Source organism: Kribbella sp. CA-293567, from assembly GCF_027627575.1.
Classification (GTDB): domain Bacteria; phylum Actinomycetota; class Actinomycetes; order Propionibacteriales; family Kribbellaceae; genus Kribbella.
The window spans coordinates 512,147-1,422,352 of the sequence record NZ_CP114065.1 but is presented as its reverse complement, the minus strand read 5'-3'; the positions used below and the strand labels follow the sequence as shown (position 1 = coordinate 1,422,352).

Here is a 910,206-nt window from a genome sequence, read left to right as displayed (position 1 = left end):
TGTTGTCAGCCTGCGCGGTACTCGGTCTACCGCCTCGGCAGACCAACACGGCAGCACTCGCGATCACGACGTACATCGACTCGGCGGCCGGCCTGGACGCCGAGAGCGAGCAGCTGGAGCGGACCACCGGCCAGAGCCACGACGCCTGGTGGCACGAGCGTTGGGACCTTTGGGAGACGTACTTCGATGTCGAGCGGCATCCGACGATGACCGCGATCTGGAACGCCGAAGGCTACGGCGACGGCACCCGCGAGGCCGCCGACGAGTCCTACCGCTTCGGCCTGGATCGGCTGCTCGACGGTATCGAGGCGCTCAGGAGTTGAGCCGAGCCTGCCGGTTCTCGGCGTAGTCGCGAGCGTTCGACGCGCTCTCGAGCTGCCCGACCGACTCGTACAGCGCAGCCGAAACCTCCGCCAGTTCGATGGCCTCCGGCAGCCGCCCCTGCATGTCCCGCACCAGCGCCAGCTCCCAATGCACCACGGCGTCGCTGGTCGAGCTCCGCAGATCGTCCGCCGGCAACTGGTCGACCACCGACCGCGCCTGACCCAGCAGAGTCTCCGCCTGGTCCAGTTCGCCGATGTACCGCGCCGACTGCGCGGCCAGCCGCAGGGTCGCGATCTGGTCGTGCAACAACCCCGCCAGCCCGTACTGCGTCGCAGCGGCGATCAGCGAGTCTCGGGCTTCGCCGTCCCGGTTCAGCTGCTCGAGCAGTTCGCCCTTCTTACGCAGGATCATGCCCAGCCAGTCCGGTCCCGCGTCCGGCGGGATGTCCGCCAGCACCTTCTCGGCCTGCGGCAACGCGGCCGTCGGCTCGTTGAGATCCAGGTACGCCGCGAACAGGACGTTGCGCAGTACCCGCAGGCTTTCCGGCTGAGCCAGTTCGGCGATGCGCTCGTCGCCCAGCGACGTGAGCGCCTGCTCGCCGATCTCGGCCGCCTCGACGTTGCGCTCGTCCAGGTGCATCCGGTGCGCCATCTCGATCTGCGCCTGAACCAGATCCCAGGCCGCGAACGTGTCGTCCGGCCGCGCCCGCACGGCGGCAAGTTGCTCCGCGCAACCACCGTCGCCGAACAGTTCCAGCTCCTCGACCCACAACCGCTCGGCCAGCGACGTGCGCACCAGCTCACCCTGGAAGTCGTTCCCGTTGCGCCGGTCGAACGAAGCCACCAACCGCCACGCCCGCTCGGTGAACTCACCCTCGCCCAGCACCCGCCCCGCCGCCGTACAGAAGGCCAAAGCGTCGTACTCGGAGACGTCCGCGTCGAGTCCGCCCCGATGCCGGCGGACCAGCTCCTCGGCCCGTTCCTGGTTGCCTGTCAGCACGCAGAACCTGATGTGCTGAGCGTGGGCGAACAGCTCGTCCGGATCCTCCCGCACCAGCCGGTACGCCGTCCGGTGCGCGTCGGCCGCGGCGTCCAGGTCGCCGACCGCGACATAGCCGGGCAGCGCCGCGGCCAGCAGCGCCTGTGGTTGCTGATGGCAACCGTCGACCGGAGTGGCGAAAGCCTGCTCGGCGACCGCGACCGCCTCGGCCGCGCGCTCGGTCTCGATCAGGTGCCGGATCTGGTAGATCTGTTCGCAGCCCTCGCACCAGGAGAACTCGTCCCGCGGCGCGGCCAGACAGGCTTGGTACTGTTCCTCGGCCGTCACGGCGTCACCCAACTGCCGGGCGACGAGCCAGCGGCAGAAGTGCACGATCCGCGGGCTGTTGCCAACCTCGCGGTGCCGTTGTTCCAGGTCGTCGAGGATCTCCAGCGTCCGGTTCAGTGGCAGCCCGGAGTACTCGTCGAACTGCAGTACGACGTACCCGAAGGTGGTCAGCAGCCCGTCCAGCTCGGCCGGGTCCGGCTGCGCGTCGTACGCCGCCACCGCGCGCGCGAACGGCTCCAGCGCCTGGGCCGGGTCCGCCCCGAACACCAGTCTGTCCACCAGCGCGATGAGTTCAGCGAGATCTTCCACGCCCCGAACTGTAAGCGCAGCCGGCAAACCGGTCAGAGGTCCAGGGTGATCCAGGCCGGATCGTGATCGGTACCGTCGCGGGCGAGCTTCTTGCGGCGGCCGATGAAGGCGCCGGTCAGCCTCGGCACCAGGGCCGGCGACAACCAGATCTGGTCGATCAGGTCGAAGGAACGCGGCTGCCCGGACGCCTTGAAGGTCGACGTCCAGGCAGGGCTGGCGGGCAGCTCCACGGTCGTCTTCACGGTGCCGACCTCGGTCGGCGCGGTCAGTGCGTCGACCAGCCCGGACTGCTGGAAGCAGGCCAGCGCGGTCGAGTCCGGGGTGTCGTTCATGTCACCGCAGAGCAGGTAGCGCTGGCGGCTGGAGGTCCGGGCCGCGATGATCCGGACGATCGTCTCGGCCTGCCGTTGCCGCAGCAGTTGCGCCTCGGCGGCGGCCGCGGCGGCGTCGTCGACGGTGAAGTCGACGAACTTCGACTTCAGGTGGGTGCCGAAGACGGTCAGGATCCGGCGCCCCCTGGCGTCCAGGATCTCCGCCTCGACCAGGTCCCGCGAGAAGATCGGCCGCGACGGTACGTCGGGATGGAACACCCGCTGGTAGCTGGTCACCCCGCCGATCGGCCGCCGGGACAGGACCCCGATGTCGATGAACCGGGTCGCGTCGTTGCCGTCGATCACCATCACGTGCTGGTACTCACCGTTCAGGTGTTCGCGATTGAACTCGCGCAGAACGTCGACGTTCTCGACCTCCTGGACTACCCAGACGTCGACGTCGGCAGCCAGCAGCCGCTCGGCGATCCGGCCTGTGTCCGCGGCCGGTTTGGAGACCAGCAGCTTGCCGCGCCCGTCCAGCTGCAGGCGTCGCCGGTCCTCCGAGTCGAAGGTGTACGTCGCCGGCACCGAGCTCGTGCCGGCCGCCAGCGCCTCGACCGCACCGGCGAAGTTCCACCGGTCGAACAGGTTGTTGAGATTGAACGTCCCCACCGTGAGCACCATCGGCCCTCCCCAGGCTCCAGACTCCCTGCTCAAGATAGCGCGTGTGAGCCGGCCAGGAGAGGGGCTGGAGCCGAACGCAACGACAGGCAGTAGCGCCCGCAGCGGCCTGCTTCAACGCTCAGAGACGCCTGGCAGCCGCCGCAGGAGAGGACTACTGCCTGTCGCTCTGCACAACCACCACCGCTGATCAGGCTTTGGGGGCCGGGCGGTCCGGGACTTTGCGGAGCGCTCTGAGGATCAGTTCGTTGCGCCAGTGCTGGCCGAGCGGGACGGAGGTGTGCAGGCCGTCGCGGAGGTAGCGGTGGGGGTACTTCACCTCGGCGAGGAACTCCGACCAGCGGACGACGGTCAGGTTGGGGTGCCGGCGGGCGGAGTCGTCCAGCTGACGGTTCACCCAGGCGCTGTTGCGGAGGTCGGCGCGTTGCACCAGCTCCGACTCGCGGGTCCGCGACACCTGCGTGTTGACCCAGAAAACGGTCCGGGCCGGCCCGGCGATCCGCAGCGCGCGATCGACCTGCGGGCCGAAGGCGGGTGGTTTGAAGATGTCGTTGGTGCCGACCGCCATCACGATCCGGCGTGGCAGTCCGTACTTCGCCGACCACGCCTCCAGCGCGTCGACAGCCGCCGCCGCGGGCTGGCCCGACCAGTTGTGCACCGCCAGCGCCGAGCCGGTCAGCTTCGTCAGGCGCAGAGCCAGCGCGTTCCCGTCCTGTACGCCGATGCTGTCGCCGAACATGAACACCCCGTCGCCCGCGAGCACCCGCCGGACCTGGTCGTCGCTCGACACCAACCGGTTCAGCCTGTCCCACGGCCCGAGCTCACCGGAACCGTACGTGTCGGCCGACACGGACCCCGACGTACCGACCATGGCCGCACCGGTCGCGACCAGCACCGCTCCGGCCCCCAGAAACTGCCGACGACTCAACCCGACCCCACCCACGGACATCCCCACGGGCGTCAACTCTGCAGTCCGGACCCGGCGGTCCACAACCCGGTCGGCCGAATTGTGAAGCAATTCTCAGGAAAGCGGACGAGAGCCCGGGAAGCGAACTTCCCGGGCTCTCGCGATGGACAGGGCAGGTCAGACCTCGGTGTCGTCAGCCTCTTCGGCGGCAGCCTCGTCGGCGTCGGCCAGGCTCCACTTCAGCTGGAACTCGACCTCTTCCTCGTCGTCGCCACGTTCGTGCTCGACACTTACCTGCGCGTTCCTCGGCACGGTGAACCGCTCGCCGGCGATCTGGATCCGGAACGGCTTCCCGGCCTCCAGCGCATCCGCCAGCCGCCGCAACTTGGCGGCGAAGTCGGTCACCGAGTACTCACGCTCAACATCTCTTTCAGCCATGCGGCCAATCTTCACAGGTCGGGGGTGTCACTCCCACTCGATGGTGCCCGGCGGCTTGCTGGTGATGTCGACGGTGACCCGGTTGATCTCGTCGACCTCGTTGGTGATCCGGGTCGAGATCTTCTCCAGCACCTCGTACGGCACGCGGGCCCAGTCGGCGGTCATCGCGTCCTCGCTGGTGACCGGTCGCAGAACCACCGGGTGGCCGTAGGTGCGGCCGTCGCCCTGGACGCCGACCGAGCGGACGTCGGCCAGCAGGACCACCGGGAACTGCCAGATGTCGCGGTCCAGGCCGGCCGCGGTCAGCTCGGTGCGGGCGATCAGGTCGGCCGCGCGGAGGATCTCCAGGCGGTCCTTGGTGACCTCGCCGATGATCCGGATCGACAGGCCCGGGCCGGGGAACGGATGCCGGTAGACCAGCGACTCGGGCAGGCCGAGCGCGATCCCGAGCTCGCGGACCTCGTCCTTGAACAGCGTCCGCAGCGGCTCGATCAGGGAGAACTGCAGGTCGTCCGGCAGGCCGCCGACGTTGTGGTGGGACTTGATGTTCGCCGTTCCGGTGCCGCCGCCGGACTCGACCACGTCCGGGTAGAGGGTGCCCTGGACCAGGAACTCGATGTGCCGCTCGGCGTCCAGCTTGCGGGCGGTCGCCTCGAAGGTGCGGATGAACTCGCGCCCGACGATCTTGCGCTTCTGCTCCGGGTCCGTCACGCCGGCCAGCGCGCCGAGGAACTGGTCCTCCGCGTCGACCACCTCGAGCCGCGTGCCGGTGACGGCGACGAAGTCCTTCTCGATCTGGTCGGACTCACCGGACCGCTGCAGCCCGTGATCGACGTACACACAGGTGAGCTGGTCACCGATCGCCTTGCTGACCAGGGCTGCCGCGACCGCGGAGTCGACGCCTCCGGACAGCGCGCACAACACCTGCTTGTCGCCGACCTGCTGACGGATCAGCTCGACCTGCTCGTCGACGACGTTGCTGGTGGTCCAGTCGCCCTTCAGCCCCGCGATGTTGTGCAGGAAGTGCTCCAGCACGGCCTGGCCGGCCTGCGAGTGCAGCACCTCCGGGTGCCACTGGACGCCGGCCAGCTTGCTGTCCAGGTTCTCGAAGGCGGCCACCGGCGCACCGGACGAGGCGGCCAGCACCTCGAACCCGATCGGCGGCGCGTGCACGGCGTCGCCGTGGGACATCCAGACGTTGAGGTCGGTGGGGATGCCGGCCAGCAGCGTGCCCGGCTCGCTCACCGTGACCGGCGTCCGGCCGAACTCCCGCAGGCCGGTCCGCCGGACGTCGCCGCCCAGGGTCTGCGCCATCGCCTGGAAGCCGTAGCAGATCCCGAACGCCGGCACCCCGGCCTCGAACAGCGCGGAGTCGACCCGCGGCGCGCCTTCGGCGTACACCGACTGCGGTCCGCCGGACAGGATGATCGCCTTCGGCTTGCGGGCCAGGATCTCCTCGACCGCCATCGACGACGGCACGATCTCGGAGTACACGTTGGCCTCGCGCACCCGGCGCGCGATCAACTGCGCGTACTGCGCCCCGAAGTCGACGACCAGAACCAGCTCATGCTCAGTCACCGGCCAAGGGTATCCGTGCAGGTCACCGGGGCTGTAATCGCGCTCACCACCGTCAGGCGGGCCTGTGCACGGAACGACAGCAGGTCGATCATCGGCGGATCGACCGTCACCGCCCGTACTTCGGCCAGCAGCGGCGCCGCGCATTCCAAGGCGACCCGGGCCTCCAGCCGGGCCAGCCCCGCGCCGAGGCAGCGATGGATTCCCAGCCCGAACGCGAGATCCGCCGGACCACCGTGCCCTGTCAGGCCGAGCAGGATCGGCGTACCGGCCGGCAACTCCACCTCACCCACCGTGACGGGTTCGCCGGTGATCCGTCGCCAGGTCGGCACCGATGATGCCTCCCGGAGTACGTCCTCCACGACCGCTCCGGCGTCCCCGACGTTCTTGCCGATCATCCGGTGGAAGGCCGTCGAGATCAGTTGCGTGGTCGTCTCCTGGCCGGCGATCAGCAAGAAGTACGCGACCGCGCAGACCTCCTCGTCCCGCAGCCCGAGCGACACCAGGAGGCCGAGCAGATCCTCCCCAGGCCGACGCTGAGCCTCGGTCACCCGCTTGCGCAACCACCCGTAGAACTCGGCCGCGCTGTGCGCCAACTCCAGTTGCCGATCCTCGTCGGGCCATCCCCAGAACAACTCCAGCGACTCCCGGCTCCAAGCCTTCAACGCCGGTACGTCGATGTCGCGCAGCCCGAGCATCTCGAGCAGCGCCATCGCCGGTGGTTCGGCAGCGATCGTCTCGACCAGGTCGACCGGGCCGGTCACCAGTGCCGCCCGAGCCGCATCGACCCGCTCGGTCATCAGCCGTCGCATCAACGGCTCCACGGCGGCGACCCGAGCCGGACTGAACAACCGCGCCACGGCTGACCGGATCGGCCGGTGGGACGGACCGGCGTTGTTCGCCAGTGTGGGAGGCAGCGCGAACCCGACTGCTTGCAGCACCCGCAGGGCTTTCACGCTCAGTGCGGTGTGCGCCAGCACCGCGTTGTCCGGCCGGAAGGCCACCGGATCGAGCAACACCGCGCGAACCTCGTCCGGCTCGTCGACCACCCACGTCGCCAGGGCGTCGTCGTAGCGTGCGGGGCATCCGGTCACGGGCCCGAGCTTAGAGCTGCTCGACGGACTCGCCGAAAGCGAACGCCACTCACTCGGGACACCCTAGGGATTGGCCCTAGGGCGCGTAGCCGTCCCAGTACGCATCGTAGATGTACGACATCCCTGGGGAGGGCACTGATGGGTCTTCGTGTTCCGGTCTACGCATTCTCCGCCGATCCGATCTCGCGATCCGGCATCGAGAGCCAACTACGATTCCAGCCCGAGATCCGGATCGTCGCCGACGATCAGCTCGACCAGTCGGTGGTCGCCGTGGTGGCCGCCGAGAGCCCCGACGGCCGCACCCTCGACGCCCTCGGCGAGCTGCGGCGCCGCGGTCTCGACAAGATCATCCTGGTCGTTGCCGGTCTCAACGACTCCGACCTGATCTCGGTGATCGAGGCCGGGGTGTGCGCGCTGATCAGGCGCTCGGAGGTGACGCCGGAGCGCCTGGCCGACCTGGTCCGGCGAGCCTCGGCCGGCGAGGCGGAGCTGCCCGCCGACCTGCTCACCCGGCTGTTCCGGCAGGTCTCGCACATGCAGAACGACGTACTCACGCCCCGCGGGCTCCGGCTGGCGGGACTGACCGCCCGCGAGACCGCCATCCTGAAGCTGGTGGCCGAGGGCTTCGACACCGACGAGATCGCGGCCCGGTTGAGCTACTCGCCGCGCACGATCAAGAACGTCCTGCACGGCGTGACCACCCGGTTCCAGCTGCGGAACCGTTCGCACGCGGTCGCCTACGCCCTCAAGGAAGGACTGATCTGAGTTCAGGACAGCTGACCGGAGAAGGTCACCGACGGCGTACACCGGTCCGAACCGGTCCCTGGCGCCGTGCAGTTGACGGCCACGACGATGGGCTTGCCGGCGGACGCGAACAACGGCTCCAGGTAGTGGTAGTCCAGGTCGCGGAAGTTGCCCAGCCCGGTCTCCAGCAAGATGTCCTTGCCGATCAGGATGCGCAGCACCCCGCTGTCGCCACGGGGGTTCTGCAGCACCAGGTCGGAGATCTTCACGGTCTTCTTCGGCGGCGCCTGGTAGCTGAACTCCTGGAACGAGCCGTCGGTCACCAGCCTGGCGCCGGTGGCGACCCGGAAGCTCAACGGGACCGGGCCTGTCGGGACCGGCGTCGTGGCGGCGCCGCTGGGCTTACCGGACGGAGTGACGCCACCGCTGGGTTTACCGGAGGGCGTGCCGGCTCCACTGCCGGGGGGCGAAGGACTCGTGCTGCCTTCGCCCGGGGCCGGCGACGGACCGATCCCGGCCGCACGCTCCGCGACGGTCGCGGCGGCGGTCGCTTTGTCCGCCGCCCCGCTCGCTTGGGAGGCCGCGTTCTCGGCGCGAGCGACCTGCTGCTCGGTCTGCTCGGTGGCCACCGACACCACGGCGGGCTTCAGCAGCGCGTACCAGGTAGCGATCGCGGCGATCACCAGAACGGTCAGGGCCGCCACCGCGGGCAGCAACCACTTCGGCAGCAACTGCTCCTGCTGGACCATGCCGCCGGTCTTCACCGGCTCCCCGTCGGCCGGAACCGTCACCACCTCGAACGGCAGCAGTCTCGGTTGCCCACGCCAGAACCGGCGGTTCGGCGCCGCCCGGACCTTCACGATCGTCGCGGTCCCCGGCGCGGTGGTGAGCCGCGGCCGGTCCGTCTCCAGCCACAGCTCGTTGTCCGGATCGCGCAGCGAGATCTCGACCGCCGTCTCGCTGTTTCCGAGGTTGTCCACCGCCAGCCGGAACGTCGTCCGCCGGCTCGTCCGGCGTTTCTCCGGCACCAGCTCGGTGACGATCTGCTGGAACGCCATCACCTCGACGCTGCTCTCCTCCACCACCGACGCGTCCGGGTCCTCGCGGGACCGCACCACGACCCCGTAGGTGTGCCGGCCTGCCACGACGTCGGAGGATCGCGGCGGCGCGAACGTCAGGGTCACCGCGCCGGTGGCACCGGGCATCAGGTTCAGGGTCCGCGGCTCGATCGTCACCCAGTCCTGCTCCACGCCGACCAGCGTGATCGTGAACTGGTCGACGAGTCGTCCCGTGTTGGTGATGCCGAGCTCGCAGCCGCCGGACTCGCCCGGCACCAGCTGGAGGGTCTCCTTGGACAAGGTCACGGTGGCTGCCATACCGACCAGGCTGCTCCGGCCCGGCCAGGTCGGGCAGCGTCGCCGGGCTAACCCCGAGCGTCACCATTCCTGCCCGATCGGGCAGGCCGGGGCGCCCGTTGTCCGCGCTCATCGGGCACTCGGCGGCGTTCGGGTCTCCCTACGATCGAAAGGCAGTCGAGCAGGGGAGAACAAGTGAACCGACCGCCGAAGTACATGCCCGGTCTGCTGCTGGCGATCTTGGCGTGCGCCTCTGCCTGCGGTCTGACCCCGGCCGGACCGCAGGCGGAGGATCCGGTCCCGCCGCTCGGCATCGAAGCGATCTCAGTAGGTACCGACAGTCGTGACCCGGTCGGGGCCGCGGGCTCCCCGGCAGTCTCTGCTGACGGCACCCAGGTTGCCTTCGAGTCACGGGCGGCCCTCGACCCGGTCGTGCGGTCGACCGAGGGGTCGCCGTACAACGTCTATGTGCGGGATCGGCGGACGGCGCGCACGGTGCTCATCAGCCGTGGCGTGCCGTGGACCTCCTTCAGCAGGGAGAGCGCGCCATCGAGCACAGCGGCCCCGCAGGAGGAGGGTGGCGACAGGCACAGCACCCGACCCACCTTGTCCGCCAGTGGCCGGTACGTCGCCTTCCAGAGCGAGGCCTCGAACCTGCAGGACGGCCAGTTCGGCTACTTCGGGGTCCGCGTCGTGCTCTGCGACCGGGATCCCGACGGTGACGGGACGTTCGACGAGTACCGGCCCGACGGCACGATGGAGTACGGCTATCTCGCGGTCGGCCGGTCGGCGGGCGAGGCCGGCGTGTGGCAAGGGAGCGCTCCGAGTCTGTCCGCCGACGCGACCATGATCACCTGGCTCGAAAGAGCCCCGTCCGCACCGACCTCGGCCGTGGTCGTCGCGCCGGTGGTGCTGGACACCGCCGGACGGCCCCGGCGGCCTGTTCCGGAGACCTTTCTGAGCCCGGAGACCAGCCGGACCCCCGGCCGGCCACGGATCTCCGCCGACGGCCGGCACGTCGTCTTCGTCACCGGCTACCAGAACGGACCGACGACCTATCCCCCGGACGAGTTCGAGGACGTCGTGCCGGTCGGTTCCGTCCAGGTCTTCGACGTACCGTCGAGACAGACCAGCCGCGTCGACTTCGTCCCCGGTGGTGGCTTCTCCGACCAGGCCGGGCTCCCGGTCATCTCGGGCTCGGGCCGGCTGATCGCCTTCGAGCACCGTCCGGTGTACTACGCGCCGTTGGTCACTGTCGTCGTCGACCGCGACCCGTCGGGCTCGGGCGTACTCGGCCCGGCCGGCGAACGGCCGGTCGCCTCGTCCTTCGCGTCCAGAGACGTGACCGGCGAGCCAAGGGAAGGCCGCGCTCCCACGCTCTCGACGGACGGTCGCTACCTGGCTTTCGAGGGCTCGGCGAACGGTCTGCACAACGGTGCCCAAGGCACCGGCCGGCTGGCGATCGTCGTACGCGACCTGGTGCTCGACGGTTCGCGGGAACGAGCTGGACTGCCCCGGCTACCCGGCGAACTCGGCTCGCCCAGCCACCACGGCGACTGCGGAGACGACGCCGCCACCTGTCCCGCTCGGGGGCCGAGCGAGTCGGCCGCGCTGGCGGGTGACGGTTCGGTGGTCGCCTTCGTGTCCGCGAGCGACGACCTGCTGGCCGAGCCTTGTTGCTCGGGAGCCCTTTTCGCTCGCACGTTCCATCCGCGCCTCGACGCCGGCGCGACCGACTTCGGCCGAGCCGGTCTCGGCAGTGCGGTGACGCGAACGATCGTGCTGCGGCACTCAGGGTTCGGGCCGCTCCGGCCGGCCGAGCTGCGGATCGCCGGGGCCGATCCGGCGGACTTCGTCATCACCGGCGCGGAGAACTGCGTCGGCGCCGTCCTCGACGCGGACGAGACCTGCACCTTGGCTGTTCGCTTCGACCCCACAGTGGCCGGTGCTCGCCGAGCGGTGCTGCAGGTCGTCCAGGCCGACGGCCTCAGCAACGAGTTCGCGCTGCTCGGCGAGGCGACGATCACCGAAGAGCCTCTTCCACCGGAGGAGACCGGGCAGCTGACCGTCACCCCTGACCCGGTCGACTTCGGTGGCTCGTCGCCGGCTCTGGTGACGCTCGCCCCCCGGACGGTCCAGGTCCGCAACACCTCGAACGTCCCGATCACGATCACGGCGACCGACGTACTGGCAGGGCCGCGGTTCACGGCCGGCGACTTCACCGTCGGGCAGTCCGAGTGCCGTGGGCTCGCGCTGGCACCAGGGGCAACCTGCTCGATCGAGCTCGAGGCGACCCCGCAGAACAGCGGCAGCCGTACCGGCGTACTGAGCATCACCACCGGGGATCCCGTCTACAGCAGGCTGGTGGTGCTCAAGAGCACCGCGGCCCAGGCGACGATGCAGGTGAGTCCGGGAGTCGTCCGGATCAATCGGGTGATGACGGTGACCGGCCAGAACTTCCCGCCGAACCGCGCAGTTTCCTTGACCCTGACCACGCCCGGGACCCGTTTGGCGCTGAACACGCTGACCAAGGCCGACGGGTCACTGAGCGCCGCGGTACTTGCCTTCCCGCAGACCAGTACCGGGACCTGGCCGCTGATCGCGGTCGTCGGCGGGACCGCTGTCCGGGCACAGGCCCCGGTTCTGGTGGTTCCGGGCAGCTACCAGCCGCCGGGGTTCACCTCTCGCCGCTGACCGGCTCGATCCGTACTTCGTGGACCACCTGGGCCGGCTTGGCGGCATCGACCACGGCCTCCAGCGCCGCCAGGCCGATCTTGTTGCTCCTGGCAATGACCTGCACACTGGGCGGGGCCTGGCCGGCCGGCTCGTCCACCGGAACCACTGACCAGCTGACGCCGCCGCTGTCGAGCACCTCGACCTCGCCGCCGGTGGCCAGTTCCAGCTGCCGGCGCAGCCCGCCGACCGTACCCCGGCCGCGATGCAGCGCGACGGCCTCGGTGATGGCCGCGCGCTGCTGCTCGACCGGCCAGGTCTCGTCCAGCTCGATCCCGACCCAGGTCGCCAGCCAGCCGAGGTAGTCCGGTGGCGCCAGCGCCGGATCGACGTACGCCGCGAGGCAGTCCAGCGTCGAGATCGCCGGCGCGATCAGCAGATCGATCGCGCCGGTGAACCGCATCAGCAGGTCGTCCTCCTGGAACACCGCAGGCAGCAGCAGACCCAGCGGGTACGGCGTACCCAGTGCCGTCGTCGTTCCTCTCATCGACTCTCCCCTCGCCGGCCGGCCTCAGCCGATGCCGAACAGCTCGATCTCGGACAGCGCCAGGGTCTTCGCGCCCTGCACCGGATAGACGTTGATCACCTTGACGGTGAAGGAGCTCACGCCGACGCCGTTGCGCAACGACAACTGCTGCGGGCCGGGGGTGTCGGTGAGCCGGACCAGGTCGGACTTCTCGTTGGAGTACCTGAACTCCAGCACGGCCGGCCGCATGGTGCCCGCGAAGTTCTTGGCGTCGCCGTTGCTGACGATCACCTTGCGCAAGGCAACGGGGTGATCCAGCCGAACGGTCAGCGTGGGCGAGTTCTGCGCGCTCCAGGTCGCGATCCAGGAGGTGTTCTTGAAGGTGTCGAACGCGGCCTTCGGCGGATGTCCGGTCGCGGACTTCGGGCCGTCGACCGCGATCGGGCGGACCGGGGCCAGCGCCGTCTCGGCCACCCCCCGGACCTTCTGCTTCAGGTTGCCGACCTGCTGGACCACCATCGTCCGGACCGGCGGATAGAAGCCGGCCAGCAGCCCGAACACGAGGACCAGCACGCTGACACCGGCCCGGACCTTGCGGAGCACGGCATGGAAGATGCGGCCGCCGCTGTCACCCGGGCCCTTCGGCCGTGAGCCTGCCGCGAGCGTCTTCGGCTTACGCCGCAGCCGCAGCCGTCGCCACCAGGGCGTCTTCACCAGCTGCGCCTCGGCGAGCGACTCGCCACAACGACGGCAGAACTTGCGCGTTGCGGCGTTGCCCTCGCCGCAGTCGCCACAGACCAGCTCGCCAGGCCGCACCCGCACGGTGGGCTCCGCCCGTCGCACAGGTGCCGGCCGCGGTTTGCTCACCTGCGGCACGAGTTCGATCGGTTCCTCTCCCTCGACGATCGGCGCCACCAGGCCGGCCGCCGCCGCGGTGGACGTTTGTCCGTCCGTCGTCGCAGCCTCGTCGGAGGCGCCACCGCCGGACAGCCGCGGTGGTGCGGTGGCGGAACTGCCGTGCGGCGGGGGCGTCGGGGCGCCGGCCGTACGCCGGGGCGGTGCTGGTGTGGTCTCGGGCGGTTGGGAAGGCGGCTCGGGCGGTAAGGCGCGGGCGGAAGAAGCAGAAGACGACAGCGCGGCGGGAGATGCCGGCGGCGCAGGCGGGCTCGCGTGCGCCGCCGGCGCGGCGGCTGACCGCGACGGCGAGGCAGGCGGACCCGACCGCGCCGGTGGCGCCGGGGCCGCCGCATGAGTGGGCGGCGCCGGAACACCAGGCCGAGCGGGCGGCGCCACGGCTCCCGGTCGCGCGGGCGGCGCAGTAGGACGGGGTCGCGCCGGCGGTGCCGGTGGTGCCGGAGCGCTGGGCCGCGCGGGCGGTACAGGAGCACCAGGTCGCGCAGGCGGTACAGGAGCACCAGGTCGCGCAGGCGGTACAGGAGCACCAGGTCGCGCAGGCGGTACAGGAGCACCGGGTCGCGCGGGTGGTGCCGGGGCGCCAGGGCCGGTGGGTGGATTGGCAGCGGCGCCAGGATCCGCGATCGGGTCGCCGCCGACGACATCCTGCACCGCACGCGAGATCCGGGCGAGCAGTCCGCGTTTGGCGGGCAGTGGCTCGGGATCGGCGACGGTGGCGACCGCGGCGGCCGGCACCACCCGCTGCGCGCTCCACTCCAGGAACTCCCCGCACGAACCGCAGAACGTGTCGCGCTCATCGTTGCGATGTCCGCACTCGCCACAGACCAGCATCAGTGATCCCCTACCTTGACCTGGTGCTCGAACGAGAAGACCAGGCTGTTGCGTTCGAGATCGATCCGCGTCTGTTCCGTACCGCGTTCGCCGGTGACCGGATTGGCGCTGAACAACCGGATGTCCTCGACGGCCTGGACGCCGGGAACCGCCTGCAGTACCGAGTAGATGTCGCCGGAGCGCACCGCCCGGCCGAACTCCCAGCCGAGGCGGTCGAAACCACCGTCTGGCAAGGGATTCAGGAAGCGGTACAACGTCCGCAACGCGTCCGTCCGAACCCGGTCACGATCGACCCGCGGTCTGGCGACCAACCGGGCGACCACCGTCACCCCGCGGTACCGCGGTGGCTCGACGGACACCCTGGTACCGATCAGCCGGACCTCTTCGAGTCGCGCCGCCAGTTTCTCCAGCAAGGGCACCGACGGCACCAGATCGGCGAACGTGATCACCCCGTCATGCTGTGCCGCGGCCGGCACCACGAGCACCTTCACCGTTCCGGCCTGCCCTGCATCAACGCCTGCGGTGATGCAGCGGACCCGCGCCGCCTCGGGAACCGCCTCGCGGGCCAGCGCCTCGTAGTCTTCCGCGGTCACCGCCCGGCCACGGGTCCGGAGCAGGATCGGCGCCCGGTCGCGGGCCTCGGCCAGCGTCTCGCCGTCGGTCCCGTCGTGGGCCGCCACTCTGTTCTCGACCGCCGACACGAACGGGATCGACGACTTCAGCGTCCCGATCGCCGCCCGCGGCACGTTGCCACGTAGCCCGCCACCGACGGCGTACTCACGGATCCGTACCGTGGCACCCTTCTCCGGCACCAGCCCGTGCTGCCGCAGGCCACCGTCCGGCCACCGGATCACCGGCCCGAAGGACACCTCACCGGGCACCGGATCGAGCCGGAAGTGCCGGTCCTGCGGCCCGCTGGCGGCGAAGTCCTCGACCGCGGTGCACTCCAGCCACCCGTCGTCGGAACTCACCTCCACGACCGGACTGCCCAGCCCGGCCAGCACCGGGGCCGAACGGACCGCGAACACCTGCCCAGGCACTCCTTCGGACTCACCGAGAATCTCGTCGAAGATCAGCTCCGCCTGCACGGACTCGACCGTGCCGCCGATGCTGTCCGCCTCCAGCCGGCGAATCAGCGGGGACGCCGTGTACCCCGGCCGGCCGGCCTCGACCGGGATCACCCGGGCCCGGATCCAGCCGGCCGGCTGGCCGCCGATGACGCTGCCCTGGTGGCCGTCCGGGACATGCAGCACGAGCGAGCCGGACTGGTTGAGTCCGCCGGTCTCGTCCCGATCCAGCTCGCACTCACGCCAGCCGGACCCGGTCCACGCCTCCCAGACCAGCGGCGGATGGCCGGGGTCGATGCCGAGGCCTTCCGTCTGCCCGCCGTACTCCAGCCTCAGTGCCACCGACGGTACGGCGACGTCCAGGCCGATCAGCAACTCGTCTCCTGGTTGCGGCGGGGTCGAGAACGCCGGTGTGGCGGCGGCGACGAGGTCGGCCTGCACTGTCTCGGTCCGCTCCTGCGACCTGGTCAGGACCGTGGTCACCGAGCAGGGCGGGATGGTGAGCTCGGTCTGCGAAGCGAACACCACCGAGGCCGCCGTCTCGGTCCGGACCGTCCCGGTTTCAGTGCCTCGGGCAACGATCATGGGTGACTGGGCGGGCGACGAGAGCCAGAACGTGACCGGCACCCGGGCAGGTGTCGGTGACACCAGCCGCAACCCGATCAGGTCCAGGAACTTCACCAGCAACCGGTCCGGCACCTGGTTCAGCCGCTGGAAGAGGCCGTCGGTCAGGAACGCGTACGCCTCGATCAGGGCCATGCCCGGATCGGACGGGTTCTCGTCGGTCCATTCCGGGCAGGACCGCCGGACCAGGGCGACCGAGTCGGCCACCAGGTCGTCGTACTGGCGGTCGTCCAGATGGGGAGCGGGCAGCGCCATCAGTCCTCCTCGCCGGCACCGGGGTGCCGATCGGTGGCGAAGTCGATGACGGCCTCGCGGACCTCGTCGGTGCCGCTCAACCGGTACCTGATCAGCAGGTGCAGCAGACCGTCGACCGAAGGGTCGGGGACGACTTCGACCTGGTGCACCCGGACCCGTGGCTCGCAGGCGTTGATCGCCTGCTGCACCTCGTCGGCGAGCCGGATGATGGTGGCCGGCGTCGCGGACTCGAACACGTAGTCGCGCAGTCGGCTGCCGAAGTCGGGGCGCATCACCCGCTCGCCCGGATAGGTGAGCAGGATCAGCCGCATCCCCTGTTCGAGCTTGTCCGTTCCGCGCGCGAGCGCGAAGGCCCCCAACCCGGCGCAGTCCAGCGGGAACCGCAACCCGGCCACGGCGTCGATCGTCATGTTCTCCTCCGGCAATCAGTTGAGCTTGATCGGCTTGCCCTTGACCTCGACCGGGCCGGTGCCGTTGACGGTGATCTGAGCGCCTTCGAGATTCAGCCGCTGCGCCTTCAGGCTGAGCGAGGCACCGCCGTCGATCGTCACCGAACCGCCTTCGCCGGCAACCAGCTCGATCGCCCCGCCGGGTCCGCACTCGATCACGATCCGGCCCTTCTCCCCGGGCCTGGTCAGCTTGTTCGGCAGGCAGTTGACGGCGACCACGCCGGCCACCTGATCGATCCGGAGCGTCACCTTGCCGTCGCCGCTCCCGAGCAGGATCTCGCCCTGCTCGAAGCGGGCCGGGCCGGCGGCCTCGTCATGAAAGGCCAGCCGGTTGCCGGACGGCGCGACCAGGCCGCGCCACTGCACGACACCGGTGGCACCGTTGGCCTTCACCGCGGGAGCACCCAGACTGTAGGTACTGCGGTTGTTCACGATCCCGCCGAGCACGTACGGCCGCTGCAGGTCACCGAACTCGAACCCGACCATCACCTCGTCGCCGGGATCGGGGAGCACCAGCGCGCCGCTGTTCTCTCCGGCGCCAGGCTGGACCACGCTCGCCCAGTTCGTCTCGTACTCCGGTGACAGCCACGGCAGGACCAGCTTGACCCGGCCCTTGCCCAACGGGTCGACGTTGTTCGTCACGATGCCGCAGACCACACCGGCGACCCGGTCGTCGCGTCGCCGGCCGCCCTGGGCGAGCCCGAGCAGACTCCGGTCCTGAGCACCGGTCACCTCGAACCGGGTCCGGTACCGGCCACCGGCCAGCTCGTGCCGGGCACGGGTGATCTTCCACTGCCCCGCGAACGGTGCCGCGACACCGCTGATGTCGGCGATCCGGCCGTCGGACAGCCAGGGATCGCCGACGCTCTCCCCGACCGCCTCGGCGAAGGTCCCGCCCAACCGGTCGGCCAGCCCCGCGGCCATGGCCCGCGCGGCCTGGCCGATTCCGTTCCCGGACCCGATCGGCCGGTCGGCCAGCACCGTCGCCTGGTCCGACGGCCTCGGTCCGAGATTCGCCCCGGCCTGTCGGCCGCCGGCCACCGGACCCGGACGATCGTTGACCTTGGCAACCGTCGGCTGGAGCCGCGGACCGGCCGAGGTGCCGGTCGCCGTCCCGGTCATCGTCACGTCGGCACGCTCGCTGACCACCTTCGCGGCCAGCGGATCCCAGACCCGTACCTCCGCCTCCGGCGCCAGGTTGCCGGCCGTGATCCGGGGTGCGAACGCGAGCAGGTTGGACAGCAGCATCAGCCGGACCGGCGCGCCGATGGTCCGGTCACCGAAGAAGAACTTGCCCTGGGCAACACCGAAGTCACAGCCGATCGCGGCCGCCCGGGCGGACAGGAACTCCCAGTCGGTCTGGTTCACCTGGCCGAGGTGCTCGTGGACGACCCGGGTGGGGGTGATCTCGCCGATCGTCAGACCCGCCTCGCGCGCGATCTTGCGGGCGATGTCGGCATCGGACATGTTCACGAAGGTCCGGCTGCGGCGGGCCCGTTGCAACCGGTGCTCGTGGCTGTAGCCGCGGACCGTGACGAAAGCCGTCTCGCCGTAGTCGGCCTCGATCGCGGTCACCTCGCCGGTCATCAGCAGGCGCGGATCGCCGGGACGCAGTGGTGAAGCCGCGGCGATCCCGACCTCGGTGCCGATCGCCAGTTGGGTCAGCAACCGGTCGAGCGCACCGCGATCGTCGAAGACCACCTCGAACATGCCCGGCAGGCGCAACTGCTGGTCCACCACCACCCGGACGATCGAGTCCGCCAGCTCGGCCGCCAGGGGGCGCCGGGCGACGCCGAGGTACACGGTCGCCGGCACCGCCGCCGTCCCGTCGGCCGGTCGATCCGAGATGACCGTCATCGCCGTCCACCTGTTGCCGACCGCAACGGATCGTCGGACCGGCCGGCGGCCGGTGGGGCGGACGAGGGCGCCGGGGCGGACGGCCGCTGGGGGCTGCCACTCGCCGGCTGCCGCCCACGAGCCGGTGGTGGCGATCCCTTCCGGCCCGCAGAGCTCTGTGGGCGGTACTCCTGCAGCGTGAGCTTGACGGTCGCCCGGCTGGGCTTGCCGGCCGGGGTGAACCTGGTGAAGGTCAGCGTGTAGCTCTTCAGCATCATCTCCGGCGGCATTCCACCCCGGTCCTCGCCCCAGACGACCCGCAGCACCCGCGGCGTACCGGCCGCGGTGGCGTCGGCCGGGGACGGCTTGGTGCGACCGCACGACGGACAGGCCGGTGCGTCCGTCCCTTCGGCCGGCTTCGGACGTCCAGCAGGCTGACCCGATCCCTGCGGCGTGTCCAGTTCGATCCATCGGCTGAGCACCGGAACCGCTGCCTCGACCTGCGCACAGCCTTCGAGCCGGAGATTGGCCAGGGTGATCTTCAGGCTGTTCGGATCGACCACCACCGCCTGGGTGAGAGCCGTGGCGTGCTTGCTCTCCGCCTCCCTGGACCGCTCGAACTCGACCTTGTCCGGGTTGTGCAGGAACTGCAACTGGAAGGCCGCATTGCCCTTCTCGATCAGTTCCAGGCGATGAACCTGCTCGACCGGTTTGAGGAAACCGCCGTGCACCAGGGCGAGCTTCTCCAGCGCTATCCCGCCGCTGCCGCTGGTGGTCAACGCCGGAACCGCCCACTCCACCGGTACGGCGTTCGTCAGCTCCCATCGATGGATCACCGCGTCGTTGCGCCCGGGACCGCTGTGCATCTCGATCACGACCGGCCCGGACGAGGCCGTCTGCGGTGCCTGCCCGCCGACCCAGCTGACGGCCTGGTCTTCGAGCCACTTGCGCACGGCCGCTGCTCCGTCCGCCGTCATGGCCCGCTCCAGAACCACCTTCGGGTAGGTGATCTTGCCCGGCAGATGGCGTGCCGAGGTGTAGTTCCCGCCCTCGTCGAAAGGGCCCTCCGGGGTGAGCTGGACAGTCAGCCCCGAGCAGCCCGACCACAGTCCCAGCGAGGTCGGGGCCCCGCCGTCGAGGGCCGGCACCAGCACCCGGAACCACATCGTCATTCCGTACGGGCGTGGGTTCAGCGACCCGCCACCGGGCGTCTTCGAGCCCAGCTGGTCCGTGACGAGCGCGGCCGCCCCCGCCGCCATCGACATCCCCGGCATGGTCATGGCAGCTTCGCCTCCGCGTCGAGGAACCCGGTGTGCGCCAGCTCCAGTACCTCGATCGCCGGCCGCGACCCGCCGGAGTCGAACTCGGTCAGCCGCCAGCCGATCGGGAAGAACTCGCGCAGCTTCCAGGTGACGACCGGCATCCCCAGGAAGTCCACCAGGTAGATCGCGCCACTCAGCGGCGTACGGTCGCGGGTGACCGTGACCAGCCACTCCTGCACCCTGCCGGAGTCCGCGCCGGCAGCCCTGGACAGACTGATGTTCGGGTAGGAGACGTCGCCCGGCACGATGGTGAGATGGGTCGCGCCGCCGGGACGATAGGTGTGGCGCTGCCAGCTGACGGCCAGGCCACCGGCCTTGCTCCAGGAGCCGAGCTGGTAGCCGGACCGGTCGATGTCGATCACGTAGCGGTGCGACATCCCGACCTGTCCGGTCAGCAGTTCGAGGCCCTTACCGACGGACCGCAACGAGGGCGCCATGACGTTGTCCTTAACCTAGGTCGGCGAGCGCCCCGCGGCGCTCCCGGTCGATGAGCAGTTCACCGCGGAGCCGATGCCGGAAGTCGCCGTAGAGCCGGTCGGCCAGCCGCTGGAGGAAGTGCGAGTCGTTCAGCTGGTCCACCGGCTCCGGTCCGCCGGAGACGCGGTGGATCTCCGCCACCGAGGTCTCCAGCCGTCCGACCCGCTCGAGCAGTTCCTGGTCGGTCCGGAGCTCCGGCTCCGCCCGGCCGCGAGCGGCGAGGTTGTTGCGGAGCATCGCGTCGATCGCCTGCTGATCGGGCCATCGTGGATCGGGCATCGGCCGACCCGGTCCACCAGAGCCGAGGAAGTGCGCATGATCGCCCCCGTGGAAGCCGGCCTGGTCGCTGTCGTCCGGTCGTGTCCAGTACTCCGGCGGAGCAGCGTTGCCCGGGTGAAAGCTCCAATCCCCGGAGGCCGCGGAACCGGCAAGGGCTGGGGCGGTCGCCCCTAGCAGCGAACCTTGAACCTGCTCCGGGGCTTCGGCCACAGAACTCCAGGCAGCGGAATCGTCGGGTGAGGCGGAGTGGATCGGTGAGGTCGCACCGTGGCGGTCCGCGGATCGATGCAGGAGCGGCATCGACCGGCCGGACCGGAACCAGTTTTCGGTGCCCTGGGCAACTTCTTCGAGTTGCTGCCCGAAGGCCGAGGCGACCGTGGGCAGTCCCGGGCCGAGCATGCGTTGCTGTGCCACATGGGTGAGTTCGTGCGCAATCAACGCCTGTGTCTCGGGGCTCTCCAGGCCCCCTGCCTCCGCGGGCAGATGGATGACCCCGCCCGCTGTGAACGCTCGTACGCCCAGCTTCTCCGCTCGCGCGCTCACCACTCGTCCTCGTCGCACCGGTACGTCGTCCACCGCGACGCCGAACCGTTGCTGCACCGCCGCAACCACTCGAACCGGTGCGCGGACGACCTCCTTCTCCACCACGCCGGACAAGCTGTCGCCCAAGCCAACTGCCCGGCCGCGCTCTACCGTGGCGGACCGAACCACGTCCTCGCCCAACAGCCCAGGCCGCATCGGTGATCCGGTGATCCGGACTTCGCCCGAGCCATCCCAGTCGCCGTTGGCCGAAGCGTCCTCACTCCCTCGGCCAGGCACCCCCGCCGGCCCGGTCGAGTCATTGCCGAGCGATCCGTAGCCGGCACTCTCACCGCCTGTCGATCCATCCCCGACTCGCGCCTCGGGCGACCCAGCAGCGGATCGTGCACCGCCCGGCCGGCCGCGACGAATCGGCAGACCGCCCGCAAACCCGCCAGCAGTTCGCGCATCACTCAACGACCCACCAGCAGCTCGCCCACGCGCTCGCGCGCTTCCTGCTCGTCCGCTGCCCGCCGACCCGTTCTCCGCTCGCCCGTCCCCGGCCTGCCCGTCCCCAGCTCGACCGTCTCCGGCTCGACCGTTCCCGGCTCGGCCGTTCCCGGCCTGTCCGTCCCCAACTCGACCGCTCCCGGCCTGTCCGTTCCCAACTCGGCCGTTCCCGGCCTGTCCGTTCCCAACTCGGCCGTTCCCGGCCTGTCCGTCACCGGCTCGACCGTCCCCGGCCTGTCCCTCCCCGGCTCGGCCGTTCCCGGCTTGCCCGTTCCCCGCTCGTTCATTCCCGGCTCGTCCGTTCTCCGCTTGCCCCCTCCCGGCTCGTCCACTACCGGCTCGTCCGTTCCCCGCTTGCCCGCTCCCGGCTCGTCCACCACCGGCTCGCCCGCTCCCCGCTTGCCTGGTTCCGGCTGGCCCGTCCCCACCTTGTCCGCCCCAGAGGCTTCCCTCGCCCCCGCGTCCGTTCCCGGCTTGCTCACTACCCGGCAAGCCGACATTGGCTGCCGCATCGCCCAACGGTTCGACGCCACCTCGTCCATCGCCCGCCGATTCGGCACCGGCACTCTGGCTAGCCGACGCTGCCCCACCGCTCCCGGTCAACCCGCTGCCGGAAACCTCGGCGCCGACCGCCGATCCGTCCTCCCAGACCTCACCACCCACCGCACCGCGCCGGCTCGCCCCGTCAACCGGCGACCCGCTTCCCGGCTCAAGACCGCTCACCAAAGGCCAGCCGGACTCCGTACCGACCTCCGGCCGGCCGGCCACGAATCGACCGGGCACACTCCCCGCCGTACCGCGCGGCCGGACCACCATCCGTTCTGCCCGGTCAGCGATGTCCACCGCGTCAGCAACATCCACTGCTTCTGGTTCACCACCTACCGTGGTGGGATCGTCCGATCCGACACGGCGTACCGGCCTCACTCCGGCGGTCGACCGATCCGGATCGACCGGCTCACCTGCTTCCCGCGGGCGCACCCGCCCGAAAACCCTTCCCACACCGGCCGCAGCGCTGCCCGTTGCCATAGGCAACGAGTCGTCCGACGGAAGCCCAGGATCGGGTTCCTCATCCTCACCCGAACCATCACCGCCCGATCCCGACTCCGCGGCGTCCTGGCCCACAGGCGCGCGGAGACCGCGCTTACGGCTCTGGGCGAGCGTCGGCCGCCGTACCGGCTGCGACACCGGCGTCGGCGACTCGAGCTGCGCGACAGCTGGGGGCGGCTCGGCAACGGACGAAAACCCGGTCAGCAAAGCCAGTCCGAGCGCGTCACCCGACTCGTAGTCGGCCAGCATCCGCTCGTACTCCCCGATGCTCCGAAACGGCTGCGTCGGTTCCTGCGGTTCGCCGACGTCCTCAGCCGTCGTCAACGCGACCCGCTCCGCCCTTCGCACAGCCGGTGCACGTTTGCGGCCATCGGCCGGCTCGGGAAGACGATCGTCGATCGGCACCTCGGGATCAGCCGCGCTCTCCACACCGGCCGGCAACTCGCTTCGGCGGTGCAGCCGGCGCGGCGCCGGCGAACGATCGGCGGACCGGCGCCGGGTGATTCCCGAGATGACGCCGACCGGCCGGTCGAGCGTGATCCAGTCGCGGACCCCGCGCCGATTGTCGCGCGCCAGCAGTTGCTGAGTTCCGGCCACGTCGGGCCCGGCCAGGAACGGCCCCAGCACGGGCGGCCGCAGTCCGACCACCGGCGTCAGCACCGGTTCACGGGCCCAGGCCCCGTCGGCCCCGGTGTCGGGCGTCAGCGGTTCGGGCGAAGGCAGCTCGCGAGCGGAGCGGCGGCGAAACGGCCAGCGCATCAGGTCACCTCCAGATCTCTTCCGGCGCACCCGCCGCGTCGGTTCCGTCGAGCAAGCTGTTGATCCTGCCGATTCCCTCGATCACCTTGGTCCTGGCCGGATGCTCGAGGTCGAGGATCTCGGCGTGCGACCAGTGCAGGTAGTACGCGACGTACACGACCTCGTCCCAGAGCTGCTCGGCCGGGTACGTCGTCAGGCTTCCCCCGGGACATCACCGGCGATGTCGACCGCGTAGTCGTGTCCGCAGGACGGGCAGGTGACGTCCACCTCGGTGTGGCCGCTCTGGTTGATCCGCCGGTACAGGTCCTGCAGGAAGGCCAGATCCGAGGCGAACAGGCACTCGACCACGAGCGAGTCGACCTCCGGCAGCTCGCCGAGCCGGACCAGCGTGCGCTCGAGCAGCAGCACCGTCAGGTACGCCGGATTCTGCCGGACCCGCGCATCGGTCTGGGTGCTGATCTCGTCGCGGGCGGTGGCCAGCCGCATCACGCCCTCGCGGTGCAGAGTGCCTCGCTCGTCGACGAAGCCGCGGGGCAGCACGAACGGGTACTCGGTCCGCATCCCGCTGCCGACGCCCACCCCGGCGGCCAGGGTCCCGGGCGGTGTCACTTGCCCTTCCCGGTGATCGACTCGCAGGTGATCTTGCACTCGATCATCGCCACCTCCGACGAGCCGGCCTTCATCGAGGAGATGGTCACCTCCGACAGCCACGCGTTCTCGATCAGGTACAGCGCCTGCTGCGTCCCGCTCGCGTCGTAGACGGTGAGGGTGCCGTCGGCGCGGGCGGCCGCCTTGCCGAGCCGCGCGAGTTCGTGCCAGGCCAGGATCTTCACACTGCCGCCGGCGTCGAGCGCCCGTTTCAGGCTGATCGTCGGCGGATCCGTCTTGCCGAACTGCTTGGTGTGCCGGGTGTTGCCCTCGGCATCGTTGTAGATGTACTCCTGCGAGGCCACCTTCGAGTTGATCCCGCCCAGCTCGGCGAACGCCATCCGCCCCATCGGCGACCCCTGGAAGTCGGCCACGAACCGGGCGGCGCTGACCACCTGGTCCTGGACCTGCGGGCTGCTTGTCATCACATCAGTCCTTTCGTTTCGGCCGCGCCGCTCGTGCGGTCACAACTGGATGATCGAGTCGCAGATGATGGTGGCGCGCATCATCACCACCGCGGGGCCGCCGGCCTGGGCGGCGTCGAGTTCGAGCTTCGCGCACCACGCGTTCTCCAGCAGGCAGACGACCGCGGGCTCCCCCGCCTTGTCGCAGATGTCGAACGAGGCCGGCAGTTTGGCCAGTGGGTTGTTCATCCTGGCCAGCAGATGCCAGCCGTACAGCTGCGCGAACCCGTCCCGGTCCAGCGCCCGTTCCAGCACGATCGCCGGTGCCTTCGCCCGGCCGAACTGCTTGGTGTGGACGTTGCCCAGCCGGCTGTTGTACGAGTACTCCTGGTACTCGACCTCCGAGGTGAAACCCGCCAGTTTGGAGAACCCGATCCCGGCCGTCCAGCCCTCGCAGATCACGAAGAACCTCGGTGCCGTGACCACCGGCGAGCCGAACAGGGTGGTCGATCCGGTCATTCCTGCAGCTCCGTGCCTTCGGCGAACTGGGACAGCCGGAACACGATGAACTCGGCCGGCTTGACCGGCGCCACCCCGATGTCGACGGTGAGGATGCCGGCGTCACGGTTCTCCGGCGGGTTGTTCTCCGCGTCGCACTTGACGAAGAACGCCTCCTCGGGGGTCCGGCCGAACAGTGCCCCGGTGCGCCAGATCCGGCGCAGGAACATGCTGATGATGCGTTCCACCGAGGCCCACAGGAACGGGTCGTTCGGTTCGAAGACCACCCACTGGGTGCCCCCGAGCACCGACTTCTCGAGGTAGTTGAACAGCCTCCGCACGTTCAGGTAGCGCCACTCGGGATCGCTGGACAGCGTCCGGGCGCCCCAGATCCGGATGCCCTGACCGGGGAAGAAGCGCAGGCAGTTCACCCCGATCGGATTGAGCTGGTCGTGCTCGCCGCGGGTCAGCGACGACTGCAGGTCGAGGACGCCGCGCACGACCTCGTTGGCGGGTGCCTTGTGCACTCCCCGGGTGTCGTCGTTCCGCGCCCAGACGCCGGCGACATGACCACTGGGCGGCAGCAGGATCGGCTTGCCGGTGCTGGGATCGGCGACCCTTACCCAGGGCCAGTACAAGGTGGCGTACTTCGAGTCGTAGCCCGCCACGTTCTGCCGCCAGTCCTTGACCTGCTGGGGGCGCAGCCCGGGGGGCGGGTCCAGGATGGCGACCCGGTCCGACATCAGCTCGCAGTGCGCGATCATCGACAGCTGAACGGCCTTCACTCCGTCGAGATCGATGGCACCGGCCTGGTAGGCCGTCATCAGATCGGGCACGCACAGCATGGTGATGTCGTCGACGGCCTCGAGCCCGGAGAACCCGGTGCGCTCCTCGGCGTCCCCGACGTAGTCCTCCACCGCGGCGACCTGCGGCGCTGGTTCGGGCGGCGCCAGCGGCGTCCGGACCCCGACATCCGGTACGGCGACCGCGCCGCCCTTCACCTCCTCGGCGACCACCCACTTGGACTTCCGCAGCGCGGTGACGACGTTGGCCGGACCTCGCCGGGTCGTGACGTTGTCGAAGATCTCCTCCTCGGTGCCGGACCGGACGATCAGCTTGAAGGTGTCCTCACCCGGCTCGGACGGCTCCTGGATCTCGACGGCCAGCGGCCGATCGGCCGGCGCGCCCTCGAGCGCCTGGACCGTGAGCGCCTTGCCCGGGCCGTGGCTGGGCAGCTCGGCCCGCCCACCGGTCAGTTCCCGCGGCGCGTCCTGGCCAGGGCTGCCACCGACCCGGACGACGTACGCCGTCCCACCGCCGTTCAGGAAGTAGCCGTAGACGGAGTGCGCGAGGACGGCACCGTCGACGAACTGCCCGAACGTCTCGACGTACTGGGTCCAGTTCGTCACCAGCACCGGTTCGTTCACCGGCCCCTTCTCGGCGAAGCCGACGAAGGCCGCCACCGCGGTCCCGACACCCTCGATCGGTTTGGACCCCGAGGACACTTCCTCGACATAGACACCTGGTGACAGGTACGACGGCATCCGGACCTCCTGGCAGCTGATCGGCTCCGCCCCGACGGATCGGGCCTGCGGCAACTCTGCGTCGGCGCGGACGGCACCCGCCACAAGCCGCGGTGCACGAACGGATGCCTGATCGGGCGACCGGGGAAGGCCGGACGGTTGCTCGGACGCTTCTGGATGAGGTTGCGTCGCACCCCCGACAGTGGGAGCCATGCTGGACGAGGTGGGCGCGGTGATCGGGGCGGTCCTGAGGGGCCGGTTGCCGGCCGCCGTCGACGTCCGGCAGCAGGCACCCCGGGTGGCCTGGCAGAGCGAGGGGACGATCGTCGGTCTCTTCTTGCACCGCGTCCGGGAGAGCCGGAGCCAGGCTGCGACCGGACTCTGGACGGAGGACCGGGACGCCGAGGGCCGGGTCGTCAGCCGCACCTCCCCGGAACGGCAGTACGACCTGCACTACCTGGTCACCGCCTGGGCAGCCGATCCGGAGCAGGAACTCGCGCTGCTCGGCCGGATCCTGCGGACCTTCGCCAACGACCCGGTCGTTCCGGCGTCTCAGCTGATCGGTTCGCTCACCGGCGCAAGTGCGTCCCTGACCGTGTCGGTCGGACGCGACGACCGGCCACCGGAGTTGTGGCCGGCCCTCGGCCTGTTGCCGCGCACCTGCCTCGAACTGGTGGTGACCGCACCGATCCCGCCGGTGGTCCGGACCGAACTCGCCCGACCGCCGGAGAACATCGAGCTCGGCGTCGGCGTCACCGGACCACCGAGCCGGAGCATGCCCGGCGAGCAGGCGTCCAGGCGGCCGAAAGCGCGGATCACGGAAGGAGAACCCGATGGGCCGGCCCGCGGCGAAACTCGGTGATCAGGTCGTCGGCACCGACATCCACATCGTCCTCGTCCCCTCCCCCGGCGGCCCGGTCCCGACCCCCACGCCGCTGCCGTTCAGCGGGAAGATCACCACCGGTTGCAGCACGGACGTCCTGATCGAAGGCAAGCCGGCCGCGATCCACGGCAGTGTGGCGACGAACTTGCCGCCGCACCTCCCGGCCGGAGGGAGCTTCGCCAAGCCGCCGGACAACCGGGGCACGGTGATCGCGACCAGTCTGTCGGTCCTGGTCAACGGCAAGCCGCTGGCCAAGGCCGGCGACCAGGTGCTCAGCTGCAACGACCCCGTCCCGGCGCCGACCTGCTCGATTCTGACGGCCGGGCTGGTACTGGTCGGCTAGGGGTCTGATATGTGATCACAGGGTGGTAGCTGCCAAAAAACCTGCCGTTACTGCGTAACCTCATGGCCGACTCCTCAGTTGTTCAATCACCTGATGCTTCAGGCACGGTTTGGCGACCCGCTCTGTCGCCACTCCATGGAGTTGAGGCGTTGATGACCACTGGCATGCTCGAGCAGCCGGCGGAAACGGACTTCGTCGGCCGCACCACAGAGCTGGCCAAACTTGCCGAGCTGGCAACCAAGGTCAGAGCGGGTCAGCACCAGACCGCGACCATCCAGGGGCCTCCTGGCATCGGCAAGTCCGGCCTGGTTCACCGCTTCACCGGCGAGCTGTCCGATTTCACCCTGCTCCAGGCGACCGGGGACCGGTCGGAACACCTGCTGGAGATGGGGGTCGTCGACCAGCTGCTGAGCCGGGTCCCGGCAGAGATCCGGGCCCGGACACCGTTGCTCCGGGCGGGCGTACCCCCCGAGGCCAACCCGATCGCCGTCGGCAGCCAGCTGCTCGGCCTGATCGACGAGCTCCAGCGCGACCGGCCGGTCGCCCTCGTGGTGGACGACATCCAGTGGGTGGACCAGGCCTCCTTGCAGGCGTTGCGTTACCTGTTGCGCAGAGTGTGGGCCGAGCACCTCCTGATCGTGCTGATCAGCCGCTCGCCGGACAGCTCGGCGCCGGATCCGCCGGTCGATCACCTGATCCGCGGGATCCCCGTCGATCTGCGGCTCGAGGTGTCCGGCCTCGATCTGGTCGATGTGGCCGACCTGGCCCGGAGGATCTGCGGCCGCCGGATGCCGGCCACGGCCGCCTACCGGTTCCACTCCTACACGGGCGGCCATCCACTGCTGCTCCGCACCCTGCTCAACGAGGTCTTCTCACAACGCTTCACCACGGACAACTGGTGGCTGGCCGTCCCGTCCTCGGTCAGCTCGGCGGTTCGCCGGAGCATCCGGCGACTGCCCGAATCCTCCAGGTCGCTACTGGAGGCGATGGCCGTGCTCGGCGGCCACCCCAGCCTGTCGCAGGTCGCGAAGGTCGCCGACGTCCGCGCCGCTCACGAAGCGCTCGGTCCGGCCATCGATGCCGGTCTGGTGACCTGGTTCCCCGAGGAACCGTCGTGCCCGGTCACGATCAGCCACGACATGCAGCGCGAGGCCGTCTACGCCTCGCTCTCGCCGGTCCGCCGGCAGACCCTGCACCAGCGGGCCGCGACGACGGTCGACCACGTCCTTGCCTGGCGGCATCGCGTCGCCGCCGTCACCTCCACCGACAGCTGGCTCGCCGACGAGTTGGAGGAGGCCGCCGCCGCCGAGGCGCAGCAAGGGAACTACGGCACCTCGGCGACCTTCCTGAACTGGGCGGCAGAGTTGACTGCCGATCACAGCCACCGTGAAAGGCTGTCGCTGACGGCCACGACGCATGTGCTGTTCAGTTCGGATCGAGGCCGGGCCGAACGGCAGTACGACCGGGCCAACTGCTCCTCGCCGTCGGCCCTGCGCTCGCTGACCCTCGGCCTGTGCGAGCTCTACCTCTTCGGCGAGCGGAGACTTGCCGAGCAGCATCTGGCCCAGGCGTTCGAGCTCAGTGGGCCGTCGAAGAACGCCTCCTGGATCCACGGTGCGGCCGCCGGCGGCCTGACCGACATCAGCGTCCGGCGTGGCGACCTGGACGAGGCCCTCGAGTACGCCGAGATCACCCTGCGCGCCGACGGCGTACCGCTGCCGCAGCGCGACTACGTCTCCAGTCTGCGGGCGGTCGTCCGGAGCCGAAGGGACAGCTTGACCGCCGGGCTGGACGAACTGCGGTATCTGCCGGACGATCCGGCGGAAATCTCCCATCACGACCTCGAGACGCTCGGCTGCCGGGGCGCCATCCGGGCCATGGCCGGTCTGGTCGAGGAGGCCCGGGACGACCTGGCGGAAGTGGTCCGGCGTCAGGACGCGGGCACGCCGATGCTGTCGGGGGTCCTGCCGCACTGTTATCTGGCAGCGGTTCAGTACCGGCTGGGCGAATGGGACGAGAGCGTGCTGACGATGCGCAGCGCGTCCCTGCTCGCGCTCGGCGACGAGCCGGTGCTGAACGAGGCGATCCAGCATCTGGCCGCGTCGTTGGTCCCGTCCGCCCGCGGCGACTGGAAGATCGCGGAGGACCTGGTCCGGCGGGCGACGGCCGCCGCGCACCGAGTTGGCGGCTCGCGGGACCTCCGGTACGCCGCGATGGCCCGCGCGCTGCTCTGCCAAGCCCGCAACGACTTCCGCGGCATGCTCGGGGCGCTCTCCGCCGTGCCGGAGTTCCGCTCGGGGAGTGGGGTGATCGGCGGAGTTCAAGGATGGTGGAGCTCCTGGTGGATCTCGCTGCTGGTCGACGCCCTGCAGAGCAACGGCCGGATCACCGAGGCGGCGCACGAACTCGCCGTACTCCGGGAGAGAACGCACGGCGTGGCCTTCACCGGCAGCACGCTCGTCCGGTTGACCGCGGGCCAGGCCGAGGCCGAGGGCGACCTCCGTGGGGCGGTGGACCTGGTCGAGGAGTTCCTGGCCGGGATGACCGAACCACGGCAGCGGCTGTCCGACGGCATGCTGTTCCATGCCCACGGACGCCGGCTGCTGCTCCGCGGCGAGACCACCCGCGCCGCGGACTGGCTGCACGCGGCCGACCGGTGTTTCGGCGAACTCGGCGCGGTTCCCTATCGTGGCCGGCTCGCGATCGATCTGGCCCGGTTGCAGACCGGGCCGCCGCAGGTGAACCGCCCCGCACTGACCGCACGAGAACAGCAGGTCGCCGAACTGGTCGTGCAGAACCTCAGCAACCGTGAGGTCGCCGCCCGCCTGCACGTCACCCCCAAGACGATCGAGTACCACCTCCGCAACATCTTCGCCAAGCTCGGCATCACCTCCCGCCGGGACCTGGCCAGAGCGCTCTGACGCCTCGCCTTCCCTTTCGGGCACCCGGCCCGGCTCCTTCAGGCCCGCGGCCCCGCTTCTTGGTTTTCCCGGCAGACCGCCCACGGCACCGCGGCCGGAGTGAGGCTGGTGCTCCACGAACACCAGCCCAGGTCAGGCGGAGGGAACGATGTCGGTCAGCGAAGTGGAGCAGGACGAGTACGCCAAGAATGTCCAGGATTACGCCGATCAAGCGGTCACGGCGGTGCAGCAGCAAGCCTTCGACGTGGCGGCGACGATCTGGGAGAGCATCCTCGACGACGAGGACATGCGCAGCCTGTACGACGAGGACAGCACCGCCCACATGCGGGCCCGCGCCGACTGGGCGCGTGGTTTCGAGCAGGCCTGGGCGGGCAATTTCGAGGCCGCCGCCGAGCGGTGGCAGCGGGTGGTCGACACCGGCTCCGCCGACACCTGGTTCGGAAGCGACGGCGCGCAGGAGCTCAGCTACAACCTGGCGCTGGCCTACACGCGAGCAGGAAATCCCGACAAGGCCGAGACCGCGCTGGCCGGGCTGTCCGAGAGCGAGCAGGCCGAGATCCGCGCCGCGGCGGGCGACGCCTGATGTGGAGGAGTGCCGCAATGGGCGGCGGATCGATCGCCATGCGGTCGCGGGGCGGCAGGCAGGCCGGACGAGTGATCTTCCGCTTCACCATGGACACCCACGCCCCGCACTTGATGGGCCGCCGTTCGTTCACCACCATCTCCAAGGCTCCCCGGCACGACGAGCTCCTGAAGGACCTCACCATCTCGGACGGGCGCAAGGTGAAGATCCTGGACGAGGAGTTGCATCCGTACAAGGCGCCCGCGGAGGTGATTGCCGCGGCCGCCGAGAACCGTAAGAAGCCGCTGCCACCAGGCGCTCTCGGCCCAGGGGAGGCGGTGCGGAGCAAGGCCGTGGCCAAGCGATCCTCGGAGGAGTCCCGCCGGCAGTGCGAGGCAGATCCGGACGCCGTCATCAAGGGCAGCGACTACCCGCCCAACGGCGGGTTCGAAGCGGGCACCGAGACCTACGGCACGATCGATCCCGATGACCTGCTGGCCCGGTTCGGCGACGAGAAGGGCACCTACCTGTGCCGGGTCGACGTCCCCTTCGAGCAGCTGGGACTGCATCCCAGCAGCCTCAGCAAGGGGCTGCATTTCTACCGGGCCTTGCGGAAGATCCCGATGCTGGAGGGCACGGCCGCGGCGGCCCTGAATCTCGGCTCGCCCGGAGGCGGAGTACAGATGAAGATCTTCAAGCCGGTCAGAGACCTGGTGGCGGAGGGGGCCCTGGAGGAAGTGCCACCGCCGGACTCCGACGACGCGGAACCTGCCGGCTCCGTCACCGAGACCGAATAACAGCCGAGGAGCCGACTGATGCAACTTTCACCAGAGGTACTGGAGAACTACCTGAACCGGCTCGGCGTCGCGGCCGGCGAGTACTCGATCGGCGCCGAGATCGACTCTCGCGTCTGCGCCCTGCCGGTCGACGAAGGCTGGAGCGTCTTCTACTCCGAGCGCGGGCTACGCACGGACGAGGTGGGCTTCGAGAACCAGGACGTCGCGCTGATCTACCTGCTGGGGTTGTTCACCCAGCAACAGCTCGACCGAGGAAGCCTGACCGAAGCCACGGCCTGACCCGTTCGCGGGCGGGCAGTACCGCGGACCTCGATCGCGAGCACGACCGGCGCAGTGCCGGGTCATCGGCGTGGCTCAGCGGCTGGAGAACCAGCCGCCCGCGGCGGCCAGGAAGGTGGCGCGGTCGAGGGCTCCGGCGCCCGCCGGAACCCGGGCGATCACCGGCACTCCGGTGATCGCCGGCAGGTCCTCGAGGTTGCAGCGCTCGGCCAGCTCAGGTTCCGCGGGCCAGGACCCGACGACCAGGCCTTCGATCGGCAGGCCTCGGGACCGGAGGGCCTCGACGGTGAGGCCGGTGTGGTTGAGGGTGCCGAGGCCGGCGCGGGTGACGACGACGAAGGCGAACGGAACATCCAGGTGGGCGGCGAGGTCGGCGAGGTTGTGGCCGGCCTCGTCGAGGCCTACCAGCAGGCCTCCTGCTCCTTCGACGATCACGGTGTCCCGGGAGGCGGCCAGGTCGGTGATCGATCCGGCCTGGGCCTTCACCGACGGCAGCGAGGCGCCTTCACGGCGCGCCGCGGTGGTGGGAGCGAGCGGGTCCCGAAGGCGCACACCTTCGTGCAGATCGGCCAGGCCGGTGAGGCGCTGGATCTCCTGCAGGTCGCCGGGTTCGCCGGCTGTCACGCCGGTCTGCGCCGGCTTCACCACCGCTACCGAGCCGGCTGCGGTGACTGCCAGGGCCGCAGTCACGACGGTCTTGCCTACGCCGGTATCTGTACCGGTGACGAAGAGGATCTTGGTCACGACACTTCCTGGATCGCGGCGACGACGACTTCGCAGGCGAGGTCGAGGTCGGGGGTGGACAGTCCGGCCTGCGCGGTGAGGCGGAGACGGCTGATGCCGTCGGGGACCGACGGTGGGCGGAACACGCCTACTCGTACGCCGTTGGCGAGGCACTGGCCGGCGGCTCGTACTGCTTCGCGCGGGCCCGGCATGGGAACGGAGACGACGGCTCCGCTGGAGGGTTCGACGCCACAAACTCTGGCCAGACGGGCTGCTGTCGTGTGGATTGCGGCGGGGCGGTCGGGCTCGGCTTGCAGGACACGCAAGGCAGCGAGGGCTGCTGCGCAGGCTGCGGGGGCCAGGCCGGTGTCGAAGATGAACGGGCGGGAGCGGTTGATCAGGTGGTTGCGCAGTACGGCGGGGCCGAGCACCAGGCCGCCTTGGCTGGCCATTGCCTTGGACAAGGTCATGGTGACGATCACGTGGTCGAGGCCGGCCAGGGAGGCTGCACTGACCGAGCCGCGGCCGTTTCCGGTGACGCCCAGGCCGTGAGCCTCGTCGACGACGAGGACCGCGCCGTGGTCTCGGGCCAGAGCTGACAGGGCGTCCAGGGGCGCGGCATCGCCCAGGACGCTGTAGACGGACTCGACCAGGATCAGGGCGTGCGGTTCGTTGCGCTCGGCAAGGGCTTTGCCGATCGCCTCGAGATCGTTGTGCGGGGTGACCTCGACCCGGGAGCGGGCCAGGCGGCAGGCGTCGACGAGCGAGGCGTGCACGTGTTCGTCGGAGACGAGCAGGGTGCCAGGGCCGCCGAGCGCGGTGATCACGCCCAGGTTGGCGAGATAGCCGGAGGAGAAGGCCAACGCCGATTCGTGCCCGGTGTACTCCGCCGACGCCGACTCCAGTTCCGCGTGCAGCGCGGTGGTTCCGGTCACCAGACGGGACGCGGTCGCACCGGTGCCCCACTCACGGACGGCGGCGACGGTCGCCTCCACCACGCGCGGATCGCGAGCCAGGCCGAGATAGTCGTTGCCGGCCAGGTCGACCAGTACCTCGTCCGGCTGCCGGGCGCGCAGTTGCCGCGTCAGCCCGCGCGCCTCCAACGCCACCGCCTTCGGCGCCAGCCACTCCTCCAGCATCAGTTGCCCTCGGCAATCGCTTCGGTGATCGCCGTGCTGATGGTGGCGATGTCCTCTTCCGTGCATGTGTACGGCGGCATCGTGTAGACCAGGTCGCGGAACGGCCGGACCCAGACGCCTCGGCGCAGTACGGCGTCGGTCATCCGTCGCAGGTCGACCGGTCCAGCAAGTTGCACGACTCCGACGGCACCGAGCACCCGCACGTCCTTCACCGCTGGCAACGAGGCCGCCGGAGCCAGTCCGGCCGACAGTCCGGCGGAGATCGAGGCGATCCGCGCGGACCAGTCCTGGGAGAGCAACAGGTCGATGCTCGCGAGGGAGACCGCGCAGGCGAGCGGATTGGCCATGAAGGTCGGGCCGTGCATGAGCGCCCCGCCCGGACCTCCCGACACGGTGTGCGCGACCTCCGTCGTACACAGCGTGGCAGCCATCGACAGGTAGCCCCCGGTCAGCGCCTTGCCGACACAGAGGATGTCCGGATCGATGCCGGCATGCTCGGCCGCGAACAGCGTTCCGGTACGGCCGAATCCGGTGGCGATCTCGTCCAGGATGAGCAGGAAGCCGTGCTCGTCGGCCAACTCCCGAAGCAACTTCAAGCAAGCCGGGCTGTACGGGGACATCCCGCCCGCGCCCTGCAGGATCGGCTCGACGACGATCGCCGCCACCTCGTCGCGGTGCCGCGCCGCGACCTGCCGCATCGTCGCGGCCCAGGCCAGGTACTCCGGGTCGTCGTCCGGCCGGTCGAAACCGGCGGGTGGTTGCGGCCCGAAGACCTGCTCCTTCAGCGATCCGGTGAACAGCGAGTGCATCCCGTTCACCGGGTCGCAGACACTCATCGGCGCGAAGGTGTCTCCGTGGTACCCGCCACGGACTGTCAGCATCCGGGTACGGTTCTGGTTGCCCCGGGCCCCTTGGTACTGCAGGGCGAGCTTGATCGCGACCTCGACCGACACCGACCCGGAGTCGCAGAAGAACACGTGCCGGATCGGCTCCGGGGTGATCTCCACCAGCCGCTCGGCCAGCCGGACCGCCGGCTCGTGGGTGAGCCCGCCGAACATCACGTGGCTGAAGTCGTCGACCTGTGCCTTCAGCGCCGCATCGAGCACCGGGTTGCGGTAGCCGTGGATCATGCACCACCACGACGCCATCGCGTCGATCGCCTCGACCTCGCCACCGGCACCGTCGTCGAGCCGTAGCCGGACCCCGTCGGCACCTCGCACCAGGTGCAGGGGCGCCGGGTCGATCAGCGACGAGTAGGGATGCCAGAGCAGGGTGGCATCGGCGGCGAGGAGTTCGCGACCGGCCCCCGGTTCTGGCCGTCGCCGCGCGTTGACCGATCGTGACACCGTTTCCTGCCTTCGTCCTGAGGATTCACCACAGTAATCGGTGGCCGCGGCCGACTGCGGCGCGGGCGGTCAGGATGTGGGCGGGATCTCGGGCCGGCGATCAGCCCAGGGTGCCGGCCGTCGCGATGTGCAGCGTGACGGCGTCGGGGTGCAACCGCCGCCGGGCCAGCGCGGTCACGGCCCTGGCCTGGCCGACGGACTCGTCGCGGACCCACTGGACCGGCGCGGCCAGCCCGATCCGGCCGACCTCCGAGGCGACGTCCAGGAAGTGCCGCGACTCCGGCACCGTCCACGGCCGCTCCCTCTCCCAGCTGACCGCCTCCCCCGTCCGCGGAGGTTGTTGCCATTGGCCCCTGCCGTCGCGCTGATTGCCGTAGATCAGCCGGCCGTCCGGACGCAGGACCGCGGCCCGATCGGCGAAGTCTCCCGTGTCGATCAGCTCGGCGGCCCGCAGTACGCCCTGGTAGCCGGCGTCGTGCCTGGCCGGCGGCGTGAGCCGGCCGAAGCCGAACTCCTCCAGCGCCCGCATATGCCGTTCCAGTACGCCGAGCCGGCTCTGCGCCTCGTGCACCGCGAGCACCGCGATCTCGACCTGGAAGCCGGCCGCCTTGAACCGGCGGGCCGACTCGGCGAAGGCGCTCGGGTCGAGCAGTTCGGTCTCGACGATCCCGTCGTAGCGCTGCTGGATCGTCAACGCCTCGGCCGCGGCCAGCCACCGCCGGCCGTCGGGCTGGACATCCTTGTCGGCCGTGGTGGGCACGTCGGTGATCGGTTCGTACAGACGCGGGTGGTAGGCCTCGAAAGCCGGAGCGCTGAGGATCACCGGCCGGCCACGGCGACGCAGGACCGCCTCGGCGAGTTTGGTGACCGTGGCCTTGCCGTCGCCGGGCTGGCCACAGACGAAGACCACGATCGGCTGCTGCTGCGGGCTGCCGGTGAGCCGGTCGGGCACGATCCGGTCCCGGAAGATCCGGTCGCTCTCGGCCTGGTCGAGCTGGTACCGGTGTTCACCGGCCGACTCGGTCACGCGGTTTCACCTCCGTCCGCGTGCGCTTCCCGCTCGCCTTCGGTTTCGTCCTGATCGTCGCCGTCGCCGTCGCCGTCATCGCCGTCGCCGTCATCGCCGTCGCCGTCGCCGTCATCGCCGTCGCCGTCGCCGTCATCGCCGTCGCCGTCGCCGTCGCCGTCATCGCCGTCGCCGTCGCCGTCGCCGTCGCCGTCGGCGGCATCGTCCGCGTCGTCGGCTTCGTCCAGGTCTTCGTCGTCGTCGTCTTCGTCGACGCTCAGCAGCTTGTCGGCGGCGGCCCGGATGCGCTTGACCTCGCGACCATCCAGCGGTGTCAGTTCGCTGCCGCGCGCGGACCAGGCCACCTGCTCGGCGCGCCAGCCCGCGATTGCCTCGGAGTCGGGCTCGGCCGCGGACTCCTCCTGCGCGATCAGGTGCGCGTAGTACCCGACGGCCTGCCGGATCGCCTCCTGCGCAACCTCGTACGAGACCGCCTGCGGCGCCGACCAGGCCGCCGTACCGAGCCCGGCCAGCACGTTGACGGCGGTGTCGTTGACCACCCCAGAACTCTAGCCGCCGGCTGGGTCGCCGGCATCCGCCACCGGCGTCCGGATGACCCTCTCCGTGGCTACGTTTTCCGGTGTTCCGGACGAGCCGGGAACCGGGCGCCGGAACTCGACGTCTGTTCGGACGACAAGCTTTCGACAGAGGAGCTCAACGATGGCCTTCGGTAAGAACGGCAAGCCCGGCAAGGAACACACCACCAGCACGAGCAAGAACACCAAGGGCAAGCACCAGGCCGGTCAGGCCCGCGCGCAGGCCGACCAGCAGCGCAACCCGAACCCGAACACCAGGGCCGGCCGCAACATCATCGCGAAGAAGAAAGAGGGCGGCAAGGGCAAGTGAGCCCTGCCCCCTGAAGCAGCCGCAGAGGGCGGCTCCGGCAGAAGGGACCACCGATGGCCTTCGGCAGGAACACGAACAAGGGCAAGGACGAGCCGGCCGGCGGGCACGACAAGAACAAGCGCCCGTCGAGCCAGGAGAAGCACGAGCGCGGTGACGAACGGCGCGGTCGCGACCAGGGTGGCGAGAAGGGTGACGCTCGCCGCAAACCCAACCCGAACAAGCGGAACAGAGGCACCGGGCGCGGCTGAGCAGAACAGAGCCGGCAGGCGCGCACGGCGTTCCTGCTCGAGGCCGGGGGGATGCCCCCGGCCGTTCTGGTTCGCTCAGGGAATGTGAGACCGCGCGGGCGTCGCGCTGGCAGCTTCTCGTTCGGGTCAGCGCGGCTTGGGGCCGCGGGGTTTGCCCTGGCGGGGCTGGCCGCCGGCCCCACGACCGCCCGAGCGGCCCGCGGAACCACGACCCCCCGAGGACTTCGCGCCACCCGCAGATCTCGAGCCCCCGGCGGGCTTCCCGCCACCCGCTGATCTTGCGGAACCGGCGCTCTTCGCGCCATCAGCACTCTTCGCGCCGCCGGCAGGCTTGCCGCCGCCCGCGGACCTCGGCCCACCAGCTGTCTTTGATCCCCCAGCTGTCTTCGATGCACCAGCCGCCTTCGCACCGCCGGCGGGCTTGGGGGCAGGCGCTGTCAGGGCTGCTCGGACCGCCGCGAAGGCATCCCGCTCGCTGCGCACCAGCTTGACGCCGGCGAGCTTCCCGATCGCCGAGCGCTGCCGCCGGGTGTGGGTGCGGATCCGCTCGACCACCCGGTCGCGCACCTCCGCCAGGTCGGCGGCGCCCAGGTTCTCCACCGCCTTGCCACGCTCCAGCGCGAGGTCGAACCATTCGGTGTAGCCATGGGTGTGGACGACCTGGTTCGGCGAGTCCTGACCGAGTCCGCGGTACTGCGCCAGGACGTCGTAACGCTCGTCGAGGCCGAGCACCTCGTCCCGCAGACCACGCTCGACCTGGTGGTCGTAGGTCTCCGCCACCCGGCGATCGATGTCCGCGGCGGGACGGTCCACCCCGAGCACCACCTGCCGCGCGGCCACCGAGGTGTTCGCGCGCTCAGGGTCGTTGCCCATGGCATGCGCCAGCGCGTTCACGATCGCTTCGTAGTTGTTCTCGTGGATCTTGGCCGCGGCCGTCCGGTCCAGCCGCGTCAGTACGGCGTACGCGTCCTCGGCCATGCTGCGGGGGAAGTCCCGCCGGACGGTGTTGCGCGCCTCGGCGACCGCGTCCACCTCCCAGCCCTCCAGCAGCGAGCGGACGTAGACGCTCGTGCCGCCGACGATCACCGGGACGCCGCCGGACTTCCAGCAGTCGTCCATGTGTTTGCGGGCCTCGGAGACGAAGGTCTCCAGCTCCAGCTTCCGCACCGGCTCGGTGACGTCGAGCATCGTGTGCGGGACCCCGCGCATCTCCTCCGGCGTCGTCTTGCTGGTGCCGATGTCCATGTAGCGGTAGACCTGGCGGGAGTCGGCCGAGACGACCATCGGGGCGAGCCCGAGCTCGTCCCGGATCCGCAGGCACAGGTCGATCGACACCGCGGTCTTGCCCGCCGAGGTCGGTCCGTAGAGAGCGACCAGCAGGCGAGGGACGGCGTCGGGCATGTTTCAACCCTACCGCGCCGGACTCCGCTCTCCGGCCGAGTTCAGCTCACCGTGCACGGAGCAGCGCGCGGTCCACTCCATCGGGCTGACCTGCACGATCATCCGGCGCCGGCACTCGGCGCAGTACCGGGGCGGCTCCAGGGCGAGCGCCCGGCGGCAGTCGTCGTGACCGCCGCCGGCCAGTTCCCGGCCGCAGTGACCGCAGTACGGCGCGGCCGGACCGTCAGCTGCGGTCATAGCGTCTTCTGGAGTTCCTTCACCGGCATCTTCAGCTCGGCCAGCAGGTCCAGGTCGGCAGTCGCCGAACGTCCCAGCGTCGTCAGGTAGTTGCCGACGATGACGGCGTTGATGCCACCGAGCAGGCCCTCGCGGGTGCCGAGGTCGCCCAGGGTCAGCTCCCGGCCACCGGCGTACCGCAGGACGGTCCTCGGCATCGCCAGCCGGAACGCGGCGATCGTGCGCAGCGCGTCCTTGCCGGCCATGATCTCCATGTCGCCGAACGGCGTGCCCGGGCGCGGGTTGAGGAAGTTCAGCGGCACCTCGTGCGGCTCCAGCTCGGCCAGCTGCGCGGCGAGCTCGGCGCGCTGCTCCAGCGACTCGCCCATCCCGACCAGACCGCCGCAGCACAGCTCCATGCCGGACTCGCGCACCATCAGGCAGGTGTCCCAGCGCTCCTCGAAGGAGTGCGTGGTGACCACGTCGCCGAAGTACGAGCGGGCCGACTCCAGGTTGTGGTTGTAGCGGTGCACGCCCATCGCCTTGAGCTCGTCCACCTGCTCCTGGGTCAGCATCCCGAGCGAGCAGGCGATGTTGATCTCGACCTCGGCGCGGATCGCCTCGATGCCGGCCTTCACCTGCGCCATCAGCCGGGCGTCCGGACCGCGGACGGCGGCGACGATGCAGAACTCGGTCGCACCGGTCTTCGCGGTCTCCTTGGCGGCCTCCACCAGCTCCGGGATGTTCAGCCAGACCGCGCGGACCGGCGAGGTGAACTGGCCGGACTGGGAGCAGAAGTGACAGTCCTCGGGGCAGCCGCCGGTCTTCAGCGAGATGATCCCCTCGACCTCGACCTCCTCACCGCACCACTTGACCCGGACTTCGTGGGCCAGCGCGAGCAGGTCGTCCAGCTGCTCGTCCGGCGAGCGCAGTACCTCGACCAACTGCTCCTGGGTGAGGCCGATCCCTTGCTCCAGAACCTGCTCACGGGCAACCTCGAGGATGTCGGTCATTGTTCTCCTGCCTGATCGGACGGTCGGCTCACAGTAAGGCAGGCCCAGCGTCGGCGCTGCGAGGGGCGTCACGGCCCGGAAAAAACTTTTTCGGAATCTCGTAACCCCTGGTGAACGGCCTCGTTGATGTGTGCAGAGGCGGTGAACGCAAGAACACCACTTCTCGATTACGAGGAGCGACTGAAAGGTCGCACATTACGAACAGCACGCAGAGTGATTACGGTCACCGCGCAGAGGTCGAAATGGCTCGAATCGGTAGTAGAGTGAGGATCACGAGCTCGGGTCGCCAGCTATGGTTGGCGACCCGATCCCAAAGCGCCGGGCGCCTCACCCCGGCTTGAGAAGGCCCCTTGGGAAACGATTTGGGCGGAAACGTTCCCGAGGGGTCTTCTCCCTTTTGTGAGAAAGGCTCAGGAGAAATCCTGAGCCTTTTTCATTTCCCCCGGACTTGGTTGACTGCCCGGTAACCTCACGGATTACCGGGCCTTGCCGTCAGTGCGTCACGGTTGCGTTACAGCGCGTTCCGGACCGGTGATCTCGACAATAGGAAGTCGCAGTGCTCCGGGAGCTTCGGCGGGCACCACCGGCTTGCGCGGTGTGACCGCCGCCACCCTCCGGTACTCCGATCCGGGCGCCGGCCGACTGTCCTCGTCGCCCTTGTTGGGCCAGAAGGACAACGCCCGCTCGGCCTGCGCCGTGATGGTCAGCGACGGGTTGACGCCCAGGTTCGCCGAGATGGTCGAGCCGTCCACGATGTGCAGCCCCGGATGCCCGTAGACCCGGTGGTACGGATCGACCACGCCGGTCGCGGCGGAGTCGCCGATCGCGCAGCCGCCGATGAAGTGCGCCGTCATCGGCACGTTGAACGGTTCGCCGATGGTGCCACCCGGCGTACCGCCCATCAGCTTGGCCATCCGGCGGACCACCTCGTTGGCGACCGGGATCCAGGACGGGTTCGGGGCGCCGTGGCCCTGTTTCGAGGTCAGCCGCCAGCGGCCGAACCGGTCCCGCTTGCCGAAGGTGGTGATCGAGTTGTCCTCGGTCTGCATCACCAGCGCGATCACGGTCCGCTCGGACCAGTGCTTCAGGTCGTACAGCCGGCGCAGGTTCTTGCGCTGGACACCCAGCTCGCGCAGCCAGGTGCGCCAGCGTGGCCGGTCGCCGCCGCCATCGGTCAGGACGGTCTGCAGCAGCGACATCACGTTGCTGCCGCGGCCGTACCGGACCGGCTCGATGTGGGTGATGTCGTCGGGGTGGAACGACGAGGTGATCGCGACGCCACGGGAGTAGTCGACGTCCCGGTCGCGGGCGATGGCTCCGAGCAGCGACTCGGAGTTCGTCCGGGTCAGCACGCCGAGCCGGTCGGACAGGTGCGGCAGCTTGCCCTGGTCCTTCATCCGGTGCAGGAGCTTCGCGGTGCCGAGGGCGGAGGCAGCGAAGATCACCTGCTGGGCGGTGAACCTGCGGACCAGCTTCCGGTTCGACGTCCGCCGGGTCTCGATCGCGTAGCCGCCGCCGGGCAGCTCCTCGACCGACGTCACCGTGGTCATCGGATACACCTGGGCGCCGGCCTTCTCGGCCAGGTACAGGTAGTTCTTGGTCAGCGTGTTCTTGGCGTTGTGCCGGCAGCCGGTCATGCACTCGCCGCAGTCGGTGCAGCCCGAACGCCGGGGACCGGCACCACCGAAGAACGGGTCGTCCACCTCGACGCCGGGCTCACCGAAGAACACGCCGACCGGGGTCGGATGGAAGGTGTCCCCCACCCCCATGTCGTCGGCGACCTGCTTCATCACCTTGTCCGCCGGGGTGAAGCCGGGATAGGTGGTGACGCCGAGCATCCGCTTCGCCTGGTCGTAGTACGGGGCGAGCTCGCTTCGCCAGTCGGTGATGTGGGCCCACTGCTTGTCGGCGTAGAACGCGCGCGGCGGCTCGTACAGGGTGTTGGCGTAGACCAGGCTGCCGCCGCCGACCCCGGCGCCGGACAGGATGATCACGTCGCGCAGCGCGCTGATCCGCTGGATGCCGTACATGCCGAACTTCGGTGCGAAGAGAAACCGCTTGGTGTCCCAGGAGTTCTTCGCGAACCCCTGGTCCTCGAACCGCGGCCCGGCCTCCAGGACCCCGACGTCGTAGCCCTTCTCGACCAGTCTCAGCGCACTCACACTGCCGCCGAATCCCGATCCGATCACGATGACGTCGTGGTCATGGATCATGCTCGGCCCAGTTTCTTCAGCACTCGCAGGGCTCCGGTCATCAGTTCGGCGTAGGCCTCGTCCTTGAGTCCGTGCGAGGCGGCGATCGGGAGCACCCGCTGGGTGGCGATCGCCTGCGGGTCGACGTACCGGCGGAGGCCTTCGGCGCCCTGGCGGCGGCCGAGGCCGGAGGAGCGCATCCCGCCCATCGGGGTGTCGATCGAGCCGAAGGTGGCGGCGTAGCCCTCGTTGACGTTGACGGTGCCGGCCACCAGCTGGGCCGCGATCGCGCGGCCGCGACGGCCGTCCTTGGTCCAGACGCTCGCGTTCAGCCCGTACTCCCCCTCGTTGGCCCGCGCGATCGCCTCGGCCTCGTCGGAGAACCGGTAGACCGAGACCACCGGCCCGAACGTCTCGTGGTCGAAGCACTCCATCTCCGGGGTCACTCCGGACAGCACGGTCGGCTCGTAGAAGAGCGGGCCGATGTCGGGTCGCGCCTTCCCGCCGGCCAGTACGACGGCACCGCGATCGCGCGCGTTGTCGACGTGCCGGCTGACCGTGTCGAGCTGGGCCTTGGAGATGAGCGAGCCCATGTCGACGTCCCAGCCCGTACCGGCCGAGAGCTTGATCCGCTTCACCCGGTCGACGAACGCGGTGACGAACGCGTCGTAGACCTGGTCGGCGACGTACAGCCGCTCCATCGAGACGCACAACTGACCAGCGCTGGCGAAGCACGCCCGGACCGCGCCCTCGGCCGCACGGTTCACGTCGGCATCGCGCAGCACGAGCATCGGGTTCTTGCCGCCGAGCTCGAGACTGCAGCCGATCAGGCGTTCGCCGGCCTGCTTGGCGACCAGCTTGCCGGTCTTGGTCGAGCCGGTGAAGCAGATGTAGTCGGCGTTCTGGATGAGCGCGCCGCCGACCGTCGGGCCGTCGCCGTTGACCGGCTGCCAGGCGTCGCGCGGCAGGCCTGCTTCGTAGAGCAGTTCGATCGCGCGCAGCGCGGTCAGCGGGGTCTGGCTGTCCGGCTTGTGTACGACGGTGTTGCCGGCCATGATCGCCGGCAGTCCGTCGGCCATCGCCATGCTGAGCGGATAGTTCCAGGGCGAGATGATGCCGACGACACCCTTCGGCACGAACCGCTGCTCGGCTCGGGTGAGCACCGGGAACATGCCCAGCTTGCGCTGCGGCGCGAGCAGTTCGGGGCCCTTGCGGCCGTAGTACCGGGCGGTCAGCGCGACGTGCGCGACCTCCTCGAAGGCCTGCTTGCGCGCCTTGCCGGACTCGACGATCACCAGGTCGACGAGTTCGTGCCGGTGGTCCAGCACCAGGTCGTGGTAGCGCAGCAGGATGGCGGCGCGATCGGCGATCGAGGTGCCCTTCCAGCTCCGCTGCGTCTTGCGCGCGGACCGGACCGCGGCCAGTACGTCGTCCGGATCGGACAGCGGCAACTCGGCCACCGGTTGCCCGGTCGCCGGCGCGTAGGAGGTGCGGGTTCCCGCCGAGGCGCGCAACAGACCGGCCAGCCGGCGGATCACCGACTGGTCGGTGGCGTACGACGCGGTCGGGTCGAGCTCGGGGTCGGCCGGGATCGAGGTCTGCTCGCTCATCCACCCAGGCTACCTGCCGGTAACAGCTTGTGTCAGTAGCGCGACTGGTGCCCGGCAGCACCCGGGTGCCACGGCACTGATGTTCCGGCGCCGAACGCACACATGTTGACGGCTGTTGGCGCTAGGGTGAGCGATTGAACCTGTGAAGGGGTGGAACGTAGAGATGGTGGACAGCGGGGGGCTCTGGACGCCCCCTGAGGACGAACTCGGCGAGGCTCTGCAGACGGCCCAGGTGCTGATCGAGGAGGGTCGCGCCGACGAGGCCGGGCCTTATCAGCAACGTGTCATCGAGCTGGCCAGGGAGCGGGCCGGGGATCGCCCCGACCACTACGAGGCCAAGCACCTGATGGCGGCGACGCAGTACGAGCTGGCCGGCTCCCTGAACGCCTCGGGCCGGCACGAGGAAGCGCTTGCCGCGCTGCACGAGGCCCAACTCGGGTACACCGAGCTGAGCGATGCCGGCGTACTGGACAGCACCTCGCTGCTGGCCGACGTCCGGGCTCGGCGTGCGATGACGCAGGCGCATCGTGGCCGCGGGGCCACCGCGGTCCTGGAGATGGACGGCGCGGTGATCGCCTACGGCCAACTGGTCGGCGGCAAGGACGGCATCCTGCACCAGCCCGACTTCGCCCGGGTGCTCGCGATGAACGCCCTGATCCTGCGCCGGTACGGCGATCCGGCGCTGGCCGTCGCCTCCGCCGACGCGGCCACCCAGCTGTTCCTCCAACTGGCCGACCAGATCAACGCCAGCTCACAGTCCCTGACGTACGCGCGCTACCTCTGCTCGGCGACCGCCGTCTCGGCCGACATCCACGCCGCCAACGGCCGGCTGGATCTCGCACTGGAGGCCGACGAGGTCGGCCTGACCACCGCCGACACGCTGGCCGACTCGGAGTCGGCGACGGACCTGCGCACGCTGGTCGCCGCTCTCACCCGCAAGGGCAAGCATCTCGGGATCGTCGGCCGCGTGCTCGAGGGCGAGAACTGCCTGCGGACGGCGCACGCGACCGATCCGGCTACAGCCGCCCTGGTCGCGGAGGAGCTGGATCGCGGCATCCCGCCGTCACTGACCACAGCGCTGGAGACGGCCGAGATCAAGCTCGGGCCGTACGAGCAGTACTTCCGGCTGGTGGCGCTGAGCGAGCCGGCGCCGGGAATGACCCTGGCGACGGTCTCCGGCCGGACCGATCCCGAGTCGGCCGCGGTCCGGGCCACCGAGCTGGCCGAACTGGTCCGCCCGATGCTCGCGCACGACACCGAGGCGGCGCTGACGCTGGGACTCGAGGCGCACTACCTGTTCGCGATCTCGTCGGAGCGCGAGTCGCACCGGATGCGGTACGAGACCAGTACCTACGCCCCGATCTGGGCCAAGGTGCTGCTCGACATCTCCGGCGCGTACCACGCGAGCGGGCAGATCGAGATGGCGCTCGACCTAGCCGGCTGGAGTGCCGAGGTCGCGACCGCGCTGATCCCGTTCACGATGACGGATCTCGAGATGAAGGTGCTGGCCGGCGCCTGCCTGCGGCACCACGGTGATCTGCTGGCCGCGAAGGGCGACTTCACCGGGTCACAGGACGCGCACGAGGCCGCCGCGCAGTTGTAGTTCCCGGCAGTCCCGCCCAGCAGTCGTAGCTGCTAGGAGTCCTGCAGGCCACGGTTCTCGGCGTGCAGGGCGCCGACGAAGAGGCCGGCCTCCAGCTCCGTCATGCCGGTCTCGCTGACCACCAGCGCGGTGGCCTGGTGCAGGTCGCCTGCCGCCTTGAGCGCACGGGTCCGCTCGGCCAGATTGTTGCCGGGCACCCGCAGTACCGGAGTGTCTGTCACCGGCGGGACGTAGCGGCCGAGCTGGATGTCGTCGACCAGGTCCTTCGCGTGCTTCAGGTGGATCCCGGTCCGGTCCCGCACGTACTTGACCGCGACCACCTTCTTCTTGGTGGTGAGCAGAAAACGGATCTGGTCGACGTCCTCCGAGGTCAACCGGGTCCGCGCCTCGGCCTGCACCACGTTGTCGACCTCGGTACGGCGGCTGCTGAACAGTCCCATGCGACCAATCCTTCCAGATCCATCCATTCCAGGTCGTCGCCAAGCTACCTGGTCAGCGCGTCCCGGCCAGGACCCGATCGACAACTGCCCAGGACTGCCCGCCGAAGGCCCGGTCGGCCACCTCGGTGCCGCCGCGGGCCATCCGCTGCCCGGCGGTCTTGACGTCCTCGCCCGGAAACACGATCCGGTGCCCGGCCGCGCCGTTGACCAGCACCTGGGTGAGCAGGTTGCCGCGCCGCAGCGCGAGCTGCTCCGCGAACCGTACCGACGGCCAGAGCTGGTCGTCACCACCGGCGAGCAGCAGGAGGTCGCCCTTGAACCGCTCGACCGGAATCTGCGCCGCCTCGGCCTGGGCGGCGTACCGCTCGAGCGACCGGCAGTAGAGCCCGAGGTAGCTCGGCGGATCGTCGGCCGGCTCCCAGTCGGGATCGAACGGCACGAACGGCAGCGGTTCGCCCTGCCGGGTGAACATCGAGGTCTGCTCGCCGGCTCCGATCCAGCCCCACACGTGGGCGCCGGGCGCGATCGCGACCACGGCGTCGACGCGCTCGTCGAAGCTGCCGAGCAGCAACGCGGCCACGGCGCCGTAGGACATGCCCATCACGGTCAGCCGGTCGTTGCGATCAGCCAACTCGTCCAGCGGGAAGGACTCCAGCGGGATCTCGCTGATCGGCCCGTCGAACCACTGCGGCGCGACGACGTCGTACCCGGCGGCCCTGAGGACAGCCGCACGGTCGAGATCGGGCTTCCCGCTCGACCCGTGCAGCAGCAGGACGCCGGTGGTCAACCGACGACCACCTCGACCCGCTGGAACTCCTTGAGCTCGGTGTAGCCGGTGGTCGCCATCGCGCGCTTGAGGGCGCCGACCAGGTTCATCGTGCCGTCCGGAACGAAGGACGGGCCGAACAGGATCTGCTCCATCGTGCCGCTGACGCCGAACTCGACGCGCTCGCCACGGGGCAGGTCGGCGTGCCAGGCCTCGGCACCCCAGTGGAAGCCACCGCCGGGAGCGTCGCTCGCGCGGGCCAGCGGAGAGCCGACCATCACGGCATCGGCGCCACAGGCGATCGCCTTGGCCAGGTCGCCGGAGCGACCGACCGAGCCGTCTGCGATGACATGCACGTACCGACCGCCGGACTCGTCCATGTAGTCGCGCCGGGCAGCAGCAACGTCAGCGACAGCACTAGCCATCGGTACGGCGACGCCGAGCACCTTGCGGGTCGTGTGGGCGGCACCGCCACCGAAGCCGACCAGTACGCCGGCCGCGCCGGTCCGCATCAGGTGCAGCGCGGCCTGGTGCGTCGCGCAGCCACCGACGATCACCGGCACGTCGAGGTCGTAGATGAACTGCTTGAGGTTCAGCGGCTCGGCCTGGCCCGAGACGTGCTCGGCCGACACCGTCGTACCGCGGATGACGAACAGGTCGACCCCCGCGTCCACGACGTGCTTGGCGAACTGCTTCGTCCGCTGCGGCGACAGCGCACCGGCCACGGTCACGCCGGAGTCGCGGATCTCCTGCACCCGCTGGGAGATCAGCTCGGGCTTGATCGGCGCCGAGTAGATCTCCTGCAGCCGGACGGTCGCCCGCTCCTTGCCGAGAGTGGTGATCTCCTCCAGCAGCGAGGTCGGATCGTCGTACCGGGTCCAGAGGCCCTCGAGGTTCAGTACGCCGACCCCGCCGGCCTTGCCGATCGCGATCGCGGTGGCCGGCGACATCACCGAGTCCATCGGCGCGGCCAGGATCGGCAACTCGAACCGGTACGCGTCGATCTGCCAGGCGACCGAGACCTCCTCGGGGTCGCGGGTCCGCCGCGACGGCACGATCGCGATGTCGTCGAACGCGTAGGCCTGCCGCCCGCGCTTCGCGCGGCCGATCTCGATCTCGGTCATGGGGTCACCTTACCGAGGTGACCCCCTGACGACAGCGGGCAGGGAGGTCAGCCGGTTTGGCGGACGGTGTTGTAGTAGGTGTCGGCGATGAAGTCGCACGGACCACGGTGCGGGTTGTCGGAGGCGAACGCCCAGGCGCACTGTTCGTGCATCAGATTGAAGAACAACCGGTCGCAGGCATAGGTGTTCTTGCCGCCGGCCTCCTCGCACATGTCATGCCGGGCGCAGGGCCCGCGGAAGTCGACGTGCGAGCCGGGCGGTACGTACGGGACGTCCGGTGACAGCGTGCAGTAGTCGTGCCAGGCACCCCGGCTGGTGTCGTAGACGTAGTTCGACGGGATCGGCACGAAGGCCGCGTACGCCGGGACCAGGGAGAAGCCGAGCGAGGCGGTCAGCGCCAGCAGGAAGAGTGAGATCCTGCGGATGACCGCCCCTCGGCGGGAGGTTCGGATCGGCGGAGTCTGGTCGTGAGTTCGGTCGAGCGTGCTTGATGACATCGAGCGCACCTTCCAACAGACGACGAGCTGGGTCGGTCACCCATTCTCGTCCTGTTGCGCGGCACACACCTTCGGAGGGCGTGGCGCGGACCGTAAATCAGTGACCGTCAGCGGCCGGAGTAGTTCGGGGCCTCGACCGTCATCTGGATGTCGTGCGGGTGCGACTCCTGCAGGCCGGCCGAGGTGATCCGGACGAAGACGCCTTTGTCCTGCAGCTCCGCGACGGTGCGCGATCCGCAGTACCACATCGACTGGCGCAGGCCGCCGATCAACTGGTGCGCGACGGCCGACAGCGGGCCGCGGTACGGCACCTGGCCCTCGACGCCCTCGGCGATCAGCTTCTCGTCGCTGCCGACGTCGCTTTGGAAGTAGCGGTCCTTCGAGTACGACTTGCGCAGGCCGCCGGACTGCATCGCGCCGAGCGAGCCCATCCCGCGGTACGCCTTGAACTGCTTGCCGTTGATGAAGACCAGGTCGCCGGGCGACTCCTCGCAACCGGCCAGCAGCGAGCCGAGCATCACGGTGTCCGCGCCGGCGACCAGCGCCTTGGCGATGTCACCGGAGTACTGCAGGCCGCCGTCACCAATCACCGGTACGCCGGCCGGCTTGCAGGCCAGGGACGCCTCGTAGATCGCGGTGACCTGCGGGACTCCGACACCGGAGACTACGCGCGTCGTACAGATCGAGCCCGGGCCCACGCCCACCTTGACGCCGTCGGCACCGGCGTCGACCAGCGCCTGGGCACCGGCGCGGGTGCCGACGTTGCCACCGACGATGTCCACGCCGCGGGTGGCCGGGTCGGCCTTGAGCTTGCGGATGATGTCGAGCTGGGCCTGCGAGTGACCGTGCGCGGTGTCGACCACAAGAACGTCGACGCCGGCCTCGATCAGCGTCATGCCGCGCTTCCAGGCCTCACCGAAGAAGCCGATCGCGGCACCGACCACCAGCCGCCCGGAGGCGTCCTTGGTGGCGAGCGGGAACTGGTCGCGCTTGACGAAGTCCTTCAGCGTGATCAGGCCGGTCAGCTTGCCGGCCTCGTCGACCAGCGGCAGCTTCTCGATCTTGTGCCGGCTGAGCAGCTTGATCGCGTCGTCGGCGCTGATCCCCTGCGGCCCGGTGACCAGCGGCTGCCGCGTCATCACCTCGTGGATCGGCCGGCTCGGGTCGTTCTCGAAGCGCATGTCGCGGTTGGTGACGATGCCGACCAGGACGCCGGCGTTGTCGACCACGGGCACGCCGGAGATCCGGTACTGCCCGCAGAGCGCGTCGGCCTCGCCGATGGTCGCGTCCGGGCCGATGGTGATCGGCTGGGCGATCATGCCGGACTCGGAGCGCTTGACCAGGTCGACCTGCTGGGCCTGGTCCTCGATCGAGTTGTTGCGGTGCAGCACGCCCAGACCGCCCTGACGGGCCATCGCGATCGCCATCCGCGCCTCGGTGACGGTGTCCATCGCGCTGGAGACCAGCGGGATGTTCACCTCGATGTTGCGGCTGACCCGGGACTTGGTGACGGCCTCCGACGGGATCACGTCGGACTCGTTCGGTTGCAGCAGCACGTCGTCGAACGTCAGGCCGAGGACGGCGAACTTGTCGGGAACTCCAGCGGGTGTGATGTCCATGAGGAAGGCAAGCACCTTTGCACGGCGAGAACGGGGCCCCATCCTATGCCGCGGCTGCCCGCCGTCCCGAATCGGTCCTGCTCAGCCGGTCAAGTGATCCCCTGCGGCGGGGACCACTTGCCGGCCGCGTGCCCTGTTCGGCTTCGGTCAGCGGTCGGTCATCGGGTTGTTCAGCAACCCGAGGATCTGCCGGATGGTGACCGGTGCCACCGAGCCGTGCGCCCGCGCGATCGCGGCGTGCCGGCCCTCGGCGTAGTGGCCGCTGGAGTGCTTGCCCTTCGCGTACTGCGACCTGGCCCAGCCCAGCGCCGGCTTGGTCCCGGCGTGCTTGCCCTTGCCCGAGAAGCCCCTGCCGACGTACTGCTGCAGCCGCTCGGGGTCCTTGACCGGAGTGCTGGTCTGGATCGGCCGAAGCGGAAGGACGCTGTCGACGAGGTCCTTGACCGGGTCGGCCGGCTTCTGGTCGCCCTGGTCACCGGTCTGGTTGCCCGTCTCGGGGCTCGGCTGGTCGCCACTGGGCTTGTCGTCGCCGGGCTTGTCGTCGCCGGGCTTGTCGTCGCCGGGCTTGTCGTCGCCGGGCTTGTCACCAGGCTGGTCGTCGCCCTGCGGGTCACCGGTCTGGTCGCCACCCGGGGAGGTCTGCTCGCCGCCGTTGTCGCCGGTGCCGGGGCTCGGCACTGACGGCGGTGGGGTGACCGGAGCGCTCGGCGTACCGCCGCCCGGCAGCTCGCCCGGGTTCCCGGTCGACCCGTTGTTGTCGCCACCCGGGGCCGGAGTGGTGGGCGGCGTACTCGGTGGGTTCGTCGGTTCCGTGGTCGGCGGGTTCGTCGGCTCGGTCGTCGGCGGGTTCGTCGGTTCCGTGGTCGGCGGGTTCGTCGGCTCGGTCGTCGGCGGGTTCGTCGGCTCCGTGGTCGGCGGGTTCGTCGGCTCGGTGCTGGGTTCGGTGGTGGGCTGCTCGACCGGAGTCTCCGGCTGGACCGGCTTCTCCTCCGGCGCGACCGGCGGCGGCACGACCGGCGTCTCGATCAGCAACTGCTGCTCGCTCTGCGGCATCGCGCGGGCCAGCGGCGGCTTCGCCGCGGACATCACGGCGGCCTCCGGCTCGGTGGCGACCTCGGCGGCGTCCTTCGCCTTCTCGCCGGCCACCCGCTCTGCGGCCTGGGCCTGGAAGTTCTTCGAGACCTTGACGATCTTGGTCTTGTCGACCACCGGCAGACCCTCGAGCTGGTCCTTCGGGAAGCTCGTCTCGTCCCGCAGGCCGTCGACGACCTTCTCGATCACCTTCTCGTACGGCGACAGCGGGTCGCCGTTGACGGCCGCGGCCACGCCGGAGACCGACAACGCGGCCACCGCGGCGACACCGAAAGCCAGGCTCCGCGCCGCCATCTTGCGGGCGAACGGATCCGTCACCGGGTTCAGGGCGGCACAGCGCGCCAGGAAACTCTCCGGATCGTCGATCGTCTCCACCGGGAGCTCGTCCTCGACCTCCACCGCCAGCCGCAGACCGGCCAGCAGCTTCAGGGCCGGGTCGTGCTCGCCCGCCTCCCAGGCGGACTCCCCACCGGCTGCAAGCAGGTCGAGCAGCGCGTCATCGGCCTCTATCGCTTCTAGATCAAAACGGTCAGCCATGTCGCTCCTCCCCTGCCCCTCGTTCCGACTTTGCCTCATGCCCCACAAACCCCCTGAGCGTGTTCAACGCCCGATGCTGTGCGACCCTCACCGCCCCCGGTGTCATCCCCAGTGCCCGGCCGGTCTCCTCGGCTGACATCCCCGCTACCACCCGGAGCCGCAGGATCTCCCGCAACTTCTCCGGCAATCTGTCCAGCAACCCCACGATGTGCTGGACCTCCGAATGTCTGACCGCGTGCTCCTCCGGCGTCGGCGACTCGTCCGCCCCGTCCGGAAGATCCGGCGTCGACAAGTCCGCCACCGCGAACGCACGCTGCGCATCGGCGACCTTACGCGCCGCGATGCCGTAGACGAAGGCCTCGAACGGCCTCCCCTCGTCGCGGTACCGGCCCAACGCGCCGAACACCGCGACACAAACCTCCTGCGCGACGTCGTCGACCATGTCGGCGCCACCGGGATACGTCCAGAGCCTCGACCGCACGTAGCGGTGGGCAACAGCACGGACCCGGGTGAGCAGGTCGTTCAACGCCGTCGAGTCACCCGCGCCGGCCAATGCGGCGAGATCACGCAACTCCACGCGATCATGGGTGTGCGGCACTTGGACCTCGGTCACCCTCGCCCCCTCGTTCACGGACCGGTCAGCGTGCAAGAGAATACGGCCCACTCCCCCCTTTGCCTAGTGGCAATCGGTGAGAACCGAGCTTTTTTCACTACAAAGCGTGATCGCTGCGCCGAGCGGTCGGGCCGTACTGCGGACGCCCACGCCGGCTCCTTCGTCGCCTGCTCCCCACCCCCAGCTACCTCGTTCCTTCGTCGCTCGTCCCGCTGCCATGACTGCAAGGTGATCCGGGGGCTGTCTGGCGGGATGGTGTGACATGACTCCTGTCGTCGCACTGATGGCATCGCGGCGACTCGGCTGGCAACACAGCGGCGGCGACCAGCAGTTGGCGGCCCAGCCCGGCTCGGCGGCTGAAACTCATAGCGGGTGCAGCAGCCAGCGGCAGGCGACTCGACTCGGTGGCTGCAACGCATCGCAAGGTGCAGCAGCCAGCGGCTCGGCTCGCAACTCATCGCGGGTGCAGCAGCCAGTGGCAGGCAGCTCTACCCGGTTATTGCACCCCATCCCGGGGTGCAGCGACCAATGGTGGGCGGCTCGGCTCAGTAGCTGAAACGCATCGCGGGGGGTGCGACCAATGGTCGGCGCTCGACTCGTGACTGCAACTCATCGCGGAGTGCAGCGGCCAGTGGTTGAGCGGCTCGGCTCAATGGCTTGCAGCGCATCGCGGGATGCAGCGACGGAGGGCTGCCTACCACTGAACGCAGGGGGCGCAGCAGCTGTTGAGCGGCGACGCAGGAGCCGCGAGCCAGGGGTGGGCGGGAGCGGGCGACGAAGGAGTTCGCGTGGGAAAGAAGAACTGCCCGGCCGGTCCAGGAAAGGACCGGCCGGGCAGTTCGGGGTACTGCGAAGAATCAGTGACCGTGGCCGTGGCCGTGACCGGCTGCGGCGGGCTCTTCTTCTTCGGGCTTGTCGACGACCAGCGTCTCCGTGGTGAGCAGCAGGGCGGCGATGGAGCCGGCGTTGGCGAGCGCGGAACGCGTCACCTTGACCGGGTCCAGGACGCCCTGGGCGAGCAGGTCGCCGTACTCACCGGTGGCGGCGTTGAAGCCGCTGCCGACCTCGAGCTCCGCGACCTTGGCGGTCACGACGTAACCCTCGTAGCCACCGTTCTCGGCGATCCAGCGCAGCGGCTCGACGACCGCCTTGCGGACGATCCGGACGCCGGCGAGCTCGTCGCCCTCCAGGTCCAGGCCGTTGTCCAGCACCGCGGCGGCGTGCACGAGAGCCGAGCCGCCACCGGCGACGATGCCCTCTTCGATCGCCGCACGGGTCGCGGAGACCGCGTCCTCGATCCGGTGCTTCTTCTCCTTCAGCTCGACCTCGGTGGCCGCGCCGACCTTGATCACGCAGACGCCACCGGCCAGCTTGGCCAGCCGCTCCTGCAGCTTCTCGCGGTCCCAGTCGGAGTCGGTGCGCTCGATCTCGGCCTTGATCTGGTTGACCCGGGACTCGATCTCGTCGGACTTGCCGGCACCCTCGACAACAGTGGTGTTGTCCTTGGTGACGACGATCCGGCGGGCGGTGCCGAGCACCTCGAGACCGACCTGGTCGAGCTTGAGGCCGACCTCGGGCGCGATCACCTGGGCGCCGGTGAGCGCGGCCAGGTCCTCGAGCATCGCCTTGCGACGGTCACCGAAGCCCGGCGCCTTGACGGCGACGGAGGTGAAGTTGCCGCGGATCTTGTTCACGACCAGGGTCGACAGCGCCTCGCCGTCGACGTCCTCGGCGATGATCAGCAGCGTCTTGCCGGACTGCACGACCTTCTCCAGCAGCGGCAGCAGGTCCGCGACCGCGGAGATCTTGCCCTGGCTGATCAGGATGTACGGGTCGTCCAGCACCGCTTCGCCGGCCTCGGCGTCGGTGATGAAGTAGGGCGAGATGTAGCCCTTGTCGAACTGCATGCCCTCGGTGAACTCGAGCTCGGTGCCGAAGGTGTTCGACTCCTCGACGGTGATGACGCCGTCCTTGCCGACCTTGTCGAACGCCTCGGCGATCAGCGAACCGATCTCGGCGTCGCGGGCGGAGATGGTGGCGACGTGGGCCATGTCGCCCTTGTCGTCGACCGGACGAGCGGTCTCGATCAGCTTCTTCGAGACGGCCTCGACGGCGGCCTCGATGCCCTTCTTCAGGCCCATCGGGTTGACGCCGGCCGCGACGGCCCGCAGGCCCTCGTGCACCAGCGCCTGCGCCAGCACGGTCGCGGTGGTCGTACCGTCACCGGCGACATCGTTGGTCTTGGTGGCAACCTCCTTGGCCAGCTGCGCACCGAGGTTCTCGAACGGGTCGTCCAGCTCGACCTCACGGGCGACGGTCACACCGTCGTTGGTGATGGTCGGGGCGCCCCACTTCTTGTCCAGCACGACGTAGCGGCCCTTGGGCCCCAGCGTCACCTTCACCGTGTTCGCGAGCTTGTCGACGCCACGCTCCAGCGCGCGCCGCGCGTTCTCGTCGAACTCGAGGATCTTCGGCATAGAAAACAAGTCCCTCTCTGAGTTTCAACAATGGTGCCCGCACGCCCCGGAGAACCGACTCCGCTCCAGTGCCGGAAAGTCGGCACCGGAGCGGTATCAGTCAGGAACTGCAGGCGATCGTCACTTGGTGACGACTGCGAGGATGTCGCGAGCGCCCAGGATCAGGTAGTCCTGGCCGTCGTACTTGACCTCGGTGCCGCCGTACTTGGAGTAGATGACCTTGTCGCCGACGTTGACATCCAGCGGAACGCGGTTGCCGTTGTCGTCGATGCGGCCGGGGCCGACAGCGAGGATCTCGCCCTCCTGCGGCTTCTCCTTGGCGGTGTCCGGGATGACCAGGCCGGACTTCGTGGTCTGCTCGGCTTCGAGCGGCGCAACGAGGATACGGTCCTCGAGCGGCTTGATCGTGACCGACACTTGCTGACCTCCACGGTCGAGTTCTTGGTGAGTTCAAGGGTGGTGCGGGTGGCCGTACGCCGCTGCCGTCGCGGGGATCAGAGGCCGGGCCACCTGGCACCCTCGGGTGGAGAGTGCCAACACCGAATCTAGGCCGCGATTAGCACTCGGTCAACTCGAGTGCCAGATTCTCGCCACCGGCGAACACGCTGCGGCCGGTTCCACCCCTTGTGACCACCTGGACGCTTTCCGCCACCGAGGGCTGGCTAGACCCCACCTGCTCGTGGGACCGTCGTCTCCGTAGGGTTCCCGGCCGCCCCGGGATCGACTGCTCGAGGAGAGTCCCCATGGCGCTGCATCTCCCGTCATTGCCGAAGCTGAGCCCCCGCAAGCTGGTGGTGATCGCCGCGATTGTCGCCAGTCCGTTCGTGGTCGCCGGCCTGGCCGCCAACGGCGCGAACGACTCCTCGTCCAGTGGCGCCGACAGCGCTGCCCCAGGCGGCGGTGCGCCCGCAGTACAGATCAAGGCCGACGCCTCAGCCGCGGCCGGCCAGCGGATGGACGCAGCGGCGGCGGCTACTCCGCAGTGCCTGTACGCCCGGCTGGTACCGGTCGGCAGGACCGGCTGGGGCGTCCCCATGCCGTCGGTGTGGAACAGCACGAGCACCACGTGCAACCTCATGCTCGGCGACGACCCGTACCGGACGACGTCTCGCCGAGGCGACCCCGACACCGCCATCCGGACGCTGCAGCGCAACCTGAACTACTGCTACGGCTACAAGCTCACAGTGGACGGTGTCTACGGCAGCAACACCCGTGGAGTGATCAAGGCGGTCCAGAAGCGGCACAAGCTGGCCGCCGATGGCATCTACGGCCCCAAGACCCGTTCGGCGATGAACTGGCGCCTCTTCTCCAGCAAGACCAACACCTGGAGCAAGGCCTGCTCCAGCCCGCTCTAGCCGTCCAGGCAGACTTGGCCGGGTGGACCCCTCATCGATCACGTTACTGCTCACTAGCGACGGGTCCGCAGTACTGGCTGAGACCTGCGCCGCCTTCACGCCTGGCGGGGAGCTGAAGCTGGTCGAGCGACTCAGACGCCGGTACGACGCTGCCGTGGTGACCGCTGCGGTGACGCAGGCGTCACTACGGCATCGCGCGGCTGCCAAGTTCGGCGTCACCGACGCAGCGCGGATGTACTTCACGCCGGACGGCCTGGAACAAGCCACCCGGACGACTGTCGGCGTGCACCGGGCGGCACGGATAGCCCACACCCTCCCCGGAGCAACAGTGGTCGATCTGGGCTGCGGCATCGGCGGCGACCTGATCAGCGCGGCCCGAGCTGGGTTGCGAGTCACCGGAGTCGAGCGCGATCCGGCGACGGCCGCAGCGGCTCAGGCCAACCTCGCGGCACTGGGGCTGGCCGGTGAGGTGCTGGTGGGCGATGCCGAGGCGCAGGACGTTTCGCAGTACGACGTGGTGTTCGCCGACCCGGCACGGCGGGCGGACGGGAGGCGGGTGTTCGACCACAACGCCTATTCGCCGCCCTGGTCCTTCATCACCGACCTCCTGACGGGTACTGCCTGCGTGAAGGTGGCCCCGGGTATCCCCCACGACGCCGTACCCGAAGGCGTCGAGGCGGAGTGGGTCAGCGATGCAGGAGAGGTCAAAGAGGCTGCACTGTGGTCCGGCAAGCTCTACGCCGGTACTACGCGCCGCGCGACCCTACTGCCCAGCGGCGCGACAGTGACGTCGGCGCCTGAGGTCGAGAGCGCGCCTGTCGGGCAGTACATCTACGAGCCGGATGGAGCCGTCGTCAGGGCCGGCTTGGTCACGGCTGTTGCAGCAGCGGTCGACGGGTGGCTCGTGGATCCACGAATCGCGTATGTCAGTAGCGACACCTTGGCGGCGACGCCGCTGGCCTCGGCGTACGAGGTGATCGAAGAGCTTCCCTACAAGGAGAAAGCCCTGCGCTCCTGGGTCCGCGCGCACGGGATCGGCACGTTGGAGATCAAGAAACGCGGGGTTGATTTCGACCCGGCGGTGCTGCGCAAGAAGCTCTCCCCGAAGGGCTCGGCCACCGCCACGCTGATCGTTACGCGGATCGGCCGCGACGCTGTCGCCTACTCCTGCCGCCGACTTGCGCTTCCTCTACATTCGAACATATGATCGATCCCACGAGCGGGCTCCTGGCCGGCTCGCCGACGGACGAGGTGCTGCGTCTGTTGCCGCTACCTGGCCAGGAGCCCGCCACTAAAGCGGTCCGTTCGAGCACTTGCTGGGGCTAGAACTGGCCGACGACACGGCGACGGAGGCGGGATTTGGCGATCTCGAGAACACCATGGAGGGGTGCTTCCGCGCGGCCTGATCGGGGTAGCTGATCGAGGTGATCGGCGTCGGTGGTGAGGGCGCCCGCGGTGCCTTGGACGAAGTCGCGGACGAGGGCGTTCCAGTCCGCGCTACGCCCGAGCATCGTGTGGTCCGAGCCGTCGACGGCGATCAAGGCGACCGGCGTGCCCGCTTTTCGTAGACGCTTGGCATAGGCGGCGGTCAGTGCCGGGGAGGTGACTCGGTCGGCCGTGCCATGGGCCATCACCACGGGGCCCTGCGGCTTGACCAGCGGCTCTCCTGCCGGAAGCCACGGGGCGAGGGCCAGGGTGCGGTCGACCAGCGGGTGGTTGCTGACGGCAACGACAGCGCGGCCGCCCATCGAGTGTCCGATCAGGAGCACTCGGGTGATCCGTGCGGGCAGCCGGTCGAGAACCGCCCGGAGGTCGGTGGAAGCGTGTGCCTCAGCGCCGTTCCAGCCCTGGTAGCGGTAGCGCATCAAGCCGACCGCGGAACCGCGGGCGGCGGAGATCGCCACCGAGGCGAACGGCCACATTCGCAGGATCGGTGCGCGCCAGTCGCCGGTCGGAGCGAGCGACGCCTCCTGCCCACCGTGGGCGAGCAGGATCAACTCGGTGGCATCAGCAGGCGACCTCAGCAGGTCGATCCGAGGGAACGTCACCTCTCACCACCCGAGGTCGAGTTCACGCCAGAGCACGTCAGCTCGCCTCGCCAAGACAGCGAGGTCAGATCAGATCGCATCAGCTCGCCGCCGTCCGCGAAGCCGAGTTCATGCCCAGACAACGCCAGATCACTTCGCGAAGACGCCAAGGTCACGCCGGAGCACATCAGCTCGCCGCCATCCGCGAAGCCAAGTTCATGCCCAGACCACGCCAGCTCGCTTCGCGAAGACGCCGAAGTCACGCCAGAGCACATCAGCTCGCCGCCGTCCGTGAAGGTGCCCAGGACAGAGCCGCATCCAGGTCAGCGAGCACGAGGGGCACGCCGGACCACGTCAGCTGACCTCGCGGAGACGCCGAGGTGACGCCTGACCGCATCAGGTTGCCGCATGCCGACGGATCAACGGCAGACAAGGCGGATTCGCAGCCCTGCATCGGGGTCACGAGTGGTTCCGCGCGTCGGCTGGTGTTGCGGCGAGCTCTGCGCCGCCGTCGTTCTGGCCGTACAGGATCGTCGCGTCGCGGTGGATGGTCAGCAGGCGACTCGGGTCTGCGACGTCGTCGAAACCGTACGACCGGTAGAGCTCGTGCGCATCGGCCGTTGCCAGGATCAACCGTCGCAGGCCTTGCAGCTCGGGATGTTCCAGCAGCGTCGACACGACGAACTTGCCGAGCCCGCGACCACGATGCGACTCCAGCACGAACACGTCGGCGATCCAGGCGAAGGTCGCCCGGTCCGTCGCCGCCCGCGCATAGGCGACCTGAGCGCCGTCGGCGTCGTACACGCCGACGTTCAAAGACCCGGTGATCGCCTTCTGCATCAGGTCGCGGGAGATCCCCGCCGCCCAGTACGACGTACTGATGAAGCCGTGCACCACGTCGAGATCGACCCGCGCGACGTCGTCGTCGGCGACGAATCCGTCACCTCGCTCCCACCTCACGAGTTCAGCACCGTCGTGATCGGCATCGACGAGTCGGCCGGCAGCCCCAACGGAGAAGGCGCCTTGCCCGCTCGCACGAGCTCCGACCCGAGCGCAGCCACCATCGCGCCGTTGTCCGTGCACAACCCCGGCCGCGGCACCCGTACGGCGATGCCGGCCGCCGTGCAGCGCTCTTCGGCCATCGCCCGCAGCCGCGAGTTGGCCGCGACCCCGCCACCGATCAGCAGATGTTCGTACCCACGGTCCTTGCAGGCGTCGATCGCCTTGCGGGTCAGCACATCGCAGACCGCCTCCTGGAACGCGGCGGCGACGTGGTTGATCGGCACGTCCTCACCGTCTCGCCGCTTCGCCTCGACCCAGCGCGCGACCGCCGTCTTCAGACCGGAGAAGGAGAAGTCGAAGCGGTGCCGCTCCAGGTCCTTCTGGCTGGTCAGCCCGCGCGGGAACCGGACGTAGAGCGCGTCGCCGCCATCCCGTGCCGCCTTGTCGACATATGGACCTCCGGGGAACGGCAGCCCGAGCACCCGCGCGACCTTGTCGAACGCCTCGCCGGCCGCGTCGTCGATGGTGGCGCCCATCGGCTCGACGCCGACGGTGATGTCCTCGACGGCAAGCAGCGACGAGTGACCGCCGGAGACGAGCATCGCGATCGCGCCCTTGGGGATGTCGCCGTGCTCCAGGGTGTCGACGGCAACGTGAGCGGCCAGGTGGTTCACGCCGTACAAGGGCTTCTCGAGCGCGAGCGCGAGTCCCTTCGCCGCCGCGACTCCGACGAGCAGCGCGCCGGCCAGGCCGGGGCCGCTGGTGACGGCGATCGCGTCGACATCGGACGGTTTGATCCCGGCCGTCTCGCAGGCCCGGCGGATCGTCGGCACCATCGCCTCGAGGTGCGCGCGACTGGCGACCTCGGGCACGACGCCACCGAACCGGGCATGCTCCTCGACACTGGACGCGATCGCGTCGGCGAGCAGCGTCTGCCCACGCACGATGCCGATCCCGGTCTCGTCGCACGAGGTCTCGATCCCGAGGATCAACGGCTCGTTCTCACTCATCAACCCGCTCCAACCGATGCTGTTCCTGCCACTGCATGATCACTGCGTCCTCGCCGCCGGCGTAGTACCCGCGCCGGCGGCTGATCTCCCCGAACCCGAACCCCCGGTACAGCGCCCCGGCCGATTTGTTGCCTGCAGCAACTTCCAGCAACACCGTCCGGCCGGCACATCGCTGCAGCGCCGCCGTCATCAACTGCCCACCGACCCCCGTACGCCGCTCCGCCGGGCTGACCGCGATCCGGAGCAGCTCGACCGGGTCCTCGGTCACCGGAGGCACCAGCAGTACGACGTACCCGACCGGATCGCCCTCGTCCGCCACCAGCACCACCCGATCGGTGCCGAGCCGGGCGAACTCCGCGCCCCACGACTCGGCGCTCCAGGCGGGGTCGCCGAAGCAGATCTGGTCAAGCGCTACCAGCGCTTCGAGATCGGACGTGACTGCTGAGCGGATCGCTGGTCTCACTTCGGCAGCACGCTCTTGGGTCCCCCGGACATCGTGACGTCGGGGCGGCGCAGGTAAAGCGGATCCGGCGCGACGACCTGCAACGTGCCGGTCGCCACTCCGAGAGCCAGTACTTCGGCCGACGGGTACTCGATGACGTCGCTGGTCTCCAACCCGAGTACTTCGCCGTAGAGGATGGCGCCCCGGCCGATCACCGGCAGCCCGGCCAGCACGTGTGCGACGTCGGCCGGCCGATCCACTGCCGGCCCTTCCAGCCGTCGCCGGCTTCCGTCCGCCGCAGGGCCGTCGTACAGGGCCCAGTAGATTTCCTTGCGCCGGGCATCGGTTGCGACCGCCACCGGCAAGCCGAGCGACGACTGACGCGCGAGTACATCGAGGCTGCAGACCCCTGCGACCTCGATCCCCAGCACGTCGGCCATCGTGCGTGCGGTCACCAGCCCGACCCGCAGTCCGGTGAACGGCCCTGGCCCGACGCCGACGGCGATCTTGGTCAGATCCCGAGGTGTCGCACCCGCGACAGCCAGTGCGTCGGCGATGGCCGGCGCCAGCAGTTCCCCGTGCCGCAAGGCGTCCACGGTCGAGGACGAAGCGATGGTGGCACCCGTCACCGGGTCGGCCAGTGCGACGGTGACCGCGGCGCTGGAGGTGTCGAAAGCGAGCAGCATCGTCAGTGCCTCTCCGGCTCCGCCGAAGCGGCAGAGGTGGTGGATGGGGTGGGCAGCGCCGCCCCCGGATCGGCAGCCGGCTGCGCCGGCGCCGCAGAGTCAGCCGCAGAGTCGGCCGAAGGCGCCGCCGTGAGGTGGATCCCTGTCTCGGCCCAGCGGGAGCCTGCCGGACTGATGCGGAGGTGGCGAGTTTCGTCGGTGTCGTCGTCGCCTCGGGTGACCACGATGTCGAGACGGTCCGGCGCCAGCGCCTCCGCGAGCCCTTGCCCCCACTCGACGACCGTCACCGCGTCGTCGAGGCTGGCATCCAGGTCCAGGTCGTCCAGCTCGGCCAGGCCGCCCAGCCGGTAGGCGTCGACGTGCACCAGCGCGGGTCCGCCGGACAGCGACGGGTGGACGCGGGAGATCACGAAGGTGGGCGAAGTGATGTCGCCGCGGACCTTCAGACCGGCACCCAAGCCCTGGGTGAAGGTGGTCTTCCCGGCCCCGAGATCGCCGGACAGCACGAGCACGTCACCGGCCCGCAACTGCCCGGCCAGTTCCTCGGCGATCGCGCGCATGTCCTCGGCGGCCGGTACGGCGAGCCCGATCGGCATCGCCTTGGCGTAGATCAGGTTCTGGCCTTCGCGCGCGACGACCGAGTAGCCACGCCGCCGCCAGAACTCCACCGTGTCAGGCAGTTCGACCCGAGCGACCAGCCGCACCCGCCGCAACCCGCGCGCCCGGGCGACGTCCTCCGCGCAGCCGACCATCGCCGAGGCCACGCCACGCCCCTGGAAGCGCGGGTCGACCGACACCCGGCGCAGGCCGAGCACGTCACCCGTCACGTCGTACAGCATCGCGCCGGCCGGCTCGCCGCCGATCCGCACCAGCAGGCCGCCGTACTTCGCCACCGCCTCACGCACCGTCGTGGCGTTCTCCGACAGCGCGGTCGAGGGCGGATCGAGGGTACGGCGGGCGGTGAAGGCGTGGTGGATCACCGCGACGATCTCGTCCACGTGCTCCGCGGTCGCGTCCACCACGTGCAGGTCGGTCATGTCTGTCCCAGGGCTAGTTCGGCCCGCTCGATCATCCCGAGCAGGGCCGCGGTGAACTCACGGTGGTGCTCGATCAGCCCGAGATGGCCGCAGTTCGGCACCTCGACCAGCTCGGCTCCCGGCACGTGCCGGACGATCTCCTCGGAGTGCTCGAACGGCGTCAGGTGGTCCTTGTCGCCACCGATCACCACGCACTCCACCTTCTGCAGCGGCTCCAGCGCGCCGTACTTGTCGTGCAGCGCGAAGATCGGGTAGAACTCCGCGATCACCGAGATCGGCGTCGCGGCGATCATCTCGTTGACGAACTCGGTGAAGGCCGGCGGCACCTCGGAGCCGAACGAGTACTTCCGGGTCAGCAGGTAGCTGATGTCGGTGCCCGCCTTGCGGCTGCGCTCGACCACGTCCGGGATCCGCGCCAGCGCGGACACCGTCGGCGTGGCCAGCGTGCGGACCAGCATGCCGATCCGGCCCGGCAGCGCGATCGGCACCTGGTCCAGTCCGCCGGCGCTGGTCGAGCACAGCCCGACCCCGATCACCCGGTCGCCGAACAGTTCGGGATGCGCCTCGGCCAGCGCCATGATCGACATCCCGCCCATCGAGTGGCCGATCAGGACCACCGGACCGGTCGGCGCGAACTCCGTCAGGATCCCGTACAGGTCCCGGCCGAGCTGCTCGATGCTGACGTTCTCCGTCGAGGAGCGCCCGGACCGCCCGTGCGAGCGCTGGTCGTAGAAGACCATCGTGCCGATCCCGGCCAGGTCGCGGCGCTCGAAGTGCCAGCAGTCCATGTTCAGCCCGTAGCCGTGCAGGAAGATCAGCGTCAGATCCTCCATCGGCGCCGGCGCCGGCACCTTGCGGCGGAGCCTGCCTCGCTTCGCCGAAACCGAACCCTGAGCCGAAACCGAAGGGTCGGCCCGCCGGGACCGCTTCAGCTCGTCGACCTCGACGTACAGCTCGACACCGTCGTCGGCCGTGAACACGTGCGGCGTACCGCGCAGCGAGCCGAACGGCTCCGCCTCGAGCTGCGCGCGCTGGCCCGACCGGCGGCCGATCAACTGCCGCTCGACGGCCACGCCGGCCGCCGCGCCTGCCGCGAGCACACCGACCGCGGCGCCGATCAGACCGGCAGTGCGTCCCACCTTCGCCATCCGGTCACCTCCCGCTGTCGACGTACCGGCGGGGGATGCGGGCGCCCAGCCGGGTGACGATCTCGTAGTTGATGGTTCCGGCCGCATCGGCCCAGTCGTCCGCGGTCGGTTCCCCTTCGGTACCCGGACCGAAAAGCACGACCTCGTCGCCCGCTCCGGCCTCGTCGTCCTCCAGGTTGACCACGCTCTGGTCCATGCAGATCCGGCCGACGATGGTACGACGCCGCCCGGCGACCTGGACCGGCGCACCGTTCGAGGCGTGCCGCGGCAGCCCGTCGCCGTACCCGAGCGGGACCAGTCCGAGCGTCGACGGTTTCGGCGCTGTCCAGGTCAGCCCGTAGGAGACACCCGCGCCGGCCGGCACCCGCTTGACCATCGCGAACCGCGCGCGCAACGTCATCGCCGGCCGCAGCCCCAGCTCGTCCGACGGCAGCGCAGGCCCGAACGGGGACAGCCCGTACGTCGCGATGCCGGGCCGGACCAGATCGAAATGGGTCTCCGGCAGCGCCAGCGTGCCGCCCGAGTTCGCCAGATGCCGCAGTCCCGGATCGATCCCGAACGACTCCGCCACCTCGACGGCCGAGGTGAACGTCGCCACCTGCGCCTCGTTGACCGGGCGCTTCGGCTCGTCCGAGGACGCCAGGTGCGACCAGATGCCGGCGATCTCGATCCGTCCCGTCCGCACTTCCGCGAGCGCGGCGCGGATCAGCGCCGGCCACTCCTCCGGTACGGCGCCACCGCGGCTCATGCCGGTGTCGATCTTCAGGTGCACCCGGGCCGGCCGGTCCGTCACGCCACCGGCCAGCTCGGCGATCTCCCAGGGCGCGGACGCGGAGAGGTCGATGCCCTGGGCAATGGCTTGTTCGAGCGGCTCGCCGGGGGTGGTCAGCCAGCAGAAGATCGGCCCGGTGTCACCGGCCTCGCGCAGCGCGAGCGCCTCGTCCAGCACCGCGGCGCCGATCCAGTCGGCGCCGGCCTCGCGCGCCGCCCGGGCGACCGGAATCATCCCGTGCCCGTACGCGTCGGCCTTGACCACCGTCATCAACCGCGCGGTGCCCGCGCACGCACGCAGCGTGGCCACGTTGTGGCGGATCGCGCCGAGGTCGACGACCGCTTCGGCACGAACGTTCGAGGGAGCTGCAGGCTGTGACATGGCTTCACCAGTGTCTCAGGCGCTTCGGATCAGCTCCGGCAGGGCGGCCATGTCGTGGAACACGGCGGTCGCGGTGGACAGCTTCGCCGGGTCGGTCATCGCGGCGTACCCGAGCACCCGCATCCCCGCCGCGTTGGCGGCGGCGACCCCGAGCGGGCTGTCCTCGACCACCACGCAGTCCGCCGGTTTCACGCCGATCGTGCCGGCCGCGTGCAGGAACAGGTCAGGAGCAGGCTTGCCGAGCCGGACGTCCTCGGAACTGAAGATCCGGCCCTCGAACCGGTCCCAGAAGCCGACCGTGGTCAGCGCGGTGTGGATCCGGCGGTGCGTCCCGGACGAGGCCAGGCAGTAAACGGTGCCGTCGGCATCCAGCTGATCCAGCACCTCCCGTACGCCGGGCACCGGCCGCAGGTCGGCGAACCCGGCGAACAACCGCTCGTGGTACCGGTCCTCCAGCTCCGCCGGCAACGGCCGGCCCAGCTTGGCCTCGGCCTGTTGGCGCATCGACACCATGCTGCCGCCCATGAAGTCGCGCACGGCCTCCTCGACCGTGTACAGCAGGCCTGCCTCGGTCAGCAGCTCGGCCAGGATCCCGTTCGCCAGCCGCTCCGAGTCGACCAGCACCCCGTCGTTGTCGAAGATCACCAGTCCAGGTCCGCTCATGCGGCGACCCTACGACAACGAGACCAGTCGCTCGGCGGTCCGCTCGGCCACCGCCCGCAGCGCCTCGACGGCGGTGACGACCGCCGCGTTGTGCCTCAGCTCGGCCCGCACCAACAGCCCGACCTGCCGCTTCGGCGAGGTCCGCACGGCCTGCACCGCCACGCCCTTTGCCGGTGCGGCGAGCAACGCCAGTCCCGGCAGCAACGTCACCGCGAGTCCTTCGGCCACCAGTCGTTGCGCGACCACGTAGTCATCGGTCCGATGCCGCACGTCCGGCGTGAACCCGGCGGCCTGTGTGGTGCTCACCAGGTTCTCCTCGCATCGAGGGCACCCCGCCACCCAGCGCTCCTCCGCCAGATCCCCCAGCGCGATCGGCCGGACCCGGCCCGCCAGCCGATGGCGAGCAGGCAGTACGGCGCGGAGCGGATCGTCGAGCAGCGGCAACCAGACCAGATCACCCTCCTGCTCGGTGTCCGTCCCTAGTACGGCCGGAGGGCTGCCGGCCCGATGCTCGAACACCAGCGCCAGGTCGGCGGCTCCGGAGATCACCAGCGCCCGGGCTTGCGGTGGTTCCGCCTCGGTCAGGCGTACTTCGAGGGCCGGCGCGCGTGCCTCGAGCTTTCCGAGCGCGGGCGGAACCAGGGTGGCCGCCGCCGAAGGGAAGGCAACCAGCGTGAGAGTGCCCAGCTCCATCGACGAGAAGGCCTGGAGCTCCGTCTCGGCAGCGGTCAGCCGGGCGGCCAGGGCATCGGCGTGCGCGAGCAACGCGGTACCGGCCTCGGTGAGCGTGATGCCGCGGACCGAGCGGAGCATCAGCGGGATTCCCGCGTCGCGTTCCAGCCGTCGCATGTGCTGGCCGACGGCCGGCTGGGTCCAGCCGAGCACGGCGGCCGCAGCGGACAACGACCCCAGGCGGGCCACCTCTCGGAAGATCAGCAGTCGCCTGGGGTCGAGGTCGGTCATCTCTACTCGTCCACCACCGGGCTGCCGGGCAGGCAGCGAGCAGGCAGCGGGTCGGTGTCACAACCGGTCAGGATGCGGACGATCTGCGGATCGTGGTCGCTGGCCTGGTCGGCGAACTCGGCGTTGATGTGCACCACGCCGTACGAGTAGCCCTTGATCGCCGGGCTGACCAGGATGTGGTCGAGCACCTGCGAGTTGCCGTCGAAGATGTAGCTGTATCGCTGGTCGGCGGGCAGCGTGTCGATCAGCGTCTTCAGCTGGCTGCCGCCACCCGTCACGGTCTGGATCGACGGGCTGAACTGGTAGTCGTTCAGGTCGCCCAGCACGACCACCCGGGCGCGGCCGGCGCTCTTGTCGTTGAGTTCCTTGACGAAGTCGTGCACCTCGGCGGACTGCTGCTGCCGCTGGACCTCGCTGCTGCGCACCGGCGGCTGGACGGCCGCGGTCAGCGGCTGGTCGCCGCCCTTGGAGTTGAAGTGGTTCGCGACCACGAACAGCTGCTTGTTGCCGTCGAACAGGAACTCGCCGACCAGCGGCTTGCGGCTGGAGTCCCAGGCGTCGCTGCCCGGGGCGATCCGGCCGGGTGAGACCGACAGCGCGACCTGGTTGCTGGTCGGCCGGGCACGGACCACCGAGACGGCGGTGTTCGCGTCACCGCCCGCGCGGTCGACGAACGTCGTCCGGGCCGGGTTGTAGAGGAACACCTGGCGGATGTTGCCGCCCGGCTGGCCGCCGTCGGTGTCGTCGTTCGGGTCGATCGAGCGCCAGCTGTACGCCGGTCCGCCGGCCGCCTGGATCGCGGCGGTGAACTTCCCGATCGTCTGGTCGGCCGCGACGACGGCGTCGTTGGTGGCGCCGTTGTTGTCCTGGATCTCCTCCAGCGCGAGGATGTCCGGCGAGCCGAGGTTGCTGACGACCGCCTGGGCCAGCTTCGCGAACTTGGCGGCCGGGTTGGTGAAGGCCAGGTTCTCGACGTTGTAGGTGGCGATCGACAGGTCACCGGCCTTCTTCGGCGGGAGTACCTTCTGCTTCTTCAGGCCGCCCTCGGTGATCACGCCGAGCTGGTTGGCCTGCAGCACGTAGCCGCCGAACGACTGGTAGTCGATGACGCCGGTGGTGCCCGCTGCCAGGGTGGAGCCGACGTTGGCCGCCGGTGCGCCGTTCAGCGCCTGCACCAACAGCCGGCCACTGTTCGGATCGTCGTACGACTTGTAGACGGTGCCGCCCCGCGGTGACGGGTTCTGGTTCGGCTTGAGCGTCACCCAGAGCTCGCCGAACTCGGTGTTGACCGGGCTGACCAGACGGGTGTTCTGGGCCAGCGTGACCCGCGTGCCTTCGTGCGCCTCGAGCCAGTCGAGCACGTAGCTCGACGGCTCCAGCGGCTGGGACTCCAGCGCGCCGGTCTTGGTGTAGAGGTCGGGGAACACCACCGGTACGGCGGCCGGCAACGCGTTGCCGCTGGTCAGCTTGATCGTGCTGACCGTGCCGCCGATCTCCGTGAGCGCCTGGGCGCCCGAGGCCGGCCGGTACTCCGTGACCCGTCCGGTCGCCAGCACCGAGTCACCGACGGCGACCGCCGGGGTGGTGGAGCCGGTGAAGACGAACAAGCCCTCGCTGGTCAGCGGGTCGGCGTCCGCGCTCGGGTCCTGGAACCAGTAGCCGCGCGAGTTGCCGGTGACCCGGACCGCCGTCACGATGCCGGGGACGTTGGTGACGTTCTGGCCCACGATCGGCGAGATCCGGCCGGCGCCCTGGATGTCGTGGATGCGGGTGGTTCCGGGCGTCGGGTCACCGGGATCGCCCGGGTCGCCCGCGCTGACCGTCACGCCGGCGGAGTTCGTCGCCTTCGGTACGCCGGAGCTGAAGTCGGCCGCGTTGTTGTCGGTGTCGATCAGCGCGCCGGTGCGGGCGTTGGCCGTGGTGTTGCTGAGGCCGGGCGCCGCGGTCGTCTCGACGTTCGCGGTCGCGCCGTAGCCGATCAGGTCCTTGACGTTCGGAGCGGTCGCGCAACTGGTTCCGCAGCCGCTCAGTGCGTTCGTGCTGGTCACCAGGGCCACCACGCCCGAGGTGCCGGACATCGGGATCGAGCCGGTCGCGTCGGGAGCCGGCAGCGAGACCGTGCCGCCCGCGCCCGCGGCCTGCTGGACCAGGTACTTGCCTCCTGCCGGGATGCTTCCGCTCAGCGGGGTCGTCTGGAAGACGACGCCCGCCGCGGACGCGTACTGAACGCTCCAGCCGGCCACGCTGACCGGGCTGCCGGTCAGGTTCGCGAGCTCGATGTAGTCGTTCTTGAAGACCGCTCCCGAGTTGCCACCGCCGCCGTAGACGGCAGAGATGACGACATCGGTCGACAGGGCGTTCGCGGTGCCGGACAGGCCCGCCATCGCCGTCAGGACGGCAACGGGCAGCGCTGCTGCCACGATCCGCCGGCGCACTCTGGAAAGTGCCACAGGTTTGTTCCCCCCTAGAGAAAAAAAGGTGATCCCACCGAGGAGCATGGTGCTACGGAGCGGCCGCGGAAACCAGCGCCGGCAACAATTCTCCGGGAGTTCATCGACCCAAAGCACCGGTTTGACCGGCCCTCAGCAGGACGGTCTACCGCTTGCGGTGGGCCGGGGCGAGGGTGGAGGCATGACGAGTATCCGACTGGCCCAGCAGGAGTTCGCCCCAGCGGGCATCTACCTGAACACCGCGACCTTCGGCCTGCCGCCACGGGCGAGCTGGAACGCCTTGCAGCATGCGCTGACCGGGTGGCAGGCAGGAACCGTCAGCGCGGTCGGCTACGACGAACCCCTCGGCCGGGCGCGGGCGGCGTACGCCGAACTGGCCGGGGTCGCGCCGGAGCTGATCGCGGTCGGCAGCCAGGTCTCGGTGTTCGCCGGAATTGTCGCCGCCGCGCTGCCCACCGATTGCGACATCCTGATCGCGGAGGGTGAATTCACCAGCCTGACTTTTCCGTTCTACGCCCACGGCCACCGAATTCGGGAAGTGCCGTTGGAACGGCTCGCCGACGAGGTGCGCGCGGACACGGCTCTGGTCGCGGTCTCGGCGGTGCAGTCCTCGGACGGGCGGGTGGCTGACCTCGCGGCGCTGCGGGCGACCGGCGTACGGGTGCTGCTCGACACCACTCAGGCGATCGGCTGGCTGCCGATCGATGCTTCGCAGTACGCGTTCACCATCGCCGGCGGGTACAAGTGGCTGCTCGCGCCCCGCGGCACCGCCTTCTTCACCGTGCAGCCCGACCTCATCGACACGCTGACCCCGATCAACGCCAACTGGTACGCCGGTGCGTCACCCTGGACCAGCATCTACGGCTCTCCCCTGCGGCTGGCCGAGGACGCGCGCCGCTTCAACGTCTCGCCGGTCTGGCACTCCTGGGTGGCCGCCGCGCCGGCCCTCGAACTGCTCCGCGACGTCGGCGTCGACGCGATCCACGCCCACAACACCCGACTCGCTGCCGACTTCCGCTCCGCCGTCGGCCTGGCGCCGTACTCGTCGGCGATCGTGTCCGCCGAGGCCGACGAGAAGGTCCCGGCGCTGATGGAGCAGGCGGGCATCGTCGCGGCGGTCCGGGCCGGCCGGCTCCGGCTCGCGTTCCATCTCAGCACCACTGCCGATGATGTGGCCCGCGCGGCCGACGTACTGGCCGGGCATCTTCGCGACTGACTGCAACGCCAGGCTGCGGGGCGGCGTCCATAGAGTGTGACGATGCGAATGGTGGTTGCGGCAGCGGCCGGGCTGATGCTGCTGAGCGCCTGTGGCAGTGAGTCGGGCCCCGGCGGATCAGGCAGCGGGCCGGGCGGTGGGCCGGGCAGCGGATCGCTCGACGGCAAGACGTTCCTGTCCGTCTCGGTGACCGAGGACGGCAAACCCAAGGAGCTGGCACCGAACACCCGGCTCCAGTTGCAGTTCCGCGGCGGCGACGTGCTCGCGGCAGCCGGCTGCAACTCGCTCGGTGGCCAGGTTTCCACCACGGACGGCAAGCTGACGGTCAACGCCATCGGCGGCACCGAACTGGGCTGCGATCCCGCCCGGCACGCGCAGGACGAGTGGCTGTCCACACTGCTGCAGGACAGGCCGGCCTGGAAGCTCGACGCGGACAAGCTCACGCTCACCCGAGGCGGGACGACGCTCGTCCTGCAGGACAAGCAGACCGCGCAGCCGGACAAGGCGCTCGACGGGACCAGGTGGACCCTGCAGACCGTGGTTTCCGGCCGAACCGCATCGCACACGGTTGGCGCCGACCGGGCTCACCTCACGATCGGGGGTGCCCGGATCACCGGCTCGACCGGCTGCAACTCCTTCGAGGGGATGGTCGCCCGCACCGGCAACAAGGTGACCATCGGCGAACTCGGTATGACTCTCAAGGGCTGCAGCGGCGACGTCGGCAAGCTCGAGCGAAGCATTCTCGCCGTTCTCCAGGGCGAACTGACCTACACCATCGAAGCCGACCGTCTGCAGCTTCGCGCTGCAGACGGCAACGGCCTGGACTTCACCGCCGGCTGAGCCGTACGTCGAAAGCCTGCACCTCGTTCCGCGGTGTCTCGAAGGACAGCAGCAACCGGCCGTCCGCTGCCAGCCGAGCTCGCTGCGCGGCCGTCAACGGCACGGAGAAGTGCTTCACCCCACGAGTCAACTGCCGGCTGGTCTGCTTGACCACATGGCCACTCATGTCCGGCGACCAAGGCGGATAGCCGCCATCGGTGACGGCGCAGGGGGTCAGACCGTAGTCCGGCGCTGGATCGGCTGCCGGTGAGCAACTGGTCGTGTAGACGGGGATCGCGTCGACCGGACCGCTCCACAGAAACAGTCTCGCCGTTCCCGGGGTGCCTGCCAGCGTGTAGAGGTCGAGCGAGGTGCGGTTCAGCCCGGCGTACAGGATCTTGAGGTCGGTGGTCGGCACCCGGCCCGAGATCGGTACGCCGCTGCGCGCCGACTGCGCGATCGTCTGGGGTGACAACGCGCCGTTGAGGTTCGGATTGGACACGTTCGGCGGTGCCGGAGTGGTCGGGCGATCGGCGGGCGGCGTATAGCCGGTGAGGGTCGCTCGACCCCAGCGGTACGGATCGGACTGGACCGAGCCGAGCGCCGACCAGCCGAGCCGGGTGCTCATGTCGATGTGCCGCAGCGTCGTCGTACCGGCTGCCGAGGTGTCGTCGTTGTCGTACGGCGTGATGTTCAGCCCGAGCTTGGCGGGATCGACCGCGGCGGGCAGCGCGGCGAGCGGGATCTTCACCTCCAGGTCGTAGCCGCCACCGGCGTACGCGTGCGGGGTGGTGGTTTCGTTGCTGCCGACCCAGTTGGCGGTGGTCGCGACCTGCACCCCGGGGGCGTTGCCGGTGTCGAGCGCACCGGACGAGTAGCCCTGGTGGTTGTCGGCATCGCGTTCCCAGCAAGGGCCGTTGCCGTTGGCCGGATCGTTGGTGAAGGGGAAGACGCCCAGTTTGAAGGTGTTCGCGGTGTCCTTGAGCACCTGCGACGCGGTGCCCCGGGGATCGAGCAGGATCTCGACCGAGTCGGCCTGCCAGTGTCCGACGCATTCCTGCGGGGTGACCGCGTAGGACTGGAAGTCGTCGCGGACGTGGACGAAGAAGTAGAGCGCGTCGCCGGCCCAGCTGACCTTCGCGGTGCTGCCCTCGCCGGTCGGTGAGACACCGCAGTCGTCCACGCCGGTGCAGGAGTTCGCGCCCTGCCAGATGCGGCCGAGGTCGAGGGTCGCACCGGGGTACTCGCCTGCCGAAGCCTTGCCGTCGACGATCGGCGCCGCCGGGGCTCGCGCGATCGCCGTTGCCGGAACGAGGGAGAGCGTCAGGGTTTCGCTGCTCTCGTCCGTCGTGATCGGGAGCTGCACGTTCTGCGAGGCCGGCAAGGCCGTGTCGGTATTGGTGAGCTGGAACGTCACCGTGGTCTCGGCGCCCGGCTGCAGTACGCCGTACGGCTTGGTGGTGGCGTCAGCGGTGAAGTTGGCCGGCAGGGTGAGGCCGACCGTGCCACTGCGCGGTTGGCTCGACCAGTTGTGAACCACGACCGGCAGGGTGAGCGTGCTGCCGACCGGCATCGACTGGATCGCCGCAGAGCGCCCGAGCCTGGTCGCTTCGGGTGCTGTGGTGGCGAGCCATTCGTCGTACTCCTGCCAGTTGCCCCAGCGCTGGAAGCGCCCTTCGGCCGGCGGCACGATGCGGACCACGTTGTCGGTGTAGCCGGTCTTCGTGCCGCTGGTGAAGAGGGCGGAGATCTTGAAGTTCTGGTTGACGGCCGCCGTCGCGGCCGGGGTGACGGTGAAGGTCACCGCTTTGCTGCCGTTGACTCTGCCCACTTGTTTCGGTCCGTCGGTGGTCCAGCCCGGCGGCACGGTCAGTTCGGCCTTGCCCGGCTGGAGCGACCCCTGGAGGTGCAGGGTTGCCTGGAAGGGTTCGCCGGCGACGTTGGAGAAGCGGGAGAAGGTCAGGTACTCCAGCGTGCCCATCGGCAGACCGCCCGGATCCGGTTTGGTCGCGCCGAACAGGATCGCGTCGTCGAGACCGGCCGCGGGGCTGCTGTTGGGCTGGAACGGCACGAACGACCGGGTCATCCCGAAACGAGGGCAGGCAGGAGCCGAAACCCCCTTGTACATCACGCGACTCTGCGTCGGATAGGCCGCGCGGCCCTCGTCGGCGACCTGTTGCCAGCTCTTCGCTTCGCCTGCCGGCTTGCCTTGCAGGTTCCCGGCAGGCCACTTGTACGGCGAGTCGTAGCCGGTCCAGACTCCTGCCACGGTGTCGAGGCCGGTGGGGGTGAAGCCGGTGGTGCAGTTCGCCGCCGTGGTGGTGCCGCCGGTGCCCGCCGTACTGCCGCCCGAGAAGACCTTCTTGACCTGCCAGGTACTCAGCGCGTTCTTCCCCTCCAGTTGCTCGGGGAACTTCGTCGGGTCGGCGGCGGCGAGCACGCCTTCCCAGATCAGCCGGCCGGCCTGCTGGTGGTTGCCGTGTCCCGCGTTGAGGGTCGGAGTGAAACCGAGGTAGATCTCCGGCTGCGTGGTCCGGATCACCCGGGTGACGCGGCGCAGCGTCTCCTCCTCGTCCCAGAAGTACTGCGTCAGCGGCGCGCTCTGGTTGTAGAAGAAGTCCACCCGGTCCAGGTTGAAGATGTCGACCGTGCCGGAGCGGTAATGCGCGACCCGGTCCTCGTTCTCCCGGCGCAACCCGAGCGCGGGACCGAGCTCGTTGCCCGCGGAGTTCCCGCCGCCCTCACCGCGCGTGACCATGATGATCCCGCACTTGGTGCCGTACCGCTGGTGCCAGACACCGCAGGGTCCGATGATGCTGGTGTCGTCGTCGGGATGCGCCCACTCCCCCATCACGTCGATCTTGGTCGCCCGGTCCGCCACGTACGGCGTACCGAGGTGAGCTTCGGCGGTCGTCGCGGGCAGACCGGCGGCGACGAGCAGGACGGTCGCGAACAGGACGAGAATGCGCTTCATCTGCGGATCTCCTCGGGCGGTGGAGGCGCTGGCACCTCCGTCCTACCCGGCGGTTCACTCTTCGAGCAAGACCTGACGCGTCGCCTCCGCGACGTGGGCAGCTACCTGCATCGCCGTGATCGGGCCGCCGTTGGAGGCCAGGTTGGCGGCGGCCGCGTGGAGATAGGCGCCGACCGAGGCGGCGTCGAACGGGTTGAGGCCGGCCGCCAGGAGCGCGCCGCAGAGCCCGGCCAGTACGTCGCCCGCGCCGGCAGTGGCCAGCCAAGCGCCGGCGTTCGTGTTGACGCGCACTCGGCCGTCAGGAGCCGCGATGACGGTGGTCGAGCCTTTCAGGAGGACCGTGACGTCGAAACGCTCGGCGGCCCGGCGGGCATGCTCGAGCCGCTCGGCCTCGACCACGGAGCGCTCGACGCCGAGCAGGCGGGCGAGCTCACCGGCGTGCGGGGTGATCAGGACGCCGACGTGGTCACCGGCGTCGTCGAGCGCCTTCAGCCCGTCGGCGTCGAGCAGCACGGGCTCTTCCGCGTCCAGGAGTTCCTTGACCTTGCCCTGGTCCAGCTCGTCCCCCAGGCCGGAGCCGATTGCCCACGCCTGCACTCGCCCTTCACCGGCCACCACCTCGGGGTGCTCGGCCCGCACGGCTGCCGCGACGGCGTCGGGACCGACGTACCGGAGCATGCCGATCGGCCCGGCCAGCGCGCCGGAGGTGGCGATCACCGCGGCACCGGGGTACTGCGCCGAGCCGGCCATCAGGCCGAGCACACCGCGCGAGTACTTGTCGGACTCGCCGGTCGGCGTGGGATACAGGTTTCGCACGTCTGCTGTCTGGAGCGACTCTACGGCCGCCGGGGGCAGGTCGAGTCCGATGTCGACGAGGTGGACCGGGCCGCACGCCTCGGCTGCGGGGTCGATCAGGTGACAGATCTTGTGGGTGCCGAAGGTGACGGTGAGTGCCGCCTTGACGTACTCGGCGGGCGTCTCGCCGGTGTCGACGTCAACGCCTGAAGGCATGTCCACGGCAACGATCGGCACACCGTGCTCTTCCGTCGCCCGCGCCAAGGCCGATGCCCGCCCCCGCAACCCCGGCCGGCCGCCAATTCCGACGATCCCGTCGACCACCACGTCAGCACCGACAATCACCCGCTCGAAGCCGGGCTCACCTTCACCGTTGTCTGAGGCAACTCGGCCGCCGGCCGCGAGCAGCGCCTCGAGCCCTTCCTGGTGGTACTTCTCCGAGAGCAGCACCGCCGTGACCTGCGCGCCGCGGCGGGCCAGTTTCGCTCCGGCGTACAGGGCGTCTCCGCCGTTGTCGCCGGAACCGGCCAGCAGCACCACGCGGGCGCCGTACGTGCAGCCGAGGAAGTTGCTGATGGCAACCGCGAGACCGGTGGCGGCGCGATCCATCAGGGTGCCGGCCGGGAGTTTCGCCATCAGCTCGGCCTCGGCCGCGCGGACCTGCTCGACGGTGTGGGCGCGACGCATCTCAACCCTCCAGGACGACGACCGCCGACGCGATGCCGGCGTCATGACTCAGGGACAGATGCAGACTCTGTACCCCGAGACGAGCCGCCTGGTCGGCGACCGTCCCGGTGATCTCCAGCCACGGCCTGCCGGTGTCGTCGGTCCACACCTCGCAGTCGTGCCAGTGCATCCCGGCCGGGGCGCCGAGCGCCTTGGCGAGCGCTTCCTTGGCCGCGAACCGGGCCGCCAGCGAGGCCGGCGGCTTCTTCGCCTCGGCCTCGGTGAAGACGCGAGCACGCAGCAACGGGGTCCGTTCGAGGGTTTTCATGAACCGCTCGACGTCCACCACGTCGATGCCCACTCCGATGATCATCGGGCCCGGTGTGTGACAACTGCCACACCCACAGTCTCATTGCCGCACATGCCGGTCAGCGTATCCCCGCCGGGTGTGGGAAGAATGGGCCCCATGCTGCAGCCGTCGCGGGAGGTGACCCCCTACACCGAGCTGGACCGCGCCGCCTGGGCCCAACTGGCCGAGACGACCGAGTCACCGCTGACGGCCGAGGAGATCGAGCGGCTGCGGGGTCTCGGCGACGAGATCGACATCGACGAGGTCCGCGAGGTCTACCTGCCGTTGTCGCGGATCCTGTCACTCTACGTGAGGCACGCCCGGGCGCTGCAGTCCGACACCGAGGCGTTCCTGGGCAAACCGGCCGCGGCCCGCACTCCGTTCGTGATCGGCATCGGCGGATCGGTTGCCGTCGGCAAGTCCACCACCGCCCGGCTGCTGCGCGAACTGCTGGCCCGCTGGCCCGAGCACCCCCGCGTCGCCCTGGTCACCACCGACGGCTTCCTCTGGCCGAACGCCGAGCTGGAACGCCGCGGCCTGATGCTGCGCAAGGGCTTCCCGGAGTCCTACGACCGCAAGTCGCTGCTGCGGTTCGTGGTCGAGGTGAAGTCCGGCATGGACAACGTCGAGGCGCCGGTCTACTCGCACCTGCACTACGACCGGATGCAGGGCGTCCGCACCACCGTCGAGCAACCCGACATCCTGCTGCTCGAAGGCCTGAACGTGCTCCAGCCGGCCCCCCGGCACGCCGACGGCAAGAGCGGCCTGGCGGTCAGCGACTTCTTCGACTTCTCCGTCTACGTCGACGCCGCGGCCGCCGACATCCGCAGCTGGTACGTGCACCGCTTCCTCAAACTCTGGGAGACGGCCTTCCGCAACCCCGAGTCGTACTTCGTCCGCTACGGCGAACTCAGCCGCGAGGAAGCCGTCGCCAAGGCCGAGTCCCTCTGGGACGGCATCAACGGCCCCAACCTCCGCGAGAACATCCTGCCGACCCGCTCCCGCGCGACGCTGGTACTCCGCAAAGGCACGGATCACGCGGTCCGCTGGGTGCGGCTCCGGAAGCTCTGACTCACGGGACAAGGCCCTCCCCGAAACGGTTGAGCAACCTGACCGGTCAGCGCAGGTGTCCCCGGTCTCCCCGCGGGGGCGGGACGACCCCTACTCCCCCACCAACTGATCGTAATGAGTCGTGAACGGCGCGGTAGTAGTCCCGTTGAAGACATCCGGAGCCTTGCCGTACGCCGTGATCGCGGTGGCGGCGCCGTTCGCCTTGCTGAAGGCGTACTGGAAAGCCGAGTCGGTGTCGTGGTCGATGCCGAGGATCAGGGAGCCGCCGCGGGTGCCGCAGGTGTGGGCGGTGAGGGCTTCGTACGGCGCGAAGCCGGTGCTGCGGATCAGCTTGAGGGCCGGCTTGGCCGTGGCCGCGACGGGGATCCGGACGGTGTAGATCGCGCCGGCGGTCGTGGTCATCAGCAACGTGTCGTACGTCGCGGTCTCGCTGATCACGGTCATCGCCTTGAAGGACTTGAAGCCGGGGAACGAGCCGAGTGCTCTGAAGGCGGTGCCGACCTGCGAGTAGCGGTACAGGCTGCCGTTGGCGTTCAGGGCGTACAGGTGGGTGTGCCGCGGCTGCGCGATGCTGTAGTTCGAGGTCGCGATGGTCTTGAAGCTGGTCCAGCCGGAACCGACCTTGGTCGCCTTCGGGGTGATCACGCCTGCGTCGGAGACGGTGGTCGCATGCCGGTACAGGTTCCCGCCCTGAAGGAACAGACCGTAGAAGTAGAGGCGGTCCGACGCGTCGAAGGCGCCGTACCAGGTGCCGGAGGCGCGGACGCCGACGAACTTGAAGCCGAGCGACGGTGCCGACGTCGGCGGCTTGCCAGGGTAGATCTCGGCCGACTGCAGGGCGCCGGCCGGATCGACCCAGCCCGCCCAGCTGTAGCAGAGCTCCGCCGCCGAGGACTTCGCCGCGGCGACCTTCGACTTGGCGAGCTTGACCGCCGGCGACGGCTTCGGGTCGGCCGCGACGGCCGAACCGGAGACGGCGGTGGCGGCGAACAGACCGGCACCGGCCAGCGCGAACGCGAAGCGCTGCAGTTTCATCAAGGAGTCCCCCTCCAGGGAAAACGAGCTGTCTCGATCGAGACCGCGCGACTATAGCGTCGTCGCGGTGTCACCTGGCTGCTGCCGGAGCTGGTCGTGAATCAACGCGGACAGGCGGTCGAGGGCCGTGTCGATCTGCGTCGGGGTGACCGCGCTGCAGGACAGCCGCAAGGCGTGGACCGGGGCGTCTCCGTCGTAGAAGTGGTGCATCGGGGTCCAGAGCACGCCGTACTCCTGCGCGGATCTTGCCAGCAACGCGTCGTCGACCGCGAAGGGAACGGTGACGACGACGAAGAACCCACCGGAGGGGATCGTCCAGCTGACCTCGCCGCGGGGGAAGCGGGTGGCCAGGCCGTCGGTGATCGCGCGCAGGTTCTCGGCGTAGATCTTGCGCTCGCGAGTACCGGCGGCGACCAGGCTGCAGTCGTTCTGCAGCAGTTTGCCGCCGATCACCGCCTGGGCCACCGCGGAGGTGTTGACCGTCAGCATGCTCTTGATCTTGGAGAGTTCGTCGGCGAGGAGACTCACGGTCCCGTCCGGCGCCGCGACGGTCTGGTCGGCCACCACGTAGCCGACCCGGGCACCCGGCAGCGCGGTCTTCGCGAAGGATCCGAGATAGATCACCCGCCGCCCGGTGTCGAGCGCCTTCAAGGTCGGCAGGCGCTCGACCCCGGCCGCGGGGAACAGCCCGTAGGGGTTGTCCTCCAGCAGCAGCAGGTCTTCCTGAGCAGCGATCTCCAGGAGTCGTTGCCTGGTCTCCAGCTCCAGACTGAGACCGGAGGGATTGGCGAAGTCGGGCATCACGTAACAGGCTCGTGGCCGGAGACCTTCGGCGCGTGCCCGCTTGGCGACGGCGACGAGATCCTCCAGATCAACCCCTTCGTTGCCGCCGGCAACAGGCAGCACCGGCAGGTCGACGATTCGCGCGGCGCCGGTGATTCCGACGTACGCCGGGGAAACGGCGAGCAGCACGTCGGCCGGATCGGCGCGGAGCGCACGCAGTACGAGGACCATCGCCTCCTGGCAGCCCACCGTCACGACGATCGCCTCGGGATCGACCGTGATCCCCTCGTCGGCGGCGAGGTTGCGCGCGACCAGCGGGTGGATGATGCCCTTGGTCCGGCCGTACTGGAAGATCGCGCGCCGCGCCCCCGCCTCGTCGTACCCGAGGTCGTCGCGCAGGTACCGCGCGAACGTGTCGAGGTAGCCGTGCAGGTCCTCGAGCGCGTAGAACTCCTCGTACGGCCGGCCGGCGGCGAGCGAGATCGCGTCGGGGTAGTGGTTGGCCACCTCGTTGAGGAAGTTCATCGAGTTCAGCGCGCGGTCGGTGAGCGAACCGTGCAGGTTCGTCAGGTTCAGATCAGCCATCAGGCCCTCCCCGTGGTGAGTCGTGCGACGGCCGCGGGGTCCGCGCAGCCGGCCAGCAGCATGGCATCGGCCACCTCTCGCCGCAGCAGGTCGAACGCTTCCTCACAAGCATCGACAGCCAGTGCCCAGAGCAACGGACGCCCGACCAGTACGCCGGACGCGCCGAGCGCCAGCGCCCGCAGTACGTCGGTCCCGCTCCGGATCCCACTGTCCAGCAGCACCGAACATTCCTTGCCTACGGCATCGACCACCGCCGGCAAGGCGTCGATCGAGGCCACTGCTCCGTCGAGTTGCCGTCCACCGTGATTCGAGACGACGATGCCGTCGGCACCTACCTGCGTCGCGCGCACGGCGTCCCGGGGATCGAGAATCCCCTTCACCAGCAAGGGAAGGTTCGTCCTGGTCTTCAACCACTCGAGGTCGGCCCACGAGACCGCGGGCTCGAACGCCGAGGCCGTGTGGGCGGCAACCGCAGACAACCCCGGTACGCCGACGTGCGCCTCGCTCACCCCACCGACGAGGTTGGCCGCCACCACGTCGGCCGGCAGCGCGAACGAGTTCCGCACGTCCCGCAGACGCCGGCCCATCACCGGAACGTCGACCGTCACCATCAACGCCTCGCAGCCGGCCGCTTCGGCGCGCTCGACCAGTGACTCGATCATCACCCGGTCCCGCAACCAGTACAGCTGGAACCACGATGATGCGACCTTGGCGATCTCTTCCAGGGGACGACTGCTCAAGGTGCTGATCACATAGGGAACTCCCGCCGCCGCAGCCGCCTGCGCCAGCGCCAGCTCTCCCTCCGGATGCAGTAGCCGCTGGTACGCCATCGGGGCTACCGCCACCGGCATCGAAGCGGCACATTTCACCAACTGGCATGAAGTATCCGCACTCGCGACGCCGGCGAGCACCCGAGGCATCAAGGTGACGGCGTCGAGTGCGGTCCTGTTCAGCCCCAGCGTTGTCTCCGTCCCACTGCCGCCCGCGACGAAGTCACGGACGGCGGCAGGCAGCACGCCGGCAGCGAGCCCCTCGTAGTCGGTGAACGCCTCAGGCATCGTCGAAGGTCTTGTGAAGCCAGGCGGCGGAGTCGGTCAGCGCCTTGCGGGCACCGTCCAGCACGCCTGACATGGTGTAGAAGCCGTGGACCATGCCGTCGTACCGGGCCAACTCGGTGGGCACGCCGGCGGCGTACAGCTTCTCGGCATAGAACTCGCCTTCGTCCCGCAGGGGGTCATGCTCCGCGGTGATCACCAGCGCGGGCGGCAGGCCGGCGTGCGAGGCCGCGAGCAGCGGCGAGGCGAGCGGATCGGTGCCATCGGCATCGTCTGTCAGGTAGTGCTTCCAGTACCAGTTGACCGAGGTGCGGTTGAAGAGGAACGGGTCGTCACCGGCCCGCATGGAAGCGGTGTCCGAGCCGTAGAGAGTGTTGGGATAGACCAGCAGCTGGGCGGCGAGCGCCGGACCGGATTCCCTGGCCAGCAAGGTGGTTGCGGCAGCGAGGTTGCCACCGGCACTGTCGCCGCCGACCGCGAGTCGCGCTACGTCGACGCCGAGTTCCACCGCGTGGGCGGCGATCCACTGGGTAGCGCGATGACAGTCGTGCACAGCGGTGGGGAATGGGTTCTCCGGCGCGAGCCGGTAGCCGACGGTGATCACCTGGCAGGGCACGAGATTGGCCAGCCGCCGACAGACACCGTCGGAGGTCTCGATGCTGCCGAGAGTCCAGCCACCGCCGAAGAAGTAGACCAGCGTCGGCAGCGGCCCGTCTCCGGCCGGCCGGTAGATCCGCAGCGGGATGCCGGACTCCTCCATGGTCAGGTCGCGGACATGGTAGACCGGCTCCACCTCGCCGCCGCCCGCCTGGATGGAGGCGAGGTCGGCAGCGCGCGCCTCGGCCAGCGTCTGCGTGTAGAGCTGCGGCGCGTTGTCGGCCGCCCGCTTGGCACGCCACTGCTCGACCTGAGGATCCAATGACATCGTCTCTTGCCTTTCACATCTGCTTCGTCCCGACGACGAACCCGGCCGGCCGGCGGCGCCGAGACAGGAGTGTGGGCCGGGCCCGAGCCTCAGTGGCTCGAGCCCGGCCGCTTCGGAGCGGTGACCACCGCCGCGCCGCCGCCAGTTCCTCCGAGGAGGGAAACGGACGGAGTACCTGATCGGCGGCGGTGGTCGTCAGCGGCTCACCGGACCAGTTGCAGCGGGACCGCGTTGGCCATCGCCTGGTAGCCGGCGTCGCTCATGTGGATGTGGTCGCCACCGTCGTAGGCGGGCAGCAGCTTCTCCGGCGCCGCCGGGTCACGCAACGCCTTGTCGAAGTCGATCACGCCGTCGAAGTCGCGCTGCGTGCGCAGCCAGGTGTTGACCGCGACCCGGGTCGCCTCTTTCTCCGCCGTCCAGCCGCCCGGCGTGGTGAAGCCGCCGTACGGCGTGATGGTGGCACCGATGCTCTTGAGGTCCTTCTGCCGCAGCTGGCTGTTGATCTGCTTCAGGGCGGCGATGATCTCGGCGGCACTGGCGCCGTTCATCCAGATGTCGTTCACACCCAGGTGGGTGATCACGGTCCGGACGCCGGTCTGCGGGTAGACGTCCTCGTTCAGCCGGGCCAGCGCGTTCAGGCCGAGCTGCTCGGTGCCGCTCGGGCCGCCGAGGATCAGGCCGTTGCTGTCCTGCAGCAGCCGGTTGCCGGCCTCGCCGACGTTCAGTACGCCGGGTGCCCGCTTCCCGCGCTCGGCGACCAGCCGCTCGGCGAGCTGGTCGGGCCAGCGGTTGTTGGCGTTCGCCGTACTGAGCAGGCCGTCGGCGATCGAGTCGCCGAGCACGACGATCGAGCCCTCCGGCTTGTCGGTCAGCACGTCGACGCCGGACAGGAAGGTCCAGCAGCAGGGCCGGATGGTCGGGTAGTCGGCACCGTCGGTGGAGTTGGTCAGGTCACCGGGACCGAAGAAGTTCTGCTGGTTCGCGGCCGCGTGCCAGCTGGTCGGGCCGGTCGCGGTCGGGTAGAAGACGCTGATCACCAGCGTGCTCAGGTCCGGCACCTTCAGGGTGACCGGGTCGCTGAGCAGCTCGGCGCCCTTGTTCATCACCGCGGTCGGTGAGCCGCCGTTGAAGGTCAGCGTGCGCTTGGACGCCGGGTCGATGTCGGACTGCACCGGAGTCGCGGTGTTGCCGAACGCGACCGTGGCGGCGCCGATCTGCACCGCCCGGTCACCGAAGACGTTGGTGAACCGGATCCGGACCTTGTCGCCCCCCACGGACGGCCGGACCACGTAGCGGGCACTCTGGTTGGTGAGGCCGGTGGCGGTGAACCCGGTGGACTCCGGCTTGACCACCCCGGTGGACCAGCTGCCCACCCAGCCGGACTGGTTGTTGTTCTTGTCGTCGGCCGGCGCCGACGAACCGGTGAAGACCAGGGCCGAGCCGGCCAGCGAGACTGCGGCCGCTAACGCGGCCGATCTGAAGGTACTGGGAATGCGCATGGAACAACCCCCCAATGGGTTGGCGCGCGACGGGTGGAGAAAACCCTGCGCGAGTGGCGGTGACGGCAACCTAGTTCCGGATTCCTGACACGTCAACGGGCGCATTGAATTGTTCGCTTGAATTCCCCCCGAAGCTGGTCGCCGGGAATTTCTCGCAGTACAGTCACCCCGGATACCGAAAGGGTGGGGCGCCATGTCGGTCGATACCGTGCTGGACAAGAATCTGGAACAGTCCGGTTCCTATGTCGTCACCGCACTCGGGCTGTTCGCGCGGTACGGCGAGGCCGAGGCGATCGTGGCCGGTGGGCGGCGGCTGACGTTCGCCGAGCTGCGCGCGCAGGTGCTCGACCTGGCCGCGATGCTGCAGGACCGCGGCGTCGGCCCGGACACCGGCGTCCTGGTACTGGCCGGCAACACACTCGAGCTGCCGGCCCTCCAGCTCGCGCTGCACCTGGTCGGCGCCCGGACGATGTGGATCGCGCCGATCGCGGGCCGCCGTGAGATCGAGGCGTTCGCGCGGCTGTCCGAGGCGGACGTGTTCGTCTACGACGCGCGGACCAAGGCGGAGGTCGGCGAGCGGCTGGCCGCGAGCCTCGGCGTACCGGTGCACTGCCTGGGCGAGGGTGGCCTCGGGCCGGACCTGCTGGCCGCGCCGAAGACGACGTTCCGCCCGGAGTACGGCGAACTGGCGCCGGCCACCTGCCTGCAGACCAGCGGGACCACCGGGGAGCCCAAGCTGGTGCATCACCGGCAGGCGTTCTACGAGCAGATCCTGACGCTGGCCGCCGACTACCTGGCCGCCGGCCTGCCGGTGCTGCGGCACCTGTCGCACTCGCCGATGGCGTTCGCGAGCGGTCAGATCACCAGCTTCTTCAACCTGTTCATGGGCGGCGTGCTGTTCCTGGAGGACAACTGGGACGCGGGCCGCGCGCTGGCGACGGTCGAGCGTGAGCGGATCAACTCGACCTACGTGTCGCCGCCGTTGCTCTACCAACTGCTGGACCACCCGGACCTGCCATCCACCGACGTGAGCAGCCTGTTCATGCTCAACGTCGGCGCCGGGCCCGCCGCGCCGTCCCGGCTGCGGCAGGCCATCGAGCGCTTCGGGCCGGTACTGCGCATCGTCTACGGCCTGAGCGAGGTCATCGTGGTCACGGCTCAGCCTGGGCTGACGGAGGACCCGGACCATCCCGAGCGGCTGCGGTCGTCGGGTGCGCCGTACGGGGACGTCCGAGTGGAGATCCGAGACGCCGACGGGCAGGTGGTCGAGGCGGGCCGCACGGGCGAGATCTACGCGACCAGCAAGCTGCGCTTCGCGGGGTACTGGGGCCGTCCGGACCTGACCGAGCAGGCCATCGTCGACGGCTGGGTGCGGACCGGTGACCTGGGCTACCTGGACGCCGACGGCTACCTGTACGTCGTGGATCGCGTGCAGGACACGATCGTCACCGGAGCGAGCAACTGGAACGTGTACTGCCGTCCGATCGAGGACCTGCTGCAGGCGCAGCCCGGCGTACGCGCGGCGGCGGTGATCGGCGTACCGGACGAGGCGTTCGGTGAGGTGCCGCACGCGTTCGTCGTCCGGTACGACGGTGCCGTGGTGACCGCACAGGAGCTGCGCGAGCTGGTCCGGGGCGAGTTCAACGAGATGTGGATGCCGCGGCAGATCGAGTTCCTCGACGAGCTGCCGCTGACCAGCGCCCACAAGGTCGACAAGGTGGCGCTGCGCTCGGCGCATGCCGCCGCACGGGCCGAGTCGCGATGAACCCGTCGCCGCGGACCTCCCTGGTCGCGCTGTTCACGGCGGACATCCTGTCCGCGCTGGGCACCCGGGTGTCTGCCGTGGCGATCCCCTGGCTGGTCCTGATGAGCACCGGCAGCGCCGCCAAGATGGGGCTGATCGCCGCTGCCGAGATGCTGCCGTACGCCCTGACGGGGGTGCTGGCGGCGCCGCTGGCGGACCGGTTCGGGCTCCGCCGGACGTCGATCGTGGCCGACGCGGGCAGCGCGCTGGCGATGGTCGCGGTGATCGTCAGTCCGGGCTCGTCGTTCACCCAGCTGGCCGCGCTGGTCGCGGTCGGCGGCGCGCTGCGCGGGATCGGCGACCGGGTGAAGCACGTGATGCTGCGGCCACTGGCCGAGCAGTGCGAGGTGCCGATGCTGCGGATCACCTCGCTCTACGAGGGCCTCAGCCGGGCCGCGACGCTGGTCGGAGCGCCGCTCGGCGGCCTGCTGATCGCCTGGCTCGGCACCAGCGGCGCGCTCTGGGCCGATGCCGCCTCGTTCGCCTTCTGCGCGGTGCTGGTCTTCGTCCTGGTCCAGCTACCGCCCGACGAGCCGGCCGCAGCTCGCGACCCGGAACCGGCCGCCATGAGCGACGCCGCCGCCCTCGCCGACGCCCCCGCGGCTCCCCGCAAACCGGCGCAGCCGGCTCCTGAGCCGTACTGGACCGCGTTGCGCGGCGGGTTCACCTTCCTGCGCGGCGACCAGGTGCTGATCGGCATGATGATGATGACGTTCGCGATCAACGTCTTCAGCCAGGCCAGCGGCGCGGTGTTCACCCCGCTGTGGGTCGAGCAGGTGGTCGGCTCCCCGGTCGTGCTGGGCCTGCTGTTCGGCGGGTTCGCCGGCGGCGCGCTGCTCGGCAACCTGATCTTCACCGTGTTCGCGGAGCGCATCCCGCCGTACCGGGCGTTCGTGATCGGTGCCCTGGTCGGCGGCGCGCCACGGCTGCTGACGATGGGCCTGTCGGACGAGGTCTGGCTGGTGGTCTCGGTCAGCTTCCTGTGCGGGATCGCGAACGCCTCGCTGAACCCGGTGATCGGGATGACCCTCTACACCCGGGTACCGCCGGAGCTGCAGACCCGGGTGTTCGGCGTCATCGGCGCGATCACCTTCGCCGGCATCCCGGTCGGCAGCCTGCTCGGCGGGTGGAGCGTGGCGCTGGTCGGCCTGCGCCCGGCCCTGCTGCTGGCGGGCGGGCTCTTCCTGCTGGCCACGCTGATCCCGGTGATCCAGATGTACCGCCGGCCGCTGGACATCCCGCAGTACAGCGGGGGCAGCGCCAAGACCGAGGGGGCAGATTGACCGAGGACGAGGATCCCTACTGCCTGGCTGCCGGGGAGAGCGCCGAGCTGCTCACCGGGCACCCGTGGCGCCGCTTCGCCGTCCTCGGCGACAGCGTGGCCGAGGGCCTGTGCGAGCCGCTCGAGGGCTACAGCGAGCTGCAGTGGGCCGACCGGCTGGCCGCCGAGCTGAGGGCCACCGCCCCCGACCTGGAGTACCTGAACCTGGGTGTCAGCGGCCTGCGCGCCCACGAGATCCACGCCACCCAGCTGGAGGCCGCGCTCGCCTTCAAGCCCGATCTGGCGCTGGTGGTAGGCGGTGGCAACGACGCCTTCAGCGCCCGGTACGACGCCGACCGGGTGGACCGTGAGCTCACCGCGATGATCACCGCGCTGCAGGAAGCGGGCGCCCAGGTGATCACCCTGGGCATGTTCGACGTGTCGGCCAGTCCCGCGATCCAGGAGTGGCTGCGCCCCGGGCTGCGGCAGCGGATGCGGCTGCTGTCCGAGCGGACCGCGGCGGTGGCCGAGCGGCTCGGCACGATCCACGTGCAGCTGACCGACCACCCGCTGTCGACCGACCCCGGCCTCTACAGCAGCGACGGCCGGCACGGAAACGCCCGCAGCGACGCCGTCGCCACCGCGGTGACCTTGCGGCGACTGAAGTCGGCATGGTCGTGAAATACCACCCGCAAAGCCTGAAAATGGCAACGACAATTCCTGCGCCAAAAGCAATCAACTCGGCCTGCACGAATTGTGGGCGGGCAATTCCTGAGAGTCACCCGAAATAAAGATCCGGCGATCGGTGAATTCCTCAGGGAACGCCGGTCACCGCCATCACCCGAAACCGGTGGAAACACCCGCCGAACGATCCGACCGGAGATCCGAGATGACCGAGCCGACCGAACCGATGGGCGTGCTGGAGTTCTGGGCGATGACCGACCTGGTCACGCCGATGGCGCTGCGGACCGTCGCCACCCTGCGGATCGCCGACCGGCTGGCCGCCGGCCCGGCGGACCTGAAGGACCTGGCCACGGCGGCAGGCTGTGACGCCGACGCGCTCGGCCGGGTACTGCGCTACCTGGCCGCCCGCGGCGTCTTCGTCGTGGCCGGGCCGGACCGCTTCGAGCTGGGACAGACCGCTCGCTGGCTGCTGGACGACGACCCGAGTGCCGCCCGCCGCTGGCTGGACCAGACCGGGTACGGCGGCACCATGGACCGAGCCCACCTCGACCTGCTGGGCATCGTCCGCCGCGGCGGCCCGGTGCAGGCCGCGAACAAGACCAGCCTCGATCCGGTGGCGGCCGCGTCGTACGACCGGTTGATGGAGGCCAACACCACCAACGAGGCCGAGCTGCTGGTCCGGGCGATCGACTGGAGCCGGTTCGGGCACATCGTCGACGTCGGCGGTGGCACCGGCGTCCAGCTGGAGCGGATCCTGGCCGCGACTCCCACGGCCCGCGGCACTCTGGTCGATCTGCCCGGCAGCGTCGAGAAGGCGGAGCAGCGGTTCGCCGAAGCCGGTCTCGACGACCGCTGCGGCCTGCTGGTCGGCAACCTCTTCGAGCTGGAGCTGCCCGAGGCCGACGCCTTCCTGCTGCGGATGCTGCTGCACTCGTTCGAGGACGACCAGGCCACGGACGCGCTGACGAGGTGCCGGCGGGCGCTGCGGCCCGGCGGCTCCGTCTTCGTGGCCGAGGCGGCCGACACCCACCAGCCCGGGTTCACCACGATGGACGTGCTGATGCTCGTCCTCGGGCACGGCCGGGAGCGCACCCTGGCCCAGTACGACGAACTCGCCGCCGCTGCCGGACTCAGCCGGGTCGCGATCCACACCCCTCCGGTCGGACCGCGCGCGATCGAGTACTCGGCCTGAGGTCATCGCGGTGACCCTCCGGCAACGGTCACCGGCAGACACTCGTAGCCCCGCAGGATGAGCTGGTCCGTCCGGACCGGCTGTCCTGCGAGGGCCAGGTGGGGGAAACGGTCGAGCACCATCGGCAAAGCGAGCCTCGCTTCGGTCCTCGCCAGCGCGGCGCCCAGGCAGTAGTGCGGGCCCGCGCCGAAGCTGACCGGCTGGTTGTCCGCCCGGTGCGGGTCGAACCGGTCCGGGTCGTCGAACCGCCGCGGGTCGCGGTTGGCCGCGCCGGTCAGTACGGCGACCAGCTGCCCCCTCTCCAGCGGTACGCCGAGGAACTCCGTGTCGGCGCTGGCCACCCGGGCGAAGACGTGCGCCGGAGTGTCGTAGCGCAGCACCTCCTCGACGTACGCCGGCATCAGCTCCGGCGCGGCGCGGATCTCCGGACTGGCCAGCAGCAGCGGCAGCGAGTTGCCGAACAGGTGGATCGTGGTGCTGAAGCTGGCGTTGAACAGCACCAGCAGGTTGCCCACCAGCTCCAGGTCGGTCAGCTGGTGCCGGCCGCTGTCGACGGCCTGGACCAGATCGCTGATCAGGTCGTCCTGCGGATCCGCCCGGCGCTTGGCGATCAGATCCACGTAGTAGCCGGTGATCCGGGTCGCGGCCTCGTCCGCCACCGCGAGCACCTCGGGGCCCTTCCGGCGGAAGTCGAGCCAGTCGTTGATCAGGTCCACCTGCGAGCGGAACCAGCTGATGTCGGAGTCGGGCAGGCCGAGCAGCCGGCCGACCACCCGGGCCGGCAGCAGGTAGGCGAACTCGGCCATGTAGTCCACCTCGGCACCACCGGCACCGAGGTCGGCCATCCGGTCCAGCAGCTCGTCGGCGATCCGGACCACCTCGGGCTCCATCGCCTGCACCCGGCGCGGCGTGAACACCTTGCGGAACAGGCCTCGCATCCGCCCGTGCCGGTCGCCGTTGCTGAACATCATCGAGTTCATCAGCGTGACCAGCACCGCGTGCTCGTGCCAGGTCGGCGTCATCGCCTCCATCCAGCAGGCGTCGTGCACCTCGAACGAGGAGTCCCGCATGAACCGGTCGACGGCCCGGTAGCCGAAGACGGCCGCGGAGTACGGCAGCTCGGGTGCGGTCAGGGCCAGCACCTCGCCGAGCTTGTGCAGTTCGGCGTACAGCGGGTACGGGTCCAGGTCACGGCCGCCGGCCGACAGCGCCCTCACCAGCTCGTTGCCGGTCGGCATCAGGCGCCGCCGAGCAGCAGTGATCCGGTGACGTGCACGTTGCGCTTGAGGTTGAGCACCTCGCCCTCACCCTGGCTCCCGATCCGCACGTAGCAGCCGAAGCCCTGCCGGCCGAAGGTGTAGGGACCGATCGAGAACGGCACCTCCGCGTGGTCGTGCTCACCGCTGTGCAGGTGCACGAAGTCCATCGTCATCCGGTCCGGGCGGGAGTAGTCCTGGACCAGGTGCAGGCCCGCCGCCACCCCGTGCTCGACCAGTCGCCGCCACTCCTCGGGAGTCGTCTCGCGACCGACCACGACGCCGGAGCCGCCGAACTCGTCGGTGGGCTTGAGCACCAGTTGCTCCCGCTCGGCGAGCGCGGAGTCCAGTAGCTCCGCCGTGAGCAGCCTGGTCCGGGGCAGATGGGTCCTGATCAGGTCCGCGTCCTCGGGCGGCAGCTGGTCCGCGTCCTCCCAGAGCCACGCGAAGACCAGCTTGTTGCTGATCAGCCAGGACGCCGCCGAGGTGAACAGCGACGCCGTACCGGCCTGCAGCGCGTCCTTGATCGCCTGCAGCCCGACGGTCGGCGGCATCTCGGAGCAGACGAACAACCGCAGGATCGTTTCCACCCGGCGGCCGCGGCCGACCAGGAAACCGCTCTCGTCCAGCTCCAGCCAGTCGAGCGGTTGCACGTCCATGTCGAAGCCGAGCTCCCGGCCACGCTCGGCGAACGGCTGCAGCAGCGCCACCAGCTTCTCCGGATCGCGCGACTCCGGATACTCGCCGTCGGTCCGGAAGACCATCGTCAGCCGGGCCCCGTCGGGGAGCCCGAAGGCCTCGCGGATCGCGGCGTACCGGCCGTCGACGGCCGACGGCGGTGCCTCGACCGGCAGCAACTCGTCGACACCGGTACTGCGGAACAGCTCCAGGAACCTGGCCGACACCCGCTCCGAGTCCCAGACACTGCCCACATCGCTGCCGATGTTGAACTCGACGATCTTCGGCACCCCGTCGGTCAGCAGGATGTCCGGGCGGCCCGACAGCACCAGGTGATCGCCAAGCGGCTCGTCGTCGTTCACGAACTCGACCCGATCGTCGGGGATCCCGAGCAGCTTGCGCAGCTCCCCCGCGGTGGCGGCCCGGCGACGGCAGCAATCCAGCACGAGCTGCAGCATCCGGTCGCTCAGCGCGTACAGCTCCTCCAGCCACGCCTTCTGCATCAGCACCGGCCGGAGCGGACGCCAGGTCTCGTTGTAGGTCGCGATGTTGTCGAAGACCGTCGCCCAGCCGGTGTCCCCGGCGGCCAGGACCGCCTTCCGCACCTCGGGCGATAAGTTGCCCCAGGCATCGAATCCGGGGCGGCCGGCCCAGTCGTGTCCGGTCACGTCGTGACCAGCAACGGCCCGGTGACGTGGATGGCCCGCTTGAGGTTGAGGACCTCACCTTGCTCCTGGCAACCGACCCGGAGGAAGCAGCCGTACGACTTGCGCCCGAACGTGTAGGGACCGACGGAGTACGGCACCTCGGCGGCCAGGTGCGCACCCGTCTCGATGTTGACGAAATCCATCGACAGCCGGTCCGGCCGCACGTAGTCCTGCAGCAGGAAGCCGCCTCGCCGGACCGCCTCCTCCAGCCCTTCCCGCCAGGCGCCGGGCTCGGTCTCGTGCCCCACCAGTACGCCGGCACCGCCGTATTCGTCGGCAGGCTTCAGCACCAGTGAAGCCTGCTGGGCGACGGCGTCCTCAAGCATCTCGCTGCTCAGCCGGCGGCTCCACGGCACGTGCTGACGGACCAGCTCCTGGTCCTCGGCGGACAGCAGCTCGAGATCGTCCCAGAGCCAGGTGAGCACCAGCTTGTTGGCGAGCAGCCAGCCCGCCGACGAGGTGAAGAGCTTCGTCCTGCCGGACTCCACCGCGGCCTTGAGCGCTGCCTGGCCAGGGATCTGCGGCATGTCCGTGCAGACGAACAACCGGAAGACCGCGTCCACCCGGCGGCCCTGGGTGACCAGCTCGCCGTCCTCGTCGGTCTCCAGCCAGAGCAGCGGCGAGACGTCCCCGTCGATCCCGAAACCCTTGCCCCGCTCGACGTACGGGTCGAGCGACCTGACGATCGCCTCCAGGTTGTCGCTGCCCGGATAGACGCCTTCCGTGCGCAGTACGGTGGTCAGCCGGTCGCCCGGCTTCAGCCCGAGCGTGTCGACGATCGCCTGGTAGCGGCCGTCGACCGGCGACGGCGGCTCGGTGACCTGGACCGGACCGTCCACCCCGTCGAGGGTCTGCAGCCCGTGGTCGGAGAACACCGTCAGGAACCGGGTCGAGACCCGCTCGGTGTCCCAGACGCAGCCGGCCTCGCTGCCGATGTTGAACTCGACGAACTTCGGGACGCCGCCGCTGATCAGGATGTCCGGCCGGCCCGACTGGATCAGCTGTTCGCCGAGCACCTCGTCGTCGTCCAGGTACTCGATCAGGCCCTCCGGCGTACCGAGCAGCTTGCGCAGTTCGCCGGCCGTGGCCGCCCGCCGCTGCGCCGTCTCCAGCAGCAGCCCGAGCAACCGGTCCATCACCGCTGCCAGCGCGTCGTACGTCGTCTGGTGGATCATCACCGGGCGCAGCGGCCGCCAGGACTTGTTGAAGGTCAGGACCCCACTGAAGACGTCCCGCCAGTCCTCGGACCCGGCCGCCAGCACCTTCTCCTTGCTTGCCTGAGGCAACTCGTTCCAGTAGTCGAACGAAGTACCCTGCCAGTCGAAACTCATCGGTTCTCCCCCACGTTCACGAGCAGCAGGCCGCCGGTCAGCGCGCCTTGGGTCAGGTTCACCACGCCACCGGCGCCCGGCGGCGAGAAGCGGGTGAAGACACCGGCCGGGATCCGGTCGAACAGGTAGGTCGACACGCAGTACGAGACGTCGGCCTCGACCACCTCGCCGGTCTCCGGCTTGAGGAACTGCATCGTCAGCGGGTCCGCCTCGATCAGCTCCTGGAAGATGTGCGGGCCGGTGGCCGCGTCGATCGCCGCGGCCCAGTCCTCCGGCGAGGTCTGCGGGCCGATGAAGACGCCGTGACCGCCGTAGTCGTCGGTCGGCTTGAACACCAGCCGCTCCCGCTCGTCGATCACGCGCTGCCGCAGGGCCGGCTGGTAGACCCACGTCCGCGGGACGTGCGCGCGGACGATCTCCGCGTCCTCGGCCGGCAACTGGTCCAGGTCGTCCCACAACCAGGCGAAGATCGTCTTGTTGCTCAGCAGCCAGACGGCGGTCGGCAGGTACATCCGGAAGTTCCTGGCGGCGTTGGCCGCCCGCAGCGCGGCCATTCCGTCGGACTCGTCGACGAAGGTCGGCACGAACATCCGCCAGACCGCGTCGAGGATCCGGTCGCCCGCCTTCAGCCGCCCGTCCGCGTCCTGCTCCAGCCACTCGACCGGATGGACGATCAGGTCGACCCCCAGCTCCCGGCCCCGATCGGCGAAGGGCCGCAGCCGGTTGATCATGTACGTCGCGTCGTGCGCGCCCGGGTAGCCGCCACCCGAGGTGTAGACCATCGCGGTCACCTGGTCCGGCCCGACGTCCGAGCGGATCGCGTCGAAGCGCGCGTCCACCGCGGACGGCGGCGCGGCGGCGTCCATCGCGGTGAACATCGGCTCGTCCCGGTAGACCTCCATCCACCGCTTGATCACGCCGTCGGCGTCCAGTACGCCGCCCAGCGCGCTCTCGACGTTGCACTCGACCATCCGCGGCACCCCGCGCTCGAGCAGCAGGTCGGAGCGGATCGCGTTGATCAGCCGCCCGGTCAGCGGCTCGTCGTCGTCCAGCAACTGGATCCGGCCGTCCGGAACCCCCAGGACCGCGCGGAGCTCCCCCGCCGTACGGGCCCGGCGCCGGCAGGCGTCCAGCACGAGCTGCGAGACGCGTTGCGTGATCCGGTTCAGCTCGGCGTACCCGGCGTGCGTGCCGACCGGCGAGCGAAGCGGGATCCAGTTCTGGTTCTGCAGCGCGACGTCCTCGTAGACCTGCGACCAGTATTTGTGGCCATAGGCAAGCAACTTCTCGCGGACGTCGGCCGGCAGCACCGGCCAGAGCTCGGCCGCGGATGGTCGCTCTGTCACTGCTCGTCCCCCTCCAGTACGCCGCGGATCGCCGCGACCAGGTCGTCGCGGCCCGGCTGGACCGCCCGGTCGAGCGCCAGCGCGAACGGCAGTACCGCGCCGTCCGGCCTGGTCACCCGGCGCGGCCGCGCGACCAGGTCGAAACGCTCGGCCGCCACCGCCAGTACCTCGGCTCCGAAGCCGCTGGTCCGGTTCGAGTCGTCGATCACCACCAGCCGCCTGGTGCGCGCGACGGACTCGGCCAGCCCTGCCACGTCCAGCGGATAGACGGTGCGTGGGTCGAACACCTCGATCGACGCCACCCCGGCGAGCTCGTCGGCGACCGCGAGCGCGTCCTGGACCAGGTGGCCGAGGGCAACGACCGTGACGTCGGAACCGGGCCGCGCGATCCGCCCGACGCCGAGCGGTACCGGCGCCAGAGTCGAGAAGTCGACATCTTCCCGGAAGCCCAGCGCACCGGCCGGCGCGAACACCACCACCGGGTCGTCGTCGCGGATCGCCGACAGCAACAGGCCGTAGGCGTCCGCGGGGTTCGACGGCACCACCGTCTTCACCCCGACGGCCGCGAACAGGCTGTAGGGATGGTCGGAGTGCTGCCCGGCCCAGCCGGTCCTCGACCCGGAACCCGGGACGACGTACGTCACGGGCACCTTGCACTGGCCACCCGACATCAGCGCCAGCTTGTGCGCCTGGTTCGCGATCTGCTCGAAGACCAGGAAGAGCAGCGACGGGATCTGGAACTCGATCACCGGCCGCATCCCGACCAGGGCCGCGCCGGTGGCGAAGTTCGTGAACGCCTGCTCCGACAACGGGGTGTCCAGCACCCGGTCCGGACCGAACCGGCCGAACAGGCCGGCGGTCAGGTTCGAGGCCGCCACCCGGATGTCCTCACCCAGCAGGAACACCCGGTCGTCGGCCGCCAGTTCGTCACCGAGCGCCCGGTTCATCGCTTTCAGATAGGACAACTTGGGCATCAGCTGAACACCTCCGGCGACGAGTACAGGTACTGCAGGGCCGCGGACGGATCCGGGTGGGCACTGCCCAGCGCGATCCCGGCCGCCGCGTCGAGCAGGGCCTCGACCTCGGCGTCGACGGCGGCCCGGTCCTCCGGGGCCAGCCGGGCCCCCTGGATCTCCACCGGGTCCCGCGACCACCCGGCGGACAGCTCCTCGGTCGAGCGGTAGGTGAGCCGGGTCCGGTGCTCGAACGTGTGGTGCGCGTCGAACCGGTACGTCGTGCACTCCAGGAAGGTCGGGCCCTTGCCGGCCCGGGCCCGGTCGACGGCGGCGGTCGTTGCCGCCAGCACCTTTTCCGGGTCCTGGCCGTCGATCGTGAAGGACGGGATGCCGAACGCCTTGGCCCGGCCGGTGATGCTGCCGGCCACGGCCGAGTCGACCGGCATCGTGGTGGCGTAGCCGTTGTTCTCACAGACGAACACGACCGGGACGTGCCAGAGGGCGGCCAGGTTGAACGCCTCCAGCAACATTCCCTCGTTGACCGCGCCGTCACCGAAGAAGGTCGCCGCGACGGTCGACTTGCCCAGCCGGCGTTGGGCCCAGGCAGCGCCGGTGGCGATCGACCCGGCGGCGCCGACGATGGCGTTGGCACCCAGGATGCCCAGGCCGAAGTCGGCCGCGTGCATCGAGCCGCCGCGGCCCTTGTTCAGCCCCGACTCCCGGCCCATCAGTTCGGCGAACATCCGGGCCGGGTTCACCCCCTTGGCCAGCACGTGACCGTGGCCACGGTGGGTACTGGTGATCAGGTCGTCGGCGCGCAGCGCGGCACAGACGCCGGCCGCGATCGCCTCCTGACCGACGTACGGGTGGATGCCGCCGACGATCTCGCCGGACCGGACGTACTCGATCGCGCGCTCCTCGAAGCGGCGAATCAGCCGCACGGTCCGGTAGAGATCGATGGTGGTCATCAGTCAGCGGCCCTCAGCCCTTGATGGCGGCGAGGATGCCGTCCCACAGCCTGGCCCGGGCGGCCAGCGCGGTGTTGATGGTGTCGGCGCACTCGTCCCACTTCTGCTGGTCGTCGCCACACAGGTCGGCGACCATCTGCATCGCCATCGGGGTGTGGAACTCACCGTCCACCTCGATGTGCCGCTCCAGGTAGTCGACGAAGGTGTTGAGCTTCTTGGAGCGCTCGTTCACCGCCACCACCTGGGTGAACATGTCCGGGATCAGGTCCTCGCGGCCGAAGGCGAAGGCGGCTGCCTGGCAGTGCACCGGCGCGTTCTCGATGATGCCCCAGGTGGTGCCGGCGAAGTCGATCGAGACCTGCGGTACGCCGGCCGCGGTCAGCGACTCGACCACCTTTCCACCGTCGCGGAGCAGCTCGATCAGCTTGTCGATCGCGTCAGTCCGGGCGCCGGCCTCGTGCATGCCGTCGACGTACAGCTCGAAGTGGCTGATGAAGGCCGGCTTGCCGTCGTCGCCCCCCAGCTCGTCGCTCTCCTCCACCATCACGATGTCGTTGATCAGCCGGCGGCTGTTGCGGTGCTCGGTCGGGATCCACGGGACCGTGACACAGGTGAGCTCGCGCTGCAGGGACTTCAGCAGTGACATGAAGTCCCAGACCGCGAAGACGTGGTGCTCCATGAAGGTGACCAGCGACTCGTGCGTGTCCAGGTTGGCGTAGAGCGGGTGCTGGACGACCTTGTCGCGGGCCTCGGTGACGGCCTTCTCCAACTGCTCGATGCCCGGGTGGGTCTGACCCCAGTCGTAACGTGACATGGCTGTTCTCCTTGTTTAGCGGTCGGCCCAGAGAGTGGGGCAGAAGTCCGGGTCGGCGTAGTCCGGCATGCCGTCCGGGGTCCGGCGGACCAGGGCGTCGTGGTTGTACGCCGCGAGGGTGCCGTCGGAGAGCGGGAACTCCCGGTAGGAGTTGCCGCCGTCCTGCAGGTGCAGCGAGATCGCCCGGCGGGGGATGTCGCTGACGTTCGCACCGCTGCCGTGGTACGTCCGGCAGTGGTGGAAGTTCATGTGGCCGCGCGGGATCGTGATCGGCAGCTTGACCACCTCGACGCCGTTGAACGCGGCGTTGTCGGCCAGCATCTGCTCCAGCTGCGACTTGTCCCGCTCGGCGAAGTGCCGGACCACGGTGTCGTTGGCGCCGATCTCCTTCCACCGGTGACTGCCGTCGACCATCGTGATGGTGCCCATCTCGGGCGGGCAGTCGTGGAACGGGATGAACGCGGTCAGCATCCGGTCCGACGACGAGGACGACCAGTAGTGCTTGTCGAAGTGCCAGGGCACGATGTTCGACGGTTCGCCCTCGATCGGCGGCTTGTAGATCAGGGTGGACTGGAAGATCCGGATCTCCTCGACCTGGGCCAGCCGGGCCGCGACGGCCCCGATCAGCGGCTTGCGGAGGATCTTGGCCAGTCCGTCGTGCTCGTAGTGGACGTAGTCGTTGTGCCGCTGGACGTCGCCCTTGGACGGGTCCCAGTAGGCCAGCTTGGGCGGCGTGACCGGCAGCTCCCGGTCACGTTCGCCGGCGTAGTACCGCTCACTGGCGTTGACCAGCTCGTCGGTCTCGTCGTCGGTGAGCAGCTTCTTGGACAGGTACCAGCCGTGCTCGGCGTAGAACGCGACGTCCTCGTCCGACGGCAGCAGCTCGATCTCCTCGGCCGACAGGGTGAACTCGAGCCCGCTCATACCTCGACCCCCTGCAGCTCGCGCTCCTTCGCCTCGTACAGCGCCTTGATGTTGCCGCTGCCGAACGTCATCGCGCCGCGCCGCTCGATGATCTCCAGGAACAGCGTCCGGCGGACGTGCATCGACTCGGTGAAGATCTGCAGCAGCTGGCCCCAGTGGTCCTTGTCCACCAGGATGCCGAGCTCCTCCAGGTCCGCGATCGGGGTCTCGACCTCGCCCACCCGGTCCGGCAGCGCCTTGTAGTACGCCGACGGCGAGGCCAGGAAGTTGACCCCCCGGCCCTTCAGGGTGCCGACCGCCTCGACGATGTCGCTGGTCCGCAGCGCGACGTGCTGGACGCCGGCCCCCGCGTGCCAGGTGAGGAAGTCGTTGATCTGCCCCGGCCGGCGGTTCGGGTCGGGCTCGATCAGCGTGAAGGTGACGTGCTTGGACGGGCTCTGGACGACCGTCGACTCCATCCCCTGACCGGCCACCTCGATGTACTCGTCGAAGATCGGCAGGAAGCCGAACACCTTCTCGTAGAACTCGACGGTCGACTTCAGCTCCCCCGAGGGCACGCAGATCGCCAGGTGGTCGATCTCGCTGAACAGCTTCTCGTCCGGGCCCTTCGACGGCTCGGTGATCGCGAACGCGCCCGGCAGGAACTCCCGCCGCGGCCCGTGCCGCTCGACCAGCCGGTGGATCACGTCGCCGAAACCGGCCACCTCCGCGATCACCACGGTGGTCTCCTGCTCGTCGGAGTACGTCGCCGGCTCCCGCACCGACTCGGCACCGCGGCTGAGCAGTTCGGTGTAGGCGACGGAGGCGTTGTCCACCTCGATGCCCACCACGGCGACACCGTCACCGTGCCGCTGGACGTACTCGGCGGCGGGGTGGCCGGCGGCCAGCCCCGAGGTCAGTACGATCTGTACGGCGCTCTCCCGCAGCAACAGCGAGCGCTGGTCGGTCAACCCGGTCTCCGGACCGCCCTGACCGTGCACCTGCAGGCCGAATGCGTGCGTCAGGTAGAACGCCGCCTGCTTGGCGTCGCCCACGTACATCTCCACGTGGTCGATCCCGTAGATCTCCATCACCAGACCTTCCCCTCACTCTTGATCTCTGTGCTCGGAGGTCCGAACAGCAGGCTGACGTTCTGGCCACCGAACCCGAACGAGTTCGACAGTCCGTACCGCGCACGCGCCTCGCGCGGCTCATGGCGGACGTGATCCAGCGGGCAGGCCGGATCGGGGTCTTCGAGGTTGTACGTCGGCGGCAGCAGACCGGTGTTGATCGCCATCGCGGTGGCGGCGGCCTCGACCACGCCCGACGTACCGAGCATGTGACCGGTGAGCGCCTTGGTCGAGCTCACCGCCGGGCTGGAACCGTTGAAGGCAAGGCCGATCGCGACCGACTCGGCCACGTCGCCGAGCTTGGTGCTGGTGCCGTGCGCGTTGACGTAACCGACCTGCTCCGGCGAAACCTTGCCCGAGGCAAACGCCTGGCGCATGCAGGCGGCCGCTCCGGTACCGTCGGGCCGCGGCGCGGTCGGGTGATGAGCGTCGGCGTTGACGCCGTACCCGGCCAGGTCGGCGTACCCCTTCGCTCCGCGCCGGTCGGCGTGCTCGGTGCTCTCCAGGACCAGCAGCGCGGCACCTTCGGAGAGCACGAAACCGTTCCTGCGCAGGTCGAACGGACGGCTGGCGTCGGTCGGGTCGTCCCAGCCGCGAGCGAGTGCGCGGGCGTTGGCGAAGGTCTCCGCGAACGTCGGGAACAGCGGTGCCTCGCTGGCACCACAGATCACCACGTCGGCCTCACCACCGCGGATCAGCCGGACGCCGTCCGCGATGGACTGGGCACCGGACGCGCACGCCGTACCGACCGACGAGGTGTAGCCGCGGATCCCGAACCGGATCGCGACCCTGGCGGCCGGCATGTTCGGCAGGATGCCGGTCAGCAGGTACGGGCTGACGGCTGCCCGCCCGCGCTCGGCCCTGGCCAGCACCTGGTTCTCCAGCGTCGCCATCCCGCCGACGCCGCCGATGATCACGCCGATCCGGTCGGCCTCGACGTTCTCCCCGACCACGATCCCCGCGTCCGCCAGCGCTTCCTCGGCCGTCAGCTGCGCCAGGATCACCGTCCGGTCCATCACCTTCCCGTCCGGCCCGCTCGCGATGCTGCCCGCGTCGAACTCCGGCAGGAAGCCGCCCAGCTCGACGGAGTTGGCCACCGGATGTCCCACCGGCGGCCGGCTGATTCCGGACTTGCCTTTCAGCAAGCTGCCGAACACCTGGTCGATCCCCCGGCCCACCGGGGTCATCAGCCCCATGCCGGTGATCGTCACGCCGTTCATCGGCCGGCTCCGACGCGGTCGGCGCGGAGGGCGACTTTGCGGACCTTGCCGGTGACTGTCACGGGCACTTCGTCCTCGGTGACCGTCGTGATGCCCCGGATGGTGGCGGCGACTTCCTCGCCGACCGCCTCGCGGACCCGTGCGTCGCGGTCCTCCGCCGGGTCGGCGTCGGCGGCCAGTTCCAGCAGGACGTCGGTGACGAAGCGGCCGTCCTCCTGGACGATGACGACCGTGCAGTCCTGGACCTCCGGCAGCGCCGCGAGGATACGTTCCTCGGACATCGAGGTGTAGAGCTGCGGGCCGTCGAAGCCGGCGACCGCGTCCGGCACCCGGTCGAGGTGGAAGTAGTGGCCGGTGTCGTCGCGGTAGACCAGGTCACCGGTCAGGAACCAGCCGTTGAGGCGGAACTTGTAGGTGTTGACCGAGTCGTTCCAGTAGCCGGGCGAGACCGACGGCGAACGGAAGCCCAGCAGCCCCACCTTGCCGGGCGGCAGCTCCGCGCCGGCGGAGTCCAGCACGGTCGCCTCGGCGAACTGGTACGGCTTGCCGATACACCGGCCGTAGTGGTCGCTGTCCACCGTGTGCGTGATGTGGAACCCGTTGTGCCCCATCTCGCTGGACCCGAGACCGTCGATGAAGTGCGAGCCCGGGATCGTCGTGCGACCCCCGCGGCCGACCGTCTCACGGGTGCCGACGGCCACCAGTTTGCGGATGTGCGGCTCATGCGCGCAGTCCCCGGTGTTGAACCACATCCGGACCGAGTCGACGGCACGGGCGCTCAGGTCCTCCCGCGCCAGCCCGGCCCAGGTCACCGCGAACCCGTAGACACCGTGCGGTCTCCACCGCTCGATCTGCCGCAGTACGACGGACGCGTCCTGGCTCGACAGCAACAGCATCTCGGCCCGGTTGCCGAGCACCTGGTTGACCATCAGGATCGTCGCGGTGTGCGGAATCGGCAGCGCGTTCAGGATCCTGTCGGTGCCCTGCGACTGCGGCATAGTGAGCAGATGCTTCAGCGCGGCGTACAAGGTGCGGTGGGTGTGCAGCACGGCCTTCGGCACCCCCGTCGTACCGGAGGTGTGGGTGATCACGATCGGGTCGTCCTGGTGATGCCGGTACTGCGCCGGCGCCTTCGCCGGGTCGCCGGTTCCCAGTTCCCGGGGCTCCCCCAGGATCGGTGCCTCGCGCAACAGGTCCCGGTGCGCCGCATCGGCCAGTACGCCGGTCACCCGCAACCGGCGGATGTACTCCTCCGCGATCTCCGGCGCCATCTTGCCGTTCAGCAACGCCGGGATCGCCCCGACCCGGGTCAGCGCCAGGAAGCTCAGCACGATGTCGGCCGCGTCGGTGGCCCAGATCGCGACCACGTCCCGCCGGCCGATGCCCTGGTCGCGCAACCACGACGTGCGCGCCTGGACCCGGTCGTCGAGCTCCCCGAGAGTGAGTGGATGTTCGGCCGGGTAGTGGTCGACGGCGGTGTCGAACGTCAGCCCCGGCCCGTTCAGGTCGGCCCCGTGCGCGATCACGGTGGCCAGCACGTTGCCCGCGCCGATGGCCGGATCGGCCGCCAGCCGGGCTCTCAGACTCTTCACAACTGATCTCCCCCACTCACCAGGAGGGCGACGGCGGTGTCGCCCTGACTTGCCTGTTCCACCAGCACGACGAGCACCTGGTCGGCGTCGCCGTCGGCGATCAGCAACGCGGCTTCGTCCAGGCCGGCCTGCCGGGCGGTGCTGGCCGCGTGCCCCGGCGGGTTGAGACAGACGACCGGACCGTGCAGTCCCCAGCGGGCGGCGACGTAGCCGGCCACGCTGTTGGGAACGGACTGGAAGAAGTGCAGCGGCCCAACTCGTTTGCCGTTGGCAACGGTCTGCCGGACCTGTTCGGCCGCGACCCGGTCACCGGTGCGGCTGACCAGCACGATGCCGACCTTCTCGCCCTGCCGGGCGGCGACGTCGCCGTACAGGGACTGCAGGCAACGATCGGCGACGATCGCGACCAGCGGGCTGAACGTCGAGCCGATGAACCCGGGCAACGCCGGCGGACCCGCCAGCGCGTCATCGCCCAACTGCGGCCAGTGACTGTCCATCACCACGCGGACTTCGGGAATCTGAACCAGGCTGTTCATCCGGCACGCACCAGCAGGGCGGTGTTGGCTCCTCCGAAGGCAGCGTTCAGCGTCAGCCCGTACTGCGCTGTCGCCGGCCGCGGCGCGTCCAGGATCAGATCCAGCGGGCAACTCGGGTCGGGGCTGGTGAACCCGGCGTTGACCGGCAGCTTGCCGGCCCGCAGTGCCAGCACCGTCATCACCAGCTCCAGCAGCCCGGACGCCTCCAGCGCGTGACCGTGCACCGACTTCGTCGAGCTGACCGGGACGTCGGCCGGGAACACCGTGCGGATCGCGGCCGCCTCCGAGGCATCGCTCATGGCGGTCCCGGTGGCATTGGCGTTGATGTAGCCGACGACGTCGGTGGGCAGCTCCGCCTTGCGCAGCGCCGCTTCGATCGCCGCGGCCAGCCCCTGACCGTCCGGTGCCGGCTGACACGGGTGGTACGCATCGCCGGCCCGGCCCCAGCCTGCGACCTCGGCCAGCCCTTCGCCGCTTTGCAGTACGACCGCGACCACGGCATCGCCGAGCAGCAGACCTCGGCGATCGAGGCTGAACGGCCGGACCGTGCTGTCGTCGGAGAGCGCCCGGCCGGCGTCGAACAAGGCGAACTGATCGGACTCGACCAGATAGCCGGCCGCCACGACGATCCGCTCCGCGTACCCGTTGCGAATCAGCGTGGCCGCGTCGGCGACCGCGGTACTGGCGGACACACAGGCGCTGGTGTAGATTTTCGCGGCCCTGGTGGCCAGACCGCGGACGCCGGAGCGCCCGTGGACCGCGAGGAACAACGGCGTCGTCGCTCGCTGGGCCGGAGTCAGACCGGCGTCGGCGCAGGCGTCGATGACCGCGTCGAGCAGTTCCTCTTCCAGCGAGCGGGCGTCGGCCGCGGTGGCCGCACGGGTCACCCGGCGGTTCGAGGTGTCGAACCGCCGGACCTCACCGAACGCGGGCGCGCCGGGAAGCGCCGCGGCGAGTTGCGCCTCGGCCCCCCGGCCGAGCGCGCTCAGCACCGAGAAACCCGTGACGGAGACCGGATGGACGTCAGACATGACTCTTGAGCGCTTCCGCGAGCACGAGTACGGCGTCGTCGATCGTCCTGATCCGGTCCAGCTGGTCGTCGTCGAGTTCCAGCTCGTAGCGTTGCTCGACCTGATGGACCAGCCAGGCCAGCTCCATCGAGTCGATGCGTTCCCGGACGTCGCCGGGCTGGCGATCACCCAGCGCTGCCAGCCAGTCGACGATCTCGGCTCTCCCCGGTGGGGGCAGGGCGGAGGAGGGTGGCGGTTGAATGGCAGAACTCATCAGACCTGCGTCGCTACCCGGCCGGCCACCGCGGTGGTGAACTCGCCGACGGTCATCAGGGCCAGCTCCTCGGACTCGTCGTCGGAGAACCGGACGCCGAACTTGTCCTCGACCCGCACCGACAGGTCGGCCAGCGCGAGCGACTCGAGATCGACCCCGGCCGGGCCGAGGGTGGTCTCGTCGTCGATCCCCTCGACGTCGTAGTTCATGTCCTGCAGCTGCGCGAGGACGAACTCGCGAACCTCTTCCCTCATCGGGATACCTTCTTTCTGTGAATCTGCGTCCGGGCACCGATCTGGCCCCCGTGCACGTCTGGCTGGCACCGGCCCACCGCGATCAGCGGCGCGTTGCCCACGAGCTCCTGCTCGACCTGGCCGAGTCGCTGCTCGGCGCCCGGCCGGTCCTGCACCACGACGACCTCGGCCGTCCGCTGCTGCCCCCGCTGTGGGTGAGCGTCAGCCACACTCCGGATCTGGTCGCCGTCGCGGCCGGGCAGCAGGGCCCGGTCGGAGTCGACGTCGAGAACCAGCACGCCCGCGAAGTGGCCACGATGGCCCGGCGCTGGTTCGATCCGGCCGAACTGGCCTGGATGGCCGATCAACCCGACGGTCTGCAGGCGTTCCTGCACCTGTGGACCGCCAAGGAAGCAGTGGGTAAAGCGCTGGGCAAAGGCCTGCGGAACTCCGGTCTCCGCCGGCTGATGCCGCTGACCGGCGGTCTCGTCGCCTCGGAACCGGCCCTGACCGTGCAGTGGCCGGCGCTGCGAACCGGCGGAGTGCTCGCCGTCGCCGTGCCTGCCGGCACCCCATCCCTCGAGATCGTGGAGCATCACGGCGCGGCCTTGCGCAGAACCGTGGTGTCACGGACCAGCTTCCCGGTGGTTGTCCGAGGCAACTGAGCCAGCACCCGCACCGACCGCGGCCGCTTGTACGACGCCAGCAGCTCGGCCAGATCGGACTCGATCCGGGCCACATCGCGCTGCTCGTTCAGCTGCAGGTACGCCGTGATGGCGCCGTCGTGGACGACCACCGCCGCCTCGACCCCACGCAGCGTGCCCAGCGTGTACTCGACCTCCGTCAGGTCGACCTTCAGCCCGCCCACCGACACCTGTGAGTCGAGGCGGCCCTTGATCGACACCAGACCGGTCTCCGGGTCGACGACGCCGGCGTCCTTGGTGTGCAGCCAGCCGTCCGACCAGCGACTCGGGTCCGACAACCCCAGGTACGGCGACTCGGGTCGCCTGATCTGCAGCTCTCCATCGACGACCCGAACCTCGATCCCCGGTGCCGGGCGGATCGACGGCCGGTGGGCGCCGAACAGGTCGGTGCCGATCACCCCGACCTCGGTCATCCCGTACATGTTGCCCAGTGACGCGCCGTACTTCTCCTCGAACGCCGCCGCGATCGCGGCCGGTACCAGCTCGCCACCGGTCGTCATCCGCCGGAACTGCGGCAGCTTCGGCGGCTCCTGGACCGACGCGAGCAGGCCGATGTGGAACGGCACGCCGAGCACGGTCGCCGGGCTGCTGCCGCTCGCGATCGCCTGCACGATGGCGTCACCGGTCATCCGGGCCGGCGGCACCAGCTCGACGCCGGCGTGCAGGCCGTACATCAGGCCGCCGACCAGTCCGAGCACGTGCACCATCGACGGCAGCAGGATCACCCGCTCGCCCCGCGTCGGGACGCCGTCGATCCGGGTGTACCGCAGCACCTCCTCGACCAGGTCCTCCGCGGTCCGCCCGATCACCTTCGACGGCCCGGTCGATCCCGAGCTGAGCTGGACGACGGCGTGCGCGGTGTTGGCCGGGTGGCCCGAGTAGCTGGCGATGCCGGTCTCGACCTCGACGAACGTGCGCAGCCCGGCCGGTACCGGCCCGTCGGGTGAGACCACCACCTGCGGAACCAGCCGCTCGATCGCCCGGCGTACCTCGTAGTCGGTCAGCCGGTGATCCAGCAGGATCGCCTGCCCACCACTGCGCCAGATCGCCAGCAAATGGGTCACGAACGCCATTGACGGCGGCAAACGCAATGCGGCAGCGCCGCCTGGGCGTAAACCCGATTCCGCCAATTCGGACTGCCTGTCCCGGACCAGCCGGCGCAGCATTCCACGATCAATTGGAGTAGGGAGTCTGAAACACACGTCGCTGGCCGCACCGGCCAGCAGCACGTCATCGACCCATTGGGCACCCATAGTGGTTCCGGGCACCACGACAGTACCGTCCATGGTCATCCGAGCTCCGAAGTTCGCCTTGAACACAAAGGATTCAGAGCACCAGCCCCCCACCAAGGCCTGGCGATGACGTGACGATACGACACGATTACGCGGTCCCGCTATGGACCGAAAGTGATGATCCAGCTACCGTTCGCGACGTGGCCCAGATCGCTTTTCTTTTGGTCCCGGATCAGCCATGCTGCTCGGTTTCGGAACCCGAGGAAATCAAACACCCGGATCTATCGCAAACCGATTGATCGGCTCTAGACGGTTAGCTTTTACGTTCGATTTCCCGGCGCCGAAGGGTTCCCCGCACGGGATTCAAGCCAGCGTTTTTCGGCCTATTCCACTATCGGCGGGGCAGAATTTTTCTCAGATTCTGCGCTGCCACTCGCCGGACCGCTCGACCGGCCGGTAGCCGAGCCGCTCGTTGACCGCGTTCATGGCCGTGTTCTGCTCGGCGTTCCAGGTGTGCATGATCCGGTGGCCGGTCCGGTCGCGCTGCAGTTCGAGGTGGTTGCGCACCTTCAGCGCCAGCCCGAGCCGGTGCCCACGATGGGCGGACGCCACCAAGGTGCCCGACTGGTAAGCGTTGAGCGGGTCGTGGCCGGGCATGAACAGCTCGGTCTGCCCGACCAGTGCTCCGTCCGGCGCGATCGCGACGGTGACCCAGGATCGCCGGCCCTGCTCGCGCGACTGCTTCTCCCGGAACCGGATCCGGGCGGCGTCGTAGACCTCCTCCTCCAGCTCCAGCTCGCCCAGCGGCGCCTCACTCAGGAAGGTGCCCTCCAGTGCGGCGTACGCGTCCACCAGCTCGTCCGGGCAACGGTTCTGCCAGGACACCAGTCGATAGTCGCGGTGATGCTCGGCGACCTCGGCCGCCAGCTCCTCGAGGTACGCCTGGTCGAGCGGCAACTCCAGCACCCGATGCAGGTCCACGAGGCCCAAGGTCAGCCCGTTGGCCAGCGCGAACCCCTCCCCGGCCGCCACGCCGTCCAGCGGACTGTGAACCATGCCCTGCACGATCTTGCGCCCGTGATGAACGACCCGCTCCTCGACCACCCGGGCCAGCGCGGTTCCGGCCCCCTCCCGCCGCCGTTCCGGCACCACACACAGATCCACCGTGACGAGGCTGGTGTTGTCCTTCAACGGCAGGAAGAGGGCAACCACTCCCGCGATCTCCCCGTCGCCGTCGCGGACCGCCCAGATCTCCCGCTCGAAGTACGGCGTCTCGTCGACCATCGCCAGCCGCATCTCCTCGCGCTGCCAGCAGACGGCGTACTCCCGCCCGGCCGTCGTACCGGCCAGCAACGCGTCGTGCCACTCACCGAACGCCGCCGAATCCCGCGGGTCAACCCGCTCTGTCCTCATCCAACCGACTGTAGGGACGCCCCGCCCCCACGGCGACCGGTTTACGCAGAGGCGCTGAGGAGGCCCAGGGCCACGGCTACGCGGCCACCGGCCTCGGAGAGCGCCTGCCGGGCCTCGAGGACCGGGGAGCCGGTCAGGAGGTGCACCAGGGCCGGTTTGAGTTCACCGTCGGCCGCAGCCAGGGCGGTCGCGCAGGCGTCGGGGTCGGCGCCGGTGGCTTCGCCGAGGATGCGCAGCATCCGGCCGCGGAGCTTCTGGTTGGTGGCGACCATGTCGACCATCAGGTTCGACCAGGTCCGGCCGAGTTTGATCATCAGGGTGGTCGAGAAGCTGTTCAGGATCAGCTTCTGTGCCGTGCCGGCCTTCAGGCGGGTGGAGCCGGCGATCGCCTCGGGGCCGGTGTCGGCGGCGATCACGATGTCGGCCAGCGGGGCCAGCGGGGCCGACGGGTTCGAGGTGACCAGCGCCGTGGTCGCGCCGACTGCCCGGGCGGCGCGCAACGCGCCGGCGACGTACGGCGTACTGCCGGAGGCCGCGAGCCCGATCACGATGTCGCGGCCGGTGACGGAGGCCGCGTCGGCGGCACCACCTTCCTCGGAGTCCTCGACGTTCTCGACGGCGCGCAGCAGCGCCTCCATGCCACCGGCATGGTGAGCGACCACCAGGTCGTCGGGAGCGTGGAAGGTCGGCAGCAGCTCGGCGGCGTCGAGAACCGCCAGCCGGCCGGAGGTGCCGGCGCCGAAGTAGTGCACCCGGCCACCGTTGCGAACGGCCTCGACGGCAGCGTCCACCGCGCGAGCCAGCTCGGGGATGACGGCGCTGACCGCACCGGCAACCCGGGCGTCCTCGGCGTTCACCATCCGCAGGATTTCGGTGGTCCCCACCGCATCGATCGCTAGCGTCCTGGGGTTGCGCTGCTCCGTGGGTGTGATCACAGAGATGATGTTAGTTTTCTACTGAAGGATTTTCAATTCTGTTGATCATTGACAGAACTCTTCAGCCGGTGCGCCCGGACCGCGGTGGCCGTTTCCTCGAGCGCCTTGCGGGCGTCCGGCAGCACCGACTGGGCGACACCGATGAACAGACAGTCGACCACCATCAGCTGCGCGATCCGGCTGGACATCGCACCGGACCGGTACGTCGTCTCGCGAGCCGCCGTGGTGAGCACGTGATCCGCCGTCCGGGCCAGCGGCGACCGGGGGAAGTTCGTCACCGCGACCGTGGTGGCGCCGTGCTTGGCGGCCTCCTCCAGCGCCTCGACGACCTCGATCGTCGTACCGGTGTGGGAGATGCCGATCGCGACGTCCCCTTCGCCGAGCAGCGCGGCACTGGTCAGCGCGACGTGCACGTCGGACCAGGCGAAGGCGACCCGGCGGATCCGGTGCAGCTTCTGCTGCAGGTCGAGCGCCACGAAGGCGCTCGCACCAGTCCCGTACAGGTCGACGCGCGGCGCCTTGGCCACCGCGGCGACCACCTTGCTCAGCGCCTCGACGTCTAACTGCTGGGCGGTCTCCCGGACCGCCTTCTCGTCCGCGAAGGCGACCTTGCCGACCACATCGGCCAGCGAGTCGCCCGGCTCGATGTCACCACCGACCTCCGGCCGGATGTTCTCCGTCGCCGACTGGGCCGCCAACTGCAGGCGGAGCTGCGGATAGCCGGGGACGCCGAGCTGCTTGCAGAACCGGATGACGGTGGTCTCCGAGGTGGAGGCCACCTCGGCCAGTTCGGAGATCGTCATCGCCGCTACCCCGCCCGGGTCCGCGAGGACCGCGTTCGCCACTCGCTGCTCGGCCGGGGCCAGCGCGGGCATCACCGCGCGGACCCGGACCAGCAGCGGCCCCGTGGGTTCTGGAGAGGTCACTGAAGTCATGACGCCACCGTACGGCGATTGAGCACCGAGCGGGGTCATCGACGCGAAAGTCTCCAACCGGATGCGGCAAATGACTCCGGCGAGCGTTCTCCGTCGAGAAGCACCTTGTGCCCCGAGGAGATCTTCACGCCGTCCACGAAGACGCCCCGGCCCTGGTAGAGCGCGTCCGTGGTGTAGCGCCAGCGCAACGTCTGGTCGCCGGCCCCGAGATCCGCGGTCGCCTGGTGCCAGCGCCGATCACCGGACCCGCTGATGGTGCCGTCGGTGTCGACCACGGTGCCCCGATCGCGAACGGTGAAAGGCACCTTGGTCCAGGTCGTTCCGTCCGGAGAAGCCTCCAGGTACAGCAGATCCGTGTCCTCGGTGTCGACGAACAGATCGAACGAAACCTTCGCGCCGGCTGCCGGTACCGCGACCTTGGCCGCGAGCGTGGCCGTACTCGCATCGGTCGTGCCGGAGAACCAGGCATCCTTGCCATGCCGCGGTCCGACGCCCAGCGACAATGCCAACCCCTGCGCTACGGCCCTGCGGGCAGGGTTGTTGCTGCCCCAGTTGCGGCTGGGGTGCACCCGGTTGGTGAGCAGGATCGCGAACGAGCGTGAGTCGAAGTCGATCACCACCGACGTCCCCGTGTACCCCGTGTGGCCCGCGGCACGAGGACTGGACAGGCCGCCCATATACCAACGCTGGTTGAGCTCGAAGCCCAGCCCGTGGTCGTTGCCCGGGAAGCCCTGGTTGAAGTTGGTGATCATCGCGGTGACCGAGTCCGTCTTGAGGATCCGCGCACCGCGGTAGCTGCCACCGTTGAGGAACGCCTGCGCCAGCACGGCCATGTCGTCCGCGGTCGAGAAGACCCCCGCGTGCCCGGCGACGCCGCCGAGCGACCAGGCGTTCTCGTCGTGCACCGAGCCCCAGACCATCCCGCGCGCCGGGGCCGTCTGGTACTCCGTTGCGGCGATCCGCGGCTTCTTCTTCTCGTCCGGGTTGTAGCCGGTGTCGCGCATCTGCAGCGGCTTGGTGATGCCGTCCGCGACGAGCTTGTCGAGCGACTTGCCCGACACCCGGGCGGCGACCTCACCCAGCGAGATGAGGTTCAGGTCGCTGTAGAGGTACTTCGTACCGGGCGCGCTGGTCGGCTTGGCCGTCAGCGCCATCTGCATCCGCGAGGCGGGGTCCGGCTGACCGCTCCACAGCGGCAACCACGAGGGCAGCCCGGTGGTGTGGGTCAGCGCCTGCCGAACCGTGATCGTCTCCTTGCCGTTCGCCGCGAACTCCGGCACGTAGGTGGCGATCGGGGTGTCCAGGCCGACCCGGCCCTTCTCCACCTGCTGCAGCACCACGATCGAGGTGAACAGCTTCGAGACCGACGCCATGTCGAAGATCGTGTCGGTGCGCATCGGGAGCTGCTGCTCGGCGGGCAGTTCGGTACCGCTGCCGTCGGAGTACTTGAGGGCGAGGCCGGTCGCCTCGCGGGTGACCACCTTGCCGTCGTGGCCGAGCAGCGTGACGGCACCGGCGTACAGGGGTTTGGTGGTGCCGGCCGGCCGGGTCCAGCCCTCGACCTGGGCGAGCGCGGCGTCGATCGGCGCGGGATCGAGACCCGCCTTGGCCGGGGTCGAGGCCCGCAGCATCGTCGACTTCGGCGCGTAGCCGTCGTACGGACGGTCGAAGCGCCCGGAGAATTTGTTGCTCTCAGCAACTGCAGGGGTAGCCATGGTGAGGATCAGGGTAGCGACCGCACCGACCGCGACCGCGCGCCTCATCGGTGCGCCCCCTTGTAGAGCAGGTACTGCGCCCGGCGGCGGTTCCAGGCCCGGGTCTCCGGCTGCCAGGCGGCGACGATCTCCTCGGCCGGCGCGCCGGCGGCGAACATCGTGCGGAACCGGTCCGATCCGGTCAGCAGGTCGATCCATCGGCCGGGTGGGTTCTCGGCCCGCCAGGCGAACTGCGGGTAGAGCCGCTTGGCCTCGATCATCATGTGGGTCGCCGCCAGGATCGGATCGACCCGGTGCGGGTCGGTGATGTGCAGCTGGACGCCGCCGCAGAGCACGTTGGCGTTCTTGCTGATGAACGGCGTGAAGTACGCCTCGCGGAACTCGATTCCAGGAACGTTCTTGGTCCGCAGCGCCTCGGCCCAGCGGTAGTCGATGTACGGCGCGCCGATCAGCTCGAACGGCCGGGTGGTGCCGCGGCCCTCGGAGAAGTTGGTCGCCTCGAACAGGCACGTGCCCGGGTAGAGCAGGGCGGTGTCCGGCGTCGGCATGTTCGGGCTCGGCATCACCCAGGGCAGCCCGGTCTCGGCGAACAGCTGGTCCCGCTTCCAGCCCTCCACCTGGATCACCTTCAGGTCCTGGACGACGGGGCCACCGGTGTCGAGAGCGAGGTACTCGGCGTTGAAGAGCCGGGCCAGCTCGCCGACCGTCATGCCGTGCTGCTGGACGATCTCCTCCTTGCCCACGCCCGAGGTGTAGCCAGGCTTGAGCATCGGGCCGCGGGCGGACCCGCCGACCGGGTTCGGCCGGTCCAGTACGACGAACTTCTTGCCCGTGGTGGCAGCGGCCACCATCGCCTCGTACATCGACCAGATGTAGGTGTAGAACCGCGCGCCGACGTCCTGGATGTCGAACACGACGGTCTCCACGCCGGACTTCTGGTACAGCGTCGCGAGCTTGGCCGCGTTGGCGCCGTACGCGTCGTAGACCATGATCCCGGTCCGCGGGTCGACGTGGTCGTTCTCGGAACCGCCGGCCTGCGCGCTGCCGCGGAACCCGTGCTCGGGCCCGAACACCGCGACCACGTTGACCTTGCCGGACGCGTGCATGGTGTCGACGATGTGGCTCAGGTCGTCGAGGATGCCGGTCGGATTGCTGAACACCCCGACCTTCTGGCCGGCCAGCGCCTTCCAGCCGGAGTCCGCCAGCACCTGGGCGCCGGTCTTCACCTTCCTCTTCTTCGCCGGGTCGGCCGCGGCCTGGGCCGTGGTACCCGCGAGCAGTGGTGCGGCGCCGACGGCGCCCGCGCCGGCCAGGAAACTACGACGTCCAACGGTCATGAGTGGATCTCCGATCCAAGGGCAGGGTAGGCCGGAACCGACGCCGCGGTGAGGAGCGCGAGCTTCCTCACCAGGTCAGTCCGTGGCCGAAGGGATAAAGGGTGGCCGACGGGTCACCCGCGACCGGGATGCCGACCGGCAACTTGCCGGCCGGCGCGATCTCGCCGTACAGGACCTTGGCCAGCGACTCCATCGAGACGTCGGCGTACGAGTACGTCGCCAGGTAGGTCGGCGCCGCCGGGAAGTAGGCGATGTCGTACGGGTCTCGGACGGCGACCACGACCACCGGCTTGCCGGTCGCGAGCAGTTGCCTCACCAGTTGCTGCTGCTTGGCCTGCTTGTCGGTGACGAGGGTGTCCCAGGCCTTCATGGTCAAGACGATGGTGAGGTCGTGCGTCCGGGCCGCCGCCACCGCGGCGGTGATGGCGGCGTCGGTCGGTGTTGCTCCGGTCTGCCGGACCGTCGTCGTCGCTCCCCGTGCGGTCAGCCGGTTCGCCAGGGTCTGGGTGCCGGCGACGCCGTACCCCGTCACCAGAACCGTGCGAGCCGCCTTGCTCAACGGGAGCAGGCCGGCCGCGTTCTTCACCAGCGTTGTCGAGCGGTCCGAGATGCGCTGCGCGGCGGCGTAGTGCTCCGGCGTACCGACTACTGACCGCACCGCCTCGACGTCGACCATCGGCTGGTCCACCAGGCCGTTGAGATGCTTCAGCCGCAGTACGCGGTACACGCTCCGGTCGAGTCGCTTCCGGGTGATCCGGCCGGACCGGACCGCGTCCAGTACAGCGTTGTAAGCAACGTCCATCAGCGGCGGCATCAGGAGTTGGTCGACCCCCGCCTCGAGGGCGAGCACGGGCACCTCGGCGTCGCCGTACTTCTGCCGGACGCCCGCCATGCCGAGCGAGTCGGTCACCACGACCCCGTCGTACCCGAGCTCCTCGCGCAGGATGCCGGTCATGATCGGCTTGCTCAGCGTGGCCGGGTCACCGGACGGATCGAGCGACGGAACCACGATGTGCGCGGTCATGATCGAGTCGATCCCGGCGGCGATCGCGGCCCGGAACGGCGGTGCGTCGAGCCGCTCCCACTCCTCCCGGGTGTGGTCGATGGTCGGAATGCCGGTGTGGCTGTCGGTCGCGGTGTCGCCGTGGCCGGGGAAGTGCTTGGCGCAGGAGGCGATGCCGCCGTCGGCCTGGTATCCCTTGACCTGAGCGGCCGTCAGGCGGGCGACCAGGTCCGGATCGGACGAGAAGGACCGCACCCCGATCACCGGGTTCAGCGCGTTCATGTTCACGTCGGCGACCGGCGCGTAGTCCTGGTTCACCCCGACGGCGCGGAGCTCCGCGCCGGCGATTCCCCCGGCCTCCCGGGCGTCCGCCGTACTACGGCCGGCGCCGAGTGCCATCGCGCCCGCGAACTGAGTGGCCGGCGGACCGACCCTGAACACGACGCCGTGCTCCTGGTCGGTACTGATCAGCAGTGGCACCGAGACCTTGCCGCCGACGCCGAGCGAGGTCTGCTGCAGCCCGTTGGACAGTGCCGCGATCTGCGGCGGGTTGGCCACCGAGTCGGTCCAGGCGAAGTAGATGACGCCACCGAGCTTGTACTTCGCGACCACCTCGGCCGGCGTCGCTACGCCGTACGCGGTGACGTTGCGCTGGTCCGCGGTGGTTGCCGTGGCGCCGTACGCGTAGGTGACGAACAGCTGGCCGACCTTCTCCTCCAGCGTCATCCGCGCCATCGTGGCGGTGGCCCACCCGTGCGCGCGGCCCGGGTTCGAGGCCGCCGCGAACTCCGGCCGGAGCCCCGCCGCACCGGCAACAGCCGCTGCGGCGAGACCCAGGACGGTACGCCGAGTCGGACGGCTCACCAGGACAGCCCGTGGCCGAACTTGTAGAGCGGCGTGGCGGGGGCGCCCGCGACCGGGATGTCGACCGGGAGCTTGCCGGCCGGCGCGATCTCGCCGTACAGGACCTTGGCCAGCGACTCCATCGAGACCGCCTGGTAGCCGTAGGTCGCCACGTAGGTCGGTGCCTGGTCGAAGTACGCGATGTCGTACGGGTCGCGGACGGCGACCACGATCACGGTCTTGCCGGTGGCCAGCAGGTCCTTGACCAGCTTCTGCTGCTTGGCCAGCTTGTCGGTGACGGTGGTGTCCCAGGCCTTCTGGGTCAGCACGACGGTGACGTCGTTGGCCTGCGCCTTCGCGACCGCGTCGGCGATCGCCGCATCGGTCGGTGCCGCGCCGGTCTGCGCGACCGTCGTGGTCGCCCCCCGCTTGGTCAGGCTGGTGGCCAGCGACTGGGTGGTGGCGACGCCCCAGCCGGTGACGAGGACGTTGCGGGCCTGGTTGCTGAGCGGCAGCGTGTTGGTGCTGTTCTTGACCAGCGTGATGCTCTTGTCGACGATCTGCTGCGCGGTCGCCAGGTGGCCCGGCGTACCGACTGTCCGGACGACCTTGGCCGGGTCGACGAAGGGCTGGAACAGCCCGCCGTTCTTGAGCTTCATCACCAGCACCCGCAGCACGCTCTCGTTGATCTGGCGCTCGCTGATCCGGCCCGACTTCACCGCGTCGACGACCGCCTTGAACTGCGCGTCCGGCGCCGGCGGCAGGAGCAGCTGGTCGGCCCCGGCCTCGATCGCGCGGACCGCCACCTCGGCGTCGCCGTACTTCGCCCGGACCGCGGCCATCTCCAGCGCGTCGGTGATGATCAGGCCCTTGAAGCCGAGCTGGTTGCGCAGGACGCCGGTCAGGATCGGCTTGCTCAGCGTGGCCGGGTCACCGGACGGGTCGAGCGACGGGACCACGATGTGGGCGGTCATGATCGAGTCGATCCCGGCCTTGATCGCGGCCTTGAACGGCGGCGCGTCGATCGTGTTCCACTCCTGCAGGGTGTGGTTGATCACCGGCAGGCCGGTGTGGCTGTCGGTCGCGGTGTCACCGTGGCCCGGGAAGTGCTTCGCCGTCGCGGTGATGCCGGCGTCCTGCTGGTAGCCCTTGGTCTGCGCGACCGTCAGGTCCGAGACCAGCTTCGGATCGCTGGAGAACGAGCGCACGCCGATCACCGGGTTGAGGGCGTTGACGTTGACGTCGGCGACCGGGGCGTAGTCCTGCCGGATGCCCATCGCCTTCAGCTCGCGTCCGGTGATACCCGCCGCGGTCCGGGCGTCCTTGGTGTCACGGGCGGCGCCGTGCGCCATGTTGCCGCCGAACTGGGTGGCGGGCGGCCCGACCCGGACCACGACGCCCTGCTCCTGGTCGGTGGCGATCGTCAGCGGCAGCCGCAGGCCCGTCTTGAGGGCCGCCTGCTGCAACTGGTTGGAGTACGTCGCCAGCTGGGTCGGGTTCTGCACGTTGTCCCGTGCGTTGAAGTAGATCCAGCCACCCGGCTTGTACTTCGCGATCACCTCGGCGGGTGTCGCGACGCCGTACAGGGCGGTGTTGCGGGCGTCCGGCTTGGTGGCGTCCGGCCCGTAGGCGAACAGCACGAACAGCTGCCCGATCTTGTCTTCGAGCGTCATCTGCTGCAGCGCCTTGGTGGCCTGCTGCAGGTTGGTGAAGCCGGCCGGCTGCGGCTCGGGCGGCGCCGCGCTGACGGCGACCCCCGGCGTCAGTGTGGCGATGGTCGCCAGACCAAGGCTGGCTACGGCAAAACGGCGCAAGGCGGACATGACCGACCCCTCAAGGTAATTGAATTACAACCGTGCCCCCGCACGCGAAAGTTACCCACGTACGGAGGTCGGGTCAAGGGGAAACTACCGCTTGAAACAGCGTCCTAGCAGCTAGCACACTGTTTCAGCGGCGGACCTTGACGGTCTTGACGATGTTCCCGGCCGCGTCGAAGCCGGTCACCCGCGCGTCCATCCGGGCCTGGAGGTCGCCGTTCGCCCAGAGGATGCTGAACCAGCCGTTGGTGATGGTGAGCTCGTGGGTCCGGCCGTTGACGGCCGTGATCAGCACCCGGGTCATCTTGGGATCGATCCGGCCGGCGTTGACGGCGACCCAGCCGGCGCACGGCGCGGACGGGCATCTGGTGCCGCTGCCGAACGAGACGATGTTTCCCAGCGAGTTCGCGTTCGGGTGCTCGGTGGTGAAGATCTTCGCTGACGATCCGCTGCCGAAAACTCTGCTTCGGGACGTTGAAAGCTCACAGTCGGCGGCACTCCGGCCGGACGGCGAGACGATCAGCAGTTTCACCGCGGTGCTGTCGATCGAAGCGGTGGCGACTACACGCCACTTCGTCAGGTCGTGCCACAGCTGGACCGAGCAGGCCAGCAGCTGGCCGTCGGTGGAGCGCGGCAGCGGGTCGGCCTTCACCTTCGCGATCGCCGCCGCCGACGGCCGTGAGTCTCCCGGGACCAGGCAGCCAGGAGTCATCTTCCTCGCACCGGGCGGGCCGCTGAACACCCCCGAGATCGTCATGGTCGAGCGATAAACCTCGGGATGGAACTTCGCCAGCCGTTGCACGCCGTACCGAATGGCGCAGCGGCGGAGGGCCTCCTTCTCGGTCACCTTCCCCAAGGCGCCCTCACCCCGCGGCACACCGGGCAGCGGGGTGAACAACGCTTCGGCGCTGGTGGACGACGCGACCTCCGGCTTGCGGCCGGTCGCCCCGAGACCGGCGCCCGGCAACAGCCCGGCGCCGAGCGCGATCGCGGCCACGCCCGCTGTCACCCCGGTGACGGAGAGCACTCGGCGCCGGCGACGGCCCCGCCGGCCACGCTCCAGCAGGCCGGCCGCGTCGATCGTGGTCAGTGGGTCGGCCGCCGCCAAGCGGTGGAGTTCGGCGCCGATCTCCTGGTCGTCCTGCATGTCCGTCCCCTTCACGAGACCGGCCCGACCGCGCGGGTCCGGTTGATGGCGTGCCGGAGAGTCTCGAGTCCGCGAGCGGTCTGGCTCTTCACCGTGCCCGGCGAGCAGTCCAGGATCTCGGCGGTCTGCTCGATCGAGAGATCCTCGTAGTACCGGAGTACGACGCAGGCCCGCTGTCTCGGGCCCAGCCCGGCCAGGGCCGAGAGGACCTCGTCGCGGTCGGCCTGCGCACCGGCGGGGTCGTCGGTCCGGGGTCGCTCGAGCAGCCGGTCGGTCGGCACTTCCCGGCGCCAGGGGCGCCGACCGATGTCCAGGGCCGCGTTGACGACGACGCGGCGGGCGTACGCGAGCGGGTTCCCGCTGCGATCCACCTTCGACCAGGACAGGTACAGCTTGTACAGCGCGTCCTGGACGACGTCGTCGGCGCGATGCCAGTCGCCACAGACCAGGTAGGCGGTCCGCCGCAGCGTCGTACTGGACGCTTCGACGAACTCGACGTAGTCCCGATCCCGATCCGGCATCGTGCCCTCCACTCTCCTCTGTCCCCCTTAGTACGGAAAGCAGAGGAGCCGAAGTTGCATCGCATCAAACCCTGTCGCCGGGGTCAGCCGATCGCGCGGTAGGCGCGGCCCACCTCGTTCGGGGTGGCGCCGTGGTAGAGGCCGGTGCCGGAGCGGTCGGTGGGCAGCGCGAACCAGGCGTAGCGCTCGACCGCCGGGTGGGCGTTCAGCATCGCGCCGGAATTGGTGGCGAAGCGGGCCAGCTGGGCCTGGGTGGGATAGCGGGCGGTGCCGGTGCTCCAGTCGATCAGGCTGAACTCGGTCAGCCAGATCTTCACCCGGTACTTGTTCCAGACGGCGTCGACATAGCTCTTCAGGTGACCGACCGCCGCGTCGCTGAAGTCCGAGCCGTACCAGTGCAGGGTGATGAAGTCGACGCGGTAGCCGCGGGCCCGGGCACCGGCCAGGAACCGGTCGAGCCAGCCACCGGCCCGGTCACCGCCGTACGCGACCGCAGGGCTGCCGAGTCGCATCCCGGTCGCCTGCAACCGCGGCCAGAGGTTGAGGGCCTGGTCGACAGTCATGTTCGACTGGCCGGCCAGGTCCGGTTCGTTGAAGCCGAGCAGCGTCGTACCGGAGTTCTTGGCTTCGTTGAGGCGCTGGTCGGTGACGTGGTTCGGCCCCCAGATCATCGGGACGAACTCGACTCCGGCCGGCGAGGCGATCCCTGCCCGCCCGGAGTCCCAGTTGTAGTACCAGCTGACCCGGGAGTCCTGCAGGGCCTGGGTGACACCGTTCATGTACCAGGTGCTGACGCCCTTCTTCGGGACGGGCGCGGCCTCCGCGGTGCTGAGCGGGGACAGCAGCGCGAACAAGGTCGCAAGCGCCAGTAGAGCTCGACTGATCCTCACGGTGAATCTCCTTCTCTGACGGGCATGGGGCGTGCTGCAGAGATGATGAGAGCGATCTCACGTCGAGTATGGACCAGTACGCCGCAAGCAAGAACCCCCGCTGACGAGGTGCGTCAGCGGGGGTTCAGGGCTTGCGTCAGAGCTTGAGCGACTTCTCCACGATGCCGGCGAGGTCGTGAGCGACCTCCTGGGCGGTGGCGGAGGACTCTGCCTCGACCATGACCCGGACGAGCGGCTCCGTCCCCGAAGGACGCAGCAGAACGCGGCCGGTGTCACCCAGGCGAGCGGTGGCGGCGGCCACCGCGGCCTGTACGTCGGTGTCGGTGCCGGCGCGGCTCTTGTCGACGTCCGGGACGTTGATCAGGACCTGCGGCAGCCGGGTCATCACCGCGGCCAGGTCGGCCAGACCCTTGCCGGTCTGAGCGATCCGGGCGAGCAGCATGACGGCGGTCAGCGTGCCGTCACCGGTGGTCGCGTGATCGGAGAGGATCACGTGGCCGGACTGTTCGCCGCCGAGCTTGTGACCGCCGGCCTTCATCGCCTCCAGGACGTACCGGTCGCCGACCTTGGTCTGCTCGACCGCGATCCGCTCCCGGACCATCGCCTGGACGAAGCCCAGGTTGCTCATCACGGTCGCCACCACGGTGTCGTTGGAGAGCCGGCCCGAGTCGCGCATCGCCAGCGCGAGCACGGCCAGGATCTGGTCGCCGTCGACGAACTCGCCGGCCGCGTCCACGGCCAGGCAGCGGTCGGCGTCACCGTCGAGCGCGATCCCGAGATCGGCACCGTGCCCGATCACCTCGCGCCGCAGACCCTCCATGTGGGTCGAACCGCAGTTGAGGTTGATGTTCAGGCCGTCCGGTGCGGCGGCGTACGTGATCACCTCGGCGCCGAGCCGGCGCAGCGCTTCGGGAGCGGTCAGCGATGCCGCGCCGTTGGCGCAGTCGATCACCACCTTGACGCCGTCGAAACGGTTCGGGGCCGAGCGGACCAGGTGCGAGACGTAGGTCTCGAACCCCTGCCCGTCGTCGAGCACACGACCGACCTTGGCGCCGGTCGGGCGCTGCCACTCCTCGCCGGTCCGGGCCTCGATCGCGTCCTCGATCACGTCGTCGAGCTTGATCCCGCCCCGGGCCAGGAACTTGATGCCGTTGTCGGGCATCGGGTTGTGGCTGGCCGACAGCATCACGCCGAGATCGGAACCGGTCGAGCCGGTCAGGTAGGCGACGGCCGGGGTCGGCAGTACGCCGAGCCGGACGACATCGACGCCGGCGGAGGCCAGACCGGCCACCACGGCTGCTTCGAGGAACTCACCACTGGCTCGCGGATCCCGCCCCACAACGGCGCGCGGCCGGTGCCCTTCGAAGGCACCGGCCTCGCCGAGTACGTGAGCTGCCGCGACCGAGAGGTCGAGCGCCAGCTCCGCGGTGAGATCCACGTTCGCCAGGCCACGGACTCCGTCCGTGCCGAACAAACGCGACATCAGGTGATCAGCGCTTGCTGTACTGCGGAGCCTTACGGGCCTTCTTGAGACCGGCCTTCTTACGCTCCTTGATCCGCGCGTCGCGGGTGAGCAGACCGGCCTTCTTCAGTCCGGCCCGGTTCGCCTCCTCGTCCGCGGCGTTCAGGCAGCGGGCGATTCCGAGCTGCAGCGCACCGGCCTGGCCGGTGATGCCGCCGCCGTTGATCCGGGCGATGACGTCGTAGGAGCCCTCGAGGCCGGCCACCACGAACGGCTCGTTCACATGCTGCTGGTGAACCTTGTTCGGGAAGTAGACGTCGATCGGCTTGCCGTTGACGGTGATGGTGCCCGTGCCGGGGATGAGCCGGACGCGAGCCACGGCCTCCTTGCGGCGACCGGTGGCACCGGCCGGGTTGATCACCGCGACGCGACCGGACTCGGCGCGCTGCTCCGGGCTCGGGTTCGTCTCGGAGGTGTAGGCAACCGGGCCCTCGGTGTCGATGGGGACCTCGGTGTCGAGTGCTTCGGTCTCGGTGGTGATGTCGCTCACGCTGTGAATCCTCGTTTACCTGGCTCGTCGATCGCTACTACTGAGCGATCTGGGTGATCTCGAACGGCTTGGGCTGCTGGGCCACGTGCGGGTGCTCCGGCCCGGCGTACACCTTCAGCTTGTTCAGCAGCTGGCGGCTCAGACGGTTCTTCGGGAGCATGCCCCAGACAGCCTTTTCGACGGCCTTGCGAGGGTCCTTCTCGAGGATCTCGCCGACCGGCGTGGCCGTCAGACCACCCGGGTGACCCGAGTGGCGGTAGGCCAGCTTGTCGGTCCGCTTGTTGCCGGACAGGGCGATCTTCGACGCGTTGACGACGACGACGAAGTCACCGCCGTCGACGTGCGGAGCGAATGTCGGCTTGTGCTTGCCACGCAGCAGGGTGGCAATCTGGACGGCGAGCCGACCGAGCACGACGTCGGTGGCGTCGATCACATGCCACTCACGGGTGACGTCAGCAGGTTTCGGGCTGTACGTGCGCACGGTCGTTGACCTTCGTTTCTCAGAGGGTGACAAATCTAGAACTGGTACGTCGGCGAGCGGCCCGCAATCACACCGGCGAGGACCAGGAACGCACAACAGCAGCCCAGAATACCGGCGCGGACGCCTCGGGGTCAAAGCGAGCCCGAGCCAGTGGGGGACCCCGGCTTGGAAGCAGCCGGAGACCGCACTAGTTTAGCGGTGAAGATTGCAGTCCGATCCGCGTCCCGCCGGCGACGATTACCCTCACTCACTCCGGCGATGCGCCAGCTTCCGAAGAGGGCATTGTGACCGAACAGTCGCTCACCGTCCGGGACAACCGGACCGGCAAGGACTACGACCTTGCCATCACCGATGGCACCATCCGTGCCGCCGATCTCAAGCAGATCAGCGCAACCGACGGAGACGGTGGCCTGGCCACCTACGACCCCGGCTTCGTCAACACCGCCTCGACCCGCTCCTCGGTGACCTTCATCGACGGCGACAAGGGCATCCTGGAGTACCGCGGCTACCCGATCGAGCAGCTCGCGGAGCAGTCGAACTACCTGGAGGTCGCGTACCTGCTGGTGAACGGTTCGCTGCCGGACAAGACGCAGTACGAGGCCTGGGTGCACGACGTGACGTATCACACGTTCGTGCACGAGAACCTGAAGACCTTCATGCAGGGCTTCCGGTACGACGCGCACCCGATGGGCATGCTGCTCGCCTCGGTGGGCGCGCTGTCCACCTTCTACCCGGAGTCGCGGGAGATCTTCGACGAGGAGTCGCGGGGTCTGCAGATCCGCCGGCTGATCGCGAAGATGCCGACGCTCGGCGCGTTCGCCTACCGGCACGCCCAGGGCAAGCCGTACGTCTACCCCGACAACGAGCTGAGCTACGCGGCCAACTTCCTGTCGATGCTGTTCAAGATGAGTGAGCCCAAGTACGCCGCCGACGACCGGCTGGTGCGCGCGCTGGAGATCCTGTTCATCCTGCACGCCGACCACGAGCAGAACGCCTCCACCAACGCGGTCCGGGCGATCGGCTCCACCCAGGTCGACCCGTACTCCGCGGTCACCGGCGGCATCGCGGCCCTCTACGGCCCGCTGCACGGCGGCGCCAACGAGGCGGTGCTGAAGATGCTGCGCCGGATCGGCACGGTCGACAACGTCGCGTCGTTCATCGAGGGCGTGAAGAACGGCGAAGAGCGGCTGATGGGCTTCGGCCACCGGGTCTACAAGAACTACGACCCGCGCGCCAAGATCATCAAGAAGGCCGCCGACGACGTGTTCGAGGTGACCGGCATCAACCCGCTGCTGAAGATCGCCGTCGAGCTGGAGAAGATCGCGCTGGAGGACGAGTACTTCGTCTCCCGCAAGCTCTACCCGAACGTCGACTTCTACTCCGGCCTGATCTACGAGGCCCTGCAGTTCCCGCCGGAGATGTTCACCGTGCTGTTCGCCATCCCGCGCACCTCGGGCTGGCTGGCGCAGTGGTCGGAGTCGCTCACCGACACCGACCAGAAGATCGCGCGCCCGAAGCAGATCTACACCGGCGCCCGCGGCGTCCAGTACGTCCCGATGGGCGACCGCTGAGCTAGTCGAGTTGGGAACGGCCCCGGTCCGGCTTCTGCCAGGGACCGGGGCCGTTTCTGCGCTTCTGTGGCTACGACGCACCCGCTGCCGGCACCGGTTCCCGGTGAATGCGGAACCACGGGGCGTTACCGGGCGTCTCCTACGCTGACAGAGCCGACCAGTGCGAGGAGTGGAATGAGGCCGTTGCGTGCGGATGCCCGGGACAACCGGGCGCGGATCCTGATGGCAGCCGAGGATGTCTTCGGGCGGTCGCCGAACGCTTCGACCGACGAGGTCGCCAAGCTGGCGCAGGTGGGGATCGCCACGGTGTTCCGGCACTTCCCGACCAAGGTGGAACTGCTCGAGGCGGTGCTGACCTCCCGGCTGAAACGGCTGCGGGACCGCGCGACCGAGCTGGCCGGGCACGACGACCCCGGCGCGGCGTTCTTCGGCTTCTTCGCCCAGTTCGTCTCCGAGTCGGCGTCCAAGCTGGCGATCGCCGAGGCCCTGAGCGCCTCCGGCACGGTGGTCGGAGCGGAGGCCAAGAGCGCCGGTGCCGAGCTGCGCAAGGCCTTCGCGCTGCTGCTCGACCGGGCCCAGTCGGCGGGCGCCGTACGGCGTGACGTCAGCTTCCCCGAGGTCTACGCGCTGCTCGTCGGCGCCTCGCGGGGAGCGACCACGGCGGGCCTCGAACCGGAGGTCCGCGATCGCATGCTCGGCCTGGTGTACGACGGCCTGCGCTCCGGTCGTGCCGCGTGAAGAAGCCTCGCTGGAAGACGTGGTCGCGGCGGCGCAAGATCCTGCTCGGCCTGCTGCTGGTGTTCGTGCTGCTGGTCCCGCTCCCCCTCGGCGCGCTGGCGATCTCGTGGCGCGTCGCGTACACGGGCGACCCACAGGCCGGCACCAGCACGCGCGGCAAGGACGCGATCTGGCTCGGGCACGCCTGGGTCGACGGACGAAAGTCCGCGGCCGACGTCAAGGCGCTGGCCGAACAGCTGCAGGGCACGGGAATCCGCGACCTCTACGTCCACACCGGACCACTGGAGCACGACGGAACGTTGCCACTGGCAACAGTTTCGCCCAGGGCCAGATGGTTCACCGACGCCGTCCACCAGGCGATGCCGAAGGTCCGCGTCCAGGCCTGGCTCGGTGACGTCCTCCAGCCGGAGAAGAATCCCGGCATGGACCTCGACGACGCCGCCGTCCGGGCCAGGGTGAAGGCCTCGTCCGAGCAGGTTCTCGACCAGGGGTTCGACGGCATCCACTACGACGTGGAGCCGGTCCAGTCGGGCTCCAAGGGCTTCCTCGCCCTGCTGGACGAGGTGCACCAACTGACCGCCGCCCGCGGCGTACCGCTGTCGGTGGCGGCCGCCCAGCTCGACCCGGCGCCCGGCATGAACCGTGTGCTGATGGGCGTCAGCGGGCTGAGCAAATGGTGGACGAAGGAGTACTTCGGCGCCGTCGCGAGCCGGGTCGAGCAGATCGCCGTGATGTCCTACGACACCTGGACCCCGCTGGAATCCCTGTACGGCGGCTATGTCGCGCAGCAGACCGAGCTGGCGCTGGAGGTCACCCCCGAGCACGTCGACCTGCTGATGGGCGTGCCGTTCTACTGGGAGGACAACTTCTCCCACCGTGGCTCCGCCGAGACCGTCCGGGCCGCGATCCGCGGAACCCAGCTCGGCCTCGGCGACTCACAGCGGCAGAACTTCGGCCTCGCCCTGTACGTCGACTTCGCCGCGACCCCCGAGAACTGGTCCGACTACCGCGAGGGCTGGTGCCGGACCGACTAGCCGGTGCTCAGCGGGCTCGCTGCACCCGGCCCTCGTCCCAGACCGGTTCGGGCGACTCGTAGACGGTCCCGTCGCTGCCGAAGACCAGATAGCGGTCGAAGCCGCGCGAGAACCAGCGGTCGTGGGTGACCGCCAGAACCGTGCCGTCGAAGGAATCCAGCCCCTCCTCCAGCGCCTCGGCCGACTCCACGTCGAGGTTGTCGGTGGGCTCGTCGAGCAGCAGCAGCGTGGCGCCGGAGAGCTCCAGCAGCAGGATCTGGAACCGCGCCTGCTGCCCGCCCGAGAGGGAGTCGAAGGACTGCTCGGCCGCATGCGCCAGCTCGTACCGGTCGAGTTTGCGCGAGGCCAGCTCGCGGCCCATTCCGTCGCGATGCTCGTCGCCGCGGTGCAGGATCTCCAGCAGCGTCCGGCCGGCCAGCTCGGGGTGCTCGTGCGTCTGCGCGAACCAGCCCGGGCGGACGCGGGCGCCGAGCTTGGCGTTGCCGGTGTGTGCCACCGACGGGATCACGATCTCCCCCACCGGCTGGTGCTCGACGTCGGGATCGGAGCCGCCGTTGGCGAGCAGCCGCAGAAAGTGCGACTTGCCCGAGCCGTTCGAGCCGAGGACCGCCACGCGTTCGCCGTACCAGACCTCGAGGTCGAAGGGCTTCATCAGCCCGGTCAGCTCCAGCCCGGTGGCGACGACGGCGCGCTTGCCGGTCCGGCCGCCGGTGAGCCGCATGCTGACCTTCTGCTCGCGCGGGATCGCCTGCGGCGGGCCGGCCTCCTCGAACTTGGCCAGCCGGGTCTTGGACGCCTTGTACGCCGAGGCGAGGCTGTCGTTGTAGGCCGCCTTCTGCTTGTACATCAGCACCAGCGCCTTGAGTTTGGCGTGCTCCTCGTCCCAGCGGCGGCGCAGCTCCTCCAGCCGCTCGAACCGCTTCCGGCGCGCCTCGTGATAGGTCTTGAACCCGCCACCGTGAGTCCAGATGCTGTTGCCTGCGGCCCCTAGTTCGACGGTGACGATCCGGGTCGCGGTGTTGGCCAGCAGCTCCCGGTCGTGGCTGATGTAGAGCACGGTCTTCTGGGTCGCGGACAGCTGCTCCTCGAGCCACCGCTTGGCCGGTACGTCGAGGTAGTTGTCCGGTTCGTCCAGCACCAGCACCTCCTCCGGACCCCGCAGCAGGGCCTCCAGCACCAGCCGCTTCTGCTCACCGCCGGACAGCGTCTTGACCTCACGCCAGCGGCAGTTGTCGAACGGCACGCCGAGCGCGGCCATCGTGCAGACGTCCCAGAGCACCTCGGCGTCGTACCCGCCGAGCTCACCCCAGTCGGACACCGCCTGGGCATACCGCAACTGGGTCTTCTCGTCGTCGGCCTCCATCATCGCCAGCTCGGCCTGATCGAGCTTGGCGGCGGCAGCCTGCAGCGGCGCCGGCGCTACCCCGAGCAGCAGGTCACGCACGTTCGTCTCGTCGCGCACCGACCCGACGAACTGCCGCATCACCCCCAGCCCACCGGACCGCGCGACGCTGCCACTGTGCGGCTTGAGATCCCCCGCGATGATCTTGGTCAGCGTCGTCTTCCCCGACCCGTTCGCCCCGACCAGCGCGACCTTGGCCCCGTCCCCGACCCGGAACGTGATGTCGTCCAGCAACACCCGCCCGTCCGGCAACTCGAACCCGACCCCGGCAACCTCCACGTGACCCATCCCCCTAGTCTGACGGCCGCCCGAACCGACCGCGAACGGTTATCGTCTTCCCCGAGCAGACAGGGAGCACGATGACCGAGAACCCGCCCGATTACGACGCCGTCGAGGCCGAGCTCGGACGCCTGCTGGACGACCTCAAAGGCGCCTCGTCCGAGGTGGTGGCAGCCGAGACCGAGCGGCTCCGGGCCTTGGCCGAGCAAGTCGAGGACGAGCGCGGCCGCGAGCGCGCCCGGTACCGCGCGGCCTCGCTCCCGCGCCTGCTCGCGGGTCCGCCCAAGGCGACCAGCGAGCAGTTCCACCAGGCACAGGTCCTGTTCGCCCGGGCGATCGACAGCGAGGGTCCCGCCCAGGCGCGGATCCCACTGATCGAGCGGGCCATCGCGGAGATCGGCGCGCTCGCGACCCAGGCTCCGCACCGGGAGGCCGGCGCGATCCGGAGGATGAACAGTCCGCTGTCGCGGCTGCTCGACCACCTGGAGAAGTCGGCCGAATGAGCATCGGCAAGCCGGTCCCTCGCGCAAGCAACGAGTACCTCTGGGTGCGCAGCGTCGTGCGGTCGGTGGAGAAGCTGTCCGGCCGCCCGTCACGGTGGAATGGCGAACTGAACGAGGAGAGTCGGCCGGGTGTGGCCGGTAGCGCTCTCGACGACGGCGGGATGACCCTCGACGCCGAGACTGTCCTCAAGCCGATTGCCCGCGCCTACACGGCCGGCCGCCCGCTCACCCCCGAGGAGTTGATCGACGCGCGGGATGCGGTGCTGACCGTGGTGCACGAGGCCAAGCACCTGAGCAATGCCCTCGGCGACGAAGGAGCCGCCGGTGCGACGCCGGTCTACTCCCCGGACACCCTGGCCTTGGAGGAAGGGCTGACCGAGAGCTGGGCACACAACAAGGTCGATGCGGTGATCCAGGACATCGGCATGGATCGGCTGCAGCCCGAGTTGCTCGGAGTCGACTCGCCCGACTCCTATCCGGCGTACACGGCCGCGACCGACGAACTGGTTCGCGGTACGGCGGAGGTCACCGGCCTGTCCCAGACGCAGGTGCGCGGGCAGCTCGACCAAGCCGATCGCACGCAGCGCCTGGCGACGGCAGCCGACCTGGTGATCGACCAGCGCCTGGCCGACGTACTGCCGGAATCCGACCGCGAAGCCGTCAGGACCCAGCTGATCCAGACGATGCGCCCCCACCTCGCCGACGTCGCGACGACTCAGCAGAGCGACCAGCTCTCGGATGTGGCCAAGAGCATCGGTGGGCACCAGGCCGCCGGGCGGGCGGTCACCGGGCTCAGTACGACGACCGCCGAGCTCGAGGATCGGTACCGCGACGCGGCGGTCGGCCAGGCGCAGCCGTCAGCGGAGGTCGAGCATCTCCGGAAGTTCCTCGGCAGCGGATCGCAGAGCGGAAGCTACCGCGAGGCTCGGGGCGACGGCGCTGCACCGGACAACGTGCGGCAGTTGCCGCAGCGGGGACAAGGGCAGGGCCGGGAGTAGCTACCAGCCTTCGAGGTGGTTCAGGTAGAGGCCGGTGGTAGGGCGGACGCTGTCCTTCAGGAACAGCTTCAGCGGTGCCGGGAAGAGACCGTAGGTGCGGTTGCCGGTGAAGAAGCCAGCCGATGCGCAGCCGTCGTACCCGACCCAGACCTCGCGGACGCCGGTCGCGGTGTCGAAGCGCAGGACGATCGCCTCCTTCGGCCGGGCTGTCTCCGGGGTGCACTTGAAGACCGGCAGCGCCGGATTGCGTTCCGGCAGCACCTTGATCGCGTCGACGACCTGCTGGGCCGTGCTCGCGCTGAAGGTCGCCGAGCCGAGCAGGAACTGGTCGCCTTCGGCCAACCGGTACCGGCAGGCCTCCAGCCCGTACACCTGAGTGTCCAGGTCAAGGCCCGTGCCGGACGGCACGGCCTCGTGGCCACCTGCTCTGAGGATCGGGTGCTGCGGAGGGCAGGCACTGGTCGCCTTCGGCACCACAGGCGCTCGCTCGGCCGTGCCCCCAGCGGCAGAGCCGGCGCTGTCACTGGAACTGGTGGTGACTGGCGACGGCCCGCCAATGACGCCCCACACGCCGCCGATCGCTACGACGACCACCACTGCGGCCGCAGCCGTCGCGAGACGCTGACGGCGCTTGTGGACCCGCCGGCGCGCCTCCTTGGCGAAGCCACTCGCACGGAGTCCCTGGACGGTGTGAGCCTTGCTCTGGAAGGCATCCGCGATCTGCGGGCCGAACTCCTGCTCGTCCGGCTCAGGCATCTTCGGCTCCTTCCTTGCTCAGCGTGTTCTTCAGGACTGCCAACGCCCGGTGCACATGCGACCTGGCCGTCGCCTCCGCGCAGTGCAGCAGCACCGCGATCTCGGCGTACGAGAGGTCTTCGTAGAAGCGGAGTACGACGGCGGCGCGCTGCTTGTCCGGCAGCGACGCGCAGAGCGCCCAGACTGCTTCCGCATCGGCCCGGCCGGTGGCGCCGTCAGGGGCGGCGGCAGCTGTCCTGGTCGGCTCGGCGGCAGGCGCTTCACGGCGACGGAAGCGACGCCACCAGGAGATGTGCGCATTGACCACCATGCGCTTGACGTAGGCCTCTGGGTCGTCGGCCTGGCTGACTCTGCCCCAGCGGGCGCACGCGGTCGTCAGCGCGTCCTGGACCGCGTCCTCGGCCAGTGTGTGGTCACCGGTCAGCACGTACGCGAACCGCAGCAGCGCGTCCGTCTTCTCGGTCACCCACAGCTCGAAGTCGATCGCGCTGGACTGCACCTCTGCCCCTGCCAAGGCTGCCTCCATACCCTCAGGACGGCGTGGGAGCCTCGTTCGTTGCAGTCACTCGCAGAACTCTGAAGCCCTTGGCACTGGCGGTCCGCTGACAGGGATAGCCCTGTTCGGTCAGCCAGCGTTGCAGCGAGTCCGCACCGAGGTTCTTGCCGACGACGAACCATCCCACGCCGCCGGGGGCAAGCCGGACCAGCCAGTGCAGCAGCATCCGGTGCAGTTCGGGTTTGCCGATGTGGATCGCCGGGTTCGACCAGATCTGGTCGAACCGCAGGTCCGCCGGTACGTCGTCCACCAGCCTCGGGTGCACCCGGGCAGCGACCCCGGCCGCCTTCGCGTTCTCCGCGGTGAGTTCCAGGGCCCGGTTGTTCACGTCGACGGCCCAGACCTGCGCCAAGGGATCCTCCACGGCCAGAGCGCACGCGATCGGCCCGTAGCCGGTGCCCAGGTCCAGGTAGGTGCCACCGCCGGTGGGAGCGGGTGCCTCCCGCAGCAGGATCGACGTACCGCGGTCCAGGCGGTCCCGGGAGAAGACGCCGGTCGCCGTGGTGAAGGTGTAGTCCTTCCCCCAGATCCGCCCCTCGACAGTACGCCGTACGTCGGCCGAGGTCGGTTCTGCCGAGAAGTAGTGGTCAGCCACGCGTGTGCACCTCTCCTCTGACGTTGCGGGCCTCTGTGGCCCGCGCTGCCAGTTGGTCGTCTGCTGGGTACCGCACTTCTTCCAGGGTGAGCCCATGAGCGGGCAGCACGGTCACTGCCGAGTCCCGGACCTTCCCGGCGAGCACGGTGGCCGGCCAGTCCGGCCCACGCCGTCCGTCCCCCACCGGGACGATCGATCCCACCAGCGCCCGCACCATCGAGTGGCAGAACGCATCGGCGATCACGGTCGCCTCGACCAGCCCCGGCGCCGTACGACGCCAACTGAACTCCTGCAGGGTGCGTACTGTGCTCGCGCCCACCCGGCGCCGGCAGAAGGCGGCGAAGTCGTGCTCGCCGAGCAATCGAGCCGACGCCTCGTTCATCCGGTCCACATCGAGCGGCTGGAGGACCCGCAGTACGTGGTTCCTGGTCAGGGGGTCCTTCGCGACGTTGTCGTCGCAGATCCGGTAGACGTAGCGGCGCCACAGGGCCGAGAAGCGGGCGTCGAAGCCTTCAGCGGCCTCCCGGGCGCCAGAGACCCACACGTCGTCCGGCAGTACGCCGTTGAGCCGGTGCACCAGGTTCCTGGCGACCAGGCCCTCGGGCAGCCAGACGTGCACGACCTGCCCTCTGGCGTGGACGCCGGTGTCGGTCCGGCCGGCACAGGTCACCGATGGGAGCTCTCGTTGCCGCAGAACGACGGCGAGCGACTGTTCGAGCACCCCCTGAACGGTCCTGAGGCCCTCCTGCCGGGCCCAGCCGTGGAATTCGGTGCCGTCATACCTGAGATCGATCCGCCAGCGCACAGGGCAATCTAACGCAGCAGCGCCCCTCCGCTCGAAAGCGAAGGGGCGCTGCCGGACGACAGGTGTTACTTGTCCTCGGTCTCGCCGGCCTTGGTGAAGCCGGCCGCCGCGGCGGCCTCCTCGGTCTTGAACCAGACCTCGGCCTCGGTCTGGTCGTACCAGGGCGACTCGGTGGTGTGGTACTTCATCGAGTTCTCGTTGCCCTTGATGTCGTAACCCTCGGGAGCGGCGCCGCCGTCCAGCGGGGCGGCCGAGCCCTCGAACTTGCCGGCCACGACATCCTGGACCGCGGCATCGGCGGCCGGAGTCTCGTCAGCGGTGGTCTCGTCGGCGGCGGCCGCCTTCTTCGCGGTCGCCTTCTTGGCCGGAGCGGCCTTCTTCGCCGCGGCCTTGGCCTTCGGCGAGTCCGCCATCGCCTCGACCAGCTCGATCTTCACCATGGGGGCGTTGTCGCCCTTGCGGGGGCCGAGCTTGATGATCCGGGTGTAGCCGCCCGGACGGTCGGAGTACCGCTCGCCGATCTCGGTGAACAGCACGTGCACGACGGACTTGTCGCGAATGCGCTTCATCACCTCACGGCGCGAGCTCAGGTCACCGCGCTTGGCCTTGGTGATCAGCGACTCCGCCAGCGGCTGCAGGCGCTTGGCCTTGGTCGCGGTGGTGGTGATGGCACCGTGCTCGAACAGCGAGGTGGCCAGGTTGCTGAGGATCAGCTTCTGGTGCGCCGCGCTGCCGCCGAGGCGGTATCCCTTGGTAGGGGTAGGCATCTCTCTTTACTCCAGGAAATCTCAGGCCCGGGTGAGGGCCTTGGATGGGCCTTGCTAGCTCAGTACTGCTCGGTCTCGGCGAAGCTCTCGTCCTCGTCCTCGGCGTCGTCGCCATAGGCCTCAGCGGCGGCGCGCAGGTCGAAGCCGGGGGGCGAGTCCTTCAGCGACAGGCCCATCTCGGCCAGCTTCAGCTTGACCTCGTCGATCGACTTGGAGCCGAAGTTGCGGATGTCCAGCAGGTCCTGCTCGCTGCGCGAGATCAGTTCACCCACGGTGTGGATGCCCTCACGCTTGAGGCAGTTGTAGGACCGGACGGTCAGCTGCAGGTCCTCGACCGGCAGCGCCAGGTCGGCCGCCATCTGCTCGTCGACCGGCGACGGGCCGATGTCGATGCCCTCGGCCTCGACGTTCAGCTCACGGGCCAGACCGAACAGCTCGACCAGGGTCTTACCGGCCGACGCGACGGCGTCGCGGGGCAGCATCGACGGCTTGGTCTCGACGTCCACGACGAGACGGTCGAAGTCGGTGCGCTGCTCGACCCGGGTCGCCTCGACCTTGTAGGTGACCTTCAGGACCGGGGAGTAGATCGAGTCGACCGGCATCCGGCCGATCTCGGCGTCCGCGGACTTGTTCTGGACCGCGGAGACGTAGCCGCGACCGCGCTCGACGACCAGCTCCATCTCGAGCCGGCCCTTCTCGTTCAGGGTGGCGATCTTCAGGTCCGGGTTGTGCACCTCGACACCGGCCGGCGGCGCGATGTCGGCGGCGGTGACGTCACCGGGGCCCTGCTTGCGCAGGTACATGGTGACGGGCTCGTCGTGCTCGGAGGAGACGACCAGGTCCTTGAGGTTCAGGATCAGCTGGGTGGCGTCCTCCTTCACCCCGGCGACGGTGGAGAACTCGTGCAGTACCCCGTCGACCTTGATGCTGGTCACCGCCGCGCCCGGGATGGACGACAGCAGGGTACGGCGGATGGAGTTGCCGAGGGTGTAACCGAAGCCCGGCTCCAGCGGCTCGATCACGAACCGCGAGCGGTGCTCGTCGACGACCTCTTCGGCCAGGGTGGGACGCTGCGCAATAAGCACTTTCTATTCTTCCTTCTAGTTCCGCGACGACCACTATTTGAGGTCGCAGAGTGAAGAAACGACCTGCCCCGCCGGCAGCCCGGAAGCCGCCGGCGGGGACAGGATCAGTTCTTCGAGTAGAGCTCGACGATCAGGTGCTCGGCGACCTGGGTGTCGATCTGTGCCCGGGTGGGCAGCTGGTGCACGAGGATCCGCAGCCGCTCGGGCAGCGCCTCGAGCCAGGCCGGAACCACTCGCTCGGAGTGGGTCTCCCTGGCGATGATGAACGGCGTCATCTCGACCGACTTCGGCCGGACGTCGATCACGTCGTGCGCCGAAACGCGGTACGACGGGATGTTCACCTTGATGCCGTTCACGGTGAAGTGACCGTGTACGACGAGCTGACGCGCCTGCCGACGGGTCCGGGCCAGGCCGGCGCGGTAGACGACGTTGTCGAGGCGGGACTCGAGGATGATCAGCAGGTTGTCACCGGTCTTACCAGGACGGCGCGAGGCCTCCTTGTAGTACAGGCTGAACTGCTTCTCGAGCACGCCGTAGGCGTAACGAGCCTTCTGCTTCTCACGAAGCTGGAGCAGGTACTCGCTCTCCTTGGGACGGCCGCGGCCGTGCATACCCGGGGGGTACGGACGACGCTCGAACGCCTTGTCGCCACCGACGAGGTCGACCCCGAGACGGCGCGACTTCTTGGTCATGGGTCCGGTGTAACGGGCCATTGTTAGCTACCTGCCTCTCTCTGGATCAGACCCGGCGCCGCTTGGGAGGGCGGCAGCCGTTGTGGGCGGTCGGGGTGACGTCCTGGATGGTGCCGACCTCGAGGCCGACCGCACCCAGCGAACGGATCGCGGTCTCACGGCCGGAGCCGGGGCCCTTGACGAAGACGTCGATCTTCTTCATGCCGTGCTCCATCGCGCGCCGGCCGGCCGCCTCGGCGGCCATCTGCGCGGCGAACGGGGTCGACTTGCGCGAACCCTTGAAGCCGACGGTGCCGGCGGAGGCCCACGAGATGACCGCGCCGGTCGGATCGGTGATCGTCACGATCGTGTTGTTGAACGTGCTCTTGATGTGCGCGTGGCCGACGGCCACGTTCTTCTTCTCCTTGCGGCGCACCTTCTTCGCGCCGGCCGCGGTGCGGCTCTTGGGAGGCATAGGTCAGATACTCCTGGAGTGGTCGACGGTCATCCGGGTCACTTCTTCTTCTTGCCGGCGATCGCCTTGCGACGACCCTTACGGCTGCGGGCGTTGGTCCGCGTGCGCTGACCACGCACCGGCAGGCCGCTGCGGTGCCGGCGACCCTGGTACGACCCGATCTCGATCTTGCGGCGGATGTCCGCAGTCACCTCACGACGGAGGTCACCTTCGATCTTGTAGTTGCCTTCGATCCAGTCCCGGAGCTTGACCAGCTCCTCGTCGCCCAGTTCGTGGACGCGCTTGTCACCGGAGATGCCGGTGGCTTCGAGCGTCTTCAGGGCGCGAGTGCGACCTACACCGAAGATGTAGGTGAGAGCGACCTCGATGCGCTTGTCGCGCGGCAGGTCGACTCCTACGAGGCGTGCCATGTGGCGGTGTTCCTTTCGTCGGCAGAGGTGTGGTGGCGCGCCGCGTCCTTGCCCGCCTCGGTGAGTTGATCACCGGCAAGGCCCCGGCCTCTGTTCCGGGGGCAGCATCCAGCTTGGTGCGGTGCTGGACGAGCGTGCGCGCTGTTGTGGTGCGAAAGTGCAGGAAACGCGAGTGGGGCTGGATCAGCCTTGCCGCTGCTTGTGCCGCGGGTTCTCGCAGATCACCATGACCCGGCCGTGACGGCGGATCACCTTGCACTTGTCGCAGATCTTCTTGACGCTCGGATTGACCTTCATCGAGCTTCTTTCTTCGACAGGTGGCTTGGTTACTTGTACCGGTAGACGATGCGACCCCGGGTGAGGTCGTACGGCGACAGCTCCACGACGACCCGATCCTCGGGGAGGATCCGGATGTAGTGCTGCCTCATCTTGCCGCTGATGTGCGCGAGCACCTTGTGCCCGTTGGACAGCTCAACACGGAACATCGCGTTCGGCAGGGCCTCGACGATGGTGCCCTCGAGTTCGATTACTCCCTCTTTTTTGGGCATGTCCTCGCACTTCTGTAGACGACAACTGAATGGTGGTACTGCCTTCCGGCGCCGCACTGGGCAGCACGAGAAGAGGCCACGAAGGGCCAAGGAAAGAGTTTACGCCACTCCCCCAGGAAAAACCCAATCGGGCCTCAGGACCGCCCTCAGCAGGGGCGGGAGGCCTCGATCTCGGTCAGGTGGTCGGCGCCCCACCGGTCCAGCGGGAGCAGCGCCACGTTGAGTGATTCACCGAGCGTGGTCAGAGAGTACTCGACCTTGGGCGGAACCTGGTGGAACACCTCGCGGTGGACGATCCGCCGGCTCTCCAGTTCGCGCAGCTGCTGGATCAGCATCTTCTCGGTCACCCCGGAGACGTCCTTGCGCAGCTCGCCGAACCGGCGCGGGCCGTGGCTCAGCGCCCACAGGATGCGCGGTTTCCACTTCCCGCCGATCACGTCCGCCGCGGCGTCCAGACCGCAGGTGTACGGCGTCGTCACTGCCATCGCTCATCCTTACCAATGGGTGAGTACCTGACAAAATAGTAGGTACTTGTCGACACTACAGTCGCGCACAAGGCTGGGGCGCATGAAGACTCCTGTCACCGTCCTGGGTCTCGGCGCGATGGGGACCGCCCTCGCCCGGACCTTCCTGGCCGCCGGCCACCCGGCCACCGTCTGGAACCGCACCCCCGGCCGCTCCCCCGAGCTCGACGCCCTCGGCGCCGTCCGGGCGAAGACGATCGGCGACGCGATCGCCGCGAGCCCGTTGCTCGTCACCTGCCTGCTGGACGACGCCTCGGTGCGCGACTCGCTCGGTCCCGTCGCCCCTGAGCTGTCCGGGCGGACTCTCGTCAACCTCACCAACGGCACGCCTGCTCAGGCCCGTCGCGCCGCCGAATGGGCCGCGCAGCAAGGGGCGCAGTACCTGGACGGCGGGATCATGGCCGTTCCCGCGATGATCGGCGGACCGGCCGCCTTCATCCTCTACAGCGGTTCGCCGGCAGCGTTCGAGCAGCATCGCGATGACCTCGCGGTACTGGCGAAACCGACGTACGTCGGCAGCGACGCCGGTCTTGCCGCCCTGCAGGATCTGGCTCTGCTCAGTGCGATGTACGGCATGTTCGGCGGCGTCGCCCACGCCCTCGCGATGGTCTCCAGCGAGAAACTCTCGCCGACCGCCTTCGCCACCGAGTTGCTGGTCCCTTGGCTGACCGCGATGCTCGGCTCGGTCACGCCGATGGCCAACGAGCTCGAGTACGGCGCGGCGCCGGGTGCGGCCGGCTCCAACCTCGCCATGCAGGCCGCAGCGTTCGGCAACTTCATCGACGCGTCCGAGGACCAGGGGGTGGATCCGCTGGTGCTGCTGCCGATCCAGCAGTTGCTCGACCGCGCAGTTGCCGAGGGCCACGGTGAGGAGGACATGGCCGTCCTGGTGCGGCTACTCGTCAAGAACTAAAGGGGTCTCGTCGCCAGCCACTGCTCGCCCGCTCGCCAGACGTGCTCCGGCATCAGGTCGAGCAGGTCGCAGGCCGCGTCGAGCTGCGCGAGCGCCGTACCGGTGTCGCGGTAGGCCGGCAGGATGACGACGAAGCGGCGTCCCTCGCAGCTGAAGCCGAACGGCGGGACCTGCGCCAGGGCCTCGACGGCCCGTGGGTGCAGTACTTGGAGCGCCAGATCCTCACGGCCGTTGAAGAGTTGGTAGGCGCTGGGCAAGCCCTCGACGACGAGCTTGATCGGCAGCAGGCTGGCCGCGGCGGCCGGCGCCAGCGAGGACGGCAGGATCTGCAGCGGCGGCAACGGCCGGTCGACGGCCAGGTCGAGAAAGTCGAAGCCCAGTTGGCGTCTGCCGACCCGATGCCGGAAGCAGCCGGTCAGCAGTTCACGACCGCGATGCCGGCCAGTGGTGACGTCGAAGACCTCGGCTTCGGGGTCAGCGCTGAACGGCGGGAACGGCCAGCGCTCCAGCACCGTCGGCCCGGCCACGTCGAGCTCCCAGCCGAGCTGCTCCGCAGCCGCTGCCCAGGCTCGCCGCAGCCGCCTGTCCGCCAGTCGTGCTGCCACGGTGCAGAGCACCAGCACCAGGAACCAGCCCAGCACCAGCCAGCCGACCCAGCGCGGTTCGAGCAGCAGACCGATGATGGCCAGCGGGACAGCGATCGCGAACCACAGGACGTAGACCAGCGCCGACCCCTGCCGCAGTTGCCACACCCAGTCCGGCCTCAGCCGCAAACGCCGGGGGTGGCGACTGACCGGGGCCGCTGTCAACGTCGCTTTCCGAGCTGGCCCATGGCGATGATCGCCCACGGGATGAGCAGCCAGAGCGGCCAGAAATGCGGCCAGTTGCCGCCGTTGGCCACTCCGATGACGCCCCAGATCAGCACGTTGAGGGCCACCACGCCGGTGAAGCCACCGCCGAGATTCCGCAGGCCGTGGCTTTCTGCCTGCTTGCTCCGCTGCCGCTCGGGGAACTCACCGGGCGCCGGGGCGGGAGTGGCGTTCTGGACGACCGCGGGGGTCTGGTAAGTCCGCACCGGGGGCAGGTCCCGCACCAGCGGCTCCAGCTCGCCATACGTCTGTACGGCGTACAGCTGGTCGAGCCGCGAGGAGAACTCGGGCTGATCCAGCCGGCCGTCGGCGAAGGCGTCCCGCAACCGCCCGGCGATCTTCTCGCGGTCGGCCTCGGTGAATCGCTGGTGTGGCTGGTACTGACTGGGCATGCCTCAAGTGTGCCTCAGCCAGGGACCGCCTGCGTCCCCCGATGGGCGGACCCCCGGAGACTTAAGTCAGTCGGCGAGGGGACCGAAGGTGACGCCGAGTTCCTTGAGCTTGGCCTCGCCGCCGTCGAGCGCGGTCAGCACCCACGGGCCCTGCGGCGTCAGCGTGAACGTGTGCTCGGTGTGGGCCGAGGCCAGACCGTCGTCGGTGACGACCGTCCAGTCGTCCTCGAGCGTGTGGTTGTCCTGCCGGCCCAGCGTGATCATCGGCTCGACCGCGAGCGCGAGACCCTCGACCAGCTTCGGGCCCTTGCCGGCCTTGCCGAAGTTCGGCACGTTCGGCGGCTGGTGCATCGCCGAGCCGATCCCGTGCCCGACGAAGTCCTCGACGATCCCGTACGCCGAGTTGGCCCGCACGTAGCCTTCGACGGCCGCCGAGATGTCGGTCAGCCGGCCACCGAGCGACGCGGCGGCGAAACCACGCCACATCGACTCCTCGCAGATCCTGGCCAGCTCGAGCAGTTCCGGCGCGGCCTGGCCGACCGGCACCGTGATGGCGGCGTCGCCGTGCCAGCCGTCGACGATCGCGCCACAGTCGATCGAGATCAGATCGCCTTCGGCCAGTACCCGGTCACCGGGGATGCCGTGCACGATCTCCTCGTTCACCGACGCGCAGATGGAGCCGGTGAAGCCGTGGTAGCCCTTGAACGAAGGCGTCGCACCCGCCGAACGGATGGCGTCCTCCGCGATCGCGTCGAGGTCACCGGTGCTGACACCGGGCTTCACCTCGCCGCGGAGCAGTTCCAGCGTGCGGCCGACGACCAGGCCGGCCGCACGCATGGAGATGATCTGTTCGCGGGTCTTGATCTCGATCCCGCGGTCCCTGAAGATCACTGACTGCTCTTAACCTTCCAGTGTTTTCAAGGCCGTGAGCACGCGCTCGCTGACCTCTTCGATCTCACCGACGCCGTCGACCTCGACCAGCAGACCGCGCTGGGCGTAGACCCGCAGCAGCGGCTTCGTCTCGGCGGCGTAGACCTCCTGGCGGTGCCGGATGACGTCCTCGGAGTCGTCGGACCGGCCGTCGACCTTGGCCCGGCGCAGCATCCGGTCCACCAGCACGTCGGTGTCCGCGACCAGCGCGACCACCGCGTCCAGCTGGTGGCCGTGCTCGGCCAGGATGTCGTCCAGCGTGCCGACCTGGGGCAACGTGCGGGGGTACCCGTCGAGCAGGAACCCCTCACCCGCGTCCGCCTCCGACAACCGGTCGCGCACCATTGCGTTGGTGACCTCGTCGGGGACGTAGTTGCCCGCGTCCATGTACCGCTTCGCCTCGAGACCGAGTGCGGTCTCGTCCTTCACGTTCGCGCGGAAAATGTCGCCGGTGGATACCGCCGGGATCCCGAGCCGGTCCGCAAGCACCTTTGCCTGCGTCCCCTTACCCGCTCCGGGCGGACCCATCAGCAACATTCTCATCAGCGCAGGAACCCTTCGTAATTACGTTGCTGCAGCTGCGACTCGATCTGCTTCACCGTGTCCAGACCGACGCCGACCATGATCAGGATCGACGTACCGCCGAACGGGAAGTTCTGGCTGGCGTTGAGCAGAACGAGGGCGACCAGCGGAATCATCGAGATGAACGCCAGGTAGATCGCGCCGGGCAACGTGATGCGGGACAGAACGTAGGAGAGGTACTCCTCGGTCGGTCGGCCCGCCCGGATCCCGGGAATGAAGCCGCCGTACTTCTTCATGTTGTCTGCAACTTCCTTCGGATTGAAGGTAATCGAGACGTAGAAGTACGTGAAGAAGATGATCAGGGCGATATACGTCACCATGTAGATCGGGTGATCACCCTTGACCAGGTTGCCCTGGATCCACTGGGCCCATTTCTCTTCCTGTTTGAACTGGCTGACCAGCACCGGCAGGTACATCAGGCTGGAGGCGAAGATGACCGGGATGACGCCGGCCTGGTTGACCTTCAGCGGGATGTAGGTCGAGGTACCGCCGAACATCTTGCGGCCGACCATCCGCTTGGCGTACTGCACCGGAATCCGGCGCTGTGCCTGCTCGATGAAGATCACCGCGGCCATGATCACCAGACCGATGATCAGCACGACCACGAAGGTGGCGACGCCCTTGGACTTGCGGATACCCCACAGCTGCGACGGGAAGGTCGCGACGATCTGGGTGAAGATCAGGATCGACATACCGTTGCCGACGCCACGATCGGTGATCAGCTCACCGAGCCACATCACGATGCCGGTACCGGCGGTCATGGTGAGCACCATCACGACGACCGGGAACCAGCCGTCCCTGTACAGCAGTGCCTCGTTGCAGCCCTGGAACAGCCGGCCGGGGGTGCGGGCCAGCGCGACGAACGCGGTGGCCTGCAGAACGGCCAGTCCGACGGTCAGGAACCGGGTGTACTGGGTGATCTTGGTCTGCCCCGCCTGGCCTTCCTTCTTCAGCGACTCCAACCGCGGGATGACCACGGTGAGCAGCTGCAGAATGATGCTGGCGGTGATGTACGGCATGATGCCCAGCGCGAAGATCGCGAGCTGCAGCAGTGCCCCACCCGAGAAGAGATTGATCAGGTTGTACAGGTTCGCGTTCGCACCGGACTGACTCACGTCGATACAGGTGCGCAGGGCCCGGACGTCGACGCCAGGGGCCGGCACGACCGAGCCGATCCGGAAGATCACGATGATGAAGAGCACGAACAAGATCTTCCGGCGCAGGTCCGGAGTCTTGAACGCGTTGGCAAAGGCGCCTAACACCCTGTCCTCCCACATGATTTACCTTGCCCCGGGCAGGGCAGGGGCCTAGCAAAGCAGCTGGGCAAGAGACGAACCAGGGCTCGTCCGAACTCCAGCGCACAATATACAAGCGCTGGCTCGCACGAGCCCTGGTAACTCACACCTCGGTCGTAGTTCCTCCGGCCGCCGCGATCTTCTCCTTGGCGGACTTCGAGAACTTGTGTACCGAAACTTGCAGAGCAACCGTGAGCTCGCCGTCTCCCAGTACCTTCACCGGGAGACTGTCACGGACCGCACCCTTGGCGACCAGGTCGGCTACGCCGATCTCGCCACCTTCGGGGAACAGCTGTCCGAGCTTGTCCAGGTTAACGACCTGGAACTCCACTCGGTTCCTGCTCTTGAAGCCCTTCAGCTTCGGAAGCCGCATGTGCAACGGCATCTGGCCACCCTCGAAGTTCTCGGGGATGTTGTTACGGGCCTTGCTGCCCTTGGTACCGCGGCCGGCCGTCTTGCCCTTGGAGCCCTCACCACGACCAACGCGGGTCTTGGCGGTCTTGGCTCCGGGCGCCGGACGCAGGTGATGAACCTTGAGCGCCATGTCAGTCAACCTCTTCGACGGTGATGAGGTGGCGAACCGCACGGACCATTCCGCGAACCTCGGGCTTGTCCTCGTGGACGGCGGTGTCGCCGATCCGCTTGACACCCAGGGTGCGCAGCGTGTCCCGCTGGTTCTGCTTGCCACCGATGCCGGAACGGGTCTGGGTCACCTTCAAGCGTGCCATCAGGAGATCCCCTCCGCCCGCGCCTTCAGCAGCGCCGCCGGGGCGACGTGCTCGACCGGCATGCCACGGCGCGCGGCCACGGCTTCCGGCGTCTCCAGGGCCTGCAGCGCGGCCACCGTGGCGTGCACCACGTTGATCGCGTTGGAGGACCCCAGCGACTTGCTCAGGATGTCGTGGATCCCGGCGCACTCCAGTACGGCGCGCGCCGAGCCACCCGCGATCACACCGGTACCAGGAGCGGCCGGACGCAGCATCACGACGCCTGCGGCCTTCTCGCCCTGCACCGGGTGCGGGATGGTGCCCTGGATCCTCGGCACCTTGAAGAACGACTTCTTGGCCTCCTCGACACCCTTGGCGATCGCCGCGGGCACCTCCTTGGCCTTTCCGTATCCAACACCGACGGTGCCTTCACCGTCGCCGACGACCACGAGGGCGGTGAAGCTGAAGCGACGACCACCCTTCACGACCTTGGCGACACGGTTGATGGCTACCACGCGCTCGATGTAGGCGGTCTTGTCAGCTGCCGCACCACGACCACCGTCGCGGTTACGGCGCTCACCACCGGCGCCGCCTCCGCGACGCTGCTGGCCTCCGCTCATTTCGAACTACCTTCTTCCTTTTGTGTCGCCATGTCAGAAGCCAAGGCCGCCCTCACGGGCGGCGTCGGCCAGGGCCGCGATGCGGCCGTGGTACTTGTTCCCGGCGCGGTCGAAGACGACCTCGTCGATGCCCGCGGCCTTGGCCCGGTCGGCGATCAGGCCGCCGACGGTCTTGGCCTTGTCGGTCTTGTTCGCCTCCGCACCGCGCAGGTCGGCCTCCATGGTGGAAGCCGACACCAGCGTGACGCCGGCGACGTCGTCGATGACCTGAGCGAACAGGTGCTTCGACGACTTGCTGACCACCAGGCGCGGCCGGACAGCCGTGCCGTTGACCTTCTTGCGGACGCGAATCTGGCGACGCAGCCGGGAAGAGGTCTTCTTGGCGGAGTGCTTGTTGTGACGCAGTCCGATCGCCATTACTTACCAGCCTTTCCGACCTTGCGGCGCACCTGCTCGCCCGCGTACCGCACACCCTTGCCCTTGTAGGGCTCCGGCTTACGCAGCTTGCGGATGTTGGCGGCGACCTCGCCGACCGACTGCTTGTCGATTCCCTGCACCGAGAACTTGGTCGGCGCCTCGACCACGAAGGTGATGCCCTCAGGGGCGTCCACCGTGATCGTGTGGCTGTAACCGAGCGAGAACTCCAGCTGGGTCGGTCCCTTGGCCAGGACGCGATATCCGACGCCGACGATCTCGAGCTTCTTCTCGTAGCCGTCCGTCACGCCGGTCACCAGGTTGGCGAGCAGCGTGCGGGACAGGCCGTGCAGTTCCTTGCTCTTGCGCTGGTCGTCCGGACGGGTGACGGCGAGAGTGCCGTCCTCGTCACGGTTGACCACGATGGGCTCAGCAACGCTGTGCGTGAGTTGGCCCTTGGGGCCCTTCACGGTGACCGTCTGGCCGTCGATCGTGACGTCGACGCCGGCCGGGACCGTGATCGGGAGCTTACCGATGCGAGACATGAGAGTGGTCCTCCTTCCGGTTCTTCGTCACCAGACGTAGGCGAGGACTTCCCCGCCAACGCCCTTGTTCTTGGCCTGCCGGTCGGTCAGGAGTCCTTGCGACGTCGAAATGATCGCGACGCCGAGGCCACCGAGCACCTTGGGCAGATTGGTCGACTTCGCGTACACCCGCAGGCCGGGCTTGCTGATCCGCCGTACACCGGCGATCGAGCGCTCACGGCTCGGGCCGAACTTCAGATCAACGACCAGGGTCTTGCCGACGGCGCCCTCTTTGGGCTCCTCGACCTGGTAGGAGGAGATGTAGCCCTCCTGCTGGAGGATGTCGGCGATGCCCTGCTTGATCTTGCTGTACGGCATCTGGGTCGACTCGTGATACGCCTGATTGGCGTTGCGCAGACGTGTCAGCATGTCTGCGATCGGGTCGGTCATCGTCATGGCCTGGGGCCTCTTTCCCGCCGTGGTTTCGCCTCATGGCGACCTACGGTGACTAGATTTTGAGTAGAGAGAAGAACGGAGCCGGCAGTACGGATGGTCACCAGCTGGACTTGGTGACACCGGGCAGCTCGCCCCGGTGTGCCATCTCGCGCAGGCAGATCCGGCACAGGCCGAACTTGCGGAAGACGGCCTTGGGGCGACCGCAGCGCTGGCAGCGCGTGTAACCACGCACCGCGAACTTCGGCGTACGGGCCTGCTTGACCTTGAGTGCTGTCTTCGCCACGTCAGTTCTCCTTGAACGGGAAGCCGAGCTGCCGCAGCAGCGCGCGCCCCTCGTCGTCGTTCTTGGCGGTGGTCACCACGGTGATGTCCATTCCGCGAACCCGGTCGATCTTGTCCTGGTTGATCTCGTGGAACATCACCTGCTCGGTCAGACCGAAGGTGTAGTTGCCGTTGCCGTCGAACTGCTTCGGGGACAGACCGCGGAAGTCGCGGATCCGGGGCAGCGCGAGCGAGAGCAACCGGTCCAGGAACTCCCACATCCGGTCGCCGCGCAGCGTGACGTGCGCGCCGATCGGCATGCCCTCACGCAGCTTGAACTGCGCGATCGACTTGCGGGCCTTGGTCACCGACGGCTTCTGGCCGGTGATCGCGGCCAGGTCCTTGATGGCACCGTCGATCAGCTTGGAGTCGCGAGCCGCCTCGCCGACACCCATGTTCACCACGATCTTGGTGAGTCCGGGCACCTGCATGACGTTCTCGAAGCTGAACTCCTCGTTCAGCTTCGCGACGATCTCTTCGCGGTACTTGGTCTTCAGCCGGGGCAACGTCTTCGCCTCGGGAGCTGCGGTGGTCATCAGATCTCCTCGCCGGTACGCCGCGAGATTCGAACGCTCCGGAAACCGGTGTACGTCGAACCGTCCGGGCGCCGCTTCTGCACCTCGACGCGGTTGTAGCCGACGCGGGTGGTCACCTTCTGCTTCTTGCCGTCCTTCTCGACCTCGACCAGAAGCATCACGTTGGAGACGTGGATCGGGGCTTCCTGGGTGACGATGCCACCCGTGGTGCCGCCGCGCTGGGCCTGCTGCACCTTGGTGTGCTTCTTGACCCGGTTGACGCCTTCGACGATGACCTTCTCGGCCTCGGGCAGGACCGAGATGATCTTGCCCTCGAGTCCCTTGGACTTGCCGGCGATCACGCGAACGAGATCACCCTTCTTGACGTGCAGCGAACGCTGCACCTTCTGCTGCGGCTTGTTAGCCATCTCAGAGCACCTCCGGAGCCAGCGAGATGATCTTCATGAACTTCTTCTCGCGCAATTCCCGGCCGACCGGCCCGAAGATGCGGGTACCGCGCGGCTCGCCGTCGGCCTTGAGGATCACCGCGGCGTTCTCGTCGAACCGGATGTAGGAGCCGTCCGGACGCCGGCGCTCCTTCACGGTGCGCACGATGACAGCCTTGACGACGTCGCCCTTCTTGACGCCGCCACCCGGGATCGCATCCTTGACGGTGGCGACGATCGTGTCACCGACACCGGCGTAGCGCCGACCGGAGCCACCGAGAACGCGGATGCACAAGATCTCCTTGGCACCCGTGTTGTCGGCGACCTTCAGTCGCGACTCCTGCTGGATCATTTGTTGATCTCCTGGTTGTCTCGCTGGTTCTCACGCTCGGTGAGCCTTGCGGAACGAATGATTTCGATTGGGTACTGCGAGGCGTCGTTGGTCACTTCGCCTTTTCGAGGATCTGCACGACGCGCCAGCGCTTGGTCGCCGACAGCGGCCGGGTCTCCATCAGGAGGACCCGGTCGCCGATCCCGGCGGCGTTCTGCTCGTCGTGCGCCTTCAGCTTGCTGGTGCGGCGGATGACCTTGCCGTACAGCTTGTGCTTGACCCGGTCCTCGACCTCGACGGTGACGGTCTTGTCCATCTTGTCGCTCAGCACCAGGCCCTCACGGGTCTTGCGGCTGCTGCGCGGCTTGTCGGTCGTCGTCACGGTCTCGTCCTTGGCTACGTTCTCGGTCATGCCTTGCTCCCAGCCTTCTCGCTGTCGTCCGCCTCAGCGGTCTCCTCAGCAGTGTCGTCAGCCGCCTCGGCCACGGGTGCTGAGTCAACCTCTTCGGTGATGCCGAGCGCCCGCTCGGTCAGCACCGTGTAGATGCGGGCGATGTCCTTGCGGACGGCACGCAGCCGGCCGTGGGACTCCAGCTGGCCCGTGGCGGCCTGGAAGCGGAGGTTGAACAGCTCCTCCTTGGCTTCACCGAGCTTCGTCAGAAGCTCGTCCTTGCCCAGGTTCCGCAGTTCGGCGGCAGTCAGGGTAGCCATCAGTTCTCACCTGACTCTCGGCTGATGAAGCGGCACTTCATCGGCAACTTGTGAATCGCGCGGCGCATGGCCTCGCGAGCGACGTCCTCGTCGACACCGGAGAGTTCGAACAGAACCCGGCCGGTCTTGACGTTCGCGATCCACCACTCGGGTGAACCCTTACCGGAACCCATCCGGGTCTCGGCCGGCTTCTTGGTCAGCGGGCGGTCCGGGTAGATGTTGATCCAGACCTTTCCGCCTCGCTTGATGTGCCGGGTCATCGCGATACGAGCGGACTCGATCTGCCGGTTGGTGACGTAGTGGTTCTCCAGAGCCTGGATACCGAAGTCACCGAAGGCGAGCGTGGTACCGCCCTTGGCAGCGCCGGAGCGCTTCGGGTGGTGCTGCTTGCGGTGCTTGACCTTGCGGGGGATGAGCACGGTTCAGCTCTCCGTTCCGGTCGTCTCGGCCGGCTTGTCGGCAGCCGGGGCGTCAGCCTTGGGAGCCTCGGCCTTCGCGGCCGGGGCGCCACCGTCACGACGGTCGCCACCGCGACCGCCACGGTCACCACCGCGACCACCACGGTCACGGTCGCCACCGCCACCACCGTCGCGGCGGGCCGGACGGCCACGCTGCTGGGTGGCGGCACGAGCGGCTGCCTGCGCCTCGCGCTCTGCGCGGGTGCCGGCGACGTCGCCCTTGTAGATCCAGACCTTCACGCCGATCCGGCCGAAGGTCGTCCGGGCCTCGTAGAAGCCGTAGTCGATGTCCGCGCGAAGGGTGTGCAGCGGCACCCGGCCTTCACGGTAGAACTCCGACCGCGACATCTCCGCGCCACCCAGACGGCCGGAGCACTGGATCCGGATGCCCAGGGCGCCGCCACGCATGGTGGTCTGCATCGCCTTGCGCATCGCGCGGCGGAACGCCACGCGGCCGGACAGCTGCTCCGCAACACCCTGGGCGACCAGCTGAGCGTCGACCTCGGCGTTCTTGACCTCGAGGATGTTCAGCTGCACCTGCTTGCCGGTGAGCTCCTCGAGGCTGCCACGGATCCGGTCCGCCTCGGCGCCGCGGCGGCCGATCACGATGCCCGGACGGGCGGTGTGGATGTCCACCCGGACCCGGTCACGGGTGCGCTCGATCTCCACTCGGGAGATACCGGCGCGCTCCATGCCCTTGCCCAGCAGGCGACGGATCTTGACGTCCTCGCCCACGTAGTCCTTGTAGAGCTTGTCGGCGTACCAACGGCTCTTGTGGTCCGTGCTGATGCCGAGTCGGAACCCGTGCGGGTTAACCTTCTGGCCCACTATCGGGTCTCCTTCTTCTCAGCCTTTTTGGCGGTCGCCTTCTTGGCCGGCGCCTTCTTGGCGGGGGCCTTCTTGGCCGCTGCCTTGACGTCGTCCTGCTTGGCGTCCGCCGACTTGGCGTCTGCCTTCTTGACCGGCGGCGCGACCTCGACCTTCGGGCCGACCACGATGGTGATGTGGCTGGTCCGCTTGTCGATCCGGGTGGCCCGGCCCTGTGCACGCGGGCGGTGACGCTTCAGCGTCGGTCCCTCGTCCACGAAGGCCTTCACCACGACCAGGTCGGTCCGGCTCAGGTGCTCGGTGCCCTCGGCGTTCGCCGCGGCGCTGTCGACGACCTTGTACACGGTCGCGGCAGCGGCCTGCGGGGCGAACTTCAGAGTGGCGAGTGCATCGTCGATGCCCATGCCGCGCACCAGGTCGACCACGCGGCGCGCCTTCATAGGCGTCACGCGGACGAAGCGCGCGACCGCGAAGGCCCCGGGCTCGTCGCCCAACAGGCTCTCGCGACGGGCACTGACGGCCCTACGCTCTTGAACGCTCATGATGTTCGAATCTCTCCGTAGGTTGCTTGCGCGTCGTCAACTGACCGAGGTCAGCGACGCCGTGCCTTGCGGTCGTCCTTCTCGTGACCCTTGAACGTCCGGGTCGGGGCGAATTCGCCGAGCTTGTGCCCGACCATCGCGTCCGTCACGAACACCGGGACGTGCTTGCGCCCGTCGTGCACCGCGAGGGTGTGGCCGATCATGTCGGGAATGATCATCGATCGGCGCGACCAGGTCTTGATCACGTTCTTGGTGCCCTTTTCGTTCTGCACCTCCACCTTCTTGAGCAGGTGGTGGTCGACGAACGGGCCCTTCTTCAGGCTGCGTGGCATTCTGTCCGGCTCCTATCAGCGCTTCTTGCCGGCCTTGCGGCGCCGGACGATCATGCGGTCGCTTTCCTTGCGGCCGCGGGTGCGGCCCTCAGGCTGGCCCCACGGGGACACCGGGTGACGTCCACCGGAGGTCTTACCCTCACCACCACCGTGCGGGTGGTCGACCGGGTTCATCGCGACACCACGGACGGTCGGGCGCTTGCCCTTCCAGCGCATCCGGCCGGCCTTGCCCCAGTTGATGTTCGACTGCTCGCCGTTGCCGACCTCACCGAGGGTGGCGCGGCAGCGCACGTCGACCATCCGGACCTCGCCGGACGGCATCCGCAGGGTGGCCATCCGGCCCTCCTTGGCGACCAGCTGAACGCTGGCGCCGGCGGAGCGGGCCATCTTGGCGCCGCCACCGGGACGAAGCTCGACCGCGTGGATCGTCGAACCGACCGGGATGTTGCGCAGCGGCAGGTTGTTGCCGACCTTGATGTCCGCGGCCGGACCGTTCTCGATGATCGTGCCCTGCTCCAGCTTGGCCGGGGCGAGGATGTAGCGCTTCTCGCCGTCGACGTAGTGCAGCAGTGCGATCCGCGCGGTGCGGTTCGGGTCGTACTCGATGTGCGCGACCTTGGCCGGCACGCCGTCCTTGTCGTACCGCTTGAAGTCGATCAGGCGGTACGCCCGCTTGTGACCGCCACCGTGGTGCCGGGTGGTGATCTTGCCGGAGCTGTTCCGGCCGCCCTTCTTGGGCAGCGGACGCAGCAGCGACTTCTCGGGGGTCGAACGGGTGAGCTCGACGAAGTCGGCCACGCTGGAGCCACGACGGCCCGGCGTTGTCGGCTTGTATTTGCGGATACCCATTACGACTGGCCTCCGAAGATGTCGATGCGGTCGTCGCCGGAGAGGCTGACGATCGCACGCTTGGTGTCAGGACGCTTGCCCCAGCCCGTACGGGTACGGCGACGCTTGCCCTTGCGGTTGATCGTGTTGACGCTGGTCACGCGGACCTTGAACACCTTTTCGACCGCGAGCTTGATCTCGGTCTTGTTGGCGTCCGTGGCGACCTCGAACGTGTACTTCTGCTCATCCAGCAGGCCGTAGCTCTTCTCGCTCACGACCGGCCGCAGCAGCACGTCCCGCGGGTCCTTGTTGACTCCGTGGCTCATGCTTCTACCTCCTGCTCGGCTTCGGTCGACGTCGCGACAGCCTTGACGGACTTGCCCTTGGGCGTTCCGGCGACGAACGTGTCCAGCGACGCCTTGGTGAAGATCACCGCGTCGTTGCACAGCACGTCGTACGCGTTCAGCTGGTCGGCCGCGATCAGGTGCACGGTCGGCACGTTGCGCAGGCTGAGCAGCGAGATGTCGTCGTCGCGCTCGACCACGACGAGCACCTTGAGGAACTCGGTGACCTCGGCCAGGACTGCCTTGGCGGCCTTGGTGGACGGCGCGTCACCGTCGACGAACTGGTCGACGACGTGGACGCGACCTTCGCGGGCCCGGTCCGAGAGCGCTCCGCGCAGGGCGGCGGCGATCATCTTCTTCGGGGTCCGCTGGCTGTAGTCACGCGGCGTGGGGCCGTGGACGACGCCACCACCGGTGAACTGCGGCGCGCGGGTCGAGCCCTGACGGGCGCGGCCGGTGCCCTTCTGGCGGTACGGCTTGGCGCCACCACCGGACACCTCGCCACGGCGCTTGACCTTGTGCGTGCCCTGACGGGCGGCGGCCAGCTGCGCCACGACGACCTGGTGGATCAACGGGATGTTGACCTGGACGTCGAACAGCTCGGCGGGGAGCTCCGCGGAGCCCTTCTTGCTGACCTTGTCGCCCTTCACGACGACGATGTCAACGGTGCTCATTTGGTAGCTCCCTTCGCGGCGTTGCGGATCAGCACGAGGCCGCCCTTGGGGCCGGGAACGGCACCCTTGAGCAGGATCAGGCCGCGCTCGGTGTCGATCGCGTGGACCGTCACGTTCTGCGTGGTGACCTTCTCGTGGCCCATCCGGCCGGACATCTTCATTCCCTTGAAGACGCGACCGGGGGTCGCGCACCCGCCGATGGAACCCGGCGAACGGTGCTTCTTGTGCACACCGTGGGTGGCGCGGAGGCCGTGGAAGCCGTGTCGCTTCATGACACCGGCGAATCCCTTGCCCTTGCTGGTGGCGGAGACGTCGACGATCTCGCCCGCGGCGAACGCCTCGGCGTTGATCTCCTGGCCGAGCGTGTACTCGCTGGCGTCAGGGGTGCGCAGCTCGAGCAGGTGGCGGCGAGGAGTCACGCCGGCCTTCTCGAAGTGGCCGCGCATCGGCGAGGTCACCTTGCGGGGGTCGATGTCGCCGTAGGCGATCTGCACGCCGTCGTAGCCGTGGCTGGAGGAGGTACGCACCTCGGTCACCACACACGGGCCGGCCTGGATCACGGTGACGGGGACGACTCGGTTGTTCTCGTCCCAGGTCTGGGTCATGCCGAGCTTGGTGCCCAGCAGACCGCGCGTGTTCTTGAATTTGCTCATTGGCTGTTCGCGTCCCTCAGAGCTTGATCTCGATGTCGACACCAGCCGGCAGGTCGAGACGCATCAGCGAGTCGACGGTCTTCGGCGTGGGGTCGATGATGTCGATGAGCCGCTTGTGGGTGCGCATCTCGAAGTGCTCGCGGCTGTCCTTGTACTTGTGCGGCGAGCGGATGACGCAGAACACGTTCTTTTCCGTCGGCAACGGCACCGGGCCAGCAACCTTCGCACCAGTACGCGTCACCGTGTCGACGATCTTGCGCGCCGAACTGTCGATGACCTCGTGGTCGTAGGCCTTCAGCCGGATGCGGATCTTTTGTCCCGCCATCGCTTCGCTACGTCCTTCTCTTCGTCTTCGTCTTTGTCGCTCCGACCCCCGCGGTCGGGTGTGTCGCGGACGCGGCACGCGCGTCACCACACACTTTCGACCCTGGGATGGAGATCGGGGCCCGGTCTCGGACCGGCACCTCGGCAGTGTTTCCGGTGCGGCGCACCGGCCAGAACATGTCCTGGGGCGCGCCCCGGCAACCTCGCCTGAGCAACCTGAATATTGTGCCAGAGATCGGCGTCGAAACGCCAATCGGGTGGCTTTGCACCCGGTGGATCCGGAACCGTTCCGGGGTCACCGACCCCGACTTGCCCCGGATCCGGGGGCAAAGCAGAGGTCCGCGGGGGCTCAGACTGCGAGCCCTCGCGGACCTCGTGTGATCACTTGATGATCTTGGTGACCCGGCCGGCGCCGACGGTGCGGCCACCTTCACGGATCGCGAACCGCAGGTTCTCTTCCATCGCGATCGGCTGGATCAGCTCGACCGCCATCTCGGTGTTGTCGCCCGGCATGACCATCTCGGTGCCCTCGGGCAGCGTGACGACGCCGGTGACGTCCGTGGTGCGGAAGTAGAACTGCGGGCGGTAGTTCTGGAAGAACGGCGTGTGACGGCCGCCCTCCTCCTTGGAGAGGATGTAGACCGACGCCTCGAAGTTCGTGTGCGGCGTCGTGGTGCCCGGCTTGATGACGACCATGCCGCGCTCGACGTCTTCGCGCTTGGTGCCACGAAGCAGCAGACCGACGTTCTCACCGGCCTGGCCCTCGTCGAGCAGCTTGCGGAACATCTCGATACCGGTGACCGTGCTGGTCTGCTTCTCCGGACGGATTCCGACGATGTCGACGGTCTCGTTGACCTTGACGACGCCGCGCTCGATCCGGCCGGTGATGACGGTACCGCGACCCGTGATGGTGAAGACATCCTCCACCGGCATCAGGAACGGCTTGTCGATCTCGCGCTCCGGCTGCGGGATGTAGTTGTCGACCGCGTCCATCAGGTTGAGGATGGACTGGCCCCACTTCTCGTCACCCTGCAGTGCCGGGTGCGCCGCGACCTGGACGACCGGGACGTTGTCCCCGTCGAACTCCTGCTCGGAGAGCAGCTCGCGGACCTCGAGCTCGACGAGCTCCAGGATCTCCTCGTCGTCGACCATGTCGCACTTGTTCAGGGCGACGACCATCGCCGGCACGCCGACCTGACGGGCGAGCAGCACGTGCTCACGCGTCTGGGGCATCGGGCCGTCGGTGGCGGCGACGACCAGGATCGCACCGTCCATCTGGGCCGCACCGGTGATCATGTTCTTGATGTAGTCCGCGTGTCCCGGGCAGTCAACGTGCGCGTAGTGCCGGGCCTCGGTCTGGTACTCGACGTGCGCGATGGAGATGGTGATACCGCGCTGACGCTCTTCCGGCGCCTTGTCGATCTGGTCGAAGGCCGACGCCTCGTTGAGGGTCGGGTACTTGTCGTGCAGCACCTTGGTGATCGCCGCGGTAAGAGTCGTCTTACCGTGGTCGATGTGACCGATGGTGCCGATGTTGACGTGCGGCTTAGTCCGCTCGAACTTCGCCTTAGCCACTGGGGCCCTCCTGGAAAGTGTTGACTTACGCCGTACGCCGACGCGCTGTGGGTTGGTTGGTCCGGAGCGAGATTACTCGCCGCGGGCCTTCTTGATGATCTCTTCCGCCACGTTCTTCGGAACCTCGGCGTAGGAATCGAACTGCATCGAGTACGACGCACGGCCCTGGGTCTTCGACCGCAGGTCCCCGACGTACCCGAACATCTCGGACAATGGCACCGAGGCCTTGATGGCCCTGGAGCCACCGGGTCCGTCGGCCATCGACTGGATCGAGCCTCGACGTGAGTTGAGGTCACCGATCACTTCACCCATGTAGTCCTCAGGGGTGAGCACCTCGACCGCGAACATCGGCTCGAGGATGATCGGCTGCGCCCGGCGGGCGGCGTCCTTGAAGGCCATCGAACCGGCGATCTTGAACGCCAGCTCGGACGAGTCGACATCGTGGTAGGCGCCGTCGGTCAGCGTGACCTTGACGTCCACCATCGGGTAGCCGGCCAGGACGCCGAACTCCATCGCTTCCTGCGCGCCTTCATCCACCGAAGGGATGTACTCGCGCGGGATCCGGCCACCGGTGACGGCGTTGACGAACTCGTACCCGCCCTCACCACCGGCCTCGACCGAAGTCGGCTCGATGTTGATGATCACACGCGCGAACTGACCCGAACCACCGGTCTGCTTCTTGTGCGTGTAGTCGACCTTCTCGACCTTCTTCTTGATCGTCTCGCGGTAGGCGACCTGGGGCTTGCCGACGTTGGCCTCGACGCGGAACTCGCGCTTCATCCGGTCGACCAGCACCTCGAGGTGCAGCTCACCCATCCCGGCGATGATCGTCTGGCCGGTGTCCTCGTCGGTCCGGACCTGGAAGGTCGGGTCCTCGTCGGCCAGGCGCTGGATCGCGACGCCGAGCTTCTCCTGGTCGGCCTTCGACTTCGGCTCGATGGCGACCGAGATCACCGGGGCCGGGAAGGTCATCGACTCGAGCAGCACCGGCTTGGCCGGGTCGCACAGGGTCTCGCCGGTGGTGGTGTCCTTCAGACCCATCACGGCGACGATGTGGCCGGCGCCGACCGACGCGATCTCCTCACGCTTGTTCGCGTGCATGCGGTAGATCTTGCCGATCCGCTCCTTGCGGCCCTTCGTCGGGTTCAGCACCTGGGTGCCGGTCTCGAGCTTGCCCGAGTAGACCCGGATGAAGGTCAGCTTGCCCAGGTGCGGGTCCGCCGCGATCTTGAAGGCCAGCGCCGAGAAGGGCTCGGAGTCGTCCGGCTTGCGCAGGACCACCTCGGTGCCGTCCTTGATGTCGTGACCCTCGATGTCGGGGACGTCGAGCGGGCTCGGCAGGTAGGCGTTGATCGCGTCGAGCAGGGGCTGGACGCCCTTGTTCTTGAACGCGGTACCGGTCAGCACGGGGGTCAGCTTGGAGGCGATCGTCGCGCGGCGGATGCCGGCCACGATCTGCTCCTGGGTCGGCTGCTCGCCTTCCAGGTACTGCTCCATGATCTCGTCGTCGGCCTCGGCCAGCGTCTCGATCAGCTTGTCGCGCCACTCGGCGGCGATCTCGGTGTGCGTCGCCGGGATCTCCTCGACGGTGTAGTCCTCACCCATCGTGGTCTCGCCACGCCAGGTCAGCGCGCGCATCCCGACCAGGTCGACGACACCGATGAAGTCACCCTCGGAGCCGATCGGCAGCTGCAGCACCAGCGGCACCGCGGCCAGCCGGTCGACGATCATGTCGACGCAGCGCATGAACTCGGCGCCGGTCCGGTCGAGCTTGTTGACGAAGCAGATCCGCGGTACGCCGTACCGGTCCGCCTGACGCCACACGGTCTCGGACTGCGGCTCCACACCCGCGACACCGTCGAAGACCGCGACCGCGCCGTCGAGGACGCGCAGCGAGCGCTCCACCTCGACGGTGAAGTCGACGTGCCCGGGGGTGTCGATGATGTTGATGGTGTGGTCTTTCCAGGTGCAGGTCGTCGCGGCGGACGTGATGGTGATGCCGCGCTCCTGCTCCTGCTCCATCCAGTCCATCGTGGCGGCGCCGTCGTGGACCTCACCGATCTTGTAGGTGATGCCGGTGTAGAAGAGGATCCGCTCGGTCGTCGTCGTCTTGCCGGCGTCGATGTGGGCCATGATGCCGATGTTGCGCACCATGCTCAGGTCGGTGGTGATTTGTACGGCCACCTCGGTGGTCTACCTCTCGCTTCTGTCTAGCTTCAAAGAAGGTGAACATGGGGGCCCGGACTCCGGGCCCCGGCTCACCAGCGGTAGTGGGCGAAAGCCTTGTTGGCTTCGGCCATCTTGTGCGTGTCCTCGCGGCGCTTGACTGCGGCACCCAGACCGTTCGACGCGTCCAGGATCTCGTTCATCAGGCGCTCGGCCATCGTCTTCTCGCGACGGGCCCGGGAGTACGACGTCATCCAGCGCAGGGCGAGCGTGGTCGAGCGACCGGGCTTGACCTCGATCGGCACCTGGTAGGTGGCTCCACCGACACGGCGGCTCTTCACCTCGATGCTGGGCTTCACGTTGTCCAGTGCGCGCTTCAACGTGATGACGGGATCGGTGCCGGTCTTCGTCCGGGTGCCTTCGAGCGCCGTGTAGACGATGCTCTGGGCGATCTGCTTCTTGCCGTCGACCAGGATCTTGGAGATCAACTGGGTGACGAGCGGCGAGCTGTAGACCGGGTCGATGATGACCGGCCGCTTCGGGGCGGGACCCTTACGCGGCATTAGCTCTTCTCCTTCTTCGCGCCGTAACGGCTGCGAGCCTGCTTCCGGTTCTTCACACCCTGGGTGTCGAGCGAACCGCGGATGATCTTGTACCGGACACCCGGGAGGTCCTTCACACGACCACCACGCACGAGCACGATCGAGTGCTCCTGCAGGTTGTGGCCGACGCCGGGGATGTAGGCGGTGACCTCAATGCCGCTGGTGAGGCGAACACGAGCGACCTTACGAAGAGCGGAGTTCGGCTTCTTCGGAGTGGTCGTGTAGACGCGCGTGCACACACCACGACGCTGAGGGGAACCCTTCAGGGCCGGCGTCTTGTTCTTGGACACCTTGTCCTGGCGGCCCTTGCGGACCAACTGCTGGATGGTGGGCACCGCGTAGGTCTCTTTCTGTCGTCCGGTCGGTTGCTGCGCGCCTGACCCCCGCGGTCGGGTGTGTCGCATGGGCACGGACAAGCCGGAGTCATAAACTTTCTGACTGTCGGCAGAAGTCCCGTGCCACGCGCTGTCCCGAATTTGAGAGGGGCACGCATGACGGCCCAGGATGACCCGGGCACGATCGTTAAGACTAGCGGCTGCCTCATGCACGGTCAAAACAAGACACCGTGCGATGCAAAGGCGCAGCCGCGCTGTCAGTCTACCGGATCATCGACGGCACTCCTGACGCGGCGGGGCCGGGCCATACCGATTCCGAATGTCTGATCGAGGTAAAGGTCCCGCCGCACCGGTTCCGGCAGGCGGAGTTTGCGGCATAGTCACGCTCATCCGGTGTAACAGCCTGATAACGGGGATCTGCCGCACACCTTCGCTTCCGCCTGGAGAACCACCCGTGGAACACGGTCCCGCCCCCTCGAACCGTCCCCGCCTCACCGCGGACGAGCAGCCGCCGCCAGGTCCTACCGCCCCAAGGACCCTGTCGCCGGTGGCCCGCCGGGCGGCCATCGGTGCCGTCGCAGGCACCCTGGCCGCCGGCGGGTTGGCTGCGGAGATCATCAGCCGCCCAGACACGCTGCAGAACCGCGTGCTCGCCGCATCTCCTCCCAGAGACCCCGCCCGTACGACGGCAGCCCGCGCCAAGGTCGCCCAGCAGCCGAGTCTCGCCACCGCCGGCGAGGACCGTGACTCCAGCTTCGTCGCAGCCAAGAAGTCAAAGGTCGCCACCCAGACCGGCAAACCCCAGGAGTACGCCGGCTACGCGGCTGCCGCCAAGGCCGGAAGCGCCTCCCCCGGCCTGCTGGTCAGCAAGAGCGGGCCGCTGACCGACGCGCAGGCCCGGCGCCATCTGCTCAACAGGGCGACCTTCGGCCCCCGGCCGGCCGACGTACAGAGTCTCGAGAAGCTCGGGATCGACAAGTGGCTGGCAGCTCAACTGTCGCCGACGGCAACGGACCCGGCCGGAGACCAGGCCTGGAAGGCGGTCAAACTGGCCGGCGCCGACCCGGCCACCGTCCGGCGGTCCATCCCGGAGTACTCCTGGGAAGCCATGTTCCACACCGGGTTCGCGACGCTGGGCCGGCAGGTCTTCGGCAGCCGGCAGCTCTTCGAGGTCGTCGTCGACGTCTTCGCCAACCATCTGCACGTCGCGACGCCGTCCGACCGCGGCTGGGACGTCGCGCCGCAGTACGCGGTGTCGGTGATCCGGCGACACGCATTCGGCCGGTACGGCGACATGCTGAAGGCCGCGATGCGGCACCCCGCGATGCTGCGCTTCCTCGACAACGACGCGTCGACCCGCGACAGCGTCAACGAGAACCTCGGCCGCGAGCTCCTGGAACTGCACACGGTCGGAGTCTCCTCCGGCTATACAGAGAAGGACGTGCGGGCCAGTGCCTATGTACTGAGCGGGCGCGGCGCCACCAAGGAAGGCGCCTTCGAGTACGACGCCGACAAGCACCGGACCGGCCGGGTGAAGGTGCTCACCTGGTCCGCGACCAACAGTTCGGCCACGGGCGGTCTCGCCACCGGCGATCGCTATCTCGACTACCTGGCCAGGCATCCCGCGACAGCGCGCGCCATCGCCCGCAAACTCGTCGTACGGTTCGTCGCCGACTCTCCCCCGGCCGAGCTGGTCGACCGGCTGGCTCAGATCTACCTGCGCAACAACACGGCGATCCTGCCGATGCTCACGGCGCTGTTCCGTAGCAGCGAGTTCTGGAACTCCCTCGGCCAGAAGACGAAGCGGCCACTGGAAGATGTCGTGAGCAGCGCCCGGGCGCTCGACCTGCCGTTCGGGCCGGCCACCGCCAAAGGCCTCGAGGCCGTCTACTGGGAGCTCAACAATCTCGGCCATGCACCGCTGGCCTGGCCCTCCCCCAACGGCTACCCCGACGTCGCACCGGCGTGGGCCTCCGCCGGTCAGATGCTGGAGCGCTGGTCGATGCACCGCGCCATGACCTATGGCTGGTGGGAAGGCATGAAGCACACGAAGTTGCCGGCGGCTCTGCGTCCTCGCAAGGGCGACACATACCGCGAGTGGTTCGACCGGCTGGGCGAGCGGCTGATCGGGCAACGCCCCGACGCCCGGCAGCGCACCGCCCTGTCCACGTTCGTCCAGGCCAAGCCCACCGCACGGGTCGACCACGGGCGGATGGAGTGGCAGGCGGGGCATGTCGTCGCCTTGGTTCTCGACTCCCCGCAGTTCCTGGCCCGGTGAAGGAGACCAGCTCATGAGAGACACACTCGCCTCCTTGCACCCCGACTGCCCCGACTGGCGCCGTCTCGGCCCGACCCCGGCCGACGCCGTACTGCGAGCCGGCGCCGCGGCGGTGACGGCCGATGCGGAAGACAGAGAGTCGCAGTGGAGTCACGGCTTCACCAGACGTCGCCTGCTGGCAGGTGGTCTGGGAGTGGGCGTTGCCGCCATGACCACCCAACTGGTGACCACCCGCGTCTCCTGGGCCGCACCTGGCGCTGACCCCGGTGGCACGTTGATCGTGGTGTTCCTGCGCGGCGGTATGGACGGCTTGTCAGTACTGGTGCCGGCCGACGATCCCAACCTGCTCAAGGCTCGGCCGTCGATCGCCGTACGGGCTGCTTCTCTGCTCGACCTGCAACGCGGGTTCGGGATGCACCCGGCGCTGGCTCCCCTTCAGCCACTGATGACGGGTGGCCGGCTGGCCGCCGTACCGGCTGTGTCGACGCCGGATCTGACTCGGAGCCACTTCCAGGCGCAGGACTGTCTGGAGCGTGGCGGAGCGGCAAAGTCGTCGGTTCAGTCCGGCTGGCTCGACAGAGTCCTGCAGGAGCTAGGACCCGGTACTACGTTCCGCGGGCTGGGGATCGGCGCCCGGATGAGCCGTTCGCTGCTGGGTGACTCCAACCCCGTCATGCTGACGTCACTGAAGGACTTCACCGTCAAGGGAATCGACGGGGTCGCGCCACAGACCCTCGCGGCTCTCAAAACGCTCTACACAGGCATTGACCATCCCCTGGGGGTGCAGGGGCTCGATGCCTTGCAGGCCTCGGCACAGGCGCAGAGTTATGCGAAGCAGCAAACGACACCGGCCAAGGAGCGTGGCTATCCGGACGGAGAGTTCGGTGCGGCCCTGTCGACGCTGGCGCAGCTGATCAAGGCCAAGGCCGGAGTGCGGGTCGCCACTGTCGATCTGGGCGGCTGGGACATGCACACCGGTCTCGGCACCGTGGACGGTGGCGACATGACCAACTCGCTGAAGACCGTGGCGACGGCACTCGCCGCGTTCGCTGCCGAGCTGGGACCTGAGCTCGACAACACCACTGTGGTGACGATGAGCGAGTTCGGCCGGCGGGTCGAGCAGAACGCGAACAGCGGCACGGACCACGGGCACGGCGGTGTCGCGCTGGTGCTGGGTGGCGGGGTCAGGGGTGGAGTGCACGGACGGTGGGAGGGACTGGCGTCCGGCGTACTGGATCAGGGGGACGTGCCCGGCACCAACGACTACCGCGACGTGCTGTCGGAGATCGTGATGCGGCGGCTGGGGCTCAGCGAAGGCCAGGCAGGCAAGGTCTTTCCGGGCTGGAAGCCGTCACCGCTCGGCATCATGGCGTGAGCGGAGTTCGGGCGCACCGGACAGTGCGCCCGAACTCCTTCGCCGGAACCCTCAGGCCAGGAAACGAACCTCGGTGATCAGGCCGTCCTGCACCTGGTAGAGCGCCACCGTCGGGGTGCCGTCGGTCACGGTCTGCTCGACCACCCAGTTCCCCACCAGCATCCGGTGCACCAGTTCGCGCTGGCAGTCGCCGGCCTCGAACTGCGGCCGGTAGTGCTCACGCAGGGAACGCCGTCCCCGCATCACCGGTCCGTCGGCGAACTGGAGCAGCGCCGTCGGCGAGTACATCGCGAGGAACGCCTCCAGATCGTGCGCCTCGAACGCCGCATGCACTCTGGCCACCACCCGGGAGGCCGCGGTCTCCGCCGGCAAGCTGGTGGTGGGCGAAGTCTGCTGACTGGCGGGCGCAGCAGCCTTCTCGGCTCCCCCGGCCCGCTCGGCCGCAGGGGCTGCCGGGGCAGCTGAGCCGGCGCTGACAGTTGCCGCCTCGGTCGGGACGGTGGCACGCGCGGCAGGCGGGGCTACCAGGCCGGTGGACGCCGTAGCCGCGCCGGTGGAGGCGCTGGATGTGCCTGCGGAGCCGCTGGGCGTGGTCGCCGTAGAGGCAGCGCTGTTGCTTGGGCGGGCCGGGGCTGCGGTGCCGGCTGCCCGGGCGCCGGCAGGAGCCTTGGTGGCCTGGTTGGCGGGAGCTGGGATGGTGGTGGCTGGAATGGGGAGCTGACTGGGTGCGGTGGGGTCTTCGCCCAAGTGGGCGATGGCCCAGTCGAGGGCCTTGGTCACCGCGGCGCGGGACTCTTCGCTGTGGTCGAGCATGTCGAAGCCGTGTTGCCCTTTCGGTACGTCGATGATGTCCAGCGCGGCGCCACCGGCGGAGACGAACTCCGCCACCGGTCGGGCGAGTTCTTCACGCTCGCGGCCGACCCTCGTCAGCAGCACCGGCAGGACTTTGTTTGATACTTTTCCGGCCCCACCGCCCCGATCGTATTTGCCGATCACTTCGGCGGCGGAAACCAGTTCGTCGACACCGGGCGGAGTGGCGAGCAGGGGATAGGTCAGGGCGACGGCGCGCAGCCAGTCGGGGCGGCTGTCCAGCCACTCCCCCGCCAGCAGTCCGGCGCCGGAGAAGAACCAGAGCACGACCCGCTCCGGATTCACCTGCGGGTCGGCGCGCAGGATGCCGACGGCAGCCTCCACGTCGTCCGCGGCGGTGGTCAGCTGGTCGAGTCCGCGGATCAGGCTGTGGTCGACCGTGACGGCCACCTGGCCGCGCTGAGCGATGGCTGCGGCGTACCCCTGGAAGACGGGCCAGTCGCGCGGCTGCACCTCGAGATCGGCGGGCATCGGCCCACCGTGGACCAGCAGGACCGCGCCGGTCCGGGCGGACCCGTCCGGCCGGTGGAAGTCGAGTGCTCCGACCCTCTCGACGCGGTGCTCCGCTCCCTGCGCGACGTCCAGCACGAACGGTTGCAGGTGCGGCGGAAGCTCGGTCATACGCGTCATCTTCGCGCATCCCGCCGACACTTCCACGCCGACCCCTCGCAACACTCCGCAGCCGTCCGAACACCCTCGGCGTGTCGTCCCACCAGCAACACCCGTAACCCCTGCCGCTACGGCGATCCGGCCGGTTCCACCCTCGTTGCCGTTAGCAACAAGGGCTTTCGGCGACTTCGGAAACGCCGCGAGGGCGGCACCCCTTGGTAGGAGTGCCGCCCTCGACGGGGTGCTGCAGGACTACTTCTGGTACGAGCCCAGATCGAAGTCGTCGAGCGGGACCGATTGCCCGGCGGACGGACCGAAGTCGTAGTCGTACGACTCGTAGCCGACCATCGAGTACATCGCGGCCTTCGCCTCCTCGGTGGGCTCCACCCGGATGTTGCGGTACCGGTCCATGCCGGTACCCGCCGGGATCAGCTTTCCGATGATGACGTTCTCCTTCAGACCGACCAGCGAGTCGGACTTGCCGTGGATCGCGGCCTCGGTCAGGACCCGGGTCGTCTCCTGGAAGGAGGCGGCCGACAGCCACGACTCGGTCGCGAGCGACGCCTTGGTGATCCCCATCAGCACCGGACGACCCGAGGCCGGCGTACCGCCCTCGGCCACGACGCGACGGTTCTCGGCCTCGAACAGCAACCGGTCCGCCAGCTCACCCGGCAGCAGGTTCGCCTCGCCGGACTCGATCACCGTGACCCGGCGCAGCATCTGCCGGACGATGATCTCGATGTGCTTGTCGTGGATGGCCACACCCTGCGACCGGTACACGGCCTGGACCTCGTCGACCAGGTGCTCCTGCGCCTTGCGGATACCCAGGATGCGCAGAACTTCCTGCGGGTCCGGAGTACCTTGCGTCAGCTGCTGGCCGACCTCGACCTGCTGACCGTCCTCGATCAGCAACCGGGCCCGCTTCGACACCGGGTAGGCGACCTCCTCGGAACCGTCGTCCGGGGTGAGCACCAGCTTCCGGGTCTTGTCGGTGTCCTCGATCGCGATCCGGCCGGCAGCTTCACCGATCGGCGCCTTGCCCTTGGGCTGGCGAGCCTCGAAGAGCTCGACCACACGCGGCAGACCGTGGGTGATGTCATCACCCGCGACACCACCGGTGTGGAAGGTACGCATCGTCAGCTGCGTACCGGGCTCACCGATGGACTGCGCCGCGATGATGCCGACGGCCTCACCGATGTCGACCGGCTTGCCGGTCGCCAGCGAACGGCCGTAGCACTTCGCGCAGGTCCCCGTCTTGGCGTCACAGGTCAGCACGGAGCGGACCTTGACCTGCTCGATCCCCGCGGCCACCAGAGCGGCGATGGACACATCGCCCAGGTCGCTGCCGGCGGCCAGTACCAGGGCGCCCTTGGCGTCGAACGTGTCGGTGGCCAGGGTGCGTGCGTACGCGCTGGTCTCCACGTTCTCGGCGTGCACGACCTTGCCGTCCGGACCGGGCTCGCCGATCAGCTTCGGCAGACCACGCTCGGTACCGCAGTCCTCCTCGCGGATGATGACGTCCTGCGACACGTCCACCAGACGACGGGTCAGGTACCCCGAGTCGGCGGTCCGCAGCGCGGTGTCGGCAAGACCCTTACGAGCACCGTGGGTGGCGATGAAGTACTCGACCACCGACAGGCCCTCGCGGAAGTTGGACTTGATCGGCCGGGCGATGATCTCGCCCTTCGGGTTGGCCACCAGACCACGCATACCGGCGATCTGCCGGATCTGCATCATGTTTCCGCGCGCACCCGAGTGCACCATCATCCAGATCGGGTTGGCCTTGGCGAAGTTCTCCTCCATCGCCTTGCCGACCTCGGCGTTGGCGCCGGTCCAGATCTCGATCAGTTCCTGCCGCCGCTCGGACGAGGTGATCAGACCCCGCTCGAACTGCTTCTGGACCTTCTCGGCCTGGGCCTCGTAGCGCGCCATGATCTCGGGCTTGCTCGGCGGCGTGCTGAAGTCGTCGATCGACACCGTGACACCGGAACGGGTGGCCCAGCGGAAACCGAGATCCTTCAGCGCGTCCAGGCAGTAGGCCACCTGGACCTTGGAGTAGCGCTCGGCCAGATCGTTGACGATCGAGCCCAGCTGCTTCTTGCCGACCTCGGCGTCCACGAAGGTGTAGTCGCTCGGCAGCGCCTCGTTGAACAGGGCGCGACCCAGCGTGGTCTCCAGCGAGAACCCACCGTTCGGGCGCTCCGCCGAGCCGGCCGGCGCACCGGCCTGGTCGAGCCGGAGCGTGATCTTGGCCTGCAGCGACAGCTCCTTGCGGTCGAAGGCCATCAGGGCCTCCGCCAGCGAGCTGAACGCCCGGCCTTCGCCGAGCTCGCCTTCCTTGAGCATCGTCAGGAAGTAGATGCCGATGATCATGTCCTGGGTCGGCATCGTGACCGGACGGCCGTCAGCAGGCTTCAGGATGTTGTTCGTCGACAGCATCAGGATCCGGGCCTCGGCCTGCGCCTCGGCCGACAGCGGCAGGTGCACCGCCATCTGGTCACCGTCGAAGTCCGCGTTGAACGCGGAGCAGACGAGCGGGTGGATCTGGATCGCCTTGCCCTCGATCAGCTGGGGCTCGAACGCCTGGATGCCCAGCCGGTGCAGCGTGGGCGCCCGGTTCAGCAGTACCGGGTGCTCGGTGATGACCTCTTCCAGCACGTCCCAGACCTGGGCGCGCTGACGCTCGACCATCCGCTTGGCGGACTTGATGTTCTGCGCGTGGTTGAGGTCGACCAGCCGCTTCATCACGAACGGCTTGAACAGCTCCAGCGCCATCGCCTTCGGCAGACCGCACTGGTGCAGCTTCAGCTGCGGACCGACCACGATGACGGAACGGCCCGAGTAGTCGACGCGCTTGCCGAGCAGGTTCTGACGGAACCGGCCCTGCTTGCCCTTGAGCATGTCGGACAGCGACTTCAGCGGCCGGTTGCCCGGGCCGGTGACCGGACGGCCACGACGGCCGTTGTCGAACAGTGCGTCGACGGCCTCCTGCAGCATCCGCTTCTCGTTGTTGACGATGATCTCCGGCGCGCCCAGGTCGAGCAGACGCTTGAGCCGGTTGTTGCGGTTGATCACCCGGCGGTACAGGTCGTTCAGGTCGGAGGTGGCGAACCGGCCACCGTCGAGCTGGACCATCGGCCGCAGGTCCGGCGGGATCACCGGAACGCAGTCGAGCACCATGCCCATCGGGCTGTTGTTGGTGGCCAGGAACGCGGTGACGACCTTGAGCCGCTTCAGTGCCCGCGTCTTGCGCTGGCCCTTGCCGGTCTTGATCGTCTCGCGCAGGCTGGCCGCCTCCGCCTTCAGGTCGAAGGTCTGCAGGCGCCGCTGGATCGCGGCGGCACCCATCGCGCCCTCGAAGTACTTGCCGAACCGCTCCTTCATGGCGCGGTACAGGATCTCGTCGCCTTCGAGGTCCTGGACCTTGAGGCTCTTGAACCGGCTCCAGACCTCGTCGAGGCGGTCGATCTCGCGCTGCGCACGGTCACGCAGCTGCTTGACCTCACGCTCCGCGCCTTCCTTCACCTTGCGGCGAACGTCGGCCTTCGCGCCCTCGGCCTCGAGCTGGGCGAGGTCCTCCTCGAGCTTCTTCATCCGGGTCTCGATGTCGTTGTCGCGCCGGCCCTCGAGCTGCTTGCGCTCGACATCGGTCCGGCCCTCCAGCGACGAGAGGTCGCGGTGCCGCGCGTCCTCGTCGACGTCGGTGATCATGTACGCCGCGAAGTAGATGACCTTCTCGAGGTCCTTCGGGGCGAGGTCGAGCAGGTAGCCGAGTCGCGACGGGACACCCTTGAAGTACCAGATGTGGGTGACCGGCGCGGCCAGCTCGATGTGGCCCATCCGCTCGCGGCGCACCTTGGAGCGGGTGACCTCGACGCCACACCGCTCACAGATGATGCCCTTGAAGCGAACCCGCTTGTACTTACCGCAGTAGCACTCCCAGTCCCGGGTGGGACCGAAGATCTTCTCGCAGAACAGACCGTCACGCTCGGGCTTGAGCGTCCGGTAGTTGATCGTCTCGGGCTTCTTGACCTCGCCGTGCGACCACTGGCGGATCTCATCCGCGGTCGCCAGGCCGATCCGAAGCTCGTCGAAGAAGTTCACGTCGAGCACGATGTGTTATCTCCCGATTGTCAAAAGTTGGGTCTGAGTGAGTTGGTTGTTGATCAAAAGCGGCAACCCGCTCAGACCTCTTCGACGCTGTTCGGCTCGCGCCGGGACAGGTCGATTCCCAGTTCCTCCGCTGCGCGGAAGACGTCTTCTTCGCTGTCGCGCATCTCGACCCGACTACCGTCGGACGAGAGCACCTCGACGTTCAGACAAAGGGACTGCATTTCCTTGACGAGAACCTTGAACGACTCCGGGATACCCGGCTCCGGGATGTTCTCGCCCTTGACGATCGCTTCGTACACCTTGACGCGACCGACGACGTCGTCGGACTTGATGGTGAGTAGCTCCTGCAGCGCGAAGGCGGCACCGTAGGCCTCGAGGGCCCACACCTCCATCTCGCCGAACCGCTGACCACCGAACTGCGCCTTACCACCCAGCGGCTGCTGCGTGATCATCGAGTACGGACCGGTCGAGCGGGCGTGGATCTTGTCGTCCACCAGGTGGTGCAGCTTCAGCATGTACATGTAACCGACGCCGACCGGCTGCGGGAAAGGCTCACCCGAGCGGCCGTCGAACAGGTTCGCCTTGCCGGTGCTGTTGACCATCCGGTCGCCGTCGCGGTTCGGCAGGGTCGAGCCGAGCAGGCCGGTGACCTCTTCCTCCCGCGCGCCGTCGAAGACCGGGGTGGCGACGTTCGTGAACGGCTCGGCTTCGCCGGCGCCGATCTTGATCAGTCGCTGGGCCCACTCTTCGGTGCTGTCCGGGTCGACCTTCCAGCCGCGGCTGGCAACCCAGCCGAGGTGGGTCTCGAGCACCTGACCGACGTTCATCCGGCCGGGCACGCCCAGCGGGTTCAAGATGATGTCGACCTGGGTGCCGTCCTCCATGAACGGCATGTCCTCGACCGGCAGGATCTTCGAGATGACGCCCTTGTTGCCGTGACGTCCGGCGAGCTTGTCACCGACGGAGATCTTGCGCTTCTGCGCGACGTACACGCGAACCAGCTGGTTCACGCCCGGCGGCAGCTCGTCGCCGTTGTCGCGGTCGAAGACGCGGACCCCGATGACGGTTCCGTTCTCACCGTGCGGCACCTTCAGCGAGGTGTCGCGCACCTCGCGCGCCTTCTCACCGAAGATCGCGCGGAGCAGCCGCTCTTCGGGGGTCAGCTCGGTCTCACCCTTGGGCGTGACCTTGCCGACCAGGATGTCACCGGTGGTGACCTCGGCGCCGATCCGGATGATGCCCCGCTCGTCCAGGTCCGCCAGCATCTCGTCGGAGACGTTGGGGATGTCGCGGGTGATCTCCTCCGGGCCCAGCTTGGTGTCGCGAGCGTCGACCTCGTGCTCCTCGATGTGGATCGAGGTCAGCAGGTCCTGCTGCACGACGCGCTGGCTGAGGATGATCGCGTCCTCGTAGTTGTGACCCTCCCACGGCATGAACGCCACGAGCAGGTTACGGCCGAGGGCCATCTCGCCCTCGTCGGTGCACGGACCGTCGGCCAGCGGCGAGCCGACCTCGACCCGCTGCCCGGCGTCGACCAGCGGACGCTGGTTGATGCAGGTGCCCTGGTTCGAGCGACGGAACTTCTGCAGCCGGTAGGTCTGGTAGGTGCCGTCGTCGGCGGCGACCTCGATCAGGTCGGCCGAGACCTCCTTGATCACACCTGCCTTCTCCGACACCAGCACGTCACCGGCGTCGACCGCTCCGCGGAACTCCATCCCGGTACCGACCAGGGGGGCGTCCGCGGTGATCAGCGGAACGGCCTGGCGCTGCATGTTGGAGCCCATCAGGGCGCGGTTGGCGTCGTCGTGCTCGAGGAACGGGATCATCGCCGTCGCGACCGACACCATCTGGCGCGGCGAGACGTCCATGTAGTCCACGTCGTCGACCAGCACGAGCTCGACCTCACCGTGGCGCCGGCGAACCAGCACCCGGTCCTCGGCGAACACGTCGTCGTCGGTCAGTGCCGCGTTGGCCTGAGCGATGACGAACCGGTCCTCCTCGTCCGCGGTCAGGTAGTCGACCTGGTCGGTGACCCGGCCGTCGACGACCTTGCGGTACGGCGTCTCGACGAAGCCGAACGGGTTCACCCGGCCGTACGTCGCGAGCGAGCCGATCAGACCGATGTTCGGGCCTTCCGGGGTCTCGATCGGGCACATCCGGCCGTAGTGCGACGGGTGCACGTCACGAACCTCGAAGCCGGCCCGCTCACGCGACAGACCACCCGGGCCAAGAGCCGACAGGCGGCGCTTGTGGGTCAGACCCGCGATCGGGTTGGTCTGGTCCATGAACTGCGACAGCTGGGAGGTTCCGAAGAACTCCTTCAGCGCCGCGACCACCGGGCGGATGTTGATCAGGGTCTGCGGCGTGATCGCCTCGACGTCCTGGGTCGTCATCCGCTCGCGAACCACGCGCTCCATCCGGGCCAGGCCGGTGCGGAGCTGGTTCTGGATCAGCTCGCCGACCGTGCGCAGCCGACGGTTGCCGAAGTGGTCGATGTCGTCCTCTTCGACGACGATCTCGCCCTGCGGCGCGGTCAGCTCGGTCTTGCCCTCGTGCAGCGCGACGATGTACTTGATCGTCGCCACGATGTCGTTGATCGTCAGAACCGCGGTGTCGTGGGTCTCGTCACGGCCGAGCTTCTTGTTGATCTTGTACCGGCCGACCTTGGCCAGGTCGTAGCGCTTGCCGTTGAAGTAGTAGTTGTCCAGCAGCGCCTGGGCAGCCTCACGCGTCGGCGGTTCGCCGGGGCGCAGCTTGCGGTAGATGTCCAGCAGCGCGTCGTCCTGCCCGGAGGTGTGGTCCTTCTCCAGGGTGAGACGGATCGACTCGTACTCGCCGAACTCCTCGAGGATCTGCGCGTCGGTCCAGCCGAGCGCCTTGAGCAGCACGGTGACGTTCTGCTTGCGCTTGCGGTCCAGCCGCACGCCCACCAGATCGCGCTTGTCGATCTCGAACTCCAGCCACGCGCCGCGTGACGGGATGATCTTCGCGGTGAAGATGTCCTTGTCCGACGTCTTGTCCGGCGTGCGCTCGAAGTACACGCCGGGCGAGCGAACCAGCTGGGACACGACGACACGCTCGGTGCCGTTGATCACGAACGTGCCCTTGCGCGTCATCAACGGGAAGTCACCCATGAAGACGGTCTGGCTCTTGATCTCGCCGGTCTCGTTGTTCATGAACTCGGCGGTGACGAACAGCGGCGCCGAGTAGGTGACGTCACGCTCCTTGCACTCGTCGACCGTGTTCTTCGGGGGCTCGAACCGGTGGTCACGGAACGACAGCGACATGGTTCCGCTGAAGTCCTCGATCGGGGAGATCTCCTCGAAGATCTCCTCGAGGCCGGACGGGGAGGACAGATCTGTCCGTCCCTCCGCCTCGGCGGCGGCCACCCTGGCCTGCCAGGTTTCGTTTCCGACCAGCCAGTCGAAACTGTCCACCTGCAACGCAAGAAGATCCGGAACCTCGAGAGGCTCGGAGATCTTCGCGAAGGAGATGCGGCGTGGTGCGCCGGAAACGTCGGTGATGCTGTCGGACTGGGGGTTGCGCGAGGCGACCAAGGGGCGTCCTTCCACGGGCTCGCAAAGTTACTTCGATGCTGGCACTTCGGTGCTGGGAGCGCATGCCAAACGACCCTCGTCAAGTTCTGAGGATGAACAAGGGTGCGGTTAAAGGCAGCGCAAAGCAATAGGCTACCCGATCAGGGCAAGCCTGTCCAATGGGGTCCGACACTATGCCTTCGGACCACCCTCTCCGTCAAGAATCGACCCGGGTTCTCCAACGGGTCACCAACCCGCGAGCCACCCGGCACGACCTCTCCGGAGTCACAAAGAGACTACAGTCCGGCGATCTCCTGGACCAGCCATTGGGTGCCGTTTCGGACCATCGTGAATCTCGTCCGGTTCAGGTCCACCCGGGGCCTACCCTGCGTGATCGTGCTGGTGGTGGTCTGGTTCACGAAGATCACCAGCGTGACCCGATCGGCGTCGCCGTCGCGGACCCCGACGTCGCGCACCTCGGCCCGGACCGTCGCCTTGGTCTTGGTGGCGATCTCGCCGGCCACCTTGGCGGTAGCGTCGAACTGCCCGGCGAACTCCGGCGTCATCGTCGCCCGCGCGGCCGCGAAACTCTTGTCCAGCGAGCGATAGTCGTAGCTGAGCGCCGTCTCGGCCGCCTTCCGTCCCGCCGCGGCAGCCTGGCCGCGGGCGTCCTCGGCCTCCTTGCCCTTCCAGGCCTTCACCCCGAGGATGCCGGCCAGGGCCAGGATCACCACCAGCAGCACTCCGAGCGCGGCGGACAGCACCACTGCCACCCGTGAGCGCGGCCGCACGGCCGTCTCGACGGCCACCGCACCGTCATTCTCGTCACCCTCAGTGACGGTCGGCGGGTCATTCAAGTACTCCGGACTGTCATCCAAACGCTCGGATGTGGCCTGAGTCACTGCCTCGGACCCAGCGATCCGGGGGTTGACTTCGGCGGCGTTCTCGGCCCGGCGGCGTTGTCCGGCGATCTTGCGGGGCATCAGCCGACCGCCTGCAGGTCGGCGGTGAGCCAGCGGCCCTGTTCCCGGACCAGGTCCAGCTTGATCCGGTACCGGCGGGCCACCCCGTCCTTGGAGGCGGTGTTGGTGACCACCGCGTTCACGATCACCAGCACCTGTGCCGAGTCCTTGTCGTTGGACACCACCGCGGCCTCCTTCACGTCACCGGTGGAGGTCGCCTTGTTCGCGACCACCTCCGTCCTGACCGTGTCGGAGCCGGACTTGAACTCCTCCCTGAACTGCCCGGTCGAGTCGTCCAGCACCCGCTTCACGTCGGCGTCCCAGCTCGTGTACCGGTACGTCGTGAAGTCGAGCGCGAGCTGCCGCGCCGCCTTCATCGCGCCCTCCCGCTCACTCGCCCGGGCGTCCTGTGCGCGCAGCGCGATCACCGAGAGGGTCGCGCCGGCCAGCGCGACCACCAGCAGCACACTGAGCGCCCAGGCGAGGATCGTCGAGCCTCTCCGCGAGGCGGTCACCGGGCTCACTTGCCGCTCACCGGACCGAGGATCAGGGCCTTCCAGGAGTCCTTGCCGAGCAACTCCTCCTGGCCACCGGTCGAGCCGAGCACGATCTCGGGCATACCGTCCTTCCCGCCGGCGGCACCCGTCGCGGCGTCGTACCCGATGCCGTAGCCGATCCGGTTCGCGTTCGAGCGCGACGACGGGACCGGTTTGTTCTGGGAGCCGCGGACGTCGATCCCCGACCCGGGCGACGCCGTACAGCCGGCTTTGGTGTTCGCGGGCTTGTTCGTGGTGTCCTGCGGGACGCGCTTGTCGGTGCCGTTGTAGCCGGCCCTGCAGGCGGGCGGGCTGAAGCCGAGCACCAGACCGAAGTGGGCGTCGTAGTGCCCGGTGCCCGGATCCTTCGCCGGTACGACGTACCCGCCCATCGACACCGCCGGATAGACCACCAGCAGTTGCTCGACGGCGTCCAGCCGGACCGCGGTCAGCTCGTTCACCGTCAGCAGGTTACCCAGCAGCACCGCGATGTCGGCGCGGTTCTCGGTGATCAGCGCGGTCAGCTGGGTCGAGGCGCCGGAGCCGTTGTCGATCACGGCGCGCAGGTTGCCGTCCGAGCTGACCAGGGTGTCGGACAGCAGCGCCAGGTTCTTCGCCCAGGTCTTGATCGCGTCGCCGCTGGCGACCTGGGTGGCGAGCGCGGTGTTGCCGTCGTTGATCAGCTTGATGGTCTGCAGGATGTTCGCGTCGGCGTCGGTGATCAGCGCGCCGGAGCTGTCGATGATCTTCTGCAGGTCGGTCCCCCGGCCGCGCAACGCGTCCCCGAGCTCCTTGACGGTGGTCTTCAGGCTGTTCTTGTCGACCGAGTTCACCAGCTGGTCCAGGTTCAGGAGCAGCTCGGTGGTGTCGATCGGCAGCGCGGTGTCCTGCCGGGAGATCTTGGAGCGGTCCTGCAGGAACGGGCCGCCGTCGCGCCGCGGCTGCAGGTCGACGTACTGCTCGCCGATCGCGGACCGGTTGGCGACCACGGCCAGCAGGTCGTTGGGGATCTTGGTCTTCTTCTCGATGTCCAGCTCGACCTCGACTCCGTCGGAGAGCAGCTTGAGCTCACCGACCCGGCCGACCGGCTGGCCCCGATAGGTCACCTCGGCGCCGGAGAAGATGCCGCCGGACTCGGCGAAGCTGGCGCTGACGGTGTAGTCGTCGTCGAACAGCAGCTTGTCGACCTGCGCGTACTTGCCGCCGACATAGGAGACACCGACCAGCGTGATCAGCAGGAAGACCATCAGCTGGATCCGGACCATTCTGGTGATCACTTGGCCACCCCCGGCATCAGGACCTTGGCCAGCTCGGGGTCGAACCCGGACCGGTTCAGCTTCGGCGTACAGACCGGCAGCACCAGGATCGTGACGCAGGTGGTCGCGGTCCCGGTCGGGACCGGCAGCGACGGGAGTCCGCCGGTCGGCTTGCCGGTCGGGAACTTCGGCGAGTTGTGCAGCGGAACGCTGACCGGGATGGTCGGAATGGTCAGGCCGACGGTCGGCAGGTTCAGGCCGAGCAGTCCCTTCAGCGCCTTCTGGGTGTTCACGTCGAGGGTGATGTTCAGGTTGGTGAAGTCACCCTTGACCGCCTTGGTGGCCGCGTCCGGGAACGGGTAGGTCAGCAGCAGTTCGAGCGATCTCGGCAGGTTCTCGCCGGCCTCGACCAGTTTGGTCAGCAGGGGGTAGAGCGACTGCAGGTTGGCGACCAGGTCCTTCTGCGACGCGGTGATCACCCTGGTCGCCGTACTGCCCAGCGACGCCAGCGCCTGCAGCGTCTTGACCAGCGCCGCCCGTTGCTTGTCCAGCGTGGCGATCGACTTGGGCAGCGAGTCGATCGCGGCCGCCAGGGTCGCCTTCTGCGCGTTCAGCTGCCGGGCCAGCCGGTCGACGGCGGCGATCGCGCCGACGATCTTCTGCTTGTTGGCGTCCAGCGTGCCGACGAAGGTGTTCAGCTGGGTGAGCACGCTGCGGATGGCCGGCTCGTTCCCGGTCAGCGCCTTGTTGAGCTCCTGGGTGATGATCTGCAGCTGGGCCACGCCGCCGCCGTTGAGCAGCAGCGAGAGCGCCGACAGGACCTCTTCGACCTCGACGTTGCTGGTGGTCCGCGAGAGCGGGATCAGCTCGCCGTTCTCCAGCTTGCCGCGCGGCTGCTCCGATCCCGACGGCGGGGCCAGCGAGACGAACTTCTCGCCCAGCAGGCTGGTCTGCCGGATCGTCGCGCGGGAGTTGTCCGGCAGCTGCAGGCTCTTCGGCAGCTTGACCCGGACCTTGGCGGTGTAGCCGTCCAGCCAGACCTTCTCGACCATGCCGACGGTGACGTCGTCGACCTTCACCGTCGACTTCGGCACCAGGTCCAGTACGTCGGTGAACTCCACCGTCACCGTGTACGCCGGTCCCTTGATCTTGGCGCCACCAGGCAACGGCAGGGAGTAGACGCTGAAGTCGCAGCCGCTCAGCAGGGTCGCCATCGCGACCACACCGGCCACCAGCGCAGTACTGCGCGGCCGCCTCATCGGTCGCCTCCGGGGACCAGGCCGCCGAGTGTCTCGTCGACCGGGTCGGGGCTCGGCAACTTGGGCTTCGGGGCGGGTGCCCACGGCGTACCGGCCGGTCCGCCGGAGCCGGTGATCGCGCTCAGCAGCGGCAGTTTCGGCAGCGCGTTGAGGACCGGCTTGAGCGCCGAGCAGGTGGACAACGGCTGGTTGGCCTGGATCAGCAACGAGCAGATGAAGGTCGCCGGGTCGTCCAGCTGGGCCAGGTTGATCCGCTGGTCCAGGGTGCCGAACTGCGGGTTGTAGACGCGGGCGAGGTTGCCCAGACCGAGCGGCGCGGTGTCGATGATCTCGGCCAGCGCCGCCTTCTCCTTGACCAGGATCTGGGTCAGGTCGGTGGCACCGGAGATGGTGGTCCGGAGCAGCGCGCGGTTGTCCTTGACGAAGGTGGCGACCTCACCGAGCGCGGTGGCCAGCGTGGACAACGCGGCCGCGAGGTCCTTGCGTTCCCCGGCCAGCGTGGTCGAGGTGGCGGCGAAGTTGGTGTTGAACTGCTTCACCAGGGTGTCGTTCGCGGCCAGCGCCGAGACGAAGGTCTGCAACTGCCGGATCGTGCTGAACAGGCTCTTGGAGTTGCCCGACAGGGTCTGGGTCAGGGTGGAGACGTCGGTGATGGTCTGGTTCAGCTTCGCGCCCTGCCCGTTCAGGTTGGCCGCGGACACGTCGAGCAGCCGCGACAGCGCGCCCTGGTCGTTGGCGCCCTTCGGGCCGAGCGCGACGGACAGGTCGTTCAGGCTCTGGTAGATCTGGTCGAGTTCGAGCGGTACGGCGGTCCGGTCCAGCGGAATCTGCGCGCCGTCCGCCATCACCGCGCCCTTGGAGTACGCCGGGGTGAGCTGCAGATACCGGTCCGCCACCACCGACGGGGACGCGATGACGGCCTTCGCCGTGGCCGGCACCTTGTGCTTGGCCTCCCACCAGAACTTCACCCGGACCGCGCGGCCGGCCGGCGTGACGCTCTCGATCTCCCCGACCTTGATGCCGAGGATCCGGACGTCGGAGCCGGGGTAGACGCTGACCGCGCGTGGGAAGTACGCCGTCGCCGACACGCGCTCGGGGTTCGGCCACAACGAGATCACGCTGACGGCGAGCACCACGATGACGACGCCGAAGGCGATCATCCGGGACAGTGCGGCGACCTTCATCGACCCGTCCCTCCGGTCAGCCCGCTCAGGATCGGGGGCAGCCCCGGGATCGGGATCGTCGGCAACGGGATCTCCGGCACCGGCACCAGGTTCTGCACGTAGGTGTCGAACCAGGGCCCGGTACCGAGGGTGTTGGTGAAGACCCGCGCGTACGGCGCGAGCCCGCGGATGCTGGCGTCCAGGGCGTTCTGGTTCTTCAGCAACGTGGCCAGTACGGCGTTCACCTTGGCCAGCGTCGGCGCCAGGTCCTTGCGGTTCTCCCGGACCAGCGCGGTGATCTGCGCGGACAGCTTCTGGGTCGAGACGAGCAGCTGGTGGATCAGCACCCGGCGGGCCTGCACCGCCTGGAAGACGGTGTTCCCGTCCTTCATCAGTTTGATCAGCTGCTGGTTGCGGTCGGCGAGCACCTTGGTGACCACTTCGGAGTTCTTCAGCAGCTTCTTCAGCTCCTCGTCGCGCTTGGCGACGTTGCGCGACAACCGGGACAGCCCGGTCAGCGACGCCCGCACCTCTTCGGGGGTGTTCTTGAAGGTGCTCGACAAGGTGTCCAGCGCCTTCGCCAGCTGCGCGGTGTCGATCCGCTCGGTGGTGTTGGCCAGGTCGGTGAACGCGTCCACCACGTCGTACGCCGAGACCGTCCGGGCCAGCGGGATCTCGGCGCCCTCCTTCAGCTCGCCCTCCCCCGCCGGGTCCAGCTTCAGGTACTTCTGCCCGAGCAGCGTCTTGATCTTCATCTCCGCGCCGGTCCGGTCGCCGAGCTTCACCCCGCGGTCGACGACGAAGTCGACCCGGACGTGGGTGCCGGCCAGCTCGACCTTGCGCACCTGGCCGACCCGGACCCCGGCCACCCGGATCTCGTCCTTCGGCTTCAGCCCACCGGCCTCGCTGAACTGCGCGGAGTACTTCGTCCCGCCGCCGATCAGCGGCAGGTCCTGCACCTTGAACGCGGCCAGCATGACCAGCCCGAGCACGGTCAGCCCGACCACGCCGATGGTGACCTGGTTCTGTTCGCGGAAAGGTTTCACTTCGCGCACCTCGCCGAGTTGACGTCGTGGCTGATCGGGATCCGGGTGCCGAGCGGGAGGGTGACGTTGCCGTCGAAGCCGCACAGGTAGAAGTTGAACCAGGATCCGTACGACGCGGTCCGGGTCAGCGTCTCGAGTTTGTTCGGCATGTTCTGCAGGGTCTTGACCCAGATCCCCTGGGTGTCGTCCAGGGTGGCGGACAGCTGCCGGAGCCGGTCGAGGTCCGCCTTGAGCGGCACCCGGGTCTGCTGCAGCAGGCCGGCCGTCTTGGTGTTCAGCGAGTTGATCGACCCGAGCGACCCGAGGATCGGGTTGATGTCCTGGCTGAGCCCGGTGATGAACTGCTGCAGGTTGATCAGCAGCTGGGAGAAGTTCTGCTGCCGTTGCGAGACGATCTGCAGGGTCGAGGTCAGGTTGGTGATCAGGTTGCCGATCACCTGGTCGGAGTCGGCCAGCGTGGTGGTCAGCGAGGCGGTCCGGGCCAGCAGGCTCTCGATCGTGCCGCCCTCACCCTGCAGCACCTTGATCACCTCGAACGCGAACTGGTTCACGTCCTTCGGGGTGAGCGCGGTGAACAGCGGCTTGAACCCGTTGAAGAGCACCGACAGGTCCAGCGCGGGCGCGGTCCGGTCCTGGTCGATGATGCCGTTCTCCTTCATCCGGCTGCCTCCGCCGACGCCCTCGGTCAGCGCGACGTAGCGGTTGCCGACCAGGTTGCGGTAGCGCATCGTGGCCCGGGTGGAGGTGTCGACGACCTGGCGGGAGTCGACGCTGAAGCTGATCATCGCGAGCTTGTCCTGATAGACCTCGATCTTGTCGACCTGGCCGACCCGCACCCCGGCGATCCGGATGTCGTCCCCTTTGTTCAGCCCGACCACGTCGGTGAACACCGCCCGGTACTTCGTGGTCGCGGTGAAGCTGATGTTGCCGATGGTGACCGCGAGCAGCGCGGTCGCGACCGTGGTGACGACGACGAAGATCGCCAGCCGCACGGTGTCGATCGAGGTCTTCTTGTCCAGCAGCTTCATGCGGGGAGTCACCGTAGGTTCACCTGTCCGCCGCGGACCAGGGGTCCGAGGACGAGGGTGGTCAGATCCGGTACGTCGCCCGCCGGGACGCCCATCGCGGGTCCGGCGAAGGAGTCGATCACCTTCTGCTCGGCCGGCGTACCGGGGCCGCCGGTGTCCATCGCGAAGCCGGGCATCGCCCGGTTCAGCTGCAGGTTGAGCGGGAAGCGGGTCTGCTTGTTGTGGTCGCCGATCACGCCGTCCTCACCGGTGATGTACGGCGCCGGGTTGGCCTGCGTGTACGGACCGGGCTTCTCGCCCGGGTGGCTGTAGTTCTTGCCGACACAGGTCGGGCCACGGCGGTCCAGGTACTTCGGTGTCTCGTTCGGCCGGTACGGCGTGGGCTGGTTGGTGATCAGCTCGAGATTGATGTTCAGCGCGCCGTCGCGGAAGGTGTCGTTCAGGATCGGCGTGGTGTCGGTCATCACCTTGAGGAAGCAGGGGAACTGCGGCGAGTAGCGCTCCAGCAGGTCGAGCACCGGCCGGCTCACCTCGCCGAGCCGGATCACCCGGTCCTCGTTCTGCTTCAGGAAGGTGTTTCCGGTCGACGACAGGGTCTGGACGTCGGTGAAGAACGTCTGCAACTGCTTCTCCTTCTCCACCACCGTGTTGCCGGTGACCGTCAGGTTGCGCAGCGCCCGGACCAGCTCGGGCGTGACGTCTCCGTAGATGTCGGAGACCTGGGTCAGCTTGGTCAGCGCCGCGATCAGGTTCGGCACGTTCGGGTTCAGCTTCTTCAGGTAGCCGTCGAGCTGGGTGAGGGTCTGGCCGATCTCGCCGCCGCGTCCCTCCAGCGCCGTGGCCAGCGTGTTCAGCGTCGCGTTCAGGTCGGCCGGATCGACCGCCTGCAGCAGCGGCAGGGCATCGTTGAGGACCTTCTCGATCTCGATCCCGACCGCTGTCTTGTCCCGGGCGATCACGTCACCGGCCCGGATCGCACGGCCCGCCTGGCCGGCCGGCGGCACCAGCGCGACGTACTTCTCGCCGAACAGCGTCTTGGGCAGGATCCGTGCGCTGACCTGGCTGGAGATCTCCTTCACCTGCTCCGGTTTCAGCGACAGGTGCACGGTGGCGAACTCGCCGTCGGTGGAGACGTCGCTGACCTCACCGACGATGATGCCGCGCAGCTTCACGTCCGCGTGCCGGTTGAGCTGCAGGCCGATGTGGCTGGTCTGCAGTTTCACCTCGACGGTGGCGGTGAAGACCTTGGCGTAGAAGGCGTAGGTGAGCCAGAGCAGGAAACACAGCATCCCGATGAACGCCGTACCGAGCACGCGTTTCGTCATGGTCACCCCGCCAGCCTGACTGTGGTCGTGGTGCCCCAGATCGCCATCGACAACAGCAGGTCGACGACGTTGATCACGACGATCGAGGTCCGTACCGCGCGCCCGACGGCGACGCCGACGCCCGCGGGCCCGCCGGTCGCGTGGTAGCCGTGGTAGCAGTGCACCAGGATCACCAGGACCGAGAAGACGAGCACCTTGCCGAACGACCAGAGCACATCACCTGGTGGCAGGAACAGATGAAAGTAGTGGTCGTAGGTGCCCGTGCTCTGCCCGTAGAACTTGGTCACGGTCAGCCGGGTGGCGAAGTACGACGACAGCAGGCCGACGACGTACAGGGGAACAACCGCGATCAGGCCCGCGATGATCCGGGTGGTGACCAGGTAGGGCAGCGACGGGATCGCCATCACCTCGAGGGCGTCGATCTCCTCGCTGATCCGCATCGCGCCGAGCTGCGCGGTGAAACCGCAGCCGACGGTCGCGGCCAGCGCGATCCCGGCGATCAGCGGGCCGATCTCGCGGGTGTTGATGTAGGCGCTGACGAAGCCGGCGAAGGCCGACGTACCGATCTGGTTCAGGGCCGAGTAGCCCTGCAGGCCGACCTCGGTGCCGGTGAAGAAGGCCAGGAAGGTGATCACCCCGACCGTGCCGCCGATCACGGCCAGCGCGCCGGTGCCCAGGGTCACCTCGGCCAGCAGCCGGAGGATCTCGCGGCGGTACCGCGTGACGGCCTTGCCGGACCAGGCGAGGGCCTTGAGATAGAAGGCGAGCTGCTCACCGAGCCGGTCGAGCGAGTTCAGCGGCTTCTTCACCAGGACGTCGACGAGGGCGGACACGTCACGCCCCCTTCGGCGGGACGAGCTGGAAGTAGATCGCCGTCATCGCGAAGTTCGCGACGAACAGCAGCATGAAGGTGATCACGACCGACTGGTTCACCGCGTCGCCGACGCCCTTCGGGCCGCCGCCCGCGTTCATCCCCTTGTACGACGCGACCACGGCGGCGATGAAGCCGAACACCAGCGCCTTCGCCTGGCCCTGCCACAGGTCGGGCAGGTGGGCGAGCGCGGTGAAGGAGGCTATGTAACTGCCAGGCGTTCCGTCCTGCAGGACGACGTTGAAGACGTAGCCGCCCATCACGCCGACCACGCTGACGAAACCGTTGAGGAAGAACGCGACCATCATGGTCGCCAGCACCCGCGGCACCACCAGGCGGTGGATCGGGTCGATCCCGAGCACCATCATCGCGTCGAGCTCCTCGCGGATCTTCCGCGCGCCGAGATCGGCGCAGATCGCCGAGCCGCCGGCACCCGCGATCAGCAGCGCGGTCGCGATCGGCGACGCCTCCCGGACCACGGCCAGTACGGCGGCCGACCCGGTGAACGCCTGCGCGCCGAACTGCTTGATCAATCCGCCCACCTGCAGCGCGATCACCGCGCCGAACGGGATCGCGACCAGCGCGGTCGGAATGATCGTCACGCTGGCCACGAACCACGCCTGCTGCAGGAACTCACGTAACTGGAACGGCCGGCGGACCGAAGCCCGGGCCGTGTCGAGCGCGAAAGCGAAGAGGGATCCTGCTGCCTTCAGCGGGGCGGTCGCGCTGTATTGGCTGGTGGCGGGGCTCACGAAGCCCCCACGGTGGCGGACGCGAACGAGCCCGGTGGCGGCGTGACGCCGTTCTCCTCACACCACTGGCCCGGCGGGCGCTGCGTCGGACGCAGTACGCCGCTGCTGGGGAGCTGCTGGATCGGAATCGGCGGCAGCGGCGGCAGCTCCTGGTCGGCCTCGGCGGCCAGCTCCTCGGCGTCCTTCTCCTCCGACATACCGATCGGGCCGATCCGCTGGGCGTTCAGGAACTGGCGGACCACCGGCTCCTCGCTGGACAGCAGCATCTCGCGCGGGCCGAACATCGCCAGGTGCCGGTGGTACAGCAGGCCGATGTTGTCCGGCACGGTCCGGGCGGTGTTGATGTCGTGGGTGACGATCAGGCAGGTGGCCTGGGTCATCTCGTTCAGGTCGATGATCAGCTGGTTCAGGAACGCGGTCCGGACCGGGTCGAGACCGGAGTCGGGCTCGTCGAAGAGCAGGATCTCGGGCTCCAGCACCAGCGCGCGGGCCAGGCCGGCCCGCTTGCGCATCCCGCCGGAGATCTCGCCGGGCAGCTTCTTCTCCGCGCCGACCAGGCCGACCATCTCCATCTTCTCCATCACGATGGAGCGGACCTCGGACTCGGACTTCCTGGTGTGCTCACGCAGCGGGAAGGCGACGTTGTCGTACAGGTTCATCGAGCCGAACATCGCGCCGTCCTGGAACAGCACCCCGAACAGCTTGCGGATCTCGTAGAGCGACCGCTCCGAGCAGGTGGCGATGTCGACGCCCTCGATGTGCACGTGCCCCTGGTCGGGCTTGAGCAGGCCGATCAGCGTCTTCAGGAAAACGGACTTCCCGGTACCGGAAGGACCCAGCATCACGCAGATCTCGCCGGCGGGCAGCGTCAGGGACACGTCACCCCAGATCAGCTGGCTGCCGAAGGACTTGGACAGTCCCTCGACGCGGACCTCGACGCCCACTGGCCCTCCTGGTCGGTATGCCTCACGGGTTCGACAGTGCTCCCCGACCGACGTACGTTCGCCAGTTCAACGAGGGCGCGGTTGCTTAGGTTACGCACGAGTACAGTTTTACGTAACCCCTGTCTGTCAAGTGATGACAACCGAAGAGTCACGCTCCGGTCACGGACCGGAACCGTACGGATCCTAATCCGGCCCCGGACGTGCCGAAGGGCGGCCCGGTAGGACCGCCCTTCGACTGGTATCACTTCGTTGTGCGGCTGAGCCGCACGGGTCACTTCAGGGTGACGGTGGCGCCGGCGCCCTCGAGGGCTTCCTTCGCCTTCTCGCCGGTGGCCTTGTCGACCTTCTCGAGGATCGCCTTCGGCGCGCTCTCGACGAGGTCCTTGGCCTCCTTCAGGCCGAGGCTCGTGAGGGCGCGCACCTCCTTGATGACCTGGATCTTCTTGTCGCCGGCCGACTCCAGGACGACGTCGAACTCGTCCTGCTCCGCGACCTCTTCGGCCGGGGCGCCCGGGCCCGCGGCGGCGGCGACGGCGACGGGAGCGGCGGCGGTGACGCCGAACTCCTCCTCGAAGGCCTTCACGAACTCAGAGAGCTCGAGCAGGGTGAGGTCCTTGAACTGACCGAGCAGCTCTTCGGTGCTGAGCTTCGCCATGGTGGCGGTCCTTCCTTCAACGTGTTGCTGGGGTGATCACTGAATGGGTGTTGCGTGAGTCGAACGGGTCAGCTGTCGGCTGACGCGGTCTCCTCGGTGCTCGCCTCTGCGGCCGGCGCGTCGGCGGGTGCGTCCTGCACTGCCTCCGCGGCCGGGGCCTCGTCCGCCACGGGGGCGTCGCCGGCCGGCAGGGTGTCCTGCAGCGCAGCGAACAGGCGCGCGGCCTGTGCGAGCGGAGCAGCGAACAACGACACCGCTTGCTGCGGGGCCGCCTTCATCGCACCTGCGAGCTTCGAGAGGAGAACCTCACGCGACTCGAGGTCAGCGAGCTTGTTGATCTCGTCGGAGCCGAGTGCCTTGCCATCCAGCACACCGCCCTTGATGACGAGAAGGGGATTTGCCTTGGCGAAGTCACGCAGCCCCTTGGCCGCAACCACCGGGTCGCCCTTGATGAAGGCGATGGCCGACGGACCCTCGAGCAGGGAGTCGAACGACTCCAGGCCCGCGTCCTTGGCCGCGATCTTGGTCAGCGTGTTCTTCACCACGGCGTAGTGCACGTCGTCACCGAGCGTAGTGCGCAACTGCCGCAACTGCGCCACGGTGAGTCCGCGGTACTCGGTCAGTACGGCGGCGCCTGAGCTTCTGAAGTTCTCAGTCAGCTCCGCGACGTCGGCTGCCTTGTCCGGCCTCGCCATGGGTCTCCTTCCGCCCTGCAGTTCAACAGGGTTGGACTGTTCTCGCCGCGCCGGCCAAGACCCAGAAAATCGAAAACGCCCCTGCGCAGGCGCAAGGGCGTGAAAATGACTCGTCTCACTTACTTGTCACCTACGCGGGCCGCCCACGAAATTCATGGGACCTTCAGTTGCTCCGGGAGCAACGACCAGCGGTCTTCGGCAGGCTCCAGAGTAACCGCCGGACCGCGGGCCACCAAATCGGCTACTCCGGCGCTCGCGGGCGCGGGGGAATCCAGCGGTTGATCGCGGCCGCGGCCGCCCAGCCGGTCAGGCCCATCACCAGCACGGCGGGTCCGAGCCCGGCCAGCGCGGTGACGGCGGCGATCAGGAACGGGCCCGCGCCGCTCCCGGTGTCGGCGAACAGCCGGAACGCGCCGAGGAACTGTGCCCGGCCGACCGCCGGGGAGGCATCGGCGCCGAGCGTCATGATCACGCCGGCGCCGAGTCCGTTGCCGATGCCCATCAGCAAGGCGACCGCGGTCAGCGTGCCGACGGAGTGGGTCAGTGGGAGCAGCAGGTGCGCCAGGCCCAGCACGAACATCGACGGTACGGCGACCCACTTGCGGCCGAAGCGGTCCATCACCGAACCGGCCGGGTAGAAGAGCAACATGTCGACGGCGCCGGAGAGGCCGAAGATCAGGCTGGTGGTCTGCGGATCGAGGCCGAGATGCTCGGCCCAGAGCGGGATGACGACCTGCCGCGACGCCCTGACCGCGCCGACCAGGAGCGCGCCGACACCGAGCGTTCGCAGTACCGGGAAGTGCTCACGGAGGACGGCGCGGGTGGACTGCATGACGACCGGATTGGCGGCGCGGCTGCGGCGTACGGACTCGAGGTCGGGGAGGCTCAGCAGGACCACGCAGGCGAGGGCGGCCGCGACCAGGTGGACCCAGTACGCGCCGTCCGTGCCGAGGAACTTCATCGCGAAGGCACCGAGGAACGGTCCGATGAAAGAGCCGATCCGCTGCACGCCACCGAGCGTCGACAGCGCCCGCGCCCTCAACTGCAGCGGTACGGCCTCGCTGAGATAGGCCTGCCTGGCCAGCCCCCAGACGGCCGCGGCGAGTCCGGTCGCCGCGATCGCCAGAGCGAGCCCCCAGACGTTCGGGACCACCAGGCAAGCGGCCAACGCGACCGAGACCAGACCGGTCGCCAGCAACATCGCCCGCCGCTCGCCGATCTTCGCGGTCAGCGACCCAGCCGGAATGTCCCCGACCACCTGCCCGACCCCGGCCGCCGCGACCACCAGACTGGCCACCGCGATCGAAGCACCGAGATCCCGCGCCGAAAGCGCGACCACCGGAGCGATCGCCCCCTGACCGATGCCGTAGAGCAGCGCCGGCAGATACACCGAAGGCGCGATCTTCCAGAGACTGACGCTCCCCGTCATCACATCCCGTCCAAGGTCAGGACGGGTGCGCGACCGGGACGACAGTGAGCAGGTCCTCGAGCCCTCTGAAGTCGTCGGGGTTCGTGGTGAACAACGGCAACTCCTCGGCCACGGCGATGCTGGCGATCATCAGGTCGGCGATCCGGCGGCGCGGCGTCCGGCCGGCCGCTACGACACCGGCACAGATCCGGCCGTAGATCCGGGCGGCTTCGGCGTCGAACGGGATCGGGTCGAACTCGCTCTCGGCGCGCTGGAGGATGTCCATCCGCCGGGCCGGTTCCGCGTGCTCGTTGTATCCGGCCGAACTGCGCACCTGGTGCGGGCCCGCCGACAGCTCCGCCAAGGTGATGGCGGTGATGGCCATCTCGGCCGGCAGTTCGGCGGGGTCGATCCACTTCCGCAGGATCAGGATGTTGGTGTCGAGCAGCCCTTGCTGCCGATCATCGGGCATACGGGTCGTTCAGCTCCTGGTCGACAGCGGCCTGCTGGTCGGCGCGGAAATCCTCCAGCCGGACATCCGGTGCCGCGTGTGACCTCGCGGCGAACTCGCCCCGCGGAACGAAGCGCCGCCGGCCACGCAGCGGAATCAGCTCGCCGATCCGGTGCCCGTCCCTGGTCACCGTGAAGGACTGGCCTTCCTGCACGGCGTCCATGATCTCCTTGGACCGCGTTCGCAGGTCACGCTGGGTGATCTCGGGCTGTGCGCTCATACAGCCATCGTAGTCCCGCGCCACACTTGGTGCTACCTGATAGCACCAAGTGCTCCAAGGTCAGGACAGGATGGCGAGGCAGTCGATCTCGACCAGCATCTCGGCGCGGGGGAGCTCGCACATGACGGTGGTGCGGGACGGCAGGACGCCGCTGGTGGAGCGGGGCAGGACGAAGTCGCCGTACGCCTCGTTCATGGCGGCGAAGTCGTCGCGGGTGGTCAGGTAGACGCGCAGCATCACGACGTCGTCGAAGGTGGCGCCGCCGGCCTTGAGGATCGCCTCGACGTTCTCCAGCACCTTGACCGTCTGGGCCTTCACGTCGCCCGGGTGGAGGTACTCGTTGGTGACGGCGTCGACCGGGCCCTGGCCGGAGACCTGCAGCAGGTTGCCCTTGCGGACGCCCTGCGAGAAGACGTGCGCCGGGGCGGGGGCGTCGGTGGTGAGGACAGCGGTCTTGTCGGACATCTGGGGAGGAACCTCTCAGTTGTAGTCGGCGCCGATGGCGGCCGTGGTGGCGAGCAGGTCGGGCAGCAGCTCCAGCACCTGCTCGTAGTTCAGCAGGACGTCCGGCACCGAGACGGAGACGGCGCCCACCACCCGTCCGGAGCGCTCGACGATCGGCGCTCCGATGCAGTTGATGAACGACTCGTGCTCGGCCCGGTCGTGCGCCCAGCCCTGCGACCGGACCAGGTCGAGCTCGTCGCGCAGCTCGTCCGGCCCGGAGATCGTGTTCGGCGTGAACCGGTGGTACTCGATGGTGGTCAGCAGGCCCTCCCGCTGGCGCTTCGGTTGCGCGGCCAGCAGCACCTTGCCGACAGCGGTGCAGTGCAACGCCGCCGGTACGCCGATCTGGCTGTACATCCGCACCGACTGCACACTGTCGAGCTTGTCGATGTAGATCACCTGCCCGTTCTCGTACGCCGCCAGATGCACCGTCTGGCCGGTCCGCTGGTTCAGCTGCCGCAGATGCGGAGCAGCAACGGCCCGTACGACGTGCTGTTCCCGCGCCGCGTCGGCCAGCGAGAACAGCCGCGAGCCCAACCGGTAGCGGTGCGCCTCGTCGCGTCGCACGAACCGCTCGGCCTCCATCGTCCGCAGCAGCCGCAGCACTGTCGTCTTGTGGACGTCGAGCTCCGTTGCCAGCTGGTCGAGCGAGCGGTCGCCCTCCCCCAGGCTGACCAGGATCTGCAGGGCTCTAGCCAGACTTTGACTCACGCCAGACCTCCCACCAGCGCCGGCGACCTGATTCCGGCCGGACCCACCTGGGTGCCGGCCCACTCTTCTTCGGAGCAGTCGAGCAACGCCTGCCGGGTCGAAGCGTCAGGGGGCGTCGCGTGGTCGTCGGGCACAGCCAACACTGTCGCAGCGCTCAGATGCCCCAACCGCAACCGCTGCTCCATCGGCAACCCCTGCAGCGTCCCTGCCAGGTAGCCGGCAGCAAACGCGTCTCCGGCCCCCACCGGCTCTACTACCTCGACAGTCAGCGCCGGCACCTCAGTACGCCGTCCGCCGGGCTCCAGCGCGAGCGCCACGTGCGCATCCGACTTCACCACGATTGTCGCGCGCGGCCCGAGCAACTCCCGCAACTCATCCGGGTCACCGGTCCCGGCGAACACCGCAGCCTCGTCAGCACCGATCAGTACGACGTCCGCCGCGCGCAACAGTCGCCACAGCGGCGCCGGATCAGCGTCACGCCACAGCGCCGGACGCCAGTTGAGGTCGACACTCAAGGTGAAGCCCAAGGTGTCCCGCAGAGCCGCCAGTCGATCCAGTAGCTCAGCAGCAGTGGTCGAGATCGCGGCAGTGATGCCAGTGGTGTGCACGAGCTCAGCGCCCACCAGTCGGTTGCGCACTGCGGGGCGGTCCAGGAAGTCGGCGTCCATGGCTGCGGCCGCCGAACCGGACCGGTAGTAGTGCATCCGCGTCCGGCCGTTGATCGTGTGCTTCACATACAGCCCGGTCGGCCGGGTCGGGTCGTCCTCGACTCCACCCACCTCGACCCCACGGCTCTCCAGGTCGCGCAGTACATGCCGGCCGAAACCGTCGGCACCCAAGCGCGAGATCCACCCGGTCGGCACGCCGAGCGCGGCCAGCCCACCGGCGACGTTGCACTCGGCACCGCCGACCGAACGCCGGAACGTCTCGACGTCTTCCAGCGGGGCGCCCGTCTCGGCCGCCAGCATGATCATCGCCTCGCCCAGACAGATCACCCGAGGTACCAGATCGGCCATCGATGAGTCCTCTCGGGCGAGCTGTCGTTGACGGAAGTTCTGGCCCGATGCTACAACCGATACATCAGAATGCGCAACGAACGTTGCGCAGAATGCAACCGAGTGCAGAGGACGTCATGTCAGCTCCGTACGATGCCGCCGCCGTCGCAGCCCTCGCCGACCAGCCCGTGAGCTGGCAGGACAAGGCGTTGCCACCCGCCTTCTGGGGCCGGACCGTCGCCGACGTACTGACCGGCAAGCCCCGCCTGTCGGAGCTGCCGACGCCTCTTCTCACTCTCTCCGCGCCCGGCCTGCAGCACAACGTCGAGACGCTCGCCCGCTGGTGCGCCGAGCACGGCGTTCAGCTGGCGCCGCACGGCAAGACCACCATGGCCCCCGCGCTCTGGGCCAAGCAGCTCGAAGCCGGCGCCTGGGGCATCACCCTGGCGAACGCCTTCCAGCTCGGCGTCGCCCGGGCCTTCGGCGTGAGCCGGGTGATGGTCGCCAATTCGGTGGTGTCCCCGCTGCAACTCCGGTGGATCGCGGACGAGCTCGCGGCCGATCCGTCGTTCGAGGTGATGGTGTGGGCCGACTCGGTGCGCACTGTGGAGCTCCTGGAGGCCGCGAGGTCGGCGTACGTCGACGCCGGCGCACGGCCGCTCGACGTACTGGTGGAGGTCGGTGGAGCCAACGGCCGCACTGGCGCACGTGATGTCGAGACCGGCCTGGCCGTCGGCGCCGCGATCGCCGCTGCGCCCACACTGCGGCTCGCAGGAGTCGCCGGCTACGAAGGAGCGATCGCGCACGGCGCCGACGAGGAGGGGCTCGAGCACGTCCGCTCCTATCTCCGTGACCTGGCTGCCGTCCACACCGGCCTGCAGTACGACGCAGACGTGGTGCCTGTGGTCAGCGCGGGTGGCAGCGCGTACTTCGAGCAGGTGGCGCAGGTCCTGGCTCCGCTCACCAAGGACGGCGCCCACGTCGTACTGCGGTCCGGCGCGTACATCGCTCACGACGACGGCTACTACCGCAGGATCTCACCTCTGGGCTCGGCGCCGCGAACGGACGGCGACAGGCTCGTCCCCGCCATGCACGGCTGGGTCCGGATCTCCTCACAACCCGAAGCCGGACTGGCGATCTTCGACGCCGGCAAGCGCGATCTCCCTTATGACGAAGGGCTTCCCGAGCCGCAGCTGCTCCGGCCGCGATCCGCTGCGGAGCACGCCCGCCCGGTCGAGGGGATGACCGTGACCAAGCTCAACGACCAGCACGGCTTCCTGCGCTTCTCCCCCGACGGCGAGCCGCCGCTGGTGATCGGCGACGAGTTGCGGGTCGGCCTCTCGCATCCGTGTACGGCGTTCGACAAGTGGGGCCTGATCCCCGTCGTCGACGACCCCGACGCCGACGACCCGGTGGTCGTCGACCTGATCCGGACCTTCTTCTGATGACCGGCCCCGATTCCTTCCCCGCCCCACCCCGGTCGCTGCTGATCACCGGCGGCACCGTCGTCGACGGCTCCGGTAGCGCCGGGATCCGTGCCGACGTGGTGGTCGACGAGGGCCGGATAGTGGCTGTTGGCAACTACCTGCCGGGCAGCGAACCGCGGACCGGCCGGACCATCGACGCCACCGGCCTGATCGTCGCGCCCGGCTTCATCGACATGCACGCGCACTCCGACCTGCAGATTCTGGCGAACCCCGACCACACGGCGAAGGTCAGTCAGGGGGTCACGCTGGAGGTGCTCGGTCAGGACGGACTGTCGTTCGCGCCGATCGACGACGTCACCCGGGTCGCCGTCCGGCGGCAGATCGCGGGCTGGAACGGAGAGCCGGACGACTTCGACTTCTCCTGGTCGACGGTGGTGGGCTATCTGGACCGGCTCGACCAGGGCATCGCCTGCAACGCGGCGTACCTGGTTCCGCAGGGCACGCTGCGGATGATGGTGGTCGGCACCGAGAACCGGCCGGCGACCGCGGCCGAGCTGGCCGAGATGAAGCGGCTGCTCGCCGAAGGCCTGCAGCAGGGTGCTGTCGGGATGAGCAGTGGGCTCACCTACACGCCCGGCATGTTCGCCGGTACCAGTGAGCTCGTCGAGCTGTGCAAGGTCGTCGCGGAGTACGGCGGCTACTACAGCCCGCACCAGCGCTCGTACGGCAAGGGCGCTCTGGAGGCGTACGGCGAGATGGTCGAGATCGCGCGCCTGTCGGGGTGCGCGCTGCACCTGACCCACGCGACGATGAACTTCGAGCCGAACAAGGGCCGTGGCGTCGACCTGCTCGCGATGATCGACCAGGCCCTCGCCGACGGCGTCGACATCACCACCGACACCTACCCTTACTTGCCTGGCGCAACGACCTTGTCGGCGATCCTGCCGAGCTGGAGCGCGGAGGGCGGCGCCGACGCGCTGATCGCCCGGCTGTCCGATCCGGCCGACCGCGACCGGATCGGCTACGAGCTGGAGCAGGTCGGCACCGACGGCTGCCACGGCTGCGTGACCGACTGGAACACCATCGAGATCGGCGGGGTGAAGAACCCGGAGCTGAACAGCGCGGTCGGCCACACCGTCGCGGCGCTCGCGGCGGCCTCGGGTCAGGCGCCCACCGAGGTGTTCTTCGACCTGCTGATCCGCGACAACCTGGCGACCACCATCCTGCAGCACGTCGGCCACGAGGAGAACGTGCAGGCGATCATGGAGCACCCGACCCACACCGGTGGTTCGGACGCGATCCTGGTCGGCGGCAAACCCCATCCGCGGGCCTGGGGCACGTTCCCCCGCTACCTCGCCCACTACGTCCGCGACCTCGGCGTGCTCGAGCTGGCCGACTGCATCCACCACCTGACCGGGCGTCCCGCGCAGCGACTGCGACTGGTCGACCGTGGGCTGGTGCGCGAGGGGTACCACGCGGACCTGGTGCTCTTCGACCCCGCCGGGGTGCGGGACACCGCCACCTTCGACCACCCCCGTCAGCAGGCCGAAGGCATCCCCTGGGTGCTGGTCGGCGGGGTGCCCGTCATCGACGACGGCCACCGCACCGACGCCCTGCCCGGCCGCGCGATCCGCCGTACCTCCCTGGAAGGAACCAGATGACCACCCTTGACCTGCTCCGTGCCGACCGGGTGCTGAGCGTCGTACGGGCGCCGGCGCTCGACGACGCGCGCGACCTGTGCTCCGCACTCGTTGCCGGCGGCATCCATGTGATCGAGCTGACCTTCACCACGCCGGACCTGCCCAGGCACCTGGAGCGGGCGGCCTCGGGTGACACCGGAGCCGTGGTCGGCGCGGGCACCGTGCAGACCGCCGCCCAGGCGCGCTCGGCGGTGGACGCGGGCGCCGCGTTCCTGGTCACGCCCGGCCAGGGTCCGGAGGCGGCCGAGATCGTCAAGGCCGCGCAGGACGCTGGAATCCCTGTCGTGTTGGGCTCTTTCACGCCGTCCGAGGTGATGACTGCTTTGGCGCTGGGCGCTGACGCGGTCAAGATCTTCCCCGCGCACCACCTCGGCCCGAAGTACCTGAAAGACCTGAACGGCCCGTTCCCCGGGGTCCCGCTGGTGCCCTCCGGTGGCGTCAACGCGGGTAACGCGAAGCAGTTCCTCGAGGCCGGCGCGCTCGCGGTCAGCGCCGGGACCGATGTCGTCTCCCCCACCGACATCACCGCCGCCGACTGGCCCCGGATCACCGCCAACGCCAAGGCCTTCTGCGCCGCGTTGAGCTGAGCACCTGCCCCATCCGCTGTCCCCATCCCTCGGAGTGTCCCCATGTCCGGAGCCATCGACTGGCTGCACCACGACACGGCAGGTCTGCTGCTGCTGTGTCTGCTGGCCATCGCGTTGCTGCTCTTCCTGATCATCAAGATCAAGCTCGAACCGTTCATCTCGCTGCTGGCGACCGGCCTGTTCCTGGCGCTGGCGGCCGGGCTGAACGTCAGAACCATCGTCGGTACCGCGCTCAAGTCGAGCGACTCGGTGCTGGAGAAGGGGTTCGGCGGCATCCTCGGTCACATCGCGGTGATCATCGGGCTCGGCACCGTGCTCGGCGCGCTGCTGGAGAAGTCCGGGGGCGCCGACGTGCTCAGCCGCCGGCTGCTGAAGCTGTTCGGCCCGAAGGGCACCCCGATCGCGATGGGCCTGGTCGGCGTCATCTTCGGCATCCCGGTCTTCTTCGACATCGGCATCTTCGTGCTCGCCCCGCTCGTGTACGTCGCGGCGAAGCGCGGCGGCAAGTCGCTGGTGCTCTACGCCCTGCCGGTGCTCGCCGGGCTGTCGATGACCCACGCCTTCCTGCCACCGCACCCCGGCCCGACCGCCGTCGCGGGACTCCTGCACGTCGACATGGGCTGGCTCATCATCATCGGCCTGGCCTGCGGACTGCCCGCCTTCGCCGTGGCCGGGGTCCTCTGGCCGCTCTACATCGCCCCGCGAGTGCCGGTCAGCGTTCCGGACGAGTTCCTGGTCGCCGACGACGGCGCCGAGGAGCGGCCGGAACCGTCGCTCGGCCTGGTGATGTCGGTCATCCTGCTGCCGCTGCTGCTGATCCTCGGCGCGACCTTCGGCACCCTGCTGCTGGACCCGGACCGCGATCTGCTCAGCGTGCTCACCTTCCTCGGTACGCCGGCCGTCGCGCTGCTGATCGCCGTACTGCTGGCCTACTACCTGCTCGGTGTCCGGCGCGGCATGACGAACGCGGAGTTCAGCGAACTGAGCAGCAACTCGCTCAAGCCGGTCGGCATGATCCTGCTGGTGGTCGGCGCGGGGGCGTTCTTCGGCGCGGTCATCTCCGCCACCGGCGTCGGTGCCGCGCTGGCCAAGAGCCTGTCCAGCGCGGGGCTTCCGGTGCTGCTGCTCGCCTACGTCATTTCGTGCGGCCTGCGGATCGCGCAGGGCTCGGCGACCGTGGCGATCGTGACGACCGGCGGCATCGTCGGTCCGCTGCTCGTGAACGAGGGCTACTCCCAGGCGCACCTGGCGCTGATCGCGGCGGCCATCTGCGCCGGTTCGATCATCCTCAGCCACGTCAACGACGGCGGCTTCTGGATCGTCGCGAAGTACTTCAACATGACCGTCAAGGAGACCCTGCTGACCTGGTCGGTCCTGGAAACCGTGCTGTCCCTGGTCGGCTTCGGGATGGCGTCGCTGCTCTGGGTCATCATCTAGGCGGCCGTCGAGCCGAGCCCATCACTGGTGGGCTCGGCTCGACGGATCCCTACTGGCCGATCAGTTCCAGCACGCGTCCCTCGTGCAGCGCCGCGTAGACCCGATCACGCAACTCGTTGGCCTCGGTATCGGTCAGGGTCCGGTCGAGCGGCCGAAGGATCAGCCGGATCAGCACGTTGCGCTGGCCCGGAGTGAGCTGGAGGCGTTCACGAGCGGCCACCGGGAGATCGGCGTACGCGGTCTCGCTGCGGAGCTCGACGGACTCAGCCGCGTCCGCGTCGATTCCCAGCGCGTCGCGCACACGATCCCCGAGCAGCTCGGCCGACAGGTCGACCTCCGGACCGACCACGATCGACAGATCCCGGCGGACGGCGGGCATCGCCGAGACCGGCCGGTACGGCGAGAGGTCCAGCATCTGCCCGGCCACCCGCGGATCCGTTGCTCTGAGCAACCGGATGTCGTGGATCCCCTTGCGCAGCATCAGAAGCCGGTCGAGACCGGATCCCATCGCGAGGCCGGTCCAGCTCTCGTCGAGACCGGCCCCGCGCAGTACGGCGGGAGCGGCGACTCCGCACTCGCCGATCTCGATCCACTGATCGTCGAGCAGCACGTCGATCTGCCGGCCATGGGTCGTGTACGGATGTACGGCCGGCACCGTGCGATAGATCCTGCCCGGCAGCACCGTCTCGACCAGCTTGGCGATCATGCCCTCCAGTTCGGGCTCTCCGAGCGTGACGTTGCGGCTGATCCGCCAGAGGTCCAGCTGGTGCGGAGTACCGGTGTGCTGCCAGTCGACAGAGTCGCGCCGGTAGCAGATGCCGGCGCAGACCATCAGGACGTCGGAAGCGTCGGAGGTGGCCAGTTCGCGCAGCGCGGGCGGGATCATCGCGGAGGTGTGACTGCGCAGGACCTGCCCGGCCGACGCGTAGCGGGTGTAGCGCTCTTCGCGGGTGACGGCGCCGGCGGCGTACCCGAGATTGTCGTAGTTGTCGGCCAGCGAGACGACCGGATGGTCGCGGCGGGCCCAGGCATCCGTGGACGGCCAGGCCTGGCCGAGCGCGGTACGGAGCTGGTCGACGATCAGCTGGATCGCGTGCGGGCCCTGGGCCGGATCGGCCAGGTCGCGCAGGGCGAGGGTGGAGTTCAGTTCTTCGGCAGTGAGTACGGCCATGGGTTATCTCTCCTGTGAGCAGCGGGTCCGAGGGAGAACACACCCCGACCGGCCGCGGTCACCTCAGGAGAGAGCGCAGCAGCAGCTCACCCCGTCGGCACCACTGTGCCGGCCGGGGCGCGGAAATCGCTGCCCGTGGTAACTCACGAGACCCAGAATACCCTGAGGTGGAAGGATCTGGTCCCATGCGATGGATCGACGGTCTGGAAGCGGCCGCTGCCGAGAAACTGCCCGAGGCCGTGTATCGGTACTTCCGGCAGGGCTCCGCCGGCGGGATCAGCGCCGCGGAGGCAACAGCTGCGTGGAGCTCGTACCGGCTCCGTCCCCGCGTGCTGACGGACGTGTCGACGGTGGACATCTCGACGACCGTGCTCGGTACGCCGGTCGCCGTACCGGTGCTGGTTGCTCCGACAACACTGCAACGGCAGGCTGATCCGGGTGGCGAGGCGGCGATGGCGGCCGGAGTCGCCGCGGCCGGTTCGGTGCTCGGAGTCTCCAGCAACGCCGGTACTGCGTTCGCCGACCTCGGTGCGACGGGTGCGCCGTGGTGGCTGCAGATCTATGTGGTGAAGAACCGCGAGGTGACCTTGCGGATGCTCGACGCGGCGGTCGCGGCAGGTGCGCGCGCCGTCGTACTGACTGCTGACACTCCGGTGGTCGGGCGCAAGGAGGACGACGGGCCGACCGTCTGGGAGGTGATCCGGCCGGGTGACCTGCTGGCCAACCTCGATCCGGGCGAGTACACCGACGCCGATCTCGCCAAGGCGGACGACCTCACTCCCGACGTGATCGGCTGGCTCGCCGAACGCACCGGGCTGCCCGTGCTGGTCAAGGGCGTCCTCCGCGGCGACGACGCCAAGCGCTGTTCCGAAGCAGGCGCCGCCGGCGTGATCGTCTCCAACCACGGCGGCCGCCAACTCGACGGCGCCATCTCCACCGCGCAAGCTCTTCCCGAGGTCGCCGCCGCTCTCGCCGGCACCTCCACCGAGCTGTACATCGACGGCGGCATCCGCCGCGGCGAACACGTCCTCACCGCCCTGGCGCTCGGCGCCCGCGCAGTACTCCTCGGCCGCCCCGCCCTCTACGCGCTGTCGGTCGGCGGCGCCGCCGGAGTGACTCGCCTGCTGACCGAGCTGGGCGCGGAGCTGGAACACGCGATGCGCCTCGTCGGCTCCCCCACCCTGGCCGACCTCACCCCGGACCTGTTGTCCCGTTGACATGCGAGAAGCCCCGGTCGTGGGACCGGGGCTTCTCGTGGTGTCGCTGGGAGACGGCGAGGCTCAGGCCTCGGTCACCTCGAGCAGGTTGCGGGTCAGGTTCGGATCGACCTGGACACCGGGGCCCATCGTCGTGGAGACGACGGTCTTCTTGATGTAGCGGCCCTTGGAGCTGGAGGGCTTCAGCCGGAGAATCTCCTCCAGTGCGGCGCTGTAGTTCTCCACCAGCTGGGCCTCGTCGAAGGAGACCTTGCCGATGAGGAAGTGCAGGTTCGCGTGCCGGTCGACCCGGAACTCGATCTTGCCGCCCTTGATGTCGTTGACAGCCTTCGTCACGTCAGGGGTGACCGTACCGGTCTTCGGGTTCGGCATCAGACCACGCGGGCCGAGCACGCGGCCCAGCCGGCCGACCTTGCCCATCAGGTCGGGGGTGGCGACGACGGCGTCGAAGTCGAGCCAGCCGTCGGTGACCTTCTTGATCAGGTCGTCGTCACCGACGAAGTCGGCGCCGGCGGCCAGTGCGGCCTCGGCCTTCTCACCGGTGGCGAAGACGAGGACCCGTGCCGTCTTGCCGGTGCCGTGCGGAAGGATCACGGTGCCGCGGACCATCTGGTCAGCCTTGCGGGGGTCGACCCCGAGCCGCATCGCGACGTCGACGGTCGAGTTGAACTTCTTGCCGGTCGCACCCTGCTTGGCCAGCTTGATGGCCTCCAGCGGGGTGTACAGGTGGTCGAAGTCGATCTTCTCCGCGATCGCGCGGTAGCTCTTGCTGCGTTGTGCCATTTCTGCTTCTCCTGTGTGCGGACGGTACTGGTCGTCCGTTGTGGTCTTGATGGGCGAACTGCTCGCCCTTCCACTCCAGCTGGCTCACCGAGGTGAACCGGAAAGAGGTACTACTTCTCGATCGTGACGCCCATCGAGCGCGCGGTGCCCTCGATGATCTTCATCGCGGCGTCGATGTCACGCGCGTTGAGGTCGGGCATCTTGGTGGTGGCGATCTCGCGGACCTGGTCCTTGGTGATCTTGCCGACCTTGTCCTTCTGCGGGACGGCCGAACCCTTCTGCAGGCCCGCGGCCTTCTTGATCATCTCCGGCGCCGGCGGCGTCTTGGTGATGAACGTGAAGGAGCGGTCTTCGTAGATGGTGATCTCGACCGGTACGACGTTTCCGCGCATGGATTCCGTCTGGGCGTTGTACGCCTTGCAGAACTCCATGATGTTGACGCCGTGCGGACCGAGCGCGGTACCGACCGGCGGGGCCGGAGTCGCGGCGCCGGCCTGGAGCTGCACCTTCACGAGGGCAGCGATCTTCTTCTTCGGAGGCATTCTCTGGGGTCCTTAGACTTTCTGGATCTGGCTGAAGCTGAGTTCCACCGGGGTCTCCCGGCCGAAGATCTCCACCAGCGCCTTGATCCGCTGGGCGTCGGCATTGATCTCCGTGATGGTGGCGTGCAGGGTCGCGAACGGCCCGTCGACGACCATGACCGAGTCGCCCACACCGAAGTCGGCGACCTCGACCTTCTTCTTGGCCGCGGTCTTGGTGGGTGCGGCACCGGTCTCGGCAGCCGCCGCCTCGGCCGCCGCCACGACGGCCGGAGCGAGCATCTTCTCGACCTCTTCGAGGCTGAGCGGGACGGGCTTCTGGCTGTTCCCGACGAAGCCGGTCACCGACGGCGTGTGCCGCACGGTCGACCAGGACTCGTCCGTCAGGTCCATCCGGACCAGCACGTACCCGGGAAGCACGGTGCGCTTCACCATCCGGCGCTGCCCGTTCTTGATCTCGGCGACCTCTTCGGTCGGCACGACGATCTCGAAGATGAAGTCCTCCATGTTCAGGGAGTTGATCCGGTTCTCGAGGTTGCCCTTGACCCGGTTCTCCATCCCTGAGTACGTGTGCACCACGTACCAGTCGCCGATCTGGGAGCGCAGCGTGCTGCGCAGCTCCTCCAGCGGGTCGACCGGCTCGGCCGGCTCCGCCTCTTCGGCTTCGTCCTCTTCGTCGTCGGCGCTGTCGTAGTCGGCCTCGGCGGCGTCGTCACCGGCGGAGGAGAAGACGACCGCGTCGACCTCGGACTCCGGCTCGGCGCTGTCGTCGGACGCCGTCTCGCCGGCCGGCTCGTCGGTGGCGTCGTCCTCGTCGGCGTCAGCGGCCGCTACCGCGACCACCGGCTCGTCGTCGGAGTCGTCCGGGTCGGCGATGCCGTCCTCGGCCTCGTCGTCGGCCACGTACTCGGCGTCCGCCGCGACCGGTACGTCGTCCTCGTCGGCGTCGACCTCCACCTCGAGGTCCGCGAACAGGTCGTCGTCGTCATCGTCATCGTCGTCGGAGTCGTCGAAACCCAGGTCGAGCTCGATTTCGTCGCCGGAGTCAGCGGATACGTCGAACTCGTCCTCCACGTCGAGGACCTCGTCGTCGCGCTGGTCGGACACGTTGTACTCCGTCATCTGTGCATCGGGTGTGGAACCGGGTGGACTCCGGCAGGTGGTTCAGGCGGCTGGAGCGTCAGCCGAAGACCTTGAACATCGCCCAGCCGAAGGCGAGGTCGAGCACCGACACGATCGCGATCACGAACACCACGAAGGTCAGCACGACCACGAAGTACGTCGACAGCTGCTTGCGGGTCGGCCAGACCACCTTGCGGAGCTCGGCGACCACCTGGCGGTAGAAACGCAGCAGCCGGTTGCCCGACTTGCTCTCCGCAGGCTTGCCGGCGCCGGACGGTGCCGGGGTGCGCGTCTCCGTCACGACCTACCTCTTTCGCTAGCGGCGGCCTGTCCGGCGAGTTGCCGGTCAGGATTTGCAGGGCACGAGGGACTTGAACCCCCAACCTTCGGTTTTGGAGACCGATGCTCTGCCAGTTGAGCTAGTGCCCTCTGCAAAGTTCCGAACGCCGCCGGACCTGATCTCGGGCATGCCGAGTCAGGGCCATCAACGCCCGGACTAGAAGAGTGTACGGGGTCGGGGCCACCTGGTCGAACTGAGCCCCAGGATGCTCCGGGTCCCCGCCACGGCGGTGTTCCTCCGTGGACTTCGGGCCGGACGTCGTACTGCGGGCAGAACCTTACCGTCTCCACGGACCTTGCAACGCCGGGGGGCCCGGCATGGTTCCGGTCACCTGGCGATACCCGGGTGTGACCACCGGGCGGGCAGTGCCAGGATGGGCCCATGGTCTCCCGCATCTCCGCACGTATCGGTGCAATCAGTGAATCGGCCACCCTCGCTGTCGACGCGAAGGCGAAGGCCCTCAAGGCGGCCGGTCGCCCGGTCATCGGCTTCGGCGCCGGTGAGCCGGACTTCCCGACCCCGGACTACATCGTCGAGGCCGCCGTCGCGGCGGCCCGCGATCCCAAGAACCACCGCTACAGCCCGGCGGGTGGTCTGCCGGAGCTCAAGCAGGCCATCGTCGACAAGACGAAGCGGGATTCCGGCTACCAGATCGAGGCGTCGCAGGTCCTGGTGACCAACGGCGGCAAGCACGCGGTCTACAACACCTTCGCCACACTGCTCGACCCGGGCGACGAGGTGCTGCTGCCGGCGCCGTACTGGACCACGTACCCCGAGACCATCCAGCTGGCCGGCGGCGTACCGGTCGAGGTGCTGGCCGACGAGAGCCAGAACTACCTGGTCACCGTCGAGCAGCTCGAGGCGGCCCGGACCGAGAAGACGAAGGCGCTGCTGTTCTGCTCGCCGTCCAACCCGACCGGCGCGGTCGACTCCCCCGAGGCGATCGAGGCGATCGGCCGCTGGGCCCTCGAGCACGACATCTGGGTGATCACCGACGAGATCTACGAGCACCTCACCTATGGCGACACCAAGTCGACGTCGTTGCCGGTCGCCGTACCGGAGCTGGCCGACCGGACCGTCGTCCTGAACGGCGTCGCCAAGACCTACGCGATGACCGGCTGGCGGGTCGGCTGGATGATCGGCCCGAAGGACGTCATCAAGGCCGCGACGAACCTGCAGTCGCACCAGACCTCGAACGTCTGCAACATCGCCCAGCGCGCCGCGATCGCCGCGCTGACCGGCGACCTGAGCGCCGTCGACGAGATGAAGCTCGCCTTCGACCGGCGCCGCAAGCTGATGGTCCAGCTGCTGAACGAGATCCCCGGCGTCGAGTGCCCGGAGCCGACCGGCGCGTTCTACGCCTATCCGTCGGTCAAGGGTCTGCTCGGCAAGGAGATCAACGGCAAGGTCGCGAACACCTCGACCGAGCTGGCCGCGATCATCCTGGACGAGGCCGAGGTGGCGGTCGTTCCCGGCGAGGCCTTCGGTGCCCCCGGCTACCTGCGCCTGTCCTACGCCCTCGGCGACGCCGACCTGACCGAGGGCGTCGCCCGCATCACCAAGCTGCTCAGCTGATCGGCTTCCTGACGGACCGCCCGGTTTTCGTCTCCGGGCGGTCTGTCGGTAACCTTCTGTGATGACGGATCGGGACCTGCGGCTGCTGCCGAAGACCCACCTGCACCTGCACTTCTCCGGGTCGATGCGGCACCTCACCCTGGTCGAGCTGGCCGACAAGCACGGCGTGCGGCTGCCCGACGCGCTGCGCACCGAGTGGCCACCGGACCTGTCCGCCGCCGACGAGCGCGGCTGGTTCCGATTCCAGCGCCTGTACGACGTCGCCCGGTCGGTCCTGCGCACCGAGGAGGACGTCCGCCGGCTGGTCCGCGAGGCCGCCGAGGACGATCGGGCCGACGGTTCGCGCTGGCTCGAGATCCAGGTCGATCCGTCCGGGTACGCCGGCCGCTTCCGTGGCATCACCGAGTTCACCGACCTGGTCCTGGACGCCGCCCGGGACGCCACCGCGAGCACCGGGATCACGGTTCAGGTCGTGATCGCCGCCAACCGGACCAGACATCCCCTCGACGCCAGGACGCTGGCCCGGCTCGCCGCGCAGTACGTGGGTCGTGGGGTGGTCGGCTTCGGCCTGTCGAACGACGAACGCCGCGGCACCACGTCGGAGTTCGCCCCGGCCTTCCGGATCGCGCGGGAGGCGGGGCTTCTCGCCGTACCGCACGGTGGTGAGCTGTGTGGGCCCGCGACGGTGCGGACCTGCCTGGACGAGCTCGGCGCCGGGCGGATCGGGCACGGCGTGCGCTCGGTCGAGGATCCTGAGTTGCTCAAGCGCGTGGTGGACGCAGGCGTCGCGCTGGAGGTCTGCCCGGCCTCCAACGTGTCGCTGGGGGTCTATCAACGCGCCGAGGACGTGCCGCTGCGGCAGTTGTACGAGTCGGGCGCGAAGATCGCGCTGGGCGCGGACGACCCGCTGCTGTTCGGGTCCCGGCTCGCCGAGCAGTACGAGACGGCTCGTGCCGTGCACGGCTTCAGCGACGCCGAGCTGGCCGGTCTGGCCCGCGGCTCGGTGCTCGCCTCGACCGCGCCTCCCGCAGTACAGAAGAGCCTGCTGAGCGAGATCGACCAGTGGCTCGGAGTACCGGAAACAGCAGGTTTTCCACAGCCCGTTCCGACGCCCTAGACCAAGGCCCGGGTAGGCCTTACTTTGCGTGCATGACGCCGACGAAGATCCTGCTGCCCGAGGACGAGCTGCCGACTCGCTGGTACAACGTGCTGCACGACCTGCCCACGCCACCGCCGCCGGTGCTGCATCCCGGCACCAGGCAGCCGGTCGGGCCGGAGGACCTGGCTCCGCTGTTCCCGATGGACCTGATCGCGCAGGAGGTGTCGCAGGAGCAGTACATCGACATCCCGGGTGAGGTGCTCGACGTCTACCGGTTGTGGCGGCCGAGTCCGCTCTACCGGGCGCACCGGCTGGAGAAGGCGCTCGATACGCCGGCGCGGATCTACTACAAGTACGAGGGTGGCTCGCCGGCCGGCTCGCACAAGCCGAACACCGCCGTGCCGCAGGCGTACTACAACGCGAAGGCGGGCATCCGGAAGCTCACCACGGAGACCGGCGCCGGTCAGTGGGGAACGGCGCTCGCGTTCGCCTGCGCGCAGTACGGGCTGGACTGCGAGGTCTGGCAGGTGCGGGCGTCGTACGACCAGAAGCCGTACCGGCGAACGATGATGGAGGTGTTCGGGGCGACCGTGCACGCGAGTCCGTCAGGACTGACCGAGGCCGGCCGGAAGATCCTCGCCGAGACCCCCGGTAGCACTGGTTCGCTGGGGATCGCGATCAGCGAAGCGGTCGAGATGGCGGTCGCCGACCCGACCGTGCACTACGCGCTGGGCAGTGTGCTCAACCACGTGCTGCTGCACCAGACGGTCATCGGCGAGGAAGCGCTGATGCAGCTGGCGATGGTCGGCGAGACGCCGGACGTGCTGGTCGGCTGCACCGGCGGCGGCTCGAACTTCGGCGGGCTCGCCTTCCCGTTCCTGCGGGAGAAGTGGGCCGGGCGGATGTCGCCCGTCGTCCGGGCCGTCGAGCCGGAGGCCTGCCCGACGCTGACCCAGGGCACCTACGCCTACGACTTCGGCGACGCGATCGGGCTGACGCCGCTGATGAAGATGCACACCCTCGGGCACGACTTCGTTCCCGACCCGATCCATGCCGGCGGACTGCGCTACCACGGGATGAGCCCGCTGATCAGCCATCTCTACGAGACGGGTGAGATCGAGGCGATCGCCAAACCGCAGTCGGAGTGCTTCGCGGCCGGGCTGCTGTTCGCGCGTACGGAGGGCATCGTGCCGGCCCCCGAGCCGACGCACGCGCTGGCCGCGGCGATCGACGAAGCCCAACGCTGCAAGGAGTCCGGCGAGGAGAAGGTCATCCTGACCGCACTGTGCGGGCACGGGCATCTCGACCTGGCGGCGTACGACGCCTATCTGTCCGGCATGATGACCGACCGGGCCTGGGACGACGCCGAACTGCAGGCGTCGGTCGCCCGGGCGCTGGAGAAGCTGCCCGCGGTCTAGGAGCGCCGCACTTCAGAAGCGTCGCCACCAGGGCTTGGGGGTCTTCGCGACGGCGGTCAGCCACTCCGCGGGGACCGCCCAGCCTTTGGCGGCGATCGCGTCGAAGTACTGCGTCTTCAGGCTTTCCGGCAACCAGTACGTCGCCCGGCTCATGGTCGACACCTCGAAGTACGTGGTCCGCCGGCGATGGTTCCAGACGGTGGCCAGGTTGGAGCAGTAGGCCAGCCGGGTGAAGTCCCAGCGCGCCTGCGGGTCGTCGAGATCGAAGGCGCGCTCGGGAACGGCCAGCCGTCGACGCGGCACCATTTCGTTGCCGATGGCATCGATCAGTCCCTGCACCACGGCCCGGTCGTCGGTCATCAGGTCGGGCAGGTGCAGCACCCGGGGATCCAGCAGCGCGGACTCCAGCCGGGGCCTGGCCACCTCGAGGAAGGTCTCCAGCAGCGCGAAGGCTTCTTCGGCCCGGCCGAACCGGCCCAGCTCCGCGCGCAACGTCGTCACTGCTTCTTCGACCATCGCCAAAGCCTATGCGGGGCAGGGAATCGGGGCAGCTCGGGGCAGCGCGGGGCAGTTCGGGGCAGATGTCCACAGCGGCCTCCAAGCCGGTCACAGAGCGTGTCCGGAGCTCTACAGTTGCCGTCATGTCAGAGCCGAACGAGTTACTGCGAGCCGCCCGGGAGCGGACCCCCTCCCCCGGTACTCCGGGCGCGCACCTGTCCCGCGCGGAGCTTGCCGAGGCGGTCTGCGCCTGGCTCTGGGCGACCACCGACACCAGGTACGACTTGGACGGCCACTACATCGCCAAGCTCGAGCGCGGCGCGGTCCGCTGGCCGGGCGCGCAGTACCGGGCCGGCCTGCGGGAGGTGCTGCGGGTCGAGACCGACCTCGAGCTCGGCTTCAGCCCACCCGGTACGGCGGGGCCACTGGCGCCCGAGCTGAGCTGCTCGATGGCCGGGATGGAGGACGAGCTGATCGACTCCGCCGACCAGTCGATCTCGATGCTCGCCCTGGCCGAGGAGTCCAACGTCGGCGGCCTCACCGTCGAGCAGTTGCACGCGGACATCCGGCGGATCGCCCAGAACTACCTCAAGGTGCCGACCAAACCGCTGTTCCAGCGCAGCATCGTGATCCGTGACCGCGCCTTCCGGCTGCTCGCCGGCCGGCAGCCACCGCGGCAGACCCGCGACCTGTACTCCGCGGCCGGCTGGGCGCTGGCGCTGCTCGGCTGGATGTCGGTCGACCTCGGCCGGATGGACGTCGCGGAGAGCCACACCCGAACGGCGTGGGCCTGCGCCGACGCCTCCGGCGACAACGAACTCCGCGCCTGGGTCCGGGCGACCCAGCACACCATCGCCTTCTGGCAGGACGACATCGGCCGCGCCACCGACTTCGCCCTCGACGGCCTGCAGTACGCCAACGGCACGTCGGCACTGTTCCTGGCCTCCGCGGCCGCCCTGGATCTGGCCCGCGCAGGCCGCTCCGACGAGGCCCGCGCCGCCCTGACCCGCGCCGAGCGCACCACCCCGAGCCCGTCCACCTCCGAGGTCGGCGGTCTCTTCCTCTGCACGCCGGAGCGCGCGGCCGGCATCTGGTCGGACACCCACCTCTCCCTCGGCGACGCGAACCTGACCCTGGAGCACGCCGACCGCAGCGTCGCACTCTTCGAGGCCGCCCCGCACGCGCTCCGCAACCCCGGCTCCGAACGAATGGCCCGCCTGCAGCAGGTCAAGGCCCACCTCATCCTCGGCGAGCTTGACGGCGCCAAGGAATGCCTCACCCCGGTCCTCGCCACCGGAACGGAGTACAGGATGCGCCCGCTGATCCACCGCATCAGCGAAGCCGCCGCCCTCACCCGCACCACCCGCTACGCCAAGGACCCCCGCTCCCAGTTCCTGCACGACAGCATCCGCGAGTTCATCCGCTCCCCCGCCACCGTCCGCAGCCCGCTGGATCACACCATCTCCGCGTGACCGTGCACAGCGACAGGCAGTAGTAGCTGTCAGTCGCCAACGCGCCGCTCAGCCGGCAGTACGCAGTACCGGAAAGACCGACTACTTCCTGTCGCTCTGTACGCCGAGGCGCTGCAGCAGCACCGCGCGAATCATCCCGGCCACCCACGCAGGCTCGGCCAGCACGTGCCAGAAGGCGAATCGCAGGACCAGCCAACCGGCCGCCACCAGTTCGTCGTACCGACGGCAGTCCGCGGCGAAATCACTGCTCGAGCCGTGGAAGGCGAAACCCTCCGCCTCCAACGCGATCCGGGCCACTTGATGACCTAGATCGACCCGCAGCAGCGACGATCCGGTCTCGACCTCGAGCTGCGGCTCGAACCCGTCGATCTGCTCGGTGAGCAGCAGGGCGCGCAGCATCGACTCGAGGAAACTGGCGGCACCCCCGTGCACGGCCGCGGCCACTCGGCGAGCATTAGGCCGGCCGGGACCTCGCATGGCGTCTGCTGCCTTGGTGAAGTCGGCCTCCAGCATCAGCCCCTTGTTCAAGGCGCCGTCAGCAACTGCCAGCGCCTCGTCGAAAGGAAGGCTCCGCGCGCAGTCCAGGACCGTGCGCAGGACCGAGGTCACCCGCGCCTCAAAGTCCTCGCTGGCGATCGGGGCCCAGTGCATCACCGCGGGCGGCCCCTGCTTCGGCCGGCGTTTGCGCGGGACGGTGATGTGCGGCTTGGCCGGCGTTGCACAAACCGGAAGTCCCCACGCGACCGCTGCGCTCAGGTGGGAAACCACACCGTCGTAGGCGAGCGCGACCTGCTTGTCCGTCGGCGGTGCGGGCAGGGTGTAGAGCCCACGCGTCAGGCGCTCGATCGCTCCACTCTGCACAGCCGAGCTGAGTCCACGACGTGAGGTCGTGGATCTCAACTCGGCGAAGGTGGCCTGGCCCTGGTTGCTCGCCAGGACCTCCGGGATTGATTCCACCCGCAGATGGTGCCGGTTTCAGCGCTGGAGTGCTTTGGGTTGTCCACAGGCGTACATAGCGACAGGCAGTAGTGGGCTTTGGCCGAGGTGGTGCGCCGTAAGTGAGCGGGAGGCCGGCGGCCGAAAGGTACTACTGCCTGTCGTTGTGTTCAGAGGCTGCAGTTCACCAGGACGGGTTCGTTGACCAGGGTGATGGCGAAGGCGTGCTGGACCTGGGTGCGGACGTGGGTGGCCAGGGCGAGCAGTTCTTTGGCGGTGGCGTTGCCGCGGTTGGTGAGGGCGAGGGTGTGTTTGGTGGAGACGGCGGCGTCGCCGATGGTGAAGCCCTTGGCCACGCCGGCGTGTTCGATCAGCCAGGCGGCGCTGGTCTTCACGCGGCCGTCGGGCTGGGGCCACTGCGGGGCACCGGCCGGTACTTCGGCCGTGGTGTCGAGCAGCGGGTTGGTGAAGAAGGAGCCGGCGCTCCAGGTGTCGTGGTCGGCGGGGTCGAGCACCATGCCCTTGCCGCCGCGCAGGCTGAGGACCGCCTCGCGGACCTCGGTCATCGGGGCGCGGGAGCCGGGCTCGACGCCGAGGACGCGAGCCAGTTCGGCGTACCCGATCGGGGCGGAGAGGTCGCCGAGGGGGAGCTGGAAGGCGACCTCCAGGACGGCGTACCGGGTGGGGTCGGCCTTGAAGCGTGAGTTGCGGTAGGAGAAACCGCAGTCCGCGGCGAAGATCGTGCGGACCGCGTTGTCGACCCGGTCCCAGACGCGGACCGACGCGATCGTCTCGGCCACCTCGTAGCCGTAGGCGCCGACGTTCTGGACCGGGGTGGAGCCGGTCAGCCCGGGGATGCCGGACATCGACTCCAGGCCGCTCCACTCCTCGGAGATCGCGCGCTGGACGAAGGCGTCCCAGTCTTCGCCCGCCTGAACGTGGACCATCGCGCCGGAGCAGGCGTCGGCGTCGACCCGGATGCCGCGGGTGGCGATCTTGATGACGGTGCCGCGGAAACCCTCGTCGCCGATCACCACGTTGCTGCCGCCGGACAGCAGCAGTACCGGCTGAGCCGCTGCGTCTGCCTCGCGGATCGCGTCGATCAGGTCCTGCTCGGTGGTCACCTCGACCAGGTGATCGGCGGGCCCGCCGATCCGCAGGGTGGTGAAGTCCGCCAGCCTGATGTCATCGGCAGCATGTGCCGCGCCGGACATGGCAGTGTCCGCGGCGGCGAGGCTGCCGGTCGGCGCGCTCGCCGCGGAGGCAGGCACCCTGGTCGGCGCACTGGCCGCGGAGGCAGGCGCTCCGGTCGGCGCGCTGTCCGCGGAGGCAGGCGCCCCGGTCGGCGCAGTGTCCGCGGAGGTGAGGGCGCCGGTGTTGCCGGTCGGCGTGGGGGTGACGGGCTGCTGTGGGGTGGTCATGAGAGGCGCACGACCGCACGGGCTCGGCCGAGGACCTTCTGCTCGCCGGCCAGGGCGGTGATGTCGATCTCGGCGTGACCGGTGTCGGTCAGCTTGTCGACCTTCGCCGAGAAGGTAATCGTGGTGCCCTGGTCGTCGTCGGGGACGATGACGGGCTTGGTGAAGCGGACGCCGTACTCGACCAGGTCGGCCGGGTCGGTCAGCCAGTCGGTGACGACGCGGGCCGCGCCGGCCATCGTCAGCATTCCGTGCGCGATCACGCCGGGCAGTCCGAGGGCGGCGGCCATCCGGTCGTTCCAGTGGATCGGGTTGAAGTCGCCGCTGGCACCGGCGTACCGGACCAGGTCCTCGCGGCGCAGCGTGACGGTCACCGGCGGCAGCTCGGTCCCGACCTCGACGACGGGGCTGCTCATGAGTCCGCCCGGTTGTGCGAGATGGTCGAGGTCGAGGTGGCGATCGGTTCGCCGTCGACGGTGGTCAGGGCGGTCTCGTACATGATCACCTCGACGTCACCGGCCTTGCGCACGGTGGTGATGGTGGCGGTCGCGGCGATCTCGTCGCCGGCCTTGATCGGCCGGGTGTAGCTGAACTTCTGCGCGCCGTGCACGATCCGGTCCAGCCGCAGTCCGAGCTCGTCGTCACCGAGCAGCTCGATCAGCGCCGGGTTGGCGACCATGAAGGCGAAGGTGGGCGGTGCGACGGCATCGTCCCCCCGGTACGCCGGGTTGGGGTCCCCGATCGCGTCGGCGAACTCCCGGATCTTCTCCCGGCCAACCTGGTAGGACTCGGCGGCCGCGTAGCTCCGGCCGACCATCGTGGCGTCGATCGTCATGTCCAGTAACCCTACTGGAAGCCCGCTGGCTACTCTGTGGGCAGAGTGCCGCCATCCACTCCCCCCGCGACGGAAGGTCGGAACTGGTGACGGCAGGGCGAGGAGGGGTAGCAGCTTTGGCACGCTACGCCCCGAGGTACGGACTGGAGATCGGCGAACCCGCCGGCACCGAGTGGCTGCGGGTCGACCGGCTGCTGGAACCGGACGGACCCGAGCTCACCGAACTGCTCAAACGCGACCATGAGGCCAGCGATCACGTCTCGGCGCACGCGAACGCCCTCAGCCTGATGTCGTTCTACGCGGGTCGCGCGCCGGCCGCCGCGCTGCTGCTCTGGGCGCTCGAGGGCCGGGTGCTCGACATCCGCCCGCACAACCTCTGGGTGAAGCCGCACGAGGGTCACGGCATCGCCTCGGTCGCGATCCGCTCCGCCCGCTTCCTGCCCGGCGGCCTCCAGACCTTGTACGACGTGGTGCTGACGCAGCACCTGCTCCCTCTCTCCGGCGAGCTCCACCGCCGCACCCGAGCCGGCCTGCGCCAGCTTCACGGCGGAGTCGCCGCAGGCTGCGCGATGGCTTTCTGCGGCGCGACGCGGGGGGAGGAGACCGTCGATCCGGCGTTCCTGCTGGAGCGCTGGCAGACCTTCGTCGCCAAGGCACCGGGCGAACTGGCCCGTCTGGGCGAGGTCACCGAGGCCGCGGGCAAGCTCGTCTATCTCCGCAACACCTGCTGTCTCTACTACACGAGCGCCAAAGGCTGCGGGTCGCTCTGCGGCTCGTGCTGCCTGACTCCCCGCGAGCAGCGTCTGGCCGCGTACGAAGGTGGCAGGCCCATCATCACCGCCTGAGAACAGCGAAAGGCCCGCTTCGGAACGAAGCGGGCCTGACGTGAAGACTGCTGAGGTCAGCGGGTCTCGCGGTGGTCGGTGTGGTCGTTGCAACGGGCGCAGTACTTCTTCAGCTCAAGACGGTCCGGGTCGTTGCGCCGGTTCTTCTTGGTGATGTAGTTGCGCTCCTTGCAGACCGTGCACGCAAGGGTGATCTTCGGGCGGACGTCGCTAGCCTTGGCCACTACTGCCTCTTCTGATTGGGAACACGCGACTGGAGTGATCGTGTTCTCGAAGTAGCGGGGGCGGGAGTCGAACCCGCGACACCACGATTATGAGCCGTGTGCTCTAACCACCTGAGCTACCCCGCCAAAGAATCCGACGCTCCACCCGGCGGACCGGGTGGAGCAGGGTTTCTCTGAGCCCCTTTACGGAATCGAACCGTAGACCTTCTCCTTACCATGGAGACGCTCTGCCGACTGAGCTAAAGGGGCGGGCCGAGGAGAGAGATTACACGGTCTCCCACCCGATGTGAAATCGGGGAAGAAGCGCCTTGCAGACCCTCGTTCCGACCAGAGAAGCATACCTGCTTCCAGGAGTGCTTCTGACCATTTTTCGGCAGTCCCGCTCGGCACCGCCGCCACCCTGCCGACCCCCATATATCGGCCTGCGGGGCCCGCGGACCGCTAGGACTCAGGTGATCCCAGTCACGTGATCCTTGAACTACCCGTGAGTCACTTTTACGCCTGACCCAGCACGATCGGACGCCTCCCGATCACCCTCGGTAGCCGAAACCACGGTTCTGGTCGCCCTGCGCGTTTGAGCAGACCGTGACCTCGTCGTTATGGTCGATGCGCCGCTGGGGACGACTCCGGCGGCTACTCGACTCTGGAAGGCTCTCGTGTCCCCTCACCATGACGTGTCGGAAGCAGGACGTACGGCACCACGTCGTACTCCGGCCGGCGCGCGTCGGGTGGCGAAGCACCGCCTGACGTCCCGCCGCACTTCCGTCCGTGGCGTTCAGTGGGTCGGCCTCACGGCCGCCCTCGCTGCCGCCGCCGGTACCAGCGCCGTCGCTCTCTCCCCCTCCGCCGGTCCGGCCAACGCCGGGACCAGCACCACTTCCACCGCTCAGCTCGAGGCACTGACCGCCGCCCGGATCGAGCGCCGCGAACTGGCCTCGCGCGACCTGTCGCGCCTGGGCCTGACGCTGGAGTCGACCCGCAAGGCGCAGGTCGACGCGGCCGCCATTGCCAAGGCACGCGCCGCGAAGCTGGCCGCCAACGCGACGCTGACCCAGCGCCGCGCACTGGCCCTAGCCACGGCGAAGGCGGTGGTTGCCCGCAAGGCCGCCGCCGCTGCGGCCGCCAAGGCCAAGGCTAGAGCTGCGGAGGCCGCGAAGGCGAAGGCCGAGGAGGCCAGAGCAGAGGCCGCACCCCGAGTCGTGCTGCCCACCACGGGTTACCGCATCACCGCAACGTTCGGCCAGGGCGGCGGACGCTGGGCCAACGACCACACTGGCCTCGACTTCGCCGCTCCGATCGGTACGCCGATCCGCGCCGTGCTGGCCGGCGAGGTGATCCAGGCCGACTACCAGGGCGCCTACGGCCGGCAGGTCAAGGTCCGTCACTCCGACGGCACCGTCACGTCATACAGCCACATGTCCGCGTTCTCGGTCTCGATCGGCGACTCGGTCTCGGCCGGCGAGCAGGTCGGCGCGATCGGCGTCACCGGCAACACCACCGGACCGCACCTGCACTTCGAGGTGCTGCTCGGCGGCGACAACCAGATCAACCCGAAGCCGTGGCTCAGCGAGCACGGCGTCAACCCGTAGGTCTGATGCGGGCGCCCGCACCGCCATCACTGACCAACCTGTCGAACCAGCGGTGCTGGACGCCAGCCCACGCCTGAACGGGTGATCCGGCGGCAGTTGTCCAGAGGTTGGTGTGTGGTGGCGGTCCGGCCGCTACCTGGTCTCAGCCGGCCGGGTTCGTCCGGAGGCCGCGCGGAGCTGAACCGAGACGTCCAGCCCACCGGCGGGCCGGGAAGTCAGGTCCAGCGAGCCGCCGTGGGCGATGGCGATCGCCTCGACCAGGGCCAGACCGAGACCGTGGCCGCCTTGCTGTCCGGGCCGTTTCGCCAGCCGGCCGCCCCGGACGAACGGCTCGGTCAGCGTGGCCACCTTGGCCGGATCGAGCACCTCGCCACTGTTGGCAACGGTCAGCCGGCCATCGGGCAGCACCCTCAGCAGCGCCGTACCGCCGGCCGGCAGGTTGTGCCGGATCGCGTTCTGTACAACGTTTTGCACCAGCTGCCTGATCAGGATTTCGTTGCCTAAGACAACTGATCCCTGCAGCTCCGTGCCCAGCGTGACGCCTGCCGCCTCAGCCTCCGGCCGCAGCTCCTCGGCCACCTGACGCGCGACCGTCGCGAGGTTCAGCGGCTCGAACTCGATCTTCCGGTTCCCCAGCGAGGCCAGTGCCAGCAGCGACTCGACGATGTCGATCCCGCGCTGGTTCGTCTCGTCCAGCCGATGCGCCAACTCGCGCACGTCCTGGTGCTCGGGATCCGCGATCGCCACCTCCAGCATCGTCTTCATCACCGCGTGCGGGGTCCGCAGTTCGTGCGACGCGTTCGCCGCGAACCGCCGGTACTGCGTGAACGACCGCTCCAGCCGGGTCAGCATCTCGTCGAAGGTGTCCGACAGATCGGTGAACTCGTCCCGCGGCCCGGCCAGCCTGATCCGGTGGTCCAGCGACCCACTGGCCGCCAGCCGCGCCGCGGCCGTGATCTCCTGCAACGGCCGCAGCATCCGCCCTGCGATGATCCAGCCCGCGCCCATCCCGATCGCCGCCAGCAGCGCCAACGCGTAGAGCGTCAGCTCGACCACCGTGTCGAGGATCTCGCCTCTGGTTGCCACCGGCCCCTGATCGCGCGGGTTGGCCGCGGTGAGCGGGTAGTTCGGCACGAACCGCATCACCGCGTAGATGATGATGCCGATCACCCCGCCCGCGAGCACCAGCAGCAACGCGTAGCTGAGCGTCAGCCGAAGCCGGACCGTCAGCCGCGGGCGCCGGCGTACCAGACCGGCCGGGACGGCCGCGCCCGGAGTACTCATGGCTGGTCGCCGATCCGGTAGCCGACGCCGGAGACCGTGTGGATCACCCACGGGTCGCCGAGTCGCTTGCGCAGGGTGGAGATCGTGATCCGTACGGCGTTGCTGAACGGATCCGCGTTCTCGTCCCAGGCCCGCTCCAGCAGCGTCTCGGCGCTGATCACTCCACCTCTGGCCGCCATCAGCACCTCCAGGACCGAGAACTGTTTGCGGGTCAGCTTCACGTAGCGCCCGAACCGGTAGACCTCCCGCCGGAACGGATCGAGCCTGACTCCGGCGTACTCGACCACGGTCGGCGCCGACTCGGCCGGCCGCCGGGCCAGCGCCCGGAGCCGGACAACCAGCTCGCGCAGGGCGAACGGTTTGGTCAGATAGTCGTCGGCGCCGGCCTCGAACCCGCTGACCTTGTCGTCCAGGTCGCCGGCCGCGGTCAGCATCAGGATCCGGCAGGGCAACCCCTGCGCGATGATCCGGCGGGCCACCTCGTCGCCGTTCGGCGCCGGGATGTCGCGATCGAGCACCACCACGTCGTACTCGTTGACGGCGAGCGACTCCAGTGCTCCTTCGCCGTCGAAGGCGAGGTCGGCCGCGATCGCCTCCAGCCGCAAGCCGGCCCGGATCGCCTCGGCCAGGTAGACCTCGTCCTCCACGACCAGAACCCGCATGCCCACCATTGAAGCAGGCCAGTGGTATCGAAAACGTATCCGGAAACGTTGACGCCACGGCAACATCGCGAACTGTGAACTGATCGGCATGCTCACGGACAAACTCGTTGCCACCCGCAAGAAAGAACGCCGGCTCACCGCACTGGTCTCGCTCGCCGTCGTCGCCGCCACGATCTGCTTCGGCCTGGCCGCCTGCAGTTCGATCAGCGGCGACTCGGCCTCCGGTCCGTCGACGTCCGGTACGTCGGCCTCCTCGTCCGGTTCTGCCTCCAGCAGCAACCGTCACAAGGGCGGCGCGCCCACCGCCGAGGACGGCGTACTCCCCGACAACGCCTCCCCTTTCGACACCTCTCTCCCCGGTGTCAGCAAGCTGAACCCGAAGCTCCTCAAAGCCATCCAGGACGCCGCCACCGCGGCCGAGAAGGACGGCATCAAGCTCCACCTCACCACCGGCTGGCGCAGCAAGGAGTACCAGCAGGAGCTGCTCAAGAAGGCCATCGCGAAGTACGGCAGCCGCGAGAAGGCAGCCGAGTACGTCGCCGGCCCCGAGGAGTCCCACCACGTCACCGGCAACGCGGTCGACGTCGGCCCGACGGACGCCGACGACTGGCTCAACCGCAAGGGCCACCGCTTCGGCCTCTGCCAGACCCTCGCCAACGAGATCTGGCACTTCGAACTGGCCACCACTCCCGGCGGCAAATGCCCGCCCATGCAAAGCACCTCCAGCAGCCGCTGACCGGCCGCCAGAGCTCAGGTGGGCTCTGCCGGTGGGCCGTCCGTGACGGCCAGGGGGCGTTGGGACCAGGCGACGTCGTGCCAGGCGTTGTGTTTCCAGCCGATCTGGCGATAGGTGCCGATGGGTTCGAAGCCGAGTGCGGCGTGGAGGCCTTCGCTGGCCGGGTTGGGCAGCGTCATGCCGGCGACCGCCGTACGGTAGCCGCGGGCGGTGAGGCGCTCGAAAAGTGCTTCGTACAGCGCACGTCCCCCGCCCGTACGCCGACGGCCGGGCTCCAGGTAGATCGACACCTCACAGGACCACCGGTACGCCGCTCGCGGCTTCATCGGTCCGCCGTACGCGTAGCCGACGACCCGTCCTTGGTCGTCCTCGAGCACCAGCCAAGCGTGCGTTCGCAGGGCCCGGGTGATGCGAGCGGCCATCTCGTCGACCGTCGGCGGTTCCAGCTCGAAGGTGGTCGCGGTGTCGCGCACGTACGGCGCGTAGATCGCGGCGCAGGCGGCGGCGTCCGGTTCCGAGGCGTCCCGAATCTTTCCCATAGCCACGATAGTAGCCATTGTCGCCGCTATAGTGGCAAGCATGAACGACCCGTTGTCCGCTTCCCTGGCCGCGACGCTCCAGTCCGCCCGGCTCAGCCGGGAGCTTTCGGTGAACGCTCTGGCCGACCGCTCCGGCGTCTCCCGGGCGATGATCGGGAAGATCGAGCGTGGCGAGGCCCAGCCGACCGCCGTACTGCTCGGCCGCCTCTCGGGCGCGCTCGGTCTGACGCTGTCCGAGCTGGTCGCCCGCGCCGAGGGCAGCGCCGGCGAACTGCTCCGGCGCGCCGAAGCTCAACCCGTGTGGACCGATCCGGCCACCGGATACCGGCGTCGCGCGATCTCACCGGTCACCGACAGCCCACTGGAGCTGGTCGAGGTCGAGCTCCCGCCCGGCGCGGCAGTCTCGTATCCGGCGGACGCCTACATCTTCAAGCACCAGCAGATCTGGGTGCTCGAGGGAGAACTGCACTTCCGCGAAGGCGAGGTGCTGCACGAGCTGGCTCCGGGCGACTGCCTTCAGCTGGGTACGCCGGCACCGTGCACGTTCATCAACCCGGCCGCCGATCCCTGCCGCTACCTGGTCGCCTTGGTGAAAGGCCGCTAGGGCGTGTCTCAGTCGTCCGGCGACAGGACCGGGTCCAGCGTGATTGGCTGATCAGGCCCCGGCTCCCCCTCGCGATCGGAAGCGCTGATGACGGTGTCCCCGCTGGTCTGGATCCTGACGATCATCGGGATCCTGGCCCTGCTTGCCTTCGACTACTTCTTCCACGTCCGCAGCGCGCACGTGCCGACGCTGCGGGAGGCCGCCGCGTGGTCGAGCGTGTACGTCGGGATCGCGCTGTTGTTCGGGCTCGGCACGCTCGTCCTCGGTGGCGGCGACCTGGGCTCGGAGTACTTCGCGGGGTACATCACCGAGAAGGCGCTCTCGGTCGACAACCTGTTCGTCTTCCTGATCATCATGACCAGTTTCCGGGTGCCGCGGGAGAACCAGCAGAAGGTGCTGCTGGTCGGCATCGTGATCTCGCTGATCGCCCGGGCCGGTTTCATCTTCCTCGGCTCGGCCCTGCTGAACACCTTCGCCTGGGTGTTCTACCTGTTCGGTCTCGCGCTGCTGATCACGGCCGGCAACATGCTCAAGCCGTCCACCGAGGAGTCGCACTCGGCGCAGAACGTGATCGTCCGGCTGGCCCGCCGGATCTTCCCGGCCACCGAGGACTACGACGGCGACAAGCTGATCACGCACCAGAACGGCCACCGGATGATGACGCCGATGCTGCTGGTGATGGTGGCGATCGGCGGCACCGACCTGATGTTCGCGCTGGACTCGATCCCGGCGATCTTCGGTCTGACCCAGAACGTCTTCGTCGTCTTCACCGCCACCGCGTTCAGCCTGCTCGGCCTGCGGCAGCTGTACTTCCTGCTCGACGGCCTGCTCGACCGGCTGATCTACCTGTCCTTCGGTCTGGCCACGATCCTGGCGTTCATCGGCGCGAAGCTGATCCTGCACGCCCTGCACGAGAACAACCTGCCGTTCGTCAACAACGGTCAGCACGTCGAGGTGGCCGAGATCAGCACCGGACTCTCGCTGGTCGTCATCCTGGTCGTGCTGGTGGTCACCGTCCTCGCCTCGCTGTTCAGCACCCGCGGCCGCACCCAGACCGCGATGGCCAACATCCGCCGCGACGCCCAGGCGTACCTCGACGCGGACTACACCGACGACGCCGCCGAGCGGGAGCGCCTGTACAGCCGGCTGGAGGACTCCCGTGAACACATCGTCGCGCTCGGTCCCAAGGCCCGGCAGATCGTCAAGAACGAGGTCGAGTTGATGGAGTTGTGCGCCCGGGTGGCCGAGAGCCGCCGTTCCACCACCGGCCACTGACGGCCGGCGCGGGCCGATCACCCGCGCAGGGCATGCAGGCGCCCACAAATGGGCACCCGAACCACTGGGGAAGAACCGCTCACTCCGGGCGGTCGCCCCCGAGAGGTGAGGGTCCAGTGACGTTCAAGGCAGTGCTCGCGGTGATTCCCGTCCAGGAGATCGCCTCGGCGTCCCAGTGGTACGAATCGTTCTTCGGCCGTCCGGCCGACCAGCGCCCGATGGACGGCCTGGTGGAATGGCACCTGAGCGAGCTCGGCGTGGTCCAGGTCTTCCAGGACCCCGACCGGGCCGGCCGGACCTCGGTCAACTTCACCGTGGACGACCTCGACGCCGCGCTGGCCACCCTGTCCGCCGCCGGCATCAACACCACCGACGCGCAGGTGGTCTTCAACGGCTCGCAGCGGCTGGCCACCACCACCGATGCCGACGGCAACACTCTCGGCCTGCTGCAGACCGTTCTCGACGACACCCAGTAGTGACCTCGGCGGCCTCTACGGTCTCAGAGTCGGATCATTGGGGGCCTGGGTGCTGCGGAAGTTGCTGGTCGGTGTTGCTGTGGTCGCGAGCTTGCTGTCGCTGGTAGGCACAGCTCGGTTGGTGGGTCCGCGCGGTGAGCCCGAGGCCGGCGCCGTCAAGCAACTGCGGTTCCTCAAGAGCGCGCTCGACGGCGGCGCGGACCAGAACGCACAGGAGCTGAAGCCGGAGGGGTTCTTCTTCCTCAACGTCCTCTACGGGCTGTCCTGGATCCAGGTCGGGATGGCGTCGCCGGAGCTTGCGGAGGAGGCGGTGCGGGAGGCCAAGTGGTCGCTGGACCGGTTGAACAGCTCCCCTGGTACGGCGCCCTTCGACCGCGCGCTGGCACCGCAGTACGGCGTGTTCCATGCCGGCTGGACCAACTGGCTGCGCGGCGGCATCGTGATGCTGCAACCTGTCGAGCAACGCGATCTCGCGGAGTACACGAGTGTGTCGGCGGAGCTGGCGAAGGCGTTCGACGAGTCTCGAACGCCTTATCTGGAGGCCTATCCGGGGCAAGCCTGGCCGGTCGACTCGACGGTGGCGGTCGCGTCGCTTGCCTTGTACAACCAGCTGGTGACTCCGCGCTTCGCGCCGACGGTCGAGCGCTGGGTGGCCGGCGTGAAGACCCGGCTCGATCCGGCGACCGGGTTGATGCCCCATCAGGTGACACCGGTGAGCACCGGCGCTCGTGGTACCTCGCAGACCGTGATGCACCGGTTCCTGCTGGAGATCGATCCGGCGTTCGCGCGGTCGCAGTACGAGGTGTACCGGGAGAAGTTCGTGACCCGGTTCGGGCCTGCCGTGCTGGAGTACCCGAAAGGGACCAGCGGGAGCGGGGACGTCGACTCGGGGCCGTTGATCTTCGGCGTCAGCCTGTCGGCGACGACCGTCGCGCTCGGAGCGGCGCGGGTGCAGCACGATGCGCTGGCCGGTGTGCTGGCTCGTGAGGGCGAGTTGCTCGGCGTACCGGTGAGTGGTCCGGACACCAAGCGGTACGCGCTGGGGCTGATGCCGATCGGGGACGTGTTCGTCGCTTGGTCGTCGACGGCACGGCCGTTCGTCGCGAACGAGCAGCCTGCGTTGCCGTCGGTGAGCGGTTGGTGGTGGTGGATCCCGTGGCTGTTGCTGGTGTGGGCGCCGAGCCTCGTACTGTGGGGGTTCGTTCGGCTGACCAGACGGAGGATCGATGGCCGCGGCGCAGCGGATCAGTAGTCGGAACGCGCGGTTCCAGGTGTGGCTGGCGACCTTGAGCAACCGGAACAAACGGCTGCGGGCCGGCGAGTTCCTGGTCCAGGGTGTGCGGCCGATCAACCTCGCGATCGAGCACGGATGGACCATCCGCGCGCTGATCCACGACTCCGAGCGGCCGTTGTCGCGCTGGGCCGCGGAGCTGCTGGAGACCCAGCGCCGGGTCGAGCAGGTCAGCATGGCGCCGGAGCTGCTCGCGGAGCTGGGCGAGAAGGACGAGACGCCGCCCGAGCTGATCGCCGTGGTGGAGATGCCCGCCGACGACCTGACCCGGATCGAGGTGGGACCGGACTTCCTCGGCGTCGTCTTCGACCGGCCGACCGGGCCGGGGAACATCGGCTCGATCATCCGGTCGGCTGACGCGTTCGGCGCCGACGGACTGATCGTGACGGGACACGCGGCCGACGTGTACGACCCGAAGGCGGTCAGGGCCAGCACGGGGTCGCTGTTCGCCGTACCGGCCGTGCGGGTGCCGTCGCAGCGCGAGGTGATGGAGTGGGTCACGGCCCAGCGCGCCGCCGGTACGCCGATCGTCGTGGTCGGCACCGACGAGGCGGGCGAGGCCGACATCTTCGACTTCGACCTGACCCGGCCGACCCTGCTGCTGATCGGCAACGAGACCACGGGGCTGAGCAGCGCGTGGAAGGAGCTGGCCGATCACCTGCTGCGGATCCCGATGACCGGCTCGGCGAGTTCGCTGAACGCCGCCAACGCCGCGACCGCCGTGCTGTACGAGGTGTCGAGGCAGCGTTCCCGTTTGTTCAAGACCGGCGGTGCGGGTCGCTCGTAGCGTGGCCGGCATGACCGCTTCCGTGAGATCGCAGCCGATGATCGCCGTGACCGATGTCGAGAAGAGCAGCGCCTGGTACTGCGCTGTGCTGGGCGCGTCGAGCGGGCACGGCGGGCCGGAGTACGAGCGGCTCGTGGTGGACGGCGAGCTGATCCTTCAGCTGCACAAGCTAGCCCTCGGTCATCACCACGGCACCATCGGCGACCCGTCGCTGCCGCTGGGCAACGGGGTTGCCCTCTGGTTCGAGGTCGACGACCTGCCGGTGGCCGCCGATCGTGCTCGCTCGGCCGGCGCCACCATCCAGACCGACCTTCACCACAATCCCAACGCCGGCCACGAAGAACTCTGGCTTCGCGACCCGGACAACTACTTGGTGGTCCTCGCTGGTTGATCAGGCGGTGGCGAGGATCTCGCCGTGCAGCAAGGAGATGAAGGCCGCGGGGTCCGCGGCCCAGGTCTTCCAGGCGGTGGAGATCCGGTCGAGCGTTTCCTGCGGTACGCCGGCCGCCAGGGCCTGCGTGGCCAGGGCGGACTGCAGCACTCGGTCGGCCCACATGCCGCCCCACCAGGCTCGGTCTTCGTCGGTGGTGAAGGTCCAGTTGCTGGCTGTGGCTTCGACCTGGTCGAAGCCTGCCTCCAGAGCCCAGGACAGCAGACGTCGACCGGCGTCCGGCTCACCGCTGTTGGCGCGGGCCATGCGCTGGTAGAGGGCCATCCACTCGTCGAGCTCGGGCAGTTCGGGGTACCACGCGAAGGCTTTGTAGTCCGAGTCGCGGACCGCGACGATCCCGCCCGGCTTGCAGACCCGGCGCATCTCGCGGAGCGCCTGGACCGGGTCGGCGACGTGCTGCAGCACCTGGTGGGCGTGGACGACGTCGTACGAGTCGTCGGGCAGTTCGAGGCGGTGAACGTCGCCGACGACGAAATCGACCGAGATGTCCAGGTCGGCGAAGGTCGCGCGGGTGACGTCGAGGGCGCTCTCGCTGGCTTCGAGGGCGGTCGCCCGGCCGGGCCGGATCAATCGCGCGAGGTCGGCCGTGATGGTGCCGGGGCCGGCGCCGATGTCCAGCAGCGACTGGCCGGGACGCAGGTGGGGCAGCAGGTAGGCCGCAGAGTTCTCGGCGGTGCGCCAGGCGTGCGAGCGCAGTACGGATTCGTGGTGGCCGTGCGTGTACACGTTGCTCATGCGCCTCAGAGTAACCATAAATCTTGCTTTATGAGACATATAATCTCACATGTTGGCATACATTGAAGGCGCTAAGGTGCCTGGATGACGAAGCCCCTGCTCATCGTGGTCAGCGGTCCGCCGGGGAGCGGGAAGACCACGCTCGCGCATCGACTCGCGGCCGCGATCGGGTGCCCCGCGATCTGCCGGGACGAGATCAAGGAAGGGATGGCGCACGCGACGCCCGGCTTCGTGCCAGGGCCGGCCGATCCGCTCACGATGCGCACGCTCGCGACCTTCTTCGACGTCATCGGACTGCTGATCGGCCGCGGTACGACACTGGTCGCCGAAGCCGCCTTCCAGGATCACGTCTGGCGTCCCGGCCTGACGCCGCTCCTCGGGCTTGCCGACCTGCGCATCGTGCACTGCGCGGTCTCGGCCGAGGTCGCCCACGACCGCATCACCACCCGCGCCGCCGGCAACCCGCACCGCAAGGCCCACGAAGACGGCCACCTCCCAGCCGGCAGCTGGCGCCGCGCGCACGACGCCTTCCACCCGATCGACCTCCCGGTCCCCGCGCTCACCGTCGACACCACAGTCAGCTACCAGCCTCCTCTGCCTCAGATCGTCGACTTCCTCCAGCGCTGATCCATCCACGGCTTTGTGGGCTCTAGCTTGAAGCTCAGTTCTCTGACTAAGGTCAGGGAATGGTTGATCTGCTGAAGCGGTTCGAGAAGCTGACCACTGCGCATATCGCCGACGCCTGCCTGCGAGCTGGGTTGCCGGTGCGGACGGTTTCGCTGCGGCCCGTCACGCCGGGACGCGTCGCCGGACGGGTCCTGCCCGCCCGGCATGTCGGGAGCGTCGACATCTTCCTGGAAGCGTTCGAATCCGCCGAGCCGGGCGATGTGCTCGTGGTCGACAACGGCGGTCGGCGTGACGAAGCGTGCGTCGGCGACCTGGTCGCGCTGGAGGCGCAAGCAGCCGGTGTCGGCGGTCTCGTGGTTTGGGGCCTGCACCGCGACACCGTGGACATCCAGGCGATCGGCCTGCCCGTCTACAGCCTCGGCGCGATGCCGACCGGCCCGCTCCGCCTCGATCCGTTGCCGGCGGACGCACTGGAGTCCGCCACCATCGGCGAATGGACCGTCACCCGTGATGACGTCGTACTGGGCGACGAGGACGGCGTCATCTTCGTCCCCGCCGACCGCACGGACGAACTGCTCGATCTCGCTGCCGCGATCCACGCCACCGAACGCCACCAGGCCGAGCTGATCCGCTCCGGTACGTCGCTGCGTCAACAGGTCGGTTTCGACGCCTACCTCGCGGCCCGTAAGGAGCGCCCGTCCCTGACCTTCCGCGAACACCTTCGCGGCGTCGGCGGCGCGATCGAGGAGTAAGTAGGCTCCGGCTCGTGCCCACACCTGACTTGACCGCGGCAGCCGCGAGAACCTGGACGCTCGGCGACCTCTCCGTCAACCGCCTGGGCTTCGGCGCCATGCGGCTGGCGGCGAACCCGGATCGCGAGGTCGCCCGGCAGGTACTACGGCGCGCGATCGAGCTCGGCGTGAACCAGCTCGACACCGCCGCCTTCTACGGCCCCGCCAACGAGCTGATCCGCGAGGCGCTCGCGCCGTACTCCGACGAGCTCGTGATCACCACCAAGGTGGGGCCCGGCATGGATCCCGAGCGCGGCTTCCACAACGCGACCACCGCGGCCGAGTTGCGCGCCCAGGTCGACGCCAACCTCCGCGGCCTCGGTCGCGACCACCTCGACGTCGTCAACCTGCGGATCATGAACCGGCCCGGCGAGTCCCTGACCGAACGCTTCGGCTGGCTGGCCGAGCTCCGCGACGCCGGCCTGATCCGCCACCTCGGCATCTCCAACGTCAGCCCGGTCCATCTCGACGAGGCCGAGCAGCTCGCGCCGGTGGTCTGCGTCCAGAACAGCTACGCGATCGACTCACGGGAGGACGACGCGCTGCTCCAGCTCTGTGCAGACCGCGGAGTGGCGTTCGTCCCGTTCGCCTCCATCGCCGGTACGCCGGCAGCCGGTACGACGCCCGCCCACGCCGACGCAGTACGGGCTGTCGCCGAAGCTCATGGCGCCTCCGAGCAGCAGATCCGCCTCGCCTGGACGCTGCACCGATCCCCCAACGTCCTCGCCATCCCGGGCACCGGCGACCCGGTCCATCTCGAGCAGAACGTCGCCGCAGCCGCCATCATGTTGTCCAGCGAAGAACTGACCAGCTTGAACGACTGATCACCCGGGGGACGTCATGCGCAAGCACCGCCCGAAGTGGCTGCCGGCCGCGGCGCTGCTCGCTCTCGTCGTCGGCGGCGCCTGGTTCTCGGACCACCTCAACGGCTCCTCCCTGGCCGAGACCGATGCTGTCGAACCGCTCACCGGTTCGAGCGCGCCGCGCCAAGGCGAGGACGTGTACTTCCTCGCGCCCGAGCTGGCGAACAAGAGCCGCCAGCCGCTCGAACTCAAAGCGATCGCGCCGAAAGAGGTCCAACCCGGCCTCGAGTTCGTCGGCGCGCGGGTCTACCAGAAGCCGGATCGCCGGGACGCCGCCGCTCCCAGCTGGACCACCCGTGATTCAGCGGAGAACAGTCCGTTGAAGCTTCGGTCCGAGCCGGTCGGCGGCCAGCAGCTCGCTGCCGAGTCCACCTTCGACCGCGTCATCTACCTGCGCTACAAGGTCACCTCGGACCAGCGTCCGTTGCGCTCGACCGGTGTCGAGGTCACCTATCACCGCGGCTTCCGCGACCACACCCAGGTCCTGCCGATCACCTTCGAGGTCAGTCAGCGCGGGCAGCTGCCTGGCGAGTGAGGAAGTTCTCGTACTGCGTCCAGACACGCCGCCACAACTCGTCGCGCTCGGAGCCGGTCAGGTGCGGGAGCGGCAGGCGGAAGACGTCGGCGAGCAGCTCGTAGTACTCGGGCTGGCTCTCGACGAGCTGGTTGTCGATGCGGTCGGCGAAGATCTGGGTGAAGCCGACCGAGCGGATGATCGCGGTGCTGCCGGCCCGGCGTACGAAGGCTGAGCAGGTCCGGACGAAGGGCGATTCCGGGGACAGCGACAAGTGCTGGTGCTGCGCCTCGAAGTCGGTGAAGGCGGCCGGTGCGGCCTCGAAATCCATCCCGGTCAGGCTGCTGCGCGGATCGTGGTCGAGTCGCCAGCCGTCGACGATGTCCGATCTGCGGAGCGACAGGTCGAAGGGCTCCTGCCTGACCCGTACGCCGGTCCGCAGCGGCATCGGGGTCAGCAGTCCGTCGCCCAGACCGACGTCGACCAGCCAGGTCTCCTCGTCGAGAACGACGGTCAGTACCAGGTGGCTGGCGTCCACCACCGGTGGGCGCTTGGCCGTCTGTACGCCGCCGCGGTGCAGCGTCACGGCGTACCCGAGGGTGGTGAGCAGTTGCGCGAAGACACCGTTCAGCTGGAAGCAGTAGCCGCCCGTCTCGCGGGCGATGATCCGCTGCGCGACCTGTTCGGGATCCATCGATCCGCCGCGACCGAACTGGTACTGCACGGTCTCGTACGGCACCTGGTCGACGAAAGCGGCGTGCAACGCGAAGAGCGCCTCGACGCTCGGCTCCGGATGCGAGGCGACCCCGATACGGCGCAGCAAGGCAGCGGTGTCCATGAGGCGAGCCTACGAGGCCGCGGGATGCTTGCGGTTGAGTTACCTGGCAGGGTGGACGCCATGACCTCGGAGCAGATCTATGTCGGCAGTTACACCACTCAGGAGGGTGGAGGTGAGGGCATCGGGTTCGGTACCGCGGAAGAACTGCAGGTTGTCGCAGGGTCCGCCGATCCGTCGTTCCTGACCATCTCGGCCGACGGCCGGTTCCTGTACGCGACCAACGAGCTGGAGGCCGGCCGCGTCAGTGCCTTCGCGATCGCGGACAGCGGCACGCTGGAGTTCCTCAACCACCAGCCGACCGGTGGCGCGCACCCCTGCTACCTCGAGATCGACCCGACCGGCAAGTTCCTGCTCTCGGCCAACTACAGCTCCGGGTCGGTGGCGATCCACCCGATCCGGGAGAACGGCTCGCTCGGCGACCCGACCCAGATCCTGCAGCGCGAGGGCAGCGGCCCGAACGCGGAGCGCCAGGAGGGCCCGCACGCCCACCAGATCACCTTCGACCCGTCGGGGTCGTTTGCCTTCGACATCGATCTCGGCACCGACAGCGTGCACGTGTCGACGCTGACCCCGGAGGGCCGGCTGGTCGAGGTGAGCCGGCTGCAGGTCCACCCGGGCGCCGGGCCGCGGCATCTCGTCTTCCACCCCGGCGGGCACGCGGCGTACCTGATCAACGAGCTGGACTCGACCCTGATCGTCTGCAGCCACGCCGAGGGCAAGCTGGCCGTCGTGGAGACCGTGTCGACGCGGCCGGACGACGCCGAGGGCGACAGCTTCCCGGCCGAGGTGCTGGTCTCACCGGACGGCCGGTTCGTCTACGGCTCCAACCGCGGCGACGACACCATCGCGGTCTTCGAGACCGGCGCCGAAGGACTCGAGGCGGAGCTGATCCAGACGATCGGATCCGGCGGAAGCTGGCCGCGGCACCTCGCCTTCAGCAAGGATGGCACCGAGCTGTACGCCGCGAACGAGCGCTCGAACACGATCGCGGTCTTCACCGTCGACCAGAGCAGCGGCGCCCTCACCGCAACGGGGACGCCGCTGGACTGGCCGAAACCGGTCTGTGTCGTGACCTACTGACCCTGCTGGGTCAGACGGCGACGAGCTTCTCGAAGAAGAACTCGTGCTTCAGGAACGACACGTCGTATTCGTGACCCGGCTGCGGCGGGAGCAGCTGGGCGGCCTGGAACAGCCGCCAGCCGTCCTTGAGCGCGTCGAGTCCGCTGGCGTACGGCGGGACGTCGGAGTCACCCGTCGTGGGTGACGTCGCACCGGTCCCGTCGTACGTCGACCAGCCGACCGTGCGCGAGTCGAGCGCGGAGGAGGCCAGGTAGAGCACGAGCACCTGCTGGCGGACCAACTGCCCGGTGCCTGGCTGGACAGGGCCTGGCTGGACAGGGCCGGGCTGGACGGTACCGGCCTGGTCAGGCGTGACGGTCATGCCATCTCCTTCTTCGCTGCGTGCGGGTTGAGGCTGCGCTGGGCGACCACGCGCCGCGGGCGGTTCGAGACCCGGGTGACCCAATAGTCCGGGTCGTAGGTGTCGTCGCCGGTCAGCGCCTGCCACAACTTGACCCGGTTGTAGATCTCCAGCCGGCCGGTCGCGTTCTCGTACCAGGGGAAGGTCTGGCCGAGCTCCGCCGCCACCGCGTCGTCGTACAGGTCGTCGGTGTTCCAGAGCCGGACCTGGCGGACGGTCGGGTTGAAGCGGATCTTGAACATGTAGCGGTCGATGTCGCTGTCGTTCTTGCGGCCGCCGTGCCAGATGCCGTGGTGCAGGAAGACGACCGTGCCGGGCGGGCAGGTGAGCCGGGTCTGGCCGAGCAGGTTCTGGTAGCGGCCGGTGTCGGACTCGTTGGTCCGGCGCAGGTGGCTGCCGGGGACGCTGAGCGTGCCGCCCATCTCGAGCGTCACCTCCTGCGGGTAGTACATCAACTGGACGTCGAAGGCATCCTCGCGGACGTCGATGATCGCGTCGCCGTGCAGGTTCTGCGCCTCACCCTCGTGTGCCTCGCGGATGTGCACCGCGTGGTGGTCGACGGCCGGCTCGGGGCCGACGAAGCTGTGGATGGCGCCGGCGACCTCGGGCAGCTGAACCAGCCGCTGGACGAACTCGCTGCCCACGAACGCCTCGGACAGCGGGGTGCCGTAGGGGACGCCGGGGATGCCTGCCTTCAGCACCTCGAGGGCCTGCTGGTTCATCTCGTCGGGGACGACCGCGTCCATCCGGAACGCGCCAGTGGCGACGAAACTCGCCATCTGGACGGAGGTGAGGAGGTTCTTGCGATGCGGCTGGGGCATGTCTCTCCCTGTCGGGGCGACTTGGGTCCGTGGTGGTTGGTACTCCTTCAGACTAAGTTTGGCCGCACCGCTTTTGCATGGGTTGTGTTCACCACTGGTGGTAATTTCTCACCATGATTCCGCTGCACCTGGCCGAGCCGCCCGAGCTGGTCAACGTGGGCGTCGGACTGCACGGGGTGCGGGGGTTGCGAGACATCTTCCGGCTGCCCGACCTCTGGCAACTACACCTCTACGGCTATTCGGCAGACCTGACCGTGGGCGGTACGACGTACCCGGTCGCGCCCGGGTCGGTCAGCCTGACACCGGCCGACGTCCAGGTGCAGTTCGACTACCGCGGCCGCTCGGAGCACCTCTTCGTACACTTCCGCCCACGCGCCGTCGGCGAGCCGTCGTACGTGCCAGTCGTCCAGGACGCCGGTACTGCGGCCCCGGTCCTCTCCGACATGCTCCGCTCAGCTATCGGCGCCTCCCCCAGCGGCTCCCCCCGGGTAGTTGCCGAGGTCTGGGCCGCCCTCTGGCGCGTCGCCCACCTGCCCTCGCCCTTGACCGAAGGCGGCGCCGCAGCCGGCCACTCAGCAGTGTCGACCGCCATCACCTACATCGAAGCCAACCTGGCCCGGCCTCTGACCGTCCCGTCCCTGGCCGCTGCCGCCGGCATCTCCCACAACCACCTGACCCGCCTCTTCCGCGCGGAAACCGGCCAGACAGTAGTCGCCTACATCCGCCAACGCCGCATGGCCCGAGCCCGCCACCTACTCGTCTCCTCAACCCTGTCCATCCCCGCCGTGGCCGCATCGGTCGGCATCCCCGACCTCCAGGCCTTCAACAAGACCTGCCACCGGGAACTAGGCGGTTCGCCCCGGGCGGTACGGGCGGGCAACGCAGGAGCCGACGGATCTCGCGGCGAGGCCGGTGCCGTGCTGGATCCGGGTGAGTTCGGTCACGTCCGGACCGGAACTGTCCCTGATCCAGCCACGCGGGTCCGGCACGAGAAACGGGGTCAGCGGTAGTTGACGAACTGGACCGCGAAGTCGAGGTCCTGGGCCTTGATCAGGGACTGGACTTCCTGCAGGTCGTCGCGGCTCTTGCTGGAGACGCGGAGTTCGTCGCCCTGGATCTGGGCCTTGACGCCCTTGGGACCCTCGTCGCGGATCAGCTTGGAGATCTTCTTCGCGTTCTCCTGGCTGATGCCGGCGCTGATGGTGGCCTGCAGCTTGTAGATCTTGCCGGACAGCTTGGGCTCCTCGACCTCCAGGCCCTTGAGCGAGATCTGCCGTTTGACCAGCTTGTCCTTCAGGACGTCGAGGACCGCGTTGCAGCGCTCCTCGGTGTTGGCCTGCATGTCGATCGCCTCGCCGGACAGCTTGATCTCCGCGCCCACGTTCTTGAAGTCGAACCGCTGGCTGATCTCCTTCGCCGCCTGGTTGACGGCGTTGTCCACCTCCTGCTGATCGACCTTGTTCACGATGTCGAACGAGGACTCCGATGCCATGGGCACGTCCTTTCTGAAGTTGCTGACCAACCGATTTGCTGTCAGGGGCACTGTCTGTTGTATCGTCTCTCACGCCGGTTCACGAACCGGCAGCACCCTGGCGAGTTGCCCGAGCGGCCAAAGGGAGCAGACTGTAAATCTGCCGGCTTCTGCCTACGCAGGTTCGAACCCTGCACTCGCCACCGGAGCTGAGCAGCCCCCGATCGCAGCGATGCGGTCGGGGGCTGTTTCGTGGTGCGGGGCAGGGAATACTGGTGGGGCAGCCGGGGGTTGCTGCTGGAGTCGGGGTTCGGCCGAGAAGCTAGGAGACAGCGCGCGATGAAACCCACCGAGTTCGTCAAGGTGAACAGTCAGTTCTGGGGAGAACACCTCAAGAGCGTGAGTGAGCACCTGCCGGTGAGTCACGGGCGTGAGCTGGTCGGGCCGTTGCTCTACCCGCGGCAGCTGGTGCTGACCGAGACGCCGGACTGGAACATCCTGGAGCTGGTCGGGGTGAGCCGGGAGTTCCGGTCGCTGGAGGTGCGCAAGCAGAAGGCCGCCGGGATCGACGAGTACTTCGGTGCCGTGGCGGGCGAGGGCCCGGTCGTGGTGCTCAAGACCGACGACCGGTACCAGGACGCGACTATTGCGACCGAGTTCGGCCGGAGCGTGCTGGAGAGCCACTTCCCGGGCGTTCAGCGGATGATCGGGCGTGAGCTGGTCGGCACCGGCGAGAACAAGCTGCTGGGCTTTGCCCCGGGCAACTACTCGGCGCTGGAGCGGGTCCTGCTGGTCGCCAGCACGGAATCGTCAGTGCGGATCCGCTGGACCTTCCTGGCGATCGCGATCCACCGTTCCGAGCCGGCCGACAAGTACCGCGAGTGGCTGCAGCAGCTGGTCAACCAGGCGCCGCACCTCGACCCGGTCGGCACGTTGGCCGTGCCGCGCGGTCAGGTTGAGGCGCTGCTCAAGGCTGAGCCGTTCGCGGCGACGTACCAGCACGGGCTGCACAAGACGACCGTGGGCGAGTTCCTGCAGCAGCACGAGGACATCCTGCTCGGCGCCTTCGAGGCGACCCGGCTGGTGCGTGAGCCGGTGCTGGAGCGCGAGGACGGTACGGCGGTCACGCCCGACTTCATCCTGCAGCGCGAGGACGGCACCCACATCGTCGGCGACCTGGCGTTGCCGCTGCTCGAGACCACGAAGGACGGCAAGAAGCGCCGCCGCTCCACCGCGGCGGCCGACGGCCAGCAGCGCGCCGCGGAGTACGGGGAGTACTTCGAGAGCGCGGCCCACCAGGCCTTCGCCAGGACGAAGTACGACGTCGAGATCACCCAGCCGCGGAAACTGCTCGTTCTCGGCACCGGCGAGAACCCGACCGAGACCGTCGCCGGTCTCGAGCTGATCGACTACGACACGATCCTGCGGCTGTACCTCGCGACGAAGAGCTAGTTCACCAGCGCGAACAAGGCGCCGGGGAGGACCGACAGTACGACGGCCGCCCCGGCGCACAGCGAGATCACGGTGACCGCCGGCGTCTCGATGTCGACGGAGAACGGATCGTCGACCGGCAGCCGGAAGAGCTCGGCGATCCAGCGCAGGTAGACCGCGAGACCGATCATCACGTTCAGCGCCATCACCAGGGCCAGCCAGCCCAGGTGCGCGTCGATGACTGCCTGGAACGCGGCGAACTTGGTGAACAGGCCGGCCAGGCCCGGTGGGAGGCCGGCCAGCACCACCAGGAAGAAGACGAGCGCCACCCCGAGGCCCGGCTCCGAGCGGACCATGCCTCGGTAGTCGGACAGCAGCAGCCCGCCAGGGCGGTGCCGCTGGACCACCGCGACCGCACCGAAGGCGCCGAGCGTGACCACCACGTACGCCGCCAGGTAGCCCACCACAGCTTGGGCGTCACCGACCGCGAGCGGAGCGAGCAGGAAGCCGACCTGACCGATCGACGACCAGGCGAGCAGCCGGACCGCCTCGACCTGACGCAGCGCGGCGAGGTTGCCGGCAGTCATCGTCAGAGCCGCCAGGACAGCGATGGCGATCCGCAGGTCCGAGTCGTTCGGTGCGATCCCGTAGGTCACCAGGACCAGCAGACCGGCCACGCCCGCCGACTTCGACACGACGGCCAGGAAGGCGGTCACCTCGACCGGCGCACCGGAGTACGTGTCCGGCAGCCAGCCGTGGAACGGCACCGCGGCGATCTTGAAGCCGAACCCGACGATCACGAACAGCCCCGCGGCGAAGGCGACCCGGCGCAGGTCCGGGTCGATCCCGGGCAGCCGGGTCGCGATCGTCTGCAGATAGATCGACCCGGTCACGCCGTACAGGTAGGAGATGCCGAACAGCATCACGGCCGTCGACAGCACCGACACCAGGAACGCCTTCAGCGCCGCCTCGGAGCCGCGCCGGTCCCGCCGCAGCGCGACCATCGCGAAGCTCGGCAGCGAGACCACCTCCAGCGCGATCACCACGGTGGCGAGGTCACGCGCGCCTGCCAGCACGGTCGCGCCGACCAGCGCGCTGAGCAGCAGGAAGTGGTACTCCCCCACCGGGACGTCCGCCGGCAACAGCCGGTACGCCGAAAGCCCGACGACCCCCAGCCCGCCGATCAGCAGCACGGCCCACAGCCCGATCGTCAGCGGCTCGATCACCAGACTGCACTCGGCCGGTCCCTCGACCGCCGAGCGGCAGAAGGCCGCCTTGAAGCCGTCCCGCTGCGCGACCACGAAGGCGAGCCCGAACAGGATCACGCCACCGCTGATCAGCGTGCTCGCGGCGTGCTTGAGTTGCTTGCTGCCGCTGCTCCAGAAACCGTCGATCAGCAGTACGGCGACAGCGCCGAGCGCCAGTACCAGCGGTACCGCGGTCGCCTGCCAGTCGGTCCAGGTGATCGTCATGAGAAGTTCCAGTAGTCGAGCAGCAACGGGGGCCAGAGACCCAGGACGACGGTGAGCACGACCAGCGGAGCCCAGGTGATCAGCTCGATCCGGCTCAGGTCCACCGCGAAGGCAGTCGCCGGGTGTTCGGCCGGATCACCCTGGTTGAGCTGCCGGACCAGTTTGAGGAAGTACGCCGCGGTCAGCACCGCGCCCAGTCCGGCGATCACCATCAGCACCAGGAAGGTTGTCCGTGGCAACGAATCGGCCGGATGGTAGGCGCCGAGCAGGATCAGCATCTCGCCCCAGAACCCGGCCAGGCCGGGCAGCCCGAGCGACGCGAGACAGGCGAAGGTGAGCAGCCCGCCGATCCGCGGCAGCCGGGCGTACAGGGCCCGACCGATCGCGCGCAGGTCGCTGGTGTCGTGCCGGTCCTTGATTCCGCCGGCCAGGAAGAACAGCAGGCCGGTGATGATGCCGTGCGCGATGTTCGCGTACATCGCCCCGGCCAGCCCCTCCGGTGACATGGTGGCGATGCCGAGGCCGATGAACCCCATGTGCCCGACGCTGGAGTACGCGATCAGCCGCTTGAGGTCGGTCTGCGCCAGGCAGGCCAGCGAACCGGCGATGATCGCGACGGTGGAGAAGCCCGCCAGGTACGGCGCGAGGGTGGCCGTCGCGTCGGGCAGCACCGGGAGCAGGATCCGGATCATGCCGTAGCTGCCGAGCTTCAGCAGCACTCCGGCCAGCAGCACCGAGCCGACGGTGGGCGCCTTGGCGTGCGCGTCGGGCAACCAGATGTGCAGCGGCCAGAGCGGCATCTTCACGGCGAGCCCGACCGCGATCAGCACGGCCGCGATCAACGCGATCCCGTGTCCGCCGGTGACCGGATTCGCGCCCAGTACTTCGAGGTCGAAGGTGCCGGCCTGCCGGTGCACCAGCAGGAAACCGAGCAGCATCAGGGCCGAGCCGAACACCGTCATCAGCACGAACGTGGTCGCCGCGCGGCGCCGTCCGGCCGGGTCGTGGTCGTCACCCCAGATGTCGATCACCAGCCACATCGGGATCAGCACGACCTCGAAGAACAGGAAGAACAGCACCAGGTCGAGGGACGCGAAGGTGCCGATCACGCCGGTCTCGATCACCAGCAGCAGCGCGATCAGTGAGCGGGTGCGGCCGATGCGCGGGGTGATGCGGAGCGAGTAGAGGCAGCAGAGGAGGACGAGCAGGGCGGTCAGGACGATGAGCGGCATCGAGATGGTGTCGATGCCGAGGTGGAAGCGGACGTCGAGGGCGGGGATCCAGGAGACGTCGGTTTCGGCGTACGCGTGGACCTTGCCGGGGAGGGTCCGCGGCGTTTCCTTCGGAAGCGCTGCCAGGCCCAGAGTCACTGGCCCACCGCGAGGACGGACCAGATCCCACCAGAGGACGCCGGAGCCGATCAGCACTAGGCCGGAGACCACCGACCCGACGATCGCCGCGACCCGGTCGCCGGTGCCCGCGGGCATCGCCCACAGAACCGCCGCGGCCAAGGCGGGCACAGCCAGCAGCGCGATCAGCAACCAGTTCATGAGCCGATCACCCCCGCCAGGATCGCGAGCGCGACCACGCCGACGACTGCCGCCGTCAGATACGTCTGCACATTGCCTGTCTGCAACTTCCGGAACCCGGCCGAAGCCAGCACTCCGGCTCGCCCGGTCCCGCGCACGTAAGCCCCGATCACGTCCCGATCGCCACCGACGGCGAGCTTGGCCAGCCAGTTCACCGGTCCGACGACCGCCCGCTGGTACGCCGCGTCCAGCCCGAACTCGCGTTCCAGGAAGACCGGTCGCGGGTCAGCCCCGCGCTGCCACAGCGAGTACGCCGGCAGCGCGCCGAACAGAGCGAGCACGGTCGTCAGCAACGCGATCGCCCAGCTGAGGTGGACGCCGTCGGCGTACCCGAGTCCGATGGCGCCGAGCGCGAGCAGGATCAACGGCACGAGCATCAGCCAGTTGCCGTCGCGCAGCTTGCTGGAGTCCGGCTCCTCGAGATCTGCCATCGGGTCGTCGGCCTCGAACGCGCCGAGGGCGCCGGCCAGCGCCGGAGTACGGAAGAAGACCCAGAGCCAGAGGCGGACGCAGTAGAAGGCGGTCAGCGCGGCGGTCAGGCAGACCGAGACGAGTACGAACCAGCCGAGGGTCGAGCCGTCGCGGGCGTGGTGCCAGGCGGCTTCGACCACGGAGTCCTTGGAGAAGAAGCCCGCGAACCCTGGTACTCCGACGAGTGCGGCGAGGCCGATCGTCATGGTGACGAAGGTGACCGGCAGCCGCTTCCGGAGCAGGCCGTTGCGGGTGTAGCGGCGCAGTACGACGAAGGCGGCGCTGCCGACCTGGTGCAGGAGCACGCCGGCGCAGAGGAAGAGCAGGCCCTTGAAGGCGGCGTGGGTGAGCAGGTGGAACAGCGCGGCGTGGCGGCCGTCCTCGGTGCCTAGCGAGAGGCCGGCGAACATGATCGCCAACTGGCTCACCGTCGACCAGGCGAGCACCCGCTTGACCTCGACGGCGGCCATCGCGCAGAGGGCGGCGAAGAGCATCGTCACGCAGGCGATCACGGCCAGCACGGTGAGGGTAGTCCGGGCCGCGGCGAACACGTCGTACAGGCGGGCGATCAGGAAGACGCCGGCCGCGACCATGGTGGCCGCGTGGATCAGCGCGCTGACCGGGCTCGGGCCGGGCATCGCGTCCGGCAGCCAGGTCTGCAACGGGACCTGGGCGGACTTGCCGATGATGCCGACCAGGATCAGGATCGTGCCGGCGGTCAGGGCGCCGGGCGAGATCGGGCTGTCGCCCAGCTCGGAGATGGTGAAGGTGTCGTAGCCGAGGCCGAGCACGAAGATGCCGAACAGGAATCCGACGTCGCCGAGGCGGGTCATCAGGAACGCCTTCATCGCGCCGGAGCGGGCGTCGCGGCGTTCCCAGTAGTGACCGATCAGCAGGTAGGAGCAGGCGCCCATCAGTTCCCAGCCGATCAGCAGCAGGAACAGGCTGTCGGAGACCACCACGGTCACCATCGACGCGGTGAACAGGGTGACCAGGGCGGTGTAGGAGGCGACGCGCTCGTGCAGGTAGCCGATCGAGTAGAGCTGGACGCAGGCCGAGACGACGCCGACGATCGCCAGCATCAGCACCGTCAGGTCGTCGGTGCGGAGGTCGTAGTTGATGAAGACCTCGGGGCCGACGAAGACGCCGCCGAAACTCTTCTGCTGGGCGTCCACGCCGTACAGCAGGCCGGCCGTGAGGACGACGAGCAGGGAGAAGCCGACGCCGATCACGCGCCAGGCGGTGGCGATCACTTCTCGGCGCCCTTCTCGACCGGCTCCTTGGCCTCCACCAGATCCCGCGCGGCGTCGGCGTCGACGTGGCCGTGGCCCCGGAACAGGAGCAGCACGATCGCCAGGCCGAGACCGATCTCGGCGGCGGCGATCGTGATGACGAAGACCGCCAGGGTCTGACCGGTGGCGAGTCCGTCGACGTGCCAGGCGTCGAAGGCGACCAGGTTGAGGGTGACGGCGTTCAGCATCAGCTCGAACGACATCAGCATCGTGATGGCGTTGCGGCGAGCCAGTACGCCGTACACGCCGAGGCAGAACAGCGCGACGGCGAGCAGCAGTGGAACGACGATCGGCATCTCAGTCGCCCTTCTTGCCGCTGCGCTGGGAGAGCACGATCGCGCCGATCAGGGCGGCGAGCAGCAGCACCGAGAGCACCTCGAAGGGCAGCACCCAGATCCGGAACACCGCGTTCCCGACGGCCTCGGCGTCACCGGCCGGTACGGGATCGATCTTTTCGTTGCCAAAGGCAAGCACAACGCCGGTGCCCAGGACCAGCGCGAGGACCCCGGCGACGACGGCGGCGAACGGGCTGCGGCCGGTGGTCGACGCGGGCAGTGGGTTGGTCGGCGCCTTGGTGAGCATGAGCGCGAACAGCACCAGTACGACGATGGCGCCGACGTACACCAGGATCTGGACCAGCGCGACGAACTCCGCATGCAGTGCCCCGAAGCAGCCGGCGACGGCGCCGAGCGCGACCACCAGCCAGAGCGCGGCGTGCACGATCCGGCGGGACGTGACGACCATGACCGCCGACAGCAGCGCCACCGCCCCCGCGATGGAGAAGAGCGCAGTGGTCACCCCTCGCCCTCCGCGGCCGGCCCGGTGGTGGGCTCCGTGGCAGGCTCCGCGGCGGGCTCGATCACCGAGGGCCCCGGGTCGATCGGCTGGGGTGCGGGCACCGTCCACATCCAGTCCCGCAGCTTGTCCTTCTCGTGCGTGAGGTTGCGCAGCTCGGTCTCGGCGTACTCGAACTCCGGCGACCAGAACAGCGCGTCGAACGGGCAGGCCTCGATGCAGATCCCGCAGTACATGCAGAGGCTGAAGTCGATCGCGAACCGGTCCAGCACGTTCCGGCTGCGCTCGCGGGCCTGCTCACCGACCGACGGCGCGGTCTCGGTGTGCGAGTCGATGTAGATGCACCAGCTCGGGCACTCGCGCGCGCAGAGCATGCACGAGGTGCAGTTCTCCTCCATCAGCGCGATCACCCCCCGGGTGCGCGGCGCCAGCTCGGGCTGCACATCGGGGTACTGCTCGGTGACGGCTCGGCGGCCCAGCGTTTTGGCGGTGACCTTCAGGCCATCGATCAGACCCTTCCCTGGTACGGCCACGCCTCCTCCTCCGTCAGTCGGTTCTGCACGCTGACATTAACCGGTTTCGGCCGGTGACGACGCCACGAGGTGTCAGAGTCCGCGTTCCAGGCGTGCGGCGACCTGCCGGTAGCGGCTCACCGGGATCAGATGGACGCCTTGGAAGGCACCGCTGTCGCGGATCCTCAGGATCTGCTCGCAGGCTGCCTCGACCCCCGCATCCGGGTCCCGCTCGACCGCCTCGACCAGCGCGTCGGGGATGGTCAACTGCGGCAGCTTCGCCAGGTCTGCGGCCATCTTGGCACTCGCCAGCACCATCACACCGGCGTACACGGGGATATTGAGCGCGACGCTGTCCCGCCATCGGAGCAGCTCGTCGTGGTCGTAGCTGACCTGGACGAACAGGAAGTCGGCCTCGGCCTTCCACGCCGGCACTGAGCGCAGCCGCGTAGTCGCGCCGACCTGGAACGGCTCAACCCCGGGAAAGCTCGTCGCACGAGTCTCCTCGATCATCGTGCGCACGGTCAGCTGGCTCGTCCGCGCCCCTTCGGTCGGGTCGTCGCCGTGCACGAACAGGAACTGCTCCACGCCGTACGCCGCCGCCGTCAACAGGTCTCGTCGGAAGCCGAGCAGGTTGCGGTCCCGGGAGTTCAGGCAGGCGATGCCCCGGGCGCCCATCGCCTGGACCTCGTTGGCGACGGCAACGCTCGAGACGGTCGCCCTGCCGATGTGGTTGTCCGGGATCAGGAACGCGTCCGCGATCGGGCTCAGCACTCCGATCTGGTGCCGGACCTTCTTCAGTTCCGGCCGCGTCGGCGGCTCTACCTCACATACCAGTTCGAATCCGTCGGTCATGGGACGGGAGCTTAGATGGCGTGCAGAAGGACAGGCAGTAGTCGCGGTGCGGCGATCATTCCGGCTGATCGTGAGCGTGGGCAGGCCAGAACAGGGCGACTACTGCCTGTCCTTGTGTTCGAGAGCCAGGGCTGGGCGGGCTCAGAGGGTTTGCAGGCTGCGGTGGAGGAAGTCGCGTTCGGCGGTGTTGGTGGTCAGTTCCAGGGCCGATCGGTACGCCGCGGCTGCTTCCTCGCGGCGGTCGAGGCGTTTGAGGAGTTCCGCGCGGATGGCGTGGAAGAGGTAGTAGCTGCCCAGGTCGAGGTCGTCGACCAGGGCGAGGGCGGCTGCGGGGCCTTCGACCTCGCCGACGGCGACCGCGCGGTTGAGGGCGACGACCGGGCTCGGTTCGAGGGCGAGCAGGTGGTCGTAGAGCTGGACGAGCTGACGCCAGTCGGTGTCCGCGGCGGTCGGGGCATCGCTGTGGACCGCGTTCATGGCGGCTTGCAGCTGGTACGGGCCGGGGTGGTTGCGGCGGAGGCAGCGGCGTACGAGGTCCTGGCCTTCGGCGACCAGCGAGCGGTCCCAGAGGTCGCGGTTCTGGTCGGCCAGCAGGATCAGTGCGCCGTCCGCGGCGACTCGTGCGGGACGCCGCGATTCCTGGAGGAGCATCAGGGCGAGGAGGCCGAGGGCTTCGGGTTCGTCGGGCATCAGTTCGGCCAGCAGGCGGCCGAGGCGGATCGCCTCCTGGCAGAGCTCTGTGCGGATCAGGTCGTCGCCCGACGAGGCGGTGTAGCCCTCGTTGAAGATCAGGTAGACGACGGCGAGGACGCCGCGGACGCGCTCGGGCAGATCCGCCTCGTAGGGCACGCGGTACGGGATGCCGGCGGTGCGGATCTTGGCCTTGGCGCGGACGATTCGCTGCGCCATCGTCGCCTCCGGCACCAGGAACGCGCGGGCGATCTCGGGAGTGGTGAGACCGCCGAGCAGCCGCAGGGTGAGCGCGACCCGGACGTTGAGCGCGAGGGCAGGGTGGCAGCAGGTGAAGATCAGCCGAAGCCGGTCGTCGCGCACGGCACCCTCCTCCACTGGCTCGTCCTGGGCGTGCAGCAGGGCCGCTTGGGCCTGCTTGTCCTCGCGGGAGGACTCGCGGCGCAGCCGGTCGATCGCGCGGTTGCGGGCCGTCGTGATGATCCAGCCGGCCGGGCTCGGTGGGAGCCCGGCGGCCGGCCACTTCGCGGTCGCGGTCAGGAACGCTTCCTGCACCGCGTCCTCGGCGATGTCGAGATCCCCGAACACCCGGGCCAGCACGGCGACCGCCCGCCCGTACTCCGCCCGGAACACGGCCGCCACCTCGCTCGGCGACACCACCGGTACGCCGCCCGGCGGCAGCTCCTCCGGCGGCGCACCTCCCGGTGGCATTCCTCCCGGTGGTATTCCTCCTGGCAGCGCCCCTCCCGGCGGCAGCGCGGCCGGCGGCAGCCCTTCCGGTAGCGCCCCTCCCGGCGGCAGCCCGTCCGGCCGCGCCCCGTCCGCCGGCACAAGGTGCTCGGGGTGCTCGGGGTGCTCGGTCATTCGGCCAAAGGTCTGACCTCGACCGACAACGCCCGCAGGGCGACCGCGAGTTTGCGCGCCCAGCCGAGGGCTTCGTCGAGATCCGCGGCCCGGACGACGGTGAAGCCGCCGAGGTGTTCCTTGCCCTCGGTGAAGGGCCCGTCGGTCAGCAGCACCTCGCCGCCGTCGGCGCGCAGTACGGTCGCCGACTCCGCCGGGTGCAGCCCGGCGCTGAACACCCACGCCCCGGCGGCGCGCAGTTCGTCGTTCCAGACCGCGAGGTCCTTCATGATCGGCTCGAGGAACTCGGGCGAGGGTGCCGGTCCGTCGGGCTGGTAGATGCTGAGCAGATAGTTCTTCATCGTGCCTCCTTTACCTCCTACACGAAGGAGATCGGCCTCGATCGACAGGCCACTCAGAAAAAGACGATGACGCCGACACCGGTGAGCGCGAGCTGCAGCAGCGCCACCGGCACCAGCGCCTGCCAGGCCAGCTTCTGGAGCTGGTCGGCGCGCAGCCGCGGGAAGGCGACCCGCACCCAGATGACCAGCAGCGAGACCGCCGCCACCTTCAGGACGGTCCAGATCCAGCCGATGCTGTCCGGACCGGGCCCGCTCCAGCCACCGAGGTACAGGACCGTGGTGAGCCCGGCCAGGATCACGATTCCGGCGTACTCCGCGAGCAGGAACAGCGCGAACCGGAGCCCGGTGTACTCCGTGTAGGGCCCGAAGATCACCTCGGAGTCGGCCACCGGCATGTCGAACGGCGGCCGCTGCAGCTCGGCCAGACCGGCGATGAAGAAGACCACCATGCCGGGGAGCTGCCAGAGCAACCACCACGGGCTCCAGGCGCCGACGATGCCCGTCAGGCTGAGAGTGCCGGCGGCGACCGCGACACTCGCCGCGGCCAGCACGAACGGCAACTCGTAGCTCATCAGCTGGGCCGCGACCCGGAGGCCACCGAGCAGGCTGTACTTGTTGCCGCTGGCCCAGCCGGCCATCAGCGAGCCGAGTACGCCGACGCTCATCACCGCGAGCACGAAGAACAGCCCGGAGTCGAGGTCGGCGCCGACGATGCCCGGGGCGATCGGGATCGCCGCCATGGCCGCCATGTACGGCAGGATCGCGACGATCGGCGCCCACTCGAAGACGCGCTTGTCGGCGGCCGCGGGCGTGACGCTCTCCTTCTGGACGAACTTCACGCCGTCGGCGACCAGTTGCGCCCAGCCGTGGAAGGCCCCGGCGTACATCGGCCCGAGCCGCGACTGCATGTGCGCCATCACCTTGTGCTCGGCCTGACCGACCACCAAGGGCGCGACCAGGAACGCGGCCAGCACCCCTACGACGCGCACCACGAACTCGAGCATGAGGGCACCCTATCGACTCCGGCTTGACCTGAACCATCGTTGAGGTCCCAGGGTGTGGAGAAACGCCGAGCCAAGGAGTTGTTCACCTCATGACCACAGTCCTCGTCACCGGAGCCACCGGACGCGTCGGGCGCCACGTAGTACAGGGCCTGCTGGACGCCGGAGTGAGCGTGCGGGCGCTGGTCCGCGATCCTTCGCAGGCCGGGTTGCCGCCGGACGTGGAGCTGGCGGCGGGCGACCTGTACGACCCGGCGTCCGTCGAACGAGCCGCCACCGGGACCGATGCAGCCTTCCTGCTGTGGCCGTCGTTCAGTGCTGAGGGTGCGGAGCAGACCGTGTCTGCTCTGACTCGGCAGGTCTCGCGCGTGGTCTACCTGTCGTCGTTGAACGTCAGCGATGAGGACCCCGCCGCGAGCGGCGTGTGGGGCGAGGTCGAGGTGCTGCTGGCCGGCGCGGACTGGACGTTCCTGCGACCGGGCGGTTTCATGGCGAACACGCTGGAGTGGGCGGACGAACTCCGCCTCGGCGACGTCGTACGGATGCCGTCGCCTGGTGCCGGCCGGTCGTTGATCCACGAGCGCGACATCGCCGCGGTCGCCGTACTGGCGTTGCTGGACGACAAGCATGTCGGCCAGAAGTACTCGCTGACCGGCCCAGAGGTACTGACGCAGTCGGAGCAGGTCGCCGCCCTGAGTCACGCGATCGGCAAGCCGGTACGAGTCGAAGAGCAGACCCCGGACGAGGCACGGCAGGTCATGCTCGCCCAGGGCGCCGACCCCAGCTTCATCGACGGCGCACTGGCCTACTGGCACTCACTCATCGACTCCCCCGAGCCAGTCACCACCACAGTCGAGTCACTCCTCAACCGCCCACCGCTCACCTTCCGCACCTGGGCAGCAGAACACGCCAACACCTTCCGGCCGTCACAGCGGTTTGAGTAGCCAGCCGCCGAGGTCGTGGCGGCCGGCGGCGAGGGCTGCGGTGCGGGCGCCGTGGTTGTCGGCGTGGACGGCGCCTAGGAGGATGTGCGACTGGCGTGGGAGGGACTGGGCCAGTAGTGGCGCCAGGTGGCGGCCCAGGCCTTGGCCACGGAAGGACTTCGTGAGCAGGACGTCCAGTACTACGTAGCTAGGCAGCCCGAGGGTGTCGTCGCTGTCGGTGCAGGCGGCTGAGTAGCCGGCCCAGGCGCCGTTCATGGTGATGTCGAAGAGAGGAGCCCTTGGTCCGCCGAGTCTTGGAGGCTCTCCAAGCTGGCCAGTGAGGCCTGCTCGGAGTGGGCGGGGTGGTCACGGTCCACTGCCGCATAGGCCGCCAGCGCCTCGTCGTAGTGGTCGACCGTGGCTGCAGGGGTCAACGCAAGACCACCCGGTACGCCGTACGGCTGCAGGTCGGCGATCGGAGCGCCCAGAAAGCGGCGGTCGCGTTGCGTACCTGGGAAAGCGTCGATCGGCTCGGAACTCCACAGCCGGACGTACCGCGGCCTGTGGACCCGATAGATCTCCATCGCGGCAGCGGCCAGGCCCGACAGGTCGCGGGGCTCGAGTGGGCGGCTCAGCGGGGAGGCGTCCACGAAAGGCTTGGTGACGTCGAGACCTTCGAAGCGCATGCTCAGCATGGCGTGCAGGTCGTTGCCGACCAGCACCCAGTGGTTGAGCATCGCGTCCACCGGCGTACCGGGAGCCAGCCGCTCGATCCGCGACTCGGCGATCGATCGGTCCTGGGCCAGCAGGACGTCCAGGCCCGCATGCTGTTCGGTCAGCAACTCCAGCCGGGTCTCGTCGTCCACCCACTGCCGGGTCAGCGGATGCTGGCGTTCGAGCGTGTACGCCGCGAGCTCCGCCGCACTGGGGATCACTCGGCCGCTGGCTTCTTCGCCGCTTGTTTCGCTGCTCGCCGCGGTCGCGCGGGGGTGGCCGCGGTGAGGGCGGGAGCCAGCGGATCGGGGTCGGGAGAACCAGGTGGGCGCGGCCCCCAGGACTCGGGGTCGGGCACGCCCGGCGGCAGCGTACGGCGACGGCTCGGCGCGCCTGCCTTGGGTGCGTGGTCGGCGGACTCGCCCGGCTCCTTGGCCCCGGGCCACGGCTTGGCGATCCGCGACGCGAGCACGAACTCCTTGCGCAGCGGGTTTCCCTCGAACCCGTCCGGCAGCAGCAACGGCACCAGGTTGGGGTGGCCGTCGAAGGTGATGCCGAACATCTCGAAGGTCTCGCGCTCGTGCCAGTTCGCACCGGCGTACAGGTCGGAGAGGGTGGCCAGCGACGGCGCGGCGCGAGGGATCAGCGTCCGGACGATCAGGTGGTCGACGTGCGCGCCGCCCCAGAAGTCGGCCAGGTGGGTGACCACCCGGAACCCGTCGGCGAGCTCGTCGCTCGCGGTCAGGAAGTCGAAGAAGGTCAGGCCGACCACGTCCCGCAGTACCTCGTGGGCGCTGGTCCACGACTCCGCCGGTACGTCGATCGTCCGCGGCCCGAAGGTGTCGATCCTGGTCCCGGTGATCCCGGCCTCGGTCAGCGCGCCGAGGACGTCGTCGCTCACTCCTGCGCTCCGGGCGGCGCGACCAGACCGCGGGTCAGCGCCTGCGGCGACGGCTCATACCGGCTGGTGACGTTCTCGCCGGCGATCTTCTCCTGCAGCTTGAGGATGCCCTGCAGCAACGCCTCCGGCCGCGGCGGGCAGCCCGGCACGTAGACGTCGACCGGGATGATCTGGTCGACGCCCTTGGTGACGCAGTACGAGTCCCAGTACGGTCCGCCGGAGTTCGAGCAGGAGCCGAAGGAGATCACGTACTTCGGCTCCGGCATCTGGTCGTAGAGCCGCTTGATCGCGGGCGCCATCTTGTCGGTCACCGTGCCCGACACCACCATCAGGTCGGCCTGCCGCGGCCCGGGCGCGAACGGGATCACGCCGAGCCGGATGAAGTCGTGCCGTCCCATCGACGCCGCGATGAACTCGATCGCGCAGCAGGCCAGGCCGAAGTTGAAGACCCAGAGCGAGTACTTGCGGCCCCAGTTCAGCAGGTACCGCACCGGCTCGGGCGCGAGCTTCGCCAGCGTGCCCACAACCGGTCGCACGGTCGGCGTCGGCAGGTGAACGGGACTGTCAGGCATACAGGTCAGCCTAGTCCGACAATCTCTTCCGCGAAGATCTCCGGGTATTCCAGTGGCCCGTAGTGGCCGACGCCGTCGACAGTGCGCAGCCGGACGTCGCTGAAGAAGTCGTCCAGCCGGTCCGACCAGGCACGCGGGAACAGCGGATCGAACTCCGGCCACAACACCACAGTCGGTACGCCGATCCGGTCGTACGACGCGGGCGCCGTCTCCGCAGCCGAAGTCGCCACCGAGCCCGCACCGGCCCGGTACCAGTTGATCGAGGCCGTGAAAGCGCCAGGAGCCGAGTAGACCTCCACCAGGTGCTCCAGCTCCGGCACGAAGCCCGGCCCCGACCAGTGCGTCCAGAAGTGCTGCAGGTAAGCCCTGACCGCCTCCGGCTGCCCGTCGACCAGTTGCTCGATCACCGGCAGCTTGTGGAAGGCCTGGTACCAGAACTCCGCCTGCGCCCGCTCAGAGAACACCCGCTTACCGATCCCCGGCAGCGGCGGCGCGACCACAAGCCCGTCCACCAGGTCCGGGTGACTCCGCGCGATGCCTTGCGCGATCCGGCTGCCGATGTCGTAGCCGGCCAGCACCGGCCGCTCCAGCCCGAGCTCCTCCATCAGTGCCAGCACACTCCGCGCCTGCCCCGCCACCCCGTACTGCGCTGCTGGGTCGGCCACGTGCTTGTCCGACTCCCCGAACCCGCGCAGATCCGGTACGACGACCTCGTGCCCCTGCTCCACCAGCAGTGGCGCCAGTCGCCGGTAGTCGGTCCGATCGCCGGGCCAGCCGTGCAGCAGCACCACAGCCGGGCCCTCCCCCGCGTGGTCGTAGGCCAGCGAGAATCCGTCGACAGCTGCACTGTTCGGCATGGACCCATCATGAGGGCCCGGTCAAACCCTCGCTTGACCGCGACCAGCCGGCGACCTACCGTGAATTGGACAGGACTGGACAGGTTCATTTCGGTGGGGAGCGCGGATGGCTGATCAGCTGCGGGTCGACGCTGTCGAAGGCAGGAAGGCGTTCTCGATCGAGAGCGCGGGCCTGGACGTCATCGCCGACACCGACCGCAAGGGCACTCCGCGACAACTGTTCTGGCCGTGGTTCGGCGCGAACGTCTCGGTGCTCGGGCTCAGCTACGGCGCCTTCGCGCTCGGCTTCGGCATCTCGTTCTGGCAGGCGGTGATCGCCGGCGTCCTGGGCATCGTCTTCTCGTTCCTGCTCTGCGGGCTGATCTCCCTGGCCGGGAAGCGCGGATCGGCCCCCACCCTGGTGCTCAGCCGCGCGGCGTTCGGGGTCCGTGGCAACAAACTCCCGTCGCTGGTGTCCTGGCTGCTGACCGTCGGCTGGGAGACCGTGCTGACGATCCTCGCGACGCTCGCCACGGCGACCGTGTTCGAACGGCTCGGCTGGGGCGGTGGCGCGATCACCAAGGTGATCGCGCTGGTCGTGGTCGGCACCCTGATCGTCGTCTGCGGCGTGCTCGGCTTCGACCTGATCATGCGGGCCCAGACGGTGATCACGATCGTCACCGGCGTGTTGACCGTCGTCTACATCGCGCTGGTCGCCGACCAGGTGCACTGGAGCGCAGTCAGCGCGCTGCCGAGCGGTTCGAGCCAGGCGGTCCTCGGTGCGCTGGTGTTCCTGATGACCGGCTTCGGCCTCGGCTGGGTGAACGCCGCCGCCGACTACTCCCGCTACCTTCCCCGGACGGCGTCCAGCCGCGGCGTGGTCGGCTGGACGACGTTCGGCTCCTCGATCGCGCCGGTCGTCCTGCTGGTCTTCGGCCTCCTGCTCGCCGGCTCCTCCCCTGACCTGAGCACCGCGATCGCCGCCGACCCGATCGGCGCGCTGGCCGAGGCGTTGCCGACCTGGTTCCTGGTGCCGTTCGTGATCGTGGCGGTGCTCGGCCTGGTGGGCGGCGCCGTCCTGGACATCTACTCGTCCGGCCTCGCGCTGCTCTCGATCGGACTGCCGGCACCGCGGTACGTCGCAGCCTTCATCGACGGTCTGGTGATGATCGCCGGGACGATCTACGTGGTGTTCTTCTCCAGCGACAGCTTCCTGTCCCAGTTCCAGGGCTTCCTGATCACGCTCGGCGTCCCGGTGGCGGCCTGGTGCGGCATCATGCTCGCCGATATCGCGGCTCGCCGGCGTGACTACGCCGACGCGGAACTCTTCGACCGCCGCGGCCGGTACGGCGACATCCAGTGGTTGCCGATAGCAACCATGGTGGCCGCGACCGCGATCGGCTGGGGTCTGGTCACCAACAGTCTGGCGAGCTGGCTGACCTGGCAGGGCTACCTGCTCGGGCCGCTCGGCCTGGGCGGCAAAGAAGGGGCCTGGGCGTTCGCCAACCTCGGCGTACTCTTCGCGCTGGTGCTGGGATTCGTGGTCCAGTACTTCGCCGGCCGGTCGCGCGTGCGGGCCCAGGAGGTGCCGGTCTGATGGCACCGGTACTGGCCCTGATCGATCTGCAGCGGATCTTCGCCGAGCCCGAGAGCGGCTGGGCGACACCGGACTTCGAGCGGGTGGTCAAGCCGACCCAGGAGCTGCTCGAACTGATCCCCACCGCCGTCTTCACCCGTTTCGTCGCGCCTGCGGAACCGGCCGGATCCTGGATCCCGTACTACCAGCAGTGGCCGTTCGCGTTGCAGCCGCCGGACTCCTACGCCTATCAACTGGTGGAGGAGTTCCAGGGAGTGCCGACACTCGACAAGACGACCTTCGGCAAGTGGGGACCGGAGCTGGCCGAGGTGGTCGGTCCCGGTGGGCACCTGGTGCTGTCGGGCGTGACCACCGACTGCTGCGTGCTGACGACAGCATTGGCGGCCGCCGACGCCGGCGTACGGGTGCAGGTGGTGGCTGACGCGTGTGCGGGGGTCGACGAGGCGACTCATCACAAGGCGCTGGACATCATGCGGTTGTACGCGCCGATGCTCGAGGTCGTCACGGTCGGCACCATCCGTGAGCAACAGGCCGGAGAGCGGCACCAGTGATCCGTGGGGTGAATCTCAAGCACGAGCGGATCGCGTCCATCCTGGCGCGGGAGATCCGCTCCGGCCGGGTCGGGCACGGTGACCAGCTGCCCGGCGAGGTGGAGCTGGCGAAGCGGTTCTCGGTCAGCCGGAACACGGTCCGCTCCGCACTGGCGGTGCTGAACGAGGACGGGCTGATCACCACCCGGACCGGCAAAGGGTCGTTTGTCCTGTTCGACGGGCGGCCGCTGGACGACCGGCTCGGCTGGACCCACGCATTGGCGCAGCAAGGTGTGGAGACGCGAGTCCAGCTGCTGCGGCTGGCCCACGAACAGGACCACGAACTGGCTGATCGGCTGGGCCTCGACTCCCCCGACGTGATCGTGATCCAGCGCCTGCGGGTGATCGTGGGCGGCGAAGCGATCTCGCTCGAGCGCAGCTGCGTCCCGGCCCTGGAGGCACTGCGCGACCTGCCCGAACGCGGCCTGGACGAGAACTCGATCACCGCCACCCTGAGCCGTGCAGGCCTGCACCTCGATCACGGCGAGCAACGCCTCCGCGGCCGCCCCCTCGACCCCGAGGAGGCGATCCTGCTGGACCGCCCGGAAGGCACGTGGTTCCTGCACACCCGCCGGGTCAGCTTCACCCCCGACCACCGCTTCGCCGAGCAGGTGGACAGCCTGCTGGACCCCACGCACTTCGAGCTCAACCTCAACTACACCGGACACTCCACATGACCCCGCGACCGGACAGCGCCTCCGGCGCCGGCGGGAGGGGCGGGGAGCACGCCTCCGCCCCTGGGGCGAGCGGCTCCGCCGCCAGTTCCCGCGCCGCGGGCGCGCTCTATGGGCTGGCCATTGGCGATGCACTCGGGATGCCGACCCAGTCGTTGCCCAGGGCACTCATCATCGAGCGGTACGGCGAGGTACTGGACGGTTTCCACCCGGCACCGGAGGACCAGCCACTGGCGGCGGGGATGCCGGCCGGGGCGATCACCGACGACACCGAGCAGGCCCTGCTGCTGGCGCGGCTGGTGGTCTCGTCGGGTGGAGAAGTGGACGGACGGGAGCTGGCCCACAAGCTGGTCGAGTGGGAGGACGGGATGCGGGCGCGTGGGTCGCTCGACCTGCTCGGTCCTTCCACCAAGCGAGCCATCGAAGAACTCCTGCAGGGTAAGGACATCGGCGAGACCGGCCGCTACGGCACCACCAACGGTGCCGCGATGCGCGTCACGCCGGTCGGTATCGCCACACCCTCCACCGATCTCGACCTGCTGCTCGACCGCGTGGTCGCTGCGAGTGCGGTCACCCACAACACCGGCCTCGCGCTGTCGGCCGCGGCGGCCGTTGCGGCAGCGGTGAGCGCCGGCATCGACGGCGCGACGGTCGCCGAAGCGACCCGGCTCGCGATCCACGCGGCAGGCGAGGCCTCGAAGCGCGGCCACTGGGTGGCCGGTGCGGATCTCGCGACCCGCATCGCCTGGGCCACCACCCTGATCGACACGGCGCCTGGCACTACCCCTCCTCGGCCGGGCGCCGTGTCTGCACTTCTCTCCGACCTGGTCGGCACCAGCCTGGCCAGCCAGGAATCCGTACCGGCCGCGTTCGCCGTCCTCGCCGCCTTCCCCGGCGACCCGTGGCCGGCCGTCCGCCTGGCCGCGTCGGTCGGCGGTGACACCGACACGATCGCCGCGATCGCCGGGGCGATCGCGGGCGCCTGCCACGGCCTCGACGGCTTCCCCACCGACGCTCGCGCGACCGTTGCCAGAGTCAACGGACTGCGTCTCGAGGAACTCGCCGGGCAGCTGCTGGAGGTCCGTTCCGGATGAGGCTCCTGCACCTCGGCAACGTCGTGATCGACCTGGTCCTCACCGTCGACGAGCTCCCGCCGCGCGGCGGCGACGCATTCGCCTCCAGCACCACGGCGACGACCGGCGGCGGCTTCAACGTGATGGCCGCGGCCGTCCGCCAAGGCCTCCCCACCCTGTACGCCGGCGCGCACGGCACCGGCCCCTTCGGCACCCAGGCCCGTGAGGCGCTCACCGAAGCCGGGATCAAGTGGCTGCACCCCGCAAGGGAGGACCTGGACACCGGCTTCGCCGTCACCCTCGTCGACGCCACCGGCGAACGCACCTTCGTCACCAGCCGCGGCGCCGAGGCGACTCTCACCGGCGACGAACTCCCCGAGCCCGGCGATGAGGACCTCGTCTACCTCTCCGGGTACAGCCTGTTGCACGACTCCAACCGAGCCGCCTTGCTCCCCTGGCTCGCCAAGCTGCCCGATGACGTCGAGGTCTTCTTCGACCCCGGACCGCTCGTCGCCGAGATCCCCGAGCACGCACTGGAGGCGGTGCTCGCCAGGGTCGACTGGTGGAGCTCGAACTCCGCCGAGGCCACTCTGCTGACCGGCCTGGCCGATCCCGGGGACGCAGCGCGCGCAGTACGCGGGAGGACTCTGCGAGCCGACGTGCTCGTCCGTACCGGGCCGGCGGGCTGTGTGCTCGCAGTACGGGGTCAGGAGGTCAAGCGGATCGATGGGTTCGCAGTACGGGCTGTGGATCTCAACGGAGCTGGTGACGCCCATGCCGGGGCATTCCTGGCCGGGATTGCTCAAGGCAAAGACCCCGTCGAGGCGGCCCGCCGGGCCAACGGGGCCGCGGCCTTGGCGGTCACCCGGCGAGGACCGGCCACTGGGCCCACCAAGGATGAGCTGGAGACCTATCTAAGGGGTCTCCAGGCACCGCATAGGGAGTAGTACACCGATCCCTTCCTGCCAGTACGGCCGAGACCCCCTCCCGGGGTCTCGGCCGTACTGCTGTCCGGGACGTCTTAGTGCCGCGGCGGAGTACCTAGTACGCGCCTGAGGGCCCTAGGTAGGGACTAGTACCGATGTGCCGGCCCTCCTCAGAAGAGCAGATTGGAGCCATCGACAAGGAGTCGGTGAAACACCAGCCAGGAGGCACCCAGATGTTCACGAACGACTCGGTCAAGGCAGAGGTCACCTACCGCAGGGAGCGGCTCACCCGCGACTACCGCAGGTCCGCCCGCAAGCCGTCGACCCGCCGCAGCATCGTCCACCTGTTCACCAAGAACGTCTGAAGGGAGGCACACCATGTTCATCACCCCCCAGTCCGTGCAGGCAGAGACCAGCTACCGGCAGGAGCGGATCAAGCGCGAGTTCAGCCGGACCCGCCGGGAGCGCCCGGAGCAGGCGGCCAAGCCTGAGCCGCGGCATGCTCGCCGCGCTCTGCGCCCCACCACGGCCGCATGACGGCCGTCGCCGCCGTCCCCGATCGGATCACCCCGGTCGGGGACGGCTTTTCTCTCGGTCCGGACCAGGTTTCCCGGCCATCGGCCGGAGATCGGACGGGATGCCGTCGATTTGTGTCGGCGCCAGGGGCGAAGATGGACGACGTGCCCTGGACCTCGACACCTCTCGTCGGCCGCTCGACCGAGCTGGCCGCCCTGCTCAGCGCCGTGGACGAGGCGAAGACCCGCCGCGCCGGGGCGATCCTGCTGTCCGGTGACGCCGGGGTCGGCAAGACCCGGATGCTCGACGAGGTGGCGACCGGCGCGCACGAGCGCGGGTTCGGCGTACTGGTCGGGCACTGCACCGACTTCGGCGACGCCGGCCTGCCGTACCTGCCGTTCACCGAGATCTTCGGCCGGCTCGCCGAGGAGCGGCCGGAGGTGGTCGAGAGCGTGCTGACCAACTTCCCGGCGATCGGCCGGCTGCTGCCGACCCACCGGCTGATCGGCGCGCAGGCCGTTCCGCAGGAGGGCCAGCTGGATCGCGCCGCGCTGTTCGACGCCGTACTGGGGGCCTTCACCGCACTGTCGACCAGCGAACCGCTGGTGGTGATCATCGAGGACACCCACTGGGCCGACGACTCCAGCCGCGACCTGATCGGCTTCCTGATCACCCGGCTGACCTCGCAGCGGCTCGCGCTGGTCGTGTCCTACCGCAGCGACGACCTGCACCGCCGGCACCCGTTGCGGCGGCCGATCGCCGAGTGGTCCCGCAATCCGCGCGTACGCCGAGTCAGCCTGCTCCCGCTGGACGCCACCGACTCCCGGACGCTGCTGACCGCGCTGCTCACCCAGCCGTTGCCGGAGGCGGAGGAGCTGCGGATCCTCGACCGTGCCGGCGGCAACGCGTTCTTCACCGAAGAGCTGGTCGCCGCCGCGTCGATGGGTGACGCCGACGCGGTGCCGCCCGACCTGGCCGACCTGTTGCTCGTCCGGCTCGACCCACTGTCCGATGACGCCCGTCAGGTCGCCCGGGTCATCGCGGTGGCCGGCCGGCGCGTTCCGCACACCCTGCTGACCGCTGTGGCCGGGCTGCCCGACCGGGAGCTGGATGCCGCGCTGCGCGAGCTGATCGACGCGCACATCATCGAGCACCCGGGCAACGCGAGCTACTACTTCCGGCATGCACTGCTGGCCGAGGCCGTCTACGACGACCTGTTGCCGGGCGAGCGTGTGCGGCAGCATGCGGCGTACGCGAAGGCGCTGAAGGACCAGACCGTCGCCGGTACCGCGGCGGAGCTGGCCGGGCACGCGACCAGGTCCCACGACCTGGCGACCGCCTTCGAAGCACGCGTGCGGGCCGGCCAGGAGGCGATCTCGGTGGCGGCGCCGCAGGAGGCGTTGAAGCACTACGAGATGGCGCTGGAGCTCTACCCGAACGCCGCAGCCGACGCGGCGATCGACAAGACCTGGCTGGTCGTCGAGACCGCGGCAGCGGCAGCGCTGTCCGCGCAGCAACTGCGGGCGCTCAAACTGCTGCGCAAGGCGCTGGCCGAGCTGCCGGCCGACGCGCCGCGACTGCAGCGGGCCCAGTTGCTGATGCCGCTGGCCGACATCGCCTTGATCATCGACCAGGACCAGGAAGCGAACGAGGCGATCTCGCAGGCACTGCGGCTGACCTCGGACGAGCCGGCCAGCGTGTTCAAGGCGCAGGTCGCGTCGATGTACGCGCGGGTCTCGGATGCGCTCGGTCGGCCGATGGAGGCGGAGCGCTGGGCGCACGAAGCGCTGCAGATCGCCCGGGAGGTGGGCCAGGAGTCCGCCGCGGGGGATGCCGGCATCACGCTCGCCCAGTTGCGGCGGCGGGCCGGCGACCCGGTGGCCGCGGCCAGGCAGCTGGAGGAGGCCGCGGTGCGGGCGCAGCTCGCCGGTGACCCGGCAGCCGAGGTTCGCAGCCGGTTCCTGCTGGGGTCGAACCACTACGAGATGGGTGACCTGGCCAGCGCCAAGACGGCCTTGCAGCATGCGTACCAGCGAGCGGGTGAGCTGGGGCGTCAGTGGGCGGCGTACGGGTTCGATGCGCGGCGGATGCTCGCGCTGACACAGTTCGTGATGGGCGAGTGGGACGACGCCGCCGCCACCGCCCAGTCCGACTCGATGACGCCCGCGGCAGCCGAGGCGGCGTTGCGCGGGGTCGGGCTGGCCGTGCGGGGTGGGCGCGGTGACACGTCGGTCGCCGCGGACATGGAGCGCCTGCGCAAGTGGTGGACGCTCGACATCATGCTGCCCGTCATCGGGCTGCAGCCTGCCGTCGACGCCTATCGCCAGCTCAACAAGCCGGCCGAGGCGGAGAAGCTGCTCGCCGACGTGACGGCGCTGTGCGCGGACGTCTTCCAGACCGACTGGTTCATGGCCCGGATCCGCTTCTCGACGCTGGGGTTGCAGGTGCTCTGCCAGCGCGTCGTCCACGAGCCGACCGCCGCCAAGGAGCTGGTCGCCCGTGGCGCCGAGCTGGTCTCGGCCGGGCAGACGACGGCCGAGAAGGGCATGCCGCCCGGCCGGGTGCTGGGGGTCGAGGGGATCGCGTGGCTGGCCAGACTGGAGGCGGAATGGGAGCGTCTCCGCTGGCTGGCCGACCTCGATCCCCCGACTCCGGCCGAGCACGTCGCCACCTGGCACCGCACGGTCGACGCCTTCGGGTACGGCGACGTCCATCAGCAGGCCTGGTCTCGGCTGCACTTCTCGGCGGCCCTGCGAGCAGCCGGCCGGGTGGCCGACGCCAACGAGCAGGTCGCACTGGCGACGGACACCGCTCGGGCGCTCGGCGCGAAGCCGTTGCTCGAGGAGCTGGGCGGAGCGGCCGGTGGAGCCGGCACCGGTCCGGCGACGCTCACGGCGCGCGAGACCGAAGTACTGGCTCTGCTGGCCGAGGGCCGGACGAACCGTCAACTGGCCCGGGAGCTCTACATCTCGGAGAAGACGGTCAGCGTCCACGTCTCCAACATCCTGGCCAAACTGGGCGTCCGCAGCCGGACCGAGGCTGCCGCGGTGGCCCGGCGGGACGGGCTGCTCGACTGAGCCGGGAGCCTGAAGTTCACCCAGCGTCGATTCTTGGTCACGTGAAGTATGTACCGAAGTGCCCTGCAGGTGTCATCCTCGACAGCGTTCGCACCGCCCCGCGACCTGCCGAAAAGAGCGAAGCATGAAAAAGCTGTCGCCCCCTGAATCCGCCCCCACCTCCTCACGCCGCCGGCGCCGCCTGCTGGGCATCGCCCTCGGGACCGCCGCGCTGATGGTCACTTCGGCCGCCGCCGCCTGGGCCGCCCCGCCGCCGCACCTGCCGCAGAACGCCGGTGGCTGGGAGTCGTCCTTCTCCCCGGCGTACGACTACGACGGCGACGGGTGCTACGCCACCCCGGCGATCGGCCCGGACGGCACCCTCAACGGTGGGCTGAACACCACCGGCGCCGTCAACGGCAACTGCCGCGACCAGTCCGACCTCGACAACTCCCAGACCTACGCCCGGTCGAAGTGCAACAACGGCTGGTGCGCGGTCGTCTACGCCAGCTACTTCGAGAAGGACCAGGCGGTCGCCGGCAGTGGTCTCGGCGGCCACCGCCACGACTTCGAGCATGTCATCTCGTGGATCAACCAGGCGGCCAACCAGGTCGAGTACGTGACCACGACCCAGCACAGCACCCGGGTGACCTATCCCCGCTCACAGGTCCGCTTCGACGGCTCGCACCCGAAGGTCGTCTACCACAAGGACGGCGCCAGCACGCACTTCTTCCGGCTGGCCAACTCCAACGACGAGCCGCCGGAGAACCACTACCACAACTGGCGCTATCCGCCGCTGGTCGACTGGAACGGCTGGCCCAGCACCGGCCTGCGCGACACCTTGATGAACGCCAACTTCGGTGCGGCCACCATCAAGATCACCGACAAGGACGACCGCTTCCGCAATCTGCTGAACGCCGCCAAGCCTGCCGCCATCCCCTTCGACCCCTGGGCCTGACACCTGCCGAGCACAGAAGTGGGCGCCCAGCCGCACTCTGGGGTCCGGGGCCAGGGGGGTAGGTGGCCCAGGAGCCGAGGTCGTGCGGGTGAGCGCCCACGATCACCGGGAGGCGCGCGCCACGATCAGTGGTGGCCGCGCGTCCGGTGCTGTGGATGGGCGGTCTGTGGGAACCAGAGCGGCCTGGCAGCCGGCCGGCGAACTGCTCTGACCGGCTCGCCGGGACGGATCAGATCGAGGTCCGGACGCTGTCTCGGAACGGGCTCGACGATGCGCTCGAAGACTTCCTGCGCCTGGCTGAGCTTCACCAGCAGCACTGCCGCGACTCCACTGGCTGCCGCCGCAATCAATACCCAGAGTTGCCAAGACATGCCCCACCGCCCCGTAATCGCCCCGTTCCCCCTGGTAATGACTGTAACTCCGATCTCGGTAAATGGCGACAGTTCAATCGCATACCGTTACAGAGCGAGGTTTCCGAACACGATAGTTGTCCGATGCAATGACCAACGGTGAGTAGGCAACAATCTCCGGCTGTCGCGTCAGGTGACTCTCGGTGACCGGATCAGGCCCGGTGCAGGACCCGGACCAGGTTCGTACCGAGCACCTTGCGGAGGACCGGGTCGGGCATCCCGCGCTTCTGCAGCGCCTCGGTGACCAGCGGCATCCCGGTCGGTCCCTCGAGCCCCGGGACCAGGATCGCGGTGTCCACGCCCTCGATCACCAGCGGCCGGTCGCAGGCCGGGATCTTCTCCGCGAACACCTCGTCGACGAAGTCGCTGCCGAGACCGACGTGGTCCTCCCCGGCCACGCTCACGACGTACTCGATGTGGTCGGCCAGGTGTTCGACGGTCGGCGCCGGGTCCCCGGTCAGGAAACCGGCGAAGAAGTTGACGCAGACCACCCCGCCGGTGGCCGCGATCCCGCGCAACTGCTCGTCGGTCAGGTTGCGGTGGTGCTCGCGCAGCGCGAAGGCGCTCGAGTGCGAGGCGACGACCGGCTTGGTCGCCAGCTCGAGGATGTGCTCGACCCCGCGCCGGCCGACGTGCGAGACGTCGATCAGTACGTCGAGCTCCTCCAGCGCCCCGACCGCCTCGACGCCGGCCTTCGTCAGCCTGCTGCCGGTCGCGTCCTCACCCGAGCCGTCGCCGAGCGCGCTGCGGCCGAAGTGCGTGAACGACGCCATCCGGACCCCGAGCCGCTCCAGGGTCTGGAACAGCTCGACGTCCTTGTCGATCTGCGGGCACCCCTCGAGCGCGAGCACCAGCGCGATCCGGCCGGCCGCGACCGTCTCGTCGATCTCCGCGCCGGTCCGGCACAGCGTCACCTGGTCGGCGTTGCCCTCGGCGATCCGGTGCGCGGCCTCGATCATCCGGAGCGTCTCCCGCAGCGCGCCCTCCGGCAGGAACTCGTGGTCGAGGAAGACCGGCAGCACCTGCACGTCGATCCCGCCGGCCCGCAGTTGCGGGATCCAGCGGTCGCGGAAGTACTCGACCCAGCTCTCCTTGGGTCGCCGCGCGACCAGCATCAGCAGGTCGTTGTGCGCGTCGGCCACTACCGCGTCGCCGTGCAGATCCGTCATCGGTGCCCCTCAGGTGTCGGCTGTGCCGCCACGCTATAACGTCGCCGCTCCCGCAGAGCGAGCCGGCGAAGGGGATCAGGTCCAGCTGAGGACGCCCTTGCGGTAGGCGTAGAGCAGGCCGACCGTGACGAAGGCCAGGAACACGAACATCTCGATCAGGCTGGCCACCCCGACCGAGGCGAAGACAGTCGCCCAGGGGAAGAGATAGACCGCGTCCACGGCGAAGATCACGTAGAGGTAGGCGAAGAGGTAGTAGCGGATGTGGACCTGGGCCCAGCCTTCACCGACCGGGTCCACCCCGGACTCGTAGGTCTTCAGCTTGTCCGGGGTCGAGTAGGTGATCGTCAGCGCCTTGTTCAGCGCGAACGCACCCAGCAGTCCGAGCAGGCCGAGGACGACGATCGCGCCGATGACGCCGTAGGTCTGCACGGGGTCAAGACTAATTGGTGCAGAGCAGCAGCGCGTCGACGGCGACGATCGGGCCGTAGCCGGATTTCAGGTCGGCGACCTGCAGGCGGAGCCTGGTGACACCGAGGATGTCCCGGTTCAGCCAGGTCTCGGTCTCCTGCTTCATGTCCGTCGTGCCGACCACCTTGGCGCCGTTCAGCAGGGACGCCCGGATCGTGCCGTCGGTGATGTTGCCCAGCCACGTGCGCACCCAGCGGCAACCGGTGGTGTCGACGTCGCCCCAGACCAGCCCGGCCCTGTCGGCCAGCAACTCGGCCTCGGCCCGCCGCGGACCCTCACTCGCCGGTACGACGTTGAACTGCGGGTGCCCCTTGCCGCCGGCGGCCAGCACCGGCTTCTTGAAGATCCCGCGGTAGACGTAGTGCGAGAAGCTGATCATCGGCGAGACGGCCGCGGCGTACGGCGCCTGCGCGCCGATCGACAACCGGTACGTCTTCACCGATCCGGGCACTGTCGGCGGGATCGTGATGCTCGTACCGGCCGTGACGCCGTGGCCGATCTCCTCCCACTTGCGCCCGCTCGACGACCAGCGCTGCAGCGACACCCGCGACCTGGCCGCGGGCGCCGGCGTGATCTGCCCGACCACGGTCAGCACGCCCTTGGTCGCGTCGGTGGTCCTGATGCTGGTGATCTTCACGGTCCGGACCGGAGTCGTCGCGACCGCGGCCGGTACGGCTTTCGCGTCCTGCACCGACAGGGCGCTCTCGGCCGGGGCCGGAGTAGCGGCGCAGCCGGCGAGAGGCACTACCGCGGCGGCCAACAGGGCAAAGAACGGGCGAACGCCCATTGGAACTCCCTCGAGCCCGAGTGGCACCCGGGATAGATCACAGCCAGATGAAGACACCTTGCCGGACCTGACTGCAGTTGGCAAGCGAACGACTGCTCTCAGTCACCCCGGCCGGTTCGCGCGTCAAGTCGGTCCAGGCTGTGGACCATGCCGTCGTGTCCGTGGTTCCGTTCGTACGGCGACCTAAGATTGAGGTACCGCCCGACCGCGGGGGATCGGCCTGTCTTCGCCAGAGGACGGCCGGCCCAAGCTCTGACTTGGAGATGACAGACCAGTGACGATCGAGGTCAAGCAGCTCGACCGCGTGGTGATCCGTTTCGCCGGTGACTCCGGCGACGGGATGCAGCTCACCGGGGACCGTTTCACCGCGGAGACCGCATCGTTCGGCAACGACCTGTCGACGCTGCCCAACTTCCCGGCCGAGATCCGGGCCCCTGCCGGCACCCTGCCGGGGGTCTCGTCGTTCCAGCTGCACTTCGCCGACCACGACATCCTCACCCCCGGCGACGCGCCCGACGTCCTGATCGCGATGAACCCGGCGGCCCTGAAGGCGAACCTGCCCGAGGTCCCGCGCGGCGCCACCCTGATCATCGACACCGCCGACTTCACCGCCCGCAACCTGAAGCGGATCGGCTACGACGAGAACCCGCTGGAGAACGGCGAGCTCGAGGCGTACCACGTGATCGGCCTGAATCTGACCGGTATGACGGTGGAGTCGGTGAAGGAGTTCGGGCTGTCCCGCAAGGACGCCTCCCGGGCCAAGAACATGTACGCCCTCGGTCTGGTCTCCTGGCTGTTCCAGCGGCCGGTCGAGTCGACGATCGAGTTCCTGCAGACCAAGTTCGCCGGCAAACCCGACATCCGCGACGCCAACATCGCCGCGTTCCGGGCCGGCTTCAACTTCGGCGAGACGGCCGAGGAGTTCTCCGTCCGGTACGAGGTGAAACCCGCCCGGATGGCGACCGGCACCTACCGCAACATCTCCGGCAACCTCGCGATGGCGTACGGCCTGGTGGCGGGCGCGTCGCGGACCGGTCTGCCGCTGGTGCTCGGCGCCTACCCGATCACGCCGGCCTCCGACGTCCTGCACGAGCTGTCCAAGCTGAAACGCTTCGACGTGACCACGATCCAGGCCGAGGACGAGATCGCCGCGGTCGGCGCCGCCCTGGGTGCGTCGTTCGGTGGCGCCCTCGGCGTGACGGTGTCGTCCGGGCCCGGGATCAGCCTGAAGTCCGAGACGATCGGTCTCGCGCTGATGCTGGAGCTGCCGCTGATCGTCTGCGACATCCAGCGGGCCGGCCCGTCGACCGGGATGCCGACCAAGACCGAGCAGGCCGACCTGCTGCAGGTGATGTTCGGCCGCAACGGCGAGTCGCCGCTGCCGGTGATCGCCGCCCAGTCCCCCGCCGACTGCTTCTCGATCGCGGTCGAGGCGGCCCGGATCGCGGTCACCTACCGAACTCCGGTGATGGTGCTCTCCGACGGCTACCTGGCCAACGGTTCCGAGCCCTGGCAGGTGCCGACGGTCGACGACCTGCCGACCATCGACCCGAACTTCACCACCGAGCCGAACGCGACCAACGACAAGGGCGAACCGGTCTACCTTCCCTACGTCCGCGACCCGGAGACCCTGGCGCGTGCCTGGGCGATCCCCGGTACGCCGGGCCTGGATCACCGCGTGGGCGGTCTCGAGAAGGAGGACAGGACCGGCAACATCTCCTACGACCCGGCGAACCACGATCTGATGATCCGCACCCGCCAGGCGAAGGTCGACGGCATCACCGTGCCGCCACTGGAGGTCGACGACCCCGACGGTACGGCGAAGGTGCTGGTGCTCGGCTGGGGCAGCACCTACGGCCCGATCGGGGCCGGCGTCCGCCGGGTCCGCAAGGTCGGCGGCAAGATCGCCCAGGCCCACCTGCGGCACCTGAACCCGTTCCCGGCGAACCTCGGCGAGGTGCTCGCGCGGTACGACAAGGTCCTGGTGCCGGAGATGAACCTCGGCCAGCTCGCGATGCTGCTGCGCGCGAAGTACCTGATCGACGTCGTCTCCTACGCGCAGGTCCGCGGCATGCCGCTGGGCGCCGCCGAACTGGCCGAGGTGATCGGCAACCTGGTCGAGGAGACCGAGGGGATCGACGACGACGCCCGCCATCTCGGCGAGGCCGCTGCCGCGCTGACCCACGGCGAGGCGCTGAAGGTTCAGCCGAACGGCATCCACCACCCGGAGGGAGCACTGTGAGCACCGTCGATCTCGGACTGCCGAGCCTGCCGGGCGGGCTGGCCGGCGTACCGGCTGCCACCGAACCGCAGAACCGCAAGGAGTACGTGTCGGACCAGGAGGTTCGCTGGTGCCCGGGGTGCGGCGACTACGCCGTACTGGCCGCGTTCCAGGGCTTCCTGCCCGAGCTGGGGATCAAGCGCGAGAACGTGGCGATGGTCTCGGGGATCGGCTGCTCGTCGCGCTTCCCGTACTACCTCTCGACGTACGGCATGCACTCGATCCATGGCCGCGCGCCGGCGATCGCGACCGGGCTCGCGGTGGCCCGGCCGGACCTGAGTGTCTGGGTGGTGACCGGTGACGGCGACGCGCTGTCGATCGGCGGCAACCACCTGATCCACACGCTGCGGCGCAACGTGAACCTGAAGATCCTGCTGTTCAACAACCGGATCTACGGCCTGACCAAGGGCCAGTACTCACCGACCTCCGAGCCGGGCAAGGTGACCAAGTCGACCCCGATGGGCTCGGTCGACAACCCCTTCAACCCGGTCTCGCTGGCGCTGGGCGCGGAGGCCACCTTCGTCGCCCGCACGGTCGACTCCGACCGCAAGCACCTCACCTCGGTACTGCGGGCCGCGGCCGAGCACCGCGGTACGGCGTTCGTGGAGATCTACCAGAACTGCCCGATCTTCAACGACAACGCCTTCGACGCGATCAAGAACCCGGAGACCAGGGACGACGCGATCATCCCGCTGGTGCACGGGGAACCGATCCGTTTCGGCACCGACGGCCATCTCGGCGTGGTCCGCGACGGCTTCGCGTCGCTGGCCGTCCGTGAGGTCGCGGAGCTGCCGGGCGGCGAGTCCGATCTGGTCATTCACGACGCGCACACCGAGGACCCGGCGTACGCGTTCGCGCTGTCCCGCCTGACCGACGGCGGCGTCCTGCACCAGGCCCCGATCGGCGTGTTCCGGGCGGTCGACCGTCCGGCGTACGACGATCAGGTCCGCCAGCAGGTGGCCACCTCCAAGGAGTCCCAGTCCGGTGGGGATCTGCAGTCCCTGATCAACGGCTCCGACACCTGGACGGTCGCCTAGGGCGTGTCTCCAACCCCTGTTCAGTAGCGAGCGGTGCTCGGCGAGGTGCCGTGCCGAGTGCCGCGCAGCACGCACAGGGGCTGGAGACACGCCCTAGCTCGCCTTCTTCACCGCGGCGACCAGGGCCGCGTCGGTGAGCTTGAAGTACTTGAGCAGGGCCTGGTCGCGAAGGGCCGGGTCGTCCAGGCCCTTCGCGAGCTCGGCGTAGAACGCGTTGACGGTGGACTGGCCGTACTTCTTCACCAGGTGCTCCACGATGATCCAGGCGATGCCGTAACTGCTTTCGTCGTAGTCGCCGTGGAACACGCCGTCGATCGGCAGCACCACCAGCGACTTCCGCGCCGTACTGCGGAACTGCCGGCGCTCGCCGGCCACCCAGTCGCTGTAGTTGCTCCGCTCGAGGAGCCGGTACTGCACATACTCGGCGTAGCCCTCCACCAGCCAGATCGGCGCACCGTCACCGAGCGGCGCCATCGCCGCGTGAACGAACTCGTGTGCAAGCAGGAAGCGATCCGTCTTCTTCCGCCCGGTCGGGTTGATCACGATCCGGCTGGCGGTGACCTTGTACTCCGTGGCCTCGGCGTTCGTCGGCGTGAAATTGGGAATGGCCACCGCGTCGGCCGGGTGCCCACCGGTGATCGTCGTCTGATCCCACGAGCGCGCTCCGGCCATCGCGACGACCAGGATGCCGGCCTGAGCACGCTTGGTGGCGGCCTGGACCGCAGGCACCGCCGCCAGTGCCTCCTTCACCAGCCGCCGGCCGTTCTCCCCGTCGCCCGGCGAGGAGATGACCAGTACGCCGCGCCCACGCGACACCTCGATCGGCCCGATCTCCCACGGTTCGCGCCCGTCGCCGCGTTCCCCCGCCTCCGCGTCGTCGTCATCCACGACCAGCCACCGGCCACCGCGCTCGACCAGGGCGAACCCCAGCTGGGTCAGCCTCGGCGCCGGGTCGATCCCCGCGATCTGCGTCAGCATCTTGACCCGCACCGCCCGCGCGTTCTTGCCGAGCTTCGGCCGCAACTCCGGCGTGAAGCTGAGCTGCCGCAGATAGCTGACCTGCTTCATCCCGATCAACCGCAGATTGGCGAACACCTGCCGGTCGCGCTCGAGCTGCTTGACGTTCTTCGGATCGGAGTACGCCAAAAACTGCGCCAGCGTTCCACTCTGCAAGGCAGCAGCCCGCCCCTTGAGCGCAACGTCGATCCCCGCCGCCATCTTCTGCTCGGCAAGCTCCTCGGCCGACACCACCGCCCCGGTCGCCGACGGCGTCACAGAAGCCCCCACGCTCGCCTTCGGCACCTCGTCCCGCCCGAGTACGCCGTACGCCACCCCGCCTGCCGCCACGACCGCCAGGACCGAAGCTCCAACAACCCAAACCCGGCCCCACTTGCGGTCCGGCCCCCCGGTCCCATTCATGAGGGCAGAGTACAGACCGACGAGAAGCTAGTCCTCAGACCAAACACGCCTGGACAACAACCCAGTCTGTTTGATGTCGACCAGCCCATCGTCACAGCCGCGCAGCTGGCTGTACATCCGACGCATCGCATCTCGGTCGGGAAGGTATTTACGGCCGGCTGCACGCTCCAGCACATCCAGCGTGCCCATCAGGCTGAGTGTCCCGACTTTGCGGCCCTGACTGCGCAGCCGAGCGAGCCGGGCGGCTTCACTCGCCGCCAGACGGACGCCACCTCCGTCGTCGATCAGGACAACCACGTCACGTCCGGCGTCGGCCTGGACTGCGGCGTGCGCAAGAACCATGATCTCGCCGAGGTCCTTCGATCGCCTCATCCGTTCTGCCATCGGCAGGGTGTCGATGCGCAGCACAGCGGCGGCCAACTGCGGAGTCTCGTCGTCCGACAGAACTCTCAACCAGTCGGTTCTCGAAAGCTTCGCCAGAACCTCGCCTGCGGCCCGGAACCGTGCGTCTCCGGCCGACCTTCGGGTGATCTCACTGGCAACTGCTTCAGGTACGGCGATCTTGCCGATGGCGTCGAAGAGGAGACGTTCCTTGTTGATCGAGAAGAAATTCAGTGCGGGCCCGGCATCGACGATAGTGGGGTCGATCATCCGGCATGCGCCCCCGGCCCCTCACCCTGCTCGTCCACGGCAGGAAGCTCACCGGCGGCGTCTTCCAGGGCATCCAGATCACTGAAGTCAGTGTCGGGCCGGTCCGGCGAAACAGCCGGCAGGGCAGGCGGTTCGAGGACGACGGGTGTGATCCCTGCGTCTTCGAACTCGGCGGCGATCTGTTCGGCCGGCAGGCCGCGCAACCGGGCAACGGCCTGGAGCGAGACCACGTTCGCCATGTAGCCCTGAATAGCTCTGGACAGCAGTCGCTGTGGAGCGCGCCGCGATTCCGACTCGTGCTGCCAGCCCTCGTACAGGTCGGACCATCCGAAGCGGGACGCCAGACTTCTGGCGGACAACGCCATCCATGCACTCTTCTGCGCGGGACCGATCAGCCCGGCCACGTGCAGCTGAATGGTCACCAGACTCGGAGAGGCCTTGAATCTCTGCACGAGGTTGGAGAGATCGGAGACCGAGACCAGTTCCGCGCCAGCAACGTTGCGGTCGGCAAGGATCGTCCTCAGACCCACCAACGGGACGAGGAGATGCCGGGCAAACGCATCCGCACGAATCTCTTCCGGACTCCTTTGATCCCAGCCGCCGGCCGTCGCGGGACCGAAGTCACGGAACAAGACGTGCCCCAGTTCATGCGCGAGAGTACTTCGCTGGCGCATCGGGTTTCTGGTCGTCGCGACTGCCACGACCACGACATCGCGGACCGGGTCTCGCATGGTCATACCGTGCTCATCCGGCTTCGCGTCAAGCACCGCGACGTCGATGCCCTGCGTCAATTCGATGAGACTGACGAGGTCCGGCAGCGGGACGTTCCCGAGTCGATGCTCCGCCCGGAACTCCTCGGCCCGGGCTCGTCCCTGATCTTCGGCAGTCATAGCTGCGGCGCGATCCCCTGATCTTCGAGATAGGCGTCCAGTTCGAGGTAGTGCCCCAGTTCGCCCCGCATGGTCTCCATGCCGGACTGCTCGGTGGCTCGGGCGACACACTCAAGCCGGTCCCGTACTCCCGAGCACGCCATCAACTCGGACGCCGGGCAGCCAAGTGCCCAGGCCAACGCGAGAATCTCGTTCATCTTGGCCGGCCGGATGTCTTGTTCTATCCGCGAGAGCGTCGCCTGAGCGATACCGGCCATCTCGGCGAGCTGGCGCTGGCTCAGGCCGGCTGCCTTGCGAGCAGCCTCGATCCGGTCCGAAGATCCGGTTCTCTGATCCATCTGAATCACTTCCCCTCGTAGTGATTCAGTCTATTCGGGAAGGGGTCCTCTGCCAAGTTGCGCGCCCCTATCAGTGCGCCGCGGTGGGGTCGCGCGGAGTACTTCGAGCCACTTCACGGCGGCTGACAGATTCCTAGATCAGCTCGCTGAAGGTGTGGATGATCAGGCCGACCAGGGCTCCGACGATGGTGCCGTTGATGCGGATGAACTGGAGGTCGCGGCCGACGTGGAGTTCGATCCGGGCGGCGGCTTCGCGGCCGTCCCAGCGTTCGATGGTGTCGGAGATGATCGAGACGATCTCGGTGCCGTAGGTGCGGACGACGTAGCCGACGGCTTCGGCGGCGCGGGTGTCGACCTTGGTGATCAGCGGCTGGTCGGTCTGCAGGCGGTGGCCGAGGTCCTTGATCTTCTGGGTGGCGCGGAGGCGGAGCGGGCCTTCCGGGTCGCCGATCGCGCCGATCAGGGCGGTGTGGACGGCGTCCCAGACGGCGGTCAGGCTGGTGCCCATGTCGGGGTGGGTCAGCATCCGCCGCTTGAACGCCTCGAACCGGTCCATCATCTCGGGGTCGTTCTGCAGGTCGTCGGCGAGTTGCAGCAGCAGCCGGTCGAGCGCCTTGCGGGCCGGATGCAGCGGATCGTCCCGTACTGCGGCCAGCCAGGTCAGCGCCTCACGATGGATCCGGTCCACCACCAGCGAGTCGACCCATCGCGGCGACCAGCGCGGCGCCCGCGGGCCGACCACCTCGGCCAGCAGGTCGCGGTTCTCGGCCAGCCAGTCGTACGCCTCGACCATCAGCAGGTCGAAGAGCGCGTTGTGTGCCCCGTCGTCGACCACCGAGCCGAGGAAGTGCCCCGCGATCGGGCTGAGCGGCTCCTCGGCGAACCGCGGCAGCAGCGAGCCGCGGACGAACGTGGTGACGTCGTCGTCACCCAGTTTCGGCAGGGCCGCGCCGATCGTGCGGACGCCCTCCTCGACGATCCGCTCGGCGTGGTTGCCCACGGCGAGCCATTCGCCGGCCCGGCGGCTCACCTCCGCGGTCCGCATCTTCTCGCCGATCACCTCCTCGGACAGGAAGTTCTCGGTGACGAACTGCTCCAGGCTCTCGGCCAGGGCGTCCTTGCGGGTCGGCACGATCGCCGTGTGCGGGATCGGCAGCCCGAGCGGATGGCGGAACAGCGCGGTGACCGCGAACCAGTCCGCCAGCGCGCCGACCATCGCCGCCTCGGAGGCCGCGTTCACATATCCCCATGCGCCGGTGTCGTGCAGAGTCAGCACGTAGACCACCGCCGCCAGCACCAGCAGCGACAGTGCCACCGCCCGCATCTGCCGCAGCCCGCGCCGGCGTTCCAGGTCCGGGCCGCTCAAGGTCAAGGTCGCCATACCCCCATCCAACCAACCCACCGAAAGATCCCGGCTCAGGCGCCACCCGGAGCCGCCCCTGATCTGTCAGGCGGAGACAGTTGTCCTGGCGCTCCTGCGATCCATTTGCCCCGAGACGAGCGCCAGTACCAGCCCCGCGACGGCCAGGACGGCGCCGACCCGGCTGGGCCACTCGTAGCCATACCCGGCCGACAGTACGACGCTGCCGAGCCAGGCGCCGAGGGCGTTGGCGACGTTGAGGGTGGAGTGGTTGAGCGAAGCCGCCAGCGACTGTCCCTCGTGGGCGACGTCCATCAGCCGGGTCTGCAGCGCCGGGATCAGGATGCTGGCACTGAAGCCCATCGCGAAAACGGCGATCAGCGCGCCCGCCTTGCTCTGGGCCAGCCAGCCGAAGGTCCCGAGGACGATGGTGACCGCGACCAGTCCGCCGTACAGGCTCGGCATCAGCGCGCGGTCGGCCAGCCGGCCGCCGACCAGGGTGCCGCCGGTCATGCCGATGCCGTAGACGGCCAGCACGATCGTCACCGCCGCCTCGCTGAACCCGGCCAGCTCGGTCATCGTCGGCGTGATGTACGAGTACGTCGCGAACATCCCGCCGAAGCCCACCATGCCGACCAGCAACGCCATCCACACCTGCGGCTTGGCCAGCGCGCTCAGCTCGCTGCGGACGTTCACGTCGTTGCCGACCCGCTGCGGCCCGACCCAGAACCAGACCGCGACCAGGGTCAGCAACCCGAGGATGCCGACGGCAACGAACGGCAACTGCCAGCCGTACTTCTGCCCGAGCAGCGTGGTCACCGGTACGCCGACGATGTTGGCCACCGGCAGCCCGACCATCATCATCGAGACCGCCCAGGCCCGCCGGTTCACCGGCACCATCGACGCGCCGACCACCGCCCCGATACCGAAGAACGCCCCGTGCGGCAGGCCGGTCAGGAACCGCGCCGCCATCAGCAGTTCGTAGCTGTTGGCAACAGCCGACAGCAGGTTGCCGAGCACGAAGACCGCCATCAGCCCGAGCAACAGCCGCTTGCGCCCGGTCCGCGCGCCGAGCGCCGCGATCACCGGCGCCCCGACCACCACCCCGATCGCGTACGCCGCGACGATGTGCCCGGCCGTCGGGATCGAGATCTCCACCCCGTCGGCGATCTGCGGCAGCAGCCCCATCGTGACGAACTCGGTGGTCCCGATCGCGAACCCGCCGGTCGCCAGCGCCAGCAGCGCCAGGCCGACATGCCGCGAGGTCGGCGGATTGTCAGGAGTCATCGAACTTGTCACACCTGATTGTCGCATCCGGACCGTTGAGTCCTCGCGGCCGGACGTGAAAGCATCCAGCATGGCGAACTACGGTGACCACCAGCTGAGCATCTACGTGCAGGGGATGTTCCAGAACACCCTGCCGGAGATCACCACCGATCTGTCCCGGCTGGAGTCGCAGGCGGCGGGCAGTCTGTCCGCCGAGGCGATGGGCTACATCGTGCCGAGCGCCGGCAGCGGCTCGACCGCTCGCGCCAACCTGGCCGCGTTCGACCGGTGGCGGATCGTGCCGCGGATGCTGCGCGGCAGCACCGAGCGGGACCTGTCCTGCACGATCCTCGGCACCAAGATGCCGGCGCCCGTACTGATCGCGCCGGTCGGCGTTCAGACGCTGGCGCATCCCGACGGCGAACTGGCGACCGCTCGGGCCGCCGCCGCGCTCGGGCTGACCTACACGCACTCCACCCAGGCCAGTCACTCGTTCGAGCAGATCGAGGCGGACAGCAAGTGGTACCAGCTGTACTGGCCGACCGACAAGGACGTCTGCCTCAGCTTCCTCCAGCGCGCCAAGGACAACGGGTACTCCGTCCTGGTGGTCACCCTCGACACCGGCACGATCGGCTGGCGCCCGGCCGACCTGGACCGCGGTTTCCTGCCGTTCCTCAAGGGCGAGGGCCTGGCGAACTACTTCACCGACCCCGCTTTCCAGGCCAAGCTCGCCAAACCGGTCGCCGAGGACCCGACGGCCGCGGTGATGCACTGGGCGCAGATGTTCCCCAACGTCGGGCTGGGCTGGGACGAGCTGTCCTTCCTGCGGGACAACTGGGACGGCCCGATCGTGCTGAAGGGCATCACCTCGGTCGACGACGCCAAGCTCGCGGCCGAGCACGGCGTCGACGGGCTGGTCGTCTCCAACCACGGTGGCCGCCAGGTCGACGGTGCGATCGCCGCGCTGGACGCGTTGCCGGCGATCGCGGACGCCGTCGGTGAGCAGGTGACGATCCTCTTCGACTCGGGCGTCAGGACCGGTTCCGACGCCGCCAAGGCCCTCGCTCTGGGCGCCAAGGCCGTGCTGCTCGGCCGGCCCTTCCTCTACGGCCTCGCGCTCGCGGGCCAGGCCGGAGTCGAGCACGTACTGCGCTGCCTGCTGGCCGAGCTCGATCTCACCTTGGCCCTGTCCGGCTACGCCAACCACCGCGAACTCAACCGGACGTCGGTCGTGTCCGGGTGAAGGCGGTCATCTTCGACCTGGACAACACGCTCTTCGACCACAGCGCCTCGGTCACCACGGCCTTGCGCGCCTGGCTTCCGGCCCTGGCCGGCGTGGAGTTGACCGACGACCTGCTGGCGAAGTGGTTCGTGGTCGAGGAACGCAACTTCAACGGCTGGCTGGAGGGGCGGCTGACTCATCAGGGCCAGCGGCGCGGGCGGCTGCGTGACTTCCTGCCGCTGATCGGGCAACCGGTACCGGCCACCGACGACGAGCTCGACGCCGTGTTCGCGGGTTTCCTCACCCTCTACGAACAGAGCTGGCAGGCCTTCCCCGATGCCCGGCGCGCCCTTGAGGTTGCCAAGAGCAACGGCTGGCGGATCGGCGTGCTGACCAACGGAGCCACCACGCAGCAGAACGCCAAGCTGGCGGCGATCGGTCTGGCCGATCAGGTCGACGTGGTGGCCACCTCGGACGGCTTGGGCTGCAGCAAACCCGCGCCGGCGGCGTACCGGCTGACCTGCGAGGCACTCGGCGTGGATCCGGCCGAAACCTTGATGATCGGCGACAACCTGGAGCTGGACGTTCTGGGCGCCCGCGCGGCCGGTCTCAGTGCGGAGCACCTCGACCGGCCGGCGGGCATCACCCTGGATCAGCTGATCCAGACGGTTTGATCAGAGCGTTCTAGATTCCGCAGCTGGGCGCGGACCAGAAGTTGCTGCTGCGGATGTCGATGTGGGCGTGGTCGTTGTGACCGGGGTATCCAGGGCCGAGGATGCCACCGAAGCCGTGGTACCGGGCCTGCTTGACGATGGTGCAGAACGAGTGCACCCCGATGACGTCGGCCGACCGGCCGTACAGGTGCTCACTGTTGCTCGCACCGCCGACTTGGCGGTTGCACGGGATGCTGCGGAAGCCGCTGCTCAAGGTGAGCGCCTTGTCGCCGAGTGCGTGCCGCAGAGCTTCGAGCTGCCACATCGTCTGCAGCGCGTTGGCCTTGGTCGCCGCCTCGGACAACGGGCCACCGTCGTACCCGGAGCCGCCGCAGCCGTCGTCCAGCTCGGCATAGGTGAAGTGGATCGGCGTGCAGTCGTCGTCCTGCAACGCGTAGAGCTTGGTGAAGGTGGCCGCGCCGGCGATCCCGTCGGACGTCAGCCCGTACGCCGTCTGGAAGCGCGCCACCGCTGCCTTGGTGGCGGGCCCGAAGACTCCGTCCGTCGCGATGTGACCGCCGTACCCCGGATAGCCGGCGACGCGGATCTGCAACTGGCGGACGTCCTCGCCGCTGGTGCCCTGACTGAGTGGGCGGTTCCAGGTGTAGCAGCCATCGGCGTGCGCCTTGGTCGCGGTCACTACCTGGGTGGTGACAGTGGCGCCGAGCATTGCGGCGAACAACGCCAGGATGGCCAGAATTCTGGGCACAGGCCGAGAAAAGTATTTCAGCATCGAACTACCTCCGGTACGCATTCGGGGCGAAACGCGCTGTCACGACCACCATTCCGTGACTATCCACCACTTGGCCAGAGCTCGGATGAAACTTTTCGACGAACGGCAGATGGCGGGCAACCGATCGGTGGGCCCCGGCGGTCGAGCATGATGTGACCATCGACGACAGCACGCTCACGCTGCGTGCACGGGAAACGGGGCGACCGGTGACGGCTGCTGAGGGGTTCGACGCGTTCGTACTCGCGCGGTCCCGCAGACTGCTGCGGACCGCCTACCTGCTGACCCAGGACCACGCCCTCGCGGAGGACCTGGTGCAGACCGCCCTGGCCAAGGCGTGGTTCGCCTGGTCCCGGATCGAGGGCGGCGACCCCGAGCCGTACGTCCGCAAGATCATGGTCAACACCTACGCCTCCTGGTGGCGCCGCCGCTGGAACGGCGAGCAACCGACCGAGGAGTTGCCCGAGTCCGCGGTACAGGCGAGCGCCGAGGAGCGCACCGACGTATGGCGGGCCCTGCAACGGCTTCCGCGCCGGCAGCGCGCGGTCGTCGTACTGCGCTACTACGAGGACCTCTCCGAGGCAGAGACCGCTCGCGTCCTCGGGTGCAGCACCGGCACCGTGAAGAGCCAGGCCAGCAAGGCGTTCGCCAAGCTGCGTCTCGACCCGGCCCTGCTGACCATCGACACCGTCGCTGACCGGGAGGCCACACGATGAAGCTCACCGACCTGCGCGACGAACTGACCGCCCGCGCCGACAGCACCGACGAGACGCCCGACCTGCTGGACGGCGTACGCCGCAAGATCGCCCGGACCAAGCGCCGCCGCAAGGCGGGAGCAGCCGGCGCGGCCGGCGGCGTGGCCATCGTGGCCGCCTTCGCCTTCGGCATCCTGCCGAACCTCACCACCTCGACGCCCCAGCCGGCCAAGGACGACGTACCGCGCGACTACGCCAAGGACGGCCTGGTCCTGCGCGGCATGGAGGGCCAGGACCGGCTGGAGAAGGGCTGGATCGGGGACCGCGGCCAGAACACCCTCGACTTCAGCTGGACTCCGACGGTACGGGACACCCGCTTCGTGGCCTACTGCAACCAAACCGGCCATCACGTCACGATCTCGGTCAACGACCATGTCGTCGGCAGGACCGACTGCCACACCGAGCCGGCGCCGGAGCAGGAACCGGACTCGCCCGGACTCGGGATCAACATCCTCGCGGACAACACGCTGTGGATCGCCGCCCCGGACGGCAAGGCTGCCCGAGTCGTCGCCCGGCTCACGGACGCGAACGGCCGCCCGGTCCCCGACCAGGAGACTCAAGTTGCCCTGGGCATCTACCGGACCGCGTCGCGGCCGGCCGACGGCCCACCCACGCAGGCACCGCCCACCTCCGAGGCCGACTACGTCAAGGACGGTTTCCGCTACCGCGCCAAGGTCGGCGGCGACACTCTGGTCGCGGCGAAGATCGCCGACCGTGGCCAGACCGGATTCGCGTTCACCTTCGAGAACCCGGGCGGCCCGCTCGTGGTCAGCGACTTCTGTACGGCGACCACCCTGGGGACCGATCCCGTGTACCAGCTCGAGATCAGCATCAAAGGCAAGCCGTACAGCACCGGCGGTTGCTCCGGCGAATCGACCGATGCCGTCGGCGGGTCCTTGACCAGCCTGTCACTAGGGTTCCAGACCGGCGACCAGGTGCAGGTGGAGGTGCACTTGGTGGACAAGAATCGCCGCCGGGTCAAGGCAACGAAGGACCGGATCGGCCTCGGCATCTACGCGAAAGGCAGCCAGCGGGTCATCGGCGAGACCATGCTCGACGAGATCCGCGAGTACAGCGGCCGCAACTACCGCCTGCACGAGGTTCGCCATGTCCCGGTCGCCACCGTTCGCAAGATCACGGCAGAGATGCCGGTCAACACGCCGTACGTGGTGTCGTTCGGCCTTACCGGGGTGGGCAACGCGAAGGCCAAGGTCAGCATGACCGGCCTGCGTGAGAACTCGTCGACCTCCGGCGGCGGCATCGGCACCATCGGCGAGGCCGCCAGCCCGTCGCCCAAGACCGCCTCGGTGACCGTGACCGGCGCCGACAAGAACACCTCAGATGAGCTGCTCCTGGCCCTCTATCTGCCCGACTGAGCCACGACCGGCAACCCCGCTGCCGGCAGCTCAAGGTTTGCGGGCGACCAGGATGTCGCGCACGATCGCCTGGTCGACCCGGTGGACGAAGTCCTGGTAGGGCGGTTCGTCGAGAGGCTCGAGCCCTGCCTGGGCAAGGATTTCGATGGCAGCGGAGCGACGGGCGACGTTGGTGTTCCAGGCGATCCCGAGCGCGCCGCCGGACCGGAGCAGGCCGGCCCAGACCGGCGCCGCCGCCTTGAGCAGGTCGATCGGGCTGCGGTGCAGGCCGCTCTCGGCGGTCCGGCTGCCGTGCTGTACGCCGTACGGCGCGTCCGTCACGACCAGGTCGAAGCTGCCGCGCTTGTGGAACTCCAGCGCCTTGGTGGTGTCGGCGTTGACGTACGACAGGTTGAACTTGTCGCCGTCCTTCCAGGCTTCCTTGGTCAGCCCGAACGACGCCTGGAACCTGTGCGCCACCAGTTGGTGCTCGCGGCGTACCCGGACCACCTCGGCGTCGTGCTTGAGGCGCTTGCGTTTGAGCCAGGTCTGCAGGAACGTCGCATAGGCGTCGAAGTCCTTGCGGTCCACGTCCACCCCGGCGGCGTCGAACCCGTACATCAGCGCCTGGTTCATGGTCGTACCGCGCCCGCAGAGCGGATCGATCACGCTGAACCGGCGCTCCAGCAGTTGCGGGCCGAACGCGGACGACAGCAGCGTCACGTTCAGCAGCAGTTTGGTGAACAGCTCGTTGGTCTTGCCCTGGTACTTCTGGATGCTGATCAGATCGCTGTCGAGCTTGTCCAGCGACCGCAGCTCGACCGGCTCGAGCAGCTTCCCGTCCAGCCGGAACAGCGCGTAGATGGAGGCCAGGTTGGCCAGCTTGGCGGCGTCGGCCGCCGAGAGCTCCTCGGCTTCGAACGTCACGTACGGGACGCCACCGATGCGGGTCTCACCGATCTCGGTGACGTCCGCGTCGAGCGCCCGCTGCCCGAAGAGAGCCAGCTCGGCCATCGTCAGCGCGATCGACGACTCGGCGTACACCCGATTGGTCGACGGCAGAACAAGTAGTGCGTAGCGAGCCATCTCTCCTGCAGTTCCCGAGTGTTTGGTGAGCGACGCACCTTACCGCAGCCGGTCAGACCCAGCTGTGCAGCTGCGCGGCATCGGTGGAGAACTGGTCCACCGAGTCGTCGGCCACGAACTCCAGCAGCGCGTTGATCTCGCGCGGCTCGGCGGCCAGCCGGTCGAGGACCGGGCGCCACAGCGACTCCCGGGCGGCCAGCGGGAGCCGGTTGTTGGAGGGCCACCAGGAGAAGACGTGAACGGTGGACAGCCACGGCAGCAGGGACTCGAGCTGCGCCAGGCACTCGGCGTCGTCCAGGTCGACCGGCGGTTGCCAGTACGTCGTCAGGTTCGGCGCGCCCACGTCGAGCAGCAGCGTGATGGTCGAGTCGACCTCGTCGGTCAGCGTTCCGCGGTGGAACTCCATCGCGATCTCGATCCCGGAGCCGGCCGCGACATCGGCCAGCTCGGCGAGCCCGCGGGTCACCGCCATCCGGTCCCCCACCCCGGCTTCCGCGGTACCGACCGTGCCGGCCCACACCCTGATGCGGGGCGCGCCCAGCTCGGCGGCGGTGTTGACCGCGGTACGGATCTCTTCGCGGTCGACGCTGCCTGCCCGCAGGTAGGACCCGTACGCCGCGACGGCGATCCCGCTCGCCTCGCACAGCTCGCGGGCCTTGCGGGCCGCCGCCAGGTCGCCGAGCGGGACATGGATGTCACCACCCCACTCGATGGCCGAGAGCCCTGCCTTCCTGGCCACCTCGACGACCTCGTCGACCGCCAACTGCCGGAACGTCACCGAGACCAGACCGGTCCTCACACCCACGCCGTACCTCCTTCGTCCTGCCCCTATCCAACCTCATCCGCAAAGCCCGTCTCACGTCATGAGCTAACCGCATTGACACCACTGACGCAGGATCTAGACTCGCCAGCGTGCCAGAGCAACGCAGAGGATTCGGTTTCGGCTTCGCGGCGTACCTGATCTGGGGGCTGTTCCCGCTCTACTGGAAGCTGATCGACTCCTCCGGCGCGGTCGAACTGCTGGCCCACCGGATCCTCTGGTCACTGGTCACGATCGTGGCGCTGGTCCTGCTCCGCCGCCGCTTCGGTCAGGTGCGCGCACTGCTGGCCGAGCCGCGCCGGCGGTGGCCGCTGGTCGCGGGCGCGGTGCTGATCTCGGTCAACTGGGGCACCTACATCTGGGCCGTCAACCACGACCGGATCGTCGAGACCTCGCTCGGCTACTTCATCACGCCGCTGTTCACCGTGCTGCTCGGCGTGATCATCCTCAAGGAACGGCTCCGGGTGGCCCAGTGGATCGCGGTCGGGGTCGCGTTCCTGGCCGTCGCCGGGCTGACCGTCGAGAACGGCCGGCCGCCGTGGGTGGCGATCATCCTGACCTTCTCGTTCGGCTTCTACGGCCTGGCGAAGAAGAAGGCCGGCGCCGGCGCGATCGAGGGAATGGCGGTCGAGTCCGCGACCGTCGCGCCGCTGGCGCTGATCGCGATCCTGGTGCTCGCCGTCCAGGGTGACGCGACCGTCACACACCAGGGCGCCGGCTACCTGATCCTCGTACTGCTGACCGGACCGATCACCGCCGTACCGCTGCTGCTGTTCGGTGCCGCGGCGACGCGGGTCTCGATGACCACCCTCGGGCTGCTGAACTACATCGCGCCGATCATGCAGTTCGTCGTCGGCGTCGTGGTCTTCCGCGAGCAGATGACGCCGATGCGCTGGGCCGGTTTCGGGCTGGTCTGGCTGGCGCTGGTGATCTTCAGCTGGGACGGTCTGACCCGCCGTCGCCGGCCCTCGCGGCTCGATCCCGTCACCGCGCCCGCGTAGTCGTTCAGACGCTCTTGGTGACTGAGGGCAACCTAAGCCGTTCAGCGTTCATCTGACCTTCACCCGAGCCCCGCTTCGGCTCCCTAGCCTCACGGCCATGAGCCCCAAGTTTCTGCCGCTGCTGAGCCAGCTCGGCACCCGTCACGGATCCCGCACCCTGCGCACCTGCGAGCTGAAGTGTGCCAGCCAGTGCGACCACGCCGAGCCCAACCACTCCGGCAACGAGCACATCCAGACCGTCCTGCAGTCGGCCTTCTCCCGTCGTCGCGTGCTGAAGGTCGGCGCGGCCGGCGTCGCCGCCGCGGGGGTCGGCGTACTGGCCTCGAACCTGCCCGCCGCCGCCGGCTTCTCCGCGGCGAGCAACGGCGACAAGGGCAACGGCGCCTTCCCTGGCTTCGGCAACGACCGCGCGCTGACCCACAGCGTCGTACCGCCGAACCGCGAGGACGACATCGTCGTGCCGAAGGGGTACGACCAGGCCGTCATCATCGCCTGGGGCGACCCGGTCGAGGCCGGCGCGCCGAAGTTCGACGTGAACAAGCAGTCCGCGGCGGCGCAGGCCCAGCAGTTCGGCTACAACAACGACTACACGATGGTCGTGCCGCTGCGGGAGAAGCGGACCGCGCTGCTGGTCTGCAACCACGAGTACACCGACGAGTACCTGATGTTCCCGACCGGCAAGTACGACGCGAAGACGCAGGCCGAGATCGGGCTGGCCGCGCACGGCATGTCGGTGGTGCAGATCAAGCGCGACGGGCACGTCGGCAAGTGGCGCCGCGACCGCGAGGGCAGCCGCTACAACCGGCGGATCACCGCGAACACCAAGTTCGAGGTGACCGGCCCGGCCGCCGCCGACAGCCGCGTCGGAAAGGTTGCCTACGGCACCTTCGGCAACTGCGCCGGTGGCGTCACGCCGTGGGGCACGATCCTGTCCGGCGAGGAGAACTTCAACGGCTACTTCGACGTCACGGGTACCGTTCCGGCGGAGTACGTGGACAGCTACAAGCGGTACGGCGTACCGACGACGGTGACCAAGTCGGCCCGGCAGTGGAGCATCGTCGACCCGCGCTGGGACCTGTCCAAGACGCCGACCGAGGTGTTCCGGGCCGGCTGGATCGTCGAGGTCGACCCGTACGACCCGAAGTCGACGCCGAAGAAGCGCACCATGCTGGGCCGGATGAAGCACGAGGGCGCGACGATCACGATCACCGCCGACGGCCGGATCGCGGCGTACCTGGGCGACGACGAGCGCGGCGAGTACATCTACAAGTTCGTCTCGACCGGCAAGTACGACTCCGAGAACCGCAAGAACAACTTCGGGCTGCTGGACGAGGGCACGCTGTACGTCGCCAAGTTCACCGGTGACGGGACGGCCGACGGCCTGTTCGACGGCACCGGCCAGTGGATCCCGCTGACCACGGACAAGAAGTCGTTCATCGACGGGATGAGCGTCGCCGACGTGCTGATCGACGTCCGGTCGGCCGCCGACAAGGTGGCCGCCACCCGGATGGACCGGCCCGAGGACATCGAGCGCAACCCGGTGAACGGCCGGATCTACGCCGCGCTGACCAACAACTCCGACCGGGGCGCGAAGTTCGCCGTCGACGAGGCGAACCCGCTGGCCAAGTCGTTCGTCCGCGACAGCCTGAACGGCCCGCTGGTCGAGAAGTCCGGCAACCGCAACGGCTACATCCTGGAGCTCACCGAGGAAGGCGACGACGCGGCCAAGACCGGCTTCTTCTGGACGCTGTTCCTGATCTGCGGCGACCCCGCCGCCCAGGAAACGTACTTCGGCGGCTACGACAAGTCGAAGGTCAGCCCGATCTCCTGCCCCGACAACGTCGCCTTCGACGGTTCCGGCAACCTCTGGATCTCCACCGACGGCAACGTCCTGGGCTCCAACGACGGCATCTTCACCGTCCCGGTGGCGGGCCCGGACCGCGGCCACGTCCAGCAGTTCCTCACGGTCCCCTTCGCCTCCGAAGCCTGCGGCCCGCTGATCTCCGACGACGACACCACCGCCTTCGTCGCCGTCCAGCACCCCGGCGAGACCGACACCGCCACCTTCGAGAAGCCCGCCTCCACCTGGCCCCACACCCACCCCTTCCCCCGCCCGGCGATCTCCTGCATCTGGCGCAAGGACGGCGGCCGCATCGGCAGCTGAGCATTCGGGGTGGGGAGCAGTTCGTACGCCGTACGCCCGCGCCGGCTCCTTCGTCGCCTGCTCCCCACCCCCCAGCTACCTCGCTCCTCCGTCGCTCGTCCCGCTGCCATGACAGCACTGACGCCACGGTTGACCCTTATCGAGTCAGGCCTTGACTCGCGCGGACGTCCTCGATCTGGCGATCCCGCCCCAACTACGATCCGCCACGCCGCCTCTGCCCGGCCTGCTCCTTCCGAACCCGCGCCAACCTCTCGGCCACTTCAGCCGGCTCGTCCCCACTCACATCGACTGACCAATCAGCGATCGCCTCGTACTGCCGCTGCCTGCGAGCATCGCGATGGGCCGGGTCGATCAGCCGTGCCGGTTCTTTCATCAATTTCTCCTCCAGACGTTCCGGATCCAGGTGGCCGCTTGCCGAGCGCCCGCAGCTTGGTCTCGATAACGGCTTAAAAAACGTTGTACCACGGTCGAGAACGGTGTTTTGCGCGCCTGTGAGGTGACAGATTGGAACGGCTGGCGCAGAGCGGACTCGCACTCCACACCGCGCCAGCCGGTCTTGAGGTTCCTGCCTGAGCGGCTAGCAAATGAAGGCTCCTGCCGATCCGCCAGTTCACGATTCGAGCAGCAGCACGCGCACCCCAGCAGCACGCTCGAACCTGTCGTTCATCTCCAGCGGAGAGCCGAGCACGGCAAGATGCAGGCGACTCGGCACCACGATCGCGCTCACCTCGTAGCGGTTCACCGATTCCATCAGTGCGCCGAACGCCGCCGGTGAGGTCTCTGATCTCTCGACATAGACGAAGCCCATCGCAAAGCCTTCCGCCTGCGCGAACGTGGCCATCTGCTGTTCCAGTTCCTTCATCTGACCATCGGTCACGAGCAATCCGCGGCACAGGTAGCCGAGCATCAACGGCCTGGTGCAGTCCTGCAGCGTCCTCGTGTCCATGCGACCAGTGAATACTGGTGTAGCCGTTCCCAGAATGCAGCGACGGTGCAGTCCTGATGCATTGCCAGTGCAGTCATGACCTCGCGGAGGGTGCTACCGGATGGACGTAGTTGACCTGTGGACCGGTCGACGAGCATCGGCCCTGCGGGCTTCGTCGCGGATGACGAACGAGGCTTTCGCAGCTCACCTCGGCGCAGCGGTTCGCACTGTCGCCACCTGGGAGGCCAAGCCGGACATGGTGCTGTCCGCAACGATGCAGGAAGTACTGGACTCTGCTCTCAAAGGCGCGGACGCGGATGTTCAGCGCCGCTTCGAGATGATCCTCAAGGATCCGACGCCAGAGTCGGTCCAGCGGAGTACGACACGTCCTCCGCCGGAAGCAGCAGTCGAGGCCAGTCAGCAGGCCTGGCGAAGAATCCGGCAGCACTTGACCGAGGAGGGTATCGGCCTAGCCGCACGCACAGCCGACCTGTACGACGCTGACCTCCGCGTTGGTCACGTGCCGGCGCTCAGCACCCCGGGTTGGCTGCCGCAGCAACCTGTACTTCTGGACGATGTGACGCTGCACTGGATCGAGACCCCACCAGAACCTCGCCTCAGCGGCAGAGAACCAGAAGCCCGTACTGCGCTACCTCTGCGATCTCCTGGCAACGCGTTCACCAACTACACCAGCGCAATCCGGTACCTCCGCCCGCCGGCTCTGTTCGAGAACCGAAGCAGCTACCGCCTCTTGGACCTCGACTGGGCAGGAGGCCGCGGTGCGATGTCCTTCGGCCTGTCCACCTTCTTCGACAAGCTCGACGTCGGCGAGGTACTCGCCCACGAAGCCGGCGGCGCGGATCTCCGCGGAAGCCTGGGCTGGGGAGAGCTGCCGTTTCGCACCTTGCTCGGCGACGTGTTCGATCTTTCCGATCGGGCGGTGAATCCGGGGATCAGTACCCTGACGATCCGGCGCGACACCGCGACCGGCGAGGGCACCTTCTTCCTCCTGCGCCGCGATCCGAGCCAGGTCACCAACGGCAGGCACTACAGTCTGCTCCCCGCAGGCGAGTTCCAACCCGCCAGCATCTCGCCGCGAAGTCTCGTCGCCGACCTCGACATCTGGCGCAACATGGTCCGCGAGTACGCCGAAGAACTGCTCGGCCAACCCGAGCACGACGGCAGCGGCGGCACTCCGGTCGACTACGAGGTTTGGCCGTTCTACCGGGACATGACCTCGGCCCGCACCGCCGGCGCCATCCGCCCCTACATCCTCGGCGTCATCGTCGACGCACTCAGCCTCAACGCCTCGATCGCCACTGTCACAGTCATCGACGATCACGTCTTCGACACCTTGTTCCGCGCACGAGTCAGCACGAACCCCGAAGGTGAGGTCGTCACCTCGCTCGACGAGGGCAAGTCGGTTCACGGCCTCCCTTTCACCGAAGAGACCGTCACCCGCCTGACCACGCAGGAGCCTCTCGGCCAGACAAGCGCCGCCTGCCTCACCCTGGCCTGGAACCACCGAGCAGCGCTCCTGGGTCTTGAATGAGCTACACGCTCAGCGCGTTCTCCAGAGACGGCGAGCCGACCACGCTCGCAACAGCGGAAGACGTCCTGAATTTCATTGCACAGTTGATGATCGAGGCCGATGAGAGCGCTGACGACACCGCTGCGCATCTTTACGTCAACGAGCGTTCGACTGACGATGAAGACGGTTTGCCGGATCATGAGCTTCGTGTGGGGATCGACCCCGAGTCGTCCACCGGCGCGCTGAGGTACACGGATCTCAGCGGTCAGTTCTACGCGCGAGGCACCGAAAGTGGCCGCGCCGAGGTGCGCTACTTCCACTCCGGCCACGCGGATGAGTACCCGACTGATTCCGTGGTACCTCTCGACGTAATTCGCCGCAGTCTGATCGAGATGTTGAGCACCGGCACACGCCCCACAGCAGTCCAGTGGGCACCTCTCCAGTAGTTCACAACACCCCTTGACGCCACTATTCTGGACATCTAACATCTAGATTATGAAGATGAACGAAGGCGTCGAGTGGGCGGTGCACAGTTGTGTGAACCTGTGCTTCGTTCCGAGCGAGGCGGTTACCGCCAAGCGGCTTGCTGCCTTCTACGAGTTGCCGACCGCCTATCTCAACAAGCAGCTTCAGGCGCTCACCCGGGCCGGCATTCTGTCGTCGACCTCGGGGCCGAAGGGTGGGTTCCAGCTTGCCAAGGCGCCCGATCGGATCACCTTGCTCGATGTGGTGGTGGCGATCGACGGCAGCGAGGACGCCTTTCGGTGCACACAGATCCTGAAAGCCGGTCCGGGTGCTGACCCGAAGGCCGACTACCGGAAGACCTGCGTCGTTTCGATGTCGATGCGCGAAGCCGAGCTGACCTATCGGCGCGAGCTGGCGAGCAAGACGATCGCGGATCTCGTCGCCCAGGTGGAGGCCGCCCACCCCGAGACCGCCGGCAACACCCGCAACTGGTTCGCCAACCTGAAGGCCTGAAGCATCCCTCAGTTTCACCCATGCCCTAATTCTGGACATAAAACATCCACAAAGGAGATCCATCATGACCGTGCTCGTCCGCTCCACCGACGCCGAGGTACTGACCGCCAGCGGTGTCACCCTGCTCGCCGACACCCCGGCGACCAACGGCCACCTCACCAGTCACCGTTCGATCTTCAAGCCTGGCAAGGAAGGCGCTCCCCCGCACCTGCACCGTGAGGCCTCCGAGCTCTTCTTCGTGCTCAGCGGCAGCCTCCGCGTCCTGACCGACGACGACCTGGTCACCCTCGACGGCGGCGACTTCCTCGTGGTCCCGCCGAACACCGCGCACGCCTTCGAAGCAGCCGGTACGACGGATGCCGAGGTGCTCTTCGTCCTCACCCAGGCCAAGCCGCGCTTCGACTACTACCGTCTGCTGGAGGGCGTCTATCGCGGCGAAACCGATCCGGCCGAGCTCGGCAAGACCAGCGACCTCTACGACAACCACTACGTCGAGAGCCCCACCTGGACCAACCGCTAGCCGTCTTCAGCCGATTCTCATCGGCCTCTCAGAGGGACAGTGGATCATCTAGGGAACGCCGAAGGAGGCTCCCTGTGACCGCGATGCTGATCTCACCGAGGGTTCGTGAGGACCTCGACACCACCGAGTTCCGCTACCCCAGCAACTCGCTCGTCGTGCTGGCCGGGATCCCCGGCGCCGGCAAGAGCACACTGCTCCGGCGCCTGTTCCCCGATCCCACCGGCGACGTGCGGGTGCTGGACTCGGAACCGATCCGCAACCGCTGGAAGCCCGTACTCCGGTCCGTCCCGTACGCCGTCTGGCGCCCCCTGCTGCACGTCACCTACTACGCCCAAGTACTGCGCGCCATCCGCACCGAGGGCCCACTCGTCATCCACGACTGCGCGACGAAGCCGCTGGCCAGGCAGCTGATCGGCCGGGCCGCCAAGCTCGCGGGCCGCCCGGTGCACCTGATCATGCTCGACGTACCGGCCGAGGTCGCCAAGCTCGGCCAGCGTGCGCGGGACCGGGTCGTCCGGGAGGGAAGTATGGAGACGCACAGCCGCCGTTGGCCCGTACTCCGCGACCTCGCGGTCACCACCCCCGGCCGGGTGGTCCCCGGCGCTGCCTCGGCAGTGATCCTGACCCGCGACCAGGCCAACCAGCTGGCGGGCATCACCTTCCGGCCGTAACGCAAGAAGCCCGCGGAACCGTCAGGTTCCGCGGGCTTCGAGGCGTCAGATCGAGCGGGTGACCACCAGGTCGCACAAGGACTCCAGGGCGGAACGCCCCGGGCCTTCCGGTAGGTCTTCCAGCAACTTGCGGGCGTCGTCCGCGCGGCGGCGTACGTCGTCCTCGGCCTTCTGCAGCGACGGGTGGGCACGCAGCAGGCCGAGAGCCTCGGCCAGCCTGGCATCGTCGCTCAGGTCGGAGTCGAGCAGCTCGAGCAGCCGCGCGTCGGCCGGCGACGACGGATCGGCCTGGGCCCGGAAGATCAGCACCGGCAGGGTCGGTACGCCTTCGCGCAGGTCGGTGCCCGGCGTCTTGCCGGACTCCTCGGACATCACGTCGAGGATGTCGTCGGCCAGCTGGAACGCCTGGCCGATCTCCTCGCCGAAGGCCCGGACGGTCTCCTGGACGTCGGCCGGCGCGCCCGCGAACTTGGCGCCGAACAGCGCCGAGGTGGCGATCAGCGAGCCGGTCTTGTCCGCGACCACGGACAGGTAGTGCGCGAGCGGGTCACGTCCCTCGGAGACCCCGAGGGTCTCCCGGATCTGGCCCTCGACCAGCCGGCCGAAGGTGCGCGACTGGATTCGCACCGCATCCGGTCCGAGCGAGGCGACCAGGTCGGAGGCGCGGGCGAACAGCCAGTCGCCGGTCAGGATGGCGACCGAGTTGTCCCAGCGCGCGTTGGCGCTCTCCTCGCCGCGGCGCAGCGCGGCCTCGTCCATCACGTCGTCGTGGTACAGCGTGGCCAGGTGGGTCAGTTCGACCACCACGGCCGAGTCGACCACCTCGGACGCGCCCGCGTCCGGACCGAGCTCGGCGGCCAGCAGCACCAGCAACGGCCGGAACCGCTTGCCGCCGGCCACCATGACGTGCTGGGCGGCCTCGGTGACGAACGCGGCCTCGGACTGTGCGGAGTCGCGGAGCGCCTGCTCGACCCTTTCCAGCCCGGCACGAACCCGGGACTCGAGCGCCTCGTCGGCGAACGCGAATCCCAGGCTCTCGGCCGGCAGCGGGGTGGGACTCACCGGATGAACTCACCCGCCCGGGCCGCCAGGTCGAGCACCGGTCCGGGAACCAGACCGAGCACCACCGTGGCGGCCAGACCCAGCGCGACGGCGGTCGTGGTCTGCCAACCCGGCAGGGCCACGTCCGGCGCGTCGGCCGGCAGGTCGGAGAAGAACATCAGCACGATCACCCGGATGTAGAAGAACCCGGCGACCAGGCTGGACAGCACCCCGACCACGACCAGCGGCCAGGCGCCACCGGTCCAGGCGGCGGTGAAGACCGCCCACTTGCCGGTGAAGCCCGCGGTCAGCGGGATGCCGGCGAAGGAGAGCAGGAAGAAGGCGAAGATGCCGGCCAGCAGCGGCGACTTCTTGCCCAGCCCGGCCCACCGGGACAGGTGGGTGGCCTCGCCACCGGCGTCGCGGACCAGCGTCACGACGGCGAACGCGCCGATCGTCGAGAAGCCGTAGGCGACCAGGTAGAACAGCACCGCCTGGGTCGACGTGATGGCGCCCTCGCGGACCCCGCTGCCGGACTGCGAGAGCCCGATGAACGCGGTCAGCAGGAAGCCGGCGTGCGCGATCGACGAGTAGGCGAGCATCCGCTTCACGTCGGTCTGGGTCAGTGCCACGATCGAGCCGATCACCATGGTGAGGATCGCGACGACCCACATCATCGGCGCCCAGTCCCAGCGGCTGCCGCCGAGGGCGACGTAGAAGACCCGCATCAGGCCGATGAACGCGGCGATCTTGGTGCAGGCGGCCATGAAGCCGGTGACCGGCGTCGGCGCCCCCTGGTAGACGTCCGGCGTCCAGGAGTGGAACGGCACCGCGCCGACCTTGAACAGCAGGCCGACCGCGATCAGGCCGGTACCGGCGAGCAGGATCGCGTCGCCACCGGTCTTGGTGGCCAGCGCGTCGGCGATGCCCGGCAGCGCCATCGTGCCGGCGTACCCGTAGAGCAGGGCGATGCCGTAGAGCAGGAAGGCCGAGGCGAAGGCGCCCAGCAGGAAGTACTTCATCGCGGCTTCCTGCGAGATCAGCCGGCGACGACGCGCCAGCCCACACAGCAGGTAGAGCGGCAGCGAGAAGACCTCGAGCGCGACGAACAGCACCAGCAGGTCGTTGGCCGAGGCGAACAACATCATCCCGCCGACCGCGAACAGCGTCAGCGGGAAGATCTCGGTGTGCTCGACCTTGAGCGCCGTGGCCTGCCGCTCCGCCTCACTGCCCGGTACGGCGGCAGCCTGGCCGGCGAAGGCGGACAGCCCACCGTCGACCGAGCGCTCGGCGAACAGCAGCACGCTGACCACGGTCAGCGCGAGCAGCGTCACCCAGGTGAACAGCGCCGGGCCGTCCACCGAGATGGCGCCCTGCGCGCCGACCAGCGACTTCTCGTCGATCATCAGCAGCATCGTCAGGACCGCGGCGACCACCAGACCGACCAGCGCGATCGCCAGCTGGACCACGTGCCGCAACTGCCGCGGCAGGAAGGCCTCCGCGAGGACGCCGACACAAGCCGCGCCGAAGATCACGAGCAGCGGAGCCAGCTCGGTGTACTCGATCTTCGGGGCGACGAAGTCTGCCAACGGCAGAGCTTGCGTCATCAGCACTGCACTCACTTCTGTCCCTCCGTCACGGGAACCTGCGGGGCCGGATCGGTGACGCCCACCCGCTGCATCGTCGACTCAACGGCCGGCTTGATGATGTCCACCACCGGCTTGGGGTAGATACCGAAGCCGATGATCAGCACCACCAGCGGCGCGATCGCGAACACCTCGCGGAAGTTCAGGTCCTTCAGCTTCTCGATCCCGTCCCGTACCGGTCCGGTCATCAGGCGTTGGTACATGATCAGGATGTAGAGCGCGGCCAGCACGATGCCGAGCACGGCGATCACGGCGATCACCTTGTGCCGGCTGTACGTCCCGGCCAGCACCATGAACTCCGAGATGAACGGCGACAGACCGGGCAGCGCCAGGCTGGACAGGCCGGCGAACAGGAACGTGCCGGCCAGTACCGGAGCCACCTTCTCGACGCCGCCGTAGTCCGCGATCCGCGCCGAACCGCGGCGCGAGATCAGGTAGCCGGCCACCAGGAACAGGGCCGCGGTGGAGAGTCCGTGGTTGAACATGTACAGCGTCGACCCGGTCAGGCCCTGCGAGGTGAGCGCGAAGATGCCCATCACGATGAAGCCGAAGTGCGAGATCGAGGTGTACGCGATCAGCCGCTTGATGTCGGTCTGGCCGATCGCCACCAGCGCGCCGTACAGGACGCTGATCAGCGCCAGCACCAGGACCACCGGGGTGGCCCACTGGGACGCCTCCGGGAACAGGCCCAGGCAGAACCGGATCATCCCGAAGGTGCCGATCTTGTCCAGGATGCCGACCAGCAGCACCGACGTGCCCGGCGTCGCCTCGGCGGCGGCGTCCGGCAACCAGGTGTGGAACGGCACCATCGGCGCCTTCACCGCGAAGGCGAAGAAGAAGCCGAGGAACAGCCAGCGCTCGGTGTTCTGGCTCAGGTCGAGCTTGACCAGGTCGGCGAGCAGGTACGACGGGTCGCCGTTCTTCGCCGAGAGGACGTAGAGGCCGATCACGGAGGCCAGCATCAGCAGCCCGCCGAGCAGCGAGTAGAGCAGGAACTTCACCGCGGCGTACGACCGCTGCGCGCCGCCGAACCCGCCGATCAGGAAGTACATCGGGATCAGCGTGGCCTCGAAGAGCACGTAGAAGAGGAACACGTCGGTGGCGGCGAAGACGCCGAGCGACAGCGCCTCCAGCGCCAGGATCCAGGCGAAGAACGACTTCTCGCTCCAGCGACCGGTCTTCGCGTCGTTCCAGGAGGCGAGCAGCACGATCGGGGTGAGCAGCGCGGTGAGCACCAGCAGCACGATCCCGACGCCGTCCAGCCCGAGCGCGTAGTGCGCGCCGAACGCCTTGATCCAGGTGTACTTCTCCTCGTAGCCGGCCGCACCGTTGCGGTGATAGCCGATCGCGATCACGATCGTCAGCGCGAGCGTGACGACGGAGAAAGCCAGCGCCACCTGCTTGGACAGCAGCGCCTTGGCTTTCGGCACCGCCATCGTCGCCAGGGCCCCTGCGAACGGCAGGAGCAGCGTCAGGGTCAGCCAACCGATTTTCACGACAACCTCACCGCGAGGAGGGCGACGACCACGAATGCGGCGCCGAAGACCATGCTGAGTGCGTAGGAACGGACGAAGCCCGTCTGGAACCGGCGCAGCCGGCCGGACAGACCACCGAAGAGCGCGGCCAGCCCGTTGACCAGGCCGTCCACCCCACGGTTGTCCAGCCAGACCAGGGTCCGGGTGAGGTACTGGCCCGGACGCATCAGGACCGCCTCGTTCAGTGCGTCGCCGTAGACGTCACGGCGGGCGAAGGTGGTGAGCGGCGAGACCTTGACCGGCGCCTCGCGCGGGATCTCGCCGCGGTACCGCAGTACCGCGACGGCGATGCCGACGGCAACCACCGCGAGGGTGATCAGCGTCATCACCAGCGCGCTGACCGGCGGGTGGTGCTCCTCGTGCCCGACCACCGGCTCCAGCCACTCGATGATCCAGTGGCCGGCGAAGTAAAGCGCGCCGCCACCGAGCGAGAGGGCCGCCAGCACGACCAGCGGACCGGTCATCAGCGCGGGCGACTCGTGCGGGTGCACGTCCTTCTCCCAGCGCTTCTGGCCGAAGAACGTCATCAGCATCAACCGGGTCATGTAGAACGCGGTGACGCCGGCGCCGATCAGGGCGCACAGACCGATCACGAAGTTGTCCGCGAACGCGGCCTCGATGATCTTGTCCTTGCTGAAGAAGCCGGAGAACGGCGGGATGCCGAGGATCGCCAGGTAGCCGAAGGCGAAGGTCGCGAAGGTGACCTTCATGTACTTCGCCAGGCCGCCGTAGTGCCGCATGTTCACGTCGTCGTTCATCCCGTGCATGACGGAACCGGCGCCGAGGAACATGTTGGCCTTGAAGAAGCCGTGGGTGATCAGGTGGAAGATCGCGAACACGTACCCGGCCGGGCCGAGACCCGCCGCGAGCATCATGTAGCCGATCTGGCTCATGGTCGAACCGGCCAGCGCCTTCTTGATGTCGTCCTTGGCGCAACCGATCACCGCACCGACCAGCAGGGTCACCGTTCCGACGATCACCACCGCGGTGGAGGCGAACTCGGTGATCTCGTAGATCGCGTGCGAGCGGACCACCAGGTAGACGCCGGCGGTGACCATGGTGGCCGCGTGGATCAGGGCCGAGACCGGGGTCGGGCCCTCCATCGCGTCCAGCAGCCAGGACTGCAGCGGCACCTGCGCGGACTTGCCGCAGGCCGCCAGCAGCAGCATCAGGCCGAGCAGCGTTCCCCAGGTGTGCGAGATGCCCTCGACGCCGGCGTTCACCGTGGTGAAGGCCGAGGAGCCGAACAGCGCCCACATCGTCATCACCGCGAGCGACAGGCCGATGTCACCGACCCGGTTCACCACGAACGCCTTCTTCGCGGCGGTCGCGGCCGAGTGCTTGTGCTGCCAGAACCCGATCAGCAGGTACGACGCCAGGCCGACGCCTTCCCAGCCGACGAAGACCAGCAGGTAGTCGGCCGCCAGGACCAGCAGCAGCATCGAGGCGATGAACAGGTTCAGGTACGCGAAGAACCGGCGGCGCCGGGGGTCGTGCTCCATGTAGCTGATCGAGTAGATGTGGATCAGCGAACCCACACCGGTGATCAGCAGCACGAACAGGATGGACAGCTGGTCGACCAGCAGGGTCACATCCACCCGCACGCTGCCGACCGAGAACCACTCGAACAGCTTGACCGTCTCGGACCGTTCCTCGCCGTGCCTGCCCTGCATCTGGAAGAACAGCAGGACCCCGCAGACGAACGAGGCCAGCGACGCCGCGGTGCCCAGCAGGTGACCCCACTTGTTGGTGGCCTTGCCACCCAGCAGCAGGATCGCCGCGGACACCGCCGGAATCGCGACCAGCAGCCACGTCAGCTCATGACTCATCGGTTTCAGACCTCAGTACTTGAGCAGGTTGGCGTCGTCGACCGAGGCCGAGCGACGGGTGCGGAAGATGGCCATGATGATCGCCAGGCCGATCACGACCTCGGCCGCGGCCACCACCATCACGAAGAAGGCGGCGATCTGGCCGTCGAGGTTGCCGTGCTGGCGGGCGAAGCTGACGAACGCGAGGTTGGTCGCGTTCAGCATCAGCTCCACACACATGAAGACGACGATCGCGTTCCGCCGGACGAGTACGCCGAGCGCGCCGATGCTGAACAGCATCGCCGACAAGACGATGTAAGGCTCGGTACTCACTTCTTCTCGTCTCCTTCGCGGAATCCGGTCAGATCCGTGCCGGTGGGCTCCGGCGGGACCTGGTCGCCCGGATCGCCGTCGTTGATCTCACGGACCAGGTCGACGTCCGCGCGCTCCTCGGCTTCGGGGAACACCGTGCCACGTGCCTGCAGCACCCGCGAAACCGAGGTCGGTGCGATCGACCCGTCCGGCAGCAGCGCCGGGGTGTCGACGGCGTTGTGCCGCGCCAGCACACCCGGCGTCGGCAGCGGACCAGGGTGGACGCCGGCCTCGGCGTACTTGCGGATCCGCTCCTCGGCGTGGTCGCGCTGGGTCAGCTTCTTGGTCAGCCGCTCGCGGTGGGCCAGCATCATCGCGCCCATCGCCGCGGTGATCAGCAGCGCCGAGGTGACCTCGAAGACGAACACGTACTTGCCGAACAGCAGCTGCGCGATGCCCTTCGGGTTCCCGTCGGGCTGCGCCGCGCCGAGACCCACCGGGTCGCCGTACACGGCGCTGCCGGTGGCGAAGACGAGCAGCACGCCGATGCCGAGGAAGGCGACCCCGGCCCACAGGCGCTGACCCCGGATCGTCTCGACCAGCGAGTCGGACGCGTCGACGCCGACCAGCATCAGGACGAACAGGAACAGCATCAGGATCGCACCGGTGTAGACGATGATCTGGACGGCGAACAGGAACGGCGCGTCCTGCGCGGCGTACTGGATCGCCAGGCAGATCATCACGGTGGCCAGCAACAGCGCGGAGTGCACCGCCTTGCGGACCAGGATCATCGCGATCGCGGCCAGCACCATGATCGGGGCCAGCATCCAGAACGCGACCTGGCCGCCGGTGACGAGAGTGATCACTGGTCGGCACCGCCCTTGAGCGAGCTCTCCGGGTGGATCGAGGCGCTCTCCGGTACGACGGCGGCTCCGGTCAGGCCCAGGTAGTAGTCGGTCTGGGACTTGCCGAGCTGCATCTCGTGCGGCGGCTCCTCCATCCCCGGCAGCAACGGTGCGAGCAGGTCCTTCTTCTCGTAGATGAGGGACTCGCGGCTGCGGTCGGCCAGCTCGTACTCGTTGGTCATCGTCAGCGCCCGGGTCGGGCACGCCTCGATGCAGAGTCCGCAGAGGATGCAGCGCAGGTAGTTGATCTGGTAGACGCGGCCGTAGCGCTCACCGGGCGAGAACCGGGCGGAGCCGTCGGCCGAGTCGTCGGTGTTGTCGGCACCTTCGACGTAGATCGCGTCCGCCGGGCAGGCCCAGGCGCACAGCTCACAGCCGATGCACTTCTCCAGGCCGTCGGGCCAGCGGTTCAGCTGGTGCCTGCCGTGGAACCGCGGCGCGGTCGGCTTCTTGTCGAACGGGTACTGCTCGGTGAACACCTTGCGGAACATCGTCCGGAAGGTGACCCCGAACCCGGCTACCGGGTCCCAGAGGGACTCTTTGACACTAGCCACGACTGCCTTCCTTGCTACGAATGTCCGTCTCGCTCCGGGTCGCGGAGTCGGCGAGTGGTGGGGGTACCGGGAAGCCGCCGGCGAAGGCGTCGAACTCTTCCTCGCTCACCGGCTCCTGCTCCTCGGTCTTCTTCTGCGGCAGGAACATCGAGATCACCGCGATCAACGCGACGACGCCTGCGGCGATCAGCAGGTAGTTGCGCTGCACCTCGACCTCGCGGCCGACCGCGCGGACGGTGGCGACCAGCAGGATCCAGCCCAGCGAGACCGGGATCAGGATCTTCCAGCCCAGCTTCATGAACTGGTCGTAGCGCAGTCGCGGCAGGGTTCCGCGCAGCCAGATGTAGAAGAAGATGAAGCACATCATCTTGCCGACGAACCACAGCACCGGCCAGTAGCCGGTGTTGGCGCCGTCCCAGATCGAGATCGGCCACGGGGCCCGCCAGCCGCCCAGGAACAGGGTGGTGGCCAGCGCGGACACGGTCGCCATGTTGATGTACTCGGCCAGGAAGAACATCGCGTACTTCATCGACGAGTACTCGGTCAGGAAGCCGGCCACCAGCTCGCCCTCGGCCTCCGGCAGGTCGAACGGCGCCCGGTTGGTCTCGCCGACCATCGAGATCACGTAGATCACGAAGGACGGGAAGAGCAGGACGGCGTACCAGCCGGGGATCGGGATCTCGGCGCCGAACAGGTTCAGCGACTGCTGCGAGCTCTGCGCGGCGACGATCTCCGAGGTGGACATCGAGCCGGCGAACAGGAAGACCGTCACCAGCGCCAGACCCATCGCGACCTCGTAGGAGATCATCTGGGCGCTGGAGCGCAGACCGCCGAGCAGCGAGTAGGTCGAGTTGGACGACCAGCCGCCGAGCACGATGCCGTAGATGCCGATCGAGGCGATCGCCATCACGTAGAGCACCGAGACCGGCAGGTCGGTGAGCTGCAGCCGGGTGTAGGTGTCGGTGAACGGGATCTTCACCGTCGGCCCGAACGGGATCACCGCGAAGGTCAGGAAGGCGGGGATGCAGACGATCACCGGCGCCGCGACGTAGACGAACCTGTCCACGCCCTTCGGGATCAGATCCTCTTTGAACATCAGCTTCATACCGTCGGCCAGCGACTGGAGCAGACCGAACGGGCCGTGCACGTTCGGGCCGATCCGGTGCTGCATCCGGGCCACCACCCGGCGTTCCCACCAGATGTTGAACAGGGTCAGCACGACCAGGAAGACGAAGACCAGCAGCACCTTGAGGCCGATGACCCACCAGGGGTCGTTGCCGACACCGGCGTCCGGCGGGGCGGCCAGGGGCAGGGCGATGGGGATCATGCGTTCCCTCCGGCGATGGTCACGATCGACCCGTGGTCTGCGTGCAGTGAGCGCCTGACGTGGGAGTCGGCCGAGTTGGTCGGCAGCCAGACGACGTTGTCGATCATCGCGGTGACGACGACCGGCAGCCGGATCGACCCGGCGTCGGTGCTGACCACCAGTTCGTCGCCGTCGCTGACACCGGCCCGGTGCGCCGTGGTCTGCGAGACCCGCGCCACCGGACGGCGGGCGGTCGCGACCAGGTGCGGCTCGCCGTCGTTGCCACGGCTGTCGTCGATCAGCATCCGCCAGGTGGCCAGCCGGGTCGAGTCGAACGCACCGAGCGCCGGACCGGGCTGGTACGTCGGTTCGGCCGCCCGGTCGCCGTCCCAGCGGCCGAGTTCGTCGAACTCACGCTTGGCGCCGGCCGGAGTGGCGAAACCGAGCGGGGTGTCCATCTGCTGGGCCAGTGCGGCCAGCGCCCGGACGTCCGGCATCGCGGCCGGCACCTTGAGGACGACCGGGAACGGCCGCTCGCGACCCTCCCAGTTCACGAAGGTGCCGTCCTTCTCCGCCGGCGGTACCACCGGGAAGACGACGTCGGCGTGCTCGGTCACCTGCGAGTTGCGGACCTCGAAGCTGACCACGAACGGCGCGGCCGCCAGCGCGGCCAGGGCCGCCGCCGGATCCGGCAGGTCGTCGATCTCGACGCCCGCGACGACCAGTGCCTGCAGCGAACCGGCCGCGGCGAGGATCTCGCTCGCGTCCTTGCCGGTCGTGCCGGGCAGGTTGTCGACACCCCAGGCGGCCTGCAGGTCGACTCGCGCCGCCGCGTCCGAGACCAGGCGACCGCCCGGCAGCAGACCCGGCAGGCAACCGGCCTCGAGCGCACCGCGGTCACCCGCGCGACGCGGGATCCAGACCAGCTGTGCGCCCGTGTCCAGCGCGAGCCGCAGAGCGGCGGAGTACGCGCCCTGCACGGTCGCGAGGCGCTCGCCCACGATGATGATCGAGTTGGCGCCCAGCGCGTCGAGCGCCGCGGCGCCGGCCTCACCGGTGCCCCGCAGGTCACCCAGTACGGCGGCCTCGGTGCCCGGGCTGCTGTGGACGACGACGCCCGACAGCTTCTCCACCCCGCGCGACCCGAACGGCGCGACGGTGAACACCTTGGTACCGATCTTGCGGACGCCCTTGCGCAGCCGCAGGAAGACCGCCGGCGACTCCTCCTCGGGCTCGAAGCCGACCAGCAGGACCGACGCGGCGTTCTCCAGGTCGGCGAACGTCGTGCCGAGTCCGGTGCCGGCGACGGCGGCGGCCAGGAAGTCGGCCTCCTCCGGCGAGTGCGGCCGGGCCCGGAAGTCGATGTCGTTGGTCCCGAGGGCGACCCGGGCGAACTTCGAGTACGCGTAGGCGTCCTCGAGCGTCAGCCGGCCACCGGTCAGTACCGCGGCGTTGCCGCGCGCGGCGGCGAGCTTCTTCGCCGCGAAGTCCAGCGCCTCGGGCCAGGACGCGCCCCGCAGCTCGCCGTCCTCGCGGATCAGCGGGTGGGTCAGCCTGTCACCGGTGTTCGCGTAGTTGAACGCGAACCGGTCCCGGTCGGAGATCCACTCCTCGTTCACCTCGGCGTCGTCGCCGGCCAGCCGGCGCATCACCTTGCCGCGCCGGTAGTCGACCCGGATCGCCGAGCCGGACGCGTCGTGCTCGGCCACCGAGGGCACCGAGACGAGGTCGAACGGCCGGGACCGGAACCGGTACGCCGCGCTGGTCAGCGCGCCGACCGGGCAGATCTGGATCGCGTTGCCGGAGAAGTAGCTCTCGTACGGCTCCTTCTCGTAGATGCCGACCTGCTGCAGCGCGCCCCGCTCGAGCAGCTCGATGAACGGGTCACCGGCGATCTGCTGGGAGAACCGGGTGCAGCGGGCGCAGAGCACGCAGCGCTCGCGGTCCAGCAGCACCTGGGCGGAGATGTTGATCGGCTTGGGGTAGGTGCGCTTCACACCGTCGAAGCGGCTCTCGCCCCGGCCGTTCGTCATCGCCTGGTTCTGCAGCGGGCACTCGCCACCCTTGTCGCAGACCGGGCAGTCCAGCGGGTGGTTGATCAGCAGGAACTCCATCTGTCCCTGCTGGGCCTTGTCGGCCACCGGCGAGGAGAGCTGGGTCCGGATCACCATGCCGTCGGCAACGGTCAGCGAGCAGGAGGTCTGCGGCTTCGGCATTCCCCGGCCGTTGCCTGCGTCAACGACCTCGACGAGGCACTGACGGCAGGCGGCGACGGGGTCGAGCAGCGGGTGGTCGCAGAACCGCGGGATCTGGACGCCGATCTGCTCGGCGGCCCGGATCGCCAGGGTGTTCTTGGGAACCTTCACCTCGACGTCGTCGATGGTGACCGTGACCAGGTCGACCTTCTCGACCTGGCCGGCCGGCGGGTTGGCTTGGACTGTCATGCGCTTGCTCCAGCGGTCGCGAAGACGGTGGACGCCATCGGGTCGAACGGGCAGCCACCGTGCGAGAAGTGCGCCAGGTAGTCGTCCTTGAAGTGCTGGATCGAGCTGGTGATCGGCGCCGTGGCGCCGTCGGCCAGCGCGCAGAACGACCGGCCGGTGATGTTCTCGCTCAGGTCCAGCAGCTTCTCGAGGTCGGCCTCGTCACCCTGACCGGCCTCCAGCCGCTCGAGGATCTGGACCAGCCACCAGGTGCCCTCCCGGCACGGGGTGCACTTGCCGCACGACTCGTGCTTGTAGAACTCGGTCCAGCGCAGCGTCGCGCGGACCGGGCAGACCGTCTCGTCGAAGATCTGCAGTGCCTTGGTACCGAGCAGCGAGCCGGCCCCGGAGACACCCTCGTAGTCCAGCGGTACGTCGAGGTGCTCGGCGGTCAGCAGCGGCGTCGAGGACCCACCCGGGGTCCAGAACTTCAGCTCGTGGCCCTCCCGGATCCCGCCGGCCAGCTCGAGCAGCTGCCGCAGCGTGATCCCCATCGGCGCCTCGTACTGCCCCGGCCGGGTGACGTGGCCGGACAGCGAGTAGATCGTCGGGCCCTTGGACTTCTCGGTGCCCATCGAGCCGAACCAGTCGGCGCCGTTGGCGATGATCGAGGGAACAGACGCGATCGACTCGACGTTGTTGATCACGGTCGGGCAGCCGTACAGGCCGGCCACCGCGGGGAACGGAGGACGCAGCCGGGGCTGCCCACGACGGCCTTCCAGCGAGTCGAGCAGCGCGGTCTCCTCACCACAGATGTAGGCACCGGCGCCGGCGTGCACGATGACGTCGATGTCGTAGCCGGAACCGAGGATGTCGGTGCCGATCAGGCCGGCTTCCTTCGCCTCGGCGACGGCCTGCTGCAGCCGGCGGACCACGTGCAGGACCTCACCGCGCACGTAGATGAACGCGGTGTTCGCGTTGATCGCGTACGCGGCGATGATGACGCCCTCGACCAGCGTGTGCGGCGAGGCGAGCATCAGCGGGATGTCCTTGCAGGTGCCCGGCTCGGACTCGTCGGCGTTCACCACCAGGTACTTCGGCTTCGGGTTGTCCTGCGGGATGAAGGACCACTTCATCCCGGTCGGGAAGCCCGCGCCACCCCGGCCGCGCAGACCGGAGTCCTTGACGGCGGTGACCACGTCGGCCGGGAGCATCCGCAGCGCGGTGCGCAGTGCGTCGTACCCGCCGGAGCGCTGGTACGAGGCCAGCTGCCAGGAGCGGATCTGGTCCCAGTTGTCGGACAGCACGGGAGTGAGCACGGTCAGTCCTCCTTGCGGCTGTCGTCGGTGTGGACCGTCTGGGATTCCTTGCCGGGCTGGTCCTCCGGACGCGGTCCGGCAGCGGCCTCGGCCGAGACGGTCTGCTCGGCGGCGGCACCGTTGCTGCTGCTGGACCGCGAACCCGCGGGCGCCGTCCAGTTGCGCTCGCGTGCCAGCCGGAGACCGGCCAGCGTGGCCTTGCCACCGGTCGGGCCCTCGTCCGCGCGGCCGTCGGGGAAGCCGGCCAGTACGCGCTCGGCCTCCCGCCAGCTGCAGATCGTGGCGCCGCGCGGGGACTTGACCTCGGTCCCGTCGCGCAGGTCGTCCACCAGCTGGGTGGCCGACTCCGGCGTCATGTCGTCGAAGAACTCCCAGTTCACCATCATCACCGGCGCGTAGTCGCAGGCGGCGTTGCACTCGAGGTGCTCGAGGGTGATCTTGCCGTCCTCGGTGGTCTCGTCGTTCCCGACGTCGAGGTGACCCTTGAGCCGCTCGAAGATCAGGTCGCCACCCATGATCGCGCAGAGCGTGTTGGTGCAGACCCCGACGTGGTACTCACCGACCGGGCGGCGCTTGTACATCGTGTAGAAGGTCGCCACCGCCGACACCTCGGCGCCGGTCAGCCCGAGCACGTGGGCGCAGGCCTCGATGCCCTCGGGGGTGATCCGGCCCTCGACCGACTGCACCAGGTGCAGCATCGGCAGCAGGGCCGAACGGCCGACCGGGTAGCGGGCGGCCAGTTCGCGCATCTCGGCGATCGTGGTCTCACCGATCAGCGAGTCGCCTGTGCTGTAGGGAACGGTTGTGTCAGCCATCTATCGGTCCACTCCACCCATCACCGGGTCAAGGCTGGCGACGGCGACGATCACGTCGGCGACCTGTGAGCCCTCGCACAGGATCGGCATCGCCTGCAGGTTTGCGAACGACGGGTCGCGGAAGTGCGCCCGGTACGGCTTGGTGCCGCCGTCGGAGACCAGGTGGCAGCCCAGCTCGCCGCGCGGCGACTCGATCGCCACGTACGCCTGGCCGGCCGGTACCCGGAAGCCCTCGGTGACCAGCTTGAAGTGATGGATCAGTGCTTCCATCGACTCGCCCATGATGTGCTTGATGTGGTCGAGGGAGTTGCCCATCCCGTCGCTGCCGACGGCCAGCTGGCTCGGCCAGCCGACCTTCTTGTCGGCCACCATCACCGGCTCGCCCTCCATCTTGGCCAGGCGGTCCGTGCACTGCTCGACGATCTTCAGCGACTCCCACATCTCCTGCAGCCGGATCCGGAACCGGCCGTACGAGTCGGCGGTGTCCCAGGTCGGTACGTCGAAGTCGTAGGTCTCGTAGCCGCAGTACGGCTGGGTCTTGCGCAGGTCCAGGCCGTAGCCGGTCGCGCGCAGCGGCGGACCGGAGATCCCGAGCGCCATGCAGCCGGTCAGGTCCAGGTAGCCGTTGCCCTGCAGGCGCGCCTTGAAGATCGGGTTCGCGTTGCAGAGTTCGGCGTACTCGGGGAGGTGCTTGTTCATCCAGGTGATGTACTCCCGGATCTTGTCCAGCGCGCCGGCCGGCAGGTCCTGGGCGACGCCGCCGGGCCGGATGAACGCGTGGTTCATCCGCAGGCCGGTGATCAGCTCGAACAGGTCGAGCGTCATCTCCCGCTCCCGGAAGCCGATCGTCATCACGGTCAGGGCGCCGATCTCCATACCGCCGGTGGCGATGCAGACCAGGTGGCTGCTGATGCGGTTCAGCTCCATCAGCAGCACCCGCATCACGTTCGCCTTCTCCGGCACCTGGTCCTCGATACCGAGCAGCCGCTCGACCGCCAGGCAGTACGCCGTCTCGTTGTAGAACGGCGACAGGTAGTCCATCCGGGTGCAGAACGTGACGCCCTGCGTCCAGGAGCGGAACTCCATGTTCTTCTCGATACCCGTGTGCAGGTAGCCGATGCCGCAGCGGGCCTCGGTCACCGTCTCGCCCTCGAGCTCGAGGATGAGCCGGAGCACGCCGTGGGTGGACGGGTGCTGCGGGCCCATGTTGACGACGATGCGCTCTTCGGGCTCTTCGCCCAGGCCGGCCACGACCGAGTCCCAGTCCTGACCGGTGACGGTGAAGACCTTGCCCTCGGTGGTGTCCCGGGTGGTTGCGTAGGGATCTGTTGCGGTCATTAGTTGTACGACCTCCGCGTGTCGGGCGGCGGGATGACGGCGCCCTTGTACTCGACGTCGATGCCGCCGAGCGGGTAGTCCTTGCGTTGCGGGTGGCCCGGCCAGTCGTCGGGCATCTGGATCCGGGTCAGCGCCGGGTGACCGTCGAAGACGATCCCGAAGAAGTCCCAGGTCTCCCGCTCGTGCCAGTCGTTGGCCGGGTAGACCGAGACCACCGACGGGATGTGCGGATCGGCCTCGGAGCAGGACACCTCGAGCCGGATCCGCCGGTTGTGCGTGATCGAGAGCAGGTGGTAGACGGCGTGCAGTTCGCGGCCGGTCTCGTTCGGGTAGTGCACGCCGGAGACGCCGGAGCAGAACTCGAACCGCAGGTCCGCGTCGTCGCGCAGGTGCTGGGCGACCTCGACCAGCCGCTCCCGCGCCACGTGCAGGGTCAGCTCGCCGTACGCGACGACGACCTTCTCCAGCGCGCCGTCGCCGACCAGGCTCTCCAGCTTCTCGGTGACGCCGTCGAACCAGCCGCCGTACGGCTTGGCCGATCCGCCCGGCAGCGCGACCTGACGCTGCAGGCCGCCGAAGCCGGAGGTGTCACCGGTACCGCGGACGCCGAACATGCCCTCGCGCTGGTCGACGACCTCCGCGGCCGGCGTCTGCGCGTCGCCGGCGGGGTTGGTCGCCGGCAGGTTCTCGGGTTGGTGGTTGCTCACCGGAGCAGACCCTTCAGCTCGAGGGTGGGGGAAGCGGACAGCGCGGCAGTCTCCTGCTCGGCCTCCAGCGCCTTCTTGTTCGCGCCGAGCTTGCCGTTCTGGATGTCCTCGTGCAGCTTGAGGAAGGCGTCCAGCAGCATCTCGGGCCGCGGCGGGCAACCGGGCAGGTACATGTCGACCGGTACGACGTGGTCGACGCCCTGCACGATGGCGTAGTTGTTGAACATGCCGCCCGACGAGGCGCAGACACCCATCGCCAGCACCCACTTCGGGTTCGGCATCTGGTCGTAGATCTGGCGCAGCACGGGAGCCATCTTCTGGCTCACCCGGCCGGCCACGATCATCAGGTCGGCCTGGCGCGGCGAGGCCCGGAAGACCTCCATGCCGAACCGGGCCGCGTCGTAGCGCGGTGCGCCGGTGGTCATCATCTCGATCGCGCAGCAGGCGAGCCCGAAGGTTGCCGGCCACAACGAGGCCTTGCGCATGTAGCCGGACAGGCCCTCGACGGTGGTCAGCAGTACGCCGGCCGGAAGTTGTTCCTCTACACCCATAGGTCAGTCCCACTCCAGTCCACCGCGGCGCCAGACGTAGGCGTACGCGACGAAGACGGTAACGATGAAGATGACCATCTCGATCAGCCCGAACAGTGCCATCTGGTCGAAGGCGACGGCCCAGGGGTAGAGGAAGATGATCTCGATGTCGAAAATGATGAAGAGCATCGCGGTGATGTAGTACTTCACCGGGAAACGCCCGCCACCGACCGGTTGCGGCGTCGGTTCGATGCCGCACTCGTACGAGTCGAGCTTGGCCCGGTTGTAGCGCTTCGGGCCGACGACGGCGCTGGTCACCAAGGTGCCCGCCACGAAGATCGCCGCGAGTACACCGAGAATCAGAATCGGTACGTAAGGGTGCATCTTTGGCTGCTCCCTCCAAACTTTGCGTCGGGTACTGCGTGGTCGGTTGCCTGGCTAGCTGTCGTTGCGGTGCAGCACTGTGTTACCAGTACCGCTGTGTCTCACGTCACGCGCCCCGCCGATCAGGCGGCCGGGGCCACCTTGGTGAGACCGTTGATGATCTTGTCCATCACGTCGCCGTCGCGCGGGTCGGTGAGGTTGGCGAGCAGTTTCAGGGTGAACTTCATCAAGGTGGTGCGCGGCAGACCGTACTTCGTGCACAGCCGCATCACCTCCGGGTTTCCGATCAGCTTCACGAACACCCGGCCGAGCGTGTAGTAGCCGCCGTACTCCTGCTTCAGCGCCTTCGGGTACGCCGACAGCGCGCGCTCGCGCTGGTTCGGCTGCCGGCGCAGCGCCTGGGCAGCGACCTCGGCGGCGAAGGCGCCGGACTCCATCGCGTACGGGATGCCCTCGCCGTTGAACGGGTTCACCATCCCGCCCGCGTCGCCCAGCAGCATCAGGCCACGGGTGTAGTGCGGCTGCCGGTTGAAGCCCATCGGCAGCGCCGCCCCGCGGATCGGGATGGTCTGGAACTCGTCACGGAACTGCCACTCCTCCGGCGTGTTCTTCAGCCACTGCTTCAGCAGGTCGGGGTAGTCGACCTTGCCGAAGGCGTCGGAGGTGTTCAGGATGCCGAGCCCGACGTTGACGGTGCCGTCGCCCATCCCGAAGATCCACCCGTACCCCGGCAGCAGGCTGCGCTGGCCCGGGTTCTTCGGGTCGTCGGTCCACAGCTCCAGCCACGACTCCAGGTAGTCGTCGTCGTGGCGCGGGCTGGTGAAGTAGGTGCGGACGGCCACGCCCATCGGCCGGTCGTCGCGCTTGTGCAGGCCCATCGAGACGCTCAGCCGCGACGAGTTGCCGTCGGCCGCCATCACCAGTGGCGCCCGGAACTCGACGTCGGGACCCGACCGGCGGCCGTTGTCGTCGACCGGCTTGGCGGTGACACCGACGATGAAGCCCTTGTCGTCCAGGATCGGCGCGGTCACGTTGGTCCGCTCGCGCAGCTGGGCGCCGGCCTTGACGGCCTGCCGGGCCAGCATGTCGTCGAAGTCCATCCGGTTGCGGGTCAGCCCGTAGTTCGGGTGGCTGGCCAGGTCGGGCCAGTCGAGCTGCAACTGGTGCCCGGCCCCCTGGATCCGCAGACCGTAGTTCTTGATCCAGCCGGCCTCGGGCGAGATGTCGATGCCCATGTTGATCAGCTGCTTGGTCCCGCGCGGGGTGAGGCCGTCGCCACACACCTTCTCCCGCGGGAACGCGGTCTTCTCGAGGAGTAGTACGTCGAGACCCGCGTTGGCCAAGTGGTACGCCGCGGCCGAGCCTGCGGGCCCGGCACCGACGACGATCACATCAGCGGTCTCGGCCTGCTGCCCTGTCGGCACGCTCTGGCTCATCTCATCCCGGCCCGAAGTTGGCTGCGTCACTCGTGAAGGGATTCACGAGGTCTGGTCATCCCACAGTCTAGGACTGCCTGACTTGGACACGAAACCGGCCCGGAACCCCTTGCCTGCAACCGATTTATGCGCCTTTTTCGTTGCGTAATTACAGCGGCTTGGTGGCGCGGTGGATCGCGACCAGACCACCGGTCAGGTTGCGCCACTGCACACCGGTCCAGCCGGAGGCCTCGATCGTGCGTGCCAGCGGCTCCTGGCCGGGCCAGGCACGGACCGATTCGGCCAGGTAGACGTAGGCGTCGGGGTTGGTCGAGACCGCCTTCGCGACCACCGGCACGGCCCGCATCATGTACTCCAGGTAGGCGACCCGGAACGGTCTCCAGGTCGGGTGCGAGTTCTCCAGCACCACCAGCCGGCCGCCCGGTTTCGTCACCCGGAGCATCTCGGTGAGCGCGAGGGTGACGTCGTTCACGTTCCGCAGCGCCCAGGAGATGGTGACCACGTCGAAGGTCCCGTCGGCGAACGGCAGCCGCAGCGCGTCGCCGGCGATCAGGTCCAGCTCGGGGTAGCGGCGCTTGCCGACCCGGAGCATGCCGACCGAGAAGTCGCACGACACCACCTCGGCGCCCGCCTCGCGCAGTTTCACGCTGGACGCGCCGGTCCCGGCCGCCAGGTCGAGGATCCGCATCCCCTTCCGCGGCCCGATCGCGGCCAGCGTCTGCGGTCGCCAGTAGGCCTTCTCCAGCCCCATCGTGGCCACCGCGTTGGTCCGGTCGTAGCCCTCGGCCACGTTGTCGAACATCGCGGCGACTTGCTCCGGCTGTTTGCTCAGATCGGCCCTGGTCACCTGTCTAGTTGATCACGGCAGCGACAGGCGCCGAAATTTGCTGGTTACGGTGGCGGCCTACGCTTGCATCCCGTGAGCGAATCTCCATTGGGCCGGCCGGCCGTCGGGACCCGGGGCCGGGAAGCGAGCGAGGAGTGCCAAGGTGAGCTTGTCTGACCCGGTCGGACCAGACCCTGGCTCCGGTGCCGAGCCGGCGCCGCGACTGGTGGTTCGCAGTCAGCGCGTCGACGGCGTCGCCGCCGCGCTGATGGACCATCTGCCCGACACCGGCGGTCTGGCCTGGGTACGCCGCGGCGACGGGCACGTCGGCTGGGGCGTGGCCGCCCGGCTGGACGTTGCCGGCAGCAACCGGTTCGACGAGGCCCAGGCCTGGTGGAAGGAGCTGACCGCGAGCGCGGTGGTGCGCGACGACGTCGGCGTACCAGGATCGGGACTGGTCTGCTTCGGGTCCTTCGGGTTCACCGGCGCCGACGACAGTCAGCTGGTGGTGCCCGAGGTGATCGTCGGACGGCGGGCCGGGATCACCTGGGTGACCACGATCTCCGGCGCGAGTTCGCTCGCGGCGCCGCCGGAGCTGACGACGTACGAGCCGGAGCCGGTCGGGGCGGTCGCCTTCGCCGACGGGGCCCGGTCGGGGACCGAATGGGCCGGCATCGTGGCCGACGCGGTCAAGCGGATCACCAGTGGTGAGCTGGACAAGGTGGTGCTGGCCCGCGACCTGATCGCGATCTCGCCGAACCCGATCGATCTGCGCTGGCCGCTGCGGCGGCTGGCCTCGGCGTACCCGAACTGCTGGACTTTCTCCGTCGACGGCCTGATCGGCGCGACGCCCGAGCTGCTGGTCCGCCGGGAGAAGGGCCTGATCACCTCCCGGGTGCTGGCCGGCACGATCCGGCGGACCGGTGACGACGGGCACGACCTCGCGCTGGCCGCGTCGCTGGCGCGGTCGAGCAAGGACCTGGAGGAGCACGAGTTCGCCGTCCGCTCGGTGGCGGACGCGCTGGAGCCGCACTGCAAGTCGATGAACGTGCCCGAGACCCCGTTCGTGCTGCACCTGCCGAACGTGATGCATCTCGCCTCCGACGTGGCCGGCGTCGCCGCGAACGGTGCCTCCGCGCTCGGCCTGGCCGCCGCGCTGCACCCGTCCGCGGCCGTCTGCGGTACGCCGACCGACGTGGCCCGCGACGTGATCGGCGAGATCGAGGGGATGGCCCGCGGCCGGTTCAGCGGACCGGTCGGCTGGATGGACGCAGCCGGCGACGGCGAGTGGTGCATCGCCCTGCGCTGCGGCCAGGCCGACCCCGGCGACCCGACCAGGATGCGCCTGTTCGCCGGTGCCGGGATCGTGGCCGGCTCCGACCCGGAGGCCGAACTGGCCGAGACGAACGCCAAATTGGTTCCGATGCGAGACGCGCTGGGAGACTGAACCATGAAGCTGACCAAGTACACGCATGCCTGTGTGAAGCTGGAGAAGGACGGCAAGGTGCTGCTGGTCGATCCGGGCAGTTTCACCGAGGACGCCGCCTTCGAGGGGGTGGACGCGATCCTGGTAACGCACGAGCACCCCGACCACCTCGACGTCGAGCGGGTGAAGAGCATCGACGCGCCGATCTGGACCAACTCCGACGTGGCCGGTCAGCTCGGTGAACTGGGCGAGCGGGTGCAGGTGGTTGCCGACGGCGACGTCTTCGAGGCGGCCGGTTTCGCGGTCCGTGCCTACGGCAGGGATCACGCGGTGATCCTGCCGGAGCTGGGCGTTCCCTGCCAGAACGTCGGCTACCTGATCGAGGACGCGGTCTACCACCCGGGCGACTCGTTCACGCTGCCCGGCCGCAAGGTGCACACCAACCTGGTGCCGATCTCGGGCCCGTGGTTCTCGCTGCCGCCGGCCGTCGAGTACGCCCGCGCCGTCGACGCCCAGCAGACCGTCGGTATCCACGACGCGCTGCTCAGCCCGATCGGCCAGGGCATGCTCAAGCGCTTTCTCGACGGCCAGGGCGACCGGCCGTACCAGCAGCTCGCCCCGGGCACCACGGTCGAGGTCAACTGACATTTGTCACCTGTACTGGTGACAGCTGCACGCGGTACGGCGCCGCTCGGCCACCAAGCTGATCGGTATGGACGAATCAGCGGTCATCCAGGTCGAGCGGCTCACCCGTAGCTACGGCGGCAGGCGCGGCTACGACGCCGTCCGCGGCATCGACTTCGCCGTCCGGCGGGGTGAGCTCTTCGCTCTGCTCGGCACCAACGGCGCCGGCAAGACCTCCACGCTGGAGGTGCTGGAAGGTCTCACCCAGCCGACCTCCGGAACCGTTCGGGTCTTCGGCCAGGACCCGTACCGCGATCGGCGGACGGTCCGGCCGCGGGTCGGAATCATGTTGCAGGACAGGGGCTTCGCGGCCGATCTGACCGTGGCCGAGACCACCAGGATGTGGACCGGCACGCTCAGTACGCCGCGCCCGGTCGGCGAGATCCTCGAACTGGTCGAGCTGACCGCCCGGGCGAACGTCCGGGTCCGGCAACTGTCCGGCGGCGAACGCCAACGGCTCGGCCTGGGCCTCGCGATCGCCGGTCGGCCCGAACTGCTGTTCCTCGACGAGCCGACGGCCGGCCTCGACCCGGAGAACCGGCAGAACGCCTGGCAGCTCATCTCCCGGCTGCTCGAATCAGGTACCACCGTCCTGCTGACCACCCACTACCTGGCCGAGGCCGCCGAACTCGCCGACCGGCTCGCGATCCTGCACCGCGGCCGCATCGTCGCTCTCGGTACGCCGGCCGAGATCGCCGGCATCCGGCCGGCTCGCATCTCCTTCCGCCTGCCCGGCGGGGCCGCGCTGCCCGGCCTCCCCCAGGCAGTTGCCACTGTCAACGAAAGCGGCAAAGTCGCGGTCGACACCGAGGACCTCCAGTCCACCCTCACTCTGCTGCTCAGCTGGGCCACTCGCCACGAACTGAGGCTGGAAGAGCTGACCGCTCGCCCGGCTTCGCTGGAGGAAGCCTTCCTCACCATCGCCGAGTCGGATCAAGGAGCGGTCGCATGACGGCACTCGCCTGGTCGGAAGCACTGCTGCTCCGCCGCAACCCGTTGGCCCTGCTGATCGCCATCGGCCTGCCGATCTTCGTCGTGCTGGGACTGCAGTCGTCGGCGGAGGTGATGGCCGTCGTCGGCCCGGACCCGGGCACCGCGATACTCATCACCATCGCGGCCGTGTCGCTGAACCTCTTCGTCTACTACAACCTGGTCTCCTCGCTGGTTGCCCGCCGCGAGGAACTGGTCCTCAAGCGACTGCGTACCGGCGAAGCCACTGACCCGCAGATCCTCGTCGGCACCGCGATCCCCGGAGTGCTCATCGCCTGGAGTCAGGCAGTGCTTGCCGCCATCACCAGCGCACTGCTGGTCGGGTTGCCGGTACCCGTGAACCTCCTGCTGGTGCTGCTCGCCCTGGCGCTCGGCGCGGCTGTGTTCGTCCTGCTGGCGGCTGCTACCACCGTGCTGACCCGCAGCGTGGAGATGGCGCAACTGACGACGCTGCCCTTCTTGATCGTTCCGCTGAACTTCAGTGGCCTCTACTTCCCGCTCTCCGAGCTACCGGAGGGGCTGGCCCAGTTGTCGCGGCTACTGCCGCTCACACCAGTGGTGGAGTTGCTGCGGCTAGGCCTGTCGGGCACCACGCCGAGCGGAGGGACGGTGGACCTCGCAGGGTCGTTCGCACCCGCAGTACAGCCGCTGCTGGTGTTGCTGGCCTGGGTGGTCGTCGCTGGACTGGCGACGCGCCGCTGGTTCCGCTGGGAACCCCGCCGTTGAGCGACGTGACAGGCTGACCACCATGGTTCCCGTCCCGCGCTGGTGGCTCGATCGCAGCAGAGCCGAGCGCTTCGACATCACCCTGCGCTGGCCGCTGTACGCCGTGTCCTGCGGGGAGTTGCTCTTGGCCACGCTGGTCACCGTCGAGCAGCGTGGGCTGGTCATCCCGGGCGCCGTGCTGTTCCTGCTCGTTGTCGCCGCGCACGCCACGGCCAACCTGCTGCTGCTCCGTGCGGCGATCGACAGATATCTGACCGGAGCCCCGGTCAGTGGCCGCCTGATCGCGGTTGCCACTGCGTTGACTCTTGCTGGACTCCTTGCCGCGGATGTGGCCTTTCCCAGGTTCAGCTGGGGTGGCGGCGACGCGGACATCCACCTTCTGGTGAGCGTTGTGCTGATGGGCGCTCTGACCTTCGCTCTGACGCCGATGCTGCGGTGGGTGCCGCTGCTGAGCGTCATCCTCGCCGGAGCGGCCGTGACCGGCGCGGCATCGCTCCAACTGGAGCCTGCGATCGCCTATGCCTTCTGGGCCGGCTTTCTGATCTTCACCTGCCGCGTCTCGGTGTGGACGCTCAGCCTCGGCTGGGAGATCGACCGGTCCCGCGCGGTCGGTGCTCAGCTGGCGATCGCCGAGGAGCGGCTGCGGTTCGCGCGTGATCTGCACGACACGCTCGGACACAACCTGTCGCTGGTCGCGGTACGGAGTGAGTTGGCTGCCGCGCTGGCGACGCGAGGGGACGCGACGGCCGCCGACCAGATGCTCGACGTCCGGCAGATCGCGCACGACTCCCTCCGCGAGATGCGGGCCGTGGTCAGCGGCTACCGCACGACGGACCTCGCCTCCGAACTGGCCGGCGCCCAGTCGGTACTCCGGTCCGCCGGGGTCAACTGCCGCGTCATCGGCGACGGCTCGGCCCTGCCACCGGCGACCCAGGCGGCGCTCGGCTGGGTGGTGCGGGAGGGCACGACGAACGTCATTCAGCACAGCAACGCGACCGTCTGCAAGATCGAGCTGGACCTCAGCATGCCCGACGTCCTCTTCCTGCGGATGGAGAACGACGGCGTGCAGGCGACCAGACCCGGCGATGGCGGTGGTCGCGCCGCTGGCGATGGCGGTGGTCGCGCTGCTGGAGGGAACGATGGTCGCGCCGCTGGAGGAAGCGGCGGTCGCGCAGCTGGAGGGAACGATGGCAGCGCAGATGGAGCAACGGGTGGGGGAACGGGGATCGCCGGTCTGCGGGAGCGACTTGGCTCGCTCGGCGGGACGCTGACAGTCGCCGCCCCGGCCGGACGGTTCATCCTGGTCGTGCAGTTGCCGGTGCCCCGGTGACCCGGCCCACGGAGCTGCCGGTGACGCCGTGATCCGGCTGCTGCTGGCCGACGACGAGAACCTGATCCGGACCGCTCTGGCGGCGCTGCTGTCCCTGGAGGACGACCTGGAGGTGGTCGGCCAGGCAGCCTCCGCCGACGAGGCGCTCGCGATGGCTCGCCGGCACCGCCCGGACGTCGCGGTACTGGACCTGCAGATGCCCGGCGTCACCGGCTCCTCGTCGATCGGCGGAATCGGCGTCGTCGAAGCACTCCGCACAGAGCTCCCCTTCTGCAGCTGCCTGATCGTCACCGGCCACGGCCGCCCCGGACACCTCAAGCAGGCCCTCGCCGCCGGGGTCCGAGGTTTCCTCCCCAAGACGGTCTCCGCCCAGGTCCTCGCCGAGGTCATCCGCACCATCCACACCGGCGGCCGGTACGTCGACCCCGAACTCGCCGCCGAAGCCATCAGCGCCGGTGACAACCCCCTCACGCCCCGCGAGGCCGAGGTCCTCGAACACGCCGCCGACGGCGCCCCGATCGACCAGGTCGCCCGCCGCGCTTCCCTGTCCCCCGGCACGGTCCGCAACTACCTCTCCTCGGCCGCCGGAAAACTCGGCACCGCGAACCGCTACGAGTCAGTCCAGGTCGCCAGAACGCATGGCTGGATCTAGCTCGTAGAGCATGAAGTCGGTCAGCGGGCGGAATCCGATGGCGGCGTAGATCTTGTTGGAGGTCGGATTGGCGAGGTCGGTGAGCAGGCACACCTGCGAGCCGGCTTCCTGCAACTGCCGGGTGACGTGAGCGGTCAGCGCACTGGCATACCCGTGCCCACGCTCAGCCGGTGGCGTGTAGACCGGTCCGACCCGGGTGGCACCGAAGAGCGTCTGCTGATGACCGACCAGACTCACCACCTGGCCGGCGCGTTCCCAGACCCAGACCCGTCCGCGATCGATTCTGCTGCGGACCCAACGCTCCTGCTGTCCGGCCGGGAGAGCCCGGCCGAGTTCCGCGCCGAAGCCGTCCATCATCGTGACCACCAGCTCCACATCGGCCGCGACTGCTCGGCGCGCGAACCCGTCCGCGTGCTGCTCGACGAACTCCGCGAGCTTGTGCAGCCGGATGCCGGTGGCCTCCCGATAGGCAGTGCCGTTGCGCGCGGCAAGCAACTCGGCCAGTCGGCGCGCGGCGATCGGCGTACCGACGACTGTGTCCTGGTTCGGTGCTTCAGTACATGCGTCGACGATCTCCGGGACCAGCTCGACTGCGAGCGCGCCGAGCTGGATGCCGCGGTACGCACTGCAGAGCACTGCACCGATCACGCGGTCCCGCTCGTCGTGGATCGACACGAACAACGCCGGCAGCGGGTCGTGCAGAATGCCGTTCACTCGATCTTCGGTGTTGCTGAGCAGCGTCGAGTGCAGCACCGGATCGTCTTGCAGGAACGGGAAGACGGTTGCCTGGAACTCCGCCGGGTTGCTGGTCACGCGCACGCTCATGCCCAGTCAGCCTACGGGCAGCGGCCGCGAGCGGGGAGGGGAATTTACACTGCGAACATGTCCACCACGCGATTGCTCCTGCTCGGGGTCGTCCGGATCTTCCAGCCTGCCTACGGCTACCAGCTGCGGCGTGAGCTGATGACCTGGAAGGTGGAGCACTGGGCGAACATCAACCCTGGGTCGATCTACACCGGGCTGCGCACCCTGGCCAAGCACGGGTACCTGATGGAGTTGGAGGAAGGCGCCGGGCACAAGCCCGGGCGGACGTCGTACAAGCTGACCGTGGACGGCGAGACGGAGTACTTCTCGCTGCTCCGGACGGCGCTGTGGAGCGTGGACGGGTTCCAGCCGGGCCGGATGCAGGCCGCGCTCAGCTTCCTGTGGACGCTGCGGCGCGACGAGGTGCTGGCCGCGCTGGAGTCCCGGATCGTGCAACTGGAGCAGCTCGCCAAGGCGGAGCCGTTCTCGGAGCGGCAGATCGCCGAGGACCCCGGTACGCCGGACCACGTGATCGAGCTCTTCCGCATCTCCAGCGCCCGCGACCGTGGCGAGCTCGAGTGGACCCGGGCGTTCCGGCAGCGGGTCGCCGACGGGGAGTACTCGTTCGCGGGTGAACCGCCCAGCTGGCAACCTCAGCCAGGGCTGGCCACGCACTGGGGCGTCATCCCGGAGCCACCCGACTGAGCCGGCCGCTCGGCCAATTTAATCAACGTTGACTATTCAATGTTGATTGTTCGAGACTGTCCGGATGATGATCGAAGCTCGCGGACTCGTCCGCACCTTCAAGACCAAACGCGGGCCGGTACAGGCCGTGCAGGGGGTAGACCTGGATGTCGCCGACGGGGAGATCGTCGGCTTCCTCGGCCCGAACGGGGCCGGCAAGACCACCACAATGCGGATGCTGGCGACACTGATCACGCCGACCAGCGGCACCGCGACAGTGGCCGGCTGTGACCTGGCCAAGGACCCCGTCGGCGTCCGCCGGCGGATCGGCTACGTGCCGCAGAGCGGATCGACGCTGCCCGAGGCGATCGCCGGTGACGAGGTCGTCGACCACGCCCGGCTGTACGGCGTGAGCAAGAAGAAGGCGATGGCCGACGGTCAGGCGCTGTTCGACCAGCTGGACCTGCCCGGCCTGTGGCGGCGGCAGTGCAAGACCCTGTCGGGCGGCCAGCGACGCCGGCTCGACATCGTGATGGGGCTGATCCACGACCCCAAGCTGATCTTCCTGGACGAGCCGACCACCGGGCTCGACCCGCAGGCGCGGGCGAACCTGTGGGAGCACATCCGCGGTCTGCGGGACCGGGGCGCGACGATCTTCCTGACCACCCACTACCTGGACGAGGCCGACGCTCTCTGCGACCGCATCCTGGTCATCGACCACGGCAAGATCGTGGCCGGCGGTCAGCCCGAGGAACTGAAGCAGCAGGTCTCCGGGGACGCCGTCCGGCTCAGTCTGGCCGACCCGGCCCAGGCGCCGTCGGTCACCAAGGTCGTGCAGGAACTGCCGGGGGCGGCCGAAATCGTGACCGAGGGTGACGTGGTCGCGTTCCGGATCCCCAAGGGTGGTTCGGTGCTGCCGTCGCTGCTCCGCTCGATCGATGCCCAGGGCATCGAGCTGAACGGCGTCGAGGTGCACCGGCCGACGCTCGACGACGTCTTCCTGACCATGACCGGGCGCTCCCTGCGCGACGAGGACGCCCCGGCCGCGCCGGAGAAGGAGGCTGTCGCATGACCGTGCTCAAAGAGACCTGGATCGTGTTCAACCGCGCAATGCGGTTGTCGCTGCGCAACCCGATGTGGTCGATCCTGATGCTCAGCCAGCCGCTGATGTACCTGTTCCTGTTCGGCCCGTTGCTCAAGCCGATCACCGCGCAGATCAGCCAGGGCGCGACCACGAACGCCTACCAGGTGTTCATCCCCGGCCTGATCGTGCAGCTCGGGATGTTCGGCGCGATGTTCGTCGGCTTCGGCCTGATCGCGGAGTACCGGGCCGGCGTGATCGAGGCCGACCGGGTCACGCCGGCGTCCCGGATCGCGCTGATGGCAGGCCGGGTCCTCCGCGACGTCGTGGTGCTCGTCGTGCAGTCGGCCCTGCTGCTGCTCGCCGCGTTGCCGCTCGGCCTGCGCGCGCCGTGGGGCGGCGTACTGCTGTCGCTGGTGATCGTGGCTCTGCTCGGCGCGACCTTCGCGTCACTGTCGTACTCCGTCGCGCTGATCACCAAGAGCGAGGACGCCCTGGCCCCGCTGCTGAACGGCATCGCGATGCCACTGCTGCTGCTGTCCGGCATCCTGCTCCCGATGCAGATCGGCCCGACCTGGTTGCAGCGGCTGTCCGACATCAGCCCGCTGAAGCACGTCGTCAACGGCGTCCGGGCGCTCTTCCGCGGCGACATCTCCAGCAGCGCCTCGCTGTGGGGACTGTTCTGGGTCGTCCTGCTCACGGCCGTCGGCCTGACGGTCGGCGCGCGGACCTTCCGGAAGGAATCTGCCTGACGTTCCCCGTTCACTCCGGGGACGCCTCAGCGAACTAGCGTCGGCGGCATGCGAGTGCCGTCGGCGTTGGTTCGTGGGCTGGTGGGGTCGTGCATCGTGGCCGCCGCGTCGTTGGTGACCTCGGTGGTGCCGGAGTCCTCGTGGGTGGCGTCGCTGCCGATCGCCGGCGACCTCCGGGCGACGTTGCCAGGACGGATGACCGGCCTGACCCTCATGGTGGCCGGTCTCGGGCTGATGGTGTGGGCATGGCTCACCGTCGGCCGCGAAGTGCTGGCCGGCGTGCGCTACCGGCTGACGCCACTGATCGTCTGCTGGAGCACACCACTGCTGTTCATCCCGCCCCTGTTCAGCCGGGACGCCTGGAGCTATGCCGCCCAGGGCGCGCTGGTGGCCGAGGGCTACGACCCCTACAGCGTCGGACCCGGTGTGCTGTCGGGTCAGGTGATCGAAGCAGTCGACCCGATGTGGATGCAGACGCCAGCGCCGTACGGACCACTACCTCTCGCGTACGGCGGCCTGGCAGCTCGCCTGACCATGGATCCCTACGTACTGATGCTGGCGCACCGCCTGCTGGCAGTGCTGGGCTTCCTCCTGATCGCCTGGGCGATACCGCGACTAGCGACCGCCTGCCGGGTGTCCCCGGCGGTTGCGACCTGGCTGGTCGTCGCCAACCCAGTACTGATCACGCACGGCCTCGGCGCGGCGCACAACGACGTACTGATGCTAGGTGTGGCTTGCTCTGCTTTCGCCTTGGCTCTCACCGGGCATTGGGGCACTGCTGCCGTCCTGGCCGGTACTGCGGCCGCCGTCAAGCTGCCCGGTGGACTGGTGGTCATCGCCATTGCCGCGGTGATGAGCCCCCTGGCCGGGCGCGCGCGTCTGCGGCTGGCAAGCCTGACAGTGGCGGGGATCGTCTCAGTGCTGACTCTGGTGACGATCGGCGAGCTGACCGGCGTCGGCTCGGGCTGGCTGGGCGCACTCGACGTACCGGGGCTCGTACGGTCGCCGTTGTCGATCGCCAACCTCATCGGGCTGGGCGCTTCCGGCGTACTGGCCTGGCTGGGAGAGGACAGTGCGGCGCAGCAGGCGTTGCAGATCGTGCGCCTGCTCGGGATGCTCAGCGCGGTCGGGCTGATCGCAGTACTGGGGCTGCGGTCGTCCATCCACAACGCGGCCCGGGCAGTGGGAATCGCCTTGCTGGCAGTGGTTCTGCTGGGCCCGACAGCTCACGACTGGTACTTCGTCTGGTGCCTGCCGTTCCTCGCGGTCGCCCGCCCCGGCCGGAAGCTGACCACCGCGCTGATCGGCGTCAGCATCATCCTGACCATCGCCGCGCCCCTCAACTCGTCGCTGCGCGGCGCGGTCATCCCCATCCTCGTCACCACGTCCCTGGTGCTCGTGGTGGTCGGCTGTCTGCTCGGCCGGCTCCGCACGCTGCAGCCGGCCGCACCGGCCAAGGTGGTCGCTACAGCCGGCTGACCGCCTGGTGCAGCTCGGCGTGCAGGTCACGACGCGCAGTACGGTCGACCCGCACCTCGATGACGTCGATCCCGTTCACCGTGCGCGCCAGCAGCTCCCGCAGTTCGTCTGCCGTCGTCACCAGCCGATGCGGTGTTCCGGTGGCGGCGCACAACGCCGCGAAGTCGACGCCGTGCGGCGTACCGAAGACGCGCTCGAAGTCGGCCGCGTAGTCGCCACCGCCCTGCTCCAGGGTGGAGAAGATCCCGCCACCGTTGTCGTTGAGGACCACGATCCGGAGGTCCGGCCTGGCCTCGGCCGGGCCGATCACCAGACCGTTGGAGTCGTGCAGGAAGGCCAGATCCCCCACCAGCGCGTACGTCGCCCCCGCGTTGGCCAGCGCGGCGCCCACAGCGGTGGAGAGGGTGCCGTCGATCCCGGCCAGGCCACGGTTCGCCACTGTGCGGATCGGAACGACGGGAGCCAGATCGAGGTCGCGCACCGGGTTGGACGACGCGACCACGAGCATCCCGTCGGCGCCGACGGCCTCGCCGACCAGGGTCGCGACGGCCGGACCCGAGAGCCCGCCCGCCAGTACCTTGTCCATCGCTGCCCGGGCCAGCTGATCTGCCTGCTGCCAGCGATCCAGCCAGTCGGTCCGGTCCTTGCCGACGACCTCCAGCCCGGTCACCACGGCCGCCGCCCGGTGAGCCGCATCCGGCCACAGACCGGTCGGCGCGACCACGATCAGTTCCACCTCGGGCCGGGCCAGCAGCTGGGAGATCGGCCGCGACAGCGTCGGATGCCCGAACACCAGCACCCGCTCGATCTCACCACCCAAGGCAGTTGCTCCAAGCAACAACCGGTACGCCGAGATCACCGCGGGCCCGGTCCTGGCCCGGCTGGACGGCTCGGCGAACAACGGCCAGCCTCCTGCCTCGGCGGCAAGTCGCGCTGCCTGCGAGGCACCATCACCGGCAACGACCACGGTCTTCGGCCCAGGCGCTACGGCCGAAGGCTGCGCTGCAGTGGCATGCACACTCGTCCACGGGCCGGCACTGCGCCCGTCAAGCGGCTCTGGCCAGTCACCGTCGTCGGTCGGCACCAACGGCTCTACCAGCGGGCAGTTCAGCTGCACCGGGCCAGGGTCGGCCGTGCGAGCTCCGACGGCGGTCGAGACCGCCCGGGAGACTTGCGAACGCCAGTAGGCGACTTGGCCCAGCTGCTTGCTCGGCGTACCGAGCTCGTGGAACAGACGGACGGCGTCGCCGAACAGCTTGAGCTGGTCGGTGGTCTGGTTCGCGCCGGTCCCACGCAGCTCCGGCGGACGGTCCGCGCTCAGCACGATCAGCGGCAGGCCGCTGTGCGAGGCCTCGAGGACCGCCGGGTAGAGGTTGGCGACCGCAGTACCGGAGGTCGTCACCACTGGCACCGGCAGGCCGGTACCGCGGATGAGACCGAGGGCCAGGAAGCCCGCCGTACGCTCGTCGATCCGCACGTGCAGGCGCAGGCGCCCGTCACGGTCCGCGGCGACCAGGGCGAGTGCCAGCGGCGTACTGCGGGAGCCGGGAGCCAGCACAGCCTCCCGTACGCCGGACCTGATCAGCTCGTCGACCACCACTGTCGCGAATGCCGTGGACGGGTTCATTTGTTTCCTCTCAGTGCTTCTACCCTCGCGAACCGCGCTTCCCACTTGGCCGTGGTCGCTTGGTCAGCAGTTGGCAACTCTGGAGCCGGTTCGAGACGCTTCACCGGCAAGAAACCGTCGACAGCCAGCAGTGGCTCACTGACGACCTCTGCCGTGAACATGGAGACGGTCGCCAGTCCACAGGCGTACGGGAGCTCAGGCAGCGCTGCAGCGAGCGCCACTCCGGCAGCAATGCCGATAGAGGTCTCCAGAGCCGACGAAACCACCACTGGCAGGCCGATCTGCTCGGCGATGTCGAGACAGGCCCGGACGCCGCCGATCGGCTGCACCTTCAGTACTGCGATGTCAGCGGCCTCGAGCTTCTTCACCAGCAGCGGGTCTTCGGCCCGGCGGATGGACTCGTCCGCGGCGACCAGCACGTCGGTACGGCGCCGTACGGTGGCCAGGTCGTGCACGGAGGCGCACGGCTGCTCGACGTACTCCAGGTCGAAGCGGTCGAGTTCCTTCAACGCCCGCAGGGCTTCGTCGACCGACCAGCCACCGTTGGCATCGATCCGGACCCGCCCGTTGCCGATCGCGTCCCGGACCGCCTCCACCCGCTCCAGGTCGTCCTGCAACGTCTGTCCGGGCTCAGCCACCTTCACCTTGGCAGTGCTGCAACCCGAGGCCCGCACGATTGCGGCCGCCTTCTCGGGACCGATCGCCGGAACAGTGCAGTTCACCGGTACGACGGACCGCACCGGCTCCGGCCACCCGTCGAAGGCGGCCTCCCGCGCGGCCCGCAGCCAGGACACGCTCGTCGCGTCGTCGTAGTCGAGGAACGGGCTCCACTCGGCCCAGCCGGCCGGCCCCTCGAACAACATCCCCTCGCGCACGGTGATCCCACGGAACTTGTTCTTCAACCCGATCGCGTAGGTGATCACCGCGCCCCCTCCACCAGCCGCTGCCGATCAACCTTGCCCGAAGCAAGCATCGGCAGTTCGCTCAGCTCGACCAACTGCCGTGGAGCCCAGGTGCGAGGCAGCACCTCACCGACGAAGTCCCGCAGCTCATCGAGCTCCGGCCCACCCCGCCCGGAGTCACCCACGACGAAAGCCACCACCCGCGAGCCCCACTCAGCATCTGGCACGCCCAGCACCGCCGCATCCGCAACAGCCGGATGCTCCAGCACCCGCGCCTGCACCGCCGTCAGCGTGACGTTGACCCCGCCCGAGATCACCACATCGTCCACCCGGCCGACCACCTGCAGCCGACCGTCCACCACCCGCCCCCGGTCCTGCGTCCGGAACCACCCGTCCCGCAGCACCTCCGCCGTAACCTCCGGCTGCAACCGATACCCACTGAACAACGTCGGGCCAGCTATCAAGATCCGCCCCTCCGCCGGTCCCTGCCGCAGCTCTTGCAGGGCTGCCGACTCCATCGCCCGCTCGCGCAGGTCCATCGAATCCGGGCCCATCGAGCGCAGCTCCGTCGGATCCGGGGTCGTCGCACGCGGCGATGCCACCCCACCAGGCAGCTCGTCTTCCAAGCGCAGCTTGGTGCCCTCCAGCGGCACCCCCGCATACACGCACCCACTACCGGTCTCCGTCATCCCGTACGACGGGATCGCGGTCACCCCCACTGACTTCGCCTTCGCCCTCAACTCAGCCGACATCGCCGCCCCACCGATAACGATGGCGTTGAACCTCCGCAGCAGGTCCTGCCCCTCGGCGGTCTCCAGGTGCCGGGTCAGCTGCGTCGGCACCATCGCGGTGTACTGCCGTTCCGCAGTCATCGCCATCACTCCAGCGGCGAACGACGGGTGGTCAGCAGCAACTACTGGCGCATACCCAGCCAGCACCGACCGGGTGAGCACCTGCAAGCCGCCCACGAAGTAGGGCTGCATCGGGAGCAGCCACTGTCCCGGTCCACCCAGCCGCTCATGGGTCGCCACCGCAGAGGCGACCAGCGCGGCAGTGGAAAGCACTACGCCCTTGGGCTCGCCAGAAGAGCCGGAAGTCGTCAGAACCACTCCGGTGCCCGACTCGACAGGCTCGTCCGGCGCTACCGCTTGCCGCATCCGCGCCGCTGCGGCCGGATCCGCCGGCAACGGAGCGAACGCAGTACCGGTGCCGTCCAGTAGCTCAGTCAGTGCCGACAGCACGGCATCCGGGGTGCCAGGGACCAGGCGCAACTTAGACATGTCCCTCCGAGCGTACGGCGCGCCGCCGAGAAGCCTGCAGCCTGTGCCGCCAGTAGGCCCCCGTCACGGGGCTGACAGAATCGTTTGCCATGGCCACCCCTGCCCAGTGGATCGAAGGCGCCCGCCCTCGCACCCTGCCCGCCGCGATCGCCCCAGTGCTCGTCGGCACCGGCGCAGCCGCCTACCTCGACAGCTTCGTCTGGTGGAAGGCCCTCCTCGCGCTCGGCGTGGCCCTGCTGCTCCAGATCGGCGTCAACTACGCCAATGACTACAGCGACGGCATCCGCGGCACGGACGAGGTCCGGGTGGGACCGCTGCGCCTGGTGGGCTCCAAGGTGGCCAGCCCTCAGCAGGTCAAGGCCGCAGCGTTCACCTGCTTCGGGTTGGGCGCAGTACTGGGCGTAGTGCTTTGTGCGACCTCGTCCTGGTGGCTACTGATCGTAGGAGCCGCGTCGCTGGTGGGAGCCTGGTTCTACACGGGCGGCAAGAAGCCCTACGGTTACCGCGCCCTCGGTGAGGTCAGCGTCTTCGTGTTCTTCGGCCTGGTCGCAGTGCTCGGTACGACGTTCGTGCAGGCCGAGGAACTCCACTGGACCGCAGTCGCCGGCGCCGTAGCCATCGGCAGCATCGCCTGCGCGCTCCTGGTCGCCAACAACCTCCGCGACATCCCCACCGACTCGGTGACGGGCAAGCGGACGCTGGCCGTAGTACTGGGTGCTCCCCGCTCCCGCCGCCTGTACGCCGCCCTGATCGCCCTCGCGTTCATCCTGGCCGCCCTCTCGGCGCTCGCCACCCCGTGGGCTCTCCTGGCACTCATCGCCCTGCCACTGGCCGCCAAGTCGGTCAAGATCGTCGTGAGCGATGCCGTCGGCCCCGCACTCATCCCCGTGCTGCAGGGCACCGGCCTCACCGAGCTCGTGTACGCGGTCGGCCTGACCATCGGCCTCTTCCTCGGCAGCTAGCGCAGCGGCTCGCGCCAGCGCCCCGACTGCGCGAAACCCTCCAGCGTCTCCGTGTACGGCGCCAGGTCGATCCCGTTGCGCTTCAGCCAGGCGTCGTCGTAGTACGTCGCGCCGTACCGGTCGCCGCTGTCGCACAGCAGCGTCACGATGCTGCCCTCCACGCCCGTCCGCCGCATCTCGGCCGCCAGCCGCAGCGAACCCCAGAGGTTCGTCCCGGTGGAGCCGCCGACCATCCGGCCGGTCACCTTCGAGCAGAACCGCATCGCCGCGATCGAGGCGGCGTCGGGGACCGCGATCATCCGGTCGACCACGCCGAGCACGAACGACGGCTCCACCCGCGGCCGGCCGATACCCTCGATCCGGGACGGGCGGCCGGTGGCGAAGTCGCCGTCACCGGACTCGAAGGCCGGGAAGAAGGCCGAGTTCTCCGGGTCGACCACGGCCACCGAGGTGTCGTGCCGCTGGTAGCGGACGTACCGGCCGATGGTCGCCGAGGTGCCGCCGGTGCCCGCGCCGACCACGATCCAGGCCGGGATCGGGTGGTGTTCCAGGCTGAGCTGGCTGAAGATCGACTCGGCGATGTTGTTGTTACCGCGCCAGTCGGTGGCCCGCTCGGCGTAGGTGAACTGGTCCATGTAGTGCCCGCCGCTCTCCTCGGCCAGCCGTTTGGCCTCGCCGTAGATCTGGCCGGACCGCTCGACGAAGTGACATCGGCCGCCGTAGAACTCGATCAGCTCGATCTTCTCCGGGCTGGTCGAGGCCGGCATCACCGCGACGAACGGGAGCCCGAGCAGCCGAGCGAAGTACGCCTCGCTGACCGCGGTGGAGCCGCTGGACGCCTCGATCACGGTGGTGCCCTCGCGGATCCAGCCGTTGCAGAGCGCGTACAGGAACAAGGACCGGGCCAGCCGGTGCTTGAGCGAGCCGGTCGGGTGCACCGACTCGTCCTTCAGGTACAGGTCGACACCGGCCGCCGCCGGCATCGGGAAGACGTGCAGGTGGGTGTCCGCGCTCCGGTTGGCGTCGGCCTCGACGAGCCGGATCGCCTCCGACACCCAGGCCCGCGCCTTGTCGTCGCGCCGGTCCACCTCTCGCGACGGCACCGGACGGCTGCTGGCTCCTACTCCCTCACTCATTCCGCCAGGCTAGGGGCAGAACGCTGTGTTGCGGTATTCCTACTTTCTGCAACCGCCCCTCCGGCGAGCTAGGTTGGTCTGCACACGACGACCCGGTGGGGGAACGATGAGCGAGAACGAAGAGCGGCCGACGCGGCCGCGGGCCACTCTGACCGACATCAGCTCGCGGGCCTGGGAACACCCCGCCGACCGGGGCGCGCTGGTCGCGCTGCGGCAGCTCAAGGGCTTCGACTTCATCCTGCGGAAGATGTCCGGGCTGATCAATGAGCGCGCCTTCCGGCTGGAGTACCTCGGCTCGGCGATCCGGGTCGACGAGCGGCAGTTCCCGAAGATCCACCGGCTCTACACCGAGGCCGCGACGACCCTCGACGTGCGTCAGCTGCCCGAGCTGTACGTCACCAACAGCCCGGTCTGGAACGCGGTCACGATCGGCATGGACAAGCCGTTCATCGTGCTGAACAGCGCGCTGGTCCAGGGCCTCGACGACGAGGAGACCAGGTTCATCCTCGGTCACGAGCTCGGCCACGCACAGAGCGGTCACGCGCTCTACCAGTCGCTGCTGCTCTGGCTGATGCGCATCACCGGTGCCGTCAACTGGATGCCGATCGGCGCCTTCGGGCTGCGCGCGATCATCGCCGCGCTGCACGAGTGGTCCCGCAAGGCCGAGTTGTCCAGCGACCGGGCCGGCCTGCTCGCCGTCCAGGACCCGGCGACCGCGCTGCGGGTGCAGATGAAGCTCGCGAGCGGTGGACAGCTCGAGCAGCTGGACACCACCGCCTTCCTTGCCCAGGGCACGGAGTACGAGAGCGCCGGCGACCTGCGCGACAGTGTGCTGAAGCTGCTGCTGCTCGAGGCGCAGACCCACCCGCTGGCCGTCATCCGCGCGCACGAACTGCGCCGCTGGGTGGACGAGGGCGAGTACACCCAGATCGTCTCCGGCACCTACCCGAAGCGGCAGGACGACGGCGACGCCTCGATGAGCCAGGAGGCGAAGAACGCGGCCAAGTCGTACTCCGACGCCTTCGCCCGCTCCCAGGACCCGCTGGCCAAGCTCGTCCGCGACATGGGCGAGGGCCTCGGCGGCGTCCGCGACTGGGTCTCCTCGAAGTTCCCGCCGCGCTGACAAGTCGTTTGAAACGGCCCCCGCCGCCGCGAGAGGGTGGCGGGGTGATCGAACTCCGGGAACTGACCGCCGACGACTGGCGGCTGTGGCGGGAGCTGCGGCTGGCCGCCCTCGAAGAAGCGCCGTACGCGTTCGGCTCGCGACTGGCCGACTGGGTCGACGCCGAGGAAGAGCGCTGGCGGGCGCGGCTCAGCCTGCCCGCCTCGCGCAACTTCGTCGCCGTCCTCGACGGTAGGCCGGTCGGCATGGCCAGCGGGTTGCGGAGCGACAAGGACGGCGTGATCGAGCTGGTCTCGATGTGGATCGCCCCGGCCGGCCGGGGCCGCGGCCTCGGTGAGCTGTTGCTCGCCGAGGTGGAGCGCACCGCCCGCGACGCCGGCGCCCGCACCTTCCAGCTGTCCGTTGCTGATGGCAACCAAAGGGCACACGCGCTCTACCTGCGCAGCGGTTTCGTCGAGACCGGCCTCCCCGGCGTCCTGATGCCCGACGGCGTCCAGCGCGAGATCATCATGCGCAAGCCGCTCTGACGAACGACGGAGGGCCGCCTCCCCTGCCGGGGAAGCGGCCCTCCGTGGTCGTTGAGCTGGATCAGCCCAGGTGAACCGGCTTGTTGTCGTCGCCGGCCAGGTCCTGGTGCTTGACCGACAGGCCGACCAGGGTGATGATCGCGGCGCCGACACCGATGATCGCCGACACCAGGAACGCGGTGGTGAAACCGTGCGTGGTGGCCACGGCCTTGGCCTGGTTCGCCAGCATCTCGGCCTGGTCGGGCGAGGCCTGCGAAGCCTTCGCCAGCCCCGGCGTGAGCTCGGCGAACTTGTCCTTGATCGCGTTGGCCGACAGCGTGCCCAGCAGCGCCAGGCCGATCGCGCCACCGATCTGCTGGACCGTGTTCAGCACCGCTGACCCGACCCCGGAGTCCTCGTTCGCGACTCCGCTGACCGCGGTCAGGGTGAGTGGGACGAAGATCAGGCCCATCCCGAAGGCCAGCACGACGATGAACGGCAGCAGGTGGGTGGCGTAGCCGGAGTCCACCTCGAGCCGGCTGAAGCCGAACATCCCGGCCGCCATCAGCAGGCTGCCCGCTCCGGAGATCCAGCGCGGGTCCATCCGGGCGATCAGCGTCGAGGCGACCTGGGCCGCGATCACGATGCCGAAGCTGAATGGCAGGAAGGCGAAACCGGTCTTCAGCGCGCTGTAGCCGAGCACGTTCTGGATGTAGATGCCGAGGAAGTAGAACATCGAGAACATCGCCGCTCCGACGATCAGCATCACGAAGAAGCTGACCCCACGGGTCCGGTTCGCGAGGATCCGGAACGGCATCAGCGCGTGCTTCGACCGGGCCTCGATCACCAGGAACAGCGCGAGCAGGGCCAGGCCACCGAAGATGGAGACCAGCGTGACGGCGTTGCTCCAGCCCTCGGTCCCGGCGTTGGTCAGACCGTAGACGAGCGCGGTCAGACCGACCGTACCGGTGACCGCGCCGGGGATGTCGAACTTGCCGTGCTGGCGAGCGGACTCACCGAGGTACCGGAACGCCAGCACCGCGACGATCAGGCCGATCGGGGTGTTGATGAAGAAGGTCCAGCGCCAGGACGCCTCGGTCAGCGCGCCGCCCAGGATCAGGCCGACGGCCGCACCGGCGCCGGACATCGCGGCGTACACGGCCATCGCGCGGTTGCGCTCCTTGCCGGCCGGGAAGGTGGTGGTGATCAGCGCGAGCGCGTTCGGCGAGGCCGCCGCGGCCGCGAGGCCCTGCAGGATCCGGCTGGCGAGCAGGACGCCCTCGCTCTGGGCGATACCGCCGATGAACGACGCCACCCCGAAGAGCACGACGCCGAAGACGAACACCTTGCGGCGGCCGAGGATGTCCCCGATCCGGCCGCCGAGCAGCAGCAGGCCACCGAAGGCCAGCGCGTAGGCGTTGACGACCCACGGCAGGGTGGCGTCGCTGAACCCGAGATCGTTCTGGATGTGCGGCAGGGCGATGTTGACGATGGTGCCGTCGAGCACCACCATCAGCTGCGCCATGGAGATCAGCGCGAGCGCGATGCCGAGATTGCGGTGGCCGTGCGCCGCCGGTCCGGCCCCCTGGTCAACCGGCCGCCCCCCTGGCGAGTCGGCCTTGATGACGTCTTCAGACATGCTGGAAGTTCCCCTCTTGGGTGGTACTGGCTGATTGGTCGCTGCTCCGGCACCCGCCGGATCAGCTCACCTGCGACCCCCGCGCCGCAGGCAGGATGACGTGGTCGATGACGCGGAGCACCAGGTCATCGGTCGGCTCGACGCCGAGCACGAAAGCGTTGTGGATGACCAGCGCGGGCAGGGTCATCGACAGCAGCGCGACGTCGACGTCGGCGGCGATCTCACCGCGATCGACGGCGCGCTGGTAGATCTCGGTGGTGACCGCGATCCGGGGCGCCAGGAACTGCGCCTGGAAAGCCGTCTTGAGTTCCTCGTCGCGGTGCAGCGCGGTCAGCAGACCGGCCATCACCGACATCGGCATCTCGGCGGTGAAGCCGCCCTCGCCGCACGAGATCGCGATCAGGTCGCCGCGCAGGCTGCCGGTGTCGGACCCGACCGGCACCGGACACCCCTTGGCCCGGCTGATCGCGTCGACCACGAGCTCCGCCTTGGTCGACCAGCGCCGGTACAGCGTCGCCTTGCTGGCCTTGGCGGCCGTCGCCACCGCGTCCATCGTCAGCCGGTCGTAGCCGAGCTCGGCGAGCACCTCGACGGTGGCGTCGAGGATCTCCTCCTCGCGACCCCCCTCGACCCGCGGCCGCTGGCGTGGCCCTGCATCGGCGACATCCGTCATGGTCGCGCATCACCCTCTGTAGTCGATCGGTAGCTGATAGAACGAAACGGTTTCGTTTCATCCACTACGTTACGACTCATGTGAAGGAATGCACAAACGAATTTCCGGGAAACTGCCAAGTGGCCTACGTCACTTTCCGTACCACGGGCTCACTGGTATCACGCCGCCCGTACGCCGACAGCGCGAACGCCACGCAGGCCGCGCTGAACAGAACAATCGGCGGCGGCGGCTCGAACAAGGCGCTGAGAGTCAGCGCGACCGCCGACATCCCCAGACCGAGGACGGCGGCTCGCCGCAGACTCCGGCGCGGAGTGATCCGGTGGATGTGGAGCAGCAGCACGCCCACGAACACCAGGCAGACCCCCATCACCAGGCTGAAGCCCATCGTCACCTGGTAGTAGCTGCGGTGCAGGCCGAACAGCTCGAACGGATGCGCGCGCATCGCGGCATCGATGGCTTTGTCGCCGTCCATGGGGAAAACGCGCAGGACGAGGTCGCCGAGGGTGTGTCCCGTGCCGGTGGCGATCCAGCACCAGGCGCCGACGCGGAAGCCGGGCATCACGACTTCTTCCCTGGCAACGGAGCGAGAGTGCCGGTCCGGCGGGACTCGGCGATCAGCAGCCCCGAGGCGATCAGGAGAAGCGGCAACGGCGAGGGCCCGGAGGCGACGAACGTGACGATGACCCAGGTCGCCACCGACACGGCGATGACCAGCGGCGGAGTGATCCCCCGGCGCTCCAGCCACAGCACGGTGACGCCGACCAGCAGCAGCGGCGGTCCGAAACTGAACGCGGAGTACCAGAATCCGGCTGCCGCATCGCTCCAGGCGGTGTAGTCCGCCTGGCTCCACAAGTGCCCGTCGAACCAGGTCCTGAGGTGATCCGGGGCGGTCTCGAGAAAGCTTCCCAGCGTGTGACCGAGGCCGGCGGCGGTGAGGAGCCAGCCGGCGATCCGGACCTTCCGGCTCCGTCGTCCGGCCGGCGCCACGGCGGGGGTGGTGTCGATAGTCGTCATAGCAGCCAAGATCGTCTGCCGAGCTCGTCCCCGCGTCGCCCGGAGGTCGCGACCACCTCATCCCGCAGGATGAGGTGGCGATCAGCGCCGGGCCGGGCCCACCAAACCGGTCTCGTAGGCCAGTACGACGGCCTGCACCCGATCGCGCAGACCGAGCTTGGCCAGTACATGCCCGACGTGGGTCTTGATGGTCGCTTCCGACAGGTGCAACCGCGCGGCGATCTCGCGGTTGGTGTCACCGGTCGCCAACTCCAGCAGGGTGTCGAACTCGCGCGGGGTCAACGCCGCCCGGACCTCGGCGGCGCGGGCGGCATCGGGTTCGGGTACGGCCGTGAGGTGCTCGATCAGGCGCCGGGTGGTGGACGGCGCGATGACGCCGTGACCGGCATGCACCGTCCGGACGGCCTCGATGATCTCCTCGCTCCGCGCGTCCTTGAGCAGGAAGCCGCCGGCGCCGGCCCGCAGCGCCCGGAAGGCGTAGTCGTCCAGGTCGAAGGTGGTCAGGGCGATCACCCGGCAGCCGGGCTGCTCGGCCGTGATCGTCGCCGTCGCCTGGATGCCGTCCAGCCTCGGCATCCGCAGATCCATCAGCACCACGTCGACCCGGCGCGAACGCACCAGCGCCAGCGCATCGAGTCCGTCGGCCGCCTCTCCGGCGAAGAGGAGGTCGGGCTGGCTCTCGACCATCATCCGCAGCGCGGAACGAATCAGTTCCTGGTCGTCGGCCACGGCCACGCGGATCTGGTCGGGCTCGGTCATAGCGGCACCTTCACACTGACTCGCCAGCCCTCGCCGGCCGGTCCGGCCTCGAGTGTTCCACCCACCGCCTCGACCCTTTCCCGCATGCCGGTCAGTCCCCGTCCAGGACGCGCCGCCGTGGGCACGGTTCCAGTATTCGTCACCAGTACGCCGATGCCGTCCGCCGCGCGCCCGACCGTCACGCGCGCGGTAGCCCGTCGTCCCGCATGGCGGGTCACGTTGGTGAGCGACTCCTGAACGACCCGATAGACGGTGAGCCCGACCGCCGGCGGCACCTGCAGTGGCTCGTCCGCCGAGAACTCGACCTCGACACCTGCTGCCCGCACCCGCTCGATCAGCGCAGGCAGGTCGGCCAGACCCGGCTGGGGCTCGGTCGGCACCTCGTCGTCACGCAGTACGCCGAGCAGCCCGCGCATCTCGGTGAGCGCCTCGCGGCCCGCGTCGGCGATGGTGGTGAGAATCTCCGGCGCGCGCTCAGGCGACCCTGGAACCACCAGCCGTCCGGCCTCGGCCTGGCTGACCATCACCGCGAGCGAATGCGCCACCACGTCGTGCATCTCACGCGCGATGCGGCGGCGCTCGTCAGCGGCAGCACGTTCGGCCAGTTGCGCCGTCCAGGCGGCCCGGGTCGCTCGGTAGCGCCCCATGGACCAGGCGGCGACCGTTCCGCCGACGGCGGCAGTACCGACCAGCAGCCACCACGCCCACGGCCTGATCGGCGTACCGGTGAAGCCCCACAGTCGTGCCAGGGTCAGGCCGCTGCCGACCAGACCGACCCCGAGCGCGGCGTTCGGCCACGGCGGCCGGGTGTGGGCGCTGACGGCGTACAGCAGGGGGAAGAAGCACAGCGCGCTCGGCAGCAGGATCGGGCTGTACCTGCTCGACTCCAGGAAGTCGGTGACGCCATCGACCTCCGGTGCGACCAGCAGGATCGCGCAAGCGAACGAGCCGACGGCGAAAGAGTGGATCGGCCGGCGGCGCGCGGTCGTGACGCAAAGGTGCACCACGATGATCGCGCCTGCGATCGCGACAGCCCAGGCGGCGGGCACCCCACCGACGTGGACCGACTGCAGTCCTGGCGGCAGCAGGACGCCGGCCAGGACCACCGCGAGCGCCACCTGCCCGGCGTCGCCCAGCCAGCGGGGCGCCGGCGCGGTGGCAGGAGTCGTCACGAGGTCCGCGCTACTCCTCGGTCAGTCCTTGTCCTCGGCGGAACGGGAGGCTTCCATCCGGTCGGTCATCCGGGTGGCGCGGGCCTCCAGAGTGGCGGCGAGGCGCTCGCGAGCCGTGCGGAGTACGAACAGCGACAGAATCGACGTGATGACCAGGGCGAGCAGCAGCAGCGGCCAGATGGTCAGCCAGCTGTGCAGCGCCACCCAGAGGATGCCGAAGGAGACGAGGAACAAGGCCAGCCGCAGGCCGGTGTAGATCGCGAACTCTTTCATCGTCAGACCCCGGCGTAGGAGTGCAGGCCCGAGACGAGCAGGTTGACACCGACGAAGTTGAAGATGAAGACGAGCCAGCCGACGATCGCGATGATGGCGGCCCGGCGGCCACGCCAGCCGGCCGTGGCGCGGGCGTGCAGGTAGGCCGCGTAGACGACCCAGGTGACCAGCGACCAGACCTCCTTGGGGTCCCAGCCCCAGTAGCGGCCCCACGCGTACTCCGCCCAGATCGGCCCGGCCACCAGCACACCGAAGGTCCACAGCGGGAAGGCGAACGCCAGCACCTTGTACGCCGTACCGTCCATCGCCTCGGAGCTCGGCAGCCGCTTCAGCGACACCGACATCGTCCCGCCGGCCAGCACGCGCCGCTCGGCACGCGCCTTGACCAGGTAGAGGATCGAGACCAGACCGCCGATCGTGAACGCGCCACCGGAGATGGCGGCGGCGGCCACGTGGATCACCAGCCAGTAGGAGTGCAGCGCCGGCACCAGCGGTCCAGCCGGCGTGTAGAGGGCCAGCGTCGCCAGGCCGAGCACAGCGGCGACGACCAGCGTGACGCCGAGCCCCAGCCACTGCAGCTTGTAGCGGTGCACGAAGAGCAGGTAGACCGCCGACACCGCCAGCGACGCGGTGATGGAGAACTCGTACATGTTGCCCCACGGCACCCGCTCGGCCGCGAGGCCACGAGTGACGACACCGACCAGGTGCAGGGCGAAGCCCAGCCAGGTCAGCAGTACGCCGATCCGGCTGGCCGCCTCGGCCCGCGCGGACCGCTCGACCGCGCCACCAGCAGACCCACCGGCCGTCGCCGACTCGGCCGGTCCGGCCACCTCGCCGCCGCCCGTGCTGGACGAACCGACCAGGACATCGGCCTTCTTCGTGGCCTCGGTCGCGACCACGGAGCGGCCCATCGCCCACTCGAGCGTGTGCGCCATCATCGCGATCGCGTAGACGACGGTCGCCGTCGGGATGACCAGGTTGGAGATCTGCGCGTAAGTCTCCGGGCTCATGGCTGCTCCTGCTTCGGTGTCTCTGCCGGCTCTGCTGGTGGTTGCCCGGCCGATTGCTCTGTCTGCTGCTCTGCGGGTCTCAACGCGTCGGCGATGGCCTGGATCTCGTCCCCGAGGCCACGCTCGGGCCCACGATCCAGCCCGGCGACCTCAACCACGGTACGCCCGTCCTCGGTCCGGAGCCGCACCCAGGTACGCCGTGGGTGGATGAACAGCGAGCCCATCAGGCCGAGAATGGCGAGCGAGATCCCGGCCAGCGCGAGGTTGAGCCCAGGGGTGTGCCCGACCTGCAGCTTCACCCAGCGCTCGTAGGAGTCGAAGGTGATCGAACCGCGCTGGTCCGGCAGCGTGAAGGTCTGGCCGGGCCCGATCTGGAACCGCAGCTTGTCGCCGTCGTCGCCCTCGAACTGGGTCAGCTTGGTCTTGTCCAACTGGTAGACCGACTGCGGCTTGCCGGTCTCGACCTGCGGCCGGCCGTAGTACGCCGTCATCGCCAGCACCGGGTTGGCCGCGTCCGGGAAGACCGAGGTCGGTCCCTTGACCGGGTCGATCACACCGGTGGGCAGGAAATAGCCCTCGAAGCCGAGCTGCTCGGGCCGGCCGTCCGGCGCCTTGACCACTCCGAACGACGAGAAGTTGCCGTCCTGCGGCAGGAACGGGACCGGTCCGGAGAAGGCGACGTCGCCCTTGCCGTCCCGCACCGTCATCTTCGGCGCGTAGCCGTGGCCGAGCAGGTACACGCTGGTGCCGTCGACCTTGAGCGGATGGTTCACCCGCAGGTCGTACGACCGCTCCGGCGAGTCCGGCGTCTCCTGGTAGCTGATCGGCGCGTTGAACTCGCGGGCCGCGCCCCGCTGCGGGCCGTCGGTCTGGAACTTGACCGTGAAGCTCTTCACCGTCAGCGAGAACGGCGGCAGGTCGTCGGGCGTGAAGATCCGGCCGGGACTGAAGTCGTCGTACTGCGCCACCGAGTTGGAGAATCCGTTGCCCACGACAACCAGTACGGTGCCGCGGTAGCCGAACAGCGCACCCCAGGCGGCGCCGATCAGGGCCAGGATCAGGGAGAAGTGGAACAGCAGGTTGCCCGCTTCGCGCAGGTAACCGCGTTCGGCGGCCACCGCACCGTCGTACAGCTCGACCCGGAAACGGCGGCGGCGCAGCTCGGTCGCGGCCAGCTCCAGTACGTCGCCGTCGGCGGCCGGCTCGAACGACTGGTACCCCGGCAGCCGGTTCAGGTTGCGCGGCGGCTTCGGTGGCCGGGCCCGCATCGCCTTCAGGTAGACCCGCAACCGCGGCACCACGCAACCGATCAGCGAGATGAACAGCAGCAGGTAGATCGCCGAGAACCACGGCGACTTGTAGACGTCGAAGAGCCCGAGCTTGTCGTAGACCGGCCCCAGCTTGGGGTGTGCCTCGAAGAAGTCGGCCACCTTGATCGGGTCGATCGCGGTCTGCGGAATCAGCGACCCCGGCACCGCGCCGAGCGCGAGCAGGAAGAGCAGCACCAGGGCCGTCTTCATCGAGGTCAGCTGGCGCCAGGCCCAGCGCAGGGTGCCGACCAGGCCGAGCTTCGGCAGCTCCGGTGGCGGCGCGGGTGTCCCGACCCGTTCCTTGACGTCGGTCATCTCACACCGCCGATCCGAAGTTGGCGACCCATTGCCTGAGATCGGCGGTCATCGAGTCCCACACTCCTGTCAGCAGCAGTAGTCCGACGGCGATCATCAGGACGCCGCCGATCCGGATCACCAGCAGTTGGTGCCGGCGTACCCAGGCGACCGCTCCGAGCATCTTGCGGAAGGCCAGCGCGGCGACGATGAACGGGATACCCAGTCCGAGGCTGAACACCAGCGCCAGGATCGCACCCCGGCCGGAGCTGCCCTCGCTGGCCGCCAGGTTCATCACCGTGCCGAGGGTCGGCCCGATGCAGGGGGTCCAGCCGAAGCCGAACAGCACGCCGAGCAACGGCGCCGCCGCGATCCCGACCGCCGGCACCCGATGCACCCGGACGTCGCGCTGGGCGAAACCGAAGCCACCGAGGAAGATCAGTCCCAGCACGACGGTCGCGCCGCCGAGCACCTTGGTGATCACCGACTGGTGCTCGATCAGCGCGCTGCCGGCGGCACCGAACAGCACGCCGGTCAGGATGAAGACGGCGGAGAAACCGGCGACGAACAAGCTCGTCCCGGCCAGCATCCGGCCGCGCCGCCCGGACCCCAGCTCGGCCGCGGAGAGCCCGGTCACATAGGAGAGGTAGCCCGGCAGCAACGGAACCACGCAGGGCGAGAAGAACGAGATCGCGCCGGCCAGCACCGCGATCGGCAGCGCCACCAGCATCGAGCCCGTCATCGACTGGGCGAACCACTCACCCACTGTGCCGATTCCTTGGGTCAACTCGCGGCAGCATCAGCCACCATTCCGAGCAGAGTCTGCTTGGTCACCTCACCGATCACCCGCGAAGCGACCTTGCCCTGCTTGTCGATCACCACGGTCGCCGGAATCGAGGACGGCGAGATCTTCTGTCCACGGAACAGCAGCAACTGCTTGCCGGCCGGGTCGTAGATGCTCGGGTAGGGCACCTCGAAGACCTCGACGAACTTCTTCGCCGGCGCCGGGTCGAGGTCGCGGGTGTTCAGCCCGATGAACTGGACGCCCGAGCCCAGCTCCTTGGCGGCCGCGGCGAAGTCCGGGGCCTCCTTGCGGCACGGCGGGCACCACGATCCCCAGACGTTCAGCACGACCACCTTGCCGGCCTGGTCGGAGAACTTCCACGGCTTGCCGTCGAGCGTGGTGCCCTGGAAGTCGGGCGCCTTCTCGCGGTCGGCCGGCGCGAAGCTGGAGACCCGGCCGGAGCCGCTGACGAAGCCGGTCTGACCCTGCCTGCTGTCCTTCGCGTCCTGCCCCGACGAGCAGGCCGTCGCGACCATCAGGACCGCGGCGGCAGCGGACGCCGTACGGAGGACTGACGCGGGACGGATCATCACGCGCCGCCCGCGAACTTCTTCGGGTCCTTCACCGGCAGCAGGTCCTTGGCGGGTTCGGCATAGCCGACCGAGACGATCGAGTCGCCGTGGAAGGTGAACGAGGTCAGGCTGGCCAGGCTGCACTGCCGTTTGCGCGGGTCGTGCAGCATCCGGCGGTTCTCGATCGCGGACCGGACGATCCAGATCGGCAGCTGGTGGGAGACGATCAGTGCCTCGTGCCCGGCCGCCTTCTGCCGGGCGGTCTCGATCGCGTCGCGCATCCGGCGGACCAGCTGGCCGTAGGGCTCGCCCCAGGACGGCTTCCACGGGTTCCGCAGCAGCCACCAGGCGCTCGGCTGGCGCAGCGCGCCGTCGCCGACACCGAACTTCTTGCCCTCGAACTGGTTCGCCGCCTCGATCACCCGCTCGTCGATGTCCGGGGTCAGCCCGAACGCCTTGGCGATCGGCTCCATCGTCTCCTGGGCCCGCTCCAGCGGCGAGCTGACCAGGTGCACGATGTCGCGGCCGGCCACGTGCTCGGCGACCCGGTCGGCCATCCGGCGGCCGAGCTCGGACAGGTGGTAGTCGGGGATCCGGCCGTAGAGCACGCCGGCCGGGTTGTGCACCTCGCCGTGACGCATCAGGTGCACGACCGTCGTTTCGGTCACTGCCGATCCCTTCAGTTCTCTACGGCGGCGGCTGCGCGGGCAGCGGACGCCAGTGCGGTCTCGAGCTGGGCGAGAGCGTCGTCGTCGATCGCGGCGCTCACGAACCAGGCCTCGAAGGCGCTCGGCGGCAGGTAGACGCCGTTGTCCAGCATGGCATGGAAGAAAGCAGCGAACCGGGGCAGCACCTGGGCACCCGCCCCGGCGAAGTCCCGGATCGGTCCGGAACCCTCCGTCGGGTCCACGAAGAAGACGCTGAAGAGGTTCCCGGCGTTCTGGATGACGTACGGCACACCCGCCTGGTCCAGCGCGGTCGAGACCAGCCGCTGGATGGTGGCCGAGGTCCGGTCGAGCTTGGCGTAGACCTCGTCGGTCGCCAGCCGGAGCGTGGTCAGGCCGGCCGTGGTCGCGATCGGGTTCCCGGACAGGGTGCCGGCCTGGTAGACCGATCCTTCCGGCGCCAGGTGGGCCATCAGGTCGGCCCGGCCGCCGAACGCCGCAGCGGGGAAGCCGCCGCCCATCACCTTGCCGAAGGTCATCAGGTCGGGGACGACGCCGTCGACGCCGTACCAGCCGGACCTGGTGATCCGGAAGCCGGTCATCACCTCGTCGGAGATGAACAGGGCGCCGTTGTCCTTGCAGGTCCTGGCCAGGAAGGCGTTGAAGTTGTCGGCCGGCGGGACGACCCCCATGTTGCCCGGCGAGGCCTCGGTGATCACCGCGGCGATCTGGTCGCCGTACTGGGCGAAGGCTTCGGTGACGGCCGCCTGGTCGTTGTAGGGCAGCACGATCGTGTCGGCGGTGGTCGCCTCGGTGACTCCCGGCGTACCGGGGATGCCCAGGGTGATGACGCCCGAGCCGGCTTGGGCCAGCAGCGCGTCGACGTGACCGTGGTAACAGCCGGCGAACTTCACGATCTTCGCCCGGCCGGTGGCTCCGCGGGCCAGCCGCAGCGCCGACATGGTGGCCTCGGTCCCGGAGGAGACCAGCCGCACCTTGTCGACCGGCGTACGGGCGACGATCTCCTCGCCCAGCTCGACCTCGGGCTGCGTCGGTGTCCCGTACGACGTACCGCGGCCGACCGCGGCTTGGACGGCGGCCGTCACCTCCGGGTGCGCGTGACCGAGCAGCATCGGTCCCCAGGAGCTGACCAGGTCGACATAAGTGTTGCCGTCGACATCGATGATGTGACATCCGTCACCGGAGGCCATGAACCGCGGTGTCCCGCCGACGGCGCGGAAGGCGCGGACCGGGGAGTTCACCCCGCCCGGCGTGACGGCGGAGGCTCGATCGAACAGGCTGGCGGAAAGCTTGGTGTTGTCGGGCACGGCCGCCATTCTCCCCGACAGACCAGTACGCCGGGTGGGCGGGGACCGGCTGCCCGAACGGGAAGATCTGGCGGCCTCCGGCGGTCAGGGGTTCACAGCCGCCTTGTTACGGGCCAGTATGGGTACCCGGTGACCGACCGGGCACTGTCCGCACTTACCACGTAACCCCGCACACGGGACGCGCGTTAGAGCTAGCACGGACGGTCGCCGGACGGAGTACCGCAGAACTGGGCCGCAAGATTTGCCCGCAGGGTGGGCGGGGCAGGTCGATGAGTCACGGAGGGGATCATCGATGGCGAAAGGCAAGCGTCGCGCTCTGGGCGGAGGCGGGTGGCGTCAGGTGGCGCCGCTGATTCCGCTGGCGCTGTTCGCGAGCGCGTTCACCGTCAGTGCCACCGACGATCCGGCGGTCGCGACAGCGTCGCTGGAGCAGGGTGTCTCCAAGAACAACCCGGTGGTCGTGCCGAAGACCCCGATCGGCGACCCGGCGAACGTGCCGGTCCCCGGCTTGGTCGGCCACGGCGTCGATCCCGGCGAGCAGCCGACCCAGGTGGTCTCCGGCCTGTCCCGCAACGGCATTCCCACCGTCGCGCTGAAGGCGTACTCGCGAGCCCAGCAGGTGCTGGCGCAGGCCGATCCGGCCTGCCAGCTGCCGTGGACCCTGGTCGCCGCGATCGGCCGGGTCGAGTCGAACCACGGCCGCTTCGGCGGCAACTCGCTGATGACCGACGGCGTCGCCACCCCCGGCATCCTCGGCCCACGGCTGGACGGCACGAGCACTGCCCGGATCACCGACTCCGACGGCGGCAAGCTGGACGGCGACGCCGCCTACGACCGTGCGGTCGGGCCGATGCAGTTCATTCCGCAGACCTGGCAGTCGATGGGCGTCGACGGTGACGGCGACGGGGTGAAGAACCCGCAGGACATCGACGACGCGGCCATGTCGACGGCCGTCTACCTGTGCTCCGGCAACGGCAACCTGTCCAAGGCCTCGGACCTCAACGCCGCCGTACTGCGCTACAACCACTCCCAGCAGTACGTCGATCTCGTGGTCAGCATCGCCAAGGCGTACGCCGGTGGCAGCTGGATCGCCGTCGGCAACGGCACCGAGAGCGACGGCCAGGGCGTGGACCGGGCCGGCGGCCAGATCGACGATCCGGCCGTGGACGCGCCCGCCGACGACAACCTGCCGCAGGCGGTCGACCTGCCGCTCTATCCGGGCGCGAGCAAGCCGACCCCGACCCCGAGCGTGGTGCAGGGCGGCGACGGCAAACCGACGACCAGCCCGACCAAGCGGCCGCCGGCAACGAAGCCGAGCACGCCCGGCACCACCAAGCCGCCGACCACGACCAAGCCCAGCACTCCGCCGACCACCACCAAGCCCCCGGCGACCCAGCCGCCCGCCGTTCCGCCGGTGGTCGCGCCAGTGGTCGCGAAGCTGCAGACCTCGGTCGGCCTGATCGTCGGCACCGTCGGCAGCACCCTGACCGAGCTGACCAGGGCCACCACCTACTGCCAGGCGGAGATGGCGAAGGTGACGATCACCCGACCGACCCAGGACCAGTTGCAGAAGTGCGTGACCGCGTTCCAGACCGGCGGCGTCAAGGCCGTCGATCAGGTGATCCGCAACCTGCTCTCGCTGCTCGGCCTGCTCGGAGTCCTCGGCGGCGGAATCCTCGGCAACTGACCACCCCTCGACCGGCGCGCCTGTCCCACCCCTCCCCCCTTGGGCGCGCCCCGGGCGACGCCACGGAGCTCCTCCCCCCGACTCCGTGGCGTCGCCCTTTTCGTGGCCAAACGCTTATTTGAAGATCTCTCAGCTTTTCCGCGGGTCAGGCGAAGCGCTGGGTGATCTGCTCCATCCGGCTGACCAGGTCGAGGTCGTAGGCGACGCCGGGGACGTAGAAGATGACGTAGTCGGCGCCGGCCTCGAGGGCCGCCTCGACCTTGTTCGCGATCTCGTCGTCGGTACCGATCAGGTTGTCCCGGTCGAACTTGTCCCGGTCCATCGGGCCGAGCGCCTTCGCGGTCGCCCTGACCGGGTCGTCGCCCTGGTCGATCGGGAACGCGTTGATCCCGGTGGACTTGATGATCTGGTCGTAGTCGCGGCCGATCGCCTCGCAGTGCCCCTTCAGGATCGCGGTCTTCTCCCGGATCACGTCGGGGTCGCCGCCGCCGATGTTGGCCGCGTCGGCGTACTTCGCGACCAGTTTCAGCGTGACGTTCGGGCCGCCGCCACCGATCCAGAGGCTCGGGTGCGGCTTGCGCACCCCCTTCGGCTCGTTGATCGGCTTGTCGATCGAGTAGTACTTGCCGTCGAAGACCGGCTCGTCCTCGGTCCACATCTTGTAGATGATCTCGGTGGCCTCGCGGAAGGCGCCCATCCGGTCCTTCAGCTCGGGCCACTCGTACCCGTAGGCCTTCCACTCGTGCTCGTACCAGCCCGCGCCCAGCCCGGCGTACAGGCGGCCGTGGCTGGCGACGTCGACGGTGGAGGCGATCTTCGCGTAGAGCGCCGGGTTGCGGTAGCCGTTGCAACCGACCATCTGGCCGATGTTCACCCGCTGGGTGTCGCGGGCCAGCGCCGCCGTCGCGGTCCAGCACTCGAAGGTGCTCTCGGTGCTCGGCTCCGGCACCGTGTGGAAGTGGTCGAACAACCAGATCGAGTCCCAGGACCCCTCGTCGGCCTTCTTCGCGACGGCCGTCATCGCCTCCCACTGCTCGATCGGGTCACTGAACCCGGCGAGATCCATCTTCCAGCCCTGCGGAACGAACAATCCAAACCGTGTAGTCATCCCACCATCCAAGCCGTCCACTCTGAACCGGTCCAGCACCACACCTACTGAATTCCCACTGAATAACCGCACTCCAGCTTCTGAATCGAGGATCCACCATCCACCCGACCAGATTCGACGAGCTCTTCACCGAGGCCGTACCGCTGATCTCGAGCGGCAACCACCAACGCGACACCCCGCCGGTGGAAGGCGGCCGCTGGCCGGTCAGCGTCGTACTGCGGCCGCCCGTCGACGGCGCTCTGAGCCGGACCCTCGACGCCCTGACAGTGGAGGCAGCGGCCCTGGCAGGCGCTGGGCACTGGCAGACCGGTCAGGCGGGCTCCGCGCACCTCACCGTTCGGGCGCTGGAGTACTACCGCCCGACCGTGGACCCCGATGAACCAGTCGTCAAGCGCTATCAGGCGGCGATCGAGCGCGCTGCCGCCATCACCGGCCCAGCCCGCCTGAAGGTCACCGGCCTCACCCTTACCTCCGGCACGGTGATGGCCTCGGCGGTTGCCCTGGACGACCAGGCAACCCTCCTGATGTCTCGCCTCGCCGACGAGCTCGGGGACGACGGCTGGCACGAGCGCGACTACGGCCGCAACCTCTGGTACGTCAATCTCCTCCACTTCACCACCGACATCCCCCAGCCCGCCCGGCTCGTCGACTGGATCCGGTCCTACCGCACCACCGGCTTCGGCGAGGTCACGATCGATACCATCGAGCTGGTCCGCTTCCACCATTCCCCGGCCGGTCCGCGCCCGTTCATGCGGCCCGGGGCGCTGGGTGCCGCTTACCTCAGAAAACGGTGATTCGGGTGGAATCTTGCGGAGTGAGAGCGCTCTAGTTCCGGAACCGGTGGGGTCTTGACCAGGGGGCTGGGAGGGCTGAGAGTCGGGCGCGACGCGTGCGTGAGGCTCGCGCCTGATCTTTGAGGAGTCGCCCATGCCCAGGTGGCCTGGTTTCCGCCCGCCCAGACGACGTACGACTCTCATCACCGTGGCCGCGCTGGTGACCGGACTGCTGCCGCTCGGGGTCGCCGCGCAGGCGGCGGCCGACGACCCGGAGCCGACCGTGCTGGCCGCGTTCGAGGGGGCGGAGCCGTTCGCGTCGCCGCCGAACCCCGGCATCTTCGGCTGGGGCAGTGACGCCGACGACCCGCCCACGATGGAGCTGCAGGAGCGCGCCGACGCGCCGGTGGGCAGCAAGGTGCTGCACGGCAAGTACGACATCAGTGGCTGGGGAGGGTTCAGCCACGACGTGACCTTCGACCAGAACCCCGGGAACTGGTCGGCGCACAAGGGCATCCGGTTCTGGTGGTACGGGCAGAACACCGCCCCGCTGCCACCCGGCTCGGGCAAGCGGATCGCCTTCGAGATCAAGGACGGTGGCGCGAACGCCGAGGCGTCGGAGCTGTGGAACACCAGCTTCACCGACGACTGGGAAGGCTGGCACCTGGTCGAGATCCCGTTCAGCGAGCTCAGCTACCGCGGTGACTACCAGCCGGTCGGCGGGATCGACCAGATCCTCAACCTGACCCAGATGTGGGGCTACGCCTTCACCATGCCCGGCGGCGCTCCTGGTGAGTTCGCCATCGACCAGGTCGAGGTCTACGGCAAGGCCGACCCCGCCCTGAAGGCGAGCATCGTCACCGACGCCGGTGTCTACCCGGTCAAGGAGGGTGGCACGGCGAAGGTCAACATCAGCCTCTCCACCACCGGCGGACTGCCGCTGGACGAGCCGGTCACGGTCGAGTACCGCACGGGGACGGGCAGCGCCGGTACCGGCGACTACAGCCCGGTCTCCGGTGCCTTCACCTTCCCGGCCGGTACGCCGTCCGGCGCGTCGCAGGTGGTCAAGGTGATCACCAAACGCGACACCACGGCCGAGGTGGCCGAGACCATCCCGTTCGAGCTCACGGTCACCGGCGCGAAGGCTCCGGCCGTCACTCCGCAGGTGGTGGTCAACGCGCACGACCTGCCGTACCTGAACGCCGCCCTGCCCGTGCAGACCAGGGTGGCGGACCTGCTCGGCCGGATGACGCTGGCCGAGAAGGTCGGCCAGATGACCCAGGCCGAGCGGAACGCGCTGAAGGCGAAGAGCGACATCGCGACGTACGCGCTGGGTTCGCTGCTGTCCGGTGGCGGCTCGGTGCCGACCCCGAACACCCCGGCCGCCTGGGCCGCGATGATCGACAGCTTCCAGCTCAACGCGCAGGCGACCCGCCTGCAGGTACCGCTGATCTACGGCGTCGACGCGGTGCACGGCCACAACAACGTGATCGGCGCGACGATCCTGCCGCACAACATCGGGATCGGCGCGACCCACGACGCCGACCTGGCCCGCAAGACCGGTGAGGTGACCGCGACCGAGGTCCGGGCCACCGGTATCCCGTGGGACTTCGCTCCCTGCGTCTGTGTGGTCCGCGACGACCGCTGGGGCCGCTCGTACGAGGGCTTCAGCGAGGACCCCGCGCTGGTGAAGGTGATGGCCAGTGTCATCACCGGCATGCAGGGCAAGGCCGACGGCAGCGAGCTGGGTCAGTACAAGCGCGTGCTGGCCTCCGCCAAGCACTACGTCGGCGACGGCGGTACGACGTACGGGTCGTCGGGCACCGGCAGCTACAAGATCGACCAGGGCATCACCAAGGTGACCCAGAAGCAGCTCGAGGACATCCACCTGTCGCCGTTCCAGACCTCGGTCGACCTCGGCGTCGGCACCGTGATGCCGTCGTACTCGAGCGTCGAGATCCTGGACGACAACGGCGGGACCGTCAGCCCGCCGCTGAAGATGCACGGTCACGACGCGCTGATCAACGGCACCCTCAAGCAGAAGATGGGCTTCGAGGGCTTCGTGATCAGCGACTGGCAGGCGATCGACCAGCTGCCCGGTGACTACCCGAGCGACATCCGGACCTCGATCAACGCCGGTCTGGACATGATCATGGTGCCGACCAACTACCAGGGCTTCACCCAGGGCCTGACCGACGAGGTCACCGCCGGCCGGGTCAGCCAGGCCCGGATCGACGACGCGGTCAGCCGGATCCTGGTGCAGAAGTTCCGGCTCGGCCTGTTCGAGCGCCCGTACTCCGACCCGACCCGGCTCGGCTCGGTCGGTTCGCCGGCCCACCGCGCGGTCGGCCGGGAGGCCGCGGCCAAGTCGCAGGTGCTGCTGAAGAACGACGGCAACCTGTTGCCGCTGGCACCGACCGCGAAGGTCTACGTGGCCGGTGGCAACGCCAACGACCTGGGCAACCAGCTCGGCGGCTGGTCGATCAGCTGGCAGGGTGGCTCCGGCAGCACCACCACCGGTACGACGATCCTGGACGGCATCAAGCAGGTGGCCCCGACCGCGACGTTCAGCCAGGACGCCTCGGCACCGACCGACGGGCACGACGTCGGGGTGGTCGTCGTCGGCGAGAAGCCGTACGCCGAGGGCATCGGTGACGTCGGCAACAACGGCCACACGCTCGGCCTGAACGCCGGCGACAAAGCCGCCGTGGAGAAGGTCTGCGCGGCGATGAAGTGTGTCGTGCTGGTGGTCTCCGGCCGCCCGCAGGTGATCGCCGACCAGCTCGGTCAGATCAACGCGCTGGTCGCGTCCTGGCTGCCGGGCACCGAGGGCGCCGGCGTGGCCGACGTCCTGTTCGGCAAGCGCCCGTTCAGCGGCCGCCTGCCGGTCACCTGGGCGAAGTCGGAGGCACAGCAGCCGATCAACGTCGGCGACGCGGCGTACGACCCGCAGTACCCGTACGGCTGGGGTCTGACCACCCAGGCCGCCGCCCGCGAGAACGTCTCCGACACCAGGAGGGACCTGCTGCGCCGGGCGCCGGCGGACCCGAACGTCGTGCTCGCCGCCGCTGCGCTCGACCAGGCGCTGAAGGTGAAGGACTGGTCCGGGCCGCAGGCAACGACCGCGCTGGCCGCACTCGGCCAGGCAGGCAAGTACCTGCAGCTGACCTCGGTGGACACCTCCAACGAGGACGACGCCGTCGTCGCCGGAGCTCGCTGGATCGCCCAGGACCAGATCGGCCAGAACCTCGACGAGGCCACGTCGAAGCTCACCGCCGACGCGGAGCACCTGGCCTTCAGCGGTGACCTCACCAACGCGATCGCCAAGCTGACGGCCGCGTACAACCTGAAGTAACCGCCAGACGGAGGGGCCGGCGAGTTGCACCTCGCCGGCCCCTCCTGCTTTTCCCGGTCAGACGGAGACCAGTTCCCGGTCGTCCGTCGCCGCCGGCCGGGCAGCGGACAACTTGTTCGGCCACCAGGCGAACCGGCCGAGCAGCACCAGGATGGACGGCAGCATCACGATCCGTACCAGCGTCGCGTCGATCAGGACCGCGACCGCCAGCCCGACCCCCATCTGCTTCATCTCCATCATTCCCAGCGTCGCGAAGACGGCGAACACCGAGACCATCACGGCCGCCGCACTGGTCACCACCCCGGCCGACTCGGTGATCCCCTTGCGCACCGCCTCCCGCGGCGACAAGCCGGCCTGCACGCCTTCGCGGATCCGGCCGAGGACGAACACGTGGTAGTCCATCGACAGTCCGACCAGGATGACGAACAGGAACACCGGAATCCACGACACCACGAAGCCGGGTGAGGTGAAGTCCAGCAGGCCCTCGGCCCAGGTGTGCTGGAAGACCAGCGACAGCACACCGAAGCAGGCCGCCACCGAGGCCAGGTTCAGCAGCGTCGTGACGACGGCGATCGCCAGGCTGCGGAAGGTGGCCGCCATCATCACCAGGGTCAGGACCAGCACGAAGGCGATCACGTAGGGCAGTTGGTCGCGCTGGTGCTGCCCGTAGTCGACAGACTGCGCCGACTGCCCGCCGACCGCCCATTGGACCGAGCTCAGCGCCGACGGCACCACGTCGTCACGCAACCGGTCCAGCGCCGCCCGGGCGTCCTCACTCGTGTCCGGACGAACCGACACCAGCGTCAGTACCGCGGTGTCACCGGCCTGCCGGATCTCACTTCCCGGCGTCACCACGAACTCCTTGCTCGCCACCGCTGCCCGCCTTACCTCGGTCAGCCCGGTCACCGCATCATTGCCTTTGGCAACCACATCGTAGGACATCCCCTCGGACGGGAAGTTCTGCTGCAGCGCGGTCATCGTGCGCACCTCGGGGATGCTCTGCGGCAACGTGCTCAACCCACCCGGCTCGGTCTTCATCCCCAGCGCCGGTACCGCGAGCGCCACCACCGCGACGATCGAGAGACCCAGCGCGACCTTGGGGAAGCGCAGTACCGGGGCCAGCAGCCGTCGGCTGATACCGCCCGGACCGATCCGGCGGTTGAGCCGCCAGAGCAGCGGAACGCGCGGGCGATCGACCCGGTGGCCGAGCTTGACCAGCAGCGCCGGCAGCACCGTGAGGGATCCGAGCACCGCCACCGCCACGACGACGATCGTTGCCGTGGCCATCGAGGAGAAGACCGGGTCCTGCGCGACGTACAGGCCTGCCATCGACACGATCACCGCAAGGCCCGAGACAACCACCGAGTGCCCCGACGTGGCCGCCGCGATCTCGACCGCGTCGACCGTACTGCGACCGCGCTGCCGCTCCTCCCGTTCGCGCTTCAGATAGAACAACGAGTAGTCGACGCCGACGGCCATGCCGATCAGCAGCACGACGTTCGCCACGGAGCCGCCGTCAGGGAACAGGTAGGACAGTGGCGCGTAGAAGCCGAGCGCGGCGCCGACCGCCGAGAAGGCCAGCAGGACAGGGATTCCGGCCGCGATCAGCGCGCCGAAGGCGAGCAGCATCAGGACGAAGGTGAGCGGCAGGCTGATCTTCTCGGCCCGGGCCAGGTCGGCCCCCACCTGCTTCCAGATGCCCTGGTCCAGTGAGGCTTCACCGGCCTGGGCGATGGTCAGCGACGGATTGGCCTGCTGTACCTCACTGGTTGCCGCGAGCACCTTGTCGACGTTGTCGGCGGCATCGTCGGCGTTGCCCTTCAACGTGACCGGCAGCAGCGCTGCCTTGCCGTTCTCCGCCCAGATCGGCTCCCCCACCGTGTCGACCGCATCGACAGCGGCCAGCTTCTGCTGGAGCTGCGCGAAGGCCGTCGTGGCGGCCGCCCGGTCGAGCGGACCGTCGGGGTCGGTCAGCAGGACCGTCTCACCCGGCTTGTCCTCCAGCCCGGCCGCGCGGATCAGCTCGGACGCCGTACCGGACTGGCCCGTCCAGGTGTCCTCGGCCTTGGTGGCCTGTTTCGGTACCGCGATCATCAAGCCGACCGCGACGACGACCAGCAACATCCAAAGGCCGATCGCGCGCCACGGATGGGTTGCACTCCAGCGCGCGACGCGCACCGTCATCGATCCCCTGCTCATCCTGGTTACCTCTCGCTGCCCCCGTGCGGACACCCTGCCCGCGATACTCAAAGCGTGGTAGCCAGCAGGAGAGAACTCAGGAGTGCCAGCCCCCATGGGAAGGGGGAGTTACGTCTACCCCGCGACCGGCTCGGAGTCGGTGAGTGGGCGGGAGCGAAGCCGGCGAAGCATCCGGGCGTCCTCGAAACCGACGGCACGGGCCGCCGCCTCGACGGTGGAGCCGTGGCCGATCAGGTGCTCGGCACGCTCCAGCCTCAGCAGTTGCTGGTAGCGCAACGGCGTGAGCCCGGTGGCCTGGGTGAAGATGCGGGTGAGCGTCCGCTCGCTGACGCCCACTCCCCTGGCGAGGTCGGCCAGCCGCAGCTGTTCGGCGTACCGGCTGTCGATGACGTCCTGGACCCGGTGCGCGAGGTCGCTGAGGTGGCCACGGTGGCGGAGCATCGCGCTCTTTTGCGGCTCGTCACCGTTGCGGCGGGCGTAGACGACCATCTCCCGCGCGATCCTGGCCGCCACCTCGGCGCCTCGCGCGACCGCGACGAGATGCAGCGCCAGGTCGATCCCGCTGGCGATTCCGGCCGAGGTGATGACGCGTTCGTCCTCGACGTACAGGACGTCGCGGACCATGGTGGCCTTCGGGTACCGCGCGGCGAGTTCGTCGGTCAGGTCGTGATGTGTGGTGTAGCGGCGGCCGTCGAGCAGGCCGGCGGCACCAAGAGCGTCTGCCCCCGAGCAGACACTCGCGATCGACCCGCCTGCCGCGTGATGGGTCCGCAGCCGTTGCTTGGTGGTTGCCGAGAGTGGTGGGGTCGGCGTCAGCCGCGGTGACCGCCAGCCCGGTACCACGACGAGGTCGCTCGACCGCAACTCCGGCCACTCCAGCTGAGCCCTCATCGGCACTCCCTGCGCGGTGACGATCTCCTGGGTCTCGGCCAGATAGCTCAGTTCGTAGCCGTACCCGAGGTCGTTCGCGGTCGAGAACACCTGGGCTGGACCGGCGAGGTCCAGCAGGTGGAGTTTCGGCAGCAGGAGGAAGACGACCTTGGTAGGCATGATCCGGTCAGGATGCCATGACCGCGGGTGCCACCTCATCGAGTGTCCGGATGGTGGCGAACCGGCCGGCCAGCACGTATTCCGTCCGCTCGACGACCGTCTCCGGGAAGAGCGTGCGAGGATCCGCCAGTACGTCGGCCAGCGGGGCATCGGCCGGCAGCGTCCAGTGCGGCAACGGCGTGGTCGCGGTCGCCTCGGTCACGAAGACGACGTCGTACCCGAGATCGGAGGCGACCCGGGTGGTGGTCTCGCAGCACTGCTCGGTGCGGATGCCGCTGATGACGAGTTCGCGAATGCCTTGCTGGGTGAGCAGTTGCTGCAGATTCGTGGTGGTGAAGGCGTTGTGCGAGGTCTTGCGCAGTACCGGCTCGTCGGCGAGGGGCTCGAGGCCGTCGATGAAGCGGACGTGACCATTGACCGGGTCGAAGGCTCCACCCGTCCCGGGCTCGGTGTGCAGGACCCAGATCACCAGGTCACCCTTGGCGCGGGCGGCGTGCACCAGCCGGTCCACCCGATCGGCGATGTCGGGATGGTTCACCGCGCTCCAGTTCTCCCGGACCCGGAAGGATTCCTGAACGTCGATCACGAGCAGCGCTATCTGAGTCATGGCTCTATCGTCCGGGTCCGACCGGCCTCGCGTAAGACCGCATCACGTCTCCGGCCGGACCGATCCGGTCAGCTGTCGGACGGCACTCCAGCAGTGCGTGGAGTCATCGGACGAATTCGAACCGTTACAAACTATTCCAAACACTGGACAACCCTGCCTACAGTGCCCGGGTCGGCCATGTGCACGCTCTCCCCGGCCGGCACCGCCCAGCACGAGTGAGGGGATTCCATGTCAGACAACCTGCCCCGCCGACAAGTACTGCGAACCGCCGGCGCGCTCGGACTCGGCGCCGCCGCGGCCGGTGCGCTGACCAGTGGAGCCGAGGCCGCCGGTCCGCCGGATAGGGTCGCCGCCATGGGCTCACAGCACGGTCACGGCCGGCTCGAGATCCGCAAGGATCCGTTCGGCACCACCCCCGAAGGCGTCGCCGTGGACGTGTACACGTTCACCAACGGCCGGGTCACCATCTCGATGCTGACCTGGGGCGCGACCCTGCAGCGGATCGAGACGCCGGACCGGCGCGGCCGCACCGAGAACATCAGCCTCGGCTTCGACAACCTGCCCGACTACGCGGCACTCAGCCCGTACTTCGGCTCGACCATCGGCCGCTTCGGCAACCGGATCGCCAAGGGCAGGTTCACCCTGGACGGCACCAGCTACCAAATCCCGGTCAACAACGGCGAGAACGCGTTGCACGGCGGCACCACCGGCTTCGACAAGCGGGTCTGGAAGGCCAAGGTCGTCAAGACCGACAAGGCGATCGGGGTCGCGTTCAGCTACGTCAGCCCGGACGGGGAGATGGGCTTCCCGGGCACGTTGACGACCACGGTCACCTACACGCTCGACAAGCAGGACAACCTGAAGATCGGCTACCTGGCCACCGTGGCCGGCAAACCGACCATCGTGAACCTGACCAACCACGTCTACTTCAACCTGGCCGGTGAGGGTTCGGGCTCGATCGACGGGCACATCCTGCAACTGAACGCCGCGAAGTACACCCCGGTCGACGCCGGCCTGATCCCGACCGGCGAGCTCGCCCCGGTGGCCGGTACGCCGTTCGACTTCAACCAGCCGACCGCGATCGGCAAACGCCTGCGCGGCGACCACCCCCAACTGGTGATCGGGCGTGGCTACGACCACAACTTCGTCCTCAGCGACAAGCCCGGCCGCGACGGCCTCCGCTACGCCGCCCGCTTCTGGGAGCCGGCCGAGGGCCGCACGGTCACCGTGCACACCACCGAGCCCGGCGCCCAGTTCTACAGCGGCAACTTCCTCGACGGCACCTTCTCCGGCATCAGCGGCAAGGCCTACCGCCAGGGCGACGCCTTCGCCTTCGAGACCCAGCACTACCCCGACTCCCCCAACCACCCGTCCTTCCCCTCCACGGTCCTGCGCCCCGGCCAGACCTTCACCTCCACCACCATCTACACCTTCGGCACCAAGTAGCAGCCCAGGAGTTCACCGTCCGGGGGCATGACGAAGGGGGTGGCCATCGGCCACCCCCTTGGTCGGTTACAGCTTCAGTTCTGGGAGTTGGCGACCAGCGTGAGGTTGCTGGTGCCGTGCTCCTTGTCGTACTCGGTGAGCAGGCGCTCGGCGTCCACCTCGGAGGAGGCGATCGCGGAGGCGAGGGTCGCCGCGGTGCGCGGGCGGTCCTCGGGCCAGTCGGACAGCAGCGCCCAGGCGCGCATCCGCTTCTTCTCCAGGTCGCCACCGGTGCCGCTGCCGTTCGAGGACGACTTCGGACGCGGGGTGGACCGTGCCGTCGAGGCCGCCCGCGTGGTGACCTCGCGGGCGATGACGGCCGGCTCCTCGGTGACCACGGGGGCCGGCTGGGCCGGCGTGGTGGCGACGAAGGGCTCTTCGACCACCGGCGCGACCGACTGCGGCACCGTCTTGCGTACGGTCTTCTTCGAGGCCGTCTTCTTCGCGGTCGCGGTAGCCGGCTTCGGCGTGGCCGCTGCGGTCTTGGCAGCAGCTGCCTTCGGCTGGGCTGCGCGGCGCTGGTCGACCGCCGGCGGCGCCTCGTCCACCGGGTGCTGCACGAACGGCGAGTCCGGACGCGGCTTGGCGACCACCGGCTGCTGAGCAGCGGCAGCCGCGGCGGCGGCCTCCTCGATGACCTCGGCGTCGCGGGCCTCGTCAGTACTGCGGTCGTAGGGGAGGTAGTCGACGGCCATCAGTTCACCGGTCATCGCCTCGCCCCACTGCTCGTCGTCGCGCAGCGGTACGCCGCCCGTCGGCCGGGCCTGCTGGGCCGGCAACTGCTGGACGGGGATGTGCTGCACCGGCGGCGGCGTCGAGCCCTCCACCACCCAGACCGAGGCGCGCAGGTCGGCGTGCTCCTCCTTGACCGGTTCCGGCTCGGGCTCGGGCGGCGGGGAGATCGCGAGCGTCAGCTTGTTGGTGACGACCTCGTAGTTGATCCGCTCCTCGAGCATCCCGGCCAGCCGGTCCGCGTCGTACGTCGTCTCGGCGATCTTCGCCAGCCGCTCGTCCTGGTGCTCGGAGCGGATGTACTCCGCGACGGTGCCGGCGATCGCGTCCCGGCGCGCGTTGTTGCGCAACTGGACCCGGGCCGCCCGCAGGCTCTCGTACAGACCGAGGCCGTGCTCGAGCGCGATGGACCGGGCCAGCCAGGTGACCTTGGGCTCGCGGACCCACTGGACCACGCCGTAGACCGGACCGGTGGTGGCCATCTGCCCGGCCTTGCGGAGCGCGTCGCGGCGACGGGCGGAGCTGTGGATCAGCCAGAGCACGTAGGCGAACGCGGACAGGCCACCGAAGCCGAAGGCCAGGAAGCGCTCCTCCGGCCGCCAGTGGCCGACGACGTTGAAGACCAGCGCGACGATCGCGGCGAACAGCGACATGGCACGGTAGGCGTAGGCCTGCTCACCCTTGCGGCGGCGCAGGTCGGCCAGGGCGGCGGTGGCGACGCCACCCAGCTCGATGACGGCCACCGCGGGAGTGACCAGAGCGATCTTGAGGAACGGCGAGAAGCCTTCCTCGGGCCACGGAATGTGCGTGACGCCGGCCCAGACCTGACCGACGAGGGCGGCGGTTGCCGCGGTTGCATAGAAGGCGTAGGCGACTTTGTCAGCACCTGTGAGGGGTACGTTGGCGAGCTCGCCAGTACTGGTGCTGGTGGTGTTCTCCTGCAAGACGTGGTCTCCTGACCGGTTTGGGCTCTCCGGCAGTTCGTCGGTGATGGTTCCTGCGATGCCTCCCCAGGTGGCTGGATGAGGCTACCGGTTCCCGGGCCCTTCAGGGGAGGCGATACCGGAAACGATTTCCTACCGCTCCCCCTACCTCCCCCACCAGGGTCCGCTTCACACCTGCCATCGGCAAAATCCACCGGCGCCGAGGGAGCCGTCGCAGTACCGTCACGACGGTGATCCCAACCCTTCGCTCACTTCCGGATCCAGCGGCGCTGCGCGCTCGGCTGAGCGCGGTCCACCGCCTCGATTTCACCGGCTGCACGCTGCTGCGCTCACTGGTCAACGACGTGTACGAACTGACCACCACAGACGCCCGCTTCGTGCTCGAGCTGTACCGAGCCGATGGGCGAACAGCGACCAAAATCCTTTGGGAGACAGAGCTTTCCGGCCGGCTCCTCCGCGCCTCGTTCGCAGCCCGAGCCGGACTGGGAGGAGATCCTTGCCCCCGCGGAGGAAAACCTGCTGCGAGGTCTCGGCAACGCAGTACGGAGTCACCTGGCCCAGTACTCCGATGCCTTGGGCCGGGGTGTCTGTCATGGCGATGTCAGCCTCGACAACATCCTGGTTTCCGACGACGGCCTCTCGCTCCACGACTTCGACCTGTCGGGCACGGGCTATCGCGCCGCCGACTTCACCGGGGTCGCCAGTCCGTCGGCGAAGGCTGGGCGCAGCACGAACTGGACGCTCTCCGCGAGGCAGCCGGGCAACTCCTCTGACTCGGCAACTAATCTGAGCGCTGGGGCAAATTCTGGTGGACGAAAACGGCCAGCTGGGTCCGGTCCCTGAGGTTGAGCTGGCCCAGGATGCTGGAGATGTGGCTCTTGACCGTGCCTTCGGAGATCACCAGGTCCCGGGCGATCTCGCGGTTGTTGGCGCCGACCGCGACCAGCCGCAGGACCTCCTGCTCGCGATCGGTGAGCCGCGCGAGCTCGGCGGGCAACTCCCTGGGCGATGAACCGAGGGCGGCCGAAGAAAGCGCGGCGACCACCTTGGCCGCGGCCGCGGGCGCCAGTTGCAGGACACCACGGCTGGCCAGCCGGACGGCTTCCGCGAGGTCCCGGGCCGGGAGATTCTTCAGCAGGTAGCCAGTGGCGCCCACCTGCAACGCCCTCGTCACATGGTCGTCGTCATCGAAGGTGGACAGCATCACCACCTTGACGGCCGGCCTGCTACGGACGATCTCGGCCGTTGCCTGCACCCCGTCCATGACCGGCATCCGCACATCCATCAGCACCACGTCGGGGACGAGTTCCTCCACCAGGCGCAGTGCCTCGGCGCCGTCAGCGGCGGTCGCCACCACCTCGATACCGGGCTGTCGTTCGAGGATGGCGGTCAGCCCGTCCCGCATCAGTTCCTGGTCGTCGACGATCAGCAACCGGAGGTTCTCGCTGGTCCCCATCGGCTCAAGTCTCCCTTGCCTGTGTCCGGGGAATCGTGACCGACATCCGGGTACCTCCTCCTGGTGCGGTCGTCAGCACCAGCCGGCCGCTGACCAGCTCCAACCGCTCCCGCACTCCCCGCAGACCGACCCCAGGACCGTCCGGTGGACCGATACCGTCATCGTCCACCGTCACCGACGCGGCCACCTCGGTCAGTTCGACGAGCACGTGCGCCCGACTGGCCCGGGCATGACGCTGCACGTTCGTGAGGCCTTCCTGGACAGCGCGGTACAGCGCCAGCAACTGCTGCCTCGAATAGTGTTGCTCGTTGCCGGTGATCCGCAGACTGAGGTCGAGTGGCAGCACTCCCAGGTCGGCCACCATGCCGCGCAGCGTCGGCTCCAGCAGGAAGGGAGCCTCGTCCTTGCGCAGGGCCCCGACGGACTCCCGGACGTCGGCGAGGGCCTGATCGGCGAGTCGCTTCGCGTTGCCGACCGCCGCGGTCACGGCCACCGGATCTTCGGCGACCAGCAACTGCGCCTTCTCCAACTGGACACTGATCACCGTGAGGTAGTGGCCCAGGCTGTCATGGATGTCCCGGGCCAGCCGGTTGCGTTCCTCGATCGTGGCCAGCTCGGCGACCCGGCCCTGCGACTCGACCAGTTGACGATGGGAAGCACCGAGATCACGGAGCAGGTGCTCGGCCCGCTCCCGGCTGGTTCGCTCCTGCCGGACCAGCAGGGCGATCCCGGTGACCAGCACGACAGCGATCGCGAAGAGCAGGTAGCCGTGCTGCGTGTCCGCATCCGCCCGCCACTGCGGCTTGGTCGCCGCGAACCTGACCGTGAACAAGGTCAGGATGACAGCACCGACCACGAAACCGGCCCGAGCCCCGAGCCAGAACACGGCCGGAAACGGGAGCGCGAGAAAGAGCAGCGAAGCGATGCTCTGCCCCTCCAGTCGCGCGACCAGCTCGATCACGCCGAGCTGGGCGGCGATGGCACCGGCCGCGAGGACCGCCGGCGGCCGATCGCCGTACTGCCGGCCGATCAGCAGTTGCAGGACCAGCAGTCCCACCGGAGTGAGCACCAGCAAAACGGTTGCCCAAGGCAATGAACTGGAACTGCGGCTGATCGCCATCAGCAGGCAGCTGACCCCGACCAGGACCGTCATCCAGGTGGAGGCAGGCAACAACTGCCGGGAGGTCGACTGACCCCCAGCAGGCTGAGACCTGACAGACAGGCTGTCCGTCACTCGGGAGCGCACCTCCCCAGTGGAGCACATGACTACGAGGGCCGTCATCAGACACCAGGCCCCGCTGGATCCGACCTCCGGCCTAGGTCGGAGGTCGTAGTACGGGCGGACGACCGGCAGAGCAAGACCGGCCGTCCAGCAGATGCCGGGGCGGTCTCAGCGTTCCTACGCTGCAGGAGTTGGCCGGCCGACAACAGGCCGGAACCGAGCAGAAGGCCTGGGGCAGATGACTGACAACCAGCAAGAGACGGCCGAGACCGGCGAACCGGCTCGACGGTACCGGCGGCGGGCCATGGTCGGCGCGGCTGCGACCGGCGCCCTGGTAGCCGGCGCGGCAGGTGCCGTCGGCGGCCGGCTCACTGCGGATACCGGCCCACGGATGACCGCGGCCCCGGCCGACGGCGCGAGATTCGCCGGCAAGGTGGTCCTGATCACCGGCGCGACTTCTGGCATCGGGCGCGCGGCCGCACTCGCCTTCGCCGCCGAGGGCGCCAAGGTCGGATTCTGCGGGCGGCGGGAGGATCGCGGCCGGCAGGTGGAGCAGGAGATCCGGACAGCCGGCCACGAAGCGACCTATCTGCGGGCCGACGTCAGAGTGGAGGACCAGGTACGCCGCTTCGCTGACAGCATCGCCAACCGCTACGGCCGGTTGGACGTGGTCTTCAGCAACGCGGGTGTCCACAGCATCGAACGGCTGCACGAAGTGGCCACGGCCGAGTGGGACGACATCCAGACCACCAATGTCCGGGGTGCGTTCTTCACCCTCAAGCACTCGATCCCGCACCTGCTCGAAGCAGGCGGCGGCACCGTGCTGATCACCGCGTCCATCAACTCGCTGGCCGTCCGGCAGGGATTCGCGGCGTACGGCGCCAGCAAGCACGCGCTCCTCGGCCTGATGCAGGCAGCGGCCCTCGACTACGGCGCCGACGGCATCCGGGTCAACGCCGTCCTGCCCGGCATCGTCGACACGGAGATGGTCCGCAAGGTCTCCGGCACCGAGGGGGTCCCCGAGAGCGTCTACCGCGCGGGCATCGCCGTCGTCGCCCGGTCCCGGGCCCCTGCCGCCGGCCGGATCGGCAGACCCGAGGAGGTCGCCGCCTTCGTCCTCGACCTCACCTCCGACCGCTACCCGTTCATGACCGGATCAGCCCAGGTGATCGACGGCGGCGCCTCCGCCTCCCTTCCCTGACCGGGCAACGGACCTTCAGGTCGTGAGCGCCTTCTGCGCCTGGGTGGCCAGGTTGGTGGCCCGGGCGTCGTCCGACCCGCCGTCGGCGACGAGGGTCGCGTAGCGGAAGGTGAGGGTCTCGCCGGAAGCGAACGGGAGTTCTTCCGAGAAGAACGGCGCCGGGCAGACCGCCGCGAAGTCCTCGGAGCGGACGAACCACTCGGGTGGGTGGTTCGGGTTGCCGGCGGCGTCGGCGATGATCAGGGTGGACGCGCGGTCGATGCTGTCGTGCTTGCCGGAGAAGCCCATCCACGCGGCCCGCTGACCACGGAGCTCGTCGCCACCGAGGCCTTGGGGAGCGAGCACGGTGCCGCCGGTGAAGGAGCGCGGGCCGCGCCAGAACAGACCGCCGTACCCCGCGTTCTCGCGGCCGGCCGTGGTCGGGCTGCCGATCTGGACGGACTCACCGGAGACGTTCGTCATCGCCGTCTCGTAGACCAGCACCCAGCCGTCCTCCGACAGCCGCGTCGTCAGCATCCGCTGTTCGTCGACGACGTGGGCGCCGGCCTGCTTGTGCCAGGCCAGCTGGTGGGAGAACCGGACCAGCTCATCCGACACGTCCAGCGCGTCGATCCGCTCGTGGTCCATCGAGCCGTTGTTGGCGAGCTGCTGATAGCCGTGCTCGCGCGAGAACGTCGGTCCGCCCCAGAAGTTGTCGTGCCCGAAGTGCGGCAGCGACCAGGTCATCCCCTTGTGCCAGACGTGGTCGTGCGGCCGGTAGACCGACACCAGGTCACCGCCGAGGGTACGGATCGGATGCAGGTAGGGCCGCGGCGACTCCAGTTGCGGGTCGCTCGGCCGGTACACGTAGGTGAACAGCTCGCGGCCCGCCGCCGTCACCTGGATCGACCGGCCGACGGCATGGGTGCAACCGAGGTTCTGCGTCATCTGTCGAAGCTCCGATTCTGGTTGGTCAACTTGTCCACGGCGTACCGAGCTCACTGAACAGCGCCTGCCGCTCGGCTGCCTGCTCGATCCACTTCTCCACTCCCGGTACGACGGGGTGCCGCTCGTCGCCGCTGCCTTCCCACCGCACCAGTTCGTCGGCGATCCGCGCCGGCGCAGACGCCGACCGGACCGCGTCGAGCACCCGGGTGAATCCACCGGTCGACTCCAGTGGCGAGAGCAACGCAACGCCGTCGCGCCGATGGTCGAGAAGGTTGTCCAGCAACTCTTCCCGCCCGTACTGCGTGGTCGTCGCGCCGAGCACGAGTTCGTCGGTCGTGTACCGCAGTACGGCGGAGCGCCGGGAACCGTAGACCGTCACCCGCGGCGGCGAGTTCTCCGCCGCGCAAAGGGTGAAGGCGGCGACGATGCTGGTACCGCGGGTGGTCCGGATCCGAACCGTCGAGGTGTCGTCGGCCTCGATCGGGTTGGCCCGGAACAGCTCGGTCTCCACCTGCGCGATCTGGTCGGCCCGGGCCGAGCCGTCCACCAGCAGCGCGGCGGCGACCGCGTGCGCGAAGGGATTGGTCACCGCCCCGTCCACCACCGGTACGCCGTCGAGCGTCCGCCGGCCGGCCCATTTCGCCCGCTGCCAGTACGCCTGCGCCCGCACCCAGGTCCCGGTCACGCCGATCCCCCGGATCTCGCCCAAGGCGCCCTCGGCAACCATCCCGGCGAGAGCCCGCACCGCGCCGGACCCGTGCGCCTGGAACCCGACCTGGCAGCGCCTCCCCGTCTCGCTCAGCACCTCTGTCAGGTGGTCGAATTCCTCGATCGAGGCGACCGGCGGCTTCTCCAGCAACACGTCCGCACCGGCGCGGAGGGCGAGTTCCGCCAGCGTCGCGTGGGTGTGGATCGGGGTGCACAGTACGACGACGTCCACCTGCTCGGCCGCCAGCAGCGCCGGCAGATCCGGATGCACAGCGGGAGTCCCGGCGGAAGCAGACGACCGGGTCAGCTGGTCCGTCGCCGGAGGGCGGGGATCGGCTACCGCTACGAACTCACAGCGCCCGGCGTCCGCCAGCCGCAACGCCTGCCGGACATGCGAAGCGCCGTGCCCGTGAATGCCCACGACAGCCACCCGCGGCAACCCACCGGCAGCTTCCCGTCCGCTGCCGGGGAGGCCTCCGGGCGCCGCCCCGGCGCCCGGAGGAACCCCGGTCATTCGCAATCAGTTGCTCGAAGCAACACTATTTGGTCAGCTCCCCGTTGATCTCCTCGATGAAGCCCTTGGCCGCCTGGTCGGGTTTCTGCCGGCCGAACATCACCTCGGTGGTGTAGCGCTGGATGATCTTCTCGACCTGACCACCGCCGACCGGCGGCGGCGGGGACGGCTCGCCGAGCTCCGACGAGATCTCCTGGATGAACGCCTGCGACGCGGCGTCGGCCGGCTGCAGCTTGGCGACGACGGCGGCGCGGATCTCCGTGTTCGGCGGTACGCCGCGCTCGGCCAGCAGCAGGTTGCCGGCGGCCGTGCTGTTGGCCAGGTAGCTGACGAACTTCGCCGCCTCCTTCGGGTGCTTCGACCGCGACGAGATCGACCAGAACATCGAGCCCTTGTAGTAGGCGCCGTTCTCGCTCGCCTTGCCGGTGACACTGGGCAGCCGCAGCAGCTTGAGCTGCTGACCCGATGCCTTGCTCAGCGCGTTCAGCTGGTTGCTCCACTGGTAGCTCATCGCGAGCTTCCCGGTCGCCATCCCGGTCTGGTCGAGCGGCGCGGTCATGTCCTGGGCGGCGAACTCCGGCGTCGACGTCGCCTTCGACTGCTGCATCGCCAGCAGTTGGGTCCAGAACTCGGTCAGCTTCTCCTGGCTGACCCCGAGCTTGCCGTCCTTGGTGAACAGCGACTCCCCACGCTGCCGCGCCCACATGTTCAGGCTCGCGTCGTTGGCCCCGTACGGCGCCGTGCCCCAGCCCTTGCCGTTGAGCTTGGCGGTGATCTGCGCGGCGATCTGGGTGTACTGGTCCCAGGTCCAGGTCCTGTCGTCGGGCAACGGTACGCCGGCCGCCTTGAAGACCGCCGGGTTCGCCACCAGCGTGAACGCGTTGATGCCCGCGCTCAGCCCGTACAGCCCACCGTCGAACTCACCGGCCCCGAGCGTCTCCGGCTCGAACTTGCCGGTGTCCAGCCCGTCGGCCTTCTTCAGGTCGAGCAGCGCGCCGCGGTCGGCGTACTCGCGCAGGTACTTCTCGTCCATCTGGATGACGTCCGGCGCGTCGTTGGCGGCGACGGTGGTGGCGAGCTTGTCCCAGTAGCCGGCCCATTCGCCGTACTCGCCCTTGATCTTGATCGTCGGGTTCTCCTTCTGGAACGAGTCGATCACGTCCTGGGTGATCTTGTGCCGGGCGTCCGAGCCCCACCAGTTGAAGCGGAGGGTGACCTCGCCGTCGGCGTTCCCGCCGCCACCGGAGTCACCGCCGCAAGCACTGGCGGTGAGCAGGGTGGTCGCGATCGCGACCGCGGCCAGGGCGCGTAACCGTCGTGGCGCCTTGCGAGTGAGCGGCATGGATTGCACCTTTCGCGGGGATTACTTGATGCCGGTGGTGGCGATGCCCTTGACCAGGAACCGCTGGCCGAGCAGGAAGGCGAGGAAGACCGGGACCAGAGAGACGACCGACATCGCGAACATCGAGCCCCAGTTGGTACTGGCGGTCGAGTCGACGAACGATCGCAGCGCGACCGGCACGGTGTACATCTTGGGATCGGTCAGGTAGATCAGCTGGCTGAAGAAGTCGTTCCAGGTCCAGATGAACGTGAAGATCGTCGTGGTCGCCAGCGCCGGCACCATCAACGGCAGGATCACCCGCAGGAAGATGCCGGCCTTGCCGCAGCCGTCGATCCGGGCCGCCTCGTCCAGCTCGCGCGGGATGCCGCGGATGAACTGCACCATCAGGAAGACGAAGAACGCGTCGGTGGCCAGCAGCTTCGGCACCACCAGCGGCAGGAACGTGTTGATCCAGCCCGCCTGCGAGAACAGGATGTACTGCGGCACGATCACCACGTGGATCGGCAGCATGATCGTCACCAGCATGATCGCGAACCAGAACCGCTTGCCGGTGAACTCCAGCCGGGCGAACGCGTACGCCGCCATCGAGCAGCTCACCAGGTTGCCGAGGATCGCGCCGAACACCACCGCCGCCGAGTTCAGCAGGTACCGGGTGAACGGCTCGGTCAGCGCGTTCCAGCCGGCCTGGTAGTTACTGATCTGCAGGTCCCGCACCAGGATCCCCGGCTCGCGGAAGATCTCGTTGCCGGGCCGCAGCGAGCTGACCACCATCCAGATCACCGGATAGAGCATCACCAGCGCGGCCGATGCCAGCGCGACGTGGATCAGCAGCGGTTTCACCCGCGTCCAGCCGTACGTCGTACCACGGGTCCCGGCGAGCGGGCGGCCGATCGTCTCAGTCGTCATAGAACACCCAGTACTTCGAGGCGACGAAGTTCATCGCGGTGAGGACGGCGATGATGATCAGCAGGAACCACGCCATCGCCGAGGCGTAGCCCATGTCGAAGTTGCCGAAGCCCCGGTCGTACAGGTAGAGCGTGTAGAACATCGTCGAGTCGGACGGGCCGCCGGAGCCGTTGGAGACCACGAACGCCTGGGTGAACGACTGGAACGCGTGGATGATCTGCAGCACCAGGTTGAAGAAGATGATCGGGGTCAGCAGCGGCAGCGTGATCGTGCGGAACCGGCGCCAGGTGCCGGCTCCGTCGACGGCTGCCGCCTCGTAGTACATGGCGGGGATCTGCCGCAGGCCGGCCAGGAAGATCACCATCGGGGCGCCGAAGGTCCAGACGTTCAGCGCGACCAGCGTGCCGAGCGCCGTACTGGGGTCCGAGATCCAGCCCTTGCCCTCGATGCCGACCTGGGCGAGCAACTGGTTGAGCAGTCCCTCGGTGCCGAACACCTGCTTCCACAGGATCGCGATCGCGACGCTGGAGCCGAGCAGCGACGGCAGGTAGAAGATCGAGCGGTAGAAGGCCATCCCGCGGACGCCGCGATCGAGCACCACGGCCAGCAGCAGGGCCAGCGCGAGCTGCAGCGGCACCGAGACCAGGACGTAGGTGAAGGTGACCCGCAGCGAGTTGTGCAGCCGCTCGTCGGACAGCATCCGGGTGAAGTTCTCGAAACCGATCCACTCCGGCGCCTGGATCAGGTTGTAGTCGGTGAAGGCCAGGTAGAGCGACGCCAGCATCGGTCCCACGGTGATCACGAACAGCCCGGTCAGCCACGGCGCGAGGAACAGATAAGCGGCGACGTTGTCTTTCTTCATTCCTTTCCCTCCGTTAGGGGAAAGCGTTTGCCCAGGCCGGTCAAACTAGTAGAGCGAACCGGTTCAGACAAGACCTTTCCGGCTTTTACCGCGTCCGGTTCCGGACACTCGCGCGGCGTTGACAGCCCGGGTGCCGGCGGGAACAGTACAGAGCATTTGGCAACCGCTTTCCTCGTCTGTGGAGGCTTCATGCAGCGTCGAACGTTCCTGGCCGGATCCCTTGCCGCACTCTCCGCGGGTGCCCTGCCGGCCGGCTCGGCCGGTGCCGCGAGCGGCGCCGACGAGCCATTTCTTGATCTTCTGACGAAAATGAACGAAGCGCAGATTCCGGGCGTTCTCGACAGTTATCGCAATAGCGCCGACAGCGTCCGCGCCAGCGCCCGGAAAGCCCGCCGGCTGGTTTCGGCGTACGTCTGGCCGCGGTCCGCGCGCCATCATGACGGCTCTCTGCTGGGTCCGCTGGAATTCCTCGCCGGCCGGCTCACGACACTGCAGCACGACGACGGCACCTACGACATCGGCAACCTGCACTCGCCACCCGACAGCGCTTTCGCACTGCAGGATCTCTGCCTGATCCAGAATCTTCTCGCAGCGGACGCCCAACCGTCGACACTGCCCGTCCGCGCCGCGCTGGAGCGGATCATCCGCAAGGCCGGCCCGGCCCTGGCGACCGGCGGCGTCCACACCCCGAATCATCGCTGGGAGGTGTCGGCAGCCCTTGCCCGGATCAACGATCTCTACCCCGACCGCCGGTACGCCGCCCGGATCGACGACTGGCTCGACGAGGGCATCGACGTCACCCGGGACGGGATCTACAGCGAGCGCAGCGCGACCTACGCCTCGGAGGTGACCAACCCGTCCCTGCTCACGATCGCCTGGTTGCGCCACCGGCCGGAGCTGCTGCCCGTGGTCCGCAAGAACCTGGCCGCCACCTTGTTCCTGCTGGAGCCGAACGGCGAAGTCGACACGATCGCCTCCCGCCGCCAGGACCAGAACCGGATCAGGGACGTCTGGTGGTACCTCACCCAGTACCGCGAACTGGCGCTGCACGACCGCGACGGCCGGTTCGCGACCGTGGCCAAGGACATCGAGCGCCGCGGCACCGGCGAGCTGGGCGACTTTCTCGCCGAGGTTCTCGAACGTCCGGAGCTGTCGGCCCAGCTGCCGCCCGCGGTCGCGGTGGACGACGACTTCGTCCGGGAGTTCCCCGCCCAGCACTTGGCCCGCATCCGCCGGGGCGATCGCACCGCCACACTGTTCGGCGGCACGGACTTCCACGACCTCCCGGTGATCGCGTCCGGCCTGTCGACGAACCCCACGTTCTTCAAGCTGCGCAAGGGCCGCGCGATCCTCGACTCCGTCCGGCTGTCGCCGCAGTTCTTCAGTACCGGGCACTTCCGCAGCGACGGCCTGCGCCGCAGTGGGCAGCGGAGTTTCCGGCTGGGCGACGAGGTGAAGGTGCCGTACCACCTGCCGCTGCCGAAGCGGTACCGGCGAAGTGACGGCGCCTACGCACTGACCAACGACGGCCGCTTCTACGCGTCGATGGACTTCCCGCACCGGCCGAAGCAGTTCCGCACCCTCGAGACCGCCGTCACCGTCACCGAGGTCGGGACCGGCTTCGACCTGGCCCTCGAACTGGGCGGCTCGGAGGTGCCGTTCGCGGTGGAGCTGTGCTTCCGCCCGGGCGGAACTCTCACCGGGGTCGAACAGCTCGATGCTGCTGGCAACTATCAGCTGGTCGACGGCACCGGTACCTACACGGTCGGCGCCGACCGGATCGAGTTCGGCCCCGGCAACGGACCGGCCCGGGTGAGCATGGACCCGGGCGAGCGGTACACCCAGCTGAACGGCAGCCTCGTTCCCGAAGGCCTGCGGGTTTATCTCACCGGCCGCTCCCCGGCCCGGTACACGCTGCACCTACGCACCGCCTGACCCTTCCCCAGCACCACCTTCAGCCGCGTCCCACTCTTCCCGAGGAGTTGGGCGCGGCTTTGCTAATACGTATTACTAGCGGCGTTGATCTTGACGGTCCCGAATCGACGGGTCTACCGTTCCGGATCAAGCGACCGGCAATACGTATTACTGAAGGGAGGTGACGCGATGAGTGACCGGCTGACCCAGCGTGACATCGCCCGGCTGGCGCGGGTGAGCCAGACCACCGTCTCCCTGGTGCTGAACAACCGCACGGCCGCTTCGGCGCGGATCCCGGCCGAGACGCGCGACCGGGTCCTGAAGGTGATCCGGGAGACCGGCTACGTCGCGGACCCGCTGGCCCGCCGGCTGTTGCAGCAACGCAACCAGATCCTCGGGGTGTTCACCTACGAGTCGGTGTTCCCCAGCGCGAGCGCCGACTTCTACCACCCGTTCCTGAGCGGGATCGAGGAGAGCGCGGAGGAGCTCGGCTGTGATCTGCTGCTGTTCACCAGCGCCCCGGTCACCGACGGGCGGCGCCTGGTCTTCCACGACAACAACCGGCTGCGCATCGCCGACGGCTCGCTCCTGCTGGGCCGCCGCATCCCTGCCGAGGAACTGAGCCGCCTGGTCACCGAGAAGTACCCGTTCGTCTCCGTAGGCCGCCGCGACGACCCGGACGGCGCCGTCGTTCCGTACGTCGGCGCCGACTACACGACAGCCACCGCCACGGTCACCGCTCGCGCGTTGCAGCTCGGCCACACCGCGGTCGCCTTCGTCGGCCCCGGTCAGGGCGCCGAATCCTCTGCCGACCGTCTCCGTGGCTTCCACCAGGTCGCACCTCGCGGTCTCCACCTCTCCCCCGTGGAGACGGGAGGCAGCTCGGACTCAACACCTTCCGGGACGGCTGACGGCGTACGCCCGATCAACGCCGAGCGGGCCGTGGAGGAGCTCCTCGACGAACTGCTGGAGCGGAAGATCACCGCGGTGTTCGTCGAGGATCTGGCCGATGCGGCGGCTCTCGCTGCTGCCACCCGAAGGCGAGGACTGGCAGTGCCGGGCGACCTGTCCGTGGTGGCACTGGGCGACGCGAGCCGGCCGGTCGACGGAGACGACGAGTACTCCGGGTTCCACATCCCACGCAAGGAGATGGGCCGGCGGGCGGTGGGACTGCTGGAGGCGGTGTTGTCGGGGGACGAGACCGATCTGCAGCAACTGCTCGCCTGTGAACTCGTCGACGGAAGCACACTCAGCAAGCCGAAAGGTCTTTAGATGCATACGGATGTCCTGGTCATCGGCGGCGGGCTCGGCGGAGTCGCCGCGGCTCTCGCGGCCCTGCGGGCCGGCCGCTCGGTGGCGATGACCGAGGAGTACGACTGGCTCGGCGGCCAGCTGACCAGCCAAGCGGTACCGCCCGACGAGCACACCTGGGTGGAGCAGTTCGGTGTCACCGCCTCCTATCGCGGCCTGCGAGAAGGGATCCGCGACTACTACCGTCGCTACTACCCCCTCACCGCAGAGTCGCGAGCCGCCGCGGAACTCAACCCAGGCGCCGGCTACGTCTCCAAGCTCTGCCACGAGCCGCGAGTAGCAGTGGCTGTCCTGGAGTCGATGCTCGCGCCGTACCGCGCCAGCCGCCGTCTGCAGGTGTTGCAGCCCTACAAGCCCGTCGACGCCAGCACTGACGGCGACCGGGTGACCTCCGTCGTAGTACAGCACCGCGACACCGGTGACCGGCTCACTCTGACCGCGCCGTACATCCTCGACGCCACCGAGACCGGGGAACTCCTCCCGCTCACCGGCACGGAGTACGTCACCGGCTTCGAGTCCCAAGCGGCCACTGGCGAGCCCAGTGCGCCAGCGGAGGCGCAGCCGCTCAACATGCAGGCAGTTTCGTTCTGCTTCGCAGTGGATCACGTCGACGGCGACCAGGTCGGTGACAAGCCGGCCAACTACGCGTACTGGCGCAACTACCAGCCCTCGTTCTGGGGAGACCGGTTGCTCTCCTGGAACGCCCCTGATCCTCGCAGCCTCGCAGCTTCGCGGCGCACCTTCACCCCGAACCCCGACGACGACCCGCTCGCGGTGATCGCCGACCAACGGCGTAGCGGAGGTGACACGAATCTGTGGACGTTCCGCCGGATCGCTGCCCGCAAGCACTTCCTCCCGGGCGCCTACGAGTCCGACATCTGTCTGGTGAACTGGCCGATGATCGACTATCTCGACGGCCCGGTCTTCGACGTACCGGACGCCGGCAGGCATCTGGCCGGTGCACGCGAACTGTCGCAGTCGGTCTTCTACTGGCTGCAGACGGAGGCGCCGAGGCCGGACGGTGGCACGGGTTTCTCCGGCCTGCGGCTGCGCGGTGACCTGCTCGGCTCTTCCGACGGGCTGGCCCAGGCGCCCTACATCCGGGAGTCGCGCCGGATCGCGGCGGAGTACACGATCGTGGAACAAGACCTCTCGGTGGCCGTCCGCGGCTCCCAGGGCGCGGTCGAGTACGACGACAGCGTGGGCGTCGGCATGTACCGGATCGACCTGCACCCGTCCACCGGTGGCGACAACTACATCGACGTGGCGAGCAGCCCGTTCCGGATTCCGCTCGGGGCGCTGATCCCGCAGCGGGTGGAGAACCTGCTGCCGGCGAGCAAGAACCTCGGCACCACCCACATCACCAACGGCTGCTACCGGCTGCACCCGGTCGAGTGGAACATCGGCGAGGCCGCGGGACTACTCGCTGCCTTCTGCCTGGACCGCGGCGTCAGCCCGCGCGCGGTCCGCAACTCCCCTGCTCTGCTCAGCGACTTCCAGGCACTGCTGGTCGCCCAGGGCGTCGAACTGAGCTGGCCGGCCATCTCCGGCTACTGAGCCGGACACCGAACCGGCTACCGATGGAGGACTGAAAACCATGAAACTCCGACTCCTGACAGCGGCCGCCACGGCCGTGACGCTCCTGGCCACGGCCGGTTGCGGCGGCGGTTCCGACGACGCTGCCGCGTCCGGCCCGCTCGACCTGCGGATGACGATCTGGAGCGCGAACGCCAAGCACACCGCGCTGTTCGACCAGATCGCCGCCGCCTACAAGAAGGACCATCCCGAGGTCGGCAGGATCACCTTCGAGTCGATCCCGTTCGACAGTTACACGACCGCGCTGACCACCCAGATCGGCGGCGGCAACGCACCCGACCTGGCCTGGATCCTGGAGAGCACCGCGCCGGACTTCGTCACCTCCGGGGCGCTGGAGCCGATCGGCAAGGACCCGGACCTGTTGCCGAGCGCAACCGCCACCTGGGAGCAGGACGGCAAGCTGTACGCCTACCCGTTCTCCACCTCACCGCTGGGAGTCTTCGTCAACACCGACCTGGTGACGGCGGCCGGACGGCAGACTCCCGCGCAGCAGATCGCGGCCGGCAACTGGAACTGGGAGCAGGCGGTCGCCACCGGCGCGGCAGTCCAGGCGAAGACCGGCAAGGGCGGCATCGTCGTCGGCGACTTCGACTACAAGGGCTGGGACACGCTGAACACCATCTGGGCCGGCTGGGACGCCCGGCCGTGGAGCGAGGACGGCAAGAGCTGTGGCTTCGACCAGCAGCCGATGATCGACGCGATGACCTTCATCCACAAGATGGTTTTCACTGACAAGGCGATGCCCGGTCCCGGCCGGACGACGGACTTCTTCGCCGGTGACGCGTCGATGGTGCTGACCCAGATCAGCCGCGCGGCCCTGCTGGAGAAAGCCAAGTTCAAGTGGGACCTGGTGCCGCTGCCGAAGGGGCCGGCCGGTGACTACTCCGTCGTCGGGCAGGCCGGGATCGGCGTACTGAAGCGGGGCAAGCACGCCGAGGAGGCGAAGAAGTTCCTGGCCTACTTCACCAACCAGGAGAACACCGCCAAGCTCGCGCAGTTCTTCCCGCCGCCGCGCAAGTCCCAGCTGACCAGCGAGATCCTGGCCAAGGCCAACCCGCTGCTCGAGCCCGCCCAGTTGCAGAGCGTCGTGATCAACGGGATCGAGCGCGGCGACATCAAGGCCGGCCACACCGGGTACGCCGAACTCCAGCAGACCGTCCGCGCCGCGCTCGACCCGCTGTGGAAGCCGGACGCCGACGTCAAGGCCGTGCTCGCGGGTGTCTGCGCCAAGATCGATCCCCTGCTGAGCAAATGACACTTCTCCTGGAAAAGCAGGTCGCGCCGCCGGCCGGACCGGCGCGGGCGCCGTACTGGACCATGCGGCGGCGCGACGAGCTGGCCGGCTGGCTGTTCATCGCGCCGCAGCTGGCCGGGATAGTTGCCTTCGTCATCGTTCCGCTCGGGCTGGTGGTCTGGTACAGCCTGCACGAGTGGAACGTGCTGGCCGGCACCTTCGAGTTCGTCGGCGGCGCCAACTACCAGGCGCTGACCGACGACCCGCGGCTCGGCCCGGCGCTGCGGGCGACCGGCCTGTTCTCGGTGGGCCTGGTGGTGCTCAACCTGAGCCTCGCGTTGTTCCTCGCCGTCCTGCTGAACCAGAAGCTGCGCGGTACCGTCTTCTTCCGCACCCTGTTCTTCTCGCCCGTCGTGGTGACCCTGGTCGCCTGGACGATCGTGTGGGGCTTCCTGCTGCAGGACAACGGCGGCGTCAACGGCTTCCTGAGCCAGCTCGGCGTCGACGGTCCCAACTGGCTGCGCGGCGACGCGACCGCGATGATCTCGGTCATCGTCGTGCAGCTGTTCAAGGGCGTCGGGCTGAACATGGTGCTGTTCCTCGCCGCCCTGCAAGGCGTCCCGGCCGAGCTCTACGAGGCGGCGCGGCTCGACGGCGCCTCGGCCTGGGCGCGGTTCCGGCGGGTGACGGTGCCGTTGATCAGCCCGACCATCCTGCTGACCTCGATCCTGACGATCGTCGGCTCGTTGCAGGTGTTCGCGCAGATCGCGGTACTGACCCAGGGCGGGCCGGGAACGTCGACCACGGTGCTCGTGTACTACCTGTACCAGCAGGCGTTCCAGTTCCATCACTTCGGCTACGGCGCGACGATCTCGCTGCTGCTGTTCGCCATCGTGCTCGGGTTGACGGTCCTTCAGTGGCGGATGCGTAGAAGGTGGGTGTTCCATGAAGACTGACAGAGCCACGAAGCATAGTCACAAGCTGTTGCTGTACGGCGTACTGCTGGTCTGCTGCATCCCCTTCGTCTTCCCGACCTGGTGGATGGCGACGGCCTCGCTCAAGCCGGTGAACGAGATCTTCGCCTTCCCACCGACGCTGTTGCCGCAGTCGGTGACGCTGGACGCCTATCGGCAGGTGTTCGAACTGCAGCCGTTCGGCCGGCAGTACCTGAACAGCTGCTACATCGCCGTGGTCGTCACGCTCGGCACGCTGGTGGTCTCGTCGCTGGCGGGGTACGCGTTCGCCCGGATCAAGTTCCGCGGCGCGGGCGTCGTGTTCATCGTCGTCCTCGCCGGACTGCTGGTGCCCAACGAGGTGACGATCATCCCGCTGTACCGGATGTTCGACTCCCTCGGCCTGGTGAACACCCACTGGCCGCTGATCCTGATCCCGATGCTCGGCGCGCCCAGCGTGCTCGCGACCTTCATCATGCGGCAGTTCTTCATCACCCTCCCGCGCGAACTCGAGGAGGCCGGCCGCGTCGACGGCCTCGGCCGCCTCGGCCTCTTCTGGCAGGTCTCGCTCCCGCTGGCCCGCCCGGCGGTCGGCGCGGTCGCGATCTTCACCTTCCTGCACAGCTGGAACCTCTACCTGGAACCGATCGTCTTCCTGTCCAGCAAGGAGAAGTTCACCATCCCCCAGGCCCTCACCCAGTACGTCGACGCGTACGGCGGCGCCCTGTGGAACGTCCAGCTGGCCGCCGCCACCATGAGCGCCCTCCCGGTCCTGATCATCTTCGTCCTGGCCCAACGCCAGTTCGTCGAAGGCCTGGCCCAGACCGGCCTCAAGGGCTGACCAGCCGATCGGGTCGGCCCGGCTAGGCGACGAACAGCGGAAACAGCAGCCGGGCCGACCCCGCGATCAGCACCAAGGTCATCAGCACGATCCCCGCCTTCGCGGCCCGCGTTCGCAGCCGGAGGCGGCGGATCACCGGCCAGTTGCTCCCGAGCGCCACCAGCAGCATCACGATCAGCAGCACCACCCCGAACGCCACCGCACCGTCCGCCTCACCGCCCTCGATCTCCTTCGGCATGAACGGCGAGTCGGGACGATCGAACAGCATGGCGCGGGCGTGCAACGCGATCGTCAGCACGATCAGCAACGGATAGGCGAACACCACTCCCAGCAGCAGATTGACACCGACCCAAAGCCCGTACCATCCGGCCAACCACCACCCACGCGCCCGCATCTTCTGCTCCACCGCACCCGCCTCGCCCATCCCACGCCCTCCTCAGCCAGTGAACACTCATCCTGACCGACCCGGCCAAATGCAGTTGCCCGCCGGCGGGCAGTCAGCCGCGCGGCCGGACCAGGCCGAGGTCGTAGGCCATGATCGTTGCCTGCACCCGGTCTCTGGCTCCGATCTTGGCGAGCAGCGCGTTGACGTGCGTCTTGACGGTTCCGACCGTCACCCCGAGCTTCTCGCCGATCTCCGCGTTGCTCAGTCCAGCCGCCACCAGCGTCAGTACTTCGAGCTCCCGCGGCGTCAGCTTCTCCAGTACCGCGTTCATCCCGATCGCCGGGCCGCCTTTGGCGAAGGCCTGGATCAACCGTCCCGTCACCGCCGGCGCGAGCATCCCGTCGCCCGCCGCGATCACCCGGATCGCCGTCAGCAGGTCCTCGGCCCGTGCGTCCTTCAGCAGGAACCCGGACGCGCCCGACCGCAACGCCTCGTACACGTACTCGTCGAGGTCGAAGGTGGTGAGCACCAGTACCCGCGGCCGCTCGCCCAGTCCGGTCAGCAGTCGCGTCGCCGAAAGCCCGTCCAGCCCAGGCATCCGGATGTCCATCAGCACCACGTCGGGATCCACTTCAGCTGCCAGCGACACGGCCTTCGCGCCATCTCCCGCCTGCCCGACGACGGTCAGATCCTGCTCGGCATCGACGATCGCCGCGAACCCGGCCCGAACGACCGCCTGGTCGTCCACCACCAGCACCCGAACAGACATCAGATCAACTCCTTGCCGATCGGTTGCGGGGTACGAGGGGCCACGGTGCCGGGCTCGTCCAGGGTTTCGAGAAGTTCGCGCATCGCGGTCAGCGCGGACCTCGCCTCGGCGGTGACACCATCGATCTGCCCGGCCTCCGCAAGAGCGATCATCCGGCTCGTCCGGGTCAGCACGGTGCCGTGCAGGCCGGTGGCGATCCGCTGCCGCTCAGCGTGTACTTCGGCCTCGCTCGCCCGGACCAACTCGGCAAGCTCCCGGCCACGGTGATCCAGCCGCCGGCTCCGTCGTCTCCGGACGAAGGCTCCGGCCGCCCAGCAGACCAGCAGCGGAACCGCCAGCGCGATGGTGACCAGGGTGCTCATGAAACCGCCGAACTCCGTGCCGGACATGTCTTCTTCCGTAGCAGTGATCATCGCCAGGACGCCCGCCGCGAGGCCGAACCCACCCGCGGCCACCGCGACCGATGCCACGGTCTGGTTCGCGTCGGGCGCGTACACCGCCACCGCATAGACCGCTGCCATCAAAGCTCCGACACACATCGCCAACGCCGGAGCGAGCTCGTCAGGCAGCAACCCGAAACCGATCGCGACCGGCCAGAGCGCGCAGGAAGCCGTGACTCCGGCCAGCACCAACCACGGCCGGATCCGCCGCTCGAGCAGAACCAGGCCAGGAATCAGTGCCACCAGCAATGCCAGGTAGACCGCTACCGGCCGCCCCTCCGGTACTTCGTCGAAGATCAGCGCAGCCGTTCCACCCACCCCCGTCGCCGTGACCGTGAGCACGACCCCGACGTCGGACAACCACCGATCCTGCCACTTCTCGGCCACCCGCCGGGACGGCTGCCCCGCGACCCCCGACGACGGCGTACCGGCGGCAGCGGAACCGTCCACAGCTCCCTCGTACGCCGCGACCAGCGGAAAGCTCGCCTTGACCTGCCACGTATTGTCCGGGCCTGGGCCTGCGGAGAGAGTCCCGCCGACGGCTTCGGCACGGTCTCTCATTCCGCCGATTCCTCGCCCGCTTCCCTGGCCGGCCTGCGGGGCCGCGGTGGCCTGACCGTTCTCCACCAGGACGTCGACTCGGTCGCCGTGCTGCGAAACCAGCACCCGTACGGCGGCGCCCGGCGCATGTCGCAGCGTGTTGGTCAGCGACTCCCGGACGATGCCGAAAGTCGCTTCGGCCACCGGCCCCGTCAGTTCGGGCGTGACCTCGACCAAGACCTGCTGCCCCAACCGGGTGAAGGCTTCAGCCAGCTCCGCGATCCGTCCGCCGAGCGGCTCGTCCTGGTCACGTTCGCCGGTTTCCAGCACCGCCACCAGGCGACGCAACGACTCCAGCGTCTCCCGGCCCGTGCGAGCGGCGTACGCGAGGGCCTCGTCGGCGAGTTCGGGCCGGCGATCGATCAACCGTTCCGCTGCGCTGCCACTGACGACGATCGAGGTGAGGTGATGGGCGCTGACGTCGTGCAGCTCGCGAGCCAGCCGGTGTCGCTCGACGGCGGCCGCGTTGCGTCTGCGCTCCTCGGCATCGCGCACCTGCTGGGCAGCTCGCTCGCGCGCGAGCAGCCGGCGTCGGCGGTTCTGCCCGCCGGCCAGGATGACGACGTAGAGAACGAGATTGCCCACGGACTCGAGAGCGAAGTCCACCCCGAGACCGAAGAAACCCAACGACGCAACGGTTTTCACGGCCAGCAGCGCCGCAGCTGCCCGACGGCTGACTGCCGGACTGCAGCGCACCGCGACGGAGTACAGGACAATCCCTTCGGCCGGCAGAACGCCGAGCGCGTCGGGTGAGGTCGCCAACTGACCGAGTACCGTCACGAGGGTCACCACGCCGAGGGCCGCGAGCGGCGTACGCCGGCGGAAACCCAACGCGATCACGGCCACCACGGACGCGGCGCTGCCGATGACGAAGTCCCTGCCGGTCATCGGAGTTCCGCCGAAGGCCGTCAATCCGGGCGTCGCCGCGACCCAGGCGATCCCCAGGACGGCAGGCAGCAGCCAGTTGCGGAGAGGTTCCATCAGAGCCGAAGCATAAGCGCCTCTACCCAGAGATAGAGGGACCTGTCGTGCCCGAGGCTGACGCCCTCGCGGCCGTCCGTCGACATGCTGAAGCCATGACAATCGAGCAGACGGCAACACCCCTCACGGCCGGGCAACCGGCGGAACCGGTCTCGTACGCGCGGCTCGCCCGGGTCGTCGGCCGGCACAGCTGGTGGCGACCGATCCTCGGGACCTTCGTGATGCTCGGCCTGGCGCTGATCGGAGGACTGGTGATCATCGGGGTGGCGATGATCATCGCCGAGATCTTCGACGTACCGCTGGACGCCGACGACTGGCCGGTCTTCGGCGAGATCGCCGACACCGCGCTGCTGCTCGTCGTCACCGCGATGGCGCTGCCCGCCGTCGCCCTGGCCGCTCGCTGGGTGCAGAAACGCCGCTGGGGTTCGCTGTCCTCGGTCGTCGGCCACCTCCGCTGGTCCTGGCTCCGAACTTGCCTGGCCGTCGCCGCCATCCCCACCACCCTGCTCCTGATCACCTCTTTCCTCATCGAACCGGAAGACGCCCCCTGGGTCGGCTGGGGAACCTTCCTCACCGGCCTCGCGATGATCATCTGTCTGGTCCCCTTCCAGGCCGCCGCCGAGGAGTACGTCTTCCGCGGCTGGTTGCTCCAGGCAACCGGCAGCTTCCTGCGCTCCCCCGTCCTGGTGGTGATCCCGCAGGCCATCCTGTTCGCGGCAGCCCACGGCTGGGGTACGCCGTGGGGCTTCGCCACCCTCACCGTCTTCGGCCTCTCAGCCGGCTGGCTGACCATCCGCACCGGCGGCATCGAAGCCGCCGTCGCCCTTCACGTCATGAACAACGTCCTCGCCTTCGCCGCCGCAGCCGCCTACACCGGCGGCCTCTCCTCCGACGAAACCGCCGCCGACCTCCCCTGGTCCCTGGCCCTCTTGGACGCCACCTTGACCGTGCTGGTCACCGTCGCCCTCCTCCACCTCGCGAAGCGGCGCAAACTAGCTACCCACCTCACCCCGCCCGCCTCTGCCCCCATCCCCGGCCCGACCCACTGGCCGCCTGCTGCAGCCGGTCACCACAACTTCTCCCACTGAGCCGGCCGAACCGCTAGTCGTTCAGCAAATCCTGAAGAGCGCCGTACTGAGCGCGGGTCGCGAAGCTCGGGTTGCTCATCTGCGGCTGGTTGAGGACTTCGAGGGCTGTCAGAGCTGGATGGTCCACCAGCACGGTTCTGGGCAGCGGGGCATGGAGGAACGTCAGCTCCAGAGGAACGACGTACTTCGGCGGGTCGGCCGGGGACGGCGGCCGCCAGTCGGCAGGGCCTGTCAGTTGGCCGGTTGCCCAGATGCCAGGGGTCGGGACGGCCTTCGCGGGACCGCTGACCCACAGCAGGGCAGGTTGGCCGGGTGCGAAGAGGGCTGAGCGGTAGTTCGGCTGGACGCACCAAGTAGCTACGCCCTGCTCCATCAGCGCCGTCAGGTCGGTGACCCTGGGGTTGCACTTGAGGATCCAGGCGCCGAGGTTCTCCCGGCTGACCCGCGTCCCGGCCAACGGAGTCAGCGGCGGTCGAGCAGGTGGACCGCTTCGGCGGCCCAGTACGTCAGGATCGTGTCGGCGCCGGCCCGGCGGATGGAGGTCAGCATCTCCAGGATGCCTCGTTCGCGGTCGATCCAGCCGTTGGCGGCCGCGGCCTCGAGCATCGCGTACTCACCGGAGACGTTGTACGCCGCGACCGGGACGTTCACGTGGTCGCGGACCTGGCGGACGATGTCCAGGTAGGGCAGGGCCGGCTTCACCATCACCATGTCGGCGCCTTCGGCCAGGTCGAGGTCGACCTCGCGGATGGCCTCACGGGCGTTCGACGGGTCCTGCTGGTAGGTCTTGCGATCGCCCTGCAGCGAGGAGTCGACGGCTTCGCGGAACGGGCCGAAGAAGGCCGAGGCGTACTTCGCGGCGTACGCGAGGATGACCGTCTCCTCGAAGCCCGCGCCGTCCAGCGCGGTGCGGACCGCGCCGACCTGACCGTCCATCATCCCGGACGGACCGACGACGTGCGCGCCCGCGGAGGCCTGGGCGACGCCCATCTCCGCGTAGAGCGCGAGCGTCGCGTCGTTGTCGACCCGGCCGGCGGAGTCCAGGACGCCGCAGTGCCCGTGCGAGGTGAACTCGTCGAGGCAGAGATCAGCCATCACCAGCAGGTCGTCGCCGGCCTCGGACACCGCGTCGCGGATCGCCACGTTGAGGATGCCGTCCGGATCGATCCCGCCCGAGCCGGTCTCGTCCTTCGACGACGGGACGCCGAAGAGCATCACGCCACCGAGGCCCAGCTGGGCCGCCTCGGCGACGGCCTTGCGGGCGGTGTCGCGGGTGTGCTGGTAGACGCCCGGCATCGAGCTGATCGCGATCGGCTCGCGCGCCCCCTCCCGGACGAACATCGGCAGGATCAGCTGCCGCGGCTCGATCGTGGTCTCGGCGACCAGCCGACGCATCGCCGCGGACGACCGGAGCCGCCGCGGCCTCACACCCGGGAAATCGGACATCGGAAAACCTAGCTCTTCCTGCGCGAGCCCGAGCGGCGCTCGGACGGACGGGTGACGGGCTCCCCCGCCTCGACCATGGTGTCACGCCGGTCCGCACCGAACCGGGCCAGCGCGTCCGCGAGCTCCTCGGCCGACGGGGCCTCGGCCATCGCGTCCACCCGCAGGCCGTGCTCCTCGGCCGTCTTCAGCGTCGCCGGCCCGATCACCGCGATCACCGTCGACGCGTGCGGCTTGCCGGCGATGCCGACCAGGTTGCGCACGGTCGAGGACGAGGTGAAGACGACCGCGTCGAACTTGCCCGACTTGATCGCCTCGCGGGTCGGCGCGGGCGGCGGAGCGGCCCGGACGGTCCGGTACGCCGTCACGTCGTCGACCTCCCAGCCCAGATCGGTCAGGCCGGCCACCAGCGTCTCGGTGGCGATGTCGGCGCGCGGCAGGAAGACCCGGTTGATCGGGTCGAGCACCTCGTCGAACGGCGGCCAGTCCTCGACCAGCCCGGCCGCCGACTGCTCACCCGAGGGCAGCAGGTCCGGCCGGATGCCCCAGGCGGCGATCGACTCGGCGGTCTTCTCACCGACCGCGGCGATCTTCAGCCCGGAGAACGCGCGCGCGTCCAGCCCGTACTCGTCGAACTTCTCCCGGACCGCCTTGACCGCGTTCACCGAGGTGAAGGCGACCCACTCGTAGCGGCCCTCGACCAGGCCACGGATGGCCTTGTCCATCTGCTGCGGGTTGCGCGGCGGCTCGACCGAGATCGTCGGCACCTCCTCCGGCATCGCGCCGTAGCGGCGCAGCCGGTCCATCAGCGGGCCCGCTTGGTCCTTGGTGCGCGGCACCAGGATCCGCCAGCCGAACAGCGGCTTGGTCTCGAACCAGGACAGCGCCTCGCGCTGATCGACCACGGAGCCGACCACGATCACAGCCTCGCCGACCAGCTTGGCGGCGCGCAGGTCGGCCACGATCGTGCCGAGCGTGCCGACCACGCTGGCCTGCGCGGTGGTCGTCCCACCGACGGTCGCGGCGACCGGCGTACCGGCGTCGAAGCCGGCCTCGACCAGTGCGGCGGCCGTCTCCTTCAGCACGTCCACGGCGTTCAGCAGCACCAGCGTCTGCTTCGGGTGCAGGCGGCCGAAGTCGAGCTTGGCCTCGGCCAGGTCGAGGACGGTGACCTCACGGTCGCCCTTCATCGTCAGCGGAATCCCCGCGTACGCCGGGACGGCACTGACCTCGCTCACCCCGGGAATCACGTTGAAGTTGATCCCGGCCTTGCGGCAGGCAACGGCTTCCTCGGCTCCACTGGAGAAGGTGAACGGATCGCCGGTGAGCAGGCGGACCACGTTCGCCGAGGTCTTGGCGGTCTTCACCACCAGCCGCGCGCGGGCCGCGACCCGCAGCGCCCGGCTGCCCTCGGCACCGGAGCCGTCGATCACCTCGACCCCCGGCTTGCAGTAGCCGAGGAACGCGTCGTGCTGAGGTCCCTCGACCACGACGGCGTCGGCGCCGGCCAGCACCTCACGGCCCGCGATCGTCAGCAGGGACGGGTCACCGGGGCCGACGCCGACGAAAGTGACGTGGCCGAGTGGCTTGGCCTGCTTCGCGGTCGTGGTGCCGGCGGCGATCTTGGCCGGCACCTTCTGGGGTGCCGGGGTGGCCGCTGTCTTCGCGCTGCTCACGTCTGCTGTCGCCTTTGCCCTTGTGCTGCTCGTCGTCGTGCTCGTACCAGTGCTCGTGCTCGCCTGTGTCGTTCCCCGTGCCGGTGTCATGTCCGCTCCAGCAACTCGTTCGCGAGTGCGCGGCCCAGGGCGTGTGGATCGTCCACCGGCCCGTTCGCCGACAGCCGCCGTACGCCGCCCTCCTGGCCCAGCGCTCCCCGGAGCCACAGCTCCGGCCCGTCCTCACCATCGACCACCTCGGCGAGCGCGCCGACCGGAGCCGTGCACCCTGCCTCGAGCGTGGCCAGCATCTGCCGTTCGGCCGTCACCGCCGCGCGCACCGCGGGATCGTCCAGCGGCGCCAGCGCCCGCAGTACCGCGTCGTCGCCGGAGCGGCACTCGATGCCCAGCGCACCCTGTCCGGGTGCCGGCAGCACCTGGATCGGATCGAGCGTCTCGGTCACCTCCGACAGCCGGCCCAACCGGGCCAACCCTGCCCTCGCGAGCACGACCGCGTCCAGTTTGCCATCGGTGACCATTGCGATCCGGGTGTCCACGTTGCCGCGGATCCCGGTCAGCTCCAGGCCCAGCCCGAGCGCTTCCAGCTGCGCCACCCGGCGCGGCGAACCGGTGCCGACCAGCGCGCCGGTCTGCAGCTCGCCCAGGCTCAGCCCGTCGCGGGCGACCAGCACGTCGCGCGGATCCTCGCGCTGCGGGATCGCGCCGAGGGTCAGCCCGGTTTCCGGGGTGGTCGGCAGATCCTTCAGCGAGTGCACGGCGATGTCGATCTCACCGGCCAGCAGGGCGTCGCGCAGCGCGCTGACGAAGACGCCGGTGCCGCCGATCTGCTCCAGTGGCGCGCGGTTGACGTCGCCGGTGGTGGTGATGAGGACGAGTTCGACCTCGTGGCCTCCAGCGCGCAACCGGTCGGCGACATCGTTCGCCTGGGCCGTTGCGAGCGCTGACCTGCGGGTACCGAGCCGGATCACGCGGGGTCACCTCCAGTGGTCTGCGCCGCGATGGCGGTGGTCTCGTGGGAGGTCTTCGCCTTGGGGGCGGTGACCGCGTCGACGGTGGCCGGGTCGAGCGCGAACAGTTCGCGCAGGGCGTCGGCGTACGTCGGGCCACCGGGGTCGGCGGCCAGTTCCTTCACTCGCACAGTCGGGGTGTGCAGCACTTTGTCGACCACCCGGCGGATGGTCCGGGCGACCTCACCGCGCTGCAGGTCGTCGAGGCCGGGCAGCCTGCGGTCCAGCCGGGCCAGTTCGGCGTCGACCATCTCGCTGGCCATCGCCCGCAGCGCGACCACGGTCGGCGTCACCGAAGCGGCGCGCCGGGTCGCCTCGAAGGCACCGGTCTCCTCGCCGACGATCCGGCGTACCTCGTCGATGTCGTGCTCACTGCCGCCCGCCGTACCGGCGAGGTCGGCCAGCGTGACCAGCGTGACGCCCGGGATCCGGGCGGCGGCGGGGTCGACGTCCCTGGGCAGGGCCACGTCCAGTACGCCGAACGGTCGCCCGTCCGTCGCGCTCCGGATCATGTCCTCGGTCAGTACGACGCCACGCGCCCCGGTACAGGAGACGACCAGGTCGGCCTCGGCCAGCGCGGCGGGCACCTCGGACAGCCGGATCGCCGTACCGCCGATCCGGTCGGCCAGTGCCACGGCACGGTCGTAGTTGCGGTTCGCGATGGTGACGCTGGTCGCGCCGCCCGCGAGCAGGGTCTGAGCGGCCAGCGAGGCCATCGACCCGGCGCCGACGATCAGCGCCCGGCGGCCTGCGTAGCCGCCGACGGAGTCGAGTCCGGCGGAGACCACCGAGCGGCCGGCCGAGTCGATCCCGGTCTCGGCGCGGGCCCGCTTGCCGACCCGCAAAGCGTGCTGGAGAAGGGCGTTCAGCCCGGTACCGATCGTCTCCAGGTCCTGGCCGACGCGCAGCGACTCCTTGACCTGGCCGAGGATCTGGCTCTCGCCGACGACCATCGAGTCCAGCCCGACCGAGACCTGGAACAGGTGCGCGACGGCACCTTCCTCGAAGTGCACGTAGAGGTGCTCGGCCAGGTCCAGCAGCGGGACGCCGGTGATGTCGGACAGGATCGCGGTGACCTCGTCCATGCCGGCGTGGAAGCGGTCGACGTTCGCGTAGACCTCGGTACGGTTGCAGGTGGCCAGCACGGCCGACTCGGAGACCGCGGGGGTGTGCTGAACCGCGAGCGCGAGCTTGGTCGCTGCATCCTGGTCGAGCGCGACCCGCTCCAGCACGGAGATGTCGGCGGAGCGATGGGAGATACCGACGACCAGGTAACTCATGCGCCCACACCTCCCCCCACGCTGGGAAGGTCAGTGACGACACCGTTCATCGCTGGCAGTTCGGGCACCTCGGGGAGCGCCGCCTCTCCGGACTTTCGTTGTTCGTGGTACGCCAGGATCTGCAACTCGATCGAGAGGTCCACCTTGCGGATGTCGACGCCGGTCGGCACGGACAGCACCACCGGCGCGAAGTTCAGGATGCTGGTCACGCCCGCGGCGACCAGCCGGTCGCAGACCTCCTGGGCGGGGCCGGCGGGGGTGGTGATGACGCCGATCGAGACCCGGTCGGAGGCGACGATCTCCTCCAGTTCGGCGAAGTCGCGGACGACCATGTCGCCGATCCGCTCGCCGACCAGCGACGGATCGGCGTCCAGCAGCGCGACGATCCGGAAACCACGGGTACCGAAGCCGGAGTAGTTGGCCAGCGCGTGCCCCAGGTTTCCGATCCCGACGATGACCACGGCCCAGTCCTGGGTGACGCCGATCTCGCGGGCGATCTGGTAGCGCAGGTACTCGACGTCGTAGCCGACCCCACGGGTGCCATAGGAACCCAGATAGGACAGGTCCTTGCGGAGCTTGGCGGAGTTGACGCCGGCCGCGGTCGCGAGATCCTCGCTCGACGCGGTGGCGATGCCACTGTCCGACAAGGCGGTCAGGGCCCGTAGGTACACCGGCAAGCGCGCGACAGTGGCCTCGGGAATGCCGCGTTCGGTTCTCGTCGGCGCGCCGGGGCGACGGCTGCGGGCAGGCGTCACAATTCTCCTGGCCTAGGGCTGTTGCTTGGGGTGGTTCGCGAGTCACCGCCTGACGGCCGGCGACACCCCCACTCTAGGAGCTTGTGAACGTGAGAACAAAATCGGGAAGGCCTCGCGTGGTGAACACCACTAGCTTGTCAAGGCCAACTTCAGCCTGACCGGGTCCACCCGCCAGAAGTCGTGCTGGGCACCGTCGACGAAGGTGACCGGGATCTGCTCGCCGTACTCGGCGAAGAGCCGGTCGTCCTGGGTGATGTCGATCTCGCTCCAGGTGACGCCCAGCTCGGCGCAGACCTGGCTGACGACCGCGCGGGCGTCGTCACAGAGGTGGCAGCCGGGTTTGCCGTAGAGGGTGACGCGGTCACCCGCGCCGCTCACCGGTCCGCCTGGCGCAGCCGGCCCTTGGCCACCTTGCCGGTGACCGAGTGCGGCAGGTTGTCGACCACCTCGAGTTCGACCGGGCACTTGAACCGCGCCAGCCGGGTGGCGGCGTACTCGAGCACCTCGTCCGGCCTCGGCGCGGCCCCGGTCTCCGGTACGACGAACGCCTTCACCGCCTCGCCGGTGTCCGTGGACGGTACGCCGATCACGGCCGCCTCGCGCACTCCCGGAGCCTGGACGAGGACTTCCTCGACCTCGCTGGGGAAGACGTTGAAGCCGGACACGATGATCAGTTCGCGCAGCCGGTCGACCAGGAACAGGTCGCCGTCGGCGTCCAGGAACCCGACGTCGCCGGTGCGGTACCAGCCTTCGTCGTCCGGGCCGTCGACGCCGTCCGGCCAGTAGCCGGAGAAGAGGTTGCGGCCGCGGATCAGGATCTCGCCGGGGTCGTCGCCCTCGACCTCCTCACCCTGCTCGTCGGCGATCCGCAGCTCCACGTGCGGCAGCGCCCGGCCGACGGAGCCCGGCTTCGGGTCGTGCTCGCCGAGCGTGGTGGTGACGCCGGGCGAGGCCTCGGTCAGCCCGTAACCCTGGTGCACGAACAGCCCGCTGGCCTGCTCGAACCGGTCCGCGAGACCGCGATCCAGGGTCGAGGCACCGGTGAGCACGACCTTGACGGTGGCCAGCGCCTCCCGCAGGTCGGGCCGCGCGATGAAGGCGGTCAGGGCGGGCGGCGCGAGCGGGAGCCGCGTCACGCCGTACCGGCGGATCAGGTCGATGGTGCCGGTGGAGTCGAACCGCCGCTCGACGACCAGCTGCGCCCCGGTGGCGACGGCCCAGCCGAGCACCGCGTTGAGGCCGAACGCGTGGAACATCGGCAGCACGCCGAGCACCACGTCCTCGGGCCCCATCCGGTCCTCGCCGAGGTCGGCCAGGTTCTGCACGTTCGCGCCCAGCGCCCGGTGGGTCAGCATCGCGGCGCGCGGATCTCCGCTGGTTCCGGAGGTGTAGAGCAGGACCGCCAGAGCCTCGGGGTCGGTCTGCGGCGTGAGCGGAGCGTCACCGGCCAGGTCGCCGGCCCGGACCACCCGGACGCCTTCGACCCGGTCCGCGAGGTCGCCGTCGACGACCGCGAGACGGGCTCCGGAGTGCGCGATCACCGTGTCGATCTCGCTCTTGGTCAGCCCGGTGTTGAGCGGTACGGCGACCAGCCCGGCGCGAAGACATCCCAGGTAGGAGGTGACGAACTCGATGCTGTTCGCCAGCAGCAGGACCACCCGGTACCCCGGCACCAGACCCGCGGCCGAGTAGCCCCGGGCAGCCGTGTCCACGGCCGCGTCGAGCTGGCTCCAGGTCAGTCGCCGGTCGCCGTCGACCAGCGCCGGACGTTCGCCGTGACGTCGCGCTGTGTCACGAAGAACATCCGCGAAGTTGAAGTTCACCAGGCGAGTCTGTCACGAGACCGCTAGGGTCACTCTGTGACTCGACCAACCACGCGTGATCTGCGCGCCCGGTCGGTGCTGGCCGGTGAGGCCAGCGCGGCGGCTGCCGAGCTCGAAGCAGCGCTGCGGACACCGCCGGTGACCCACGCGGCCGCGTTCTTCGACGTGGACAACACGATGCTGCGGGGCGCTTCGGTGCACCACCTGGCCGGAGGGCTGTACCGGCGGGGTGCACTGGGAACGATTGCAGAATCGCGTGACGGGATCTGTACAGGCCGTCTTGCCGGGGATATTGTTCACGATCCGGCGAAGGCGGAGGCGGTTCGCGCGCCGGCGGCGCACGAGCGGCTTCACCTGGCCGACTGCGCGGTCAACCCGGATTCCAGGCTCCGCCGGCAGGCCGAAGTGGCGGGCCGGCAGGTCCGCGATTACCGGACCGGACGGAAAGCGGCACGCCGGGCGCTGTTGACAGCGGGTGTTTCAGGCGTAACGCTCGGTGCTGTCTCAGCCGCTGTTGCCATCCGCGGCAGTGTCGGTCGAAGGACGTATCGGACACAGACGTGTCAGTTGAACGGGGAGAGAACTTGACGACGCCGGAGCCGAGCCCGGACGGGATGAGACGTGCAGAGCTCGTCGATCGCGCCCAGGCAGGGGATGTCGGTGCGTTCGGCGAGCTGTACGACGAGTACTCGCTGACCGTGTATCGCTACATCTACGCGCGAGTGTCGTCATCGGCGCTCGCGGAGGACCTGACCAGTGAGACGTTCGTCCGGGCGCTGCGCGCGCTGGACTCGTTCCGCTGGCAGGGCCGGGACTTCGGAGCCTGGCTGGTGACGATCGCCCGGAACCTGATCACCGACCACTACAAGTCGGGACGGGTCCGGCTCGAGGTGGTCACCGACGAGATCGAGACGCACGACCGGCAGACCGAGGGCCCGGAGGTGGACGTGCTGGCCGCGGCCACCGCCGAGGTGCTGCGCGACGCCGTGGCCGCGCTGCCCGAGGAGCAGCGCGACTGTCTGACGATGCGGTTCTTCGCCGGTCTGTCGATCGCGGAGACGGCCAAGGCGCTGGAGAAATCCGAGGGCGCCGTCAAGCAACTGCAACTGAGAGCCGTCCGGCACTTGGCGAAGGTTATCCCCAAGGACTTGAGGTGAGGAGGATGACAACGAATGTCTTTCGTAACCCGTCAGGGAGTTTCCTCGTTTGCCTGTGTGAGGACCTTTCGGTAACCCCGATCGGCCATTGAGGAGAACGAGAACTCATGAGTGACCTACACAGGGCTCGAGCGCGCGCGGAGACCTTCGCGCACGCCGTCGATCACGGGCCCCGTCACTCTTCGCGACTGAGCGATGACCCTGAGCTGATGGAAGCTGTGGAACTGGTCGGACGGCTGAGGACCGCCGGCGCAGTGACACCGCGGCCGGAGTTCGCTGCCGAGCTGAGGCACCGCCTCCTCGAGCAGGCCGCGGCGCGAGCCGCGACCACGACTCCGACCGTGGTACCCAGCGTTCCGGACAGCTCGGACGATCCGCCTCCGCGCGAGGACGACGACGCGTCCGTGACAGATATCCGCCATCGTCACGGCCGGCGCATCCGGCTGGTGGCCAGTACTGCCGCGCTGGTCCTGCTCGGCGGTGGCATCGGTTCTGCCGCCGCCGCTCAGCAGGCGATGCCCGGCGACGCGCTGTACGGCATGAAGCGCGGGATCGAGAACGTCTCCACCAATGTCGCCGTCGGGGACGGTTCCCGGGGCCGGCGCGAGCTCGGCCATGCCGAGACCAGGTTGTCCGAGATCCGGGCGTTGGTGAAGAACGGTGGCGATGTCGCCACCATCGACAGCACGCTCGCCGACTTCACCGTCCAGTCCCGCACGGGCATCACCCGGCTGATCGCTTCGTACGTGCAGGACGGCGATCCGGCCTCCATCACGGCAGTGACCGCGTTCATCACCAGCGCCCGCCAGGCCATCGGTGAACTCGCGCCCAAGCTGCCGCCGGAGTCGCTCAAGGGAGCTGTCGAGGCCCTGGCGACGATCGAGGACCTGGCCCGGCAGAGCGCTGCCGCCTGTCCGAAGTGCGAGAAGCCCAAGCCGGCCAAGAACGCGGGCCCGGCGCCGGCGATCAACCCCGGGACGGAGCCGAGTACGCCGATCAAGGCGCCCACCTCGTCGCCGACCCGCAAGCCTTCGGCCGAAGCGTCGACCGTGCCCTCGGCCAAGCCGAGCAGCCCGGTGGTCAGCCAGGCACCGCCGTCGGAGACGGTGGACACCACCATCGTCGAGCAGCCGACCACCCTGCCCACCGACCTGAAGACGCCACCCCGCCCGTCGAGCAAGCCGAGCACGACACCGTCGGGACCGTCCGTCCCCACGCTGCCGACGCCCGGTACGCCCAGCTGGCCTTGGCCCTTCCCGAGCCTGAGCCTCCCGCTCCCGACGATCAACCTGCCGGGCGTGCTCGAGACTCTGCTACCGCCCTGGAAGTAGTTCTTCCCAGTGCACCTCGAAGAGCCCGGTTCTCCTCACGGAGTCCGGGTTTTTCGCCGTCTCCGCAGAAGTCATCGACGGTGCTGGTGGCCGGCCCGGCGGAGGGTGGGGCGGCTCAGAAGAAGACGCTGCGGCGCTGCATCAGCAGGGTGTAGAGCGTCTGCTGGATGGTCTCGCGGACCTGGTCGGTCACGTTGAAGACCAGCATCGGGTCGTCGGCGGCGCCGTCGGGGAAGTCGTCGGTACGGATCGGCTCGCCGAACTCGATCAGCCACTTCGACGGCAACGGGATCATCCCGAGCGGACCGAGCAGCGGGAAGAACGGGGTGACCGGGATGTACGGGACGCCGACCAGCCGGGCCAGTGAGGCCAGGTTGCCGACCAGCGGGTAGATCTCCTCGGCGCCGACGATCGAACACGGCACGATCGGTACGCCGGTCCGCATGGCGGCGCTGACGAAGCCGCCACGACCGAACCGCTGGAGCTTGTACCGCTCGCTGAACGGCTTGCCGAGCCCCTTGAAGCCCTCCGGCCAGACGCCGACCAGGTTGCCCTGCCGCAGCAGCCGCTCGGCGTCGTCGTTGCTCGCCAGCGTCGCGCCACCCTTGCGGGCCAGTTCGCCGACGAACGGCGTCTTGAACACCAGGTCGGCCGCGAGCGTGCGCAGCGGCCGGTTGGTGTGGTCGGCGATGACCAGCTGGGTGATCAGTCCGTCGATCGGCATCGTGCCGGAGTGGTTCGCGACGATCAGCGCACTGCCGGTGTCGGGGATGTTCTCGATCCCGCGCACCTCGGCCCGGAACCACTTCTCCGCCAGCGGCCGCAACCCGGTCAGCAGCACCTGGTCGGTCAGGTCGGAGTCGTAGCCGAACTCGTCGACCTCGTACTCCCCGGTCAACCGCCGGCGCAGGAACGCCAGGAACTCGGCCACCTTCCGCTCGCCGTCGACTCCCAAGGTCTCCCGCACCAGCTTCTCGAACGCCGCGAAGTCCCGCAGCGCCGCGTTGTCGCCGACCTCGACGCCGCTCGGGCCGTCAAAGGTAGGGCCGGCCGTTCCCGCCGACGCCGGTCCTGCGGAGACCGGTCCCGCGGACGCTCGTCCCGCCGACGCCGGTCCTGCGGAGACCGGTCCCGCGGACGCTCGTCCCGCCGACGCCGGTCCTGCGGAGACTGGTCGCGCGGACGCTCGTCCCGCTGAGACCGGTCCAGCGGAGGCGTCGGTCGCCGGTGCCGAGACATCGCTCAGCGGTGAGTTGGAGGCGGCTTCGCTTGACCGGGCCGGCTGGTCGACGGCGGCCACGCGGGTCTTGCCTGCTCGTCCCTTGCGGGCGGCGCCGCCCTCACCTGCTGCGGCGCCGTTCTGATCGGCGGCGGACGAGCGATCGGTCTCGGCAGCGCGGGCTTGCGCCGCGCGTGCGCGCTCGGTGCGTTCCGCTCTTTCCTTGGCTGCCTCGGGACCCGCGAGAGCGCGGGCGGCGGCTGACGGCGTCGTACGGCGTCCGCTACCGCGGCCCGGGCGGCCTCCCGATCCGATCGGGATGATGTCGGCGTCAGCCACGCAATGCCCCTAGCCCGGTAGTCAGCAAGCGGGAGGCCTGAGTGACCGCCCCGGGGCCGAGGTGCGCACGGAAGTCGTCGAAGGCGGCGGCCGTCGTGTACTCCGGTTCGAAGGCGAACTCGCTGCGCATCCGGGTGGTGTCCACCGCCCGCCCATAGGTCAGGAAGGTGATCTGGTCCGGCGAGAAGTCGGCGAGCCGGGCCCGGCGTACGACGGCCGCCGTGCTGGCCGCCGTGAAGGACGGCAACCGTAAGGCGGGCCGGCCGAGCCGGCGGATCGCCTGGGACAGCGAGAGCACGCCGTCGCCGGCCAGGTTGAACGTGCCGGGCAGGTCGTTGACGGTGGCGTGATGAATCGCCTCGACCCCGTCGTCCTCGTGCAGGAACTGCAGCCGGGCGTCGAACCCGAAAACGGTCGGCACCACCGGCATGGCGAAGTACCTGGTGATCGGGGAGTCGGTCCGCGGGCCGATCCAGTTGGCCATCCGCAGGGTGCTGACGCAGACGTCGGGGCGGCGGCGGGCGAAGCCGCGCACGTACCCCTCGACCTCGACCGCGTCCTTGCTCAACCCGGTCTGGTGGATCGCCCGCGGCGCCATCTCCTCGGTGAACATGGCGGGGTCGCGAGGACCCGCGCCGTACACCGTGGTCGACGACTTGACCACGAGCTTGCGAACGCCCGGCGCCTTCTGGCACGCGGCGAGCAGTTGCATGGTGCCGATGACGTTGATTTCCTTCATCGACGACCGTCCCCCGGCGCTGCCAGGGGTCGCCACGACGCCCGTGTGGACGACCGTGTCGACGTCCTCACCGGCGATGACCTTCGCGATGACGGGGTTGCGGATGTCCGCCCGGACGAACCGGACCCGGCCGAGTTCGGCCCTTGGCGGCACCACGTCGATGCCGATCACGGTGTCGATACCGGGTTCGGCTGCCAGGCGGCGGGCACAACGAGCACCGGCGTCCCGGGAGACGCCGGTAACCATTACTACCTGTGCCACGAGTACCCCCAGCCAGACAGCAACTCCATCGACGCCGCCCTGACTCGCAGGGCGACGACAGTACTTCCCTGGTTAGGGCTACTTGCCGAGCTTGCGGCGCTGCACCCGCGTCTTCTTCAGCAGCTTGCGGTGCTTCTTCTTCGCCATACGCTTACGGCGCTTCTTGATAACGGAACCCACAGTGGACCATCCAAACTTAAAGAGAGCGTCGGCAAAGCCTACCTGTTGGTCACCTTCTAGACCTAAGTGAGGCGTGATGAGTGTGCCCTGTGGCTCCCTCGCGCCTGTCGGTAGGGTGGTTGTTCGCCGGCTGCGGGGGGCGTTTTGAGCGGTCGGCACAACGGTTTGCCCGCTTGGGTACGCCGGTCTGCGGCATCTCCCACTCAGGCGAGGTGTTCCCAGGTGTAGAGGGCGAGCTTGCGGCCTTTCTCGGTGACCCACCGCGGTTCGACCTCGGTCAGCCGGTAGCCGGCCCGCCGGGCAACAGAGTTGCTGGCCTCGTTCTCCGCCTCGATCTCCAGCATGACCCGAGGCATCCCCGCGACGTCGTGCGCGTACGCCGTGATCAGGTTGACCGCCCGCGCGGCCAGCCCCTGCCCGCGGTACTGCGACCCCACGGCGTACCCGGCGCTCAGGGTCTCCGGCATCAGCAGCACCTCACCCATCGGCCGCCCGCCGTCGGTGGTGATCGCCAACTGGATCCGCCCGTTGTCCGCCTGCGCCACCTCGAGATACGCCTTGGCCGCCCGCTCGTCGAACGGCGTCACCAACGGCGTCCAGTACGCGACCGCCGGATCGTCGAACAGCTCGACCATCGCCGGCAGATCTCCCTCCCGCCACTCCCGCAGTACCAGCCCGTCCCCCACCAACCGCACCCCTGTCTCAGCCATGGGCCCATCTTGCCCGGAAGCAGCCGCGAGGTGCTCCCAGATAACAACGACAATCTCCCGGCCTCTGCTGGTGAGGAGCTGAGGTTCCTCGGCCGCCGGGCGATAGCCGGCCCGGTGGGCGACGAGTTGGCTGGCAGTGTTGCCCGGCTCGATCTCTGCGATGACCCGCGGGAAGGCCAGCGTCTCGTGGGCGTAGGTCGTGATCAGGTCGAGTGCGCGGACCGCCAGCCCCTCGCCGCGGGAGGTCGGAGTGATGGCCAGCCCGATGCTTCGGTGGTCGAGACTGAGCAGTACTTCGCCGAGCGGCTGACGGCCGTCCGTGGTGATCGCCAGATGGAGTCGACGGGTGTCGGCGTGCCCGGCGTCGAGGTAGCGCGCCGCGGCGACCAGATCGAAGGGCGAAGCGAGCGGGGTCCAGCGGGCGACCTCCGGGTTGTCGAAGAGTTCGACCATCGCGGGCAGGTCTGCTTCGGTCCATTCACGCAGTACGAGACCTTCGCCGGTCACTCGCCCATCGCCTGCCTGGTCGGCCATGTCAGCGGCACCTCCCTCCACAGGTCGATTATCGTGCGACTGGTGGAGAGCTCCTGGGCGCGGCGGGTCGAGGTTGACGTGCTCGGCGTGATCGCTGCCGGGGGTGCGCTCGGGGCGGGAGCGCGGTATCTCGCCGGAGTGGCGTGGCCTTACCGACCCGGTTCGTTGCCTTGGGCCACTGTCGGGATCAACGTGGCGGGGTGCGCGCTGATCGGGGTGTTGATGGTGCTGGTCAGTGAAGTGTGGCGGGATCAGCGGCTGCTCCGACCCTTCGTGGGGACCGGGATCCTGGGCGGCTTCACCACGTTCTCGACGTACGCCGTGGACATCCAGCAACTGATCTCGAAGGGCCATCCGCTGACGGCATTGAGCTATCTACTGGTGACCGTGGTCGGCGCGATGGCGGCTGTATGGGCAGGCACTTCCGCGACTCGCGCGTTGGTGCGCAGGGGCCAGAAGTGAAGCTCCTACTGGTGATCGCGGGCGCCGTCGTCGGCGCACCCCTGCGTTACCTGGTCGACCGCGCCGTCCAGGCACGCCACGACAGCGGCTTCCCCTGGGGCACCTTCACTGTCAACGTGACCGGCTCGGCGATCCTCGGTTTCGTCACCGGCGCCGCACTGGCAGGCGCCGCCCCGCACTGGGTACAACTCCTCGTCGGCACCGGCTTCTGCGGCGCCCTCACCACCTACTCGACCTTCTCCTACGAAACCCTCCGCCTCTACGAACAGAACGCGAAGCGAGCCGCGTTCCTCAACGTCACAGTCAGCATCGCCGCGGGCCTGGGCGCCGCCTGGCTGGGCGTCGCGACCGGCCAGGCCATTTGGACCTGAAGCCTCGAAGAATCAGCGCTTCTTGGCCGGCAGAACCGTCACGGTGAAGTCACCGGTCAGGACACCATCGAGTCGGATCAACCCGATCTGTACGGCGTACCCGAGGGCGCCGCGAACCTGGTGCGCCGGCACCAGCGGGCGGCTGTCGCGGGTTGTCTCAGGTGTTGTGCAGGCGGACCGGCATCAGGATGTAGCGGAAGTTCGTCAGCGGGTCTTCCTCGAGGTCGGTCGCGCCGGTCAGTTCGGCTGGTTTGGTGGGTTGGGTGAAGGCGAGGTGGGCTACCGGCGTACCGATCGCGTGCAGGCCGTCCAGCAGGTACGTCGGGTTGAATCCGACCGTGACGGGCTCACCGGTCAGCTGGATCTCGATCGTCTCGGAGGCCTGGGCCTCCTCGCCACTGCCCGCGTCGAGCGTCGCGCCCTCGGCGGTGAAGGTGATCCGGACCGGCGCGTTGCGCTCCGCCACCAACGCGACGCGTTTGACCGCCTCGACCAGCGTTGCCGTACCGATCCGGACGCGGGTCTGGATCGCGTCTGCGGCCGGCATCAGGTTGCGCACCTTGGGGAAGCTGCCGTCCAGCAGCCTGGTCGTGGTCCACCGCGAGCCGCCCGACACCTCTCCCGCGAAGCCTGCCAGCCCGTCACCGGCCGCCGCGTCCCGGTCAAGGGACAGCGTCAGGGTCGAACCCGTCATCGCCTTGGCGGTCTCGGAAAGGGCCCGGGCGGGGATCAGCGTCGTCGCCGAGACCGTCGGCTCGTCGGGCTCCCACTCCAGCTCGCGGACGGCCAGCCGGTACCGGTCGGTGGCGAGCAGCGTGATGGTCGGCCCCTCGATCTCCACCTGCACTCCGGTGAAGACCGGCATCGTGTCGTCGCGGCTGGCCGATCCGGCCACCTGTGAGACCGCCCGGGCGAACACGTCGCTGCGGATCTCACCGTTGGACGGCGGCTGCTCCGGCAGCTCGGGATACTCGTCGATCGGCAACGTCTGCAGGGTGAAGCGTGACGTCCCACAGACCAGTAGCGCCTTGGAACCGTCAACAGTGAAGTCGATCGCCTGATGGGGCAGGCTTTTCACGATGTCGGCCATCAGCCGGCCGGAGACCAGGCAGCGGCCGGGGTCGGCCACCTGAGCCGGCAGCGTCACCCGGTGGGAGGTCTCGTAGTCGAACCCGGACAGCGTCAGCTCGCCCTCGGACGCCTCCATCAGCAACCCCGCCAGAATCGGCACACTGGGCCGGCTGGGCAGACTCCGGCCCACCCACGCCACCGACTCCACCAGCAGATCCCGCTCCACCCGAACCTTCATGCCGACCGCCTCCCAGTTCCTCACTGGTCTCCAGTCAAACAGCGGCCACCGACAGTTTCTGGCGACCACGGAGCCTCAGCGGGCAGTCCCAGAGGGCGAGCGAAGAGGGCAAGGCGAAGCGGCCGGTCCCTCTCGGGTTTCCGGCCGCTTTCGCTTCTCGTGGTTATCCGGTTTGGTAGAACGCGCCCTTGAGGTAGTCGTGCACGGCGTCCTCAGACACCCGGAACGACCGACCCACCCGCACCGCGGGCAGCTCTCCGGAGTGCACCAACCGGTACACCGTCATCTTGGACACCCGCATGGCCGTGGCAACCTCTGCCACGGTCAGAAACTTCACCTCGGCGAGCGGGGACTCACCACCGGACTTCTTTGATGCCATAACGCACCGCACTTCCAGCACGGGTCGTGCGCCGGCTTCCCCTCCGGCACCTCCGCCCGTGCATGAACTGAGCGTAGTGGCTGTTGGTGCGAATGGGAAAGGGGGTGTCTGGTGTGACTGGACGGTTCAGTCTCGAACTACTTCGGAACGGCCCCGGATCAGTACGTCGGGTCGAGCCCGAGCAGCGGGAAACTGACGTCCCGGGTCGCCTTGATCGAGCGGTCCAGCCAGGTTTCGGGGTTGTAGCCGGCCGACCAGTCGGAGTACGTCGCGGCCCGGCCGTCGGTCATCCGCGACGGCGCGATCCGCCCGTAGAGCCGGTTCACGTCCTCTCGCCACGACTCCGGCACCGCGGTCTCCGGAGCGATCGGCTGACCGGCGACGATCGCCAGCAGGTGCGTCCACGCGCGCGGGACGACGTCGATGATCGCGTAACCACCGCCACCGGTCGCGACCCACTTGCCGTCGCAGACCTCGTGAGCCAGGTCGTGCAGCGCCTGGTACGCCGCGCGCTGACCGTCGATCGTCTTGGTCAGGTGCGCCAGCGGATCCTCCACGTGGGAGTCGCAGCCGTGCTGGGTGACGAGCACCGACGGCCGGAACGCCTTCAGCACGTCCGGCACGACCGCGTGGAACGCCCGCAGCCAGCCTGCGTCACCAGTGCCGGGCGGCAGCGGCATGTTGACCGCGGAGCCCGGCGCATCTGGTCCACCGGTCTCCCCGGCCGCCCCAGTCCCCGGGAAGAGCGTGGTCGGCGACTCGTGCAGGCTCACGGTCAGCACCCGCGGATCGTTGTAGAACACCGCCTGTACGCCGTCGCCGTGGTGGACGTCCACATCGACGTACGCGACCCGCTCGGCGCCGTGGTCGAGCAGCCACTGGATCGCGACCGCCGGGTCGTTGTAGACGCAGAAGCCGCTGGCCGTCGAGGGCATCGCGTGGTGCAGCCCACCGGAGATGTTGGCGGCGTGCAGCACGTCGCCCTCCCAGACCGCCCGAGCCGCCTCGACGGACGCGCCGACCACGTGGGCCGACGCCTCGTGCATCTGCGGAAAGCAGTAGGTGTCGTCGGTGCCGAGACCGAAGTCCGGATCGGGCAGATCGGGGTCTGCTCCGGCCCGCTTCACGGCAGCGATGTACTCCGCCGTGTGCACGGTCCGCAGCAGCGCGTCGTCCGCCACCGGCGCCGGCGCCACCTTCAGTTGGTCGAGAACCCCGAGGGCCCGCGCCAGCCGGATGGTCAGGTCCACCCGGATCGGACTCATCGGGTGCCCGTGACCGAAGTCGTAGGCCGTCAGCCCCTCGTCGAAGACCAGCATCGCCTCACCGCTCATGCCCTCGACCTTAGCCCGCGAGCGCGGTACGGGCCTCCGCTCGCGAACCGGGCTTGCGCACAGTCACCGGGGTGTGGCTATTCTGGTCCCGTGAACACCGCGCGTAACCTGACGCAGCAGGACTGGTGGGCCGCTTAGGCGGACCCCCTGCGTTCACACGCATCCAAGAGGCCGCCTCGCCGAGGCGGCCTTTTTGTTTGCCCGTCGGTCGGTGAGGCCCGATCGACCAAGGACCCGACATGACCTCGCTCTCCGGCATCACCCCGTCCGGCCGGCTCACGCTGGGCAACCACCTCGGCGCGCTGCGGCGGTTCACCGACCCCGACGGTTTCTACTTCGTCGCCAACCAGCACGCGATGACCACCAAGCACGATCCCCGCCGGCTGCTCGCGCTGACCCGGGAGATGGCGACGCTGATGCTCGCCGCAGGGCTGCCACCGGGCACGGTGTTCGTGCAGTCCGACGTCCCCGCGCACGCGCAGCTCGCCTACCTGCTCGAGTGCACCTCGTACGTCGGCGAGCTGTCGCGGATGATCCAGTACAAGGAGAAGGGCCGGAACCGGCCGATGACCCGGGCCTCGCTGTTCACCTATCCGTGCCTGATGGCGGCCGACATCCTGCTCTACGGCACGGACCGGGTTCCCGTCGGTGGCGACCAGGACCAGCACGTCGAGCTGGCCCGGGACGTGGCGATCCGCTTCAACCGGGAGTACGGCGAGACGTTCGTCGTCCCCCAGCTGCAGAAGGCCGCGCTGGCGATGCGGATCAAGGATCTGCAGAACCCGACCGCCAAGATGAGCAAGTCCGACGAGGACAACGCGGTCGGCACGATCCGGCTGCTCGACCCGCCGGACGTGATCCGCCGGCAGTTGATGCGCGCGGTGACCGACTCCGACGGGGAGGTCCGCCACGACGAGGCAGGCAAGCCCGGCGTCACCAATCTGCTGGAGATCCTGGCCGCCTGCATCGATGGGGATCCGGTCGAGCTGGCGGCCGGCTACTCGACGTACGGGGCGCTGAAGTCGGATGTCGCGGACGCCGTACTGGCCGTCATCGAGCCGCTGCAGAAGGAGTACGCGCTGCTGGCCGCCGATCCCGCACAGGTCGATCGGCTGCTGGCGCAGGGCCGGGACCGCGCGATCGAGGCAAGCGCTCCGCGACTCCGGGCGGCGACGGTCGCGATGGGTTTGGCAGGATCGACCGGGTGAAGCCCCCTGTGCAGCTCCGAGTGGCGACGTTCAACATTCGCAACTCCTCCGCGCCGGACGGCGACGACTCGTGGGTACTGCGACGCGAGGCGGCCGCGGCGGCGATCGAGGCGCTGGAGGCCGATGTGGTCGGGCTGCAGGAGGTACTGCCCGACCAGCTCGACTATCTGCGCGAGAGCTTCGCGCGGTACGAGATCGTCGGGGCCGGGCGGGACGACGGCGAGCAGGCGGGTGAGCATTCGGTGGTGATGGTCCGGTCCGGCGCCTGGCAGGTGGAGTCGCACGAGACGCGCTGGCTGTCCACCGACCCGACGACGCCGGGGTCGGTCGGCTGGGATGCCGATCTGACCCGGATCGCCACGCTGGTCAGGCTGAGGCACTCCGACGGCACGCTGGCCGGGATCTCGAACACCCACTACGACCACATCGGCGAGGTCGCGCGAGTGGAGTCGTCGAAGCTGCTCGATCGGTGGGCGGCGGCAGAGCCGGAGCGGCACTGGGTGCTGCTCGGCGATCTCAACGCCGAGCCCGAATCCCCGCCACTGAAGGCATTCCTCGATGCCGGCTGGCGGGACGCCGTACCGGTCGATGCCGGAGGCACCTTTCACGACTTCGGCCGGGCGACCGGTCTCGACCGGATCGATCACATCCTGATCGGCGCCGGCTGGCAGGCCACCGATGCCGCGATCGTCCGCGATCGTCCTGACGGCCGCTTCCCCAGCGACCACTGGCCGGTCGTGGCGACCCTGCAGCTGTGACCCCGGACCGCCATCACTGACCAACCCCGCCGACCGCGACGACCCACCGCTTGACGATGCCTCGTCAACCGCGATTCGGCGGGGTTGGTCAGTGATGGCGGACCACCCTCACAGCTTGCTGAAGACCTCTTCCCGGAGTCGCTCCAGGGCGTCGAAACGGCGGGCGCCCGAGCCCAGCAGCCCGTCGTTGACCAGGAACTCGTCGATGCCGGCGGCGGGATACCGGGCGACCGTGTCGAGCACGTAGTCGGCCGACCCCATGATCGTCGGCCGGCCCGCGGCCAGCAGCCGCTCCCGCCGTTCCTCCGCCTCGGTGTCCCCCGGCGTGACGATCTCGACCATCGCCTGGGTCGAGCGCCGGACGGTGGCCGGGTCGCGGCCGATCCTCTCGCAGTGCGCGCGGAACACCTCGCCCTTGTGCTCGGCGAGCTCCGGCAGACCCCAGTGGTTCCATTCGTCGGCGTACTTCGCGACGATGCCCAGGGCAACCTTCTCCCCGGCGGCCCCGATCAGGATCGGCAGCTTGGCCGGCTTCGGTTCCAGCGGCGCGTTGGTCAGCTGGTAGTACTTCCCGTCGAAGTCGGTCCGGTCCTGGGTGAGCAGCCCGGTGAACACCTGGCAGGCCTCCTCGAAACGGGCCAGCAGTTCCTTCACGGGCGGCAGGTCGATCCCGTACGCCTCGTGCTCGTTCTGCTGCCACCCGGCGCCGATGCCGAGCACGAACCGGCCGCCGCTCAACTGGTCGATCGTCGCCGCCTGGTTGGCGACCACGGCCGGATGCCGGTAGGTGTTGCCGAGCACCATCGAGCCGATCCGCACCCGCTCGGTCCGGACCGCGAGACCGGCCAGCAGCGCGAGACATTCGTTCATCGGCAGCGACAGGTCGTCGCCGTTGACCATGAAGTGGTCGGCCACCCAGACGCCGTACCAGCCCGTTCGCTCGGCGTACTCCGCGCCGTCGAGCACTTCCTGCCAGGTCCGCGCGGCACTCGGCCAGAGGGAGAAGTCCATACCTCCGACTCTAGGTGGGCTAGAGGACCAGGTGCCAGCGGAGGAGGAAGGCGCCGACCGCGAGGACGAGGTAGGCGAGCACGAAGACGACTCCGATGCCGGGGCGCGGGCGGGACCGGCGGACCGGGCGGTCGTCGGCCGCGTCGCGGGCCGCCTGGATGACGGCGGCAGTGTACGCCGTCCGGCCGGCGGCGATGCCGTTGATCTCGTTCTCGTCCTTGCCGGTGGCCAGCACGACCGAGTCGTCGACCACCTCGATCTCGTCGACGTCCTGCCACGCGAGGCTGCGGACCAGCAGGCTGGTGCGGGCCTTCAGCGCGGTCGCGGTCACCTCGACGCGGTACAGCACGACGCCGCCGGCCACCCGGACGACCGAAGCGCCGATGGCCGTGAAGAGGCCGACCGCGAGAAAGTCGCGCGCACCCATCCACAGCCAGGAGTTCAGGGCCGGTACGGCGATGAACGGGATGACGAACAGAGCCCAGGCCCACCAGGGGGCAGGGTCGAGCGGGACGCGCCAGGGCAGCGCGGGCAGCGGTTCCTGGCTGCTCGCCGGCAGCTCCACCTCGTCGGTACTGGGGCGCGCGGCAGCGTCATCGGTGCCGCTCGAACGATTTCCCATGGGCGGGACCCTAGACCCCTCAGCGTCAAGTAGCTGACCCGACATCGACTTACCCCTTGATCAAGCCTTGGCGGTCGCGGCGACGACCGCCGAACCCGCGGGCAGGATGACCGCAGCGCCCCAGGATAACGACAATCGGTGACCGGTCAACGCCGAGGTGTTGCAAGGCGGGGCCGAAGGGCTCCCAGGGTTGCCGGCGGGGTCACTCGGCGGCGAGGGCCCTGGAACGGTTGCGGGCCGCCTCGATGGCGGAGAGGAAGGCGGCGCGGACCTTGTGGTCCTCGAGTTCGCGCACCGCTGCGGCCGTCGTACCGCCCGGGGAGGTGACGCGCTCGCGCAGTACGGTCGGGTGCTCGCCGGTCTCGCGCAGCAGCTTGGCCGAGCCGACGACGGTCTGGACGACCAGCTCGGTGGCGGTCGAGCGGGGCAGCCCCATGTGCACGCCGGCCTCGATCATCGACTCGACCACGAAGAAGATGTACGCCGGACCCGATCCGGAGATCGCGGTCACCGCGTCCTGCTGCTTCTCCGGCACCCGGATCACCCGGCCGGTGGCGGCCAGCAAACCCTCGGCCAGCACCAGGTGACTGTCGTCGCAGTGCGCCCCACGGGAGATCGCCGCCATCCCCTCGTCGACCAAGGCGGGCGTGTTGGGCATCACCCGGACGACAGCGACCCCCTCGGGCAGCCGGGACTCGATGAACGTGGTGGTGATACCGGCCGCCAGCGAAACCATCGTCTGGGACGGCCGAACGACCGGGGCGATCTCGGCCAGCAGCTCGGGCATGTCCTGCGGCTTGACCACCAGCACCAGCGTGTCCGCCTTGGCCGCCGCTTCCACGTTGGTGACCACGTCCACGCCGTACCGCTCGCGCAGTTCGGCCGCCCGCTCCTCGCGCCGCTCGGAGATCAGCAGCTCCTCCGGTCGCCGCCCGGCCCGCAACAGCCCCGACAACAGCGTCTCGCCCATCACACCGGCGCCGAGGATGGCCACCTGCCCATTGCTACTCATGCGCTCAGGTTAACCGGGCCGGCTGTTCGAGTTCGTGCGAATCCCGGGACCTGGTCACCGGTTGGCGTCGTCGCGAGTGAGGCGCAGCCAGCCGCCGGCCAGGGTGCCGACGGCCCACGCCAGCATGGTGAGCACCGAGGACGTGGTGGTGAATCCCCGGTCGTTCGGTTCGCCGGTCAGGAGGAAGATCGCGCGGGAGCCAGGCAGGTAGTCGGCGATCGTCGTCAGCCAGGTGTAGCCGAACTGCGGAAGCAGGAGGGGCAGCAGGAGGATCAGGAGGAAGACCGAGACCAGGCCGCCGGCGGTGTTGCGCAGTACGAAACCGAGGCCGGCCGCCAGCGCGGTACCGGCGGCGAAGACGAAGGCGACGGTTCCGAGGGTCTCGCCGGCTTCGCCGAGAGGGAGGTTGAGCTGCTGATTGGCGGCCAGATAGGCAGCCAGTGCGGAGGCCAGCGCGAGCAGGACGCCCACGAGGGTGGCCGTGCCGACGGCAATGAGGCTGCGGGCGAAGAAGAAGGTCGTACGCCGCGGAGTCCACTGCAGAGCTGGGATGATTCCGCCCGTTGCGTAGTCGGCGGTCACCGCCGTAAGCACCAGCGCGAGGAAGGCGAACTGCGCGGGCAGCGCGGTGAAATGAGAGGCCGCCCAGGCCGACGCGTCCGGTGAAGGGGTGGGATCACCACCGGCGTCGAAGCCTGCGATCGCGCCGAAGCCGACCATCAGCGCCGCCGCCGCGGACAGGAACCACCAGGTGGCCTTCACCGTCCACAGCCGCGTCCACTCGGCGGCGCAGGTCCGCATGAAGACCCCGCCGGCGGAGACGCGATCGGTGTTCTCCTGCAGCGCGCTCATGATGCAACCTCCGTGGTCGTCGGCGCGGACTCGGTACGGCGGCCGTGGTACTCCACGCTGTCGCCGGTGAGATCGATGAACGCCTGCTCGAGCGACTGCTCGGCGTCGGACAGGTGATGCAGCGGAATGCCTGCGTGGTAGGCGATCTGGCCCAGTTCCTCGGCGGTGACACCGTCGACCCGCAACTCGTGCTCGGCGATCCGCTCGACCGAGAATCCCTGCTGCTGCAGTGTTTCCAGCAGCTGTCCCGACTGTGGACTGCGGACTCGCACCTGCTTGCCACCGAGCCCGCTGAGGATCTCCTCCGTGGTCGCGTCGGCGATCAGCCTGCCGCGCCCGATGACGACCAGCCGGTCGGCGGTCTGCTGCATCTCACTCATCAGGTGGCTGGACACCAGCACGGTGCGCCCCTCGTCCGCGAGCCGGCGCAGCAGTTCGCGGATCCAGCGGACGCCGTCGAGGTCCAGCCCGTTGATCGGCTCGTCGAACAGCAGCACCCGCGGGTCGGCCAGCAGTGCCGCCGCGATCCCGAGCCGTTGCCGCATGCCGAGCGAGTACCCCTTGATCCGGCGTCGGGCGGCACCCTCGAGTCCGACCTCCGCGATGACCTCCTCGACCCGGCTCTTCGGCAACCCGATCGTCTGCGCGGCCACCCACAGGTGGCTGCGCCCCGTCCGCCCGGGATGGACCGAGCCCGGATCGAGCAGCGCTCCGACCTCCCGCAGCGGCTCGGCGTACTCCGCGAACCTCCGCCCGTTCACCAGAGCCTGCCCGGAGCTCGGCCGATCGAGCCCCAGCATCATCCGCATCGTGGTGGATTTGCCGGCCCCGTTGGGCCCGAGGAACCCGGTCACCTTGCCGGGCTCCACCTCGAAGCTCAACCCGTCGACGGCCAGCACCTCGCCGTACCGCTTGCTCAGCCCGCGCACTTGAATCATGAGCCGACGCTAAGCGCCGGGCTGGTCAGGATTTGCGGACGATTTGCGAAGGTTCTGTGCAGGTCCTTGGCCGGGCGCCGGCCCGGCCGGCGACCAGACCTGGCCCGAAGGAATTCCCTTGTGTCCGGGTCCCGGTGGTTAATCGATTGCCGGGGCGGAGCGGCCACCGGATGATGCAGCACAGGTCGGGGGCGACGACTACACGTGAGGTGGATCGAATGAGACGACGTGTTCGTGGGGTGACCGGCGCCGCGGCGGCGGCCACTCTGGTGGCGGGGGCGCTGCTGGCGGCTCCACCGGTGACAGCTCAGGCCCAAGGGCCGAGACCGACCTTCGTGAACGGTCTGGCGCAGGAGGTCTTCTCGACCAAGCCCGCCGACTGGCACAGCGGCGAGGTCTGGGTGCAGGCCCCGTTCGACTCCGACCGGGACGGGAAGCTCGACCGGATCCACGCGGACTACACCGCTCCCGGCGAGGTACTGACCGACGGCCTGCAGGTGCCGGTCATCTTCGAGGACAGCCCGTACTACGCCGGGCTCAACAACGCGGCGAACTGGGAGGTCGACCACCCACTCGGACAGCCGCCGGCGAACCGTGTCGCGACCCCGTTCCGGACCGCGTCCCAGACCAGCCCGGTGATCAGCACCGTCTACGAGGCTCGCTGGGTGCCCCGCGGGTTCGCCGTGGTCCATGCCGAGTCCCCGGGCACCGGCCACTCCGACGGCTGTCCGACCTCGGGCGGCAGCAACGAGACGCTGGCCGCCAAGGCGGTGATCGACTGGCTGAACGGTCGCGCTCCGGCGTACACGACCCGGGACGGTGACACGCCCGCGCTCGCGACATGGACCACCGGCAAGGTCGGGATGATGGGAACGTCGTACAACGGCACGATCCCGCAAGCGGTCGCGACCACCGGCGTGGAGGGTCTGGAAGCGATCGTCCCGATCTCGGCGATCTCGGACTGGTACGACTACTACCGCGCCAACGGTCTGGTCCGCGCGCCGGGTGGGTACCAGGGCGAGGATCTCGACGTCCTGGCCGACGCGGTGTACACGCGGGCCGACGAGCAGACCTCACGAACGATCTGCAAGCCGGTGCTCGACGAGCTGAAGACGGAACAGGACCGGGCGACCGGCGACCGCAGCGCCTTCTGGCAGGAACGCAACTACCTGAAGGACGTGCAGAACGTGCACGCCGCGACGTTGGTTGCGCACGGCAACAATGACTTCAACGTGATGACGAAGCACGCGGCCCAGTTCTACGACGCGCTCAAGAAGCAGGGCGTGCCGCACATGTTCTACTTCCACCAGGGCGGCCACGGCGGCGCGCCGCCGGACGTGCTGATCAACTACTGGTTCACCCGCTACCTGTACGGCGTACAGAACGGTGTCGAGCAACTGCCCCGGTCCTGGGTCGTCCGCGAGCCCGCAGCCTGCCCGGCCCGCCAGAGCGTGGTGACCGGCGATCAGGCCGGCACCACCACGTTGACGGTCGCGGACACCAGCGCCTTCCGGATCGGCTTCACCCTGACCGTCCCGCAGACCAACGCGAACGGGACGACAACCAACACCACCCGGCTGATCACCGGCATCCCTGACGCCACCCACTTGGTACTGACCTCGGCCGTTGCGACCGGCGACGGACAGAAAGTTGCCAACGGCACCGTAGTGAACCTGGTCTGCGGCACCGCCAACCCCACCCCGTACGCCGAGTGGCCCGACCCGGCCGCCGCAGCCGTCAACCTCCGCTTCACGCCGGGCGGCAACACCCGCGGCGGCCTCACCACCGGCAGGGACGGCAGCATCCGCGAGACGCTGACCGACAACCCAGCGATCGCCCCGCTGGCCTCGGCCAACGCGGCCGCCTCCGACGCCCGCCTGATCTACCAGACCGAGCCCCTGACCAAGCCGGTCCGGATCAGCGGAACCCCGACGGCCTCACTCAAGGTCGCCTTCAGCGCGGCCCGGGCCAACCTCTCGGTGGCGCTGGTCAGCTACTCCCCCACCGGCGCCGCCACGATCCTCACCCGCGGCTGGGCCGACCCCGCCAACACCGACTCGGAGTACTTCGAGTCACCGATCCGGATCGGCGCGACCGACCGGGTCGAGGTCGACCTGCAGCCGAAGGACGTCGTCGTCCCCGCCGGCAACCGGCTCGGCCTGATGGTGCTCTCCAGCGATCGCGACTTCACCGTCCGGCCTCCGGCAGGCACGAAGCTGACGCTCAACCTGCACGGCAGCTCGTTCGACCTGCCGGTCGTCGGCGGACGGGGTGCCTTCACCACCGCGCCGACGCCCTAGCCAGGCGGTCGTCTGCCGGCCCCGCATGGCGGGGCCGGCAGCTGCCGCGTACGGCGAACTACTTCTTGCTGATCAGCGAGCGGGCGAAGAACTGGAGGTTGGCGGGGCGCTCGGCCAGGCGGCGGACCAGGTAGCCGTACCAGTCCTCGCCGTACGGGATGTAGACGCGGACGGTGTGGCCCTCGCGGGCCAGGCGGAGCTGCTCCTCCGGGCGGATGCCGTAGAGCATCTGGTACTCGTAGCTGCCGCGCTCGCGGCCGGCGCGGTCGGCCAGGGAGCCGGCGATCGCGATCAGCCGGGGGTCGTGCGAGGCGATCATCGGGTAGCCGGCGCCGTTCATCAGCACCTTCATCGCGCGGACGTAGGCCTTGTCGACGGCGCGCTTGTCCTGGAAGGCGACCGACTCCGGCTCCTTGTAGGCGCCCTTGCACAGCCGCACCCGCGACCCGGCGTGGGCCAGATCGACGCAGTCGGCCTCGGTGCGCCGCAGGTACGCCTGCAGCACCGCGCCGGTCTCGGGGAAGTCCTGGCGCAGCTCGCGCAGGATGCCGAGGGTGGAGTCCGTGGTGGTGTGGTCCTCCATGTCGAGCGTCACCGTCGTCCCGGCGTTGCGGGCCGCGTGGCAGATCGAGCGCGCGTTCTCCAGCGCGATCTTCTCGCCGTCACCGGGCAGCGCCTGGCCGACGGCGGACAGCTTGACCGAGACCTCCGCGTTGGCGGTGAGACCGGCCGCGGAGAGCTGCTTGAGCAGCTCGAGGTACGCGTCGGCGGTGGCCGTCGCGGCGGCGATGTCGGTGACGTCCTCACCGAGGTGGTCGAGGGTGACGTGGAGGCCGCTGCTGACCAGCTTCTCGGTGGCCAGCACGGCCTCCGGAGCGGTCTCGCCGGCCACGAACCGGGCCACGATGCCGCTGGAGACGGGCATCGCCGTAACGGCCTTCTTGATCTGGGGGCTGCGGGACACGCCCAGCAGGACTCGCCGAAGCACTTTCGCGTTCCTCCTCGTTTCCCGTCCCACCCGGCCCCGTTGTGCCGCGCGATGATTCAGGGGTGTCAGCAGGCTACGCGCCTGAACCTGGCCGTCCCTAATCTTCGCCGGGAGTGTGGCCAGGACCACACCAGTACCCCCAGTGGTCCTGACTCACCCAGCGTAAGGCCGCTGCCACCGAGTGGTCGGCAACGCCGTCGGGCGCGGCGCCGCGTGCGGGTTGGACCGGGTCCGGGAGAAGATGCGGACATGCCTTTGTTCAAGCGCCGCAAGGTCGCGAGCCGTGATCCGATCGGCGACTTCTGGGCCTGGTGGCGCACGACCGGCGCGGACGCGGTGGCGGCCTCGATCGCCGTCCAGGACCCGAACGCGATCGCCGAGGAGCTGTCGGACCACATCGCGAAGATTCACGGCAACCTCGACTGGGAGCTCGGCCCGGGACTGCACTCGGCCCACGTTCTGGTGGTCACCGCCGCCGGCGACCCGGGCACCCGCGCGATCGCCCGGCGCTGGCTGCGCGCGGCGCCGGCCTCGGACGAGACCTGGGAGTACGCCGACATGCGCCGCCCCGCCCCCGACGTCACCATCAGGTTCGAGGGAATGCCGCCGGTGCAGATCGACGCGGCACTGGTCACCATCGAGGCGGACACCCGCGAGGCCGCCCTGCACGTCGGCGTCCACCACCCCACCTTCAGCGAGCTGCCGGAGCACCTGCAGAAGCGGGTGACGTTCCTGCTGCTCGACCTGGTGCTGGGCGAGGAACTGGTCGAGACCTGGGTCGGCGCGATCGAGACCGAGGTGGAACGCCCGGCGGACGCAGTACCGATCGCCGAGTTGCTGCCGGCGGTGGCAGCCTTCGCTGCGGATCATGTCGCCGAGGACGGCGGGCCCAGCTGGCGACTGATGGAGGGTACGACGGCCGCCGGGCACCGGTTGGTGGCCACGGCGATGGTTCCGCTCAGGTCGGTCCAGCTGCCGCATCTCGACACGCACGTCGCCGTTTCGGTGCCCTACAAGGCGGCTCGCGACGACGGTCTCCCGCTGGACGAGACCCTCAGTCATCTCCGTGACTTCGAGGACCACCTGACCGACCGGCTCGGCGACTCCGGCCGGCTGCTCGCCCACGAGACCGCGGCCGGCCACCGGATCCTGCACTACTACGTCGACGGCACCACCCCGGCCGCGGCTCAGGTCGAGGCCGCGATCGCCGGCTGGCCCGACGGCCGGGTCGCCGTCGACGTCTCCCCCGATGCCGGCTGGGAAGGCATCCGCCACCTCAGTTGAGCCGCCGATCCAGCCCGTACGGCGCTCGCGGGTCGCCGCGCCAGTGCGACAGCGGATCAGGCCGGCCGCGGCAGGTCGGGTTCGCCGTACCGGGTGACCAGGTCGTCGAACCGCGCTGCCTTGTCGACGCCGAACCGCAGGACGGCAGTCCGGTACGCCGCGGCGGTGACGAACCTGGGCGGGCTGCTCTTGCTGTGGAACTTGTCGGCGTACATCACCAGCTCCTCCTCGACCGTCTCGGCGAGGTAGTCGCCGACCGGGATCGGGAGTGCCTGCCGGGTGACGTCCTCGCGGGTCAGGCCGACGCCGGTGTGGTGCGAGCAGAACCTGGCGATCACCTCGGGGAAGCCGAGGTCCAGCAGCAGTTCGTGGCCGAGTACGCCGTGGCGGATGTAGGCGGAGCCGTCGAGGCGGTGGACGCCGAGATCGTGCAGCAGGCAGCCGGCCCGGACCAGGTCGACGTCCACTGTCAGGTTGTTGGCCTTGATCACCTGCTCGGCCAGGTCGCAGACGATCCGGCAGTGATCGTGGACCACCTCGAAGGCCTCACGCGTCGAGGCGTACTGCGCGTGCAACGCACGGATCTCGCGGTCGGTGGGGATGTTCACGGCCGCCGTCCGCTCGTCCATCGGACTCACCTGGCGAGCTCCGACACCTCGCCGTCGCTGGTCACGGCGAAACCGGACCGGCGGGACGCGACGGCGTCGGCGGTCCGGGTGAAGTGCTTGCGGGTGAACTCCAGCGACTCGACCAGGTCCACCTCACGCTCGGACCGGCTGGTCGCCCGCCGGGTGTTGATCTCGATGATGATGTGGCCGCCGAAGTCCCGGTTCGCCAGTCCCTGCAGGAGATCCGCGGCCCGCTGGGTGCCCCGGCCGGGCACCAGGTGCTCGTCCTTCGCGGAGCCGGTGCCGTCGGTCAGGTGCACGTGCTTCAGCGTGCTGCCCATCGTCGCCGCCAGCTCGACGCAGTCCTGCTCGGCGGTCGAGGAGTGCGACAGGTCGAGAGTGGTGTGGGCATAGGTCTGCTCGGTCGGGTCCCAGCTCGGCGCGTAGGCCTGCAGCCCCTTGCCGGGCGCCCGCCACGGGTACATGTTCTCGACCGCGAAGATGATCCCGGTCTCCTCCTCCAGCCGCGCGATGCCCGAGACGAACCCGCGCGCGTAGTCCCGTTGCCAGCGAAAGGGCGGGTGCACGACGACCACGTCGGCACCGAGCGCACTGGCCGCCTCGGCGCTGCGCTCGAGCTTGCCCCACGGGTCGGTGCCCCAGACCCGCTGGGTGATCAGCAGGCAGGGCGCGTGGATCGCCAGCACAGGCAGCTGGTGGTAGTCGACCAGTCGCCGTACCGCGTCGATCTGGGTGCTCAGCGGGTCGATGCCGACCATCACCTCGACGCCGTCGTAGCCGAGCCGGGAGGCCAGCTCGAAGCAGCTGGCGGTCGACTCCGGGTACACCGAAGCGTTGGAGAGGCCGATCTTCGCGGTCACGCGGGTCATCTTCAGTACTTGCCTTCGTAGGTGTTCATCGGGGCTGCAGCTGGTCCAGACGGGACAGGATCACGCCTTCGCGCAGGGCCCACGGACAGACCTCGAGCGAGGTCAGGTCGAAGAGGTCCATCACCGCGTCGGCGACCAGCGCGCCGGCCACCAGCTGGGACGAGCGGCTCACCGAGACGCCCGGCAGCTCGGCCCGCTCGGCGGCGCTCATCGCGATCAGTTTGGGCATCCACTCGGACAGCTCGTCGCGGCTCAGCGCACGCGGTACGTAGGGTCCTTCGTCGGACGGAGCGGCGCCGGTGATCCTGGCCAGCGACCGGAAGGTCTTGCTGGTCGCCACGGTCCGCTGCGGCTTGCCGGCCCGCAGTACGTCGCCGGCGATCGCCGCCATCTCGACCCGGATCCGCTTGCGCAGCGCCTTGACCTCGTCCTTGTCCGGCGGGTCCTGGGTCAGCGACTCGCGGGTCAGCCGGCCGGCGCCCAGCGGCACCGAGGCTGCCACCGTCGGCTCCTCGTCGGAACCGGCCGCAATCTCCAGCGACCCACCGCCGATGTCGAAGACGGCGAGACGACCCGAGGACCAGCCGAACCACCGGCGGACGGCGAGGAAGGTCAGCCGGGCCTCGTCCTCACCGGTCAGCACCTGGAGGTCGACGTTGGTCTGCTGCCGGACCCGGTCCAGCACCTGCTCGCCGTTCGGTGCCTCACGCAGCGCCGAGGTGGCGAACGCGAGCACCGACTCGCAGCCCTTGTCCTCGGCCAGCTCGGACGCCTCGGAGATGAACGAGACCAGCTCGTCCGCCCCGGACTGGGCGATCGCGCCGTGCTTGTCCAGGTGCTCGGCGAGCTTCAGCTCGGTCTTGTGCGAGTACGCCGGCAGCGGCGCCGCACCACGATGAGCGTCCACCACGAGCAGGTGGACGGTGTTGGATCCCACGTCTAGTACGCCGAGCCGCATACCCTCACGCTACTGGACTCCCGGTGTCCGTCCGATCCGGCGGCAGCCGGCGTCCGCCCGCGATCCGTTTCCGGCCCGGCTCGTCCAGCACCGGAGCAGTACTGGTTGCGATGACCGCGTATCGCACCTGACGACGTACGCTTTCGGAGTGCCTGAGGTATCGCTTGACTTCGCCCGTGCCTACGTCGAGTTCGTCGACCCCGAGGACGCCGCCCAGGTGTTCCGGTGCGACCTGACCTGGCTGACCTCCAACTGGACCTGCATCTTCGGCGGTGGTTGCCAGGGCATCTACAAGGGCCGCCCGAACGACGGCTGCTGCACGCTCGGCGCGCACTTCTCCGACGAGGACGACGAGTCCCGGGTGAAGGGCTACGTCAAGCAGCTGACCAACGAGCAGTGGCAGTTCCGCAAGGAGGGCAAGAAGAACGGCTGGGTCGAGACCGACGACGACGGCGATCGCAAGACCCGCGTCTGGGAGGGTGCCTGCATCTTCCTGAACCGGCCCGACTTCCCGGCCGGTGGCGGCTGCGCGCTGCACGGGCTCGCGCTGCAGAAGGGCGTGCACTTCGTCGAGACCAAGCCCGACGTCTGCTGGCAGCTGCCGATCCGGCGGACCTTCCGCGAGGTGGAGCGGCCGGACGGCACGTCGTACACGGAGGTCGGGATCGGGGAGTACGACCGGCGCGGCTGGGGGCCGGGCGGGCACGACCTGGACTGGTACTGCACCGGCAACACCGAGGCGCACATCGCGGTCGAGGCGGTCTTCGAGTCCAGCAAGGTCGAGCTGCAGACGCTGATGGGGCTGAAGGCCTACGACGTCCTCGCGGAGTACTGCCGGCAGCATCTGGCGACCGCGCGGCCGGTGTCGCCGCACCCGGCTTCGTTGCCGCTGATCACCAGGTAAGGGTCACCTTCCTTCGACACCCCGGATCGGCGCGGTCAATCGTTGACGGACACAATGATGGGCATGCGCCTGGATCATCTGTCTTACGCGGCCGGCCCCGACGGGTACAAGGCAACGGTCGAGCGACTGTCCGCCGCCCTCGGCGCGGAGTTCGTCGACGGCGGGGTGCACCCGCGCTTCGGCACGGTGAACCACATCCTGCCGCTGGAGAACGACCGCTTCATCGAGGTCGTGGACGTACTCGACCACCCGTCCTCGGACAAGGCGCCGTTCGGGCAGGCCGTCCGGGCCCGCAAGGAGCTCGGCGGCGGCTGGCTCGGCTGGGTGGTCGCGGTCCGCGACATGCCCCGGATGGAGCAGCGCCTCGGCCGGGAAGCCGTACCGGGCAACCGGCACCGGCCCGACGGGGTGAACCTCACCTGGCGGCAGATCGGCGTCAAGGGCCTGATCTCCGACCCGCAGCTGCCGTTCTTCATCCACTGGGACGACCTGGCCCAGCACCCGTCGGTGGGCGGCAAGGGCGTGAAGCTGACCGGCCTGGAGATCGCCGGCGACCCGACCCGGGTGACCGACTGGATCGGCCACCCGGCCGACCATCTGCTCGACGACCTCGACGTCGCCTGGGTCGGCCCGAACGGCCAGCCCGGCCTGAACGCCGCCGTCTTCCAGACCGCGGACGGCATCGTCCGACTCTGAGCCGGACGCTCCACCGATGACCTCGTCGCAGATCCTCGCGATCTCCGGCATCCTCGAGGGCGATCGGTCCCGCACCCGCGACCTGATCTCGTACGCCGTGTCGCTGGCCGGTGCCACCGGTCCGGCGAAGCTGTGTTTCCTGCCGACCGCCGAAGGCGACAACCCGTACGCCGTCCAGTGGTTCGAAGATGCCTTCGGCAACGACTCGCTGGTCGAGGCGAGCGTGCTGACGCTGTTCACGGCACCGAACGTCCCCGACGTGCGCGAGCATCTGCTGGCCCAGCACGTGCTCTGGGTCGGAGGTGGCAGCGTGGTGAACCTGATGGCGGTGTGGCGGGCACACGGATTGCCGGAGATCCTGCACGAAGCTTGGCAGGCCGGGGTGGTGATGGCTGGGCAGAGCGCGGGGAGCCTGTGCTGGCATCTCGGCGGGCCGACAGACTCGTTCGGCGAACTGAGTGCCTTCAGCAACGGGCTCGGCTGGTTGCCGTGGAGCAACGGGGTGCACGACGATCTCGGTGACCAGCCGCGGCGTACGGCGTACCGGGAGATGGTTGCCTCGGGCGCGCTTCCGGCCGGGTACGCGACCGAGGGCGGGGTCGGGCTGCACTACATCGACGGAGCCTTCTCAGAAGCCGTGTCGGTGGTGCCGGGGGCTCGCGCCTGGTACGTCGAGGGTGGTCGCGAGACTGCTGTCGAGGCGCGGTATCTAGAGCCGCTCTAGCTCGGCGAGGGACGTGTCCAGGTGGGTGAGGAGACGTTGCAGGTGTGGGACGGTGTGGCGGCAGCCGATCAGGCCGAAGTGGAGTTGGTGGTCGTAGCTGGTGACGCTGATGTTGAGCGCCTGGCCGTTGAGGACGATCGAGGCCGGATACATGCCGAGCAGGCGGGAGCGGTTCCAGTACAGGGGGCTGTTGCTCGGGCCTGGGATGTTGGAGATGACCAGGTTGTACGGCGGTGGGGTGCGGCCCGCGAGACCCGGGACGACCGCTGCCGGACCGGCCACGCCGAGACCCAGGGCGCCGATCATCAGGTTCTGGAGTGGGCTGAGCTGGGAGAGCACGCTCTTGCCATAGGTGGTGGAGGCAACGATCCGGCGGATGCGGCGTTCCGGATCGCGCTCGTCGGTGGCGAGGTCGGCGATCAGAGTGGCGAGGGAGTTGCCGCCACCTCGGCCACTACCGTCCGGGTTTCTCAGCGAGACGGGGACCATGGCAGTCAAACCCTGGTCAGGAAGGGCGCCGAGCTCTTCGAGATAGTTGCGTAGGGCACCTGAACACATCGCCAGCATCACGTCGTTGAGGGTGGCGCCGGTGACGGAACGAACTTTCAACAGTCGCTCCATCGGCCAGGACTGCGCAGCGAATCTTCTGGCTGCACTGATCGGCTGATTGAAGATGGTCTGCGGTGCCTGGAAAGCCACGGAGGAGTGCTCGTGCTGAAGCGCCCGCAAGGCGCTCCTGAAACCGACTGGTGAGAGACCTGCCAGGTCGGCCAGCAGCCGGCCGGCACCGCCCACTGCATTGAACAACTCGGTAGCGGTAGGTAGCCCTCCCCCGAGACCAGCGGGCGGCGCCAACTCGGCCCCGCTGTCCGGGAGGGAGTACGTGGCGGGCATGCCGGTTCGCCGGGGATCCGCGGTGAGCGTGTTCTGCATCCACTGCAGTGCGGTGACGCCGTCGATCAGGGAGTGATGGATCTTGGAGTAGACGGCGAAACGGCGACCCTGGACACCTTCGATCAGGTGCATTTCCCACAGCGGACGCCGGCGGTCGAGCAGGGTGCCGTGCAGGCGGCTGGTCAGCTCGAACAGTTCCCGGTAGCGCCCGGGACGGGCGAGGCCGGAGAGGCGCACGTGGTACTCGAGGTCGATCTCGCGGTCCTGCTCCCAGGACCAGTAGCCGAGGTCGAGGGCGCGGTTGCGGACCCGGCGACCGAAGAGCGGATTGACCGTCTGGTGCTGGGTGATCTCCTCGTACAGCCGGGAGACGTGGTCGCGGGCGCCGTCGGGCAGCTCGAAGAGCATCAGCCCACCGACGTGCATCGCCTGCTCGCGCGTCTCGCCGAGCAGGAACATCGCGTCCAGCGGCCCCACCGCGGTCATCTGTCCTCCGCCCCGAACGAGTCACCTCAGGCTGTTGTCAGAGCTGACAGCCTGAGGCGACTCTAGTGCGCCGTGCCAGAAGATCGGGGACGGCTCAGTCGAGCGGGCGGTAGGTCAGCCCGAGCGCCTCGATCCGGGCCAGGTGCGGGCGCAGGCGGCCGAGGAACTCGTCGTACGAGACCTTCGGTGAACCCCAGGCGCGCTCGGCGAAGGCGGACAGCCGCGGCAGCAGCATGTAGCCGACCCGCTCCGGGTCCTCCATGTACTCCGTCCACACCTGGCACTGGGTGCCGACGATGCGGGCCTCCTCCTCGGCGGTCAGGCCGGGCGGGATCACCTCGAAGTCGTAGACCTTCTCCAGCGGGGTGAAGTGGCCGATCGCGAGCGGCTCGGTCGCCGGGTCGCCCTGGTAGTAGTCGAAGTACACCGACTGGTTCGGCGCCATCACCACGTCGTGGCCGGCCTTCGCCGCCACCTCACCGCGGTCCGGCCCCCGCCACGCCATGATGACCGCGCTCTTCGGGCAGTCCGTCTCGACCATCTCGTCCCAGCCGACCAGCCGCCGGCCGTCCTCGCTGAGCACCGCCGAGACCTGCTCGGTGAACCAGCCCTGCAGCTGACCGGCGTCGGTGAGCCCGAGCTCGGCCTGCCGGGCCTGCGCGGCCGGCGACGTCCGCCACTGGCCGTCCGGGCACTCGTCGCCGCCGAGGTGGATGTACGGGCCGGGGAAGATGTCGAGCACCTCGCGCAGCACCGTGCGGACGAACTCGACAGTGGTGTCGTTCACGTTCAGGACGTCGTCGCTGATGCCCCACACCTGCCGGACGCCGAGCTGGGTGTCAGGGTTGTTGCCCAGTTCCGGGTACGCCGCGATGGCCGCCTGCATGTGGCCGGGCAGATCGATCTCCGGTATGACGGTGATGCCCCGCTCCGCCGCGTAGGCGACGATCTCGCGCAGGTCGTCCTTGGTGTAGAAGCCGCCGTGCCGGGTGCCGTCGTAGCTGAACTCGGTCTGGCCGTGCGACATCTTGCCGACCATCGTCTCGGGCCGCCAGGCACCGATCTCGGTGAGCTTGGGGAAGGCGTCGATCTGGACCCGCCAGCCCTGGTCGTCGGTCAGGTGCAGGTGCAGCACGTTCATCCGGTGCAGGGCGATCGTGTCGATCACCTTCAGCACGAACTCCTTGGGCATGAAGTGCCGGGCGACGTCGAGCATCATCCCGCGCCAGCCGAACCGCGGCGCGTCGGCGATCCGGACCACCGGGACCGCCAGGCCGCCGTCGGTCTCGGTCGCCGCGTCGAGGAGCTGCCGGTAGGTCTGCTCGGCGTAGCGCAGCGACTCCTCGGAGCCGGCCGACAGCCGGGCCCCGTCGGTCGTCACGTCGATCCGGTACTCCGTCTCGCCGAGGTTCTCCACGACGGTGCGGACCGCTTCGGCGGCCGGGTCGGCACTGACCCACCGGCCGTCGCCGGTGACGAGCTCTCGGGGGGCGGGGACGATCGCGATCTGTTCGGACATCCGGACTCCAGGTGAGGGCAACGGGGCTGAGGAACGACGAGGACGAGAAACGAAGACTGACAGCGAAAAGCCGCTGATCGCGACCCTACCTGCGCTCCAACCGCTCGCACACCTCGGGTCCACGCTCTGAACTGCTTGAAAATCACTCACTTAAGACATTCCCAATCATTCCGTTGCCACGCGGAATTCGCTGCCGCGACAGCTTCCGGATGAGAGGGTGAGCAGGTGCCCGCAGACCCCGCTCCGCTCGACCGCCCCGGCCCACAGGACGTCGTACCGGCGACCGCCGCTTCGTTGCAGCGGGGGACGTTGTGGGTGCTGGTGGTCAGCAACGTGCTCGGCGGGGTGGCGGTCGCCAGCGGGTTCGCGGTGGCAGGGCTGCTCGCGGAGAGCATCTCGGGATCGACCTCGATGGCAGGACTGGTGGCGACCTCCACCACCTTGGGCGCGGCGATCCTCGCCGTCCCGCTGGCGCGGCTCGCGCGGTCGCAAGGACGGCGTACGTCGCTCACTGCCGGCTATCTGATCGCTGTCGCCGGTGCCCTGCTCAGCATCATCGCCGCACAGATCGACTCACTCGCGCTGCTGCTCCTGGCAGGCTGCCTGTTCGGCAGCGGCTCAGCGGCCAACCTCCAGTCCCGGTACGCCGCGACCGACGCCGCCGATCCCAAGCACGTCGCCAGCTCCCTGTCGATGGTCGTCTGGGCGACCACGATCGGCGTCGTCGTCGGCCCCAACCTGACCGGCGTCGGCGGCTCGGTCGGTACGTCGCTCGGCGTCTTCCCGCTGGCCGGCCCCTACCTGTTCTCGGTGGTCGCCTTCTCCCTTGCGCTGGCGACCGTCTGGTTCGGCCTGCGCCGGCTGCAGCAGGTCGCCGTCCGGACCACCCTCGAACGCCAGCCGCTGTCCACCACCTTCCGCCGGGTGGTCGCGATCCCGCACGCCCGGCTGGGGCTGCTCGCGATCGCGTCCGCCCACGCGGTGATGGTCGGCGTGATGTCGATGACCTCGGTGCACCTGCGCCACCACGGCGCCTCGCTCACCGTCGTCGGTTTCGTCATCAGCGGCCACGTCGCCGGCATGTACGCGTTGTCCCCCGTGATGGGCTTTCTCGCCGACCGCCTCGGTCGCGTTCCCACCATCGGCATCGGCCTCACGATCCTGACCTCCGCGATGACCGTGGCCGCCCTCGCTCCGGACGAGGCGCACAGCCTGACCGGCCTCGCCCTGGTGCTGCTCGGCCTCGGCTGGTCGGCCTGCCTGGTGGCCGGTTCGGCGCTGCTGTCCGGCTCCGTGCCGCCCGACATCCGCACCTCCGCGCAGGGTTTGTCCGACCTGACGATGGGCGTCTTCGCCTCGATTGCCGGGATCGGCGCCGGGCCGGTCCTCGCCCAGCTCGGCTTCCACTGGCTCGCAGTACTGTGCGGGATGCTGCTCGTCCCGGTCGCGGTCCTGACCGCCACGACGGTCAGGAAAAAGTCTGGCGAGACTGTCGGTACGGCGAGTTAACGTGACCGGTATGAGTGAGGTGAGCCTGCGGGCGATCACGCCGGAAGACCTACCAACGTTGTTCGAGAACCAGTACGACCCGGCCAGCGCGACGATGGCCGGCGTACCGATCCGTGAAGAGGCGGACTTCTACGTCCGCCGGACCAGAACCGAGGCCGACCCCGCCACCGACACCCGCGCGGTCATGGTGGACGGCGAGATGGCCGGCGACGTCGTCAGCTGGACCGACGAGAGCGGCCGCCACGTCGGCTACCGGATCGCCCAGCGTTTCTGGGGCCGCGGGATCGCCACGACCGCGCTGCGGCTCTTCCTCGCGGAGCTGACCGACCGCCCACTCCAGGCAGACCTGCTGAAGACGAATATCGGCTCCCGCCGGGTCCTGGAGAAAAACGGCTTCCGCCTGCTCGCCCCCGACGAGTTGCCGGCCGACGCCGAGCCGACGTTGCACTACTTCCGGCTCGACAGCTGATGACGAAAACCCTGACTCCCAAGGGGGCTGCCACCAAGCAACGCATCGTGGCGGGTGCCGCGGAGTTGCTGCGTGCGCAGTCGGTCGCCGCCACCACGCTCGACGACGTCTGCGCCCACACGCACACCAGCAAGAGTCAGCTCTTCCACTACTTCCCGGAAGGCAAGGACCAGCTCCTGCTGGCAGTAGCGCAGTACGAGGCCGATCAGGTGCTGAGCGACCAGCAACCTCAGCTGAGCAACCTGGACAGCTGGGAAGCCTGGCAGGAGTGGCGGGACGTGGTGATCGAGCGATACCGGTCCCTCGGAGACAACTGCCCGATGGGTGCGCTGTTCCTGCAGGTCGGCCGGGACACTCCCGGCGCGCGGGCGATCGTGCGACGACTGCTGGAGGACTGGCAGCGCTTCCTCGCCGCGGGGATCGAGGCGCTGCAGGCCAACGGCCAGCTGGGGCCGGTCGACGTCGAGCAGACCTCGGCCGCCCTGCTCGCCGGCGTACAGGGCGGCGTGACGATCATGCTGTCGACCGGCGACACGAACTATCTGGAAGCAGCGATCGACCAGGGCATCGAGCGGCTGCGACTGGCCGGAAGCGGAAGTGGCAGGCCCTAGGCTGCCGGGGCGTCGTACCAGCCGCCGTCGACCTGCAGAGTGCTGCCGGTGATGGAGCCGGCCAGCGGGCTGGCCAGGTAGACGACGGCGTTCGCGATCTCGTCCGGACGGCTGATCCGGCCGATGTCGTTGGGAGCGAGGGCGCGGAGCAGGTTCGGCTCGATCTCCGCCCAGGTGGTCCCCCAGCCCTGTGACCGGCCCAGCAAGGTCAGGTTGCGCTCGCTGACCTCGGTCAGGATGCCGCCGGGCGCGACCGCGTTGGAGGTCACTCCGGTCTCCTTCAGTTCCCTGGCCAGGGAGGTCGCCAGTGCGTGCCGGGCCGCACTGCTCGCGCTGTAGTGCGGCTGCTTCGCCTGCGGCACGATCCCGACCACGCTGCCGATCTGGATCACCCGGCCCCAGCCGCGCTCGCGCATGCCGGGCACCAGCCGCTCGATCAACCGGACACTGGACAGCACGTTCACGTTGTACATCTCGGCCCAGTCGGCCGGGCCCAGGTCGGTCCAGCCCCGGGCCGGCTCGAAGTACCCGGCGTTGTTGACGAGGATGTCCACCGCCCCGGCCGTGGCAGCGACCTGGGCGGCTCCTTCGTCGGTGCCGAGATCGCCCAGCACGAAGGTCGCCCGGTTGCCTTCGGCCTCGATCGCCTTCACCACCTGCTCGGTCTTGGCGGCATCGCGTCCGTGCACTACGACGCTGACACCCTCCGCCGCGAGCAGTTTGGCGACCGACTCACCCAGGCCGGCGCTGGAGCCGGTGACGAGCGCGCGTTTCCCGGCCAGTTGCAGTTCCATGATCGGTTTCCTTCCACGTCCGAGCTGCTGACCTCCTCAGTGTGGAAAGCGAAAAATGGACTCACAAGTCCAATCGATGGTTGACCGTGCGCAGGCCGGGCTGAAAGCCGATGCTCTGGTAGAGCCGGCGCGCCTGCGGGTAGTCGTCGTCACCGCGAGGACAGACCCGCGCCTCGACGCCACCGAGGTCCCGCAACGCGTGCAGTGCGCCGAGGTTGACGGCCTGCGCCAGCCCCTGCCGCCGGTACGCCGGTGCGCAACCGACCGGTTCGACCAGACCTGCCTGGTTCTCCTCGTCCAGCCAGATCAAAGCGCTGGCGACGAACTCCCCGTCGGGCGCCACGACCACCCAGTCGAGCTCGGGGCGATACGGCCAGGTACTCATCACGGCACCCATCACCTGGGCTGTCACCTTGGACGGCTGCAGATCCGACCACGCGGCACGGTGGACGGCGGCGCGCTGCTCGACCTCGTGGAGCTGCGCGGGGCGCAAGGTGAAGCCGGCCGGGACGACCGGCGTACTGAGGTCGGTGAGGGCCAGCGTGTGGTGGGTGAAGAAGGGGTCGCCTTCGTGGACCCGGAAGCCGTCCGCCGCCAGGGCCTCGATGAGGTGGGTCTCGCTCTCCAGCACGCTGCAGCCGAGCGACTCGGCCTCAGTCGACTCGCGGAACCAGGCCAGTACTTCGGTCGCCAGGTCAGGCCGGGCAGGGTCGACGACCATCAGGAGGTCGTTGCCTTCCACCCAGCCCCACGCGAAGACCTCGTTGCCCTCACGCCACAACGCCAGCCGCCAGCCCGCCTGCCGGGCCGGAGCGGCCGAGCTGTACTCCCAGGCGAGATCGCCGACGTGGAAACGCGAGTCCACGCTGTAGGTCCGCCGGACCAGCTCCTGCAGGGCCCGGAGGTCGTCGGGGCCGGTGTAGTCCTGCCGCTGCATCGGTTGCCTCCGGGGCGCGTCGGGATCGGAGCACGGGTGGGATCGGGGCGTGGTTAGGGTTACGGCGTGGCGAACATAGCCGAAGGCGGCATCCCCAGTCCCAACATCTGGCACCACCCGGAGGTCTACGAGGTGGAGAACCGGGCCGTCGATCCGGGCGGCGTGATCGAGCCGGCGATGCGGGCGATCCGCGACTGGGCCGGGGCGACGGTGCTCGATCTGGGCTGCGGCACCGGCTTCCACCTGCCGATGTTCGCTGCCACGGCCGGCCGGGTGATCGGGGTCGAGCCGCACGGCGACCTGGCCAAGGCGGCGAACCTGCGGACGAAGAAGCTCCGCAACGTCGAGGTGCGGAAGGGTACGGCGCAACGGGTGCCGGTCGCCGACGCGACCATCGACGTCATGCACGCGCGCTGGGCGTACTTCTTCGGGCCGGGCTGCGAGCCGGGGCTGGCCGAGCTCGACCGGGTGATGCGCCGGGGCGGGACCGCGTTCGTGATCGACAACGACGGCTCGCGGTCGACGTTCGGGCGCTGGTTCAGCGAGTCCTACCCGAAGATCGAGGCGGCCACGGTGGAGCGGTTCTGGCTCTCCCACGGCTGGCAGCGGACCCGGCTGGACATGGGCTGGCGGTTCGAGCGGCGCGAGGACCTGGAGGCGGTGATCCGGATCGAGTTCAAGCCGGCCGACGCCGAGCGGTTCATCGCCTCGCACACCGGTGTCGAGGTCGACTACGCGATCAACCTGTGGAGCAAGACGTACTGACAGGCGCGCTTGGGGCTGCGACGACCCGGCCCGGGCCCTAGGGTGAGCATTCGCACCTAAGTGGGAGGCGCCAGGCCGGAATGGACGGACTGCTGCTCGAAGGGCTGCCCTGGCTCACCCGGCCGCTCCAGCTTCTCCGTGGCGAGCAGAAGGCCCTGGTGGTCCAGGATGCAACCACTGCCCGGCTGCTGGCCGACCTGATCAGCGGGCTCGAGGAGCCTCCGCCAGAGGCGAGGATCGACTGCAGTGGCGAGGTCAGGCTGGTACCGGCCGAGGGTGGCCTGCTCCCCCACCTCACTGTCCTCGGCAACGTGGTCCACGGGCATACCGTCACCCACCGGGTGACCCGGCGAGCAGCAGAGGACGAGAGCCGCGTCACCGCCGCCCGCTGTGGACTGGACGACGTCCTGGACCGCTACCCGCACGAAATCACCCCTGGTCGACGCCGCCTGGCCGGAGTGGCTCGCGCACTTCGGGCCCACCCTGCCGCGATCGTGCTGGAAGACGCTGCGGGCCTGCCGACCTGGGGATCGCTCCTACGCTTCGACAACCCGGAGCTGTGGTTCCCGGCGCTGCTACTCATCACCACCTACCCAGCGCGTACTACGGGATTCCAGCATGCCGACTAGCCGCCGAGCCTTCCTCGGGGCCTCCGCCGCCCTCCTGGCCGCAAGCTGCTCCGGTACGCCGGACGCCCTCGGCCTGCGTCGTAGCGTGCGGGTCGCCGTGAGCTGGAGCGGCCAGGAACTGCGTGCCTTCCATTCGGTCCTCGACAACCTCGGGCGGCTCGACTATCCGGTAGAGGTCGTACCGCTCGGCGACGACATCTCCACGGCCTTCGGACCACGCTCCGCCCGTCGCCCCGACCTGGTGATGCTCCCTCAGCCCGGACTCGTCGCGGAGCACCGGAGCGACCTGGAATCGATGCCCGACGACCTGGCCGGCAGAGGCCGCGCCCTGCTCTGGGACGAGCTTCTGGTCGCCGACGGTACGACGTACGGGCTGCCGTTCAAGACAGCGAACAAGTCAGCGGTCTGGTACCGGCCCTCGGTGCTGGAGAAGGCGGGACTGGAGCCGCCCACCCAGTGGAGCGAATGGCTCAACGTGAACCGCTCACTGGCGGCCTCCGGCATCCGCCCGCTGGCACTGGCTGCTGGAGACGGCTGGGTGCTCACGGACTTCCTGGAGAACGTCTTGCTGGGTTCCTCACCGTCCACCTACCAGGCACTGGCAACTGCGGCACACCCCCGGCTCTCTGAGCAACCGGCGTTCGCTGCGGCGCTACGGCTGCTGGGGACGATGTGGTCAGCACCCGGCGTCCTGGCGGGCGGTGTCGAGCGGTCGCTGGTGCAGCAGTTCCCCGACGCGATCGTCGAGGTTTTCGGGCACCGCCGGGCGGCCATGGTCCTCGCGTCGGACTTCGCCGAGCCCGTGGTGCGTTCCTTCGCCGCGAACCCCGGTGATATCGCCATGTTCACCTTCCCGCCGATGTCGCCCGGTACTGCGGCCCCGGTGGTGGTCGGTGGCGACGTCATGGTGCTGCCGAAGCCGGCCGGCGACGATGCTCGCGACCTCGTCCGCCGACTGGCCGCACCCGCAGCTGTTGACCCATGGATCGCGGCAGGCGGCTTCCTGGCCGATGGGCGCACCACTGGCTACTCCCCTGAGCTCACGCGACTGGCGAAGCAGTTGGTCACGCCCACGGCGTCGCTGCAGTTCGACTTGTCCGACCGGCTCGGGCGGCTCGGTGACATCAACGGGCTGTGGCGGGTGTTGACCGGTTTCCTGGTGCGGATCGGCGGGCGCGGGAGCGACGTCGTACCGGATGCGACCGAAGCGGCACTGGCCGAGCTGAAGAAGGTGGAGAGCTGATGGGGCTGCAGAGCAACGGCCTGTCACTCGAGATCGTCGGGCGGGAGATCAGCGGCCGCCCGGTGCCCGGCAAACCGCGGCGGCCGTTGGGGCCTTATCTGCTGGGCCTTCCGGCGTTGCTGCTGAGCTGCCTGCTGCTCGTCCCGATCGGCGTGACCGTGGTGGCGGCCTTCCGGCGGCCGGACGGCTCCTTCGGGCTGGCGAACTTCGCGGTGATGGGCGACCCGGCCGCATTACATGCCGTAGGCAACAGCCTTGCCTGGATCGCGGTGGCGCTGGCGCTGGTCGTGGTCGGCTTCCTGCTGGCGCTGGTCAGCTACCGGCTGCCGGGGTTGTCGACGTTTCTCCAACCAGCGTTGGTGATTCCGTTCGCCGTCTCGGTGCTGGTGTCGGGGGTGACGTTCCGGCTGATCTTCGACGCGACCCCTGAGCGCGGCACGGTCACCGCGGTCTGGACCAAACTGTTCGGCTCCAGCCCGGTCTGGCTGGGACCCGGACTGTTCTGGCTGGTGCTGGTTTCCGCGTTCGGCTGGACCTGGCTCGGGTACGTCGTGTCGCTGTTCCGCGCTGGGCTGGAGGCGATTCCGGACGACGTGAGCCGGACGTTGACGGCGGAGGGCGTCACCGGATGGCGCCGGCTGCTCGCGTTGGAGCTGCCGCTGCTCAGGCCGATCACTGGGGTGGTGACGCTGACGCTGGTCATCGCGGCCGTGCGGGTCTTCGACCTGGTGCTCATAGTCGTCCCCGGGCCGATGCAGGGCGACGCAGACGTGCTTGGCCTCAACTGGTGGCGAGCGGCCGGTACCGGTGAACCTGCCGGCCGTACTGCGGCGCTCGGGGTGGTGTTGTTCGCCATCGTGGCGGCGGTGGCGGTGATCGGCGTACGCGGGTTGCGGCGGCGTCGATGGGCGATGCCGGTCCGGGTGGTTCGGGCTGATCCCGCGGTGGGACGGTCGCGGCCCAGTAAGCGAGTGCGGCGGATCGGGTGGACGGTCGGGTTCGCAGTGGGCTTGTTCTGGATCCTGCCGGCCGTCGTACTGGTGGCTACTGCGCTGCACTCGCCACGTGAAGCCGGCTTGCGCGGGTGGTGGTCGCTTGACGGCATCGGGCTCGAGTCCTTTGCGGCTGCTGCCAATGCAGGGCTGCTGCGGGCACTGCTGTCGACTGTGCTGATCTCCACGATCGCCACTGCGGTACTGCTGGTGATTGCCGTTCCTACTGCGTATCTGGTGGCTTGGGGCGGGCTGCCGCACTGGCTGGGTCGGCTGGTGACTTCATCCTTCGTGGTGCTGGCTGTGACGCCGGTGCAGATGTACGCCGCTCCGCTGCGGGACGCGATCGGCTCGGCCGGCTTGGCCGGGTCTCGGGTCGCGTTGGCCTTGGTGCATGCGGCTGCTGGGTTGCCGTTCGCCGTACTGCTGCTGCGGTCGGCTTTTGCTTCAGCGCCACCGGTGCTGGTGGCAGAGGCGTTGCAGGGGCCGGCGCGGCAGAGCGCAGTACTGGCTACTGTCCAGCGGACGTATCGGCCTGCTCTGGTTGCTGTTGCCGTGTTGGAGTTCGCTCTGGTGTGGAACGACTTCATCGTCGGCTTCCTGATCAGTGGCCCCGGTACGACGCCGTTGTCGCTGGTGTTGTGGGGAGAGGCCCGGCAGTTCTCGGCAGCCAGCGGGACTGTGGCTGCTGCGGCTGTGGTGGCTTCTGTTGTGCCGGTGGTGTTGCTGTTGTCGTTCTGGCCGACTGTGGTGCGCGGGCTGACGGTGGGGAGCAAGCCGTGACCTCCAGCGAGCCGGAGAAGCCCGGCAAGCAGGAGCGGCGGCGGGGAGACATCCTCGGGATCAGTGCGCTGGCGGCGGCGCTGCTGTCGGGACTGGCGGGCGACAAGCTGTCGCAGAGCATCGACAGCACCGGCTGGATCAAGGTGGCCGGCATCAGTCTGACGATCGTGCTGGCGCTGATCTGGGCGGTCTACAACGCACCGGTCGGGCTGCGGCGCTACCGGCGGTGGCGGGCGGGGACTGCAGGAGAGGCGGGCGAGCTGCATCGTGCTGCGGAGGAAGTCGAGCAGTGGTCGGTGTCTCTCGGATCGGATGCCGGCGGGTTGGCGGCAGCGGAGTGGTTCCAGCAGAACGAGCCGCGACTGCGGGAGCTGCTGGCAACGGAGAAGGCTGAGGACGACAGCGCTGACGACCTGGCTCGCATCTGCGACGCGTTGGAGACCTGGTACCTACGGCGGCACGACAGGCCGGCACTGCTGAAGCTCAGCGAGCTACTGGCTGCGGTAGCCGAGGGATGCGGCCGGCGCGAACTGACCGAGCTGGCTGCGGCGCGGGCGGCTACGGCGTACAGGCTGATGGGTGACTTGGAGACAGCCAGCACTCGGCTGGGACACTCCGACAACGTGGCGACGCACGGCCGGACCGCGGCGGCGCTGGTCACGCGCCGGCATGTCGAGCGGGCGTTGCTGCACTTCGCCCGGGCGGAACAGATGCCTGCCGGCGGCGACCGGGACGAGGTCGTGCAGAACGCGCGGGAACATCTGGACGACGCACGCCTGCACCGGCCGGGGCCTGACCTCGCCGGCGAGGTCGCGATCCAGCTCAACCTGGCGATCACGCACCTCTACCAACAGGACCCCGAAGGCGCCCTGGACCAGCTACGCCCGGCCGCTGCCCGTGCATCGGTCGCCGGGGACGGCAGTGCCCACGCGCACGCCCTCGAACTGACCGGCATCGCCGCTTGGATGCAGCGAAGCCCGCAAGAAGCCAAACGCTGGTGGCAACAAGCCGAACACCTCTATGCCGAAGTCGACGAGCCCGAAGGCCGAGCCCGTTGCCTCCAGCACCTGGGCTCCGCCGAGGTCGTCGCCAACCGCCTCGACAACGCCCGCGCGTACCTGGAACAAAGCGCGGCCCTCCGAGGTGACACCCCCACCCACCCGCTCCTCACCCGCTATCTGAAAGCAGCCCGCGACTCCATCGACCCACCCACCACCCTCGACGAGTCCCCGCACCGAACCCCCAAGAACTGGCTCCACCGCCTCCTGACCCGCCTCCTCCACCGCTAACAGCTCCTCCACCGCCCGCTGACCCACCTCACCCACCTCACCCACCTCCCCACCACCAGCAACCTCCCCCACCGCCCGCTGACCCACCTCACCCACCACCTGCTGACCCACTTCCTCCACCGCCCGGCCTCCTCCACCGACCGCACCGCCGTCCACCATCTCGCCGACCATCCGCAAGACAGCACCACCTCCCCGAACCCCCGACTTCTCCTCACCTGTGGACGAGGAAATCAGGATTGTCGGCGGGGTGAATTAGGTTGGCGGCATGGTGAAGGCAACGGGGTCGACCAGGTCCAAGGCGGGGAAGTCACCGTTCGCGTGCAGCGAGTGCGGGTGGACGACGCCGCGGTGGATCGGGCGGTGTGGTGAGTGCCAGGCGTGGGGCACGGTGGCGGAGGTCGGGGCGCCGAAGGCTGCCCGGATCACCGCGGGTCCGGTGTCCTCGCCGGCGATGCCGATCGCCAAGGTGTCCGCGGTGGAGGCGGAGTCCCGGCCGACCGGCATCGGCGAGCTCGACCGGGTGCTCGGCGGTGGCGTCGTGCCCGGCGCGGTGATCCTGCTGGCAGGTGAGCCGGGCGTCGGCAAGTCGACGTTGCTGCTGGAGGTCGCGGCGCAATCGGCTCGGCGCGGGCATCGCACGCTGTATGTCTCGGGAGAGGAGTCGGCTGCTCAGGTCCGGCTGCGTGCGGGGCGCACGGACGCGTTGGTCGACGAGCTGTTCCTCGCCGCCGAGACCGATCTCGGTGCCGTCGTGGGTCAGGTGGACGCGGTCGATCCGACCTTCCTGGTGATCGACTCGGTGCAGACGATGGCGCACCCCGAGGTGGACGGCGCTCCCGGCGGCGTCACCCAGGTCCGCGAGGTGACCGGTGCGCTGGTCCGGCTGGCCAAGGAGCGCAACATCGCGGTCGTGCTGGTCGGCCACGTGACCAAGGACGGCGCGATCGCCGGCCCGCGGATGCTCGAGCACCTGGTCGACGTGGTGCTCGCCTTCGACGGCGACCGGCACTCCGGCTTCCGGATGGTGCGCGCGACCAAGAACCGGTTCGGCCCCTCCGACGAGGTCGGCTGCTTCGACATGGTCGACACCGGCATCATCGAGGTGAGCGACCCGTCCGGCCTGTTCGTCTCGGAGCACGCCGAGCCGGTCGCGGGCACCTGCGTGACGGTGATGATGGAGGGACGGCGGCCGCTGCTGGCCGAAGTACAGGCTCTGGTCGGCCCGTCGGCCGCGCCCCAGCCGCGGCGTACGACGTCCGGGCTGGAGTCGCAGCGGGTCGCGATGGTGCTCGCCGTGCTCGGCAACCGCGCGGGGCTGAAGCTGACCGACCAGGAGGTCTACGTCGCGACCGTCGGCGGCGTGAAGATCACCGAACCGGTCGCCGACCTCGCGGTCGCCATCTCGGTCGCCTCGTCGGTGATGGACAAGCCGATCCACCCTGGCCTGATCGCGATCGGCGAGGTCGGCCTGGCCGGCGAGGTCCGCCGCGTCGGCGGCCTGGAGAAGCGCCTCGCCGAGGCAGCCCGGCTGGGCTTCACCAAGGCGATCATTCCCGCCGACGTCCCGAACCGCTCGAAGGACTCCAAGCCGATGGACATGCAGGCCAAGTACGGTCTGCGCACCTTCGCCGCCGGCGACATCCGCGCCGCTCTGAGTGCCGCCGGCCTGGCCTGACCTCAGACCAGGGCGTGGCGGAGCAGGACCACTCGGTCGTCCAGCGGGCGGGACTCGACCAGCGTCGCGGTACGGCGGGGCAGTCCCTCGGGGAAGAGGCGTTTGCCACCGCCCAGGACGACCGGGTGAACGACGATGTGGCGCTCGTCCAGCAGCCCCAGTTGCTCCACCGACGTCGCGAGCGCGGCCCCACCGGTCAGCAGCAGATTGCCGCCGGGCTGCTGCTTGAGGTCTGCGAGCGCCTCGGCCGAGTCGATGACCGTGGTGTTCCAGCCGGCCTTCTCCAGCGTGGTCGAGACGACGAGCTTCGCGGTCTCCCGCCAGATCGGCGCGAACGCGAGGTCGTGCGGGTGGTCCGACATCGACTCCGCCTGCGGCCAGAAGCCCGACATCATCTCCCAGACCACGCGGCCGTAGAGGAACGTGTCGGTGCCCTCGTTCAACTGACTCCCGTACGCCGACAGTTCCGGGCTCATCACCGGCCAGTCGAACGCCCCGTCCGGGCCCTCGATGAAGCCGTCGAGCGAGGTGTGGACGAAGTGGATGATCTTGCGCATGAGAGCTCCTGGGTGGCTGGGTTCCGGCTGCTTGTCAGCCACTGGTCGGAGCCGGCTGGACGACTTTGACATCGCCTCGCGAGCGGTCGCGGCTGTGTTCCGGACCACAGCCGCGACAGTACGCAGTACAGGGGGTGAGACGGGTGTCTACCGGCCGGTACGCCGGAACGTACTCTGGATCCGCCCCCATTACCGCGGCCTTCGACCCCAGGCCGCTTCCCGACTGCAGGAGCACGCGAGATGACCGGTTCCAGAGTTGTCGCCCTCGGCCACTACCAGCCCGAGCGGGTGCTCACCAACGCCGAGCTGTCCACCATGGTGGAGACCAACGACGAGTGGATCCAGAGCCGGGTCGGAATCAGGGAGCGCCGGATCGCGGCGCCGGACGAGCAGGTCGACGAGATGGCGTGGCGGGCCGCCGAGAAGGCGATCGCGAACTCGGGTCTCGACATCGCCGAGATCGACCTGGTCGTGGTCGCGACCTGTACGGCGATCGACCGGTCGCCGAACATCGCCGCCCGGGTGGCCGCCCGGCTCGGCCTCGGCAGCCCGGCCACGCTCGACGTGAACACCGCCTGCTCCGGTTTCAGCCACGCGCTCGCGACGGCCGACCACGCGATCCGCGCGGGCGCCGCGACCAAGGCGCTGGTGATCGGCGTCGAGAAGCTGAGCGACTTCACCGACTGGACCGACCGCACCACCTGCGTGCTGATCGGCGACGGCGCCGGCGCGGCCGTCCTGGTCGCCACCGACGAGCCCGAGATCGGGCCGGTCGTGTGGGGTTCGGTGCCGGAGATGTCCGACGCGGTCCGGATCGAGGGCCGCGACGGCAAGTTCGCCCAGGAGGGGCAGAGCGTCTTCCGCTGGACCACCACCCAGTTGCCGGTGATCGCCCGGCAGGTCTGCGAGAAGGGTGGCGTGACGCCGGAGGAGCTCGGCGGCGTGGTCCTGCATCAGGCCAACCTGCGGATCATCGAGCCGCTGGCCAAGCGCCTCGGCGCGGTCAACGCGGTGATCGCCCGCGACGTGGTCGAGTCGGGCAACACCTCGGCCGCCAGCATCCCGATCGCCTTGTCCAAGCTGGTCGAGCGGCGCGAGATCCCGGCCGGCGCGCCGGTCCTGCTCTTCGGTTTCGGCGGTGGGCTGTCCTATGCCGGCCAGATCATCCGCTGCCCGTAGTACGCCGTGGGCCCAGCTGCTTCAGAGCGTTGGACCCTGGAGCTGCCAGCCTTGACCCCATGAGTCAGTTCGAGTTGGAGACGCGGTACCAGTTGCACTCGCCGGGCGGCGCGGTGCGGCTGGCGGCGTACCGCAGCGCGGCGTACTCGACGGTGGTCGGGCTGTTCGTACTGCTCGCCACCGGCTGGCTGGACCGCAGGATCATCAGGTCGGGCCCGGCCGGGGTCACGCAGGACCAGCTGGACCGGACCGGACTCGACCTCTATCTGAGCCAATGGCCGGTCCTGATCCTGTACGTCGCCGCGCTCGTGCTGGCCGCTGTTCGGCCACCGCAGCACTGGACCACGCTGGTCGCCGCCGGAACCGGGTTGGTGATCGTTCTGGCCACGTTGCCACTCGCGATCGACGACCACACCACCGGCGACACGCGGTACGACGACACTTGGTCTCCGGTGATCGGCGTGGTGATCGTGCTCTGGCTGGCCCTCGGCGGAATCGCCTTCCTGGCCCGTCGAGCGGCCCGCTGACGCTCAGTTCGCGGCTGCACGGACCCCCTGCACGATGCGATGCACGTGCGTTTGCAAACGCGACCCGATCGCCGTAGTCCGCCGGGCCCCGATTGCCGGTGCGCCGGTCACAGCACGCCTGTTCGCCGCATAGACTCAGTGACCGTGGCCCCCAATTCCGACAAGAACAGCACCAACGCCCGGATGCGTGCGACTCTCGCCGCGGTGGCGCCTGGTACCGAACTGCGTGAAGGCCTGGAACGAATCCTGCGGGGCCGTACCGGCGCCCTGCTGGTCCTCGGACAGGACAAGGTGGTCGACTCCATCTCGACCGGTGGGTTCGAGATCGAGGTGGAGTTCACCGCCACCGGTCTGCGCGAGCTCAGCAAGATGGACGGCGCGATCATCCTCGACCGCGACATGAGCCGGATGCTGCGCGCCGCCGTGCACCTGATGCCCGACCCGTCGATCCACACCGAGGAGACCGGCACCCGGCACCGCACCGCCGACCGGGTCGCCCGGCAGACCGGCTTCCCGGTCATCTCGGTCTCCCAGTCGATGCACATCATCGCGCTGTACGTCGACGACCAGCGCTACGTGCTGGAGGACTCCGGCGCCATCCTGTCCCGCGCGAACCAGGCGCTGGCCACCCTGGAGCGCTACAAGCTGCGCCTCGACGAGGTCTCCGGCACGCTGTCCGCGCTGGAGATCGAGGACCTGGTGACGGTCCGCGACGTCGCCGCCGTGGCCCAGCGGCTGGAGATGGTCCGCCGGATCGCGACCGAGATCGACGGGTACGTCGTCGAGCTCGGCACCGACGGCCGGCTGCTCACCCTGCAGCTCAACGAACTGGTCGCGGGTGTCGCCGGCGAGCGCGAGCTCGTCGTCCGGGACTACCTGCCGCCCGCCGCGGGCCGCCGTCCGAAGACCGCCGACGACGTCCTGCTGGAGCTCGACGCCGTCAGCCCGACCGACCTGCTCGACATCGGCCAGGTCGCGAGAGCCCTGCAGCTCGGTGGCGCCGAGCAGCTGGACGCCGCGGTCACCCCGCGCGGCTACCGCCTGCTGGCCAAGGTGCCGCGCCTGCCCGGTGCGGTGATCGACCGGCTGATCGAGCACTTCGGCCACCTGCAGAAGTTGCTGGCAGCAAGTATCGACGACCTGCAGACGGTCGACGGCGTCGGCGAGAACCGCGCCCGGACCGTTCGCGAGGGCCTGTCCCGGCTGGCCGAGTCGAGCATCCTCGAACGCTACGTCTGAGCACCACCCCGTACTCCGAAGAGCTAGACGATCGTGAAGGCCTGCGCGGTCGAGGCGCGTCCGTCGTAGACCGCCTTGACCACATAGGTTCCGGGCTTGGCCTGCAGCTGTCCCGGCAGGCAGCCCGGACGCGAACGGCGGCCGTTCCAGGCCACGGTCGCCGTGGACTGCTTGCCCTTGGCAAGGACCAGGGTGGCCCGCGGGATCGACTTCTCACAGTCCTCGGTGGACCAGATCTGGTCCACGCCCGAGGTGATCGTCAGCGACAGCTCGGTCGGGTCGACCGCCGCCTTGCACTCGTCGCGGACGGCGCTCAACTGGATCACCAGGTTCAGCGAGTTGCCCGAGGCGAGGGTCCGGCTGACCGGTACGACGTCGATGCTGACGTCGTCACCCGAACACTTCACGTCCTTGGGGGTCGCCGGGCTCTCCGGCGTCTTCGTCGGCTCCGAAGTCTTCGTGGTCCTGCCGGATCCGGCGGTCCGGCCGGGGGTCGGCGTCGAAGTCGGCGCCACCGTCGGTCCGCCGGCGGGATTCTGTCCAGGGTCCGTGGCCGCGGAGTTCTTCGGATCGCCGCCGCCACCGATCACCCGTACCAGGATGATCACCAGCGCCAGCACCACGACGACGACGAGTGCCCGCCGGACCCAGTACACACTGGGAGGCAGATGCCCGACCGGTCGGAGCAGGCTGCTCATGCTCGCACCTTAGTGTCAGGATTGTGCTCGACATGTCAGACTCGCCGCTCCCCCGCACATCAGCCGCCGCAGCAGGCTCAGCAGCAGCCCTGCACGGGCCCATCCTCGACTGGTACGCCGCCAACGCGCGCACGCTGCCGTGGCGGGAGCCGGATGCCGGCGCCTGGGCGGTGATGGTCAGCGAGTTCATGCTGCAGCAGACACCGGTCGCGCGAGTGCTACCGGCGTACGAGGTGTGGATGCGGCGGTGGCCGAAGCCGGGCGACCTGGCCGCAGAGGCGCCAGGTGAGGCTGTGCGGGCCTGGGACCGGCTGGGGTACCCACGGCGCGCGCTGCGGCTCCACGCGGCGGCCAAGGCGATCGTGGAGGAGCACGGCGGCGTAGTACCGGATGACCATGCGGCACTACTGGCTCTGCCGGGTGTGGGGACGTATACGGCGGCTGCGATCGCGTCGTTCGCCTACGGGCAGCGGCACGCGGTGGTGGACACCAACGTGCGGCGAGTCTTCGCCCGGGCGCTCACCGGGGCGGCACAGCCGACTATCTCGCCGACTGCTGCTGACCTGCGGCTTGCTGTCTCCGCGCTCCCCGACGACGAGCCCACTGCCGCGCGCTGGGCGGTGGCGACGATGGAGTTGGGTGCACTCGTCTGTACGGCCCGCAGCCCGCGCTGCTCCGAGTGCCCGATCAGCAGCAACTGCGCCTGGGTGCTGGCCGGCAGTCCGCCGTACGACGGACCGCCGCGCAAGGGCCAGACCTACGAAGGCACAGACCGCCAGGTGCGGGGCCGCCTCCTCGCCGTACTGCGTGCGGCACCCGGCCCGGTCGCCAAAAGTGAACTCGACGCCTGCTGGCCCGAGCCGATCCAACGCGAACGAGCACTGGACGGACTGGTCGCCGACGGCCTGGTGGACCCGGTGGCCGACAACAGCTACCGCCTCCCGGCCTGACGACCTCCCGGGAACACGAAACGTCCGAAGAGCCGGAGCTGCTTCGGACGTCGGGTGGAACCCGGACGGCTTCAGCCGAACCAGGTGGTGCCGATGGCCGGCCCGGAGTCGGGCCGGCCTCAGCGGGTGGTGATCAGTTCTTCTTGCTGCTGTTCGCGGTCGCCTCGTCGGCGTCGTCGGTGAGCAGATCCAGCGGCATCGCCGGGCTGCCGGACAACGTGGCCAGCATCTGCCGGACGTTGGTCAGCTGCGCGTTGATGCTGTCGCGACGCTGGGTCGCGGCGGCGAGCTCACGCTCGGACTCGGCCCGGATCCGCTCGGACTTGTCCTTCGCGGCCGCGACGATCTCCTGCGCCTGACGGTTGGCGTCGGCCAGCTGCTGCTGGGCCAGGCGCTCCGCCTCGGAGCGGGACCGGTCGGCCTCGCGCTGCACCTGGGCCGCACGGTCGGTGACCGCCGCCAGCTGCTGCTCGGCCAGTGCGGTGCGAGCCGCGAACTCCTGCTCGACCTTGCCCCGGCGCTCGGCCAGCGTGGTCTCGAAGGCAGCTGCCGCCTGGGCGGACTTGGCGCGCTCCTGCTCGTACAGCGCCTGGGCCTCGCTGCGGCGCGCGGTGGCGTCGCGCTCGGCCTCGTCGCGCATGTCGTCGGCCTGCGTCCGGGCCTCTTCGAGGATGCGGGCAGCCTCGGCGTCGACCTCGCTCTTCCAGTCCAGGGAGTACTGCTCGGCCTCCTTGCGGACCTTCTTGGCGTGCACGTCGGCGTCGGCGACGATCGCGTCGGCGTCGGTCCGGGCCCGGGTGACCAGGTCACGGGCCTCGTCGTCGGCCAGCGACAGGATCTTCGCCACCCGCTCACCGAACTCGGTGAAGGTCGGCGTGCGGTCCTTGTTGTCCTCCTGGGCGGTGATGACGGCCGACTCGGCCGCGTCCGTCCGGGACTGCAGCTCCTGGACGTGGCGCTGCAGCTGCTCCGACTGCTGCTGCAGTGCGGTCAGCGAGGTGGTCAGCTCACGAACGTGCTGGTCCACCTGGGCAGGCTCATAGCCACGCAGAACGGTGCGGAACGGGGTTGGGGATTCACTGCTCATGTCTTCTGATGCTCACTTCGGTGGGTGGGTGGATCACACATTGTCACTGACAAGGATCTGACTGTCACGTCCTCATCCTGATTCCCCCGTGGAACCCTCGCTACCGGACATTCCACCACCTGCGCGGAACCCTGGTACAGCGAGTGCCTCGATCACACCCGAAAGCTGGGTGAGCTCCTTGGTGATCTCGTCGCGGCGCTGGTTCAGCGCCGCGACCCTCGCCTCGGCGTCGGCGAGAAGTTTTCGGGCCTGCGCGCGCAGCTCGTCGGAGTGCTCGCGGGCCTGCGCCTCGAGCCCCTGAGCCTCGGCGCGCGCCTTGCGGATCAGCTCGTGCGACTGCCGCTGGGCGTTGGCCAGATCGTTGGCGGCCTGCTCGCGCAGGACCTGGGTACTGGCCTGGGCCTCGGTCTCCCGGCGGGTCGCGCGGGTGATGATCTCCTTGGCCTCGATCTCGGCGTTGGCCTTGAGCCGGTCCGCCTTGGCCTGGGCCTGGGCGGTCACCTTCTCGGCCTGCTGGGTGACCGAACCGAGGGTCGCCTCGGCCTGCGCGTTGGCCGAGGCCAGCGTCTTCTCGGCCAGGGCCGTCAGCTCCGCGTTCTCACTCGCGATCGCGGCCTGGGTCTCCCGGAGCCGGCTGGTCGACCGGCTCACCACGCGGCGCAGGTGCGCCCGCTTCTGCCGGGTCAGCTCGGCGACGTCCATCGCGGCCCGGTCGCGGATCCCGCGCGCCTCCGCCTCGGCCGTGGCGACCAGTTCGTCGACCGTCTTCTTGCTCCAGGCGGTCTGCTTCTCGGCCTCGGCGAGCGCGGTCTCGGCCGCCTTGTTGGCGTCCTCGACGATTCGCTGGGCCTCGGCGGACGCCGTCCGGCGGTCCGCCTCGATGCTGTCGACGACCAGCTTGGCCTGCGCGCGGGCATCGGCCATCAGCCGTTCGTTGGCCTGCTCGGCCGCCGCCTTCTGCTGGTTGATCTCTTCGACCGCGGCTCCGCGCAGCTTGTCGATCTCCAGCGAGATGGCGGCCAGCTTGGCCCGCTCGGTCTCCTCCAGCTCGGCGGTCCGGCGCTCGAGCTCGGCCCGGTTCTCACCGCGCAGCCGCTCGATCTCGGCGTGCGCCGCGGCGATCTCGGCGCGGGACTTCTCCCGCGCGGTGTCGGCCTCGCGCTCGACCGAGGTACGCAGCTCGGCCGCCTCGGACTCGGCTCGCGCGATCAGCTCGGCCTCGTTGCGAACCGCTGCCTGGGAGACCAGCGCGGCCTGCTCACCGGCGTCGGCGACGAGCTGCTGGGCCTCGCGGCTCGCGCGCTCCACGGCGAGTGCCGCGTTCTCGCGGGACTGCCGGGCCTCCTCGACGATCTCTTCGGCTTCTTCCTTCAGCGCCGCGGCCTCTGCCTCGGCCGCCGCCAGCCTGCGATCCGCCGCTGCCTGCGACTCTTCCCGCAGCCGGTCTGCCGCCGCCTGCGATTCGGTCTGCAGCTTCTCGACCGCCGCCTCGACCTCCTGCCGACGCTTGCCCACCTCGGCCGCGACCGTACTGCGCAGTTCTTCGGCAGCACTCTCCGACTCGGCCGTCAACCGCTCCGCAGCCGCCTGAGCCTCGCTACGAACCCGCTCAGCCTCCGCAGTCGCCTCCGCGAGAACCCGCTCAGCCTCAGTGGTCGAGTCCACCCGTAGCCGCTCGGCAGCCTCGGTCGATTCCGCCGTCAGCTGCTCGGCAGCCGTCTGCGCCTCGCTGCGGACCCGCTCAGCCTCGGCAATCGCCTCGGTGCGCACTCGCTCGGCTTCAGCGGTCGACTCCGCGAGAACCCGCTGAGCCTCAGTGGTCGAGTCCACCCGTAGCCGCTCGGCAGCCTCCGTCGACTCGGCCGTCAGCTGCTCGGCAGCCGTCTGCGCCTCGGCGCGTACCCGCTCCGCTTCGGCGGTCGACTCCGTGCGTAGCTTCTCCGCCGCCTCGGTGGACTCGACCTGCAGTCGCTCGGCTTCGGCAGTGGACTCGGCGCGCAGCTTCTCCGCGGCGGCGATGGATTCTCGCTCGAGCCGCTCGGCCTCCGCCTGGGCCTCGGAGCGGACCCGATGGGCCTCGGTCTCGGACTCAGAACGGAGCTGCTCGGCCGCACGCTCGGCATCACCGAGCAGTCGCTGGGCGGACGCGGTAGCGTCGGCACGCAACTGCTGGGCCGCCTGCTCGGCGTCCGCGCGCAGCTTCTGCGTCTCTTCCTCGGCCGTCGCCCGCAGCTCCTGCACCTGCTGCTCGGTCTCGGTCTGCCGGCGCGCGGCCTCGGCGCGAACGCGCTCGGCTTCTTCCAGCGCGGTGTCGTTCTCGTACTCCGCTTGCTCGCGCAAGGTGTCCGCAATCCGCTGCGCCCGCTCCAGCACCCCACCCGCTTGCCGCACGCCAAAGGAACCGGCGTCGAGGACCGGTTCCTGGGTCAGCGGCAGACGCGGTGCGTCCATGCGACGAGATGATTCCATCTCCGGCCCCCTCTCCGACAGTCCGGGTCCCCAAGCCGTGGTCACATAGCTACAACGAGCGAGAACAGTGGACGGGTTGACTTCTTTCATGCCGCCGCGTGATCTTCCCACCGAATGGAAGGCAGCGGCGGCGCTGGTCCGGACCGAAGAACTCGGACACCGAAGGACTTTACGACGAACTCAGTGGCAAGGTGTAACCCTCGCGTGTCTGTCCGTGGGCTCCGCTGGGGGTCCCGTCACTGCCGGGCAACGCAAGCACAGACTGTCACCTCTGAATGGGCTGCCGTCCAACCCGCAAGCCCATCTCAGCGCGGCCTCGCCGCCACCTCGTGGATCAACCTTGCTCTACAGGGCCACCCAGGCTGTGGAACCTCACCGACTGTGATCGGTTTCCTCGTCTGCGGCGGGTTGGCGACCGTCGTCGCGACCCACTGGGCAACCCCGCCTACCGACTGCTCCAGCGCTGCTCGAAGGCCGCCGGGACCGCACGGAAGACCAGAAAACTCGTCGGAAAAGTCCTCGATCAGTCCGTATTGCGAGCAATCTTCGCCGAGTTGACCACGTCTCCGGAGCCCAGCGGCCGGTGATCCTGCCGGTCGCAACCGGTTCGCGGAGTGCGCAGAAGCCCGCGCCCGGCACGAGGCTGATCGCCTGGTACCGACCGCGGGCTCCGGGTTCTGCTCGCGCTACAACCGGTTCATTTGAGCTTCGCCGGCGGCACCTGCACGGTGTCGTTGGTCCAGCTCGACAGCAACACGGAATGGCCGCCGTCCTTGCCGCCCGTGTTCCGGCTGCTGAGCAGCTTGCCGGTCTTCGGGTCGACGATCAGCTGCAGTTCGAGCCGGTACGCCCGGAACGAGAAGCTCACCGCCGTGCCCTTCCGCCCGACCGCATCGGTCACGTTCTGCTCGACCGTCGCGCCTTTCAGCCCGGCCAGCAGCCGGAAGGCCGCAGCACGGACCTTCGGCAGCGCAGGCGTCGCGCTCAGCAGTTCTGACGACAGCTGCGTGAGCGCCGACACCTCGGAGGCGTCAGGAGCCGCGTAGAGCCTCACCTTGAGCAACGTCTGCCGCAGTGCCGCCGGCGTGGTCGGCAGCGCCAGCACCTCTTGCAGGGTGGCGCTGCGCCCCAGAGCCGGGTAGCGATCGGCATCCCCCTTCAGCTCCACCAGGCTGCCCTTGCCCGGCTTGGTGGAGAGGATGATCGGCCGCTTGTCGGCGCTGTCGCTCGGTCCTGCGTTCCAGCTGGCCGGTGCACCCGCCTGCTTCCAGGCCGCCACGTCGGCAGCAGTCGCGGGCCGTGTCCCCAGCGAACGCGTCCCCAGCCACGCAGTACCGCCCTTCAAGCCGGTCCACTTCTCCATCACCCGCTCTTCCCGCAGCTTGTAGCCACCGGGACCGGCCGGCTGCGACCCGCAGCAGACAACGCTGCCGTCGGCCTTCACGGTCCACTCGACGGTGGCAACGGTCCGAACCCGGAAGTACTTGCCGCTCGCCGCCTCGGCCTTCTCCTCCTGCGCCGCGGCGACCAGCAGCACCTCGCCGGCCGACAGCGCCGCCACCGGTGCTTCCGAGGTCACCGCACCGGGAGGCGCCGCAACACTCGAACCGGAGCCACCCGACAACACCAGCGGTACTGCGAGCGCGGCGATCGTCACTGCGGCGGCACCAGCGGTCAGGCCGATCCCCGTGATCCGGCGCCGCCGGGCCGCCAGGCGCGCCCGGCCGAGGTCAGCGGCGACGTCGGCGCTCGTGACGGCCGGCTCGTGACCGGCGGCCTGGTCGAGAAGGTCTTTCAGATCGGTCATCGCACATGCTCCAGAGTGTCCAGGGATTCGGCCATGAGGTCGCGCAACTTGTCCAGCCCCCGAGCGGTCTGACTCTTCACGGTGCCTTGGCTGCAACTCATCAGCTCGGCGACCGCCGCCACGTCGAGATCGCCGAAGAACCGCAGTACGACGACCGCGCGCTGCCGCTTCGGCAACCGCTCCAGCGCCGCCAGGACGTCCAGCCGGTCCTCGGGGCCCGAGCCGGTCGCGGCCTGCCTCCCCGGCTCGGCCGGCTCGTCGGTGAGCGTCTCGCGATGACGCCAGAACCGGCGCTTCTCGTCGAGAAAGACGTTGACCAGGATCTTGTCGGCGTACCGGGCGGCCCCGAGCTCCGGCCGGACCGCCGACCACTTCAGGTAGAGCTTGGTCAGCGCGGTCTGCACCAGGTCTTCGGCCCAGTGCGCGTCGCCCGTCGTCAGCAGCCGCGCCAGCCGCATCATCCGCCCGCGATGGGCATGGACGTACCTGGTGAACTCCTCGTCGCGGTCGGTGGCCACGCATCCTCCGGGGGTTGGGGTCGAGCACTTCCTCTGGGGTTAAGTACCGGGTGACGCGCACCACCGGTTGCATCAACCGCTCCGCCCAGGCCCCGCAACGGCGAAGAGCCCCGCGGACGTGATGTCCGCGGGGCCCTTCGGTTGCTACTGACTGCCTACTGCTGTGGAACTCGGGTGTCCTGGCTCAGCTGTCTTGCAGGCCCGAGGTACCGCCGCCGGCGATCTCGGTCAGCTCCAGGTCCGGGTCCGCCGGAGTGTGCTTCTCCGTGCCGGTGAAGGTGAAGTACTCCGTCACCCCGTCCTCGCTGACCGTGCCCGGAGGCGCGACGTCGACGAGCACGATCTGGCCGGACCGCAGTTCCCCGAACAGGATCTTCTCCGCCAGGGCGTCCTCCACGTCGCGCTGGAGCGCGCGACGCAGCGGGCGGGCGCCGAGGACCGGGTCGAAGCCACGCTCGGCGACCAGAGCCTTCGCCGCCGGGGTGAGCTCGATGCCCATGTCCTTGTCCTTCAGCCGCTCCTCCACCTGCGCCACCATCAGGTCGACGATCTTGACGATCTCTTCCTTGCCGTGCTGGTGGAAGACCACGATCTCGTCGACGCGGTTCAGGAACTCGGGACGGAAGTGCTGCTTCAGCTCGTCCGTCACCTTCGCCTTCATCTTGTCGTACGAGCCCGGGGCGTCGTTGGCCTGGCTGAAGCCGAGGCTGACCGCCTTGGCGATGTCCCGGGTACCGAGGTTGGTGGTCATGATGATGATGGTGTTCTTGAAGTCGACCACCCGGCCCTGGGCGTCGGTCAGGCGACCTTCGTCCAGGATCTGCAGCAGCGAGTTGAAGATGTCCGGGTGGGCCTTCTCGACCTCGTCGAACAGCACCACGCTGAACGGCTTGCGGCGGACCTTCTCGGTCAGCTGGCCGCCCTCTTCGTAGCCGACGTAACCGGGAGGCGAACCGAACAGCCGGGAGGCCGTGTGCTTCTCGGAGTACTCCGACATGTCGAGGCTGATCAGCGACTTCTCGTCACCGAACAGGAACTCGGTCAGTGCCTTCGACAGCTCGGTCTTACCGACACCGGACGGGCCGGCGAAGATGAACGAGCCGCTCGGGCGGCGCGGGTCCTTCAGGCCGGCGCGGGTGCGCCGGATCGAGCGGGACAGTGCCTTGACGGCGTCGGTCTGGCCGATGTAGCGCTTGGCCAGCTCCTCCTCCATCTTGAGCAGTCGCGAGGACTCCTCCTCGGTCAGCTGGAAGACGGGGATACCGGTCGCGGTGCTGAGCACCTCGGCGATCAGCTCCTCGTCCACCTCGGCGACGACGTCCATGTCGCCGGCCTTCCACTGCTTCTCCCGCTCGGCCTTCGCGTTGATCAGCTTCTTCTCGTCGTCGCGAAGAGAGGCTGCCCGCTCGAAGTCCTGGGCGTCGATCGCCGACTCCTTCTCCCGGCGGACGTTCGCGATCTTCTCGTCGAACTCACGCAGGTCCGGCGGAGCGGTCATCCGGCGGATCCGCAACCGGGAACCGGCCTCGTCGATCAGGTCGATCGCCTTGTCCGGCAGGAACCGGTCGGAGATGTACCGGTCGGCCATCTGGGCCGCGGCCACCAGGGCCGGGTCGGTGATGGTGACCCGGTGGTGCGCCTCGTAGCGGTCCCGCAGGCCCTTGAGGATCTCGATCGTGTGCGCGATCGAGGGCTCGGCCACCTGGATCGGCTGGAAACGACGCTCCAGCGCGGCGTCCTTCTCGACGTACTTGCGGTACTCGTCGAGGGTGGTGGCACCGATGGTCTGCAGCTCGCCACGGGCCAGCATCGGCTTCAGGATGCTGGCCGCGTCGATCGCGCCCTCGGCGGCACCCGCACCCACCAGGGTGTGGATCTCGTCGATGAACAGCACGATGTCGCCGCGGGTGCGGATCTCCTTGAGGACCTTCTTCAGCCGCTCCTCGAAGTCACCGCGGTACCGCGACCCGGCCACCAGCGCGCCGAGGTCGAGGGTGTAGATCTGCTTGTCCTTCAGGGTCTCGGGCACGTCGCCACGCACGATCGCCTGGGCCAGGCCCTCGACGATCGCGGTCTTGCCGACGCCCGGCTCACCGATCAGGACCGGGTTGTTCTTGGTGCGCCGGGACAGCACCTGCATGACCCGCTCGATCTCCTTCTCGCGCCCGATCACCGGGTCGAGCTTGGACTCACGGGCGGCCTGGGTGAGGTTCCGGCCGAACTGGTCGAGCACGAGCGAGCTGCTCGGGGCACCTTCGGTGGTGCCGGCTCCGGCTGTCGCCGTCTCCTTGCCCTGGTACCCCGAGAGCAGCTGGATGACCTGCTGCCGGACCTTGTTCAGGTCCGCTCCGAGCTTGACCAGGACCTGCGCGGCGACGCCCTCACCCTCGCGGATGAGGCCGAGCAGGATGTGCTCGGTGCCGATGTAGTTGTGACCCAGTTGCAGGGCCTCACGCAGGGAGAGCTCCAGTACCTTCTTGGCACGAGGGGTGAACGGGATGTGCCCGCTCGGAGCCTGCTGTCCCTGGCCGATGATCTCCTCGACCTGAGAACGGACAGCCTCCAGCGAGATGCCGAGGCTCTCCAGAGCCTTGGCGGCGACACCTTCACCCTCGTGGATCAGGCCGAGCAGGATGTGCTCGGTTCCGATGTAGTTGTGGCTGAGCATCCTGGCCTCTTCCTGGGCCAGGACGACTACCCGACGGGCGCGGTCCGTAAATCGTTCAAACATCGCCAAAGCGCTCCTTGCCTCAGAGGAGTCGGACGTGCCGTGTAGGCCGACCCCCGTACCTGCATGCTAGTCCCCGGTACCGACAGGCTCGCTCTCAGCGAACAAGCAAGGACCTCTCGTACGGCCACTTCGTGGGGATCACAAGGGAACAACCCCGCTCGGCGGACCGGTGTTCCCGACCCGCCAAGTGTTCGCCACCAGCGAATTTCTCCCTCTACCTGTCCGGTCAGGCACCTTTCCGGTACCCGATCGCCGACAAGTGTCCACACTGTGAAACGGCCGGAATGCGGACGGTCCCGGCGCCATCACTGGCACCGGGACCGGCTGTCCGGAGAATTACTTGGCGTCGTTGTAGGCCGCGCGCACCTCGGCCGAGATCCGGCCCCGCTCGCTGACCTCGTAGCCGTTGTCCTTGGCCCACGCGCGGATGTCCGCGGAGTCGGTCGCCGACCGGCCCCGTCCACGCGCCCGGCCGGCCGCACCGCCACGGCGCCCGGCGACCCGGCGCCCGGCGCCGACGTAGCCGGCCAGGGCGTCACGCAACTTGGCGGCATTCTTCTTGGACAGATCGATCTCGTACGTCGAACCGTCCAGCCCGAAGGTCACGGTCTCGTCGGCCTTACCGCCGTCGAGATCGTCCTCGAGAACCACCTGAACCCTTTGCGCCATCGATGACAGTCCTTTCCGCGCCCGCCACCGGGCACAATCCCCCTGCCGAAAAACTTGTTACTGATTTGTACAGCACAAACCGGTAAGTTGTCATTCAACAGGCGGAATGGCCGGTAAAGATGTGACTAAAACCTCCGGTTCGCCGACGCTACGCATCCGTCGTGACGATGGGTATTCATCCCGCTCCCCGTCCGGCCCCGGGAAAGAATCGGACCCGGGAATGGATTTGCCGGTTGGTTGTGCTATGCAACAGCTCCCGGGTCCGCTTTTCAGCTGGCCCCGCCGTCACTCCGGACGCAGCAGCGGGAACAGAATCGTCTCCCGGATCCCGGCGCCGGTGAACAACATCACCAGCCGATCCAGTCCCATCCCCATCCCACCGGCCGGCGGCATCCCGAACTCCATCGCGCGGAGGAAATCCTCGTCCAGTTCCATCGCCTCGGGATCGCCGGCCGCGGCCAGCATCGACTGTGCCACCAGGCGTTCCCGCTGGATCACCGGGTCGTTCAGCTCGGAGTAGCCGGTACCGAGTTCGACCCCGTTGATGATCAGGTCCCAGGCCTCGACCAGGCCGGGAATTTCGCGGTGCGGCTTGGCCAGCGGCCGGACCGACTCCGGATAGTCACGAACATAGGTCGGCTGGATCAGGGTGTGCTCGACCAGCTTCTCGTAGATCTCCAGCGCGATCTCGCCGGCATTCCAGCCGGGCTGCAACTCGACCTCGTGCTGCTCGGCGATCTTCGTCAGCCGGGCCGCCTCGGTGGTCGCGTCGACACTCTCGCCGACCGCTTCGGAGACCAGTTCGAAAAGCGTCGCGTGCCGCCACGGCAGGTCCAGGTCGATCTGCGAACCGTCGCGCGCGGTGACGACGCTGCGGCCGACCGCACGGGCCGCGTTCCGGATCAGCTCCTCGGTCACTTCGGCGATGGAATCGTAATCACCGTAGGCCTGATAGGACTCGATCATCGAGAATTCCGCCGCATGGGTCGAGTCCAGGCCCTCGTTGCGGAAGGTCCGGCCGATCTCGAAGACCCGGTCGACGCCGCCGATCATCGCCCGCTTCAGGTCCAGCTCGAGCGCGATCCGCAGCTTCATCTCCTGGTCGAACGCGTTCAGGTGGGTGGAGAACGGCCGGGCCGCCGCGCCGCCGTTGGTCAGCTGCAGGACCGGCGTCTCCACCTCGATGAACTCGTGCCCGTCGAAGGTCGCCCGCAGCGACTTCAGCACGGCGGCCTTGGTCCGGACCATCTCGCGCGCCTCCTGGCGCACGATCAGGTCGACGTACCGCAGCCGGACCCGGGCCTCCTCGTTCAGCGGCTTGTGCTCGTTCGGCAGCGGGCGCAGCGTCTTGGCCGCCATCTGCCAGCTGGTCGCCTGCACGGACAGCTCGCCGCGGCGGCTCGTCACCACCTCGCCCTGCACCGAGAGCAGGTCGCCGATGTCGACCAGCGCCTTGTACCGGGCCAGCTCCTCCTCGCCGATCTCGGCCAGCGACAGCATCACCTGCAGCTCGGTCCCGTCCCCCTCGCGCAACTGGGCGAAGCACAGCTTGCCGGTGTTGCGCTGGAAGATCACCCGGCCGGCCACCGCGACCAGTTCACCGGTCTTCGTGTCCGGCTCGAGCGTCTGCCCGTCGTACTTCGCCCGCAGATCCCGCAGCAGGTGCGTCCGCGGCACCGAGATCGGGTACGCCTGCACCCCTTCGGCCAGCAGCCGGTCACGCTTCTCCCGGCGGACCCGGATCTGCTCGGGCAGGTCGTCCTGCCCGCTGTCGGGGGTGGCTGGGTTCTCGCGTGGCTCAGTCATGCCTCAAAGGCTAGTGACTGACCACCCGGACGAACGAATCCTTTGTCCGTACCGCGCCTCGCCGCCTCAGCAGTACGCCCGTGCAGACAGCCGCCAGCACGGCGAGACCTCCGGCGACGACATAGGTGGCCCGAGGGCCGAGCACGGCACTCGCGGCACCGCCGAGCAGCAGGGCCACCAGGGAGCAGGCGCGCGCCGTACCGCTGAAGGCAGCCATTACCCGGCCTCGTACGGATTCTTCCGAGCGGGTCACCACGAGCGTGCTGGTCGCCGCGTTGAGCATCCCGCCGCCGAAGCCGCTCGCTATCGCGCCGATCACCACCAGGGCCACGGCGCCGGCCAGGCCCATCAGGACGCAGGCGGCGCCGATGACCGCCGTACCGGCCAGCACTGCCCGTGAGCGGACGAGATCGCTCTTCATTCTTCCGGTGCACCAAGCGCCGACGATGGCGCCTCCGCCCTGGACCGCCAGGATGGCGCCGTAGCCGCCGGCGTCGAGACCGAGTTCGTGGGTGACCAGGCGGACCTCGACCACGTTGACGGCTTCGGCGACCAGAATGAAGAGCCAGAGGGCCGGCACCAGCACCTGCAGAATCGGGTCGGCGAAGAGGCTACGCAGTCCCGCGGTCAGGCCGTTGTTCTCCTTCGGTGCACCGGATACCGGTGACCGGCGGGTCCGGACCAGCCGGGCGACCACGGCCAGCCCGACGAACGTCGAAGCGTCCACCAGCAGCGCGACCCGATCGCCGGACGCGCCGACCAGCAGCCCGCCTACGGCGGACCCGGCCAGCGCGGCCACGCCGATCAAGGCCTGGCCCACCCCGGTCGCACGGCCGACCAACTCGTCGCCGACGATCCGCGGCACCAGCGCCGCCCAGGCCGGGCCCGCGATCGCCTGGCCGATCTGGAGCACACAGACCAGAGCAAGGGTCGCGGCCAGTCCGTGGCAGAAGGCGAGTCCGACACCGGCCGCGGCCTGCAGCAGGGACGCCCACACCAGCACCCGGCGGGAGTCGAACCCGTCCACGATCCGGCCCGCGAACGGGATCATCACCACCGTCGGCACGGCGAACACCAGCAGCAAAGCGGTGATCGCCGCCGCGGCAGCGCGCTCGTCGTCCCCTGCCTCGCCCGAGACCCGCAGCATCAGGGCCACCAGGGCGACCGAGTCACCGGCGTACGAGACGGCCCGGGCGGGCAGCACCAGCCGGGCGTCGCGGTGCGCCCAGAGGGAGCGGCGCGGCCCACGATCGTGAAGGGGTTGCTTCATATCTATGAAGCTAATGCTTCAGGTATTACCGGGTCAAGGGACCGGCTACGCTGTCGGGCGTGGCCGCGAAGAAGAAGCGCGTGGTGCTGTCCGACCCGCGAGCGATCCGCGCCCTGGCGCATCCCGCCCGGCAGCGGCTCATCGACGAGCTCTACAGCGGCCGGGTGCTGACCGCGACCGAGTGCGCGGAGCTGGCCGGGCTGACGCCGTCGGCGACGAGCTATCACCTGCGGGCGTTGGCGCGGTGGGGCATCATCGAGCGCGCCGAGTCGTCGGCCGACGGACGGGAACGTCCCTGGCGGGCGCCGGCCACCAGCCTGGTCATTTCGACCAAGTCGACCGCCGCCGGGCGGCTGGCCGGTCATGCGATGGTGCGCAGCTCCGTCGACCGGGTGCTGGAGCAGTTCGCGGAACTGCCCGCCGACGACCCGTGGGACGAGCTCACGTTGATGAGCAACAACCGGCTCTGGCTCACCAAGGCGGAGACCGAGCAGTTCAACCGGGAGCTGACCGAGCTGATCGAGCGCTACCGCCAGGACCGTACGGCGACCAGCCGGCCGGCCTCGACGCGGCGGGTCAGCACGATGCTGGCGATCGTTCCGACCGGAAAGCCACCGACGGAGGACTGATCGCCGGTCACCACCAGTGACGATCGGTCTGTTGGAGTCAGCGAACGCTCAGCGGCAGGTTCTGGGTGACCTTGCCGAGCATCACGCGGCCCAGCAGCATCGCGTTGGGCACCACGAACCGGTAGACCGAGATGCCGGGCTGAGCGGTCTTGAAGGTCAGAGCGGCCTGTCCCCGCCGCATCGGCACCGCCTTGACATTGACCCAGCGCCTGGCCTGCCGGTTCCACGACTGCAGCATCACGGTGGTGTTCATGGCCGGCTTGACCACGACGATGGCGGTGGCGTTCTGACCGCGCTTCTTGGAGGCGCCGCCGAGGAAGCCGGTCGTCTGCAGCCGTACGACGGTACGGGTCAGCTGCGCCTTGCTGGTCGACTGCGACGCGACGGAACCCACCCGGCTGTACTCCGGCAGCATCACCTTGTACGGCCGGCTCGCGCCCGTGGCGACCGGGATGTCGTAGTGCCCACCGGCGGTGGTCGCCCCGCGGGCGGCCGGCGTCCAGCGCGCGCCCGGCGTGACCTGGGTCAGCACCACCAACGGCAGCCCGGCCGAGGTCGTTCGTTGCTGAACGCAACTGGTCTCGTCGGCGCAGACCACCTGCTGCAGGATCGCCCGGCCGCGGATCCGGACCGGTACGCCGTACTGCGCAAGCGCGGGGATCGCCGCGCTGGTGGAGCTGGTGCGAGCCGTGATCTGCCCACCGACCGCGGTCGACCACTCGTTCTGCGCCCGCAACTGGAACACGTACGGCGGCCGGAGGCCCTTGATCACCTGCCTGGTCGCGGTGGTTCCGGGCCCGACCGTGCGCAACGGCCCACCGGGCCGGCCGACGACCGGGACGTAGAGCTGGGTGCGGCCGCTCACGTCGAGCGGATCGTTCGGGCTGAAGTCCTGCGGCTGCGCCGGCGCGGTCCAGCGCACCAGCACGTCCCGCCGGCCGATCGGGGTCGCCGTCGCGCCACCGGGCCGGACGGGCCCTTCGGTGTCGAAGATCGGTGAGCTCGCCAGCTTGCTGGTCATCCCGGTGGCCGACGTACCGACGCCGACGGAGACCTTGTAGTTGCCGTCCGGCGGGAAGGCCGAGACCGGGATCGCCCAGGTGTTGGGCTGGTCCGCGGCCAGGAACTTCACGTACGACGGGTTGGTGCTCAGCACGCCCTCGATGGTGATCCGGTTCGGGGCGTCGGAGTCACGCCAGCTGACCTGCACCGCCTGCCGGGTCTCGTCGGCCCAGGCGACCGTCACCATGGTGGGAATCGGGTCGGACGAGCACGCCGTCAACACGGACGCGCCGACACCGACCGCGAGCGCGGCCGACCAGACGTTGCGGAACCTCACTAGCGTGCCTCACCCGAACTGTTGCCCGAACTGTTGGACGTACCCCCGCGTGAACGATACCCAGCCGAGCCGCCCGCGCGCCCGGCAGTAGGGTCACTCCCGTGCGACTGAGCCCGGCCGTCTGCCGCGAACGACTCGCTGCGGCCGACCACGCCTACCTGGCCAGTATCAGCTCCGGAGACGAACTCCGCCCGCACCTAGTGCCGGTCGTCTTCGCGCTCACCGGCGACGAACTGGTGATCGCGATCGACCAGAAACCGAAGTCCACCACCGACCTGCGCCGCCTCCGCAACATCGCCGCCAACCCGAACGTCACCGTCCTCTGCGACCGGTACGCCGCCGACTGGCGGCAGCTGTGGTGGGTCCGCGCCGACGGCCGGGCGCGGGTCGATGCCGCGAATCCGGCAGCGATCGAACTGCTCGCGGTGAAGTATCCGCAGTACGTGCTCGATCCGCCCCGAGGACCCGTGATCACCGTCACCATCGAACACTGGTCCGGCTGGTCCTTCAGCTGACTCTCGTCAGTAGTTGCGCGCGAAGGCGTGGTGCAGGCCTTGCAGGGTCAGGAACGGCTCATGGTGCTGGATCCGGGTCGACTCCGCGACCACGAGCGGGGCCAGGGCGCCGGTGGCGATCACGGTGACCTGGTCGAAGGACTGCTCGGCGATGATCCGGGCGATCAGGCCGTCGACGAGGGCCGCGAAGCCGAAGATCGCGCCCGACTGGAGCGCCTCGACGGTGTTCTTGGCGACCACCGAGCGTGGCCGGACCAGCTCGACGCGGCGGAGCTGGGCCGCTGCCGCGCCGAGGGCGTCGACCGCGGTCTCGATGCCGGGGGCGATCGCGCCACCGACGAAGGCGCCGTTCGCGTTGACGACGTCGACCGTGGTCGCCGTGCCGAAGTCGGCGATGATGCAGGGGGCGCCATACCGGTTGACCGCGGCGAGCGCGTTGGCGATCCGGTCGGTGCCGACCTCGCGGGGATTGTCGACCAGCACCGGCAGCCCGGTCTTCACGCCCGGCTCGACCACCACGCTCGGCACCTCGCCGTAGTACCGCGCGACCACGTCGCGCAGCTCGTGCAGGACGTGCGGTACGGCGGAGCAGACCGCGATCCCCGACACCGGCGACGCACCGGCCAGCAATCCGTCGAGCAGCACCGCCCACTCGTCCGCCGTACGCCGGGGGTCCGTGCCCACCCACCAGTGCCGCTCGACCGTGCCCTCGAGCACCAGGCCGACCAGGGTCCTGGTGTTCTCGACGGCGACGGCAAGGAGCATGTCAGGCGGCCTGGAGGTCCATCGCGATGTCGAGGACGGGGGCCGAGTGGGTCAGCGCGCCGACGGCGAGAAAGTTCACGCCGGTTTCGGCGACCTCGCGGGCGACCTCGAGCGACAGGCCACCCGAAGCCTCCAGCCGGGCCCGGCCGGCCACCTTCTCGACCGCCTCGCGCAGCTGCGGCACCGCCATGTTGTCGAGCAGGATCAGCTCGGCGCCGGACTCGACCGCGATCAGCGCGTCCTCGACCGAGTCGACCTCGACCTCGACCGACAGGTCCGGATAGGCCTTCCGGACCAGCCGGAACGCCTCCGCGACGCCGCCTGCGGCGATCACGTGGTTGTCCTTGATCAGCGCCGCGTCGGACAACGCCATCCGGTGGTTCTGCCCGCCGCCGCAGCGGACGGCGTACTTCTCCAGGGAGCGCAGCAACGGCATCGTCTTGCGGGTGTCGCGGACGACCGCCCCGGTCCCGGCGACGGTCGCGACCCAGCGACTGGTCAGCGTGGCCACGCCGGAGAGGTGGCAGAGCAGGTTGAGCGCAGTCCGCTCCGCGGTCAGCAGCTGGCGGGTCCTGCCACGCACGGTCATCAGGACCGCGCCCGCCTTGACCTCGGTGCCGTCGGTGACCGAGTGCTCGATCTCGACCGCGTCCTTGCCCGCGATCAGCCGGATCACCAGTTCGGCGATCTCCAGACCGGCCACCACACCGTCGGCCCGGGCCACGAACTCCGCGACCGAGACGTGCTCCGCCTCGACCGTGGCGGTGGTGGTGACGTCGACCCCACCGGCCAGGTCCTCCTCGATGGTGGCCCGGACGAGGTCCTCGACCCACTGCCTGTCGAGCGTGTCATCCATTGCTAGTTCCCCTCAGGTGGTGCTTGTGCCACGAACTTCGCGGCAGGCCGTGCCGAATCATCCTCGACCCGCAGCGTCAGGTCCAGACTGCCCGACCACAACTCGTCGTCACGATCGGGGTGGTCCTCACGCCAGTGCGAGCCGCGACTCTCCTCGCGAACGGTCGCCGCCTCGATCAGCGCGGTCGCCACGGTCGCCAGGTTCGTCGCCTCCCAGTCCGGAGTGCCGGGCTGCTCGGCAGGTTGCTCGATCAGCTTGGCGAGTCTGTCACCCGCCTCCGACAGTCCGCTCGCGCTCCGGATCACGCCGGACCCGACCGTCATCACCCGCTGCAGCTCCGGTACGACGTCCGCGGCCACCAGCCCGGCCACGCGCTCGTCGGCCACCGGCTCGCGCAACTCCGGCAGGTCGGCAGCCAGCGAAGCCGCGATCCGGCGAGCGAAGACGAGGCCCTCGAGCAGCGAGTTGGAGGCGAGCCGGTTGGCGCCGTGCACCCCGGTGCAGGCGACCTCGCCGCACGCGTACAGGCCGGGCACCGAGGTCTGGCCGAACAGGTCGGTCCAGACTCCCCCGGACGAGTAGTGGCAGGCGGGCGCGACCGGGATCAGCTCGTGCACCGGGTCGATCCCGTGCGAGCGGCAGGAAGCCAGGATGGTCGGGAAACGCACCCGCCACTTCTCGTCACCGAAACCGCGGGCGTCGAGGAACATATGATCCTTGCCCGAGGCAAGCATCTGGCGCATGATCGCCTTCGCCACGATGTCGCGCGGAGCCAGGTCGGCGAGCTCGTGCTGACCTTGCAGGAACCGCTTGCCCTCGTGGTCCACCAGGAACGCGCCCTCACCGCGAACGGCCTCGGAGACCAGCGGCTGCTGGCCTTTCGCGCCCTTGCCGAGCCACAGCACTGTCGGATGGAACTGCACGAACTCCAGGTCGCGCACCTTCGCGCCGGCCCGCAACGCCAGCGCCATCCCGTCACCGGTCGAGACGCTCGGGTTGGTGGTGGCGGCGTACAGCTGCCCCAGGCCGCCGGAGGCGAGGATGACCGCGCGGCTGCGGATCGCGCCGACGCCGTCGAGTTGCCCCTCGCCCATCACGTGCAGCGTGACCCCCGCGACCGCGCCGTCCGCGGCCAGCAGCAGGTCGAGCACCAGAGCGTGCTCGATGATCCGGATGTCCGGCGCGCGCTTCACGGCCGCGACCAGCGCGCGCTCGATCTCGGCACCGGTCGCGTCCCCACCGGCGTGGGCGATCCGGTTGCGGTGATGGCCGCCCTCGCGGGTCAGCGACAGGTCTCCGCCGGCACCGGTGTCGAACACGGCGCCGAGCTCGATCAGGTCCCGCACCGCCTCCGGGCCCTCGGTCACGAGCACCCGGACGGCTTCGGGGTCCGACAGGCCGGCCCCGGCGACCAGGGTGTCGTGCAGGTGGTCCTCGGGCGAGTCCTCCGGGCTGAGCGCCGCGGCGATCCCGCCCTGGGCCCACTGGGTCGATCCGGAGGCGACGACGTCCTTGGTCACCACCAGCACCGATCCGAGCTCACGGGCTCTCAGGGCGGCCGTCAACCCCGCTATCCCCGAGCCGATCACCACCACGTCGACCGTGTCGGTCCAGCCGGGTTCGGGCGCAGCCAACCGCTGCGGCACAGCAGGAGCAGTCATCCCGCGACCGTATCAACCGGTCTCAGCGAAGAGTGATGGAAATGTTGTCGATGAGACGGGTGCTCCCCACCCGGGCCGCGATCAGCATCCTGGACTCGCCCGGACCGATCACCGGGCCGAGATCCGGCGCCCGCAGCGCCAGGTAGTCGATCTGCACCGACGGCACGGCCTCCAGCTCGGCGTGCGCGGCAGCCAGGACGGCGTCCGGTCCGTTCATCCCGGCCTTGGCGCCCGCGGTCAGCGCCCGGTACAGCACCAGCGCCTCGTCCCGCTCGGTCTCGTCCAGGCAGCGGTTGCGCGACGACATCGCCAGGCCGTCGGCCTCCCGGACGGTCTGGACCGGCACGATGTCGACGTCCATGTCGAGATCGCAGACCATCTCGCGGATCAGCGTCAGCTGCTGGTAGTCCTTCTCGCCGAACAGCGCCAGGTCCGGCGAGGTCAGGTGCAGCATCTTCGCCACCACCGTCAGGACCCCGGCGAAGTGTCCCGGCCGGACCTGTCCCTCCAGCTCGTCGGCGAGCGGTCCGGGATGCACGGTGATCGAGGGCTCGTTCGGGTAGAGCTCGTCGCGGGACGGGTTGAAGACCAGGTCGACGCCCTCGTTCTTGGCGATCGCCAGGTCGCTGGCCAGCGTCCGCGGGTAGCGGTCGAAGTCCTCGGCCGGCCCGAACTGCAGCGGGTTCACGAAGATCGTCAGCACCACGCTGCCGGCCGGCCCGACCCGGTCGCGCGCCTCCGCCAGCAAGGCGGCGTGGCCCTCGTGCAGCGCGCCCATCGTCATCACGACGGCCCGCGGCCGGATCGCCGCTGCCGCTCGCAGCTCGGCCTTCGTCTGGGTGAGTCTCACCGTGGCGCCTCCCCTGTCTCGGGTTGCCCTGCTGGTTGCCCGGCTGGTTGCACTGCCGGTCGTACTGCCAGTACCTCGAGGAACCGTTCGGCCGTACCGCGCTCCAGCCGGCCGTCCGCCGCGGCCAGCTCCACCGTCGCGCGGGCCAGTTCGGCGTACGTGCCGGCGGTGCGCCCTCGCAGTACGGCCAAGTGAGCTGCCACCGTCTCGACGTCACCGCGCGCTACCGGCCCGGTGAGCGCATCATGACCGGACCGCAGCGTGTTGTCGAGAGTTGCGGCCAGCAAGGGCCGCAGTGTGGCCGCCGGGTCGGTGACGCCGGCTTCTCGCAGTACTGCGAAGGCTTGGACGAGCAGCGTGGTCAGGTGGTTCGCGCCGTGCACCACACCTGCGTGGTACTGCGCACGCTTCTCCTCCGCCACCCACTGCAGCTCAGCGCCCAGCGCCTTGACCAGTCGCTTCACCACTGGCCGAGCATCGTCCGGCGCGGTGGCCGTGAAGGTGATCGCGCTGAGGTCTGGTTGGTCGCCGGTGAACGTCATGGGCGGGTGCAGGGCGACAGGTGTTGCCGCTGACGGCAGCAGGACCGACAGTCCGTGTGCACCCGACAGATGTACGAGGTACTGGCCTGCTGTCAGCGGCAGGCTCTGGGCGACCTCACGGATCGCACTGTCCGGTACTGCGACCAGTACGACGTCCGCGCGGCCGGTCACCTCCGCAGGCGAGAGGACCGGAACGTCAGGCAAGAGTCTCGCGGCGCGGTCGAGCGACGCCTGCGAGCGTGCGGTGACGCCGGTGACGGGATGCCCGGCGGACGCCAGGGCTGCTCCCAAGGCGCTGCCGGCCCGGCCGGAGCCGATGATGCCGATGCGTTCCATGTCCACTCTCGTTCGTTCCAGTCCCTTGCCGGGTACCAGACGATTGGTGCGGTTCAGGACAGCGTAGTGCCGAATCCCGTACCCGCCCCATCTCCGAAGTGCGATCCCTCTCACGCCGGCCCGCACCGCGGCGTGCTCCCGGATCGAGTTCTCCGCCAGTGGTGGGACGATGGGCCGCTGGGTGGGACGATGGGCCGGTGAGTGGACAAACCGACCCCTGGGCGACGCGGACCGGCCTGACCGCGATCCTGATCACCGTGCCCGAGCTGACCGAGTTCACCGATCGGTGGCGGTCCGTCTCCTACTCGCCGGCCCGGCCGACGATCTCCCTCAACGAGCTGATCCCGCCGCACGTGACAGTGCTGGTGCCGTGGCGGCAGGACCCGTCGCCGGAGGCCGTTCAGCGGCTGGAGGACGCCGTGGCGGAGATCGAGCCGTTCGAGCTGACCTTCCCGACGGCGGGCCAGTTCCCCAACGGCACCACCTGGCTGCGACCCGAGCCGTGGGACCGGGTTCGCGACTTGGTCGCCACCGTCCAGGCGGCCTTTCCCGAGTGCCCGCCGTACGGCGGTGAGCACCCGGACCCGCACCCGCACCTGACCATCTCCTCTTCGGCCCAAGGCGGCCCGGCGCTGGTCGCCGAGGCCCAAGCAGCCCTGGACACCGAGGAGGTGCCGACGATCCGCCTCGACGACCTGACCATCTGGCGCGAAGGTGACGACGGCATCTGGCAGCTGACCGGCTCGGTCGCGCTCGGCGGGGACCCCGAGCTGAGGTGACCCGCTCGACCTTCCGCGAGGCGTGGGACGCGGCGTTGTACGGGCCGGACGGCTTCTACCGCCGGGAACGCCCCGCCGCGCACTTCCGTACTTCGGTTCACGCGTCACCGCTCTTCGGTCAGGCAATTGCCCGACTGGCGGAGCAACTGGGCGTCACCCAGGCGACCGATCTCGGCGCCGGCGAAGGCGAACTCGGCCGCGTACTACGCCCAATCGGGCTGGACGTGCTCGACGTGGAGCTCGACGACGAGCTGCCGCCCCGGCTGACCGGCCTGGTGATCGCGAACGAGTGGCTCGACAACCTCCCGTGCGAGGTGGCCGAACTCGACCCCGCGGGCCGGCCCCGCTACCTACTCGCCGACCAGCGTCCGGGAGATGTTGTCGCAGGCAACGATCTGGTCTGGTTGGAGAAGTGGTGGCCGCTGGCCGAACCCGGCGACCGGGCCGAGATCGGGCTCAGCCGCGACGAGGCCTGGGCCGACGTGGTCAGCCGGGTGGACGACGGGGTGGCCTTGGCCATCGACTACGGGCACGTGCGCGGCGCACGTCCGCCGTACGGGACAGTGACTGGGTTCAGGGGCGGCAGGGAGTGCCAGGTGGCCCTGGACGGCTCCTGTGACGTCACTGCGCACGTTGCGCTGGACTCACTGACTGCTGCCGTCTCTGGCCAGCTCACGACGCAGCGAGAGGCTCTGCGCGCACTCGGCCTGTCTGCCCAGCGACCTGGCCAGGAGCTGGCCCGCACGGAGCCCCTGCGCTACCTGGCTGAGTTGTCGTCGGCAGGCGAGGCGGCCGAGCTGTTGAACCCTTCGGGGCTCGGCTCGTTCGGCTGGAGCTGGGCCGGCACCGCTGCCGCCGTACGACGTGCTTCTCGTGCCCTGTCGGCCTGAGCCTCCACCAGCGCCGCAGCCTCCACCTGATCGCGGTGCAGCGCGATGGCGTCCGTCGGGCCTAGTGGCGTGTCCACGTGGACGTTGGCCAGGCCCAGACGCCGCTGGATCGGTCCTTGGTGCAGACGGACCGACTGCGTCTTGTGGTGCAGCACGATCGAAGTACGGCGGCTGATCCAGCCGCGCGTGGTCACCAGGACCTGGTCGTCGACACCGTAGGCCAGGTAGCGCCAGCCGACCGGCCGCAGCCATTTCACCCGCTCCGGCGCCTGGTGCATTTCGATGGCCGACAGGTCCAAGCCGGGGAGCACCCGCGCGAGCACGCCCGCCACCTCCTGGCGCTCACCGACCGGAAGCAGCTGGGCACCCAGATTGTCGTCTTCGCCGTCGGCAGGAGAGCCCGCCACTCCGGCGATGTCCAGGTCGACCCGCGACCAGCCGAGCAGCCGCCAGATCAGCGGTTCGGTGATCAGCAGCCCCTGCACGCGGCCCGGCGGCACCGTCTGCCGCTGGACGTCGAACAGGCCACGCTTGGTGCGCAGCCCTTCGTGGGTCTCCGACAGGGTGAAGCCGTGGTTGCCGACCACCTGCTTCCAGATGGGTTGCACGACACCCAGCAGCAGCGGCAGACCGGCGAACAGCCCGACGTGGAACTCCAGCACCATGGTGGCGACGATCAGCCAGATCAGACCGGCCGCGCTGGCCAGCACGGTCGAGGACAGCAGGGTGGCGCCGAGCAGCCGGCCGGTCGGCACGACCAGCAGTGCCTCGGGTGCGATCTCGTCGGCGGCCTGCTGCTCGACGGCCTGCTCGCCCTTGGCTCTGACCAGCAGCGTGGCCCGTAGCTTCTGCGCGTCGCCGTAGCTGAAGTAGCTCAGCCGGCCGTCGCTCTTGCCACCACCCGCGACGTCCATCCGCAGCTCGGCCATCCCGAAGATCCTGGCCACGAACGGCTGCGCCACGTCGATCGTCTGGATCCGGTCGAACCGGATGATCCTGGTCCGGCGGAACAGGAAGCCGCTGTCCACCCGGATCGCGTCGTCGGTGAGCTGCCACTTGGTGAACCACCACGACAGCGCGCCGAGCAGAATGCCGCCGACCAGCACGCCGGCCAGGCCGATCCCGGCGATCTTCAGGTTGCTGCGCAGACCTTCGTTGTTGGCCATCGCGAAGGCCGCGACGACGAAGTACCCCCAGCCCTTCACGAACGGGGTCAGCGGATGCAGCCGCGCGCCCGTCACCGGCTCGGTGACCGGCGGCGCCGTGGGCAGCGGGGACGGCTCTGTCACAGGCCCCACGCCTGCGCCTGGCCGAGGGCGGAGAGACGGTCGCGCAGCCTGGCCGCCTCGTCCGGGTGCAGCCCGGGGATCTTCGCGTCGGTCGCCGGCGTGGCGGTGTGCAGCTCGACCGTGGCCAGCCCGAACGAGCGCTCCAGCGGTCCGGCCGCGACGTCGACGAACTGCATCCGCCCGTACGGCACCACGACCAGCTGGCGGAACATCGTGCCGTGGCTGACCAGTAGCTCGTCCTCGCGCTCGGCGTACTTCCAGGAGCGCTGGTTGCGGCCGATCAGCACCCACGACCACAGGTAGCCGAGCGCGATCAGCACCACCGCCAGTACGCCGTACAGCCAGCTCAGCAGCATGCCGAGCGTCACCAGCGCGACGATCGCCAGCACGCCGAGCGAGATGGCCGTGCTGACCCGCCGGACCGACGCGAGCTTCGGCGAGACCGGCGTCCAGCTGACATCGGAAGGAGCAAAGAGGTCGTCCACGCTCCAAGCCTGTCACGATAGGGGTCATGAGTACCGAACGTGTGGTGGGAATCGGCGCGGGGGCCGCGGCATTCGAGCGCGGTGGCACGGACCCGGGCACCGAGCTGCCGACCACCGACATGGTGCTCAACATCGGGCCGCAGCACCCCGCCACCCACGGCGTACTGCGCCTGCGGCTGCGGCTGGACGGTGAGCGGATCGTCGGGTGCGAGCCGATCATCGGCTACATGCACCGCGGCGCGGAGAAGCTGTTCGAGGTGCGCGACTACCGGCAGATCATCGTGCTGGCGAACCGGCACGACTGGCTGTCGGCGTTCTCCAACGAGCTCGGCGTGGTGCTCGCGGTCGAGCAGATGATGGGCCTGGAGGTGCCGGTCCGCGCGGTCTGGCTGCGGACCCTGCTGACCGAGCTGAACCGGATCCTGAACCACCTGATGTTCCTCGGTTCCTACCCGCTCGAGCTGGGCGCGATCACGCCGGTCTTCTACGCGTTCCGCGAGCGCGAGACGATCCAGGCGGTGATGGAGGAGCTGTCCGGCGGCCGGATGCACTACATGTTCAACCGGGTCGGCGGGCTGAAGGAAGACCTGCCCTACGGCTGGCTGGACCGGGCCGGCGCCGCGTCGGCCGCGGTCCGGCGGCGGCTGCCCGACATCGAGAACCTTGTCCTGGGCAACGAGATCTTCCGGGCCCGGACCGTCGGGGTGGGCCGGCTGTCACCGGAACTGATCGCGGCGTACGGCGTCTCCGGCCCGATCGCCCGCGCCTCCGGGGTCGACGCCGACCTGCGCCGCGACGAGCCCTACCTGGCCTACGAGGAGCTCGCCCGCGACGGCGTACTGCGCGTCGTCACCCGCACCGACGGCGACTGCTTCGCCCGCTTCTCCGTGCTGCTCGACCAGGTCAAGGTCTCCCTCGACCTCGTCGACGCCTGCCTGGACCGCCTGCGCACCCTCCCGGCCGGCCCGGTCAACGTCCGGCTGCCGAAGATCCTCAAGGTCCCCGAAGGCGAGATCTACACCTGGACCGAGAACCCCCTCGGCATCAACGGCTACTACCTCGTCTCCCGCGGCGACAAGACCCCCTGGCGCCTCAAACTCCGCTCCGCCAGCTTCAACAACATCTCGGTCCTCCCCGAAATGCTCCCCGACACCGTCATCGCCGACATGGTCGCCATCCTCGGCAGCATGTTCTTCGTCGTCGGCGACATCGACAAGTAGCCCAGCCGGCGTCAGGAGGCGGCGAGGCCGCGGAGTTTGAGGTCTACCACGGTGGGGGCGTCGGCGTGGGAGTGCTTGTCGCCGGCGGCGACCACGGTGGCGACCTCTTCGTCGATCTTGTCGAGGCGCTGGTCGATCTTGTCCAGGCGGCGCTGCATCAGGTCGACGAACTCGGCGTTCTCGACCACCCGGGCGCTGGTGATCCGGGAGTACTCCTGGGCTACCTGGGCACGCTCGTCGCTGTGCTTCAGGCGCTCGATCAGGAGTTGGTGGCGGGTCAGGGCCGAGGCGCCGACCGCGACCAGGACGGCGGCGACGGCGGCCGCGCGCAGGATCCACTGGTTCTGCGAGAACAGCGAGATACTCACGGCCAGGCAGATCAGGACCAGCAGCACGTTGGCGACCACGAGAACTGTGGCCCTGGTTCGACGGCGGCTACCCCTTGACCCCATGGACCGACATGTTAGGGGGTCTCTTCGGGGTCATCGGGGATACGACACGCCCGTTCCAGGAGCAATCCGGCCGTGACGACCAGCACAGAGATCACGGCCGCAGCACCGGCGGTGATCACACGGTTCCGCGGTCCGGAGGAGCCGACCGCGCTCAGGAAGGATAACGCGAACCCTGCGTAAACCCCGGTGCACAACGCGCCGACGAAAGCGCTGGCTTTTCCGATCATCAGCAGGAAGACCGCGCGGGAGGCCTCGATCCGCTCGTGCCGGACCTGGATCCGCTGGTGGGTGTTGCGGGCCGCGGTGAACAGCAGCGCGGCCAGGAAACCCCAGGCCACCAGCGTGAGCCACGACACCACCGGCGCGACGCCGCCACTGGACTCGATCGCCCGGACCATGGTCCAGCCGATCGCCACCCCGAGGACGACGATCGCGGACAGCAGCCGCCGTGAGGTCGGCCGGACCGACCCCGGCCGCGGCGGCTCCTGGCCGGACCCCGAGGCCCGGCCCGGGCCGGTACCGCCCGACACCACTACTGCAGCTCGATGGTGAGCTCGTCGAGCTTCTTCACGCCGTCGCTGCCCACCTTGGCGAGCAGCTCGGCCACCGGGCCCACCCCGGGCAGGACCGCGTCGGGCTCGATGTCCAGCCAGGGCGCGAGCACGAAGGCGCGCTCGTGCGCCCGCGGGTGCGGCACCGTCAGCTCCTCGGTCTCGATCGACTTCTTGCCGTAGGTGATCAGGTCGACGTCCAGGGTCCGCGGCGCGCCCTTCACGCCGCGCTCCCGGCCGAAGGCCTGCTCGACGGCGTGCGCGCGGTCCAGCAGGGTGTCGACCGACAGCGTCGTGTCGGCCAGCAGCACGATGTTCAGGTAGGGGCCGGACTCGTCCGGGCCACCGATCGGCTCGGTCTCGTAGATCGGCGAGACGTCGACGACGACCACGTCGGGGGTGTCCCGCAGCGCGTCGACGCCGCCCTGCAGGTTGGCTTCCCGGTCGCCGAGATTACTACCGAGCGACAGGATCACCTGCCGGATCGGCTTGAGGCCACCGCTCAGGGTGTCCGCGTCGATCACGTGGGGGCTAGGGGTCTCAGTCACGAGGATTCTCCGGCTCTGCGCTGCACGGTCAGGACAACGTCGTCGAAAGGCACCGTGATCGGCGCCGATGGTTTGTGGATGGTCACCGCGGTGGCTGTCACCCGCCGGTCGGCGAGGCACAGATCCGCGATCCGTTGGGCCAGTGTCTCAATCAGGTCGACCGGGTCGCTCTCGATGGCCGCGTGCACCTGCTCGGCCACCAGCCCGTAGTTCACGGTGTCCACCAGCCGGTCGGAGGCGGCGGCCGGCCGGGTGTCCAGCTCCAGCCGGACGTCCACGACGAACTCCTGCCCGTCGGTCCGCTCGTGCTCGAAGACACCGTGCCGCCCGAATCCACGGATGCCGCGGATCTCGATCACGTCCGGGGGCCGCACCTCAGAGGGCAGTACGGGACCGCTCACTCTGCCTCCTCCTGTCGACCCCCGGACGACAGTACCGGGGAGGCGTGGTGGATCCACAACCGCCAGCCGGAACCGGTCCGGCGGAAGACGTTGGTGGCCAGTGCCTTTCCCCCCGCGAAACCCTCCTCCGGTGCCCCTTCGCCCGACGACAGGACATTCTCCGTACAGGTGACGTAGGCCACGTCTTCATCAACTCTTACCTGTACGTCGGTCAGGAAGAACTGGATGTACGGCGTATTGGCGAAGATCATCGCCCAGGCCCGCATCATCTCGGAGTACCCGTAGATCGCCGCGTTGCCCGGATGGATGCAGACCGGATCGGGCTCCGGCAGCCAGACCGCCGCCATCAGGTCCAGGTCGCCTGCCTCGAACGCGTTGTAGAACGCGGTGTTCGCGTTCAGCACCACGGTCTCCGCGGAGGCACCCGTACCCCGTCGCGTACCGCCCGGCTCTTCGGTCATACCGCTCCCCACCGGCGCGCAACCCGGACCGCGTCCGCACTCGGTGCCACCGCGTGAGCCCGGACACACCAGGCTCCGGCCGCGGCGGCGAGGGCGGAGACGGCCGCGCTGGCGTCGTCTCGTCGTACGGCCGGTCTAGGCTCCCCGGTCTCCTCGTCGGCGAGCAGCCTACCCAGGAACGCCTTCCGTGAGGCACCGATCAGCAACGGCCTTTCCAGGACGGCGAACTCGCGCAGCCGGCGCAGCACCTCCCAGTTGTGGTCCGCGTTCTTCGCGAAGCCCAGTCCGGGGTCGAGCGCGACCCGGTTCAGGTCCACTCCGGCCGCGGCGATCGCCTCGAGGCGCAGGGCCAGTTCGGCGACCACCTCGGGCACCACATCGGCGTACTGCGCGCGCTGCTGCATCTCGGCGGAGTGCCCACGCCAGTGCATGCAGACGTACGGCGTACCCCGGTCGGCCACCAGCCCGAGCATCTCCGGGTCGGCCAGCCCGCCGGACACGTCGTTGACCATCACGGCCCCGGCGTCCAGCGCGAGCGCGGCGACATCGGCGCGCATCGTGTCGATCGAGATCAGCGCTCCCTCGGCGGCCAGCGTCTCGATCACCGGCAGCACCCGGCGGAGCTCCTCGGCCGGCGCCGGCCGCTCGGCCCCCGGCCGGGTGGACTCCCCACCGACGTCCAGCAGGTCGGCGCCTTCGGCCAGCAGTTCACGCCCGTGCTCGATCGCGGCGGTCGGCTCGAACCACTCACCGCCGTCGGAGAACGAGTCCGGGGTCACGTTGACGACGCCCATCACCAGACAGCGATCCGGGGTGGGCAGTCCCTGCACAGGGCTCGGAAACTGATTCGGTGGGGCAGTTCGCACCCGACCACCGTAGTGGCCGTGCCCGAACTGCCCCACCTAGGTACCGGACCCCCATCGACTACGGGCTCCTGCCCGCAGCCGCTAGCCCAGCACCAGCGAGGCGCCGCTAGCGGACAGCGCCTCACCGATCGGTTGTGAGTAGGACTCGTTGGTCTGGCCGTGCTTGTCGAGGCACTGCCCACTGATCAGGGCCGCGCCGCTGGTGATTCCCTGCGCGTAGTCGCCGGTCAGGTTGGCGCCACCGGAGTCTCCGGACTCGACGCAGGCGGTGTGCTGGAAGAGACCGCGGACGACCTTGTTGCTGCCGTAGTTCACGGTCACGTTGCGCGCCACGATCCGGCCACAGGACCAGCCGGTGCTCTTGCCGGACTTGCACAGCTCGGCCCCGACCATCGCGTCGGCGGCGCCGCGGATCTGGACGTCGTCCGCGCCCCAGCGCTCGACCCGGCCCTGCTGGTCCCAGCCCTCGATCACGCTGACGGTGCCGAAGTCGTTGCCGGGGAAGCTCGAGCTGCGGGTGTTGCCGATGATGTAGCCGTTGCGGGAGAACGACGGCTTTCCCGCCGTACAGTGCCCCGCGGTCAGGAAGATCCGGCCGCCGTCGCTGGTCTGGGCGTTGAACCCGAGCGAGCAGGTGAAGCCGGTGTTCTTGTCGACCTGGTAGCCGCCGAGCAGACCGAACTGCTCGTCGGTGGTGGTGGCCGTGCCGGCCGACCGGCGCAGCGTCACCTTGCCGCCGTTGGCCAGCGCCTTGCGCAGGAACCGCTGGGTGAGCACGTCGTGGGAGCCCCGGGGAGCGGTGACCACGACGGTGCCGGAGATGGGATCGACGTACCAGGACTTGACCCGGCCGGCGCTCGAACCGGTGGCGAGAGCGTCGAGCTCCGCCTGCACCGCGAGCAACTGCCTGGCGGTGTAGCGGACCAGTTGGGGAATCGCGCCGGCCTGCCGGACCAGGTCCGCGGTCGCCGCGTCGGAGACCGAGACCACCAGAGCGCCGGTGGCGTCCAGGTAGCTGCCGATCGCTCGTGACCCGAGCTGACCCTCCAGCATCTGCGCCTGGTCCTGGACCTGCAGCAGATTCTGCTCCGCGGTGGGGAGCTTGGTGGCTCCGACCGGGGCGTCGGCTTGCGCGCCGTTCGCCGCGATCAACCCGGCCGCCGTCAGTACGACGATTCCGGCCACTGCGGCGCCGACCCGAAAACGCCCTGACATACCGTCCTCCTCACGCCGGCGCCCCGCACCCGAGTCGGAACGCCACTACGGAACGTAGGCGATCGGACACGGAATGTCCATGGTTCACGGCTTCGGAAGTTCAACGAGCACGGACCCACCGGAGCTACGCGGTACGCCGAAAGCGGCCGCTGAGGCCCCGAGGATGGCTCAGCCGACGATCAGGCTCATCGCCTCGGCCCGGGTGACCGGGTTCCGGAGCTGACCGCGGACCGCGGAGGTGATCGTCTTGGCGCCCGGCTTGCGAACACCGCGCATCGTCATACAGAGGTGCTCGCACTGGATCACGACGATCACGCCACGCGGCTTGAGGATCTCCACCAGCGACTCGGCCACCTGGGTGGTCAGCCGCTCCTGCACCTGCGGCCGCTTGGCGTAGACGTCGACCAGCCGGGCCAGCTTGGACAACCCGGTGATCCGGCCGTCCGCCCCCGGGATGTAGCCGACGTGGGCCACCCCGGTGAACGGGACCAGATGGTGCTCGCAGATCGACCAGACCTCGATGTCCTTGACCAGGATCATCTCGTCGTGGCCGAGGTCGAACGTCGTACTCAGCACGTCCTCGGCGGTCTGCCCCAGCCCGGCCGCGATCTCGGCGTACGAGCGCGCGACCCGGGCCGGGGTCTCCTTCAGTCCTTCACGATCAGGGTCCTCGCCGATCGCGATCAGCAACTCCCGGACGGCGGCCTCGGCCCGAGCATGATCGAAGTTCGGCGATGTCATTTCGCCAACATAAGCGATGCCCCGGCATCCGTGAGGATTCCGGGGCATCGCCTTCAGCTGGGTGTCACTCCACCGGCGGGGTCGGGCCGCCGCCGTAGTTCGGGCCCTTGGCCGCCTCGTCCGGTCCGATCGATCCACCGGGGATGACGTCCTGCAGCGAGCCGTTCTGCTCACCGCGCGGCAGCGGCATCACCGGCGGCTGCTCGGACGGGATCCGGGTCGAGGACCCGGTCCAGGCCGGCCGCAGCTCGCGCTTCTGGATCGGCGTGAAGATCTCCGCGATCTCCCCCTTGTCCAGGGTCTCCTTCTCCAGCAGCTCCTCGACCAGGTGGTCCAGCACCGCCCGGTTGTCGGCCAGGATGTCGAAGGCCTCCTGGTGCGCGTTCAGGATCAGCTTGCCGACCTCCTCGTCGACCGCCGCGGCGATCTCCTCGGAGTAGTTGCGCTGGCTGCCCAGGTCGCGCCCCAGGAACGGCTCACCGGAGTCCGAGCCGAACTTGATCGCGCCGAGCCGCTCGGTCATTCCGTACTGCGTGACCATCGCGCGGGCCAGCGCGGTGGCCTTCTCGATGTCGTTGCTGGCACCGGTGGTCGGGTCGTGGAAGACCATCTCCTCGGCGGCGCGGCCACCGAGCATGTAGGCCAGCTTGTCGAGCATCTCCGAGCGGGTGGTGGAGTACTTGTCCTCGTCCGGCAGCACCATCGTGTAGCCCAGCGCGCGACCACGCGGCAGGATCGTCACCTTGTGCACCGGGTCGGAGTGCGGCAGCGCCGCGGCGACCAGGGCGTGCCCGCCCTCGTGGTACGCGGTCAGCACCTTCTCCTTGTCCGACATCAGCCGGGTCCGGCGCTGCGGGCCGGCGATCACGCGGTCGATCGCCTCGTCCAGGGCGTACTTGTCGATCTGGTTCTTGTTCAGCCGGGCGGTCAGCAGGGCCGCCTCGTTCAGCACGTTGGCCAGGTCGGCGCCGGTGAAGCCCGGCGTCCGGCGGGCGACGGCGGTCAGGTCCACGTCCTCGGCCATCGGCTTGCCCCGGGCGTGCACCTTCAGGATCTTGTCGCGGCCCGGCAGGTCCGGCGCGTCGACCGGGATCTGCCGGTCGAACCGGCCCGGGCGCAGCAGCGCCGGGTCGAGCACGTCGGGACGGTTGGTCGCGGCGATCAGGATCACGCCGCCGCGGACGTCGAAGCCGTCCATCTCGACCAGCAGCTGGTTCAGCGTCTGCTCGCGCTCGTCGTGGCCACCGCCCAGGCCCGCACCACGGTGCCGGCCGACGGCGTCGATCTCGTCGATGAAGATGATCGCGGGCGCGTTGGTCTTGGCCTGCTCGAACAGGTCGCGGACCCGGGAGGCACCGACACCGACGAACATCTCGACGAAGTCCGAACCGGAGATCGAGTAGAACGGCACGCCGGCCTCACCGGCGACCGCGCGGGCCAGCAGCGTCTTGCCGGTACCGGGCTGGCCGTAGAGCAGGACGCCCTTGGGGATCTTCGCCCCGACCGCCTGGAACTTGCCCGGCTCCTGCAGGAACTCCTTGATCTCGCCCAGTTCCTCGATCGCCTCGTCGGCACCGGCCACGTCCGCGAAGGTGGTCTTCGGGGTGTCCTTGGTGACCAGCTTGGCCTTGGACTTGGCGAAACTCATCACCCGCGAGCCGCCGCCCTGCATCGAGTTCATCAGGAAGATGAAGACGACCGCGATCAGCAGGAACGGGATCAGCGTCGAGAAGACCTGGCCGATGAAGCTCGGCTTGGGGTTCTCCACGTCGTACTTCTCGATCTTGCCGTCGGTGAAGAGCTTCTGGAGGTCGCCGCCGAGGGAGTTGCCCTGGCCGTCCACCCAGTGCGCCCGCACCTTGGTGCCGTCGGTCTTCTCGATCCGGATCTCCTGATCCGGGTCGATCAGCGTGACGGTCTTGATCGACTTGTCGCTCGAGGAGGTGGCCTGCGAGATCAGCTGCACCACCTTGCCGGTGGGCTCGGTCTTGTACCCGGACGAGCCGGTCAGGAGCTGCCCGATGATCAGCACGCCCACGAAGGCCATGAGGATCCAGAAAATAGGTCCGCGGAAGAAGCGCTTCACGTCCATGATCAGGGCTGGCGCCCCGTCCCTCCTAGCTCAGCAGGCCCCGGAAACGGGCTTGTGACGGTAATACCAGTCCAAGTGTCTCGTGTCGGGCAAGCGTGCCCACCACGAGGGTCACCGAACGGTGGTACGGCCCTGTCTACAGCCCGTCACCAAGTCCCTGACAGGTCAGCCCACCGGAGGCCGGGAAGCAGGTCAGGAGTACACGTGCGGGGCGAGCGTCGCCACGCAGCGCAGGTTGCGGTACTTCTCCGCGTAGTCGAGGCCGTAGCCGACCACGAACTCGTCCGGCAGCTCGAGCCCGACGTACTTGACCGGGACCGCCATCTTGGCCGCGTCCGGCTTGCGGAACGCGGTGCAGATCTCGACCGAGGCCGGCTGCCGCGACTGCAGGTTGCTGACCAGCCAGGTCAGCGTCAGGCCGGTGTCGATGATGTCCTCGACGATCAGCACGTGCCGGTTGGTGATGTCGGTGTCCAGGTCCTTCTGGATCCGCACCACCCCGGAGGACTTGGTGCCGGAGCCGTAGGAGGAGACCGCCATCCAGTCCATCTCGACGTGCCGGCTGAACGAGCGGGCCAGGTCGGCCATCACCATCACGGCGCCCCGCAGGACGCCGACGATCAGCAGGTCCTTGCCCTCGTAGTCCTGCTCGATCCGCAGCGCCAGCTCCTTCAGCTTCGCCTGGATCTGCTCCTCGGTGAAGTGAATCTGGGCCAGGTCCTTCTCGATGTCCGACGCGTCCACGGTGTCAGCCTGTCACACCCGTCGCGAAGATCAGGAATCCGCCCCGCCTGGTCGCCCGGATCCCTTGCGGGAGGTCGATCCAGCGCTGACCGCGCCAGTCGGTGACGAGAGCATCCACGGCCCCGACGTGGCCGGCGGTGAGGTCGTTGGCGCGGCAACCAGCTTCCAGCGCCGCCTGACGCAGTACTCGGGTCCTGAGCGCGGCGGGCTCCCCCTGCAGTACTGCGACGTCGCACAGCACCTCTGTCTTGTCGTGGTGAACGGCCGTCTCCGCCAGGTCGGCAGCCAGTACGTCGAGCGCGTCCGCGTCGGCGCGCAGCAGTCCCGCAGTACGGGCCAGGGCTTCGGTCACGCCCGGCCCGAGCGCCTCCTCAAGAAGCGGCAGCACCTCGTGCCGCACCCGGACTCGCCGGTACTTCGGATCGTCGTTGTGCGGGTCGTGCCACGGGCGCAGACCGGACGCGATACACGCGGCGGCCGTCGCACTGCGTGGGACCTCCAGCAGCGGGCGTCGGAGCAGTCCCGCCTCCGGTGCCATCCCGGCAAGCGAGCGCGCGCCCGAACCTCTGGCCAAGCCCAGCAGCACCGTCTCGGCCTGGTCGTCGCGTGTGTGCGCCAGCAGGACGACGTCTGCTCCCAGTTCGTCGGCCGCCAGCCGCAGGGCGTCGTACCGGGCGGTCCTGGCGGCACCCTCCGGTCCGCCGTCGGTCCCGACTTCCACTGCTCGCACCTGGACCGGCTCGAGCCCCAGGCCCCGACACTGCTCTGCCGCCGTCTCAGCGGTCTCGGCAGAGTCCACCTGGAGCCCGTGGTCGACGACCACGGCCCCAGCCGTCAGCCTGAGCTTCGGCGCCTCGAAAGCTGTCGCCGCAGCCAGCGCCAGAGAGTCTGCTCCGCCGGAGCAGGCAACCAGCACAGTGGTCCCCCGAGGCAGGTCGACCAAGGCAGCCCGAGTCGCCTCCCGCACCTTGGCAACGGCCGGGTGCAACCGAGGCCGCCCGACCGTCCGCTCGCCGACCGCGGACTCGCCCTGAGTTTCGGCGGCGCTTCCGAGCACTCCGCCTTCCGTACCTTCAGCCGTGGAGTCTGGTGATCCAGGCATCAGGATTGGCGATCTCGTTCTTGGTGGGGAGGGTGTTCGGGCCGGTCCAGACCCGGTTGAAGCCCTCCATCCCGACCCGGTCGACGACCCGGCGGACGAAGGCGGCTCCGTCCTGGTACTGCCGCATTTTCGCGTCCAGCCCGAGCAGCTTCTTCAGCAGCTGGTCGACCGGGTTGCCACCGGTGCGGCGGGAGGTGAACTTGGACCGGATCGTCTCGACCGTCGGGATCACGCTCGGTCCGACCCCGTCCATCACGAAGTCCGCGTGGCCTTCCAGCAGCGACATCACCGCGGTCAGCCGGTCCAGCACCGCCCGCTGCTCCGGCGACTGCATCAGGTCGACCAGGCTCAGCTCGGCCTCGCCCTTCACCGACCGTCCGAGCCGCTGCACCGCCTCCCGGAACATCGCCGCGTACGCCGACGCGTCCAGCTCCGCCTGGTCCAGGAACAGCGAGATCTCCTGCCGCAGGTGATCCCGCAGCCACGGTACGGCGGTGAACTGGACCCGGTGGGTCTCCTCGTGCAGGCACACCCACAGCCGGAAGTCCCGCGGTACGACACCCAGCTCGGACTCCACGTGCATGACGTTCGGCGCGACCAGCAGCAGCCGCCCGGTCAGGTCGGGGCGAGCCGGGTCGGGCTCCGACGGATAGAACGGATCGAACTGACCCAGCACCCGGGAGGAAAGGAAGGCCAGCAGCGCACCCGCCTCGATCGCGGTGACGCGGGAGCCGACAGCGGACGACAGGCCGCCGGTCCGCTCCTGCTTCTCGCGCAGCTTGTCGGCCAGCGGACGCAGTACCGTCCGGAAGCCGTCGGCGTTGGCCTGCACCCAGCCAGGACGGTCCACGATCACCACCGGAGCGGTGGCGGAGGTCGCCTGCAACCCGGTGAAGTCCCGCACGTGGTGCTCGGAGTCCGCGGCGAACTGCCGCAGTTCGGCGACCACTCGGTCCGCCTCGGCGCGACTGACCGCCGGGCCGGGCCGGAGCAGCTTGCGAGCCACCCCTGTCGCCAGCTGCCAGTCGACCATGTCAGCCGCGGTATTACCTTCAGCCGTACTCATACATCGACCCTAGTGGCATGTTCCAACATGCGCCTTCACTGCGCCCTAGATACGCGCCGTCAGCAGCCGCAGGCAGCCAGGGCTGCTGTTGCGCGGTCGAGTGCGGCTCGGGCGTCCAGCGCCTTGGGTGCCGGGGAGCTGTCTGTACCTATGGCGAAGACCAGGAGCGTCCCCGACTTGGTCCGGGCGAAGCCGGCCAGCGAGTGGACGTTGGTGAGGGTGCCTGTCTTGGCACGGACCATCCCGGTTCCACCTGCGGTCCCGGGACCGGCGAAACGCTGCCGCAGGCTCCCGTTGAACCCGGCGACCGGCAGACCCGTCAGCAGGTGCCGCAACTGCGGCTTGTCCTCGGCGGTCGCCACCCGGACTGCCCCGGCCAGTACGTCGAGCGGAACCAGGTTGGTGCGCGACAGGCCACTGCCGTCCTCGAACCGCGCCTTGCTGACGTCCAGGCCGAGCTTGGTGAGCGTGACGCGCAGCCCGGCCAGGCCGCCGGTGTAGGAGCCACCGTTCTTGGTGGCCAGCCCGACATGCCGCAGCAGTACCTCGGCACCGTCGTTGTCGCTGTGCAGGTTCACGTACTCGACGAGATCACCGAGTGTCGCCGAGTCCACCTGAGCGATGGCCTCCACGCCTGCCGGCGCCTTGACGGCCTTCCCGACGGTCGCCTTGATCCCCAGCGTCTGCAGCTGGGTCGCGAAGGCGGTGGCAGCAGCCAGCGCCGGGGAGTCGGCTCGCTTGGCCATCCCTGGCGACACTCGTCCCTCATTCACCCAAAGCGCCGACGTCCGGGCAGCGATGCCCTCAGTGAGGTAGTTCGGCTCCCACTTGGGGTTGGCGGCCGGGCCGGTGAACAGAGTCGCGTCGTACCCGACCGTGACCCTGACCACGCCCGCGGCACGCAGCGCCTTCGCAGTACTGGCGGCCAGGTCCTGCAGCGAAGCGCGAGCCGGGAAGTCCAGCGGGTCCATCGGTCGCTTGGTGACCAGCAGCGGGTCGCCGCCGCCGACCAGGACGAGCGAGTTGCCTGAGCGGACGACCTTCGTCGCGAACCGGTGCTCCGGGCCGAGTGCCTCCAGCGCGGAGACGGTGGTGAGCAGCTTCATGGTCGACGCCGGGATGTACGGCTTCGCGGTACCGACGGAGAAGACCGGCTTGCCGCGGGAGGCGTCGTACACGTAGACACCGAAGTGTTTCCCGAGCGACGGGTCGGCCAGCGCAGCCGCCAGAGCCTTCTGTACTCCGGCGGCGGTCGGTGCGACACCCTCTGTCTCGGCCGGCTCGAGCACGGCCGGCGCCTTCGCCGTACCGGCTGGTGCCAGCGGCGAAGCGGACACCGCCTGTGGGCTGCTGACCAGTCCGGCAAGTACTGCGGCAGTCACCAGCGTGACGAACGCCGCACGCGGAGGACGAGCCACCTGGCTTCTCCTGTCATCTCATCGGTCGGAACCGTGACAGTATCTGCCGTATGGAGTTCGACGTCTTCATCGAGATCCCCAAGGGCACCCGCAACAAGTACGAGCTGGACCACAAGACGAACCGGTTGCGCCTCGACCGGACCTTGTTCACGGCCACTCAGTACCCCTCCGACTACGGGTTCATCGAGGACACCCTCGGTCAGGACGGTGATCCGCTGGACGCCCTGGTGCTGCTCAGCGAGCCGACCTTCCCCGGCTGCCTGATCAAGGCCCGGGCGATCGGCATGTTCCGGATGACCGACGAGAAGGGGCCGGACGACAAGGTCCTCTGCGTCCCGGCCGGTGACCCGCGGCAGGAGCACCTGCGCGACATCCACCACGTGCCGGAGTTCGACCGGCTGGAGATCCAGCACTTCTTCGAGGTCTACAAGGACCTGGAGCCGGGCAAGTCGGTCGAAGGGGCCAGCTGGGTCGGCCGCGCCGACGCCGAGGCCGAGGTCACCGCTTCCTTCCAGCGCCTGAAGACCGAGGGCCACTGAACCACCGGGGTCGTTGCAGCTAGCTGCAACACCCCTCCCGTTCACTCCCGGCGCGCAGTAAGTTGCCCTCCGTCAGGTCCGCCCGACGGAAGGTTTCTTCATCATGCGCAGGCAGCGAACGACCAGCAGGCAGCAGTCCCCCGGAGCCGGCTCGACCGGCCGGCGACGACTGGCGACAGGCGGAGCCGCCTTGATGCTCCTGGCTGGACTCGCCACTCCCGCCGCCGGTGCCATCGCGGCGCCGGCAGCCACCGGCCCGGCCTCCCCCAGCACGCCGCGCACGATCACCTGGGCGCCGTGCGAAGAGGTGCCCGCCATCCAGTGCGGCAAGCTCACCTTGCCCGTGGACTGGCGCAAGCCGGGCGGCGCGACCTTCGAGCTGGCCCTGGCCAAGCGGCCGGCCGACGAGCCCGCAGCCAGTAAGGGGCCGCTGTTCATCAACCCCGGCGGCCCGGGTGGCTCCGGCGTCAACATGACCTTCACCGCGGGCACCCTCTTCAGCCCGGAGATCCGCCGGACGTTCGACATCATCGGTATCGACCCGCGAGGCGTCGCCCGCAGCCACCCGGTGGTCTGTTCGGCTGAAGCCTTCGCCCGGCCGGGTGAGACCGTGCTGCCGCGGACCAAGGCGGAGTACACGGCGCTGGTGAGGTTCAACCGGCAACTCGCCGCCGACTGCCGGCAGCACACCGGCCCGCTGTACGACCACGTCGACTCCGTCTCGGTGGCCCGCGACGTCGACGCCGTCCGGGCCGCGATCGGTGCCGACAAGCTCAGCTGGTACGGCGCGTCGTACGGCACGCTGATGGGCCAGATGTACGCCGAGCTCTTCCCGCACCGGATCCGCTCGATGGTCAACGACGGCAACATGGACCACAGCCTCGGCACCTGGCGGTTCCTGCTCAGCGAGAGCAGCTTCGCCGAGGACTCGTTCCAGCAGTTCGTCACCTGGTGCGGCAAGAGCGCCAACTGCGCGCTGCACGGCCAGGACGTGCCCAAGGTGTACGCCGAGCTCCTGGCGAAGGCCGATGCGGGCACCCTGGTCGACCCGGCCGACGGCACCAAGCTCAGCACCTGGGACCTGCTCGACATCACCCAGTTCTTCTTCAGCCGCCCTCGCTGGGTGCAGCTCGGCGAGCTGCTCAGCTCCCTGCACACCGGTACGCCGTCAGCCGCCGTGCGCACCGCCCGTGCGGACCTCGCCGCGACCCTGCAGGCCGTAGTACCGGCCGCTGAGCGCAGTGCTGCCGCTGTCGAACTGGTGGAAGACGTCCGGCCGCAGTTCTGCCAGGACTGGTCGCTGCCGGTCCGTGGCTTCCAGGAGCTCAACGCCCTCTACGGCGCCAGCCTGAAGGTGGCCCCGAACATGCGGACCTCCGTGCTCGCCCTGCAGTCGATGACCCAGTGCATCGGCTGGCCGGGCAAGGTGAACAACCCGCAGCACAAGCTCGACGTGAAGGGCGCACCGACCATCCTCATGATGAACGGCCTCCACGACCCCGCCACCGGCTACTCCTGGGCGGTCAACGCCAGGCGGCAGCTCGGCAACGCCGTACTGGTCACCTATGAGGGCTCCGGCCACGTCACCTACTCCCGCACAGCCTGTACACGTGCGGCAGTGGACAACTACTTCCTCGACCTGACAGTGCCGGCCGCAGGGACTCGTTGCGCCGCCAACGACCCGGCACTGGCTCCCTCCGCCCGCACTCAGGAATCGCCCGAGCTGACCAGCCGCTGGTAGGCGGCTGCTACCAGCCGATCAGCGAGTACGACGTCGGCGCCCGATCCGCGATGGTGTCCAGGTCGACCGGCCTGGACACCACGTACGGCGTACTGGGTGGTTCGGCGGTGTCGGCCGCGGCGACCTCCGTCGCGGAGGTACGGCGCCGACAGGTCATCAAGGACATCGCGGAGGCGAGCATCGCCTTGCTGCGCAAAGGTTTCACCACTGGAACCGTCCTGCACGCCGACGGCGGATTCGGCTGGTCTGGTCGCTCACGAGCTGGACTGCCTCACGCAGTACTGCCTGACGCTGTACCCGGCCGTAATCGCCGGCCCTGGAATCAGGGCCGGCCGAAGAAGTCCGGCTCCTCCCAGTAGTAGACACTGTCGATCGTCACCGGCCGGCCGGCCCGCGGCGCGTGCACCATCCGGCCACCGCCGAGGTACATCGCGACGTGGAAGATCGAGCCCGGGTCGGCACTGCGCTCGGACCAGAAGATCAGGTCACCGGGCCGCAGTTCGTCTGCCGAGATGCGCTTGGTCTGCTCGTACTGCGCGACGCTGTAGTGCGGCAACCGAACGCCGGCCCGCTTCCACGCGGCCATCGTCAGACCGGAGCAGTCCCAGGAGTTCGGTCCCGCCGCCGCCCAGAGGTAGGGGTCGCCCAGCTGAGCGAGGGCGAAGTCGACAGCGGCTCGGGCGCCGCGCGAGTTGCGCCCGGAGCCACCATCGTCCTTCTTGCCGTCACCCTTCTTGCCGGGCTTGTGCTTCTTCGGCGGTTTCTTGCTGTCGTTCTGGTCGTTCCGGTCCTCGTTGCGCTCTTCGCGGGCCTTCCGGGCAGCCTCCGCCCGCGCCTGACGGGCTGCCGCGACCCGAGCTTCCCGGGCGGCCTCGGCGGCCTCGGCCGCCTCCCGCGCGGCGATCCGTTTGCGCAGTTCCTCCGCCTTCTTCGCCGCCAGCGCGGCGGCCCGCTGCCGGGCGAGTTCCTCGAGCCCACGCTGCCGCTGGTCGGCCACCTGGACCGACGTGTTGCGCAGCGTGGCGAGCTGAGCGATCTGTTGCTTGCGCTGGGCACCGATCGCCGCGACGGCCGCCCGCTGCTCGCCCTCGGCAGCTTCAGCGGCCTTCTTGGCCTTGGCTGCCTCGTCGGTCGCGGCCTTCACCTTGGTGACTGCCGAGTCCTTCTGCAGCTTGAACGCGTTGGTGACCACCTGACTTGCCGTGTACCGCAGGTAGGAGCCCTGCATCGCCTGCGACACCGAACGGGCCGCGCCGGCGGAGTCGAGCAGCTGCTGCGGACCGTCCGCGGTGAACAGCGGTCCGATCGTGGCGAGATCACCACCACCCTGGTACGACGCTGCCGCGAACCGGCCGATCTGCTGCCGCTGGACGATCAGCGCCTTCTCGGCCCGGTCCGCGCGGTCGCTGGCAGCCTTGGCTTCGGCCTGCGCCTGCTGGAGCCGGTAGATCGCGCCGTTGTAGATCTCCCCGGCCTTCGCCGACTGGCGCCCGAGCTGCTCGAGCTTCGCCCCGGCGCCGGCCAGCTGCTGCTCGATGGCGGTCACCTGTGCGGCCTTCGCGGCGGCGGCCTTCCTGGCGGCGTCGACGGTGGACTGCGACGGAACGACCGGCGGCTGGGGGTCGGCCTGGGCCGGTACCGCGATCAGACCCATGGTGCCGATCAAAGAGACCGCGAGCACCCCTGAAGCCAATGGACGCATCGGGTTCTTCCTTCCGCCAGTCATGAACCCCTTCCCCAGGGTTCATGTCCTTTTGGTCCAGCTGGACCACATACGTGACACTAGTTGCCTACAGCCCCATTGGGAACACCTATCCCACGAATAACTTTGTTGCACCTGCGTGTCGGCTTGACAAACTACAAGCTTGTAATTCGCGCGCGACAAAATCGGCGCCCACCCTTGCCGGGTGGACGCCGATCGGTACCGCGGGTGAGTTCTACCGAAGGTTGTAGGTGGCAACGACCGGCAGATGGTCGGACCCGTTGGTGGTGATCACCGCGGACGACAGCGGCTCGATCTTCTGCCGGGTGTGCAGCAGGTAGTCGATCCGGGCCGCCGGGTTCTCCGTCGGGCTCGAGTACCCCGGTCCGGTGCCGACGTCGGCCCAGGTGTCGCGCCAGACCTTGGTCAGGGTGGCGATCTCCGGCGCGTTCGGCCGGGCGTTGAGGTCGCCGACCACGAAGGTCGGCAGCTTCGAGTCGTCCAGCAACTCGACCACCTTCTTCGCCTGCTCGAGCCGCTCGGCGTTGTTGTTCGACGTCAGATGCGTGTTGGCGAACCGCAGGTAGACGCCACGGATCTTGATCGCCGCCACTGACAGCCCGCGCTGCTCACCGGTCGGGTAGAGCGGCAGCAGCGTGTTCTCGAAGTCCTTGATCGGGCTCTTCGACAGCACCGCCGTGCCGTACTGCCGGCGCGGCTCCCCCGGTTTCAGCGGCGGCAGGTCGAGGTTCGCCGCGTAGGCGTAGTGCATCTTCAGCCGGGCGGCCAACCAGGCCGGCTGATCGACCCAGTTGCTGCGCTGGCTCCAGTGCTTGTCGACCTCCTGCAGCCCGACCAGGTCGGCCCCGGAGTTCTCGATCACCTTGGCGATCCGCTCGAGATCCAGTACGCCGTCCGTCCCGGCGCCGTGGTGGATGTTGTAGGTCAGCACCTTCAGCGGCTGACCGGGCCGGTCCGGCCGGTCGTCACCGCGTGCGCTGGCGGCGGCCGCCGTCGGCAGCACCATCAGCAGCCCCGCGAACGTGACCAGCAACCTGGGAGGAAGTCTTCGCATGTCCTCATCCTGACCGTAGACAGGCGACACCCGCGCGACCTGCGGGTGTCGCCGAACGGAATTACCGGGTGACAGCCAGTCGCGCGACCGCGCCCTTCGGTCCCGACGCCCAGCAGCCGGCCTTGAAGCCGAACCCGGCGCACTCGACGCTGTCGTAGTTGCCGTCGTCGAACTGCTTCCAGCTGCGTCCGCCGTCCAGGCTCACGTCGCTGCCGGTCGGGCCGACGGCGAGGACCGTCTTGACCGACCACGGCACGAAGGCGGAGCCGCTGCGGTACTTCTTCGGCGCCTTGTCCGCCGGCACCAGCTTCCAGGTCCGGCCACCGTCGGACGTGTACGACGCACCCCTCACCGCGTCACCCGTGGTCGCGAAGTCACCACCGACCGCCACTCCGTGCAACTGTCCGCGGAAGCTCAGGCTGAAGATGCCGGCCGCCTCGCCACTGGCCATCGGGGAGTCGCTCACCTTCCAGCTGCGCCCGCCGTCCACCGTCCGGAAGACCCGCGGCCGGTCACCGCCACCGGTCGCGAACCACGCCGACCGGCCGGCGCCGGCCACCAGGCAGGTCCCGCTCGCCGCGAAGGCGAACTCCCCGGGCAGCGCGGCCGGCATCCCCTTCGTCGCCTGCACCTTCCACGACTTGCCGCCATCCGCGGTGGCGGCGATCCGGAACTTCCCGTCCACCGGGTCGCTCAGCGCCAGCCCGTGCCGCGAGTCGTTGAAGTCGAGGCAGTCGTAGAACGCAGCGGGATCGGTGTTCCGGAACGACTCGGCCCACGTTCTGCCACCGTCCGCGGTCCGGTAGATCCGCGAGTCCTCCCCCGGCCCGATCGCCAGGATCACCGCGCGCTTCGCGTCGAACGCCTCGACGTCGCGGAACAGCAGCGTCTGCCCCGGCGGGCTGACGTTCTGCCATTTCCTGCCGCCGTCGAGGGTGCGCAACACCTGGCCGTTGCTTCCCGCAACCCAGGCCACGTCCTTGTTCACCGCGGCCAGACCGCGGAACTGCGACGTACTCCCGGTCGGCTTCACTTCCCACTGGTACTTCGGTACGTGCTGCCCGGCCGCCTGCGCCGGGACGAGCTGGGACGTGGCGAGCAGTACTCCGGCCGCGAGCGCCGCGATGCGCAGGGCCAACAAGTTAGAGGGCATGTGCGGCAACGTAATACAGAAGGCACCCCCTTGCCGAGACTTCTGAGCACTGTCACTCTGAGCATCCATTTCCTAGGGAGCCGCCCATGAACGACTCCGTGCTCACCTCGGTCCTGCTGCCGGTCGCGCTGGCGATCATCATGCTCGGACTCGGGCTGACACTGACCATCGCCGACTTCACCCGGGTACTGCGGATGCCGCGCGCCGTCCTGGTTGCGCTCGGCACCCAGATCCTGTTGCTGCCGGCCATCTGTTTCGGCCTGGTGAAGCTGTTCGATCTGGCCCCCGCGCTGGCGGTCGGGATGATGCTGCTGGCCGCCTCCCCCGGTGGCACCACCGCGAACCTCTTCAGTCACCTGGCCGGCGGCGACGTCGCCCTCAACGTGACGCTGACCGCGGTCAACTCGGTGATCGCGGTGATCACCCTGCCGATCGTGGTCAACCTGTCGCTGAACCACTTCCTCGGCGACGGCCAGATCGGCTTGCAACCGGCCAAGATGCTGCAGGTCTTCGCGATCGTGCTGATCCCGGTCGGGCTGGGAATGCTGCTGCGCAACAAGAAACCGGACTTCGCGCACGCGATGGCGCGCCCGGTGAAACTCGGCTCGATCCTGGTCCTGGTGCTGGTGATCTTCGCCGCGATCTACACCGAGCGCGCCAACTTCCTCGACTACCTCGCCGCCGTCGGCGTGGTCGCCGTCCTGCTGAACATCCTCAGCCTCGCCTTCGGGTACGCCGTACCGAAGCTGGCCCGGCTCGGTGAGCGCCAGTCCATCGCGTGCTCGATGGAGATCGGCATCCACAACGCCACCCTGGCGCTCACCATCGCACTGAGCCCGTCCCTGCTGAACAACAGCGAGATGTCCATCCCGGTCGCCGTCTACGGCATCGTGATGTTCATCCCCACCGCCGCCTTCGCCTTCTACCTCAGCCGGCGAGCCGGAACGACTGCGTAGCGGAGTTGTTGCAGGTCAGCTGGACCAGTTGGGTGCTGTCGGCGGTGGAGCCGCCGGGGACGGTCAGGCACTTGCCGCTCAGGCGGCTGACGAAGTGGAAGTAGCCGCTGCCTTCGGAGACCGCCTGCCACTGCTGGTTGGCGCCGCCGCCGTAGGCCCACAGGTGCAGGCCGGCGTTGTCGGCCTGCGAGACACCCGACACGTCGACCACCTTGCTGGCGTCGTTCCGGTTGTTGATCCGGGTGAAGCCGTCCGAGGTCGGCTGGAACTGGAACTGCTGGGCCTGCGAGCTGTTACAGCTGTACTGCTGGACGACCGTGCCGTTCGCCGTACCGGCGGCGCGGGCGTCCACGCACTTGCCGTTGCCCTTGTTCGCGACCGTGTACCACTTGCTCGCGTCCGGCTGGTCGACCGGCGGGACGGTGGTGCCGCCACCGCCGAGCCACTTCAGGGCGTCCATCACGAACTGGTTCTGGGCCGGGCTGTCGAAGGTCGACGAGGTCCGGGTGTTGGTCTCGTAGTTCATCGCGTTGTGGCCGAAGTTGGCGTAGATCGCCTTGTAGTTCTTGTTCGCCCAGATGATCGGGTAGTAGCCGCTGGTCCAGCGCTGCGACGTACCGACCGGGAAGCTGGACGGGTCGATCGAGGCCAGCACCTGGATGTCGGGATTGTTGCGCAGGTCGTTCTGCCAGCTGTACCACTCGCTGACGGCCGACCGGAAGGTCGCACCCGTGTTCACCAGGGACGGGTGCGTGCGGTTCTCGGTCCGCAGCGTGGTCGCGGTCGGCAGCCAGGTGTTGGTGCTGAACCGGCCGGTGCCGAGCAGGGTGTTGTTGAACCACGGCCAGCCACCGCTGGCGTCGTTGTAGTTGGCGACGTGGAAGCCGAGGAAGCCGCCGCCGCTCTCGACGTAGCGCTGGAACCCCGCGCGCTGCGCCGCACTGTGCGGCGAGTCGTCCAGGAACAGCACCACCTGGGCGTCGTTCCTGGTCAGGCTGTTCAGCCGGTCCCAGTTGTTCGTCTGCTCGTAGGTGAAGCCGTGCTGGGCGCCGAACGCGGGGAACCGCTCCCTGGCCTCCTTCTGGAAGTCGATGTGCGCGGCATCGAAACTGCCGCTGTAGAAGGCGAGCACCTTGAAGGTGGCGGCGGCCTGGCCGGCTTGGAGGTCTCGGGCGAACGCACTGCCTGAAGTCAGCGTCAGGCAGGCGATCAGCGCCAGGGCGAGCAGTCGGACGATGGAGTTTCTGCGGACCATTTGCATGGGGGCGGGTCCTTCCGTGGGCGCGGGGGCGCGCTAATTCAGGGCTTAAATTAACCCACGATGTAACCCCGGTAAAGACTTCAGCAAGCCCTTTCCGAAAGTCTCTCAGCTTTGCCGAGCCTCGAACTCGGTCTGCCCCAGCACCGCCAGCAGTGCCAGCTTCTCGGCGCTCTCGGAGCCTGGAGTCGCCGTGAAGACCAGCAACGTCTGCTGTTGCTGCTGGTCGTCGAGGAGCTGGCAGTGGAACTCCAGGTTGCCGACTACCGGGTGCACAAATCGTTTGGTGCCCAGATGCCTGATGCCGACCTCGTGCGCGTCCCACAGCCGCCTGAACTCCGCGCTCCCGTCCAGCAGGGCCCGCACGATGGTGCCGGCCCGGGACTTGTCGCCGTCGGTGGCGTAGACGGAGCGCAGGCCGGAGACCAGGACGCGGCTGTGGTTGGCGCGGACCTCGTCGTCGGCGTACCGGTCGCGTTCGCCCTCGGTCAGGAACCAGCGGTAGACGCCACTGCGCTCGAGCCCTTCGAAGTTCGTCAGCTCACCTTCGAACGCGACGTCGACCGCGGTCTGCAGCAAGGTCTCGCCGAGCCGGTTCATCACCTGGGCAGGGGTGTCGACCAGCCGGTCCATGATCCGCAGCAGCCCGGGATTCACGTGGTCGTTGCCGCCCGAGCGCGGCGGTACGCCGTGACCGGCCAGCAGATAGAGGTGGTCCCGCTCGTCCAGCGTCAGGCGCAGCGCACGGGCGATCGCGGCGAGCAGCTCCGTCGACGGCTGCGGACCACGACCGCCCTCGAGCCGGCTGTAGTAGTCGGTCGACATCACGGCGAGCGCGGCGACCTCCTCGCGCCGCAGGCCCGGCGTACGGCGACGGCGGCCGCGCGGCAGGCCGAGATCCTCGGGCTGCAACGCCTCGCGACGCTTGCGGAGGAAGTCCGACAGGTCCCGATAGTCCATAGACCCATTGTTCAGCAGTCCCGGACGTTAGCCACTGCTCGCCGAGCAGTGGCTGAGCCGGGCCTGGTTGCCGACGGCGCACCGGCCGATGCTGGAACCATGAAAACCACAGGCAACACGATCTTCGTCACCGGCGGTACTTCGGGTCTCGGGCTCGGGCTGGCTCTCAAGTTCCATGCCCTGGGCAACAAAGTCGTGATCGGCGGCCGGCGCCGGGAACTGCTCGACCAGCTGGCCGGCGAGCATCCCGGTCTCGGCACCGTCGTCCTCGACGTCGACGATCCGAAGTCGATCCAGGCGGCGTACGACGAGGTGACCGCGCGGTACCCGGACCTGAACGCGGTGCTGACGATGTCCGGCATCATGCGCCCCGAGAACCTGCTCGATCCCGGTCACGTCGCGATCGCCGAGGCGACCGTCACCACGAACCTGCTCGGCACGATCCGTACCGTCGCGACCTTCACGCCGTACCTGGTGGCGAAACCCGGCGCGACGATCCTGACGGTCTCCTCGGGGCTCGCCTTCGTCCCGCTCGTGGTCACCCCGACGTACAACGCCACCAAGGCTGCCATCCACAGCTACACCCAGAGCCTGCGGCTCCAGCTGGCCGAGGTCGGCATCCAGGTGATCGAGGTGATCCCTCCCGCCGTCCAGACCACGCTGATGGGGCAGCAGGACGACGAGCGCGCGATGCCTGTCGAGGAGTACCTGACCGAGACGATGAGCATCCTCACCGACCAGCCGGAGGTCACCGAGGTGACCGTCCGGCGGGTCGGCTTCCTTCGCGACGCCGAACGCGAAGGTCGCTATCAGGAGACCGTCCAGGCGCTCAACGGCCACTGACGCTCAGTCGGACAGGGCCTGCTCGATCCGCTCGACCTTGGCGGCGAGCTGACCGGTGTAGCCGGGCCGGATGTCGGCCTTCAGCACCAGACCGACCCGGGGCGAGACGGCGGCGACAGCCTCGACGGCCTGTTTCACCACCGCCATCACCTCGTCCCACTCCCCCTCGAGGTTCGTGAACATGGCGTTGGTCTCGTTCGGCAGACCGGAGGCGCGAACGACGCGGATCGCCTCGGCGACCGCCTCGCTCACGCCACCGGTCTCGTCTCCCGCGGCGGGGCTGATACTGAAGGCAACGATCATCGGTCCAGTGTGCCGTCGAGCTTGCCGGCCGCTTCCTCGTGGGCCCGGCGTTCGGCGCCGGAGGTGGTCTGCAGCGGCTTCTCCTTGATGAACACCACGGCGACCAGGGCCAGCACCGCGAACGGCACCGACATCATGAACAGCTCGGCCGTCGCCGCGCCGTACGCGTTCTCGACCACGACCCGAGCCTGCTCCGGCAGCTCCGCGAGGTTCGGTACGGCGTTGCTGCCGCCGGACGATTCGCCGCCCGGATTCAGCGTCTCGGTGACCTTGCCGGCCAGCATCGCACCGAGCACGCTGACCCCGATGGTGCCGCCCATACTGCGGAAGAAGCTGACCGCCGAGGTGGCCGCGCCCAGCTCCCGGGCCGGTACGTCGTTCTGCGCGGCCAGCACCAGGTTCTGCATCACCAGACCGATGCCGACACCGAGCACGACCATGAACGCCCACAACTGGTACTTCGAAGTGTGCGCGTCGATCGTGCCGAACAGCGCGAGTCCGATCGGCAGCAGCACGCTGCCGATGACCAGGTAGATCTTCCACTTGCCGTACTTCGTGATCAGCCCACCCGCGACGGTCGAGGCGACCATCATGCCGAGGATCATCGGCAGGCTCATCAGGCCGGCCTTGGTCGGCGAGTAGCCCTGCGCGATCTGGAAGTACTGCGCCAGGAACACCGACCCGCCGAACATCGCCACCCCGACCAGTGCGCTGGCCACGATCGACAGCGTCACCGTCCGGTTGCGGAACAGGTCCATCGGGATGATCGGCTCGGGGTGCCGGCGCTCGACCAGCACCGCGGCGAGCAGCGCGACCAGCGCCGCGCCGACCAGCAGGAAGCTCCAGCCGGAGGCCCACTCGAACCTGCTGCCGGCGAAGGACGACCAGACCAGCAGGGTGCTGACCCCGGCGGTGATCAGGAACGCTCCCCACCAGTCGATCTTCACGTCACGGCGGACGGTCGGCAGCTTCAGCGTGCGCTGCAGCAGCACGATCGCCGCCAGCACGAACGGCACGCCGACCAGGAAGCAGGCCCGCCAGCCCAGCGGCGAGTCGACCAGGAAGCCACCCAGCAACGGTCCACCGACGGTTGCCGAGGCGAAGATCGCGCCGAAGATGCCGGAGTACCGGCCGAGCTCACGCGGCGGGATGATCGCCGCCATCACGATCTGCACCAGCGCGGTCAGACCGCCGGCACCGAGGCCTTGCAGCACCCGGCTGCCCAGCAGTACCTCGATGTTCGGCGCGAAGCCGGCCACCAGTGAGCCGATCACGAAGAAGCCCAGCGACAGCTGGACCAGCAGCTTGTTGTTGTAGAGGTCCGCGAGCTTGCCCCACAGCGGCACGGTGGCGGTCATCGCGAGCAGCTCGAGCGTGACGACCCAGGTGTACGACGACTGGCTCGCGTTCAGGTCGCTGATGATCCGCGGCAACGCGGTCGACACCACGGTGCCGGCCAGGATGGCCACGAACATGCCCATCATCAGGCCGGAGATCGCCTGGACGGTCTGCCGCGGCGTCAGCTGCGCGATCGGCTCGGCGACGGCGTCGGTGGCGATGACGTCCGCCCCGACCGGGCCGGCCGGATCGGCCGGGTTCGGTGAGGGCGAAGAGGTCGTTGTCATGCTTGACCTTCCTGGTCGGAACTGGTGTCTGTGGTCGGACCGGCCGGCAGGAGGCCGGCCGGGTCGTAGGCGGGATCGATGCCGTCGGCCAGCTGCCGGAACGCATCGTCGACGAGGTCGCGCAGCGTGCGGTCGGCGCCGTACTTGCGCTGCTGCACCGCGGTCCGCACGGCCAGCGTGGCCGTGCCGACGATCAACGCGGGCCGGACGGAAGCAGCGGGCTCACCCATCCGCTCGGCCAGCGCGACGGCGAGCAGCCGCTCGTCCTCGGCGCCGAGCTGGACGAACTGCGACAGCAGTGCCGGTGAGCGCATGATCAGCTCGATCCGCTGGGCGATCGAGCTCTTCCGGTCGTCGACGCCGTCGAGATCGTCGAGCGCCTTGGCCATCACCAGCCGCATCACGGTCAGCGGTGAGAGCCCGGCCGGCGCCTCCCGGACCCGGCGCAGCGCGTGCTCGGTCTCCTCCGGATCGCGGCCCAGGATCGCGTGCTCCTTGTGCGGGAAGTAGTTGAAGAAGGTGCGGACCGAGACGTCGGCGGCCTCGCTGATCTCCTCGACCGTCACCTCGTCCGGGCCCTTCTGCACCGCCAGCCGGAGCGCGGCGGCGATCAGCGCCGCCCGCGTCTCCTGCTTCTTGCGCTCGCGCCGCCCCGGCGGTGCAGCCACGTCGTCCTCGATCCTCATCACGACTCCACGGTAACGAAACTTGCAGTGAGTGCAACTTGTTATCGATGCAACTTTGCAGTCCTGCAGAACCTTCCGTGACTCTGATCACTCGGACTGCTACTCCACGCGGTCGAACCGCTACGGTGCGTCGATGCGCCTTTCCGAGACCAATCCGTCCGTTATGTCCCGCCGCCGGTTCGCCGGCCTGACCGCGTTCACTTCCGCAGCCGCCCTTGGCCTCACCCAGATCAGCAGTGATCGCGCCGCCACCGCCGCACTGCGGAGTTCATCGGCGAAGCGTGACTTCGTCCCCGCCGTCGTGATCGGCACCGGCTACGGCGCCGCCGTCACGGCCCTGCGCCTGGGCGAGGCCGGTATCACCACGACGATGCTGGAGATGGGGCAACTGTGGAACAAGCCCGGCAAGGACGGCAAGATCTTCTGCTCCACCACCAGCCCTGACTCCCGCTCGATGTGGTTCCACCGCAGGACGAAGGCTCCGCTCGACACCTTCCTGTGGCTCGACGTGGTCAACCGCGACATCGGTACGCCGTACGCCGGAGTGCTCGACCGGATCGACTTCCCCAACATGGGCGTGTACGTCGGTCGCGGCGTCGGCGGCGGCTCCCTGGTCAACGGGGGGATGGCCCCGACCCCCCGCCGCTCGTACTTCGAGCAGGTGCTGCCGCAGGTCGACGCCGACCAGATGTACCGGCGCTACTTCCCACTGGCGAACCGGATGCTAGGCGTCAACACGATCGACCCGCGCTACCTGGAGAAGACTCCGGTGTACCGCTACGCGCGGGTGTCCCGCCGGCACGCGCACCAGGCCGGATTCAAGACGACGGTGATCCCGAACGTCTACGACTTCCGTTACCTGCAACGCGAAGAGCGCCGCGAGGTGCCCCGGTCCGCACTTGCGGGCGAGGTCATCTACGGCAACAACCACGGCAAGCGAAGCCTCGACAAGACCTACCTGGCCGACGCGGTCGGCACCGGCAAGGTGACCATCCAGACCCTCACCCGGGTCACCGCGATCCACCAGGACCGCTCCGGCTACGTGCTCACGCTCGAACAGATCGATGCCTTTGGCAAGGTTCTGCGGCGCCGCGAACTCGGCTGCCGTCACCTCTTCCTCGGCGCCGGCAGCATCGGCACCACCGAACTGTTGCTCCGGGCCCGCGAAACAGACACCCTCCCCCAGCTCCCCGCCGCGATCGGCACCGGCTGGGGAACCAACGGCAACGTGATGACGTCTCGCGCCAACCACCTCTGGGACCCGACCGGCCTGCTCCAGTCGACCATTCCGACCCTTGCCATCGACAACTGGAACGACCCGGTCCACCCGGCCTTCGCGGAGATCGCACCGCTGCCGGTCGGCCTGGAAACCTGGGCCAGCCTCTACCTGGCGATCACGGTCAACCCCGAACGCGGCCGCTTCACCTACAACCCGCGCACCGACCGCGCCGATCTCCGGTGGGGCGCGAAGCAGAGCAATCCGTCCATCAGGTCCGCCCGGGCGCTGTTCGACCGGATCAACCGCGTCACCGGTACGACGTACCGGCGGGACCTGTTCGGCGGAAACCGCGAGTTCGCGGCGGACTTCTGCTACCACCCGCTCGGCGGCTGCGTCCTGGGCCAGGCGACCGACGACTACGGCCGGGTGCGCGGCTACCAGAACCTCTACGTGACCGACGGATCGCTGATCCCGGGCTCGCTCGGGGTCAACCCGTTCGTCAGCATCACAGCACTCGCCGAACGCAACATCGCCCGGGTGATCGCCACCGACCTGCGCCGCTGACCGAACCCGTCACCCAGCGTGGAGTGCGACGGCGACCTCAGGCGCCGGCCAGGTTGGCGATCACTCGGTCGGAGAGATCGCAGAAGGTCTCCAGTTCTGCCGCAGAAAGCTCGCCGAACCAGCCGGCGACCGCGGCGAAGTCGCCGTCGTCCCGCTGCCTCCAGTACTCCGCGCTCCGCTCTGTTGCCGACAGCAACTTACGGCGCCGGTCGGCCGGATCGGGCTCGACCTGCAGCAACTCCTTGCGCACCAGGGCGGCGACGATCTGTGCGACGTTCTGGTGGGTGCTGCCCAGCACGGCGGCGGCCTCGGCCAGCGAAGGCTTGCCGAGCGCCGTCACCACGGTGATCAACGCGGCCTGCTGAGTGGTCAGACCGTCGACCCGAAGGCGCTCGTCCATCGCGTAGCGCAGCTTCTGGGCCAGCGTCAGCGCGGTCCGGAACGCCCGCACCGAAGGGGTGAGGCGCGAGCCGGCGCCGAGTCCGAGAAGCTCTCCGGTCTTGTTCTCCGCTGACATAGGCAATATATTACCTATTATCGTCCAAGGGGGCAAGAACCGTGATCTGCTTACTGCCGCACTGCGCCTATCTGTCCGAGACCTCCCGGATGCTGGAGATCCATCGCGCCCTGACCGCCCTCGGCATCCCTGTCCGCGTCGCAACCCACGGCGGGCCGCACGAGCGGCTCCTGGCCGGCATCCCGTACGACGTACTGGGCGCCGGCCTGTCGCCGGACAGAGCAGCGCGTCTCGTCCGCTCGGCGATCGGACTCGGCGATCCGCGCGAGAGCATGTACGACGACGACGAGATCCGCTCCTACGTGCAGGCTGAAGCCGAGTACTTCCGCGCCCATGGCATCACCGTCGCGGTCACCGGTTTCACCCTGACGACCCTGCTCTCGTCGCGCCTGGCCGGAGTACGGCTGGTGACGGAGCACGCCGGAAGCTTCGTCCCACCGGTCTTCGAGCGCCGGCTGCTGCCGGCCCCGACCCGTCCGGTCGACCCACGCCTGAAGCACGCCCCCGGCTGGCTCAGCCGCTTCCTCATCAATCGGACCACGAACCGCACCACCGGGTACTGCGGCGGCTTCAACCGGGTGGCCGAGTCGCTCGGTACAGAAGGCATTCCCAGCCTTTCGGCGCTTCTCCTGGGCGACCTCTCCCTGGTGCCGGAGGTTCCCGAGGTCCTCGGAGTCCCGGCTGCCGATCTGGCTGCCTGGACGCCGCACGGCCGAGTCGGCTACCGCCCGAACTCGCGCCTGCGGGCGATCGGCCCACTCTTCGCCCACCTCGACCTCCCACTGCCCGCCCGGGTCCAGAAGTTCCTCGATCAGCCGGGGCCGATCCTTTACCTGGCGATGACCTCCACCCCGCCGGCGCGGATCCGCGAAGCCGTCACCGCTCTCAGCGCCCTCGACGCCCGCATCCTGGTCGCCGGCACGATCCACGACCTCGCTGACCTGGCCACCAGCCAGGTCATGATCGAAGGCACCCTCCCCAGCCACCTCGTCATGCCCCAAGTGGACCTGGCCGTCACCACCACCGGTCAAGGCAGCGTCCAAACGGCCATGGCGAGCGGCACCCCTCTGCTCGGCATCCCGCTCCACATCGAGCAGGACCTCAACGTCGCCCTGGTCGAGCGCCTGGGCGCCGCCCGCCACGCCACTCCGGTAGACGATCTCGCGGCCCTGGCCGCCCAGATGCTCGACACGCCTCGTTACCGCGAAGCCGCCGGCCGGATCCAGAACCTGTACGCCGCAGCCGACGGCCCAGCCGATGCCGCCGATGTCATCGCCAGACTCGAGCCGTCGAACCACGGCTGATCCTCCGGCCCGGCGGAGAGCAGGTCAGCCGGCCTCGCGCGGTGCCGGATCCGACTCCTCGTCGAGGAACAACCGCACGCTGGGGTGGGTTCGCAGCGCGGTCCCCGGGAAGTCCGGCCCGATCGGTCGCGCCAACGTGTCGAGCACTGCCTGCCTCTTCGCCGTCCCCGGCACGGACGCGATCAGCCGGCGCGCGTTCAGCAACCTCGGGATCGTCACCGTCACCGCCTGGGTGGGCACGTCCTCGATGCCACCGAAGTGCCCCTCGTCGACCTGCTGACGCCGGCTGGTCGGGTCCAGCGCGACCACCTTCGCCGCGCGATCGTCATCGAAGTCGGCCGGCGGGTCGTTGAAGGCGAGGTGCCCGTTGACCCCGAGTCCGAGCAGGACGACGTCGAACGCCTCGTCGCCCATCAACGCCTCGTACTGCCGGGCCGCCCGCTCCGGGTCGGCTCCCGGAGCCACCGGCCGGAAAGTTGCCTTAGGCACCTGATTCAGGAACGCCGACCGCAGCCAGTTCGCGAAGACCTGCGGCGCATCGGCAGGCAGTCCGACGTACTCGTCCATGTGGAAGCACTCGACCATGCTCCACTCGATCCCCGGCTCGAGTGCGAGGGCGGCCAGCGTCTCCGCCTGGCTCGGCGCGGCGGCCAGCATGATCCGGGCCCGGCCGGTCCGCTCGATCGCCTCCCTGATCGCGGTCGCCGCACACGACGCCGCCGCGCGTCCCAGCGCGGCCCTGGTCCGGTAGACCCCGAGGTCCGGAGTGTGGTCGATCCCGACGGTCATGCAGTTACCCCTCACTGGTCGTTCACAGGACGTCGAAGGCCGCGTGGATCGCGGCGTCGGTGACGATGGCGAAGGCGTCGACCGCCGGGGCCGTCAGCACCCGGCCACCCAGATCACCGAAGGCCTCGGCGGGCTCGGCAGAGTTGATGACGAGTGCCGCGATCTGCTGCGGGACATCGACCACAGCACTCTCGACCTCCTTGCGCTGCTGGGCCAACGGTACTGTGCCGGCACAGAAGACCGGGAGCAGTTGCTCACCCGGATGACGAGCCGCGACCCGCGCGAGCGCGCCGGGTCCGAGCGGTTCGGCATCGAGCACCATCTGCAGTCCGCGGCGAGTCCCCAGCTCGGCGAATCGCCGGGCCAGCTCGGACTCACCGACGACTACCAGCCTGGTCTCCGGCGACAGGGCCGCCGTACCGCGATCCGCGTGCAGCGACACCGTGCTCGCTCGTCCCGGATCGCTCCACTCCAAGGGCTGGTCGAAGCCGCCCGCGCGGTCCTCGTCGATCAGTTCCGGGATCTCGCCGTCAAGTCCGATCAGGGACCGGGCGAGCAGCAGCCGCCGGACGCTGTCGTCCACCTCGGTCTGCAGGAGCGTGCCGTCCGCGAGCGCCTCGAGCAACCGCTCGATGATCCGCGGCGCCTCGGCCGCCGGGCACTTCACGTTCGCCACGTCCGCACCGGCCCGCAGCGCGAGCACCGCGGCATCGGCCGGATCGTGCCGCCGGGCGATCGCGTCCATCCGGAGCGCGTCGGTGACGATCACCCCGTCGAATTCCAGTTCCGTACGCAACCAGTGGCGGTTCACGGTGGCGGACAGGCTGGCCGGCTCGTTGATGCCGAGCGCCGGCAACTCCAGGTGAGCGACCATGATCGCCGCCACCCCGGCGGCCACGGCGGCACTGAACGGCGGCAGGTGGATCTGTTCGTGCTCCGCGCGGCTCCGGTTCACCCGCGGCAGGTCGAGATGGCTGTCCACACTGCTGTCGCCGTGTCCCGGGAAGTGTTTGGCCGTGGCCAGCACACCGTGCTCCTGGTAGCCCCGGATCTGGGCCGCCCCGAGGGCACCGCTCAACCCCGCCGGTACGCCGTACGCGCGGACCCCGAGAATCGGGTCGTCGGGCACCACGACCACATCGACACACGGGCTGAAGGTCCAGTGGTATCCCAGGGACCGGGCTTCCCTGGCACCCTGCGCGGCGACCCGATACGCGAGTTCGGCGTCGCCGGCCAGGCCGATCCCCCGCGGGTAAGGGAAATGCGTTCCGCTGCTGCCGAGCGCGTAGGCGACGCCGGACTCCAGATTCCCGCTGATCAGGGCCGGTGGCAGCCCGGCGTCGGCGCAGAGCCGGGCCACCTCGTTGTGGTAGCGGGCCGCGGCCGACGCCGGCAGGTCGATGCCGAGCGTGTGCAGCACGCCGACGCCGAGCTCCAGCGCGTGCCGGGTGGCGTCGTCGGGGCGGCCGGACTCGATGCCGGGGACGACCAGGAGTCGCTGCGCCAGCTTCTGCGACGGAGTCAACCGGCTCAGTTGGTCGTCGATCCAGCGCGCGGTACGGCCGGTGGGCGGTCTTGGCATCACACACGTCCTTGGCAAAGGTTTGCACTGACTGACAGAAAGAACAGGATCCGAGTCGGCGGATCCTGTTGACCACAAGATGTTGCCAGCCTACTGTGCCTCTACGGTTTGTCAAAGGTTTGCACAGATCACTCGACGCTCATCAGCATCGTCCTCGGAGGCCGCCATGACCGCGTTGCAACGAAGCCCCTGGTTCACCGCCGTCGCCGTCGGCGCGGCCCTGCTGCTCAGCAGTTGTGGCCTCGGCGGTGGCAGCACCACCGGTGAGGTGGAGGTGGGCGGCGAGGTCAAGGGGACGATCAGGTTCCAGACCATGCAACTGTCGCCGACCTTCGACAAGTACCTGTCCGGGGTGGTCGACGCCTTCGAGGCGGCCCATCCCGGCACCACCGTCGAGTGGACCGACATCCCGGCCGACGCCGCGGCCCGCAAGACCAGCGCGGACGCCATCGCGGGCACTCTGCCGGACGTGCTCGACCTCGACATCGCCACCCTCGCGCCGCTGGGCCGCAAGGGCCTGGTCGTCGACATGGCCAAGTCCGCGAGCGATCTTCGCGGTGGTTACGTCGCCAGCGCCTGGGATTCCTTCGCCCTCGGCGACACCGGCGCCGCGGCCCTGCCGTGGTACCTCAACACCCCGGTGCTCATCTCCAACCAGGCAGTCCTGCGCAAGGCCGGCCTGCTGGGCAGCCCCGAGCCGACCGGATACGACGACCTGCTCGCCCGATCCGCCCAGATCGCGAAGTCGGCCGGCGTGGCCGGCTTCCAGCCGACCGGGAGCAGCTTCTCCAGTTACCTGCTCACGGTCGGCGCGCCACTGGTCGACGCCGACTCCACCAAGGCCGTCGTCAACACTCCGGAGGCGGTGGCCTTCGTGCAGAAGCTGGCGGAACTGTACAAGACCGGCGGCATCCCCCGCGACAGCATCACCGCCAAGGACCGCAGCGAGATCGAGACGTTCTCGGAAGGCAAGACGGCCTACCTGGAGTCCGGTGGTTCGCGTCTGAAGATCATCAAGGAGAACTCACCGGCCACGTTCGCCGAGGTGGCGGTCGGCAAACCGCTCGGCGACGCCACCAAGCGCACCTGGCTGGTCGCCCACGGCCTCGCGGTACCGAAGAGTTCCGGCAACCTGCCGACCGCGCTGGCGTTCGCGAAGTTCCTCACCTCGGCCGAGAACCAGCTCGCGCTGGCCAAGCAGTCCAGCGTCTTCCCCAGCACCACGAGCTCGCTGCAGGACCCGTTCTTCGCGATCGGTGACGGCGATCTGACCGCCACCGCGCGGCGGATCGCCGCCGCCAGTCTGCGCGACGGCAAGACGATCGTGCAGCCGCCGGCCGCGGACTCGGAGTACGCCGCCGCGCTGTGGTCGGCGGTGCAGCCCGCGATCCTGGGGAAGAGCAGTCCCGCCGAGGCCTTGGCTGACGCCGAGGCGAAGCTCACCAAGATCCTGCAAGAGCGTCAGCAATGACGGCACTGGCAACGGAGCCGCGGGTCCGAACACAGGCACGGCGTCCGGAGCCGCCGCCGCGACGCCGGCACCGCTGGTTCGTGCCGCTGCTGTTCGTCGGCCCCGCCCTCGTCCTGCAGCTCACCTTCCTGTTCCTCCCACTGGCCAACACCTTCGTCCTGGCGTTCACCAACGCGAGCACGATCGGCGGTGGCACCTTCACCGGCCTGGCCAACTTCACCGAACTGATGTCGGACACGACCTTCTGGCACGCGGTCGGCCGTACCTTTGTCTACATGCTGGTGGCAGTACCGGCGCTGGTGATCATCTCGACCTGCCTGGCCGTACTGGTCAACACCAGACTGCGGGGTACCGCGCTGGTCCGGCCGCTGCTGTTCTCCCCGATGGTCCTTCCACTGGCCGTCATCGCGGTCGTCTTCCAGTACCTGCTCGACTCCGACGGCCTGGTCAACCAGATCCTGGCAGGTCTGCAACTGGTCAGCGAGCCCGTACCGTTCCTCAGCGACCCCGATCTGGCCCTGTTCAGCCTGACGGCGGTGACGGTCTGGAAGGGCTGCGCCCTCTACACCCTGATCACCCTCGCCGCGCTGCAGAACGTCTCGGCCGAACTCGACGAGGCGGCCCAGCTGGACGGCGCGGGCTGGCTGCGGCGGACGGTCGGCGTCACCCTGCCGCAGATCAGGGGGACGACGGTGATGATCGCCATCCTGGCCGCGATCGCCACCCTGCGGGTCTTCACCGAGCCCTACATCATCACCGGCGGCGGGCCCGGCGACTCGACCCAGACGATCGTGGTCTACCTGTTCCAGAAGGGGATCTCGCCCGGCACCGACGCGGGGTACGCCTCCGCGATCAGCCTGGTCCTGTTCGTCTTCGTGCTGACCGTGTCCAGCATCAGCTGGCTCATCTCCCGGAAGGCCCGCGCATGACCACCGGCACCGCACGCGAGAAGCTGATCCGCTGGCCGTTGATGCTGATCGCCGTCGCCACCGTGCTCGGACCGCTGCTGTGGCAGGTCAGTACGGCGCTGAAGGGCGCCGGCGAGTCGACGGTCGGCTTCCCCGGGACGTTGCTGCCGCAGGATCCGACCCTGGACAACTTCGTCACCGCCTTCCGCCAGATCCCGTTGCTGCGCTACGTGCTGAACTCGGTGGCCATCTCGGCGATGGGAATGGCCACCACCGTCGTACTGGCGACGCTGACCGGCTATGCGCTGGCGCGGATCGCGTTCCGCGGCCGGAGCCTCTACACAACGTTGCTGCTGGCAACCGCCGTGCTGCCGTTCGAGGTGATCCTGGTGTCGACGATGCTGGTCACCCGCGGTCTGGGACTGAACGACACGCTGCTCGGGGTGGTGCTGCCGCAAGCCGTCTCGATCGTCGCCATCTTCGTCATGCGGCAGGCCTTTCTGCGGATCCCGAACGAGCTGGCCGAGGCCGCTGCCATCGACGGTGCCGGTCCGTTCCAGGTCTTCCGGCACGTCATGCTGCCGTCGGTCCGCGGCTCGCTCGCCGTCGTCACGGTGCTCGGTTTCCTCGACTCCTGGGACCACTTCATCTGGCCGCTGGTGATCCTGAGCGACCCGGCGAAGTACCCGGTGAACGTCGGCGTCCAGTACCTGTCCGGCACCTTCTCGGCCGACCAGCGGGTGATCTCGGCCGCCGCGATCGTGGTGATGATCCCGCCGCTGCTGGTCTACTTCCTGATGCAGAAGCAGGTGTTCAGAGGACTGTCCGAGGGAGCGCTGAAGGGATGACGACCACCAGGCCACCGGCCGTCGCGCTGGCCGGTACGTCGGGCTACGGCCGGCGGCATCTCGACCAGTTGCTCGGCTGGCACGCCGCCGGCCGGATCCGCCTGGCCGCGCTGGTAGACCTCGACTTCTCCCCCGAGACCAGGCAACTGGTCGCCGCGGCCGGAGCTGATCCGGTACTGACCCACAGCGTCGAGGAAGCGCTCGACCGCCGCGATCTCGACCTCGCAGTGGTGGCCACGCCACCACACACCCACTTCCCGATCGCCCGCACCGTACTGCGCAACGGCCTCGCCCTCTACCTCGAGAAGCCGCCGGTCCCGCTGCTCCAGCAACTCGACGAACTGACCGCGCTCACCCCGGTACGCCGTACCGAGGTCGGCTTCCAGCTCGCGCGCGCCTCGATCGAAGCGTTCGAGGCGGTGCTCGCCACCGGAGCGGTCGGCGAGGTCTCGCGCATCACCGCGCACGGCTGTCTCGCCCGCCCCGATGCCTACTACGCCCGCAACGCCTGGGCCGGCTCCTGGTTCGCCGACGGACAGCCCGTTCTCGACGGGCCTCTGTTCAACCCACTCGCGCACATCGTGCACACCGCACTCACCCTGGCCAGGCGGATCGACAGCACCTGGACACCCGAGACGGTCCAAGCCGAGCACTACGCGGTGCACTCGATCACTGGCGACGACATCGGCGCCATCCGGGTCCGCTCGTCGTCCGGGCCGGAGGTGCTCGCCGTCGGGACCACCGTGGCGGACGTCGTACAGGAGCCGGCTGTCACCGTGCACGGCTCGCGAGGCCACGTCATGATCCGCAATCGGGACGGCCGCGGCTTCACGGTGATCGACGGCGTCCGGGCCGACCTGCCTTCGCTCAGCAGACCGGCCGAGCCGCTGCTGGTGGCCGTCGAAGACCTCGACGGCCGGCCGGATCCCGTCATCGATCTCGCTGCGGTCCGGCCCTTCGTCGCGATCGTCAACGCGGCCGTCGAGGCAGCGGGGCGGCCGCACGGCATCTCGCGACTCGGGCAGGTACACCGAACCGGCGACGTCTCGACCCGGACCCTGCCGGGCCTGTCCGGCCTCGTCGACCGGGTCATCGCCGCTGGTAGTCTCTTCAGCGAACTGGGCGTGGCCTGGGCCTGCCCGACCCCACCGCTGGACCTTCGGGGCTACACCGGCTTGTCCCACCCCGAGTTGGCGTGGCCGTCCGTGCACCAGGAGACGAGATGACTGCGCGAGCCCGACCGGCGACACTCAAGGACGTGGCCGAGGCCGCGGGCGTCTCGATCTCGACGGTCTCCCGGGTCTTCTCCAGCCCGGGCCGGATCTCGCCGGAGACCTCACACCGGGTCCGCGAGATCGCTCGCCGGCTGCGCTTCACCCCGAACGTGATGGCCCGCTCGCTGATCACCGGGACGTCGCCCAACATCGGGCTGGTCGTGCCGGACATCTCCAACCCCTACATGACCACGCTGCTGAAGGCCGCCCAGAAGGTGTCCCGGCAGCACGCGACCGGCATCTTCGTCGCCGACACCGACGACAGCGCCGACCTGGAGCGGCAGGTCTGCGAGCAGTTCGCGCAGCAGAGCCGCGGCGTGATCCTGTGCGCGCCCAGGATGAGCGCGTCCCACATCCGCGAGGTCAGCGAACTGGTCCCGCTCGTCCTGGTGAACCGGGTGGTCGAAGGCATCCCCAGCGTCTCCACCGACTCACGAGCGGCGCTGCGGGAACTGCTGGAGGAGCTGGTCGCGCAGGGACACCGCCGGATCGCCTACCTGCCCGGCCCGGCCGGATCCTGGTCGAACAAGCAACGCGCCAGGACCGTTGTCGAGCGGGCCCGCGCGCTGGAGGTCGAGCTGGTCCGGCTCGACCCCACGGCCGGCATCCACGCGGACGGCGTCGCTGCCGCCGCCAGAGTGCTCAAACTCGGCGTGACCGCGGTGATGGCCTTCGACGACGTCCTTGCCGCGGGACTGGTCGAAGGCCTGCGCCGCGCGGGCAAGTCGGTGCCCGACGACGTCAGCGTCACCGGCCACGACGACATCCTCTCGGAACTCGTCCATCCCGGTCTCACCACCGTCACCGGGCAGAGCGACCGGGTCGGCCAGCTGGCGATCGGCCGGCTGCTGGACGAGGCCGGCTCGAACGAAGCGGTCGGAGTCAAGGCCACCGTCGTACGCCGGAGGTCGACCGCTCCACCCCGGCCCGTCTGACCAGCTCTTTCTCGCGCCTTCTCCTCACTGGCGCTCACCTTGGCGTGCAAACGTTTGCACATAGTCGACCCGCGAAGGAAAAGGGGATCGCATGTTCAGTTCACCGCCCATCAGCCGCCGGACCCTGCTCGCTGCAGGGGCCACGACAGCCCTGGCAGCACTGACCGCGCCACTGACCATGCCACTGACCGCCGCCGCCCGCCGCGGTCCCTGCAACTACGACGGCGTCGTACTCCAGGACTCACCGGCCGCCTACTGGAGACTGGCTCAGCCAGGCGGCGGGACGGAGGCCTCTCTCGGCCAGGTATCCGGACTGACCGGCAGTTACGCCGGCACGCGGAGTACGACGACCCTCCCGAACGGCGACGCGGCCACCGCCTTCGACGGCGCCACCGGCTACTTCCAAGTGGCGGACCACGCGGCCCTCAGCCCTGCCACCACAGGAGTCTTCACGCTGGAAGCCTGGATGAGGCCGGACGCCCTCGAGTTCCCGAACCAGCAAGGCAGCGGCTACGTGCACTGGATGGGCAAAGGCGAGGCCGGACAGCACGAGTACGTGTCCCGGATGTACTCCCGGACCAACACCGAGAACCGCCCCAACCGGATCTCCGGCTACTCGTTCAACCTCACCGGCGGCCTCGGCGCCGGCTCGTACTTCCAGGACCCGGTCGCGGCCGGAACGTGGATCCACTACGTCCTGGTCATCAACGCCGCCACGAAGAGCACCACCTACCCCAACGGCTACACCAAGATCTACCGCGACGGCGTACTGCGCGACCAGGACGACCTGAGCATCCAGGGGCAGATCATCGTGCCGGCCCGCGGCTCCGCCCCCTTCCGCGCCGGTACCCGCGACCTCGGCTCCTTCTTCCAGGGCGCGATCGGCAAACTCGCCGTCTACCCCAAGGAACTCACGCCCACCCGGATCGCCGCCCACCACACCGCGATGGTGCCCTGATCCTCCGCGAGAGCCGTACCATACCAAACAGTATGGTACGGTCCTGCGCATGGTGACGAAGATCGACTGGCTCGACGCCGGGCTGAAGGTGCTGGCCGACGAGGGCTCGCCCGCGTTGACGATCGAGCGGCTGACGACCGAGCTGGGATTGAGCAAGGGCTCCTACTACCACCACTTCAAGGGCACCGGCGGTTTCCGGACCGCCCTGCTCGAGCACTTCGAGAACAGCTTCACCACCCGGCTGATCGACACGGTCGAGCGGCGGCCCGAGGCCGATGCCGCGACCAAGCTGACCGAGTTGATGGAGCTGGTGCTGGCCGACGCCGACAGCGTCCGCCTCGAGATCGCAGTACGGGCGTGGGCTCTGCAGGATCCCGAGGCACGGGCGGCGCAGGAGCGCGTCGATCAGGCCAGAATCGCTTATCTGCAAGAGCTCTGCCGTGGGATCAGCTCGATGAAGGAACCCGATCACCTGGCCCGGCTGCTCTATCTGATCCTGATCGGCGCCGAGCAGATCGTCCCACCGGTCCCAGGCGCCGAGTTGCGCGCCCTCTACGCCACCACGCTGACCCTGGCGACCGGCGAACCGTTCCTCAGCTGAGAAGGAGCCACCGATGCCGGCCCCCACCGACCTGCCCGAACTGACCGACCTGCTTCCGACGGCCGACGTCATCGACGTGAAGACCGTCACCGGCGCCGTCACCCTGCGCCAGTTCGTCGCCGGCGCCCTCGGCAACGGCTCCGTGCCTGGCCGGGCGCTCTTCGCCATCCGGGTACCGATCGCCCGGCTGCTGCGCCTGGAGATGGCCGGCATGCCGGCGAAGACGAAGCTCCGCCCCGAGGAGGTCCCCTTCACTCCGGGCGAACCGCTCTCGTTCTTCACAGTACTGCGCGGCGAGGAGGAGCACTATCTCCTCCTCGAGGTCACCGACAACCATCTGGTCGCCCACCTGGCGATCATCGTGGACGACTCCGGACCGGTACGCCGGTTCAAGGTCGTCACCCTCGTGCGCTACCTGCGCAAGGCAGGCCGGCTGTACTTCGAGCTGATCCGCCCCTTCCACCACATCGTCGTGCGAGTCATGTGCCGCTCGGGCGTGCGCGGATCACTCCCGCCCGCCTAGCAAGGAGATCGGGCGCACCCGGGTCGCCGTCCACGCCGTACCGGCCGCTGTCGCGCCGACGACGACGAGCGCCCCGGCCAGGATGAGGGCGATCAGCCGCCAGGGAACGGCAAGGACGACGACGCCGTAGGTGTTCGCCGTACCGGAGGCGACGCCGGCCAGTGCGGCCGCCGCGACCACGCACCCGAGGAGTACGCCGATCAGGACGACGGTCAGCGACTCGACCAGCGCCACCAGAACCACTTGGGCTCTGGTCAAGCCGGCCATCCTGGCGAGTGCGAACTCGCGACGCCGGTCCGCTGCCGCCATCACGATCGCGTTCACCACCGCGACCGCGGCGTAGACGCCCGCCAGCCCCATCAGGACCGCGAAGATTCCCGTGTTGCCGCTCTGCTGGGCCTTGCCGCGGTCTTCCGCCCAGTCGGCGATCGACTGCGCCGTGCCACCCAGACGCCGCGCGACCGCGGCGCGATCATTGCCGTCAGCAACCTTGACGAGAGTCTCCGTGCGGCCCGCCGGCGTCAACGCGTGGGGAAGGTAGAAGTTGTCGCCGACGTCCAGCGTCTCAGGCAGGACGGCAACCACCGTCAGCTTGGTCACCCGTTTGCCGATGGTGGCCGTGAGCACCGATCCGAGCTTGTACCCGTCAGTGCTCATCCCCGGTCCGATCGCGATCGTCGAGCCGGTGAGCCGGTCCAGCGATCCCTTGCGCGGCCGGAGCTTGTGGGTCTGCTGCCACGCGGCCGGGTCGATGCCGATCGCTTCGGAGTACACCGTGGAACCCTTGCGCCGAACGGTGATCGGCACGGTGGTCTGCCGCGACGCGACCGCGATGTCCGCCGCCGGAGCAACCGGGCCTCCCACCACCAGGTCGGCCGTGACGAGTTGCCGTTGCTCCTCACCGACAGCCTTGGCGAGCGAGCCGAAGGTGCCCCACAGACCGACCAGGAGACCGACCAGCACGATCAGCGGAGCCGCGGTCGCGGAGCTGCGCCGTACGGCATGGAGAACGTTGCTACGAGCAAGATCCGCGACCAGACTGCCGCGCAGGACCAACGCCGGAAGGCGCCCCACCCAGGGAACGGCGATCGGACTCAACTGGCTCAACGCGACCGAACCGCTGACCATCACCAGCAACGCGATCATCAGTCCCGCGACGAGATCGCCCGCCGCCTGCCCCACGATCACCAGCAGGACGGTGAACCCGGTGGCTGACAAGCCCCAGAACCACCGCCACCCGGTCATCACCGGCCGGCTTCCGGGAAGATCCGACAACGCCTCCAACGCGGTGATCCGTGAAGCTCGCCAGGCTGCTGCGAAGACGCCGACCAAGGCGGTGCTCACGCCGACGATCGCAGCGGCGTACAGGGCGCCAGGATCCCATGGTGCATGGAACCAGAAAGGCAGCATCCCCAACGACATGAGCAGTTCGGACTGCGCGTAGGTGCCAAGCACGCCGATCGGTACGCCGGCAGCGGTGCCCAGTACTCCGAGCAACGCGGCCTCACCGAGCAGCATCAGCCGCAGGCTCCCCCGTTGCGCTCCGACCAGCCGGAGCAACGCGAGTTCCCGGCGCCGCTGCACCACAGTGAAGCCGAACGTCGTACTGACGATGAACACGGTCAGGAACACCGCAAGCATCACCGTCATGCCGAGCAGAGTGGCAGCACCCGCGTAGCCGTCCCGGATGCGTGCCCGCTCGACCCCAGAGAGTCCAGCGGGCAATTGCGGTTGCCCGGTCGCCGCCATCACCTGCAGCGACGACTGCACCAGCCCGACCCCGAGCGCCACCGCGACCACAGCGCCGGCGAACATCTGCCACCGGTCCCGGACTGCGCCTACAGACATCCTCAGCATGCCCACCAGCCAACAGCCGGACCGCGCCCGGCGCGCTACCTCACAAGCCCGTCTGCGGTAGCGCGAGCGCTACCTGAGGTGGGCCAGCAGGGCCGTGAAGTCCTGTTGGTCGTAGGTCCGGGCGCCGATCAAAGACTGCAGGAGGATGCCGTCCAGCGCCGCCACCAGCAGGCTGGCCTTCTGCGGATCGGTGGTGAAGTTGCGCGCGATCTGGGTGAGCGGCTCCAGCCAGGCGGCCGCTGCCTCCCGCAGCGCCGGACGCCGGGCAGCCAGCAGGCAGAGCTCGTACTCCGCCAGCGTGCGGCCGCGGCGATAGACCAGGCAGTGCTCGATCAACCGGGCCAGCTCGTCGGCCGGTCGCGCACCCATCTCGGTCACCCGTTCGTGCAGTTCAGCGGCGAGATCCTCGGCCGCCCAGGTCAGCGCGGCCACCAGCAGCTGGTCCAGCGAGGTGAAGTGGTACGTCGTCGACGCCAGCGAGACCCCCGCCTCCGCGGCCACCGCCCGGTGACTCACTCCTGCGACGCCGTCCCGCTCGATCACCGCGAGTGTTGCCGTCAGCAACACCACCCGCCGCGCCTCGCCGCGCACCCGCCGCCCGTCCACCATCGCGAGCCTCTCCGCCGCCCTGGCGCACGACGGTATCAGGACAGACGTACTGATTGTTTTTGACCCCGGAAATCGGCTGGATCCACTCCGGAGGCCGCCTACGCTTCTAGTCGTGACTGCTTCCGGACAGCCCCCAGCCACTCCCCCGAACGCTCCGATCAGCACCGCCCTGCGGCGCGCGCTGAAGCGGGCCGACGACGGCAAGACGCTCGACCCGGCCGAGGTCGAAGTACTGCTGTCGGCCTCGGGCCCCGCCCTCGAGCAGCTGATGTCGACCGCCGCCCGGGTCCGCGACCAGGGGCTGGCCGACGCCGGCCGGAGCGGGATCATCACCTACTCCAAGAAGGTCTTCATCCCGCTGACCCGGTTGTGCCGGGACCGCTGTCACTACTGCACGTTCGCGACCACACCCGGTCGCGTGCACTCGCCGTACCTGAGCCCCGACGAGGTCCTGGAGATCGCCCGCCAGGGCGCCGCCCTCGGCTGCAAGGAAGCGCTCTTCACACTCGGCGACGCTCCCGAGGATCGCTGGGACGCCGCCAGGAAGTGGCTCGAAGAGGCCGGCTACGACAGCACCCTGGACTATGTGCGGGCGATGTCGATCCGGGTGCTCGAGGAGACCGGCCTGCTGCCGCACCTGAACCCCGGCGTCATGTCCTGGCAGAACCTGCAGCGGCTGAAGCCGGTGGCGCCGAGCATGGGCATGATGCTCGAGACCACCTCGCGCCGGCTGTTCGAGGAGAAGGGCCAGCCGCACTACGGCTCGCCCGACAAGGATCCCGACCTCCGGCTCCGGGTGCTGGAGGACGCCGGCCGCTCCAACGTGCCGTTCACCACCGGCCTGCTGATCGGCATCGGCGAGAACCTGACCGAGCGCGCCGACTCGATCTTCGCGCTGCGCCGGATCGCCCGCCAGTACGGCGGCATCCAGGAGGTCATCATCCAGGGCTTCCGGGTGAAGCCGGACACCGCGATGCGCAACGACGCCGACGTCCCGCTGGACGAGTGGCTGGCCGCGATCGCCGCCACCCGGATCGTGCTCGGTCCGCGGATGCGGGTCCAGGCCCCGCCGAACCTGGTCGACCTCGCCGAGGCCCGGCTGCTGCTCGACGCCGGCGTCGACGACTTCGGCGGCGTCTCGCCGCTGACCCCCGACCACGTGAACCCCGAGCGCCCGTGGCCGCAGATCGACGACCTGGCCAAACTCACCGCGGACGCCGGATTCACCTTGCGCGAAAGGCTGACCGCGCACCCGGAGTACCTGCGGGAACCCTGGCTCGACCCGCGGCTGATCTCCCACGTCGAGGCGCTCGTCGACCCCGAGACCGGGCTGGCGAACGAGGACGCGTACCCGAAGGGCCTTCCCTGGCAGGAGCCTGACGGCGGCTGGGACAGCGTCGGCCGTACCGACCTGCACACCGCGATCGACACCGAGGGACGGCGCACGGAGACCCGCTCGGACTTCGACGCGGCGTACGGCGACTGGGATGTACTGCGCGAGGACGTCGCCGCTCGTCGAGCCGGCGAAGCCGCCGGCGGCTTGAGCGCACCGGAGCGGATCGCTGCTGAGACCAAGGCGGCGCTGGCTGCCGCGGAGCGGGATCCCGCCGGCTTGTCGGACGCTCAGGCGTTGACGTTGATGACGGCAACGGGTCCGGCCCTCGACCACTTGGCCCGGATCGCCGACGACCTGCGCAAGGCGACCGTCGGCGACGACGTCACCTACGTGGTGAACCGCAACATCAACTTCACCAACGTCTGTTACACCGGCTGCCGGTTCTGCGCGTTCGCCCAGCGCCGGACCGACGCGGACGCCTACTCGCTCTCGATGGACGAGGTCGCCCAGCGGGCCGAAGAGGCCTGGGTGATCGGCGCCACCGAGGTCTGCATGCAGGGCGGCATCCACCCCGACCTGCCCGGTACGGCGTACGCGGACCTGGTCCGGGCGATCAAGGACCGGGTCCCGCGGATGCACGTCCACGCCTACTCGCCGATGGAGATCGTCAACGGCTCGGTCCGCACCGGCCTGTCGATCGAGGACTTCCTGATCTCGGTCAAGGAGGCCGGCCTGGACAGCATCCCGGGCACCGCGGCGGAGATCCTGGACGACGACGTGCGCTGGATCCTGACCAAGGGAAAGTTGCCGACGGCAAGCTGGATCGAGGTGATCACGACCGCGCACCAGGTGGGTCTGCCGTCCAGCTCGACGATGATGTACGGCCACGTGGACGCACCGCACCACTGGGTCCAGCACCTGCGCACGATCGCCGAGGTGCAGGACCGGACCGGCGGCTTCACCGAGTTCGTGCTGCTGCCGTTCATCCACACCAACTCGCCGATCTACCTGGCCGGGGTGGCCCGCCCGGGTCCGACGTACGACGAGAACCGCGCGGTGCACGCGATGTCGCGGATCATGCTGCACGGCCGGATCGACAACATCCAGTGCTCCTGGGTGAAGCTCGGCACCGACGGGTGCGTCGCGGTCCTCAACGGCGGCGTGAACGACATCGGCGGCACGCTGATGGAGGAGACGATCAGCCGGATGGCCGGCTCCCAGCACGGTTCGCGCAAGTCGATCGAGGAGCTCACCCAGATGGCGACCGCCGCGGGACGCCCGGCCCGGCAGCGGACCACGACGTACGGCGAGATCGCGCAGAGCTCGCCGACCGAGCTCGAACTGGCCTAGACCTCGACCCAGCAAGGGTTTTTCCCGAAGTACTGGTCCCCAGATGTCAACCAGTACTTCGGGAAAAAGAAACGCCGACCGCGTCGGGCGTCGGTCACCACCTCACTGGCGACCGGCGCCCCGGCGACACGGCCGGCGTTCTGCTTTGCCCCGAGAGGGCGAGCGGCCCGAAGCAGGAGGATCCACAACTCGTTCCGTGACCGGCAGGGGAGGTAAAGTCCGGTCGCGGACGGGAGTGGTGGTTCCGCCTGAGCCTTTGCCGGCGACCCGTCCGTCGCTGACAACAGAACGTTGTCACGGCGTGGCACAGCGCCGCCAGCAGCGGGCTCCAACATTTGCATTGATCTAGGACAGAGCCACGCTGCGTAGATCTGTCGTCGCTGTCCGTACTCACTGGTAGCGAGTTGCCGCGGAAGTTGCCTCACGCAACAACAATCCAGCGCTCAACCAGATTCGGCGCCGGGCTCCCCGATTAGGGGGCCAAGGCAACGATCAGTACGGGTAGGTGTCGTCGCGACGGGTCGGGTCCAGGTCCCACAGGGAGAACTCGACCACCTTGTGCGACTCCTCGCCGCCGGCCGGGGTGAGGCCGACGGTGTCGTAGTCCTTGGAGCCGAGACCGTCGAGGTAGCCGAGCAGCTCGAAGGCCGAGCGGGCGTCCTCGATGTCGTCGATCACCTCGTCGTTCTGGGCCTCGTCCGCGCGGCCGCGGACGTAGGCGACGAACGCCTCCGGATCGGTCACCACGAAGTCGTAGCGCGCCTGGTAGCTGAGCCGGATACCGTTCTCCGGGATCAACTCCTGGTCGAGTTCGTCCATCTCGCCGCGCTCGACCATCTCACGGTAGTCGTCCGGGTCGTCGAAGTCGTCCGGTCCCAGCGGCAGGTCGTCCAGCTCGTCGGGATCGTAGGAGTCGATCCCGAGGAAGATGTCTCCCCAGCCCCGCTCGTGCACCGCGTCGGCGAGCACCCGGGCCTGGACCCGGACGTTCTCGATCGCGGTGGTGGCCCGCAGGTCGTGCAGGTCCAGGGCGTCGGCTTGCTCCAGCAGGACCTTCGCCAGTTCGCGGGCGGCCTCGGCGGCCGATGCGGGCTCAATCGGCTCACTCATGCTGAAACGGTACAACCATCGGCACCTCGACCGCCGCGCCCGGTACGCCGAACGCGTCCACCAGCTCCCCGGCGTACGGACGGACGGCGCCGCAGAGTTCGTTCACCAGCGCCGTGATCGCCTTCGACCGCGCGCCGGACAGCCGCCCGTGCTCGATGTACCAGGCCCGCTCGGCCTCGATCGTCGCGAGCGCGTGCAGGTCGTAGAGCTCCTTCAGCCGATCCCGCGCGGTACCTTCCGGCGCAGCCTGTACGGCAGCCAGGAACGCCTCCAGCACCACCCGCTCGACGTGGGCCCGGCCGGCCGCGATGACATGGTCCTGGCACCGGTTGAACGCCTCGAACGGGTCCACCCCGTCGTCGATGCCGCGCTTCAGCCGCCGGGCCACGCCGGCCAGCATATGCTCCTCGCGGAACCTGAGCAGGCCGCAGTGGTAGGCGTCGTCCCGCAGCCCGGCATCCGGGTCGGCCAGGTCGTTGCGGTTCGGTACGGCGTCCCGCAGCCGCTCGATCAGGGTCCGCAGCGCGGTCTTCTCGACCGCGACCTCCACCGCCTGGCCGGCGATGAACCGGGCCATCCCGAGTGGGTCGAGCTTGCCGAACGACTCCCGGTAGTTGGTCAGCAGACCCTTGGCGACGAGTTGCAGCAGCACGGTGTTGTCACCCTCGAAGGTGGTGAACACATCGGTGTCCGCCTTCAGGGTCGACAGCCGGTTCTCCGCCAGGTAGCCGGCGCCACCGCAGGCTTCGCGGCACATCTGGATCGTCTCGGTCGCATGCCAGGTCCCCAGCGCCTTGGTGCCGGCCGCTTGCGCCTCCAGCGCGCGCTGGTCGTGTTCGCCCTTCTCGGCCAGCCCCTCGCCGTCACCGCCGAAGATCCGGACGAACTCGTCCACCAGTTCGGCCTGGGCGAAGTGCAGGGCGTAGGTGCGGGCCAGCAACGGCAGCAGCCGGCGCTGGTGCATCCGGTAGTCCAGCAGCAACGACTCGTCCGCGCTGCCGGGCGCACCGAACTGGCGGCGGCGATCGGCGTACCGGATCGCGATCGTGAGGGCCACCTTGCTCGCGTTGATCGCCGCGCCGCCGACCGAGACCCGTCCCTGCACCAGGGTGCCGAGCATGGTGAAGAAGCGCCGGTCCGGATTCTCGATCTCACTGCTGTAGTTGCCCTCCGCATCGACCTGGGCGTAGCGGTCCAGCAGCGCGGTGCGCGGGACCCTGACCTGGTCGAAGACGATCCGGCCGTTGTCGACGCCGTTCAGGCCCAGCTTGGCGCCGCAGTCGGAGAGCGCGACGCCGGGCAGCGGGTCGCCGTCCGGCGTACGGATCGGGACCAGCAGGCAGTGCACGCCATGGGTCTCGCCGCCGACCACGAGCTGTGCGAAGACCGCGGCCATCCGGCCGTGCCGGGCGGCGTTGCCGATGTAGTCCTTGCGGGCCGCCGCGGTCGGGGTGTGGATAACGAACTCCTCGGACGCCGGGTCGTACGTCGCCGTCGTCTGGAGAGCCTGGACGTTGGAGCCGTGACCGGTCTCGGTCATCGCGAAGCAGCCGAGCAATCGGCCCTCGATCGCGTCGTTGAGGTACTCGTCGTGGTGCCGGGCGGTGCCCAGGTGCAGGATCGCGCCGGCGAACAAGCCGAACTGGACGCCGGCCTTGATCATCAGCGACAGGTCCCCGAAGGCCAGCGTCTCGAACCCGGCCAGGAAGCCGCCCAGGTCGCCCTGCCCGCCGTACTCCTTCGGGAAACCGCGACCGGTGTGCCCCTCGGCGGTGATCTGCTGCAGCACCTCGAGCACTTTGTCCCGGTACTCCGCCCGGCTCAGCTCCAGTCCGGCGTCGAGCAGCCCGGCGTTCGCCGCCAGCCCGTCCCGGACCAGATCCCGTGCCGCTTTGTGCGGCCCGTCCAGATACTCCCGCAGCACCGTGCTCATAGGCCCAACCTATGCCGCGGCCGTCCGCTCAGCCGTAACGACGCTCACGTTGGCGGAGCGTAAGCGATATTCTCTGGCCGGGCGCGCATCTGCGGCGATAAGATGGTGTTCGTGCCGAATTTGCGGATCAGTGAGGCGTCCGCGTTGCTCGGAGTCAGCGATGACACCGTGCGGCGCTGGGTCGAACAAGGGCGGTTGCCCGCCGTTCAGGAGGGCGGGCGGATGGCGGTCGAGGGGGCTGAGCTGGCCGCCTTCGCGCAGCAGTTGGCGGAGTCGCCCGAGCCTGGCTCGACCACGGCGGCGTCGGCACGCAACCGGATGCGCGGCATCGTCACCCGGGTGGTGAAGGACGGGGTGATGGCTCAGGTGGAAATGCAGGCCGGTCCGTTCCGGGTCGTCTCGCTGATGAGCCGGGAGGCGGCCGACGAGCTGGGCCTGGAGCCGGGGGTGGTCGCCGTCGCGTCCATCAAGTCCACGCACGTCGTCGTCGAGATCCCGGAGGCGTGATGTTCCGTCGTACGGTCGCCGCCGCTCTGACCGTTGCCGCCGCCTTGGCCCTGGTGAGCTGCGGTGACGACGGCCCGGCAGCATCCTCGGGCACGATCACGGTTTTCGCCGCGGCCTCACTGACGGGAAGCTTCACCCAGCTCGGCAAGGACTTCGAGGCCGCGCATCCCGGCGTCGAGGTGGTCTTCAACTTCGGCGGCAGTTCGGCGCTCGCCACTCAGCTCAACCAGGGCGCGCCGGCCGACGTCTTCGCCTCGGCCGCGCCGAAGAACCTGGACGACGTGACCGGCAAGGGCACCGCCACCACGTTCGCGAAGAACAAGCTGGAGATCGCGGTCCCGAAGGGCAACCCCGGCAAGATCACCGGCTTGAAGGACTTCGCCGACCAGGACCGCAAGATCGCCCTCTGTGCCGTCGAGGTCCCCTGCGGCGCGGCTGCCAAGAAGGTCTTCGACGCCGCCGCCCTGACTCCCCGGCCGGACACCCTGGAGAAGGACGTCAAGGCGGCCCTGACGAAGGTCGGCCTGGGCGAGGTCGACGCGGCTCTCGTCTACAGGACCGATGTCCTCTCGGCCAAGGAGAAGGTGGACGGCATCGTCTTCCCCGAGGCCGACCGGGCGATCAGCACCTACCCGATCACGACTCTGACCAAGGCGAAGAACCCGGACGGCGCCAAGGCTTTCGTCGACTACGTCCTGTCCACCGAGGGCAAGGCAGTCCTCGCCTCGGCAGGATTCGAGACTCCGTGAGACCTTGCCAACCGTGAAAGCACGGCGGCAGCGGATCGGTGGGCGGCTGCCTGTTGTGCTGCTGTTGCCTGCGCTCCTCGGGCTGGCGTTCTTGCTGGTGCCGCTCGCCGGTCTGCTCGCTCAAGCACCGTGGTCGACACTGCCTTCGCGGTTGTTCAGCGCCGAGGTCTGGCAGGCACTCAGGTTGTCGCTGCTGTGCGCGAGCAGCGCGACCGTTCTCTGTCTGCTGCTGGGCATCCCGCTGGCCTGGCTGCTGGCGCGGGCCGAACTGCCGGGCCGCGGCCTCATCCGCGCGTTGGTGACCGTGCCTCTCGTGCTGCCGCCCGTGGTCGGTGGCGTCGCGCTCCTTCTTGTCCTGGGACGGCGAGGGCTCATCGGTGAGCACCTCGACCTCTGGTTCGGGTTCTCGCTGCCCTTCACGACCGCCGGTGTCATCGTGGCGGAGGCGTTCGTGGCGATGCCGTTCCTGGTCATCTCGGTGGAGGGCGCGCTCCGGGCGGCCGATCCGCGGTACGAGGAAGCCGCCGCGACGCTGGGCGCCGGCCGCTGGCTGACCTTCCGCCGCGTCACCCTGCCGTCGATCGCGCCGGGGGTCGTCGCGGGCGCAGTACTGTGCTGGGCCCGGGCTCTCGGCGAGTTCGGCGCCACCATCACCTTCGCCGGCAACCTCCCCGGCCGTACGACGACGATGCCACTGGCGGTCTATCTCGCACTCGAGACCGATCCCGACGTGGCCGTGGTGCTCAGCATCGTCCTGCTGGCGGTCTCGGTCGTCGTACTGGCCTGTCTCCGCGAACGCTGGATCGGCGGTCTCCGATGACCCTGTACGCCGACCTGCAGGTCACCCGCGATGCCTTCCGGCTCGACCTCGAACTCACCGTCGAGCCGGGCGAGGTGGTGGCGCTCCTCGGCCCGAACGGCGCCGGCAAGACCACCGCCCTGCGCGCCATCGCCGGTCTGCTCCCGATCACCGGCGGCCAGATCCGCCTTGGCGACGACCTCTGGGACGCACCTCCCCGGGTTTTCCGCTCGGCGGACCGCCGCCCGATCGGAGTCGTGTTCCAGGACTACCTGCTCTTCGACCACCTCAGCGCGCTGGAGAACGTTGCTTTCGGCCTCCGCGCCCGGGGCACCGACAAGCACACGGCCCGCGCCGAGGCAGCCCGCTGGCTCGGCGCGGTCGGCCTCTCGCAGTACGCGAAGAGCCGCCCGCGCTCCCTCTCCGGCGGTCAGGCCCAACGCGTCGCCCTGGTCCGTGCCCTGGCCACCTCCCCCGAGTTGCTGCTCCTGGACGAGCCCCTGGCTGCCCTAGACGCCAGCACCACCCTGCACGTCCGCGCCGAGCTCGCCGACCACCTCCGCCGCTACGAAGGCCGCACCCTGCTGGTCACCCACGACCCGCTCGACGCGATGGTGCTCGCCGACCGCCTGGTCATCGTCGAAGCCGGCCAGATCGTCCAAGCAGGCCCACCCACCGAGATCGCCCGCCGTCCCCGCACCGAGTACGTCGCCCAACTGGTCGGCCTCAACCTCTACCGCGGTACCGCGGCCGGCACCCACGTCGCCCTCGACAACGGCGGCTCGATCACCATCGCCTCCCCTGCCCACGGCCCGGTCCACGTCGCCTTCCCACCCGCGGCAGTCAGCCTCTACCCCGACCGCCCGACCGGCACCCCCCGCAACAGCTGGCCCATGCAGGTGGTCGGCATCGAGCAACACGCCCACACCGTCCGAGTCCGTCTGGCCCCCCACACCTCCCCCGCCCCCACCACGCTCCTCGCCGACATCACCACCGCCGCGGTGGCCGACCTCCACCTCACCCCCGGCCAGCACCTCCACGCCACCCTCAAAGCCACCGAGATCCAGACCTACCCGGCCTAGCCGTGGGCAGTTGCCTGGCGCAACGTTTTGGGAGGCGGATACTGGGTGGGACCGCTGGATCCACCCGATGGGAGCTGTCGTGGCCGAGCCGAGTACTGAGTGGTGTGAAGTGATCGAGCCCGGGGAAGGCGAGCGGCACGAGCAGCAGGGCCGGGCGTTCGTGGAGTTGCAGGAGCGGAAGGACGAGAAGTTCGGCGGTGGGCGGGCGTTGCACCGCAAGCAGGTCGCGGCACTTCGCGCGACGCTGGACGTGCCGGGCGAGCTGCCGGCGTACGCGAAGCAGGGTCTGTTCGCGGTTCCCGACAAATACGACGCCTGGATCCGGCTCTCCAACGGCGGCTTCAACCGCGCCCCGGACAGTACGCCGGACATCCGCGGCTTCTCGGTCAAGGTGCTCGGGGTCGGCGGCCGGGCGGCGCTCGGCGGCGAGGCGGTGTCGCAGGACTTCGCGATGATCAACCACGAGCACTTCAGTTCGGCGACCAGCGAGGACTTCACCACCGTGGTCACCACCGGCGGCAGTACGCCGGGCAAGCTCGCGCTCCGGCTGCTCAGGAACCCCGGCCTGATCCCACGACTCAAGAAGGTCCGGACCGCGCTCAACGAACCCTTCAGCGGTTTCGCCACCCAGGACTTCTTCACCGCCGCCCCACTCGCCTTCGGCTCGTACGCCGTCCGCGTGAAACTGGCCGCCGCGTCCGGCCAGGTGAATCCGCAGGCCGCCGACGACTGGGCCGCGGACATCTACCAGCGCCTCGACCAGGCTCCGCTGACCTACGCCCTGCAGGTGCAGTTCTTCACCGACGAACAGCGCACCCCGATCGAGGACGCCTCGGCCACCTGGGACGCGCCGTACCTGACCGTCGGCCGCCTGACGATCCCGCGTCAGCACGCCGAGCCGGCCTTCGACGAGGAGGTCGACGCCGCCAAGTTCGACCCCTGGAACGCCCTCGTCGCTCATCGGCCGCTCGGCGAGGTGATGCGGGCCCGGAAGGTCGCCTACTTCGCCAGTCAGCAGCACCGGTCGGCCCGGTGAAGGACCGTACGACGGTGGCGACGCTAAGTTACGCCCTGTTACGTCACCGCCACGAATTGACATGATGTAACGCCGTTTTCACCGCTCAGAGTGACGTCGGCGTAACAAAGAGTGGTTACTTACTCACTCGTAGTATGTGAGTTCTTCACGGTCTACTGGTGACGTCATGCACTACGCCAGCCCTCCTCCCGTTGCCCAAGATGTGCCGGGCACACCGAACGAGAGAGGGGGACGAACCGTCATGGAAAGTTACGAGCTGTACTGCCTGGCCGATCGGCGGTTCTACGACTCCCCGACCAACCGGGGTGCCGAGCACCCGGACTTCGCGCTCTGTTCGCGACCGGTCCCGGCCGGCTGGAGTCACGTCCCCGGCGAGACCTGGATGCACTACGCACCCGACGGTCTGGAGCTGCCGGCCCAGGGCTGGAAGGTCCACGTCTCCGCCGGACTCGAGGACGCCGAGCGGACGCTCGCCGAGGTGTGGGACTACTGCGTCCCCCGCGGCATCGCGTTCAAGTTCCTGCGCAACGAGCCCGTCCTGCTGATGGTCAACTCGAAGTCCGCCCCGCGCGGCTCGAGCGGCAAGCTGGTCACCATCTACCCGGCCGACGAGGCCCAGCTGGAGCTCGTGCTCAAGGAGCTCGACGACCTGCTGCAAGGGGTTCGTGGCCCGTACATCCTGAGCGACCTCCGGTACGCCGACGGCCCGCTCTTCGTCCGGTACGGCGCCTTCGTCAGCCGCTACACCCTCAACGAGGGTGGCGAGCGGGTCCTCGCCCTCGCCGACGACCAGGGCCGGCTCGTTCCGGACCACCGTGGTCCCACCTTCGCGATGCCGCCGTGGATCGCCCTGCCGTCCTTCCTGCAGGAACATCTGGAGGCCCGCAACGCGGTCACCACCAACGAGCTGGCCTACACGATCGACGGCGTCATCCAGTTCTCCAACGGCGGTGGCGTCTACCTCGGCCACCACACCGAGACCGGCGCCAAGGTCGTCCTCAAGGAAGGCCGGCCGCTGGCCGGGCTGGACATGAGCGGCCGCGACGCGGTCGCCCGGGTCGGCCACGAGCGCGACATCCTGCAGCGCCTCGAGGGACTCGACGTGGTCCCGAAGGTGCACGACTACTTCGAGCTGGGCGAGCACCACTTCCTGGTCCAGGAGTTCGTCGACGCGAACCCGCTCCAGCGCGAACTGGTCAGCCGCTACCCGCTGACCCACCCGGACGCGACCGAGGCCGAACTGGCCGAGTACTCCGAGTGGGCCGCGCGGATGGTTGCCGACGTCCAGGCCGCTGTCGCACAGCTGCACGGCCGGGGCGTCGTCTTCTGCGACCTGCATCCGGATAACGTGTTGCTGAGTAGCGGCGACCGGATGGTCCTGATCGACTTCGAGGTGGCAACCCTCGCTGAAGACCGAGCCCGATCGGCGCTGGCCCATCCCGGCTACGCCGCTCCCGGCGACCGGCAAGGTCCGGATGTCGATCTCTACGCGCTGGCCTGCATCACCCTCGGGCTGTTCGCGCCGCAGACGACGATGCTGCTGAATCTCCATCCTGGCAAGGCTTTCCAGCTCGCCGACATGATCGCCGAGACGTTCCCGGTCGCGCGGGAGTCGCTCGACGCGGCCGTTCGCACGATCGTCGGTCCCGAGCTGACCAGCGATCCCGAGATGGAGTCGCTGGCTCTGCCGGGCCGGGCCGAGTGGTCCGAGGTCCGCGCGGCGCTCAGCAAGGCAATCGTTGCCAGTGCCACGCCGGAACGCGACGACCGGTTGTTCCCCGGTGACATCGCCCAGTTCCAGCCCGGTGGTGGCGTCAACCTCGCCTCCGGCGCAGCAGGAGTGCTCTACGCGCTCGATCAGACCGGCGCCGGCCGCTTCCCGGAGTACGAGGACTGGCTGCGCAAGCACGCGGTCACCACCGAGATCGGCCCAGGCCTGTACGACGGACTGCACGGCATCGCGCACGTCCTCGACCAGCTCGGTCACCAGCAGGACGCCCTCGACCTGGTCGAACGCACCCTCGCCGACGACTTCGGATCCCGTGAGCTCGGTCTGCACAGCGGCCTGGCCGGCATCGGTCTCAACCTGCTGCACTTCACCGGTGAGCCCGTCCTGCGGGCCAAGGCGATCCAGGTGGTCGACCTGGTGGCGGACCGGCTCGGCGAGGTCACCGGCGTACCGGAGACCAGCGGTGACGGAAAGCCGCGAGCCGGGCTGATGTACGGCTCGTCCGGACCCGCCCTGCTCTTCCTCGAGGCCTACGAGCTGACCGGCGACACCGGGCTGCTGGACCTCGCCGAGATCGCCCTGCGGCAGGACCTCCGCCGCTGCACCCGGACTCCCGACGGCACCGTCCAGGTCAACCAGGGCTGGCGCACACTTCCTTATCTGGAAGAGGGTTCGGTCGGTATCGCCCTGGTCCTGCGACGGTTCCTGGAGCTTCGGCCCGAATCGGAGCTCGCCTCGGAGCTCGAGGCACTGCGGCGGGTCACCCGCTGCTCCTACTACGTCCAGCCAGGCCTGTTCATGGGTCGTGCCGGTCTCCTGCTCGCTGCTCCCTCTCTGGGTGGCGACCTGGACACCGACGACCTGGTCCGTGGCCTCGGCTGGCACGCGATGCCGTTCGAAGGTGGTCTCGCGTACCCCGGCAACCAACTGCTCCGTCTCTCGATGGACCTGGCCACCGGATCGGCCGGCGTCCTGCTGGCCCTCGGTGCCGCGCTGCACGAGCAGCGCGTCACCCTCCCGTTCCTCGGACCTCCCCAGTGGTCCGAGTCCTCATCCCTACTCATCTCGAAGGAGGTGTAAACACATGGCACTTCTCGACCTTCAGGGTCTGGAGACCCCCGGCTACGGCCACGGCGGCGGCCACCACCACGGTGGTTCCACGCTGACCGTTCTCGGCTGCGGTTCCCAGCGTCCGAGCAACCTGAGCCTTCTGCTCTGCCACTGATCGGATGTTGAGGCAGCGTCGCCGGACGTCGAGTGATGACCACGGCGGCGCGGCCATCAGGTTCCGGGGGCCCTGGGTGGGCAGCACTCCACCCAGGGCCGAACTTGTTTTCCGACGGGAGGATGCACCCGTGCGACACCTCGACCTGAGCTATCCCGGCGCCGAGCGTCTGCCGCTCGTCGACCACCTGCACGGACACGCGATCCCCGATCCGTACCGCTGGCTCGAGGACGCCACTTCGGCACAGACCCAGCAGTGGCAGGCCGACCAGGACCAGCTCTGGCTGAACCACGCCACCACGCTCCCCGACCGCTACAAGCTCCGCAGCCGGGTCCGAGCACTCTCCGGCGTCGGTTCGGTCACCGCGCCGGTCTGGCGGGGCGACCGCTGCTTCGTCGTCCGCCGCTCCGCCGAGCAGGAGCATCCCGTCCTGTACGTCGACGACGCGGTGCTGCTCGATCCCCAGCAGCTCGACCCGACCGGTCGCACCACTCTCGACAGCTGGCAGCCCTCCCCCGACGGGGCGCTGCTCGCCTTCCAGCTCTCGCGCGGCGGTGACGAGCAGTCCGTCCTGCACGTCCTCGACCTCGCCACCGGGCAACTGGTGGAGGATCCGATCGACGGCTGCCGCTACTCACCCGTCGCCTGGCTTCCGGACGGAAAGTCCTTCTACTACGTGCGATTCCGCCAGGTGCTGCACCACCACGTCGGCAGGTCCGACGACACCACGGTCTTCGCCACCGAAGCGTCGTACGGGCTGGATCTGAGCGCGGACGGCCGCTGGCTGACGATCTCCGCTGCCCGTGGCCCGGCGAACGATCTCTGGCTGATGGATCTCACCCGGGACACGCCGCCGACCGTCGTACAGCAAGGCGTCGACGCGATCACCGTGATGTCGGTCAGCCGCGAGGGACGTCTGTTCATCGTGACCACTCGCGACGCGCCCACCGGCCGAATCTGTGTCGGCGATCCCGAGGAGCCGCTGGTCTGGCACGACTTCGTCCCCGCCGATCCTTCGGCACCCCTCAGCAGCCTGGCGATCCTCGACAAGGTCGTGCTGGTCGGCCGGACCCGGAACGCGGTCGGCGAGATCGCGATCCACGATCTGGTGACCGGCCGCCCGCTCGGCGAAGTACCGCTGCCCGGGGTCGGATCGGTCGGTTCACTGGCGACGAGGCCGGAGGGTGGACATCAGGTCTGGTTCTCCTACACCGACAGCGTCACGCCGTCCGCTGTCTACGTCTACGACACCCACTCGGCCGGTACGACGCTGTGGTCGCCGCCGCCGGGCGCGGTCGGCGTACCGGAGGCTGACTCGCATCAGGTCGACTACACCTCGGCCGACGGCACGGAGTTGCGGATGCTCGTCGTCGGCAAGCCGGGCGACCACGGTCCGCGACCCACGATCCTCTACGGGTACGGGGGTTTCGGGCAGTCGCTGACCCCGACGTACTCGGCCTTCGCCCTTGCCTGGGTCGAGGCGGGCGGTGTCTTCGTGACCGCCAATCTGCGGGGTGGCGGCGAGCGCGGGAACGACTGGCACAAGGCAGGCATGCTCGACCAGAAGCAGAACGTCTTCGACGACTATCTGGCGGCCGCCGAGACCCTGATCGCCGAAGGCTGGACCACACCGGACCAGCTTGCCGTCTGCGGCGAGTCCAACGGCGGTCTGCTGGTCGGCGCGGCGATCACCCAGCGGCCGGAGCTCTTCGCGGCCGCCGTGTGCTCGGCGCCGCTGCTCGACATGGTTCGCTACGAGCAGTTCGGCCTCGGCCAGGCCTGGGTCCCCGAGTTCGGCTCGGCCGCGGACCCCGCTCAGCTGGAGAACCTGCTGTCCTACTCGCCGTACCACCGCGTCCGGCCCGGCGTGAAGTATCCGGCCACCCTCTTCACCGTCTTCGCTGCTGACACCCGCGTAGATCCCTTGCACGCAAGGAAAATGTGCGCGGCGCTTCAACACGCCACGGACGGCAGCCGTCTCGTCCTGCTCCGCCTCGAACAAGACGCGGGCCACGCGAGCGGCTCCGCCAGCAAAGGCATCGGCCTGGCCGCCGACATGCTCGCCTTCCTGGCCCACCACACCGGCCTGCACCAATGACCCCCACCACCGCCACCGCGGCCTACCACCCCGCACCCACCACCTTCGGCGCAGTGGCCAAGCACGGTCGCGCGTGGTTGCCGTTGATTGCTGTCACCGCCCTGGCCGGCAGCGGCGTGGCGCTCGCTCTGCCGTCGGTGCTCGGCCACTCGGTCGACGCGATCATCGCCGGCGGCGACTACGGCAAGTGGTTCACCATCGCCGTCGTACTGGTTGCCGTTGGCATCGTCTGCAGCCTGATCGACGCGTTCGCCGGGACCGCCTGTGTGGCCGGTACCACCGCCTGGCTTCGCCACCGGCTGGTCAGCCAGGTTCTGCACGGCGGTCCCGAGGGCAGCCGCGAGTTCGACAGCGGCGACCTGGTCAGCCGCGTCTCCGGCAACGTCTCCGACGCCGCGCAGGCGGGACCGGCGGCGGTCACCACCGTCGCCGCCATGGCGCCGCCGATCGGCAGCCTGGTGCTGCTCGCCTTCATCGATCCCTGGCTCGCGGTCGCCTTCTTCGGCGGCATCCTCGGGGTGATCGGGGTGCTCTTCGTCTTCGCCCGCCGAACCGCCGAGATCAGCCTCGCCTACCAGGAGACCCAGGGCCGGATCTCCGCCCTGCTGACCGAATCGGTCGCCGGTCTCCGCACGATCGCCTCGGCCGGCACCATCGCGCGCGAGGAGCGCCGGATCCTCGGCTTCCTCCCCGAGCTGCACAAGCACGGTCTGGAGACCTGGAAGATCCTGGCGCGTTCCGGCGCCCAGGCGGCGATCGTCGGCCCGCTCGTCCTCGTCGCGGTGCTGGCGGTCGGCGGCCTGCAGCTCGTCGACGGCCGCATCACCCCGGGCGAACTCTTCGCCGCCGCCCAGTACGCCGTCCTCGGCGCGGGTCTCGGCAGCCTCACCGGTGTGATCGGCGAGATCGCCCGGGCCCGGGCCGGCATCCAGCGCGCCGCCGAGGTCTTCGCCATCAACCCCGTCGCCCACGGAACGCTTCCCCTGCCGATCGGCCCGGGTCGCCTGACCTTCGACGGCGTCACCGTCTTCGGTGCGGACTCTGCCCTGCTGCAGGACGTCCACCTCGAGCTTCCCGGCGGCGCGACCATCGCCGTTGTCGGCCCCAGCGGCTCCGGCAAGTCGGTCCTGGCCGGCCTGGCCGCCCGCCTCCGCGATCCCCACTTCGGCCAGGTGCTGCTGGACGGCGTACCGCTGCAGGCTCTCAGCCGCCAGGCCCTCCGTACCGCGGTCGGCTGCGCCTTCGAACGCCCGACCCTGGTGGGCACCACCATCGGCGACGCGATCTCCCACGACGCGGTCGGTCCGGTCCGCACGCTCGCCGCGGCCCGCGCCACCCACGCCCACGACTTCGTCAGCCGGCTGCCCGACGGCTACTTCACTCCGTTGCCTAAGGCACCTATGTCCGGTGGTGAGCGGCAACGACTCGGCCTGGCCCGGGCCTGGCCGGCCAGCCGGTTGCTGGTCCTGGACGACGCGACCTCCAGCCTCGACACCGCCACCGAGATGCAGATCAGCAAGACGCTGACCGAGGACCGCCACCGGCGTACCCGGTTGATCGTCACGCACCGGACCGCGACGGCAGCCCGCGCCGACCTCGTCGTCTGGCTCGACGGTGGCCGGGTCCGCGCCGCGGGACCGCACCAGGAGCTGTGGCAGGACCCCGCCTACCGCGAGGTGTTCGGATGAGGCGCGAACTGCGTTTCGGCGCCGCGGCACTGCGGAACCGGTCGACCCTCAAGCTGGCCGCCTGGTCGGTCCCCGACATCCTCCCGACGGCTGTCTACGGCATCGCCGTCGCTCATGCCACCGACAACTTCCTGGCCGGCCGGGCCTGGCAGGGCATCGCCTGGCTGGGCGGGCTGGTCGCGACGGCCTGCCTGGGCGCCGCCGGTTCCCATCAGGTCTACGGCCGCCTGGGCAACCTGGTCGAACCGCTGCGCGACGACCTCGTACGCCGGGTCGTCGGCGGCGCGCTGCGAACCGGTGACGAGGCCGCCGTGGCCCGGTTGAACCGGCAGGTCGAGATCGTCCGCGACACCTTCGCCGGGCTGGTCCTGGTGATCCGGAACTTCGCGGTCACGCTGCTCGGCGTACTGGTCGGGTTGCTGTCGTTGGCTCCGATGATCGCGGCATTCGTCGTACCGCCGTTCCTGATCGGGTTCCTGCTGTCGCTGGCGGTGCTGGGGATGGCGGCCGACCGGGTGCGCGCGTCCTTGCAGGCCGACGAGGAACTGGCGGCAGCGGCCGGGATGACCTTCGGCGGCGTCCGCGACATCACCGCGACGGGCGCCGAGGACTTCGCGGAGAAGCTGGTCGGCCGGCCGATCGAGGCACAGGCCGCCGCGGAACGCTCGCTGGCGAAGGTGGCGGCCTTGCGGACGCTGTGCTTCGCGGTGGGTGGCTGGGCGCCGTTGCTGATCCTGCTGGCGGCCGGCCCTTGGCTGGTCGGCCGGGGTATCAGCACCGGAACCCTGCTCGGTGGGCTCACGTATGTGCTGGTCGGTCTGCAGCCCGCACTGAGCACGATGATGGGCGCACTGGGCGAGAGCGGGCTGCGCTATGTCATCACGCTCGGCCGCATCCTCGATTCGGCCGCACCGGCGTCCGCTCCTCGCCCGGTGGACCAGCTCAACGGGTACCAGTTGCGGCTGCGCGGCCTGACCTTCGCCTACGGCCCTGCCGCGGACCCGGTGCTCGAGAATCTGGAGCTCACCGTGGCGGAAGGCGAGCACCTGGCTGTCGTCGGGCCCAGCGGTATCGGCAAGTCGACACTCGCGGGTCTGGTCTGCGGGATGCTCGCACCGACCAGTGGCCGAGTGCTGCTGGGGGGAGCACCGCCCAGCGAAGTACCGGTGGAGCGGCTGGCCGAATCGCGGGTGCTGATCCCGCAAGAGGCGTACGTCTTCAGCGGGCCGTTGATGGAGAACCTCACCTATCTGCTGCCGGACGCCACCATCGCCGAGGTGATGCAGGCTGTCGACGCGGTGGGCGCCGGCCGGTTGGTCGAGCGGCTCGGCGGCTTCGGGGCGCGGGTGCGGCCCAGCGAACTGTCTCCGGGTGAGCGGCAGCTGATCGCGCTGGCTCGCGCCTACCTCTCGCCCGCGCCACTGGTCGTGCTCGACGAGGCGACCTGCTTCCTGGACCCGGAGGCCGAACGCCGGGCCGAAGAAGCCTTCGCGCGGCGCGGCGGCACCCTGATCGTGATCGCGCACCGGATCAGCTCCGCGCTGCGCGCCCGCCGCATCCTGGTCCTGGACGGCAACCAGGCCACCATCGGCAACCACCAGACGCTGCTGCGGACCTCACCGCTCTACCGCGAGCTGCTCGGCCACTGGTCGCCGGGCGGCGATCAGATCCAGCCGGCGTCCTGAGCCTTGCGGATCGCCTCGATCCGGCTGCGCGCCCCCGTCTTGGACAGGATCCGGGACAGGTAGTTGCGGACCGTGCCGGCACTCAGACTGAGCGTCCGGGCGACCTCCTGCGCGGTGGCGCCGGTGGTGACCTGCCGGAGCACCTCGCACTCGCGGTCGGTGAGCGGATTGTCACCCGCCTTGAGCGCCGCCACCGCGAGCCGGACGTCGACCACCGGCAGGCCCTTGGCGACGTCGCGGATCGCCTCCACCAGCTGGTCGGTGGACGAGTCGGTCGCGATCAGCCCGATCCGGGGTGCCTGCTTGACCAGTGCCAGGCTGGTCGCCGCGATCGCCTCGTGGTCGATCAGCACCAGCACACCCGGGCCGGTCAGCCTGCGGCAGAGGTCCTCGATGCCGATCCTGCCCGGGAGTTGCGGATCGAGCAGGACGACGTGCGGCCGCCTGCCGATCGAAGTCAGGACGTCGTCCGAGCGGTCCACCTCGGCCACCACGTCCAGGTCGTTCTCTCGTGCCAGCACCGCGGCCAGTGCGCCTCGCACCATCGTGCCGCGGTGGCCGAGGACTACTCGGATCACCGCTCGCCCCCATCACCATCGTTTGCCTCAACCCGGGGAGCGGCCAGACAGCGGCCGTGCCCCGTCCTTCCCTCAACGAGCGAACCGTCCGGATGACACGCGCGATTCGGCTCCGGCGGCTGAAGCAAGCGCTTGTCCACGGACTGGGAATTCCGCTCCGGATCCGCCTCGGAACGGCGGGAAACCGTTCTGTTGTTGAGCTTTCGGGATCTTCGAAGTCTGCGAAATCTTCTGCCGAAACCCGGACCCCCCTTGCGTTCCGGCGATCCGTTGGGCACGATGGCCCGGTCACGTCGTTACCGATGCGTGATCATTCGGACGCTGTCTCGTGACCTGCCCGGATGCCCGTCCCCTGCACCCCGAAGGGAGTGGTACCTCACCAGACTGCGGAGCCCGGTGCGGCCGATCGCCATCGATCCGGCCGACGATCCGAGCCTCACGCACCCAGGTGACGTCCACCTTCGCCTCGCTCCGGCCGCACTTGCCCGGAGTCGGAGGTTCTCGGGGCAAGTGCGCACGCGGCTGAATCATCCGGGCTGGAAGTTCACCATGCCCAGCTCATGAGGAGCAGAAATCTGATGTCCAAAGCTCGACACGCCCGTCCCCGCCGAAGTACCCGGCGGGTCGTCCGGACCCTCTCCATCGCCGGCCTCGGCGCCGGAATCACCGCCGCAGGCGCGGGAGGTGCGTTCGCCGCCGACTACCAGGTCAAGGCCGGCGACACCCTCTCCGAGATCGCGCAGGCCACCGGTGCCGACTGGCACCAGCTGGCCGAGCTGAACAATCTCGAGAACCCGGACCTGATCCTGATCGGCCAGACCCTCAAGCTCGACGGCGTCCCCTCGACCGCCGCCCGGCAGACCGAGCGGAAGCGCACCGTCGCGAAGAAGGGCTCCGCGGAGCAGCCCCGCACGGTGAAGAAGGTCAAGACGGTCAAGAAGCGCGTGGTCGAGCGCAAGGAGCGGAGCAGCCGCTCCGAGGACCGTCCTTCGAACAACAGCAGCAGCAAGGCCAACCTGAGCGGCGCCTGGGCCAAGGTCGCCAACTGCGAGTCCAGCGGTAACCCCAGGGCCGTGAACCCGGCCGGCTACTACGGGCTGTTCCAGTTCGACCTGCAGACCTGGAAGAGCGTCGGCGGCTCGGGCAACCCGGCCAAGGCGTCGGCGGCCGAGCAGCTGATGCGGGCGAAGAAGCTGTACTCCCAGCGAGGCGCACAGCCTTGGCCGGTGTGCGGCAAGTACCTGCGCTGACCCCTCACCGCGGCCCGCGGGCGGACCTCAGCTCCTGCCCGCGGCCGCGGTTCAGCGCGTGAGCACCAGCATCTCGTCGGCGCCGGCCTGGAACTCGTAGGGCACCTTGCGGATCTCGGACCGGACCGGCCGCAGGGCGTCGAGCAGTTCCGGGAGATACCGGACCGGTTCGCCGGCGCCTTGCTGTACCAGCGGAAAGATCCGCACCTCGTCGCGGCTGACCCGGATCAGTTCCCGCAGCGCGGCCAGATGCCAGTCACGGTCGTAGGTGCCGGCCCAGGTGAAGATCAGGTGCGAGCAGAGCACCAGGTCGAACTGCCCGTCCTCGAACGGCAGCGCCGGCAGGCCGCCCGCGACATACCGCTCAGGTGTCACCGACACGTCCTGCAGGAAGCGGTCGGCCGCCTCGATGCGCATCTCGTCCCGGCGCCCGGGATCGCCGTACCAGGTCCAGACGAAGCTGCCGGCGTGCTGATCGACGATCTGCGCACCGTCCGGCAGGCTCCGGCGTACGGATTCGAGCAGCTCCGCCGCGGGCAGCTCGTACGCCGGATCGACCGCGACGGCATCGACACCCCGCGCGGCGGCCTCGGCGGTGAAGCTCGACCCGCCGGCGCAACAGTCGAGCACCGAGCCGGGCAGCTCGGACAGGTCGAACATCGCCTCGTACTCCTGGTACGAGCGAGACGTCACCAACATGCTGGGCACTACCTCTCGACGGGTCGTCTACCGATCCGGCGGTCGAGAAGTGTCGCCCCGGCGGCCAGAGCCAGGAACAGTAGCGCCACGAACAGACAGTTCAGCAGAACCTGTCCATAACCGTGGTCGCCGACATCGACGAACGGGTAGGGATAGAAGCCCGTGCCCTCGCCGCGGATCAGGGTGAAGGCCAGCCAGAGCAGCGGAAAGACGATCGACCAGCCGGCGATCCGCGGGCTGGTCCGGCCACGCGGCCCGGCCAGCAACCACCCCAGTACGCCGAGCAGCGGGGTAGCCGTGTGGAGCAGAAGATTCGCCACCCACCCCCAGCCCGTCGGACTGTCCGTGCCGGCCAGCACCAGGTGGTAGACGATTCCGGTCACCGCGATGCAGAGCACCCCGTTGAGTCGCAGCGTCTTGAACAGAGTGCTGTCCTGCCGGCCGGCCCCGAGAGCCAGCAGCAGACACGTCACGCCGAGCAGCAGATTGGACTGGATCGTGAAGTAGGCGAAGACGTTGAGCACCCGCTCGGGGTTCTCCCGGTAGAAGCCCTCACCGCCGCTGGAGGTCGCTGACACCAGGCACTGTGTCACCACGCCGATCGCGACCACCGCCGCGGTGACACCGTGCCAGACCCGCCCTGAAGCCGTTGTCATACTCGCAATGTACGGCTTTCGGACGGCTCCTGCTCCTCGACCTCGCCGGTGTAGCTGAACGAGACGAAACCGTCGATCACCAGCACGATCGTCCAGGTCCATGCCGGGCCGAGCAGTGCGTCGAAGCCCTTGCCGGACAGCAGCCCCAGGGCGACCATCACGCCGACGCCGACGGCGTACGCGAGGACGTGCCGGTACCAGCCCTGACGCTCGTGCCGCGCCTTCGCCCGGGTGCCCTTCTTCGGCTTCACCGGCCGGGGCCCGTCGGCAAACCTGTACGCCGCCCAGCCGTCGGCCCACTTCAGGCTGCGGTGACCGAAGCCGACGCTGACGCCGATGAAGATCGCGGCCAGTGAGTGCTTGAACGACGGCTCGCCGCCGGAGCGGATGTCGATCACGCTGGCGACCAGCATCACGACGTCGACCAGCGGCACCATCGCGAGCAGCACCATGCCCAGCCGCGGCATCCGCAGCAGGTAGCGGGTCAGCATCCCTGCCGCGAGCAACACCCAGAACCCGATCTCACACCCGGCGATCACTGCGAGCAGCACGGGACCCACCCCTTCGTTTATTAGTACGACCGTGTCAATAAGCCGACTCTAACACGGCTGTGCTAAAAAGAGCCATGCCAAAGATCGTCGACCACGACGCCCGCCGCGAGGAGATCGCCCAAGCGCTGTGGCGGGTGATCCGTCGCGACGGCATCCGCGCCGCCTCGGTCCGGACCGTCGCCGCCGAGGCCGGCTGGTCCGCGGGCGCGGTCCGCTACTACTTCCCCGACCAGGACGGCCTGATCAGTTTCGCGATGGACCTGGTCGCCCGCCGGGTGCGGGCCCGGATCACCGCCATCGAGCCGACCGGTACGCCGACCGAGATCGCCCTGCGCTATCTGGAGGAGGTGATCCCGCTCGACACCGAGCGGAAGGCCGAGTTCGACATCTGGCTCTCCTTCACCGCCCAGGCCCAGGCCGAGTCGGGCGCCGGCGGTCTACGCGAACTCCTCGGCCCGGTCCACGAAGGACTCCGCCTGCTGTGCGAGCAACTGCTGCAAAGCCTGTCCGAAGCAGGGGCACTTCGTCCTGACCTGCCGCTTCAACTCGAGGTCGACCGGCTGCACGGATTGATCGACGGACTGGCCCTGCACGCCGCCACCCAGCCCCTGCACACCACCCCGGACCGGGTCCGGGAGATCCTCCGCGCGCACCTGCGTGAGCTGCAGCCGTAGAACTCGTTGGCCGGCAGGCGAAGAAGATGGACAAGCCCTGACTAAAAGGCGGTCCCGCGTGGCACGATCCCCTACATGCAGACCGAGGGGGTGATCGTCGTCAGCGGGATCATGGCGGCCGGAAAATCCACCGTCTCCCAACTGCTCGCGGAACGTTTCCAGTACGGCGTCCATCTGCGCGGCGACGTGTTCCGCCGGATGATCGTCAGCGGCAAGGCGTCGTCCGCGATCGAGAACGGCGCCGAGGCCCAGAAACAGCTCAAACTGCGCTACCGGCTGGCCTGCCAGGCCGCCGACGGCTACGCGCAGGGCGGTTTCACCGTCGTCCTGGAGGACGTGGTGATCGGCGAACTGCTGCGGGAGTTCCTGGACGGCATCCAGACCCGTCCGCGCTACCTGGTCGTCCTGACGCCCCGGCCCGACGTGATCCACGACCGGCTCGGCTACGGCCACGAGCACTCGGTCGACGAGCTCGACTACGAACTGCACGCCTTCAGCCCGCGCCGCGGCCTGTGGCTGGACAACTCCGACCTGTCCCCGCACGAGACCGTGGACGCGATCCTCGGCCGGCTCGACGAGGCCCGGTTCGAGTAGTCGGCCCGGCTACTCCGGAGTAGTTTGGCTGGATGGCGACCGTCCGGCGTACTTCGTGCAACCTGTGTGAGGCCATCTGCGGCGTGCTGGTGACCGTCGAGAGCGGGCGGGTCACCGACATCCGCGGCGACGAAGCGGATCCGCTGTCGCGCGGGCACATCTGCCCGAAGGCGGTGGCATTGCGCGACCTGCAGGAGGATCCCGACCGCCTGACCCAGCCAGTACGGCGTACTGCGACCGGCTGGCAGGAGCTCGGCTGGGACGAGGCCTATGCCTACGTCGCCTCTCGGCTGCGGGCCGTGCAGGAGACGTCGGGGCGCAACGCGATCGGCGTCTACCTCGGCAACCCGAACGTGCACAGCGTCGGCGCGATGACCCACATGCCGGCGGTGGTCCGGCTGCTGAAGACCCGCAACCGCTTCAGTGCCACGTCGGTCGATCAACTGCCGCACATGCTGGCCGTCCATCTGCTCTACGGGCATCAGTTGATGGTTCCGGTGGCGGACATCGACCGCACGTCGTACCTGTTGATACTCGGGGCGAATCCGCTCGCCTCGAACGGGAGCATGATGACCGCGCCGGGATTCGGGCGACGGCTGAAAGAGCTGCGCAAGCGCGGCGGCCGGGTCGTGGTGATCGATCCGCGGCGGACCGAGACGGCAGCGGTCGCCGATGAGCACCACTTCGTCCGGCCGGGAACGGATGCCGCGTTCCTGCTGGCGCTGATCCACCAGATTCTGCTCGACGGTTCGGCGAGACCGGCGGCGTACGTGGACGGACTCGACACCGTCGAGGAGGTGACCCGGGAGTGGACCCCGGAGCGCGCGGCCTCGGTGACGGGAATCGCGGCGGGCGACATCCGGCGGATCGCCCGGGAGTTCGCCGCGGCCGAGACGGCTGCTTGTTACGGGCGGCTCGGGGTGTCGACGCAGCAGTTCGGCGCGATCTGCCAATGGGCGGTGCAGGTGCTGAACGTCATCACCGGCAACCTCGATCGGCCGGGTGGCTCGATGTTTCCGCGACCGGCGGTCGACACGCTGCGCGGGATCGGGCGGGGACACCTCGGCGCCTGGAAGAGCCGGGTGCGCTCGCTGCCCGAGTTCGGTGGAGAGCTGCCGACGTCGGTGATGGCCGAGGAGATCCTGACGCCGGGCGACGGGCAGATCCGCGCGATGGTGACGATCGCGGGCAATCCGGTGCTGTCGACGCCGAACGGGCGGCGGCTCGACGAGGCGCTCGAGACGCTGGACTTCATGGTCAGCGTGGACCCCTACATCAACGAAACCACCCGGCACGCTGACGTGATCCTGCCGCCGACGCCGCCCCTGGAACGCGAGCACTACGACCTGGCCTTCCACCAGCTCGCCGTACGGAACACGGCGCGGTGGAACGACGCCGTACTGCCGAGGCCGTCGGAGTCCCGGCACGACTGGGAGATCTTCCGCGGTCTCGGCCTGGCACTGCTCGGCAGTGCCGGCGGTGGCCTTCGGCAGAAGGCGATCACGGCACTGCGGTTGCGGCTGTCACCGCGTCGGGTGGTGGATCTCGGGTTGCGGGTCGGGCCCTACCGGTTGTCCGTGCGAAAACTGCGGAGGTCCGCCGGTGGCGTGGATCTGGGACCGCTGCAGCCGGCTCTGCCGGGTGCGCTGTACACGAAGAACAAGAGGATCCATCTCGCACCGGCGCTGATCCTCGACGACCTGCCGCGCGCCGCCTCGGTCCTGCTCGCGGCCGCGCCCGCCGACGACGGGCTGTTGCTGATCGGTCGGCGGCACCTGCGCAGCAACAACTCCTGGATGCACAACTCCGCCCGCCTGGTGAAGGGCAAGCCGCGTCACCAGCTGCTGATGAACCCCGCCGACCTGTCCGCCCGCGAGCTCTCGGACGGGCAACTGGTCGAGATCACCTCGGCCAGCGGCGTCATCTCCGTTGAAGTTGCCGCTAGCAACGAGATGATGCCCGGCGTGGTCAGTCTCCCGCACGGCTTCGGCCACAACCGCCCGGGTACACGACTGTCGGTCGCCAACCAGGTCGCCGGGGCCAGCGCCAACGACCTCACCGACAGCGCGTTCACCGACCCGGTGGCCGGCACCGCGGCCCTCAACGGCGTCCCTGTAACGGTCACCGCGGCACCCGCCTGACCCACCCAGTCAGTGGTGGGCTCGAACACCATCCGGTGGGCTCGGACAAGATATTTCTTGTTCAAGGTCACCAGGTGGTGTTCAAGCCCACCGCTGGTGGGCGCGTGATCAGGCGGGTGGTGGGCCTGAGCTGCCGCGGACCACCAGCGCGGGGGTGGAGTACAGGTGCGATTCCGGCAACGCGCCTTCCAGCAGGCCGAACAGCCGGTGCGCGACTTCGGCGCCATAGGCAACGATGTTGTGGCTCATCGCGGTCAGGGTCGGATGGGTCAACCGGCACAACGTCGAGTCGTCCCAGGCCACCAGGGTGACGTCGCCGGGTGAACTGAACCCGAGTTCGTTCACCACCGACAGGCCCGCGACGGCCATCAGGTCGTTGTCGTAGACGATCGCCGTCGGCCTCCCCTCCGCCGACAAGAGCTCCCGTGTCGCCGCGGCCCCGCCCTCACCGGAGAAGTCGGTGTGCACGACCCGGGCCTCCAGCCCGAGCCGCCGGCTCACCGCGGCGAACGCCTGGTCCCGGATCCACACGTGCCCGTGGTCCGGCGGCCCGGCAACCCGGGCGACCACCCGGTGACCGAGCGACGCGACGTGCTCGATCGCGGCGTACATCGCCGTCGTTCCGTCGGTCCAGACGCAGGCCAACCCGTCCGCGAGGGCCGGATCCCCGACCAGTACCGCGGGAAGGTCGAGCTTGCGCAGCAGCGGAATGCGCGGATCGTCGACCCGCAGGTCGACCACCAGTACGCCGTCCACACGGCGCTCGGCGGCCCACTTCCGGTACGTCGCCATCTCGCTGTCCAGGTCCGGCACGACCTGGAGGGCGAGCGCGTACGACCGGTCGCTCAGCACGGACTCCACGCCACCGACGAAGCCCATGTAGAACGGTTCCTCACTCAGGGTCTCGGCGGTCCGCGCCAGGACCAGACCGAAGGTCTCACTACGCGCCGCCGAGAGTTGCCGGGCAGCCCGGTTGGGCACCCACTCCAGCTCCTCGGCGACCCTCAGCACACGAGCCCGGGTGGCCTCACTGACCCCCGGCTGGTTGTTCAGCGCGTACGACACCGCGCCTTTGGAGACGCCGGCCCGTCGGGCAATCTCCTTGATCGTGATTCGGGGCACGATGGCCTCCTTCGAACGGGCGGTCCGAACCGGGACGGGCGGTCCGGCAGGCCCCTATTCTGCGACCGCCGTGTACTCCCCGTCTCTAGGTAACCGCTTGCCAACACGGAACGTGTCCGGGTGCTCCGCCAACCGGGATCCGGACACGGACAGTAGCCAGTCAACTACAGCCTTGCTGCCGGTTGCGGTAAGCGTTTGCCTTAGAGTGGTGAAGGCGGCTCGAGTGGTGATTACGGGGTGGTCGGGGGGCGGGTGGCTGGGATAGGCTGACCCAGTTACTTAACCGGTTCGGCAACGTCCAGTCCGGGGGCTTCCATGGGCAGCGGGAGACCCTGAAACGAGGAGAGAAAAACATGGTCGCAGTGGACAATCTGTCCCTACAGCTCTACACGGTCCGGTACAAGCTGGAGGAGGACTTCGACGCCACGCTGGCCCGTATCGCTGAGATCGGGTACCGCAAGGTCGAGCCCTTCGGTGTCGTCGGCCTGGCCGACCAGCTGGCCGAAGCGCTGCCCAAGTACGGTCTGTCGGCTCCCACCACGCACGCCGGCCTGCTCCGCGAGGAGAGTGGCCCGATCTTCGAGGTGGCCAAGAAGCTCGGCATCGGTACCGTCATCGACCCGTACGTCGAGCCTGCCCGCTGGCAGTCGGCCGAGGACATCCTGGCGACGGCCGCCGCGCTGAACGAGGCTGCCAAGGAAGCGGCCGACCACGGCATCACGGTCGGCTACCACAACCACCACTTCGAGCTCGAGACCGTGATCGACGGCGTGCACGGCCTGGAGATCCTGGCCGACAACCTGTCCGACGACGTCATCCTCGAGGTCGACACCTACTGGGCCGAGGTCGGCGGGGCCGACGTCCCGGCGCTGCTCGCCCGGCTCGGTGACCGGGTGAAGGCGCTGCACGTCAAGGACGGCGACGGCACCCTGAACAACAAGGCGCAGGTCGCGGTCGGAGCCGGCAGCATCGCCGTCACCGACATCCTCAAGGCGTCGCCGGGCACCCTGCGAGTGGTCGAGCTCGACGACTTCGAGGGCGACATCTTCGACGCCGTCGCGGGCAGCTTCGCCTACCTCACCGGGGAGGACGTTGCATGACTGCCGTCGGTGTAGGTGTGATCGGCGCCGGAGTCATCTCCGACGCGTACATCAAGAGCATGCAGAGTTTCCCTGATCTCAAGGTGGTCGCGATCGGCGACCTGCGACCGGAGGCGGCGGAGGCGAAGGCAGCGGAGTACGGGATCGAGGGCCACGGTGGCCCCGAGGCCGTGCTCGGCCACCCCGACGTCGAGATCGTGGTCAACCTGACCATCCCGATCGCACACGTCGAGGTCGCCCTGGCAGCCGTTGCCGCAGGCAAGCATGTCTGGAGCGAGAAGCCATTCTCCCTCGACCAGCAGAGCGGCCTCAAGCTGCTCGAGACCGCCCAGGACGCGGGGCTCCGGCTGGGCTGCGCGCCCGACACGATCCTCGGCCCGGGACTGCAGCAGTCGCGACGGATCATCGAGCGGGGTGACATCGGCCGGCCGCTGACCGCGCTGACCCTGATGCAGTCGCCCGGCCCGGAGTCCTGGCACCCGAACCCGGCCTTCCTCTTCCAGGAAGGCGCCGGTCCCCTGTGGGACATCGGCCCGTACTACCTGACCACGCTGGTGCAGCTGTTCGGCCCGGTCGCGGCGGTCGCCGGGATCGGCTCGAAGTCTCGGGAGAAGCGCACGATCGGCTCGGGCCCGCTGGCGGGCACGGACTTCGACGTGACCGTTCCGACCCACGTCAGCGCGATCGCGCGGTTCGAGTCGGGGCAGTCGTCGCAGAGCATCTTCAGCTTCGACTCGCCGCTGTCGCGGGGCGGGTTCGTGGAGATCACCGGCTCCGAGGCGACGCTGGCCGTGCCGGACCCGAACCGGTTCGACGGTGAGATCAAGATCCGCCGCCGGGGCGCCGAGGACTGGGAGGTCCTGGAGACCACCGAGGCGACCGCCGAACGCGGTACCGGCGTACTGGAGCTGGCGCGCGCGATCCGCGAGGACCGCCCGCACCGGGCCACCGGAGCGCTGGCCTTCCATGTGGTCGACGTGATGTCGTCGATCACCGAGTCGATCGACACCGGCACCTTCGTCGACGTCACCAGCACCGTCGAGGTTCCGCCCGTCCTGCCGGACGACTGGGACGTGCAGGCCACCACGATCTGATGACAGCACTCCTGTGAAGCTCCTGGACCCCCGGCGAACCTTCGTGTTCGCCGGGGACTCCGTCACCGACTGCGGCCGCCGGACGGATCCGGCCGGACTCGGCGACGGCTATGTGAAACTGCTGTCCGGCGCGTTCGGCGACGGCCGGCCGCGGATCGTGAACGCCGGCATCTCCGGTCACCGCGCGGCCGACCTCGCCGCGCGCTGGCAGACCGACGTCCTCTCGCACGAACCGGACGTCGTCTCCGTGCTGGTCGGCATCAACGACACCTGGCGCCGCTACGACAAGGACGACCCGACCTCGACCGAGGCCTACGAGCACTCGTACCGCGAACTGCTCGAGCCGCTCAGGACCAAGCAGCTCGTCCTGGTCGAGCCGTTCCTGCTGGCCGTCAAGGAGGAACAGCACGGCTGGCGGGAAGACCTCGACCCGAAGATCGACGTCGTGCGCCGCCTGGCCGCCGAGTACGGCGCGCTGCTGGTACCGGCCGACGTCGAGTTGAACCGTCAGGCCGTAACGCTTGGCGCCGCCACGCTCGCCGACGACGGCGTCCACCCCACCGCGACCGGTCATCAGCTCCTGGCCGAGTTGTGGCACCGGACCGTACTCGGCAGCTGACTCCGGCTTCGCCCTGCCGTAGGCTTTCTTCAGTTCGTCAAGTAATTCTTCGAAAGAGAGATCTCCTGTGACCTCGACGCTCCGGACCGTTTCGTTGACCACCGACGGTGGTGCTGCCTGGACCGTGCAGGCGGTGGAAGGTCCGGTGCCGGAGGCGAACAGCGCGCTGCTCGCGACGCCGGTCGCGGCGACCGTACCGGGAGAGGTCTACACCGACCTGCTCGCGGCCGGTGTGATCCCTGACCCGTTCGACGGGGACAACGAGGGCAAACTGCACTGGATCGGCAAGACGAGCTGGAGCTACCGGACGACCTTCGACTGGCAGCCGGACGAGCACGCCGTCCAGGAGCTCGTTGCCGACGGCCTCGACACGGTCGCGCGGGTGACGCTGAACGGGACCGAGCTCGGGCAGACCTGGAACCAGCACCGGTCGTACCGGTTCCCGGTCACCGGCCTGCTGGTTGCTGGAAGCAATGAGTTGACCGTCGAGTTCGCCTCACCGGTGGCGACCGCGAACCGGTTGCGCGAAGAGTCCGGGATGTGGCCGCACACCAATCTCCATCCCTACAACTCGATCCGCAAGATGGCCAGCAACTTCGGCTGGGACTGGGGTATCGACGTCGCGACCGCCGGCATCTGGCGGCCGTTGCGGATCGAGTCGTGGACCGGTGTCCGGATCGACTCGGTGCGCCCACTGGCCGGGGTCGACGGCGACCGCGGCGTACTGGACAGTCGAGTCGCGCTCGCTTGGCCGGACGGCGCCACCGACGAGGCCACCGTCACCGTCGAGGTCGGCGGCACCAGCACGCAGGTGACCGTCGCCGCGGGCACCCAAGAGGTTGCCGTCAGCTCGACGATCGACGCCGTCGACCGTTGGTGGCCGCGCGGACACGGCGAACAGCCCTTGTACGACGTCGCGATCACCGTCTCGGCAGGCGACCGAAGCCACGACTGGCAAGGCCGGGTCGGCTTCCGGACCGTCACCATGAACGTTGCCCCCGACAAGGACGGCGGCCCGTTCGTCCTCGCGGTCAACGGCAAGCCGATCTACATCCACGGCGCCAACTGGATCCCCGACGACGCCCTGCTCACCCGGCAGACGAGGGAGACCTACGAGCGCAGCATCCGTGACGCGGTCGACGCCAACATGAACCTGCTCCGGGTCTGGGGCGGCGGCATTTACGAGAGCGACGACTTCTACGACGTCTGCGACGAGCTCGGGGTGCTCGTCTGGCAGGACTTCCTGTTCGCGTGCGCGGCGTACTCCGAGGACGAGCCGCTGTGGAGCGAGGTCGAGGCGGAGGCCCGTGAGGCCGTCACCCGGCTGAGCAGCCACGCGAGTCTCGCGCTCTGGAACGGCAACAACGAGAACATCTGGGGCTACGTCGAGTGGGGCTGGCGCGAGCCGCTGGCCGGCCGTCCGTGGGGTGAGGGCTACTACCTCGACCTGCTCCCCCGCATCGTCGCCGAACTGGACCCGCGGACGCCGTACTCCGCAGGCAGCCCGTTCTCCTACGACCGCTACATCCACCCCAACGACGAGCGCAACGGCACGATGCACATCTGGGACGTTTGGAACCAGGTGGACTACTCGAGCTACCGCAAGTACAAGCCGCGGTTCGTCTCCGAGTTCGGCTTCCAGGGGCCGCCGGCCTGGTCGACGCTCACCTCGGTGGTGCACGACGAGCCGCTCGACCCGTACGGCGAGCAGATGCTCGTGCACCAGAAGGCCTTCGAGGGCAACCTCAAACTCGAGCGCGGCCTCGGCGACCACCTGCCGAAGTGGCGGACGATGGACGACTGGCACTGGACCACGCAGCTCAACCAGGCCCGGGCGATCGCCTACGGCATCGAGCACTTCCGCAGCCTGTTCCCGCTTAACACCGGCGCGATCGTCTGGCAGCTCAACGACAACTGGCCGGTCGTCTCCTGGGCAGCGGTCGACGGGCATGGTATCCGCAAACCCTTGTGGCACACGCTCAAGCGCGTGTACGCCGACCGCCTGCTGAGCGTGCAACCGCGCGAGGACGGCCCAGTTGTTGCCGCTCACAACGACACGGACGTTGCCTGGAGCACCGAGGTGACGGCGACGCGGCGCAGTACCGGCATGGGCAGTGAGGTGCTGGCAAGCGAAACGTTCCTGCTGCAGGTCGGCGCCCGCGACTCGGTGCTCAACTCGCTGCCCGAGTCGGTCGCCACCCCGTCCGACCCCGCCACGGAGTACGTCGAGGTACGCGCGGCAGATGGCGCTACGGCGTACTGGTACTTCGTCGAAGACACCTCCCTGCGAGTGGAAGCAGTCCCCTACTCCGCCGAAATCACGCCGACCGCCGACGGCTACGACGTGACGGTCACCGCAACCGCCCTGGCCAAGGACCTCGCACTGTTCCCCGACCGCCTCGACGCCGCGGCACGAGTCGACAGTTGCCTGGTCACCCTCAGCGCAGGCGAGTCACACACCTTCCACGTCACCGGCACAACAGCCCCAACCACACCGATCGACAAGCCAGTACTCCGCTCGGCCAACGACCTCATGGCGGGGTAAGCGGACGCTGCTGAGTGTGACGACCCGGTCACGCGGCATACTCGTGGCCTGTGACTGTTCACTGGGGGATCAGGCTCGCTGCGGTTGCCGCGGCCGCGGGCGTCGTACTGGCTGGTTGTGGTGACACGGCTGCTCCCCCGGAAACGGCAGCCGGTACGCCGATCGTGAGCGCACCTGTGACACCCACCAGCACCACGCCCTCGCCGACTCGTGGGCCCAGCAAGACGCCGAGGCCGGGTGAGTCTCACGAGACCAACCTGATGCCGATCGTCCAGCACGGCCCGCGGGGCAAGAAGCGCGTGGCGTTGACCTTCGACGCCGACCTCACTGCCGTCATGCGTAAGCGCCTGCTGCACGGCAAGGTCAAGTCGTACTACAACGAGCAGCTCATCAGCACACTTCGGAAGGAGCGGGTCCCGGCGACTCTGTTCCTCACTGGCATGTGGATGGAGCAGTACCCCGACCGCACCCGTGAACTGGCCGCCGATCCGCTGTTCGAGCTCGGCACTCACACCTATGCTCACAAGGCTTTCACCAAGCACTGCTACACACTGGGCACGATCGCCCGCGCCGATATGCTCACCGACGTACGCAGGGCGGTCGTCCTGCTGGATCAGCTCGATGCCCACGCCACCAGGTGGTTCCGCTTTCCCGGCGGCTGCTACGACGGCACGGCCCTGCATGAGCTCGCTCCGGCCGGTGTCACCGCGGTCGGCCTCGACGTACCGGGCGCTGACGGCTTCGCCAAGTCACCGAGGCCGATCGTCCAGCAGGTGCTCGGCAACGTCCAGAACGGGTCCATCGTCGTTCTGCACCTGCACGGCGGCGACAACGCGCCGTACACTGCCGAGGCGATCACCCCGATCATCACCGGGCTGCGCGAGCGGGGCTTCGAGTTCGTCACGGTGACCGAACTGATGAAAGATTGACCACCCCTCCTGGCGGGTAGCGGACCACCGAGGTGGCACCCTGGAGGCACGATGACGACGACAGCTGATTCGCGATCCCGTGGGCGCAGCCTGCGACGGGATGCGCTGGGCCTGGGTACCTCCACCGCGATCGGGATCTCCTCCTCCGCCCCGGCGTACTCGCTGGCTGTGGCGGTCGGCCTACTGGTCGTGTACGTCGGTGCCGCCGCCCCTCTGGTGCTGGCGGTCTCCGCGATTCCGGTCGTCCTGGTCGCGCTCTGCTTCCGGGAGCTGAACAGAGCCGAGCCCGACTGCGGTACGACGTTCCCGTGGACCCAGAAGGCGTTCGGCCTGGGAGTCGGCCGCATGGTCGGCTGGACCACGGTGATGGCCTGTGTGCTCGTCATGAGCAACCTGGCCCAGGTCGCCTCGGTCTACACCTATCTGCTGTTCGGACTGGACGGCGCAGCCGACTCCCGCGCAGCGCAAGCGGGTCTGGGGGCAGTGTTCATCATCGGTATGGCAGTGCTCGCCTACCGCGGCATCCGGGTCGCCGCCTGGACGCAGGCGACCCTGTTGACGGTGGAAGTCGTCGCACTGCTCTGGTTTGCCGTCAGTGCGTTCCGAGAGGCCGGCACCTTCAGCATCCCGCTGTCGACTGCTACCGGCGACAAGGCGTGGGCGACCGGCGTACTGGTGGCAGTGTTTCTCTACTGGGGCTGGGACTCGTCCTTCAGCGTCAACGAGGAGACCCGCGACCCCCGGCGTACTCCGGCCATCGCAGCACTCATCGCCAACGGCTTCCTGGTTCTCCTGTACGCCGTGGTCGCCTGGTCCGCCATCGCCTACGCGGGCGTCGACACGATGGCCGGCATCGCCGACGACGACTTCTTCTCGGTCCTGAGCAACGACCTGCTCGGTACTGCTGGCGGCAAGCTTCTGGTCGGCGCGGTACTGGTGTCAGCACTTGCCTCGACCCAGACCACGATCCTGCCGACGGCCCGGACCATGCTGTCGATGGCCAGACGAGATGCCTTCCCAGGACGGTTCGCCCGGATCTCCACTCGCTTCCACACGCCCAGCGTGTCCACTGCTGTCTTCGCAGTCGCCAGCCTGGTCATCTACGTGACTCTGGTGCTCATCTCGGACGCCGTACTGGCTGACGCGGTCGGGGCCGTCTCGGTGCTGGTGTCGCTCTACTACCTCGTCACCGCGATCGCAGTACCGGTCTACTTCGGCGGAGCGATCAAGGGCCGGGTGCTGCAGCGTCTGGTCGTCCCTGTACTGGCTGCCGCCTCCTTCGTCGCAGTACTCGTACTGGCTGTCTCGGACGTGGGTACCGGGCCCCTGGTTGTGGTGGGTGTGACCATGGTGGTGGGCGCGCTCATCATGTTCTCGATGAAGCCGCCGGCCGAGGGGGAAGGCAGGGCATGACACAGTCAGGACCACGCAGGCGAATGCGCAGCGCGGGCATCACGCTCGGGCTGACGGCACTCGTTGCTGCCTCGCTGACCGGCTGCAGCAACAATGACGACGACCAGCCGGACTATGCGGCGATCTGTGTCGATCCGGAGACCCAGCAGCGCGCCGACGACGACAAGTGCAAGGACGACCGGGAGTACCACGGGTCCGGCGCCGGCTTCTTCTGGTTCTACATGGCCACCCGCGGTGGTGCCTTCGTGCCGCCGATCGGTGGCCGCTACAACACCGCTGACGGCAGCTACAGCTCCTCCGGCCTGCGCAACGCCGGCGGCGGTACGGCGACGATCAAGCGCGGCGGCCTGGACACCAAGGGCGGCAACATCGGCACCATCTCGCGCGGTGGCTTCGGCAAGGCGGGCAAAGGGAGTTCTGGCGGCTGATGTGGCGACACTCGATCAGGCCCCGGCCGGGCTGGAAGGACAAGGTCGTCGAGCAGGGACTGGTCTTCCCGATGACGGACCTGCCCGACGGTAGCCAGACGCCGTACTGGAACGAGAGCGCCTGGTACGAGGTGACGATGGAGGAGGTCCTGCACCTCGAACGCGTCACCGAGGAGCTCTACGAGATGTGCAAGCACGCGGCCGCGGTGATGGCCTCGGGCGACCGCTTCAGCGACGCGCAGCTCGGGCTGGCCTCGGGCACGCTGCCGCTGGTCCGGGAGTCGCTGAAACGCGACGACCCGTCGGTCTACGCGCGCTTCGACCTGGTCTGGAACGGCGTCGAGCCGAAGATGCTGGAGATCAACGGGGACACCCCGACCGGGCTGGTGGAGTCGGCGGTGATCCAGTGGAACTGGCTGGAGGACGTCTTCCCCGAGGGCGACCAGTGGAACTCGGTGCACGACCGGCTGGTCCGGTGGTGGACCGAGAAGCGCGCGGCCGGGGCGTTCCCGGGCAACGAGGCGCACTTCTTCAACTCCGCCGCCGAGACCACCGGCGAGGAGGCGATGACGGTGGCCTACCTGCGCGACACGGCGGCGATGGCGGGGCTGGCGACGTACGGGCACGAGATCGAGGACCTCGGCTGGGAGTCGGAGCAGCGCGCGTTCGTCGACTGGGGCGGGCGGAGGATCCGGACCGCGTTCAAGCTGTACCCGTGGGAGGACATGCTGGACGACCAGTTCGGCAAGTACATCGTCGGCGGCCTCGAGCGGGAGCCGGTGCAGTGGATCGAGCCGATCTGGAAGACGATGCTGTCCACCAAGGCGATCCTGCCGGTGCTGTGGGAGCTCTACCCGGACCACCCGAACCTGCTGCCGGCGTACTTCGGGTCGCCCGGTGACCTGCTGGAGTGGGTGGCCAAACCCCTGCACGGGCGGGAGGGCAGCAACATCCGGATCCACACCATCACCGCCACCGAGGACGACGTCCACGACGGGCCCTACGACACCGACACGATGGTCTACCAGGAGTGGAGCCCGCTGCCGTCGTACGAGGGAAACCGGGCGGTGATCGGCAGCTGGATCGTCGACGGCGTCGCGGCCGGGATGATGGTGCGCGAGTCCGACGGCCCGGTCACCGACTACTACGCCCGGTTCGTCCCGCACGCGATCGGCAGCGAGGCCCGGCCGGACCAGGAGACGATCCAGAAGTGGCTGACCGAGTAGGCCCCAGGGTCCGCCGCTAGTCGAGGCTGACCGCGAGGTACTTGATCTCCAGGTACTCGTCGATGCCGACGGTGCCGCCCTCGCGGCCGAGGCCGGACTGCTTGACGCCGCCGAACGGCGCGGCCGGGTTGGAGACCAAGCCCTGGTTGAGGCCGATCATGCCGGTCTCCAGCTTCTCGCTCACCCGCAGCGCGCGGCCGAGGTCGCTGGTGAACAGGTAGGAGACCAGCCCGAACTCGGTGTCGTTGGCCATCGCGACGGCCTCGTCCTCGGTCTCGAACGCGGTCAGCGGGGCGACCGGGCCGAAGATCTCCTCCTTCTGCAGCCGCGCCGACTTCGGTACGCCGGTGAGCACGGTCGGCGGATAGAAATAACCGTTGCCTTCGGCAATCTTCCCGCCGGTCAGCACCTCGGCTCCCTGGGCCACCGCGTCGTCGACCAGGTCCTTGACCTTGTCCCGCTGCTTGGCGTCGATCAGCGGGCCGAGGTCGACACCTTCCTCGGTACCGCGCCCGACCTTGAGCGCCGACATCCGCTCGGTCAGCTTGGTGGCGAAGGCGTCCAGCACCGACGAGTGGACGTAGATCCGGTTGGCCGCCGTACAGGCCTCGCCGCCGTTGCGCATCTTGGCCAGCATCGCGCCCTCGACCGCCCGGTCCAGATCGGCGTCGGGGAAGACCAGGAACGGCGCGTTGCCACCGAGCTCCATGCTGGTCTTCAGCACCTTCTCGGCGGCCTGCTCGATCAGCTTGACGCCGACCGGGGTCGAGCCGGTGAAGGACAGTTTGCGGGCCCGGCCGTCCCGGATCAGCGGCTCCATCACGCCGCCGGAGTCATGCGTGGTGACCACGTTCAGCACGCCCGGCGGCAGCCCCGCCTCGGTCATCAGTTCCGCCAGCTTCAGCATCGACAGCGGCGTCTGGGCCGCCGGCTTGATCACCATCGTGCAGCCGGCGGCGACCGCCGGGCCGATCTTCCGGGCGCCCATCGCGGCCGGGAAGTTCCACGGCGTGATCAGCAGGCAGGGCCCGACCGGCTGGCGCATCACCAGCAGCCGGCCCTTGCCGTTCGGCGCGACCTGGTAGCCGCCCTCGATCCGGACCGCCTCCTCGGCGAACCAGCGGAAGAACTCCGCGGCGTACGCGATCTCGCCTTTGGACTCCGCGACGGGCTTGCCCATCTCCAGCGTCATCAGCAGAGCGAGGTCGTCGGCCCGCTCGGTCATCAGCTCGTAGGTCCGCCGCAGGATGTCGCTGCGCTCCCGTGGGGCGGTGGCGGCCCAGTCGGCCTGCGCCGCGACCGCCGCGTCGAGCGCGGCCACACCGTCAGCGGGACTCGCGTCCGCGACGTCGCAGAGCGTCGTACCGGTGGCTGGGTCCTCCACGGCGAGGGTCTTGCCGGCTTCCGCCGGTCGCCACTTGCCTGCGATGAAGAGTTCGGTCGGACAGGCCTCGACGACTTCCTGCTCCCGCGACATCGGTACGCCTTTCGCTAGTCGGCGTACCTACTCTAGGCCGCGGCTGTGGTCGCTGGCGCTGGCCGTGGTGCTGGTGTGAGGTGTTGGCCTCAGGCGGTGGCGACGAAGTGCGGGGCGTGGCGCGGGATGCTGCGGATGGCGCGGGTGAGGCCGGCTGCCGTGGTGCGAAGGATGGCTGACCGGACTAGTCCATCGAAGGCCAGCGGGACGAGCATGACCTCGTCTGCTCCAGTACTGGCGGCCAGAGACGCCAGGCCTGCCGCCACTCCGGATCGGGTGCCCACGACGTACCCGGGCTCGTCCAGCAGCCGCTCGGCCTTGAGCCGCTCGCGACTGGTCAGTGGCGGGTCCAGCAACTCCATGAGTTCAGCTGGCGTGGCTCTGTTGGCCGCAGCCTTGATGCGCGACTTGAGGCGCACGTACTCCGCCAGTCGAGCTACTGCCTCGTCCTCCGTCTCAGCAGCGACCACGCCCACCGTCACACCGACGTACGGCTTGCCTGTCGGTCCGGTGGACTCGAAGCTGTCCCGGTACGCCGCCACTGATGCCAACGTGCACGCAGGCGTGCTGTGATGAGTCAGGAAGAGCGGCAGCCCGCGTACTGCGGCCACCTGCGCGCCCGTCGGGTTGTCGGTCATCACGAAGACAGGTGGCGGCAGCCCGGCCAACGCGAGTCGTACGTCGCCCACTGGCGCGCGGCCAGGCAGTCCATCGCGCAGGAAGCGGCACAGCTCGTCCAGCCGCTGTGGGAAGCTGTCCCAGCCCTTGTCGTTCACGCCGAGCGCAGCCGCAGTACTGGGTGGAACCGCCGGCGCCCTGCCGACACCGAGGTCAATCCGGCTCGGGTACGCCGCCGCCAACGCCGCGAACTGCTCTGCGACCACCAGCGGCCGGTGATTCGTCAGCTGCACACTGCCCGACCCCAAACGGATCCGGTCGGTCCTGGCGGCGAGTACTGCGGCCAGAACTGCAGGGCTTGCGCCCCCGGCCCCCCGGACGCCATGCTGCTCGGCAACCCAAAACCGCCGGTAACCCAGGTCGTCGGCCGCCTGGGCCACCTCGACGGTCTCCCGGAGGGCGGCCGCGGCGGACTGTCCCGGCAGCTGCGGCACCACGTCGAGCACCGAGTGAGCTGAGACCGGGAGTCCGGGAGCGGCTTGGCTGTACACCCGCCCACCGTCGCAGCCCGGGCCGGATTGCACATGGGGGCTCAGCCCCCATGTTCTGCTCGGCCGGCACCCAGGCTCCCGGCCTCGGCGGGCGCCGGAAAATGGGTAGCCGGAGCCCTTGCTGTCCAGTCAGGTAGTCCTGCATCGTTCTCGGCGTCGGGAGTTCCGGAGCTACCGGCAAGCTGGATTCCTGTGCCGAACAACCTTCCACCAGAGGTCGTCCGGCACGGGCGATGCTGGACCGCGGGGTGGTCTACCCCCAGTCGTCATCCCGCGGTACAGCACGGCTTTCAGTACCTGCCCGTAGGTAATCAAACGATCGTGGAAGGAATATGGGGGCTCCATACCCATGGCAGCACCCAGGTCCGAGTGGCACCCTGAGCGCGTGCTCAACTCCGCAGCCACCGGGACCGCCCGACTGGACCACTCAAACGCTTGGTGGTCCGCCGGGATGGGCCCGCACGAGCAGGGCCGGCCGATGCCGGCCTGGGCGGAGTACGTAGAACGCAGCACAGCCACCGCCGTCACTCCGCCACCAGTCACCGGTGACTGGCAGCAAGCACTCGTCCGGTGCCTCGAACCACTGCTGGCCACCGCCCGGCAGGACCTGGCCACCGCGGGACAGACCGGCGTACTGACCGACCAGTTCCTGCACCGCCTGGGCCTCCGCCTGGTACGCCTGGCCTCACGCACCTTGGTACTGGAACTCGCCCGGGCTCGCGACCGCGGCGAACTGGCCGGCGAAACCCCGGCCGAACGTTTTCTCGACTTCACCCACCGGCTCGAAGGAGGGAGCGAGCTGGCGGAGTTCCTGGCCGCATACCCGGTGCTGGCCCGGGTCCTGGGCGAGGCGTGCCGACAGGCTGTCGAGGGACACCTCGAACTACTGGCCCGCCTCGCCGAGGACCGCGAGCAGATAGTCACCGAGTTGCTGGCAGGAACCGACCCCGGCCCGCTCGTCTCCATCGAAACCAGCGGCGACCCCCACCGCGGCGGCCGAGCCACCGCGATGCTGACTTTCACCGACGGCCAGCAAGTCGTCTACAAACCGCGCCCGCTCGACCTCCACCAGCATTTCAACGACCTGGTCGCTTGGATGAACGACAAGTCCGGCATCGGTCTCCAGACCGTCCGAGTGCTACGTAAGCCGGGCTACGGATGGCTCGAGTTCATCCGGCACACGTCGTGTACCGACCTCGCCGAGGTACGCCGCTTCTACCACCGGCAAGGGGCTCTGCTCGCACTGCTATACGTTCTCGACGGCACGGACATGCATCACGAGAACCTGATCGCCCATGGCGACCAGCCGGTTCTGGTTGACGTCGAGACTCTCTTCCACCCCAGTCAGTCGCTCTCTGGTTTGCCCAGCGAGGACCCGGCGTACGCGGCCCTCCACAGGTCCGTCTATCGGACCGCCCTGCTCCCCCTGCTGATGACGGGTGAGCACGGTGTCGTCGACATCTCCGGACTGGGCGGCGACTCGGGCGAACTGTCACCGAACAACTCGATCGACTGGGACGACGCGGGGCTCGACACCATGCACCTGGTACGCCGACCGCACAGGACGCGGGCCAGCCAGAACCGTCCGCATCTCGACGGTGCCGCGATGGAGCCTCGCGAGCACGATCTCGCTCTGCTGGCAGGGTTCCGCGCCGCGTATGAGGCGATTGCCTGGAACCGGAGCGAACTGCTCGGCCCTGACGGCCTGCTGACCGACTTCTACGACGACGAGATGCGGTACGTCCCGCGCGCAACCCAGGCATATGCGAGCCTGCTCGACGAGTCGACCCACCCCGACGCCCTGCGCGACTCGGCCGGCCGCAGCCAGTTGCTGGACATGCTCTGGGAGGCCGATCCCACGTTGCGCCGGTTGGTACCGGCCGAGCTCTCCGACCTCTGGGCGGGGGACATTCCATTGTTCTCGGCCCGGCCGAACAGCCTGGATGCCTGGGCTTCAGATGGCACCCGGGTGGCGAAGTTTTTCGCGCACACGGGTCTTGCCGCGGTCGAGACCAAGGTCGAGAAGCTCAGCGAGGTCGATCTCCATCGCCAGCAGTGGCTCATCTCAGCGACGCTGGCGACTCGTCCCGAACCGATCGTGCATGCCTGCAGCACGATCCGTAGCAGCCTGGAGACCGCCGAGGCCGACCCCGAGCAGTTACTCGCCGCTGCCACGAACATCGCCGACGAGATCATGGCGCGAGCGGAGGACGGCGCGGACGGCTGGGCGAACTGGCTGGGGCTCGACCTGCTGGACGACCACCACTGGCTGGTGATGCCGATGGGAGCCGGCCTGACGAACGGCTATACCGGCGTCGCCCTTTTCCTGGCTCAGATCGGCGCACTGACTGGAGCAAGCAAGTACACCGAGCTCGCCAAAGATGCGATCCGTCCACTGCCCCGGCTGCTCGACACCTTGATCACCCACAAGGAGGCCGCGCAAACGGTCGGCCCCGGCCTCTACGGCATGGGCGGGATCAGCTATGGCTTGCATCGGCTTCAGTCGTTGCTGAATGAGCAAGAGCTTGGTGATTGGCTCGCCACGTCGTTGGAGATCACCACTGGACTCGTCAGAGAAGCCGACCTGTTCCCCAGCTACTCCGAAGGGGCGGCTGGTGGCCTCGCGGCCATGCAGGCAATCCAGCACCACCCGCTGGCAGCAGCGCTGGCCGCTCGTTACGCCGACGAACTGGTGGAGATAGTCGATCGCGGCGTACGCCGCGAAGGAGCCGAGCCCCTCGACGGGTTTGCCCGTGGCTATCAGGGCATCGCGTGGTCACTCGGCCAGTACGGCGTACCCGGCGACAAGTACAGGGATGCCGCGTTGGCGGCGGCCGATCTGGGCCAGCACAGCGGGGTCGCCAATCCTGGTTGGTGTTCCGGCGGTGCCGGCAGCACCTTGGCCCGGCTCCGCGCCGGCGCGCCTACGGATATTGAGCCCTACCTCAAGTCCACCAGTGAACGTCCGGTGCTCGCCGACATGAGTCTGTGTCACGGCGAGCTCGGCGCAGTCGAGCCACTGCTGTGGCTTGACGAACGCGATCACCCAGCCATTGAGGCAGTCCGGCGCCGTCGGGCTGGGCTGGTGCTCGCGGCAGTACAGCAGTACGGACCGCAGTGCGGTACGCCACGGGGGGTGAGCTCGCCAGGTCTGCTGACAGGTCTGGCCGGCATTGGCTACGGCTTGTTACGCCTCGGCTTCACCAGGCGCGTCCCGTCGATCCTACTGCTCGAACCTATTACCGGGGCCTAGCACCCATCACAGTGCGGACCACCGGCCGCAACGAATCGACAGGGGAAAGAAATGACCACCCAGAACTCGCACGACGAGCTCGAACCGAGCCCGGCCGATCAGGGCCAGACCGATCCGATCGGTCCGATCACCATGCCTGAGAGAAGCCGGGCCGACCGCCGGGCCTTGGCACTCGTCGGCTCCACCAGTCTGCTCGCCGCCAGCGTGCTGGCAGTCAGCGACTCGGTGACCATTTGCTCCTCGATCAGTGCGCCGGTGACCGCATGACCGCCCAGAACCCGTCCTCGGAAGCTCAGTCCGCCGATCCCACCGGGGAGCAGATCGATCCGATCGGTCCGGTCTCCATGCCCAAGCGAAACCTGATCGGTGCCCGGGCCTACGCCTTGGTCGGAACCGCCAGCATGATCGCTTTCGGTGTCAACGCAATCGGAGGCCCCGAGACCGGGACTCTGCACACGATCAGCGTCGCCCCCCGATGACCGCCCAGCAGAGCCGGCCGGAGGAGCGGCCTGCCGACCTCACCAAGAAGCACGCCGACCCGATCGGCCCGATCACCCTGCTGACGCGCAGCCTGATCGGCTCCCGGGCGTTCGCCTTGGTCGGTGCAGCCAGCGTGATTGCTGTGGTTGTCACCGACACCTGCGATCCCGGGACATTACACACCATCAGTAAGTAGATCACACCTCGCGGTAATCGAGACGCCGAACTGGACCACAGCGAACGTTTGAATATCTCGTCCAGTTCGGCGCCGACCGGCCGAATCTTCTGCTGACACGCCGAGCTTGGCTTAGAGTTTGCAGGCATGCAGACCCATGCGCCCCAAGTGGTCGGCAGAGACGAGGAAATCGAATACCTCAACCGGCTGCTGACTGAAGCACGCGAAGGCCGAGGGCACGCTGTATTTCTGATCGGCGAACCCGGGATCGGCAAAAGCAGGCTCGGTACCGTGGCCACGTCGAACGCGCTGCGACACGGGATGGCGACGCTCCGCGGCCGGGTCGGAACGATGGGCACGATGGTTGCCTTCCGGCCCTTCAGTGAGGCCTTCTTGGCGTTGATCCGCCGCCGGGAGATGCCCGATCCGGAGTCTCTCGGTCCCTACCGTCAGGTACTTGGTCGGCTGATACCGGAATGGGACGACCACAACGACGGTAACGGCAGCGGGCATGACGCGGGGATCTCCGCGGTCATCCTGGGCGAAGCGATCCTGCGGCTGTTGACCCTGATAGCAAGCGATCGGGGCGTACTGCTGCTGCTGGAGGATCTCCATGGCTCGGATCCGGAAACCCTCGCCGTGATCGAATACCTGCTCGACAATCTCGAGGACCAGCCGGTGGCTTTGGTAGCCACTTTGCGCCCGGACCAGGGATCCGCGCTCGACCTTGCCAGACTAGCTGACCAGCGCGGTACAGCACGGTTGCTGGAACTGCAGCCGCTCGACCGGCAGCAGGTTCGCGAACTCGCTGCGGGGTGTCTGGAAGTTGGCATCACCGGAGTGCCGGACCAATTGGCCGAGCGGCTGTGGACCGACAGTGCCGGCGTTCCCTTCATTGTCGAGGAACTTCTCCAGGAGGCCGACCGGACCGGTCAACTGCTGGCCGGTGCCGATGGCACCGTTCAGGTGGTCGAAGACCTCCGTACTACAGTCCCGGCGGCCGTCGTGCGCAGTATCAACAGCCGAACGGACCGTCTCAGCCCCCAATCCAGGGAGCTACTGCTACTGGCGGCAGTGATCGGCCACCGGTTTCCCCTCAGTGTGGTTCGGCGGGCCAGCAACGTCGACGAACGGTTGCTGCTGGCCACCTTGCGAGCGGGGCTGACCGCACAACTGGTCGGACCGGACGAGCCCGTCCCCGACTGGTACGCCTTCCGGCACCCGTTGACGGCCGAGGCTTTGTTAGCCGGACTGACGCCGCCCGAGCGCTCGGCGCTGGCGCTACGCTGCGCGAACGCCATCGAAGAATTGCACCCCGGACTGCCCGGAGAGTGGTGTCCGATCGCAGCGGAACTCGCGGAAAGTGGCGGCGAGGCGGCCAAGGCCGCACGGCTGTTCGCCAAGGCAGGACAGCGATCCTTCGAGGACGGATCGATGGCCTCGGCCGTTCATCTGCTGGACCGGGCCAATACGCTTCTTGCCCACGATCCCGATATCGACTATCGCGCCGATGTTCTTGGCGATCTGCTGCATGCGGCCGGCGAGACCGGCCAGTTCGACCATCCAGCTGCCACAGCCGAAGCGATCGATCAACTGGACAGCCTCAGACTCGACCACCGCAAGGTGGCCGCTTTGTACGTGAAGCTCGCCGGCCTCGAACACACAGCCGGGAGGTGGTCGGCAGCCCCGGTCCATTTGGCGATGGCCCGGTCCCTACTCGGCAACCAACCGACCGACGCCGACCTAGCACCGGTCGACTTCATGGCCGCTTTGTTAGAACTGACAAAGTCCAGCCCGGGCCGATTGCGGACAGCCGCCGACCTGGCCACCAGAGCAGCGGCCGCGGCCGAGCGCGCCAACCTCCCCTCGGTAGCTGTTGATGCCTGCCAGCTTCTCGGCATCCTGTCGCGCGAACACGACCTCGACCGATCGATCGCGTACTTCCAGCGCGCTCGGCAGCTGGCCACCGAGAACGACCTGGGGTTTCAGCGGGTTATCTCCCACCTCTACCAGGCCGGTACCATCTGCCTGGCTGAGGGCGACGTCACCGAACTCGAGCATGCGCGGCAACAGGCTCTGCAGTTCGGGGCCATCCCGACCGCCTACGAGATCGAAGGAGCGCTCGGACTACAGGCGATTCTGCGATCGGAGTACGCCCGGGCCACGGAGATCATCGAGGCTTGTCTGGAGGTCACCCAGCGTCTCAAACTGAGCCGCGGCGCGCCGTTCGAGGTGGTGACAATGGCCGTCCTGGCGGGCCATCAGGGCAAGCGCGCCGAGATGGAGACGAAGCTCGGCGAGCTGGCCATATGGGGCGAACGTGCATCACACGAGTTGCCACTGTCCTTCGGACTGGCCCGGACGTTCTGCGCGCTGCTCGAAGAGAACCGCGAACTCGCGGAGTCCGAGATGGCTCAGGCTCTCGCCTACGACGCCCAGAACCCCACCTCCTACCATATGGCCGGAAAGAACGGTCTCGGACTGCTGCTGGGCGTGCTGGCAGGCCGAAACGGCTGGGCGCACTACGAATCGGTCTCGGCGACAGCCGGGAGCAAGATGCGCTGGAATCGACAGTTCGTCGAACTGGCACACGCGGTGTTGCTCGGTAAGGATGGTAAAGCGGCCGATGCGGCGGCGATGGTCGAGCAGGCACTGGAGTCATCGGCGCTTTATCCGATGGCCCGGCATCTCGGGCTGCGGCTGATTGCTCAGCCTGCGGCGGCTGATGGCTGGGGTGAACCCGTCGCCTGGCTGCGGCAGGCGGAGGACTATTTCCACGAGGCCGAAGTACCCGCCGTAGCCAGCGCATGCCGGAGCATGCTGCGCCAGCTCGGCGCCACCGTCTCCCAGCGCCGTACCGGCTCCGACCAAGTCCCCGCGCACCTCCGCCAGCTGGGCATCACCACCCGGGAGTTCGAGGTGGTGCAGCTCCTGGTCGACAAGATCGGCAACAAGTCCATCGCATCCCGCCTGCATATCTCGCCGCGGACGGTGGAGAAGCATGTGGCGAGTTTGATGACCAAGACTCAGCAGCCGGATCGGGAGGCGTTGAGCAGTTTTGCGCGGACGGTGTTGCAGGACTGATCCCGGCGGATGAGCGTGTGCTGGCCAGGAGAGTGGTCGGTCAGTGATAGTTGTCGACTCACGGAACTTCCGGGGCGACCGCCCGCCTCCCGGGGTCCGGGGCACAGGCCGACGGCGCGCAGGGTGCGCGAGGTAATTTATGAACGCTCGCTTTATATATAAGATGGGCGAGTGGCAGGCAAGGGGTCGGACATGGGCAAGGGAACGGTCGGCGGCGGCGGTACGACGATGCTGCGGCGGATCAACGTCGCCGCGGTGCTGGACGCGGTTCGCCGCTCGGCGCCGGCGCCGCTGCGCGTCGCTGAACTGGTCGAGCGCACCGGACTGGCCAGGCCGACCGTGGCCCAGGCGGTGGACGAGTTGCTGGACGCCGGGTGGCTGCAGCAGCACGGGCCTGATTCCGCGGACCGTTCGCTCGGGCGTCCGGCGATCCGGGTCTCGCTGCGCGGGCGCGCGGCGCCGGTGCTCGGGCTGGATGTCGGTCCTCACCGGGTCACCGTGGGCGTCTCCGACCTGGCCGGCCGCAAGCTCTCCCTAGTACGCCGATCCGGCCCGGGCTGGACCGCCCAGGAGCTGCTGGGCGTCATCTCCGAGGTCATCACCGAGGCGCTTGCCGAGGCGGAGGTGCCGGCCGAGGACATCGCCGCTGCCGTCGCGGCCAGCCCCGGCATCGTGGACGAGCACACTGGTCGGGTGCAGCTGGTTCCCAGCGTTCCGGGCTGGTCCGCGGTAGACCTGACCAAGCATGTTCGCAGTCTGCTCGACTGCCCGGTCATGCTCGACAACGACGCCAACCTGGCCGCGCTGGCCATCGCTGCCGCTCGTGGTGGCACCGGCACGCTGCTGGCCGTCCAGTGGGGCGAGCGGCTCGGTGCCGGCATAGTGATCGACGGCCGCCTCCACCGCGGTACGGGCGCGGCCGGTGAGATCGGCTTCATCGCCACCGCACCGGACGACGTGATCAACCCCGAAGACAGCCGCGGCCCGCTGGAGCGTGCTGTCGGCTCCGAGGCCATCGCTGAGCTCGGGCGGCAGGCCGCGCTGGCCAACCCCGACTCCCGGCTCGCCGAGCTCGGTCGCGACCAGCTCGACACCGCTGACGTCTTCGCCGCGGCAGCCGAGCGTGACCCGGTGGCCCAGGCGGTTGTGCAGCAGGTGGCCCGCGACTTCGCCCGCGCGCTGGCGCCCGCAGTACTGGTCCTGGACCCGACTGCGGTCGTCATCGGTGGCGGTGTGGCCCGGGCCGGCGCCGTACTGCTCGATGCGATCTCTGACCAGCTTCGGCTGCTCACGCTCAACCACCCGAAGCTGGAGCTCTCGGCACTGGCCGAGGACGCCGTGGTGACGGGCGCCATGCGCATGGCCCTCGACGAGGTCTGGCAGCGCAAGCTGCCCACCCCTGCACTGACTACGACTGCCTGAGGCCGGTGACTGCCTTGGCGATGGCGTCAGGGCGGTCCAGGTGGACTAGATGCGCCGAGTCAGCCAGTACTTCGACACTCGCGTCGAGCTGGGCAGCGAGCGCACGCTGACCCGCCAGCCAGCTGGCGGCCGTGAAACGCGAGCTGCCCCCTGTTGCCACCAGCAACACAGTGGGAGGCAGCGCAGCCGGCGGGGACTCCAATAGCCGCGCGACCTCGGCCGCCAGCACCCAGCTGCCCGTCAGCTCTTCCCAGAACAGCAGCCACGAGCCGGCAGCGCCGTACCGGGAACGGGCGACCGCCCTGGACAGCAGGTCCCGGTTCCGCATGCTGCCGACGCGGACGAACACGCGCCGCGCAGCAGGCCCAAGCACCCCCGGTACGCCGACCCGCCCTGCAGCCCGCAGCAGCGCCCGCACCACTCGATCCCCCGTCGTTCCCGGGTACAGCCACCGCCACCCGGTCTCCGCAGTCAGGCTCGAGTCGATCAGCACCAGCCTGCCGACCTCGCCGGGGTGGGTGAGCGTCCAGCGCAGCGCGGCCAGGCCCCCGATCGAGTGCCCGAGCAACCCGACCGGAAGCGTCGCGCCGCCACGCAACTCGGAGACCGGTCCGGTGATCGGCGTCTGCCAGGGATCCACCACCCGCAGTTCGCTCCCGGGCAGGCGCGCGACGACCTCGCCGAACTCCTCAGGAGACTCGGCCAGACCCGGCAGCAGCACCCAGGAATCAGTCATCGAGTGAAAGCTTGCCTCAGACCGGGGAGCAACGTCGCCAGCATCAGGCAGACCAGCCCGATCGACACCCGTTGCAGGATCCCCGGCGGGTGCAGATCGTTGCCGGTCAGCACCTCCAGACCGGTCTCGATCCCGAGCCAGACCTGGGTCACGACAACAGCTCCGGCCAGCACGGCGACCACTCTGCCCCACAGACCGCCCCAGCCCGAGCGACGCAGTACCAGGACCGCGAAGATGCCCAGGGCAACACTTCCGATCCCGGCGACCGTCGAGGTGATCTCGTGCAGGATCAGCGCTGTGCCCGCCTGTCCGCCGTTCTCGGACTCCCGACACGCCGCACTCGCCGACGGCGCGCAGCTCATCGGCGACAACGCGTCGGACATCGTTCCGGCCCCGAAGACGGCGGCGCTGATCAGCAACCCGGCAACGTCTCTGTGCATCCGCGCCGCCGGCCGGCCGAGGACCGCCGCGAGCACCAGCAACACGCCCGCGCCGAGATCCAATGCACGGGCGTAGGCGCTGGTCGGCTGGTCGAGCGCGCCCAGCTCGCTCAGGAAGGAGGAATGGACGTTCAGCGGGTAGCCGGCGACCAGCTCGAGCAGCAGGCTGCAATAGAGCACGCCCGCGGCCACGAGAACACCCCGCATCAACCGATACGGAAAGCGGGCGGGGACGGCCATCATGCCGCACAGAGTTACATACGAGACCAAAGTCAACAGCTGGGGATGGGATGATCCTTCGGTGTCGTCGGAACAGGTCATCCCGAAGTGGAAGCAACGAGCGGCGGTCTGGGTCGGGCGGGTCGTCGTCCTCGCCTCGATCTGGTCGTTCGTCGCGATCCCGCTGCACCTGGTCGCGCCCTCCTACGTGAAGTGGGTCGACCTGGCCTTCGACTTCTTCGGGATCCCGGCCGGGCACACCTTCTTCTCCGCCGTGTACCTCGCCGTGGTCGGCAGCGCGCTGCTCCGGGGCAAGCGCGCCGCGCTGCTCTGGGTGCTCTGGGTCTTCGAGGTGCTCTGGCTGCTGACCGCGGTGGCGGCCGTCGGCTTCACCAGCATTCGGCTGGCCAATCCGAGCGATCCCGAGCTGCTCAGGGAGTTCGGCGAGGCCAAGCCGCAGGACCTCGAGCTGGCCATCGCCCAGGTGGTCGTGGTGGCCGCCCTGGTCCTGCTGCTCTGGAAGATCCGCGCCGCCTTCCCGGCCCGGCTGGCCCCTGGTACCCGCCGGCTCTCGGTCGGCGCGCTGGTCACCGGGCTGCTGATCTCGATCGCGGTCAGCATCAGCCTGACCCAGGTCTTCCCCAAGACCCTGGAGGGCCAGAAGGAGAAGATCGGCTGGGCGATCATGGCCGCGCTCGGCCAGAGCCGCAGCAAGATGGGCGGTCACGAGGGGCACGGCTGGGTCGGCCTGACCGTCGGTGCGATCTCGGCGGCCTCGCTGGTGATCGCCTTCGCGATCTTCCTCCGCTCCGTCCGCCGGGTCCGCTACCTCAGCCAGGCCGAGGAGTTGCACGTCCGCCGGCTGCTTCTCGAGTACGGCGAACGCGACTCGCTCGGCTACTTCGCCACCCGCCGCGACAAGGCCGTGGTCTTCTCCCCCGACAGCGAGGCCGCCATCGCGTACCGGGTGGTCAACGGGGTCAGCCTCGCCAGTGGCGACCCGATCGGCGATCCGGCGTCCTGGCCCGGCGCGATCCAGCGCTGGCTCGCCGAGGCCCGCACCTACGGCTGGTCCCCCGCCGTCCTGTCGGCCAGCGAGGAAGCCGCCCGCGCGTACGTCGACGCCGGTCTGCGCGCGCTCGCGATGGGCGACGAGGCGATCATCGACGTCGCCGACTTCACCCTCGAAGGCCGCACGATGCGTCCGGTCCGCCAGGCGGTCACCCGGGCCCAGCGCGCCGGCTACCACGCCGAGGTGGTCCGGCACGGCGACCTGTCCCCCGAGACTCTCGCGGAGTACGTGCGGCTCGCCGAGAAGTGGCGTGGCGCGCAGACCGAGCGGGGCTTCTCGATGGCACTCGGCCGGCTCGGCGATCCGGCGGACGCCCGCTGCGTGATGGTCATCGCGCGCGACTCCGACGGCACCGTCCGCGGCCTGCTCTCGTTCGCGCCCTGGGGTCTGCGCGGGGTGTCGCTCGACCTGATGCGGCGCGATCCGGAGTCCGTGAACGGCCTGATGGAGTTCATGGTCAACGCCCTGGTGGAGGCCTGCGGCGATCTCGGCGTCCACCACATCTCGCTCAACTTCGCCATGTTCCGGGAGATCTTCAGCGACGCCGAGCGCGTCGGCGCCGGTCCGGTACTGCGGCTCACCAACGCGCTGCTGACCGCCGCGTCGAGGTTCTGGCAGCTGGAGAGTCTCTACCAGTCCAACGAGAAGTACCTGCCCCGCTGGTCGCCCCGGCTGATCTGCTACTCCCGTGGCGTCTCCCTGGCCATGGTGCTTCTCGCCGCCGGTACCGCGGAGGGCTTCCTGCCCGCACCGCGGCCCTGGACGCGAGTCGACAGCACCAAGACGGCCGAGCGGCACGCGGTGATGGAGCCCGACGACGGTCAGTTCGCGATCTCCGTGCAGGAACAGGAACAAGAGCTGCTGCGGCCGGTGCTGCCGGATCGCAAGCTCACCGAGCAGGAGCGGATCCGGCGCGCCAAGCTCACCGAACTAGTTGCCAAGGGCATAGATCCCTATCCGGTCGAGGTGCCGCGGACGGAAACTCTGGAACGGATCCGCGCCCTGCACCAGAACCTGCCGGCCGATCACCACACCGGTGAGCAGGCCTCGGTCGCCGGCCGGGTACTGCGGATGCGCAACCACGGCGCGCTGTCCTTCGCTCTGCTGCAGGACGGTCTGGACTGCCTGCAGGTGATGCTGGGCGCCGGCACCTGCGGCGCGGACGCCGTGGAGAACTGGCGGCGACTGGTCGACATCGGCGACCACGTCAGCGTCACCGGCGAGATCGTCACCAGCCGTCGTGGTGAGTTGTCGATCGCGGCCACCGGCTGGACGATGGCGGCCAAGTGCCTGCATCCCCTGCCGGACAAGCGCAAGGGCTTCACCGACCCGGAGGCGCGGGTTCGGCAGCGGCACCTCGACCTGGTGATGAACCCGGCCTCCCTGCAGATGATGCAGCACCGCAGTACGGCGGTCCGCGCGCTCCGCAACGGCTTCGAGTCGCGCGGCTTCATCGAGGTCGAGACGCCGATGCTGCAGGCGGTGCACGGCGGCGCCAACGCCCGGCCGTTCGTCACCCACATCAACGCCTACGACACCGACCTGTTCCTGCGGATCGCACCCGAGTTGTTCCTCAAGCGGCTCAGCGTGGGCGGGCTGGGCAAGGTCTTCGAGCTGAACCGCAACTTCCGCAACGAGGGCGCCGACGCGACCCACAACCCGGAGTTCACCTCGGTCGAGGCCTACCAGCCGTACGCCGACTACACCGTGATGCGCGAGCTCACCCGGGAGCTGCTGATCGAGGCCGCGACCGCGGTGTTCGGCAAGCCGGTGGTGCAGCGGCCCGACGGCGAGCTGGACATCTCCGGCGACTGGCCGGTGATCACCGTGCACGACGCGGTCGGCCGCGCGACCAGCGTACCGATCGACTCCGGTACGCCGATCGAGCGGTTGCGCGAGCTGTGCGCCGACCACGGGGTGCACGCCGGTTTCGGCCTGTCCGCGGGCGAACTCGTGCTCGAGCTGTACGACGAACTCGTTGAGCCGAACACCACCCTGCCGACCTTCTACACCGACTTCCCGCTGGAGACGTCACCGCTGACCCGCACCCACCGCACCGATCCGCGACTGGCCGAGCGCTGGGACCTGGTCGCCTTCGGCGCGGAGATCGGTACGGCGTACTCGGAGCTGGTCGACCCGGTCGAGCAACGGCGCCGGCTCACCGAGCAGTCGCTCAAGGCGGCGGCCGGTGACCCCGAGGCGATGTCGCTGGACGAGGACTTCCTCAGCGCGCTGGAGTACGCGATGCCGCCGACCGGTGGGCTCGGGATCGGGGTCGACCGGGTGATGATGATGCTGACCGGCCAGAACATCCGCGCCACCCTCGCCTTCCCGTTCGTCCGGCCGGCGCCCCGCGGCTGACCGGGAACCGTTCCGGGCCGCTGCCCGTCTGACACGAAGCGGTCATTGGGGTCGCTGGAAACGCCTTTGCCGCATAGGGTTTGCCGCTAAGGGGAATTTCGAGGCCTGGGGGCTTTTTCATGCGCAGAACTCTGTCCGTTTCGGTCGGCGTCGCCGTTGCCGTCCTGCTGGCCGGCTGTGGTGGTTCGGGTGACGAGGGGAAGCTGGCGGAGGTGACCCCGACGTCTTCGGCACCGACGACCACGGAGCCCACCAGTGCGCCGACCTCCGAGCCGACGCCGACGCCGACCCCCACTCCGACGCCGACGACACCGGCCGGGCCGCTGACGCAGGCGCAGTACCAGACCGCCCTGATCCGGCTGGACCAGCGGATCGCCGGCGACATCAACGCCCTCGGCACCGTCAAGACCGAGGACAGCCTCACCGCCGCGATGGAAAACCTGGCGCAGACCCTGAACGCCGAGTCCACCGCACTGGGAGCGCTCAAGCCACCGGCGCGGGCCGTCGCCGCCAACCGGGTGCTGCAACTCCGGCTGAAGGCCGCGGGTACTTCGCTGGCCACCGGCGACACCAGCAACGTCGGCTGCGGCGGACTCGCTTTCGTCTCCCAGGCGCTGCAACGCCAGCTCGTCAACACGCTGTCCGTCGCGGTCACCCAGCTGCGCACTCTCGGCCTGGTCTTCGGCCGGACGCTGCCCGACCTCGGCCCCGAGCCCACCGGCAACCGGCCGTCCAACGGCGACGTCATCATCCGGACCGGCGCCGGTGGCTCCGGCGCGCTGCGGGTCAAGAACGGCTCGGCCGTGGACGTCGCCGTCTCGATCGTCACCGCCGGCCGGGCGCCGGGCAAGCCGCACATCATGATGTACGTGCAGTCCAAGAAGACCGCGACCGTGTACCGGATCGGCGGCGGCTACACCCTGTACGTCAAGAGCGGCAAGGACTGGAACCCGCAGCGGCGCCAGTTCAGCTCCGACTGCTCGTTCAAGAAGTTCGACCAGCCGTTCAGCAAGAACCAGGGCTGGGAGGTTCAGCTGAAGCCGTCCGTCCTGGGCAACGCTTCGTCCACCAAGGTCGACCCGTACTGACCCGCTTCAGCGTGAGCGACCCGCGGGCACCTGCAGGCTGCCGTACCGCTCCATCCGCTGCCAGCGCAGCCGTGAACCCGCCAGCGCGGTGACGACCGACTGGATCACCACGAGGTACATCAGCTGCCGGTAGACGAACTGCTGCAGGGGCAGACTCCACAGCGGCCCGATCGACTCGCCGTCGAGCCGGAACGCGTAGAGACTGGTCAAGGCCTGCACGGAAACGAAGGCCAGCCAGAGCGTGGCGACGTGCAGCGGGTCGAGGAAGATCAAGCCGTACAGCGCGAACACGTCGACGACCGGCGCGAGCAGCGGCAGCAGCACCTGGAACGCCAGCAGGAAGCTCAGGCAGCGCCGTCCGAACCGTCCGGCCTCGCCCCGCTGAGTGAGTGCGCCGCGGTGTTTCCACATCGCCTGCAGAGTGCCGTAGCACCATCGATAACGCTGTCGCCAAAGGGACCCCAGCGAGCTCGGCGCCTCGGTCCAGGCCTTCGCGCGTTCTTCGTAGACGATCCGCCAGCCGTCCCGGCACAGTGTCATCGTCAGATCGGTGTCCTCGGCCAGCGTGTCGTCGCTGACCCCACCGGCCCGCAGCAACGCGGTCCGGCGGAAGGCCCCGATCGCGCCGGGCACGGTCGGCATGCACCGGCCGAGGTCGAACAGCCGGCGATCCAGATTGAACCCGACGACGTACTCGATGTGCTGCCACCGCCCCAGTACTCCGTTGCGGTTGCCCACCTTCGCGTTGCCGGACACCGCCCCGATCCCCGGATCGGCGAACGGCTGGACGAGCAGCCGGACGGCATCCGGCTCGAAGACCGTGTCACCGTCCACCATCACCACCAGCTCGTACGCCGCCTCCTCGATCCCCCTGGTCAGCGCGGCCGGCTTGCCCGCGTTGAGCTGCCTGATCACCCGTACGCCGGGCAGCCGCAGCGCCTCGACCAGGTCGGCCGTGCCATCGGTCGATCCGTCGTCGACGACGATCACCTCGAGCGGATGATCGGAGGCCACCAGCGAGCGGACCGCCGCTTCGATCCCCGCGCTCTCGTTGAAGGCGGGCACCACGACGGTGACCGGTTCCGTGACCGGCTCCGGCCAGGCCGCCGCCCGGGTGCGCGAGTGCCTGCGTGCCGCCAGTACGGTCGCCGCAGCGCGCAGCAGGCTCAGGCCGCCGGCCAGGTAGAGCAGCCAGGTCAGCACCAGCAGGACGATGCCGCTGAGCTGGATCGCGGCGATCATCCCCAGCCCCCGAAGTCGCTCGCCGAGCGTGGCGGCCCGGACGGGCTGGGGAATTCCGACCGTCTCGCTGACCGTCTCGAACCGGAAACCACGCGCCTTCAGCTCGGGGATCAGTACGGCGAGCGCCGCGACCGTCTGGCTCCGGTCCCCGCCGGCGTCGTGGACGAGCAGGATCTGCCCGGCGTCACCGACCGGGCGGGAACTGCTGAGGATCCGCTCGACTCCCAGCCGGCGCCAGTCCTCACTGTCCTGAGTGGTCAGCACGGTGAGATAGCCGAGTTCTCGCGCGTACCGCATTCCCGCCCAGTCCTCGTCGGCGACAGCCTCCGCCCTGGACGAGTACGGCGGCCGCAGCAGCGGCGTACTCACTCCGGCGGCGCCGGCCAGGATCAGCTGGCTCTGCCGCAGCTCGAACGAGCGGCGCCAGTTCGGCAGCGCCGCCAGATCCGCGTGGGTGAAGGTGTGCAGGCCGAGTTGGTGGCCTTCGGCATCGATTCGCCGGGTCAGCCGCTGGTGCTCGGCGACCTGGACGCCGACCACGAAGAAGGTGGCCCGGGCGTCGTGTTCCTTGAGCAGGTCGAGGATCTTCGGCGTCCAGACCGGATCGGGGCCGTCGTCGAAGGTCAGCGCGATCGTCTTCGGCTTCGGCGCGGCGGTCCGGATCTCGGCGCCGCTGGCATCGATGACCGGACCACCGCCGCTGACCTGCTCGGGCACCTGGGCGAACGAAGTACGCTCCGGCGGCTCGGCGTCCGGCGCGGTACCGAAGAGGTGCTGGGTGTAGCCGTTCAGCAGCAGCGCGGCAACCAGGCTGACGACGCAGACCGTCAGGACCAGCCAGTGGGTGCGCAGCGGCACCTGGCGGGCACTGGGCGGATGAGTACGGCGGCGGATCATGACCGATCAGGCGTCACTTGCCGAGGCCGAGCAACCCTCCGACCCCACCGGTCAGCTCGACCACGGGATCGACCACCGGCTTGAGGATCGGCTTCACCACAACGACCACCGGCGCGAGAATCGGCCTCACCACCCTGCTGACCGGCTCGACGACCGGAGTCACCACTGCGGCCACCGGCGCCAGCACGGGCTTGACGACCGGTTCAACCACAGGCTTGACGACCGGCTTGACCACCGATGCCGGCGGGACCGGGACTACTGGGGCTTTCGGTGGCTTCGGCGCGGTCGGCTTGATCGCCGGCTTGGTCGCTGGTTCGGTGACCACCGGTTTCGCGGCGGGGTGTTCGGTCACCGTCTTCTCAACCGCCTGGACGCCTGGCTTGCTCGCCGCTTCTGTCACCTGCCGCGTCGGCTTCACCCGTACTCCGACCGAAGCCGTCCGCTCGACGGTCCTACCGGCTGCCGGCTTCGCGGCTGTAGGCACAGCCGGCCACTGAGCAGCCGTGCGGTCCGCGGCTCTCGCCGTCGAGTCCACCCCGATCGACGCCGCGGTCGGGCCGGTCGTCACCATCACCGTGTTCGGCACCGGGACCTGCTCGACCTGGCCTTCTCCACCGGCCGGTTCCCGCACCGCCGAATCCGCCTGCGCGCGATCCGCGGCGGCGGGTGGCAGCAGCGGAGTGTCGATCGTCGGGCCACCGAGCACACTGCTCACCAACAGCACCAGGTACGCCGAGGTCGGCGCGATCACCACCACCCCGGCTCGCCGGAGAGTCCGGCTGCGGCGGCCGGTCGGATCGACGAACACCGGCTCGCGAAAAAACGACTTCATGATTCCCCCGTCTCGCAGCGAACACTACGCCCGTCCGACCGGCAGGAACAGACACTGGGCAAGCGAAAACTCGCTGCTACGAACTGTTGCGCAGAGCCACTAACGGCAGGAGTTACTGCACGAGCCGGGGTCGAAATCCGCTGTCTGCTCAGCTGAGTGACTGCAGACCGACCACCGAGAGCAGGCGGAGTTTCTCGGCGGCTTCGGAGCCCGGCGGGGCGGTGTAGACGATCAGGCGCAGGTCGCTGCCCGGCGCGGTGAGGACGTCACAGTCGAGCCGGATCGGACCCAGATCGGGATGATCGACCAGCTTGGTGTTGGACTCGTGGAAGCCGACCACGTGGTCGTCCCAGAGCTGGGCGAAGTGCTTGCTCTTGGTGCGGAGCTCCTGGATGAGGGCGCGCAGGCCGGCGTCCTTGGGGTACCGCGCGGCCGCGGCGCGCAGGTCGGTGACCATCGCGCGAGCGAACCCCGCGGCCTGCTCGGGGGTTTGGTGGACCCGACCGAAGCCGGCCACCTCGCCGTGCTCGGCCATGAAGTGGCGCCAGATGATGTTGCGCTCGCGACCGCGGAGCAGAGAGGCATCACCGATCAGGGCGGACCACATCGGGTTCCAGCTGACCATCGTCCAGGCCGCGTCGCAGACGCTGAGCGGCGCGCCCTGGAGCTGGTCGATCAAGCGTTGGATGCCGGGCGGGATACGCGCCGAGATCTGTCCGGGCGCGGGAGGAGCCTGACCGGCGAGCACGAACAGGTGGCCGCGTTCGGCATCGCTCAACCGGAGCGCACGAGCCAGCGCCTCCAGCACCTGAACGGACGGCGCGGAGGACCGGCCCTGCTCCAGCCGCAGGACGTAGTCCACCGACAGCCCGGCCAGCGCGGCGAGTTCCTCGCGCCGGAGCCCGGGCGCCCGCCGGTTGCCACCCGCGGGCAGGCCCGCCTCCGCCGGAGTCACGCGATCCCGCCAGGCGTGCAGGGTCTTGCCAAGTTCAGCCACGTCTCCAGTATGTCGGCCGCCGGCCGGATCAGCCTGGGTACTGCCGGTCCCCAGGACGAAGCGTGCACTACCTGACCGGCCGGCACGCGACGAGATTGGAGCCATGACCACAACACTGATCACCGGGGCCAACAAGAGCCTCGGGTACGAGACCGCCCGTCAACTGGTTGCCCTCGGCCACACCGTGTACGTCGGTGCGCGTGACCCCGAGCGTGGACGCAGAGCCGCCGACGAGCTGGGCGCCCGCTTCGTCCAGCTCGACGTGACCGACGACGAGTCGGTCCGCGCGGCCGCCAAGGAGGTCGGGCAACTCGACGTACTCGTCAACAACGCGGGGGTTTCCGGGCCCTTCGTCTCACCGAGCGAGCTGACCGCGGACGACTTCCAGGCTGTCTACGACGTCAACGTCTTCGGCGCCTTCCGGGTCTTCGCCACCTTCCTGCCGTTGCTGGAGGCAAGCGAAAACCCGGTGGTGGTGAACGTCAGCAGCGGCCTGGGCTCGATTGCCATGGCCACCGACCCGGCGGTCCGCGAACCGGCCTGGATCCCGGCTCCGATCTACAGCTCGTCCAAGGCCGCGCTGAACATGCTGACCGCGCAGTACGCGAACTTGTACCCCGGCATCCGGATCAACTCCGTCGACCCCGGTTACACGGCCACCGACTTCAACGGCCACCGCGGCAACCAGACCATCCCGGAGGGCGCCGAGATCATCGTCCGGCTGGCCACCATCGACCAGACCGGCCCGACCGCCACCTACCAGCGCAGCGCGGGCGTCGTTCCCTGGTGACTCCGCCTCAGGGCAGAAGGTCGTCGACCAGGTCCAGCAGCGCATCCACCACCGAGGGCGACTCCGGCGGCGCGGGCGGTTCGGTCGGCGTCTCCGTCGGAGGAGTCGGCTCCGGCGTACTCGACGGGTCGGTCGGATCCGTCGGATCCGTCGGGCCGGTCGGGTCCGTGGGATCGGTCGGGTCGGTCGGGTTCGTCGGCGTTCCGTCCGGCGTCTGCGGCATCGCCGAAGTCTGCGGCGTCCCGGTCGGCCCCGCCGGCACCGGCGGCTGCTTGGTTGCCCCCGGCACTGAAGGCAGCGGGCGCTCGGCCGGCCCGCGTGAGGGTTCACCGATACCGGGATCGCCGGGCGTCGAGGTGGTCGTCGAGGTCGGTCCGGCCGAGGGCGCGTTCGTCACCAAGGGCCACCCATACGGCTGCGGCTGCCCCGTCTCGTCCACAGGCCCGGTCGACATCGGCGGCACCGACGGCACCGCAGTCACCTGCGGCGGTATCGACGGCAGATTGTCGCTGTCGTCCCCACGCGTCAACTCACCCGGCACCGGCGCAGCGGCCCGCACTCCAGGACCACCACCAGGCAACGGAATCAACGGCGCACCAAGCCGCGGCCCACCCAGCAGGCTGACCACCACCAGCACGGCGTACACGCCCAACGACGCAGCAACAACCACCACAACCCGACGGAGAAGCTCCTCAGCATTCGCCCGGCCCCAGTGACGTTCTGCCTGTTCTCCCTCAAAGAACGGCTTCACAAGACCCGCACAGTAGCGGTCACCCGCCGTTTCAAACACCCCCAACAACAATTCTCACCACCCGCACGCCCACTACCGCACACAGTCACAGCACCCTCGGTCACATCCTGTGGCAGCCTGGTGCGTATGTCTGCTCTCGTGTTGTTGCATGGGCTCGGTGCCAACGGGCGGGTTTGGGATGGGTGGGGAGGGCCTCGGGTGGCGCCTGATCTGCCGGGGCATGGGGTGGCGGGGAGTTTGCCGGGGTACACGTTCGAGGCGATGGCCGCGGGGGTTGCCGAAGGGTTGCCGGTACGCCGGGGGCTGGTTGTCGTCGGGCACTCGCTGGGCGGGGTGATCGCGCTCGAGCTGGCCGGCGGCCGGTACGGCGTACAGGTTGATCGCGTGGTTGCGTTGGGGGTCAAGGTCAGCTGGTCGGCCGATGACCTGGGCCGGGCGGGGGCGCTGGCTCGGAAGCCGGTGACGTGGTTCGAGGACCGGGACGCGGCGGCGGCTCGGTTTCTCAAGGTTTCAGGGCTGCAAGGTCTGGTCGATCCCGCCGGCGAGGTCGTCGGGCACGGGCTGCGGGAGGTCGACGGACGATGGCGGCTGGCGATGGATCCGGGCACGTTCGGGGTCGGTGCGCCGGAGATGGCGAGGCTGATCGCGGCGAGCCAGGGCGAGGTCGTCCTGGCTCGTGGTGAGCTCGATCCGATGAACACCGACGCCGACCTGACCGCTCTGCACGGTCAGGTCGTCACGTTGCCCGGGCTCGGGCACAACGCGCACGTGGAGGATCCGTCAGCACTCGATCACGTTCACGGCCAGGCCGCCTCGTGAGGTCTCCTTGTACTTGATCTTCATGTCGGCGCCGGTCTCACGCATGGTCTTGATCACCTTGTCCAGCGAGACCACGTGCACGCCGTCACCGTGCATCGCCATCCGGGCCGCGTTGATCGCCTTCATCGACGCCATCGCGTTGCGTTCGATACAAGGGATCTGGACCAGTCCGCCGACCGGGTCGCAGGTCAGCCCGAGGTTGTGCTCCATCGCGATCTCGGCCGCGTTCTCGACCTGCTCGGGCGTTCCGCCCAGTACTTCGCACAGCCCGGCGGCGGCCATCGAGCAGGCCGATCCGACCTCGCCCTGACAGCCCACCTCGGCACCGGAGATGGACGCGTTCTCCTTGTACAGAACGCCGATCGCCGCGGCGGCCAGCAGGAACCGGACCACCCCGTCCTCGTTCGCGCCCGGCACGAACCGGCAGTAGTAGTGCAGCACCGCCGGGATGATGCCGGCCGCGCCGTTGGTCGGCGCGGTGACGATCCGGCCACCGGCCGCGTTCTGCTCGTTCACCGCGAGCGCGAACAGGTTGACCCAGTCCATCACCTTCAGCGGGTCCACCGACCACTTGTCGCTGCTCAGCTTCTGATGCAGCGCGTGCGCCCGGCGCGGCACCTTCAGCCCGCCCGGCAGCGTGCCCTCGGTCTCGCAGCCCTCCTCGACGCAGTCCTGCATCACCTGCCAGATGTGCAGCAGGCCGTCGCGGATCTCCTGCTCGGTCCGCCAGGCCTGCTCGTTGGCGAGCATGATCTCGCTGATCGACAGCCCCGACTCGCGGCACCGTTCGAGCAGCGCGTCACCGGAGAGGAACGGGTACTTGAGCGGGGTCCGGTCGGCGACGATCCGGTCACCGGCCGCGGCGTTCTCGTCGACGACGAAACCACCGCCGACCGAGTAGTAGGTGCGCTCGCGCAGTACGTCGCCCTCGGCGGAACGGGCCAGGAAGGTCATCCCGTTCGGGTGGTAGGGCAGCGCCTTGCGGCGGTGCATGATCAGCTGGTTGCCCTCGTCGAAGACGATCTCCCGCTGCCCGGCCAGCCGCAGTACGCCGGCCGCGTGGATCGCGGCCACCCGGGTCTCGACCGAGCGGGTGTCGACCGTCTCCGGGTCCTCACCCTCCAGCCCGAGGATGACCGCCTTGTTGCTGCCGTGCCCGTGGCCGGTGGCCCCGAGCGAGCCGAAGAGCTGCGACTCGACGGCCGCCGTACGGTCGAGCAGACCGTCGGCCACCAGACCGAGCGCGAAGGTCCGGGCGGCTCGCATCGGTCCCACCGTGTGGGAACTCGACGGACCGATCCCGATACTGAACAGGTCGAACACACTGATCGCCATACTGGAGGCCTCCTGGTCGTCACTGACCGATTGGTATGCCTCCCCGCTCTGTCAGGCAGTGTGCCTTCCAGAGGTGCCTCGCCCGTACGGTGAAGGTGCCTGAGAGATTCTTGGGGAGAGTTGCTCCTACGGCGCCCGGGTCAGGCCCGGGTCTCTCCCGCACGGGTTCATGCGGCTGCTTCTTTTGTCACTCGCCGCGACGGTACGGCGCACCGGCGGCGCGCGTCAATCCGTTGGCCGGTGAACTCAGGACAGCCGGCCGGTGCGCTGGGCCCACAACTCGAAGAACCAGGTGAACAGCGGCGGGATGCTGGCCGCGAGCGCCGCCAGCGTGACCGGCAGGCTCCACCGCAGCGGTTTGCGGACCGCGAGCACGGTCAGCACGTAGGCGACGAAGATGCCGCCGTGGATCGGCCCGAAGATCTTCACGCCGATCTCGTTGTCGGACAGCACGTACTTGAACAGCATGCCGATCAGCAGTCCGGTCCAGGACAGCGCCTCGGCGATCGCCACTGCACGAAAGACCCGCGCGTGCTTGGATCGGGCCGGCTTCCCTACCGCGGTCGTCGTCTCAGTCATCAGGGCACCGACCCTAACAAGTCCCTCGAACCCTGCCGGGGTCCGGGCCGGGGTCACCCCGGATGCGCTTCGGGAGCCGCTTGCCGAGGATCGGTGGATGAAGCTCAGAAGCACTACCTGGGGCGTGGTCGGCGGCCTGTTCGTCGCCTGCCTGACCACACTGCCGGCCTCCGCTGCCCCGCCCGCCGCCCTGAAGTGGACGGACTGCGAGGTCAGACCCACCGAAGACCCAGAACTGGTTCGCGGCTCCAAGTGCGCCACTCTGCAGGTCCCCGTCGACTGGAACCGCCCGGCCGGCCCGACCTTCGGCCTCGTGATCGCCCGCCGTACGGCGAAGATCCCGGCCGCCCGCGTCGGGACCCTCTTCTTCGCCCCCGGCGGTCCCGGCGACTCAGGTGTCGACCGGATCCGCACCGGGATGACCCGCTTCCCCGAGTTGATCGAGGAAAGGTTCGACATCGTCAGCTTCGATCCGCGCGGGATCGCCCGCAGCAACCCGGTCGTCTGTTCGGCCGCGCTGCTGGCCCAGCAGCCGTCGCCGGTGATCGCCGACCGGGCGGCCTTCGAGCAGACGATCCGCTACAACCGCGACCTGGCGCAGGACTGCCGCGCCAACACCGGTCCGCTCTACGACCACGTCGACACCCTGCAGTCGGTGCGTGACGTCGAGGCGATCCGCGCGGCGCTGGGCGAGTCCAAGCTGACCTTCCATGGCAGCTCGTACGGCACCCTCCTCGGCCAGCAGTACGCCGAGAGGTATCCGCACCGCCTCCGTGCCCTGGTACTGGAGAGCGTCTTCGACCACGGCGACGCGACCACCGGTCGATGGCTCGACGACCAGGCCGCCACGGTCCAGGACTCGTTCTCGGAGTTCGTGAAGTGGTGCAAGCAGACCACCACCTGTTCGCTGCACGGCCGCGACATCTCGGCACTCTGGGCAGACCTGGTCGCCAGGGCAGCCCGAGGTGAGCTCCCCGATCCTCGGCAATCCGCGCTGAAGGCAACGCCGTACTCGCTGACGTTCGGCGCCTTCCGTCAGCTGTACGAGCCGAGATGGGCCGCGCTGGCCAACCTCCTCAAGCGGCTCGACGAGAGCGCTCCGCCGACCGGTGAGCCGCCCGTACCGACCGGGCTGGCGCCGAACCCGCTGGCGCCGTTCTGCCGGGATCTGAGCCTGCCCGTCCGCACGTACGGCGAGTTTGCTGCTCACCTACGTCGAATCGCCCGGAACACCGCGGACCTGAAGCTGCCGCCGACGCTGATGGCCGTGACCAACTGTCTCGGGCTGCCGAAGGCACCCAATCCGCAGCGCGATGTCGAGGTGCATGGGCTCAGGACTCCGGCGCTGCTGCTCAACTCGCTGCACGATCCGGCGACCGGCTACGCGGGAGCCAGCAGCGTCGCCCGGCAGCTCGGCAAGCAGGGAGTCCTGGTCACCTACGAAGGCTGGGGTCACGGCGTCTACAACTCGGGCCCCTGCACTCAGCAGGCCGTCAACGACTACCTGGTGGCGCTGAAGCTCCCACCGCGCAGCACCCGCTGCGCCGCGGTACCGCCGACCGGCTGAGGTCCCCCCCGGGTCCTCAGTCGGGGCCAGCCCGGCCGGTGCGCCGCCGCGGCCCCCCACTGCAGCGCACCAGGCCGGGATTGACCCTCCCCCGCCCGTTACATCGTGCAGACGGCCCGAGTGTTACTGCAGGTGACCAGATTATTTTCGGTGCCTGTTCCGTGACTCCAAGTAATCGCCCTGCGCGCCTCGATCAGCCGGGAAGATGGCCGCGGGTCCAGGCCTCGAGGCCGTCGGTGGTGATGGGGAGCGCCTCGGTGAGAATCTCGAGCCGGTCGGAGTGGACGACCACGTTGTCCTCGATCCGGATGCCGATGCCACGCAGCTCGGGCGGGACGGTCTCGTCGTGAGGATGGAAGTAGAGGCCCGGCTCGACCGCGAGCGCCATCCCGACGTCGAGGTCGGCGGCGAAGTAGGTCTCCGGGCGGGCCGCGTCGCAGTCGTGGACGTCCAGGCCGATGTAGTGACCGAGCCCGCAGACGACGTACCGGCGGTGCTGTTGACCGTCCGGTCCGAGCGCCTCGTCGAGCGAGACGTCGACGACACCCCAGTCCCGCAGTCCTTCGATCAGCACCCGCATCGCCTCGTACTGGAAGGCCCGGTACGGCGACCCCGGCCGCACCACGTCGAGCGCCGCCACGTGCGCCTTGTGGACCAGGTCGTGCACCTGCCGCTGGGCCGGCGTGTACTCACCGGTCACCGGGAAGGTGCGGGTCACGTCGGCGGTGTAGAGCGTCCGCGTCTCCACCCCGGCGTCGAGCAGGATCACGTCGCCCTCGCGCACCGCACCGTCGTTCCGCACCCAGTGCAACACCGGCGCATGGTTGCCAGCAGCAACAATAGACGCGTACCCCGGCCCGTTGCCCGCGGTCCGGGCGCGCCGGTCGAAGGTGCCCTCCAGCCAGCGCTCGCCGCCACCACGCACCGCTTCGGGCAGCTCGCGCGCCACGTCGGCGAACGCGAGCACGCTCGCGTCGACCGCTTCGCGGAGCTGGTCGAGCTCCCAGTCGTCCTTGATCCGGCGCAGCTCGGCCAGCGACTGCCGCAGTTCCTGGGTGTTCGACGGGTTGCCGCCGGCCAGCGCGTCCAGCAGCGGCTCCACGCCGTACGTCGTCATCATCGCCGGTACGGCGCCTCGCACGGCAGCCGGCAGTTCCTCGACCGGCCGGCACGGCAGCTGCAACGCCTCCGACCAGTCCTTCAGCCCCGGCACCGGCCCGATCCACAGCTCACCGTCCCGCGCACTGGCGAAGAAGTCGGCCTCGGACGGTCCGGCCGTCTCGCGCAGGTAGAGGGTCGCGTCGCCGTCACCGGAGATGACCAGCACCGCCCCCTCGGCCTGACAGCCGGTCAGCCAGACGAAGTCGCTGTCCGCACGGAAGCGATAGTCGGTGTCGTTCGACCGAACCGGCGCCCGGCCCGCGGCGACCGCGATCCGGCGACCGGGCAGCGCCGCCGCCAGCTTGCGCCGGTGCTCCGCCGCTGCTTCGGCCAGGCCGGCCGGCAGCCGCACGGACCGGTCGACCGCCCCCCAGTCCCGCGCGATCGACTCGCGGAATCCGGCCGCGTCGATCGGCCGGTACGACTTCCGCTGTTCCTCGGTCCGGTCTTCACTCATCTGCTCCCCCTAAGAGCTGGCGTCAGGGCTGGCGGTAGACGGCATCCGGCACATCGGTCACGAACATGTGCCCAGGGGCGTGCGTGATCGCGAACGGGGGCCGTGAATCCATCAACGCAGCTTGGGGCGTCACTCCGCAAGCCCAATAAACCGGAACATCGCCGGGCTCGGCCTCGACCGCGTCACCGAAGTCCGGCTGCCCGGGATCCGCGATCCCCAGCGCCTCGGGGGAGCCCACGTGCACGGGCGCGCCGTGGACCCGCGGCATCCGTGCCGTCACCTGGACGGCGGTCGCCACCAGCGCCGCCGGAATCGGCCGCATCGACACCACCAGCGGGCCGCTCAACCGCCCGGCCGGCCGGCACTCGCGATTCGTCCGGTACATCGACACGTTCCGCCCCTGCTCGAGGTTGCGGACCGGCACGCCCGCCTCCAGCAAAGCGTTCTCGAAGCTGAAGCTGCAGCCGATCAGGAAGCTGACCAGGTCGTCGCGCCACAGATCGGCGACCTGCGACGGTTCGTCGGCCAGTTCCCCGTCCCGCCACACCCGGTACTGCGGAAGGTCGGTGCGCAGGTCGGCGTCAGGCGCCAGCGCCGTACTGGCCGACCCCGGGTCGGTGACGTCGAGCAGTGGCACCGGCTGCGGGTTGCGCTGACCGAAGAGCAGCATGTCGTAGGCCCAGTCGCGCGGCAGCACGACGAGGTTCGCCTGGGTGAAACCCGGCGCGTGGCCCGAGGTCGGAACCATCAGCCCACCCCGGTACCGCGCCCGCGCGCCGGCCGGGGTCAGCATCCGTCACCTCGCCTTGAAGGCGTCCAGCAGGCCCTTCTCGGAGTCGAGCAGATAGACCTGCAGCATGTCGGCGGCCACGTCGTACCGATGCTCCAGGAGCAGTTGGTGGATACCGCGGTTGCGGGCGATGTAGGGCTCGTGCAGCTCTTGTGGGGTTGCGATGACGTGGAAGAGCAGCCGGAGCTCGGCGAGCAGCCGACCGGTGATGTCGTCGAGCCGGCTGCTGTCGGCCAGGCCGATGAGGTGGCGGTGGAACCGCATGTTCGCCGTACCGACCGCGGCCCAGCGCCCTTCCAGCGCCGCGGCTTCGGCGACCTCGACCTCGGCCAGCAGCGGTTCGAGCCGCTCGTCGGGGAGCTCGGGGGCACGGTCGGCGAGAGCGCGGAGTACGTCGACCTCCAGGACCCGGCGCAGGCGGTAGAGATCGACCACGTCCCGCTCGTCCAGCTCGGGCACGAACACGCCGCGGTGCAACTTGTAGACCAGCAGACCCTCGTGGGTGAGCAGCCGGAAGGCCTCCCGCAGCGTGTTCCGGCTGACGTCGAGAACCTCGGTGAGTTCGATCTCGGACAGCTGGGCACCGGGGCGCAGTGCACCCTCCGTGATGCTGCGGCGAAGGATGTCGGCCGCCCGCTCGGCGGAGCTGCTGCGGTCCTGCCGGGCCACGTCGGCGGCGACACCCCGGAGCCAGGCCTGCCGGCTCTCGTCGTCGCGCTGACTGATGGACATCTCCGAATCATCGCTCACCTCCCGGTGCGGTGGGAAATTTCGATGAACAAGAGTCTTGCAGGATTGTTCAACAATCTCTACTCTCACAATTACCCAAGGCGTTCAGACACCTACCGACCGTCTGCAGGAGACCGACCGGCAGCTTTCCCATCACCCCCAGGAGCACCGCCATGCCGAAGCCCCCCACGAAACCGACCTCGAAGCCGAACCGGCGATCCCGCGGTACCCGCCCCGCCCACGGCCAGCTGCCCCCGGCAGCCGGCCGGAAGACGCCCGAGACCGCGATGAAGTCGAGCACCCGGTCGACCCTGATCGGCGCGATGTTCCTGATGGCCACCTCGGCGATCGGTCCGGGGTTCATCACCCAGACGACCACCTTCACGGTCACTCTCGGCGCCGCGTTCGCGTTCGCGATCGCCGCCTCGATCCTGGTCGACATCGCGCTGCAGCTGAACGTCTGGCGGGTGATCGGCGTCTCCGGCCGGCGCGCCCAGGAGCTGGGCAACCTGGTCTTCCCCGGCCTCGGCTACGCGATGGCGGCGCTGCTGTTCGTCGGCGGCCTGGTGTTCAACATCGGCAACGTCTCCGGTACCGGCCTCGGCCTGGACGCGATGCTCGGCCTGGATCCCAAGCTCGGTGGCGCACTCTCCGCTCTGGTTGCCATCGGCATCTTCTTGTCCAAGCGGGCCGGCGTCGCGATCGACCGGGTGGTGCTGGTGCTGGGCGCGGTGATGATCGTGCTCACCACCTACATCGCGTTCACCTCCGGCCCACCGGTCGGTACCGCACTGAAGAACGTCGTGCTGCCCGAGCAGGTCGACTTCCTGGCGATCACCACCCTGATCGGTGGCACCATCGGCGGCTACATCGTGTACGCCGGCGCCCACCGCCTGCTCGACTCGGGGATCTCGGGCCCGCAGCACGTCCGCGACATCACCCGCGGCTCGGTCACCGGCATCCTGATCACCGGCGTGATGCGGATCGTGCTGTTCCTGGCGATCCTCGGCGTGGTCACCGGCGGCAAGGCCCTCGACCCGAAGAACCCGGCCGCCTCGGCCTTCCAGCAAGCGGCGGGCGAGTTCGGGTTGCGCGCGTTCGGAGTGGTGCTCTGGGCCGCGGCGATCACCAGCGTGATCGGCGCGTCGTACACGACGGTCACCTTCGTCACCTCCCGGACCAGGACGACGGACCGGACCCGGACCATCCTGGTCGTCGCGTTCATCGCCGTCAGCGCGGTCATCTACCTGTCCGTCGGCACCGCGCCCACGCAACTGCTGGTGTTCGCCGGCGCCTTCAACGGGTTGCTGCTGCCGGTGGGTATCGGCGTACTTCTCTGGGTGGCGTGGCAGCGCACGGACCTGCTGCGTGGGTACCGGTACCCCAAGTGGCTGCTGGCGATCGGCGGCGCGGCCTGGCTGCTGACCATCTACTTGGCCGTCCGCTCGGTCAAGCCGGTCTTCGAACTGTTCGGATAGGAGTCGACCGATGGATCTCAACGCCGATCTGGGTGAGGGCTTCGGCTCGTGGACGATGGGCGACGACAGCGCGTTGCTCGACGTCGTCACCAGCGCCAACATCGCCTGTGGTTTCCACGCCGGCGATCCGTCGATCATGCGCCGGGTGACTGGGCAGGCGGTCGAGCGGGGCGTCGCGATCGGCGCGCACGTCGGCTACGACGACAAGGCCGGCTTCGGCCGCCGGTTCCTGGACGTCGAACCCGCCGTGTTGCGCGACGAGGTGGTCTACCAACTCGGCGCGCTGGACGCGTTCGCCCGGATCGCGGGCGATCGCGTCCGGTACGTGAAACCCCACGGGGCCCTCTACAACACGATCAGCACCAACGAGGGGCAGGCCGCGGCCGTGGTCGGCGCGATCGTCGACTACGACGCCGCGCTGCCGGTGCTCGGGTTGCCCGGCTCGGCCTGGCTCCGGCTCGCGGCCGAGGCCGGGCTGACCGTCGTCCACGAAGCCTTCGCCGACCGTGCCTACACGCCTTCGGGCACGCTGGTGTCCCGGCGTGAAGCCGGTTCGGTACTGCACGACGGCACGGAGATCGCGGCCCGCTGCACCGCGATGGCGACGGGTGGCGTGATCGAGGACCACGAGGGTGGTGCACTGCGGCTGGCACCGGACTCCATCTGCGTCCACGGTGACACTCCCGGTGCGGTCGAGATCGCTCTGCAGGTCCGCAGGGCGCTGGAAGGAGCGGGCGTCGCGCTGAGCCCGTTCGGCCGCTGATGCGGATCCTGCCGGCCGGCGACCGCGCCGTACTGGTGGAACTGGAGGATCTCGACGAGGTCCTCGGGTACTACGCCGCGCTGTCCGACGCTCCGCCTGCCGGTGTCGTCGACATCATCCCGGCGGCGCGCACGGTCATGCTCACCACCGACGGCGCCGACCTGGCGGAGCTGACGAAGGCCCTGCGGTCGGTGCGGCCGATCACCGGCACCCGTACCGGCGGCGAACTGGTCGAGATCCCTGTCGTCTACGACGGGGAAGACCTGCCCGACCTGGCCGAACTCCTCAACTGCTCCATCGACGACGTGATCGAACGCCACACCAGCGAGGACTGGACAGTCGCCTTCTGCGGCTTCGCCCCAGGCTTCGGCTATCTCACCGGTGCGGGCGACTGGGACGTCCCTCGCCGCGAGTCGCCGCGCACCAAGGTGCCCGTCGGCGCGGTCGCGCTGGCCGGCGAGTTCAGCGGCGTCTACCCCCGAGAATCCCCCGGTGGCTGGCAACTTCTGGGTCACACCGAGCTGAAGGTCTTCGACCAGACCCGCGACCCGGCAGCACTCTTCTGGCCCGGCCGCCGGGTTCGCTTCGTCGAGGTGAAGACCTGATGGCGCACTCCGGGACACCGGCCACCACGCTGACGATGCTCGATTCCGGGCCCTTGGCAACTATTCAGGACCGCGGGCGAACCGGGCAGGCAGCCCTCGGGGTACCGCGATCGGGGGCTTGTGATCTCCGCTCCTACGAGCTGGCGAACCGGCTGGTCGGCAACGCGGCCGGTGCTGCCGCGATCGAGGTGACCTTCGGTGGTCTGGCTCTTCGGGCCGAAACCGACGTCGTGGTGGCGGTGACCGGCGCGCCCTGCGCCGGCGTACCTCTCAACGCGCCTTTCACGCTGCGAGCAGGCGCCGTACTGCGACTCGGAGCACCGGCGAGCGGGTTGCGGACCTATGTCGCGATCCGAGGAGGTCTTGCGGTCGACCCGGTCCTCGGATCGCGATCGACCGACCTGCTGTCCGGGCTCGGCCCCGCGCCTCTGAGGGCGGGCGACGAACTTCCCGTCGGCCGCGAGCACGGGCCGATGCCAGGTGTCGACCTCGCCCCCGTGGCTGATCCAGCGGCGGGCGAGGTCGCAGTACGGGTGACTCCTGGGCCGCGCGAGGACTGGTTCGCGCCGGGCGCGTTGATCGGCCGGACCTACACCGTCAGCAGCAACAGCAACCGCATCGGCGTACGGCTCGAAGGCGCTCCGCTGGAACGCGTCCGCCAAGGCGAACTTCCCAGCGAGGGGATGGCGCTGGGCGCGCTGCAGATTCCCCCGTCAGGACTGCCGGTGCTCTTCCTCGCAGACCATCCGGTCACCGGCGGCTACCCCGTCATCGCCTACGTAGCCGCCGCCGACCTTCCCGCTTGCGCCCAGCTCCGCCCGGGTCAGTCCCTCCGCTTCACCAGCTAGAGAACGAATCCGGTCGGGAACGGATCGCTCGGGTCGAGCAGGTACTGCCCCATCCCGGTGATCCACGCGCGCCCGGTGACAGTCGGTACGACGCCCGCCCGGTCACCGACCGTCGTCTCCGCCAGCAGCCGGCCGGTGAAGCGCGTGCCGATGAACGACTCGTTGACGAAGCCCTCGCCGAGCCCGAGCTCACCGCGAGCATGCAGCTGCGCCATCCGGGCACACGTACCGGTCCCGCACGGCGAGCGGTCGAACCATCCCGGGTGGATCGCCATCGCGTTGCGGGAGTGCGCCCCGTCGTGGCCGGGCGCGGTGAACTGGACATGCTTGCACTCGTTGATCGACGAATCGAGCGGATGCACCGGCCGGTCCGTCGCGTTGATCGCGTCCATGATGTCCAGCCCGGCGCGCAAAATCCGGTCCTTCTCGGACCGGTCGAACGCGATGCCGAGCTGCGCCAGCGGCAGGATCGCGTAGAAGTTCCCGCCGTACGCGAGGTCGTAGGTGACCTCGCCCAGCCCGTCGACCTTGACCGTCGCATCCAGCGCGTGCGAGTACGCCGATACGTTCTGGATCGTCACGTGCTCGGCGCGACCGTTGCTGACGGCAACATCCGCGACGACCAGGCCGGCCGGAGTGTCCAGCCGGACCTGGGTGAGCGGCTCGGTCACCTTCACCATGCCCGACTCGACCAGCACGGTGGCGACGCCGATCGTCCCGTGCCCGCACATCGGCAGGCAGCCGGAGACCTCGATGAAGAGCACTCCCCAGTCGGCGTCCGGCCGGGTCGGCGGTTGCAGGATCGCGCCGCTCATCGCCGAGTGACCCCGCGGCTCGTTCATCAGGAACAGCCGCACGTCGTCGTCGTGTTCGAGGAAGTGCAGCCGTCGCTCGGCCATCGTCGCACCCGGGATCACGCCGACGCCGCCGGTGATCACCCGGGTCGGCATCCCCTCGGTGTGCGAGTCGATCGCGCTCAGGGTCCGGACCGATCTCATGCCAGCGACTCCACGGCCTTCTTCATGTCCTGCTCCAGCTGGGCGAGGTGCTCGGGCACGAGCGGTCCACGCGGCGGGCGGCAGGGGCCGCCGTACCGGCCGACGTAGTCCATGCCGTACTTGATCGCCTGCACGAACTCGACCCGCGAATCCCAGCGGAACGCGGCGACGAGCGGCTCGTACAGTGCACGCGCCTCGGCGACCTTGCCGGCCAGCGCGAGGTCGTAGAGCCGGACGGACTCGGCCGGGAAGACGTTCGGGAAGCCGGCGAACCAGCCGGTCGCCCCCATCAGCAGCGCCTCCAGCGTCAGGTCGTCGGCACCGGCCACGACGGTCAGGCTCGGCGCCAGCTCACGGATCTCCAGGATCCGCCGGACGTCACCGGTGAACTCCTTCACCGCGACGATGTTGTCGATCTGCGCGATCTCGGCCAGCAGTTCGGGGGTCAGGTCGACCTTGGTGTCGTGCGGGTTGTTGTAGACCATCACCGGCAAACCGGCCTTGGCGACCTCGGTGTAGTGATGGATCACCTCACCCCGGTTCGCCCGGTACATGGTCGGCGGCAGGCACAGTACGCCGTCCGCCCCGTCCTCCGCCGCCTGCTCCGCCCACGCCCGAGCCTGGTGCGCCCCCGCTCCGTGCACCCCGACGACCACGATCCCGTCGTTCCCCACCGCCTCGATCGCCGTCCGCGCGACCTGCCGCCGCTCCTCGTCGGTCAGCGAGGAGTACTCCCCCAGCGAACCGTTGGGTCCTACCCCACGACAGCCGTTCTCGACCAGCCACCGGCAGTGCTCGGCGTACCTGTCGTAGTCGGGCCGCAACCCCGCCGGTGCCGCCGCGTCCTCGGCGTACGGCAAAGCGGTGGCCACGATCACACCATCAAGCTTCTCGCTCACAAATCCTCCAGAATCTCCGCGCCGGCCAAATCACTCATCCGCACGGGCTGCGTCACCGGCCGCCCGTACTCCTCCCGCACGCCGCTGATCGCAGCCACGTTCCGTCCACAAACCCTGCCCTGACACAACCCCAGCCCCACCCGCGAACTGAGCTTCAAACTCCGGGCCCCACCAACCTCCCGAGCCCGCACGGCCTCGTCGACATCCCCCCGGCTCACTTCCTCACACCGGCACACCAACGTGTCCTCGGCACTCCACTTCAGCCACCCGTCCCGCACCGGATACGCCGCGGCCAGCGCCGCGGCGAATCGCTTGCCTTGAGCAACTGCACGGCGGTCCGCGCTACTGGCCGCCGGAGGTGACGAGGCCGCGACTGCTGCTGCCGCGCCAGCTACTCGGCCTTCGGCTGCAGCCAACGCAGCTCCGCCGATGCCGGTCAGTTCGCCTGCCGCCCAGACACCAGGGCTGGTGGTCTGCTGGTTCTCGTCGACCAGTACGGCGCGCCCGCCGTCCGGCGCCTCGGTCAGTTGGCAGCGGGTGGAGACGGCGAGCTCGAGGTTGGGAGTGAAGCCGAAGCCGAGACAGACAGCGTCGACCTCCAGCCGTTTCTCCGTGCCGGGGATCGGATTCCAGTCGCGGTCCAGGCGGGCGGTGGTGACTGCTTCCACCCGGTCCTCGCCATGGGCGGCGATTACCGTACGCCCATGAAACAAGGGAATACGGTGGCGAGCAAGCAGAGCCGCGTACCCAGCACCTTCCGAAACCTTCGTCGCAGCTGCCAGCGGATCCGAGAGCCACCCCTTGGCAACGGTCATCGGATGGTTGGCTTCGAGCAGTGCGACTACCTCAGCGCCGACGCCGACCAGAGACTCGGCCACAGGCAACAAGAACGGCCCAGTACCGGCGACCACCACACGGCGTCCGACCGCGATTCGCTGCCCCTTCGCCAACGCCTGCGCGGCTCCCGCCGTGTAAACACCCGGCAACTCCCACCCAGGGAACGGCAACACCCGGTCATAAGCACCCGTCGCGAGCACCAGCGCCGACGTCTCAACCGCCCATACCTCGCGTCCGGCGGAGTCAGCCGCTCCCCGCTGCAACCACAACCTGGTACGCCGTACGCCCCGTTCGACCGCCCACACGCTCGTCTCGGTCAACTGCGTGATCTCCGGGTCACCAGCGATCCGATCGCGCAACCGCGCGAACGCCGTCCACCCGTGCTGCAACTTCTCCGGCCGCCCAGCCCGGAACTCCGCCGGCAACTGCCGATTGAACTGTCCCCCGGCCCCCGCGCCGGCATCGATCAGCAGCACCGAACTCCCCGCGTCGGCCGCAGCAACCGCAGCACTCATCCCCGCGGGGCCAGCCCCCACCACCACGACCGCCGCCACCTGTACGCCGCGAGCACCCACCTCGCCGCCCGTCGCCATCTCGCGGTCCATCCCGACAGCACCGGAAATCCCCGGCAACTCAGTCCCTCGCTGCGTCCGGACCTCGTCCCCGGCTCGCACCACCCGCTGACAAGCCCGCACATCCGGCGAGCCGTTCACGACGACCAAACAGTCGAAGCAGGCCCCGATCCCGCAGAAGACCCCACGGCCTCGGCCACCGTTTCGGGTGGTCCGCCACGAGTCGCGTCCGTCGGCCATCAAGGCGGCAGCAACGGTCTGACCCGGCAAAGCCTTCAGCGGTCGACCATCGACAGTCACCACGATCGGCTCGCTCGCTCGCACCTCGGCCGGATCGCCTTCGGCGGGACGCAGATACGGGCTCATGAAACCCCCAGCAGACCCGGTCGATCGACCCGGAACGCCGCGGCATCGACATGCGGCTCCAGCCCGAGGTACAGCTCCGTCAGCAACCGCCCGGTCGACGCGGCCAGCCCGATCCCGGCGCCCTCGTGCCCGGTCGCGTGCCACAAACCCTCGACCCGCGGATCGGCACCGATCACCGGCAGATGATCCGGCGCGTAAGGCCGGAAGCCCCCGTAGGCCCGCATCACCGGCACCTCACCAAGGAACGGGAACAGCCCGACGGCCTTCCGCGCCAGTTCCCGCAGCACCTTCACCCGGACCGAATCGTCGAACCCGATCCGCTCCCTGCTGGACCCGATCAGCACCGTCCCGCCCCGGGTCGACTCGACCACCGTCGACGTCTGCAGCTCCGCGTCGCCACTGCCGACCGCGCCGACATAGTCAGCGTCGTACACCTTGTGCCGCACGCACTCCGGCAACGGCGCGGTCACCAGGATCATCCCCCGGCGCGGCAGGATCCGGATCGGCCCACCAGCCATCGCGCTGAAGTCACCTGCCCACGGCCCGCACGCGTTGACCACCGCGCCACAGGCGACGACGCCCGCAGCCGTCTCGACACCGGTCACGCGCCCACCGGAACGGCGTACGGCCAGGGCGCCGGATCCGCCGCGGACCTCACCACCACGAGCCCGTACTGCGGCCAGCAACGCCGTGGCCGCGAGAACCGGCTGGAGCTGAGCATCCTCCGGGTAGTAGACGCCGACAGTCACAGCGGGAGTCAGCAGAGGCTCCAACTCGAACGCCTCCGCAGGCTTGATCACCCGGGCATCGACGCCCGCACCACGCTGTGCCGCGGCAAAGTCCTCCAGCGGCTCCGGATCGCCGGTCGCGACCACCAGGCCGCCCTTCGGCTCCCACTCGACATCCGCCACTCGCTCCGGCAGCCGCTCCAGTACTGCGCGCCACTCCGCCCGGGACGCGATCGCCAGCTCGAGCTCCGGCCCGGGCTCCTTGTCGGAGACCAGGACATTGCCCTCGCCGGCCGCCGTCGTCCCGCCCGCGGGAGAGCCACGATCCAGGACAAGCACCCGCACGCCGGCCGTCGACAAGGCTTCGGCGCAGGCGGCACCGACGATGCCCGCCCCGACCACCACCACATCGACCTCAGTCATCCGACCCTCCACCCGACCGTTCAGTAAAATGAACGATTCGAGCGTACGTCCGTCGGCCGCCCAGGTCAACGGGCACCCATCAGCTCAGGTGCAGGCTCTCCAGCGACGCCGGCTGTCCGTCCGGCGGATACTCCAACAGCAACACCGACCGGACCAGTCCGTCGAGCGCCTCGTACTCGTGCGCCGCGTGTGCCCGGAACGCCAGATAGTCGCCCGCCTCCAGCTCGAACTGCTGCCCGTGGGCCGAGATCCGCAACCGCCCGGTCAGTACGACGTGATGCTCCGTCCCCGGATGCCCGGCGGAATGCTGCACCGCCCCGGCCCGGATCTGCTGGTCGTAGACCTCCAGCAGCGACCCTGGATGCTCCAGTCGCCGCAACATCCGCAGGTCGACCGCGTCCCCGGTCAGCACGTCGACGTCCGAGGACCGCACGTGCACCAGGTCCGAGGCCGGTGGCTCGTTCAGCAAGGACGAGACGGGAACCGCCAAAGCGTTCGACAGACTGAACACCGTCTCGATCGTCGGATTACCCGCTCCCGACTCCAGCTGGGACAACGTGCCCTTGGCGATCCCCGACCGCCGCGCCAGCTCGGACAGCGAGATGCCCTGTTCGTCCCGCCGCGCCCGCAGGTTGGCTCCCAGCACCCGTCCGGCGCCCTGCCCCGCTCCTTGTCCAGCCACAGCCGGGAGCATGCCACACCGTCACGGGATGACGCGCTCGCGCCGAAGGGTCTCGAAGATTCCCAGGAACATCGCCTCGGTGTCGACGTACTCGTGGAAACCGGCCCGGCGGGCCTTCGACCCGTCGGCGAAGAAGTCGTAGTCCCAGCCGAAGACGAAATCCGCGAACGGCCAGGACGAGACCTCGGCGTACGGCGTACCGGCGAGGCCGTGGGTTGCCTGCAGCTGCTTCCACAGCGGCTCCTTGTCGGCCATCACCGTCTGCAGGGAGAGCTGCAACGGCGGCGCCACCTCCAGCCCGAACCAGCGGGCGAGCTTCGGCCACAGCTCGTTCCACCGGAACAGATCTCCGTTGGTGATGTTGAACGCCTGGTTCGCCGCGGCCGGCGCGGTCGCCGCCCAGACGGTTGCCTTGGCCAACAACCCGGCATCGGTCAGCTCCAGCAGGCTGTCGTAGGCGCCGAGCTTGCCGGGGAACCGCAACGGCACGCCCAGTTCCTTCGAGATCGACGCGTAGACGGCGATTCCGACCGCCAGGTTCATCGGGTTGCCCAAAGCGGCGCCACCGACGACGGAGGGCCGCATCGCCGACCAGTCCCAGTCCGCGCCGGCCGCCCGCTGCTCGAGAAAGCGTTGCTGATCGACGTTGAACTCCGGCGGCAGGTGCGGCGGATCATCCTCCCTGGCCGGCGTCTTGAACGGACCGAGGTGCGCGCCGTACACCTTGTAGCCCTGCATCAGGCTGACGTGCCGCAGGCCGCGAGCGACCGGCTCGATCGCGTCGACGACGTTGACCAGCATGGCCAGGTTGGGCGGGACCAGCTCGGCCCAGGTCGGCCGGTCCTGATAGGCGGCGTAGAAGACGTGCGTCACCTCCGTCAGGCCGGACAGCTCGGCGCGGGTGTCGTCCGGATCGAGAAGATCCACCGCCAGCTGCCGTACGCCGGGCGCGTCGGCCCCGCCTCGCCGGGACAGCCCGACGACCTCCCAGTCCGGCAGCGAGTCCAGGTGCTCGACCAGCTTCGATCCGATCACTCCGCGGGCGCCCACTACAAGCGCGGTTTTCCCCAGGTTCATATCCCCAGCCTGTGGCTAACCCTGTGGATAAGTCCAAGGCATAGTGATCACCGATCCCATAAGCTCTGTTCATGGCGACGCTGCGGCAGCTCGAATATCTGGTCACCGTCGTCGACCTGGGCTCGTTCACCAGGGCGGCCGAGCTGCTGCACGTCACCCAGCCGGCGCTGTCGCACCAGATCCGTGCGCTCGAGCGGTCCACCGGCAGCCCGCTGCTGGAGCGGCTTCCGCGCGCGGTGCGGCTCACTCCGACCGGCCGCGCGATGCTCCCGCACGCCCGCGCCGCGCTGGCCGACGCCGAGCGGGCGCGCTGCGCGGCCCGCCAGACCGCTGGGCTGGAGTCCGGCGAGCTGCAGATCGCGACGCTCTACTCGATCAGCCTCGGCATCCTGCCGATCGCGCTCAAAGCCTGGCGGCGGACCTGTCCGGACGTCGCCATCCGCCTCTTCGAGCACCGGCACACCGATGAGCTGGCCAAGGCGATGAGCGCCGGCCAGGCGGATCTCGCCGTCGGCCCGGCGCCACCGAGCTGGCCGGGGCGGACCCAGGTGCTGGGCAAGGAGGAGCTCGTTGTGGTCGTCGCCGCCGACGACCCGGTCGCGCGCCGGAAGTCCGTCAAGCTGAAGGATCTGGCCGACCGTGCCTGGGTGCACTACACCCCGGGCCACGGCCTGGCCGACGTGCTGAACCAGGCCTGCGCGAAAGCCGGTTTCGAGCCGCGCGCGGCCGTCCACATCGAGCAGACCGCCGCGGCCCCGGCCCTCGCGGCAGCCGGCCTCGGCCCGGCCCTGGTCCCGGCCAACATCCTCCCGCCGGGCTTCGACGGGCACGTACTGCGCACCGAACCGCCCACCCGCCGCACCCTCACCGCCTACACCCGCGGTGCGCCGGACCCACTCGCGGCGGCGTTCATCGAGGTTCTGACCAGCGTCTGGCCGTGACTACCGCCGCGGCCCGATGCAGGTACCCATCAGCAGACCGGTCTCGCACCGCGCCGGTAGCTGAAGGTGTGCTGAAGCCGCGCGTCCGGAGTACGGCTGAGCCGTCCGGCGGTGGCACGATGGGTGGATGATGGCGAAGGTCCTCGTGGTCGAGGACGCGGAGGCGATCCGGACCGCTGTCGGGATCGCGCTGCAGGAGTCCGGCTGCGAGGTGCTGACCCGCGCCGACGGCGACACCCTCGAACGCGATCTTGCTGCCTTCCGGCCCGACCTCGTGCTGCTCGACGTGATGCTGCCCGGCCGGGACGGCTTCGCCCTGCTGGAGGTGGTCCGTCAGGTCTCGAACGCGGGGATCGTCCTGCTCACTGCCCGCGACGCCGTCGAGGACCGGCTGCACGGACTGCGGACCGGCGCCGACGACTACGTGGTCAAGCCGTTCGTGCTGGCCGAGCTGATCGCCCGGATCGAGGCCGTACTGCGCCGGATGGGCCGGCTGCGGACCGTCCTGGAGCTCGCCGACCTGGTGGTCGACGTGGAGGCCGGCTCGGCCAGTCGCGCCGGGCGCCCGCTCGATCTGACGGCGACCGAGCTGAAGCTGCTGACGTTCCTGGCCGGCCGCCGGGACAAGGTCGTCGGCAAGACGCAACTGCTGGCCGCGGTCTGGGGGTACGACGACTACGCCGCGAACCTGGTCGAGGTCCACGTCAGCGCCCTGCGCCGCAAACTCGGCGCACCTCCCCTGCTGCACACCATCCGCGGCGCGGGCTACATCCTCCGGGAAGCGGCCCGGGAGTGAACACCGTCTCGCTACGCCGGCGGGTCACGATCACCGCACTGCTGGTGCTGCTGATCGTCCTGCCCGTCACAGGTCTCGCGGTCAAGGCGATCTTCGACGCCCAGGCCGAGCGCAATTTGAGCACGCTGCTGACCGGCCGCGCGCAACTCGCCCAGCAACTGGCCCGGCAGAACGTTGCCCCCAACAACCTCGTCCGCCGGATCGACGCCGACGGCGTCCGGGTCACCCTGGTGCTGCGCACCGGCCAGCAGTTCGGTGCCCCGGCCCTCGAACCCACCGGCGAACTTCGCCAGGTGCGGACCACCCTGGCCGCGGGCCAGCGCACCCGGGGCGCCACGCTGCTCCTCTCCGCCGACACCTCGCTGCTGGACGGCGCGAGCCGAACCCTGCAACGCGTGCTGTTCATCGCCGGCGCGGCCGCTCTTCTCATCACGGGCGTCGCGCTGGTCCTGGGCATGCGGCTCGCGCTGGCGCCGCTCGACACGATGACCTCGCTGGCCCGCTCGATCGCCGCCGGCCGCCGCGGTGGCCGCCTGCAGCCAACGCGCCGCGACACCGAACTCGGCCGCACAGCCGCCGCCTTCGACGAGATGCTCGACTCCCTGGAAGGCGCCGAACGGACGGCCCGCGGCGCGGAGCAGCACCTTCGCCAGTTCGTCGCCGACGCCGCCCACGAACTCCGTACGCCGGTCACCGGACTGCAGACCGCCGCCGAGACCCTGCTCCAGCTCGGCCCCGACGCTCCGGCCGAACGCCGCGACGAACTCGAACTGCTGCTGGTCCGCGAGTCCCGCCGGGCCGGCAGCCTGGTCGCCGACCTGCTCGAACTCGCCCGGATCGACGCCGGGCTGGTCCTGCGGCGCGAGCCCGTCCTGCTCAAGCATCTCGCCCGGACGCAGGCCGGCCGGCTGCGGCTGCTCGCCCCGGGCCTCACGATCGAGATCATCGGCGCGGACGTCCAACTGGACGCCGACCGCGACCGGCTCACCCAGATTCTCGCCAACCTGCTCGACAACGCCCGCCACGCCACCGGGGACAGCGGTCGGATCGATGTCCTGATCGGTAGCAGCGCCGGGCAGGTACAGGTCGTCGTCCAGGACGACGGGCCCGGCGTACCGGTGGAGGATCGGGAACGGATCTTCCAGCGACTCGTGCACGGTGAGCGCAGCCGCGGCTCGGGTCTCGGTCTGCCGATCGCCCGCGGTTTCGCCCGGGCCCACGGTGGCGACCTGATCGCGACCGACCGTCCTGACGGCAAGCCGGGCGCGGCGTTCCTGCTGACTCTCAAACCCTGAGCAGACCATCGACCGTGCCGCTGTGGCCGTCCAGGATCCGCTCGCCGTCCGCGCCCAGTACGTCGCGCAGTACCGTGCCGTAGACGTCGCGGAAATCGGTCGTCGCCACCAGATCGCCGCTCGCCAGGTCGGTCAGACTGGGCTGCGCGCCGAAGAAGCCGCCCCGGACCTGCTCGCCCAGCACGAACAGCGGCCCGGCAGTTCCGTGGTCGGTGCCGTCACTCCCGTTCGCGTGCACCCGGCGCCCGAACTCGGAGTACACCAGGACCACCACCTGCCGACCGCGATCGCTCTTCCGCATCCTGCGGACGAAGGGTGTCAGCGCACCGTCCAGCTCACTCATCAACCGCTGCTGTGTACCCCGCTCGTCCGCGTGGGTGTCGAAGCCGCCCAGCGACACGGAGTACGCACGGGTCGGCACTCCCGCCTCGACCAGTCCGGCCACCAGGTCCAGCTGAGCGCCGAGCTGCGATCCGCCACCGGCCGAAGCGCCCTTGGTCCGCTGCTCGTCCTCGTCGTCCTCCCGCTCGGCCTGATCGTGAACAGCGCCACCGAGTACTCGTAACGCGTTCTGCAGATCCCCCAGCGATTTCGCGGCGGCCGCCTGCCAGGGCGCCTCGCCGGGGCTCGGGTTGCCCAGCGCAGCGAACGCAGTACCGACCTTGCCCGACGGGAGCTTGAGACCTCGAACGGGGAGCGACGCTGCCGCCGTCGTCGCCCCTGCCAGCAACGGCGGCAGTGTGGGCTCGACCGACACCGCGTTCAAGGGATCGGCACCGGCCAGATCGAGCCAGCGCCCGAGCCAGCCCGTCGGAACGGGCGACTTCGGCGCCGCCGTCTGCCAGATCGCCATCGACCGGAAGTGACTGCGATCCGGCTGCGGATACCCGACCCCGCGAACGATCGCGAGCGCCTTCTCGTCCCACAGACCCTTGAGTCCCTTCAGCCCTGGATTGAGCCCCAGCCCGTCTCCCAGCTCCAGCACCTCGTCCGGCTGGTAGGCAAGCTCCGGCCGCGCCTTCTGGTACGCCGGATCGCCGGCCGGTACGACGGTGTTGAGTCCGTCGTTGCCGCCGTACAAGGTGACGACCACCAACACCGAATCCTCGCTCTGCAAGGGATTCTCGACCGCGGCGGTCATCAGGTCGGACCAGTTCACCTGGGTCGCGCCCACCGCGAGTGCACCCGCGGCGGTGACTCCGCTCATGGTCAGGAACCGGCGTCGGGTCAGGTTGTCCATGATTCTCCTCAACTGCTCACGACGTACTCGGGCGCGCAGGCCGCGACCGCGACCAGCTGCGCGGGATCGGTCAGTCCGGCCAGCGCGTTCCGCGTCCTGTCCGTCCACGCGTCCACCCCCAGCAGCATCCGTACTCCGTCGACGCGCGCGCTGCTCTTCGCGAGCTGCCCGAGCTCCGGTCGCCCGGCTCGCGGACCGCTCTCAGCTGCTTGCCTGGCCAGCAGTTGCGCGAGTTGCAGTCGCGCTACCGCAGCCGACGTGGTCAGCCAGCTACCACCCGCCGGCCAACCTCCGACACTCGGCGGCCGGAGCGGCACCTGCCCCATCCCCCGCAACCCGGCGAGCACTTTCAGCCTCGTCTTGTCGTCGAGCGTCCCCGGCCGGATCCCGAGGGCACGCATCACCCCGACCGCCCATTCCACCGGCTGCTTGACCAACGCCGAGGCGCTGTCCCGGAAGGCCGGCTCGGCAATGATTGCCTTCAGCACCGACTCGATATCACGCTGGTTGCCGTAGGCATCGAGCAGTCGCCGGAGCGTCGCCGCACCGGGCGGCGCCGGCGAGACCAGCCGGAACCACAGCCGCCCCACGACGAACGCCGCACACTCCGGCTCGGCCAGCGCCAGGTCGGCGAACCCCTTGGCATCGAAGTCCCCGGTCTTGCCGAACACGGTCTTCGGCTCGGCGTCGTAGCGCTTCGGCACGAACACCGGCCGCACCGAAGTACGCCGTACCGTCCAGCCGGTGAGCGCCCGCGCGCCCTCGAAGACGTCGACCTCCTGGTAGTGCCCGATCCCCAGCGTGAACAGCTCCAGGAACTCCCGCGCCAGATTCTCGTTGGGCGAGCCCAAGCGGTTGTCGTCGCCGTCGAGCCACCGGATCATCGCCGCGTCCACGATCATCGCCCGCGCCAACTCACCGAAGTCACCTCGGGCCCGGGCCCGGAAGACCTGGTTCTGCGCCAGCATCAGCGGCGCACTCCGTACCTTCTGGTTGCTGGTCGCGAAATGCCCGTGCCAGAACCAGGCCAACCGCTCGGTCGCCTTCTCGGAGACCACCATCCGGTCCAGCCACCAAGCCGAGACCCGCGACTCCTGCTCGGCCCGCAGTCTGTTCGCGGCCTTCTTGGCTTCTTTGTCGCCCTTCTGCATCACCCCCGGCGCGGTCAGCGCGGGCGGCGGCGTAGCCCCCGGATCGGCCGCCGCGCTGAACACCCGCGCCACAACCTGATCGAACCCCGCCGCTGGCGCACCCGCCTTGCCCCCGAATCCAAGGCGTTCCTGCAACCGCCGTACGGCAGCTTGCTCACTGATCTCACCCATAGAACGATCCTGACCGGCGGACTACCCGCCGGACCAGGATCGAGCCGGGTTCTTCAGCGAACCCACAGGCTCCAGATCAGTTCTTGACGACGGCCGCGGCCAGGTTGCCGAGAGAGTCTTCGAGCTGGCTCTGCTGGACCAGCGGGAAGGTCACCTTCTGGAGGATCTCGCGGTCGGTCACCTTCGACCAGTCGTAGGTCAGGGTGACGTCGGTGTCGCCGGAATCGAGGGCCTTGAGCTCCCAGATCCACTGCCAGCCGGCCGGCTCGCTGCCCGCGGGTGCGGTCTGCCAGGCGACCAGGTGGTTCGGGTCGTAGCCGACGACGGTGTTGTCGGTCTGGTAGTCGCCGCTCATGTGGTCACCGGTCATGTTCATCCGGAACACCTGGCCGGTGGCGGTGATCCGGTCGGTCTTCTCGTCACTGACCACGAACCCGGAGCCGTCCAGCTCAGCGTGCCGTTCAGGGTTGGTGAGGACGTCGAACAGATCCTTCGTCGAGGCGTTGATCGTGCGGCTGACAGTGATGGACCCGTTGTCACTCATGACAGGTCGGTGCCCCCAACCGGCCGATCGCAACCCCAGGGTCAGGTTTTCGCCGGGAGGGCGAGCTGTGCGAGGGCGTCGACCAGCGGCGCCAGCTCCGGGAACTCGGCAGCGTTGCGCAGCGCGCCGGTCAGTACTTCGTCGTGCGTCGGCTCGGCTTCGGCGAGGAGAGCGCGGCCGGCCTCGGTGACCTCGGTGTAGATACCCCGGCGGTCGGTCGGGCACAGGTAGCGCTCCAGCAGCTTGCGGTCCTCGAGCCGGTTCACCAGGCGGGTGGTGGCCGACTGACTGAGCACGACCGCGTTCGAGAGCTGATTCATCCGCAGGTGGTGCTCGTCCTGCCGGGCCAGCACGTCGAGCACGGAGTACTCGCTGACCGACAGCCCGTGCTGCTTCTGCAGCGCACGCTCCAGCTCGTCCTCGATCCGGGCATGCAGAGCGGCCAGGGTCCGCCAGCCCTGCGCGCGCGCCTCAGCAGCGTCATCCGGTAGTCCCACAGCTCCTCCTTCACCGCACCATTCAGACCTCACTTGAACTTTACCGTTGCATGAGGCAGCATGAGGCTCATGCAATAGTCCGCGTGTGCAACTATCGCGGACGCCGGTAACAGTCACAAGACTACATTCAAGGAGAAATCACCATGCCTGCCGCCTTATGGGCACTGGCCATCGGTGCCTTCGGGATCGGTACCACCGAGTTCGTCATCATGGGACTGCTGCCCGAGGTCGCCACCGACTTCGGCGTCAGCATCCCGTCGGCCGGTCTGCTGATCTCCGGCTACGCCCTGGGCGTCGTGGTCGGCGCGCCGCTGCTGACCGCGATCGGCGCCAGGATCTCCCGCAAGACGGTGCTGATCGCGCTGATGGGCGTGTTCGTCGCCGGCAACCTGATCTCCGCGCTGGCGCCGTCGTACGGCGTACTGATGACCGGCCGGATCGTCGCCGCCCTCGCCCACGGCGCCTTCTTCGGTGTCGGCTCCGTGGTCGCCGCGTCGCTGGTACCGAAGGCGAAGCAGGCCAGCGCGATCGCGCTGATGTTCACCGGACTCACCGTCGCGAACGTCTTCGGCGTACCGGGTGGTACCGCGCTCGGCCAGCAGTTCGGCTGGCGATCGACCTTCTGGGCGGTCACCGCGCTGGGCGTGATCGGACTGCTCGGCATCCTGTTGCTGCTCCCCCGGCAGAGTGTCAGCGAAGGACCAGGGCTGCGCAGCGAACTGGCGGTCTTCCGCAACCTGCAGGTCTGGCTCGCGCTGGCGATGACCGCGCTCGGCTTCGCCGGGGTGTTCGCGTCCTTCACCTACATCGCGCCGATGATGACCGAGGTGGCGGGCTTCTCGTCCGGTGCCGTCACCTGGCTGCTCGTGCTGTTCGGCGGCGGCCTGGTGGTCGGCAACCTGCTCGGCGGCAAGGCGGCGGACCGCTCGCTGATGCCCAGCCTGTACGTGATCCTCGCGCTGCTGGCCGTCGTACTGGCGGCCTTCGTCTTCACCGCCCACGGGCGAGTGCCTGCGGCGATAACGATCGCGCTGTTCGGCGCCGCCGGCTTCGCGACCGTGGCACCGCTGCAGAAGCGGGTGATGGACAAGGCGGGCGGCGCTCCGGCGCTCGCTTCGGCTGCCAACATCGCCGCTTTCAACCTCGGCAATGCGGTCGGCGCCTACCTCGGCGGGCTCACGATCGAGCATGGCCTCGGGTACACGGCCCCCAACTGGGTCGGCGCCGCGCTGGCCACGGCCGGCCTCGCCGTCGCGCTCACCTCCGGTCTGCTGGATCGCCGCCGGCGGACCACCTCGACTCCTGAACCTGTCCTCACCACTGTCTAAGGAACTGAACTGATGATCCCCACCCTGAAACTCAACAACGGCGTCGAGATGCCCCAACTCGGCTTCGGCGTCTTCCAGGTGCCGGACGCGGAGACCACCGCGGCCGTCACTACTGCCCTCGATGCCGGCTACCGCAGCATCGACACGGCGGCGGCGTACCAGAACGAGGCCGGCGTCGGGAAGGCACTCGCCTCCTCCGGTCTGGCCCGCGAAGAGCTCTTCGTCACCACCAAGCTGTGGAACGCCGACCAGGGCTACCAGGAGACGCTCGCCGCCTTCGAACGCAGCCGCGGCCTGCTGGGACTGGACTTCCTCGACCTGTACCTGATCCACTGGCCGGCCCCCGAGCTCGGCAAGTACGCCGACAGCTGGCGTGCCCTCGAGAAGCTGTACGCCGACGGCGCCGTCCGCGCGATCGGCGTCTCCAACTTCCAGCCGGCCCACCTTCAGCACCTGGCGTCGGTCTCGCCGGTCGTCCCGGCCGTGAACCAGATCGAGCTGCACCCGTACCTGCAGCAGGACGCGGTACGGGCCTATGGCAACGAGCACGGGATCGCCACCGAGGCGTGGAGCCCGCTGGCCAAGGGCGGCTCGCTGTTGTCGGAGGCCCCGATCACCGAACTGGCCGCGAAGTACGACCGGACACCGGCCCAGATCGTCCTGCGCTGGCACCTGCAGCTCGGCAACGTCGTGATCCCCAAGTCGGTCACCCCGGCCCGGGTCCGGGAGAACTTCGCGGTCTTCGACTTCGAGCTCACCGCCGCCGACCTGGACGCGGTGTCGGGTCTGGAGCGCGGCGAGCGGACCGGACCGGATCCGGACACCTTCAACGCCGTCTGAGGGTGCGGGCCGGCAAGTCGCGGGAAAACCTGCTGGCCGGCCGGCCCGTCGCCACGACACCGGATTTTCGGCGTCGTGGCGCGGGTTTTGCCGCGTCGGATCAGCAGGCCGAAGCACCCCGCCCGCTGGCACGGGACTGCGGACGTCACCGATGTGCCCAACCGATCGCTTGCGCTACGCAGTGTGAACGCCTAACTCTTCTCTGCATACGGCCGCCCCGCCCATGGTGGCCCGACAGAACCTTGGAGCGTGAGGCATGTCAGGAAAGTTCAAGTTCCGCGCAGTGCTCGCCGCCGGTGTGGTCGCCCTCGCGTCGGCCGGTGCGATCGGCACCGCCGAGGCCCGGACGCCCCCGCCCGGCGCCAACATCGTCGGCGGCACCACCGCCAGCACCGCGCAGGTCCCGTGGATGATCGCGCTGAACAACAGCAACTCGTCGTCCCCGGTCGACCAGTACTGCGGCGCCACGCTGGTCAAGGCGAACAAGATCGTCACCGCCGCGCACTGCCTCAACCAGCCGCGGAGTACCTACACGGCGATCCAGGGCCGCGACAACCTGAACTCGAGCACCGGCGGCAGGACCTCGAAGATCGCCAAGATCTGGAAGGACCCGCTGTACGGCCAGGTGCCCGGCCACGACGTCGCCGTGCTGACCCTGACCACGCCGTTCACCGGCGTACCGACCCTGCCGCTGGAGACCAGCCGCGCCGCGGACGCCGTCGGCGCCCAGCCGACCGTCTACGGTTACGGCAACACCGAGGGCACCGGCCCGGCGAACCGCCTGCAGAAGGTGCTCACCCCGGTCCTCGGTGACGCCTACTGCGGCAACGTCTACGCCAGCTACGACTATGTCGCGAACGGCGAGATCTGCGCCGGCTACAAGGCCGGCGGCAAGGACTCCTGCCAGGGCGACTCCGGCGGCCCGCTGGTCCTGAACGGCCGGCTCTTCGGTGTCGTCTCCTGGGGTATCGGCTGCGCCGACGCCGGCAACCCGGGCGTCTACGCCGAGGTCGCGTCCTACGCCTCCGCGCTGCAGACGCAGATCAACAACTAGCTCCACCGTTTCCGCGAAGGGCCGGTCCCACGGGGACCGGCCCTTCGTTCTGCCGATGGTAAAACGGCGTGTTGTTATCTGAGACGCCGTTTCAGTTAAGATCCGGACTATGGCACGCGAGGCGGATGCGAAGACAGTGCTCGGTTCGGTGTGGCTGCGGGCCGATCCGGACGAGACCCGGGCACCGCTGAGCCGGGAGGACATCGTCCGGGCGGCGATCGAGATGCTCAGCCGCGACGGGCTGGAGAAACTGTCGATGCGCAGGCTGGCTGCCGAGCTCGGGACAGCGGCGACCTCGGCGCTGTACTGGCGAGTGGCCAACAAGGACGATCTGCTCGAGCTGGCGGTCGACACCGTGCTCGCCGAGGCGCTGGTTCCGGCCGAAGAGGGCGACTGGCGAGATCGGTTGACGGTGCTGGCGCACGCTGCGTACGGCGTACTGGCCGAGCATCCGTGGGCGGCGCAGTTGATGGCGAGCCACGCCGGGCTCGGGCCGAACTACCAGGCGTACGCCGAGCGGATGCTGGCCATCCTCAAGTCGGCCGGCTTCAAGGGCATCTACCTGGACGCCGCCGTCTCGGCGGTCTTCCACTACGTCGTCGGAGCCGCGGTGACGGATGCCGCGTGGACCGCGACCGTCCGCAGGAGCCGTCTGACAGAAGCCGAGTGGGCATCGGCCGCGGGCGACCAACTGGGAATCGGCGCCGGCACCCTGGCCGCCTACCTCAGCCGGGACGACTCGGCCGGCCCGGAAGCACGCTTCCGAACCGGTCTCCGAGCCATCCTGATCGGGTTGCGCCCGCGACAGCTGATTTAGAGGTCCGCTAGCGCCGAGGCCGGTGACTCGAAGGCGTCAGCGACGAAGCGGAGGAAGCCGGCCGCCGTCCCGCCGTCACAGACCCGGTGGTCGAAGACCAGCGACAACTGGGTCAGCTTGCGGACCGCGAGCTGACCGTCGACCACCCACGGCCGGTCGATGATCCGGCCGACGCCGAGGATCGCCACCTGCGGGTGGTTGATGATCGCAGCGCTGCCGTCGACCCCGAAGCTGCCGTAGTTGTTCAGCGTGAAGGATCCGCACGACAGCTCGTGCGGCGTCAGCTTCCCGTCGCGCGCCGCGCTGGTCAGCCGCCGGATCTCCCGGTCCAGCCCCCGCGCGGTCAACAGGTGCGCGTCCGCCACGGCCGGTACGACGAGTCCGCGCTCGGTCTGGGCCGCCAGCCCGAGGTTGACCCCGTCGTACTGCACGAGCTCGTCCCGCTCGGTGTCCACGAAACCGTTGAGCTCCGGGTACTTCTTCAGCCCGGCCACCACGAACCGTGCCATCAGCGCGAGCAGCCCCGGTCCGGCGTCTGTCGCCGTGCGCAACGATTCCCGGACCTCGAGCAGCGCGGTCGCGTCCACATCCACCCAGGTCGTGGCCTCCGGGATCTCCCGCCGGCTCCGGCTCAGGGTGCTCGCCACGGCCTTCCGGAACCCACTCACCGGAATCCGCCGAAGCTCGGCCAGCCCGGTTCGCGACTCGACCGTTCCAACAGTTTCCTCAACCAGAGCAGGCTTCTGGCCGGCAATGGCGGCCTCGACATCGCGCCGAACGATCAACCCGCCCGCGCCGGACCCAGTCACCGCATGCAGATCGATCTTCGCGTCCTTGGCCATCCGCCGAACCAGCGGTGAGATCACCAACGGCACAGTGGAACGCGCCGGTGCCTTCTCCACCACGGACTCGACGACCGTACTGCGAGGCATGCGGCGCCGGCCCGATCCTGCCGACTCGGGCGTGCCGTAACCGATCAGGACGTTGCCCGAGCCGGCCTTCTCTTCCTCGCGGTAGGTTTCGGCCGCCGGCGCCAGAACGCCGATCGTGATCAGCGGCTTGCCGACGTCGACGGTGGAACCAGCGGTCCCGTGGAGCTCCGCGACCACCCCGGCGTACGGCGACGGCACCTCGACGATCGACTTGGCGGTCTCGACCTCGGCCACCGGAGCGTCGACCGCGACCACGTCGCCGACCTCGACCAGCCAGCGGACGATCTCCGCCTCCGTCAGCCCTTCACCGAGATCCGGCAGCAGAAATGTCTGGGTCGCGCTCACGAGTCCTCCCACTGCAGGCTGTCGACAGCATCGAGGATCCGGTCGACGCCGGGCAGCTGGTGCCGCTCGAGCTTCGGCGGCGGATACGGGATGTCGAACCCGGTCACCCGGCGGATCGGCGCCGCCAGCGAGTGGAAGCACCGCTCGGTGACCCGCGCGACGATCTCCGACGAGACACTCGCGAACCCACTGGCCTCGGCCACCACCACGGCCCGGCCGGTACTGCGGACAGCGGCACAGACCGTCTCGTCGTCGAACGGCACGATCGACCGCAGATCCACCACCTGCAGCGACCGCCCCTCGGCCGCCGCGGCCTCGGCGGCCTCCATCGCGATCGGCACCGACGGCCCATAGGCGATCAGCGTCGCGTCGGTGCCCTCCCGCCGTACGACGGCCGTCCCGATCCCCGGCTCGCCGGCACTCAGCTCGACCTCTTCCTTCGCCCAGTAGAGCTTCTTGGGCTCCATGAAGATGACCGGGTCCGGAAATTCGATTGCCCTGCGCAACAACGTGTAGGCGTCCGAAACGGTGCTCGGAGCAACGACCGTCAGCCCCGGCGTGTGGGCGTAGTAGGACTCCGAGGAGTCGCAGTGGTGCTCGACCCCGCCGATGCCACCGGCGTACGGCATCCGGATCACCATCGGCAGCGTGACCTTGCCGCGGGTCCGGTTGCGCATCTTCGCGACATGGCTGACCACCTGCTCGAACGCCGGGTAGCCGAACGCGTCGAACTGCATCTCGACCACCGGCCGCATCCCGTTCATCGCCAGCCCGACCGCCATCCCGACGATGCCGGCCTCGGCCAGCGGGGTGTCGAAGCAGCGGTCCTCGCCGAACTCGGCGGTCAGTCCGTCGGTGATCCGGAACACCCCACCGAGCGCGCCGACGTCCTCGCCGAACATCAGCACCCGCTCGTCGGCCCGCATCGCGTCCCGCAGCGCCTGGTTCAGCGCCTGCGCCATGGAGAGCTTCTCGTGCGCCATGGTCAGGCCTCCTCTCGCGACAACTCGTCCTGCAGGAACTCGGCCTGCTCCTTCAACTGGGGCGTCGGCGTCGCGTAGAGATGCGCGAACAGCTCCGCCGGATCCGGCGAGACCTCCTGCATCAGCCCGACCCGCAGGTCCTCGGCGATCTTGTCGGCCTTCGCCGCTGCCTCGGCCCGTTGCTCGTCGTTCAGCAGACCCTCACCCGACAGGTAGGCGTCCAGCCGCTTCAGCGGATCACGCTCCAGCCAGGGGGTGACCTCTGCGTCGTTGCGATAGCGGGTCGCGTCGTCGGCGTTGGTGTGCGCCTGCACGCGATAGGTGTGTGCCTCGATGAGCTGCGGTCCTTCACCGGCGCGCGCTTTGCCGACAGCCGACCCCAGTACCGCGAGCAGCGCGGCCAGGTCGTTGCCGTCCACCCGCTCCCCCGGTACGCCGTACCCGATGCCCTTGTGTGCAAGGGAAGGCGCGATCGTCTGCCGGGCCAGCGGCACGGAGATCGCGTACTCGTTGTTCTGGATGAAGAAGACCACCGGCGCCTTGAAGACCGCGGCGAAGTTCAGCGCCTCGTGGAAGTCACCCTCGCTGGTGGCACCGTCACCGCACAGTGCCATCACGACCGTGTCCTCGCCCTTGAGCCGCGCGGCGTGCGCGACCCCGACCGCGTGCAGCAACTGGGTGGCCAGCGGCGTGGCCTGCGGCGCGACGTTGTGCTCGTACGGGTCGTAGCCGGAGTGCCAGTCACCGCGCAGCAGGGTCAGCGTCTCGATCGGGTCGACACCGCGGCTGATGATCGAGACGGTGTCCCGGTACGTCGGGAACAGCCAGTCCTGCTCGCCGAGCACCATCGTGGCGGCGATCTGGCAGGCCTCCTGGCCGTGCGACGACGGGTAGACGGCGAGCCGGCCCTGACGGACGAGCGCGCTGGCCTGGTCGTTGATCCTGCGGCCCTGCACCAACTGCGAGTAACCGTCGACGAGGGCCTCCGGCGCCGGCATCCCGTACTGCGGGCTGTCGTGCCGGCCGCCGTGCTCGTCGACGAGCTGGACTGGCTCAGCGGAGGGGAGCAACTGCTCCTCGACTGTAGTCATGGACCCTCCTGCAGGGAGACGGACGGATGGTTCATGGTCATACTTGTGGCCATTCGGATCCATAGCTGGCAGAATCCCGGGACGATCGGTCAGCTGAGCCGCAACTGAGGAGCAGAATGTCTGACGACGTGACGGTCGGCCCGGCTCAGCCTGGACAGATGGTTGTGGCTCCGGCGCTCGACGAGATCGACCGGCAGATCGTGGCGGCGCTGAGCCGCGACGGCCGGCTCTCCATCCGCGCCCTGGCCGACCAGGTGCACATCTCCCGCGCGAACGCCTACGCCCGGGTCGAACGGCTCACCACGACCGGCGTGATCACCGGGTTCGCCGCCACTGTCGACCCGCTCAAACTAGGCCTGGCGACGTCGGCGTACGTCACGCTGAGTCTCCGCCAGAGCTCCTGGCGAGTGCTGCGCGAACAGCTCCAGGCGATCCCCGAGGTCAAGCACATGGCTCTGGTCGGCGGCGACTTCGACGCCATCCTGCTGGTCCGGGCCGCCGACAACGAAGGGCTGCGCCGGGTCGTGCTGGAGAAGCTGCAGGCGATTCCCGAAGTCCTCGCCACCCGCACCGCGCTGATCTTCGAGGACCTCGGCACCCTCTAGCCCCCCGCAGTACAGGGTGACCACCCTCGACGAGTTCACCCACCCCGACTGCCCCTGACCTCGCTTACCCTTACGCATGACCTGGGGGAAGCTTGCCGGTATCAGCGCCATCGCGTGTACCGCCTTCGGACTGGTCGCGTGCAGTCCGACCGAGTCCGGGGTGATCGGACTGAGCGTGGACGAGTCGGGGCGGACGATCGTCGTACTGCAGGACTGTGGTGGCGACATCGATCAGCTGAAGTTATGGGATCGGATGCAGACCAGCACGAGCAAGGACGACGTGGTGCTGACCGAGTGGTACAACACCCGGTCGCCCAAGGGCATCGTGCAGTTCCCGCTCGTCGAGGGCGCCGGTCGCTGGAAGTCGGAGCAACGGGTGCCGGACCTGGACGCGGGCCGGAGCTACTCGCTGACCGGCCGCAACAAGAACGGTTCCTCCAACGCGGCCGGTCTGGACTTCACTCCCGAGCTGGTGAAGTCACTCCAGCCCGGTCAGATTCTCAAGACCAAGATCCTGCCGAAGGTCAACAGTACCGAGGTCGTCACGCTCGACGAGTTCACTCCGCGGAACTGCGACTGACGGCGGGGGGTCAGGCGCCGCGGCGGCGGTGGCGGTCGGCGTACGAGCGGAGGGCCCGGAGGAAGTCGACCTCACGGAAAGCCGGCCAGTAGGCCTCGCAGAAGTAGAGCTCGGAGTAGGCGCTCTGCCAGAGCAGGAAGTTCGACATCCGTTGCTCGCCGCTGGTGCGGATGATCAGGTCGGGGTCGGGCTGGCCCACGTTGTAGAGGTGCTTGGTGATGTCGTCGGCGTTCAGCGTCTCGGCGAGGCCGTTGAGATCGTTGCCGGAATCCGCCTCCGATTCGAGCAGCGAGCGCACCGCCTCCACCACTTCCTGCCGGCCGCCGTAGCCGATCGCCAGGGTGATGTGGTTTCCGGTGGCGACGTCCTTGGTCGCGTCGACCGCGTTCTTCAGCGCGTGCGCCGTACTGTCCGGCAGCAGGTCGAGCAACCCGGCGATGTGCACCTGCCACCGGCCACCCGGCTGCGCGAGCCGCCCGGCCACGATCTCCTCGACGACCTCCATCAGATAGGCGACCTCGGCGTCGTCGCGTTTGGCCAGGTTCTCGGTGGAGCAGAGGAACACGGTGACGTGCGGTACGCCGGCGGTCTCGCACCAGCCGAGCAGGTTCTCGATGTGCTCGGCTCCCCGCCGGTGCCCGACACTCGGATTGCTGTGCCCCTTGCCGCGTGCCCACCGCCGGTTCCCGTCCGTCACCACGCCGATGTGGGCCGGCAACTCCCGGCCGGCCAGCTGGGATCGAAGACGGCGGACGTACAACGCGTACAACGGACTGGTGGCGGGCATGCCGAGTAACCTACTCGTCTCAGCCCGTAACGCACAGCCCGTCGCCCAGTCTTTGAAACTCCCTTTGCGCAGTCAGTGAAGAAGTCAGCAAACCCGTTGCAGATCAGCGATCCCGGTCATCGTTCGAGGGACTACTCCTACGACCAGTCGCCGGTCGGTTGCCCCGGGACGTGGGTGCCGAAAGTCCATTCGTAGCCTTCGGGGTCGGCGACCCGGCAGCGGTAGTTGCCCCACTCGGTGTCGGCCGGAGTCCACACCGACTCGGCGCCATGCTTGGTGGCGGTCACGTACACCTCGTCGACCTCGGCCTCCGAGCCGAGCGCGAGGTACAGCCCGTGGCCGACGCTGTCACCCTTGCGCGGCAGCTTGCCGTAGCCCTCCTCGTCGGTGAAAAGGGTGATGGCCGCGTCGCCGCGGCGCAGTTCGGCATGCATGATCCCGCCCTTGTCGTCGGGAAACTGCATCGTGGTCTCGAACCCGAAGGCGTCCTCGAGCCAGCGCAACGCGGCGACCGCGTCCCGATACCCGAAGTACGCGTGCAGGCTGGCTGTTCTGTTCTCCGTCATGAGACCCAGCCTGGCGAAGGTAGCGGCCAGCAGCTGTCCTCTACCGAACCTCGTTCGAACTGCTCGGCGGCGGCGAAATAGGGTTGGGTGAGTCCTCGACCGCACGGGAGCAGCGATGTCACGTCCGACCGTTCTGATCACCGGCCCGATGAACGAGGTCGTGCAGACCGGCCTCGCGGAGCACTTCGAGGTGATCCGGCTCTGGGAGGCCGGCGATCCGGACGCCGTACTGGCGGAGCGGGCGAAGGAGATCACCGCCGTCGCGACCGGCGGCGCGGAGATCGACGGTCCGTTCCTCGACCGGTTGCCGGCCCTGCGACTGGTCGCCAGCTTCGGGGTCGGCTACGACAAGATCGACGCGACGGTGGCGGCCGAGCGCGGCGTGATCGTCACCAACACTCCCGGCGTACTGGACGACGAGGTTGCCGACACCGCGATGGGTCTGCTGCTGATGACGGCCCGCGAACTCTCCCGCGCCGAACGCCACCTCCGCGCCGGCGCCTGGACCGAACGCTCCTACCCGTTGACCAAGGCCACCCTGAGCGGCCGCACGATGGGCATCCTCGGCCTCGGCCGGATCGGCGAGGCGATCGCCCGGCGCGCGCAGGCGTTCGGCATCTCGATCGCCTACCACAACCGCCATCGCAAAGATGTTGCCTACAGCTACTACTCGACCCTGCTCGAACTGGCCGCCGCCGTCGACATCCTGATGATCGTCATCCCCGGCGGCGACGAGACCCGCCACCTCGTGGATGCCCAGGTCCTGAAGGCGCTGGGCACCGACGGCATCCTGATCAACGTCGCGCGCGGCACCGTCGTCGACGAAGAAGCCCTGGTAGAAGCCCTGCGTACCAACACCATCCTCAGCGCCGGCCTCGACGTCTTCGAACACGAACCCGAGGTCCACCCCGGCCTCCTGGACCTCGGCAACGCGGTCCTGCTCCCACACGTCGGCTCGGCCTCCGTCCCCACCCGCGACGCCATGGGCCAACTGGTCGTCGACAACCTCGTCAGCTGGTACGAAACCGGTAAACCCCTGACCCCGGTCCAGGAATCCACCCGGCTCCTCAGAACCCCCTGAGTATTTCGTCCCAGTGGTTGTGAAGGCTGCCGAGGTGGCCGTCCCCTGGCCGGCGGAGCAGCTCAGCGCCTGGGATTCGGCCGGCGAGCCACTCGCCGTTGCGGATCGAGGCGTTGGTGTCGTGTTCGCCGTACCAGAGGGTGGTCGGGCAGTTGATCTTCTCCGGGCGGAAGAGCCAAGGTCTGAAGGCGATCGCGGCGTCGCGGAGGTAGCCGCTGCTGGTGGTCAGCGCCTCTCGGATCGACGCGGCGAGCTCGGCGACCGGCTGCCGGGCGGCGACCTCGGCATCGAGCGCGTCCAGCCCGGCAACGAACCGTCGCGCCACTTCTTCATCGTCCGAGTCCAGCGCCAGCTTCCCGACGTACGTCTCGAACTCCGGCCGCATCAGCTCGATCGCCTCCTCCACCGGCGTCCGTGCCAACAACTCGTAGAACTCCTGCTGCTCCACGCTGAGACCATCTCGGTGGTACGGCGGGACCAGCGCAGGCACCTCGCCCGGACTCGCCACCACCTGCACGGCTGTCACCCGCGACGGATCGCGGACCGCGCACGCCAACGCGTACGGCCCACCAAGAGACATCCCCAGTACGCCGTACCGCGCCACCCCCAGCAGATCGGCCACCGCCGCCACGTCGCCGGCCACCGACAGGTGATCCGATGCAGCCTCGTCGGACAACCCGTACCCCGGTCGATTGACCGCCACCAACCGCACCCCCGTACGCCGGGCCGCAGCCTCCCCGGCGTACGCCGCGTGCCGGGTGTCCGGGCACCCGTGCAGAAAGAACACGACCGATCCATCCGGGTCGCCACCACTCCAGTACTGGGCCCGCCGCCCGTCCGGCAGCCGCAACAAGTCATCCATGCCGGTCCTCCGCCCGAATTTCCCCGACTGTAAACCAGCGGCGCTCACCTGGCCCGCGGTCTAGATTGGCCGCCATGATTCTCAGACACGTGACCATCGACTGCTCCGATCCCTACGCCCTGGCGACCTTCTGGAGCAAGGTGACCGGCTGGCCGGTGTCCGCGGAGGACGTGCCCGGCGACGACGAAGTACTGGTCGAGGCGCCCGCTCCCGTGCCCGGCCTGCTGTTCATCGCCGTCCCCGACCCCCGCACCGTCAAGAACCGCGTCCATCTCGACTGGCAACCCACCGACCGCACCCGCGACGAGGAGGTCGCCCGCCTGCTCGGTCTCGGCGCCACCATCCACGAGGACCACCGCAAGCCCAACGGCCGCGGCTGGGTCACCCTCAAGGACCCGGAGTCGAACGAGTTCTGCATCGAGATGAGCACCGGCGAGGTCAGCGGCTGACGCGCCCGGTTTCGTAGGCCCACATGACGAGCTCGACCCGGTTGCGGGCGCCGAGTTTGGTCATCACCGCGGTCAGATGGGTCTTGACCGTGCTCAGGCTGATGTGGAGGTCGGTGGCGATCTCGGAGTTGGTCCGGCCGCGCGCCACGGTGATCAGTACCTCCTCCTCCCGGCTGGTGAGCGGCTCGGTCGGCTGAGCGGGTGGCCGCCCCAGACTCGTGTCGGAGAAGGCCGCGAGCAGCCGGGCAGTGATCTTCGGCGCGATCAGTGCGTCCCCGTCGGCGGCCGCCCGGATCGCCTGGACCAGCAACTCGGGTCCGGCATCCTTCAGCAGGAACCCACGAGCGCCCGCTTTCAAGGCTCCGTGCACGTACTCGTCGAGGTCGAAGGTGGTGATGACCACCACCGCCAGCGGATCGGCGACGCCTGGTCCGGCGAGCGCGCGCGTGGCGCCGATCCCGTCCAGGCCGGGCATCCGGATGTCGAAGAGACACACGTCCGGCCGGAGCCGGCGAGCCAGCTCGACCGCTTCATGGCCGTCCGCCGCCTGGCCCACGACCTCGATCCCCGGTTGTACCCCGAGGATCATCGACAACCCGGTCCGGATGATCTCCTGGTCGTCGGCCACCAGCACGCGGATCGTCACCCGGCCACCCCGCTCCGAGGCAGCACGGCCGCGACGCTCCAGCCCCGCTCGACCCCAGGGCCCGCGACGAAAGACCCGCCCAGCAAGGTGGCCCGCTCGGTCATCCCGATCAACCCGAAGCCGGCCGGCCCCGCCGCTCCGGCGTCCCCGTCGTCGTCCACCGTCAACCGGATCCACTCCCCGTCTCCGACCACCCGTACGTCGATGCGGGTGGCGTGCCGCGCATGCCTGGCCGCGTTCGTGACCGACTCCTGCGCGATGCGATAGAGCGCGGCACCGACCGGGGATCCCAAGTCGGCAAGGTCGCCGGACAGCTCCACCTCGACCCGCGGCCCGTCCCCGACCTTGCCCGCGAGCCGCTCGAGCTCGGCCAAACCCTGTTGCGGTGACAGCGCGGCCACTTCCTCCGCCCGCAGCGCGCCGACCATCACCCGCATCTCGGCCAGCGTGCGCGAAGCCTCCGCCTCGATCACGACCAGTGCCTCCATCGCCGCCTCAGGATGCGATGCCGCGACGACCCGCCCGGCCTGCGCCCGTACCGCGATGGCCGACACGTGATGCGCGACCGTGTCGTGCAACTCGCGGGCCAGCAAGGCACGCTCCTGCAGCCTCATCCGGTCGAGCTCGCGATGCCGGGTGGCGGCCCAGTAGCGGACCGCGGCCCCCAGCACCGCCGGCGTGAACAGGAACACCCCGCCAAGCACTGCCTCGGTGATTCCCGTGTAGTCCGCGGCTGTGCCCAGCACCAGTGCGACGAGGCAGATCAGCAGTCCGATCCCGACCTCGCGGCCGGAACCCCAGCGCGTGAGCGAGTACGGCAGCAGCACTACGGCGACCAGCGTGTTCAACCCGACAGCCGGCGCATCAGCGACCAGCACTGCGACAGCGCTGAGAATCGCGGCACCGAACGCGATGGCAACCACGGCCAACGGATGCGTACGCCGCCACAACAGCGTCACCAGCACCACCAACGCCCACACCAGCGCAACCGGTCGCCACGCAAGGTCGGGCCGCAGTACACCTTCGAGAACAGCCGTGGGCAGCAGCAGGGCGAGCAGCACCCAGTCCCGCCAGACCCGCTTCGGCGCCAGGGGTGCCCGCGGCTCGCCCCACAGAGCTCGGACCGCGTTCATCGCCATGGCCTCAGCGTAGACAGCGCAGGCGTCCGGCGTACCGGCCGAAAGTACGGCTCGCCGGTCGGCCGGAAAGCCGAGCGAAGTCCGGCTCTTCGCCCGAGGTACCGGCCGCCGCGGCTCGCCACGCTGGGACCGGGATTTGCCGGGACCGTCGAAGGAGAACACGAATGATGCCGCAAGCTCTGTACCGATTGGGCCGGTACGCCGCCCGTCGCCCGTTGACCATGATCGGAACCTGGCTTCTCCTGGCCGCCGTGGTGTTCGCGGCCGCCGGACTCTTCGGGCAGAAGCTGGACAACAGCACCGCCGTACCGGGGCTGGACTCGCAGAACGCGACGGACCTGCTGACCAAGGCCGGCGCGAACCAGGCCGGCCTGACCGCCCAGCTGGTGGCCACGCCGACGGCCGAGAACGCGACCTTCGCCGATTCCGGTCAGGCGCGAGCGGCGCTGACCAAGGTCGAGGCGGAGGCAGCGCGGCTGCCCAACGTCCTCGCGGCCGGCCCCGCGACCATCTCGCCGGATGGCAGAGTGGCGATCGTCCGGCTGCAGTATCCGGTGATCGACGACCTCTCGGGGACCGATCTCCAGAATCTTCAGACGTTCGCGGGGCAGGCTGCCGAGGGTTCACCGCTGCGGATCGAGCTGGGTGGAGATCTGGCCGTCGCCTTCGAGGAGGCGGAGACCGGAGCGGGCGAGTTGATCGGCCTGATCGCGGCGGCCGTCGTGCTGCTGCTCGCGTTCGGCTCGGTGATCGCGATGGGGCTCCCGATCGGTCTCGCTCTGTTCGGGATCGGCCTCGGTACCAGCTCGCTGGCGCTGGTCACCTACTTCATCGACGTACCGACCTGGGCGCCGGTGGTAGGCAGCATGGTCGGTCTCGGGGTCGGTATCGACTACGCGCTGCTGCTCGTCACCCGGCACCGCGAATACCTGGCGCAAGGACTGCCGGTCGAGGAGTCGGTCGGCCGGGCAGTCGCCACCGCCGGACAGTCCGTCGTGGTCGCGGGTGGAACCGTGGTCGTCGCCATCCTCGGTCTGGCGGTGGCCGGCATACCGTTCCTGACCGCCGGCGGGATCGCCGTCTCGATCATCGTGCTGATCATGGTGATCGCCTCGATCACGCTGCTGCCCGCGTTCCTCGGCCTGGCCGGGTTGTGGATCAACCGGATCGGCTTCGGTCGCCGCCGGACCGGCACCGCCGCTGCCCTGACCACCAAGGTCTCGAGCTGGCAGCGCTGGGGCGAGCACGTCTCACGCAACGCCAAGCTGTACGCCGCCGGGACCGCCGTCGTCCTGCTCGCGCTGGCCGCCCCCGCGCTCGACCTCCGAGTCGGTACGCCGGACGAAGGCACCCTGCCGCAGCACCGCACCGAGCGGCAGGCCTACGACCTCGTGGCCAAGGGCTTCGGTCCGGGCGCGAACGGGCCGCTGGTGATCGCGGTCGACGTTTCCGCGGACTCCAGCGTCGTCCAGCCACTGCGTGAAGCCATCGCGGCAGACCGGGGGGTCGCGGCCGTCGCCGAGCCCGGGCGGACCGCCGGTGTCGCCACCCTGGTCGCCTACCCGACCACAGGACCTCAGGACGACGCCACGTTCACCACCATCAAACGGCTCCGGGCGGACGTGTTCCCCGCAGTACTCGGGCAGAGTCCGGCCAAAGCTCACCTCGGCGGCCAGACGGCGAGCGCCCTCGACACCGGTCAGCGGGTCGGCGAGCGGCTGCCGTGGTTCATCGGCGCGGTCGTCCTGCTGTCGTTCCTGCTGCTGACCGTCGTCTTCCGGTCGATCCTGGTGCCGCTGAAGGCGGCCCTGATGAACCTGCTCGGGATCGGCGCGTCCTTCGGCGTGATGGTGATGGTGTTCCAGCGGGGCTGGGGCGCCGAGCTGATCGGGGTCGAGGCGCCGCTGCCGATCCTGCCGTTCATCCCGCTGTTCATGTTCGCGATCCTGTTCGGGCTGTCGATGGACTACGAGGTGTTCCTGCTGTCCCGGATCCGCGAGGAGTACCTCGGCTCCGGCGACAACCAGGCCTCGGTGGTCCGCGGGATCGCCGTCACCGGACGGGTGATCAGCTCGGCCGCGCTGATCATGATCTCGGTCTTCTCCGGCTTCATCCTGGGCGAGAACCCGACCGCGAAGATGTTCGGTCTCGGTCTGGCCGTCGCGGTCCTCGTGGACGCGACGATCGTGCGCCTGGTGCTGGTCCCCGCCACGATGAAACTGCTCGGCGACGCCAACTGGTGGCTGCCGGCCTGGCTGGGCCGGCTGCTGCCGACCATCGACCTGCACGGGACGGGCGCCTTCGAAACCCCCGTCCCGGTGACCGAACCTGCTCCGGTGGGTCAGTTGACCCGGTAGAGGGCTCCGCCGGCGGTGATCCCGAAGGACACCTTCTTGCCGCCGGCCACCAGGTCGACGATGTACGTCGTACCGGACCAGCGGCCCTTGTACTGCACGGATCCGGTGGCCGGCACCGGCGCGATCACGGACAGGATCGACGCGCTGGTGCCGGACCGGGCGAACATCAGCGTCGGGGCCGGCGTGCGGGTGAAGATGTTCGGGTAGTGCCAGCCCTGGATCGGCTTGGTCTGGCCCTGCTTGACCAGGATCGCGCCGGCCGGCAGCGCCTGCCGGTACGGGACCTGGAACAGGATGGTCCGGGTGTCGTCACCGGCCTTCGCCCCGATCGCCGTCGTTCGCGAGTAGACCGTCGCCCGCTGGTCCGAGGGCAGGTGCCACAGCGTCTGGAACTGCTGCGGCGCCTTGGCACTGGCCCGGTCGAGACTGACGATCAGGTCGGGGTCCTTGAGCACCAGGACCGCGCGGTTGCGGCTGATCCCCGCGCCCGGCGAATCGGCGAACTCGTAGAACTCCGACGTCGGGGTGAAGGCCTTCCTGGTCAGCTTGGTGGCCGGGTAGGTCTCCGCGGCGAGCGGGGTGGTCATCGAGCTGGCGGCGTACTGGCTCTTGGCCCAGGTGCGCCAGACGTCGGGCTGGTAGCCGGCGTGACCGGCGTCGATCAGGATGTCGCGGCCGCGGGAGGTGTAGGTGATCGCGGTGTGGTCGCTGTGCCCGTGGAGAGCGCGGGAGGGCCCGTACCGGATGCTGTACGTCGACTCCTGGCGAAACGGTCGCGTCTGCCCCCAGCCGGTCCGGCCGAACACGAAACCGGCGTCGAAGGTGCCGATCCGGCGCTCCGGGGCCAGCCCCTCGACCCCGTTGCTGCCCGCGTAGTGCAGCGGCGTACCGGTGATCGGGCTGGTGGAGACCACCTCGGAGTCGCCGAGCTGGTGCAGCTTGCCGAGCGAGTTGGTGGCGAGGGCCAGCCAGCCGGCCAGCAGCTCCCGGCGCTCGTCGATCGTCGTACCGGGGTCGGCTCCGCAGGCTTCGAGCGCGGCGACGGCGCGTCCCCACAGCGAGTAGTTGAACTGCGCGTAGGCGGTGGACTGCTCGTTGGTCGATCCCTGAGCATCGATCGCGGTGGTGATCCCGCTGGCCAGCCGGTTCTGCGCGGTGGTCTTGTAGTCCTCGCGGTTCAGCGTGCAGCCGACACCGAAGAGCGCGATGCTCTCGTCGGTGCCGTGGTTCCAGGCACCGCTCCAGTTGGCGATCAGAAACCTGGCGTGGTTGACCAGCGCCACGTCGAGCCAGCCGTACGCCGCCGGTAGGGCGTCGGCGCCGAGCCCCGCGAGAATCGCGGCCCGGACGCAGAGCAGCACGTTGGTCCGGTGCATCGTGGACTCGTAGGCGCCGATGTCGCCCTTCCACGAGTACGGGTTGTCGGTGACCCAGTCCCTGGTGATCGCCGTGACCCGGTTCAGCGCGGCCAGGTCGCCCTGACTGCCGGCCAGAATTCCTTGCCCCAGCCAACGAAGTGAGTGCAACCACATGTACCAGCTGGGGTTCTTGTACGGATTGACCCGCCAGTTGACGTTTCCGCTGCCGTTGCCCACTCGGTAAGCGGCGTACGGTCCCCAGGCGTAGGTGTCGGCCTGCAGCATCGCGACGGTGGTGGCGTCGTCCACCGTGCTGAAGCCGGAGCAGGTGTAGGTGCCGGTGCCCGCGGCGGTCGTCTTCCGGGACGACTTCCGCAGATCGGTCGCCGCCGCGGCAACCGCCGGTACGACGTTGCTCCCGGCCGGATCGAACTGCGCCACCCCCGGCTCCGGCAGATCCGGCAGCACCGCGATTCCGGGTCGCGGCGGCGCGGCCTGAATCTCGGCCGGCGCGACCACCAGCCCGCCCAGCGCGAGCGCGAACCCCACCGTCGCGCCCATTGCAAGTCGACCCGTCACGACTTCCTCCAACTGGTTCGTACTCTCCCCCTGGCAGGAAGCACGATGAGAAGAACTCCGGGAAAGTTGCGCCAGGCACTTCCTGCTGCCGAGGTGGCGGGGAATATGGCACGATCTTTCGGGTGAGCGGCAAGACGGACCAGGAACAGCGGCTACGCGATCTCGCACTGCTGCGTCGCGTCCGGGACCGGATCGATCGGGAGTACCCGCAGCCGCTCGACGTCGAGGCGCTGGCCCGCGGGGTGAACATGTCCGGTGGGCATCTTAGCCGACAGTTCCGGCTCGCTTACGGAGAGTCGCCGTACTCGTACCTGATGACGCGGCGGATCGAGCGGGCGATGGCGTTGCTGCGCCGGGGCGACCTGAGCGTCACCGAGGTCTGTTTCGAGGTCGGCTGCTCCTCGCTGGGGACGTTCAGCACCCGCTTCACCGAGCTGGTCGGCGTACCGCCGAGCGTCTACCGGCAGGAGGCGGGCGCGTCCGAGCCGCTGGCCGGGATGCCGTCGATCTTCTCCAAGCAGGTGAGCAGACCGATCAGGAATCGAGAAGCGCCGGGCACCGCGCCGCAGCTAGCGTGATCGGCATGGACATCACGATCAGTGCGAGCTTCCTGCCCCACCACGACCCGGACGCCGCGCTCGCGTTCTACCGCGACGCGCTCGGCTTCGAACTGCGCAACGACGTCGGCTACAACGGCATGCGCTGGCTGACGGTCGGCCCGCCCGGCCAGCCCGGTACCAGCATCGTGCTGCACCCGCCGGCGGTCGACCCCGGCATCACCGAGGACGAGCGCAAGGTCATCGTCGAGATGATGGCCAAGGGCACCTACGCCGGCATCCTGCTGGCCACCCCCGACGTGGACGCGGCCTTCGCGAAACTGCAGGCCACCGACGTCGAGGTCGTCCAGGAACCGATCGACCAGCCGTACGGCGTCCGCGACTGCGCCTTCCGGGATCCGGCCGGCAACATGGTCCGCCTTCAGCAGATCGCTCAGCAGCAGGTCGCCGAGTAGTTCCGCACTGCCCTGCCAGGTGGCGCCGCCGGGGACGGCGCCGCCCGACGAGATGGAGAACCGATGAGCAAGCGCACCACCACCAGTACGCCGCCGGCCGGGCACCACGTCGCCGACAGCCACGACCTGATCCGGGTCCAGGGCGCCCGGGTGAACAACCTGAAGGACGTCAGCCTGGAGATCCCGAAACGCCGGCTGACGGTCTTCACCGGGGTCTCCGGCTCGGGCAAGAGCTCGCTGGTGTTCGGCACCATCGCGGCCGACTCACAGCGGATGATCAACGAGACCTACAGCACCTTCGTCCAGGGCTTCATGCCGTCGCTGGCCCGGCCGGACGTCGACGTACTCGAGGGTCTGACCACCGCGATCATCGTCGACCAGGAGCGGATGGGCTCCAACCCGCACTCCACCGTCGGCACCGCGACCGACGCGAACGCGATGCTGCGGATCCTGTTCAGCCGGCTCGGTCAGCCGCACGTCGGCTCGGCCCAGGCGTTCTCCTTCAACGTCGCCTCGATCTCCGGGGCGGGCGCGGTCACCATCTCCAAGGGCGGTCAGGAGACCAAGGAGCGGCGCAGCTTCAGCATCACCGGCGGGATGTGCCCGCGGTGTGAAGGCCGGGGCTCGGTCACCGACTTCGACCTGACCGCACTGTACGACGCGAGCAAGTCGCTGAACGAGGGCGCGCTGACCATTCCCGGCTACAGCATGGACGGCTGGCAGGGCCGGATCTTCCGCGGTTGCGGCTTCTTCGACCCGGACAAGCCGATCGCGAAGTACACCAAGAAGGAGACCCAGGCGCTGCTCTACCAGGAGCCGACCAAGATCAAGGTCGAGGGCATCAACCTGACCTACCAGGGGCTGATCCCGCAGATCCAGAAGTCGTTCCTGGCCAAGGACGTCGAGGCGATGCAGCCGCACATCCGCGCTTTCGTGGAGCGGGCGATCACCTTCACCGCCTGCCCGGAGTGCGACGGGACCCGGCTGAACGAGGGCGCCCGGTCGTCGAAGATCAACGGCACCAACATCGCCGACTGCTGCAAGATGCAGATCAGCGACCTGGTCGAGTGGGTCCGCGGCGTCCAGGACAAGTCGGTCGCGCCGCTGCTGGACAAGCTGGAGCACACGCTCGACTCGTTCGTGGAGATCGGCCTGGGCTACCTGTCGCTGGACCGGCCGGCCGGCACCCTGTCCGGCGGTGAGGCGCAGCGGGTGAAGATGATCCGCCACCTCGGGTCGTCGCTGACCGATGTCACCTACGTCTTCGACGAGCCGACCATCGGGTTGCACCCGCACGACATCCAGCGGATGAACGACCTGCTGCTGCGGCTGCGCGACAAGGGCAACACGGTGCTCGTCGTCGAGCACAAGCCGGAGGCGATCGCGATCGCCGACCACGTCGTCGATCTCGGCCCCGGCGCCGGTACGGCGGGTGGCACGATCTGCTTCGAGGGCACCATCGAGGAACTGCGCGGCAGCGACACGTTGACCGGCCGGCACCTCGACGATCGCGCGGCCCTGAAGCCGGAGTTGCGGTCCGCGACAGGCAAGCTGGAAATCCGCGGCGCTTCGACCCACAACCTGCAGGACGTCGACGTGGACATCCCGCTCGGCGTACTGACCGTGGTGACAGGGGTCGCCGGTTCCGGCAAGAGCTCGCTGATCCACGGCTCGCTGCCGTCCTCGGCCGACGTGGTGTCGATCGACCAGGCCGCCATCCGCGGTTCCCGGCGCAGCAATCCGGCGACGTACACAGGGCTGCTCGAGCCGATCCGCAAGGCGTTCGCGAAGGCCAACGGGGTCAAGCCGGCCCTGTTCAGCGCCAACTCCGAGGGTGCCTGCCCGAACTGCAACGGCGCGGGGGTGATCTACACCGATCTGGCGATGATGGCCGGCGTCGCGACTCCCTGCGAGGTGTGCGAGGGCAAGAGGTTCAAGGAGGAGGTGCTGGACTACCACTTCGGTGGGCGGGACATCAGCGAAGTACTGGCGATGTCGGTGACGGAGGCGGAACGGTTCTTCGCCGACGGCGAGGCGAAGACTCCTGCCGCGCACAAGATCCTGGCGCACCTGGCGGACGTCGGTCTCGGCTACCTCAGCCTCGGCCAGCCGCTGACCACCCTCTCCGGCGGCGAGCGCCAGCGCCTCAAGCTGGCCACCCACATGAGCGAGAAGGGCGGCATCTACGTCCTGGACGAGCCGACCACCGGCCTCCACCTCGCCGACGTCGAACACCTCCTCGGCCTGCTGGACCGGCTGGTCGACTCCGGCAAGTCGGTGATCGTGATCGAGCACCACCAGGCCGTGATGGCCCACGCCGACTGGATCATCGACCTCGGCCCGGGCGCCGGCCACGACGGCGGCCAGATCGTCTTCGAGGGCACCCCCGCGGAACTGGCGGCCAAGCAGTCGACGCTCACCGGCGAACACCTCGCGGCGTACGTCGGCAGCTAAGTGCCGATGTCAACCATCCCGGCGGCGCCCGCGGACACGCAGACGGCCGCAGGAAGGCTGAAGCTTCCTGCGGCCGTCGCGGTATTCGTACCGGTGTCCCCTACGGGTTGCACCACTTGATGCCGTCGGGGTACAGCGTCGTGTCACCCTTGTAGATCCACCCCGTCTGCCCCGTCGCCTGGTGGCGAACGAAGAACCAGATGTTCCCGTAGGTGTTCTTCTTCTGACAGTGGATGACGGCCCTGCCCTCAAGACTCCGGTAGGTCGGGCACTCCGCCGCGGGACCAGCCTTGTACGGAATCGAGCCGATGGACTGCAGCGTCCGGCCGTCCCGCAGAGGCCCGTACTGGTTGCAGTTCGGAGCTGCGCTCGCGGTACCGGCACCCACGCCGCCCACCAGTCCAGTCCCCACAACAGCCGCCGCCGTCATGATCCGGATCAGCTTTGTCTTGTTCACACGAGTCCTTTCGCAGAGCCACCTGTACGCCCCTCACCCTGCCCCCGCCGACCAGCCACAGCCGATTCTCGATCGAAGTCGATCAACGTCGCCAGAGCCGCCTCAAGGCCAACCAGTCCGCGCTGTTTTCCGCCAGGTGTCGCGCGAAAGTCGTCCGCCAGGTCGCCTGCCCCATTCGGATGCGATCGCGGTATGTGCGGGCACTGGTGACACGGCGACCTCGGTTGCCTGTGTCAGGCTTCCCGCCATGACCAGATCCCCAGCCTTCCGCCGCCTACTAACGGCGCTGGCGATCGCACTACCCCTCGCGGCCATCTGGTTGATGTTCGACAACCCCACCATCGACAACACCAGCCGAGCAGCCACCTACACCTGCCTCGCGCCCTACGACACGGTGCTGAACGACGCCAACAACTACCCCGGCGGCGAACCACCCCCAGACAGCGAAGACATCGCCCACCGCTGCCGCCAGGCCGGCCAAACCCGATTCAACCTGGCAGCAGGCACAGCCGCAGCAGCGATACCCATCGGCATTGCCATGCTCGCCGTACGCCGCCGCCGACCCAGCATTTGAACTCCATACGACGACTGCAGAGGTATGTGAAGTCGTTGCCAGCTTGTGTCATCAGCCCCGGTGGTCCGGCTAAAGTAGGCGCTCAGACTCACACACCGTACCGGGCACATCACCGCTGGCCAGCGGGGTAAGTAATGTGTCCTCGGTCGGGCGACCGCCCGACTCGGCACTTGGGGAGATAATGCAGCCTGACGAACAGCCTCCGGCTAAATTCGACACCTCCGTTCCGACAGCGGCGCGCATGTACGACTACTACCTCGGCGGCAAGGACAACTTCGCTGCCGACCGCGCGGCCGTCGACGAGCTGGACAAGGTCGTTCCGAGCACCCGCGCGCTGGCCGTCAACAACCGGCAGTTCATGCAGCGCGCGGTACGGGCGCTGGCTGCGGAGCACGGAATCAGGCAGTTCCTCGACCACGGATCGGGCCTGCCCACGCAGAACAACGTGCACCAGGTCGCGCAGCAGGTCACCGACGAGCCCCATGTCGTCTACATCGACATCGACCCGCTGGTGAGCGCGCACGGCCGCGCCCTGCTGGTCGAGGACGAGCGCAGGACGACGGTCATCGAGGCCGACATGCGCGACACCGAAGCGATCTTCTCGCACCCCGACACCGTGCGCCTGATCGACTTCTCCCAGCCCGTCGCAGTGCTGTTCAACTCGGTGTTCCACTGCATCCCGGACAGCGAGACCGACGGCCCGATGGCCGTGGTCCGCCGAGTCACCGAACGCCTGGTACCAGGCAGTTGCATGGTGATGTGCCAACTCGTCAGCGAGGACGCCACGATCCGCGACTCCGTCACCAAGTTCATGGACGAAACCACGCACGGCAACTGGGGCCGCGTCCGCCAGGAAAAGGACGTAGCCGAGTGGTTCGAGGGAATGGACATCCTTGATCCGGGCCTCGTAGAGGTCTCCACCTGGCGCCCGAACAACGAAGCACCCCCGAAGCAGGAGACCGCAGAGTGGATCGAGTACGGCGGCGTCGCAGTACTCCGCTGACCTCGGCCCGCCTCGTCGCTCCACCCCGCAGAACCACAAGAGCCTCAGAAAGCCACGCCGGCTTCCTGAGGCTCTTGTGCGATCAGTCCCTCCTCGGCATAGGCCTCGATGCGGCGGAAGAGGGTTTCGCGAACAGGTAGGCGACGACAAGTTGATGAACACGCGTACCGACACCACGACCGCGGTAAGAACGCGCCAACTCGATGCCAAGCTAGGAGTGGCTTCCTCCGGATCGCTGATCAGACCTTGCAGAAACTGCAGGTCGCCCTCGCCGATCGGCCGTAGTACAACATAAGTCAGCTAGGGGTTCCACTCCCAGTCCTGTAGCCGGGAGTGGACCGCGATCATGTTGATAGCTAGGTCGGTGCGGCCTTCCGCCTCAAGCTGGGCGATGCACGCCTGCGCCGTCTCCTCAGAGAAGAACGCGCCGATCTGGCCGAGGCTCATGTCATCGTCATCAAGCCACTCGACGATGTAGACCAACTCCGGCGCTCGGTACCCCGCTGGGCAGCTTCATGACCCAGGACCGCCAGGTCCGGAAGTGCCATCGCCCGATCCGGAGGCGGATACGGCGCGGGCCTTGAATCGCGAACTCGAACACCAGCCGAGCCTAGTTCAACTGGCGAACGAGCGTGACGGCGTTCATCCGGCGCTTTGGGGTGCGCCCGTCAGCTGAACGCGGCATACCCGTGACTCCTGGAACACTGTCGAAGATGAAGTCTGTGCAGGTGTTCCCGAGGATGCAGCGGGAGCGCGTGAAAGCCCTGCTGAATAGCGTGGGTGAACGCTCGGGTTCGGAGTGGTTCGGGATTGCCGATCGACGACTCGAAGCTTCTATGAAGTATTACGAGTCAGACGCGGAACTGATCCAGGCGCTGACGGACGAGGCATCGTTCTCGTCCTCTGACCTGAACGCCGTGCGGCGGGTGAGCAACGAGCTATCGGGAGTATGGGTGGAGGTCCGGGTCTCAGGTCGTGGGGACTTCCAGGCCGAGATGCGGCAGCTTGTGGACCGGCTACTGACCGAGGGCGGGTACGCGCTCGACGACTACTCCCTCGGAGTTTGGTCACTTGCCGAGATCCGCCATGGGCGCCGAGATGGTCAGCCCTTCCGAGCCTGACAGCGAGCGGTCGTGTGACTCTCACTGGTTGATCCACTTCATTGAAGTCTGCACATGTCCGCGCACTCGCGCAGAGCTGTGAAGACCGGGCACCACGGGGGCACGGAGAGAGTTGGAGGCCGGAAACAAGAAACCCCCGGGCGAGGAAACTGGCCTCTGACCTGGGGGTTCTGGTGGAGCCGCCTATCGGAATCGAACCGATGACCTTCTCATTACGAGTGCAGCGACCACCGTCTACCGAAGTCCACCCGCCAATCCCGGGAGCCATGCTGTGGGGTAGATCGTCCCTCCAGGTCCACCCCGGTCCACCCCGTTGTTAGCACGCTTGTTAGCAGGGTCCGCCACCCCATGCCGTACCAGGACGGTTCCGGCTCGCTGCGGCCTCCGCTAAGTCCCAAGCTATGGGCCGCACCATAACGGGCTGTGAACGATTCCCGGGGTCCTGCTGACTGCGGTCTGTCGTGTAGCGAGCCGCTGACGTACGATCCCGGCCACACGGCGTGACTATCTTGGGGAGGGGATCATGCCGAAGCACTCGATTCTTGTTACGAAGGTTTCAGTTCATCCGCGAATGAAGCCAGACGACTTGTTGGATGTCTCAGCCTTCGACAAGCCGGACGGCGATCTGTTGCTGGCTTTCTATGGCTTCTTGAAAGCTCTCGATCCTGATCGGCTCGTGGACCGCTCCAAGGAGGTGTACACCGCTCTCGGTGACATCGCGACTAGGGGGCGAACGATAGTCGTGGAGGTGGAGGGCGGGAACTTTGGCACAGCCGGCGTGACCCGCGACGTGGACAACCACGAGATCGTGCATCAACGCGATCCGAATATGGCCGCCACCTACCACGCCCGGCTGGTCGTTTTTGTTCCGAAGGCCGCCAAACACGCGCTGGTCTTGATCGAGCGTGTGGGCAGGGAGGTGCCAGCACGTCGCCTGTTGGATCTGTTTATGGCCGCATTCAAGGCAAACTATGGCTCTCACATGCTCAAGTTCGAGTCCATTGTTGAGAGTGACGCATGGATGCAGGCCGCCGAGCTTGATCGAATCACGGGCTCAGTGAACCAGTACAACTGGAGTGCCGACATCGCGGATGCCAGCACACCTCGCGGAGTCGGCCGGCTAGAGAGGACACTCCGTCCTGACGGTCCCGGGAAGCACCTGCCAAAGTCGCTCTTGGATCTCCTGAGAGCTAAGCGAGTTAACGCAGGGCATCTGCTCGGCTTCCCAGATGACGCAGAGCCGGACGAGCTAGAGGTCCAGGTGTCAGCGTACGGTCGATCCAAGACCTTCGTCATCGATAAGGAGAAGTCTCCACGCTTCGCGCAGGTCATCGCGGAGACCGGGGACCCGACACCCACCGCGGAAGACGTGCGGAAAGCCTGTGTCGAGATCGTCCCAGACCTCTTCAGAAATGTCGGTGTTGCCTGGGAGACTCGATGGGAACAGGGGGTGTGGACCCCCGAGCAGCTCAAGGCGCGGTTGGAGGTGCCCGACGAGTGAGTAGCAAAGCTTCGCTCTTCCCAGTCATCGGAGATCACTACCGAACGATGACTGACGTACGGTCGGGTGACTATCGCCGCCGGGATCTGCTCGTGTTCCTAGGCATGCCGCTTGGCCTTGCTGCAGTGTCGGTGTTTTGCGGCGGAGAACTGCCGTCTGCGGGGGACTTGATTCAAGGAGTCTCGATCCTTACGGGCCTGCTGTTTGCGTTAGTGATCTTCGTCTTCCAACTGCGACTCCAGGTGGGCTCTGACGACCGCATCGGACCAGTAAGTCGCATAGCCATCCTCATCGATGAGCTGTTTGCGAACGTTCTCTACGCAGTTGTCGTGGGGCTCGTCACGACAGCGATTGTCGTGCTCGCAGGCGCTTCAGTTGGCCCGGAGTCCGACGGTGATGCGGCCTCCGTGAATCGATGGTGGACCGGCGGCGTCGTACTTACCTGCTCACACCTTCTATTGACCATCGCGATGTGTCTGAAGCGCACACGCGCCGCTTACGCGGACCTCAAGGCTTGAAACGATCGCTTTGCCCGCTCCACCACACCTGCCCCGTCCCCCTGATAGCTGCAAACCCAGGTCAGCGCGGCCTACGTCAAGTGTCGAGCTTGCTCGATCCCGTAGGGACGCGTAGCGCTCTTGACGTAGGTCGTGGTGGCCGGACAATCGAGCGGCCAGGGGGACGGAGCTAACCAGCGGTCGGACGCCTACAACGGGGCCTGGCCGCTTCCTCTTGGTATGAGGTTCTTCCGGCTTCAGGCCGGGTCGGTCTCCGGGGCGCGGGGTTCGGCCGGCAGGCCGCGTGGGCCCGCGCCCCGGAGGGCGTGCCCGGCCTGGCGCGCCGGAGGCACGCCCTTGATCCATAAGAGATCAACTCAGCAGCGCACTCAGGCTCGCAACTCCCGACTAGGGGTGTTGCACGGCCGACTACTCGTCGTCTGCCAATACGACGCCCTCGGCCGAACCCTGAACCATCGCCAGAGCGGGCCGGTACATGAACGGCACCCAGAAGTCGTTGAGCCTCGGCTCGAAGAGGCCGATGACAACCAGTTGTTCGGCCACTTTCTCGGCCTCCGCGTCCGTCGCACCCCAGATCGCTGCCAAACTTGGCACGTTGTGGCGTGTCTTCTGGCCTTCAAGTTTCTCGATGTAGGAGCGCAGGCTTGGGTGCTCCGCGTAAAGCGTCTGGGTCAGGCGCACCTTGGAGACGGTCGGAAGCGCCTCCTTGAACGCCTGACGGTCGAACACCGTGCCGCCCTCGGGAGCCGCTTGCCCTGTCTCAAACCTGTTCAACTGACTGTTCCGGGCCTCCGAAAGCAGGTGGATCAGTTCGCGCGGAGCGTTGTGCCCGGTTCCGTCTTTCGTGCGAGAGAGACACCAATCGATCGTCGCGGGCTTCTTGCTCCCCTGATCGATCTGTGGCGGGTACACCTCGTAGAAGAAGGCTCGCTGCTGCTCGATGTCGGACAGAACCTTCTGCTGGTCGACCCCGTAGTGTGACCGAAGTTGGTCACTGCTCAGGAGGCGTTGCACCGCCAGCCGCAGCAGCGTGTTCTCGTTCCACTCGATGCGCAGGTCGCGCGTTATGTGGCTCGCCTCCCGGAAGCCTTCCCTCGTTATCGACTCCCAGATGTCCGACCGCAGGAAGATCTTCAGATCGATGTTGCGCCTGGTCTGAAGGTCGCGGTAGACCCGAAACAGTGCACGCAGTGCGTTGGTTTCTAGCTTGGCCGAGTCGGCGAAGGCGATGTCCAGCCGGTCCAGCAAGATCCAGATGGACGCGTCAGCATCGTAAAGCGCCTGCTCTGCCAAATCGAACAGTTCATCGACGAAGAGCGAGCCGGCCTGCCGTTGCTCCGTGCTCGGTTCAACGAAGGTGATCTTGGGGACGAACATGGGCGCGCCGGTGCTCGGGTCGACGCTCATCGTCGCCTCGATCGACGCGGGCGGCCGGAAGAAGGTCTTGACGTAGTCCATGGCCCTGCGCACTAGTTGGCGGCGGCCCGCCGTGCTTGGCGGCAGGAGGCCCGCCTCCTCGAGTTTCGCCAACAACCGCATCGCCGGGTCGCTCGTGAGGTCGTAATCCGCCAGCGTCTGCGCAACGATCGTCAGGAAGTAGATCTTCCACAGTCCGATGAACTCAGCCTCGGAAGTCGGCGGTTCCTTCTCGACCTCTGCGAAGGCAGTCCCGCCACTAGGGTTCTCGGCGGTCGCCAATAGGATGCCGCGGTCGAAGAAGTCGTTCTCCCGCGCCATCAGCATCGAGTAGATCGCGCTCTTCCCGCCGCCCTTCGGCGCGAAGATCACGTCCGCCTCCCCCTGGTAGACCTTGCGCCAGTTCTCGGTCTCGACGAAGTAGGTGGACAGATCGTCCCGCTCCTCCTCCGCCACCCGCGAACCCAGGGAGATCGATTGCACAACCCGCTGAGCGTCCACCCCGCACCTCCACTTCCGTGTCCGGATCGTATTCCTACCAGAAGCGACGGCGAATTGGGCACGATCCGGGGCCTAGTCGGCGGTGGAATGTGGTCGATCGCGCGGGGAGTGAGGACCTGACCCTGCCGATCAAAGGACCGTGGTCGCCCGTTCATCGACTGCGGCATTGGTCAGCGCCTCAGGGGGTCGCCAGGCTTCTAGGCTGTCGCGGATCAGTCGGCGGAAGAATCCAGCGGGACAGGCGCAGATGCAGGGGTCGGCCCCTGCCCCGCCTGGTCATGGGTGTACTGGCGCCCCACGCTCAGGTTGCGGAACTCCTACTGGCGGTATCTGCGGGACGACACTCGCGGGCCGCGTGAGCCTTGGATCAGGTGCTCCTCGACGCACCAGGAAAGGACGAGGCTGCCGTGCCGCGGGTCCTCGCCGTCCGGCCGACGCCGTTCCGTTGACCGACGGCTGTGGTGCGGAAGGCCCAACGGCGCATCTGTCGGCGCGAACGTATCGGCGCTTAGTCATCCAGCCACTCCGCGCCGAGGTTGTCGCGGTGGTAGCCCTTGTGCTCGCCGTTGATGCAGGGTCTGCCGGTCATCGGGTTTTCGCCGTCGCAGCGTTCGGCCGGCCGAAGTGTGGGCCAGCCGGTCGCGGTGGTGTGGTCGTCGTCGGGGTGGCCGCTCCACTCGACTCCGAACGACGTGTTCCCCGTGGTTGTCATAGCGCAACGCTAGGAACCGGGTTAGCGCGGCGGCTACGTTGTTGCGGCTAGTTGCTGGCGTTCATCTCGGATTGCGTTCGGATGATCAGGGCGCGTGCATCCGGGCCGTAGACGGCGGACTGGCGGAGTAGGTCGAACATGCGGTCATAGAGGCGGATCTCTTGCGGCTGGGTGATTTCGATGCTGGCGGTGGGTGTTTCGAGGGTGACGAGCTTGTCATCGAACATCCAGAAGCCCGCCGAGCCGACGCCCTGGCGTTCGAGCATGGCGGGCACGATCCCGAGTGCGATGTTCGGGAGATTCATCAACGAGAGCAGCCGGTCGAGCTGGCCGGCCATGGTCTCGGCTGTGCCGAACCAGGTCCGTAGCGCGTTCTCCTCCAGCACCACGGTGAACTTTCGCCGGCTTTCGTAGAGGATGGTCTGACGCTGCAACCGGGCGGCCACTGCTTCGTCGACATCGATGCTGGTGTTGAGAAATCGCGTCCAGAACGTGAGCATCGCGCGGATGTACTCGGGCGTCTGAAACAGTCCGGGGATGACGTTGTGTTCGTAGATCCTGAACTGCTCGGCGGTTTCGTAGGTCTTCTGGAACGCGAGCATGAGTTGCTTGATGCCGGATGAGCCGCGTCGTCGGTACTCGACGTACATCGACTCGATGGCCCGCGCCTGGGCGACAAGGTCCGCCACCTGGTCCCCGGCTCCGCATGCTCCGCACCAAGTTCGGATGTCGGCATCGGTGGGAGTCTGCACACCGTGCTCCAGCTTGCTGATGCGCGTGAAATGCCAGCCGGTCGCGGCGGCAAGCTCGCGACCGGTCAGACCAGCATCTTTGCGCAGATTCCGAAGGCGTAGCCCGAGGGCTTCCTGAACCTTTCGGGCTGAGCTATTCGGGCTTGTACTCACTGTAGGGAATCGTCAGCGGCCACACCTGGTCGAATGCCTTGCGGCACATCTCGACGGTTGCCGGGTTCGTCGTGGTGGTCAGTGCGTTGTTCAGTCCTGCGCCGGAGTAGTGCAGGAACACAACTCGCTCGTCGTCGAACACGTAGTAGTCATTGCCGGGGAAACACAGTTCGGAGACCTCGCGTCTGGGCACGAATCGAACGTCTTCGCCGGCTTCGACAATCGGATGACCGATCGCGAGGGTCCACCGCTGGTAGTCGCTGAGAGGCTCGGAGACGATCCGCGCACGTCGTACCGTCCGACCGGCGGCGATGTGGCTGCGCAACGTGGAGCACCAGTCTTGAAGCCACTCAAGGTCATCCGGCTCGCCTGCCGCCCACTGCGCCATGTGAGGCAGTTCGACCTCGGTGCCGTACGCGTCACGGGTCTCAAGGTGAATAGAGCTGCGGCTGAACGTCTTCAGCAGCTCTTGGAACTCGTCGTCGGTGATCTCCTCCACGAGTCCTACTTGAAGAACTGGATCATGCGATCCGGGATCTCGACGGCAGTCTCACCGGCCGGAAGGTTGAGGGCGGCCAGCGCGTCGGGGTCGTCGACCACCCAGCCCTGCACGACCCAACTACCGCGATCGGTCTTGTAGAGGGTGGGTGAGTTGGTGGGCTGAGACTCCGGATCGCCTGCTACGAGCGTGAGTTGCATGATCAGTCCCCTGCTTCCGTAGTTGCGTACCTTGCCCTGTCGAGTCTGGGGTTACGCGTTGTTGCCTGTCAGCGATGTTGCGCGAAGTTGCTCACTCAGCTTCTCATTCGCGATGCCATGCCACCGACTCGATGACGATGGACCTCTACGGGCACCTCACCAATCAGAACCTCCGGGGTTCCACCCGGATCGGGGAGGCACGACGGGGCACGGAGGGGGGCTTGAGGCTGGAAACAAGAAACCCCCGGGCGAGGAAACTGGCCTCTGACCTGGGGGTTCTGGTGGAGCCGCCTATCGGAATCGAACCGATGACCTTCTCATTACGAGTGAGACGCTCTGCCGACTGAGCTAAGGCGGCGGTGGCCCGGGGGCCGATGCAAGAGTGTAGCGGGGTGGCGGGCTGATTCCGAATCGGGATGCCCGCGGAGCGGGGAAGAGGGGCGGGTCAGGGGGTGCGGAGGGAGTGGATCATGGATTGCAGGATGCGGAAGGCGGCTGACTGGTCGGTGGGGGTCAGGTCGGTGAGCATTCGTAGTTCGACGGAGCGGACGGCTGCGGTGGCCTCTTTGAGGGCGGCTTGGCCGAGTGGGGTGAGTTGGGTGGGGAGGATCTTGCCTACGGGGGCCTGGGCGGGTCTTGTCACATAGCCCTCGCGCTCCAGGGCCTGGAGGAGGACGTTCATCGACTGGCGGGTGACGAAGGCGCCGCGGGCCAGGTCGGAGTTCGAGAGGCCGGGGCGTTGGGCCAGGAGTTCCAGGCAGGCGTAGCGGGTCACGTTCATGCCGAGGGGGCGCAGGACCTCCTCCATGGCTGTACGCAGGGCGCTCGACGCCTCTTTGAGCAGGTAGCCCAGTGACGTCTGCAGGTCGACACCGTCTTGACTCATGTCAGGATTCTGACATAGCTTGATGCGTGTCAGGATACTGACACGAAGCGAAGGAGCAGCATCATGCCCGTCACCGGTCCCGACTTCATCTCGCTGCAGGCGCGCGACCTCGCCGCCTCCCAGGCGTTCTACGAGCGGTACCTCGGTCTGGTCCGCGCCCAAGCCGGTCCTCCGCACGCCGTGGTCTTCGAGACGAAGCCGATCGCGTTCGCGCTCCGCGACCTCGTTCCCGGCACGGATCTCGACGCCGCCGGCCGGCCCGGCATCGGCGCCGCGATCTGGCTTCACGCCACCGATGTCCAGGCCATCCACGACGCCCTCGCCGCCGACGGGCACCCCATCGTCTCCGCGCCGATCGACGGGCCGTTCGGCCGGACCTTCACCTTCGCCGACCCCGACGGCTACCAGATCACCCTGCACGACCGCGGCTGACGAAATAGCCGGGGGAATAGAAGTAGCCGCAAATACATTGACTTCGATTGTGGGCATAGGTCAAACTAATGCCCGCAAGCATCGACAGATCAGGAGAGCACAGTGACCGGCAAGCGGGAGTTCGGGCAGGCGTGGCGCTACGAGCGCATGCCGTTGTCCACCTGCCTGCGATCCGTGCGTCAAAACGTCGAGATCCACCTGTTCGCAGGAAGCCTGACCCCGAGGTACGGCGGTCCGCCCGACTGATCTTCGCTGATCAGCAGGAGCCGCCAGAGCCGGGAACACCGGAGCTAGGCGGCTCTTTTGTTGTGTCGCCACAATTACCATTGCGCCCATCAAGCCGCAATTCGAATTCTTGACAACTGCATTCCCAAATAGCCAGACCAGGTGCCCGCAGCATGCTCAGCTACCGGCCGAGCGGGCGCCACAACAAGGTCGGCGGCATGCGACCGGGCGAGGGTCCGATCGCCACTGCCGGCCACGCACGCGCCCTGCGCCGGGCATCCGAAAGTCCGGCGCAGGGCCGGTCGACGCCCGTAGCTCAACCGGAGAGAGTGCCTGCCTACGAAGCAGGTGGTTGCAGGTTCGAGTCCTGCCGGGCGTACCGCATCACAAGTCGGTGCCATCACCCGATCGAGCGACGGCACCGAGAAAGCTGACCCGGCAACTACCCGTCGGGCACACTGGAGGAGAGGAGGAACCACCATGAGCGGTGTCATCGTGCTCAATGCCTCATATGAGCAGCTGCACGTCGTGTCGGTCCAGCACGCCATCCGGATGCTTGTCCGGGAGGTCGCGGTCGTCGAGGAAGCGCACGACGGCGCCAGCATCGGTCCCTTCCCCTTCCCCCGCGTACTGCGCCTGGTGCGCTACGTCGTCACCAAATGGCGCTACGCCTCCGGTCGCCTGCAGTACACGCGAGTCGGCGTGCTGAAGCGCGACAAGCACCGCTGTGCGTACTGCGGCCAAACCGGCGCCACCACGATGGACCACGTCGTACCCCGGTCCCGTGGTGGCCGCGGCGAGTGGCTGAACGCTGTCGCCGCGCACGCACGTTGCAACGAGAAGAAAGGCTGCCGCACGCCCGAGGAGGCCGGTATGCCACTGCTGTGGCAGCCGTGGATTCCTTCGCGTGCTGAGTTAGCTCTCTGACGTCGCACTCACCGGTGCCGCGCGGAGCGCGTTGCCAGGTGGGTGACGGTATCCCGCCCTCGGTTCTGACCCGAGGCCCCGCAGGTTCGAGCCCTGCCCTGGCAGCTTCGTGCTGTACCAACACAACCAGAGGAGTGGGGAGATGAACGTTCAGTACCCGGTCGCGCTGAGTGGGGCCAAGAGCTCCACTCTGATGTGGGCCCAGGAGCACGAGGTGGGAGCCCAGGCTCTGCAGCAGCTGCGCAACATCGCGGCGCTGCCGTGGGTGCACGGGGTGCGGGTGATGCCGGACGTGCACCTGGGCAAGGGCGCGACCGTCGGTTCGGTCATCGCGATGTACCAAGCGGTGTCGCCGGCCGCGGTCGGGGTCGACATCGGCTGCGGCATGGAAGGCGTGCTCACCTCGCTGACGGCGTCGGACCTGCCGGACGACCTGGCGGGCATCCGGTCGCGGATCGAGGCCGCCGTACCGGTCGGGTTCGGGGGGCACCAGCACCCGGTCAGTGTGCGCAAACTCGGGCTCGATCGCGGCTGGGACAAGTTCTGGGGATCGTTCTCGAGCCTGCACGACGGCGTCCAGGACCGGGAGAAGAAGGCCCACCAGCAGATGGGGTCGCTGGGCGGCGGGAACCACTTCATCGAGGTCTGCCTGGACGACGACGACCGGGTCTGGCTGATGCTGCACTCGGGGTCGCGCAACATCGGCAAGGAGCTGGCGGAGCGGCACATGCGGATCGCGAAGGCGCTGCCGCACAACGCCGACCTGCCGGATCGCGATCTGGCGGTCTTCCTGACCGGTACGCCGGAGATGGACGCCTACCGCCAGGACCTCACCTGGGCGCAGGAGTACGCCTCGCGCAACCGTGCGGTGATGCTCGCCCTGGTGATGCAGGCCGTCCGGGAGTCGTTCGAGCAGCAGATCACCTTCGAGAAGCCGATCTCGTGCCACCACAACTACGTGGCGGAGGAGACGATCGACGACCTCGACCTGCTGGTCACCCGCAAGGGCGCGATGCGGGCGGGTCTGGGTGACCTCGGCCTGATTCCCGGCTCGATGGGGACCGGCTCGTACGTCGTCCGCGGTCTCGGCTCGGAGCAGTCGTTCTACTCGGCCTCGCACGGGGCAGGCCGGCGGATGAGCCGCAACGAGGCCAAGCGCCGCTACACCGTCGACGACCTGATCGCCCAGACCTCCGGGGTGGAGTCCCGCAAGGACGCCGGCGTGCTGGACGAACTACCGGCGGCGTACAAGGACATCGAGTCCGTGATCGCCGCCCAGACCGACCTGGTCGAGGTGGTTGCTCACCTCAAGCAGGTCATCTGCGTGAAGGGCTGAACCAGGGACCGGCCGCCGTGTTCAGGGGACACGACGGCCGGTCCAGGGCTGAACAGAGGACTACGAACCTGCCGCCCGGCGTTGCCGGAGGCAACTGTCACCGCGTCAAGCGAAGGAAGGAGGACCGGCCATGGCCGCTGTCAGGAACAAGAGGAAGAGGATTCCCGGTGGGAGGACCGGTGCTCCGGTCCAGCAGGGGCATGCCCTGCGGCGCGTGAAGCTCGCCTGTGGTCACGTCCAGCGCGATCGGATCGCGCATCCGGGAGATCACGTGTGGTGCGAGGCGGAGTGCTCCGACTGGGTTCGGGTCGTCTCGTTCGAGGAGTAGCAACCCACCCGGGTACGCCGGTCCGCCGGCGTACCCGGGCTCGCGGTCAGAGCAGCACCTTCCCCGGGTTCAGCAGGTTGCCCGGGTCGAAGACCTGCTTGATCCGCCGGTGCAGGTCGAGGCTGACCGGTCCCAACTCCTGCTCCAGCCAGCGCGCCTTGAGGATGCCGATCCCGTGCTCGCCGGTGATCGTGCCGCCGAGCGCCAGCCCCAGTTCCATCACGGCACCGAAGGCCTCCAGCGCCCGGGCCTCGGCCGCCGCGTCGCCCCGCGGGAAGACCACGGTGGGATGCATGTTGCCGTCACCCACATGCCCAGGGCAACAGATCAGTACGTCGTACTTCGTCGCGATCTCCGCGATCCCGTCCAGCAACGCGACCAGCTTGCTGCGGGGTACCGCGACGTCGTCCACCAGCGTCACGCCGAGCGGCTCCAGCGCCGGGTTCACCAGTCTGCGGGCCTCCAGCAACATCCTGGACTCCTCCGCGTCGGAGGCCGCGGCCACCTCGACGGCGCCGAACGAGCTGCAGATCGCGGCGATCTGGGCCACGTCCTCCGCGGCGCGGGGACCACGGTCCGACTGCGCGATCAGCAGCGATCCGATGTCGGCGGGCAACCCCATGTCGCGATAGTCCTGGATCGCCCGAGCGGTCGGCCCATCGAGAAACTCGAGCAGCGAAGGCCGCAACCCGGACGCCATCACGGCAGCAGCGGCAGCGATCCCGGCCTCGATCGACAGGAACGTCGCGGCCGCGGTCAGCGCCGCCTCGGGCTCCGGCCGCAGCGCCAGCGTCGCCTCGGTGACGACGCCCAGCGTGCCCTCCGAGCCGACGATCAGCCGAGTCAGGTCGTACCCCGCGACGCCCTTCGCCGTCCGCCGCCCGGTGCGCACCACCTCGCCGGACGCGAGCACCACCTCGAGCCCGCGCACGAAGTCGGCCGTCACGCCGTACTTCACACAACACAGTCCACCGGCGTTGGTCGCGATGTTGCCACCGATCGTGGACATCTCCCACGACGACGGGTCCGGCGGGTAGAACAACCCCTGCCCCAGCACGGCCCGCGACAATTCCGAGTTCACGACTCCGGGCTGGACCACCGCGACCTGATCCTCGACCGAGACCTCCAGGATCCGGTTCAGCCGCGAGGTCGACAGCAGCAGACACCCGTCGAGCGCGTTCGCGGCCCCCGACAACCCGGTCCGCGCGCCCTGCGTCACCACCGGTACGCCGTACTCGCCCGCTGCCCGCAGCACCTCCTGCACCTCGGCGGTCGATTCGGGCCGCACCAGCACCAGCGGCACTCCCGCCTTGCAGAAGGTCGCGTGGTCGTTGCGATGACCGTCCAGTACGTCGGGGTCGGTGACGACCGCCTTCTCGCCCAGCGAGGCCCGCAGTCGTGCGATCAGCAAGTCAGAGCTCATTCCTCGTCCTGTTCAGCCAGCAGTCGCAGCACCAACTCGGCACGGCGAACCCGTTCCCGCCCGAGCGCCTCGGCCGTCGCGGCCAGGTGGGCGCCGGCCGGGTAGATGTTCGGCGCGTTCCGCAACCCCATCTTCAGATAGACCGGCGCAGCCACCCGCACCACGGCCGGTACGTCGTAGAACCGCACGTGCCCACCCTGGTCGTCGGGCACCTCGACGTACATGTCGATCGGCACCGTGGTCGCGGCGCGGATCTCGGCCAGCACCCCGATCGGGAGGTCCGTCGAGACGTTCAGGCTGGTCGCGCCCAGCCGCTCGTAGAGCGCGGCGGTCGAGGCGTTGGCCAACGGCATCAGCACCGAGGTCTTCAGCACCAGGTCGGCCGGCAGCTCGCCTTCCTTCTTCAGCAGGCCGAGCAGTTCCAGCACGCCGAGATCGCCGACCAGCAGGCTCCGGACGCCCAGCTCGACCGCGCGGTACGCGTCACACAGCGACGCGGCCACCATGTCGTTGCCACGGGCAACGCCACCCACCGCGGCCGAGACCTTCGCCTGGCCGCCGGTGTCCCAGGCGCCCCGCGGGCCGAGGAAGAGACAGACCTCGACCTCGTGATCGGCGCCCAGGGTGAGCATCTCGTCGATCTCGCCGTCGGTCAGCATCATCACGCCACTGCCCTGTGAGACCCGGTGCACGGTGACCCCGCGGGCAGCCGCCTCGTCGAGCACGGTCCGCATCACCGCGGGTCCTTCGCAGCTCGGGATCTCCACCCGGTACGCCGCTCCGCCGGCGAACCGCCGCGTCGAGGCGAAGTCGGGTGCCGGGCTGATCAGCCCCCGGTCGGCCAGCAGTCCGTGCGCTTCCCGCAGGTTCATCGTTCTCCCCAGCCAGTCAACGTGCCGGTCACGTCGGTCAGCTCCCGCGCGCTCCCGGTGATCTCCAGATCGAACCGCTCGGCGGCCTCGTCCAGCAGAGCCGGCGAGACCATCAGCTCGTTCGGCGACAGCGTGTCACGGATCCTGGCCAGCCGGAGCTCCGACCAGTCGCGGCGTCCACTCATCGTGACAGCACCCAGGATCGCGGCGGCGTCGTCCTCCAGCACCATCGGCAGGCGCGACCGCCGCGCGCCACCCGCGCCGGAGGTCAGCGCGTTCACGTAACTGGCCTGCAGGTCGATCTGCTCCAGAATCCTCGCCGGAACCACGTCAGCCAGGCCGAGTCCCGACGCGTTCCCGTGCGAGGCGTCCGACAGTCGGTGCACGCTGACCGCGGCGATGGACGGCGACTCGAACTCCGGGATGCCGAAGACCCAGCACCGCCCGAGCACGTTCGTGTCCATCCCGGTGCCGGACTTGTCCTTGCCCAGCTCATCGACCACGAGTACGTCGAGCTGCTCGAACGGCAGACGTGCCATCAACCCAGCAGCCCTTTGCAGCAAGGCGTTCTCCGCCGCCGAAGCGATGCCGTCGGCAACGACCAGCTCGACGGCGGCGGTCTTCTCGTAGGCGTTCTCGAGAATCGCGAGGCCGCCCAGGATCTTGCCCGACCCGACGATGAGCTTGGCTGCCGCCTCGATCGCGGCGCCGAGCGACGGGATGCCGCCGGCATGCAGGGTGGCGGCGCCCTGGTGGTTGCCCAGGCCGATCGCGAGGATCTTGCCGAGCCCGCTCTCGACCGGGCCGTGGAAGTCCGTGTGCGGTTTGACCCGGTTGATCAGCAGGACGCCGTCGGCTTTTGCTGCCAACGCGTCGTGGTGGACCGGAGTACCGTCCGGCAAGTTGCCTAGGACAACTGTCTCCATAGTTGCCTCGACCGGGCAACCGACCGACTCCGCCGTGACGCCGAGGCCGGCCAGCATCTCGCGCTGCCCGTCGGCGGTGGCGCCACCGTGTGATCCCATCGCCGGTACGACGAACGGCTCCGCGCCGGCCGCCCGCAACCAGTCGACCGCGGCACGGACGACGGTCACCAGGTCGTGAATGCCCCGGCTCCCGGCGGTGACCGCGATCCGGTCGCCCGGGCGGATCGCCGTGGCCAGCGGCGCAAGCGCGGCCTGCGCGGCGGCGTACGGGTCGGCTTCGGTGGGGACGTCGTGCAGGAGACGGCGGATCGGCGTGACCTGTGGCAGAACACCGTCCGGTCGCAGACCACGGATGGCTTCGAACGGGCCCCACGGCCTGCCGCTCGACGAAGCCTCCTTGCCGCCTGACATCAGTGGCTCTGGCGGGCTACGGCTGAGCCGGTCCGGCCGACCAGGAAGTCGAGGTCGCAGCCAAGGTTGGCCTGGGTGACGTGGTCGACGTACAGCCGGGCCCAGCCGCGATCGGTCGACGCCGGCGCGGGCTGCCAGTCCGCGCGGCGCTTGGCCAGCTCCTCCTCCGAGACATCCAGATGCAGGGTTCGGGCCGGTACGTCGAGCTCGATCCAGTCACCCGTGCGGACGAGCGCCAGCGGACCGCCAACGGCCGCCTCGGGCGCGACGTGCAGCACCACCGTCCCGTACGCCGTACCGCTCATCCGGGCGTCCGAGATCCTGACCATGTCCTCCACTCCCTGCTCGGCGAGCTTGCGCGGGATCGTCATGTTGCCGACCTCAGGCATCCCGGGATAGCCCCGCGGGCCGGCGTTCTGCAGCACCAGCACCGTGTCCTCGTCGACGTCGAGGTCCGGGTCGTCGACGGCCAGGTCGTACTCCTCGATGCTGCTGAACACCAACGCCTTGCCGCGGTGCTGCAGCAACCGCTCGGACGCCGCGGACTGTTTGACCACGGCGCCGTCCGGAGCCAGATTTCCCTTCAGCACAGCGGTTCCGGCGCCGCTGCCGAGCGGGTTGTCGACGGCCCGGATCACGTCGGTGTCGACGGTCCGCTCGGTGTTCGCGACGTTCTCACCGATGGTCCTGCCGGTGACCGTGATCGCGTCGGCCTTCAGCAGCGGCAAGATCTCCCGCATCACGGCGGGCAGGCCGCCCGCGTAGTAGAAGTCCTCCATCAGGTACTTGCCCGACGGCTGCAGGTCGACCAGCCACGGTACGCCGCGGGCCCACTCGTCCATGTCGTCCAGTGTCAGGTCGACGCCGACCCGGCCGGCGATCGCCAGCAGATGGATCACCGCGTTGGTCGAACCACCGATCGCGGCGTTGGCCCGGACCGCGTTGGCGAACGCGTCGCGGGTCAGGATGTCGCTCGGCTTGAGATCCTCCTCGACCATCTTGACGATCCGCTGGCCCGCCAGCTGCGCGGTCGCGTACCGGCGGGAGTCGACGGCCGGGATCGCGGCCGAACCGGTGAGCTGCAGGCCGAGCGCTTCGGCCATACAGGCCATCGTGGACGCCGTGCCCATCGTCATGCAGTGGCCGTTGCTGCGGGACATGCCCGACTCGGCGGCGGCGTAGTCCTCCTGCGTCATCCGGCCGGCGTTGACGTCCTGGGTGAACCGCCAGACCGCAGTACCGGAGCCGATGTCACAGCCGCGGAACTTGCCGTTGAGCATCGGGCCGCCGGTCACCACCAGGGTCGGGAGGTCAACCGAAGCCGCACCCATGATCGAGCCCGGCGTGGTCTTGTCGCAGCCGGTCAGCAGGACGGTACCGTCGATCGGATTGCCGCGCAGCGACTCCTCGACGTCCATGCTGAGCAGGTTGCGGAACAGCATCGCGGTCGGCCGCAGCATCGTCTCGCCGAGCGACATCACCGGGAACTCCAGCGGGAACCCGCCCGCCTGCCACACCCCGCGCTTCACCGACTCGGCCAGCCGGCGCAGGTGCGCGTTGCAGGGCGTGAGCTCGGACCAGGTGTTGCAGATCCCGATCACCGGGCGGCCGTCGAACACCTCGTCGGAGAAGCCCTGCGCCCGCATCCAGGACCGGTGGATGAACCCGTTGCGATCCTTCTCCCCGAACCAGTGGTCGAAGCTCCGGCGCCCGGTCCCGCCCGCCGCGGCGGACGCCCCTTCGGTACTCGGAGCGGCACCCGGCGGGCGGCCGGTCTTCTCCGGCGTCGGCTCGCCTTCCGGGTCGCCGAGGACGGCGCCATGCGGAGGTGTCCCGGGATCCGCGGTGGGCGGGGTGGTCGCCGGATCCCCGGTAGGCGGGGTGGTCGCCGGGTCCCCGGTGGGCGGGGTCGATGCGGCTGAGGCGGGAGTCGGCGCGTCGGGGTCGCTCGGCTTGTCGCTCACAGGGGAACCTCCGGGGTGGTTGCGGTGCCGGGCTGGGTCAGCGCGGTACGTCGGTGGTGCTGATGACTCCGTTGATCCGCCGGGGAACGCCCCCGGGATTGGCGTCGCGGAGTACGGCAGGAAGGACCGCGTCGGGAAGATCCTGATAGGCGACCGGTCGCTGGAAGCGGCGAGCGGCGGTGGTTCCGACGCTGGTGTGGATCGAGCCGACCGTGGACGGGAACGGCCCGCCGTGGTGCTGAGCCCAGGAGACGGCGACGCCGGTCGGCCAGCCGTTCCACAGGACTCGGCCGGCCCGCGCGGTCAGCAGCGGAAGCAGCTCGCGAGCCAGCTCCTCGTCGCCGGCCTCGGCGTGGACGGTCGCGGTGAGGTTGCCTTCGAAGGCCTCGACGGCGGCGGTCAGTTCGGCGGCCGACGAGTACTCGACGACGATCGAGACCGGACCGAAGCACTCCTCCAGGATCTCCTCGCGACGCTCCAGCAACTCGGCGACCGTCGTCCCGAGCAGTGTCGCGGGGCCGTCGCTCAGCACCCGGAGCCCGTCGACCTTGCGTAGCCGGTCGAGGCCGGAGGAGAAGCCCGAGGCGATCCGTTCGGTCAGCATCGTCGCCTGGGCGACCGCGCCGGTGGCCTCGGCCAGCTGGTCCTGCAGCCCGTGCCCGGCCGGCAGGAAGAGCAGTCCGGGCTTGGTGCAGAACTGACCGACCCCCAGCGTGAACGACCCGACGTACCCGGTGGCGATTTCGTTGCCTCGGGCATCGACTGCCGCCTGGGTGACGAAGACCGGGTTGAGGCTGCCGAGCTCACCGTAGAACGGGATCGGCTCCGGCCGCGTCGCCGCGATCTCGTGCAGCGCTTTGCCGGCCGGCACCGAACCGGTGAAGCCGGCCGCGGTGATCCGCGGATCCTTCAGCGCGGTCACGCCCACGTCGTACCCCTGGATCAGCCCGAACGTCCCGGCCGGCGCACCCGCGCTGCGGAGCGCCTCGATCATCACCGCGGCGGTCTGCTCCGACAGCTCCGGATGCCCGGGGTGTGCCTTGACGATCACCGGACAGCCCGCTGCGAGCGCGGAGGCGGTGTCGCCGCCGCAGACACTGAAAGCGAACGGGAAGTTGCTGGCAGCGAACACCAGCACCGGGCCGAGCGGCACCAGCACCCGCCGGAGGTCGGGCCGCGGTACCGGCTTGGCCTCCGGGTCCGCCGTGTCGATGATGATCTCGAGCAGCGATCCCTCGGCCAGCGCGTCGGCGAACAGGCGCAACTGTCCGGTGCTGCGCGCGACCTCACCGCGCAGCCGTGGCTCGGGCAGCGACGACTCCCGCATCGCGATCGGTACCAGGTCGTCCGCGGCGGCGTCGAGCGCATCGGCTACCGCGCGGATCCACTCGGCCCGTACGGCGGGCTCCGACGCGGCCAGCGGCCCGGCTGCGGCCGCCGCGTCGCTCAGGGCCTGCTCGAGCTGGGCGGGGGTGGTGTCGGACGTCATCGGTTCTCCTCCAGGGTCTGCGCTGCCAGGAAGGCGAATGGTTCCCGGCCGACTGCCACCGTATTCGTCAGCGTGCCGACCTCGCTGATCGAGATCGCCACCTGGTCACCGGCGCGCAGCGCGAAGTCCAGTTCGGGCACGATCCCGGTCCCGGTGGCGAGGATCACTCCGTCGGGGAAGTCGTTGGGCCCGACCAGGGTGTCGATCAGGTCCTGCAGGTCGCGGACGAGCTGCTGGGTGGACGTCGTACCGGTGAAGACGTCGGCGCCGTCGCGGCGGATCACCAGGTCGATGGTCAGCGCCTTGGGGTCGGCGACCTCCCAGACCGGGCGGATCCCGGTGGCCAGCGCGCAGCCGCCGGCGAAGACCTTGGCCTGCGGGATGTAGAGCGGGTTCTCGCCCTCGATCGAGCGGGAACTGACGTCGTTGCAGACGGTGAAGCCGACGATCTCGCCGTGGCTGCTGGCGACGATCGCGAGCTCGGGTTCCGGTACGTCGTGACCCGAGTCGGCCCGGATACCGATCTGTTCACCATCGGTGACGAGCCGCCAGGCGGGTGACTTCGGGAACAGTTCGGGGCGCGGGGCGGAGTACACGCGGTCGTAGACGGACTGTTCGGTGCTTTCCTCCATCCGCGCGCCGCGGGAGCGCTCGTAGGTGACGCCCGCGCACCAGACCTCGCCGCGCCCGTCGAGCGGTGGGAGCAGTTGCACGTCGGCCACCGGTACGCCGTCCCCGAGGCGGCTGGTCGCCTCACGGAGATCCGCAACGCTCAGCCGCAACAGCTCCGCCATCGTGGTGATCCCGTCGATCGACGCCACCACGTCACCGGTTCGGACGCCGGCCTGCGGGCGTTGTCCAGGGAGCAGGTACCGGACCAAATGCATCTGGGTCCACCTTTCGAGCTGTCGGGAGAGCGGGAGGTCACATGGAGGTGCCGAGGAGACCGCGGGTGATCTGGAAGCCGACGTTGCCGGACGCAACCGCCTTCGGTACCAGTTGCCGGCCGGCCACTGCCGCGATCGCCTGCAGCGCGACCGATGCCTGTTCCAATGCGTTGCCTGAGGCAACGGCATCCAGGTCGTCGCCGTACTGCGCGACTGTCTCGGGGTCGTTGCTGAACTCCACGACCGGAACGAATCGCTGGGCCGACAAGGTGCCACCGGCAACATGCGCGACGACCTGCTGCACCCCGCCCGCGCCGAAGCCGGTGACGGTCTCCATCCAGTCGGTACCGGGCATGCGCATGACGTGCCAGCCGTTCGCGGTGAACCGCTGACCGTGGGCGATCGTGGGGCCAACCTCGGCGGGAGAGCCGAAGGCGGCGTACCGGAAGGCTTCGCTGGCCAGCAGGGCGCCGCGGGAGGAGAGCACGACCGAGCCGCCCGCCGCGACGATCTCGCGGCCGGTGATCGCCAGCGCCTCGGCGGTCGGGGTGGTCAACCGACCGCGTGCTTCGAGGGCGATGGTGAGCTCGCCCAAAGTGCTCCGGACCTCTTGCGGTGCAGGCAGGTCGAAGCTGCCGAACCAGTCACGCACCCGGCCGGTGACGGCGTCGAGACCACCGTCGGCCTGGATGCTCGCCCAGCCGAACCGCGACGGATCGGCGCCGGCCTCGACCAGCCGGGACCGGAAGTAGTCGTTGTGCGTCTTCTCGCACCCGTGCTCGAGCAGCAGCGCCAGGCGCGTGTTGGGGTGCAGCAGATATCCGAGCATGGTCCGCGCGAACGTCTCCTCGGACGCTCCCCCGCTGGATCCGCAGCCTTCGGTGTGCGGCAACGCCACCATCCTGGTGACGGAATCTCCCGCCCACCGCTCGAGCTCCCCCTGCGCGGCAAGCCGCAAAGCGATCTGCCCCGAACACAAGCTGGTCGGAAGAATGAGGCCGACAGCCTCGGGGACAACCCGGTCGTCCACCCGCAACAGCCGCAAACCGGTGGCGCCTGCCGGGCCAGCGGCGCTGAGAGCGGGCGCGGCGGCGACGGTGGCCGGCCGTTCGGAGGCCGCGGCTGGCGCTTCACGGGCGGGCGCGGCGGAGGAGGCCGGCGCTTTGGGCGCGGCGGAAGAGGTCGTCGCTTCACCGCCGGAGGCTGGCGCTTCTGGGGCGGCGAAGCTTTCCGCCCCACCTTCCTGCGAGCCGGCGGAGCCGGCGAGCTGCAGCGGGGTACCGGCAAGAGGTGCGTCCCGGTCTTCGGCGGGGAGGTCGAGAATGTTGCGGGTGGTGCGGCCGTCGGTGGTGATCGAGATGCCTTCGCGGGGGCCGTTCTGGCGCCAGTTGCGCCAGATGGAGACCTGGCTGTGGCCGGCGCGTTCGCCCGCGCTCGGCCTACCGGAGGCGATCTCGACGGTCAGCGCGAAGGTTTCGGCGGTGAGGTCGTCCATCGGGGTGCCGGTCAGGTAGCGGCCGGCGTCGACGTCCATCTCGGCGTGCAGCAGTGCGTAGCGGGCCGACGTCGTGACGAACTTGATCGTCGGGACGAACGGGAAGTTGGTGATCGAGCCGTTGCCGGTGGTGAAGAAGATCAGGTTGCAGCCGCTGGCGACCTGACCGGCCACCGACTCCAGGTCATTGCCGGGACTGTCCATGAAAACGAACCCGTGGCCGGGCATCCGCTCGGCGTAGTCGATCACGTGGTCCAGCCGGACGTCGCGATCCAGCTTGCGCGCGGCCCCGACCGACTTGAGCACAATGTTGTAGAGCCCGCGGTACACGTTGCCGCCGGACGGATTGCCCTCGGCGGTATGCCCGTGCCAGCCGACGCGATCCTTGAAGGACTGGATCGTCCGCAGGAACCGCCGGGCCGTCGGCAGATCCCGCACGTTCTCGAGAACGTAGCCCTCGGCACCGATCAGCTCGTCGGTCTCAGCCAGTACGGCGATTCCGCCGTGCCGGATCACCTCGCGCGCCACCGCCCCCGACAGCGGATTCGCGCTGACGCCTGAGAACGCGTCGGATCCCCCGCACTGCAGGCCGATCCAGAGATCCGCGAGCGGAACCTCCTGCCGCTCCTGCGCCGCGACGACCGGCAGCCACGGCTCGATCAACCGGCCGGCCGCCACCAGATCCGACTCGAAACCGGCTCTGCGGGTGAAGTAGGCGTGCGGCACCCGGATCGGCGGATACCCGTGCTCGGTCATGAACTCCTGGATCGCCCGGCCGGAAACGAGATCGCCCTCGGTGTCGACGATCAGCACCGCGCCGACATTGGGGTTCAGCGCGAACCCGGCCAACGTGGCCAGCAGGAAGGGCAGGTTGTTCGGCGTACCGTCCTCGCCGCCTTCGGTGTGGGCCACCGGTACGACGATCCCGTCCGTCCCCGCGAAACGCTTGGCCAACTCGGTCACGAAGCCACTGCTGCGCGAACTCGTCGCCAGCAGCACGACGTGGTTGCGGGTCCCCGCCGGTCCCTGCTCCCGGGGATATCCGAGGAACGTCCCGGGCTGCTCGACGGAAGTGACCTGCTGCCCGAGCCTGACGGCCGACTCGTCGAGTTCGTACGGGTCGAGCGGCTCGTTCTCGGCGCTCGGCTCCGCGGGCAGGCCCGCCACGCCGCGGGCAGCCACGGCGGCGAGGCTGGTCGGCGTACAGACGTAGTCGCCGACGTCGAGATCACGGAGCGCGCGAGCGAACGGGGTGTTCCACGACAGCAGCGGCTCGCCGGTCGCGACCGGGCGGGCGACGAACCGGTGACCTTCGAGCACGGTGTGCGGCAACGTCACCGGCGTACCGGCGAAGTCGAGGACCGTGCCGGCCTCGAGCCGGCGGGACGAGATGGCGACGTTGTCCCCCGGCTCGGGCAGTACGCCGATCTCGTCGAACCTGAGCATCGTTTCCGCCTCCGGGTGACCGACTGCTGGCTTGGGCACGATGAATCGTGCATGATGCATGATTACCAGTGCCACCCTGCCGAACTGCGCGGGCTGGGTCAAGGGCACGACCAGTCCCTGGAGAATGGGCCCGATGAATCCGACCGTGGAGCCACAGGATCGCCGCCTGCTGCGCCGGCAGATGCTCGCCGACGACGTGTACGAGGCGATCAAGACGATGCTGATGGACCACGCGATCCGGCCTGGCGCGCGAATCTCGATCGACGGCCTGGCCCGGGACTTCCAGGTGTCGTCCACGCCTGTCCGGGAGGCGCTGGCGAGACTCGAGTCGGAGGGGCTGGCCGACAAGGAGCCGCTCAAGGGGTACCGCGCGACGCCGCTGCTCACCTTGACCGAGTTCGACGATCTGTACCGCTTCCGCCTGCTGCTGGAGCCCTGGGCGGCGCGGCGGGCAGCCGAACTGGTCGACGACGCCGGCCGCGACCGCCTCCGTGCCGAGCTGGCGACGGCCGTGGAGCCGACCTCCGTCGACTACGCCGGCTACAAGTCACTGACGGCCCACGACAACCGCTTCCACTCGCTGATCGCCGCACTCTCCGGCAGCGAGCAGGTCCGGCTCGCCTTCCAGCGGACCCACTGCCACCTGCACATCTTCCGCCTCCACTACGACCGCGACACCGGCCCGGAGGTCTTGGTGGAGCACCGCCAGATCGTCGACGCGATCACTTCCGGCATCCCCGCTGCAGCCGAAGCTGCGATGACCACACACCTCGACAACTCAATGTCCCTCCGCCTGCGCAAGATCTACGAACCCGCGCAAGTTCCCCCCAGCTAAGGATGGTTACCCCCGGTACGAGCCGGGGGTAACTGTTCAGTCGCGAAGGTAACTCTGGCTGCGGTTAGGCGGGGGCGTCGCCGTGGTCGGGGATTTCCAGTTGGGTGCCGCCTTGGAGGGCGGACTGGTGGGCGTAGATGCCGGGGAGGGTGTAGCGGGCGGCGACCCAGGCGTTGATCGGCGGGAGGGTCTTGTCGGCGACGGCGCGGACGAAGTCGTCGGCGAGGAAGTGGTGGGAGCCCTCGTGGCCGTTGTGGAGACCGGCGAACTCGGCCGGCAGCCGGTCGCGGTCGTGCACCGGTGAGAGGCCGGACCGGAAGGCGTCGCGCAGCGCCGGGTCGACGTTGGCCAGATCGGCGTCGTCGAGGGAGCCGCTCGGCTCGGTCTCCATCAGAGTGGTGATGTCCTCCACGCCTTCCTTGGTCTGCCAGAGCGTGGTGGTCGCCAACTGCTCGAAGCTCGCCTCGGTGCCGAAGACGCGCAGCCGCGACTCCCGCAGGTGCGACGGGTAGCCGACGCGGCGCATCTCGTTGGTACGCATGATGCCGCCGTCGGCCAGCTTGAACAGCGCGGTCGCGTTGCTGAAGTCGTTGTCGAACTGGCTGATCTCCTTGTCGAAGACGCCGTCGCCGCGGTCGTCCCGCACTCCGATACAGGAGACGTGGGTGGCGTGCTGGCCGGTCACCGACAGCACGTTGCCGACCGCGTGGGTCGGGTAGAGCATGGGCGGGAAGGAGGCTGTCTTCTTCCAGTCCTCACCACCGCTGTACTGGTACGCCGAGTAGAAGCCCAGATCCATGTCGTGGACGTAGTCGCCCTCGGTGTAGAAGACCCGGCCGAAGTCACCGGCGGAGAGACGCTGACGGCAGTAGACCGACGACGGGTAGTAGAAGCTCGTCTCGCCCATCATGTAGGTGAGGCCGGTCTCCTCGACCAACTCGACGATGCGCGCGATCTGGTCGGCCTCGATGGCCATCGGGACGGTCGAGTAGACGTGCTTGCCGGCCTCGAGCGCCTGGATCGCCATCTCGCCGTGCAGCCAGCGCTGGGTGAAGATCGCCACCGCGTCGACGTCCGAGGCGAGCATCTCCTCGAAGGACTGGTAGGTGACCGAGACGTTCTGCTTCCCGGCCAGTTCTCTGGCGCGGTCCGGCAGGACATCGGTCAGGCGGACGTCGTCGACGTCAGGATGCGCCGACCACAAGCGCAGGAACGAGGGGGCGAACTGGCCGGCTCCGACCACGCCGATGCTGATGCTCATGAACCAAGGCAATCACACATTCATCGAACATGTAAGAACAATTCCGGACACTGGAACGCCGGGCCGATCGGATCGCGCACAGGCTCGGCCGAGCGACAGGCCGACCGGGCCGCAGGTCAGTTGTGCATCAACAGCAGCGCGCGATCGGCAGTCGCGAGATCGAGGCGGCCACCGTCAACAGCGCCGTACGCGCCGATCGGGCCACTGGCCTTGCGGCCGTGCCGGTTGATCCAGAAACCCCAGCCGGCCGGCGCGTCCGGCCACTCGGGGTCGGGCTCCCAGCCGAGCGGCGGACGCCAGGAGGCGGTCGGCGGCTCGGGCCAGCTGGGTGGTGGGTTGAATCGGTGCACAAGCGGGCCTTCCCCAGGGAAACTGTCTGACAGCTCAACGACCGGCTCTATCGAACGTCACGCCTAAATCTTGGTAAAGATTATTTGCCGAACACCCCAGCTGGCTACTCCTGCAGGTAGTGAGCAACCGCTCACGCAGAGCCACGAATTCCCTGTCCTGCAAGGGGTTCGCGGCACCCCTCGCCCTTGACATCCCCGGCCCACTGGCGGACCTTGAACTCAGTCGATCGGCATCGTGGGGGGACCATGGAGTCTGATCTGTGGAGCCTGTCCTGTTCGCCGCGGGAAGTCGCGGCCCGGGACCTCCAGGGATTGAGCAAGCGCGGGCTTTACCTCGTCCGGCTGGACCTGACCGGGATCGCCGGCGACAACGCGCGGCTGCGCGAGCTGCTGGTCGCGGTACAGACCCTGCGGCGGACCGGCATCCTGGTCGAGTACGAGCTGGATCTCTTCGGTGAGTCACCGCGGTTCGCGACCATCCGGGACAACGTGGCGCTGGTGCGCGCGGTCGTCGCCGACGGTACGACGCCGGCCACCTTCACCGTCGATCCCAGCCACGGGCAGTGCTCACCGTGGCTCGAGGCCTATCGGTCCCGGGTGGGCGCCGCTGTTCAGCCCTGGCTGACCGGATTGTCCGTCCAGCTCACGGCCGCATGGACCGAACTGGTCGTCGGCGAACGGCGACCCGGCCGGCTCTGCGGTGTCGCCGCGCACCGGATCGCTCTGCAGCGCTTGACCTTGCGCAGCAACACCGAGCTGCTCAACCTGGTGGCCGACAGCGCCCGCGAGTACGAGCTGACCGGTGAGACCCAGCTGCTCGAGCACGAACTGGTCGCGCCGCGGGTGGCGCTGCTGACCGAGACATTGGTTGCTTTAAGCAACAGATTTCACCCGGCCCGGCCGGCGCCGCTGCAGCAAGCGGGCTAGCCAGGGAGTGGGGACCCCAGAACATTCGATCGTGGTGTGAACGGTTTACGAACTGGGTTCCAACGTTGTAAAACGATCTATGAGTCTCATCCGCCCCGCTGTGCTCACGGCCGCCCTCGCCGCCGCCGTACTGCTGACTGGACTGCCGGCCACCTCCGCGCCGGTACTGGAGAACACCGTGGACAACGCGGTCCTCGCGCGAACCTTCCGCAACCCCGTCAATCCGGGTGCCGATCCGTCGCTGTTCCACTACGGCGGCCGGTACCACGTGGCGACCACGACCGGTGATCACATCGGCATCTGGTCGTCGCCCAGCCTGGCGAACCTCCTGGTCGCGCCCGAGAAGGTCGTCTGGCGCGACCCCGACCCGAGTCGCAACACCCAGCTGTGGGCACCGGCCTTCCGGCACGTCGGCAACCGCTGGTACATCTACTACACCGCCTCCGACGGCGTGGACGCGAACCACCGGATGTACGTGCTCGAGTCGGCCGGCGACGACCCGACCGGTCCGTACAGCTTCAAGGCGAAGATCGCGGACTTCGGCGAGTACGCGATCGACGGCGAACCGATCACCCACAACGGCCAGCAGTACTTCGTCTGGACCGGACCCGGTCGCGGCCAGGGTGGGCCGGCGCAGCTCTACATCAGCCGAATGAGCAATCCGTGGACCGCTACCGGCGCGAGGGTGGCGATCCCGGCCGCCGGGGGTTGCAGCGAAGTACGGGAAGGCCCGACGCCGTTGTACCGCAACGGGCGGACCTTCCTCACCTACTCCAGTTGTGACACCGGCAAGCCGGACTACCAGCTGTGGATGAAGAGCATCGCGAACGGCGCCGACCCGATGGTCGCCGCGAACTGGGTCCAGCACCCCGGCCCGATCTTCGCCCGCAACAACGCCACCGGCGTCTGGGGACCGGGACACCACTCGTTCTTCCGGTCACCCGACGGCACCGAGGACTGGATCGCCTACCACGGCAAGAACACCAGCACCTACACCTACGCGTTCCGTACCTCGCGGGTCCAGAAGATCGGCTGGAATGCGGACGGCACCCCGAACCTCGGCAGCCCGCTCGCAGCTGGCGCCACACAGAACCTGCCGTCGGGCGACCCGGGCGCGGTCACCTCGGTGATCAACGACACCGACGTCGGCGCCGGCCAGAACCAGGTCCAGTACGCCGGTAGCTGGTCGTCCGGCTCCGGCTGCGGGAACCAGTGTTTCTGGGGCAACGACCACTGGAGCAACCAGGCGGGCGCCTCGGCCACGATCCGCTTCACCGGAACCAAGATCGCGTTGCTCAGCGTGCTGGACGTCGGCAACGGCATCGCCGGGATCTCGATCGACGGCGGTCCGGAGCAACGCGTCGACTACTACAGCTCGATCCGGGTCGGCGAACAACCCGTCTATGTCAGCCCGACGCTCCCGGCCGGCCAGCACACCCTGAGGATCCGGGTGACCGGCGAGAAGAACCCGTCCGCCAGTAGCTCGGTGATCAGTCTCGACCGAATCGAGACCTACTCGTGAAAGGTTTCAGTGAGACCGGCCGGGAGATGCCTGAGAAGATAGCGAGGTGCTTGAGACCACCCGCGCCCTGCTGACCACCCAGGCAGCCGTCCGGCAGCGGATCCTGGACCACCCGTTCGTCTCCCGGACCTCCGCCGGATCGTTGCCCAAGGCCACTTTCGATCGCTGGATCGCCGAGGACCACTTCTTCGTCCGCTCCTTTCAGCGGTACCTCGAAGCGTTGTCCGCGGTGGCTCCCGACGACGGGGCCAGGAAGGTCCTGGCGGGTGGTCTGGCCGCGCTCGTCCCGGAGCTCGCCCTGTTCGAGCGGGCGGCCGCCGAGCGCGGCGTCGACCTGACCGGTGAGCCGTCGCTGCTCAACCTGGGCTACTCGTCGTACCTGTTCACCTCGGTCGACGACGGCTGGGCGGTCGGCATCACGGTGCTGTACGCGGTGGAGAAGGCGTACTACGACGCCTGGGCCTCGGTGCGCGACACGACCGGCCCGGACACGCAGTACGCCGGCTTCATCGCGAACTGGTCGTCGCCGGAGTTCGCGGCGTACGTCGAACAGCTGGCCGCTCTGGTCGACCGCGAACCGCTGACTCCGGCGATGGCCCAGGCCTTCGACCGGGTACTGCGGTTCGAGCTCGCCTTCTGGGACCTGGTCACCGAATGAAGACGCCCGTCCTGGTGAGCGGGATCGTTCTGCTGGCACTCGTCGGTGCCTGCGGCGGCTACTGGGCCGGCCCGCTGCTCAACCAGCGCGCGGAGGCGTCCGGCCCTGCCGCGCCGCTGGCTGGATCCGCGGCCGGTCAGACTGTTCCGCCACCTTCGCCGAGCCCGTCGGCGACGCCGTCGGTGCCGTTGATCCGCAAGACTCCGCAGCCGAACCCGCTGGAACCGCTGGTCAGCACCGACCTGGAGTTCAGGACGCGGAACTTCACCGTCAGCAGCGAGGTCGCCGGTGAGGTCAAGCTGTCGATCAAGGTGCCGGCCGGCTGGCAACTCACGCCCTCCAAGGACAAGCCCAGCGAGGTCAGGTTCGTCGACGCGAGCGGTGAACGCGCCATCCGGATCGAGTCGGCACTGACCCCCGACAAGCCGGTGCAGCAGGCGTTGCAGGACGTGCTGACCAATGTCCAGTCCAGCCAGCCGTACCAGAACTTCGTCCGGCCGCTGTTCCAGGGCTCCGGTCAGGTCAAGGACAGCGACGGTCAGCTGCGGCAGGTGGCGACCCTGGTGTACACCTACATTCCGGGAGCCACCTCGCGGTACGTGATCGTCCGGTTCGTCGCGACCGGCGACGGCGACCTGGCGACGATCTCGATGAGCGTCACCGGGCTGCCGAAGGAGCAGAAGGCGCTGGAGCGCATCCTCGCCGAGGCCACCTCGTCGGTCCGGATCCGCGACTGAGGCGGCTGTTGCGAACCAGAGGTGACGTAGAGCGAACCATTCGGCGGTCTACGGTGTCAGAGACGATGCGGGAACGGACCAGGAGGAGGAGTGGTCGTGGCCGGTAGGGGTGTCGGACGCGTGCTGCTCGGTTCCGGCCTGCTCGTGGTGACCCTGCTGGGGGGAGCCGGGGGCTACGGGGCCGGCCGGCTGACGAACTCCACGGAGGCTGGAGGCGCCGCGGCAATGCCGCTGGCGCCGGCCACCACCACTGCGCAGACGACGCCCACGCCTTCGCCGACGCCGACTCCCCCGAAGCTCGCGCTGGACGACAGTGAGCCACTGCGAGCGGACGAGATCGAGTACCGGACGCGCGCGTTCACCGTCACCAGCGTGGTCGCCTCACACGTCAGCCTCCGGGTGCCGGAGCGGTGGGAGATGGTCCAGCTGGTCCCGCCGAAGGACATGCGGTTCAACGAGCCGGAACGCAAGCGCGCGGTCCGGGTGCAGGGCGGCTTCACCATCAACCGCTCGCCGGCCGAGTCCCTGTCGGTCAGGATCGACCAACTGAAGGCCTTGACGGTGGACAAGGCGATCACGATCAAGTCCGACGTGGTCGACCCCAAGAGCGGCGACGCGACGCTGGCCTACACCTACGCCGACCGTGGCTATCTCAAGTACGCCGTCATCCGGTGGGTGGCGAACCCGAAGAAGCTGTGCATCCTCGAGATCGCGGTCACCGGCCTGCCGCAGGACCGAGCGGCTCTGCTGGCCGTACTGGACGAGGCTTCCGGGTCGGCCACCCGCTCCGACTCGCCCGCCTGACCGTGCGCCCTAGACGCCGGTGTCGACCGGCCAGATGGTGCGGAAGATGACCGAGCGCACGCGGTAGAACCGGCGGCGGCTCGACTGGATCAGGGCAGGGGACGGACGCAGCCGGTCGGCGACAACTCTCACGGGGATCCTTCAGCTGGAGAAGGTGACCGAATCAGCCACCTCGACGGCCTTGGCACGCTCGGATCCAGGCACCTGGACCTGGATGAGCACCGAGTCGTCGGCCCCCGTGTCGACTACTCGCTGGAGCAGCGTAGTGCCGTTTGAGCAATTCTCGGAAATCTGGTCGATCACGATTCGGCCCGGCCCATTGGCGACGGTCTGAACAGGCCCCACCGAGCCACAGCCGTAGCTGCCGGCGTCCGGCAGCGCCAACACCGGATCGGCGGCGTCGTTCATCGCCCCGACGAAGACACCCGGGGTGCTGTTCCCGGGCAGATTCCAGCGGTCGTCCTTGCTGACCCGGAAGGCAGGCCGGTCCGCGGCGGCACCCGGCGGACGCCAGACCGAGGCGGTCACGACGCTCGCCCACTTCCGCGGCAGCTCGACGGAGAAGTTGTCTCTGGCCACCTTCGTCGTCTGGATCGTCTCCAGGTAACGCTCGACGCCGAAGCCGCCGCCCGCCCCCAGGATCAGGGCCAGCAGCGCGGCCACGACCCAGCGTCCTCGGCGTCGGGGTGGCTGGGGTGAGGGGTGTTGCACCGACGGCGGCGGCGAGGCGGTCGCGGCATCGGCGGCATCGGCAGTGGCAGTGGTTTGAGCGCCCGGGGCGCCGGCGTTCGGCGTACCGGTGCCTGCGGCCGCGGCCGCGGGCGTTGCGGGGTCGGCGATCGGGGCGCCGGCCGCGTCGGCCGGGACCGTCGCCGTGCCGGTCCCGATGACGGTCGGGGCGTTCGACTCGCTCAGCGCGGTCTTCTCGCCGTCCTCCGCCTCGTCCGGCTCACCGGTTGGCGGTGCCGTCGACGGGCTGGCCGGCAACGGCGCCGGGATGGTGGCGACCGGAGTGGTCATCAGGGCGGCCATCGCGGCACCGGCGACCGTGTCCGGGCCGAAGATCTGGGTGGTCTCGTCGAGGCCACCGACCAGTTCGCGGGTGAAGGACTCGATGTCCGGCCAGCGCTTCTGCCGATCCGGGTCGAGCGCGCGGACGATCGCCGCGTCGACCCGCTCGGGGACGTCGAAGCCCAGCGAGCTCGGCGGCGGAGCTGCCTTGACCCGGCCGGCAGCGCCCAGGCCGTCCACCTGGTGCGGTGAGCGCCCGGTCAGTGCCGCGTAGGCGACGGCGCCCAGCGAGTACTGGTCGGCGCGCTGGTCGAGCCGCTCGCCCAGCGCCTGCTCGGGGGCGACGTACGACGGAGTACCGCCGGGCATGGTGATCCTCGACACCTCGTCGAGGGACTTGCCCAGCCCGAGGTCGGACAGGACCGCTCGCTCACCGTCGTCGTCGGTACTGCGGAAGAGCACGTTGGCCGGCTTCACGTCGCGGTGCAGCAGCCCACGGCGGTGCAGCGCCTGCAGGCCGCGACCGACCTGGACGATGACTCCGATGGCCGGCTCGAGTGGCAGCGGCTCCTTCTTCAGCCGGTCGGCGAGCGTGCCGCGGTCGGCGTAGGTGAGCACCAGGAACGGTCTGCCGTCCTCCAGTTCCCCCACGTCGTGGACCTGGACCACGTGCTCGGACTCGACCCGGCGCAGGAACCGCCCCTCCTCGAGGAAGCGGCGGCGGACCGAGTCGTCGTGGGCCCAGTTGTCGGCCAGCACCTTGACGGCCACCTCGGCGTCCAGTTGCTCGTCGTGAGCGAGCCATACCGTTGCGAAACCGCCTGAGCCCAGGCGGCGGCGCACGACGTACCTGCCAAGTCTGGATGGGACCCCCATAGGAGGCATTATGGAGTATGTGGAGTCCCTCGTCCTGGGGACCGATGACAACGAAGGCGCAGATGAGCGACAGCAGCAGTCCGACCGACGACCTGGCCGTGCTGGCCGAGCGCGCCGTCGGTGGTGACAAACACGCGATGGACGACCTGCTCAGGCTGGTCCACCCGCGCGTCCTGCGGATCTGCCGCAGTGTGCTGCCGTACTCCGCGGACGCCGAGGACGCGGCCCAGGAGGCGCTGCTCAACATCGCCACCAAGATCCACACGTACTCCGGCCGCAGCAGCTTCTCCACCTGGGTGCACTCGGTCGCGGCCAACTCGGCCCGCTCGACGTACCGCAAGCTGAAGCGCACCGCGCAGGCCGCGCACAACCCCGAGCAGCTGGACAAGCCGGACCCCCGCACCACCAGCGTGATCGCCGGCACCCGCCTGGACCTGCTGGAGGCGCTGGAGACGCTGGAGCGCGACCGCCCGCAGATGGTCACCCCGCTGGTCCTCCGCGACGTCTACGGGCTCTCCTACGAGGAGATCGCCAAAGAGGTCGGCGCCCCGCTCGGGACGATCAAGTCGCGCATCCACGACGCCCGCGAGGTCGTCCGGCCGCTGCTTCGCCCCAAAGACTGAGAGCAGCGGCGGTTGGGCGGCTCCGCCCACGCGGTGGTGGGCGGTGGCTGGTTGGTCTGCTCCGATGCTCACTCTGAGTCGTCCGGCGCGGGCGAATCCGTTGCTGTCGGACGTGGCGGCGGAGCAAACCGTCTGAGGGGCTCCCTTCGGGGCGTGCAGTGTGCTCAGATGGGTGCCATGAAGAAGCTCATCAACGACCCTGCCGATGTTGTGAGTGAAGCGCTGCAGGGAATGGCCGCGGCGCACCCTGATCGCCTCCGGGTCGATCTGGAGAACCGGATCGTCTACCGCAAGGACGCGCCCCGCTCGGGGAAGGTCGGGCTGATCTCCGGCGGTGGGTCCGGGCACGAGCCGCTGCACGGTGGGTTCGTCGGGCTCGGGATGCTGGACGCCGCGTGCGCGGGTGAGGTCTTCACCTCGCCGGTTCCCGACCAGATGATGGCCGCCACGAAGGCCGTCGACGCGGGCGCCGGGGTGCTGCACATCGTGAAGAACTACACCGGCGACGTGATGAACTTCGAGATGGCCGCCGAACTGGCCGCCGCCGACGCCGGGACCGAAGTACTGTCCGTCGTCACCGACGACGACGTCGCGGTCCAGGACAGCCTCTACACGGCCGGCCGCCGGGGCGTCGGCGTGACGGTGCTGCTGGAGAAGATCGTCGGTGCCGCGGCCGAGGAGGGCCGACCGCTGCAGGAGGTCGCCGATCTTGCGAAGCGGGTGAACGACAACGGCCGCAGCATGGGGATGGCGCTGACCTCGTGCACCGTGCCGGCCGCCGGGAAGCCGACGTTCGAGCTGGCCGACAACGAGATGGAGGTCGGCGTCGGCATCCATGGTGAGCCCGGCCGCAAACGGTTGCCGCTGGCACCGGCCAAGGACATCGCCGCCCTGCTGGTCGATCCCATCCTCGGCGATCTGCCTTACCAGCAAGGCGATTCGGTGATTGCCTTCGTCAACGGCATGGGCGGTACGCCGTTGCTCGAGCTCTATCTGATGTACAACGAGGTGCAGCAACTGCTGGACCGGGCCGGCATCACCGTGGCCCGCTCACTGGTCGGCAACTACATCACCTCGCTGGAGATGGCCGGCTGCTCGGTCACCCTGCTGAAGGTGGACGACGAACTGGTACGTCTCTGGGACGCGCCGGTGAACACCCCGGGCCTACGCTGGGGGGCGTGAGCATGGGAGTGGAGAACTTCGCGAACTGGCTGCGTGATTCCGCCCGGGTGCTGCACGAGAACGCGGCGTACCTGACCGAGCTCGACTCGGCGGTGGGTGACGCGGACCACGGCAGCAATATGGATCGCGGGTTCGCCGCCGTCGTCGCCGTACTGGACGAGAGCAGCTTCGAGTCGGTCGACGAGTTGCTGAAGAAGGCCGGAATGACGCTGGTCAGCAAGGTCGGTGGGGCGAGCGGACCGTTGTACGGCACGTTCCTGCTGCGCTTCGGTACTGCGTTGGCCGGGGTCGAAGTCACGCCCGCGACCGTCGGCGAGGCGCTGAAGGCAGGCGTCGGCGGCATTCTTGCGCGCGGCAAGGCGGAACTCGGCGACAAGACGATGTACGACGCCTGGGCGCCGGCACTGGAGGCGTACGACGCTGCCGTCGCGAGCGGCGCCGACCTTGGTGGGGCTCTGACTGCCGCGGCGGAGGCTGCGGCGAAGGGGCGCGACGCCACGACGCCACTGGTCGCGCGGAAGGGCCGGGCGAGCTACCTCGGCGAGCGCAGCGCGGGGCATCAGGATCCGGGCGCCACCAGCACGACTCTGCTACTGGAGTCGGCCGCACGCACGCTGGCATGATCCTTTGATCGGGATCGTGGTGGTGTCGCACAGCCGGGCCTTGGCCGATGCGGCGGTGGGGCTGGCCTCAGAGATGGTTGCTGACGGCAATCGACCGGAGATCGCGGTGGCCGCCGGGCTGGACGAGACGACCTTCGGGACGGATGCCGCGGCGGTTGCCGAGGCGATCGCGGCGGCGGACAGTCCGGACGGGGTGCTGGTGCTGCTGGATCTCGGCAGCGCGGTGCTGAGTGCCGAGATGGCTTTGGAGTTCGTCGATCCTGAGGTCGCCGGTCGGGTGAAGTTGTCCAGTGCGCCTTTGGTGGAAGGGCTGGTCGCTGCCGTGGTGACGGCCTCGACCGGGGCGACGCTGGACGCGGTACTGGCGGAGGCTTCGCGGGGGTTGGCTGGGAAGCAGGATCATCTGGGTGATGCTGTTGTGGCCGAGGCTGCTGCGGTGGAGGAGTCCGGGAGCTTCGATGAAGTTGCTGTTAGCAACGAACATGGGCTGCATGCCCGGCCGGCGGCGAAGGTCGTGCGGCTGGCGCAGCAGTTCGATGCTCAGGTGACGTTGACGAATCTGACCACCGGGAAAGGGCCGGTCAACGCGGGCAGTCTGAGTTTGGTGGCGACGCTCAACGCTCAGCAGGGCCATCGGCTGAGGATCAGCGCGAGTGGGCCGCAGGCGGACGATGCGGTGGCGGCGCTGCGGGCGCTGGCTGATCGGGGCTTCGATGATGCGCCGGCGGTGGGTGGCGCGGAGGCTGGTACGGCGGGGCAGGTCTTGGCCGGCAAGAGCGGGTCTGGGCTTGACGTTGCGGTCGGGGTGGCGATCGTGGCTGACGGCGAGGTCGAGCTGAGCGGGTACCAGCCGGGTGCTGCCGAGGTCGAGCGGGAGCGGGCGCAGGATGCGCGGCGGGCGGCCGAAGAGCAGCTGACTCGGTTGCGGGACGAGACGGCCAGGACGATCGGTACTGAGGAAGCGTCGATCTTCGAGGCCCAGTTGGCTTTGCTGGACGACGCGGAGTCGCTCGACGTGGTGTTCCAGGCGATCGAGTCGGGTGAGAGCGCGCCGGCCGCGTGGAAGGCGGCGCTGGATGCCGTCGCCATCCGCTTCGACGAACTGGACGACCCCTACCAGCGGGAGCGCGCGCAGGACGTGCGGAGCGTCCGCGATCGGGTACTGCGCGCGCTGACCGGTAAGAGCGAGACGACGCGGGACGCGAGTGGGCTGCTCGTCGTACGGGAGCTTGATGCGGCGACCGCGGCGGCTGTCGATGCCGAGCGGATCGTCGGGATCGCCGTACGGGCTGCTGGGACGACCGGGCACGGGGTGATCGTGGCGCGATCGCGGGGCATCCCGGTGATGACCGGCATCGGTGACGTGGCGGTGCCGGCCGGTGCGTTGGTCGGGTTCGATGCGCGGGCGGCCGAGTTCGTCGTCGAGCCGGCGGACGGCGGCGAAAGCTTGCGTACTGCGCTGCGCGCACGTGCGGCTGAGCGCGAAGCGGCGCTGGCGGAGGCCGAGCAGCCCGCGGTGACCGTCGACGGGCGGACCATCGCGGTGCTGGCGAATGTCGGATCGGTGCAGGATGCCGTCGATGCCCGCGGCGCTGACGGGTCCGGCCTGGTGCGGACCGAGGTGCTGTTCGGCGAGCGGCGGGTGGCGCCGAGTGTCGCGGAGCAGGCCGAGGTGTTCCGGGCGATCGCGGCAGCGTTCGGCGGGAAGCCGATCACGATCCGGACCTGGGACGTCGGCGGTGACAAGCCGCTTGCCTTCCTGCCGCAGGAGCGGGAGGCGAACCCGTTCCTCGGTGAGCGTGGGATCAGGGTGTTCCGGCGGCGGCCGGAGCTGTTGCGGGACCAGTTGAAGGCGATCTGTCAGGTGGCGGCCGAGACGCCGGTTCGAGTGATGTTCCCGATGATCACGACCGCTGAGGAGGTGGAGTGGGCGCTGCAGCAACTCGAGGCTCTGGATCCGCCTGAGGGGCTGAAGGTCGGCATCATGATCGAGGTGCCCGCGGCTGCGCTGCGGATCGCCACGCTGGCAGCCGGGCTGGACTTCGTCAGCATCGGCACCAACGACCTCACGCAGTACACGACAGCTTCCGACCGCGGCAACAGCGCGGTCGCTGGGCTGGCCGACGGGCTGGACCCGGCGGTGCTGCAGCTGATCGACCACGTGGTGCGCGGCGTGCCCGCAGGAGTCGAGGTTGCTGTCTGCGGCGACCTGGCGAGTGACCCGGACGCCGCAGTACTGCTGGCCGGACTCGGCGTCCACGAGCTGAGCGCGGTCGGCCCTCAGGTGCCGACGATCAAGGCTCGCCTACGCCGAACCGACCTCACCACCGCAACCGCGCTCGCCGCCAAGGCGCTCACCCTCGAGAGCGCGAGCGCCGTCCGCACCCGGTCAACTGATCGAGTTCGCTTCAGCTGAGGTAGCGCAGCTCCACCAGGTTGAAGCCGTTGGTGCGGGAGTCCTTGGCAGGAAAGGCGTAGGTGTCGCCGGGTTCCAGGTAGGTGACGTCCGGGCAGGCGGTGTCGAGGTCGGCGATCAGCGTCGGGTGCGCGCCGGCGTTCCAGGTGTAGGTCTCGCCCGCGTCGGGCGTGAGGTGGAGAACCTGGACGTCGGCCTCGTCGATGACGACCTTGACCGGAACCTCGCCGACACCCGCGAACGCGCCGACGCCCGAGGCAGTGGAGCTGTGCGGCTCGCCAGAGCCCTCCTCGCCCAGGTCCAGCAGCTCGATCAGGCGGTTCAGGTACGGCGCATCGCCGTCGTTGGTGAGCATGTGCACGGGAGAGACCGGCCGGTAGACCGAACCACCGATGGTTTCGCTCAACTGGCGGGCCGGGCTGCCGTCGAGCCAGTCCATGTGGCAAGGCGAGGTGGCCAGGCACAGAACGACGTACGGGTTGTGGTGGAGGTGCCAGCCCTGCGCTTCGCCGGGCGCGAGCGAAACCTCCCAGACCCGGACGCGGGAGTTCTTCAGCAGTACCCGGGTGCCGATCTCGCCCAGCACCACCTCGGTGCCGTCGGGGGCCTGGACGGTGGTGCCTGCGGTCATCGTGCGTCTCCGTTCAGATCAACTGCGCGTTCCATCGCCACCGCGGCCAGGACGACGCCGTCAGGCATCGTCAGCTCGGCGGGCTCGACCTCGGTGAAGCCGAACGACTTGTAGAGCGGTACGCCGGGCAGCGTCGCCATCAGCGCCAACCGGGTGAACCTGGCGGTCCGGGCGGCGTCGACGCAAGCGGTCAGGATCGCCCGGCCGAGACCGCGCCGGGTCCAGTCACCGCGGACGAACATCGCGCGGATCCTGGCCGGCTCGGTCGCCGGGTCGAGCAGCCGTTCGTCGGCGCCCGCCACCGAACCGTTGAAGAGCTTGTTGCGGCGGCTCCAGCCACCACAGGCGACGATCTCGCCGCCGGCCTCGTGCACGTAGTACGTGCCGTCCTCGATCAGGGCGAGGTCGAGCCCGGCGATGTGCACGACGGCGCTGGCCACCTGCGCCTGGTCGTAGTACGCCGGGAACAGGCTGAGCACGGACTCCCGCATCAGCTCCGCGATGGCAGGGGCGTCCGCGGGCACGGCCAGGCGTTGCACGGGCTCCACGAAGGTCAGGCTATTTCAGCCGCGCGGCGCGTACATGATCAGCCCTACTCCGGCGAGACACACGACTGCTCCCGCCAGGTCCCACCGGTCCGGCCGGAACCCGTCGAACAGCACTCCCCAGGCCAGCGACCCGGCCACGAACACTCCGCCGTACGCAGCCAGGATGCGGCCGAAGTTCGGATCCGGCTGCAACGTCGCGACGAACCCATAGGCGCCCAGAGCAACAATCCCGCCGAGCACCCACAACACCCCCCGCTGCTCCCGGACCCCCTGCCACACCAGCCACGCACCCCCGATCTCGGCCACCGCGGCAACCCCGAACAACCCCATCGAACGCAGTACGGTCATGCGAAGCAGGCTATGCGCTCAATCGCGCCGGTCGTTGCGTTGCGAGGTCCAGAAGCTGGTGAGGAACGACCAGAGGCCGGTGGCGGATCCGGGGGCGTGCTGGTCTCGCGGCCGGTCCTGTGGGCGCTCGTTCTGCTCGGCTTCCCGCACGCCGTTCGGCGTCAGCTTGTACTTCGGCAGCCCCTCGCTCTGCTGCACGACCGCCACCTGCACCGCCGAGACGAGATGGTCCAGCACTTTCGTTGCCGCGTCCTCAGCCAGCCCCGTCGACGCCGCCACCCGGTCCGCCGTCATCGGTCCTTCGGTCAGTGCGGTCAGTACCGCGTGCACCTGCGCCTCGTCAGCCATCCAACTCCCCCTTGGTCTCCGACAGTTTCCCAGCCGAGCCGGTCAACCGGCCGGATGCGTCCCGCCAGAGCTGGCGGCCCGGTAGAGCGCGATGCCGACGGCCAGGAAGTCCAGCCATGACGTTCACCGCGTGTGCTGCGGTGAACAGGTAGCGGATGCCCCAGGCCGCGACCAGCAGAAAGATCAACGCTTGCACGCCGGTGGGGTGAAATGGGGGCGTGGGGTGCCGGACATGTGCAGGCTATGACGCAGACACCGACGAGGGCCCGGCCGGGGCCAGTGAGCGAGGCGGGCGTGGGCGACGGACCGCGGGATCGCCGGCGGGAGAGGTTCGAGCAGCTCTTCGCGGCCAACCGGGAGGCGGTGCTCGGCTACCTGCTTCGCCGGACCGGGGACCGGCAGGACGCCGCCGACCTGCTGGCGGACACGTTTCTGGTGGCCTGGCGCCGACTGGACGACGTACCGGCGGGTGACGAGACCAGACCCTGGCTGTACGGCGTGGCGCGACGGGTGCTCGCCAACCATCACCGCGGCGAGGGCCGCAGGCACGCCCTCGCCGACCGGCTCCGCGACGAGCTGACCGAGACGGGTGAACCCACGACCACGCTCACCGACAACTCCCCAGCGGCCATCGCCTTCCGGGCCTTGCCGGAGCAGGACCGGGAACTGCTGTCCCTGGTCGCCTGGGAGGAGCTCGGTACCGTCCAGATCGCGATCACGCTCGGGATCACGCGCAACGCCGTACGGATCAGGCTGCACCGCGCCAGGAAGCGGTTCGCCAAGTTGCTGACCGCTCCGCTCGCCAACCAGTCGCTGGTCGCTCAGAGAGGAGACTTTTCATGAAGACGCATGACCTCGACGCCGTCACGCGCGGCCTTGACCCCACCCGCAGCACCACGATCAGCGACGCGGCCTGGGGCGAGCTGTCCGACGGCATCACCAGTGCCTCTGTCGAGGACACCACCCCAGTCACCACCCTGGCCCCACGCCGTAGGCCGTCCCGCCCGCGGCTGGTCCTGACAGCCGCCTGCACGCTGCTGATCGCCGGCGTGGTCGCCGCGGCCGTGCTGGACGGGCCCGCGCAGAACCAGCCGCAGGCGCTGTCCTTCACCGAGCTCGGCGACAAGCTGATCGTCCGGGTGGTCGACCCGAGTGCCGATCCGAAGCGGTACAACGCCGAGTTCAAGAAGATGGGCCTGAACGTCAAGGTCGAAGCGATCCCGGTCAGCCCGCCGTCGGTGGGAAGGATGATCGGCTTCAACGCCGGCAACGAGCGGCAGCTGGACCAGTTGCGCATCCTCGCGCCGGGTGAGAAATGCAACGGGACGATGAACGCGTCCGATCCGGGCTGCCAGGACGGGCTCGAGGTACCGAAGAACTACCGGGGCAACACCGAGATCCAGTTCGGCCGGCCGGCCGAGCCAGGCGAGATGTATTCGCAAAGGTCGTCGTCGGCCACCGAGAAGGGTGAATCGCTCGCCGGGCTGAGGATCAAGAACAAGACCGTCGGTGAGGTGCTGCCGCTGATCGGGTCGAGGGGCGTACAGGTGGAGGCCTACTACGCGAGTAGCGACGCCCGGAAGCTCGACGACATCGGCAAGCCGGACGACGGCTGGTACGTCCACGGCGCCGAGCCGTACTCGCCGGGCAAGGTCGTCCTGTCCGTCGGTCCCGCGCCGCGGAAGTAGTCGCCGGCGCTGCTCCGGCCGGGCCTCAGGCTCGGCGGGATCGGCGCGTCGGGGCCTTGGCCCAGCGCCAGGTGACGCCGACCAGGGCCAGCGCGGGGAGGCCGAAGATCGCGGCGGCGATCTCGCGGCCGAAGACGAGGAAGGCCAGCCCGGTCAGGAAGAACGGCATCGCGAGCCAGACCATGCCGACGAAGGCGGCCCAGCGCCAGCGGCCCGGCTTCCGGGGCGTGGGCGCGTAGAGCGCGGGGGACGGGAGGCCGTGGAACGCCGGCTGGAGGTCGGCGTGCGTGACGGCTTCGTTGACGATGTCGACCCGGCGGTGCAGCTCGTCCTCGTCGAGGCGGCCGATCGCGAACTGCTCGGAGAGCTCGTCGATACCGACCCGGCGTTCCTCGTCGGTCAGCCGCACCGGCATCATCCGGCGGCGCGCGGCAACGGCCCGCGCCTCCTGTCCCGCGGCGGCGGCATAGCCCGCCAGGTTGGCCAGATCGGTCTTCGGCCGGTCTCTGTAGCGATCGGTCATCCAAACACCCCACTCCTCCTCCCGAGTGTGCCAGCCGGGAGGGCGAGACCCAACCGGAAGGGAGGTTGGGAAGTCAGGCCGCCAGCAACCGCTCCCGCAGTCGTTCGAGCTGCTCGAAGGTCAGTCCGCTGTTGGTCAGGTAGCCGGCCACGTCGGTGGAGCCGAGAAACGCGACCATCGCCAGGCACGCGTCCGCGCAGTGCAACTCGAGGGCCGACTCGCTCAGGGCCGTCTCACCGGCTTCGGGGTTCTCCGCGTAGTACGCGTTCATCGTCCGTACGGCGAGCTCGTAGTCGTCCAGGATCTCCGCCACCGGCGTACCGGCCAGAGTGAGCAGCATCGCGACGATCATCCCGGTCCGGTCCCGGCCGGCCTTGCAGTGCACCAGCACGCCCCCGGGCGGCGCGTCCGCGATCCGCGCGAACACCGACGTGATCAGCCCGGGCCAGCGCCTGAGCGCCTCGCCGTAGTACGCCGGGGTGTCGAGCCGCTCGCCCCACACCGCCATGAACTCGCTGTCCTGCTGATCCTCGACCGGGTGGTGGTGCACGACGTCCAGCACCCGTACTTCGAGCCGCTCGTAGTCGTTGCGCAGATCGATCACGGTGGTCACACCGGCGTCCTCGAGCTGCTGCCACCCGTTGTCGGTCAGCAGATCGGGCCGGGCCGACCGATAGACCCGCCCCGGCTGGATCACCCCGGACCGAGCCGGCAACCCACCCAAGTCCCGGGCGTTGATCGCCCCGTCCCACTCCAGGTCCCGCGAGCTGCTCATCACGCCCCCATCTTGCCGTGACAGCAGCAACCGCCCGTACGCCGGTGCGGCGTACGGGCGGTTGTCAGCTGGAGGTGGTCAGCCGAGGGCTGCGGGAAGGGTGGCGCTCCAGGTGCTGCGGAGGTCGGTGAGGGAGACCTCGAACTGGTCCTGGACGTCGAGGGACTCGCCGGTCACCACACCGATCTTGGTGTGCGGGAAGCGGCGGGCCGTGCACATGTCGGTGAAGCGGACCTCTTCGGTGCGCGGGACGGCGACGACCGCGCGGCCCGAGGACTCGGCGAAGAGGAATAGGAACGGGTCGAGGTCGTCCGGGGCCCAGACGCGGGCGCCGACGCCGCCGCGGAGGGCAGACTCGACCAGGACCTGGGCCACGCCGCCGTCACTGACGTCGTGGGCCGCGTCGATCAGACCGTCGCGGGAAGCGTTGATCAGGATGTCGGCGAGCTGCTGCTCGGCGGCCAGGTCGACCGCCGGCGGGCGGCCACCGAGGTGGCCGTGGACGACGTGGGCCCACTCCGAGCCCGACAGCTCCTCCTCGGTCTCACCGAGCAGGTAGAGCTGGTGACCCTCCATCTCGGCGGTGAAACCGATCGGGGTCCGCCGGGTGACGTCGTCGATGACACCGAGGACGCCGACCACCGGAGTCGGCAGGATCGGGGTCTCGCCGGTCTGGTTGTAGAACGACACGTTGCCGCCGGTGACCGGGATGCCCAGCTCGATGCAGCCGTCGACCAGGCCACGGATGGCCTCGGTGAACTGCCACATCACGCCCGGGTCCTCCGGAGAGCCGAAGTTCAGGCAGTCGGTGACCGCGGCCGGGCGGGCGCCGGTGGTGGCGACGTTGCGGTACGACTCGGCCAGCGCGAGCTTGGCGCCGGTGTACGGGTCGAGCTTGGTGAAGCGGCCGTTGCAGTCGGTGGAGACGGCGACGCCCAGGCCGCTGGTCTCGTCGACCCGGATCATGCCGCTGTCCTCGGGCTGCGCGAGCACCGAGTTGCCCAGCACGTACCGGTCGTACTGGTCGGTGACCCAAGACTTGTCGCACAGGTTCGGCGACGCGATCAGCTGCAGCAGGGTGTCCCGCAGCTCCTCACCAGTGGTTGCCCGGGGCAACTTCTCGGCGGCGTCGGCCTGCAGCGCGTCCTGCCAGTGCGGGCGCGCGTACGGGCGCTCGTAGACCGGGCCGTCGTGCGCGACGGTCCGCGGCGGTACGTCGACGACGCGCTCGCCGTGCCAGTCGATCTGCAGCAGCCCGGTGTCGGTGACCTCACCGATCACGTCGGCCTGGACGTCCCACTTCGCGCAGATCTTCAGGAACTGCTCGACGTTGGCCGGCGTGACGACCGCCATCATCCGCTCCTGCGACTCGCTCATCAGAATCTCTTCCGGAGCAAGGGAGGCGTCCCGCAGCGGCACCTTGTCGAGCCAGACGTGCATGCCGCCGTCACCCGCGCTGGCCAGCTCGGAGGTCGCGCAGGACAGGCCGGCGCCACCGAGGTCCTGGATGCCCTCGACGATCCGGGCGGCGAACAGCTCCAGCGTGCACTCGATCAGCAGCTTCTCCATGAACGGGTCGCCGACCTGCACCGCGGGGCGCTTGGTCGGGCCGCCGTCGGCGAACGTCTCGCTGGCCAGCACCGAGACGCCGCCGATCCCGTCGCCGCCGGTCTTGGCGCCGTACAGGATGATCTGGTTGCCGATACCGGTCGCGTTCGCCAGGTGCAGGTCCTCGTGCCGCATGACGCCGACACAGAGCGCGTTGACCAGCGGGTTGCCCAGGTACGTCGCGTCGAAGACCACCTCGCCGCCGATGTTCGGCAGGCCCAGGCTGTTGCCGTAGCCGCCGACTCCGGAGACGATCCCGGGCAGCACGCGCTTGGTGTCCGGCGCGTCCAGCGGGCCGAACCGCAGCGGGTCCATCACCGCGACCGGGCGGGCGCCCATCGCCAGGATGTCGCGGACGATGCCGCCGACCCCGGTGGCCGCGCCCTGGTAGGGCTCGACGTACGACGGGTGGTTGTGCGACTCGACCTTGAAGGTGACCGCGTAGCCCTCGCCGATGTCGATCACGCCGGCGTTCTCGCCGATGCCCGCGAGCATCTTGCCGGCCGGGGTCTCCTGCGGGATGTCACCGAACTTCTTCAGGTGCACCTTGGAGGACTTGTACGAGCAGTGCTCGCTCCACATCACCGAGTACATCGCCAGCTCGCAGCTGGTCGGCCGCCGGTCCAGGATGTCGCGGATCCGCTGGTACTCGTCCGGCTTCAGCCCGAGTTCCGCCCACGGCTGCTCCACGTCCGGCGTACTGGTCGCGTTACTGACGGTGTCGGTCGACACTTGATGACTCCTGAACTAGGTGGGACTCGGGGGAAACGGTAGCTGCCAGTAGGTGAGCCACCAGCAAGGGCAGGGCGAAACCGGTCATGATCGCGGGCAGGGCGACGCCCGCGTCGTTCAGCAGCATGCCGACCAGACCGCAGGTCGACAGAGCCAGCAGGGTCGGGCGGATCATCGGCGCGCCGGCACAGAAGCGGCGGTAGGCCGCGGAGGGCACCCTCTCCGGCCAGACCGTGGCGATCATCGCGAGGACGACACCGACCAGCATCAACCAGCCGGCGGGGGTCTGGAAGAAGCCCAGCGACATCTGCAGCTTGCGAATCAGCACATCGGCCGCCTCACCGTCGAGCAGCGTCTCCACGAAGGTGCCGAAGTGGCTGCGCTGGTCCGCCGGCCGCAGGTAGTCCAGGACGGCGACAGCGGAGACAGCGAGCACTCCGGCGAGGCCGACACCGACCAGCGCCTTCAGCGAGATGCTGCCGCGCCAGGTCAGCCAGGCCATCAGCAGTACTGCGGGCGTCAGCGCGATGATGCCGCCGAAGTCGGTCCCCCAGCCCGGCTTGCCGTCCACGATGATCGCGAGCCCACCGATAGCCAGTACTGCGAGCGCAGCCTTCACCCGGCTCTGTGGCAGTAGTTTCTGCGCGACCCAGCCGGCCGTGACGAGCGCAGCGACCGCCAGTGTGGCGAAGGTGGAGTTGCCGAAGCCGTAGAACCGCCCACCGATCACCGGGCCGTCAGTGAACATGCTGCCGAACTGCAGCGGCGTCCCCAGCACCCCGTCGACCAGCAGAATCAGGTACGCCGCGAGCAGGATGCCCAGGCCGGCCCATTGCTTCAGCACCGCTCTGGTCAGCCAGGCAAAGGCCGCGCTGATCGCCAGCACCACGCAGTACAGGGAGAACCCGGGCTCCGGCCAGCGCCACCAGACGGTCGCAGTGGACAGGAAGACGGCGATGAAGAACCCGCCCTGGGCCAGCATGGTGAATTCACTCGTACTCCGCGCCCGCCGGCTCCGGGTCTTGACGAACCAGCCGAGTGCGGCCAGCTGCGCCACAAGCAAGGTCATCGCGACTGCGACCAGCATGCCCCGCGGGTGCAGGAACCGCTCGTCGGTGTCGAGCCGGTCCTCTATCACCGCGGCGGCGTTCGTGTGCAGGTCACCGGTGAAGTGGATCTCGTTGCCGCCGAGCGGGCCGGCTTTTTCCTCACCGGCCGGATCCAGGGGTTTGCTCTCGCCGCGGAGGACGGTCGCGGTGACGTCGGTCAACTGGATGAGCCCGGGACGGCGGGTGGAGTCGCTGGTCAGCCAGCGCGGGCCGTTGTCCGGCGGGAGCTGCATCGCGACCAGGAGCTCTTTGTGGGCGTTGGAGGTCAGCTGGCTGGTGCCGACGAGCAGTACCCAGCCGCCTGCCGCACGGGCCTGGGCAACGAGGTCGGCCACCTTCTTGCGGGCCTCGTCGCGTCCACGTAGCGGCAGGGCACCGGCGTCGATGATCGCGTCGCCACAGGCAGGGCTCGCCAGCTTCGCCGCGTCCAGCTCTGGCTGCCAGTTCTGGACTGTGCCGTCGGCACGAGCCACGGCGATGGCTGCGCCGCGACCGAAGCCGCAAACCCGCTCACGGCTCTCCGCAAGTCGTCCGAGCGGTGCGCCGGTGCGGTGCTCGGCTTGGCGGTCCAGATACGTCTGCCAGCCCTGCACCTTGCCGTTGACCACTGCAGGCAGCTCGCCGCACTGCTGGTCGGGGACGCTGCCCCAGGCGCGAGTACCGGCGCTGATGGTCAGCCAGCCGTCGACGGGACAGGTGTGCGGTCCAGCGGTCTTCACGGTGATCGAGCCGACGTGCGACTGGTCCACGAGGGCCGTCAACTCGGGCGACGCCTGCACGTCGTACCAGCTCAACCCGGGCACCCCGATGACCACGACCTTGGCCAGCAGGTCCTGGTCGGCCGCCTGGGCCGCGGGCGCGCCCGCAGTACCGGCCGCGACGAGGGCGACGGCTGCTGCGGACAGCAGTCGTCGGACCCTGCGAAAGTTCATCAGGAGGCGACGACGGCCTTCAGGACCGAGGTGAAGAAGCCGAGACCGTCGGTGCTCGGGCCGGTCAGGGTCTCGACGCAGTGCTCCGGGTGCGGCATCAGGCCGACCACGTTGCCGCGCTCGTTGGTGATCCCGGCGATGTCGCGGTACGAACCGTTCGGGTTGTCGTCCAGGTAGCGGGCGACGACCAGGCCCTCGCCCTCGAGCCGGTCCAGGGTGGGTTCGTCGGCGACGTACGACCCGTCCTGGTTCTTCAGCACGATGGTGATCTCGTGGTTCGCGTCGTAGTCGCTGGTCCACGCGGTGCGGTTGTTCTCGATCCGCAGCGCCTGGTCCTTGCAGATGAACTTGCGGTGGTGGTTCTTGATCAGCGCGCCCGGCAGCAGGTGCGACTCGCAGAGCACCTGGAAGCCGTTGCAGATGCCGAGCACCGGCAGGCCCTCGCCGGCCTTCTTGATGATCGTCTCCATCACCGGCGCGAACCGGGAGATGGCACCGGCCCGCAGGTAGTCGCCGTACGAGAAGCCGCCCGGCAGGACGACCGCGTCGACGCCCGACAGATCGGCGTCACCGTGCCACAGCGCGACCGCCTCGGCGCCCGCGACGGCGGCGGCGCGACGGGCGTCGACATCGTCCAGCGATCCCGGGAAGGTGACGACCCCGATCTTCACCGGTCGCCCTCGACGTGCAGGGTGTAGTCCTCGATCACCGGGTTGGCCAGCAGCGTGTCCGCCGCCTTACGGATCTCGGCGACCTGTTCCTCGGTCGCCTCACCGTCCAGGGTGATCTCGAAGCGCTTGCCCTGACGCACATCGGCCACGCCGTCGAAGCCGAGCCGGCCGAACGCGCCGTGCACCGCCTTGCCCTGCGGGTCGAGGATCTCGGGCTTGAGCATGACGTCGACGACAACGCGAGCCACTGATTACTCCTGGTTTCGATCCGGCTGACGCGATGAATCCTACCGACCGCGCCCGAATTGCCCGCATCGGCTGACTATTCACTCAGTACATATCTTGTGTGTATAGTCGGCGGCATGGCAACCGCTGAACTCGTTCTGGGACTGCTGGCCGACGGCCCGGCCCATGGGTACGACGTGAAGCGCGGCCACGACTCCTGGTTCCCCGACAGCCGTCCACTGGCGTTCGGGCAGGTCTACTCCACCCTCGGCCGGCTGGCCCGGGACGGCCTGGCCGAGGTGGTCGAGAAGGGTTCCGAGGGCGGCCCGGAGCGGACGGTCTACGCGATCACCGACAAGGGCCGCAAGCATCTGGCCGACTGGCTGGCCGACCCGGTGCCGCCGGCCTGGGGCAGTGCCGACGAGATGCTCCGCAAACTGGTGGCCGCGGTCCGGACCGGCGGCGACGCGACCGAGTTCCTGGCCCGGCAGCGAGCCAGTCACCTCCGCCGGATCCGGGAGCTCAACGCCACGCCGGCCGGTGACGACCTCACCTCACCACTGGTGCGCGACTACACCGTCGCCCACCTCGACGCCGACCTGCGCTGGCTCGACAGCGTCATCGAGCGCATCACCGAGCAGAAGGAGACCCGCCGATGAGCGCACTGGAACTCCGCGACGTGGAGTACGCCTACCGTCGCAACGTCGCCCTGCGCGGCGTCTCCCTCACGGTCGCAGCGGGCGAGGTCGTCGCGATCACCGGAGTCAGCGGCGGCGGCAAGTCGACTCTGCTGCACTGCGTCGCGCTGGCGGGCTGGTCGTCAAGGTCGGGTCGCTGGTCCGGCTGGTGGCGATCGTGAGCGGCCGGCGGCCCGCAGTACCGGAAGTTGTGGTGTAAATGACAGGGCCGGGGTGGTGCTAGATCCCGTGCTGGGGGCGGGAATGGGACATAGCCTCGAAGTCATGTGGGCGTGGCAACTGGTACTGGCGGTCGGATTCGGAATCGGATCCGCTGTCATCCCTGTGCTGAACGCGGAGGTCTACGTCCTCGGCGTCGGCGCCTCCGGCGCACTCGACCCGGTGGTCGCCGCGATCGGGGTGTCGGTCGGGCAGACCATCGGCAAGGTGGCGATGTTTCTCGCGGTCCGGTATCGGCCGGGCTACGCGGCGAAGCAGGGCAAGGCACCCAGGCCGGTCGATCTGAGCACCCGGCGCGGCCGGTTCGTCCAGTGGAACCGTGACGTCAGCAAACGCCTCCTCGACGCTCTCAGCGACCGCCGCTGGGGCATCCCGGTCACCCTGCTGAGCTCCTCGGTCGGCATCCCACCCCTGTACGGCGTGGCGCTGATCGCGGGCGCGAGCCGGATGGGCATCCTGACCTTCTCGCTGTCGGTCCTGGCCGGCCGCCTGGCCCGGTTCATCACCCTTGCCCTGGGCGTCGGTCTCTTCTGATCCTCAGCTGCTGAAGGTCTGGCCCGTCAGCCGCTCGTAGGCGTCGACGTACGCCGAACGGGTGCGCTCGATCACCTCGGCCGACAGCGGCGGCGGCGCTTCGCCGGAGTGCCGGTCCCAGCCCGACTCGAACTGCAGCCAGTCGCGCACGATCTGCTTGTCGTACGACGGCTGCTGCTTGCCCGGCAACCACTCGGCAGCCGGCCAGAACCGGCTGGAGTCCGGTGTCAGCACCTCGTCGGCGAGCACGATCGTGCCGTCCGGGCGAGTGCCGAACTCGAACTTCGTGTCGGCCAGGATGATCCCGCGCTGCTCGGCGGTCGCGTGGGCGCCGGCGTAGAGGTCGAGTGTGAGCTTGCGCAGGGCTTCGGCCGTCTTCGCGCCGACGGTCGCCACCACCGCGTCGTACGAGACGTTCTCGTCGTGCTCGCCGATGTCGGCCTTGGTCGCCGGAGTGAAGATCGGCTCGTCCAGCCGCGATCCCTCGACCAGACCGGCCCGCAGCGGGATGCCGCAGACCTCGCCGGTGTTGTCGTAGTCGACCAGTCCGGAGCCGCTCAGGTAGCCGCGGGCGACGCACTCGACCGGCAGCATCTCGAGCTTCTCGCAGACCACCCCGCGGCCGGCCACCTCGGCCGGTACGTCGGTGGAGATGATGTGGTTCGGCACGCCGAGCTGCTCGAACCACCACAGGCTCATCGCGGTCAGCACCTTGCCCTTGTCCGGGATCGGCGTCTCCAGGATCCAGTCGAAGGCGCTCATCCGGTCGCTGGCCACCATCAGCAGCTCGCCGGACTCCAGCTCGTACAGGTCCCGGACCTTGCCGGAGTGCAGATGCTTCGCGCCAGGGATCTCGACAGCCTGCGGTGGGGTGATCACACCCGTGATTGTTCCACCCGCCGCCGCGCGGCCAGCAACCCGGCCACTTTGCCCCCCAGACCGAGGACGGCGTCACGCACGGTGCAGGCGAGCTTGCCGTCCAGCTGCCCCAGTACGCCGATCTGACGGGAACGCTTGACCAGCTTGCTGGTCGCGGGGCGGCGCTCGGCGTCGTACGCCGCCAGGTCCTTGCCGGCCCGCAACACCCGGGCCAGCGCGCCGGCGTCCTCGATCGCGGAGCATGCGCCGCGGCCCATGTTCGGCGTCATCGCGTGGGCGGCGTCGCCGAGCAGTACGACCCGGCCCTGGACGAACGGGACGAGCGGCGTGGGCAGATCGTAGATGTCGTTGCGCAGTACGGCGGAACTGCCCGCGATCAGCGCCGGGATCGGGTGATGCCAGCCGGCGAACCGCTCCCGGACGTCGTCCCCCTCGCCGCCCGCCTCGCGATTGGCGGTCGCGTACCAGTAGTACCGGCCGTCGATCAGCTTCGCGAACCCGAATCGTTGCCCTCGGCCCCAAGTTTCGCCGCCCTGGTCGAGCGTCTCCACCTCGGCGATCCCCCGGTACGCCGTGTAGCCGGAGTAGCGCGGCCCCCCGTACCGCGGATACAGCAACCCGCGAACGACCGACCGGATCCCATCCGCGGCCACCACCAGCTCCGCCCGGTACTCCTGATCGCCGACCACCAACCGGCTCGCCGTCACCACGACGCCGGTCTCGTCCTGACGCACACCCGTGACCGTCGTGCCGGTCCGGATCGCCACGGCCGGGCCGAGCCGGCCGGCGATCAGGCGGTGGAGTTCGGCGCGGTGAATCATCACCGGCATCTCGACACCGAGCCCGGCCGCGTCGACGATCCGGCGGCCGTCCCACCGGCGCATCCCGGCAGACCCACCCGCTCTGGCTGCATCGATCACGCCCTCGACCCCCAGCTCGGCCAGTACCGCGGCGGCCCCCGGCCAGATCGACAGGCCCGCACCGACCTCGCCCAACTCCGGCGCCCGCTCCAGCACCGTGACCTGCCAACCGCACTGCTCCAGCGCGACGGCCGCCGTCACCCCACCGATCCCCGCTCCCACCACGATCACTGTCCTCATACCCTGACTCTACATCTGTAGAGTCCGGCTGAGTAGAGTAGGACCGTGACGAAAAAGGTGCCGCTCGGTGAGGACCGCCGAGCCGCCATCGCCGATGCGGCCATCCATCTCGTGGCGACCCGCGGCCTGCGCGGTCTCACCCATCGCGCGGTCGACGAGGAGGCCGGCCTGCCACCGGGCTCCACGTCGTACTACCTGCGCACCCGGGGAGCACTGCTCGCCGCCTGCGTGAATCGCATGCTCGAGCGCGACCTCGCTCGCGGCGCCCACGAGTTGCCGGCCGACCCGGAGCTCGAAGAACTTCTGGCCGGCATGGTCCTGGGCCTGGTCCGCGACCGGCCCGACGACCTGATCGCCCGCTACGAACTGTCCCTGGAGGCGAGCCGGCAGCCTGAGCTCCGCGACGCGATCATCCAGGGCGGCCGCCGGCTTCGGGAGAGCCTGGCCGACCTACTGGCAGGTTTGGGAGTTCCCGATGCCGACACCATCGCCTGGCCGGTCGCGGCGATGATGGACGGACTGCTCTACGACCGCGTCGCGGGCGCCGGTACGACGTTGTCGCCGGAGGCTTTCGAGGCCGCGGTCCGCCGGAGTCTCGCCGCCTTGCTGAGCGGTCTGCGGCATGCATAGGACTGCGAGCCACCGGCTACCGATCTAAGTGGCGCGCTGCTGCCGGCTGGGCATGCGCAGCTCGATCGGTGGCTCCCCGGTTTGAACTGTTGCCGTCGTGAAACGCGATCAACCCGTCTGAGTCTGCCCCGGCACCGCGCCCTGCCCCGGCACCGCGCCCTGCCCCGGCACCTGCTGGTTGCCCTGCCCTTGCTGGCTGCCCGGTCCGCCGCCCTGCCCGAAGCCCGGTCCCGGTCCCTGGCCCTGGCCCTGGCCCTGGCCGAAGCGACCGCCGCCGGGGCCGTTGAACTGCGTCTGCCCCGCCTCACCTGACCCACCCCACGCGTGCCCGACAGCGGTTCCGCCGAGAAAGGCGAGCACTGCCAACAGGGAGCCGGCACCAGCGAGCACCAGCCCACCGGGCCTCTTCGCTCCCGCCTGCTCGCCCGCCACCCACGGCGGAACCGCGGCGCCGGGAGTACTGGGGTTGTTCGTCTCCGTCATGTGCTCGCTCCTGTTCACTTGCTGCTGAGGTCGTAGATGGTGGTGCCGCCGACGTTCTGAGCCGCGAAGTTCTCGGCCACCCAACTGCTGATGTCGCTCGAAGTACCGCCTCGTCCGCCGCCGAAGGCACCTCCCGAATTACCGACGAAGTAATGCACCTTTCCCTGGGCAACCAATCGCTGGAACTCCGCCAGCGTCGGCGCCTTGTCCGTCCCGTTGAACCCACCGATCGACATCACCGGCACCTCGGCCGCGAGCTGCAACGGAGCCGCGGCGTTCGACGTCACCGCCGCGGCGGCCCAGGGGTAGCCGTTGGCGCCGGACTGAAGCAGCGAGACCAATTCGCTCGACACTCCACTGATCCCACCGCCACCGAGGAACCCACCCGCTCGCCCGCCACCAGCGCCGCCGCCCATTCGTCCGCCCCCAGCGCCGACCGGTCCTGCCGACGGCAACGCACCTGCATGCGAGGCATTGATCGTTTCCACCGAGTACGCCGCCGGTCCCGCCAGCGCAGTCACCGTGAGCAACACCGCGGCAAACACCCCAGTACGCCGTACTGCCGACCTCCGCAAACCCGACTCGGGGAGCACCAGCACCAACCCGGCAGCCACCACTCCAACGATCAGCACCGTCCATCGCAGCCACGGCAACCAGCTCGGCGACGCGTTCAGCAACGAGAAACTCCAGCCCGCCGTCAAAAAGGTGCCACCAGCAAGCATTGCGCGCGGCAACCATTCACCCCGGCGCCGCCACAACACCGTCGCCGCCGCACCAACCAGCGCACCGACCGCCGGCGCCAATGCCACCATGTAGTAGCTGTGGATGATCCCCTGCATGAAGCTGAAGACCAGTCCCGTCACCACCAGCCAGCCGCCCCACAACACCGCGAAGGCCCGGGTCCGATCGGTCCGCTCTGCCTTGCCTGCAGCAACAACCAGCACGATGACGGCCAGCAACGCAGCCGGCAGCAACCATGCGATCTGGCCGGCGAACTCACCACCGAACAACCGCTGCACCCCGGTCGCGCCACCCCATCCCGGGTTGCCGGTTCCGCCACCCACCGACCCGGTCTCGTTGCCGGTCAACCGGCCGAGCCCGTTGTAGCCGAGGGTCAGTTCGAGAATGCTGTTGGTCGACGAGCCACCGATGAACGGCCGGGCCGAGGCAGGCATCAGCTCCACGATCGCGATCCACCAGCCGGCACTGACGATCAGCGCGCCGAGCGCGACCACGCTGTGCACCAGCCGCTTCCCCAGCGCCGGCTTCCCCGCCATCAGATACGCGAGCCCGAACGCCGGCAGTACCAGGAACGCCTGCAGCATCTTGGTCAGGAACCCGAACCCGACCAGCGCTCCCGCCAGCGCCATCCACCGCCACGCGTACTTCTCCGAGTCGATCGCCCGCGTCACCGCCCAGGCGCCCGCCACGAGCAGCAGGACCAGCAAGGCATCCGGGTTGTTGAACCGGAACATCAGCACCGCGACCGGCGTCAGTGCCAGCACGGCACCCGCCAGCAGCGCGGCGTTCGACGAGAACCAGCGCCGTACCGAGACGTAGAGGAAACCGACGCTCGCCACTCCGATCAGCGCCTGCGGGATCAGCATGCTCCAGACGCCGAAGCCGAAGATCCGCCCGGACAGGCCCATCACCCACAACGAGGCCGGTGTCTTGTCCACGGTGATGAAGCTCGACGAGTCGAAGGCCCCGAAGAACCAGGCCTTCCAGCTGACGGAGCCGGCCTGGACCGCCGCCGCGTAGTACTCGTTGGCGTAGCCGTTCTTCGACAATCCCCATACGTAGGCGATCGCAGTGAGCAGCAACAGCCCGCCGTACAAGGCATGGTCGCGACTGATCGGGTACGCCGCGAGTCGCGCGGTCGATCTGGTGCGCGATGGCGCCGCGGTCGTGGGTTCGGTCAGAGTGCTCATCAGTTGCTCCGGGTCGGGTCGAGAACCGCCGGCGGTTCGAAGGTGGGAAGAGTGGGCGCCTCGTCGTCGAAGACCCAGGCCTGGAAGAGGCCGAAGCGGACCACCGTCGCGGCCAGGTTGGCGGCCGTCAGGACGACGATCTCGAGACTGGGTGCCGGTACGGCGACCGCCGTGTGCAGCAGCCACAGCGAGGAGGCGGTCAGGCTCCAGCCGATAGCGAAGGTGACCAGCCCGCGCAACTGGTGCTTGCCGCGGTTCTCCACGCCGCGGACCCCGAAGGTGATCCGGCGATTGAGGGCGGTGTTGCCGACCGCGGTGATCAGCAGCGCGAGCACGTTGGCGAGCTGGGCCGGCACCGCGTGCCGCAAACCCAAGTAGAGAAGGATGTACGCGAGGGTGCTGATCACGCCGACGCCGGCGAAGCGGAGTATGCGGGCGGCCAGGGCAGTCCTCGGGTCGGCAATCGCGGGGCGACCGAAGGCCCGGCGTACGGGGTCCAGCGGAATCCGGCCGCGGCCGAGATCCCTGCTCAGGCGAGCGATTCCACGCAGATCCTCCACCACTGTCTTGGCTATCGCGACCCTCGAGTCCAGGTCGTCGACCCAGTCCACCGGGACCTCGTGGATCCGCAGTCCGGCTCGCTCGGCCAGCACCAGGAGTTCGGTGTCGAAGAACCAACTGGTGTCCTGCACCAGCGGCAGCAGCTCGGCCGCGACATCGTGCCGGATCGCCTTGAACCCGCACTGCGCGTCGGAGAACCGAGTACCCAACGTTGCCCGCAGCAACAGGTTGTAGCCACGCGAGATCGCCTCGCGCTTCGGCCGCCGGACCACTCGTGAGCCACGCGCCAGCCGGGAGCCGATCGCCACGTCACTGTGGCTGGCCAGCAGCGGTGCCACCAACGGCAGCAACGCGTTGAGGTTGGTGGAGAGGTCGACATCCATGTAGGCAAGGACATCCGCCTCACTCGTCGACCAGACCTGGTTCAGTGCCCGGCCTCGTCCCGGCTCCTCGAGCCGGACGATCCGGATTCCCGGCAGCTCGGTGGCGAGCAGCGCGCCGATCTCCCAGGTGGCATCGGTGCTCCCGTTGTCAGCGATGCAGACCTCGGCCGGGAACGGGAAGGCGTCGTCCAGGTACGCGCGCAACCGCCGGATATTGGGGCCGAGGTCGTATTCCTCATTCCGCACCGGGACGACGATCTCGACCCGGGGACGACCTGATCTCTGCATGTCACCGACTCTGGCCGGTGAACCTTGGCCACTCCCTGTGCCTGCCTGGGAGTTCGCTGGGAAGTCAGTCCTGCGCGGTCCGGCGCAACCAGAGCAGCCCGAGCACCGGCAGAACGAGCGGCACGTAGCCGTAGCCTTGACCGAAGTGCGACCAGACGGTGGCGCGGGGGAAGTCGGCGGGAACGGCATAGCTGAAGCTGCCGATGACCAGTACGCCGGCGAGCTCGATCAGGATCGCGACCAGCGCGACCCGGCGGGAGATCACGGTGGCCTTGGCCAGAGCGAAGGTGGCCGCGCAGTAGATGACCGCGGCAACGGCCGACAGCGAGTAGGCGATCGGCGCCTCGGAGAACCGGGTCGCGATCTGTACGCCGGCCCGCGCGGTCGCCGCGAGCGCGAAGACGCCGTACACGGCGATCAGGATGCGGCCCGGTCCGTGCTTGGTCGCCGAAGCCTCCGGCATCAGCCGACGGCCCAGATCTCGTACATCCGCAGTTCGAGCACCGGGACGACGACGCAGGCGACCGCCAGCGCGCCGGCCCCCCAGCGACTGCTCTCGGCCAGCGCCCACAGCGCACCGATCGGCAGCACCAGCAGCGAACCGATCAGATAGCCCACGAAGAACGGTCCGGAGACGTCGCGCTCCGTACCGGCGAGCTGAACGATCCCGGCCACCAGTTGCGCCAGCAGGGCGACCTCGACCACGCCGAGCAGCCCGAGCAGCCACCAGTTGATCCGGCGGTCCAGCCCGGCCAGCACCAGCGCGAAGACCGTCGCGGCCAGCGACAGGGCCACCAGCGTCCAGGTGAGCGGTTCGTACACGAGCTAAAGGATGTCACCAGGGGTGTAGGCGGCGGCCTCGGGGTAGCGCTTGGCCAGCGAGTCGATCGCTGCCACGACCGTGTTGACCTGCGCCACCGCCGCTCCGGTGAACGACAGCGGCTCGCCGACGATGCCGACGATCTGCTCCTCGGTCAGGCCGAGCCGGCCGTCCGCGCCGAGCCGGTGGAACAGGTCGTTCTCCGAGGTGCCCTTGCGCAGGTCGAGCGCCATCGCGACGGCGTGCTCCTTGATCACCTCGTGCGCGGTCTCCCGGCCGACGCCGTTCTTCACGGCGGCCATCAGCACCTTGGTGGTGGTCAGGAACGGCAGGTAGCGCTCCAGTTCGCGCGCCACCACGGCCGGGTACACCCCGAACTCGTCCAGCACGGTCAGGAACGTCTCGAACAGCCCGTCCAGAGCGAAGAACGCGTCCGGCAACGCGACCCGGCGGACGACGGAGCAGAAGACGTCGCCCTCGTTCCACTGGTTGCCGGCCAGCTCGCCGGTCATCGACGCGTAACCGCGCAGGATGACGGCCAGCCCGTTGACCCGCTCACAGGACCGGGTGTTCATCTTGTGCGGCATCGCCGACGAGCCGACCTGGCCGTCCTTGAAGCCCTCGGTGACCAATTCGTGCCCGGCCATCAGCCGGATCGTCGTCGCCAGGCTGGACGGCCCGGCGGCGAGCTGGACCAGCGCCGAGACGACGTCGTAGTCCAGCGAGCGCGGGTAGACCTGTCCGACGCTGGTCAGCACCCGGCGGAAGCCCAGGTGCTGCGCGACCTCCGACTCCAGCCCCGCGAGCAGCTTGTCCTGCCCACCGAACAGGTCCAGCATGTCCTGCGACGTACCGACCGGGCCCTTGATCCCCCGCAGCGGGTACCGCTCGATCAGGTCCTCCAGCCGGGCGATCGCGACCAGCAGCTCGTCGGCCGCCGAGGCGAACCGCTTGCCCAGCGTCGTCGCCTGCGCCGCGACGTTGTGGGAACGCCCGGTCAGCACCAGCGCCGCGTGCTCGGCCGCTTTCTGCCCGAGCTGGACGGCGGTCGCCACCGCGCGATCGCGGACCAGCACCAGGCCGGCCCGGATCTGCAGCTGCTCGACGTTCTCGGTCAGGTCCCGGCTCGTCATGCCCTTGTGCACGTGCTCGTGCCCGGCGAGCGCGTTGAACTCCTCGATCCGCGCCTTCACGTCGTGCCGGGTGACCCGCTCCCGCGCCGCGATCGACTCCAGGTCGACCTGGTCGATCACCACCCGGTAGTCCTCGATCACACCGTCCGGAACATCGACCCCGTAGGCCTTCTGCGCCCCGAGCACCGCCAGCCACAGCTGCCGCTCGAGCACGATCTTGTACTCCGGCGACCACAGCTCCGCCATCGACGGACTGGCGTAGCGGGCAGCGAGAACGTTCGGGATCCGGGGCTTGCTGGAGGTCGGCACGTACCCCATTCTCTCCCAGCCTCAGGGAGCGACCGTCAGCAGGGCGCAGCTGGCGAGGTCGCCGGCCGCCGAAGGCCGAGAGTCAGCTGACCGGGTGCAGCTCGATCTCGCCGCGAGCCGCCTTCAGCGCGATGTCCGTGCGGTGCTGCGAGCCCTTGATCCGGAGCTGGCCGACACCGGAGTACGCGCGCTGGCGGGCCTCGTCGAGGTCCTTGCCGCTGGCGCTGACCGCGAGCACCCGGCCGCCCGCGGTGACCACCTCGTCGTCCTCGATCGCGGTGCCGGCGTGGAAGACGTGGACGCCGCCCGTCTCGGCCTGCTCGATCCCGCTGATCACGTCACCGCTGCGGGGCTTGGCCGGGTACTTCTTGGCCGCGACCACGACCGCGACCGACGCCCCCGACTTCCAGCTCAGCGGCTGGACATCGGCGAGCTTGCCCGTCGCGGCGGCGTACAGGAGGCCGCCGAGCGGGGTCTTGAGCAGCGGCAGCAGCGCTTGGGTCTCGGGATCACCGAAGCGGCAGTTGAACTCGATCACCCGGGTGCCGCGGGAGGTCAGCGCGAGTCCGGCGTACAGGAGACCGCTGAACGGGGTGCCACGGCGGCGCAGTTCGTCGACGGTCGGCTGGAGCACCAGGTCGGTGATCTCCTGGACCAGCCCTTCCGGAGCCCAGGGCAATGGGGTGTAGGCGCCCATGCCGCCGGTGTTCGGGCCTTCGTCGTTGTCCGCGAGGCGCTTGAAGTCCTGAGCCGGCTGCATCGGCAGCACGGTGACGCCGTCGGTGATCGCGAACAGCGAGACCTCGGGTCCGTCCAGGAACTCCTCGATCAGCACCTGCTCGCAGCCGGCCGCGTGCTCGAGCGCCTCGGCGCGGTCGGAGGTGACCACCACGCCCTTGCCCGCGGCGAGCGCGTCGTCCTTCACCACGTACGGCGGGCCGAAGGCGTCGATCGCCTCGGCGGCCTGCTCCGGCGTCGTACAGACGTAGGCCCGGCCGGTCGGCACGCTCGCGGCGGCCATCACGTCCTTGGCGAAGGCCTTCGACCCCTCGATCTCGGCCGCGTCCTTGGACGGGCCGAAGACGGCGATCCCGGCGGCACGCAGCGGGTCGGCCAGTCCGGCGACCAGCGGTGCCTCGGGGCCGACGACGACCAGGTCGGAGCCCAGCTCGGTGGCCAGCGCGACGACCGCGTCGTGGTCCGAGCTGTCGACCGGCCGGCAGACGATCGTCTGCCCGTCGTACGACGGTTGCAACGTGGCGATACCAGGGTTGCCCGGGGCCGCCACGACCTGCTCGACCTCGGGGTCCCGGCTGAGCGCCCAGACGAGTGCGTGTTCACGGCCGCCAGTGCCGATGACTAGAACCTTCACGAGCCATGAGCCTAGTGCACTTACGCGTGTGCTGGTTTTGCCCGGCCCGGCCGGGTGTAAGACTGCGCCTGACTGGAGGTATTCGATTGACTACGAGTTCCGCACCTGCGACCGCCCGCCGAGGGCCCACCGCAGCGTCGCTGGCGTCCTGGCTGATGTTGCTGCCGTGCGTGGTGATCTTCGCCCTGTTCATCGTCTGGCCGCTCGGCAAGTCCGTCTCGCTGTCGCTGCACGGGTCGGACCTGTTCGGCCGCCCGGACGCCTTCGTGGGCCTGCAGCACTACCGGGACATGCTCGGCAGCGCCGAGTTCCGGCACATCCTGTGGGTCACCTTCGCCTTCGTGCTGCTGACGGTGATCCCCGGTGTGCTGGGCGGGCTGGCGATCGTGTTGCTGCTCGAGCAGCAGATCAAGGGGATCCGGATCTTCCGGACCGCCTTCGCGCTGCCGTTCGCCTTCTCGGTGGCCAGCGCGTCGGTGATCTTCGCGACCATCTACAACCCCGCGATCGGGCTGGCCAACGGCCTGCTCGGCCGGTTCGGGCTGGACCGGATCGGCTGGCTGACCGACCCGTCCTGGGCGCTGATCAGCGTCGCGATCACCACCGTGTGGATGAGCATCGGCTACAACGTGCTGGTGCTGTCGGCCGGTATCGGCGCGATCCCGCAGGAGATCAACGAGGCGGCCACCCTGGACGGCGCCGGTGGCTGGCGCGCGGCCCGGTTCATCACCGTGCCGATGCTCGGCCCGCAACTGTTCTTCCTGGTGGTGATCTCCACCATCCAGTCGCTGCAGGGCTTCGGCCAGATCAAGATCCTCACCCCCGAGGGCGGTCCCGAGCAGTCCACCAAGACGCTGGTCTACTCGATCTACCACACCGCTTTCGCCAACAACAACAGCGATTTCGGCGCCGCGTCGGCGCAGGCGATCGTGCTGCTGGTGATCCTGCTGGCCTGTACCGCGATCCAGTTCGGCGTCCTCGAGAGGCGGGTGCACTACAAGTGAGACAACTGACCGCCGGACGGATCGTCACCTACGCCGTCCTGATCCTGGCCGCGATCGCGGTGATCTTCCCGGTCTACTACGTGATCGCGGGGTCGATCATGTCGCCCGGCCAGATCTCGTCGTACCCGCCGGACCTGTTCCCGCACGGCGTCTTCACCGGCAACTACGAGGGCGCGACCTCGTCCGGCACGCCGATCGGCCGGCAGTACCTGAACTCGATCCTGCAGACCTCGATCATCACCTTGTCGCAGCTGATCACCAGCGTGCTGGCGGCGTACGCGTTCGTCTTCATGAAGATGTGGGGCCGGACCGTGCTGTTCGGGCTGTTCCTCGGCACGCTGATGGTGCCGTGGGAGTCGATCGTGCTGCCGAACTACCTGACCATCACCGGCTGGTCGGTCGGTGGCGAGCGGCTGACCGCGTCGTACGCCGGCACGATGCTGGCCCTGGTGCTGCCGTTCCTGGCGAACGCGTTCGGGGTCTTCCTGCTGCGGCAGTCGTTCCTGCAGTTCCCGAGCGAGCTGCGGGACGCGGCCACCATCGACGGCTGCGGGCACTGGCGGTTCCTGCGCCAGATCCTGGTGCCGCTGAACAAGCCGGCCCTGATGGCGGTCGGGCTGTACGTCTTCCTGGCCGGCTGGAACCAGTTCTTCTGGCCGCTGCTGATCGGCGACTCGGCGTCGCGCCGTACGTTGCAGATCGGCATCAGTCAGCTCAACGACGCCGAGGCGGCCGATCCCGGCCTGATCCTGGCCGGAGTCACCCTGTCCATTCTCCCGACGCTGGCGATCGTCATCTTCGGTCAGCGTTTCATCGTCCGCGGACTGACCGCGGGCGCGATCCGGTAACACCATCTTTCCTTCGATTGGGGCAACAACGATGCGATCTGTCGGACAACGACGTACGGCGGCCGCGGTCTCCCTGCTGGCCGTGCTCGCCCTGGTGGCGACCGGCTGCGGCAGCAGCAGCGACGAAGGTGGCGGCTCGAGCGGCGGTCAGGACGCGCCCGGCGCGGACGCGCTGGACAAGGCCACCGGCGTCACCAAGGTGACGTTCTGGCACGGCATGAAGGGCGCCAACGGGGAGGCCGTCGACAAGCTGGTGAAGGCGTTCAACGCCAAGAACACCGGCAAGATCGAGGTCACCGCGGTCTACCAGGGCGACTACGACGAGACGATCACGAAGTACAAGACCTCGGTCCAGCAGGGCAACACGCCGTCGGTGGTGCAGATCTACGACATCGGCTCGCGCTTCATGATCGACTCCAAGCAGACCGTGCCGGTGCAGAAGTTCGCCGACAAGGACGGCTACGCGCTGGACTCGATCGAGCCGAACATCGCCAACTACTACTCGATCGACGAGCAGCTGAACTCGATGCCGTTCAACACGTCGATGCCGTTGCTCTACATCAACAAGGAAGCCTTCGTGAAGGCCGGGCTGGACCCGGCGAAGCCGCCGGCCAACCTGGACGAGATCATGACGGCGGCGAAGAAGCTGACCGTCAAGTCGGGCGGCAAGACCACGCAGTACGGGTTCAACGCGGCGATCTACGGCTGGTTCGTCGAGCAGCTGATCGCGCAGTCCGGGACGACGTACTGCGACAACGAGAACGGCCGCAAGGACCTGGCCACCAAGGTGAACTTCGCCGACGAGCAGGGTGTCAAGGTGGCCACCTGGTACCAGCAGATGGTCAAGCAGGGCCTGATGCCGAACACCGGCAAGAAGACCGACGACGCCCAGGCGGTCTTCAAGTCCGGCACGTCGGCGATGCACCTGGAGTCGACCGGCTCGCTGCGCGGCTACCTGGACGCGGCCAAGGGCAAGTTCACCGTGCTGACCGCGCCGTTCCCGAAGCTGTCGGCCGACAGCACCGGCGGCCCGATCATCGGCGGCGCCTCGCTGTGGGTCAACGGCGTCGGCCACTCCGACGCCGAGAAGCGCGCCTCCTGGGAGTTCGTGAAGTTCGCCTCCACGCCGGAGCAGCAGGCCTCCTGGCACACCGGCACCGGCTACTTCCCGATCAACTCCAAGGCCCTCGACCTCCCCGAGGACAAGGCGTGGGTGGCGCAGTACCCGCAGTTCACCACCGCGATCACCCAGCTCCACGACACCAAGCCGACCAACGCCTCCTCCGGCTGCATCCTCGGCGTGATGCCGCAGTCCCGCAAGGCGTCCGAGGACGGCCTGGAGAAGGCCGTACTGGGCACCGACCCGGCCGAGGCGATGAAGGCCGCGGCAAGCTCGATCCAGCCGCAGATCGACCAGTACAACAAGACGGTCAAGAAGTAGTTCAGTCCGAAGAACTCGCCCTCGACAGCCGGCCGGCTGTCGAGGGCGAGTTCTTTTCAGGCGGGTTGTGGTGACCGCAGGTTGGTGAGGATGAGTTCGGCCAGCTGGTGGATGGTTCTGGGTTGGAGGAAGACGGCTGCCGGGAGGGTGGTGGCGAGGTCTTCGGTGAGGTGGCGGCGGAGTTGGGCCGTCTGCAGGGAATCGATGCCGAGGTGGTCCAGGCGTTGGGTGGGCTGGAGCTGGGCGGCGGGGGTGTCGGTGATCGCCGTGAGCTTGGCGCAGAGGTAGGTGCTGAGGGCCGCCTGGGCGGACGGGTCGTATTGATGGATCAGGTCGGCTCGGGTGAGGGCCGTGTTCGGCGAGGTGTCGAAGTCGTGCAGGAGGGAGCCCGTGCGCAGGGCCGGGAAGGTTGTGGCCGAGGCGGCTGGGTCGAAGGACATGATCGCGGTTTGGGCGCCTGAGCGGCCGAGCAGACGACCGAGTACTGCGAGGCCGTCCGCGGGGTCGAAGCCGTTGGAGTCGCGATCGTCGAGAGCTGGGTCGGTGGCCCATTCGCCCCAGTTGACGGTGAGGGCCGGCAGGCCGCGTGAGTTGCGGTAGTGCGCGAGACCGTCGAGGTACGCGTTGGCCGCGGCGTAGTTGCCCTGCTCCGGTGAGCCGATCAGCGAGGCCGCCGAGGAGTAGAGGGTGAAGAAGTCCAAGTCCAGGTCCTTGGTGAGGGCGTGCAGGTTCCAGGCACCCAGGACCTTCGGCGGCATCACGGCGAGGAAGCGGTCGGCGGTGAGTTCGGTGATGCTGTCGTCGTCGTGGATGCCGGCCGCGTGGATCACGCCCCGCAATGGCGGCATGGTCTCCCGGATCTCGGCGAAGACCTCCGTCATCCGGCCGAGTTCGGCGACGTCCGCCGGGAGGATCCGAAGGTCCGTCCCCTGGGCCGCCATTTCCCGCAGTTCGTCGCGGGCCGCGTCGTCCGGGCCGCTTCGGCTGGTCAGCACGAGATGCCGCGCGCCTTGGTCGACCAGCCAGCGGGCGGTGCGGAGACCGGCGCCGCGGAGGCCACCGACGACCAGGTAGGTCGCGTCGTCCCGCACCTTCGCGCCTTCCTCGGGGAGTACGCCGGGGACCAGGCGGGCGGCGTACCGGATGCCGTAGCGCAGCGCGAGCTCGTCCTCCGGACCGTTCGCCAGGATCTCGGCAGACAAGGCGGAGATCTCGGCCGCCGAGGGCGATCTGGACAGGTCGAGCATCGAGCACCTCAGGCCGGGCAGCTCGTACCGTACGGCGCGGCCGAGGCCCCACAGCGCAGTCTGCAACGGATCGACCCACGCGCCGGGAAGCACAGCCTGCGCGCTCTGCGTCACGAACCACAGTCGAGGCGGCGTATCGAGGGCCGCGAGCGCCTGCAGCAGTTCCATCGCGCCGACGAGCTCTTGGAGATCCTCTCCGGAGTGCACGTAGAGCACGGTCCGGAGGTCCCCGTAGTCAGCATCCACCGTCTTGAGAAGCTGTTTCCAGTAGAACGCCCCGGGCTCGCCCTCGGGGCAGGACGGCGCCAGGACAGCATTGGCGCCCTGCTGCGAGAGTTCTGCCTGTACTGCGATGCCGTCCCCGATGACGAGCACGGTGCCTTCCGGTGCAGCCTGTCCTGACGGCTCGACCTGCACCCAGGTCAGGTCATGGAGCAGCCGCTGAGCCCGCTGCTCGAACGTCTCGGGCAGCTCCCTGCCGAACCGCTTCAATTGGAAGCCCTCGATCGCCAGCAGTTGCCGGCCGTTGCTGTCGCCGATCACGATGTCACCGCGGACGAGGTCGACCTCGTCGGCAGTCGAGGTCCGGGTGACCTTGCACCACAGCGACGTACCGAGAGCGGGTTTGCCTTCGCCGTGGCAACGGGCGGTACCCACCGGAAGATAGGTGTCGGGGGCAACTTCCTCGTCGGCGAGTAAGGACATCAGCGGCTGGAGCGCCGACTCCAGCAGCGCCGGGTGGAACGTGTGCTGATCCAGCTCGTCGGCGATCGACTCGTCGATGGTGAACTCGGCCAGGATCTCCGCCGACCGACGCCGGAGCGAGGTGAGCGTCCGGAACGGGCCGGTCCGCACGATCCCGCGCGCCTCGGTGGCGGCATAGTGCTGCGCGAGGTCGATCAGTTCCTCGTACTGCGCTGAGTCCGGCAGGTCCAGTGGCGCGGTCGCGACCCGGTCGGGTTCGGGGTCGATGACTGCTGTTGCCAGTAGCAACCACTTACTGTCGTCGGCGTAGCAGTTCCAGCGGTGGACGCCGTCCTCTTGCGTGCAACGGATCTGCAGGCGCATGGGCTCGTCGTCGACGAGGAAGAGGGGGCGGTCGAGGCTGAGGTCGCGGACGGAGAATGGAATGGAGCCGAGGATCTGCGCGGCGGTTGTCAGCGCCAGTTCGTGGTACGCCGATGCCGGGAGGACGGGCAGGTCGTTGAGACGGTGCTCGGCCAGGTAGGGATGGTGGTGGAGGTTTAGTTCGATGTCCCAGACGTAGGTGTCGCCGGGGGCGAGTCGGAGGTAGGCGCCGACGAGTGGGCGGGGTGGGTGTGCGACGAGGTCGGCGGGTTCGGCGGCCGGCTCGGGGTCGGAGGTTGCAGGAGCTGGGGCGGAAACGAGGAGGGGATCGTCGAGGGGAACGGGCTCGGCGAAGGGAAGTGGTCCGATGAAGCTGATGGGCTCATCGGCGGAAATGGACTCGGCGAGGCGATCGGGCTCGGCGACCGGAAGCAGCTCGTCGGCGGGAACGGGCTCGGCGATCGGAAGTGGTCCGATGAAGGAGCTGAGCTCGCCAGAGGAAAGGGGCTCCTCGACCGGAAGCAACTCGTCGGTGCGAACGGACTCAGCGAAGGGAAGCGGACCGATGAAGGAGATCGGCTCGCCGACGGACTCGGCGAGTTGATCCAGCTCGGCGACCGGAAGCAGTTCGTCGACGGGATCGGACTCGGCGGAAGGAAGCGGACCGATGAACGGAATGGGCTCGCTGACGGAGATGGACTCGGCGAGTTGATCCGGCTCGGCGACGGGAAGCAACTCATCCACAGCAACGAAGTCGGCGACCGGAAGCAACTCAGCGACAGAAACCGACTCGGCGATCGGAAACACCTGGTCGGCTGGAGGCACCTGGTCAGCTGGAAGCACCTGGTCGACGGCAGGCAACCCAGCGACGGGGAGGACCTCGGCGCCTGCAGCGGGCTCGGTGACAAGACCGAGGTCGGCAACGGAGTCAACCGCAGCGACGGACACGGGCGGAGCGTCGGGCCAGAACCGCTCGCGCTGCCAGGGATAGGCAGGCAGCGACACATAGCGGGCAGCCGGATCGGAGAGGCTTTCCCACGGGACCGCCCGGCCGGCGACGTGCAACTCGGCGACCGCCGCGAGCAGCGCGGCTTGACCATTGCTCTCACGAGACATCGCCCCGACCACGACCCCAGGGCGGTCGAGCAGATTTTGCCGGACAGCGGACTCGAGCAGCGAATGCGGGCCGAACTCGACGAAGGTGTCGTGTCCACCGGCCGCGAGGTGCTGAATGACATCGCCGAACAGCACCGGCTCGCGAAGATTGTCGACCCAGTACTCCGGACCGAGATCCGTACCGTCGACAGTCTCGCCGTACACGGTCGAGCACAGCGGAATGTGCCCCGGCTTGGGGTTCAGCGAGGACAACAGCTCGAGAAATTCGTCCTGCAACAATTCCATCAGAGGACTGTTGGAAGCGACCGATACCTCGAGCCGACGACCGGAGACGCCACGCTCGGCAAGGATCTCGGCGATGACCTCTTCGTCACCGGATAGCACCGAGGACGCCGGACCGTTGCACGCAGCAAGAGAAATCTCGGAGCGCCCGACCAAAAGCTCCTCAGCGTCCTCCTGAGACAGCTCGACCTCTACCATCGCGCCTGCACCGACGACTGCGCGCATCAGCCCGCTGCGGTGGCAGATCACCCTGACCGCGTCGTCGAGATCAAGTATTCCGGCGACATGAGCAGCGGCGACCTCACCCATCGAGTGCCCGACCACGACGTCCGGAGTGAACCCCCGATCCTTCCACAGCGCCGCCAGCGCGACCTGTACGGCGAAGATCGCCGGCTGGGCCACGTCGACCCGGGCGAGCTGCGAATCCTCCTCGGATGCAGCGAGTTCCGCGGTGAGCGACCAGTCGACGTACGGGGTCATGGCCGCCTCACACGCGGCGATCTGCTCGGCGAAGACCTGCTCACCGGCCAGCAGCTCACGTCCCATGCCGAGCCACTGCCCGCCCTCGCCGGCGAAGACCCACGCGGTGGAGTGAGCGACACTCGATCCGCCTCCGGCCTCCCCCGCGACCACCCCGCTGGTCAACACCCCGCGAGCAAACGAATCCAGTTGATCGATGGCCTGCTCCCCCGACTCGGCCACCACCGCCAGCCGCTGCGAGTGCTGAGTACGCCGTACCGCAGCCGAGTAGGCAACGTCGCTCAACGCAACCTCGCCCCTGACCACCAGATCGCGATAGCGCCCCGCCAACTCCGCCAGCGCCACCTCGCTCCGAGCCGAAATCGCGAACAGCACCGGCTTCTCCATCGCGCCGATGAGATGCTCAGAAGCTGAGTCCGGGACCGGCGGTTCCTCCAGCACCAACTGCACAGCCGCACCGCCGGCCGCCAAGCTGCTGACGCACCCGCGACGAGGCGCGTCCTCGACCTCGGCTTCGGCTGACAGGAAGCCGTGCTTGACGCTCAGCACCGCCTCAAGAAGACCGACCATCCCGTCGGCACCACCCCCGTCGACCGTCGTACCGGCGCCCTGCTCCACCCCCGCATCGCAGTACGCCGTCCGCAGTCCATCGGCCCCATCCGAGTCAGGCGACGTCACGCCGGCCGAGCTGCCCTTGATCACAGCGTGCACCCGGTCGCCCTCGGCGACGGCCCGCGACAGCAGCTTGAGCGCGACGACCGCCACCCCTTCACCGGCCACCTCCCCACCGGCGAACGCGATCTCGCAGTCTCCCGCGCGCAGCGAGCGCATCGCCAGGTGTACGCCGACCAACGACGACGAGCAAGCGGCATCGACAGCGACGCTCAGGCCCCGCGCGGTCAGCACCGAGGAGACCCGTCCGGCATCGTCACCGCACGCGTCTCCACCCATCAGCACTTCGGCCCTGAGCGTCGCCACCCCCGCGAGCGTCAGCCCGGCGTCCTCGAACGCCTCCCAGGCGACCTCCATCAGCAACCGCTGCCGCGGCGTCACGCCGTCGGCCTCAGCCGGCGGGATCCCGAAGAACTCCGCGTCGAACGCCTCACCGGCGAACCACTCCGCCGGGGCCTCGGCGATCGAACTGCCCTCCCGGTCCAGCAGTCCGCCCAACGACTCGGCGCGCGCCGTTTCCGGGACCCGGGCCGCCATCCCGATCACCGCGACCGGCTCGCGAACAGCACCCAGGCCTTGTCCAGCTGAACTCACAACGCATCCTCACCCGACACACCGAAGTGCCCACTACCAGTAACAGTCGGGCGACCTTAGTTGCCCCGGGCCCCGAGACTCCGGACGAACCGCCGACGCCACCGTTGCGATTCACCCCACGTCTCGATTACTCGTGGTGGCGGGCAATTTACTCGCAGGACATTTTGATTGACTCGGAGGCGCTGAGCGGCCGCGGACCTGGTTTACAGTGCAGCCACCTGACCGATCTGAGGAGTTGTCATGCCCGACCCTGTTACTCGGACCCTCGACGTTCCTGGTGCCGTCCTGAGCTACGACGTGCGTGGCGATCTCCAGGACCGGCCCGTGCTGCTGATGATCGGCTCGCCGATGGGCGCGAGCGGTTTCCCGACTTTGGCGTCGCACTTCACCGACCGCACGGTCGTGACCTACGACCCGCGCGGGGTCGAGCGCAGTACCCGCACCGACGGCTCCGGCGAGCTCTCCCCCGACGACCACGCTGCCGACCTGGCCACCCTGATCGAGTCGCTCGACGTCGGTCCGGTCGACGTCTTCGCCAGCAGCGGAGGCGCGGTGAACGCGATCGCTCTGCTGGCCCGGCGCCCCGACCTGGTCAACAAGGTGATCGCGCACGAACCGCCGCTAGCCTCGCTCGTCCCGGACAGCGAGGCGGCGCTCAAGGCCTGCGAGGACATCCACCAGACCTACCAGCGCGACGGCATGGGCCCGGCGATGGCGAAGTTCATCTCGATCGTCAGTTACGAGGGCGAGATCCCGGCCGACTACACCGACCAGCCGGCGCCCGACCCGGCGATGTTCGGGCTGCCCACTGAGGACGACGGCTCTCGCGACGACGCGCTGCTCGGGCAGAACCTGCGCCGCTGTACGTCGTACCTGCCGGACTTCGACGCACTCGGCCGGTCGGCCGGCCAACTGGTGATCGGGGTCGGCGAGGAGTCGGCCAACCAGCTCGCGGCCCGCGGTGGCAAGGCGGTGGCCGAGCGGCTCGGCCTCACCCCGGAGGTGTTCCCGAGCAACCACGGCGGCTTCCTCGGCGACGAGTACGGGATGCCCGGCCAACCGGCCGAGTTCGCGGTGAAACTGCGCGAGGTGCTCGCCGGCAGGTGAACGTGCACCACTGACCAACCTCCGCCGGGGCGCCGTCGGCACGCTCGACCAGCGTCTCCTGGAGCGCTCGGAGCGGGGTTGGTGAGTGATGCGGGTCCGCCCATCTGCTTAGCTGTGGGTATGACTGACAAGCCTGAGATCGAATTTCCGGAGGGCCCGCCGCCGGCGGATCTGGAGATCACCGACATCACCGAGGGCGACGGCGACGAGGCCAAGGCCGGTTCCCGCGTCAACGTGCACTACGTGGGTGTCGCCCACTCGACCGGTGAGGAGTTCGACGCCTCCTACAACCGTGGCGCGCCGCTGGCCTTCCAGCTCGGCGTCGGCCAGGTCATCCAGGGCTGGGACACCGGCGTCCAGGGGATGAAGGTGGGCGGCCGGCGCAAGCTCGTCATCCCGCCGCACCTGGGCTACGGCGACCGCGGCGCGGGCAGCGCGATCAAGCCCGGCGAAACCCTGATCTTCGTGGTCGACCTGATCAGCGTCAGCTGACACCTCCTACTGATCGGCCCCCGATTGCGTCACAATGACGCGATCGGGGGCTTTTCACGTAGTACTACGCATCCACGCGGCCGCCCCGAGCGGATTGACTGGGAGCATGACGACGATGGTTGCCACCACCCGCGCCGCGGCCGGACCGGCCGACCTGGCGAAGTACGCCGCTTTGCTGGCCAAGATCGCGCTCTTCGCACTGTTGCTGACGGCGCTGATCTGGCCGGACCTGAGCGGGATCAAAGGCAAGGCATCGACCGCGCGACTGGTCGTCTACCCGATCGGCGCGCTGGTACTGCCGCTGTGGTGGTTCGCCTACGGCCGCGCGAAAAGCAAGCTGCACAAGGCCTTCCCATGGCATGCCGACCTGCTGCTCACGCTGCCCTGGCTGATCGACCTGCTCGGCAACCGGCTGAACCTGTTCGACACCATCACCTGGTGGGACGACGCGATGCACTTCAGCCTGTGGGCACTGCTCACCGCGGGCGCCCTGACCGCCTTCGCTCCCCGTGACCTCAGCCGCGCCCTGACCGCCGTCGTCGCCCTCGGTTTCGGCGCCACCGCCGCGGTGATCTGGGAGCTCGGCGAGTATGTCGCCTTCGTCCGCCACTCCACCGAACTGCAGACCGCCTACACCGACACCCTCGGCGACCTCACCCTGGGCAGTTTGGGCGCCCTGCTCGCCGGCCTGATCCTCTTCCAAGTACGCCGCAGGCAAGCACTGACCTAACCCGCTAGCGGTGGGGTTGCGAGCGCTAGCGGTCGGCCGGGCGGCAGATGCCGTTGGCGGCGGCCGATGCGGCCAGCGCCTTGGCGGCCGGGCCTTCGGCGGTCGCGCTCGGGCTGACGGTGGTCGGCTGGGTGGCCGGCTGGTCCTGGAGGCGGAGGGTGTGCCGGCCGATCGGGACCACCATCGGCGTACCGGCGACCGGGTCCGGGATGACCTTCACCGCCAGCCCGAAGACGTCCTGGACGACCTGCTCGGTGATCACCTCGCTGGGGTTGCCCTCAGCAACGATCGCGCCCTGCTTCATCGCGATCAGGTGGTCGCCGAACCGGCAGGCCTGGTTGAGGTCGTGCAGCACGATCACGATCGTGCGCTGGTCGCGCCGGTTCAGGTCGACCAGCAGGTCCAGGACCTCGAACTGGTGGGTCAGGTCGAGGAAGGTGGTCGGCTCGTCGAGCAGCAGGATGTCGGTCTCCTGGGCGAGCGCCATCGCGATCCAGACCCGCTGCCGCTGACCACCGGACAGCTCGTCGATCGGCCGGTCGGCGATCTCCAGTACGTCGGTCGAGCGCATCGCGTCGGCGATCGCCTCGTCGTCGCCCTTGGTCCACTGCCGGATCCAGCCCTGCCGCGGGTAGCGGCCGCGCCCGACCAGGTCTGCGACCGTGATCCCCTCCGGCGCGGTCGGTGACTGCGGCAACAGCCCGAGCTTGGTCGCCACCTGCCGGGTCGGGATCGACTGGATGCTCTTGCCGTCCAGCAGCACCGTGCCGCGGCTCGGCTTCAGCAGCCGGGCCAGCGTCTTCAGCAGGGTCGACTTGCCACAGGCGTTGGCACCGACGATGACACTGATCTTGCCGGTCGGGATCCGCACCGACAGGTCGTGGATGATCTCCCGCTGGTCGTAGCCGACGGCGAGGCTCTCGGCCGACAGGCTGTGCTCCACGTGCGTCTCCATGTCAGCCACCACTTCCGATCCGGTTGGTCCGGGCCAAGAGGAACATCAGGTACGGCGCGCCGACCAGGCCGGTGACGACCCCGACCGGCAGTTGGGTCTCCCCCAGCGCGTGCTGTGCGATCAGGTCGGACAGCGCCACCACCAGCGCGCCGATCAGTGCCGACGCGACCATCGCCGGCCCCGGTGAACGGGTCAGCCAGCGGGCGATCGGCGGCGCCACGAACGCGACGAAACCGATCGGTCCGGCCGCCGCGGTCGCGACGGCGGCGAGCAGCACGGCCACCACGATCAGCCCCAGCCGCGAGCGCTCGACCCGCAGCCCCAGCCCGGACGCGGTCTCGTCACCGAGTTGCAGGATGCGCAGCCGGTGCACGAGCAGTGCCATCACCGGCGTGAGCACCACCAGGGTGATCAGGACCGACCGGACGTGCGTCCAGTCCCGTCCGTTCAGGCTGCCGGTCAGCCAGATCAGCGCCTGCTGGGCGATCTCGACCCGCGCCTTGGTCAGCAGGTACGACGTGAGGCTGGTCGCGATCGCGCCGATCCCGATCCCGACCAGGATCAGCCGGTAGCTCGAGACCCCGCGGCGCCAGGCGAGCAGGTACATGGTGATCGCGGTCAGCAGCGCGCCGACGATCGCCATCCCCGACACGGCGATACCGGTCAGGCCGAGGGTGATGATCGCGAAGACCGCGAACGCGCTGGCACCGTAGGTGACGCCGATGATGTCCGGGCTGGCCAGCGGGTTGCGGGCGATGCTCTGGAAGATCGCGCCGGACAGGCCGAGCGCGGCACCGACCAGTACTGCGGTCAGCGCGCGCGGCAGCCGGAGCCGGTTGACGATGAACTCGGTGGCCTTGTCGCCGCCACCGAACAGCGTCTTGACCACGTCGACGACCGGAATCTTGAAGTCGCCGAGCGACAGCGAGACACAGAAGACGACGAAGACGACCACGGCCAGCACGGCGACCACGGCGGCGTTGCGGGCCTGCCGGACCGCGCGGGCGTGGGAGATCACCTGAGCGGGCGCGTGCTCCGTGGTGAGACCGGTCATCAGAGGTCCGCCAGCTTCCGGCGGCGTACCAGGGCGATGAAGAACGGTGCGCCGATGACGGCGGTGACGATACCGACCTGGAGCTCGCCGGGCTGGGCCACGACCCGGCCGATCACGTCCGAGCCGAGCAGCAGGATCGGCGCGAGCAGCATCGAGTACGGCAGGATCCAGCGGTAGTCCGGGCCGGTCACCAGCCGCGCGATGTGCGGGATGGTGAGGCCGACGAAGCCGATCGGGCCGGCGGCCGCGGTGGCCGCGCCACAGAGCAGGACGACGGTGACCGCCGTGAACAGCCGGGCCATTCCGACCCGCTGCCCCAGCGACCGGGCCACGTCGTCGCCGAGCGACAGCGCGTTCAGCACCCGCCCGGAGACCAGCGCGAGGACGATTCCGATCAGGATGAACGGCGCGACCTGGCCGGCGATGTCCGAGCCGCGGCCGGCCAGCGAACCGACCGCCCAGAACCGGAACTGGTCGAAGGTGTCGACGTCACCGATCAGCAGCGCGGTGGTGAGCGAGCCGAGCATCGCGGTCAGCGCGGCACCGGCCAGCGCGAGCTTCACCGGGGTCGCGCCTTCGCGACCGAGCGAGCCGAGAACGTACACCGCCACCGAGGCCGCGGCCGCGCCGGCGAAGGCGAGCCACACGTACGCCGTCAGACTGCTGAGGCCGAACCAGTAGATGCCCGCCACCACGAAGAGCGCGGCACCGCCGTTGACACCGAGGATGCCCGGGTCGGCCAGCGGGTTGCGGGTGACGCCTTGCATCAGCGCACCGGACAGCCCGAGCGCGGCACCGACGAGCAGTCCGATCAGCGTCCGCGGTACGCGCAGCGACCGGACGATCACGTGGTCGGTGTTGGCCTCGTCGTAGTGGCGCAACGCGTCGATCACGGTCGGCAACGGGATCTGCTTCGATCCGACCGCGATGCTCAGCAACGCGATCAGCGCCAGCAGCGCGACGCACACGACCAACCCGAGCACCAACGTCGTACGCCGGGCGCGGGGGCGCCGCTGACCGCCGGCGGGAGCTGCTCCCGAGTTGCCGGCGGGGACCGTGTCGGTGATGGAAGGCGGTGCCATGGGACTTGGGGGATCCTCTTAGGTAAGGCTAACCTCTAGGTGCTTCACCATAACCCGCAGGTCCGCCGACTCGCACCTGAACCCCTGCTTTGTCACTACTTTCCTGACGGAGACGCCGCCATGACGTCCATCCTCGAACGCCCGATCGACTTCGACTCCGTGTTCGGCACCGTCGCGGCGATCGACGATGTCAGCCCGCACCTGCGCCGGGTCACCTTCACCGGCCCCCGGCTCGGGGACGCGGTCACCGCCGGTCCGGACCAGCGGATCAAGATCCTGCTCCCGCCGCCCAACGGCAGCGAACTGCGACTGCCGGTCGGCAAGGACTGGTACGCCGGCTGGTGCGCGCAGCCGGTCGAGGAGCGGTCCGTGATGCGCACCTACACGGTGCGCGCGCTCCGGCCGGCGGTCGCGGAGCTGGACATCGAGTTCGTCCTGCACGGCGTGAACGGGCCCGCGTCGGCCTGGGTCAGCGAAGCCGCGCTGGGCGACCAGATCGGCTTGATCCTGCCCTTCGCCGTCGACACCGGCAGCACCAAGGGCCTGCTCAACTCCGGCGTCGACTACGTGCCTCCGGCAACGAGTCTGCACCGCGTGCTGATCGCCGACGAGACGGCACTGCCGGCCCTGGCCGGCATCCTGGAGCAGCTGCCGGCCGACGTCCGGGCGACTGTCTTCGTGGAGGTCCCCGACATCCGCGACATCCGCTCGCTGCCGAGCCTCGGCCGGGTGGACATCACCTGGCTCCCGCACGCCGGAGCGCCCGAGGGCACTCCGAAGTCGTTGCCCGAGGCCCTCGAAGCAGCGTCGCTCGCCCGCGACGTCGACTTCGCCTGGGTGGCCGGCGAATCCGCCATGATCAAGCAGATCCGCCGGCACCTGGTCAACCAGGTCGGTCTTCCCAAGTCCGCCGTCTCCTTCCAGGGTTACTGGAAGCGCGGCGAACCGATGGAGTGAAGGTCAGCTCGGGTTCTCGGCGTGGGTGAGGGTCTCCCAGGCCACGAAGAGATCGTTGGTGCCGGCCGGGCGGCGGGACTCGGTCAGGGCCTGGGTATTGGCCATGCCGATGCCCAGGCGGGTGTGCAGGGCGTTGTAGCCGACCTCGGTGATCGGACCGAGGCCGCGCTTGAGGCTGCCGTTGCAGAGCCAGGACGGGACGGCCTCGAGGTTGCGCTCGTAGCGGGACTGGAACCCGAGCGCGTGCTGCAGCCGGGCGCCGAACTCGGGGTACAGGTCGATGCCCTGGATCCGTGAGGTCTCCAGCACGTGGGAGATCGCCGAGATGCCGTAGCCGGTGTGCACGAAGTCGCGGCAGGTCTCCTGGGTCAGGCCGTTGACGAAGGTGCCCTGCCCCTGCCAGTAGGCGACGATCTTGTCGCGGGTGTTGAGGTTCTGGCTCGGCTTGGTCCTCGGCAACGGGCCGTCGGACTCCAGGTACACGAAGGCCGGCGTACGGACCCGGAACAGCGAGATCGCCTTGTCGTAGACCGCAGCGTCGTCGAGGAAGACCCCGATGCCCTGGATCGCCTCGGTCATGCTCAACTCCCAGTTCCCGTTGGAGTTCGAGCCGTTGATGATCTCGGGCAGGTAGACGTTGCGCAGCATCGTGCCGAACCGGCCCGCGTTCGGCCAGTTGCCGTAGACGTGCTTGATGAGCTCGGCGGCCTTTGGCCATGACGAGGCCGACCAGGCGGTCTGCAGCGGCGCGTTGCTGTTGGTGTGGTCGCGGATGGTGTTCGACCAGGCGTCCATCAACTGGATCGACTTCTGCGCATAGCGGTCGTCCCGGGTGATGTACCAGATCAGCGCGGTCGTGTACGCCGCGATCGCGTCGCCGCGCTCGTCCCGGCAGCCGAGGTCGGGGTTCGAGTACGACCCGCACTCGACCACCGCACGCGGTTTCGGCGTCCGGCTCAGTGAGCCGTAGGTGCTGTTCCTGGCCTGGTTGAACGCGTTGGTCCAGGGCTGCGCCCCGGCGTTCACCTTGGCGCGGACGAAGTCCAGTTGCGCGCGGCTGACCCCGACGCCGGGGTGGGTGAACGTGCCGGGCGCCAAGGGCGCCTGAACTACGGCCGGCGCGGTATCCGCCTTGGGAGCGGCTACGGCCGGACCGATCAGGGTGCTGACCATCAAGGCGGCACAGGTAGCGGCGACCGCTGGAAGCAGCGCCTTCTTCTTCAGAGCTTTCTTCATGGGCGGATTCCTTGCGTGCGGGGGCGGTGTGACGCTGCGATTCCCCCCACTACCGCAGAGTCTTTTCGGAAGTTTGACGACAGAGGGTGAAGGCGTCAATATCCAAACCAGCAATAACTTCACCTGGAACAGAAATCTGATTTGTCCCGTCCCCGATGGAACAATGCGAGGTCTTGTCCCATGAAACGACGTCATTTCCTGAGTTTGGGAACCGCCGTTCTGGCCGCCCCGGCACTACCCTCCGTCACCGCGTCCGCCGCGACGCCACCCTCCGATCCGCTCCCTGGTCGCGCCCAGATCGTGACGCTGGTCCGCCGGGTCGCGGACCAGTGGATCGCCACTCACCCCCAGTCCGGTGACAACGGCTGGGCCCGGGCGACCTTCTTCAGCGGTCTGATGGCCGCCTACCGCCTGACCGGCGAACGCCGCTATCTCGACTACACCCGCAGCTGGGCCGAGCGGCATGCCTACGGAATCCGCGAAGGCGTCGCTACCCGGCACGCCGACAACCACAACGCCATCCAGGTCTACCTGGATCTCCACGAACTCGAGCCCTCGGCGAACAAGTTGACTGCGGCAACGGAGACGCTGCGAAGAATGGTTGCCAGCAGCAAGATCGATGACTGGTGGTGGGACGATGCCCTGCACATGGCGATGCCGCCGTTCGCCCGGATCGGCCGCCTACGCCGCGATCCGGCGTACTGGACGAAGCTGCACCAGCTGTACCGCGACACCAAACTCAGGCGCGGCCTGTACGTCGCGTCGAGCGGACTCTGGTACCGCGACGACCGGTTCCTGCCTGGCAAGATCGTCTCACCGAACGGCAAGCCGGTGCTCTGGTCGCGGGGCAACGGCTGGGTGGCCGCCGGTCACGTGAAAACGCTGAAGGCGCTGCCCGCCGACCAGCCGAACGTCGCCGAGTACCGCAGTACGCTCACGCAACTGGTGACTGCGTTGCGGCCGATCCAGCGGCCCGACGGGTTCTGGAACGTCAATCTCGGCGACCCGCAACACCTTCCCGGCCCGGAGACGAGTGGCACCGCGTTCTTCGCCTACGCCACGGCGTACGCGGTCAAAGCCGGCCTGGTGCCCGCGGTCACCCATCTCCCGATGGCGGCACGGGCGTGGAACGGAATGGCCCAGACCGCCGTTCACCCGGACGGTTTCCTCGGCTATGTGCAGAAGGTCGGGGACCGGCCGGAGTCGAGCCAACCGGTCAACTACCAGTCCACCGCCGACTTCGGTGTCGGCGCCTTCCTGCTGGCCGGCTCCGAACTAGCGGGCCTGGCCGGCTAACTCGGCAGCCCGTACGCCGGCCGCGTCCAGCAGAGTCGCAGCCATCTTGATCCCGACACCGCCGAGCGCCTGGGCCCGTACGACGGCCCGGGCGCTCGCGCCGTCGAAGGTCATCGTGAGCTGCACCGCCATCGCCTCGGGGTCGTCGACCCCCGCGGCCACGAGTTCGCCGAGGAAGAAGTCGGTCAGCCGCTGCTTGAAGTGCCGCGCGACCACACTGCCCGGGTGCTCCGGGTTCTTCAGCTCGACCGCCGTGCTGACGAACGGGCAACCGAAGAACTCGCCGTTCGCGGCCAGCCGGTCCTGCTTCTCGAAGACCGCCAGGATCCGCTCCCGCGGCGTCGCGCCGTCGTCGATCCCGGGCTCCAGCGCCTGCTGGTATGCCGGTCCCACGCTGGCGAGGCTCTCGGCGATCAGCTCGTCCTTCGAGCGGAACAACTGGTACATCGACTTCTTCGAGACACCGGCCGCCTTGCAGAGCGCGTCCACGCCCACGTGCACGCCGTCTCGGTAGAAGAGTTCGCCCGCCGCGTCCAGCAGCCGCTCGCGGGGTGTCGCCTGGGAGTTCATGTTTCGAGCGTACCGGCTCGGCTTGCACTTGAAAACAGATCGGTTTACAGTGTGGAAACAGAACGGTTTCCCCCTCACGATCTCCAGGAGTTCTCATGACCACCCTCGAAGGCGCCGTGGTGCTCGTCACCGGCGGCAACCGCGGCATCGGCAAGGCGCTCGTCGCGGATCTGCTCACCCGCGGCGTCAAGAAGGTCTACGCCACCGCACGCGCCCCGCAGCCCAGCAGCGACCCCCGCGTCGTCACACTGCCGCTCGAGGTGACCGATCAGGCCTCGATCGACGCACTGGTCGCCGCGGCGCCCGACGTCACGGTGCTGATCAACAACGCCGGCGGCAGCTCGCCGGACACCTACCTCGACGTGCCGCTGGAGGCGATCCGCGAGGTCTTCGACGTCAACTTCTTCGGTCCACTGAACCTGACTCGCGCGTTCGTCCCGGTGATCGAGAGCAACGGCGGCGGCCACCTGCTGAACGCGCACTCGGCGCTGTCCTGGGTCGCCCGGCACGGCGCGTACTCCGCGACGAAGGCCGCCCTGTGGTCGCAGACCAACGCACTGCGGCTGGAGCTTCTCGACCGCGGCATCGGCGTGACCGGCCTGCACATGGGCTACGTCGACACCGACATGACCACCGGCGTGACGGACGCCAAGGAGAGTCCGGCCGACATCGCCAAGGCGGCGCTGGACGGGATCGAGACCGGTCAGCACGAAGTACTGGCCGACGGCACCGCCCGGTGGGCCAAGGCCGCCACGGCCGGCGAGCTCGCCGACGTCTACGCCGAGCTCAGGAACTGACCTCAGGCAGGGATTCCAGCACCAGGCGGTCACCACGCGACACGCGCCACCCGGCTTTTCGTAGACTTCTTGCGTAAACTGGGCTCCGATGATCGACGTCATTGCCGTCTCGCGTCCCGAGGATGTCGTACTGGACTTCCTCTCCGTCCTAGATCCAGGCTCCGGCCGCGAAGTGCATCTGGTCATCGCCGACCGTGGTGCCTATCTCCGGCTGCCGGCGGGCGTCCCGCTCGCCGGCCGCCTGGCGCCGCTGGCAGGGCTGCTGCAAACCTCCGGCGACGGCGCAAAGCCCTTCTCACCAGGCAGCGCCGCCGACGCGATCGCGCTCGAGACCGGCGATGTCGCGGCGATGGTCTGGACCCACTCCCCTGCCGACAGCCGCGAGCGCCGTGGGCAGTGGGGGTACGAGCTGGCTGCCGCGATCCGGCGGGCACCGGTCCGGCACGCGGTCGGGGACGCGCACTGGTTCCAGTGGCGGACCGACCTGGACGTTCAGCTCGAACAGCCGCTGGTCGACGCCAAGCTGGACTTCGTCAACACCCATTGCGCCAGCCTGCTCCGCCTCGGCGAGGAGGACGACAACGCGCTGCCGACCCGCCGGATCCAGTCGGTCGAGCGGTTCTTCGACTCCGGTCCCGACGAGCGGGCCCGGCTGTTCGCGGTGATGGGCAGCTTGAGCTCGAACGCGGCGGTGGTCGCCGATCCGTGGGAGTTCGCGACCTCGGCGTACGAGCTGGAGCGGCTGGACGCGACCGCGGCCTGGGTGCGCGGGCATCTCGATCCGGTGGCCGGGCGGGTGATCGAGGTCGGCGCCTGCGAAGGAGCGCTGACCCGGCGGCTGCTGCACGACGGCTACGCGGTGGACGCGACCGAACCGAACGCCAACTTCCTGGCCCGGCTGCGGGACACCGTCGAGGGTGACGTCCGGATCCACCGGCACAGCTTCGAGGAACTCACCACCACCCGGCGGCTGACGGGGTCGGCGTACCTGCTGATCGAGATGCTGTACTACGGCCAGGACCTGACCCTGCTCGACCGTTTCCCGACCGATCGCGTGTTCGTGTCGATGGAGCCGGACCGGCTGGCCCGGCAGGTGTGGCCGAGCGCCTGGTCGATCGAGGAAGAGCTCGATCTGGTCCTCCCGCGGGTCGAGCCGATCGTCGGCGGCCGTGCGTACCTCCGCAAGCGCGGCAGCCGCGGGATACTCCTCCGCAGAAGGTGATCAGGTCCGCCACGAAATCGCACCGGCACAGGCAAAAGTGAGAGCGGCTACCACTGGGCGCAGGGAAAGGACCGCTGGGCGCAGAAGGCTCGCACGAAGGGTGAGCGAACCGCTACCCATGGTGGAGACATCCCGCCCATGGAGGTCCGCCCATGCCTCGACGCGTCAACGCCGGCTCGATCGTCACCGTCGTCACCACCCTGATCGCCACCACCGCCACCCTGCAGGCGGTGGTGACACCCGCCGCCGCGACCGCCTCCGGCCAGGCGGCCGCGACCAGTTGTGACAGCTCTGCCGTCGGCTTCGTCCCGGTCCTGCAGCTGGACCTGCCCGAGCGGGCCGGCTACCTGAACACGACGCCGCCGTACAGCCTCGACCGGACCGCCGAGATCGGCGCGAACTTCGACCGGGTCGGCTACTGCGTGGAGCTCGACGGACCGGACGGCCCGCAGTGGGTCTGGACCGCGATGGAACCCTTCTCCGCCGAAGCGGGCCGGATCGGCCTGCCGACCCGGCCCGGTGAACTCGTCCGGCAACGGGTCGGCGACCTGGACGTCAGGTCGAACGTCGCCGGCGTGACGAACGGGACCGGCCAGACCGGCTACCTGGAGATGTGGCCGAACCAGTACCAGGAAAGTGCGAGCACCCAGGTCGCGAACGCATCGCCGATCACCTTCGACGTCGACGACAACCCGACCTCACCACTCGGCTACGGCTCCTTCCAGGTCGCCCAGATCGGCGCGGACCGGCCGTCGAGCCTCGCGGCCAAGCAGGTCTTCGCGATCAACACGTTCGCCGAGTCGGACGCCGGCATGCTCTCGCTCGGTATCGGCACGAACCCGTCCGGCCAGCCCGACTGGACCTTCGCCAACAACGCCAACCGCTACTCGCAGCGCCGCTTCACCGCCTTCGTCCGTACTGCGGTCGTCGCGCTGACCGAGTCTCCCCAGGACCGGCAGCTGATCCCGAGGGACTCCAGGGGCGGTTCGACCGTGCCGGTGGCCGGCCGGATCACCGACACCCGCGTACGCCGGGTGCAGTTGCGGGTGACCAGCAACGGGCGCACGGAGACGTTCAACTCGTCTTCGAGCACGTTCCGGTTCACCCCGAGGATCAAGGCCGGGCTGCAGGAGTACACGTTCGAGCTCCGCGCGACCGGACCCGGCTTCGACCGGGTGGTGGCCCGGCGGGAAGCCGTGGTCTCCGGTGACGTCTACGTGGTGCAGGGGCAGTCCAACGCGGAGGCGGCGAAGTACAACGGCGCCGCCAACGGCGAGGAGTCGCCGTACTTGCGCAGCTACGGCTCACCGACCTCGGACGCGAGCATCTCCGGTGCCGACCGGGTCTGGCACTACGCCACCGGCGACGTGACCAACCAGTCCGGCTCGATCGGCCAGTGGGCCGTCCGGATGGGCCGGCGGATCGTGGACACCTACAAGGTTCCGGTGGCACTGGTCAACGGCGCCCACGGTGGCCGGCCGATCGACTTCTTCCAGCGCAACGACGCCGACCCCGACGACCTCGACACCAACTACGGCCGGCTTCGGCAACGCCTGTCGGGTGCCGGTGTGATGGGCCACGTTCGCGGAGTGCTCTGGTACCAGGGCGAGTCCGACAGCGACAACGCGTCGGTGCACATCAGCGGCTTCACCTCGTTGCTGCAGGACTGGCGAGCCGACTTCGGCACTGCCATCCCGGGCGGCAGCCGGTACTACGTCTACCAGGTCCGTACGTCGCCCTGCGGCAACACGACGGCCATGAACCTCCGTGAGGCCCAGCGGGATCTCGGCGACACCGCCGGGGTGACAGTGCTCTCCACCAACGGCTTGTCGGGCCATGACGGCTGCCACTACGCGTACCTCGGTGGTTATCGCGACCTGGGCGACCACACGTTCGCCGTACTGGCTAGGGACCTGTACGGCGGACCTACAGCCGGAGTAGCGCCGCCCAACCCGTCCAAGGTGACCGCCAGCGGATCGCAGCTCGTAGTACAGCTTCGGTCGGCTGACGTGCTGACTGTCGACACGGGAGTTGCTGACGACTTCCGGGTGGACGGTTCCGCGGTCACCGTGACGTCAGTGGCCTATCAGGCGGGCGGCAAGCTCGTGGTCACCCTGTCGGGTCCTGCGACGGGCGTGACTGCTCTCACCTACCAAGGCCACAACAGCGCGGGCCCCTGGATCACCAACGCCACCGGCAGCGGGCTTCTCGCCTTCACCCTCCCGATCAGCTAGTGCGCCGCGCGGCCGGTGCCCTCCGCCCCGAGGCACCGGCCGCACCCCGACGGCTCCTCACTCGAGGACGTCGGTCGCCCGGTGATCCCGGTCGACTCCCGCCAGCAGCACCGCCACCCCGTCGGAGTTCTCGGTGCGCAGCGGCAGGATCTCGCGGTACTGCGGTGAGTCGTACCAGCCGCGAGCCCGCTCGTGGTCCGGGAACTCGATCACGATCAGCGTGCCGTCCCACTGCCCTTCGATCGTCTCGGGTTCGCCGCCGTGCACGATGAAGTGGCCGCCGAACGGTGCCAGGGTGGCGTCGATGCGTTCGAGGTACTCGACGATTCCGGCGTTCGGGCGGACGTTGCGCAGGTTGGCGATCGCATAGTGCGTCATGGGTGATCTCCTCGTTCCTTGGTAGGAGACGAGCTTGCGACGGAACGTGCGGAAGGACGATTACGTCCGAGGTCATGGAGAGAGGTCTCCGGCCAGGCCCAGCGGATGGGCTGATCCCGACGTACGGTGGATGCCATGTCAGCAGCGGGGGAACGACCTTCGGCACCGACCGAGGTGCTGGAGGAACACATCGGGCCGTACCGGTTGATCCGGCGGCTCGGGCAGGGCGGCATGGGTGTCGTGTACCTGGCGGAAGGGCCCGAACACAAAGAGGTAGCACTCAAGGTGTTGCGGTCCCACGTGGCGCACGATCCGACCGCGCGAGCCCGGCTGCAGCGCGAGGCGACCACGCTGCAGAAGGTGAACCACCCAGGAGTGGCAGGCATCCTGGACCACGACCTGCACAGTGACCGGCCGTATCTGGTGACCCGGTTCGTGCCGGGTCGCCCACTGGACGAGCACGTCGACGAGCGCGGGCCGCTGACCCCGCAGCGCTGGCTGCCGCTGGCCGGCTGCCTGGCCGAGTCGTTGCAGGCGATCCACCAGGTGGGAGTCGTGCACCGCGATCTCAAGCCCGGCAACGTGATGATGCTCAACGGCAAGCCGGTGATGATCGACTTCGGCATCGCCCAGGCCGCCGACGACCTGCGCCTGACCCAGACCGGCCTCGTGATCGGTACGCCGGGCTACCTCGCGCCGGAGCTCATCGAAGGCGAGATGGTCTCCGAGTCGGCCGACTGGTGGGGCTGGGCGGCGACGGTGGCCTACGCCGCCACCGGCAGGCGCCCGTTCGGCAAGGGACCGTTCGAGGTCGTCCTGCACCGCGTTCACAGCGGCCAGGCGGATCTGGACGGCCTCGACCCGCGCCTCAAGCCGCTCCTGGCCGCCGCGTTGTCCCCCAAGAAGGGCGACCGCCCGACCCAGATCGAGATCATGGCCGGCCTCAACCGCTATGCCGAAGGCCGCGACGCGCTGGTCCCGGACCCGCGGACCCCCACCGAGGAGAACCCGAAGACGGTGCTCCTCAACCCACCGACCGCGGTGATGACTCGCGTCATGCCGGAAGACGCGGCTATTGCCGCCGCGGCCGCCGCCGCGGCTGCTGCTGCCGCCGGTTCTGCTGACGAGCATGATCCCGCCGAGGTCGCGCAACTGGTCCCGCCGGTGATTCCACCGCTCTCCGCGTTCAGCCCGATGCGCGACAAGCTGCGCGATGTCGCCGCTCAGCAGAAGGCGAAGAAGGCAGCCGCCGCCGCGGCGGGCGTTGCCGGAGCAGGTGCTGGTGCCGGAGCTCCTGTGCACCCGGCTACCTACAGTCCGACGCCGACTGCGGCCGCGCCCGCCGGCATGCCGGTGAACTACCAGGCGTATCAGCCACAGACCTACCAACCGCAGTACCAACCCCAGTACCAGCAGTACCAGCCGGCTGTTCAGCAGTACCAGCCACAGCCGCAGTACGGCCAGTCTCAGCAGCCGCAGTACCAGCAACCCCAGCGTGGGACCGAGGTGGCGAGGCGGCAGAGCCATGAGCCGGTGGCGCGCGCCGACACTCCCCCGTCGGCTGACCAGCAGGTGGCTCGGTCGGTGCTGGTGGTTGCACTCATGCTCGCGCTCGGCGGCTTGATCGCTCTGACGCCCGGCTTCGGCGTCCTCGTCGCCGCGCTGCTGATCGCCCTCGCCCGCACTGTCGACCGCGGCAGCACCGCGCTGATGCGGCGTCGTCAGGTCCGCGGTGGCCGCGGCAAGTCCGACGGCCTGGTCGCCGTCGTCGCCAGCCCGATGCACCTGATCGCGGCCACTCTGATCACGCTGTTCTGCCTGATCCTGCCCGTCCTCATGGGCTTCATCGTCGGCGGCGTCATCACGGCCGGCGCCGCCAACTCCCGCGGCCTCGACTGGACCCCGCTGTCCGCGCTCGGCTTCGGCATCGGAGGTGTCGCCGGTCTGTTCACCGCCTGGTGGGGTCCCGGTGGCACCTCGCTGCGCCGCGGCACCAAAATCACCCTGCGCAAGACTTTCCGGCCTGCCTGGCTGAGTCTGCTGGTCGCGGCCCTCCTGCTCGGCGCCGCCGCGCTCACCTTCCACAGCGCGGCCACCGGCGGTGGCGCAGCCTGGGCGCGCGAACCGATCAGCAAGCCGGAGCTGCCGCAGCGGCCAGGGCTCGGCGACATCCGGCACTGGCCGATCATCAGCGACCTGCCCCTGGTCGGCAACTGAGCCGGAAGCACGAACCCCAGCCGATCGGCAGGGCACCGACGGGCTGGGGTCGCGGGGTGGAACGGATCAGAACCGGTCGTCCAGAATCACCATCTGGGAGCGCTCCGGGCCGACGCCGACCGCGGAGATCGGGGCGCCGCTGAGCGCCTCGACCGCCTTCACGTAGGTCTGCGCGTTCTTCGGCAGGTCCTCGAAGCTCCGGCAGCCGGTGATGTCGTCGTTCCAGCCGTCGAACTCCTCGTAGACCGGCGTCGCGTGATGGAAGTCGGTCTGCGTCATCGGCATCTCGTCGTGACGCACGCCATTCACGTCGTAGGCGACGCAGACCGGGATCTTCTCCCGGCCGGTGAGCGTGTCCAGCTTGGTCAGGACGAAGTCGGTAACGCCGTTGACGCGGGCGGCGTACCGGGCGATGACGGCGTCGTACCAGCCGCAGCGGCGCGGGCGGCCGGTCGTCGTACCGAACTCGAAGCCCTGCTGGCGCAGCCACTCACCGTCGGCGTTCAGCAGCTCGGTCGGGAACGGCCCCTCGCCGACGCGGGTGGTGTACGCCTTGACGACGGCCATCACGCGGTCGATCCGGGTCGGCGGGATGCCGGAGCCGGTGCAGGCACCGGCGGAGATCGCGTTGGAGGAGGTGACGAACGGGTAGGTGCCGTGGTCGACGTCCAGCAGGGTCGCCTGGCCGGCCTCCATCAGCACCGTCTTGCCCTCGTCCAGAGCGCGGCCGAGCAGCAGCGGGGTGTCCGCGACCATCGGGCGCAGGCGCTCGGCGTACGCGAGCAGCTCCTCCATCACCTCGGCGATCTCGACCGCGCGGCGGTTGTAGACCTTCACCAGCAGCTGGTTCTTCTGCTCCAGCGCGCCGGCCACCTTCTGCTCGAGGATCTTCTCGTCGTACAGGTCCTGGACCCGGATACCGATCCGGTTCATCTTGTCCGCGTACGTCGGGCCGATGCCCCGGCCGGTGGTACCGATCTTGCGGCTGCCGAGGAAGCGCTCGGCGACCTTGTCCAGGGTCCGGTTGTACGGCGGGATCAGGTGCGCGTTGGCGCTGATCACCAGCCGGGAGGTGTCGACCCCACGGGTCTGCAGCGCGTCGAGCTCCTCGAACAGCACGCTGAGGTCGACCACCACCCCGTTGCCGATCACCGGGGTCACGCCCGGGGTCAGGATGCCGCTGGGGAGCAGGTGCAGGGCGTACTTCTCGTCCCCGATCACGACCGTGTGACCGGCGTTGTTCCCGCCGTTGAACTTCACCACATAGTCGATCGTGGCTCCGGTGTTGCCGAGCAGATCGGTGGCCTTGCCTTTGCCCTCATCGCCCCACTGGGCGCCGACGAGCACGATTGCGGGCATCTCAGCCCTCCTCTTCACGCGTCGGCCGCGACGGCTTCGTCGCCGTGCGCGGGCCGGCCGCTAGCTGTTCCGGCTTCAGAACGGGTGAAGCCCGGGCACGTTCACCGAAACTTCGCTTCGGCGCCGCGTCCAGGCTCTTGCGACCAAAGCCTACCGGAACTGCGCATTACCACGTAGTTCGGTGTCCGGGGAGCCAACACGTGACACCGAGCGCGCAATTCATCACGACGGGTTGCCATTTTCGGTGATCACGTGCACACTCTTAGTCAGCGGCCCGCCGAAACTGCCGCAGGGGACGGTTCCGGCGGGCCGCTTTCCTCATGCCCACAAGGCTTTTGCGGCCGTCGTCAGCGGCGCCGGAGTCCTTGCCCAGCGCCCCCTCGGCTTCGCCGACACTGGTTGCCCGGCGCCGATCAGTCCGCGTCCAGTCCCTCCGGATTCGACGCCAGCCACTCCTTGACCCGCCGGTCCGCCTCCGCCGGCGAGACGTCCTCGACCTTGGTCAGGATCGCCCAGCGGTGCCCGAACGGATCGATCACCGTGCCGTACCGGTCACCGGTCACGAAGGTCTGGACCGCCTCGACCTGCCTGGCGCCGGCCTCGATCGCCTTCGCGAAGGTGGCGTCCACGTCCGGCACGTAGTGCACCAGCGACGAGTGCACCCAGTCGCCGGCCGGGGCCCGCAGCCCGATCTGCGGCATCTCGTTGCTCAGCTGCAGCATCGAGTCGCCGAACCTCAGCTCGGCCTGACCGAGCCGGCCGTCGGACAGGTCCTGCCGGCTGACCACCTCGGCGCCGAACACCTCGGTGTAGAACTCGAGCGCCTTCGGGCCGTCGGAGACGGCCAGGTAGGGGGTGAGCGAGTGATAGCCGGGAGGGATGGGGTTTACCGTGTTCGTCGTCATGCGCAGCAGTCTTCGCGACGCCGTACCGACCGGTCTTGTAAGAAAGCGACAGCCACTTTGACGATGCCACCCGACGACGAGAAGGGCATCCTGCACCCGCGGGAGCAGGCCCGGCACCGCCGCCTGAGCCGGCTCGCGCCCGGGCCGGGGATCGACCGGTTCGTGGAGTGGTACTGGATCGTCGAGTGGGACCTGCAGGCGCCGTACGTGGCCGAGGTGCTGCCTTTTCCGAGCGTGAACGTGACGTTCGAGCAGCCGGGCGGCGCGTTCGTCAACGGGGTCTGCACGCGCAAGTTCGAGCGCGAACTGACCGGCCGGGGCCGTGTCTTCGGGGTGAAGTTCTGGGCCGGCGGGTTCGGGGCGGTGACCGGGCTGGACGTCGCCACGTTCCGGGACCAGGTGAAACCGCTGGGCGAGGTGTTCGGCGACGCCGGCCGGCTGGCCGACCTGATCTTCGCCGAGGCCGACGACCTTCGCCGGCGCGCGGCCTTCGAGGCGTTCATGACCGAGCGCCTGGTGGCGGCCGACCCGCAGTACGACCTGGTCCGCGCGGTGATCGCCGCGATGAGCCAGGACCGCACGCTGACCCGGGTCGACCAGGTCACCGACGCCTTCGACCTGCCCATCCGCAAGCTCCAGCGCCTCTTCCGCCGGTACGTCGGCGTCGGCCCGAAGTGGGTACTGCGCCGCTACCGCCTGCACGACGGCGCCGACCTGCTGGCCCGCGGCGAAGCCACCGAACTGGCCGACCTCTCCACGGCGCTCGGCTACTTCGACCAAGCGCACTTCTCGCACGAGTTCAAGGAGCAGATCGGCCTGACCCCGGCCGAGTACGCCACCCGGGCCGCCGCCGAGGCCCAGGTCACCTACCGCTGACGGACCACGACCGCCATCGCTGTGGCGACCAAGGTGGCGAGCACGGCCAGAGCGAAGCCCAACTGAGGACCTTGGGCGTCCACTGCATGACCAGCCACGGCAGCACCCATCGCGATGCCGGCGGCACTGCCGGAGTTCAACCAGGTGAAGGCCTGCGTCAGTACCGCGGGCTCGACCTTCGACTCTGCGAGTACCGACGACAGCACCTGGATCGGAGCCAGCGCAAGACCCGGAAGAGCCAGCGCCAAGGCCAAAGCCAGCGGACTGTCCACCAGCAGCAGCGGCAAGCTGGTGACGAACAACACGGTCATGGCGATCACGAACTGCTTGGTGACCGCCGTACGCCAGCGTTTTGCTCCGTAGGCCACTCCGGCAACCAGGCTGATCAAGCTGGTGATGCTGTAGAGCGGACCGGCCAGCGACTCGGCGCCTCTTCCGACGGCGAAGGCAGTCACCGACACCTGCATGGTGCCGAAGAACAGACCGACGCCGATATTGGTTCCGACGAGAGCCAGGAACCCCTTGCGCAGAAGGCTTTCTGATCCTTCACTGCGTACTCCGGCCGTCGGCGGCGGCGCAGTACCGCGTTGCATGGCAAGGGACAGGCCGCCACCAACCACCAGAGCAGTGGCGAGTACTGAGCCGGCCACTGGCGACACCAGCGCACTGACTGTCCCGACCAACGCCGGACCGACCAGGAACGCCAGGCCTGTGCCAAGTGACTCCAGCGCGAAAGCGGAGGACAGCACTGGGCTCCCACGCAGGGCGTACGACCACCGGGCCGCCGTCTGGGCGCCGACCTGTGGAAGCGAAGCGCCTGCCAGTACGCCGGCCAGCACCAGCATCCAGAGTGGAGCGGCCGCGAGGGTCAAGGCGATCAGCAGCGCGATCGCCGCGGTGTGGACCAGCAAGGTGATCGGCAGCATCCGGGGCTGCCCGAAGCGGTCGATCAGGCGGGCGACCTGCGGTCCACCGACGGCTTCGGCGACGGCGAAACCGCCGGTCACCGCGCCTGCGACGGCGTACGAGCCGGTTGAGCCGTGCACCAGCCAGACGATGCCCAGGCCCGTCATGGCGATGCCGATCCGGGCCGGCGCCGCGGCCAGGTAGAACTTCAACGCTCCCGGCGTGCGCAGTGCGACGCGGTAACCGCTCTCGACTGGAGCAGCTTGGGGCGTGCGGATCCGTCCGGTGAGTGCCGGCACGGTAGTACCTTCCGCTGCCCGGTGGGGCGGTGACCTGACCGCGGGCGTCCTGCTACGCCGGTCCGTCGAGCCGCCTACAACCGTCCAAGTTCGGCAGGAAGCGGGGACGCACGCCGCCTGCCGGCTATGTCACCGGGCAGAACCTCGGGGGTTTCGATGACTCGTTGATTCTACCGCCTTGCAACACCGGGACGAGCCCACTTATGTCCACCTCGCCCGCTACGGTCACATCGTCGGCGAATCCGTACGCCGTCAGCTCCCTTCCGCCGGCACACTCGTGCAGCAGCTCGGGAAGCTCTCCAGCCACCTCCCTGTACGCCGCTGCGGCGGCTCGGGCCTCCGGGGAGAGCGGACCCACCCCGCGGTCGACCAATGCGGTCAGCAGCCCACCAGCGCCCCACAGGTCTTCGACGGCCGGACGCAGAGACCCGTCACTCCACCTTTCACCGGCGGCAACAGCCACCACGGTCAGTGAGGGGTCGTCGGCCAGCTTGCGAGCCACCCAGTCGGCTGCAGCCAGCCTGTTGCGCAGCGAGACGGCCAGTACCGTCGAACCGCTGTCGCTGAGCTGCTGCGAGATGGTCGAGCCGTTGGGAGACGGGAGCACCAGCCGCCGTACGCCTTTCGCCTGCCGGATCGAGGCCGGCGAGAGAGTGACACCTGGCTGAGATCGGCCGACCGCGAGGACCGCGTCGAGTTGTTCGGCGTACGGGATGGCGGTCTCGTCTCGCCATCGGTAGGGATACACGTCGATGCCGAGGTCCACAGCGACCGTGACGGCGGTGGTGAAGGACAAGACGTCCACCACCGCCACGAGGCTGCCGGGAACGGCAGCGGCGCCGACGGGTCCCCAGTCGAAGCCGACGCGGAAGCCGAGTTGTGCATAGGAGCTGGTCACCGGCGGATCATGTCCCGCCGGCGCCGACCCCTACAACTGGTTAGGCATGCAGTCGGTCAGGCCAGTACGTCGGCCGCCGTGGCGGACGAGTCACGCAGGAACGTCGAGCAGCGCTCGGCTTCGTCCTTCTCGTCGATGATCGCGGCGGCCTTGCCGAGAACGGCCAGGCAGCGCAGGAAACCGCGGTTCGGCTCGTGCTCCCACGGGACCGGCCCGTGGCCCTTCCAGCCGTTGCGGCGGAGCAGGTCGAGACCGCGGTGGTAGCCGGTCCGGGCGTAGGCGTAGGCCTCGATCGTGTTGCCCTCGGCGAGGGCCGTCTCGGCGAGCACCGACCAGGCCAGCGAAGAGGTGGGGCGCTTGGCCGCGATGTCCACCGCAGCGGCCCCGGCGGCGAGTTCCGCCGCGGCGGGGTCGACGGGGAGTAGTGTCTCGGGAGGACCTGACAGCAGATTGTTCAATTCCATAGGCCCCATCTTCGCCGATCACGAAGCCGTACCGGCACGTGACCGTCTGGCGAAATCCGTTGACCGTTCACCGGACGGCCACGGATGCTTGAGATCTTGCGTCGAGACCGCCGTGGTTCCCAGCTACGGCCCAGTTGGAGGCACCGATGAGCGTCATCGTCCTGAACGCGTCCTACGAGCCCCTGCACACCGTGTCGATCCAGCACGCCATCCGGATGCTGGTCCGCGAGGTCGCGGTGGTCGAAGAGGCGCACGGCGAACGGACCATCGGTCCCTTTCCGGTGCCAAGGGTGCTCCGCCTGGTCCGCTACGTGGTCACCCACTGGCGGTATGCGGCCGGCCGGATGAAGTACAGCAAGCACGGCGTACTGCGGCGCGACAGGTTCCACTGCGCCTACTGCGGACTGGCCAACGCCAACACGATGGATCACGTCCAACCGAGGTCCAGAGGCGGCCGGACGGAGTGGATGAACGCGGTCGCCGCCCATGCCTCGTGCAACGAGCGCAAAGGCAACCGGACGCCGTCCGAGGCCAACATGCCGCTGCTGTGGCAACCGTGGGTGCCGACCCGCGCCGAGCTCGTCATACATCTATGACGGGCTATTTTTATGCCCTCTTTCCGGGGCGCTGTCCACAGCCTTGAACTGATCCCGGCCGGGCCCGGCGAATCGGTGCATCTTCTCTGGTGTGAACCCACAACTCAGCGTGATGAGCCAGATCCGTGGGGGCGTCTTCACGCGGGCCGATGCGCGCGCGTGTGGCTACCCCGACCCCGACATCGACTCCCTGCTGGACACCGGCGGCTGGCGCCGGATCCGGCCGGGCACCTATGCACCCCAGCAGACCCTCACCCTGGTCGACGACCAGATGCTTCACCTCCGCCGGCTCTACCAGGTCCTACGCCGCGGCGAGTCCGGCCTGATCGCCAGCCACCAATCGGCGGCAGCCCTGCACGGCCTCCCACTGTGGGGCCTGGACCTCACCACAGTGCACGTCACCGCCCGGCACCTCGGCCCGTCCTCCGACGGCATCCACCGTCACATCCGTGATCCCCTAGGCCCCGGCATCACCCTCTGGAACAACCTCCGCCTGGTCACCCCCGCCCGAGCAGTCGCCGAGGTAGCCGCAACCTGCCCCCTGGCCCCTGCCGTAGCCCTCACCGAAGCCGCCCTGTACGCCGGCCTGGTAACCCCCGCCACTCTCAAACGAGCAGCCAGCCAACTCGCCACTCCAACTGCCCAACGCGCGATCCCGCCCCACCGCGTCGCTCCACCCACTGAACACGCCACCTCGCCTACCCAGCTCGACGCTCTGCCTATCCATCTCGGAGCCTCGTCTGACGCTGATTATCAATCAGCCTTCGACTCCGCTCGTGCCCACCAGATCTTCGCCTTGGCCTGCAGCGAATCGGCGTCCGTAGCCGAGTCCCGACTTCGGCTGATCCTCACCGAAGCAGCCCTCCCCGCGCCTTCCTCCCTACCGCCACCCCTCACCGAGGAGCACTCCATGGACCTCGCCGCCGCCCTCTGGTTCCCCGACGAACGCACCGTCGTCGAGTTCGAGCCGCGCTTCCCCTTCTCTTGCGCGGAATCCGACGACGACTACCTCACCGAAGCCGCCGAGCGCCTGTTCGGCACCCTCACCAGCCCCGACCCACCCGAGCCGTTGGAGTACTGCTTCGTCTCCTGGCAGGACCTCGCCACCCCCGCCACACTGGTCGGCCAACTTCGCGCCACCTTCAGCCGCGCCATCCGCCGAACCGGCGTCCACCGGTTCGACCCCGCCCGCCCCCGGCGAAAGCCCACGCTCCAGCACGCCTCCGGCTACCTCCCCGCCGCCACCCCGGACCAACCCAGCTGACGAAAGCCCGCCAGCGGACGGCTTCCCTCGAGCTCAAAAGCCCAATGCCGACAGGGCCCAGAAGTCAGCGGAAGGGGCCTTGAGCAACTACCGCCTCGACCACGTCGCGCTTGAGACCAACCGGTTCGAAGTCGGTCAGCGACCAGGTCGCACCCGCCTCCGCATACGGTCTCGGATCGGTCCCGGCCGGCAGAGCAACTGCGAAGTCGTACGGCGCGGCGGGGTCCTCACGGAGTTCCTGCACGCCCGCGACCGCCTCAGCCAACTGGTCGGGGGTGGGTCAGGTTGACCGGGAAGAACCCGTCGTAGCGGGCCGCGCGGCGACGTGGGCGGAGGTTGCCCGGGAAACCGGCGATCCAGATCGGGATGCCGCCGTCCTGGACCGGGCGAGGCAGAAACTCGACCTCGTCGACCGTGTAGTGAGCACCGCGATGCCGGACGGGTTGCCCCGACCACGCCGATCGCAGGACGGCCAGGCTCTCATCGGTCATCTCGGCGCGCAAACGGTCGTCGACCTCGTCGCCGAACCGGCTGAACTCCTCACCGAACCGATCGCCGCCGATCCCGACCCCGAGGGTCAGCCGGCCGTTGCTCAGGACATCGAGGGAAGCGGTCTGCCGGGCGACGATGGCCGGACGGCGCCGGGCCAGCGGCGTCACCATCGGCCCCAGCCGCAGCTTCTCGGTCACCATGGCGGCGGCGGTCAGCGTGATCCACGGGTCGGCAATCGCGCGGACGGGTTGCCGCCAGCGCACGTGGTCCCAGACGAACAGCGCGTCCCAGCCCGCCGTCTCCGCACTGGCGGCCAGTTGCGCGATGAACCGTGGGTCGGCCAGGTCGTCGAACAGCGGAACCCAGACGGCGTACTTGAGCGGCTTCATGCTTTCGACCGTAGGGAAGGAGAGAGATCGAGAAAAGCGATCATTGTCGATCAAAATGATCGGCCACTTCGATGTCCTGTGTCCGGTCGATCGCCGGCTGGCTCAGGGCGGACAAACGACGGAAGGGCCCGCCAGACGGCGAGCCCTTCCGGAACAGCGGGTCGTGCAGGTGCGGTGGATCAGGCGAGCAGCGAGGTGCCGGTGGAGCGCAGGTTCTCGCAGGCCTCGGCGACGCGCTGAGCCATGCCGGCCTCGGCCGCCTTGCCCCAGGCGCGGGGGTCGTACTGCTTCTTGTTGCCGACCTCGCCGTCGATCTTCAGCACACCCTCGTAGTTCGCGAGCATGTGGCCGGCCACCGGACGGCTGAACGCGTACTGCGTGTCGGTGTCGACGTTCATCTTGATCACACCGTGGTCGACCGCGGCGCGGATCTCCTCGAGCGTGGAGCCCGAGCCGCCGTGGAAGACCAGGTCGAACGGGCGCTCCTTGCCGACCTTGGCGCCGACCGCGTCCTGGATCTCCTTCAGGATCTCCGGGCGCAGCTTGACCGAGCCAGGCTTGTAGACGCCGTGCACGTTGCCGAAGGTGAGCGCGGTCAGGTAGCGGCCGTGCTCGCCGGTGCCGAGCGCCTCGACCGTGGCCAGGCCGTCCTCGACGGTGGTGTAGAGCTTGTCGTTGATCTCGTTGGCGACGCCGTCCTCCTCACCGCCGACGACCCCCACCTCGATCTCCAGCACGATCTTCGCCGCCGCGGCGCGGGCCAGCAGCTCCTTGGCGATCTCCAGGTTCTCGTCCAGCGGCACCGCGGAGCCGTCCCACATGTGCGACTGGAACAGCGGGTTCTCACCCCGCGCGACGCGCTCGGCGGAGATCTCCAGCAGCGGCCGGACGAAGCCGTCCAGCTTGTCCTTGGGGCAGTGGTCGGTGTGCAGCGCGATGTTCACGTTGTAGTTCTTGGCGACCTCGTGCGCGTACGCCGCCAGCGCGACCGAACCGGTGACCATGTTCTTCACGGTCGAGCCGGACAGGTACTCCGCACCGCCGGTGGAGACCTGGACGATGCCGTCCGAGCCCGCCTCGGCGAAACCACGGATCGCGGCGGTCAGCGTCTGCGACGAGCTGACGTTGATCGCCGGGTAGGCAAAGGCGTTCTGCTTCGCCTTGTCCAGCATCTCGGCGTAGACCTCAGGGGTGGCAATAGGCATGTCTCGCGGTACTCCTCACAGCAAAGTTCCATGTGGGTTGAGCTCCAGTATCGCCACCGGGCACCTCGTCGTGCGCGGCGGCCCGCCTGCTGAGCCGGTCAGGTAACCGGGGAGCGAACAGCAGGAGAACAGACCAGTTGTGAACAGGACCGATCCAGTTGAGGTACTGGTCCGCTCGGTCAGGCGGCTGAGTCGGGCCGGCTACTTCAAGCCGACCCGGAGCGTGGGCCCCGCGGTGTCAGGGCCATGTGCAGCCGGTAGCGATCGGCACGGTACGCCGACCAGGACAGCTCGACCACCTTGCGGCCGGCGAAGGTGGTGCGCTCGAGGACCAGCAGGGGTGCCCGCCGGGCCACGCCGAGCACCCGGGCCACGTGACCGTCGGCGTTGTCCGCCCGGACGGTCTGCTCACCCGAGGTGACGACGACGTCGTACTCGCTGGCGAAGACGTCGTACAGGGTGCCGAGCTCGCGGCCGAGCAGGCCGGGGAACAGCGCGGACGGGTAGTAGCCGACCTCGTAGGCCATCGGCGACGCGTCGGCGGTCCGGAGCCGCTCGACCCGGATCACCTTGGTGCCCTTCGGCATCCGCAGACCCTTCGCGGTCTCGTCGGAGGCCTCGATCTCGGTGGCCGACAGGACCACCGTGCCGGGCTCCAGACCGCGGGCGCGCATCTCCCGGGAGAACGAGGTCAGGTGCAGCTGGGAGTCGACCTGGGGACCGGTGACGAAGGTGCCCTTGCCGTGCACGCGTTCCAGCGCGCCGGACTCGACCAGGTCGCTGATCGCCTGCCGGACGGTCACCCGGGAGACGTTCAGCTTGTCCACCAGGGCCCGCTCGGACGGGATCGGGTCACCGGGGTGCAGCTCGACGTCGATCAGCCGTTCCAGCACCGATCGGACCTGGGCCCGCTTGGTCGCCACCATCGAAACTCGATCCTCCAGACCTGGGCGGAACGCGGGGGTGCCCCGGTCGACCGCTCACTGCTATCGTCACAGCATACCTGTTAAGACCAGATAGGACCAGTGATCGTCGTGGTGTCAACGCCCGTCCCCGCTCCCGCCACCCAGATGGCCCGCGAGATCGCCGAACAACCCGCGGCGCTGGCCGCGACGTTCGAGCACGTGTTGCCGCTGCGGCACGAGATCACCCGCCTGGCCGCCGGCCGCCGGCACGTGATCTTCGTCGCCCGCGGCTCGTCCGACAACGCCGGCGTCTACGGCCGCTACCTGACCGAGATCCACGCCGGCCGGCAGGCCTCGCTGGCCGCGCCGTCGGTCGCCACCCTGTACGGCGCCAACCTCGACCTGTCGAACTCGCTCGTGGTCGCGGTCAGCCAGTCCGGCGCCACCCAGGAGATCGTCGACACCGCCGAGTGGGCCAAGCGCAACGGCGCTGCCATCGTCGGCATCACCAACGACGGCGACAGCCCGCTGGCCTCGGTCGCCGACGTCGCGCTGATCACCCAGGCGGGCAAGGAACTGGCCGTCCCGGCGACCAAGACCTACACCACCCAGCTCGCCGCCATCACCGTCGCGGTGGACGCGCTGGCCCAGAAGCCGGGCACTCTCGACGCCGACATCGCCCGTGTACCCGACGCGGCCGCCAAAATGCTCGAAGGCTCCGTCGACGCCGCCGCCGAACTGCTCGCCGGCGCCCACGACGTCCTGTCCAGCGGCCGCGGCCTCACCTTCGGTACGACGCTGGAGGTCGCCCTCAAGCTGGAGGAGACCTGCCTGCAGCCGGTTCGCGGTCTCTCGTACGCCGACCTCAAGCACGGCCCGATCGCGGTCGTCGACTCCGACCTGGTCACCATTCTGGTCGCGGCCGGCGAAGGCCCCGCCCTGCCGGGCATGACCGAGCTCGCCTCGATCGTCCGCGAGAAGGGCAGCAAGATCCTCGGCATCGGCGGCGACGCCACCTTCGCCTCCCGCTGCGACGTCAACCTGGCCGGCCCGGACCTGCCCGAGACGCTCGCCCCGCTGGCCCTGGTCATCCCGGCCCAGCGCGCGATCGAAGCACTGGCCCGCAAGCTCGGCCTCGACCCCGACGCCCCCCGCGGCCTCCGCAAGGTCACCCAGACCGACTGAGTCGACTCGCACCGCCCCGCGCCCGCGACCAACCAGTTGACCGCCGTCCAGATCGGTCGCAGCCAGAACTGCTCAACCGCTGACCAGCACCAGCCAGCTGTGCGGCGGCACCAGCAGCGGGTCGTCCGGCAGGCGCCCGGGGTCCGACTGAGCGGCGACGACGAGGCCTGCCACTTCCACCGGGAAGCGGTAGGCCTCGTCCCCCACGTTCAGCAGGAGCAGCAGTTGCCCGTGCGCGTCACCTGACCGGAGTGCGAGCGACTCGTTGGTGAGATGGGCGACCTTGGTCCGCGACCGCGTCAGCCACGCATTGCGACGCCGTACGCCGATGAGTTGCTGGTGCAGCCGGTACGTCGACCAGTCGGGATCGACCAGGTCACTGGGCTTGTCCGGGAACTCCGGCCGGATCGCGTCGTCGCCACCGACCCTGTCCTCCTTGATGCCCCGCATGGCCTGCTCGTCGCCGGCCCAGATGCTCGGCACGCCGGCCACTGCGAACAGCACCGCCAGCGCGTGCCCCAAGTGGCGTGGATCGTCCAGTTTGCTGGCGATCCGGGTCACGTCGTGGTTGCCGACGAAGGTCTGCGGGACCAGCGGATCGACCAGCTGCTGGTGCCGCTCCAGCGCATAGGCCAGCTCGAAGAAGTTGCGGTCGTTCAGCGAGCTCCAGATCGCCTTCCACAGCTCGTACTGCGTGACCGAGTCGAGCGTGCTGGCCGCCGCGTAACCGGCGTAGTCGCCATGGATCAGCTCGCCGAAGAACCACGCCTCCGGGAACCGCTCGCGCACCTGCGACAGCACCCCACGCCAGAACTCCGGCGCCACCGCGTACGCCGCGTCGAGGCGCCAGCCGTCGATCCCCCGGTCGAGCCAGTGACACATCACCTCGACCACGTGGTCGCGCACCGCGGGCTCGTCGTGGTTGAGCACCACCAGCTGCTGGTGGCCCTCGAAGGTGTCGTGCGACCCGTCCGGCCGGTACCGGAACCACTCCGGCGGTGCCTCGAAGCTCCGGGCGACGTGGTTGAACACGCCGTCCAGGAGAATCCGCAGCCCGCGTTGCTTGGCCGCGGCAACCAACGAGTCGAAGTCCTCGTAGTCACCCAGCCGCGCGTCGATCCGGAAGTGGTCGACGGTGTCGTACCCGTGCGTCTCGGACTCGAAGATCGGCCCGAGCAGCAGCCCGTTGCAGCCCAGCTCGACCAGGTAGTCGAGCCAGTTCTCCAGCCGGCCGAGCCGGGCGGTCCGGAATCCGGTGGGCAGCGCGGCGTCCTCGGCGCCGACGAATCCCAGCGGGTAGACCTGCCACCAGATCGCGTGATCGGCCCAAGGCACCATCAGCCCTCCTCAGAGTCGATGACACCACCCTAGATGTCCTGCCTCAGCTGGCCTCACTCGCCAGGCTGGGATACTCACGGCCGACTTCGTGCACGAGCGCGACCACCTCGGCCGTCTCGGCCTCCAGCAGCTTGAGCAGCGCGGTCCGCGACTCGTCGCTCTTGGCCTCCACCGCGGCGGTGGAGATCGCCTGCACGGTCGCCACCTCGTGCAGCAGATCCGCCCACATCGCACGCCGGACATGCAGATTGGAACTCATGTGTTTCCCCCTGGATCGTCAACGCTGAACCCGAACCAGCGCAGGCCGAAGCAAGCGCCGTCCCCGCCCGAGTTGGGACTGACTTCTCTTCCAACGCGCCTCCCCACCACCGGGTTACGCCCCTGACCCGACAACTTTTCGCACCTTCCTGCAACAAGATCGGACCGGAAGGGCTCTTACCTCTTCGACAGCTGTTCGGCGACGGAAGGGTGATCGTGAGTGCGGATCTCGAGGAGTTCAGCCAGTTCGCCGCTGCCCGCGGCACACAACTGTTCCGGATGGCCTATCTGCTGGCGGGCGACCGGCACGCGGCCGAAGACCTGACCCAGACCACCCTCGGCAAGCTCTACGCCGCCTGGTCCAAGGTCAGCCGGGCCGACAACCCGGTGGCCTACAGCCGCACCGTGATGGTGCGCACCTACGTCGCCTCCCAGCGCAGGACCCGGCTGGAGCGGCCTACGTCCGAGGTCCCCGACGACGGCCGGTACGGCGAGGACACCGCGCTGCGGCTGACCTTGTTCGCCGCGCTGGCCGAGCTGGCGGCGCGCGACCGGGCGATCGTCGTACTGCGCTACTGGGAGGACCACAGCGTCGAGGACACCGCCACCATCCTCGGCGTCAGCTCCGGCATGGTCCGGACCCGCAGCCAGCGCGCGCTCGCCAAGTTGCGAACCCGGCTCGGCAGCGATCTCAGCGAGTTGAGCGGGCGATGAGCCCCGAACCGGAAGGACCCCTGATGACTTTCGAAACCGAACTGCGCGACCACCTGCACGCGGGTGTCGACGACACCCCCGTCGATCTCGGCCCGCTCCTGGCCGCCGGAGTTGCCCACGGCAACAAGCTGGTACGCCGCCGGCGACTGACCCGGATCTTGGCGGGCGCTGCCACCGTCGCCGTACTGGGCGGCGCCTTCGCGTACGCCGGGTCGGTCGACGGCGTTCCCGACGGCGCCATCGCACCGGCCGGACCGGGGGTCACAACCCAGGCTCAGCAGGCGAAAGCAGACATCACCCCACAAGCCACCCTCGCACTCCTGCTCGAGTTGATGCCCGATGCCAAGCAGGCCGCCAACCGGCGCGGCGGCTTCGAGGGCGTGGGCAGCGTGCTGGGCGTCTACACGACGACCGACTACGGCACCGCGTCGATCCGGCTGGAGATCGTCAAGGACCAGCACCCGTTGCCGTGCAGCGACACCGACACCGACTGCAAGGTCACCACGCTGCCGGACGGCTCCCGGCTCCGGCTGCTGGACACGACCGTTCCTGGACCGCGCGGCATGGACGAGTACCAGCAGTTGCAGGCCAACCTGATCCGCAAGGACGGCCTGAACCTCAACCTGATCGCGGTCAACACAGCACCGGCCGAGCCCGCCGTCACGATGGCCCAGCTGAGAGCCATCGCCACCAGCCCACGCTGGCAGCTGCAGCTCGACCAGGCGTTCATCACCAAGAGCGCCGGCCTGTTCACTCCGCGGCTGGTCACCCAGCCGTCCGTGCCGCAGCCGATCGGCCCCCAGCCGACCTCACCGGGAGCAAGCAAGTGACCGTGGCGGCGGGCAGTCTCCGGATCGCCGGCTCGGGCGACGAGACCGGGTCGTCCGACAGCTACGCCGGGTTCACTCCCGCCGGTTGAGCGAAGGTGTGGCGGCGGATCCACGCGTGCATCGCGATGGCCGCCGCCGCGCTGGCGTTGATGGACCGGGTGGAGCCGAACTGGGCGATGGACAGCACGTCGGTACAGATCTTGTGGGCCTCGTCGGTCAGGCCGGGACCCTCCTGCCCGAAGAGCAGCAGGCAGTCGGTGGGCAGGTCGTAGGTCTCCAGCGGCACCGAGCCGGGCAGGTTGTCGATGCCGATCACGGTCAGTGCGTGCTCTTCGGCGTACGCCGCGAGGTCGGCAAGCCGCGGGTGATGGCGCACGTGCTGGTAGCGGTCCGTCACCATCGCGCCCCGGCGGTTCCATTTGCGGTTGCCGACGATGTGCACTTCCCTGGCCAGGAAGGCGTTCGCGGTCCGGACCACCGAGCCGATGTTCAGGTCGTGCTGCCAGTTCTCGATCGCGATGTGGAACGGGTTCCGCCGGGTGTCCAGGTCCGCGACGATCGCTTCCAGCCGCCAGTACCGGTACTTGTCCACCACGTTGCGGCGGTCACCGGCAGCGAGCAGTTCCGGGTCGTACTGCGGATCGGCGGGCGGCTCGCCCGGCCACGGGCCCACGCCGACCTCTGCCGGGCCGACCAGGTCGGCTCCGATCAGGTCGGCCGGCTTGTCACGATTGGCTTCCTGCATAGGTCGGGACGCTACCCTGTGCGCGTGCTCTTACAGATGGCGATGCTGATGCCCAACTGGATGGACCCGGAATACCTGCTGAACTGGCTGGGTGACTGGGCGCTGTGGGGCACCCTGCTGATCATCTTCATCGAGTGCGGGCTGCTGTTCCCGATCCTGCCCGGTGACTCGCTGCTGTTCGCGGTCGGGCTGTTCATCGCCCACGGCACCATCGACGTCCCGCTCTGGCAGGCCTGCCTGCTGCTGACCATCGCCGCGTTCCTCGGCAACGTGTCCGGCTACTACATCGGCCGGGTGCTCGGCACGACCCTGTTCAAGAACCCGAACGCGAGGTTCCTGAAACCGAAGTACATCGAGCAGACCCACGAGTTCTTCGAGCGCTACGGCCCGCGGGCGCTGGTGCTGGCCCGGTTCGTGCCGATCGTGCGGACCTTCATCACGGTGGTGGCCGGCGCCGGCAAGATGGACCCGAGGAAGTTCTTCCTCTGGACCGGCATCGGCGCGGTGCTGTGGGCCACCGGCGTCACCCTGCTCGGGCACGCGCTCGGCCGGGTGAAGTTCATCCACGAGCACCTCGAGTCGGCGCTGCTGCTGCTGGTGCTGGTCTCGCTGATCCCGATGGTGGTCGAGTACTTCCTGGCCCGGCGCCGCGGTCACGGCCACGTCGTCGAGGGCCTGGAGGCCCAGCTCGAGGACTCCGTCGCCGCGGAGCCCAAGCACTGACCACCTCTCGGGCGCTGAGAGCTCAGTGCCCGAAGGGGAAGTGCGGCTCCGACCAGACGTAGTCGGTGCTGACCTCGGCCAGGTCCGACGTACTGACCTGGCCGCACGGCAACGGCCCGACCACCTGACCCGAGCCGAGTGAACAAGCCACCCGGATCAGGTCTGCCGCCTGGTACCAGACCAGCGCCCCCCGTGGCGCCCGACCTTCTTGCAGAAGGTCGTGGTGGTCGAGCCATTGCAACGCGTCTGCCGGATCGTGCCAACCGCTGTCCTGAGCGAAGCCGAACGCCATCCGCTGGAACTTCAGCGACCAGTCCTGCCAGGCCGCCGACCCCACCCGTTCCAGCTGCCAGCCCAGCGCAGCTTCGGTGTCCCGTGGGTTGGCACCCCACGAAACGCTTTGCCGCTCCACAACAATCTCCCCCATGGCCGTGCTCCCCCATCCTCCGGCCGCTGCCGTGGTACACCGATCTTCGCGCGGCCGCATACAGCGGCCGTACATTGCAAAGATCAACTACCCAGCGCGACGGCGCCGAAGAGGAAGTCAGCCCGCCGCGAGATCGGTGGTGAGGGCCGCCAGCGCGGCCCGTGCCTCGGCCACCTTGGCGTCGTTGGCGACCAGCTGCCGCACTCGGGCCGCGCGATCGAGATAACGACGGGCGAAGTCGAGGTTCCCGGTGCTCGCGTAGAGCTGACCGAGGTCGTACGCCGCCTGCCCCTCGACGCTGCGATCGCCCAGCCGGTGACCGATCTCGATCGCATCGAGCAGCATTCGCCGGGCGGCGGCGTCGTCACCGACCGCGATCAGTGCCCGGCCGAGGTCGGCCCGCCCGTACGCCGCGCAGTGGTCGTCGCCCAGCGCGGTGAAGATCGCCAGCGAGGCCTGCAACTGCCGCACCGCCTGGTCGTTGCGGCCCTGCTGCAACCGCAGCGTGGCGATCCGGCGACGGACCTTCGCCTCACGGTGCGAGTCGCCGAGCCGGACGCCGAGCAGGAAGGCCTCGGCCAGATAGCGTCCGGCGGTGACCGTGTCGTTGCGGGCCAGCCAGATCGAAGCGGCCGCGCTGCGGGCCACCACCTCGCCGTTCTTGTCCCCCACCTCGACGAGCGCCTCGACCGCGCGCTCGTACTGCGCCAGCGCCTCGTCGGGCCGGTCGCGTTCGCGCAGCCAGGTGCCGAGCCCGACAGCGGCGATCCCGGCCCCTTGGCGGTGGCCGATCTCCTCGAAGATCGCGGACGCGTCCTTCAGGTGCTGCCAGGCCACGTCCCAGTCGTCCTGGTAGAGCGCGAGCTGAGCCAGGTTGCGGTGCATGATCGCCTCGCCGTGCCGGTCCTGGCAGGCGATCGCGCTGGTCAGGCCGGGCTGGTGCGACTCGTTCCAGTCGTCGAAGTACGCGCGCATGTCGAGGTACGGGCCCCACGCGGCGGCGATCCGCCAGGCGTGGTCGTGCAGGCCGTTCTGGGCGGCGGCCCGGATCGCCGGCGCGAAGGTGGACCGCTCGGCGTCGAACCAGGCGATCGCGTCCGCCGAGGTGAACGGTTGCGGATCGGGGGCGAGCAACGGGCCGGTGTGCTCGACGACCCCGAAGTACCCGAACGGCAGCGCCGCGGTGGCCCGGCGGACCTTCTGCAGCAGGGAGTCGAAGACGGTTCGCAGGTCCTCGATCGCCTGCGCCTGCTGCTCCGCGTCACCGACGGCGATGGCGTGCAACCGCAGCAGGTCGTGCACGCGGTAGCGCGCCGTACCGTTCGCGTCGACGGAGTTGATCTGCACCAGGTTGACCTCGATCAGCCGGTCCAGGCTGCGGCGGACCGAGGCCGGCGTACCGATCGTCTCCAGGATGCGGGCGGAGAACTCACCGACCGCGAAGCGCCCGATCAGCCGGTAGAGCCGGGCCTCCTCGGCACTCAGCGCGTCGTAGCTCAGATCGGCGCTGGTCCGGACGGCGAGCTCACCGATGCTCAGCTCGTCCAGCCGCTGGGTCTCGTCCCGCAACCGCCGGGCCAGCTCGGCCGGGCTGAGGTCGGGGCGCTGGGCCAGCCGGCTGGCGACGATCCGGATCGCGAGCGGCAGGTTGCCGCAGGCGGCGAGGATCTCGGTGGCCGCCGCGGAGTTCGTGTCGACCCGGCCGGCGCCCGCGACCCGGCGGAGCAGCTCGGTCGCCTCGCCGTCGTCGAAAGTGTCGAGCGGTGTGCTGTCGGCACCGGCCAGGTCCATCAGCCGGTTGCGGCTGGTGATCACGACTGCCGAAGCCCCGGTACCGGGCATCAGCGGCGCGATCTGACTCGCGGCGGCGACGTCGTCCAGCACGATCAGGACCCGCCGGCTGGCCAGCTCCGACCGCAGCGCGGCCGACCGCCGGTCAGGGTCGGCCGGTACGGCGGAGTCCGGCAGGTTGAGGCTCAGCAGCAGATCGGTCAGGGCCGCCGTGGGGTCTCGCGGATCGGTCGCGCCGCGCATGTCCAGGTAGATCTGACCGTCGGGGAACGACTCGCGCACCAGGTGACCGAGCCGGACCGCGAGCGAGGTCTTGCCAGTGCCGGGTGCGCCCGAGATCACCGCGATCGGCGGGCGGACGGGATCACGGCCGCAGACCAGGTCGCGCAGCCGCTCGAGGTGCTGCTCCCGGCCGCTGAAGTCGGCCAGGTCCAGCGGCAACTGGCTGGGCGGGCGGTGGGGTTCGTTGAGTACCGGGGACGCCATCGGGCCGGCTGGCTCCGGCTCCGCGGGTTGCGGCGTACGGGCTGCTGGGATACCCGGCTCCGGCCAGTTGGCTGAGCGGCCGTTCTCTGCACGGGCACCGGCTGCTTGAAGCTCCGGACCGGGCTTCACGTCCAACTCGTCGGCCAGGGTCCGCACAGCCTTCTTGTACGCCGCTCTGGCTTCGCCCGTCCGTCCGGCGGCCAGCAGCGCGTCCACGAGTCGCCGCCAGAGCTGTTCGTCGTACGGGTCCTCGGTGAGCCGCCCGCTGAGCAGTACGGCGGCGCCACCCGCGTCGCCGTACTCGAGTCGCAGGTCGAGCAAGGTGTCCACCAGGCCGCGGTACTGGGCGTCCAGACGGGAGATCGACCCCTCCCAGGCGGACGGGATGGTGAGGTCTTCGAGCGGATGACCACGCCAGAGCGAGTAGGCACGGGACAGCACCACCATGGCCTCGCGCTTGTCCCCCGCGTCGCGCAGGTGACCGCCTTCGGCGAGCAGCGACTCGAAGAGGCTCGCGTCCAGCTCGTCGACGCCGACCCCGATGCTGTAGCCGGCCGCGGAGGTGTCGATCGCCGCGACCAGGCCGGCCTCCTGCAGGACGCCCCGCAGGGACCGGACGTAGGTGCGGATATTGGCCGTCGCCGAGCGGGGCGGGTTGCCCTCCCAGAGGGCGTCGGCGATCAGGTCGGTGGAGACGAAGCGATTCGGGTGCAGCAGCAGGGTGGCGAGCAGTTGCCGCGGCTTACTGGCGCGTAACGGCCGGCCCTGGGCGTGAGCGAGGCGTAGAGGTCCGAGGATCTCGTACCTCAGACTGTCCACTTGCTCGCCCTCTCAACTATTGGCCCGCCCCATGGTGTCATCCGCCGGGCCCACCGGGAAGGTTCGGCGGCTGCGATGTACGCCGCGATGTACGCGCGATGTATCCGGGCCCGACATAGTTGGCGGCAGGTACCGGGGGGAGGGCAGGCCCGGGGGTGACGAACTGACCGTCGTCACCACCGGGCCTGAATTTCCGAACTTTAGGGCGCTGGGTTCTGGCCGTGGGGGCACTGGCCGGGGGGAGGCCCAGTGCCCTATCGGCCACCGGCTGGGGTTACTGACCGCCGGTGAAGGGCGGCTGACCGTCCTGCGGAGCGGGGGCTCCCGCAGGCGGTCCGCCGACAGGGGGCTGACCCGCGGACTGCTGGCCGCCGGCCGGCGGGAACTGCTGCTGCGGCTGGTACTGCGGCTGCTGCTGCGGGATCTGCTGGTAGCCACCCTGCTGGTCCTGCTGCCCCGGCAACTGCGGCTGGATCTGGCCCGACGACTGCGTACCCGGATGCATCTGCGGCTGGGCCGGCTCGCCCTGGACCGAGCCGATGGTGCCGAACGAGACCTGCGGGACCGCGCGGACCTGCTCGTCCTTGACCTCGAAGTAGCCGGCCTTCTCGAACTTGAAGCGGCCCGCGATGATGTTCGACGGGAACGCCTCGATCCGGGTGTTGTAGTCGCCGACGTTGGCGTTGTAGAAGCGCCGTCCGGCCGCGATCCGGTCCTCGGTGTCGGTCAGCTCGCGCTGCAGGTTGAGGAAGTTCTGGTTCGACTGGATCTGCGGGTAGGCCTCGACCGAGATCATCATCTGGCGCAGCGCACCGGACAGCTCGCCCTCGGCGCTCGCCCGCTGCTCCGGCGAGGCACCCTGCACGTTGACCGCCTGGGTGCGCAGCCGCGCGACCTCCTCGAACACGTGCCGCTCGTGCGCGGCGAAGGCCCGGACGGTCTCCACCAGGTTCGGGATCAGGTCGTAGCGCCGGTGCAGCTCGACGTCGATCTGCCGCCAGGACTCCTGGATCAGGTTCCGCTGCTTGACGAACCGGTTGTACGAGACCATCAACGCGATGGCCAGAATCACGACGATCGCGACGACGATGACGATGACGAGGGTCATTTCCCTGCTCCCGAGTGTTGGGTACGGCTCGATGCGACTCTAGCGCCGCCCGGGTCAGACGCAGTGACCCATGACGTGGATCCCGCCCGGAATCAGGCCGGGGTCACCGCGGGTCGATGCCGGCGTAGTCGCGCCAGACGTACGGCGGGATCTGGTCCGCGACGAGCTGGAGCAGCTGCAGACGGTTCATCACCTCGACGGGAGTGTGCGGGCCGGGGTCCCAGCCGACCAGGGAGTTGCCTTCGACCCGCCAGCCGATCTCGCCGCGGGCGAGCAGCAGCTCCATCATCTGCGGGTGGACGACGGCGTGGCCGAAGCGCTGGTCGTCGGCCTTCACCCGGAACGCCCGGTTGAACTGCTCGCTCTCGAAGCGGAGGTCGGCGAAGCCCAGCGCGTTCGCGACCGCGCCGCCGAAGATGCCCTCGTGGGTGACCTCGAGCCTGGGCAGTGCCCCCGGCAACTGCAGCACCACGACGCCGAACTTGTGCGTCTGGGTCCGCCGCTGCCCTTTCCCGTTGGTCGTATGGGTCTGGTAGCTGTAGTCGAAGGCAACGATCTGCCGGCCCTGGAAGGCACCGGTGAGCACGTTGACAGCGTGCCGGTTGTCGCCGGTCTGGAACGGCGTACCGCCCCATTGGTTCGCCAGGGCATGGTTCAACGGCTGGTAGCTGAAGCCCTGCTGGGCGGCGAAGGCGGCGAACGCCTCGCGCCGCTTCTTCGCCCTGCTGTAACTGACGTAGAACAGCGCGAATCCGGCGAGAACCGCCGCGACGACGATCAGAACGGTCATGACCCGAGACCGAGCTCCTCGAGGCCGAACACCGAGCGGTACTCCAGGCCCTCTGCCTCGACCTTCTCCTGCGCGCCGGTCGCCCGGTCCACGATCACCGCGACGGCGACGACCTCGGCACCGGCCGCGCGCAGCGCCTCGACGGCCTGCAGCACCGATCCACCCGTGGTCGAGGTGTCCTCGACCGCGAGCACGCGGCGGCCCTTCACGTCCGGTCCCTCGATCTGGCGCTGCAGCCCGTGCGCCTTGCCCGCCTTGCGGACGACGAAAGCGTCCAGCTTGCGGCCCTGCGCCGCCGCCGCGTACAGCATCGACAACGCCACCGGGTCGGCACCGAGGGTGAGCCCACCGACCGCGTCGTACTCGAGGTCGGCGGTCAGCTCCAGCAGCGCGGGCCCGATCAGCGGCGCGGCCTCGGCGTCCAGCGTGATCCGGCGCAGGTCGACGTAGTAGTCGGCTTCCTTGCCGGAGGCCAGCGTCACCTTCCCGTGCACGACGGCCTTGGTTCTGACCTGGTCCAGCAGCGCGGCGCGATCGGAGTTCATGAGGCCTCAGCCTAGGCGACCCGGCGGTCAGGGTTTCCGGTCGGCCTTGACCAGGTGACCGAAGGCGACCGAGCGGTCCGGGGAGTGGAACAGGTCCTGGCAGGTGGTGAGCGTGATGATCGAGCTGACCGGCGCCTGGCGGGCCTTGCCCGGGACGGGTTCGAGCACCCAGTTGTCGGCCGGTTTCACGGTCAGGTCGCGAGGCGAGCCGTCGAGTTCGTAGGTGTAGATCATGGTCGCCGTCTCCACGATCACCTGGTCGCCCTTGGACAGCTCCAGCAGCTTGCGGAACGGCGATCCGTGCGTGACCCGGTGTCCGGCGACGGCGAAGTTGCCCGGCTCCCCCGGCAGCTGGGTCTGCGGATAGTGCCCGATCCCGCGGGTCAGCTCGTCCTTGCCGACCCCCTCGACGACCGGCTTCTCCCAGTCCTTGCCGAACTTGGGGATCCGCAGCAACACGATCGGCGTACCGGCGGACGGCTTGGCGGACGGCTTCGGCGCCGCCGGCTGCCAGTCCTGCTGCAGGTCCTGCTTGAGCCCGTCCATCGCGTTGTTCGAGGTGATCCCGGTGCCGAAGTACTGCCAGCCCACCCAGCCGAGCAACCCGGCCCCGGCCACCAGCAGGACGACCCCCAGACCTCGTACGACGCGCCGTCCCATGGCCCTAAGTATGCAGATCTACTGCAAAGGCTTTGTACGTCGTGTCGATGGACGCCGGTGGTTGCCGCGGACGACGATGTGCTGAGCATCCGTCGAGGAGGTAGCCGTGAAGGCGCTGGTGAAGGCCGAGAGCAGGCCGGGACTGTGGTTGCAGGACGTCCCGGAGCCGCAGATCGAGGCGGACGAAGTACTGATCAAGGTACTGCGAACCGGTCTGTGCGGGACCGATCTGCACATCCAGAGCTGGGACCCCTGGGCGCAGAAGAACGTGCCGGTGCCGATGGTCACCGGGCACGAGTTCTGTGGCGAGGTGGTCGAGATCGGCGCCGGGGTCCGCGACATCGCGGTCGGTGACCTGGTCAGCGGCGAGGGTCACCTGGTCTGCGGCCGCTGCCGCAACTGCCGGGCCGGCCGCCGGCACCTCTGTATCAAGACCCGCGGCCTCGGCGTCCACGTGGCCGGCGCGTTCGCGGAGTACCTGAAGCTGCCCGCGACCAACGTCTGGGTGCACCGCGACCCGGTCGATCTCGACGTGGCCGCCATCTTCGACCCGTTCGGCAACGCCGTGCACACCGCGCTGTCGTTCCCGGTGGTCGGCGAGGACGTGCTGGTCACCGGCGCCGGCCCGATCGGGATCATGGCCGCGGCCGTCGCGCTGCACGCCGGCGCGCGCAACGTGGTGATCACCGACCTGTCCGACTACCGGCTCGACCTGGCCCGCAAGATCGGCGTCACGCACGCGGTGAACGTGCGTGAGCAGAGCATCGCCGACGCCCAGCGCGACCTCGGCATGCGCGAGGGCTTCGACGTCGGGATGGAGATGTCGGGTCAGCCCGCCGCGCTGCGCGACATGCTGGCCAACATGAACCACGGCGGCAAGATCGCGATGCTGGGGCTGCCCGCCGACGAGATCGCGATCGACTGGGGCACGGTGGTGCTCAACATGCTGACCATCAAGGGCATCTACGGCCGGGAGATGTTCGAGACCTGGTACTCGATGTCGGTGATGCTGGAGCGCGGCCTCGACCTGGCGCCGGTGATCACGCACCGGTTCGGCTACCAGGACTTCGAGCAGGCCTTCGACGTCGCCCGGGCCGGCGACTGCGGCAAAGTGATCCTGGACTGGACCAACCTGGAGGAGAAGCACTGATGTTCGGCCGGATGCGCGACGACCTGACCACCACCATCGGCGAGATCCGCGACGCCGGGCTGTACAAGTCCGAGCGGGTGATCAGCTCACCCCAGAACGCCTCCATCTCAGTTGCCTCAGGCAACCAGGTGCTGAACTTCTGCGCCAACAACTACCTCGGCCTGGCCGACCACCCCGAGGTGATCGCGGCCGCCCGGGACGCCTTGGACCGTTGGGGTTTCGGGATGGCGTCGGTGCGGTTCATCTGTGGCACCCAGCAGATCCACAAGGACCTGGAAGATGCCCTCAGCACCTTCCTCGGCCAGGAGGACACGATCCTCTACAGCTCCTGCTTCGACGCGAACGGCGGGCTGTTCGAGACGCTGCTCACCGCCGAGGACGCGGTCATCTCCGACGAGCTCAACCACGCCAGCATCATCGACGGCATCCGGCTGTCGAAGGCCAGGCGGTACCGCTACAAGAACCGCGACATGGCCGACCTGGAGACCCAGCTGAAGGACGCCGCCGACGCGCGGTACCGGCTGATCGCCACCGACGGCGTCTTCTCGATGGACGGCTACGTCGCCCCGCTGGACGAGATCTGCGACCTGGCCGAGCGGTACGACGCGCTGGTGATGGTGGACGACTCGCACGCGGTCGGTTTCGTCGGCCCGGACGGCGCCGGTACGCCGTCGCTGTTCGGCGTCCAGGACCGCGTCGACGTCCTCACCGGCACCCTGGGCAAGGCGCTCGGCGGCGCGTCCGGCGGTTATGTCTCCGCCCGGCGCGAGATCGTCGAACTGCTCCGCCAGCGCTCCCGCCCGTACCTGTTCTCCAACTCGCTCGCCCCGTCGGTGACCGCTGCGTCGCTGAAGGCGCTGCAGCTGATCGCCGACTCGACCGAGCTGCGCGACCAGCTCACCGCGAACACGAAGCTGTTCCGCTCGCTGATGACCGAGGCGGGCTTCGACGTCCTCCCCGGCGACCACCCGATCTCCCCGGTGATGATCGGCGATGCCGCCGAGGCCGGCCGGCTGGCCGAGAAGCTGCTCGAACTGGGCGTCTACGTGATCGCCTTCTCGTACCCCGTCGTCCCGCACGGCAAGGCGCGGATCCGCACCCAGCTCTCGTCGGCGCACTCCACCGAGGACATCGAGCGCGTCGTGGCCGCCTTCGTCGAGGCTCGCGCGGCCCTGGCCTAGGACTTCGGCGACGGCCCGCCCTCGATCGGGGGCGGGCCGTCCTCGACGCCGGTGTGCTTGCGCACGGCGTCCAGGTAGATCCGGTCGGCGCGATCCTGGATCCGCTCCTGCGACTCGATCCGCAGCTGCTCGCGCTTGGTGAGCTCACGCTCCCGCATCATCGCCAGCTCGTGCTTGCGCTGCCGGCTCTGCACCACGCCCCAGACGATCCAGCCGCCGCAACTCAGGGCGATCACGAAGAAGACGCCGAGCAGTGTCTGCAACAAGTCCATCAGGCCGCCTCCGTCGCTCTCCGCTTCCACACTACGGCCCAGCGCAGCAATCCGCAGACCGCGACGGCCTCGGCGACCAGTACGGCGACCGCCACGGCGGGGCTCCACAGGTCGGCGAGACTCGAGTACCAGCTGCGGACCAGCAGCACGAGCGCCGGCCCCAGGATCGCGGTGGCCAGTACGGCGTACGCGCTGTAGATCACCCGCGCTCGCCGCGGATACCCGGCGATTCCGGCCGGCCCGCGGCGCAGGAAGGCGCCGGCGAAGCGGAACGACTCGCCCTGCAGGTTCGACGTCGAGGTGGCGTGTTCGAGCATGTGATAGCCGTCCAGCTTCAGCACCGGGATCAGGTTCGCCACCGCTGAGACGACCCCGAACAGCAGCAGCGCACCGGCCAGTCCGTGCCACCAGCCCGTCTGCGGGCCCCACCACCAGAACGCGGCGAACGGGATCAGCGCGATCAGGTTGACGTAGACCCCCGCGAACGACGTGACGACGCGTTGCCCGGGCCGCGGAAAGGTGACGACGTCGTCGACCTTGCAGTACGGCGCGATCATCGGGAACCGCCACATCACCCCGATCTCGGTCGGGCGGCCGCCGTACCGGACACAGGCGATGCCGTGGAAGAACTCGTGCCCGGCGATCACCAGCCAGCCGACCGTGAACCCGACCAGCCCCGCGGTCCAGCGGGACGGCGACTCGGTCACGGCCGACCAGAGCGTGGACCACTCGAGCAGCACGAACACCGCGACCGCCGTACCGAGCAGAGTCAGCGGTACTGCGGCCAGCGGGTGCAGCAGCCACCCGATCCGCCGAGCCAGCGGTACGACGAGCTCAGCGGCACCAGGCAGCGGCCGACGCCACAGCAGTGGCGACCTGCCCGCGGCGCGGCGGGCGACCGCTGTCTTCTCCCGTACTGCGTCCAGCTGCTCGGGCGCGGCCGGATCGATCAGCGCGTGCGAGTGCAGCAACCCGAGGAGCTGCTGCCAGTGCGCCTCTCCCAGCCTCTTGCCGAACCTGCCCGCGTACTCGGCGCTGATGTCGGCCAGTGTCCGGCGCCCGTCCAGCTGCGACATCAGGAACGCCTCTCGCGGACCCACCCGCAGGAACGCCTGGGTGTCGCGGTCGCCGATCAAGTGGACGACCGCCGTTCCCTTCTGCAGGCCGGGCCCGATCCGGACGGCCGCACGCAGAGCCGGCCGCGCCTCCGCCAGCCATCCGCCCGCCGCGGCGGGATCGCTGACGGTCGTCATACCGCTGCCGACACCGGCGCCGGTGCCTCGGCCGCCACGGGCTCCAGCGCCCGCTCGATCAGGTAGGACAGGTAGATCTCGTCCAGGATCGCGACGCCGAGCCGGTTGTTGGTCATGTGGACGTAGGAGCTGAGCAGCACCGCCGCCCGCGCCTCGGGATCGGCGATCGGCTCCCGGCCGGTGCCACCGGTCCGGCTCGGGAACAGCAACTGCCCGGCCTCCGCATCCACCCGCGCGCGCAGTTCGCGGCAGTGGGTCAGCCAGATCCGTTCGATCCCGGAGAGCTGCTGGGCGGAGTCACCCGTACTGACCGTGCGGATCCGGTCGACCCGTTCGGACAGCGAGTCCCGGGTCAGCGCGTAGCTCTTGTCGAAGGACTCGTGGTAGTCGTCCGACGGCTCCTGGTACGACGTCTCCCAGAAACTCCGGTAGCGCTGGAAGAAGCGCCGGACCGCCTCGTCGGTCTCCAGGAACGAGTACGCCGTCAGCAGCGACAACTGGGTCGCCAGCCCGAGCAGTACCGGCCGGACGTGCGTGTTCGAGGTGGCCAGCAGCTTGGCCACCAGGTCGCTCGAGGCCTCGAAGTGCCATTCCCCCAGCTCCATCCCGGCCGGACCGCCGTACCGGTCGAACTCCTGCTCGTAGGGCAGCAGCGCGACGCTGTTGTTCGGCCGGAACGGCATCGCGCCGTCCACGCCGTACTCCTCGACGAAACGCTCCTCGCCGTACTCGGCCACGTACATCTTCTTGTAGATGTCGCCGAGCCCGTCGACGTCGGTGTCGTAGAGCGCCGGCCGGCGGGCCAGGAACGCCTCGATGGCCGCGGTGGCGCGCTTGGTCACCTCCTCGCGCAGCTCGGGCCGGGCCGGCCGGAACCTGACCCGCAGGTGTGGTCCCTCCATCCAGTACTTGATGAAGAACCAGCGGTCGATCAGCTCGTCGCGGCGCAGTTCGGCCACCAGGGGCCGGACCGCCTCGACCAGGATCGGGTTGGCGTCACTGGCGTAGAAGACGTGCAGGGCCACCCAGTCATTCGTCATCGCAGTCCCTCCCGGTGTCGTAAAGCTCCAGCAGCAGTTCGCAGACGTGCGGCCGGCCGTGCTCGTCGGTCAGCCAGAGTTCGTCGGTGTCCGGGTTCGCCTCGGTCAGCACGATCCGGGCCGAGGCACCGAGGGCCAGCTGTTCCAGCAACTGCAGCGACATCCAGCTGTCGAAGTCCACCGGCAGCGGCTTGCGCCCGGCCTTGCGTTCGCCACCTGGGGTGTCCGGAGTGTCGGGCGCGTCCGGCGCCGCGCCGTCGTCGACCGCGGACTTGGCCGCCGCGTTGTCGATCTGGGCGAACAGCCGCGCGGGCAACCCGTGGTCCAGCCGCCATCGCCGCACCCTGAGCAGATGCTCGGCGTCGGAGTGCCGCGGATCGCGGAACGGGAAGACCGCCGTGTTCAGCTTCCACATCCGCCGCTGCAGCACCAGGTCACCGAGCACGAGCCGCGGATACGACTGGATGCCGTCGACCGGGACCGGATCGCCGGTGCCGGCCCACAGGTCGATCTGGGCCATCCCGCTGGGCGAGAAGCAGAGCAGGATCTGCTGGATCTCCGGCAGCGCCATCGGCATCAGGAAGCCCAGGTAGACCGGTACGACCTCGCGGCCCAGCCGGGTGGACATCAACCGGACCCGGTCCGCTTCGGCGTCGTGCACCAGGACCAGGTCGTCGAGCGCGATCTGCTCGTCCTTGGGCCGCGTGCTCGCGTCTCCCGGACAGACGATCTCGTACTGCGTGACCGCCGGGTGCACGTTGAGGTTGGTGGTCTCGTACCCACCCCGCAGCTCGGCCAGCACCGCTCCGTCCGGTGCGTAGTCGCGCAGGATCTCGGCGATCAGGTCGCGGGCCCGGGTCCCCTCGGCGTCGAGGCTGTGGGCGAACCGCGAGAACATCAGGGTCAGCCCGGCGTAGGCCTGGTTGAGAACCAGCCGGCCGGGCTCCTGACCGCCGGAGGCCAGCTGGACGAAGAACGACCACGGCTGCGCGAGCTGCTCGCCCGGCGGCAGCTCACGGCGTACGGCGTCGACGAAGTCCGGACCGAGGCGGATCTCCTCCACCGGGCCGGGATCGTCCGACCGCAGGTCGCGCAGGTGCAGCGAAGCCGCCTCGCGGGCCTTGTCGACCGCCACGATGTCCGGCAGCTTGAACCAGTTCTCCTGCGGCACGAACGCGTTGTCGTCGTCGAACTGCCGGCGCCGCATCGAGCGCCGGGTGTAGGGATCGAAGAAGTCGCGCTGGAACTCGTGACAGAACCGGACGACGTCCGAGCAGTCACCGCCGATGCCGTACCGCGCCTTGAAGAATCCCTTGGCCGTCAGGCGTCTGGAGACGTTGAGGTCGAAGGCGGGCAGCAGGTCCGCGAGATCGGCGAGATCCGGCAGCAGGGTGCGCTCCCACAGCCCACGATCCACCTCCATCCCGTCACCGGTGATCGTGGTGTCCTCGTAGATCACCGTCCGCGGCACCAGCTGGTCGGACGCCCCGAGCAGCTCGAAGCAGGCCCGCACGTGATCCCGTACGCCGCTGAGCACGGCGGCGCGCTGTCGGGCCGGCGTACCGGGGTAGGCGTCGATCAGGTCCACCGCCGCCTGCAGCGAGGTGGCCAGCTGCTGCAGGGTCGGATGGTCCTGAGCCCGCAACGCGGTGAGCAGGACCTTGGTGGGGTCGCTGGCCCGCAGGTCGATCTGGAGGTCCGGCGCGAGCAGGAACCCGAGCCGGAGCAGGTGCCCGATCAGCTGGTCGGCTTCCGCCGGTGAGCGCTCGTCGGCCTTGGCCGCGATCTGCAGGCTCAGCTCGGCCAGCGTCGGGCGGTCCTCGCGGGTCAACTCGACGATGTCGTCGAGTGCCGGACCACCAGGCAGGAAGAAGAGGTTCTCATGAACGTTGTCAATAGCAACGACCGCGTCGGGGTCGGTACCGGACGCGGTCCGGCGACGGACGTAGCGCATCGTCTCGCCGTCCGAGCTGGCGCCCGGCGCGAGGCTCACTCGCAGACCGGAGCGCAGGGTCGAGTCGGCCAGCACGACCGCCGCCAGCCGGGCCAGCACCGCGATGTTCAGGCGGACCGTCGAGCGCTGCTCCAGCGAGACCGGTTCGGGGCGCGGCCGGGTGGCCGTGTCGCTGAAGCGGCCGAGCCCGACGGAGGTGAGCGTGCTGAACGGGCTCGTCTTGAGCGCGGCCCGGTAGAGCAGCTCCAGCAGCGTCCGCTCGACCTGGCGGCCGTGCTTGTCGACCTTCCGGGTCGGGTCGAGGTACCGGTCCATGTTCTTCTCGAGCACTTCCGACTGGAGCAGGACGGCACTGCGGAGCTTGTCGTCGGCCAGCAGTTCCCTTGCTCTGGCGCGAGCCGCCGCAAGGTCTTCACCCAGTACGGCGACGCCCTGGTCGAGCAGCTCCCGCACCCGGTTGATCGTCGCGACCCACTGGTGCGTCAGAGCCCGGGTCTGCTCGGGCAGCAGCGGCTCGGCGCGGGTCACGGTGCTCGGCCGCGGCCGGCGCCCGTTGAAGGCGTCGCGGCGAAGGTTGATCAGCGCCACCCGCTCCGGGTCCTCCGGGTCGCGGGCCGCCAGTTCGGTCTCCAGCGCCTCGCGGAGCTCGCTCCCGGTGGCGTCTCTGACGGCTTCGGCCCCGAGCACCTGTTCGGTCCAGGAGACGGCGGCCGGAGTACGCAGTACGGCGACTGCCTCGGCCGACTGACCGGCGACCCGCAGCAGGAAGCCGGAGCCGAGCCGCCAGCCGGACGTCGTACCGGCGTCCGGGCTGTAGGGGTTCGAAAGCACATCGGTCATCGGAGGTCTCCTTGGGCCGGACGGTGGTGCAGACCGTGGTCGTAGCCGGCGCGGCCGGCCCGTTCGTGACCGAGCAGGAGGAAGAGCATGCTGCGCTCGTCGGTCTGCCCGATGCCGAGGAACTCGTCGACGGCGAGGTTGTCGATGCCGAGCACGGCGCCGATGCCGAGCCCTCGGGCCGTCGCGGCGAGGTAGCTGGTCTGGGCGAGCTGGCCGACCTCGACACTCAGCATGCGATACCCGCGGGCGCCGTAGGCCTCCACGAGCGCCTCCAGCCGGCCGGTGATCACCAGTACGGCGGCTACCTCGCTGATGTTGTAGTTGGTCAGCGCGTAGTGCCGCTGGACCTCGCCGTAGTCGAACTCCCCCGCACGGATCAGCTGATGCTCGGTCGGGTCGTAGGCGTAAGCACGCTTCTCCAGCCCGTCGACAGCGTTGGGCAGCACCCAGAGCCGAGTCCAGGGGTCTTGCCGGGGCGCGGGCTCCACATCTGATCCGGCGCGAGTCATGCGGGCAGTAGTCTCCAGCACTGATCCCAGGTCGGCAGTGGACAGTCTCGGGCGGGAGGAGAACAGACCGAAGCTGGAGCGCCTGGTACACAAGCTCGTTGTGAGGTCCTTGACCGACGGACCGGGTGCAGGCAGCGGCAGGACGCCGGCGGACCGGTCGAGTGACACCGGGGTCAGGTCCGCTCCACGACCGGTTGGTCTGGCCTGCTCACCGACCAAGGCGGCTGCGTGGACGCGCTCGGCCAACTCGAAGTCGCGGACACGTTCGGACTTCTCCCAGACCCGCAGCTGCGGCGGCGTACCGGGCTGGACTGCCGCCTGCACCGCGCGGCTGGGGCCGAGCGGGACAACCACGAAGGGTGCCTCGGTGCGGCCGTCCACCGCGAGCGCAGTACTGACCGGGTCCTCGTCGAACCACAGGACCGGCTCGACCGTGTGCCCCGCCGCCGCGAACACCAGGCGCCAGGAGGCGAGCAGCGCGCCCACGTCCTGGGCCACCACGTGGTAGCTGAAGGAGTTGTACTTGAACGCGTTCTTCCAGAACTTCAGCGTGGCCACCAGATACAGCCCGGCTTCGACCCCGGTCGCCGCGGCCAGCTCGGCGCAGCGGTTCGCCGAGGACAGCCGGTCGAGGCTGTGATGAGCCGTGTCGTAGTGATAGACACCGCTCCGCAACGACGCCTGGCTGCCGGCCACCAAGTAGCTCTCCGCCGGGTACATCCCGCCCCCGGACGCTGTCGGCCGGGCCCAGACCGGCGCGGTCGGCCGCAGCTTGGCCGTGCTGTCCTCGTTCCAGTTCAGCTGAGTACGGCGGTCGATCAACCCGTAGCAGCCGAGCACGGATGCCAGCAGGTCGAGCGAAGGCAGCTCGGCGTTCACCGGGCCGGCAGCACGAGCCGCGGCCTCCTCCACCTCGATCGACGGCAGGTTGGCGAACGGCACGGGCAGCGGCAGCTTCGGAGCGTCGAGGTACAACTTATGCCTCGACGGCTGATCCGCCCAGTCCACCTGGAAGCCGAGCGGCGGCAGTGGCACTCGTTGCCGCTCGAACATCCGGCGTGCGTAGTCCATCGCGACCGCAGAACGGCTCGGCCCGGCGGTGGCATCGATCTGGCTGGTCACCTGCACTCAACTCCTACGGAAGACGACGGACGGGCTCGAAGACACGATCAGGGGAAGGGATGCGGGACCCGGTGCAACTGCTCGGGGGTGAGCGGCTGCGAGGTCCGCCCGCCCGCGTACGGCGCCCACAGCGTCCGGGGCATCGTCAGCACCCGCTGCCGCTGCCAGCCGAAGTCGATCGGGATCAGACCGGGCACGATCGTGGCCACCGTGCGCAACCCCATCGCGAGCTGCTCGGGCGTGGTCTGGTCGACCACCACGGTGTCCATCCCGCGCTCGGCGAACAACGCGACGATCTCCTCCACCGGCTCCCGCAGGTCCGTGGCCGGAGGCCGGCCCGTGGTCCAGTTGGCGAAGACGTCGTCGAGCGGCGTGACCTCGGTCTGCCGCAGCCAGTGCTGGGCGTGCTCGGCCATCTCCGGCATCCCGAACAGCAAGGCGTGGTGGGCCAGCTCGCCCACGTTGCGGTAGTCCGTCACCATCGGACGCACCTCGTCCAGGCTCTCGGTCACCCGCTCCTCGAACCCGGTGACATAGGACGCCACCTCACAGACAGCAGCCCGTACGGCGTCCGCCGGGTCCAGCGACGCGCCCCCGGCGAAGCACAGCGTGCCCGGGCCACCGTCACGCCGTACGGCGACCGCCCCGACCGCCGGCACCGGCAGGTCGACCCGGATGTCGAAGCAGCGCAGGTCGTAGCCGAGCAGGTCGACGTGCGCCCGCATCTGGCGGACCAGCGCGTTGTCCACCGTGTCCAGGTCGATCTCCACCGGAGTGAGACCGCTGTACCAGCTGATCAGGAAGGCGTCCCGCTCGATCAGCTCCAGCTGGCCGTGCAGCACCGCTTCGGTCACCGAGCTGCCGGACGCGCAGCCGTTCGAGCACTCCTGCACGGTGTTGCGATGGTCCTCGCGATGGTCGAGGTAGTACACGATCTGTTCGGGCACCAGCAGCGCGCGCTGGTCCCGGACGGACCAGCCCCAGACCCAGGGCACCTTCGGATTAGTTGCCCAAGGCACGTACTTGTCCGAGTGCCCGACATAGAAGTCGGGATCGTAGAGACCGCACTGCTCCATCTCCACGTACGGCACGGTCAGCTCGGCCGGGGTGGCCCGCAGCGCGACGTCCAGCCGGCGCGGCCGTTGACCGGCATCGCGCTCCAGGCCTTCGAGAGCGCCCAGCAGCTCGCTGCGCTGATAGCTCTCGGCATGTCCGCTCCACCACATCTCGTGCAGCCCGTACTTGCTCCGGACCTCGAAGTGGCCGCTGGCGGGGGCCGTCGCGGTGGCGTGGTACGCCCGGATCGCGGGTCCGCCGAGCATGCCGCAGACCGGGTTGGCGAGCGCCTCCATCGGCAGGGCGAGGTCTTCTGGCTTGCGCGAGCGACCGCTGCCGGGGCTCGACGCCGGGGTGGGCACCAGCTGGATCCGGGCGCCGTCCGCGGTGTCCGGTTCGGGCCGCGCGCAGACGTCGCAGGAGGAGTCGCGGATCAGCCCGTAGCGTTCGACCCGCGCCGTACGGGTGTCGATCTCCCACACCGGGTACGCCGGTCCGTCGGTGCTCGCTTCGCTCGCGACGCGGCTCAGCATGGCGGCCACGGCGAGGGCGTGGTGGGCCGGCGTGATCGTCTCGGTGGTCAGGATGCCGTGCGGGTGATCGAGGATGCGGCGCTCGACGGTCGGACGGCAGACCACCCACCGGCGGTCGAAGCAGGTCGGGCAGGGGCCGGCGTCGCCGCCCGGAGTCGCGGCGATCACCAGGGTGCCGGCGTAGATCCGGATGCTGACCGTGGCGGTGGTGTCCGGTGGACCGATCGTGGTCCGGTCCTCCTGCCCCGGCAGGCCGAGTACGGCGACGTCCAGCGTCAGCACCGGACCGGGCGGAAGCAGCGCCGCGATCGACGTACCAACGGCCGCGACCATCGGAGGAGCCGTAGTTGTCTCTTCCACTGTTGTCACTGGATGCTGCTCCTTCGTGGTCCGGGGCGGGGGATCTTGCGGTGGGAGGTGAACATGCTGCGGACCAGGGCCCTTGGTCCGCAGCACTCAGCTCACAGGCTCAGCACGCGAGCGCTGCGGTCAGCCGCAGCTGGAGGTGCTGGTACTCGTCGAGCAGCAGCTCGAGGTGCTGCAGGAGCAGCAGCTGGAACAGCTGCAGGACGAGCTGGTGGCTGCGAGGTCGAGCGACGGATCGGTGATCTCGTCGACCTCGAAGGTGACGGCCTCGAGGTCGAGCAGTTCGAGGCCGAGCGACTGAGTGCTCATAGCGGTCTTCCTTTCTCTCTGCTGCGCGGCCGGTCAGCCGCGTCTGGGCGGAGCAGGTCGTACCGTGCCGGCGACAACCATGCCGGTCACTGCCGGCTGTCGCCGTCCTGCCGGGACACAACAGCGGCGATCAGCCGCCGCCGCACCCGGTGCTGGTGCTGGTCGAGCAGCAGCTGGACGTGCTGCAGGACGAGCAGCTGGAGCAGGAGCAGCTCGAGCTGCACCAACCGGCCGCGTCCTGGCCGAGGTCGATGATGTCCTCGATCTCGAACGTCGCGGTCTCGAGCACGAGCAGCTCTTCGCGAAGCGCCATGGTGATTCACCTCCTTCCTGGGCGGGTGGGGTCGCCGCCCGGCCGGGCGGCGGAACCTGGGGAGGCAGTACCGGGCTCAGCTGGTACTGCTGCAACTGCAGCTGGAGCATCCGCAGCAGCTGGACGTGCTGCAGGACGAGCAGCTCGACGTGCTGGTGCTGGAGCTGCACCAGCCGGCGGCGTCCTGGCCGACGTCGGCGATCTCCTCCACCTCGAAGGTGACGGTCTCCAGGGACAGCAGTTCGGCGGTCAGATCAGTCATTACGACTCCTTCGCGGCGAGGACGGACGAGCGGAAGAGCAGCACCCGGGCCACGGCGGTGACACCGGTCAGGTCGGGTGGCGTCAGGTCGACGACGGCGGCCCGGTGACCGGCGTCCGCGAGGGACGTCAGGATCCGGTCGTCGGCGATCGAAGTGGTGAGATCCGCCGCCTCGGCAGCGGCGTCGGGGCCGGCCGGCCGCAGCCCGCTGAGGTCGGCGTCCAGCCCGAGCCGGTGGTCGACGCGGGCGAACGGCGTACCGGTGAGCTGGCGTTCGCCGACCGCGGTGAGCAGCGCCGACTCGGCCGCCGCCACCCAGGAGCTCGCGGCCCGGGCCAGCCGCACCGTCCCGAGGCCATTGCTAATGGCAACTATCGCCACGGGGACGGTGCCGCGGCCGAACTGGAAGGAGACCTGCTCTCCGGCGGCGGTCAGTTCGTTGACCAGAATCATCAGGCGGCGGTGCTGCTGCGGATCGAGCGCCTGGGCAATGAGTTCGTCGGAGACCGGCAAGACCGTGAGCTCGCCGCGCGCCACGGCAGCGACAGCGGCTGATCCGGCTGCCGCAACGAGTGCTCGGGAGATCGTCTCGGCCTTGGTCGGCGCCGCGGCGAGTCCACCGAGATCGGGCTCGAACTCGGCTGCGTTCCAGTCCAGCGGTCCGGCCAGCACCGCAGCCCGGTCCAGAGCGAGCGGTGCGTTCGTTCCGATCTCGGCTGCTGCCGCCGGCGCCGGACGGGCCGGCCCGACACCCAACCAGGTCTCCAAGCGCTCCGGTACGACGTACTCCGCGTCCGACGCCGGCTCGCGCAACAGCCGGCAGCGCCGATGGAGGTTGAGCGCATACCGGACCGAGGCCGCTTCCAGTGCGGCCAGTCTGGCTTCCAGCACTGTCTCGACGCCGAAGGTCACCAGCGGCGCGGCGTCTGCGGCCGGAGCGAGCAGAACAGCCGTCTTCACCGGGATCTGCGGTACCGCGTCGTCATCGAACCGCCGCATCAGCCCGACCGTGTCGGCGACCACCGAGTCGAAGCGCCGGTACGCGGTCTCGACACTGTCCGCGGGAACGTCCTCGATCTCCGGGACCGAGGACGGCTCGACCGCGGGGTGGGCGACGACGTGCTCGGTGTGGACCGTCAGGCGGTCCGGATCGACCAGCACGACGGTCTCGTCCAGGTCGGACGGCATGCTTCCGGCCAGCTGCTTGAAGATCTCGAAGCCCACGACATTGAGCAGCATCGTGGACGCGACTCCTGGGAGGGCGGAGCCGGCCGGGGCCGAGGACGGTCCGGCGACCGCTGCTTGCCAGAGTTCCGCAGTACCGGACAGGCCGTTGTCACTCATTCGCAGGAGCGCTGACTGGATCGAGGCAGCTCCTTGCCAGGGACCGGCGACCAGTCGGTCACCGACCCGCACCAGCGGCAGGAACGCAGTACCGGCCTGTCTTGCTCGCGCCGCGAGGGAGAAGAGCTGTTGGGACGGTCCGTCCAGTGCCAGCAGACAGATCAGGTCCGCCGCTTCCTCTGTCTCCGCCGACGCCACCTTGACGAAACCCTCGCCCGCGGAGCCGACGCCGTTGGCGGTCAGCGCGGCGACCAGCGTGGCGGTCGCCTCGTGGTCCTCGCCGATCACCAGTACGCGGGCGGCGGCAACCCGGGCAAACCCGCTGCCGTCGTCGCCGTGGTGCTCGAGCAGCGCGATCTGGCTCGGGAAACTCGCCCGCACGGCTTCGTCCACTGCGGCCCCTTCGCCGTCGAGGACGACTCCACGGGAGGCCAGGGTGGAGAGCAACGACTTCACCGCGCCGACATGCGCCGCGGGCAGCCCGGCGACGATGTCCGTCAGCGAGTTGCTGCCGTCAAGATGCGGCAGCAGCGCCGACAGGTAGCGGTAGGCACCGGCGCCGCGGATGACGAAAGGGCCGTCGGCTCCCCGGACGTAGACGCCGTCGAGTGTTTCCAGGAAGGCCACGTCCTGGCGCATCCGCGGGCGGACGAGTTCATCGGGCGGGTTGGTCACGGTCGCTCCTCGGGCGGAAGAAAGACGTTCGGGGTCGGTGCGGTCGGTGCGGTCGTGCGGTCGGTGCGGTCGTGCGGTCGGTGCGATTGGTGTCGGCGGTGCGGTCGTGCGGTCGGTGCCGGTGCGGTCAGCTGATGTCGCGCCGGCGGATCAGGAGTGCGGCGACGGTGGTGCTCACGACGAGGTAGGCGACCAGGACGAGACAGGCCGCGGGGGTGCTCAGGTAGTCGACGACGCCGGGAGTGCCGCCGTCGCCCTGGGTCGGTGCGCCCAGCCCGCCGACCAGCGAACCGCTGGCCGAGCCGAGCAGGACGTACCGCACGGGTTCGAGTCCGGGCAGGATGCCGGCCAGCCCGGACAGCGCGTTCTCCAGGCCGAGGGTCCACAGCAGGCCGGCGGCCAGGGCGACCGTCGTACCGCGGAAGATCACGCCCAGCGCGGCGCCGACACTCATCCACGCGGCCGAGATCAGCGCTGCCGCACCGAGTGAGCCGGCCAGCGCACCGACCGACGGCCAGTCGGCGGACCGGCCTTCCAGCGCGCCGATCGTCGCGGCCGCGGCCACCGACGCAACGGCCGCGGCCGCCGCGATCACCGTGGTCGCGATCGCCGCGACGACGAGCTTGGCCAGCAGCACCTGAGCCCGGCCCGGTCCTTGGCTCAGCCGCGCGGTCCAGGTGCCCCACCGGTACTCCGAGCCGGTCACCAGGACGCCGAGGATGAGCATGATCGCCCCGCCGAACAAGGGATAACTGCTCAGTGAGGTGGACGCCACCGCGCCGGGCAGCAGGATGTCGAGCAGCTCGGCCCGCCCTGCCTCGGCCGGATCGAGAACGCTGTAGATGATGTACGGGACGACGAAGGCGAAGCCGACCACCATCAGGATCCAGGTGATCCCGATGACCAGCGGAGCCATCCGCTTGCGCAGCAGCAGGCCCTCGGCGGCGACGGCGTTGATCATGACTCCTCCGCGGACTGCTGCTCGTCGTGGTTGGTCAGCGCGAAGAAGACGCCTTCCAGGGTCTGCCGTTCGCGCCGGAGCTCGTGCACATCGATGCCCTCAGCAACCAATGCCCGGACCAGGCCGGGAATGTCGTCCGGGGTGGCTTCGAGATGCCAGTGCCGGTCGCCCGGATCGCCTGTCTCGACAGGTGTCCGGCCGGCGTACTCGGCGAGGACCCGGCCGGCCTGGTCGGCGGGCGTCGCCCACAGGTCGAGCGCGACGCTGCCCGGCTGGTCCCTGATCGCGGTCACGGTGTCGTCGGCGATCACCAGACCGCGGTCGATCACCACCACCCGGTCGCAGATCTGCTGCACCTCGCCGAGCTGGTGCGAGGAGAACAGCACCGTCGTCCCGGCCGCGCCGAGGCTTCGCACCAGCGAACGCATCGAGGCGACGCCTTCGGGGTCGAGGCCGTTGGTCGGCTCGTCCAGGATCAGCAGCTCCGGACCACCGAGCAGCGCCGCCGCGACGCCGAGCCGCTGGCCCATGCCCAGTGAGTAGCCGGTGAAGCGGTCACCGCCACGGTGCTGGAGCTCGACGACCTCGAGGACTCGGTCGACCTCGGCGTCGGGCAGTCCTCTGGCTCTGGCCAGGACCTGGAGGTTCGTCCGGCCGGACAGGTGCGGGATGAAGGCGGGAGTCTCGATCAGGGCGCCCGTGCGGCGCAGCGCGTCCGGCGTACCGGGCGGTTGGCCGAGCACGCTCACCGAGCCGCCGTCGGGGCGGACCAGGCCGAGCAGGATCCGCAACAGGGTGGTCTTGCCGGCGCCGTTCGGGCCGAGCAGTCCGTAGACCTGTCCGGGCAGCACTTCCAGGCTGACGCCGCGCAGCGCTTCGACCTTGCCGAACGCCTTCCGCACCCCGCTGACCTCGACGGTGGCGGCCGCCCTGGCGACTGCCGGCGGGCGTGACTGAGCGGTCTCGGTGGCCACGAGAACCTGCCTTTCGAGTCTGTTACATGAACAGAGAGAACCCATCGCACGAACTGCGATGAATTCAGGCTCCCCAGCCGGGCAAGAGGCTAACAGAACAATTCTCGGACGGCGAGAAGATCTTTTGCTCTGCTCATTTTCGTCAACAGATCGTCAAGCAGACAAGGGAAAACGCAGGACAGAGAGTCACCATGAAACCTGCGTCCGAACAAAGCTGAAATATTCATTTCAAATGCTCATTTGGTCGCGGAATTCACGAGCTCCGGAATTTGTCCAGTCGGCGCGTGGCGCGAATCCGGGCGGCCCGCCACCGGTTCGATCGATGGCCGGGCGGACGTGGCGTAATGTTCGGCCATGCTGACTGCACGGCGCGGCTTTGCCACGGCAATCGATTACACCTCCATGGCCGTTCCGCTCGGCCTGCTGGCGGTGACCGCAGTTCTGCGGCGGCGCCGGCACCCGGGCCGGCCACTCCCTGAGCCGTCACCGAAGAAGGTCCGGCTGCTGGTCGCGGCGGGTCTGACGTTGCCGCTGAGTGCCGCTCTGGCGGCCACCGAAGCGGCAGGCGGATCACTGGGCAAGCGGGCCATGAAGCTCACCCTGCGTGATGAGGCGGGTGCGGAACTGCCGTCGTACGCGCAGGCTCTGACTCGATCGCTGCTCAAAACAGCACTGCCCTGGGAACTGGGCCACCAGGCGGTCTGGGAGTTCCGGGCCGACAACACCCGGCGAGGCGCGGTGCTCGCCGGAGGCGCCTATCTGGCCCTCGGACTGCAGGCCGCCGCGATCCTCCGCGGCCGTCCCACCTACCCCGACCGCGTCGCCCAGACGCGCGTCACCTCCGCATGACCACCCTCAGCCCGCGGGCGATCAACCGCGCGACGCTGGCCAGGCAGCTGTTGCTGGAGCGGAGCGACCTCTCTGTCCCGCAGGCGGTCACGCAGCTCGCGGGACTGCAGGGCCAAGAGCCCAAGCACCCGTACGTCGGACTGTGGACCCGCCTGGCCGGCTTCACCGACGGCGACCTCACCGCCGCGGTCGAGGCCCGGGAAGTGGTGCGGGCCACGCTCTTCCGCGGCACCCTGCACCTGATTACCGCCGAGGACTACCTGCGGTTCCGGAACACGCTCAGCCCCGTGCTGGAGGCCGGACTGAAGCTGCTCGGCGATCGGGCCGCGGGACTGGAGCCCGAGAAGGTCGCCGCCGCGGCGCGCCAACTGCTGGCGGTGCGGCCGTTGACGTTCACCGAGGTGCGGGACGCCCTGCAGAAGCAGTTCCCCGAGGTGAACGACCGGGCGCTCGGCTTCTGCACGCGAATGCTGGTGCCGCTGGTCATCTCGCCGGCCGACACCCGCTGGGGCTGGACGGCCAACGCGCCGTTCACACCGGCCGAGCAGTGGATCGGCAAGAAGCTACGCCGGGCCGCGGTACCCGACGAGCTGGCCGTCCGTTATCTGGAGGCGTTCGGACCGGCCACCTCGGCGGACTTCCAGACCTGGTCGGGGCTGCCCCGGGCCAAGCAGCTGTTCGACTCGCTGAAGCTGGAGGCCTTCACCGACGAGAACGGCAAGACGCTGTACGACGTACCGGACTCGCCGCGGCCCGATCCGGACACCGTCGCACCGGTCAGGTTCCTGCCGGAGTTCGACAATCTGCTGCTCGCACACGCGAAACGCCAACGAATCATTGCCGACGAGCATCGTTCGGCGGTGTTCACCAAGAACCTGCGGGTGAAGTCGACGTACCTGGTGGACGGCCTGGTCGCCGGCCTGTGGAGCAGCGAGCGCAAGCGGGGCGTGGCCACTCTCACCCTGACCTCGTTCGGCCGGACGCCGAAGAAGACGGCGGCCGAGCTGGAGCGTGAGGGGACCGCGCTGCTGGGCTTCCTGGAGCCGGATGCGAAGACCTACGCGGTGGTTACGGCCAGTTGATGAGGTTGTTGTCACACGTCGGATGACTGGGCTGGAGGCCGGACTGCCAGTGAAATAGACGAATGAACACAGTCCCCATGATCACTCTGGACAACGGCGTCGAGATCCCGCAGCTGGGCCTGGGGGTGTGGCAGGTCGAGGACGAGGTCGTCACCGGCGTCGTCGAAGCAGCCTTCGAGGCCGGCTACCGGCACATCGACACGGCCGCGATCTACCGCAACGAGGCCGGTGTCGGCCGCGCCATCGCCACTTCCGGGCTGCCGCGCGAGGAGCTCTTCGTGACCACCAAGGTGTGGAACAGCGAGCAGGGCTACGACTCCACCCTGGCCGCCTTCGACGCGAGCCTGAAGCGGCTCGGCCTCGACCAGGTCGACCTCTACCTGATCCACTGGCAGGCCCTGAAGAAGGACAAGTTCGTCGAGACCTGGAAGGCCTTCGAGCAGCTGTACGCCGACCAGCGGGTCCGCGCGATCGGCGTCTCGAACTTCCACATCCCTGCCCTGAAAAGGCTTTTCGCCGAGACCGACCTGCGTCCGGCGGTGAACCAGATCGAACTGCACCCGGAGCTGCCGCAGGACGAGCTGCGGGCCTTCAACGCCGAGAACGACATCGTCACCCAGGCCTGGAGCCCGCTCGCCTCGGGCGGCCTGATCGACAACCCGGTCCTGGCGAAGATCGGCGCGAAGTACGGCAAGTCGCCGGCCCAGGTCGCGATCCGCTGGCACCTCCAGCTCGGCAACGTCGTCCTGCCGAAGTCCAAGACGCCCAGCCGGATCGCGGAGAACATCGCCGTGTTCGACTTCGCGCTGGACAACGAGGACATGGCGGCGATCGCCGACCTGGAAACCGGCGTCCGCACCGGCGGCGACCCGGACACCTTCAACTAGGCAGGTCCCGGACGAGCTGCAGGAACCGGCGCAGTACGGGTGAACGGTTGTCCGCCGACCAGGCCACGCAGAGCTCCCAGGGCGGCAGGTCGTCGGACAACTCGCGGTAGACGACGGCTTCGGGGTCGATCGGCGGGGTCGGCGCGATCAGCAGCGAGACCCCGAGACCGGCGGCGACCAGTGAGACGATCGTCTGGACGTCGGCGGCCTCCTGCACGATGCGCGGCGTGAAACCGGCGTACCGGCAGTGGCCGACGATCGCGTCGTGCACGGACGGGCCGGTGGCGCGGGTGTAGAGCACGAAGTTGTCGTCGGCAAGCTCCGCCAGCCGGACGCGCTTGCGCTTGGCCAGCGGGTGTCCGGCAGGCAGCGCCACGACCAGCGGGTCACTGGAGATGACTTCGGTGACCAGGCCTTCCACTGGGCTCGTCAGTGGCCGGAACAGCCCGACATCGATCCGGCCCTCGAGCAACGCCCGCGTCTGCAGGATCGTGGTCATCGTCTCCAGATCGAGTACGACGTCCGGCTGAGCCTCCCGGAACGCGCCGAGCAACCGCGGCAACGCCTCGAAGGTCGCCGACTGCACGAACCTCAGCCGCAACGTCCCCAGCTCCCCGCGATGCACCCGCTGCGCGTCGCGGGTGATCAGCCCGGCCTGCCCGAGCAACGCCTTCGCGCCGGTCAGGAAGGTCTCACCGGCAGCGGTCAGCACGAAGCGCTTCTTCACCCGCGCGAACAGCTCCACCCCGAGTTCGCGCTCCAGCGTCGCGATCTGCCGGCTCAGCGTCGGCTGGGTCAGATGCAGCCGGACCGCCGCCCGTCCGACGTTCAGCTCCTCGGCCACCACGACGAACGACTCCAGCAGACGCAGATCCATACTCCACATCATGCACCGGCCGCATGAACTTTGTGCATGACTTTCATTGGACGTATGAGCTGAGCCTCTTTAGCTTCGAAGCATGTACTTCTTCCCCATCACCGCCCTCCTCAAAGTCGCCGAGGAGGCGCGCTCTGGCCTGGCCGACGCCCCCGTCGTCCCGCACGACCCCCGCCCCACTTCACCTCTGTGCGAAGCTGACCCCCGTGATCGAAGTACGCCGGTTGCGAGTCCTGCGAGCACTTGCTGACCACGGCACCGTGACCGCGGCCGCCGAGGTCCTCCACCTGACCCCCTCGGCCGTCTCCCAGCAACTGGCCGCCCTGGAATCCGAAGTAGGCCAGGAGCTCCTCGAACGCCGCGGCCGCCGAGTAGCCATCACCTCCGCCGGCCGCCTGCTCCTCACCCACGCCGACACCATCCTCACCGAGGTAGAACGCGCCGAAGAAGCCCTCCGCCACCACGCCTCCGGCGCCACCGGCGAACTCCGGGTAGCAGCCTTCGCCACCGCCATCAGCCTCCTGGTCGCCCCCTCACTGGCCGACCTCCGCACCACCGCCCCCGGCCTCCACCTCGCAGTCCGGGACGCCGAAGGCCACCAGGCGATCACCCAACTCCTCGACGGCGAGGTCGAACTGGCGATCGCCGTGGAACACCGCGGCTCCCCTTCCCCCGAAGACCAGCGCCTGACCCGAATCCCCTTGTACGCCGAGCCTTTCGCCGCCATCCTCCCGGCCACCCATCCCGCAGCAACCGCCGGCCAACTCGACCTCACCACCCTGGCCACCGACGACTGGATCATGACGTCCGTCGGCAACCCCATCCGCGACGTCGTCCTGCTCGCCTGCGAACAAGCCGGCTTCGCCCCCCGAATAGCCCACCACTCCGACGACTACACCGCAGTAGCAGCCCTGGTAGCCGCCGGCGCAGGCGTCTCCCTGGTCCCCCAACTAGCCCTCCCCCACCCCGGCACCGCCGTCCTCCGCCCCCTCACCCCACCCACCCCCACCCGCCGCGTCTACGCCGCCCTCCGCACCGGCCACGCCGAAAACCCGTTGCTAAAAGCAACGATAGAGGCTCTCCGGAAGACTGCGGCCGCGCTACCGTTGAGCCCGTAGCAGCTCCCGCACCTCGTCAGCGCGGGGGTCAGCCATCCGGTCGTGCAAGACGACTGCCTCCTCCCACTCGGCCCGTGCCTCCGCCACCATCCCCAGCTCTGCCAGGGCCCGCCCGAGTTGATGCCGCTGATCCGCTTCGCGGTGCTCACCCGGGTACCGGACGGCGATAGCGAGTCCGTCGGTCAGGACTTCGCACGCTTTGACGTGGTCGCCCATGGCAAGCCAGACCGCGCCCATCTCGGTCAGAGCCACCACCTTGAGCACTTCGGCCTTCGCTTCGCCGGATTGCTCAAGGGCCTTCTCGAACACAGCCAGCGCCGCTTCGAACTGTCCGCTACTCCGGAGCGAGGCGCCCATCAGGATCCTGGCCAAGGCTGCAGTTGCCATTGTGGAGTTGGGCAACACCTCCAGAGCGCGATCGAACGTCTCCCGCTGCCGGGCAAAATCTCCCAGCTGCCCCGCCAGCATGCCCACGGTGAGATTGGCAGCGGACTCATAAGTTCCGGCGCCGGTCTCAACGATGATCCTGAGCGCTTCTTCGGCATCCTGCAGCCCCTCGGCCGTCCGCTGCAGATAGAACAGCGCCGAAGCCCGGTTGACCAGGGACTCGGACAGCCGGGTCGGCTCCGCGATCGCGCGAGCCAGCGGTAGATCGACATCGCTCCAGCGCAGCCCTTCGCTGAACATGCCGAGGCCGCCGCAGGCGAAGGCCATCTGAGCCAGCCGGCCGTGCTCCAATCTGGGGTCGAGCTCGATCGGGAGATCGATCACCATCGACATCACCTGGTGGAACTCGCTGAACCGCATCAGCCCGCGGCTGAGGTACGGCATCCCCACTGCGATCTGTACCGCCGTCAGGCGATCACGTTCGTCCCCGTCGCAGGCAGCGCGGACCAGCCGGACCAGGTTCGGTAGCTCCACCTTGAGCCACTCAAGGATTCCCTGCCGGTCCGACAGCTCGTCCGCATCGGCCGACCAGGACGGTCCCGCCCAAGCCCCGTACAGATCCACCACATTGTCGACCAGCCCGACGTACCGCCACAGCATGCCTCGATAACACCCCAGCTCGCGACGAAACGCCTCCCCGAGCTCGTGATCGGTCAGAGTGGTGCGCGCCAGATCCCGACCGACATCCCTGACCAAGTCGTGCAAGCGATAGCGATGCAGCGCCGACGTCTCCACCAGATGCAGATCAACCAACCGCTCGACCAACTCCTCGGTCTCGTCGAGCGATCGACCCAAAACCTTGGCTGCAGCCCGCAGCGGAAACCAGTCACCATCGAACAACGCCAGCAAAGGAAACGCCTCAACGGCTGCAACGTCGAGCGCCTTACCCGCACTCAGAGCCGCCAACGAAACCGCAATCGTCTTGTTGACGACGCCATCGGGGCCGGTCAGGAGATCAGCCGCCCGTCATCATCCGCGAGCCGAGAAGCCAGCTCCTGCAGCGATCGCGTGCTCTGACCACCAGCGATTCGGATCGCCAGAGGCAACCGACCACATCGCTCAACGATCTGTACCGCCGCCTCCAGATCCCCAGCGGCCAAGGACCGCCCAACGACCTCACCGAGCAACTGCAGAGCATGATCCTGATCCAGGACGTTCAGATCGATCCGCTGAGCACCCGGCAGTTCGGACAGCCGCTGCCTGCTGGTGATCACGACCGCCGCGCTCGCCGTACCGGGGATCAAGGGAAGAACCTGGGCGACGGAAGCCGCATCATCAAGAACCAGCAACATGCGCCTCCCCGCGATGGCCGTCCGATACCGGCCCGCAAGAACTTCCACGTCCAACGTACCGACCGGCGGCACCCCCAACGAGTGCAGCAACACCTGCAGAACATCCGCGGTATTACGAGGTTCGGCACCGCCGCCGCGTAGATTCACATAGAGCTGACCATCCGGGAAGCCACCAGCCACAGCGTGCCCCGCATGCACGGCCAGCGTGGTCTTGCCGACCCCACCCATCCCCGAGACCACCGCGATCTGCACACCCACCGCATGGCCTGTCCTCGAGTCCACGGCTTGGGTCAGCCGTTCAAGCTCCCGACCACGACCGGTGAAGTCAGCAACATCCAAAGGCAACTGCTGCGGAACCCCTTGCTGGGCATCCCTTCTCGAGGTAGGCCGCTTCGCAGCAACCACCAATCGCCGGGCGTCAACCTCCGGCAACTGCAACGCCGCTACGAGCTGGCCAATAGTCTCCGGCCTCGGATACCGCCGTCGCCCGATCTCCAACAGCCGGACCGCACCCACACTGAGCTCCGCCTTCTCAGCCAGAGCCTCCTGCGTCAGCCCAGCCCGAACCCGAAACCGCCGAAGCAACCCACCCACATCCGCAACAGGCCCCGCCTGCTGCCCCTCGCTGCTCATCAAGCCTCAACCCCCAAGCCTGCCAGCAACGCAACAACTTCCTCCGCCCGAGGATCAGCCACCTGCCGGTACTGCGTGAGCGCAAACCCCCACTCTTTACGTGCCTCCGGCAACGACCCGAGGCCGGCCAGCGCCCGGCCGAGGTAGTGACGGAGCGCCGGCTCCCGGTTGTCCGAGGGGAAGCGGCGGGCGATCTCCAGACCGGCTTCCAGCACCTCCCGAGCCTTCTCGTAGTCACCCAGCTCCAGCCAGGTACAGCCGAGTTCGCGCAGCTGGTCCGATTCGGAGACCTCGTACTTGCCCTCGCGGGCTCCGGCAAGGGCAGCTGTCAGGACAGCGAGGGATGCCTCGTACTGACCCGTCTCCTGCAGCGCGCGGCCAATCAGGGAGCGGTGCGTCACCGCCTGCCCGAGGGACGAGTGGGTGGGCATCAGTGCAAGCGCCCGGTCGAACGCCGCACGTTGCCGATCGAGGTCTCCGAGCCAGCCCGCGACCGCGCCTACCGCGACATTGGCGCCGACCTCGAACCTGCGGATGTCGTGCTTCTCGACCAGAGCCAGCCCTTCCTCCGCGTGCGGCATGCCTTCGGCGGGTCGTCCGATCCGCCCGAGGTCGTGGCCCAGGTCGACGAGACAGATCGCCAACTGGGTCGGGTTGCCCAGCTTTCGGGCCAGCGGCAGCGCCTCCTGACGCCACTGAACTCCGTCCTCGTAAAGACCGAGCGAGCCTGCCCTCCCACCCATCTGGTAGATCCGTCCGACTTCGAGGCGCGGGTCCAGCTCGAGAGGAAGCCGGACGACTGCTGCCAAGGCTTCGTAGGCCTCGCCGAACCGCATCAAGCCCCCGGCCAGTCGTGGCATGCCGAGCGCCATCCGGACCGCGGTCAACTGATCCGCCGCATCGCCGCCGGCGGCCGACCTGATCAGGCGAACCAGGTTGGGGAGCTCGTCGCTGAGCCAGGCGAGCACCTGCTCCCGCTCGAGCACGTCCTCCGCACCCGTCGACCAGGCCGACTCTTCCCTCGAGCCGTACATGTCGTCGAATCCGGCGATATCGTCCAGCCGCCACAACATGCCGAGGTAGCACATGAGTTCACGCCGCCAGGCTTCCACCTGCGCCGTCTCCGCCACCTGTTCCCGCCCAAAGTCACGAACGAGGTCATGCATCCGGTACTGGCGCAGGGCCGGCGTTTCCAGCAGATGAACATCTACCAGCCGTTCAAGCACGTCCTCGGTTTGGTCGAGCGGCAGGTCCAGCACCTTCGCCGCAGCTCTCAAGGGGAAGTGGTTGCCTTCGAACAACGCCAGCAAGGGGAACGCTTCAGCACACCGCAGGTCGAGTGGACGATCGGTCCGGGCGAGCGCTCGTAGAGACAGAGCGATAGTTGCCCGAACTCCGCCTCCGAGCCCATCGCTCAACGCGTCGAGTCTGCTGTCACCGTCGGACAACAGATCAACCAGAACAGCCATGCCCCCAACGGATCGGCCGGAAGGATGAGCACCAGCGATCCGAATCGCCAACGGCAGCAACCCACAACGCCGTACGAGTTCCCGCGCAGCCTCCGGCTCGGCGGCGACTCGCTCCTTCCCCGCAACCTCGCCCAGCAGGCTCAGCGCCTCATCTTCCGTCAACACCTCCAGCGCCAGATAGTGCACACCGGGGAGGGCAGTCAGTTGTTTGCGGCTCGTGATGACGACGGCCGATCCACGAGTCCCAGGAAGCAGGGGCAGTACCTGGTCGAGACTGGCAGCATCATCCAGCAGTAACAGCACCCTTCTATACGCGAGAGCGGTCCTGTACCGGCCGACGGCTTGGTCGATATTGTCAGGGTCGTCGCCGAGCGGGACACCGAGGCTTCGCAGTACGGCAGACAGCGCGTCGGGCGTGCTCAGCGGACTTCGGTCACCGCCACCCAGGTTCAGATAGAGCTGCCCGTCCGGGTAGTCGTCGGCCACCAGATGACCGGCTTTGATCGCCAGCGCCGACTTGCCGACCCCTCCCATCCCACCTACCGCGGAGATGATCACAGCCGGGCTGTCATCACTCGCCCGAAGCACGCGAACCAGGTCGTCCAACTCCTGAACGCGACCGGTGAAGTCCTTGATCGGCGGCGGTAGGTGCCGAGGGCCAGCGTCACCCATCCGCCGACTCGCCGCGTCACTGAACTCCTTCCGCTCAGCTGCCGAAAGCCCGAGCGCCTCCGTCAGCAGGTCGATCGTCACCGGTCTGGGATGCCGTCGACGGGCGTTCTCCAAGGCCGAGATGGCTTGTGCGCTGAGGCCTGCGGCCTCAGCCAGCGCCTCTTGGGTAAATTTCGAGCGGAGCCGGAAGCGGCGAAGAAGCGAGGCCACATCCGACCTGTGGTCATCGTTCGTCATACGGTCTCCGCTTCCAGACCCGCCAGCAACCCGACCACTTCCTCCGCCCGAGGATCAGCCATCCGCCGGTACTGCGCCAGCGCTTGTTCCCACTCCGCCCGAGCTTCCGTCTGGCGGCCGAGGCCCGCCAAAGCCTGTCCGAGATAGTGCCGTATCGGCGGCTCGCGGTGGTCCTTGGGGAATCGCAAGGCGATTTGCAGTGCGGATGTCAGCACCTCGTAGGCCTTCGGCCAATCGCCGAGCGCCAACCAGGTACAGCCAAGTTCTCTGAGCAGATCCGCTTCGGCGATCTCAAGCTTTGCCGCTCGAGCATCTGCCATCGCACCGGTCAACACATTCAGGGACGCCTTGTACTGCCCCGCCTCCTGCAGGGAGCGACCGATCAGCGAGCGGTGACCGGTCGACGGCGGTCCGCCGAGCGCAGAACGCGAAGGCATCAGGGTCATCGCCCGATCGAAGGCCGTACGTTGTCGCTCCAGATCACCGAGCCAGCCTGCCAGCGCACCGACGGCCACGTTGGCGCCGACCTCGAACCGCCGAATCTGACCGCGTTCGACGACAACGAGCGCCTCCTCCGCATACGGCAGCCCCTCGTCCGCCTGTCCGATCCGGCCGAGGCCGTACCCAAGATCGATCAGGCCGGCCACCAGCTGAACGGGATCTGCCAAATCCCTGGCCAGGACAACTGCTTTCCGGTTCCAGGGAATTGCCAACTCGTAGAGCCCTAACGCCTGATGCAGGGCACCCATCTGATAGAGCCGAGCGGTCTCGAGACGTGGGTCTACAGGCAGGGGAATCTCGACGATGGCCGTCAGGGCCGCGTAGACCTCACCAAAACGCGCCATTGCCATCGCCAGACGCGGCAGGCCGAGTGCCATCCGTACTGCCATCAGTCGCTCGTCAGCATCGCCGGCCGCCGCTGTCCAGATCAGCCGGACCATATTGGGCAGTTCATCGCAGAGCCAATCAGCCACGTCCTGGCGATCGACCAAGTCTTCAGCGCCTCTCGACCACCGGGCGTCGGTCTGCAAGCCATAGATGTCCGGCTGACCAAGGATTTCGTCCAGCCGCCACAGCACTGCGAGATAGCAGGCTCTCTCCCGGTTGCGGAAGTCGGTCAGCTGCGAGCCGGTGAACTCGGCCCGAGCGAGTACCCGGCCGACGTCGCGGACGAGGTCATGCATCCGGTACAGCTGCGGCGCCATGGTCTCCACGAGATGAACGTCGACGAGGCGCTCCAGCAGCGCTTCCGTCTCTTCGAGTGGCTTGTCCAGAACCTTCGCGGCTACTCGTAGCGGGAAGTGATCGCCGTCGAAGAGTGCCAGTACCGGAATAGCCTTCGCGGCCGCCGCGTCATCCGGTCGGCTGTTCCGTTCGAGCTGAGCGAGTGAGACCAGCACGCTGCGGTTCACCGCTGCTCCTGAGCCGGTCAACAGCTCTTCTCGGCCGCTCTCCTCCGCGAGCTGGGTGACCAGACCCCTCAAGCTTTCTGCGCTCCTGGCGGACTGGCCTGCGATCCGGATCGCCAGTGGCAGGTAGCCGCAGCGGCGGACGATCTCCTTCGCGGCGTCGAACTCCTCGACGACGCGGGACTGCCCGGCTACCTCTTCGAGCAGACGCAATGCCTCCGACTCCGTCATCACGTCGAGGTCGAACCGTCGAATACCAGGCAGTGCGGCCAACTGCTGTCGACTGGTGATCACAACGGCTGTGCCCGGACTACCGGGCATCAGTAGACGCACCTGCTCCACGCTCGCTGCGTCGTCCAGCAACAACAGCACCCGTCGGCCCGCCAAGGCCGACCGGTACCGTGCGGCGGTCACCTCCAGATTGCCGGCTTCGCCCGTCGGGCGTACTCCGAGCGCCTGCAGCATCACGCCAAGTGCGTCCGCAGTGCTGAGCGGCTTGGTTCCACCACCGCGCAGGTTCACCAAGTACTGCCCGTCAGGGAACTCCGCCGCCACCAGCTGAGCGGCTTGAACCGCTAGCGTCGTCTTGCCGATCCCGCCCATTCCTCCGATCGCCGAGATGACGATGCCGGGCGAGGCGGCGTACGGCGACCGCATCAACTGGACGAGCTCGTCCAACTGACTCGACCGGCCAGTGAAATCAGCGATGGGCGGAGGGAGCTGGAGGGTGCCCGCTTCCGGACGACTCGCGACTCGTTCGAAAAGTCGCGAGTCGGCTTCCGTGAGGTCGAGAGCCTTGGCAAGTCCATCGATCGTGGTCGGCCGAGGATGACGCCTACGCCCTCCTTCAATCGCCCTGACCGCCTCTGCGCTCAAGCCCGCCGCCTCGGCGAGGGCTTCTTGGGTGAGGCCCGCGCGGGTTCGGAAGTGGCGTAGTAGCCGAGCTACGTCGGAATGTGGGGCGGGCATGTGGGTGGCTCCAGGCTTCGGGGGCGGATGCCTTTGCGATCAAGATAGCCGGGACGGGGCTAGCCGGCCGGGGGCGAAGCGTTCAGCAGGGCTTGGATTTCGTCGGCTCGCGGGTCGGCGACTCGTTGGTACTGCGTGAGGGCCTGGTGCCACTGGGCGTGGGCTTCGGGGAGGCGGCCGAGGCCGGAGAGGGCTCGGCCGAGGTGGTGGCGGAGGGTTGGTTCGCGTTGTTCGGCGGGGAAGCGGAGGGCGATCGCGAGGCCTTCGGTCAGCGTCTCGTGGGCCTTGGTGAAGTCGTCCAGCTCGATGTAGGTGTGGCCGAGTTCGCGGAGCATGTCGGCTTCGGCTGCTTCCAGGCCGCCGCTTCTGGCGTAGGTCAGGGCCGCGGTCAGGATTTTCAGTGAGGCCTGGTGGTCGCCGGAGTCGCGGTACGAGCGGCCGATCATCGAGTGGTGGACCGCGATCTGCCCGGGGTTGCTGCGGGACGGCATCAGGGCAATGGCCCGGTCGAAGGCCGAGCGTTGGCGGTCGTGGTCGCCGAGGCGGCCGGCCAGGGAGCCGACGCCGACGTTGGCGCCGACCTCGAAGCGGTCGATGTTGTTGCTCTCGACAACGATCAGCCCCTCCTCGGCGTACGGGAGTCCTTCGGCCGCGCGGTCCAGGCGGCCGAGTTCGTAGCCCAGATCGATCAGGCAGATCGCCAGCGGAACCGGTTCGTTCAGCGAGCGGGCGAGCGGCAGCACCTGCAGATGCCGGCGTACGGCGGTCTCGTAGCGGCTGAGGAAGCCGTCCAGGAATCCCATTTGGTACTGCCGCCCCACGTCGAGGCGCGGGTCGAGTTCGAGCGGAAGGTCGACGACCGCGGCCATCGCCTCGTGGGCTTCGCCGTGCTGCATCAGCGCACCGGCGATCCGCGGCATACCGAGCGCCATCCGAACCGCCGTGAGCTGATCGGACCGATCACCGGCCGCCGCCATCCGTACCAGCCGGAGCTGATTGGGCAGCTCGTCGTGGAGCCAACTGACGGCCTCGGCCTGATCCGTCACGTCTTCCGCGCCGGCCGACCACGGCTGCGCGCCTCGTGAGCCGTAGACGTCGGGATATCCCGCGAGCTCGTCCAGTCGCCACAGCATCGCGAGATAGCAGTTCAGCTCGCGGGTACGGAATTCGGCCAGGGCGGCACCCGTGAGCCGCTCACGCGCCAATGCCCGACCGACATCGCGGACCAGGTCGTGCATCCGGTACTGCTGCGGCGCAGGCGTCTCCAGCAGATGAATGTCGACGAGCCGCTCGAGCAGCGCCTCCGTCTCGTCCGACGGCTGCCCGAGTACTTCGGCGGCCGCACGCAACGGAAAGTGGTCACCGTCGAACAAACTCAACCGTGGGAAGGCCTCCGCCGCGACCGCATCGCCGTCCCGACGATCACGCGCCAACTGATCCAGCGAGACCAGAACGCTTCGCCCCACGCCCGCGCCTGGACCGGTCAGCAGCTCCCGTCGCCCATCCTCCGCCGACAGCAGTTCGACAACCCTTGCAAGCCCTTTCGGCCCTCGCGCCGCCTGCCCGGCAATTCTGATTGCCAATGGCAAGTATCCGCACCGTCGAACCACCTCGCGCGCGGCTTCGGGCTCCGCAGCGACGCGCTCGTGCCCAGAGATCTCCCCCAGCAGCCGCAACGCCTCGACCTCGGTCAGTACGTCGAGCGCGATCCGCCGCAGACCAGGCAGGGTGGACAACTGCTGCCGACTGGTGATCACCACGGCCACTCCCGGCGTACCGGGCAGCAACAGCCTGACCTGCTCCGCGCTCACCGCGTCATCCAGCAGCACCAGGACTCGCCGCCCGGCCAGCGCCGACCGGTACCGCGCTGCCGCCACCTCCAGGTCGCCCGACTCGCCCCCACGCGGTACGCCGAGCGCCTGCAGCAACGCGCCGAGCGCATCCGCCGTACTGAGCGGCTCCTCGCCACCACCACGGAGGTTGACGTAGAGCTGACCATCCGGGAACTCGTCGGCGACCCGATGCCCGGCCTGGATCGCGAGGGCGGTCTTGCCGACGCCACCCATGCCACCGATCGCCGAGATGACGACGCCCGGCGCGGCGGCGTACGGGGAACGTAGGAGCTCGACGAGACCGTCCAGCTGGGCATCCCGGCCGGTGAAGTCGGCGATGGGCGCGGGGAGGCAAGGTCTGCCAACCACAGGGCGGCGCGCGGCTTGAGCGAAGAGTTGCGACTCGGTCGGCGAGAGGGCCAGCGCGCCGGCCAAGGCCTCGATCGTGCCGGGGCGTGGATGGCGTCGACGGCCGCATTCGAGGGCGCCGATGGATTCGACGCTCAGGCCGGTGGCGCCGGCGAGTGCTTCCTGAGTCAGGCCGGAGCGGGCGCGGAAACGTTGGAGCAGGTGGGCGACGTCAGCAGCCGGGGCGGTGGGCATGCCGGCTCAGGAGCGAGCGTCGTACGACGTGTTGGCTTCTTGCACCTCGGGAACCTTCGACTCGACCCAGTGAGCCAGCGCCTGGACCTGGGCAGCGACGTCGTGCCCCAGCGGTGTGAGCGAGTAGTCGACGCGAGGCGGGATGACCGGCTGAGCCTCGCGATGGACGAAACCATCGCGCTCCAGCGCCTGCAGCGTCTGGGCGAGCATCTTCTCGCTCACCCCACCGACATGGCGGCGCAGTTCGCTGAACCGGAAGGAGCGATCCAGCAGCGCGGCGAGCACCAGCACCCCCCAGCGGCTGGTCACGTGCTCGAGAATCTGCCGGGAAGGGCAGTTCACCCGGTTCACGTCGGGCGCGAGGGTCTCGGTCATCACAGCCGCCTTTGCTTACTCGAAGTTCAGTACCTTACTTCAAAGTGGGTACTTCTGTGCAGGTAGTACCCATCGTAAAGTTAGTGTCATCACCACTTCAACTACCGGAAAGCGAACCACCATGAGCATCGTCATCACCGGCGCCACCGGCCAGCTCGGCCGCCTCGTCATCGCCGACCTGCTGGCCGCCGGGGTGCCCGCCGACGGCGTCACCGCCGTTGCCCGGAGCAAGGAGAAGGCCGCCGACCTGGCCGCTCAGGGAATCAGGATCGCCGTCGCCGACTACGACCAGCCGGCCTCCTTCGACGACGTCTTCACCGCCGGCGACCGCGTCCTGCTGATCTCCGGCAGCGAGCCCGGCCGCCGCGTCCCCCAGCACACCGTGGTGATCGAAGCAGCCAAGGCAGCCGGCGTCGCCCAGCTCGCCTACACCGGCATCTTCGGCGGCCCGGCGAACGCGATGCTGCTCGGCGCGGACCACCACGCCACCGAGAAGCTCATCCTCGACTCCGGTCTCCCCTACACCTTCCTGCGCAACAACTGGTACTCCGAGATCGCGGTCAACGATCTACCCGCCGCTGTCGAGAGCGGCGCCATCGTCAACGGCGCGACCGCGGACGCCCGTCTCGCCACCGCCACCCGCGAGGACTACGCGGCCGCGGCTGCCGTCGTACTGACCACCGACGGCCACCTCAACCAGGCCTACAACCTCGGCGGCGACCACGCCTGGAGCTTCCCCGAGTTCGCCGCCGAACTCACCCGCCAGACCGGCAAGCCCGTCGTCCACCGCTCCCTCACCCATCAGGAAGCCTTGGCCGGCCTCATCGCCGCCGGCATCCCCGAAGGCTTCGCCGCGGTCCTCGCCGACATCGACACCAACACCAGCGCAGGCGCCCTCAGCGCCACCCCCGGCGACCTCTCCCGCCTGATCGGCCGCCCCACCACCCCGATCGCCGAAACCATCACCAAACTGCTGAGCTAGTCAGTACTCCGTCAGCCGAGCCGGGCGACGGCTGTGCGGGCGAGGCGTTCGAAGTTGGCGGGTTTGATGCCTTTGCCCATTTCGCCGAAGGCGAGGACGCTGATCACGTTGTTCTTCAGGGTGATCGCGTAGGGGAAGCCGCCGTCCTCACTGCCGGGGTCGGAGGGCAGGGGGTAGTCGTACCAGCGGATGATTCGGGTGGCGTCGCCGAGGGGGAGGGCGCGGTTCTCGGTGAGTTTGCGGGCGTGGGTGGGGGCCGGGAGGGCGGCCTTGCAGGACTTGATGGTCTTCAGGATCTGGTCGTACGCCGCCCGCGCGGCCTTGGCGTCGGCGTACCGGGTGAGCCATTGGCCGCCGGAGGCGTCGAGGTCGGTGGTGAAGTTGCGGTTCAGGCTGCCGAGCGGGTTGTCGCCGCGGGTGGAGGCGCGGCCGCAGATCGGGGTGCTGGCGGTGCCGCTGGTGGCGGTCCAGCCGCGGTTCGGGTCGGCCTTGGCGACCTCGGGGCCGGTGAGCAGCATCGCGGTGGTCAGCTTGGCCGGCTTGCCGGGTGACGGCGTGGGGACGGGCGGCTTGGCCGGGGTGTTGACCGGGCCGCCGCTGCGTTCCGGGGTCGGCTTACCGCTCGGCGTCACGCCTGCGCTCGGAGTGCCTGCGCTGGGCGTACCGGCACTCGGTGCACCAGGACTCGGCGCACCAGAACTAGGCGCACCAGCGCTCGGCGTACCGGCCCCACCGCCTCCAGCCGGCTCCGCATCGTTGCCGCAGGCCACCAACAGCAGACTCGCCGACACCATGGCCACCGCGGCCAGCTGCGCATATCCCCGTGCGGACATCTTCCGACCAACCTTCTCGCCGATGGTTCCGTTGCTGAGATGGACGCTAGCGAGAACCGATCGGTTGCCGGGGGATCTGCCGGTTCAGGCGCGGCGGCGGCCGTCCAGGCCGACGGTGGACAGCCGGGCGATCAGGGTGCGGGGGATGTAGCGGGCGCCCGCGGCGATCACCTTGTAGCGCCAGGACGGGATCGAGATCGACTTGCCGCGCATCAGGTCGGCCCAGGCCGCGTCGACCAGTTCCGCGGCATCCAGCCACATGAACGACGGCACGATGGTCTTGTCCATCTGCATCCGCTCGTGGAACTCGGTGTGCACGAATCCCGGGCAGAGCGCCATCACGGCGACGCCGCGGGAGTGCAGTTCGATCGCGAGACCGGCGGAGAAGTTCGTCACCCAGGACTTGTGCGCGCTGTAGCTGCCGCGCTGCAGGAAACCGGCGATCGACGAGACGTTCACGATCGCACCGGAGCCGCGCTCGATCATCGGCAGCACCGCGGCGTGCGTCAGCCGCAGGACGACCCGGACCAGCAGGTCGAACTGCTTCTCCTCGACCTCGACCGGATTCGCCCAGAACGGCTTCTTCTGCCCGAAACCGGCGTTGTTCACCAGTACTTCGATCGGCCCGGACCGGAACCGTTCCTCGACGACGGCCAGCTGACCGGGATCGGTCAGATCGGCCGGCAGAACCTCGCAAGCGACACCGTGCAGCGCGGTGATCTCGGCGGCGACCTCGTTCAGCCGCGCCTCGTCGCGCGCCACCAGCACCAGGTCGTAACCCTCGATCGCGAGCTTGTCCGCGAAGGCCCGCCCGATGCCCGCGGTGGGTCCAGTGATGAGCGCGGTCGCCACAGCTTCGTTCCTCCCGTCGATGACGTGGCCAGTCTGTCACTACTCTGGGCAGATGCTCGCCGATGTCGACACCTGGGTGCTGGATCTCGACGACACGCTCTATCCACCGAGCACCGGGCTGTCCGCCCAGATCGGCGACGGCATCCGCGACTACCTGATCGCGTTCTTCGGGGTCGACGAAGCCGGCGCCCGCCGCAAACAGGCCGAACTGATCGCCGCCCACGGTACGACGCTGCGTGGCCTGATGAACCTGCACGGTGTCGACCCGGCCGACTACCTGTCGTTCGAGCACCGCCTCGACTTCTCCGTACTGCGAACCGACCCGGTGCTGGTCGACGCGATCGCGGCCCTCCCCGGCCGGAAGTTCGTCTACACCAACGCCTCCGGCTACCACGCGGAGCAGGCGCTCGACCGGCTCGGCCTGACCGCGGAGTTCGACGGCGTCTTCGACATCCTCGCGGCCGGCCTGGTGCCCAAGCCGCATCCCGGCAGCTACGAACGGTTCCTGGAGCGCTTCTCGATCGATCCCACCCGGGCGGTGATGTTCGAGGATCTGGAGCGGAACCTGACCGTGCCGGAGCAGCTCGGCATGGCGACGATCCTGGTCGGCGGCGAGCCCGCGCCCGGCACCGCGCAGTACGAGGTCGTCGCACCGCGGCGGTGGCGGGTCTGGGATCTAGCTTCTTTCCTTTTTTCCCTACAGGACTAGCTCTTCACTCCTTGACGGCGCCCGCGGTCAGGCCCTCCACGATGTAGCGGCTGGCGAAGGCGAACAGCACCATCGTCGGCACGATCGACAGCACCGCGGCGGCCGACATCGACCCCCAGTCGATGTTGTAGCTGCTGATGAAGCCGTTCAGCGCGGCCGGGACGGTCTTGTTGCTGTCGCTGTTCATCAGCGTGACCGACAGGAACAGTTCGTTCCAGCAGTTCACGAAGTTGAAGATGAACGACGCGGCGATCCCCGGCGTCATCACCGGCACCAGCACCCGGAAGAGCGCCGAGAGCCGCGAGCAGCCGTCCACCATCGCCGCCTCCTCCAGCGAGGCCGGCACGTTCTCGAAGAAGCCACGCAGCATCACCGTGCAGAGCGGGATCGAGACCGCGACGTACACCAGGATCAGGCCCCACCGGTTGTCGACCAGGTAGAGCTTCGTCATCAGGATGTAGAGCGAGCCGAGCGCGATGAAGCCGGGGATCATCTGGGTGACCAGGAAGGCTCCCATCACCGCGCCCTTGGAGACGAACTCGAACCGCGCCAGCACGTACGCCGCGAGCAGCGAGATCACCGTCGCGAACGCGGCCGCGACGAACGACACCAGCAGGCTGTTGCCCAGGAAGACGGCGAAGTTCGACTGCTCGAACAGGCCCTGGTAGTTGGCCAGCGACCAGTCCGAAGGCCAGTACTTCAGGGGGTAGGCGAAGATCGTGCCCGGTTCCTTGAACGACGTGACCAGGATCCAGTACAGCGGGAAGATCGTGATCAGCAGGCAGAGCCCGAGTCCGGCGAACCGCGCGATCCGTCCGCCGGTGCTGTAGTCGCGGATCATCGCATCGCCTTCCTGGGCCGGATGGACAACAGGTAGAAGACGGCGAACAGCATCAGCACGAAGACCACCATCACGCCCATCGCCGACGCGCGCCCGTAGTCACCCTCCTGGGTCACCTGGATCATGTACGACGTGACGATGTGCGTCTCGTTGGCGGGACCGCCACCGGTCATCCCGAAGATCAGCTCGGGTGAGTTGAAGATCCAGATCACCCGCAGCAGTACGGTCAACGCGAGCGTGGTCCGGATCGCCGGGATGGTGATGCTGAACAGGGTCCGGACCTTGCCCGCGCCGTCGATCGCCGAGGCCTCGTAGAGCTCCTCGGGCACCGACTGGAGCGCGGCCAGGATCATGATCGCGAAGAACGTCACGCCGTACCAGACGTTCGCGATGATGACCGCGAACATCGCGTACTTCGCGTCGGCCAGCCACGGCACCGGCGTACTGATCAGGTGGGTCTTCATCAGCAGGTCGTTGACCACCCCGAACTCGCCGTTGAACATCCAGCGGAACAGGATGCCGATCAGGAAGCCCGAGACCGCCCAGGGGAAGAACACCAGCGCCTGGTAGGTGCCCCGGAAGCGGAACTTCCGCCGCAGCCACAGCGCCATCGTGAAGCCGATCAGGAACTGCGGGATCAGCGACCCGGCCACCCAGATCACCGAGTTCTTCACCGTGCCACGGAACATCTCGTCGTGCAGCAGCGTGCTGAAGTTCTTCAGCCCGACCCACGAGGTGTCCGACAGGTCGTTCAGGTTGTAGTTGCGGAAGGCCATCGAGATGCCGTTGGCCAGCGGGTAGTAGGTGAACATGCCGACGAACGCGATCGCCGGCACCATGAACAGGAACAGGGTCAGCGCGGTCCGCCCGGTGAACTGGCGGCGCCGGGTGACCGGCCGCCGCGGTACCGGCGCCAGGCCGGTACCACGCCGCTCGGTGTCGGTCAGAGCCATCGGCTCAGTTCCCCGCCCACTTCTTGGTCCAGTACTCGTCCCAGCTCTTCAGGATCTCGGCCGGTTGGGCCTTGCCGGTGATGAGTTTCTGGACGTCCGCGTCGGACTTGTTGCCCCACTCGGTCGACCACGGCACGCCGCGCGGCTGGGTCACCACGACGTAGGTGTCCGGCGAGGAGTTCATCGCGACGTACGACGCCCACGGGCCGTCCTTGAAGTACGGGTCCTCGGCGGCGCTCTTCAGGATCGGGACCAGACTGTTCTCCTTGGAGAACGTCATCGCCCGCTCACCCGACGTCAGGAACTTCACCAGCTCCACCGCCTCCTTCTTGTGAGTGCTGCCCTCGGCCACGCCCCAGCCCGCGTTGGCCAGCGGCTGGGCGGCCTTGCCGGTCGGGCCGACCGGGAGCGGCGCCGTGCCCCACTGGTCCGCCTTGATCGACTTCGACTCCTTCACCGTCGCGATCACCTCGGGGTCCTGCAGCAGGAAGCCCGTCGTACCGGCGGTGAAGCCCTGCACCATCTCGGGATAGCCCCAGCTGACCGAGGACGGCGGCGAGGCGTTCTTGAACAGGTCGACGTACAGCGCGAGCGCGTCGACGGCCTTCGGCGACGAGAAGATCGTCTTGCCGCTGGTCAGCTTGAAGGCGTTGTCCTTGTTCAGGTCGTCGATCACGTAGCCGGAGATCACCGCGAGCGCGTTGCCGCCCGCACCGAGGCCACCGCGGAACGAGTAGCCGTACCGGTTCTTCGCCGGGTCGTTGATCTTCTTGGCCTGCTCCACCAGCTCCGCCCAGCTCTTCGGCGGGCCACTGAAACCGGCCTGCTGGACCAGGTCCTTGCGGTAGAACAGCGACAGGCCGTAGAAGCCGTACGGCACCATGTACGACTTGCCGCCCTGCTGGGTCACCTTGAGCGCGTTCTCGGTCAGCGCGCCCAGACCGTCCCAGCCCTTGAGGTCCGGGGCCATGTCGTAGATCCACTTGTTGGTGGAGAACGGGCCGACGGTGGTGTCACGGACCTCGAGCACGTCGACGCCCTTGCCGGACTGGAGCATCTGCTGGATCTTCTGGTCCGCGGAGTTGGTCGGCGGAGAGATCAACTGCACCTTGATGCCGGAGTTCTTCGCCTCGAAGTCGGCGATCAGCTTCTTCAGCAGCGCGGTTCTGGTCGGGTTGGTCAGACTCTCGACCATCTGCAGCTTGACCTCGCCACCGCTCTGCTCCTTCTCGGCGGGACCGGGGCCACAGGCGGTTGCGGCGGTGACGAGTGCGACCGCCGCGGCCAGGGGTGCGAACATCTGTCGGTAGCGCATTCGGCACTTCTCCTCAGGGGATGTGGGCCAGGGGGACACTTTGCTCTGACATCAGATGAATTGTGAAGCGATCCCAGCACACTACGCAGAACTGCGCTGCCAGTACAAGGACATACGGATGACGTGACCGCAAGTGGTCTGAGGACTTACTCTCTGAGGGTGTCCTCGAAGGGGAGGTGCTGATGGCAGCCACGGACAAGGCGCTGGCCGGTCTGCGACAGATGATCGCGTCCGGCGCGCTCGGGCCCGGCGAGAAGTTCCCGCCGGAGCCGGAGCTCTGCGACCACCTCGGGGTGTCCCGCAGCTCGCTGCGGGAGGCGGCCCGCTCGCTCGCGGCGTTGGGCGTGATCGAGTCGCGGCACGGTTCGGGCACCTACGTCTCGGCGCTGGACCCGGCCGAGATCATCAGCCGATTCTCGCTCTCGGTGGAGCTGATTCCGCTGGAGGGCGTGCTGCAGTTGCTCGAAGTACGCCGGGTCCTCGAGGCACATGCCACCGCGGCCGCCGCGGCCCGGCAGGATCCGCTGCTGGAGAAGCTGCTGGGCGACATTCTCGACCGCCTGGAGGCGACCACCGACGCGGCGGAGATCCAGGCCCTCGACGCGGAGTTCCACGGCGCCATCTGTACCGCGGGCGGCAACCCGACGGTGACCGCGCTGACCGGCGTGATCCGTGGCCGCGGCGGGCACTACCGGATCTTCGAGCCCGGCGCGGACTTCGAGGCGATCAAGCAGACCAGCGACCGCGGACACCGCGCGATCCTGGCCGCGATCGCGCACCGCGATCCAGCCGCCGCTGCCACCGCCGCCTCGGCCCACATCGCGCAGACGGAGCTCTGGTTACGAGCGCTCCGCCCCGAGCCCCGGGTAGCCATCGGCGAAGAGTGAGTCGCCGATGAACGGTCAAGCGCTGACGCTCGTCCTGATCGCGGCGGTCCTGCATGCCGCCTGGAACTTCGCGGCGAAGCGGGTCCGCCATGGCGGCGCGGCCTTCGTCTTCGCCTACTACACAGCCGCTGCCGTCTTCCTGCTTCCCGCTCTTGTCATCGCCCTGCTGACCACAGGCGCGGAACCGAACTGGAACTGGCTGCTGGCCGCGGTCGTCACCGCAGTACTGCACGTCGCCTACGGCATCGTGCTGCAGCGCGGGTACGACGCCGGCGACCTCTCAGTGGTCTACCCCGTGGCCCGCGGCACCGGCCCTCTGTTGTCGGTAGTACTGGCCGTCGCGTTACTTCACGAGCGCCCCGGCCCGATCGGCCTGGCGGGTGCCGCTCTGATCGTCACAGGCGTGCTGACGATCAGCGGCGGCGGCCTGCGACGCCCGAGGAGCCCTGGCGTCAGAGCCGGAGTCCTGTACGGCGTAGCCACCGGCGCCCTGATCGCGGCGTACACCCTCTGGGACGCGTACTCCGTAACAACTCTCGCCGTGCCACCGCTCATCTACTTCGCCACCGGATCTCTTATCCAGAGCGCCATCCTGGCACCCAAGGTACTTCGCGACCGAGAGCCGCTTCGCCTGCTGTGGAAGGAGAACAAGCGTGAGGTGATGATCGTCGGCCTGCTCTCACCAGTCGCCTATCTGCTGGTGCTGTTCGCGATGCGGATCGCGCCAGTGAGTCTGGTTGCCCCCGCCCGCGAGGTGAGCATCGTCCTGAGCGGCCTGGTCGCCTGGCTTCTCCTCGGCGAGGCCGGGGCGCGACGGCGGCTGCTCGGCAGCGCCGTCGTACTGGCCGGGATCGTCGCCATCGCGCTGGCTTGAGCTACGTCTTCAGCCCCTACCGAGAACACCATTTGCACGGAAATTACTTCCTTCTGTCGAAATCTTGCGAAGAACAGTCGGCGTGCGTAGTGTCCGGGCTCAGTACGGCATCGCCTGTGGGGCGGCCGTGAGTTCGAGGGGATGTCGCCCGTGTCCCAGTTCCTCTTCCGCTGTCGTCCGGTGCTGATCGGTGCCGTCGTCGGCGCGCTGCTCGCAGTACCGGGTCTGTCGGCCGCTGCCGGCCCGGCCACCACCGCCGGCCGCCCGAGCCATCCCAACCAGCCGCCTCAAGTAGCTCCGGTAGTGACCCGCGCTGGACTCGATCCGGCGCTGGTGCAGGGCCGCGGCGCCACCGTTCCCTTCGTCGAGCAGGAGGCGGAGAACGCCGCCACCACCGGCGAGAAGATCGGCCCTGGCCGCGAGGCCTACACCTTGCCCGCCGAGGCTTCGGGGCGCACCGCAGTACGGCTGACTCAGGCTGGGCAGTACGTGGAGTTCACGCTGTCGAAGCCGGCCAACGCGCTGACTCTTCGCTACAGCATCCCCGACACCGCGTCCGGAGGTGGGCTGCGGTCGCCGCTGGACGTCCTGGTGAACGGCAAGCGGGCGAAGACGATGACGCTGACGTCGGAGTACTCGTGGCTGTACGGCATGTATCCGTTCTCCAACGACCCGAACGTCGACCCGAACCCCGGCTGGTGGAAGCCCGAACCGGACCCGGTCACCAAGCCCTTCCGGCCGAACCACTTCTACGACGAGCAGCGACTGCTGCTCGGCAAGACGGTCAAGGCCGGGCAGAAGATCCGCTTCCAGCTTCCGGCCGGGGCTCCCGCTGCCTGGACCGTTCTGGACGTCGCCGACTTCGAGCTCGTCGCAGCTCCGCTGCGGCAGCCGCGCAGGTCCCTTTCGGTGCAGCTCTTCGGGGCCGACCCGACCGGTCGCCGCGATGCTGCACCCGCCATCGACCGGACCATCGCGGTGGCGAAGAAGCTCGGTCTGGCGGTCTTCATCCCGCCGGGCACTTACCAGGTCAACCGGCACATCGTCGTGGACAAGGTGACGGTCACCGGCGCCGGCAACTGGTGGACGATCATCAAGGGCAAGGTGCTGCCGCTCGCGCAGCCCGCCCCGGACAAGTCGGTGCACGGCGCGCCGGGCTTCTACGGCAAGTACGCCGCCGACGGCGGCAGCACGAAGGTGCACCTGTCCGACTTCGCGATCGAGAGCGACGTCCGGGAGCGGATCGACACCGACCAGGTGAACGGCATCGGTGGTGCGCTCGGTGGTGGCTCGGTGATCCAGAACCTGTACCTGCACCGCACCAAGGTCGGGATCTGGCTGGACGGGCCGATGAGCGGCGCGCTGATCCGCAACAACGTGATCACCGACGCGGTGGCCGACGGGATGAACCTGCACCTGGGCGTCTCGCACGTCCGGGCGACCAACAACTTCGTCCGCAACACCGGTGACGACGGGCTGGCGATGTGGTCGGAGGCGAATGCCGACGGGCTGGTCAACCACGACAACGTCTACGACCACAACACCGTGCAGACGCCGACCCTGGCCAACAACATCGCCATCTACGGCGGCCGCGACAACGCGGTGACGGACAACCTGGTGGCCGATCCGCTCCGCGAGGGCAGCACGCTGCACGCCGGCTCGCGGTTCAACTCCACGCCGTTCGAGGGCACCTTGTCGTTCGCCCGCAACACCACGGTCCGCGGTGGCCCGCGGGACCTGAACTGGGACCTCGGGCTGGGCGCGATCTGGCTGTACGCGCTGCAGTCGGACCTGGCCGGCAGGATCGAGGTGACCGACAGTTCGTTCCTGGACTCGACGTACAACGCGTTCATGTTCGTGGTCGACTGGCCGGTCAAGGACGAGCACACCGTGACGAACGTTGCCTTCCTCAACATCAAGGTCGACGGCACCGGTACGAACGTGCTGAACGCCCGGGTCGGCGGCTGGGCCACCTTCGAGAACGTCGACGCCCGCAACGTGGGAGCGCCGTTCGTCAACAACTGCGGCACCTTCCACTTCACCGGTACGCCGGAGTTCGACGTGCGGCTCGGCGCCGGCAACGACGGCAACTGGACCACCGACGCCGGGGCTCCCGGCCACTGCGAAGACCGCCCGGCGGTCGTTCCCCCGCCACCCCCGACCCCCTGGAACTAGCCCGCTTCCGGCCGGCTCGGGCAGTCCGCCGAGCCGGCACCGGGTGCGCCGGCGGGTTAGGGTCGGAGGCATGCGCGAACACGCTCAGCGGCTGCAAGGGCTCGGGACGACGATCTTCGCGGAGATGTCCGCGCTCGCGGTGCGAACCGGATCGGTCAACCTCGGCCAGGGGTTCCCCGACACCGACGGACCGGACTCGGTACTGGAGGACGCCGTCGCCGCGATCCGCGCCGGCGCGAACCAGTATCCGCCCGGCCGCGGCATCCCGGCCCTGCGCCAGGCGATCGTGGACCACCAACAGCGCTTCTACGGCCTGTCGTACGACCCGGACACCCAGGTGCTCGTCACCACCGGTGCCACCGAAGCGATCGCTGCCGCCCTGCTGGCCTACGTCGAGCCTGGCGACGAGGTGATCGCCCTCGAGCCGTACTACGACTCGTACGCCGCCTGCATCGCGATGGCCGGCGGACGTCGCGTACCGGTCACGCTGCGCGCCCCCGACTTCCGTCTCGACCTCGACGAGCTCCGCGCCGCGGTGACGCCGCGCACCAAGGTGCTGCTGATCAACTCACCGCACAACCCGACCGGCACCGTGCTCGACGACACCGAACTGCGCGGCATCGCCTCGATCGCGGTCGACCACGACCTGGTGGTGATCACCGACGAGGTCTACGAACACCTGACCTTCGACGGCCGGCGGCACCGCCCGCTGACGGCGTACGAGGGAATGGCGGAGCGCACGGTCTCGATCGGCAGCGCGGGCAAGACCTTCTCGGTCACCGGCTGGAAAATCGGCTGGGTCACCGGCACGCCCTCGGTAGTGACGGCGGTGAACACTGCCAAGCAGTTCCTCACCTACGTCTCCGGCGCACCCTTCCAGCCGGCCGTCGCCGGAGCGCTTGCCCTAGGCAACGAGTACTTCGACACCCTGCGCGCCACGATGCAAGCCAAACGCGACCTGCTCTGCGACGGCCTGGAGTCGTTGGGTTTCGGCGTCCACCGACCGCAGGGCACCTACTTCGTCACCACCGACATCCGTCCCCTCGGCCACACCGACGGCATCGAGTTCTGCCGCATGCTCCCCGAACGCACCGGCGTCGTCGCGATTCCCACCCAGGTCTTCTACGACCACACCGAAGCCGGCCGCCCGCTGGTCCGCTGGGCCTTCTGCAAGAAACCCGAGGTGCTGGAAGAGGCACTGACCCGCCTCACGAAGCTCTGAGCTGCCCGCAACTGCCCCAAAATGCCCCGCGACATTTCGCCGTGAGGTGTGTAAGACTTACATCAGCTCCCTAGGGCACCTTGTGGAGAAGTGAAGCTGGGATTCCCTCCGGACGGTGGGACCCAGCTTTCGCGCTTTCTAGCGCACGGCGACCGGATAGATGCCGACCGACTCAGACAGCGTGAGCAACCATCGGGGCTCCCCCATCTGTGCGGCGGTCACTGCACCAGCAACTGCGTCGGGCAACCAGAGCAACGGTTCTTGCGTCGGCTGCGCAAAGCCAACGGACAGCTGGCGCGAGATCAGTCCCTTCTCTCGCGCACTGTCGACCAGTCTGAGATCGCGCCGGTCCTGCACCGCGGCGCGTGTCTCGAACCAAGCTTGGTCTACTCCGAAGCGCTCCAGTTCATAGAGAAGGCATTCGAGGCAGCAGCGCCGGGCACGCTCCTGCTTCTGCCGATGAACCGGCGAACCCAGCGCAACGATCGCCGCAACACCCAACTCCCCAATCGCATGAACGATCAGGTCACGCCGTTTGGCGGACTCCATGGCCCAGTGCAGCCGGACGAGTTTCTTCTCTCTCAGCGCTCGCACAGCATCGCGAAGGTCGTCCTCTTTGGCTGGATCCGTGATCACAGACGCGAGCGTGTAGGCACCTAGGAAATGCTGGTTGCCGACGACGATGGACTCGTCGACCCAAGCGGTGAGGGCGGAAACTGGCGGCGGCGTACTGGGCATCTGCGGATACTGCAGCGCATCAGCACGCGCCTCGGGCACCACTCGCAGGGGCAGACCGGGCAGCTTGGGGCAGATCACCGAACGGCTGACAGAAAAGTCAGCCTTTCCTGCAACGCGATTCTTACTTCAGTCGCCGAGCAGGCGGCTGAGGGTTTCCTGGTCTCGGGCGATGGCGGTGGTGCCGTCGTCGGTGGTGAGGATGGGGCGCTGGATCAGGATCGGGTCGGCCATCAGGGCCTCGATCCAGTCGGCGCGGTGGGCCGCGTCCCGGGGCAGCGTTTTCAGCGGCGTCGCGGCGGGCTCGTTGAGGCGGGTGATGTGCCAGGGGTCCAGGTCGAGTCGGGTCAGGACTGCTTCCAGTTCCGCGGCCGTGGGTGGGTCGTCCAGGTAGCGGCGGACGGTGTAGGTGACGCCGGCTTCGTCCAGCGCGGCGGTGGCGGCGCGGCACTTCGAGCAGGCCGGGTTGATCCAGATCTCCATCAGCGCGGCCCTTGGAACCAGCGTTTGGTGGGTTCTTGGAACATCAGATAGAGCAGGGCGCCGTGGAGGCCGAGGCCCAGCAGCGAGGCCGGGAGTGCGGTGATGCCGCCGGCGATTCCCAGGGCGGCGACGATGATCATCATGGTGCGCGCCCAGCGGCGGCGTTTGCGGAGGTAGATCGCCGGCAGCAGGTACGCCAGGCTGCTCACCAGGATGACTCCGACGACCAGTCCCTTGGCGGAGGGGTCGCCGGTGAGGACGTTGGCGATCTCGGCGCCGGCCGAGGTGAGGGTGAAGAGCCCGAGCAGCACGCAGAGGGTGCCGAGTGCCAGCGAGATGGCGGCGGCGATCCGCACCTGCTTGGGAGCCGCTGCCGGGTCAGGCGCGTAGGAGTACGGGTTCTGCCCGTAGACGCCGCCGTACGCGCCAGGCTGTCCGCCGTACGGCGGCTGCTGTGGTGGCGGTTGCTGTGGTGGTTGCTGGCCGGAGGAGCCGAACACGCCCTGGTAGGGCCCCGGCCGCTCGTCGCCGCTCCCGCCGTACTGGTCGCTCATCTCTTACCGAGTTCCTTCCACCTGAGACCCCTGCCCGAATCCTCCCAGACGGACGCAAAACCACCCCGTACCTACGCGGTACGGGGTGGTTCACGAGACCAGCTCAGACGGAGGTGACGTCCAGCGCGTCCTTCGCCTCGTTCAGGCGGACGCGGACGGTGTCACCGTCACGGATGCCGCCGGACAACAGCCCCCGGGCCAACTCGTCACCAATGGCCGACTGAACCAGCCGGCGCAGCGGCCGGGCGCCGTAGACCGGGTCGTAGCCGGTCAGGGCGAGCCACTCCATCGCGTCCTCGCCGACCTCCAGGTTGATCCGGCGGTCCACCAGCCGCTGCTGCAGCGCGATGATCTGCAGGCCGACGATCTTGGTCAGCTCCTCGCTGCCCAGCGCGTCGAACAGCACGATCTCGTCCAGCCGGTTGATGAACTCTGGCTTGAACGCCGTCCGGACCACGTTCATCACCTGGTCGCGCTTGACCGAGTCGTCGACCGACATGTCCGCCAGGTACGCCGAGCCGAGGTTGCTGGTCAGCACCAGGAGGACGTTGCGGAAGTCGACCGTCCGCCCCTGACCGTCGGTCAGCCGCCCGTCGTCGAGCACCTGCAGCAGGATGTCGAAGACCTCCGGATGGGCCTTCTCCACCTCGTCCAGCAGGATCACCGAATAGGGCCGGCGGCGCACCGCCTCGGTCAGCTGACCGCCCTCCTCGTAGCCCACGTAGCCAGGAGGCGCGCCGACCAGCCGGGAGACGCTGTGCTTCTCCCCGTACTCCGACATGTCGATCCGCACCATCGCGCGTTCGTCGTCGAACAGGAAGTCCGCCAGCGCCTTCGCCAGCTCGGTCTTACCCACACCCGTCGGCCCGAGGAACAGGAACGAACCGGTGGGCCGGTCCGGGTCGGAGATGCCTGCCCGCGCGCGCCGTACGGCGTCGCTGACGGCCTTGACCGCCTCGCGCTGACCGATCAGCCGCTCACCGAGCTCGTCCTCCATCCGGAGCAGCTTGCCGGTCTCACCCTCGAGCAGCCGCCCGGTCGGGATGCCGGTCCACATCGCGATCACCTCGGCGATCTCGGTCGGCCCGACCTCCTCGTTGACCATCGCGTCGGGACCGTCGGTGACCTGCGGCTCGGCCGAGGCCGCCTCGAGCTCCTTGGTCAGCTCGGGGATCTCGCCGTACAGGATCTCGGAGGCGCGCTGCAGCTCGCCGTCGCGCTGGGCCCGCTCGGCCTGGCCGCGCAGCTCGTCGATCCGCTCCTTGATCTCACCGACCCGGTTCAGGCCGGACTTCTCCTTCTCCCAGCGGACCTCCAGCGCGCGCAGCTCCTCCTCGCGGTCGGCGAGGTCGGCCCGCAGCCGGGCCAGCCGGTCCTGCGACGAGGCGTCCTCCTCACGCGACAGCGCGAGCTCCTCCATCTTCAGCCGGTCGACCGTCCGCCGCAGTGAGTCGATCTCGACCGGCGAAGAGTCGATCTCCATCCGCAGCCGGGACGCCGCCTCGTCGACCAGGTCGATCGCCTTGTCGGGCAGCTGCCGGCCGCTGATGTAGCGGTTCGACAGGGTCGCGGCCGCGACCAGCGCGGAGTCGGAGATGGCGACCTTGTGGTGCGCCTCGTAGCGCTCCTTCAGACCGCGCAGGATCGCGATCGAGTCCTCGACCGAGGGCTCGCCCACGAACACCTGCTGGAACCGCCGCTCCAGCGCCGGGTCCTTCTCGATCCGCGTCCGGTACTCGTCGAGGGTGGTGGCACCGATCATTCGCAGCTCACCCCGGGCCAGCATCGGCTTCAGCATGTTGCCGGCGTCCATCGCGCCCTCGCCGGAGGCACCCGCGCCGACCACCGTGTGCAGCTCGTCGATGAACGTGATGACCTGGCCGTCCGACTCCTTGATCTCGGTCAGCACCGCCTTCAGCCGCTCCTCGAACTCACCCCGGTACTTCGCGCCGGCCACCATCGCGCCCAGGTCCAGGCTGATCAGCCGGCGGCCCCGCAGGGACTCCGGTACGTCGCCCGCCACGATGCGCTGGGCCAGCCCCTCGACGACGGCGGTCTTGCCGACGCCGGGCTCACCGATCAGCACCGGGTTGTTCTTGGTCCGCCGGGACAGCACCTGCACGACGCGCCGGATCTCCGAGTCGCGCCCGATCACCGGGTCGAGCTTGCCGTCCCGGGCCCGGTCGGTCAGGTCGACGCCGTACTTCTCCAGCGTCTTGGTGGTGCCCTCCGCCTCCGGCGAGGTGATCCGCCGGTTGCCGCGCATCCCGTCGAACGCCTGCAGCAGCGCGTCCGCGGTGACGCCCAGGGCGGTCTGCGCCGCCCCCTCGACAGTGGCCAGCGAGATCAGCAGGTGCTCGGTGGAGACGAACTCGTCCCCGAGCCCGAGCGCGCGCTGCTCCGCCTGGTTCAGCACGTCACTGGTCTTCGGTGACAGGCTCGGCGCCTGCACGCTGCCACCGCTCGCCTTGGGCAGGCGCGACAACTGCTCCGCCGTACGGCGGCGTACCGCGTCGAGGTCACCGCCCGCCGCCTCGAGGAGACCGATCGTGGTCCCCTCCGGCTGCGCGAGCAGGGCCGACAGCAGGTGAACCGGTTCCACGGTCGGGTTGCCCGCCGCGGAGGTCTGACGGATCGCGACCGACAGGGTTTCCCGGGCCAGCGTCGTCAACCGTTGAACATCCATCTGGTTCCAGCCTTTCAAGCTCAGCTACACGTCCTACCAGGGACAACGTATCCAAACTTGAGTGCATTCCGCTCAACTCTGGCGAAAGCTGGGGAAAACTCAGGGATCTCCCCCGCGCTCAGCGCTGCGGGCCGGCCGTCACCAGCCCCGCGTCGTAGGCCAGGATCACCGCCTGGACGCGATCCCGGAGTCCCGTCTTGGCCAGCATCCGGCTGACGTGCGTCTTCACCGTGTGCTCGGTCAGGTGCAGCCCGGCGGCGATCTCGGCGTTGGAGTTGCCCTTCGCGACCAGGACGAGCACCTCCCGCTCGCGCGCGGTCAGCACGTCCAGCCGGGAGGCCACCGCCGGGTCGAGCCGATTGTCGGCGAACCGGTCGATCAGCCGCCGCGTCACCGGCGGCGCCAGCAACGCGTCACCGGCCGCGATCACCCGGACGGCGTTGATCAACTCGTCCCGCGACGACCGTTTCAGCAGGAACCCGCTCGCGCCCGCCCGCAGCGCGTCGTACACGTACTCGTCGAGGTCGAAGGTGGTCAGGATCAGCACCCGCGGCGCGTTCGGCGTACCGGCCAGCCGCCGGGTCGCCTCGATCCCGTCCATCACCGGCATCCGGACGTCCATCAGCACCACGCCGAGATCCAGCACCGCGGCGGCCTTCCGAATCGCGTCCGCCCCGTCGACGGCCTGCGCCACCACCTCGATATCCGGCTGACCGTCCAGGATCATCGCGATCCCGTCCCGGACCAGATCCTGGTCGTCCACCACCATCACCTTGATCGGCGGCTGCCCACCATCCACGATCGCCATCCCATCGTCAGTCACACCCCACCACCAGCCTCACCGGGCGAACCGCCGATCTGGCCGTCCTCGACGCATCAGCCGCCACCTCAACCGTCCCGCCGTCAATCACGCCGCACCACCAGCCCCGTCGGCCCCCACCCCGGCCGCCCCGCCGTCCACCGACGTGGCGGCATCCCTCATCCCCGCTCCCCCGGCCACCGCCGCATTGCTTGCCTCAGGCACCTTTTTCCCCGGCGTGGCCACCGGCAACCAGGCCTCGATCACCGTCCCCGACCCCGGCGCCGACCGAATCTCCAGTCTCCCGTCGTGGATACGCACCCGCTCACGCATCCCCGCGAGCCCGTGCCGACCACCCTTGCGGGCCGCCGCGAGGTCGAAGCCGATCCCGTCATCCGTCACCGTGACCCCGATCCCCTCGCTGCTGACCTGCACCACCACTCCCGCTCTCGTCGCCTCGGCGTGCCTCGCCACATTGGTCAACGCCTCCTGCACCAACCGGTACGCCGTCAACTGATGCCCCGTCGGCGGCACCGAAGGATCACCGTCCAGCTGCAACGACACCGTCAGCCGCTCGTGCGAGACATCCCGTACCAACTGCCTGATCTCCGCCAGCCCCGGCTGCGGTGCCAACTGCGGATCCGGCACGCCATCTGCATCCCGCAGCGCCGACAGCAGCCGATCCAGCTCGCCGAGCGCCCGCCGCCCGGTATCACCGATTCGCTGGAACCCGGCCAGCACCTCTCGATCCCCACGTTGCAACAGATCCGGCCCGGTCTCGGCCTGGATCACCATCAGGTTCACCGCGTGCGCGACGACGTCGTGCAGGTCCCGCGCGATGTGCGACCGCTCGGTCAGCACCACCTGCGCCGCGTCCTGCTCCTGCGTCAACTGCTCCAGCTCGGCCTCACGAGCCGCGGTCGCCCTGTTCCGCCGGTACAGCCGGATCAGTACTCCGCCCAGGACCGGCAGCGCCAATGCCAACGACAGCAGCGCCGGCCACTGCTGGTCCACCATGCCTTCGTAGACGAAGTTGCGTTCCCGCCCGGTGAAGCCGTCCCATTGCAGATACCGCCTGAGTTCCGGGAAGACGAGCACCAGCTGCGGGTACCGCACCAACGCGGCCAGCGCCGGCAACCCCACCAGCACGGCCGTTGCTATGGGCAACGAATGCCGGGGCCGCCAGTTGGCCGCCAAGGAGTAGAGCGCCACCGCCAGCGCACCGAGTACCGTCCAGCTTTCCCAGGTCTGCCAGTAGGTCAGCAGGGCGCCGATCGCGAGCACCACCACCGGCCCGACCGGCCAGCGCCGCCGGAGTACCAGCGTCAGGGCCGAGAAAGCGATTGCGTACGGCATCCAGTCCGGCGCGCTCCACCAGTAGCCCCGGCCGAGATCCCGGCCCAGGTCCCACAGGATGAGCGACGTCGCCGTCATCGCCAGCACCACGTCGAGCACGACCACCGTCAGGACGAAGCCGCGCAGATCGTCGAGCCGTTCCCGGAGTGTCCGTTCCACGACCGCGCGCCGGCGGAGAACCCGGTAGAGCACCCCGAGCAGACACGCCGCGAAAAGCGCGATCGAGAGCCACCACGGCCATCTCGCCGCCAGCATCTGGTTGTACCCCGCGGCGGTGATCTCGCTGAAGGCGAAGGTCCGGAAGGGGTCTCGCGCCCCCTCGCGATAGATCGAGGGCAGGAGTGCTGCCTCGAAACCACCCCAGCTGAACCTGCCCACCATCGGCACACCCGTGACGACCAGCCCCACCAACACCGCCGTGGTGATGCGGCAGCGGTCGGCCAGCGACCACAACGCGAGCAGCGAACCGGCCAGCAGGACGAAGTCGACCTGGCCGAGCACCATCGAGAAGAACGTGCCGATCACCAGCCCGACGGAGGCGAGCACCGGGTCCACTCGCCGGACGGCGATCAGGGCGGGTGCGACAGCCAGCAGCAGTTGGACGATCAAGGAGCCGTCCGGCCAGCCGCCGGGATGCTTGCACAGCTGGACCTGGGTGATCGCCAGACCGATGACGGCCAGCAGCACGTCCGACGAGCGACTCATCAGGAAAGCCCGGATTCTGCTCACGGGCGTGCTGTCTCCACTCACCTGTTCATTCTGCGACTCCGGAGGGGTTCCGGCCGTCACTCTTTGGAGTGACACCGTGTGTCGATTCTTCATCCATTGCAGTGAGCACGCAGAGCACTTGACGGCGATGTGCCGACCGGGGCCCGGCGGCGAGGGTCGATCACATGACCACAAGTCCCGTTCTCCAGCCGGTCCGAACCCGGAGTCTGCTGCCGGCTTTCCTGCTTGCCGCGGTCGCGATCGTCACGCTCTGTGTGGCGCTCTGGCCGCCGACGGCCACGATGTCCGACCTGCGCGTCTACTTCGCCGCGGCGAAGGGGTTCGTCGACGGCGAGGACATCTACACGATCCATCACCAGTACCCGGGGATGGGCCTCGGCTTCACCTATCCGCCGTTCGCGGCGATGATCATGGCGCCGCTGGCGGTCGGCGAGCAGTTCGCGCGGTTGCTGATCACGTTGCTGTCGGCAATCTCCCTGCTGGTCGCAGGCTGGGTGACGGCACGGGCGGTCCGGCCGCACTGGTCCCGCGACCGTGCCCTCGGCGCCGGGCTGGTCTGTGCCGCAGCCGGGTTGGCGCTCGAGCCGGTGAGCTCGACCTTCGGGATGGGTCAGATCAACCTCATACTGCTCGCCCTGCTGATGGTGGACCTGCTCGGCCACACGCCACGCCGGTTCCGCGGCGTACTGATCGGCGTTGCCACCGGCATCAAACTCACGCCGGGCATCTTCATCGTCTTCCTGCTGGTGACCAGGCGCTTCCGTGAGGCCGCGGTCGCCTCCGCGGCAACCGCCGGCACCCTGCTGCTGGGCTGGCTGGTCGTGCCCGGCCCGACCGTGGAGTTCTGGACCAAGTACATCTTCGATCCCGGCCGCCCGGGTCCCGCGCACTACATCAGCAACCAGTCGCTGCGCGGCGCGATCGCCCGCCTGACCGGGAACTCCGGCATCACCGGCCCACTCTGGCTGCTCGGCGCTCTGATCATCGGCTCTGGCGGCCTGCTGATCGCCCGCCGCCTGTACGACGCCGGCCGGTCGCTGGACGCCGTCGTCGCCACCGGAATCACCGGACTGCTGGTCTCACCGATCTCCTGGTCGAACCACTGGATCTGGGTGCTTCCCGCCGTCGCCGTGGTGTGGTCCTGGGCCACCAGGAGCCGGGCGCTGCAGGTCTTCGCCGGCGTCTGGACGCTGGTCTTCGCCATCGGCCTGCCCTGGAAGGCGCCGTGGGCCCACGACCAGGAGTTCCATCACACCTTCCCGCAGGCACTCGTCGGCAACTCCTACACGATCGCCGCGATCGCCTTCCTGGTAACGGGTTTGGTCACCCTCGCCCTCAAGACCGAGGAACTCGGATGAAGCCGATCTACGAAGCTCTCGTCCGCAGGCACTTCCAACTCCTGTTACTGGCGGTCGCTCTCACTCCGCTGCTCTACTTCAGCTGGTCCGGCAATGTAGACCTCAACGTCTACCGCACCGGCGGCTACGCCTGGCTCAACGACATCAGCCTGTACTCCGAAGGTTTCGGGCAACTCGTCCCGTGGGTGGCGCTCCCGTTCACCTACCCACCGCTCGCCGCCGTGCTCTTCGTCCCGCTGCACCTGCTCCCGATGCCACTGGCCGACCTCGCTCTCTGCATCACCAGCGCGGCAGCACTGACGGCGACCATGCTCGTGGTGTCCTCCCGGTTGCTGCGCGACCGAGGCCGGCCGTCCGTAATGCTCGGTTTGGCCGCGACCGTCGCCGCCTTCGCATTCGAACCGGTCCGGTCGACGATCGGCTTCGGCCAGGTCAACCTCATCCTGATGGCCTTGGTGACGCTCGACTGCCTGCTGCCCCGGACCCGCTGGCCCCGTGGGGTCCTGGTCGGTCTCGCCGCAGCGATCAAGCTCACGCCCGCGGTGTTCGTGCTCTACTTCCTGGTCCGCCGGCAGTACCGCGAAGCCGCCGTCGCGGTCGCCACCTTCGTCGGGCTGGCCGTGCTCGGGTTCGCTTTCGCGCCGCGTGACTCCGCGAAGTACTGGTTCGGGGTGCTGTTCGATCCGGACCGGATCGGCGGCGCGACGTACGCGTACAACCAGTGCTTCCAGGCGTTCCTGAGCCGAGTGATGGCCGATGGGCCGGTCCGGTCGCTGCTGTGGCTCGGGTTGGTGGCGGTGACCGGCGTGCTGGCGGCGGTGGCGGCTCGCCGGGCGCGCGCCGCCGGCGACGACGTACTGGCGCTGCTCGCGATCGCCACCTGGGGACTGCTCGCGTCACCCGTGAGCTGGTCGCACCACTGGGTGTGGGTCGTCCCGGCCGCGCTCTACCTGGGCTGCCACCGTCACTATTGGATGCTGGCAGCAACTATCCTGTTTCTGATCGGGCCGCACACCATGCTCGACCCGGAAGGCCGGCACTGGTCCTGGCCCGGGCAGTTCTTCGGCGCGGCGTACGTCATCCTGGGGCTGGCGTTCCTGACCACGGCAGCCCTGTCGCAGACCTTCTGCCGGGACCGCACCGAGCAGGCTCAGGCTTTGAACTCCGAGGCGCGGATCCGGTAGACCTGCAGGTTGAGGTCGTAGTACTTGTCGGTCTCGCCGACCCACTCCATCCCGAGCCGGGCCGCAGTCGCGATCGCGCGCTTGTTGTTCGGCCGGGCGACCGCGTACAGCTCGTCGGTCGAGCCCTCGTCGAAGGCCCACTTCGTCAGCCCCCGGCTCGCCTCGCTCGCGTAGCCGTTGCCCCAGGCGCTCGGCCGCAACTGCCAGCCGATCTCCAGGTCCTCCTCGTACGGCGGCAGCAACCGGATCAGCAGCCCACCGACGACTTCACCGTCCTCCTGCCGCACCACCGCCCAGCGGCCCGCCGGTACGACGAAGTTCGGTTGCGCCTCGATCCAGGCCTGCAGGATCACCCGCATGGTCGCGACGTCGGTGACCCGCTCGATGGCCGGCGACAACCACTGAGCCACGTCGGCCGAGCCGTAGATCTCGAGCGCGGCCTCGGCGTCGTCTTCTTCCCAGTCCCGGATCACCAGCCGGTCTGTCTGCACGATGATCGTCACTCAGCCAGAGTAGGCCGGATCGGCCCGGATCCCACGTGATCTCCGGTGACCGGCGGGTGAACGTGAGGAAGCCCCCGGACCACGGGGGTCCGGGGGCTCTGGCCGGAGTCGTCTCGGGGAAAACGAACTCCGGCCGTGGCCGGAGACACCTGGGGGGATTCAGTGCCTCCGGGCACCGGCGGCTTCCGGGGGAAGAAGCCACCGGCCGAACCGGAAGCCTCGCGGGGGTTGAGGCTTCCGGAAGTCTGTGGTGGCAGTGCCTTGGTGCCGGGAGCCCCCGTTGGGGGCTCCCGGCAACGGCTCAGCGCTGGTCCAGCTCCAGTGGCTGGGTGCGGATCCACCGGGTGGTGGTCTGCTGACGGCCCATGGCGATCACGTCGCCGGCCGGGCCGGCCGAGAAGACCCGGCTGCGTTGGGTCTGCTGACGCGAGACGCCGACCCCACGCTGCACCTCGGCGAGGAGCTTGTTCACCGTGTGGCGCAGGCCCTCGACCTCCGACTGGAGCTCGAGGATGTGCCTGATGCCCGCCAGATTCACGCCCTCCTCCTGCGACAGGTGCTGCACGTAGCGCAACCGCGCCACGTCGTACGCCGAGTAGCGCCGCCCGCGCCCGCTCGCCCGGCTCGGCGTCACCAGCCCGAGCCGGTCGTACTGCCGCAGCGTCTGCGGGTGCATGCCGGCCAGTTGGGCCGCCACCGAGATCACGTAGATCGGGGTGCGGTCGTCCCAGGTCGGCACCTGGCTGAACGGGATGCCCATCAGGGACTCCCGAACAACCCGGCACGCAGATCGTCGGTGGCCGACGCCGTGCTGAACGCCTGCAGCTTCTCGCGCTGCTCGTCGCTCAACTCGTGCGGCACCTGCACCTCGATGGTCAGCAACAGGTCACCCTTCGTCCCGTCGCGTCGCACCGAGCCCTTGCCACGGACCCGCAACTTGCTGCCGTTCGCGGTACCGGCCGGGATCCGGACGGTGACCGGAAGCCCGTCCAGCGTCGGGACCTTGATCTCGGCCCCCAGCGCCGCCTCGGTGAAGCTCACCGGGACCGCCAGGGTCAGGTGCTCGCCCTGCCGGCCGAAGATCCGGTGCGGCTTGACGTGCACGCTCACGTAGAGGTCCCCGGCGGGTCCACCACGCTCGCCCGCCGCGCCCTTGCCCTTGAGCCGGATCCGCTGCGCGTCCTGCACGCCCGCCGGGATGCGGACCTGCATGGTCTTGCTCGACTGACCGCGGCCGGAGCCGTGGCAGGTCTCGCAGGGCTGGTCGACGACCAGGCCACGACCCTTGCACTCGGTGCACGGCTCGGTCATCGCGAAGACGCCACCCTGGACCGAGGTCTGCATTCCGGTGCCTTCGCACTTGAGGCAGACCTTCGGCACGGTCCCGTATTTCGCCCCGGTGCCGCGGCACGTCTTGCAGGGCTCGTCGCTGGTCATCCGGAGCGCGACGGTGACCCCGTTGACGGCCTCGGCGAACTCGATCGTCGCCTCGGTCTCGATATCGGCGCCCCGGCGCGGCCGGGCCGTCGAGGTGGTGGCCGTCGTACGGCCGGCACCACCGCCGAACATGCCGCCCAGGATGTCGCCGAGACCGCCGCCGCTGCCACTGGGCTGGCCACCCCGGTTGAACAGGTCGCCGACATCGAAGCCGAACCCCTGTCCACCGGCCTGGCCGGCGCCACCCGGCATCCGGAAGCCACCGCTGCCGAACAACCGGCGGGCCTCGTCGTACTCCTTGCGCTTCTTGACGTCTCCGACCACGTCGTACGCCTCGGAGACCTCCTTGAACTTGGCCTCGGCCGACGCGTCCCCGGCGTTGGAGTCCGGGTGGAACTTGCGCGCCAGCTTGCGGTAGGCCTTCTTGATCTCGTCCGGCTCAGCCGTCTTGGAGACGCCGAGAACCTTGTAGAAGTCCTTCTCCAACCAGTCTTTCGTACTCATCGACGCCCCACCTCCTCGGGAAGAATGCCTTACTCCGCGGGCTTCTCGGCCTCGCCGTCCCCGGCCTCGGTGGCCGGGAGCTGCTCGGTCGGCTCGGAGACCGCGACCCGGGCCGCCCGCAGGATCCGCTCGCCGAGGCGGTAGCCCGGCTGCATCACCAGCGTCGCGGTCGGACCGTCGACCTCGTCGGAATAGTTGTGCAGCAGGGCCTCGTGGATCCGTGGGTCGAACGGGTCGCCCACCTCGCCGTACTTGGTCAGACCGAGCTTCTCGGTCACCCGCTCGACCGACTCGGCGACCGCCTTGAAGGCACCCTCGAGCTCACCGGCCTCACGGGCCCGGCCGATGTCGTCCAGCGTCTGCAGCAGTTCGGTCAGCACCGTGCCGATGACGACCTCGCGGTTCGCCTCCCGGTCCCGGTCGACGCGACGCTTGTAGTTCACGTACTCCGCCTGCAGTCGCTGCAGGTCGGCCGTACGCTCGGCCAGCGCCTCGGTCAACAGGGCCTCCTGGGCCGACGGACCGATCAGGTCCGAGGGCTCCCGCGGCGGCTGGGCGCCCGGCGTACCCGGCATGCCTGCCGCGGGACCGCCCGCGGGGGCCGCCGACTGCTCGGCGGGCTCCCGCAGGTTGCCGGTCTCCGGGTCGATCCGGCGCTTGTCCCGGACGACGGGCTCGCCGTCGCCGAACTCGCTGCCTGGGTCGCGATCGGTCACTTGTCGTCCTCTTGCTTCTTGTCCTGCGGGCGCTCGTCGTCGACGATCTCGGCGTCGACGACACCGTCGTCGTCGTTGCTGTTCGCGCTGCTGCCGTCGTCGGCGGAGGCGTTCTCGTCCGAGCCGCCGGCGGCCTGGGCGTTCGCGTACATCGCGGCACCCATCTTCTGGCTGGACTGCGACAGCTTCTCCGACGCGGCCTTGATCGCCTCGTCGTCGGTGCCCTCGAGCGCCTTCTTCAGCTCCGCGACGCCGTCCTTGACCTCGGTCTTGACGTCGTCGGGGATCTTGTCCTCGTTCTCCTGCAGGAACTTCTCCGTCTGGTAGACGAGGCCCTCGGACTGGTTGCGGGACTCGACCGCCTCGCGGCGCAGCCGGTCCTCCTCGGCGTACTGCTCGGCGTCGCGGACCATCTGGTCGATGTCGTTCTTCGGCAGCGCGGAGCCACCGGTGACCGTCATGCGCTGCTCCTTGCCGGTGGCCAGGTCCTTGGCGTTGACGTGCACGATGCCGTTCGCGTCGATGTCGAAGGTGACCTCGATCTGCGGCACGTTGCGCGGCGCCGGCGGCAGGCCGGTCAGCTCGAAGTTGCCGAGCGACTTGTTGTCGCGGGCCATCTCGCGCTCACCCTGGTAGACCTGGATCATCACCGACGGCTGGTTGTCCTCGGCGGTGGTGAAGATCTCCGAGCCCTTGGTCGGGATCGTGGTGTTGCGCTCGATGATCTTGGTGAAGACGCCGCCCTTGGTCTCGATGCCCAGGCTCAGCGGGGTCACGTCGAGCAACAGGACGTCCTTGACCTCACCCTTCAGCACACCGGCCTGCAGGCTGGCGCCGACGGCGACGACCTCGTCGGGGTTGACGCCCTTGTTCGGGTCCTTGCCACCGGTCAGTTCCTTGACCAGCTCGGCCACCGCGGGCATCCGGGTGGAGCCACCGACGAGGATGACGTGGTCGACCTTCGACACGTCCACGCCGGCGTCCTTGATGACGGCCTTGAACGGCGCGCGGGCGCGCTCGAGCAGGTCGTTGGTGAGCTTCTGGAACTCGGCCCGGGAGAGCTTCTCCTCCAGGTGCAGCGGGCCGGAGTCGGTCAGGCTCAGGTACGGCAGGTGGATCGAGGTCTCGGCGGCGCTGGACAGCTCGATCTTGGCCTTCTCCGCGGCCTCCTGCAGCCGCTGCATGGCCATCTTGTCGCCGGACAGGTCGGTGCCGTTCTTGTTCTTGAACTGGGTCACCAGCCACTCGACGATCCGCATGTCCCAGTCGTCACCACCGAGGTGGTTGTCACCGCTGGTGGCCTTCACCTCGAAGACGCCGTCGCCGATCTCCAGCAGCGACACGTCGAAGGTGCCGCCACCGAGGTCGAAGACCAGGATGGTCTGCTCGGCGCCCTTGTCCAGCCCGTACGCCAGCGCGGCCGCGGTGGGCTCGTTGACGATCCGGTGCACGTTCAGACCGGCGATCTCGCCGGCCTCCTTGGTCGCCTGGCGCTGCGCGTCGGAGAAGTAGGCCGGCACGGTGATGACCGCGTCGGTGACCTGCTCCCCGAGGTACGCCTCGGCGTCCCGCTTCAGCTTCTGCAGCACGAAGGCGCTGATCTGCTGGGGGGTGAACTTCTTGCCGTCGATCGAGACGTTCCAGTCCTCGCCCATGTGGCGCTTGACCGAACGGATCGTACGGTCGACGTTCGTGGTGGCCTGGCGCTTGGCCACCTCGCCGACCAGGACCTCGCCGTTCTTGGCGAAGGCCACGACCGAGGGCGTCGTACGCGCTCCCTCGGCGTTGGGGATGACGGTGGGCTCGCCACCTTCCAGTACGGCGATGACGGAGTTCGTCGTACCGAGATCGATACCGACCGCGCGGGCCATGTGCGTTACCTCCACGAAGTTGAGTGATGCGGACTCAATGTTGCCTCGCCGGTGGTCCGGATTCAAATCGGACCGTCGCCCGGTTCGGCAAACTTGAGTTCACTAGGCTCAACATTGCCCGACCCTCGGGTCATTCCCAACCCCGACCCCGGATTTCCAGGGTTCGGACGGGGTCAAGCCCTGACCGGACCCCTGCCGCGGAAGGTGTCCCGCGTGGGAAGGTGGGCTCGTGAAACTCCGCCCCCTGACGTCAGCCGACGAACCGGCCGTGCTCGCCCTGAACGCCGCCGCCGTCGAGCAGACGGACCCGCTGGGTCCCGACCGGCTGGACTGGCTGCGGCTGATCGCCGCCCACGCCGCCGTGGTGGACATCGAGGGTGAGATCGCCGCCTTCGTCCTCACCTTCGCGCCCGGCTCCGCCCACGACTCCCTCGACTTCCAGTGGTTCGTCAACACCTACGCCGACCGCTTCCTGCTGCTCGACCGGATCGTCGTCGCCGAGCAGCACCGCCGCCAGGGCGTCGCCACCTCGGTCTACCGCGCCGTCGAACGCGCCGCCAAACCCTTCGACCGCCTGGTCTGCCGGGTCCAGTCCGACCCACCCGACGAACCTTCCCTGGCCTTCCACGCCAACCGCGGCTTCGTCGAGGTCGGCAAGATCCGCCGCCCCAACGGCACCACCAGCGCCATGCTCTCCAAGGAACTGGCCGACTAGCCCGGAGCGCCACCACTGACCAAGTGCACTGTGATCACCGCGTTAACGCTCAGCACTCGGTTCGAGCGGCCCGGAGGAGCGAGTTGATCAGTGGTGGCGGTCCGGGGTTGTGGACAACCAGCCCGGCGATCACCCGAGATTCGCCAGAATGTGCCCATGGCCGAAGTGGTGGAGGTGCTTTCCCGGCGACAGGGCAGCGCCACCTTCGCCGAGTTGCGCACAGTGGTGTCCGGCCGCGCCATCCGGAACGCCTTGCTCGCCGGCCAGGTCCGCCGAACGGCCAAAGGGGTCTACGCGCTACCGAAGGCGCCGACCGCCATGGCAGCGGCCCGGAGTCACGGCGGAGTCGTCTCCTACCAAAGCGCCGCCCAGCACTGGGGCATGAAGCTGATCACCGAGCCGCTGATCCCCCATGTCACGCTCCCGCCGACCAAGGCGAAACGACGAGCCTCCCAGGAGCGCTGCGTCCTGCACTGGGCCGACGCCCCGGCACTGGATGACGTCACCACCCCGATCCGTACCGTGCTCGACTGCATCAGAGCACTCCCGCTGTCTGAGGCTCTTGCCATCGCCGACTCCGCTCTGCACCAGGAGATCGTCGACGCCGACGACCTTCAGACGGCAGCGGCCAGACTCCGCGGCCCGCACCGTCGCCGGATCCAGCGGGTCGTCGCCCTCGCGGACGGAAGATCCGAGTCGGTGCTGGAGTCCGCGCTCCGAGCGATCCTGATCGAGGCAGGTATCGACGGTTTCGAGCCTCAGGTCGCTGTCCGGGACAGAGCCTTCTCCGCGCGCCTCGACCTCGGCCACCGCGCCGCGATGATCGGGTTGGAGGCCGACGGGTTCGAGCACCACAGCTCGCGCCGCCAACTGATCAAGGATTGCCGACGCGGAGTGAATCTCACGCTCCGAGGCTGGCGGGTCCTCCGCTTCAGCTGGGAGGACGTCATCTACGACGCAAGCTGGGTCGCTGCCTCAGTCGCGGAACTGACCGGCGCGCCACCACTGACCAACTCGCTCCTCCGGGCCGCTTGAACCGAGCGCTGAGCGGTGACGCACCACCAATGGGTGCTTGGTCAGTGGTGGCGATCCGGGTCTACCCGGGACGGCCCGCCACGAAGGTCTGGGTCACGAGCGGTACACCCGGCCGGTACGCAAGGTGTAGGTAGGAGGGGGCGTCCAGGACGGCGAGGTCGGCTCGGGCGCCGACGGTGAGCCGCCCGATGTCCGTACGCCGAAGTGCGGCGGCGCCGCCGGCGGTGGCTGACCAGAGGGCTTCGGCTGGGGTCATGTGCATTTCGCGGACCGCCAAGGCGATGCAGAACGGCATCGAGGACGAGTAGCCGGAACCGGGGTTGCAGTCGGTCGCCAGAGCGACGGTCACTCCGGCGTCCAGCAGCCGCCGAGCATCCGGGTACGGCGAACGCGTGGAGAACTCAATCGACGGGAGCAGCCCCGCCACCACCCCGGCCGAGGCCAGCGCGTCCACGTCCGCGTCGGTGAGGAACGTGCAATGGTCGGCAGCCGCCGCTCCGACCTCACAAGCGACCTGCACGCCAGGTCCCTCGCCCAACTGGTTCGCGTGCACCCGAGCCGACAGGCCGGCCGCCTGACCAGCTCGCAGGATCGCCCGTGCCTGGTCGGCGTCGAAGGCACCTCGCTCGACGAAGACGTCCACCCACTTCGCGTGCTTGGCCGCTGCCGTCAGCATCGGCCCGGTCACCAGGTCGACGTAGCCCGCCGGATCATCGGCGTACTCCGGCGCCACCACGTGCGCCCCCAGGTACGTCGTCTCGTCGGTGAAGCCAGCCGCGATCGCCAATGAACGCGATTCATCACGAACGGTCAGCCCATAACCAGACTTGATCTCGACAGTCGTGGTGCCCTGCCGCCGCATCTCCCCGACCAGCCGGGCGACGTTGGCCGTCAGCTGCTCGTCGGCCGCCTGCCGGGTCACCGCGACCGTCGTACGGATGCCGCCTGCGCTGTACGGCTGCCCGGTCATCCGCGCGGCGAACTCCTCGGCCCGGTCTCCGGCGAAGACCAGATGCGAGTGCGAGTCGACGAAACCGGGGATCACCGCCCGGTCACCACAGTCGGCCGAGCTGTCCGCGGCCGGTGCGGCGCGGCGCGAGCCGACCCAGGCGACCTTGCCGCTCTCGATCACCAGCGCCGCGTCGCGCAGCTCGCCGAGCGGCCCGCCGTGCGCGGGGTCGTTGGTCACCAGCGAACCGATCCCGGTCAGCAGAAGGGAGCTCATCGCGTCACCGCCTCGATCGAGGCGGCCAGCTCCGCGCCGACCGCCAGCTTCACATGATTGCCTTCAGCCACAACCTGTACGCCGTTCGCCACCACGTCGGTGACATCGGCGGCCGACGCGGCGAAGACCGCTGTCTCCAGCGAACCACCCGTCCCTGCCGTCCGGGGACTGTCCAGCCGCACAGCGACCAGATCTGCCCGAGCACCGACCTCGATCACCCCGGCGTCGGCGAATCCGATCGAGCGGTGCCCGTCGACCGTCGCAGCAGTCAGCAGTTCCGGCGCCGACCAGTGACCGCGCTCCTGCGAGGCCAGCCGCTCGTTCAACTCGACCGCCCGCATCTCCTCGAAGAGATCGACCACCGCATGGCTGTCGGATCCCAACGTCAGCGGGGATCCCGCGTCACGCAACGCGACCGACGGACCGATGCCGTCGGCAAGGTCCCGCTCGGTGGTCGGACAGAAACACGAGAACGTTCCCGTGCTCCCGAGCAGTCCCACGTCCACCGGCGTCAGGTGCGTCGCGTGAACCGCACTGGTCCGCGGACCGAGAAAGCCGCTCTCGTCCAGTACCTGCGACGGAGTTCGCCCGTACGCCGCCAAGCAGGCCTGGTTCTCGGCGACCTGCTCCGACAGATGCACATGCAAAGGAGCCTCAGGCAACAAAGAGGCAACGGCACTCAACTGCTCCTGCGGTACGCCGCGGACCGAGTGCGCCGCCGCCCCGATCACGACGTCGTCGGCACCACGCAACTGGCCGACCCGAGCACCCCAGGCCACCGCGTCGCCGTCGCTGAAGCGCTGCTGCACCTCGTTCAGCGGTTGATCGATCCCGCCCGCCAGGTAGCAGGTGTCGAGCAGCGCGATCCGCACTCCGGCGTCCCGGGCGGCCGCAATCAGGGCCTCACCCATCGCGTTCGGCTCGTCGTACCGGCGACCGCCGGGGGCGTGGTGGAGATAGTGGAACTCACCGACCGAAGTGATTCCGGCCAGCACCATCTCGCCGTACACGGCCCGGGCCAGCCGGTAGTAGCTGTCAGGCGTGAGCACCGACGCCACTGAGTACATCTGCTCGCGCCACGTCCAGAAGGTCCCGCGTTCGGTCTGCGTGCGACCGCGCAGCGCCCGGTGGAAGGCGTGGCTGTGGCAGTTCGCGAGGCCGGGAATCACCAGCCCATCGAGGCGTACAGCGTCACCCGCCTGGGCATCAGCCGTGACCGAAGCGAAGCGGCCATCGACGACCTCGATCAGCACCGAGGAAGCGATCCCCGTTGGCAACAAGGCTTTCTCGCACCAGTAGGCAGTCACCGGGCGAGGTCCTTCAGGACGGTCGCCAACGCCTCGACCCCGGCCAGGCAGTCGTCCATCTCGGCGTTCTCGGCCGGCGAGTGCGAGATGCCGGTCGGGTTGCGCACGAACAACATCGCCGTCGGGATCCCCGCATCGGAGAACACCCCGGCGTCGTGCCCTGCCCCGGTCGGCAGCACCGGCGCGTCACCGAGCACCGCACTGAGCCGATTCCTCAAGTCAGGCTGGAAGTCCACGATCGGTGAGACCGACTCCGGTACCATCTCGACCTGCGTCCCGTCCCGCTCCGCGCGCTCGGTCGCCTGCCTGGTAATTGCTACCAGCAACGATTCGAGGACCTCGGCGGTAGCCGCCCGGGCGTCCAGCCAGGCAGTCACCCGCGACGGTACGGCGTTGGTCCCGTTCGGCTCGACCGCGAGCCGCCCGAAGGTCGCGCGTGCACCGGCCAGCCGGGCCTGCTTGTTGGCCGCCAGCGCGGTCATCGCGTAGGTCAGCATCGGGTCGTGCCGGTCCTCCATCAGGGTCGTCCCGGCGTGGTTGGCCTCACCGGTGAAGGTGAACCGAAACCTTCCGTGCGGCCAGATCGAGCTCGCCACCCCGACCGGCGCGGTCAGCGCCCGCCCCTGCTCCACATGCAGCTCGACGAAGGTCCCCATCCGGGCCAGCAACGACGACGGCCCGACGCGATCCAGGTCGACCCCGTTGTCCTTCAGCGCGTCGGCCAGCGAGACACCGGCTCGATCCTGCAGCGCCAGCGCCTTCTCCGGCGTCAGTACGCCGGTGGCGATCCGCGAGCCGAGACAGGGCATCCCGAAGCGTGAGCCCTCCTCCTCGACGAAGGCCCCGACGCCGATCGGTACCGACGGCACGAAGCCCTCGGCCCGCAACCGGTCGACCGCCGACAGCGCGGAGACCACCCCGAGCGGCCCGTCGAAGGCACCCCCGTCGATCACCGAGTCGAGATGGCTTCCGGTGACCACACCTGGCAGCCGTGCCCCGCGCGCGCCACCGATGGTCCCCGGTATCTCCTCGCCCGGCTCCCACCAGGCGACCAGATTGCCGATGCCGTCCGACTCGACCGTCAGCCCGCGGGTCGCGCACTGGTCCAGGAACCAGGCGGTCGCCTCCCGCTCGGTCGGCGTCCAGCCACCGCGGTGGTAGCCGCCGCTGTCAGGATCCTTCCCGATCGCGGCCAGCTCCGCCCACAGTTGCTCGAACGACTCGGTCACGCGCACTCCTTCATCGATCACGACATGGCAGGAGGCCGCGGCGACGGCCGGAACCGTCCCCGCGACCCCCACGGTTACCTCAGGCCAGCGAGTTCTTGCTCAGCCAGTCGGTGGCGACCGCCTTCGCGGCCTCCTTGCCGACGTCGATGCGCTTGACCAGCTCGGTCAGGTCGTCGGTGGTGAGCTTCGCCGACACCGCGTTCAGCGCGTCGGAGATGTTGGCCGCCTTGTGGTCGGTCCGGATCAGCGGAACGATGTTGTTCGGCGGCAGGATGTTCTCCGGGTCCTCCAGCAGCACCCAGTTGTTGTCCTTGATCACCGACTGGGTGGTGAAGAAGTTCGACACCTGGATCTGCCCGGACTGCAGCGCCTTGGTGCTCAGCGGGCCGCCGGCGTCGAGGGTCTTGTACTCCTTGAACTCGACCCCGTACTTCTCCTTCAAACCCTTCAGCCCGGCCTCACGGACCTTGAACTCCGAGCTGCCGCCGGCCACCATCTCCTTCGAGTGGTCCTTCAGGTCGCCCAGCGTCTTCAGGCTGTACTTGTCCGCGGTCGCCTTGGTCACCACGATGCCGTCCTCGTCGGCGGCCGGCGACTTGTCCAGCACCTCCAGGCCGGACGGCAGCGCGCCCTTGAGCGCGTTGTAGGCCGCGTCGTCCTCGGTCTCGGTGGCGTCCTTCTTGAAGTAGTCCAGCGCCGCGCCGGTGTACTCCGGCAGCAGGTGGACCGAGCCGTCCTTGATCGCGGCCATGTAGGTCTCGCGGTTGCCGATGTTCTGCTGGTACTTGACCTCGACCCCCTTGGCGGCGAGCGCCTGGCCGTAGATCTCGGCCAGCAGCTGGCTCTCGGAGAAGTCGGCCGAGCCGACGGTGATGCTCTTCACCTCGCTGGGCGCGGGGGAACTGCCCGCATCGCCACCGGACAGCGGATCGCCCCCACCCCCACAGGCGGCCAGGCCGAGCACCACGACCCCGGCAATCGCAGTACGGACGAGTGTGGATCTCAACACGGGAGCCTCCAGGATTTCGATGGGTACCGGCCGATGCCGGCGGTGTTCCAGGTCGAGGGACGGATTCCGGCCATCAGTCGACCCGCAGTCCTTTGGACACGGTGACCCGGCCGGCCAGCGCGAACAACAGGTCCAGCAGGATCGCCAGCAGCGCCACCAGCAGCGCGCCGCTGAACATCTGCGGGAAGTCGCGCAGCTTCAGCCCGTCCACGACGTACCGGCCGAGCCCGCCGAGCGAGACGAGCGCGGCGATCGTCGCGGTGGAGACGATCTGCAGGGTCGCGGCGCGCAGACCGGAGATGATCAGCGGCAGCGCGATCGGGATCTCCACCTTGGTCAGGATCTCCCGGCCGGTCATCCCCATCCCCCGGGCCGCGTCGATCGTGGCCGGATCGACACCTGACAGCCCGGCGTACGTCGAGGTCAGGATCGGTGGGATGCCGAGCGCGACGAGCGCGATCAGGACCGGCAGGAAGCCGATCTGGTTGGTCAGCAGCACCGCGATCATCAGCAGACCGAGGCTCGGCAGCGCCCGGGCCGCGTTGCCCAGGTTGATTGCCAGGAACGCGCCCCGGCGGGTGTGCCCGATGTACAGGCCGACCGGCAACGCGATCACCGCGGCCAGACCGAGCGCGGCGAAGGTGTACCAGATGTGCTGGACGATCCGCGCCGTGATGCCTTCGGGACCGGACCAGTTGAACGAGTCGGTGAGGTATTCGAGCATGTCAGGCCGCCTTCACCGAAGAGACGACGCGGGCCCACGGAGTGAGTACGCGTTGCAGGATGACGATCAGCAGGTCGGCCAGCAGCGCCAGGGCCAGCGAGAGCACCACCCCGACCACCACCGGCGTCAGGAAGTCCTTCTGGAAGCCCAGCGTGAACAGCTCGCCCAGACCGCCGATCCCGATCACCGCGCCGACGCTGACCATCGAGATGTTGGCCACCGTGACCACCCGCAGGCCGGCGAAGATCACCGGCACGGCGATCGGCAGGTCGATCGTCAGCAGCCGCCGGGCCGGGCCGTAGCCGACCGCGATCGCGGCCTGCCGGACGTCCGGCGGAACCGAGCGCAGGCCGTCGATCACGTTCCGGATCAGCAGCGAGACCGCGTAGACGGTCAGCGCGATGACGATGTTGATCCGGTCCAGCACCTGGGTGCCGAGGATCACCGGCAGCACGATGAACAACGCGATCGAGGGCAGCGAGTAGAGCACCCCGCCGAGCGCGATCAGCGGGTTCGCGAGCCAGGCGAACCGGGTGGCGACGTACCCGAGCGGGATGGCGATCAGCAGCCCGAGGACGACCGGCAGGATGGCCAGGTAGAGGTGTTCGCTGAGCTGCTCCCAGATCAGCGAGAGGTTGTCCCCGATCCAGGTCATGAGCGCAGCGTCTCGGCGAGCAGGGCGTGGTCGACGACGCCGATGGCCTTACCCGTCTCGTCGACGCAGACCCCTTGACCGGTCGGTGAGGTCAGGACGGCGTCGAGCGCCGCGCGCAGCGAGTCGCTGCGGGTGAAGCTCGCGCCGATCGGCAGCAGATCGCCCTCGCCCTTGCGCCAGCCCTTCGGCCGGCCCGCGTCGTCGAGCACCAGCTCGGCCGGTAGCGGCCCGAGCTTCAGCTTGTCGGTGTGCAGGAACGTCAGCGCCCGGTAACCGCGGTCCTGACCGACGAAGCTCTCGACGAACTCGTCGGCCGGGTTGGCCAGCAGCTCGGCCGGCGGCGCGAACTGGGCCAGCTTCCCGCCGACCCGCAGTACGGCGACGTTGTCCCCGAGCTTGATCGCCTCGTCGATGTCGTGGGTGACGAAGACGATCGTCTTGCCGATGTCGCGCTGCAGGCGGAGCAGCTCCTCCTGCAGCTGGTGCCGCACGATCGGGTCGACCGCGCTGAACGGCTCGTCCATCAGCATGATCTTGGGGTCCGCCGCGAGCGCGCGGGCGACCCCGACCCGTTGCTGCTGGCCGCCGGACAGCTGGGCCGGATACCGCTCGGCCAGCTTGAGGTCGAGCCCGACCCGCTCCAGCAGCTCCATCGCCGTGGCCCGGGTCTTCTTCTTGTCCCAGCCCAGCAGCTTGGGCACCGTCGCGACGTTGTCGACCACGGTCTTGTGCGGGAACAGCCCCGCGTGCTGGATCACGTACCCGATCCCGCGCCGCAGGGTGACCGGGTCGCCGGCGTTGATGTCCTCGCCGTCGATCGAGATCCGCCCGCTGCTGCGCTCGATCGTCCGGTTGATCATCCGCAGCGAGGTGGTCTTGCCGCAGCCCGAAGGTCCGACGAACACGGTGATCTCGTTGCTCGGGATCCGCATGCTCAGGGTGTCGACGGCGACAGTGCCGTCGGGGTACTGCTTGGTGACGTCTTCGAACTCGATCATGGCGCTCCTTCGCGCTCGTCGGAGATCGCCCGAACGATCCTAGGGGAACGAGACCCCACCAACACGGTATTGGCGGGTATCTCGGTCCTCAAGAAAGTGCACCTTAGCGCTGTGGATTGCCTCGGTCGCACAGTGCAGCGGTCAGTTCTCCCGCATCGGGATCCTGACGCCTTGTTCGGTGGCAACTTCCTCCGCTTTGTCGTACCCGGCATCGACATGCCGAATCACGCCCATCGCCGGATCGTTGGTCAGCACCCGCTCCAGCTTCTGCCGGGCCAGGTCGGTGCCGTCGGCAACCGAGACCTGACCGGCGTGGATCGACCGGCCCATCCCGACCCCGCCACCGTGGTGGATCGAGACCCAGGAGGCGCCGCTGGAGACGTTCACCATCGCGTTCAGCAGTGGCCAGTCGGCGATCGCGTCCGACCCGTCCAGCATCCCCTCGGTCTCCCGGTACGGCGAGGCGACGCTGCCGGTGTCGAGGTGGTCGCGCCCGATCACGATCGGCGCCTCCAGTTCGCCCGAGGCCACCATGTCGTTGAACCGCAGCCCGGCCTTGTCCCGCTCCCCCTGGCCGAGCCAGCAGATCCGGGCCGGCAGCCCCTGGAAGGCCACCCGCTCCTGCGCCATCCTGATCCAGCGGGTCAGGTGCTCGTTGTCCGGGAACAGGTCGAGGATCGCCTGGTCGGTCCGGGCGATGTCGCGCGGGTTGCCCGACAGCGCCGCCCACCGGAACGGGCCCTTGCCCTCACAGAACAGCGGCCGGATGTACGCCGGCACGAACCCCGGGAACTCGAAGGCCCGCCCGTACCCCGCCTTGCGTGCCTCGTCGCGGATCGAGTTGCCGTAGTCGAACACCTCGGCCCCCGCGTCCTGGAAGCCGACCATCGCCTCCACGTGACGAGCCATCGACTCCTGGGCGCGGTCGGTGAACCCGGCCGGGTCCTTCTCCCGCGCGGTGACCCAGTCGGCGAAGTCGACACCCACCGGCAGGTACATCAACGGGTCGTGGGCCGAGGTCTGGTCGGTCACGATGTCGATCGGCGCGCCCTTGGCCAGCAACTCCGGCACCATCACCGCGGCATTGCCCAAGACGCCGATGGACAACGGCCGGCGAGCCGCCTTGGCCTCCTCGGCCAGCCGCACCGCTTCGTCGAGCGAGTCCGCCCGTACGTCGAGGTACCGGTGCTCGATCCGCCGGTCGATCCGGGTGGAGTCGACATCGATGCAGATCGCCACGCCGTCGTTCATCGTCACGGCCAGCGGCTGCGCGCCACCCATCCCGCCGAGTCCCGCGGTCACCGTGATGGTGCCGGCCAGCGAGCCGCCGAACTTCTTCGCGGCCACGGCGGCGAACGTCTCGTACGTGCCCTGCAGGATGCCCTGGGTGCCGATGTAGATCCACGACCCGGCCGTCATCTGGCCGTACATGGTCAGCCCCAGCGCCTCGAGCCGGCGGAACTCCTCCCAGTTCGCCCAGTCGCCGACCAGGTTCGAGTTCGCCAGCAGTACCCGCGGTGCCCACTCGTGCGTCTGCAGCACGCCGACCGGCCGGCCCGACTGCACCAGCATCGTCTCGTCGTTCTTCAACGTGGTCAGCGTTCTGACCATCGCGTCGAACGAGTTCCAGTCCCGCGCGGCCTTGCCCGAGCCGCCGTAGACGACCAGCTCGTCGGGGTGTTCGGCCACCTCCGGGTCGAGGTTGTTCTGCAGCATCCGCAGCGCGGCTTCCTGCTGCCAGCCCTGCGCGGTGAGGGTGGTACCGCGAGCGGCGCGAACGGGACGGGGTCCGGACATGTGTGATCCAGCCTTTCGGGTCGTCATGGGTCAGGACAGCGGGCCGGTGACGGCCTCGACAGCGGACAGATAGGCGCCGTTGGCAACCAGTTGGACGGAGTACTCGATCTCCGGCGCCAGGTGCCGGTCGGTGCCCGGCCCTTCGACGTGCTCACGAAGTACGGCCCGTACGGCGCCGGTAGCCGGCGAGGGCTCGAGCGGCCCGCGCAGGTCGATGGCCCGGGCCGCGGTCAGGATCTCCACCGCCAGCACCCGCTGCAGGCCGTCGATGCTCTTGCGCAGTTTGCGAGCGGCCGACCAGCCCATCGAGACGTGGTCCTCCTGCATCGCGCTGCTCGGGATCGAGTCGACGCTCGCCGGGACCGCGAGGCGCTTGAGTTCGGAGACGATCGCCGCCTGCGTGTACTGCGCGATCATGTGCCCGGAGTCGACGCCGGGGTCGTCGGCCAGGAAGGCGTTCAGCCCGTGGTTGCGGGCGACGTCGAGGAAGCGGTCGGTCCGCCGCTCGCTGATACTGGCGACGTCGGCGACCGCGATCGCCAGGAAGTCCAGCACGTAGCCGACAGGGGCGCCGTGGAAGTTGCCGTTCGACTCCACCCGGCCGTCGGGCAGGACGACCGGGTTGTCGATCGCCGCGGCGAGCTCGCGCCCGGCGACGGTGGCTGCGTGGGAGGCCGTGTCACGCGCGGCGCCGTGCACCTGCGGGGAGCAACGGAGTGAATAGGCGTCCTGGACGCGGTTGCAGTCCGGCCCACGGTGGCTCGCGACGATGCCGCTGTCGGCGAGTACCGCGCGGAGGTTGGCCGCGGCCGCGCCCTGTCCAGGGTGCGGGCGGAGTGCCTGCAGGTCGCCGGCGAAGACGCGATCCGTGGCGAGTTGACCCTCGACGCTCATCGCGGCGGCGATGTCAGCGGTCTTCAGCAGGCGGTCGAGGTCGGCGAGCGCGAGCACCAGCATGCCGAGCATGCCGTCGGTGCCGTTGATCAGGGCCAGGCCTTCCTTCTCGGCCAGGACGACCGGCTCGAGACCGTGCCGGGCGAGCGCGTCGGCGGTGTCGAGAAGGTTGCCAGCGGCATCGCGGACCTTGCCCTCGCCCATCACGGCCAGCGCGACGTGTGACAGGGGCGCGAGGTCACCTGAGCACCCGAGACTGCCGTACTCGTGGACGACCGGAGTGAGCTGGGCGTTCAGCAGCCCGGCGTACGCCTGCGCTGTCTCGACCCGTACGCCGGTCCGGCCGGTGGCGAGTGTCGACAGCCGTAGAAGCGCCAGCGCGCGTACGACCTCGGTCTCGACCTCGGGACCGGAGCCGGCCGCGTGGGAGCGGACCAGGCTGCGCTGCAGTTGGGCTCGTAGCTCCGGCGCGATGTGCCGCGTCGCGAGAGCGCCGAATCCGGTCGAGACGCCGTAGTGCGGGGTGTCCGCATGCGCCAGCGCCTCGATGGCCGCGCGTGACTTCGCGATCTCCTCGAGCGCCTGGTCGTCGATCCGTACCGGCGCCCCGTAGCGCGCGACCGCGACGACCTCCGCGGGGGTGAGTGCCCCGACGCCGACCGTCACCGTGTCCACCGTCGCCGCGTCGGCTGTCGCCGCGCCGGCCGTGCCTGCCTGGGATGTTTGGCTGTTCACCCGCCCATTGCACCCCGCCGGTCTGGTTCGCGACAGCACCGCCACCCCGATCGCCGTCTCAGATGCGAGACGGCGCGCCGGGCGGCAGAACTGTCAGAGCCCTGAGAACGAGCATCGCGCGCCGGGCGAGTTGGTGCGGCATGCCGGCGGTCGTGATGGGGTCGCGGCGGCGACCCCGGGACGACTTAGGGTTCGGGGATGGGGTTTGGGATTCGGGTTGCTACGCCCGCGGACGCGGTGGGGATTGCCGGGGTGTGGGCGGCGGTGATGCCACATCTGGTGAAGACGGCTCGGGGAGTCGAGGCGGAGCTCCGCAAGAGTACGACCCGGGTGGTGCTGATCGCTGTCGAGGACGACGCGGTGGTCGGCTACGGGAACATCTACCGGCCGGAGCCGGAAGAAGTGGCTCCCCGGGTGCGAATCACGGTGCAGGTGCCTCCGGCGCAGCGTGGATGCGGTGTCGGCGGGGCTATCGCCGAGCAAGTCATCGCGGTCGCCACCGAGGCGGGCGCCCATAAGCTCCTTACTGTCGTCTCGGACGACGAGGGGTCGAAGGAGTTCGCCCGACGGCGTGGGTTCGAGATCGGCCGTCGGATGAGTCACTCCGGGGCCGACCTCAGCGCGGTACCGAGGCCGGCGCCCGTACCGGACGGTTTGCGGCTCGTCGACTACACCGGGATCGACCCAGCTCGGCTCTGGCAGGCCAATGTGGCAGTCGCCGGAGACGACCCGAGTGGCTTGTCGCAGATCTCGCCGTACGACGATTGGCTGAAGCACGACTGGGACCACCCGGACCTCCGGCGGGACCTGAGTGTCGCGTTGCTGGACGGTGACGAGGTCGTTTCGTTCGTGACGACCACGGCCGACCCGGACCGACGGGTGATCTGGTCCAATCTGACCGGGACCGTACCGGCGTACCGGGGGCGTGGGCTGGCCAAGGTGGTGAAGTCGGCGGCGCTCGGGCGCAGCCGGGACGCCGGCTTCGAGCACGCCTTCACCGGCAACGACGCGGCGAACGCACCGATGCTCGCGGTCAACGAGTGGCTCGGCTACCGCGTCCGAGCGGCCGCCTGGACTGCAGAGAAGGTGCTCTGAACCGTGACCCGGTTCCTGGTCTCGATCGTCTTCTTCGCTGCCCTTTCCTTCGGGGTCGGTCTCCTGCTGTCCGGGGACGACTACTTCGAGTGGCCGCTGGCGCTCGGCCTGTTCGGAGTCGCTCTGGCCGGCGAGGCCGTGCGGCTGTGGATCAGGCGCGACCGCGCCAGGACCCGTCAATCGTCCGAAATCTGAGACTGGGCAGCTACTCTCTTAGTTGTGAGCGGCAACGTTCCCGCCTCGACCCGCACGCTGCGGGTACTGACGTTCCTGGCCACCCAGCCCGGAGCGGTACCGATGGAGCGCATCGCCTCCGCGGTCGGACTGCCACGCTCTTCGACCTACCACCTGCTGAAGGCGATGATCAGCGAGGGCTTCGTGGTTCATCTGCCCGAAGAGAAGCGGTACGGGCTCGGGGTCGCTGCCTTCGAGATCGGCTCGGCGTACCTGCGACACGATCCCCTCGAGCGCCTGGCCCGGCCGTTGCTCGCCCAGCTGGTCGCCGAGGTCGGCCAGACGGCACATCTCGGCGTACTGCACGGGCGGGAGCTCGTGTATCTGCTCAAGGAACAGCCACCGCGACCGGTCACGCTGGTCACCGATGTCGGTGTTCGGCTCCCTGCGACGTTGACCGCCTCCGGACGTGCGTTGCTCGCAGCGCTGCCGCCGGCCCAGGTCCGTGCGTTGTTCCCGACGCCGGAGACCTTCGTCCGGCGGACTGATCAGGGACCGCAGACACTCAGCCAGCTCAGACGCATCCTGGCCGACGAGAAACGTCAGGGATATGCGGTCGAGGACTCGCACATCACCCCGGGCGTGGCCTCGGTGGCGAGTGCGGCCGTGGATTATGCGGGCCATCCGGTGGCGGCGATCAGCATCAGCTTTCGCGCCGATGTGGTGCCGGCCGGTGAACGGTTCCTGCTCGCGCGGCGGACCCGTCAGGCCGCGGACGCGTTGACGCGGCGCCTCAGCCACTGAAAAGCCCCAGAACTGGCTAAGGGCCACCCAGTGGATGGGTGGCCCTTAACAGTGTGAATGTCCGGCGACGTCCTACTCTCCCACGACCTACCGGTCGCAGTACCATCGGCGCTGTCAGGCTTAACTTCCAGGTTCGGAATGGAGACTGGGTGTTTCCCTGACGCTATGGTCACCGTAACTCTATAGAAATATCAACCAACCACACCTCGTCACCGTGCTCACCCGTACTGGGTGGGCCGGGCTGGGGTTGACCGTATTCCGGGAACCGTATAGTGGACGCAAACTTCTTTTCGCAGCAGTCTGTTGCCAACCATTGGTTGGGTGTTTGAGACAAGCCCTCGGCCTATTAGTACCAGTCAGCTCCACACCTTACGGTGCTTCCACCTCTGGCCTATCAACCCAGTGGTCTACTGGGGGCCTTACCCGATTAACTCGGTGGGAGACCTCATCTTGAAGCGTGCTTCCCGCTTAGATGCTTTCAGCGGTTATCACTTCCGAACGTAGCCAACCAGCCGTGCTCCTGGCGGAACAACTGGCACACCAGAGGTTCGTCCACCCCGGTCCTCTCGTACTAGGGGCAGCTCTTCTCAAGTCTCCTGCGCGCGCAGCGGATAGGGACCGAACTGTCTCACGACGTTCTAAACCCAGCTCGCGTGCCGCTTTAATGGGCGAACAGCCCAACCCTTGGGACCTACTCCAGCCCCAGGATGCGACGAGCCGACATCGAGGTGCCAAACCATCCCGTCGATATGGACTCTTGGGGAAGATCAGCCTGTTATCCCCGGGGTACCTTTTATCCGTTGAGCGACGGTGCTCCCACATGCCACCGCCGGATCACTAGTTCCGACTTTCGTCCCTGCTCGACATGTCTGTCTCACAGTCAAGCTCCCTTGTGCACTTACACTCGACACCTGATTGCCAACCAGGCTGAGGGAACCTTTGAGCGCCTCCGTTACCTTTTAGGAGGCGACCGCCCCAGTCAAACTACCCACCAGGCACTGTCCCTGATCCAGATAATGGACCGAAGTTAGACAGCCAGAACAACCAGAGTGGTATTTCAACGATGACTCCACCCGAACTGGCGTCCGAGTTTCACAGTCTCCCACCTATCCTACACAAGTTGTACCGACCACCAATACCAAGTTGTAGTAAAGGTCCCGGGGTCTTTCCGTCCTGCTGCGCGTAACGAGCATCTTTACTCGTAATGCAATTTCGCCGAGTCCATGGTTGAGACAGCGCCCAAGTCGTTACGCCATTCGTGCAGGTCGGAACTTACCCGACAAGGAATTTCGCTACCTTAGGATGGTTATAGTTACCACCGCCGTTTACTGGCGCTTAAGTTCAAAGCTTCGCCGGCCTAAACCAGCTAACCTGTCCCCTTAACGTTCCAGCACCGGGCAGGCGTCAGTCCGTATACATCGAATTACTTCTTCGCACGGACCTGTGTTTTTAGTAAACAGTCGCTTGGGCCTGGTCTCTGCGGCCATCAACGCTTCCGAGAGCAAGTCTCGTCACGCATCCGGCCCCCCTTCTCCCGAAGTTACGGGGGCATTTTGCCGAGTTCCTTAACCATGGTTCACTCGATCGCCTTGGTATTCTCTACCTGATCACCTGTGTCGGTTTGGGGTACGGGCGGCTCTAACACTCACTACGAAGTTTTTCTCGGCAGCATGGGATCATCCACTTCCCCTCAACGGGTCCGCCTCGGTTCTCAGGCTATATGAGACACGGATTTGCCTATGCCTCGCCCTACCACCTTGCCCGCGGATCAGCTTGCGCCTACCATCGCCGCGGTTGGACTGCCCTCCTGCGTCACTCCTTAGTGCACCTAATACCAGTTCGGGTCAACGACTCCACCAATCAACCCGAAGGTCTCATGGCTTTGTGGTCTTAGCATCACCAGGTTCGGTCGGGTCGTGTTAATGCCGGTACGGGAATATCAACCCGTTGTCCATCGACTACGCCTGTCGGCCTCGCCTTAGGTCCCGACTTACCCAGGGCAGATTAGCTTGACCCTGGAACCCTTGATCATTCGGCGGACGGGTTTCTCACCCGTCATTCGCTACTCATGCCTGCATTCTCACTCGTGCAGCATCCACAACTAGATCACTCTGCTGCTTCACACGCTGCACGACGCTCCCCTACCCATCCACACACCTGGACACCAATCAAGTCGGTGCCGAGTACAAATGTGAATGCCACAGCTTCGGTGGATTGCTTGAGCCCCGCTACATTGTCGGCGCGGAATCACTTGACCAGTGAGCTATTACGCACTCTTTCAAGGGTGGCTGCTTCTAAGCCAACCTCCTGGTTGTCTGGGCAACTCCACATCCTTTTCCACTTAGCAATCGCTTAGGGACCTTAGCTGGTGATCTGGGCTGTTTCCCTCTCGACGACGGAGCTTATCCCCCGCCGTCTCACTGCCGCGCTCTCACTTACCGGCATTCGGAGTTTGGCTGATTTCGGTAAGCCGGTAAGCCCCCTAGACCATCCAGTGCTCTACCTCCGGTAAGAAACACGCGACGCTGCACCTATATGCATTTCGGGGAGAACCAGCTATCACGGAGTTTGATTGGCCTTTCACCCCTATCCACAGGTCATCCCCCAGGTTTTCAACCCTGGTGGGTTCGGTCCTCCACGCGGTCTTACCCGCGCTTCAACCTGCCCATGGATAGATCACTCCGCTTCGGGTCTAGAGCATGCGACTAAAGCGCCCTATTCAGACTCGCTTTCGCTACGGATACCCCTCACGGGTTAACCTCGCCACATACCACTAACTCGCAGGCTCATTCTTCAAAAGGCACGCCGTCACACCCACACAAGGTGAATGCTCCGACGGATTGTAGGCAATCGGTTTCAGGTACTATTTCACTCCCCTCCCGGGGTACTTTTCATCTTTCCCTCACGGTACTAGTCCGCTATCGGTCACCAAGAAGTATTTAGGCTTAGCGGGTGGTCCCGCCAGATTCACACGGGATTTCAAGAGTCCCGTGCTACTTGGGAAAACACTCGGAAGTCACTGTCTTACGCCTACGGGGCTGTTACCCACTACGGCTCAACTTTCCAGAAAATTCGACTTCAACAGTGATTTATAACTCCCTGACCCCACGGCATTAAGGCCTGAATGCTCCCACAACCCCATGTACGCAACGCACGCCGGCTATCACACGCACATGGTTTAGCCTCATCCGCTTTCGCTCGCCACTACTCACGGAATCACTATTGTTTTCTCTTCCTGCGGGTACTGAGATGTTTCACTTCCCCGCGTTCCCTCCAGAACCCTATGTGTTCAGGCACTGGTAACTGGCTTTAGAGTGCCAGCTGGGTTTCCCCATTCGGACACCCCCGGATCACAGCTTGGTTGCCAACTCCCCGGGGCTTATCGCAGGCTCCTACGTCCTTCATCGGCTCTTGGTGCCTAGACATCCACCGATTGCCCTTAGTAGCTTGTCAAAAAAACAACAAAAACAACTACTGAAGATGCTCGCGTCCACTATACAGTTCTCAAAATACGGGCAGGAAAACCAGCCCTACATCACCACTACCCTCGGACAATCCTCGCAAAGGGAAAACCCACCCCTACAAGCATCACCACCAGGAGTTTGGTGAGAGCCGGCCCCAGCCACACAGCTACACCCAGATCCGCAAAGATACAGGTAGTAGTAGTGACCCAGAAAAACCAGTCCAAGAAAACCCGAAGGTTCCCATGGCCCGATTCTTCAGGACCCAACAGCGCGCCTCGGCCACTCACCCAATCCTTGCCTCTGTTCCACGCTCACTTCCCCGAAGAGAAGATCGCAGTACTAAGACACTCAGACGAGTTCCTGGCCTAATGGTCAATGTTCCACATTCCGAAGCATCATCGCCCTGGAACGGATGTCCAGGAAACGACGAGTAGACAACCACACTCTTACGAGCCATGGCTGTCAATGCTCCTTAGAAAGGAGGTGATCCAGCCGCACCTTCCGGTACGGCTACCTTGTTACGACTTCGTCCTAATCGCCAGCCCCACCTTCGACGGCTCCCTCCACAAGGGTTAGGCCACCGGCTTCGGGTGTTGCCGACTTTCATGACGTGACGGGCGGTGTGTACAAGGCCCGGGAACGTATTCACCGCAGCGTTGCTGATCTGCGATTACTAGCGACTCCGACTTCATGGGGTCGAGTTGCAGACCCCAATCCGAACTGAGACCGGCTTTTTGGGATTCGCTCCACTTTGCAGTTTCGCAGCCCTTTGTACCGGCCATTGTAGCATGCGTGAAGCCCTGGACATAAGGGGCATGATGACTTGACGTCATCCCCACCTTCCTCCGAGTTGACCCCGGCAGTCTCCTATGAGTCCCCACCATAACGTGCTGGCAACATAGGACGAGGGTTGCGCTCGTTGCGGGACTTAACCCAACATCTCACGACACGAGCTGACGACAGCCATGCACCACCTGTATAGGACCCTTACGGACCCCCCATCTCTGGAGGATTTCCCTATATGTCAAACCCAGGTAAGGTTCTTCGCGTTGCATCGAATTAATCCGCATGCTCCGCCGCTTGTGCGGGCCCCCGTCAATTCCTTTGAGTTTTAGCCTTGCGGCCGTACTCCCCAGGCGGGGCGCTTAATGCGTTAGCTGCGGCACGGAGGACGTGGAATGTCCCCCACACCTAGCGCCCAACGTTTACGGCGTGGACTACCAGGGTATCTAATCCTGTTCGCTACCCACGCTTTCGCTCCTCAGCGTCAGGTAAGGCCCAGAGAGCCGCCTTCGCCACCGGTGTTCTTCCTGATATCTGCGCATTCCACCGCTACACCAGGAGTTCCACTCTCCCCTGCCTACCTCTAGTCTGCCCGTATCGGAAGCAGGCTCGGAGTTGAGCTCCGAGTTTTCACTCCCGACGTGACGAACCGCCTACGAGCCCTTTACGCCCAATAATTCCGGACAACGCTCGGACCCTACGTATTACCGCGGCTGCTGGCACGTAGTTGGCCGGTCCTTCTTCTGCAGGTACCGTCACTCTCGCTTCGTCCCTGCTGAAAGAGGTTTACAACCCGAAGGCCGTCATCCCTCACGCGGCGTTGCTGCGTCAGACTTTCGTCCATTGCGCAATATTCCCCACTGCTGCCTCCCGTAGGAGTCTGGGCCGTGTCTCAGTCCCAGTGTGGCCGGTCGCCCTCTCAGGCCGGCTACCCGTCGACGCCTTGGTAGGCCATTACCCCACCAACAAGCTGATAGGCCGCGAGCCCATCCCCCACCGCCAGAACTTTCAACCCCGAGCCATGAAGCCCGAAGTGATATCCGGTATTAGACCCCGTTTCCGAGGCTTATCCCGAAGTGAAGGGTAGGTTGCTCACGTGTTACTCACCCGTTCGCCGCTCGTGTACCCCCGAAGGGGCCTTACCGCTCGACTTGCATGTGTTAAGCACGCCGCCAGCGTTCGTCCTGAGCCAGGATCAAACTCTCCGTTGAAATCTATATGTAACCCGCCCCCAAAGAGGCGAGGAACAGACTACTTTGAGTGACCCTTTGATATCTCAGAAACAATCAAACTGACTTGAATCATAATTTCTCAAAGGAATCCGAACACAAACAAAGAACAACCCCCACCAAGAAACCAGATAGGCTCCTGATGAAAAAGATCGCCCAATGCCGTGAAACGGGATAAAACAAATTTCGGCATTGACTTTCGGCACGCTGTTGAGTTCTCAAGAATCGGACGCACACCGCGCTGTGAACCTTGCGATTCAAGCTCCGGGGCAACCCGCCAAACATTACTGTTTCGCTCCAGGCCAGTCAAATCGGCCCTTTTCGATCCAGTTCCCCGCGTGACTCAGTGACCGAAACCCGCACTAGGCGCGTTTCAGCTCCTGGACCCTTCAGGGAGTCTGGAGCGACCGGCCGCTTTCGCGTCCCGCACTCGCTCCGACAAAGAGAACAATACACGCTTCTGGGAGTGCTTTTGACCAGGGGTACCTCTGGGGCCGACGGAGCTGCCGGAACCACCTGACTCCGGCAGCCCGTCGACGGGGATCACCAAGACGATTTGGTGATCCCGGGCAGTTCCCCACGGTGGGCCATCGTGCGGAACCGGACTCGGGAGATACCCGCCTTGCGGAGGAACCCGCGCGGCCGGCCGTCGGCGACATCGCGGTTGCGGACCCGGATCGGGCTCGCGTCCCGCGGCAGTTTCTGCAGCTTGAGCTGGGCGGCGTCGCGCTCCTCGGAACCCGAAGCGGGGTCGGCGATGACGCGCTTCAGCTCGGCCCGCCGCTCGGCGTACAGGGCGACGGTGCGCTTGCGCTGCTCGTTCTTCGCGATCTTGCTCGTCTTCGCCACGGAGAGCTCTACCGCTCTTCGCGGAAGTCGACGTGCTGACGGACCCTCGGGTCGTACTTGCGCAGTACGAGCCGATCGGGGTCGTTGCGGCGGTTCTTCCGCGTCACGTAGGTGACGCCGGTCCCCGCGGTACTGCGCAGCTTCACGATCGGACGCAGCTCGTTGCTCTTGGCCATCAGACCAACCTTTCCGGGCGCCGTCACGACGCCGTTGAACCCTGTACGACTGAACGCCGCCGACCGGGCTGACATTCCCGTTGCCAGAAGTGTACGTTGTACTGGTTATCGTTTTCAATAAGACGGGAGTGCCGATGCTACCGGTGACCTTGCTGACGGGTGCCGACGACCAGATCCGGGCCGCAGCGGCGGGTGAACTCCTGGCCGGCGACACCGTTCTGGTCGAGTACGACCTCACCGGCCTGGTGGGTGGCTCCGTACTACGAACCGCCCGCACCGCGGCCGGCGTGATCGACGAGGAGCTGATCCGGATGGGGCACCCGTGTGTGTCCTGTGCGATGCGCGGCTCACTCGTTCCGCTGTTGGTCAGCATCGCGGCCACCGAGCGGTACGGCGCCGCGATCGTCTCGGTCCCCGGGGCCGGCGACACTCAGGCGCTGGCCGAGGAGATCGCCCACGACGCCGGCGAGGAGCTGCGGGTGGACGCGGTCCTGACCGTGCTCGACCCGGCCACCTTCCCTGCGGACGTCAGCGGCGACGCCTTCATCCACGATCGCGGCATCCCGACCGCCGCGGAGGACGGCCGGGCGATCGCGGAGGTGCTGATCCGGCAGGTCGAATACGCCAACGCCGTCATCCTGGGCGAGGCACAGACAGCGGGAGCGCCGGAGCAAGCCGCAGCGAATGCCCCGCAGCCGGCAGCAGGGCCGGAAGAGGGGGATGCCGAGTCAGCGGCAACCGCAGTCGAGACCACGCGGGCGCTGGCCTCGGCTCTCAATCCCCAGGCGTTGGTCCGGCCGATGTCGGCGGCGCGGGAGCTGTTCGGCGTACGGCTGCATGATCCGGACGCCGCCGAGGCGTGGGTCGAGCCAGGCTCGATCAGCGCTCCCCTGCAGACCGGCGGACCGGTGCGGACCCTGGTCTGGCAGTCCGACCGTCCGTTCCACCCTGAACGGCTTTACGACGCCTTGGAGGAGCTGGTCTCCAGTTCGGCCCGAGGCAAGGGAACGGTGTGGCTGGCGTCCCAGCCGCACGCCCGGCTCGGCTGGGACAGCTTCGGCACGAACATCGCGCTCGGCGTCCTCGGTCCGTGGCTGGCCGACCTGCCGCCGGAGCGCTGGTCCGAGGTCGGTCAGACCCATCAGGCCCGGTCGGCGCTCGAGTGGCACCCCGAGCACGGCGACCGCGCGTCGTACCTGTCGATCACCGGAGTCGGCCTGGACATCTGGGAATTAGAACGGCTCCTCAGCGGTTGTGTCCTTCGTACGGGTGAGTCGGAACACCAGCTGACCGACCCGTTCGCCCCTTATCTGGAAGGAAGTACCGCAGCATGAAGGCTGACATCCACCCCGACTACCGCCGGGTCGTGTTCCGTGACAAGTCCGGCAACTTCAGCTTCCTGACCGGCTCCACCCGCGAGAGCTCCGAGACCGTCGAGTGGCACGACGGGAACACCTACCCGGTCGTCGACGTCGAGATCTCGTCGGCCAGCCACCCGTTCTACACGGGCCAGCAGCGTGTGATGGACACCCAGGGCCGGGTCGAGAAGTTCAAGAAGCGCTACGGCAAGGTCTGACCTCCCCGCCTTTCCGCAACGGCCCGCCGATCCCCGGATCAGCGGGCCGTTTTCGTTGGCCCACTGACTTTGTCTCGGATATCAGACGTGTGAACGCTGCCGGTACTACGTCCGGCGGGGTGCAGGTCGCAGACTGAGCGGGTGGAGCCCGTGGAGATTGTCGGGGTGGGGTTGTCGCCTCTGGATGCGGTGTCACTCGGTCAGCGCCGTACGCCGGTCCGCCTGGGGACTGCCGCGCGGCAACGGATGACGGCGTCGGCCGCGGCGGTCGCCGACATCGCGTTGTACCGCCCGGTCTACGGGCGGACCACCGGGGTCGGGGCCAACCGGGACGTGCTGACCTCCGATCCGGAGCACGGCGCCCGGTTGCTGGCGTCGCACTCGACCACCGGGACCACGTCGTACCCGGAGGACGTGGTGCGGCTCGGGTTGCTGATCCGGGTCAACCAGCTCGCCTCCGGCGGGTCGGGGCTCGCGCCCGAGGTGGCCGACGCGATCGTTGCCCTGCTCAACGACGAGGGACTGCCCGAGCTGCACCGCGGCGGCGCGATCGGGACCGGCGATCTCGGTGCCCTGGCCGAGCTCGGTCTGGCGCTCGGCGATGTCATCGACGGCACCAGCGCGTTGCCGTTGCTGTCGAGCAACGCGATCACGCTGGCCGAGTGCTGCCTGGCCTATGTCGAGGCCGCGACGCTGATCAACGTCGTGCCGCTGGTCGGCGGTCTGTCCCATGTCGCGCTGCGCGGCAACGCCGAGGTGTACGACGAACGCGTCCACGCCGCCCGGCCGCAGCCCGGCCAGGTGCGGGTGGCCCGCCGGATGCGCGGCCTGCTCGACGAACTGCCGATCCCGTCGGCCCGCGTGCAGGACCCGTTCGGCCTGCGGGCCTTCGCCCAGGTGCTCGGCCCGGCCGTCGACCACGTCGATGCCCTGGGCAACGCGCTGGCGATCGACATCAACGCCTCCGCGGAGAATCCGCTGGTGGCCGGCGACACGGTGCTGCACAATGGCAACTGGCACGCGATGCCGATCGCGCTCGGGCTGGACTCGCTCCGGCTCAGCCTGCACTCGGTCGCCACCCTGTCCACCTCCCGGGTGGCGAACCTGGTCGATCCGGACTTCACCGGCCTGAGCCGGTTCCTGGCGAGCGGCTCGGAGGCCAGCTCGGGCGTGATGATGATCGAGTACGTCGCCCACGACGCGCTCGCGTCGGTCCGCTCGACCGCTCAGCCGGCCACGCTCGGTACGGCGACGCTCTCGCGCGGAGCCGAGCACCACGCGAGCTTCGCGCCGCAGGCCGCGGTACTGACCGGGCAGTTGCTGGATGCGTTGCGTGATGTGCTGGCGTGCGAGCTGGTGACCGCGGTACGGGCGGTTCGGTTGGCCGGCCTGGAACCGGAGAAACTGGCGCCGGCCGCGATCGGACCCTGGCTGGCCGATGCGCTGGCGGCGCTGCCCGACATACTGACCGACCGCTCGCTCCGGGACGACCTGGAGATCGCCCGGGGTCTGCTGACCCAATGGGGCGATCGCCAGGTCGAGCATCCTGCCGAGGCGGGTTAGGCAGCGGCGAGCAGGCGGAACCAGGGCTTGCCGTTGAGCAGCGCCAGGGCCTCCGGGGAGAGCAGGCCACCGAGCCCGTTGCGAGCCGTGACAGCTGCCTGACGGGCGGGGCCGTCGCCGAACAGCAACTGCTGGATCTGCCACGGGGTGCCGATCGGCAGCGGGAGCGGCGCGCCGTACGGGATGCGCGGCTGCTGCGCGACCAGGGTGACGCCGTTGCCGGTGTCGCGGATCGGGTCCAGGTCGTAACCGTGGTCACCGGAGAGGTAGCCGGACAGGCCGTTCGCGAACGCGGCCAGGTTGGTGATCATGTTGGTCGAGTTGCAGATGCCGTCGTTCTCGTTGCACACCTCGCGAACCGCGATGCCGGCGTAGTCGTGCGGGCCCTGCATGGTGACGCCGGGCAGGATCGACGGCAGGTTCGTCTCGATCCCGCCGGCCACGCCACCCCGGCCGCCGTTGCCGAAGGGCCGGCGCGGGTTGCCGTAGAGCACGCCGTTCAGCTGCTGCCGCGGGATCGTGGTCGACTTCGCGAACTTCTCCAGCACGTTGCCCGCGACCACGGCACCCTCGGAGTAGCCGGACAGCGTGAGGTGGGAGGACGGGCAGGCAGCGTGGAAGCTGGTGACCGCCGCGGTCAGCTTGCCGACGCCCTCGGCGACCGACGCGTCCAGCGCGAGCCGATCCACGACCGGGAAGACGCCTGCGTAGTACGGCACCTGCACGATCTGTACGCCGGCCGGCACGTTGTGGTTGAACCGCGAGTTGTTCCAGTTCACCAGGGACTCACCGGCCGTGTAGCCGTCGGTCTGGAACACCGCGGTAGCCGGACAGGCCGCGGCAGCAGCCTGGGCAGGGGCGGTCGCGACCAGGGCGCCGGCCGCGACGACAGCTCCGGCCAGTACTGCGCCGGCAATTCGAGCAATCGATTTCTCGCTCCGCATCAAAGCACCTCTCTGAACTGGTGGGGGTGCTCGCAGCGTGCCGAGCAGCGGTCACCGGCCGCAACCCCCGCGAACGCCGCGGCGGCGCCGCCCGCCGGGCGTTTTCGCAGGTCAGAGGGTCAGCAAGCGCTCTCAGAATCCCTCTGCCGGGTTTCGACCTGGATCGAAAAGCTCACAGCCGGCCGTACGCCTTCAGCGTGCGCAGCGCCTGGACCGTCACGATGCCCCGGTACTCCTGGGTGGCGGCCTTGCCCGGCGGTTCCCAGGTGATCGCCCAGCCGCCGTCGTCCTGCTGATCGGCGACCAGCCGGTCGAGGTGGCCTTCGATCTGAGCATCGTCGAACAACGGCCGCCACACGCTGTCCGGCGTCGGGGCGAACTGCAGCGGCGTCACCCCGTACGACGGGTCGGCGGCCTCCGCCCGGTAGTACGAGACCTTCGGCAGCCAGTCCCGCACCTTGTCGAGGTCCGGCGTCCCGGCGTGACCGATGAACTCCAGCGACTCGTGCACGGCGTGAGCGTCCTCCGGCAGTCCCTTGGCCAGCTCCGCCTTGCACCACGCTTCGGCCTGGTCGCGCCACGGGTGCGCGAAGTCCAGCGCGTACAGCCTTCCCACCAGGCCGGCGGTCGGGTTGAGTGCCGGCAGGTAGGTCCACTCGGACATGTGCTCGGCGCGCGGATAGCCCTCGATCACCGGCGAGGCAAGCGAGACAGCACCCTCCGCGGCCGCGACCGACTGCAGCCAGTCGCAGGCCCGCCCGACCAGTTCGTCATCGCGGGCACCGGCCGCGAGCAGCGTGTCGAAGGCGGTCTCCACGTCCAGCGCGGTGCTGTCCGGGCACCGCTTGTCCGGCTCCAGCCCGTGCCCGAACCCACCGTCGGCGTTCCGGTAGCCCCGCAACGCGTCCACCACCCCGGCCGGGTCCGCGCCCTCGAACACGGTCGCGAACAACCGCCGCTCCAGCACCCGCGCCTCGGTCCGGACGAACTGCCGTGCACTCTCGAAGATCTCCATGCCCCTAGCTTGCCGCGCCGCACCGACACCGGTCTTGAAGAAATCAGCCATCATCGGAACCATGCCCGACGACCTGTACTCCGATGTACTCGACGAACAGCTGGTCCGCCCGGACGGGCGCACGGTGGCCTGGACCAGAACCGGCGAAGGCACCCCGGTACTCCGCCTGCCGGGCACACCTGGTTCCCGCTGGAGCGTGCGGGCCGACCGGTCGATCTGGGTCGAACGCGGGCTCCAGGTGATCAACACCGAGCGGCCCGGTTTCGGCGACTCGACCCGGTTGCCGGGCCGGAAGTTCCGGGAGCACTCCGACGACCTGGCCGCGATCCTCGACCACCTCGGTCTCGATCGCGTCTATCTGACCGGCGGCAGCGGCGGCGCGCCGCATGTCCTGGCGTTCGCCGCGCACCATCCGGACCGGGTGGTCGCGGCGACCGTCATGGTCGGGCTGCCGCCGCTCGAGGACGACGAGTACGAGCAGATGATCCCGTTCAACACGACCGCTTTCCGGTCCGCCCGGGACGGTGACGAGGAGGCTCTGCGCGAGCAGCTGGCGGCGGCGTACGAGGTGGTCAAGACGGCGCCGCTGGCTCCACTGGACACCGCGATGGCGACGGCTCCGGCGTCCGATCTCGCGATCATGAGCGACCCGGTCTGGCGGGCGGGCCAGGAGCGCGCGATGGTGGCCGCCTTCGCCCAGGGGATGGACGGCTGGCTGGACGAGATGCTGGCGATGGGCGGCGAGTGGACCGATATCGACCTGACCGCGATCAGCACCAGCCTCACCTGGTGGCACGGCAGCACCGATCGCAACTGCCCGTTCAGCGCGGCCGAGCGGCTGGTGAAGCAGCTGCCGACGGCGACACTGAGGGAGCTGGGCGCCGGTCACTTCGAGCCGTACAACCGCGAAGGCGAGATTCTCGACGAACTGCTCGCCCGAGGCCGCTGAAACGCAGCCACAGCAGGACCGGCTCAGCGCGGTGCGAGCCGGACCGGCTCGGACGCGTCGCGTGCTCACGGTTCGAAGCGGTATCCCATGCCCGGTTCGGTGAGCAGGTGGACGGGCCGGGCTGGATCGGCTTCGAGCTTGCGCCGCAGCTGCCCCATGTAGAAGCGCAGGTTGCCACTCGCAGTCTCGTACCCCGGCCCCCACACCTCCGTGAGCAGCTGCCGCTGGGACATCAGCTTGCCGGGGTGCCGCACCAGCACCTCCAGCAGATGCCACTCGGTCGGGGTCAGCCGCACGTCCTCCCCCGACTCCAGCGTCACCCGCTTCGCCGACAGATCCACCTGGGCGCCGCCGACCGTGACGACCGGCTCGTCCTGCGCGAGGTTGCTGCGCCGTAGTACCGCGCGCATCCGGGCCAGCAGTTCGTCGATGCCGAACGGTTTGGTCACGTAGTCGTCGGCGCCCGCGTCGAGCGCCTCGACCTTGTCCGTACTGTCGGTTCGGCCGGACAGCACCAGGATCGGTGCCTCGGTCCAGCCGCGCAGCCCGCGGATCACGTCGACGCCGTCGAAGTCGGGCAGGCCGAGGTCGAGGATCACCAGGTCCGGCGGGTACTGCGCGGCCACCTTGAGCGCCGCCGTTCCGCTGCCCGCGACGTGCACCTCGTACCGCCTGGCCTTCAGGTTGATCTGCAACGCGCGCACGATCTGCGGCTCGTCGTCGACCACCAGGACTCTGGTCACTCCCGTACCTCCGGTCCGGACGCGGACCGCTCCCGGCTGCCCGGCACCGGCGCGTCGTCCGGCCTCAAGGTTGCCATGGGCAAAGAAACGACCATGGTCAGCCCACCTCCGGGAGTGTCCTCCGGCTGCAACGACCCGCGCATCGCCTCGGTCAGTCCACGGGCCAGAGCCAGCCCGAGGCCGACGCCGGTGGTGTTGTCGGTGTCCCCCAGCCGCTGGAACGGCGCGAACATCCGGTCCCGTTCCTCCCGCGGGATACCCGGGCCCCGGTCGATCACCCGCACTTCGACGATGTCACCGAGCGAACTGCCCGTCACCATCGGCGGCCGGCCGGCGGGCGAGTAGCGGACCGCGTTGGCGAGCAGGTTGGCCAGCACCCGTTCCAGCAGCGCCGGATCGGCCTCGATCAGCGGCAGGGTGTCCGGGACGTCCACGGTGATTCCGGCGGAACTGTCGCCGAGCTCGGCCAGCGCGCTCGGCATGATCTCGTCCAGCGCCATCGGCCGCGGGAACACCGGCAGTACGCCGGCCTGCAGACGGCTCAGGTCGAGCAGGTTGTCCACCAACCGGGTCAGGCGGTCGAGGGACTCGTCCGCCGTCTCCAGCAGCTCGTCGCGCTCGTCGACGGTCCACTCGACGTCCGAACCGCGCAGGCTGGTGACCGACGCCTTGGCCGAGGCGAGCGGGGACCGCAGGTCATGGCCGACCGCGCGCAGGAGCGCGGTCCGGAGTTTGTCGGCCTCGGCGAGCGGTTTGGCTTCCGCGGCGGCCTCGCTCAGCCGGGCCTTGTCGACCAGCGCTGCCGCGTGGGCCGCGAAGGCTCCGACCAGACGGCGCTCGTCGGCGGCCAGCGATCGGCCCTGCAGGACAAGGACGAGGTCCTCCCGGCCGGGAATCTCGGCGTCACCGTCCTCCGGCCGCCGGCAGGTCGGCGTACCGGCCGAGGCGATCGGGCGCCAGGTCTCGGTCAGTTCGTCGGTGTCGACACGTTCCATCAGGCAGGCACTCGACATCCCGAACGCCTCGCGGACCCGCTCCAGCAACGCGGGCAAAGCGGTCTCGCCGCGCAGTACGGAGCCCGCGAGGGTCGCCAGCGTCTCGGACTCGGCTGCCGACCGCGCGGCCTGGCGGGTACGCCGGGCCGCCCGGTCGACCACCGAGGAGACGAGCCCGGCGACCAGGACGAAGATGCTCAGGGCGAGCGCGTTGTTCGGCTCGGTGATCGTGAAGGACCGGGTCGGTGGCGTGAAGAACCAGTTCAGCACCACCGTCCCCGCGATCGCGGTCAGCATGGCCGGCCACCACCCACCGACCAGGGCCACCACGACCACGGCGAACAGGAACGCCAGCACGTTGCTGGTCAGATTGAGGGTGTCACCGCCGAGCCCGAGAAGCAGCGCGAACATCGGCGGGAGCAGCACCGCCAGCAAGAACCCGTAGGCCAGCCGGCGTCGCGACAGACTGCCGTGCATCCGGGGCAGGCGCCCGCGCCCCATCTCCGAATGCGTGACGATGTGGACGTCGATGTCACCGGAGTCCCGGATCGAACTGGCGCCGATGCCGGGTCCGGTCAGGAGCGCGGCCAGCCGGGACCGGCGGCTGCCACCGAGCACCAGTTGAGTGGCGTTCTCCGCGCGGGCGAAGGCGAGCAACGCGGCGGGAATGTCCTCGCCGACCACCTGGTGATAGGTCCCGCCCAGGCTCTCGGCCAGCGCCCGCTGCTGCGCCAGGGCGGTCGGATCGGCCCCGGTCAGTCCGTCCGACCGGGTGATGTGGACGGCGAGCAGATCCCCTCCGGAGGAGCGGGCCGCGATGCGGGCGGCACGCCGGATCAGCGTCTCCCCTTCGGGACCGCCGGTGAGCGCGACGACGACCCGCTCACGCGCTTCCCAGGTGGAGTCGATGTCGTGCTGGGAACGGTACTGCTGCAGGCCCGCGTCGACCCGGTCGGCGAGCCAGAGCAACGCCAGCTCGCGTAGGGCCGACAGGTTGCCGACCCGGAAGTAGTTGCCCAGGGCGGCATCGATCTTGTCCGCCGCGTAGACGTTGCCGTGCGCCATCCGGCGGCGCAGCGCCTCCGGGGTCATGTCGACCAGCTCGATCTGGTCCGCGGCCCGGACCACCCGATCGGGCACGGTCTCCTGCTGCGGTACGCCGGTGATCTTCTCGACCACGTCGTTGATCGACTCCAGGTGCTGGATGTTGACCGCCGAGATCACGTCGATCCCGGCGGCCAGCAGCGCGTCGATGTCCTCCCAGCGCTTGGCGTTCCGGCTGCCCGGAACGTTGCTGTGGGCAAGTTCGTCGACCAGTGCGACCTCGGGCCGGCGGGCCAGCACGGCGTCCAGATCCATTTCGGTGAAGCTGCCGCCGCGATGGTCGATGATCCTGCGCGGCACCACTTCGAGCCCGTCGAGCATGGCCGCGGTGTGCTCACGGCCGTGGGTCTCGACGTACCCGACCACCACGTCGGTGCCGCGTCCGCGCCGCCGGATCGCCTCGCCCAGCATCTTGTAGGTCTTGCCGACGCCGGGCGCGGCACCCAGGTAGATCCTCAGGTGCCCACGGCCGCTTCTGCTCATCTGTCCTTCGTCTCGTCAGCGCTGGGCGGCCAGTTCGGCGTTCAGGGTGACCACGTTGACCCGCGGTTCGCCCAGGAAGCCGAGGGTCCGTCCTCGGGTGTTCTCCTTCACCAACTGTCGCACCTCGGCCGGGGTGAGCCCACGCTCCCGCGCGACCCTGGCCACCTGCAGTTCGGCGTACGCCGGGCTGATGTGCGGATCGAGTCCGCTGCCGCCGGCCGTCAACGCGTCCGGCGGCACCTGCGACGGGTCGGCGCCTTCGAGCTTCGCGACCGCCGCGCGGCGCTCCGCGATCAGCTTCCGCAGCTCCTCGTTGTTAGGCCCGTACTGCGAAGCGGCACTGCCCGCCGCGTCGTACTCGACCGCCGACGGCCGCGTCCGGAACAGGGACGGATCCTTCGAGTAGTCCTGACCGATCAGGTCGGAGGCGACGTCCTTGCCGTCGACCTGGATGACCGAGCCGTTCGCGTTGCCGGGGAAGAGTGCCTGGGCGGCTCCCGTCATCGCGAGCGGATAGATCACCCCGAGGCCGAGCGTGAACACCGCGAGCGCCCGGGTGGCGACCCCGAACTGGCGGAAGGTGGCGGGAAATCTGCTGGACATGGTCCGTTGCCTCTCAGCCGATGCCCGGGATGAGCGAGATCAGCAGGTCGATGAGTTTGATGCCGACGAACGGGGTGATCAGGCCGCCCGCGCCGTAGATCAGCAGGTTGCGGCGCAGCATCGCCGACGCCGAGGACGGCCGGTACCGCACGCCCCGCAGCGCCAGCGGTACCAGCGCGATGATCACCAGCGCGTTGAAGACGACCGCGGACAGGATCGCCGACTCGGCCGAGTCCAGCCGCATGATGTTGAGCCGGTCCAGACCGGGGTACGCCGCCGCGAACAGGGCCGGCAGGATCGCGAAGTACTTGGCCACGTCGTTGGCGATCGAGAACGTGGTGAGCGAGCCGCGGGTGATCAGCAACTGCTTGCCGATCTCGACGATCTCGATCAGCTTGGTCGGATCGGAGTCGAGGTCGACCATGTTGCCGGCCTCCTTGGCGGCCGAGGTGCCGCTGTTCATCGCGACGCCGACGTCGGCCTGGGCCAGCGCCGGGGCGTCGTTGGTGCCGTCACCGGTCATCGCGACCAGCCGGCCGCCCTCCTGCTCCTTCTTGATCAGCGCCATCTTGTCCTCGGGCGTCGCCTCGGCCAGGAAGTCGTCCACCCCGGCCTCCTCGGCGATCGCCTTCGCGGTCAGCTGGTTGTCGCCGGTGATCATCACGGTCCGGATGCCCATCGCACGCAGCTGGTCGAACCGCTCCCGCATCCCTTCCTTCACGACGTCCTTGAGGTGGATGACACCCAGCGGCCGCACCAGATCTTCCTTGCTTACGGCAACGACCAGGGGCGTACCGCCCGAGGCGGAGATGCCGTCGACGAGCTCGCCGAGTTCGGCCACCACGGTGCCGCCCTGGTCGTGGATCCAGGCAGTGATCGCGCCGGCCGCGCCCTTGCGGATCCGCCGGTCGTCCACGTCGACGCCGCTCATCCGCGTCTGCGCGGTGAACTCGACGAACGTCGCACGCGGCAGCTCGCCGGTGTGCCGCTCCCGCAGCCCGTACCGCGACTTCGCCAGTACGACGATCGAGCGGCCCTCCGGCGTCTCGTCGGCCAGGCTCGACAGCTGAGCCGCGTCGGCCAGTTCGGCCTCGCTGACCCCGGCCAAAGGCAGGAACTCGGCGGCCTGCCGATTGCCCAGGGTGATCGTGCCGGTCTTGTCGAGCAGCAACGTGTTGACGTCTCCGGCGGCCTCGACCGCGCGGCCCGACATCGCCAGCACGTTGCGCTGGACCAGCCGGTCCATCCCCGCGATCCCGATCGCCGACAGCAGGGCGCCGATCGTGGTAGGGATCAGGCAGACCAGCAGCGCGACCAGGACGACGATGCTCAGGTCCACCCCGGCGAAGTCGGCGAACGGCGGCAGCGTGACGGTCGCCATCAGGAAGACGATGGTCAGACTGGCCAGCAGGATGTTCAGCGCGATCTCGTTCGGCGTCTTCTGCCGGGAGGCGCCCTCCACCAGCGCGATCATCCGGTCGATGAAGCTCTCGCCGGGCCTGGTGGTGATCTTCACGACGATCCGGTCCGACAGCACCTTCGTCCCGCCGGTGACCGCGCTCCGGTCACCACCCGACTCCCGGATCACCGGCGCCGACTCACCGGTGATGGCCGACTCGTCCACGCTCGCGACGCCCTCGACGACGTCGCCGTCACCAGGGATGATCTGGCCGGCCTCGACCACCACCAGGTCACCGAGCTGCAGCGATGCGGCCGGTACCTCGTCCTCGGTGAGCCGGTCCGCGGACAGCCTGCGGGCGGTCGTCTCGGTCTTCGCCCGGCGCAGTGTCGCCGCCTGGGCCTTTCCCCGGCCTTCCGCGACCGCCTCGGCCAGGTTGGCGAACAGCACGGTCAGCCAGAGCCAGACGACGATCCACCAGACGAACACGGTGGAGTCGGTGCAGGCCAGGATGGTGGCGGCGACCGCGCCCACCTCGACCACGAACATCACCGGGTTCTTCACCATCACCCGCGGATCGAGCTTGCGCAGCGCGTCCGGCAGTGAGGTGAGCAGCATCTTCGGGGTGGTCACAGTCCCTCCGCGAGGGGTCCGAGAGTGAGAGCGGGGAAGTAGGTCAGACCGGTGACGATCAGCACGACGCCGATCAGCATCGCCACGAACAGGGGTTTGTGGGTCGGCAGCGTGCCTTCGTTGACGGGCACCGGCTGCTGCCGGGCGAACGATCCGGCCAGCGCGAGCACGATGACGATCGGGATGAACCGCCCGAGCAGCATCACCAGGCCCAGAGCCGTGTTGTAGAAGGGGATGTTGGCGCTGATCCCGCCGAAGGCGCTGCCGTTGTTGTTGCCGGCCGAGGTGAACGCGTAGAGCACCTCGGAGAACCCGTGCGGGCCGCCGGTGTTGAAGATCGAGGCCCGGCCGGTGGCCAGCGCCATCGCGATCGCCGAACCGGCCAGTACCAGGCTCGGGGTGGCCAGGATGTAGAGCGAGACGAGCTTCATCTCGCGGGCGGTGATCTTCTTCCCCAGGTACTCCGGGGTGCGGCCGACCATCAGCCCGGCCACGAAGACGGCCAGCACCGCGAGGACGAGCATGCCGTAGAGACCGGTACCGACACCGCCCGGGCTGACCTCGCCCAGCATCATGTGGAAGAGCGCGGTGCCGCCGCCCAGCGGGGTGAAGGAGTCGTGCGCGGCGTTCACCGCGCCGGTCGACGTACCGGTGGTGGAGCTTGCGAACAGGGCGGACGCCCATTCGCCGAAGCGGGTCTCCTTGCCCTCCATCGCGGCTCCGGCTGCTTGCGTCGCCGTACCGGCACCCTGGTTCTCGAAGAAGGTGGCGGAGAAGGTGAACGCGGCCCACAACGTGCCCATCACGCCGAGGATCGCGTAGCCCTGTCGCTTGTCCCCGACCATCAGGCCGAAGGTGCGGGTCAGCGAGACCGGGATGACCAGCAGCAGGAAGATCTCGAACAGGTTGGACAGGCCGTTGGGGTTCTCGAACGGGTGAGCGGAGTTGGCGTTGTAGAAGCCACCGCCGTTGGTGCCCAGTTCCTTGATCACCTCCTGGCTCGCCACCGGGCCGCCGGGCAGGTGCTGGGTCTGGCCCACCACCGAGGTCACCTCGTGACCGCTGGAGAAGTTCTGGACGACGCCCATCGCGACCAGCGCGAGAGTGCCGAGCACGGCGATCGGGAGCAGGACACGGACGACCGTGCGGGTCAGGTCGACCCAGAAGTTGCCCAGGGGGTCGGTCTTCGACCGCGCGAACCCGCGGATCACGGCGATCGCGACGGTGATGCCGACGGCGGCCGAAAGGAAGTTCTGCACCGCGAGGCCGGCGAACTGGACCAGGTGGCCCAGCGTGGCCTCGGGTGAGTAGGACTGCCAGTTCGTGTTGGAGACGAACGACGCGGCCGTGTTGAAGGCCAGCGCCTGCTCGACGTTCGGCAGGCCCAGCGAGAGTGGCAGTTGCGACTGCAGCCGCTGGACCAGGTACAGCAGGATCAGACCGACAGCGGAGAAGGCCAGCAGCGAGCGCGCGTACACGGCCCAGGTCTGGTCGGCCTTGGAGTCGACCCCCAGTACCTTGTACATCCCACGCTCGATCCGGGCGTCCTTTCCGGACGTGTAGACCCGGGCCAGGTAGCCGCCGAGCGGGCGGTACACGGCGGCCAGGAGCGCGACCAGCAGGCCGACCTGGAGCAGGCCGGCAGCGGTGTCGGACATCAGAACCTCTCGGGAAAGATCAGGGCCGCGAGCAGGTAGAGGACCAGGGCCGCGGCCACCAGGAGGCCGGTGATGTTCTCGGTGCTCACAGCTTCTCCACCCCTCGCAGTGCGAACCAGACGACCGCGAACGTCGCTACACACAGGGCGAGGTACAGCACGTCCTTCACGGCTGTCCCCACCTCTCGGCATCAGTGCTCATGAGTCCACTGAACTGCGCTCACCGCGCTGCCGGCAGGGTTCTCGCAGCTCTCTCACACCCGCCCACTCAGCTCTCACACGCCTCTCGCATACTTACGGCTGGCATGAGCAGCCCCCACCAGAGTTAGGGAAGACCGCAGTGACTGAAGTGGACAACCAGGAGCTCTCCGCCACCGGCGAGCAGTTCTTCTCCGACGAGAGCCGCAAGGCGCTGGCCGAGGCCAGCCGCCAGCTGGCCGAACGCCTGCAGGCCCACACCGAGGCCCTGCTCGCGATGACCGGTGACGAGGACCAGAACGCGCTCTACGAGCAGAACTCGGCGGTGGAGGAGCTCGTCGAGGGCTGGAACGACGCCGTCTTCGAGCACACCGGGACCGCGCCGCTGCTGCTGGACGACGAGGTCGGCGAGGACGAGGACGACGAAGAGGCCGAGGAGCCGGACCAGGTGATCAGCGTGGTGTCCCGGTTCGACCTGCGCGTGGTCGACCTGGAGGCGCTGCTGGACGCCGGCCGGACCGCGCAGGAGCGGCACCCGGCCGAACTGGACGAGACCGGCGAGCGGGAGCCGGTCGAGACCGCCGAGCAGGCCATCTACGAGATCAGCCGTGAGGTCGGCGAGGCGTGGTTCGAGCTGCCCGGGGTCGACCTGGTCGCCGGGGCCCGCGCGTACGTCGTACCGGAGTACCCGTTCGAGGCGCTCGAGGCGGATGCCGAGGACGTCGTCTCCGAGCTGGGTGCGCCCAACGGTGCCGTCACGCACGCGGAGACCTGGGCCTGACTCAGGCGGCGGCGACCGCTTCGATCTCGAGGAGCCACTCCTCGGCGTAGATGTCGCAGATGATGATCGTCAGTGCCGGGGCGTGCTCGCCGAGGATCTCCTCGCGGATCTTCGAGTTGAGCGCCCGGTACTGGCGGTCGGACAGGTAGGTGGTCACCTTGACCAGGTTCCGGACCTCGAGCCCGGCCTCGGCCAGGACGGCCAGCACGTTGCGCCAGACCATCCGGCACTGGTCCTCGAACGACTCCGGGATCTTGCCGTGTCCGTCGGCCCACGGCACCTGGCCGCTGACGAAGACGAGCCGCCCGGCGCCCTCCACCTGGACGCCGTGCGTGTAGTTGCCCGCCGCGGCCGGCAGGATCGCCGGGTTCAGCGGCTGGATCGATAGCTCTGACATCGGTGTGGTCCCCCCACGAATCGCGGTTTGACCATGTCTATCGCGCCAACCGCTTCTCGAACCAGTGGTGGGCGTAGGGCTCGTCGTTGAAGGCCGGTACTTCGGCGTACCCGGCGGCGCGGTAGAGCGCGATCGCCTCGGTGAGATTGCGGTTCGTCTCCAGGCGCAGTACTGGGGAGCCGTTCGCCTCGGCCTGTTTCTCCAGCTCGGCCAGCAGCCGCCGGCCGAGACCCAGGCCGCGGACGTCGCTGGAGACCCACATGCGCTTGATCTCGGCCGGTCCGTCGGTGGCGAGCTTGAGGGCGCCGCAGCCGACCGGCTCGGAGTGCAGACTTGCGACGAGCAGCAGGCCGGACGGCGGGGAGAGCTCGTCCACCCCGGCCGAGATGCTGCGGGCGTGGTCGAAGCCGCCGTCGAACCGGCGGGTCAGCTCGTCGAAGTACGACTGCAGGCAGTACTGCGCGTCCGGGTGCCGGGGATCGACGATGCCGACGGTGACCGTCGAGGCGATCAGCAACCGCTCGACCTCGCCCATCGCGGCGATCAGCCGGGCGCGCTGCGATTCGCTGAGCGGTTCGAGGATGGAGGCGGCGAGCTCGTCGGAGCGACGGTCCAGCACCTCCCGTTCTCGCAGGCCTTTCGGGCTCAGCCGCGCGGTCCGGACCCGGCCGTCGTCGTCGCTCTGCTCCACCGCGACCAGGCCGTCGGTCTCGAGCGTCCGGAGCAGGCGGCTCAGATAGCCGGAGTCGAGATCGAGTCGCGCTCGCAGCGACCGGACGTCGCAGCCGTCCGGCCCGATCTCCCAGAGCACCCGGGCCTGACCCAGCGGCCGGTCGCGCGCCATGTAGGTGTCGCTGAGCGCGCCGATCCGCTGGGTCACGGTCCGGTTGAATCTCCTGACGTCGGCGATACCCATCCGCCGACTATAGGCAGCCGAACACCCGGTCGATCGGATCCATCCGCCGGTACGGCCGCCACTCGGTCAGGTGCGGCGGCACCAGCCACCGGATCCGCCCGGTGTCCTCCGACCACGTCCCTGGAGCCGGCACCCAGTCGCCGACCCCGGAGCGCAGTACGCCGCCTGCCTTGAGCACCTGCTCGCCCGGTACCGAGCCTTGCTCCACGAAGAACCACCACTGCCGCTTGGCCGGCGCCATCACCGTCGGACAGCTCGCCTTGAGGTGGTGATTGAGCAGTGCGCCGTACTGCGGTGGTAGCTCCATCACGTCGAACCACTCGGTCACCAGCGCGATCCCCCAGCCGCCGGGGGACTCCAGGCGTGGCCGGCCGGATGTCTGGTCTGTCTGCTTCGTTTGCGCCGAGCGGTCGCCTGCCAGCTTCATCCACGTCGGACCCGCGCCGTACCCGCCCAACGGTGAACCATCCCAGCCGTACGCACTGCTGTCTGCCGACCTCGGGGTGCTCTCACCGCCGGTTGGGCCGCGACGGACGTCGAAGCCCGCAGTACGGGGTGGCTCCGGCCAGACCTCCGCCGCACGAAAGCCGTCACGGACCACTTCGCCCACCACGTGAGGATCCACGCAGGCCTTGCCGCAGGGGCAGCCCGCGCGGTGCGGTACCGCGAGGGGCGCGACCGGCCAGCCGTTGGCGGCGTACCGGACTGCTGTTTCGTGGATCTTCATCCGGCGTCTGCGCTCAAACACGCTGACCGACCGCGAACAGCAGCGAACTCGACGGCGTCAGCTCCGGATGCCGGTCGGCCAGCCGCGAACACTCCAGCGCCGTCTCCATCGGCACCGGCTCACAGAGGAAGTCGGGCAGCTCGATCTCCCCGAAGTACCGGTCGATCGCCACCGTCAGCCAGCCACCCGGACCGGTCAGCCCGTGAATCGTGACCGACCGCAGTCCCGCGTTGGTCAGCTCGGTCCGCAGCTGAGTGGTGGTGTGGTACGTCGTCTGAGCCATCCGCTCGTTGTCCGGGCTGTACCCGGTCTCGAGGATGTCGGTCACCACCCGCTGCCTGGTCAGCAACGTGTTGGCGATCGTCGACCCGATCAGATTGGCCGCCCGGTTGATCGCCACCACGGCAACGAACCCGCCCGGCCGCACCACCCGGATCGCCTCCCGCAACGCCACCCGCCGATCCGCCGCCTCCGTCAGGTGGTAGATCGGCCCCGCCAGCAGTACTGCGTCGAACTGCTCGTTTTCCCACGGCAACCGCCGCGCATCCCCTTGTACGGCGCTGATCCCAGCCGCCGTCGCCTGCTCGATGTGCCGCTCGACCGGGTCCAGCAGCTCGACGGAGTACCCGCGCTCCTGCAACCACCGCGCATGAACTCCCGGCCCGCCGCCCACATCCGCCACTTCGGCCGGCGCCTCCGGCAGGTAGTTCCCCAGCAGGTGTTGCATCCGCGCCAACTCGAACCGTCCGCGCAAAGTAGAGCTGAGCCGAACCTCCTCGTCGTGCAACGACGTGTAATGCGCCTCGAAATCCACCTGGCTCGTCATAGCTGCCGAGTCTGCTGACAGCCGGCGCCCAGCAGGAGGCCATTTTCCCGGGCATCTCAGGGCAGATGGCCGCCCGCTCTTGTCCCAGCTTCGGTTTGCTTGTTGTCTAGACCTTGCTTGCCACGACCAGGTAGTTCTCGGCCTCAGGGTCGTACGTGCTCCTTTCCGTCCGGAGTCCGACCTGGTGCAGGTCGGCTACGAGTTCGTCGTATCGGTAGGGCCAGCACGACAGCAACTCCGAGCGGACAAGAACCGGCCCAGCCGGATCAACTTGCGCGATCGCAATCTCGATGTGGTGCTCCTCTTCCCAATGTGACGCAATGTCCCAGCGGTAGATCACGACGGCATTGCGCCCGTTCCGGCGGACAAGACGGTCACTGATGTCCAGCCGGGAACCTCTGGCTCTGACGAGTTCCCAGGTGCGGGAGGTGAGTACCAAGCGCCCGCCAGGGCGCAGCAGCCGTGACATCGACTCCAGAGCAGCGACCCTGCCTGTCGCGCCCTCCGCATGGTGCAGCGAGTTGCCGACGCAGAACACCATGTCGAAGGTGCCGTCATCGAGATGCTCGGGCAACTCTTGCCAGTCCGCCCGCACTGTCCGGACAGGTGCACCGAATTCCTCAGCCAACTCCGCGGTCCGGCGAACCATCGCTTCGCTGGCGTCAGTTGCGACCACCTGCATGCCAAGACCGGCGAGGCCGACCGCCAACTGCCCGGTTCCGCACGAACAATCGAGGACGTGAGCGTTCGGCGGCAGGAGAGTGAGGACGTCGTCGAACGACGCCGCGAACTCGGCCGGGGTCAGCTTTGCCTCCGAGATGAGCCACTCGTACACCTCGGCGAGCGCGTCATAGCTCGTCACAACTACTACCTCCGACACGGGGCTGACTCACGGTTGCACATCAGTACAGCAGCGGAGTAAGCCGGTTCACCAATGGTTTGCAAGGCGACCGCCCCGTCATGCCGCTCTGCGTGCGGCGCCGCACGCTACTGCCGCACACCTGATGCCTGTACTCCGTACCTAGGGTGCTGGCATGACGACTGAATCCCCTGGCCGGGTGCTCCTGCTGAATGGCGCATCGAGTTCAGGGAAGAGCTCCATCGGGCGCGCGCTCCTGCCGTTGCTGCCGGATCCGTGGTTCTTGGTTCCGGTGGATGCGATCAGCGGCATGCGGTCCACCGTCCATACTCGTGAGCTCGCCGAGGACGAGATTGCGGCGATGCTGAACCGGACCCGCCGCGGGTACCACCGGGCCGTTGCCGCGCTCGCTTCGCAGGGCAACGACGTGATCATGGACTATCCCCTCAGCGAACCGTGGCGCCTGGCGGACCTGCTCGAGGTACTGACCGGGTACGACGTCACCCTTGTCGATGTGCACTGTTCCGAGGCGGAACTTGAACGCCGCGAGCAGGTCCGGCAGGATCGCCCGGCGGGTCTGGCTCTCTCGCAGTCGGTCTTCGAGCACACAGATCGAGACCTGGTCGTCGACACCACGAACCACAGCCCGGAGGCGTGCGCGCAGGTCATCGCAACGTCCTTGGCGCGGCTGGACTCGTCGAAGGCCTTCGACCGTCTCCGGGCAAGGCGGTCCGCCGGCCGGCCGCAGGCGTGAGCTCGGTGTTCTACCGGGTCGGCGCCGTCACCACGACGCCACCGCCACCGCCACCACCATCAGTCCAGCGGGCGCAGCTCATCGGCGTACGAGACCGAGACCCGGCGGAGGACGCCTTCCTTCACCGAGTACTGACCCATGCGCCACAGCGGCGGGCTGTAGGCGTGGACCGTGACGCTGCCCTTGTCGAGGCCGACGACTCGGTGGATGTGTTCCGGGCCGAACCCGTAGACATCGCCGGCTTCGATCTCGGTCTCGATGGACTCGGTGCCGATCGCCAGGTTGTGCTCGACCAGTTTGCCGCGGGCTACGGCGACGGCTCCCGAGGAGACGTCGTGGTCGTGCCAGCCGGTGTCGTTGACCGGAGTCCAGCAGATCAGCCAGACGTCGACGTTGGCGTCGCGGTGCAGGGAGGCGAAGACGCGCTCGTCGTCGTCGTAGGCGACCTTGTCCTCCCACAGGTGTGGCTGGGCGGCCAGTCCGCCGGCCAGTTCGGCCAGTTCGGCGGGGGTCAGGTCGCGGCCGGGGAGGTTGTCGAGCGACAAACAGTTGTTGAGCTCCACGAGCCGGCCGGCCTGGCGCGCGGGTACGACGGGTGCGTCGGAAACGGGCTGAACAGTCACTGCACTCCCCTCTCAGGAGGTGGCACCGGTCCGTGCAGGAGCCGGTGCGGGTTGTCGTGGCGGATCACCGCGGTCGCGGCGTCGCCCTGTCGGAGGTCGACGGTGCCGGCGTAGGGCCGGTCGGTGCCGTGCACGATCTGGTCGATGCCGAGGACCCGGGCGACCGCGTCGATGCCCTGCGGGCCGTAGCTCGAGGTGTCGACGTACAGGTTGGGGTCGATGGTGCCGAGGTGGCCGCCGCGAGCAGTCAGCCGCTCGTGGTGCACCGGCGCGAGACCGGCCGCTGCGACGAAACAGAGCCGCAGTTCCGGGTACGCCGTACGCCCGCCGAACGCGTGCCACGCCCACCAAGCGGCCTGCAGTTGGAGCGTGTAGTCGACCACCGGCGCCCACCAGCCAGGCAGCTCTTCACCTGGCGGCAAAGGCGTCCCGGGGTGAACCAGGATCGGCTTGTTCAACCGCTGCGCCAACTCCAGCAGCGGAGCTACAGCACCCCACCCGGCCGGCGTGGCAAGCACCTGCGCCGGAAGTTGAAGGCCCAGAAACCCGTTACCCAGCAGACTTTCCAGCCCATCGAGATCAGGCTCCAGCAGATCCACGGCCGCCCACGCCTTGAACGGCTCGGGCAAAGACGCGGTGCCGGTGTGCCAGGCGTCGAGCAGAACGGTGTCGCCGAGGCGCTCGATTCCGAGCGGACTCGACAGCGACAACCCGACCAGCGATGTTCCCTCGTCCAGCTCGGCAGCGCTGCGCTTGTCCACGGCATGCGCCGCCGGGTCCATCTCGTACGGCGCTTCGCCGGTCGTGTGGAGCGTCCAGCCGGTCAGGTACGGCGGCTGGGTCCGGGCCCGCAGCCGGTCGATGAACTCGGCCGGCCAGAGGTGCTGGTGGACGTCGATCACCCCGCTCACGAGCCCACCTCCTCTTCCGGTCCGGTCACTTTGAAGCGCTTCAACACATCCATAGTGAAGCGCTTCAAAGCCTGATCTGTCAAGTTTCCGGTCGGCAATGTCCACCCGACGGCAGGCTTATGTCCCCGCCGTGCCCTAGGGTCGATCACATGTCCGGAACAGGCCGTAGGCCGACCCTCAAGGACATCGCAGCGGACACCGGCCTCTCGATGGCGGCGGTCTCCTACGCGCTGCGAGGTCTGCAAGGCACGCCGGAGACGCAGGCGCGGGTGCAGGAGTCCGCCGCGCGCCTCGGGTACCAGGTCGACCCCGTCGCTCGCGCGCTCGCCTCCGGCCGCAGCGGTTCGGTCGGCGTTCTGTGCGCCTCGCTGGAAGACCTCTGGCAGCAACGCCTCGCCGCCGCGCTCGGCCGCGAACTGCTTGCCCCCGACCGCAACGCCTGGATCATCGACTCGGCCGGCGATGCCGACCGTCAGCTCCAGCTCGCTCAGCACCTGGTCGACCATCGCGCCGACGCGATCGTGGTGATCCCCATCGATCCAGGCGCCAAAGGCTGGGCCGAGATCGCCGAGCAGGCGCCCGTGATCGCGATCGGCGACGCACTGCCTGCCGCGAAGGCCAAGTCCGAGGTGCTGTTCGACAACGAGACCGGAGTCAGTACCGCGCTGCGCCGGCTGGCCGACGCGGGTCACCGCGACATCGCCGTACTGAGCCCGTCGCGCCGATTCGACGTCGAGCGGCCGGCCGAGGAGATCGCCCAGCGGGTCGCCGCCGAGCTCGAGCTCGAGGTACGCATCGTGCCCTGTCCACACGACCTGACCGGCGCCACCGAGGTGGCCGGCGAGCTGCTCGGCGCAGCGAACCGGCCGACCGGCATCCTGGCGCTGGCCGACTCGATGGCCTTCGGGGTGTACGCCGCCAGCCGCGAGCTCGGCCTGCGCGTCCCCGACGACCTTTCCTTGCTCGGGTACGACGACCAGCCGATGTCCCAGCTGCTCAGCCCGCCGTTGTCCACCTTCCACTGGCCGCTCGACGACCTGGTCGCCGACGTGGTCAGCCGGGTGACCTCGGCCGTCGACACCAACCGCCGGGTCCGCCGGACCACGGTCGAGCCGACCCTGATCGAGCGCGGGTCGGTCGCCGCCCCGCCCACGCGGGCGTGACGGGGACGCTGAGTTACCCACGACGGCCACACCCGCGAAACTAGACTAATCCACTGGACTTAAATCCCCTCGTCCAAAATGTGGAACCGCCCTGGCCCAAGCTGAGACGGCAGGCAGGGCTAGCCGGCCAGGCGCCCCAACCGGGCGGCCACCGCGGGACGCCGGTGATCGGCGGCGGGCAGTCGCTGATCAAGCACCTCGAAGACCTCGAGGTCCTCGGCTCCCGTCGGAGTCTGCGCGAACCGCCAGAGCAGGTCGGCATCACCCGAATCCAGTACTGCGCGCCGCAACGTCGCGTCGAGCTCGTCCCGTTCGACCCGCAGCGCGGGCGCTTCCGACCGCCCCAGCAACGGACCGGAGTACAGCTCGACCGCCGTTGCCGACTCCGCGCTCCGCAGCGCCTGCTGTACGTCGGTGACGTCACCCGACACCTCGGCGACGATCCGGTACGGCTTGGTGTCGAGCACATCCGGGCCGAGCAGGTTTCGCAGCCGGTGCATCTCGGCGCGGACCGTCGTCGGGTTCCCCTCGTCGCCGTAGAGCTGCAGCATCAACTGCTCGGCCGTCAGCCCCGAAGGATGCAGGAGCAGCAGCGCGAGCACCTCGGCGCGACGGAGCGTCAACGCGATCTCCCGGCCGCCGACGGTCGCGGAAGGTGAGCCGGAGCCGAGCAGCTTGAGGCGCAGGAGCGGGCGGCGACGGCGTACCGGTCCTGGGATGCGGAGCAGGTACCCCTCGTCCAGTTGCTCGACCACCGCCTCGCGGCCATCGCCGAGCTCGATCCGGGAGGCGCCGGCGGGGACGTCGAGCCGGTTGGGCAGCCAGGCCAGTGGCTGGACGGCGAGCACCCGGCCGGTCGGCGTGAGCAGCGCGCCCGGGGAATCGCCCAGCGCGGCCAGGTGGCGCATGTTGCGGGCGCGAAGGCTCTCGTCGGCGCTGGCCATCCGGACCCGGAGCTGTCCTTCGGCGAGCTGGGCGGCCGCGGTCACCAGCGCCATCATGGCGGGATGGACCGTGCGCAGCGGCCCGCTGACGTCGACGGCACCGATCACCTTGCCGGTGTCGGGGTCGTGCACCGGCGCCGCGGCACAGGTCCAGGCGTGGATCCGGCGGACCAGGTGTTCGGCCGAATGGATCTGGACGGGCTGGTCGGCGGCGAGCGCGGTCCCCATCCCGTTGGTGCCGATGACGTCCTCGGACCAGACCGCACCCTCGGTCAGCGCGATCCGGTCGGCCTGCCGGCGGACGTCGGCCGCGCCCTCGCGCCAGAGGATCAGCCCCTGGGCGTCGGTGACGATCATGATGTGGGACGCCTCGTCCGCGATGCTGGTCAAGGTCGCGCGGAGGATCGGCAGTACCGCGCGCAGTGGGTGGTCCTCGCGCAACGACTCCAGCAGGTCGGTCGGGAGAACCAGCGGCGGCCCGTCCGCCTCGGGGTCGACCGACGCCGCCAGCGAACGTTGCCAGGATTCGGCCACCAGCGGCCTGGGCCGCAGCGGGCGCGGCGCACCCGGCACCCGGCCTCCGCCGAGCACCTCGTCGTACAGCTCACTGAGCCGGCGCGCCTGCTCCGGTTCGTCCACGCTTCAGCCTCGCCTGGAACCGGCACGCATTCAAGGGGCGAGCCCCAAGCCGGTCCACCACGGTGCAACGTCGATGCAACGTGGTCCGCCCTACCTTCGCAGCCAACGCACTTTTCCCGCTGGAGGACCAATGACGATCTATGCAGCGCCGGGTAGCGACGGCAGTCCGATCGAGTTCAAGTCCCGGTACGACCACTTCATCGGCGGCGAGTGGGTGCCGCCGGCCAAGGGCAACTATTTCGAGAACCCGTCCCCGGTGACCGGTGCGAACTTCACCGAGATCGCGCGGGGCACCGCCGACGACGTCGAGGCCGCCCTCGACGCCGCCCACGGGGCGGCGCCGGGCTGGGGCCGGACCTCGGTGGCGGAGCGCGCGAACATCCTGAACAAGATCGCCGACCGGATCGAGGACAACCTCGAACTGCTCGCCGTGGCCGAGACCTGGGACAACGGCAAGGCGGTCCGCGAGACGCTGGCCGCGGACCTGCCGCTGGCGATCGACCACTTCCGGTACTTCGCCGGCGCGCTGCGGGCCCAGGAGGGCTCGATCTCCCAGGTCGACGACGACACCGTCGCCTACCACTTTCACGAGCCGCTCGGCGTGGTCGCGCAGATCATCCCGTGGAACTTCCCGATCCTGATGGCGACCTGGAAGCTGGCACCGGCGCTCGCGGCCGGCAACGCCGTCGTCCTGAAGCCGGCCGAGCAGACCCCGGCCTCGATCCACGTGCTGATGGAACTGATCGCCGACCTGATCCCGCCGGGCGTGCTGAACATCGTCAACGGGTTCGGCGTCGAAGCCGGCAAACCGCTTGCCTCCAGCAACAGAGTTGCCAAGGTCGCGTTCACTGGTGAGACCACGACCGGCCGGCTGATCATGCAGTACGCGTCGGAGAACATCATCCCGGTGACGCTGGAACTCGGCGGCAAGAGCCCGAACATCTTCTTCGACGACGTCGCCTCGGCCCGGGACGACTTCTACGACAAGGCGCTCGAGGGCTTCACGATGTTCGCGCTGAACCAGGGCGAGGTCTGCACCTGCCCGTCCCGGGCGCTGATCCAGGCCGGCATCTACGACTCGTTCCTGGCCGACGCCAAGGCGCGCACCGAGGCGGTCAAGCAGGGCAACCCGCTGGACACCGACACGATGATGGGCGCCCAGGCCAGCAACGACCAGTACGAGAAGATCCTGTCCTACATCGACATCGGCAAGGCCGAGGGCGCCAAGGTGATCACCGGTGGCGAGAAGGCCGACCTGAGCGGCGGGTACTACATCCAGCCGACCATCTTCGAGGGCGAGAACAAGATGCGGATCTTCCAGGAGGAGATCTTCGGCCCGGTCGTCTCGGTGGCGAAGTTCGACGACTACGCCGACGCGATGAAGATCGCCAACGACACCCTGTACGGGCTGGGCGCCGGGGTCTGGTCGCGGGACATGAACACGGCGTACCGGGCGGGCCGGGAGATCCAGGCCGGCCGGGTCTGGACCAACTGCTACCACGCGTACCCCGCGCACGCGGCCTTCGGCGGCTACAAGAACTCCGGGATCGGGCGCGAGAACCACAAGATGATGCTCGACCACTACCAGCAGACCAAGAACCTGCTGGTCAGCTACAGCCCGAACAAGCTCGGGTTCTTCTGATCGTCATGGTGGACAGGGTTTCGTACACCGAGGAGACGGCGGAGCTGCTCCGCCGGCTCACCGAACTGCACGGCCCGCTGATGTTCCACCAGTCGGGCGGGTGCTGCGACGGCAGTTCGCCGATGTGCTACCCCGACGGCGAGTTCAGGACCGGCAACGCGGACATCCACCTGGGTGATCTCGCCGTCGACGGGCTGGACCGGCCGATCTCGTTCTGGATGGCGAAGAACCAGTACGAGTACTGGAAGCACACCCATCTGACCGTCGACGTGGTCAAAGGCCGTGGCAGCGGCTTCTCGGTGGAGGCCCCCGAAGGCGTCCGCTTCCTGATCCGCTCCCGCCTCTTCACCGACGAGGAGTCCGCTGCCCTGGGACTCCTCTGACCCCCTGAACGAGTGCCGGCCGCCCGGTGGCGTTGCCGGACGGCCGGCACTCCTACTTGTCCGTCAGGTCAGGGTTTCTCCCTGTCCGGGTGGGGGAGACACCAGCATCGGACCGGGGTTCGCCGCTGTTGCTCCGGGGGTGGGGGCTGCCGAAGATCGACGTATGACTTCTGTGGGGGAAATCCGAACCGTAGTACCGGCGTTGCCGGATCGTCCGCGGCGGCTGCATCGGCCACTGCTGGCCGTCACGCTCGGGCTGACCGTGATGATCGGGGTCGGCGTCGCCGGCGCTCTGCTCGACGATCGGCAGCTGCTGGGTCATCCGATCTGGATGAAACCGCTCAAGTTCGCGATGAGCTTCGCGGCGTACAGCCTGACGCTGGCCTGGTTGCTGTCCTTGCAGACCAGGGCCCGCCGGCTCGGCTGGTGGATGGGGACCGTGCTGGCCGCGGGGGTAGCGGCCGAGATGGTGATCATCACCGGGCAGGTCGTGGTGCGCGGCCGGCAGTTGCACTTCAACCAGTCGACGCCCACCGACACACTTATGCACAACCTGATGGCGCTGGCGGTCTACGTGATCTGGATCGCCGCCTTCGTGATCGCCGTGCAACTGCTCTTCGACAAGCCGGGTGACCGGGCGCTGCGCTGGAGTATCCGGCTCGCGCTGGGCACCAGCCTGGTCGGCATGCTGGCCGGATCGCTGATGTTCCGCAGTACTCCGGCCCAGGAGCAGGCGCTGGCGGAGACCGGCCGGGAGGACTTCTTCGGCGCACACTCGGTCGGCGCCGAGGACGACGGAGCTGGGATGCCCATCACCGGCTGGAGTACCGAGGGCGGCGACCTGCGGGTCGGGCACTTCCTCGGCATCCACGCGCTGCAGCTGCTCCCATTGGTTGCCCTAGGCCTCGTTCTGCTGTCCCGCCGGTTCCCCGTACTGCGTCCCGAGGGGCCGCGGACCGCGCTGGTGTGGATCGCGGCCGCGGCGTACGGGGGCTTGATCTGGCTGACTCTCTGGCAGGCTCAGCGGGGCGAATCCCTCGTACAGCCAGGACAATCGACACTCTTCGCAGCCGTGTCGTTGCTGACAGCGACAGTCGTCGCCGCGCTCGCGGTCCTGCTCCGGGCCCGAAGGACAACCCCTGCATCGGTGTAATTCCGGTGAATACCCTTCCCCGGGCCGACCGCCAGGCTTAGGGTCGGCCCGACGGGTCGTGTGGGGCGAACCGCAAAACTTTCTCTGGAGCAAGTTGTGAATGTTTCTGGCAAGGGACGGGGGCTCCTGGCGGTTACCGCTGTCGGGGTCACCACGGTCCTGGCTGTATCGGCGGGCGGCGGCGCGACCGCGGCCACCACGGCCACCCCGGACCCCAAGGCCTCGGCCGAGCGGACCAAGTCGATCGAGGCGAAGGAGCGCAAGGGCAACTACGACGCCCGGACCCCGGGTGCCCGCACGAACTACGCCCGCGCCGCCAAGGCGGTCGGCAAGGAGACCGCGGCGTCGGAGAAGTTCCGGAACTCGCTCGGCAGCCAGGGCGTCGTGTCGGTCGACCCGAACACCGGCACCCCGGAGCAGGTGACCAAGCTCAACGGCTTCCTCACCGCGCCGAGCTCGAAGAAGGCGACCGAGATCGCGCTGGGCTACGTCAAGGCGCACCCGGAGGTCTTCAAGCTGTCGGCCTCCGACCTCGGCACCCTCAAGCTGCGCAAGGACTACGTCGACGACCTCGGCACGCACCACATCTCCTGGGTCCAGGAGGTCGACGGCATCGAGGTGTTCAGCAACGGCCTGAAGGCCAACGTGACCAAGAAGGGCGAGCTGATCTCGCTCCTCGGCTCCCCGATCGCCGGCCTGGCCGGCAAGGCCGAGGCCCGTTCGGCGGCCCCCGCCCTCAGCGCCGACGCGGCCCGCTCCGCGGCCGCCGAGGACGTCGACGGCAAGGCTGCCTCGGCCACCGCGAGCAAGTCGGGAACCACCACCAAGTACAGCAACGGTGACGTCGTCCGGCCGGTCTGGTTCAACACCGCCGACGGACTGCGCAAGGGCTGGCTGACCTACGTCCAGGCCAGCGGCGGCTCGAAGATCTACAGCCACGTCATCGACGCCCAGACCGGCGGTCTGCTCTACCGCCGCGACCTGCGCAGCGACGGCCACGGCGACGCGCTGGTGACCGACAACTACCCGGGCGCCCCCAAGGGTGGCACCCAGCGCACCGAGAACCTGATCTACAACAAGTGGCTGAAGAAGGGCGCGAAGACGCTGCTCGAGGGCACCTCGGTGCAGGCCTTCGCCGACATCAACGACGACAACGAGCCGAACGCCGGCGAGACCGTCAAGGTGCCGGGCACGGCCACGGGGTCGGAGTACAAGCTGACCCCGTTCCAGGCGAACCCGCTCTGCACGCCGTCCTCGCTCTGCTCCTGGGACCCGGCCACGCCGGACTCCTGGCGGACGAACCTGAACCAGGACGTCACCAACGGCTTCTACCTGGCCAGCAACTTCCACGACTACCTGGCCAAGCCGCCGATCAGCTTCACCCCGGCGGCCGGCAACTTCGAGACCGCGGGCGGCGACCCGGTCCAGCTGAACGCGCTGGACGGCGCGGCCACCGGCGCGGACGGCGGCCCGGACGGCAACCACGTCAACAACGCGAACATGAACACCCCGCCGGACGGCATCCCGCCGGTCATGCAGATGTACCTGTTCGGCTCGGCCGGCGACGACACCACCGTCGCGACCAGCTCCTCCAACGCCGCCGACATCCTGTACCACGAGTACGGTCACGGCCTGTCCAACCGGCTGGTGGTCGACGCGACCGGCAACTCGACGCTGAACAGCATCCAGGCCGGCGCGATGGGTGAGGCCTGGAGCGACTTCTACTCCCTCGACTACCTGGTCGCGCACGGTCTGGAGAAGGACACCAAGGCCCCGGGCGAGGTGCTGGAAGGCAAGTACGTCACCGGCGGTGGCAGCATCCGCACCCAGGCCAGCGACTGCCGCGTGAAGGCGATCAGCCCGAACTGCGTCGGCCTCGACGCCTCGAAGGGTGGCTACACCTACGGCGACTTCCCGACCATCGGCGGTACGCCGGGCGTGCACGCCTCCGGTGAGGTCTGGACCCAGACGCTGTGGGACCTGCGGGAGCGCTTCGGCCGCACCTACGCGCTGAGCATCATCACCCGCGCGATGGAGCTGTCCACCGCGGACCCGACGATGCTGGACATGCGGAACGCGATCGTCCAGGCCGACCTGATCGCCAGTGGCGGCAAGAACGCCAAGATCATCTGGCAGGTCTTCGCCAACCGGGGCATGGGCTGGTTCGCCGGCGTTCTCGACGGTGGCGACGCCAACCCGGTGGAGGACTTCCACATCCCGCCGACCGGCGCCACCACCAGCATCACCGGCGCCGTGACCGACAAGGACACCGGCGCTCCGGTGGCCGGCGCGCTCGTCTTCATCGGCGGCCACGCCTCCGGCTACGCGGGTGACTACTCCGCCGTGACCGGCGCCGACGGCAAGTACACGATCAACGGCGTGCTGCCGGGTACGTACGGCAAGTTCGTCGTCTCCGGCGTCGGCTACGAGGTCCTCGGCAACCCGCTGGCGGTCAAGGCCGGCGGCACCACCGCGAACTTCGCACCCCGCCGCAACTGGGCGGCAGCCTCGGGCGGCGGTTCGATCGTCGCCTTCAACGGTCCGGACTTCTCGCCGCAGTGCGGCCCGGGCTACGCGATCGACTCCAGCCAGGGCACCGGCTGGGGCAGCACCACCGGCGACAACGCCGGTACGCCGTCCGGTGTGATGATCCCGAAGAACATCGACATCTCGCTGCCGGCCACCGTGAACATCTCCAAGTTCTCGGTCGACCCGTCCAACACCTGTGGCGACCCGGGCAGCGCCTCGACCGGTAAGTACCGGATCGAGACGTCGGTCGACGGCACCACCTGGGCGACCGCTGCGGAAGGCGAGTTCACCGCCGCCAACCGGGGCAAGTACAACGAGGTCACCCCGACCGCCAACACCGCCGGCGTGAAGTTCGTCCGGTTCGTGATGCTGAGCCCGCAGGTCCCGGACTTCGCCACGAACTGCCCGGACGGCGCCTTCGGTGGCTGCCAGTTCACCGACATGACCGAGATCCAGGTCTACGGCACCAAGTAACACCCCCGCAGTACCCGCGAGGGCCGGCCGAGCATCCGCTCGGCCGGCCCTTCGGCTTTCCCGCCACCCCGGCCCCGGCCCTGTGGAATGGTTGTCACCCCTGCTTTGCAAGGACAAACAGACCGATATTCGAAAAGCGAATACCGCCGCTGACCTGTCAGCAGCGCACCCGCCGCTACCCGCCGCCCGCTGGTCCGAAACCCGCCGAACGCAAAAACCCCAGGCCATCGGCCTGGGGTCTGCTGGAGCGGGTGACGAGAATCGAACTCGCACTGTCAGCTTGAGAACAGACTTGTCATGCTCAGCGGGCATCGCCGCGAAGGCGATACGCTTCCTCTGAGGCTAGATCTACCGCTGGTGACCGGGAATCACCAACGGCATCCATCTGGTCGGGCACGCTGCGGGCGCGACCCTCAGACGGTCGAGCTGCCGCTTCGGTGGAGGCAGCCTTGGACGACCCGCAGGTTATCAAGGGGGGAAAATGGCTAGTTCGGTGCAAAGGGTCACGAAGAGGCCGAGGATCTGGCACGCCTGGGCGGGCTCGGCGGATCAATTAGAGCGAATAGGCGCAGTGGTCGCGGATCTGGTTGAGCGCAGGAAAGAATCCCTTGTTACAAAGTATCTAGAGGACCATCCAGCGCCACCGGACCGCGAGACCGAGCAGGCGCAGGAGCATTCATATTTTCCTTACACAACCCATAAGGCAGTCACTGACGCGGCCATTCGAGACATAGAGGCCGCTTGTCAATTTCGCGCCTCCCTGACCGATCGAACATCCGACGAAGCGACGGGCGACCTTGAGTCAATTTTTGCCGAATTCGATCGCCGAACCTACCGGAAGATCATATTTTATTGCTCTTTTGGCGGTCACGAATATGTCGAAAAGGAAAAGTTGCTGCTCACAATGGAGCGCGACACAGAGGAACCAGGCGTTCGCCTCGTAGTTGAATCAGCGGATCCAGGTTGGGCAAAGCAAGCGTCTGCCGAGATATCAGAGGAGGTCGACAAGGGCTCGCAGCGCTGGGGAATAATTCACAGCCCTTTTGGAATGGTGGGAGTAACTTTCGTCCTATGGATGTTGCTCGCGACCCTCATCTACCTACTAACAACGCTAGCCAACTTCGATTGGTTCATTCGATCAATATTGGTCACCATAATCTCTCTGATTGTTGCCCTTGGGCTGATGCTGATCGAACTCACCTACTGGTGGATGTTTCCGTCAATGCAGATTCTTGCTGACGGGGAGCGATCATCCGGCGTCCGGGGATTAGGCTACATAGCTCTACTGCTGCTGACCACGGTCATCGCCGTCGCAGTCAACACGATTAAGTAGGTTTCAGGAAGCCAGCGAAGCGCCAGGCGCATGCGTCCCATCGGTCTAGATCTCCTCCAGCTCCGCACGGAGCTGGAGGGCAAGCCGTTCGACTACGGCTCTTGGGATAGTCGGGCCATCGGTTTCATTTAGCAGGCGTTAAACCGACATCGCCGCATCGTTGATACCCGCATCCCAACCCTCTCCGAAGGCCCGTTGATGCTACGGGAGTCGCTCGATCAGACCGAGCGGGCTCATCAGTCCTCCAACCACTCCGTACCGGCAGAATCCCGGTGGTGACCCTTGTGGTAGCCGCGAAGGCAGGCGCGGCCGGTGGTCGGATGGATGCCGTCGCAGGCGTCCGCCGAATGCAGGACAGGCCAGCCACGGGCATCCTTCTCAATGCCGTTCGTTTCCTCAGCAATCTGCCGCCCGGCGTATGCCCCGTTGATCGCGTTCATGCGGTAACGCTAGGTGCGCGTCAATGACGCGATAGCGACAAACTATCTCTATGGGTCTTCCGTCCCTAGGCGGTTAGAACGCCGACCTTCTCCGCTAGGGCGACGGCATCCGCTTTCAGTGGCCCCTTTGCCGTTCGCGCCAAATCTGACACCAGGGAGCGGCCTGACGGCGTGTACCGAACCGTCTCCGGCGACGCTGCCTAAGCCCGCGTCATCCAGTGCAGGGTTCCCGCCTGGTCTTTGCGCAGGTGTTGGGCGCGGGCCATTTCCACGAGGACCCGTGACCGTCGCTCAACGCTCGGCACGGTGGATAGGTCGATCCGCTCGGCTCGATCGAGCGCCACGCCAGGAGTGCGGAGATCGACGCCGATGGAGACAGCGTGGAAGTCGGCATTGCCCCGGCCGAAGACAGTCCACGGGTGGGCGTAACCAGCCGGGAGCCGATCGGCCGCGCGGTCGGCCAGGTCGCAATGACGCCAGGCGTCGCCTTCCATGCCCATCCGTGCGCGGGTGACCGCTGCGTGCAGATGCAGCGCGCCGTACATTCCGCGAACATCAGCGGAACCGTGCTCCAGTTGCGGCTCTAGCGCCCCGGCTGCTTCCTCAACAATGTGAACGGCCTCGTCGGCATAGCCAGTCTCCCGGAGCCCGTTCCCGAACGTCCACGCTGCGCCGGCCAAAGTCAGATGATCGTCTGCATCCTGCGCGGCTGTCCGACCTCGGTCCACGATGACCCAATACAGCTCGGCTTCACAGCCGTACGCGAGTGCCTGCTGTGCCAGATGCCAGACCTCCGCCAGCACCGCATATGCCTTGCGTCGTTCAGCGCCCTCCAGCACGCGAGGGAGCGCTTGCGCGTCCCGAATAAGTGATGGGAGCAGCGCACCTACCTCGGTGCGCTGAAAGCGGGATGCGTGCCAAAGACGCCACGCCTCGGCAACCCGGCCGCGCAGCACATCGACAGTCGGCGGTTCCTCAGCAGAGCGCTGGAACAACGGACCCCGTACCGCATCGCGGACCTCAGCAACGAAAGGCAGGATGGTGCGATCGTCGCTAACGGGAACCGCCGTCGTTCCACCAGTGAGGACAGACAAGTCACTGACCTGCAGAGGCAGGACGTGGACCTGGAGAACGGCGTCATCCGAGTTCGGCGGACGGTAGTTGAGTTGCCGACCGGCGAGCTGCGGACCGGGCCGCCGAAGTCGGCAGCGGGTCGGCGCACGATCTTCCTGGATGACTTCGTGTTGGACGATATCCGGACGCACTTCGCGGTCTATGTGGAATCGAAATCAGATGCCTTCGTATTCAGCGGCTCGAAGGGCGCGCAGTTGCGGCGATCGACCTTCCAGCGCAACTGGCGACGCGGACTCGCGGCGGCCGACCTGGTCGGCCGCGTGCACTTCCACGACCTGCGGCACACCGGCAACACCTGGGCTGCGGAGTCAGGCGCGACGCTACAAGAACTGATGGAGCGCATGGGGCATGCAAGTAGTCGCGCTGCGCTGATCTACCAACACACCAACGACGAACGTCGTCGCAAGCTGGCGCGGGGAATGTCAGAACGTGTGAGGAAGGAACTGCAAGAGAGTCCGGACGGGGCGAATTCGGAAGACCTTCCAGAGGCGTCAGGCACGTAGCGGGCACGGAGGCTCTACCCGACCCCTGAGACGACGAAACCCCAGGTCAGGAACCTGCCTCTGACCTGGGGTTTTGCTGTGGAGCGGGTGACGAGAATCGAACTCGCACTGTCAGCTTGGGAAGCTGATGTTCTGCCATTGAACTACACCCGCGGATCTGCCGGTTCCCCGGCGGACTCAGAGGATCATACCTGGTCGGTGGGGCGGTTTGCACGGGGGGTTATCGGGCAGTTTTCCACAAAGGGCACGCCCAGGACTGGGCAGGCCGGTCATCTTCTGGCAGATTAGAACGCGTTGCCGGGGGCAACATTCGACGCAACGTGAGGATGCGGTCCCGACTGGGGCCGGACAAGATGGTTGCGGGGCAACTGAAAAAGAAGGGGTGAACGGTGGCAACTGACACTAACGATGCTCTGGAGAACCTGGAGAAGGAGCTCGTCACGCTCGCTCGCAGGCTACGGAGCCTGCAGCGGACGCTGTCCGACGAGGCGCATCCGGATCTGGAGCCGGCGCAGTACGCGCTGCTGAACCACGTCGAGGAACTGGCGCCGGTGCGGATGGCCGACCTGGTCGCGGCGCTCGAGGTGGACAAGGGTCCGGTCAGCCGGGCCTGCGCGCGACTCGAGGAAGAGGGTCTGCTGAAGCGGGCCGCGGACAAGTCGGACGCACGGGCGACCCTGCTGACGCTGACGGCGAGTGGCAAGCGCAAGCTCGCCGCGGCCCGGAAGAAGCGCCACAAGGTGGTCGAGGAGTTGCTGAAGGACTGGTCGCCGGCGCAGGTGAAGACCTTCGCGGGCCAGGTCTCGAAGTTCAACAAGCTCGCTCACTGAGCCGTTGCCGAGGGCCCGTAGCCGCACGCACGGTCCGGGGAGCTGAGGGCTCCGGAACAGGCACGCGGAAGAGGTCCCGGCAGGACCGGCACCGATCGGTCGACGATCGTGGCTGCGAGTTCGCAGCCACGAGAGGCGGAGTTGCAGCACGCTGCGGTAGGTTGCGTTCGTGCTGCTCTCCGACCGTGACATCCTGGCCGAGCTCGACGCGAAGCGGGTCCAGCTGGACCCGTTCGATGCTGCGATGGTGCAGCCGTCGAGTGTCGACGTACGGCTGGACCGATTCTTCCGGGTGTTCGAGAACCATCGCTACCCGCACATCGATCCGGCCGAGGAACAGCCCGACCTGACCCGTGAGGTCCAGCCGGAGAACGACGAGCCCTTCATTCTGCATCCGGGCGAGTTCGTGCTCGGCTCCACCTACGAACTGGTGACGCTGCCCGACGACGTTGCAGCGCGGGTCGAGGGCAAGTCCTCGCTCGGTCGCCTCGGCCTGCTCACCCACGCCACCGCCGGCTTCATCGATCCCGGCTTCTCCGGGCACGTGACGCTGGAGCTGTCGAACGTGGCGACGCTGCCGATCAAGCTCTGGCCCGGGATGAAGATCGGCCAGCTCTGCTTCTTCCGGCTGTCGTCCCCGGCCCGGCACCCGTACGGTTCGGCCAAGTACGGCTCGCGCTACCAGGGCCAGCGGGGACCGACCCCGTCGCGCTCCCACCAGAACTTCCTCCGCGGCAACATCTGAGCCGCGGTACTCCGAGCCGAGTACGACGAAGGCCCCCGCAGCAGCGCTGCGGGGGCCTTCCTCTTCGGTACCGGGTGGCTCAGCCGATCGCCTTCTGCACGACCAGGATGTTCTCGCTGCCCAGCGGCGCGGTGCTGCCGGCGGCGAGCAGATAGGTGCTGCCGTACTTCGAGACCGCGGCCGGCGACTTCGGCTCGCCGTAGATCAGTGACGGCTTGCCCCAGGGAGCACGGTTCTCGACGCCGGGGCTCGTGCTGCCGTCACCGCTCGGCGTCACGCCATCGGTCGGCGTCGTGCCATCGGTCGGCGTCTCGCCACCGGTCGGCGTCTCGCCATCACCCGGGCTCTGGTTGGTGCCCGGCGTCGGCGTCGGGACCGGAACGTCCTCGCCGGTCCTGGCATCCAGTACGGCGGGCAGCGTCTGCGCCTGGCCGTACACGTAGCCGTTGTAGACGGTGCTCACCTCGGGAACCACCCGGCTGCCGGACGCCGACGAGTAGCCCCAGCTCTTCTTCCCGGTCGCGTCGTCGAAGGCCACGATCTCCTGGATCTTCTGGCCGCCGCTCGGGTTGTCGAGGCTGTAGTTGCAGACCGTGCTGGTGAGGTGGTCGGAGTGGCAGGCGAGGCCGATGCCGTCGGAGGAGTTCGGGAGCTTCGTCTCGACCACTGCCCCGGAGGCGATGTCGACGGCGTACACCGAGCCCTGGTAGTGGTGGTCGTACTTGGTGTCCTGGATGTAGCCGCGGCCGGAGACGAAAGCGTGCTTGCCGCCGGTGCCGAGCGGGGTCAGGTAGTTCATCGCCGGGACCGGAACGGTCTTCTTGATCGTCGCGGCGGCGCCGTCGGCGACCACGAGCGCCAGGTTCTTGGCGCCTTCCTTGCCCTCGCCCTTCGCGCCGACCACGGTGCCGTTGAGCACGCCCGCGACCTGAACGTCCGGGATCGCGCTGCCCTTCTTGGTCTTCGGGTCCGCGTAGGCGGTGACGGTGCCGGACTTCGCGCCGGCCGAACCGGCCCTGAGGCTGATCGCCACCTGGCCGGTGGCCGGGTCGTACGCGTGGCTGATCAGGTTGCCGCCGACCTTGCCCGCGCCGATCGCCGGGGAGAGGTCGACCGCGACGCTGGACAGCACCTTGCCGTCGGCCGGGTCGATCCACTGGAACGCGACCTGCCCGTGAGCCTTCTGCGTGCCGCCGGCCTCCACCCGATGGATGTACGCCGTCGCGATCACTTCCTTGCCGTCCAGCTGCACGGCCACCGGCTGGGCGAAGTCGCCGACCTTGGTCGACGCGATCTCCTTGGCCGGCACCTGCCAGCTCTGGCTGCCGTCGAGCCAGACGCCGTTGAGCCCGGTCTTGTTCGCGTACAGCGTGGTCTTGCCGACCATGCCCGCCTTGCCGGGATCGATCTCGAAGTCTCCTTCGGGCCGGTCCTGGGCCACCGCGGTGAAGGGGCTGAAGGCCTTGGGCGGATCGAAGCTCGGCAGCTCAGGGGTGGCGGGGGCCGGAGTCGCGGCCGTGGTGTCCCCGCCGTCCCCGGAAGGCGAGTCGGCCTTCTTGTCGTCTCCACCGCTGCAGCCGGTCAACAGCACGGCCGCGACGGCAACAGTGACCAAAGGGCGGGCCAACGGACGCAACATCGTTTCTTACTCCCCAAGTTTCGACCACAGTGACGCCAGCACGCTAGCAGCGTCAGCGGCCCGGAGTCGTGACCAGACCGATGCGTTGCAACAAGCTGCAAAGTGCCTGAACAGTCACCGATCTCACCGCACCACTGACAGGCCGGTACGCCGGTGGCGCGGCTGCGGCTCGAGCCGGTCGGCCAGCCGCCGCAGTACCGTGGCGAGCTCGTGGCGCGGCCCGGCGGCCTCGCCCTCGGACCGCAGCAGCTCCCGCTGTTCCTTGCCCAGGGCCCGTAGTTCGGCGAGCCGGATCTGCTCGGCGACCCGGTAGCGGGCGACCTCTTGGTGTTCGCTGATCATGACACTGTCCCCTCGGATGATCCCCGTCGAATGATGTGGTGGTTCTTCAGACCCGGACGACGATGATGTCGCCGGAGACGGTCCGCGCCCGCAGCATCAGCGAGGGCTCTCCCTCGGCCGGCTGCCGGCCCGGCTCCAGGTCGCACTGGATCTGCCCGGTCACCGTCTTCAGGTCGAGATAGGTCGGCACCCCGTCCGGTACGCCGATCTGGACGTCGCCGCGAGCGGTCTCCGCCCGGACGCTGGGCCCCTCGGCCGACTCGACCCGGACGTCGCCCGAGCCGGAGGTCGCGACCGAGTGGTCCCGGATCCGCTCGATGGTGATGTCGCCCGAGCCGACCTTGACCGTGGTCGGTCCGGCCGTGTCGCCGAGCCGGACGTCACCCGACCCGGTGGTCACGCCGACCTGGCCGACCGACTCACCGATGTCGATGCCGCCGGAACCGGTCTTGATCCGGACCGCGCCCGCGGCCGATCCGATCCGGACGTCGCCGCTGCCGGCGTTGGCCGCCAGGTCGCCGTCGACCCGCTCGGCACGGATGTCACCGGAGCCGGTGGAGAGCCGGGCCTCACCGAGCGGCATCCGCGCGGTGATGTCACCCGACCCGGTCTGGATCCGGGCGTCGAGGGTGGCCGGAGTGGCGATCCGGACCCGGATCTCCGGGCCGCGCCGGACGTTCTTCGGGCCGTCGACGACCAGTTCGCCGTTGACCACCTCGAAGACCACGTCGCCCTCGTTGCCGCTGTCGACCTCCAGGTCGACGGTCGTCTTCTCGCCGTCGGCCGGACGGATCTCCACCAGCCCCGAACCGATCTCGATCCGGACCCGGTCGATCTCGCCGGCTTCGCCGATCAACTGGCTGCTGTAGCTCACTGTGCCCACCCCTGCATGCGCTGGCCCGGGCCACGTCCACCCCGGCGTTTTCCCTGGTCACCGCGGTCGCCACGGCGCTCGTCCCGCTCGGTACGCCGGTCGCCGCGGTCGCCCCGGCGCCCCTCGCCGAACAGACCGTCCGGACCGAAGACACCCTCGGGCCCGAAGACGCCGTCCTTGCCGAAGATCCCCTCCGGGCCGAGCGGTCCGTCCGGTCCGAGCGGTCCGTCGGGAGCGAAGATGCCCGGCCGCGGCGGCTTCGGCGGGCGCGGCGGGCGGCCGTAGCCGCCGCGGCCGGTCAGCGCCGTCATCACGGTGCGCATCAGCCACGCGTTCGAGGAGATGCCGTCGGCGGTGGCGGCCTCGTCCACCTTGTTCTTCACCGACATCGGCAGCCGCAGCGTGATCCGCGCGGTCGGCTCGTCGGCGTCGGGCGCGAGCTCGTCGGTCACCGGTCCGCCGGTGTGGTCGTCGTCCAGGTCGTCGTCGTCGGCACCCGTCAGCTGGCTCGGAGCCGGCGTGACCACGAACTCGGGGCGGCCACCGGCCATCCGGAGCTCGACCGATCCGGGTGACAGCTCACGGCTGATCTCCCCGGCGGCGTCGGACAGGGCTGAGATGAGGGCCAGCCGGCCCGCATCGTCCAGCGTTGCTCCGAGGCGCTGGGCCACCGAGCGAGTTTGGTCGTCGGCCAGCGCGGTGGCGTTCTCCACGCTACGGCGGACCGACTCGAGGTAGTGATCAAGTTCCATGACGCAATCATGACGTCATAGTGACGTCACTGTCAACACCTTCTGATGTCACGCCGCCGCCGAACTGGCGTCAGGGCAGAATGGGCCGAAGTCGACGAGAGGGGTTCGGGATGTCCAGAGGAGTGCTTGTCACCGGTGCGTCACGAGGTGTCGGAGCCGAGGTGGCGAAGGTCTTCGCCGCGGCCGGCGACCGGGTCGTTCTGCACTGCCGGGGTGCGGTGGACAAGGCGTCCGCGGTACTGGCCGAGCTTCCCGGCGAGGGGCATTCGGTGGTTTCCGGGGACCTCGGCGACCCAGCCGGAATCCCTGCACTGGTTGAGGAATCGGCGCGAAACCTCGGACGCATCAACGTCCTGGTCAACAACGCGGCACTGTTCGTCGACGACCCGGTCGCGGGGTCGCGGCGGATCGGGCACCCGTTGGCCGACACCTCGTACGACGACTGGGTGGCGGCCTGGCGACGGACGCTCGCGGTCAACCTGGAGGGAGCGGCACACCTGACCTGGTGTGTGGCCCGGCAGATGCTCGACGTGGAGCCGGCCGACGGCGTCAGGAGAGGCGTGATCGTCAACGTCGGGTCGCGAGGCGCTTATCGCGGAGAGCCGGACGTACCGGCGTACGGGGCGAGCAAGGCGGGACTACACGCGTTCGGACAGTCGATGGCGGTCGCGTTGGCGCCCCATGACATCACCGTGACGTCAATCGCGCCCGGGTTCATCGCGACGGACATGGCCGCGCAAGGGCTCAACGGCCCCGGCGGCGACGCCGTCCGCGCGCAGAGCCCGTTCGGCCGGGTGGCCACGGCTCCCGAGGTCGCCGCGGCGGTGCACTGGCTGGCTTCCCCCGAAGCCGGCTGGTCGAGCGGCGCGGTCCTCGACTTCAACGGCGCCTCGTATCTGCGCTAACTGCGCGTCTTGGTGATCATCCTGGCCGAGGGAGCCGTGATCGGCGCGACGCTGTCGTAGCCGGTCACGGTGACCTGGGTTTCTCCGGACAGCATCTTGTACGTGAGGCGGTCCGCACCGACCCAGATCGACTGGACCGAAGTCTTCGGCAGCCCGGCCGGCCGCTTCATCCCGAGCGCCCGCAGCATGGCGGCGTTGTTCATCGTGACGTCGTACCGGTCGACCTTGCGGTAGCCGATCGTGTCGCTGGCGACGAACTTCACCCTGACCACGGCTTTGCGCATCGCCTTGTTCGACTTGGCCGGATCGACACCGTCGAACAACCGCGCCATGGCAACGGCTGTCGGGTCCTTGGTGGCCTTCGGGTCGTACTTCAGGTACTTCCCGCGCGCCTCCGGGATCGGCAGGTGCAGGTACAGGACCTCGTTGATCAGGATGGCGTGGGCCACGCCGCCGAACTGCGGACCACTCAGGTCGATCCGCATCGCGGCCGGCTGATAGGTCTGGGTGACGGTCGCGATGACCACCTGCCCGTTGAGGCTGATCCGCATCACCCCGGCCCAGGACTTCACCTTGGCGTAGGCAGCGAGGGTCACCGGCACGAAGGTTGCGGTCGTCAACCGGGCGGGCGGCTTGGCGGCCTTGGCCTGTGCGGCCACAGCCGGCTTCGCCGTACCGGTGACCGGCTTGACCGCCGCATCGTCGGCACAGCCTGCGAGGCCGACGAGCAGCGGCAGGGTGGTGGCCAGTGCCACCACCCTGAAGCGGAATCTCACGATCAGCGCTTCGCGACGATCTTGCTCGCCGGCGGAGCCGCGATGGCGACCGGCTGGTTGTAGTCGGACATCGTCATCAGCATGCTGACGCCGGGCATCTCGAACTTCATCTGGTAGATCAGCTTGTCGCTGCCCATCCAGGTCGAGTACACCAGCGTCTTCGGTACGCCGGCTGTTCCGGCGGGGATCTGCTGGCCCATGGCCTTCAGTGCCTTGGCGGTGTCGACGGTCACGTCGTACCGGTCCAGCTCGCGGCCGCCGATCGTCTCGGTCTTCACGAACTTGACGCTCTGCAGGCTCTTGTCCCAGCCCTTGTACGACTTCATCGGGTCGGCGTTCTGGAGCAGCTCGCCGTACTGCTTGACCGCCGGGTCCTTGCTGTTCTTCAGATCCAGCTTGACAAACTTGCCGGCCGGCGTCTGCTGTGGGATCGACAGGTACAGGTTCGACCCGACCAGGATCATCTGTACCGCGCCATCGGCCGCCGGCAGGGCCATCTCCAGCTTCATCGCCAGCGGACTGGTGGTCTGCGCCGAGGTCATGGTGATCTTCTGGCCACCGGCCGTCATCACGGTCTTGGCCTTCCACGACTTCGCCTGGCCGGTGCCCGCCTTGAGCGCCGGCAGGAAGCTGGCGTTGGTCAGCCGGAGCGGCTCCTGGGCCGCCGGCGGCGCCACCGGAGTACTGCTGGGTGTCGCTGTCGGTGTGCTGCTGGTCACCGACGCGGACGGCGTCGTGCCGCCACCGGCCTGGTCACCGGTCGCCTTGTCGCCCCCGCCACACGCCGCGACACCCAAGATCATCGGCAGCGCCACCACGGTGACCGCTGCCCGAGTACGAAACTTCACGATTTCCCTCCCCATTGGAACAACCAACGGAGCTTAAGGGCCGAACCGCTGACTGGGAAGGGATATTGCAGGAAGTTGCAGTGAACTCAGTCGCCGCGCTTCACCGAGGCGAGCAGCAGCTGGGCCACGTCGGCGACCTCGACCTCTTCGCGCGCCGATCCGTCGGCCTGCTTGGAGGTCAGCCCGTCCGACAGCATCACCCGGCAGAACGGGCAGCCGGTGGCGATCTTGTCGGCGCCGGTGTCGACCGCCTCGGTGGTCCGGTTCACGTTGATCCGGCTCCCGGTCTTCTCCTCCATCCACATCCGCGCGCCACCCGCGCCGCAGCAGAACGACTTGGTCCGGTTGCGCGGCATCTCGGCGTACTCCGCGCCCGGGATGATCTCGAGCAGCTCGCGCGGAGCGTCGTACACCTGGTTGTGCCGGCCCAGGTAGCACGGGTCGTGGTAGGTGATCTTCTGGCCGTTCAGCGAGCTGTCCGCCGGGGCGACCGGGGTCAGCTTGCCCTCCCGGACCAGCCGGTTCAGCAGTTGCGTGTGGTGGATGACGTCCAGTTCGACGCCGAACTGGGAGTACTCGTTCTTCAGCGTGTTGAAGCAGTGCGCGCAGGTGGAGACGACCTTCTTCACGCCGGTCTCCTTGAACACCTCGGCGTTCTGCATGGCCAGCTGCTGGAACACGAACTCGTTACCGGCCCGCCGCGCCGGGTCACCCGAGCAGGTCTCGCCGTCACCCAGTACGGCGAACGAGACGCCCGCCAGGTTCAGCAACTCGGCGACCGCCTGTGTGGTCTTCTTCGCGCGGTCCTCGAAGGCACCGGCGCAGCCGACCCAGAACAGGTACTCGACCTCGGCCAGCGTCTCGACGTCGGTCCCGACCTGCTTGACCTCGAACGGCAGGCCCTTGGCCCAGTCCATCCGGCCGGACGGGTTCATGTTCCACGGGTTGCCCTTGTTCTCCAGGCCCTTGAACAGCCCGTTGAGCTCGGACGGGAACGACGACTCGATCATCACCTGGTAGCGGCGCATGTCCATGATCGCGTCCACGTGCTCGATGTCGACCGGGCACTGCTGAACGCAGGCGCCGCACGAGGTGCAGTCCCACAGCGCCTCCTGGTCGATCACGGCGACGTCCGGCGAGCCGACCAGCGGCCGCTCCTGCTCGGCCAGTACCAGCTCGGGCAGCGACTTGCGCTCCTCGTCGGAGGAGGCCAGCAGGTACGGCGCCTTGGCGAACGCGTGCTCGCGCAGGTTCATCACGATCAGCTTGGGCGACAGCGGCTTGTCGGTGTTCCAGGCCGGGCACTGCGACTGGCAGCGGCCGCACTCGGTGCAGGTGGTGAAGTCGAGCAGGCCCTTCCAGGTGAAGTCCTCGACCTTGCCGACGCCGAGCGCGGCGTCCTCGTCCAGCTCCTCGATGTTCTCGAAGTCGAGCGGCTCGCCCTTGACCATGATCGGCTGCAGTCCGCCGAGCGCGGTGCCGCCGTCGGCCTTGCGCTTGAACCAGATGTTCGGCCAGGCGGTGAACCGGTGCCAGGCCACGCCCATGGTCGCGTTCAGCGAGATGGTGATCATCCAGGCGAACGAGATCAGGATCTTGATCATCGCGACCAGGTAGACCGTGTTCTCCAGCGCGTTCTCGCTCAGGCCACCGAACAGCGCCTGGCCGACGAACCACGTGGACGGGAAGTGGAACTTGCTGCCCGCGCCGAGCTCGTACTCCAGTCCGCGCAGCAACAGGATGCAGATCAACACGCCGAGGATCGTGTACTCGACGTAGTACGCCTGCCAGCCGCGGGAGCCGAAGAACCGGCTGTACCGGCCCTCCGAACCGCTCGGCCGGTGGCGCAACCGGATCACCATCAACGCGACGATCGAGACCAGACCGGTCCAGGTGAGGAACTCGCTGAACCACTCGAAGACGAACCAGTGGCCGATGATCGGCAGCGCGAAGTGCGCGTCGAACAGCTGCCCGAACGCCGTCACCAGGCTGAGCACCAGCCCGAGGAAGCCGAACGCGACGAACCAGTGCAGGACGCCGATATGGCTCCACTGCAGCATCCGGGTGTGCAGCAACGTCTCCTTGGCCAGCGTCGCGGTGCGCTGTCCCGGATGGTCGGTGCGGCCGGCGGCCGGCTGGCCCAGCTTGATGACGGACACGATGTGCCCGATCGTCCTGCCGAACAACGCGATGCCGACGGTGGCGATCGCGAGTGATACGACGATGGCGAGGATCTGCATACCAGCGATGTTATTGGTTGGTTACCGGTCAGTCATGTCGGTGTCGGCCTCATCACCCCCCGCGTGTTGCGTCTCACTTGTTCCAGCGCGGTGAGCGGACGCCTTTCCGGCCGTACGCCGGTACTCGCTCAGTGAACCGGGGCTGTCACCTGGCCGGTGGCGGTCGAGGTCTGCAGGGTGAGCTTCGTGCCGGGGGTGGCCGTGATCGCGATCGCGCCGGAGACGGTGGCGGCGCGGATGCTGCCACTCGCCGTGGCGTGGATGGTGATGGCGCCGCTGGTGGTGTCCGCGCGGACCGAGCCGCCGCGGAAGTCGCGGATGGTGAGCCGGCCGCTGACAGATCTGGCGGTGGCCTGGCTGACCGCCCCCAGCAGGATGCCGCCGCTCGCGGTACGGGCGGTGACGCGGTCCGTGGCGCCGACCGAGATCGCTCCGGACCGGGAGGTGGCGGTGACGTCGCCGGCGCGCTGGATCGTCACCTTGCCCGAGGTCGTCTCGGCGAAGACCCGGCCGGCTTCCGGCACCGACACGTCGCCCGATTGCGTCCGCAGGTCGGCATCGGCGACGCCGACAGCGCCGATGTGGGCGCTGTCGGTGCGCGCGACGAGTGTGCTGCCGAGCGGCGCGATCACGGTGATCTCCACCGAGCCCGAGCCCGAGCCCGGCCGGTCGGACCGCTCACCGGCGCCGTGCAGAGTGACGACCAGGCCGCCGTCGGGACCGGCCTCCACGACAGCGTCCCGTACGGCGGTGGCCGACCGGCCCTCGTCGTCGATCGTCGAGATGCCGACCAGCGCCCGGGCACAGTCGGGCTTGGCCTGCACCTTCACCCAGCCGTCCTGGGCGAACAGGCCCACGTCGATCGTGATCGGGCCGTCGACGGCTGCGGCGTAACCGCGTCGCATGGCAGCCTCCTCGTCCGTGGACCCCCAAGATAAGGGGTCAGGCGACCCGGATCCCGCCGTCCAGGTGCAGGTCGATGGCGTTCGCGGCACCGTTGCGCAGCAGGAAGTCGGTGGCGTCGACGACCTCGGCCATCGTGGTGGCGCGACCGGTGGGAGTCCGGCCGGCGACGTACGACTGGTCGCGGTCGGCCCAGGCCGGGCTGTCGCCGACGATGCCGGGGTGCAGCGCGTTGACCCGGATCGGGGCGAGCTCGACCGCCAGGGTGCGCATCACGCCGGAGACCGCGCCGTTGGTGGCGGTGATCATGGTCGAGCCCGGATACGGCCGGAGCTTGCCGAGGCCGCCGAACAGCACGATCGAGGCTCCCGGGCGGAGGCGGTCGTGCAGGACCCGCGCGACCTCGGTATAGCCGACCAGCTTGACCGTCGAAGCCTTCACGGCGTCGGTGATGCTGAACTCCTTGACCGTGTTGCCGTACTGCTCGATCGCGGTGATCACGAGATGGTCCAGTTCGCCGACGTCGGCGAGTGCCCGGTCGATCGTCTCCGGCTCGGCCAGGTCGACCGCGACGCCCCGGGTGTCGCCGCCGATCTCCCGAGCGGCGGCCTCCGCGCGCTCAGCAGAGCGGCTGGTGACGACGACCGAGTCGCCCCGGCTCGCGTAGTACCGGGCGATCTCCCGGCCGAGGCCACCGCTTCCTCCGACAACCAGTACAGACGACACCGCAACCACCTTCGAATAGAAGATTGAATTTTCAATCTAAAGCATACCTGGTAAACGGTTGCCGTAAGATAGTTTCGGCTGCTTGACTCACGGCGTGAGGTTTTTCCCCTTCGCCCGGGAGTTCCAGTGCAGATCACTCGCCGCCGCCTGCTGTCTTTCGTCCCCGCCGCCGCCCTGCTGACCGCCGTACATCCGGCCGCCGCGGCAACTGCCACCACCGCATCCGAAGCGCCACGCCTGCTCGACAACCTGGTCGCCATCTTCGCCGGTACGCCGGAGTCGAACGCGCGCCCCGAGGTCAGGGCCAAGCTCGCCACCCTCGACCAGACCGCTCGCACCTGGCTGGCCGCGCTGGACCGGGCCCACCCCGGTGAACTCTTCGCCGGCCTCCCCCTCGGCACCAGCGACCCGAACCTCAGCGCGTCGTACCAGCACCTCTACGAGATCGCGCTCGCGACCAGACGCCCTGGCCCGGCCTCCGAGTTGCAGGGCAACCTCGCGGTCCAGGCGAGAGTGCTCGACAAGCTTCGCTGGCTGCACGCGAACTACTACGGCGACCAGTCGAAGGGCTACTACGGCAACTGGTTCACCTGGGAGATCGGCATCTCGGGGTACGTCGGGAAGACGCTCGCGCTGCTGGCCGCGCCGGCCGACCTGGTCAGTCTGTACGTCGCCTCGATGGATGCCTATCTGCGCAACGGCAAGGACGGTGACGTCGATCTGGAGTCGCGGTTCCACACCGGCGCGAATCTCGTCGACCTCACCGCCAACCGGATCATCCAGGGCGCGCTGCTCGGCGACGACGCCCGGATCCGGAAGGCGTTGCAGGACCAGTTCACCGTCTTCGCGACGATCGACCCCTATCGGCTCCAGCACGGTGTCACCGACGGGTACTACGCGGACGGCTCGTTCATCCAGCACGACTCCGTCGCCTACACCGGTTCGTACGGGAAGGCGCTGCTGACCCGGGTCGTGCAGACGGTGAAGACGCTCGACGGCACCGGCTACGCGTCCGGCGGCGACCTGGTGAAGGTCGTCCAGGGCTGGGTCGAGCACGGCTTCGCGCCACTCGTCTTCGAGGGCTGGATGATGGAGATCGTCAAGGGCCGGGCGATCTCGCGGCCCGCCACCGGGTACGACGACGTCGCCGCTGTGATCGAGGCGATCGTCGATCTGGCCGGCTACGCGACCGCTGCCGACGCCGCCACCCTCCGTGGCTACGTGAAGTTCACCGCGCGACCGACGCTCAACCCGAACAGTTTCGTCTCCCCCGTCAGCATCGCCCGGTTCGCGGATATAGTTGCCGACAGCACCATTCGCCCGGTGGACCTGAACCCGGCCGCGAGTTCGATCGCCTTCAACTCGATGGACCGGACCGTGCACCGCAGGCCCGGCTACGCCTTCGCGTTGGCCCGGAGCTCCGAGCGGATCAGCAAGTACGAGTACATGAGCGGCGAGAACCTGATGCCGTGGTTCCAGGGTGACGGCGCGTACTACCTCTACCTGAGCGGCCAGAACCAGACGCAGGCGTACGGCGTGGACTACCTGACCACCGTGTCGCCGTACCGGCTTGCTGGAGTTACTGCACCTCTGGAGCAACGCAAGTCGATCCCAGAGCTCTACGGAACGGCGTACTACAACCGTCCGCCGGAGTTCACCGCGTCGTCGGAACTGCAGAACAAGTACGTCTACTTCCCCGTCGGCACCAACCAGTACTCCGGCGGCGCCACGCTGGGCGCCTACGGAGCCGCTGGCTGGATCCAGTCGGACGACCGGGCGTACGCCGACCGCGACCAGCTTCCGGCCGACTTCGTGACCTACCGCAACGCACAGTCGACCAAGTCCTGGTTCCTGCTGGACGACGAGATCGTGGTGCTCGCGGCAGGGATCAGCGACCAGGCGGACCGGTCGGTCACCACCTGCATCGACGCCAGGATCGCAGCGCCCACCGACGCAGTACAGGTGACCGGCGTACTGCGAAACGGGCGCGCGTGGTCCAGTACTACCGGCACTGGCGACCTCAACTGGCTTCGCTACGCCAACACGACAGCGGGCACCTCGGTCGGCTACTACTTCCTCCAGCCGTCCCCTGTCGCGGTCAACCTGGAGCAGGTCACCCGCAGCCGCCGTACCATCCGCACGGCCAACCCGGACACCGCCGTCACCAAGCAGGTCTTCACTGTCACCCACGAGACGCAGCGGCGCGCCTCACTCGCCTACGCCTTGATTCCCCACGCCACCGAAGCCGCCCTTCGCAGCTACCGCCACGGCCGGCTCCTGCTGCTCTCCAACACCCCACGCCTCCAGGCGATCCACCATCCGGCCTTGAGCCTGACAGCAGCCAACACTTTCGCTCCCGGCCGCCATCAGGTCCTCAACTTCACCATCGACGGCCCCGCGTCCTTCCTGACCCAACGCCGCGCCGGCACGACCATCATCGCCGTCGCGGACCCGACCACCACCCGCTCGATCGTCACCGTGAGCGTGCTGGGCCGGCGACTGACCAAGCTGACCGGAGATCCCGGCATCACCGTCCAGCACACCCTCACCGGCACCCGCCTGACCTACGACACCCACCAGACCTACGGCCGGACGGTCACCGGCACATTCCGCGGCTAGCTGCCGCCGCCACCGACCACCTGGGTGCGGATGGCGAGGATGCGGATCTTGCCGGTGGGCGGGATCACCAGGGCCACCTCGTGCAGGTAGTCCTGGTGGAGGGTCTGGTAGTACTTGACGTTCTTGCTGTACGCCGAGACCGCGCCGCCGGTCCAGTTGGCGTAGTTGCCGGGCTCGACGAACTGCAGGAACCGCTCGGTGAGGTTGACGAACACCAGCGCCTCACCGTTCGCGGCGATGAAGGTGGTCGGCTGACCGGTCGGGCGGAAGAGGTCGTTGACCGCGGAGATGTACTCCTTCTTCGGTTGCTCCCGGGCGTCCTTCGCCCGGCGCGCCAGGAACTGGGTGACGTCCGCCGACCCCATGAACTGCGCCGCCTGCTTGGAGGCCGGCCCCTCGGACAGGTACTTCGCCAGGTTGCCGCTCATCGTCTGCGGCAGCAGTGGCAGCTTCGCCATGTCCGTCCGGGTCGGCGTCCGCAGCCCCTCCATCGGCGGCACGTTCTCCTCCAGCCGCGGGAAGACGGCGTGGGTCAGCAGCCACGGCGACCCGGCGTTCTGCCGCTCCCAGACGCCGAGCTGACCGCGCGCCGGGTCCTTGGACAGCTTCGCCGTGCTGACGAACCGCATCGGGTACGCCGGGAACTCGGGCGCGCCGATCTCGACGTCGGTATAGCTGTCCGACCCGGACTTGTCCTCGACGGTCCCGAGTTTGCGGCCGATGTAGCTGCCGGCGCGGGTCTGCTCGAGTCTCGGACCGGCCTCGATCGTCCTGGCCAGCTCGGCGTCGTTCGTCCGGCTGACCCGGCCGCGGATCTCGGTGTACTTGTCGATCACGGCCTGGCCGTCGGCCACTGTGGTCGCGGGCTTGGTGGTCACCTGCTGACTGACGTTCCGCACCGGCACAGCGGCACAACCGGTTGCCCCCAGCAACAACACGATGGCGAGCGCGCCAGTACGCCGTACCTGGCTGGGCTGTTTCGGCGCCGGCGGGGTGTAGGGCATCGCCGGAGCGACGACGGGCACGGTGATCGGCAACGGGATCCTCGGCGCCGGCCGGCGACCGGCGAACATCAGCACCAGACCGGCGACGAGCAGCACCAGACCGCCACCGAAGACCATCAGGCAGGTGCCGAAGAGGCCGTCGACCTCGACCCCGAAGGTCACCTTCGCGTCGACCCGGGGTGAGCCGTCCGCGTTCATCACCACCACGTCGTACCGGCCGTCGGCGATCGGCCAGGTGATCGACTGCCGTCCCTCGCCGGCCGCCTTCAGCGTCCACCAGTCCAGCTCGCCCGGCGCGGTCAGCGCGGCCGGCCGGCCCTTCATCTCCTGGGTGTCGATCCGCGAGGGCAGGTCGTACGAGACGATCCGCGTGTACTGCGAACCGCCGAGGTAGCTGGCCACGTCGATGTCCTGGCCGACCCCGACGAAAACCGGCTCGGCACCCGTTGCGGTCACGTGCAGCGTCGGCCCGTGCCGGTCGATCAGGTCCGGCGCGGTCATCACCGCCAGTCCCGCGCTCGACAGCGGCTGCTCGCCGGTGTCGACGGTGTTGTCGGGACCGACCAGCCAGAACGCGGCCACCCCTGCCAGCACTGCGACCAGTAGTCCCACCAGAGCCAGCAGCAAGCCGACGGCGATGCGGGCGAAACGCATGAAAGAACTCCCCGTTGGTACGACAAGTAGGCCCTGGGCGGAGGGCCGACCGGACCAGACCGTAGCGAGGCACTGCAGAGCTCGCCGTCCACCCGTCGTAACCCATTAACTGAGCCCGCAGTGATCTGTTACTGTCCGGCGAGTTAGTGAATGCGTGTTCACAAACTCCAGCCGCTCCGATGGAGGGATCGTGGCCCGACCGCGCCTGATCAGCGACGACACGATCCTGGACGCGACCCGGCAGGTGCTGGCCGAGTTCGGCCCCGCCAAGCTCACGCTGGTTGCGGTCGGGGTCCGAGTCGGGCTCGCTTCGCCGACCCTCCTGCAGCGTTTCGGCTCCAAGCGCGGCCTGCTGCTCGCTTCGGCGGCCCGCTCCCCGCAGTTGGTGCTGCTGGCGGTCGCGGCGGCCGAGGCGCGGTACAGCTCGCCGCTGGCGGCTCTACGCGACTTCGCTCTGTCCAGCGTTGCCTACCACCGCGAGGAGTTCGGCTTCGCCCACTGGGACCTCGCGGACGAGGAGTTCCGTGCGCATGCGCTGGCACATTCGGCGGCCGTCATCGACAGCTGCGCCCGGCTGCTCGCTGCCGCTCAGCGAGCCGGCGAACTCAAGCCGGACGTCGACGTACCGGCTCTGGCGCGCTTGACTCTCGTCTGCTTCACCGGAGCCCTGCAGGTCTGGGCAGTGAACGGCTGGGGCGCCCGCACCGACTTCCTGAGCGCCCAGCTCGATTCACTGCTCTCGCCCTATCTCACGAAAGCGAACGACGCTTCGGCACTCGATCAGCCCCGGCCGCGGGGGGTGTAGAGGCTGCGGCGGAGGCGGAGCTCGTCGCGGATCGGCGGCGGGATCGGCAGGTTGCGCTCGGTCAGGGCCGCCTCGCAGGCTTCCAAGCTTTGCAGCAGCCGGTCGGCGCGTGGTCCGCCGAGCGCGCCGATCCTGGGGGCGCCGCGCTCCAATTGGTTCGCCGACCGGGCGGCGTTCAGCTCGGCGAAGATGACGCCCAGCGTGATGTCGGACGGTCTCAGCCGGAGCGGTTCGGCCACGGCGCGGACCCGCGGAAGAACTGCGGCTGACGGGAGGAACAGGGGGAACGACATCGAGATCGCCTCGTCACACCGAAGTCTCCAAGGCGCGCTCGACCTTGAGGCGCCACCGACTCCGATGTCTCAAGATACTCCTAGTCCGGCCGCGCGGATGCTTCGTGTGCTCAGCAGAGTGGTGCCGACGAGCGCGGTGTACTGGCGACGAACAGCGGGGCATCACCGGACGCCGAGAGTGTCGCGCCTGCCAACCAGCCGCAGAAGGCCCGGTTCACCCGTCGAGGCGAACCGGCATCACCAGGGTGGTGAAGGTCCCCTGGTCGGCCGAGCGGACCACCACCGGGCGGTCCACGGCGCACAGCTCCAGCAGTACGTCCGGGCCGACGCTCACGCTCAGTGCCGCTGCCAGCAGCGAAGCCGAGAAGCCGAGCCGGACGGCACCGGCGCCGATGCCTTCCAGCTCGCCGAGTAGCTCGCCGGGCAGTCCACCGGGCAGCTCCCCAGCCGGCGTCTCCGGCGATTCCACCGCCGTCACCGTGACCCGTCCCGAGTCGATGTCGAGAGCAACGGTCTCGCCGGTCAGGGCTGCCAGCAGCTGCTGCCGATCCACGACCACCCGGCAGACCGGTGGGGCCAGACCCTCCAGGATCGACTGGTACGCCGGGAACTCCTCGTCCACCACCGGCACCACCCGGGACTCGCCGTCGACGACCAGCGCAGTACCGGCCGGTCCTGTCTCCAGCCGAACCTCAGCGGCCCCGCCGACCCAGCGCGCCAACGTCGTCAGCTCCGCCGCACGGACCAGCAGATTGCGCGGATAACCCGCGAAGGAAACCGGCTGCAGCTTCCGCACCGACAGCCGGTACCGATCTGTCGCCACCACGGTCACTTCGTCCTCGCCGAGCTCGAAGAACACGCAAGCCAGCGCGGGGAACTCATCAGTGGAGGCCGCAGCAGCCGCCACCTGCCGGATCGCACTGGCGAGTTCCGCGCCGCCCAGCGTGACGGCGCACTCGTACGGCACCGCGGGCAAGGACGCGAGGATCCGCGCGGTCGCCCGTCGAGCCGCATCCGCCTTGCCCTCAACCGTCCGCAGGTGTGCCTGAACCACAGCCACCCCGGCCGCGGCGCCTTCGTCGAGCACCACCCGTACGTCGGCCAGCGGCAGGTCGATCTCCCGCAGGTCGCGCAGCAGCGCCGCCCTCGCCTCCTGCGCCGGGGAGTAGTAGCGATAGCCGTTTTGCTCGTCGACCGAGGCCGGGCGAAGCAGACCGCAGTCGTCGTAGAAGCGCAGCGCGCTCGGGGTCAGCCCGACCTGGCGGGCGAAGGCGCTGATCGTCAGCAGCTCGTCTGTCATGTCGCCGATCCTGGGTCTTCGACCAACTCGAAGGTCAACCCGCCGCCGACGGAGGCCACGCTCGCGGCGGCCGGCCGGCTCGGTGAAAATGAGGTTGTGACGAGGTTGTTCGTGGTGGCCGGCGCACCGGGCGCAGGCAAGTCGACCGTGATTCCGGAGCTGCTGCGGCTGCGCTCACAGCCGCTGGTCGTGATGGACATGGACGAACTGCTCGACGACGACGGCCGGCTGCTCGGAATCGAGATCGCCGCCCCGTCGGCGGCCCCGATCTGGCCCGCGTACAACGCGCTGTGGCTGCGGATCACCGAACTCGTCCGCCGCTCCGGTACGCCGATGCTGCTGCTCTCGCCTGCAATCCCGGCCGAGCTTCCCGAAGGCCACTGGCTGCACCTCGACTGTCCTGACACCGTCCGCCGCCGGCGTCTCGCCGACCGCGGCTGGCCGGAGCAGCGGATCGTCAAAGCGCTCGAGGACGCCGCCGAACTGCGCAAGCTGGTTCCCCAGTCGGTGGCCGGTGAGAGCACACCCGAGGAGTCGGCGCGGCGGATTCTTGACTGGGTCAACGAGTGAACCAGTCGCGCAGCACCGCGCTGTAGTCCTCGCTGATTCCCTCCACCGACCGGTCCGGCGTTCCCGGCCAGTGGCCGACACCGGATCGTCACACGCCCTCCGGGTCGCTCAGTCGAGCCGCAAAGCCGTCGGCGCCGACGTGGGCGGCGGCGACACCGGCAGCGGCCCGACCCCGGGCGTGATCGATCCGAGCACGCTGGTGTGCCTCGCCCCTGTGCAACTCGGCACGGTCCCGCCGAGTCCGTTGACGGTCAGAAACCCCAGTACTGCGAACGCGTACGCCTCCTTGGCCGCCGAAGGCATCCCCAGCTCGTCAGTACTCCGCAGCGGCACGCCGCGCAGCTCCTCAGCCAGCATGTGCATCAGTACCGGGTTGCGGATGCCGCCGCCGGCCGCGATGACCTCTGTCCCACCATGGGCGCGTACTGCGTCCGCAACGGTCCGTGCCGTCAGAGCGGTGACGGTAGCGACCAGGTCGTCGGGAGCGATCTGCGGCAGTCCGGTCATCGCCTCCGCCAGGTAGCCGAGGTGGAAGAGCTCCTTGCCGGTGCTCTTGGGCGCCGGCCGCGCGTAGTACGGCTCAGCCAGCAGCCGGTCGAACAGCTCGGGGTGGATCTGCCCGCGACCCGCCATCACCCCCTCGGCGTCGAAGGTCGACAAGCCGCCGGTGAGGTCACGGACGACCGCGTCCGCCAGCGCGTTGGCCGGACCGGTGTCGAAGGCGACCGGTTCCCCGCTCGCGGGCACGACGGTGATGTTGGCGATTCCGCCGAGGTTGAGGGCGACCGGCGTACCGGGGCGGCCGCGCAGCCAGAGGACGTCCACGATGCTGACCAGCGGCGCGCCCTGGCCGCCGGCGGCGACGTCGCGGGAGCGGAGATCGGAGACGACCGCGATCCCGGTCGCCTCGGCGATCCAGGCGGGCTGCCCGAGCTGCAGCGTGCCGTGCACCTGACTCCGGCCGTCCGGGCCGCTGGGCTCGACCCAGTGATAGACGGTCTGCCCGTGCGAGACGATCAGATCTGCCCGGCCGCCGCAGAGCTGCTCGACCGCCTGCTCGGCCACCGCCGCGAAGGCCTGCCCGATCCCGGTGTCGAGCCGGCACACCTGCTCCAGCGTGGTAGTTGCTGGAGGCAAGGAATTGGCCAGCGCCGTCCGCAGCGCCGGCGGATAGGTGTCGCTCAGCAGGCCGAGCGGAGTGAGCACGAGCTCACCGTCCTCGATCCGCAGGTCGGCCGCCGCCGCGTCGATCGCGTCGTATGAGGTGCCTGACATCAAGCCGATGACGCGCATGTCAGTCCCGCAACTCACGCCGATGGTCGTCCCCGCGGAGCGTGAGCAGGGCGAGCACCGAGACGGCGCAGGTGACGGCCACGTAGTACGCCGGGATGTCGACGTTCTTGGTCCGCTTGATCAGCTCGGTGATGATCAGGCCGGCCGATCCCGAGAAGACGGCGTTCGACAGCGAGTAGGCCAGCCCGAGGCCGGTGTACCGCGCTCTGGTGGGGAACATCTCGGCCAGCATGGCCGGTCCCGGCCCTGCCATCAAGCCGACCACCAGCCCTGCCACGAAGACCGCGATCCCCTTGGCCGCGGTCGAGCTCTCCTGGTCCTGCAGCAGGTTCATCAACGGGAACGCCAGGACGACGACCAGCGCCGCGCCGGTCACCATCACCGGGCGGCGGCCGATCCGGTCGCTCAGCATCCCGGCCGGCATGATCGAGACCGCGAAGCCCAGGTTGGCCAGCACCGTGGCCACCAGCGCCTGCTGGAAGGTGGCGTTCAGCGTGGCCTGCAGGTACGACGGCATCACGACCAGGAAGGTGTAGCCGGCCGCGGACCAGCCCATCAGGCGGCCGATGCCGAGGGCGATCGCCCTGACCACCTCGACCTTGTCCGCGGGCGGCGCGGCCTCCTGCTGGACCTTGGCGAAGTTCGGCGTCTCGTCCAGCCTGAGCCGCAGGAACAACGCGACCAGGCCGAGCGGGAGGGCGAGCAGGAACGGCACCCGCCAGCCCCAGTCGGTCAGCGCCTGCTGGGACAGCACGGTCGCGAGGACGGCTGCCAGCCCGGCGCCGACGAGGAGGCCGAGCGCGACGGTCAGGGACTGCCAGGCGCCGTACAGGCCGCGCTTACCCTTCGGGGCGAACTCGGTCATGATCGACACCGCGCCGCCGAACTCACCGCCCGCCGACAGCCCCTGCAGGGCCCGGACCAGGGTCAGCAGCCACGGCGCGGCCGCACCCACCGTCGCGTACGTCGGCAGCAGGCCGATCAGCGTGGTCGACACCGTCATCAGCAGCAGGACGAGGATCAGCGTCGGCCGCCGGCCGATCCGGTCGCCGACCCGGCCGAACACCGCGGCACCGACCGGGCGGAAGAAGAACGCCAGCGCGAACGAGGCGTAGGTCTTGATCAGGCTCTCGGCGTCGCTGGTCGAGGTACTGCTGAAGAAGTTCGCCGCGATCACCGTCGCGAAGAAGCCGTAGGCGCCGAACTCGTACCACTCGACGAAGTTGCCGACCGCCCCGGCCACCAGCGACCGGCGGCGGCTCGTGGTCTCGACCGCAGTACTCATCGTCCCTCTTCCTGATCGCCTCCGAAACTTTCCTTCCATCAGCGACCCATCTTGGTCCACAAGTTCCCTCTGCCGCGAGGGGCCGTCTCGAAAGGTGGTTGTGGTCACCGTCCGCGCCAGCGCCTTGACGCAGCGTCCACCGCGGATGAGAATCGACCGCTATACCGGTTTAGTTGATCGGACCGCCCCCGACCTGGAGTTGATCGATGAGCCCAGCAAACATCAGCCGGAGAACCCTTCTGTCAGGCCTCGCGGCCACCGGCGCGGTCGCCGCGACCGGCGCGGCGCTGCCCGCCGAGGCCGCCGGCCGGAACTGCCGCGCGGGCAAGACCGGCCCGATCACCGTGGCCTATATCGAGGTGAACGACCACAGCATGCTCAGCGCCGGCAAGTACACGCTGGCGCAGGGTGGCGCGCAGGTGATCGACGTCGCGGTGATCTTCGCGGCGAACATCAACTACGACGGCACCAAGGCGTACCTGCACTTCAACGAGAACGTGCAGAACGTGCTCGACAACGTGGCCACCCAGGTCCGCCCGCTGCAGCAGAAGGGCATCAAGGTCCTGCTGTCGATCCTGGGCAACCACGAGGGCGCCGGCTTCGCCAACTTCCCGACCAAGGCCGCCGCCGAGGCGTTCGCCCAGCAGCTCGCCGACGCGGTCAACCGCTACGGCCTGGACGGGATCGACTTCGACGACGAGTACGCGGAGTACGGCAAGAACGGCACCGGCCAGCCGAACGCCAGCTCGTTCTTCTACCTGGTCTCCGCACTGCGCCGGAAGCTGCCGAACAAGCTCATCACCCTGTACGACATCGGCCCGTCGGCGGCGCGGCTGAGCTACAACGGCCAGAGCATCGCCAACACCTTCAACTACGCCTGGAACCCGTACTACGGAACGTGGAGCGTTCCGCGCGGTCCGAGCTCCAAGTCCCGGCTCTCGCCGTCGGCCACCTCCTACACCGCCACCAGTTCCGCCACCGCCGCGAGTTTCGCGCAACGCACAGTGAGCGAGGGCTACGGCGTCTTCCTCACCTACAACCTCACCGGGGCGAACACCGCCGCCTACATGTCCGCCTTCACTCAGAAGCTCTACAACAGCGCCACCGTCTACACGCCTTAGAGCTGGTAGACCCACCCCGGCTGCCAGTCGAACGGGGCGTCCACCAGCTCTTCCAGTGCAACCTCGGCCAGCAGGTGCTGCAAGGCCCACCTGTTGGCCGAGTGCGCGACCACCAGCACCGTGCGCCCGTCATACAGGCGGCTGATGTCGCTCAGGAACGAGCGGGTCAGCTCGACCACCTCCCGATAGCTCTGCCCACCCGGGAACGGCTCGTCGATGCGCTGCCGCCGTGGCGCGAGTCCCCGCGCCGGCGTTCCGTTGAACACGCCGTAGTCGCATTCGCGCAGCCGCCAGTCCAGGAAGTGCGGCACCGGCAGGCCCGCCAGCTCCACCGTCTGCACAGCTCGCCGCAGGTCCGAGCTGAAGACGACGTCGACGTCTCGCCGCCGCTCCCCCAGCTCCGCCGCCTGGCGGCGTCCCTCGGGCGACAGCTCGCCCGGCAACCATCCGGTCGCGACTCCTTGCTCGTTGTCGAGAGTCGTGGCGTGCGTCTCGTAGACCAGCGTCGTCGGCATACCGGCCAGTCAATCCTCTTTGCGTTCGTTACCGACCGGTATATACTCAAGTTACTCGTGAGTATAGTCGGATAGAGGTAGGGGAACCTGTGAGCCACTACAAGTCGAATCTTCGGGACATCGAGTTCAATCTGCTCGAGGTGCTCGGCCGCGGCGAGGTGCTCGGCCAGGGCCCGTACGCCGACATGGACGTCGACACCGCGCGTGAGGTGCTGTCGGAGATCGACCGGCTGGCGAAGAACGAGATCGCCGGTTCCTTCGAGGACTCCGACCGCAACCCGCCGGTGTTCGATCCGGCCACCCACGAGGTGCGGATGCCGGAGGCGTTCAAGAAGAGCTACCACGCCTACATGGACGCCGAGTGGTGGAAGCTCGAGCTGCCGCCGGAGCTGGGTGGCCAGCCGACGCCGCCCTCGCTGCGCTGGGCCGCCGCCGAGATGGTGCTGGGCGCCAACCCGGCCGTGCACATCTACGCCGCCGGACCGAACTTCGCGCACGTGCTGTGGCGCAACGGCACCGACCGCGACAAGCTGATCGCCAAGCACATGATCGACCGCGGCTGGGGCGCGACGATGGTGCTGACCGAGCCGGACGCCGGTTCCGACGTCGGCGCCGGGCGGACCAAGGCCACCCTGCAGGACGACGGCAGCTGGCACATCGAGGGCGTCAAGCGCTTCATCACCTCCGGTGAGCACGACATGACCGAGAACATCGTGCACCTGGTGCTGGCCCGCCCGCAGGGTGTCGAGGGCGCCGGCGGTCCCGGCACCAAGGGGCTCAGCCTGTTCATCGTGCCGAAGTACGACTTCGACCTGGAGACCGGCGAGCTGACCGGCGGCCGCAACGGCGCCTACGTCACCGGCGTCGAGAAGAAGATGGGCATCAAGGTCTCCACCACGTGCGAGCTGACCTTCGGTGAGAACGCGCCGGCCAAGGGTTACCTGCTCGGCGAGGTGCACGACGGCATCGCGCAGATGTTCCAGGTGATCGAGTACGCCCGGATGATGGTCGGCACCAAGGCGATCGCCACCCTCTCGACCGGTTACCTGAACGCGCTGGAGTACGCCAAGGAGCGGGTCCAGGGCGCCGACCTGACCAACCCGGCCAAGGACGCCCCGCGGGTCACGATCACCCACCACCCCGACGTACGGCGTTCGCTGCTCACCCAGAAGTCGTACTCCGAGGCGCTGCGCGCGCTGGTGCTGTTCACCGCGACGTACCAGGACCGGGCCGAGCAGGCGCGGTACGCCGGTGCGCAGGACGCCGAGGCTGAGGCTGTCAACGACCTGCTGCTGCCGCTGGTGAAGGGCTACGGCTCGGAGAAGTCCTGGACGTTGCTGGGCACCGAGTCGCTGCAGACCTTCGGCGGCTCGGGCTTCCTGCAGGACTACCCGATCGAGCAGTACGTCCGCGACGCCAAGATCGACACCCTGTACGAGGGCACCACCGCGATCCAGGGCCAGGACCTGTTCTTCCGCAAGATCATCAAGGACCAGGGCAAGGCGCTCGGCCACCTGTCCGAACAGATCCAGGCGTTCGTCGCCTCCGAGGCCGGCAACGGCCGGCTGAAGGAGGAGCGCGGGCTGCTGGCCAGGGGCCTCGAGGACACCCAGAAGCTGCTCGGCGTGATGAGCCAGGCCCTGATGTCGAGCAACCCGCAGGCCGAGAACGGCGACCCGCGCAACGTCTACAAGGTCGCCCTGAACACCTCCCGGCTGCTGTTCGTGCTCGGCGACGTGGTCTGCTCCTGGCTGATGCTGCGGCAGGCCGAGGTCGCGCTGGAGAAGCTCGGCGGCGAACTGTCGCCGGCCGACCAGGACTTCTACGCCGGCAAGCTGGCCGCGGCCCGGTGGTTCGTCCGCTCGACGATGCCGACCGTCCGCGCCGAGCGGATCAAGGCCGAGCTGACCGATCTCGACGTGATGGACCTGCCGGAGTCGGCCTTCTGATCGCGCTCTCGACCTGCCCCGTACTGCCCCGCGATCTGCCCTGTGCGGGCTGATCGGTCCACGGAAGAGTTGCTCCTGCGGTACCGCGACCCTGGCTCGGTTTCTCCTGTCCGAGCCAGGGCCGTGGCTACTCAGGGCTGGGGTCGTCCAGGACTGTGGCTGGCCAAGACGTGGCCGGCCGGAACCGGTTCGGCCACGATCACGTCTGAGCTGACGTGGACCACACTCCGGACGTCGTAGGGTGACGGCGATGTCTGCCCTCTTTCTGCGCCGCTGCCGCCGCCTGGCTGTGCTGCTCGCCGTACTGGCGTTCCTGCCGTCGGCGCCCGCCCAGGCCGCTCCGCCCGAGTTGCCCGATCAGATCGCCGCTGCCTGGCGCACTGATCCCCTGTACGTCGACCCGGCGATGCGGGCCGGCTTCCCGCAGGCCGAGCTCGACCGGATCAAGGCAGCGGCCGCGAGCGCGGACTTCAACGTCTACGTCGCGCTGATCCCGCGTACGCCGTACCTCCGCGAAGAGCGGTCGCTGGACCTTCCGACCCTGCTGCAGGCACGGGTCGGCGAGCCGGGCCTCTATCTGGTCTGGACCGTCCGGGACAAGTACTGGTCCGGTGTGGAGACGATGGTCCGCCCTGCCGGGCTGAGAGGCCGCTCGCTGGTCAGCGTGCAACTGGACGACAAGCAGGACAACAAGATCGTCAACGACCGCCCCGCGCCGAAGATCGTCCGCACCATCCAGCAGGCCAGTACGGCGTACGACGGCCGGGCGCTGCCCGCGATCCCCGCGACCGATCTCCGCCAGGACACCCCGCGCCGGACCGAGCCTTCGACCACCGACAAGGAAGATCGGTCGGTCTTCGTCGGGATGGGCATCGGCGGCCTGATCGGCTTCGTGCTGGTCCTCACCCTGGTACTGCGTCGCGGCCGGCGCCGCCCCGCGACCAGGCGCGGCGGCACCGCGACCCCGGTCACCGGCGTCAGGACCCAGGCGGACCGCTGGATCCCCAAGGCCGGCCGCGCGATCCGCGCGCTCGAGAAGCAGAAGAGCCATACCTCGCTGCAGCTCGACCTGCGCGATGACGCGAGGGCCCGCCTGGACGCGGCCAAGACACTGCGGGCCGGCGGCAACGACGACGTGCTCGCCTTGGCCGGCGCCTATGTTCTCGCCCGGCAGGCCTTCCAGGTGGCCAGCAGTGACGACCTGCTGCCGCCTTGCTTCTTCGACCCGACCCACCCGTCCGGCACCGTACGCGCGGCCTGGTCCGACGACACCGAAGTACCGGCCTGCCGGACCTGCGCCAAGACGGTTGAGCAGGGCAAGACGCCGCGGGGCCTGCTGGTGTCACGGAAGTCAGGCCTGTTCGGCAGCGACCTGGTTCCGTACTGGACGCTCGACCCCGAGGACAACCCGATGACCGCGACCGGCTTCGGCGCTCTGTCCGACGACCTCGCCGAGCGCGTCACCCGGGTGTACGGAGGCGTCCGGTGAAGCGCCTTACGATGCTGCTGCTGGCTGTCGCCGCCCTGCTCGTCTCGGCACCGGCGACTGCCTCGGCCAAGATCCCGGCCGACCCGCGCGTCACGGCGGCCGTGGCGGCCTGGAAGAGCCAGCCTCTCTACGTCGACCCGCAGTACGCGTCAGTGGTGGGGGACCAAGGACCGTCGATGATCGAACGGATCCGGCAGTCCAATTTGCCCGTCTTCGTGGCGGTGTTGCCGACCGGCTCCTGGTTCCAGGAGCGGGGTGACATCGAGATGCTGGCCGGCTGGCTGGCGCACGCCAACGGCAAACCCGGGATCTACCTGGTGATGGACGGCGACCGGACGTTCGGCGCCGAACACCTGGTCCGCGCGTACGGGCCGAGCTACACCTACAGCGCAAGGGACGAGTCGATGAGCCAGCAACTGTCGGTGTTCCTGGATCGGATTCGCGAGCGGGACGGCTACGAACCCAAGGCAGCCAGGACGCAGCCGCTGCCGCCGCCGGAGGAGCGAGTCCGTCCGCGGGAGCGGTTCACGGCCGGCAAAGCGATCGGCAACGGCGCCGGTGGGCTGATCATCGGACTGATGGGCGGCGCGCTGCTCGCCGGCTGTGTACTCGGACTGGCGGCAGTAGTCGCCCGACGTGGTGGAGGACGGCTGTGAAGGCCAGGTATGCGCTGACTCTCGTGGTGGCACTGGTGCTGTCGATCGCGGCCCTGCCCGCGGGCGCCCAGCCTGCCCAGACACCGGCAGAACGAGCCCGCGAGATCGCCACCGCGCTGGCGAAGGACCCGCTGTACATCGACCCGGCGTACCAGAGCGGGTTGCCGCAGGCCCTGCGGACGCCGGTCAAGGAGAAGGCGGCAGCCCTCGGCTACCCGGTCTACACGATCATCCTGCCGCTGCTGCCGAGCGACGTGTTCCAGGGCAAGGAGCGCAACGTCCTCACCCTGGTCATCGACGCTCTGCGCAAGCCCGGCCTGTACGTCGTGTTCGACGGTGGTGGGCGCTTCCCCTACTACGAGGCGAACGACGTACCGCAGCTCGACCCGAAGAAGCTCAGCCCGGCTCGGACGCACGCCCTCGACGACACCGGCTACGACGCGGGGCCGACCGAGGTCGCGGCCCGGTTCTACGAACTGCTGGCGGGGCCGGTGCTGCCGACGGCGACTCGTAAGACGACGAGTAAGGAGGGCGGCATCCCGTTCCGTCGCGACGGCGAGTCCTCCGACGGGACGTCGGCGCTGGATATCGTCCTGGCCGTCGTTCTGGCGCTGCTGATCTTGCTGGCCCTGGTGATCGGACTCCGGCGCCGATCGCCGGCTGGACGCAAGGCCTTCACGATCCCGCCGCACGTCGCGGCGACCGTGGCTGCCGAGCGCAGGCGCCGCCTGACGAAGGAGACGACGGCCGAGCTGACCAGGCTCGGCTCCGACCTGGCCGCACTGCCGACTGTGGCCGGCGAGGGGTTGCGGCACCAGCAGCTCGCCCTCGACGCGCACGACGCGGCGGGCCGGGTGCTGGACGCTTCACGCGACTTGGTCGACGTGGTCGGCGCGATGGTGCTGCTGGACCGAGGGCGTCAGGAGTACGCCGCTGCGCAGGCTGTCGCGGCGGGGCGCAAGGCGGTCGACGTACAGCCGCTGTGTGCCTTCAATCCCTTGCACGGAAGGGCTGTCGGCCAGCTGACGCGGGTCGAGGCGGATGGCAACACGCTGGAGCTGCCGCTGTGTGGCGACTGCAAGCGGGCGCTGAAGAACAAGACCGCGCCGGCGTCGCTGCCGGGCGACGACGGGCCCTACTGGCACGGCGACGACCTGTGGGCGCGGACGTTCTTCGGTGCCATCACCGACGACCTGCCCGCCGCGGTCAGCCGGGGTGACTACCGGTCCTGACCGGCCGGTCCCTGAGCCGGCCGTCAGGGCTCATCTGAGGGTTCTGCCTGATCCGGCGGAGCGGCGTACCGACCTACTGTCGTGCCATCAGGCGGGGACGAGCAGAGGTGGATGACGATGGCGACGATCAGGCAGGCAGGGGCGCTGCTGTTGGTGGCGGGCGCCGGGATGGCGGTCTGGACCTTCGGGGACAAGGACTCCGACTCGACGCACGAGGTGGCCGGGAAGATCTCGGTGGTCCGGCTGGACTCGCCGAACGCCGACGTCACCGTCAGGGTCGCCGACGTCGACCGGACGACGGTCGAGCAGAAGCGCGCGTACTGGCTGTTCAAGCGGGGCGATGCGTTCGAGGTCGACGGGGAGACGCTGAAGCTCAACGGCGAGTGCGGCTGGAACTGCCGCGCGGACTTCGTCGTCACCGTGCCGCGCGGGACCAAGGTGACCGGCGACAACGGCAGCGGTGACCTGACGGTCAGCGGCGCGAGCGGGGTGGACACCACCTCCCGGTCGGGCAAGGTGTCGCTGAGCGACGTCACCGGGGACGTGAAACTCGACCTGACGTCGGGGGACGTCGAGATCGACCGGGTGACCGGCAAGCTCGAGGTCAAGGCGAACTCGGGCGACATCGAGGCGCGGCAGGTCAAGGGTGGGCCGGTGAACGTCGAGACCACTTCGGGTGACCTGGAGCTCGGGCTGGACGAGGCGGTCGACGTCCGGGCGAAGGGAACCAGCGGCGATGTCGAGGTGACCGCACCGGCCGGCGGGTACAAGGTGCAGACCAGAACTCACAGCGGCGAGGTCGAGAACAGCCTCGGCAACGACCCGGCCGGCAGCCACAGCATCGACGCCGACACGGTCAGCGGCGACGTGGTACTGGCCACTCGCTGACTCTCCGTAGGTTTACCACCGGGTACTTCTTGGAGGTGTACCTCTCGGCCTGGGGACGATCGACATGCACCGTTGATTGTTCCCCCGGCCGAGCGGGCGTAGCGTCGAAGATGTCCGTTGACTACGAGGAGGGCTCGACCATGAGCATCGGTGTGGGGATCTTCCTGATGGTGGTGGGTGCGATCTTCGCGTTCGCCGTCCGCGACTCCTGGGACGCCGTCAACCTGACCGCCGTCGGTTACATCCTGATGCTCGCCGGACTGGCCGGCATCGTGCTCTCCTTCTACATCACGAACCGGCGCCGCCGCGTCCCCAACGACGCCCTCGACCCGGCCGTCGAAGAGGAGTACCGGGTCGTCGAGGAGCACCACCGCGACATCAAGGAGTAGGTGTCAGCTCGGGCGGGCTCCGGACAGCACCAGCTCGAGTCGGCGTGAACCTTCGGCGCTGACTCGCACCGGCACGCCCCAGTCCTGCCGATGCATGTGGCAGGCGGGGAACTCGACCTCCGCGGAATCGTCGCAGGACGCCGCCTGTACCGCGACGTGCAGCACACCGTCGCCGACGCGTTCGTCGATCACCAGCCGCCGGGTCAGGTCGGTGGAGTCACCCGCGCCTTCCCTGAGCAGCGCCTCGGGAGTCGACGAGACGAGCAGGCGGGTGGACGGACCGTAACGGTCGTCTAGCTTCTGCCCGGGTGGCGGAGTGAACACCACCTCCAAGGTCACCTCGCCGCCGGCGATCTCCATCGGAGGGCGCTGGGTGCGCGTACTGAACTCGTCGGCCTTCGTGCTCGCGCCCAGCGGCACCCGGGTCAGCCGATGGGCCGCCGACTCCACCACCAGCAGGTCGTTGCCTGCGACAACAGCACCGCTCGGCTCCGCGAGACCGGTCGCCATCGTCTCGACCAGACCGCGGGACGGGTCGTACCGGCGTACGGCGCCGTTGTAGGTGTCGGAGATCGCGATCGAACCGTCGGGCAGCGCGGTGACGCCGAGCGGATGCTGCAGCAGCGCGTCCTCCGCTTTGCCGTCCCGCAGACCGAAGTCGAACAGCCCGGTCCCGATCGCGGTGTGCGCCTCGTCGTCGATCCAGCGCAGCGCGGAGATCTCCGAGTCGGCCAGCCAGAGCTTCTCGCCGTCGGCGGCGAGCCCGGAGGTCTGCGCGAACCAGGCCTGCTCGAGCGCGCCGTCTCTCAGCCCCTCGTTGGTGGTGCCCGCCGCGATCTCGGTGCGCTTCGTGAACGGGTCGAAGGTCCACAACTGGTGCACGCCGGCCATCGCGATCCACACCTTGCCCTGCCACCAGGCGACGTCCCAGGGCGAGCTCAGCACGTCGGTCCCGTCACCGTCCATCCACTGCTTACCGGTGCCGACCAGGGTGCTGACCTCGTTCGTGCTCAGGTTGATGCCCCGCAGCGCGTGGTTGACAGTGTCGGCCACCACCACGTCGTACCCGACGTCTTGCGCGACCTCCCGCGGCAGCACCGCCAGCCCGTTCGGCTCGGAGAAGCTCGCCTGCAGTCCGTCCTCGAACCCCCGCTGCTTGGTCCCGAACCTCCTGACCACCGTGCTCGCGTCAGCCGCCAGCTCGACCACACTGTGGTTCCCCGCGTCCGCGACCAGGAATCCGTCGCCCCAGGCAACAACCTTCGCCGGGAACCTCAGCTCGGTCTCCTCCGGCACCGGCGCCACGTACGGCGACTTGCCCCGAGTGAGCGTCCCCGCCTTGTCGTGCTCCGCGACCAACTCGGCCAGCTGGGCATCGAGCGCATGCGCGTGCCCCTCCCCCGAGTACTGCGCCACGATGTACCCGTTGGGATCCACCAGCACCAACGTCGGCCACGCCCTCGCGGTGTAGTTCTGCCACGTCACCAGCTCCGGATCATCCAGCACCGGATGCCCCACCTCGTACCGCTCGACGGCAGCCCGCACCGCCGCCTCTTCCCCCTCATGCGCGAACTTCGGCGAATGCACCCCCACGATCACCAACGCATCGCCGTACTTCTCCTCCAGCGGCCGCAGCTCATCCAGCACATGCAGACAGTTGACACAACAGAAGGTCCAGAAATCGATCAAAACCGCTCGCCCGCGAAAGTCCGAGATCGAGTAGGACCTACCACCGGTGTTGAGCCAGCCACGGCCGCGAAGCTCGGGCGCATGGATGCGAGCACGACGAGGACCAGCCGCTGATTTCGAAGAAGTCACCCGGCCATTGTCCTCGCCCCGGCAAGGAGCCGGGTCAGCTGTCCGGTCGCCGGTCGGTTGCCCATACGACCAGGAGACGGCTTCGGGGATCGAACCTCCGGCCGCGCACACCTTGGCTCACTCGGACCTCCTCAATGGCCAACTGCAGTAGTCCTCGCCGCTCGCCGACACTTGCCGCTGACCATCGCGCCCGCAGTGACATCGGCTCCAGGAAAGACTTCAGTTCGAACTGCGGCACGGAAATCTTTTCGAGGCTCTGCTGCAGCCCATCCAGGCGGTCGAGCAGCGCCTTCTTCAAGGACAGGTACCGATCACGTCCGATCGTCCGCTGGAGGTAGTACTCCTCGTCCAGAGCAGACAACGCTGATCGCTCGTCCGTCAACGCGGCCAGGACGGATCGACGTTTGGCGATACCTTCCGGGTCCTGTCGGGACGCCATTCGGTCGGCGACCACCGCCAACAACGGATCGTTCTCAGCTGCTGTCGTCAAGCGGTGCCGCCACGCCTCCTGAACGGCATCGTCCAAAGCCCAGATATAGGCGCCTCCCGGAGCCACGCAAGCCCGCCCGAGCCGAACAGTCTGACAGCGATACGAATTGCCGGATCTACTCATTCGCTCGCCGCAACTGGCGCACCGAAGAAGGCCGGTCAGCAGATAGGAACTTTCCGTCGACTGTCGACCCCTGGAACGACCGTAACTTGACGACGCCGCCCGCTCGTCGAACACGGCCAAGATCAGCGCTTGGTCCGCAGGAGAGATCAACGGCTCCTGACCAGGTCCCATGATCGAGACCATTCGCCCGGTTTCCGGATCCCGCCAGGGTCGCACACGGCTGGAATACCGGCCATCATCATTTTTGATCGTCTCGGGTGCCAGCCCGATCGTGGTCGGCCCGCGCATCAGTTGGGAGATCGTTCCGATCCCCCAGAGCCCACCGCGCGGCGCCGCCACGTCGGCAGCGTTGAGCCACTTGGCGACCTCCAGCAGCGACTCTCCCGCCAGCAGTCGACGTGCGATCTCACGAACCACAGCGCCGGTCCGCGGGTCGACGAACAGCCGACCGTCCCGATTGACCAATCCGTACGGCGGTGCGCCACCGATCCATCGCCCCTGAGTACGGAGGAACGTCTTCGCCGACCGGATTCGCAGACCTAGGTTCTCGGACTCCGAACGCGCCAACTCGGCCAGCAGGCCGACCACTTTGCGGTCACCCGCGTTCGACGTGTCGAGATTGTCCTGAACCGACACCAGGCGACCACCCGTCGCGCCGATCTTGTCGAGCACCAGACCGACTTCGTCCATCCCCTGCCGGGACAGCCGGTCGAGCTTCCAAACCACCAATGTTCCGACCACACCTGAGGAGACAGCCGCGAGCGCACTCCTGAATCCTTCTCGATCCACTCCAGGGAGGTAGGCCGACCGGCCACGATCGACATGGCTTCGTCGTACCTTGAGGCCACTGCCTTTCACCCAGGCCCGGCAGTCAGCCTCTTGCCGTTCGATCGTGGTCTTTCCGGCCTTGTCGATGGAAACCCTCAGATAGAGATCGGCGTACTGACTGTTGACGGCCATCTATTGCTCCCAGCGACCAGGCGTTCCAGGCATCTGTGCCTGCCAAGAGAACTACCTCATTGAGCCGACAGTTTCTGACGTCGGCCACATATCACCAGGCGCACTGCTCGTTTCCTGTTTTGGTTCTTTCTTTCGCCTCGCCGCTATCTCGGCAGGATCAGGGTGTCGGTCAGCAGCTTGGCGGTTTTGCGGAGGGTGGGGGCCGAGGAGGAGAGTTCGGCGGCGAGGGTGAGGGGGGTGAGGGGTTCGCCGGGGCCTACCAGGCGGTGGCGGTGGGCGAGGAGCCAGACGATGGCTCGGGGCCAGGTGGAGAGGCGGGCCTTGGTGAGGAGGTCGGGGGCTTGCCGGACCAGGCGTTCGGCGATGTCGAAGGCTTCGGCGGCGTAGCTGGTGCCGAGGGTCTCGCCGGACAGGAGCCAGGCGTGCGGGGCGAGGACCGAGAGGGTGGCGGCCTGGGACTTGTCGAGGCCGCGGAGGTCGGGGCGCGGGGGTGAGCCGAGGCCGGCCAGGGTGCGGTAGGCCTCTTCGAGGTCATCACTGGTGTCGTCGAGGAAGACTCGTTCGCCGGTCTTGGCGCCGATCGGCTCGGCCAGGGCGGCTGCTTCCAGGGCGGGCTTCCAGACGTCGACGGCGTCGAGGGCCTCCTCGATCGCGTCCAGGTCGAGGGCGGTGCGCTCGCCGGCGAAGGAGAGCCAGGCCTTGACCACCAGCGGTACGGCGGAAAAGTAGGTGCTGTCGGCAAGCACTTTGCGTGGCAGCCAGTAGGACAGGAAAAGCTCGACCAGTACCGCGGAAACTCGCAGCGGCCCGCCGGCGGTCCGGTCGACGGCGTGGTCGATCCACAACCGCGCGATATCGGCCGCGTCGTCCCGAAGACCCGTGGCGTACGACGAGTCGAGGAACTCCCGCACCAGCTGGTCGCGTTGCCGACCGGACAGTTGCGCGCGCACGGGCGGGCGCACCGGCCGCTCCGGCAACTGGGTCAGCCGGTTCACCAGCAGCCCGGAGAAGAACTCGAAGTCCTCCGTCACGGGCGGATCGTCGTGATCGTGCGTCTGCCCCAACGCCTGCAGGATGATCCCCGCGGCAGTCGCGGGCCGCACGGTCCGCACCGTCACCCGCCCACCGCGCTGGTACGCCTCCACCACACGGTCGACCGGCGGTCCGACGAACACGTCCTTGGCGATCGCGCCCAGGTTGTTGTCCACGAAGACCACCACCGTGTGCGGATGCTGCTCGTCGTCGTAGTCGAGCACCACGCTCAGCCCGTCGCCGGTGACGTCCTCCGACACGATGGCGCTGGTCAGCCGGAAGCTCGCGATCCGCGCGACCCACTCCGGTACGCCGTACTGCGTCCGGCCGCGGGACAGGTGCGCGCGTTGCAGTGGCAACCGGCCCGCCGGACCGACCGCCCGGGCCAGACTCGTCAACAACACAAAGGAATCCGGGTCGCGTCGCTCACCCAGCACCCTGGCCGCGTCGGCCCAGAAGAACCGCTCGACCTCACCGATCTCGTCGGGTTGCCCGGCCGGCCAGAGCTGGTCGGCCAGCAGCGCGGCCGACCGCGCGACGGAGGCCTCCGCGATCACCGGATGCAGGGCCGGTGGCGCGGCGGCCAGGTCGAGCAGCAAGGTCTCCTGCAGGGTGTCCAGCACAGCGACACTCGGCGTGGTGTCGAGGTCCGTCCCCACGACACCCGCCGGCGGCTGCCCTGGAGTAGGGCCCGGACTGGAGCCCACCAACCGCAGGTGGCTGCCTCGTCCGTCCCGACCTCGTGACTTGGTCACTCTGGCGAGATTACCGCTGACCGGCCCTTTGCCGCAGGGCGGTGCGCGCGTCCTGTGGACAGTCGCCTCGACACGCCGTCAGCAGACGCTCACGGCCTGTGGATCCAGTACCGGAGTACAGGTTCCACAGGCCGTAGGTTTCAGGCCGAGACCAGCAGAGCTAGCCCTTCAGGGCACCGGCCATCAGGCCGCCGATGAACCAGCGGCCGAGCAGGATGTAGACCAGCAGCGTCGGGAACGACGTGATCAGCGCGCCCGCCATGCTGGCCGCGTAGTCGACCTTCTGGCCACCGGCCAGCGCCGCCAGGCCGAGAGTGACCGGGCCGTTGTTCTGCTGGGTCAGGAACAACGCGAACAGGAAGTCGTTCCAGACCGAGGTGAACTGCCAGATCAGCGTCACCACGAACCCGGAGATCGAGACCGGCAGGATGATCCGGAGGTAGGTCTGGATCAGCCCCGCGCCGTCGACCCGGGCCGACTCGATGATCTCGGTCGGGATCACGGTGGCGTAGTAGTTGCGGAAGATCAGCGTGCAGATCGGGATGCCGTAGATGACGTGCGTGATCAGCAGCGTCGGGATCCCGCGGGTGACGTCCAGGTCCTGGTAGGTCTGCCGCAGCGGCAGCATCACGGCCTGGTACGGGATGAACATGCCGAACAGGATGAACGCGAACACCAGGTTCGCGCCGGGGAACCGCCAGCGGGCCAGTACGAACCCGTTCGCGGAGCCGATCAGCGACGCGAGGATCGCGGCCGGGATCGCCAGCGAGAGCGAGCGGACCATGTACGGCTGCAGCACGTCCCAGGCCTTGCGCCACGGCTCCAGCGTCCAGGTCTCCGGCAGCGACCACTGCGCGGCGGCGGTGGTGTCGCTGGAGGTCTTGAAGCTGGTGATGATCACGACGTACACCGGCGTCAGGACGAAGAGCAGGAACAGCAGCAGCAGGACGTAGCGGACCGTGCGGCTCCGCCGGGTCGAGCCGTCGGCGATCGAACTGCGGCTCGGCTTCTTGCTGATCGCCGCGGCCGCCTTGCCGGTGGCGGCCGACGCATCCACGACGCTCATTCTTCGCTCTCCTGCCGGACGGTGTAGGCCACATAGGGAATGACGAGTACTGCGACGACGGCGAGCAGTACGATGGCGATCGCCGACGCCTTCGCCATGTCGCTGCGCAACAAGGTGTTCCACATGTAGACCGACGGCACCTCGGTGCGGAACTGGTTCGGCCCGGTGATCGCGTAGATCAGGTCGAACAGCTTCAGCGACATGTGGCCCAGGATGATCAGCGCGGACAGCGCGATCGGCGACAGTTGCGGGAACAGCACGTACCGGTAGAGCTTGAACTCACTGGCGCCGTCCACCCGGGCCGCCTCGCGCAGCTCGCCCGGGATGCCCCGGAAGCCGGCCAGGAACAGCGCCATGATGTAGCCGGACAGCTGCCAGACCGCTGGTAACGCGATGGACGCCATCGTCGTCCATCTGTTCCCGGCGGTCCACCAGGGGTTCTCCAGGAAGTTCAGGCCCATGATGTCGAACAGCCGGTTCAGGCCGCGGGCGTCGTCGCCTTGCGAGGGGTTCAGCAGCCAGCCCCAGACGACCCCCGAGGCGATCATCGAGATCGCCATCGGGAACAGGAAGATCGACCGGAAGAGGCCCTCGCCGGTGACCCCCTTCTCCAGCAGCAGGGCCCAGAGCAGGCCGAAGATCAGCGTGCCCACGATGAAGGCCACCGTGAGCACGCCGAGGTTCTTCAGCGAGTTGAGGAACCGGTCCTCACCGAACAGGTTGGCGTAGTTCTCGAACCCGACGTAGTCGGTCGGGACCGGCCGGGCGTTGTGCTTGTCCGTCAACGACGTGTTGAAGGTCCAGGCGATCAACCCGTAGACGAAGTACCCGAGCAACAGCACCGTGGGCAGCAGCACCAGCGCCCCTGGCCCCCAGGTGCGGATTCTTCCGTGCATGACTCAGGACTCCCGGTCGAGATCAGTCAGGTTTGGCGAGGACGGCACCACTCGATCAGTTCGGCTTGGCCGCGGCGACGAGCGCCTTCTGCAGCGTCGCGACGTCCAGACCGCTGCTGAACTGACCCATCGCCGACAGGATGCTGTCGTTCTGGCCGAGGGTGCACGCAGCACCGTGGGCGCAGGACGGAACGATCTTGTTGGCCTTCCAGTCGGCCATCGCGGCCTGCTGGTACTTCGGGTAGTCCGTCGCGACGGCGTCCGAACGGGCCGGGATCGAGCCCTTCTTGGTGTTGAAGGCCTTCTGGCCCTCGGCGCTGCCGGCCGCCTTCAGCCAGCACTTCGCACCCTCGGGGCTCTGGCCACCGGTCGGCAGCGTGAAGGAGTCCGCCAGGAACTGGAAGGTCCCCGCGGTGCCCGGCGCCGGCCAGTAGGTGTAGGCCGTGTCCGGCACCTTGTCGGACAGCTGCTGCGCGGCGACCCAGTCACCCATCAGCGTGTACGCCGACTGGCCCTTGTTCACGTACTGCAGCGCGTCCGGCCAGTCGACCGCCTCGCGGTCGGCGTTGCTGAACGTCAGCACCTTCTTGAACTTCTCCAGCGCGGCGGTGACGTCGGCACCGGCCATGTCGGTCTTGCCGTTCCAGAGGCCGGTGAACTTGTCGGGACCGAGCTCGGCGAGCAGCACGGCCTCCATCACCATCTCCTCGGCGAAGCCCTTGGAGGTGGCCAGCGGAGCCTTGACCCCGGCCGCCTTCAGCTTCTCCATGTCGGCGATCCAGGCGTCCACCGAAGCCGGGGCCTTGGTGCCGTCGATGTTGGCCTTCTTCAGCACGGCCGGGTTGGCCCACACGACGTTGGCACGGTGCACGTTGACCGGCACCGAGTAGATCTTGCCGTCGACGGTCAGGTTGTCCAGCAGGCTCTGCGGGAACGCCTTGTCCAGACCGAACTCCTTGTAGAGGTCGCTGACGTCGTCGACCTGGGCGTTCTTGATGTAGTCGCCCAGCTCGGCGCCGGCGTGCGCCTGGAACGTCGACGGCGGCTTCTTGGCCTGCAGGTCGTTCGCCAGCACCTGCTTGGCGTTCGAGCCGGCGCCACCCGCGACGGCGGAGTTGACGAACTTGTAGTCCTTGCACTCGGTGTTGAACACCGAGACCAGGCCGTCCAGCCCGGCCTTCTCGCCACCGTCCGCCCACCAGGTGAAGACGGTCACGTCCTTGCTGGCCGCAGCGTCCCCACCGCCGCCGGAGTCGTCACTGTTCCCGCAGGCACTGACCGCGAGAAGACCCACGGCACCCACTACCGCGAAGGTCTTGCTCCAACCACCACGCATTTTTCACTCTCCGATCAGCTCATGGAGCTGTCTGACAACGAATGCCCCCTTGACGGCCCAACTCTGGGCCGGGGTCGGTCGGGTGTCAACGCTCCGCGCAAGCGCGTTGCGCAGACGTGATCCCTTGCGCGAATCTGAAGTGAGAGCGCACACACGCGGCACTTGTAAGGCCACTACGAGCACTGGTACTGCGCGTCAGGGCCGGAGCAGCACCTTGATCGCCCGCCGTTCGTGCATCGCCTTGTAGCCTTCGGCCACGTCGTCCAGCGGCATCTCGGCGTCGAAGACCAACCCCGGATTGATCGCTCCCGAGAGCACGTCCGCCATCAGTTCCGGCAGGTACTGGCGCGCCGGAGCGACGCCGCCGGCCAGCCCGATGTTGCGGCCGAACATCTTCCGGACCGGCACCTCGACCCCGTGCGGTACGCCGACGAACCCCACCGTCGCACCGGGCCGGGCCACGTCGAACGCGGTCTTGAACGACTGATCTGTGCCGACACACTCCAGTACGGCGTCCGCCCCGACCCCGTCGGTGAGCTCCAGCACGGCCGCCTTCGCCTCGTCGCCACGCTCCGCGATGAGGTGGGTCGCTCCGAACTCCCGGGCGATCTGCTGCCGCGAGGCATGCCGGGAAAGCGCGATCACCCGCTCGGCGCCCATCCGCGCCGCAGCCAGTACGCCGCACAGCCCGACCGCCCCGTCGCCGACCACCACGACCGTGTCACCGGCCTTGACCCGGGCCGACCGGGCGGCGTGCCAGCCCGTGCCCATCACATCGGACAACGTGAGCAGCGAGGGCACCAGCGCGTCGTCCGGTACGCCGGGAGTCGCCACCAGCGTGCCGTCGGCCCACGGAACCTTCGCGAACTCACCCTGCCCACCGTCGGCGTCCTTGCTGCCGATCCCGACGATGTTCTGGCAGACCGACTGCAGCCCCGCCAGACAGTTCGGACAGGTGCCGTCACTGGCCACGAACGGGGTGACAACGAAGTCACCCGGACGCACCGAACGCACCTCGGAACCGACCTCCTGGACGATCCCGACATACTCGTGCCCGATCCGGCTGCCCGGGGTGATCTTGTTCTCGCCACGGTAGGGCCACAGGTCGGACCCGCAGATGCAGCCGGCCACGATCTTGATCACCGCGTCCGTCGGCTTGGTGATCACCGGGTCCGGAACCTCGCTCAGCCGGACGTCGAACGGCGCATGAATCGTGGTAGCTCGCATGTCCTCACTTTAAGCACAGGACGCCGGGCAGATACTCAACCTCCGCCAACTGTCCTCGCCGTTCTGATTTCAGGCCGATTCGACAACCACCGCTCGATGGCGGCAAGCAAATGCGAGCCAGAGCGGTTCGACGCATCAGGCTGAGCACGCCGTCAGTGCAGTCATGGCAGCGGAACGAGCGACGACGGAGCTGGGGGGTGGGGAGCAGGCGGCGAAGGAGCTGGCGCGGGCGTCTGCAGTTAAAAGGCGGTGTAGCGACCTCGGCGGTGGATGAGGGTGGGGATCTCGTCTGCGGCCAGCTCGACCTGGACGATTTCCAGCTGGACCTGGAGCGCCCAGCCGACCTCCGGCGGGTCTGCCGAGACCAGCCGGCAGCCCGCCCACGTGCTCACTCCGACCGGGGCCGGCCCGAACTCCGTCTCGGTCCAGTCGATCATCCGGAACGGCCCGCCCGGCGCCGGCGCGACGTACCCGAAGGCGTCGGCGAGCTGCTGGTGCGGGCCACCGAGCAGGCTGACCACCGAGGTTCTTGCCTTTCGCAACGTTTCCCAGAGGTCCGAGTCCGGGTCGATCAGCCCGATCACGTAGCCGGGTTCGCCGTCGGCCACGAGCATCGACGAGACGGTCAGCCCGGCCCGCTTGCCCTCGTACTGCGTAGTCCACAGCCCGACCGGCGACGGCAACCGGCCGCGCAGCCGCCGTACCGGGCTCCGCTCCGACTCAGGTGGCAGGAACGGATGATCCCCGTGGATGGTCATGCCTCAACGCTACTCACCCGCACTCGGCCGGGCAGCGAGAAGGCGTCGATCGGCCGCGACAGCCCGCTGGAACCGCGCACCGACTCCACCTCGCCGTCAGGCCCGAAGGTGAAGCGGTAGGTCTCCCCGATGGCGCCGTAGCCGGACCCGCCGGTGACGCGCAGGTTGTCGCCCTCCGGCACGATCGTGGTCGGCTCCGCGGCCGGATCGGGCGAGCTCGGGTCGATCGCGTAGAGCCGCCCGCCGAGCTGGACGACGTCCATGACACCCCACAGGTTGGCGTAGCGACCGGTGAAGCGATCCAGCCCGGCCGCGTCCTCCCGTGGCTTCGACTCGGCCAGGTCGATCAGCTTGAACGCCGCCTCGGTCAACTGCCGCGCGGGACCGTCGATCGCGTTCGTCAGTACCGCCACCGCCAGCCGGCGCTCTGCGTCGACCATCGACAACGTGATGTGGCCCGGGTAGCCGCCGCTGTGGCCGAACAGCTCCCGCTCGCCGATCTTCGAGATCATCAGACCGAGCCCGTACTTCGGCCAGTCGTCCTCCGCCGTCTTCCACCACGGGTGCTGCATCTGCCGCTTGGACGCGTCGGTCAGCAGCCGGTCGTCACCGGGCAGATGCGCCGACCAGTAGCTCACGACGTCGCGCGCGGTGCCGAAGAACCCGGTCGCCGAAGCGAGAGCCCGGGTGTCGATGTGATCGATCGGCACTCGCTGATCGGCGTACGAGAGGGAGCTGTAGCCGACGGCGTACTCGTCGGCTCTGGCCGGGTCCAGCTCGGGTCCGAGCCCGGTCAGGCCGAGCTTGTCGACGATCGCGGTCCGCACGTAGTCGTTGTACGGCGTACCGGTGGCTGCCTCGACGATCAGCCCGAGCAGTCCGTAGCCGATGTTGGAGTACTTGAAACGCTCGTTGTCGGTCAGCACGGCCGACCCCGGGTCGCTGAGCACCCCCAGCAGCTGCTCACGATCCGGGAAAGCCGTCTCCAGCTGCCAGAAGTCGCCCGCGTCGCTGTCCCGAACGACGCCACCGGCGTGGCTGAGCAGATCGCGGACGGTGCGCTCGCCCAGCGGCGTACCGACGATCTCGGTCACATGCGTCGCGACCTTGTCGTCCAGCCGCACCTTGCCCTGCTCGGCCAGCTGCAGCACCGCGGTCGCGGTGAACGTCTTGGAGTGCGACGCGATCCGGAACAGGTGCTGCTCGGTCAGCGCGACCTCCTGCTCGACGTCGGCCCGCCCGTACGCCGCCGAGAACGCGACCGCGTCCTCGGCGAAGACGGCGGCCTGAACACCGGGGATCCGTTGGTAGCGCTGGTTGAAGGCCAGCCAGCGGTCGTAGTACGCGAATACTTCCTTCAGGTTCTCGGCGTCAGGCATGACGCCTAGACTGGATGACGCGGAAGCGACTCGCAACGTAGGCGCCATCGGTGTACGTGGCGTTGGCCGCCGGGTTGGCCCCGGTGCCGTGGAAGTCGCTGAACGCGGCCGACTGGTTGACGAACACCTGGCCGGTCAGGTTCTCCGACAGCGCGACGCCCACGTCGAGCGCGGCGTCGCGGACCTCGTCGAGGATCGTCTCGTCGGTCGAGTAGACGCCGGCGGTCATCGCGCCACCCTCCTGGACCGTCCGCCGGAACAGCTCGATCGACTCCGCCGTGCCGCTGGTGCGGACCAGGAAGGAGACCGGGCCGAAGCACTCCCGGCCGAAGACGTCCTCGTCCTTGGCGTCGACCGCGACCAGCAGCGGGGTCCGGACGACGGCGTCGGCGTACGCCGGGTGCTGGATCGCGCGCGACTCCAGCACCACCTCGCCGTACTCACCGGCCAGCTCGAGCCGGCTCACCACGGCCTGGTTCACGATGCCGCCGAGCAGTTCGACCGCCCGGGCGTCGTCGCCGAGCAGCTTGCCGATCGAGCGGGCCAGACCGGCGCCGACCTCGTCGAAGGACTTGTGCCCCTCATCGGTCTCGATCCCGTCGGCGGGGACGAACAGGTTCTGGGTGGTGGTGCACATTTGGCCGGAGTACAGCGAGAGGGTGAAGGCGAGGTTGTTGCAGAGCGCCTTGAACGAGTCGGTCGAGTCGACGATGACCGCGTTCACGCCGGCCTTCTCGGTGAACACCTCGGCCTGGGTGGCGTTCTGCTCCAGCCAGTCGCCGAACTCGGTGCCGCCGGTGAAGTCGATCACCTTGATCTCGGGGCGCAGCGCGAGCGGCTTGGCCAGACCGTCGCCAGGGTGCTCGGCGGCCAGGGTGACCAGGTTCGGGTCGAGGCCGGCCTCGGCGAGCACCTCGCGGGCCACCTCGACGGTGATCGCGAGCGGCAGCACGGCCAGCGGGTGCGGCTTGACGACGACCGCGTTGCCGGTGACCAGCGAGGCGAACAGGCCGGGCCAGGAGTTCCAGGTGGGGAAGGTGTTGCAGCCGATCACCAGCGCGACGCCCCGGCCGGTGACGGTGAAGTTCTTCTCCAGCCGGATCGGGTCGCCCTTGGCGGGCTTCTCCCAGATCGCGGTCGCCGGGTAGCGGTTCATCTCCTCGTACGAGTACGCGATCGCCTCCAGCGCGCGGTCGAGCGCATGCGCGCCACCGGCCTGGAACGCCATCACGAAGGCCTGGCCGCTGGTGTGCTGGACCGCGTTGGCCAGCTCGAAGACCCGCTTGTGCAGCCGGTCGAGGATCTCCAGCGTCACGCCGACGCGGCCGTCGACGCCGGCCTTGCGCCAGTCCTTCAGGCCGGCCTGCGCGGCACCGAGCAGCTCGTCGAGGCCGGACTCGGTGGTTCGCGGGTACTGGACGTCGAGCGCGACGCCGTACGGGGACTCCTCGGAGCTGACCGTGCCGGTGGCGCCGGGCGTCTCCAGCGGGTACGTCGTCCCGCGATGCGCCTCGAAAGCGGCCTTGCCGTCCTCGGCGGCGGTCTCGCCGTAGACCCGCGGGCTGGGCGACTCCGGGTAGGCGGAGTAGTAGCCGCGGCTGCGGATCGCGGTCAGCGCTCCGTCCAGCCGTTCGCGGTGGGCAGCCAGCCAGTCGGTCGTCATCTCCGGAGTCATGACTGTGATGTTACAGTCCATGACCAGAGCAGGGCTAGAGTGTCACAACATGGGCTGCGAACCAGCTGCACGCCGGCGTAGCTGTCAGTTGCCGGGCACCATCCTCGAGGAGGACTCATGACTCGCGTGGCCTATCTGGTGGACGGCGTCCGCACCCCCATCGGCCGGTACGGCGGCGCACTCGCCTCGGTCCGGCCGGACGACCTCGCGGCGCACGCCCTCACCGCTCTCCTCGCGCGGCACCCGGCCCTCGACCCGGCCACGGTCGACGACGTCTTCCTCGGCTGCGCCAACCAGGCCGGCGAGGACAACCGCAACGTCGCCCGGATGGCCGTGCTGCTGGCCGGCCTGCCGGACAGCGTGCCCGGCTCGACCATCAACCGGCTCTGCGGATCGGGACTGGACGCGATCGCCGCGGCCGCCCGGTCGATCGTTGCCGGTGACAACGAGATCGTGCTGGCCGGTGGCGTCGAGTCGATGTCGCGGGCGCCGTTCGTGATGCCCAAGGCAACGACAGCCTTCGCCAGGCAGGCAGAGATCTTCGACACCACGATCGGCTGGCGGTTCGTCAACCCGGTGCTGAAGCAGCAGTACGGGATCGACTCGATGCCGGAAACAGCCGAGAACGTCGCGGCCGACTTCTCCATCTCCCGCGAGGACCAGGACCTGTTCGCGTTCCACAGCCAGCAGCGCGCCGCGAAGGCTCAGGCGAACGGGCGGCTGGCCGAGGAGATCGTGCCGGTGCAGGTGCCGGGCAAGCGAGGCGCGGTGACGACGGTCGAGGTCGACGAGCACCCGCGCGAAACCTCACTGGAGGCCCTGGCCGGTTTGAAGACGCCGTTCCGGGACGGCGGCACGGTCACCGCCGGCAACGCGTCGGGAGTCAACGACGGCGCGGCAGCGTTGCTGGTGATGAGCGGCGAGGCGGTCGAGCGGCTCGGTGTCACTCCGCTGGCCCGGATCGTCGGGACCGCCGCGGCCGGCGTACCGCCGCGGATCATGGGCATCGGCCCGGTTCCGGCGACTCGCAAGGTGCTGGCTCGCGCCGGGGTCGACCTGTCCGAGCTGGGCGTGATCGAGCTCAACGAGGCGTTCGCGGCCCAGTCCCTCGCCGTACTGCGTGAGCTCGGCCTGCCCGACGACGCCGAGCACGTCAATCCGAACGGCGGCGCCATCGCCCTGGGTCACCCCCTGGGAATGTCCGGCGCCCGTCTCGCCCTCACCGCCGCCCTGGAGCTTCACCACCGCGACGCCGGGTATGCGCTCGCCACCATGTGCATCGGAGTTGGTCAGGGCATCGCGACCCTGCTGGCCCGCCCCTGAAAGGTCTCCGCATGACCGATCGTTTTCTTGGTGAAGCCTGCCCGCCGGAACTGCTGGACGACGGCGAGAAGCTGTCCGTCGACGAACTGAGGGCGCGGCAACTGGCCGGCCTGCGGAAGACCGTGCGGGCGGCGTACGAGAAGGTGCCGCACTATCGCGCCGCGCTGGACGGCGTCGGCTTCACACCCGGCGACCTGCAGGACTTCTCCGATCTCAGCCGGCTGCCTTTCACCGGCAAACAGGACCTGCGCGACAACTACCCCTTCGGCATGTTCGCCGTACCGCGTGAGCAGGTGGTGCGGGTGCACGCCTCCTCCGGTACGACGGGCCGGCCGACCGTCGTCGGCTACACCCGCGACGACATCGACACCTGGTCGAACCTGATCGCCCGCTCGATCCGTGCCGCCGGCGGGCGGGCAGGGGATGTCTGTCATGTCGCCTACGGGTACGGGCTGTTCACCGGTGGGCTGGGGGCGCACTACGGCGCCGAGCGGCTGGGGTGCACCGTCGTACCGGTCTCCGGCGGGATGACCGAGCGGCAGGTCGACCTGATCCGCGACTTCGGCGCCCGGATCATCATGGTGACGCCGTCGTACTTCCTCTCCGTCCTCGACGAAATGGTTGCCCGAGGCATGGATCCGCGGGAGACCTCGTTGCGGATCGGGATCTTCGGCGCCGAGCCGTGGACCGAGCAGATGCGCGCCGAGGTGGAGAGCCGGACCGGGATGCACGCGGTCGACATCTACGGCCTGTCGGAGGTGATGGGCCCGGGCGTCGCGCAGGAGTGCGTGGAGACCAAGGACGGCCTGCACGTCTGGGAGGACCACTTCTACCCCGAGATCATCGACCCGGTCACCGGCGAGGTGCTCCCGGACGGCGAGATCGGCGAGCTGGTCTTCACCACGCTGACCAAACAGGCCTTCCCCGTACTGCGCTACCGCACCCGCGACCTGACCCGCCTGCTGCCCGGCACCGCCCGCCCCGGGATGCGGCGGATGGAGAAGATCACCGGCCGGACCGACGACATGATGATCGTCCGCGGCGTCAACGTCTTCCCGACCCAGATCGAGGAACAGCTCCTGCTGGTCGAGGGCCTCACCCCGCACTACCTCTGCATCCTCACCCGCCCGCACCGGATGGACGAGCTGACCGTCCAGGTCGAGGCGGCCCCCGACCTGCCCACGACCTCCTACGCAACCGCAGCCTCGACCCTCTCCCGCCGCGTCAAGGACCGAGTAGGCGTCACAGCCGCCGTACAGGTCGTCCCTCCCCACGCCCTGGAGCGCTCGCTGGGCAAAGCCAAACGCATCCGCGACGACCGCACCCCCTGACCCCACCGCCCAAACTCCCGGACTTACCCCCGCGAGCGGCGGGTTACCCCAGGTTCGAACAGGGGGTAACCCTCCGGGCCCGGGGGTAGGTCTCAGGGGATGAGGAGCTTCGGGAGGGTGCGTTCGACGCCGTCGCGGAGGTCGGTCAGGGCGTTGGGGCGGCCGGAGAGGTGGCGGAGGAGGGCCTGCTGGAAGAGGCCGTCGAAGTGGGCGTAGGCGGTGGAGGGTGAGACGGTGATCGGGGTGCCGCTCAGTTCGCCGTAGGTGGAGACGATCCGCCAGATCATCGTCTCCAGGGTCTGGTCGATCTCCAGCACGTCCGCGCGGAACGACTCCTCGAACAGCGCCTGGTTGCGCAGGTCGTACCAGAGGCGGTGCATCGAGCCGTCCTCGTCGCAGGTGGTCACCAGCGCCTGGGCGAAGTCGGCCTGCAACTGCGCGGCCGAAGTCGCCGTCGCCACGATCTGGTCGTAGCGGGTGACGCACTCGGCCTTGTAGAGCTTCACGCAGTACGTGATCAGCTCGACCTTGTCGCGGAAGTAGTAGTGCAGGACGCCGTGCGAGAAGTCGGAGTTCTGGGCGATCTCGCGCAGGCTCGTGCGGGCATAGCCGAGCTCGGACAGGGTGCGCAGCGCGGAGGTGGCGAGCTGGGCGCGGCGCTCAGCGAACTTGTCCACCTGGCGGCGCGAGATCCGGTCCGTCACCTCGGTCACGGCTGCCTCCTGGGAGTCATCTCCCGAAAGTTTAACCCGCGCCGCAGATTTTCTTGACAGTTGTCCAAGAAAGTCTTGACGACCGTCCAGTTTGTGGCAACGCTGTGCTCATCGCCCGGTCACCGAACCTCACCGGAGATCGGGCGGTCAATCAGCCCGAGTACCGCGGCGAAGGGGAGAACGTATGAGCGTGTACGACCTGACCGGACGAAAAGCCCTGGTGACCGGAGGTGCTCAGGGTCTCGGCGCCGGAATGGCGCAGGCCCTCGCCGCGGCCGGTGCCTCGGTGGTCATCGCCGACATCGCCGAGGACCTCGGCAAGGCCACCGCCGACGCGCTCCGCGACACCGGCGCGACCGCCGCCTTCGTGCCGCTCGACGTGACCGACGACGCGAACTGGGCGGCGGCGATCGACGCCACCATCACCGAGCTCGGCGGCCTGGACATCCTGGTCAACAACGCCGGGGTCGAGCTGTCCGGCCTGGTGGTCGACCTCGATCCGGCCGACGTGCGCAGGATGCTGGAGATCAACGTCCTCGGTACCGCGCTGGGCGTGAAGCACGCGTTCCGGGCGATGCGGCCGGAGGGACCCGCCGGGACCGGTGGCTCGGTGGTCAACATCTCCAGTGTCGCGGCGACGATCCCCTTCCCCGGCATCGCGGGCTACTCCGCGACCAAGTCCGCGGTCGACCGGCTGACCCGGGTGGCGGCGATGGAGGCAGGCAAGCTCGGCTACGGCGTACGGGTGAACTGTGTGTACCCCGGCCTGGTGCCGACCGAGATGGGCATGAAGCTCGCGGCCGACATGGTCACCCTCGGGCTCTGGCCGTCCGCCGAAGCGGCGGTCGGGGACGTGATCGGCCTCACCCCGCTCGGCCGCCTCGGCGAGGTCTCCGACATGGCCGACGCGGTCGTCTTCCTGGCCTCGGACGCGGCCCGGTTCATCACCGGCGCGGGTCTGCCGGTCGACGGCGGAATGGGGATGTGAGATGACCAAACCAGTCGTCGTGTACGGCGCCTCCGGCTACACCGGCCGGCTCGTCTGCGAGTACCTGCGGGAGTTCAACGTCCCGTTCATCGCGGCCGGCCGGGACAAGAAGCGGATCCAGGAGGTGCTCGACAAGGTCCCCGGCATCGAGACCGTCGACCACGAGGTGGTCGAGGTCGAGCACGAGGTGAGTGCGCTGACCGACCTCTTCCGCGGCGCGAAGGTGGTCAGCAACATGGTCGGCCCGTTCGTGAAGTACGGGCCCGAGGTGGTCGAGGCCAGCCTCGCGGCCGGCTGCCACTACCTGGACACCACCGGTGAACAGGACTGGCTGCTGGACGCGCAGACCGGGTGGAGCGACAAGTTCACCGCCGAAGGACTGCTGCTGGCGCCCGGTGTCGCGCAGATGTACACCACCGGCGAGATCGCCGCGAACATCTGCCTGGAGACCCCTGGCCTCGACACCCTCGACATCCTGGTGCTGTGGAAGGGCTTCCCGACCTACGCGTCGACGCAGACCATCTTCACCATCCTGAAGGCCGACTGGCACTACCTGGAGCAGAACGAGCTGGTGAAGTGGGATCCGCTCACCACCACCGAGGTGAACGTCCCCGGTCAGCACGCGACGGCGCTGGCGCTGCCGTGGGGTGGCACCAGCCACCCCGTCTGGTTCAGGAACGACCCGCGGGTGGCCAACGTGAAGGTGGCCGGCGGCGTCTTCGACCGGGCCGTGATGCAGGGTGTGGTCGAGGCCGTGAAGATGGTCGAGTCGCAGATCAAGACGCTGCCGGCCGAGCAGCAGGACGCGGCCCTGGCCGAGGTGGCCGCCTCGGTGCAGGCGAGTATGCCGCCCCGCGAGAACCCGCGGATCAACACCTCGATCGACTCCGTGCACGCCTCGGGCCCGCTCGGCCGCGCGCACTGCGTCATCCACGGCAACAGCAACTACAAGCAGACCGGCGTCCTGCAGGCGTACGCCGCGTACTCGCTGCTGCAGCAACCGCCGCGCCGCGCCGGACTGGCCTCGGCCTGTCAGGCCTTCGGCCACCGCGAACTGCTCGGCGTACTGCGGAGCTTCGGGCTGGTCCTCGAGCCCGTGGTGACCGTTCACCACTGAGACCAGGTGCGGGGGCGCCACACATCACCCCCTGAGGGTTCCCCCGCACCTGTACCACCTGGAGTCCGCGTGAGGCTGTACGACTATCTCGACAAGGGCGCATCGCTCGGCGCCGCCGCACCCTGCCTCACCATGGCCGGTACGTCGCTGAACTACGGGGAGGTGCAGCAGCTGTCGTGGCAGGTCGGCCGCGCTCTGCACCGGTCGGCGATCCTGCCGGGCGACAAGGTGGCCATCCTGTCCGCGAACAACCCGATCTCGTTCGCCTGCGTCTTCGGGATCGCCCGGGCCGGGGCCGTCTGGTGCCCGGTGAACCCGCGCAACGAGGCGGCCGAGAACCGTGACCTGCTGGACGCCTTCGACTGCTCGGCGCTGATCTTCCAGCGCGCGTTCCTGCCGCTGGTGGAGAAGATTCTGCCCGAGCTGCCCAAGCTGACCACGGTGATCTGCCTCGAAGAGTCGTTGCCTGGGGCAATCGGCCTGGAGGAGTGGCTGGCCGGCGTACCGGCTGAGCCCTGGTCGCTGGAACCGCTGGACGACACCGCCCTGCTGGTCGGCACCGGCGGGACGACCGGGCGGCCGAAGGGGGTGATGCTGACCGAGCGGAACCTCGAGACGATGTCGGCGATCACCCTGATGAGCTACCCGTTCGACGGGCGGCCGGTGTACCTCGCGCTGGCGCCGCTGACGCACGCGGCCGGAGTGCTGTGCTTTCCGGTCCTGACGCTCGGCGGCGAGATCGTGATCATGCCGGCCCCCGACCTGGACGAGTTCCTCCGGCTGGTCGAGCGGCATCGGGTCACGCACACGTTCCTGCCACCGACGCTGGTCTACATGCTGCTGGCGCATCCCTCCTTGTCCAGCACGGATCTCGGGTCACTGCAGTGTTTCTGGTACGGCGCCGCGCCGATGTCGGCGGCCCGGCTGGCCGAGGCGCTGACCCGGATCGGCCCGGTGATGGCGCAGCTCTTCGGTCAGAGCGAAGCACCGATGATGATCTCCACGATGGCTCCGGCCGACCACTTCCGTCCCGACGGGAGTCCCGCGGTCGAGCGGTTCGCCTCGGCCGGGCGGCCGTCGCCGCTGACCCAGGTGGCGATCATGGCCGACGACGGGCGGTTGCTGGGAACCGGGGAACGCGGCGAGATCGTGGTCCGGGGCTCGCTGGTGATGGCCGGCTACTACCGCAACGGCGCCGCGACCGCCGCCGCGTCGCAGTACGGCTGGCATCACACCGGGGACATCGGGTTCCTGGACGAAGACAACTACCTCTACATAGTGGATCGGGCGAAAGACATGATCATCACGGGCGGATTCAACGTCTACTCGGCCGAGGTCGAGCAGGCGCTGATGACGTATCCGGCGATCCGCGACTGCGCGGTCGTCGGCCTTCCCGACGAGAAGTGGGGCGAGCGGGTCACCGCCGTCCTGCAACTCCACCCCGGTCTGACGGTGACCGAGTCGGAGGTCCGCAACTACGTGAAGAGCAAGCTCGGCAGCGTCAAGGCACCCAAGCAGGTGATCGTCTGGCCGGACCTGCCCCGGTCGAAGGTCGGCAAGGTGCTGAAGACGGAGGTCAAGGCGCGGCTGTTAAACGAGTAGGCGCCCTGTCGGCTGACGGCTAGTCTGCGCCAGATGACTCCTGTACCCCGTCCGCCGCTCACCTCTGACGAGCGGACCCAGCTGGTCGGCTGGCTCGACGTCCAGCGGTCCATCGTCCGGATGAAGTGCGAAGGCCTGTCGGACGACGAGGCTCATCGCCAGGTGCTGCCGAACTCACCGCTGATGACGATGGCCGGCGTCGTCGCCCACCTGCGCTGGGTCGAGTACTCGTGGTTCCACCTCAACCTGGCCGGCGTTCCCGACACCGGTCAGACCCCGTGGACCGAGGACGGCCACGAGGACGCCGAGATGTTCGTCGACGACGTGCCGATCGCCCAGCTCCTCGACGAGTACGCCGCCGAGTGCGCCCGCTCGAACGAGATCGTCGCCGGGCGCTCCCTCGACGACGTGGAGCAGGCGGTGGTCCGTGACTCCGGCCGTGCCTCCACCCGCTACATCCTCTGCCACATGATCGAGGAGACGGCCCGTCACGCGGGCCATCTCGACATCATCCGGGAACTGCTCGACGGCCACCGCAGCTACAACGAGTAGTCAGCTCTGCAGCCACTCGCCGAAGGCCTGCGGCTGCCGGGTGCAGAGGTAGGTGGCCCAGTGCAGGGTCACCGGCGTACCGGTCGCGTCGCGGGTGATGCGAAGGAGTTCACCCGTTTCGCGACCGGACACCGTGCGGTACACGTCTTCGGAGACCTTCTCGAAGACGGCCGGCGGCTTCCAGTCGGGAGCACCTTGCGGGACGGCCCGCAGGGTGCCTTCGCGGACGGAGAAGGTGAACGGGCTGCCCTCGGAGAACCAGGTGCCGACGACACCGGTCAGCTCGTCGGGGACCGTGGTGCCGGGGGTCCAGGCGGTGGGCTTCTCGGGATCGTCGGTGAGGACCTTGAGCAGCAGGTCGGTGGCCAGGGCGGCCGGGTCGGGCGCCGACGTGGTGTTCATCAGCGCGATGCCGGCCGTGCCGGACGAACGGTGCACGAAGGTGCCGGTGATGTGTCCCGGCATCCCGCCGGTGTGGCCGACGGTGACGCGGTCGCCGAGCCGGAGCAGCATGAAGCCGAGCCCGAAGCCGAGGATCCAGCGCTCGTCCGCCATGATCTGCGGCGCGCACATCTCGTCCACGGTGTCCTTGGACAGCACCTCGTCCACCGGGTCGGCGATGAACATCGCCCACTTGGCCAGGTCGCCCGCCGTACTGGCCAGCCCGCCGCACGCGTTCATCGCGCCGAGGTCGAGCACCGGCTCCTTGACCGGTACGTCGGTGAACGGCGGCACGTAGTACCCCTGAGCCGCCGGACCACCGTCGAAGCCGACCGACGTCCGCTCCATCCCCAGCGGTCGCAGGATGCGCGCCTGGATCGACTCGTACCAGCTGCGCCCGTCGAGCCGCTCGATCACCTCGCCGAGCACCGAGTAGACCAGGTTCGAGTAGTGGAACCGGTGATGCGGTTTGCCCACCCGCTCGGCCGCGTTCCAGCCCGGCAGCAGCTCGTCACGGTCGGGGAACGCCATCTTGTCCCAGACGTCGCCGACCGGTTCGCGCTGCATGCCACTGACGTGACTCAGCATCTGCCGGACGGTGATCCCGCCGTGTTCGGTCTCCGGCAGCAGCGCGTCGACGTGGTCGTCCAGGCTGAGCTTGCCCTCGTCGCGCAGCGCCATGATCGCCACCGCGGTGAAGGTCTTGCTGTGCGAGGCGATCAGGTACTGCGTGTCGGCGGTCGGCGCACCGGATTCGCCCGCGCCGGCCGGCTGGTCCAGATCGGCCGAGCCGACCCCTTCGGACCAGGCCAGCGCACCGTTGCGGGCGACGGCTCCGACGAGGCCGGGAACGCGGCCCTTGGCCTGGCGTTCGGCGACGATCCGGCTGAGGGCGGACTGGGTCTGAGCGGGGATCTCGGTCACCGGTCGAACACTAAGGCATCTCCGGCGCGTTGTGAGGCTCTCGTCAGGACGAACGACAGGGTGCAGACAGGTGGATATGGGAGGCTGGGCGGGTGCGCATAGCGGTGCTCGGTCCTCTCGCGATGTGGGCGGCCGACGGATCTCCGCTGGACGTCCGCGGCGTCCGGCTGCGCGGGCTGCTGGCCAGACTGGCGCTGAGCGCCGGCCGCCCGGTCGGGGTCGACACCTTGGTCGACGGCCTCTGGGGCACCGAGGCGCCCAGCGCCAACGCCCTGCAGTCCCTCGTCTCCCGGCTGCGCGCGAGCCTGCCAGCGACCGAGTCGAGCATCTCGGTCCAGTCCGGTCCGGCCGGCTACACGCTGACCATCTCGCCCGAGTCCGTCGACGCCCTGCAGTTCGAAGATCTCGTACGCCGGGGCCGCGAACTGCTCAGTACCGACCCCGGCCAGGCCAGAGCACTGCTCGCCCAGGCCGAGCGGCTCTGGCGCGGGGACGCCCTCGCCGATCTACGCGAGCTCCCGTTCGCCGCGATCGAGGCCGACCGGCTGGCCGAGCTGAAACTCGGCGCCTCGGAGGATCTCGCCGAGCTGGCCGTGGCCGGCGGCAACGCCCGCGAGCTGACGCCGGAACTCGAGCACCTGAGCGTCACCCATCCGCTTCGCGAACGGATCCACGAACTCCTGATCAGAGCCCTGTACGCCGACGGCCGCCAAGCCGAGGCGCTCGCGGCGTACGAACGGGTCCGGAGCAGTCTCGCCGAGGAGCTGGGGGCCGATCCCGGTGCCCGACTCCGCGAACTCCACGTCGCCGTACTGCGCGGTAACGTGATCGACCCGGTCGCCACCACTGCCGTCGTACCGGCTGCTCGGGACACCCCGCCGCGGAACAACCTCCGGGCGTCGATGACCAGTTTCGTCGGCCGAGCCGACGACGTCGCCGAGCTGGCGCGCCTGCTCGGCAACGGCACCCGCCTCGTGACCATGGTCGGGCCAGGCGGCGCCGGCAAGACCCGGCTCGCCACCGAGACCGCCCGATCGCTGACCGCGCAGACCAGTGACGGCATCTGGCTGGTCGAGCTGGCCCCGCTCGCCGACGCGGCCGACGTGGCGCCGTCGATCCTCAGCACTCTCGGCGCCAGCGAGTACGTCGACAACCTGCAGGTGGGGCTAGCCCCGAAACACTTCCCGACCAGTCGTGCCGCCACCCAGCGACTCGTCGAGGTGATCGCCGATCGACAGGTGCTGCTGGTCCTCGACAACTGTGAGCACCTCATCCAGGAGGTCGCCGACCTGGTCGACTCACTGCTCGCGTCCTGCCCCCGCCTGCGGGTGCTGACGACCAGCCGCGAGCCGCTCAGCATCCCCGGCGAGCACCTGCACCAGGTCGGACCGCTCGAACTGCCGCCGCTCGACAGCGCCGACGACGCCTATCCGTCGATCCAGCTCTTCGTCGACCGGGCCCGGGCGGTCCGGCCCGACTTCGCGGTCACCGGCACCAACCGGCAGTCGATCGCCGAGATCTGCCGCCGGCTGGACGGTATGCCGCTTGCGATCGAGCTAGCCGCGGCCCGGTTGCGCGCGCTCACCCCACCGCAGATCGTCGAGCGGCTCAACGACCGGTTCCGCCTGCTGACCAGCGGATCGCGGACCGCGCTTCCCCGGCACCAGACTCTGCGCGCCGTGGTGGAGTGGAGTTGGGACCTGCTCGACCCTGACGAGCAGACAGTCGCCCGTCGGCTTTCCCTCTTCTCCGGCGGCGCGACGCTCGAGGCCGCGGAGCAGGTCTGCAGCGGGCCAGGCCTGCCACCGGAAGCCATCCTCGGAGTACTGGCGTCCCTGGTCGACAAGTCGCTGATCGAGGCCGCCGCGGACGACCGGTCAGTGCGCTACCGGATGCTCGAAACGGTCAAGGCGTACGGCGCCGAGCAACTCGCGACCTCCGGCGAGTCGGGCCACATCCGCGCGGCGCACACGCGGTACTTCAGCGAACTGTTGCGGCAGGCAAGACCCGAGCTGCACACCGACGATCAGTTGCAGTGGATCGCCCGGCTGGATGCCGACAACGAGAATCTGCTGGACGCGCTGCGTACCGCGGTCGACGCGGGCGACTCGCAACTGGCGCTGGGACTCGTCGCGGTGCTGGGCGAGTACTGGAACATGCGTGGCCGCCCGGCCGAAGCGATCACCTGGTTCGAGGCGACACTGGCCCTCGACGGCCCGAGTGATCCGTTGCTGCGGGCGACCACTCTGATGATGTACTCGATCGGCACGCTGTCGAACGGTGAGGACCCGTCGTCGCAGTTCGGTGGGGCGATCCGTGGTCTGGCCGAGGTGCGCTGGCTGAGTCGCCGGTACCGGGTGGTCGCCGAATCCGGCATCGGCCATTTCACCAACGCTGTCTGGGCCACGGTCCGGCGGGACAAGGCGACCTGCTTCGGCGAACTCGAGGCGGCTTCCCGGCACGAGGACCCGTGGACGCGGAGCATGGCGGTGATGCTGACCGCGATGTTCCGCGAGAACGACGGCGAGGTCGAGCAGATGGCGGTCGACCTGAGTACCGCGCTCGCCGGGTTCCGGGCCCTCGGCGATCGTTGGGGTACGTCGCTGGCACTGCGCAGCCTGTCCAGTTATCAGGCCGGCCAGGGCGATCACCAGGGCGCGCTCGCTTCGCTCACCGAGGCACTGCGGCTGGTCGCCGAGCTGGGCACCACCGAGGGCGTCGCCCAACTGCTTGCCCAGAGCGCGCTCAGCCGGGCCGAGCTGGGCGACTACGACGGCGCCGGCGCGGAGCTGACTCGCTCGCTGCAGCTGGCAGAGGAGCACGGAAGCCCTGGCGGGCAAGGGATTGCGTTGATCGGCTTCAGCATCCTGGCCCGGCGGCAGGGCCGGCTGGACGAGGCCAAAGAGCTTGCCGAGCGCGCCTATTCGATGCTCGACCTGGTGGCCGAGCGGATCGCTCCGCACGGGCAGGCGATGGTGCTCGCGCAGCTCGCCCGGGTGGCCGTCGCGCACGGCGAGCTGACCGAGGCTCGCGACTTCGGCAAGCAGGCGATCGAGCTCGCGCTCAACACCGACGACATGCCCCTTACCTCCGGCATCGTGGAGGCCGGCGCCGAGGTCGACCTGCTGGCTCGTGAGTACGAGACCGCCGCCCGCACGCTCGGGATCGCCGCCGCGATGCGCGGGATGAGAACGATCCCGGACTCCGAGGTACGCCGTACCGTCGACCGGCTGCGGGCAGAGCTCGGCGACGCGCCTTACGAGGCGGCGTACGACGGCGGTGCCCGGTTGGGACGCGAGGACGCGAAGAGCGAACTACGTAAGCGGTTCGGCCTCTCCGGGCCGGCCGAACCGGCCGGCTTCCTCGGCGGCCGGACCGGGTCAGTTCAGCATGAGTGAGACGGCCAGCTCGCGCAACGCGGTCTGGACCTGCCCCTCCGGTGGTCGTGGATCGGCCAGCATCCAGTCGTAGACGACGGTGTTGACGGCGCCGATGAAGCACAGCCCGACGAAGCGAAAATCCTTCTGTGCAAGCTCGTTGCGGGCCGCCGCCGCCTCGCCGACGCCGACCACGCTCGCGATCAGCAACTCACGGAAGGCCATCCGCTGCTCCTCCACCGCCGGGCTCGCGCCGACCACCTCGACGAACGAGAGACGGGCCCGGCGAGGATCGGTCATCACCGTGTGCAGATAGCCGTCGACGGCCGCCACGATCCGCTCCCGGACCGGCGCGCCGGTGGTCGCCGCGAGCGCCTCACCGGTACTACGGACCGCCAGCTCGATCACCTGGGCATGCACGGCGAGCAGCACGGCTTCCTTGTTCTGGAACTCGTGGTAGAAGTGCCGGGTCGACACTTTCGCCTGTGCACACAGCCGTTCCACCGAGGTCGCCGGGTAGCCCTCGGTCCCGAACAACTCCAGCGCGGCATCCAGCAGGCGCTCCCGTCGCGCCGCCTTCCACTCCTCGACGGAGCGTCCGGAATAACGGCGTGCGGAGGGTTCGCTCATTGCACCTCTTGTCGATACCCCGTGCGTGAACTCTCTCCATCTTAGTCAGATCGGTTCTGCATTACTCCCCAGTTTCTGAGTGAAAAGGTTGTTTTTCGTTTATTTCTTGACGTTTCGCTAGAGTCTGTTGATTTCATGCGGCACGGAAAGGCTCCGGCTGCGCACCGTTGGGGTGCGCGGCCGGAGCCGAGAGTGGGTGCGTCAGGTGCGTTGGCGGTAGGCGCGGATCGCCAGTGGGGCGAAGACCGCGACCAGGCCGACCATCCACGCCAGCGTGATCAGCAGTGGCTTCTGCACCTCGCCGCCGAGCATCAGGCCGCGCATGGTGTCGACCAGGTAGGTGAGCGGGTTCATCTTGGTCCACGCCTGCAGGAAGCCCGGCAGGGTGTCGGTCTGGACGAAGATGTTGCTGCCGAAGGTCAGCGGGAACATCACCAGGAAGGCGATCCCCTGGACGCCCTGCGCGGTCTTCAGTTTCAGGCCGAGCCAGACCCAGATCCAGCACAGCGAGAGGGCGAAGAGCAGCACGATCAGGCAGGCGAGCAGGCCGTTGCCGACGCCGTTCTCGAACCGGAAGCCGAGCAGGAAGCCGGCGGTCATCAGGATCACGACCGAGGTCAGGTAGCGCACGGCGTCCCCGAGGACGGCACCGATCAACGGCGCCACCCGGGCGATCGGCAGGCTGCGGAACCGGTCGAAGACGCCCTTGGCGAAGTCGTCGTTCAGGCTGACGCCGGTGCCCAGCGTCGAGAACACCACCGACTGCACCAGCACGCCCGGCAGCAGGTAGGGCAGGTAGTCGTGCCAGGTGCCGCCACCGGCGATGGCGCCGCCGAAGACGAACAGGAACAGCAGCAGGAAGATGATCGGCTGGAACGTCACGTCGGCCAGTGCTTCGGGGTTCTGCCGGATCCGGACGATGTTGCGCCAGGCAAGCGTCAGACTCTGCTCCAGCCAGGCGAACGGCCGGCTGCGGTGAGCGGCGTGCGCCGCCGGGGTCTCCAGGGTCGCGGTGCTCATCGGCTCGCTCCTTCCAGTACGGCGGTGTCCTGTACTTCGGTGGCGTGCCCGGTCAGCGCGAGGAAGACCTCGTCCAGGCTCGGCAGCCGCAGCGCCAGTTCGGTGACCGCGATCCCGGCCTCGTCGAGACGGCGGACCACCACCGGCATCGACGTACCGTCCGAGACCGGCACGCTCACCAGCGCGTTGACGACGTCGACCGTCGGCCGGGTGCCGACCGCTTCGGAGACGATCGCCGCGACCCGCTCGAGATGCCCCGGCTCAGCAGGCCGGACGTCGAGCGACTGCTTGCCGGCCTGCGCCTTGAGCTCGGCGGGCCGTCCTTGGGCGACCACCTTGCCGTGGTCGAAGACCAGCAGCGAGTCGGCCAGTGCGTCGGCTTCTTCCAGGTACTGCGTGGTGAGCAGCACCGTCGTACCGTCGAGCACCAGAGTCCGGATCGTGTCCCAGACGCCGTTGCGGGCGTGCGGGTCGAGACCGGTGGTCGGCTCGTCCAGGTACAGGACGCTCGGCTTGCCGACCAGGCTCGCGGCCAGGTCGAGGCGCCGGCGCATTCCACCGGAGTACGTCTTGGCGATCCGGTCCCCCGCGCCGGACAGCTCGAAGCGCTGTAGCAGTTCGCCGGCCCGCGACCTGGCCTCGGCCCGGGGCAGCCCGAGCAGCCGGCCGATCATCACCAGGTTGCGGCGCCCGGACATGTCCTCGTCGACCGAGGCGTACTGCCCGGTCAGCCCGATGATCTCGCGGACTCGCGGTGCCTCCCGGACGACGTCGTACCCGCCGACGGTGGCATGCCCGGCGTCCGGCCGGAGCAGCGTGCCGAGGATCCGCACCGCGGTGGTCTTGCCGGCGCCGTTCGGCCCGAGCACGCCGAGGACGGTGCCGGTCGGTACGGCCAGGTCCACGCCGTCCAGCGCGGTGGTACTGCCATATCTCTTGACCAGACCCTCGGCCGAGATGGCGAGCTGGTTCGTGGTGGACATCGGTTCCTCCCAGTTGGCGGTTGAGGGTGTCTGGGAGTTCCGCGCCGTAGCGAGCATGTGCTCGGTGCGGCGAGGTACCGTGCCGAGTGCAGCGCAGTAGGCGCGGAGCTCCTAGACACCCTCCTACTGGGACTACCGTGCGCTTGCCCGCTGGCAGGCGCCTGGTACCGGGCTGAGAGCCGGTGCCAGGCGCGGTGCCAGCGCTCGCCTCAGCTCTGTTTCGCGAACTCCCCGGTGTCGGCCTTGAGCGGCACGATCTGGTTCGCCCGGAGAGCTTCGTAGATCTCCGGGTTGTACCGCGCCAGCGTGGCGCGCGCCCGGCGGCGGTAGCGGAGGATCTGAACCGTGCCGATCGTCCACAGCACGTACTGGAAGGCCAGCGCCGTCTTGAAGTCGCCCAGCGTCTGCGGGGCGCCGCCGGACGAGGCGTCCAGCAGGATCCCGACCATCCCGATGCAGATCAGCATCGCGATGAAGCCACCGGTGTTGACCATTCCGTTGGCCGCGCCGAACCGCGTCGTCGGGTTGAACGTCCGGGCGTAGTCCAGCCCCAGCATCGACCCGGGACCACCGGCCGCCTGGACGACGATCAGCAGGAGCAGCACCGGCATCGGTGCCCGGCCCGGCCACGCCAGCACGACGGTCCACATCAGCACGGAGCCGCCGATCACGGCGAGCACGATCCACGAGCGGTAGAACGGAAACTTCGCGGCGTACCGGCCGACGAGCGGGCCGTAGCAGAAGCCGGCCAGGACCGGCAGGATCAGCATCGCCGCGGCCGTGGTCGGCGCCACGCCCTGCCCTTGAACCAGGAACGGGAAGCCCCAGAGCAGTCCGAACGTGCCACCCGAGAAGCTGGTGGTGAAGTGCGTCCAGAGGCCGAGACGGGTGCCCGGCTCCTTCCAGGCGCGGCGCAGGTTGCGGCGTACCAGGGAGAGCGGCTGCTTGGCGCGGTGCGGCGATACGTCGTACGGGCTGTCCTTGAGCAGGAGCAGGACGGCAAGTCCTGCCACCAGGCTGAGTACGCTCGCCGCGGCGAAAGTGGGGGTCCAGCCGAACGCGTGGAACGCGGCCGCCATCGGCACCGTCGACACGATCGCGCCGAGTCCGCCCAGCATGCCGGTCACCTGCGACATCACGGGCTGCCGGAGCGCGGGGAACCAGGACATCACGACGCGCAGCACGCTGATGAAGACCAGCGCGTCACCGACGCCGAGCACCGCCCGCGCGGCCAGGGCCGCCGGATAGGAGTCGACCAGGCTGAAGGCCGCCTGGGCGACGAACAGCAGCCCCGAGGCCGCGATCAGCAGCCGCTTCGAGCCGTACCGGTCCAGCAGGATGCCGACCGGCACCTGCATCGCGGCGTACACGGTCAGCTGGACCACGGTGAAGCTGGCCAGCGCGGACGCCGAGATCTCGAACCGCTCGGCGGCCTGCAGGCCGGCGACGCTCATCGAGCCGCGGTGCAGCACGGTCACCAGGTAGGTGAAGACAGCAACGGCCCACACCGCCCAGGCTCGCCGACCGCCCAGGGGGAAGAGGAGTTCGGTCACTGCCAGCCCCGCAGATCCGTCGCGGCGACGTGGATGTGGTCGATGACGAGCTCGCGGAAGCGCTTGGCGCTGTTGCCGCCGAGCGCGTCGATCATCTCCTGGTGGGCGGCGATGGACCGGTCCATCCGGGCCGGTTGCATCTCGATCCCGGGAACGCCCATCCGGACCTGGCGATCACGCAGGCTGTTGTAGAGCTTGGCCAGGATCTCGTTGCCCGCAGCGCCGACGATCGCCTCGTGGAAGACCCGGTCGGCCACCAGGAAGCTCTTCGCGTCACCGGCCCTGCGGTGGTCGCGCATCTCCTGGACCAGCGGCACCAGCTTCTCGGCCAGCTGTTTGCGGCGCGGCCAGACCTTCGCCGCGGCGTGCGTCTCGATCAGCTCGCGCGCCTCCAGGACATCGTTCACCTCCTGCGCCAGCACGGGCAGGACGAGCGCGCCCTTCTTCGGGTACAGCTTCACCAGGCCGGACTCCTCCAGCCGGAGCAGCGCCTCCCGAACCGGAGTACGGGAGACTCCGACCGCGGCCGCCAGCTCCCCCTCGGTCAGCAGCTCGTTGCCGGGGTAGACCCGGTCGAGGATGGCTGCTTTCACATACGCGTACACGCGCTCCGCCGCGGGGATTTTCTCCACCCCCGGCGCCGCGTCCGCGACTATTCGCGCGATCTCCGTCGTCTCGTCACCCAGTACTAACCCACTCGCCGGTTCTTCACCGGCCGCCCCGCTCCCCACAACACCCCTCACGTCACGTATCTCTGTTGTATCTATCCTACACGCAACCGACCGAACGGTCTTTTTCTTCCCGGGCCTCCGCCCGGAAGCGAAGTTATCCACAGGTTGGTCCACAGATGTGGGCTGTTGTGGACAGCACGGCCGTGAACGCAGGGTTTCCCCTGTCTTGAGCGCGGTGGGAGGCGTGCCGCCACGATGCGATCTAGGCTTCGGCCAGCGTTCCCGTCCGACCGCACCACGAGGAGATGTCTTGTCCCCACGCTCTCGTACCCGTCGGCTCAGCGCCGGCCTGGCCGTCGTGGCCCTGGCTTTCGCCGGCGTCGGTACTGCCGCGGCCCACGCCGCGCCCGTTTCCCCCTTCGCCCAGGCCGCGGCCGAGCCGGGCATCCTGATGAACTACGTGGTCAACACCAAGCCGGTGCCGATCCACGTCGACCGGACCGAGCAGGCGATCGAGGCCGCCGGTGGCACCGTCGTCAAGTCGTACGGCGACCTGGGCGTGGTCATCGCGCAGTCGACCAGCCCGACCTTCCGCGCCGACGTGAGGCTCGGCAAGAACGGCAACAGTGTCCAGAGCGTCGGTGCCACCCGCACCGCCGCTGTCTCGGAGGGCCCGGTCGGCGCGGCCGCGAAGCCCGCCGCCGCCAAGGGGCTGAAGGCCAACGAGTCCGTCCCGGCGCTCGACCCGCGTGAGGGCGAGCAGTGGGACATGGCGCAGATCAAGGCCGACAAGGCACACGAGCAGAGCGACGGCAGCAGCCGCGTCCTGGTCGGCATCAACGACTCCGGCGTGGACGACACCCACCCGGACCTGGCGCCGAACTTCGACGCCGGCAACTCGGTCAACTGCGTCGACAACGGCGTCGCGGACACCACTCCCGGTGGCTGGCGCCCGACCACCAGCGACCACGGCACCCACGTGGCCGGCACCGTCGCCTCCGCCCGCAACGGCGTCGGCATCGTCGGAGTCGCGCCGGGCGTCCGGATCGCCTCGGTGAAGGTCGTGAACGACGACGGCTACATCTACCCGGAGTACGCGATCTGCGGGTTCGTCTGGGCCGCCGAGCACAAGATGGACGTCACGAACCACAGCTACTTCATCGACCCGTGGGAGTTCTGGTGCAAGGACGACGCCGACCAGGGCGCCGTCCAGGAGGCCGTCCGCCGCGCCGTCGCGTTCGCCACCAGCAAGGGCAGCCTCGCGGTTGCCGCCGCCGGTAACTCGAGCTACGACCTGGCCAACAAGACGACCGACAGCGCCAGCCCGAACGACGGCACCCCCGCCACCCGGCCGATCAACAACGACTGCCTCGACATCCCGACCGAGCTTCCGGGTGTCGTCACCGTCGCCAGCACCACCCGCGCCGGAGTTCGCAGCAACTTCTCCAACTACGGTCTGAACAAGATCGACGTCGCGGCGCCGGGCAGCAGCATCCTGTCCACCATCCCCGGTGGCGGATACGGCCTGAAGAGCGGTACGTCGATGGCGTCGCCGCACGTGGCCGGCGTGGCCGCGCTGATCAAGTCGAACCGTCCGTGGCTGAAGCCGGCCGAGATCGAGAAGGCGCTGCGGGTCGACGCCGACGACCAGGCCTGCCCGGCCGTCGTGGACGCCCGCTGCACCGGCACCACCGCGAACAACTCCTTCTTCGGTGAAGGTCTCGTCGACGCGCTGGACGGCGTCAAGCGCTGGTGATGCCGCGGTCCACCCTCGACTGAGGGTCCGCACAGACAGAGAGAGGGGATCCCCCGCCCGGGATCCCCTCTCTCCTTGTCTCTGCTCCTAGAACATCAGCGCGCGCGCCGGGTCCTCCAGGATGCTCGCGACGTCGGCGAGGAAGGTGGAGCCCTTCTCGCCGTCGATCAGCCGATGGTCGAACGACAGTGCCAGCGTGGTGATCCAGCGCGGCACGATCTGGTCGTCCACCACCCACGGCTGCTTGCGGACCGCGCCGAAGGCGAGGATCGCGGATTCGCCGGGGTTGATGATCGGCGTACCGGCGTCGATGCCGAAGACACCGACGTTGGTGATCGTGAACGACCCACCGGCCTGGTCTGCCGGGGAGGTCCTGCCCTCGCGGGCCGTGGCGACCAGGCCGTTCAGGGCGCCGGCCAGCTCGGGCAGGGTGAGCGCGTCGGCCGACTTGATGTTCGGCACGATCAGCCCGCGCGGAGTGGCCGCGGCGATACCGAGGTTGACCGAGCCCTTGAGCACGATCTCCTGGTTCGCCTCGTCCCAGGTGGAGTTGATGATCGGCGTCCGCCGGGCCGCCAGGGTGACCGCCTTCGCGACGATCAGCAACGGCGAGACCCGCAGGTCCTTGAACGCCTTGTCCTTCTTCAGCCGCTCGACCAGCTCCATCGTGGCGCTGACGTCGACGGTGATCCACTCGGTCACGTGCGGCGCGGTGAACGCACTGTTCACCATCGCCTGAGCCATCACCTTGACGACACCCTTGATCGGAATCCGGGTGTCACCCTGCGCGCTCACCACCGGAGCAGCAGCAACTGCTGCCGCCGCGGGTGCCGAGGTGTGGTTCTCCACGTCGGCGCGGGTGATGATGCCGCCCGGACCGGTCGCGGTCACCTGACCTAGATCAATCCCCAGATCCTTGGCCAGCTTCCGCACCGGCGGCTTGGCCAGCACATGCACACTCGCCTCGTTGCCTCCGGCAACCTCGGCCGGAGCCGGGGTAAGAGCAGGAGCAGCCGCTGCGGCTACTGCGGGGGCGGCCTGAGCCGCGGCCGCGGGGGCCGGCGAGGCCAGGCCTTCGGCCGGCCCGCCTGAAGCTACCCCGCTCGTGGCCAGCCCGCCTGCGGCCGGCGCCCCGCCCTTGCGTGGCCGACGCTTCGCCTCGGTCGTCTTCGGCCCATAACCGACCAGTACCGCGGTGCGCCCGCCAGGAGCGGCGCCACCGATCTTGCCTGGCTCGATCGCCTCGTCCTCGTCCGGGATGGACGGGATCAGGTCGGCGGCCGCGCCGTCGTCGGCGGTCTGCACCGAGATGATCGGCGTACCGACGTCGACGGTCTCGCCCTCGGGGACGAGCAGCTCGGCGACCACGCCCGCGAACGGGACCGGCAGCTCGACCAGCGACTTCGCGGTCTCGATCTCGACCACCGTGTCGTTCAGCTTGACCGTGTCGCCGACCTTGACCTTCCAGCTGACGATCTCGGCCTCGACCAGGCCTTCTCCCACGTCGGGGAGGCGGAACTGCTGGATGCCCATCAGTACCCCATCACCCGGTCGACGGCGTCCAGCACCCGGTCCAGGTCGGGCAGGTACTCCTCCTCCATCCGCGACGGCGGATAGGGAGTGTCGAAGCCCGTGACCCGCAGTACCGGCGCCTCGAGGTGGTAGAAGCACTCCTCGGTCACCCGCGCGGCGAGCTCCGAGCCCGGGCCGAGCGACAGCGGCGCCTCGTGGACGACGACCGCGCGACGGGTCTTCTTGACCGACGCGAAGATCGTCGCCAGGTCCAGCGGCGCGATCGAGCGCAGGTCGACGACCTCCAGGTTGCGGCCGTCCTCGAGCGCCGCCTCGGCCGCCTGCAGACAGGTCTTCACCATCGGGCCGTAGCAGAACAGCGTCGCGTCGGCGCCCTCGCGGACCACCTTCGCCTTGAACAGCGGGAACGGGTCGGCGTTCTCGTCCAGCTCCGCCTTCTCGTGGTACCGGCGCTTCGGCTCGAAGAACACCACCGGGTCGTCGGTCGCGATCGCCTGCTGGATCATCCAGTACGCGTCGACCGGGTCGCCGCAGGTGACCACCTTGAGACCGGGAACGTGCGCGAACAGCGTCTCCGGCGACTCCGAGTGGTGCTCGACCGCGCCGATGCCGCCACCGAACGGGATCCGGATCACGATCGGCATCCGCAGCTTGCCCATCGACCGGTAGTGCATCTTGGCGACCTGGTTGATGATCTGGTCGTACGCCGGGAAGACGAACCCGTCGAACTGGATCTCGCACACCGGCCGGTAGCCGCGCAGCGCCAGGCCGACCGCGGTCCCGATGATGCCGGACTCGGCCAGCGGGGTGTCGATCACCCGGTCCTCGCCGAAGTCCTTCTGCAGCCCCTCGGTGACCCGGAAGACGCCACCGAGCTTGCCGATGTCCTCACCCATGATCAGGACCTTCGGGTCCTTCTCCATGGCGGCCCGCAGGCCCTGGTTGATGCCCTTGCCCAAGCTGATCTTCGCCATCTTCACCGCTCCCCTTCGAAGGAGGCCGCGTAGGCGTTGTACTGCGCCTGCTGCTCGGCCAGTTGCGGGGTCTTCTCGACGTACGCGTGCTCGAAGAAGTCGGTCATCTTCGGGTCGGGCATCGCCAGGCAGCCCGCGCGCAGGGTGGCGGCGACCTGGTCGGCCTCGGCCTCGATCTGCTCGAAGAACTCGTGCTCGACGCCGATCGAGCGGGCCAGATAGGCCTTCACGCGCTCGATCGGGTCCTTCAGCTTCCAGTACTCCAGGTCCTCCGAGAGCCGGTACTTCGTCGGGTCGTCGGAGGTGGTGTGGGCACCCATCCGGTAGGTGTAGGCCTCGACGAAGGTCGGGCCGCTGCCCTCCCGGGCGCGCTTCAGCGCCTGCTGGGTGACGGCGTACGTCGCGAGCACGTCGTTGCCGTCGACCCGGACGCCGGGGAACCCGAAGCCGGCGGCGCGCTGGTACAGCGGGATCCGGGTCTGCCGGTCGATCGGCTCCGAGATGGCCCACTGGTTGTTCTGGCAGAAGAAGACGACGGGCGCGTTGAAGACCGAGGCGTAGATGAAGGCCTCGTTCACGTCGCCCTGGCTGCTGGCGCCGTCGCCGAAGTACGCGATCGTCGCCTCACCGTTCTCGTCGCCGACCGCGTGGTCGCGCTGCTGACCCATCGCGTACCCGGTCGCGTGCAGCGTCTGGGCGCCGATCACGATCGTGTAGAGGTGGAAGTTGTTGTCGCGCGGGTCCCAGGCGCCCTGGTCGACGCCGCGGAACAGGCCGAGCAGGTTGAGCGGGTCGACCCCCTTGCACCAGGCGACGCCGTGCTCCCGGTACGTCGGGAAGACCATGTCGTTGGTGTTCAGCGCGCGGCCGGAGCCGATCTGGGCGGCTTCCTGGCCGAGCAGGGAGGCCCACAGACCGAGCTCCCCCTGCCGCTGCAGGGCGGTCGCCTCGGTGTCGATCCGGCGGACCATGACCATGTCGCGGTAGAAGCCCTTGATCGCCTCGTCGTCGAGGTCGAACGAGTAGTCCGGGTGCTCGACGCGCTCTCCTTCAGGCGTCAGCAGCTGGACGAACTCGACCTCCTCGACAGGCTGGGCGGGACTGACCGGCGCCTCACCGGGCGCGAACACTTCCGGGGCAAGGCCCGGCACCGACTCACTCACATGCACTCCTCGGGGTTCGAGCGCGGGATCGCCGCGTCCGCAACGTTGCACGGGCCCCGGCCCAGCCAGCCGGGTGAGGCTTCGCAGGCGGGACCGCGTGGATCCAGGTTGATGCAGGGTCGTACACACCGCTGGGCAGCGAACCTCCTCACTGGTACCACTGCCCATCTTGCCGGACACCGTACCCAGCAGGTTGCTGATCCGCTAACTGTCTGGACGCCGACTTGTACGCCGGTACCGAAAGCCGTCTCGTGATGAGACACCAGTCCAGCCACTGGTCATATCCAGGCCGGACTCACGCCTGAATGCCGATGGTGTAACACCGTTGAGCCACAGGTGCGATTTGTGTCACAACCCGGTACCGATCAGGGCACCTGCTCCAGGCGTACCAGTTTGAAGTTGGTCCCCTCCCGGTCGCCGTCACCCGGGGTGTCCTCGCCGTCGTGGACCGCGAGCAGGCCGTGCGGGAAAGACGGGCCGAGCGGCTGCGTGGTGACCGCGGCGCCGTCACTGTGCTGTACGCCGTCCGTCGCCCCGCCGTCGACCACCTCGAAGGCGTCGCGGAACTCCAGGCCCTTCGGAGTGATCCGGAAGGTGGCGAAGGTCGAGTCACCCTGGCTGGACGCGTACAGGGTCTTGCCGGCGCCGCGGTAGGCGATGGTCAGCCCTTCGGCGTCGGCGCTGAGACGCTTGCCCCCGTCGGGCGAGACCGGGCCGGTGGGAGCGCACTCCTCCGTCTCCTCGTCGTACGCCGCCGGCTGACCGAACTCGCGGGTCCTCTCCAGCAGCGCAGGCTTGCCCGCGAGGGGGATCCGCCAGATGCCGACGTCCTCCTGGGCGGCGTACAGGGTGCCGGTCGTGCGGTCGAACACCATGCCCTCGAACTGCGGCCGATCGCCCGGCTCCTCACACGGTGACCAGGTCGATCCGTTCGACAGGGTGAAGGTCGCGGGCAGGTCGAGCTGCTTCACGAGCTGGTAGCTGACCGTGCCCGCACGGCCGGCCACCAGGCGGAACAGCGCGATCCGGCTCTCGCTGCGCCGGCTGACGGCGACGTAGGCCTGACCGCCGACGTTGATCGCAGCCACGCCGTACGCCGTCCGCTGCTCCTCGACCTCCGCACTGTTCTTACTGAAGACAAGAGGAGCGACAGGACTGGTGATGTCACGGACCCCACGCTCGTTCACCGAGTACACCCGCAGCTTGTCCAGCCCGCGATCGGTCACCACCGCCAGATCGCGTCGCTGCCCACCGAGCGTCACGCCGGCCACCACGTCGACGTTGTTGAACCGCCCACCCGCCGGTACCCGGACCTTCTGCACCTCTTCACCATTCAGCCCGAAGACGGTGAGCCCACCCTCCTTCAAGGTCCCCAGCACCAAGCTCGCACCCGGCCGCCGCGTGTTCACCCAGATCGCGGGATCGTCGGCGTTGGCGTCCCCACCCGCCGCGTCGTCCCAGTTGACCGCCGTCTCCCCCGCGGCCCGGACGACCCCGAGACCGCGATGCGCGGAGGGCGAGTCTGTCGCTCCCGCCGGTGCCGACCGGTCAGAGGCCGGCGCCGCGCCCGCAGTCCCGCGATGGCCGGAGGCCGAGCTCGCCACCGACGGCGTGGCTCGCTGTACCTCTTCTTTCTGCGCCGAGGCCGAAGGTGAGGCGGTGACCGTCAGAGCAGCAGCCGTCAACACGACGACGAGTGGGATGCGCATGGGGTCAGCATCGGCGCCGGGCATGACCAGCACCCGACCACCAGATGAAAAGTCTCTTGTCCACCCCACCCCAGCAGGTCTAGTGTCAGCATCGTTCATGCATTTCACCCATGACACGGAGAGGACCAGCGCATGGCCGCCGCGCCCGTAGTACTGCCCGAGGCCGCCACCAAGCCGGCCTCCGCGGCGATGATCTGGTCGGCGCTCGCGGTGGTCTACGTCGTCTGGGGCTCCACCTACCTCGGCATCCGGGTCGTCGTCGACGCGCGGATCCCGCCGATGCTCGGCATGTCCGCGCGCTTCCTCGTCGCCGCCGTCCTGCTGGCCGCCTTCCTCGCCCTGCGCTCGGGCACCAGCCGGCTCCGCGTCACCCGCCGCGAACTCCTCGGCGCCGGCGTCGTCGGTCTCCTGCTACTTGCTTTCGGCAACGGCGCGGTCGCGATCGCCGAGCAGACCGTCCCCTCCGGCCTGGCCGCGCTCCTGATCGCCGCCGTACCGCTGTGGCTGATGCTGCTCCGCGTCGGCAGCGGCGAGCGCCCTCGGCCGCTCACCTGGCTCGGCGTCCTGATCGGGTTCGGCGGCGCCGCACTGCTCGCCCTCTCCGGCGGCGACACCACCGCGAAGCCGCTCTCGGTCGCGATCCTGGTCGCCGGCACGATCAGCTGGGCGGTCGGCTCCCGCTACTCCCCGCGCCTCGGCCTGCCGAGGGATCCCCTGGTCGCCACTCTGTACGAGATGGCGATCGGTGGCGCCGCGATGGCCCTGATCGGTGTCCTTCGCGGCGAGCCCGGCCGGCTCCACCTCGACGAGATCCACTCGAGCGGCTGGGTCGCCCTGGCCTACCTGGTCGTCTTCGGCTCGCTGCTCGCGTACTCCGCCTACTCCTACCTGCTCGCCAACGCGCCGATCTCACTGATCGGCACCTACGCCTACGTGAACCCGGTGGTCGCGGTGTTCCTCGGCTGGCTGGTGCTGAGCGAGCAGGTCACCGCCAAGATCCTGATCGGCGGCGCGGTCGTCGTCCTGGGCGTCGCCCTGGTGGTCAGCGCCGAACGCCGCCGTACGGCGTAGCCGGGGGGATCCGCGTCCGCGGACCTCTTCCTGACCGTCCCCCAGAAAGGGAAAGACCCGGGCTCCCATGGGGTGCCCGGGTCTCCCACCGCTGCCGATGCGCGCGGCAGCGGGTCTGTTTTGCCAGGCCGGCGCCATGCCCCGAAAAAACACGGCGCGAAACTCCGGCAATGATGCGTGACAATCCGCCTCGTCATGGTAAAGCCCATTTCGCCGGCCACCGAGCCCGCCGAAAATCTCCATGAAAAGCAGGCAGTACTTCGCCTGCGATCACACAACGAGGAAATCGCCGATCGGTTACGGCCCTGGCGGAAACGAATTGTTTTCACCTCCACCGCCGCGCGAGAGGCTCCGACCGACCGGCAAGTTGCCTGGTCAGGGACACTTCCTGCGGCGGCAACCAACTCATCACTCGGCTGCTATGGGCTACCCCTGCATTCCCGCCTGAACCAAAAATTCGGCAAAGAATTCTGTAACCCGCCCCATCACCCGTCGTTACCCACTAAGACGAATCCGTCATACCCGAAAGGAAACCTCGCATAATGCAGGTAACACGCAAGATCGCCGCCGCTGCGGCAGTGGCGACCGTTGCTACGCTGGGCCTTGCCACCGTCGTCAGCGCGAACATGATCGACGACACCACCAAGGGCGCCAACGCCGCCGATGCTTCGGCGCTGACGGGCTACGCCAAGGGCGGCAAGCACTGGTACTGGGTCAAGGGCAACGGCGGCCTGGTTGCGGTGGACAACACCAACCTCGGCCCGTTCCAGGCCTGCCACAACAACGTTCCGGTCAACGCGGTGGGTGGCCAGGTGCCCGTCTCCGACGTCACCGGCATCGTCGGCATCTTCTCGAGCGGCAACCAGGCCACCGCAGTCAAGACCTGCGAGCTGGACTCGAAGACCAACTCGAGCAAGTGGTACCGGGTTGGCGACGACGGCCTCGTGTCCGTCTCCAACACCAACGTCGGCCCGTTCCAGGCCTGCCACAACAACATCCCGGTCAACGCCGTGGGTGGTCAGGTCCCGATCAGCGACATCGCTGCGCTGCTCGGCCTCGGTTCGCACCACAACTCGGTCGACACGCTGAAGACCTGCGAGCTCGAGTCCTCCGCCAACTGACCTCCCTCCCTGGTCTGTGATGCGGGACACCGGACGGATCGCCTCGGTGGGGTGATCAACCGGTAGCACTACCTTGAAGCGGCATCGGGAAGTAAGCCTCACTCCTTCCCGGTGCCGCTTCTCTGGCTCTCAGCAGTTCTGTGTACGACACTCGCCCGGCCCCCGTCCCAGCGGGGGCCGGGCGAGTGCGTGCCGACTGGCTCAACCAGCCCAGATCAGCTGGGCAGCTCGCGGAGATCGAGCACACTGCCGGTCGGGTACTGCGCGGCGATGACCGCCCACAGCCCGGCCGCCGCCTCCTCCGGTGTGGTCAGTCCGCCGGAGCGCTTCAGCTCACGAAACCGCTCGACGGCAGGGAAGTCCTGCTCGTCCACGGCCCGGATCTCACCCTGCATCGCCGTGTCCACCACTCCCGGCGCCACCGCGACCACCCGGCACCCCTTCACCGAACCGCCGCTTTCCTTGCCCTCGGCAACCTCTTCGAGCCCGACCGTGCGAACCCAGTGCTCGACGGCCGCCTTGCCCGCGTTGTACGCCGACCATCCTGGGTACGCCTTGGACGCGGCGCCCGACGACAGCATCACCAGGTGCTTCTCGCAGTCCAGCCGAGCGGTCGCCCGCAGAAACGCCCGACCGAGCACCTGCGGCGCCGCCGAGTTCAGCAGCACCGCCTGCGTATAGGCGGCGGGATCCACCGTCGCGGCCGGCCCGATCGGGACCACCGTGCCGGCGTTGTGCACGAAGATCACCCGCTCGCCGTCGAACCCGGCCAGCTCCGCGACGAAGTGCTCCTCGACCCGCTGCCAGTCCGCCGGATCGGCCAGGTCCGCCGCGAAGTGCTCGACCACTCCACCCCTCCGGGACAGGTCGATCACCCGCGCCTCGGCGTACGGCGTACTGGCGGCGAGCGCCGCACCGATCCCGGACGAGGCGCCCGAGATCCAGATCAGGTTTCTCACCGGCGCCAGGCGCACGCGATCGTCAGGAACAGGTCGTTGGCCTCGCGCTCGCCGATCGTCACCCGGGCGCCCTCACCCGGGAACGGCCGGACCGAGACGCCTTCGGCCTGGACCGCCTCGGCGAAGGCGAGAGTCTCGTCGCCGAGCGGCATCCAGACGAAGTTCGCGTGCGTCTCGGGCACCTCCCAGCCGGCCGCGCGGAGTTCGCCGACCACCCGGGTCCGCTCGGCCACCAGGTCCTCGACCCGGCCCAGCAGTTCCTGCTCGGCCCGCAGCGACGCGATCGCGGCGGCCTGGGCGATCTCGCTGACGCCGAACGGCAGCGCGCACTTGCGGATCGCGGCGATCACCGGCGGATGCGCGATCGCGTAGCCGATCCGGAAGCCGGCCAGCCCGTAGGCCTTCGAGAAGGTGCGCAGGACGACGACGTTCGGCCGGTCCCGGTACATCTCGACGCAGTCGGGCGTCTCCGGCTCCCGGACGAACTCGCGGTAGGCCTCGTCCAGCACGACCAGCACGTTGCGCGGTACGGCGTCCAGGAACGCGATCAGCTCTTCGCGCCGGACCGCCGGGCCGGTCGGGTTGTTCGGCGTACAGACCAGGACGACGCGGGTCCGCTCGGTGATGGCGGCCTCCATCGCCTTGAGGTCGTGCCGCGCGTCCTCGGTCAGCGGGACCCGGACGGAGGTCGCACCGGTCAGCTGGACCGCGATCGGGTACGCCTCGAACGAACGCCAGGCATAGACGACCTCGTCGCCCTCACCACAGGTGGCCTGCATGAGGTGGTAGAGCACGGCGACCGAGCCCGTCCCGACGGCCAGATCCGAGACCGGTACGCCGAACCGCTCCGACAGCGCCTCGAGCAGTGGCAACGCACCCATGTCGGGGTAGCGGTTCATGTTCGCGGCGGCCTCGGTGGCGGCAGCGAGCACGCCCGGCAGCGGCGGATACGGGTTCTCGTTGCTGGACAGCTTGAACGTCGGGCGGCCGTCGGTGCGCTCCGGCGGCTTGCCCGGCTTGTAAGCCGCGACATCATCCAGCACGGAACGGAACCGGACCTCATCCTGAGGGGTCGTCATGCCCGCAGGCTAGCTCCAACGTCGCCGGCTTAGAACCCCATGGCATCGCACTGGACAAATTGCGCAGTGCCTACCGGCCGGTGCCGTCAGCCAGGCATCAAAATGGCCGGGCAACCCGCTCATTCGTCCAGCAAACTCGCTGAACGTTGGGCAGGCGCCCGGCCGACACCTGGCCGTACCGGCGGTTTGGACTAGCCGGGCAGAACGACCTCGCCCCCGGCGACGCCGGCGGGAGCAAGGTCGAAATCGAGGGGGTTGGTCATGCAGCGCGCGGACCCGCCACCCTTGTGGAACTCCGACAGGTCCAGGACGACGACCCGCAGGCCGAGGCCGGTCATGATCTCCCGCAGCCGCGGCGAGCAGGCCGGCATGATGATCGTCTCGTGCACCACCAGCGAGTTGCCGCTGAACGCGAACGCCTCCTCGTCGGTGAGCACGATCGGGTCCGGCACGATCCCGAACAGCTCGGCCTGGCTGGCCTGGTCGAGAGCCGGCGGGTAGACCATCGCGTGGGTGCTGTCGACCGGGCAGAACGGCAGGTCGAGGTGGTACATGCCTTCGTGCTGGATGCGCAGGCCGCGGACCCGTACGTTCCACTCCGTTGCCAGGTGCTTGAGCGCGTCGGCCTCGGTCCGCGGGCCGTAGCCAACCACCAGGCTGTCGCCGAAGACGAAGGCGTCACCGGACTCGAAGTGCGGTCCGACACCGTCGCCGCCGGTCCGCTTCAGCTCGAAGTCCTGCGCCGTGAACCACTCGGCCGCGGTCAGCGACTCCTTGCGGCGCGGCTCGAACCGCATGTGCGACAGCATCGCCTTGCCCTGCGCGGTGGCCAGACCGAGGTTCATCGCGTAGACCATGTCCGGCGAGTCCTCGCGCTGGGCCAGCACCTCGACCTCACCGCCGGCGTCGACGATCGCCTGCCGCAGCGAGTCCCACTGCTTGAGGGACAGTTCAGGGTCGGGCTGATCCTGGGTCGACATGTACGGATTGATCACGTAGTCGATCCGGAAATGATCCGGCCGGACCATCAGATAGCGGTGACCCCACCCCAGCGGCTGACCCATGTATCCACCTCTTGCGCTCGGACCGGATTGACCGATCCCCTGATTGTCCGACAATCAGTCAGTGTGCAGGGTTGCCTTAATCGCGTCAATACGACCTCGGTCACTGCCGCCGGCGCGGCTCAGCCGGTGGCGTAGATGATGTCCAGCGAGGCCGGATTCCAGCCGTTGCCGGTGATCCACTCCAGCGCCTCTTTCTTGCCGTCCGGACCGAAGACGGAGATCTTGAGCGAGATCGCCTCGGGGTTCGTGGGGTCCGACTTGGAGGCCTCGTAGGTCGCCTTGAAGTCCGGCCCGATGTAGGGCAACTGCTGGAGCACCGGGTACTTCGCCGCCAGCCGGCGCTGGATCTCGTCGTACCGCCGGCCCGCCTCGGCCTCGGTCTCGAGCTCCTGCTCCGGGTTGTTCCTGCCCCACTCGACCCCGACCGGCCCGTTGGCGTAGAGGTAGACCGTCGCCGAGACCGGGTCCTTGCCGCGCACGGTGAACGTCTGGCTGTAGGTCTGGAAGCCCTCGCGGGTGCCGACCAGCGTGTGCGTCCCGGGCCGGACGTCGACCTTGCCGTTGGCGGCGATCGGCTGCCCGTCCAGCGTGAGGGTGAGGTCGTTGGGGATCGACTTCACGGTCAGCTCCGCCTTCGGGTCGTGCCGCCAGATCAGGAAACCCCCGACCAGCACGACCACCATCAGCAGGGACACCGCGCCGATCACCAGCGTCCGCCGGCCGTCCTCCTCCATCTTCTGCTCCCTACTTCTTCAGCCGGGCGACGGCGAACTGCTTGGACTTGCCGACGTTGTAGGCGTAGCCCGCCTCCGGGACATGGTCCCCCAGCGAGCCGGCGACCGAGTTGTACTTGCCGTACGAGCCGACGAACATGTAGGTGTGGCCGGTGCCAATGAAGATGTCCCCGGGTTGCAGCTGGGCGATGGTGATCTCGTCGAACACGTCGTACTTGCCGGAGGTCCGCAGATAGGTGTCCTGGACCCCGGTGGAGACCATCGGGTACTCCGGGTCGGCTCCGCTCATCCGCATCACGGTGGCCACGAACCGGCCGCAGTCGCTCCACACCTCGTACCCGTTGGTGCTGTTGTACTTCGGCAGTGCCGCCTGGAAGGCGGGCGTCGCGTCGCTCTTGTTCTTCCCGTGCCCGCCTTCGGGCCAGGCCAGCGACATCGCGACCGCAGCGATGTTGCCGCTGCCGGCCGCGCAGCCGGTCGCCGGGCCCGAGCCGGGGTTGCCGGCCGGCGCCGCGCCGCCGCCGAACGTGGTGAACACCTGCCGCGCGGTCGCCTGGCGGCGCGCGTACTCCGGGTCGTTGTCGTTGAGCGTGAAGATCTCGTAGTCATGGGCGAAGATGTAGGCGGCGTCGTCGACCGTCTTGGCCGCCTTCATCTTCCGGCCGACCGCAGGCAGCGCGACCGGTCCGGTGCCGTCGAGCTGGCGGACCAGGAAGTTGAGCTGGTGCTCGAGGGTCTCGATCGTCTCGAAGCTGGCACCCGCCGCCCGGGACGGGTTGATCATCTTGCTGGCCGGATACCACTGGACGATTCCCCAGGCCTTGTTGCCCAGCCCCGCCGCCGTCGCGGCCGGCGTCTTGACCCCTGAGGTGGTGCCGTTGAGCCGCATGGGCTCGACGCTCGACTCGTGGATCATGTTGCCGACGATGCCGGCGGCCTGCTCCTTGCTGTAGCCGGAGGAGACCAGGAAGTTGAACGCCTTCTCCTGGTTGCTGCCGCCGACCAGGGGGCCGCCCGCGCCGCCGCAGCCACAGCCGCTGCCACCCGCCGTACCGGCGGTGCTGCCGCCGGCGAAGAGCGGGGCCGGGTCGGCCTGCTTGAGCGCGCCGCCACTGTCGCCCTGGGCCCAGACCTCGAAGTGCAGGTGGGCGCCGCTCTTGCCCGGCGCGGACTCGTTGCCTTCGCCCGACAGCCCGATCACCTGGCCGCGGGTGACCTCGTCACCCCGGTTGACCATCTTCTCCTGGAAGAACTGGTACCAGGTCTCCAGACCCTCACCGTGCTCGATCTTGATCCAGTCGCCGCTGACCGACTTCACCTTGCCGGCCTCGACGGCGTACACCTTGCTGCCCTTGTCGACGACGAAGTCCATCCCCTTGTGCTTCTCGTCGCCGTCGTCGTCCCAGCCCTGGTCGGGCGCGGTCTTGTCGGTCGGCCAGGCCATCGACGACTCGCTCGGCGCGCTCGGCGAACAGGCCGCGGCACTGTCCATCCCGCTCACCACGCCGACCAGCATCGCGATCACCAGCAGCAGTGGAAGGAGCAAGATGAGCATGACGCTACCGACGACCGGCATCGCCTTGCTGTCACCCACGGTGCTCTCCTTGCTCGAGGGGCGGCCACTGCGTCAAAGACTGCCCGAAAACCAGGTCATTATGTCGAGAGTTATCCACAGGTTGGCGTCCGACCGGTCCTCCGGACCGTGCCGGACGCGACAACGGCCCCTGACTGGACGAGAATCGATCCATGTACGAACGGCTGCGGGTTGACCGCTCGACCACGGTGGACCGGGTCGTCGACGCGCTCCGGGCCGCCCTCTTCGCCGGCGATCTCGAACCGGGTACCCCGTTGCGAGAGCAACCGCTGGCCGAGGCGCTCGGGGTGGCCCGCAGTACGGTCCGGGAAGCCATGACGATGCTGGTCACCGAGGGCCTCGCGGTCCGCGAACCGAACAAGGGCGTCAGCGTCGCGATCCTGCACCCGGCCGCGGTGGCCGACATCTGCCGGGCCCGGTTCGTGCTCGAGTCGGCCGGGATCAGGGCCTGGTTCGACGCCGACGAGACCGCGCGGGAGCGGGTCCGGGCCGCGATGCGCACCTTCGCGGCGACCGCCAAGGAAGGTGCCGACCCCGAGGCGATGACCGAGACGCATCTCGCGATCCACCACAGCCTGGTCGCGCTCACCGGCAGTGAACGCCTCACCGCCACCGCCGACTCGATCACCGGCGAGGCCAGACTCGCGCTCGCCCGGGTGGACGCGCTGCGCCAGGACGCCAAGCAGCAGGTCGCCTCGCACCGCAAGCTGGTCCGCCTGCTGGAGAAGGGCGACCTGGACGAGTGCGTCGAAGAGCTCCGCCGGCACCTGGCCGGCGCCGAGGAATCCCTGCTCGAGGCCATCGCCACCCCCTCCTCCTGACTCACCCCTGCTCGGACGCAGCCGGCGCCGGCCCGGATCCACTTCCGGCGTGGTGGGCTTGCGGTGAACAGCGGGGTGGCAGGATCGGGGTATGAAGAACTTGATCATCAAGCTGCTGGCCAACGCGGTGGCACTGGCGGTGGCCAGCTGGGTCGTCAGTGGAATCACCCTGCAGGGTGCGACCACCGGCCGCCGGGTGCTGGCGCTGCTGATCGTGGCCGCTATCTTCGGGGCGGTGAACGCGGTGGTGAAGCCGATCGCGAAGCTGATCTCGCTGCCGTTCATCATCCTCACGCTGGGTCTGCTGATCTTCGTGATCAACGCGCTGATGCTGCTGCTGACGTCGTGGATCACCGACAAGCTGGACGTCCAGTTCCACGTCGACGGCTTCGGGGCCGCGCTGCTCGGGTCGCTGGTCATCACCCTGGTCGGGATGCTGCTGAACGTGGTCCTGCCGGACAAGGCCGAGATCCGGTGATCCTGCCGTGAGGCATGTCGAAGTGGTCTGCACCGGCAACATCTGCCGGTCCCCGGTCGGCGAGGTGGTGCTGCGCGCCAAGCTCGCCGAGGCGGGGATCGAGGACGTCGTGGTGACGAGCTCCGGTACCGACGACTGGCACAGCGGCGACCCGATGGACTCCCGCGCCGCGGCCGCTCTTGCCCGCCGTGGGTACGACGGAAGCGCGCACCGCGCCCAGGAGTTCCGCGGCAGCTGGTGGCTCGAGCGCGATCTCGTGCTGGCGATGGACTCCGGGCACCTGACGGCTCTGCGGCGACGCGGCGGCAGCGACACCGCCGTACCGATCGAGCTGTTCGCCGGCGACGACGTACCGGATCCGTACTACGGCGAGGACGCCGGCTTCGACGACGTACTGGACCAGATAGAGAAAGCGGCCGACCTCTGGGTCGGCCGCCTCTCGACGTAACTCGCGGTGCTGCCTGCTACTTGGTCTGCCCGATGTCGCTGAGCAGCTCGGTGAACCACTCCACGCTCGGGTCGAACTCCTTGCCACCGGCGATCCGCGGGAACTCGATCGCGCGCAGTTCGTCACCGCGCTCCTCGTCGTGGCCGACCACGCCGCTCTCGCCGCGCAGGGCCGCGTCGACGGCGTAGTCGGTGCACTGCTTGATCAGCGCGAGGTCGGCGTCGTTCGCGGCGGCCGAGCGGCTGAAGTAGCCGCTCTTCTGCACCATCGTCTTCTCCGCGCCGATCCGCTCGGCGAACTGCTTGGCGAACCAGGCGCCCGGGTTGATCGTGTCGAGTTTGACGTGCCCGAACGGGTCCCGCGGCACCTCCTCGCCGCGCGCCTCCAGCTCGGCCACGATCGACGGTACGCCGGCGCCCTCGGACAGGAAGATCGTGACGCAGTCGTTCTCGTCCATCACCGCCCGCAGCCGCTCGGCCTCGGCGTCCAGGTCGATGGTTGCCTCAGGCACGTAAACCGCGTGTACGTCCCAGCCGCCGGCGTCCAGGCCGATGCCCGGGTTCCACTCCTGCGCGGTGACCCACTTGCGGTACTCCGCCGCGGTGGCCGCGGTCAGCCAGCCGCAGTTGCGGCCCATCACCTCGTGGACGACGAGCATCCGCGGGTTCGAGCTGTGCTCGGCGATCACGTTGCGGGCGAACAGCGCGCCCTGCTCGGCCGCGGTCCAGGCACCCAGGCTCTGCTTGATCGGGATCACGTCGTTGTCGATCGTCTTCGGCAGGCCGACCACGGTCAGGTCGTAGTCGTGCTCCAGCAGGTACGCCGCCAGGTCGGCCGCGGTGGTGTTGGTGTCGTCACCGCCGATGGTGTGCAGGACGTCGACGCCGTCGGCGACCAGCCGCTCGGCCGCCACCTGCAGCGCGTTCTGACCGTCGGCGATCAGGCCACGCTTGACCAGGTCGGCGGCGTTGGTCAGCTTCACCCGGCTGTTGCCGATCGGGCTGCCGCCGAACTTGTGCAGCAGACCAGCCTTGGCCCGGACCTCCGGGGTGATCTCGAGGTGCCGGCCGCTGAGCAGACCGTGGTACCCGTTCAGGTAGGCGATGATCTCCACGTCGGGCGCAACTTCGCTGTAGCGCTCGATCAGCCCGCCGACGGCGGACGACAGGCAGGGCGCGAGCCCACCCGCGGTGAGAAGGGCAACTCTGCGGACAGACTTGTCGGCAGCCATGGGTCAGGGTCCTTCCGAAGGTCACTGAAGTCAGCCTCAGCGTAGTGATGCAGACCACTTCCGATGCTGGTTGGGTTCCGATGGACCCGAATCAGAGACCAAAGTCTCTGCCGGCGACCCGACACTGGGGAGATGACTCTGCAGCTCCGCGGCATCTCCTACGTCCCTGCTGCCACCACTCACGCGGTACGGCGTGATCTGCGGGCCATTGCCGAGCAGCTGCACTGCACGACGGTGATGCTGATCGACACGGACACCGAGCGGCAGGTAGCGGCGGCGGAGTACGCGCTCGAACTGGGGCTCGACGTCTATCTCCGGCCGTACCTCGCCGACCGGCCACGAGCCGAGCTGCTCGCCCAGCTGAGCCGGACCGCGGTCGCGGCCGAGGAACTGCGCAGGCGCCACCCCGGCAGAGTCACCCTGCTGCTCGGCAGCGAGTTCTCCCTGACCTCGCGGGGCATGCTCCCGGGACGATGGCTCTTCCTGCGCGTTCAGGTACTCATCCGCTGGCGGCGCTTCTTCGACCGCCGGATCACGCGGAAGCTCAACGTGTTGCTGCGCTCGGCGCTGGCCACCGCCCGGGGGCAGTTCCACGGTCCGATCACGTACGCCGCCGGCTACTGGGAGCAGGTCGACTGGTCCGGTTTCGACCTCGTCGGGGTCAATCTCTACCGGTTCGGCAACGACCCCGCCGCGTACGCCGCGCGGCTGGACCGGTTGGTGGCCGAGACAACCAAGCCGGTGGTCGTCACCGAGTTCGGCTGCGGCTCGTTCGCCGGCGCCGATCAGCGGGGACCCGGTTCCTTCCTGGCCGTGAACTGGTTCGCGAACCCACCGACGATCAAGCCCGGACACGTCCGCGACGAGGCGACCCAGGCGGCGTACCTGGCAGAGTTGATCACCCTGTACGCCGCCCGCGGCGTGCACGGCTGCTTCGTCTTCACCTTCTCGATGGCCGACTTCCCGCACAGCGCCGACCCGCTCCTCGATCTCGACCTGGCCGGCTTCGGCGTGGTCCGGATCTCCGCCGACGACCCTGGGCACTGGCTGCCGAAACAGGCTTTCGCCGAGGTGGCTCGGCTGTACTCCGGCTCCGGCTCCGGCTCCGGGACGGAGACGGCCGGACGAGACGCCGGATGTCGGGAGTGATCAGCGGGTTCTCAGCGGATTCTCAAACAGAACGCCTATCGTCGGATGGCGGAGCTCGTTCGGGCTCCACTGGACGACTGTGGGCGAGCGGGAGCGCGAGATGCGGGTACTGGTGGTGGACGACGACCGGGCGGTCCGGGACTCGTTGCGCCGTTCGCTGGAGTTCAACGACTTCGAGGTGGTGACCGCCTCGGACGGCGCCGAGGCGCTCGCGGTGATCGGCAACGTCGATCCCGACGTGGTCGTGATGGACGTGATGATGCCCCGGCTGGACGGGCTGGAGACCACCAAGGCGTTGCGTGCCGCGGGCAACAACGTGCCGATCCTGGTGCTGACCGCGCGGGACGCCGTCGCCGACCGGGTCGACGGCCTGGACGCCGGCGGTGACGACTACCTGACCAAGCCGTTCGCGCTGGAGGAGCTGCTGGCCCGTCTGCGCGCGCTGCTCCGCCGCAGTACGACGCCGGGCGAGGGCGGCACCCGCGGCGAGGTCCTCCAGTACGCCGATCTGGTGGTCGACGTGGACGCCCACGAGGTGCACCGCGGTACGACGCCGATCCCGTTGACCAGGACCGAGTTCTCGCTGCTGGAGCTGCTGATCCGCAACCCCCGCCGGGTGCTCGAGCGCGCGGTGATCCTGGACGCCGTCTGGGGCTACGACTTCCCGACCACGGCGAACTCGCTCGAGGTCTACATCGGCTACCTCCGCCGCAAGACCGAGGTCGACGGGCTGCCCCGCCTGATCCACACCGTCCGCGGAATCGGCTATGTCCTCAGGGACACCCCGCCGTGACCACGCAACCCCCACCCGGCGACTTCCCTCGGTACACGGGTCCGTCGGACGAGGAAACCCTCGAGCTGGGCCCGAGCCACAACCGCCCGGCACCCCGGCGAGACCCGGGCCCGGGCGCACCGATCCCCCCGCAGGCCTCGCCCCGTCCGGCCGCACCGAGCGTCCCGCCGTCGGGCATTCCCCGATCGAGCGCTCCGCGGCCGGGCACTCCCCAGCCAGGCACGCACCAGCCAGGCACCCCGCAGCCAGGCACTTCGCAGCCGGCGAACGGGAACCGGGTCACCGCGACCGCTGAGCGGACCCAGGACTGGTGGCAGGACAAGCTCCACCAGCTGAGTCTGCACGCCCGGGTGACCCTGCTCGCCGCCGTCGCCGTCGGCCTGGCCGTGGCGTTCGTCAGCATCGGCGCGTACGTGACCGTGCGGCAGCAGATGTACCGCAACCTCGACGACAGCCTGCAGGACCGCGCGGTACAGGCCGCGAACAACAAGGTGCTGACGAACTACGTCAACCTGCGGGACGTGCCGTCCGAGGCCCTCGGACTCAGCGACATCCAGATCGGCGTCTACCTGGAGTCCGGCGAGAAGCTCGGCGCCAAGGAGAGCCCGCTGCCACCGATGGGCGCCACCGAGCTGGCAGTCGCTCGCGGTCAGGCGCCCGACGGCATCAGCATCGAGACGGTCGGCGTGCCCAACCGGTCGCACTACCGGGTGGTCGCGGTGCAGACCAACTTCTGTCCGCGGGACGACGGCAAGTTCTGCGGTGACACGGTCTCGACGATCCCCGCCGCCCTGGTGGTCGCGCAGTCGCTCAAACCGATCGACCGGACGCTGCACAACCTCGGGATCGTGCTGTGGGCGATCGGCCTGCTGGGAGTCATCGGCGCGGCGCTGGCCGGCAACGCGATCGCGCAGTCCGGGCTCCGGCCGCTGGCGCGGTTGACCGGAGCAGCAGAACACATCGCCCGGACCGAGGATCTGAAGCCGATCCCGGTGACGGGCTCGGACGAGATCACCCGGCTGGCGGTGGCGTTCAACGCGATGCTGGCCGCCCTGGCGCGGTCACAGGATCGGCAGCGCCGGCTGGTCGGCGACGCCGGGCACGAGTTGCGGACACCGTTGACCAGCATCCGCACCAACCTGGATCTGCTCGCGCAGGCCGACAAACGCGGCGGGCTGCGGCCGGAGGACCGGCAGCAACTGCTCGACGACGTCCGGGCCCAGATGGACGAGCTGACCACCCTGATCGGCGACCTGACCGAGCTGGCCCGCGACACCCCGCAGGTTCGCGACGCCGAGCTGATCGAGATGTCGAACGTGGTCGAGGACGCGCTGATCAAGGTCCGCCGGCGGGCCTCGGTGATCGAGTGGGACGTGCAGTTGTCGCCGTTCCCCGTCTGGGGGGACGAGCGGCTGCTCGGCCGGGCGGTGACGAACCTGCTCGACAACGCGGCGAAGTACAGCATGCCGGACGGCGCCGCGGCGCACGTGCCCGAGGGAGAGCCACTCGGGCGGGTCACCGTGCGGCTGCTGGACGGCGTACTGACGGTGACCGACAGCGGGCCGGGGATCGCCGAGGCGGACCTGCCACACGTCTTCGAGCGGTTCTACCGCTCGAGCGAGGCGCGCAGCCGGCCGGGATCCGGACTGGGGCTGGCGATCGTGAAACATGCGGCGGAGCAGCACGGCGGCATGATCTACGCCCGCAACGCCCCCGAGGGCGGCGCGCAGTTCACGCTCTGGCTGCCGCACGCGGCCACGCAGTCCCGCTGACCTGCCGCGGCCGCTTGATCGGCAAGCGGTCAGTTGGTCTCGTCGCTGCGCAGCTCCGAATTGATCCGCAGTGCTTCGGCCAACTGGTCCTCGAGGATGATGATCCGGCAGGCCGCTTCGAGGGCCGTGCCGTTGTCCACCAGTTCACGCGCTCGCGCGGCCAGCCGGAGCTGGTAGCGGGAGTAGCGGCGATGGCCGCCTTCGGACCGCTGCGGGGTGATCAGCTTGGCTTCGTCCAGGCTCCGCAGGAAACCTGGGGTGGTACCGAGCATCTCGGCGGCGCGGCCCATCGTGAAGGCGGGATAGTCCTCGTCGTCGAAGTGCGCCGTCTGGTTCTCCGGATCGATCAACTTCTGCTCCATCTGTAGCGTGCCTGGGGTCATGCCACCTCCGTGTCGAGGGCCCCGGCGCTAAGCACCGGGGCCCTGGGTTTGGACTTCACCATCTACTGGCCGGAGCCAGCCTCTGCTACCGCGGTCCGCCTTGATGGCCGGACCCAGCGGGGATCGCGAAATGCGTAACCGAGAACCACCTCCGTACGACGAGGGGACTGCGGTACCCGCCCGGCGAAACCTCAGCCACGGCGGGCGATCCTGATGATGTAATCCTCTCCTTCTCTTTCGGCGATCCAACTCTACCTACTGTGGTACGGGTCTTGCTGTTCAGCTGCCGGCTTTGCTCACTTGCCTGGCCGGCATCAAGAACACTAGCCACCTCGACGCCGAAAGTCTACTTCGGTCAGGTTAGATTTTCGTTCAGACCGATCAGAGCTAACTTCCCGAGACGGTCTTCAGTGGATCCTCAGGGAGTTCTTCGGTAGCTCTGACGCGATCTTCAGCGGTCTCTCAGGTCCGGCCGCCATGGTTGACCCATGACCGAGAACCAGCCGCCCCAGCCGCAGAACCAGCCCGGTGACGACACTCCGGCGCAGGGTTCGACGTACGGAAACCAGTCCGCGCAGCAATCCGCGCAGGCCCCGACGTTCGGTTCGGGCTCACCAGAGCGGACGCAGCAGTTGCCGATGGGTGGCTACGGCCAGCACCCCCAGCAGCAGTACGCGCCGCAAGGTGGGCAGCAGCGGCCAGGGCAGCACCCTTCAGGTGGTGGTGCTTACTCACAGGGCGGGCAGTTCGGGATGTCCGGGACGCATCAGGGGGCGTCGCCGGGCCCGAACTGGCCGTTCGGCCCGCAACCGGCCCAGTCGGAGCCCCCGAAGCCGCCGAAGCGGCGCGGTCTGGCTCTGGTGGCAGCCACCGCGTTGCTGGTCGGTGCCGCGGGCGGAATCGGCAGCGCGGCCGTCTACTCGGCCACCACTGACTCCAGTACTGCGGGTCCGTCGGTGACCGCGCCGCTGAACGGCGGCCAGGCGGCACCGGTCTCCGCGCCGGACGGCTCGGTGCAGGCCGCGGCCTCCAAGGTGCTGCCGAGCGTGGTGAAGATCGGCGTCACGACCTCGCAGGGCGCGGGCACCGGATCCGGCATCGTGATCAGCAAGGACGGCCTGATCGTCACCAACAACCACGTGGTGGCCGGCGGCGCCAACGACGGCAAGATCCAGGTGATGCTGAACGACGGACGGACGCTGAACGCGACCATCGTCGGTACCGACCCACTGACCGACCTCGCGGTGATCCGCGCGGACGCCAAGGACCTGACCCCGGCCGTGCTCGGCAAGAGCGGCACTCTCGGAGTCGGCCAGGGCGTCGTCGCGATCGGCTCGCCGTTCGGGCTGGAGGCGACCGTGACCAGCGGTATCGTCTCCGCGCTCAACCGGCCGGTCACCTCGGGCGGCCAGGAGCAGAACAGCACGACAGTCTTCCCGGCTGTCCAGACAGACGCCGCCATCAACCCGGGGAACTCCGGTGGCGCACTGATCGACCTCGCCGGCCAAGTGGTCGGAATCAACAGCGCGATCAAGACCGCCGGAGGATCGGGACAATCCGAAGGCGGCAACATCGGCCTGGGCTTCGCAATCCCGATCGACCAGGCCAAGCCGATCATCGACGAGCTGGTGGCCAAGGGCAAGGCCACTCATGCGAGGCTCGGAGTGACGGTCGGCAACGCGCAGTCATCGGCCGCGTTCCAGCAAGGGGCGACGATCGGCGAGGTAACGTCCGGCGGTGCGGCGGATAAGGCCGGCCTGCAGAGCGGTGACGTGGTCACCGCGATCAACGGCAAGGCGATCGCGTCAGGGGACGCGTTGGTCGCCGCGGTCCGTTCGCACCGCCCGGACGACGAGGTGACGATCAACTTCACCCGTGACGGCAAAGCCCAGACGGTCAAGGCCAAGCTCGGTTCCGACAACGGCAACCCGACCGGCTGACCCCGTGCTCTCCGCCGCCCCTCTCCTCCTGGGGGCGGCGGAGCACCTCCGGACAGGGACTCCGACCGCCCACCGAGCGGCCGGAGTCCCGTTTTCGTCTCCGCGCGGTACCTCGTTGATCGGATTCGATCGAGAACACGATCACCGGGACGGACCACGTCGATGCTGGCGGGACCGGGCGTGAGGTCCCGGCCGTCGGGGTGTCGGGGGAAGGGTTTGTCATGCGAGTTCTCGAGTCCAGGCCGGTCAGGGTCGTCACCGGCCTGCTGGCGGTCGCGGCGATGGTTGCCAGCGGCACCCAAACTGCGGCCGCCGATGCTTCGGTGCCGTATCTCCGCACGGATCCGACCGCGTACCCCAGTGGCTATGGCTACGCCCGGGCCGGGTCGATCACGTTCAGCAGTATCCACCGGGCCTCGTACTACTTCGAGGTGCACGACCAGTGCGACGGCTCCGGGCAGGGCGACGGATTCGCCGCGATGATTCGCGGCCGGGTCATCCTCGGCGACGGGGCCGTCAGCGCGTGGAGCGCGTGGGAAGGCGACAACACCGGCTGCGGGGACGGCGGTCTGATCGCCATGCACGGCTGGACTTCCCAGCGCCGGATCGTGCGAATGGAGATCCAGTTCTGCCTGCGGAAGCCCACCGGCACGGTGACCGGCCGCGTGCAGCCCTCCTGGCGCAACCAGTACGCCTAGGAGCCGACCTTCCGAAGACGCCGTGGCGGGTTTCCGACATGTCGTGGCGGGGAGGGAGCACAGGGCCTACCGTGACAGATACGTAAGGTCGTTACGTATCTGATGGGAGTGGCCATGAACCGACGGGTCGGCAGTGTGCTCGCGAGTGCCATCGCAACTGGGATGCTGCTCGCCTCGGCAGGGGTGGTGGCGGCTCAGGCCGGCCAGTCCGCAGTACAGGCGGCGTGTACCGCGCCCGCGTGGGCGGAGGGAGTCACGTATGCCGTCGGCGCGAAGGTGACCTACCAGAACCGATCGTACGAAGCCCGGTCCGCGCACACCGCGCATCCCGGGGCCGGCTGGAACCCGGCCGCCGTCCCGTCGCTGTGGCTCGACCTCGGCGCCTGCGACGGTACGCCGCCGACCACTCCCCCGACGACGCCGCCTACGACACCACCCACGACCCCTCCGACCACCCCACCCACTACTCCCCCGACCACGCCGCCGACCACTCCGCCCGGGTCGACGACCTGTCCGGTGAAGTCACGGCCGGCCGGCAAGGTCCTGCACGGCTACTGGGAGAACTGGGACGGCGCCTCCAACGGCGTCCACCCGCCGTTCGGCTGGACCCCGATCACCGACCCGCGGATCGGGCAGCACGGCTACAACGTCATCAACGCGGCGTTCCCGGTGATCCTCTCCGACGGCACGGTGCTGTGGGAGGACGGGATGGACTCGACGGTGAAGGTCGCGACCCCGGCTGAGATGTGCCAGGCGAAAGCGGCCGGACAGACCATCCTGCTGTCGATCGGCGGCGCCACCGCCGGCATCGACCTCAGCTCGTCCACCGTCGCCGACCGGTTCGTGGCGACCGTCGTACCGCTGCTCAAGAAGTACAACTTCGACGGCATCGACATCGACATCGAGACCGGCCTGACCGGCAGCGGCAACATCAATCAGCTGTCCGCCTCGCAGGCCAACCTGATCCGGATCATCGACGGCGTGCTGGCCCAGATGCCGTCGAACTTCGGCCTGACGATGGCGCCCGAGACCGCCTACGTCACCGGCGGCAGCGTCACCTACGGCTCGATCTGGGGTTCCTACCTCCCGATCATCAAGAAGTACGCCGACAACGGCCGGCTCTGGTGGCTGAACATGCAGTACTACAACGGCAGCATGTACGGCTGCGCCGGCGACTCGTACGCCGCCGGCACGGTGCAGGGCTTCGTCGCCCAGACCACCTGCCTCAACAACGGCCTCGTCATCCAGGGCGTCACGATCCGCGTCCCGTACGACAAGCAGGTCCCGGGCCTCCCCGCCCAGGTCGGCGCCGGCGGCGGCCACATGTCCCCGGCCCTCGTCGCCCAGTCCTGGAACAGCTTCAACGGCCAACTCAAGGGCCTGATGACCTGGTCGATCAACTGGGACGGCTCCAAGAACTGGACCTTCGGCGACAACGTCAAGTCCCTCCAAGGCCGCTGACACCCCGCTACTGAGTCGACAACCTGTCCGGAAAGCTCACCAGGCGGCGAATCGCTGGCCTGGTGAGCTGACTCAGTGACGCAGGATCGGCACGGAGGCGCCCAGCAGCGTCAGTGGAACCAGCAACCAGACGAGCCCTTCTGTCGCGGTCAACAGGAGCGTGCGGCCAACTCCTAGTCGAGCGACGAGCCGCTGACAGAGGACCGCTCCCAGGAATGCAGCGACGGCACCGGCTGTGAACATCAACCCCGCAACGCCTGGCGACAACTGCAACCCGCGGTACACGAAGACGATCAGTACCGCGCGCGCTGCGTTCATCCCGAAGTTCCGGAGCGCGGCCGATATCGTGAGCGGCCGCAGGAGCGGGTGACCCCAGAGAAACCGTGCTCCTTCCGCACCACCCCCAGACCTTGGAGGAGCACGCCTCCGAGTGGCGGGCCCGCAAACCTGGCAACCGCTCCCGACATCTCGAGTCGGGTGTTGCCCTGGGCGAGACTGTCGCCGCGGAGTACCGATGGCAGGTGCGATTGGTACGCCACGTCGAACAGGACGGTGCAGACACCGGCGAGGGCCGCGACGACGAAGAGGTGCGCGAGCGAGAGGGCACCCAAGGCCGCGGCCACCGGCAGACTTCCATAGATGAACAGGCGGGCGGCGTCGATCACGATCATCGCCCGGCGCCGGCGGACGCGGTCCATCAGGACACCTGCGAAGAGTCCGAGGCAGGGGTAAGCCACCGTGCCGACCGCACTCAACGCACCGACCTGAACGCTGGAGGCGTGCAGGGTCAGCACTGCGATGGTCGGCAGCACGAAGGCCGAGACCTGGTCACCGACCGAGCTGACCGACTGCCCGAACCACAGCGCCCTGAAGTCGCGGTGCACTAGCCGGTCATCGTCCAGACCAGTACTTCGGCGCCGTTCGGGCCGGCTGTTGCTCGGCGGCCGTCAGGATTGGTGATGCGGGCGGCGTCAGCCTGGTCGAGGGTGCCGGCGTCTTCCAAGATTACGTTGCCTAGAGCAACGAAGAGGTGAGTGTGAGGTGCCGCGGGAAGGTTGATGGACCGGCCGGGGGCGAGGCGGGCGGCGGAGAGGCCGGCGTGGGGCTGGTTGATGGTGATCGCCGCGGTGTTTCTGTGCTCCGGGAGGCCGGAGGCGATCGGGACCAGTTCGCCGGTCGCGAGGCGGTCGGCGACTTCGGCCTGCTGGTACGACGGGGGCAGGTCGAGCTCGCCGGGGCGGACCCACATCTGCACGTAGTGGACCGGCTCCTCGGCGTCGCTGCGTTCCGAGTGCCGGATGCCGCTGCCGGCGCTCATCCGCTGGACGAGACCGGGGTGGATGATCCCGTTGTGCCCCTCGGAGTCCTGGTGCAGCAGCGCACCGCGCAGTACCCAGGTGACGATCTCGACATCCTGGTGCGGATGCGTGTCAAATCCGGTGCCTGGGGCAATCACTTCGTCGTTGTGCACCATCAGCAGGCCGAAGCCGACGTTGGCCGGGTCGTAGTACGGGCCGAAGGAGAACGAGTGCCGGGAGTCCAGCCAGTCGTACTGCGTCCGGAACCGGTCGCCGGCGCGGCGGATCTCCACACTCATGGGCCCAGTCTCGCACCGCTCAGAAGAGAGCCTCCTGCTCGTCTCGCCGCGGCGGCGGTTCGAGCTTGTCGAGCGAGACCGTCTGTACGGCGCCCGCCGCCGCGCGCCCGAGGGCCCAGCCGGACAGCAGATGAGTGTCGACCAGCGTGACGCCGGCGGAGGTTTCGAGGTACAGGTCGGAGCCGATGGTGCAGGTGAGCCGGCCGGTGATCACGCTGTGCGGTGCCGGGGTCCGCAGCTCGGCGTCGGCGTAGAGGCCGTCGTCCGGCAGACCGTACGCCGCTGCGTGGTCGCTGACCCGAATCTCGCCCCGCTCCTGCCCTTCCGGCCAAGGCAGCGCGGCTATCTGCTCAGCAACCGCCATCAGCCGATCAGCCCGCTCGCCCGCGGTGCCCGGCTCGATCCGCGCTCGCCGCTTCCGGACGGTACTCACGCGATCCGGCAGGCCCAACGTGGTGATCAGCAGATTCTCGATCCGCCGCGCGCCGAGCAGGCTGCCGGTCGAGATGAACGCCGACGCCAGCGCCCCCTGCTCCAGCAACCGCGCCAACCCACGATCGGCCGCGGTGATCCCGACCTTCACCACGCTGCCGTGGTGCGCAAGATAGACGGAGAACTGCCGCGGATCGTCGAGCCGCGTATCGGTCGCGATCGAGTTGGACCGCTCCATGGCATGACAGTCAGAACACTGCGAAGCCCGCCCACCCGGCGGCAGCACCACCTGGATCGAACACGCGATCCGCCGCCCGGCCCGCCAGATCCCGACACATCGGCGATCCTCGCCGAACACCAGCGACACGTCCGACCCAAGCTCCAGCGCGGTCGTCCGCTGAGCACCCCCGACCTCAGCCCACTCCAGCCGAGCCGCCCCACTCCCCCACCCGATGCCAGTAACCCGCCATCCGCCAACCTCGGGTGAGCTCATCTGCTCAGTTCTACCACCGGACAGGCCACCCTGCCGGAAATCAAAATGTCAGCGTACGTCGACACCTTGATAATGTCGCCGTACGTTTACATCGTGCTTTTGTCGACGTACGCTGACATTTGTCAGATACGTCGAGAGAGGTGGTGTGATGGAGATCCGCACCCCCCACGCCTTGGGCGCGGCGGCACGTGGACGCCGCCGGCAGCTGCACCTGACTCAGGCGGCTGTGGCTGAAGCCGCAGGGGTCTCAAGAGCTTGGCTGACCGCGTTCGAGGCAGGCAAGCCCACCGTCGAGGTCGGCCGGGTTCTGGCTGTAGTGGCAGCCCTCGGCATTGCTGTGGACCTCCGCGTCGAGGAACCATCCGCCGCCTCATCCGGTCGGGAACCAACTGATCTCGACTCTCTCCTCGACGAGTACGACGAGGGCCGTGACGACCGTGTCTGAACTTCGACTGCTCCTGGGCCAAGAGGTTGCCGGGACGGTGAACCGTACGAGCGCCGGCCTGCTCACTTTCACTTACGCCTCCGGCTACGTCTCAGGAAGAGAGCTTGCGACGCCGATCTCGGTCTCGATGCCGTCCCAGGTCGGTTCACACAGCGACGGTCAGATCAACCCTTGGCTGTGGGGCCTGTTGCCCGACAACGACGCGGTACTGAATCGGTGGGCTCGCGAGTTCCATGCATCCGCCAATTCCGCCTTCACTCTCCTGGGCACTCCGTTGGGAGAGGACTGCCCCGGAGCCGTGCGACTGATACCGCCGGATCGGCTGGAAGCGGTTCTTGCCGACCAGTCATCGAACGAGATCGACTGGCTCACCGAAGCTCAAGTGGCTCAGCGTCTCCGGGATCTCAAGTACGACGCCACGGCTTGGCTCGGTGCGGGACGATCCGGACGGTTCAGTTTGGCCGGTGCTCAGGCCAAGACGGCTCTTCTGTACGACGGGCAGCGGTGGGGACAGCCACAGGGCTCGTTGGCTACCTCGCACATTCTCAAGCCGGCGATCACCGGGCTGGATGACCACGACCTGAACGAGCACATCTGCTTGTCCGCCATGCGCATCGCAGGTTTGCGCGCCGTACGCACTTGGGTCGAACGATTCGAAGATCAGAGTGCGATCGTCGTCAGTCGCTACGACCGAGTCACCCAGGACGGTCGGCAGGTTCGCATCCATCAAGAAGATCTCTGTCAGGCGCTCAGCGTGCATCCGGAGAACAAGTACCAGAACCAGGGCGGACCAGGCCCTCGCGAGATCGCGAACCTGTTCCAGCGGATCATGCCGAGAGCTACCGCGCGCGCGACCATCGAGAGCTTTCTCGACGCGCTCGTCTGGAACTGGGTGATCGCAGGCACCGACGCGCACGCGAAGAACTTCTCGTTGCTGCTGGCCGGAGATCAGGTCAGGCTCGCGCCTTTCTACGACGTCGCCTCCGCGCTGCCGTACGACATCGCCGAACAGAAGATGCGACTCGCGATGAAGTTCGGAAGCGACTATCGGGTCAATCCCGGCAGCAGCCCCTGGAAGTACCTCGCATCGGCACTGAACCTGCCGGAAGAGGTTGTTCGCGATCGCGCCGGCGGGGTGATCGCGACTGTGCCGGATGCTATTTCTGCTGCTGCCGCCGATCCAGCAGTGCAGGCACTTGGCAGCTCACTCCCACAGCGGTTGGTCGACGGCGTCGCCACTCGAACTGCTCGCTGCGAGCGGTACTTGCGGTAGTCGTTCGGTTCAACGCGGCTGATGGCATCGCGAGGGCCCGTCAACTGGCCGTGTTCACCAAGCCGACAACGCAAAAAGCGGGCGGAGGGCACGCGGGGAGCTAGTCGACCTGTTCGCTCATCGTCCAGACATGCCGCAGCGACTGGCCCGCCAGGCCTTCGGGGTTCTGGGCGAAACCCTCGACGAACTGGCTCATGTGTTCCTGCCAGCGGCGGTCGACCGGGTTGTCGGTCAGTTGGGCGACGGCGGCCTCGTAGTCGTCGCAGTCGACCAGGTGGAAGAGGTCTCGGCCGCTGCGCCAGATGGTCCAGTCGTGGATGCCGGCCGCGGTCATGACGGTGATCAGCTCGGGCCAGACGCGGGCGTGTTCGAGCTCGTAGGCCTCTTCGGTGCCGGGGATCAGTCGGCTGTGCAGTGCTAGGCGGGTCACAATCGTGCAGGATACGCCGGGCAGTGACCGAACCGTTATCGGAACTCCTCGTGATCGTCTCGACGTGGCGGGTAGTCCCTGGCAGGTTGGGGGCCGTTCTGGACACCGCTTCCCAGCAGGAGGACCCGATGGTCGAACAGAGCGTGCCGTGGCCACCCGGTACGCCGATCTGGGTCGACCTCGCCGCCGACGACGCGGAAGCCGCCGCCGGCTTCTACGCCGGCCTGTTCGGCTGGGACTGTGAGCGGCAGACCACTCGCGACTACTGGATTTGCAAGCTGGATGGCGAGGACGTCGGCGGCATCGGCCCGAAGCAGCCGGGCACGGAGCACCTGCCCAGCCGCTGGACGACGTACCTGGCGACCGACCAGCTCGACCGCACGCTCGAGGCCGTCGCCGCCCACCAGGGCACCCAACTGCTGAAGCGCGAGATCGAGGACCACGGCCGGATGGCGCTCGCCGCCGACCCCAACGGCGCGATCTTCGGCCTCTGGCAGGCCACCGACCACATCGGCACCGAGCGCACCACCGGTCCCGGCAGGCTGGTCTGGAGCGAGGCGCTCAGCGAGGACTTCGAGACCTCTCGGAAGTTCTACACCTCGGTCTTCGGCTACCGCGCCGAGGAGATCGGCGGCTACAGCCGGTACGCCGCCCTGTACGCCGCCGACAAGCCCGTCGTGGGCACCGGCGAGCTGCACCCCGACTTCCCCGCCGGTACGCCGCCCCACTGGCTCCCATACTTCGCGGTCAGCAGCACCGACCACACCATCGACCAGGTCAGCAAAGCCGGCGGCAAGTTGCTCGGCGCCCCACTGGAGACCGACTTCGGCCGGATGGCCGTCCTGGACGACCCGCAAGGCGCCCGCTTCGCCGCCATCCAGCTCGGCTGAGTCAACTTGGCTGAGTCAGCTCGACCGAACCAGCCGGATCAACCCGATCCAGGCTGTAAATCAAGGCGATTCGCGTAGGCAATCGCAGGTGACCTCCGCCTCGTCCGCCAACTTCCGGCGCCGCTCCCGCGTCGTAGGAGTGTCCAGGGTCTGCCACCTGGGGATTTTCCCCCTCGTGGCAGGCTGGCCACACGCCGAAGACTGTTCCAGGTGTGTACCCGTCGCCGTGCGAGAGTTGAGAACGTGAAGCGAACTGCTGCCATCGTCTGTTTGAGTGCCGTCCTGGCCACTGCTGGTTGTACCGACAGCAAGTCCGGCAGTGGGGGCAAACCGGACCCCGACAACGAGAAGCAAGCCTCCGCCGAGGTGGTGAAGAACTTCGCCGCCGCCTGGGTGAAGGCCTGGGCGCCGAACGGCAAGCCGGACGAGGCCGCCGCGCTGACCGACACGCCGACCACGTTCGGCAAGCGGCTGGACGAGGTCGACAGCGCGCTGGTCGCGCAGTCGGCCACGGTCACGCCGCAGGGCGACCCGAAGTGCTCGGACGACAGCAACTGCACCCAGGACCTCGCCGTCGAGGCCGTGCTGCGCGGTATCGGCACGATGAAGTGGACCAGCACGGCCGCCGCCGTGAAGACCGGTGACGTCTGGAAGATCAAGGCGGCCGGCGACACCATCTACCCGGGCCTGGGCGAGGCGAACTACCTCAAGCGCGTCCGCGCGCTGCCGGCCCGCGCGTCGATCCTGGACCGCAACGGCAAGGCGCTGACCGCGAACCGTCCGGTCGTCATCGTCGGGGTTGCCTCCGGCAACGTCGCGACCGCGGCGACGTACGCGGCCTTCACCACCAAGCTGCAGGTCGACGGCGCCAAGCTGAAGGCCCGCGCGGCCGGTGCACCGGCCGGTCAGTTCGTGGACGCGATCACGATCCGTGCCGACGAGTGGGAGGCGCTGCGCCCGACGATGGGCAAGCTGCCCGGCGTGCTGACGATGGGCGGCACCCAGTCGCTGGCCGAGAGCCCGACCTTCGCCCGCTCGATCATCGGCACGATGAAGACCGCGACCGAGGACACCCTCAAGAACGCCGGCCCGAACGCGTCCGCCAGCGACCAGGTCGGCACCACCGGCCTGCAGTACGCGTTCCAGCAGGACCTCGCCGGTACGCCGGGCGGCACCGTCACCCTGCGCGACGGCAAGACCAAGCTCTCGATCAAGACGGTCTTCTCGCAGCAGGGCAAGCCCGGTACGCCGGTCAAGACCAGCCTCGACCCGGCCCTGCAGCGCCACGCCGAGGCCGCCCTGGCAACCAGCAAGCTGCCCGGTTCGCTGGTCGCGGTCCAGGCCTCCACCGGCCAGATCCTCGCGGCGGCGAACGGGCCGACCCCGACGAACTACAACCGCGCCTTCCAGGGCCGGTACGCACCCGGTTCGACGTTCAAGATCGTCACCTCCGCGGCGCTGATCGGCAGCGGGCTGACGGCGAGCACCGCGCTGCCGTGCACGAACACGATCAACGTCTTCGGCAAGACCTTCAAGAACTACGACGGGCTGGCGCCGTACGGCAACGGCACCATGCAGAAGGCGTTCAACGAGTCCTGCAACACCGCCTTCATCTCCCAGCACACCCGGCTGCAGGCCGACGGGATGACGAAGGCCGGGGCGATGTTCGGCATCGGCCAGGACCTCAAGCTGGCGATCTCCGCGTACGGCGGTCAGGTGCCGGCCCCGAAGGACGACGTCGCCGAGGCAGCCTCGATGATCGGGCAGGGCACCGTGACGGCCAGCCCGCTGGCCGTGGCGATGATCGCCGCCACCGTCAAGCACGGTACGGCGCTGAAGCCGGTGCTGGTCCCGGGCAAGGACCCGGCCGGTCCCGCCGCCTCTCCGTTGCCTCCGGCAACTGCTGCCGCGCTGCGCACGATGATGCGCACCACCGTCACCGGCGGGACCGCGAAGGCCCTGGCGGCCCAGGGTGCGGTGGCCGCGAAGACCGGCACCGCCGAAGTAGTTGCCAACGGCAAGGTCATCACCAACGGCTGGATGGTCGGCTACCGCGGTGACGTGGCCTTCGCCGTGATCGTCGAGGGCGGTGTCTCCGGCGGCAAGGCGGCCGGGCCGATCGTGTCCAGCTTCCTCAGCAAGTTCAAGTAGCCCCACAGCAGCTGACGAGTTCGCCAGGCCGTGCCCTCGGGGCGCGGCCTGGCGAACCTGTTTCCGGAGGCCCTCTAGAAGCTGAGGATCTCGGCGACGGCGGCCTCCAGGTCGGGGCCGTCGAGGGTGGTGAGGGCTTCGTCGGTGGGGATGCCCGGAGAGTTGAAGATCCGCAGGTCGCGGTGCTTGGCGGCGCTCTCGAGGATGGTGCGGATGAACCGGGCGTTGCCGAGCTCGTCGATCCGGCCGTTGGCGGTGACCTGCTCGAGGACGGCGGTCAGGACGGCGAGGGCCTCGTCGGTGAGCCGGTCGCCGTGACTGCGGACCAGGCGCAGCGCGATCTCCCGCAACTGGTCGGCGGTGTAGCGAGGGAAGTCGACCCGGGTGGAGAAACGGCTGCGCAGACCGGGGTTCGACTCGAGGAACTCCGCCATCGGCTCGGAGTACCCGGCGACGATCACCACCAGCCGGTCGCGGTCGTCCTCCATCCGCTTCAGCAGCGTGTCGATCGCCTCGGTGCCGAAGTCGTTGCGGGTGTCCTTCTTGCGCAGCGCGTACGCCTCGTCGATGAACAGCACTCCGTCGAGCGCGGAGTCGACCACCTCGTTCGTCTTCACCGCGGTGTGGCCGATGTACTCGCCGACCAGGCCCGAGCGATCGGTCTCGATCATCCGGTCGCCGGACAGCAACCCCAGCGCGTAGTACAGCCGGGCCACCACGCGAGCGACCGTCGTCTTGCCGGTGCCGGGCGGGCCCGCGAAGATCAGGTGGCCGCCGAGACGTGGCGTCGGCAGCCCGCGTTCGGCCCGGATCAGCCCGGCCCGCACCTGGGCGGCGACCGCGGAGACCTGCCGCTTGACCTCGGCCATCCCGACGTTGCGGTCGAGTTCGTCCAGGATGCTCTGAACCGCTCCCCAGTCCGGCTGACGGCCGGCCGGCTTGGCGGTTCCGGTACGGCGTACCGGCGCTGAGGTCGCCGGTTCCTCGACGGTCTGCGGCGGCGAGGTGGCGAGCAGGAGATCGGAGTTGGCGAGCGCCTCGGCGACCTGACGATGCGCGTTGTTGCGCTCGTAGACCCAGGAGAACTGGCCCAGCGCGTTCTTCTCGCGGCCGGTCGCGCGGTACACGAAGCCCAGGTAGTACTCCGCGTCCAGCTGGACCAGGTGGTTGACCTCCTGGATGGCGGCCCGGCGCAGGGTGGTCTCGGCCTCGCTCCACTGCTCGGTGATCGCCAGCGCCATCCCGAGCCGCAGCATCGCCTCGGTGCCGAGATGACCGTCCTCGGGGACCTGGCGGAGTTCGCGGATCGCCCCGGCGTACTCCTGGCGCTGCAGTTCGGCCGCGGAGAGCAGGAAGTGCCGCGGGCCGTCCTCGATCACGTTCCCGGCCGCTTCCTCGGCGGCGTCGGCGTCTCCGTCGGTGAGCAGCCGGAAGGCCTCCGCGTGCCAGACGTGGTCGGTCGTCTCCAGCGGGTTGGTGAACCACCAGCCGGCCTGGAAGCTCGAGTTGAGCCGCCGGTGGTCGGCGTCGCGCTCCTCCCCGAACCGGTCCAGCCCGGAGATCAGCTTGGCCAGCGCGGTCGCCTGGTCGCCGCCGGCCGCGTGGAAGCCGAGCCAGGCGTCCGTCATCCCCGGGTCCAGCTCCAGCGCGCGGGTGAAGCTCTCCAGGGCGGCAGGCTTGTCCGGCGTACCGCCCTGTTCGCCGGTGCGTCCGAAGCCGAGCTGCTTGGCCCCGCGCACCCACAGACCGCGAGCCCGGCGGCGGGCCAGCAAGCCCACGGACTGCTCAGCCATCGCTCTCCTCCAGCCGGAACCGAAAATGCCTCCGCATCTTCTCATCGACCGGCGTCACCGGCCGGCCACGCCCGGCCGGGCGACCTTTCCGAGAAGTCGCTGAAGTCCCCGCGTTCCGGCCTTTTCGTCGCCTAGAGTGGCTCAATGGAGACCCTGACCTGCCCGAAGTGCCGAGGCTCGATGAGAACGTACGAGCGCAGCGGCGTCACCGTCGACCAGTGCACCGAGTGCCGCGGCATCTTCCTCGACCGCGGTGAGCTGGAGAAGCTCGTCGACGCCGAGATCGCGTACAACGGACCGCAGCCGGTCCAGCAGCCACCCGCGCCGGCCCCGCAGCAGCCTCGCTACGAGGAGAAGCGCTACGACGACCGGCGGTACGAGGACAAGCGCCGCTACGACAACGATCGCGACCGCTACCAGCAGTACCCGCAACGCAAGAAGAAGAAGTCCTTCTTCGACGAGCTCTTCGACTGACCTCGGCCGCGGACGGCGTGCAGGGAGCCTGCACGCCGCCCGGAGCTCAGCTCCGAGGTTGCCCCGCGGCTAGTGGCGGCGGCCGTGGAAGGCCGGTTCACGCTCTTCCTCGGTGATGCCGCCCCAGACGCCGTACATCTCGCCGACGACCGCCGCGTGCTCGGCGCACTGGCGGCGGACCGGACAGGTGCCGCACAGCGACTTGGCGAGCAGTTCACGGGCCCGTTTTCGCAGCCCCCGCTCGGACTCGGCAGCGAAGAAGAGTTCGGGATTCACCCCCTGGCAGGCGGCGTGGTCCTGCCACTCCCAGTTCTCGATCAGGGCGGAAGGCAGGCCTTCCGGTGCTTTCGTGACCGCCCCGGCGGGCGGTTTGCGCCTCATCGGACCGCCTCGAACCGCAACTGTCGGAGTTCAGCCATCACAGACACCTCGTACCTGGTCGGGTCCCGGACGGCTGTCTGCATAGCCGTCGGCACCCGACCTGGTACCCGCACCCAAACCTGTGCTACTTCGAAACCAGGATCCGCATCGACGTGCCCTGCTGGCTGACCACCCGGATCTTCACGCCCACGTGCGGCACCTTCACGCCGTACGACGGGATCTTGGCGCTCCAGAACTCGTTGCGGTCGTCGAAGGTCCGGACCGCCTCGGCGCCGGGCACCGGGTTCGCCTTGCCTGCCACGGTGAGCTCGAGCGAGTCCGACTGCTGCAGTCCGAAGGTCGAGTCGTAGCTCTGGATGGTGCTCCGCCAGTAGGCGCCGTCCAGCCGGACCCGCGGGGTGGGGTTGGCGTCGATCGGCAGCCATTGTCCCTGGCCGGGGTGGACGGCGGTCTCGTTGTCCACCTGCGAGGTGTCCCAGTAGGAGACCAGCAGGCCGTCCTGGTACGGGAAGTGCTCGACCCAGTTCGGCCGCGGGGCGCCGACGAAGTTGTACGGGCCGGACTGCAGGTACCGGTTGAACGAGTTGTAGGTGTAGTTCGACGCCAGGTAGTAGTTGTCGTACTCCCTGGTCACCGAGTTGCCGAGCGCCTGGAACCCGGTCACGGTCCAGCCGTTCGCGCCGCTTTCCGCACCGTCGTCGAGCACGGTCCTGCCGCCCGCGGTCAGTTTGATGTCGTCGGCGAAGAACCCGAGCTCGTGCGTCGCCGCGTCCGTCGCGTACCGGAACCGCAGGTCGATCGTCCTGCCCGCGAACGCGGACAGGTCGAACTTCGCCGGCCGCCAGCCCTTGCTGTCACCGTCGATCCCGTTCGCCTCGGCCGCCGTGGTGATGCTGCCGGCGATCGCCTGCCAGCCCGATCCGTCGTTCACCTCGACATAGGCGTAGTCGCACGCGCCCGAACCACAGTCCTCGATCGTCCAGTTCGCCTGGAAGTCGAGCGACGCCTTGCCCGCCGGGAGGGTGAGCTTGCGGGTGAGCGTGTTCGCCAGTTTGTCGCCGGTACCGCTCCACCACGACTTCGTCCCGGTGGCCGGCTCGACGAGCCGCGTGGTCACCTTCTTCTTCGGCAGCACGACCACGACGGCCTGCGCCCGCTTCGAGTTGTACTCGTGCGGACCGAGGTCGACGACCCTGGTCTCACCCGCCTGCACCCTCTCGTAGTCGAGCCAGCCGAGCTGCATCTTGTCCCAGGTACCGAGGTCCTGCGGCATGGTGCCGATGCCGACGTCGCCCTTGGCGCCGGAGCGGGACTGCGCCATCACGCTCCACCAGTTGACCGGGTTCTGGCTCGGCTTACCGGAGGTGTCGTAGTGGTCCGGCAGACCGAGATCGTGCCCGTACTCGTGCGCGAAGACGCTCAGCCCGCCGTTCTCCGGCTGAATCGTGTAGTCGCCGATCCACAGCCCGGTACTGCCGATCTGGGTGCCACCGAGCTTGTTCGCCGCCGGACCGGAACTGGTGTTGCCGAAGGCGTACCAGCGGTGCGACCAGATCGCGTCCTCGGCCTGGTGCGGATCGCCGTCGGCCTGGTCGCCACCGGAGTGCACGATCTGGAAGTGGTCGATGTAGCCGTCCGGCTCATTGAAGTTGCCATCGGCATCGAAGTCGTAGCGGTCCCACCGGTCGTACGACGCCAGCGTCGCCTCGATCTGCGCCGCGCTCTGTCCCTTGCTCTGCTGGCCCTCGACCCACTGCGCCACCGCGTCGCTGACCAGGTTCCAGGTGTTGCCGCAGATGTTGCCGGCGCACGGGGTGCCGTTGCTCCGGCCGTACCGCGCCTCGTTGTAGGGCACCTTCACCCAGTCGGAGACCAGCCCGTCGACGCTGTACCGCCCGGACGATTGCTTCTCGTAGTACGTCTTCACCGAGTCGCCTTTGCCGAAGTACAGCCGGCGATAGTGCTCGGCCGAGTAGTCGGCCTGCCAGATGGTGGAGTTGTCCGTCCTCCGGTCCGGCTGGGGGATGGCGTTGTGCAGCGGGCCGTCGAACACCGTCGGTCCGGGCGTGTCCGGGTCGGTGTCCTGATCCGGGAAGTCCGGGTGCCGCTGGTTGCCGAACTCGGCCAGGATCACGAAGATCTTGTCGGTCTTCTCGCGCGCCAGTTCGACGTACTGGTCCTTGCGCTTCCCGGCGATCCTGCTCCGGCCGTCGGTCGCCGGGCGCTGCACCTCCTGGCCGACCTTGACCACCTTGCTGGCGCCCCGCTGCTCGACCTTCGCCGAGCCGTTCAGCACGTTGGCCAGGGCCCGCTCGCGCAGGTCGCGACGCTTGTCCTCGAGCGGGTTGGGGAGTTCGTCCGAGCCGGCCCTGACCGCGGCCGGTCCGCTGGGGGCGTCGCCGCCGGCCGGAGCCGGTCCGGCGACGGATTGCGGCAGCTGACCGACACCGGTCAGCACCGCCAGACTCAGGACCCCGATGGCCGTCGTCCGTGCGGGTTCGAAGCGCACACTTCCTCCTGGGGATACGCCGACGCCGGCGGCGCAGCGGCGGCCCCGCACCGGACAGGAGCCGGAGGCAACTAGTCGGTGCGAGATTACCGCACGCAGGGTCACCGATCCGTGACCTTGAGCGATCATCGTCCGCCGTCCTCGCCCGGCCCGGGACCGCGCGAGGCGGTATCTTCGCCGGGTGAGCAGCCCGAAGACACCTCCTCCGTCAGTCACCCTGCGGCCGATGACCGACGACGAGTTCACTGTCTGGCGAGCGCACTCCGTCGAGGACTACGCGGGCGCCATCGGGCCGGCGCGTGGGCTCGATCCCGCAACAGCACTGGAAACTGCGTCCCAGGAGTTCGAGCAACTGCTCCCGGCCGGGCGGCGCACCGAGAACCAGTGGGTCTGGCTGGCCCAGCACGAGGACGAGCCGGTCGGCACCCTGTGGATCAGCACGCACCGGCCGATCCCGTTCGTCTACCTGCTCGAGGTGCTGCCCGAGCAGCGCGGCAAGGGCTACGGCCGCTCGATCATGCTGGCCGGCGAGGACGAGTGCCGTAGCCGCGGTTACGAACACCTCGCCCTGAACGTCTTCGGTGACAACGCCGCCGCGATCAGCCTGTACGACTCCCTCGGCTACGTCGTCGTCACCCAGGAGATGCGCAAGGCTCTCTGAGTTCACGACAATCGAGCTGCGCGGAGTCCAGGACCTGCCGGTCCGCTGTGATACCTCTGAGGCATGAGCACCGCATCCGGCTGGTGGCTGCTGCACGTCGACATGGACCAGTTCATCGCGGCCGTGGAGATCCGGCGGCGGCCCGAGCTGCGTGGGCTGCCGGTCGTGGTCGGCGGCTCGGGTGATCCGACGAAGGCACGGCAGGTGGTCGCGACGGCGTCGTACGAGGCGCGGGAGTTCGGCGTGCACTCGGGGATGCCGCTGCGGGCGGCGTTCAAGAAGTGCCCCGAGGCCGTCTTCCTGCCGAGCGACCCGGCGGCGTACGACGCGGCTTCGGCCGAGGTGATGGACACGCTGCGGTCGTTTCCGGTGATCGTCGAGGTGTGGGGCTGGGACGAGTGCTTCGTCGGTGCGTCGACCGACGATCCGGAGGCACTGGCCGGCGAGCTCCGCGCGGCCGTGCTGGAACGGACCGGGCTGGCCTGCTCGATCGGGATCGGCGACAACAAGGTCAGGGCGAAACTCGCGACCGGCTTCGGCAAGCGCGACAGTGGGAGCGGCCTGGGGATCTACCGGCTGACCGCGGTCAACTGGGCCGAGGTGATGCACGACCGCCCGGTGCGCGAGCTCTGGGGAATCGGCAGCCGGATGTCGCAGAACCTGAACGACCTGGGGATCGTCACCGTTGCCGATCTCGCGGCGGCCGACCTCGACGTACTGACCCAGCGTTTCGGTCCGAAGATGGGTGCCTGGTACCTGTCCCTCGGTCGCGGCCTCGGCGACACCGAGGTCACCGACGTACCCCGCGAACCGGTCTCCCGCAGCCACGAGGAGACCTTCAGTACCGACCTGGAGTCCCGCGAGGAGATCGAGCGCGAACTCCGCCGGATCGCCGTCGCGGTCACCCGGGAGGTCGTCGCCGAGGGCCGCAGCGTGCAACGGATCGCGGTGAAGCTCCGCTTCACGTCGTTCTACACCCCGATCAAGAGCCGCAAGCTGCCGGAGGTCACCCAGGATCCGGAGGTGATTGCCGCGGCCGCCTTGGTGCTTCTGGAGAAGTTCGAGCTCCGGCGCCCGGTCCGCCTGCTCGGCGTACGCCTGGAGTTCCCGCGGTGATGGATCAGGTCAGGCGGTAGACCCGGCGAGCGGTGGCGCCGAAGACCGCCTCTTGCTCGGCAGGCGCGAGGGTGGAGGTCAGGGCTTCTGCCGCTTCGACGACCTCGGCGTACGAGGCGGCCAGCAGGCAGACGGGCCAGTCGGAGCCGAACATCACCCGGTCGGGACCGAAGGCGTCCAGTACTACGTCCACGTAGGGCTTGAGGTCGGCGACCTTCCAGTCGGTCCAGGACGCCTCGGTGACCAGGCCGGAGAGCTTGCAGGTGACATTGGGGTGGGCTGCCAACGCCCGGAGGTCGGAGGCCCACGGCTCCAGATCGGCGCCGATCACCGGCTTCGAGATGTGGTCGACCACGAAGGACAGTTGCGGGAGTGCCCGTACGGTCTCCAGCGCGGCGGGCAGGTGCGGCGTCTTGGTCAGCAGGTCGTAGACGAGACCTGCCTCGGCCACGGCGGCGAGCCCGGCCCGCACGTCGTCGCGACACAGCCATCGCGAGTCCGGTTCGTCGTGCACCTGGTGCCGGATGCCCTTCAGCCAACCGCCGTCCGGCCGCTCCCGCAGCTCCGCCAGCGCATCCGCGACGCCGGCGGCGGTGAGGTCGACCCAGCCGACCACTCCCGCCACCAACTCATTGCTATTGGCAACTTCCAGGAACTCCGGCGTCTCGGCCGGTACGCCGACCGTCTGCACCAGCACGGTTGCGGTGACGCCGGCCGCCGCGGCCTGCGGCGCGAGGTCGTCGATCGAGAAGCTCCGGCGGACCGGATCCAGCTCCGGACCGGCCATCCAGGTCTGCTCCCGGACGCTGAGATCCCAGATGTGGTGGTGCGCGTCGACCCGTCCGGTCATACCGGCTCCAGCCCTTCTGCGTGGATGAGGCGGATGACCTGCTGGCTCATCGAGGGGTAGTCGTGATCGTTGCCGACCTCACCGCGAACCCGGTGGTCGCGCATCACCACGACCCGGTCGGCCAGGGTGATCATCTCCGGAAGATCCGAGGTGATCAGCAGGATCGCGAGACCGTGCGCGGCCAGATCCCAGATCAGGGTGTGGAAGGCGTCCTTGGTCCGGACGTCGATCCCGACCGTCGGCTCGTCGATGATCAGGATCTCGGTCCTGGCGGCCAGCCACTTGGCCAGCGACACCTTCTGCTGGTTGCCACCCGACAGCGTGCCGGCCAGTTGCTCCGGGGACGCGATCCGGATGCCGAGCTGCTCGACGTACTCCGCGACCAGTGCGGCCTCCGCCTTTCTCGGCACGAAGCCCAGCCCCGGGATCCCCGCGAGTCGCTTGCCGAGCTTGTCCCAGACGGTGACCGCGATGTTCCGGCCGACCGACTGCTCGAGGAAGACGCCTTCCTCCTTGCGGTTCTCGGTGACGTAGCCGATCTTGTGGTTCTTCAGCGCGTCCCGCACGTTCCGGATCCGCACCGCCTCACCCCGCACCCGGACTTCGCCCGCCGTGATCCGGTCGAGGCCCAGCAACGCCTTCGCCAGCTCGCTCCGGCCGGCGCCGACCAGCCCGTAGAGCCCGACGATCTCACCGGGCCGGACGGACAGATCCACCCCTGCGTGACCCGTCGCGGTACTGACGCCGGACAGCTCCAGCAGCGGCGCGGCGGCCTGGTCGACGGTCCGCGGTGGCAGCGTCAGCGCCTCGTGCACGCGACCGACCATCAGGTCGACGACCTGGTCACGAGTCAGGTCGGCGAGCGCCCCCGACTCCAGCACCGACGCCCCGTCCCGCAGTACCGTGACGGTGTCGCAGATCTGGAAGACCTCTTCGAGCTTGTGGCTGACGAACAGCACCGCGCGCCCGTCGTTCTTCAGTTTCTCGACCGCCCGGAACAGCCGCTCGGCCTCGTTCGGCGTGATCGAGGCGGTCGGCTCGTCGAGCAGCAGCACGCGGCTCTCCACCGACAGCGCCTTGGCGATCTCCACCAACTGCGCCTGCGCGACGGACAGTTCCGTCACCGGCAGCTCGGGATCGAGGTCGAGGTCGAGCTCGGCCAGCCAGCGCGACGCCTCCGCCCTGATCCGCCCGCGATCCACCAGCCCGCGGGAGGTCGGCAGCTTCTGGAGCAGGATGTTCTCGCCCACCGTGAAGCCCGGGATCAGGTTGCGCTCCTGGTGCACCACGCCGATCCCGGCCGAGGCCGACTCGTGCGGCGACCCGAAAGCGACCTCCTGGCCGTCCAGCAGCAACCGCCCGCCGTCGGGCTTGTAGAGCCCGGTGATCACCTTGATCAGCGTCGACTTGCCGGCGCCGTTCTCTCCGAGCAACGCGTGCACGGAGCCCGCTTCGAGCTTCAGCGTCACCCCGTCGAGCGCCCGGACCCCCGGGAACAGCTTGTCCACCTCGGCAGCTTCGAACAGCGTCATGACACCCCTCCGGCTACCGCCGTGTCCGGCGCTTTCACGACCGTACGACGCTCCTGGCGGCGCGTCCGCAACTGCCCGAGCACCACCGAACCGAGCACCACGCTGCCGACGACGAAGTTCACCCAGCTGGGCTCGAGCGAGAACTCCGCCCGGGCCGTGTCGACGAAGCGCACGATGAAGGCGGCCAGCACCGTGCCGAGCACGACGGCCGAGCCGCCGGTCAGCAGGGCGCCACCGATGATCGGCGCCGCGAAGCTCGGCAGCAGCCAGTCGCCGCCGATGCTCTTGTTGACCCCGGGGGACGAGGCCACCGTCAGGATCGCCGCGACGCCGAGGATCGCGCCCGACAAGGTGTGCGCGACGATCACCGAGCGGTCGTTGGAGATGCCCGACAGTCTGGCTGCGATGGGATTGCCGCCCGATGCGAGCAGTTGACGGCCAGGCACCGTGCGGCGCAGCATCACGGCGAGCAGGGCCGCCACCACGAGCGCCACCACGAAGATCAGCGGCAGCACCCCGAACACGGCGTACGAGCCGAAGCTCTTGAGTCCCTGGGGGTAGGCGTCGACGGTGCGCGTGCCGACCAGCCGGTACTGCACGCCGAGCAGCACGGTCATCGTCGCCAGTGTGACGATGAAGCCGTTGATCCGGGTCAGCACGACGAGCAGCCCGTTCGCCAGGCCGGCGGCCGCGGCCAGCAGGAAGCCGATCAGCAGGGCGAGCGGCACCGGTACGCCGTGGTCGGCCATCAGCACACCCATCGTGCAGGCGGCGAAACCCCCGACGGCACCGACGGCGAGGTTGAGTTGCCCCACGGCCAGCACCACCATCTGAGCCAGTCCGATCAGCACTGGCACGGCAAGGAACTGCAGCAGCACCCGCAGGGAGTTCTGCTCGAGCAGGTCCCCACCCGAAGCGATCACCAGGCCGAGGAAGAACACCACTCCGATCACCAGCAACGTCATCTCGGTGGTCTTCGCGAACCGCCTCATCGTTTCCTCACCCCCTGCCGGTCGGACAGCACGGTCCGGATCCGGTCGGTCGACAGCGCGGCCAGCAGGATCAGCCCGAGGTAGATGTTCAGGCTCTCCAGCCCGACGCCCAGCAGGTCGAGGCCCTTGCGGATCACCGAGGTCAGCGCGGTACCGAGCAACGTGCCCCAGACCGAGATGAAACCGCCGGCCAGCAGGGTGCCGCCCAGGATCGGTCCGAGGAACGACGGCAGCATGAACTCCTCGCCGATCGTCGCCTTGATCGACCCGGTGCTGACCGCCAGCATGAAGCCGGCCAACGCGGCCAGGCAGCCCGACATCGCGTGCGCGGTGATCACCCGGCGGGCGGTCGGGATCCCCGACAGCTCGGCGGCCTTGACCGACGTACCGGTCATCAGCAGCTCCCGGCCGAGCTTGGTCCGGCTGTAGATCCAGCCCACCACGAGCATCGCCACGACGGCGAAGAGCGCCAGCTGCGGTACGGCGGGCGAGCCGCAGAGGTTGCCGACACAGACGTCACCGAGCGAGTAGTTGCGCAGCTCGCGCATCCCCGGCGGCTTGGTGACGAAGGCCGCGTTGTCGGTCAGGCCGGTGTAGACGAGTGGAATCAGGCCGAGCAGCAGGAAGTCGAGCGCGAGCGTCACGACGAACGAGTTGACGCCGGTGCGCGCGATCACCCAGCCGGCCAGCGCGCCGATCGCGGTCCCGGCGATCAGACCGACCAGCAGACCGGCGTACAAGTTGAAGTGCCACAGGTCGTAGGAGATGCCGGTGATCATCATCGAGAAGGCGGCCATCCGGCCGACGGCGAGGTTCATGTGCCCGATCGACAGCACGCACAGCTGCGCCAGGCCGACGACGGTGAACATCGCGATGTCCCGCAGCAGCGGGAAGACGACCAGTTGCTGGTTGAAGAAGGCGGGCCGCAGGACGCCGAAGAGCACCCCGAGTGCCACCACCAGGATCAGCAGGCCGATCCGCTGGTTCGCCCACCACGGCGTACGACCGCCGCGTGGCTGCTCGGCCGGTGGGTCCGGCTCCTGCAGCGCCGCGGTGGCCGTCTCCGAGACGGGCGCGCTCACGAGACCCGCCGGTCGTCGATCGCGTCGCGGTCCCAGTCGATCCCGAGGCCGGGCTCGTCGGGAGCGACGGCGTGACCGTCGGCGATCTCCATCTCGGTGCGGGTGATCGCGCGCAGCTGCGGGATGTGCTCGACGTACCGGCCGTTCGGTACGGCGGCGGTCAGGCTGACGTGCAGCTCCATCAGGAAGTGCGGGCAGACCTCCAGGTTGAAGGTCTCGGCGAGGTGCGCCACCTTCAGCCACGGGGTGATACCGCCGATCCGGGCGACGTCCACCTGGACGATGCCGGCCGCGCCGGCGGCGACGTACTCGCGGAACTGCGAGATCGAGTACATCGACTCGCCGACCGCGATCGGGATCGAGGTCGACTCGGCCAGCCGGACGTGCCCGGTCAGGTCGTCGGCGGGCAGTGGCTCCTCGAACCAGCTCAGGTCGAGCGGCTCGAAGGCCCGCGCCCGGCGCTTGGCCTCGGCGTACGTCATCGACTGGTTGGCGTCGACCATGATGTCGAGCGCCGGGCCGACGGCGTCGCGTACCGCGCTCAGCCGCTCGAGATCTTCGTGCACGCGCGGCTTGCCGACCTTGAGCTTGACTCCCGGCCAGCCTGCCTTCTGCGACGCGAGCGCCCCGGCGACGAGCTCGTCCGTGGTCAGGTGCAGCCAGCCGCCCTCGGTGTCGTAGAGCGGCACGCGCCGGCGGAAACCGCCCGCGAGGCGCCACAGCGGCTCGTTGGCCCGGCGGCATCGCAGATCCCACAGGGCGGTGTCGACCGCGGCGAGCGCGAGCGACGTGATCGCCCCGACCGTGGTGGCCCGGGTGGAGGCGAACAGGTCGAACCAGATCGCTTCCACGTTGCGGGCTTCCGCGCCGATCAACCGGGGAAGCAGGTGGTCGCGGAGCATCGCGAGCACCGCGGTACCGCCGGTGCCGATCGTGTAGGAGTAGCCCAGGCCGGTGCGCCCGTCGGTGGTCCCGAGCTCGACGAAGACCGTCTCCTGCTTGAGGAAGGACTGGACCGCGTCGGTCCGGACCGTCTCCACCTCGAGATCGACGAGGAACGCCTCGGCGCTGGTGATCGTTGTCATCGGCAAGGTCTTCGCCCCGGTCACTTGCAGCTCAGCTGCGCCGCGAAGTCCTTCTGCAGCTCGGTCGTCTTCGCCTTGCGCTCGGTGTCGTAGCTGTCCACGTTGGCCTTGGTGACCACGAACGAGCCCGAGTCGACGATCACGCCGGGCGTCTTCATCGTGCACTGCTTGGAGCCGAGCAGGGCCAGCAGCCAGCCGCCGACGTACGCCTGGCCGACCGGGTTCTGCGTCACCGTCGCGGCCACCCCGCCGGACTTGATCCCGGACAGGATCTTGGCGTCGTCGTCGATCGCCACCACCTTGATCGGAAGCTTGCTGCCGGCAACACCGTCGGCGGCGGCCACGGCCGGGTTGTAGGCGGTGGTGACGATGCCCTTGATCTCCTTGCCCTTCGAGGCGAGCAGGTCGGCCACCGCCTTCTGCGCGGTCTGCAGGTCCTTGTCGATGTCGGTGATCACCGGCAGCTCGGTCACCTTGCCGCCGGTCTCGCCGATCGCCTTCTTGACCCCGGCGATCCGGCGCTGGGTGTTGGAGTCGACGTTGTTGCCGGTCAGGTGCACGATCGCGCCCTCGCCGCCGATCGCGTCGATGGTCGCCTTGGTCGCCTTGTACGCCGCCGCCTCGACGTCGGTGGACAGGCAGAAGTCGGCCGAGTTGGTGTCACCGGCCGGGCAGGAGGCGAGCGAGCCGACCGCGAAGCCCTTCGCCTTGAGGTCCTCGAAGGTGGAGTTGATGTCGGTCGGCGAGACGCCGAAGATGCCGAACGCGTTGTAGCCCTGGGCGGCCAGCGAGCTGATCACGTTGTTCTGCTTGCTCTGGTCCCACTCGCCGGTCTCGTTGAAGGTGACGCCGCCGAGCTTGAAGTCGGTCTTGTCCAGCTCGGCGGTGCTCTTCCAGGGCTGGAAGTAGGGGTGCGCGCCGCCCGGGATGAGGGCGAGCTTGACGCTCGAACCGTCCTTCAGCTCGACCGGGCCGGTCGACGTACCGGTGGAGGCGTCGTCTCCGGAGCTGCCGCTCGCGGAGTCGCTGGAGCTCTTGGTACTGCAGCCGGTTGCGGCCAGCGCAACGAGGGCCAGTCCGACGGCGGTCTTCCGGTAGAGAGAGTGGACTGTCATGGGCCTGACTCCTCAAAGATCCTATAGGATATTGCGTAGCTGATGCTGCCGCCTCACACTGGTGGCGTCAAGACTTGTGGTGATAACGACTGGGAAGACCCTCGGGCACACCGCCGGTCGGGCATGATGGGAGCTTCGGGAGGAGCGACGGTGACAGATGCGCACGTAGGTCTGGCGGGGCAGCTCGCCCGGCTGCCCCAACGGCAGGTGCTGAGCGACGACGTCTACGAGACCGTCAAGGGCCTGATCATGGACTCCGTGGTCGAACCGGGCACCCGGCTGAACATCGACGCGCTGACCCGCGAGCTCGGTATCTCGCAGACCCCGATCCGGGAGTCGCTGGCCCGGCTGGAGTCCGACGGCCTGGTGATCAAGGAGCCGCTGCGCGGTTACCGGGTCTCGTCGCGGCTGACCCGCGAGGAGTTCGAGGACCTCTTCGAGTTCCGGTTGCACGTCGAGCCCTGGGCGGCCGGCCGCGCGGCCGAGCGAACCTCGGCCGAGGACCTGGTTCGGCTGAAGGACGAGATGCTCAGCTACACCGACGTACCGGCTCGTCCTGACTACGACAGCTACAAGGCGATGGCCGCGCACGACCAGCGGTTCCACGACCTCGTGCTGGAGCTCTCCGGCAACGACACCGCCCGGCAGTCCTTCGCCCGTACGCACTGCCACCTGCACCTGTTCCGCCTGTACTACGGCGGCGGGATCGCGACCAAGGCGCTGCGGGAGCACAAGACGATCGTGGCCGCCGTCCGCAAGGGCGACCCCGCGGAGGCGGCCTCGGCGATGGCCGCCCACATCGAAGCGTCGCGGGAGCGGTTGCGCCCCGTGTTCGACCAACTCTGAGGTTCTTTCTGTTGAGGAGAGTTTCTGTGGAACTGCTGCGCCTGGGCGCGGTCGGTGAGGAGCGCCCGTACGTGCGCTCGACCGACGGCACCGTCTACGACCTGAGCTCCGTCACCGCCGACATCGACGGCGCCTTCCTGGCCGCCGACGGCATCGCCCGCGCCCGGACCGCGCTGTCCGAGGGCTCGCTGCCGGTCGCCGCGGTGGACGGCCTGCGGATCGGCGCCCCGATCGCCAAGCCCGGCGCGGTCGTCTGCATCGGCCTGAACTACGCGGCCCACGCGGCCGAGTCCGGCGCCGAGCCGCCGAAGAACCCGGTCGTCTTCTACAAGCACCCGAACACCGTCGTCGGCCCCAACGACGACGTCCTGGTCCCCCGCGGCTCCACCAGGACCGACTGGGAGGTCGAGCTGGCGATCGTGATCGGCAAGACCGCCCGCTACCTGTCGACCGACGAAGAGGCGCTCGCCTGCATCGCCGGCTACACGGTGTCCAACGACGTCTCCGAGCGGGCGCTGCAGCTCGAGGTGTCCGGCGGTCAGTGGTCCAAGGGCAAGTCGTGCGAGACCTTCAACCCGCTCGGCCCGGCGCTCGTTCCGGCCGACGAGATCGCCGACCCGCAGGCCCTGGAGCTCAAGTCCTGGGTCAACGGCGAGCCGCGCCAGGCCTCGAACACGCGAGACATGATCTTCTCGGTGGCCGCGCTCGTCCGCGACCTCTCGCAGTACATGACGCTGGACCCGGGCGACGTGGTCAACACCGGTACGCCGGAAGGCGTCGCCCTGTCCGGCCGCTTCCCGTACCTGGCCGCCGGTGACGTGGTCGAGTGCGAGATCGAGGGCCTGGGCAAGCAGCAGCAGACCCTCGCCGAAGCCTGAGCCTGAGCCGTCCGGCCTGCTGCGCGGGGGTTCCTCCCGCGTAGCCGGCACGGCGAGCTGATCGACTTCGATCGAGGCTGGGAGTGCGTGCCCCGGAAGCTTCTACGGTGCTGGCGTAGGTCTCTGTCCCCGCCTCGAGGAGCTGTGCCCTGATGATCCGACGCCTCCTGATCGCAGCGCTTGCCGCTGTCGCCGTGAGCGGCACGCTGTCCGCCGCCCCGGCCGCAGCAGCGCCGTACACGTTCACCAATCTCAGCTTCAACATGTGTGGCAACAAGTGCAGCGACGGCCGGCTCGCCGTGGCGGACGAGGTTGTCGACTCTGTGCTGGCCCGCAACGCCCGAACCGCGACGCTGCAGGAGATCTGCGCCGGACAGGCGAACCGGATCCGCAACCGGCTGGCCGCCAGCAACTACGGCGTGATCTTCGTGCCGACCCAACGGGTCTGCGACGACGGCTCGGACTTCGGCATCGCGCTGGTCCACCGCGGCGAGGTGCAATGGTGGCGCGGCTGGGACCTGCCGAACCCGGAGAACCACGAGGCGCGCCGGATGCTCTGCGCGAAGGTGCTGCCCCAGGGCTTCATCGCCTGCACGACCCACATCGACTTCCATGGCGACGGCACCCGCGGCGCCCAGGTGAACAAGGTGGCCGACATCCTGGCTGGATACGCCGCTGCCGGCCACGCCGCTTTCGTCGGCGGTGACTTCAACCTCGAGCCCACCTCCGACCAGCTCGACGTGATGTACCGGCCGGCGTACGGCGGTGGCGCCAACGGCACCCACACCGAGGCCAGCGGCTGCTGCGCCCGTGCAGGTGCTCCTACCGGCGACGGCGGCAAGAAGCTCGACTACGTGTTCATGAAGGCCTCTGCCTTCACCCCCAACGGCACCGACGTGGTCTCCACGCCGAACTCCGACCACAAGAAGCTCTGGGCCAGCATGACCCTGGGCTGAGCCCTCGGTCCGCAAACCATTGGCGTCACACCGGCGTCTGCGGCACTGTCGAACCCATGACTTCCGTTGTGCGCACAGTGACCTTCGACGCCCACGACCCGTACGAGCTGGCCGGCTTCTGGCTACAGGTACTCCGCGCCGAGCGCCCCGAAGACGACGAACCCGGCGACCCGTACGCCGCCGTCAACACTCCCGAGGTGAAACTCCTCTTCGAACAGAACAACGACCCGAAAGCCGCCAAGAACCGCCTGCACCTGGACCTCCAACCCGACGGCCCCCGCGACGCCGAGGTCACCTGGCTCCTCACCCTCGGCGCCACCATCCACGCCGACCACCGCCACCCCGACGGCACCGGCTGGGTGATCATGCACGACCCGGAAGGCAACGAGTTCTGCGTACTCCGCAGCGCCGCCGAACGCGCCACCACCAACTGACGCCACTGTTCTTGCGTTTGCTGCGTTTATTGCAGATAATTCGTTCAGCAGCCCGAAGCTTCACAACCGACCGCCGGGGAGGAGCAGCATGAACAACGCAGAAGTCGCGAGTCCGCAGCCCGATCCCGACGCGGTACACACGGCCGAAATCGCCATGAGGCGTGTCAGGCGCTATCTGGCCGACCACGCGGACGAGCGCGACATTCGGGTAGTGGTGGGCGGCGACGCTGACGACACCCTGTCGCTGCCGCGGAGCGCGGTAGAACTGCTGGCGCGGGTCCTGGCTCACATGGCGGCCGGCCAGTCGGTCTCGGTGGTGCCGGCCCGCGCTGAACTGACAACGCAACAGGCTGCCTCGCTGCTCAGCGTCTCCCGGCCCTACCTCATCGGCCTGCTGGACGCGGGAGAGATCGAGTACCGCAAGGTCGGCAAGCACCGACGCGTGCGCGCCGACTCCCTGATGGCCTACAAGCGCAGAGACGACCACGACCGCCGCGACGCCGCTGACGAACTGACCGAGCTCAACCGGGAGATGGGTCTGTACTGACGTGTCGTTCACGGCCATCTACGACGCCAACGTGCTCTACCCAACAGCCTGCGCGACCTGCTGATCCGGCTGGCGCAGGCTGGTCCAAGCGAAGTGGACCGGCATGTCCTCGCTGCGGCGATCAAGGCGAACGCGCAGATCATCGTCACCGAGAACACCAAGGACTTTCCTTCGGACAAGTTGGCACCCTAGAACGTCGAGGCTCAAAGCGCTGACGATTTCGTCCTGGATCTCATCGACCTGAACCAGCCTGCCGTCTACGCCCAGGTGCAGCGCATGGCCGACGCTTCGCAGAATCCGCCCTGCACCACCGGAGACGTGCTGACTTCCCTTGAACACGTAGGACTTCTCGCCAGCGTCGCCGCACTACGCAGTTGACCGACTGGCACTCAGGCGAGCCTGTGGCGTGGGAGGCTGACGGCATGGTTGATGTCGCCGCGAAGAGATTCCTGCACGGTGAGTTGCAGGATCTGCGGGAGGCAATGGTCTGGAAACTCGACGGGGTCAGTGAGTACGACGTACGTCGTCCCCTGACTCCGACCGGCACCAATCTCCTCGGGTTGGTCAAACACCTGGCGTTGTGGGAGTCGAGGTACTTCGGTGAGGTCTTCGGCCGGCCGTTTCCCGAGGCGCTACCGCGCTGGGACGATGACGACCAGCACGGCGCCGACCTGTGGGCGACTGCCGACGAGACGCGCGCCGAGATCGTCGACCGCTACCGCCGCGTCTGGACGCACTCCGACCAGACGATCGACGCCCTCGCCTTCGACTCCCCCGGTCACGCCGCCTGGTGGCCGAATCCCGAGG

At 68.8% G+C, this 910,206-nt stretch carries 866 protein-coding genes, 8 tRNA genes, 3 rRNA genes, 6 pseudogenes and 1 riboswitch (2 of these 884 only partly in view); of the genes and pseudogenes, 327 read left to right on the top strand and 556 right to left on the bottom strand.

What is annotated here, in order from left to right; genetic code table 11:
• On the top strand, positions 1–323 hold the 3' portion of the coding sequence (locus OX958_RS06875; protein ID WP_270136320.1) for a TetR/AcrR family transcriptional regulator. 457 nt of this gene lie to the left of the window's left edge; the window shows 323 of its 780 coding nt (coding positions 458–780); its start codon lies off the left edge, out of view; its stop codon occupies positions 321–323.
• Here OX958_RS06875 and OX958_RS06870 read toward each other — a convergent pair.
• The 6 genes from OX958_RS06870 to OX958_RS06845 form a co-directional block, all read right to left on the bottom strand.
• Positions 313–1,959: a tetratricopeptide repeat protein gene (locus tag OX958_RS06870; protein ID WP_270136319.1), complete on the bottom strand. Its 1,647-nt coding sequence runs from the start codon at positions 1,957–1,959 to the stop codon at positions 313–315. The two genes, OX958_RS06875 and OX958_RS06870, sit on opposite strands and share 11 nt — an antisense overlap.
• A gap of 32 nt (positions 1,960–1,991) precedes the next feature.
• Positions 1,992–2,954 carry an endonuclease/exonuclease/phosphatase family protein gene (locus tag OX958_RS06865; protein WP_270136318.1) on the bottom strand — a complete coding sequence of 321 codons (963 nt, stop codon included), beginning with the start codon at positions 2,952–2,954 and terminating at the stop codon, positions 1,992–1,994.
• A gap of 187 nt (positions 2,955–3,141) precedes the next feature.
• Complete coding sequence (locus OX958_RS06860; RefSeq protein ID WP_270139011.1) at positions 3,142–3,900, bottom strand: hypothetical protein; 759 nt, start codon at positions 3,898–3,900, stop codon at positions 3,142–3,144.
• A 135-nt stretch (positions 3,901–4,035) separates the two neighbouring features.
• Complete coding sequence (locus tag OX958_RS06855; protein WP_270136317.1) at positions 4,036–4,296, bottom strand: amphi-Trp domain-containing protein; 261 nt, start codon at positions 4,294–4,296, stop codon at positions 4,036–4,038.
• Between the two features lie 27 nt (positions 4,297–4,323).
• Positions 4,324–5,874: a glutamine-hydrolyzing GMP synthase gene (guaA, locus tag OX958_RS06850; protein ID WP_270136316.1), complete on the bottom strand. Its 1,551-nt coding sequence runs from the start codon at positions 5,872–5,874 to the stop codon at positions 4,324–4,326.
• Positions 5,871–6,965 (bottom strand): hypothetical protein, encoded by a 1,095-nt coding sequence (locus OX958_RS06845; protein WP_270136315.1) that lies wholly within the window; start codon positions 6,963–6,965, stop codon positions 5,871–5,873. The genes guaA and OX958_RS06845 overlap by 4 nt, the downstream gene beginning before the upstream one ends.
• 138 nt (positions 6,966–7,103) lie before the next feature.
• On the opposite strand from OX958_RS06845, the gene OX958_RS06840 reads away from it, so the two are divergent.
• The gene (locus OX958_RS06840; protein ID WP_270136314.1) at positions 7,104–7,730 is read left to right on the top strand and encodes a response regulator transcription factor; all 627 of its coding nucleotides are present in this window, start codon (positions 7,104–7,106) and stop codon (positions 7,728–7,730) included.
• A gap of 2 nt (positions 7,731–7,732) precedes the next feature.
• Here OX958_RS06840 and OX958_RS06835 read toward each other — a convergent pair whose 3' ends face one another.
• Positions 7,733–9,085 (bottom strand): COG1470 family protein, encoded by a 1,353-nt coding sequence (locus OX958_RS06835; protein WP_270136313.1) that lies wholly within the window; start codon positions 9,083–9,085, stop codon positions 7,733–7,735.
• A 174-nt stretch (positions 9,086–9,259) separates the two neighbouring features.
• On the opposite strand from OX958_RS06835, the gene OX958_RS06830 reads away from it, so the two are divergent.
• Entirely contained in the window at positions 9,260–11,758 is a 2,499-nt protein-coding gene (locus OX958_RS06830; RefSeq protein ID WP_270136312.1) for a choice-of-anchor D domain-containing protein, read from the top strand.
• Here the strand turns inward: OX958_RS06830 and OX958_RS06825 are convergent.
• The 13 genes from OX958_RS06825 to OX958_RS06765 all read right to left on the bottom strand — a co-directional run bounded on the left by OX958_RS06825 (position 11,742) and on the right by OX958_RS06765 (position 26,247).
• Positions 11,742–12,284 (bottom strand): phage tail protein I, encoded by a 543-nt coding sequence (locus tag OX958_RS06825; protein ID WP_270136311.1) that lies wholly within the window; start codon positions 12,282–12,284, stop codon positions 11,742–11,744. The genes OX958_RS06830 and OX958_RS06825 overlap by 17 nt on opposite strands.
• Positions 12,285–12,308: 24 nt before the next feature.
• Complete coding sequence (locus tag OX958_RS06820; protein ID WP_270136310.1) at positions 12,309–13,085, bottom strand: discoidin domain-containing protein; 777 nt, start codon at positions 13,083–13,085, stop codon at positions 12,309–12,311.
• 923 nt (positions 13,086–14,008) lie between these two features.
• A complete protein-coding gene (locus tag OX958_RS06815; RefSeq protein ID WP_270136308.1) occupies positions 14,009–15,955 on the bottom strand; it encodes a putative baseplate assembly protein in 1,947 nt (648 codons plus the stop codon).
• A complete protein-coding gene (locus tag OX958_RS06810) occupies positions 15,955–16,365 on the bottom strand; it encodes a GPW/gp25 family protein (RefSeq protein ID WP_270136307.1) in 411 nt (136 codons plus the stop codon). The genes OX958_RS06815 and OX958_RS06810 overlap by 1 nt, the downstream gene beginning before the upstream one ends.
• Before the next feature lie 15 nt (positions 16,366–16,380).
• The gene (locus OX958_RS06805) at positions 16,381–18,261 is read right to left on the bottom strand and encodes a phage baseplate assembly protein V (RefSeq protein ID WP_270136306.1); all 1,881 of its coding nucleotides are present in this window, start codon (positions 18,259–18,261) and stop codon (positions 16,381–16,383) included.
• Positions 18,258–19,520, bottom strand: a complete 1,263-nt coding sequence (locus OX958_RS06800) for a phage tail protein (protein WP_270136305.1) — start codon at positions 19,518–19,520, stop codon at positions 18,258–18,260. Before OX958_RS06800 ends, OX958_RS06805 begins: the two co-directional genes overlap by 4 nt.
• On the bottom strand, positions 19,517–19,999 hold the full coding sequence (locus OX958_RS06795; RefSeq protein WP_270136304.1) for a phage tail protein: 483 nt from the start codon (positions 19,997–19,999) through the stop codon (positions 19,517–19,519). The genes OX958_RS06800 and OX958_RS06795 overlap by 4 nt, the downstream gene beginning before the upstream one ends.
• A 10-nt stretch (positions 20,000–20,009) precedes the next feature.
• Entirely contained in the window at positions 20,010–20,966 is a 957-nt protein-coding gene (locus OX958_RS06790; protein ID WP_270136303.1) for an eCIS core domain-containing protein, read from the bottom strand.
• 2,191 nt (positions 20,967–23,157) lie between these two features.
• Positions 23,158–23,310 (bottom strand): DUF6760 family protein, encoded by a 153-nt coding sequence (locus OX958_RS06785; RefSeq protein WP_270136302.1) that lies wholly within the window; start codon positions 23,308–23,310, stop codon positions 23,158–23,160.
• A 35-nt stretch (positions 23,311–23,345) separates the two neighbouring features.
• A complete protein-coding gene (locus OX958_RS06780) occupies positions 23,346–23,762 on the bottom strand; it encodes a hypothetical protein (protein WP_270136301.1) in 417 nt (138 codons plus the stop codon).
• Positions 23,759–24,226, bottom strand: coding sequence for a phage tail protein (locus OX958_RS06775; protein ID WP_270136300.1), 468 nt, complete (start codon positions 24,224–24,226; stop codon positions 23,759–23,761). Before OX958_RS06775 ends, OX958_RS06780 begins: the two co-directional genes overlap by 4 nt.
• A 39-nt stretch (positions 24,227–24,265) precedes the next feature.
• Positions 24,266–24,724: a phage tail protein gene (locus OX958_RS06770; protein ID WP_270136299.1), complete on the bottom strand. Its 459-nt coding sequence runs from the start codon at positions 24,722–24,724 to the stop codon at positions 24,266–24,268.
• Positions 24,721–26,247 carry a phage tail sheath family protein gene (locus OX958_RS06765; RefSeq protein ID WP_270136298.1) on the bottom strand — a complete coding sequence of 509 codons (1,527 nt, stop codon included), beginning with the start codon at positions 26,245–26,247 and terminating at the stop codon, positions 24,721–24,723. Before OX958_RS06765 ends, OX958_RS06770 begins: the two co-directional genes overlap by 4 nt.
• Positions 26,248–26,437: 190 nt before the next feature.
• Between OX958_RS06765 and OX958_RS06760 the strand changes: the two genes are divergently transcribed.
• The 6 genes from OX958_RS06760 to OX958_RS06735 all read left to right on the top strand — a co-directional run bounded on the left by OX958_RS06760 (position 26,438) and on the right by OX958_RS06735 (position 32,011).
• Positions 26,438–27,088, top strand: coding sequence for a Pvc16 family protein (locus tag OX958_RS06760; protein WP_270136297.1), 651 nt, complete (start codon positions 26,438–26,440; stop codon positions 27,086–27,088).
• The gene (locus OX958_RS06755; RefSeq protein ID WP_270136296.1) at positions 27,060–27,452 is read left to right on the top strand and encodes a PAAR domain-containing protein; all 393 of its coding nucleotides are present in this window, start codon (positions 27,060–27,062) and stop codon (positions 27,450–27,452) included. Before OX958_RS06760 ends, OX958_RS06755 begins: the two co-directional genes overlap by 29 nt.
• A gap of 152 nt (positions 27,453–27,604) precedes the next feature.
• Positions 27,605–30,373 (top strand): ATP-binding protein, encoded by a 2,769-nt coding sequence (locus OX958_RS06750; protein ID WP_270136295.1) that lies wholly within the window; start codon positions 27,605–27,607, stop codon positions 30,371–30,373.
• A gap of 148 nt (positions 30,374–30,521) precedes the next feature.
• A complete protein-coding gene (locus OX958_RS06745; protein ID WP_270136294.1) occupies positions 30,522–30,956 on the top strand; it encodes a hypothetical protein in 435 nt (144 codons plus the stop codon).
• Between the two features lie 17 nt (positions 30,957–30,973).
• Complete coding sequence (locus tag OX958_RS06740; RefSeq protein WP_270136293.1) at positions 30,974–31,732, top strand: TNT domain-containing protein; 759 nt, start codon at positions 30,974–30,976, stop codon at positions 31,730–31,732.
• A gap of 18 nt (positions 31,733–31,750) precedes the next feature.
• The gene (locus tag OX958_RS06735) at positions 31,751–32,011 is read left to right on the top strand and encodes a hypothetical protein (protein ID WP_270136292.1); all 261 of its coding nucleotides are present in this window, start codon (positions 31,751–31,753) and stop codon (positions 32,009–32,011) included.
• Between the two features lie 75 nt (positions 32,012–32,086).
• Here the strand turns inward: OX958_RS06735 and bioD are convergent, their stop codons facing one another.
• The 5 genes from bioD to OX958_RS06710 form a co-directional block, all read right to left on the bottom strand.
• Positions 32,087–32,755, bottom strand: a complete 669-nt coding sequence (gene bioD, locus OX958_RS06730; RefSeq protein ID WP_270136291.1) for a dethiobiotin synthase — start codon at positions 32,753–32,755, stop codon at positions 32,087–32,089.
• The gene (locus OX958_RS06725) at positions 32,752–33,873 is read right to left on the bottom strand and encodes an 8-amino-7-oxononanoate synthase (RefSeq protein ID WP_270136290.1); all 1,122 of its coding nucleotides are present in this window, start codon (positions 33,871–33,873) and stop codon (positions 32,752–32,754) included. The genes bioD and OX958_RS06725 overlap by 4 nt, the downstream gene beginning before the upstream one ends.
• A complete protein-coding gene (gene bioA / locus OX958_RS06720) occupies positions 33,873–35,144 on the bottom strand; it encodes an adenosylmethionine--8-amino-7-oxononanoate transaminase (protein WP_442913286.1) in 1,272 nt (423 codons plus the stop codon). Before bioA ends, OX958_RS06725 begins: the two co-directional genes overlap by 1 nt.
• Before the next feature lie 175 nt (positions 35,145–35,319).
• Positions 35,320–36,246 (bottom strand): zeta toxin family protein, encoded by a 927-nt coding sequence (locus OX958_RS06715; RefSeq protein WP_270136288.1) that lies wholly within the window; start codon positions 36,244–36,246, stop codon positions 35,320–35,322.
• Positions 36,243–36,785, bottom strand: a complete 543-nt coding sequence (locus tag OX958_RS06710) for a hypothetical protein (RefSeq protein ID WP_270136287.1) — start codon at positions 36,783–36,785, stop codon at positions 36,243–36,245. The genes OX958_RS06715 and OX958_RS06710 overlap by 4 nt, the downstream gene beginning before the upstream one ends.
• Positions 36,786–36,945: 160 nt before the next feature.
• On the opposite strand from OX958_RS06710, the gene OX958_RS06705 reads away from it, so the two are divergent.
• The gene (locus tag OX958_RS06705) at positions 36,946–37,131 is read left to right on the top strand and encodes a hypothetical protein (RefSeq protein ID WP_270136286.1); all 186 of its coding nucleotides are present in this window, start codon (positions 36,946–36,948) and stop codon (positions 37,129–37,131) included.
• A 53-nt stretch (positions 37,132–37,184) separates the two neighbouring features.
• Positions 37,185–37,379 (top strand): hypothetical protein, encoded by a 195-nt coding sequence (locus tag OX958_RS06700; protein WP_270136285.1) that lies wholly within the window; start codon positions 37,185–37,187, stop codon positions 37,377–37,379.
• Positions 37,380–37,505: 126 nt separating this feature from the next.
• On the opposite strand, the gene OX958_RS06695 is transcribed toward OX958_RS06700, so the two are convergent.
• The 5 genes from OX958_RS06695 to OX958_RS06675 all read right to left on the bottom strand — a co-directional run bounded on the left by OX958_RS06695 (position 37,506) and on the right by OX958_RS06675 (position 43,811).
• Positions 37,506–38,780, bottom strand: coding sequence for a tRNA (adenosine(37)-N6)-dimethylallyltransferase (locus OX958_RS06695; protein WP_270136284.1), 1,275 nt, complete (start codon positions 38,778–38,780; stop codon positions 37,506–37,508).
• A 9-nt stretch (positions 38,781–38,789) separates the two neighbouring features.
• Positions 38,790–39,017, bottom strand: a complete 228-nt coding sequence (gene bsaP, locus OX958_RS06690; RefSeq protein WP_270136283.1) for a biotin synthase auxiliary protein BsaP — start codon at positions 39,015–39,017, stop codon at positions 38,790–38,792.
• The gene (gene bioB / locus OX958_RS06685; RefSeq protein WP_270136282.1) at positions 39,014–40,009 is read right to left on the bottom strand and encodes a biotin synthase BioB; all 996 of its coding nucleotides are present in this window, start codon (positions 40,007–40,009) and stop codon (positions 39,014–39,016) included. Before bioB ends, bsaP begins: the two co-directional genes overlap by 4 nt.
• Positions 40,010–40,509: 500 nt before the next feature.
• The gene (locus tag OX958_RS06680) at positions 40,510–42,222 is read right to left on the bottom strand and encodes a GMC oxidoreductase (RefSeq protein ID WP_270136281.1); all 1,713 of its coding nucleotides are present in this window, start codon (positions 42,220–42,222) and stop codon (positions 40,510–40,512) included.
• Positions 42,219–43,811, bottom strand: a complete 1,593-nt coding sequence (locus tag OX958_RS06675) for a succinic semialdehyde dehydrogenase (RefSeq protein ID WP_270136280.1) — start codon at positions 43,809–43,811, stop codon at positions 42,219–42,221. Before OX958_RS06675 ends, OX958_RS06680 begins: the two co-directional genes overlap by 4 nt.
• Positions 43,812–43,974: 163 nt before the next feature.
• Between OX958_RS06675 and OX958_RS06670 the strand changes: the two genes are divergently transcribed.
• Positions 43,975–45,414: a hypothetical protein gene (locus tag OX958_RS06670; protein ID WP_270136279.1), complete on the top strand. Its 1,440-nt coding sequence runs from the start codon at positions 43,975–43,977 to the stop codon at positions 45,412–45,414.
• Positions 45,415–45,446: 32 nt separating this feature from the next.
• On the opposite strand, the gene OX958_RS06665 is transcribed toward OX958_RS06670, so the two are convergent.
• From OX958_RS06665 to groES, 9 genes are all read right to left on the bottom strand, one after another.
• Positions 45,447–45,854, bottom strand: a complete 408-nt coding sequence (locus OX958_RS06665) for a hypothetical protein (RefSeq protein WP_270136278.1) — start codon at positions 45,852–45,854, stop codon at positions 45,447–45,449.
• Between the two features lie 52 nt (positions 45,855–45,906).
• Positions 45,907–46,641, bottom strand: coding sequence for an alpha/beta fold hydrolase (locus OX958_RS06660; RefSeq protein ID WP_270136277.1), 735 nt, complete (start codon positions 46,639–46,641; stop codon positions 45,907–45,909).
• On the bottom strand, positions 46,638–47,744 hold the full coding sequence (locus OX958_RS06655) for a GuaB3 family IMP dehydrogenase-related protein (RefSeq protein ID WP_270136276.1): 1,107 nt from the start codon (positions 47,742–47,744) through the stop codon (positions 46,638–46,640). Before OX958_RS06655 ends, OX958_RS06660 begins: the two co-directional genes overlap by 4 nt.
• A 47-nt stretch (positions 47,745–47,791) precedes the next feature.
• Positions 47,792–48,241 carry a hypothetical protein gene (locus OX958_RS06650; RefSeq protein WP_270136275.1) on the bottom strand — a complete coding sequence of 150 codons (450 nt, stop codon included), beginning with the start codon at positions 48,239–48,241 and terminating at the stop codon, positions 47,792–47,794.
• 107 nt (positions 48,242–48,348) lie between these two features.
• The gene (guaB, locus tag OX958_RS06645) at positions 48,349–49,860 is read right to left on the bottom strand and encodes an IMP dehydrogenase (protein ID WP_270136274.1); all 1,512 of its coding nucleotides are present in this window, start codon (positions 49,858–49,860) and stop codon (positions 48,349–48,351) included.
• Between the two features lie 147 nt (positions 49,861–50,007).
• Positions 50,008–51,489 carry a hypothetical protein gene (locus tag OX958_RS06640; protein WP_270136273.1) on the bottom strand — a complete coding sequence of 494 codons (1,482 nt, stop codon included), beginning with the start codon at positions 51,487–51,489 and terminating at the stop codon, positions 50,008–50,010.
• Positions 51,482–52,102: an RNA polymerase sigma factor ShbA gene (gene shbA, locus OX958_RS06635; protein WP_270136272.1), complete on the bottom strand. Its 621-nt coding sequence runs from the start codon at positions 52,100–52,102 to the stop codon at positions 51,482–51,484. Before shbA ends, OX958_RS06640 begins: the two co-directional genes overlap by 8 nt.
• Before the next feature lie 857 nt (positions 52,103–52,959).
• Positions 52,960–54,579: a chaperonin GroEL gene (gene groL / locus OX958_RS06630; protein ID WP_270136271.1), complete on the bottom strand. Its 1,620-nt coding sequence runs from the start codon at positions 54,577–54,579 to the stop codon at positions 52,960–52,962.
• 120 nt (positions 54,580–54,699) lie between these two features.
• Entirely contained in the window at positions 54,700–54,996 is a 297-nt protein-coding gene (gene groES, locus OX958_RS06625) for a co-chaperone GroES (protein ID WP_270136270.1), read from the bottom strand.
• Positions 54,997–55,322: 326 nt separating this feature from the next.
• Here groES and OX958_RS06620 point away from each other — a divergent pair, with 326 nt between their 5' ends.
• Positions 55,323–55,934, top strand: a complete 612-nt coding sequence (locus tag OX958_RS06620; protein ID WP_270136269.1) for a peptidoglycan-binding domain-containing protein — start codon at positions 55,323–55,325, stop codon at positions 55,932–55,934.
• Between the two features lie 22 nt (positions 55,935–55,956).
• Positions 55,957–57,141, top strand: a complete 1,185-nt coding sequence (locus OX958_RS06615; RefSeq protein WP_270136268.1) for a class I SAM-dependent methyltransferase — start codon at positions 55,957–55,959, stop codon at positions 57,139–57,141.
• 115 nt (positions 57,142–57,256) lie between these two features.
• Here the strand turns inward: OX958_RS06615 and OX958_RS06610 are convergent, their stop codons facing one another.
• From OX958_RS06610 to OX958_RS06560, 11 genes are all read right to left on the bottom strand, one after another.
• Positions 57,257–57,982, bottom strand: coding sequence for an alpha/beta hydrolase family protein (locus tag OX958_RS06610; protein ID WP_270136267.1), 726 nt, complete (start codon positions 57,980–57,982; stop codon positions 57,257–57,259).
• Between the two features lie 438 nt (positions 57,983–58,420).
• A complete protein-coding gene (locus OX958_RS06605; protein ID WP_270136266.1) occupies positions 58,421–58,921 on the bottom strand; it encodes a GNAT family N-acetyltransferase in 501 nt (166 codons plus the stop codon).
• On the bottom strand, positions 58,918–59,973 hold the full coding sequence (gene tsaD, locus OX958_RS06600) for a tRNA (adenosine(37)-N6)-threonylcarbamoyltransferase complex transferase subunit TsaD (protein WP_270136265.1): 1,056 nt from the start codon (positions 59,971–59,973) through the stop codon (positions 58,918–58,920). The genes OX958_RS06605 and tsaD overlap by 4 nt, the downstream gene beginning before the upstream one ends.
• Positions 59,966–60,436: a GNAT family N-acetyltransferase gene (locus OX958_RS06595; protein ID WP_270136264.1), complete on the bottom strand. Its 471-nt coding sequence runs from the start codon at positions 60,434–60,436 to the stop codon at positions 59,966–59,968. The genes tsaD and OX958_RS06595 overlap by 8 nt, the downstream gene beginning before the upstream one ends.
• Entirely contained in the window at positions 60,433–61,101 is a 669-nt protein-coding gene (gene tsaB, locus OX958_RS06590; RefSeq protein ID WP_270136263.1) for a tRNA (adenosine(37)-N6)-threonylcarbamoyltransferase complex dimerization subunit type 1 TsaB, read from the bottom strand. Before tsaB ends, OX958_RS06595 begins: the two co-directional genes overlap by 4 nt.
• A 2-nt stretch (positions 61,102–61,103) precedes the next feature.
• Positions 61,104–62,138: a tRNA (adenosine(37)-N6)-threonylcarbamoyltransferase complex ATPase subunit type 1 TsaE gene (tsaE, locus tag OX958_RS06585; protein ID WP_270136262.1), complete on the bottom strand. Its 1,035-nt coding sequence runs from the start codon at positions 62,136–62,138 to the stop codon at positions 61,104–61,106.
• Entirely contained in the window at positions 62,135–63,286 is a 1,152-nt protein-coding gene (locus OX958_RS06580; RefSeq protein WP_270136261.1) for an alpha/beta fold hydrolase, read from the bottom strand. Before OX958_RS06580 ends, tsaE begins: the two co-directional genes overlap by 4 nt.
• Before the next feature lie 4 nt (positions 63,287–63,290).
• Positions 63,291–64,439 (bottom strand): alanine racemase, encoded by a 1,149-nt coding sequence (gene alr / locus OX958_RS06575; RefSeq protein ID WP_270136260.1) that lies wholly within the window; start codon positions 64,437–64,439, stop codon positions 63,291–63,293.
• A 15-nt stretch (positions 64,440–64,454) separates the two neighbouring features.
• The gene (locus OX958_RS06570) at positions 64,455–65,102 is read right to left on the bottom strand and encodes an HAD family hydrolase (RefSeq protein ID WP_270136259.1); all 648 of its coding nucleotides are present in this window, start codon (positions 65,100–65,102) and stop codon (positions 64,455–64,457) included.
• A 9-nt stretch (positions 65,103–65,111) separates the two neighbouring features.
• Positions 65,112–66,065 carry a LysR family transcriptional regulator gene (locus OX958_RS06565; protein WP_270136258.1) on the bottom strand — a complete coding sequence of 318 codons (954 nt, stop codon included), beginning with the start codon at positions 66,063–66,065 and terminating at the stop codon, positions 65,112–65,114.
• A 2-nt stretch (positions 66,066–66,067) separates the two neighbouring features.
• A complete protein-coding gene (locus OX958_RS06560; RefSeq protein WP_270136257.1) occupies positions 66,068–68,515 on the bottom strand; it encodes a lamin tail domain-containing protein in 2,448 nt (815 codons plus the stop codon).
• 181 nt (positions 68,516–68,696) lie between these two features.
• Here OX958_RS06560 and OX958_RS06555 point away from each other — a divergent pair, with 181 nt between their 5' ends.
• Entirely contained in the window at positions 68,697–69,731 is a 1,035-nt protein-coding gene (locus tag OX958_RS06555) for an aminotransferase class V-fold PLP-dependent enzyme (protein ID WP_270136256.1), read from the top strand.
• Between the two features lie 42 nt (positions 69,732–69,773).
• On the top strand, positions 69,774–70,571 hold the full coding sequence (locus OX958_RS06550) for an META domain-containing protein (RefSeq protein WP_270136255.1): 798 nt from the start codon (positions 69,774–69,776) through the stop codon (positions 70,569–70,571).
• Here OX958_RS06550 and OX958_RS06545 read toward each other — a convergent pair.
• The 3 genes from OX958_RS06545 to OX958_RS06535 are packed head-to-tail and all read right to left on the bottom strand — an operon-like array spanning position 70,558 to position 75,358.
• Positions 70,558–73,524: a sugar-binding protein gene (locus OX958_RS06545; RefSeq protein ID WP_270136254.1), complete on the bottom strand. Its 2,967-nt coding sequence runs from the start codon at positions 73,522–73,524 to the stop codon at positions 70,558–70,560. The genes OX958_RS06550 and OX958_RS06545 overlap by 14 nt on opposite strands.
• Positions 73,525–73,578: 54 nt before the next feature.
• A complete protein-coding gene (locus OX958_RS06540) occupies positions 73,579–75,006 on the bottom strand; it encodes an NAD(P)H-hydrate dehydratase (protein WP_270136253.1) in 1,428 nt (475 codons plus the stop codon).
• Position 75,007: 1 nt separating this feature from the next.
• On the bottom strand, positions 75,008–75,358 hold the full coding sequence (locus OX958_RS06535) for a holo-ACP synthase (RefSeq protein ID WP_270136252.1): 351 nt from the start codon (positions 75,356–75,358) through the stop codon (positions 75,008–75,010).
• Between the two features lie 93 nt (positions 75,359–75,451).
• Here OX958_RS06535 and coaA point away from each other — a divergent pair, with 93 nt between their 5' ends.
• Positions 75,452–76,405, top strand: a complete 954-nt coding sequence (gene coaA, locus OX958_RS06530; protein WP_270136251.1) for a type I pantothenate kinase — start codon at positions 75,452–75,454, stop codon at positions 76,403–76,405.
• Between the two features lie 90 nt (positions 76,406–76,495).
• Here the strand turns inward: coaA and OX958_RS06525 are convergent, their stop codons facing one another.
• From OX958_RS06525 to OX958_RS06505, 5 genes are all read right to left on the bottom strand, one after another.
• Positions 76,496–77,440: a hypothetical protein gene (locus OX958_RS06525; protein ID WP_270136250.1), complete on the bottom strand. Its 945-nt coding sequence runs from the start codon at positions 77,438–77,440 to the stop codon at positions 76,496–76,498.
• A 51-nt stretch (positions 77,441–77,491) separates the two neighbouring features.
• On the bottom strand, positions 77,492–78,808 hold the full coding sequence (locus OX958_RS06520) for an aminotransferase-like domain-containing protein (RefSeq protein WP_270136249.1): 1,317 nt from the start codon (positions 78,806–78,808) through the stop codon (positions 77,492–77,494).
• The gene (locus tag OX958_RS06515; RefSeq protein WP_270136248.1) at positions 78,808–79,866 is read right to left on the bottom strand and encodes an alpha-hydroxy acid oxidase; all 1,059 of its coding nucleotides are present in this window, start codon (positions 79,864–79,866) and stop codon (positions 78,808–78,810) included. Before OX958_RS06515 ends, OX958_RS06520 begins: the two co-directional genes overlap by 1 nt.
• Positions 79,859–80,788: an alpha/beta hydrolase gene (locus tag OX958_RS06510; RefSeq protein ID WP_270136247.1), complete on the bottom strand. Its 930-nt coding sequence runs from the start codon at positions 80,786–80,788 to the stop codon at positions 79,859–79,861. Before OX958_RS06510 ends, OX958_RS06515 begins: the two co-directional genes overlap by 8 nt.
• Before the next feature lie 203 nt (positions 80,789–80,991).
• Positions 80,992–82,287 carry an SGNH/GDSL hydrolase family protein gene (locus tag OX958_RS06505; RefSeq protein WP_270136246.1) on the bottom strand — a complete coding sequence of 432 codons (1,296 nt, stop codon included), beginning with the start codon at positions 82,285–82,287 and terminating at the stop codon, positions 80,992–80,994.
• Between the two features lie 193 nt (positions 82,288–82,480).
• Between OX958_RS06505 and OX958_RS06500 the strand changes: the two genes are divergently transcribed.
• The 4 genes from OX958_RS06500 to OX958_RS06485 all read left to right on the top strand — a co-directional run bounded on the left by OX958_RS06500 (position 82,481) and on the right by OX958_RS06485 (position 87,228).
• Complete coding sequence (locus OX958_RS06500; protein ID WP_270136245.1) at positions 82,481–84,052, top strand: class I adenylate-forming enzyme family protein; 1,572 nt, start codon at positions 82,481–82,483, stop codon at positions 84,050–84,052.
• Positions 84,049–85,374, top strand: a complete 1,326-nt coding sequence (locus tag OX958_RS06495) for an MFS transporter (protein WP_270136244.1) — start codon at positions 84,049–84,051, stop codon at positions 85,372–85,374. The genes OX958_RS06500 and OX958_RS06495 overlap by 4 nt, the downstream gene beginning before the upstream one ends.
• A complete protein-coding gene (locus OX958_RS06490; RefSeq protein ID WP_270136243.1) occupies positions 85,371–86,033 on the top strand; it encodes an SGNH/GDSL hydrolase family protein in 663 nt (220 codons plus the stop codon). Before OX958_RS06495 ends, OX958_RS06490 begins: the two co-directional genes overlap by 4 nt.
• Positions 86,034–86,241: 208 nt before the next feature.
• On the top strand, positions 86,242–87,228 hold the full coding sequence (locus tag OX958_RS06485; RefSeq protein ID WP_270136242.1) for a methyltransferase: 987 nt from the start codon (positions 86,242–86,244) through the stop codon (positions 87,226–87,228).
• Positions 87,229–87,230: 2 nt separating this feature from the next.
• On the opposite strand, the gene OX958_RS06480 is transcribed toward OX958_RS06485, so the two are convergent.
• Genes OX958_RS06480 through OX958_RS06410 form a run of 15 tightly spaced genes read right to left on the bottom strand, consistent with a single transcriptional unit; the run spans position 87,231 to position 102,203 of the window.
• Positions 87,231–88,466, bottom strand: coding sequence for a cytochrome P450 (locus OX958_RS06480; protein ID WP_270136241.1), 1,236 nt, complete (start codon positions 88,464–88,466; stop codon positions 87,231–87,233).
• Entirely contained in the window at positions 88,466–89,830 is a 1,365-nt protein-coding gene (locus tag OX958_RS06475; protein WP_270136240.1) for a hypothetical protein, read from the bottom strand. The genes OX958_RS06480 and OX958_RS06475 overlap by 1 nt, the downstream gene beginning before the upstream one ends.
• Positions 89,827–91,200 carry a hypothetical protein gene (locus OX958_RS06470; RefSeq protein WP_270136239.1) on the bottom strand — a complete coding sequence of 458 codons (1,374 nt, stop codon included), beginning with the start codon at positions 91,198–91,200 and terminating at the stop codon, positions 89,827–89,829. Before OX958_RS06470 ends, OX958_RS06475 begins: the two co-directional genes overlap by 4 nt.
• Complete coding sequence (locus OX958_RS06465) at positions 91,197–92,546, bottom strand: hypothetical protein (RefSeq protein WP_270136238.1); 1,350 nt, start codon at positions 92,544–92,546, stop codon at positions 91,197–91,199. The genes OX958_RS06470 and OX958_RS06465 overlap by 4 nt, the downstream gene beginning before the upstream one ends.
• Complete coding sequence (locus OX958_RS06460) at positions 92,543–93,520, bottom strand: alpha-ketoacid dehydrogenase subunit beta (protein WP_270136237.1); 978 nt, start codon at positions 93,518–93,520, stop codon at positions 92,543–92,545. The genes OX958_RS06465 and OX958_RS06460 overlap by 4 nt, the downstream gene beginning before the upstream one ends.
• Positions 93,520–94,470, bottom strand: a complete 951-nt coding sequence (locus OX958_RS06455) for a thiamine pyrophosphate-dependent dehydrogenase E1 component subunit alpha (RefSeq protein ID WP_270136236.1) — start codon at positions 94,468–94,470, stop codon at positions 93,520–93,522. Before OX958_RS06455 ends, OX958_RS06460 begins: the two co-directional genes overlap by 1 nt.
• 13 nt (positions 94,471–94,483) lie before the next feature.
• Entirely contained in the window at positions 94,484–95,284 is an 801-nt protein-coding gene (locus OX958_RS06450; protein WP_270136235.1) for a DUF3050 domain-containing protein, read from the bottom strand.
• A 15-nt stretch (positions 95,285–95,299) separates the two neighbouring features.
• Complete coding sequence (locus tag OX958_RS06445) at positions 95,300–96,208, bottom strand: phytanoyl-CoA dioxygenase family protein (RefSeq protein ID WP_270136234.1); 909 nt, start codon at positions 96,206–96,208, stop codon at positions 95,300–95,302.
• A complete protein-coding gene (gene hppD / locus OX958_RS06440) occupies positions 96,205–97,278 on the bottom strand; it encodes a 4-hydroxyphenylpyruvate dioxygenase (protein WP_270136233.1) in 1,074 nt (357 codons plus the stop codon). Before hppD ends, OX958_RS06445 begins: the two co-directional genes overlap by 4 nt.
• Positions 97,278–98,537 (bottom strand): beta-ketoacyl-[acyl-carrier-protein] synthase family protein, encoded by a 1,260-nt coding sequence (locus OX958_RS06435; RefSeq protein ID WP_270136232.1) that lies wholly within the window; start codon positions 98,535–98,537, stop codon positions 97,278–97,280. Before OX958_RS06435 ends, hppD begins: the two co-directional genes overlap by 1 nt.
• Positions 98,534–100,129: a class I adenylate-forming enzyme family protein gene (locus tag OX958_RS06430; protein ID WP_270136231.1), complete on the bottom strand. Its 1,596-nt coding sequence runs from the start codon at positions 100,127–100,129 to the stop codon at positions 98,534–98,536. Before OX958_RS06430 ends, OX958_RS06435 begins: the two co-directional genes overlap by 4 nt.
• Entirely contained in the window at positions 100,126–100,665 is a 540-nt protein-coding gene (locus OX958_RS06425; protein ID WP_270136230.1) for a beta-ketoacyl synthase chain length factor, read from the bottom strand. Before OX958_RS06425 ends, OX958_RS06430 begins: the two co-directional genes overlap by 4 nt.
• Positions 100,662–101,696, bottom strand: a complete 1,035-nt coding sequence (locus OX958_RS06420; RefSeq protein WP_270136229.1) for a beta-ketoacyl-[acyl-carrier-protein] synthase family protein — start codon at positions 101,694–101,696, stop codon at positions 100,662–100,664. Before OX958_RS06420 ends, OX958_RS06425 begins: the two co-directional genes overlap by 4 nt.
• Positions 101,689–101,949, bottom strand: a complete 261-nt coding sequence (locus OX958_RS06415) for an acyl carrier protein (RefSeq protein WP_270136228.1) — start codon at positions 101,947–101,949, stop codon at positions 101,689–101,691. The genes OX958_RS06420 and OX958_RS06415 overlap by 8 nt, the downstream gene beginning before the upstream one ends.
• A complete protein-coding gene (locus tag OX958_RS06410) occupies positions 101,949–102,203 on the bottom strand; it encodes an acyl carrier protein (RefSeq protein WP_270136227.1) in 255 nt (84 codons plus the stop codon). The genes OX958_RS06415 and OX958_RS06410 overlap by 1 nt, the downstream gene beginning before the upstream one ends.
• A 17-nt stretch (positions 102,204–102,220) precedes the next feature.
• On the opposite strand from OX958_RS06410, the gene OX958_RS06405 reads away from it, so the two are divergent.
• Positions 102,221–102,847, top strand: a complete 627-nt coding sequence (locus tag OX958_RS06405) for a 4'-phosphopantetheinyl transferase family protein (protein ID WP_270136226.1) — start codon at positions 102,221–102,223, stop codon at positions 102,845–102,847.
• Here the strand turns inward: OX958_RS06405 and OX958_RS06400 are convergent.
• The 14 genes from OX958_RS06400 to rplM all read right to left on the bottom strand — a co-directional run bounded on the left by OX958_RS06400 (position 102,778) and on the right by rplM (position 119,167).
• Positions 102,778–104,052: a class I adenylate-forming enzyme family protein gene (locus tag OX958_RS06400; RefSeq protein ID WP_270139009.1), complete on the bottom strand. Its 1,275-nt coding sequence runs from the start codon at positions 104,050–104,052 to the stop codon at positions 102,778–102,780. The genes OX958_RS06405 and OX958_RS06400 overlap by 70 nt on opposite strands.
• A gap of 480 nt (positions 104,053–104,532) precedes the next feature.
• Entirely contained in the window at positions 104,533–105,531 is a 999-nt protein-coding gene (locus OX958_RS06395) for a GNAT family N-acetyltransferase (protein ID WP_270136225.1), read from the bottom strand.
• 41 nt (positions 105,532–105,572) lie between these two features.
• Positions 105,573–106,466 carry an N-acetylmuramic acid 6-phosphate etherase gene (murQ, locus tag OX958_RS06390; RefSeq protein WP_270136224.1) on the bottom strand — a complete coding sequence of 298 codons (894 nt, stop codon included), beginning with the start codon at positions 106,464–106,466 and terminating at the stop codon, positions 105,573–105,575.
• 32 nt (positions 106,467–106,498) lie between these two features.
• Positions 106,499–107,401 carry a MurR/RpiR family transcriptional regulator gene (locus OX958_RS06385; protein ID WP_270136223.1) on the bottom strand — a complete coding sequence of 301 codons (903 nt, stop codon included), beginning with the start codon at positions 107,399–107,401 and terminating at the stop codon, positions 106,499–106,501.
• Positions 107,402–107,436: 35 nt separating this feature from the next.
• Positions 107,437–109,116 (bottom strand): serine hydrolase domain-containing protein, encoded by a 1,680-nt coding sequence (locus tag OX958_RS06380; protein WP_270136222.1) that lies wholly within the window; start codon positions 109,114–109,116, stop codon positions 107,437–107,439.
• 44 nt (positions 109,117–109,160) lie between these two features.
• Positions 109,161–110,453 carry an exo-beta-N-acetylmuramidase NamZ family protein gene (locus tag OX958_RS06375; RefSeq protein ID WP_270136221.1) on the bottom strand — a complete coding sequence of 431 codons (1,293 nt, stop codon included), beginning with the start codon at positions 110,451–110,453 and terminating at the stop codon, positions 109,161–109,163.
• A gap of 67 nt (positions 110,454–110,520) precedes the next feature.
• Positions 110,521–112,320 (bottom strand): glycoside hydrolase family 3 protein, encoded by a 1,800-nt coding sequence (locus OX958_RS06370; protein WP_270136220.1) that lies wholly within the window; start codon positions 112,318–112,320, stop codon positions 110,521–110,523.
• Positions 112,317–114,122 (bottom strand): glycoside hydrolase family 3 protein, encoded by a 1,806-nt coding sequence (locus tag OX958_RS06365; RefSeq protein ID WP_270136219.1) that lies wholly within the window; start codon positions 114,120–114,122, stop codon positions 112,317–112,319. The genes OX958_RS06370 and OX958_RS06365 overlap by 4 nt, the downstream gene beginning before the upstream one ends.
• A 124-nt stretch (positions 114,123–114,246) precedes the next feature.
• Positions 114,247–115,263, bottom strand: a complete 1,017-nt coding sequence (locus tag OX958_RS06360; RefSeq protein WP_270136218.1) for a hypothetical protein — start codon at positions 115,261–115,263, stop codon at positions 114,247–114,249.
• A gap of 11 nt (positions 115,264–115,274) precedes the next feature.
• On the bottom strand, positions 115,275–115,784 hold the full coding sequence (locus tag OX958_RS06355; protein WP_270136217.1) for a SigE family RNA polymerase sigma factor: 510 nt from the start codon (positions 115,782–115,784) through the stop codon (positions 115,275–115,277).
• 83 nt (positions 115,785–115,867) lie between these two features.
• A complete protein-coding gene (locus tag OX958_RS06350; protein ID WP_270136216.1) occupies positions 115,868–116,674 on the bottom strand; it encodes a glycoside hydrolase family protein in 807 nt (268 codons plus the stop codon).
• Positions 116,675–116,810: 136 nt separating this feature from the next.
• Positions 116,811–118,157, bottom strand: a complete 1,347-nt coding sequence (gene glmM, locus OX958_RS06345; protein WP_270136215.1) for a phosphoglucosamine mutase — start codon at positions 118,155–118,157, stop codon at positions 116,811–116,813.
• A 7-nt stretch (positions 118,158–118,164) separates the two neighbouring features.
• Positions 118,165–118,686 (bottom strand): 30S ribosomal protein S9, encoded by a 522-nt coding sequence (gene rpsI / locus OX958_RS06340; RefSeq protein WP_164598785.1) that lies wholly within the window; start codon positions 118,684–118,686, stop codon positions 118,165–118,167.
• A gap of 37 nt (positions 118,687–118,723) precedes the next feature.
• Positions 118,724–119,167, bottom strand: a complete 444-nt coding sequence (rplM, locus tag OX958_RS06335) for a 50S ribosomal protein L13 (RefSeq protein ID WP_270136214.1) — start codon at positions 119,165–119,167, stop codon at positions 118,724–118,726.
• A 284-nt stretch (positions 119,168–119,451) separates the two neighbouring features.
• On the opposite strand from rplM, the gene OX958_RS06330 reads away from it, so the two are divergent.
• The 3 genes from OX958_RS06330 (at position 119,452) to OX958_RS06320 (ending at position 122,510) form a co-directional block, all read left to right on the top strand.
• A complete protein-coding gene (locus OX958_RS06330) occupies positions 119,452–120,738 on the top strand; it encodes a citrate synthase (protein ID WP_270136213.1) in 1,287 nt (428 codons plus the stop codon).
• Positions 120,739–120,912: 174 nt separating this feature from the next.
• On the top strand, positions 120,913–121,476 hold the full coding sequence (locus OX958_RS06325) for a TetR/AcrR family transcriptional regulator (RefSeq protein WP_270136212.1): 564 nt from the start codon (positions 120,913–120,915) through the stop codon (positions 121,474–121,476).
• Entirely contained in the window at positions 121,473–122,510 is a 1,038-nt protein-coding gene (locus OX958_RS06320) for a hypothetical protein (RefSeq protein ID WP_270136211.1), read from the top strand. Before OX958_RS06325 ends, OX958_RS06320 begins: the two co-directional genes overlap by 4 nt.
• Positions 122,511–122,517: 7 nt before the next feature.
• On the opposite strand, the gene OX958_RS06315 is transcribed toward OX958_RS06320, so the two are convergent.
• A complete protein-coding gene (locus OX958_RS06315; protein ID WP_270136210.1) occupies positions 122,518–124,200 on the bottom strand; it encodes an ABC-F family ATP-binding cassette domain-containing protein in 1,683 nt (560 codons plus the stop codon).
• A gap of 71 nt (positions 124,201–124,271) precedes the next feature.
• On the opposite strand from OX958_RS06315, the gene OX958_RS06310 reads away from it, so the two are divergent.
• Both OX958_RS06310 and OX958_RS06305 read left to right on the top strand, forming a co-directional pair.
• Positions 124,272–124,694 carry a hypothetical protein gene (locus OX958_RS06310; protein WP_270136209.1) on the top strand — a complete coding sequence of 141 codons (423 nt, stop codon included), beginning with the start codon at positions 124,272–124,274 and terminating at the stop codon, positions 124,692–124,694.
• Positions 124,691–125,692, top strand: coding sequence for a hypothetical protein (locus OX958_RS06305; protein ID WP_270136208.1), 1,002 nt, complete (start codon positions 124,691–124,693; stop codon positions 125,690–125,692). Before OX958_RS06310 ends, OX958_RS06305 begins: the two co-directional genes overlap by 4 nt.
• Here OX958_RS06305 and OX958_RS06300 read toward each other — a convergent pair whose 3' ends face one another.
• The 12 genes from OX958_RS06300 to OX958_RS06240 form a co-directional block, all read right to left on the bottom strand.
• A complete protein-coding gene (locus tag OX958_RS06300) occupies positions 125,693–126,448 on the bottom strand; it encodes a hypothetical protein (protein WP_270136207.1) in 756 nt (251 codons plus the stop codon).
• Complete coding sequence (locus OX958_RS06295; RefSeq protein WP_270136206.1) at positions 126,441–126,962, bottom strand: SigE family RNA polymerase sigma factor; 522 nt, start codon at positions 126,960–126,962, stop codon at positions 126,441–126,443. Before OX958_RS06295 ends, OX958_RS06300 begins: the two co-directional genes overlap by 8 nt.
• A gap of 16 nt (positions 126,963–126,978) precedes the next feature.
• Positions 126,979–127,599 (bottom strand): class I SAM-dependent methyltransferase, encoded by a 621-nt coding sequence (locus OX958_RS06290; RefSeq protein WP_270136205.1) that lies wholly within the window; start codon positions 127,597–127,599, stop codon positions 126,979–126,981.
• Complete coding sequence (gene truA / locus OX958_RS06285) at positions 127,592–128,404, bottom strand: tRNA pseudouridine(38-40) synthase TruA (RefSeq protein ID WP_270136204.1); 813 nt, start codon at positions 128,402–128,404, stop codon at positions 127,592–127,594. Before truA ends, OX958_RS06290 begins: the two co-directional genes overlap by 8 nt.
• Positions 128,405–128,469: 65 nt before the next feature.
• Positions 128,470–129,171: a 50S ribosomal protein L17, sunset domain variant gene (rplQ, locus tag OX958_RS35330; RefSeq protein WP_442913252.1), complete on the bottom strand. Its 702-nt coding sequence runs from the start codon at positions 129,169–129,171 to the stop codon at positions 128,470–128,472.
• Positions 129,172–129,230: 59 nt separating this feature from the next.
• Positions 129,231–130,256, bottom strand: coding sequence for a DNA-directed RNA polymerase subunit alpha (locus OX958_RS06270; protein WP_020388081.1), 1,026 nt, complete (start codon positions 130,254–130,256; stop codon positions 129,231–129,233).
• A gap of 104 nt (positions 130,257–130,360) precedes the next feature.
• Positions 130,361–130,969 carry a 30S ribosomal protein S4 gene (rpsD, locus tag OX958_RS06265; protein WP_020388082.1) on the bottom strand — a complete coding sequence of 203 codons (609 nt, stop codon included), beginning with the start codon at positions 130,967–130,969 and terminating at the stop codon, positions 130,361–130,363.
• 25 nt (positions 130,970–130,994) lie between these two features.
• Entirely contained in the window at positions 130,995–131,402 is a 408-nt protein-coding gene (gene rpsK / locus OX958_RS06260; protein ID WP_270136203.1) for a 30S ribosomal protein S11, read from the bottom strand.
• A gap of 38 nt (positions 131,403–131,440) precedes the next feature.
• Positions 131,441–131,812 (bottom strand): 30S ribosomal protein S13, encoded by a 372-nt coding sequence (gene rpsM, locus OX958_RS06255; RefSeq protein ID WP_012923660.1) that lies wholly within the window; start codon positions 131,810–131,812, stop codon positions 131,441–131,443.
• 183 nt (positions 131,813–131,995) lie between these two features.
• Positions 131,996–132,109: a 50S ribosomal protein L36 gene (rpmJ, locus tag OX958_RS06250; RefSeq protein WP_008361054.1), complete on the bottom strand. Its 114-nt coding sequence runs from the start codon at positions 132,107–132,109 to the stop codon at positions 131,996–131,998.
• Between the two features lie 29 nt (positions 132,110–132,138).
• Positions 132,139–132,360: a translation initiation factor IF-1 gene (infA, locus tag OX958_RS06245; protein ID WP_012923661.1), complete on the bottom strand. Its 222-nt coding sequence runs from the start codon at positions 132,358–132,360 to the stop codon at positions 132,139–132,141.
• Between the two features lie 146 nt (positions 132,361–132,506).
• Positions 132,507–132,845, bottom strand: coding sequence for a winged helix-turn-helix transcriptional regulator (locus tag OX958_RS06240; RefSeq protein WP_270136202.1), 339 nt, complete (start codon positions 132,843–132,845; stop codon positions 132,507–132,509).
• 82 nt (positions 132,846–132,927) lie between these two features.
• On the opposite strand from OX958_RS06240, the gene OX958_RS06235 reads away from it, so the two are divergent.
• Positions 132,928–133,797, top strand: coding sequence for an NAD(P)-dependent oxidoreductase (locus OX958_RS06235; RefSeq protein ID WP_270136201.1), 870 nt, complete (start codon positions 132,928–132,930; stop codon positions 133,795–133,797).
• On the opposite strand, the gene OX958_RS06230 is transcribed toward OX958_RS06235, so the two are convergent.
• From OX958_RS06230 to rpsL, 30 genes and pseudogenes are all read right to left on the bottom strand, one after another.
• Positions 133,794–134,570 (bottom strand): hypothetical protein, encoded by a 777-nt coding sequence (locus tag OX958_RS06230; protein WP_270136200.1) that lies wholly within the window; start codon positions 134,568–134,570, stop codon positions 133,794–133,796. The genes OX958_RS06235 and OX958_RS06230 overlap by 4 nt on opposite strands.
• A gap of 32 nt (positions 134,571–134,602) precedes the next feature.
• Entirely contained in the window at positions 134,603–135,058 is a 456-nt protein-coding gene (locus OX958_RS06225; RefSeq protein WP_270136199.1) for a DUF1707 SHOCT-like domain-containing protein, read from the bottom strand.
• 66 nt (positions 135,059–135,124) lie between these two features.
• A complete protein-coding gene (map, locus tag OX958_RS06220; protein WP_442913285.1) occupies positions 135,125–135,895 on the bottom strand; it encodes a type I methionyl aminopeptidase in 771 nt (256 codons plus the stop codon).
• 63 nt (positions 135,896–135,958) lie between these two features.
• On the bottom strand, positions 135,959–136,531 hold the full coding sequence (locus OX958_RS06215) for an adenylate kinase (protein ID WP_270136197.1): 573 nt from the start codon (positions 136,529–136,531) through the stop codon (positions 135,959–135,961).
• The gene (gene secY, locus OX958_RS06210) at positions 136,531–137,832 is read right to left on the bottom strand and encodes a preprotein translocase subunit SecY (RefSeq protein WP_270136196.1); all 1,302 of its coding nucleotides are present in this window, start codon (positions 137,830–137,832) and stop codon (positions 136,531–136,533) included. The genes OX958_RS06215 and secY overlap by 1 nt, the downstream gene beginning before the upstream one ends.
• A 136-nt stretch (positions 137,833–137,968) precedes the next feature.
• Positions 137,969–138,409 carry a 50S ribosomal protein L15 gene (gene rplO / locus OX958_RS06205; protein ID WP_270136195.1) on the bottom strand — a complete coding sequence of 147 codons (441 nt, stop codon included), beginning with the start codon at positions 138,407–138,409 and terminating at the stop codon, positions 137,969–137,971.
• A 1-nt stretch (position 138,410) separates the two neighbouring features.
• Positions 138,411–138,593: a 50S ribosomal protein L30 gene (rpmD, locus tag OX958_RS06200; protein ID WP_020388092.1), complete on the bottom strand. Its 183-nt coding sequence runs from the start codon at positions 138,591–138,593 to the stop codon at positions 138,411–138,413.
• Positions 138,593–139,192 (bottom strand): 30S ribosomal protein S5, encoded by a 600-nt coding sequence (gene rpsE / locus OX958_RS06195; protein WP_020388093.1) that lies wholly within the window; start codon positions 139,190–139,192, stop codon positions 138,593–138,595. Before rpsE ends, rpmD begins: the two co-directional genes overlap by 1 nt.
• Positions 139,193–139,225: 33 nt before the next feature.
• A complete protein-coding gene (rplR, locus tag OX958_RS06190) occupies positions 139,226–139,609 on the bottom strand; it encodes a 50S ribosomal protein L18 (RefSeq protein ID WP_270136194.1) in 384 nt (127 codons plus the stop codon).
• Positions 139,609–140,151, bottom strand: coding sequence for a 50S ribosomal protein L6 (rplF, locus tag OX958_RS06185; RefSeq protein WP_270136193.1), 543 nt, complete (start codon positions 140,149–140,151; stop codon positions 139,609–139,611). The genes rplR and rplF overlap by 1 nt, the downstream gene beginning before the upstream one ends.
• A 27-nt stretch (positions 140,152–140,178) precedes the next feature.
• Positions 140,179–140,586 (bottom strand): 30S ribosomal protein S8, encoded by a 408-nt coding sequence (rpsH, locus tag OX958_RS06180; RefSeq protein WP_270136192.1) that lies wholly within the window; start codon positions 140,584–140,586, stop codon positions 140,179–140,181.
• A gap of 97 nt (positions 140,587–140,683) precedes the next feature.
• Complete coding sequence (locus OX958_RS06175; protein WP_132167346.1) at positions 140,684–140,869, bottom strand: type Z 30S ribosomal protein S14; 186 nt, start codon at positions 140,867–140,869, stop codon at positions 140,684–140,686.
• Position 140,870: 1 nt separating this feature from the next.
• Positions 140,871–141,443, bottom strand: coding sequence for a 50S ribosomal protein L5 (gene rplE, locus OX958_RS06170; RefSeq protein WP_270136191.1), 573 nt, complete (start codon positions 141,441–141,443; stop codon positions 140,871–140,873).
• Positions 141,443–141,850 carry a 50S ribosomal protein L24 gene (gene rplX / locus OX958_RS06165; protein WP_270136190.1) on the bottom strand — a complete coding sequence of 136 codons (408 nt, stop codon included), beginning with the start codon at positions 141,848–141,850 and terminating at the stop codon, positions 141,443–141,445. Before rplX ends, rplE begins: the two co-directional genes overlap by 1 nt.
• Before the next feature lies 1 nt (position 141,851).
• A complete protein-coding gene (gene rplN / locus OX958_RS06160; RefSeq protein ID WP_020388099.1) occupies positions 141,852–142,220 on the bottom strand; it encodes a 50S ribosomal protein L14 in 369 nt (122 codons plus the stop codon).
• A 91-nt stretch (positions 142,221–142,311) separates the two neighbouring features.
• A complete protein-coding gene (gene rpsQ, locus OX958_RS06155) occupies positions 142,312–142,611 on the bottom strand; it encodes a 30S ribosomal protein S17 (RefSeq protein ID WP_270136189.1) in 300 nt (99 codons plus the stop codon).
• Positions 142,608–142,910: a 50S ribosomal protein L29 gene (gene rpmC / locus OX958_RS06150; protein ID WP_270136188.1), complete on the bottom strand. Its 303-nt coding sequence runs from the start codon at positions 142,908–142,910 to the stop codon at positions 142,608–142,610. Before rpmC ends, rpsQ begins: the two co-directional genes overlap by 4 nt.
• Positions 142,910–143,329: a 50S ribosomal protein L16 gene (gene rplP, locus OX958_RS06145; protein WP_270136187.1), complete on the bottom strand. Its 420-nt coding sequence runs from the start codon at positions 143,327–143,329 to the stop codon at positions 142,910–142,912. The genes rpmC and rplP overlap by 1 nt, the downstream gene beginning before the upstream one ends.
• Positions 143,330–143,332: 3 nt before the next feature.
• Entirely contained in the window at positions 143,333–144,196 is an 864-nt protein-coding gene (rpsC, locus tag OX958_RS06140) for a 30S ribosomal protein S3 (protein WP_270136186.1), read from the bottom strand.
• Positions 144,197–144,273: 77 nt separating this feature from the next.
• A pseudogene (gene rplV / locus OX958_RS06135) lies at positions 144,274–144,738 on the bottom strand (50S ribosomal protein L22); the annotation flags it as partial.
• A 50-nt stretch (positions 144,739–144,788) separates the two neighbouring features.
• Positions 144,789–145,070, bottom strand: coding sequence for a 30S ribosomal protein S19 (rpsS, locus tag OX958_RS06130; protein WP_020388105.1), 282 nt, complete (start codon positions 145,068–145,070; stop codon positions 144,789–144,791).
• A gap of 15 nt (positions 145,071–145,085) precedes the next feature.
• Positions 145,086–145,919, bottom strand: coding sequence for a 50S ribosomal protein L2 (rplB, locus tag OX958_RS06125; protein ID WP_020388106.1), 834 nt, complete (start codon positions 145,917–145,919; stop codon positions 145,086–145,088).
• On the bottom strand, positions 145,919–146,224 hold the full coding sequence (rplW, locus tag OX958_RS06120; protein WP_270136185.1) for a 50S ribosomal protein L23: 306 nt from the start codon (positions 146,222–146,224) through the stop codon (positions 145,919–145,921). The genes rplB and rplW overlap by 1 nt, the downstream gene beginning before the upstream one ends.
• Positions 146,221–146,916: a 50S ribosomal protein L4 gene (rplD, locus tag OX958_RS06115; protein ID WP_270136184.1), complete on the bottom strand. Its 696-nt coding sequence runs from the start codon at positions 146,914–146,916 to the stop codon at positions 146,221–146,223. Before rplD ends, rplW begins: the two co-directional genes overlap by 4 nt.
• Entirely contained in the window at positions 146,913–147,569 is a 657-nt protein-coding gene (gene rplC, locus OX958_RS06110; protein ID WP_270136183.1) for a 50S ribosomal protein L3, read from the bottom strand. The genes rplD and rplC overlap by 4 nt, the downstream gene beginning before the upstream one ends.
• Positions 147,570–147,585: 16 nt before the next feature.
• Positions 147,586–147,894, bottom strand: coding sequence for a 30S ribosomal protein S10 (rpsJ, locus tag OX958_RS06105; protein WP_012923688.1), 309 nt, complete (start codon positions 147,892–147,894; stop codon positions 147,586–147,588).
• Positions 147,895–148,274: 380 nt separating this feature from the next.
• On the bottom strand, positions 148,275–149,468 hold the full coding sequence (gene tuf, locus OX958_RS06100; RefSeq protein WP_270136182.1) for an elongation factor Tu: 1,194 nt from the start codon (positions 149,466–149,468) through the stop codon (positions 148,275–148,277).
• A 72-nt stretch (positions 149,469–149,540) separates the two neighbouring features.
• Positions 149,541–151,652, bottom strand: a complete 2,112-nt coding sequence (fusA, locus tag OX958_RS06095; RefSeq protein WP_270136181.1) for an elongation factor G — start codon at positions 151,650–151,652, stop codon at positions 149,541–149,543.
• Positions 151,653–151,726: 74 nt separating this feature from the next.
• Positions 151,727–152,197 carry a 30S ribosomal protein S7 gene (rpsG, locus tag OX958_RS06090; RefSeq protein WP_270136180.1) on the bottom strand — a complete coding sequence of 157 codons (471 nt, stop codon included), beginning with the start codon at positions 152,195–152,197 and terminating at the stop codon, positions 151,727–151,729.
• On the bottom strand, positions 152,197–152,571 hold the full coding sequence (gene rpsL / locus OX958_RS06085; RefSeq protein WP_012923692.1) for a 30S ribosomal protein S12: 375 nt from the start codon (positions 152,569–152,571) through the stop codon (positions 152,197–152,199). The genes rpsG and rpsL overlap by 1 nt, the downstream gene beginning before the upstream one ends.
• Positions 152,572–153,118: 547 nt before the next feature.
• Between rpsL and OX958_RS06080 the strand changes: the two genes are divergently transcribed.
• Positions 153,119–154,849 carry a DUF1800 domain-containing protein gene (locus tag OX958_RS06080; protein ID WP_270136179.1) on the top strand — a complete coding sequence of 577 codons (1,731 nt, stop codon included), beginning with the start codon at positions 153,119–153,121 and terminating at the stop codon, positions 154,847–154,849.
• A 13-nt stretch (positions 154,850–154,862) separates the two neighbouring features.
• Positions 154,863–156,224 (top strand): DUF1501 domain-containing protein, encoded by a 1,362-nt coding sequence (locus tag OX958_RS06075; RefSeq protein WP_270136178.1) that lies wholly within the window; start codon positions 154,863–154,865, stop codon positions 156,222–156,224.
• A gap of 51 nt (positions 156,225–156,275) precedes the next feature.
• Here the strand turns inward: OX958_RS06075 and OX958_RS06070 are convergent, their stop codons facing one another.
• The 22 genes from OX958_RS06070 to OX958_RS05965 form a co-directional block, all read right to left on the bottom strand.
• Complete coding sequence (locus tag OX958_RS06070; protein WP_270136177.1) at positions 156,276–157,715, bottom strand: nuclear transport factor 2 family protein; 1,440 nt, start codon at positions 157,713–157,715, stop codon at positions 156,276–156,278.
• Between the two features lie 240 nt (positions 157,716–157,955).
• Positions 157,956–161,816 (bottom strand): DNA-directed RNA polymerase subunit beta', encoded by a 3,861-nt coding sequence (locus tag OX958_RS06065; RefSeq protein WP_270136176.1) that lies wholly within the window; start codon positions 161,814–161,816, stop codon positions 157,956–157,958.
• A 71-nt stretch (positions 161,817–161,887) separates the two neighbouring features.
• Positions 161,888–165,373: a DNA-directed RNA polymerase subunit beta gene (gene rpoB / locus OX958_RS06060; protein ID WP_270139007.1), complete on the bottom strand. Its 3,486-nt coding sequence runs from the start codon at positions 165,371–165,373 to the stop codon at positions 161,888–161,890.
• A gap of 275 nt (positions 165,374–165,648) precedes the next feature.
• The gene (locus OX958_RS06055) at positions 165,649–166,161 is read right to left on the bottom strand and encodes a hypothetical protein (RefSeq protein ID WP_270136175.1); all 513 of its coding nucleotides are present in this window, start codon (positions 166,159–166,161) and stop codon (positions 165,649–165,651) included.
• Between the two features lie 173 nt (positions 166,162–166,334).
• Positions 166,335–166,838, bottom strand: coding sequence for a hypothetical protein (locus OX958_RS06050; protein ID WP_270136174.1), 504 nt, complete (start codon positions 166,836–166,838; stop codon positions 166,335–166,337).
• Complete coding sequence (locus OX958_RS06045; protein WP_270136173.1) at positions 166,835–168,127, bottom strand: MCE family protein; 1,293 nt, start codon at positions 168,125–168,127, stop codon at positions 166,835–166,837. The genes OX958_RS06050 and OX958_RS06045 overlap by 4 nt, the downstream gene beginning before the upstream one ends.
• Positions 168,124–169,365 carry an MCE family protein gene (locus OX958_RS06040; RefSeq protein ID WP_270136172.1) on the bottom strand — a complete coding sequence of 414 codons (1,242 nt, stop codon included), beginning with the start codon at positions 169,363–169,365 and terminating at the stop codon, positions 168,124–168,126. The genes OX958_RS06045 and OX958_RS06040 overlap by 4 nt, the downstream gene beginning before the upstream one ends.
• The gene (locus OX958_RS06035; RefSeq protein ID WP_270136171.1) at positions 169,362–170,549 is read right to left on the bottom strand and encodes an MCE family protein; all 1,188 of its coding nucleotides are present in this window, start codon (positions 170,547–170,549) and stop codon (positions 169,362–169,364) included. The genes OX958_RS06040 and OX958_RS06035 overlap by 4 nt, the downstream gene beginning before the upstream one ends.
• Positions 170,546–171,574, bottom strand: a complete 1,029-nt coding sequence (locus tag OX958_RS06030) for an MCE family protein (RefSeq protein ID WP_270136170.1) — start codon at positions 171,572–171,574, stop codon at positions 170,546–170,548. Before OX958_RS06030 ends, OX958_RS06035 begins: the two co-directional genes overlap by 4 nt.
• Positions 171,571–172,614: an MCE family protein gene (locus tag OX958_RS06025; protein WP_270136169.1), complete on the bottom strand. Its 1,044-nt coding sequence runs from the start codon at positions 172,612–172,614 to the stop codon at positions 171,571–171,573. Before OX958_RS06025 ends, OX958_RS06030 begins: the two co-directional genes overlap by 4 nt.
• The gene (locus tag OX958_RS06020; protein ID WP_270139006.1) at positions 172,611–173,927 is read right to left on the bottom strand and encodes an MCE family protein; all 1,317 of its coding nucleotides are present in this window, start codon (positions 173,925–173,927) and stop codon (positions 172,611–172,613) included. Before OX958_RS06020 ends, OX958_RS06025 begins: the two co-directional genes overlap by 4 nt.
• Positions 173,928–173,929: 2 nt before the next feature.
• Positions 173,930–174,760, bottom strand: coding sequence for an MlaE family ABC transporter permease (locus OX958_RS06015; protein ID WP_270136168.1), 831 nt, complete (start codon positions 174,758–174,760; stop codon positions 173,930–173,932).
• 1 nt (position 174,761) lies between these two features.
• Positions 174,762–175,550 (bottom strand): MlaE family ABC transporter permease, encoded by a 789-nt coding sequence (locus tag OX958_RS06010; protein ID WP_270136167.1) that lies wholly within the window; start codon positions 175,548–175,550, stop codon positions 174,762–174,764.
• The gene (locus tag OX958_RS06005; RefSeq protein WP_270136166.1) at positions 175,547–176,494 is read right to left on the bottom strand and encodes an ABC transporter ATP-binding protein; all 948 of its coding nucleotides are present in this window, start codon (positions 176,492–176,494) and stop codon (positions 175,547–175,549) included. Before OX958_RS06005 ends, OX958_RS06010 begins: the two co-directional genes overlap by 4 nt.
• Positions 176,495–176,765: 271 nt before the next feature.
• Positions 176,766–177,149 carry a 50S ribosomal protein L7/L12 gene (rplL, locus tag OX958_RS06000; RefSeq protein ID WP_270136165.1) on the bottom strand — a complete coding sequence of 128 codons (384 nt, stop codon included), beginning with the start codon at positions 177,147–177,149 and terminating at the stop codon, positions 176,766–176,768.
• 68 nt (positions 177,150–177,217) lie between these two features.
• Positions 177,218–177,844 (bottom strand): 50S ribosomal protein L10, encoded by a 627-nt coding sequence (gene rplJ, locus OX958_RS05995; protein ID WP_270136164.1) that lies wholly within the window; start codon positions 177,842–177,844, stop codon positions 177,218–177,220.
• 241 nt (positions 177,845–178,085) lie between these two features.
• Positions 178,086–179,273, bottom strand: a complete 1,188-nt coding sequence (locus OX958_RS05990; protein ID WP_270136163.1) for an MFS transporter — start codon at positions 179,271–179,273, stop codon at positions 178,086–178,088.
• 16 nt (positions 179,274–179,289) lie between these two features.
• On the bottom strand, positions 179,290–179,724 hold the full coding sequence (locus tag OX958_RS05985; protein WP_270136162.1) for a type II toxin-antitoxin system VapC family toxin: 435 nt from the start codon (positions 179,722–179,724) through the stop codon (positions 179,290–179,292).
• Entirely contained in the window at positions 179,714–179,983 is a 270-nt protein-coding gene (locus tag OX958_RS05980) for a type II toxin-antitoxin system Phd/YefM family antitoxin (protein ID WP_270136161.1), read from the bottom strand. The genes OX958_RS05985 and OX958_RS05980 overlap by 11 nt, the downstream gene beginning before the upstream one ends.
• A 60-nt stretch (positions 179,984–180,043) precedes the next feature.
• Positions 180,044–180,448 carry a RidA family protein gene (locus tag OX958_RS05975; RefSeq protein WP_270136160.1) on the bottom strand — a complete coding sequence of 135 codons (405 nt, stop codon included), beginning with the start codon at positions 180,446–180,448 and terminating at the stop codon, positions 180,044–180,046.
• Between the two features lie 15 nt (positions 180,449–180,463).
• Complete coding sequence (locus OX958_RS05970; protein WP_270136159.1) at positions 180,464–181,198, bottom strand: IclR family transcriptional regulator; 735 nt, start codon at positions 181,196–181,198, stop codon at positions 180,464–180,466.
• Entirely contained in the window at positions 181,195–182,214 is a 1,020-nt protein-coding gene (locus OX958_RS05965) for a sugar kinase (RefSeq protein WP_270136158.1), read from the bottom strand. The genes OX958_RS05970 and OX958_RS05965 overlap by 4 nt, the downstream gene beginning before the upstream one ends.
• Before the next feature lie 116 nt (positions 182,215–182,330).
• Between OX958_RS05965 and OX958_RS05960 the strand changes: the two genes are divergently transcribed.
• Genes OX958_RS05960 through OX958_RS05945 form a run of 4 tightly spaced genes read left to right on the top strand, consistent with a single transcriptional unit; the run spans position 182,331 to position 187,344 of the window.
• On the top strand, positions 182,331–183,638 hold the full coding sequence (locus OX958_RS05960) for an alanine racemase (protein WP_270136157.1): 1,308 nt from the start codon (positions 182,331–182,333) through the stop codon (positions 183,636–183,638).
• Positions 183,638–185,281 (top strand): N-acyl-D-amino-acid deacylase family protein, encoded by a 1,644-nt coding sequence (locus OX958_RS05955; protein WP_270136156.1) that lies wholly within the window; start codon positions 183,638–183,640, stop codon positions 185,279–185,281. The genes OX958_RS05960 and OX958_RS05955 overlap by 1 nt, the downstream gene beginning before the upstream one ends.
• Complete coding sequence (locus OX958_RS05950; RefSeq protein ID WP_270136155.1) at positions 185,278–185,907, top strand: bifunctional 4-hydroxy-2-oxoglutarate aldolase/2-dehydro-3-deoxy-phosphogluconate aldolase; 630 nt, start codon at positions 185,278–185,280, stop codon at positions 185,905–185,907. The genes OX958_RS05955 and OX958_RS05950 overlap by 4 nt, the downstream gene beginning before the upstream one ends.
• A gap of 42 nt (positions 185,908–185,949) precedes the next feature.
• Positions 185,950–187,344 carry a GntP family permease gene (locus OX958_RS05945; protein ID WP_270136154.1) on the top strand — a complete coding sequence of 465 codons (1,395 nt, stop codon included), beginning with the start codon at positions 185,950–185,952 and terminating at the stop codon, positions 187,342–187,344.
• A 49-nt stretch (positions 187,345–187,393) separates the two neighbouring features.
• On the opposite strand, the gene srmL is transcribed toward OX958_RS05945, so the two are convergent.
• Positions 187,394–188,515, bottom strand: coding sequence for a PheS-related mystery ligase SrmL (srmL, locus tag OX958_RS05940; RefSeq protein ID WP_270136153.1), 1,122 nt, complete (start codon positions 188,513–188,515; stop codon positions 187,394–187,396).
• 185 nt (positions 188,516–188,700) lie between these two features.
• On the opposite strand from srmL, the gene OX958_RS05935 reads away from it, so the two are divergent.
• Positions 188,701–189,732 (top strand): alpha-hydroxy acid oxidase, encoded by a 1,032-nt coding sequence (locus OX958_RS05935; RefSeq protein WP_270136152.1) that lies wholly within the window; start codon positions 188,701–188,703, stop codon positions 189,730–189,732.
• 63 nt (positions 189,733–189,795) lie between these two features.
• Here the strand turns inward: OX958_RS05935 and rplA are convergent, their stop codons facing one another.
• The 5 genes from rplA to OX958_RS05910 form a co-directional block, all read right to left on the bottom strand.
• Complete coding sequence (gene rplA / locus OX958_RS05930) at positions 189,796–190,515, bottom strand: 50S ribosomal protein L1 (RefSeq protein ID WP_270136151.1); 720 nt, start codon at positions 190,513–190,515, stop codon at positions 189,796–189,798.
• 110 nt (positions 190,516–190,625) lie between these two features.
• Positions 190,626–191,057, bottom strand: coding sequence for a 50S ribosomal protein L11 (gene rplK, locus OX958_RS05925; protein WP_020388147.1), 432 nt, complete (start codon positions 191,055–191,057; stop codon positions 190,626–190,628).
• Positions 191,058–191,069: 12 nt separating this feature from the next.
• Positions 191,070–192,176 carry a transcription termination/antitermination protein NusG gene (gene nusG / locus OX958_RS05920; protein ID WP_270136150.1) on the bottom strand — a complete coding sequence of 369 codons (1,107 nt, stop codon included), beginning with the start codon at positions 192,174–192,176 and terminating at the stop codon, positions 191,070–191,072.
• Positions 192,177–192,234: 58 nt separating this feature from the next.
• Positions 192,235–192,477: a preprotein translocase subunit SecE gene (gene secE, locus OX958_RS05915; protein WP_270136149.1), complete on the bottom strand. Its 243-nt coding sequence runs from the start codon at positions 192,475–192,477 to the stop codon at positions 192,235–192,237.
• A 55-nt stretch (positions 192,478–192,532) separates the two neighbouring features.
• Positions 192,533–192,605 (bottom strand) — tRNA-Trp (locus tag OX958_RS05910).
• 292 nt (positions 192,606–192,897) lie between these two features.
• Between OX958_RS05910 and OX958_RS05905 the strand changes: the two genes are divergently transcribed.
• The 3 genes from OX958_RS05905 to OX958_RS05895 all read left to right on the top strand — a co-directional run bounded on the left by OX958_RS05905 (position 192,898) and on the right by OX958_RS05895 (position 196,608).
• Positions 192,898–194,091 carry a pyridoxal phosphate-dependent aminotransferase gene (locus OX958_RS05905; RefSeq protein ID WP_270136148.1) on the top strand — a complete coding sequence of 398 codons (1,194 nt, stop codon included), beginning with the start codon at positions 192,898–192,900 and terminating at the stop codon, positions 194,089–194,091.
• A 61-nt stretch (positions 194,092–194,152) separates the two neighbouring features.
• Positions 194,153–195,208 (top strand): adenosine deaminase, encoded by a 1,056-nt coding sequence (locus tag OX958_RS05900; protein WP_270136147.1) that lies wholly within the window; start codon positions 194,153–194,155, stop codon positions 195,206–195,208.
• A gap of 32 nt (positions 195,209–195,240) precedes the next feature.
• The gene (locus tag OX958_RS05895) at positions 195,241–196,608 is read left to right on the top strand and encodes a TrpB-like pyridoxal phosphate-dependent enzyme (protein WP_270136146.1); all 1,368 of its coding nucleotides are present in this window, start codon (positions 195,241–195,243) and stop codon (positions 196,606–196,608) included.
• Positions 196,609–196,620: 12 nt separating this feature from the next.
• Here OX958_RS05895 and OX958_RS05890 read toward each other — a convergent pair whose 3' ends face one another.
• A complete protein-coding gene (locus OX958_RS05890) occupies positions 196,621–197,124 on the bottom strand; it encodes a hypothetical protein (RefSeq protein ID WP_270136145.1) in 504 nt (167 codons plus the stop codon).
• A 125-nt stretch (positions 197,125–197,249) separates the two neighbouring features.
• Between OX958_RS05890 and OX958_RS05885 the strand changes: the two genes are divergently transcribed.
• Positions 197,250–198,578, top strand: coding sequence for a hypothetical protein (locus tag OX958_RS05885; protein ID WP_270136144.1), 1,329 nt, complete (start codon positions 197,250–197,252; stop codon positions 198,576–198,578).
• Positions 198,579–198,659: 81 nt separating this feature from the next.
• Here the strand turns inward: OX958_RS05885 and OX958_RS05880 are convergent, their stop codons facing one another.
• The 4 genes from OX958_RS05880 to OX958_RS05865 form a co-directional block, all read right to left on the bottom strand.
• Positions 198,660–199,535: a type IV toxin-antitoxin system AbiEi family antitoxin domain-containing protein gene (locus OX958_RS05880; protein ID WP_270136143.1), complete on the bottom strand. Its 876-nt coding sequence runs from the start codon at positions 199,533–199,535 to the stop codon at positions 198,660–198,662.
• A gap of 149 nt (positions 199,536–199,684) precedes the next feature.
• Complete coding sequence (locus OX958_RS05875) at positions 199,685–200,728, bottom strand: UDP-N-acetylmuramate dehydrogenase (RefSeq protein WP_270139005.1); 1,044 nt, start codon at positions 200,726–200,728, stop codon at positions 199,685–199,687.
• A 203-nt stretch (positions 200,729–200,931) separates the two neighbouring features.
• Positions 200,932–201,348, bottom strand: a complete 417-nt coding sequence (locus OX958_RS05870) for a MaoC family dehydratase (RefSeq protein WP_270136142.1) — start codon at positions 201,346–201,348, stop codon at positions 200,932–200,934.
• Positions 201,345–201,767 carry an FAS1-like dehydratase domain-containing protein gene (locus OX958_RS05865; RefSeq protein WP_270136141.1) on the bottom strand — a complete coding sequence of 141 codons (423 nt, stop codon included), beginning with the start codon at positions 201,765–201,767 and terminating at the stop codon, positions 201,345–201,347. Before OX958_RS05865 ends, OX958_RS05870 begins: the two co-directional genes overlap by 4 nt.
• A gap of 116 nt (positions 201,768–201,883) precedes the next feature.
• On the opposite strand from OX958_RS05865, the gene OX958_RS05860 reads away from it, so the two are divergent.
• Positions 201,884–202,612 carry a hypothetical protein gene (locus OX958_RS05860; RefSeq protein WP_270136140.1) on the top strand — a complete coding sequence of 243 codons (729 nt, stop codon included), beginning with the start codon at positions 201,884–201,886 and terminating at the stop codon, positions 202,610–202,612.
• A gap of 56 nt (positions 202,613–202,668) precedes the next feature.
• On the opposite strand, the gene rpmG (OX958_RS05855) is transcribed toward OX958_RS05860, so the two are convergent.
• From rpmG (OX958_RS05855) to OX958_RS05845, 3 genes are all read right to left on the bottom strand, one after another.
• A complete protein-coding gene (rpmG, locus tag OX958_RS05855; protein WP_020388160.1) occupies positions 202,669–202,836 on the bottom strand; it encodes a 50S ribosomal protein L33 in 168 nt (55 codons plus the stop codon).
• 52 nt (positions 202,837–202,888) lie between these two features.
• Positions 202,889–202,962: transfer RNA gene (locus tag OX958_RS05850), tRNA-Met, on the bottom strand.
• 50 nt (positions 202,963–203,012) lie between these two features.
• Positions 203,013–203,085, bottom strand: a tRNA-Thr gene (locus OX958_RS05845).
• Positions 203,086–203,492: 407 nt separating this feature from the next.
• Between OX958_RS05845 and OX958_RS05840 the strand changes: the two genes are divergently transcribed.
• Positions 203,493–204,425: a M23 family metallopeptidase gene (locus OX958_RS05840; RefSeq protein ID WP_270136139.1), complete on the top strand. Its 933-nt coding sequence runs from the start codon at positions 203,493–203,495 to the stop codon at positions 204,423–204,425.
• 132 nt (positions 204,426–204,557) lie between these two features.
• On the opposite strand, the gene OX958_RS05835 is transcribed toward OX958_RS05840, so the two are convergent.
• Positions 204,558–205,709: a sensor histidine kinase gene (locus OX958_RS05835; protein ID WP_270136138.1), complete on the bottom strand. Its 1,152-nt coding sequence runs from the start codon at positions 205,707–205,709 to the stop codon at positions 204,558–204,560.
• On the bottom strand, positions 205,706–206,371 hold the full coding sequence (locus OX958_RS05830) for a response regulator transcription factor (protein WP_270136137.1): 666 nt from the start codon (positions 206,369–206,371) through the stop codon (positions 205,706–205,708). The genes OX958_RS05835 and OX958_RS05830 overlap by 4 nt, the downstream gene beginning before the upstream one ends.
• 88 nt (positions 206,372–206,459) lie before the next feature.
• On the opposite strand from OX958_RS05830, the gene OX958_RS05825 reads away from it, so the two are divergent.
• Positions 206,460–207,107, top strand: a complete 648-nt coding sequence (locus OX958_RS05825; protein WP_270136136.1) for a M15 family metallopeptidase — start codon at positions 206,460–206,462, stop codon at positions 207,105–207,107.
• A 14-nt stretch (positions 207,108–207,121) separates the two neighbouring features.
• Here OX958_RS05825 and OX958_RS05820 read toward each other — a convergent pair whose 3' ends face one another.
• On the bottom strand, positions 207,122–207,646 hold the full coding sequence (locus tag OX958_RS05820) for a GNAT family N-acetyltransferase (RefSeq protein ID WP_270136135.1): 525 nt from the start codon (positions 207,644–207,646) through the stop codon (positions 207,122–207,124).
• Positions 207,647–207,686: 40 nt separating this feature from the next.
• On the opposite strand from OX958_RS05820, the gene OX958_RS05815 reads away from it, so the two are divergent.
• The 6 genes from OX958_RS05815 (at position 207,687) to OX958_RS05790 (ending at position 212,470) form a co-directional block, all read left to right on the top strand.
• Entirely contained in the window at positions 207,687–208,250 is a 564-nt protein-coding gene (locus OX958_RS05815) for a helix-turn-helix domain-containing protein (RefSeq protein ID WP_270136134.1), read from the top strand.
• An 87-nt stretch (positions 208,251–208,337) separates the two neighbouring features.
• Positions 208,338–209,525, top strand: a complete 1,188-nt coding sequence (locus tag OX958_RS05810) for a TerC family protein (protein ID WP_270136133.1) — start codon at positions 208,338–208,340, stop codon at positions 209,523–209,525.
• A 116-nt stretch (positions 209,526–209,641) separates the two neighbouring features.
• The gene (locus tag OX958_RS05805) at positions 209,642–210,001 is read left to right on the top strand and encodes a VOC family protein (RefSeq protein ID WP_270136132.1); all 360 of its coding nucleotides are present in this window, start codon (positions 209,642–209,644) and stop codon (positions 209,999–210,001) included.
• Positions 210,002–210,038: 37 nt separating this feature from the next.
• A complete protein-coding gene (locus OX958_RS05800; RefSeq protein WP_270136131.1) occupies positions 210,039–211,253 on the top strand; it encodes a hypothetical protein in 1,215 nt (404 codons plus the stop codon).
• Complete coding sequence (locus OX958_RS05795; protein WP_270136130.1) at positions 211,228–212,079, top strand: TrmH family RNA methyltransferase; 852 nt, start codon at positions 211,228–211,230, stop codon at positions 212,077–212,079. The genes OX958_RS05800 and OX958_RS05795 overlap by 26 nt, the downstream gene beginning before the upstream one ends.
• Positions 212,080–212,089: 10 nt before the next feature.
• Complete coding sequence (locus OX958_RS05790) at positions 212,090–212,470, top strand: VOC family protein (protein WP_270136129.1); 381 nt, start codon at positions 212,090–212,092, stop codon at positions 212,468–212,470.
• Here the strand turns inward: OX958_RS05790 and OX958_RS05785 are convergent, their stop codons facing one another.
• Entirely contained in the window at positions 212,471–213,265 is a 795-nt protein-coding gene (locus OX958_RS05785; RefSeq protein ID WP_270136127.1) for a class I SAM-dependent methyltransferase, read from the bottom strand.
• Between the two features lie 84 nt (positions 213,266–213,349).
• Between OX958_RS05785 and OX958_RS05780 the strand changes: the two genes are divergently transcribed.
• The 4 genes from OX958_RS05780 to OX958_RS05765 are packed head-to-tail and all read left to right on the top strand — an operon-like array spanning position 213,350 to position 216,081.
• Complete coding sequence (locus OX958_RS05780) at positions 213,350–213,892, top strand: AAA family ATPase (RefSeq protein WP_270136126.1); 543 nt, start codon at positions 213,350–213,352, stop codon at positions 213,890–213,892.
• A 59-nt stretch (positions 213,893–213,951) separates the two neighbouring features.
• On the top strand, positions 213,952–214,644 hold the full coding sequence (locus tag OX958_RS05775; protein WP_270136125.1) for an RraA family protein: 693 nt from the start codon (positions 213,952–213,954) through the stop codon (positions 214,642–214,644).
• 14 nt (positions 214,645–214,658) lie between these two features.
• Positions 214,659–215,507 (top strand): oxidoreductase, encoded by an 849-nt coding sequence (locus OX958_RS05770; RefSeq protein ID WP_270136124.1) that lies wholly within the window; start codon positions 214,659–214,661, stop codon positions 215,505–215,507.
• A gap of 16 nt (positions 215,508–215,523) precedes the next feature.
• Positions 215,524–216,081 carry a hypothetical protein gene (locus OX958_RS05765; protein ID WP_270136123.1) on the top strand — a complete coding sequence of 186 codons (558 nt, stop codon included), beginning with the start codon at positions 215,524–215,526 and terminating at the stop codon, positions 216,079–216,081.
• Here OX958_RS05765 and OX958_RS05760 read toward each other — a convergent pair.
• Positions 216,050–216,898, bottom strand: coding sequence for an arylamine N-acetyltransferase family protein (locus OX958_RS05760; protein WP_270136122.1), 849 nt, complete (start codon positions 216,896–216,898; stop codon positions 216,050–216,052). The genes OX958_RS05765 and OX958_RS05760 overlap by 32 nt on opposite strands.
• 60 nt (positions 216,899–216,958) lie before the next feature.
• On the opposite strand from OX958_RS05760, the gene OX958_RS05755 reads away from it, so the two are divergent.
• The gene (locus OX958_RS05755) at positions 216,959–217,978 is read left to right on the top strand and encodes a lactonase family protein (protein WP_270136121.1); all 1,020 of its coding nucleotides are present in this window, start codon (positions 216,959–216,961) and stop codon (positions 217,976–217,978) included.
• Between the two features lie 10 nt (positions 217,979–217,988).
• On the opposite strand, the gene OX958_RS05750 is transcribed toward OX958_RS05755, so the two are convergent.
• Together OX958_RS05750 and OX958_RS05745 are read right to left on the bottom strand one after the other, a co-directional pair.
• Entirely contained in the window at positions 217,989–218,339 is a 351-nt protein-coding gene (locus tag OX958_RS05750) for a hypothetical protein (protein WP_270136120.1), read from the bottom strand.
• Positions 218,336–219,199 carry a phytanoyl-CoA dioxygenase family protein gene (locus tag OX958_RS05745; RefSeq protein WP_270136119.1) on the bottom strand — a complete coding sequence of 288 codons (864 nt, stop codon included), beginning with the start codon at positions 219,197–219,199 and terminating at the stop codon, positions 218,336–218,338. Before OX958_RS05745 ends, OX958_RS05750 begins: the two co-directional genes overlap by 4 nt.
• A gap of 113 nt (positions 219,200–219,312) precedes the next feature.
• Between OX958_RS05745 and OX958_RS05740 the strand changes: the two genes are divergently transcribed.
• Positions 219,313–220,209, top strand: coding sequence for an AraC family transcriptional regulator (locus OX958_RS05740; RefSeq protein ID WP_270136118.1), 897 nt, complete (start codon positions 219,313–219,315; stop codon positions 220,207–220,209).
• Here the strand turns inward: OX958_RS05740 and OX958_RS05735 are convergent.
• Positions 220,200–220,691: a YajQ family cyclic di-GMP-binding protein gene (locus OX958_RS05735; RefSeq protein WP_270136117.1), complete on the bottom strand. Its 492-nt coding sequence runs from the start codon at positions 220,689–220,691 to the stop codon at positions 220,200–220,202. The two genes, OX958_RS05740 and OX958_RS05735, sit on opposite strands and share 10 nt — an antisense overlap.
• Positions 220,692–220,790: 99 nt before the next feature.
• Here OX958_RS05735 and OX958_RS05730 point away from each other — a divergent pair.
• Together OX958_RS05730 and OX958_RS05725 are read left to right on the top strand one after the other, a co-directional pair.
• A tRNA-Tyr gene (locus OX958_RS05730) sits at positions 220,791–220,873 on the top strand.
• A gap of 136 nt (positions 220,874–221,009) precedes the next feature.
• Positions 221,010–222,122: a hypothetical protein gene (locus OX958_RS05725; protein ID WP_270136116.1), complete on the top strand. Its 1,113-nt coding sequence runs from the start codon at positions 221,010–221,012 to the stop codon at positions 222,120–222,122.
• Here OX958_RS05725 and OX958_RS05720 read toward each other — a convergent pair.
• The 10 genes and pseudogenes from OX958_RS05720 to OX958_RS05675 all read right to left on the bottom strand — a co-directional run bounded on the left by OX958_RS05720 (position 222,119) and on the right by OX958_RS05675 (position 231,986).
• Positions 222,119–223,573, bottom strand: coding sequence for an NADH-quinone oxidoreductase subunit N (locus OX958_RS05720; RefSeq protein WP_270136115.1), 1,455 nt, complete (start codon positions 223,571–223,573; stop codon positions 222,119–222,121). The genes OX958_RS05725 and OX958_RS05720 overlap by 4 nt on opposite strands.
• Positions 223,570–225,123, bottom strand: a complete 1,554-nt coding sequence (locus OX958_RS05715) for a complex I subunit 4 family protein (RefSeq protein ID WP_270136114.1) — start codon at positions 225,121–225,123, stop codon at positions 223,570–223,572. Before OX958_RS05715 ends, OX958_RS05720 begins: the two co-directional genes overlap by 4 nt.
• The gene (locus OX958_RS05710) at positions 225,120–226,886 is read right to left on the bottom strand and encodes an NADH-quinone oxidoreductase subunit 5 family protein (protein WP_270136113.1); all 1,767 of its coding nucleotides are present in this window, start codon (positions 226,884–226,886) and stop codon (positions 225,120–225,122) included. The genes OX958_RS05715 and OX958_RS05710 overlap by 4 nt, the downstream gene beginning before the upstream one ends.
• Positions 226,883–227,221, bottom strand: a complete 339-nt coding sequence (nuoK, locus tag OX958_RS05705) for an NADH-quinone oxidoreductase subunit NuoK (RefSeq protein WP_270136112.1) — start codon at positions 227,219–227,221, stop codon at positions 226,883–226,885. The genes OX958_RS05710 and nuoK (OX958_RS05705) overlap by 4 nt, the downstream gene beginning before the upstream one ends.
• 1 nt (position 227,222) lies before the next feature.
• On the bottom strand, positions 227,223–227,723 hold the full coding sequence (locus tag OX958_RS05700; RefSeq protein WP_270136111.1) for an NADH-quinone oxidoreductase subunit J family protein: 501 nt from the start codon (positions 227,721–227,723) through the stop codon (positions 227,223–227,225).
• 179 nt (positions 227,724–227,902) lie between these two features.
• Positions 227,903–228,118: pseudogene (locus OX958_RS05695) on the bottom strand (4Fe-4S binding protein); the annotation flags it as partial.
• A gap of 207 nt (positions 228,119–228,325) precedes the next feature.
• Positions 228,326–229,087, bottom strand: coding sequence for a methylenetetrahydrofolate reductase (locus OX958_RS05690; RefSeq protein ID WP_270136110.1), 762 nt, complete (start codon positions 229,085–229,087; stop codon positions 228,326–228,328).
• 141 nt (positions 229,088–229,228) lie between these two features.
• Positions 229,229–230,488, bottom strand: a complete 1,260-nt coding sequence (locus tag OX958_RS05685; protein ID WP_270139004.1) for an RNA polymerase sigma factor — start codon at positions 230,486–230,488, stop codon at positions 229,229–229,231.
• Between the two features lie 149 nt (positions 230,489–230,637).
• Positions 230,638–230,982 carry a YciI family protein gene (locus OX958_RS05680; RefSeq protein ID WP_270136109.1) on the bottom strand — a complete coding sequence of 115 codons (345 nt, stop codon included), beginning with the start codon at positions 230,980–230,982 and terminating at the stop codon, positions 230,638–230,640.
• Between the two features lie 53 nt (positions 230,983–231,035).
• Positions 231,036–231,986 (bottom strand): complex I subunit 1/NuoH family protein, encoded by a 951-nt coding sequence (locus tag OX958_RS05675; RefSeq protein WP_270136108.1) that lies wholly within the window; start codon positions 231,984–231,986, stop codon positions 231,036–231,038.
• A gap of 89 nt (positions 231,987–232,075) precedes the next feature.
• Between OX958_RS05675 and OX958_RS05670 the strand changes: the two genes are divergently transcribed.
• Positions 232,076–232,927 (top strand): SDR family oxidoreductase, encoded by an 852-nt coding sequence (locus tag OX958_RS05670; protein WP_270136107.1) that lies wholly within the window; start codon positions 232,076–232,078, stop codon positions 232,925–232,927.
• Here OX958_RS05670 and OX958_RS05665 read toward each other — a convergent pair.
• The 5 genes from OX958_RS05665 to OX958_RS05645 are packed head-to-tail and all read right to left on the bottom strand — an operon-like array spanning position 232,910 to position 235,950.
• Entirely contained in the window at positions 232,910–233,182 is a 273-nt protein-coding gene (locus tag OX958_RS05665) for a hypothetical protein (protein WP_270136106.1), read from the bottom strand. The genes OX958_RS05670 and OX958_RS05665 overlap by 18 nt on opposite strands.
• Positions 233,179–233,841, bottom strand: coding sequence for a hypothetical protein (locus OX958_RS05660; protein WP_270136105.1), 663 nt, complete (start codon positions 233,839–233,841; stop codon positions 233,179–233,181). The genes OX958_RS05665 and OX958_RS05660 overlap by 4 nt, the downstream gene beginning before the upstream one ends.
• Positions 233,838–234,521, bottom strand: a complete 684-nt coding sequence (locus tag OX958_RS05655) for an NADH-quinone oxidoreductase subunit C (RefSeq protein WP_270136104.1) — start codon at positions 234,519–234,521, stop codon at positions 233,838–233,840. The genes OX958_RS05660 and OX958_RS05655 overlap by 4 nt, the downstream gene beginning before the upstream one ends.
• Positions 234,518–235,093 carry an NADH-quinone oxidoreductase subunit B gene (locus tag OX958_RS05650; protein WP_270136103.1) on the bottom strand — a complete coding sequence of 192 codons (576 nt, stop codon included), beginning with the start codon at positions 235,091–235,093 and terminating at the stop codon, positions 234,518–234,520. The genes OX958_RS05655 and OX958_RS05650 overlap by 4 nt, the downstream gene beginning before the upstream one ends.
• Positions 235,094–235,098: 5 nt before the next feature.
• A complete protein-coding gene (locus tag OX958_RS05645) occupies positions 235,099–235,950 on the bottom strand; it encodes an alpha/beta fold hydrolase (RefSeq protein WP_270136102.1) in 852 nt (283 codons plus the stop codon).
• Between the two features lie 106 nt (positions 235,951–236,056).
• Here OX958_RS05645 and OX958_RS05640 point away from each other — a divergent pair, with 106 nt between their 5' ends.
• From OX958_RS05640 to OX958_RS05600, 9 genes are all read left to right on the top strand, one after another.
• Positions 236,057–237,526, top strand: a complete 1,470-nt coding sequence (locus tag OX958_RS05640; RefSeq protein ID WP_270136101.1) for a purine-cytosine permease family protein — start codon at positions 236,057–236,059, stop codon at positions 237,524–237,526.
• Positions 237,526–238,077 (top strand): cysteine hydrolase family protein, encoded by a 552-nt coding sequence (locus OX958_RS05635; protein ID WP_270136100.1) that lies wholly within the window; start codon positions 237,526–237,528, stop codon positions 238,075–238,077. Before OX958_RS05640 ends, OX958_RS05635 begins: the two co-directional genes overlap by 1 nt.
• A gap of 8 nt (positions 238,078–238,085) precedes the next feature.
• Positions 238,086–238,793 carry a GntR family transcriptional regulator gene (locus OX958_RS05630; RefSeq protein WP_270136099.1) on the top strand — a complete coding sequence of 236 codons (708 nt, stop codon included), beginning with the start codon at positions 238,086–238,088 and terminating at the stop codon, positions 238,791–238,793.
• Entirely contained in the window at positions 238,790–239,884 is a 1,095-nt protein-coding gene (locus tag OX958_RS05625) for an ADP-ribosylglycohydrolase family protein (RefSeq protein ID WP_270136098.1), read from the top strand. The genes OX958_RS05630 and OX958_RS05625 overlap by 4 nt, the downstream gene beginning before the upstream one ends.
• Positions 239,881–240,810, top strand: coding sequence for a PfkB family carbohydrate kinase (locus OX958_RS05620; RefSeq protein WP_270136097.1), 930 nt, complete (start codon positions 239,881–239,883; stop codon positions 240,808–240,810). Before OX958_RS05625 ends, OX958_RS05620 begins: the two co-directional genes overlap by 4 nt.
• Before the next feature lie 212 nt (positions 240,811–241,022).
• Positions 241,023–241,154, top strand: coding sequence for a hypothetical protein (locus OX958_RS05615; protein WP_270136096.1), 132 nt, complete (start codon positions 241,023–241,025; stop codon positions 241,152–241,154).
• 13 nt (positions 241,155–241,167) lie between these two features.
• Positions 241,168–241,326, top strand: a complete 159-nt coding sequence (locus OX958_RS05610; RefSeq protein WP_270136095.1) for a hypothetical protein — start codon at positions 241,168–241,170, stop codon at positions 241,324–241,326.
• A 134-nt stretch (positions 241,327–241,460) separates the two neighbouring features.
• Complete coding sequence (locus OX958_RS05605) at positions 241,461–244,382, top strand: helix-turn-helix transcriptional regulator (protein WP_270136094.1); 2,922 nt, start codon at positions 241,461–241,463, stop codon at positions 244,380–244,382.
• 124 nt (positions 244,383–244,506) lie between these two features.
• Positions 244,507–245,319, top strand: a complete 813-nt coding sequence (locus OX958_RS05600; protein WP_270136093.1) for an NPP1 family protein — start codon at positions 244,507–244,509, stop codon at positions 245,317–245,319.
• A gap of 125 nt (positions 245,320–245,444) precedes the next feature.
• Here the strand turns inward: OX958_RS05600 and OX958_RS05595 are convergent, their stop codons facing one another.
• The 4 genes from OX958_RS05595 to OX958_RS05580 form a co-directional block, all read right to left on the bottom strand.
• On the bottom strand, positions 245,445–245,636 hold the full coding sequence (locus OX958_RS05595; RefSeq protein ID WP_270136092.1) for a hypothetical protein: 192 nt from the start codon (positions 245,634–245,636) through the stop codon (positions 245,445–245,447).
• 245 nt (positions 245,637–245,881) lie between these two features.
• On the bottom strand, positions 245,882–246,898 hold the full coding sequence (locus OX958_RS05590) for a dipeptidase (RefSeq protein ID WP_270136091.1): 1,017 nt from the start codon (positions 246,896–246,898) through the stop codon (positions 245,882–245,884).
• A gap of 75 nt (positions 246,899–246,973) precedes the next feature.
• Positions 246,974–247,327, bottom strand: a complete 354-nt coding sequence (locus OX958_RS05585; protein WP_270136090.1) for an NADH-quinone oxidoreductase subunit A — start codon at positions 247,325–247,327, stop codon at positions 246,974–246,976.
• A gap of 10 nt (positions 247,328–247,337) precedes the next feature.
• A complete protein-coding gene (locus OX958_RS05580) occupies positions 247,338–248,153 on the bottom strand; it encodes a hypothetical protein (protein ID WP_270136089.1) in 816 nt (271 codons plus the stop codon).
• Positions 248,154–248,427: 274 nt separating this feature from the next.
• On the opposite strand from OX958_RS05580, the gene OX958_RS05575 reads away from it, so the two are divergent.
• Positions 248,428–250,395, top strand: a complete 1,968-nt coding sequence (locus tag OX958_RS05575) for a 2-oxoacid:acceptor oxidoreductase subunit alpha (protein ID WP_270136088.1) — start codon at positions 248,428–248,430, stop codon at positions 250,393–250,395.
• Complete coding sequence (locus OX958_RS05570; protein ID WP_270136087.1) at positions 250,392–251,471, top strand: 2-oxoacid:ferredoxin oxidoreductase subunit beta; 1,080 nt, start codon at positions 250,392–250,394, stop codon at positions 251,469–251,471. Before OX958_RS05575 ends, OX958_RS05570 begins: the two co-directional genes overlap by 4 nt.
• A gap of 93 nt (positions 251,472–251,564) precedes the next feature.
• On the opposite strand, the gene OX958_RS05565 is transcribed toward OX958_RS05570, so the two are convergent.
• The 6 genes from OX958_RS05565 to OX958_RS05540 all read right to left on the bottom strand — a co-directional run bounded on the left by OX958_RS05565 (position 251,565) and on the right by OX958_RS05540 (position 257,416).
• Positions 251,565–252,890 carry a hypothetical protein gene (locus OX958_RS05565; RefSeq protein WP_270136086.1) on the bottom strand — a complete coding sequence of 442 codons (1,326 nt, stop codon included), beginning with the start codon at positions 252,888–252,890 and terminating at the stop codon, positions 251,565–251,567.
• 27 nt (positions 252,891–252,917) lie between these two features.
• Positions 252,918–253,541: a hypothetical protein gene (locus OX958_RS05560; RefSeq protein WP_270136085.1), complete on the bottom strand. Its 624-nt coding sequence runs from the start codon at positions 253,539–253,541 to the stop codon at positions 252,918–252,920.
• Complete coding sequence (locus tag OX958_RS05555; protein ID WP_270136084.1) at positions 253,538–254,431, bottom strand: ImmA/IrrE family metallo-endopeptidase; 894 nt, start codon at positions 254,429–254,431, stop codon at positions 253,538–253,540. The genes OX958_RS05560 and OX958_RS05555 overlap by 4 nt, the downstream gene beginning before the upstream one ends.
• The gene (locus tag OX958_RS05550; RefSeq protein ID WP_270136083.1) at positions 254,428–254,769 is read right to left on the bottom strand and encodes a helix-turn-helix domain-containing protein; all 342 of its coding nucleotides are present in this window, start codon (positions 254,767–254,769) and stop codon (positions 254,428–254,430) included. The genes OX958_RS05555 and OX958_RS05550 overlap by 4 nt, the downstream gene beginning before the upstream one ends.
• Before the next feature lie 133 nt (positions 254,770–254,902).
• On the bottom strand, positions 254,903–256,150 hold the full coding sequence (locus OX958_RS05545) for a DUF445 domain-containing protein (protein WP_270136082.1): 1,248 nt from the start codon (positions 256,148–256,150) through the stop codon (positions 254,903–254,905).
• Between the two features lie 66 nt (positions 256,151–256,216).
• Positions 256,217–257,416: an MFS transporter gene (locus OX958_RS05540; protein ID WP_270136081.1), complete on the bottom strand. Its 1,200-nt coding sequence runs from the start codon at positions 257,414–257,416 to the stop codon at positions 256,217–256,219.
• Positions 257,417–257,486: 70 nt separating this feature from the next.
• Between OX958_RS05540 and OX958_RS05535 the strand changes: the two genes are divergently transcribed.
• On the top strand, positions 257,487–258,638 hold the full coding sequence (locus OX958_RS05535) for an alpha-hydroxy-acid oxidizing protein (protein WP_270136080.1): 1,152 nt from the start codon (positions 257,487–257,489) through the stop codon (positions 258,636–258,638).
• Positions 258,635–259,291, top strand: coding sequence for an HAD family hydrolase (locus tag OX958_RS05530; RefSeq protein ID WP_270136079.1), 657 nt, complete (start codon positions 258,635–258,637; stop codon positions 259,289–259,291). Before OX958_RS05535 ends, OX958_RS05530 begins: the two co-directional genes overlap by 4 nt.
• Before the next feature lie 10 nt (positions 259,292–259,301).
• Here OX958_RS05530 and OX958_RS05525 read toward each other — a convergent pair whose 3' ends face one another.
• On the bottom strand, positions 259,302–260,039 hold the full coding sequence (locus tag OX958_RS05525; protein WP_270136078.1) for a D-Ala-D-Ala carboxypeptidase family metallohydrolase: 738 nt from the start codon (positions 260,037–260,039) through the stop codon (positions 259,302–259,304).
• Positions 260,040–260,215: 176 nt separating this feature from the next.
• On the opposite strand from OX958_RS05525, the gene OX958_RS05520 reads away from it, so the two are divergent.
• Positions 260,216–260,776, top strand: a complete 561-nt coding sequence (locus tag OX958_RS05520; RefSeq protein WP_333486488.1) for a SigE family RNA polymerase sigma factor — start codon at positions 260,216–260,218, stop codon at positions 260,774–260,776.
• Positions 260,773–262,191: a hypothetical protein gene (locus OX958_RS05515; RefSeq protein WP_270136077.1), complete on the top strand. Its 1,419-nt coding sequence runs from the start codon at positions 260,773–260,775 to the stop codon at positions 262,189–262,191. Before OX958_RS05520 ends, OX958_RS05515 begins: the two co-directional genes overlap by 4 nt.
• Before the next feature lie 30 nt (positions 262,192–262,221).
• Here the strand turns inward: OX958_RS05515 and OX958_RS05510 are convergent, their stop codons facing one another.
• Together OX958_RS05510 and OX958_RS05505 are read right to left on the bottom strand one after the other, a co-directional pair.
• The gene (locus tag OX958_RS05510) at positions 262,222–263,256 is read right to left on the bottom strand and encodes a TRM11 family SAM-dependent methyltransferase (protein ID WP_270136076.1); all 1,035 of its coding nucleotides are present in this window, start codon (positions 263,254–263,256) and stop codon (positions 262,222–262,224) included.
• A 52-nt stretch (positions 263,257–263,308) separates the two neighbouring features.
• Positions 263,309–264,061 (bottom strand): sugar phosphate isomerase/epimerase family protein, encoded by a 753-nt coding sequence (locus OX958_RS05505; RefSeq protein ID WP_270136075.1) that lies wholly within the window; start codon positions 264,059–264,061, stop codon positions 263,309–263,311.
• Positions 264,062–264,168: 107 nt separating this feature from the next.
• Between OX958_RS05505 and rarD the strand changes: the two genes are divergently transcribed.
• Together rarD and OX958_RS05495 are read left to right on the top strand one after the other, a co-directional pair.
• Positions 264,169–265,077, top strand: a complete 909-nt coding sequence (gene rarD, locus OX958_RS05500; protein ID WP_270136074.1) for an EamA family transporter RarD — start codon at positions 264,169–264,171, stop codon at positions 265,075–265,077.
• A gap of 97 nt (positions 265,078–265,174) precedes the next feature.
• Positions 265,175–267,241 (top strand): PhoX family protein, encoded by a 2,067-nt coding sequence (locus tag OX958_RS05495; protein WP_270136073.1) that lies wholly within the window; start codon positions 265,175–265,177, stop codon positions 267,239–267,241.
• A gap of 610 nt (positions 267,242–267,851) precedes the next feature.
• On the opposite strand, the gene OX958_RS05490 is transcribed toward OX958_RS05495, so the two are convergent.
• The gene (locus OX958_RS05490; RefSeq protein WP_270136072.1) at positions 267,852–268,187 is read right to left on the bottom strand and encodes a hypothetical protein; all 336 of its coding nucleotides are present in this window, start codon (positions 268,185–268,187) and stop codon (positions 267,852–267,854) included.
• Positions 268,188–268,287: 100 nt separating this feature from the next.
• Here OX958_RS05490 and OX958_RS05485 point away from each other — a divergent pair, with 100 nt between their 5' ends.
• The 5 genes from OX958_RS05485 (at position 268,288) to OX958_RS05465 (ending at position 271,866) form a co-directional block, all read left to right on the top strand.
• Positions 268,288–269,718, top strand: coding sequence for a hypothetical protein (locus OX958_RS05485; RefSeq protein ID WP_270136071.1), 1,431 nt, complete (start codon positions 268,288–268,290; stop codon positions 269,716–269,718).
• Positions 269,715–270,143, top strand: a complete 429-nt coding sequence (locus tag OX958_RS05480; RefSeq protein ID WP_270136070.1) for an Imm1 family immunity protein — start codon at positions 269,715–269,717, stop codon at positions 270,141–270,143. Before OX958_RS05485 ends, OX958_RS05480 begins: the two co-directional genes overlap by 4 nt.
• A 49-nt stretch (positions 270,144–270,192) precedes the next feature.
• Positions 270,193–270,675, top strand: coding sequence for an RrF2 family transcriptional regulator (locus OX958_RS05475; protein WP_270136069.1), 483 nt, complete (start codon positions 270,193–270,195; stop codon positions 270,673–270,675).
• 64 nt (positions 270,676–270,739) lie between these two features.
• Positions 270,740–271,195 (top strand): cupin domain-containing protein, encoded by a 456-nt coding sequence (locus tag OX958_RS05470; RefSeq protein WP_270136068.1) that lies wholly within the window; start codon positions 270,740–270,742, stop codon positions 271,193–271,195.
• 83 nt (positions 271,196–271,278) lie between these two features.
• Positions 271,279–271,866, top strand: a complete 588-nt coding sequence (locus OX958_RS05465; RefSeq protein WP_270139001.1) for an AAA family ATPase — start codon at positions 271,279–271,281, stop codon at positions 271,864–271,866.
• Positions 271,867–271,911: 45 nt separating this feature from the next.
• On the opposite strand, the gene OX958_RS05460 is transcribed toward OX958_RS05465, so the two are convergent.
• From OX958_RS05460 to OX958_RS05380, 17 genes are all read right to left on the bottom strand, one after another.
• Positions 271,912–272,928 carry a polyprenyl synthetase family protein gene (locus OX958_RS05460; RefSeq protein WP_270136067.1) on the bottom strand — a complete coding sequence of 339 codons (1,017 nt, stop codon included), beginning with the start codon at positions 272,926–272,928 and terminating at the stop codon, positions 271,912–271,914.
• A complete protein-coding gene (gene nuoN / locus OX958_RS05455) occupies positions 272,925–274,514 on the bottom strand; it encodes an NADH-quinone oxidoreductase subunit NuoN (protein ID WP_270138999.1) in 1,590 nt (529 codons plus the stop codon). Before nuoN ends, OX958_RS05460 begins: the two co-directional genes overlap by 4 nt.
• Before the next feature lie 11 nt (positions 274,515–274,525).
• Entirely contained in the window at positions 274,526–275,989 is a 1,464-nt protein-coding gene (locus OX958_RS05450) for an NADH-quinone oxidoreductase subunit M (RefSeq protein ID WP_270138998.1), read from the bottom strand.
• A gap of 56 nt (positions 275,990–276,045) precedes the next feature.
• Positions 276,046–277,917, bottom strand: coding sequence for an NADH-quinone oxidoreductase subunit L (nuoL, locus tag OX958_RS05445; protein WP_270136066.1), 1,872 nt, complete (start codon positions 277,915–277,917; stop codon positions 276,046–276,048).
• 12 nt (positions 277,918–277,929) lie between these two features.
• On the bottom strand, positions 277,930–278,196 hold the full coding sequence (gene nuoK / locus OX958_RS05440; protein ID WP_232828919.1) for an NADH-quinone oxidoreductase subunit NuoK: 267 nt from the start codon (positions 278,194–278,196) through the stop codon (positions 277,930–277,932).
• A gap of 29 nt (positions 278,197–278,225) precedes the next feature.
• Positions 278,226–279,074, bottom strand: a complete 849-nt coding sequence (locus tag OX958_RS05435) for an NADH-quinone oxidoreductase subunit J (RefSeq protein WP_442913251.1) — start codon at positions 279,072–279,074, stop codon at positions 278,226–278,228.
• Positions 279,071–279,604 carry an NADH-quinone oxidoreductase subunit NuoI gene (gene nuoI / locus OX958_RS05430; RefSeq protein WP_270138996.1) on the bottom strand — a complete coding sequence of 178 codons (534 nt, stop codon included), beginning with the start codon at positions 279,602–279,604 and terminating at the stop codon, positions 279,071–279,073. The genes OX958_RS05435 and nuoI overlap by 4 nt, the downstream gene beginning before the upstream one ends.
• 55 nt (positions 279,605–279,659) lie before the next feature.
• On the bottom strand, positions 279,660–280,994 hold the full coding sequence (gene nuoH / locus OX958_RS05425; protein ID WP_270136065.1) for an NADH-quinone oxidoreductase subunit NuoH: 1,335 nt from the start codon (positions 280,992–280,994) through the stop codon (positions 279,660–279,662).
• Positions 280,991–283,417 carry an NADH-quinone oxidoreductase subunit G gene (locus OX958_RS05420; RefSeq protein ID WP_270136064.1) on the bottom strand — a complete coding sequence of 809 codons (2,427 nt, stop codon included), beginning with the start codon at positions 283,415–283,417 and terminating at the stop codon, positions 280,991–280,993. The genes nuoH and OX958_RS05420 overlap by 4 nt, the downstream gene beginning before the upstream one ends.
• A complete protein-coding gene (gene nuoF / locus OX958_RS05415; protein WP_442913250.1) occupies positions 283,414–284,715 on the bottom strand; it encodes an NADH-quinone oxidoreductase subunit NuoF in 1,302 nt (433 codons plus the stop codon). The genes OX958_RS05420 and nuoF overlap by 4 nt, the downstream gene beginning before the upstream one ends.
• A 2-nt stretch (positions 284,716–284,717) precedes the next feature.
• Complete coding sequence (gene nuoE / locus OX958_RS05410; protein ID WP_270136063.1) at positions 284,718–285,530, bottom strand: NADH-quinone oxidoreductase subunit NuoE; 813 nt, start codon at positions 285,528–285,530, stop codon at positions 284,718–284,720.
• Positions 285,531–286,868 carry an NADH-quinone oxidoreductase subunit D gene (locus OX958_RS05405; protein WP_270136062.1) on the bottom strand — a complete coding sequence of 446 codons (1,338 nt, stop codon included), beginning with the start codon at positions 286,866–286,868 and terminating at the stop codon, positions 285,531–285,533.
• Positions 286,868–287,575 carry an NADH-quinone oxidoreductase subunit C gene (locus OX958_RS05400; protein WP_442913249.1) on the bottom strand — a complete coding sequence of 236 codons (708 nt, stop codon included), beginning with the start codon at positions 287,573–287,575 and terminating at the stop codon, positions 286,868–286,870. The genes OX958_RS05405 and OX958_RS05400 overlap by 1 nt, the downstream gene beginning before the upstream one ends.
• Positions 287,572–288,126: a NuoB/complex I 20 kDa subunit family protein gene (locus tag OX958_RS05395; protein WP_270136061.1), complete on the bottom strand. Its 555-nt coding sequence runs from the start codon at positions 288,124–288,126 to the stop codon at positions 287,572–287,574. The genes OX958_RS05400 and OX958_RS05395 overlap by 4 nt, the downstream gene beginning before the upstream one ends.
• A gap of 3 nt (positions 288,127–288,129) precedes the next feature.
• Entirely contained in the window at positions 288,130–288,489 is a 360-nt protein-coding gene (locus OX958_RS05390; RefSeq protein ID WP_270136060.1) for an NADH-quinone oxidoreductase subunit A, read from the bottom strand.
• Positions 288,490–288,611: 122 nt separating this feature from the next.
• On the bottom strand, positions 288,612–289,925 hold the full coding sequence (locus OX958_RS05385; protein ID WP_270136059.1) for a geranylgeranyl reductase family protein: 1,314 nt from the start codon (positions 289,923–289,925) through the stop codon (positions 288,612–288,614).
• A gap of 148 nt (positions 289,926–290,073) precedes the next feature.
• Positions 290,074–290,772 (bottom strand): demethylmenaquinone methyltransferase, encoded by a 699-nt coding sequence (locus OX958_RS05380; RefSeq protein ID WP_270136058.1) that lies wholly within the window; start codon positions 290,770–290,772, stop codon positions 290,074–290,076.
• Between the two features lie 142 nt (positions 290,773–290,914).
• On the opposite strand from OX958_RS05380, the gene OX958_RS05375 reads away from it, so the two are divergent.
• The 6 genes from OX958_RS05375 to OX958_RS05350 all read left to right on the top strand — a co-directional run bounded on the left by OX958_RS05375 (position 290,915) and on the right by OX958_RS05350 (position 296,559).
• Positions 290,915–292,198, top strand: coding sequence for an isochorismate synthase (locus OX958_RS05375; RefSeq protein WP_270136057.1), 1,284 nt, complete (start codon positions 290,915–290,917; stop codon positions 292,196–292,198).
• Between the two features lie 3 nt (positions 292,199–292,201).
• Positions 292,202–292,822, top strand: coding sequence for an MBL fold metallo-hydrolase (locus tag OX958_RS05370; RefSeq protein WP_270136056.1), 621 nt, complete (start codon positions 292,202–292,204; stop codon positions 292,820–292,822).
• A 67-nt stretch (positions 292,823–292,889) separates the two neighbouring features.
• The gene (locus OX958_RS05365; RefSeq protein WP_270136055.1) at positions 292,890–293,813 is read left to right on the top strand and encodes an ABC transporter ATP-binding protein; all 924 of its coding nucleotides are present in this window, start codon (positions 292,890–292,892) and stop codon (positions 293,811–293,813) included.
• The gene (locus OX958_RS05360) at positions 293,810–294,577 is read left to right on the top strand and encodes an ABC transporter permease (protein WP_270136054.1); all 768 of its coding nucleotides are present in this window, start codon (positions 293,810–293,812) and stop codon (positions 294,575–294,577) included. Before OX958_RS05365 ends, OX958_RS05360 begins: the two co-directional genes overlap by 4 nt.
• 22 nt (positions 294,578–294,599) lie before the next feature.
• Positions 294,600–295,907: a sensor histidine kinase gene (locus OX958_RS05355; protein WP_270136053.1), complete on the top strand. Its 1,308-nt coding sequence runs from the start codon at positions 294,600–294,602 to the stop codon at positions 295,905–295,907.
• A gap of 28 nt (positions 295,908–295,935) precedes the next feature.
• A complete protein-coding gene (locus tag OX958_RS05350; protein ID WP_270136052.1) occupies positions 295,936–296,559 on the top strand; it encodes a response regulator transcription factor in 624 nt (207 codons plus the stop codon).
• On the opposite strand, the gene OX958_RS05345 is transcribed toward OX958_RS05350, so the two are convergent.
• Entirely contained in the window at positions 296,524–297,384 is an 861-nt protein-coding gene (locus OX958_RS05345; RefSeq protein ID WP_270136051.1) for a GNAT family N-acetyltransferase, read from the bottom strand. The genes OX958_RS05350 and OX958_RS05345 overlap by 36 nt on opposite strands.
• Before the next feature lie 57 nt (positions 297,385–297,441).
• Here OX958_RS05345 and OX958_RS05340 point away from each other — a divergent pair, with 57 nt between their 5' ends.
• The 4 genes from OX958_RS05340 (at position 297,442) to mptB (ending at position 301,359) form a co-directional block, all read left to right on the top strand.
• The gene (locus OX958_RS05340; RefSeq protein WP_270136050.1) at positions 297,442–298,068 is read left to right on the top strand and encodes a PadR family transcriptional regulator; all 627 of its coding nucleotides are present in this window, start codon (positions 297,442–297,444) and stop codon (positions 298,066–298,068) included.
• Positions 298,069–298,132: 64 nt separating this feature from the next.
• A complete protein-coding gene (locus OX958_RS05335) occupies positions 298,133–299,119 on the top strand; it encodes an ATP-binding cassette domain-containing protein (protein WP_270136049.1) in 987 nt (328 codons plus the stop codon).
• Entirely contained in the window at positions 299,116–299,880 is a 765-nt protein-coding gene (locus OX958_RS05330; protein ID WP_270136048.1) for an ABC transporter permease, read from the top strand. The genes OX958_RS05335 and OX958_RS05330 overlap by 4 nt, the downstream gene beginning before the upstream one ends.
• A 48-nt stretch (positions 299,881–299,928) precedes the next feature.
• Positions 299,929–301,359: a polyprenol phosphomannose-dependent alpha 1,6 mannosyltransferase MptB gene (mptB, locus tag OX958_RS05325; protein WP_270136047.1), complete on the top strand. Its 1,431-nt coding sequence runs from the start codon at positions 299,929–299,931 to the stop codon at positions 301,357–301,359.
• Here mptB and menD read toward each other — a convergent pair.
• The 3 genes from menD to OX958_RS05310 are packed head-to-tail and all read right to left on the bottom strand — an operon-like array spanning position 301,346 to position 305,168.
• Positions 301,346–302,986, bottom strand: a complete 1,641-nt coding sequence (gene menD, locus OX958_RS05320) for a 2-succinyl-5-enolpyruvyl-6-hydroxy-3-cyclohexene-1-carboxylic-acid synthase (RefSeq protein ID WP_270136046.1) — start codon at positions 302,984–302,986, stop codon at positions 301,346–301,348. The two genes, mptB and menD, sit on opposite strands and share 14 nt — an antisense overlap.
• Positions 302,983–303,909 carry an o-succinylbenzoate synthase gene (locus OX958_RS05315; RefSeq protein WP_270136045.1) on the bottom strand — a complete coding sequence of 309 codons (927 nt, stop codon included), beginning with the start codon at positions 303,907–303,909 and terminating at the stop codon, positions 302,983–302,985. The genes menD and OX958_RS05315 overlap by 4 nt, the downstream gene beginning before the upstream one ends.
• Complete coding sequence (locus OX958_RS05310) at positions 303,906–305,168, bottom strand: AMP-binding protein (RefSeq protein WP_270136044.1); 1,263 nt, start codon at positions 305,166–305,168, stop codon at positions 303,906–303,908. The genes OX958_RS05315 and OX958_RS05310 overlap by 4 nt, the downstream gene beginning before the upstream one ends.
• Positions 305,169–305,257: 89 nt before the next feature.
• Between OX958_RS05310 and OX958_RS05305 the strand changes: the two genes are divergently transcribed.
• Entirely contained in the window at positions 305,258–306,130 is an 873-nt protein-coding gene (locus OX958_RS05305) for a 1,4-dihydroxy-2-naphthoate polyprenyltransferase (RefSeq protein WP_270136043.1), read from the top strand.
• On the opposite strand, the gene OX958_RS05300 is transcribed toward OX958_RS05305, so the two are convergent.
• Positions 306,127–307,266, bottom strand: a complete 1,140-nt coding sequence (locus tag OX958_RS05300; protein WP_270136042.1) for a PLP-dependent cysteine synthase family protein — start codon at positions 307,264–307,266, stop codon at positions 306,127–306,129. The two genes, OX958_RS05305 and OX958_RS05300, sit on opposite strands and share 4 nt — an antisense overlap.
• 106 nt (positions 307,267–307,372) lie before the next feature.
• Here OX958_RS05300 and OX958_RS05295 point away from each other — a divergent pair, with 106 nt between their 5' ends.
• Positions 307,373–308,389, top strand: coding sequence for a M48 family metallopeptidase (locus OX958_RS05295; protein ID WP_270136041.1), 1,017 nt, complete (start codon positions 307,373–307,375; stop codon positions 308,387–308,389).
• 44 nt (positions 308,390–308,433) lie between these two features.
• Positions 308,434–308,916: a GNAT family N-acetyltransferase gene (locus OX958_RS05290; RefSeq protein ID WP_270136040.1), complete on the top strand. Its 483-nt coding sequence runs from the start codon at positions 308,434–308,436 to the stop codon at positions 308,914–308,916.
• Positions 308,917–308,977: 61 nt separating this feature from the next.
• Here the strand turns inward: OX958_RS05290 and OX958_RS05285 are convergent, their stop codons facing one another.
• The 13 genes from OX958_RS05285 to hemL all read right to left on the bottom strand — a co-directional run bounded on the left by OX958_RS05285 (position 308,978) and on the right by hemL (position 320,397).
• Positions 308,978–310,534, bottom strand: a complete 1,557-nt coding sequence (locus OX958_RS05285; protein WP_270136039.1) for an MFS transporter — start codon at positions 310,532–310,534, stop codon at positions 308,978–308,980.
• 61 nt (positions 310,535–310,595) lie between these two features.
• Positions 310,596–311,207 carry a TetR/AcrR family transcriptional regulator gene (locus tag OX958_RS05280; protein WP_270136038.1) on the bottom strand — a complete coding sequence of 204 codons (612 nt, stop codon included), beginning with the start codon at positions 311,205–311,207 and terminating at the stop codon, positions 310,596–310,598.
• Between the two features lie 124 nt (positions 311,208–311,331).
• Positions 311,332–311,766: an LIC_13387 family protein gene (locus OX958_RS05275; protein ID WP_270136037.1), complete on the bottom strand. Its 435-nt coding sequence runs from the start codon at positions 311,764–311,766 to the stop codon at positions 311,332–311,334.
• On the bottom strand, positions 311,766–312,221 hold the full coding sequence (locus tag OX958_RS05270; RefSeq protein WP_270136036.1) for a DUF6463 family protein: 456 nt from the start codon (positions 312,219–312,221) through the stop codon (positions 311,766–311,768). Before OX958_RS05270 ends, OX958_RS05275 begins: the two co-directional genes overlap by 1 nt.
• Before the next feature lie 81 nt (positions 312,222–312,302).
• Positions 312,303–312,980 carry a response regulator transcription factor gene (locus tag OX958_RS05265; RefSeq protein WP_270136035.1) on the bottom strand — a complete coding sequence of 226 codons (678 nt, stop codon included), beginning with the start codon at positions 312,978–312,980 and terminating at the stop codon, positions 312,303–312,305.
• Positions 312,977–314,152, bottom strand: coding sequence for a sensor histidine kinase (locus tag OX958_RS05260; RefSeq protein WP_270136033.1), 1,176 nt, complete (start codon positions 314,150–314,152; stop codon positions 312,977–312,979). Before OX958_RS05260 ends, OX958_RS05265 begins: the two co-directional genes overlap by 4 nt.
• 21 nt (positions 314,153–314,173) lie before the next feature.
• Complete coding sequence (locus tag OX958_RS05255; protein ID WP_270136032.1) at positions 314,174–314,425, bottom strand: DUF4229 domain-containing protein; 252 nt, start codon at positions 314,423–314,425, stop codon at positions 314,174–314,176.
• Positions 314,426–314,427: 2 nt separating this feature from the next.
• Positions 314,428–315,435 (bottom strand): c-type cytochrome biogenesis protein CcsB, encoded by a 1,008-nt coding sequence (gene ccsB, locus OX958_RS05250; protein WP_270136031.1) that lies wholly within the window; start codon positions 315,433–315,435, stop codon positions 314,428–314,430.
• Entirely contained in the window at positions 315,432–317,060 is a 1,629-nt protein-coding gene (gene resB, locus OX958_RS05245) for a cytochrome c biogenesis protein ResB (RefSeq protein ID WP_270136030.1), read from the bottom strand. Before resB ends, ccsB begins: the two co-directional genes overlap by 4 nt.
• 1 nt (position 317,061) lies before the next feature.
• Positions 317,062–317,805: a cytochrome c biogenesis CcdA family protein gene (locus OX958_RS05240; RefSeq protein ID WP_270136029.1), complete on the bottom strand. Its 744-nt coding sequence runs from the start codon at positions 317,803–317,805 to the stop codon at positions 317,062–317,064.
• Positions 317,806–317,822: 17 nt separating this feature from the next.
• Positions 317,823–318,413, bottom strand: a complete 591-nt coding sequence (locus tag OX958_RS05235; protein WP_270136028.1) for a TlpA family protein disulfide reductase — start codon at positions 318,411–318,413, stop codon at positions 317,823–317,825.
• Positions 318,413–319,063, bottom strand: coding sequence for a histidine phosphatase family protein (locus tag OX958_RS05230; protein ID WP_442913248.1), 651 nt, complete (start codon positions 319,061–319,063; stop codon positions 318,413–318,415). The genes OX958_RS05235 and OX958_RS05230 overlap by 1 nt, the downstream gene beginning before the upstream one ends.
• An 11-nt stretch (positions 319,064–319,074) precedes the next feature.
• Entirely contained in the window at positions 319,075–320,397 is a 1,323-nt protein-coding gene (gene hemL / locus OX958_RS05225; protein WP_270136027.1) for a glutamate-1-semialdehyde 2,1-aminomutase, read from the bottom strand.
• 283 nt (positions 320,398–320,680) lie between these two features.
• Between hemL and OX958_RS05220 the strand changes: the two genes are divergently transcribed.
• A complete protein-coding gene (locus tag OX958_RS05220; protein ID WP_270136026.1) occupies positions 320,681–322,075 on the top strand; it encodes a lytic transglycosylase domain-containing protein in 1,395 nt (464 codons plus the stop codon).
• Between the two features lie 145 nt (positions 322,076–322,220).
• Here OX958_RS05220 and OX958_RS05215 read toward each other — a convergent pair whose 3' ends face one another.
• The gene (locus OX958_RS05215) at positions 322,221–323,183 is read right to left on the bottom strand and encodes an LLM class F420-dependent oxidoreductase (RefSeq protein ID WP_270136025.1); all 963 of its coding nucleotides are present in this window, start codon (positions 323,181–323,183) and stop codon (positions 322,221–322,223) included.
• 182 nt (positions 323,184–323,365) lie between these two features.
• Between OX958_RS05215 and OX958_RS05210 the strand changes: the two genes are divergently transcribed.
• Both OX958_RS05210 and OX958_RS05205 read left to right on the top strand, forming a co-directional pair.
• A complete protein-coding gene (locus OX958_RS05210) occupies positions 323,366–323,977 on the top strand; it encodes a hypothetical protein (protein WP_270136024.1) in 612 nt (203 codons plus the stop codon).
• Positions 323,978–324,110: 133 nt separating this feature from the next.
• Positions 324,111–327,311 carry a glycoside hydrolase family 3 N-terminal domain-containing protein gene (locus tag OX958_RS05205; protein ID WP_270136023.1) on the top strand — a complete coding sequence of 1,067 codons (3,201 nt, stop codon included), beginning with the start codon at positions 324,111–324,113 and terminating at the stop codon, positions 327,309–327,311.
• 57 nt (positions 327,312–327,368) lie between these two features.
• On the opposite strand, the gene OX958_RS05200 is transcribed toward OX958_RS05205, so the two are convergent.
• From OX958_RS05200 to OX958_RS05190, 3 genes are all read right to left on the bottom strand, one after another.
• Positions 327,369–329,510 (bottom strand): MMPL family transporter, encoded by a 2,142-nt coding sequence (locus tag OX958_RS05200; RefSeq protein WP_270136022.1) that lies wholly within the window; start codon positions 329,508–329,510, stop codon positions 327,369–327,371.
• A gap of 114 nt (positions 329,511–329,624) precedes the next feature.
• On the bottom strand, positions 329,625–330,560 hold the full coding sequence (locus OX958_RS05195) for a GlxA family transcriptional regulator (protein ID WP_270136021.1): 936 nt from the start codon (positions 330,558–330,560) through the stop codon (positions 329,625–329,627).
• Between the two features lie 7 nt (positions 330,561–330,567).
• Positions 330,568–331,167, bottom strand: a complete 600-nt coding sequence (locus OX958_RS05190; RefSeq protein ID WP_270136020.1) for an isochorismatase family protein — start codon at positions 331,165–331,167, stop codon at positions 330,568–330,570.
• Positions 331,168–331,395: 228 nt separating this feature from the next.
• Between OX958_RS05190 and OX958_RS05185 the strand changes: the two genes are divergently transcribed.
• Positions 331,396–332,613: an aldose epimerase family protein gene (locus OX958_RS05185; protein ID WP_270136019.1), complete on the top strand. Its 1,218-nt coding sequence runs from the start codon at positions 331,396–331,398 to the stop codon at positions 332,611–332,613.
• Positions 332,614–332,687: 74 nt separating this feature from the next.
• Here the strand turns inward: OX958_RS05185 and OX958_RS05180 are convergent, their stop codons facing one another.
• The gene (locus OX958_RS05180; RefSeq protein WP_270136018.1) at positions 332,688–334,328 is read right to left on the bottom strand and encodes a hypothetical protein; all 1,641 of its coding nucleotides are present in this window, start codon (positions 334,326–334,328) and stop codon (positions 332,688–332,690) included.
• A 399-nt stretch (positions 334,329–334,727) separates the two neighbouring features.
• Between OX958_RS05180 and OX958_RS35325 the strand changes: the two genes are divergently transcribed.
• A complete protein-coding gene (locus OX958_RS35325; protein ID WP_442913247.1) occupies positions 334,728–335,171 on the top strand; it encodes a phosphotransferase in 444 nt (147 codons plus the stop codon).
• On the opposite strand, the gene OX958_RS05175 is transcribed toward OX958_RS35325, so the two are convergent.
• On the bottom strand, positions 335,110–335,784 hold the full coding sequence (locus OX958_RS05175; protein ID WP_270136017.1) for a response regulator: 675 nt from the start codon (positions 335,782–335,784) through the stop codon (positions 335,110–335,112). The two genes, OX958_RS35325 and OX958_RS05175, sit on opposite strands and share 62 nt — an antisense overlap.
• Positions 335,785–335,788: 4 nt before the next feature.
• The gene (locus tag OX958_RS05170; RefSeq protein ID WP_270136016.1) at positions 335,789–336,853 is read right to left on the bottom strand and encodes a sensor histidine kinase; all 1,065 of its coding nucleotides are present in this window, start codon (positions 336,851–336,853) and stop codon (positions 335,789–335,791) included.
• On the opposite strand from OX958_RS05170, the gene OX958_RS05165 reads away from it, so the two are divergent.
• Positions 336,846–336,977, top strand: coding sequence for a hypothetical protein (locus OX958_RS05165; protein WP_270136015.1), 132 nt, complete (start codon positions 336,846–336,848; stop codon positions 336,975–336,977). The genes OX958_RS05170 and OX958_RS05165 overlap by 8 nt on opposite strands.
• Positions 336,978–337,244: 267 nt before the next feature.
• Complete coding sequence (locus OX958_RS05160; protein ID WP_270136014.1) at positions 337,245–338,207, top strand: SDR family NAD(P)-dependent oxidoreductase; 963 nt, start codon at positions 337,245–337,247, stop codon at positions 338,205–338,207.
• Positions 338,208–338,222: 15 nt separating this feature from the next.
• Here the strand turns inward: OX958_RS05160 and OX958_RS05155 are convergent, their stop codons facing one another.
• From OX958_RS05155 to OX958_RS05135, 5 genes are all read right to left on the bottom strand, one after another.
• Positions 338,223–339,134, bottom strand: a complete 912-nt coding sequence (locus tag OX958_RS05155) for a PmoA family protein (protein ID WP_270136013.1) — start codon at positions 339,132–339,134, stop codon at positions 338,223–338,225.
• 25 nt (positions 339,135–339,159) lie between these two features.
• On the bottom strand, positions 339,160–340,263 hold the full coding sequence (locus tag OX958_RS05150; protein WP_270136012.1) for a Gfo/Idh/MocA family protein: 1,104 nt from the start codon (positions 340,261–340,263) through the stop codon (positions 339,160–339,162).
• 118 nt (positions 340,264–340,381) lie between these two features.
• On the bottom strand, positions 340,382–341,698 hold the full coding sequence (locus OX958_RS05145; RefSeq protein WP_270136011.1) for an ABC transporter substrate-binding protein: 1,317 nt from the start codon (positions 341,696–341,698) through the stop codon (positions 340,382–340,384).
• 21 nt (positions 341,699–341,719) lie between these two features.
• Positions 341,720–342,604 carry a carbohydrate ABC transporter permease gene (locus tag OX958_RS05140; protein WP_270136010.1) on the bottom strand — a complete coding sequence of 295 codons (885 nt, stop codon included), beginning with the start codon at positions 342,602–342,604 and terminating at the stop codon, positions 341,720–341,722.
• Complete coding sequence (locus OX958_RS05135) at positions 342,594–343,466, bottom strand: carbohydrate ABC transporter permease (protein WP_270136009.1); 873 nt, start codon at positions 343,464–343,466, stop codon at positions 342,594–342,596. The genes OX958_RS05140 and OX958_RS05135 overlap by 11 nt, the downstream gene beginning before the upstream one ends.
• 189 nt (positions 343,467–343,655) lie before the next feature.
• Here OX958_RS05135 and OX958_RS05130 point away from each other — a divergent pair, with 189 nt between their 5' ends.
• From OX958_RS05130 to OX958_RS05105, 6 genes are all read left to right on the top strand, one after another.
• Complete coding sequence (locus OX958_RS05130; protein ID WP_270136008.1) at positions 343,656–345,401, top strand: hypothetical protein; 1,746 nt, start codon at positions 343,656–343,658, stop codon at positions 345,399–345,401.
• Positions 345,402–345,569: 168 nt separating this feature from the next.
• A complete protein-coding gene (locus OX958_RS05125) occupies positions 345,570–346,652 on the top strand; it encodes a LacI family DNA-binding transcriptional regulator (protein WP_270136007.1) in 1,083 nt (360 codons plus the stop codon).
• Positions 346,653–348,248: an FAD-dependent oxidoreductase gene (locus OX958_RS05120; protein ID WP_270136006.1), complete on the top strand. Its 1,596-nt coding sequence runs from the start codon at positions 346,653–346,655 to the stop codon at positions 348,246–348,248.
• Between the two features lie 40 nt (positions 348,249–348,288).
• Positions 348,289–349,542: an ABC transporter substrate-binding protein gene (locus OX958_RS05115; RefSeq protein WP_270136005.1), complete on the top strand. Its 1,254-nt coding sequence runs from the start codon at positions 348,289–348,291 to the stop codon at positions 349,540–349,542.
• Entirely contained in the window at positions 349,539–350,477 is a 939-nt protein-coding gene (locus tag OX958_RS05110) for a carbohydrate ABC transporter permease (RefSeq protein WP_270136004.1), read from the top strand. The genes OX958_RS05115 and OX958_RS05110 overlap by 4 nt, the downstream gene beginning before the upstream one ends.
• The gene (locus tag OX958_RS05105) at positions 350,467–351,315 is read left to right on the top strand and encodes a carbohydrate ABC transporter permease (RefSeq protein ID WP_270136003.1); all 849 of its coding nucleotides are present in this window, start codon (positions 350,467–350,469) and stop codon (positions 351,313–351,315) included. The genes OX958_RS05110 and OX958_RS05105 overlap by 11 nt, the downstream gene beginning before the upstream one ends.
• A gap of 22 nt (positions 351,316–351,337) precedes the next feature.
• Here OX958_RS05105 and OX958_RS05100 read toward each other — a convergent pair whose 3' ends face one another.
• The 3 genes from OX958_RS05100 to OX958_RS05090 all read right to left on the bottom strand — a co-directional run bounded on the left by OX958_RS05100 (position 351,338) and on the right by OX958_RS05090 (position 354,490).
• The gene (locus OX958_RS05100) at positions 351,338–351,739 is read right to left on the bottom strand and encodes a hypothetical protein (protein ID WP_270136002.1); all 402 of its coding nucleotides are present in this window, start codon (positions 351,737–351,739) and stop codon (positions 351,338–351,340) included.
• A gap of 73 nt (positions 351,740–351,812) precedes the next feature.
• The gene (locus OX958_RS05095) at positions 351,813–352,469 is read right to left on the bottom strand and encodes a response regulator (protein ID WP_270136001.1); all 657 of its coding nucleotides are present in this window, start codon (positions 352,467–352,469) and stop codon (positions 351,813–351,815) included.
• Positions 352,469–354,490, bottom strand: a complete 2,022-nt coding sequence (locus OX958_RS05090) for a sensor histidine kinase (protein ID WP_270136000.1) — start codon at positions 354,488–354,490, stop codon at positions 352,469–352,471. The genes OX958_RS05095 and OX958_RS05090 overlap by 1 nt, the downstream gene beginning before the upstream one ends.
• Before the next feature lie 95 nt (positions 354,491–354,585).
• Here OX958_RS05090 and OX958_RS05085 point away from each other — a divergent pair, with 95 nt between their 5' ends.
• Positions 354,586–355,578, top strand: coding sequence for a CPBP family intramembrane glutamic endopeptidase (locus tag OX958_RS05085; protein WP_270135999.1), 993 nt, complete (start codon positions 354,586–354,588; stop codon positions 355,576–355,578).
• A 13-nt stretch (positions 355,579–355,591) separates the two neighbouring features.
• Here the strand turns inward: OX958_RS05085 and OX958_RS05080 are convergent, their stop codons facing one another.
• From OX958_RS05080 to OX958_RS05045, 8 genes are all read right to left on the bottom strand, one after another.
• Positions 355,592–356,035, bottom strand: coding sequence for a hypothetical protein (locus tag OX958_RS05080; protein WP_270135998.1), 444 nt, complete (start codon positions 356,033–356,035; stop codon positions 355,592–355,594).
• Positions 356,036–356,040: 5 nt separating this feature from the next.
• Positions 356,041–357,024 carry a porphobilinogen synthase gene (hemB, locus tag OX958_RS05075; protein WP_270135997.1) on the bottom strand — a complete coding sequence of 328 codons (984 nt, stop codon included), beginning with the start codon at positions 357,022–357,024 and terminating at the stop codon, positions 356,041–356,043.
• An 8-nt stretch (positions 357,025–357,032) separates the two neighbouring features.
• Positions 357,033–358,787 (bottom strand): uroporphyrinogen-III synthase, encoded by a 1,755-nt coding sequence (locus tag OX958_RS05070; protein WP_442913246.1) that lies wholly within the window; start codon positions 358,785–358,787, stop codon positions 357,033–357,035.
• Positions 358,784–359,665: a hydroxymethylbilane synthase gene (gene hemC / locus OX958_RS05065; protein ID WP_270135995.1), complete on the bottom strand. Its 882-nt coding sequence runs from the start codon at positions 359,663–359,665 to the stop codon at positions 358,784–358,786. The genes OX958_RS05070 and hemC overlap by 4 nt, the downstream gene beginning before the upstream one ends.
• The gene (locus tag OX958_RS05060; RefSeq protein ID WP_270135994.1) at positions 359,662–360,984 is read right to left on the bottom strand and encodes a glutamyl-tRNA reductase; all 1,323 of its coding nucleotides are present in this window, start codon (positions 360,982–360,984) and stop codon (positions 359,662–359,664) included. Before OX958_RS05060 ends, hemC begins: the two co-directional genes overlap by 4 nt.
• Positions 360,981–361,739 carry a redox-sensing transcriptional repressor Rex gene (locus OX958_RS05055; RefSeq protein WP_270135993.1) on the bottom strand — a complete coding sequence of 253 codons (759 nt, stop codon included), beginning with the start codon at positions 361,737–361,739 and terminating at the stop codon, positions 360,981–360,983. The genes OX958_RS05060 and OX958_RS05055 overlap by 4 nt, the downstream gene beginning before the upstream one ends.
• Positions 361,740–361,868: 129 nt before the next feature.
• Complete coding sequence (locus tag OX958_RS05050; RefSeq protein WP_270135992.1) at positions 361,869–362,117, bottom strand: glutaredoxin family protein; 249 nt, start codon at positions 362,115–362,117, stop codon at positions 361,869–361,871.
• Complete coding sequence (locus OX958_RS05045; protein ID WP_270135991.1) at positions 362,114–363,562, bottom strand: class I adenylate-forming enzyme family protein; 1,449 nt, start codon at positions 363,560–363,562, stop codon at positions 362,114–362,116. The genes OX958_RS05050 and OX958_RS05045 overlap by 4 nt, the downstream gene beginning before the upstream one ends.
• 36 nt (positions 363,563–363,598) lie before the next feature.
• Here OX958_RS05045 and OX958_RS05040 point away from each other — a divergent pair, with 36 nt between their 5' ends.
• The 3 genes from OX958_RS05040 (at position 363,599) to OX958_RS05030 (ending at position 366,050) form a co-directional block, all read left to right on the top strand.
• A complete protein-coding gene (locus tag OX958_RS05040; RefSeq protein ID WP_270135990.1) occupies positions 363,599–364,150 on the top strand; it encodes a hypothetical protein in 552 nt (183 codons plus the stop codon).
• A gap of 26 nt (positions 364,151–364,176) precedes the next feature.
• On the top strand, positions 364,177–364,719 hold the full coding sequence (locus OX958_RS05035; protein WP_020388025.1) for a sigma-70 family RNA polymerase sigma factor: 543 nt from the start codon (positions 364,177–364,179) through the stop codon (positions 364,717–364,719).
• A 209-nt stretch (positions 364,720–364,928) separates the two neighbouring features.
• A complete protein-coding gene (locus OX958_RS05030; protein ID WP_270135989.1) occupies positions 364,929–366,050 on the top strand; it encodes a DUF5667 domain-containing protein in 1,122 nt (373 codons plus the stop codon).
• A gap of 115 nt (positions 366,051–366,165) precedes the next feature.
• Here the strand turns inward: OX958_RS05030 and OX958_RS05025 are convergent, their stop codons facing one another.
• The 4 genes from OX958_RS05025 to OX958_RS05010 form a co-directional block, all read right to left on the bottom strand.
• A complete protein-coding gene (locus tag OX958_RS05025; RefSeq protein ID WP_270135988.1) occupies positions 366,166–367,608 on the bottom strand; it encodes a lysophospholipid acyltransferase family protein in 1,443 nt (480 codons plus the stop codon).
• Positions 367,601–368,608 (bottom strand): NAD-dependent epimerase/dehydratase family protein, encoded by a 1,008-nt coding sequence (locus OX958_RS05020; protein ID WP_270135987.1) that lies wholly within the window; start codon positions 368,606–368,608, stop codon positions 367,601–367,603. Before OX958_RS05020 ends, OX958_RS05025 begins: the two co-directional genes overlap by 8 nt.
• 78 nt (positions 368,609–368,686) lie before the next feature.
• Positions 368,687–368,788 carry a 30S ribosomal protein bS22 gene (locus OX958_RS05015; protein WP_008356322.1) on the bottom strand — a complete coding sequence of 34 codons (102 nt, stop codon included), beginning with the start codon at positions 368,786–368,788 and terminating at the stop codon, positions 368,687–368,689.
• A gap of 203 nt (positions 368,789–368,991) precedes the next feature.
• Positions 368,992–370,032, bottom strand: a complete 1,041-nt coding sequence (locus tag OX958_RS05010) for a GNAT family N-acetyltransferase (protein WP_270135985.1) — start codon at positions 370,030–370,032, stop codon at positions 368,992–368,994.
• Positions 370,033–370,074: 42 nt separating this feature from the next.
• On the opposite strand from OX958_RS05010, the gene crcB (OX958_RS05005) reads away from it, so the two are divergent.
• On the top strand, positions 370,075–370,494 hold the full coding sequence (gene crcB, locus OX958_RS05005) for a fluoride efflux transporter CrcB (RefSeq protein ID WP_270135984.1): 420 nt from the start codon (positions 370,075–370,077) through the stop codon (positions 370,492–370,494).
• A complete protein-coding gene (gene crcB, locus OX958_RS05000) occupies positions 370,491–370,865 on the top strand; it encodes a fluoride efflux transporter CrcB (protein WP_270135983.1) in 375 nt (124 codons plus the stop codon). Before crcB (OX958_RS05005) ends, crcB (OX958_RS05000) begins: the two co-directional genes overlap by 4 nt.
• A gap of 157 nt (positions 370,866–371,022) precedes the next feature.
• Here the strand turns inward: crcB (OX958_RS05000) and dnaN are convergent, their stop codons facing one another.
• From dnaN to OX958_RS04985, 3 genes are all read right to left on the bottom strand, one after another.
• On the bottom strand, positions 371,023–372,174 hold the full coding sequence (gene dnaN / locus OX958_RS04995) for a DNA polymerase III subunit beta (protein WP_270135982.1): 1,152 nt from the start codon (positions 372,172–372,174) through the stop codon (positions 371,023–371,025).
• 163 nt (positions 372,175–372,337) lie between these two features.
• Positions 372,338–372,553, bottom strand: coding sequence for a helix-turn-helix domain-containing protein (locus OX958_RS04990; protein ID WP_270135981.1), 216 nt, complete (start codon positions 372,551–372,553; stop codon positions 372,338–372,340).
• A 158-nt stretch (positions 372,554–372,711) separates the two neighbouring features.
• Positions 372,712–373,887, bottom strand: a complete 1,176-nt coding sequence (locus OX958_RS04985) for an acetoin utilization protein AcuC (RefSeq protein ID WP_270135980.1) — start codon at positions 373,885–373,887, stop codon at positions 372,712–372,714.
• A 239-nt stretch (positions 373,888–374,126) separates the two neighbouring features.
• On the opposite strand from OX958_RS04985, the gene trpS reads away from it, so the two are divergent.
• Positions 374,127–375,095: a tryptophan--tRNA ligase gene (gene trpS, locus OX958_RS04980; protein WP_270135979.1), complete on the top strand. Its 969-nt coding sequence runs from the start codon at positions 374,127–374,129 to the stop codon at positions 375,093–375,095.
• The gene (locus tag OX958_RS04975) at positions 375,092–375,853 is read left to right on the top strand and encodes an endonuclease/exonuclease/phosphatase family protein (RefSeq protein WP_270135978.1); all 762 of its coding nucleotides are present in this window, start codon (positions 375,092–375,094) and stop codon (positions 375,851–375,853) included. The genes trpS and OX958_RS04975 overlap by 4 nt, the downstream gene beginning before the upstream one ends.
• Positions 375,854–375,961: 108 nt before the next feature.
• Here OX958_RS04975 and OX958_RS04970 read toward each other — a convergent pair whose 3' ends face one another.
• The 5 genes from OX958_RS04970 to OX958_RS04950 form a co-directional block, all read right to left on the bottom strand.
• Positions 375,962–376,864: a TIGR03560 family F420-dependent LLM class oxidoreductase gene (locus OX958_RS04970; RefSeq protein WP_270135977.1), complete on the bottom strand. Its 903-nt coding sequence runs from the start codon at positions 376,862–376,864 to the stop codon at positions 375,962–375,964.
• 19 nt (positions 376,865–376,883) lie between these two features.
• Entirely contained in the window at positions 376,884–377,486 is a 603-nt protein-coding gene (locus OX958_RS04965; protein ID WP_270135976.1) for a hypothetical protein, read from the bottom strand.
• Between the two features lie 202 nt (positions 377,487–377,688).
• Positions 377,689–378,498 (bottom strand): pyrroline-5-carboxylate reductase, encoded by an 810-nt coding sequence (proC, locus tag OX958_RS04960; RefSeq protein WP_270135975.1) that lies wholly within the window; start codon positions 378,496–378,498, stop codon positions 377,689–377,691.
• A gap of 54 nt (positions 378,499–378,552) precedes the next feature.
• The gene (locus tag OX958_RS04955; RefSeq protein ID WP_270135974.1) at positions 378,553–379,350 is read right to left on the bottom strand and encodes a hypothetical protein; all 798 of its coding nucleotides are present in this window, start codon (positions 379,348–379,350) and stop codon (positions 378,553–378,555) included.
• Positions 379,347–380,288: an ABC transporter ATP-binding protein gene (locus tag OX958_RS04950; protein ID WP_270135973.1), complete on the bottom strand. Its 942-nt coding sequence runs from the start codon at positions 380,286–380,288 to the stop codon at positions 379,347–379,349. Before OX958_RS04950 ends, OX958_RS04955 begins: the two co-directional genes overlap by 4 nt.
• A gap of 218 nt (positions 380,289–380,506) precedes the next feature.
• Between OX958_RS04950 and OX958_RS04945 the strand changes: the two genes are divergently transcribed.
• Positions 380,507–382,588: a Xaa-Pro dipeptidyl-peptidase gene (locus tag OX958_RS04945; protein ID WP_270135972.1), complete on the top strand. Its 2,082-nt coding sequence runs from the start codon at positions 380,507–380,509 to the stop codon at positions 382,586–382,588.
• Between the two features lie 58 nt (positions 382,589–382,646).
• On the opposite strand, the gene OX958_RS04940 is transcribed toward OX958_RS04945, so the two are convergent.
• A complete protein-coding gene (locus OX958_RS04940; protein WP_270135971.1) occupies positions 382,647–383,576 on the bottom strand; it encodes a proline dehydrogenase family protein in 930 nt (309 codons plus the stop codon).
• A gap of 249 nt (positions 383,577–383,825) precedes the next feature.
• Between OX958_RS04940 and OX958_RS04935 the strand changes: the two genes are divergently transcribed.
• Positions 383,826–384,860 (top strand): DUF695 domain-containing protein, encoded by a 1,035-nt coding sequence (locus OX958_RS04935; protein WP_270135970.1) that lies wholly within the window; start codon positions 383,826–383,828, stop codon positions 384,858–384,860.
• A 56-nt stretch (positions 384,861–384,916) separates the two neighbouring features.
• Here the strand turns inward: OX958_RS04935 and OX958_RS04930 are convergent, their stop codons facing one another.
• From OX958_RS04930 to OX958_RS04920, 3 genes are read right to left on the bottom strand one after another with little or no spacing between them, the layout of a single operon-like run.
• A complete protein-coding gene (locus OX958_RS04930) occupies positions 384,917–385,489 on the bottom strand; it encodes an HDIG domain-containing metalloprotein (protein ID WP_270135969.1) in 573 nt (190 codons plus the stop codon).
• 5 nt (positions 385,490–385,494) lie between these two features.
• The gene (locus OX958_RS04925) at positions 385,495–386,358 is read right to left on the bottom strand and encodes a sugar phosphate isomerase/epimerase family protein (RefSeq protein WP_270135968.1); all 864 of its coding nucleotides are present in this window, start codon (positions 386,356–386,358) and stop codon (positions 385,495–385,497) included.
• Positions 386,359–386,383: 25 nt separating this feature from the next.
• Positions 386,384–387,316 carry a Ppx/GppA phosphatase family protein gene (locus OX958_RS04920; protein ID WP_270135967.1) on the bottom strand — a complete coding sequence of 311 codons (933 nt, stop codon included), beginning with the start codon at positions 387,314–387,316 and terminating at the stop codon, positions 386,384–386,386.
• Between the two features lie 148 nt (positions 387,317–387,464).
• Between OX958_RS04920 and OX958_RS04915 the strand changes: the two genes are divergently transcribed.
• The 3 genes from OX958_RS04915 to OX958_RS04905 all read left to right on the top strand — a co-directional run bounded on the left by OX958_RS04915 (position 387,465) and on the right by OX958_RS04905 (position 389,640).
• Positions 387,465–388,220, top strand: coding sequence for a hypothetical protein (locus OX958_RS04915; RefSeq protein WP_270135966.1), 756 nt, complete (start codon positions 387,465–387,467; stop codon positions 388,218–388,220).
• A gap of 63 nt (positions 388,221–388,283) precedes the next feature.
• Positions 388,284–388,916 carry a VOC family protein gene (locus OX958_RS04910; protein ID WP_270135965.1) on the top strand — a complete coding sequence of 211 codons (633 nt, stop codon included), beginning with the start codon at positions 388,284–388,286 and terminating at the stop codon, positions 388,914–388,916.
• A gap of 16 nt (positions 388,917–388,932) precedes the next feature.
• A complete protein-coding gene (locus OX958_RS04905; protein WP_270135964.1) occupies positions 388,933–389,640 on the top strand; it encodes a peptidase E in 708 nt (235 codons plus the stop codon).
• Here the strand turns inward: OX958_RS04905 and OX958_RS04900 are convergent.
• Positions 389,626–391,020: a WS/DGAT/MGAT family O-acyltransferase gene (locus OX958_RS04900; RefSeq protein WP_270135963.1), complete on the bottom strand. Its 1,395-nt coding sequence runs from the start codon at positions 391,018–391,020 to the stop codon at positions 389,626–389,628. The two genes, OX958_RS04905 and OX958_RS04900, sit on opposite strands and share 15 nt — an antisense overlap.
• Before the next feature lie 94 nt (positions 391,021–391,114).
• Positions 391,115–392,539 carry a beta-N-acetylhexosaminidase gene (locus OX958_RS04895; RefSeq protein WP_270135962.1) on the bottom strand — a complete coding sequence of 475 codons (1,425 nt, stop codon included), beginning with the start codon at positions 392,537–392,539 and terminating at the stop codon, positions 391,115–391,117.
• Between the two features lie 225 nt (positions 392,540–392,764).
• On the opposite strand from OX958_RS04895, the gene OX958_RS04890 reads away from it, so the two are divergent.
• From OX958_RS04890 to OX958_RS04880, 3 genes are read left to right on the top strand one after another with little or no spacing between them, the layout of a single operon-like run.
• The gene (locus OX958_RS04890) at positions 392,765–394,048 is read left to right on the top strand and encodes an MFS transporter (protein ID WP_270135961.1); all 1,284 of its coding nucleotides are present in this window, start codon (positions 392,765–392,767) and stop codon (positions 394,046–394,048) included.
• 10 nt (positions 394,049–394,058) lie between these two features.
• Positions 394,059–394,517, top strand: a complete 459-nt coding sequence (locus OX958_RS04885) for a GNAT family N-acetyltransferase (protein WP_270135960.1) — start codon at positions 394,059–394,061, stop codon at positions 394,515–394,517.
• Positions 394,517–395,128 carry a TetR/AcrR family transcriptional regulator gene (locus OX958_RS04880; protein WP_270135959.1) on the top strand — a complete coding sequence of 204 codons (612 nt, stop codon included), beginning with the start codon at positions 394,517–394,519 and terminating at the stop codon, positions 395,126–395,128. The genes OX958_RS04885 and OX958_RS04880 overlap by 1 nt, the downstream gene beginning before the upstream one ends.
• Here OX958_RS04880 and OX958_RS04875 read toward each other — a convergent pair.
• Complete coding sequence (locus tag OX958_RS04875; protein WP_270135958.1) at positions 395,125–395,922, bottom strand: SDR family NAD(P)-dependent oxidoreductase; 798 nt, start codon at positions 395,920–395,922, stop codon at positions 395,125–395,127. The genes OX958_RS04880 and OX958_RS04875 overlap by 4 nt on opposite strands.
• A 61-nt stretch (positions 395,923–395,983) precedes the next feature.
• The gene (locus OX958_RS04870) at positions 395,984–396,859 is read right to left on the bottom strand and encodes a GNAT family N-acetyltransferase (protein ID WP_270135957.1); all 876 of its coding nucleotides are present in this window, start codon (positions 396,857–396,859) and stop codon (positions 395,984–395,986) included.
• A gap of 66 nt (positions 396,860–396,925) precedes the next feature.
• Between OX958_RS04870 and OX958_RS04865 the strand changes: the two genes are divergently transcribed.
• From OX958_RS04865 to radA, 6 genes are all read left to right on the top strand, one after another.
• Positions 396,926–397,624: a class I SAM-dependent methyltransferase gene (locus OX958_RS04865; RefSeq protein ID WP_270135956.1), complete on the top strand. Its 699-nt coding sequence runs from the start codon at positions 396,926–396,928 to the stop codon at positions 397,622–397,624.
• 80 nt (positions 397,625–397,704) lie between these two features.
• On the top strand, positions 397,705–398,253 hold the full coding sequence (locus OX958_RS04860; protein ID WP_270135955.1) for a hypothetical protein: 549 nt from the start codon (positions 397,705–397,707) through the stop codon (positions 398,251–398,253).
• Positions 398,243–399,496, top strand: coding sequence for an ABC transporter substrate-binding protein (locus tag OX958_RS04855; protein WP_270135954.1), 1,254 nt, complete (start codon positions 398,243–398,245; stop codon positions 399,494–399,496). Before OX958_RS04860 ends, OX958_RS04855 begins: the two co-directional genes overlap by 11 nt.
• Positions 399,496–401,271, top strand: coding sequence for a sugar ABC transporter permease (locus tag OX958_RS04850; RefSeq protein ID WP_270135953.1), 1,776 nt, complete (start codon positions 399,496–399,498; stop codon positions 401,269–401,271). Before OX958_RS04855 ends, OX958_RS04850 begins: the two co-directional genes overlap by 1 nt.
• A complete protein-coding gene (locus OX958_RS04845) occupies positions 401,268–402,560 on the top strand; it encodes a hypothetical protein (protein ID WP_270135952.1) in 1,293 nt (430 codons plus the stop codon). Before OX958_RS04850 ends, OX958_RS04845 begins: the two co-directional genes overlap by 4 nt.
• A 265-nt stretch (positions 402,561–402,825) precedes the next feature.
• Positions 402,826–404,235: a DNA repair protein RadA gene (gene radA / locus OX958_RS04840; RefSeq protein ID WP_270135951.1), complete on the top strand. Its 1,410-nt coding sequence runs from the start codon at positions 402,826–402,828 to the stop codon at positions 404,233–404,235.
• 2 nt (positions 404,236–404,237) lie between these two features.
• Here the strand turns inward: radA and OX958_RS04835 are convergent, their stop codons facing one another.
• Complete coding sequence (locus OX958_RS04835) at positions 404,238–404,792, bottom strand: dihydrofolate reductase family protein (RefSeq protein WP_270135950.1); 555 nt, start codon at positions 404,790–404,792, stop codon at positions 404,238–404,240.
• Positions 404,793–405,032: 240 nt separating this feature from the next.
• Here OX958_RS04835 and OX958_RS04830 point away from each other — a divergent pair, with 240 nt between their 5' ends.
• From OX958_RS04830 to disA, 3 genes are all read left to right on the top strand, one after another.
• Positions 405,033–405,971, top strand: coding sequence for a beta-ketoacyl-ACP synthase III (locus OX958_RS04830; RefSeq protein WP_270135949.1), 939 nt, complete (start codon positions 405,033–405,035; stop codon positions 405,969–405,971).
• 59 nt (positions 405,972–406,030) lie between these two features.
• Positions 406,031–406,498 (top strand): hypothetical protein, encoded by a 468-nt coding sequence (locus OX958_RS04825; protein ID WP_270135948.1) that lies wholly within the window; start codon positions 406,031–406,033, stop codon positions 406,496–406,498.
• Between the two features lie 183 nt (positions 406,499–406,681).
• On the top strand, positions 406,682–407,737 hold the full coding sequence (gene disA / locus OX958_RS04820) for a DNA integrity scanning diadenylate cyclase DisA (RefSeq protein WP_026162929.1): 1,056 nt from the start codon (positions 406,682–406,684) through the stop codon (positions 407,735–407,737).
• A 23-nt stretch (positions 407,738–407,760) separates the two neighbouring features.
• On the opposite strand, the gene OX958_RS04815 is transcribed toward disA, so the two are convergent.
• Positions 407,761–408,435 (bottom strand): hypothetical protein, encoded by a 675-nt coding sequence (locus tag OX958_RS04815; RefSeq protein ID WP_270135947.1) that lies wholly within the window; start codon positions 408,433–408,435, stop codon positions 407,761–407,763.
• A gap of 32 nt (positions 408,436–408,467) precedes the next feature.
• Here OX958_RS04815 and OX958_RS04810 point away from each other — a divergent pair, with 32 nt between their 5' ends.
• Entirely contained in the window at positions 408,468–409,385 is a 918-nt protein-coding gene (locus OX958_RS04810; protein WP_270135945.1) for an A/G-specific adenine glycosylase, read from the top strand.
• Between the two features lie 133 nt (positions 409,386–409,518).
• Here OX958_RS04810 and OX958_RS04805 read toward each other — a convergent pair whose 3' ends face one another.
• The 8 genes from OX958_RS04805 to OX958_RS04770 all read right to left on the bottom strand — a co-directional run bounded on the left by OX958_RS04805 (position 409,519) and on the right by OX958_RS04770 (position 421,742).
• Positions 409,519–410,472: a DivIVA domain-containing protein gene (locus OX958_RS04805; protein ID WP_270135943.1), complete on the bottom strand. Its 954-nt coding sequence runs from the start codon at positions 410,470–410,472 to the stop codon at positions 409,519–409,521.
• Positions 410,473–410,544: 72 nt separating this feature from the next.
• Positions 410,545–412,923: a kinetoplast-associated-like protein gene (locus OX958_RS04800; RefSeq protein WP_270135942.1), complete on the bottom strand. Its 2,379-nt coding sequence runs from the start codon at positions 412,921–412,923 to the stop codon at positions 410,545–410,547.
• Positions 412,924–413,638: 715 nt separating this feature from the next.
• Positions 413,639–414,748 (bottom strand): CU044_5270 family protein, encoded by a 1,110-nt coding sequence (locus tag OX958_RS04795; RefSeq protein WP_270135941.1) that lies wholly within the window; start codon positions 414,746–414,748, stop codon positions 413,639–413,641.
• On the bottom strand, positions 414,745–415,266 hold the full coding sequence (locus OX958_RS04790; RefSeq protein ID WP_270135940.1) for a SigE family RNA polymerase sigma factor: 522 nt from the start codon (positions 415,264–415,266) through the stop codon (positions 414,745–414,747). Before OX958_RS04790 ends, OX958_RS04795 begins: the two co-directional genes overlap by 4 nt.
• A 184-nt stretch (positions 415,267–415,450) precedes the next feature.
• The gene (locus OX958_RS04785) at positions 415,451–417,997 is read right to left on the bottom strand and encodes an ATP-dependent Clp protease ATP-binding subunit (RefSeq protein WP_270135939.1); all 2,547 of its coding nucleotides are present in this window, start codon (positions 417,995–417,997) and stop codon (positions 415,451–415,453) included.
• Between the two features lie 336 nt (positions 417,998–418,333).
• Entirely contained in the window at positions 418,334–418,666 is a 333-nt protein-coding gene (locus tag OX958_RS04780; RefSeq protein WP_270135938.1) for a histone-like nucleoid-structuring protein Lsr2, read from the bottom strand.
• A gap of 285 nt (positions 418,667–418,951) precedes the next feature.
• Positions 418,952–420,472, bottom strand: coding sequence for a lysine--tRNA ligase (lysS, locus tag OX958_RS04775; RefSeq protein WP_270135937.1), 1,521 nt, complete (start codon positions 420,470–420,472; stop codon positions 418,952–418,954).
• 10 nt (positions 420,473–420,482) lie between these two features.
• On the bottom strand, positions 420,483–421,742 hold the full coding sequence (locus tag OX958_RS04770) for an MFS transporter (protein WP_270135936.1): 1,260 nt from the start codon (positions 421,740–421,742) through the stop codon (positions 420,483–420,485).
• Between the two features lie 59 nt (positions 421,743–421,801).
• Between OX958_RS04770 and OX958_RS04765 the strand changes: the two genes are divergently transcribed.
• Positions 421,802–422,371, top strand: a complete 570-nt coding sequence (locus tag OX958_RS04765; protein ID WP_270135935.1) for an ArsR/SmtB family transcription factor — start codon at positions 421,802–421,804, stop codon at positions 422,369–422,371.
• Between the two features lie 37 nt (positions 422,372–422,408).
• Here the strand turns inward: OX958_RS04765 and OX958_RS04760 are convergent, their stop codons facing one another.
• Entirely contained in the window at positions 422,409–423,710 is a 1,302-nt protein-coding gene (locus OX958_RS04760; RefSeq protein ID WP_270135934.1) for a hypothetical protein, read from the bottom strand.
• Positions 423,711–423,811: 101 nt separating this feature from the next.
• Here OX958_RS04760 and OX958_RS04755 point away from each other — a divergent pair, with 101 nt between their 5' ends.
• Entirely contained in the window at positions 423,812–424,225 is a 414-nt protein-coding gene (locus OX958_RS04755) for a TIGR03668 family PPOX class F420-dependent oxidoreductase (protein ID WP_270135933.1), read from the top strand.
• A gap of 6 nt (positions 424,226–424,231) precedes the next feature.
• Here the strand turns inward: OX958_RS04755 and OX958_RS04750 are convergent, their stop codons facing one another.
• The 5 genes from OX958_RS04750 to OX958_RS04730 are packed head-to-tail and all read right to left on the bottom strand — an operon-like array spanning position 424,232 to position 429,235.
• Complete coding sequence (locus OX958_RS04750; RefSeq protein ID WP_270135932.1) at positions 424,232–424,990, bottom strand: type III pantothenate kinase; 759 nt, start codon at positions 424,988–424,990, stop codon at positions 424,232–424,234.
• Position 424,991: 1 nt separating this feature from the next.
• On the bottom strand, positions 424,992–425,846 hold the full coding sequence (gene nadC / locus OX958_RS04745; RefSeq protein WP_270135931.1) for a carboxylating nicotinate-nucleotide diphosphorylase: 855 nt from the start codon (positions 425,844–425,846) through the stop codon (positions 424,992–424,994).
• 2 nt (positions 425,847–425,848) lie between these two features.
• Positions 425,849–427,507, bottom strand: a complete 1,659-nt coding sequence (locus OX958_RS04740; RefSeq protein WP_270135930.1) for an L-aspartate oxidase — start codon at positions 427,505–427,507, stop codon at positions 425,849–425,851.
• Between the two features lie 22 nt (positions 427,508–427,529).
• Entirely contained in the window at positions 427,530–428,357 is an 828-nt protein-coding gene (panC, locus tag OX958_RS04735; RefSeq protein WP_270135929.1) for a pantoate--beta-alanine ligase, read from the bottom strand.
• Positions 428,354–429,235 carry a Rossmann-like and DUF2520 domain-containing protein gene (locus OX958_RS04730; RefSeq protein ID WP_270135928.1) on the bottom strand — a complete coding sequence of 294 codons (882 nt, stop codon included), beginning with the start codon at positions 429,233–429,235 and terminating at the stop codon, positions 428,354–428,356. Before OX958_RS04730 ends, panC begins: the two co-directional genes overlap by 4 nt.
• A gap of 197 nt (positions 429,236–429,432) precedes the next feature.
• Between OX958_RS04730 and OX958_RS04725 the strand changes: the two genes are divergently transcribed.
• Positions 429,433–430,014, top strand: a complete 582-nt coding sequence (locus tag OX958_RS04725) for a 2'-5' RNA ligase family protein (RefSeq protein WP_270135927.1) — start codon at positions 429,433–429,435, stop codon at positions 430,012–430,014.
• Positions 430,011–430,625: pseudogene (locus OX958_RS35260) on the top strand (SAM-dependent methyltransferase); the annotation flags it as partial. The gene OX958_RS04725 and the pseudogene OX958_RS35260, both read left to right, overlap by 4 nt.
• Positions 430,626–430,771: 146 nt before the next feature.
• Here OX958_RS35260 and OX958_RS04715 read toward each other — a convergent pair.
• Entirely contained in the window at positions 430,772–432,193 is a 1,422-nt protein-coding gene (locus OX958_RS04715; protein ID WP_270135926.1) for a PH domain-containing protein, read from the bottom strand.
• Positions 432,190–432,678 (bottom strand): PH domain-containing protein, encoded by a 489-nt coding sequence (locus OX958_RS04710; protein ID WP_270135925.1) that lies wholly within the window; start codon positions 432,676–432,678, stop codon positions 432,190–432,192. The genes OX958_RS04715 and OX958_RS04710 overlap by 4 nt, the downstream gene beginning before the upstream one ends.
• Positions 432,679–432,704: 26 nt before the next feature.
• Here OX958_RS04710 and OX958_RS04705 point away from each other — a divergent pair, with 26 nt between their 5' ends.
• Entirely contained in the window at positions 432,705–433,898 is a 1,194-nt protein-coding gene (locus tag OX958_RS04705) for an NADH-quinone oxidoreductase subunit D (RefSeq protein WP_270135924.1), read from the top strand.
• Between the two features lie 11 nt (positions 433,899–433,909).
• Here OX958_RS04705 and OX958_RS04700 read toward each other — a convergent pair whose 3' ends face one another.
• From OX958_RS04700 to dacB, 13 genes are all read right to left on the bottom strand, one after another.
• Positions 433,910–434,350: a hypothetical protein gene (locus tag OX958_RS04700; protein WP_270135923.1), complete on the bottom strand. Its 441-nt coding sequence runs from the start codon at positions 434,348–434,350 to the stop codon at positions 433,910–433,912.
• Positions 434,351–434,361: 11 nt separating this feature from the next.
• Positions 434,362–434,880, bottom strand: a complete 519-nt coding sequence (locus tag OX958_RS04695) for a DUF3180 domain-containing protein (RefSeq protein ID WP_270135922.1) — start codon at positions 434,878–434,880, stop codon at positions 434,362–434,364.
• Positions 434,881–434,882: 2 nt separating this feature from the next.
• Entirely contained in the window at positions 434,883–435,449 is a 567-nt protein-coding gene (gene folK, locus OX958_RS04690) for a 2-amino-4-hydroxy-6-hydroxymethyldihydropteridine diphosphokinase (protein WP_270135921.1), read from the bottom strand.
• A complete protein-coding gene (gene folB, locus OX958_RS04685; protein ID WP_270135920.1) occupies positions 435,446–435,850 on the bottom strand; it encodes a dihydroneopterin aldolase in 405 nt (134 codons plus the stop codon). The genes folK and folB overlap by 4 nt, the downstream gene beginning before the upstream one ends.
• Positions 435,847–436,311 (bottom strand): nuclear transport factor 2 family protein, encoded by a 465-nt coding sequence (locus OX958_RS04680; protein WP_270135919.1) that lies wholly within the window; start codon positions 436,309–436,311, stop codon positions 435,847–435,849. Before OX958_RS04680 ends, folB begins: the two co-directional genes overlap by 4 nt.
• A complete protein-coding gene (folP, locus tag OX958_RS04675) occupies positions 436,308–437,105 on the bottom strand; it encodes a dihydropteroate synthase (protein WP_270138986.1) in 798 nt (265 codons plus the stop codon). Before folP ends, OX958_RS04680 begins: the two co-directional genes overlap by 4 nt.
• A 153-nt stretch (positions 437,106–437,258) precedes the next feature.
• On the bottom strand, positions 437,259–438,392 hold the full coding sequence (locus tag OX958_RS04670) for a S1 family peptidase (protein WP_270135918.1): 1,134 nt from the start codon (positions 438,390–438,392) through the stop codon (positions 437,259–437,261).
• 168 nt (positions 438,393–438,560) lie between these two features.
• The gene (gene folE / locus OX958_RS04665) at positions 438,561–439,133 is read right to left on the bottom strand and encodes a GTP cyclohydrolase I FolE (protein WP_270135917.1); all 573 of its coding nucleotides are present in this window, start codon (positions 439,131–439,133) and stop codon (positions 438,561–438,563) included.
• 64 nt (positions 439,134–439,197) lie between these two features.
• Positions 439,198–441,228: an ATP-dependent zinc metalloprotease FtsH gene (ftsH, locus tag OX958_RS04660; RefSeq protein WP_270138984.1), complete on the bottom strand. Its 2,031-nt coding sequence runs from the start codon at positions 441,226–441,228 to the stop codon at positions 439,198–439,200.
• Positions 441,229–441,417: 189 nt separating this feature from the next.
• Positions 441,418–441,969 carry a hypoxanthine phosphoribosyltransferase gene (hpt, locus tag OX958_RS04655; RefSeq protein WP_270135916.1) on the bottom strand — a complete coding sequence of 184 codons (552 nt, stop codon included), beginning with the start codon at positions 441,967–441,969 and terminating at the stop codon, positions 441,418–441,420.
• 4 nt (positions 441,970–441,973) lie between these two features.
• The gene (gene tilS, locus OX958_RS04650; protein WP_270135915.1) at positions 441,974–443,071 is read right to left on the bottom strand and encodes a tRNA lysidine(34) synthetase TilS; all 1,098 of its coding nucleotides are present in this window, start codon (positions 443,069–443,071) and stop codon (positions 441,974–441,976) included.
• Positions 443,043–444,137 carry a zinc-dependent metalloprotease gene (locus tag OX958_RS04645; protein WP_270135914.1) on the bottom strand — a complete coding sequence of 365 codons (1,095 nt, stop codon included), beginning with the start codon at positions 444,135–444,137 and terminating at the stop codon, positions 443,043–443,045. Before OX958_RS04645 ends, tilS begins: the two co-directional genes overlap by 29 nt.
• Positions 444,138–444,196: 59 nt before the next feature.
• Positions 444,197–445,555 carry a D-alanyl-D-alanine carboxypeptidase/D-alanyl-D-alanine endopeptidase gene (dacB, locus tag OX958_RS04640; protein ID WP_270135913.1) on the bottom strand — a complete coding sequence of 453 codons (1,359 nt, stop codon included), beginning with the start codon at positions 445,553–445,555 and terminating at the stop codon, positions 444,197–444,199.
• 50 nt (positions 445,556–445,605) lie between these two features.
• Between dacB and OX958_RS04635 the strand changes: the two genes are divergently transcribed.
• A complete protein-coding gene (locus OX958_RS04635) occupies positions 445,606–446,094 on the top strand; it encodes an inorganic diphosphatase (RefSeq protein WP_270135912.1) in 489 nt (162 codons plus the stop codon).
• A 103-nt stretch (positions 446,095–446,197) separates the two neighbouring features.
• The gene (locus OX958_RS04630; RefSeq protein ID WP_270135911.1) at positions 446,198–447,835 is read left to right on the top strand and encodes an alpha/beta hydrolase; all 1,638 of its coding nucleotides are present in this window, start codon (positions 446,198–446,200) and stop codon (positions 447,833–447,835) included.
• A gap of 7 nt (positions 447,836–447,842) precedes the next feature.
• Here OX958_RS04630 and OX958_RS04625 read toward each other — a convergent pair whose 3' ends face one another.
• From OX958_RS04625 to OX958_RS04610, 4 genes are all read right to left on the bottom strand, one after another.
• Positions 447,843–448,043 carry a hypothetical protein gene (locus OX958_RS04625; protein WP_270135910.1) on the bottom strand — a complete coding sequence of 67 codons (201 nt, stop codon included), beginning with the start codon at positions 448,041–448,043 and terminating at the stop codon, positions 447,843–447,845.
• A gap of 114 nt (positions 448,044–448,157) precedes the next feature.
• Positions 448,158–449,561, bottom strand: coding sequence for a C40 family peptidase (locus tag OX958_RS04620; RefSeq protein WP_270135909.1), 1,404 nt, complete (start codon positions 449,559–449,561; stop codon positions 448,158–448,160).
• Between the two features lie 211 nt (positions 449,562–449,772).
• Positions 449,773–450,612 carry an endonuclease/exonuclease/phosphatase family protein gene (locus tag OX958_RS04615; protein ID WP_270135908.1) on the bottom strand — a complete coding sequence of 280 codons (840 nt, stop codon included), beginning with the start codon at positions 450,610–450,612 and terminating at the stop codon, positions 449,773–449,775.
• A gap of 61 nt (positions 450,613–450,673) precedes the next feature.
• Positions 450,674–451,765, bottom strand: a complete 1,092-nt coding sequence (locus OX958_RS04610; protein ID WP_270135907.1) for a WD40/YVTN/BNR-like repeat-containing protein — start codon at positions 451,763–451,765, stop codon at positions 450,674–450,676.
• Positions 451,766–451,851: 86 nt separating this feature from the next.
• Here OX958_RS04610 and OX958_RS04605 point away from each other — a divergent pair, with 86 nt between their 5' ends.
• Positions 451,852–452,721, top strand: coding sequence for a bile acid:sodium symporter family protein (locus tag OX958_RS04605; RefSeq protein WP_270135906.1), 870 nt, complete (start codon positions 451,852–451,854; stop codon positions 452,719–452,721).
• Here the strand turns inward: OX958_RS04605 and OX958_RS04600 are convergent.
• Positions 452,693–453,982, bottom strand: coding sequence for an RICIN domain-containing protein (locus tag OX958_RS04600; RefSeq protein ID WP_270135905.1), 1,290 nt, complete (start codon positions 453,980–453,982; stop codon positions 452,693–452,695). The two genes, OX958_RS04605 and OX958_RS04600, sit on opposite strands and share 29 nt — an antisense overlap.
• Positions 453,983–454,087: 105 nt before the next feature.
• Complete coding sequence (locus OX958_RS04595) at positions 454,088–454,939, bottom strand: helix-turn-helix transcriptional regulator (RefSeq protein WP_270135904.1); 852 nt, start codon at positions 454,937–454,939, stop codon at positions 454,088–454,090.
• A 99-nt stretch (positions 454,940–455,038) separates the two neighbouring features.
• Between OX958_RS04595 and OX958_RS04590 the strand changes: the two genes are divergently transcribed.
• Positions 455,039–455,782 carry an SDR family oxidoreductase gene (locus OX958_RS04590; RefSeq protein WP_270135903.1) on the top strand — a complete coding sequence of 248 codons (744 nt, stop codon included), beginning with the start codon at positions 455,039–455,041 and terminating at the stop codon, positions 455,780–455,782.
• A 3-nt stretch (positions 455,783–455,785) separates the two neighbouring features.
• On the opposite strand, the gene OX958_RS04585 is transcribed toward OX958_RS04590, so the two are convergent.
• Genes OX958_RS04585 through OX958_RS04575 form a run of 3 tightly spaced genes read right to left on the bottom strand, consistent with a single transcriptional unit; the run spans position 455,786 to position 458,396 of the window.
• Positions 455,786–456,085, bottom strand: coding sequence for a thiamine-binding protein (locus OX958_RS04585; RefSeq protein WP_270135902.1), 300 nt, complete (start codon positions 456,083–456,085; stop codon positions 455,786–455,788).
• Positions 456,082–457,710 carry an MDR family MFS transporter gene (locus OX958_RS04580; protein ID WP_270135901.1) on the bottom strand — a complete coding sequence of 543 codons (1,629 nt, stop codon included), beginning with the start codon at positions 457,708–457,710 and terminating at the stop codon, positions 456,082–456,084. The genes OX958_RS04585 and OX958_RS04580 overlap by 4 nt, the downstream gene beginning before the upstream one ends.
• Positions 457,707–458,396 (bottom strand): acyl-CoA-like ligand-binding transcription factor, encoded by a 690-nt coding sequence (locus tag OX958_RS04575; protein WP_270138983.1) that lies wholly within the window; start codon positions 458,394–458,396, stop codon positions 457,707–457,709. The genes OX958_RS04580 and OX958_RS04575 overlap by 4 nt, the downstream gene beginning before the upstream one ends.
• Before the next feature lie 133 nt (positions 458,397–458,529).
• Between OX958_RS04575 and OX958_RS04570 the strand changes: the two genes are divergently transcribed.
• Positions 458,530–460,179: a GMC oxidoreductase gene (locus tag OX958_RS04570; RefSeq protein ID WP_270135900.1), complete on the top strand. Its 1,650-nt coding sequence runs from the start codon at positions 458,530–458,532 to the stop codon at positions 460,177–460,179.
• A gap of 37 nt (positions 460,180–460,216) precedes the next feature.
• Here the strand turns inward: OX958_RS04570 and OX958_RS04565 are convergent, their stop codons facing one another.
• Positions 460,217–460,696, bottom strand: coding sequence for a MarR family winged helix-turn-helix transcriptional regulator (locus OX958_RS04565; RefSeq protein ID WP_270135899.1), 480 nt, complete (start codon positions 460,694–460,696; stop codon positions 460,217–460,219).
• Positions 460,697–460,737: 41 nt separating this feature from the next.
• On the opposite strand from OX958_RS04565, the gene OX958_RS04560 reads away from it, so the two are divergent.
• On the top strand, positions 460,738–462,000 hold the full coding sequence (locus OX958_RS04560; RefSeq protein WP_270135898.1) for a nucleotide disphospho-sugar-binding domain-containing protein: 1,263 nt from the start codon (positions 460,738–460,740) through the stop codon (positions 461,998–462,000).
• Between the two features lie 24 nt (positions 462,001–462,024).
• Here the strand turns inward: OX958_RS04560 and OX958_RS04555 are convergent, their stop codons facing one another.
• Positions 462,025–462,789 carry a 6-phosphogluconolactonase gene (locus OX958_RS04555; protein WP_270135897.1) on the bottom strand — a complete coding sequence of 255 codons (765 nt, stop codon included), beginning with the start codon at positions 462,787–462,789 and terminating at the stop codon, positions 462,025–462,027.
• A 22-nt stretch (positions 462,790–462,811) separates the two neighbouring features.
• Positions 462,812–464,371, bottom strand: coding sequence for a glycoside hydrolase family 3 N-terminal domain-containing protein (locus OX958_RS04550; RefSeq protein ID WP_270135896.1), 1,560 nt, complete (start codon positions 464,369–464,371; stop codon positions 462,812–462,814).
• Between the two features lie 166 nt (positions 464,372–464,537).
• Here OX958_RS04550 and OX958_RS04545 point away from each other — a divergent pair, with 166 nt between their 5' ends.
• The 8 genes from OX958_RS04545 (at position 464,538) to OX958_RS04510 (ending at position 471,889) form a co-directional block, all read left to right on the top strand.
• Positions 464,538–465,842, top strand: a complete 1,305-nt coding sequence (locus OX958_RS04545; RefSeq protein ID WP_270135895.1) for an ABC transporter substrate-binding protein — start codon at positions 464,538–464,540, stop codon at positions 465,840–465,842.
• Positions 465,839–466,771, top strand: a complete 933-nt coding sequence (locus tag OX958_RS04540) for a carbohydrate ABC transporter permease (protein WP_270135894.1) — start codon at positions 465,839–465,841, stop codon at positions 466,769–466,771. The genes OX958_RS04545 and OX958_RS04540 overlap by 4 nt, the downstream gene beginning before the upstream one ends.
• On the top strand, positions 466,768–467,598 hold the full coding sequence (locus tag OX958_RS04535; RefSeq protein WP_270135893.1) for a carbohydrate ABC transporter permease: 831 nt from the start codon (positions 466,768–466,770) through the stop codon (positions 467,596–467,598). Before OX958_RS04540 ends, OX958_RS04535 begins: the two co-directional genes overlap by 4 nt.
• A complete protein-coding gene (locus OX958_RS04530) occupies positions 467,595–468,824 on the top strand; it encodes a Gfo/Idh/MocA family protein (RefSeq protein ID WP_270135892.1) in 1,230 nt (409 codons plus the stop codon). The genes OX958_RS04535 and OX958_RS04530 overlap by 4 nt, the downstream gene beginning before the upstream one ends.
• Positions 468,821–469,807, top strand: coding sequence for a LacI family DNA-binding transcriptional regulator (locus OX958_RS04525; protein ID WP_270135891.1), 987 nt, complete (start codon positions 468,821–468,823; stop codon positions 469,805–469,807). The genes OX958_RS04530 and OX958_RS04525 overlap by 4 nt, the downstream gene beginning before the upstream one ends.
• Positions 469,808–469,898: 91 nt before the next feature.
• Positions 469,899–470,765 (top strand): LamG domain-containing protein, encoded by an 867-nt coding sequence (locus tag OX958_RS04520; RefSeq protein ID WP_270135890.1) that lies wholly within the window; start codon positions 469,899–469,901, stop codon positions 470,763–470,765.
• 49 nt (positions 470,766–470,814) lie between these two features.
• The gene (locus tag OX958_RS04515; protein WP_270135889.1) at positions 470,815–471,366 is read left to right on the top strand and encodes a TetR/AcrR family transcriptional regulator; all 552 of its coding nucleotides are present in this window, start codon (positions 470,815–470,817) and stop codon (positions 471,364–471,366) included.
• 13 nt (positions 471,367–471,379) lie between these two features.
• Entirely contained in the window at positions 471,380–471,889 is a 510-nt protein-coding gene (locus tag OX958_RS04510; RefSeq protein WP_270135888.1) for a DUF2867 domain-containing protein, read from the top strand.
• Here the strand turns inward: OX958_RS04510 and OX958_RS04505 are convergent.
• Positions 471,872–473,737, bottom strand: coding sequence for an ABC transporter permease (locus OX958_RS04505; protein ID WP_270135887.1), 1,866 nt, complete (start codon positions 473,735–473,737; stop codon positions 471,872–471,874). The genes OX958_RS04510 and OX958_RS04505 overlap by 18 nt on opposite strands.
• Before the next feature lie 78 nt (positions 473,738–473,815).
• The gene (locus OX958_RS04500; RefSeq protein WP_270135886.1) at positions 473,816–474,355 is read right to left on the bottom strand and encodes a TetR/AcrR family transcriptional regulator; all 540 of its coding nucleotides are present in this window, start codon (positions 474,353–474,355) and stop codon (positions 473,816–473,818) included.
• Positions 474,356–474,467: 112 nt separating this feature from the next.
• Here OX958_RS04500 and OX958_RS04495 point away from each other — a divergent pair, with 112 nt between their 5' ends.
• The gene (locus tag OX958_RS04495; RefSeq protein WP_270135885.1) at positions 474,468–477,041 is read left to right on the top strand and encodes a bifunctional FO biosynthesis protein CofGH; all 2,574 of its coding nucleotides are present in this window, start codon (positions 474,468–474,470) and stop codon (positions 477,039–477,041) included.
• 492 nt (positions 477,042–477,533) lie between these two features.
• Here the strand turns inward: OX958_RS04495 and OX958_RS04490 are convergent, their stop codons facing one another.
• Entirely contained in the window at positions 477,534–478,151 is a 618-nt protein-coding gene (locus tag OX958_RS04490; protein ID WP_270135884.1) for a hypothetical protein, read from the bottom strand.
• Complete coding sequence (locus OX958_RS04485; protein ID WP_270135883.1) at positions 478,144–480,084, bottom strand: acyl-CoA dehydrogenase family protein; 1,941 nt, start codon at positions 480,082–480,084, stop codon at positions 478,144–478,146. The genes OX958_RS04490 and OX958_RS04485 overlap by 8 nt, the downstream gene beginning before the upstream one ends.
• Positions 480,085–480,186: 102 nt before the next feature.
• On the opposite strand from OX958_RS04485, the gene OX958_RS04480 reads away from it, so the two are divergent.
• The 10 genes from OX958_RS04480 to OX958_RS04435 all read left to right on the top strand — a co-directional run bounded on the left by OX958_RS04480 (position 480,187) and on the right by OX958_RS04435 (position 492,682).
• Positions 480,187–480,591, top strand: a complete 405-nt coding sequence (locus OX958_RS04480; protein WP_270135882.1) for a TOBE domain-containing protein — start codon at positions 480,187–480,189, stop codon at positions 480,589–480,591.
• The gene (gene modA / locus OX958_RS04475; RefSeq protein WP_270135881.1) at positions 480,591–481,340 is read left to right on the top strand and encodes a molybdate ABC transporter substrate-binding protein; all 750 of its coding nucleotides are present in this window, start codon (positions 480,591–480,593) and stop codon (positions 481,338–481,340) included. Before OX958_RS04480 ends, modA begins: the two co-directional genes overlap by 1 nt.
• Before the next feature lie 13 nt (positions 481,341–481,353).
• Complete coding sequence (gene modB, locus OX958_RS04470; protein WP_270135880.1) at positions 481,354–482,160, top strand: molybdate ABC transporter permease subunit; 807 nt, start codon at positions 481,354–481,356, stop codon at positions 482,158–482,160.
• The gene (locus OX958_RS04465; RefSeq protein WP_270135879.1) at positions 482,157–483,221 is read left to right on the top strand and encodes an ABC transporter ATP-binding protein; all 1,065 of its coding nucleotides are present in this window, start codon (positions 482,157–482,159) and stop codon (positions 483,219–483,221) included. Before modB ends, OX958_RS04465 begins: the two co-directional genes overlap by 4 nt.
• Before the next feature lie 67 nt (positions 483,222–483,288).
• The gene (locus OX958_RS04460) at positions 483,289–484,257 is read left to right on the top strand and encodes a hypothetical protein (protein ID WP_270135878.1); all 969 of its coding nucleotides are present in this window, start codon (positions 483,289–483,291) and stop codon (positions 484,255–484,257) included.
• 241 nt (positions 484,258–484,498) lie between these two features.
• On the top strand, positions 484,499–487,066 hold the full coding sequence (gene lanKC, locus OX958_RS04455) for a class III lanthionine synthetase LanKC (RefSeq protein ID WP_270135877.1): 2,568 nt from the start codon (positions 484,499–484,501) through the stop codon (positions 487,064–487,066).
• Positions 487,067–487,070: 4 nt separating this feature from the next.
• Complete coding sequence (locus OX958_RS04450) at positions 487,071–487,211, top strand: SapB/AmfS family lanthipeptide (protein ID WP_270135876.1); 141 nt, start codon at positions 487,071–487,073, stop codon at positions 487,209–487,211.
• Between the two features lie 130 nt (positions 487,212–487,341).
• Positions 487,342–489,309, top strand: coding sequence for a prolyl oligopeptidase family serine peptidase (locus OX958_RS04445; protein WP_270135875.1), 1,968 nt, complete (start codon positions 487,342–487,344; stop codon positions 489,307–489,309).
• Positions 489,306–490,997 carry an ABC transporter ATP-binding protein gene (locus tag OX958_RS04440; RefSeq protein ID WP_270135874.1) on the top strand — a complete coding sequence of 564 codons (1,692 nt, stop codon included), beginning with the start codon at positions 489,306–489,308 and terminating at the stop codon, positions 490,995–490,997. The genes OX958_RS04445 and OX958_RS04440 overlap by 4 nt, the downstream gene beginning before the upstream one ends.
• Positions 490,994–492,682 (top strand): ABC transporter ATP-binding protein, encoded by a 1,689-nt coding sequence (locus OX958_RS04435; protein ID WP_270135873.1) that lies wholly within the window; start codon positions 490,994–490,996, stop codon positions 492,680–492,682. The genes OX958_RS04440 and OX958_RS04435 overlap by 4 nt, the downstream gene beginning before the upstream one ends.
• Here the strand turns inward: OX958_RS04435 and OX958_RS04430 are convergent.
• Complete coding sequence (locus OX958_RS04430; RefSeq protein ID WP_270135872.1) at positions 492,661–493,260, bottom strand: response regulator transcription factor; 600 nt, start codon at positions 493,258–493,260, stop codon at positions 492,661–492,663. The genes OX958_RS04435 and OX958_RS04430 overlap by 22 nt on opposite strands.
• Before the next feature lie 578 nt (positions 493,261–493,838).
• Here OX958_RS04430 and OX958_RS04425 point away from each other — a divergent pair.
• Complete coding sequence (locus OX958_RS04425; RefSeq protein ID WP_270135871.1) at positions 493,839–494,510, top strand: transglycosylase family protein; 672 nt, start codon at positions 493,839–493,841, stop codon at positions 494,508–494,510.
• Positions 494,511–494,561: 51 nt separating this feature from the next.
• On the opposite strand, the gene OX958_RS04420 is transcribed toward OX958_RS04425, so the two are convergent.
• From OX958_RS04420 to OX958_RS04410, 3 genes are read right to left on the bottom strand one after another with little or no spacing between them, the layout of a single operon-like run.
• Positions 494,562–495,209, bottom strand: coding sequence for a class I SAM-dependent methyltransferase (locus OX958_RS04420; protein ID WP_270135870.1), 648 nt, complete (start codon positions 495,207–495,209; stop codon positions 494,562–494,564).
• Positions 495,210–495,217: 8 nt separating this feature from the next.
• The gene (locus OX958_RS04415; RefSeq protein WP_270135869.1) at positions 495,218–495,865 is read right to left on the bottom strand and encodes a Pr6Pr family membrane protein; all 648 of its coding nucleotides are present in this window, start codon (positions 495,863–495,865) and stop codon (positions 495,218–495,220) included.
• On the bottom strand, positions 495,862–496,416 hold the full coding sequence (locus OX958_RS04410; RefSeq protein ID WP_270135868.1) for a 2TM domain-containing protein: 555 nt from the start codon (positions 496,414–496,416) through the stop codon (positions 495,862–495,864). Before OX958_RS04410 ends, OX958_RS04415 begins: the two co-directional genes overlap by 4 nt.
• 74 nt (positions 496,417–496,490) lie before the next feature.
• Here OX958_RS04410 and OX958_RS04405 point away from each other — a divergent pair, with 74 nt between their 5' ends.
• The 3 genes from OX958_RS04405 to OX958_RS04395 all read left to right on the top strand — a co-directional run bounded on the left by OX958_RS04405 (position 496,491) and on the right by OX958_RS04395 (position 499,825).
• Positions 496,491–497,090 (top strand): TetR/AcrR family transcriptional regulator, encoded by a 600-nt coding sequence (locus OX958_RS04405; RefSeq protein WP_270135867.1) that lies wholly within the window; start codon positions 496,491–496,493, stop codon positions 497,088–497,090.
• Between the two features lie 75 nt (positions 497,091–497,165).
• Positions 497,166–497,684: an AAA family ATPase gene (locus tag OX958_RS04400; RefSeq protein WP_270135866.1), complete on the top strand. Its 519-nt coding sequence runs from the start codon at positions 497,166–497,168 to the stop codon at positions 497,682–497,684.
• A 32-nt stretch (positions 497,685–497,716) separates the two neighbouring features.
• Complete coding sequence (locus OX958_RS04395) at positions 497,717–499,825, top strand: molybdopterin-dependent oxidoreductase (RefSeq protein ID WP_270135865.1); 2,109 nt, start codon at positions 497,717–497,719, stop codon at positions 499,823–499,825.
• Between the two features lie 108 nt (positions 499,826–499,933).
• On the opposite strand, the gene OX958_RS04390 is transcribed toward OX958_RS04395, so the two are convergent.
• Positions 499,934–500,947: a LacI family DNA-binding transcriptional regulator gene (locus OX958_RS04390; RefSeq protein WP_270135864.1), complete on the bottom strand. Its 1,014-nt coding sequence runs from the start codon at positions 500,945–500,947 to the stop codon at positions 499,934–499,936.
• 353 nt (positions 500,948–501,300) lie between these two features.
• On the opposite strand from OX958_RS04390, the gene OX958_RS04385 reads away from it, so the two are divergent.
• From OX958_RS04385 to OX958_RS04350, 8 genes are all read left to right on the top strand, one after another.
• Complete coding sequence (locus tag OX958_RS04385; protein WP_270135863.1) at positions 501,301–502,047, top strand: sugar phosphate isomerase/epimerase family protein; 747 nt, start codon at positions 501,301–501,303, stop codon at positions 502,045–502,047.
• Positions 502,044–503,141 carry a Gfo/Idh/MocA family protein gene (locus OX958_RS04380; RefSeq protein WP_270135862.1) on the top strand — a complete coding sequence of 366 codons (1,098 nt, stop codon included), beginning with the start codon at positions 502,044–502,046 and terminating at the stop codon, positions 503,139–503,141. The genes OX958_RS04385 and OX958_RS04380 overlap by 4 nt, the downstream gene beginning before the upstream one ends.
• A 13-nt stretch (positions 503,142–503,154) precedes the next feature.
• A complete protein-coding gene (locus OX958_RS04375) occupies positions 503,155–503,760 on the top strand; it encodes an SGNH/GDSL hydrolase family protein (protein ID WP_270135861.1) in 606 nt (201 codons plus the stop codon).
• 67 nt (positions 503,761–503,827) lie between these two features.
• Positions 503,828–506,305 (top strand): glycoside hydrolase family 2 protein, encoded by a 2,478-nt coding sequence (locus OX958_RS04370; protein ID WP_270135860.1) that lies wholly within the window; start codon positions 503,828–503,830, stop codon positions 506,303–506,305.
• Between the two features lie 50 nt (positions 506,306–506,355).
• Entirely contained in the window at positions 506,356–507,234 is an 879-nt protein-coding gene (locus OX958_RS04365; protein WP_270135859.1) for a polysaccharide deacetylase family protein, read from the top strand.
• A gap of 51 nt (positions 507,235–507,285) precedes the next feature.
• The gene (locus OX958_RS04360) at positions 507,286–508,647 is read left to right on the top strand and encodes an APC family permease (RefSeq protein WP_270135858.1); all 1,362 of its coding nucleotides are present in this window, start codon (positions 507,286–507,288) and stop codon (positions 508,645–508,647) included.
• The gene (locus tag OX958_RS04355) at positions 508,644–509,075 is read left to right on the top strand and encodes a hypothetical protein (protein WP_270135857.1); all 432 of its coding nucleotides are present in this window, start codon (positions 508,644–508,646) and stop codon (positions 509,073–509,075) included. The genes OX958_RS04360 and OX958_RS04355 overlap by 4 nt, the downstream gene beginning before the upstream one ends.
• Positions 509,075–510,301, top strand: a complete 1,227-nt coding sequence (locus OX958_RS04350; protein ID WP_270135856.1) for a glutathionylspermidine synthase family protein — start codon at positions 509,075–509,077, stop codon at positions 510,299–510,301. The genes OX958_RS04355 and OX958_RS04350 overlap by 1 nt, the downstream gene beginning before the upstream one ends.
• Before the next feature lie 16 nt (positions 510,302–510,317).
• Here the strand turns inward: OX958_RS04350 and OX958_RS04345 are convergent, their stop codons facing one another.
• Together OX958_RS04345 and OX958_RS04340 are read right to left on the bottom strand one after the other, a co-directional pair.
• Positions 510,318–511,778, bottom strand: coding sequence for an NAD-dependent succinate-semialdehyde dehydrogenase (locus tag OX958_RS04345; protein WP_270135855.1), 1,461 nt, complete (start codon positions 511,776–511,778; stop codon positions 510,318–510,320).
• An 89-nt stretch (positions 511,779–511,867) separates the two neighbouring features.
• Complete coding sequence (locus OX958_RS04340) at positions 511,868–512,947, bottom strand: MsnO8 family LLM class oxidoreductase (protein WP_270135854.1); 1,080 nt, start codon at positions 512,945–512,947, stop codon at positions 511,868–511,870.
• A gap of 385 nt (positions 512,948–513,332) precedes the next feature.
• Between OX958_RS04340 and OX958_RS04335 the strand changes: the two genes are divergently transcribed.
• The 5 genes from OX958_RS04335 (at position 513,333) to OX958_RS04315 (ending at position 521,361) form a co-directional block, all read left to right on the top strand.
• Positions 513,333–516,200 carry a type 2 lanthipeptide synthetase LanM family protein gene (locus tag OX958_RS04335; RefSeq protein WP_270135853.1) on the top strand — a complete coding sequence of 956 codons (2,868 nt, stop codon included), beginning with the start codon at positions 513,333–513,335 and terminating at the stop codon, positions 516,198–516,200.
• A gap of 51 nt (positions 516,201–516,251) precedes the next feature.
• Positions 516,252–516,467, top strand: a complete 216-nt coding sequence (locus tag OX958_RS04330) for a hypothetical protein (RefSeq protein ID WP_270135852.1) — start codon at positions 516,252–516,254, stop codon at positions 516,465–516,467.
• Between the two features lie 208 nt (positions 516,468–516,675).
• A complete protein-coding gene (locus tag OX958_RS04325; RefSeq protein WP_270135851.1) occupies positions 516,676–516,876 on the top strand; it encodes a hypothetical protein in 201 nt (66 codons plus the stop codon).
• Between the two features lie 126 nt (positions 516,877–517,002).
• The gene (locus tag OX958_RS04320; protein ID WP_270135850.1) at positions 517,003–519,939 is read left to right on the top strand and encodes a helix-turn-helix transcriptional regulator; all 2,937 of its coding nucleotides are present in this window, start codon (positions 517,003–517,005) and stop codon (positions 519,937–519,939) included.
• A gap of 171 nt (positions 519,940–520,110) precedes the next feature.
• On the top strand, positions 520,111–521,361 hold the full coding sequence (locus OX958_RS04315; protein ID WP_270135849.1) for an ROK family transcriptional regulator: 1,251 nt from the start codon (positions 520,111–520,113) through the stop codon (positions 521,359–521,361).
• Here OX958_RS04315 and OX958_RS04310 read toward each other — a convergent pair.
• Both OX958_RS04310 and OX958_RS04305 read right to left on the bottom strand, forming a co-directional pair.
• A complete protein-coding gene (locus OX958_RS04310; protein ID WP_270135848.1) occupies positions 521,348–522,097 on the bottom strand; it encodes an alpha/beta fold hydrolase in 750 nt (249 codons plus the stop codon). The genes OX958_RS04315 and OX958_RS04310 overlap by 14 nt on opposite strands.
• Complete coding sequence (locus OX958_RS04305) at positions 522,094–522,744, bottom strand: DUF998 domain-containing protein (RefSeq protein WP_270135847.1); 651 nt, start codon at positions 522,742–522,744, stop codon at positions 522,094–522,096. The genes OX958_RS04310 and OX958_RS04305 overlap by 4 nt, the downstream gene beginning before the upstream one ends.
• A gap of 94 nt (positions 522,745–522,838) precedes the next feature.
• On the opposite strand from OX958_RS04305, the gene lysX reads away from it, so the two are divergent.
• Positions 522,839–526,189: a bifunctional lysylphosphatidylglycerol synthetase/lysine--tRNA ligase LysX gene (gene lysX, locus OX958_RS04300; RefSeq protein WP_270135846.1), complete on the top strand. Its 3,351-nt coding sequence runs from the start codon at positions 522,839–522,841 to the stop codon at positions 526,187–526,189.
• A gap of 119 nt (positions 526,190–526,308) precedes the next feature.
• Positions 526,309–527,277 (top strand): hypothetical protein, encoded by a 969-nt coding sequence (locus OX958_RS04295; protein WP_270135845.1) that lies wholly within the window; start codon positions 526,309–526,311, stop codon positions 527,275–527,277.
• A gap of 6 nt (positions 527,278–527,283) precedes the next feature.
• Here OX958_RS04295 and OX958_RS04290 read toward each other — a convergent pair whose 3' ends face one another.
• The 3 genes from OX958_RS04290 to OX958_RS04280 all read right to left on the bottom strand — a co-directional run bounded on the left by OX958_RS04290 (position 527,284) and on the right by OX958_RS04280 (position 531,245).
• The gene (locus OX958_RS04290) at positions 527,284–529,416 is read right to left on the bottom strand and encodes a bifunctional polysaccharide deacetylase/glycosyltransferase family 2 protein (RefSeq protein WP_270135844.1); all 2,133 of its coding nucleotides are present in this window, start codon (positions 529,414–529,416) and stop codon (positions 527,284–527,286) included.
• 13 nt (positions 529,417–529,429) lie between these two features.
• Complete coding sequence (locus OX958_RS04285; protein WP_270135843.1) at positions 529,430–530,248, bottom strand: hypothetical protein; 819 nt, start codon at positions 530,246–530,248, stop codon at positions 529,430–529,432.
• 148 nt (positions 530,249–530,396) lie between these two features.
• The gene (locus tag OX958_RS04280) at positions 530,397–531,245 is read right to left on the bottom strand and encodes a helix-turn-helix transcriptional regulator (protein ID WP_270135842.1); all 849 of its coding nucleotides are present in this window, start codon (positions 531,243–531,245) and stop codon (positions 530,397–530,399) included.
• Positions 531,246–531,348: 103 nt separating this feature from the next.
• On the opposite strand from OX958_RS04280, the gene OX958_RS04275 reads away from it, so the two are divergent.
• Positions 531,349–532,035: an SDR family NAD(P)-dependent oxidoreductase gene (locus OX958_RS04275; RefSeq protein WP_270135841.1), complete on the top strand. Its 687-nt coding sequence runs from the start codon at positions 531,349–531,351 to the stop codon at positions 532,033–532,035.
• A 7-nt stretch (positions 532,036–532,042) separates the two neighbouring features.
• Here OX958_RS04275 and OX958_RS04270 read toward each other — a convergent pair whose 3' ends face one another.
• Positions 532,043–532,708 (bottom strand): hypothetical protein, encoded by a 666-nt coding sequence (locus OX958_RS04270; RefSeq protein WP_270135840.1) that lies wholly within the window; start codon positions 532,706–532,708, stop codon positions 532,043–532,045.
• A gap of 204 nt (positions 532,709–532,912) precedes the next feature.
• Here OX958_RS04270 and OX958_RS04265 point away from each other — a divergent pair, with 204 nt between their 5' ends.
• Positions 532,913–533,605 carry an alpha/beta fold hydrolase gene (locus OX958_RS04265; RefSeq protein WP_270135839.1) on the top strand — a complete coding sequence of 231 codons (693 nt, stop codon included), beginning with the start codon at positions 532,913–532,915 and terminating at the stop codon, positions 533,603–533,605.
• Here the strand turns inward: OX958_RS04265 and OX958_RS04260 are convergent.
• The gene (locus OX958_RS04260; RefSeq protein WP_270135838.1) at positions 533,567–534,940 is read right to left on the bottom strand and encodes an L-serine ammonia-lyase; all 1,374 of its coding nucleotides are present in this window, start codon (positions 534,938–534,940) and stop codon (positions 533,567–533,569) included. The two genes, OX958_RS04265 and OX958_RS04260, sit on opposite strands and share 39 nt — an antisense overlap.
• A gap of 77 nt (positions 534,941–535,017) precedes the next feature.
• A riboswitch (glycine riboswitch) is annotated at positions 535,018–535,110 on the bottom strand.
• Between the two features lie 76 nt (positions 535,111–535,186).
• Positions 535,187–535,519, bottom strand: a complete 333-nt coding sequence (locus tag OX958_RS04255) for a DUF3817 domain-containing protein (protein ID WP_270135837.1) — start codon at positions 535,517–535,519, stop codon at positions 535,187–535,189.
• 97 nt (positions 535,520–535,616) lie between these two features.
• Between OX958_RS04255 and OX958_RS04250 the strand changes: the two genes are divergently transcribed.
• Positions 535,617–537,086: an alpha/beta hydrolase gene (locus OX958_RS04250; protein WP_270135836.1), complete on the top strand. Its 1,470-nt coding sequence runs from the start codon at positions 535,617–535,619 to the stop codon at positions 537,084–537,086.
• Positions 537,087–537,279: 193 nt separating this feature from the next.
• Here OX958_RS04250 and OX958_RS04245 read toward each other — a convergent pair whose 3' ends face one another.
• From OX958_RS04245 to OX958_RS04235, 3 genes are read right to left on the bottom strand one after another with little or no spacing between them, the layout of a single operon-like run.
• Entirely contained in the window at positions 537,280–538,704 is a 1,425-nt protein-coding gene (locus OX958_RS04245; protein ID WP_270135835.1) for an aminopeptidase P family protein, read from the bottom strand.
• Between the two features lie 22 nt (positions 538,705–538,726).
• On the bottom strand, positions 538,727–539,497 hold the full coding sequence (locus OX958_RS04240) for a putative hydro-lyase (RefSeq protein ID WP_270135834.1): 771 nt from the start codon (positions 539,495–539,497) through the stop codon (positions 538,727–538,729).
• Between the two features lie 3 nt (positions 539,498–539,500).
• Complete coding sequence (locus OX958_RS04235; protein WP_270135833.1) at positions 539,501–540,226, bottom strand: GntR family transcriptional regulator; 726 nt, start codon at positions 540,224–540,226, stop codon at positions 539,501–539,503.
• Between the two features lie 170 nt (positions 540,227–540,396).
• Between OX958_RS04235 and OX958_RS04230 the strand changes: the two genes are divergently transcribed.
• The 4 genes from OX958_RS04230 to OX958_RS04215 are packed head-to-tail and all read left to right on the top strand — an operon-like array spanning position 540,397 to position 543,917.
• On the top strand, positions 540,397–541,701 hold the full coding sequence (locus OX958_RS04230; protein WP_270135832.1) for an NRAMP family divalent metal transporter: 1,305 nt from the start codon (positions 540,397–540,399) through the stop codon (positions 541,699–541,701).
• A gap of 10 nt (positions 541,702–541,711) precedes the next feature.
• Positions 541,712–542,464, top strand: coding sequence for a LamB/YcsF family protein (locus tag OX958_RS04225; protein ID WP_270135831.1), 753 nt, complete (start codon positions 541,712–541,714; stop codon positions 542,462–542,464).
• Positions 542,464–543,069 (top strand): 5-oxoprolinase subunit B family protein, encoded by a 606-nt coding sequence (locus tag OX958_RS04220; protein ID WP_270135830.1) that lies wholly within the window; start codon positions 542,464–542,466, stop codon positions 543,067–543,069. Before OX958_RS04225 ends, OX958_RS04220 begins: the two co-directional genes overlap by 1 nt.
• A complete protein-coding gene (locus OX958_RS04215; protein ID WP_270135829.1) occupies positions 543,069–543,917 on the top strand; it encodes a biotin-dependent carboxyltransferase family protein in 849 nt (282 codons plus the stop codon). Before OX958_RS04220 ends, OX958_RS04215 begins: the two co-directional genes overlap by 1 nt.
• Here the strand turns inward: OX958_RS04215 and OX958_RS04210 are convergent.
• From OX958_RS04210 to OX958_RS04185, 6 genes are all read right to left on the bottom strand, one after another.
• A complete protein-coding gene (locus OX958_RS04210) occupies positions 543,914–544,915 on the bottom strand; it encodes a proline racemase family protein (RefSeq protein WP_270135828.1) in 1,002 nt (333 codons plus the stop codon). The two genes, OX958_RS04215 and OX958_RS04210, sit on opposite strands and share 4 nt — an antisense overlap.
• On the bottom strand, positions 544,912–545,814 hold the full coding sequence (locus tag OX958_RS04205) for a dihydrodipicolinate synthase family protein (protein ID WP_270135827.1): 903 nt from the start codon (positions 545,812–545,814) through the stop codon (positions 544,912–544,914). Before OX958_RS04205 ends, OX958_RS04210 begins: the two co-directional genes overlap by 4 nt.
• The gene (locus OX958_RS04200; protein ID WP_270135826.1) at positions 545,811–547,589 is read right to left on the bottom strand and encodes an FAD-dependent oxidoreductase; all 1,779 of its coding nucleotides are present in this window, start codon (positions 547,587–547,589) and stop codon (positions 545,811–545,813) included. The genes OX958_RS04205 and OX958_RS04200 overlap by 4 nt, the downstream gene beginning before the upstream one ends.
• Complete coding sequence (locus OX958_RS04195) at positions 547,586–548,740, bottom strand: NAD(P)/FAD-dependent oxidoreductase (RefSeq protein ID WP_270135825.1); 1,155 nt, start codon at positions 548,738–548,740, stop codon at positions 547,586–547,588. The genes OX958_RS04200 and OX958_RS04195 overlap by 4 nt, the downstream gene beginning before the upstream one ends.
• Before the next feature lie 79 nt (positions 548,741–548,819).
• On the bottom strand, positions 548,820–549,422 hold the full coding sequence (locus tag OX958_RS04190; protein ID WP_270135824.1) for a helix-turn-helix domain-containing protein: 603 nt from the start codon (positions 549,420–549,422) through the stop codon (positions 548,820–548,822).
• Between the two features lie 21 nt (positions 549,423–549,443).
• Positions 549,444–550,499 carry an SDR family oxidoreductase gene (locus OX958_RS04185; RefSeq protein WP_270135823.1) on the bottom strand — a complete coding sequence of 352 codons (1,056 nt, stop codon included), beginning with the start codon at positions 550,497–550,499 and terminating at the stop codon, positions 549,444–549,446.
• A gap of 71 nt (positions 550,500–550,570) precedes the next feature.
• Between OX958_RS04185 and OX958_RS04180 the strand changes: the two genes are divergently transcribed.
• The 3 genes from OX958_RS04180 to OX958_RS04170 all read left to right on the top strand — a co-directional run bounded on the left by OX958_RS04180 (position 550,571) and on the right by OX958_RS04170 (position 553,531).
• On the top strand, positions 550,571–551,440 hold the full coding sequence (locus tag OX958_RS04180) for a LysR family transcriptional regulator (protein ID WP_270135822.1): 870 nt from the start codon (positions 550,571–550,573) through the stop codon (positions 551,438–551,440).
• A 127-nt stretch (positions 551,441–551,567) separates the two neighbouring features.
• Complete coding sequence (locus OX958_RS04175) at positions 551,568–552,236, top strand: response regulator transcription factor (RefSeq protein ID WP_270135821.1); 669 nt, start codon at positions 551,568–551,570, stop codon at positions 552,234–552,236.
• Positions 552,233–553,531, top strand: a complete 1,299-nt coding sequence (locus tag OX958_RS04170; protein ID WP_270135820.1) for a HAMP domain-containing sensor histidine kinase — start codon at positions 552,233–552,235, stop codon at positions 553,529–553,531. The genes OX958_RS04175 and OX958_RS04170 overlap by 4 nt, the downstream gene beginning before the upstream one ends.
• Here OX958_RS04170 and OX958_RS04165 read toward each other — a convergent pair.
• The 4 genes from OX958_RS04165 to OX958_RS04150 all read right to left on the bottom strand — a co-directional run bounded on the left by OX958_RS04165 (position 553,521) and on the right by OX958_RS04150 (position 557,134).
• A complete protein-coding gene (locus tag OX958_RS04165) occupies positions 553,521–554,771 on the bottom strand; it encodes a DUF1501 domain-containing protein (RefSeq protein WP_270135819.1) in 1,251 nt (416 codons plus the stop codon). The genes OX958_RS04170 and OX958_RS04165 overlap by 11 nt on opposite strands.
• 8 nt (positions 554,772–554,779) lie before the next feature.
• Entirely contained in the window at positions 554,780–556,093 is a 1,314-nt protein-coding gene (locus tag OX958_RS04160; RefSeq protein ID WP_270135818.1) for a DUF1800 domain-containing protein, read from the bottom strand.
• 76 nt (positions 556,094–556,169) lie between these two features.
• Entirely contained in the window at positions 556,170–556,637 is a 468-nt protein-coding gene (locus OX958_RS04155; RefSeq protein WP_270135817.1) for an SRPBCC family protein, read from the bottom strand.
• 41 nt (positions 556,638–556,678) lie between these two features.
• On the bottom strand, positions 556,679–557,134 hold the full coding sequence (locus tag OX958_RS04150) for a MarR family winged helix-turn-helix transcriptional regulator (protein WP_270135816.1): 456 nt from the start codon (positions 557,132–557,134) through the stop codon (positions 556,679–556,681).
• A 143-nt stretch (positions 557,135–557,277) separates the two neighbouring features.
• Between OX958_RS04150 and OX958_RS04145 the strand changes: the two genes are divergently transcribed.
• The 4 genes from OX958_RS04145 (at position 557,278) to OX958_RS04130 (ending at position 561,173) form a co-directional block, all read left to right on the top strand.
• Positions 557,278–558,462, top strand: coding sequence for an MFS transporter (locus tag OX958_RS04145; RefSeq protein ID WP_270135815.1), 1,185 nt, complete (start codon positions 557,278–557,280; stop codon positions 558,460–558,462).
• A 12-nt stretch (positions 558,463–558,474) separates the two neighbouring features.
• Positions 558,475–559,302 (top strand): aldo/keto reductase, encoded by an 828-nt coding sequence (locus OX958_RS04140; protein WP_270135814.1) that lies wholly within the window; start codon positions 558,475–558,477, stop codon positions 559,300–559,302.
• Between the two features lie 256 nt (positions 559,303–559,558).
• Positions 559,559–560,356, top strand: a complete 798-nt coding sequence (locus OX958_RS04135) for a S1 family peptidase (RefSeq protein ID WP_270135813.1) — start codon at positions 559,559–559,561, stop codon at positions 560,354–560,356.
• A gap of 109 nt (positions 560,357–560,465) precedes the next feature.
• Positions 560,466–561,173 carry a TetR/AcrR family transcriptional regulator gene (locus OX958_RS04130; RefSeq protein ID WP_270135812.1) on the top strand — a complete coding sequence of 236 codons (708 nt, stop codon included), beginning with the start codon at positions 560,466–560,468 and terminating at the stop codon, positions 561,171–561,173.
• On the opposite strand, the gene OX958_RS04125 is transcribed toward OX958_RS04130, so the two are convergent.
• The 3 genes from OX958_RS04125 to OX958_RS04115 are packed head-to-tail and all read right to left on the bottom strand — an operon-like array spanning position 561,170 to position 564,524.
• Complete coding sequence (locus OX958_RS04125) at positions 561,170–562,450, bottom strand: dihydrolipoamide acetyltransferase family protein (protein ID WP_270135811.1); 1,281 nt, start codon at positions 562,448–562,450, stop codon at positions 561,170–561,172. The genes OX958_RS04130 and OX958_RS04125 overlap by 4 nt on opposite strands.
• Positions 562,447–563,433, bottom strand: a complete 987-nt coding sequence (locus OX958_RS04120; protein ID WP_270135810.1) for an alpha-ketoacid dehydrogenase subunit beta — start codon at positions 563,431–563,433, stop codon at positions 562,447–562,449. The genes OX958_RS04125 and OX958_RS04120 overlap by 4 nt, the downstream gene beginning before the upstream one ends.
• 2 nt (positions 563,434–563,435) lie before the next feature.
• On the bottom strand, positions 563,436–564,524 hold the full coding sequence (locus OX958_RS04115) for a thiamine pyrophosphate-dependent dehydrogenase E1 component subunit alpha (RefSeq protein WP_270135809.1): 1,089 nt from the start codon (positions 564,522–564,524) through the stop codon (positions 563,436–563,438).
• Between the two features lie 116 nt (positions 564,525–564,640).
• Here OX958_RS04115 and OX958_RS04110 point away from each other — a divergent pair, with 116 nt between their 5' ends.
• Together OX958_RS04110 and OX958_RS04105 are read left to right on the top strand one after the other, a co-directional pair.
• Positions 564,641–565,129 carry an Lrp/AsnC family transcriptional regulator gene (locus OX958_RS04110; RefSeq protein ID WP_270135807.1) on the top strand — a complete coding sequence of 163 codons (489 nt, stop codon included), beginning with the start codon at positions 564,641–564,643 and terminating at the stop codon, positions 565,127–565,129.
• Positions 565,130–565,205: 76 nt separating this feature from the next.
• Positions 565,206–565,709: a hypothetical protein gene (locus OX958_RS04105; protein ID WP_270135806.1), complete on the top strand. Its 504-nt coding sequence runs from the start codon at positions 565,206–565,208 to the stop codon at positions 565,707–565,709.
• Positions 565,710–565,719: 10 nt separating this feature from the next.
• On the opposite strand, the gene uppS is transcribed toward OX958_RS04105, so the two are convergent.
• The gene (gene uppS, locus OX958_RS04100; protein WP_270135805.1) at positions 565,720–566,496 is read right to left on the bottom strand and encodes a polyprenyl diphosphate synthase; all 777 of its coding nucleotides are present in this window, start codon (positions 566,494–566,496) and stop codon (positions 565,720–565,722) included.
• 137 nt (positions 566,497–566,633) lie between these two features.
• On the bottom strand, positions 566,634–567,062 hold the full coding sequence (locus tag OX958_RS04095) for a VOC family protein (protein ID WP_270135804.1): 429 nt from the start codon (positions 567,060–567,062) through the stop codon (positions 566,634–566,636).
• Between the two features lie 115 nt (positions 567,063–567,177).
• Between OX958_RS04095 and OX958_RS04090 the strand changes: the two genes are divergently transcribed.
• A complete protein-coding gene (locus OX958_RS04090) occupies positions 567,178–568,143 on the top strand; it encodes a 2-hydroxyacid dehydrogenase (protein ID WP_270135803.1) in 966 nt (321 codons plus the stop codon).
• Here the strand turns inward: OX958_RS04090 and OX958_RS04085 are convergent.
• Complete coding sequence (locus tag OX958_RS04085) at positions 568,130–569,005, bottom strand: alpha/beta fold hydrolase (RefSeq protein WP_270135802.1); 876 nt, start codon at positions 569,003–569,005, stop codon at positions 568,130–568,132. The two genes, OX958_RS04090 and OX958_RS04085, sit on opposite strands and share 14 nt — an antisense overlap.
• Before the next feature lie 74 nt (positions 569,006–569,079).
• Here OX958_RS04085 and OX958_RS04080 point away from each other — a divergent pair, with 74 nt between their 5' ends.
• Positions 569,080–569,454 carry a VOC family protein gene (locus tag OX958_RS04080; protein WP_270135801.1) on the top strand — a complete coding sequence of 125 codons (375 nt, stop codon included), beginning with the start codon at positions 569,080–569,082 and terminating at the stop codon, positions 569,452–569,454.
• On the opposite strand, the gene OX958_RS04075 is transcribed toward OX958_RS04080, so the two are convergent.
• Complete coding sequence (locus tag OX958_RS04075; protein ID WP_270135800.1) at positions 569,444–570,100, bottom strand: response regulator; 657 nt, start codon at positions 570,098–570,100, stop codon at positions 569,444–569,446. The genes OX958_RS04080 and OX958_RS04075 overlap by 11 nt on opposite strands.
• A complete protein-coding gene (locus OX958_RS04070; RefSeq protein WP_270135799.1) occupies positions 570,097–571,239 on the bottom strand; it encodes a sensor histidine kinase in 1,143 nt (380 codons plus the stop codon). The genes OX958_RS04075 and OX958_RS04070 overlap by 4 nt, the downstream gene beginning before the upstream one ends.
• 164 nt (positions 571,240–571,403) lie before the next feature.
• Between OX958_RS04070 and OX958_RS04065 the strand changes: the two genes are divergently transcribed.
• Positions 571,404–573,596: an MMPL family transporter gene (locus tag OX958_RS04065; protein WP_270135798.1), complete on the top strand. Its 2,193-nt coding sequence runs from the start codon at positions 571,404–571,406 to the stop codon at positions 573,594–573,596.
• On the opposite strand, the gene OX958_RS04060 is transcribed toward OX958_RS04065, so the two are convergent.
• Complete coding sequence (locus OX958_RS04060; protein ID WP_270135797.1) at positions 573,581–575,533, bottom strand: heparinase II/III domain-containing protein; 1,953 nt, start codon at positions 575,531–575,533, stop codon at positions 573,581–573,583. The two genes, OX958_RS04065 and OX958_RS04060, sit on opposite strands and share 16 nt — an antisense overlap.
• A 122-nt stretch (positions 575,534–575,655) precedes the next feature.
• Between OX958_RS04060 and OX958_RS04055 the strand changes: the two genes are divergently transcribed.
• The 3 genes from OX958_RS04055 to OX958_RS04045 all read left to right on the top strand — a co-directional run bounded on the left by OX958_RS04055 (position 575,656) and on the right by OX958_RS04045 (position 578,999).
• Positions 575,656–576,111: a helix-turn-helix transcriptional regulator gene (locus OX958_RS04055; protein ID WP_270135796.1), complete on the top strand. Its 456-nt coding sequence runs from the start codon at positions 575,656–575,658 to the stop codon at positions 576,109–576,111.
• Between the two features lie 5 nt (positions 576,112–576,116).
• The gene (locus OX958_RS04050) at positions 576,117–576,545 is read left to right on the top strand and encodes a VOC family protein (RefSeq protein ID WP_270135795.1); all 429 of its coding nucleotides are present in this window, start codon (positions 576,117–576,119) and stop codon (positions 576,543–576,545) included.
• 63 nt (positions 576,546–576,608) lie between these two features.
• On the top strand, positions 576,609–578,999 hold the full coding sequence (locus OX958_RS04045) for an excinuclease ABC subunit UvrA (protein ID WP_270135794.1): 2,391 nt from the start codon (positions 576,609–576,611) through the stop codon (positions 578,997–578,999).
• A gap of 100 nt (positions 579,000–579,099) precedes the next feature.
• Here the strand turns inward: OX958_RS04045 and OX958_RS04040 are convergent, their stop codons facing one another.
• Positions 579,100–579,456, bottom strand: a complete 357-nt coding sequence (locus tag OX958_RS04040; RefSeq protein WP_270135793.1) for a hypothetical protein — start codon at positions 579,454–579,456, stop codon at positions 579,100–579,102.
• 247 nt (positions 579,457–579,703) lie between these two features.
• On the opposite strand from OX958_RS04040, the gene OX958_RS04035 reads away from it, so the two are divergent.
• Positions 579,704–580,030 carry a hypothetical protein gene (locus OX958_RS04035; protein WP_270135792.1) on the top strand — a complete coding sequence of 109 codons (327 nt, stop codon included), beginning with the start codon at positions 579,704–579,706 and terminating at the stop codon, positions 580,028–580,030.
• Between the two features lie 241 nt (positions 580,031–580,271).
• Positions 580,272–581,033: an SAM-dependent methyltransferase gene (locus tag OX958_RS04030; RefSeq protein WP_270135791.1), complete on the top strand. Its 762-nt coding sequence runs from the start codon at positions 580,272–580,274 to the stop codon at positions 581,031–581,033.
• 300 nt (positions 581,034–581,333) lie between these two features.
• Here the strand turns inward: OX958_RS04030 and OX958_RS04025 are convergent, their stop codons facing one another.
• Entirely contained in the window at positions 581,334–581,516 is a 183-nt protein-coding gene (locus OX958_RS04025) for a hypothetical protein (protein ID WP_270135790.1), read from the bottom strand.
• A 230-nt stretch (positions 581,517–581,746) separates the two neighbouring features.
• On the opposite strand from OX958_RS04025, the gene OX958_RS04020 reads away from it, so the two are divergent.
• The 3 genes from OX958_RS04020 (at position 581,747) to OX958_RS04010 (ending at position 584,173) form a co-directional block, all read left to right on the top strand.
• Positions 581,747–582,154: a hypothetical protein gene (locus tag OX958_RS04020; RefSeq protein ID WP_270135789.1), complete on the top strand. Its 408-nt coding sequence runs from the start codon at positions 581,747–581,749 to the stop codon at positions 582,152–582,154.
• A 523-nt stretch (positions 582,155–582,677) separates the two neighbouring features.
• Positions 582,678–583,655 carry a hypothetical protein gene (locus tag OX958_RS04015; RefSeq protein ID WP_270135788.1) on the top strand — a complete coding sequence of 326 codons (978 nt, stop codon included), beginning with the start codon at positions 582,678–582,680 and terminating at the stop codon, positions 583,653–583,655.
• Positions 583,656–583,702: 47 nt separating this feature from the next.
• Complete coding sequence (locus tag OX958_RS04010; RefSeq protein ID WP_270135787.1) at positions 583,703–584,173, top strand: hypothetical protein; 471 nt, start codon at positions 583,703–583,705, stop codon at positions 584,171–584,173.
• 408 nt (positions 584,174–584,581) lie between these two features.
• Here OX958_RS04010 and OX958_RS04005 read toward each other — a convergent pair whose 3' ends face one another.
• The 7 genes from OX958_RS04005 to OX958_RS03975 form a co-directional block, all read right to left on the bottom strand.
• Positions 584,582–586,090 carry a P-loop ATPase, Sll1717 family gene (locus OX958_RS04005; protein ID WP_270135786.1) on the bottom strand — a complete coding sequence of 503 codons (1,509 nt, stop codon included), beginning with the start codon at positions 586,088–586,090 and terminating at the stop codon, positions 584,582–584,584.
• A 508-nt stretch (positions 586,091–586,598) separates the two neighbouring features.
• Positions 586,599–586,802 carry a hypothetical protein gene (locus tag OX958_RS04000; RefSeq protein ID WP_270135785.1) on the bottom strand — a complete coding sequence of 68 codons (204 nt, stop codon included), beginning with the start codon at positions 586,800–586,802 and terminating at the stop codon, positions 586,599–586,601.
• 47 nt (positions 586,803–586,849) lie between these two features.
• The gene (locus OX958_RS03995) at positions 586,850–587,707 is read right to left on the bottom strand and encodes a helix-turn-helix domain-containing protein (protein ID WP_270135784.1); all 858 of its coding nucleotides are present in this window, start codon (positions 587,705–587,707) and stop codon (positions 586,850–586,852) included.
• Entirely contained in the window at positions 587,688–588,206 is a 519-nt protein-coding gene (locus tag OX958_RS03990; protein WP_270135783.1) for a DUF6879 family protein, read from the bottom strand. The genes OX958_RS03995 and OX958_RS03990 overlap by 20 nt, the downstream gene beginning before the upstream one ends.
• Before the next feature lie 5 nt (positions 588,207–588,211).
• Entirely contained in the window at positions 588,212–588,406 is a 195-nt protein-coding gene (locus tag OX958_RS03985) for a hypothetical protein (protein WP_270135782.1), read from the bottom strand.
• 282 nt (positions 588,407–588,688) lie between these two features.
• Positions 588,689–588,764: transfer RNA gene (locus OX958_RS03980), tRNA-Thr, on the bottom strand.
• 87 nt (positions 588,765–588,851) lie between these two features.
• A complete protein-coding gene (locus tag OX958_RS03975; RefSeq protein ID WP_270135781.1) occupies positions 588,852–589,292 on the bottom strand; it encodes a MarR family winged helix-turn-helix transcriptional regulator in 441 nt (146 codons plus the stop codon).
• A 63-nt stretch (positions 589,293–589,355) separates the two neighbouring features.
• Between OX958_RS03975 and OX958_RS03970 the strand changes: the two genes are divergently transcribed.
• From OX958_RS03970 to OX958_RS03940, 7 genes are all read left to right on the top strand, one after another.
• On the top strand, positions 589,356–589,724 hold the full coding sequence (locus tag OX958_RS03970; RefSeq protein WP_270135780.1) for a VOC family protein: 369 nt from the start codon (positions 589,356–589,358) through the stop codon (positions 589,722–589,724).
• Positions 589,725–589,826: 102 nt separating this feature from the next.
• Positions 589,827–589,970, top strand: coding sequence for a hypothetical protein (locus OX958_RS03965; RefSeq protein ID WP_270135779.1), 144 nt, complete (start codon positions 589,827–589,829; stop codon positions 589,968–589,970).
• A gap of 284 nt (positions 589,971–590,254) precedes the next feature.
• Positions 590,255–590,328: transfer RNA gene (locus tag OX958_RS03960), tRNA-Arg, on the top strand.
• Positions 590,329–590,429: 101 nt separating this feature from the next.
• Positions 590,430–590,876: an HNH endonuclease gene (locus OX958_RS03955; RefSeq protein WP_270135778.1), complete on the top strand. Its 447-nt coding sequence runs from the start codon at positions 590,430–590,432 to the stop codon at positions 590,874–590,876.
• A 32-nt stretch (positions 590,877–590,908) separates the two neighbouring features.
• Positions 590,909–590,981: transfer RNA gene (locus tag OX958_RS03950), tRNA-Gln, on the top strand.
• A 37-nt stretch (positions 590,982–591,018) separates the two neighbouring features.
• Positions 591,019–592,212: an RtcB family protein gene (locus OX958_RS03945; RefSeq protein ID WP_270135777.1), complete on the top strand. Its 1,194-nt coding sequence runs from the start codon at positions 591,019–591,021 to the stop codon at positions 592,210–592,212.
• Positions 592,213–592,342: 130 nt separating this feature from the next.
• A complete protein-coding gene (locus OX958_RS03940) occupies positions 592,343–592,540 on the top strand; it encodes a hypothetical protein (RefSeq protein ID WP_270135776.1) in 198 nt (65 codons plus the stop codon).
• A 46-nt stretch (positions 592,541–592,586) separates the two neighbouring features.
• Here OX958_RS03940 and OX958_RS03935 read toward each other — a convergent pair whose 3' ends face one another.
• The 7 genes from OX958_RS03935 to OX958_RS03905 are packed head-to-tail and all read right to left on the bottom strand — an operon-like array spanning position 592,587 to position 603,453.
• Positions 592,587–593,963, bottom strand: a complete 1,377-nt coding sequence (locus OX958_RS03935) for an FAD-binding oxidoreductase (RefSeq protein ID WP_270135775.1) — start codon at positions 593,961–593,963, stop codon at positions 592,587–592,589.
• Complete coding sequence (locus tag OX958_RS03930; RefSeq protein WP_270135774.1) at positions 593,960–594,835, bottom strand: U32 family peptidase; 876 nt, start codon at positions 594,833–594,835, stop codon at positions 593,960–593,962. Before OX958_RS03930 ends, OX958_RS03935 begins: the two co-directional genes overlap by 4 nt.
• Positions 594,832–596,172 carry a lactate racemase domain-containing protein gene (locus tag OX958_RS03925; RefSeq protein WP_270135773.1) on the bottom strand — a complete coding sequence of 447 codons (1,341 nt, stop codon included), beginning with the start codon at positions 596,170–596,172 and terminating at the stop codon, positions 594,832–594,834. Before OX958_RS03925 ends, OX958_RS03930 begins: the two co-directional genes overlap by 4 nt.
• Positions 596,172–598,136 (bottom strand): dihydroxy-acid dehydratase, encoded by a 1,965-nt coding sequence (locus tag OX958_RS03920; RefSeq protein ID WP_270135772.1) that lies wholly within the window; start codon positions 598,134–598,136, stop codon positions 596,172–596,174. The genes OX958_RS03925 and OX958_RS03920 overlap by 1 nt, the downstream gene beginning before the upstream one ends.
• A gap of 37 nt (positions 598,137–598,173) precedes the next feature.
• Positions 598,174–599,625, bottom strand: a complete 1,452-nt coding sequence (locus OX958_RS03915; protein ID WP_270135771.1) for an aldehyde dehydrogenase (NADP(+)) — start codon at positions 599,623–599,625, stop codon at positions 598,174–598,176.
• Positions 599,622–600,512, bottom strand: a complete 891-nt coding sequence (locus OX958_RS03910) for a fumarylacetoacetate hydrolase family protein (protein ID WP_270135770.1) — start codon at positions 600,510–600,512, stop codon at positions 599,622–599,624. Before OX958_RS03910 ends, OX958_RS03915 begins: the two co-directional genes overlap by 4 nt.
• A gap of 37 nt (positions 600,513–600,549) precedes the next feature.
• Entirely contained in the window at positions 600,550–603,453 is a 2,904-nt protein-coding gene (locus tag OX958_RS03905) for a UxaA family hydrolase (RefSeq protein WP_270135769.1), read from the bottom strand.
• 133 nt (positions 603,454–603,586) lie between these two features.
• Between OX958_RS03905 and OX958_RS03900 the strand changes: the two genes are divergently transcribed.
• Positions 603,587–604,288 carry a GntR family transcriptional regulator gene (locus OX958_RS03900; RefSeq protein ID WP_270135768.1) on the top strand — a complete coding sequence of 234 codons (702 nt, stop codon included), beginning with the start codon at positions 603,587–603,589 and terminating at the stop codon, positions 604,286–604,288.
• Between the two features lie 64 nt (positions 604,289–604,352).
• Here OX958_RS03900 and OX958_RS03895 read toward each other — a convergent pair whose 3' ends face one another.
• Both OX958_RS03895 and OX958_RS03890 read right to left on the bottom strand, forming a co-directional pair.
• Positions 604,353–605,549 carry a Gfo/Idh/MocA family protein gene (locus OX958_RS03895; RefSeq protein ID WP_270135767.1) on the bottom strand — a complete coding sequence of 399 codons (1,197 nt, stop codon included), beginning with the start codon at positions 605,547–605,549 and terminating at the stop codon, positions 604,353–604,355.
• A 116-nt stretch (positions 605,550–605,665) separates the two neighbouring features.
• The gene (locus OX958_RS03890) at positions 605,666–605,899 is read right to left on the bottom strand and encodes a hypothetical protein (RefSeq protein WP_270135766.1); all 234 of its coding nucleotides are present in this window, start codon (positions 605,897–605,899) and stop codon (positions 605,666–605,668) included.
• Positions 605,900–606,145: 246 nt separating this feature from the next.
• Here OX958_RS03890 and OX958_RS03885 point away from each other — a divergent pair, with 246 nt between their 5' ends.
• The 5 genes from OX958_RS03885 to OX958_RS03865 all read left to right on the top strand — a co-directional run bounded on the left by OX958_RS03885 (position 606,146) and on the right by OX958_RS03865 (position 610,547).
• Positions 606,146–606,826 (top strand): hypothetical protein, encoded by a 681-nt coding sequence (locus tag OX958_RS03885; protein ID WP_270135765.1) that lies wholly within the window; start codon positions 606,146–606,148, stop codon positions 606,824–606,826.
• A 79-nt stretch (positions 606,827–606,905) separates the two neighbouring features.
• Positions 606,906–608,348 (top strand): family 43 glycosylhydrolase, encoded by a 1,443-nt coding sequence (locus OX958_RS03880; RefSeq protein ID WP_270135764.1) that lies wholly within the window; start codon positions 606,906–606,908, stop codon positions 608,346–608,348.
• 46 nt (positions 608,349–608,394) lie between these two features.
• Entirely contained in the window at positions 608,395–609,006 is a 612-nt protein-coding gene (locus OX958_RS03875; protein ID WP_270135763.1) for a transcriptional regulator, read from the top strand.
• Entirely contained in the window at positions 609,003–609,743 is a 741-nt protein-coding gene (locus OX958_RS03870) for a hypothetical protein (protein WP_270135762.1), read from the top strand. Before OX958_RS03875 ends, OX958_RS03870 begins: the two co-directional genes overlap by 4 nt.
• A gap of 96 nt (positions 609,744–609,839) precedes the next feature.
• A complete protein-coding gene (locus OX958_RS03865; protein WP_270135761.1) occupies positions 609,840–610,547 on the top strand; it encodes a hypothetical protein in 708 nt (235 codons plus the stop codon).
• Positions 610,548–610,556: 9 nt separating this feature from the next.
• Here the strand turns inward: OX958_RS03865 and OX958_RS03860 are convergent, their stop codons facing one another.
• Together OX958_RS03860 and OX958_RS03855 are read right to left on the bottom strand one after the other, a co-directional pair.
• Entirely contained in the window at positions 610,557–610,679 is a 123-nt protein-coding gene (locus OX958_RS03860; RefSeq protein WP_270135760.1) for a hypothetical protein, read from the bottom strand.
• A 9-nt stretch (positions 610,680–610,688) separates the two neighbouring features.
• On the bottom strand, positions 610,689–612,434 hold the full coding sequence (locus OX958_RS03855) for a serine/threonine-protein kinase (protein WP_270135759.1): 1,746 nt from the start codon (positions 612,432–612,434) through the stop codon (positions 610,689–610,691).
• Between the two features lie 62 nt (positions 612,435–612,496).
• Here OX958_RS03855 and OX958_RS03850 point away from each other — a divergent pair, with 62 nt between their 5' ends.
• The 5 genes and pseudogenes from OX958_RS03850 (at position 612,497) to ptsP (ending at position 617,278) form a co-directional block, all read left to right on the top strand.
• On the top strand, positions 612,497–613,057 hold the full coding sequence (locus OX958_RS03850; RefSeq protein ID WP_270135758.1) for an RNA polymerase sigma factor: 561 nt from the start codon (positions 612,497–612,499) through the stop codon (positions 613,055–613,057).
• 177 nt (positions 613,058–613,234) lie between these two features.
• Positions 613,235–614,239 carry a dihydroxyacetone kinase subunit DhaK gene (dhaK, locus tag OX958_RS03845; RefSeq protein WP_270135757.1) on the top strand — a complete coding sequence of 335 codons (1,005 nt, stop codon included), beginning with the start codon at positions 613,235–613,237 and terminating at the stop codon, positions 614,237–614,239.
• A gap of 2 nt (positions 614,240–614,241) precedes the next feature.
• Positions 614,242–614,862 carry a dihydroxyacetone kinase subunit DhaL gene (gene dhaL / locus OX958_RS03840; protein WP_270138981.1) on the top strand — a complete coding sequence of 207 codons (621 nt, stop codon included), beginning with the start codon at positions 614,242–614,244 and terminating at the stop codon, positions 614,860–614,862.
• A gap of 4 nt (positions 614,863–614,866) precedes the next feature.
• Positions 614,867–615,277 (top strand): annotated as a pseudogene (dhaM, locus tag OX958_RS35255) (dihydroxyacetone kinase phosphoryl donor subunit DhaM); the annotation flags it as partial.
• Between the two features lie 3 nt (positions 615,278–615,280).
• The gene (gene ptsP, locus OX958_RS03835; protein ID WP_333486514.1) at positions 615,281–617,278 is read left to right on the top strand and encodes a phosphoenolpyruvate--protein phosphotransferase; all 1,998 of its coding nucleotides are present in this window, start codon (positions 615,281–615,283) and stop codon (positions 617,276–617,278) included.
• On the opposite strand, the gene OX958_RS03830 is transcribed toward ptsP, so the two are convergent.
• From OX958_RS03830 to OX958_RS03815, 4 genes are read right to left on the bottom strand one after another with little or no spacing between them, the layout of a single operon-like run.
• Positions 617,271–617,909 (bottom strand): hypothetical protein, encoded by a 639-nt coding sequence (locus OX958_RS03830; RefSeq protein WP_270135755.1) that lies wholly within the window; start codon positions 617,907–617,909, stop codon positions 617,271–617,273. The genes ptsP and OX958_RS03830 overlap by 8 nt on opposite strands.
• On the bottom strand, positions 617,906–618,457 hold the full coding sequence (locus tag OX958_RS03825; RefSeq protein ID WP_270135754.1) for a GNAT family N-acetyltransferase: 552 nt from the start codon (positions 618,455–618,457) through the stop codon (positions 617,906–617,908). The genes OX958_RS03830 and OX958_RS03825 overlap by 4 nt, the downstream gene beginning before the upstream one ends.
• Positions 618,458–618,472: 15 nt before the next feature.
• Positions 618,473–618,805, bottom strand: a complete 333-nt coding sequence (locus tag OX958_RS03820; RefSeq protein WP_270135753.1) for a YnfA family protein — start codon at positions 618,803–618,805, stop codon at positions 618,473–618,475.
• Between the two features lie 18 nt (positions 618,806–618,823).
• A complete protein-coding gene (locus tag OX958_RS03815; RefSeq protein ID WP_270135752.1) occupies positions 618,824–619,153 on the bottom strand; it encodes a hypothetical protein in 330 nt (109 codons plus the stop codon).
• Between the two features lie 243 nt (positions 619,154–619,396).
• On the opposite strand from OX958_RS03815, the gene OX958_RS03810 reads away from it, so the two are divergent.
• A complete protein-coding gene (locus tag OX958_RS03810; RefSeq protein WP_270135751.1) occupies positions 619,397–619,996 on the top strand; it encodes an RNA polymerase sigma factor in 600 nt (199 codons plus the stop codon).
• Positions 619,993–620,841 (top strand): hypothetical protein, encoded by an 849-nt coding sequence (locus OX958_RS03805; RefSeq protein WP_270135750.1) that lies wholly within the window; start codon positions 619,993–619,995, stop codon positions 620,839–620,841. Before OX958_RS03810 ends, OX958_RS03805 begins: the two co-directional genes overlap by 4 nt.
• Before the next feature lie 25 nt (positions 620,842–620,866).
• Here OX958_RS03805 and OX958_RS03800 read toward each other — a convergent pair whose 3' ends face one another.
• From OX958_RS03800 to purS, 6 genes are all read right to left on the bottom strand, one after another.
• Positions 620,867–621,364 carry a DUF1707 SHOCT-like domain-containing protein gene (locus OX958_RS03800; RefSeq protein WP_270135749.1) on the bottom strand — a complete coding sequence of 166 codons (498 nt, stop codon included), beginning with the start codon at positions 621,362–621,364 and terminating at the stop codon, positions 620,867–620,869.
• Between the two features lie 73 nt (positions 621,365–621,437).
• On the bottom strand, positions 621,438–622,139 hold the full coding sequence (locus OX958_RS03795; protein WP_270135748.1) for a tyrosine-protein phosphatase: 702 nt from the start codon (positions 622,137–622,139) through the stop codon (positions 621,438–621,440).
• 78 nt (positions 622,140–622,217) lie between these two features.
• Positions 622,218–624,479 (bottom strand): phosphoribosylformylglycinamidine synthase subunit PurL, encoded by a 2,262-nt coding sequence (purL, locus tag OX958_RS03790; protein WP_270135747.1) that lies wholly within the window; start codon positions 624,477–624,479, stop codon positions 622,218–622,220.
• Entirely contained in the window at positions 624,457–626,520 is a 2,064-nt protein-coding gene (locus OX958_RS03785) for a hypothetical protein (RefSeq protein ID WP_270135746.1), read from the bottom strand. The genes purL and OX958_RS03785 overlap by 23 nt, the downstream gene beginning before the upstream one ends.
• Positions 626,520–627,191, bottom strand: a complete 672-nt coding sequence (purQ, locus tag OX958_RS03780; RefSeq protein ID WP_270135745.1) for a phosphoribosylformylglycinamidine synthase subunit PurQ — start codon at positions 627,189–627,191, stop codon at positions 626,520–626,522. Before purQ ends, OX958_RS03785 begins: the two co-directional genes overlap by 1 nt.
• Positions 627,188–627,439: a phosphoribosylformylglycinamidine synthase subunit PurS gene (gene purS, locus OX958_RS03775; RefSeq protein WP_270135744.1), complete on the bottom strand. Its 252-nt coding sequence runs from the start codon at positions 627,437–627,439 to the stop codon at positions 627,188–627,190. Before purS ends, purQ begins: the two co-directional genes overlap by 4 nt.
• Positions 627,440–627,553: 114 nt before the next feature.
• On the opposite strand from purS, the gene OX958_RS03770 reads away from it, so the two are divergent.
• The 3 genes from OX958_RS03770 to OX958_RS03760 all read left to right on the top strand — a co-directional run bounded on the left by OX958_RS03770 (position 627,554) and on the right by OX958_RS03760 (position 628,867).
• The gene (locus tag OX958_RS03770; RefSeq protein WP_270135743.1) at positions 627,554–628,075 is read left to right on the top strand and encodes a PadR family transcriptional regulator; all 522 of its coding nucleotides are present in this window, start codon (positions 627,554–627,556) and stop codon (positions 628,073–628,075) included.
• Complete coding sequence (locus OX958_RS03765; protein WP_270135742.1) at positions 628,072–628,275, top strand: ATP-binding cassette domain-containing protein; 204 nt, start codon at positions 628,072–628,074, stop codon at positions 628,273–628,275. Before OX958_RS03770 ends, OX958_RS03765 begins: the two co-directional genes overlap by 4 nt.
• A 103-nt stretch (positions 628,276–628,378) precedes the next feature.
• Positions 628,379–628,867, top strand: a complete 489-nt coding sequence (locus OX958_RS03760) for a hypothetical protein (RefSeq protein WP_270135741.1) — start codon at positions 628,379–628,381, stop codon at positions 628,865–628,867.
• 3 nt (positions 628,868–628,870) lie between these two features.
• Here the strand turns inward: OX958_RS03760 and OX958_RS03755 are convergent, their stop codons facing one another.
• Both OX958_RS03755 and OX958_RS03750 read right to left on the bottom strand, forming a co-directional pair.
• Positions 628,871–629,746: a phosphoribosylaminoimidazolesuccinocarboxamide synthase gene (locus OX958_RS03755; protein ID WP_270135740.1), complete on the bottom strand. Its 876-nt coding sequence runs from the start codon at positions 629,744–629,746 to the stop codon at positions 628,871–628,873.
• Positions 629,743–630,846 (bottom strand): FAD-dependent monooxygenase, encoded by a 1,104-nt coding sequence (locus OX958_RS03750; protein WP_270135739.1) that lies wholly within the window; start codon positions 630,844–630,846, stop codon positions 629,743–629,745. Before OX958_RS03750 ends, OX958_RS03755 begins: the two co-directional genes overlap by 4 nt.
• Positions 630,847–630,891: 45 nt before the next feature.
• Between OX958_RS03750 and OX958_RS03745 the strand changes: the two genes are divergently transcribed.
• Positions 630,892–631,476 carry a TetR/AcrR family transcriptional regulator gene (locus OX958_RS03745; RefSeq protein ID WP_270135738.1) on the top strand — a complete coding sequence of 195 codons (585 nt, stop codon included), beginning with the start codon at positions 630,892–630,894 and terminating at the stop codon, positions 631,474–631,476.
• Positions 631,477–631,584: 108 nt separating this feature from the next.
• Here the strand turns inward: OX958_RS03745 and OX958_RS03740 are convergent, their stop codons facing one another.
• From OX958_RS03740 to purD, 7 genes are all read right to left on the bottom strand, one after another.
• Positions 631,585–631,959, bottom strand: coding sequence for a hypothetical protein (locus OX958_RS03740; RefSeq protein ID WP_270135737.1), 375 nt, complete (start codon positions 631,957–631,959; stop codon positions 631,585–631,587).
• 14 nt (positions 631,960–631,973) lie between these two features.
• Positions 631,974–633,890 carry a glycosyltransferase family 39 protein gene (locus OX958_RS03735; protein ID WP_270135736.1) on the bottom strand — a complete coding sequence of 639 codons (1,917 nt, stop codon included), beginning with the start codon at positions 633,888–633,890 and terminating at the stop codon, positions 631,974–631,976.
• Entirely contained in the window at positions 633,890–635,122 is a 1,233-nt protein-coding gene (locus OX958_RS03730) for a bifunctional glycosyltransferase family 2/GtrA family protein (protein ID WP_270135735.1), read from the bottom strand. Before OX958_RS03730 ends, OX958_RS03735 begins: the two co-directional genes overlap by 1 nt.
• A 64-nt stretch (positions 635,123–635,186) precedes the next feature.
• A complete protein-coding gene (locus tag OX958_RS03725) occupies positions 635,187–635,585 on the bottom strand; it encodes a hypothetical protein (protein WP_270135733.1) in 399 nt (132 codons plus the stop codon).
• Positions 635,585–635,944: a hypothetical protein gene (locus tag OX958_RS03720; RefSeq protein WP_270135731.1), complete on the bottom strand. Its 360-nt coding sequence runs from the start codon at positions 635,942–635,944 to the stop codon at positions 635,585–635,587. Before OX958_RS03720 ends, OX958_RS03725 begins: the two co-directional genes overlap by 1 nt.
• A gap of 3 nt (positions 635,945–635,947) precedes the next feature.
• A complete protein-coding gene (gene purB, locus OX958_RS03715; protein ID WP_270135730.1) occupies positions 635,948–637,393 on the bottom strand; it encodes an adenylosuccinate lyase in 1,446 nt (481 codons plus the stop codon).
• A gap of 73 nt (positions 637,394–637,466) precedes the next feature.
• Positions 637,467–638,756, bottom strand: coding sequence for a phosphoribosylamine--glycine ligase (gene purD / locus OX958_RS03710; protein ID WP_270135729.1), 1,290 nt, complete (start codon positions 638,754–638,756; stop codon positions 637,467–637,469).
• A 155-nt stretch (positions 638,757–638,911) separates the two neighbouring features.
• Here purD and OX958_RS03705 point away from each other — a divergent pair, with 155 nt between their 5' ends.
• The 3 genes from OX958_RS03705 to OX958_RS03695 are packed head-to-tail and all read left to right on the top strand — an operon-like array spanning position 638,912 to position 642,049.
• Positions 638,912–639,760 (top strand): carbohydrate ABC transporter permease, encoded by an 849-nt coding sequence (locus tag OX958_RS03705; protein ID WP_270135726.1) that lies wholly within the window; start codon positions 638,912–638,914, stop codon positions 639,758–639,760.
• The gene (locus OX958_RS03700; protein ID WP_270135725.1) at positions 639,757–640,608 is read left to right on the top strand and encodes a carbohydrate ABC transporter permease; all 852 of its coding nucleotides are present in this window, start codon (positions 639,757–639,759) and stop codon (positions 640,606–640,608) included. Before OX958_RS03705 ends, OX958_RS03700 begins: the two co-directional genes overlap by 4 nt.
• Positions 640,609–640,639: 31 nt before the next feature.
• On the top strand, positions 640,640–642,049 hold the full coding sequence (locus OX958_RS03695; RefSeq protein WP_270135724.1) for an ABC transporter substrate-binding protein: 1,410 nt from the start codon (positions 640,640–640,642) through the stop codon (positions 642,047–642,049).
• Between the two features lie 56 nt (positions 642,050–642,105).
• Here OX958_RS03695 and OX958_RS03690 read toward each other — a convergent pair whose 3' ends face one another.
• A complete protein-coding gene (locus OX958_RS03690) occupies positions 642,106–647,508 on the bottom strand; it encodes a type I polyketide synthase (RefSeq protein WP_270135723.1) in 5,403 nt (1,800 codons plus the stop codon).
• Positions 647,509–647,748: 240 nt separating this feature from the next.
• Here OX958_RS03690 and OX958_RS03685 point away from each other — a divergent pair, with 240 nt between their 5' ends.
• The 3 genes from OX958_RS03685 (at position 647,749) to OX958_RS03675 (ending at position 649,837) form a co-directional block, all read left to right on the top strand.
• A complete protein-coding gene (locus OX958_RS03685; RefSeq protein WP_270135721.1) occupies positions 647,749–648,615 on the top strand; it encodes an alpha/beta fold hydrolase in 867 nt (288 codons plus the stop codon).
• A 120-nt stretch (positions 648,616–648,735) separates the two neighbouring features.
• A complete protein-coding gene (locus OX958_RS03680) occupies positions 648,736–649,107 on the top strand; it encodes an FKBP-type peptidyl-prolyl cis-trans isomerase (protein WP_270135720.1) in 372 nt (123 codons plus the stop codon).
• Between the two features lie 106 nt (positions 649,108–649,213).
• Positions 649,214–649,837 carry a hypothetical protein gene (locus OX958_RS03675; RefSeq protein WP_270135719.1) on the top strand — a complete coding sequence of 208 codons (624 nt, stop codon included), beginning with the start codon at positions 649,214–649,216 and terminating at the stop codon, positions 649,835–649,837.
• A gap of 25 nt (positions 649,838–649,862) precedes the next feature.
• Here the strand turns inward: OX958_RS03675 and OX958_RS03670 are convergent, their stop codons facing one another.
• From OX958_RS03670 to OX958_RS03660, 3 genes are read right to left on the bottom strand one after another with little or no spacing between them, the layout of a single operon-like run.
• The gene (locus OX958_RS03670) at positions 649,863–650,792 is read right to left on the bottom strand and encodes an ABC transporter ATP-binding protein (protein ID WP_270135718.1); all 930 of its coding nucleotides are present in this window, start codon (positions 650,790–650,792) and stop codon (positions 649,863–649,865) included.
• Between the two features lies 1 nt (position 650,793).
• On the bottom strand, positions 650,794–651,846 hold the full coding sequence (locus tag OX958_RS03665) for a FecCD family ABC transporter permease (RefSeq protein WP_270135717.1): 1,053 nt from the start codon (positions 651,844–651,846) through the stop codon (positions 650,794–650,796).
• On the bottom strand, positions 651,846–652,928 hold the full coding sequence (locus OX958_RS03660) for a FecCD family ABC transporter permease (RefSeq protein ID WP_270135716.1): 1,083 nt from the start codon (positions 652,926–652,928) through the stop codon (positions 651,846–651,848). The genes OX958_RS03665 and OX958_RS03660 overlap by 1 nt, the downstream gene beginning before the upstream one ends.
• 120 nt (positions 652,929–653,048) lie before the next feature.
• Between OX958_RS03660 and OX958_RS03655 the strand changes: the two genes are divergently transcribed.
• Entirely contained in the window at positions 653,049–653,885 is an 837-nt protein-coding gene (locus OX958_RS03655; protein ID WP_270135715.1) for a siderophore-interacting protein, read from the top strand.
• A 3-nt stretch (positions 653,886–653,888) separates the two neighbouring features.
• Here the strand turns inward: OX958_RS03655 and OX958_RS03650 are convergent, their stop codons facing one another.
• On the bottom strand, positions 653,889–655,121 hold the full coding sequence (locus OX958_RS03650) for an alginate lyase family protein (RefSeq protein ID WP_270135714.1): 1,233 nt from the start codon (positions 655,119–655,121) through the stop codon (positions 653,889–653,891).
• Between the two features lie 180 nt (positions 655,122–655,301).
• Here OX958_RS03650 and OX958_RS03645 point away from each other — a divergent pair, with 180 nt between their 5' ends.
• Positions 655,302–656,417 carry a glycoside hydrolase family 88 protein gene (locus OX958_RS03645; protein ID WP_270135713.1) on the top strand — a complete coding sequence of 372 codons (1,116 nt, stop codon included), beginning with the start codon at positions 655,302–655,304 and terminating at the stop codon, positions 656,415–656,417.
• Here OX958_RS03645 and OX958_RS03640 read toward each other — a convergent pair.
• Complete coding sequence (locus tag OX958_RS03640; RefSeq protein ID WP_270135712.1) at positions 656,397–656,987, bottom strand: TetR/AcrR family transcriptional regulator; 591 nt, start codon at positions 656,985–656,987, stop codon at positions 656,397–656,399. The genes OX958_RS03645 and OX958_RS03640 overlap by 21 nt on opposite strands.
• 95 nt (positions 656,988–657,082) lie before the next feature.
• Here OX958_RS03640 and OX958_RS03635 point away from each other — a divergent pair, with 95 nt between their 5' ends.
• The 3 genes from OX958_RS03635 (at position 657,083) to OX958_RS03625 (ending at position 661,240) form a co-directional block, all read left to right on the top strand.
• On the top strand, positions 657,083–657,784 hold the full coding sequence (locus tag OX958_RS03635) for an SDR family oxidoreductase (RefSeq protein ID WP_270135711.1): 702 nt from the start codon (positions 657,083–657,085) through the stop codon (positions 657,782–657,784).
• Between the two features lie 88 nt (positions 657,785–657,872).
• Positions 657,873–659,006: an SAM-dependent methyltransferase gene (locus OX958_RS03630; RefSeq protein ID WP_270135709.1), complete on the top strand. Its 1,134-nt coding sequence runs from the start codon at positions 657,873–657,875 to the stop codon at positions 659,004–659,006.
• Positions 659,007–659,158: 152 nt separating this feature from the next.
• Entirely contained in the window at positions 659,159–661,240 is a 2,082-nt protein-coding gene (locus tag OX958_RS03625) for a sialate O-acetylesterase (protein ID WP_270135707.1), read from the top strand.
• A 57-nt stretch (positions 661,241–661,297) separates the two neighbouring features.
• On the opposite strand, the gene OX958_RS03620 is transcribed toward OX958_RS03625, so the two are convergent.
• Positions 661,298–661,618 (bottom strand): DUF1330 domain-containing protein, encoded by a 321-nt coding sequence (locus OX958_RS03620; RefSeq protein WP_270135706.1) that lies wholly within the window; start codon positions 661,616–661,618, stop codon positions 661,298–661,300.
• Between the two features lie 135 nt (positions 661,619–661,753).
• On the opposite strand from OX958_RS03620, the gene OX958_RS03615 reads away from it, so the two are divergent.
• On the top strand, positions 661,754–663,835 hold the full coding sequence (locus tag OX958_RS03615) for a serine/threonine-protein kinase (RefSeq protein WP_270135705.1): 2,082 nt from the start codon (positions 661,754–661,756) through the stop codon (positions 663,833–663,835).
• Between the two features lie 66 nt (positions 663,836–663,901).
• Here OX958_RS03615 and OX958_RS03610 read toward each other — a convergent pair whose 3' ends face one another.
• Both OX958_RS03610 and OX958_RS03605 read right to left on the bottom strand, forming a co-directional pair.
• Positions 663,902–665,194 carry an adenylosuccinate synthase gene (locus OX958_RS03610; protein WP_270135704.1) on the bottom strand — a complete coding sequence of 431 codons (1,293 nt, stop codon included), beginning with the start codon at positions 665,192–665,194 and terminating at the stop codon, positions 663,902–663,904.
• A 413-nt stretch (positions 665,195–665,607) separates the two neighbouring features.
• Positions 665,608–666,099 carry a VOC family protein gene (locus OX958_RS03605; protein WP_270135702.1) on the bottom strand — a complete coding sequence of 164 codons (492 nt, stop codon included), beginning with the start codon at positions 666,097–666,099 and terminating at the stop codon, positions 665,608–665,610.
• A gap of 63 nt (positions 666,100–666,162) precedes the next feature.
• Between OX958_RS03605 and OX958_RS03600 the strand changes: the two genes are divergently transcribed.
• Positions 666,163–666,975 carry an AraC family transcriptional regulator gene (locus OX958_RS03600; RefSeq protein WP_270135701.1) on the top strand — a complete coding sequence of 271 codons (813 nt, stop codon included), beginning with the start codon at positions 666,163–666,165 and terminating at the stop codon, positions 666,973–666,975.
• On the opposite strand, the gene OX958_RS03595 is transcribed toward OX958_RS03600, so the two are convergent.
• From OX958_RS03595 to OX958_RS03585, 3 genes are all read right to left on the bottom strand, one after another.
• Entirely contained in the window at positions 666,966–668,180 is a 1,215-nt protein-coding gene (locus OX958_RS03595; protein WP_270135700.1) for an MFS transporter, read from the bottom strand. The two genes, OX958_RS03600 and OX958_RS03595, sit on opposite strands and share 10 nt — an antisense overlap.
• A 124-nt stretch (positions 668,181–668,304) precedes the next feature.
• Positions 668,305–669,078 carry a 2-phosphosulfolactate phosphatase gene (locus OX958_RS03590; protein WP_270135698.1) on the bottom strand — a complete coding sequence of 258 codons (774 nt, stop codon included), beginning with the start codon at positions 669,076–669,078 and terminating at the stop codon, positions 668,305–668,307.
• Between the two features lie 56 nt (positions 669,079–669,134).
• Entirely contained in the window at positions 669,135–669,542 is a 408-nt protein-coding gene (locus OX958_RS03585; RefSeq protein ID WP_270135697.1) for a DUF3151 domain-containing protein, read from the bottom strand.
• Positions 669,543–669,688: 146 nt separating this feature from the next.
• Here OX958_RS03585 and OX958_RS03580 point away from each other — a divergent pair, with 146 nt between their 5' ends.
• Positions 669,689–670,138 carry an HNH endonuclease gene (locus OX958_RS03580; protein ID WP_270135695.1) on the top strand — a complete coding sequence of 150 codons (450 nt, stop codon included), beginning with the start codon at positions 669,689–669,691 and terminating at the stop codon, positions 670,136–670,138.
• 91 nt (positions 670,139–670,229) lie between these two features.
• Positions 670,230–671,402, top strand: coding sequence for a type IV toxin-antitoxin system AbiEi family antitoxin domain-containing protein (locus tag OX958_RS03575; protein ID WP_270135694.1), 1,173 nt, complete (start codon positions 670,230–670,232; stop codon positions 671,400–671,402).
• A 64-nt stretch (positions 671,403–671,466) separates the two neighbouring features.
• Here the strand turns inward: OX958_RS03575 and OX958_RS03570 are convergent, their stop codons facing one another.
• The 4 genes from OX958_RS03570 to OX958_RS03555 form a co-directional block, all read right to left on the bottom strand.
• Positions 671,467–671,667, bottom strand: a complete 201-nt coding sequence (locus OX958_RS03570; RefSeq protein WP_270135693.1) for a hypothetical protein — start codon at positions 671,665–671,667, stop codon at positions 671,467–671,469.
• A complete protein-coding gene (locus OX958_RS03565) occupies positions 671,660–672,283 on the bottom strand; it encodes an LLM class flavin-dependent oxidoreductase (protein ID WP_270135692.1) in 624 nt (207 codons plus the stop codon). The genes OX958_RS03570 and OX958_RS03565 overlap by 8 nt, the downstream gene beginning before the upstream one ends.
• Positions 672,284–672,462: 179 nt before the next feature.
• Entirely contained in the window at positions 672,463–673,488 is a 1,026-nt protein-coding gene (gene fbaA, locus OX958_RS03560) for a class II fructose-bisphosphate aldolase (RefSeq protein ID WP_270135691.1), read from the bottom strand.
• Between the two features lie 206 nt (positions 673,489–673,694).
• Positions 673,695–674,414, bottom strand: a complete 720-nt coding sequence (locus OX958_RS03555; protein ID WP_270135690.1) for a GntR family transcriptional regulator — start codon at positions 674,412–674,414, stop codon at positions 673,695–673,697.
• Positions 674,415–674,525: 111 nt separating this feature from the next.
• Between OX958_RS03555 and OX958_RS03550 the strand changes: the two genes are divergently transcribed.
• The gene (locus tag OX958_RS03550; RefSeq protein WP_270135689.1) at positions 674,526–675,578 is read left to right on the top strand and encodes an SIS domain-containing protein; all 1,053 of its coding nucleotides are present in this window, start codon (positions 674,526–674,528) and stop codon (positions 675,576–675,578) included.
• 72 nt (positions 675,579–675,650) lie between these two features.
• On the opposite strand, the gene OX958_RS03545 is transcribed toward OX958_RS03550, so the two are convergent.
• Complete coding sequence (locus OX958_RS03545) at positions 675,651–676,916, bottom strand: alpha-amylase family glycosyl hydrolase (RefSeq protein WP_270135687.1); 1,266 nt, start codon at positions 676,914–676,916, stop codon at positions 675,651–675,653.
• A gap of 43 nt (positions 676,917–676,959) precedes the next feature.
• Positions 676,960–677,175, bottom strand: coding sequence for a hypothetical protein (locus OX958_RS03540; RefSeq protein WP_270135686.1), 216 nt, complete (start codon positions 677,173–677,175; stop codon positions 676,960–676,962).
• A gap of 215 nt (positions 677,176–677,390) precedes the next feature.
• Between OX958_RS03540 and OX958_RS03535 the strand changes: the two genes are divergently transcribed.
• Complete coding sequence (locus OX958_RS03535) at positions 677,391–677,888, top strand: SigE family RNA polymerase sigma factor (RefSeq protein WP_270135685.1); 498 nt, start codon at positions 677,391–677,393, stop codon at positions 677,886–677,888.
• Positions 677,889–677,911: 23 nt separating this feature from the next.
• A complete protein-coding gene (locus OX958_RS03530; RefSeq protein WP_270135683.1) occupies positions 677,912–678,718 on the top strand; it encodes a hypothetical protein in 807 nt (268 codons plus the stop codon).
• 61 nt (positions 678,719–678,779) lie between these two features.
• Here the strand turns inward: OX958_RS03530 and OX958_RS03525 are convergent, their stop codons facing one another.
• A complete protein-coding gene (locus OX958_RS03525) occupies positions 678,780–679,463 on the bottom strand; it encodes a TrmH family RNA methyltransferase (protein ID WP_270135681.1) in 684 nt (227 codons plus the stop codon).
• Positions 679,464–679,487: 24 nt separating this feature from the next.
• On the opposite strand from OX958_RS03525, the gene OX958_RS03520 reads away from it, so the two are divergent.
• A complete protein-coding gene (locus tag OX958_RS03520) occupies positions 679,488–680,186 on the top strand; it encodes a DedA family protein (RefSeq protein WP_270135679.1) in 699 nt (232 codons plus the stop codon).
• Between the two features lie 22 nt (positions 680,187–680,208).
• Here OX958_RS03520 and OX958_RS03515 read toward each other — a convergent pair whose 3' ends face one another.
• The 6 genes from OX958_RS03515 to OX958_RS03490 all read right to left on the bottom strand — a co-directional run bounded on the left by OX958_RS03515 (position 680,209) and on the right by OX958_RS03490 (position 686,812).
• The gene (locus OX958_RS03515; RefSeq protein ID WP_270135678.1) at positions 680,209–680,613 is read right to left on the bottom strand and encodes a hypothetical protein; all 405 of its coding nucleotides are present in this window, start codon (positions 680,611–680,613) and stop codon (positions 680,209–680,211) included.
• A gap of 117 nt (positions 680,614–680,730) precedes the next feature.
• Complete coding sequence (locus OX958_RS03510) at positions 680,731–683,709, bottom strand: AfsR/SARP family transcriptional regulator (RefSeq protein WP_270135677.1); 2,979 nt, start codon at positions 683,707–683,709, stop codon at positions 680,731–680,733.
• A 274-nt stretch (positions 683,710–683,983) separates the two neighbouring features.
• Positions 683,984–684,817, bottom strand: coding sequence for a LemA family protein (locus tag OX958_RS03505; RefSeq protein WP_270135676.1), 834 nt, complete (start codon positions 684,815–684,817; stop codon positions 683,984–683,986).
• Between the two features lie 103 nt (positions 684,818–684,920).
• Positions 684,921–685,607 carry a hypothetical protein gene (locus tag OX958_RS03500; RefSeq protein WP_270135675.1) on the bottom strand — a complete coding sequence of 229 codons (687 nt, stop codon included), beginning with the start codon at positions 685,605–685,607 and terminating at the stop codon, positions 684,921–684,923.
• On the bottom strand, positions 685,604–686,152 hold the full coding sequence (gene pyrE, locus OX958_RS03495; protein WP_270135674.1) for an orotate phosphoribosyltransferase: 549 nt from the start codon (positions 686,150–686,152) through the stop codon (positions 685,604–685,606). The genes OX958_RS03500 and pyrE overlap by 4 nt, the downstream gene beginning before the upstream one ends.
• 27 nt (positions 686,153–686,179) lie before the next feature.
• Positions 686,180–686,812 carry a class E sortase gene (locus OX958_RS03490; RefSeq protein WP_270135672.1) on the bottom strand — a complete coding sequence of 211 codons (633 nt, stop codon included), beginning with the start codon at positions 686,810–686,812 and terminating at the stop codon, positions 686,180–686,182.
• Positions 686,813–686,918: 106 nt separating this feature from the next.
• Here OX958_RS03490 and tdh point away from each other — a divergent pair, with 106 nt between their 5' ends.
• On the top strand, positions 686,919–687,962 hold the full coding sequence (gene tdh / locus OX958_RS03485; protein WP_270135671.1) for an L-threonine 3-dehydrogenase: 1,044 nt from the start codon (positions 686,919–686,921) through the stop codon (positions 687,960–687,962).
• Positions 687,962–689,143 carry a glycine C-acetyltransferase gene (locus tag OX958_RS03480; RefSeq protein WP_270135670.1) on the top strand — a complete coding sequence of 394 codons (1,182 nt, stop codon included), beginning with the start codon at positions 687,962–687,964 and terminating at the stop codon, positions 689,141–689,143. The genes tdh and OX958_RS03480 overlap by 1 nt, the downstream gene beginning before the upstream one ends.
• Here OX958_RS03480 and OX958_RS03475 read toward each other — a convergent pair.
• The 12 genes and pseudogenes from OX958_RS03475 to OX958_RS03420 form a co-directional block, all read right to left on the bottom strand.
• Positions 689,140–689,415, bottom strand: coding sequence for a hypothetical protein (locus tag OX958_RS03475; RefSeq protein WP_270135669.1), 276 nt, complete (start codon positions 689,413–689,415; stop codon positions 689,140–689,142). The genes OX958_RS03480 and OX958_RS03475 overlap by 4 nt on opposite strands.
• Positions 689,415–690,668 carry a hypothetical protein gene (locus tag OX958_RS03470; RefSeq protein WP_270135668.1) on the bottom strand — a complete coding sequence of 418 codons (1,254 nt, stop codon included), beginning with the start codon at positions 690,666–690,668 and terminating at the stop codon, positions 689,415–689,417. The genes OX958_RS03475 and OX958_RS03470 overlap by 1 nt, the downstream gene beginning before the upstream one ends.
• A complete protein-coding gene (locus OX958_RS03465) occupies positions 690,665–691,708 on the bottom strand; it encodes a thiopeptide-type bacteriocin biosynthesis protein (RefSeq protein WP_270135667.1) in 1,044 nt (347 codons plus the stop codon). The genes OX958_RS03470 and OX958_RS03465 overlap by 4 nt, the downstream gene beginning before the upstream one ends.
• A complete protein-coding gene (locus tag OX958_RS03460; protein WP_270135666.1) occupies positions 691,698–694,502 on the bottom strand; it encodes a lantibiotic dehydratase in 2,805 nt (934 codons plus the stop codon). Before OX958_RS03460 ends, OX958_RS03465 begins: the two co-directional genes overlap by 11 nt.
• On the bottom strand, positions 694,499–696,133 hold the full coding sequence (locus tag OX958_RS03455; RefSeq protein ID WP_270135664.1) for a SagB family peptide dehydrogenase: 1,635 nt from the start codon (positions 696,131–696,133) through the stop codon (positions 694,499–694,501). The genes OX958_RS03460 and OX958_RS03455 overlap by 4 nt, the downstream gene beginning before the upstream one ends.
• A 47-nt stretch (positions 696,134–696,180) precedes the next feature.
• The gene (locus OX958_RS03450; RefSeq protein ID WP_270135663.1) at positions 696,181–698,091 is read right to left on the bottom strand and encodes a TOMM precursor leader peptide-binding protein; all 1,911 of its coding nucleotides are present in this window, start codon (positions 698,089–698,091) and stop codon (positions 696,181–696,183) included.
• A gap of 120 nt (positions 698,092–698,211) precedes the next feature.
• Positions 698,212–698,397, bottom strand: a complete 186-nt coding sequence (locus tag OX958_RS03445) for a hypothetical protein (RefSeq protein WP_077018662.1) — start codon at positions 698,395–698,397, stop codon at positions 698,212–698,214.
• 86 nt (positions 698,398–698,483) lie between these two features.
• Positions 698,484–698,621 (bottom strand): hypothetical protein, encoded by a 138-nt coding sequence (locus OX958_RS03440; RefSeq protein ID WP_270135660.1) that lies wholly within the window; start codon positions 698,619–698,621, stop codon positions 698,484–698,486.
• A gap of 165 nt (positions 698,622–698,786) precedes the next feature.
• A complete protein-coding gene (locus OX958_RS03435) occupies positions 698,787–698,972 on the bottom strand; it encodes a hypothetical protein (protein WP_270135658.1) in 186 nt (61 codons plus the stop codon).
• A complete protein-coding gene (locus tag OX958_RS03430; RefSeq protein ID WP_270135656.1) occupies positions 698,972–700,990 on the bottom strand; it encodes a hypothetical protein in 2,019 nt (672 codons plus the stop codon). Before OX958_RS03430 ends, OX958_RS03435 begins: the two co-directional genes overlap by 1 nt.
• A gap of 127 nt (positions 700,991–701,117) precedes the next feature.
• Positions 701,118–701,951, bottom strand: a complete 834-nt coding sequence (locus OX958_RS03425) for an ABC transporter permease subunit (protein WP_270135655.1) — start codon at positions 701,949–701,951, stop codon at positions 701,118–701,120.
• A pseudogene (locus tag OX958_RS03420) lies at positions 701,948–702,775 on the bottom strand (ATP-binding cassette domain-containing protein); the annotation flags it as partial. The pseudogene OX958_RS03420 and the gene OX958_RS03425, both read right to left, overlap by 4 nt.
• A gap of 504 nt (positions 702,776–703,279) precedes the next feature.
• Here OX958_RS03420 and OX958_RS03415 point away from each other — a divergent pair.
• From OX958_RS03415 to OX958_RS03405, 3 genes are all read left to right on the top strand, one after another.
• The gene (locus OX958_RS03415; RefSeq protein WP_270135652.1) at positions 703,280–703,774 is read left to right on the top strand and encodes an RDD family protein; all 495 of its coding nucleotides are present in this window, start codon (positions 703,280–703,282) and stop codon (positions 703,772–703,774) included.
• The gene (locus OX958_RS03410; RefSeq protein ID WP_270135650.1) at positions 703,771–704,856 is read left to right on the top strand and encodes a winged helix DNA-binding domain-containing protein; all 1,086 of its coding nucleotides are present in this window, start codon (positions 703,771–703,773) and stop codon (positions 704,854–704,856) included. Before OX958_RS03415 ends, OX958_RS03410 begins: the two co-directional genes overlap by 4 nt.
• A 62-nt stretch (positions 704,857–704,918) precedes the next feature.
• Positions 704,919–705,743: an aldo/keto reductase gene (locus OX958_RS03405; RefSeq protein ID WP_270135649.1), complete on the top strand. Its 825-nt coding sequence runs from the start codon at positions 704,919–704,921 to the stop codon at positions 705,741–705,743.
• Here OX958_RS03405 and OX958_RS03400 read toward each other — a convergent pair.
• Entirely contained in the window at positions 705,736–706,620 is an 885-nt protein-coding gene (locus OX958_RS03400; protein ID WP_270135647.1) for a LysR family transcriptional regulator, read from the bottom strand. The two genes, OX958_RS03405 and OX958_RS03400, sit on opposite strands and share 8 nt — an antisense overlap.
• A gap of 206 nt (positions 706,621–706,826) precedes the next feature.
• Between OX958_RS03400 and OX958_RS03395 the strand changes: the two genes are divergently transcribed.
• A complete protein-coding gene (locus tag OX958_RS03395) occupies positions 706,827–707,738 on the top strand; it encodes a LysR family transcriptional regulator (protein WP_270135646.1) in 912 nt (303 codons plus the stop codon).
• Here OX958_RS03395 and OX958_RS03390 read toward each other — a convergent pair.
• From OX958_RS03390 to OX958_RS03365, 7 genes and pseudogenes are all read right to left on the bottom strand, one after another.
• Positions 707,721–708,980 (bottom strand): hypothetical protein, encoded by a 1,260-nt coding sequence (locus OX958_RS03390; RefSeq protein WP_270135645.1) that lies wholly within the window; start codon positions 708,978–708,980, stop codon positions 707,721–707,723. The genes OX958_RS03395 and OX958_RS03390 overlap by 18 nt on opposite strands.
• A gap of 152 nt (positions 708,981–709,132) precedes the next feature.
• Positions 709,133–710,110, bottom strand: a complete 978-nt coding sequence (locus OX958_RS03385; protein ID WP_270135644.1) for an XRE family transcriptional regulator — start codon at positions 710,108–710,110, stop codon at positions 709,133–709,135.
• Complete coding sequence (locus OX958_RS03380) at positions 710,110–712,488, bottom strand: helix-turn-helix domain-containing protein (protein WP_270135643.1); 2,379 nt, start codon at positions 712,486–712,488, stop codon at positions 710,110–710,112. Before OX958_RS03380 ends, OX958_RS03385 begins: the two co-directional genes overlap by 1 nt.
• On the bottom strand, positions 712,485–714,575 hold the full coding sequence (locus OX958_RS03375) for a tetratricopeptide repeat protein (RefSeq protein ID WP_270135642.1): 2,091 nt from the start codon (positions 714,573–714,575) through the stop codon (positions 712,485–712,487). Before OX958_RS03375 ends, OX958_RS03380 begins: the two co-directional genes overlap by 4 nt.
• A gap of 150 nt (positions 714,576–714,725) precedes the next feature.
• Positions 714,726–714,866 (bottom strand): annotated as a pseudogene (locus OX958_RS35320) (helix-turn-helix domain-containing protein); the annotation flags it as partial.
• A gap of 59 nt (positions 714,867–714,925) precedes the next feature.
• The gene (locus OX958_RS03370) at positions 714,926–717,301 is read right to left on the bottom strand and encodes a helix-turn-helix domain-containing protein (protein ID WP_270135640.1); all 2,376 of its coding nucleotides are present in this window, start codon (positions 717,299–717,301) and stop codon (positions 714,926–714,928) included.
• A 6-nt stretch (positions 717,302–717,307) separates the two neighbouring features.
• Positions 717,308–717,676, bottom strand: a complete 369-nt coding sequence (locus OX958_RS03365; RefSeq protein ID WP_270135639.1) for a winged helix-turn-helix transcriptional regulator — start codon at positions 717,674–717,676, stop codon at positions 717,308–717,310.
• Positions 717,677–717,797: 121 nt separating this feature from the next.
• On the opposite strand from OX958_RS03365, the gene OX958_RS03360 reads away from it, so the two are divergent.
• A complete protein-coding gene (locus OX958_RS03360) occupies positions 717,798–718,658 on the top strand; it encodes an SDR family oxidoreductase (protein ID WP_270135638.1) in 861 nt (286 codons plus the stop codon).
• Positions 718,659–718,669: 11 nt separating this feature from the next.
• On the opposite strand, the gene OX958_RS03355 is transcribed toward OX958_RS03360, so the two are convergent.
• A complete protein-coding gene (locus OX958_RS03355; protein ID WP_270135637.1) occupies positions 718,670–719,491 on the bottom strand; it encodes a hypothetical protein in 822 nt (273 codons plus the stop codon).
• Between the two features lie 84 nt (positions 719,492–719,575).
• Entirely contained in the window at positions 719,576–720,343 is a 768-nt protein-coding gene (locus OX958_RS03350; RefSeq protein ID WP_270135636.1) for an SDR family NAD(P)-dependent oxidoreductase, read from the bottom strand.
• A gap of 52 nt (positions 720,344–720,395) precedes the next feature.
• Between OX958_RS03350 and OX958_RS03345 the strand changes: the two genes are divergently transcribed.
• Entirely contained in the window at positions 720,396–721,052 is a 657-nt protein-coding gene (locus tag OX958_RS03345) for a pyrimidine 5'-nucleotidase (RefSeq protein WP_270135635.1), read from the top strand.
• 4 nt (positions 721,053–721,056) lie between these two features.
• On the opposite strand, the gene OX958_RS03340 is transcribed toward OX958_RS03345, so the two are convergent.
• Genes OX958_RS03340 through OX958_RS03330 form a run of 3 tightly spaced genes read right to left on the bottom strand, consistent with a single transcriptional unit; the run spans position 721,057 to position 724,161 of the window.
• Complete coding sequence (locus OX958_RS03340) at positions 721,057–721,893, bottom strand: carbohydrate ABC transporter permease (protein WP_270135634.1); 837 nt, start codon at positions 721,891–721,893, stop codon at positions 721,057–721,059.
• Positions 721,890–722,846 carry a carbohydrate ABC transporter permease gene (locus tag OX958_RS03335; protein ID WP_270135633.1) on the bottom strand — a complete coding sequence of 319 codons (957 nt, stop codon included), beginning with the start codon at positions 722,844–722,846 and terminating at the stop codon, positions 721,890–721,892. The genes OX958_RS03340 and OX958_RS03335 overlap by 4 nt, the downstream gene beginning before the upstream one ends.
• A 4-nt stretch (positions 722,847–722,850) precedes the next feature.
• Entirely contained in the window at positions 722,851–724,161 is a 1,311-nt protein-coding gene (locus tag OX958_RS03330) for an ABC transporter substrate-binding protein (protein ID WP_270135632.1), read from the bottom strand.
• A gap of 182 nt (positions 724,162–724,343) precedes the next feature.
• On the opposite strand from OX958_RS03330, the gene OX958_RS03325 reads away from it, so the two are divergent.
• From OX958_RS03325 to OX958_RS03310, 4 genes are all read left to right on the top strand, one after another.
• Positions 724,344–725,048, top strand: a complete 705-nt coding sequence (locus tag OX958_RS03325) for a FadR/GntR family transcriptional regulator (protein WP_270135630.1) — start codon at positions 724,344–724,346, stop codon at positions 725,046–725,048.
• A 7-nt stretch (positions 725,049–725,055) separates the two neighbouring features.
• On the top strand, positions 725,056–725,922 hold the full coding sequence (locus tag OX958_RS03320) for a DMT family transporter (RefSeq protein ID WP_270135629.1): 867 nt from the start codon (positions 725,056–725,058) through the stop codon (positions 725,920–725,922).
• 141 nt (positions 725,923–726,063) lie between these two features.
• Positions 726,064–728,097 carry a glycosyl hydrolase family 28-related protein gene (locus tag OX958_RS03315; protein WP_270135628.1) on the top strand — a complete coding sequence of 678 codons (2,034 nt, stop codon included), beginning with the start codon at positions 726,064–726,066 and terminating at the stop codon, positions 728,095–728,097.
• Positions 728,098–728,167: 70 nt separating this feature from the next.
• Entirely contained in the window at positions 728,168–729,319 is a 1,152-nt protein-coding gene (locus tag OX958_RS03310) for a pyridoxal phosphate-dependent aminotransferase (RefSeq protein WP_270135626.1), read from the top strand.
• A gap of 138 nt (positions 729,320–729,457) precedes the next feature.
• On the opposite strand, the gene OX958_RS03305 is transcribed toward OX958_RS03310, so the two are convergent.
• The 6 genes from OX958_RS03305 to OX958_RS03280 form a co-directional block, all read right to left on the bottom strand.
• Positions 729,458–730,096 (bottom strand): hypothetical protein, encoded by a 639-nt coding sequence (locus OX958_RS03305; RefSeq protein WP_270135625.1) that lies wholly within the window; start codon positions 730,094–730,096, stop codon positions 729,458–729,460.
• An 87-nt stretch (positions 730,097–730,183) separates the two neighbouring features.
• Complete coding sequence (locus OX958_RS03300; protein WP_270135624.1) at positions 730,184–730,537, bottom strand: ArsC/Spx/MgsR family protein; 354 nt, start codon at positions 730,535–730,537, stop codon at positions 730,184–730,186.
• Positions 730,537–731,091: a hypothetical protein gene (locus OX958_RS03295; protein ID WP_270135622.1), complete on the bottom strand. Its 555-nt coding sequence runs from the start codon at positions 731,089–731,091 to the stop codon at positions 730,537–730,539. The genes OX958_RS03300 and OX958_RS03295 overlap by 1 nt, the downstream gene beginning before the upstream one ends.
• A gap of 103 nt (positions 731,092–731,194) precedes the next feature.
• Entirely contained in the window at positions 731,195–733,777 is a 2,583-nt protein-coding gene (gene clpB, locus OX958_RS03290) for an ATP-dependent chaperone ClpB (RefSeq protein ID WP_270135621.1), read from the bottom strand.
• A gap of 118 nt (positions 733,778–733,895) precedes the next feature.
• Positions 733,896–734,600, bottom strand: coding sequence for a response regulator transcription factor (locus OX958_RS03285; RefSeq protein WP_442913245.1), 705 nt, complete (start codon positions 734,598–734,600; stop codon positions 733,896–733,898).
• 84 nt (positions 734,601–734,684) lie between these two features.
• Positions 734,685–736,637, bottom strand: a complete 1,953-nt coding sequence (locus tag OX958_RS03280; protein ID WP_270135620.1) for a sensor histidine kinase — start codon at positions 736,635–736,637, stop codon at positions 734,685–734,687.
• A 188-nt stretch (positions 736,638–736,825) separates the two neighbouring features.
• On the opposite strand from OX958_RS03280, the gene OX958_RS03275 reads away from it, so the two are divergent.
• Together OX958_RS03275 and OX958_RS03270 are read left to right on the top strand one after the other, a co-directional pair.
• The gene (locus OX958_RS03275) at positions 736,826–738,019 is read left to right on the top strand and encodes a glycosyltransferase 87 family protein (protein WP_270135618.1); all 1,194 of its coding nucleotides are present in this window, start codon (positions 736,826–736,828) and stop codon (positions 738,017–738,019) included.
• The gene (locus OX958_RS03270; RefSeq protein WP_270135617.1) at positions 738,016–739,203 is read left to right on the top strand and encodes a glycosyltransferase 87 family protein; all 1,188 of its coding nucleotides are present in this window, start codon (positions 738,016–738,018) and stop codon (positions 739,201–739,203) included. Before OX958_RS03275 ends, OX958_RS03270 begins: the two co-directional genes overlap by 4 nt.
• On the opposite strand, the gene OX958_RS03265 is transcribed toward OX958_RS03270, so the two are convergent.
• From OX958_RS03265 to dnaK, 5 genes are all read right to left on the bottom strand, one after another.
• On the bottom strand, positions 739,170–739,706 hold the full coding sequence (locus OX958_RS03265) for a GNAT family N-acetyltransferase (RefSeq protein WP_270135615.1): 537 nt from the start codon (positions 739,704–739,706) through the stop codon (positions 739,170–739,172). The genes OX958_RS03270 and OX958_RS03265 overlap by 34 nt on opposite strands.
• A 301-nt stretch (positions 739,707–740,007) precedes the next feature.
• Positions 740,008–740,466 (bottom strand): heat shock protein transcriptional repressor HspR, encoded by a 459-nt coding sequence (locus OX958_RS03260; RefSeq protein ID WP_270135613.1) that lies wholly within the window; start codon positions 740,464–740,466, stop codon positions 740,008–740,010.
• Positions 740,466–741,647, bottom strand: a complete 1,182-nt coding sequence (dnaJ, locus tag OX958_RS03255; protein ID WP_270135611.1) for a molecular chaperone DnaJ — start codon at positions 741,645–741,647, stop codon at positions 740,466–740,468. Before dnaJ ends, OX958_RS03260 begins: the two co-directional genes overlap by 1 nt.
• A 29-nt stretch (positions 741,648–741,676) precedes the next feature.
• Positions 741,677–742,363, bottom strand: a complete 687-nt coding sequence (gene grpE / locus OX958_RS03250; protein WP_270135610.1) for a nucleotide exchange factor GrpE — start codon at positions 742,361–742,363, stop codon at positions 741,677–741,679.
• Positions 742,360–744,234: a molecular chaperone DnaK gene (gene dnaK, locus OX958_RS03245; protein WP_270135609.1), complete on the bottom strand. Its 1,875-nt coding sequence runs from the start codon at positions 744,232–744,234 to the stop codon at positions 742,360–742,362. Before dnaK ends, grpE begins: the two co-directional genes overlap by 4 nt.
• A gap of 229 nt (positions 744,235–744,463) precedes the next feature.
• Between dnaK and OX958_RS03240 the strand changes: the two genes are divergently transcribed.
• The gene (locus OX958_RS03240; protein ID WP_270135608.1) at positions 744,464–744,949 is read left to right on the top strand and encodes a GNAT family N-acetyltransferase; all 486 of its coding nucleotides are present in this window, start codon (positions 744,464–744,466) and stop codon (positions 744,947–744,949) included.
• 156 nt (positions 744,950–745,105) lie between these two features.
• Entirely contained in the window at positions 745,106–745,984 is an 879-nt protein-coding gene (locus OX958_RS03235; RefSeq protein ID WP_270135606.1) for a DUF559 domain-containing protein, read from the top strand.
• A 61-nt stretch (positions 745,985–746,045) separates the two neighbouring features.
• On the opposite strand, the gene hutI is transcribed toward OX958_RS03235, so the two are convergent.
• The 9 genes from hutI to hutH form a co-directional block, all read right to left on the bottom strand.
• Positions 746,046–747,209 carry an imidazolonepropionase gene (hutI, locus tag OX958_RS03230; RefSeq protein ID WP_270135605.1) on the bottom strand — a complete coding sequence of 388 codons (1,164 nt, stop codon included), beginning with the start codon at positions 747,207–747,209 and terminating at the stop codon, positions 746,046–746,048.
• Entirely contained in the window at positions 747,206–748,516 is a 1,311-nt protein-coding gene (locus OX958_RS03225; RefSeq protein ID WP_270135604.1) for a formimidoylglutamate deiminase, read from the bottom strand. Before OX958_RS03225 ends, hutI begins: the two co-directional genes overlap by 4 nt.
• On the bottom strand, positions 748,513–749,745 hold the full coding sequence (locus OX958_RS03220; RefSeq protein WP_270135603.1) for an allantoate amidohydrolase: 1,233 nt from the start codon (positions 749,743–749,745) through the stop codon (positions 748,513–748,515). The genes OX958_RS03225 and OX958_RS03220 overlap by 4 nt, the downstream gene beginning before the upstream one ends.
• A gap of 79 nt (positions 749,746–749,824) precedes the next feature.
• Positions 749,825–750,754: an ABC transporter substrate-binding protein gene (locus OX958_RS03215; RefSeq protein WP_270135602.1), complete on the bottom strand. Its 930-nt coding sequence runs from the start codon at positions 750,752–750,754 to the stop codon at positions 749,825–749,827.
• A gap of 73 nt (positions 750,755–750,827) precedes the next feature.
• A complete protein-coding gene (locus tag OX958_RS03210) occupies positions 750,828–751,478 on the bottom strand; it encodes an ABC transporter permease (RefSeq protein ID WP_270135601.1) in 651 nt (216 codons plus the stop codon).
• 1 nt (position 751,479) lies between these two features.
• Complete coding sequence (locus OX958_RS03205) at positions 751,480–752,133, bottom strand: ABC transporter permease (protein WP_270135600.1); 654 nt, start codon at positions 752,131–752,133, stop codon at positions 751,480–751,482.
• Complete coding sequence (locus tag OX958_RS03200; protein WP_270135599.1) at positions 752,130–753,131, bottom strand: ABC transporter ATP-binding protein; 1,002 nt, start codon at positions 753,129–753,131, stop codon at positions 752,130–752,132. The genes OX958_RS03205 and OX958_RS03200 overlap by 4 nt, the downstream gene beginning before the upstream one ends.
• A gap of 141 nt (positions 753,132–753,272) precedes the next feature.
• Positions 753,273–754,928: a urocanate hydratase gene (gene hutU / locus OX958_RS03195; RefSeq protein ID WP_270135598.1), complete on the bottom strand. Its 1,656-nt coding sequence runs from the start codon at positions 754,926–754,928 to the stop codon at positions 753,273–753,275.
• Between the two features lie 30 nt (positions 754,929–754,958).
• A complete protein-coding gene (hutH, locus tag OX958_RS03190) occupies positions 754,959–756,497 on the bottom strand; it encodes a histidine ammonia-lyase (protein WP_270138978.1) in 1,539 nt (512 codons plus the stop codon).
• Positions 756,498–756,755: 258 nt separating this feature from the next.
• Here hutH and OX958_RS03185 point away from each other — a divergent pair, with 258 nt between their 5' ends.
• The 3 genes from OX958_RS03185 to OX958_RS03175 are packed head-to-tail and all read left to right on the top strand — an operon-like array spanning position 756,756 to position 758,630.
• Positions 756,756–757,652: a GNAT family N-acetyltransferase gene (locus tag OX958_RS03185; protein WP_270135597.1), complete on the top strand. Its 897-nt coding sequence runs from the start codon at positions 756,756–756,758 to the stop codon at positions 757,650–757,652.
• A gap of 3 nt (positions 757,653–757,655) precedes the next feature.
• Positions 757,656–757,847, top strand: coding sequence for a hypothetical protein (locus OX958_RS03180; RefSeq protein ID WP_270135596.1), 192 nt, complete (start codon positions 757,656–757,658; stop codon positions 757,845–757,847).
• A gap of 24 nt (positions 757,848–757,871) precedes the next feature.
• On the top strand, positions 757,872–758,630 hold the full coding sequence (locus OX958_RS03175; protein ID WP_270135595.1) for an IclR family transcriptional regulator: 759 nt from the start codon (positions 757,872–757,874) through the stop codon (positions 758,628–758,630).
• Positions 758,631–758,689: 59 nt separating this feature from the next.
• Here the strand turns inward: OX958_RS03175 and rrf are convergent.
• The 5 genes from rrf to rpmG (OX958_RS03150) all read right to left on the bottom strand — a co-directional run bounded on the left by rrf (position 758,690) and on the right by rpmG (OX958_RS03150) (position 765,131).
• Positions 758,690–758,807, bottom strand: a 5S ribosomal RNA gene (rrf, locus tag OX958_RS03170).
• Positions 758,808–758,956: 149 nt separating this feature from the next.
• Positions 758,957–762,083, bottom strand: a 23S ribosomal RNA gene (locus OX958_RS03165).
• A 487-nt stretch (positions 762,084–762,570) separates the two neighbouring features.
• Positions 762,571–764,088, bottom strand: a 16S ribosomal RNA gene (locus OX958_RS03160).
• Together the 16S, 23S and 5S rRNA genes form the textbook arrangement of a ribosomal RNA operon.
• Before the next feature lie 561 nt (positions 764,089–764,649).
• Positions 764,650–764,955 carry a 30S ribosomal protein S14 gene (gene rpsN / locus OX958_RS03155; RefSeq protein ID WP_270135594.1) on the bottom strand — a complete coding sequence of 102 codons (306 nt, stop codon included), beginning with the start codon at positions 764,953–764,955 and terminating at the stop codon, positions 764,650–764,652.
• An 8-nt stretch (positions 764,956–764,963) separates the two neighbouring features.
• Complete coding sequence (rpmG, locus tag OX958_RS03150) at positions 764,964–765,131, bottom strand: 50S ribosomal protein L33 (RefSeq protein ID WP_270135593.1); 168 nt, start codon at positions 765,129–765,131, stop codon at positions 764,964–764,966.
• A gap of 134 nt (positions 765,132–765,265) precedes the next feature.
• Between rpmG (OX958_RS03150) and OX958_RS03145 the strand changes: the two genes are divergently transcribed.
• The 3 genes from OX958_RS03145 (at position 765,266) to OX958_RS03135 (ending at position 768,270) form a co-directional block, all read left to right on the top strand.
• Positions 765,266–766,465: a CobW family GTP-binding protein gene (locus tag OX958_RS03145; protein ID WP_270135591.1), complete on the top strand. Its 1,200-nt coding sequence runs from the start codon at positions 765,266–765,268 to the stop codon at positions 766,463–766,465.
• Positions 766,462–766,707, top strand: a complete 246-nt coding sequence (locus OX958_RS03140; protein WP_270135590.1) for a type B 50S ribosomal protein L31 — start codon at positions 766,462–766,464, stop codon at positions 766,705–766,707. Before OX958_RS03145 ends, OX958_RS03140 begins: the two co-directional genes overlap by 4 nt.
• A 141-nt stretch (positions 766,708–766,848) precedes the next feature.
• Complete coding sequence (locus tag OX958_RS03135; RefSeq protein ID WP_270135589.1) at positions 766,849–768,270, top strand: aromatic amino acid lyase; 1,422 nt, start codon at positions 766,849–766,851, stop codon at positions 768,268–768,270.
• Here OX958_RS03135 and OX958_RS03130 read toward each other — a convergent pair.
• Positions 768,267–769,214, bottom strand: a complete 948-nt coding sequence (locus tag OX958_RS03130) for a cutinase family protein (RefSeq protein WP_270135588.1) — start codon at positions 769,212–769,214, stop codon at positions 768,267–768,269. The genes OX958_RS03135 and OX958_RS03130 overlap by 4 nt on opposite strands.
• Before the next feature lie 172 nt (positions 769,215–769,386).
• Positions 769,387–770,229 (bottom strand): hypothetical protein, encoded by an 843-nt coding sequence (locus OX958_RS03125; RefSeq protein WP_270135586.1) that lies wholly within the window; start codon positions 770,227–770,229, stop codon positions 769,387–769,389.
• 61 nt (positions 770,230–770,290) lie between these two features.
• Between OX958_RS03125 and OX958_RS03120 the strand changes: the two genes are divergently transcribed.
• Positions 770,291–771,178: an alpha/beta fold hydrolase gene (locus tag OX958_RS03120; protein ID WP_270135585.1), complete on the top strand. Its 888-nt coding sequence runs from the start codon at positions 770,291–770,293 to the stop codon at positions 771,176–771,178.
• Positions 771,179–771,243: 65 nt separating this feature from the next.
• Here the strand turns inward: OX958_RS03120 and OX958_RS03115 are convergent, their stop codons facing one another.
• Genes OX958_RS03115 through kdpF form a run of 6 tightly spaced genes read right to left on the bottom strand, consistent with a single transcriptional unit; the run spans position 771,244 to position 778,885 of the window.
• Positions 771,244–771,921, bottom strand: a complete 678-nt coding sequence (locus OX958_RS03115; RefSeq protein WP_270135584.1) for a response regulator — start codon at positions 771,919–771,921, stop codon at positions 771,244–771,246.
• Positions 771,918–774,473: a sensor histidine kinase gene (locus OX958_RS03110; protein ID WP_270138977.1), complete on the bottom strand. Its 2,556-nt coding sequence runs from the start codon at positions 774,471–774,473 to the stop codon at positions 771,918–771,920. Before OX958_RS03110 ends, OX958_RS03115 begins: the two co-directional genes overlap by 4 nt.
• A 45-nt stretch (positions 774,474–774,518) precedes the next feature.
• Complete coding sequence (gene kdpC, locus OX958_RS03105) at positions 774,519–775,106, bottom strand: potassium-transporting ATPase subunit KdpC (RefSeq protein WP_270135583.1); 588 nt, start codon at positions 775,104–775,106, stop codon at positions 774,519–774,521.
• A gap of 13 nt (positions 775,107–775,119) precedes the next feature.
• Entirely contained in the window at positions 775,120–777,123 is a 2,004-nt protein-coding gene (gene kdpB / locus OX958_RS03100; protein ID WP_270138976.1) for a potassium-transporting ATPase subunit KdpB, read from the bottom strand.
• Positions 777,124–777,134: 11 nt separating this feature from the next.
• A complete protein-coding gene (gene kdpA, locus OX958_RS03095) occupies positions 777,135–778,796 on the bottom strand; it encodes a potassium-transporting ATPase subunit KdpA (RefSeq protein WP_270135582.1) in 1,662 nt (553 codons plus the stop codon).
• Entirely contained in the window at positions 778,796–778,885 is a 90-nt protein-coding gene (gene kdpF, locus OX958_RS03090; protein WP_270135580.1) for a K(+)-transporting ATPase subunit F, read from the bottom strand. The genes kdpA and kdpF overlap by 1 nt, the downstream gene beginning before the upstream one ends.
• Before the next feature lie 250 nt (positions 778,886–779,135).
• On the opposite strand from kdpF, the gene OX958_RS03085 reads away from it, so the two are divergent.
• The gene (locus OX958_RS03085) at positions 779,136–779,774 is read left to right on the top strand and encodes a hypothetical protein (protein ID WP_270135579.1); all 639 of its coding nucleotides are present in this window, start codon (positions 779,136–779,138) and stop codon (positions 779,772–779,774) included.
• A gap of 1 nt (position 779,775) precedes the next feature.
• Here OX958_RS03085 and OX958_RS03080 read toward each other — a convergent pair whose 3' ends face one another.
• The 5 genes from OX958_RS03080 to OX958_RS03060 form a co-directional block, all read right to left on the bottom strand.
• The gene (locus tag OX958_RS03080; protein WP_270135578.1) at positions 779,776–780,171 is read right to left on the bottom strand and encodes a RidA family protein; all 396 of its coding nucleotides are present in this window, start codon (positions 780,169–780,171) and stop codon (positions 779,776–779,778) included.
• Positions 780,172–780,208: 37 nt separating this feature from the next.
• Positions 780,209–781,087, bottom strand: coding sequence for a bifunctional helix-turn-helix transcriptional regulator/GNAT family N-acetyltransferase (locus tag OX958_RS03075; protein ID WP_270135577.1), 879 nt, complete (start codon positions 781,085–781,087; stop codon positions 780,209–780,211).
• Positions 781,088–781,094: 7 nt separating this feature from the next.
• Positions 781,095–781,814: a hypothetical protein gene (locus OX958_RS03070; protein ID WP_270135576.1), complete on the bottom strand. Its 720-nt coding sequence runs from the start codon at positions 781,812–781,814 to the stop codon at positions 781,095–781,097.
• A 13-nt stretch (positions 781,815–781,827) separates the two neighbouring features.
• Complete coding sequence (locus OX958_RS03065) at positions 781,828–782,640, bottom strand: class I SAM-dependent methyltransferase (protein ID WP_270135575.1); 813 nt, start codon at positions 782,638–782,640, stop codon at positions 781,828–781,830.
• Positions 782,641–782,746: 106 nt separating this feature from the next.
• Complete coding sequence (locus OX958_RS03060; protein WP_270135574.1) at positions 782,747–783,502, bottom strand: class I SAM-dependent methyltransferase; 756 nt, start codon at positions 783,500–783,502, stop codon at positions 782,747–782,749.
• A 172-nt stretch (positions 783,503–783,674) separates the two neighbouring features.
• Between OX958_RS03060 and OX958_RS03055 the strand changes: the two genes are divergently transcribed.
• Positions 783,675–784,253: a chloramphenicol phosphotransferase CPT family protein gene (locus tag OX958_RS03055; RefSeq protein WP_270135573.1), complete on the top strand. Its 579-nt coding sequence runs from the start codon at positions 783,675–783,677 to the stop codon at positions 784,251–784,253.
• A gap of 59 nt (positions 784,254–784,312) precedes the next feature.
• On the opposite strand, the gene OX958_RS03050 is transcribed toward OX958_RS03055, so the two are convergent.
• Both OX958_RS03050 and OX958_RS03045 read right to left on the bottom strand, forming a co-directional pair.
• Positions 784,313–784,876 (bottom strand): cysteine dioxygenase, encoded by a 564-nt coding sequence (locus OX958_RS03050; RefSeq protein WP_270135572.1) that lies wholly within the window; start codon positions 784,874–784,876, stop codon positions 784,313–784,315.
• Entirely contained in the window at positions 784,873–785,787 is a 915-nt protein-coding gene (locus tag OX958_RS03045; RefSeq protein ID WP_270135571.1) for an amidohydrolase family protein, read from the bottom strand. Before OX958_RS03045 ends, OX958_RS03050 begins: the two co-directional genes overlap by 4 nt.
• A 149-nt stretch (positions 785,788–785,936) precedes the next feature.
• Between OX958_RS03045 and OX958_RS03040 the strand changes: the two genes are divergently transcribed.
• Positions 785,937–786,950: a LacI family DNA-binding transcriptional regulator gene (locus tag OX958_RS03040; protein ID WP_270135570.1), complete on the top strand. Its 1,014-nt coding sequence runs from the start codon at positions 785,937–785,939 to the stop codon at positions 786,948–786,950.
• A 119-nt stretch (positions 786,951–787,069) separates the two neighbouring features.
• Here OX958_RS03040 and OX958_RS03035 read toward each other — a convergent pair whose 3' ends face one another.
• Positions 787,070–788,533: a GAF domain-containing protein gene (locus OX958_RS03035; RefSeq protein WP_270135569.1), complete on the bottom strand. Its 1,464-nt coding sequence runs from the start codon at positions 788,531–788,533 to the stop codon at positions 787,070–787,072.
• A 130-nt stretch (positions 788,534–788,663) separates the two neighbouring features.
• Here OX958_RS03035 and adh point away from each other — a divergent pair, with 130 nt between their 5' ends.
• The 5 genes from adh (at position 788,664) to OX958_RS03010 (ending at position 796,047) form a co-directional block, all read left to right on the top strand.
• On the top strand, positions 788,664–790,175 hold the full coding sequence (gene adh / locus OX958_RS03030) for an aldehyde dehydrogenase (protein ID WP_270135568.1): 1,512 nt from the start codon (positions 788,664–788,666) through the stop codon (positions 790,173–790,175).
• A gap of 5 nt (positions 790,176–790,180) precedes the next feature.
• On the top strand, positions 790,181–790,558 hold the full coding sequence (locus OX958_RS03025; protein WP_270135566.1) for a DUF779 domain-containing protein: 378 nt from the start codon (positions 790,181–790,183) through the stop codon (positions 790,556–790,558).
• 163 nt (positions 790,559–790,721) lie between these two features.
• Entirely contained in the window at positions 790,722–791,711 is a 990-nt protein-coding gene (locus OX958_RS03020) for a hypothetical protein (RefSeq protein WP_270135564.1), read from the top strand.
• A gap of 96 nt (positions 791,712–791,807) precedes the next feature.
• Positions 791,808–794,714 (top strand): M36 family metallopeptidase, encoded by a 2,907-nt coding sequence (locus OX958_RS03015; protein ID WP_270135562.1) that lies wholly within the window; start codon positions 791,808–791,810, stop codon positions 794,712–794,714.
• A 481-nt stretch (positions 794,715–795,195) separates the two neighbouring features.
• The gene (locus OX958_RS03010; RefSeq protein ID WP_270135561.1) at positions 795,196–796,047 is read left to right on the top strand and encodes a hypothetical protein; all 852 of its coding nucleotides are present in this window, start codon (positions 795,196–795,198) and stop codon (positions 796,045–796,047) included.
• A 236-nt stretch (positions 796,048–796,283) separates the two neighbouring features.
• Here OX958_RS03010 and OX958_RS03005 read toward each other — a convergent pair whose 3' ends face one another.
• Together OX958_RS03005 and OX958_RS03000 are read right to left on the bottom strand one after the other, a co-directional pair.
• Positions 796,284–796,487 carry a hypothetical protein gene (locus OX958_RS03005; RefSeq protein ID WP_270135560.1) on the bottom strand — a complete coding sequence of 68 codons (204 nt, stop codon included), beginning with the start codon at positions 796,485–796,487 and terminating at the stop codon, positions 796,284–796,286.
• Between the two features lie 200 nt (positions 796,488–796,687).
• Positions 796,688–797,581 carry a hypothetical protein gene (locus OX958_RS03000; protein WP_270135559.1) on the bottom strand — a complete coding sequence of 298 codons (894 nt, stop codon included), beginning with the start codon at positions 797,579–797,581 and terminating at the stop codon, positions 796,688–796,690.
• Between the two features lie 24 nt (positions 797,582–797,605).
• Here OX958_RS03000 and OX958_RS02995 point away from each other — a divergent pair, with 24 nt between their 5' ends.
• A complete protein-coding gene (locus tag OX958_RS02995) occupies positions 797,606–798,124 on the top strand; it encodes a tyrosine-type recombinase/integrase (protein WP_270135557.1) in 519 nt (172 codons plus the stop codon).
• A gap of 79 nt (positions 798,125–798,203) precedes the next feature.
• Here OX958_RS02995 and OX958_RS02990 read toward each other — a convergent pair.
• Positions 798,204–798,277: transfer RNA gene (locus OX958_RS02990), tRNA-Gly, on the bottom strand.
• A gap of 236 nt (positions 798,278–798,513) precedes the next feature.
• On the opposite strand from OX958_RS02990, the gene OX958_RS02985 reads away from it, so the two are divergent.
• Positions 798,514–798,954 (top strand): MarR family winged helix-turn-helix transcriptional regulator, encoded by a 441-nt coding sequence (locus tag OX958_RS02985; RefSeq protein WP_270135556.1) that lies wholly within the window; start codon positions 798,514–798,516, stop codon positions 798,952–798,954.
• A gap of 169 nt (positions 798,955–799,123) precedes the next feature.
• A complete protein-coding gene (dcd, locus tag OX958_RS02980; protein ID WP_270135555.1) occupies positions 799,124–799,699 on the top strand; it encodes a dCTP deaminase in 576 nt (191 codons plus the stop codon).
• Positions 799,700–799,778: 79 nt separating this feature from the next.
• Here dcd and OX958_RS02975 read toward each other — a convergent pair whose 3' ends face one another.
• The 4 genes from OX958_RS02975 to OX958_RS02960 all read right to left on the bottom strand — a co-directional run bounded on the left by OX958_RS02975 (position 799,779) and on the right by OX958_RS02960 (position 803,306).
• Positions 799,779–801,338 carry a hypothetical protein gene (locus OX958_RS02975; protein WP_270135553.1) on the bottom strand — a complete coding sequence of 520 codons (1,560 nt, stop codon included), beginning with the start codon at positions 801,336–801,338 and terminating at the stop codon, positions 799,779–799,781.
• Positions 801,339–801,461: 123 nt separating this feature from the next.
• Positions 801,462–801,680 carry a hypothetical protein gene (locus OX958_RS02970; RefSeq protein WP_270135551.1) on the bottom strand — a complete coding sequence of 73 codons (219 nt, stop codon included), beginning with the start codon at positions 801,678–801,680 and terminating at the stop codon, positions 801,462–801,464.
• Between the two features lie 46 nt (positions 801,681–801,726).
• Positions 801,727–802,554, bottom strand: a complete 828-nt coding sequence (locus OX958_RS02965; protein ID WP_270135550.1) for a DUF4097 family beta strand repeat-containing protein — start codon at positions 802,552–802,554, stop codon at positions 801,727–801,729.
• Positions 802,551–803,306, bottom strand: a complete 756-nt coding sequence (locus OX958_RS02960) for a hypothetical protein (RefSeq protein ID WP_270135549.1) — start codon at positions 803,304–803,306, stop codon at positions 802,551–802,553. Before OX958_RS02960 ends, OX958_RS02965 begins: the two co-directional genes overlap by 4 nt.
• Positions 803,307–803,416: 110 nt before the next feature.
• Between OX958_RS02960 and OX958_RS02955 the strand changes: the two genes are divergently transcribed.
• Positions 803,417–804,211, top strand: coding sequence for an SDR family NAD(P)-dependent oxidoreductase (locus OX958_RS02955; protein WP_270135548.1), 795 nt, complete (start codon positions 803,417–803,419; stop codon positions 804,209–804,211).
• Here OX958_RS02955 and OX958_RS02950 read toward each other — a convergent pair.
• The 5 genes from OX958_RS02950 to OX958_RS02930 form a co-directional block, all read right to left on the bottom strand.
• Positions 804,208–804,987: a hypothetical protein gene (locus tag OX958_RS02950; RefSeq protein WP_270135547.1), complete on the bottom strand. Its 780-nt coding sequence runs from the start codon at positions 804,985–804,987 to the stop codon at positions 804,208–804,210. The two genes, OX958_RS02955 and OX958_RS02950, sit on opposite strands and share 4 nt — an antisense overlap.
• A 2-nt stretch (positions 804,988–804,989) precedes the next feature.
• A complete protein-coding gene (locus OX958_RS02945) occupies positions 804,990–805,835 on the bottom strand; it encodes a hypothetical protein (RefSeq protein WP_270135546.1) in 846 nt (281 codons plus the stop codon).
• Positions 805,836–805,921: 86 nt separating this feature from the next.
• Positions 805,922–808,075 (bottom strand): (Fe-S)-binding protein, encoded by a 2,154-nt coding sequence (locus tag OX958_RS02940; RefSeq protein ID WP_270135545.1) that lies wholly within the window; start codon positions 808,073–808,075, stop codon positions 805,922–805,924.
• A gap of 128 nt (positions 808,076–808,203) precedes the next feature.
• Positions 808,204–808,980 carry a DUF4097 family beta strand repeat-containing protein gene (locus tag OX958_RS02935; protein WP_270135543.1) on the bottom strand — a complete coding sequence of 259 codons (777 nt, stop codon included), beginning with the start codon at positions 808,978–808,980 and terminating at the stop codon, positions 808,204–808,206.
• A 37-nt stretch (positions 808,981–809,017) separates the two neighbouring features.
• Positions 809,018–809,704, bottom strand: coding sequence for an SDR family oxidoreductase (locus OX958_RS02930; protein WP_270135542.1), 687 nt, complete (start codon positions 809,702–809,704; stop codon positions 809,018–809,020).
• A gap of 126 nt (positions 809,705–809,830) precedes the next feature.
• Here OX958_RS02930 and OX958_RS02925 point away from each other — a divergent pair, with 126 nt between their 5' ends.
• Positions 809,831–812,323 (top strand): polysaccharide lyase family 8 super-sandwich domain-containing protein, encoded by a 2,493-nt coding sequence (locus OX958_RS02925; RefSeq protein WP_270135541.1) that lies wholly within the window; start codon positions 809,831–809,833, stop codon positions 812,321–812,323.
• Here OX958_RS02925 and OX958_RS02920 read toward each other — a convergent pair.
• Positions 812,320–813,981 (bottom strand): hypothetical protein, encoded by a 1,662-nt coding sequence (locus tag OX958_RS02920; protein ID WP_270135539.1) that lies wholly within the window; start codon positions 813,979–813,981, stop codon positions 812,320–812,322. The genes OX958_RS02925 and OX958_RS02920 overlap by 4 nt on opposite strands.
• Before the next feature lie 190 nt (positions 813,982–814,171).
• On the opposite strand from OX958_RS02920, the gene OX958_RS02915 reads away from it, so the two are divergent.
• Positions 814,172–814,786 (top strand): TetR/AcrR family transcriptional regulator, encoded by a 615-nt coding sequence (locus OX958_RS02915; RefSeq protein WP_270135538.1) that lies wholly within the window; start codon positions 814,172–814,174, stop codon positions 814,784–814,786.
• Here OX958_RS02915 and OX958_RS02910 read toward each other — a convergent pair.
• Together OX958_RS02910 and OX958_RS02905 are read right to left on the bottom strand one after the other, a co-directional pair.
• Positions 814,762–815,079, bottom strand: a complete 318-nt coding sequence (locus tag OX958_RS02910; RefSeq protein ID WP_270135537.1) for a hypothetical protein — start codon at positions 815,077–815,079, stop codon at positions 814,762–814,764. The two genes, OX958_RS02915 and OX958_RS02910, sit on opposite strands and share 25 nt — an antisense overlap.
• Positions 815,080–815,293: 214 nt before the next feature.
• Positions 815,294–816,379, bottom strand: a complete 1,086-nt coding sequence (locus tag OX958_RS02905; protein ID WP_270135535.1) for a DNA polymerase III subunit beta family protein — start codon at positions 816,377–816,379, stop codon at positions 815,294–815,296.
• A 96-nt stretch (positions 816,380–816,475) separates the two neighbouring features.
• Between OX958_RS02905 and OX958_RS02900 the strand changes: the two genes are divergently transcribed.
• Positions 816,476–816,949, top strand: coding sequence for an AAA family ATPase (locus OX958_RS02900; protein WP_270135534.1), 474 nt, complete (start codon positions 816,476–816,478; stop codon positions 816,947–816,949).
• Positions 816,950–817,057: 108 nt separating this feature from the next.
• Here OX958_RS02900 and OX958_RS02895 read toward each other — a convergent pair whose 3' ends face one another.
• Positions 817,058–818,224, bottom strand: a complete 1,167-nt coding sequence (locus OX958_RS02895) for an anhydro-N-acetylmuramic acid kinase (protein ID WP_270135533.1) — start codon at positions 818,222–818,224, stop codon at positions 817,058–817,060.
• Positions 818,225–818,243: 19 nt separating this feature from the next.
• The gene (locus tag OX958_RS02890) at positions 818,244–819,527 is read right to left on the bottom strand and encodes an MFS transporter (RefSeq protein ID WP_270135532.1); all 1,284 of its coding nucleotides are present in this window, start codon (positions 819,525–819,527) and stop codon (positions 818,244–818,246) included.
• Positions 819,528–819,733: 206 nt separating this feature from the next.
• Between OX958_RS02890 and OX958_RS02885 the strand changes: the two genes are divergently transcribed.
• A complete protein-coding gene (locus OX958_RS02885) occupies positions 819,734–820,648 on the top strand; it encodes an endo-beta-N-acetylglucosaminidase H (RefSeq protein ID WP_270135531.1) in 915 nt (304 codons plus the stop codon).
• Here the strand turns inward: OX958_RS02885 and OX958_RS02880 are convergent.
• Positions 820,645–821,163 (bottom strand): histidine phosphatase family protein, encoded by a 519-nt coding sequence (locus OX958_RS02880; RefSeq protein WP_270135530.1) that lies wholly within the window; start codon positions 821,161–821,163, stop codon positions 820,645–820,647. The two genes, OX958_RS02885 and OX958_RS02880, sit on opposite strands and share 4 nt — an antisense overlap.
• Positions 821,164–821,252: 89 nt before the next feature.
• On the opposite strand from OX958_RS02880, the gene OX958_RS02875 reads away from it, so the two are divergent.
• From OX958_RS02875 to OX958_RS02850, 6 genes are all read left to right on the top strand, one after another.
• Positions 821,253–823,112: an acyl-CoA dehydrogenase gene (locus OX958_RS02875; RefSeq protein WP_270135529.1), complete on the top strand. Its 1,860-nt coding sequence runs from the start codon at positions 821,253–821,255 to the stop codon at positions 823,110–823,112.
• Positions 823,113–823,362: 250 nt separating this feature from the next.
• Positions 823,363–824,601: a hypothetical protein gene (locus OX958_RS02870; RefSeq protein ID WP_270135528.1), complete on the top strand. Its 1,239-nt coding sequence runs from the start codon at positions 823,363–823,365 to the stop codon at positions 824,599–824,601.
• A complete protein-coding gene (locus OX958_RS02865; protein ID WP_270135526.1) occupies positions 824,598–825,257 on the top strand; it encodes a hypothetical protein in 660 nt (219 codons plus the stop codon). The genes OX958_RS02870 and OX958_RS02865 overlap by 4 nt, the downstream gene beginning before the upstream one ends.
• On the top strand, positions 825,254–826,489 hold the full coding sequence (locus tag OX958_RS02860; RefSeq protein WP_270135524.1) for a hypothetical protein: 1,236 nt from the start codon (positions 825,254–825,256) through the stop codon (positions 826,487–826,489). Before OX958_RS02865 ends, OX958_RS02860 begins: the two co-directional genes overlap by 4 nt.
• Before the next feature lie 117 nt (positions 826,490–826,606).
• On the top strand, positions 826,607–827,377 hold the full coding sequence (locus tag OX958_RS02855) for a DUF4097 family beta strand repeat-containing protein (protein WP_270135523.1): 771 nt from the start codon (positions 826,607–826,609) through the stop codon (positions 827,375–827,377).
• A gap of 110 nt (positions 827,378–827,487) precedes the next feature.
• Positions 827,488–827,766, top strand: a complete 279-nt coding sequence (locus OX958_RS02850; protein WP_270135522.1) for a DUF6458 family protein — start codon at positions 827,488–827,490, stop codon at positions 827,764–827,766.
• 3 nt (positions 827,767–827,769) lie between these two features.
• Here the strand turns inward: OX958_RS02850 and OX958_RS02845 are convergent, their stop codons facing one another.
• The 10 genes from OX958_RS02845 to paaN form a co-directional block, all read right to left on the bottom strand.
• Positions 827,770–829,584: an NHL domain-containing thioredoxin family protein gene (locus OX958_RS02845; protein ID WP_270135521.1), complete on the bottom strand. Its 1,815-nt coding sequence runs from the start codon at positions 829,582–829,584 to the stop codon at positions 827,770–827,772.
• 34 nt (positions 829,585–829,618) lie between these two features.
• Positions 829,619–831,157 carry a recombinase family protein gene (locus OX958_RS02840; RefSeq protein WP_270135519.1) on the bottom strand — a complete coding sequence of 513 codons (1,539 nt, stop codon included), beginning with the start codon at positions 831,155–831,157 and terminating at the stop codon, positions 829,619–829,621.
• A 143-nt stretch (positions 831,158–831,300) separates the two neighbouring features.
• On the bottom strand, positions 831,301–832,848 hold the full coding sequence (locus OX958_RS02835) for a hypothetical protein (protein WP_270135518.1): 1,548 nt from the start codon (positions 832,846–832,848) through the stop codon (positions 831,301–831,303).
• 256 nt (positions 832,849–833,104) lie between these two features.
• Entirely contained in the window at positions 833,105–834,010 is a 906-nt protein-coding gene (locus OX958_RS02830; RefSeq protein WP_270135517.1) for a carbohydrate ABC transporter permease, read from the bottom strand.
• A complete protein-coding gene (locus tag OX958_RS02825; protein WP_270135516.1) occupies positions 834,007–834,906 on the bottom strand; it encodes a carbohydrate ABC transporter permease in 900 nt (299 codons plus the stop codon). Before OX958_RS02825 ends, OX958_RS02830 begins: the two co-directional genes overlap by 4 nt.
• Before the next feature lie 55 nt (positions 834,907–834,961).
• Positions 834,962–836,242 (bottom strand): ABC transporter substrate-binding protein, encoded by a 1,281-nt coding sequence (locus OX958_RS02820; RefSeq protein WP_270135515.1) that lies wholly within the window; start codon positions 836,240–836,242, stop codon positions 834,962–834,964.
• A 195-nt stretch (positions 836,243–836,437) separates the two neighbouring features.
• Positions 836,438–837,469 carry a zinc-dependent alcohol dehydrogenase family protein gene (locus OX958_RS02815; protein WP_270135514.1) on the bottom strand — a complete coding sequence of 344 codons (1,032 nt, stop codon included), beginning with the start codon at positions 837,467–837,469 and terminating at the stop codon, positions 836,438–836,440.
• Between the two features lie 239 nt (positions 837,470–837,708).
• A complete protein-coding gene (locus tag OX958_RS02810; RefSeq protein ID WP_270135513.1) occupies positions 837,709–838,227 on the bottom strand; it encodes a flavin reductase family protein in 519 nt (172 codons plus the stop codon).
• Complete coding sequence (locus OX958_RS02805; protein WP_270135512.1) at positions 838,224–839,606, bottom strand: serine hydrolase domain-containing protein; 1,383 nt, start codon at positions 839,604–839,606, stop codon at positions 838,224–838,226. Before OX958_RS02805 ends, OX958_RS02810 begins: the two co-directional genes overlap by 4 nt.
• On the bottom strand, positions 839,599–841,281 hold the full coding sequence (paaN, locus tag OX958_RS02800) for a phenylacetic acid degradation protein PaaN (protein ID WP_270135511.1): 1,683 nt from the start codon (positions 841,279–841,281) through the stop codon (positions 839,599–839,601). The genes OX958_RS02805 and paaN overlap by 8 nt, the downstream gene beginning before the upstream one ends.
• A 117-nt stretch (positions 841,282–841,398) precedes the next feature.
• Here paaN and pcaF point away from each other — a divergent pair, with 117 nt between their 5' ends.
• Entirely contained in the window at positions 841,399–842,604 is a 1,206-nt protein-coding gene (gene pcaF, locus OX958_RS02795; RefSeq protein WP_270135510.1) for a 3-oxoadipyl-CoA thiolase, read from the top strand.
• A gap of 11 nt (positions 842,605–842,615) precedes the next feature.
• Positions 842,616–843,935, top strand: coding sequence for a phenylacetate--CoA ligase PaaK (gene paaK / locus OX958_RS02790; RefSeq protein WP_270135509.1), 1,320 nt, complete (start codon positions 842,616–842,618; stop codon positions 843,933–843,935).
• A gap of 92 nt (positions 843,936–844,027) precedes the next feature.
• Here the strand turns inward: paaK and OX958_RS02785 are convergent, their stop codons facing one another.
• The gene (locus OX958_RS02785; protein ID WP_270135508.1) at positions 844,028–844,648 is read right to left on the bottom strand and encodes a TetR/AcrR family transcriptional regulator; all 621 of its coding nucleotides are present in this window, start codon (positions 844,646–844,648) and stop codon (positions 844,028–844,030) included.
• A gap of 184 nt (positions 844,649–844,832) precedes the next feature.
• On the opposite strand from OX958_RS02785, the gene OX958_RS02780 reads away from it, so the two are divergent.
• The 4 genes from OX958_RS02780 to OX958_RS02765 all read left to right on the top strand — a co-directional run bounded on the left by OX958_RS02780 (position 844,833) and on the right by OX958_RS02765 (position 848,907).
• The gene (locus OX958_RS02780) at positions 844,833–845,636 is read left to right on the top strand and encodes an SDR family NAD(P)-dependent oxidoreductase (protein ID WP_270135507.1); all 804 of its coding nucleotides are present in this window, start codon (positions 844,833–844,835) and stop codon (positions 845,634–845,636) included.
• Between the two features lies 1 nt (position 845,637).
• Positions 845,638–846,753, top strand: a complete 1,116-nt coding sequence (locus tag OX958_RS02775) for a DUF5938 domain-containing protein (protein ID WP_270135506.1) — start codon at positions 845,638–845,640, stop codon at positions 846,751–846,753.
• A gap of 69 nt (positions 846,754–846,822) precedes the next feature.
• The gene (locus tag OX958_RS02770; protein WP_270135504.1) at positions 846,823–848,355 is read left to right on the top strand and encodes an AMP-binding protein; all 1,533 of its coding nucleotides are present in this window, start codon (positions 846,823–846,825) and stop codon (positions 848,353–848,355) included.
• 33 nt (positions 848,356–848,388) lie between these two features.
• Positions 848,389–848,907 (top strand): DinB family protein, encoded by a 519-nt coding sequence (locus OX958_RS02765; protein WP_270135503.1) that lies wholly within the window; start codon positions 848,389–848,391, stop codon positions 848,905–848,907.
• On the opposite strand, the gene OX958_RS02760 is transcribed toward OX958_RS02765, so the two are convergent.
• Positions 848,908–850,272, bottom strand: coding sequence for a serine hydrolase domain-containing protein (locus tag OX958_RS02760; RefSeq protein ID WP_270135502.1), 1,365 nt, complete (start codon positions 850,270–850,272; stop codon positions 848,908–848,910). It lies immediately after the preceding gene.
• Between the two features lie 92 nt (positions 850,273–850,364).
• Between OX958_RS02760 and OX958_RS02755 the strand changes: the two genes are divergently transcribed.
• Positions 850,365–853,670, top strand: a complete 3,306-nt coding sequence (locus OX958_RS02755; protein WP_270135501.1) for an ATP-binding protein — start codon at positions 850,365–850,367, stop codon at positions 853,668–853,670.
• On the opposite strand, the gene OX958_RS02750 is transcribed toward OX958_RS02755, so the two are convergent.
• The 5 genes from OX958_RS02750 to OX958_RS02730 all read right to left on the bottom strand — a co-directional run bounded on the left by OX958_RS02750 (position 853,653) and on the right by OX958_RS02730 (position 858,578).
• Positions 853,653–854,279, bottom strand: a complete 627-nt coding sequence (locus OX958_RS02750) for a TetR/AcrR family transcriptional regulator (RefSeq protein ID WP_270135500.1) — start codon at positions 854,277–854,279, stop codon at positions 853,653–853,655. The genes OX958_RS02755 and OX958_RS02750 overlap by 18 nt on opposite strands.
• Positions 854,280–854,480: 201 nt before the next feature.
• Positions 854,481–855,299 carry an ABC transporter permease gene (locus OX958_RS02745; RefSeq protein WP_270135499.1) on the bottom strand — a complete coding sequence of 273 codons (819 nt, stop codon included), beginning with the start codon at positions 855,297–855,299 and terminating at the stop codon, positions 854,481–854,483.
• Entirely contained in the window at positions 855,296–856,282 is a 987-nt protein-coding gene (locus tag OX958_RS02740; protein ID WP_270135497.1) for an ATP-binding cassette domain-containing protein, read from the bottom strand. The genes OX958_RS02745 and OX958_RS02740 overlap by 4 nt, the downstream gene beginning before the upstream one ends.
• Before the next feature lie 209 nt (positions 856,283–856,491).
• Entirely contained in the window at positions 856,492–857,835 is a 1,344-nt protein-coding gene (locus OX958_RS02735; protein WP_270135496.1) for an MFS transporter, read from the bottom strand.
• On the bottom strand, positions 857,832–858,578 hold the full coding sequence (locus tag OX958_RS02730; protein WP_270135495.1) for a GntR family transcriptional regulator: 747 nt from the start codon (positions 858,576–858,578) through the stop codon (positions 857,832–857,834). Before OX958_RS02730 ends, OX958_RS02735 begins: the two co-directional genes overlap by 4 nt.
• A 238-nt stretch (positions 858,579–858,816) precedes the next feature.
• Here OX958_RS02730 and OX958_RS02725 point away from each other — a divergent pair, with 238 nt between their 5' ends.
• The gene (locus tag OX958_RS02725; protein WP_270135494.1) at positions 858,817–860,262 is read left to right on the top strand and encodes a S8 family serine peptidase; all 1,446 of its coding nucleotides are present in this window, start codon (positions 858,817–858,819) and stop codon (positions 860,260–860,262) included.
• A gap of 87 nt (positions 860,263–860,349) precedes the next feature.
• Here OX958_RS02725 and OX958_RS02720 read toward each other — a convergent pair whose 3' ends face one another.
• The 4 genes from OX958_RS02720 to OX958_RS02705 form a co-directional block, all read right to left on the bottom strand.
• On the bottom strand, positions 860,350–861,795 hold the full coding sequence (locus tag OX958_RS02720; RefSeq protein ID WP_270135493.1) for a dihydrolipoamide acetyltransferase family protein: 1,446 nt from the start codon (positions 861,793–861,795) through the stop codon (positions 860,350–860,352).
• A complete protein-coding gene (locus OX958_RS02715; protein WP_270135492.1) occupies positions 861,795–862,769 on the bottom strand; it encodes an alpha-ketoacid dehydrogenase subunit beta in 975 nt (324 codons plus the stop codon). The genes OX958_RS02720 and OX958_RS02715 overlap by 1 nt, the downstream gene beginning before the upstream one ends.
• A 2-nt stretch (positions 862,770–862,771) precedes the next feature.
• On the bottom strand, positions 862,772–863,932 hold the full coding sequence (gene pdhA, locus OX958_RS02710; protein WP_270135491.1) for a pyruvate dehydrogenase (acetyl-transferring) E1 component subunit alpha: 1,161 nt from the start codon (positions 863,930–863,932) through the stop codon (positions 862,772–862,774).
• A gap of 365 nt (positions 863,933–864,297) precedes the next feature.
• On the bottom strand, positions 864,298–865,641 hold the full coding sequence (locus OX958_RS02705) for a phytase (protein WP_270135489.1): 1,344 nt from the start codon (positions 865,639–865,641) through the stop codon (positions 864,298–864,300).
• Between the two features lie 132 nt (positions 865,642–865,773).
• Between OX958_RS02705 and OX958_RS02700 the strand changes: the two genes are divergently transcribed.
• Together OX958_RS02700 and OX958_RS02695 are read left to right on the top strand one after the other, a co-directional pair.
• Positions 865,774–866,712, top strand: a complete 939-nt coding sequence (locus OX958_RS02700; RefSeq protein WP_270135488.1) for an EamA family transporter — start codon at positions 865,774–865,776, stop codon at positions 866,710–866,712.
• A gap of 542 nt (positions 866,713–867,254) precedes the next feature.
• Positions 867,255–867,833 (top strand): hypothetical protein, encoded by a 579-nt coding sequence (locus tag OX958_RS02695; protein WP_270135487.1) that lies wholly within the window; start codon positions 867,255–867,257, stop codon positions 867,831–867,833.
• Between the two features lie 215 nt (positions 867,834–868,048).
• Here the strand turns inward: OX958_RS02695 and OX958_RS02690 are convergent, their stop codons facing one another.
• The 5 genes from OX958_RS02690 to OX958_RS02670 all read right to left on the bottom strand — a co-directional run bounded on the left by OX958_RS02690 (position 868,049) and on the right by OX958_RS02670 (position 873,263).
• Positions 868,049–868,792, bottom strand: coding sequence for an SDR family NAD(P)-dependent oxidoreductase (locus OX958_RS02690; RefSeq protein WP_270135485.1), 744 nt, complete (start codon positions 868,790–868,792; stop codon positions 868,049–868,051).
• The gene (hisC, locus tag OX958_RS02685) at positions 868,789–869,871 is read right to left on the bottom strand and encodes a histidinol-phosphate transaminase (RefSeq protein ID WP_270135484.1); all 1,083 of its coding nucleotides are present in this window, start codon (positions 869,869–869,871) and stop codon (positions 868,789–868,791) included. The genes OX958_RS02690 and hisC overlap by 4 nt, the downstream gene beginning before the upstream one ends.
• 191 nt (positions 869,872–870,062) lie before the next feature.
• Positions 870,063–870,935 (bottom strand): dimethylarginine dimethylaminohydrolase family protein, encoded by an 873-nt coding sequence (locus tag OX958_RS02680; protein WP_270135483.1) that lies wholly within the window; start codon positions 870,933–870,935, stop codon positions 870,063–870,065.
• 119 nt (positions 870,936–871,054) lie between these two features.
• Positions 871,055–871,669 carry a PEGA domain-containing protein gene (locus OX958_RS02675; protein ID WP_270135482.1) on the bottom strand — a complete coding sequence of 205 codons (615 nt, stop codon included), beginning with the start codon at positions 871,667–871,669 and terminating at the stop codon, positions 871,055–871,057.
• A 10-nt stretch (positions 871,670–871,679) separates the two neighbouring features.
• Positions 871,680–873,263, bottom strand: a complete 1,584-nt coding sequence (locus OX958_RS02670; protein WP_270135481.1) for a phage tail tip lysozyme — start codon at positions 873,261–873,263, stop codon at positions 871,680–871,682.
• Between the two features lie 152 nt (positions 873,264–873,415).
• On the opposite strand from OX958_RS02670, the gene OX958_RS02665 reads away from it, so the two are divergent.
• The 3 genes from OX958_RS02665 to OX958_RS02655 all read left to right on the top strand — a co-directional run bounded on the left by OX958_RS02665 (position 873,416) and on the right by OX958_RS02655 (position 875,010).
• A complete protein-coding gene (locus OX958_RS02665) occupies positions 873,416–874,084 on the top strand; it encodes a GntR family transcriptional regulator (RefSeq protein ID WP_270135480.1) in 669 nt (222 codons plus the stop codon).
• Positions 874,085–874,175: 91 nt separating this feature from the next.
• Positions 874,176–874,562 carry a phage holin family protein gene (locus OX958_RS02660; protein ID WP_270135478.1) on the top strand — a complete coding sequence of 129 codons (387 nt, stop codon included), beginning with the start codon at positions 874,176–874,178 and terminating at the stop codon, positions 874,560–874,562.
• A gap of 7 nt (positions 874,563–874,569) precedes the next feature.
• A complete protein-coding gene (locus OX958_RS02655) occupies positions 874,570–875,010 on the top strand; it encodes a low molecular weight protein-tyrosine-phosphatase (protein ID WP_270135477.1) in 441 nt (146 codons plus the stop codon).
• A 16-nt stretch (positions 875,011–875,026) separates the two neighbouring features.
• Here the strand turns inward: OX958_RS02655 and OX958_RS02650 are convergent, their stop codons facing one another.
• Positions 875,027–876,241, bottom strand: a complete 1,215-nt coding sequence (locus tag OX958_RS02650) for a pyrophosphate--fructose-6-phosphate 1-phosphotransferase (protein ID WP_270135476.1) — start codon at positions 876,239–876,241, stop codon at positions 875,027–875,029.
• Positions 876,242–876,373: 132 nt separating this feature from the next.
• Between OX958_RS02650 and OX958_RS02645 the strand changes: the two genes are divergently transcribed.
• From OX958_RS02645 to OX958_RS02635, 3 genes are all read left to right on the top strand, one after another.
• Positions 876,374–877,390, top strand: a complete 1,017-nt coding sequence (locus tag OX958_RS02645; RefSeq protein ID WP_270135475.1) for a hypothetical protein — start codon at positions 876,374–876,376, stop codon at positions 877,388–877,390.
• 100 nt (positions 877,391–877,490) lie between these two features.
• The gene (locus tag OX958_RS02640; protein WP_270135474.1) at positions 877,491–878,183 is read left to right on the top strand and encodes a response regulator transcription factor; all 693 of its coding nucleotides are present in this window, start codon (positions 877,491–877,493) and stop codon (positions 878,181–878,183) included.
• Positions 878,180–879,955 carry an ATP-binding protein gene (locus tag OX958_RS02635; RefSeq protein WP_270135473.1) on the top strand — a complete coding sequence of 592 codons (1,776 nt, stop codon included), beginning with the start codon at positions 878,180–878,182 and terminating at the stop codon, positions 879,953–879,955. The genes OX958_RS02640 and OX958_RS02635 overlap by 4 nt, the downstream gene beginning before the upstream one ends.
• A 29-nt stretch (positions 879,956–879,984) precedes the next feature.
• Here the strand turns inward: OX958_RS02635 and OX958_RS02630 are convergent, their stop codons facing one another.
• Complete coding sequence (locus tag OX958_RS02630; protein WP_270135471.1) at positions 879,985–880,338, bottom strand: MerR family transcriptional regulator; 354 nt, start codon at positions 880,336–880,338, stop codon at positions 879,985–879,987.
• A 488-nt stretch (positions 880,339–880,826) separates the two neighbouring features.
• Between OX958_RS02630 and OX958_RS02625 the strand changes: the two genes are divergently transcribed.
• The 3 genes from OX958_RS02625 (at position 880,827) to OX958_RS02615 (ending at position 884,437) form a co-directional block, all read left to right on the top strand.
• Positions 880,827–882,278, top strand: coding sequence for a S1C family serine protease (locus OX958_RS02625; protein WP_270135470.1), 1,452 nt, complete (start codon positions 880,827–880,829; stop codon positions 882,276–882,278).
• Between the two features lie 221 nt (positions 882,279–882,499).
• Complete coding sequence (locus OX958_RS02620) at positions 882,500–882,976, top strand: hypothetical protein (RefSeq protein WP_270135469.1); 477 nt, start codon at positions 882,500–882,502, stop codon at positions 882,974–882,976.
• A gap of 114 nt (positions 882,977–883,090) precedes the next feature.
• Entirely contained in the window at positions 883,091–884,437 is a 1,347-nt protein-coding gene (locus tag OX958_RS02615; protein WP_270135467.1) for a carbohydrate-binding protein, read from the top strand.
• A 72-nt stretch (positions 884,438–884,509) separates the two neighbouring features.
• On the opposite strand, the gene OX958_RS02610 is transcribed toward OX958_RS02615, so the two are convergent.
• From OX958_RS02610 to OX958_RS02595, 4 genes are read right to left on the bottom strand one after another with little or no spacing between them, the layout of a single operon-like run.
• Positions 884,510–884,755 (bottom strand): hypothetical protein, encoded by a 246-nt coding sequence (locus tag OX958_RS02610; RefSeq protein ID WP_270135464.1) that lies wholly within the window; start codon positions 884,753–884,755, stop codon positions 884,510–884,512.
• A complete protein-coding gene (locus OX958_RS02605) occupies positions 884,752–885,321 on the bottom strand; it encodes an MFS transporter (RefSeq protein ID WP_270135462.1) in 570 nt (189 codons plus the stop codon). Before OX958_RS02605 ends, OX958_RS02610 begins: the two co-directional genes overlap by 4 nt.
• The gene (locus tag OX958_RS02600) at positions 885,321–886,034 is read right to left on the bottom strand and encodes a pirin family protein (RefSeq protein WP_270135460.1); all 714 of its coding nucleotides are present in this window, start codon (positions 886,032–886,034) and stop codon (positions 885,321–885,323) included. The genes OX958_RS02605 and OX958_RS02600 overlap by 1 nt, the downstream gene beginning before the upstream one ends.
• Positions 886,035–886,053: 19 nt before the next feature.
• Positions 886,054–886,704 carry a DUF2797 domain-containing protein gene (locus tag OX958_RS02595; protein ID WP_333486482.1) on the bottom strand — a complete coding sequence of 217 codons (651 nt, stop codon included), beginning with the start codon at positions 886,702–886,704 and terminating at the stop codon, positions 886,054–886,056.
• Between the two features lie 403 nt (positions 886,705–887,107).
• Here OX958_RS02595 and OX958_RS02590 point away from each other — a divergent pair, with 403 nt between their 5' ends.
• Complete coding sequence (locus tag OX958_RS02590) at positions 887,108–887,404, top strand: helix-turn-helix domain-containing protein (RefSeq protein ID WP_270135458.1); 297 nt, start codon at positions 887,108–887,110, stop codon at positions 887,402–887,404.
• Positions 887,388–888,677 (top strand): type II toxin-antitoxin system HipA family toxin, encoded by a 1,290-nt coding sequence (locus OX958_RS02585; RefSeq protein ID WP_333486481.1) that lies wholly within the window; start codon positions 887,388–887,390, stop codon positions 888,675–888,677. The genes OX958_RS02590 and OX958_RS02585 overlap by 17 nt, the downstream gene beginning before the upstream one ends.
• Before the next feature lie 100 nt (positions 888,678–888,777).
• Here OX958_RS02585 and OX958_RS02580 read toward each other — a convergent pair whose 3' ends face one another.
• On the bottom strand, positions 888,778–889,107 hold the full coding sequence (locus tag OX958_RS02580) for an L-rhamnose mutarotase (protein WP_270135454.1): 330 nt from the start codon (positions 889,105–889,107) through the stop codon (positions 888,778–888,780).
• Positions 889,108–889,235: 128 nt separating this feature from the next.
• On the opposite strand from OX958_RS02580, the gene OX958_RS02575 reads away from it, so the two are divergent.
• Positions 889,236–889,997 carry a VOC family protein gene (locus OX958_RS02575; protein ID WP_270135453.1) on the top strand — a complete coding sequence of 254 codons (762 nt, stop codon included), beginning with the start codon at positions 889,236–889,238 and terminating at the stop codon, positions 889,995–889,997.
• A gap of 243 nt (positions 889,998–890,240) precedes the next feature.
• The gene (locus tag OX958_RS02570) at positions 890,241–892,148 is read left to right on the top strand and encodes a penicillin-binding transpeptidase domain-containing protein (protein ID WP_270135451.1); all 1,908 of its coding nucleotides are present in this window, start codon (positions 890,241–890,243) and stop codon (positions 892,146–892,148) included.
• Between the two features lie 74 nt (positions 892,149–892,222).
• On the opposite strand, the gene OX958_RS02565 is transcribed toward OX958_RS02570, so the two are convergent.
• On the bottom strand, positions 892,223–893,941 hold the full coding sequence (locus OX958_RS02565) for an AAA family ATPase (protein ID WP_270135449.1): 1,719 nt from the start codon (positions 893,939–893,941) through the stop codon (positions 892,223–892,225).
• 144 nt (positions 893,942–894,085) lie between these two features.
• Between OX958_RS02565 and OX958_RS02560 the strand changes: the two genes are divergently transcribed.
• A complete protein-coding gene (locus OX958_RS02560) occupies positions 894,086–894,415 on the top strand; it encodes a TFIIB-type zinc ribbon-containing protein (RefSeq protein ID WP_270135447.1) in 330 nt (109 codons plus the stop codon).
• A gap of 69 nt (positions 894,416–894,484) precedes the next feature.
• Here OX958_RS02560 and OX958_RS02555 read toward each other — a convergent pair whose 3' ends face one another.
• Complete coding sequence (locus OX958_RS02555; protein ID WP_270135445.1) at positions 894,485–894,796, bottom strand: WhiB family transcriptional regulator; 312 nt, start codon at positions 894,794–894,796, stop codon at positions 894,485–894,487.
• A 124-nt stretch (positions 894,797–894,920) separates the two neighbouring features.
• Positions 894,921–897,305: an immune inhibitor A domain-containing protein gene (locus OX958_RS02550; RefSeq protein ID WP_270135443.1), complete on the bottom strand. Its 2,385-nt coding sequence runs from the start codon at positions 897,303–897,305 to the stop codon at positions 894,921–894,923.
• 226 nt (positions 897,306–897,531) lie between these two features.
• Between OX958_RS02550 and OX958_RS02545 the strand changes: the two genes are divergently transcribed.
• Together OX958_RS02545 and OX958_RS02540 are read left to right on the top strand one after the other, a co-directional pair.
• Entirely contained in the window at positions 897,532–897,966 is a 435-nt protein-coding gene (locus tag OX958_RS02545; RefSeq protein ID WP_270135441.1) for a GNAT family N-acetyltransferase, read from the top strand.
• A gap of 63 nt (positions 897,967–898,029) precedes the next feature.
• Complete coding sequence (locus OX958_RS02540; protein WP_270135440.1) at positions 898,030–899,082, top strand: DNA polymerase IV; 1,053 nt, start codon at positions 898,030–898,032, stop codon at positions 899,080–899,082.
• 4 nt (positions 899,083–899,086) lie between these two features.
• Here OX958_RS02540 and OX958_RS02535 read toward each other — a convergent pair whose 3' ends face one another.
• From OX958_RS02535 to OX958_RS02510, 6 genes are read right to left on the bottom strand one after another with little or no spacing between them, the layout of a single operon-like run.
• Positions 899,087–899,932, bottom strand: coding sequence for an amidohydrolase family protein (locus OX958_RS02535; RefSeq protein ID WP_270135438.1), 846 nt, complete (start codon positions 899,930–899,932; stop codon positions 899,087–899,089).
• Complete coding sequence (locus OX958_RS02530; protein WP_270135436.1) at positions 899,929–901,464, bottom strand: sugar ABC transporter ATP-binding protein; 1,536 nt, start codon at positions 901,462–901,464, stop codon at positions 899,929–899,931. The genes OX958_RS02535 and OX958_RS02530 overlap by 4 nt, the downstream gene beginning before the upstream one ends.
• The gene (locus OX958_RS02525; protein ID WP_270135434.1) at positions 901,461–902,456 is read right to left on the bottom strand and encodes an ABC transporter permease; all 996 of its coding nucleotides are present in this window, start codon (positions 902,454–902,456) and stop codon (positions 901,461–901,463) included. The genes OX958_RS02530 and OX958_RS02525 overlap by 4 nt, the downstream gene beginning before the upstream one ends.
• Positions 902,453–903,538: an ABC transporter permease gene (locus OX958_RS02520; protein ID WP_270135432.1), complete on the bottom strand. Its 1,086-nt coding sequence runs from the start codon at positions 903,536–903,538 to the stop codon at positions 902,453–902,455. The genes OX958_RS02525 and OX958_RS02520 overlap by 4 nt, the downstream gene beginning before the upstream one ends.
• Complete coding sequence (locus OX958_RS02515) at positions 903,535–904,623, bottom strand: mandelate racemase/muconate lactonizing enzyme family protein (RefSeq protein WP_270135431.1); 1,089 nt, start codon at positions 904,621–904,623, stop codon at positions 903,535–903,537. Before OX958_RS02515 ends, OX958_RS02520 begins: the two co-directional genes overlap by 4 nt.
• 20 nt (positions 904,624–904,643) lie before the next feature.
• Positions 904,644–905,738 (bottom strand): sugar ABC transporter substrate-binding protein, encoded by a 1,095-nt coding sequence (locus tag OX958_RS02510; RefSeq protein ID WP_270135430.1) that lies wholly within the window; start codon positions 905,736–905,738, stop codon positions 904,644–904,646.
• 150 nt (positions 905,739–905,888) lie between these two features.
• Between OX958_RS02510 and OX958_RS02505 the strand changes: the two genes are divergently transcribed.
• The 5 genes from OX958_RS02505 to OX958_RS02485 all read left to right on the top strand — a co-directional run bounded on the left by OX958_RS02505 (position 905,889) and on the right by OX958_RS02485 (position 909,399).
• The gene (locus OX958_RS02505) at positions 905,889–906,584 is read left to right on the top strand and encodes a GntR family transcriptional regulator (protein WP_270135429.1); all 696 of its coding nucleotides are present in this window, start codon (positions 905,889–905,891) and stop codon (positions 906,582–906,584) included.
• A 26-nt stretch (positions 906,585–906,610) separates the two neighbouring features.
• Positions 906,611–907,462: a fumarylacetoacetate hydrolase family protein gene (locus OX958_RS02500; RefSeq protein WP_270135428.1), complete on the top strand. Its 852-nt coding sequence runs from the start codon at positions 906,611–906,613 to the stop codon at positions 907,460–907,462.
• Between the two features lie 152 nt (positions 907,463–907,614).
• Entirely contained in the window at positions 907,615–908,418 is an 804-nt protein-coding gene (locus OX958_RS02495) for an endonuclease/exonuclease/phosphatase family protein (RefSeq protein ID WP_270135427.1), read from the top strand.
• A gap of 56 nt (positions 908,419–908,474) precedes the next feature.
• Complete coding sequence (locus OX958_RS02490) at positions 908,475–908,852, top strand: VOC family protein (protein WP_270135426.1); 378 nt, start codon at positions 908,475–908,477, stop codon at positions 908,850–908,852.
• Positions 908,853–908,940: 88 nt separating this feature from the next.
• On the top strand, positions 908,941–909,399 hold the full coding sequence (locus OX958_RS02485; protein ID WP_270135425.1) for a helix-turn-helix domain-containing protein: 459 nt from the start codon (positions 908,941–908,943) through the stop codon (positions 909,397–909,399).
• A gap of 36 nt (positions 909,400–909,435) precedes the next feature.
• Here the strand turns inward: OX958_RS02485 and OX958_RS02480 are convergent, their stop codons facing one another.
• On the bottom strand, positions 909,436–909,738 hold the full coding sequence (locus OX958_RS02480) for a hypothetical protein (protein ID WP_270135424.1): 303 nt from the start codon (positions 909,736–909,738) through the stop codon (positions 909,436–909,438).
• 83 nt (positions 909,739–909,821) lie between these two features.
• On the opposite strand from OX958_RS02480, the gene OX958_RS02475 reads away from it, so the two are divergent.
• On the top strand, positions 909,822–910,206 hold the 5' portion of the coding sequence (locus OX958_RS02475) for a DinB family protein (RefSeq protein ID WP_270135423.1). 203 nt of this gene lie beyond the right edge of the window; only the first 385 of its 588 coding nucleotides appear in the window; it begins with the start codon at positions 909,822–909,824; the stop codon falls past the right edge of the window.

Excerpts from the sequence above, each read along its gene's own strand:
- OX958_RS06520 (WP_270136249.1), bottom strand. The coding sequence starts at position 78,808 with ATGGCTGATCTGAACCTGACGAACCTGCACGGTTCGCTCACCGACCGC.
- OX958_RS02625 (WP_270135470.1), top strand. The coding sequence starts at position 880,827 with ATGACCGAGAACCAGCCGCCCCAGCCGCAGAACCAGCCCGGTGACGAC.
- OX958_RS04795 (WP_270135941.1), bottom strand. The coding sequence starts at position 414,748 with ATGACCGATCTGAAAGACCTTCTCGACCAGGCCGCCGGTCACGAGCCG.
- alr (WP_270136260.1), bottom strand. The coding sequence starts at position 64,439 with ATGTCACAGCCTGCAGCTCCCTCGAACGTTCGTGCCGAAGCGGTCGTC.
- OX958_RS02660 (WP_270135478.1), top strand. The coding sequence starts at position 874,176 with ATGAAGAACTTGATCATCAAGCTGCTGGCCAACGCGGTGGCACTGGCG.
- OX958_RS05270 (WP_270136036.1), bottom strand. The coding sequence starts at position 312,221 with ATGACGACTATCGACACCACCCCCGCCGTGGCGCCGGCCGGACGACGG.
- OX958_RS06665 (WP_270136278.1), bottom strand. The coding sequence starts at position 45,854 with ATGGGACTGTTCAGCAGCCGCCGTACCGAGGTCGACAACGTGGTGCAG.
- OX958_RS05865 (WP_270136141.1), bottom strand. The coding sequence starts at position 201,767 with ATGACGATCGACGCCACGATGGTCGGCCGGAGCTACGCGGCCGCCGAG.
- OX958_RS03025 (WP_270135566.1), top strand. The coding sequence starts at position 790,181 with ATGGTGGACAGGGTTTCGTACACCGAGGAGACGGCGGAGCTGCTCCGC.
- OX958_RS02535 (WP_270135438.1), bottom strand. The coding sequence starts at position 899,932 with ATGACCGGACGGGTCGACGCGCACCACCACATCTGGGATCTCAGCGTC.
- OX958_RS04805 (WP_270135943.1), bottom strand. The coding sequence starts at position 410,472 with ATGAGCAGTGAATCCCCAACCCCGTTCCGCACCGTTCTGCGTGGCTAT.
- OX958_RS06805 (WP_270136306.1), bottom strand. The coding sequence starts at position 18,261 with ATGACGGTCATCTCGGATCGACCGGCCGACGGGACGGCGGCGGTGCCG.
- OX958_RS03975 (WP_270135781.1), bottom strand. The coding sequence starts at position 589,292 with ATGAGTCAAGACGGTGTCGACCTGCAGACGTCACTGGGCTACCTGCTC.
- OX958_RS03940 (WP_270135776.1), top strand. The coding sequence starts at position 592,343 with ATGGCCGCTGTCAGGAACAAGAGGAAGAGGATTCCCGGTGGGAGGACC.
- OX958_RS05885 (WP_270136144.1), top strand. The coding sequence starts at position 197,250 with ATGTCAGAGCCGAACGAGTTACTGCGAGCCGCCCGGGAGCGGACCCCC.
- OX958_RS04110 (WP_270135807.1), top strand. The coding sequence starts at position 564,641 with ATGTCTGACGACGTGACGGTCGGCCCGGCTCAGCCTGGACAGATGGTT.
- OX958_RS04925 (WP_270135968.1), bottom strand. The coding sequence starts at position 386,358 with ATGACCCGCGTGACCGCGAAGATCGGCCTCTCCAACGCTTCGGTGTAC.
- OX958_RS02850 (WP_270135522.1), top strand. The coding sequence starts at position 827,488 with ATGTCCGTTGACTACGAGGAGGGCTCGACCATGAGCATCGGTGTGGGG.
- OX958_RS03280 (WP_270135620.1), bottom strand. The coding sequence starts at position 736,637 with ATGAGTCGCTCGTCGGACGTGCTGCTGGCCGTCATCGGTCTGGCGATC.
- OX958_RS03470 (WP_270135668.1), bottom strand. The coding sequence starts at position 690,668 with ATGACGACCGTCAGCGATCCCGCCGCGGCGGGCGGATGGCTGGCGGAG.
- OX958_RS03870 (WP_270135762.1), top strand. The coding sequence starts at position 609,003 with ATGAAGACGCCCGTCCTGGTGAGCGGGATCGTTCTGCTGGCACTCGTC.
- nadC (WP_270135931.1), bottom strand. The coding sequence starts at position 425,846 with ATGGATGACACGCTCGACAGGCAGTGGGTCGAGGACCTCGTCCGGGCC.
- OX958_RS02575 (WP_270135453.1), top strand. The coding sequence starts at position 889,236 with ATGGTCGAACAGAGCGTGCCGTGGCCACCCGGTACGCCGATCTGGGTC.
- OX958_RS03680 (WP_270135720.1), top strand. The coding sequence starts at position 648,736 with ATGACTGACAAGCCTGAGATCGAATTTCCGGAGGGCCCGCCGCCGGCG.
- OX958_RS04520 (WP_270135890.1), top strand. The coding sequence starts at position 469,899 with ATGTTCAGTTCACCGCCCATCAGCCGCCGGACCCTGCTCGCTGCAGGG.
- OX958_RS02510 (WP_270135430.1), bottom strand. The coding sequence starts at position 905,738 with ATGACAGTCCACTCTCTCTACCGGAAGACCGCCGTCGGACTGGCCCTC.
- OX958_RS03820 (WP_270135753.1), bottom strand. The coding sequence starts at position 618,805 with ATGACCGTACTGCGTTCGATGGGGTTGTTCGGGGTTGCCGCGGTGGCC.
- OX958_RS04630 (WP_270135911.1), top strand. The coding sequence starts at position 446,198 with ATGCGCAGGCAGCGAACGACCAGCAGGCAGCAGTCCCCCGGAGCCGGC.
- dnaJ (WP_270135611.1), bottom strand. The coding sequence starts at position 741,647 with ATGAGTACGAAAGACTGGTTGGAGAAGGACTTCTACAAGGTTCTCGGC.
- OX958_RS04825 (WP_270135948.1), top strand. The coding sequence starts at position 406,031 with ATGAGTCAGTTCGAGTTGGAGACGCGGTACCAGTTGCACTCGCCGGGC.
- OX958_RS05390 (WP_270136060.1), bottom strand. The coding sequence starts at position 288,489 with ATGCACCCTTACGTACCGATTCTGATTCTCGGTGTACTCGCGGCGATC.
- OX958_RS06770 (WP_270136299.1), bottom strand. The coding sequence starts at position 24,724 with ATGACCGGATCGACCACCCTGTTCGGCTCGCCGGTGGTCACGGCACCG.
- OX958_RS06740 (WP_270136293.1), top strand. The coding sequence starts at position 30,974 with ATGGGCGGCGGATCGATCGCCATGCGGTCGCGGGGCGGCAGGCAGGCC.
- OX958_RS04610 (WP_270135907.1), bottom strand. The coding sequence starts at position 451,765 with ATGCCCTCTAACTTGTTGGCCCTGCGCATCGCGGCGCTCGCGGCCGGA.
- OX958_RS02545 (WP_270135441.1), top strand. The coding sequence starts at position 897,532 with ATGACCGACGACGAGTTCACTGTCTGGCGAGCGCACTCCGTCGAGGAC.
- OX958_RS03005 (WP_270135560.1), bottom strand. The coding sequence starts at position 796,487 with ATGAACGCGATCAACGGGGCATACGCCGGGCGGCAGATTGCTGAGGAA.
- rpsM (WP_012923660.1), bottom strand. The coding sequence starts at position 131,812 with ATGGCACGCCTCGTAGGAGTCGACCTGCCGCGCGACAAGCGCATCGAG.
- OX958_RS04740 (WP_270135930.1), bottom strand. The coding sequence starts at position 427,507 with ATGACTGCTCCTGCTGTGCCGCAGCGGTTGGCTGCGCCCGAACCCGGC.
- OX958_RS02970 (WP_270135551.1), bottom strand. The coding sequence starts at position 801,680 with ATGATCAGCGAACACCAAGAGGTCGCCCGCTACCGGGTCGCCGAGCAG.
- OX958_RS06365 (WP_270136219.1), bottom strand. The coding sequence starts at position 114,122 with ATGTCCGCCTTGCGCCGTTTTGCCGTAGCCAGCCTTGGTCTGGCGACC.
- OX958_RS05640 (WP_270136101.1), top strand. The coding sequence starts at position 236,057 with ATGGCTGATCAGCTGCGGGTCGACGCTGTCGAAGGCAGGAAGGCGTTC.
- OX958_RS03635 (WP_270135711.1), top strand. The coding sequence starts at position 657,083 with ATGACCACCCTCGAAGGCGCCGTGGTGCTCGTCACCGGCGGCAACCGC.
- OX958_RS03685 (WP_270135721.1), top strand. The coding sequence starts at position 647,749 with ATGCCCGACCCTGTTACTCGGACCCTCGACGTTCCTGGTGCCGTCCTG.
- OX958_RS03705 (WP_270135726.1), top strand. The coding sequence starts at position 638,912 with ATGTTGCTGCCGTGCGTGGTGATCTTCGCCCTGTTCATCGTCTGGCCG.
- OX958_RS06240 (WP_270136202.1), bottom strand. The coding sequence starts at position 132,845 with ATGGCAGTGACGACGCCGTACACCTGCGGTCTGGACGCCGCGGCGGAC.
- uppS (WP_270135805.1), bottom strand. The coding sequence starts at position 566,496 with ATGCCCGCCACCAGTCCGTTGTACGCGTTGTACGTCCGCCGTCTTCGA.
- OX958_RS03365 (WP_270135639.1), bottom strand. The coding sequence starts at position 717,676 with ATGACCGAGACCCTCGCGCCCGACGTGAACCGGGTGAACTGCCCTTCC.
- OX958_RS04585 (WP_270135902.1), bottom strand. The coding sequence starts at position 456,085 with ATGATCGTTGCCTTCAGTATCAGCCCCGCCGCGGGAGACGAGACCGGT.
- OX958_RS04070 (WP_270135799.1), bottom strand. The coding sequence starts at position 571,239 with ATGGCGATGAACGCGGTCCGAGCTCTGTGGGGCGAGCCGCGGGCACCC.
- OX958_RS05755 (WP_270136121.1), top strand. The coding sequence starts at position 216,959 with ATGACCTCGGAGCAGATCTATGTCGGCAGTTACACCACTCAGGAGGGT.
- OX958_RS02920 (WP_270135539.1), bottom strand. The coding sequence starts at position 813,981 with ATGCGTTTCGCCCGCATCGCCGTCGGCTTGCTGCTGGCTCTGGTGGGA.
- OX958_RS06670 (WP_270136279.1), top strand. The coding sequence starts at position 43,975 with ATGGTGGACAGCGGGGGGCTCTGGACGCCCCCTGAGGACGAACTCGGC.
- OX958_RS05060 (WP_270135994.1), bottom strand. The coding sequence starts at position 360,984 with ATGAGTTACCTGGTCGTCGGTATCTCCCATCGCTCCGCCGACATCTCC.
- OX958_RS05110 (WP_270136004.1), top strand. The coding sequence starts at position 349,539 with ATGACACTTCTCCTGGAAAAGCAGGTCGCGCCGCCGGCCGGACCGGCG.
- OX958_RS05675 (WP_270136108.1), bottom strand. The coding sequence starts at position 231,986 with ATGCTCGAGTTCGTGGTGCGCGTCGTAGGGGTGCTGGCCGCGTTCCTG.
- tsaD (WP_270136265.1), bottom strand. The coding sequence starts at position 59,973 with ATGAGTGAGAACGAGCCGTTGATCCTCGGGATCGAGACCTCGTGCGAC.
- OX958_RS04285 (WP_270135843.1), bottom strand. The coding sequence starts at position 530,248 with ATGAAGTCGTTTTTTCGCGAGCCGGTGTTCGTCGATCCGACCGGCCGC.
- OX958_RS04015 (WP_270135788.1), top strand. The coding sequence starts at position 582,678 with ATGCCGAAGCACTCGATTCTTGTTACGAAGGTTTCAGTTCATCCGCGA.
- OX958_RS04635 (WP_270135912.1), top strand. The coding sequence starts at position 445,606 with ATGGAGTTCGACGTCTTCATCGAGATCCCCAAGGGCACCCGCAACAAG.
- rplN (WP_020388099.1), bottom strand. The coding sequence starts at position 142,220 with ATGATCCAGCAGGAGTCGCGACTGAAGGTCGCCGACAACACGGGTGCC.
- OX958_RS03665 (WP_270135717.1), bottom strand. The coding sequence starts at position 651,846 with ATGACCGGTCTCACCACGGAGCACGCGCCCGCTCAGGTGATCTCCCAC.
- OX958_RS02960 (WP_270135549.1), bottom strand. The coding sequence starts at position 803,306 with ATGGAACTTGATCACTACCTCGAGTCGGTCCGCCGTAGCGTGGAGAAC.
- OX958_RS06375 (WP_270136221.1), bottom strand. The coding sequence starts at position 110,453 with ATGACCGTTGGACGTCGTAGTTTCCTGGCCGGCGCGGGCGCCGTCGGC.
- OX958_RS03300 (WP_270135624.1), bottom strand. The coding sequence starts at position 730,537 with ATGGAGATCTGGATCAACCCGGCCTGCTCGAAGTGCCGCGCCGCCACC.
- OX958_RS05725 (WP_270136116.1), top strand. The coding sequence starts at position 221,010 with ATGAAACCCACCGAGTTCGTCAAGGTGAACAGTCAGTTCTGGGGAGAA.
- OX958_RS05510 (WP_270136076.1), bottom strand. The coding sequence starts at position 263,256 with ATGGCTCGCTACGCACTACTTGTTCTGCCGTCGACCAATCGGGTGTAC.
- OX958_RS05480 (WP_270136070.1), top strand. The coding sequence starts at position 269,715 with ATGAGCTACACGCTCAGCGCGTTCTCCAGAGACGGCGAGCCGACCACG.
- proC (WP_270135975.1), bottom strand. The coding sequence starts at position 378,498 with ATGAGTAGCAATGGGCAGGTGGCCATCCTCGGCGCCGGTGTGATGGGC.
- OX958_RS02645 (WP_270135475.1), top strand. The coding sequence starts at position 876,374 with ATGACTCTGCAGCTCCGCGGCATCTCCTACGTCCCTGCTGCCACCACT.
- OX958_RS04415 (WP_270135869.1), bottom strand. The coding sequence starts at position 495,865 with ATGACAACGGCTTCAGGGCGGGTCTGGCACGGTGTCACCGCGGCGGTG.
- OX958_RS06580 (WP_270136261.1), bottom strand. The coding sequence starts at position 63,286 with ATGGCGAAGGTGGGACGCACTGCCGGTCTGATCGGCGCCGCGGTCGGT.
- OX958_RS05750 (WP_270136120.1), bottom strand. The coding sequence starts at position 218,339 with ATGACCGTCACGCCTGACCAGGCCGGTACCGTCCAGCCCGGCCCTGTC.
- OX958_RS05120 (WP_270136006.1), top strand. The coding sequence starts at position 346,653 with ATGCATACGGATGTCCTGGTCATCGGCGGCGGGCTCGGCGGAGTCGCC.
- OX958_RS03765 (WP_270135742.1), top strand. The coding sequence starts at position 628,072 with ATGAGCGCACTGGAACTCCGCGACGTGGAGTACGCCTACCGTCGCAAC.
- OX958_RS05650 (WP_270136103.1), bottom strand. The coding sequence starts at position 235,093 with ATGCCTGACAGTCCCGTTCACCTGCCGACGCCGACCGTGCGACCGGTT.
- mptB (WP_270136047.1), top strand. The coding sequence starts at position 299,929 with ATGCGAGTGCCGTCGGCGTTGGTTCGTGGGCTGGTGGGGTCGTGCATC.
- infA (WP_012923661.1), bottom strand. The coding sequence starts at position 132,360 with ATGCCCAAAAAAGAGGGAGTAATCGAACTCGAGGGCACCATCGTCGAG.
- OX958_RS05310 (WP_270136044.1), bottom strand. The coding sequence starts at position 305,168 with ATGTCTAAGTTGCGCCTGGTCCCTGGCACCCCGGATGCCGTGCTGTCG.
- OX958_RS04555 (WP_270135897.1), bottom strand. The coding sequence starts at position 462,789 with ATGACCGTCGGGATCGACCACACTCCGGACCTCGGGGTCTACCGGACC.
- OX958_RS04580 (WP_270135901.1), bottom strand. The coding sequence starts at position 457,710 with ATGACAACGACCTCTTCGCCCTCACCGAACCCGGCCGATCCGGCCGGC.
- OX958_RS03800 (WP_270135749.1), bottom strand. The coding sequence starts at position 621,364 with ATGACCGATCGCTACAGAGACCGGCCGAAGACCGATCTGGCCAACCTG.
- OX958_RS04105 (WP_270135806.1), top strand. The coding sequence starts at position 565,206 with ATGACCTGGGGGAAGCTTGCCGGTATCAGCGCCATCGCGTGTACCGCC.
- OX958_RS04770 (WP_270135936.1), bottom strand. The coding sequence starts at position 421,742 with ATGAAGCAACCCCTTCACGATCGTGGGCCGCGCCGCTCCCTCTGGGCG.
- OX958_RS04965 (WP_270135976.1), bottom strand. The coding sequence starts at position 377,486 with ATGGGAAATCGTTCGAGCGGCACCGATGACGCTGCCGCGCGCCCCAGT.
- OX958_RS02775 (WP_270135506.1), top strand. The coding sequence starts at position 845,638 with ATGACCAAACCAGTCGTCGTGTACGGCGCCTCCGGCTACACCGGCCGG.
- OX958_RS05305 (WP_270136043.1), top strand. The coding sequence starts at position 305,258 with ATGGCCACCCCTGCCCAGTGGATCGAAGGCGCCCGCCCTCGCACCCTG.
- OX958_RS04130 (WP_270135812.1), top strand. The coding sequence starts at position 560,466 with ATGGCACGCGAGGCGGATGCGAAGACAGTGCTCGGTTCGGTGTGGCTG.
- OX958_RS04385 (WP_270135863.1), top strand. The coding sequence starts at position 501,301 with ATGGTCGCAGTGGACAATCTGTCCCTACAGCTCTACACGGTCCGGTAC.
- rplD (WP_270136184.1), bottom strand. The coding sequence starts at position 146,916 with ATGAGCACCGTTGACATCGTCGTCGTGAAGGGCGACAAGGTCAGCAAG.
- OX958_RS04935 (WP_270135970.1), top strand. The coding sequence starts at position 383,826 with ATGCCTTTGTTCAAGCGCCGCAAGGTCGCGAGCCGTGATCCGATCGGC.
- nuoL (WP_270136066.1), bottom strand. The coding sequence starts at position 277,917 with ATGAGTCATGAGCTGACGTGGCTGCTGGTCGCGATTCCGGCGGTGTCC.
- trpS (WP_270135979.1), top strand. The coding sequence starts at position 374,127 with ATGACCTCGCTCTCCGGCATCACCCCGTCCGGCCGGCTCACGCTGGGC.
- OX958_RS03065 (WP_270135575.1), bottom strand. The coding sequence starts at position 782,640 with ATGACGAGCCAGGTGGATTTCGAGGCGCATTACACGTCGTTGCACGAC.
- OX958_RS03615 (WP_270135705.1), top strand. The coding sequence starts at position 661,754 with ATGTCAGCAGCGGGGGAACGACCTTCGGCACCGACCGAGGTGCTGGAG.
- OX958_RS05945 (WP_270136154.1), top strand. The coding sequence starts at position 185,950 with ATGTCCGGAGCCATCGACTGGCTGCACCACGACACGGCAGGTCTGCTG.
- OX958_RS05010 (WP_270135985.1), bottom strand. The coding sequence starts at position 370,032 with ATGGCCGACCAGGCAGGCGATGGGCGAGTGACCGGCGAAGGTCTCGTA.
- OX958_RS06445 (WP_270136234.1), bottom strand. The coding sequence starts at position 96,208 with ATGAGCGGGCTCGAGTTCACCCTGTCGGCCGAGGAGATCGAGCTGCTG.
- OX958_RS05070 (WP_442913246.1), bottom strand. The coding sequence starts at position 358,787 with ATGACACCGGCACGGGGAACGACACAGGCGAGCACGAGCACTGGTACG.
- rplC (WP_270136183.1), bottom strand. The coding sequence starts at position 147,569 with ATGAGCAAATTCAAGAACACGCGCGGTCTGCTGGGCACCAAGCTCGGC.
- OX958_RS03380 (WP_270135643.1), bottom strand. The coding sequence starts at position 712,488 with ATGACGAACGATGACCACAGGTCGGATGTGGCCTCGCTTCTTCGCCGC.
- OX958_RS06305 (WP_270136208.1), top strand. The coding sequence starts at position 124,691 with ATGAGCATCGGCAAGCCGGTCCCTCGCGCAAGCAACGAGTACCTCTGG.
- pyrE (WP_270135674.1), bottom strand. The coding sequence starts at position 686,152 with ATGAACTCCGATCGCGCCGCGCTGCTGGACCAGGTCAGAACCAAGGCC.
- OX958_RS04550 (WP_270135896.1), bottom strand. The coding sequence starts at position 464,371 with ATGCCAAGACCGCCCACCGGCCGTACCGCGCGCTGGATCGACGACCAA.
- OX958_RS04035 (WP_270135792.1), top strand. The coding sequence starts at position 579,704 with ATGACCAGATCCCCAGCCTTCCGCCGCCTACTAACGGCGCTGGCGATC.
- rpsD (WP_020388082.1), bottom strand. The coding sequence starts at position 130,969 with ATGGCCCGTTACACCGGACCCATGACCAAGAAGTCGCGCCGTCTCGGG.
- OX958_RS04305 (WP_270135847.1), bottom strand. The coding sequence starts at position 522,744 with ATGCGGGGTGTTCTCGTGGCCGCGGGCGTGCTCTATTGCAGCCTGCTG.
- OX958_RS06755 (WP_270136296.1), top strand. The coding sequence starts at position 27,060 with ATGGGCCGGCCCGCGGCGAAACTCGGTGATCAGGTCGTCGGCACCGAC.
- OX958_RS02485 (WP_270135425.1), top strand. The coding sequence starts at position 908,941 with ATGAACAACGCAGAAGTCGCGAGTCCGCAGCCCGATCCCGACGCGGTA.
- OX958_RS04490 (WP_270135884.1), bottom strand. The coding sequence starts at position 478,151 with ATGAGTGAGCCGATTGAGCCCGCATCGGCCGCCGAGGCCGCCCGCGAA.
- OX958_RS03080 (WP_270135578.1), bottom strand. The coding sequence starts at position 780,171 with ATGTCAGAGCTATCGATCCAGCCGCTGAACCCGGCGATCCTGCCGGCC.
- OX958_RS04930 (WP_270135969.1), bottom strand. The coding sequence starts at position 385,489 with ATGGACGAGCGGACGGCGGCCGTGAACATCCCCACCGACCGCGAGATC.
- OX958_RS06420 (WP_270136229.1), bottom strand. The coding sequence starts at position 101,696 with ATGTCTGACGTCCATCCGGTCTCCGTCACGGGTTTCTCGGTGCTGAGC.
- OX958_RS02610 (WP_270135464.1), bottom strand. The coding sequence starts at position 884,755 with ATGAACGCAGCGCGCGCGGTACTGATCGTCTTCGTGTACCGCGGGTTG.
- OX958_RS02675 (WP_270135482.1), bottom strand. The coding sequence starts at position 871,669 with ATGGAGGAGGACGGCCGGCGGACGCTGGTGATCGGCGCGGTGTCCCTG.
- OX958_RS04255 (WP_270135837.1), bottom strand. The coding sequence starts at position 535,519 with ATGACTGAGACGACGACCGCGGTAGGGAAGCCGGCCCGATCCAAGCAC.
- OX958_RS04440 (WP_270135874.1), top strand. The coding sequence starts at position 489,306 with ATGACCCCCACCACCGCCACCGCGGCCTACCACCCCGCACCCACCACC.
- OX958_RS04350 (WP_270135856.1), top strand. The coding sequence starts at position 509,075 with ATGTGGCGACACTCGATCAGGCCCCGGCCGGGCTGGAAGGACAAGGTC.
- kdpA (WP_270135582.1), bottom strand. The coding sequence starts at position 778,796 with ATGTCCGACACCGCTGCCGGCCTGCTCCAGGTCGGCCTGCTGGTCGCG.
- OX958_RS03020 (WP_270135564.1), top strand. The coding sequence starts at position 790,722 with ATGACTTCTGTGGGGGAAATCCGAACCGTAGTACCGGCGTTGCCGGAT.
- OX958_RS03310 (WP_270135626.1), top strand. The coding sequence starts at position 728,168 with ATGCGCGAACACGCTCAGCGGCTGCAAGGGCTCGGGACGACGATCTTC.
- rplX (WP_270136190.1), bottom strand. The coding sequence starts at position 141,850 with ATGGCTAACAAGCCGCAGCAGAAGGTGCAGCGTTCGCTGCACGTCAAG.
- dhaK (WP_270135757.1), top strand. The coding sequence starts at position 613,235 with ATGAAGAAGCTCATCAACGACCCTGCCGATGTTGTGAGTGAAGCGCTG.
- OX958_RS04750 (WP_270135932.1), bottom strand. The coding sequence starts at position 424,990 with ATGCTCCTTGCCGTCGCCGTCGAGAACACCAGGACCCTGGTCGGCCTG.
- OX958_RS03460 (WP_270135666.1), bottom strand. The coding sequence starts at position 694,502 with ATGACCGATGTGCTTTCGAACCCCTACAGCCCGGACGCCGGTACGACG.
- OX958_RS02590 (WP_270135458.1), top strand. The coding sequence starts at position 887,108 with ATGGAGATCCGCACCCCCCACGCCTTGGGCGCGGCGGCACGTGGACGC.
- OX958_RS04120 (WP_270135810.1), bottom strand. The coding sequence starts at position 563,433 with ATGGCGCACGAGAAGCTCTCCATGGCGCAGGCGCTGAACCAGGCGCTG.
- OX958_RS06765 (WP_270136298.1), bottom strand. The coding sequence starts at position 26,247 with ATGCCGTCGTACCTGTCACCAGGTGTCTATGTCGAGGAAGTGTCCTCG.
- OX958_RS03235 (WP_270135606.1), top strand. The coding sequence starts at position 745,106 with ATGGCCGAAGTGGTGGAGGTGCTTTCCCGGCGACAGGGCAGCGCCACC.
- OX958_RS04985 (WP_270135980.1), bottom strand. The coding sequence starts at position 373,887 with ATGAGCGGTGAGGCGATGCTGGTCTTCGACGAGGGGCTGACGGCCTAC.
- OX958_RS06565 (WP_270136258.1), bottom strand. The coding sequence starts at position 66,065 with ATGACCGACCTCGACCCCAGGCGACTGCTGATCTTCCGAGAGGTGGCC.
- OX958_RS05550 (WP_270136083.1), bottom strand. The coding sequence starts at position 254,769 with ATGGATCAGAGAACCGGATCTTCGGACCGGATCGAGGCTGCTCGCAAG.
- OX958_RS03540 (WP_270135686.1), bottom strand. The coding sequence starts at position 677,175 with ATGAGTTCCAATCTGCATGTCCGGCGTGCGATGTGGGCGGATCTGCTG.
- OX958_RS02975 (WP_270135553.1), bottom strand. The coding sequence starts at position 801,338 with ATGTTGCGTCCGTTGGCCCGCCCTTTGGTCACTGTTGCCGTCGCGGCC.
- rplR (WP_270136194.1), bottom strand. The coding sequence starts at position 139,609 with ATGGCGATCGGACTGCGTCACAACAAGCACTCCGCCAAGAAGACCTCT.
- hppD (WP_270136233.1), bottom strand. The coding sequence starts at position 97,278 with ATGGAGATCTACGGGATCGACCACGTGGAGATGTACGTGGGCGACGCC.
- OX958_RS02750 (WP_270135500.1), bottom strand. The coding sequence starts at position 854,279 with ATGAGCGAACCCTCCGCACGCCGTTATTCCGGACGCTCCGTCGAGGAG.
- OX958_RS06570 (WP_270136259.1), bottom strand. The coding sequence starts at position 65,102 with ATGAGCGGACCTGGACTGGTGATCTTCGACAACGACGGGGTGCTGGTC.
- OX958_RS03645 (WP_270135713.1), top strand. The coding sequence starts at position 655,302 with ATGAAACGACGTCATTTCCTGAGTTTGGGAACCGCCGTTCTGGCCGCC.
- OX958_RS05145 (WP_270136011.1), bottom strand. The coding sequence starts at position 341,698 with ATGCCGCTCACTCGCAAGGCGCCACGACGGTTACGCGCCCTGGCCGCG.
- OX958_RS03145 (WP_270135591.1), top strand. The coding sequence starts at position 765,266 with ATGCTACCGGTGACCTTGCTGACGGGTGCCGACGACCAGATCCGGGCC.
- rplK (WP_020388147.1), bottom strand. The coding sequence starts at position 191,057 with ATGCCTCCGAAGAAGAAGATCGCTGCCCTCGTGAAGGTGCAGCTCCAG.
- OX958_RS02765 (WP_270135503.1), top strand. The coding sequence starts at position 848,389 with ATGACTCCTGTACCCCGTCCGCCGCTCACCTCTGACGAGCGGACCCAG.
- OX958_RS06225 (WP_270136199.1), bottom strand. The coding sequence starts at position 135,058 with ATGCCCAGTCAGTACCAGCCACACCAGCGATTCACCGAGGCCGACCGC.
- OX958_RS05590 (WP_270136091.1), bottom strand. The coding sequence starts at position 246,898 with ATGACGGATCTGCACGGCGACGCGGTAGTGGCCGACGCGCACAACGAC.
- OX958_RS05155 (WP_270136013.1), bottom strand. The coding sequence starts at position 339,134 with ATGACGCAGAACCTCGGTTGCACCCATGCCGTCGGCCGGTCGATCCAG.
- lysS (WP_270135937.1), bottom strand. The coding sequence starts at position 420,472 with ATGACTGAGCCACGCGAGAACCCAGCCACCCCCGACAGCGGGCAGGAC.
- OX958_RS02560 (WP_270135447.1), top strand. The coding sequence starts at position 894,086 with ATGGAGACCCTGACCTGCCCGAAGTGCCGAGGCTCGATGAGAACGTAC.
- OX958_RS06745 (WP_270136294.1), top strand. The coding sequence starts at position 30,522 with ATGTCGGTCAGCGAAGTGGAGCAGGACGAGTACGCCAAGAATGTCCAG.
- OX958_RS02595 (WP_333486482.1), bottom strand. The coding sequence starts at position 886,704 with ATGGAGCGGTCCAACTCGATCGCGACCGATACGCGGCTCGACGATCCG.
- OX958_RS05790 (WP_270136129.1), top strand. The coding sequence starts at position 212,090 with ATGACCGCTTCCGTGAGATCGCAGCCGATGATCGCCGTGACCGATGTC.
- lanKC (WP_270135877.1), top strand. The coding sequence starts at position 484,499 with ATGGAAAGTTACGAGCTGTACTGCCTGGCCGATCGGCGGTTCTACGAC.
- OX958_RS02600 (WP_270135460.1), bottom strand. The coding sequence starts at position 886,034 with ATGAGTGTGGAGATCCGCCGCGCCGGCGACCGGTTCCGGACGCAGTAC.
- OX958_RS05030 (WP_270135989.1), top strand. The coding sequence starts at position 364,929 with ATGGAAGCTGTGGAACTGGTCGGACGGCTGAGGACCGCCGGCGCAGTG.
- OX958_RS03270 (WP_270135617.1), top strand. The coding sequence starts at position 738,016 with ATGAAGCCGATCTACGAAGCTCTCGTCCGCAGGCACTTCCAACTCCTG.
- OX958_RS06540 (WP_270136253.1), bottom strand. The coding sequence starts at position 75,006 with ATGCGTCGCGCCCACACCGTCGAGCAGGTCCGCGCGGCCGAGGCCGAG.
- OX958_RS05235 (WP_270136028.1), bottom strand. The coding sequence starts at position 318,413 with ATGATCCGTCCCGCGTCAGTCCTCCGTACGGCGTCCGCTGCCGCCGCG.
- rplE (WP_270136191.1), bottom strand. The coding sequence starts at position 141,443 with ATGACCACCGCAGCTCCCGAGGCGAAGACGTTGCCCCGGCTGAAGACC.
- OX958_RS06070 (WP_270136177.1), bottom strand. The coding sequence starts at position 157,715 with ATGACCGAGCTTCCGCCGCACCTGCAACCGTTCGTGCTGGACGTCGCG.
- OX958_RS03750 (WP_270135739.1), bottom strand. The coding sequence starts at position 630,846 with ATGAGGACAGTGATCGTGGTGGGAGCGGGGATCGGTGGGGTGACGGCG.
- OX958_RS03610 (WP_270135704.1), bottom strand. The coding sequence starts at position 665,194 with ATGCCCGCAATCGTGCTCGTCGGCGCCCAGTGGGGCGATGAGGGCAAA.
- OX958_RS03565 (WP_270135692.1), bottom strand. The coding sequence starts at position 672,283 with ATGAAGCCGCTCAAGTACGCCGTCTGGGTTCCGCTGTTCGACGACCTG.
- OX958_RS03670 (WP_270135718.1), bottom strand. The coding sequence starts at position 650,792 with ATGGAGACGCACGTGGAGCACAGCCTGTCGGCCGAGAGCCTCGCCGTC.
- OX958_RS04480 (WP_270135882.1), top strand. The coding sequence starts at position 480,187 with ATGGTGTTCGTGCCGAATTTGCGGATCAGTGAGGCGTCCGCGTTGCTC.
- OX958_RS02880 (WP_270135530.1), bottom strand. The coding sequence starts at position 821,163 with ATGCCGACGACGCTGGTCTACGAGACGCACGCCACGACTCTCGACAAC.
- disA (WP_026162929.1), top strand. The coding sequence starts at position 406,682 with ATGCGTGCGACTCTCGCCGCGGTGGCGCCTGGTACCGAACTGCGTGAA.
- OX958_RS04570 (WP_270135900.1), top strand. The coding sequence starts at position 458,530 with ATGCGCCTTTCCGAGACCAATCCGTCCGTTATGTCCCGCCGCCGGTTC.
- hutU (WP_270135598.1), bottom strand. The coding sequence starts at position 754,928 with ATGTCCGGACCCCGTCCCGTTCGCGCCGCTCGCGGTACCACCCTCACC.
- OX958_RS04460 (WP_270135878.1), top strand. The coding sequence starts at position 483,289 with ATGGGAGCTGTCGTGGCCGAGCCGAGTACTGAGTGGTGTGAAGTGATC.
- OX958_RS04875 (WP_270135958.1), bottom strand. The coding sequence starts at position 395,922 with ATGGAACTGCAACTGGCCGGGAAACGCGCGCTCGTCACCGGCTCCAGC.
- OX958_RS06795 (WP_270136304.1), bottom strand. The coding sequence starts at position 19,999 with ATGGCGCCCTCGTTGCGGTCCGTCGGTAAGGGCCTCGAACTGCTGACC.
- OX958_RS06825 (WP_270136311.1), bottom strand. The coding sequence starts at position 12,284 with ATGAGAGGAACGACGACGGCACTGGGTACGCCGTACCCGCTGGGTCTG.
- OX958_RS04705 (WP_270135924.1), top strand. The coding sequence starts at position 432,705 with ATGAGTACCGAACGTGTGGTGGGAATCGGCGCGGGGGCCGCGGCATTC.
- OX958_RS03655 (WP_270135715.1), top strand. The coding sequence starts at position 653,049 with ATGACGTCCATCCTCGAACGCCCGATCGACTTCGACTCCGTGTTCGGC.
- OX958_RS05875 (WP_270139005.1), bottom strand. The coding sequence starts at position 200,728 with ATGTCCGGCGCGGCACATGCTGCCGATGACATCAGGCTGGCGGACTTC.
- OX958_RS05685 (WP_270139004.1), bottom strand. The coding sequence starts at position 230,488 with ATGCCACCGGGAGGTGCGCCGCCGGAGGAGCTGCCGCCGGGCGGCGTA.
- OX958_RS04990 (WP_270135981.1), bottom strand. The coding sequence starts at position 372,553 with ATGGCATCAAAGAAGTCCGGTGGTGAGTCCCCGCTCGCCGAGGTGAAG.
- OX958_RS05760 (WP_270136122.1), bottom strand. The coding sequence starts at position 216,898 with ATGGACACCGCTGCCTTGCTGCGCCGTATCGGGGTCGCCTCGCATCCG.
- nuoE (WP_270136063.1), bottom strand. The coding sequence starts at position 285,530 with ATGGCTGACACAACCGTTCCCTACAGCACAGGCGACTCGCTGATCGGT.
- ccsB (WP_270136031.1), bottom strand. The coding sequence starts at position 315,435 with ATGAGCCCGGAGACTTACGCGCAGATCTCCAACCTGGTCATCCCGACG.
- OX958_RS05265 (WP_270136035.1), bottom strand. The coding sequence starts at position 312,980 with ATGACCGAGCCCGACCAGATCCGCGTGGCCGTGGCCGACGACCAGGAA.
- OX958_RS06470 (WP_270136239.1), bottom strand. The coding sequence starts at position 91,200 with ATGAGTTTCGACTGGCAGGGTACTTCGTTCGACTACTGGAACGAGTTG.
- OX958_RS06650 (WP_270136275.1), bottom strand. The coding sequence starts at position 48,241 with ATGTCATCAAGCACGCTCGACCGAACTCACGACCAGACTCCGCCGATC.
- OX958_RS05370 (WP_270136056.1), top strand. The coding sequence starts at position 292,202 with ATGAAGCTGACCAAGTACACGCATGCCTGTGTGAAGCTGGAGAAGGAC.
- OX958_RS03760 (WP_270135741.1), top strand. The coding sequence starts at position 628,379 with ATGTGGGCGTGGCAACTGGTACTGGCGGTCGGATTCGGAATCGGATCC.
- OX958_RS02840 (WP_270135519.1), bottom strand. The coding sequence starts at position 831,157 with ATGGCCGTCAACAGTCAGTACGCCGATCTCTATCTGAGGGTTTCCATC.
- OX958_RS03480 (WP_270135670.1), top strand. The coding sequence starts at position 687,962 with ATGTTCGGCCGGATGCGCGACGACCTGACCACCACCATCGGCGAGATC.
- OX958_RS04850 (WP_270135953.1), top strand. The coding sequence starts at position 399,496 with ATGGGGCTGCAGAGCAACGGCCTGTCACTCGAGATCGTCGGGCGGGAG.
- OX958_RS04515 (WP_270135889.1), top strand. The coding sequence starts at position 470,815 with ATGGTGACGAAGATCGACTGGCTCGACGCCGGGCTGAAGGTGCTGGCC.
- rpsQ (WP_270136189.1), bottom strand. The coding sequence starts at position 142,611 with ATGACCGAGAACGTAGCCAAGGACGAGACCGTGACGACGACCGACAAG.
- resB (WP_270136030.1), bottom strand. The coding sequence starts at position 317,060 with ATGACCGACGTCAAGGAACGGGTCGGGACACCCGCGCCGCCACCGGAG.
- OX958_RS04145 (WP_270135815.1), top strand. The coding sequence starts at position 557,278 with ATGCCTGCCGCCTTATGGGCACTGGCCATCGGTGCCTTCGGGATCGGT.
- OX958_RS04000 (WP_270135785.1), bottom strand. The coding sequence starts at position 586,802 with ATGACAACCACGGGGAACACGTCGTTCGGAGTCGAGTGGAGCGGCCAC.
- rpsG (WP_270136180.1), bottom strand. The coding sequence starts at position 152,197 with ATGCCGCGTAAGGGTCCCGCCCCGAAGCGGCCGGTCATCATCGACCCG.
- OX958_RS03340 (WP_270135634.1), bottom strand. The coding sequence starts at position 721,893 with ATGATCCGCGACTACAGCACCGGCGGACGGATCGCGCGGTTCGCCGGA.
- OX958_RS02740 (WP_270135497.1), bottom strand. The coding sequence starts at position 856,282 with ATGTCCACCACGAACCAGCTCGCCATCTCGGCCGAGGGTCTGGTCAAG.
- OX958_RS03805 (WP_270135750.1), top strand. The coding sequence starts at position 619,993 with ATGAAGACGCATGACCTCGACGCCGTCACGCGCGGCCTTGACCCCACC.
- nuoH (WP_270136065.1), bottom strand. The coding sequence starts at position 280,994 with ATGATCCCCATCGCCCTGCCCCTGGCCGCCCCGCCGGACGCCGGTGTC.
- OX958_RS03885 (WP_270135765.1), top strand. The coding sequence starts at position 606,146 with ATGGAGTCTGATCTGTGGAGCCTGTCCTGTTCGCCGCGGGAAGTCGCG.
- OX958_RS02715 (WP_270135492.1), bottom strand. The coding sequence starts at position 862,769 with ATGGCGAAGATCAGCTTGGGCAAGGGCATCAACCAGGGCCTGCGGGCC.
- OX958_RS05365 (WP_270136055.1), top strand. The coding sequence starts at position 292,890 with ATGGACGAATCAGCGGTCATCCAGGTCGAGCGGCTCACCCGTAGCTAC.
- OX958_RS03140 (WP_270135590.1), top strand. The coding sequence starts at position 766,462 with ATGAAGGCTGACATCCACCCCGACTACCGCCGGGTCGTGTTCCGTGAC.
- OX958_RS03415 (WP_270135652.1), top strand. The coding sequence starts at position 703,280 with ATGCTGACTGCACGGCGCGGCTTTGCCACGGCAATCGATTACACCTCC.
- OX958_RS02565 (WP_270135449.1), bottom strand. The coding sequence starts at position 893,941 with ATGGCTGAGCAGTCCGTGGGCTTGCTGGCCCGCCGCCGGGCTCGCGGT.
- OX958_RS06855 (WP_270136317.1), bottom strand. The coding sequence starts at position 4,296 with ATGGCTGAAAGAGATGTTGAGCGTGAGTACTCGGTGACCGACTTCGCC.
- OX958_RS05955 (WP_270136156.1), top strand. The coding sequence starts at position 183,638 with ATGACCGGCCCCGATTCCTTCCCCGCCCCACCCCGGTCGCTGCTGATC.
- OX958_RS04220 (WP_270135830.1), top strand. The coding sequence starts at position 542,464 with ATGCGGATCCTGCCGGCCGGCGACCGCGCCGTACTGGTGGAACTGGAG.
- bsaP (WP_270136283.1), bottom strand. The coding sequence starts at position 39,017 with ATGACCGCAGCTGACGGTCCGGCCGCGCCGTACTGCGGTCACTGCGGC.
- OX958_RS06460 (WP_270136237.1), bottom strand. The coding sequence starts at position 93,520 with ATGCCCAAGTTGTCCTATCTGAAAGCGATGAACCGGGCGCTCGGTGAC.
- OX958_RS02515 (WP_270135431.1), bottom strand. The coding sequence starts at position 904,623 with ATGACAACGATCACCAGCGCCGAGGCGTTCCTCGTCGATCTCGAGGTG.
- OX958_RS04085 (WP_270135802.1), bottom strand. The coding sequence starts at position 569,005 with ATGGATGACTTGTTGCGGCTGCCGGACGGGCGGCGGGCCCAGTACTGG.
- OX958_RS04210 (WP_270135828.1), bottom strand. The coding sequence starts at position 544,915 with ATGAGATCGGTCCGGACCCTGAGCGCGATCGACTCGCACACCGAGGGG.
- OX958_RS03505 (WP_270135676.1), bottom strand. The coding sequence starts at position 684,817 with ATGACCCTCGTCATCGTCATCGTCGTCGCGATCGTCGTGATTCTGGCC.
- OX958_RS04900 (WP_270135963.1), bottom strand. The coding sequence starts at position 391,020 with ATGACCGCGGTGGGGCCGCTGGACGCGATGTTCCTGCTCGGCGAGACG.
- OX958_RS05345 (WP_270136051.1), bottom strand. The coding sequence starts at position 297,384 with ATGAGCGTGCGCGTGACCAGCAACCCGGCGGAGTTCCAGGCAACCGTC.
- OX958_RS04355 (WP_270135857.1), top strand. The coding sequence starts at position 508,644 with ATGACACAGTCAGGACCACGCAGGCGAATGCGCAGCGCGGGCATCACG.
- OX958_RS02870 (WP_270135528.1), top strand. The coding sequence starts at position 823,363 with ATGTCTGCCCTCTTTCTGCGCCGCTGCCGCCGCCTGGCTGTGCTGCTC.
- OX958_RS06020 (WP_270139006.1), bottom strand. The coding sequence starts at position 173,927 with ATGACGAAACGCGTGCTCGGTACGGCGTTCATCGGGATGCTGTGTTTC.
- OX958_RS06680 (WP_270136281.1), bottom strand. The coding sequence starts at position 42,222 with ATGATCCATGACCACGACGTCATCGTGATCGGATCGGGATTCGGCGGC.
- OX958_RS04545 (WP_270135895.1), top strand. The coding sequence starts at position 464,538 with ATGACCGCGTTGCAACGAAGCCCCTGGTTCACCGCCGTCGCCGTCGGC.
- OX958_RS05545 (WP_270136082.1), bottom strand. The coding sequence starts at position 256,150 with ATGGCGACCTTGACCTTGAGCGGCCCGGACCTGGAACGCCGGCGCGGG.
- OX958_RS03055 (WP_270135573.1), top strand. The coding sequence starts at position 783,675 with ATGACGACTGAATCCCCTGGCCGGGTGCTCCTGCTGAATGGCGCATCG.
- OX958_RS05295 (WP_270136041.1), top strand. The coding sequence starts at position 307,373 with ATGAGCGAGAACGAAGAGCGGCCGACGCGGCCGCGGGCCACTCTGACC.
- OX958_RS05395 (WP_270136061.1), bottom strand. The coding sequence starts at position 288,126 with ATGGGTGTAGAGGAACAACTTCCGGCCGGCGTACTGCTGACCACCGTC.
- dnaK (WP_270135609.1), bottom strand. The coding sequence starts at position 744,234 with ATGGCCCGCGCGGTCGGTATCGATCTCGGTACGACGAACTCCGTCATC.
- OX958_RS03355 (WP_270135637.1), bottom strand. The coding sequence starts at position 719,491 with ATGTCCGCACGGGGATATGCGCAGCTGGCCGCGGTGGCCATGGTGTCG.
- OX958_RS06840 (WP_270136314.1), top strand. The coding sequence starts at position 7,104 with ATGGGTCTTCGTGTTCCGGTCTACGCATTCTCCGCCGATCCGATCTCG.
- OX958_RS03910 (WP_270135770.1), bottom strand. The coding sequence starts at position 600,512 with ATGCATTTGGTCCGGTACCTGCTCCCTGGACAACGCCCGCAGGCCGGC.
- OX958_RS05680 (WP_270136109.1), bottom strand. The coding sequence starts at position 230,982 with ATGAAGAACTATCTGCTCAGCATCTACCAGCCCGACGGACCGGCACCC.
- OX958_RS05815 (WP_270136134.1), top strand. The coding sequence starts at position 207,687 with ATGAACGACCCGTTGTCCGCTTCCCTGGCCGCGACGCTCCAGTCCGCC.
- OX958_RS03125 (WP_270135586.1), bottom strand. The coding sequence starts at position 770,229 with ATGGAGATCTTCGAGAGTGCACGGCAGTTCGTCCGGACCGAGGCGCGG.
- OX958_RS03855 (WP_270135759.1), bottom strand. The coding sequence starts at position 612,434 with ATGGGGGTCCCATCCAGACTTGGCAGGTACGTCGTGCGCCGCCGCCTG.
- OX958_RS03735 (WP_270135736.1), bottom strand. The coding sequence starts at position 633,890 with ATGAGCACTCTGACCGAACCCACGACCGCGGCGCCATCGCGCACCAGA.
- OX958_RS06775 (WP_270136300.1), bottom strand. The coding sequence starts at position 24,226 with ATGACAAGCAGCCCGCAGGTCCAGGACCAGGTGGTCAGCGCCGCCCGG.
- OX958_RS05355 (WP_270136053.1), top strand. The coding sequence starts at position 294,600 with ATGGTTCCCGTCCCGCGCTGGTGGCTCGATCGCAGCAGAGCCGAGCGC.
- OX958_RS03915 (WP_270135771.1), bottom strand. The coding sequence starts at position 599,625 with ATGACGTCCGACACCACCCCCGCCCAGCTCGAGCAGGCCCTGAGCGAC.
- OX958_RS05990 (WP_270136163.1), bottom strand. The coding sequence starts at position 179,273 with ATGACGGGGAGCGTCAGTCTCTGGAAGATCGCGCCTTCGGTGTATCTG.
- OX958_RS04575 (WP_270138983.1), bottom strand. The coding sequence starts at position 458,396 with ATGAGGATCGAGGACGACGTGGCTGCACCGCCGGGGCGGCGCGAGCGC.
- OX958_RS04215 (WP_270135829.1), top strand. The coding sequence starts at position 543,069 with ATGGCGCACTCCGGGACACCGGCCACCACGCTGACGATGCTCGATTCC.
- OX958_RS05275 (WP_270136037.1), bottom strand. The coding sequence starts at position 311,766 with ATGCCCGGCTTCCGCGTCGGCGCCTGGTGCTGGATCGCCACCGGCACG.
- OX958_RS04235 (WP_270135833.1), bottom strand. The coding sequence starts at position 540,226 with ATGTCCATCAGTCAGCGCGACGACGAGAGCCGGCAGGCCTGGCTCCGG.
- rplF (WP_270136193.1), bottom strand. The coding sequence starts at position 140,151 with ATGTCTCGCATCGGTAAGCTCCCGATCACGGTCCCGGCCGGCGTCGAC.
- OX958_RS02495 (WP_270135427.1), top strand. The coding sequence starts at position 907,615 with ATGATCCGACGCCTCCTGATCGCAGCGCTTGCCGCTGTCGCCGTGAGC.
- OX958_RS04830 (WP_270135949.1), top strand. The coding sequence starts at position 405,033 with ATGACCGGTTCCAGAGTTGTCGCCCTCGGCCACTACCAGCCCGAGCGG.
- rpsH (WP_270136192.1), bottom strand. The coding sequence starts at position 140,586 with ATGACGATGACCGACCCGATCGCAGACATGCTGACACGTCTGCGCAAC.
- OX958_RS03345 (WP_270135635.1), top strand. The coding sequence starts at position 720,396 with ATGCTCGCCGATGTCGACACCTGGGTGCTGGATCTCGACGACACGCTC.
- OX958_RS03935 (WP_270135775.1), bottom strand. The coding sequence starts at position 593,963 with ATGAGCTCTGACTTGCTGATCGCACGACTGCGGGCCTCGCTGGGCGAG.
- OX958_RS03580 (WP_270135695.1), top strand. The coding sequence starts at position 669,689 with ATGAGCGTCATCGTCCTGAACGCGTCCTACGAGCCCCTGCACACCGTG.
- OX958_RS02820 (WP_270135515.1), bottom strand. The coding sequence starts at position 836,242 with ATGCGTGGTGGTTGGAGCAAGACCTTCGCGGTAGTGGGTGCCGTGGGT.
- OX958_RS02630 (WP_270135471.1), bottom strand. The coding sequence starts at position 880,338 with ATGACCCCAGGCACGCTACAGATGGAGCAGAAGTTGATCGATCCGGAG.
- OX958_RS04700 (WP_270135923.1), bottom strand. The coding sequence starts at position 434,350 with ATGGGGTCAAGGGGTAGCCGCCGTCGAACCAGGGCCACAGTTCTCGTG.
- OX958_RS04310 (WP_270135848.1), bottom strand. The coding sequence starts at position 522,097 with ATGACTGATTCCTGGGTGCTGCTGCCGGGTCTGGCCGAGTCTCCTGAG.
- OX958_RS02490 (WP_270135426.1), top strand. The coding sequence starts at position 908,475 with ATGACTTCCGTTGTGCGCACAGTGACCTTCGACGCCCACGACCCGTAC.
- OX958_RS06355 (WP_270136217.1), bottom strand. The coding sequence starts at position 115,784 with ATGCCGGATCGGGATCGGGACTACGTCGAGTTCGTCGAAGCGTCCAGT.
- OX958_RS05780 (WP_270136126.1), top strand. The coding sequence starts at position 213,350 with ATGACGAAGCCCCTGCTCATCGTGGTCAGCGGTCCGCCGGGGAGCGGG.
- OX958_RS05980 (WP_270136161.1), bottom strand. The coding sequence starts at position 179,983 with ATGAGCGCACAGCCCGAGATCACCCAGCGTGACCTGCGAACGCGGTCC.
- OX958_RS04295 (WP_270135845.1), top strand. The coding sequence starts at position 526,309 with ATGCGCAGAACTCTGTCCGTTTCGGTCGGCGTCGCCGTTGCCGTCCTG.
- OX958_RS03625 (WP_270135707.1), top strand. The coding sequence starts at position 659,159 with ATGCCTCGACGCGTCAACGCCGGCTCGATCGTCACCGTCGTCACCACC.
- OX958_RS05450 (WP_270138998.1), bottom strand. The coding sequence starts at position 275,989 with ATGGCGGTGCCGAAAGCCAAGGCGCTGCTGTCCAAGCAGGTGGCGCTG.
- OX958_RS05215 (WP_270136025.1), bottom strand. The coding sequence starts at position 323,183 with ATGACTACACGGTTTGGATTGTTCGTTCCGCAGGGCTGGAAGATGGAT.
- OX958_RS05465 (WP_270139001.1), top strand. The coding sequence starts at position 271,279 with ATGCTGATCTCACCGAGGGTTCGTGAGGACCTCGACACCACCGAGTTC.
- OX958_RS03850 (WP_270135758.1), top strand. The coding sequence starts at position 612,497 with ATGAGCGACAGCAGCAGTCCGACCGACGACCTGGCCGTGCTGGCCGAG.
- rpmJ (WP_008361054.1), bottom strand. The coding sequence starts at position 132,109 with ATGAAGGTCAATCCGAGCGTCAAGAAGATCTGCGACAAGTGCAAGGTG.
- OX958_RS05985 (WP_270136162.1), bottom strand. The coding sequence starts at position 179,724 with ATGCCCGATGATCGGCAGCAAGGGCTGCTCGACACCAACATCCTGATC.
- OX958_RS02910 (WP_270135537.1), bottom strand. The coding sequence starts at position 815,079 with ATGTCGTTCCCCCTGTTCCTCCCGTCAGCCGCAGTTCTTCCGCGGGTC.
- OX958_RS06480 (WP_270136241.1), bottom strand. The coding sequence starts at position 88,466 with ATGCCGACCGGCAACGAGCTGGTGAGGGCGCTGTCGGCCGGCGGCCGT.
- nuoN (WP_270138999.1), bottom strand. The coding sequence starts at position 274,514 with ATGACGCAAGCTCTGCCGTTGGCAGACTTCGTCGCCCCGAAGATCGAG.
- OX958_RS03070 (WP_270135576.1), bottom strand. The coding sequence starts at position 781,814 with ATGAAGATCCACGAAACAGCAGTCCGGTACGCCGCCAACGGCTGGCCG.
- OX958_RS05965 (WP_270136158.1), bottom strand. The coding sequence starts at position 182,214 with ATGGCCGATCTGGTACCTCGGGTGATCTGTCTGGGCGAGGCGATGATC.
- OX958_RS05085 (WP_270135999.1), top strand. The coding sequence starts at position 354,586 with ATGACAATCGAGCAGACGGCAACACCCCTCACGGCCGGGCAACCGGCG.
- folE (WP_270135917.1), bottom strand. The coding sequence starts at position 439,133 with ATGACATCGCCGAACTTCGATCATGCTCGGGCCGAGGCCGCCGTCCGG.
- OX958_RS05285 (WP_270136039.1), bottom strand. The coding sequence starts at position 310,534 with ATGTCTGAAGACGTCATCAAGGCCGACTCGCCAGGGGGGCGGCCGGTT.
- OX958_RS04600 (WP_270135905.1), bottom strand. The coding sequence starts at position 453,982 with ATGCAAATGGTCCGCAGAAACTCCATCGTCCGACTGCTCGCCCTGGCG.
- OX958_RS05720 (WP_270136115.1), bottom strand. The coding sequence starts at position 223,573 with ATGACGATCACCTGGACCGACTGGCAGGCGACCGCGGTACCGCTGGTA.
- OX958_RS05715 (WP_270136114.1), bottom strand. The coding sequence starts at position 225,123 with ATGAACTGGTTGCTGATCGCGCTGCTGGCTGTGCCCGCCTTGGCCGCG.
- OX958_RS04785 (WP_270135939.1), bottom strand. The coding sequence starts at position 417,997 with ATGTTTGAACGATTTACGGACCGCGCCCGTCGGGTAGTCGTCCTGGCC.
- OX958_RS03370 (WP_270135640.1), bottom strand. The coding sequence starts at position 717,301 with ATGCCCACCGCCCCGGCTGCTGACGTCGCCCACCTGCTCCAACGTTTC.
- OX958_RS04910 (WP_270135965.1), top strand. The coding sequence starts at position 388,284 with ATGCGCCTGGATCATCTGTCTTACGCGGCCGGCCCCGACGGGTACAAG.
- OX958_RS06675 (WP_270136280.1), bottom strand. The coding sequence starts at position 43,811 with ATGAGCGAGCAGACCTCGATCCCGGCCGACCCCGAGCTCGACCCGACC.
- OX958_RS06515 (WP_270136248.1), bottom strand. The coding sequence starts at position 79,866 with ATGCCTGAGGCGTTCACCGACTACGAGGGGCTCGCTGCCGGCGTGCTG.
- OX958_RS04395 (WP_270135865.1), top strand. The coding sequence starts at position 497,717 with ATGGCGACCGTCCGGCGTACTTCGTGCAACCTGTGTGAGGCCATCTGC.
- OX958_RS04605 (WP_270135906.1), top strand. The coding sequence starts at position 451,852 with ATGAACGACTCCGTGCTCACCTCGGTCCTGCTGCCGGTCGCGCTGGCG.
- OX958_RS04260 (WP_270135838.1), bottom strand. The coding sequence starts at position 534,940 with ATGGCGATCAGTGTGTTCGACCTGTTCAGTATCGGGATCGGTCCGTCG.
- OX958_RS03895 (WP_270135767.1), bottom strand. The coding sequence starts at position 605,549 with ATGAGCATCAGCATCGGCGTGGTCGGAGCCGGCCAGTTCGCCCCCTCG.
- OX958_RS06705 (WP_270136286.1), top strand. The coding sequence starts at position 36,946 with ATGGCCTTCGGTAAGAACGGCAAGCCCGGCAAGGAACACACCACCAGC.
- rplJ (WP_270136164.1), bottom strand. The coding sequence starts at position 177,844 with ATGGCGAGGCCGGACAAGGCAGCCGACGTCGCGGAGCTGACTGAGAAC.
- OX958_RS05100 (WP_270136002.1), bottom strand. The coding sequence starts at position 351,739 with ATGGGCGAGGCGGGTGCGGTGGAGCAGAAGATGCGGGCGCGTGGGTGG.
- OX958_RS03475 (WP_270135669.1), bottom strand. The coding sequence starts at position 689,415 with ATGGACTTGTTGCAGACACTGCTCGGCGTCTTCTTCGTGATCGCCCTG.
- OX958_RS06505 (WP_270136246.1), bottom strand. The coding sequence starts at position 82,287 with ATGCGCATTCCCAGTACCTTCAGATCGGCCGCGTTAGCGGCCGCAGTC.
- OX958_RS06310 (WP_270136209.1), top strand. The coding sequence starts at position 124,272 with ATGACCGAGAACCCGCCCGATTACGACGCCGTCGAGGCCGAGCTCGGA.
- OX958_RS06545 (WP_270136254.1), bottom strand. The coding sequence starts at position 73,524 with ATGAAGCGCATTCTCGTCCTGTTCGCGACCGTCCTGCTCGTCGCCGCC.
- OX958_RS05605 (WP_270136094.1), top strand. The coding sequence starts at position 241,461 with ATGGACGACGTGCCCTGGACCTCGACACCTCTCGTCGGCCGCTCGACC.
- OX958_RS04080 (WP_270135801.1), top strand. The coding sequence starts at position 569,080 with ATGATTCTCAGACACGTGACCATCGACTGCTCCGATCCCTACGCCCTG.
- OX958_RS04045 (WP_270135794.1), top strand. The coding sequence starts at position 576,609 with ATGAGCAAGCGCACCACCACCAGTACGCCGCCGGCCGGGCACCACGTC.
- groL (WP_270136271.1), bottom strand. The coding sequence starts at position 54,579 with ATGCCGAAGATCCTCGAGTTCGACGAGAACGCGCGGCGCGCGCTGGAG.
- OX958_RS06525 (WP_270136250.1), bottom strand. The coding sequence starts at position 77,440 with ATGAAACTGCAGCGCTTCGCGTTCGCGCTGGCCGGTGCCGGTCTGTTC.
- OX958_RS03900 (WP_270135768.1), top strand. The coding sequence starts at position 603,587 with ATGAATCCGACCGTGGAGCCACAGGATCGCCGCCTGCTGCGCCGGCAG.
- OX958_RS06860 (WP_270139011.1), bottom strand. The coding sequence starts at position 3,900 with ATGTCCGTGGGTGGGGTCGGGTTGAGTCGTCGGCAGTTTCTGGGGGCC.
- OX958_RS05635 (WP_270136100.1), top strand. The coding sequence starts at position 237,526 with ATGGCACCGGTACTGGCCCTGATCGATCTGCAGCGGATCTTCGCCGAG.
- OX958_RS03330 (WP_270135632.1), bottom strand. The coding sequence starts at position 724,161 with ATGCGCTACCGACAGATGTTCGCACCCCTGGCCGCGGCGGTCGCACTC.
- OX958_RS03295 (WP_270135622.1), bottom strand. The coding sequence starts at position 731,091 with ATGAGCGACCAGTACGGCGGGAGCGGCGACGAGCGGCCGGGGCCCTAC.
- OX958_RS02905 (WP_270135535.1), bottom strand. The coding sequence starts at position 816,379 with ATGACAGACGAGCTGCTGACGATCAGCGCCTTCGCCCGCCAGGTCGGG.
- OX958_RS04615 (WP_270135908.1), bottom strand. The coding sequence starts at position 450,612 with ATGCGAAGACTTCCTCCCAGGTTGCTGGTCACGTTCGCGGGGCTGCTG.
- rpmD (WP_020388092.1), bottom strand. The coding sequence starts at position 138,593 with ATGGCACGCTTGAAGGTGACCCAGACCCGTTCCGGCATCGGTGGCAAG.
- rpsS (WP_020388105.1), bottom strand. The coding sequence starts at position 145,070 with ATGCCACGCAGCCTGAAGAAGGGCCCGTTCGTCGACCACCACCTGCTC.
- kdpB (WP_270138976.1), bottom strand. The coding sequence starts at position 777,123 with ATGCTGCTCACCTCACTGCCGGACGCGCTGCGCAAGCTCGATCCGCGG.
- OX958_RS05420 (WP_270136064.1), bottom strand. The coding sequence starts at position 283,417 with ATGACAGTCCAAGCCAACCCGCCGGCCGGCCAGGTCGAGAAGGTCGAC.
- OX958_RS04590 (WP_270135903.1), top strand. The coding sequence starts at position 455,039 with ATGAAAACCACAGGCAACACGATCTTCGTCACCGGCGGTACTTCGGGT.
- coaA (WP_270136251.1), top strand. The coding sequence starts at position 75,452 with ATGCTGCAGCCGTCGCGGGAGGTGACCCCCTACACCGAGCTGGACCGC.
- OX958_RS05555 (WP_270136084.1), bottom strand. The coding sequence starts at position 254,431 with ATGACTGCCGAAGATCAGGGACGAGCCCGGGCCGAGGAGTTCCGGGCG.
- OX958_RS03530 (WP_270135683.1), top strand. The coding sequence starts at position 677,912 with ATGACTTTCGAAACCGAACTGCGCGACCACCTGCACGCGGGTGTCGAC.
- OX958_RS04265 (WP_270135839.1), top strand. The coding sequence starts at position 532,913 with ATGTCTGCTCTCGTGTTGTTGCATGGGCTCGGTGCCAACGGGCGGGTT.
- OX958_RS03445 (WP_077018662.1), bottom strand. The coding sequence starts at position 698,397 with ATGAGCACTCAGTCGCTCGGCCTCGAACTGCTCGACCTCGAGGCCGTC.
- OX958_RS04510 (WP_270135888.1), top strand. The coding sequence starts at position 471,380 with ATGCCGGCCCCCACCGACCTGCCCGAACTGACCGACCTGCTTCCGACG.
- OX958_RS02780 (WP_270135507.1), top strand. The coding sequence starts at position 844,833 with ATGAGCGTGTACGACCTGACCGGACGAAAAGCCCTGGTGACCGGAGGT.
- OX958_RS02640 (WP_270135474.1), top strand. The coding sequence starts at position 877,491 with ATGCGGGTACTGGTGGTGGACGACGACCGGGCGGTCCGGGACTCGTTG.
- OX958_RS04050 (WP_270135795.1), top strand. The coding sequence starts at position 576,117 with ATGGACATCACGATCAGTGCGAGCTTCCTGCCCCACCACGACCCGGAC.
- OX958_RS04185 (WP_270135823.1), bottom strand. The coding sequence starts at position 550,499 with ATGAACCTGGGGAAAACCGCGCTTGTAGTGGGCGCCCGCGGAGTGATC.
- hemL (WP_270136027.1), bottom strand. The coding sequence starts at position 320,397 with ATGGCGGCCGTGCCCGACAACACCAAGCTTTCCGCCAGCCTGTTCGAT.
- OX958_RS05795 (WP_270136130.1), top strand. The coding sequence starts at position 211,228 with ATGGCCGCGGCGCAGCGGATCAGTAGTCGGAACGCGCGGTTCCAGGTG.
- OX958_RS04955 (WP_270135974.1), bottom strand. The coding sequence starts at position 379,350 with ATGAGCGCGCTGCAGGAGAACACCGATCGCGTCTCCGCCGGCGGGGTC.
- OX958_RS05830 (WP_270136137.1), bottom strand. The coding sequence starts at position 206,371 with ATGCGGGTTCTGGTCGTGGAGGACGAGGTCTACCTGGCCGAGGCGATC.
- OX958_RS06555 (WP_270136256.1), top strand. The coding sequence starts at position 68,697 with ATGACGAGTATCCGACTGGCCCAGCAGGAGTTCGCCCCAGCGGGCATC.
- OX958_RS05765 (WP_270136123.1), top strand. The coding sequence starts at position 215,524 with ATGCGCAAGCACCGCCCGAAGTGGCTGCCGGCCGCGGCGCTGCTCGCT.
- OX958_RS06450 (WP_270136235.1), bottom strand. The coding sequence starts at position 95,284 with ATGTCACGTTACGACTGGGGTCAGACCCACCCGGGCATCGAGCAGTTG.
- OX958_RS04905 (WP_270135964.1), top strand. The coding sequence starts at position 388,933 with ATGACCTCGTCGCAGATCCTCGCGATCTCCGGCATCCTCGAGGGCGAT.
- OX958_RS05825 (WP_270136136.1), top strand. The coding sequence starts at position 206,460 with ATGCTCACGGACAAACTCGTTGCCACCCGCAAGAAAGAACGCCGGCTC.
- OX958_RS03525 (WP_270135681.1), bottom strand. The coding sequence starts at position 679,463 with ATGCAGGAAGCCAATCGTGACAAGCCGGCCGACCTGATCGGAGCCGAC.
- OX958_RS04885 (WP_270135960.1), top strand. The coding sequence starts at position 394,059 with ATGAGTGAGGTGAGCCTGCGGGCGATCACGCCGGAAGACCTACCAACG.
- OX958_RS05360 (WP_270136054.1), top strand. The coding sequence starts at position 293,810 with ATGACGGCACTCGCCTGGTCGGAAGCACTGCTGCTCCGCCGCAACCCG.
- OX958_RS03795 (WP_270135748.1), bottom strand. The coding sequence starts at position 622,139 with ATGAGCAGCTCGCGGGACCTGGAGTGGGACGGGGCGATCAACGCCCGG.
- OX958_RS03810 (WP_270135751.1), top strand. The coding sequence starts at position 619,397 with ATGACGCAGACACCGACGAGGGCCCGGCCGGGGCCAGTGAGCGAGGCG.
- OX958_RS06485 (WP_270136242.1), top strand. The coding sequence starts at position 86,242 with ATGACCGAGCCGACCGAACCGATGGGCGTGCTGGAGTTCTGGGCGATG.
- tsaB (WP_270136263.1), bottom strand. The coding sequence starts at position 61,101 with ATGCTGCTCGCTTTCGACACCTCCAGCGCCGCGGTCACCGTCGCACTG.
- OX958_RS04505 (WP_270135887.1), bottom strand. The coding sequence starts at position 473,737 with ATGTCTGTAGGCGCAGTCCGGGACCGGTGGCAGATGTTCGCCGGCGCT.
- OX958_RS03955 (WP_270135778.1), top strand. The coding sequence starts at position 590,430 with ATGAGCGGTGTCATCGTGCTCAATGCCTCATATGAGCAGCTGCACGTC.
- kdpC (WP_270135583.1), bottom strand. The coding sequence starts at position 775,106 with ATGTCCAGCAGATTTCCCGCCACCTTCCGCCAGTTCGGGGTCGCCACC.
- OX958_RS05135 (WP_270136009.1), bottom strand. The coding sequence starts at position 343,466 with ATGAAGAAAGACAACGTCGCCGCTTATCTGTTCCTCGCGCCGTGGCTG.
- OX958_RS04320 (WP_270135850.1), top strand. The coding sequence starts at position 517,003 with ATGCAGACCCATGCGCCCCAAGTGGTCGGCAGAGACGAGGAAATCGAA.
- OX958_RS03185 (WP_270135597.1), top strand. The coding sequence starts at position 756,756 with ATGGGGTTTGGGATTCGGGTTGCTACGCCCGCGGACGCGGTGGGGATT.
- OX958_RS05900 (WP_270136147.1), top strand. The coding sequence starts at position 194,153 with ATGACGGATCGGGACCTGCGGCTGCTGCCGAAGACCCACCTGCACCTG.
- OX958_RS03410 (WP_270135650.1), top strand. The coding sequence starts at position 703,771 with ATGACCACCCTCAGCCCGCGGGCGATCAACCGCGCGACGCTGGCCAGG.
- paaK (WP_270135509.1), top strand. The coding sequence starts at position 842,616 with ATGACCGATCGTTTTCTTGGTGAAGCCTGCCCGCCGGAACTGCTGGAC.
- OX958_RS05905 (WP_270136148.1), top strand. The coding sequence starts at position 192,898 with ATGGTCTCCCGCATCTCCGCACGTATCGGTGCAATCAGTGAATCGGCC.
- OX958_RS03040 (WP_270135570.1), top strand. The coding sequence starts at position 785,937 with ATGTCCGGAACAGGCCGTAGGCCGACCCTCAAGGACATCGCAGCGGAC.
- OX958_RS05495 (WP_270136073.1), top strand. The coding sequence starts at position 265,175 with ATGAGCCCCAAGTTTCTGCCGCTGCTGAGCCAGCTCGGCACCCGTCAC.
- OX958_RS03695 (WP_270135724.1), top strand. The coding sequence starts at position 640,640 with ATGCGATCTGTCGGACAACGACGTACGGCGGCCGCGGTCTCCCTGCTG.
- OX958_RS04565 (WP_270135899.1), bottom strand. The coding sequence starts at position 460,696 with ATGTCAGCGGAGAACAAGACCGGAGAGCTTCTCGGACTCGGCGCCGGC.
- menD (WP_270136046.1), bottom strand. The coding sequence starts at position 302,986 with ATGAACCCGTCCACGGCATTCGCGACAGTGGTGGTCGACGAGCTGATC.
- OX958_RS05220 (WP_270136026.1), top strand. The coding sequence starts at position 320,681 with ATGGCGAAAGGCAAGCGTCGCGCTCTGGGCGGAGGCGGGTGGCGTCAG.
- OX958_RS06235 (WP_270136201.1), top strand. The coding sequence starts at position 132,928 with ATGAAGACTCCTGTCACCGTCCTGGGTCTCGGCGCGATGGGGACCGCC.
- OX958_RS03600 (WP_270135701.1), top strand. The coding sequence starts at position 666,163 with ATGCCACCCGACGACGAGAAGGGCATCCTGCACCCGCGGGAGCAGGCC.
- OX958_RS06455 (WP_270136236.1), bottom strand. The coding sequence starts at position 94,470 with ATGACCACCATCGATCTCTACCGGACCGTGCGGCTGATTCGCCGCTTC.
- bioB (WP_270136282.1), bottom strand. The coding sequence starts at position 40,009 with ATGACCGACATCCTCGAGGTTGCCCGTGAGCAGGTTCTGGAGCAAGGG.
- rpmG (WP_270135593.1), bottom strand. The coding sequence starts at position 765,131 with ATGGCCAAGAGCAACGAGCTGCGTCCGATCGTGAAGCTGCGCAGTACC.
- OX958_RS03385 (WP_270135644.1), bottom strand. The coding sequence starts at position 710,110 with ATGAGCAGCGAGGGGCAGCAGGCGGGGCCTGTTGCGGATGTGGGTGGG.
- OX958_RS04165 (WP_270135819.1), bottom strand. The coding sequence starts at position 554,771 with ATGGACAACCTGACCCGACGCCGGTTCCTGACCATGAGCGGAGTCACC.
- tilS (WP_270135915.1), bottom strand. The coding sequence starts at position 443,071 with ATGCCTGGATCACCAGACTCCACGGCTGAAGGTACGGAAGGCGGAGTG.
- OX958_RS04095 (WP_270135804.1), bottom strand. The coding sequence starts at position 567,062 with ATGACGGAGAACAGAACAGCCAGCCTGCACGCGTACTTCGGGTATCGG.
- rplB (WP_020388106.1), bottom strand. The coding sequence starts at position 145,919 with ATGGGTATCCGCAAATACAAGCCGACAACGCCGGGCCGTCGTGGCTCC.
- OX958_RS03490 (WP_270135672.1), bottom strand. The coding sequence starts at position 686,812 with ATGGGACGGCGCGTCGTACGAGGTCTGGGGGTCGTCCTGCTGGTGGCC.
- OX958_RS05035 (WP_020388025.1), top strand. The coding sequence starts at position 364,177 with ATGAGACGTGCAGAGCTCGTCGATCGCGCCCAGGCAGGGGATGTCGGT.
- OX958_RS05330 (WP_270136048.1), top strand. The coding sequence starts at position 299,116 with ATGACCGTGCTCAAAGAGACCTGGATCGTGTTCAACCGCGCAATGCGG.
- OX958_RS06640 (WP_270136273.1), bottom strand. The coding sequence starts at position 51,489 with ATGGCTGACCGTTTTGATCTAGAAGCGATAGAGGCCGATGACGCGCTG.
- OX958_RS05625 (WP_270136098.1), top strand. The coding sequence starts at position 238,790 with ATGACCCCGCGACCGGACAGCGCCTCCGGCGCCGGCGGGAGGGGCGGG.
- rplL (WP_270136165.1), bottom strand. The coding sequence starts at position 177,149 with ATGGCGAAGCTCAGCACCGAAGAGCTGCTCGGTCAGTTCAAGGACCTC.
- OX958_RS04230 (WP_270135832.1), top strand. The coding sequence starts at position 540,397 with ATGCCGAAGCCCCCCACGAAACCGACCTCGAAGCCGAACCGGCGATCC.
- OX958_RS06410 (WP_270136227.1), bottom strand. The coding sequence starts at position 102,203 with ATGAGGGAAGAGGTTCGCGAGTTCGTCCTCGCGCAGCTGCAGGACATG.
- OX958_RS04360 (WP_270135858.1), top strand. The coding sequence starts at position 507,286 with ATGACGACGACAGCTGATTCGCGATCCCGTGGGCGCAGCCTGCGACGG.
- OX958_RS03945 (WP_270135777.1), top strand. The coding sequence starts at position 591,019 with ATGAACGTTCAGTACCCGGTCGCGCTGAGTGGGGCCAAGAGCTCCACT.
- OX958_RS05300 (WP_270136042.1), bottom strand. The coding sequence starts at position 307,266 with ATGAGTGAGGGAGTAGGAGCCAGCAGCCGTCCGGTGCCGTCGCGAGAG.
- OX958_RS04140 (WP_270135814.1), top strand. The coding sequence starts at position 558,475 with ATGATCCCCACCCTGAAACTCAACAACGGCGTCGAGATGCCCCAACTC.
- OX958_RS05115 (WP_270136005.1), top strand. The coding sequence starts at position 348,289 with ATGAAACTCCGACTCCTGACAGCGGCCGCCACGGCCGTGACGCTCCTG.
- OX958_RS04895 (WP_270135962.1), bottom strand. The coding sequence starts at position 392,539 with ATGTCCGAACAGATCGCGATCGTCCCCGCCCCCCGAGAGCTCGTCACC.
- OX958_RS05485 (WP_270136071.1), top strand. The coding sequence starts at position 268,288 with ATGGACGTAGTTGACCTGTGGACCGGTCGACGAGCATCGGCCCTGCGG.
- OX958_RS05615 (WP_270136096.1), top strand. The coding sequence starts at position 241,023 with ATGTTCACGAACGACTCGGTCAAGGCAGAGGTCACCTACCGCAGGGAG.
- OX958_RS04535 (WP_270135893.1), top strand. The coding sequence starts at position 466,768 with ATGACCACCGGCACCGCACGCGAGAAGCTGATCCGCTGGCCGTTGATG.
- OX958_RS02935 (WP_270135543.1), bottom strand. The coding sequence starts at position 808,980 with ATGCGACGCGGTTACGCCGCAGCCGTCGACGGCCCGATCACGATCGAC.
- OX958_RS03315 (WP_270135628.1), top strand. The coding sequence starts at position 726,064 with ATGTCGCCCGTGTCCCAGTTCCTCTTCCGCTGTCGTCCGGTGCTGATC.
- OX958_RS02815 (WP_270135514.1), bottom strand. The coding sequence starts at position 837,469 with ATGCGAGCTACCACGATTCATGCGCCGTTCGACGTCCGGCTGAGCGAG.
- OX958_RS03725 (WP_270135733.1), bottom strand. The coding sequence starts at position 635,585 with ATGCCGGAGGCTTCGGCGACCAAGCACGGACCGGGCCGCATCCTGATC.
- OX958_RS04920 (WP_270135967.1), bottom strand. The coding sequence starts at position 387,316 with ATGCGGCTCGGCGTACTAGACGTGGGATCCAACACCGTCCACCTGCTC.
- OX958_RS02805 (WP_270135512.1), bottom strand. The coding sequence starts at position 839,606 with ATGCCTGACGCCGAGAACCTGAAGGAAGTATTCGCGTACTACGACCGC.
- OX958_RS04175 (WP_270135821.1), top strand. The coding sequence starts at position 551,568 with ATGATGGCGAAGGTCCTCGTGGTCGAGGACGCGGAGGCGATCCGGACC.
- OX958_RS04010 (WP_270135787.1), top strand. The coding sequence starts at position 583,703 with ATGACTGACGTACGGTCGGGTGACTATCGCCGCCGGGATCTGCTCGTG.
- OX958_RS03400 (WP_270135647.1), bottom strand. The coding sequence starts at position 706,620 with ATGGATCTGCGTCTGCTGGAGTCGTTCGTCGTGGTGGCCGAGGAGCTG.
- OX958_RS05610 (WP_270136095.1), top strand. The coding sequence starts at position 241,168 with ATGTTCATCACCCCCCAGTCCGTGCAGGCAGAGACCAGCTACCGGCAG.
- OX958_RS03620 (WP_270135706.1), bottom strand. The coding sequence starts at position 661,618 with ATGACGCACTATGCGATCGCCAACCTGCGCAACGTCCGCCCGAACGCC.
- rpmC (WP_270136188.1), bottom strand. The coding sequence starts at position 142,910 with ATGGCTACCCTGACTGCCGCCGAACTGCGGAACCTGGGCAAGGACGAG.
- OX958_RS06300 (WP_270136207.1), bottom strand. The coding sequence starts at position 126,448 with ATGCCTGAGCCGGACGAGCAGGAGTTCGGCCCGCAGATCGCGGATGCC.
- OX958_RS02525 (WP_270135434.1), bottom strand. The coding sequence starts at position 902,456 with ATGAGGCGGTTCGCGAAGACCACCGAGATGACGTTGCTGGTGATCGGA.
- OX958_RS05335 (WP_270136049.1), top strand. The coding sequence starts at position 298,133 with ATGATGATCGAAGCTCGCGGACTCGTCCGCACCTTCAAGACCAAACGC.
- OX958_RS03925 (WP_270135773.1), bottom strand. The coding sequence starts at position 596,172 with ATGTCAGGCGGCAAGGAGGCTTCGTCGAGCGGCAGGCCGTGGGGCCCG.
- OX958_RS04020 (WP_270135789.1), top strand. The coding sequence starts at position 581,747 with ATGAAGTCTGTGCAGGTGTTCCCGAGGATGCAGCGGGAGCGCGTGAAA.
- OX958_RS03335 (WP_270135633.1), bottom strand. The coding sequence starts at position 722,846 with ATGGCTCTGACCGACACCGAGCGGCGTGGTACCGGCCTGGCGCCGGTA.
- hisC (WP_270135484.1), bottom strand. The coding sequence starts at position 869,871 with ATGACGACCCCTCAGGATGAGGTCCGGTTCCGTTCCGTGCTGGATGAT.
- tsaE (WP_270136262.1), bottom strand. The coding sequence starts at position 62,138 with ATGACCGACCTGCACGTGGTGGACGCGACCGCGGAGCACGTGGACGAG.
- hutI (WP_270135605.1), bottom strand. The coding sequence starts at position 747,209 with ATGAGCTCCCTTCTGCTGACCGGGATCGGTTCGCTGGTGACCAACGAC.
- OX958_RS05340 (WP_270136050.1), top strand. The coding sequence starts at position 297,442 with ATGTCCACCACGCGATTGCTCCTGCTCGGGGTCGTCCGGATCTTCCAG.
- OX958_RS04180 (WP_270135822.1), top strand. The coding sequence starts at position 550,571 with ATGGCGACGCTGCGGCAGCTCGAATATCTGGTCACCGTCGTCGACCTG.
- OX958_RS05670 (WP_270136107.1), top strand. The coding sequence starts at position 232,076 with ATGACCACAGTCCTCGTCACCGGAGCCACCGGACGCGTCGGGCGCCAC.
- OX958_RS03210 (WP_270135601.1), bottom strand. The coding sequence starts at position 751,478 with ATGCTCGAATACCTCACCGACTCGTTCAACTGGTCCGGTCCCGAAGGC.
- adh (WP_270135568.1), top strand. The coding sequence starts at position 788,664 with ATGACGATCTATGCAGCGCCGGGTAGCGACGGCAGTCCGATCGAGTTC.
- OX958_RS05140 (WP_270136010.1), bottom strand. The coding sequence starts at position 342,604 with ATGACGACTGAGACGATCGGCCGCCCGCTCGCCGGGACCCGTGGTACG.
- OX958_RS05620 (WP_270136097.1), top strand. The coding sequence starts at position 239,881 with ATGAGGCTCCTGCACCTCGGCAACGTCGTGATCGACCTGGTCCTCACC.
- OX958_RS05735 (WP_270136117.1), bottom strand. The coding sequence starts at position 220,691 with ATGGCATCGGAGTCCTCGTTCGACATCGTGAACAAGGTCGATCAGCAG.
- OX958_RS05960 (WP_270136157.1), top strand. The coding sequence starts at position 182,331 with ATGTCAGCTCCGTACGATGCCGCCGCCGTCGCAGCCCTCGCCGACCAG.
- OX958_RS04680 (WP_270135919.1), bottom strand. The coding sequence starts at position 436,311 with ATGACCGAAGAGCCGGGCGGTACGCGACGGGGTACGGGTGCCTCCGCG.
- OX958_RS04200 (WP_270135826.1), bottom strand. The coding sequence starts at position 547,589 with ATGAGCCCGTATCTGCGTCCCGCCGAAGGCGATCCGGCCGAGGTGCGA.
- OX958_RS05690 (WP_270136110.1), bottom strand. The coding sequence starts at position 229,087 with ATGACCGACGGATTCGAACTGGTATGTGAGGTAGAGCCGCCGACGCGG.
- OX958_RS04330 (WP_270135852.1), top strand. The coding sequence starts at position 516,252 with ATGACCACCCAGAACTCGCACGACGAGCTCGAACCGAGCCCGGCCGAT.
- modA (WP_270135881.1), top strand. The coding sequence starts at position 480,591 with ATGTTCCGTCGTACGGTCGCCGCCGCTCTGACCGTTGCCGCCGCCTTG.
- OX958_RS03500 (WP_270135675.1), bottom strand. The coding sequence starts at position 685,607 with ATGACCGTTCTGATCGTCGTCGCGGCGGTTCTCGCCGGATTCGCGCTG.
- OX958_RS04525 (WP_270135891.1), top strand. The coding sequence starts at position 468,821 with ATGACTGCGCGAGCCCGACCGGCGACACTCAAGGACGTGGCCGAGGCC.
- OX958_RS06385 (WP_270136223.1), bottom strand. The coding sequence starts at position 107,401 with ATGACTTCAGTGACCTCTCCAGAACCCACGGGGCCGCTGCTGGTCCGG.
- OX958_RS06040 (WP_270136172.1), bottom strand. The coding sequence starts at position 169,365 with ATGAGGCGGCCGCGCAGTACTGCGCTGGTGGCCGGTGTGGTCGCGATG.
- OX958_RS05580 (WP_270136089.1), bottom strand. The coding sequence starts at position 248,153 with ATGGGCGTTCGCCCGTTCTTTGCCCTGTTGGCCGCCGCGGTAGTGCCT.
- OX958_RS05130 (WP_270136008.1), top strand. The coding sequence starts at position 343,656 with ATGCAGCGTCGAACGTTCCTGGCCGGATCCCTTGCCGCACTCTCCGCG.
- rpsE (WP_020388093.1), bottom strand. The coding sequence starts at position 139,192 with ATGAGCGGAGGCCAGCAGCGTCGCGGAGGCGGCGCCGGTGGTGAGCGC.
- rpsK (WP_270136203.1), bottom strand. The coding sequence starts at position 131,402 with ATGCCTCCCAAGAGCCGCACCGCGGCCGGCGCGAAGAAGGTGCGCCGC.
- OX958_RS03785 (WP_270135746.1), bottom strand. The coding sequence starts at position 626,520 with ATGAACTTTCGCAGGGTCCGACGACTGCTGTCCGCAGCAGCCGTCGCC.
- OX958_RS03660 (WP_270135716.1), bottom strand. The coding sequence starts at position 652,928 with ATGGCACCGCCTTCCATCACCGACACGGTCCCCGCCGGCAACTCGGGA.
- OX958_RS05745 (WP_270136119.1), bottom strand. The coding sequence starts at position 219,199 with ATGCCCCAGCCGCATCGCAAGAACCTCCTCACCTCCGTCCAGATGGCG.
- OX958_RS06360 (WP_270136218.1), bottom strand. The coding sequence starts at position 115,263 with ATGCAGGACGACCAGGAGATCGGCGCCGAACTCCACCGCTTGGCGGCG.
- OX958_RS02885 (WP_270135531.1), top strand. The coding sequence starts at position 819,734 with ATGAGCCCAGCAAACATCAGCCGGAGAACCCTTCTGTCAGGCCTCGCG.
- OX958_RS05820 (WP_270136135.1), bottom strand. The coding sequence starts at position 207,646 with ATGGGAAAGATTCGGGACGCCTCGGAACCGGACGCCGCCGCCTGCGCC.
- OX958_RS04450 (WP_270135876.1), top strand. The coding sequence starts at position 487,071 with ATGGCACTTCTCGACCTTCAGGGTCTGGAGACCCCCGGCTACGGCCAC.
- folP (WP_270138986.1), bottom strand. The coding sequence starts at position 437,105 with ATGGGCGTCGTCAACGTGACCCCGGACTCGTTCTCCGACGGCGGTGAG.
- OX958_RS04405 (WP_270135867.1), top strand. The coding sequence starts at position 496,491 with ATGCCAAAGATCGTCGACCACGACGCCCGCCGCGAGGAGATCGCCCAA.
- OX958_RS03770 (WP_270135743.1), top strand. The coding sequence starts at position 627,554 with ATGGCAACCGCTGAACTCGTTCTGGGACTGCTGGCCGACGGCCCGGCC.
- OX958_RS05565 (WP_270136086.1), bottom strand. The coding sequence starts at position 252,890 with ATGAATGGGACCGGGGGGCCGGACCGCAAGTGGGGCCGGGTTTGGGTT.
- OX958_RS03605 (WP_270135702.1), bottom strand. The coding sequence starts at position 666,099 with ATGACGACGAACACGGTAAACCCCATCCCTCCCGGCTATCACTCGCTC.
- OX958_RS04810 (WP_270135945.1), top strand. The coding sequence starts at position 408,468 with ATGTCAGACTCGCCGCTCCCCCGCACATCAGCCGCCGCAGCAGGCTCA.
- OX958_RS04290 (WP_270135844.1), bottom strand. The coding sequence starts at position 529,416 with ATGATCCGCCGCCGTACTCATCCGCCCAGTGCCCGCCAGGTGCCGCTG.
- OX958_RS03640 (WP_270135712.1), bottom strand. The coding sequence starts at position 656,987 with ATGAACTCCCAGGCGACACCCCGCGAGCGGCTGCTGGACGCGGCGGGC.
- OX958_RS06835 (WP_270136313.1), bottom strand. The coding sequence starts at position 9,085 with ATGGCAGCCACCGTGACCTTGTCCAAGGAGACCCTCCAGCTGGTGCCG.
- OX958_RS05160 (WP_270136014.1), top strand. The coding sequence starts at position 337,245 with ATGACTGACAACCAGCAAGAGACGGCCGAGACCGGCGAACCGGCTCGA.
- nuoI (WP_270138996.1), bottom strand. The coding sequence starts at position 279,604 with ATGTTCCGCAAGGTGTTCACCGAGCAGTACCCGTTCGACAAGAAGCCG.
- paaN (WP_270135511.1), bottom strand. The coding sequence starts at position 841,281 with ATGACTCCGGAGATGACGACCGACTGGCTGGCTGCCCACCGCGAACGG.
- OX958_RS04465 (WP_270135879.1), top strand. The coding sequence starts at position 482,157 with ATGACCCTGTACGCCGACCTGCAGGTCACCCGCGATGCCTTCCGGCTC.
- OX958_RS06400 (WP_270139009.1), bottom strand. The coding sequence starts at position 104,052 with ATGCTGCGCCGGCTGGTCCGGGACAGGCAGTCCGAATTGGCGGAATCG.
- OX958_RS02825 (WP_270135516.1), bottom strand. The coding sequence starts at position 834,906 with ATGCACGGAAGAATCCGCACCTGGGGGCCAGGGGCGCTGGTGCTGCTG.
- OX958_RS03120 (WP_270135585.1), top strand. The coding sequence starts at position 770,291 with ATGCCCGACGACCTGTACTCCGATGTACTCGACGAACAGCTGGTCCGC.
- OX958_RS02680 (WP_270135483.1), bottom strand. The coding sequence starts at position 870,935 with ATGGGTCAGCCGCTGGGGTGGGGTCACCGCTATCTGATGGTCCGGCCG.
- OX958_RS05560 (WP_270136085.1), bottom strand. The coding sequence starts at position 253,541 with ATGATCGACCCCACTATCGTCGATGCCGGGCCCGCACTGAATTTCTTC.
- OX958_RS06535 (WP_270136252.1), bottom strand. The coding sequence starts at position 75,358 with ATGATCATCGGAGTGGGCATCGACGTGGTGGACGTCGAGCGGTTCATG.
- nuoK (WP_232828919.1), bottom strand. The coding sequence starts at position 278,196 with ATGCTGTTCAGCATCGGCGCGCTCGGCGTACTCGTCCGGCGGAACGCG.
- OX958_RS04530 (WP_270135892.1), top strand. The coding sequence starts at position 467,595 with ATGACGACCACCAGGCCACCGGCCGTCGCGCTGGCCGGTACGTCGGGC.
- OX958_RS03130 (WP_270135588.1), bottom strand. The coding sequence starts at position 769,214 with ATGCGGAGCGAGAAATCGATTGCTCGAATTGCCGGCGCAGTACTGGCC.
- dnaN (WP_270135982.1), bottom strand. The coding sequence starts at position 372,174 with ATGAAGGTTCGGGTGGAGCGGGATCTGCTGGTGGAGTCGGTGGCGTGG.
- srmL (WP_270136153.1), bottom strand. The coding sequence starts at position 188,515 with ATGGCCGTACTCACTGCCGAAGAACTGAACTCCACCCTCGCCCTGCGC.
- OX958_RS04090 (WP_270135803.1), top strand. The coding sequence starts at position 567,178 with ATGTCACGTCCGACCGTTCTGATCACCGGCCCGATGAACGAGGTCGTG.
- OX958_RS06500 (WP_270136245.1), top strand. The coding sequence starts at position 82,481 with ATGTCGGTCGATACCGTGCTGGACAAGAATCTGGAACAGTCCGGTTCC.
- OX958_RS04325 (WP_270135851.1), top strand. The coding sequence starts at position 516,676 with ATGACCGCCCAGCAGAGCCGGCCGGAGGAGCGGCCTGCCGACCTCACC.
- OX958_RS03880 (WP_270135764.1), top strand. The coding sequence starts at position 606,906 with ATGAGTCTCATCCGCCCCGCTGTGCTCACGGCCGCCCTCGCCGCCGCC.
- rpsJ (WP_012923688.1), bottom strand. The coding sequence starts at position 147,894 with ATGGCGGGACAAAAGATCCGCATCCGGCTGAAGGCCTACGACCACGAG.
- OX958_RS05475 (WP_270136069.1), top strand. The coding sequence starts at position 270,193 with ATGAAGATGAACGAAGGCGTCGAGTGGGCGGTGCACAGTTGTGTGAAC.
- OX958_RS02530 (WP_270135436.1), bottom strand. The coding sequence starts at position 901,464 with ATGACGCTGTTCGAAGCTGCCGAGGTGGACAAGCTGTTCCCGGGGGTC.
- OX958_RS05280 (WP_270136038.1), bottom strand. The coding sequence starts at position 311,207 with ATGACGGATGTCGCCGATGCAGGGCCACGCCAGCGGCCGCGGGTCGAG.
- OX958_RS04135 (WP_270135813.1), top strand. The coding sequence starts at position 559,559 with ATGTCAGGAAAGTTCAAGTTCCGCGCAGTGCTCGCCGCCGGTGTGGTC.
- OX958_RS04540 (WP_270135894.1), top strand. The coding sequence starts at position 465,839 with ATGACGGCACTGGCAACGGAGCCGCGGGTCCGAACACAGGCACGGCGT.
- OX958_RS06655 (WP_270136276.1), bottom strand. The coding sequence starts at position 47,744 with ATGACCGAGATCGAGATCGGCCGCGCGAAGCGCGGGCGGCAGGCCTAC.
- OX958_RS04435 (WP_270135873.1), top strand. The coding sequence starts at position 490,994 with ATGAGGCGCGAACTGCGTTTCGGCGCCGCGGCACTGCGGAACCGGTCG.
- OX958_RS05125 (WP_270136007.1), top strand. The coding sequence starts at position 345,570 with ATGAGTGACCGGCTGACCCAGCGTGACATCGCCCGGCTGGCGCGGGTG.
- OX958_RS03405 (WP_270135649.1), top strand. The coding sequence starts at position 704,919 with ATGAACACAGTCCCCATGATCACTCTGGACAACGGCGTCGAGATCCCG.
- OX958_RS06325 (WP_270136212.1), top strand. The coding sequence starts at position 120,913 with ATGAGGCCGTTGCGTGCGGATGCCCGGGACAACCGGGCGCGGATCCTG.
- OX958_RS02540 (WP_270135440.1), top strand. The coding sequence starts at position 898,030 with ATGAGCACCGCATCCGGCTGGTGGCTGCTGCACGTCGACATGGACCAG.
- OX958_RS06495 (WP_270136244.1), top strand. The coding sequence starts at position 84,049 with ATGAACCCGTCGCCGCGGACCTCCCTGGTCGCGCTGTTCACGGCGGAC.
- rplW (WP_270136185.1), bottom strand. The coding sequence starts at position 146,224 with ATGAGCCACGGAGTCAACAAGGACCCGCGGGACGTGCTGCTGCGGCCG.
- OX958_RS05775 (WP_270136125.1), top strand. The coding sequence starts at position 213,952 with ATGGTTGATCTGCTGAAGCGGTTCGAGAAGCTGACCACTGCGCATATC.
- OX958_RS06620 (WP_270136269.1), top strand. The coding sequence starts at position 55,323 with ATGGCGCTGCATCTCCCGTCATTGCCGAAGCTGAGCCCCCGCAAGCTG.
- OX958_RS04425 (WP_270135871.1), top strand. The coding sequence starts at position 493,839 with ATGTCCAAAGCTCGACACGCCCGTCCCCGCCGAAGTACCCGGCGGGTC.
- OX958_RS03425 (WP_270135655.1), bottom strand. The coding sequence starts at position 701,951 with ATGATCAACGCCGTCGCCGCCGAGGGCCTGCTGCTGCGCAAGCGGATG.
- OX958_RS04485 (WP_270135883.1), bottom strand. The coding sequence starts at position 480,084 with ATGAGCACGGTGCTGCGGGAGTATCTGGACGGGCCGCACAAAGCGGCA.
- OX958_RS03275 (WP_270135618.1), top strand. The coding sequence starts at position 736,826 with ATGACCACAAGTCCCGTTCTCCAGCCGGTCCGAACCCGGAGTCTGCTG.
- OX958_RS03650 (WP_270135714.1), bottom strand. The coding sequence starts at position 655,121 with ATGAAGAAAGCTCTGAAGAAGAAGGCGCTGCTTCCAGCGGTCGCCGCT.
- OX958_RS06435 (WP_270136232.1), bottom strand. The coding sequence starts at position 98,537 with ATGAACGGCGTGACGATCACCGGCATGGGGCTGATGACCCCGGTGGGC.
- OX958_RS03970 (WP_270135780.1), top strand. The coding sequence starts at position 589,356 with ATGCCCGTCACCGGTCCCGACTTCATCTCGCTGCAGGCGCGCGACCTC.
- OX958_RS03075 (WP_270135577.1), bottom strand. The coding sequence starts at position 781,087 with ATGGGTATCGCCGACGTCAGGAGATTCAACCGGACCGTGACCCAGCGG.
- OX958_RS03930 (WP_270135774.1), bottom strand. The coding sequence starts at position 594,835 with ATGAACCTGCGGGAAGCGCACGGACTGCTGGCCGACCGGGGGCTGATC.
- OX958_RS03320 (WP_270135629.1), top strand. The coding sequence starts at position 725,056 with ATGAACGGTCAAGCGCTGACGCTCGTCCTGATCGCGGCGGTCCTGCAT.
- OX958_RS04870 (WP_270135957.1), bottom strand. The coding sequence starts at position 396,859 with ATGCAGCGGCAGGACTACACCGGCCCCGACGACCTCCGGGCCCTGCAG.
- OX958_RS02720 (WP_270135493.1), bottom strand. The coding sequence starts at position 861,795 with ATGGGCATCCAGCAGTTCCGCCTCCCCGACGTGGGAGAAGGCCTGGTC.
- OX958_RS05950 (WP_270136155.1), top strand. The coding sequence starts at position 185,278 with ATGACCACCCTTGACCTGCTCCGTGCCGACCGGGTGCTGAGCGTCGTA.
- OX958_RS06695 (WP_270136284.1), bottom strand. The coding sequence starts at position 38,780 with ATGCCCGACGCCGTCCCTCGCCTGCTGGTCGCTCTCTACGGACCGACC.
- OX958_RS04945 (WP_270135972.1), top strand. The coding sequence starts at position 380,507 with ATGAGACGACGTGTTCGTGGGGTGACCGGCGCCGCGGCGGCGGCCACT.
- OX958_RS02895 (WP_270135533.1), bottom strand. The coding sequence starts at position 818,224 with ATGTCAGGCACCTCATACGACGCGATCGACGCGGCGGCGGCCGACCTG.
- OX958_RS06700 (WP_270136285.1), top strand. The coding sequence starts at position 37,185 with ATGGCCTTCGGCAGGAACACGAACAAGGGCAAGGACGAGCCGGCCGGC.
- OX958_RS04620 (WP_270135909.1), bottom strand. The coding sequence starts at position 449,561 with ATGACTGGCGGAAGGAAGAACCCGATGCGTCCATTGGCTTCAGGGGTG.
- OX958_RS05890 (WP_270136145.1), bottom strand. The coding sequence starts at position 197,124 with ATGGTCGAAGAAGCAGTGACGACGTTGCGCGCGGAGCTGGGCCGGTTC.
- OX958_RS06415 (WP_270136228.1), bottom strand. The coding sequence starts at position 101,949 with ATGAGTTCTGCCATTCAACCGCCACCCTCCTCCGCCCTGCCCCCACCG.
- OX958_RS04835 (WP_270135950.1), bottom strand. The coding sequence starts at position 404,792 with ATGCGCAAGATCATCCACTTCGTCCACACCTCGCTCGACGGCTTCATC.
- OX958_RS03325 (WP_270135630.1), top strand. The coding sequence starts at position 724,344 with ATGGCAGCCACGGACAAGGCGCTGGCCGGTCTGCGACAGATGATCGCG.
- OX958_RS06865 (WP_270136318.1), bottom strand. The coding sequence starts at position 2,954 with ATGGTGCTCACGGTGGGGACGTTCAATCTCAACAACCTGTTCGACCGG.
- OX958_RS06035 (WP_270136171.1), bottom strand. The coding sequence starts at position 170,549 with ATGAAGGTCGCCGCACTGTCCCGGATGATCGCCTTCGGCGTCGTCATC.
- glmM (WP_270136215.1), bottom strand. The coding sequence starts at position 118,157 with ATGTCGCGTTTGTTCGGCACGGACGGAGTCCGTGGCCTGGCGAACGTG.
- OX958_RS05385 (WP_270136059.1), bottom strand. The coding sequence starts at position 289,925 with ATGAGCCAGAGCGTGCCGACAGGGCAGCAGGCCGAGACCGCTGATGTG.
- OX958_RS02555 (WP_270135445.1), bottom strand. The coding sequence starts at position 894,796 with ATGAGGCGCAAACCGCCCGCCGGGGCGGTCACGAAAGCACCGGAAGGC.
- OX958_RS04030 (WP_270135791.1), top strand. The coding sequence starts at position 580,272 with ATGTACGACTACTACCTCGGCGGCAAGGACAACTTCGCTGCCGACCGC.
- OX958_RS05645 (WP_270136102.1), bottom strand. The coding sequence starts at position 235,950 with ATGCCGAACAGTGCAGCTGTCGACGGATTCTCGCTGGCCTACGACCAC.
- OX958_RS05200 (WP_270136022.1), bottom strand. The coding sequence starts at position 329,510 with ATGAGCAGGGGATCGATGACGGTGCGCGTCGCGCGCTGGAGTGCAACC.
- OX958_RS04500 (WP_270135886.1), bottom strand. The coding sequence starts at position 474,355 with ATGGTGGACGGGCGGCGGGTGCGCGGCGAGGCGCGGCGGGTGGTGTTG.
- OX958_RS06395 (WP_270136225.1), bottom strand. The coding sequence starts at position 105,531 with ATGAGGACAGAGCGGGTTGACCCGCGGGATTCGGCGGCGTTCGGTGAG.
- OX958_RS06810 (WP_270136307.1), bottom strand. The coding sequence starts at position 16,365 with ATGACGATCGACGCCGTGGCCGGGTTGCGGTTCCCGCTGGACTGCGCC.
- OX958_RS03740 (WP_270135737.1), bottom strand. The coding sequence starts at position 631,959 with ATGACGGAGACGAACAACCCCAGTACTCCCGGCGCCGCGGTTCCGCCG.
- OX958_RS06425 (WP_270136230.1), bottom strand. The coding sequence starts at position 100,665 with ATGAACAGCCTGGTTCAGATTCCCGAAGTCCGCGTGGTGATGGACAGT.
- OX958_RS05105 (WP_270136003.1), top strand. The coding sequence starts at position 350,467 with ATGAAGACTGACAGAGCCACGAAGCATAGTCACAAGCTGTTGCTGTAC.
- OX958_RS03630 (WP_270135709.1), top strand. The coding sequence starts at position 657,873 with ATGATCGACGTCATTGCCGTCTCGCGTCCCGAGGATGTCGTACTGGAC.
- OX958_RS04595 (WP_270135904.1), bottom strand. The coding sequence starts at position 454,939 with ATGGACTATCGGGACCTGTCGGACTTCCTCCGCAAGCGTCGCGAGGCG.
- OX958_RS03585 (WP_270135697.1), bottom strand. The coding sequence starts at position 669,542 with ATGGAATTGAACAATCTGCTGTCAGGTCCTCCCGAGACACTACTCCCC.
- OX958_RS05175 (WP_270136017.1), bottom strand. The coding sequence starts at position 335,784 with ATGGGGACCAGCGAGAACCTCCGGTTGCTGATCGTCGACGACCAGGAA.
- OX958_RS04245 (WP_270135835.1), bottom strand. The coding sequence starts at position 538,704 with ATGAGTGAAGACCGGACCGAGGAACAGCGGAAGTCGTACCGGCCGATC.
- nuoK (WP_270136112.1), bottom strand. The coding sequence starts at position 227,221 with ATGCCGATCGTCGTTCCACTGCTGCTCGCCGTCGCGCTGTTCTGCCTC.
- OX958_RS05515 (WP_270136077.1), top strand. The coding sequence starts at position 260,773 with ATGAAGCTCACCGACCTGCGCGACGAACTGACCGCCCGCGCCGACAGC.
- OX958_RS04160 (WP_270135818.1), bottom strand. The coding sequence starts at position 556,093 with ATGGGTGAGATCAGTGAGCAAGCTGCCGTACGGCGGTTGCAGGAACGC.
- OX958_RS02705 (WP_270135489.1), bottom strand. The coding sequence starts at position 865,641 with ATGCGCATCCCACTCGTCGTCGTGTTGACGGCTGCTGCTCTGACGGTC.
- OX958_RS02890 (WP_270135532.1), bottom strand. The coding sequence starts at position 819,527 with ATGAGTACTGCGGTCGAGACCACGAGCCGCCGCCGGTCGCTGGTGGCC.
- OX958_RS02615 (WP_270135467.1), top strand. The coding sequence starts at position 883,091 with ATGAACCGACGGGTCGGCAGTGTGCTCGCGAGTGCCATCGCAACTGGG.
- OX958_RS04155 (WP_270135817.1), bottom strand. The coding sequence starts at position 556,637 with ATGAGTGACAACGGGTCCATCACTGTCAGCCGCACGATCAACGCCTCG.
- OX958_RS02620 (WP_270135469.1), top strand. The coding sequence starts at position 882,500 with ATGCGAGTTCTCGAGTCCAGGCCGGTCAGGGTCGTCACCGGCCTGCTG.
- OX958_RS03545 (WP_270135687.1), bottom strand. The coding sequence starts at position 676,916 with ATGGTGCCTTGGGCCGATCACGCGATCTGGTGGCAGGTCTACCCGCTG.
- OX958_RS05490 (WP_270136072.1), bottom strand. The coding sequence starts at position 268,187 with ATGGACACGAGGACGCTGCAGGACTGCACCAGGCCGTTGATGCTCGGC.
- OX958_RS04780 (WP_270135938.1), bottom strand. The coding sequence starts at position 418,666 with ATGGCGCAAAGGGTTCAGGTGGTTCTCGAGGACGATCTCGACGGCGGT.
- OX958_RS05540 (WP_270136081.1), bottom strand. The coding sequence starts at position 257,416 with ATGACTCCTGACAATCCGCCGACCTCGCGGCATGTCGGCCTGGCGCTG.
- OX958_RS04880 (WP_270135959.1), top strand. The coding sequence starts at position 394,517 with ATGACGAAAACCCTGACTCCCAAGGGGGCTGCCACCAAGCAACGCATC.
- OX958_RS04400 (WP_270135866.1), top strand. The coding sequence starts at position 497,166 with ATGCAGACCGAGGGGGTGATCGTCGTCAGCGGGATCATGGCGGCCGGA.
- OX958_RS04855 (WP_270135954.1), top strand. The coding sequence starts at position 398,243 with ATGCCGACTAGCCGCCGAGCCTTCCTCGGGGCCTCCGCCGCCCTCCTG.
- clpB (WP_270135621.1), bottom strand. The coding sequence starts at position 733,777 with ATGGATGTTCAACGGTTGACGACGCTGGCCCGGGAAACCCTGTCGGTC.
- OX958_RS05405 (WP_270136062.1), bottom strand. The coding sequence starts at position 286,868 with ATGACCGCAACAGATCCCTACGCAACCACCCGGGACACCACCGAGGGC.
- OX958_RS03730 (WP_270135735.1), bottom strand. The coding sequence starts at position 635,122 with ATGCAGAGATCAGGTCGTCCCCGGGTCGAGATCGTCGTCCCGGTGCGG.
- OX958_RS02700 (WP_270135488.1), top strand. The coding sequence starts at position 865,774 with ATGGCCGCCGCGCCCGTAGTACTGCCCGAGGCCGCCACCAAGCCGGCC.
- OX958_RS05090 (WP_270136000.1), bottom strand. The coding sequence starts at position 354,490 with ATGGAACCTCTCCGCAACTGGCTGCTGCCTGCCGTCCTGGGGATCGCC.
- OX958_RS03010 (WP_270135561.1), top strand. The coding sequence starts at position 795,196 with ATGGCTAGTTCGGTGCAAAGGGTCACGAAGAGGCCGAGGATCTGGCAC.
- OX958_RS04950 (WP_270135973.1), bottom strand. The coding sequence starts at position 380,288 with ATGATTCAAGTGCGCGGGCTGAGCAAGCGGTACGGCGAGGTGCTGGCC.
- nusG (WP_270136150.1), bottom strand. The coding sequence starts at position 192,176 with ATGACGGAGTACAACGTGTCCGACCAGCGCGACGACGAGGTCCTCGAC.
- OX958_RS03200 (WP_270135599.1), bottom strand. The coding sequence starts at position 753,131 with ATGATCGAGTTCGAAGACGTCACCAAGCAGTACCCCGACGGCACTGTC.
- OX958_RS02665 (WP_270135480.1), top strand. The coding sequence starts at position 873,416 with ATGTACGAACGGCTGCGGGTTGACCGCTCGACCACGGTGGACCGGGTC.
- pcaF (WP_270135510.1), top strand. The coding sequence starts at position 841,399 with ATGACTCGCGTGGCCTATCTGGTGGACGGCGTCCGCACCCCCATCGGC.
- OX958_RS02650 (WP_270135476.1), bottom strand. The coding sequence starts at position 876,241 with ATGGCTGCCGACAAGTCTGTCCGCAGAGTTGCCCTTCTCACCGCGGGT.
- OX958_RS06550 (WP_270136255.1), top strand. The coding sequence starts at position 69,774 with ATGCGAATGGTGGTTGCGGCAGCGGCCGGGCTGATGCTGCTGAGCGCC.
- OX958_RS06815 (WP_270136308.1), bottom strand. The coding sequence starts at position 15,955 with ATGGCGCTGCCCGCTCCCCATCTGGACGACCGCCAGTACGACGACCTG.
- OX958_RS03360 (WP_270135638.1), top strand. The coding sequence starts at position 717,798 with ATGAGCATCGTCATCACCGGCGCCACCGGCCAGCTCGGCCGCCTCGTC.
- OX958_RS03435 (WP_270135658.1), bottom strand. The coding sequence starts at position 698,972 with ATGACTGATCTGACCGCCGAACTGCTGTCCCTGGAGACCGTCACCTTC.
- OX958_RS03555 (WP_270135690.1), bottom strand. The coding sequence starts at position 674,414 with ATGGTGGCGACCAAGCGGGCCCAGGTCCGATCGGTGCTGGAACGGCTG.
- OX958_RS02745 (WP_270135499.1), bottom strand. The coding sequence starts at position 855,299 with ATGAGCACCGCGACCCTGGAGACCCCGGCGGCGCACGCCGCTCACCGC.
- OX958_RS05870 (WP_270136142.1), bottom strand. The coding sequence starts at position 201,348 with ATGAGCAGCCCCGTCGTCGAGGTCGGGACCGAGCTGCCGCCGGTGACC.
- OX958_RS06510 (WP_270136247.1), bottom strand. The coding sequence starts at position 80,788 with ATGTCATTGGATCCTCAGGTCGAGCAGTGGCGTGCCAAGCGGGCGGCC.
- OX958_RS03515 (WP_270135678.1), bottom strand. The coding sequence starts at position 680,613 with ATGGGGGAGATTGTTGTGGAGCGGCAAAGCGTTTCGTGGGGTGCCAAC.
- OX958_RS05190 (WP_270136020.1), bottom strand. The coding sequence starts at position 331,167 with ATGACTCAGATAGCGCTGCTCGTGATCGACGTTCAGGAATCCTTCCGG.
- OX958_RS04065 (WP_270135798.1), top strand. The coding sequence starts at position 571,404 with ATGATGCCGCAAGCTCTGTACCGATTGGGCCGGTACGCCGCCCGTCGC.
- fbaA (WP_270135691.1), bottom strand. The coding sequence starts at position 673,488 with ATGCCTATTGCCACCCCTGAGGTCTACGCCGAGATGCTGGACAAGGCG.
- purB (WP_270135730.1), bottom strand. The coding sequence starts at position 637,393 with ATGGGGTACGTGCCGACCTCCAGCAAGCCCCGGATCCCGAACGTTCTC.
- OX958_RS35325 (WP_442913247.1), top strand. The coding sequence starts at position 334,728 with ATGGGCGAACAGCGACCAAAATCCTTTGGGAGACAGAGCTTTCCGGCC.
- OX958_RS05535 (WP_270136080.1), top strand. The coding sequence starts at position 257,487 with ATGGCGAACTACGGTGACCACCAGCTGAGCATCTACGTGCAGGGGATG.
- OX958_RS05205 (WP_270136023.1), top strand. The coding sequence starts at position 324,111 with ATGCCCAGGTGGCCTGGTTTCCGCCCGCCCAGACGACGTACGACTCTC.
- OX958_RS05785 (WP_270136127.1), bottom strand. The coding sequence starts at position 213,265 with ATGAGCAACGTGTACACGCACGGCCACCACGAATCCGTACTGCGCTCG.
- OX958_RS04420 (WP_270135870.1), bottom strand. The coding sequence starts at position 495,209 with ATGTTGGTGACGTCTCGCTCGTACCAGGAGTACGAGGCGATGTTCGAC.
- rplA (WP_270136151.1), bottom strand. The coding sequence starts at position 190,515 with ATGGCACAACGCAGCAAGAGCTACCGCGCGATCGCGGAGAAGATCGAC.
- OX958_RS05810 (WP_270136133.1), top strand. The coding sequence starts at position 208,338 with ATGACGGTGTCCCCGCTGGTCTGGATCCTGACGATCATCGGGATCCTG.
- OX958_RS05255 (WP_270136032.1), bottom strand. The coding sequence starts at position 314,425 with ATGAAAGAGTTCGCGATCTACACCGGCCTGCGGCTGGCCTTGTTCCTC.
- OX958_RS05835 (WP_270136138.1), bottom strand. The coding sequence starts at position 205,709 with ATGAGTACTCCGGGCGCGGCCGTCCCGGCCGGTCTGGTACGCCGGCGC.
- OX958_RS04970 (WP_270135977.1), bottom strand. The coding sequence starts at position 376,864 with ATGGACTTCTCCCTCTGGCCGAGTGCCGCGCGGACCTGGCAGGAAGTG.
- OX958_RS03905 (WP_270135769.1), bottom strand. The coding sequence starts at position 603,453 with ATGCTCAGGTTCGACGAGATCGGCGTACTGCCCGAGCCGGGGGACAAC.
- OX958_RS06075 (WP_270136178.1), top strand. The coding sequence starts at position 154,863 with ATGAGAGACACACTCGCCTCCTTGCACCCCGACTGCCCCGACTGGCGC.
- OX958_RS05895 (WP_270136146.1), top strand. The coding sequence starts at position 195,241 with ATGACGCCGACGAAGATCCTGCTGCCCGAGGACGAGCTGCCGACTCGC.
- OX958_RS04800 (WP_270135942.1), bottom strand. The coding sequence starts at position 412,923 with ATGGACGCACCGCGTCTGCCGCTGACCCAGGAACCGGTCCTCGACGCC.
- OX958_RS05935 (WP_270136152.1), top strand. The coding sequence starts at position 188,701 with ATGCGATGGATCGACGGTCTGGAAGCGGCCGCTGCCGAGAAACTGCCC.
- OX958_RS04345 (WP_270135855.1), bottom strand. The coding sequence starts at position 511,778 with ATGTCGCGGGAGCAGGAAGTCGTCGAGGCCTGTCCGACCGAACTCTTC.
- OX958_RS03985 (WP_270135782.1), bottom strand. The coding sequence starts at position 588,406 with ATGCAACTCACGCTCGTAGCAGGCGATCCGGAGTCTCAGCCCACCAAC.
- map (WP_442913285.1), bottom strand. The coding sequence starts at position 135,895 with ATGCGTGCGGCCGGCCTGGTCGTCGGCCGCACGCTGGAACTGCTCCGC.
- OX958_RS06215 (WP_270136197.1), bottom strand. The coding sequence starts at position 136,531 with ATGAGAATGTTGCTGATGGGTCCGCCCGGAGCGGGTAAGGGGACGCAG.
- OX958_RS06750 (WP_270136295.1), top strand. The coding sequence starts at position 27,605 with ATGACCACTGGCATGCTCGAGCAGCCGGCGGAAACGGACTTCGTCGGC.
- OX958_RS04225 (WP_270135831.1), top strand. The coding sequence starts at position 541,712 with ATGGATCTCAACGCCGATCTGGGTGAGGGCTTCGGCTCGTGGACGATG.
- guaB (WP_270136274.1), bottom strand. The coding sequence starts at position 49,860 with ATGGACATCACACCCGCTGGAGTTCCCGACAAGTTCGCCGTCCTCGGC.
- OX958_RS02955 (WP_270135548.1), top strand. The coding sequence starts at position 803,417 with ATGTCCAGAGGAGTGCTTGTCACCGGTGCGTCACGAGGTGTCGGAGCC.
- OX958_RS05600 (WP_270136093.1), top strand. The coding sequence starts at position 244,507 with ATGAAAAAGCTGTCGCCCCCTGAATCCGCCCCCACCTCCTCACGCCGC.
- OX958_RS05470 (WP_270136068.1), top strand. The coding sequence starts at position 270,740 with ATGACCGTGCTCGTCCGCTCCACCGACGCCGAGGTACTGACCGCCAGC.
- OX958_RS04860 (WP_270135955.1), top strand. The coding sequence starts at position 397,705 with ATGGACGGACTGCTGCTCGAAGGGCTGCCCTGGCTCACCCGGCCGCTC.
- OX958_RS05195 (WP_270136021.1), bottom strand. The coding sequence starts at position 330,560 with ATGCCTACCAAGGTCGTCTTCCTCCTGCTGCCGAAACTCCACCTGCTG.
- OX958_RS06760 (WP_270136297.1), top strand. The coding sequence starts at position 26,438 with ATGCTGGACGAGGTGGGCGCGGTGATCGGGGCGGTCCTGAGGGGCCGG.
- OX958_RS02855 (WP_270135523.1), top strand. The coding sequence starts at position 826,607 with ATGGCGACGATCAGGCAGGCAGGGGCGCTGCTGTTGGTGGCGGGCGCC.
- OX958_RS03830 (WP_270135755.1), bottom strand. The coding sequence starts at position 617,909 with ATGACCGCAGGCACCACCGTCCAGGCCCCCGACGGCACCGAGGTGGTG.
- OX958_RS06380 (WP_270136222.1), bottom strand. The coding sequence starts at position 109,116 with ATGGCTACCCCTGCAGTTGCTGAGAGCAACAAATTCTCCGGGCGCTTC.
- OX958_RS04275 (WP_270135841.1), top strand. The coding sequence starts at position 531,349 with ATGACCACAACACTGATCACCGGGGCCAACAAGAGCCTCGGGTACGAG.
- OX958_RS04645 (WP_270135914.1), bottom strand. The coding sequence starts at position 444,137 with ATGAGTACGGCTGAAGGTAATACCGCGGCTGACATGGTCGACTGGCAG.
- OX958_RS06800 (WP_270136305.1), bottom strand. The coding sequence starts at position 19,520 with ATGACCATGCCGGGGATGTCGATGGCGGCGGGGGCGGCCGCGCTCGTC.
- OX958_RS04195 (WP_270135825.1), bottom strand. The coding sequence starts at position 548,740 with ATGACTGAGGTCGATGTGGTGGTGGTCGGGGCGGGCATCGTCGGTGCC.
- OX958_RS02810 (WP_270135513.1), bottom strand. The coding sequence starts at position 838,227 with ATGACCATCCACGGGGATCATCCGTTCCTGCCACCTGAGTCGGAGCGG.
- hemB (WP_270135997.1), bottom strand. The coding sequence starts at position 357,024 with ATGTCCGATTTCCCGGGTGTGAGGCCGCGGCGGCTCCGGTCGTCCGCG.
- OX958_RS03815 (WP_270135752.1), bottom strand. The coding sequence starts at position 619,153 with ATGGCTGACGAGGCGCAGGTGCACGCGGTACTGACCGCACTGACCGAA.
- rplQ (WP_442913252.1), bottom strand. The coding sequence starts at position 129,171 with ATGCCTACCCCTACCAAGGGATACCGCCTCGGCGGCAGCGCGGCGCAC.
- OX958_RS04730 (WP_270135928.1), bottom strand. The coding sequence starts at position 429,235 with ATGGAACGCATCGGCATCATCGGCTCCGGCCGGGCCGGCAGCGCCTTG.
- OX958_RS05740 (WP_270136118.1), top strand. The coding sequence starts at position 219,313 with ATGATTCCGCTGCACCTGGCCGAGCCGCCCGAGCTGGTCAACGTGGGC.
- rplO (WP_270136195.1), bottom strand. The coding sequence starts at position 138,409 with ATGGCGCTCAAGGTTCATCACCTGCGTCCGGCGCCCGGAGCCAAGACC.
- OX958_RS04815 (WP_270135947.1), bottom strand. The coding sequence starts at position 408,435 with ATGAGCAGCCTGCTCCGACCGGTCGGGCATCTGCCTCCCAGTGTGTAC.
- OX958_RS05665 (WP_270136106.1), bottom strand. The coding sequence starts at position 233,182 with ATGAACGGCGCCTGGGCCGGCTACTCAGCCGCCTGCACCGACAGCGAC.
- dhaL (WP_270138981.1), top strand. The coding sequence starts at position 614,242 with ATGGGAGTGGAGAACTTCGCGAACTGGCTGCGTGATTCCGCCCGGGTG.
- radA (WP_270135951.1), top strand. The coding sequence starts at position 402,826 with ATGGTGAAGGCAACGGGGTCGACCAGGTCCAAGGCGGGGAAGTCACCG.
- OX958_RS02940 (WP_270135545.1), bottom strand. The coding sequence starts at position 808,075 with ATGCAGATCCTCGCCATCGTCGTATCACTCGCGATCGCCACCGTCGGC.
- OX958_RS02695 (WP_270135487.1), top strand. The coding sequence starts at position 867,255 with ATGCAGGTAACACGCAAGATCGCCGCCGCTGCGGCAGTGGCGACCGTT.
- OX958_RS04250 (WP_270135836.1), top strand. The coding sequence starts at position 535,617 with ATGAAGCTCAGAAGCACTACCTGGGGCGTGGTCGGCGGCCTGTTCGTC.
- OX958_RS04670 (WP_270135918.1), bottom strand. The coding sequence starts at position 438,392 with ATGTCAGGGCGTTTTCGGGTCGGCGCCGCAGTGGCCGGAATCGTCGTA.
- OX958_RS06315 (WP_270136210.1), bottom strand. The coding sequence starts at position 124,200 with ATGGGTCACGTGGAGGTTGCCGGGGTCGGGTTCGAGTTGCCGGACGGG.
- OX958_RS04115 (WP_270135809.1), bottom strand. The coding sequence starts at position 564,524 with ATGACTACAGTCGAGGAGCAGTTGCTCCCCTCCGCTGAGCCAGTCCAG.
- OX958_RS06725 (WP_270136290.1), bottom strand. The coding sequence starts at position 33,873 with ATGCTGGAGGAGTGGCTGGCGCCGAAGGCGGTGGCGTTGGAGGCGCGC.
- OX958_RS06735 (WP_270136292.1), top strand. The coding sequence starts at position 31,751 with ATGCAACTTTCACCAGAGGTACTGGAGAACTACCTGAACCGGCTCGGC.
- OX958_RS03675 (WP_270135719.1), top strand. The coding sequence starts at position 649,214 with ATGACGACGATGGTTGCCACCACCCGCGCCGCGGCCGGACCGGCCGAC.
- OX958_RS04380 (WP_270135862.1), top strand. The coding sequence starts at position 502,044 with ATGACTGCCGTCGGTGTAGGTGTGATCGGCGCCGGAGTCATCTCCGAC.
- OX958_RS05095 (WP_270136001.1), bottom strand. The coding sequence starts at position 352,469 with ATGTCTGTTCGGGTGCTGGTGGTGGACGACCAGGCGGTCGTTCGGGCC.
- OX958_RS03260 (WP_270135613.1), bottom strand. The coding sequence starts at position 740,466 with ATGGGCATCCCGTTCAGCCAGGTGCCGACCTGGGACGACCGCACCCCG.
- OX958_RS05185 (WP_270136019.1), top strand. The coding sequence starts at position 331,396 with ATGTCAGACAACCTGCCCCGCCGACAAGTACTGCGAACCGCCGGCGCG.
- OX958_RS03205 (WP_270135600.1), bottom strand. The coding sequence starts at position 752,133 with ATGACCTGGATCGGGGACAACCTCTCGCTGATCTGGGAGCAGCTCAGC.
- OX958_RS05975 (WP_270136160.1), bottom strand. The coding sequence starts at position 180,448 with ATGTCCGACAAGACCGCTGTCCTCACCACCGACGCCCCCGCCCCGGCG.
- OX958_RS03465 (WP_270135667.1), bottom strand. The coding sequence starts at position 691,708 with ATGACGAATGACTGGGTGGCCCTGCACGTCTTCTACGCCAGTGACGCC.
- OX958_RS04240 (WP_270135834.1), bottom strand. The coding sequence starts at position 539,497 with ATGCTGACCCCGGCCGGCGCGCGGGCGCGGTACCGGGGTGGGCTGATG.
- OX958_RS02830 (WP_270135517.1), bottom strand. The coding sequence starts at position 834,010 with ATGAGCGTCGTGGATGCGTCGGCCGCCACCGGCAAGGCGGCCGCGGCG.